867 protein-coding genes, 10 tRNA genes, 15 pseudogenes and 3 riboswitches (2 of these 895 only partly in view) are annotated in these 896,626 nt (G+C 73.6%); of the genes and pseudogenes, 333 read left to right on the top strand and 559 right to left on the bottom strand.

The window, feature by feature from the left end:
• Positions 1-272, top strand: the 3' portion of a protein-coding gene (locus H0S66_RS01070) for a thioesterase family protein (protein WP_179617097.1). The gene continues 109 nt to the left of window position 1, outside the view; the window shows 272 of its 381 coding nt (coding positions 110-381); its start codon lies beyond the left edge, outside the window; its stop codon occupies positions 270-272.
• 153 nt (positions 273-425) lie between these two features.
• Positions 426-500 carry a 50S ribosomal protein bL37 gene (locus H0S66_RS20905; protein WP_369797015.1) on the top strand — a complete coding sequence of 25 codons (75 nt, stop codon included), beginning with the start codon at positions 426-428 and terminating at the stop codon, positions 498-500.
• Positions 501-585: 85 nt separating this feature from the next.
• Here the strand turns inward: H0S66_RS20905 and rsrA are convergent, their stop codons facing one another.
• The 4 genes from rsrA to H0S66_RS01090 all read right to left on the bottom strand — a co-directional run bounded on the left by rsrA (position 586) and on the right by H0S66_RS01090 (position 3,177).
• The gene (rsrA, locus tag H0S66_RS01075; RefSeq protein ID WP_179617098.1) at positions 586-900 is read right to left on the bottom strand and encodes a mycothiol system anti-sigma-R factor; all 315 of its coding nucleotides are present in this window, start codon (positions 898-900) and stop codon (positions 586-588) included.
• Positions 897-1,586 (bottom strand): sigma-70 family RNA polymerase sigma factor, encoded by a 690-nt coding sequence (locus tag H0S66_RS01080; protein ID WP_246305191.1) that lies wholly within the window; start codon positions 1,584-1,586, stop codon positions 897-899. Before H0S66_RS01080 ends, rsrA begins: the two co-directional genes overlap by 4 nt.
• Before the next feature lie 89 nt (positions 1,587-1,675).
• Positions 1,676-2,365: an alpha/beta hydrolase family protein gene (locus H0S66_RS01085; RefSeq protein WP_179617099.1), complete on the bottom strand. Its 690-nt coding sequence runs from the start codon at positions 2,363-2,365 to the stop codon at positions 1,676-1,678.
• Complete coding sequence (locus H0S66_RS01090; RefSeq protein WP_179617100.1) at positions 2,362-3,177, bottom strand: SOS response-associated peptidase; 816 nt, start codon at positions 3,175-3,177, stop codon at positions 2,362-2,364. Before H0S66_RS01090 ends, H0S66_RS01085 begins: the two co-directional genes overlap by 4 nt.
• A gap of 83 nt (positions 3,178-3,260) precedes the next feature.
• Between H0S66_RS01090 and H0S66_RS01095 the strand changes: the two genes are divergently transcribed.
• From H0S66_RS01095 to H0S66_RS01140, 10 genes are all read left to right on the top strand, one after another.
• Positions 3,261-3,800: a DoxX family membrane protein gene (locus H0S66_RS01095; protein WP_179617101.1), complete on the top strand. Its 540-nt coding sequence runs from the start codon at positions 3,261-3,263 to the stop codon at positions 3,798-3,800.
• 26 nt (positions 3,801-3,826) lie between these two features.
• The gene (gene aroA, locus H0S66_RS01100; protein ID WP_179617102.1) at positions 3,827-5,170 is read left to right on the top strand and encodes a 3-phosphoshikimate 1-carboxyvinyltransferase; all 1,344 of its coding nucleotides are present in this window, start codon (positions 3,827-3,829) and stop codon (positions 5,168-5,170) included.
• 7 nt (positions 5,171-5,177) lie between these two features.
• A complete protein-coding gene (gene rsgA / locus H0S66_RS01105) occupies positions 5,178-6,197 on the top strand; it encodes a ribosome small subunit-dependent GTPase A (RefSeq protein WP_179617103.1) in 1,020 nt (339 codons plus the stop codon).
• Positions 6,198-6,206: 9 nt separating this feature from the next.
• Positions 6,207-7,115, top strand: a complete 909-nt coding sequence (locus tag H0S66_RS01110) for an inositol monophosphatase family protein (RefSeq protein WP_179617104.1) — start codon at positions 6,207-6,209, stop codon at positions 7,113-7,115.
• 107 nt (positions 7,116-7,222) lie between these two features.
• Entirely contained in the window at positions 7,223-7,657 is a 435-nt protein-coding gene (locus H0S66_RS01115) for a CBS domain-containing protein (protein WP_179617105.1), read from the top strand.
• A 47-nt stretch (positions 7,658-7,704) separates the two neighbouring features.
• Positions 7,705-8,079, top strand: a complete 375-nt coding sequence (locus tag H0S66_RS01120; protein ID WP_218876401.1) for an ArsR/SmtB family transcription factor — start codon at positions 7,705-7,707, stop codon at positions 8,077-8,079.
• Positions 8,076-9,164 carry an ACR3 family arsenite efflux transporter gene (arsB, locus tag H0S66_RS01125; RefSeq protein ID WP_179617106.1) on the top strand — a complete coding sequence of 363 codons (1,089 nt, stop codon included), beginning with the start codon at positions 8,076-8,078 and terminating at the stop codon, positions 9,162-9,164. The genes H0S66_RS01120 and arsB overlap by 4 nt, the downstream gene beginning before the upstream one ends.
• Before the next feature lie 28 nt (positions 9,165-9,192).
• On the top strand, positions 9,193-10,107 hold the full coding sequence (locus H0S66_RS01130) for a DICT sensory domain-containing protein (RefSeq protein ID WP_179617107.1): 915 nt from the start codon (positions 9,193-9,195) through the stop codon (positions 10,105-10,107).
• Entirely contained in the window at positions 10,104-11,420 is a 1,317-nt protein-coding gene (locus H0S66_RS01135; RefSeq protein WP_219633602.1) for a flavin monoamine oxidase family protein, read from the top strand. The genes H0S66_RS01130 and H0S66_RS01135 overlap by 4 nt, the downstream gene beginning before the upstream one ends.
• 2 nt (positions 11,421-11,422) lie before the next feature.
• Complete coding sequence (locus tag H0S66_RS01140) at positions 11,423-11,839, top strand: hypothetical protein (protein ID WP_218876188.1); 417 nt, start codon at positions 11,423-11,425, stop codon at positions 11,837-11,839.
• 16 nt (positions 11,840-11,855) lie between these two features.
• Here H0S66_RS01140 and H0S66_RS01145 read toward each other — a convergent pair whose 3' ends face one another.
• Positions 11,856-12,308, bottom strand: coding sequence for a MarR family winged helix-turn-helix transcriptional regulator (locus H0S66_RS01145; RefSeq protein WP_179613742.1), 453 nt, complete (start codon positions 12,306-12,308; stop codon positions 11,856-11,858).
• A gap of 101 nt (positions 12,309-12,409) precedes the next feature.
• Between H0S66_RS01145 and H0S66_RS01150 the strand changes: the two genes are divergently transcribed.
• Positions 12,410-13,606 carry an MFS transporter gene (locus H0S66_RS01150; protein WP_179613743.1) on the top strand — a complete coding sequence of 399 codons (1,197 nt, stop codon included), beginning with the start codon at positions 12,410-12,412 and terminating at the stop codon, positions 13,604-13,606.
• Between the two features lie 29 nt (positions 13,607-13,635).
• Here H0S66_RS01150 and lepB (H0S66_RS01155) read toward each other — a convergent pair whose 3' ends face one another.
• Positions 13,636-14,415 carry a signal peptidase I gene (gene lepB / locus H0S66_RS01155; RefSeq protein ID WP_258017053.1) on the bottom strand — a complete coding sequence of 260 codons (780 nt, stop codon included), beginning with the start codon at positions 14,413-14,415 and terminating at the stop codon, positions 13,636-13,638.
• Positions 14,416-14,491: 76 nt separating this feature from the next.
• Here lepB (H0S66_RS01155) and H0S66_RS01160 point away from each other — a divergent pair, with 76 nt between their 5' ends.
• Both H0S66_RS01160 and H0S66_RS01165 read left to right on the top strand, forming a co-directional pair.
• Positions 14,492-14,860 (top strand): FKBP-type peptidyl-prolyl cis-trans isomerase, encoded by a 369-nt coding sequence (locus H0S66_RS01160; RefSeq protein ID WP_179613744.1) that lies wholly within the window; start codon positions 14,492-14,494, stop codon positions 14,858-14,860.
• 47 nt (positions 14,861-14,907) lie between these two features.
• Positions 14,908-16,071, top strand: coding sequence for a lactate 2-monooxygenase (locus tag H0S66_RS01165; RefSeq protein ID WP_179613745.1), 1,164 nt, complete (start codon positions 14,908-14,910; stop codon positions 16,069-16,071).
• A gap of 18 nt (positions 16,072-16,089) precedes the next feature.
• On the opposite strand, the gene H0S66_RS01170 is transcribed toward H0S66_RS01165, so the two are convergent.
• Both H0S66_RS01170 and H0S66_RS01175 read right to left on the bottom strand, forming a co-directional pair.
• Positions 16,090-16,350: an RNA-binding S4 domain-containing protein gene (locus H0S66_RS01170; protein WP_179613746.1), complete on the bottom strand. Its 261-nt coding sequence runs from the start codon at positions 16,348-16,350 to the stop codon at positions 16,090-16,092.
• 34 nt (positions 16,351-16,384) lie between these two features.
• Positions 16,385-17,707 (bottom strand): HNH endonuclease, encoded by a 1,323-nt coding sequence (locus H0S66_RS01175; RefSeq protein ID WP_179613747.1) that lies wholly within the window; start codon positions 17,705-17,707, stop codon positions 16,385-16,387.
• Positions 17,708-17,863: 156 nt separating this feature from the next.
• Here H0S66_RS01175 and H0S66_RS01180 point away from each other — a divergent pair, with 156 nt between their 5' ends.
• Positions 17,864-18,427, top strand: coding sequence for a dihydrofolate reductase family protein (locus H0S66_RS01180; RefSeq protein ID WP_179613748.1), 564 nt, complete (start codon positions 17,864-17,866; stop codon positions 18,425-18,427).
• Positions 18,428-18,445: 18 nt separating this feature from the next.
• Here H0S66_RS01180 and H0S66_RS01185 read toward each other — a convergent pair whose 3' ends face one another.
• Positions 18,446-19,717 (bottom strand): DUF445 domain-containing protein, encoded by a 1,272-nt coding sequence (locus H0S66_RS01185; RefSeq protein WP_179613749.1) that lies wholly within the window; start codon positions 19,715-19,717, stop codon positions 18,446-18,448.
• A gap of 47 nt (positions 19,718-19,764) precedes the next feature.
• Between H0S66_RS01185 and H0S66_RS01190 the strand changes: the two genes are divergently transcribed.
• Complete coding sequence (locus tag H0S66_RS01190) at positions 19,765-20,181, top strand: FAD synthase family protein (protein ID WP_179613750.1); 417 nt, start codon at positions 19,765-19,767, stop codon at positions 20,179-20,181.
• A 118-nt stretch (positions 20,182-20,299) separates the two neighbouring features.
• A complete protein-coding gene (locus H0S66_RS01195) occupies positions 20,300-21,934 on the top strand; it encodes an MXAN_6640 family putative metalloprotease (RefSeq protein ID WP_179613751.1) in 1,635 nt (544 codons plus the stop codon).
• Here the strand turns inward: H0S66_RS01195 and H0S66_RS01200 are convergent.
• Positions 21,921-22,541, bottom strand: a complete 621-nt coding sequence (locus H0S66_RS01200; protein WP_179613752.1) for a hypothetical protein — start codon at positions 22,539-22,541, stop codon at positions 21,921-21,923. The two genes, H0S66_RS01195 and H0S66_RS01200, sit on opposite strands and share 14 nt — an antisense overlap.
• 157 nt (positions 22,542-22,698) lie before the next feature.
• Here H0S66_RS01200 and H0S66_RS01205 point away from each other — a divergent pair, with 157 nt between their 5' ends.
• Complete coding sequence (locus H0S66_RS01205) at positions 22,699-23,853, top strand: ArsO family NAD(P)H-dependent flavin-containing monooxygenase (protein ID WP_258017054.1); 1,155 nt, start codon at positions 22,699-22,701, stop codon at positions 23,851-23,853.
• Here H0S66_RS01205 and H0S66_RS01210 read toward each other — a convergent pair.
• From H0S66_RS01210 to H0S66_RS21105, 7 genes are all read right to left on the bottom strand, one after another.
• Complete coding sequence (locus H0S66_RS01210) at positions 23,839-24,282, bottom strand: arsenate-mycothiol transferase ArsC (RefSeq protein ID WP_179613753.1); 444 nt, start codon at positions 24,280-24,282, stop codon at positions 23,839-23,841. The two genes, H0S66_RS01205 and H0S66_RS01210, sit on opposite strands and share 15 nt — an antisense overlap.
• The gene (locus H0S66_RS01215) at positions 24,279-24,995 is read right to left on the bottom strand and encodes an arsenate reductase/protein-tyrosine-phosphatase family protein (protein WP_179613754.1); all 717 of its coding nucleotides are present in this window, start codon (positions 24,993-24,995) and stop codon (positions 24,279-24,281) included. The genes H0S66_RS01210 and H0S66_RS01215 overlap by 4 nt, the downstream gene beginning before the upstream one ends.
• Before the next feature lie 147 nt (positions 24,996-25,142).
• Positions 25,143-26,147 (bottom strand): selenide, water dikinase SelD, encoded by a 1,005-nt coding sequence (gene selD, locus H0S66_RS01220; protein ID WP_179613755.1) that lies wholly within the window; start codon positions 26,145-26,147, stop codon positions 25,143-25,145.
• Entirely contained in the window at positions 26,144-27,097 is a 954-nt protein-coding gene (gene nrfD / locus H0S66_RS01225; RefSeq protein ID WP_179613756.1) for an NrfD/PsrC family molybdoenzyme membrane anchor subunit, read from the bottom strand. Before nrfD ends, selD begins: the two co-directional genes overlap by 4 nt.
• Entirely contained in the window at positions 27,094-28,077 is a 984-nt protein-coding gene (locus tag H0S66_RS01230) for a 4Fe-4S dicluster domain-containing protein (protein WP_258017055.1), read from the bottom strand. The genes nrfD and H0S66_RS01230 overlap by 4 nt, the downstream gene beginning before the upstream one ends.
• On the bottom strand, positions 28,074-30,773 hold the full coding sequence (gene fdh / locus H0S66_RS01235) for a formate dehydrogenase (RefSeq protein ID WP_218876189.1): 2,700 nt from the start codon (positions 30,771-30,773) through the stop codon (positions 28,074-28,076). Before fdh ends, H0S66_RS01230 begins: the two co-directional genes overlap by 4 nt.
• A 12-nt stretch (positions 30,774-30,785) precedes the next feature.
• Positions 30,786-31,364, bottom strand: coding sequence for a hypothetical protein (locus tag H0S66_RS21105; RefSeq protein WP_477529335.1), 579 nt, complete (start codon positions 31,362-31,364; stop codon positions 30,786-30,788).
• Between the two features lie 69 nt (positions 31,365-31,433).
• Between H0S66_RS21105 and H0S66_RS01240 the strand changes: the two genes are divergently transcribed.
• The 4 genes from H0S66_RS01240 to H0S66_RS01255 all read left to right on the top strand — a co-directional run bounded on the left by H0S66_RS01240 (position 31,434) and on the right by H0S66_RS01255 (position 35,666).
• Positions 31,434-31,528: transfer RNA gene (locus H0S66_RS01240), tRNA-Sec, on the top strand.
• Between the two features lie 35 nt (positions 31,529-31,563).
• The gene (gene selA / locus H0S66_RS01245; protein ID WP_179613758.1) at positions 31,564-32,862 is read left to right on the top strand and encodes an L-seryl-tRNA(Sec) selenium transferase; all 1,299 of its coding nucleotides are present in this window, start codon (positions 31,564-31,566) and stop codon (positions 32,860-32,862) included.
• The gene (locus tag H0S66_RS01250) at positions 32,863-34,623 is read left to right on the top strand and encodes a selenocysteine-specific translation elongation factor (protein WP_179613759.1); all 1,761 of its coding nucleotides are present in this window, start codon (positions 32,863-32,865) and stop codon (positions 34,621-34,623) included.
• 158 nt (positions 34,624-34,781) lie between these two features.
• A complete protein-coding gene (locus tag H0S66_RS01255) occupies positions 34,782-35,666 on the top strand; it encodes an SGNH/GDSL hydrolase family protein (RefSeq protein WP_258017056.1) in 885 nt (294 codons plus the stop codon).
• Here the strand turns inward: H0S66_RS01255 and H0S66_RS01260 are convergent.
• The 5 genes from H0S66_RS01260 to H0S66_RS01280 all read right to left on the bottom strand — a co-directional run bounded on the left by H0S66_RS01260 (position 35,660) and on the right by H0S66_RS01280 (position 41,763).
• Positions 35,660-36,247, bottom strand: a complete 588-nt coding sequence (locus H0S66_RS01260; RefSeq protein WP_179613760.1) for a copper resistance CopC family protein — start codon at positions 36,245-36,247, stop codon at positions 35,660-35,662. The two genes, H0S66_RS01255 and H0S66_RS01260, sit on opposite strands and share 7 nt — an antisense overlap.
• A 77-nt stretch (positions 36,248-36,324) precedes the next feature.
• Positions 36,325-37,677 carry a sensor histidine kinase gene (locus tag H0S66_RS01265; protein WP_179613761.1) on the bottom strand — a complete coding sequence of 451 codons (1,353 nt, stop codon included), beginning with the start codon at positions 37,675-37,677 and terminating at the stop codon, positions 36,325-36,327.
• Positions 37,658-38,344, bottom strand: coding sequence for a response regulator (locus H0S66_RS01270; RefSeq protein WP_179613762.1), 687 nt, complete (start codon positions 38,342-38,344; stop codon positions 37,658-37,660). Before H0S66_RS01270 ends, H0S66_RS01265 begins: the two co-directional genes overlap by 20 nt.
• A gap of 93 nt (positions 38,345-38,437) precedes the next feature.
• A complete protein-coding gene (locus H0S66_RS01275) occupies positions 38,438-39,370 on the bottom strand; it encodes an AfsR/SARP family transcriptional regulator (RefSeq protein ID WP_179613763.1) in 933 nt (310 codons plus the stop codon).
• A 200-nt stretch (positions 39,371-39,570) separates the two neighbouring features.
• Entirely contained in the window at positions 39,571-41,763 is a 2,193-nt protein-coding gene (locus H0S66_RS01280; protein ID WP_179613764.1) for a PKD domain-containing protein, read from the bottom strand.
• Positions 41,764-41,927: 164 nt separating this feature from the next.
• Here H0S66_RS01280 and H0S66_RS01285 point away from each other — a divergent pair, with 164 nt between their 5' ends.
• The gene (locus tag H0S66_RS01285) at positions 41,928-43,769 is read left to right on the top strand and encodes a copper resistance D family protein (protein ID WP_180923741.1); all 1,842 of its coding nucleotides are present in this window, start codon (positions 41,928-41,930) and stop codon (positions 43,767-43,769) included.
• On the opposite strand, the gene lepB (H0S66_RS01290) is transcribed toward H0S66_RS01285, so the two are convergent.
• Positions 43,699-44,256: a signal peptidase I gene (lepB, locus tag H0S66_RS01290; RefSeq protein WP_179613766.1), complete on the bottom strand. Its 558-nt coding sequence runs from the start codon at positions 44,254-44,256 to the stop codon at positions 43,699-43,701. The two genes, H0S66_RS01285 and lepB (H0S66_RS01290), sit on opposite strands and share 71 nt — an antisense overlap.
• 11 nt (positions 44,257-44,267) lie before the next feature.
• A complete protein-coding gene (locus H0S66_RS01295; protein ID WP_179613767.1) occupies positions 44,268-45,881 on the bottom strand; it encodes a multicopper oxidase family protein in 1,614 nt (537 codons plus the stop codon).
• 310 nt (positions 45,882-46,191) lie between these two features.
• On the opposite strand from H0S66_RS01295, the gene H0S66_RS20235 reads away from it, so the two are divergent.
• On the top strand, positions 46,192-46,581 hold the full coding sequence (locus H0S66_RS20235; protein ID WP_179613768.1) for a hypothetical protein: 390 nt from the start codon (positions 46,192-46,194) through the stop codon (positions 46,579-46,581).
• On the opposite strand, the gene H0S66_RS20240 is transcribed toward H0S66_RS20235, so the two are convergent.
• Positions 46,578-46,991 carry a PhnE/PtxC family ABC transporter permease gene (locus H0S66_RS20240; protein WP_258017057.1) on the bottom strand — a complete coding sequence of 138 codons (414 nt, stop codon included), beginning with the start codon at positions 46,989-46,991 and terminating at the stop codon, positions 46,578-46,580. The genes H0S66_RS20235 and H0S66_RS20240 overlap by 4 nt on opposite strands.
• A 185-nt stretch (positions 46,992-47,176) precedes the next feature.
• Between H0S66_RS20240 and H0S66_RS20245 the strand changes: the two genes are divergently transcribed.
• A complete protein-coding gene (locus H0S66_RS20245; RefSeq protein WP_258017058.1) occupies positions 47,177-47,614 on the top strand; it encodes a hypothetical protein in 438 nt (145 codons plus the stop codon).
• On the opposite strand, the pseudogene H0S66_RS20910 reads toward H0S66_RS20245, so the two are convergent.
• From H0S66_RS20910 to H0S66_RS01320, 5 genes and pseudogenes are all read right to left on the bottom strand, one after another.
• Positions 47,500-48,267 (bottom strand): annotated as a pseudogene (locus H0S66_RS20910) (PhnE/PtxC family ABC transporter permease); the annotation flags it as partial. The gene H0S66_RS20245 and the pseudogene H0S66_RS20910 overlap by 115 nt on opposite strands.
• On the bottom strand, positions 48,264-49,031 hold the full coding sequence (locus tag H0S66_RS01305) for a phosphonate ABC transporter ATP-binding protein (RefSeq protein WP_179613770.1): 768 nt from the start codon (positions 49,029-49,031) through the stop codon (positions 48,264-48,266). The gene H0S66_RS01305 and the pseudogene H0S66_RS20910, both read right to left, overlap by 4 nt.
• Positions 49,028-49,954: a putative selenate ABC transporter substrate-binding protein gene (locus tag H0S66_RS01310; RefSeq protein WP_179613771.1), complete on the bottom strand. Its 927-nt coding sequence runs from the start codon at positions 49,952-49,954 to the stop codon at positions 49,028-49,030. The genes H0S66_RS01305 and H0S66_RS01310 overlap by 4 nt, the downstream gene beginning before the upstream one ends.
• Positions 49,951-50,880 carry an Rv1678 family membrane protein gene (locus H0S66_RS01315; RefSeq protein ID WP_179613772.1) on the bottom strand — a complete coding sequence of 310 codons (930 nt, stop codon included), beginning with the start codon at positions 50,878-50,880 and terminating at the stop codon, positions 49,951-49,953. The genes H0S66_RS01310 and H0S66_RS01315 overlap by 4 nt, the downstream gene beginning before the upstream one ends.
• On the bottom strand, positions 50,873-51,991 hold the full coding sequence (locus tag H0S66_RS01320; protein ID WP_179613773.1) for a radical SAM protein: 1,119 nt from the start codon (positions 51,989-51,991) through the stop codon (positions 50,873-50,875). Before H0S66_RS01320 ends, H0S66_RS01315 begins: the two co-directional genes overlap by 8 nt.
• 114 nt (positions 51,992-52,105) lie before the next feature.
• On the opposite strand from H0S66_RS01320, the gene H0S66_RS01325 reads away from it, so the two are divergent.
• The 5 genes from H0S66_RS01325 (at position 52,106) to H0S66_RS01345 (ending at position 56,132) form a co-directional block, all read left to right on the top strand.
• The gene (locus H0S66_RS01325) at positions 52,106-52,768 is read left to right on the top strand and encodes an SAM-dependent methyltransferase (protein ID WP_179613774.1); all 663 of its coding nucleotides are present in this window, start codon (positions 52,106-52,108) and stop codon (positions 52,766-52,768) included.
• 108 nt (positions 52,769-52,876) lie between these two features.
• Positions 52,877-53,416, top strand: coding sequence for a carboxymuconolactone decarboxylase family protein (locus H0S66_RS01330; protein ID WP_179613775.1), 540 nt, complete (start codon positions 52,877-52,879; stop codon positions 53,414-53,416).
• A 37-nt stretch (positions 53,417-53,453) separates the two neighbouring features.
• Positions 53,454-54,041, top strand: a complete 588-nt coding sequence (locus H0S66_RS01335) for a TlpA family protein disulfide reductase (RefSeq protein ID WP_179613776.1) — start codon at positions 53,454-53,456, stop codon at positions 54,039-54,041.
• A gap of 10 nt (positions 54,042-54,051) precedes the next feature.
• The gene (locus H0S66_RS01340) at positions 54,052-54,957 is read left to right on the top strand and encodes a cytochrome c biogenesis CcdA family protein (protein ID WP_219633603.1); all 906 of its coding nucleotides are present in this window, start codon (positions 54,052-54,054) and stop codon (positions 54,955-54,957) included.
• Complete coding sequence (locus tag H0S66_RS01345) at positions 54,954-56,132, top strand: DUF3179 domain-containing protein (RefSeq protein ID WP_179613777.1); 1,179 nt, start codon at positions 54,954-54,956, stop codon at positions 56,130-56,132. The genes H0S66_RS01340 and H0S66_RS01345 overlap by 4 nt, the downstream gene beginning before the upstream one ends.
• Before the next feature lie 55 nt (positions 56,133-56,187).
• On the opposite strand, the gene H0S66_RS01350 is transcribed toward H0S66_RS01345, so the two are convergent.
• The gene (locus tag H0S66_RS01350; protein ID WP_179613778.1) at positions 56,188-57,441 is read right to left on the bottom strand and encodes a cation:proton antiporter domain-containing protein; all 1,254 of its coding nucleotides are present in this window, start codon (positions 57,439-57,441) and stop codon (positions 56,188-56,190) included.
• On the bottom strand, positions 57,438-58,151 hold the full coding sequence (locus H0S66_RS01355; protein ID WP_179613779.1) for a TVP38/TMEM64 family protein: 714 nt from the start codon (positions 58,149-58,151) through the stop codon (positions 57,438-57,440). The genes H0S66_RS01350 and H0S66_RS01355 overlap by 4 nt, the downstream gene beginning before the upstream one ends.
• Before the next feature lie 54 nt (positions 58,152-58,205).
• On the opposite strand from H0S66_RS01355, the gene H0S66_RS01360 reads away from it, so the two are divergent.
• Positions 58,206-58,625: a DUF1801 domain-containing protein gene (locus tag H0S66_RS01360; protein ID WP_179613780.1), complete on the top strand. Its 420-nt coding sequence runs from the start codon at positions 58,206-58,208 to the stop codon at positions 58,623-58,625.
• A 73-nt stretch (positions 58,626-58,698) separates the two neighbouring features.
• On the opposite strand, the gene H0S66_RS01365 is transcribed toward H0S66_RS01360, so the two are convergent.
• From H0S66_RS01365 to H0S66_RS01375, 3 genes are read right to left on the bottom strand one after another with little or no spacing between them, the layout of a single operon-like run.
• Entirely contained in the window at positions 58,699-59,220 is a 522-nt protein-coding gene (locus H0S66_RS01365) for a glycine cleavage system transcriptional repressor (protein WP_179613781.1), read from the bottom strand.
• A gap of 38 nt (positions 59,221-59,258) precedes the next feature.
• Positions 59,259-59,525 carry a metal-sensitive transcriptional regulator gene (locus tag H0S66_RS01370; protein WP_179613782.1) on the bottom strand — a complete coding sequence of 89 codons (267 nt, stop codon included), beginning with the start codon at positions 59,523-59,525 and terminating at the stop codon, positions 59,259-59,261.
• Positions 59,525-59,947 carry a DUF302 domain-containing protein gene (locus tag H0S66_RS01375; RefSeq protein ID WP_179613783.1) on the bottom strand — a complete coding sequence of 141 codons (423 nt, stop codon included), beginning with the start codon at positions 59,945-59,947 and terminating at the stop codon, positions 59,525-59,527. The genes H0S66_RS01370 and H0S66_RS01375 overlap by 1 nt, the downstream gene beginning before the upstream one ends.
• A 165-nt stretch (positions 59,948-60,112) precedes the next feature.
• On the opposite strand from H0S66_RS01375, the gene H0S66_RS01380 reads away from it, so the two are divergent.
• The 14 genes from H0S66_RS01380 (at position 60,113) to H0S66_RS01445 (ending at position 73,718) form a co-directional block, all read left to right on the top strand.
• Positions 60,113-60,415, top strand: coding sequence for a rhodanese-like domain-containing protein (locus H0S66_RS01380; protein WP_179613784.1), 303 nt, complete (start codon positions 60,113-60,115; stop codon positions 60,413-60,415).
• Positions 60,416-60,424: 9 nt separating this feature from the next.
• Positions 60,425-61,813 (top strand): MBL fold metallo-hydrolase, encoded by a 1,389-nt coding sequence (locus H0S66_RS01385; protein WP_179613785.1) that lies wholly within the window; start codon positions 60,425-60,427, stop codon positions 61,811-61,813.
• Between the two features lie 2 nt (positions 61,814-61,815).
• Entirely contained in the window at positions 61,816-62,649 is an 834-nt protein-coding gene (locus H0S66_RS01390) for a sulfite exporter TauE/SafE family protein (RefSeq protein ID WP_179613786.1), read from the top strand.
• Positions 62,650-62,667: 18 nt separating this feature from the next.
• Positions 62,668-64,839, top strand: a complete 2,172-nt coding sequence (locus tag H0S66_RS01395) for an MMPL family transporter (RefSeq protein WP_179613787.1) — start codon at positions 62,668-62,670, stop codon at positions 64,837-64,839.
• 45 nt (positions 64,840-64,884) lie between these two features.
• On the top strand, positions 64,885-65,085 hold the full coding sequence (locus H0S66_RS01400) for a hypothetical protein (protein ID WP_179613788.1): 201 nt from the start codon (positions 64,885-64,887) through the stop codon (positions 65,083-65,085).
• 136 nt (positions 65,086-65,221) lie between these two features.
• Positions 65,222-65,587, top strand: coding sequence for a thioredoxin (gene trxA / locus H0S66_RS01405; RefSeq protein WP_179613789.1), 366 nt, complete (start codon positions 65,222-65,224; stop codon positions 65,585-65,587).
• A gap of 119 nt (positions 65,588-65,706) precedes the next feature.
• The gene (locus H0S66_RS01410; protein WP_218876192.1) at positions 65,707-66,048 is read left to right on the top strand and encodes an NADH-quinone oxidoreductase subunit A; all 342 of its coding nucleotides are present in this window, start codon (positions 65,707-65,709) and stop codon (positions 66,046-66,048) included.
• Entirely contained in the window at positions 66,039-67,019 is a 981-nt protein-coding gene (locus H0S66_RS01415; protein WP_179613790.1) for a hypothetical protein, read from the top strand. The genes H0S66_RS01410 and H0S66_RS01415 overlap by 10 nt, the downstream gene beginning before the upstream one ends.
• The gene (locus tag H0S66_RS01420) at positions 67,012-67,932 is read left to right on the top strand and encodes an NADH-quinone oxidoreductase subunit H (protein WP_179613791.1); all 921 of its coding nucleotides are present in this window, start codon (positions 67,012-67,014) and stop codon (positions 67,930-67,932) included. The genes H0S66_RS01415 and H0S66_RS01420 overlap by 8 nt, the downstream gene beginning before the upstream one ends.
• Before the next feature lie 6 nt (positions 67,933-67,938).
• A complete protein-coding gene (locus tag H0S66_RS01425; protein WP_179613792.1) occupies positions 67,939-68,508 on the top strand; it encodes an NADH-quinone oxidoreductase subunit J in 570 nt (189 codons plus the stop codon).
• Positions 68,505-68,807: an NADH-quinone oxidoreductase subunit NuoK gene (locus tag H0S66_RS01430; protein WP_179613793.1), complete on the top strand. Its 303-nt coding sequence runs from the start codon at positions 68,505-68,507 to the stop codon at positions 68,805-68,807. The genes H0S66_RS01425 and H0S66_RS01430 overlap by 4 nt, the downstream gene beginning before the upstream one ends.
• Positions 68,804-70,786 carry a proton-conducting transporter transmembrane domain-containing protein gene (locus tag H0S66_RS01435; RefSeq protein ID WP_179613794.1) on the top strand — a complete coding sequence of 661 codons (1,983 nt, stop codon included), beginning with the start codon at positions 68,804-68,806 and terminating at the stop codon, positions 70,784-70,786. Before H0S66_RS01430 ends, H0S66_RS01435 begins: the two co-directional genes overlap by 4 nt.
• A gap of 3 nt (positions 70,787-70,789) precedes the next feature.
• Positions 70,790-72,286 (top strand): complex I subunit 4 family protein, encoded by a 1,497-nt coding sequence (locus H0S66_RS01440; RefSeq protein WP_179613795.1) that lies wholly within the window; start codon positions 70,790-70,792, stop codon positions 72,284-72,286.
• Between the two features lie 25 nt (positions 72,287-72,311).
• Positions 72,312-73,718, top strand: a complete 1,407-nt coding sequence (locus H0S66_RS01445; RefSeq protein WP_179613796.1) for an NADH-quinone oxidoreductase subunit N — start codon at positions 72,312-72,314, stop codon at positions 73,716-73,718.
• A gap of 17 nt (positions 73,719-73,735) precedes the next feature.
• Here the strand turns inward: H0S66_RS01445 and H0S66_RS01450 are convergent, their stop codons facing one another.
• The 8 genes from H0S66_RS01450 to H0S66_RS01485 all read right to left on the bottom strand — a co-directional run bounded on the left by H0S66_RS01450 (position 73,736) and on the right by H0S66_RS01485 (position 82,200).
• Positions 73,736-74,383 (bottom strand): DUF305 domain-containing protein, encoded by a 648-nt coding sequence (locus tag H0S66_RS01450; protein WP_179613797.1) that lies wholly within the window; start codon positions 74,381-74,383, stop codon positions 73,736-73,738.
• Positions 74,384-74,430: 47 nt separating this feature from the next.
• On the bottom strand, positions 74,431-76,185 hold the full coding sequence (locus tag H0S66_RS01455) for an N-acetylmuramoyl-L-alanine amidase (protein ID WP_179613798.1): 1,755 nt from the start codon (positions 76,183-76,185) through the stop codon (positions 74,431-74,433).
• Positions 76,186-76,244: 59 nt separating this feature from the next.
• The gene (locus H0S66_RS01460) at positions 76,245-76,880 is read right to left on the bottom strand and encodes a VC0807 family protein (RefSeq protein ID WP_179613799.1); all 636 of its coding nucleotides are present in this window, start codon (positions 76,878-76,880) and stop codon (positions 76,245-76,247) included.
• A gap of 166 nt (positions 76,881-77,046) precedes the next feature.
• Positions 77,047-77,664 carry a cysteine hydrolase family protein gene (locus H0S66_RS01465; RefSeq protein ID WP_179613800.1) on the bottom strand — a complete coding sequence of 206 codons (618 nt, stop codon included), beginning with the start codon at positions 77,662-77,664 and terminating at the stop codon, positions 77,047-77,049.
• A 44-nt stretch (positions 77,665-77,708) separates the two neighbouring features.
• Positions 77,709-77,773: riboswitch (guanidine-III (ykkC-III) riboswitch) on the bottom strand.
• Positions 77,774-77,797: 24 nt separating this feature from the next.
• Positions 77,798-78,493 (bottom strand): DUF3152 domain-containing protein, encoded by a 696-nt coding sequence (locus tag H0S66_RS01470; protein WP_180923745.1) that lies wholly within the window; start codon positions 78,491-78,493, stop codon positions 77,798-77,800.
• 359 nt (positions 78,494-78,852) lie between these two features.
• Complete coding sequence (locus H0S66_RS20735; RefSeq protein WP_338037229.1) at positions 78,853-80,001, bottom strand: HAD-IC family P-type ATPase; 1,149 nt, start codon at positions 79,999-80,001, stop codon at positions 78,853-78,855.
• Positions 79,884-81,536 (bottom strand): cation-translocating P-type ATPase, encoded by a 1,653-nt coding sequence (locus tag H0S66_RS01480; RefSeq protein WP_180923749.1) that lies wholly within the window; start codon positions 81,534-81,536, stop codon positions 79,884-79,886. The genes H0S66_RS20735 and H0S66_RS01480 overlap by 118 nt, the downstream gene beginning before the upstream one ends.
• 76 nt (positions 81,537-81,612) lie before the next feature.
• A complete protein-coding gene (locus H0S66_RS01485; RefSeq protein ID WP_179613803.1) occupies positions 81,613-82,200 on the bottom strand; it encodes a hypothetical protein in 588 nt (195 codons plus the stop codon).
• 173 nt (positions 82,201-82,373) lie between these two features.
• Between H0S66_RS01485 and H0S66_RS01490 the strand changes: the two genes are divergently transcribed.
• Complete coding sequence (locus tag H0S66_RS01490; protein ID WP_179613804.1) at positions 82,374-83,093, top strand: response regulator transcription factor; 720 nt, start codon at positions 82,374-82,376, stop codon at positions 83,091-83,093.
• Position 83,094: 1 nt separating this feature from the next.
• Positions 83,095-84,561, top strand: coding sequence for a sensor histidine kinase (locus H0S66_RS01495; RefSeq protein WP_179613805.1), 1,467 nt, complete (start codon positions 83,095-83,097; stop codon positions 84,559-84,561).
• A 10-nt stretch (positions 84,562-84,571) separates the two neighbouring features.
• On the opposite strand, the gene H0S66_RS01500 is transcribed toward H0S66_RS01495, so the two are convergent.
• Positions 84,572-85,585, bottom strand: a complete 1,014-nt coding sequence (locus H0S66_RS01500) for a class I SAM-dependent methyltransferase (RefSeq protein ID WP_218876193.1) — start codon at positions 85,583-85,585, stop codon at positions 84,572-84,574.
• A 48-nt stretch (positions 85,586-85,633) separates the two neighbouring features.
• Here H0S66_RS01500 and H0S66_RS01505 point away from each other — a divergent pair, with 48 nt between their 5' ends.
• The 3 genes and pseudogenes from H0S66_RS01505 (at position 85,634) to H0S66_RS01515 (ending at position 87,910) form a co-directional block, all read left to right on the top strand.
• Positions 85,634-86,242 (top strand): TetR/AcrR family transcriptional regulator, encoded by a 609-nt coding sequence (locus H0S66_RS01505; protein WP_179613806.1) that lies wholly within the window; start codon positions 85,634-85,636, stop codon positions 86,240-86,242.
• A gap of 122 nt (positions 86,243-86,364) precedes the next feature.
• Positions 86,365-86,838 (top strand): annotated as a pseudogene (locus H0S66_RS20915) (SDR family oxidoreductase); the annotation flags it as partial.
• A 322-nt stretch (positions 86,839-87,160) separates the two neighbouring features.
• Positions 87,161-87,910, top strand: a complete 750-nt coding sequence (locus tag H0S66_RS01515; RefSeq protein ID WP_179613808.1) for an SDR family NAD(P)-dependent oxidoreductase — start codon at positions 87,161-87,163, stop codon at positions 87,908-87,910.
• Here the strand turns inward: H0S66_RS01515 and H0S66_RS01520 are convergent.
• Together H0S66_RS01520 and H0S66_RS01525 are read right to left on the bottom strand one after the other, a co-directional pair.
• Positions 87,891-88,622 carry a lysoplasmalogenase gene (locus H0S66_RS01520; protein WP_179613809.1) on the bottom strand — a complete coding sequence of 244 codons (732 nt, stop codon included), beginning with the start codon at positions 88,620-88,622 and terminating at the stop codon, positions 87,891-87,893. The two genes, H0S66_RS01515 and H0S66_RS01520, sit on opposite strands and share 20 nt — an antisense overlap.
• Positions 88,623-88,653: 31 nt before the next feature.
• Positions 88,654-89,802 carry a CDP-glycerol glycerophosphotransferase family protein gene (locus tag H0S66_RS01525; RefSeq protein WP_179613810.1) on the bottom strand — a complete coding sequence of 383 codons (1,149 nt, stop codon included), beginning with the start codon at positions 89,800-89,802 and terminating at the stop codon, positions 88,654-88,656.
• A gap of 128 nt (positions 89,803-89,930) precedes the next feature.
• Between H0S66_RS01525 and H0S66_RS01530 the strand changes: the two genes are divergently transcribed.
• Together H0S66_RS01530 and H0S66_RS01535 are read left to right on the top strand one after the other, a co-directional pair.
• Positions 89,931-90,488 (top strand): SigE family RNA polymerase sigma factor, encoded by a 558-nt coding sequence (locus H0S66_RS01530; protein ID WP_179613811.1) that lies wholly within the window; start codon positions 89,931-89,933, stop codon positions 90,486-90,488.
• Positions 90,485-91,951, top strand: coding sequence for a hypothetical protein (locus H0S66_RS01535; RefSeq protein WP_179613812.1), 1,467 nt, complete (start codon positions 90,485-90,487; stop codon positions 91,949-91,951). Before H0S66_RS01530 ends, H0S66_RS01535 begins: the two co-directional genes overlap by 4 nt.
• Before the next feature lie 13 nt (positions 91,952-91,964).
• Here the strand turns inward: H0S66_RS01535 and H0S66_RS01540 are convergent, their stop codons facing one another.
• Positions 91,965-93,314, bottom strand: a complete 1,350-nt coding sequence (locus tag H0S66_RS01540) for a DUF222 domain-containing protein (protein ID WP_180923751.1) — start codon at positions 93,312-93,314, stop codon at positions 91,965-91,967.
• Positions 93,315-93,437: 123 nt separating this feature from the next.
• Between H0S66_RS01540 and H0S66_RS01545 the strand changes: the two genes are divergently transcribed.
• Together H0S66_RS01545 and H0S66_RS01550 are read left to right on the top strand one after the other, a co-directional pair.
• Positions 93,438-95,420, top strand: a complete 1,983-nt coding sequence (locus tag H0S66_RS01545; RefSeq protein WP_179613814.1) for a fatty acid desaturase — start codon at positions 93,438-93,440, stop codon at positions 95,418-95,420.
• Positions 95,421-95,461: 41 nt separating this feature from the next.
• Entirely contained in the window at positions 95,462-95,893 is a 432-nt protein-coding gene (locus H0S66_RS01550; RefSeq protein WP_179613815.1) for a Fur family transcriptional regulator, read from the top strand.
• On the opposite strand, the gene H0S66_RS01555 is transcribed toward H0S66_RS01550, so the two are convergent.
• Genes H0S66_RS01555 through H0S66_RS01570 form a run of 4 tightly spaced genes read right to left on the bottom strand, consistent with a single transcriptional unit; the run spans position 95,890 to position 99,329 of the window.
• The gene (locus H0S66_RS01555) at positions 95,890-96,570 is read right to left on the bottom strand and encodes a nitroreductase family protein (protein ID WP_179613816.1); all 681 of its coding nucleotides are present in this window, start codon (positions 96,568-96,570) and stop codon (positions 95,890-95,892) included. The genes H0S66_RS01550 and H0S66_RS01555 overlap by 4 nt on opposite strands.
• A gap of 7 nt (positions 96,571-96,577) precedes the next feature.
• Entirely contained in the window at positions 96,578-97,357 is a 780-nt protein-coding gene (locus tag H0S66_RS01560; RefSeq protein ID WP_179613817.1) for an ABC transporter ATP-binding protein, read from the bottom strand.
• Positions 97,354-98,343 carry a FecCD family ABC transporter permease gene (locus H0S66_RS01565; RefSeq protein WP_179613818.1) on the bottom strand — a complete coding sequence of 330 codons (990 nt, stop codon included), beginning with the start codon at positions 98,341-98,343 and terminating at the stop codon, positions 97,354-97,356. The genes H0S66_RS01560 and H0S66_RS01565 overlap by 4 nt, the downstream gene beginning before the upstream one ends.
• A complete protein-coding gene (locus H0S66_RS01570) occupies positions 98,340-99,329 on the bottom strand; it encodes a FecCD family ABC transporter permease (RefSeq protein ID WP_179613819.1) in 990 nt (329 codons plus the stop codon). The genes H0S66_RS01565 and H0S66_RS01570 overlap by 4 nt, the downstream gene beginning before the upstream one ends.
• Before the next feature lie 31 nt (positions 99,330-99,360).
• Here H0S66_RS01570 and H0S66_RS01575 point away from each other — a divergent pair, with 31 nt between their 5' ends.
• From H0S66_RS01575 to H0S66_RS01635, 14 genes are all read left to right on the top strand, one after another.
• The gene (locus H0S66_RS01575) at positions 99,361-100,320 is read left to right on the top strand and encodes an ABC transporter substrate-binding protein (protein ID WP_179613820.1); all 960 of its coding nucleotides are present in this window, start codon (positions 99,361-99,363) and stop codon (positions 100,318-100,320) included.
• Between the two features lie 103 nt (positions 100,321-100,423).
• On the top strand, positions 100,424-100,543 hold the full coding sequence (amiA, locus tag H0S66_RS20260) for a streptamidine family RiPP (protein WP_246305094.1): 120 nt from the start codon (positions 100,424-100,426) through the stop codon (positions 100,541-100,543).
• Between the two features lie 72 nt (positions 100,544-100,615).
• On the top strand, positions 100,616-101,347 hold the full coding sequence (locus H0S66_RS01580; RefSeq protein ID WP_179613821.1) for a hypothetical protein: 732 nt from the start codon (positions 100,616-100,618) through the stop codon (positions 101,345-101,347).
• A complete protein-coding gene (locus H0S66_RS01585) occupies positions 101,344-102,339 on the top strand; it encodes a CocE/NonD family hydrolase (RefSeq protein ID WP_179613822.1) in 996 nt (331 codons plus the stop codon). The genes H0S66_RS01580 and H0S66_RS01585 overlap by 4 nt, the downstream gene beginning before the upstream one ends.
• Positions 102,336-103,679: a YcaO-like family protein gene (locus H0S66_RS01590; protein WP_179613823.1), complete on the top strand. Its 1,344-nt coding sequence runs from the start codon at positions 102,336-102,338 to the stop codon at positions 103,677-103,679. Before H0S66_RS01585 ends, H0S66_RS01590 begins: the two co-directional genes overlap by 4 nt.
• On the top strand, positions 103,676-104,941 hold the full coding sequence (locus H0S66_RS01595) for an MFS transporter (protein WP_179613824.1): 1,266 nt from the start codon (positions 103,676-103,678) through the stop codon (positions 104,939-104,941). The genes H0S66_RS01590 and H0S66_RS01595 overlap by 4 nt, the downstream gene beginning before the upstream one ends.
• A 31-nt stretch (positions 104,942-104,972) precedes the next feature.
• Positions 104,973-105,227 (top strand): type B 50S ribosomal protein L31, encoded by a 255-nt coding sequence (locus H0S66_RS01600; protein WP_179613825.1) that lies wholly within the window; start codon positions 104,973-104,975, stop codon positions 105,225-105,227.
• Entirely contained in the window at positions 105,224-106,300 is a 1,077-nt protein-coding gene (locus tag H0S66_RS01605) for a CobW family GTP-binding protein (RefSeq protein WP_179613826.1), read from the top strand. Before H0S66_RS01600 ends, H0S66_RS01605 begins: the two co-directional genes overlap by 4 nt.
• A 37-nt stretch (positions 106,301-106,337) precedes the next feature.
• On the top strand, positions 106,338-106,514 hold the full coding sequence (gene rpmF / locus H0S66_RS01610) for a 50S ribosomal protein L32 (RefSeq protein WP_179613827.1): 177 nt from the start codon (positions 106,338-106,340) through the stop codon (positions 106,512-106,514).
• Positions 106,511-106,768: a 30S ribosomal protein S18 gene (rpsR, locus tag H0S66_RS01615; protein ID WP_179613828.1), complete on the top strand. Its 258-nt coding sequence runs from the start codon at positions 106,511-106,513 to the stop codon at positions 106,766-106,768. Before rpmF ends, rpsR begins: the two co-directional genes overlap by 4 nt.
• Before the next feature lie 218 nt (positions 106,769-106,986).
• A complete protein-coding gene (gene rpsN, locus H0S66_RS01620) occupies positions 106,987-107,289 on the top strand; it encodes a 30S ribosomal protein S14 (protein ID WP_179613829.1) in 303 nt (100 codons plus the stop codon).
• A gap of 131 nt (positions 107,290-107,420) precedes the next feature.
• Positions 107,421-111,029 carry an ATP-binding protein gene (locus H0S66_RS01625; RefSeq protein WP_180923753.1) on the top strand — a complete coding sequence of 1,203 codons (3,609 nt, stop codon included), beginning with the start codon at positions 107,421-107,423 and terminating at the stop codon, positions 111,027-111,029.
• Positions 111,026-112,390, top strand: coding sequence for an FAD-binding oxidoreductase (locus H0S66_RS01630; RefSeq protein ID WP_218876194.1), 1,365 nt, complete (start codon positions 111,026-111,028; stop codon positions 112,388-112,390). The genes H0S66_RS01625 and H0S66_RS01630 overlap by 4 nt, the downstream gene beginning before the upstream one ends.
• 133 nt (positions 112,391-112,523) lie before the next feature.
• A complete protein-coding gene (locus H0S66_RS01635) occupies positions 112,524-113,930 on the top strand; it encodes an FAD-binding oxidoreductase (RefSeq protein ID WP_179613831.1) in 1,407 nt (468 codons plus the stop codon).
• On the opposite strand, the gene H0S66_RS01640 is transcribed toward H0S66_RS01635, so the two are convergent.
• The 6 genes from H0S66_RS01640 to H0S66_RS01665 all read right to left on the bottom strand — a co-directional run bounded on the left by H0S66_RS01640 (position 113,864) and on the right by H0S66_RS01665 (position 120,725).
• Positions 113,864-115,753 (bottom strand): ATP-dependent metallopeptidase FtsH/Yme1/Tma family protein, encoded by a 1,890-nt coding sequence (locus H0S66_RS01640; RefSeq protein ID WP_179613832.1) that lies wholly within the window; start codon positions 115,751-115,753, stop codon positions 113,864-113,866. The two genes, H0S66_RS01635 and H0S66_RS01640, sit on opposite strands and share 67 nt — an antisense overlap.
• Positions 115,750-118,554, bottom strand: a complete 2,805-nt coding sequence (locus H0S66_RS01645) for a hypothetical protein (RefSeq protein ID WP_179613833.1) — start codon at positions 118,552-118,554, stop codon at positions 115,750-115,752. Before H0S66_RS01645 ends, H0S66_RS01640 begins: the two co-directional genes overlap by 4 nt.
• Before the next feature lie 28 nt (positions 118,555-118,582).
• Positions 118,583-118,801 carry a hypothetical protein gene (locus tag H0S66_RS01650; RefSeq protein ID WP_179613834.1) on the bottom strand — a complete coding sequence of 73 codons (219 nt, stop codon included), beginning with the start codon at positions 118,799-118,801 and terminating at the stop codon, positions 118,583-118,585.
• A 145-nt stretch (positions 118,802-118,946) separates the two neighbouring features.
• On the bottom strand, positions 118,947-119,423 hold the full coding sequence (locus tag H0S66_RS01655) for a DoxX family protein (RefSeq protein WP_179613835.1): 477 nt from the start codon (positions 119,421-119,423) through the stop codon (positions 118,947-118,949).
• Positions 119,424-119,514: 91 nt separating this feature from the next.
• Positions 119,515-120,414 carry a glycerophosphodiester phosphodiesterase family protein gene (locus H0S66_RS01660; protein ID WP_179613836.1) on the bottom strand — a complete coding sequence of 300 codons (900 nt, stop codon included), beginning with the start codon at positions 120,412-120,414 and terminating at the stop codon, positions 119,515-119,517.
• A 237-nt stretch (positions 120,415-120,651) separates the two neighbouring features.
• Positions 120,652-120,725: transfer RNA gene (locus H0S66_RS01665), tRNA-Met, on the bottom strand.
• Between the two features lie 92 nt (positions 120,726-120,817).
• Here H0S66_RS01665 and H0S66_RS01670 point away from each other — a divergent pair.
• Positions 120,818-121,666: a Rossmann-fold NAD(P)-binding domain-containing protein gene (locus H0S66_RS01670; RefSeq protein WP_218876195.1), complete on the top strand. Its 849-nt coding sequence runs from the start codon at positions 120,818-120,820 to the stop codon at positions 121,664-121,666.
• On the opposite strand, the gene H0S66_RS01675 is transcribed toward H0S66_RS01670, so the two are convergent.
• Positions 121,630-124,068, bottom strand: coding sequence for a PEP/pyruvate-binding domain-containing protein (locus H0S66_RS01675; protein WP_218876196.1), 2,439 nt, complete (start codon positions 124,066-124,068; stop codon positions 121,630-121,632). The genes H0S66_RS01670 and H0S66_RS01675 overlap by 37 nt on opposite strands.
• Positions 124,069-124,096: 28 nt before the next feature.
• On the opposite strand from H0S66_RS01675, the gene H0S66_RS01680 reads away from it, so the two are divergent.
• Complete coding sequence (locus H0S66_RS01680) at positions 124,097-124,675, top strand: TetR/AcrR family transcriptional regulator (protein ID WP_179613837.1); 579 nt, start codon at positions 124,097-124,099, stop codon at positions 124,673-124,675.
• 17 nt (positions 124,676-124,692) lie between these two features.
• Here H0S66_RS01680 and H0S66_RS01685 read toward each other — a convergent pair whose 3' ends face one another.
• Together H0S66_RS01685 and H0S66_RS01690 are read right to left on the bottom strand one after the other, a co-directional pair.
• Positions 124,693-125,205 (bottom strand): DUF421 domain-containing protein, encoded by a 513-nt coding sequence (locus H0S66_RS01685; protein ID WP_179613838.1) that lies wholly within the window; start codon positions 125,203-125,205, stop codon positions 124,693-124,695.
• Positions 125,206-125,240: 35 nt separating this feature from the next.
• Positions 125,241-125,810, bottom strand: a complete 570-nt coding sequence (locus H0S66_RS01690; protein WP_179613839.1) for a TetR/AcrR family transcriptional regulator — start codon at positions 125,808-125,810, stop codon at positions 125,241-125,243.
• Between the two features lie 69 nt (positions 125,811-125,879).
• Between H0S66_RS01690 and H0S66_RS01695 the strand changes: the two genes are divergently transcribed.
• Positions 125,880-126,944, top strand: coding sequence for a zinc-binding dehydrogenase (locus H0S66_RS01695; protein WP_218876197.1), 1,065 nt, complete (start codon positions 125,880-125,882; stop codon positions 126,942-126,944).
• A 63-nt stretch (positions 126,945-127,007) separates the two neighbouring features.
• On the opposite strand, the gene H0S66_RS01700 is transcribed toward H0S66_RS01695, so the two are convergent.
• The 6 genes from H0S66_RS01700 to H0S66_RS01725 all read right to left on the bottom strand — a co-directional run bounded on the left by H0S66_RS01700 (position 127,008) and on the right by H0S66_RS01725 (position 133,338).
• Positions 127,008-127,084 (bottom strand) — tRNA-Met (locus tag H0S66_RS01700).
• A gap of 84 nt (positions 127,085-127,168) precedes the next feature.
• Entirely contained in the window at positions 127,169-130,171 is a 3,003-nt protein-coding gene (locus H0S66_RS01705) for a UPF0182 family membrane protein (RefSeq protein WP_179613840.1), read from the bottom strand.
• Between the two features lie 36 nt (positions 130,172-130,207).
• On the bottom strand, positions 130,208-130,807 hold the full coding sequence (locus H0S66_RS01710) for a PPA1309 family protein (RefSeq protein ID WP_218876198.1): 600 nt from the start codon (positions 130,805-130,807) through the stop codon (positions 130,208-130,210).
• Positions 130,807-131,856: a YlbL family protein gene (locus tag H0S66_RS01715; RefSeq protein WP_179613841.1), complete on the bottom strand. Its 1,050-nt coding sequence runs from the start codon at positions 131,854-131,856 to the stop codon at positions 130,807-130,809. The genes H0S66_RS01710 and H0S66_RS01715 overlap by 1 nt, the downstream gene beginning before the upstream one ends.
• Positions 131,857-131,893: 37 nt before the next feature.
• Entirely contained in the window at positions 131,894-132,124 is a 231-nt protein-coding gene (locus H0S66_RS01720; RefSeq protein WP_179613842.1) for a hypothetical protein, read from the bottom strand.
• A 776-nt stretch (positions 132,125-132,900) separates the two neighbouring features.
• Positions 132,901-133,338 (bottom strand): molybdenum cofactor biosynthesis protein MoaE, encoded by a 438-nt coding sequence (locus tag H0S66_RS01725; RefSeq protein WP_258017059.1) that lies wholly within the window; start codon positions 133,336-133,338, stop codon positions 132,901-132,903.
• Between the two features lie 91 nt (positions 133,339-133,429).
• On the opposite strand from H0S66_RS01725, the gene H0S66_RS01730 reads away from it, so the two are divergent.
• Together H0S66_RS01730 and H0S66_RS01735 are read left to right on the top strand one after the other, a co-directional pair.
• On the top strand, positions 133,430-134,842 hold the full coding sequence (locus H0S66_RS01730; RefSeq protein ID WP_179613844.1) for a zinc-dependent metalloprotease: 1,413 nt from the start codon (positions 133,430-133,432) through the stop codon (positions 134,840-134,842).
• Positions 134,839-135,438 carry an NUDIX hydrolase gene (locus H0S66_RS01735; RefSeq protein WP_179613845.1) on the top strand — a complete coding sequence of 200 codons (600 nt, stop codon included), beginning with the start codon at positions 134,839-134,841 and terminating at the stop codon, positions 135,436-135,438. The genes H0S66_RS01730 and H0S66_RS01735 overlap by 4 nt, the downstream gene beginning before the upstream one ends.
• Here the strand turns inward: H0S66_RS01735 and H0S66_RS01740 are convergent.
• Together H0S66_RS01740 and H0S66_RS01745 are read right to left on the bottom strand one after the other, a co-directional pair.
• A complete protein-coding gene (locus H0S66_RS01740; protein ID WP_179613846.1) occupies positions 135,387-135,959 on the bottom strand; it encodes a M48 metallopeptidase family protein in 573 nt (190 codons plus the stop codon). The two genes, H0S66_RS01735 and H0S66_RS01740, sit on opposite strands and share 52 nt — an antisense overlap.
• 10 nt (positions 135,960-135,969) lie before the next feature.
• Positions 135,970-137,040, bottom strand: a complete 1,071-nt coding sequence (locus H0S66_RS01745; RefSeq protein WP_179613847.1) for a PHP domain-containing protein — start codon at positions 137,038-137,040, stop codon at positions 135,970-135,972.
• A 283-nt stretch (positions 137,041-137,323) separates the two neighbouring features.
• Between H0S66_RS01745 and H0S66_RS01750 the strand changes: the two genes are divergently transcribed.
• Together H0S66_RS01750 and H0S66_RS01755 are read left to right on the top strand one after the other, a co-directional pair.
• Positions 137,324-137,482, top strand: coding sequence for a DUF5679 domain-containing protein (locus tag H0S66_RS01750; RefSeq protein WP_091115022.1), 159 nt, complete (start codon positions 137,324-137,326; stop codon positions 137,480-137,482).
• 124 nt (positions 137,483-137,606) lie between these two features.
• Positions 137,607-138,533, top strand: a complete 927-nt coding sequence (locus H0S66_RS01755) for a TOMM precursor leader peptide-binding protein (protein ID WP_179613848.1) — start codon at positions 137,607-137,609, stop codon at positions 138,531-138,533.
• A gap of 12 nt (positions 138,534-138,545) precedes the next feature.
• On the opposite strand, the gene H0S66_RS01760 is transcribed toward H0S66_RS01755, so the two are convergent.
• The 6 genes from H0S66_RS01760 to H0S66_RS01785 form a co-directional block, all read right to left on the bottom strand.
• Positions 138,546-138,707 (bottom strand): hypothetical protein, encoded by a 162-nt coding sequence (locus H0S66_RS01760; RefSeq protein WP_179613849.1) that lies wholly within the window; start codon positions 138,705-138,707, stop codon positions 138,546-138,548.
• A gap of 89 nt (positions 138,708-138,796) precedes the next feature.
• A complete protein-coding gene (locus tag H0S66_RS01765) occupies positions 138,797-138,991 on the bottom strand; it encodes a hypothetical protein (RefSeq protein ID WP_179613850.1) in 195 nt (64 codons plus the stop codon).
• Positions 138,992-139,024: 33 nt separating this feature from the next.
• Positions 139,025-139,189 (bottom strand): hypothetical protein, encoded by a 165-nt coding sequence (locus H0S66_RS01770; RefSeq protein WP_179613851.1) that lies wholly within the window; start codon positions 139,187-139,189, stop codon positions 139,025-139,027.
• A 54-nt stretch (positions 139,190-139,243) separates the two neighbouring features.
• Positions 139,244-139,546 (bottom strand): WhiB family transcriptional regulator, encoded by a 303-nt coding sequence (locus H0S66_RS01775; RefSeq protein WP_179613852.1) that lies wholly within the window; start codon positions 139,544-139,546, stop codon positions 139,244-139,246.
• A gap of 147 nt (positions 139,547-139,693) precedes the next feature.
• Positions 139,694-139,891, bottom strand: coding sequence for a hypothetical protein (locus H0S66_RS01780; RefSeq protein WP_179613853.1), 198 nt, complete (start codon positions 139,889-139,891; stop codon positions 139,694-139,696).
• Positions 139,892-140,036: 145 nt separating this feature from the next.
• Positions 140,037-142,079, bottom strand: coding sequence for an ATP-dependent DNA helicase UvrD2 (locus H0S66_RS01785; protein WP_179613854.1), 2,043 nt, complete (start codon positions 142,077-142,079; stop codon positions 140,037-140,039).
• A gap of 78 nt (positions 142,080-142,157) precedes the next feature.
• On the opposite strand from H0S66_RS01785, the gene H0S66_RS01790 reads away from it, so the two are divergent.
• Positions 142,158-142,436, top strand: coding sequence for a mycoredoxin (locus H0S66_RS01790; protein WP_179613855.1), 279 nt, complete (start codon positions 142,158-142,160; stop codon positions 142,434-142,436).
• Positions 142,437-142,474: 38 nt separating this feature from the next.
• Here H0S66_RS01790 and nudC read toward each other — a convergent pair whose 3' ends face one another.
• Entirely contained in the window at positions 142,475-143,383 is a 909-nt protein-coding gene (nudC, locus tag H0S66_RS01795; protein ID WP_179613856.1) for an NAD(+) diphosphatase, read from the bottom strand.
• Positions 143,384-143,436: 53 nt separating this feature from the next.
• On the opposite strand from nudC, the gene H0S66_RS01800 reads away from it, so the two are divergent.
• A complete protein-coding gene (locus H0S66_RS01800) occupies positions 143,437-144,522 on the top strand; it encodes an NAD(P)-binding domain-containing protein (protein WP_179613857.1) in 1,086 nt (361 codons plus the stop codon).
• On the opposite strand, the gene H0S66_RS01805 is transcribed toward H0S66_RS01800, so the two are convergent.
• From H0S66_RS01805 to H0S66_RS01815, 3 genes are read right to left on the bottom strand one after another with little or no spacing between them, the layout of a single operon-like run.
• Positions 144,510-145,166: an SDR family NAD(P)-dependent oxidoreductase gene (locus H0S66_RS01805; protein WP_179613858.1), complete on the bottom strand. Its 657-nt coding sequence runs from the start codon at positions 145,164-145,166 to the stop codon at positions 144,510-144,512. The genes H0S66_RS01800 and H0S66_RS01805 overlap by 13 nt on opposite strands.
• A 9-nt stretch (positions 145,167-145,175) precedes the next feature.
• Positions 145,176-148,409, bottom strand: coding sequence for an ATP-dependent helicase (locus H0S66_RS01810; protein WP_258017060.1), 3,234 nt, complete (start codon positions 148,407-148,409; stop codon positions 145,176-145,178).
• Positions 148,406-151,684: an ATP-dependent helicase gene (locus H0S66_RS01815; RefSeq protein ID WP_179613859.1), complete on the bottom strand. Its 3,279-nt coding sequence runs from the start codon at positions 151,682-151,684 to the stop codon at positions 148,406-148,408. The genes H0S66_RS01810 and H0S66_RS01815 overlap by 4 nt, the downstream gene beginning before the upstream one ends.
• Before the next feature lie 66 nt (positions 151,685-151,750).
• Here H0S66_RS01815 and H0S66_RS01820 point away from each other — a divergent pair, with 66 nt between their 5' ends.
• The gene (locus H0S66_RS01820) at positions 151,751-152,905 is read left to right on the top strand and encodes a CaiB/BaiF CoA transferase family protein (RefSeq protein ID WP_179613860.1); all 1,155 of its coding nucleotides are present in this window, start codon (positions 151,751-151,753) and stop codon (positions 152,903-152,905) included.
• A gap of 13 nt (positions 152,906-152,918) precedes the next feature.
• Here the strand turns inward: H0S66_RS01820 and bar are convergent, their stop codons facing one another.
• The 18 genes and pseudogenes from bar to H0S66_RS01905 form a co-directional block, all read right to left on the bottom strand.
• Positions 152,919-154,031 (bottom strand): barbiturase, encoded by a 1,113-nt coding sequence (gene bar, locus H0S66_RS01825; RefSeq protein ID WP_179613861.1) that lies wholly within the window; start codon positions 154,029-154,031, stop codon positions 152,919-152,921.
• Between the two features lie 13 nt (positions 154,032-154,044).
• A complete protein-coding gene (locus H0S66_RS01830) occupies positions 154,045-155,013 on the bottom strand; it encodes a carbamate kinase (protein ID WP_179613862.1) in 969 nt (322 codons plus the stop codon).
• Between the two features lie 110 nt (positions 155,014-155,123).
• Complete coding sequence (locus tag H0S66_RS01835) at positions 155,124-158,108, bottom strand: M14 family zinc carboxypeptidase (protein ID WP_218876199.1); 2,985 nt, start codon at positions 158,106-158,108, stop codon at positions 155,124-155,126.
• A 168-nt stretch (positions 158,109-158,276) separates the two neighbouring features.
• Positions 158,277-159,140 carry a glycoside hydrolase family protein gene (locus H0S66_RS01840; protein ID WP_219633604.1) on the bottom strand — a complete coding sequence of 288 codons (864 nt, stop codon included), beginning with the start codon at positions 159,138-159,140 and terminating at the stop codon, positions 158,277-158,279.
• Between the two features lie 492 nt (positions 159,141-159,632).
• Positions 159,633-161,585: a hydantoinase B/oxoprolinase family protein gene (locus H0S66_RS01845; protein WP_179613865.1), complete on the bottom strand. Its 1,953-nt coding sequence runs from the start codon at positions 161,583-161,585 to the stop codon at positions 159,633-159,635.
• A gap of 16 nt (positions 161,586-161,601) precedes the next feature.
• Positions 161,602-163,671: a hydantoinase/oxoprolinase family protein gene (locus H0S66_RS01850; RefSeq protein WP_219633605.1), complete on the bottom strand. Its 2,070-nt coding sequence runs from the start codon at positions 163,669-163,671 to the stop codon at positions 161,602-161,604.
• Between the two features lie 96 nt (positions 163,672-163,767).
• Positions 163,768-164,454, bottom strand: a complete 687-nt coding sequence (locus H0S66_RS01855; RefSeq protein ID WP_258017061.1) for a lysophospholipid acyltransferase family protein — start codon at positions 164,452-164,454, stop codon at positions 163,768-163,770.
• A 54-nt stretch (positions 164,455-164,508) separates the two neighbouring features.
• Positions 164,509-165,345 (bottom strand): sulfotransferase family protein, encoded by an 837-nt coding sequence (locus H0S66_RS01860; protein WP_179613867.1) that lies wholly within the window; start codon positions 165,343-165,345, stop codon positions 164,509-164,511.
• Between the two features lie 153 nt (positions 165,346-165,498).
• A complete protein-coding gene (locus H0S66_RS01865) occupies positions 165,499-167,052 on the bottom strand; it encodes a SpoIIE family protein phosphatase (RefSeq protein WP_179613868.1) in 1,554 nt (517 codons plus the stop codon).
• A complete protein-coding gene (locus tag H0S66_RS01870) occupies positions 167,039-167,983 on the bottom strand; it encodes an amidase (protein ID WP_258017062.1) in 945 nt (314 codons plus the stop codon). The genes H0S66_RS01865 and H0S66_RS01870 overlap by 14 nt, the downstream gene beginning before the upstream one ends.
• Before the next feature lie 37 nt (positions 167,984-168,020).
• Positions 168,021-168,407: pseudogene (locus H0S66_RS20920) on the bottom strand (amidase family protein); the annotation flags it as partial.
• Between the two features lie 61 nt (positions 168,408-168,468).
• Positions 168,469-169,113, bottom strand: coding sequence for an SRPBCC family protein (locus H0S66_RS01875; protein WP_179613869.1), 645 nt, complete (start codon positions 169,111-169,113; stop codon positions 168,469-168,471).
• Positions 169,110-171,521: an aerobic carbon-monoxide dehydrogenase large subunit gene (gene cutA, locus H0S66_RS01880; RefSeq protein ID WP_179613870.1), complete on the bottom strand. Its 2,412-nt coding sequence runs from the start codon at positions 171,519-171,521 to the stop codon at positions 169,110-169,112. The genes H0S66_RS01875 and cutA overlap by 4 nt, the downstream gene beginning before the upstream one ends.
• Positions 171,518-172,009 (bottom strand): (2Fe-2S)-binding protein, encoded by a 492-nt coding sequence (locus tag H0S66_RS01885; RefSeq protein ID WP_179613871.1) that lies wholly within the window; start codon positions 172,007-172,009, stop codon positions 171,518-171,520. The genes cutA and H0S66_RS01885 overlap by 4 nt, the downstream gene beginning before the upstream one ends.
• Positions 172,006-172,896, bottom strand: coding sequence for an FAD binding domain-containing protein (locus H0S66_RS01890; RefSeq protein ID WP_179613872.1), 891 nt, complete (start codon positions 172,894-172,896; stop codon positions 172,006-172,008). Before H0S66_RS01890 ends, H0S66_RS01885 begins: the two co-directional genes overlap by 4 nt.
• A gap of 7 nt (positions 172,897-172,903) precedes the next feature.
• A complete protein-coding gene (locus tag H0S66_RS01895; RefSeq protein WP_179613873.1) occupies positions 172,904-174,337 on the bottom strand; it encodes a uracil-xanthine permease family protein in 1,434 nt (477 codons plus the stop codon).
• Between the two features lie 704 nt (positions 174,338-175,041).
• Entirely contained in the window at positions 175,042-176,295 is a 1,254-nt protein-coding gene (locus tag H0S66_RS01900; RefSeq protein WP_179613874.1) for an HNH endonuclease signature motif containing protein, read from the bottom strand.
• A 148-nt stretch (positions 176,296-176,443) separates the two neighbouring features.
• Positions 176,444-177,706, bottom strand: coding sequence for a PucR family transcriptional regulator (locus H0S66_RS01905; RefSeq protein ID WP_179613875.1), 1,263 nt, complete (start codon positions 177,704-177,706; stop codon positions 176,444-176,446).
• Between the two features lie 128 nt (positions 177,707-177,834).
• On the opposite strand from H0S66_RS01905, the gene H0S66_RS01910 reads away from it, so the two are divergent.
• From H0S66_RS01910 to H0S66_RS01920, 3 genes are read left to right on the top strand one after another with little or no spacing between them, the layout of a single operon-like run.
• Entirely contained in the window at positions 177,835-178,554 is a 720-nt protein-coding gene (locus tag H0S66_RS01910) for an oxamate carbamoyltransferase subunit AllH family protein (RefSeq protein ID WP_179613876.1), read from the top strand.
• Positions 178,551-179,963: an FdrA family protein gene (locus H0S66_RS01915; protein ID WP_179613877.1), complete on the top strand. Its 1,413-nt coding sequence runs from the start codon at positions 178,551-178,553 to the stop codon at positions 179,961-179,963. Before H0S66_RS01910 ends, H0S66_RS01915 begins: the two co-directional genes overlap by 4 nt.
• Positions 179,960-181,366 carry a YlbE family protein gene (locus H0S66_RS01920; RefSeq protein ID WP_179613878.1) on the top strand — a complete coding sequence of 469 codons (1,407 nt, stop codon included), beginning with the start codon at positions 179,960-179,962 and terminating at the stop codon, positions 181,364-181,366. Before H0S66_RS01915 ends, H0S66_RS01920 begins: the two co-directional genes overlap by 4 nt.
• On the opposite strand, the gene H0S66_RS01925 is transcribed toward H0S66_RS01920, so the two are convergent.
• The 4 genes from H0S66_RS01925 to moeZ all read right to left on the bottom strand — a co-directional run bounded on the left by H0S66_RS01925 (position 181,338) and on the right by moeZ (position 184,874).
• Positions 181,338-181,661: an MGMT family protein gene (locus tag H0S66_RS01925; RefSeq protein WP_179613879.1), complete on the bottom strand. Its 324-nt coding sequence runs from the start codon at positions 181,659-181,661 to the stop codon at positions 181,338-181,340. The genes H0S66_RS01920 and H0S66_RS01925 overlap by 29 nt on opposite strands.
• A gap of 21 nt (positions 181,662-181,682) precedes the next feature.
• Positions 181,683-182,564 (bottom strand): hypothetical protein, encoded by an 882-nt coding sequence (locus H0S66_RS01930; protein ID WP_179613880.1) that lies wholly within the window; start codon positions 182,562-182,564, stop codon positions 181,683-181,685.
• Between the two features lie 69 nt (positions 182,565-182,633).
• Complete coding sequence (locus H0S66_RS01935; protein ID WP_179613881.1) at positions 182,634-183,524, bottom strand: hypothetical protein; 891 nt, start codon at positions 183,522-183,524, stop codon at positions 182,634-182,636.
• Positions 183,525-183,674: 150 nt separating this feature from the next.
• The gene (gene moeZ / locus H0S66_RS01940; protein ID WP_179613882.1) at positions 183,675-184,874 is read right to left on the bottom strand and encodes an adenylyltransferase/sulfurtransferase MoeZ; all 1,200 of its coding nucleotides are present in this window, start codon (positions 184,872-184,874) and stop codon (positions 183,675-183,677) included.
• A gap of 278 nt (positions 184,875-185,152) precedes the next feature.
• Here moeZ and H0S66_RS01945 point away from each other — a divergent pair, with 278 nt between their 5' ends.
• Positions 185,153-185,740: a TetR/AcrR family transcriptional regulator gene (locus tag H0S66_RS01945; RefSeq protein WP_179617124.1), complete on the top strand. Its 588-nt coding sequence runs from the start codon at positions 185,153-185,155 to the stop codon at positions 185,738-185,740.
• Between the two features lie 31 nt (positions 185,741-185,771).
• Entirely contained in the window at positions 185,772-185,993 is a 222-nt protein-coding gene (locus tag H0S66_RS01950) for a DUF3107 domain-containing protein (protein WP_179613883.1), read from the top strand.
• A gap of 28 nt (positions 185,994-186,021) precedes the next feature.
• Here the strand turns inward: H0S66_RS01950 and H0S66_RS01955 are convergent, their stop codons facing one another.
• Complete coding sequence (locus H0S66_RS01955) at positions 186,022-186,747, bottom strand: ferritin-like fold-containing protein (protein WP_179613884.1); 726 nt, start codon at positions 186,745-186,747, stop codon at positions 186,022-186,024.
• A gap of 101 nt (positions 186,748-186,848) precedes the next feature.
• Here H0S66_RS01955 and H0S66_RS01960 point away from each other — a divergent pair, with 101 nt between their 5' ends.
• Positions 186,849-188,459: a DEAD/DEAH box helicase gene (locus tag H0S66_RS01960; RefSeq protein ID WP_179613885.1), complete on the top strand. Its 1,611-nt coding sequence runs from the start codon at positions 186,849-186,851 to the stop codon at positions 188,457-188,459.
• Positions 188,460-188,548: 89 nt separating this feature from the next.
• Here H0S66_RS01960 and H0S66_RS01965 read toward each other — a convergent pair whose 3' ends face one another.
• A complete protein-coding gene (locus H0S66_RS01965) occupies positions 188,549-189,313 on the bottom strand; it encodes a ParA family protein (protein ID WP_179613886.1) in 765 nt (254 codons plus the stop codon).
• 62 nt (positions 189,314-189,375) lie between these two features.
• On the opposite strand from H0S66_RS01965, the gene H0S66_RS01970 reads away from it, so the two are divergent.
• On the top strand, positions 189,376-190,134 hold the full coding sequence (locus H0S66_RS01970) for an SDR family NAD(P)-dependent oxidoreductase (protein WP_179613887.1): 759 nt from the start codon (positions 189,376-189,378) through the stop codon (positions 190,132-190,134).
• A gap of 1 nt (position 190,135) precedes the next feature.
• Here H0S66_RS01970 and H0S66_RS01975 read toward each other — a convergent pair whose 3' ends face one another.
• The gene (locus H0S66_RS01975; protein WP_179613888.1) at positions 190,136-191,008 is read right to left on the bottom strand and encodes a PHP domain-containing protein; all 873 of its coding nucleotides are present in this window, start codon (positions 191,006-191,008) and stop codon (positions 190,136-190,138) included.
• A 9-nt stretch (positions 191,009-191,017) separates the two neighbouring features.
• The gene (locus tag H0S66_RS01980) at positions 191,018-191,659 is read right to left on the bottom strand and encodes a DUF6758 family protein (RefSeq protein WP_258017063.1); all 642 of its coding nucleotides are present in this window, start codon (positions 191,657-191,659) and stop codon (positions 191,018-191,020) included.
• Between the two features lie 125 nt (positions 191,660-191,784).
• Here H0S66_RS01980 and H0S66_RS01985 point away from each other — a divergent pair, with 125 nt between their 5' ends.
• The 4 genes from H0S66_RS01985 (at position 191,785) to H0S66_RS02000 (ending at position 195,860) form a co-directional block, all read left to right on the top strand.
• Positions 191,785-192,468 carry an ANTAR domain-containing protein gene (locus H0S66_RS01985; RefSeq protein ID WP_179613889.1) on the top strand — a complete coding sequence of 228 codons (684 nt, stop codon included), beginning with the start codon at positions 191,785-191,787 and terminating at the stop codon, positions 192,466-192,468.
• A 182-nt stretch (positions 192,469-192,650) separates the two neighbouring features.
• The gene (locus tag H0S66_RS01990; protein WP_179613890.1) at positions 192,651-193,664 is read left to right on the top strand and encodes a sensor histidine kinase; all 1,014 of its coding nucleotides are present in this window, start codon (positions 192,651-192,653) and stop codon (positions 193,662-193,664) included.
• Positions 193,643-194,326 (top strand): LuxR C-terminal-related transcriptional regulator, encoded by a 684-nt coding sequence (locus tag H0S66_RS01995; RefSeq protein WP_179613891.1) that lies wholly within the window; start codon positions 193,643-193,645, stop codon positions 194,324-194,326. Before H0S66_RS01990 ends, H0S66_RS01995 begins: the two co-directional genes overlap by 22 nt.
• A 133-nt stretch (positions 194,327-194,459) precedes the next feature.
• Positions 194,460-195,860: a sugar transferase gene (locus H0S66_RS02000; protein ID WP_179613892.1), complete on the top strand. Its 1,401-nt coding sequence runs from the start codon at positions 194,460-194,462 to the stop codon at positions 195,858-195,860.
• 87 nt (positions 195,861-195,947) lie between these two features.
• Here the strand turns inward: H0S66_RS02000 and H0S66_RS02005 are convergent, their stop codons facing one another.
• Complete coding sequence (locus H0S66_RS02005; protein WP_179613893.1) at positions 195,948-196,598, bottom strand: helix-turn-helix transcriptional regulator; 651 nt, start codon at positions 196,596-196,598, stop codon at positions 195,948-195,950.
• A 135-nt stretch (positions 196,599-196,733) separates the two neighbouring features.
• Positions 196,734-198,113 carry a DUF4910 domain-containing protein gene (locus H0S66_RS02010; protein ID WP_258017064.1) on the bottom strand — a complete coding sequence of 460 codons (1,380 nt, stop codon included), beginning with the start codon at positions 198,111-198,113 and terminating at the stop codon, positions 196,734-196,736.
• 121 nt (positions 198,114-198,234) lie between these two features.
• Between H0S66_RS02010 and rfbG the strand changes: the two genes are divergently transcribed.
• A complete protein-coding gene (gene rfbG, locus H0S66_RS02015; RefSeq protein ID WP_179613894.1) occupies positions 198,235-199,299 on the top strand; it encodes a CDP-glucose 4,6-dehydratase in 1,065 nt (354 codons plus the stop codon).
• Between the two features lie 22 nt (positions 199,300-199,321).
• Here the strand turns inward: rfbG and H0S66_RS02020 are convergent, their stop codons facing one another.
• Together H0S66_RS02020 and H0S66_RS02025 are read right to left on the bottom strand one after the other, a co-directional pair.
• Positions 199,322-200,659: a glutamate-1-semialdehyde 2,1-aminomutase gene (locus H0S66_RS02020; protein WP_179613895.1), complete on the bottom strand. Its 1,338-nt coding sequence runs from the start codon at positions 200,657-200,659 to the stop codon at positions 199,322-199,324.
• Positions 200,656-201,315 (bottom strand): PIG-L deacetylase family protein, encoded by a 660-nt coding sequence (locus tag H0S66_RS02025; RefSeq protein WP_179613896.1) that lies wholly within the window; start codon positions 201,313-201,315, stop codon positions 200,656-200,658. Before H0S66_RS02025 ends, H0S66_RS02020 begins: the two co-directional genes overlap by 4 nt.
• Positions 201,316-201,479: 164 nt before the next feature.
• Between H0S66_RS02025 and H0S66_RS02030 the strand changes: the two genes are divergently transcribed.
• A complete protein-coding gene (locus H0S66_RS02030; RefSeq protein WP_218876203.1) occupies positions 201,480-203,063 on the top strand; it encodes a right-handed parallel beta-helix repeat-containing protein in 1,584 nt (527 codons plus the stop codon).
• A gap of 114 nt (positions 203,064-203,177) precedes the next feature.
• Here H0S66_RS02030 and H0S66_RS02035 read toward each other — a convergent pair whose 3' ends face one another.
• Both H0S66_RS02035 and H0S66_RS02040 read right to left on the bottom strand, forming a co-directional pair.
• Positions 203,178-203,996: a sugar phosphate nucleotidyltransferase gene (locus H0S66_RS02035; RefSeq protein WP_179613897.1), complete on the bottom strand. Its 819-nt coding sequence runs from the start codon at positions 203,994-203,996 to the stop codon at positions 203,178-203,180.
• A 15-nt stretch (positions 203,997-204,011) separates the two neighbouring features.
• Positions 204,012-205,256 (bottom strand): class I SAM-dependent methyltransferase, encoded by a 1,245-nt coding sequence (locus tag H0S66_RS02040; RefSeq protein ID WP_179613898.1) that lies wholly within the window; start codon positions 205,254-205,256, stop codon positions 204,012-204,014.
• A gap of 137 nt (positions 205,257-205,393) precedes the next feature.
• Here H0S66_RS02040 and rfbC point away from each other — a divergent pair, with 137 nt between their 5' ends.
• On the top strand, positions 205,394-205,957 hold the full coding sequence (gene rfbC, locus H0S66_RS02045; protein WP_258017065.1) for a dTDP-4-dehydrorhamnose 3,5-epimerase: 564 nt from the start codon (positions 205,394-205,396) through the stop codon (positions 205,955-205,957).
• On the opposite strand, the gene H0S66_RS02050 is transcribed toward rfbC, so the two are convergent.
• The 14 genes from H0S66_RS02050 to H0S66_RS02110 all read right to left on the bottom strand — a co-directional run bounded on the left by H0S66_RS02050 (position 205,911) and on the right by H0S66_RS02110 (position 224,916).
• Positions 205,911-207,125: a glycosyltransferase family 4 protein gene (locus tag H0S66_RS02050; protein WP_179613899.1), complete on the bottom strand. Its 1,215-nt coding sequence runs from the start codon at positions 207,123-207,125 to the stop codon at positions 205,911-205,913. The genes rfbC and H0S66_RS02050 overlap by 47 nt on opposite strands.
• Positions 207,115-208,446, bottom strand: coding sequence for an MATE family efflux transporter (locus tag H0S66_RS02055; RefSeq protein ID WP_179613900.1), 1,332 nt, complete (start codon positions 208,444-208,446; stop codon positions 207,115-207,117). The genes H0S66_RS02050 and H0S66_RS02055 overlap by 11 nt, the downstream gene beginning before the upstream one ends.
• On the bottom strand, positions 208,443-209,618 hold the full coding sequence (locus H0S66_RS02060; RefSeq protein ID WP_179613901.1) for a polysaccharide pyruvyl transferase family protein: 1,176 nt from the start codon (positions 209,616-209,618) through the stop codon (positions 208,443-208,445). The genes H0S66_RS02055 and H0S66_RS02060 overlap by 4 nt, the downstream gene beginning before the upstream one ends.
• Positions 209,615-210,574, bottom strand: coding sequence for a glycosyltransferase family 2 protein (locus tag H0S66_RS02065; protein ID WP_218876204.1), 960 nt, complete (start codon positions 210,572-210,574; stop codon positions 209,615-209,617). The genes H0S66_RS02060 and H0S66_RS02065 overlap by 4 nt, the downstream gene beginning before the upstream one ends.
• An 18-nt stretch (positions 210,575-210,592) precedes the next feature.
• Positions 210,593-211,852 carry a glycosyltransferase gene (locus tag H0S66_RS02070; protein WP_179613903.1) on the bottom strand — a complete coding sequence of 420 codons (1,260 nt, stop codon included), beginning with the start codon at positions 211,850-211,852 and terminating at the stop codon, positions 210,593-210,595.
• A complete protein-coding gene (locus tag H0S66_RS02075; protein WP_179613904.1) occupies positions 211,849-213,057 on the bottom strand; it encodes an O-antigen ligase domain-containing protein in 1,209 nt (402 codons plus the stop codon). The genes H0S66_RS02070 and H0S66_RS02075 overlap by 4 nt, the downstream gene beginning before the upstream one ends.
• On the bottom strand, positions 213,054-214,646 hold the full coding sequence (locus tag H0S66_RS02080; RefSeq protein ID WP_179613905.1) for a Wzz/FepE/Etk N-terminal domain-containing protein: 1,593 nt from the start codon (positions 214,644-214,646) through the stop codon (positions 213,054-213,056). Before H0S66_RS02080 ends, H0S66_RS02075 begins: the two co-directional genes overlap by 4 nt.
• Positions 214,643-216,265, bottom strand: coding sequence for a Wzz/FepE/Etk N-terminal domain-containing protein (locus tag H0S66_RS02085; RefSeq protein WP_179613906.1), 1,623 nt, complete (start codon positions 216,263-216,265; stop codon positions 214,643-214,645). The genes H0S66_RS02080 and H0S66_RS02085 overlap by 4 nt, the downstream gene beginning before the upstream one ends.
• On the bottom strand, positions 216,258-217,190 hold the full coding sequence (locus H0S66_RS20000; protein ID WP_338037230.1) for a heparinase II/III family protein: 933 nt from the start codon (positions 217,188-217,190) through the stop codon (positions 216,258-216,260). Before H0S66_RS20000 ends, H0S66_RS02085 begins: the two co-directional genes overlap by 8 nt.
• A 48-nt stretch (positions 217,191-217,238) precedes the next feature.
• Positions 217,239-218,012, bottom strand: coding sequence for a heparinase II/III family protein (locus H0S66_RS20005; RefSeq protein WP_219633607.1), 774 nt, complete (start codon positions 218,010-218,012; stop codon positions 217,239-217,241).
• A 255-nt stretch (positions 218,013-218,267) separates the two neighbouring features.
• On the bottom strand, positions 218,268-220,403 hold the full coding sequence (locus tag H0S66_RS02095) for a bi-domain-containing oxidoreductase (protein ID WP_179613908.1): 2,136 nt from the start codon (positions 220,401-220,403) through the stop codon (positions 218,268-218,270).
• Positions 220,404-220,426: 23 nt separating this feature from the next.
• A complete protein-coding gene (asnB, locus tag H0S66_RS02100) occupies positions 220,427-222,343 on the bottom strand; it encodes an asparagine synthase (glutamine-hydrolyzing) (RefSeq protein ID WP_179613909.1) in 1,917 nt (638 codons plus the stop codon).
• Between the two features lie 3 nt (positions 222,344-222,346).
• Positions 222,347-223,603, bottom strand: coding sequence for a glycosyltransferase family 4 protein (locus H0S66_RS02105; RefSeq protein WP_179613910.1), 1,257 nt, complete (start codon positions 223,601-223,603; stop codon positions 222,347-222,349).
• Positions 223,600-224,916 carry a nucleotide sugar dehydrogenase gene (locus H0S66_RS02110; protein WP_180923756.1) on the bottom strand — a complete coding sequence of 439 codons (1,317 nt, stop codon included), beginning with the start codon at positions 224,914-224,916 and terminating at the stop codon, positions 223,600-223,602. The genes H0S66_RS02105 and H0S66_RS02110 overlap by 4 nt, the downstream gene beginning before the upstream one ends.
• Before the next feature lie 397 nt (positions 224,917-225,313).
• On the opposite strand from H0S66_RS02110, the gene H0S66_RS02115 reads away from it, so the two are divergent.
• Positions 225,314-226,027 (top strand): AfsR/SARP family transcriptional regulator, encoded by a 714-nt coding sequence (locus H0S66_RS02115; RefSeq protein WP_179613912.1) that lies wholly within the window; start codon positions 225,314-225,316, stop codon positions 226,025-226,027.
• A gap of 15 nt (positions 226,028-226,042) precedes the next feature.
• On the opposite strand, the gene H0S66_RS02120 is transcribed toward H0S66_RS02115, so the two are convergent.
• The gene (locus H0S66_RS02120; protein ID WP_179613913.1) at positions 226,043-226,579 is read right to left on the bottom strand and encodes a MaoC family dehydratase; all 537 of its coding nucleotides are present in this window, start codon (positions 226,577-226,579) and stop codon (positions 226,043-226,045) included.
• Positions 226,580-226,752: 173 nt separating this feature from the next.
• On the opposite strand from H0S66_RS02120, the gene H0S66_RS02125 reads away from it, so the two are divergent.
• Together H0S66_RS02125 and H0S66_RS02130 are read left to right on the top strand one after the other, a co-directional pair.
• Positions 226,753-227,259 carry a DUF6174 domain-containing protein gene (locus tag H0S66_RS02125; RefSeq protein ID WP_179613914.1) on the top strand — a complete coding sequence of 169 codons (507 nt, stop codon included), beginning with the start codon at positions 226,753-226,755 and terminating at the stop codon, positions 227,257-227,259.
• A 52-nt stretch (positions 227,260-227,311) separates the two neighbouring features.
• A complete protein-coding gene (locus H0S66_RS02130; RefSeq protein ID WP_179613915.1) occupies positions 227,312-228,370 on the top strand; it encodes a hypothetical protein in 1,059 nt (352 codons plus the stop codon).
• A gap of 25 nt (positions 228,371-228,395) precedes the next feature.
• On the opposite strand, the gene H0S66_RS02135 is transcribed toward H0S66_RS02130, so the two are convergent.
• The 6 genes from H0S66_RS02135 to H0S66_RS02160 are packed head-to-tail and all read right to left on the bottom strand — an operon-like array spanning position 228,396 to position 235,007.
• Entirely contained in the window at positions 228,396-229,592 is a 1,197-nt protein-coding gene (locus tag H0S66_RS02135; protein ID WP_179613916.1) for an acyl-CoA dehydrogenase family protein, read from the bottom strand.
• Positions 229,593-229,595: 3 nt separating this feature from the next.
• Entirely contained in the window at positions 229,596-230,969 is a 1,374-nt protein-coding gene (locus H0S66_RS02140; RefSeq protein ID WP_179613917.1) for a phospholipase D-like domain-containing protein, read from the bottom strand.
• A 15-nt stretch (positions 230,970-230,984) separates the two neighbouring features.
• Positions 230,985-232,082, bottom strand: a complete 1,098-nt coding sequence (locus H0S66_RS02145; RefSeq protein WP_179613918.1) for a hypothetical protein — start codon at positions 232,080-232,082, stop codon at positions 230,985-230,987.
• Positions 232,079-232,312 (bottom strand): DUF6752 domain-containing protein, encoded by a 234-nt coding sequence (locus H0S66_RS02150; protein WP_179613919.1) that lies wholly within the window; start codon positions 232,310-232,312, stop codon positions 232,079-232,081. The genes H0S66_RS02145 and H0S66_RS02150 overlap by 4 nt, the downstream gene beginning before the upstream one ends.
• On the bottom strand, positions 232,309-233,883 hold the full coding sequence (locus H0S66_RS02155) for a class I SAM-dependent methyltransferase (protein WP_179613920.1): 1,575 nt from the start codon (positions 233,881-233,883) through the stop codon (positions 232,309-232,311). Before H0S66_RS02155 ends, H0S66_RS02150 begins: the two co-directional genes overlap by 4 nt.
• A complete protein-coding gene (locus H0S66_RS02160; RefSeq protein WP_179613921.1) occupies positions 233,880-235,007 on the bottom strand; it encodes a hypothetical protein in 1,128 nt (375 codons plus the stop codon). Before H0S66_RS02160 ends, H0S66_RS02155 begins: the two co-directional genes overlap by 4 nt.
• Positions 235,008-235,199: 192 nt before the next feature.
• On the opposite strand from H0S66_RS02160, the gene H0S66_RS02165 reads away from it, so the two are divergent.
• Positions 235,200-237,071, top strand: a complete 1,872-nt coding sequence (locus H0S66_RS02165) for an alkaline phosphatase family protein (RefSeq protein WP_179613922.1) — start codon at positions 235,200-235,202, stop codon at positions 237,069-237,071.
• A gap of 117 nt (positions 237,072-237,188) precedes the next feature.
• Positions 237,189-238,724 carry a sulfatase family protein gene (locus tag H0S66_RS02170; RefSeq protein WP_180923758.1) on the top strand — a complete coding sequence of 512 codons (1,536 nt, stop codon included), beginning with the start codon at positions 237,189-237,191 and terminating at the stop codon, positions 238,722-238,724.
• A gap of 16 nt (positions 238,725-238,740) precedes the next feature.
• Here the strand turns inward: H0S66_RS02170 and H0S66_RS02175 are convergent, their stop codons facing one another.
• Both H0S66_RS02175 and H0S66_RS02180 read right to left on the bottom strand, forming a co-directional pair.
• Positions 238,741-239,826, bottom strand: coding sequence for an endonuclease/exonuclease/phosphatase family protein (locus tag H0S66_RS02175; protein WP_179613924.1), 1,086 nt, complete (start codon positions 239,824-239,826; stop codon positions 238,741-238,743).
• Positions 239,827-239,899: 73 nt separating this feature from the next.
• Positions 239,900-241,015 carry a hypothetical protein gene (locus H0S66_RS02180; RefSeq protein ID WP_179613925.1) on the bottom strand — a complete coding sequence of 372 codons (1,116 nt, stop codon included), beginning with the start codon at positions 241,013-241,015 and terminating at the stop codon, positions 239,900-239,902.
• A 53-nt stretch (positions 241,016-241,068) separates the two neighbouring features.
• Here H0S66_RS02180 and H0S66_RS02185 point away from each other — a divergent pair, with 53 nt between their 5' ends.
• The 4 genes from H0S66_RS02185 (at position 241,069) to H0S66_RS02200 (ending at position 244,491) form a co-directional block, all read left to right on the top strand.
• Positions 241,069-242,349, top strand: a complete 1,281-nt coding sequence (locus H0S66_RS02185; protein WP_179613926.1) for a magnesium transporter MgtE N-terminal domain-containing protein — start codon at positions 241,069-241,071, stop codon at positions 242,347-242,349.
• Positions 242,342-242,869: a DUF1003 domain-containing protein gene (locus H0S66_RS02190; RefSeq protein ID WP_179613927.1), complete on the top strand. Its 528-nt coding sequence runs from the start codon at positions 242,342-242,344 to the stop codon at positions 242,867-242,869. Before H0S66_RS02185 ends, H0S66_RS02190 begins: the two co-directional genes overlap by 8 nt.
• Positions 242,870-242,964: 95 nt before the next feature.
• Entirely contained in the window at positions 242,965-244,128 is a 1,164-nt protein-coding gene (locus H0S66_RS02195) for an Mrp/NBP35 family ATP-binding protein (RefSeq protein WP_179613928.1), read from the top strand.
• A 24-nt stretch (positions 244,129-244,152) separates the two neighbouring features.
• On the top strand, positions 244,153-244,491 hold the full coding sequence (locus tag H0S66_RS02200; protein WP_179613929.1) for a sec-independent translocase: 339 nt from the start codon (positions 244,153-244,155) through the stop codon (positions 244,489-244,491).
• A 7-nt stretch (positions 244,492-244,498) separates the two neighbouring features.
• Here H0S66_RS02200 and H0S66_RS02205 read toward each other — a convergent pair whose 3' ends face one another.
• The gene (locus H0S66_RS02205; protein WP_179613930.1) at positions 244,499-245,038 is read right to left on the bottom strand and encodes a hypothetical protein; all 540 of its coding nucleotides are present in this window, start codon (positions 245,036-245,038) and stop codon (positions 244,499-244,501) included.
• Between the two features lie 112 nt (positions 245,039-245,150).
• Here H0S66_RS02205 and H0S66_RS20010 point away from each other — a divergent pair, with 112 nt between their 5' ends.
• Both H0S66_RS20010 and H0S66_RS02215 read left to right on the top strand, forming a co-directional pair.
• Positions 245,151-245,804 (top strand): LysM peptidoglycan-binding domain-containing protein, encoded by a 654-nt coding sequence (locus tag H0S66_RS20010; protein ID WP_218876205.1) that lies wholly within the window; start codon positions 245,151-245,153, stop codon positions 245,802-245,804.
• 23 nt (positions 245,805-245,827) lie between these two features.
• Positions 245,828-246,370, top strand: coding sequence for an Rv3235 family protein (locus tag H0S66_RS02215; protein WP_179613931.1), 543 nt, complete (start codon positions 245,828-245,830; stop codon positions 246,368-246,370).
• Positions 246,371-246,394: 24 nt separating this feature from the next.
• Here the strand turns inward: H0S66_RS02215 and secA are convergent, their stop codons facing one another.
• From secA to H0S66_RS02290, 15 genes and pseudogenes are all read right to left on the bottom strand, one after another.
• On the bottom strand, positions 246,395-249,220 hold the full coding sequence (gene secA, locus H0S66_RS02220; protein WP_179613932.1) for a preprotein translocase subunit SecA: 2,826 nt from the start codon (positions 249,218-249,220) through the stop codon (positions 246,395-246,397).
• Between the two features lie 59 nt (positions 249,221-249,279).
• Positions 249,280-250,524: a winged helix-turn-helix domain-containing protein gene (locus H0S66_RS02225; protein ID WP_258017066.1), complete on the bottom strand. Its 1,245-nt coding sequence runs from the start codon at positions 250,522-250,524 to the stop codon at positions 249,280-249,282.
• A gap of 6 nt (positions 250,525-250,530) precedes the next feature.
• A complete protein-coding gene (locus H0S66_RS02230) occupies positions 250,531-251,223 on the bottom strand; it encodes a response regulator (protein ID WP_258017067.1) in 693 nt (230 codons plus the stop codon).
• A gap of 97 nt (positions 251,224-251,320) precedes the next feature.
• Positions 251,321-251,947, bottom strand: a complete 627-nt coding sequence (hpf, locus tag H0S66_RS02235; protein WP_179613933.1) for a ribosome hibernation-promoting factor, HPF/YfiA family — start codon at positions 251,945-251,947, stop codon at positions 251,321-251,323.
• Positions 251,948-252,433: 486 nt separating this feature from the next.
• On the bottom strand, positions 252,434-253,156 hold the full coding sequence (locus tag H0S66_RS02240; RefSeq protein WP_179613934.1) for a ComF family protein: 723 nt from the start codon (positions 253,154-253,156) through the stop codon (positions 252,434-252,436).
• Between the two features lie 84 nt (positions 253,157-253,240).
• Positions 253,241-254,971 carry an LpqB family beta-propeller domain-containing protein gene (locus H0S66_RS02245; RefSeq protein WP_179613935.1) on the bottom strand — a complete coding sequence of 577 codons (1,731 nt, stop codon included), beginning with the start codon at positions 254,969-254,971 and terminating at the stop codon, positions 253,241-253,243.
• Positions 254,968-256,569: an MtrAB system histidine kinase MtrB gene (mtrB, locus tag H0S66_RS02250; RefSeq protein WP_179613936.1), complete on the bottom strand. Its 1,602-nt coding sequence runs from the start codon at positions 256,567-256,569 to the stop codon at positions 254,968-254,970. The genes H0S66_RS02245 and mtrB overlap by 4 nt, the downstream gene beginning before the upstream one ends.
• A 7-nt stretch (positions 256,570-256,576) precedes the next feature.
• Positions 256,577-257,300 (bottom strand): annotated as a pseudogene (gene mtrA / locus H0S66_RS02255) (MtrAB system response regulator MtrA).
• 76 nt (positions 257,301-257,376) lie between these two features.
• A complete protein-coding gene (gene ahcY / locus H0S66_RS02260; protein WP_179617132.1) occupies positions 257,377-258,822 on the bottom strand; it encodes an adenosylhomocysteinase in 1,446 nt (481 codons plus the stop codon).
• A 104-nt stretch (positions 258,823-258,926) separates the two neighbouring features.
• Positions 258,927-259,880 carry a DUF808 domain-containing protein gene (locus H0S66_RS02265; RefSeq protein ID WP_179613938.1) on the bottom strand — a complete coding sequence of 318 codons (954 nt, stop codon included), beginning with the start codon at positions 259,878-259,880 and terminating at the stop codon, positions 258,927-258,929.
• A 51-nt stretch (positions 259,881-259,931) separates the two neighbouring features.
• The gene (locus H0S66_RS02270) at positions 259,932-261,023 is read right to left on the bottom strand and encodes an acyltransferase family protein (protein ID WP_179613939.1); all 1,092 of its coding nucleotides are present in this window, start codon (positions 261,021-261,023) and stop codon (positions 259,932-259,934) included.
• Between the two features lie 59 nt (positions 261,024-261,082).
• Entirely contained in the window at positions 261,083-262,111 is a 1,029-nt protein-coding gene (locus tag H0S66_RS02275; RefSeq protein WP_179613940.1) for an SIS domain-containing protein, read from the bottom strand.
• Positions 262,108-262,293 (bottom strand): Trm112 family protein, encoded by a 186-nt coding sequence (locus tag H0S66_RS02280; protein WP_179613941.1) that lies wholly within the window; start codon positions 262,291-262,293, stop codon positions 262,108-262,110. The genes H0S66_RS02275 and H0S66_RS02280 overlap by 4 nt, the downstream gene beginning before the upstream one ends.
• Positions 262,290-263,666: a phosphomannomutase/phosphoglucomutase gene (locus H0S66_RS02285; RefSeq protein ID WP_179613942.1), complete on the bottom strand. Its 1,377-nt coding sequence runs from the start codon at positions 263,664-263,666 to the stop codon at positions 262,290-262,292. The genes H0S66_RS02280 and H0S66_RS02285 overlap by 4 nt, the downstream gene beginning before the upstream one ends.
• Before the next feature lie 10 nt (positions 263,667-263,676).
• Positions 263,677-264,036, bottom strand: coding sequence for a DUF3499 domain-containing protein (locus tag H0S66_RS02290; RefSeq protein ID WP_179613943.1), 360 nt, complete (start codon positions 264,034-264,036; stop codon positions 263,677-263,679).
• 49 nt (positions 264,037-264,085) lie between these two features.
• Here H0S66_RS02290 and H0S66_RS02295 point away from each other — a divergent pair, with 49 nt between their 5' ends.
• Positions 264,086-264,523, top strand: a complete 438-nt coding sequence (locus tag H0S66_RS02295; protein WP_179613944.1) for a metallopeptidase family protein — start codon at positions 264,086-264,088, stop codon at positions 264,521-264,523.
• 27 nt (positions 264,524-264,550) lie between these two features.
• Here H0S66_RS02295 and H0S66_RS02300 read toward each other — a convergent pair whose 3' ends face one another.
• The 5 genes and pseudogenes from H0S66_RS02300 to H0S66_RS02320 all read right to left on the bottom strand — a co-directional run bounded on the left by H0S66_RS02300 (position 264,551) and on the right by H0S66_RS02320 (position 269,169).
• A complete protein-coding gene (locus tag H0S66_RS02300; protein ID WP_179613945.1) occupies positions 264,551-265,954 on the bottom strand; it encodes a DUF5719 family protein in 1,404 nt (467 codons plus the stop codon).
• Positions 265,951-267,237 (bottom strand): hypothetical protein, encoded by a 1,287-nt coding sequence (locus tag H0S66_RS02305; RefSeq protein WP_180923760.1) that lies wholly within the window; start codon positions 267,235-267,237, stop codon positions 265,951-265,953. The genes H0S66_RS02300 and H0S66_RS02305 overlap by 4 nt, the downstream gene beginning before the upstream one ends.
• Positions 267,234-267,452, bottom strand: coding sequence for a hypothetical protein (locus tag H0S66_RS02310; protein ID WP_180923762.1), 219 nt, complete (start codon positions 267,450-267,452; stop codon positions 267,234-267,236). The genes H0S66_RS02305 and H0S66_RS02310 overlap by 4 nt, the downstream gene beginning before the upstream one ends.
• A gap of 755 nt (positions 267,453-268,207) precedes the next feature.
• Positions 268,208-268,813, bottom strand: a pseudogene (locus tag H0S66_RS20925) (glycosyltransferase family 2 protein); the annotation flags it as partial.
• A gap of 101 nt (positions 268,814-268,914) precedes the next feature.
• On the bottom strand, positions 268,915-269,169 hold the full coding sequence (locus H0S66_RS02320) for a WhiB family transcriptional regulator (protein ID WP_179613947.1): 255 nt from the start codon (positions 269,167-269,169) through the stop codon (positions 268,915-268,917).
• A gap of 167 nt (positions 269,170-269,336) precedes the next feature.
• On the opposite strand from H0S66_RS02320, the gene cofD reads away from it, so the two are divergent.
• The 4 genes from cofD to H0S66_RS02340 are packed head-to-tail and all read left to right on the top strand — an operon-like array spanning position 269,337 to position 273,898.
• Positions 269,337-270,350, top strand: a complete 1,014-nt coding sequence (gene cofD, locus H0S66_RS02325) for a 2-phospho-L-lactate transferase (protein ID WP_179613948.1) — start codon at positions 269,337-269,339, stop codon at positions 270,348-270,350.
• Positions 270,347-271,348, top strand: a complete 1,002-nt coding sequence (gene cofE, locus H0S66_RS02330; protein WP_179613949.1) for a coenzyme F420-0:L-glutamate ligase — start codon at positions 270,347-270,349, stop codon at positions 271,346-271,348. The genes cofD and cofE overlap by 4 nt, the downstream gene beginning before the upstream one ends.
• Before the next feature lie 59 nt (positions 271,349-271,407).
• Complete coding sequence (locus tag H0S66_RS02335) at positions 271,408-272,154, top strand: DUF3105 domain-containing protein (RefSeq protein WP_179613950.1); 747 nt, start codon at positions 271,408-271,410, stop codon at positions 272,152-272,154.
• Between the two features lie 55 nt (positions 272,155-272,209).
• The gene (locus H0S66_RS02340; protein WP_179613951.1) at positions 272,210-273,898 is read left to right on the top strand and encodes a CocE/NonD family hydrolase; all 1,689 of its coding nucleotides are present in this window, start codon (positions 272,210-272,212) and stop codon (positions 273,896-273,898) included.
• 41 nt (positions 273,899-273,939) lie between these two features.
• On the opposite strand, the gene H0S66_RS02345 is transcribed toward H0S66_RS02340, so the two are convergent.
• A complete protein-coding gene (locus H0S66_RS02345) occupies positions 273,940-275,022 on the bottom strand; it encodes a mannose-1-phosphate guanylyltransferase (RefSeq protein WP_179613952.1) in 1,083 nt (360 codons plus the stop codon).
• A gap of 24 nt (positions 275,023-275,046) precedes the next feature.
• Here H0S66_RS02345 and H0S66_RS02350 point away from each other — a divergent pair, with 24 nt between their 5' ends.
• Positions 275,047-275,787 carry a TIGR03089 family protein gene (locus tag H0S66_RS02350; protein WP_179613953.1) on the top strand — a complete coding sequence of 247 codons (741 nt, stop codon included), beginning with the start codon at positions 275,047-275,049 and terminating at the stop codon, positions 275,785-275,787.
• Here the strand turns inward: H0S66_RS02350 and H0S66_RS02355 are convergent.
• The 11 genes from H0S66_RS02355 to H0S66_RS02405 all read right to left on the bottom strand — a co-directional run bounded on the left by H0S66_RS02355 (position 275,769) and on the right by H0S66_RS02405 (position 290,295).
• Positions 275,769-278,594 (bottom strand): FG-GAP-like repeat-containing protein, encoded by a 2,826-nt coding sequence (locus H0S66_RS02355; RefSeq protein ID WP_179613954.1) that lies wholly within the window; start codon positions 278,592-278,594, stop codon positions 275,769-275,771. The genes H0S66_RS02350 and H0S66_RS02355 overlap by 19 nt on opposite strands.
• A gap of 214 nt (positions 278,595-278,808) precedes the next feature.
• Entirely contained in the window at positions 278,809-279,588 is a 780-nt protein-coding gene (locus H0S66_RS02360) for an ABC transporter ATP-binding protein (protein ID WP_218876206.1), read from the bottom strand.
• Positions 279,585-280,481: an ABC transporter permease gene (locus tag H0S66_RS02365; protein ID WP_179613955.1), complete on the bottom strand. Its 897-nt coding sequence runs from the start codon at positions 280,479-280,481 to the stop codon at positions 279,585-279,587. Before H0S66_RS02365 ends, H0S66_RS02360 begins: the two co-directional genes overlap by 4 nt.
• A complete protein-coding gene (locus tag H0S66_RS02370) occupies positions 280,474-282,483 on the bottom strand; it encodes a glycosyltransferase (RefSeq protein ID WP_179613956.1) in 2,010 nt (669 codons plus the stop codon). The genes H0S66_RS02365 and H0S66_RS02370 overlap by 8 nt, the downstream gene beginning before the upstream one ends.
• Positions 282,480-283,694 (bottom strand): UDP-galactopyranose mutase, encoded by a 1,215-nt coding sequence (glf, locus tag H0S66_RS02375; RefSeq protein WP_179613957.1) that lies wholly within the window; start codon positions 283,692-283,694, stop codon positions 282,480-282,482. The genes H0S66_RS02370 and glf overlap by 4 nt, the downstream gene beginning before the upstream one ends.
• Positions 283,695-283,700: 6 nt before the next feature.
• Positions 283,701-284,600, bottom strand: a complete 900-nt coding sequence (locus H0S66_RS02380; protein ID WP_179613958.1) for a glycosyltransferase family 2 protein — start codon at positions 284,598-284,600, stop codon at positions 283,701-283,703.
• A complete protein-coding gene (locus H0S66_RS02385) occupies positions 284,597-285,532 on the bottom strand; it encodes a glycosyltransferase family 2 protein (RefSeq protein WP_179613959.1) in 936 nt (311 codons plus the stop codon). The genes H0S66_RS02380 and H0S66_RS02385 overlap by 4 nt, the downstream gene beginning before the upstream one ends.
• 179 nt (positions 285,533-285,711) lie before the next feature.
• Complete coding sequence (locus H0S66_RS02390; RefSeq protein WP_180923765.1) at positions 285,712-287,001, bottom strand: HNH endonuclease signature motif containing protein; 1,290 nt, start codon at positions 286,999-287,001, stop codon at positions 285,712-285,714.
• Between the two features lie 160 nt (positions 287,002-287,161).
• Positions 287,162-288,223 (bottom strand): 5'-3' exonuclease, encoded by a 1,062-nt coding sequence (locus H0S66_RS02395; protein ID WP_179613961.1) that lies wholly within the window; start codon positions 288,221-288,223, stop codon positions 287,162-287,164.
• A 36-nt stretch (positions 288,224-288,259) separates the two neighbouring features.
• Positions 288,260-289,729: an LCP family protein gene (locus tag H0S66_RS02400; RefSeq protein ID WP_179613962.1), complete on the bottom strand. Its 1,470-nt coding sequence runs from the start codon at positions 289,727-289,729 to the stop codon at positions 288,260-288,262.
• A gap of 59 nt (positions 289,730-289,788) precedes the next feature.
• Entirely contained in the window at positions 289,789-290,295 is a 507-nt protein-coding gene (locus H0S66_RS02405) for an acyl-CoA thioesterase (protein WP_179613963.1), read from the bottom strand.
• A gap of 23 nt (positions 290,296-290,318) precedes the next feature.
• On the opposite strand from H0S66_RS02405, the gene H0S66_RS02410 reads away from it, so the two are divergent.
• Positions 290,319-291,527 (top strand): LCP family protein, encoded by a 1,209-nt coding sequence (locus H0S66_RS02410; RefSeq protein ID WP_179613964.1) that lies wholly within the window; start codon positions 290,319-290,321, stop codon positions 291,525-291,527.
• Positions 291,524-292,408, top strand: a complete 885-nt coding sequence (locus H0S66_RS02415) for a crotonase/enoyl-CoA hydratase family protein (RefSeq protein WP_179613965.1) — start codon at positions 291,524-291,526, stop codon at positions 292,406-292,408. Before H0S66_RS02410 ends, H0S66_RS02415 begins: the two co-directional genes overlap by 4 nt.
• Here H0S66_RS02415 and H0S66_RS02420 read toward each other — a convergent pair.
• Positions 292,405-293,172: a sigma-70 family RNA polymerase sigma factor gene (locus tag H0S66_RS02420; RefSeq protein ID WP_179613966.1), complete on the bottom strand. Its 768-nt coding sequence runs from the start codon at positions 293,170-293,172 to the stop codon at positions 292,405-292,407. The genes H0S66_RS02415 and H0S66_RS02420 overlap by 4 nt on opposite strands.
• Before the next feature lie 122 nt (positions 293,173-293,294).
• Positions 293,295-293,840 (bottom strand): Dps family protein, encoded by a 546-nt coding sequence (locus H0S66_RS02425; RefSeq protein WP_179613967.1) that lies wholly within the window; start codon positions 293,838-293,840, stop codon positions 293,295-293,297.
• A 77-nt stretch (positions 293,841-293,917) separates the two neighbouring features.
• Between H0S66_RS02425 and H0S66_RS02430 the strand changes: the two genes are divergently transcribed.
• Positions 293,918-294,343: a CoA-binding protein gene (locus tag H0S66_RS02430; protein ID WP_179613968.1), complete on the top strand. Its 426-nt coding sequence runs from the start codon at positions 293,918-293,920 to the stop codon at positions 294,341-294,343.
• Here the strand turns inward: H0S66_RS02430 and H0S66_RS02435 are convergent.
• From H0S66_RS02435 to H0S66_RS02465, 7 genes are all read right to left on the bottom strand, one after another.
• On the bottom strand, positions 294,321-295,481 hold the full coding sequence (locus H0S66_RS02435; RefSeq protein ID WP_179613969.1) for a heparan-alpha-glucosaminide N-acetyltransferase domain-containing protein: 1,161 nt from the start codon (positions 295,479-295,481) through the stop codon (positions 294,321-294,323). The two genes, H0S66_RS02430 and H0S66_RS02435, sit on opposite strands and share 23 nt — an antisense overlap.
• A gap of 20 nt (positions 295,482-295,501) precedes the next feature.
• A complete protein-coding gene (gene purE / locus H0S66_RS02440) occupies positions 295,502-296,047 on the bottom strand; it encodes a 5-(carboxyamino)imidazole ribonucleotide mutase (RefSeq protein ID WP_179613970.1) in 546 nt (181 codons plus the stop codon).
• 1 nt (position 296,048) lies between these two features.
• Positions 296,049-297,155 (bottom strand): 5-(carboxyamino)imidazole ribonucleotide synthase, encoded by a 1,107-nt coding sequence (locus tag H0S66_RS02445; protein ID WP_246305245.1) that lies wholly within the window; start codon positions 297,153-297,155, stop codon positions 296,049-296,051.
• 111 nt (positions 297,156-297,266) lie between these two features.
• Entirely contained in the window at positions 297,267-297,578 is a 312-nt protein-coding gene (locus H0S66_RS02450; RefSeq protein ID WP_179613972.1) for a winged helix-turn-helix domain-containing protein, read from the bottom strand.
• A gap of 221 nt (positions 297,579-297,799) precedes the next feature.
• Positions 297,800-298,807 carry an adenylate/guanylate cyclase domain-containing protein gene (locus tag H0S66_RS02455; protein WP_179613973.1) on the bottom strand — a complete coding sequence of 336 codons (1,008 nt, stop codon included), beginning with the start codon at positions 298,805-298,807 and terminating at the stop codon, positions 297,800-297,802.
• Complete coding sequence (locus H0S66_RS02460) at positions 298,804-299,307, bottom strand: PH domain-containing protein (RefSeq protein ID WP_179613974.1); 504 nt, start codon at positions 299,305-299,307, stop codon at positions 298,804-298,806. Before H0S66_RS02460 ends, H0S66_RS02455 begins: the two co-directional genes overlap by 4 nt.
• An 8-nt stretch (positions 299,308-299,315) precedes the next feature.
• Positions 299,316-300,137 (bottom strand): biotin--[acetyl-CoA-carboxylase] ligase, encoded by an 822-nt coding sequence (locus tag H0S66_RS02465; RefSeq protein ID WP_258017069.1) that lies wholly within the window; start codon positions 300,135-300,137, stop codon positions 299,316-299,318.
• Between the two features lie 69 nt (positions 300,138-300,206).
• Here H0S66_RS02465 and H0S66_RS02470 point away from each other — a divergent pair, with 69 nt between their 5' ends.
• From H0S66_RS02470 to H0S66_RS02485, 4 genes are all read left to right on the top strand, one after another.
• Complete coding sequence (locus tag H0S66_RS02470) at positions 300,207-301,826, top strand: acyl-CoA carboxylase subunit beta (protein WP_179613975.1); 1,620 nt, start codon at positions 300,207-300,209, stop codon at positions 301,824-301,826.
• A complete protein-coding gene (locus tag H0S66_RS02475; protein ID WP_218876208.1) occupies positions 301,823-302,083 on the top strand; it encodes an acyl-CoA carboxylase epsilon subunit in 261 nt (86 codons plus the stop codon). Before H0S66_RS02470 ends, H0S66_RS02475 begins: the two co-directional genes overlap by 4 nt.
• A 102-nt stretch (positions 302,084-302,185) precedes the next feature.
• Positions 302,186-303,670, top strand: a complete 1,485-nt coding sequence (locus tag H0S66_RS02480) for a glycosyltransferase family 2 protein (protein ID WP_179613976.1) — start codon at positions 302,186-302,188, stop codon at positions 303,668-303,670.
• Positions 303,667-304,392 (top strand): hypothetical protein, encoded by a 726-nt coding sequence (locus H0S66_RS02485; RefSeq protein ID WP_179613977.1) that lies wholly within the window; start codon positions 303,667-303,669, stop codon positions 304,390-304,392. The genes H0S66_RS02480 and H0S66_RS02485 overlap by 4 nt, the downstream gene beginning before the upstream one ends.
• A gap of 21 nt (positions 304,393-304,413) precedes the next feature.
• On the opposite strand, the gene H0S66_RS02490 is transcribed toward H0S66_RS02485, so the two are convergent.
• Positions 304,414-305,412, bottom strand: coding sequence for a response regulator transcription factor (locus tag H0S66_RS02490; protein ID WP_179613978.1), 999 nt, complete (start codon positions 305,410-305,412; stop codon positions 304,414-304,416).
• A gap of 53 nt (positions 305,413-305,465) precedes the next feature.
• Entirely contained in the window at positions 305,466-306,251 is a 786-nt protein-coding gene (locus H0S66_RS02495; protein ID WP_179613979.1) for a glycoside hydrolase family 6 protein, read from the bottom strand.
• Between the two features lie 227 nt (positions 306,252-306,478).
• Between H0S66_RS02495 and H0S66_RS02500 the strand changes: the two genes are divergently transcribed.
• Positions 306,479-307,096, top strand: a complete 618-nt coding sequence (locus H0S66_RS02500) for a Maf family protein (RefSeq protein WP_180923767.1) — start codon at positions 306,479-306,481, stop codon at positions 307,094-307,096.
• Here H0S66_RS02500 and H0S66_RS02505 read toward each other — a convergent pair.
• Genes H0S66_RS02505 through H0S66_RS02520 form a run of 4 tightly spaced genes read right to left on the bottom strand, consistent with a single transcriptional unit; the run spans position 307,020 to position 310,374 of the window.
• Positions 307,020-307,607: a GtrA family protein gene (locus tag H0S66_RS02505; RefSeq protein WP_179613981.1), complete on the bottom strand. Its 588-nt coding sequence runs from the start codon at positions 307,605-307,607 to the stop codon at positions 307,020-307,022. The two genes, H0S66_RS02500 and H0S66_RS02505, sit on opposite strands and share 77 nt — an antisense overlap.
• Positions 307,608-307,628: 21 nt before the next feature.
• Positions 307,629-308,810: an acyl-CoA dehydrogenase family protein gene (locus H0S66_RS02510; RefSeq protein ID WP_179613982.1), complete on the bottom strand. Its 1,182-nt coding sequence runs from the start codon at positions 308,808-308,810 to the stop codon at positions 307,629-307,631.
• Positions 308,811-308,842: 32 nt separating this feature from the next.
• The gene (locus H0S66_RS02515; RefSeq protein WP_179613983.1) at positions 308,843-308,980 is read right to left on the bottom strand and encodes an MFS transporter small subunit; all 138 of its coding nucleotides are present in this window, start codon (positions 308,978-308,980) and stop codon (positions 308,843-308,845) included.
• Positions 308,977-310,374 carry an OFA family MFS transporter gene (locus H0S66_RS02520; RefSeq protein ID WP_258017070.1) on the bottom strand — a complete coding sequence of 466 codons (1,398 nt, stop codon included), beginning with the start codon at positions 310,372-310,374 and terminating at the stop codon, positions 308,977-308,979. Before H0S66_RS02520 ends, H0S66_RS02515 begins: the two co-directional genes overlap by 4 nt.
• 165 nt (positions 310,375-310,539) lie before the next feature.
• Between H0S66_RS02520 and H0S66_RS02525 the strand changes: the two genes are divergently transcribed.
• From H0S66_RS02525 to H0S66_RS02540, 4 genes are read left to right on the top strand one after another with little or no spacing between them, the layout of a single operon-like run.
• Positions 310,540-312,330, top strand: coding sequence for an acetyl/propionyl/methylcrotonyl-CoA carboxylase subunit alpha (locus H0S66_RS02525; RefSeq protein ID WP_179613985.1), 1,791 nt, complete (start codon positions 310,540-310,542; stop codon positions 312,328-312,330).
• A gap of 56 nt (positions 312,331-312,386) precedes the next feature.
• Positions 312,387-312,818: a PH domain-containing protein gene (locus tag H0S66_RS02530; RefSeq protein ID WP_179613986.1), complete on the top strand. Its 432-nt coding sequence runs from the start codon at positions 312,387-312,389 to the stop codon at positions 312,816-312,818.
• Between the two features lie 10 nt (positions 312,819-312,828).
• Entirely contained in the window at positions 312,829-314,271 is a 1,443-nt protein-coding gene (locus H0S66_RS02535; protein ID WP_179613987.1) for a PH domain-containing protein, read from the top strand.
• Positions 314,272-314,315: 44 nt separating this feature from the next.
• Positions 314,316-317,702, top strand: coding sequence for a pyruvate carboxylase (locus tag H0S66_RS02540; RefSeq protein ID WP_179613988.1), 3,387 nt, complete (start codon positions 314,316-314,318; stop codon positions 317,700-317,702).
• A gap of 3 nt (positions 317,703-317,705) precedes the next feature.
• Here the strand turns inward: H0S66_RS02540 and H0S66_RS02545 are convergent, their stop codons facing one another.
• Positions 317,706-318,233, bottom strand: a complete 528-nt coding sequence (locus tag H0S66_RS02545; RefSeq protein WP_258017071.1) for a helix-turn-helix domain-containing protein — start codon at positions 318,231-318,233, stop codon at positions 317,706-317,708.
• 27 nt (positions 318,234-318,260) lie between these two features.
• Between H0S66_RS02545 and H0S66_RS02550 the strand changes: the two genes are divergently transcribed.
• Positions 318,261-319,490 carry a benzoate/H(+) symporter BenE family transporter gene (locus H0S66_RS02550; RefSeq protein WP_179613989.1) on the top strand — a complete coding sequence of 410 codons (1,230 nt, stop codon included), beginning with the start codon at positions 318,261-318,263 and terminating at the stop codon, positions 319,488-319,490.
• On the opposite strand, the gene H0S66_RS02555 is transcribed toward H0S66_RS02550, so the two are convergent.
• Both H0S66_RS02555 and H0S66_RS02560 read right to left on the bottom strand, forming a co-directional pair.
• Positions 319,411-320,640: a SpoIID/LytB domain-containing protein gene (locus tag H0S66_RS02555; protein ID WP_179613990.1), complete on the bottom strand. Its 1,230-nt coding sequence runs from the start codon at positions 320,638-320,640 to the stop codon at positions 319,411-319,413. The two genes, H0S66_RS02550 and H0S66_RS02555, sit on opposite strands and share 80 nt — an antisense overlap.
• A gap of 136 nt (positions 320,641-320,776) precedes the next feature.
• Positions 320,777-322,309: an LVIVD repeat-containing protein gene (locus tag H0S66_RS02560; RefSeq protein WP_218876209.1), complete on the bottom strand. Its 1,533-nt coding sequence runs from the start codon at positions 322,307-322,309 to the stop codon at positions 320,777-320,779.
• Between the two features lie 61 nt (positions 322,310-322,370).
• Between H0S66_RS02560 and H0S66_RS02565 the strand changes: the two genes are divergently transcribed.
• A complete protein-coding gene (locus H0S66_RS02565; protein ID WP_218876210.1) occupies positions 322,371-323,087 on the top strand; it encodes a DUF305 domain-containing protein in 717 nt (238 codons plus the stop codon).
• Positions 323,084-324,727, top strand: a complete 1,644-nt coding sequence (locus H0S66_RS02570) for an ABC-F family ATP-binding cassette domain-containing protein (RefSeq protein ID WP_179613991.1) — start codon at positions 323,084-323,086, stop codon at positions 324,725-324,727. The genes H0S66_RS02565 and H0S66_RS02570 overlap by 4 nt, the downstream gene beginning before the upstream one ends.
• Before the next feature lie 30 nt (positions 324,728-324,757).
• Here H0S66_RS02570 and H0S66_RS02575 read toward each other — a convergent pair whose 3' ends face one another.
• Both H0S66_RS02575 and H0S66_RS02580 read right to left on the bottom strand, forming a co-directional pair.
• Positions 324,758-325,372, bottom strand: coding sequence for a hypothetical protein (locus H0S66_RS02575; protein WP_179613992.1), 615 nt, complete (start codon positions 325,370-325,372; stop codon positions 324,758-324,760).
• A gap of 90 nt (positions 325,373-325,462) precedes the next feature.
• Positions 325,463-326,647, bottom strand: a complete 1,185-nt coding sequence (locus H0S66_RS02580) for a SpoIID/LytB domain-containing protein (RefSeq protein WP_179613993.1) — start codon at positions 326,645-326,647, stop codon at positions 325,463-325,465.
• Between the two features lie 372 nt (positions 326,648-327,019).
• Between H0S66_RS02580 and H0S66_RS02585 the strand changes: the two genes are divergently transcribed.
• A complete protein-coding gene (locus H0S66_RS02585; RefSeq protein ID WP_179613994.1) occupies positions 327,020-327,670 on the top strand; it encodes a hypothetical protein in 651 nt (216 codons plus the stop codon).
• Between the two features lie 22 nt (positions 327,671-327,692).
• On the opposite strand, the gene H0S66_RS02590 is transcribed toward H0S66_RS02585, so the two are convergent.
• The 5 genes from H0S66_RS02590 to H0S66_RS02610 form a co-directional block, all read right to left on the bottom strand.
• The gene (locus H0S66_RS02590; protein ID WP_179613995.1) at positions 327,693-328,178 is read right to left on the bottom strand and encodes a hypothetical protein; all 486 of its coding nucleotides are present in this window, start codon (positions 328,176-328,178) and stop codon (positions 327,693-327,695) included.
• Positions 328,179-328,204: 26 nt separating this feature from the next.
• Complete coding sequence (locus H0S66_RS02595) at positions 328,205-329,041, bottom strand: hypothetical protein (protein WP_179613996.1); 837 nt, start codon at positions 329,039-329,041, stop codon at positions 328,205-328,207.
• Positions 329,042-329,243: 202 nt separating this feature from the next.
• Positions 329,244-330,959 carry a serine/threonine-protein kinase gene (locus H0S66_RS02600; protein ID WP_246305253.1) on the bottom strand — a complete coding sequence of 572 codons (1,716 nt, stop codon included), beginning with the start codon at positions 330,957-330,959 and terminating at the stop codon, positions 329,244-329,246.
• 76 nt (positions 330,960-331,035) lie between these two features.
• Positions 331,036-331,557: a HEPN domain-containing protein gene (locus H0S66_RS02605; protein ID WP_276509485.1), complete on the bottom strand. Its 522-nt coding sequence runs from the start codon at positions 331,555-331,557 to the stop codon at positions 331,036-331,038.
• Entirely contained in the window at positions 331,554-332,663 is a 1,110-nt protein-coding gene (locus H0S66_RS02610; protein ID WP_179613999.1) for a DUF262 domain-containing protein, read from the bottom strand. The genes H0S66_RS02605 and H0S66_RS02610 overlap by 4 nt, the downstream gene beginning before the upstream one ends.
• Positions 332,664-333,007: 344 nt before the next feature.
• Here H0S66_RS02610 and H0S66_RS02615 point away from each other — a divergent pair, with 344 nt between their 5' ends.
• Positions 333,008-333,247, top strand: a complete 240-nt coding sequence (locus H0S66_RS02615) for a dihydrofolate reductase family protein (RefSeq protein WP_246305100.1) — start codon at positions 333,008-333,010, stop codon at positions 333,245-333,247.
• A gap of 148 nt (positions 333,248-333,395) precedes the next feature.
• On the opposite strand, the gene H0S66_RS02620 is transcribed toward H0S66_RS02615, so the two are convergent.
• Together H0S66_RS02620 and H0S66_RS02625 are read right to left on the bottom strand one after the other, a co-directional pair.
• Positions 333,396-334,346 (bottom strand): class II glutamine amidotransferase, encoded by a 951-nt coding sequence (locus tag H0S66_RS02620; RefSeq protein ID WP_179614001.1) that lies wholly within the window; start codon positions 334,344-334,346, stop codon positions 333,396-333,398.
• 146 nt (positions 334,347-334,492) lie between these two features.
• Positions 334,493-334,654 (bottom strand): hypothetical protein, encoded by a 162-nt coding sequence (locus H0S66_RS02625; protein ID WP_179614002.1) that lies wholly within the window; start codon positions 334,652-334,654, stop codon positions 334,493-334,495.
• Positions 334,655-334,906: 252 nt separating this feature from the next.
• Here H0S66_RS02625 and gndA point away from each other — a divergent pair, with 252 nt between their 5' ends.
• A complete protein-coding gene (gene gndA, locus H0S66_RS02630; RefSeq protein ID WP_218876443.1) occupies positions 334,907-336,298 on the top strand; it encodes an NADP-dependent phosphogluconate dehydrogenase in 1,392 nt (463 codons plus the stop codon).
• Here gndA and H0S66_RS02635 read toward each other — a convergent pair.
• The gene (locus H0S66_RS02635; protein ID WP_179614004.1) at positions 336,223-337,659 is read right to left on the bottom strand and encodes a pyridoxal phosphate-dependent decarboxylase family protein; all 1,437 of its coding nucleotides are present in this window, start codon (positions 337,657-337,659) and stop codon (positions 336,223-336,225) included. The two genes, gndA and H0S66_RS02635, sit on opposite strands and share 76 nt — an antisense overlap.
• 9 nt (positions 337,660-337,668) lie before the next feature.
• Positions 337,669-338,316, bottom strand: coding sequence for a TetR/AcrR family transcriptional regulator (locus H0S66_RS02640; RefSeq protein ID WP_179614005.1), 648 nt, complete (start codon positions 338,314-338,316; stop codon positions 337,669-337,671).
• A gap of 94 nt (positions 338,317-338,410) precedes the next feature.
• Here H0S66_RS02640 and H0S66_RS02645 point away from each other — a divergent pair, with 94 nt between their 5' ends.
• Both H0S66_RS02645 and H0S66_RS02650 read left to right on the top strand, forming a co-directional pair.
• Positions 338,411-339,376 carry an NAD(P)-dependent alcohol dehydrogenase gene (locus H0S66_RS02645; RefSeq protein WP_179614006.1) on the top strand — a complete coding sequence of 322 codons (966 nt, stop codon included), beginning with the start codon at positions 338,411-338,413 and terminating at the stop codon, positions 339,374-339,376.
• Entirely contained in the window at positions 339,373-340,119 is a 747-nt protein-coding gene (locus H0S66_RS02650) for a DUF4386 domain-containing protein (protein ID WP_179614007.1), read from the top strand. Before H0S66_RS02645 ends, H0S66_RS02650 begins: the two co-directional genes overlap by 4 nt.
• On the opposite strand, the gene H0S66_RS02655 is transcribed toward H0S66_RS02650, so the two are convergent.
• From H0S66_RS02655 to lpdA, 3 genes are read right to left on the bottom strand one after another with little or no spacing between them, the layout of a single operon-like run.
• Entirely contained in the window at positions 340,077-340,367 is a 291-nt protein-coding gene (locus H0S66_RS02655; RefSeq protein WP_179614008.1) for a DUF1905 domain-containing protein, read from the bottom strand. The genes H0S66_RS02650 and H0S66_RS02655 overlap by 43 nt on opposite strands.
• A gap of 15 nt (positions 340,368-340,382) precedes the next feature.
• Positions 340,383-341,777: an NAD(P)H-quinone dehydrogenase gene (locus tag H0S66_RS02660; protein WP_179614009.1), complete on the bottom strand. Its 1,395-nt coding sequence runs from the start codon at positions 341,775-341,777 to the stop codon at positions 340,383-340,385.
• Between the two features lie 25 nt (positions 341,778-341,802).
• On the bottom strand, positions 341,803-343,206 hold the full coding sequence (gene lpdA, locus H0S66_RS02665; RefSeq protein ID WP_179614010.1) for a dihydrolipoyl dehydrogenase: 1,404 nt from the start codon (positions 343,204-343,206) through the stop codon (positions 341,803-341,805).
• 45 nt (positions 343,207-343,251) lie between these two features.
• Here lpdA and H0S66_RS02670 point away from each other — a divergent pair, with 45 nt between their 5' ends.
• Genes H0S66_RS02670 through H0S66_RS02680 form a run of 3 tightly spaced genes read left to right on the top strand, consistent with a single transcriptional unit; the run spans position 343,252 to position 345,190 of the window.
• A complete protein-coding gene (locus H0S66_RS02670) occupies positions 343,252-343,704 on the top strand; it encodes a gamma-glutamylcyclotransferase family protein (protein WP_179614011.1) in 453 nt (150 codons plus the stop codon).
• 33 nt (positions 343,705-343,737) lie between these two features.
• Entirely contained in the window at positions 343,738-344,553 is an 816-nt protein-coding gene (locus tag H0S66_RS02675) for a purine-nucleoside phosphorylase (protein ID WP_179614012.1), read from the top strand.
• 1 nt (position 344,554) lies between these two features.
• Entirely contained in the window at positions 344,555-345,190 is a 636-nt protein-coding gene (locus H0S66_RS02680) for a TetR family transcriptional regulator (RefSeq protein ID WP_179614013.1), read from the top strand.
• A gap of 16 nt (positions 345,191-345,206) precedes the next feature.
• On the opposite strand, the gene H0S66_RS02685 is transcribed toward H0S66_RS02680, so the two are convergent.
• Positions 345,207-345,473, bottom strand: coding sequence for a hypothetical protein (locus H0S66_RS02685; RefSeq protein WP_179614014.1), 267 nt, complete (start codon positions 345,471-345,473; stop codon positions 345,207-345,209).
• Between the two features lie 82 nt (positions 345,474-345,555).
• Between H0S66_RS02685 and H0S66_RS02690 the strand changes: the two genes are divergently transcribed.
• Positions 345,556-347,226: a phospho-sugar mutase gene (locus tag H0S66_RS02690; RefSeq protein ID WP_179614015.1), complete on the top strand. Its 1,671-nt coding sequence runs from the start codon at positions 345,556-345,558 to the stop codon at positions 347,224-347,226.
• Here the strand turns inward: H0S66_RS02690 and H0S66_RS02695 are convergent.
• Positions 347,223-347,849: a hypothetical protein gene (locus tag H0S66_RS02695; RefSeq protein ID WP_179614016.1), complete on the bottom strand. Its 627-nt coding sequence runs from the start codon at positions 347,847-347,849 to the stop codon at positions 347,223-347,225. The two genes, H0S66_RS02690 and H0S66_RS02695, sit on opposite strands and share 4 nt — an antisense overlap.
• 82 nt (positions 347,850-347,931) lie before the next feature.
• Between H0S66_RS02695 and deoC the strand changes: the two genes are divergently transcribed.
• The 5 genes from deoC to H0S66_RS02720 are packed head-to-tail and all read left to right on the top strand — an operon-like array spanning position 347,932 to position 352,401.
• Positions 347,932-348,936 (top strand): deoxyribose-phosphate aldolase, encoded by a 1,005-nt coding sequence (gene deoC / locus H0S66_RS02700; protein ID WP_179614017.1) that lies wholly within the window; start codon positions 347,932-347,934, stop codon positions 348,934-348,936.
• Between the two features lie 4 nt (positions 348,937-348,940).
• Entirely contained in the window at positions 348,941-350,377 is a 1,437-nt protein-coding gene (locus H0S66_RS02705; protein ID WP_218876211.1) for an aldehyde dehydrogenase family protein, read from the top strand.
• Positions 350,374-351,246 carry an aldehyde dehydrogenase family protein gene (locus H0S66_RS02710; protein WP_179614018.1) on the top strand — a complete coding sequence of 291 codons (873 nt, stop codon included), beginning with the start codon at positions 350,374-350,376 and terminating at the stop codon, positions 351,244-351,246. Before H0S66_RS02705 ends, H0S66_RS02710 begins: the two co-directional genes overlap by 4 nt.
• Positions 351,243-351,857 (top strand): ATP-binding protein, encoded by a 615-nt coding sequence (locus H0S66_RS02715; protein ID WP_258017072.1) that lies wholly within the window; start codon positions 351,243-351,245, stop codon positions 351,855-351,857. Before H0S66_RS02710 ends, H0S66_RS02715 begins: the two co-directional genes overlap by 4 nt.
• Positions 351,850-352,401: a hypothetical protein gene (locus H0S66_RS02720; RefSeq protein WP_179614019.1), complete on the top strand. Its 552-nt coding sequence runs from the start codon at positions 351,850-351,852 to the stop codon at positions 352,399-352,401. The genes H0S66_RS02715 and H0S66_RS02720 overlap by 8 nt, the downstream gene beginning before the upstream one ends.
• 163 nt (positions 352,402-352,564) lie before the next feature.
• Here H0S66_RS02720 and H0S66_RS02725 read toward each other — a convergent pair whose 3' ends face one another.
• The gene (locus H0S66_RS02725; RefSeq protein ID WP_179614020.1) at positions 352,565-353,026 is read right to left on the bottom strand and encodes a DUF3592 domain-containing protein; all 462 of its coding nucleotides are present in this window, start codon (positions 353,024-353,026) and stop codon (positions 352,565-352,567) included.
• Positions 353,023-354,126 carry an adenosine deaminase gene (locus H0S66_RS02730; RefSeq protein ID WP_179614021.1) on the bottom strand — a complete coding sequence of 368 codons (1,104 nt, stop codon included), beginning with the start codon at positions 354,124-354,126 and terminating at the stop codon, positions 353,023-353,025. Before H0S66_RS02730 ends, H0S66_RS02725 begins: the two co-directional genes overlap by 4 nt.
• Positions 354,127-354,176: 50 nt before the next feature.
• Between H0S66_RS02730 and H0S66_RS02735 the strand changes: the two genes are divergently transcribed.
• Complete coding sequence (locus H0S66_RS02735) at positions 354,177-354,632, top strand: MaoC family dehydratase (RefSeq protein WP_179614022.1); 456 nt, start codon at positions 354,177-354,179, stop codon at positions 354,630-354,632.
• A 6-nt stretch (positions 354,633-354,638) separates the two neighbouring features.
• On the opposite strand, the gene H0S66_RS02740 is transcribed toward H0S66_RS02735, so the two are convergent.
• The 15 genes from H0S66_RS02740 to H0S66_RS02810 all read right to left on the bottom strand — a co-directional run bounded on the left by H0S66_RS02740 (position 354,639) and on the right by H0S66_RS02810 (position 373,561).
• Positions 354,639-355,493, bottom strand: a complete 855-nt coding sequence (locus tag H0S66_RS02740) for an ATP-grasp domain-containing protein (protein ID WP_179614023.1) — start codon at positions 355,491-355,493, stop codon at positions 354,639-354,641.
• Between the two features lie 12 nt (positions 355,494-355,505).
• The gene (locus H0S66_RS02745) at positions 355,506-356,960 is read right to left on the bottom strand and encodes a fused MFS/spermidine synthase (RefSeq protein WP_179614024.1); all 1,455 of its coding nucleotides are present in this window, start codon (positions 356,958-356,960) and stop codon (positions 355,506-355,508) included.
• Complete coding sequence (locus H0S66_RS02750) at positions 356,953-358,239, bottom strand: thymidine phosphorylase (RefSeq protein WP_179614025.1); 1,287 nt, start codon at positions 358,237-358,239, stop codon at positions 356,953-356,955. Before H0S66_RS02750 ends, H0S66_RS02745 begins: the two co-directional genes overlap by 8 nt.
• A gap of 33 nt (positions 358,240-358,272) precedes the next feature.
• A complete protein-coding gene (locus H0S66_RS02755; RefSeq protein WP_179614026.1) occupies positions 358,273-359,442 on the bottom strand; it encodes a cytochrome P450 in 1,170 nt (389 codons plus the stop codon).
• On the bottom strand, positions 359,414-359,755 hold the full coding sequence (locus tag H0S66_RS02760; protein ID WP_338037245.1) for a cytidine deaminase: 342 nt from the start codon (positions 359,753-359,755) through the stop codon (positions 359,414-359,416). The genes H0S66_RS02755 and H0S66_RS02760 overlap by 29 nt, the downstream gene beginning before the upstream one ends.
• Positions 359,756-359,811: 56 nt before the next feature.
• The gene (locus H0S66_RS02765) at positions 359,812-361,068 is read right to left on the bottom strand and encodes an ABC transporter permease (RefSeq protein ID WP_179614028.1); all 1,257 of its coding nucleotides are present in this window, start codon (positions 361,066-361,068) and stop codon (positions 359,812-359,814) included.
• Positions 361,065-362,186 (bottom strand): ABC transporter permease, encoded by a 1,122-nt coding sequence (locus tag H0S66_RS02770; RefSeq protein ID WP_179614029.1) that lies wholly within the window; start codon positions 362,184-362,186, stop codon positions 361,065-361,067. Before H0S66_RS02770 ends, H0S66_RS02765 begins: the two co-directional genes overlap by 4 nt.
• Positions 362,183-363,718, bottom strand: coding sequence for an ABC transporter ATP-binding protein (locus H0S66_RS02775; RefSeq protein WP_179614030.1), 1,536 nt, complete (start codon positions 363,716-363,718; stop codon positions 362,183-362,185). Before H0S66_RS02775 ends, H0S66_RS02770 begins: the two co-directional genes overlap by 4 nt.
• Positions 363,719-363,841: 123 nt before the next feature.
• On the bottom strand, positions 363,842-364,888 hold the full coding sequence (locus H0S66_RS02780) for a BMP family lipoprotein (RefSeq protein ID WP_179614031.1): 1,047 nt from the start codon (positions 364,886-364,888) through the stop codon (positions 363,842-363,844).
• A 162-nt stretch (positions 364,889-365,050) separates the two neighbouring features.
• Positions 365,051-366,283: an amidohydrolase gene (locus H0S66_RS02785; RefSeq protein WP_179614032.1), complete on the bottom strand. Its 1,233-nt coding sequence runs from the start codon at positions 366,281-366,283 to the stop codon at positions 365,051-365,053.
• Between the two features lie 30 nt (positions 366,284-366,313).
• Positions 366,314-367,486: a ScyD/ScyE family protein gene (locus H0S66_RS02790; RefSeq protein WP_180923769.1), complete on the bottom strand. Its 1,173-nt coding sequence runs from the start codon at positions 367,484-367,486 to the stop codon at positions 366,314-366,316.
• A 45-nt stretch (positions 367,487-367,531) separates the two neighbouring features.
• Positions 367,532-368,500, bottom strand: a complete 969-nt coding sequence (gene meaB / locus H0S66_RS02795) for a methylmalonyl Co-A mutase-associated GTPase MeaB (protein ID WP_179617141.1) — start codon at positions 368,498-368,500, stop codon at positions 367,532-367,534.
• A 40-nt stretch (positions 368,501-368,540) separates the two neighbouring features.
• Positions 368,541-370,715 carry a methylmalonyl-CoA mutase gene (scpA, locus tag H0S66_RS02800; protein WP_179614034.1) on the bottom strand — a complete coding sequence of 725 codons (2,175 nt, stop codon included), beginning with the start codon at positions 370,713-370,715 and terminating at the stop codon, positions 368,541-368,543.
• The gene (locus tag H0S66_RS02805) at positions 370,712-372,469 is read right to left on the bottom strand and encodes a methylmalonyl-CoA mutase family protein (protein WP_179614035.1); all 1,758 of its coding nucleotides are present in this window, start codon (positions 372,467-372,469) and stop codon (positions 370,712-370,714) included. Before H0S66_RS02805 ends, scpA begins: the two co-directional genes overlap by 4 nt.
• 174 nt (positions 372,470-372,643) lie before the next feature.
• On the bottom strand, positions 372,644-373,561 hold the full coding sequence (locus tag H0S66_RS02810) for a hypothetical protein (protein ID WP_180923771.1): 918 nt from the start codon (positions 373,559-373,561) through the stop codon (positions 372,644-372,646).
• 168 nt (positions 373,562-373,729) lie between these two features.
• Between H0S66_RS02810 and H0S66_RS02815 the strand changes: the two genes are divergently transcribed.
• The 4 genes from H0S66_RS02815 to H0S66_RS02830 all read left to right on the top strand — a co-directional run bounded on the left by H0S66_RS02815 (position 373,730) and on the right by H0S66_RS02830 (position 378,372).
• On the top strand, positions 373,730-374,797 hold the full coding sequence (locus H0S66_RS02815; RefSeq protein WP_179614037.1) for a glycosyltransferase: 1,068 nt from the start codon (positions 373,730-373,732) through the stop codon (positions 374,795-374,797).
• A 95-nt stretch (positions 374,798-374,892) separates the two neighbouring features.
• On the top strand, positions 374,893-375,591 hold the full coding sequence (locus tag H0S66_RS02820; RefSeq protein WP_179614038.1) for a succinate dehydrogenase cytochrome b subunit: 699 nt from the start codon (positions 374,893-374,895) through the stop codon (positions 375,589-375,591).
• Between the two features lie 13 nt (positions 375,592-375,604).
• Positions 375,605-377,632, top strand: a complete 2,028-nt coding sequence (locus H0S66_RS02825) for a fumarate reductase/succinate dehydrogenase flavoprotein subunit (protein ID WP_179614039.1) — start codon at positions 375,605-375,607, stop codon at positions 377,630-377,632.
• Positions 377,629-378,372: a succinate dehydrogenase/fumarate reductase iron-sulfur subunit gene (locus H0S66_RS02830; protein ID WP_179614040.1), complete on the top strand. Its 744-nt coding sequence runs from the start codon at positions 377,629-377,631 to the stop codon at positions 378,370-378,372. The genes H0S66_RS02825 and H0S66_RS02830 overlap by 4 nt, the downstream gene beginning before the upstream one ends.
• A gap of 9 nt (positions 378,373-378,381) precedes the next feature.
• Here H0S66_RS02830 and H0S66_RS20930 read toward each other — a convergent pair whose 3' ends face one another.
• The 6 genes and pseudogenes from H0S66_RS20930 to H0S66_RS02855 form a co-directional block, all read right to left on the bottom strand.
• Positions 378,382-378,660, bottom strand: coding sequence for an SCO4848 family membrane protein (locus tag H0S66_RS20930; protein WP_179614041.1), 279 nt, complete (start codon positions 378,658-378,660; stop codon positions 378,382-378,384).
• 235 nt (positions 378,661-378,895) lie between these two features.
• Positions 378,896-379,621 (bottom strand): annotated as a pseudogene (locus tag H0S66_RS20935) (YihY/virulence factor BrkB family protein); the annotation flags it as partial.
• A 71-nt stretch (positions 379,622-379,692) separates the two neighbouring features.
• Positions 379,693-380,232 (bottom strand): 2'-5' RNA ligase family protein, encoded by a 540-nt coding sequence (locus H0S66_RS02840; RefSeq protein WP_179614043.1) that lies wholly within the window; start codon positions 380,230-380,232, stop codon positions 379,693-379,695.
• A 17-nt stretch (positions 380,233-380,249) separates the two neighbouring features.
• The gene (trpS, locus tag H0S66_RS02845; RefSeq protein ID WP_179614044.1) at positions 380,250-381,314 is read right to left on the bottom strand and encodes a tryptophan--tRNA ligase; all 1,065 of its coding nucleotides are present in this window, start codon (positions 381,312-381,314) and stop codon (positions 380,250-380,252) included.
• A gap of 45 nt (positions 381,315-381,359) precedes the next feature.
• Complete coding sequence (locus H0S66_RS02850; protein ID WP_179614045.1) at positions 381,360-382,562, bottom strand: MFS transporter; 1,203 nt, start codon at positions 382,560-382,562, stop codon at positions 381,360-381,362.
• Positions 382,563-382,689: 127 nt separating this feature from the next.
• Positions 382,690-384,900, bottom strand: a complete 2,211-nt coding sequence (locus H0S66_RS02855) for an NADP-dependent isocitrate dehydrogenase (RefSeq protein WP_179617142.1) — start codon at positions 384,898-384,900, stop codon at positions 382,690-382,692.
• A 175-nt stretch (positions 384,901-385,075) separates the two neighbouring features.
• Here H0S66_RS02855 and H0S66_RS02860 point away from each other — a divergent pair, with 175 nt between their 5' ends.
• Positions 385,076-386,032 carry an MIP/aquaporin family protein gene (locus H0S66_RS02860; RefSeq protein WP_179614046.1) on the top strand — a complete coding sequence of 319 codons (957 nt, stop codon included), beginning with the start codon at positions 385,076-385,078 and terminating at the stop codon, positions 386,030-386,032.
• A gap of 15 nt (positions 386,033-386,047) precedes the next feature.
• Here H0S66_RS02860 and H0S66_RS02865 read toward each other — a convergent pair whose 3' ends face one another.
• Both H0S66_RS02865 and H0S66_RS02870 read right to left on the bottom strand, forming a co-directional pair.
• Positions 386,048-386,971 (bottom strand): NAD-dependent epimerase/dehydratase family protein, encoded by a 924-nt coding sequence (locus tag H0S66_RS02865; RefSeq protein WP_179614047.1) that lies wholly within the window; start codon positions 386,969-386,971, stop codon positions 386,048-386,050.
• A gap of 25 nt (positions 386,972-386,996) precedes the next feature.
• Positions 386,997-387,518: a hypothetical protein gene (locus H0S66_RS02870; RefSeq protein WP_179614048.1), complete on the bottom strand. Its 522-nt coding sequence runs from the start codon at positions 387,516-387,518 to the stop codon at positions 386,997-386,999.
• Positions 387,519-387,589: 71 nt separating this feature from the next.
• Here H0S66_RS02870 and H0S66_RS02875 point away from each other — a divergent pair, with 71 nt between their 5' ends.
• Positions 387,590-388,576, top strand: a complete 987-nt coding sequence (locus H0S66_RS02875) for a malate dehydrogenase (RefSeq protein WP_179614049.1) — start codon at positions 387,590-387,592, stop codon at positions 388,574-388,576.
• 154 nt (positions 388,577-388,730) lie between these two features.
• Positions 388,731-389,684: a type IV toxin-antitoxin system AbiEi family antitoxin domain-containing protein gene (locus H0S66_RS02880; RefSeq protein WP_179614050.1), complete on the top strand. Its 954-nt coding sequence runs from the start codon at positions 388,731-388,733 to the stop codon at positions 389,682-389,684.
• Positions 389,685-389,761: 77 nt separating this feature from the next.
• Here H0S66_RS02880 and H0S66_RS02885 read toward each other — a convergent pair whose 3' ends face one another.
• The 5 genes from H0S66_RS02885 to H0S66_RS02905 form a co-directional block, all read right to left on the bottom strand.
• On the bottom strand, positions 389,762-390,148 hold the full coding sequence (locus H0S66_RS02885; protein WP_258017073.1) for a DUF3017 domain-containing protein: 387 nt from the start codon (positions 390,146-390,148) through the stop codon (positions 389,762-389,764).
• A gap of 11 nt (positions 390,149-390,159) precedes the next feature.
• A complete protein-coding gene (locus tag H0S66_RS02890) occupies positions 390,160-391,005 on the bottom strand; it encodes a bifunctional methylenetetrahydrofolate dehydrogenase/methenyltetrahydrofolate cyclohydrolase (protein WP_179614051.1) in 846 nt (281 codons plus the stop codon).
• Between the two features lie 178 nt (positions 391,006-391,183).
• Entirely contained in the window at positions 391,184-392,758 is a 1,575-nt protein-coding gene (purH, locus tag H0S66_RS02895) for a bifunctional phosphoribosylaminoimidazolecarboxamide formyltransferase/IMP cyclohydrolase (RefSeq protein WP_219633609.1), read from the bottom strand.
• 32 nt (positions 392,759-392,790) lie between these two features.
• Positions 392,791-392,868: riboswitch (ZMP/ZTP riboswitch) on the bottom strand.
• A 1-nt stretch (position 392,869) separates the two neighbouring features.
• Complete coding sequence (purN, locus tag H0S66_RS02900) at positions 392,870-393,487, bottom strand: phosphoribosylglycinamide formyltransferase (RefSeq protein WP_179614053.1); 618 nt, start codon at positions 393,485-393,487, stop codon at positions 392,870-392,872.
• Between the two features lie 25 nt (positions 393,488-393,512).
• A complete protein-coding gene (locus H0S66_RS02905) occupies positions 393,513-394,679 on the bottom strand; it encodes a cell division protein PerM (RefSeq protein ID WP_180923775.1) in 1,167 nt (388 codons plus the stop codon).
• A gap of 188 nt (positions 394,680-394,867) precedes the next feature.
• Between H0S66_RS02905 and H0S66_RS02910 the strand changes: the two genes are divergently transcribed.
• The 3 genes from H0S66_RS02910 to H0S66_RS02920 all read left to right on the top strand — a co-directional run bounded on the left by H0S66_RS02910 (position 394,868) and on the right by H0S66_RS02920 (position 398,746).
• Positions 394,868-396,751, top strand: a complete 1,884-nt coding sequence (locus H0S66_RS02910; protein ID WP_179614055.1) for a SigE family RNA polymerase sigma factor — start codon at positions 394,868-394,870, stop codon at positions 396,749-396,751.
• Between the two features lie 98 nt (positions 396,752-396,849).
• Positions 396,850-397,356 carry an RNA polymerase sigma factor gene (locus H0S66_RS02915; protein ID WP_179614056.1) on the top strand — a complete coding sequence of 169 codons (507 nt, stop codon included), beginning with the start codon at positions 396,850-396,852 and terminating at the stop codon, positions 397,354-397,356.
• Positions 397,349-398,746 carry a hypothetical protein gene (locus H0S66_RS02920; protein ID WP_179614057.1) on the top strand — a complete coding sequence of 466 codons (1,398 nt, stop codon included), beginning with the start codon at positions 397,349-397,351 and terminating at the stop codon, positions 398,744-398,746. Before H0S66_RS02915 ends, H0S66_RS02920 begins: the two co-directional genes overlap by 8 nt.
• A 97-nt stretch (positions 398,747-398,843) precedes the next feature.
• On the opposite strand, the gene sucD is transcribed toward H0S66_RS02920, so the two are convergent.
• Both sucD and sucC read right to left on the bottom strand, forming a co-directional pair.
• Complete coding sequence (sucD, locus tag H0S66_RS02925; RefSeq protein ID WP_179614058.1) at positions 398,844-399,740, bottom strand: succinate--CoA ligase subunit alpha; 897 nt, start codon at positions 399,738-399,740, stop codon at positions 398,844-398,846.
• A gap of 23 nt (positions 399,741-399,763) precedes the next feature.
• Positions 399,764-400,924, bottom strand: a complete 1,161-nt coding sequence (gene sucC, locus H0S66_RS02930; RefSeq protein ID WP_179614059.1) for an ADP-forming succinate--CoA ligase subunit beta — start codon at positions 400,922-400,924, stop codon at positions 399,764-399,766.
• A 331-nt stretch (positions 400,925-401,255) separates the two neighbouring features.
• Here sucC and H0S66_RS02935 point away from each other — a divergent pair, with 331 nt between their 5' ends.
• On the top strand, positions 401,256-402,368 hold the full coding sequence (locus H0S66_RS02935) for a M23 family metallopeptidase (protein WP_179614060.1): 1,113 nt from the start codon (positions 401,256-401,258) through the stop codon (positions 402,366-402,368).
• Positions 402,369-402,792: 424 nt separating this feature from the next.
• On the opposite strand, the gene pcrA is transcribed toward H0S66_RS02935, so the two are convergent.
• From pcrA to H0S66_RS20745, 9 genes and pseudogenes are all read right to left on the bottom strand, one after another.
• Positions 402,793-405,222, bottom strand: coding sequence for a DNA helicase PcrA (gene pcrA / locus H0S66_RS02940; protein WP_179614061.1), 2,430 nt, complete (start codon positions 405,220-405,222; stop codon positions 402,793-402,795).
• A 60-nt stretch (positions 405,223-405,282) separates the two neighbouring features.
• The gene (gene betT, locus H0S66_RS02945; protein WP_179614062.1) at positions 405,283-407,343 is read right to left on the bottom strand and encodes a choline BCCT transporter BetT; all 2,061 of its coding nucleotides are present in this window, start codon (positions 407,341-407,343) and stop codon (positions 405,283-405,285) included.
• Positions 407,340-409,088, bottom strand: a complete 1,749-nt coding sequence (gene betA / locus H0S66_RS02950) for a choline dehydrogenase (protein ID WP_179614063.1) — start codon at positions 409,086-409,088, stop codon at positions 407,340-407,342. Before betA ends, betT begins: the two co-directional genes overlap by 4 nt.
• Positions 409,085-410,602, bottom strand: a complete 1,518-nt coding sequence (locus H0S66_RS02955; RefSeq protein WP_179614064.1) for an aldehyde dehydrogenase family protein — start codon at positions 410,600-410,602, stop codon at positions 409,085-409,087. The genes betA and H0S66_RS02955 overlap by 4 nt, the downstream gene beginning before the upstream one ends.
• Before the next feature lie 171 nt (positions 410,603-410,773).
• Positions 410,774-411,130 (bottom strand): hypothetical protein, encoded by a 357-nt coding sequence (locus H0S66_RS02960; RefSeq protein ID WP_179614065.1) that lies wholly within the window; start codon positions 411,128-411,130, stop codon positions 410,774-410,776.
• A gap of 27 nt (positions 411,131-411,157) precedes the next feature.
• The gene (locus H0S66_RS02965) at positions 411,158-412,186 is read right to left on the bottom strand and encodes an aldo/keto reductase (protein ID WP_179614066.1); all 1,029 of its coding nucleotides are present in this window, start codon (positions 412,184-412,186) and stop codon (positions 411,158-411,160) included.
• Between the two features lie 23 nt (positions 412,187-412,209).
• Positions 412,210-412,818 carry a LuxR C-terminal-related transcriptional regulator gene (locus H0S66_RS02970; RefSeq protein WP_218876461.1) on the bottom strand — a complete coding sequence of 203 codons (609 nt, stop codon included), beginning with the start codon at positions 412,816-412,818 and terminating at the stop codon, positions 412,210-412,212.
• Positions 412,819-413,515: 697 nt separating this feature from the next.
• Positions 413,516-413,845, bottom strand: a complete 330-nt coding sequence (locus tag H0S66_RS20740) for a hypothetical protein (protein WP_276529369.1) — start codon at positions 413,843-413,845, stop codon at positions 413,516-413,518.
• Positions 413,846-413,991: 146 nt separating this feature from the next.
• Positions 413,992-414,165: pseudogene (locus tag H0S66_RS20745) on the bottom strand (PspC domain-containing protein); the annotation flags it as partial.
• A gap of 83 nt (positions 414,166-414,248) precedes the next feature.
• On the opposite strand from H0S66_RS20745, the gene H0S66_RS02980 reads away from it, so the two are divergent.
• Positions 414,249-415,373, top strand: coding sequence for a PspC domain-containing protein (locus H0S66_RS02980; protein ID WP_179614069.1), 1,125 nt, complete (start codon positions 414,249-414,251; stop codon positions 415,371-415,373).
• Positions 415,370-415,636: a hypothetical protein gene (locus H0S66_RS02985; protein ID WP_179614070.1), complete on the top strand. Its 267-nt coding sequence runs from the start codon at positions 415,370-415,372 to the stop codon at positions 415,634-415,636. Before H0S66_RS02980 ends, H0S66_RS02985 begins: the two co-directional genes overlap by 4 nt.
• Here the strand turns inward: H0S66_RS02985 and H0S66_RS02990 are convergent.
• The gene (locus H0S66_RS02990; protein WP_179614071.1) at positions 415,633-416,694 is read right to left on the bottom strand and encodes a glycerophosphodiester phosphodiesterase family protein; all 1,062 of its coding nucleotides are present in this window, start codon (positions 416,692-416,694) and stop codon (positions 415,633-415,635) included. The genes H0S66_RS02985 and H0S66_RS02990 overlap by 4 nt on opposite strands.
• Positions 416,695-416,901: 207 nt before the next feature.
• On the opposite strand from H0S66_RS02990, the gene H0S66_RS02995 reads away from it, so the two are divergent.
• Complete coding sequence (locus H0S66_RS02995) at positions 416,902-417,384, top strand: DUF6328 family protein (RefSeq protein ID WP_179614072.1); 483 nt, start codon at positions 416,902-416,904, stop codon at positions 417,382-417,384.
• Between the two features lie 150 nt (positions 417,385-417,534).
• Here the strand turns inward: H0S66_RS02995 and npdG are convergent, their stop codons facing one another.
• Positions 417,535-418,206, bottom strand: a complete 672-nt coding sequence (npdG, locus tag H0S66_RS03000; RefSeq protein WP_179614073.1) for an NADPH-dependent F420 reductase — start codon at positions 418,204-418,206, stop codon at positions 417,535-417,537.
• A gap of 153 nt (positions 418,207-418,359) precedes the next feature.
• On the opposite strand from npdG, the gene H0S66_RS03005 reads away from it, so the two are divergent.
• The 7 genes from H0S66_RS03005 (at position 418,360) to H0S66_RS03035 (ending at position 425,561) form a co-directional block, all read left to right on the top strand.
• Positions 418,360-420,450, top strand: coding sequence for an acyltransferase family protein (locus H0S66_RS03005; protein ID WP_179614074.1), 2,091 nt, complete (start codon positions 418,360-418,362; stop codon positions 420,448-420,450).
• 48 nt (positions 420,451-420,498) lie between these two features.
• Positions 420,499-421,527, top strand: a complete 1,029-nt coding sequence (locus H0S66_RS03010; RefSeq protein WP_179614075.1) for an LLM class F420-dependent oxidoreductase — start codon at positions 420,499-420,501, stop codon at positions 421,525-421,527.
• A 76-nt stretch (positions 421,528-421,603) separates the two neighbouring features.
• Entirely contained in the window at positions 421,604-422,428 is an 825-nt protein-coding gene (locus H0S66_RS03015) for a shikimate 5-dehydrogenase (RefSeq protein WP_179614076.1), read from the top strand.
• Between the two features lie 228 nt (positions 422,429-422,656).
• The gene (locus H0S66_RS03020) at positions 422,657-423,238 is read left to right on the top strand and encodes a TMEM165/GDT1 family protein (RefSeq protein ID WP_179614077.1); all 582 of its coding nucleotides are present in this window, start codon (positions 422,657-422,659) and stop codon (positions 423,236-423,238) included.
• A gap of 166 nt (positions 423,239-423,404) precedes the next feature.
• On the top strand, positions 423,405-423,932 hold the full coding sequence (locus H0S66_RS03025; RefSeq protein ID WP_179614078.1) for a TetR/AcrR family transcriptional regulator: 528 nt from the start codon (positions 423,405-423,407) through the stop codon (positions 423,930-423,932).
• 5 nt (positions 423,933-423,937) lie between these two features.
• A complete protein-coding gene (locus H0S66_RS03030; RefSeq protein WP_218876213.1) occupies positions 423,938-424,714 on the top strand; it encodes a maleylpyruvate isomerase family mycothiol-dependent enzyme in 777 nt (258 codons plus the stop codon).
• Positions 424,715-424,745: 31 nt separating this feature from the next.
• Positions 424,746-425,561 carry an MBL fold metallo-hydrolase gene (locus H0S66_RS03035; protein ID WP_179614079.1) on the top strand — a complete coding sequence of 272 codons (816 nt, stop codon included), beginning with the start codon at positions 424,746-424,748 and terminating at the stop codon, positions 425,559-425,561.
• A gap of 16 nt (positions 425,562-425,577) precedes the next feature.
• On the opposite strand, the gene H0S66_RS03040 is transcribed toward H0S66_RS03035, so the two are convergent.
• Positions 425,578-426,135: a hypothetical protein gene (locus tag H0S66_RS03040; protein WP_179614080.1), complete on the bottom strand. Its 558-nt coding sequence runs from the start codon at positions 426,133-426,135 to the stop codon at positions 425,578-425,580.
• A gap of 223 nt (positions 426,136-426,358) precedes the next feature.
• Between H0S66_RS03040 and H0S66_RS03045 the strand changes: the two genes are divergently transcribed.
• Entirely contained in the window at positions 426,359-427,795 is a 1,437-nt protein-coding gene (locus H0S66_RS03045) for an HNH endonuclease signature motif containing protein (RefSeq protein ID WP_179614081.1), read from the top strand.
• A 25-nt stretch (positions 427,796-427,820) separates the two neighbouring features.
• Positions 427,821-428,321 (top strand): hypothetical protein, encoded by a 501-nt coding sequence (locus H0S66_RS03050; RefSeq protein WP_179614082.1) that lies wholly within the window; start codon positions 427,821-427,823, stop codon positions 428,319-428,321.
• On the opposite strand, the gene H0S66_RS03055 is transcribed toward H0S66_RS03050, so the two are convergent.
• The 3 genes from H0S66_RS03055 to H0S66_RS20270 form a co-directional block, all read right to left on the bottom strand.
• A complete protein-coding gene (locus tag H0S66_RS03055) occupies positions 428,266-428,799 on the bottom strand; it encodes a hypothetical protein (protein ID WP_180923776.1) in 534 nt (177 codons plus the stop codon). The two genes, H0S66_RS03050 and H0S66_RS03055, sit on opposite strands and share 56 nt — an antisense overlap.
• A gap of 225 nt (positions 428,800-429,024) precedes the next feature.
• Positions 429,025-429,216, bottom strand: a complete 192-nt coding sequence (locus tag H0S66_RS20940) for a TraR/DksA C4-type zinc finger protein (protein ID WP_338088058.1) — start codon at positions 429,214-429,216, stop codon at positions 429,025-429,027.
• Entirely contained in the window at positions 429,177-430,079 is a 903-nt protein-coding gene (locus tag H0S66_RS20270) for an NAD-dependent epimerase/dehydratase family protein (protein WP_179614085.1), read from the bottom strand. Before H0S66_RS20270 ends, H0S66_RS20940 begins: the two co-directional genes overlap by 40 nt.
• 148 nt (positions 430,080-430,227) lie before the next feature.
• On the opposite strand from H0S66_RS20270, the gene H0S66_RS03070 reads away from it, so the two are divergent.
• Genes H0S66_RS03070 through H0S66_RS03080 form a run of 3 tightly spaced genes read left to right on the top strand, consistent with a single transcriptional unit; the run spans position 430,228 to position 432,904 of the window.
• Positions 430,228-431,187: a MetQ/NlpA family ABC transporter substrate-binding protein gene (locus H0S66_RS03070; RefSeq protein ID WP_179614086.1), complete on the top strand. Its 960-nt coding sequence runs from the start codon at positions 430,228-430,230 to the stop codon at positions 431,185-431,187.
• Positions 431,188-431,234: 47 nt separating this feature from the next.
• Positions 431,235-432,245, top strand: a complete 1,011-nt coding sequence (locus H0S66_RS03075; protein WP_258017074.1) for a methionine ABC transporter ATP-binding protein — start codon at positions 431,235-431,237, stop codon at positions 432,243-432,245.
• Complete coding sequence (locus H0S66_RS03080; RefSeq protein ID WP_179614088.1) at positions 432,245-432,904, top strand: methionine ABC transporter permease; 660 nt, start codon at positions 432,245-432,247, stop codon at positions 432,902-432,904. Before H0S66_RS03075 ends, H0S66_RS03080 begins: the two co-directional genes overlap by 1 nt.
• Positions 432,905-432,911: 7 nt before the next feature.
• Here the strand turns inward: H0S66_RS03080 and H0S66_RS03085 are convergent, their stop codons facing one another.
• On the bottom strand, positions 432,912-433,661 hold the full coding sequence (locus H0S66_RS03085) for a MerR family transcriptional regulator (RefSeq protein ID WP_179614089.1): 750 nt from the start codon (positions 433,659-433,661) through the stop codon (positions 432,912-432,914).
• A gap of 97 nt (positions 433,662-433,758) precedes the next feature.
• Here H0S66_RS03085 and H0S66_RS03090 point away from each other — a divergent pair.
• The 7 genes and pseudogenes from H0S66_RS03090 (at position 433,759) to H0S66_RS03120 (ending at position 442,410) form a co-directional block, all read left to right on the top strand.
• Positions 433,759-434,908: pseudogene (locus H0S66_RS03090) on the top strand (acyl-CoA dehydrogenase family protein).
• A gap of 52 nt (positions 434,909-434,960) precedes the next feature.
• Complete coding sequence (locus H0S66_RS03095; protein WP_179614091.1) at positions 434,961-437,060, top strand: MMPL family transporter; 2,100 nt, start codon at positions 434,961-434,963, stop codon at positions 437,058-437,060.
• A 57-nt stretch (positions 437,061-437,117) separates the two neighbouring features.
• The gene (locus H0S66_RS03100; protein ID WP_179614092.1) at positions 437,118-439,652 is read left to right on the top strand and encodes a bifunctional FO biosynthesis protein CofGH; all 2,535 of its coding nucleotides are present in this window, start codon (positions 437,118-437,120) and stop codon (positions 439,650-439,652) included.
• A 183-nt stretch (positions 439,653-439,835) separates the two neighbouring features.
• On the top strand, positions 439,836-440,882 hold the full coding sequence (locus H0S66_RS03105) for a mechanosensitive ion channel family protein (RefSeq protein WP_179614093.1): 1,047 nt from the start codon (positions 439,836-439,838) through the stop codon (positions 440,880-440,882).
• 42 nt (positions 440,883-440,924) lie between these two features.
• Positions 440,925-441,374 (top strand): DUF5709 domain-containing protein, encoded by a 450-nt coding sequence (locus tag H0S66_RS03110; protein ID WP_179614094.1) that lies wholly within the window; start codon positions 440,925-440,927, stop codon positions 441,372-441,374.
• A 33-nt stretch (positions 441,375-441,407) separates the two neighbouring features.
• On the top strand, positions 441,408-441,806 hold the full coding sequence (locus tag H0S66_RS03115; protein WP_179614095.1) for a VOC family protein: 399 nt from the start codon (positions 441,408-441,410) through the stop codon (positions 441,804-441,806).
• A gap of 205 nt (positions 441,807-442,011) precedes the next feature.
• A complete protein-coding gene (locus H0S66_RS03120; RefSeq protein WP_179614096.1) occupies positions 442,012-442,410 on the top strand; it encodes a LapA family protein in 399 nt (132 codons plus the stop codon).
• A 12-nt stretch (positions 442,411-442,422) separates the two neighbouring features.
• On the opposite strand, the gene guaA is transcribed toward H0S66_RS03120, so the two are convergent.
• The 6 genes from guaA to H0S66_RS03150 all read right to left on the bottom strand — a co-directional run bounded on the left by guaA (position 442,423) and on the right by H0S66_RS03150 (position 451,784).
• On the bottom strand, positions 442,423-444,018 hold the full coding sequence (gene guaA, locus H0S66_RS03125; RefSeq protein WP_179614097.1) for a glutamine-hydrolyzing GMP synthase: 1,596 nt from the start codon (positions 444,016-444,018) through the stop codon (positions 442,423-442,425).
• A gap of 351 nt (positions 444,019-444,369) precedes the next feature.
• The gene (locus tag H0S66_RS03130) at positions 444,370-446,088 is read right to left on the bottom strand and encodes a GMC family oxidoreductase (protein ID WP_179614098.1); all 1,719 of its coding nucleotides are present in this window, start codon (positions 446,086-446,088) and stop codon (positions 444,370-444,372) included.
• 1 nt (position 446,089) lies between these two features.
• A complete protein-coding gene (locus tag H0S66_RS03135; protein WP_179614099.1) occupies positions 446,090-447,712 on the bottom strand; it encodes a succinic semialdehyde dehydrogenase in 1,623 nt (540 codons plus the stop codon).
• Between the two features lie 284 nt (positions 447,713-447,996).
• A complete protein-coding gene (locus tag H0S66_RS03140; protein ID WP_179614100.1) occupies positions 447,997-449,487 on the bottom strand; it encodes an aldehyde dehydrogenase in 1,491 nt (496 codons plus the stop codon).
• Positions 449,488-449,539: 52 nt separating this feature from the next.
• The gene (locus H0S66_RS03145) at positions 449,540-450,652 is read right to left on the bottom strand and encodes an Rv3169 family protein (RefSeq protein WP_179617145.1); all 1,113 of its coding nucleotides are present in this window, start codon (positions 450,650-450,652) and stop codon (positions 449,540-449,542) included.
• A 1-nt stretch (position 450,653) separates the two neighbouring features.
• The gene (locus tag H0S66_RS03150; protein ID WP_179614101.1) at positions 450,654-451,784 is read right to left on the bottom strand and encodes a phosphotransferase family protein; all 1,131 of its coding nucleotides are present in this window, start codon (positions 451,782-451,784) and stop codon (positions 450,654-450,656) included.
• Between the two features lie 199 nt (positions 451,785-451,983).
• On the opposite strand from H0S66_RS03150, the gene H0S66_RS03155 reads away from it, so the two are divergent.
• Positions 451,984-452,415 (top strand): hypothetical protein, encoded by a 432-nt coding sequence (locus H0S66_RS03155; protein WP_179614102.1) that lies wholly within the window; start codon positions 451,984-451,986, stop codon positions 452,413-452,415.
• A gap of 198 nt (positions 452,416-452,613) precedes the next feature.
• On the opposite strand, the gene rnhA is transcribed toward H0S66_RS03155, so the two are convergent.
• The 7 genes from rnhA to H0S66_RS03190 all read right to left on the bottom strand — a co-directional run bounded on the left by rnhA (position 452,614) and on the right by H0S66_RS03190 (position 461,345).
• Complete coding sequence (rnhA, locus tag H0S66_RS03160) at positions 452,614-453,087, bottom strand: ribonuclease HI (RefSeq protein WP_179614103.1); 474 nt, start codon at positions 453,085-453,087, stop codon at positions 452,614-452,616.
• 26 nt (positions 453,088-453,113) lie between these two features.
• Positions 453,114-455,906 (bottom strand): alpha-amylase family glycosyl hydrolase, encoded by a 2,793-nt coding sequence (locus tag H0S66_RS03165; protein ID WP_258017075.1) that lies wholly within the window; start codon positions 455,904-455,906, stop codon positions 453,114-453,116.
• Between the two features lie 66 nt (positions 455,907-455,972).
• Positions 455,973-456,779: a carbon-nitrogen hydrolase family protein gene (locus tag H0S66_RS03170; protein WP_179614104.1), complete on the bottom strand. Its 807-nt coding sequence runs from the start codon at positions 456,777-456,779 to the stop codon at positions 455,973-455,975.
• Between the two features lie 16 nt (positions 456,780-456,795).
• Positions 456,796-457,902 (bottom strand): GuaB3 family IMP dehydrogenase-related protein, encoded by a 1,107-nt coding sequence (locus tag H0S66_RS03175; RefSeq protein ID WP_179614105.1) that lies wholly within the window; start codon positions 457,900-457,902, stop codon positions 456,796-456,798.
• 43 nt (positions 457,903-457,945) lie between these two features.
• Positions 457,946-458,854 carry a cation diffusion facilitator family transporter gene (locus H0S66_RS03180; protein WP_179614106.1) on the bottom strand — a complete coding sequence of 303 codons (909 nt, stop codon included), beginning with the start codon at positions 458,852-458,854 and terminating at the stop codon, positions 457,946-457,948.
• 17 nt (positions 458,855-458,871) lie between these two features.
• Positions 458,872-460,374 carry an IMP dehydrogenase gene (gene guaB, locus H0S66_RS03185; RefSeq protein WP_179614107.1) on the bottom strand — a complete coding sequence of 501 codons (1,503 nt, stop codon included), beginning with the start codon at positions 460,372-460,374 and terminating at the stop codon, positions 458,872-458,874.
• Positions 460,375-460,430: 56 nt separating this feature from the next.
• Positions 460,431-461,345 (bottom strand): GNAT family N-acetyltransferase, encoded by a 915-nt coding sequence (locus H0S66_RS03190; RefSeq protein ID WP_179614108.1) that lies wholly within the window; start codon positions 461,343-461,345, stop codon positions 460,431-460,433.
• Positions 461,346-461,455: 110 nt separating this feature from the next.
• Here H0S66_RS03190 and H0S66_RS03195 point away from each other — a divergent pair, with 110 nt between their 5' ends.
• Positions 461,456-462,943: a hypothetical protein gene (locus H0S66_RS03195; RefSeq protein ID WP_179614109.1), complete on the top strand. Its 1,488-nt coding sequence runs from the start codon at positions 461,456-461,458 to the stop codon at positions 462,941-462,943.
• Between the two features lie 10 nt (positions 462,944-462,953).
• Here H0S66_RS03195 and H0S66_RS03200 read toward each other — a convergent pair whose 3' ends face one another.
• From H0S66_RS03200 to groES, 6 genes are all read right to left on the bottom strand, one after another.
• On the bottom strand, positions 462,954-463,253 hold the full coding sequence (locus H0S66_RS03200; protein WP_179614110.1) for a hypothetical protein: 300 nt from the start codon (positions 463,251-463,253) through the stop codon (positions 462,954-462,956).
• Positions 463,250-463,657, bottom strand: coding sequence for a hypothetical protein (locus H0S66_RS03205; RefSeq protein ID WP_179614111.1), 408 nt, complete (start codon positions 463,655-463,657; stop codon positions 463,250-463,252). The genes H0S66_RS03200 and H0S66_RS03205 overlap by 4 nt, the downstream gene beginning before the upstream one ends.
• A 1-nt stretch (position 463,658) precedes the next feature.
• Positions 463,659-464,390 (bottom strand): hypothetical protein, encoded by a 732-nt coding sequence (locus tag H0S66_RS03210; RefSeq protein WP_179614112.1) that lies wholly within the window; start codon positions 464,388-464,390, stop codon positions 463,659-463,661.
• Positions 464,387-464,968, bottom strand: a complete 582-nt coding sequence (locus H0S66_RS03215) for a hypothetical protein (RefSeq protein ID WP_179614113.1) — start codon at positions 464,966-464,968, stop codon at positions 464,387-464,389. The genes H0S66_RS03210 and H0S66_RS03215 overlap by 4 nt, the downstream gene beginning before the upstream one ends.
• Positions 464,969-465,137: 169 nt before the next feature.
• A complete protein-coding gene (groL, locus tag H0S66_RS03220; protein ID WP_179614114.1) occupies positions 465,138-466,760 on the bottom strand; it encodes a chaperonin GroEL in 1,623 nt (540 codons plus the stop codon).
• 99 nt (positions 466,761-466,859) lie between these two features.
• Entirely contained in the window at positions 466,860-467,156 is a 297-nt protein-coding gene (gene groES / locus H0S66_RS03225) for a co-chaperone GroES (RefSeq protein WP_179614115.1), read from the bottom strand.
• 195 nt (positions 467,157-467,351) lie between these two features.
• Between groES and H0S66_RS03230 the strand changes: the two genes are divergently transcribed.
• Positions 467,352-468,521 (top strand): class I SAM-dependent methyltransferase, encoded by a 1,170-nt coding sequence (locus tag H0S66_RS03230; protein WP_179614116.1) that lies wholly within the window; start codon positions 467,352-467,354, stop codon positions 468,519-468,521.
• Positions 468,522-468,538: 17 nt separating this feature from the next.
• Here the strand turns inward: H0S66_RS03230 and H0S66_RS03235 are convergent, their stop codons facing one another.
• Entirely contained in the window at positions 468,539-469,153 is a 615-nt protein-coding gene (locus H0S66_RS03235) for an MBL fold metallo-hydrolase (protein ID WP_179614117.1), read from the bottom strand.
• Positions 469,153-470,265 (bottom strand): S-(hydroxymethyl)mycothiol dehydrogenase, encoded by a 1,113-nt coding sequence (locus tag H0S66_RS03240; RefSeq protein WP_179614118.1) that lies wholly within the window; start codon positions 470,263-470,265, stop codon positions 469,153-469,155. The genes H0S66_RS03235 and H0S66_RS03240 overlap by 1 nt, the downstream gene beginning before the upstream one ends.
• 129 nt (positions 470,266-470,394) lie before the next feature.
• Between H0S66_RS03240 and H0S66_RS03245 the strand changes: the two genes are divergently transcribed.
• On the top strand, positions 470,395-470,985 hold the full coding sequence (locus H0S66_RS03245) for a SigE family RNA polymerase sigma factor (protein ID WP_179614119.1): 591 nt from the start codon (positions 470,395-470,397) through the stop codon (positions 470,983-470,985).
• Complete coding sequence (locus tag H0S66_RS03250) at positions 470,982-472,163, top strand: hypothetical protein (RefSeq protein WP_179614120.1); 1,182 nt, start codon at positions 470,982-470,984, stop codon at positions 472,161-472,163. Before H0S66_RS03245 ends, H0S66_RS03250 begins: the two co-directional genes overlap by 4 nt.
• 18 nt (positions 472,164-472,181) lie before the next feature.
• On the opposite strand, the gene H0S66_RS03255 is transcribed toward H0S66_RS03250, so the two are convergent.
• The 3 genes from H0S66_RS03255 to H0S66_RS03265 form a co-directional block, all read right to left on the bottom strand.
• Positions 472,182-472,562 (bottom strand): hypothetical protein, encoded by a 381-nt coding sequence (locus tag H0S66_RS03255; protein WP_179614121.1) that lies wholly within the window; start codon positions 472,560-472,562, stop codon positions 472,182-472,184.
• Between the two features lie 261 nt (positions 472,563-472,823).
• The gene (locus H0S66_RS03260) at positions 472,824-473,234 is read right to left on the bottom strand and encodes a hypothetical protein (protein ID WP_179614122.1); all 411 of its coding nucleotides are present in this window, start codon (positions 473,232-473,234) and stop codon (positions 472,824-472,826) included.
• 196 nt (positions 473,235-473,430) lie between these two features.
• Positions 473,431-474,021, bottom strand: a complete 591-nt coding sequence (locus H0S66_RS03265) for a hypothetical protein (protein ID WP_180923777.1) — start codon at positions 474,019-474,021, stop codon at positions 473,431-473,433.
• A 219-nt stretch (positions 474,022-474,240) separates the two neighbouring features.
• On the opposite strand from H0S66_RS03265, the gene H0S66_RS03270 reads away from it, so the two are divergent.
• Positions 474,241-474,663, top strand: coding sequence for a hypothetical protein (locus H0S66_RS03270; RefSeq protein ID WP_179614124.1), 423 nt, complete (start codon positions 474,241-474,243; stop codon positions 474,661-474,663).
• A gap of 125 nt (positions 474,664-474,788) precedes the next feature.
• A complete protein-coding gene (locus H0S66_RS03275) occupies positions 474,789-476,018 on the top strand; it encodes a hypothetical protein (protein ID WP_179614125.1) in 1,230 nt (409 codons plus the stop codon).
• 14 nt (positions 476,019-476,032) lie between these two features.
• On the opposite strand, the gene tsaD is transcribed toward H0S66_RS03275, so the two are convergent.
• Positions 476,033-477,079 carry a tRNA (adenosine(37)-N6)-threonylcarbamoyltransferase complex transferase subunit TsaD gene (gene tsaD, locus H0S66_RS03280; protein WP_370463683.1) on the bottom strand — a complete coding sequence of 349 codons (1,047 nt, stop codon included), beginning with the start codon at positions 477,077-477,079 and terminating at the stop codon, positions 476,033-476,035.
• A gap of 73 nt (positions 477,080-477,152) precedes the next feature.
• On the opposite strand from tsaD, the gene H0S66_RS03285 reads away from it, so the two are divergent.
• Together H0S66_RS03285 and H0S66_RS03290 are read left to right on the top strand one after the other, a co-directional pair.
• The gene (locus H0S66_RS03285; RefSeq protein WP_180923778.1) at positions 477,153-477,350 is read left to right on the top strand and encodes a hypothetical protein; all 198 of its coding nucleotides are present in this window, start codon (positions 477,153-477,155) and stop codon (positions 477,348-477,350) included.
• Complete coding sequence (locus H0S66_RS03290; RefSeq protein WP_180923779.1) at positions 477,314-477,877, top strand: GNAT family N-acetyltransferase; 564 nt, start codon at positions 477,314-477,316, stop codon at positions 477,875-477,877. The genes H0S66_RS03285 and H0S66_RS03290 overlap by 37 nt, the downstream gene beginning before the upstream one ends.
• On the opposite strand, the gene H0S66_RS03295 is transcribed toward H0S66_RS03290, so the two are convergent.
• From H0S66_RS03295 to H0S66_RS03350, 13 genes and pseudogenes are all read right to left on the bottom strand, one after another.
• Positions 477,874-478,218 (bottom strand): hypothetical protein, encoded by a 345-nt coding sequence (locus tag H0S66_RS03295; protein WP_179614128.1) that lies wholly within the window; start codon positions 478,216-478,218, stop codon positions 477,874-477,876. The genes H0S66_RS03290 and H0S66_RS03295 overlap by 4 nt on opposite strands.
• On the bottom strand, positions 478,211-478,693 hold the full coding sequence (locus H0S66_RS03300; RefSeq protein WP_179614129.1) for a GNAT family N-acetyltransferase: 483 nt from the start codon (positions 478,691-478,693) through the stop codon (positions 478,211-478,213). Before H0S66_RS03300 ends, H0S66_RS03295 begins: the two co-directional genes overlap by 8 nt.
• Positions 478,690-479,328, bottom strand: coding sequence for a tRNA (adenosine(37)-N6)-threonylcarbamoyltransferase complex dimerization subunit type 1 TsaB (gene tsaB, locus H0S66_RS03305; protein WP_179614130.1), 639 nt, complete (start codon positions 479,326-479,328; stop codon positions 478,690-478,692). The genes H0S66_RS03300 and tsaB overlap by 4 nt, the downstream gene beginning before the upstream one ends.
• Positions 479,329-479,348: 20 nt before the next feature.
• On the bottom strand, positions 479,349-480,104 hold the full coding sequence (locus tag H0S66_RS03310; RefSeq protein ID WP_179614131.1) for a lytic murein transglycosylase: 756 nt from the start codon (positions 480,102-480,104) through the stop codon (positions 479,349-479,351).
• A complete protein-coding gene (locus H0S66_RS03315) occupies positions 480,101-480,715 on the bottom strand; it encodes an HAD family hydrolase (RefSeq protein ID WP_179614132.1) in 615 nt (204 codons plus the stop codon). Before H0S66_RS03315 ends, H0S66_RS03310 begins: the two co-directional genes overlap by 4 nt.
• Positions 480,716-480,725: 10 nt before the next feature.
• Complete coding sequence (locus H0S66_RS03320) at positions 480,726-481,499, bottom strand: 3'(2'),5'-bisphosphate nucleotidase CysQ (protein ID WP_179614133.1); 774 nt, start codon at positions 481,497-481,499, stop codon at positions 480,726-480,728.
• Between the two features lie 20 nt (positions 481,500-481,519).
• Positions 481,520-482,128, bottom strand: a complete 609-nt coding sequence (gene pth / locus H0S66_RS03325; RefSeq protein ID WP_179614134.1) for an aminoacyl-tRNA hydrolase — start codon at positions 482,126-482,128, stop codon at positions 481,520-481,522.
• A 23-nt stretch (positions 482,129-482,151) separates the two neighbouring features.
• Positions 482,152-482,826, bottom strand: coding sequence for a 50S ribosomal protein L25/general stress protein Ctc (locus tag H0S66_RS03330; RefSeq protein ID WP_179614135.1), 675 nt, complete (start codon positions 482,824-482,826; stop codon positions 482,152-482,154).
• Between the two features lie 206 nt (positions 482,827-483,032).
• On the bottom strand, positions 483,033-483,653 hold the full coding sequence (locus H0S66_RS20275) for a hypothetical protein (RefSeq protein WP_258017076.1): 621 nt from the start codon (positions 483,651-483,653) through the stop codon (positions 483,033-483,035).
• A gap of 307 nt (positions 483,654-483,960) precedes the next feature.
• Positions 483,961-484,452, bottom strand: a pseudogene (locus H0S66_RS20945) (FHA domain-containing protein); the annotation flags it as partial.
• Between the two features lie 6 nt (positions 484,453-484,458).
• Entirely contained in the window at positions 484,459-486,438 is a 1,980-nt protein-coding gene (locus tag H0S66_RS03340; RefSeq protein WP_179614137.1) for a serine/threonine-protein kinase, read from the bottom strand.
• Positions 486,435-487,775 carry an ABC transporter substrate-binding protein gene (locus H0S66_RS03345; RefSeq protein WP_180923781.1) on the bottom strand — a complete coding sequence of 447 codons (1,341 nt, stop codon included), beginning with the start codon at positions 487,773-487,775 and terminating at the stop codon, positions 486,435-486,437. The genes H0S66_RS03340 and H0S66_RS03345 overlap by 4 nt, the downstream gene beginning before the upstream one ends.
• A 3-nt stretch (positions 487,776-487,778) precedes the next feature.
• Entirely contained in the window at positions 487,779-490,577 is a 2,799-nt protein-coding gene (locus H0S66_RS03350; RefSeq protein WP_179614139.1) for a hypothetical protein, read from the bottom strand.
• A gap of 194 nt (positions 490,578-490,771) precedes the next feature.
• Between H0S66_RS03350 and pepN the strand changes: the two genes are divergently transcribed.
• Positions 490,772-493,192, top strand: a complete 2,421-nt coding sequence (pepN, locus tag H0S66_RS03355; protein WP_179614140.1) for an aminopeptidase N — start codon at positions 490,772-490,774, stop codon at positions 493,190-493,192.
• Between the two features lie 153 nt (positions 493,193-493,345).
• Here pepN and H0S66_RS03360 read toward each other — a convergent pair whose 3' ends face one another.
• The 4 genes from H0S66_RS03360 to H0S66_RS03375 form a co-directional block, all read right to left on the bottom strand.
• Positions 493,346-494,326, bottom strand: coding sequence for a ribose-phosphate diphosphokinase (locus H0S66_RS03360; protein WP_179614141.1), 981 nt, complete (start codon positions 494,324-494,326; stop codon positions 493,346-493,348).
• A 124-nt stretch (positions 494,327-494,450) separates the two neighbouring features.
• A complete protein-coding gene (gene glmU, locus H0S66_RS03365) occupies positions 494,451-495,893 on the bottom strand; it encodes a bifunctional UDP-N-acetylglucosamine diphosphorylase/glucosamine-1-phosphate N-acetyltransferase GlmU (RefSeq protein ID WP_258017077.1) in 1,443 nt (480 codons plus the stop codon).
• Positions 495,894-495,965: 72 nt separating this feature from the next.
• The gene (locus H0S66_RS03370) at positions 495,966-496,598 is read right to left on the bottom strand and encodes a potassium channel family protein (protein WP_179614142.1); all 633 of its coding nucleotides are present in this window, start codon (positions 496,596-496,598) and stop codon (positions 495,966-495,968) included.
• Between the two features lie 9 nt (positions 496,599-496,607).
• Entirely contained in the window at positions 496,608-497,582 is a 975-nt protein-coding gene (locus H0S66_RS03375) for an FKBP-type peptidyl-prolyl cis-trans isomerase (RefSeq protein WP_179614143.1), read from the bottom strand.
• 151 nt (positions 497,583-497,733) lie between these two features.
• Here H0S66_RS03375 and H0S66_RS03380 point away from each other — a divergent pair, with 151 nt between their 5' ends.
• A complete protein-coding gene (locus tag H0S66_RS03380; RefSeq protein ID WP_179614144.1) occupies positions 497,734-498,123 on the top strand; it encodes a PaaI family thioesterase in 390 nt (129 codons plus the stop codon).
• Between the two features lie 8 nt (positions 498,124-498,131).
• Here the strand turns inward: H0S66_RS03380 and H0S66_RS03385 are convergent, their stop codons facing one another.
• Together H0S66_RS03385 and H0S66_RS03390 are read right to left on the bottom strand one after the other, a co-directional pair.
• On the bottom strand, positions 498,132-498,923 hold the full coding sequence (locus H0S66_RS03385; RefSeq protein WP_179614145.1) for a hypothetical protein: 792 nt from the start codon (positions 498,921-498,923) through the stop codon (positions 498,132-498,134).
• A 151-nt stretch (positions 498,924-499,074) separates the two neighbouring features.
• A tRNA-Gln gene (locus tag H0S66_RS03390) sits at positions 499,075-499,156 on the bottom strand.
• A gap of 462 nt (positions 499,157-499,618) precedes the next feature.
• Here H0S66_RS03390 and H0S66_RS03395 point away from each other — a divergent pair.
• Complete coding sequence (locus tag H0S66_RS03395; RefSeq protein WP_179614146.1) at positions 499,619-500,746, top strand: ATP-dependent DNA ligase; 1,128 nt, start codon at positions 499,619-499,621, stop codon at positions 500,744-500,746.
• A gap of 41 nt (positions 500,747-500,787) precedes the next feature.
• The gene (locus H0S66_RS03400; protein ID WP_179614147.1) at positions 500,788-501,333 is read left to right on the top strand and encodes a hypothetical protein; all 546 of its coding nucleotides are present in this window, start codon (positions 500,788-500,790) and stop codon (positions 501,331-501,333) included.
• Here H0S66_RS03400 and H0S66_RS03405 read toward each other — a convergent pair.
• On the bottom strand, positions 501,330-501,959 hold the full coding sequence (locus H0S66_RS03405; RefSeq protein ID WP_179614148.1) for a sulfotransferase family 2 domain-containing protein: 630 nt from the start codon (positions 501,957-501,959) through the stop codon (positions 501,330-501,332). The genes H0S66_RS03400 and H0S66_RS03405 overlap by 4 nt on opposite strands.
• A 311-nt stretch (positions 501,960-502,270) precedes the next feature.
• The gene (locus H0S66_RS03410; protein ID WP_179614149.1) at positions 502,271-503,368 is read right to left on the bottom strand and encodes a DNA polymerase domain-containing protein; all 1,098 of its coding nucleotides are present in this window, start codon (positions 503,366-503,368) and stop codon (positions 502,271-502,273) included.
• 102 nt (positions 503,369-503,470) lie between these two features.
• On the opposite strand from H0S66_RS03410, the gene H0S66_RS03415 reads away from it, so the two are divergent.
• A complete protein-coding gene (locus H0S66_RS03415; RefSeq protein WP_179614150.1) occupies positions 503,471-504,745 on the top strand; it encodes a GNAT family N-acetyltransferase in 1,275 nt (424 codons plus the stop codon).
• A gap of 10 nt (positions 504,746-504,755) precedes the next feature.
• A complete protein-coding gene (locus H0S66_RS03420; protein WP_179614151.1) occupies positions 504,756-504,956 on the top strand; it encodes a hypothetical protein in 201 nt (66 codons plus the stop codon).
• Positions 504,957-504,966: 10 nt separating this feature from the next.
• Here H0S66_RS03420 and H0S66_RS03425 read toward each other — a convergent pair whose 3' ends face one another.
• The gene (locus tag H0S66_RS03425) at positions 504,967-505,494 is read right to left on the bottom strand and encodes an Lrp/AsnC family transcriptional regulator (RefSeq protein ID WP_246305104.1); all 528 of its coding nucleotides are present in this window, start codon (positions 505,492-505,494) and stop codon (positions 504,967-504,969) included.
• Between the two features lie 72 nt (positions 505,495-505,566).
• Between H0S66_RS03425 and H0S66_RS03430 the strand changes: the two genes are divergently transcribed.
• From H0S66_RS03430 to H0S66_RS03440, 3 genes are read left to right on the top strand one after another with little or no spacing between them, the layout of a single operon-like run.
• Positions 505,567-506,796: a trans-sulfuration enzyme family protein gene (locus H0S66_RS03430; RefSeq protein ID WP_179614152.1), complete on the top strand. Its 1,230-nt coding sequence runs from the start codon at positions 505,567-505,569 to the stop codon at positions 506,794-506,796.
• A 23-nt stretch (positions 506,797-506,819) separates the two neighbouring features.
• Positions 506,820-509,141, top strand: a complete 2,322-nt coding sequence (locus H0S66_RS03435; RefSeq protein WP_258017078.1) for a transketolase-like TK C-terminal-containing protein — start codon at positions 506,820-506,822, stop codon at positions 509,139-509,141.
• A complete protein-coding gene (locus tag H0S66_RS03440) occupies positions 509,138-509,614 on the top strand; it encodes a GNAT family N-acetyltransferase (protein ID WP_179614153.1) in 477 nt (158 codons plus the stop codon). The genes H0S66_RS03435 and H0S66_RS03440 overlap by 4 nt, the downstream gene beginning before the upstream one ends.
• Positions 509,615-509,738: 124 nt before the next feature.
• On the opposite strand, the gene H0S66_RS03445 is transcribed toward H0S66_RS03440, so the two are convergent.
• Genes H0S66_RS03445 through H0S66_RS03455 form a run of 3 tightly spaced genes read right to left on the bottom strand, consistent with a single transcriptional unit; the run spans position 509,739 to position 512,461 of the window.
• Positions 509,739-510,092 carry a hypothetical protein gene (locus tag H0S66_RS03445; protein WP_179614154.1) on the bottom strand — a complete coding sequence of 118 codons (354 nt, stop codon included), beginning with the start codon at positions 510,090-510,092 and terminating at the stop codon, positions 509,739-509,741.
• On the bottom strand, positions 510,089-511,330 hold the full coding sequence (locus H0S66_RS03450) for a fatty acid desaturase family protein (RefSeq protein WP_179614155.1): 1,242 nt from the start codon (positions 511,328-511,330) through the stop codon (positions 510,089-510,091). Before H0S66_RS03450 ends, H0S66_RS03445 begins: the two co-directional genes overlap by 4 nt.
• A gap of 45 nt (positions 511,331-511,375) precedes the next feature.
• A complete protein-coding gene (locus H0S66_RS03455; protein WP_258017079.1) occupies positions 511,376-512,461 on the bottom strand; it encodes a ferredoxin reductase in 1,086 nt (361 codons plus the stop codon).
• A 105-nt stretch (positions 512,462-512,566) separates the two neighbouring features.
• Between H0S66_RS03455 and msrB the strand changes: the two genes are divergently transcribed.
• Positions 512,567-512,986, top strand: a complete 420-nt coding sequence (gene msrB / locus H0S66_RS03460; RefSeq protein WP_179614157.1) for a peptide-methionine (R)-S-oxide reductase MsrB — start codon at positions 512,567-512,569, stop codon at positions 512,984-512,986.
• A 2-nt stretch (positions 512,987-512,988) separates the two neighbouring features.
• Here the strand turns inward: msrB and H0S66_RS03465 are convergent, their stop codons facing one another.
• The 6 genes from H0S66_RS03465 to hemG form a co-directional block, all read right to left on the bottom strand.
• Positions 512,989-513,630, bottom strand: coding sequence for a hypothetical protein (locus H0S66_RS03465; protein WP_179614158.1), 642 nt, complete (start codon positions 513,628-513,630; stop codon positions 512,989-512,991).
• 213 nt (positions 513,631-513,843) lie between these two features.
• The gene (hemQ, locus tag H0S66_RS03470; RefSeq protein ID WP_179614159.1) at positions 513,844-514,554 is read right to left on the bottom strand and encodes a hydrogen peroxide-dependent heme synthase; all 711 of its coding nucleotides are present in this window, start codon (positions 514,552-514,554) and stop codon (positions 513,844-513,846) included.
• A 49-nt stretch (positions 514,555-514,603) separates the two neighbouring features.
• Complete coding sequence (locus H0S66_RS03475) at positions 514,604-515,254, bottom strand: response regulator transcription factor (protein ID WP_258017080.1); 651 nt, start codon at positions 515,252-515,254, stop codon at positions 514,604-514,606.
• Positions 515,251-517,305, bottom strand: coding sequence for a sensor histidine kinase (locus H0S66_RS03480; protein WP_179614160.1), 2,055 nt, complete (start codon positions 517,303-517,305; stop codon positions 515,251-515,253). Before H0S66_RS03480 ends, H0S66_RS03475 begins: the two co-directional genes overlap by 4 nt.
• 82 nt (positions 517,306-517,387) lie before the next feature.
• The gene (locus H0S66_RS03485) at positions 517,388-518,143 is read right to left on the bottom strand and encodes a hypothetical protein (protein ID WP_179614161.1); all 756 of its coding nucleotides are present in this window, start codon (positions 518,141-518,143) and stop codon (positions 517,388-517,390) included.
• A gap of 130 nt (positions 518,144-518,273) precedes the next feature.
• The gene (gene hemG, locus H0S66_RS03490) at positions 518,274-519,659 is read right to left on the bottom strand and encodes a protoporphyrinogen oxidase (RefSeq protein ID WP_219633611.1); all 1,386 of its coding nucleotides are present in this window, start codon (positions 519,657-519,659) and stop codon (positions 518,274-518,276) included.
• Positions 519,660-519,665: 6 nt separating this feature from the next.
• On the opposite strand from hemG, the gene H0S66_RS03495 reads away from it, so the two are divergent.
• Positions 519,666-520,673, top strand: coding sequence for a DUF4349 domain-containing protein (locus H0S66_RS03495; RefSeq protein WP_180923782.1), 1,008 nt, complete (start codon positions 519,666-519,668; stop codon positions 520,671-520,673).
• Here the strand turns inward: H0S66_RS03495 and hemE are convergent.
• Complete coding sequence (hemE, locus tag H0S66_RS03500; RefSeq protein WP_370463684.1) at positions 520,633-521,595, bottom strand: uroporphyrinogen decarboxylase; 963 nt, start codon at positions 521,593-521,595, stop codon at positions 520,633-520,635. The two genes, H0S66_RS03495 and hemE, sit on opposite strands and share 41 nt — an antisense overlap.
• Positions 521,596-521,765: 170 nt before the next feature.
• Between hemE and H0S66_RS03505 the strand changes: the two genes are divergently transcribed.
• Both H0S66_RS03505 and H0S66_RS03510 read left to right on the top strand, forming a co-directional pair.
• Positions 521,766-522,389, top strand: coding sequence for a DUF3000 domain-containing protein (locus H0S66_RS03505; protein WP_179614164.1), 624 nt, complete (start codon positions 521,766-521,768; stop codon positions 522,387-522,389).
• A complete protein-coding gene (locus tag H0S66_RS03510) occupies positions 522,389-523,780 on the top strand; it encodes an HRDC domain-containing protein (protein ID WP_179614165.1) in 1,392 nt (463 codons plus the stop codon). Before H0S66_RS03505 ends, H0S66_RS03510 begins: the two co-directional genes overlap by 1 nt.
• Before the next feature lie 53 nt (positions 523,781-523,833).
• Here H0S66_RS03510 and H0S66_RS03515 read toward each other — a convergent pair whose 3' ends face one another.
• From H0S66_RS03515 to H0S66_RS03535, 5 genes are all read right to left on the bottom strand, one after another.
• The gene (locus H0S66_RS03515; protein WP_179614166.1) at positions 523,834-525,264 is read right to left on the bottom strand and encodes an ABC transporter substrate-binding protein; all 1,431 of its coding nucleotides are present in this window, start codon (positions 525,262-525,264) and stop codon (positions 523,834-523,836) included.
• A gap of 105 nt (positions 525,265-525,369) precedes the next feature.
• Positions 525,370-525,846 (bottom strand): type II toxin-antitoxin system PemK/MazF family toxin, encoded by a 477-nt coding sequence (locus tag H0S66_RS03520; RefSeq protein ID WP_218876214.1) that lies wholly within the window; start codon positions 525,844-525,846, stop codon positions 525,370-525,372.
• Positions 525,847-526,011: 165 nt separating this feature from the next.
• A complete protein-coding gene (locus H0S66_RS03525) occupies positions 526,012-526,629 on the bottom strand; it encodes a hypothetical protein (RefSeq protein WP_179614168.1) in 618 nt (205 codons plus the stop codon).
• 24 nt (positions 526,630-526,653) lie between these two features.
• Entirely contained in the window at positions 526,654-530,556 is a 3,903-nt protein-coding gene (hrpA, locus tag H0S66_RS03530; RefSeq protein ID WP_179614169.1) for an ATP-dependent RNA helicase HrpA, read from the bottom strand.
• A gap of 79 nt (positions 530,557-530,635) precedes the next feature.
• The gene (locus H0S66_RS03535; protein WP_179614170.1) at positions 530,636-532,171 is read right to left on the bottom strand and encodes a hypothetical protein; all 1,536 of its coding nucleotides are present in this window, start codon (positions 532,169-532,171) and stop codon (positions 530,636-530,638) included.
• Between the two features lie 245 nt (positions 532,172-532,416).
• Here H0S66_RS03535 and rocD point away from each other — a divergent pair, with 245 nt between their 5' ends.
• Positions 532,417-533,643, top strand: coding sequence for an ornithine--oxo-acid transaminase (gene rocD, locus H0S66_RS03540; protein ID WP_179614171.1), 1,227 nt, complete (start codon positions 532,417-532,419; stop codon positions 533,641-533,643).
• 230 nt (positions 533,644-533,873) lie between these two features.
• Here the strand turns inward: rocD and H0S66_RS03545 are convergent, their stop codons facing one another.
• Positions 533,874-534,485 (bottom strand): TetR/AcrR family transcriptional regulator, encoded by a 612-nt coding sequence (locus H0S66_RS03545; protein ID WP_258017081.1) that lies wholly within the window; start codon positions 534,483-534,485, stop codon positions 533,874-533,876.
• A 49-nt stretch (positions 534,486-534,534) separates the two neighbouring features.
• Between H0S66_RS03545 and H0S66_RS03550 the strand changes: the two genes are divergently transcribed.
• The 3 genes from H0S66_RS03550 to H0S66_RS03560 are packed head-to-tail and all read left to right on the top strand — an operon-like array spanning position 534,535 to position 537,533.
• The gene (locus H0S66_RS03550) at positions 534,535-536,103 is read left to right on the top strand and encodes a flavin-containing monooxygenase (RefSeq protein WP_179614173.1); all 1,569 of its coding nucleotides are present in this window, start codon (positions 534,535-534,537) and stop codon (positions 536,101-536,103) included.
• Entirely contained in the window at positions 536,100-536,942 is an 843-nt protein-coding gene (locus H0S66_RS03555) for an SDR family NAD(P)-dependent oxidoreductase (RefSeq protein ID WP_179614174.1), read from the top strand. The genes H0S66_RS03550 and H0S66_RS03555 overlap by 4 nt, the downstream gene beginning before the upstream one ends.
• A 45-nt stretch (positions 536,943-536,987) precedes the next feature.
• A complete protein-coding gene (locus tag H0S66_RS03560) occupies positions 536,988-537,533 on the top strand; it encodes a ribonuclease FAU-1 family protein (RefSeq protein WP_179614175.1) in 546 nt (181 codons plus the stop codon).
• Here H0S66_RS03560 and H0S66_RS03565 read toward each other — a convergent pair.
• The 3 genes from H0S66_RS03565 to H0S66_RS03575 form a co-directional block, all read right to left on the bottom strand.
• Positions 537,530-538,927 (bottom strand): threonine/serine exporter family protein, encoded by a 1,398-nt coding sequence (locus H0S66_RS03565; protein ID WP_179614176.1) that lies wholly within the window; start codon positions 538,925-538,927, stop codon positions 537,530-537,532. The genes H0S66_RS03560 and H0S66_RS03565 overlap by 4 nt on opposite strands.
• A 74-nt stretch (positions 538,928-539,001) precedes the next feature.
• Complete coding sequence (locus H0S66_RS03570) at positions 539,002-540,114, bottom strand: FUSC family protein (protein WP_179614177.1); 1,113 nt, start codon at positions 540,112-540,114, stop codon at positions 539,002-539,004.
• 50 nt (positions 540,115-540,164) lie between these two features.
• Positions 540,165-540,581 carry a hypothetical protein gene (locus H0S66_RS03575; RefSeq protein WP_218876215.1) on the bottom strand — a complete coding sequence of 139 codons (417 nt, stop codon included), beginning with the start codon at positions 540,579-540,581 and terminating at the stop codon, positions 540,165-540,167.
• 394 nt (positions 540,582-540,975) lie between these two features.
• Here H0S66_RS03575 and H0S66_RS03580 point away from each other — a divergent pair, with 394 nt between their 5' ends.
• Positions 540,976-542,373: a WS/DGAT/MGAT family O-acyltransferase gene (locus H0S66_RS03580; protein WP_179614178.1), complete on the top strand. Its 1,398-nt coding sequence runs from the start codon at positions 540,976-540,978 to the stop codon at positions 542,371-542,373.
• 6 nt (positions 542,374-542,379) lie between these two features.
• Here H0S66_RS03580 and H0S66_RS03585 read toward each other — a convergent pair whose 3' ends face one another.
• Positions 542,380-543,552 (bottom strand): site-specific DNA-methyltransferase, encoded by a 1,173-nt coding sequence (locus tag H0S66_RS03585; protein WP_258017082.1) that lies wholly within the window; start codon positions 543,550-543,552, stop codon positions 542,380-542,382.
• Positions 543,553-543,615: 63 nt separating this feature from the next.
• Between H0S66_RS03585 and H0S66_RS03590 the strand changes: the two genes are divergently transcribed.
• The 5 genes from H0S66_RS03590 to H0S66_RS03610 all read left to right on the top strand — a co-directional run bounded on the left by H0S66_RS03590 (position 543,616) and on the right by H0S66_RS03610 (position 548,931).
• The gene (locus H0S66_RS03590; RefSeq protein ID WP_179614179.1) at positions 543,616-544,512 is read left to right on the top strand and encodes a matrixin family metalloprotease; all 897 of its coding nucleotides are present in this window, start codon (positions 543,616-543,618) and stop codon (positions 544,510-544,512) included.
• Between the two features lie 150 nt (positions 544,513-544,662).
• Positions 544,663-545,187, top strand: a complete 525-nt coding sequence (locus H0S66_RS03595; RefSeq protein ID WP_180923783.1) for a DUF222 domain-containing protein — start codon at positions 544,663-544,665, stop codon at positions 545,185-545,187.
• Between the two features lie 64 nt (positions 545,188-545,251).
• The gene (locus H0S66_RS03600) at positions 545,252-545,917 is read left to right on the top strand and encodes an HNH endonuclease signature motif containing protein (protein WP_258017203.1); all 666 of its coding nucleotides are present in this window, start codon (positions 545,252-545,254) and stop codon (positions 545,915-545,917) included.
• A 203-nt stretch (positions 545,918-546,120) separates the two neighbouring features.
• The gene (locus H0S66_RS03605; protein WP_179614181.1) at positions 546,121-547,686 is read left to right on the top strand and encodes a CocE/NonD family hydrolase; all 1,566 of its coding nucleotides are present in this window, start codon (positions 546,121-546,123) and stop codon (positions 547,684-547,686) included.
• A 9-nt stretch (positions 547,687-547,695) separates the two neighbouring features.
• Positions 547,696-548,931 (top strand): phosphodiester glycosidase family protein, encoded by a 1,236-nt coding sequence (locus H0S66_RS03610; protein WP_179614182.1) that lies wholly within the window; start codon positions 547,696-547,698, stop codon positions 548,929-548,931.
• On the opposite strand, the gene H0S66_RS03615 is transcribed toward H0S66_RS03610, so the two are convergent.
• On the bottom strand, positions 548,918-549,427 hold the full coding sequence (locus H0S66_RS03615) for a hypothetical protein (protein WP_179614183.1): 510 nt from the start codon (positions 549,425-549,427) through the stop codon (positions 548,918-548,920). The genes H0S66_RS03610 and H0S66_RS03615 overlap by 14 nt on opposite strands.
• A 163-nt stretch (positions 549,428-549,590) precedes the next feature.
• Here H0S66_RS03615 and H0S66_RS03620 point away from each other — a divergent pair, with 163 nt between their 5' ends.
• Together H0S66_RS03620 and H0S66_RS03625 are read left to right on the top strand one after the other, a co-directional pair.
• Complete coding sequence (locus H0S66_RS03620) at positions 549,591-550,181, top strand: mismatch-specific DNA-glycosylase (RefSeq protein WP_258017083.1); 591 nt, start codon at positions 549,591-549,593, stop codon at positions 550,179-550,181.
• Positions 550,178-550,588 carry a hypothetical protein gene (locus H0S66_RS03625; protein ID WP_179614184.1) on the top strand — a complete coding sequence of 137 codons (411 nt, stop codon included), beginning with the start codon at positions 550,178-550,180 and terminating at the stop codon, positions 550,586-550,588. Before H0S66_RS03620 ends, H0S66_RS03625 begins: the two co-directional genes overlap by 4 nt.
• A gap of 22 nt (positions 550,589-550,610) precedes the next feature.
• Here H0S66_RS03625 and H0S66_RS03630 read toward each other — a convergent pair whose 3' ends face one another.
• The gene (locus H0S66_RS03630) at positions 550,611-551,858 is read right to left on the bottom strand and encodes a glucose-1-phosphate adenylyltransferase (RefSeq protein ID WP_179614185.1); all 1,248 of its coding nucleotides are present in this window, start codon (positions 551,856-551,858) and stop codon (positions 550,611-550,613) included.
• Between the two features lie 77 nt (positions 551,859-551,935).
• On the opposite strand from H0S66_RS03630, the gene glgA reads away from it, so the two are divergent.
• From glgA to H0S66_RS03650, 4 genes are all read left to right on the top strand, one after another.
• Positions 551,936-553,138 carry a glycogen synthase gene (gene glgA, locus H0S66_RS03635; RefSeq protein ID WP_179614186.1) on the top strand — a complete coding sequence of 401 codons (1,203 nt, stop codon included), beginning with the start codon at positions 551,936-551,938 and terminating at the stop codon, positions 553,136-553,138.
• A gap of 122 nt (positions 553,139-553,260) precedes the next feature.
• Positions 553,261-553,746 carry a hypothetical protein gene (locus tag H0S66_RS03640; protein WP_179614187.1) on the top strand — a complete coding sequence of 162 codons (486 nt, stop codon included), beginning with the start codon at positions 553,261-553,263 and terminating at the stop codon, positions 553,744-553,746.
• 24 nt (positions 553,747-553,770) lie between these two features.
• Positions 553,771-554,553, top strand: a complete 783-nt coding sequence (locus H0S66_RS03645) for an inositol monophosphatase family protein (protein ID WP_179614188.1) — start codon at positions 553,771-553,773, stop codon at positions 554,551-554,553.
• A gap of 5 nt (positions 554,554-554,558) precedes the next feature.
• Positions 554,559-555,296, top strand: coding sequence for a hypothetical protein (locus H0S66_RS03650; RefSeq protein WP_179614189.1), 738 nt, complete (start codon positions 554,559-554,561; stop codon positions 555,294-555,296).
• Here the strand turns inward: H0S66_RS03650 and H0S66_RS03655 are convergent.
• The gene (locus tag H0S66_RS03655; RefSeq protein ID WP_218876216.1) at positions 555,266-555,751 is read right to left on the bottom strand and encodes a DUF4234 domain-containing protein; all 486 of its coding nucleotides are present in this window, start codon (positions 555,749-555,751) and stop codon (positions 555,266-555,268) included. The genes H0S66_RS03650 and H0S66_RS03655 overlap by 31 nt on opposite strands.
• A gap of 240 nt (positions 555,752-555,991) precedes the next feature.
• On the opposite strand from H0S66_RS03655, the gene H0S66_RS03660 reads away from it, so the two are divergent.
• A complete protein-coding gene (locus H0S66_RS03660; RefSeq protein WP_179614190.1) occupies positions 555,992-557,452 on the top strand; it encodes a DUF1800 domain-containing protein in 1,461 nt (486 codons plus the stop codon).
• A gap of 7 nt (positions 557,453-557,459) precedes the next feature.
• Entirely contained in the window at positions 557,460-558,749 is a 1,290-nt protein-coding gene (locus H0S66_RS03665; protein WP_179614191.1) for a DUF1501 domain-containing protein, read from the top strand.
• Between the two features lie 49 nt (positions 558,750-558,798).
• Here the strand turns inward: H0S66_RS03665 and H0S66_RS03670 are convergent, their stop codons facing one another.
• Together H0S66_RS03670 and H0S66_RS03675 are read right to left on the bottom strand one after the other, a co-directional pair.
• The gene (locus H0S66_RS03670) at positions 558,799-559,101 is read right to left on the bottom strand and encodes a GIY-YIG nuclease family protein (RefSeq protein ID WP_179614192.1); all 303 of its coding nucleotides are present in this window, start codon (positions 559,099-559,101) and stop codon (positions 558,799-558,801) included.
• A 166-nt stretch (positions 559,102-559,267) separates the two neighbouring features.
• The gene (locus H0S66_RS03675) at positions 559,268-559,447 is read right to left on the bottom strand and encodes a hypothetical protein (RefSeq protein WP_179614193.1); all 180 of its coding nucleotides are present in this window, start codon (positions 559,445-559,447) and stop codon (positions 559,268-559,270) included.
• An 18-nt stretch (positions 559,448-559,465) separates the two neighbouring features.
• Between H0S66_RS03675 and H0S66_RS03680 the strand changes: the two genes are divergently transcribed.
• From H0S66_RS03680 to H0S66_RS03695, 4 genes are all read left to right on the top strand, one after another.
• On the top strand, positions 559,466-560,119 hold the full coding sequence (locus tag H0S66_RS03680) for a hypothetical protein (protein ID WP_179614194.1): 654 nt from the start codon (positions 559,466-559,468) through the stop codon (positions 560,117-560,119).
• 165 nt (positions 560,120-560,284) lie between these two features.
• A complete protein-coding gene (locus tag H0S66_RS03685; protein ID WP_179614195.1) occupies positions 560,285-561,436 on the top strand; it encodes an acyl-CoA dehydrogenase family protein in 1,152 nt (383 codons plus the stop codon).
• 9 nt (positions 561,437-561,445) lie between these two features.
• The gene (locus H0S66_RS03690; RefSeq protein ID WP_179614196.1) at positions 561,446-562,591 is read left to right on the top strand and encodes an acyl-CoA dehydrogenase family protein; all 1,146 of its coding nucleotides are present in this window, start codon (positions 561,446-561,448) and stop codon (positions 562,589-562,591) included.
• Positions 562,592-562,719: 128 nt separating this feature from the next.
• Positions 562,720-563,415, top strand: coding sequence for a hypothetical protein (locus H0S66_RS03695; RefSeq protein WP_179614197.1), 696 nt, complete (start codon positions 562,720-562,722; stop codon positions 563,413-563,415).
• A gap of 150 nt (positions 563,416-563,565) precedes the next feature.
• Here the strand turns inward: H0S66_RS03695 and H0S66_RS03700 are convergent, their stop codons facing one another.
• Complete coding sequence (locus H0S66_RS03700; RefSeq protein ID WP_179614198.1) at positions 563,566-564,156, bottom strand: TetR-type transcription factor C-terminal domain-containing protein; 591 nt, start codon at positions 564,154-564,156, stop codon at positions 563,566-563,568.
• Positions 564,157-564,215: 59 nt separating this feature from the next.
• On the opposite strand from H0S66_RS03700, the gene H0S66_RS03705 reads away from it, so the two are divergent.
• From H0S66_RS03705 to H0S66_RS03740, 8 genes are all read left to right on the top strand, one after another.
• Positions 564,216-564,968 (top strand): SDR family oxidoreductase, encoded by a 753-nt coding sequence (locus H0S66_RS03705; RefSeq protein WP_179614199.1) that lies wholly within the window; start codon positions 564,216-564,218, stop codon positions 564,966-564,968.
• On the top strand, positions 564,968-565,789 hold the full coding sequence (locus tag H0S66_RS03710; RefSeq protein WP_179614200.1) for an SDR family NAD(P)-dependent oxidoreductase: 822 nt from the start codon (positions 564,968-564,970) through the stop codon (positions 565,787-565,789). Before H0S66_RS03705 ends, H0S66_RS03710 begins: the two co-directional genes overlap by 1 nt.
• Complete coding sequence (locus H0S66_RS20750) at positions 565,786-566,850, top strand: phosphotransferase family protein (protein ID WP_179614201.1); 1,065 nt, start codon at positions 565,786-565,788, stop codon at positions 566,848-566,850. The genes H0S66_RS03710 and H0S66_RS20750 overlap by 4 nt, the downstream gene beginning before the upstream one ends.
• 17 nt (positions 566,851-566,867) lie before the next feature.
• The gene (locus tag H0S66_RS03720; RefSeq protein ID WP_179614202.1) at positions 566,868-568,103 is read left to right on the top strand and encodes an acyl-CoA dehydrogenase family protein; all 1,236 of its coding nucleotides are present in this window, start codon (positions 566,868-566,870) and stop codon (positions 568,101-568,103) included.
• The gene (locus H0S66_RS03725) at positions 568,100-569,290 is read left to right on the top strand and encodes an acyl-CoA dehydrogenase family protein (RefSeq protein ID WP_179614203.1); all 1,191 of its coding nucleotides are present in this window, start codon (positions 568,100-568,102) and stop codon (positions 569,288-569,290) included. Before H0S66_RS03720 ends, H0S66_RS03725 begins: the two co-directional genes overlap by 4 nt.
• An 8-nt stretch (positions 569,291-569,298) precedes the next feature.
• Positions 569,299-570,447 (top strand): acyl-CoA dehydrogenase family protein, encoded by a 1,149-nt coding sequence (locus H0S66_RS03730; RefSeq protein ID WP_179614204.1) that lies wholly within the window; start codon positions 569,299-569,301, stop codon positions 570,445-570,447.
• Positions 570,448-570,451: 4 nt separating this feature from the next.
• Positions 570,452-571,603: an acyl-CoA dehydrogenase family protein gene (locus H0S66_RS03735; protein ID WP_179614205.1), complete on the top strand. Its 1,152-nt coding sequence runs from the start codon at positions 570,452-570,454 to the stop codon at positions 571,601-571,603.
• A 62-nt stretch (positions 571,604-571,665) separates the two neighbouring features.
• Entirely contained in the window at positions 571,666-572,607 is a 942-nt protein-coding gene (locus H0S66_RS03740) for an alpha/beta hydrolase (RefSeq protein ID WP_179614206.1), read from the top strand.
• Between the two features lie 586 nt (positions 572,608-573,193).
• Here the strand turns inward: H0S66_RS03740 and H0S66_RS03745 are convergent.
• Positions 573,194-574,453, bottom strand: coding sequence for a PucR family transcriptional regulator (locus H0S66_RS03745; RefSeq protein WP_180923785.1), 1,260 nt, complete (start codon positions 574,451-574,453; stop codon positions 573,194-573,196).
• Positions 574,454-574,607: 154 nt separating this feature from the next.
• On the opposite strand from H0S66_RS03745, the gene H0S66_RS03750 reads away from it, so the two are divergent.
• From H0S66_RS03750 to H0S66_RS03775, 6 genes are all read left to right on the top strand, one after another.
• Positions 574,608-575,408, top strand: a complete 801-nt coding sequence (locus tag H0S66_RS03750; protein ID WP_179614208.1) for an ABC transporter ATP-binding protein — start codon at positions 574,608-574,610, stop codon at positions 575,406-575,408.
• Positions 575,408-576,112 carry an ABC transporter ATP-binding protein gene (locus H0S66_RS03755; protein ID WP_179614209.1) on the top strand — a complete coding sequence of 235 codons (705 nt, stop codon included), beginning with the start codon at positions 575,408-575,410 and terminating at the stop codon, positions 576,110-576,112. Before H0S66_RS03750 ends, H0S66_RS03755 begins: the two co-directional genes overlap by 1 nt.
• A 44-nt stretch (positions 576,113-576,156) precedes the next feature.
• Positions 576,157-577,023, top strand: a complete 867-nt coding sequence (locus H0S66_RS03760) for a branched-chain amino acid ABC transporter permease (RefSeq protein WP_258017084.1) — start codon at positions 576,157-576,159, stop codon at positions 577,021-577,023.
• Positions 577,023-578,210 carry a branched-chain amino acid ABC transporter permease gene (locus tag H0S66_RS03765; protein WP_179614211.1) on the top strand — a complete coding sequence of 396 codons (1,188 nt, stop codon included), beginning with the start codon at positions 577,023-577,025 and terminating at the stop codon, positions 578,208-578,210. Before H0S66_RS03760 ends, H0S66_RS03765 begins: the two co-directional genes overlap by 1 nt.
• Positions 578,207-579,538: an ABC transporter substrate-binding protein gene (locus tag H0S66_RS03770; RefSeq protein WP_179614212.1), complete on the top strand. Its 1,332-nt coding sequence runs from the start codon at positions 578,207-578,209 to the stop codon at positions 579,536-579,538. The genes H0S66_RS03765 and H0S66_RS03770 overlap by 4 nt, the downstream gene beginning before the upstream one ends.
• Before the next feature lie 95 nt (positions 579,539-579,633).
• Positions 579,634-580,314: a maleylpyruvate isomerase family mycothiol-dependent enzyme gene (locus H0S66_RS03775; RefSeq protein ID WP_179614213.1), complete on the top strand. Its 681-nt coding sequence runs from the start codon at positions 579,634-579,636 to the stop codon at positions 580,312-580,314.
• Here the strand turns inward: H0S66_RS03775 and H0S66_RS03780 are convergent.
• The 3 genes from H0S66_RS03780 to H0S66_RS03790 are packed head-to-tail and all read right to left on the bottom strand — an operon-like array spanning position 580,304 to position 582,768.
• Positions 580,304-580,933, bottom strand: a complete 630-nt coding sequence (locus tag H0S66_RS03780; protein WP_179614214.1) for a class I SAM-dependent methyltransferase — start codon at positions 580,931-580,933, stop codon at positions 580,304-580,306. The two genes, H0S66_RS03775 and H0S66_RS03780, sit on opposite strands and share 11 nt — an antisense overlap.
• Positions 580,930-581,853 carry a tRNA pseudouridine(38-40) synthase TruA gene (gene truA / locus H0S66_RS03785; protein ID WP_179614215.1) on the bottom strand — a complete coding sequence of 308 codons (924 nt, stop codon included), beginning with the start codon at positions 581,851-581,853 and terminating at the stop codon, positions 580,930-580,932. Before truA ends, H0S66_RS03780 begins: the two co-directional genes overlap by 4 nt.
• Before the next feature lie 15 nt (positions 581,854-581,868).
• On the bottom strand, positions 581,869-582,768 hold the full coding sequence (locus tag H0S66_RS03790) for a carbohydrate kinase family protein (protein WP_218876217.1): 900 nt from the start codon (positions 582,766-582,768) through the stop codon (positions 581,869-581,871).
• A gap of 65 nt (positions 582,769-582,833) precedes the next feature.
• On the opposite strand from H0S66_RS03790, the gene H0S66_RS03795 reads away from it, so the two are divergent.
• Positions 582,834-583,193, top strand: a complete 360-nt coding sequence (locus H0S66_RS03795; protein ID WP_179614216.1) for a GntR family transcriptional regulator — start codon at positions 582,834-582,836, stop codon at positions 583,191-583,193.
• Positions 583,190-584,176 (top strand): ketopantoate reductase family protein, encoded by a 987-nt coding sequence (locus tag H0S66_RS03800; RefSeq protein WP_179614217.1) that lies wholly within the window; start codon positions 583,190-583,192, stop codon positions 584,174-584,176. Before H0S66_RS03795 ends, H0S66_RS03800 begins: the two co-directional genes overlap by 4 nt.
• On the opposite strand, the gene H0S66_RS03805 is transcribed toward H0S66_RS03800, so the two are convergent.
• The 43 genes and pseudogenes from H0S66_RS03805 to H0S66_RS04015 all read right to left on the bottom strand — a co-directional run bounded on the left by H0S66_RS03805 (position 584,173) and on the right by H0S66_RS04015 (position 613,859).
• Positions 584,173-584,448: a YrhK family protein gene (locus H0S66_RS03805; protein ID WP_179614218.1), complete on the bottom strand. Its 276-nt coding sequence runs from the start codon at positions 584,446-584,448 to the stop codon at positions 584,173-584,175. The genes H0S66_RS03800 and H0S66_RS03805 overlap by 4 nt on opposite strands.
• A 79-nt stretch (positions 584,449-584,527) precedes the next feature.
• Positions 584,528-585,091: a 50S ribosomal protein L17 gene (gene rplQ / locus H0S66_RS03810; RefSeq protein ID WP_179614219.1), complete on the bottom strand. Its 564-nt coding sequence runs from the start codon at positions 585,089-585,091 to the stop codon at positions 584,528-584,530.
• 107 nt (positions 585,092-585,198) lie between these two features.
• Positions 585,199-586,215: a DNA-directed RNA polymerase subunit alpha gene (locus H0S66_RS03815; RefSeq protein WP_179614220.1), complete on the bottom strand. Its 1,017-nt coding sequence runs from the start codon at positions 586,213-586,215 to the stop codon at positions 585,199-585,201.
• 124 nt (positions 586,216-586,339) lie between these two features.
• Positions 586,340-586,948, bottom strand: coding sequence for a 30S ribosomal protein S4 (rpsD, locus tag H0S66_RS03820; RefSeq protein ID WP_179614221.1), 609 nt, complete (start codon positions 586,946-586,948; stop codon positions 586,340-586,342).
• 29 nt (positions 586,949-586,977) lie between these two features.
• Positions 586,978-587,385 (bottom strand): 30S ribosomal protein S11, encoded by a 408-nt coding sequence (rpsK, locus tag H0S66_RS03825; RefSeq protein WP_179531991.1) that lies wholly within the window; start codon positions 587,383-587,385, stop codon positions 586,978-586,980.
• Positions 587,386-587,456: 71 nt separating this feature from the next.
• Entirely contained in the window at positions 587,457-587,831 is a 375-nt protein-coding gene (gene rpsM, locus H0S66_RS03830; RefSeq protein ID WP_179614222.1) for a 30S ribosomal protein S13, read from the bottom strand.
• Positions 587,832-588,003: 172 nt separating this feature from the next.
• On the bottom strand, positions 588,004-588,117 hold the full coding sequence (gene rpmJ / locus H0S66_RS03835; protein ID WP_179614223.1) for a 50S ribosomal protein L36: 114 nt from the start codon (positions 588,115-588,117) through the stop codon (positions 588,004-588,006).
• Between the two features lie 44 nt (positions 588,118-588,161).
• Positions 588,162-588,383 carry a translation initiation factor IF-1 gene (gene infA / locus H0S66_RS03840; RefSeq protein WP_068114187.1) on the bottom strand — a complete coding sequence of 74 codons (222 nt, stop codon included), beginning with the start codon at positions 588,381-588,383 and terminating at the stop codon, positions 588,162-588,164.
• A 259-nt stretch (positions 588,384-588,642) separates the two neighbouring features.
• Entirely contained in the window at positions 588,643-589,683 is a 1,041-nt protein-coding gene (locus H0S66_RS03845) for an LLM class flavin-dependent oxidoreductase (RefSeq protein WP_179614224.1), read from the bottom strand.
• Between the two features lie 51 nt (positions 589,684-589,734).
• Positions 589,735-590,733 carry a TerC family protein gene (locus tag H0S66_RS03850; protein WP_179614225.1) on the bottom strand — a complete coding sequence of 333 codons (999 nt, stop codon included), beginning with the start codon at positions 590,731-590,733 and terminating at the stop codon, positions 589,735-589,737.
• A 190-nt stretch (positions 590,734-590,923) separates the two neighbouring features.
• Positions 590,924-591,742: a type I methionyl aminopeptidase gene (gene map / locus H0S66_RS03855; protein WP_179614226.1), complete on the bottom strand. Its 819-nt coding sequence runs from the start codon at positions 591,740-591,742 to the stop codon at positions 590,924-590,926.
• Positions 591,743-591,754: 12 nt separating this feature from the next.
• Positions 591,755-592,330, bottom strand: a complete 576-nt coding sequence (locus tag H0S66_RS03860) for an adenylate kinase (protein WP_179614227.1) — start codon at positions 592,328-592,330, stop codon at positions 591,755-591,757.
• Positions 592,327-593,628 (bottom strand): preprotein translocase subunit SecY, encoded by a 1,302-nt coding sequence (gene secY, locus H0S66_RS03865; RefSeq protein WP_179614228.1) that lies wholly within the window; start codon positions 593,626-593,628, stop codon positions 592,327-592,329. The genes H0S66_RS03860 and secY overlap by 4 nt, the downstream gene beginning before the upstream one ends.
• A 199-nt stretch (positions 593,629-593,827) precedes the next feature.
• Positions 593,828-594,271, bottom strand: coding sequence for a 50S ribosomal protein L15 (gene rplO / locus H0S66_RS03870; protein ID WP_179614229.1), 444 nt, complete (start codon positions 594,269-594,271; stop codon positions 593,828-593,830).
• A 1-nt stretch (position 594,272) separates the two neighbouring features.
• Entirely contained in the window at positions 594,273-594,455 is a 183-nt protein-coding gene (gene rpmD / locus H0S66_RS03875) for a 50S ribosomal protein L30 (protein WP_179614230.1), read from the bottom strand.
• On the bottom strand, positions 594,455-595,072 hold the full coding sequence (gene rpsE / locus H0S66_RS03880; RefSeq protein ID WP_179614231.1) for a 30S ribosomal protein S5: 618 nt from the start codon (positions 595,070-595,072) through the stop codon (positions 594,455-594,457). Before rpsE ends, rpmD begins: the two co-directional genes overlap by 1 nt.
• 34 nt (positions 595,073-595,106) lie before the next feature.
• The gene (rplR, locus tag H0S66_RS03885; RefSeq protein WP_179614232.1) at positions 595,107-595,490 is read right to left on the bottom strand and encodes a 50S ribosomal protein L18; all 384 of its coding nucleotides are present in this window, start codon (positions 595,488-595,490) and stop codon (positions 595,107-595,109) included.
• A 2-nt stretch (positions 595,491-595,492) separates the two neighbouring features.
• Entirely contained in the window at positions 595,493-596,032 is a 540-nt protein-coding gene (gene rplF / locus H0S66_RS03890; RefSeq protein WP_179614233.1) for a 50S ribosomal protein L6, read from the bottom strand.
• Between the two features lie 29 nt (positions 596,033-596,061).
• Positions 596,062-596,469 carry a 30S ribosomal protein S8 gene (gene rpsH / locus H0S66_RS03895; protein WP_179614234.1) on the bottom strand — a complete coding sequence of 136 codons (408 nt, stop codon included), beginning with the start codon at positions 596,467-596,469 and terminating at the stop codon, positions 596,062-596,064.
• Between the two features lie 91 nt (positions 596,470-596,560).
• Positions 596,561-596,746, bottom strand: coding sequence for a type Z 30S ribosomal protein S14 (locus tag H0S66_RS03900; RefSeq protein ID WP_011757321.1), 186 nt, complete (start codon positions 596,744-596,746; stop codon positions 596,561-596,563).
• A 1-nt stretch (position 596,747) separates the two neighbouring features.
• Positions 596,748-597,338: a 50S ribosomal protein L5 gene (rplE, locus tag H0S66_RS03905; RefSeq protein WP_204797247.1), complete on the bottom strand. Its 591-nt coding sequence runs from the start codon at positions 597,336-597,338 to the stop codon at positions 596,748-596,750.
• Position 597,339: 1 nt separating this feature from the next.
• Positions 597,340-597,702: a 50S ribosomal protein L24 gene (gene rplX / locus H0S66_RS03910; RefSeq protein ID WP_218876218.1), complete on the bottom strand. Its 363-nt coding sequence runs from the start codon at positions 597,700-597,702 to the stop codon at positions 597,340-597,342.
• Between the two features lie 3 nt (positions 597,703-597,705).
• Positions 597,706-598,074: a 50S ribosomal protein L14 gene (gene rplN, locus H0S66_RS03915; protein WP_068105909.1), complete on the bottom strand. Its 369-nt coding sequence runs from the start codon at positions 598,072-598,074 to the stop codon at positions 597,706-597,708.
• A 94-nt stretch (positions 598,075-598,168) separates the two neighbouring features.
• Positions 598,169-598,450: a 30S ribosomal protein S17 gene (gene rpsQ / locus H0S66_RS03920; RefSeq protein ID WP_179614235.1), complete on the bottom strand. Its 282-nt coding sequence runs from the start codon at positions 598,448-598,450 to the stop codon at positions 598,169-598,171.
• Positions 598,447-598,695 carry a 50S ribosomal protein L29 gene (rpmC, locus tag H0S66_RS03925; RefSeq protein ID WP_068105914.1) on the bottom strand — a complete coding sequence of 83 codons (249 nt, stop codon included), beginning with the start codon at positions 598,693-598,695 and terminating at the stop codon, positions 598,447-598,449. The genes rpsQ and rpmC overlap by 4 nt, the downstream gene beginning before the upstream one ends.
• On the bottom strand, positions 598,695-599,114 hold the full coding sequence (rplP, locus tag H0S66_RS03930; RefSeq protein WP_179614236.1) for a 50S ribosomal protein L16: 420 nt from the start codon (positions 599,112-599,114) through the stop codon (positions 598,695-598,697). The genes rpmC and rplP overlap by 1 nt, the downstream gene beginning before the upstream one ends.
• Positions 599,115-599,118: 4 nt before the next feature.
• Positions 599,119-599,964, bottom strand: a complete 846-nt coding sequence (gene rpsC, locus H0S66_RS03935) for a 30S ribosomal protein S3 (RefSeq protein WP_179614237.1) — start codon at positions 599,962-599,964, stop codon at positions 599,119-599,121.
• Positions 599,964-600,410, bottom strand: a complete 447-nt coding sequence (gene rplV / locus H0S66_RS03940; protein ID WP_179614238.1) for a 50S ribosomal protein L22 — start codon at positions 600,408-600,410, stop codon at positions 599,964-599,966. The genes rpsC and rplV overlap by 1 nt, the downstream gene beginning before the upstream one ends.
• A complete protein-coding gene (rpsS, locus tag H0S66_RS03945) occupies positions 600,407-600,688 on the bottom strand; it encodes a 30S ribosomal protein S19 (RefSeq protein WP_179614239.1) in 282 nt (93 codons plus the stop codon). The genes rplV and rpsS overlap by 4 nt, the downstream gene beginning before the upstream one ends.
• Before the next feature lie 5 nt (positions 600,689-600,693).
• Positions 600,694-601,530 (bottom strand): 50S ribosomal protein L2, encoded by an 837-nt coding sequence (rplB, locus tag H0S66_RS03950; RefSeq protein ID WP_179614240.1) that lies wholly within the window; start codon positions 601,528-601,530, stop codon positions 600,694-600,696.
• 31 nt (positions 601,531-601,561) lie between these two features.
• Complete coding sequence (gene rplW, locus H0S66_RS03955) at positions 601,562-601,867, bottom strand: 50S ribosomal protein L23 (protein WP_179614241.1); 306 nt, start codon at positions 601,865-601,867, stop codon at positions 601,562-601,564.
• A gap of 11 nt (positions 601,868-601,878) precedes the next feature.
• Positions 601,879-602,487, bottom strand: a pseudogene (gene rplD, locus H0S66_RS03960) (50S ribosomal protein L4); the annotation flags it as partial.
• 2 nt (positions 602,488-602,489) lie between these two features.
• Positions 602,490-603,149: a 50S ribosomal protein L3 gene (gene rplC / locus H0S66_RS03965; protein WP_179614243.1), complete on the bottom strand. Its 660-nt coding sequence runs from the start codon at positions 603,147-603,149 to the stop codon at positions 602,490-602,492.
• An 11-nt stretch (positions 603,150-603,160) separates the two neighbouring features.
• Positions 603,161-603,469: a 30S ribosomal protein S10 gene (rpsJ, locus tag H0S66_RS03970; protein WP_008360994.1), complete on the bottom strand. Its 309-nt coding sequence runs from the start codon at positions 603,467-603,469 to the stop codon at positions 603,161-603,163.
• Positions 603,470-603,860: 391 nt separating this feature from the next.
• On the bottom strand, positions 603,861-604,592 hold the full coding sequence (trmB, locus tag H0S66_RS03975) for a tRNA (guanosine(46)-N7)-methyltransferase TrmB (protein ID WP_179614244.1): 732 nt from the start codon (positions 604,590-604,592) through the stop codon (positions 603,861-603,863).
• Positions 604,593-604,649: 57 nt separating this feature from the next.
• Positions 604,650-605,804, bottom strand: a complete 1,155-nt coding sequence (locus H0S66_RS03980) for a hypothetical protein (RefSeq protein ID WP_179614245.1) — start codon at positions 605,802-605,804, stop codon at positions 604,650-604,652.
• The gene (locus H0S66_RS03985; protein WP_179614246.1) at positions 605,801-606,301 is read right to left on the bottom strand and encodes a SigE family RNA polymerase sigma factor; all 501 of its coding nucleotides are present in this window, start codon (positions 606,299-606,301) and stop codon (positions 605,801-605,803) included. The genes H0S66_RS03980 and H0S66_RS03985 overlap by 4 nt, the downstream gene beginning before the upstream one ends.
• A 207-nt stretch (positions 606,302-606,508) precedes the next feature.
• Positions 606,509-607,702, bottom strand: coding sequence for an elongation factor Tu (gene tuf / locus H0S66_RS03990; protein ID WP_179614247.1), 1,194 nt, complete (start codon positions 607,700-607,702; stop codon positions 606,509-606,511).
• A 72-nt stretch (positions 607,703-607,774) separates the two neighbouring features.
• Positions 607,775-609,835, bottom strand: coding sequence for an elongation factor G (fusA, locus tag H0S66_RS03995; RefSeq protein WP_218876219.1), 2,061 nt, complete (start codon positions 609,833-609,835; stop codon positions 607,775-607,777).
• Positions 609,836-609,957: 122 nt separating this feature from the next.
• The gene (rpsG, locus tag H0S66_RS04000; RefSeq protein WP_179614249.1) at positions 609,958-610,428 is read right to left on the bottom strand and encodes a 30S ribosomal protein S7; all 471 of its coding nucleotides are present in this window, start codon (positions 610,426-610,428) and stop codon (positions 609,958-609,960) included.
• Between the two features lies 1 nt (position 610,429).
• Positions 610,430-610,804, bottom strand: a complete 375-nt coding sequence (rpsL, locus tag H0S66_RS04005; protein WP_179517431.1) for a 30S ribosomal protein S12 — start codon at positions 610,802-610,804, stop codon at positions 610,430-610,432.
• A 220-nt stretch (positions 610,805-611,024) separates the two neighbouring features.
• Entirely contained in the window at positions 611,025-612,314 is a 1,290-nt protein-coding gene (locus H0S66_RS04010; RefSeq protein ID WP_179614250.1) for an MFS transporter, read from the bottom strand.
• Positions 612,315-612,404: 90 nt separating this feature from the next.
• Positions 612,405-613,859: an NCS2 family permease gene (locus H0S66_RS04015; protein WP_219633612.1), complete on the bottom strand. Its 1,455-nt coding sequence runs from the start codon at positions 613,857-613,859 to the stop codon at positions 612,405-612,407.
• A gap of 82 nt (positions 613,860-613,941) precedes the next feature.
• Here H0S66_RS04015 and H0S66_RS20285 point away from each other — a divergent pair, with 82 nt between their 5' ends.
• Together H0S66_RS20285 and H0S66_RS04025 are read left to right on the top strand one after the other, a co-directional pair.
• On the top strand, positions 613,942-614,262 hold the full coding sequence (locus H0S66_RS20285) for a DUF2530 domain-containing protein (protein WP_258017085.1): 321 nt from the start codon (positions 613,942-613,944) through the stop codon (positions 614,260-614,262).
• Positions 614,259-614,900: a class I SAM-dependent methyltransferase gene (locus tag H0S66_RS04025; protein ID WP_218876220.1), complete on the top strand. Its 642-nt coding sequence runs from the start codon at positions 614,259-614,261 to the stop codon at positions 614,898-614,900. Before H0S66_RS20285 ends, H0S66_RS04025 begins: the two co-directional genes overlap by 4 nt.
• A 12-nt stretch (positions 614,901-614,912) precedes the next feature.
• Here H0S66_RS04025 and H0S66_RS04030 read toward each other — a convergent pair whose 3' ends face one another.
• Positions 614,913-615,692 carry a DUF3027 domain-containing protein gene (locus H0S66_RS04030; RefSeq protein WP_179614252.1) on the bottom strand — a complete coding sequence of 260 codons (780 nt, stop codon included), beginning with the start codon at positions 615,690-615,692 and terminating at the stop codon, positions 614,913-614,915.
• A gap of 110 nt (positions 615,693-615,802) precedes the next feature.
• On the opposite strand from H0S66_RS04030, the gene H0S66_RS04035 reads away from it, so the two are divergent.
• Complete coding sequence (locus tag H0S66_RS04035) at positions 615,803-617,284, top strand: MFS transporter (protein WP_179614253.1); 1,482 nt, start codon at positions 615,803-615,805, stop codon at positions 617,282-617,284.
• A gap of 122 nt (positions 617,285-617,406) precedes the next feature.
• On the opposite strand, the gene H0S66_RS04040 is transcribed toward H0S66_RS04035, so the two are convergent.
• The 4 genes and pseudogenes from H0S66_RS04040 to larE all read right to left on the bottom strand — a co-directional run bounded on the left by H0S66_RS04040 (position 617,407) and on the right by larE (position 620,108).
• Positions 617,407-617,802, bottom strand: coding sequence for a cold-shock protein (locus H0S66_RS04040; RefSeq protein ID WP_179614254.1), 396 nt, complete (start codon positions 617,800-617,802; stop codon positions 617,407-617,409).
• Between the two features lie 92 nt (positions 617,803-617,894).
• Complete coding sequence (locus H0S66_RS20290) at positions 617,895-618,335, bottom strand: M50 family metallopeptidase (protein WP_258017086.1); 441 nt, start codon at positions 618,333-618,335, stop codon at positions 617,895-617,897.
• Positions 618,336-618,408: 73 nt separating this feature from the next.
• Positions 618,409-618,726 (bottom strand): annotated as a pseudogene (locus tag H0S66_RS20800) (M50 family metallopeptidase); the annotation flags it as partial.
• Positions 618,618-620,108, bottom strand: coding sequence for an ATP-dependent sacrificial sulfur transferase LarE (gene larE, locus H0S66_RS04050; RefSeq protein ID WP_258017087.1), 1,491 nt, complete (start codon positions 620,106-620,108; stop codon positions 618,618-618,620). The gene larE and the pseudogene H0S66_RS20800, both read right to left, overlap by 109 nt.
• Before the next feature lie 196 nt (positions 620,109-620,304).
• On the opposite strand from larE, the gene H0S66_RS04055 reads away from it, so the two are divergent.
• Positions 620,305-622,479, top strand: coding sequence for a S8 family serine peptidase (locus H0S66_RS04055; RefSeq protein WP_179614255.1), 2,175 nt, complete (start codon positions 620,305-620,307; stop codon positions 622,477-622,479).
• Here the strand turns inward: H0S66_RS04055 and H0S66_RS04060 are convergent.
• Genes H0S66_RS04060 through H0S66_RS04080 form a run of 5 tightly spaced genes read right to left on the bottom strand, consistent with a single transcriptional unit; the run spans position 622,469 to position 626,654 of the window.
• The gene (locus H0S66_RS04060) at positions 622,469-622,906 is read right to left on the bottom strand and encodes an SRPBCC family protein (protein WP_179614256.1); all 438 of its coding nucleotides are present in this window, start codon (positions 622,904-622,906) and stop codon (positions 622,469-622,471) included. The two genes, H0S66_RS04055 and H0S66_RS04060, sit on opposite strands and share 11 nt — an antisense overlap.
• Positions 622,907-622,917: 11 nt before the next feature.
• On the bottom strand, positions 622,918-623,502 hold the full coding sequence (locus H0S66_RS04065; protein WP_179614257.1) for a histone deacetylase: 585 nt from the start codon (positions 623,500-623,502) through the stop codon (positions 622,918-622,920).
• A gap of 40 nt (positions 623,503-623,542) precedes the next feature.
• Positions 623,543-624,712 (bottom strand): RDD family protein, encoded by a 1,170-nt coding sequence (locus tag H0S66_RS04070; RefSeq protein WP_179614258.1) that lies wholly within the window; start codon positions 624,710-624,712, stop codon positions 623,543-623,545.
• Positions 624,713-624,717: 5 nt separating this feature from the next.
• Positions 624,718-625,839 carry an FHA domain-containing protein gene (locus H0S66_RS04075; RefSeq protein WP_179614259.1) on the bottom strand — a complete coding sequence of 374 codons (1,122 nt, stop codon included), beginning with the start codon at positions 625,837-625,839 and terminating at the stop codon, positions 624,718-624,720.
• Positions 625,836-626,654 carry a PP2C family protein-serine/threonine phosphatase gene (locus tag H0S66_RS04080; protein WP_179614260.1) on the bottom strand — a complete coding sequence of 273 codons (819 nt, stop codon included), beginning with the start codon at positions 626,652-626,654 and terminating at the stop codon, positions 625,836-625,838. The genes H0S66_RS04075 and H0S66_RS04080 overlap by 4 nt, the downstream gene beginning before the upstream one ends.
• Before the next feature lie 57 nt (positions 626,655-626,711).
• Between H0S66_RS04080 and H0S66_RS04085 the strand changes: the two genes are divergently transcribed.
• The 4 genes from H0S66_RS04085 to H0S66_RS04100 all read left to right on the top strand — a co-directional run bounded on the left by H0S66_RS04085 (position 626,712) and on the right by H0S66_RS04100 (position 633,019).
• On the top strand, positions 626,712-628,982 hold the full coding sequence (locus H0S66_RS04085) for a helicase-associated domain-containing protein (RefSeq protein ID WP_179614261.1): 2,271 nt from the start codon (positions 626,712-626,714) through the stop codon (positions 628,980-628,982).
• 43 nt (positions 628,983-629,025) lie between these two features.
• The gene (locus H0S66_RS04090; protein WP_179614262.1) at positions 629,026-630,675 is read left to right on the top strand and encodes a DNA repair helicase XPB; all 1,650 of its coding nucleotides are present in this window, start codon (positions 629,026-629,028) and stop codon (positions 630,673-630,675) included.
• Between the two features lie 79 nt (positions 630,676-630,754).
• A complete protein-coding gene (gene serA / locus H0S66_RS04095) occupies positions 630,755-631,954 on the top strand; it encodes a phosphoglycerate dehydrogenase (protein WP_179614263.1) in 1,200 nt (399 codons plus the stop codon).
• A 123-nt stretch (positions 631,955-632,077) separates the two neighbouring features.
• Positions 632,078-633,019 carry an oxygenase MpaB family protein gene (locus tag H0S66_RS04100; protein WP_179614264.1) on the top strand — a complete coding sequence of 314 codons (942 nt, stop codon included), beginning with the start codon at positions 632,078-632,080 and terminating at the stop codon, positions 633,017-633,019.
• Here H0S66_RS04100 and H0S66_RS04105 read toward each other — a convergent pair.
• Complete coding sequence (locus tag H0S66_RS04105; RefSeq protein ID WP_179614265.1) at positions 632,996-633,571, bottom strand: P-loop NTPase family protein; 576 nt, start codon at positions 633,569-633,571, stop codon at positions 632,996-632,998. The two genes, H0S66_RS04100 and H0S66_RS04105, sit on opposite strands and share 24 nt — an antisense overlap.
• 113 nt (positions 633,572-633,684) lie before the next feature.
• On the opposite strand from H0S66_RS04105, the gene H0S66_RS04110 reads away from it, so the two are divergent.
• Positions 633,685-635,055 (top strand): carboxypeptidase-like regulatory domain-containing protein, encoded by a 1,371-nt coding sequence (locus H0S66_RS04110; RefSeq protein ID WP_179614266.1) that lies wholly within the window; start codon positions 633,685-633,687, stop codon positions 635,053-635,055.
• Positions 635,052-635,987, top strand: a complete 936-nt coding sequence (locus H0S66_RS04115; RefSeq protein WP_179614267.1) for a collagen binding domain-containing protein — start codon at positions 635,052-635,054, stop codon at positions 635,985-635,987. Before H0S66_RS04110 ends, H0S66_RS04115 begins: the two co-directional genes overlap by 4 nt.
• 10 nt (positions 635,988-635,997) lie before the next feature.
• On the opposite strand, the gene H0S66_RS04120 is transcribed toward H0S66_RS04115, so the two are convergent.
• Positions 635,998-636,372, bottom strand: a complete 375-nt coding sequence (locus H0S66_RS04120) for a nuclear transport factor 2 family protein (protein WP_179614268.1) — start codon at positions 636,370-636,372, stop codon at positions 635,998-636,000.
• 153 nt (positions 636,373-636,525) lie between these two features.
• On the opposite strand from H0S66_RS04120, the gene H0S66_RS04125 reads away from it, so the two are divergent.
• Positions 636,526-637,158, top strand: a complete 633-nt coding sequence (locus H0S66_RS04125) for an HD domain-containing protein (protein WP_179614269.1) — start codon at positions 636,526-636,528, stop codon at positions 637,156-637,158.
• A gap of 57 nt (positions 637,159-637,215) precedes the next feature.
• Here the strand turns inward: H0S66_RS04125 and H0S66_RS04130 are convergent, their stop codons facing one another.
• Positions 637,216-637,482 carry a DUF4031 domain-containing protein gene (locus tag H0S66_RS04130; protein WP_179614270.1) on the bottom strand — a complete coding sequence of 89 codons (267 nt, stop codon included), beginning with the start codon at positions 637,480-637,482 and terminating at the stop codon, positions 637,216-637,218.
• 61 nt (positions 637,483-637,543) lie between these two features.
• Between H0S66_RS04130 and H0S66_RS04135 the strand changes: the two genes are divergently transcribed.
• Entirely contained in the window at positions 637,544-637,924 is a 381-nt protein-coding gene (locus H0S66_RS04135; RefSeq protein ID WP_179614271.1) for a hypothetical protein, read from the top strand.
• Here H0S66_RS04135 and H0S66_RS04140 read toward each other — a convergent pair.
• A complete protein-coding gene (locus H0S66_RS04140; RefSeq protein WP_258017088.1) occupies positions 637,890-638,609 on the bottom strand; it encodes a GntR family transcriptional regulator in 720 nt (239 codons plus the stop codon). The genes H0S66_RS04135 and H0S66_RS04140 overlap by 35 nt on opposite strands.
• 118 nt (positions 638,610-638,727) lie before the next feature.
• Between H0S66_RS04140 and H0S66_RS04145 the strand changes: the two genes are divergently transcribed.
• Positions 638,728-639,354, top strand: a complete 627-nt coding sequence (locus H0S66_RS04145) for an alpha-ketoglutarate-dependent dioxygenase AlkB (protein ID WP_179614272.1) — start codon at positions 638,728-638,730, stop codon at positions 639,352-639,354.
• Between the two features lie 117 nt (positions 639,355-639,471).
• On the opposite strand, the gene H0S66_RS04150 is transcribed toward H0S66_RS04145, so the two are convergent.
• Positions 639,472-640,389 carry an alpha/beta fold hydrolase gene (locus tag H0S66_RS04150; protein WP_179614273.1) on the bottom strand — a complete coding sequence of 306 codons (918 nt, stop codon included), beginning with the start codon at positions 640,387-640,389 and terminating at the stop codon, positions 639,472-639,474.
• Between the two features lie 133 nt (positions 640,390-640,522).
• Between H0S66_RS04150 and H0S66_RS04155 the strand changes: the two genes are divergently transcribed.
• Positions 640,523-640,792: a hypothetical protein gene (locus tag H0S66_RS04155; protein WP_179614274.1), complete on the top strand. Its 270-nt coding sequence runs from the start codon at positions 640,523-640,525 to the stop codon at positions 640,790-640,792.
• Between the two features lie 64 nt (positions 640,793-640,856).
• Here the strand turns inward: H0S66_RS04155 and H0S66_RS04160 are convergent, their stop codons facing one another.
• The 9 genes from H0S66_RS04160 to H0S66_RS20755 all read right to left on the bottom strand — a co-directional run bounded on the left by H0S66_RS04160 (position 640,857) and on the right by H0S66_RS20755 (position 651,348).
• Complete coding sequence (locus H0S66_RS04160) at positions 640,857-641,585, bottom strand: SRPBCC family protein (protein ID WP_179614275.1); 729 nt, start codon at positions 641,583-641,585, stop codon at positions 640,857-640,859.
• Complete coding sequence (locus H0S66_RS04165) at positions 641,585-642,442, bottom strand: FAD binding domain-containing protein (protein ID WP_179614276.1); 858 nt, start codon at positions 642,440-642,442, stop codon at positions 641,585-641,587. The genes H0S66_RS04160 and H0S66_RS04165 overlap by 1 nt, the downstream gene beginning before the upstream one ends.
• Positions 642,439-644,925: a xanthine dehydrogenase family protein molybdopterin-binding subunit gene (locus H0S66_RS04170; RefSeq protein WP_179614277.1), complete on the bottom strand. Its 2,487-nt coding sequence runs from the start codon at positions 644,923-644,925 to the stop codon at positions 642,439-642,441. Before H0S66_RS04170 ends, H0S66_RS04165 begins: the two co-directional genes overlap by 4 nt.
• Complete coding sequence (locus tag H0S66_RS04175) at positions 644,922-645,404, bottom strand: (2Fe-2S)-binding protein (protein WP_179614278.1); 483 nt, start codon at positions 645,402-645,404, stop codon at positions 644,922-644,924. Before H0S66_RS04175 ends, H0S66_RS04170 begins: the two co-directional genes overlap by 4 nt.
• Before the next feature lie 105 nt (positions 645,405-645,509).
• Positions 645,510-646,745: a helix-turn-helix domain-containing protein gene (locus H0S66_RS04180; protein ID WP_179614279.1), complete on the bottom strand. Its 1,236-nt coding sequence runs from the start codon at positions 646,743-646,745 to the stop codon at positions 645,510-645,512.
• Positions 646,746-646,808: 63 nt separating this feature from the next.
• On the bottom strand, positions 646,809-647,930 hold the full coding sequence (locus tag H0S66_RS04185; protein ID WP_219633613.1) for an alpha/beta hydrolase family protein: 1,122 nt from the start codon (positions 647,928-647,930) through the stop codon (positions 646,809-646,811).
• Between the two features lie 262 nt (positions 647,931-648,192).
• Positions 648,193-649,335, bottom strand: a complete 1,143-nt coding sequence (locus H0S66_RS04190) for an XdhC family protein (RefSeq protein ID WP_179614280.1) — start codon at positions 649,333-649,335, stop codon at positions 648,193-648,195.
• On the bottom strand, positions 649,328-650,458 hold the full coding sequence (locus H0S66_RS04195) for a vWA domain-containing protein (protein ID WP_219633614.1): 1,131 nt from the start codon (positions 650,456-650,458) through the stop codon (positions 649,328-649,330). The genes H0S66_RS04190 and H0S66_RS04195 overlap by 8 nt, the downstream gene beginning before the upstream one ends.
• Positions 650,455-651,348, bottom strand: coding sequence for an AAA family ATPase (locus H0S66_RS20755; protein WP_179614281.1), 894 nt, complete (start codon positions 651,346-651,348; stop codon positions 650,455-650,457). The genes H0S66_RS04195 and H0S66_RS20755 overlap by 4 nt, the downstream gene beginning before the upstream one ends.
• 60 nt (positions 651,349-651,408) lie before the next feature.
• Here H0S66_RS20755 and H0S66_RS04205 point away from each other — a divergent pair, with 60 nt between their 5' ends.
• Positions 651,409-651,792 (top strand): DUF2256 and DUF3253 domain-containing protein, encoded by a 384-nt coding sequence (locus tag H0S66_RS04205; protein ID WP_179614282.1) that lies wholly within the window; start codon positions 651,409-651,411, stop codon positions 651,790-651,792.
• Positions 651,793-651,940: 148 nt separating this feature from the next.
• Here the strand turns inward: H0S66_RS04205 and H0S66_RS04210 are convergent, their stop codons facing one another.
• The 5 genes from H0S66_RS04210 to H0S66_RS04230 all read right to left on the bottom strand — a co-directional run bounded on the left by H0S66_RS04210 (position 651,941) and on the right by H0S66_RS04230 (position 656,336).
• A complete protein-coding gene (locus H0S66_RS04210; RefSeq protein ID WP_179614283.1) occupies positions 651,941-652,519 on the bottom strand; it encodes a nucleotidyltransferase family protein in 579 nt (192 codons plus the stop codon).
• A 31-nt stretch (positions 652,520-652,550) separates the two neighbouring features.
• Positions 652,551-653,099 carry a hypothetical protein gene (locus H0S66_RS04215; RefSeq protein WP_179614284.1) on the bottom strand — a complete coding sequence of 183 codons (549 nt, stop codon included), beginning with the start codon at positions 653,097-653,099 and terminating at the stop codon, positions 652,551-652,553.
• 55 nt (positions 653,100-653,154) lie between these two features.
• Positions 653,155-653,547 carry a RidA family protein gene (locus tag H0S66_RS04220; RefSeq protein WP_179614285.1) on the bottom strand — a complete coding sequence of 131 codons (393 nt, stop codon included), beginning with the start codon at positions 653,545-653,547 and terminating at the stop codon, positions 653,155-653,157.
• Between the two features lie 138 nt (positions 653,548-653,685).
• Positions 653,686-655,320: a chaperonin GroEL gene (gene groL, locus H0S66_RS04225; protein ID WP_179614286.1), complete on the bottom strand. Its 1,635-nt coding sequence runs from the start codon at positions 655,318-655,320 to the stop codon at positions 653,686-653,688.
• A gap of 104 nt (positions 655,321-655,424) precedes the next feature.
• Positions 655,425-656,336 carry an SGNH/GDSL hydrolase family protein gene (locus tag H0S66_RS04230; RefSeq protein WP_258017089.1) on the bottom strand — a complete coding sequence of 304 codons (912 nt, stop codon included), beginning with the start codon at positions 656,334-656,336 and terminating at the stop codon, positions 655,425-655,427.
• Between the two features lie 178 nt (positions 656,337-656,514).
• On the opposite strand from H0S66_RS04230, the gene H0S66_RS04235 reads away from it, so the two are divergent.
• Both H0S66_RS04235 and H0S66_RS04240 read left to right on the top strand, forming a co-directional pair.
• Positions 656,515-657,708: a DUF2157 domain-containing protein gene (locus H0S66_RS04235; protein ID WP_179614288.1), complete on the top strand. Its 1,194-nt coding sequence runs from the start codon at positions 656,515-656,517 to the stop codon at positions 657,706-657,708.
• Positions 657,709-657,746: 38 nt separating this feature from the next.
• A complete protein-coding gene (locus H0S66_RS04240; RefSeq protein ID WP_179614289.1) occupies positions 657,747-658,259 on the top strand; it encodes a GDYXXLXY domain-containing protein in 513 nt (170 codons plus the stop codon).
• On the opposite strand, the gene H0S66_RS04245 is transcribed toward H0S66_RS04240, so the two are convergent.
• From H0S66_RS04245 to H0S66_RS04265, 5 genes are all read right to left on the bottom strand, one after another.
• A complete protein-coding gene (locus H0S66_RS04245; RefSeq protein WP_179614290.1) occupies positions 658,231-658,509 on the bottom strand; it encodes a MoaD/ThiS family protein in 279 nt (92 codons plus the stop codon). The two genes, H0S66_RS04240 and H0S66_RS04245, sit on opposite strands and share 29 nt — an antisense overlap.
• A 13-nt stretch (positions 658,510-658,522) precedes the next feature.
• Positions 658,523-659,788: a threonine synthase gene (gene thrC, locus H0S66_RS04250; RefSeq protein WP_179614291.1), complete on the bottom strand. Its 1,266-nt coding sequence runs from the start codon at positions 659,786-659,788 to the stop codon at positions 658,523-658,525.
• A gap of 10 nt (positions 659,789-659,798) precedes the next feature.
• A riboswitch (SAM riboswitch) is annotated at positions 659,799-659,961 on the bottom strand.
• A 60-nt stretch (positions 659,962-660,021) separates the two neighbouring features.
• On the bottom strand, positions 660,022-660,867 hold the full coding sequence (gene otsB, locus H0S66_RS04255; protein WP_179614292.1) for a trehalose-phosphatase: 846 nt from the start codon (positions 660,865-660,867) through the stop codon (positions 660,022-660,024).
• 8 nt (positions 660,868-660,875) lie between these two features.
• On the bottom strand, positions 660,876-661,400 hold the full coding sequence (locus H0S66_RS04260) for a LytR C-terminal domain-containing protein (protein ID WP_258017090.1): 525 nt from the start codon (positions 661,398-661,400) through the stop codon (positions 660,876-660,878).
• 4 nt (positions 661,401-661,404) lie between these two features.
• Positions 661,405-661,704, bottom strand: a complete 300-nt coding sequence (locus H0S66_RS04265; RefSeq protein WP_179614293.1) for a DUF3263 domain-containing protein — start codon at positions 661,702-661,704, stop codon at positions 661,405-661,407.
• Between the two features lie 136 nt (positions 661,705-661,840).
• On the opposite strand from H0S66_RS04265, the gene H0S66_RS04270 reads away from it, so the two are divergent.
• From H0S66_RS04270 to H0S66_RS04290, 5 genes are all read left to right on the top strand, one after another.
• Positions 661,841-662,872 (top strand): Gfo/Idh/MocA family protein, encoded by a 1,032-nt coding sequence (locus H0S66_RS04270; protein ID WP_179614294.1) that lies wholly within the window; start codon positions 661,841-661,843, stop codon positions 662,870-662,872.
• Between the two features lie 16 nt (positions 662,873-662,888).
• Positions 662,889-664,322: an alpha,alpha-trehalose-phosphate synthase (UDP-forming) gene (locus H0S66_RS04275; protein ID WP_179614295.1), complete on the top strand. Its 1,434-nt coding sequence runs from the start codon at positions 662,889-662,891 to the stop codon at positions 664,320-664,322.
• Positions 664,323-664,398: 76 nt separating this feature from the next.
• Positions 664,399-665,682: an alpha/beta fold hydrolase gene (locus tag H0S66_RS04280; protein WP_258017091.1), complete on the top strand. Its 1,284-nt coding sequence runs from the start codon at positions 664,399-664,401 to the stop codon at positions 665,680-665,682.
• Between the two features lie 41 nt (positions 665,683-665,723).
• A complete protein-coding gene (locus tag H0S66_RS04285; protein ID WP_179614296.1) occupies positions 665,724-667,055 on the top strand; it encodes an MFS transporter in 1,332 nt (443 codons plus the stop codon).
• Complete coding sequence (locus H0S66_RS04290) at positions 667,052-668,503, top strand: pyridoxal phosphate-dependent decarboxylase family protein (RefSeq protein ID WP_179614297.1); 1,452 nt, start codon at positions 667,052-667,054, stop codon at positions 668,501-668,503. Before H0S66_RS04285 ends, H0S66_RS04290 begins: the two co-directional genes overlap by 4 nt.
• Before the next feature lie 19 nt (positions 668,504-668,522).
• Here H0S66_RS04290 and H0S66_RS04295 read toward each other — a convergent pair whose 3' ends face one another.
• Together H0S66_RS04295 and H0S66_RS04300 are read right to left on the bottom strand one after the other, a co-directional pair.
• Positions 668,523-669,197, bottom strand: coding sequence for a TetR/AcrR family transcriptional regulator (locus H0S66_RS04295; protein WP_179614298.1), 675 nt, complete (start codon positions 669,195-669,197; stop codon positions 668,523-668,525).
• A gap of 61 nt (positions 669,198-669,258) precedes the next feature.
• Positions 669,259-669,831 carry a dihydrofolate reductase family protein gene (locus H0S66_RS04300; protein ID WP_179614299.1) on the bottom strand — a complete coding sequence of 191 codons (573 nt, stop codon included), beginning with the start codon at positions 669,829-669,831 and terminating at the stop codon, positions 669,259-669,261.
• Positions 669,832-669,900: 69 nt separating this feature from the next.
• On the opposite strand from H0S66_RS04300, the gene H0S66_RS04305 reads away from it, so the two are divergent.
• Positions 669,901-670,611 (top strand): uracil-DNA glycosylase, encoded by a 711-nt coding sequence (locus H0S66_RS04305; protein WP_179614300.1) that lies wholly within the window; start codon positions 669,901-669,903, stop codon positions 670,609-670,611.
• A 33-nt stretch (positions 670,612-670,644) separates the two neighbouring features.
• On the opposite strand, the gene H0S66_RS04310 is transcribed toward H0S66_RS04305, so the two are convergent.
• On the bottom strand, positions 670,645-672,204 hold the full coding sequence (locus H0S66_RS04310) for a succinic semialdehyde dehydrogenase (protein ID WP_179614301.1): 1,560 nt from the start codon (positions 672,202-672,204) through the stop codon (positions 670,645-670,647).
• Between the two features lie 3 nt (positions 672,205-672,207).
• A complete protein-coding gene (locus H0S66_RS04315) occupies positions 672,208-673,848 on the bottom strand; it encodes a GMC family oxidoreductase (RefSeq protein WP_246305109.1) in 1,641 nt (546 codons plus the stop codon).
• A 148-nt stretch (positions 673,849-673,996) separates the two neighbouring features.
• On the opposite strand from H0S66_RS04315, the gene pdxY reads away from it, so the two are divergent.
• Positions 673,997-674,848: a pyridoxal kinase PdxY gene (pdxY, locus tag H0S66_RS04320; RefSeq protein ID WP_179614302.1), complete on the top strand. Its 852-nt coding sequence runs from the start codon at positions 673,997-673,999 to the stop codon at positions 674,846-674,848.
• 25 nt (positions 674,849-674,873) lie between these two features.
• Positions 674,874-676,634 carry a dolichyl-phosphate-mannose--protein mannosyltransferase gene (locus tag H0S66_RS04325; RefSeq protein WP_258017092.1) on the top strand — a complete coding sequence of 587 codons (1,761 nt, stop codon included), beginning with the start codon at positions 674,874-674,876 and terminating at the stop codon, positions 676,632-676,634.
• Here H0S66_RS04325 and H0S66_RS04330 read toward each other — a convergent pair.
• A complete protein-coding gene (locus tag H0S66_RS04330) occupies positions 676,631-677,431 on the bottom strand; it encodes an alpha/beta hydrolase family protein (protein WP_179614303.1) in 801 nt (266 codons plus the stop codon). The two genes, H0S66_RS04325 and H0S66_RS04330, sit on opposite strands and share 4 nt — an antisense overlap.
• Positions 677,432-677,571: 140 nt before the next feature.
• Here H0S66_RS04330 and H0S66_RS04335 point away from each other — a divergent pair, with 140 nt between their 5' ends.
• Complete coding sequence (locus H0S66_RS04335) at positions 677,572-678,624, top strand: hypothetical protein (protein WP_179614304.1); 1,053 nt, start codon at positions 677,572-677,574, stop codon at positions 678,622-678,624.
• A 24-nt stretch (positions 678,625-678,648) separates the two neighbouring features.
• Here the strand turns inward: H0S66_RS04335 and H0S66_RS04340 are convergent, their stop codons facing one another.
• Both H0S66_RS04340 and H0S66_RS04345 read right to left on the bottom strand, forming a co-directional pair.
• A complete protein-coding gene (locus H0S66_RS04340) occupies positions 678,649-679,509 on the bottom strand; it encodes an FHA domain-containing protein (protein ID WP_179614305.1) in 861 nt (286 codons plus the stop codon).
• A gap of 4 nt (positions 679,510-679,513) precedes the next feature.
• Positions 679,514-679,780 carry a hypothetical protein gene (locus H0S66_RS04345; RefSeq protein WP_179614306.1) on the bottom strand — a complete coding sequence of 89 codons (267 nt, stop codon included), beginning with the start codon at positions 679,778-679,780 and terminating at the stop codon, positions 679,514-679,516.
• A gap of 161 nt (positions 679,781-679,941) precedes the next feature.
• Here H0S66_RS04345 and H0S66_RS04350 point away from each other — a divergent pair, with 161 nt between their 5' ends.
• Positions 679,942-680,688, top strand: a complete 747-nt coding sequence (locus H0S66_RS04350) for a phosphatase PAP2 family protein (protein WP_179614307.1) — start codon at positions 679,942-679,944, stop codon at positions 680,686-680,688.
• A 276-nt stretch (positions 680,689-680,964) separates the two neighbouring features.
• Here H0S66_RS04350 and H0S66_RS04355 read toward each other — a convergent pair whose 3' ends face one another.
• The 4 genes from H0S66_RS04355 to H0S66_RS04370 all read right to left on the bottom strand — a co-directional run bounded on the left by H0S66_RS04355 (position 680,965) and on the right by H0S66_RS04370 (position 686,023).
• A complete protein-coding gene (locus H0S66_RS04355) occupies positions 680,965-683,106 on the bottom strand; it encodes a DEAD/DEAH box helicase (protein WP_179614308.1) in 2,142 nt (713 codons plus the stop codon).
• A 359-nt stretch (positions 683,107-683,465) separates the two neighbouring features.
• Positions 683,466-684,308: a 2-keto-4-pentenoate hydratase gene (locus H0S66_RS04360; RefSeq protein WP_179614309.1), complete on the bottom strand. Its 843-nt coding sequence runs from the start codon at positions 684,306-684,308 to the stop codon at positions 683,466-683,468.
• Positions 684,305-685,189, bottom strand: coding sequence for an SDR family oxidoreductase (locus H0S66_RS04365; protein WP_179614310.1), 885 nt, complete (start codon positions 685,187-685,189; stop codon positions 684,305-684,307). Before H0S66_RS04365 ends, H0S66_RS04360 begins: the two co-directional genes overlap by 4 nt.
• 75 nt (positions 685,190-685,264) lie before the next feature.
• Positions 685,265-686,023 (bottom strand): SDR family oxidoreductase, encoded by a 759-nt coding sequence (locus H0S66_RS04370; RefSeq protein WP_179614311.1) that lies wholly within the window; start codon positions 686,021-686,023, stop codon positions 685,265-685,267.
• A gap of 89 nt (positions 686,024-686,112) precedes the next feature.
• On the opposite strand from H0S66_RS04370, the gene H0S66_RS04375 reads away from it, so the two are divergent.
• Genes H0S66_RS04375 through H0S66_RS04390 form a run of 4 tightly spaced genes read left to right on the top strand, consistent with a single transcriptional unit; the run spans position 686,113 to position 689,625 of the window.
• Positions 686,113-686,889: an enoyl-CoA hydratase family protein gene (locus H0S66_RS04375; protein WP_179614312.1), complete on the top strand. Its 777-nt coding sequence runs from the start codon at positions 686,113-686,115 to the stop codon at positions 686,887-686,889.
• Complete coding sequence (locus H0S66_RS04380) at positions 686,886-687,788, top strand: CoA transferase subunit A (RefSeq protein ID WP_179614313.1); 903 nt, start codon at positions 686,886-686,888, stop codon at positions 687,786-687,788. Before H0S66_RS04375 ends, H0S66_RS04380 begins: the two co-directional genes overlap by 4 nt.
• The gene (locus H0S66_RS04385) at positions 687,785-688,561 is read left to right on the top strand and encodes a CoA-transferase subunit beta (protein ID WP_179614314.1); all 777 of its coding nucleotides are present in this window, start codon (positions 687,785-687,787) and stop codon (positions 688,559-688,561) included. Before H0S66_RS04380 ends, H0S66_RS04385 begins: the two co-directional genes overlap by 4 nt.
• Entirely contained in the window at positions 688,558-689,625 is a 1,068-nt protein-coding gene (locus tag H0S66_RS04390; RefSeq protein ID WP_179614315.1) for an NAD(P)H-dependent flavin oxidoreductase, read from the top strand. Before H0S66_RS04385 ends, H0S66_RS04390 begins: the two co-directional genes overlap by 4 nt.
• A 125-nt stretch (positions 689,626-689,750) precedes the next feature.
• Here the strand turns inward: H0S66_RS04390 and H0S66_RS04395 are convergent, their stop codons facing one another.
• The 4 genes from H0S66_RS04395 to H0S66_RS04410 are packed head-to-tail and all read right to left on the bottom strand — an operon-like array spanning position 689,751 to position 693,572.
• Positions 689,751-690,917 (bottom strand): acetyl-CoA C-acetyltransferase, encoded by a 1,167-nt coding sequence (locus H0S66_RS04395; protein ID WP_179614316.1) that lies wholly within the window; start codon positions 690,915-690,917, stop codon positions 689,751-689,753.
• A gap of 1 nt (position 690,918) precedes the next feature.
• Positions 690,919-691,521, bottom strand: a complete 603-nt coding sequence (locus tag H0S66_RS04400; RefSeq protein WP_179614317.1) for a TetR/AcrR family transcriptional regulator — start codon at positions 691,519-691,521, stop codon at positions 690,919-690,921.
• Positions 691,522-691,533: 12 nt separating this feature from the next.
• The gene (locus H0S66_RS04405) at positions 691,534-692,337 is read right to left on the bottom strand and encodes an SDR family oxidoreductase (protein ID WP_179614318.1); all 804 of its coding nucleotides are present in this window, start codon (positions 692,335-692,337) and stop codon (positions 691,534-691,536) included.
• Positions 692,334-693,572, bottom strand: coding sequence for an acyl-CoA dehydrogenase family protein (locus tag H0S66_RS04410; protein WP_179614319.1), 1,239 nt, complete (start codon positions 693,570-693,572; stop codon positions 692,334-692,336). The genes H0S66_RS04405 and H0S66_RS04410 overlap by 4 nt, the downstream gene beginning before the upstream one ends.
• Before the next feature lie 84 nt (positions 693,573-693,656).
• Between H0S66_RS04410 and H0S66_RS04415 the strand changes: the two genes are divergently transcribed.
• From H0S66_RS04415 to H0S66_RS20030, 6 genes are all read left to right on the top strand, one after another.
• Complete coding sequence (locus tag H0S66_RS04415; RefSeq protein WP_276529359.1) at positions 693,657-695,249, top strand: FadD3 family acyl-CoA ligase; 1,593 nt, start codon at positions 693,657-693,659, stop codon at positions 695,247-695,249.
• Positions 695,240-696,394, top strand: a complete 1,155-nt coding sequence (locus H0S66_RS04420) for an acyl-CoA dehydrogenase family protein (RefSeq protein ID WP_179614320.1) — start codon at positions 695,240-695,242, stop codon at positions 696,392-696,394. Before H0S66_RS04415 ends, H0S66_RS04420 begins: the two co-directional genes overlap by 10 nt.
• Complete coding sequence (locus H0S66_RS04425; protein WP_179614321.1) at positions 696,391-697,362, top strand: acyl-CoA dehydrogenase family protein; 972 nt, start codon at positions 696,391-696,393, stop codon at positions 697,360-697,362. Before H0S66_RS04420 ends, H0S66_RS04425 begins: the two co-directional genes overlap by 4 nt.
• 133 nt (positions 697,363-697,495) lie before the next feature.
• The gene (locus H0S66_RS20020; protein WP_219633615.1) at positions 697,496-697,741 is read left to right on the top strand and encodes an acyl-CoA dehydrogenase family protein; all 246 of its coding nucleotides are present in this window, start codon (positions 697,496-697,498) and stop codon (positions 697,739-697,741) included.
• Positions 697,714-698,082: a hypothetical protein gene (locus H0S66_RS20025; protein WP_219633616.1), complete on the top strand. Its 369-nt coding sequence runs from the start codon at positions 697,714-697,716 to the stop codon at positions 698,080-698,082. Before H0S66_RS20020 ends, H0S66_RS20025 begins: the two co-directional genes overlap by 28 nt.
• A complete protein-coding gene (locus tag H0S66_RS20030; RefSeq protein WP_219633617.1) occupies positions 698,079-698,432 on the top strand; it encodes an acyl-CoA dehydrogenase family protein in 354 nt (117 codons plus the stop codon). Before H0S66_RS20025 ends, H0S66_RS20030 begins: the two co-directional genes overlap by 4 nt.
• Positions 698,433-698,557: 125 nt before the next feature.
• Here H0S66_RS20030 and hutU read toward each other — a convergent pair whose 3' ends face one another.
• The gene (gene hutU / locus H0S66_RS04435; protein ID WP_179614323.1) at positions 698,558-700,228 is read right to left on the bottom strand and encodes a urocanate hydratase; all 1,671 of its coding nucleotides are present in this window, start codon (positions 700,226-700,228) and stop codon (positions 698,558-698,560) included.
• Positions 700,225-701,805, bottom strand: a complete 1,581-nt coding sequence (gene hutH, locus H0S66_RS04440; protein WP_179614324.1) for a histidine ammonia-lyase — start codon at positions 701,803-701,805, stop codon at positions 700,225-700,227. The genes hutU and hutH overlap by 4 nt, the downstream gene beginning before the upstream one ends.
• 178 nt (positions 701,806-701,983) lie before the next feature.
• Here hutH and H0S66_RS04445 point away from each other — a divergent pair, with 178 nt between their 5' ends.
• Positions 701,984-702,502 (top strand): hypothetical protein, encoded by a 519-nt coding sequence (locus tag H0S66_RS04445; protein ID WP_179614325.1) that lies wholly within the window; start codon positions 701,984-701,986, stop codon positions 702,500-702,502.
• A 62-nt stretch (positions 702,503-702,564) separates the two neighbouring features.
• On the opposite strand, the gene H0S66_RS04450 is transcribed toward H0S66_RS04445, so the two are convergent.
• Positions 702,565-703,128, bottom strand: coding sequence for a carboxymuconolactone decarboxylase family protein (locus H0S66_RS04450; RefSeq protein ID WP_179614326.1), 564 nt, complete (start codon positions 703,126-703,128; stop codon positions 702,565-702,567).
• Positions 703,129-703,262: 134 nt separating this feature from the next.
• Between H0S66_RS04450 and H0S66_RS04455 the strand changes: the two genes are divergently transcribed.
• Positions 703,263-703,874, top strand: coding sequence for a TetR/AcrR family transcriptional regulator (locus H0S66_RS04455; RefSeq protein WP_179614327.1), 612 nt, complete (start codon positions 703,263-703,265; stop codon positions 703,872-703,874).
• Between the two features lie 427 nt (positions 703,875-704,301).
• Here H0S66_RS04455 and H0S66_RS04460 read toward each other — a convergent pair whose 3' ends face one another.
• From H0S66_RS04460 to H0S66_RS04500, 9 genes are all read right to left on the bottom strand, one after another.
• Entirely contained in the window at positions 704,302-704,841 is a 540-nt protein-coding gene (locus H0S66_RS04460) for a hypothetical protein (protein WP_179614328.1), read from the bottom strand.
• Positions 704,842-704,941: 100 nt separating this feature from the next.
• Positions 704,942-705,244, bottom strand: coding sequence for a hypothetical protein (locus tag H0S66_RS04465; protein WP_179614329.1), 303 nt, complete (start codon positions 705,242-705,244; stop codon positions 704,942-704,944).
• Between the two features lie 149 nt (positions 705,245-705,393).
• Positions 705,394-705,469 (bottom strand) — tRNA-Ala (locus H0S66_RS04470).
• A 76-nt stretch (positions 705,470-705,545) separates the two neighbouring features.
• Positions 705,546-706,421, bottom strand: a complete 876-nt coding sequence (sepX, locus tag H0S66_RS04475) for a divisome protein SepX/GlpR (RefSeq protein ID WP_179614330.1) — start codon at positions 706,419-706,421, stop codon at positions 705,546-705,548.
• A 105-nt stretch (positions 706,422-706,526) separates the two neighbouring features.
• Positions 706,527-707,138: a GNAT family N-acetyltransferase gene (locus tag H0S66_RS04480; protein WP_246305110.1), complete on the bottom strand. Its 612-nt coding sequence runs from the start codon at positions 707,136-707,138 to the stop codon at positions 706,527-706,529.
• Complete coding sequence (locus H0S66_RS04485) at positions 707,135-707,611, bottom strand: MogA/MoaB family molybdenum cofactor biosynthesis protein (protein ID WP_179614331.1); 477 nt, start codon at positions 707,609-707,611, stop codon at positions 707,135-707,137. The genes H0S66_RS04480 and H0S66_RS04485 overlap by 4 nt, the downstream gene beginning before the upstream one ends.
• Complete coding sequence (gene moaC, locus H0S66_RS04490; protein WP_179614332.1) at positions 707,608-708,105, bottom strand: cyclic pyranopterin monophosphate synthase MoaC; 498 nt, start codon at positions 708,103-708,105, stop codon at positions 707,608-707,610. The genes H0S66_RS04485 and moaC overlap by 4 nt, the downstream gene beginning before the upstream one ends.
• Positions 708,105-709,343, bottom strand: coding sequence for a molybdotransferase-like divisome protein Glp (gene glp / locus H0S66_RS04495; protein ID WP_179614333.1), 1,239 nt, complete (start codon positions 709,341-709,343; stop codon positions 708,105-708,107). Before glp ends, moaC begins: the two co-directional genes overlap by 1 nt.
• The gene (locus tag H0S66_RS04500; RefSeq protein WP_179614334.1) at positions 709,336-710,724 is read right to left on the bottom strand and encodes a UTP--glucose-1-phosphate uridylyltransferase; all 1,389 of its coding nucleotides are present in this window, start codon (positions 710,722-710,724) and stop codon (positions 709,336-709,338) included. The genes glp and H0S66_RS04500 overlap by 8 nt, the downstream gene beginning before the upstream one ends.
• 23 nt (positions 710,725-710,747) lie before the next feature.
• Here H0S66_RS04500 and H0S66_RS04505 point away from each other — a divergent pair, with 23 nt between their 5' ends.
• The gene (locus H0S66_RS04505) at positions 710,748-711,350 is read left to right on the top strand and encodes a 5-formyltetrahydrofolate cyclo-ligase (protein WP_179614335.1); all 603 of its coding nucleotides are present in this window, start codon (positions 710,748-710,750) and stop codon (positions 711,348-711,350) included.
• Between the two features lie 365 nt (positions 711,351-711,715).
• On the opposite strand, the gene H0S66_RS04510 is transcribed toward H0S66_RS04505, so the two are convergent.
• Positions 711,716-714,415 carry a penicillin acylase family protein gene (locus H0S66_RS04510; protein ID WP_246305111.1) on the bottom strand — a complete coding sequence of 900 codons (2,700 nt, stop codon included), beginning with the start codon at positions 714,413-714,415 and terminating at the stop codon, positions 711,716-711,718.
• A gap of 122 nt (positions 714,416-714,537) precedes the next feature.
• Between H0S66_RS04510 and H0S66_RS04515 the strand changes: the two genes are divergently transcribed.
• The 3 genes from H0S66_RS04515 (at position 714,538) to H0S66_RS04525 (ending at position 716,022) form a co-directional block, all read left to right on the top strand.
• Entirely contained in the window at positions 714,538-714,882 is a 345-nt protein-coding gene (locus H0S66_RS04515; RefSeq protein WP_179614336.1) for an FmdB family zinc ribbon protein, read from the top strand.
• A gap of 189 nt (positions 714,883-715,071) precedes the next feature.
• The gene (locus H0S66_RS04520) at positions 715,072-715,512 is read left to right on the top strand and encodes an SAF domain-containing protein (RefSeq protein ID WP_180923786.1); all 441 of its coding nucleotides are present in this window, start codon (positions 715,072-715,074) and stop codon (positions 715,510-715,512) included.
• Between the two features lie 150 nt (positions 715,513-715,662).
• Entirely contained in the window at positions 715,663-716,022 is a 360-nt protein-coding gene (locus H0S66_RS04525; protein ID WP_179614338.1) for an MscL family protein, read from the top strand.
• A gap of 6 nt (positions 716,023-716,028) precedes the next feature.
• Here H0S66_RS04525 and H0S66_RS04530 read toward each other — a convergent pair whose 3' ends face one another.
• The 3 genes from H0S66_RS04530 to H0S66_RS04540 all read right to left on the bottom strand — a co-directional run bounded on the left by H0S66_RS04530 (position 716,029) and on the right by H0S66_RS04540 (position 718,464).
• Positions 716,029-716,217, bottom strand: a complete 189-nt coding sequence (locus tag H0S66_RS04530) for a hypothetical protein (RefSeq protein WP_179614339.1) — start codon at positions 716,215-716,217, stop codon at positions 716,029-716,031.
• Positions 716,214-717,449: an LCP family protein gene (locus H0S66_RS04535; protein ID WP_258017093.1), complete on the bottom strand. Its 1,236-nt coding sequence runs from the start codon at positions 717,447-717,449 to the stop codon at positions 716,214-716,216. Before H0S66_RS04535 ends, H0S66_RS04530 begins: the two co-directional genes overlap by 4 nt.
• A 76-nt stretch (positions 717,450-717,525) precedes the next feature.
• On the bottom strand, positions 717,526-718,464 hold the full coding sequence (locus tag H0S66_RS04540; protein WP_179614340.1) for an exonuclease/endonuclease/phosphatase family protein: 939 nt from the start codon (positions 718,462-718,464) through the stop codon (positions 717,526-717,528).
• A gap of 87 nt (positions 718,465-718,551) precedes the next feature.
• Here H0S66_RS04540 and H0S66_RS04545 point away from each other — a divergent pair.
• Both H0S66_RS04545 and H0S66_RS04550 read left to right on the top strand, forming a co-directional pair.
• A tRNA-Arg gene (locus H0S66_RS04545) sits at positions 718,552-718,624 on the top strand.
• 46 nt (positions 718,625-718,670) lie between these two features.
• On the top strand, positions 718,671-719,150 hold the full coding sequence (locus H0S66_RS04550; protein WP_179614341.1) for an MSMEG_6728 family protein: 480 nt from the start codon (positions 718,671-718,673) through the stop codon (positions 719,148-719,150).
• Between the two features lie 68 nt (positions 719,151-719,218).
• Here H0S66_RS04550 and H0S66_RS04555 read toward each other — a convergent pair whose 3' ends face one another.
• From H0S66_RS04555 to H0S66_RS04565, 3 genes are read right to left on the bottom strand one after another with little or no spacing between them, the layout of a single operon-like run.
• Entirely contained in the window at positions 719,219-720,166 is a 948-nt protein-coding gene (locus tag H0S66_RS04555; RefSeq protein WP_218876223.1) for a hypothetical protein, read from the bottom strand.
• On the bottom strand, positions 720,163-721,230 hold the full coding sequence (locus H0S66_RS04560) for a DNA adenine methylase (RefSeq protein WP_218876224.1): 1,068 nt from the start codon (positions 721,228-721,230) through the stop codon (positions 720,163-720,165). The genes H0S66_RS04555 and H0S66_RS04560 overlap by 4 nt, the downstream gene beginning before the upstream one ends.
• 57 nt (positions 721,231-721,287) lie before the next feature.
• Complete coding sequence (locus H0S66_RS04565; RefSeq protein ID WP_179614342.1) at positions 721,288-722,499, bottom strand: saccharopine dehydrogenase family protein; 1,212 nt, start codon at positions 722,497-722,499, stop codon at positions 721,288-721,290.
• A 72-nt stretch (positions 722,500-722,571) separates the two neighbouring features.
• Here H0S66_RS04565 and H0S66_RS04570 point away from each other — a divergent pair, with 72 nt between their 5' ends.
• Positions 722,572-722,841, top strand: coding sequence for a DUF2277 domain-containing protein (locus H0S66_RS04570; RefSeq protein WP_179614343.1), 270 nt, complete (start codon positions 722,572-722,574; stop codon positions 722,839-722,841).
• On the top strand, positions 722,838-723,686 hold the full coding sequence (locus H0S66_RS04575) for a Sir2 family NAD-dependent protein deacetylase (protein ID WP_179614344.1): 849 nt from the start codon (positions 722,838-722,840) through the stop codon (positions 723,684-723,686). The genes H0S66_RS04570 and H0S66_RS04575 overlap by 4 nt, the downstream gene beginning before the upstream one ends.
• On the opposite strand, the gene H0S66_RS04580 is transcribed toward H0S66_RS04575, so the two are convergent.
• On the bottom strand, positions 723,683-724,378 hold the full coding sequence (locus H0S66_RS04580; RefSeq protein WP_179614345.1) for an iron-dependent transcriptional repressor DtxR: 696 nt from the start codon (positions 724,376-724,378) through the stop codon (positions 723,683-723,685). The genes H0S66_RS04575 and H0S66_RS04580 overlap by 4 nt on opposite strands.
• Before the next feature lie 117 nt (positions 724,379-724,495).
• Here H0S66_RS04580 and H0S66_RS04585 point away from each other — a divergent pair, with 117 nt between their 5' ends.
• Genes H0S66_RS04585 through H0S66_RS04595 form a run of 3 tightly spaced genes read left to right on the top strand, consistent with a single transcriptional unit; the run spans position 724,496 to position 728,263 of the window.
• Entirely contained in the window at positions 724,496-725,857 is a 1,362-nt protein-coding gene (locus tag H0S66_RS04585; protein WP_258017094.1) for a cryptochrome/photolyase family protein, read from the top strand.
• A complete protein-coding gene (locus H0S66_RS04590) occupies positions 725,854-726,576 on the top strand; it encodes a hypothetical protein (RefSeq protein WP_179614346.1) in 723 nt (240 codons plus the stop codon). The genes H0S66_RS04585 and H0S66_RS04590 overlap by 4 nt, the downstream gene beginning before the upstream one ends.
• Positions 726,577-726,616: 40 nt before the next feature.
• Complete coding sequence (locus H0S66_RS04595; RefSeq protein ID WP_179614347.1) at positions 726,617-728,263, top strand: glycoside hydrolase family 13 protein; 1,647 nt, start codon at positions 726,617-726,619, stop codon at positions 728,261-728,263.
• Positions 728,264-728,292: 29 nt separating this feature from the next.
• Here H0S66_RS04595 and H0S66_RS04600 read toward each other — a convergent pair whose 3' ends face one another.
• The 6 genes from H0S66_RS04600 to pdxH all read right to left on the bottom strand — a co-directional run bounded on the left by H0S66_RS04600 (position 728,293) and on the right by pdxH (position 733,076).
• On the bottom strand, positions 728,293-728,739 hold the full coding sequence (locus H0S66_RS04600; protein WP_179614348.1) for a MarR family winged helix-turn-helix transcriptional regulator: 447 nt from the start codon (positions 728,737-728,739) through the stop codon (positions 728,293-728,295).
• Entirely contained in the window at positions 728,736-730,403 is a 1,668-nt protein-coding gene (locus H0S66_RS04605) for an MDR family MFS transporter (RefSeq protein ID WP_338037231.1), read from the bottom strand. The genes H0S66_RS04600 and H0S66_RS04605 overlap by 4 nt, the downstream gene beginning before the upstream one ends.
• 422 nt (positions 730,404-730,825) lie before the next feature.
• On the bottom strand, positions 730,826-731,404 hold the full coding sequence (locus tag H0S66_RS04610; protein WP_179614349.1) for a GNAT family N-acetyltransferase: 579 nt from the start codon (positions 731,402-731,404) through the stop codon (positions 730,826-730,828).
• Positions 731,401-731,736, bottom strand: a complete 336-nt coding sequence (locus H0S66_RS04615) for a hypothetical protein (RefSeq protein ID WP_179614350.1) — start codon at positions 731,734-731,736, stop codon at positions 731,401-731,403. The genes H0S66_RS04610 and H0S66_RS04615 overlap by 4 nt, the downstream gene beginning before the upstream one ends.
• Before the next feature lie 33 nt (positions 731,737-731,769).
• The gene (locus tag H0S66_RS04620; RefSeq protein WP_180923788.1) at positions 731,770-732,390 is read right to left on the bottom strand and encodes a hypothetical protein; all 621 of its coding nucleotides are present in this window, start codon (positions 732,388-732,390) and stop codon (positions 731,770-731,772) included.
• Positions 732,390-733,076: a pyridoxamine 5'-phosphate oxidase gene (pdxH, locus tag H0S66_RS04625; RefSeq protein ID WP_179614352.1), complete on the bottom strand. Its 687-nt coding sequence runs from the start codon at positions 733,074-733,076 to the stop codon at positions 732,390-732,392. The genes H0S66_RS04620 and pdxH overlap by 1 nt, the downstream gene beginning before the upstream one ends.
• 127 nt (positions 733,077-733,203) lie before the next feature.
• Between pdxH and H0S66_RS04630 the strand changes: the two genes are divergently transcribed.
• Positions 733,204-734,307 (top strand): citrate synthase 2, encoded by a 1,104-nt coding sequence (locus H0S66_RS04630; protein WP_179614353.1) that lies wholly within the window; start codon positions 733,204-733,206, stop codon positions 734,305-734,307.
• 22 nt (positions 734,308-734,329) lie between these two features.
• Here H0S66_RS04630 and H0S66_RS04635 read toward each other — a convergent pair whose 3' ends face one another.
• Positions 734,330-735,808 carry a DUF2252 domain-containing protein gene (locus tag H0S66_RS04635; protein ID WP_179614354.1) on the bottom strand — a complete coding sequence of 493 codons (1,479 nt, stop codon included), beginning with the start codon at positions 735,806-735,808 and terminating at the stop codon, positions 734,330-734,332.
• Positions 735,809-735,895: 87 nt separating this feature from the next.
• Between H0S66_RS04635 and H0S66_RS04640 the strand changes: the two genes are divergently transcribed.
• A complete protein-coding gene (locus H0S66_RS04640; protein ID WP_179614355.1) occupies positions 735,896-736,504 on the top strand; it encodes a class I SAM-dependent methyltransferase in 609 nt (202 codons plus the stop codon).
• Positions 736,505-736,517: 13 nt separating this feature from the next.
• Here H0S66_RS04640 and H0S66_RS04645 read toward each other — a convergent pair whose 3' ends face one another.
• Genes H0S66_RS04645 through H0S66_RS04655 form a run of 3 tightly spaced genes read right to left on the bottom strand, consistent with a single transcriptional unit; the run spans position 736,518 to position 737,930 of the window.
• Positions 736,518-736,961, bottom strand: coding sequence for a nuclear transport factor 2 family protein (locus tag H0S66_RS04645; RefSeq protein WP_179614356.1), 444 nt, complete (start codon positions 736,959-736,961; stop codon positions 736,518-736,520).
• 53 nt (positions 736,962-737,014) lie between these two features.
• Positions 737,015-737,518 (bottom strand): GNAT family N-acetyltransferase, encoded by a 504-nt coding sequence (locus tag H0S66_RS04650; RefSeq protein WP_179614357.1) that lies wholly within the window; start codon positions 737,516-737,518, stop codon positions 737,015-737,017.
• Positions 737,490-737,930 (bottom strand): zinc ribbon domain-containing protein, encoded by a 441-nt coding sequence (locus H0S66_RS04655; protein WP_179614358.1) that lies wholly within the window; start codon positions 737,928-737,930, stop codon positions 737,490-737,492. The genes H0S66_RS04650 and H0S66_RS04655 overlap by 29 nt, the downstream gene beginning before the upstream one ends.
• Before the next feature lie 76 nt (positions 737,931-738,006).
• On the opposite strand from H0S66_RS04655, the gene serC reads away from it, so the two are divergent.
• Positions 738,007-739,137, top strand: coding sequence for a phosphoserine transaminase (gene serC / locus H0S66_RS04660; RefSeq protein ID WP_258017095.1), 1,131 nt, complete (start codon positions 738,007-738,009; stop codon positions 739,135-739,137).
• 37 nt (positions 739,138-739,174) lie between these two features.
• On the opposite strand, the gene H0S66_RS04665 is transcribed toward serC, so the two are convergent.
• Positions 739,175-739,489: a DUF202 domain-containing protein gene (locus H0S66_RS04665; protein ID WP_179614359.1), complete on the bottom strand. Its 315-nt coding sequence runs from the start codon at positions 739,487-739,489 to the stop codon at positions 739,175-739,177.
• The gene (locus H0S66_RS04670) at positions 739,486-739,845 is read right to left on the bottom strand and encodes a YidH family protein (protein ID WP_179614360.1); all 360 of its coding nucleotides are present in this window, start codon (positions 739,843-739,845) and stop codon (positions 739,486-739,488) included. Before H0S66_RS04670 ends, H0S66_RS04665 begins: the two co-directional genes overlap by 4 nt.
• A gap of 59 nt (positions 739,846-739,904) precedes the next feature.
• Here H0S66_RS04670 and H0S66_RS04675 point away from each other — a divergent pair, with 59 nt between their 5' ends.
• Entirely contained in the window at positions 739,905-740,831 is a 927-nt protein-coding gene (locus tag H0S66_RS04675) for a formylglycine-generating enzyme family protein (RefSeq protein ID WP_179614361.1), read from the top strand.
• On the opposite strand, the gene H0S66_RS04680 is transcribed toward H0S66_RS04675, so the two are convergent.
• The 6 genes from H0S66_RS04680 to H0S66_RS04705 form a co-directional block, all read right to left on the bottom strand.
• Positions 740,815-741,306 carry a macro domain-containing protein gene (locus H0S66_RS04680; RefSeq protein ID WP_179614362.1) on the bottom strand — a complete coding sequence of 164 codons (492 nt, stop codon included), beginning with the start codon at positions 741,304-741,306 and terminating at the stop codon, positions 740,815-740,817. The two genes, H0S66_RS04675 and H0S66_RS04680, sit on opposite strands and share 17 nt — an antisense overlap.
• A gap of 8 nt (positions 741,307-741,314) precedes the next feature.
• The gene (locus H0S66_RS04685) at positions 741,315-742,319 is read right to left on the bottom strand and encodes a DNA topoisomerase IB (RefSeq protein ID WP_179614363.1); all 1,005 of its coding nucleotides are present in this window, start codon (positions 742,317-742,319) and stop codon (positions 741,315-741,317) included.
• Between the two features lie 55 nt (positions 742,320-742,374).
• Positions 742,375-743,391 carry a hypothetical protein gene (locus H0S66_RS04690; protein ID WP_179614364.1) on the bottom strand — a complete coding sequence of 339 codons (1,017 nt, stop codon included), beginning with the start codon at positions 743,389-743,391 and terminating at the stop codon, positions 742,375-742,377.
• On the bottom strand, positions 743,384-744,619 hold the full coding sequence (locus H0S66_RS04695; RefSeq protein ID WP_179614365.1) for a class I SAM-dependent methyltransferase: 1,236 nt from the start codon (positions 744,617-744,619) through the stop codon (positions 743,384-743,386). Before H0S66_RS04695 ends, H0S66_RS04690 begins: the two co-directional genes overlap by 8 nt.
• A 98-nt stretch (positions 744,620-744,717) precedes the next feature.
• Positions 744,718-747,570, bottom strand: coding sequence for an FAD-binding and (Fe-S)-binding domain-containing protein (locus H0S66_RS04700; protein ID WP_179614366.1), 2,853 nt, complete (start codon positions 747,568-747,570; stop codon positions 744,718-744,720).
• A 60-nt stretch (positions 747,571-747,630) separates the two neighbouring features.
• Positions 747,631-748,899 (bottom strand): hydroxyacid-oxoacid transhydrogenase, encoded by a 1,269-nt coding sequence (locus tag H0S66_RS04705; RefSeq protein WP_179614367.1) that lies wholly within the window; start codon positions 748,897-748,899, stop codon positions 747,631-747,633.
• A 66-nt stretch (positions 748,900-748,965) separates the two neighbouring features.
• On the opposite strand from H0S66_RS04705, the gene H0S66_RS04710 reads away from it, so the two are divergent.
• The 8 genes from H0S66_RS04710 (at position 748,966) to H0S66_RS04745 (ending at position 758,736) form a co-directional block, all read left to right on the top strand.
• Positions 748,966-750,144 (top strand): glycoside hydrolase family 5 protein, encoded by a 1,179-nt coding sequence (locus tag H0S66_RS04710; protein WP_179614368.1) that lies wholly within the window; start codon positions 748,966-748,968, stop codon positions 750,142-750,144.
• Between the two features lie 168 nt (positions 750,145-750,312).
• Complete coding sequence (locus tag H0S66_RS04715; protein WP_179614369.1) at positions 750,313-750,567, top strand: hypothetical protein; 255 nt, start codon at positions 750,313-750,315, stop codon at positions 750,565-750,567.
• Positions 750,564-752,717 carry a glycosyltransferase gene (locus H0S66_RS04720; RefSeq protein WP_179614370.1) on the top strand — a complete coding sequence of 718 codons (2,154 nt, stop codon included), beginning with the start codon at positions 750,564-750,566 and terminating at the stop codon, positions 752,715-752,717. Before H0S66_RS04715 ends, H0S66_RS04720 begins: the two co-directional genes overlap by 4 nt.
• Entirely contained in the window at positions 752,717-754,384 is a 1,668-nt protein-coding gene (locus H0S66_RS04725) for a hypothetical protein (protein WP_179614371.1), read from the top strand. The genes H0S66_RS04720 and H0S66_RS04725 overlap by 1 nt, the downstream gene beginning before the upstream one ends.
• Positions 754,384-755,052: a hypothetical protein gene (locus tag H0S66_RS04730; protein ID WP_179614372.1), complete on the top strand. Its 669-nt coding sequence runs from the start codon at positions 754,384-754,386 to the stop codon at positions 755,050-755,052. Before H0S66_RS04725 ends, H0S66_RS04730 begins: the two co-directional genes overlap by 1 nt.
• Positions 755,049-756,239, top strand: coding sequence for a hypothetical protein (locus H0S66_RS04735; protein WP_179614373.1), 1,191 nt, complete (start codon positions 755,049-755,051; stop codon positions 756,237-756,239). Before H0S66_RS04730 ends, H0S66_RS04735 begins: the two co-directional genes overlap by 4 nt.
• Complete coding sequence (locus H0S66_RS04740) at positions 756,236-757,687, top strand: PstS family phosphate ABC transporter substrate-binding protein (RefSeq protein WP_179614374.1); 1,452 nt, start codon at positions 756,236-756,238, stop codon at positions 757,685-757,687. Before H0S66_RS04735 ends, H0S66_RS04740 begins: the two co-directional genes overlap by 4 nt.
• Positions 757,684-758,736, top strand: a complete 1,053-nt coding sequence (locus H0S66_RS04745; RefSeq protein WP_179614375.1) for a hypothetical protein — start codon at positions 757,684-757,686, stop codon at positions 758,734-758,736. The genes H0S66_RS04740 and H0S66_RS04745 overlap by 4 nt, the downstream gene beginning before the upstream one ends.
• 44 nt (positions 758,737-758,780) lie before the next feature.
• Here the strand turns inward: H0S66_RS04745 and H0S66_RS04750 are convergent, their stop codons facing one another.
• Together H0S66_RS04750 and H0S66_RS04755 are read right to left on the bottom strand one after the other, a co-directional pair.
• Positions 758,781-759,662 (bottom strand): hypothetical protein, encoded by an 882-nt coding sequence (locus H0S66_RS04750; RefSeq protein WP_179614376.1) that lies wholly within the window; start codon positions 759,660-759,662, stop codon positions 758,781-758,783.
• Positions 759,659-760,156, bottom strand: coding sequence for a sigma-70 family RNA polymerase sigma factor (locus H0S66_RS04755; RefSeq protein ID WP_179617178.1), 498 nt, complete (start codon positions 760,154-760,156; stop codon positions 759,659-759,661). Before H0S66_RS04755 ends, H0S66_RS04750 begins: the two co-directional genes overlap by 4 nt.
• A 319-nt stretch (positions 760,157-760,475) precedes the next feature.
• Between H0S66_RS04755 and H0S66_RS04760 the strand changes: the two genes are divergently transcribed.
• Positions 760,476-760,682 carry a hypothetical protein gene (locus H0S66_RS04760; protein WP_179614377.1) on the top strand — a complete coding sequence of 69 codons (207 nt, stop codon included), beginning with the start codon at positions 760,476-760,478 and terminating at the stop codon, positions 760,680-760,682.
• Here H0S66_RS04760 and H0S66_RS04765 read toward each other — a convergent pair.
• The 18 genes from H0S66_RS04765 to rplJ form a co-directional block, all read right to left on the bottom strand.
• Positions 760,679-761,422, bottom strand: coding sequence for a lysophospholipid acyltransferase family protein (locus tag H0S66_RS04765; protein ID WP_179614378.1), 744 nt, complete (start codon positions 761,420-761,422; stop codon positions 760,679-760,681). The two genes, H0S66_RS04760 and H0S66_RS04765, sit on opposite strands and share 4 nt — an antisense overlap.
• Positions 761,423-761,463: 41 nt before the next feature.
• Complete coding sequence (locus tag H0S66_RS04770; protein ID WP_179614379.1) at positions 761,464-762,732, bottom strand: geranylgeranyl reductase family protein; 1,269 nt, start codon at positions 762,730-762,732, stop codon at positions 761,464-761,466.
• Positions 762,733-762,783: 51 nt separating this feature from the next.
• Complete coding sequence (locus H0S66_RS04775) at positions 762,784-762,987, bottom strand: hypothetical protein (RefSeq protein WP_179614380.1); 204 nt, start codon at positions 762,985-762,987, stop codon at positions 762,784-762,786.
• Positions 762,988-763,129: 142 nt separating this feature from the next.
• A complete protein-coding gene (locus H0S66_RS04780) occupies positions 763,130-767,014 on the bottom strand; it encodes a DNA-directed RNA polymerase subunit beta' (protein WP_180923790.1) in 3,885 nt (1,294 codons plus the stop codon).
• 91 nt (positions 767,015-767,105) lie between these two features.
• A complete protein-coding gene (rpoB, locus tag H0S66_RS04785; RefSeq protein WP_179614382.1) occupies positions 767,106-770,579 on the bottom strand; it encodes a DNA-directed RNA polymerase subunit beta in 3,474 nt (1,157 codons plus the stop codon).
• Positions 770,580-770,806: 227 nt separating this feature from the next.
• Positions 770,807-771,634: a J domain-containing protein gene (locus tag H0S66_RS04790; protein ID WP_179614383.1), complete on the bottom strand. Its 828-nt coding sequence runs from the start codon at positions 771,632-771,634 to the stop codon at positions 770,807-770,809.
• Positions 771,631-772,347, bottom strand: a complete 717-nt coding sequence (locus H0S66_RS04795) for a hypothetical protein (protein WP_179614384.1) — start codon at positions 772,345-772,347, stop codon at positions 771,631-771,633. The genes H0S66_RS04790 and H0S66_RS04795 overlap by 4 nt, the downstream gene beginning before the upstream one ends.
• The gene (locus H0S66_RS04800; protein WP_179614385.1) at positions 772,344-773,633 is read right to left on the bottom strand and encodes an MCE family protein; all 1,290 of its coding nucleotides are present in this window, start codon (positions 773,631-773,633) and stop codon (positions 772,344-772,346) included. Before H0S66_RS04800 ends, H0S66_RS04795 begins: the two co-directional genes overlap by 4 nt.
• Positions 773,630-775,030 carry an MCE family protein gene (locus tag H0S66_RS04805; RefSeq protein ID WP_179614386.1) on the bottom strand — a complete coding sequence of 467 codons (1,401 nt, stop codon included), beginning with the start codon at positions 775,028-775,030 and terminating at the stop codon, positions 773,630-773,632. The genes H0S66_RS04800 and H0S66_RS04805 overlap by 4 nt, the downstream gene beginning before the upstream one ends.
• Positions 775,030-776,178, bottom strand: a complete 1,149-nt coding sequence (locus H0S66_RS04810) for an MCE family protein (protein WP_258017096.1) — start codon at positions 776,176-776,178, stop codon at positions 775,030-775,032. The genes H0S66_RS04805 and H0S66_RS04810 overlap by 1 nt, the downstream gene beginning before the upstream one ends.
• Positions 776,175-777,128 carry an MCE family protein gene (locus tag H0S66_RS04815; protein ID WP_306799014.1) on the bottom strand — a complete coding sequence of 318 codons (954 nt, stop codon included), beginning with the start codon at positions 777,126-777,128 and terminating at the stop codon, positions 776,175-776,177. The genes H0S66_RS04810 and H0S66_RS04815 overlap by 4 nt, the downstream gene beginning before the upstream one ends.
• A 23-nt stretch (positions 777,129-777,151) precedes the next feature.
• A complete protein-coding gene (locus H0S66_RS04820) occupies positions 777,152-778,189 on the bottom strand; it encodes an MCE family protein (protein ID WP_179614388.1) in 1,038 nt (345 codons plus the stop codon).
• On the bottom strand, positions 778,186-779,472 hold the full coding sequence (locus H0S66_RS04825; RefSeq protein WP_179614389.1) for an MCE family protein: 1,287 nt from the start codon (positions 779,470-779,472) through the stop codon (positions 778,186-778,188). The genes H0S66_RS04820 and H0S66_RS04825 overlap by 4 nt, the downstream gene beginning before the upstream one ends.
• A 4-nt stretch (positions 779,473-779,476) precedes the next feature.
• A complete protein-coding gene (locus H0S66_RS04830; protein ID WP_179614390.1) occupies positions 779,477-780,304 on the bottom strand; it encodes an MlaE family ABC transporter permease in 828 nt (275 codons plus the stop codon).
• A gap of 5 nt (positions 780,305-780,309) precedes the next feature.
• Entirely contained in the window at positions 780,310-781,095 is a 786-nt protein-coding gene (locus H0S66_RS04835) for an MlaE family ABC transporter permease (RefSeq protein ID WP_179614391.1), read from the bottom strand.
• 16 nt (positions 781,096-781,111) lie between these two features.
• Positions 781,112-782,065: an ABC transporter ATP-binding protein gene (locus H0S66_RS04840; RefSeq protein ID WP_179614392.1), complete on the bottom strand. Its 954-nt coding sequence runs from the start codon at positions 782,063-782,065 to the stop codon at positions 781,112-781,114.
• A gap of 278 nt (positions 782,066-782,343) precedes the next feature.
• Positions 782,344-782,733 (bottom strand): 50S ribosomal protein L7/L12, encoded by a 390-nt coding sequence (rplL, locus tag H0S66_RS04845; protein WP_179614393.1) that lies wholly within the window; start codon positions 782,731-782,733, stop codon positions 782,344-782,346.
• Positions 782,734-782,826: 93 nt separating this feature from the next.
• Entirely contained in the window at positions 782,827-783,474 is a 648-nt protein-coding gene (gene rplJ, locus H0S66_RS04850; protein WP_179614394.1) for a 50S ribosomal protein L10, read from the bottom strand.
• 265 nt (positions 783,475-783,739) lie between these two features.
• Here rplJ and H0S66_RS04855 point away from each other — a divergent pair, with 265 nt between their 5' ends.
• The gene (locus tag H0S66_RS04855; RefSeq protein ID WP_179614395.1) at positions 783,740-785,020 is read left to right on the top strand and encodes an aspartate aminotransferase type Ic; all 1,281 of its coding nucleotides are present in this window, start codon (positions 783,740-783,742) and stop codon (positions 785,018-785,020) included.
• Positions 785,021-785,116: 96 nt separating this feature from the next.
• Here the strand turns inward: H0S66_RS04855 and rplA are convergent, their stop codons facing one another.
• The 5 genes from rplA to H0S66_RS04880 all read right to left on the bottom strand — a co-directional run bounded on the left by rplA (position 785,117) and on the right by H0S66_RS04880 (position 787,833).
• Positions 785,117-785,836 carry a 50S ribosomal protein L1 gene (rplA, locus tag H0S66_RS04860; RefSeq protein WP_179614396.1) on the bottom strand — a complete coding sequence of 240 codons (720 nt, stop codon included), beginning with the start codon at positions 785,834-785,836 and terminating at the stop codon, positions 785,117-785,119.
• Between the two features lie 121 nt (positions 785,837-785,957).
• Positions 785,958-786,386 (bottom strand): 50S ribosomal protein L11, encoded by a 429-nt coding sequence (rplK, locus tag H0S66_RS04865; protein ID WP_179614397.1) that lies wholly within the window; start codon positions 786,384-786,386, stop codon positions 785,958-785,960.
• Between the two features lie 137 nt (positions 786,387-786,523).
• Positions 786,524-787,453 (bottom strand): transcription termination/antitermination protein NusG, encoded by a 930-nt coding sequence (nusG, locus tag H0S66_RS04870; protein ID WP_370463663.1) that lies wholly within the window; start codon positions 787,451-787,453, stop codon positions 786,524-786,526.
• A 15-nt stretch (positions 787,454-787,468) separates the two neighbouring features.
• Entirely contained in the window at positions 787,469-787,708 is a 240-nt protein-coding gene (secE, locus tag H0S66_RS04875; protein ID WP_179614398.1) for a preprotein translocase subunit SecE, read from the bottom strand.
• Positions 787,709-787,760: 52 nt separating this feature from the next.
• Positions 787,761-787,833, bottom strand: a tRNA-Trp gene (locus H0S66_RS04880).
• A gap of 187 nt (positions 787,834-788,020) precedes the next feature.
• On the opposite strand from H0S66_RS04880, the gene H0S66_RS04885 reads away from it, so the two are divergent.
• Both H0S66_RS04885 and H0S66_RS04890 read left to right on the top strand, forming a co-directional pair.
• The gene (locus tag H0S66_RS04885) at positions 788,021-789,046 is read left to right on the top strand and encodes an adenosine deaminase (protein WP_179614399.1); all 1,026 of its coding nucleotides are present in this window, start codon (positions 788,021-788,023) and stop codon (positions 789,044-789,046) included.
• A gap of 29 nt (positions 789,047-789,075) precedes the next feature.
• On the top strand, positions 789,076-789,570 hold the full coding sequence (locus H0S66_RS04890; protein WP_179614400.1) for a hypothetical protein: 495 nt from the start codon (positions 789,076-789,078) through the stop codon (positions 789,568-789,570).
• Positions 789,571-789,588: 18 nt separating this feature from the next.
• On the opposite strand, the gene H0S66_RS04895 is transcribed toward H0S66_RS04890, so the two are convergent.
• The 11 genes from H0S66_RS04895 to H0S66_RS04945 form a co-directional block, all read right to left on the bottom strand.
• Positions 789,589-790,665, bottom strand: a complete 1,077-nt coding sequence (locus tag H0S66_RS04895) for a UDP-N-acetylmuramate dehydrogenase (protein ID WP_179614401.1) — start codon at positions 790,663-790,665, stop codon at positions 789,589-789,591.
• Positions 790,658-791,065: a MaoC/PaaZ C-terminal domain-containing protein gene (locus tag H0S66_RS04900; protein WP_179614402.1), complete on the bottom strand. Its 408-nt coding sequence runs from the start codon at positions 791,063-791,065 to the stop codon at positions 790,658-790,660. The genes H0S66_RS04895 and H0S66_RS04900 overlap by 8 nt, the downstream gene beginning before the upstream one ends.
• Positions 791,062-791,466: an FAS1-like dehydratase domain-containing protein gene (locus H0S66_RS04905; protein WP_179614403.1), complete on the bottom strand. Its 405-nt coding sequence runs from the start codon at positions 791,464-791,466 to the stop codon at positions 791,062-791,064. The genes H0S66_RS04900 and H0S66_RS04905 overlap by 4 nt, the downstream gene beginning before the upstream one ends.
• Positions 791,467-791,552: 86 nt before the next feature.
• Complete coding sequence (rpmG, locus tag H0S66_RS04910; RefSeq protein ID WP_179614404.1) at positions 791,553-791,723, bottom strand: 50S ribosomal protein L33; 171 nt, start codon at positions 791,721-791,723, stop codon at positions 791,553-791,555.
• A gap of 54 nt (positions 791,724-791,777) precedes the next feature.
• Positions 791,778-791,851: transfer RNA gene (locus H0S66_RS04915), tRNA-Met, on the bottom strand.
• Between the two features lie 51 nt (positions 791,852-791,902).
• Positions 791,903-791,975, bottom strand: a tRNA-Thr gene (locus tag H0S66_RS04920).
• A 61-nt stretch (positions 791,976-792,036) separates the two neighbouring features.
• Positions 792,037-793,467 (bottom strand): amidase, encoded by a 1,431-nt coding sequence (locus H0S66_RS04925; RefSeq protein ID WP_179614405.1) that lies wholly within the window; start codon positions 793,465-793,467, stop codon positions 792,037-792,039.
• Between the two features lie 32 nt (positions 793,468-793,499).
• Positions 793,500-794,195, bottom strand: coding sequence for an LrgB family protein (locus tag H0S66_RS04930; RefSeq protein WP_179614406.1), 696 nt, complete (start codon positions 794,193-794,195; stop codon positions 793,500-793,502).
• A 7-nt stretch (positions 794,196-794,202) separates the two neighbouring features.
• Positions 794,203-794,580: a CidA/LrgA family protein gene (locus H0S66_RS04935; protein ID WP_179614407.1), complete on the bottom strand. Its 378-nt coding sequence runs from the start codon at positions 794,578-794,580 to the stop codon at positions 794,203-794,205.
• Between the two features lie 7 nt (positions 794,581-794,587).
• Complete coding sequence (locus H0S66_RS04940) at positions 794,588-795,178, bottom strand: DNA-3-methyladenine glycosylase I (protein WP_258017097.1); 591 nt, start codon at positions 795,176-795,178, stop codon at positions 794,588-794,590.
• The gene (locus H0S66_RS04945) at positions 795,175-796,173 is read right to left on the bottom strand and encodes a pirin family protein (protein WP_258017098.1); all 999 of its coding nucleotides are present in this window, start codon (positions 796,171-796,173) and stop codon (positions 795,175-795,177) included. Before H0S66_RS04945 ends, H0S66_RS04940 begins: the two co-directional genes overlap by 4 nt.
• A gap of 179 nt (positions 796,174-796,352) precedes the next feature.
• Between H0S66_RS04945 and H0S66_RS04950 the strand changes: the two genes are divergently transcribed.
• Positions 796,353-797,141: a DUF2189 domain-containing protein gene (locus tag H0S66_RS04950; RefSeq protein WP_179614408.1), complete on the top strand. Its 789-nt coding sequence runs from the start codon at positions 796,353-796,355 to the stop codon at positions 797,139-797,141.
• A gap of 61 nt (positions 797,142-797,202) precedes the next feature.
• Here H0S66_RS04950 and H0S66_RS04955 read toward each other — a convergent pair whose 3' ends face one another.
• The 5 genes and pseudogenes from H0S66_RS04955 to zwf form a co-directional block, all read right to left on the bottom strand.
• Positions 797,203-797,490, bottom strand: a complete 288-nt coding sequence (locus H0S66_RS04955) for a DUF1905 domain-containing protein (protein WP_179614409.1) — start codon at positions 797,488-797,490, stop codon at positions 797,203-797,205.
• A gap of 112 nt (positions 797,491-797,602) precedes the next feature.
• Positions 797,603-798,297 (bottom strand): annotated as a pseudogene (eda, locus tag H0S66_RS04960) (bifunctional 4-hydroxy-2-oxoglutarate aldolase/2-dehydro-3-deoxy-phosphogluconate aldolase).
• Positions 798,212-799,207 carry a dihydroxy-acid dehydratase domain-containing protein gene (locus tag H0S66_RS21110; RefSeq protein WP_258017204.1) on the bottom strand — a complete coding sequence of 332 codons (996 nt, stop codon included), beginning with the start codon at positions 799,205-799,207 and terminating at the stop codon, positions 798,212-798,214. Before H0S66_RS21110 ends, eda begins: the two are co-directional and overlap by 86 nt.
• Complete coding sequence (locus H0S66_RS21115; protein ID WP_258017100.1) at positions 799,111-800,079, bottom strand: dihydroxy-acid dehydratase domain-containing protein; 969 nt, start codon at positions 800,077-800,079, stop codon at positions 799,111-799,113. Before H0S66_RS21115 ends, H0S66_RS21110 begins: the two co-directional genes overlap by 97 nt.
• Positions 800,076-801,590 carry a glucose-6-phosphate dehydrogenase gene (gene zwf / locus H0S66_RS04970; RefSeq protein ID WP_179614411.1) on the bottom strand — a complete coding sequence of 505 codons (1,515 nt, stop codon included), beginning with the start codon at positions 801,588-801,590 and terminating at the stop codon, positions 800,076-800,078. The genes H0S66_RS21115 and zwf overlap by 4 nt, the downstream gene beginning before the upstream one ends.
• Positions 801,591-801,672: 82 nt before the next feature.
• Here zwf and H0S66_RS04975 point away from each other — a divergent pair, with 82 nt between their 5' ends.
• On the top strand, positions 801,673-802,842 hold the full coding sequence (locus H0S66_RS04975) for an ROK family protein (protein WP_179614412.1): 1,170 nt from the start codon (positions 801,673-801,675) through the stop codon (positions 802,840-802,842).
• A 99-nt stretch (positions 802,843-802,941) separates the two neighbouring features.
• On the opposite strand, the gene H0S66_RS04980 is transcribed toward H0S66_RS04975, so the two are convergent.
• Positions 802,942-804,117 carry a homogentisate 1,2-dioxygenase gene (locus tag H0S66_RS04980; protein WP_179614413.1) on the bottom strand — a complete coding sequence of 392 codons (1,176 nt, stop codon included), beginning with the start codon at positions 804,115-804,117 and terminating at the stop codon, positions 802,942-802,944.
• Between the two features lie 71 nt (positions 804,118-804,188).
• On the opposite strand from H0S66_RS04980, the gene H0S66_RS04985 reads away from it, so the two are divergent.
• Both H0S66_RS04985 and H0S66_RS04990 read left to right on the top strand, forming a co-directional pair.
• Positions 804,189-805,022, top strand: a complete 834-nt coding sequence (locus H0S66_RS04985; RefSeq protein WP_179614414.1) for a hypothetical protein — start codon at positions 804,189-804,191, stop codon at positions 805,020-805,022.
• Positions 805,019-806,152 (top strand): fumarylacetoacetate hydrolase family protein, encoded by a 1,134-nt coding sequence (locus tag H0S66_RS04990; RefSeq protein ID WP_179614415.1) that lies wholly within the window; start codon positions 805,019-805,021, stop codon positions 806,150-806,152. Before H0S66_RS04985 ends, H0S66_RS04990 begins: the two co-directional genes overlap by 4 nt.
• Here H0S66_RS04990 and H0S66_RS04995 read toward each other — a convergent pair.
• Positions 806,149-806,379 (bottom strand): hypothetical protein, encoded by a 231-nt coding sequence (locus H0S66_RS04995; RefSeq protein ID WP_179614416.1) that lies wholly within the window; start codon positions 806,377-806,379, stop codon positions 806,149-806,151. The genes H0S66_RS04990 and H0S66_RS04995 overlap by 4 nt on opposite strands.
• A gap of 89 nt (positions 806,380-806,468) precedes the next feature.
• Here H0S66_RS04995 and H0S66_RS05000 point away from each other — a divergent pair, with 89 nt between their 5' ends.
• Entirely contained in the window at positions 806,469-807,305 is an 837-nt protein-coding gene (locus H0S66_RS05000; RefSeq protein ID WP_179614417.1) for a siderophore-interacting protein, read from the top strand.
• A 10-nt stretch (positions 807,306-807,315) separates the two neighbouring features.
• The gene (locus tag H0S66_RS05005; RefSeq protein ID WP_258017101.1) at positions 807,316-808,257 is read left to right on the top strand and encodes a metallophosphoesterase; all 942 of its coding nucleotides are present in this window, start codon (positions 807,316-807,318) and stop codon (positions 808,255-808,257) included.
• 4 nt (positions 808,258-808,261) lie between these two features.
• On the opposite strand, the gene H0S66_RS05010 is transcribed toward H0S66_RS05005, so the two are convergent.
• Together H0S66_RS05010 and H0S66_RS05015 are read right to left on the bottom strand one after the other, a co-directional pair.
• Positions 808,262-809,800, bottom strand: coding sequence for an LVIVD repeat-containing protein (locus H0S66_RS05010; RefSeq protein WP_179614418.1), 1,539 nt, complete (start codon positions 809,798-809,800; stop codon positions 808,262-808,264).
• Between the two features lie 99 nt (positions 809,801-809,899).
• Positions 809,900-809,982 (bottom strand) — tRNA-Tyr (locus H0S66_RS05015).
• 150 nt (positions 809,983-810,132) lie between these two features.
• Between H0S66_RS05015 and H0S66_RS05020 the strand changes: the two genes are divergently transcribed.
• The 4 genes from H0S66_RS05020 (at position 810,133) to rarD (ending at position 814,826) form a co-directional block, all read left to right on the top strand.
• Positions 810,133-810,624: a YajQ family cyclic di-GMP-binding protein gene (locus H0S66_RS05020; protein ID WP_179614419.1), complete on the top strand. Its 492-nt coding sequence runs from the start codon at positions 810,133-810,135 to the stop codon at positions 810,622-810,624.
• A 192-nt stretch (positions 810,625-810,816) separates the two neighbouring features.
• A complete protein-coding gene (locus tag H0S66_RS05025; RefSeq protein ID WP_219633619.1) occupies positions 810,817-812,787 on the top strand; it encodes a 2-oxoacid:acceptor oxidoreductase subunit alpha in 1,971 nt (656 codons plus the stop codon).
• A complete protein-coding gene (locus tag H0S66_RS05030) occupies positions 812,784-813,914 on the top strand; it encodes a 2-oxoacid:ferredoxin oxidoreductase subunit beta (protein ID WP_370463664.1) in 1,131 nt (376 codons plus the stop codon). Before H0S66_RS05025 ends, H0S66_RS05030 begins: the two co-directional genes overlap by 4 nt.
• Before the next feature lie 3 nt (positions 813,915-813,917).
• Positions 813,918-814,826, top strand: coding sequence for an EamA family transporter RarD (gene rarD, locus H0S66_RS05035; RefSeq protein WP_179614420.1), 909 nt, complete (start codon positions 813,918-813,920; stop codon positions 814,824-814,826).
• A 36-nt stretch (positions 814,827-814,862) separates the two neighbouring features.
• Here rarD and H0S66_RS05040 read toward each other — a convergent pair whose 3' ends face one another.
• The 16 genes from H0S66_RS05040 to H0S66_RS05115 all read right to left on the bottom strand — a co-directional run bounded on the left by H0S66_RS05040 (position 814,863) and on the right by H0S66_RS05115 (position 832,587).
• Positions 814,863-815,885: a polyprenyl synthetase family protein gene (locus tag H0S66_RS05040; protein ID WP_179614421.1), complete on the bottom strand. Its 1,023-nt coding sequence runs from the start codon at positions 815,883-815,885 to the stop codon at positions 814,863-814,865.
• A complete protein-coding gene (gene nuoN, locus H0S66_RS05045; RefSeq protein ID WP_179614422.1) occupies positions 815,882-817,468 on the bottom strand; it encodes an NADH-quinone oxidoreductase subunit NuoN in 1,587 nt (528 codons plus the stop codon). The genes H0S66_RS05040 and nuoN overlap by 4 nt, the downstream gene beginning before the upstream one ends.
• Positions 817,468-819,057, bottom strand: coding sequence for an NADH-quinone oxidoreductase subunit M (locus H0S66_RS05050; RefSeq protein WP_179614423.1), 1,590 nt, complete (start codon positions 819,055-819,057; stop codon positions 817,468-817,470). The genes nuoN and H0S66_RS05050 overlap by 1 nt, the downstream gene beginning before the upstream one ends.
• Positions 819,057-820,988 (bottom strand): NADH-quinone oxidoreductase subunit L, encoded by a 1,932-nt coding sequence (nuoL, locus tag H0S66_RS05055; RefSeq protein ID WP_179614424.1) that lies wholly within the window; start codon positions 820,986-820,988, stop codon positions 819,057-819,059. The genes H0S66_RS05050 and nuoL overlap by 1 nt, the downstream gene beginning before the upstream one ends.
• 13 nt (positions 820,989-821,001) lie before the next feature.
• Positions 821,002-821,304 (bottom strand): NADH-quinone oxidoreductase subunit NuoK, encoded by a 303-nt coding sequence (gene nuoK / locus H0S66_RS05060; protein WP_179614425.1) that lies wholly within the window; start codon positions 821,302-821,304, stop codon positions 821,002-821,004.
• On the bottom strand, positions 821,304-822,170 hold the full coding sequence (locus H0S66_RS05065) for an NADH-quinone oxidoreductase subunit J (RefSeq protein WP_179614426.1): 867 nt from the start codon (positions 822,168-822,170) through the stop codon (positions 821,304-821,306). Before H0S66_RS05065 ends, nuoK begins: the two co-directional genes overlap by 1 nt.
• Complete coding sequence (gene nuoI / locus H0S66_RS05070; protein WP_179614427.1) at positions 822,167-822,757, bottom strand: NADH-quinone oxidoreductase subunit NuoI; 591 nt, start codon at positions 822,755-822,757, stop codon at positions 822,167-822,169. Before nuoI ends, H0S66_RS05065 begins: the two co-directional genes overlap by 4 nt.
• A 1-nt stretch (position 822,758) precedes the next feature.
• Positions 822,759-824,042 (bottom strand): NADH-quinone oxidoreductase subunit NuoH, encoded by a 1,284-nt coding sequence (nuoH, locus tag H0S66_RS05075; protein ID WP_218876546.1) that lies wholly within the window; start codon positions 824,040-824,042, stop codon positions 822,759-822,761.
• 5 nt (positions 824,043-824,047) lie between these two features.
• On the bottom strand, positions 824,048-826,501 hold the full coding sequence (locus H0S66_RS05080) for an NADH-quinone oxidoreductase subunit G (protein WP_179614429.1): 2,454 nt from the start codon (positions 826,499-826,501) through the stop codon (positions 824,048-824,050).
• Complete coding sequence (gene nuoF / locus H0S66_RS05085) at positions 826,498-827,808, bottom strand: NADH-quinone oxidoreductase subunit NuoF (RefSeq protein ID WP_179614430.1); 1,311 nt, start codon at positions 827,806-827,808, stop codon at positions 826,498-826,500. Before nuoF ends, H0S66_RS05080 begins: the two co-directional genes overlap by 4 nt.
• A 1-nt stretch (position 827,809) precedes the next feature.
• On the bottom strand, positions 827,810-828,616 hold the full coding sequence (gene nuoE / locus H0S66_RS05090; RefSeq protein WP_179614431.1) for an NADH-quinone oxidoreductase subunit NuoE: 807 nt from the start codon (positions 828,614-828,616) through the stop codon (positions 827,810-827,812).
• Positions 828,613-829,986 (bottom strand): NADH-quinone oxidoreductase subunit D, encoded by a 1,374-nt coding sequence (locus H0S66_RS05095; RefSeq protein ID WP_179614432.1) that lies wholly within the window; start codon positions 829,984-829,986, stop codon positions 828,613-828,615. Before H0S66_RS05095 ends, nuoE begins: the two co-directional genes overlap by 4 nt.
• A complete protein-coding gene (locus H0S66_RS05100) occupies positions 829,986-830,750 on the bottom strand; it encodes an NADH-quinone oxidoreductase subunit C (protein ID WP_179614433.1) in 765 nt (254 codons plus the stop codon). Before H0S66_RS05100 ends, H0S66_RS05095 begins: the two co-directional genes overlap by 1 nt.
• Positions 830,747-831,301, bottom strand: coding sequence for a NuoB/complex I 20 kDa subunit family protein (locus H0S66_RS05105; RefSeq protein ID WP_179614434.1), 555 nt, complete (start codon positions 831,299-831,301; stop codon positions 830,747-830,749). The genes H0S66_RS05100 and H0S66_RS05105 overlap by 4 nt, the downstream gene beginning before the upstream one ends.
• Positions 831,302-831,330: 29 nt before the next feature.
• Positions 831,331-831,690, bottom strand: a complete 360-nt coding sequence (locus tag H0S66_RS05110; RefSeq protein ID WP_179614435.1) for an NADH-quinone oxidoreductase subunit A — start codon at positions 831,688-831,690, stop codon at positions 831,331-831,333.
• 207 nt (positions 831,691-831,897) lie between these two features.
• The gene (locus tag H0S66_RS05115) at positions 831,898-832,587 is read right to left on the bottom strand and encodes a demethylmenaquinone methyltransferase (RefSeq protein WP_179614436.1); all 690 of its coding nucleotides are present in this window, start codon (positions 832,585-832,587) and stop codon (positions 831,898-831,900) included.
• Positions 832,588-832,715: 128 nt separating this feature from the next.
• Here H0S66_RS05115 and H0S66_RS05120 point away from each other — a divergent pair, with 128 nt between their 5' ends.
• The 3 genes from H0S66_RS05120 to H0S66_RS05130 all read left to right on the top strand — a co-directional run bounded on the left by H0S66_RS05120 (position 832,716) and on the right by H0S66_RS05130 (position 834,988).
• Positions 832,716-832,967, top strand: coding sequence for a hypothetical protein (locus tag H0S66_RS05120; RefSeq protein ID WP_180923792.1), 252 nt, complete (start codon positions 832,716-832,718; stop codon positions 832,965-832,967).
• Positions 832,946-833,596 (top strand): L,D-transpeptidase family protein, encoded by a 651-nt coding sequence (locus tag H0S66_RS05125; protein ID WP_180923794.1) that lies wholly within the window; start codon positions 832,946-832,948, stop codon positions 833,594-833,596. Before H0S66_RS05120 ends, H0S66_RS05125 begins: the two co-directional genes overlap by 22 nt.
• 93 nt (positions 833,597-833,689) lie before the next feature.
• Complete coding sequence (locus tag H0S66_RS05130) at positions 833,690-834,988, top strand: isochorismate synthase (protein WP_258017102.1); 1,299 nt, start codon at positions 833,690-833,692, stop codon at positions 834,986-834,988.
• A gap of 150 nt (positions 834,989-835,138) precedes the next feature.
• Here the strand turns inward: H0S66_RS05130 and H0S66_RS05135 are convergent, their stop codons facing one another.
• Positions 835,139-835,783, bottom strand: a complete 645-nt coding sequence (locus tag H0S66_RS05135) for an MBL fold metallo-hydrolase (protein WP_179614438.1) — start codon at positions 835,781-835,783, stop codon at positions 835,139-835,141.
• Between the two features lie 250 nt (positions 835,784-836,033).
• Here H0S66_RS05135 and H0S66_RS05140 point away from each other — a divergent pair, with 250 nt between their 5' ends.
• The 3 genes from H0S66_RS05140 to H0S66_RS05150 are packed head-to-tail and all read left to right on the top strand — an operon-like array spanning position 836,034 to position 838,446.
• Complete coding sequence (locus tag H0S66_RS05140; protein WP_180923796.1) at positions 836,034-836,348, top strand: GNAT family N-acetyltransferase; 315 nt, start codon at positions 836,034-836,036, stop codon at positions 836,346-836,348.
• On the top strand, positions 836,345-837,571 hold the full coding sequence (locus tag H0S66_RS05145) for a cytochrome P450 (RefSeq protein WP_258017103.1): 1,227 nt from the start codon (positions 836,345-836,347) through the stop codon (positions 837,569-837,571). The genes H0S66_RS05140 and H0S66_RS05145 overlap by 4 nt, the downstream gene beginning before the upstream one ends.
• A gap of 29 nt (positions 837,572-837,600) precedes the next feature.
• Positions 837,601-838,446, top strand: a complete 846-nt coding sequence (locus H0S66_RS05150; RefSeq protein WP_179614439.1) for an NAD(P)H-binding protein — start codon at positions 837,601-837,603, stop codon at positions 838,444-838,446.
• An 11-nt stretch (positions 838,447-838,457) separates the two neighbouring features.
• On the opposite strand, the gene H0S66_RS05155 is transcribed toward H0S66_RS05150, so the two are convergent.
• The 4 genes from H0S66_RS05155 to H0S66_RS05170 are packed head-to-tail and all read right to left on the bottom strand — an operon-like array spanning position 838,458 to position 843,940.
• The gene (locus H0S66_RS05155; protein WP_179614440.1) at positions 838,458-840,320 is read right to left on the bottom strand and encodes a Na+/H+ antiporter; all 1,863 of its coding nucleotides are present in this window, start codon (positions 840,318-840,320) and stop codon (positions 838,458-838,460) included.
• A 38-nt stretch (positions 840,321-840,358) separates the two neighbouring features.
• Positions 840,359-841,993: a 2-succinyl-5-enolpyruvyl-6-hydroxy-3-cyclohexene-1-carboxylic-acid synthase gene (gene menD / locus H0S66_RS05160; RefSeq protein WP_179614441.1), complete on the bottom strand. Its 1,635-nt coding sequence runs from the start codon at positions 841,991-841,993 to the stop codon at positions 840,359-840,361.
• On the bottom strand, positions 841,986-842,957 hold the full coding sequence (locus H0S66_RS05165; RefSeq protein ID WP_179614442.1) for an o-succinylbenzoate synthase: 972 nt from the start codon (positions 842,955-842,957) through the stop codon (positions 841,986-841,988). Before H0S66_RS05165 ends, menD begins: the two co-directional genes overlap by 8 nt.
• Positions 842,957-843,940 carry an AMP-binding protein gene (locus H0S66_RS05170; protein WP_258017104.1) on the bottom strand — a complete coding sequence of 328 codons (984 nt, stop codon included), beginning with the start codon at positions 843,938-843,940 and terminating at the stop codon, positions 842,957-842,959. Before H0S66_RS05170 ends, H0S66_RS05165 begins: the two co-directional genes overlap by 1 nt.
• Before the next feature lie 99 nt (positions 843,941-844,039).
• Here H0S66_RS05170 and H0S66_RS05175 point away from each other — a divergent pair, with 99 nt between their 5' ends.
• The 3 genes from H0S66_RS05175 (at position 844,040) to H0S66_RS20320 (ending at position 846,467) form a co-directional block, all read left to right on the top strand.
• A complete protein-coding gene (locus H0S66_RS05175) occupies positions 844,040-845,326 on the top strand; it encodes an MFS transporter (RefSeq protein ID WP_179614444.1) in 1,287 nt (428 codons plus the stop codon).
• A 29-nt stretch (positions 845,327-845,355) separates the two neighbouring features.
• A complete protein-coding gene (locus tag H0S66_RS05180; protein ID WP_179614445.1) occupies positions 845,356-846,228 on the top strand; it encodes a 1,4-dihydroxy-2-naphthoate polyprenyltransferase in 873 nt (290 codons plus the stop codon).
• 104 nt (positions 846,229-846,332) lie between these two features.
• Positions 846,333-846,467, top strand: coding sequence for a hypothetical protein (locus tag H0S66_RS20320; RefSeq protein WP_258017105.1), 135 nt, complete (start codon positions 846,333-846,335; stop codon positions 846,465-846,467).
• A gap of 3 nt (positions 846,468-846,470) precedes the next feature.
• Here H0S66_RS20320 and H0S66_RS05185 read toward each other — a convergent pair whose 3' ends face one another.
• Entirely contained in the window at positions 846,471-846,731 is a 261-nt protein-coding gene (locus H0S66_RS05185) for a DUF4229 domain-containing protein (RefSeq protein ID WP_179614446.1), read from the bottom strand.
• A 44-nt stretch (positions 846,732-846,775) separates the two neighbouring features.
• Between H0S66_RS05185 and H0S66_RS05190 the strand changes: the two genes are divergently transcribed.
• On the top strand, positions 846,776-847,003 hold the full coding sequence (locus H0S66_RS05190; protein ID WP_179613738.1) for a hypothetical protein: 228 nt from the start codon (positions 846,776-846,778) through the stop codon (positions 847,001-847,003).
• Between the two features lie 128 nt (positions 847,004-847,131).
• On the opposite strand, the gene ccsB is transcribed toward H0S66_RS05190, so the two are convergent.
• Genes ccsB through hemL form a run of 6 tightly spaced genes read right to left on the bottom strand, consistent with a single transcriptional unit; the run spans position 847,132 to position 853,027 of the window.
• On the bottom strand, positions 847,132-848,157 hold the full coding sequence (gene ccsB / locus H0S66_RS05195; protein ID WP_179614447.1) for a c-type cytochrome biogenesis protein CcsB: 1,026 nt from the start codon (positions 848,155-848,157) through the stop codon (positions 847,132-847,134).
• Positions 848,154-849,743 carry a cytochrome c biogenesis protein ResB gene (gene resB, locus H0S66_RS05200; RefSeq protein WP_179614448.1) on the bottom strand — a complete coding sequence of 530 codons (1,590 nt, stop codon included), beginning with the start codon at positions 849,741-849,743 and terminating at the stop codon, positions 848,154-848,156. The genes ccsB and resB overlap by 4 nt, the downstream gene beginning before the upstream one ends.
• Positions 849,740-850,495: a cytochrome c biogenesis CcdA family protein gene (locus H0S66_RS05205; protein WP_179614449.1), complete on the bottom strand. Its 756-nt coding sequence runs from the start codon at positions 850,493-850,495 to the stop codon at positions 849,740-849,742. The genes resB and H0S66_RS05205 overlap by 4 nt, the downstream gene beginning before the upstream one ends.
• Positions 850,492-851,064, bottom strand: coding sequence for a TlpA disulfide reductase family protein (locus H0S66_RS05210; RefSeq protein WP_179614450.1), 573 nt, complete (start codon positions 851,062-851,064; stop codon positions 850,492-850,494). The genes H0S66_RS05205 and H0S66_RS05210 overlap by 4 nt, the downstream gene beginning before the upstream one ends.
• Entirely contained in the window at positions 851,061-851,741 is a 681-nt protein-coding gene (locus H0S66_RS05215; protein ID WP_179614451.1) for a histidine phosphatase family protein, read from the bottom strand. The genes H0S66_RS05210 and H0S66_RS05215 overlap by 4 nt, the downstream gene beginning before the upstream one ends.
• Entirely contained in the window at positions 851,738-853,027 is a 1,290-nt protein-coding gene (gene hemL / locus H0S66_RS05220) for a glutamate-1-semialdehyde 2,1-aminomutase (protein ID WP_218876565.1), read from the bottom strand. Before hemL ends, H0S66_RS05215 begins: the two co-directional genes overlap by 4 nt.
• A 354-nt stretch (positions 853,028-853,381) precedes the next feature.
• On the opposite strand from hemL, the gene H0S66_RS05225 reads away from it, so the two are divergent.
• Positions 853,382-854,590, top strand: a complete 1,209-nt coding sequence (locus H0S66_RS05225; protein ID WP_179614453.1) for a lytic transglycosylase domain-containing protein — start codon at positions 853,382-853,384, stop codon at positions 854,588-854,590.
• A gap of 61 nt (positions 854,591-854,651) precedes the next feature.
• On the opposite strand, the gene hemB is transcribed toward H0S66_RS05225, so the two are convergent.
• The 7 genes from hemB to H0S66_RS05260 form a co-directional block, all read right to left on the bottom strand.
• Entirely contained in the window at positions 854,652-855,659 is a 1,008-nt protein-coding gene (gene hemB, locus H0S66_RS05230; RefSeq protein ID WP_261819676.1) for a porphobilinogen synthase, read from the bottom strand.
• 19 nt (positions 855,660-855,678) lie between these two features.
• Positions 855,679-857,340, bottom strand: a complete 1,662-nt coding sequence (locus H0S66_RS05235; RefSeq protein ID WP_179614454.1) for a bifunctional uroporphyrinogen-III C-methyltransferase/uroporphyrinogen-III synthase — start codon at positions 857,338-857,340, stop codon at positions 855,679-855,681.
• Complete coding sequence (gene hemC, locus H0S66_RS05240; RefSeq protein ID WP_246305319.1) at positions 857,337-858,233, bottom strand: hydroxymethylbilane synthase; 897 nt, start codon at positions 858,231-858,233, stop codon at positions 857,337-857,339. The genes H0S66_RS05235 and hemC overlap by 4 nt, the downstream gene beginning before the upstream one ends.
• Before the next feature lie 89 nt (positions 858,234-858,322).
• Positions 858,323-859,621 carry a glutamyl-tRNA reductase gene (locus tag H0S66_RS05245; protein WP_179614455.1) on the bottom strand — a complete coding sequence of 433 codons (1,299 nt, stop codon included), beginning with the start codon at positions 859,619-859,621 and terminating at the stop codon, positions 858,323-858,325.
• Entirely contained in the window at positions 859,618-860,325 is a 708-nt protein-coding gene (locus H0S66_RS05250; RefSeq protein ID WP_370463665.1) for a redox-sensing transcriptional repressor Rex, read from the bottom strand. Before H0S66_RS05250 ends, H0S66_RS05245 begins: the two co-directional genes overlap by 4 nt.
• 186 nt (positions 860,326-860,511) lie before the next feature.
• Complete coding sequence (locus H0S66_RS05255) at positions 860,512-860,760, bottom strand: glutaredoxin family protein (RefSeq protein WP_179614457.1); 249 nt, start codon at positions 860,758-860,760, stop codon at positions 860,512-860,514.
• A complete protein-coding gene (locus tag H0S66_RS05260) occupies positions 860,757-862,397 on the bottom strand; it encodes a class I adenylate-forming enzyme family protein (RefSeq protein ID WP_179614458.1) in 1,641 nt (546 codons plus the stop codon). Before H0S66_RS05260 ends, H0S66_RS05255 begins: the two co-directional genes overlap by 4 nt.
• 70 nt (positions 862,398-862,467) lie before the next feature.
• Here H0S66_RS05260 and H0S66_RS05265 point away from each other — a divergent pair, with 70 nt between their 5' ends.
• The 3 genes from H0S66_RS05265 (at position 862,468) to H0S66_RS05275 (ending at position 865,824) form a co-directional block, all read left to right on the top strand.
• Positions 862,468-863,352 (top strand): HAD family hydrolase, encoded by an 885-nt coding sequence (locus H0S66_RS05265; RefSeq protein WP_179614459.1) that lies wholly within the window; start codon positions 862,468-862,470, stop codon positions 863,350-863,352.
• Positions 863,353-863,525: 173 nt separating this feature from the next.
• Positions 863,526-864,347 (top strand): sigma-70 family RNA polymerase sigma factor, encoded by an 822-nt coding sequence (locus H0S66_RS05270; RefSeq protein ID WP_246305112.1) that lies wholly within the window; start codon positions 863,526-863,528, stop codon positions 864,345-864,347.
• Between the two features lie 124 nt (positions 864,348-864,471).
• Entirely contained in the window at positions 864,472-865,824 is a 1,353-nt protein-coding gene (locus tag H0S66_RS05275) for a DUF5667 domain-containing protein (protein WP_180923799.1), read from the top strand.
• Here the strand turns inward: H0S66_RS05275 and H0S66_RS05280 are convergent.
• The 5 genes and pseudogenes from H0S66_RS05280 to H0S66_RS05300 all read right to left on the bottom strand — a co-directional run bounded on the left by H0S66_RS05280 (position 865,785) and on the right by H0S66_RS05300 (position 869,951).
• Entirely contained in the window at positions 865,785-866,753 is a 969-nt protein-coding gene (locus tag H0S66_RS05280) for a lysophospholipid acyltransferase family protein (RefSeq protein ID WP_180923801.1), read from the bottom strand. The two genes, H0S66_RS05275 and H0S66_RS05280, sit on opposite strands and share 40 nt — an antisense overlap.
• A 661-nt stretch (positions 866,754-867,414) precedes the next feature.
• Positions 867,415-868,044: pseudogene (locus H0S66_RS20325) on the bottom strand (NAD-dependent epimerase/dehydratase family protein); the annotation flags it as partial.
• A gap of 89 nt (positions 868,045-868,133) precedes the next feature.
• Positions 868,134-868,235, bottom strand: a complete 102-nt coding sequence (locus tag H0S66_RS05290) for a 30S ribosomal protein bS22 (protein WP_008356322.1) — start codon at positions 868,233-868,235, stop codon at positions 868,134-868,136.
• 135 nt (positions 868,236-868,370) lie between these two features.
• On the bottom strand, positions 868,371-868,577 hold the full coding sequence (locus H0S66_RS05295) for a helix-turn-helix domain-containing protein (RefSeq protein ID WP_179614463.1): 207 nt from the start codon (positions 868,575-868,577) through the stop codon (positions 868,371-868,373).
• A gap of 180 nt (positions 868,578-868,757) precedes the next feature.
• Entirely contained in the window at positions 868,758-869,951 is a 1,194-nt protein-coding gene (locus H0S66_RS05300) for an acetoin utilization protein AcuC (RefSeq protein ID WP_258017106.1), read from the bottom strand.
• Between the two features lie 211 nt (positions 869,952-870,162).
• On the opposite strand from H0S66_RS05300, the gene trpS (H0S66_RS05305) reads away from it, so the two are divergent.
• A complete protein-coding gene (gene trpS, locus H0S66_RS05305) occupies positions 870,163-871,170 on the top strand; it encodes a tryptophan--tRNA ligase (protein WP_180923803.1) in 1,008 nt (335 codons plus the stop codon).
• An 18-nt stretch (positions 871,171-871,188) separates the two neighbouring features.
• Here trpS (H0S66_RS05305) and H0S66_RS05310 read toward each other — a convergent pair whose 3' ends face one another.
• From H0S66_RS05310 to H0S66_RS05345, 8 genes and pseudogenes are all read right to left on the bottom strand, one after another.
• Complete coding sequence (locus H0S66_RS05310; protein ID WP_179614466.1) at positions 871,189-872,115, bottom strand: haloalkane dehalogenase; 927 nt, start codon at positions 872,113-872,115, stop codon at positions 871,189-871,191.
• 50 nt (positions 872,116-872,165) lie between these two features.
• Positions 872,166-872,906 (bottom strand): mycothiol-dependent nitroreductase Rv2466c family protein, encoded by a 741-nt coding sequence (locus tag H0S66_RS05315; protein WP_179614467.1) that lies wholly within the window; start codon positions 872,904-872,906, stop codon positions 872,166-872,168.
• A gap of 168 nt (positions 872,907-873,074) precedes the next feature.
• A complete protein-coding gene (proC, locus tag H0S66_RS05320) occupies positions 873,075-873,881 on the bottom strand; it encodes a pyrroline-5-carboxylate reductase (protein WP_179614468.1) in 807 nt (268 codons plus the stop codon).
• 43 nt (positions 873,882-873,924) lie between these two features.
• Positions 873,925-874,875 (bottom strand): proline dehydrogenase family protein, encoded by a 951-nt coding sequence (locus H0S66_RS05325; RefSeq protein ID WP_179614469.1) that lies wholly within the window; start codon positions 874,873-874,875, stop codon positions 873,925-873,927.
• Positions 874,876-874,910: 35 nt separating this feature from the next.
• Positions 874,911-875,648: an ABC transporter permease gene (locus H0S66_RS05330; RefSeq protein WP_179614470.1), complete on the bottom strand. Its 738-nt coding sequence runs from the start codon at positions 875,646-875,648 to the stop codon at positions 874,911-874,913.
• Positions 875,645-876,379, bottom strand: coding sequence for an ABC transporter ATP-binding protein (locus H0S66_RS05335; RefSeq protein WP_258017107.1), 735 nt, complete (start codon positions 876,377-876,379; stop codon positions 875,645-875,647). The genes H0S66_RS05330 and H0S66_RS05335 overlap by 4 nt, the downstream gene beginning before the upstream one ends.
• Positions 876,351-877,163 (bottom strand): sugar phosphate isomerase/epimerase family protein, encoded by an 813-nt coding sequence (locus H0S66_RS05340; protein ID WP_179614471.1) that lies wholly within the window; start codon positions 877,161-877,163, stop codon positions 876,351-876,353. The genes H0S66_RS05335 and H0S66_RS05340 overlap by 29 nt, the downstream gene beginning before the upstream one ends.
• Positions 877,164-877,166: 3 nt before the next feature.
• Positions 877,167-878,113: pseudogene (locus H0S66_RS05345) on the bottom strand (Ppx/GppA family phosphatase).
• Between the two features lie 47 nt (positions 878,114-878,160).
• Here H0S66_RS05345 and H0S66_RS05350 point away from each other — a divergent pair.
• From H0S66_RS05350 to H0S66_RS05360, 3 genes are all read left to right on the top strand, one after another.
• Positions 878,161-878,946, top strand: coding sequence for a DUF3109 family protein (locus H0S66_RS05350; protein ID WP_179614473.1), 786 nt, complete (start codon positions 878,161-878,163; stop codon positions 878,944-878,946).
• A gap of 83 nt (positions 878,947-879,029) precedes the next feature.
• On the top strand, positions 879,030-879,668 hold the full coding sequence (locus H0S66_RS05355; RefSeq protein ID WP_179614474.1) for a VOC family protein: 639 nt from the start codon (positions 879,030-879,032) through the stop codon (positions 879,666-879,668).
• The gene (locus H0S66_RS05360; RefSeq protein WP_258017108.1) at positions 879,593-880,405 is read left to right on the top strand and encodes a class I SAM-dependent methyltransferase; all 813 of its coding nucleotides are present in this window, start codon (positions 879,593-879,595) and stop codon (positions 880,403-880,405) included. The genes H0S66_RS05355 and H0S66_RS05360 overlap by 76 nt, the downstream gene beginning before the upstream one ends.
• 9 nt (positions 880,406-880,414) lie before the next feature.
• Here the strand turns inward: H0S66_RS05360 and H0S66_RS05365 are convergent, their stop codons facing one another.
• The gene (locus H0S66_RS05365) at positions 880,415-880,999 is read right to left on the bottom strand and encodes a hypothetical protein (RefSeq protein WP_179614475.1); all 585 of its coding nucleotides are present in this window, start codon (positions 880,997-880,999) and stop codon (positions 880,415-880,417) included.
• A gap of 36 nt (positions 881,000-881,035) precedes the next feature.
• Positions 881,036-882,082, bottom strand: a complete 1,047-nt coding sequence (locus H0S66_RS05370; RefSeq protein WP_179614476.1) for a LacI family DNA-binding transcriptional regulator — start codon at positions 882,080-882,082, stop codon at positions 881,036-881,038.
• Between the two features lie 104 nt (positions 882,083-882,186).
• Between H0S66_RS05370 and radA the strand changes: the two genes are divergently transcribed.
• Both radA and disA read left to right on the top strand, forming a co-directional pair.
• Positions 882,187-883,590 (top strand): DNA repair protein RadA, encoded by a 1,404-nt coding sequence (gene radA, locus H0S66_RS05375; RefSeq protein ID WP_179614477.1) that lies wholly within the window; start codon positions 882,187-882,189, stop codon positions 883,588-883,590.
• A gap of 110 nt (positions 883,591-883,700) precedes the next feature.
• Positions 883,701-884,783, top strand: a complete 1,083-nt coding sequence (gene disA / locus H0S66_RS05380; RefSeq protein WP_179614478.1) for a DNA integrity scanning diadenylate cyclase DisA — start codon at positions 883,701-883,703, stop codon at positions 884,781-884,783.
• A gap of 78 nt (positions 884,784-884,861) precedes the next feature.
• Here the strand turns inward: disA and H0S66_RS05385 are convergent, their stop codons facing one another.
• The 7 genes from H0S66_RS05385 to H0S66_RS05415 all read right to left on the bottom strand — a co-directional run bounded on the left by H0S66_RS05385 (position 884,862) and on the right by H0S66_RS05415 (position 891,798).
• Entirely contained in the window at positions 884,862-885,752 is an 891-nt protein-coding gene (locus tag H0S66_RS05385; RefSeq protein ID WP_179614479.1) for a YihY/virulence factor BrkB family protein, read from the bottom strand.
• A gap of 10 nt (positions 885,753-885,762) precedes the next feature.
• Entirely contained in the window at positions 885,763-887,301 is a 1,539-nt protein-coding gene (locus tag H0S66_RS05390; protein ID WP_258017109.1) for a SulP family inorganic anion transporter, read from the bottom strand.
• 197 nt (positions 887,302-887,498) lie between these two features.
• The gene (locus H0S66_RS05395; protein WP_218876227.1) at positions 887,499-887,894 is read right to left on the bottom strand and encodes a MerR family transcriptional regulator; all 396 of its coding nucleotides are present in this window, start codon (positions 887,892-887,894) and stop codon (positions 887,499-887,501) included.
• A 10-nt stretch (positions 887,895-887,904) separates the two neighbouring features.
• Positions 887,905-889,137, bottom strand: a complete 1,233-nt coding sequence (locus tag H0S66_RS05400) for an MFS transporter (RefSeq protein WP_179617197.1) — start codon at positions 889,135-889,137, stop codon at positions 887,905-887,907.
• Between the two features lie 104 nt (positions 889,138-889,241).
• Entirely contained in the window at positions 889,242-889,667 is a 426-nt protein-coding gene (locus tag H0S66_RS05405) for a hypothetical protein (protein WP_179614480.1), read from the bottom strand.
• A gap of 25 nt (positions 889,668-889,692) precedes the next feature.
• Positions 889,693-890,859, bottom strand: coding sequence for an NAD(P)/FAD-dependent oxidoreductase (locus H0S66_RS05410; RefSeq protein ID WP_179614481.1), 1,167 nt, complete (start codon positions 890,857-890,859; stop codon positions 889,693-889,695).
• A gap of 45 nt (positions 890,860-890,904) precedes the next feature.
• A complete protein-coding gene (locus H0S66_RS05415; RefSeq protein ID WP_179614482.1) occupies positions 890,905-891,798 on the bottom strand; it encodes a helix-turn-helix domain-containing GNAT family N-acetyltransferase in 894 nt (297 codons plus the stop codon).
• 104 nt (positions 891,799-891,902) lie between these two features.
• On the opposite strand from H0S66_RS05415, the pseudogene H0S66_RS20955 reads away from it, so the two are divergent.
• The 3 genes and pseudogenes from H0S66_RS20955 to H0S66_RS20335 all read left to right on the top strand — a co-directional run.
• Positions 891,903-892,328, top strand: a pseudogene (locus H0S66_RS20955) (FAD-dependent oxidoreductase); the annotation flags it as partial.
• A gap of 167 nt (positions 892,329-892,495) precedes the next feature.
• Entirely contained in the window at positions 892,496-892,738 is a 243-nt protein-coding gene (locus H0S66_RS20330; protein ID WP_258017110.1) for a lysine N(6)-hydroxylase/L-ornithine N(5)-oxygenase family protein, read from the top strand.
• On the top strand, positions 892,726-893,187 hold the full coding sequence (locus H0S66_RS20335) for a hypothetical protein (RefSeq protein ID WP_258017111.1): 462 nt from the start codon (positions 892,726-892,728) through the stop codon (positions 893,185-893,187). The genes H0S66_RS20330 and H0S66_RS20335 overlap by 13 nt, the downstream gene beginning before the upstream one ends.
• A gap of 23 nt (positions 893,188-893,210) precedes the next feature.
• Here the strand turns inward: H0S66_RS20335 and H0S66_RS05425 are convergent, their stop codons facing one another.
• Complete coding sequence (locus H0S66_RS05425) at positions 893,211-894,782, bottom strand: peptide chain release factor 3 (RefSeq protein WP_179614484.1); 1,572 nt, start codon at positions 894,780-894,782, stop codon at positions 893,211-893,213.
• A gap of 91 nt (positions 894,783-894,873) precedes the next feature.
• Between H0S66_RS05425 and H0S66_RS05430 the strand changes: the two genes are divergently transcribed.
• Positions 894,874-896,559: a ribonuclease J gene (locus H0S66_RS05430; RefSeq protein ID WP_179614485.1), complete on the top strand. Its 1,686-nt coding sequence runs from the start codon at positions 894,874-894,876 to the stop codon at positions 896,557-896,559.
• 23 nt (positions 896,560-896,582) lie between these two features.
• Here the strand turns inward: H0S66_RS05430 and H0S66_RS05435 are convergent, their stop codons facing one another.
• Positions 896,583-896,626: the end of a VOC family protein gene (locus H0S66_RS05435; RefSeq protein ID WP_179614486.1), read on the bottom strand. The gene runs 442 nt beyond the window's last position; 44 of the gene's 486 nt are visible here — the last part of the coding sequence; its start codon lies beyond the right edge, outside the window; the stop codon is at positions 896,583-896,585.

Here is an 896,626-nt window from a genome sequence, read left to right on the forward strand (position 1 = left end):
CGTGGGCCGAGGCGGCCACCTGCGCCGCCATCGACCCCACCCTGCCCGAGGGCTCGACCAGCGTCGGCACCCGCATCGAGCTCGAGCACCGTGGCGCCAGCCCGGTCGGCGCCACCCTCGAGGTCACCGCGACCCTCTCCCACGTCGACGGCCGCCTGCACCGCTTCTCGGTGGCCGCCCGCCACACCGGCGCCTCGGGCGGCAAGGTGGTCGCCTCCGGCGAGGTGACCCGCGTGGTCGTCGACGCCGAGCGCTTCCTCTCCCGCCTCTGACCCGGCCCGGATCTCGCGCTGACCCGGCCCGGACCGGCGTACGCCGGGGAGCCGGCGCCGGCTCGGCGGGGGCCGATTCGTGCCCGCGACGGTCATTTGAGAGACTGACCCTTGGCCCAGCCACGGGTCGACCGCGATTCGGAGGAGAACACCATGGGCAAGACCGGCCGCAAGCGCCGCGCTCGTCGCAAGAAGGGCGCCAACCACGGGAAGCGTCCCAACGCCTGACGACGGCGCTACACGCTGAAAGAGCCCTCGGACCGTTGGTCCGAGGGCTCTTCGCACGTCCGGGGCCGGCCCGGGTGCGCACGCATCAGCGCTCGGTGATCTCCACCCGTACCTGGCGCATCCGCATCATCACGCGCTCGCGCAGCTCGGCGGGCGCGGACTCCGAGCAGGAGCGGGCGACGATCTGCTTGACGGTGCGCTGCAGGTCGTACTTCTCCAGGCAGGGGTTGCAGGAGTCGAGGTGCAGGCGGACGGCGTCGCAGTCGGAGGCCTCGAGCTCGTTGTCGAGGAAGTAGACGATCCGCTCGAGGAAGTCGACGCACTCCTCGGCCGACACCTCGTCGGTGTGCTCGTGGTCGTGGGGCCGGTCCTCGTGGGCGGGGTTCTCGTGGCTGGTCATGACACCTCCCCCGGCACCGTCGAGGCGGGCAGCAGGGAGTTGGCGCGCACGTGGTCGGAGAGCATGTCGCGCAGCTGGCGGCGGCCGCGGTGCAGCCGCGACATCACCGTGCCGATGGGGGTGTCCATGATCTCGGCGATCTCCTTGTAGGCGAAGCCCTCGACGTCGGCGAGGTAGACCGCCAGGCGGAACTCCTCGGGCAGGCGCTGGAGGGCGTCCTTGACCTGCGAGTCGGGCAGGTGCTCGAGCGCCTCGGTCTCGGCGGACTTCAGCCCCGAGGAGGTGTGCGACTCGGCACGGTGCAGCTGCCAGTCCTCCACGTCCTCACCCATCGACTGCTGCGGCTGGCGCTGCTTCTTGCGATAGGTGTTGATGAAGGTGTTGGTCAGGATGCGGTACAGCCAGGCCTTGAGGTTGGTGCCGGGCTTGAACTGGTGGAAGGAGGAGTACGCCTTCGCGAACGTCTCCTGCACCAGGTCCTCGGCGTCGGCGGGGTTGCGGGTCATCCGCATCGCAGCCGAGTAGAGCTGGTCGAGGAAGGGCAGGGCGTCGCGCTCGAAGCGCGCCGAGCGCTCGGCGTCGGTCTCCGTCTCGCGGTCGACGACCTCGGGGGTCGTCGCCGGCGCGGCGTCGTCAGGGGTCAGGTCCGCGGGCGCGGGGGCCGGGGACTCGGTGGTGTCGCTCATCGAGTCCCAGCCTAGCCGCGGTGCGGTCGGTTCGAGCAGGGCCATCACGTCAGGGGGAACCAGCGGACCCCGCCGGATGTTCCCGCGGGTCAGCGCCGGGTGGCGGCCGGGTTGCCGACCACGTCGCGCACCAGCCACTCCAGGGTGGTCTCGACGAGCACCGCCAGCGCCTCGTCCTGGGTCACGTCCCCTGTCTTGAGGGTCTTGAACCCGTGGTCGGCGCCGGGCACGACCGAGAGCACCACCCCGTCGGGCAGCTCGTCGGGGAACTCCTCGGGGCGTCCCATGGTGTCGCGCTCGCCCTGCACCACCAGCGTGGGTACGCCGCACCCGAGGAGCTCGTCGAGCCGGGAGCGCTCGGGCCGGCCGGGCGGGTGCAGCGGGAAGGCCAGCGCCAGGCAGCCGGCGGCGCCGAGGTCGCGGGCGCAGCGGGTCGCGGAGCGCGCCCCGGCGGAGCGGCCGCCGACCACGAGCGGGGTGCCCGGGGCCGGGGCCAGCGACGCGAGCGCGGCCGCGGCCGCCCGCAGCCCGTCGTCGAGCGTGGGCGGCGGTGAGGCGACCTTGCGCCCGGCCAGTCGCCACGGCTGCTCGAAGCGCGCCACGCTGACGCCGTTGCCGGGGAGGGCGGCGACGAGGGCCTCGAGGTCGCGGGTGTCGATGCCGACCCCGGCCCCGTGGCTCAGCAGCAGCCGGCACCCCTCCTCGCGGGCGCGGGTCAGGACCAGGCGTCCCGGCCCGTGCGGCGTCTCGACGGTGACGCTCACCTCCGGGGCGCTCATGCCGGCCTGCCGGCCAGGTCGTCGGCCAGCTCGTCGGCGACTCCCTCGGGCAGGTCGTCGAGCGGCAGCGGGCGCACCAGCTCGGGGCCGTTGTTGCGCACGTTGCTGACCAGCGGCGCCACCGGGTAGGCCTCGAGCCGTCCCGGCGCGGCCGGGCTCAGCAGTGCCGCGAGGTCGGCGGCCCCCGGCGCGGTGGCCGGGTCGAGCCACTGCGCCCACCGCTCGCGCTCGACCATCATCGGCATCCGGTCGTGGATGCGCCCCAGGCCGTCCTCGGCCTCGGTCGTGATCACGGTGCAGGTCCAGCGGAACCGCTCGGGGTCGTCGTCGCCGCGGGTGGGGTCGCGCCAGATCTCGTAGAGCCCCGCCATCGCCAGCACCCCGCCGTCGGCCGGGCGGATGAAGAAGGGCTGCTTGCGCGGGCGCCCCGCCGCGGTGGTCTGCGAGGTCGGGTACCACTCGTAGTACCCGTCGGCGGGCAGCAGGCACCGCCGCGAGGCGAAGGCGCGCCGGAAGGCCGGCTTCTCGGCGACGGTCTCGCTGCGGGCGTTGATCATCCGGTTGCCGATCGAGGGGTCCTTGGCCCAGGAGGGCACCAGCCCCCAGCGCAGCACCCGCAGCTGGCGCTCGGGCGGGGCCGGCTCGCCACCGTCGTCCTGCGAGCGCGGCGGGCGCTGGAGCACGGCGTAGACCTCCTTGGTGGGCGCGACGTTGTAGTCGGCCTCCAGGGGCGCGGCGATCCGCGGCTGGTCGATCTCGAACTCCTCGATGAGGTCCTCGGGCCGCCGGCTCGAGGCGTACCTGCCGCACATGCGGCCCACCCTAGACCCGGTCCGCCGCCCTCTCACCCCGTGAGGCGACCACGCCGCGCGCACGGTCGTGTAGACAGGGGGCCATGTCCCTGAGCCGCATGATCGCCCGTCCCCTGATCGCCGCCGGAGTCATCTACGGCGCCCAGAACGCCCTGCGCCACACCGACGACCTGGCGCCCAAGGCCGCCAAGGTCACCGACAAGGTGGTGCCGGCGGCCAAGAAGGCCGTGCCGCAGGCCCGCGTCATCCCAGAGGACCCGGCCACCCTGGTGCGCATCAACGCCGGCGTGCAGGTCGCCGCCGCCCTCGCCCTCGCCACCGGCCGCGCGCCGCGGCTCTCGGCCGGCGTGCTGACCGCCTCGCTGGTGCCGACCACGATCGCCGGGCACGCCTTCTGGGCCGAGTCCGACCCCGACGTCAAGCGCACCCAGCAGATGGCGTTCTTCAAGAACCTCTCGATGATCGGCGGGCTGCTGATCGCCTCCGGCGACACCGACGGTCGGCCCGGCGTGGCCTGGCGCGCGCGCCGCGCTGGCAAGGACGCGCGTCGCGAGGCCGCCCACCTGGCCTCATCGGCCAAGCAGGAGGCCCGCCTGGTCCGCGCGAAGTCCCCGGTCGGCTGAGCAGCCGGGGTCGGTAGTCTTCGCGGGTGCCCGACGCTGCTGCCGACCCCCGGCCCGACCACCGCTCCGAGCACTGGGCCGCGCCCCGGGCCACCTCCCCGCTCACCGCGACGGTCTCGCTGCCGGGCAGCAAGTCGCTGACCAACCGCGCGCTGGTGCTGGCGGCCGTCGCCGACGGCCCGAGCGTCGTACGACGCGCGCTGCGCTCGCGCGACACGACGCTGATGGCGCGCTCGCTGAGCGCGATGGGCGCCCACGTCGACACCTCCGGCGAGGACTGGCAGGTGACGCCGGGCGAGCTGCGCGGCCCCGCCCACGTCGACTGCGGCCTGGCCGGCACCGTGATGCGGTTCGTGCCGCCGGTGGCCGCGCTCGCCACCGGTGACGTCTCCTTCGACGGCGACCCCCACATGCGCAACCGCCCCGTCGGGGAGGTGCTGACCGCGCTGCGCGGTCTGGGCGTCGACATCGACGACGCGGCCCGCGGCGCGCTGCCCTTCACGGTGCGCGGCGGCGGGTCGGTGCGCGGAGGCACCGTCGTGCTCGACGCGTCGGCTTCCTCGCAGTTCGTCTCGGCGCTGCTGCTGGCCGGCGCCCGCTACGACGAGGGCGTCGACGTGCGCCACGACGGCAAGCCGGTGCCCTCGCAACCCCACATCGACATGACGACCGCGATGCTGCGCGCCCACGGCGTCGAGGTCGACGACTCGACGCCGAACCGCTGGTCGGTGGCCCCCGGGCCGGTGCGGGCCGTCGACCACCTGATCGAGCCCGACCTCTCCAACGCCGCTCCCTTCCTGGCGCTCGCGGCCCTCAGCGGCGGCAGCGTCACGGTGCGCGACTGGCCCGCCAGCACCACCCAGGCCGGCGACGCCCTGCGCGAGATCCTGGCCCTGATGGGCTGCGAGGTGGAGATGGTCGACGTCCCCGACGCGAGCTCGGGCCGCGGGCTGCGGGTCACCGGCCCCGAGAGGCTCCAGGGCCTCGACTACGACCTGCACGACGTGGGCGAGCTGGCCCCGGCGGTGACCGCGCTGTGCGCCCTGGCCGAGGGCCCCAGCCACCTGCGCGGCATCGCGCACATCCGCCACCACGAGACCGACCGGCTCGCGGCCCTCGCCACCGAGCTCGGTGCCCTCGGCGCCGAGGTCGTCGAGCACCCCGACGGCCTGAGCCTGCGCCCCGCGCCGCTGCACGGCGGGGTCTTCCACACCTACGCCGACCACCGGATGGCGCACGCCGGCGTCATCGTCGGCGCCGCCGTCGACGGCGTCCTGGTCGAGGACGTCGCCACCACCAGCAAGACCTTCCCCGACTTCGCCGGCTTCTGGGCCGGGCTCCTGGGCCCCGGCGCGGACGAGCGGGGCTGAGGCGGCGGTGAGCCCGGTGCGCGGTCGCTACTCGACCCACGACCACGAGCACTACGAGCGCCCGCGCCGCCGCACCAAGCCCCGCACCAAGGAGCGCCCGACCTACGACGACGCCCTCGACGGCCTCGTCGTGACCGTCGACCGGGGCCGCTACACGCTGCTGGTCGAGGACCGCACCGTCACCGCCATGAAGGCCCGGCCCCTGGGTCGCAAGGCGGTCGTGGTCGGCGACCGGGTGCGCGTCGTGGGCGACACCACCGGCGACGACGGGTCGCTCGCCCGCATCGTCGAGGTGCACCAGCGCAGCACCGTGCTGCGCCGCACCGCCGACGACGACGACCCGGTCGAGCGGGTCATCGTCTCCAACGCCACCCAGCTCGTCGTGGTGACCGCGCTGGCCGACCCCGAGCCCCGTCCGCGGCTGCTCGACCGGGCCCTCGTGGCGGCGTACGACGCCCGGATGGCGCCGCTGCTGTGCATGACCAAGTCGGACCTCGCCGACCCCGAGGTGCTGCTGTCGACCTACCGCTCCCTGGGCGTCCCGTGGGTGGTGACCCAGCGCGGCGGTGACCTCGACGAGCTGCGCGAGCGCCTCGCCGGGCAGATCAGCGTGATGGTCGGGCACAGCGGCGTGGGCAAGTCGACGCTGGTCAACGCGCTGGTGCCCAGCGCGCACCGCGAGGTCGGCCACGTCAACGCGGTCACCGGCCGCGGCCGGCACACCTCGACCTCGGCCTACATGCTGCGGCTGCCGCCGCTGCCGGGGCGCTCCGAGGCCGACGCCGGCTGGATCGTCGACACCCCGGGCATCCGGTCCTTCGGCCTGGCCCACGTCGAGCCCGAGCACCTCATCGAGGCCTTCCCCGACCTCGACGAGATGACCGAGGGCTGCCCGCGCGGGTGCACCCACGGCGAGGACGAGCCCGAGTGCGGCCTCGACGAGGCGATCACCTCGGGCGAGGCCGACCCCGACCGGGTGACGTCCTTCCGGCGGCTGCTGGCCGCCCGCTCCGCCTCCGACCACTAGCCTGTGGGCGTGTCCCCCGACCAGAGCCCCGCGCACGACTACACCGACGACCTGCGCCTGGCCCACCTGCTGGCCGACGACGCCGACTCCCTGAGCACCGCGCGCTTCAAGGCGCTGGACCTGCACGTGATGAGCAAGCCCGACCTGACGCCGGTCACCGACGCCGACCAGGCCGTCGAGGAGGCGATCCGGCGCACCCTGTCGCGGGTCCGCTCGCGCGACGCGGTGACCGGCGAGGAGCAGGGCACCACCGGCAACAGCCAGCGCCGCTGGATCGTCGACCCGATCGACGGCACCAAGAACTTCGTGCGCGGCGTCCCGGTGTGGGCCACCCTGATCTCGCTCGTGGTCGAGGACGAGGTGGTGCTCGGCGTCGTCTCCGCCCCGCAGCTGCAGCGGCGCTGGTGGGCCTCGGCCGGCCACGGCGCCTGGACCGGCCGCTCCCTGCTCAAGGCCACCCGCATGCAGGTCTCCGACGTACGCCGCCTCGAGGACGCCTCGCTGTCCTACTCCTCGCTCTCGGGCTGGGACGAGCGCGGCCGCCTCGACGACATGGTCGGGCTGATGCGCCGGGTCTGGCGCACCCGCGCCTACGGCGACTTCTGGTCCTACATGCTGGTGGCCGAGGGGGCCGTCGACCTCGCGGCCGAGCCCGAGCTGGAGGTCTACGACATGGCCGCGCTCGACGTCATCGTGCGCGAGGCGGGCGGGCGCTTCACCAGCCTCGACGGCACCGACGGACCCTTCGGCGGCAACGCGCTGGCCTCCAACGGCCACCTCCACGAGGCCGCGATGACGTTCCTGGGCTCGTTGCCCGACGACGACGGCGGCGACGAGGACCCCGACTGGCCGCGCACCGGGCCGGGCTCGGTCTCGCCGCTGCGCGGGCGTCGCGGCGGCGACCAGCACCTGCCCTGAGCCGGTCGTCCACGACCTGGGCGGGTCCCGTGCGTGAGCGCGCTCACACTTGTACCGTCGAGGTAGCGGTCGTCGACGTCGGCGACCCCGGTCACGGAGGTGTGCACATGAGGATCGCGGACCTGTTGAGCGGCAAGCGCGGCGTCGAGGGCGTCGTGACCATCTCCCCCGAGGCCGGCGTGCGCGAGCTGCTGGCGCTCCTGGCCGAGCACAACATCGGCGCGGTCGTCGTGAGCAGCGACGGCGAGGCGATCGAGGGCATCGTCAGCGAGCGTGACGTCGTGCGCCGCCTGGCCCAGGACGGCACGGTCGTCAACAACACCGTGGGCGCGATCATGACGGCCTCGGTCGAGTGCACCGAGCCCGACGCCGACCTCGACGTGGTGATGCAGCTGATGACCGAGCGCCGCATCCGCCACGTGCCGGTGCGCGACGGCGGCGCCCTGGTGGGCATCGTGAGCATCGGCGACCTGGTCAAGCACAAGATCGACCAGCTGACCTTCGAGCGCGACCAGCTCGACTCCTACGTGCACCAGGCCTGACGCACGACATTTACCCCCCTGACATCGACACGTGTCAGTATTCACGCATGTCGATGTCTGCCTGCGCCCCTGACGACCCGCTCGCCTGCTGCACCCCGCTGGCCCGCGAGCCGCTGAGCCTGGAGCAGGCGACCTCGGTCGCGGCGGTGCTCAAGGCGGTGGCCGACCCCGTCCGCCTGCGTCTGCTCTCCCTGGTCCTGGCCCACGAGGGCGGCGAGGCCTGCGTCTGCGACCTGCAGCCGGCTTTCGACCTCTCCCAGCCCACGATCAGCCACCACCTCAAGGTGCTGCACGACGCCGGCCTCCTGCACCGCGAGAAGCGCGGGGTGTGGGTCTACTACCGGGTGCGTCCCGAGGCCATGCAGGCCTTCCTGACCCTCTTCGGCGCCGTACCCGACTCGCTGACCGGGACCCCCGCATGAGCGCGGTGCAGCAGGACGCCGCCGACGCCGCGGTCGGCGCGCGGCTCTCGACCCTCGACCGCTTCCTGCCCGTCTGGATCCTCCTGGCGATGGCCGCGGGCCTGCTGCTCGGCCGCGGCGTCCCCGGGCTCGACGAGGCGCTGGCCCGGATCGAGGTCGCCTCGGTCTCGCTGCCGATCGCGATCGGCCTGCTGGTGATGATGTACCCGGTGCTGGCCAAGGTCCGCTACGACGAGCTGGGCCACGTCACCGCCGACCGGCGGCTGCTGGTCGCCTCGATCGTGCTGAACTGGCTGGTCGGCCCAGCCCTGATGTTCGCGCTGGCCTGGCTGATGCTGCCCGACCTGCCGGAGTACCGCACCGGCCTGATCATCGTCGGCCTGGCCCGCTGCATCGCCATGGTGCTGATCTGGAACGACCTGGCCTGCGGCGACCGCGAGGCCGCGGCGATCCTGGTGGCGATCAACTCGGTCTTCCAGATCGTGGCGTTCGCCGGCCTCGGCTGGTTCTACCTCGACCTGCTGCCCGGCTGGCTCGGCCTGGGCGACGACGGCGCCGGGGGTGGCCTCGACGTGTCGATCTGGTCGATCGCGGTCTCGGTGCTGATCTTCCTGGGCATCCCGCTGCTGGCCGGCTTCCTGACCCGCACCCTCGGCGAGCGCGCCAAGGGCCGCGAGTGGTACGAGGCGCGGCTGCTGCCGGCGATCGGTCCCTGGGCGCTCTACGGCCTACTCTTCACGATCGTGGTGCTCTTCGCCCTCCAGGGCGAGACCATCACCAGCCAGCCGCTCGACGTGGCCCGCATCGCGCTGCCGCTGCTGGCCTACTTCGCGCTGATGTGGGCGGGCTCCTTCGTCTTCGCCATGGCGCTGGGGATGACCTACGAGCGCACCACGACGCTCGCCTTCACCGCGGCCGGCAACAACTTCGAGCTGGCGATCGCGGTGGCGATCGGCGTCTTCGGCGTCACCTCCGGGCAGGCCCTGGCCGGAGTCGTGGGGCCCCTGATCGAGGTGCCCGTGCTGGTCGGGCTGGTCTACGTGTCGCTGTGGGCCCGACGGAGGTTTTTCTCAACAGTTTCCTAAACAGCCTGTTGAGTATTAGGGTGTGGGCATGACCCAGCCCACCGAGCACGACGCCCGCGACGCCCGTGACGCCCGCCTGTCGATCGGCGACCTCGCCGAGCAGACCGGCGTCTCCCCCGCCACGCTGCGCATGTGGGAGCAGCGCCACGGCTTCCCGGTGCCCCAGCGCCTCGACAGCGGGCACCGGCGCTACCTCGAGACCGACGTCGACGCCGTGCGTCGCGTGCTCGAGAGCCGCGACGCGGGCACCCGCCTCGACGTGGCGATCGAGCGGGCGGTGCGGGCGCTGCAGGCCGACGCCGAGTTCCGCACCCCCTCGGTGTGGGCCGAGCTGCGCCGCCGCCACCCCCACCTCGACACCCACCGGTTGAGCAAGTCGACGCTGCTGGCGCTGTCGTGGGCCATCGAGGACGAGTTCGCTGCGCGCGCCGACCGCGCCCACCTCTTCGGGCTCTTCCAGCGCCGGCGCAACTTCGAGCGCGCCGAGCAGCGCTGGGACGAGCTGGCCCGGGTGGCCGCCTCGACGTTCGTCTACGCCGACTTCGACGCCGACGCGGCGCGGGCCGACGACACGACCAGCATCCGGCGCCCGGTGCGGGTGCCGCTGGCCGTCGACGCGCCGATGCGCCGCGAGTGGGCGGTGGTCGTCGACAGCGTCGACCTGCCCATCGCGCTGACGGCCTGGGAGCTGCCGGGCCAGGACGACGTCGCCAACCGCGACAAGGTCTTCGAGTCGTCGTGGACCGTCGAGCCGCGCGCGGTGCGCGACGCCGCACGCATCTGCGCCCGGGTCGCCGCCGACGCCGGCGCCGCCCAGGCGCCCTCGACGCTCTACCACCTCGCCGACGAGCCGGGCCCCGGGATGGCCGACCTGCGCTCGGTGACCACGCTCTTCAACCGGGTCGTCGCCTACGTCGACCGCGCCCCCCGCTCGCACGGGTGAGCGGCACGCAGCGCCTGCCCGCCCGGGTCGACGTCGCCGTGCTCGGCGCCGGCCTCGCCGGGCTCCAGTGCGCCCGCGAGCTGGTCGGCGCCGGGCTCGACGTCGTCGTGCTCGACCCGGCCGACGCGGTGGGTGGCCGCGTGCGCTCCGAGCACGTCGACGGCTTCACCGTCGACCGGGGCTTCCAGCTGCTCAACCCCGCCTACCCCGCCGTGCGCCGCTGGGTGGACACCTCCGCCCTGGGGCTGCAGCCGCTGCCCGCCGGGGTGGCCGCCCGGCTCGACGGCGGCACCTCCCGCGTCGCCGACCCGCGCCGCGAGCCCCGGCTGCTGCCCGCGACGGTGCGCGGCGCCCTGCCCCTGCTGCGCGGCGCGCCCGCAGCGGCCCGCTGGGGCCGACCGCTGCTGACCCGCGACCACCGCGGGCTGGTCGGCCGGGCCGCCCGCACCCGGCCCGACGGGTCGCTGCGCTCGGCGCTCGACGCCCACGGGGTGCGCGGGGACCTGCGCCGCGTGCTCGACGCCTTCCTGGCCGGGGTGGTGCTCGACGACAGCGGCGAGACCTCCGACCACTTCGCGCTGCTGCTGACGCGCGCCTTCCTCGACGGCACGCCCTCGCTGCCGCGCGCCGGCATGCAGGCGCTGCCCGACCAGCTGGCCCGCGGGCTCGGCGAGCGCCTCCACCTCGGCCGGGCGGCGGTCGCGCTGCGTTCCGACGACGCCGGGGCCACGGTCGAGACCGAGGACGGCCCGGTCGAGGCGCGGGTGGTCGTCGTGGCCACCTCGGGCGTGGCCGCGGCCTCGCTGCTGGGCGACTCGGTGCTGCCGCCCCCGGCCACCCGCGGCGTCGTCACGCACTGGTGGGCGCTGCCCGGCGACCGGGTGGACCCGGGCCCCGGCCTGCTGCATGTCGACGCCCGCAGCCGCCCGACCGGCCCGCTGGTCAACACCGCCGTCGTCTCGGCCGCCGCGCCGTCGTACGCGCCGCGGGGGCAGCACCTGGTGCAGGCCTCGGCGCTCATCGGCGACGGGCGGGAGGTGCCCGACGAGGCGACGCTGCGCCGCCACGCCGCCGAGCTGCTCGGCGCCGGCGCCTCGGGGTGGGAGACGGTGGCGCGCCACGAGGTGCACGACGCGCTGCCCGCCCAGCCCGCGCCGCTCGCGCACCGCCGGCAGCAGGTGCTCGGCCCCTCGCTCGTGGTCTGCGGCGACCACCGCGACACGGCCTCGCTGCAGGGCGCGCTGGTCAGCGGCCACCGTGCCGCGGGCGCCGTACGACGCCTGGTCGGGGCACCCGCGCACGGGCGGCGCTGAGCGTGGCCGGCGCCGCGGAGCTGGCGCTGGCGCTCGTCGCCGCCGCCCACCTGGGCTTCCAGGCCACCGTCACCGCGCTGGTCTACCCCGCGCTCGCACGCACCGGCGTCGAGCGCTGGGCCGACGTGCACGACCGGCACAGCCGTCGCATCACGCCCCTGGTGGGGCTGCTCTACCCGGCACTCGTGGTCGCCGGGGCGGGCGTGGCGCTGGCCGGCCCCTCGACGGCCGGCTGGGTGGCCCTGGCCGGGGTCGCGGTGTCGGTGCTGGCGACCGCCGCGGTCGCCGCCCCCACCCACGCCCGGCTGGGGCGCCTGGGGCCACGCCCGGACCTGCTGCGCCGGTTGCTGGTCGCCGACCGGGTGCGGCTGATCGGCGCGGTGGTCGCGGCCGCCGGGGGCGCCGGCCTGCTGGTCTGAGCCGGGCCCCGGGGCGTCAGGAGCGCAGCGGCGCCAGGTCGGGCAGGTGCTCCAGCAGCCCGGACAGCTCGGGGGTCGCGGCCGCCTCGGCCAGCGCGTCGACGAGCGCCGCGTCGTGCACCGGGCGGGCCGCGGCGAGGGCCCGACGCCCGTCGGCGGTGAGCTCGGTGTAGATGCCGCGCCGGTCCTCCTGGCACAGGATCCGGGTGAGCAGACCCCGGTCCTCGAGCCGGTTGACCAGTCGCGTGGCGGCGCTGGGCGAGAGCGCCGCGGCGCGGGCCAGCTGCGCCATCCGCATGTGCCAGCCGTCCTGGCGCGAGAGCGCGTCGAGCACGGTGTACTCCACGACCGACAGGCCGGTGTCGGCGACGAGCTCGCGCTCCAGCGCCGACTCGATCAACGCGTGCAGCGCGGCCAGCCGCCGCCACCCGCTGGCGCGCACCTCGACCGCGTCGTCCTGGATGCCCATGCCCCCGACTTTAGCAGCATTTGGCAACAGCGCGCGTGTGCAACTACTTTAGTTGCACACGCGCTTAATTGTTTGAGCGCACCAACCTGAAGGAGCGGCTCGTGCCACTCGCACTCCTCGCCCTCGCCGCCGGCGGCTTTGGCATCGGGCTCACCGAGTTCGTCATCGCCGGACTGCTGCCCGAGGTCGCCACCGACCTGGCCGTCGACGAGGCCACCGCCGGCTGGCTGATCTCCGGCTACGCCCTCAGCGTCGCCGTCGGCGCCATCCTCGTCACCGCGGCCGTCTCCCGGCTGCCGCGCAAGCGGGTGCTGCTCGGCCTGATGGTGCTCTTCGTGGCCGGCAACCTCATCTGCGCCGTCGCCCCGTCGTACGACGTGATGATGGCCGGACGCGTCGTGGCGGCGCTGTGCCACGGCGCGTTCTTCGGCATCGGCTCGGTCGTCGCGGCCGGTCTGGTCGCCCCCGAGCGCAAGGCCGCCGCGATCGCCACCATGTTCGCCGGCCTGACCGCGGCCAACGTGCTCGGCGTGCCGCTGGGCACCCTGCTGGGCCAGCAGCTCGGCTGGCGCTCGGCCTTCTGGGCGATCACCGTCATCGGCGTCGTGGCCATGGTCGCCATCGCCGCGCTGGTGCCGGCGCGACGCGCCGACGCCCACCAGCCGCTGCCCCTGCGCCAGGAGCTGGGGGCCTTCCGCAGCAGCCAGGTGTGGCTGTCGCTGGTGGTCACGGTGCTCGGCTACGGCGGCATGTTCGGCGCCTTCACCTACATCGCCTACACCCTCACCGGGGTCAGCGGCTTCTCGAGCGGCGCGGTGCCGTGGCTGCTGATCCTCTTCGGGGTCGGTCTGGTCGCCGGCAACACGCTGGGCGGGCGCGCAGCCGACCGCTCGGTCCCCCGCACCCTGCTGGTGGCGATGAGCCTGCTGGTCGTCGTGATGGCGGTCTTCTCGGTGGGCGCGGGCTCGCAGCCGCTCACCGTGGTGGCCCTGGTGCTGATGGGCGGCCTGGGTTTCGCCACCGTGCCCGCCCTGCAGATGCGGGTGCTCCAGCACGCCGGCGACGCCCCGACGATGGCCTCGGCGGCCAACATCGCCGCGTTCAACGTCGGCAACGGGTTCGGGGCGTGGATCGGCGGGGTGACGATCACCGCCGGGCTGGGCTACGCCTCGCCGCTGTGGGCCGGCGCCCTGGTCACCACGGCCGGGCTGGCGGTGCTGATCGTCGCCGAGGCCCTGCTGTCGCGGCGGCCCGCGGCGCCCGTGGACGAGCCGGTGCTGGTGGGCAGCGCCGCCTGAGCGCCGCGCCGGGCCGAGCGGCGTACGCCTCAGTCGAGGGCGTCGAAGGCCTCGGGCTTGTCGAGCAGCGAGAAGCGGCTGGCCGGCCAGACGCGGGCGAAGACCTTGCCGACCACCAGGTCGGTGCCGACCCAGGCGTCGGTGCCGTCGCAGGTGCCGGCGCTCTCGGGATCGGCGTCCTCGGCCTGGTCGCCGCGGCGCTGCGCGCGCTCCTTCGACAGGTCGCAGGACAGGTGGAAGCTGGAGTCGGCGGAGTCGTCGCGGTGGTCACCCATCACGAAGACCGAGCCCTCGGGCACGGGGCCGGCCGACCACTCGCAGGAGGCGACCATCGGGCCGTCGCAGTCGCGGCCGTTGCGGATGAAGGCGCTGGAGTCGAGCGGCTCGCCGTTGACCAGCAGCCGGCCCTGGTCGTCGCAGCAGGTGATGGTGTCGCCGGCGACGCCGATGACGCGCTTCACCAGGTGGCCACCGGCGGGGTAGAGCCCGATGCGGCTCAGGGTGCTGGCCACGGCACCGGTGGGTCCGGCCGACTCGGCCGGGCTCAGCCAGCTGCCCGGGTCCTCGAAGACGACGATGTCGCCGCGCTCGGGCTCGCCGGTCCAGTAGGACACCTTCTGCACCAGGATGCGGTCGTTGACCTCGAGCCCGGGCTCCATCGAGCCGGAGGGGATGTAGAAGGCCTGCACCAGGAAGGTCTTGACGACCAGCGCCAGCACGACGGCCAGGCCCATCAGCAGCAGCGACTCCTGCCACAGCGGCAGCGCGTGCCGCTTGCGCGCCTTGTCGGCTGACGCTTCCTCCGGCACGTGCCCTCCCTCGCCTGGACCGGTGTCCCCCACCAGCCGCCGCAGACCCTACCTGCAGGGCACTAGGGTCGGGGCCATGGACAAGCCTGAGATCGACTTCCCCGACTTCGACCCGCCCGCCGACCTCGTGGTCACCGACGTCACCGTCGGCGACGGCGCCGAGGCCGCCGCCGGCCAGACCGTGTCGGTGCACTACGTGGGCGTGGCCCACTCCACCGGCGAGGAGTTCGACGCCTCGTACAACCGCGGCACCCCGCTGCAGTTCCGCCTCGGCATCGGCCAGGTCATCAGCGGCTGGGACCAGGGCGTGCAGGGCATGAAGGTCGGCGGGCGCCGCAAGCTCGTCATCCCCCCGCACCTGGGGTACGGCGACCGTGGCGCCGGCGGCGTCATCAAGCCCGGCGAGACGCTGATCTTCGTCGTCGACCTGCTCGGCGTCTCCTGACCCCCTAGGCTCCCTGCACCACCCCACCTGAGCAGCGGAGCCGCGTCATGGGCCACTTCGGCGACCACCAGATCTCGATCTACGTCGACGGGATGATCGGCGGCACCACGCCGGCGATCACCACCGACCTGGCTTCGCTGGAGACCGCTGCGGCCCAGGTGCTCGACCCCGCCCCGCTCGGCTACATCGTGCCGAGCGCGGGTGGGGGCTCGACGGCCCGCGCCAACGTCGCGGCCTTCGAGCGCTGGCGGATCGTGCCGCGGATGCTGCGCGACCACGCCACCCGCGACCTGTCCACCGAGGTGCTGGGCACCCCGATGGCCGCCCCGGTCCTGCTCGGCCCGGTGGGCGTGCAGACCCTCGCCCACCCCGACGGCGAGCTGGCCAGCGCCCGGGCCGCGGCCGCCCTGGGGCTGCCGTTCGTGCAGTCCACGCAGGCCGACCACTCCATCGAGCAGGTCGCCGAGGCCTCCGGCGACGGCGCCCGGTGGTACCAGCTCTACTGGCCTTCCGACCCCGAGCTGTGCGAGAGCTTCCTGTCCCGGGCGCAGGCCTCCGGCTACACGCACCTGGTCGTCACCCTCGACACCACGATGCTGGGCTGGCGCCCGCAGGACCTCGACCGGGGCTACCTGCCGTTCCTGGCCAACCAGGGCATCGCCTCCTACACCTCCGACCCCGTCTTCAACGCGCGGCTCGAGAAGCCGGCCGACGAGGACCCCACCGGCGCCGGCATCGCCTTCGCCGGCGTCTTCCCCAACCCGGGCCTGACCTGGGACCAGCTGCCGTGGCTGCGCGAGCGCTGGCCCGGGCCGATCGTGCTCAAGGGCATCCAGCACGTCGACGACGCCCGCCTGGCCCGCGACCACGGCGTCGAGGGCATCGTGGTCTCCAACCACGGCGGCCGCCAGGTCGACGGGGCGGTCGCCTCGCTCGACGTGCTGCCCGCGATCGCCGAGGCCGTCGGCGACGACCTCTGCGTGCTCTTCGACTCCGGCGTGCGCTCGGGGCCCGACGTCCTCAAGGCGCTGGCGCTGGGCGCCGAGGCGGTCCTGCTGGGCCGTCCCTACCTCTACGGCCTCGCGCTGGGCGGACAGCCCGGCGTCGAGCACGTGCTGCGCTGCCTGCTGGCCGAGCTCGACCTGACACTGGCCAACGCCGGTTACGCCAGCCACCGCGACCTGGGCCCGGACGCGCTGGTCCGCGGCTGAGCCCTGCCGGCGCGGCTCCTACCAGGGCAGCCCGTCGTCGTACGACGCCTCGTCGGCGACGCGCGCCGCCTGCGGGCCCAGCCGCACCACGTCGCCCATCGCGAGCTGGCGCCCGCGGCGGGTCTCGACCTCGCCGTTGACCAGCACCTCCCCCGAGGCCACGACCTCCTTGGCCTGCGACCCCGACTCGATCAGGTTGGCGAGCTTGAGGAACTGGCCGAGGCGGATGACCGACTCCTCGCGGACGGGGACGTCGAAGGGCTCCACGGGTTCAGGCACTCCCCCAGTGAACCACCCGCGTGCCGGCGCGGGGTCAGGCGGCGGGCGTGTAGTCGTCGAGGACGATCTGCAGGCGGGGGTGGAGGATGTCGACCCGTGGTCGCGTTGGTGCTGCTGTGACTGGTGGGTCGCCGGGTGGGAGGTCGGGTGCCCTCGAGCGGACCTGGTGGCCGGTCGGGGTCGTGGTGACGACTGTGCCGTCCTCGGTGGTGGCGGTGAAGCCGGGGGCTTCCTTGGCCTGGTTGCAGGCCTCACAGAGCCCTTGTCCGTTGGTGGCGCTGGTGGGGCCGCCGGCGTGGTCGGGGACCACGTCGTCGTGGTGCCGGATCGGTGCGTCGCACCACGGGGTGCGACACGACTGGTCGCGCAGGTCGATGAACAGCCCCAGGCTGGCGGGGAAGGCGCGTGCCCGGGAGTCCATCGCGACCAGGGCCCCTGCGCTGGTGGTGTAGAGCCGGCGCAGCGTCGCCTGCGCGTCGGCGATCGCGGTGGCGACCAGCTCGCGGGCGAACCCGGCCGGCACCGGACCGTAGCCGGCGACCCAACCCGGCTGGTGGCCGCCGCCGAGGAGGGTGGCGTCGGAGACCGTCAGGTTCACCGCCACCGGAATCGCCGGGACCGCGGGAACTGGCGCCGGCTCGGCGGTGCGGTCGGTGAGCACGGAGGTGACCAGGGTGTCGGCCATGACCTGCCCGCGAGAGCGCTCATCGCCACTCGCGCGGGCGGAGTCGGCGGCCCGGGTGAGCGCGGCGTACGCCGCGACGCCCTGGGCGACCGGGAGCAGCGCGGTCAGCCAGGTCATCGTGTCCGGCGCCGGTCGCAGCGACACGTACCGCTCGCCCTCGGCCTTGCGGGACCGCTTCAGCGCGGCGTGCGGGTCCAGCTCGTAGGCCCGGGCCCGGGCCGCAGCGACGAGTCGCTTGTCACCCCAGCCCTCGGTGGTCTCGGGGTCGGCCATCAGCTCCGCGTCGACCCGGCGCCGGTCCTCCAGCGACAGGCACGCGGTCTCGCGGGCCAGCAGGGTGGCACGCCACTCGCTGCACCAGCCGGCGCGCATCGCGGCCAGGGTGTGCGGCATCTCGGCGACCAGGAGCTTCGCCAACCCCAGGTGGCGGGCACCCCTGTTCGGTGACTCCCGCCGCGCCAGCCCGACCTGCGAGGCCACCCCCACGCCCTGCCGATCGACGGGCAGCCCGGCCGCGGCGTGCCGGCGGCGTACGACCTCGTCGAGACGAGCCGCCGCCTCGGCCTGCACAGCCTCCAGCCGACACTTCTCCACCTCACTGGCGCGCAGCACCTCCACCAGCTCGGCCTCGCCGAGGGCGGCGAGATCGCGGGTGGAGGGAGCGGCTGTCATACCCCGATTCTAGTCGAACACACGTTCGATGCATAGGGATGGGAGGAGACCTGTGGATGGTGATGTCTCAGGAGATCGGTGACGGCCGAGATGATTCTCGATCACCGGCGTGGTCGTTCTCCTCGAGGACGACACCACTGACGGGAGCCTGGCACCGTGCGACGACTGATCTACTCGATGAACACGACCCTGGACGGCTACGTCGCGACGCGCGACGGCGACATCGGCTGGGGCGTGCCCGGCCCCGAGCTGCACCAGTGGTTCAACGACCGGGCCCGCGACATCAGTGTCTCGCTGTACGGCCGCAGGCTGTGGGAGGTGATGAGCGCGCACTGGCCGACCGCCGACCGGCAACCGGACGTGTCACCCGTGGAGGCCGAGTTCGCCCGCATCTGGCAGAGGACGCCGAAGGTGGTGTTCTCCTCGACCCTCTCCGAGGTCAGCGGCAACGCGCGGCTGTGCACCGGCGACGCCGTCTCCGAGATCGCTCGCCTGAAGGCCGAGGACGGCGGCCCGATGGAGATCGGCGGCGCCGGCCTCGCGGGGGCGGCGATGCGCGCCGGCCTGGTCGACGAGTACCAGGTGCTCACGCACCCGGTGCTGGTCGGCAGCGGCACACCGTTCTTCACCCCGTTGGACTCCCGGGTCCACCTGCGTCTCGTGGCGACGAGGACCTTTCCGGGCGGCGTGACCCTCTCCCACTACGAGGCCGGTCACTGACCGGCCACTGCGCCTCGGTCAGGGCAGCAGCACGTCGAGGGTGTGGATCAGCACGCCGACGAGGCCGCCGACGATGGTGCCGTTGATCCGGATGAACTGCAGGTCGCGGCCCACGTGCAGCTCGATGCGCTCGGCGGCCTCGCGACCGTCCCAGCGCTCGATGGTGTGGGTGATGACGGTGGTGACCTCGTCGCCGTACCGCTCGACCACGAAGACGGCAGCGTCCGCGGCCGCGGAGTCGAGGCTCTCGCGCAGCCCGGGCTCGGTGACCAGGCGGTGGGCGAACCGGTCGACCTCGGTCTGCAGCCGGGTGCGCACCGCACCACGGGGGTCGGCCAGGGAGTCGGTGAGTGCCCGGCGCAGGGCGTCCCACAGCGCGATGGCGGTGGCGATGACCTGCGGCTGGTCGAGGAGACGGTGCTTGAGGGCCTCGGTGCGCTCGCGGGTGGCCGGGTCCTCGCACAGGTCGTGGGCCAGCTGGCGCAGCATCGAGTCGAGGGCGGCACGGGCCCGGTGGCGCGGGTCGTCGCGGATGTCGGCGACCCAGCGCACCAGCTCGAGGTGGATGCGCGAGGTGACCCGCTCGTTGACGCTCTGCGGCGCCCACCACGGCGCCCGCTCGCCCAGCACGTCGGCGACGGTGTCGGGGTTGTCGACCAGCCACCCGTGCAGCTCGTCGAGGACCAGGTCGATCACCCCGTGGTGCAGGTCGTCGCGCATCGCCTCGGACAGCAGGTTGCCCAGCAGCGGCGAGATCGGCTCCTCGCGGAACCGCGGCACCAGCGCGTCCTCGACCAGGCTGCGCACGTGCTCGTCGCTGACCTTGCCCAGCGCGGTCGCGACCACCTCGGCCGTCTCGTCGACCACCCGCCGCGAGTGCTCGGGCTGGGAGAGCCAGGCGCCGACCCGCGCCGCGACCTGGGCGGCGCCGACGCGCTCGCGCACCACGTCCTCCTGCAGGAAGTTCTCGCCGACGAACTCCTGCAGCCCGCGCCCCAGGTCGTCCTTGCGGCGCGGGATCAGCGCGGTGTGCGGGATCGGCAGCCCCAGCGGGTGGCGGAACAGCGCGGTCACCGCGAACCAGTCGGCGATGGCGCCCACCATCGACGCCTCCGCGCCGGCGTTGACGAAGCCCCAGAAGCCGTCGGCCTCGCGGGTCAGGGCGTAGACCACCGCGGCCAGGACGAGGAGTCCCAGGGCGACGCTGCGCATGCGGCGCAGGCCACGACGGCGTACGTCGTCCTGCGTGGTGTCGGTGCGGGGGGCGGCGGCCGCGGTCTGGGTGCTCATCAGGGTCAGATTCTCGCGCACGGGCGTCTGGTGCGAGACTTCGCGGCATGTCGGCACCCTCCTCCGCGGCCCGCACCGTGATCACCTTCGGGACCTTCGACGTCTTCCACGTCGGGCACCTGCGCGTCATCGAGCGCGCCGCCGCCCTCGGCGACCGGCTCGTGGTGGGGGTCTCCGCCGACGAGCTGAACATGCGCAAGAAGGGCCGCGAGCCCGTCTTCAGCGAGGGCGAGCGGATGGCGATCGTGGCCGCGCTCAAGCCCGTGCACGCCGTCTTCCTCGAGGAGAGCCTCGAGCTCAAGCGCGACTACATCCTCGAGCACGGCGCCGACGTGCTGGTGATGGGCGACGACTGGGAGGGCCGCTTCGACGAGTTCCGCGACGTCTGCGACGTCGTCTACCTCCCGCGCACGCCCGCCATTTCCACGACCGCACTGATCGAGAAGATCTCCGCCACCGGCTGAGCCCCCGGGCCACACCGGCCACACCGGCCCCGCCCAACCGGCGCGTCCCGCGTGCGCGACCCGGTATCACCGGGCACCCTGGTCCAGACAGCTCGTCGGCCCAGTTGCTAGGAACCTCATGCGTCGCAGACCCGCCACCCCGCTCCTCCTCTCCGCGACGCTGGTGACCCTCGCTGCGACGCTGGCCCTGGGCAGCACGCCGGGCGCCGCCGCCCCCGGCACCCAGTCCGCCGGCACCCAGTCCGTCGGCGCCCAGTCCTCCGGCGCCCGGCTCTCCTCCACCCCGGCCGGGGCGGGCACCGACCCCGACGAGGCCCTCGCCGCGGCGCGCACCGCGCTCGGGCTGGGCGACGGCGCGCAGTCCCGCGGGCCGGGGCAGCCCGTCGGCGAGGGCAACGAGGCGACGATGGCGCTGCGCGACCTGCGCGTCGCGCTGCCGCAGCTCGGCGCCGAGCAGCGGCGCGAGGGCGAGGCCCTGCTGGCCCGACCCACCGACGGCGGCGACGACCCGGTCGGCCAGGGCTACGACAGCCGGTCGAAGAAGCTGTGCAGCGGCAACGTGTGCGTCCACTACGTCACCAAGGGCGCCGACCGGCCCGACTCCCAGAAGTGGGTCCGCAAGACCCTCCAGGTGATGAACAAGGTCTGGGACTTCGAGACCGGCACCCTGGGCTACCGCAAGCCGGTCAGCGACCGCAGCCTGCCCCAGGGCAAGAACGGCGGCAACGGCAAGTTCGACGTCTACCTCAAGGAGCTCAGCGGGCAGCGCCTCTACGGCTACTGCGCCCCCGAGTACCTGGTCAAGGGCAACAAGCGGCTCGCCAACGGCTACTGCGTGCTCGACGACGACTTCGCCAAGGCCGAGTACGGCCGCAAGCCGCTCGACACCCTGCGCGTCACCGCCGCGCACGAGTTCTTCCACGCGATCCAGTTCAACTACGACTACCGCGAGGACCGCTGGCTGCTGGAGTCGACGGCGACCTGGGTCGAGGAGCGCTTCGCCGACGACGTCAACGACAACCGCCAGTACCTCCCGGTCGGCCAGGTGCGCGTCCCTGACGAGCCGCTCGACATCTTCAGCACCACCTTCGGGCGCCACTACGGCAACTGGGCGTGGTGGGAGTTCCTGACCCAGAAGTACGGCGGCGGCATCGTCCGCAGCGTGTGGAAGCAGGCCGGGCAGTTCAAGGGCGCCGGACGCGACTACTCGACCAAGGCGCTGACCAAGGTGCTGGCGGCCAAGGGCGGCTTCTCCCGCAACTACGCCCGCTTCGCTGCGGTCAACAACAACCCCGCGGCCTTCTACCCCGAAGGCGCCAGCTGGCCGAGCGCGGCCCGCATCGCCAACCTCAAGCTCTCGAAGGACGCGACGAGGAAGTCGCAGGCCACGACGGTCGACCACATGTCGGCGCAGAACGTCGACGTCACCCCGGCCGCCGAGCTCAAGGACAAGGCCTGGACCCTGCGCCTGACCCTTGACGGGCCGGCGGCGGCGACCAAGCCGATGGCCGCGGTGCTGGTGCAGAACAAGAAGGGCGCCTGGGACGAGCGCCTCCTGGAGTTCAACCGCAAGGGCCGCGCCCGGCTGAGCGTGCCGTTCTCCGCGCGGCGCGTCGACGCGGTGACGGTCTCGCTGGTCAACACCTCGACCAGCTTCGACTGCTGGGAGGACCAGGCCTACTCGTGCGCCGGCATCGCCGACCACGACGCCGCGCCGTTCGAGGTCACCGCCAAGGTGTTCAAGGACAAGTGAGCAGGCAGCCCTGAGGGGCCTCGGAGCGTCGCAGCCCCTCGAGCGGCCCGTCGGCCAGCTCGCCGACGATCCCCACCACGGCGACCGCGCCCTGGCTCACGGGCTGGGTGGCGCCGCCGCTGAGGCCGTCGAGGACCTCGGCCGCGGTGGCGGCGACCGGGTTGAGCACTGACGAGACCGGGCCGCCGGGGCCCGGTGCCGGGTCGGGGTCCGGGGTCGGGGTCGTCGGGGTCGTCGGGGTCGGAGTCGTCGGGTTCGGGTTCGGGTTCGCCGGGGTCGGGGCAGGCGCCGGAGCCGGGGCCGGGGCCACGGCGGGCTGTGCCTGCGGCGTCGCGCGGCCGCCTGGCACGGGGGCGCTAGCCCGACGAGCGTCACCGGTGCCGCTGACCCCAGGGGCGGTGCTCGTCCGGGGCCGCATCTGCGCACCGTCGACGACCCGCTGCTCCTGCGCGAGCACGGGCTGCTGGAGGTCGAGGTCCGGCAGCACGTCGACGAGGTTGGTCGTCACCACGAGCGCACCGACGAAGGCACCTGCGCCGATCACCAGGCCGGCGTACCCGAGCCGCACGTCGCGGTCGCGGCGGCTCCGCACCCTGCTCCTGCGCACCGTCGCCGCCTCTCAGCATCGTCCTCGTGGTGGTCCTCCCACCAGCCGGTCAGGCTAGCGGCGCGGCCGCGGGCGCCGCACCCGATCCGGGGCCCAGTGCCCGGGAGGACCAGGGATCCTGACCGAAAGGACGAGACCAGGTGTCTAGGGTCGGGGCGTGACCCAGCGCCACCGCTCCGCCGTGCCGGTCGACGTCTGCGTCGTCGGCGCCGGGCAGGCCGGCCTGGCGGCCGGCTTCTACCTCCAGCGCGCCGACCGCGAGCGCCGCCGGCGCGGGGCGAGGCCGCTCACGTGGGTGCTGCTCGACGCCCACGACGAGCCGGGCGGCTCGTGGCCCGACACCTGGCCGAGCCTGCGGCTCTTCTCCCCCGCCGCCTACAGCTCGCTGCCGGGGTGGCCGATGCCGCGCTGGAGCGGCGAGGACAACCCGCCCGCCGCCCACGTGGTCGCCTACCTGCGCGACTACGAGCAGCGCTACGGCCTCGACGTACGCCGCCCGGTGCGGGTGCGTGAGGTCCACCGGGCCCCGGACGACCGGCTGGAGGTGCGCACCGACCACGGTGACTGGTCGGCGCGGGTGGTCGTCAGCGCGACCGGCACCCAGGAGCGGCCGTTCGTGCCGGCGGTCGCGGGGGCCGACGAGTTCGAGGGGGTGCAGCTGCACACCGGCTCCTACCGCGGCCCCGCGCCGTTCGCCGGACGCCGGGTCCTGGTCGTCGGCGGCGCCAACTCGGCCGCCCAGGTCGCCGCCGACCTGCTGCCGGTGGTCGAGCGGCTGCACTGGGCCGCCCGCCGCCCGCCGCGCTACCTGCCCGACCACGTCGACGGGCGGGTGCTCTTCGAGACCGCGACCCAGGCGGTGCGCGACCGGGCCGCCGGCCGCCCCTCGCGCGGCGTCGCCTCGCTGGGCGACGTGGTGGCGGTGCCCGCGGTGCGCGAGGCGCGCGACCACGGCGGCCTGCGCGCGGTGCCGATGGTCGAGCGCCTGACCCGCAGCGGCGCCCGCTGGCCCGACGGTCACGAGGAGCCGCTCGACGCGGTCGTGTGGGCCACCGGCTTCCGCCCCGCGCTGCGCCACCTGCGGCCGCTGGGGCTCGACTCCGCGAAGGGGCGTCCGCTCACCGAGGCGCCGGAGGGCGCGGTGATGCCGGTGCGCGCCGTCGGCGAGCCCCGCCTGCTCCTGCTGGGGTACGGCGACTGGTGCGGGCCCGCGTCGGCCACCCTGGTCGGCGTCGGTCGCCCGGCCCGGGAGGCGGTGGCTGCGGCCGAGGCGCTGGTCGACCGCGACGAGGCTGCGTCAGGACAGGACTGAGGGCGCCAGCTCGAGGTCGGGCACCAGCTCCACCAGCAGCCCGCGCACCCGCTCGTCGAGGTCGGCCACGATCGCGCGCACGGTGGCGGGGTCCTGGCCGCCGGGGTCAGCGACCGGCCAGTCGACGTACCGCACCCCGGGCACGTAGGGGCACTCCTCGCCGCAGCCGAGGGTGATGGCCATCGAGCTGGCGGCGATCGTCTCGCGGGTCAGCCGGGTGGGCTCCTCGCGGGAGGTGTCGAGGCCGAGGCGCTCGAGGGCGTCGGCGACCTCGGGGTGGATGTGCTCGCCCGGCGCCGTGCCCGCCGAGAGCGCACGGACGCGGCCCTGGGCGTAGTGCTCGGTGAGGACGCGGCTGATCACCGAGCGCCCGCCGTTGCGGACGCAGGCGAAGACGACCTGCGGGACGTCGGGGGTGGTGCTGCTCATGGGCTCTCCTGGGGGTGGCGGTGCTCGGGTCCGAGGTGGGTGGCCAGCCGGGCGACGCGCCGCTCGATCTCGGCGGCGGCGTCGTCGAAGGCGGCGTCGGTGCCGACCGGCACGGGGTCGGGCACCGACCAGTGCGGTCCCGTCGGGGTGCCGGGCGCGAGCTCCTCGTGGGCGCGGTCGCAGACGGTGACCAGCAGGTCGCCGGGGGCGGCGACGTCGGCGAGGCGCACGGGCTCGTCGGCCAGGCGCAGCCCGCGTCGCCGGGCGGCCGCGCGGGCTCCGGGCGCGACCCGGTCGGCCGGGTGGGTGCCGGCCGAGAGCCCCGGCACGGTCCCGGTGGTGTTCCACAGCGCGGCGGCGAGCTGGGAGCGCGCCGAGTTGGCGGTGCACACGAAGACCACCCGTCGCGCCTCCACGCCGCCCCGGCCGCCGGTCGGCGCCAGGTCGTCGAGCGCGCGCGCCTCGAGGCTGACGTAGCTGCGCCGCCGGTCGGCCTGCGAGCCGTGCCTGGTCACCAGGCCGGCCCGCTCGAGGACCCCGAGGTGGTGGGCCAGGAGGTTGGAGGACAGCCCGAGGGCCGCGCGCAGCTCGCCGGGCGAGGCGTCGCCCAGGACCAGCAGGTCGACGACCCGCAGCCGGGCCGCGTCGGCGAGCGCCGCGTGCCGCGCCACCCGCCGCTCCAGCACGCCGTCCCCGATTGCCTCAACGTTCATTGAGGTTATTCAAGGCCCCTGGGCCTGGCCAGGTCAACCCACCGGCGGGCCGAGCAGTCACTTGTGAACCACCCACCGGTCACTTCCGCACCCCAGCCGGTGCGGAAGTGACTGCTCGATGGTTCACAAGTGACTGCTCGGCCGGGCTTAGCGCACCGTGATGCGGGGGTGGGCGCCGGCCCGCGCCACGATCTCGCCCACGACCGGGTGGCCGGGCAGCTCGCCGGCGACGAGCAGGCCGCCGGAGGTCTGGGCGTCGGCGAGGAGGACCAGCTCGTCCTCGTCGACGGAGGCCTCGAGGTGGGGGCGCACCCAGTCGAGGTTGCGGCGGCTGCCGCCCGGCACGAACCCGGCGGCGTACGACGCCCGGGCCGGCTCGAGGTAGGGCACGGCGGCGGCGTCGACCACCGCGTCGACCCCGCTGGCGCGGCACATCTTGAACAGGTGGCCCAGCAGCCCGAAGCCGGTGACGTCGGTGGCGGCGGTGTGGCCCGCGGCGAGCGAGGCCCGCGAGGCGTCACGGTTGAGGGTGGTCATCACCGCGACCGCCTCCTCGAAGACCTCGCCGGTCGACTTGTGCCGGTTGTTGAGCACCCCGAGCCCCAGCGGCTTGGTCAGCGTCAGCGGGGTGCCGGGGGCGGCCGCGTCGTTGCGCAGCAGGCGGGCGGGGTCGGCGGTGCCGGTGACGGCGAGGCCGTACTTCGGCTCGGGGTCGTCGATGCTGTGGCCGCCGGCGAGCAGGCAGCCGGCCTCGGCGCAGACCGCCGCTCCCCCGCGCAGCACCTCGGCGGCGACCTCGAAGGGGATCCGGTCGCGCGGCCAGGCCAGAAGGTTGACCGCCACCAGCGGCTCGCCGCCCATCGCGTAGACGTCGGAGAGCGCGTTGGCCGCCGCGATCCGGCCCCAGTCGTAGGGGTCGTCGACGACGGGGGTGAAGAAGTCGGTGGTCAGCACGACGGCGCGGTCCCCGTCGAGGCGGACCACCGCCCCGTCGTCGCCGTGCTCGAGACCGACCAGCAGGTCGTCGCCGCTGGCCACCGGCAGCCCGGCCAGCACGCGTTCGAGCTCGCCGGGCGGCACCTTGCAGGCGCAGCCGCCGCCGGAGGCGTGCTGGGTCAGTCGGAGCGGGGCGTGGGAGGTCGCACTGGTCACGAGGACACAGTGCCGGATTCCTGGCGCTGCGCCTCCTCCTCCCGGGCACGCATCCGCTCGCGCTGCGGCACCACGACGTACTTGGGGTCGCGCGCGGACTCGCGGCCGGCCTCGAAGACCGCGAAGCGCAGCGCCAGCGAGCCGGCGGCGTACGACGCCCCGGCCACCCGCCGCGCCCACGGCCGGCGTCGCGAGAGCGCGCTCAGCCCGAGCCCGGCGACGGTCAGGGCCCGCGACAGCCTGGTCAGCCTCCCGGCCAGGCCCTTCTCGTAGGGCTCGGCCAGCATCCCGAGCCGCTGCTCCATCAGGTGGCTGACACCGAGCTCGGCGACCGCGCCGATGCCGGCCATCCGCGCCGCGGGGCCGCTCTCGGCCACGGGGGCCAGCACCATGGCGGTGCCGCCCGCGGCGGCGGCCGCGGAGCCGCCGAAGACGAAGGGCAGCTCGCGGTGCGCCTCGTGCCAGACCGGGATCGCGGTGTTGGCGAACAGCGCGGCGGTGTAGGTGGCCAGAGGCGGGCCGAACACGGCGGCCCCGGCCCCGGCCAGGCGGCCCAGGCGGGGCGCCACCCCCGTCACGTGCGACGCGGCAGCCGCGCCGGCGAGGCTGCTGAAGGGGGCCAGGATGTAGGAGCCGACCGAGAGCGGCGAGGTCGGCTTGAAGACGCGCAGCATGTTGAGGAACCGCTCGGGGCGGCCCAGGTCGTGCACCAGCGCGACGGTGCCGATCGCGGCGCCCGTCGCCGCGGTGAGCCGGGTGACGTGCTCGAGGCCCGGGCGTCCGCTGAGCGCCGCACCCTCGGCCAGCAGCGCCGAGCCGCCGGCGATGCCGCCGATCCACAGGTAGATCGGCACGTCGGGGGTCTTCCAGGTGGGTTCCTTGAGGATCGGTCGCCCGTAGTAGGACCGGAACTCCGGCTCGGGCACCATCGACTGCTCGCGACGGCTCATCGGCGCCTGCCCAGGAACGAGGCGGCCCCGAGGCCGGCCAGGGCCAGCGCACCGGCGCCGACGTGGCGCCACATCGAGCCGAGGTCGCGGGTCGTGACCACCGGGTCGGGCGGCAGCCCGTAGACCTCCGGCTCGTCGAGCAGCAGGAAGAACGCCCCGTCGCCGCCGACCCCGTCGTCGGGGTCGGCGCCGTAGAGCCGCGCCACGTCGACGCCCTGCTCGTGCAGCTGCTCGACCCGCGCCGCCGCCCGCTCGCGCAGCTCGTCGAGGTCGCCGAACTGGATCGACTCGGTCGGGCAGGCCTGGGCGCAGGCCGGCGTCTGGCCCTCCTTGAGCCGGTCGTAGCACAGGGTGCACTTGAAGGCGCGCCCGTCGTCCTTGCGCTGGTCGATGACGCCGTACGGGCAGGCCGGCACGCAGTAGCCGCAGCCGTTGCAGATGTCCTCCTGCACCACCACCGTGCCGAACTCGGTGCGGAAGAGCGACCCGGTCGGGCAGACGTCGAGGCAGGCGGCGTGGGTGCAGTGCTTGCACACGTCGGAGGACATCAGCCACCGCACGCCGCTGTCGCCGGAGGCGGCGCCCTGGTCGGCCCCGTCGGCCCCGTCGGGCAGGGTCACCTCGCGCTCCCAGCCCGGGGGCCGGCTGCCCGGCATCCCCAGGTCGGTCGGCGCAGCGGTCGGCCCAGCACCCGAGGACGCCGGGCCGAGCGGCTGCTCGATGAAGGCGACGTGGCGCCAGGTGCTCGCACCCAGCTGCTGGGTGTTGTCGTAGGACATCCCGGTCAGCAGGTAGCCGTCGTCGGGCACCTGGTTCCACTCCTTGCACGCCACCTCGCAGGCCTTGCAGCCGATGCACACCGAGGTGTCGGTGAAGAAGCCCTTGCGGGCCGGGTGGTCCTCGTAGCCCGCGTTCTCGCTGGGGTCGTCGAGGCGCCCCCACAGGGACTCCGGGGAGAGGAACTCGCTGAGCCTGCTCACGTGCTGCCTCCGTCGGCGGGGTGGTCCTGCTCGGTCTCGGTGACCACGCCGGCGCGGCGGCGGTAGTCCTCGACGTACGCCGTCAGGTCGGCGCCGCGGGGGCGGCGCCCCGGGCGGATGTCGCAGGTGCCGACCTTGTCCTGGATCGAGACGTTGGGGTCCATCGTGACGTTGACCAGGTCGTTGGGCGAGTCGCCCTTCGAGATGCCGTTGACGCCCCAGTGGTAGGGCAGGCCCACCTGCTCGACCCACTGCTCACCGAGCCGCAGCGAGCGCAGCCGGTCGGTGACCAGCACCCGGGCCTCGATCGCGGTCCGCGCGGTCACGATCGTGACCCACTGCCCGTGCTCGAGGCCGCGCTCGGCGGCCAGGCGCGGCGAGACCTCGCAGAAGGGCTCGGGCTGCAGCTCGGTCAGGTAGGGCAGGGTCCGGCTCATCGCGCCGGTGGTGTGGTGCTCGGTGAGCCGGTAGGTGGTGAAGACGTAGGGGAACACCTCGGAGAAGCTCGGGTTGACCGGGTTCGAGGGGGTCGAGAGCTGCTTGCGCCCGGGGTTGTTCTGCTGGGCGTAGACCGGGTTGCGCACCGGCGACTCCGGCGGCTCGTAGTGCGCCGGCAGCGGACCGTCGGCGACGCCGACGGGCGCGAAGAGCCAGCCCTTGCCGTCGGTCTGCATCACGAACGGGTCCTGTCCGCCGATGGCGTCGGGGCCCTTGGCGCCGTCCTCGGGCACGTGGTCGGGCGGACGGTCGACGACGAAGTCGGGCACGTCGGAGCCGGTCCAGCGGCCCTCGTCGGCGTCCCACCACACGTAGCGCTTGCGCTCGCTCCACGGCGTGCCGTCGGGGGCCGCGGACGCGCGGTTGTAGAGGATGCGGCGGTTGGCCGGCCACACCCAGCCCCACTCGGAGGCGACCTGGTCCTGCTCCCAGTGCGGCTTGCGGCGCCGCGCCTGGTTGACCCCGTCGGCGTACACGCCGCTGTAGATCCAGCAGCCGCACGAGGTCGACCCGTCGGCCCTCAGCTCGGTGTACGACGACAGCGGCGCCCCGTCGGGCCCGGTGCCGTTGATCTCCCGCAGCACCGCCTCGGCGTCGGGCTCCCCGTGCTCGTCGACCGGGTAGTCCCAGGCCAGGTCGAGCAGCGGTCGGTCCATCTCGTCGGTGGAGCCGGCCAGCTTCTCGCGGAGGCGGTTGCCGAGGTCGACGTAGAACTCCAGCTCGCTCTGGCAGTCGCCGGGCGGCTGCACGGCCTGGTCGCGCCACTGCAGCATCCGCTGGGTCTGGGTGAAGGAGCCGGCCTTCTCGACGTGGTTGGCCGCGGGCAGGAAGAACACCTCGGTGCCGATCTCCTCGGTGACCAGCTCGCCGGTCTCGATCTCGGGACCGTTCTTCCAGAAGTCCGCCGACTCGATCATCTGCAGGTCGCGCACGACCAGCCAGTCGAGGTTGGCCAGGCCCAGGCGCTGCATCTTGCCGTTCGCCGAGCCCACGGCGGGGTTCTCCCCCACCAGGAAGTAGCCCTTGCACCGGCCCTCGATCTGCGCCTTGACCGTGGTGTACGTCGAGTGGTCGCCCGTCAGCCGTGGCAGGTAGTCGAAGCAGAAGTCGTTCTCGGGGGTGGCCGCCTCCCCCCAGTAGGCCTTGAGCAGGCTGACGGCGTAGGAGCGGATGTTCCCCCAGAAGCCGGCCTTGCCCTCGTCGGCGCGCACCCACTCGTCGAGGCTCTGGTGGTGGTCGGCCAGCGGCATCGGCAGGTAGCCGGGCAGGATGTTGAACAGGGTCGGGATGTCGGTGGAGCCCTGGATGCTGGCGTGCCCGCGCAGCGCCAGGATGCCGCCGCCGGGGCGCCCGATGTTGCCCAGCAGCAGCTGGAGGATCGAGGCGGTGCGGATCATCTGCGCGCCGGTGCTGTGGTGGGTCCAGCCCACGGCGTAGCAGAACGCGGTGGTGCGCTCGCGACCGCTGTTGGAGGTCAGCGCCTCGGCGACCTGGCGCAGCTGCTCGGGGCGGATGCCGCAGGCCTGCTCGACCATCTCGGGGGTGTAGCGGGCGAAGTGGCGCTTGAGGATCTGGAAGACGCAGCGCGGGTGCTGCAGCGTCTCGTCGCGACGGCCCTTCCAGTTCACCGGGGCCCCGCCCGAGCCGTGGCTCTCGGAGCGGGCGGCCTGGTGGGAGCGCTTGGCGTCGTCCCCGGTGGCCGCGGCCTCGGCGTCCTCGCGCAGCTCGCGGTCGCGCTCGCGCTCCTCGGCGTTCATGTCCTCGGGCGGCTCGTAGCGCCACGAGATCGGGTCGTACTGCCCGGTCTCGGGGTCGAAGCCGGAGAACAGCCCGTCGAGGTCGTCGGGGCCCTGGTAGGCCTCGTCGATGATGTTGGCGGCGTTGGTGTAGGCCACGACGTACTCACGGAAGTCGAGGTCGTTGCTCAGCACCTGGTTGACCAGCCCGCCCAGGAACGCGATGTCGCTGCCGGCGCGGATCGGGACGTGCAGGTCGGAGACCGCCGAGGTGCGCGTGAAGCGCGGGTCGACGTGGATGACCGTCGCCCCGCGACGCTTCGCCTCCATCACCCACTGGAAGCCCACCGGGTGGGCCTCCGCCATGTTGGAGCCCTCGATGAGGATGCAGTCAGCGTTCTGCAGGTCCTGCAGGCTGGTGGTAGCCCCACCACGGCCGAACGAGGTACCCAGACCGGGCACCGTGGAGGAGTGTCAAATACGGGCCTGGTTCTCGATCTGGATCGCCCCCATCGCCGTGTACAGCTTCTTCATGAGGTAGTTCTCCTCGTTGTCGAGGGCTGCCCCTCCGAGGCTGGCGATGCCGAGCGTGCGGCGCGTGCGCCGCCCCTTCTCGTCCTCCCACTCCCAGAACTGCTTGCGGGTGGCGATGACGCGGTCGGCGATCATGTCGAGCGCGGTCTCGCGGTCGAGGTCCTCCCACTCGGTGCCGTGCGGGCGCCGGTAGCGGACCGTGGTCACGCGGCTGGAGGAGGTGACCAGCTGCTTGCTGGCGCTGCCCTTGGGGCACAGCCGCCCGCGCGAGACCGGGCTCGCGGCCGAGCCCTCGATCTGCACGACCTTCTCGTCCTTGACGAAGACCTTCTGGGCACAGCCCACGGCGCAGAACGGGCAGACCGAGTCGACGACCCGGTCGGCGGTGGTGGTGCGCGGCTGCAGGCCGCGGCTGCGCTGCGACATGGCCGCCTCGCCACGACCGAGCCGGTCGCGACCGAGCACCTGCCGCACCAGCGGCCACCCGAGGAACTGCTCCATGGCGACACCCTGCACCACCCACCTCACCCTTGACCAGCACCCTGGGGGTGGGACGGCCCCCGCGTGTCGTCGGGCTATGTTGAGCGCGGAGGCGTACCTCGTCTGGTGACGGGCGCGGCCCTCAACGCCGTTGTGACCGGGCACCCCGGTCAGGCGGGTTCGATTCCCGTCCGCCTCCGCCAGCCGTCGTACGCCGTCGCCACCCGGGGAGGGGCCCGTGCAGGACACCCGCCGCCGGGTCCCGCGCACCGACGTCGTCCTCGACGACCCGGCCCTGGCGCCCGCGCTCGAGCGGCTCGGCCGGGCGCGGGTCAAGGCCGGGGTCGTCGCGGCCCTCGAGGCCTGCCGCGCGGGCCGGGTGGCGCCCGAGGACGTGGTGGTCGCCGTGCTCGACGACCTGCCGGCCGCCCCGGTCTCGCTGCGCCGGGTCCTCAACGCCACCGGCGTCGTGGTGCACACCAACCTGGGCCGGGCCCCGCTGTCACCGGCCGCCGTCGAGGCGCTGGCGCTGGCGGCGGGGGCCACCGACGTCGAGCTCGACCTAGACTCTGGCCTGCGCGGGCCCCGCGGCGCGGCCGCGCTGGCCGCCCTGGCCGCAGCCGTCCCCGACGCCGGCGGCGTGCACGTGGTCAACAACGGCGCCGCCGCCCTGGCGCTGGCGACCTGCGCCCTCGCCGCCGGGCGCGAGGTGGTCGTCTCGCGCGGCGAGCTGGTCGAGATCGGCGACGGGTTCCGCATCCCCGAGCTGATGGAGTCGCTGGGCGCGCGGCTGCGCGAGGTGGGCACCACCAACCGGGTGCACCTCGAGGACTACGAGCGCGCCGTCGGCGAGCGCACCGCCTTCGTGCTGAAGGTGCACCCCTCCAACTTCCGCGTCGAGGGCTTCACCTCGAGCGTGCCGGTCGAGGCGCTGACGGGCCTGGGGGTGCCGGTCGTCGCCGACATCGGCTCGGGCCTGCTCGCCCCGCACCCGCGGCTGCCCGACGAGCCCGACGCCGCCACCACCCTGCGCGCGGGCGCCGACCTGGTCACCGCCTCCGGCGACAAGCTGCTCGGCGGCCCGCAGGCCGGGCTGCTGCTGGGCGGGGCCGCGCTGGTGCAGCGGCTGCGCCGCCACCCCTTCGCCCGCGCGCTGCGGGTCGACAAGCTCACCCTGGCCGCACTCGAGGCGACCCTGACCGGCCCGGCGCCGCCGGTGGCCGCGGCCCTGGCGAGCCGTCCCGACGACCTGCTCGCCCGCGCCCGGCGGCTGGCCACGGCGATCGGCGGCCCCGCCGAGGCGGTGGCCTCCGAGGGCCGTGTCGGCGGCGGGGGCGCGCCCGGGGTGCCGCTGCCCAGCGCCGCGGTCGCGCTGCCGCACCACCTGGCCGCCCCGCTGCGCCACGGCGACCCGGCCGTCGTCGGCCACGTCCACGACGGCCGGCTGCTGCTCGACCTGCTGGCGCTGCCCGGCAGCGACGACGCCGCGCTCGTCGAGGGCGTACGACGCGTGCTCGCCGCCGACGGGGGCCGCTGAGTGCACGTCGTCGCGACCGCCGGCCACGTCGACCACGGCAAGTCGACGCTGGTGCGCGCGCTCACCGGTGCCGACCCCGACCGGCTGGCCGAGGAGCAGCGCCGCGGGCTGACGATCGAGCTCGGCTACGCCTGGACCGACCTGCCGGGCGCCGGCGAGGTGGCCTTCGTCGACGTGCCGGGCCACGAGCGGTTCGTGGCGACGATGCTGGCCGGGGTCGGCCCGGTGCCCGTGGCGGTGCTGGTCGTGGCCGCCGACGACCCGTGGATGCCGCAGGCCGCCGAGCACCTCGCCGTGCTCGACGCGCTGGGGGTGGCCCACGGCCTGCTGGTGGTCTCGCGCGCCGACCTGGCCGACCCTGCCCCCGCGCTGGCGCGGGCCCGCGAGGAGCTGTCCCGCACCGGCCTGGCGCACGTGCCGCACGTCGTCACCGCGGCCGGCGACGACGAGGGTGCGGCCACGCTGCGCACCGAGGTGGGCGCGGCGCTGGCGCGGGTGCTGGCGGGCGTCCCGGCCCCCGACCCCGGCGCCGACGTGCGGCTGTGGGTCGACCGGGTCTTCCACGTGCGCGGCACCGGCACCGTCGTGACCGGCACGCTGCCGGCCGGCACCGTGCACGAGGGCGACGTGCTCGACGGCCCGGGCGGGCCCGTGCGGGTGCGCCGCGTCGAGTCGCTGGGCCGCCGCCGCGACGCCGTGACGGGGGTCGCCCGGGTCGCGCTGGCGCTCGCCGACCGCTCCCCCGGCGCCGTCGACGCCCTGGGCCGCGGCGCCGCGCTGGTCACCCCCGGCGCCTTCCTCGACGTCGACCTGCTCGACGTCGAGGTCACCGGCCCCGACCTCGACCGGCTGCCCGAGCGGCCGCTGCTGCACGTCGGCTCGACCCAGCTGGCCGTGCACGCGCGCCCGCTCGACCCGGCCCGGGCGCCGGGACTGGTCCGCCTGCGCCTGGAGCGGCCGCTGCCGCTGCGGGTCGGGGACCGCGCGGTGCTGCGCTCCACCGGCGACCGGGTCGTGCGCGGCGTACGCGTGCTCGACCCGCGGCCGCCGTCCCTGCGGCGGCGGGGGGCCGCCCGGGCCCGCGCCGTCGACCTGGCCCGTCTCGACGGGTCGACGGCGGCCGACCTGCGGGTGCGGGGGCTCGCCCGCGAGGACGACCTGCGCCGGGCCGGCCTCGACCCGGCCGCGACCCCGGGCGCCGCGCGCGCCGGGGGCTGGCTGCTCGACCCCGCCCGGGCCGAGCAGGCCGCCGAGCGGGTGCGTGCAGCCCTGGGCGCTCCCGGGGCGGCCGACGGGCTCGCGCCCGCCGAGCTCGCGCAGGCCGCGGGCCTGCCCGACCCGGCGCTCCTCGACGCGGTCGGGGTCCCGGGGGCGCGGCTCGAGGGCGGGCGCTGGCGCACCCGCGGCCCCGAGGTGCCGCCCGACCTGGCCGCGGCGCTCGAGGCGCTGCGCGCCGACCTGGAGCCGGCCTTCGCCGCGCCCAGCGCCGACCGGTTGCGCGAGCTCGGGCTCGACACCCGGGCCCTGGCCCGCCTCGACCGGGCGGGGGCCGTGCTGCACCTCGGTGGCGCGGTGGTGGTGCGCGCCGGTGCCGACGACGAGGCCCTCCCCCTGCTCGCGGCGCTCGAGCAACCCTTTCCCGTCACCGCCGCCCGCAGCGCGCTGGGCACCAGCCGGCGGGTGGCCCTGGCGCTGCTGGCCCACCTCGACCGCACCGGCCGCACGGTGCGGCTGGCCGACGACACCCGCCGCCTGCGCTGACGCCGAGCCGGCGCCAGTTCCTCACCGAGCCGGCGCCAGCTCCCCGCCGAGCCGGCGCCACTTCCCCCTGCCGGTCCGTCCCGTGGGCGGGGTGTGGCCCGCGCCACTCCTGCGGCTTACGCTGCGCCGGCCGCCCCCGTCGTACGCCTGGAGTCCCCGTGTCCCGTCGCCCCGCCCTGCTCGCCGCCGCCACCACCGCCCTCGCGCTGCTGGCGACGCTCGTGCCCGCCACGGCTCCCGCGCTGGCCGAGACCACGCCGGCGGAGCGGGCCGGGGTGCGCTACGTCGCCATGGGCGACTCCTACAGCGCGGCCTCGGGGGTGCTGCCGCTCGACCCGGCCGCGCCGGTGCAGTGCCTGCGCTCGATCCGCAACTACCCCCACGTCATCGCCGAGGCGATCGGCGCCCGCCTCACCGACGTGACCTGTGGTGCCGCCGACACCGGTGACTACCGCGGGTCGCAGTACGACGACGTACCGCCCCAGCTCGACGCCCTGAGCCGCCGCACCCGCCTGGTCACGATGACCATCGGCGGCAACGACAGCTCGGTCTTCCTCAACTCGATCCTGCAGTGCGGCGCCGCCGGCCTGGCGACGCTGGGCCAGGGCAGCCCCTGCAAGGACGAGTACGGCGACTCCTTCGTCACCACCATCCGCACGACGACCTTCCCGGCCATCCGCAGGGCGCTGCGCGACGTGCAGCGCCGCGCCCCCAGGGCGGAGGTCGCGATCCTGGGCTACCCGTGGATCATGCCGGAGCGGGTGGGCTGCTACCCGCTGATGCCCGTCGCGCGCGGGGACGTGCCCTACCTGCGCACCCTGCAGCGCGTGCTCAACAACGCGGTCAAGCGGGCCGCCCGGGCGACCGGGGCGACGTACGTGAACCTCAACCGGGTCTCCGACGGCCACGACGCCTGCCAGCTGCCCGGCGAGCGCTGGGTCGAGCCGGTGCTGGCCGGCACCAACCCCGTCATCGTGCACCCCAACGCCCTCGGCGAGGAGCAGATGGCCCAGCGGACCCTGGCGGTGCTCGGGCGTCAGTAGTCGTCGTCGGGCTCGGGGGCGCGCACCGCCCGTCCCCGGACACCGACGACGGTCATCACCACGAGCGCCAGCACCCCCGCCGCCAGCACGAGCACCACCGTCCCCCGGCTCGAGAGCTCCTCGCCGGGATCGCTGCTCGCGACCTGGAAGGAACCCGTCGCCCGGCTCGGCGAGCCGGCGTCGCCGTCGGGTGCGACCGCCGCGGCGGTGGCCGTGAATGTGAACGACCCCACGACCGCGTGCCCGTCCGACCCCACCACCCGGTAGCCGACCGAGTGCTCGCCGGGGCTCGACAGCCGCAGCGCCTGCTCGACGCTGCTCCCCGAGACGGCCGCCGCACCGTGCGAGACGGTCCGGCCGGAGGCGTCCTGCACGACCACCTCGACGTGGTGCGGGTCGATCGGGGTCCCGAAGGCCAGCGCCACCCGCTCCAGCGGGCTGCTGATGGTGTCACCGTCGCCGGGCGTGCTCGCCACGAGACCGGTGTGCCCGTGCGCGGGAGCGCCGACCAGGGCGGTGAGCACGACCACGACGGCCACCACGGCTACCCGCACCGCCCGCCAGTGCTGCGACTGCCTCATCGTCTCCCCCTGACGTCGTCGATCCAGCCTCCCCGCGCGACCTTGGGGCGGGGTTGACCTCGGGACGCCGGACGCCCTCACCCCGTCACCAGCGCCTCGGGGAAGGCGGCGCTCAGCTCGGTCCCCGCCGGCGACGTCGCCGTCAGGTCCAGCCGACCGCCGAGGTCGTGGACGGCGTCGTGCAGCAGCCGCAGCCCGAGGTGCCCCTCGGTGTCGTCGCCCTGCGGGCGCGCCGGCCCCCGCCCGTCGTCGCACACCCGGACCAGGACCTGCCCGTCACGGCGCCGGACATCGACGTCGAGGTGCTGGGCCCCCGCGTGCTTCACGACGTTGCGCACCCCCTCGCGCACGACCCGGTAGGCCAGGCGAGCGGCGTCCGGCGTGAGCTCCAGGTCGGGGGCGAGCGTGACCCGGGACTCGACGCCCGCGGCGGCCGACTCGCTCGCCACGAGCTCCTGCACCGACTCGGCGAGCCCGGCACCGGCGAGGTCGGGGGGATGGATGTCGCTCATCAGCCGGCGCAGCTTGGTGACGTCGTCGCGCACCAGGTCGGTGAAGTGGTCGAGGTGCCGGCGCACCCCGGGCGCCTCGGGCTCCGGTGGGAGCGAGCGGGCCACGGCGGGCAGTGCGTAGCCCAGGCCGGCGAGGTCCTGGATGACGCCGTCGTGCAGCGCCGCGGCGATGCGCCTGCGCTCGAGCTCGGAGGCGAGCAGGACGTGCCTGAGCAGCACCGCGCGTCCGCGCTCGGCCCGTCGCACGCGCCGCCCCAGCGCCACGGCGAGCGGCATCACGACGACCAGGAACATCCCCAGCGACCCGACGGCCAGGCCCACGAGGGAGACCACGACCTTCTCGGCGTCGCGCTCCATCTGCTCGGTCGCCAGGTAGGCCTCGACGACCATCTCCTGCCCGTCGTCGTCCCGTGCTCCCACGTAGACCTCCAGCAGCGGCCCCTCGTCCTGCTCCGCGTAGTTCTCCTCGCGCGAGAGCTCCGACACCTCGACCCTTGCCCGGGAGCTGCCCAGCAGCCCGCGTACGTCGTCCGGCAGGTCGAAGCGCTTGCCGACCAGGCGCGCCTGGTTCGACCACAGCACGGTGCCGTCCGCCGCCCACACCTTGACGTGGCGGATGCTGCCGTCCTGCATCCGGTTGCGCATCACCGACGCCAGCCGCTCGCGCGCCGCTGGGTCCCCCTCGCGCAGGTCGCCGTCGACCAGCGGGGAGACCAGCCGGGTGGCCAGCGCCGTGCCGACCGCGCGGGCGCTGTCGAGCGCGCGCTCACGGGCGATCCGCTCGGCGACCACGACCGCGACGCCGGCCAGGAGCAGGGCCGCCAGCACGCTGAGCAGCACGAACCGGGTGACGGCCGAGCGCACCGTGTCGTCGGCCCCCGTCGAGGCCGGGGAGTCCTCAGCCCGGCCCCGGCCCATGGAGGAGTCCGTGTGCCGTGGCGGCCACGACGGCCTCCAGCTGCGAGTGGGCGTCGAGCTTGGCGAGCAGCGACTTCACGTAGCCGCGGCAGGTGTTGACCGTGATGTCCAGGTCCCGGGCGATCCAGCGCACGTCGTGCCCCTGGGCCAGGCGATCCAGGACCGCGCGCTCGCGCGCCGTCAGCCGCGGGACGGGCGCCGCGGAGGCCGTGCCGCCACCGCCCTCGCCGACCAGGCGGCGCAGCAGGCTGGGGTGCACGACCAGGCCCCCGGGCCGGGCGGTGCGCAGCACCTCCAGGAGCTCGGGCAGCGACCCGTTCTTGGGCAGCAGCGCGCAGGCTCCGGCGGCTGCCGCTCGCCGCAGGACACCCAGGTCGGCGTACGCGGTGAGGACCACCACGCGCAGGGTGGGCCGCAGCCGCAGCAGCTCCTCGGTCAGGACCAGCCCGTCCTCACCGCCGAGGTTGACGTCCATCAGCACCACGTCGGGGTGGTGCTGCTCGACGAGCCGACGCGCCCGCGCGGAGTCGGTCGCCGTACCGACGCACAGCAGGTCGTCCTCGGTCGCCAGCGCCAGGCTGGTCAGGTCGGTGAAGGTCCGGTGGTCGTCGACCACCAGGACGCGCGACCGGGCCTGGTCCCCCCGTGCCTGTGCTCGTGCCAGCATCGCCACCCCCGTCGGTCATCCGCCAGGCTGGCAGCGGTGACCACCCCGCTTCATCCCCACTATGCGGGGTTCGGGGATCGACGCCGCCGATGCTCAGAAGGCGTCGACCCAGCGGTGGGCGGCCCGCACGACCTCGCCCTCCCGGGGCGGCAGCTCCAGGCCGGGCACCGAGGTCAGGATCTGGCGCAGGAGCCCCACCAGGATCCGCACCTCCTCCGCCCCCGCGGCGTCGTCACGCTCACGGTGCGCACCGGCCTCCCGGGAGGCACCGCCGCGCAGGATCGCCAGGTAGAGGTCGGTGGTCTCCCGGCTGGGCTCGGCGCCCAGCTCGTCGACGAGCAGGTCGCGCAGCTGGGAGAAGCGGTGCAGCGCCTGGGAGCGCCGGCCCGACGCCCACAGCGCGGCCATCATCGTGCGCCACGCGTCCTCCGCGAACTGGTCGGCGCGCACCGCCGTCGTGGCCAGCCGTACGGCGGCCCCGAAGCGCTCGAGCGCCAGCGCGTGCTCGGCGGCCAGGGACGCGGCCTGCGCGAGCTCGTCGCGGAACTCCTCCCGCTCGCCCAGCGCCCACGAGGCGAGGCTCTCGCTGGCCAGCAGCTCGCCCTTCACCAGCGACAGCGCCGCCTCGAGCGCGGAGAGCGCCGTGGCGTGGTCGTGGGCGGTGTTCACCACGGCCGCGCTGACGAGCGCGCGGAACTGCATCAGGTCCACCTTGACGACGCCCGGGACCACGACGTAGCCGTTGGGGACCGTCATGATCCCGGCCGCCCCGCCGTCGCCGCAGCTGCGCGCCAGCGACCGGCGCAGCACGCAGACGTAGCTCTCGAGCGTCCCGAGGTAGGACCGGGGCGGCCGCCCCTCCCACAGCAGGTCCGCCAGCTTCTCCTTGGACACCGGGGTCCCCGCCGACAGCGCGAGGATCTCCACGATCTGCTGCGGCTTGGGTCCGCCGAAGGCGTCGGTCGGCGGCCTCCCGCACCCGCACCCGCACCGCACCGTCGTCGCGCCGAACAGCCGGATCTCCATCGGTTGCCACCTCCCCAGCCGGGGTGCGATCGCCCCCGGGCTCCTCCAGTCTCGGCAGGCCGGCCGCGTACCACAGCCCCACTTCTGGGGGCGCGCCCTCCCCCAGAAGTGACTAGTCCCCGGTCCCGGCGTCCCTGGGCCGACGGGCGCACGCACGAGGGCCGCACCCGGGGTGCGGCCCTCGCCGTGGGGGGGCGACGTCAGCGGGACCGGAAGGCGAACCCGGTGTGCGACCCGCCCATGGTGCTGACGGCGCTGACGGTGCTCTCGCCACCCGGGGCCACGGTGCCTGCGCCCCGGAAGTCCCAGTCACCGAGGGTGTCCACCTCGGCGAACCCCAGGGTCCGGCCGGTCAGGGCGCCCCCCAGCACCACCGCCACGCGGTGCCCGACGGGGAAGGACGAGGTGCCCCTGACCCGCCACTGCCGGCCGCTGCGGAACTCGCCCACGGTGATCGTCAGGGTCTCCGCGGCCGGGGAGACCACCACATCGTCGGTGGACTGCTGCCCGCCCTGGCCGGTCACCGTCAGCCGCAGGACGACCGGGTCCGCCTGCGTCGCGTACTGCGGGTTCGGGCCCGAGGTGTTCGTGGGCAGGGCCATCAGCGGGAAGGCGAACCGGGGGGTGGCGGTGTCCTCCCCGCTGAGGCTGATCTCGGGCCCGCTGACCTGGGACCACGCGTACTCGTCCACGAGGGTGCTGGCGCCTCCGTCGAGCGTCACGCTCGCGCCGCGCCGGACCTCCTGGTCGGGCCCCGCGTCGGCCCGGGGAGCGGCCGGCGGTCCCTCGGGGTCGGTACCCGTGACCTCGACGGTCACGACCGCCGGGGCGCTGGTCCCCGCAGGCCCGCTGACCACCAGCTCGAAGGCGAGGGGGCCGGCGGCCTGCGGGGCGTTGAAGGTGGCGACGGCCTGGTCGGCCCCCGAGAGCTCCACCCGGTTGGCGTCGGTGACCGGCACCTCGCCGTCCGCGCCCGCGGCCGGCACCTGCTGCCAGGCGTAGCCGGTGATCGTGCCGGTGGACGACGTCGCGTCGAGCGTGACCCGCTGTGCCGGCGCCGCCACCTCGGGGGTCGCCGTGCCGACGGCCACCGGAGCGTCCGCCTCCAACCCGGCCCCCGACACCGTCACGGGGGCGCTCGCCTCCCCGCCCTTGTCGGAGGTGACGGTGACCGAGGGCGGCGGGGCCGTCGTCTCGATGACGGCCGTCCCCTCCTGCACGGGCTGGTCCAGCACCGTCAGGGCCGCGGGCGTGGAGTCCTGGTCGCTGGAGGTCGCGGAGACCGTGAGCAGGTCCGCGTCGGCGTCGTAGGTGACCGCGGAGACGGTCACCACGTCGACGAGCCCGATCTCCTTGCGGGCGACCGGCTGGTCCCCCACGTTGGCGACCGTGACGGACTTCCCGTCGGGCGACTGGTCGATGGCGTACCGGCCGAAGTAGCGACTGCCGTCGGACTCCATCCGGGTGGCGACGAACCCGAGCCCGCTGTCCTCGACCGCCAGGGACTGCCCGGCGTCCGAGGTCGCGTAGACGTCGACGAAGCCGGTCCCGTCGGCCCCCACGGTGTACGTGGCGTGGTCGGCCTCGACCCCGGAGTTCACCGCGTGCCGGCCCTGGATCGTGAACAGGTCGGTCCGGGCCAGCTCCACCCAGGCGCCGGACTCGTCCCGGCGCTCGACCGACACGTAGTTGGTGCCGTAGGGGCTGCCGACCACGGGGTGCTCGACCGCGGGGTCGCCGACGTAGCCCTCGGGCGCGGCCGGGGCGACGTCGGGATCCCAGGTCAGGAACGGCCCGATCCGGCTGCCCAGCGCCTGCCCGAAGGCCCCCGGCGTGGTCCCGATGTCCTCGGTGTAGTTGATCCCCTCGCCCTCCACGTCGAACTCGTCGGCGCCGTAGGGGTGGGTGACCCGGTAGTGGCCGTCGGCGATCGCCCGGTCCCGGATGCGGACCCGGCCGAAGACCATCTGGTCGCCGTCCACGACCGCCTCGTTGGCCCAGGCTCCCTCGAGGTCGAGGCCGACGCCCATGTCGACCCCGTCCCCGGTGACCGAGGCCGCCGCCAGCTGGTAGAAGAACTCACCCGGGAAGTTGTCGGGGTAGGACACCGGGGCGTCCGGGTTCGGGACCTCGTCCGGGAGCGTCGCGCACAGCGGGTCGTCGAGGGTCGTGCACGCCTCCAGACGCACGCCGTTGCTGTCGCGGTACCAGGCAGGGAACCCGTGCTCGGCCGTGGGGCCGGCCTCGACGAGGCGCCCGGACCTGGTCAGTGGGCTGCCGTCGGGCCCGGTGGGCGTGACCGGGACGGCGAGCGCGCTCGTGCCGAGCGTCAGCACCAGCAGGCAGGCCAGCGAGCCGGCCACCCAGGTGCGAGATCGTTGCGTGGGGGCCATGGTGCTCAGCTCCTTCTCCGGCCCAGGCCGGTCTCAGTGGGGGAAGTCGCCAGCATCGGGGCCGCACCTTGGATTTTGCTTGCGCGGGGTCCCGGCCCGAGGTCCTGCACCGGGTCCGCTGCGGACGCAACCGGATCGCAAGGCCGCCCGCCCAGCCTGGGCGCATGAGCACCCGTGCCCGGCCCCGCGCCACGTCCACCCACCGCTCGGTGCTGCCCGGCGTGGTCGGCACGAGCGTGGCGGTCGCCGTCGTGGCGATGGTGCTGGCCGGCGGCGGCCCCGAGGAGGTCCCGCCGGGGTTGTCCGACCCGGGCCCCCTCGTGGGCTGGGGTGTCCGGCTCGCCCGGCTGGCCAGCGACCTGGCAGCGATCGCGACCGTCGGGTCGCTGCTGCTCACCGTGGCGCTGCTGCCGGGCCGGCCGGTCGGGCGCGCCGTCCGGTCGTCGGCGGCGTGCTGGTCGCTGGCGGCCGCCGCGACGTGGTTCCTCACGATGAGCGAGGCCAGCGGGGTCGCCCCGCGCGACCTCGACGTCGCCACCGTGTCGCGCGTGGTCGGCACGCCGCAGGTCTCGGCCGCCGCCTCGGTCGCTCTCCTGGCCGCGGCGCTCGCGGTGGCGGGGGGACGCCTGCGCGGACGATGGGAGGGACGAGGACTGCTGGGGGTCGCCCTGGGCGCCGCCCTGGCCATGCCGCTCACGGGTCACGTGGCCGGCGGCGAGCCGGGCTCGCAGGCGGCGACCAGCGCCCTGCTCGTCCACGTGCTGGCCGCTGTGCTCTGGGTGGGCGGCCTGGCGGCGCTGGTGCTGCACCTGCGCGGCGACCCGGCGGGGTTGTCCGTCGCGGCCCCGCGCTTCAGCAGGCTGGCCCTGGGGGCCTTTGTCGCCCTCGCCGGCGGCGGGGCGGTCTCGGCGGCCGGGGTGCTCGGACCCCCCGGGCCCGACTGGCTCAGCGGGTACGCCGCCGTGGTGGCGGCCAAGGTCGGGGTCCTCGGGGTGCTCGGGGCAGCCGGCCACCTGCACCGGCGCCGCACCCTGCCCCGCCTCGGGCGGGGTGAGCCGGGCGCCTTCGCGGCCCTGGCGTCGGCCGAGCTGGCGTGGATGGGGGCGGCGGCCGGGTTGGCGGTGGCGCTCTCGCGCACACCGCCACCGTCCGCGCTCGCCCCGAGCGCCGACGACCACGTCGCGTCCTCGACCCCACCCGTGCTCTCGGTCCCCGGCGTGCTGACCCAGGCGCGGCCGGACGTCCTCGTCGTGACGGTGCTGGCGGCCGCCCTCGTCTGGTACGTCGCAGCGGCCCGGTCGGCCTCGACGCGCACGGGGGCCCGGTGGCCCGCGCGCCGCACCGTCGCGTTCGTCGCGGGGCTGCTCGTGGTCTTCATGGTGCTGTGCTCCGGGCTCGCCGCCTGGGCACCCGTCCTGCTCAGCGTGCACCTCGGCAGCCTGGTCGTGCTCCTGGTGGTGGCACCGACCCTGCTGCTGGCCGGTCGTCCGCTGACCCTCGCCCGGGGCCGGGCCCGGGCACCCGCCCCGCTGGTCGGCGCGTCGATCGCGTGCGCGGCGGTCCTGCTCGTCCAGGTCGGCCCCGTCCTGGAGACCTCGCTGCGGTCGTCGGCAGGACGACTGGTCGCCGCCGCCCTGGCGCTGGCGATCGGGCTCGCGCTGTGGCGCCGCTGCTCGACCCGGGGCCCGGTGCAGGGAGGCCGGCCGACGCGGTCGGTGCCGTCGGTCTGGTCGCGCTCGGTCTGGGCGTGCTGGCCGTCCGGCTCACGGTCGGCGACGGCCTCCTGGCCGCCGACTGGTTCCTGGAGCTGCGGCTGGGCTGGTCGGACCCGCTGCGGGACCAGCGCGTCGCCGGCCTCGTGGTGGCCGCGGCCGCGGGGTGGCTCCTGCTCGTGGGGGCCGAGGAGGCGCTCCGGGGCGCCCACCGCGACGGCCCTCAGGAGCCGGTGCCGGACCCCGGCGGCCAGAGCCGCACCAGCACCCGGCCCACCAGGTCCTCCTCCGTGACCGGGCCGTAGTCCCGCGAGTCGATCGAGTTCCCGCGGTTGTCCCCGAGCACCACGACCTCCCCCTCGCCGGCGGTCCACACCCGGGTGTAGTAGCCGTCCAGGGGGTCGGTGACCCAGACCTCCTCCTGCGGCTCGCCGTCGACGTGCAGCACGCCGTCCAGGATCGCGACGCGCTCGCCGGGCAGCCCCACCACCCGCTTGAGCGTCCGGCCGCCGGCGGGGTCCCGGAACACGACCAGGTCGCCGCGGGCGAGGTCCTCGACGTCCGGCGCCAGCCGCGACACGAGGATGACGTCGCCGGCCTCGAAGGTGGGCATCATGCTGGCCGACGACACCCGCACCGGGACCACGAGGGTCGCGCGGACCACGAGCAGCACGAGCAGGAGCAGGACGAGCAGGAGCAGGAGCCCGGCGGCGACGGCGTGCCGGTGCGCCAGGACCGGGGCCCGGCGGTCCGGTCGCCGGGTCGCTCCCGCAGGACGCACCCCGGGCCGCCTCACACCGGCGGCGCGCCGTGGACCGGGTGGTTGGGGTGGTCCTCGCCCAGGTGGACCGTGCCATCGGCGGCCGCGAGCACGAACTGCCCCATCATGTCGTGGTCCTCGTGCGAGGCGTTGTGGCAGTGCACCATGAAGCGCCCGCCGAGCTCGGCCCCGGCTCCGGCGGGCCCCGTGGAGCGCCCGTCGGGGTAGTGCGAGGGCGCCACGGAGTACTGCACCAGCACCTCGACGATCTCCCCCTCGCCCACGTAGACCACGTCCTTGGGCCCCTTCTCCCAGGGCTGGACCCGATCGGAGCCGCCGTCGCGGTCGATGATGCGGAAGTCGACGAGGTGGATGTGGATCGGGTGGAACCACCCCCCGGACTTGTTCTCCAGCCGCCAGATCTCCACGTCCCCGGGACGAGGGGGGTCCCCGCGCTCGTCGAGGAAGAGGTTCCAGCTCTCGGCCTGCACGTCCTCCCAGCTCGTCTCGTTGAGCAGGAAGACGTTGGTGTCGTCGTCGCGCTCGAGGTCGATGTCACGGGTCCGGCGCGCCGCCTCGACCGGCACCGACATGATCGGGTGCAGCTCCTCGGGCGGAGGCGTGACGACCTGGTTCCAGCGGGTGTCCGTGGGCTCGGAGGTCACGCGCAGCTGCATCACCTTGTCGGTGTGCTTGAAGTCCCGGTTGTTCTTGTTGCTGGAGTTGAGCAGCTCCACGACGTCACCGACCCGGCAGGAGCCGAGGTCCACCATCATCTCGTAGCGCTCGGCGCTGGCGTGGCGCCAGCTGGTGACCTGCTGCGGGACCGTGAGCCCTCCGTCGGTCGCGACCACCCAGGTGGGCAGCGTGCGCCTCGTGCGCTTGTTGACGAACCTCAGCGTCATCGACCGGGAGATCGTGCCCATCAGGATCCGGAAGCGGTAGAAGCGGCGCTCCACCTCGTGGTAGGGCCACGGGACCCCGTTGACCATGATCACGTCGCCGTAGAGACCCGAGTGGTCGCGGTCCATGTGCGTCAGCGACCCGTCCTTGGCGAAGATCGCGTCGTGGACCGTGAGCGGCACGTCGTAGCGCTCCTGCGGCAGGTTCGCCTTCTCCCAGTCGTTCTGGATGTGGTACTGGGCCACCAGCCCGCTGTAGATGTTCTGCGCCGTCTTGTGCACGGCGTGGTCGTGGTACCAGATCGTGCGGGGGCCCTGGTGGTTCGGGTACCAGTAGTCCTTGTAGTGCCCGGGCTGGGTGACGTCGTCGGCGTAGCCGTCGTACTGCGGCAGGGTCGCGGAGCCGTGCAGGTGCACCGAGGTGCCCATCGCGTGGCCGAAGTCGGGGTGCACCGGGGGCAGGTCGTTGTGCACCCGCAGCCGCACCCGGGTGTGCTGGTCGACCTTGATGAGGGAACCGGTGAAGGTCGGGGTGGCCCCCACCGGGGCGTACCCCATGAGCCTGGTCGCTCCAGCGCCGTCGTCGAGGAGCTGGCCGGTGTAGGCCTGCTCACTGATCTCGTAGAGCAGGTAGTCGCCCGCCTCGTCGCTCGCGGGCACGGGGACCAGCGGGGTCTGCATCGGCAGCCGTCGCGCGAACCTGGCTGGCTTGCGCGAGGTGCTGATCCAGTCCTTGGTGCTCACACCCTCACCGAAGGGGACCGCGGTCCCCACTGCTGCCACGCCCAGCCCCAGCCCCCCGTAGGCGAGGACCTGGCGTCTCGTCAACGCCGTCATCGCTGATCCCTTCCTCGGGCACCGCGTCCCCGGTGCTCCGCGCACGAGACTGCTCCCCCGGCCTTGGGCATTCCTTGGGGTCGAGGAGCGGCGTCGAGCACCCGCCCAGGCCCGGAGGACCGGCCCTCGAGGCGTTGACTGGTTGTTGACGCAGCGGTCGCACCCTGCCCCCCTTCGAGGCCGGCACGCGGCCTCACCGGGAGCTGAGGAGCCCCCCATGACGCGAACGAGACGCGGCCTCGTGGCCGCAGTGACCAGCCTGGCTCTGACCGGGGCGGCCGCGGGCGCGGCGGTGGCCGGCGACGACGACGTGCTGCGACGAGGCTCGTGCACCGGCAGCACGGACTGGAAGATGAAGGCGGGGCCGGACGACGGCCGGATCGAGGTCGAGGCCGAGATCGACAGCAACCGCGTGGGACAGACCTGGCGGTGGGTGCTGCGCCACGACGGCGCCGTCGTCGCCCGCGGCAAGAGCAGGACCAAGGGGCCCAGCGGCTCCTTCGAGGTGGAACGCCGCACCGCCGACCACAAGGGCACGGACTCGTTCCGGTTCAAGGCGAAGCACCAGGGCTCCGGCGAGCGCTGCGTGGGCCGCGTGCGGCTCTAGGCAGCGAGGGCGCGGCGGATGCGGCGGCCCGCCAGCTCGGCGGCCACCGAGACGGCGAAGGAGGCGATCAGCAGGGTGGTGACGGCCGGGAAGCGGAACGCGTTGAGGTTCTCCTGGAGCAGCCGCCCGAGGCCGGCGGCGCCGACCACCCCGACGATGGCGGTGTCGCGCACGCAGATCTCGAAGCGGTAGAGCGTGTAGGTCACCAGCGGCTGCACGCCCGCCGGCACGGTCGCGGCGAGCCCCGCCAGCGGCCGCGGCACCCGACGTCCTGCAGCGCGCGCGCGGGGGCGCAGCGGCACCGACTCCCAGGCCTCGGCGACCAGGCGACCCAGGATGCCGCCGGTGTAGAGGCCCAGCGCCACGGCGCCGGGCAGGATGCCGGGGAAGAGGGCCAGCAGCGCGACCACCGCCCACAACGGTCGGCGGCACCGAGCGCAGCACCAGCAGGAGCAGCCGTGCGACGGCCCACCCGGCCCAGCGCAGCGGCCCGGCGCCGCTGCCGTCCTGGTCGCGACGCGGCCGCGAGGCCAGGGGGCCGATGGCCAGCGTCAGCGCGACCGCGAAGGCCATCGCGAGCACTGCCATCGCGACGGTGTCGAGCACGCCCGCGCTCAGCGTCGCCCAGCCGCCCGGCGGCAGGGCCGGCGGCAGCAGGTCGTCGCCCAGGCGCACCGACAGCTCGCGGGTGCGCTCGGAGAAGAGCCCCGACAGCGACACGTCGGCGTACCACCACGCGACCGCGAGCATCGGCAGCAGCGCCCACCCCGACCAGCCCACCCACCGCGAGCCGGACGCGGGCGCGCCGGTGCGACCGCTCGACCAGTCCGAGCAGCTGGCCACCGCCAGACCGGTGCGCACCCGGGTGCTCCACAGGTCGACCACCGCCGAGAGCAGCAGCACCGCGCCGATGAGGGTCCAGACCTCGTCCCAGTTGCGCGACTGCAGGCTCACCACGAGCTCCTGGCCCAGGCCACCCACGCCGACGACCCCCAGGATCACCGCCGACCGGATCGCGCACTCGAGCCGGTAGAACGAGTAGGACAGCAGCAGCGGCAGCGCCCCGGGCAGCAGCCCGTAGGCCAGCGCCGGCACCGGGCGCGCCCCCGCGACGCGCAGCGCCTCCAGCGGGCCCCGGGTGGTCGAGTCGAGGGTGTCGGCGAAGACCTTCGCGGTCTGGGCACCGAAGGGCACCGCGATGGCGATCACCGCCACCAGCGGGTCCAGGCCCAGCACGCTGACCAGCAGCAGCGCCCACACCAGCTCGTGGATCGAGCGGGCGGCCACGAGCACCCCCCGCAACGGCACGCGCACGACGCCCACCCACCGGCCGGGGCGCTCGCCCCAGGCGACGTCGCTGAGCACCAGCCCGCCCACGGCGCCGAGCACGAGCGCCCCGGCGGTGCCCAGCAGGGCGAAGGCGACGGTCACCAGCAGCGCTCGCCACACAACCGCCAGGAACTGGGCGTCGAGAGCGGGGTCGAGGGCCTTGCCGAGCAGGTCGTCGACCAGGCCCAGCCCTCCGGTGTTGACCAGGTCGACGCCCCCGCCCAGGGTCCGCGCCGAGGCCCACAGCAGCGGCACGACGACCACGGCGAGCGCCACGAGGCGACGTCCCCAGACGGTCCGCCCGGTGGTGCCCCGCCGCGCCGTGGTGCGCGTCGCGGGTCGGTCGAGGGTGGTCATGTCAGGACGTAGAGGTCCTCGAGGTGGTGGTCGGCGAGGTCGGCGGCCGCGACGTCGAAGGCGACGCGGCCCTCGCGCAGGCCGATGGCCCGGGTGCAGTGCTCGCGGGCCAGCGCCGGCTGGTGCAGGCTGACCACGAACGTGGGTGCGTCCGCGCCGGTGGCCCCACCGACCTGGGTCAGCAGCCGCAGGATCTCCGCGGCGCGGGCCGGGTCGAGGCTCGAGACGGGCTCGTCGGCCAGCACCAGCTCGGGACGCTGCAGCAGCAGGCGCGCGATGGCGACGCGCTGCCGCTCGCCGCCGCTGAGCCGCTCGGTGCGCTCGTGGACGGCCCAGCCCAGGCCGACCTGCTCCAGGACCGCGCGGACCTCGGACATCCCGACCGGCCAGACGAGCGAGCGCAGCGCGGTGGGCGTGCTCATCCTGCCCAGGCGACCGGCGTTGACGTTGTGGGCGACCCGCACCTGCTCGACGAGGTCGAGGCGCTGGTGGACGGTGCCGATGCGGGCCCGGAGGCGGCGCAACGGCCGGGGGCCCAGCTGGTCGGGGCGCTGCCCGAGCAGCTCGACGGTGCCCTCGCTGGGCCGCACGGATCCGTTGAGCAGCGAGAGCAGGGTGCTCTTGCCGGCTCCGCTGGAGCCCAGCAGAGCGACCCGCTCGCCGCGGTGGACGTCGAGGTCGATCCCGGCCAGGGCGGCCCGGTCGCCGAACCGGCGCGAGACCCCGGTGAGCCTGACGACCGGCGCCGCCCCGGCCTCGTTCACGCCAGCAGCCCCAGGTCCTTCGCGACCGCCTCGATCTGGTCGTAGTTCTCGTTCTCGGTCGGCACGAAGGAGGTGGCCCCGAAGAGCTCGAGGATGGCCGCGTCGTCGGGGTCGGCGGGGTCGAGGTCGTAGAGCATCTGCGCGATCGCCTCGGTGGTGCCCTCGCCGAAGGTCTCGTCGAGGTCGGGGCGCACCAGCCAGTGGTAGTCGGCGTACCCCGGCGTGCGCCACAGCACCACCACGTCGGAGAGGTCGACCTCGCCGGCCTCGACCGTCGCCTCCCAGACCTGCTCGTTGACCGCGCCCACCTCGTAGCTGCCGCTGGCGACGGCCTCGATGGTCGCGTCGTGCGAGCCGCTGTAGCCCGGCTCGCCCTTGAGGTCGGCGACCTCGAGCCCGGCCTGCTCCATGAAGTACTGCGGCATCAGCCGGCCCGAGGTGGAGGTGTCGGAGCCGAAGGTCAGGCTGTGCCCCTCGAGGGCGGTGAGCCCCTCGGTGTCGTCAAAGGGCTCGATGCCCGAGGCCTTGGTGGCGATGAAGAGGCTGTGGAAGTCGGCGTCGATGTCGCGCTGCGCGATGGCCTGCGCGCCCTCGACGCGGCTGCGGGCCTGCACCCCGGTCAGCCCGCCCATCCAGGCCAGGTGGATGTCGCCGACCTCGAAGGCCCGCACCACGGCGGTGTAGTCGGTGACGGCCTCGTAGGAGACCTCGAGGCCGGTGGCGTCGGCGACGGCGTCGGCGACCAGCCCGTAGAGCCGGTTGAGCTGCTCGGGGTCCTGGTCGGGGATCGCGGAGATGCCCAGCACGGGGGCCGAGCCCTCCGTGCCCGCCGCTCCCGAGGCGTCGTCGGCGTCGTTGCCGCAGGCGGTGAGGAGGAACAGGCCGGCGGTGCCGCCCAGCAGGGCGCGGCGGGTGGGGTTCATCGATGACGTCCTTCGGTGGGGGCGGAGGGAGCGACCCCCGGGCGGGGGCCCGTGGGCAGGCGGTCGGCGAGCGCGACCACGGCCAGGATGATCAGCACGGCGACGCTGGTGGCGTTGCCGCCGAGCCAGGGGTCGGTGAAGCCGATCTGGACCCGCAGCAGCAGGGCGCCGGCCAGCGCGAGGCCGGCGGCGGCCGGAGCGGCCACCCGCACGCCCCGGGCGGCCAGCAGCAGCCCGACACCGACGAGCAGCACGACGAGCCCGCCGAGCAGGTTGTAGACGCCGAGGCTGAGCGAGGGGTCGGTCGAGCGCAGCCCCGGGCCGCGGGAGGCGAGCGGGTCGTCGAGGGAGGCGACCACGCTGTAGAGCCCGACCACGACCGCCAGCACGCCCCAGGGGCGCTGCAGCCCGGCGAGCGGGACCACCCGGGCGCGGACCGCGTCGACGGAGAAGGCGCGCCCCGAGGAGCCGACGACCAGGGCCACGTGGGCGGCGATCATCAACCAGTACGACCAGGGCCACTCCTCGGGCGCGTAGGCCACCGAGAGGGCGATCGCCACCGACTGCGCGATCCCGAGCAGGGCCGCGGCCCGCACGTAGGTGCCCGAGACCAGCAGCACCGCGAGCGCGGTCTCGGCCGCCAGCACCAGCCAGCCGAACGCCGAGATGTTGGGCAGGACCAGGTTCTCGACCAGCCACGAGTACGGCGGCAGCACCGGGTGGTCGACGGCGAAGCCGGTGAACTTGTAGAGCCCGTTGCCGGAGTCGCGGCCGAAGTCGGCCGGCACCTTCCAGGCCACGTTGTAGAGCCACATCAGGCCGACGGTCACCCGCAGGAACGCCAGCCCGACCGCCTGGCGGCGGGGGACCTCGTCGGTGTCGGGGGCCAGCACCCAGCCGACCAGCGCGCGCAGCGTGTCAGGCACAGCGGAACACCTCTCGTCCGGTGGCGGCCGCGGCGTCCTGCACCGCGACGGTGTCGCGCATGACCCCGATGACCTCGCTGACCGGCAGCGGGTGGTCGGCGATGCGCATGTGCGGGTTGGTGACCGCGACCGGGTGCCACCAGGCGCCGTCGACGGTCAGGGTCGGCTCGGGCTCGAGGTTGTCGATCGAGACGTGGATCCCCTGGTCGGCGAATCCCTCGGCGGCCACCGGGCGGATCACCCGGTCCTCCGGGGCGATGTCGAGCTGGTCGAGGCGCCGGTGCAGGGCCTCGACGCCCGCGGGGTCCTCGTCGTACAGCGTGGCGGCGATGCGGACCCGGAAGCCGAGGGAGGCGGCGAGCTCGATGCCGTCGAGGGCCTTGCCCCACGTGCCGGCGCCGCGCTGGCGGTCGTGCAGGTCGGGGGTGGCGCTGTCCAGGCTGACCTGCAGGGCGACCGAGCGGTCGAGGCCCTCGAGGATCTCGCGGCGTCGCCCGCGGCCCAGGATCATCGCGTTCGTCAGCACGGTGCGCTCGAGCCCGGCTGCCGCCTCGACGAGCCCGTCGAGGTCGGGGTGCATGAACGGCTCGCCGCCGGTCAGGAAGACCTCCTTGCCGCCCATCGCGGCGAACTCCTCGAAGGCCGCCCGGGCGGTCTCCACCGGGAAGCGCCGCGCCTCGGCACGCGGGGAGGACTGCGCGCAGCAGTAGTCGCAGGCGAGGTTGCAGTCGAAGTTGGTGTAGACCCACAGCCGCTCGCCGACGGGAGTGCTCTTGCCGGTGGTGAAGACGGTGGCCGGCGCGCCGGACTTCTCCACGACGAACCACCACGGCCCCTGCTCGGACTCGGCGTGCGCGACCTCGACGCTGTGCCCGACCAGGTCGGCCCAGGCCGGCAGGTCGACGGTGACGCTCCGCTCGGCGCTGCGGATGCCGAGGTGCCCGCCGTCGTCGAGGCGGCGCATGTTGCGGGTGATCAGCAGCAGCAGCCCGCTTCCGCAGTCGAGGTCGCCCCCGTCGATCAGGCGTGCCACCGGCCCGGCCGGCGTGGACACGTGGTCCTGGCCCGGCTCCGGGAGCACGGTGGTCAGGACGGCGTCCGAGTGGCTCATCCTGTTCACCCTACGTGCGTGGGGTGACGACGGTCACAGTACAGGCCGCGGCGTCGGTAAAGGTTCGGCCGCGCGCGGGTGCCGGCCCGGCCGGGCGGGCGTACGTTCCTTGCCATGAGCAGCGACAGCGGCACCGAGGAGATGTGGCGGCCCGAGGACGCCGATGCGCGACGTGACTACTGGGAGCACGTGCACGACGGCAAGGACGTCGACGGCGTCTCGTGGTGGCAGTCCGTGCCGGGGCTGTCGCTCGGACTGGTCGACGACACCGGGGTGGACCCCGCCGACCCGGTCATCGACGTGGGCGCCGGCTGGTCGACGCTCGCCGACCACCTGCTGGAGCGCGGCTACACCGACGTCACCGCCATCGACCTCTCGCGCACCGCGCTCGACACCGTGCGCGAGCGGGTGGGCGACCTGGGCCGCCACCTGACCCTCGACGTCGCCGACGTGCTCGACCTCGACACCGGCCGGCAGTACGCCCTGTGGCACGACCGGGCGGTCTTCCACTTCCTGACCGAGCAGGACGAGCGCGACGACTACCGCGCCTCGCTGGCACGCTGCCTGCGGCCCGGCGGCTGGTTCGTGATCGCCACCTTCGGCCCCGACGGGCCGACCACCTGCAGCGGCCTGCCGATCGTGCGCTACACCCACGACGAGCTGGCCGCCGAGTTCCCCGGCTACGAGCTGCACGGCACCGCCGGTGAGGACCACCTGACACCGTGGGGCACCAACCAGCAGTTCACCGCGGTGCTGCTGCGCGCTCCGGGAGCCTGAGCCGCACCGCGCGGTGCGGCGCGGCGCGGCGTCCGGGGAATGTCTGGACCACCACGCAGGTTGGCCCAGGGTCCGAGGAACGATCCCCGCACACCCCAGGAGGCCTCCGTGCCCCGCATCCCCGTCCACACCGTCGACTCCGCCCCCGCCGCCAGCACCGACGCGCTGAAGCAGCTGGAGTCGAAGTTCGGCAAGGTCCTCAACATCCACGGCGGGATGGCGCACTCCCCCGCCGTGCTGCTCTCGTACGCCGCCCTCGGCGACGTCATCGCCGAGCACGCGACCCTCGACGGGAAGACCCGGGAGGCCATCGCCCTGGCCGTCGGCGCCGAGGACGAGTGCACCTACTGCCAGTCCGCGCACACCGGCGGGGGCAAGGCGGCCGGCTTCAGCGACGAGGAGATGGTCAACATCCGTCGCGGCAAGGCCGACGACGCCGAGCTCGACGCGCTGCTGCGCCTGGCCCGCGACTACACCGCGCAGGTCGGCCACACCAGCGACGCGGCCTGGCAGGACGCCATCGACGCCGGCTGGAGCGACGAGCAGCTCACCGAGCTGTCGGTGCACGTCACGCTCAACCTGTTCACGAACTACTTCAACCACCACGTGCACACCGAGCTCGACGTGCCCGAGGCCCCGGCGCTCTGACGCCTCCCCGTGTGGTGGTCCGGCCTACGCTGGGACGATGACCACCACCGCGCGACGACGGGCGGCCCGCCTCTGGGCGGGCCCCCTGCTCGCGCTCTCCCTCGTCGGCTGCGGCACCACCTCCGCCGACGACGTGGCGGCGACGACCGGCACGAGCCCTGCCGAGGCTGAGTCGCAGCCGCAGGAGCCCCAGGAGTCGCAGCAGCAGGACCTGCCGGCGCTGTACGACGTCTCCTCGCGCACCGTCGGCGGTGCCGACTGGTCGGGCGCCGAGATGGCGGGGCGCCCGGCGGTGCTGTGGTTCTGGGCGCCGTGGTGCCCCACCTGCCGGGCCCAGGTCTCGGGCGTCAACGCGCTCGCGCAGACCCACGGCGACGACGTCGCGCTGGTCGGGGTGGGCGCGCAGGACGACGCCGACGCCATCGCCGGGTTCGCCGCCGACGTCGACCCCGGGGTCACCTCCCTCTCCGACGTCGACGGCAGCGTGTGGCGCCACTTCGGCGTCACCGCCCAGAGCACCTACGTCGTGCTCGACGCCGACGGCGAGGTGCGCGGCGAGGGCTACCTCGACGAGGCCGAGCTGGGCGAGCTGGTCGACGAGCTCGTCGCCGAGCAGGCCGGCTGAGGCGAGGGCCGTGTCCGAGGGCCTGCTCGCCGTCGCCCTCGGGGCCGGGATGCTGGCGGCCGTCAACCCCTGCGGCTTCGCCCTGCTGCCGGCGTACGTCTCGCTGCTCGTCGCGGGCGACGACTCCCCCGACCGTGGCCGGGCGGTGCTGCGTGCGCTCGGGCTGACCGGTGCGATGACCCTCGGCTTCTCGGGGGTCTTCCTGGCCTTCGGGCTGGCGGTGGCACCGGTGGTCGGGCAGGTGCAGCGGCACCTGCCGTGGGTGACCGTGGTGCTGGGGCTGACCCTCCTGCTGCTCGGCGGCTGGCTGCTGGCCGGTCGCTCGCTGCGGCTGCCGTCACTGCGGTTCTCGCGCCGCCCGCGCGGGCCGGCGCCGCTGCGCCGCTCGTTCTGGTCGATGGCCGGCTTCGGAGCCGGCTACGCCGTGGCCTCGCTGTCGTGCACCGTCGCGCCGTTCCTGGCCGTCGTGGTCGCCGGCTTCCGCACCGACTCGGTCCTCGAGGGCGTCGCGCTCTTCGCGGCGTACGCCGCCGGCATGGGCGCGGTGGTCGGCACCCTGGCCGTGGCCACCGCCCTGGCCTCGCCGACCACCGTGCAGCGGCTGCGCCGCTCGGGGGCGTGGGCGCCGCGGGTGGCCGGGCTGGTGCTCCTCCTGGCCGGCGCGTACGTCGCCTACTACGGCTGGTGGGAGCTGCGGGTCCTCGGCGCCGACGCCGGGAGCGTCGCCGACGCGGCCGACGACCCGGTCATCGCGGCCGCCGCGGCGGTGCAGCAGGCGCTCGTCGACGTCGCGACCGCGGTCGGGCCCGGCGGGTGGGCGCTGCTGCTCGGCGCGCTCGTCGTGGCCGGGCTCCTCGTCTCGCGCGCCCGGTCGCGGGCCGCTCGTCCGTCCCGCCCGCAGGAGGCGCGCCGATGACGCCCCGGGCGGCCGGCGTACCGGCGCTGGTCCTGACCGGGGCCCTGCTGCTGTCCGCCTGCGGCTCCGACCCCGAGCCCTCGACGCCGGCCGCCGGGGCCGACCCGAGCGCCTCCGCGGGCGCGGTCGGCGGCTCCGCGCTCGACGACCTTCGCGACCCGGCGTTCCCCGAGCCGCTGCTCCCCCTCGAGGACCTGCTCTCCGGCGGTCCCCCGCCCGACGGCATCCCCGCGATCGACGACCCGCAGCACGAGCAGGTCGCCGACGTCGACTGGCTCGAGGACGACGAGCCCGTGCTCAGCCTCACCGTCGGCGAGGAGACCCGCGCCTACCCGCTGCGGGTGCTGACCTGGCACGAGATCGCCAACGACGTCGTCGACGGCGTCCCGGTCGCAGTCACCTACTGCCCGCTGTGCAACTCCGGCGTCGCCTTCGAGCGCACCGTCGAGGGCGAGGAGACGACGTTCGGGGTCTCCGGGCTGCTCTACGCCGACAACCTGGTGATGTTCGACCGGGCCACCGAGTCGTTGTGGCCGCAGCTGACCGGGGTGGCGGCGGTCGGGGTGCGCACCGGCACCGCGCTGCGCAGCATCCCGATGGGCACCGTCGGGTGGTCGCAGTTCCGCGAGGAGCACCCCGGCGCGCTGGTGCTGAGCCGCGACACGGGCCACGACCGCGACTACGGCCGCAACCCCTACGTCGGCTACGACGACCCGGGCTCCGACCCGCTCTTCGAGCTGCCCGGCGAGCCCGACGACCGGCTGCCCCCGAAGTTCCGCGTGGTCGGGGTCGGCACCGGTGCGGACGCGGTGGCCGTGGAGCGCGGCCGGCTCGCGACCGCCGGCGTCGTCCGCGTCGACGTGGGCGACCGCCCGGTCACCCTGTGGCACCTGCCCGGCCAGCGCTCGGCCCTCGGCGCCGCCGCGATCGACGAGGGCGCCGAGATCGGCACCGTCGCCGCCTTCGTCGCCCGTCTCGACGGGCAGGAGGTGGCCTTCGAGCGCGACGCCGCGGGCCGGGTCGTCGACGTCGTCACCGGCTCGACGTGGAACGCCTTCGGCCGCGCCACCGACGGCCCCCTCGCGGGGCGCCGGCTGCGCCCCGTGGTGCACCTCGACACCTTCTGGTTCTCCTGGGTGGCCTTCCAGCCCGAGACCGCCCTCGTCCAGCCCTGACCCGGCGCACATCTCTCGCCCACCCGGCGCATATGTCGCCCCGACCCGGCGCGTCTCAGCGACCCAGCCGGCGCCTCGTCGGCATCTCGGCGGCGTCACCGTGCTCGGCGCGGTCGCGACCCAGCCGGTCCAGCCGGCGCGCCAGCCGCCCCGACCAGGTCGAGGCGCTGAGCCCGTGCAGCACCACGCTCAGCAGCACCGTCAGGCACGCGACCTCGAAGACCTCCTGCCCCACCGGGCCGTCGACCTCCTCGACCACCAGCAGCGCGAAGAGGATCGAGGCGAGGCCGCGCGGGCCGAACCAGCCGAGGAACAGCCGGGTCTCGACCAGGGTCCGCGACCCCAGGAGGGCGACCAGCACGGGCAGCACCCGCACTACGGTCAGCGAGCACACGGCGTACGCCGCGGTGCGCCAGGTGACCTCGTCGAGCACCGGCCCCACCAGCACCGCACCGAAGACCAGGAACGTGGTGACGGTCAGCAGCTCGCCCTCGTCCTCGGAGAAGTCCTGCACGTGCTCGCAGTGCGCGCGCGCCACGTGCCCGAAGGCCAGCCCGGCCACGAAGGCGGCGATGAAGCCGTTGCCGCCCAGCTGCACAGCCCCGGCGTACGCCGCTGCCACCACGGCCAGTGCCGCGAGCTGGCGGTAGACACCCTCGACGGCACCGGCTCGGGCCCGCCGGTCGAGCAGCCACCCGCCGGCCAGCCCGGCGACCACGCCCACGCCGACGCCGAACCCGACCTGGCTCAGCGCCAGGCTCCACCACCCGTCGGTCGCACGGGCGCCCTCCTCGGCCACGACGACCGCCAGCAGCACCGTCACCACGGGCAGGGCGATGCCGTCGTTGAGCCCGCTCTCGACGTTGATCGCCTGGCGGATGCGCACCGGCAGGCGGGGGTCGCTGACCACGGCCTGACCCAGCGCGGCATCGGTGGGCGCCAGCACGGCGGCGAGCAGCGCGGCCTCGAGCAGCCCCAGCCCCGGCAGCAGCAGGGCTCCCACGGCGGTGCCGGCCAGGATCGTCAACGGCAGACCCACACCGAGCAGGCGCACCGGCAGCCCCAGGTGGCGCCGCAGCGCGCGCAGGTCGATGCGGATGGCGTCGGTGAAGAGCACCAGCGTGAGGGTGACCTCGACGAGGAGCGTGACGACCTCGCCGTCGAGCTCGAGGTCGACGAGGCCGGCGGCGCCGGCGAGCAGCCCGACTCCCGTGAAGACCATCGGCGCGGTGATCGGCGACAGGCTCAGCCGCGACGACACCATCGCGTAGGCCAGCAGGGTCAGGGCCAGGACCAGCAGCTCGGTCACGAGCCGACCTGGGAGCGCTCGATGGGGCCGTCGGTGGGGCCGCGCCGCAGCATCCGTCGGCCGACGAGCGTCGCGACGACGGCCAGCGCGACGAAGACGGCGAGCCCGACCGAGAGGCGCCCAGGGCTGGTGCCGAACGCACCGAGCGCTGCGTAGGCGACGGTGCCGGGCACCATGCCGACCGCGGTGCCCAGCAGGTAGGCCGCCAGGCCGACCGGCACCAGGCCCGCGGCGTAGTTGATCGCGGTGTAGGGCAGCACCGGCACCAGCCGCACCGCCACCACCGCGACCAGCCCGTGCTCTCTCATCAGCGCGTCGACCCGGTCGAGGCGACCCCCGATGATCCGGTCGACGGCTGCACGTCCCAGCAACCGGCTGAGCCCGAACGCGACCAGCGCGGCCAGCATCGCGGCGGCCCATGCCAGCACCGCGCCGACGGCGAAGCCGAAGAGCACTGCACCCAGGGCCGTCATCAAGCCCTTGGGCGTGGGCAGCAGCGCGAGCGCGGCGTACCCCACCACGAAGACGAACGGACCCCAGGCGCCGGCGTCCTCCACCCGCTCGCGCAGCGCGTCGACCTCGGGCACCCGCCCGGTCACCCAGGCCACCAGGAGCAGGAGGACCAGCACCGCCAGCAGCCCCAGGCGTACGACGCTGCCGCGCCCGAGGCTGCGCGTGGCGGGCTGCGTGTCGTCGCCGGTCGGGTGCACCCCGCCACGCTAGCCCCCTGGGCCCGGCCCGGTCCGACCTGGGAGCATCGGGTCGTGGCCGACCGAGACACGCGCAAGACCCAGCCCACCGACGGCGACGTGGCGGCGTACCTCGCTGCCGTCGAGCACCCCCGGCGCCGCGAGGACGCCCTGGCCGCGCTGGCGCTGATGCGCGAGGTCAGCGGCGTGGAGCCGCGGATGTGGGGCGCCTCGATGGTCGGCTTCGGGCGTCAGGACTACACGACCGCCGACGGCAGGCAGCACCAGTGGTTCGCGATCGGGCTCGCTCCGCGCAAGGCGGCGCTGACGCTCTACGGGCTGACCTACTACGACAGCAACCGCGACCTGCTCGACCGGCTCGGCCCGCACACCACGGGCAAGGGCTGCCTCTACGTCAAGCGCCTCGAGGAGCTCGACCAGGACGTGCTGCGCGAGCTCGTCGAGCGCTCCTGGCAGGCCAACCACACCGGCTGAGAGAGATCTGCGCCGGGTCGACGCGAGATCCGGGCCGGGTCAGCGTGAGATCTGCGCCGGGTGGGCGCGAGATTCAGGCCGGGTCGGCGTCGAGCTCGAGGTCCACCATCAGCTCGTCGGCCAGGCGCTCGAGGTCGGCGCGCACGCCCGCGTCGGCGCCGCTGGGCATGGTCAGGCGGGCCCGGGCCTCGAAGAGCATCCCGCCGCCCATCGGGGCGGCCACCACGTCGGTGAGCAGCTCCTCGATGCCGACGCCGCGCACGGCCAGCGCCGAGGAGATCTCCGCGACGATGCCGGGGCGGTCCTGGCCGACCAGGTGCAGCCGGAAGGTGGCGGCGGGCACGACCTCGCCGGCGGTGCCGGCGTCCTCCACGCGCACCGCGAGGCCCTCGGCCGCCAGGGCGGCGAGGGCCTCCTCGAGGCCGGCGCGCTGGGCGTCGGGCACCTCGACGAGGGCGATGCCGGCGAACTTGCCGGCCAGCCGGGTCAGCTGGCTGCGCTGCCACGACCCGCCACGGGCCTCCACGAGGGCGGAGACGGCCGAGACCAGCCCGGGGCGGTCGTCGCCGACGACGGTCAGCAGCAGGGAGGCCATGGCCGCAGGCTACCGCCCGCGGGGGCTCCCCTCCCCGCTCAGGCGAGCGCGAGGAAGAGCTTCTCCATCTTCTTGACGTCGACGCCGTCGAGGTCGTCGTCGCTGGCGGTCAGGCACTGCTGCAGGCCGGTGGCCACGATGGCGTAGCCGGCGCGCGAGAGCGCCTTGTTGACGGCGGCGAGCTGGGTGAGCACGGACTCGCAGTCCGAGCCCTCCTCCATCATCCGGATCACGCTGGCCAGGTGGCCGTTGGCGCGCTTCATCCGGGTGATGATCGCCTTGATCTCGGTGGGCTCGAGGTCCATCAGGTCGTTCCTTCCAGGGAGGCGAGGGCGGCGGAGAGCCGCTCGCGGGCATCGGTGGCGACGCTGCGGATCGCGTCACCGGCAGGGCCGCCGGCGTCCCCGAGCCCGACCGTCATCATGACGTCGGGGTCAAAGGCCTCCACGACGGTGGTGGAGTCGTCGAGGGCGCGCACGACGACGTTGCAGGGCAGCAGCGCCGCGATCGAGGGCTCGACCTCGAGCGCCTGGTGCGCCAGCTGCGGGCGGCAGGCACCCAGGATCACCTGGGGCGCGACGTCGACGTCGAGCTTCTTCTTGAGGGTCTCGCGCAGGTCGATCTCGGTGAGGATCCCGAACCCGGCCTCGGCCAGCTGTTCGCGCACCGCCGCGACGGTCTCGTCGTACGGGCGGTCCAGGGTCGTGCTCATGGTGTAGCTGCTCATGGGCTTCCTCTCGGCTCTGGCCACCCGGGTGGGGGTGGCGCGGTGCGTTCGTCGTTGACTATACATCCCCCCAGGGGGTTGTGCTAGGTTTCGGACATAACCCCCCGAGGGGATACTTCCCTCGACACCGGCACTGACACCGACACCGCCCCAGGAGGAGCCGACATGCGCGAGATCGACATCGACCAGGCCGCCACCGAGCTCGAGAAGGGCGCGACGTTCATCGACGTCCGCGAGCCCGCCGAGTACGCCGAGGGCCACCTGCCCGGCGCGGTGAACATCCCGATGGGCCAGCTGCCCGGCCGCACCGACGAGCTCGACAAGGACGAGACCGTCCACGTCGTCTGCGCCTCGGGCAACCGCAGCGGCGCCATGACCGACTTCCTGACCGGCAGCGGCTTCGACGCCGTGAACGTGGCGGGCGGCACCTCCGCCTGGATCCGCGCCGGCCGACCGACCGAGAAGTGAGGAGCCCCAATGAGCGAGCACACCACTGACAGGAACGACCTGATCGTGCGGGTCATCGAGACCCCCACCCTGGGCGACCGCAGCTATGTCGTCCACGACGGCGAGGTCGCGATCGTCATCGACCCGCAGCGCGACATCGACCGGGTCCTGGAGATCCTCGAGGCCGACGGCGTGCGCCTGACCCACGTCTTCGAGACCCACATCCACAACGACTACGTCACCGGCGGCCTCGCCCTGGCGCGCGAGACCGGCGCGGCGTACCTGGTCAACGGCGAGGACGACGTGTCCTTCGACCGCACGCCCGTCGCCGACGACGAGGTCGTCGAGGTGGGCGAGCGGATCGCGGTGCGCGCCATCGCGACCCCCGGCCACACCTTCAACCACCTGTCGTACGCCGTCACCGACGGCGGCGAGCCGTTCGCGGTCTTCACCGGCGGCTCGCTGCTCTTCGGCGCGACCGGCCGACCCGACCTGATGGGCGAGGAGCACACCGACGCCCTGGTGCGCCACCAGCACGCCTCGGCGCACCGCCTGGCCGAGGAGCTGCCCGACGAGGCCGAGGTCTACCCGACCCACGGCTTCGGATCGTTCTGCTCCGCGACCCAGACCGACGCGACCTCGTCGACGATCGGGCAGGAGAAGACGCAGAACCCCGTCCTGACCCAGGACGAGGAGACCTACGTCCGCGAGCTCCTCGACGGGCTGGGCGCCTACCCGGCGTACTACGCCCAGATGGGCCCGCGCAACGAGGCAGGCCCCGACGCCCCCGACCTGAGCACCCCCGAGCGTGCCGACGCGGCCGAGCTGCGCCGGCGCATCGAGGCCGGCGAGTGGGTCGTCGACCTGCGCAACCGCACCGCGTTCGCGGCCGGGCACGCCCCGGGCACCGTGAACTTCGGGCTCGACGGCGGCTTCGCGACGTACCTGGGCTGGCTCATCGAGTGGGGCACCCCGGTGACCCTGCTCGGCGAGAGCGCCGAGGACGTGGCCGAGGCCCAGCGCGAGCTGGTCCGCATCGGCATCGACCGCCCGGCGGCGCACGCCACCGGCGGCCCGAAGGACTGGACCGACGGTGACCTCGGCAGCTTCGAGACCGGCACCTTCGCCGACCTGGCCCAGGTGCGGCACCACCGCCCGGTGGTCGTGCTCGACGTCCGTCGCGTGGACGAGCACGAGAAGGCCGCCATCGACGGCGCCGTGAACATCCCGATCCACGAGATCCCGCGACGCGTCGACGAGGTGCCCGAGGGCGAGGTCTGGGTGCACTGTGCCGGGGGCTACCGCGCCTCGGTCGCCGCGTCCTTCCTCGCCGCCGCCGGCCGGACCCTGGTCTCGATCGACGACACCTTCGACAACGCCGAGAAGGTCGGGCTGCACCTGGTCGGCCCCGAGGCCTGAGCGTGACCCCTCTCCTGGTGGTGCTCGCCGTCGCGGCGGGCGCCCTCGTCGGCCTGTCCCTGGGCGCGCTCGGCGGCGGCGGGTCGATCCTGGCCGTGCCGGTGCTGGTCTACCTGCTGGACCAGTCCCCGGCGCAGGCCACGACCGGCTCCCTCGTGGTGGTCGGCGTGACCTCGCTGGCCGGAGCGGTCTCCGCCCACCGCCAGGGCAACGTGCTGCTGGGGCGCGGCGTCACCTTCGGCGTCGTCGCGATCGGCGGCGCCGCGGCCGGCGCCAAGGCCTCGGCCTCGGTCAGCGAGGACGTCCTGCTCGCCTCGTTCGCCGCGCTGATGCTGCTCGTCGGCGGCCTGATGGCCTGGCGCCGGCTGGGCCACGGCGACCCGACCAGGCCCGACCGGGGCGAGCGCCCCGGGCTCGACGACCCGATCATCACCTTCAGCCCGACCTTCGGCTGCAACTGCCCCCGGGCGCTCAAGGTGCTGGTGACCGCGACCGCGGTCGGCCTGCTCACCGGGTTCCTCGGCGTCGGCGGCGGGTTCCTCGTGGTGCCCGCGCTGCTGCTGGCGCTCGCGCTGCCGATGACGTACGCCGTGGGCACGTCGCTGGTGGTCATCACCATCACCTCGGCCTCGGCGCTGGTCGTGCGGGCCGGCTCCGGCGTCAGCCCCGACTGGGGGCTGGTCCTGGTCCTCACGCTGGCCTCCTCGGTCGCGGCCGTGCTGGGCGCCCGCCTGGCCGACCGGATCGACACCGACAAGCTCCAGGGAGCGTTCACGCTCCTCGTCCTGGGCGTCGCGGTCTACACCGCCGCCCGCGCCTTCCCGGCGCTCCTCTGACCCACGGAACGGAAACCCATGAGCACCACCACCACCCCGAGCCACCGGGCCGGGACGCCCCCCGACGAGACCGCGCCGCCCGCGGCCGGCCCCCTGGGCCGCCTCGGCCTGTGGGTCACCAGCCACGGCAAGCTCGTGGCGATCGTGTGGGCCCTGCTGATCGTCGGCCTGGGCGTCTTCGCGCCCTCGGTCGAGAAGAACCTCTCCGGGGCCGGCTGGCAGGCCGACAGCTCCGAGTCCGTGGCCGCGCGCGAGCTCGCCCAGGACAGCTTCGGCGGCAACGCCTCCTCGGCGATCCAGGTCGTCGTGCACTCCGACGACGGCCCGGTCACCGAGGGTGAGGGCGAGGCCGTCCTGGCCGAGGTGACCGCGATCCTCGAGGACGAGCCGCGCATCGCCGACGTGCTCGCCCCGCAGCCGGGCGCCACCCTGTCGGAGGACGGCTCCACCGCGATCGTGCTGGCCGGCGCCGGCGCCGACACCAACGAGATGGTGCGCGTCGCGACCGACATCAAGGAGGAGCTGCAGGAGCTGTCGACCGACAGCGTCCAGGTCAACCCGACCGGCTCCTCGCTGCTGTGGTCCGACTTCAACGAGGCCAACCTCGAGGCCATGCTGCAGTCCGAGCTGATGTCGTGGCCGGTGACGATGGCCATCCTGGTGCTCGCCTTCGGCGCGCTGGTGGCCGCCGGTCTCCCGCTCATCCTGACCCTCTCCGGCCTGGTCGCCTCGGCGGGCTCGCTGGTGCTCATCAACGAGCTGGTGCCGGTCTCCATCTGGGCGATGAACTTCGCGATGATGTTCGCGCTGGCGCTGGGCATCGACTACGCGCTGTTCCTGGTCGTGCGCTACCGCGCCGCCCGGGCCGCGCGGCCCCACGACAAGCCCTGGGCGATCGCGCAGATGATGGACACCGCCGGCAAGGCCGTGCTGCTCTCGGGCCTGACCGTGCTGGTCTCCCTCTCCGCGGTGATGATCGTGCCCTCGCCGTCCTTCCGGTCCATGGCCGGCGGCATCATGCTCTCGGTCGTCTTCATCCTGGCCGCCACGCTGACCCTGCTGCCACTGGTGCTGCACAAGCTCGACGACAAGATCAACAAGGGCGCCCTGCCCTGGGCGAAGTCCGGTGAGCACCGCTCGCCGCGCTTCGAGGCCTGGGGCGAGCGCCTGTGGAAGCGTCCCCTGGTCTGGGGTCTCGCCTCGCTGGTGGTCCTGCTCGCGCTGGCCGCGCCGGTGCTGGGCCTGAAGACCGCGATGCCCTCGATCAAGGTCCTGCCCGAGGAGTCCTCGGCCCGCGTCGGCTACGACCTGGTCCAGGAGTCCTTTGGCGAGGGCGCCCCCGGCACGCTGCAGGTCGTCGCCGACAAGGCCGACGCCGAGGCGACCACCGAGGCGCTGAACGCCGACTCCGGCATCGCCGGTGCCATGCCGCCGATGCCGGCCAGCGACGACAGCGACCTGGTGCTCATCCAGGCCGTCCCGACCGTCGACCCGTCCGACCCCGAGCTCGGCGAGACCGTCGACCGGCTGCGGGCCGACCTGCCCGAGTCCGCCCTCGTCGGCGGCGCCGCGGTCGAGAACCTCGACCTCAAGGCCCAGCTCGACGAGTCCACCCCCCTGGTCATCGGCATCGTGATGGTGCTCGGCTTCCTGTTGCTGCTCTTCGCCCTGCAGGCGCCGCTCATCTCCCTGCTCGGCACCCTGGCCAGCCTGCTCTCGACGGCCGCCGCCTTCGGCGTGGCCCGGCTGATCTTCCAGGAGGGCTACGGCTCCGACCTGCTCGGCTTCGAGCCCCAGGGCTTCCTCGATGCCTGGGCGCCGGTGTTCTTCTTCGCGATGATCTTCGCGATCGCGATGGACTACACGGTCTTCCTCCTGGCCTCGGCCAAGGAGCACTACGAGCGCACCGGCGACCCCAAGGACGCCATGGTCGGGTCGCTGGCCCACTCGGGCCGGGTGATCTTCGCCGCCGGCGCGGTGATGGTGGCGGTGTTCTTCACCTTCGCCCTCTCCGGGCCGATCCCGCCCAAGGAGATGGGTGTCGTCCTGGGCATCGCGGTGCTGCTCGACGCCTTCCTGGTGCGCCTGGTGCTGCTGCCGGTGATGCTGCGCCTGACCGGCAGGGCCGCCTGGTACACCCCGGCCTGGCTGCGCAAGGTGCTGCCCAACATCACCTTCGCCCACGACTGATCCCGTTCCCCACCCCGCGGCTGACGCCGCAGAGAGGAGGGCACCATGTGCCGTCCCACCACCTGCAAGACCTGCAAGAAGACCACCTGGGCCGGCTGCGGCAACCACGTCGCCCAGGTCAAGGCGAGCGTCCCGGCCGGGCAGTGGTGCCCGGGCCACTCCAAGGCCGAGCTCCAGCAGGCGCAGGCCGATGCCAAGGCCTCCGGCTCCCAGGGCGGTTGGTTCAGCCGCCTCCTGGGTCGCTGACCCGCCCCTGGTCCCGCGAGCCGGCCGGTTCGAACGAGCCGGCTCGCGGGGACCGGGAACAACGCGGAGGCGTCACCTGTTGGGACCAGTAACCCCCCTAGGGGTTGCACGCTTCCGACCGAACAGGAGACCACCCATGGCCACCACCGACCTGACCGCCGAGACCTTCGAGACCACCGTCGCCGAGAACGAGATCGTGCTGGTCGACTTCTGGGCCTCGTGGTGCGGCCCGTGCCGCCAGTTCGCCCCGGTCTTCGAGAAGGCCTCGGAGGAGAACTCCGACATCGTCTTCGCCAAGGTCGACACCGAGGCCGAGCAGAGCCTGGCCGCGGCCGCCAACATCACCTCGATCCCCACGCTGATGGCGTTCAAGGACGGCAACCTCGTCTTCGCCCAGCCCGGCGCCCTGCCGGCACCCGCGCTCGGCGAGCTCATCGGCGCGGTGCGCGCCCTCGACGTCGAGAAGGCCAAGGCCGAGGCCGCCGCCCAGTCCGGCTCCTGAGCCGCAGCACCACCACCACCCACCCGCCCGGAGGACCTGCTGGTCCCCCGGGCGGGTGAGTGCGTTCCTGGTTAGGGTCGTCCCCACCGTCGTACGGATGAGCGGACGAAGGAGGCCGGGTGCTGCACCTGCTGGCGATCGGGACCCTCGTGGGCCTGGGTCTCCTCACCCTGGCCGTCCTCCACCGTGCCCTCGCCGTCGACAGCGCACCGCTGCTGGTGCTCCCGCACGCCTCGGGACGGGTGCCGCAGCAGCACGCGCTCTCGCGCTACCACCCGCGCTGGTACGCCGCCAGCGTCGTCTTCCTCGCCTTCGACGTCGAGATGCTCTTCATGTACCCCTGGGCCGTGGTCGTCGAGGACCTCGGCCCCGGCGCGGTCATCGAGATGTTCGGGTTCCTGGCCGTCCTGCTGGCCGCCGTCGCCTGGGCGCGCCGCGAGGGGGCGTTCCGATGGGCCTGAGGGACCTCGTCGTGCGCGTCGCGACCCGCCGCCCCCGGGTCCTGGTCGTGGAGATGCCCGGCGGTGCGCCGACGCGGATGGCGGTCGAGCGCGAGCTCGACCGACGCGGCTGGCCGGTCGGCACCGCCCCGGGGAGCGCCGACGTGCTGCTCCTGGCCGGGGAGGTCCCCGAGCCGCTGGCCGAGGCGGTGGAGCTGCTCTGGGACCAGCTGCCGGGCCCTCGGGCCCGCGCCTGCCCGAGCGGGCCCGGCGACGTCGCGCACGAGCTCGACGCCGCCCAGGCGTCCCTGCGGGACGACCTCCAGCAGCGGGCCGACGCCCGCGAGCGCGACCGCGAGCCCGCGAGCTCGTGGGTCGAGGACGACGTGGACCACGGCGACCACGGCGACCACGGCGACATGGAGATGGCGCCGGGCGGGATCCCGCTCGCCGAGGGCGACGACGACCGCGACGGCCTCGAGATGGACGTCCTGGTCCACCCGCTCGGACCCCTGCTCGACCACTGGCCCGGCGGCCTCGAGCTGCGCACCCGGCTGCACGGCGACGTCGTGGCGCAGGCGGAGGTCCACCGCCCGGCAGCGGAGGCGGCGGAGGCCGCGGACGACGGACCGGTCGCCGTGGCGACCTGGGACGCCGTGGCCACCGTGCTGGCGCTGGTCGGCGACGAGGTCTGGGCACGGCGAGCGCGTGCGCTGCGCGACCAGCACCTCGGGCTGGATGGCGCCGGCGACCAGCACGCCGTGCGTGCGCACCTGGCCCGGCTGGCCCGCACCCACGTGCTCCCCCACTCCGTGGCCGACGTGCTCGGGCGGCTGCTCGACGAGCGGCTCGACCCCGCGGCGCACCGGCTCTCCGACGCCGCGCTGTCGTCGCTGCTCGAGGGGCACGACCTCGGTGACGTCCGGCTCCTGGTCGCCGCGCACGCCCCCCTGCTCCCGCTCGGCCGAGCCGAGGAGGTCGGCCATGACTGAGCTCCTCATCGCCCTGGCCGGCTCCTCCGGCGTCCTGCTGGCCACCCTGCTGCTGGCCTGGACGGCCAGCGCGTCGTACGTCGTCGCCACCGGTCGCGCCGGCGGTGACGCGCTGCTGCACGCCCCGCGCGAGTCGGCGCGGCTGCTGCGCCAGCGCCGCCGCACCACGCTCTCGGCCGACCGCCTGCTGTGGCGCGGCGCCGGCTGGTCGCTGCTGCTGGTGGCGGCACTGCTGGTCGCGCTCGTGCCGTGGGACGGCTCGGCCCTGCTGCCGGGCTCGCTCGGCGTGGTCTGGGCCAACACCCTCGACATCGTCGTCTGGGCGCTGGTGTGGCTGCTGGGCTGGGGCGCCAACTCCGTGGTCGGTCTCGTCGGCGGCTACCGCTTCCTCGCCCTGGCGCTCGCCTACGAGCTGCCGCTGATGTTCGCGCTGGTCGCGCCCGCGCTGGCCGCCGGCAGCCTCGACCTCGCCGTGGTCGCCGGCGCGCAAGGCACCCTCTGGTACGCCGTGTGGATGCCGGTGGCCTTCGCGGCCTACCTCCTGGGGGTGCTCGGCTTCGCCGTCCTCGGCCCGCCCTCGGCCCCGGCCGGGCGCGAGACCGGCTCCGGCGTGCTCACCGAGCTGTCCGGCCCCGACCTGCTGGTGGTCAACGCCGGGCGCTACGCGCTGCTGGGCGCCGGCGCGGCCGTGGCGGTCCCGCTCTTCCTCGGCGGCGGCGCGGGGCCCTGGCTGCCCGGCGCGGTCTGGGTGCTGGTCAAGGCGCTGCTGCTGACGGCCGCCCTGGCCTGGGTGGCCGGCCGGCTCCCGGTGCTGCGGGTGCACCGGCTGATGGAGCCGCTGTGGACCGTGTGGCTGCCGCTGGTGGTCGTGCAGGACCTGGTCGTGGCCGTCGTCGTGGTGATGGGGAGGTGAGCGGTGATGAGTGACGCCGGCTGGCTGGTCGACATCGCGTTCTGGGCCTGCGCCCTGGTCGCCGTCGCGACGGGCGTCCTGGTCTTCGTGGTCGACTCGATGGCACGGGCGACGTACGCGCTCGCGACCTCGTTCGTGGCCACGGGCGGGGCGCTGCTGCTGATGCAGCAGTCCTACCTCGGGGTCGTCGTGGTGCTGATGATGGTCATGGAGATGGCTGTGATGGCGGTCTACATGGTGATGTTCATGGGGATGAACCCGGCGCTGATGCCGATGAGCATGGTGCACTCGCACCGCGCCGCGATCGGTGTCGCCGTCGCGGTCTTCGTGGCGCTCGGGAGCGGCGCGGTCCTGGTGCCCTGGCCGGAGCGCCGGGGGGCGCCCTCGCCCGACGTCACCGAGGCCCTGGGGACCGCCATCATGGAGAGCCACATGCTGGTGATGATGGTGGTCGGCCCGGTGATGGTCGCCACGATCGTCGTCGGGGTGGTGCTCTCCAGCGCCCGCACCCGCTACGACCGGATGGGCGACGACCTCGACCAGCGCCCGGTCGACCCGCCGGAGGGCCGCTCATGACGCTGGAGACCGTCCTGCTCGTCGCCGCGGCCCTGCTGGCCGTCGGCGTCTACGGCGCGCTGTCGCAGCAGGTCGTGGTGATGGTGATGATGGGCCTGGAGCTGATGATCGCCGGGGTGCTGCTCGCGCTCGGCGGGTTCTGGTGGTTCCTGTCCCCCGACCCGTCGGGCCAGGTGCTGCTGCTGGTCGTGCTCGCCGCCATGACCGTCGAGATGGCGACCGGCTTCGCGGTCGCCACGCTGCTGCACCGCCGCGCCGGCTCCGACATGACCGACATGGCCACGGAGCTGCGCGAATGAACGCCCCCGACCTGCTCCTCGTCCTGCTCCTCGCGGTCCCCGCGGTCGTCGGGGCGCTGCTGGTGCTGGCCGGCCCCGGCGGTCTCCCGGCCCGCCCGTCGGCCTGGGCGGGCGTCGCCACGCTCGCACTGGCGGCCCTCGCGTCGGCACCGGTGGTGCTGGCCGGCGCCGAGGTCGGCGTCGGGTTCGTGGCCGGCTCGCGGTGGGGTCTCGAGGCGACCGGTCCCGCCGTCCTGCTGCTGCCCACCGTCCTGGTCGTCGCCACCCTGGTGCTCGGCGTGGCCGGCGCCACCGCCGAGACCCGGGAACCACGCTTCACCGGGTTGATGCTGCTCTTCACCGCGGCCGCGGTGCTGACCGTGCTGGCCACCAGCCTGCCGGGCCTGCTCGTGGGTTGGGAGCTGATGGGGGCGGCGTCGTACGCACTGATCGGCTACCGCTACGCCGACCGGCGCCGGGTGGCCTCGGGGGCCACCGCCCTCCTCACGACCCGTGCCGCCGACCTGGGTCTCTACCTGGCCACGGCGGCCGCGCTGGCGGGCGGCACCGACCTCTCGCTCGACGCCCTGGCCGGCATCGAGGGCGGCTGGCGCGACGTCGCCGCCGCCGGGGTGCTGGTCGCCGCGCTCGGCAAGGCCGCCCAGCTGCCCTTCTCGTTCTGGCTGGCGCGGGCGATGGACGGCCCCAGCCCGGTCTCCGCGCTGCTGCACTCGGCGGCCATGGTGGCCCTGGGCGGCTACCTGCTGCTGCGCCTCTCCCCCCTGCTCGCCTCGACCGGCTGGGCGGCGCAGACCACGGCGTGGATCGGCGCGGCGACGGCGGTCACCCTCGGCGCGGTCGCGGTGACCCAGACCGACCTCAAGCTGCTGCTCGCGGCCTCGACCAGCGCCCAGCTCGGCTTCGTGGTCCTGGCCGCCGGGGTCGCCGCCACCGCGGCCGGCACCGCCCACCTGGTCGCCCACGCCGCCGTGAAGGCGCTGCTGTTCCTGGTGGCCGGGGCCTGGCTGGAGGCGCTGGGCAGCAAGCGGCTCGACGTGCTCGACGGGGCCGCCCGGCGGTGGCCCGCCCTCGGGGCCCTCGCGGTCGCCGGGCTGCTCGCGCTCTCGGGATTGCCGCCGTTCTCGCTGTGGGGCACCAAGGACGCCGTGCTCGCCGGCGCGCACGCCGAGTCGACCGCTCTGTACGCCGCTGGGCTCGTCGCCACGGTCCTGGCGGTGGCCTACGCCGTGGTCGCGCTGGTCCACGTCGCCGGCCCTCCGGCAGACCCCCGGCGCGTCCCCGCAGCGGAGGACCGCGAGGAGGAGGCGAGAGGCAGCGTGCCCGCGCGGATCCCGGTGGCCCTCGCCCCGCTGGGCCTCGGCGCGCTCGTGCTGGGCGTCCTGGCGCTGCCCGCCGTCCTCGACCGGCTCCCGGGACGGGTGCCGGCCGAGCCGTCGCTGGTCGAGCTCGTCGGCTCCTCGGCGCTCGTCGTGGCCACCGCGGCGATCGTCGCCGCCCTGGTCCGGCGCTCCTCGCGCCGCCGCAGCCGTCGGCGCACGGGCAGGGTGGTGCGCGGTCTGCGCGGGTGGCTGCACCTGGAAGCCGCAGCGCACCTCGTGCTCGTGCGACCCACGATGCGCCTCGCCGGTGCGGCTGCACGTCTCGACGACCGGGCGCTGGCGCCGTCCGTGCGCGCAGCGGCGGCCGCGGTGCTGGGCGTCGGGCGTGGCACCGCCCGGGTCGACGACCGGGTGCTCGCCCGCGCCGTCGGCGGCGTCGGCTCCGCCGGGCTGCGTGCCGCCCGCGTCAGCGACCGCGCAGACGCCGGGACCGACCGGGCGGTCCACGGGGTCGCGACCGCCCTCGCCCGCGCCGGCCGGACGGTGCGCCGCAGCTCGGCGTCCGGCCAGCTGCACCACTACTACCTGCAGCAGGTGGGCCTGCTGCTGCTCGTGCTCGTCGTCGTGTCCCTGGTCGTCGTCATCGGAAGTCCGAGGTAACGCGTGCTCTCCGTCCTGGTGCTCCTCCCCCTGCTCGCCGCGGCGCTGCTGCTGGTCCCCGGGGTCTCCGACCGGTGGGCCCGGTGGGCCTTCGTGGGCGTCACGCTCGTCGAGGTGGTCCTGGCCGCCGTGCTCTGGGCGCGCTTCGAGGACCCCGGCGTCAACGGCCTCGCCTTCGAGCAGCAGGTCTCGTGGATCCCCGGCCTCGGCGCCAGCTACCACGTCGGCCTCGACGGGCTGTCCCTCGCCCTGGTCGTGATGACGTGCGTGGTCTTCGCCGCGTGCGCGGTCTACGCGCTGGGCGACGAGCAGCGACCGCGCCTCCAGGCGGCGCTGTTCCTGGCGCTGGAGACCACCTGCCTGGGGGTCTTCGCCGCCGCCGACCTGATCGTGTTCTTCCTCTTCTTCGACCTCTCGATCGTGGGCATGTACCTCGCGATCCACGGCTGGGGGCACGGCGACCGGGCCCGTTCGGCCCTGCAGTTCTTCCTCTACACCTTCCTGGGCTCCTTGGCGCTGCTGCTGGGCTTCATCGGCCTGTACGTCGCCTCCGAGCCGCGCACCTTCGACATGGTCGAGCTGGCGGCCTCCCCGCCGCTGCAGGGCAGCGGGGCCACCGGCGTCCTCGTGCTGGGGGCGGTGCTGCTGGGCCTGGCCATCAAGACCCCGACCGTGCCCTTCCACACCTGGCTGCCGCCGGCCCACACCGACGCGCCGGCGATCGGGTCGGCCGTGCTGGCGGGCGTGATGCTCAAGCTCGGCACCTACGGCTTCGTGCGGATCGCGATGCCGATGCTCCCCGACGCCTGGCGCGCCTGGGCGCCGGTGCTCGTGGTCGTCGGCATCGTCTCGGTGCTGTGGGGCGCGCTGGTGGCGCTGGCCCAGAGCGACCTGAAGCGGATGATCGCCTACACCTCGGTCAACCACATGGGTTACGTCGTGCTCGCGGTCGGTGCGGCGGGAGTGATCGCCGACGGCACGGCCGACGCCGAGGCCGCACGCACCACCGCGGTCACCGGCGCGGCCACCCAGATGGTCAGCCACGGCCTGCTGACCAGTGCGCTCTTCCTGCTGGCCGGGGTGGTCTGGAGCCGACGCGGCAGCTACGCCCTCGCCGAGTACGGCGGCCTGGCCCGCCCCGCCCCGCGCTTCGCCGCCCTCCTGGTGCTGGCGGCCCTGGGCTCGTTGGGCCTGCCCGGTCTCTCCGGCTTCATCGCCGAGCTGCAGGTCTTCGCCGGCTCGATCGCCGTCGTCCCCTGGAGCGCGGTGGCCCTGCTGGGCATCCTGCTGATGACGGCGGTGCTGCTGCGCGCGCTGCAGCAGCTGCTCACCGGCCCGGTGCACGGGCTCGCCGAGGGCTTCGCCGACGTCCGGGCCCGCGAGGGGCTGCCGGTCGCGGTGCTGCTCGCGCTGGCCGTGGTGGTCGGCCTGGCGCCCCGGCCGCTGCTCGACCTGCTGGAGCCGGCGGCCGCGGCCGCGGCGGCCCTGGTGGCCCGGTGAGCCGGCGGGTGCGCGTGCGATGAGCATGACGTCGAGCGTCGTGGCGCTGCTGCCCGAGCTGGTGCTGCTGCTGGGCGCGGTGGGGTGCCTGCTGCTGGGCTCGTGGACCCCCCGACGACGGCAGGGCCGCGTCCGCGGGGTCGCTGGCCTGGTGGTCCTCGGCTTCCTCGCCGCGACCGTCCGGGGACTGCTGGCGCCGAGCACGACGGCGTTCTCGGACACGTTCGCCGTCGACGAGGTCACCGGGCTGCTCCGGGTGGTGGTCGGTCTCGCGCTCCTGGTGCTGCTGGCGCTGGCCGGCGACGAGGTCGCCGGGCACCCGCGCGAGAGCGAGGTCTACGTCCTGCTGCTGCTGGGCGCCGACGGGGTGCTGCTCGTGGGCGGCAGCACCGACCTGGCCGTGCTGGTGGTCGGCTTCCTCCTGGCCAGCATCCCGCTCTACGGGCTGATCGGGCTGTCCACCGCGTCCACGGCGCCGGAGGCGGCGCTGAAGACCTACCTCGTCGGTGCGCTGTCCGGGATCGTGCTGATGCTCGGGGCGGCCGTGCTCCACGGCCTGGCCGGCAGCACGGCGTACGCCGACCTCGACGCGGGGGTCACCGCTGCTCCCACAGCGGCTGGGGCCGCCGGGGTGGTGCTGGTCCTGGTGGGCCTGCTGTTCAAGGCCGGGGCCGTGCCCGCCCACTTCTGGGTGCCCGACGCCGTGCAGGGCTCGTGGGTCACCAGCGCCGCCTTCCTCACCACCGTGCCCAAGCTGGGCGCGGTGGTGGCGATCATGCGGCTGCTCGACGCGCTGCCCCGCCAGGACGTGTGGCCCGCCCTGGTGGCTGTCCTGGCCGCGGTCAGCATGAGCGTGGGCAACCTCGCCGCCCTCACGCAGGACGACGTGCGCCGCCTGCTGGGCTGGTCGACGATCAGCCAGGTCGGCTACCTGCTCGCCGTGGTCGCGGCCGTCCCCGCAGTCGACCGGGCCCGCCCCACGCTGCTGCTCTTCCTCGCCGGCTACGCCGTGACCAACCTGGCCTGCTTCGCCGTGCTCCGGGCCGAGCCCGGCCGCGTGCGGGTCGAGCAGTGGCAGGGTGCGGCCCGGCGCCGGCCCGCCCTCACCGCCGCGCTCGGGGTCTCGCTGCTGGGCCTCGTGGGCACGCCCCCGACCGCGGTCTTCGTGGCGAAGGTGCTGACGATCGCGGTCACCTGGGAGGCCGGGCTGGCCTGGCTGGCGGTGCTGGTCGCGGCCAACACGGTGCTCAGCCTGGCCTACTACCTACGGTGGCTGGCGGCCTGCCTGGCCCGAGCCGGGGGCGACGCGGCGCGGACCGCCGATGCGCGCACCGGACCTGGACGTGCACCCGCGGCGCTGGCCGTGGGGTGCGCCGGCGCGGCGGTGCTACTCGGCCTCGTGGCGGGCCCGGTGCTGGCGCTGGCCGGCTGACCCGTCACCCGCCGTCCTCAGCCGAGCAGCCCCTCCATGGCCTCGATCTCGGCGCTCTGCGAGGTGATGACCGACTCGGCGAGGGCGACCGCGTCGGGGTGCAGCCCCTCCGCGACCTCCGTCTCGGCCATCTCGACCGCGCCCTCGTGGTGCTCGGTCATCATCTCCAGCCACAGCTGCTCGAACTCGGCGTCGTCGGCCTCGCGCAGCTCCTGCATCTCCTCGCTCGTCATCATCCCGGTCATGGCCTCCCCCATGGCCTCGCCGTCCTCCATGTCGTGCGACCCGCCGTCGTGCCCGGCGTTGGCGTGGTCGAGCCCGGTCTCGGGCACCGGCTCGCCCCAGGTGGTCAGCCACTCGGTCATGGTCTGCACCTCCGGCACCTGCGCCTCCCGGATGTCGGTCATGAGTGCAGCCATCTCGGGATCGACGTCGCGTCCCTCCGCCAGCACGACCATCTCGACAGCCTGCGCGTGGTGCGGGATCATCTGCGTCGCGAACTCGACGTCGGCGTCGTTGAACCGCGAGCCGTCGCGCGCCGTGCGGGCGGTGTCGTCCGGCTCCTCGTCCGTGCCGCCGCAGGCGGCAGCGCCGAGGAGGAGCCCGGTGAGGGCCACGGCCCCGAGGACGCGTCGGACGGGGCGGGAGGCGCGGGTGGCGGTCACTCCCCCAGCCTAGGAATCAGCCCAACCGCTCGACGCCCGAGTCCCCCTCAGGCGTCGTCGACCTGCACCCGGACCTCCCCGCGCGCGGGGTTGCAGGCCCGGTCGCCGGCGTAGGTGACCGTCACCAGGCGGTCGCCCGCCTTGATCGGCTTGCGGGCACCGAAGGTGGCCCGCAGCTTGCCGTCGCGCAGCGCGACCTGGTCGGAGCGTCCGCTGACCGTCACCGTCACCCGACCGGTGGGCACGACGTCGACGCCCTGCGCCGGCACCAGGTCGGCCTTGACGACCACCTTGCCGCGCCGGGAGCGCGCCGAGACCACGACCTTGACCGGGATGGTGACCCGGCCGGCGTTGACGACGTCCTGCGCCGCCTCGGCCCCCGGGCTGGTCGCGCGCACCAGGGCGCTGATCTCGCTGCCCAGGTCGTCCTCGGTGCAGCGGTAGCGCAGCCCGGTCGCGCCGCTGATCGCCTTGCCGGCGCGGCGCCACTGCACGCTGACCTTGGCCCCCGAGGGGTCGTAGGCGCCGGGGTCGACCTCGAGCCGCTTGCCCGGGCGGGTGCGTCCGCTCACCGACGGCCGGCGGGTGGCGCGCACCTTCTTGTCGGCGTTGCGGTACCTCTCGACGATGCGGTGCGCGTCGGAGCGCACGTCGGGCAGGCGCGCGTAGAGCAGCTTGCCGGGGCAGGCGGTGTCGTTGGTGTCGCGGTGCCCGTCGATGATCCGCAGCGTCGCCACGGTGCCGGCGCGGTACCGGTCGCTGCCCTCGGAGCGCACCTTGATCTTGCCGCGCGGGCGACGGGCGTACTGGTCGAGCTTCCAGGCGGCCAGGTCTGCCAGCGCGCCCTGCATCGCCTTCGACGGGCCGGTGACCTCGTAGTTGCCGATCGCCGCGACCCCGGTCGAGGTGGCGTTGAAGCCGAGCGTGTGGGCGCCGCGCACCGGCTTGGCCACGCCCCCGGCTCGGCCCTCCCAGAGCCGGCCGTACTTGTCGACCAGGAAGTTGTAGGCGATGTCGCTCCAGCCCAGGTTCTGGGTGTGGTAGCGGTAGAAGCCGCGGATCAGCGCGGGCACGTCGGTGCGCGAGTAGTCGTTGCCGCTCGCGGTGTGGTGCACGTGCAGCTGCTCGATCGTGGAGTTGTAGCGCGGGGAGCCGTTGCGCCACGACTCGGTGGCGCCCCAGCTCTTGCGGCTGCGGATCGTCGGCTTGGGCACGGGGTCGCCCTCGCGGGCGGCGGTGCTGCGCCCGGCCGCCAGCGAGGTGGGGACCTCGTCGGCGTCGGCGGCGCGCGGCTGGGGGTGCAGCAGCACCAGCGTCAGGTCTCGGGGCCGGGTGCCGCCGACCTGCACCTGCACGCCCTCCGCGGCCCCCACCCAGCGCAGGTGCGTGCCGCGCACGGCGGTCTCCTCGGCGTCGTCGGGGTCGGGGTGGTCGTCGAGGGCCGGCAGCACCTGCCACTGGCCCCAGCTGCCGGCGACCTTGGAGCGCACCGACACCTCGGCGGTGCTCTCGCCGCGCCAGGTCGCGGCCACCATCGAGTGCACCGAGGTGGGCAGCGCCCTGGTCGTCCAGCGCGCCTGGGCGGAGCGGGTGAGCAGCGAGTCGTCGAGGCGCACCTCGAGGGCCTTGACGTCCGACCCGCTGTCGGCCGAGAGCTCGAGGGCTCCGCCGGGCTGCTCGCGGGGGTCGTCGGGCTGGGAGGAGGGGTCGAGGCGCACGGCGACCCCGACCGCGCCGACGGCGACGCCGCCGACGACGGCCGCCTTCACGAGGGAACGTCGGTGGGTGGGCTCGGGGGGCATGCGCCGATTGTGCCGAGCCCGGGACCCCGATCCGGGGAGGCACGACGGGGCGGGTGCTCCTAGGAGGCCGGGACGGTCTCCGCTGCAGGCTCCGGCGCGGCCTCGAGGGTCTCGCCGCAGTGGGCGAACAGCCCCTCCTGGCGCGCGACGTACGCCGCCAGCGCCACGGTCAGCACGGCGGCCAGCACGTTGACGACCAGCATCAGGATGCTCTTGACGAGCACGAACGTCTCGAGGGACTGCGACTGCAGCAGCCACAGCGTCGCGCTCGCCTTGGCCAGCCCCAGCCCGGCCCACAGCGCGGTCAGGTGCCAGAACAGCCGGCGCACCCGCGGGCGCATCGCCAGCTCGTGGTCCATCGGGTAGAAGTCGCCGGCCAGCCGCGCCACCATCGGGCGGGCGCTGGCCAGGGAGAGCGCGAAGAGCAGCGCCACGACCCCGTCGGTGATCACCGGCTGCAGGAAGTAGAGCCACGCGCTGTCGGCGACCAGCGAGAGCGCCGTGCGCCCGCTGAGCAGGATCGCGGTCAGCCACAGCAGCCCCGAGGCGCGGCGCCGGGTCACCACCCGCCACCCGATGGCGCCGTACGACCAGGCGAGCGCGGCACCGATGGCGGTCCACACGCCGGCGAGGGCGAAGACGCCGTAGAACAGCACGGCGGGCACGACCACCGCGACGAGCAGGCTCTGGGCCACGCGGCGCACGACGCTGGCCAGGTCGGGTCGCGAGGCGGTCGCGGCGGGGGTCCGCGGAGTGGTGGTGGGCAGGGACGAGGGCGCTGGGACGCGAGGTGCCAAGGGGGCCGGTCCGCCGGTCGGTGCTGCACCGGGCTTCGCTCGGAGGTAGGACGGAAGTCTGAGTCTACCGGGTCCGCGCGGCGTCGGCGAAGGCCGCGGCCACCTCGTCCGAGGTGCGCCGCGCACCGGTCTGCAGGTACTCCATCGCTCGCAGCGCCGCCTCGTGGGCCTCGAGGCCCGACCCGGCCACGCAGTCCTCGACGACCCGGCAGTGGTAGTCGTGCTGGTGGGCGTCGACGAAGGTGTAGTGCACGCACACGTCGGTGTGGCCCCCGACCAGCAGCAGCGTCTCGGCGCGCAGCCCCTTGAGCAGGATCTCCAGCTCGGTGCCGAAGAAGCACGAGTAGCGGCGCTTGCGGATCACGTAGTCGTCGGGGCGCACCCCGAGCGCGGCGGCGATCTCGGTGCCCGGGTCGCCCTCCAGCAGGTGGACCCCCTCGGCCCCGTCGAGCTCCCGGCCGAAGTCGACCAGGTCGCGGCGGTGGGCCTCCTGGAAGAACACCACCGGGACCCCGCACTCGCGGGCGCGGGCGACCAGCGCCGGCACCCGGTCCATCGCCTCGGCGTAGCCGGGCATGAAGGGGATCGCCGACTCCTCGCCCTCGGCGCCACCGCCGCCCTGGACGTCGATGACGACGAGGACCGGCCGGCCCTCGATGAGCTGTCGCTGCTGCTGGGACATCTCGCCTCCTGGTGAGTCGCGACAGCCGGCCACGCCCGCTGTCGCGTGCGTCGTCGTCGGTCCGGGTACGGCGCGTCTCGTCCGGACGCCGCCGGGGACCGGCGACGTGCCGCGACCCTACAACGGCACCGGCTCAGGGGTGGGGCCACGCGTTGGGCACGCAGCCGTCGAGGACGACGGTCTGCTGCAGCATCACCGGGGCCGGCAGCCCGGCGCCCGGGCAGGCGGCGTGGCCGTGGCCCAGCGCGTGGCCGACCTCGTGGTTGACCAGGTAGCGGCGGTAGCCGCGCAGACCGCCGTCGTAGGCCAGCGAGCCCAGCTGCCACCGCACCGCGTTGAGGGCGACGACTCCCCCGTTGCGGCAGGACAGCTCGCCGCGGGTGCTGAGCGGGGCGCACAGCCGGTCGGTGGTGGCGGGGGTGGCCACCAGGATGCGCAGGTCGGGGTCGGTGGCGGTCGGCTCCAGCACGCCCGGCTCGCCGCGCACCCAGCTGCGCGGGTCGCGCAGGATGGCGTGGACCGTCTCGGCGACCTGCGCGGCGTCGATGCCCGAGGCGGCCAGCCCCCGCTCGACCTCGACCGTGTACGTCGTGCGCGTGCCCGCCGGCGGAGCCTGCTCGACCGGGGCGACGTCGAAGGTGCCGGGGCCGGCGTGGGGCACCGGCTCCGGCTCGGGCTCGGGTGCCGGCAGCGGGTCGCGCCCGCGCAGCGGGTCGCCCACCCCGGCCCCTGCCGCCCGGGCGTCCGCGGCGGGGCGCGTGGGCTCGACCGAGGCGGGAGCGGGGGTCTCCTCGGCGACCGAGGTCTCGGCACCGACCGGGCCGAGCATCGCGACCGCACCGAGAGCCAGGGCGCCTGCGGCCCCCAGCCCGACCACGACGCGGCGGCGGCGCGACCGGGCGGCGTACGCCGTGGCGCGCGGTGGCGGGCGCTGCTCACGTGTCGCCGACCTCCCTGCCGCCTCGGCACGGGACCTCGACGGCCCCCCGCTCCGCGTCATCCTAGGCAGCGCCCACCCGCCCCGACCACCGGCCTCCGCCCCCCTGAGGCTGCGCCCCGGCCCCCGAAGTTTCATCGGGCACCCGAGGGAACTGGCGCCGCCATACTGATGCTTCGTGCAGGAGGCGCGAGTTCCATCGGGTACCCGATGAAACTCCCGCGGCCCCGATCAGAACACGTTCTAGGCACTCAAGGCCGGGCGGTGGCCGCGGAGCGCCGCCACCTCAGCTTGTCGAGCTCGACGACGACGGCGGCCGCGACCGCGACCAGCACGATCCGCAGCCACACCCCCGCGTCGATGGGGGCGGTGTGGAAGAGGGCATTCATGGCCGGGAGGTAGGTCAGGGCGGCCTGCAGCACGACCTGCACCGCGACCCCGACCAGCAGCCACCGGTTGCCGAGCAGGCCGCTGCGCCACAGCGGGCGCACCAGGGAGCGGCAGCTGAAGAGGTAGAAGGCCTCCACGGTGACGAAGACGTTGATCGCCGCGGTGCGGCTGACCTCCAGCGACGCGCCCTGGGCCAGCTCGTGGTCGAAGACCCACCGCGAGCCGACCACCAGCAGCGCCGAGACCAGCAGCGTGCGCAGCACCACCGGGGCGCTGAGCAGCGAGCGGCGCGGGTCGCGGGGTGGACGGGTCATGATGCCGTCCTCCTTCGGCTCGAAGGCCAGCATCAGCCCGAGCGCCACCGCGGTGGTCATGTTGATCCACAGGATCTGCGTCGGCAGGATCGGCAGGCTGGTCCCGAGCAGGATCGCCACCAGGATCACCAGGCCCTCCCCCATGTTGGTGGGCAGCGTCCAGACGATGAACTTGGTGATGTTGTCGAAGACCCCGCGCCCCTCCTCGACCGCGGCCTCGATGGTCGCGAAGTCGTCGTCGGTGAGCACCACGTCGCCCGCGTCCTTGGCCACCTCGGTGCCGCTGCGGCCCATCGCGACCCCCACGTCGGCCCGCTTGAGGGCCGGGGCGTCGTTGACGCCGTCGCCGGTCATCGCCACCACGTGCCGGCGGGCCTGCAGCGCCTCGACGATGCGCAACTTCTGGCCCGGGCTCACCCGCGCGAAGACCGACGCCCGCTCCACCGCCTCACCGACGACATCGTCGTCCAACGCCTCGACCTCGGCCCCGCTCAGCACGGCGTCGCCGTCGCCGTCGCCGTCAAGGAGGCCGACCTGCCGGGCGACGGAGACCGCGGTGCCGGCGTGGTCGCCGGTGATCATCTTGACCTCGATGCCGGCCTCGCGGCAGCTGCGCACCGCCGCCGCGGCGGTGTCCCGGGGCGGGTCGAGCATGGCCTGCAGCCCGGTGAGGACGAGCGGGCGCCGGCCCGCCACCACGTCCGCCAGGGCGTCGGGCCGGCGTCGTCGAGCAGCGCGGTGGCCAGCACCCGCATGCCCTGCGCGGCGAGGGCGTGGGCCGCGGCGAGCACCGGCTCGGCGGCCAACGGCGCCGGGGTGCCGTCGGGGCCCAGCTGCTGCGAGCACAGCGCGAGCACCCGCTCGACCCCACCCTTGACCAGCACCACGTCACCGCCGGGGCGGCCACCGGAGGCGTGCCGGGTGGCCATGTACTGCCGCTCCGAGCTGAACGGCACGCTGCCCAGCCGCGGCAGCGCGTGCGGCGCGGCCCCGAGGTGACGGGCCACGAGAAGCATCGCGGTCTCGGTCGGGTCGCCGACCCCCTCGCCCGCCTCGGTCAAGGCGGCGTCGTTGCAGTTGGCGCCGGCCAGCAGGCACCACCACAGCGCCTGGTCGTCGCGCACCGCGGCCAGGGTGCCCGGTCCGGGCCGGTCGCCCACCTCGACCTCGCTGGAGGGCGACCACAGCAGCCGCACGCTCATCCGGTTCTGGGTCAGGGTGCCGGTCTTGTCCGAGCAGATGACGGTGGCCCCGCCCAGGGTCTCGACCGCCGGCAGGCGTCGTACGACGGCGCCGCGGCGTGCCATCCGCGAGACCCCGATGGCCAGGGTGATGGTCACCGCGGCGGGCAGCCCCTCGGGGATCGCACCCACCGCGAGGGCCACCGCCGCGGTGAACATCTCCGCGCCCGCCTCCCCGCGCGCCACCCCGACCGCGAAGGTCAGCACCGCCAGGGCCAGCACGACCCCGGTCAGCCACGCGCTGAAGACCGCGAGCTTGCGGCTCAGCGGGGTGGCCAGGACCTCGGCGCCGCCGACCAGGCGGTGGATCTCACCGACCTCGGTGCCGGCCCCGGTGGCCACCACCACCCCGCTGCCGGTGCCGGCGACCACGAGGGTGCCCGACCAGGCCATGTTGCTCCGGTCGGCCACCGGCGTACGCCGCTCGACCACGCCGGGACGCTTGGGCACCGGCAACGACTCCCCGGTGAGCGCCGACTCGTCGAGCCGCAGCTCGCTGCTGTCGACCAGCCGCAGGTCGGCCGGCACCTTGTCGCCGGCCTCGAGCAGCACCAGGTCGCCGGGCACGAGCTCCTCGGAGGCCACCTCGTGGCGCAGCCCGTCACGGACCACCCGGGCCCGGGTGTGCACCATCGAGCGCAGCGCCTCGAGCGCCGCGTCGGCCTTCGACTCCTGCACGAAGCCGATGACCGCGTTGAGCACCACCACCCCGAAGATCACCGCCGAGTCGACCAGCTCGCGCAGCGCCAGGGTGACGAACCCCGAGACGACCAGCACGTAGACCAGCGGGTGGTGCAGCTGGCGCAGCAGCCGTCGCACGGGCCCGGCCGACACGGCCCGCGGCAGGCGGTTGGGGCCGTGGCGTGCCAGCCGGTCGCGGGCCTCGTCGCCGCGCAGGCCCAGGCGCGGGTCGCTGCCCAGCAGCAACCACGCCTCCTCGGCGGGGAGGTCGTGGACCGTGCGCGCCTCGTCGACCGTCCCCGCACCCATGACCCCAGTCCAGCCGGGCGCGCGGACGCCCTCCAGTGCCGTTGGTCCCCAACCTCAGGACGTCAGGTCGTGCCGCTCACGTCGACGTGCCCGACTCGGTGGGGGCGGCCATGATCTGCACGGCGACGAGGTCACCGTCCCCGCTGGCGGCCGAGGCGAGCAGGAGGACCTGCTCGCCCTCGACGAGGTCGTCCGTCGTCGCGGCCTCGCCGCCCCGGACCACCACGGTCTGGTCGGTGGTGAGGTAGGTCTGGCTGCCGTCGGCGGTCTCCACCTCGATGCTCGAGGAGGACAGCGACCCGATCGTGCCCTCGACCCGCTCCCCGGACACGGCCCCGCCGCCGGGACCGCCCGGGACCCCACCGGGGCCGCCTCGACCGGCGCCGGGACCGGCGGCCCCGTCGGGCTGGGTGGGTTGGGCGGGCTGGGTGGCACCGACCGCGGTCTGCTCGGCGACCACGGCGGCGGTGTCGTCCGAGCCCTGGACCGCCCCCACGACGCCCACCAGCGAGCCGCCGGCGACCACGCCGGCCGCGACCAGCGCGGCGACGCGCCAGCGCGGCCCGCCACGGGTCCGGCCACGGGTCCGGCTCGTCGGCCGCAGCCCGTCCTGCTGTTCGGGCTGCTCGGTGGTGGGCCCGCTCGGGTCCTGGGCGTCAGTCATGTCGGTGTCCTTTCCGGGGACGGGGAGGTGCGGTCCGACGAGACTGGCCAGCGAGCCTGGGACCCACCCGCGCCGGTCCTGGGAGGTCCCTGGCAGGCGAGGGGGCCGAGGTTCACAGGAACCTCCCAGGTGGCCCACAGGCGCGGGCCGGGCGGGCGCGCCAGGATGAGCACGTGAACCAGACGCACACCACCCCGCCCGAGGCCCGGCTCCTGGTCGTCGACGACGAGCCCAACATCGTGGAGCTGCTGGCCGCGAGCCTGCGCTTCTCCGGCTTCGAGGTGCGCACCGCACCCGACGGCCGGGCCGCGCTGGAGGTGGCGCGCGAGTGGCGTCCCGACCTGGTCGTGCTCGACGTGATGATGCCCGAGATGGACGGCTTCGAGGTCGTGCGCCGGCTGCGCTCCGAGGGCCGCACCTACCCGGTGCTCTTCCTCACCGCCCGCGACGGCGCCGAGTCGAAGGTCCAGGGGCTGACCCTGGGCGGTGACGACTACGTGACCAAGCCCTTCAGCCTCGAGGAGGTCGTGGCCCGCATCCGCGCCGTGCTGCGGCGTACGACGCAGGGGGCCGCGGCCGCGCCCTCGACGCGGTTCCGCTTCGAGGACGTCGAGCTCGACGAGGACTCCCACCAGGTGTGGAAGGACGGCCAGGAGGTCGCCCTGTCCCCCACCGAGTTCAAGCTGCTGCGCTACTTCCTGCAGAACCCGGGCCGGGTGCTCAGCAAGGCCCAGATCCTCGACCGGGTCTGGCAGTACGACTTCGGCGGCGACGCCAACGTGGTGGAGTCCTACGTGTCCTACCTGCGTCGCAAGGTCGACACCTCCGAGCCGCGGCTGCTGCACACCGTGCGCGGCGTCGGCTACGTGCTGCGCGTGCCGAGCGGTTCCTGAGGTGCGTGCCCTGGCCCGCCGGGTACCCCTGCGCCGGGCGCTGGTGGCGACCCTGCTGCTGCTGGTGACGCTCGCCCTGGTGGGCTCGGGGTTCGCCACCCACGCGACGCTGCGCGGCTACCTGCTGGAGCGGGTCGACGACCAGCTGCGCGGCGCCGCCCCGGTGGTGGCCGGCTCCGGCGGTGCCGACGAGACGCTGGAGCGCCGCCCGGGCCCCGGGGGTCGTGGACCGCTGCCCAGCGCCTTCGTGGTGCAGGTGGTCGACGGGTCCGGCGCCACCGTGGTCGGGCCCACGAGCAACCTGCTCGACGACGAGCCGCTCCCCGACCTGCCCGACGACCCCGAGGCCGGGCCGGACGGGACGAGCTTCACCGTCGCCGCGGTCAGCGGCGACGGCCAGTGGCGGGTGCGGGCGGTCGACGTCACCCTCTCCGACGGCACGCAGGGCACCCTGATGGTCGCCCAGAGCCTCGAGGACGTGCAGGGCATCCTCGACCGGTTGGTGCTGCTGCTCCTGGTCATCGGCGGCGTGACGGTCGCGGTGCTCGGCGCCGTGGGCTACCTGCTGGTCCGCGGCAGCCTCAAGCCGCTGCAGGACGTCGAGCGCACCGCGGCCAGGATCGCCGCCGGCGACCTGGGTGAGCGGGTGCCGCACGCCGACCCGCGCTCCGAGGTGGGCCAGCTCGCCGCGGCCCTCAACGTCATGCTGGCGCAGATCGAGTCGGCCTTCGCCGAGCGCGAGGCCGGCGAGCGGGCCGCCCGCGGCTCCGAGAGGCGGATGCGGCGCTTCGTGGCCGACGCCAGCCACGAGCTGCGGACCCCGCTGACGACCATCCGGGGCTTCGCCGAGCTCTACCGCCAGGGCGCGGTCAGCGACGACGACGGCGTACGTCGCCTGGTCGGGCGCATCGAGGGCGAGGCGGCCCGGATGGGCCTGCTCGTCGAGGACCTCCTGCTGCTGGCGCGCCTCGACCAGCAGCGCCCGCTGGCGCGCGAACCCGTCGACCTGCTGGCGCTGACCACCGAGGCGGTCGAGAGCGCCCGGGCGGTGGCGCCGCAGCGGCCGCTGGTGCTCGAGGTCGGCGCGCTGCAGGGACTGCCGGTCGTGCTCGGCGACGGCCCGCGGCTGCGGCAGGTGCTCGACAACCTCATCGGCAACGCGCTGCGCCACACCCCCGCCGACGCCCGGGTCACGGTCTCGGTGGGCACCCGTCATGACCCCGGTGGGGAGCCGCGGGTGCGGGTCGAGGTCGCCGACGAGGGGCCCGGCATGGACCCTGACCACGCCGCCCGCGTCTTCGAGCGCTTCTACCGCGCCGACGAGTCCCGCAACCGCAACGACGGCGGCAGCGGGCTGGGCCTGGCCATCACCAGCTCGCTGGTCCAGGCGCACGGCGGCAGCATCAGCGTCGACACCGCCCCGGGCCGCGGCGCCAGGTTCCGGGTCGACCTGCCCGCCGAGCCGTGAGCAGCCCGGCCTAGGCGACCTTCTCTGCCACGATCCGCCAGTTCAGGTCGGCGATCTTGGCGCGCTCGGCCAGCGTCCAGGCCTCTCCACCCCGTTGCAGCAGCTCCAGGGACTCCTCTATCCAGGAGGGAGCGATCCGGGCCTTCTCGAGCACCCGCACCAGACGGCGCCCGTGCAGGATCAGGTCCCGCTTCTGCTCGCACAGCGGCCACGCCTCGCTCCGCGAGGGAGCAGACACGAGGACTCGGAATCCGGCGCGCTCGAGCGCCGCGCACACGTCGGCGGGGTACATCGACTGCGTGGCTGCCAGGGTCGGCAGGTAGAGCCGGTGCAGCGCGACGTGCTCCTCGTCGTCCCAGTCGAAGAAGGGGGTGAGGAGGTACTCCGAGCAGGCGTAGCGGGCCCCGGGCTTGAGCACGCGGTGCATCTCGGCGGCGTGCGAGTCGAGCTCCTCCTTCTTGAAGAAGGGCCACACGGCCTGGAACGAGTAGCACCCGTCGAACGACTCCGAGGGGTAGTCGAGCGGGTCGTGGTGGTTGCCGACCTGGAAGTGCAGCCGGTCGCTCATCCGACTCCGCGCCGCCCAATCGACGGCGTTCTGCACCTGGTCGGGGTCGATGTTGTAGCCGGAGACCCGCCCGCCGGTCAGGGTCGCGAGGTGGTGGGCGATCCGGCCGCGGCCGCACCCCATGTCGAGCAGGTGCGAGCCGGTCGGGTCGGCCAGCGCGAGGTCCTCGAGCAACGCCTTCTCGGTGAGCACCTGGTTGTCGTAGAGGCCCTTGCGGGCGTCCAGCATCGGCGGGATGTAGAGCTTCTCGAGGTCGAAGACCGACAGCAGGTTGTTGAGCACCTTGTAGTAGGCGGCCACCGCCCGGGTCTCGTCCTCGGTCGCGGTCTCCTCACCGGCCTGCATCCGTTGGAAGAACCGGTAGGCGTCGATGCAGGCCTGCTTGTCCTGCGCGGGCAGCGTCGCCAGGCGCTTGAGGCCCGTGAGGGCGGTGGAGACGCGGTAGGTGTCGATCATGCATCCATTCATACAGTCAATGTCTACTTGTATGGAAGAGTGCAGCCCATGGGACACCACGGCTGGAAGGGCGATCCGCCGCCCACCGAAGCGCTCGCACGCGCCCGCATCCTCGAGGGGGCTCGGCGCTGCCTCGAGCGCACCGGGGCCGCCAAGACCACCCTGTCCGACGTCGCCCAGGAGGTCGGCGTCACCCGACAGACGGTCTACCGCTACTTCCCCGGACTGGCCGACCTCCTGCAGGCCGTCGCCGAGGCCGGCGCCGCGGCGTTCGTCGAGCGGATGCGGGCACAGGTGGCCGCGATCCCCACGCCCGCCGAGGTGGTCTGCGAGGCGATCGCCTTCTGCGTCGAGGAGCTGCCGCGCGAGCCGCACATCGCCCCCCTGCTCGACGCCGACGACCGAGCCCTCTTCGGCCACGGCGTCACGTCGGGCACCGGGGTCGACCTCGCCGGCTCGTTCCTGCGCGACCTGGACATCGACTGGACCCTCGCCGGCGTCGCCGACCGGGAGCTCGACGAGCTGGCTGAGCTCATGCTGCGCCTGATCGGCTCCCTGCTGCAGCACCCGCCCGGCAGCCCCCGCTCACCCGACGACGTACGCCGCTTCGTGCGCCGCTGGCTGGGCCCCGCCCTGATACCCGGTCTGGACCGTTGACAAAACTGACGCGTGTCAACACAGTGACCCGTGTGACGCAGGACCCCCGTACCCAGGCCCATCCGTTCGCCGGTCGACAAGCCCTGGTGACCGGGGGTGGCTCGGGCATCGGGGCCGCACTGGTGCGGGCCCTGGTCGACGCCGGCGCCGACGTCGTCGCCGCCGACCTCGACGTGGACGCCGCAGAGCGCGTGGTGCGGGCCGCCACCGGCCCCGGCACCGCGCGGGCGTTGCGACTCGACGTCACCGACGCCGCCGCCGTGCAGGCCGCCGTCGACGACGTGGTCGAGCGCGGTGGCAGCATCGACCTGCTCTTCAACAACGCCGGCATCACCTTCGGCGGCGAGACCGAGGACCTGAGCCTGGCCCACTGGGACGCCATCATCGACGTCAACCTGCGCGGGGTCGTGCACGGCGTCGCGGCGGCGTACCCGCACATGGTCCGCCAGGGCGCCGGCGGCACCCGCTCGGGCGGCCACATCGTCAACACCGCCTCGATGGGCGGGCTGATGGCGGCCGGCCTGATCACCAGCTACGTCGCCACCAAGCACGCGGTCGTCGGGCTGTCGCTGGCCCTGCGCACCGAGGCGGCCGCCAAGGGCGTGGGCGTGACCGTGCTGTGCCCGGCCGCGGTCGAGACCCCGATCCTGGACAAGGGCCACCTCGGGCGCTTCCACGGCCGCGACTACTACCTGAAGGGGCAGGGCGTGCGCCGCCCGCTCGACGCCGACGTGCTGGCGGCCCAGGCGCTCGACGCGGTCGCCGCCGACCGCGCGATGCTGGTGACCCCGCGCCAGGCGCGCGTGGCCTGGCGCATCGGGCGGCTGGCCCCCGGGTTCACCGGCCGCGCGGCCACCCGCTTCGTCGCCAAGCAGCGCCGTCTCCAGGCCCGGCGCTCCGGTCGCGCAGGAGCACCGCATGAGCACGCCCGGCGCGGCGCCGGTCGCCCTGGTCGTCGGCGGTGCCTCGGGCCTCGGTGCCGCGTCCGCCGCCGCGCTGGGGGCGGCCGGTCACCACGTCGTCACCGGCGACCTGGCCGGCACGGGCGCCGACCTCGCCGTCGACGTCACCGACGAGGACGCCGTCGCGGCAGCGGTCGACGCCGTCGTCGCCGAGCACGGTGGGCTGGACGTGGTGGTCAACTCCGCCGGTGTCAGCACCCTGATGCGGGTCGTCGACCACGACGCTTCGGAGTTCCGCCGGGTGCTCGACGTCAACCTCACCGGTGGGCTGCTGGTGCTCAAGCACGCGGCGCGGGTGATGACGGCGGCCGGGCGCGGCGGCGCGGTGGTCTCGATCGCCTCGCTGAACGCCCGCCAGCCGGGCACCGGCATGGCGGCGTACTGCTCGGCGAAGGCCGGCCTCGCGATGCTCACCCAGGTCGCCGCGCTGGAGCTCGGCCCCAGCGGCATCCGGGTCAACGCCGTCTCGCCCGGCCTGGTCGTCACCCCGCTCACCGCGCCCGCGATGGACATCGCGGGGGTGCGTGACGACTACGTCGAGAACACCCCGCTGGGTCGCGCCGGCACGCCCGAGGAGGTCGCCGAGGCCGTGGTCTACCTGGCCACGGCTCGCTGGCTGACCGGCGAGGTGCTCGACCTCAACGGCGGCGCCCACCTGCAGCGCTACCCCGACCTCGTCGGGCACGTCACCCGGGCGTTCGGCTGACCGCCGGCACCAGCGCCGGGGCCCCGGCCCGGGCGGCGCCGTCGGCGAGCAGGAGCTGCGCCGCCGCGTAGGTGAGCATCACTGCCGACTCGAGGCGTCGCGGCGACTCCTCCAGGAGGAGCTCGCGCAGGCCGATGATCGCGTCGGAGAACAGGAAGAGGCCGGCGCCCGCGACGGTGCTGCGCCGCGCCGCGGGGCCGAGGGAGCCGTCCACCCGCGTCGCGGCGGCGACCATCGAGGAGAGCACCGCCGAGTAGGCCGCCACGCTCGCGCCCAGGCGCCGGTCCTGCCGCGCCGCGGCGAGTGCCAGGGGTGGGGTCGTGACCACCCACAGCGCCGCGAGCGCCACGGGGGCGGCACCGCAACGCGCCCGGCTCCGATCTCGGAAGCCGCGGATGTACGCCGCGTGGCCCACCGCGAACGAGCCAGCCCCGGCCATGAACCGCCCGGGGCCCTCCCCCAGCAGCAGCACGTCGCCGCCCCAGCCGCCCGCCTCCGCGACGAGGGTCGTGGTGCGCAGCGGCGACGTGGCCGCTCGCGGGTCGGTGGCCAGCGACGCGGCCAGCAGCGGCATCAGCAGCGGCTTGCTGAGCAGCCGCGCCCGGTGCGCCCGCTCGCCCCCGGTCCCGGCGAGCAGGGTGTCGGCCGCGGCCACGACGACGTACGCCGCCCGGAGCCGGCGCGCCGTGGTGCGGCTGCGAGCGAGGTCCATCCCCCGACGGTAGTGCTCCGCGCGGTCCGCGTCAGGCGATGACGTCGGCGCCCAGGTCGCCGACGGGTGCCTCACCCACCAGCAGGTCGCGCCGCACGACCAGCGCGGAGACCGACTCCAGGAAGCGCCGCGTGCTCTCGCCGACCTGGAGGTCGTCGAAGTAGTGGTGGCGCATCGCCATCCGCGCCAGGTGGTGCTCGTCGCGCTCGAGACGGGTGGTGAGCAGGGCGCCGAGCCCGTCGACCGTCGCGTCGTCGACCACGTCGGCGCACCGGCTCACCGGCACCTCGCGCCGCAGCCGCTCACCGTCGCCGTGCGGGTCGGTGAGGAAGATCGGCCGCTCGGTGCGCAGGTAGAGCCAGTCGAGGCCCACGGAGGAGACGTCGGTGACCATCGCGTCGCAGTCGGGGATGACGGCCAGGATGTCGCCGCGCAGGACCTGGGCGTGCCCGGCCTCCGGGTCGCGCTCGCCGGCCTCGGCCACCAGTCGCAGCACCTCCAGGTGCGCCTCGCGCACCGCCGGGGTCGTGCTGGTGACGATCTTGGGGTGCGGCTTGTAGACCAGCCGCACGTCGGGGACGCCGAGGACCTGCTCGACGATGCGCGTGCCCAGCACGTCGAGGGAGGTGTAGTCGTTGTAGTCGGCGTCGCCCTCCCAGGTGGGGGCGTAGAGCACCGTGCGCCGGGTGCTCGGCGCCAGCAGCGGAGCCGGGCGCAGGTCGAGCTGGGGCCGCCCGGTGCGCACCAGCTTGCGGGTGTCCAGCTCGAGCAGGCCGCTCACGTGGCGCTGCACCGCCGCCTCACCGGCCACGAAGACCCGGTCGTAGGCCTTGGCGTTGTTGCTGGCCATCGACTGCTTGTCGCTCTCCCCGTGGTTGATGTGCACGTGCAGGCGGCGACCGTCGAGCAGCGACTGGAAGTTGAGCATCGAGTTGTTGCAGTAGAGCACCACCTTGGCGTCGAGCTCCTCGTACAGCGCGGTCAGCTCGGGGAACTCCACGGCGAGCAGCACCGGCAGGCCGGTGCGCCGGCGCAGCAGGTCGGCCGAGCCGGAGTCGCGCACCACGACGGCGACCGGGTGCTGCTGGTCCAGCAGCGCCAGCACGTCGAGCCACTGCACGAGCTGGTAGGTCCGGGTCGGGTCATCGGCGAAGTAGGCGATGACGTGCACGTCGTTCACGAGCGGAGTTTACGGCCAGGGCCCGCATGGTCTGCTCGCCGGAGTCCGCCGCTACCGCGTTCGGTGTACCCGGCCACGCAACCTCTGGCCCTCCGGCGGCGTCAGGGTGGTAGGAGAGGCGGTGCCTGATGAGGACGACGACCACCGACAGCCGTCCCGCCGGGGCGGGTGTCACCGGGGTGACGGGTGCGCCCGAGGGCCTGGCGGAGCAGGTGCCCGGCCTGTGGCCCTGGCTCTACCGCTGCGCCTACCTGCTGACCGGCAACCACGCCGACGCCGAGGACCTGGCCCAGCAGACGCTGCTGCAGGCGTGCCGCTCGTGGTCGCGGGTGAGCCGCGCCGAGCAGCCGCAGGCCTACCTGCGGCGCATCCTGACCAACCAGCACCTCTCGAGCCGCCGACCGCGCTCGCGCCGGCTCGAGCTGCTCACCGAGGCCCCGCCCGAGCCTCGCTCGCCAGCGCCCGCCGGCCCCGAGGACCGCCTGTCCCTGTGGCCGCACGTGGCGTCGCTGCCGCCACGCCAGCGCGCCGTGATCGTGCTGCGCTACTACGAGCAGCTCACCGAGCGCGAGATCGCCGACGTGCTCGGGTGCTCCACAGGCAACGTCAAGTCCACGGCCCACCGCGCCCTGCGCGCACTGCGGGCGACCGTCGGCGCCGAGGCCGACCAGGAGGAGTCGAGATGACCACCGAGCTGGAGAAGACCCTGGTCCGCGAGCTCGACCTGGTGGCGGCGCACCTCCAGGTGCCCCCGGCGCCGAGCCTGCCGCCCGCCTCGGCCCGGCAGCGGCTGCACGCCCGGGTGGGCCGTCCCGCCCTGGTCGCCGCCGCCGTCGCGCTCCTGCTCGGCGCCGGCGCGCTGCTGGCACGCGGGACGCTGGTCGACCCCGGCGACCCCGTCGTCCCGGCGACACCGAGCCCCACGTCGATCTCGACCTCCGCGCCGAGCGTCCCGTTCGTGGTCGACGAGCGTCTCCACGTCGACGGCACCCAGGTGCCGGGGCGCTGGTGGGGCGTGGAGTCGCGCGGCCAGCAGTGGCTGGCCCAGCAGGCCGACGGGTCGTGGTGGTCGGGCGGGCCGGGCCGCGACACCGGGCGCATCGCCGCCGAGCTCGACCAGCCACCGGTGCTGTCCCCCGACGGTGGCTACGTGGCGATGATCGACCTGGGCCAGGGCGCGCCCGTGCTCACCGGCTTCGACACCGAGCCGGCGGGTGAGGGGCTGGGCGCCGCGCCCGTCGACCTGCCCCGCTCCGAGGGCGGCACCACGATCCGGGTCCGTGCCGTGACCGACCAGGGCGACGTCGTCGTCCAGGGCAGTCGCACCGCACTCGTGTGGCGCGCGGGGACCGGGGACCAGACCACCGTCCTCGACCTGTCCCGCACCGCGCCGGGCCAGCAGGTGCTGGAGGCCACCGCCGCGGGTCTGGTCGTCGTCGACGGGCTCGACTCCGACCCGCAGAGCGTCCCGGCCTACCTCGCGGACCTGTCGCCCGACGGCCGGCTGACGCGGACCGGCACCCTGCCGCTGTACGACGACCTGGAGGTCAGCCCGGGCGGCACCCGTCTGGTCCTCTCGCCGCCGGCCACCCTCGGCGGGGAGGTCGAGTCGGTGGGTTCGCTCGAGGCCCGGGCCGTCGCGGGCGGCGAGGAGGTGAGGCTCGCAGCACCCGACGGATGGGGCTTCGCCGTCGGGACCTGGGCCTGGGAGGACGACCGGACGCTCGTGGCCGAGCTGCACGCCGACGACGGCCGGCCGGCTGCGTCGCCACAGCTGGCTCGCTGCGACGCCGCCACCGGGGTCTGCCGCGGCTTCCCCAGCCCCTACGGCACTGCGGCGCAGGAGGCTCCCGACGAGCCGGCGAGCGCCGCCTCCGTGCTGGACACCGTGGCGCAGGCCGCCGCCACCGGTGACCGCAGCGCGCTGCGCGACGCGGCGGTCATCGGTGCGCCGCAGTGGAAGCAGCTGGTCACCTGGACCGCCGGTCTGGGCAGCTCCGGGGTCACCTGCCGGCCCAACGGCAGCCGCACCCGCGACTGCGAGCTGGACCTGGAGGCCGATCCCACCAGCACCTACTACGCCATCCTCGAGCCCGCCGACAACGCCTACGGCTGGTCGGTCACCTACGTGGGCATCGCGGACGGGTGAGCGTGCCGCCCCCTCAGGCGGCGTGGTCGATGCGGCGGGTGCCGGTGTGGTCGACGAGGTAGAGCGCGCCGTAGGGGTCGAGCCACACGAACACGCCGGGGTAGGGCTGCTTGACCCGCATGTGCCCGTGGGTCTTGACGCGGTGGTGGAGGGTGGTCATCGGCCCGTAGTTCCCGACCTCGCTCGCACCACCGGCGTCCCCGGGTGCCCAGGGGTCGGTGTGGTCGACCTGCATCCGGTTGCTGGTGCAGGAGGAGAAGGGGAACACGTCGGCCGGCGAGATCACCCGCACGGCCCGCCTATGTCGCGCCGGGATCTCATAGGCATCGACCGGCACCTGACCCAACGGGTCCAACACCGGGCGGATCGTGAACCTCGCGTGCGGTCCGAGGACGTCGCGGACCCACTCGCGGGTCACCGGGCCGTGGCCCTCCACGCGCCCGATCGGCGGCAGCGGTTCGCCCGCGTCAGCGATGGAACGGCCGTCGAGATGGACCACGATCTCTGCCCTAGGTGCCAGACCGGTCAGGTCCAGGTCGTCGGGGCGCGTGTCGGGGTTGGCGAGCATCAGCACCGCCAGCACCCGGCCCTCATCAGCGCTCACGGCCGTGGGGGTCGGGTCGGGCTGCTCCTCCCCCACCGGCTGGCGCAGGACCTCGGCGGCGTGCGGGTCATCGGGGAGCTGCTCGCGCAGCCGCTCCGCGACGGCGCTGATGGCGGTGTCGAGCTGCTCGATCACGGGAATGGGGGCGCGGATCAGGAACGAGGCCATCCCGTGCTCGGGTGTGCCGATCCTCTTCGCGAACGTCGCCCGCCGGGCCCGTTCCTCCTTCTCCCGCGCCAGCTCCGGTGCCGCAGCCGCGACCTTCCCGACCACCAGCGCCTCGAACCGGGTCCAGGTGATCCGCCCGTCCGCGGACTCCGCGACCTCCGCATCCACCCACCCGGCCTCGAGGGCGTCGAGCTCGCGGGTCTTGGTCACCACGAACCGGGCATAGGAGGCACGGACCTCCCCGGCCAGCACCCGCTCCCACAGCACCGGGTGGCGGTCCTGCAGGTCCTGCGCATCGGCGATCAGCGCTGCGGCAGCGTAGGTGCTGCGCCCGATCCGCGCCCCCAGCAGCGAGGCCGCGAACTCACTGACCGGCCGCGTCCCCGCACCGCCGTACTGCTTGGCCTGCTCCCGCCCCGGCTTCGACACCTCAGCAGGCTCCAGCGTGTTGTCCGGGTCGTTGAGCACCGCCCACCGATACGCCACCACCAGCATCTGCACCTCCGCCTGCTGCGCAGTGGTCGCGAGCGCGGCAGCAGTGTCGAGGACAGCGTCCTCCAACATCTCCCCCACCACCGGCTTCCCGAGCATGCACCCACTCAAGCACCCACCACCGACAACGAGCTCGGCGTCGGCAACACCAGTGCCACCCTTGACAAAATGGACCCCTATGTAAACCATGAGGCGCGACGCTCCCCATGGACAGGACCCCCGATGTCGCAGACCAGCTCCACCCCCGCTCCTCCGGCAGCGGCCCCGCAGGCGGTGCTGGGTCTCCCGGACCCCGGCGAGCGCGTGCCTCCCGTGGCCTGGCCGACCCTGGGCCTGTACGCCGGCACCCTGGCGCTCTTCGCGCTCGAGCTGTACGGCGCGCTGGTGGCCGGGTGGTCCCCCTGGCTGACGGTGCCGATGGGCACCGCGGTCACGTTCCTCATGTTCAGCGTGCTGCACGAGGCCACCCACCACGCGGTGAGCACCAGCACCCGCCTCAACGACCTGATGGGCCACCTCTCGGTGCCGCTCGTCGCGCCGTACGGCGGCTACGGGATGTTCCGCTTCATCCACATCGAGCACCACCGCAACACCAACGAGCAGAAGTCGGTCGACCCCGACGCGTGGACCAGCGAGGGTCCGTGGTGGCAGCTGCCGTTCCGGTGGGCGACCCTCGACCTCTGGTACGTCGTGTTCTACGCGCGCCGGGCCCGGCAGCGCCCGCGGGGCGAGGTGGCCGCGACCGCTGCGCTGGCCGTCGTCTCGCTGGCCGGGTTCGCGGCGCTGGTGGCGGCCGGCCACGGCGCCGCCCTGGCGGTGGCCTTCTTGGTCCCCCAGCGGCTCGGGCTGGTGGTGCTGGCCTGGTGGTTCGACTACCTGCCGCACCACGGGCTGCCCTTCACCGGCCGCCAGGACAGGTACCGCGCGACCCGGATCCGGGTGGGCGGCGAGCGGTGGATGACCCCGCTGTTCGTCTACCAGAACTACCACCTGGTCCACCACCTGCACCCCAGCGTCCCGTTCTACCGCTACGTGCGGGCCTGGCGCCGCAACGAGGAGGCCTACCTCGACCGCAACGCGGCCATCTCGACGGTCTTCGGCCGCTCCCTCACCCCCGCCGAGTACCGCACCTGGCGCCGCCTGACCAGCGAGCTCACCGCCGGCCGCGAGGCCACCTCGAGCAGCCGCCCCACGTTCCACCCGCTGCGCGTCGCGTCGGTGGCGCCGCTCACCGACGACAGCGTCGCGGTCACCCTCACGGTCCCGCCCGACCTGGCCCGGGCCTACGAGCACCGGCCCGGCCAGCACGTCACGCTGCGGGCCATGGTCGAGGGCCTCGACGTGCGTCGCTCCTACTCCCTGCTCCCCCCGGCCTCGGAGGGCACCCTGCGGGTGGCGGTGAAGCGGATCGAGGGCGGCGTGTTCTCGACGTACGTGCACGAGTCGCTGGCGGCCGACGACATCCTCGACGTGATGACGCCCGCCGGGCGCTTCGGCCACGACCCCGACCCGTCGGCCGCGCGCGCGTACGCCGCCGTCGCCGCCGGCTCCGGCATCACCCCGGTGCTCTCGATCCTGGCCGCCACCCTGGAGGCCGAGCCCGCCAGCACGGTGACGCTGGTCTACGGCAACCGCACCGGCGGCTCGACGATGCTCCGCAGCGAGCTCGACGCCCTGGTCGAGCGGTCCGGGGGCCGCCTGGTCGTGCACCACGTGCTGTCGCGCGAGCCCGGTGCACCCCTGCCCGGCCGGGTCACCCCCGACCTCGTCGAGCGGCTCGTCCCGGGCCCGGTCGACACGTGGTTCCTGTGCGGGCCCGAGCCGCTGGTCGAGGAGCTGCGCGGCGCCCTCGCCCCGCGTGGCGGGCGCGTGCTCTCGGAGGTGTTCCACACCGGGACCGCCGCCGGCGACGTCGGGCTCGACATCGAGAGCCGGGTCACGGTGGCCGTCGGCGGCCGGGAGACGACCTTCGCGCTGCGCTCGACCGGCGACACGGTCCTCGACGCCGCGCTGCAGCAGGGTGTCGACGCGCCCTACTCCTGCGCCGGCGGCGCCTGCGGCACCTGCCGGGCCAAGGTCCTGCTGGGCCGTGCGGTGATGGACCAGGACCACGTGCTCGACGACGCCGAGCGTGCGGCGGGCTACGTGCTGACCTGCCAGGCCCACCCGGTCAGCGAGGAGCTGCGGGTCGACTACGACGCCTGACGGCGCGTCGGCCCCGAGCAGGTGGTCGCTAGGCTGGAGCGATGTCGGCAGAGACCACCCCCCGCGCCTTCGCCGAGCAGGGTCGCCGGGACACGCGCCAGCGCCGGGTCCTGCGCGAGCACCTGGCCGACACCGACGCGTTCGTCACCGCCCAGCAGCTCTTCGAGGACCTGCGGGCCCGCGGCGACAAGGTCGGCCTGGCCACGATCTACCGGACCCTGCAGGCCATGACCGAGGCCGGCGAGGTCGACACCGTGCGCACCGTCGAGGGCGAGAACATCTACCGGATGTGCGGGCCGCGGCACCACCACCACCTGGTCTGCCGCAGCTGCGGGCGCACCGTCGAGCTCGACGGGCCGAGCGTCGAGACCTGGGCGGCCCGCGCCGCCGACGACCACGGCTTCTCCGACGTCACCCACATCGTCGAGCTCTTCGGCGTCTGCTCCGCCTGCACCGAGGCCCGGGACCGCTAGCCCGGCCGGTCCGGGGGCCCGCCGACCGCCACCAGGACGGTGACCAGGCTGTGCTCGCCGAGGTCCAGCAGCCGGGCCCAGGCGCGGTCGTCGTAGCCCATCACGGGGCAGACCGGGAGGTCGAGGGCGGTGGCGACCAGCAGCAGGTTCTGCAGGGCGGCGCCCGCGTCGACGTGCAGCGTGCGGTAGTGGCGCGGCGGGTAGCGGCGCGCGACCACCTCGAGGTCGGCGACCAGGGCCACCCACAGCGGCACCCGGGCCGCGAAGGGCGGCTGGTCCAGGGCGTCGGCGACGTACGCCGTCGGGTCGCCGCTCCGCACGCGCACCAGCCCCGGCGCCGGGGGGCGGAGGTCGGCCAGGTGCACCCCGCCCGGCAGCCCGTCGAGACCACGCGTCACGACGTACGCCGCCAGCGAGGGCAGGGCCCCCGCCCGGGGCGCGGAGCCGACCCCGTGGTGCAGCAGCGCCGCCAGGTGCCGCAGGTCCGGCGCCCCGCCGAAGGCGTACGCCGAGCGCCGTCGCGCCAGGACCCGACCGAGGTCGGCGGTGGGTGGCGGCGGCACCGGCAGCGGCCGCGAGACCACGGGGGCCCGCGCCGGCAGCAGCGCCTCGTCGGGGCGGCGCGGCACCGCCGTCGCGTTGAGGGCGGCGTGCACCGCCGCGACCAGCTCGTCCATCCGTCCCTCAGCGGCTGACGAAGAGCGGTCGTCCGGTCACGGGGTCGTCGACGACCACGGCGTCGACGTCGAAGACCTCCCGCAGGACCGTCGGGGTCAGCACCGCCCGAGGGGGCCCGTCGGCACGGACCCGACCACCGCGCAGCGCGACGATGCGGTCGGCGTGGCGCGCTGCCTGGTTGAGGTCGTGCAGCACCATCACGACCGTCATGGCGTGGTCGTCGCGCAGGTGCTCCACGAGGTTCATCAGGTCGATCTGGTGGCGCACGTCGAGGTAGGTCGTGGGCTCGTCGAGCAGCAGGATCCCGGTCTCCTGCGCGAGCGTCATCGCGATCCAGGCCCGCTGCCGCTCGCCGCCCGAGAGCGAGTCGAGCCGGCGGTCGGCCAGCGCGGTGAGGCCGGTCAGCTCCAGCGCGCGGCGCATGGCCGTGTCGTCGCGCCGCCGCAGCATCGCCCAGGCCCCCAGCTGGGGGTAGCGGCCCTGCTCGACGACCTCGCGCACGGTGGCGCCGGTGGGCACGACGGCGCTCTGCGGCAGCACCCCGAGCCGGCGGGCCACCTCGACGGACGACGTGCGGGCGAGGGGGCTCCCGTCGAGGAGGACCTCGCCGGCCTGGGGCCGCAGGACCCGCGCCAGCGTCATCAGCAGCGTCGACTTGCCGGAGCCGTTGGGGCCGACCAGGGCGGTGACGGTGCGCGGGGCGACCTCGAGGGTGAGGTCGTCGACGACCACGGTGCGGCCGTGACCGGCGTCGAGGTGGCGGGCGGCCAGGGCGGGGGTGCTCATGCTCGGTGCTCCTTGCGGACGAGGCTGATCAGGACGGGGGCGCCGATGAGCGCGGTGACCGCGCCGACCGGGACACCGGCGACGTCGGTGGCCAGGCCGGGGACCTGCACGCTGATCGAGAAGGCCACGAGGTCGGCGAGGCTGAGCAGCAGCGCACCCAGCGCCGCCGCGACCGGCACGAGCAGCCGGTGGTCGGACCCGACCAGCAGGCGCCCGACGTGGGGGGCGACCAGGCCCACGAACGCCACGGCGCCGGCGGCCGCGACCGCGGCGGCGGCACCGCTGACGGCGACCAGGAGCACCACGGCGACCAGCGGACCCGGCCGGACGCCGAGGCCGATAGCGAGCGGCTCGCCCAGCGCCCAGACGTTGAGCCGTGACGCCAGCAGCCAGGCGGCCGGCACCAGGACCACCAGCCAGGGCCACAGCAGCGCCCAGTCCTCGGGGGTGCGTGCGTTGAGCGAGCCGACCAGCCAGCGCAGCACCGTGCCGATCGGCGCGGAGTCGACGACCAGCAGCAGCGAGGTCGCGGCCGCCAGGACCGCCCCGAGCAGGACCCCGGTGACCGCGAACGAGCGTCGCCCGACGACGTACAGGACGACGCCGGTCAGGACGGCGCCCAGCAGTGCGGCGGGGTAGGCCAGCTGGTGGCCGGGCCGGAGGACCAGGGTGACGACGACCGCGAACGCCGCGCCCGCACCCACCCCCGTGGTGGCCGGCTCGGCGAGCGGGTTGCGCGCGACGGCCTGCACCAGGACCCCCGAGAGGGCCAGCAGGGCTCCCGCGCCAAGACCCACGAGCACCCGCGGCAGCCGGTAGTCCAGGACGATGATCTCGTACGCCGGGGCGCTCGCCCGGCCGGTCAGCACGCGGACGACCTCGGCGGGCGGCAGGTCGGAGCGGCCGAGGAAGAGGTGGGCGAGCACGAGCGCGAGACCGGTCCCCACGGCGAGCGCGAGCAGCCCGGCCAGGCGCAGGGCGCTCATCGCGCGCCCGCCGTGACCGGGGCGCGCCCGCGCAGCACGAGCACGAGGGCCGGGACCCCGACCAGGGTGGTCGCCACGCCGACCGGGACCTCGACGGGGTAGAGCAGGGTGCGCGAGACGAGGTCGGCCAGCAGCAGCAGGACGCCGCCCACCGGGGGCACCACCCAGAAGACCCTGCGGGTGCTGACGGTGCCCACGAGACGGCGCGCCAGGTGCGGCGCGAGGAGCGCCACGAAGGCGATCGGCCCGCACACCGAGGCCACCGCGGCCGCCAGCACGGCCGCGACGGCCACGGCCGCCACCCGCGTGGGCAGCACCGGCACCCCGAGACCGACGGCGACCTCGTCCCCCAGGGTCAGCGCCTCGACGCGGCGCCGCAGCAGGACCGCCAGGGCCATCGCCACGACCAGCCAGGGGGCGACGGCCCCCACGTGGTCCCAGCCGCGTGCGGCCAGGCTGCCGAGCAGGTAGCGGAACAGCACCACCACGTTGCCCTGGGTGCCCAGCCCGACGACCGCCACGACGAGCCCGCCGCACGCCGCCGAGACGGCCGCGCCGACGAGCGCGACGTGGTCGGGCGAGCGGGTGCGGCCGATGGCGAGCAGCACCAGTGCCCCGGCGGTGAGGGCGCCGGCGAGGGCGGCGTACGGCAGCGCAGCCACCGGGACCCCGAGCCCCAGCACCACGATCGTCGCCGTCACGACCGCCGCCCCCGAGGAGACACCGAGGAGCTCGGGCCCCGCGATCGGGTTGCGGAGCACGTCCTGCAGCAGCAGCCCCGAGACGCCGAGGGCGGCGCCGGCCAGCAGGGCGAGCACCACCCGCGGCACGCGGACCTCCCAGACGGCCACGTGCATCGGGTGTGCGGGATCGGCGACGGCGGCGAGCGCGGTCGACGGGGTGAGCGCCGGGTCCCCCACGCAGACCGCGGCGGTGGCGGCCGCGGGCACCGCGAGCGCCAGCCCCAACTTGAGAATGAGTATCATTACGGACACACCTTCGAGCACAGGAGCCACCATGCGCAAACCCGTCCGCCCTCTCGCCCTCGCCACGACCGCCCTGTTGTGGGCCGGCCTCGCGTCCGGGTGCGGCGCCTCCGACCCCGGGGCCGACGCCTCCGAGCCGGCCACCGCGCCCGGCGAGGCCACGTCGGGGCCGGTCAGCGTCACCGACGACACCGGGGTCGAGATCACCCTCGACCAGCCCGCCGCCCGGATCGCGTGCCTGACCATGATCTGCGTCGACGCCCTCACCGAGGTGGGCATCACCCCGGTCGCCTACCGCGACGCCCTCGCCCTCGACGAGCGCTACGTCGGCTCCGACGCCGACATGCGCGAGGTCACCGGCGGCTTCGGGGAGGAGAACGTCGAGGACGTGGTCCTCGCCGAGCCCGACCTCGTCATCGGCCTGGCCGGCGCCCAGGACGGGCTGCGGGCCGCCGTCGAGAAGGCCGCCCCGCTCTACCTCGTCGACTCCCGGTCCTGGCGCGACTCGGTCGACTTCCTCCGCACGGTCGGGGACCTCACCGGCACCCGCGAGGCGGCCGACACCGCGGCCGACGCCTTCACCGAGCGCGTCGAGGCCGTCGCCAGCGAGCCCAGCGACCTCACCACCCTGTCGATGTACGGCGAGCCCGGCAGCCTCGGCGTCGACTCGGTCGAGACCCCGACCGGCTCGCTGCTCGCCGAGGTGAGTGACTACCCGTGGCCGGCGGGCGACGACCCGCTCGCGAGCGTGGCCGTCGAGCAGGTCGCCGCGGTCGACCCCGACGTCGTCTTCGCCCAGGCCTTCTCCGCCTCCGACGACACCGAGCCGCTGTCCGACCGCCTGGCGAGCGACCCCACCTGGGCGCAGCTCTCGGCCGCACGCCGGGACCGCGTGGTCGAGGTGGAGGCCGCCGTGTGGGCGACCGGGCGGGGCACGATCTCGCTCGGCCTGGTCCTCGACGCCGTCGAGCAGGAGCTCGCGCTCCCCTGACCCCAGCTCGGTCGGTCCCTAGTTGATAATGATTCTCGTTATGGTTTAGGTTGTGACCGCGGCCCGATCCGGACCGCATCCCCCCACCACAGAGGAGAACCCCATGAACGAGCTCTTCACCCCCGTCGCCCAGCGCACCCAGCTCTCGACGCACACCGCCGGGCACAGCAACGCGCTGGTCGAGAACCCCTTCGACGAGGTCGAGGCCACCGACGCCGACTGACCGAGCACCGTCGACCGGCCCCCGTGCGCCCATCCGGGCGCGCGGGGGCCGTCCCACTCCGAGGACCCCGCCTTGATCCTGCAGACCCAGACGACCCAGACGACCCAGACGACCCGGCACACCCAGCAGACCCGGTACGAGCGCTCGCCGCGGCTGCGCGCCGACGTCGCCCTCCTCACCGGCCGCGACGGCCACCTCCTCCGCGTCGGCGAGACCCACCACCACGTCCACCTCGCGCGGGCCGAGGGCGACCAGCTCGTCGAGGCCCTGGCCACCGGCGCCACCCCCGAGGGCGCGGGCGCGCGCGCCGCCCTCGAGGCCCTCGTCGACGCCGGCCTGGTCGACCCGGCGCCCGCCCACCACACCGTCGTCGGCGAGGGCCTGCTCGCCGAGGCGCTGGCTGCCGCGCTCGTCCGGATGGGGTCGCGGGTCGGACCGGGCGGCACACCCGTCGTCGCGCGCGACGACGACAGCGACCTCCCCGCGACCGGCGTGGCCTGCTGGATCAGCGGCGACCGGGTCCTGCTCGCACCGCCCGCGGTGCCCGCCGTCGACGTGGCGGCCCGGCGCCGGGCGGCCACGGCGCACCGCGACACCGAGCCGCTCACCCGGCCCGTCCCGGGCGCTCGCCACGTCGCCTCGAGCGTGCTGGTGCCGCCCGCGGGCCTCGAGCTCGCCGCGACCACCGTCGCCGCCGAGCTGCTGCGCCGCGACCGCCCCTCCCACGAGGCCGTGACGGTCGACCTGCACCACCTGACGGTGGCCCGCCGCCCCGTCCTGCCCGTGCCGCCGGAGCCCCGGTGAGGACGACCGTCGGCGGCCTGGCCACCTACGCGTGGTGGCCCCGGAGCCCGCGCGCCGTGCTGGTCGCGCGCACGCCGTACGGCGCGGCCGGGCACGAGGGCGAGGCGGCCGGGTGGGTCGCGCGCGGCATCGGCCTCGTGGTCCAGGACGTGCGCGGGCGCCACGAGTCACCGGGCACCTTCCGCCCCTACGCCGAGGACCGCCTCGACGACGGGCCGGCGCTGCTGGCCTGGGTCCGCTCGCGCTGCTCGGCGCCGGTCGTCCTGCTCGGCACCTCGTACGGCGCCCACGCGGCGCTGGCGACCGCGGGCGTCGAGCGGCCCGACGGCGTGGTGGCCATGGTGCCGGCCCTCGGGCTCGGCGAGACCGCACGCACCAGGGGCGGGGTGCTCCAGCTGGCCTCCCGCCTGGGCTGGTGGCTGGCCCACGACGTACGCCGCCCGTGGCGCGAGGTCGTCACCGCATGCCGCCACGACGCCGAGCGCGCCGCCGCCGTGGCGGCCCTGGACTGCCCGCTGCTCGCCATCGGCGGCACCGACGACTTCTTCGCCCACGACACCGTCGACCTCTGGGCGGCGTGGGGCGGGCCGGCCCACCTCGTGCTCGGCCCCTGGGGCCACGACCTCGCCGGGGCCCATCGGGCCACCCGCATCCTGACCTGGCTGGAGACCGTCCTGGCGGGCGAGCCCGCGCGCGGCGTCGCGACGCTCGACCACACCGGCCGCACCCGCGCGACCCCGCCGGTCCAGGCCGTCGTCCACCTCGAGGTCGACCCGCACGAGCAGTGGTGCGCCTCCCTCACCCTGCGCGGGCGCGAGGTCGCCCACGGCGCGGCCCGCGGCCGCCTGCTCACCCTGGGCCCGCTGGTGCTGGGCGAGGGCGACGTCGGCGACCTCGACCTGCGGCTCGGCACCGACGACTTCCCCCGCTACGCGCGCTCCCTGCGTCCGCACCGTCCCGTCCCCCGCCACCACCTGGAGCTCATCGCATGACCGCCCCCACCTCCCCGCTGACGCTCGAGCACCTCGTCGACCCCGAGCTCGGCGTCGTCCTGGGCCTGCGCCCGGTCGAGCGGCTCCCCGGCCTGCCCGCCTCGTACGTCGGCATCACCGCCGAGGTGGCCGACTCCCGGGTGCACGGCAACTGGCCCAGCGACCGGGTCTCGCTCGGCACCACCTTCGACGACCTCCCCGGCGCGCGGGTCGCGGCGATCGGAGAGGCGGTCGAGCGCTACTGCGGCAACTACGTCCCCGCCGGGCTGGTCCGCGGCTCCGCGCGCGGGCTCGCCGCCGCCGGGCACCGGCTGCTGGGCCCCGACGACCTCCGCTTCTTCGCCGACTGGCAGCACGAGCAGCCGGGGTTCCCCTTCGAGCGGTTCACCGACGACGTCGAGATCGCCTGGCTCGAGGGCCGGGGGGCCGAGGGCCCGGTGCTGGTGCCCGCCTCCTGGGCGCACCTGAACTGGCACACCGGCCCGCGCCGCCGCGACCCGCGGCTGCACCACGTCAACTACGCCGGCATCGCCACCGGCCAGGGCCTCGACGACGCGGCTCGCCGCGGCCTCCTCGAGCTGGTCGAGCGCGACGCGCTCTCGCTGTGGTGGCACCTCGACCTGCCGGCGCGCGGCATCGACCCGGCCAGCGTTCCCGGCCTGGCCGAGCACCTGGCCGGCTCCCGTCTCGAGCTGCACCTGCTGGCCCTCCCCTCGTGGTTCGGGGTGCCCGTGGTCGCGGCGGTCGTCCGCGACCCCGAGACCGGCATCGTGGCCGGCGGGTTCTCCGCCAAGCTGGACCCGGTCGAGACCGCGACCAAGGCCGCCCTCGAGGCCATCCACAGCTGGGTCTTCACCCAGGGGCTGCTGGAGCCGGACGGCTGGGTCTTCGACGCGGTCGAGGCCGGGATCCTGTCCCGGGGGCTCTACCTGCCGCACCGGCCCGACCGCGACTACCTGGCGGTCGCCGGCGGGCGCCAGGAACGGGTGCGCGACCTCGGCGCACAGGCCCAGGTCTGGCTCGACCCCGAGGTCCAGCGCCGCCTGCTCCCCCGCTTCACCGCCCCGCCCGCACGGGTCGCCGTCGACGAGCTCCCCACCGGGACGCACGCGGGCCTGCGCACGGCCCTCGAGGCCGCCGGGCACGAGGTCGTGGTCTGCGACCTCACCACCCCCGACGTCGCCCTGACCCCACTGCGGGTCGCGCGCGTCTGCGCCCGGGGGCTGGTGCCCAACGCCCCCGCGGCCTTCCCATACTACGGCCTGCCCCGCTGGACCGACGTCGCGGGCCGTCCACCCACACCGGAGTCCCTGCTCCTCCTGCCCCCGCCCAGCCTGTGACCACGGTCGAGAACGACACCAGCGCCCTGGCCGACCCGACGTACCGCCGCTTCCTCGCGGCCCGCACCATCGCGATGGCGGGCAACGCGCTGACGCTGGTGGCGCTGCCCGTGCTGGTCTACCGGCTCACCGGCAGCGCCGCACTGACCGCGGCGGTCGCCGCGGTGGAGACGGCGCCCTACCTGGTCCTCGGCCTGCCGGCCGGGGCCCTGGTCGACCGGTGGAACCGCCGTCGCGTCCTCGTGCTGGCCAGCGCGGGCAGCGGCCTGGCGATGCTGACCGTGCCGGCCGCCGACCTGCTGGGGGTGCTCTCGTTCACCCAGCTGGTCGTGGTCGCGGCCACGATCTCCTCGCTGTTCGTCTTCGCCGACGCGGCGTCCTTCGGCATGGTGCCCCAGATGGTCGGGCGCCACCGGGTCGCCTCGGCCACCTCCAGCCTGGTCACCGTCGGCACCGCGATCGGCCTGGTCGGCCCCCTCGTGAGCGGGGTCCTGGTCACCGTCACCTCCCCCGCGCTCGTGCTGGGCATCGACGGGCTCGCCTACCTCGGCGCCGCGGCGCTGACCGCGCGGCTGCGGTGGCCCGGCAGCGACGACGTACGCCCGACTGCCCCCGACCGACGGCTGCGCGCCGAGGTCGCCGAGGGGCTGCGCTACATCTGGGCGATGCCGGTGGTGCGCTGGCTCACCGTCCTCGGCACCGGCGCCAGCCTGGCCGGCGGCGCCGTCACCGGGCTGCTGGTGGTCCTCGGCGTCGAACAGCTCGGCCTCGCCTCCGACTCGCCCCGGCTGGGGTGGTTGTTCGCCGCGGGCGCGGTCGGCACGTTCCTCGCGAGCCTCGCGCTGCCCAGGCTCCAGCGCCTCGTCGGCGTGGGGCTCCTGACCACCTCGGGCTACGCGCTGGCGCTGGTCTCGGTGCTGGCGCTGTCGCTCACCTCGACGCTGCTGGTCGCCCTGCCGCTGCTGCTGGTGCTCAACCTCGCCATGACCGCGCTCATCGTCAACGGCATCGTGGTACGTCAGGTCGTCACCCCCGATCACCTGCAGTCGCGGGTCAACACCACGGCGCGGCTCATCGCCTGGGGCGGCAGCCCCCTCGGCGCCGCGCTCGGCGGCGTCGTGGCGGGCGCCGCGAGCACCGAGTGGGCGCTGCGGGCAGCCTCGCTCGGGCTGGCCGCCAGCCTCGTGGGCGCCCTCGTCGTGGGGGTGCCCCGCTTCCCGCGCCTCGCCGCGCTGGAGCAGGACCCCACCATCCATGTATGATGAGAACGATTCTCATTCTTAGGAGTAGCCCATGAAGAAGGACCTGCACCCCACCTACGGGCCGGTCGCGTTCCGGGACCGCTCGACGGGCCGGATCACGGTCACCCGCTCGACGCTGGCCGGCCGCCCCCTCGACGCGGTCGTCGAGGTGGACGGCACCACCTACCCGGTGGCCGACGTCGACATCACCAGCGACAGCCACCCGTTCTGGACCGGCACCGCCCGCACGCTCGACAACGAGGGCCGGGTCGAGAAGTTCAGGCGTCGCTACGAGGGCCGCGCATGAGGACGCCCCTCGTCGTCGTGACCGGGGTCGACCCGACCGCGATGGACACGACGATGATGAGCCTGGCCTGGGACCTGCCCCGCGCGGTCACCGTCCGCCACCGCATCGACCCGCACTCCCAGGTGCTCTCCCGCACCGTCAGCGACGCCACCGGGGTCCTGGAGCACGAGCAGGTGCAGCTCGAGCACGCGTGCGTCTCGTGCGCCCTGCGCGAGGACATCCTCCCCACCCTCGAGCGGCTGGCGCGTGACGGACGCTGGAGCGCGGTCGTGTCGGGCCTGCCGACCGGCACCGAGGCCGGTCAGCTGGCCCACGCCCTGACCACCGACGCCCGCCTGGCCCGGCACCTCAGGCTGAGCAGCATCGTGGCCGCCCTGGGCGGGGAGGGCGTCGTCCACGACCTGCTCAGCGACGACCTGCTGCGCGAGCGCGACGCCCACTCCAACCCCGGCGACGACCGGGGCGTCGGCGAGGTCGCCTGCGCCCAGGTCGAGCTGGCCGACCTCGTCGTCCTCGACGGGCGAGCCGGACCCGCGGCCACGGACCTCGTGCGGGCCCTGGCCCGGCCGGAGGCGGGCGTGGCCACGGACCCCGCCCACCTGGACCCGGTCACGATCGTCGCCCAGCGACACCAGCCGACCCGGGCCGGCGCGTGGCTCTCCCTCGGGCTCGACGCCGAGCTGCCCGCCCTGGAGGGCGGCGGCGCGTGGCGGCTCGACCTCTGCTCCCCGCGCCCGTTCCACCCCGACCGCCTGCTGGACCAGGTCGAGCGGCTGGGCGCCGGCCCGTTCCGCTCGCGCGGGTCGTTCTGGCTGCCCACCCGCCCCGGCGTCCAGCTGGAGTGGTCGGGGGCCGGTGGCCAGCTCAGCATCGGCAGCCACGGCCCCTGGGAGCGGCGCACCCCGGTGACCCGCCTCCTGGTCACCGGCACCGGCAGCGTCCCCGACCAGCTCGAGGCGGCGTTCGAGGACATCCTGCTGACCCCGACGGAGGCCCTCCTCGACGCCCGCAGCTGGCTCGTCGCGGAGGACGGGCTGGAGCCCTGGCTCGGCGACATCCGCGACGCGGCCTGAGCCCACACACACACACACACACACCGAAGGAGCACTCGTGGCCGTCCCCAAGCGCCGCACCTCACGCAGCAACACCCGGCACCGCCGCTCGCAGTGGAAGGCCACCGCGCCGGACCTCGTGCCCGTCACCGTGGCCGGTGAGACCCACCAGGTCCCGCGCCGCCTGGTCCGAGCCGTCGAGCGCGGCTACGTCGACCCGAGGGTGGCCCGATGAGCACCACGCGCAAGTCGGCACGCCGGACCCCGACCACGCCCCGCGGCCCCCGAGCCGGCAAGAAGCCGCTGCTGGCTCCCGACGTCGACCACGTCGACCACAAGGACACCGCGCTCCTGCGGACCTTCATCTCCGACCGCGGGAAGATCCGCTCCCGTCGCACCACGGGCATCACCCCGCGCCAGCAGCGGATGGTGGCCAGGGCGGTCAAGAACGCCCGCGAGATCGCGCTCCTGCCCTACTCCAGCCGCTGACGCCCGTTCGTCCGGCCGACCCGAGGTCGTGCGCCGACGCGGGCGCACCTACGTCATCAACAAGCGCAATCCCCGGCTCAGACCCGCCAGGGCTGAGCCCCACACACGAGGAAGTCCATGCCACGCACCTGCCAGGTCACCGGAGCCCGACCCACCCTTGTCCGGCGCGGCATCGACGCCGTCGTCGCCGACAACCTTGCTCGGGGAGGGCGGCTCTGATGGCGAAGACCTCAAAGGTCGTGGCCAACGAGCGACGCCGGCGGACCGTCGCCCGCTACGCCGAGCGCCGCGCCCGGCTCAAGGAGGCCGTGCGGACCGCGGCCACGCCGCAGGAGCGAGAGGCGGCCGTCCGTGCCCTCGCGCGACTGCCGCGCGACGCCTCGCCCGTGCGGGTGCGCAACCGCGACCAGGTCGACGGGCGCCCGCGTGGGTACGTCGGCAAGGTCGGCCTGTCGCGCATCAACCTGCGCACCCTGGCCCACCGCGGCGAGCTGCCGGGCATCACCACGTCCTCCTGGTGACGAGCGGGTCGGCTCCCGGGGCTCCCCGCAGGCGCGGCGGCGCCGGCGATAACCACTGCCGCTGCACCCTCCTGCTCGCCTAGCCTGGAGGATGCACGCCGACCGGGCGTGCACAGCGCGTGGATGTGCCGGTGGACGAGACGAACCTGCTTCGGGTGAGCCTGCTGGGCCGTCTGGGGGCGTCGTACGACGGCGCGCCCCTCGACCTGGGTGGGCGGCGCCAGCGCGCGGTGCTGGCGGTCCTGCTGCTGGCCCGTGGCGAGCTGGTGCCGGTCGAGCGGCTGGTCGAGGCGGTGTGGGGCGGGCAGGCCGGCGACACCGCGGTCGGTGCGCTGCAGTCCTACGTCTCGCACCTGCGCCGTCGGCTGCAACCGGGCGCGGCCGCCCGCGCCCGCTCCGCGGTCATCGTGCGCGAGGGCCCCGGCTACGCCGTGCGGCTGCCGGAGGAGGCGGTCGACGCGTGGCGGTTCGAGGCCCTCGTGGCGCGCGCAGAGCGCCTCGAGCGGCCCGCCGAGGCCGTCGCCGTGCTGCGCGAGGCGCTCGCGCTGTGGACCGGCCCCGCGCTCGCGGAGTACGCCGACGAGCCCTGGGTGGCCGCCGACGTCGCCCGGCTCACCGAGCTGCGCCGCGTCGCCCGGGAACGGCTGCTGGCGGCCCGGCTGGAGGTCGAGGACCCTGCGGCGCTGGTGCCCGAGCTCGAGGCCCTGGTGCAGGAGGACCCGCTGCGGGAGGAGCGGTGGCGCGCCCTCACGGTGGCGCTCTACCGCTCGCAGCGCCAGGCCGACGCCCTCGCCGCGCTGCGCACCGCCCGGCGGACCCTGGCCGACGAGCTCGGGGTCGACCCGGGCCCGGCGCTGCAGCGCCTGGAGGCCGCCGTGCTGGCCCACTCCCCCGACCTGCTGCCGGCCCCGGCCGCGCCGACCGGGCCGGCCGCAGCAGCAGCACCAGGCCCTCCGACCGCCGTCGGCACGGCACCGCTCGTCGAGCGCCACGACGAGCTCGTCACGCTGCGGGGCGCGGTCGAGGCGCTCGCCCGGCGACGCTCCGGGCTGGTCGTGGTGCAGGGGCCGGCCGGCATCGGCAAGACCCGCCTGCTCCTGGAAACCGGCCGGCTGGCCGCCGAGCGCTCGGTGCGCCTGCTCACCGCCCGCGGCTCGCAGCTGGAGACCGCCTTCGCGCACGGCGTGGTGCGCCAGCTGCTCGGGCCGGCGCTCGGCGAGGGTCCGGGGCGCGAGGAGCTGCTGCGCGACGCCGGGGCGGCCCGCGGGGTCCTCGACCTCGCCGAGGGGGGCCGCGTCGACGGCTTCGCCGTGCTCGACGGGCTGCACCGGCTCGTGGCCGCGCTGGCGGCGCGGGGGCCGCTCGTGCTGGCCGTCGACGACGCCCAGTGGTGCGACGCCGGTTCGCTGCGCTTCCTGGCCTACCTCGCCCGACGCCTGGACACGCTCCCGGTGCTGCTGGTCGTCGCGGGACGCACCGTGGGTGACGAGCTGCGTCAGCAGGCGCCGCTGACGGAGCTGGCCCTCGAGCCCGACGCCCGGCTGCTGCGCCCGGCCGCGCTGTCGTACGCGGCGACCGTGGAGCTGGTCTCCGCCGCACTGGGCACCGAGCCGGCGCCGCTCTTCGCCGAGGCCTGTCACCGCACGACCGCCGGCAACCCGATGCTGCTCAGCCACCTGCTGAGGGCGCTGGCCGCCGACGACGTGCGGCCGGACGCCGCGCACGCCGACCGGGTGCTGGCGATCGGCACCCGGGCGGTGTCCAGCACGGTGCTGATGCGGCTGCGCGGCCTGCCCGACGACGTGGTCGACGTGGCCCGGGCCGCCGCCGTGCTGGGTGACGGCGCCTCGTCGGTGATGGTCGCCGACCTGGCGGGGGTGGCCGAGGACCGGGCCGTGGCAGCCCTCGGCGAGCTGACCCGTGCCGAGGTGCTCGGCGACCACCAGCCGATCTCCTTCGTGCACCCGGTGGTGCGCGACGCCCTGCACCAGTCCCTGGCGGCGGTCGAGCGGGCCCGCTGGCACGAGCGGGCCGCAGGCGTGCTGCGCGCCCGCGGCGGCAGCGACGAGCAGGTCGCCGCCCACCTGCTCGTGGCCCCGGCCCGCGGTGACGAGCAGGTCGGTGAGCTGCTGCGCAGCGCCGCAGCGGCGGCGGCCGACCGGGGCGCGCCCGAGAGCGCGGCGACCTACCTGCGCCGTGCCCTCGACGAGCAGCCGCAGGCGCCCTGGCGGCCGACGGCGCTGCTGCTGCAGCTGGGGATGCTCGAGGCGGCGTTCGACGGCGCCGCCGGGGTGGCCCACCTCGAGGAGGCCTACCGCCTGCACCCCGACCCGGCCCGCCGCGGCGAGATCGCGCTGGCCTGCGGCGCCACCCACGTCTTCGCCAGCCCGCCCGGCGTGGCGACCGCCTTCGCCCGCGAGGCCGCCGCCTGTCTCCCGCCGGGTGCACCGGGGTCGGCGGACCAGCGGCAGGGCCTGGTCGCGCTGCAGCGGATGGCGGGCTTCCTGCACGCCCACGAGGACGGCTGGCGCACGCCGGCACCGACGCCGGAGGGCCATGGACCGGGCGCGCAGATGCTGGCGGCGACCATCGCGCTGGAGTCGCTGGTCGCCGGCACCGACCGGGAGGGTGTCGTCGCGATGGCGCGCCGGGCGCTCGCGGACGACCAGCTGCTCGGCGTCGACGACGGCCTCTTCTGGATCAACGCCGCCGTCGTCCTCACCGTCTGCGAGGAGCCGCTCGGCGACTTCTGGAGCCGCGCCCGCCGGGTCGCGAGCGCGCGGGGATCGCTGTTCGCGACCCTGTCGATCAACCTGTGGGAGGGGTTCGAGCGCTGGCTGCACGGCGACCTCGACGGCGCCCTCGCGTGCCTGGGCGACGGGCTCGAGCAGGACCGGATGTGGGGCGGAACCGGCATCGGCGAGGCGGTCGGGCGCGCGTTCTCGGTCTGCTGCCACCTCGACCGCGGCGACGTCGCGGCGGCCCGCCGGGTCGCCGACGGGCTCACCCCGGGCCCGGCCTTCGGCGAGGGCGGACGCCTCCTGTCCCAGGCGCGGGCCCGGCTGCTGCTGGCCGAGGGCCGACCGGCGGAGGCGCTGGCCACCCTCGACGAGGCGCCGGTCGGCATCGCCATCGCCAACCCGGTGTGGAACCCCTGGCGCGCCGTGCGGGCCGCGGCGCTGCACGCGCTGGGTGAGGCGGCGGCAGCGCAGGAGACCGCCGCGGCCCAGGTCGACCTGCTGCGCTCGTGGGGTGCTCCCGGCGCGCTGGGCCAGGGGCTCTGCCAGCTCGGCGAGCTGCGCGGCGCCGACGGGGTCGACGACCTGCGCGAGGCGGTCGCACTGCTCTCCCGCACCCCGGCGGCCCTGGCCCTGGCGCGGGCCCGCTGCGCGCTGGGCCGGCTGCCGCGGGTGCCCGACGCCGAGGCCGTCCCGCTGCTGCTCGCGGCGCACCGCACCGCCGAGGAGCTCGGTGCCGGCGGCCTCCACGAGGCTGCCCGGGAGGGGCTGGGGCGACGCGGCCACCCGGTCGTCGGCTGTCCGGAGGCGCCTCGCGGGCCCTCGCCGACCGAGCGCCGGGTCGTCGACCTGGCGGCCTCGGGGCTGGCGCCCGAGGTCGTCGCGCGGCGGCTGTTCCTCACCCCGGCGACCGTGCGCCGCATCCTCGACGAGGTCGGCTCAAGTCGTCCTCAAGTGGGGGCGGGCATGCTCGACGACCAGGCGGACAGGAGACGCTCGTGACGGTGCAGCAGGACGACCGGGCCCGCGGGCTGCGTGGGCTGTGCGGCGGGGCGGTCTGCCTGCCCGGCGACGCGGCGTACGACCTGGCCCGCACGCCGTGGAACCTCATGCTCGACGACCACCCGGCCGCCGTGGCCTACCCGGCCGGCGCCCAGGAGGTCGGCGAGGTGGTGCGGGCCGCTGCTGCGAACGGGCTCTCGGTGGCCGCGCAGGGCACCGGGCACGGCGCGCCGCCGCTGGCCGGTCGGCTGGCCGACGCCGTGCTGCTGCGCACCTCGGCGATGACCGAGGTGCGGATCTCGCCCGAGACCCGGACCGCACGGGTGGGCGCCGGCGTGCTCTGGGGCGACCTCGCCGAGGCGGCCGGCCGGCACGGTCTGGCCGCGCTGCACCCCACCTCCCCCGACGTCGGCGTGGTCGGCTACTCCCTCGGCGGCGGGATCGGCTGGTACGCCCGCCGGCTGGGCCTGCAGTGCAACGCCGTGCGCGCGGCCGAGGTGGTGCTCGCCGACGGCAGCGTGGTGCGGGCCAGCGCCGACAGCGAGCCCGAGCTGTTCTGGGCGCTGCGCGGCAGCGGTGCCCCGCTGGGCGTGGTGTGCGCGCTCGAGTTCGAGCTGCACCCCGTCCGGAGCGTGGTGGCGGGCACGCTGGCCTGGGACTGGACCCACCTGGAGCGGGTGCTGCCCGCCTGGGTGGCGTGGTGCGAGACGGCCCCGCGCGAGGTCACCACCTCGTTCCGGGTGCTCAGCGTCGGCGAGGAGGAGGCGATGCCGGCCGCGATGCGGGGGCGCCGGCTGGTGCTGGTCGACGGCGCCGTGCTGGGCTCCGACGCCCTGGCCGCCGAGGTCCTGGCGCCGCTGCGGGCGCTGGCCCCCGAGATCGACACGGTGGCGCGGGTGCCGGCCGCCTCGCTCGTGCGGCTGCACCTGGAGCCCGAGGGCCCCACCCCGGCGTACGCGAGCAGCGTGCTGGTCGACTCCCTGCCCGACGCCGCCGTCGACGCGGTCCTCGGGGCCGTGGGTCCGGGCTCCGCGAGCGAGCTGTCGCTGGTCGAGCTGCGCCAGCTCGGGGGCGCCCTCGCCGAGCGCGACCCCCGCGGAGGGGCGCTGGACCGGCTGGAGGGCCGCTTCCTGGCGCTCGGCGTGGGCCTCGACCCCGACCCTGCGGGCTGGGCCCGCCAGCGCGAGGACGCGCGCCGCTTCGTCGACGCCGTGGCCCCCTGGTCGGGGCGCACCTACCTGCCGATGGTCGACGAGCGCTCCGACACCCGCAAGGCCTTCCCGCCCGAGGTGCACGCGCGGCTGAGCGCCGTACGCCGCGCCGTCGACCCGGCCGGCCTGTTCATGCCGCCGCACCACTGACCCCACGTCAGCCGACTTGAGCCGGGCCCTCAAGTCGCCGCCAACTCCTCCTCAAGCGACCTGGGCGACGGTCCTCCTGGCGTCACCCGGACGCCACCACGCAGGCCGACGAGGCCCTGACCCAGGAGAGACCATGACCACCACGTTCGACGACACCGTCGACGCCGGGACCGCCGCGCGCACCCCCTTCGAGGAGCTGCGCCAGCGACTGACCGGCACCCTGCACACCCCCGACGACCCCGAGTACGCCGTGCGCGCCTCGGCCTGGAACCTCGCCGTCGAGATGGCGCCGGCCGCGGTCGTGGCCGTGCGCACAGCCGAGGACGTCGCCACCACGATCCGCTTCGCCCGCGAGCACGGCTGCACCGTCGGTGTGCAGGCCACCGGGCACGGGGCGAAGTCGTCGCTGGCCGGGCACCTGCTCGTGGTCACCTCCGGCCTCGACGAGCTGGTCGTCCACCCCGAGGGCTGGGCGCGGGTCGGGGCCGGCGTGAAGTGGCTGCGCGTGATCGAGGCCGCGGCGCCCTACGGCCTGGCCCCGCTCAACGGCTCGTCGAGCGACGTCGGGGTCGTCGGCTTCACCACCGGCGGCGGGGTGGGCCCGATGTCGCGGATGCACGGGATCGCGGCCGACAAGGTGCGCGCCTTCGACGTGGTCACCGGTGACGGGGTGGCCAGACGGGTCACCCCCACCGAGCACCCCGACCTGTTCCTCGCGCTGCGGGGCGGCAAGGGGGCCACCGCGATCGTGACCGCGGTGGAGCTCGACCTGGTCGAGCAGGCGACGTTCTACGGCGGCGCGATCTACTTCGACGGCGCCGACGCCGAGGGCGTGATCCAGCGGTGGCGCGACTGGTCGGCCCGGCTGCCGGAGGTCGGCTCCACCTCGTTCGCGCTGTTCCAGCTGCCGGACCTGCCGGGGGTGCCGCCGCCGCTGGTCGGGCGGATGACCCTGGCGGTGCGCTTCCTGTGGGTGGGCGACCCCGCGGAGGGGCGGGCCCTGCTCGACGAGATCAGGGGGTTGGCGCCGGTCGTGCTCGACGACGCCGGCCTGCGCCCCTACACCGAGGTCGACGCCGTCCACGCCGACCCGGTCGACCCGATGCCGTGCACCGACCCGGCGATGCTGCTGACCGACTTCCCGGCCGAGGCCGCCGAGCTGCTGCTCGCCGTGGCCGGCCCCGGGTCGGGCTCGCCGCAGGTGCTCGTCGAGGTGCGCGCGCTCGGCGGGGCCTACGCCCGGCCGCCGGCCCACCCCGACGCGTTCTCCCACCGCGCGGCGGGCTACAGCGTCCTCGCGGTCGGCATCCCGGGCACCGGCTCCTCCGAGCACGCGCAGTGCCTGTTCTCGGCGCTGTCGGACTGGGACACCGGAGGCATCTGGCCGAACTTCGGCCCGCCGCACGACGAGACGACCGCACGCCGGGCCTACGCGCCGGCGACGCTGCGGCGCCTCGCCGAGGTCGCGCGGACCTACGACCCCGACGGTGTGCTGCAGTGCGGCGAGTACGCGCGGCTGGCCGACGCGGTCACGACGTGAGACGGCGGCGGCGCCGCGGGCCGGGCGTCGCCGTCGAGCAGGAGGAGCAGTCCCGCCTCGTCCACCGACTCCGACTCGAGCAGCTCGTCGACGAGGCTGTCGAGCACGCTCGCGTGCCGCTCGAGCACCGTGCGCGCCTCGGCCCGCGCCTCGTCGAGCAGACGGCGCACGCCGTCCTCCACGAGACGACGGTGGCGCTCGGAGAGCACCGGGTCGGTCGCCTCCGGGTCCAGCGCCTCGTCGGCGACCCGCCCGGCCAGCCTGACGACCCCGACGTCGGGGTCCAGCCCCAGCCGGGTCACCGCCTCGCGGGCCAGGCGGGTCGCCTCCATCAGGCCGTTCTCGCCCACCGACGAGCCCGAGCCGAGCACCAGCTCCTCGGCGACCCGACCGGCGAGCTCCACGCCGGCCCGGCGGCGTACGCCGTCGAGGGTCCAGCAGGTCGTCTCGGCGTCGGCGCTGGTGACCCTCGGCCCCGACGCGGCCAGCGTGACCCGGTGCACGTGGTCGCCGGCGGCGTGGGCCACCACGGCCCGGCCCGCCTCGTGCACCGCCAGGCGCTGCCGCTCGACGGCCGTCGCCTCGTGGCCGCGGCCGCGCGGACCCGAGACGACGCGCTCGACGGCCTCCTCCAGGCTGGTGGCGTCGATCGTGGCGCGGCCGGCGCGCACGCTGAGCAGCGCCGCCTCGTTGACCACGCCGGCGAGGTCGGCGCCGGTGAGCCCGGGGGTGCGTCGCGCCAGGGTGAGCAGGTCGATCCCCGGGTCGAGGGGGCGCCGGGCCGTGTGCACGCGCAGGATCGCCAGACGACCGTTGAGGTCCGGGGCCTCGACCACGACGTGCCGGTCGAGGCGGCCGGGTCGCACCAGCGCCGGGTCGAGGATGTCGGGACGGTTCGTGGCGCCCATCACGACCACCCCGGTGGCGGCGGTGAACCCGTCGAGCTCGACCAGGAGCTGGTTGAGGGTCTGCTCGCGCTCCTCGTTGCCGCCCGCCCCGCGTCGCCTGCCCAGGGCGTCGATCTCGTCGATGAAGACGATCGCGGGCGCCGCTTCGCGCACGCGGGTGAAGAGGTCGCGGACCCGGGCCGCCCCGACCCCGACCAGCGACTCCACGAACTCCGCGCCCGCCACCGAGAAGAAGGGGACGCCGGCCTCGCCGGCGGTCGCCCTGGCGATCAGGGTCTTGCCGGTGCCGGGAGGTCCGAAGAGCAGCACGCCCTTCGGCGGCTCGGCGCCCACCGTGCTGTAGCGCTCCGGCTCGCGCAGGTACTCGACGATCTCGCGCAGCTCGCCCACCGCCTCGTCGACACCGGCGACGTCGGCGAACCCGGTCGCCGGCGGCGCGACCCGGCCTCCGCGGCGACCGCGGTCCAGGGTGCCGAAGCGGCGCACCTCGCCGGTCGCGCCGCCGGCGCCACCGACGACGACCGCGCCGAACACCGCGGCCAGCACCAGCAGCGGCAGGAGGGTCGTCACGACCACCCGCCCGGCGCTGCGGCCCGGCTGGGGGTCCACCTCGACCCGGGCACCAGAGGCGACGAGGTCCTCCAGCAACCGGGCCGTGGCGGCGTCCGAGGTGGGGTACGCCGACCAGACCTCCGTCCCGCCTGCGACCCGGGCCTCGACCCGCGCGTCCTGGTCAAGCAGCACCGCGGAGGTCACCCGGTCCTCCGCGACCAGCGAGGCGAGCTCGTCGAGGCCGACCCGCTCGCCCCGGTCCTCGGGGGACAGCCACGCGAGCCCCCAGGCGAAGCAGCCGAGCAGCACGGCTGCCGCCAGCAGCAGCCAGGCACGCGGGGAGGGAACGGGGAGCTTGGTCATCGAGGGGTCCTTCGGGTGCGGGAGCGGGAGGAGCGGCCGGAGATCTGGCGTGAGTGCTGGAAGGACTGCTGGCGTCGGCGTGCGCCGACGGCTGCCGCGGCGGTGAGGAGACCGGCACCCAGGAGCAGTGGCGCCGCCTCGTCCTCCTGAGCCCCGGCCTGAGCCCCGGCCCGGGCCAGCTCGGGCGAGTCGGCCTGCTCCGCACCGGCCGCGGGCGCGGCCAGCGGCCCCGGGGCCGCCGCGCCGGCGGGGGCGGCGGCCGCGGCCGTCCCCACCGCGGGCGCCGCGCCGCCGACGGGCGCCGGGGCTGCAGGTGCCAGCGCCGGTGGCGGCAGGGCGGGCGCGGGCGCCGGCCCGGGCGGGGCCGTGCCGACGGGCACGCCGTCGGCGGCCGGCACGGGGTCGGCGGCGGGAGCGCCCGCCGCGACCGGCGGCCCGCCCGTGCTGCCGCACGTGAGCAGGGTGCGCGCCGAGGCGACCCGGGTCCCCGCCACGGCAGCGCTGAGCCGGAGCAGGTGCCGACCCGGCTCGTGGGGGCAGGTCACGCCGCCGCGGGCGGGCAGGCGGTGGCCGCGACGCACGTCGATGCCCGGCCAGGTCCAGGCGGCCGGTGCCTGCTGGACCACGCGGACGTCGCCCCGGACCCGCAGCGTCACCTCCTGCGGGGTCGCCTGGGCCAGCAGGACGCGCCGCAGCGCGGCCGCGACCGTCGACAGGTCGGCCAGGTGGAGGGCGGTCGTGGTGCAGACCAGCGGGTCTCCCTCGGCGATCTCGGTGGTCCCGTTGCCGCGGCAGTCGACCCCGCCCGCGGGCGCGAGGGCAGCGGTCGCTGCGGCGACGTCCTCGAGGTCGCGCCGGGCGGGCGTGTCGAACGTGCGCCCGGCGGCGTCCGCGGCCTCGACCCCGGCGTACCGGCCGGGGACGCCGTCGTCGCCGGTCTCGCGCACGACCTCCAGCCCGACGACCCGCACGTCCTGACGGGCGAAGGCGTCGTACACCGCGGCGCGCTCCGGCGCGTCGGGGTCGCCCTCGTCCATGAACGCGGTGTCGGTGACCACCACGACGGTGCGCAGGGCGCCACGCCGCCACGTCGGGGCCTGCCCGGCCGGGACCGACGGGCCGGTGGTGCCGACGAGACCGGCGCCGGTGGCCGTCTGGTGCAGCGCCACCAGGTGCGCCTCGTCGCCGCCACCGGTGCGCAGCGCCTCGAAGCCGCGCACCAGCGACGGACCCGGGCGCGCGAGGTCGGCGTGGCGGCGGTAGCGGGAGCCCTCGCGGGTGCCGAGCTCGCCCACCCCGGCGCGGAGGTCGACACCCGCGCGGGTCAGGCGGTCCACCAGGTCGCCGAGGGACTCGGCGACGGCGTCGATGTCGGGCTCGAAGCTGTTGGAGGTGTCGACGAGGAAGTACACGTCGAGCGGGAGCGGGCGGGCGGGCAGCGCGAGCAGCGCGTCCAGGTCGACCTGCTCGCCCGTCGGCGCCTCGAGACGGGCCGGGGTCCGCAGCTCGGCCGGGGCCGGCGGTGCCGGCGTACCGGTGTCGAAGGGGTCGAGATCGACCTGCCCGGCCGGGGTGGGGCCGGAGGTCGGGGACAGGGTGAGGAGCTCGCCGCGGGTGTGCAGGTGCACGGCGTCGACGGAGTCGGCCTGGACCCCGCGCACCCACGGGAGCGCCAGGTCGTCGATGTCGAGCAGCGAGCCGTCACGTCCGGCCAGGTAGAGGCCCGTGTCGGGGAAGGCGGCCGCGTTGCCGCGGTCCCAGGTGGAGACGACGACGCCGGCGCTCGTCCAGGCGGCGCGCCAGGGCACGCCGCCCAGTGCGTCGGGCCCGACGGGGGCCCGGGTCGCGAGCCGGTCCCCGAGCAGCAGCTCCTCGACGGGGCTGGTGGTGTCGACCTGGCGCGCCACCAGCAGGTCGGGCTCCTGGCCCGGGGCATCCGAGAGGAACGGTCCGGTGAACGCGCCGACCTCGTCGACGACGCGGCGCCAGGTCAGACCCGCGTCCTGCGAGACGACGGGCACGCTGGTGCGTCCGTGCAGCACCTGGGGGGTGCGGGGGTCGACGGCCACGTCCACCAGCACCGGGCTGGCGATGCCGTCGAGCGGTCTCGTGCCACCGCCGGGCAGCAGCAGCGCGGCAGGGACGAGGGTCCAGCTGCGGCCGCCGTCGTGGCTGCGGTACAGGCCGGAGGCGGTGGGGACGAGGAGCAGGTCGGGATGGGTCGGGCTGGCCCGCAGGACCCCGGGGGCGCCCGGCATCGGCGGGGCCGCGTCCTGCGCCCAGGTCTCGCCACCGTCGGTGCTGCGCAGGACGACCGTGCTGGTGCCGTCGCGCTGCTCCGCGGCGGCGGGGGTGAGGAGGAGCCCGGCGTCGACCCGCTCCGCGATCCCCTGCCCCACCGCCACCACCAACCAGACCCGGCGGGGGTCGACCGGGTGCTGGAGGACCTGCAGCACGCGGTCGTGCTCGGCGGAGACCGGGAGGTCGGCCGCGGGCGCGTCGGGCAGCCGCCAGACCTCCTGCCAGGCGCAGCCGTCCGTGCTGCGCAGCACGGCCTGGCCGTTGGTGAGCAGCTGGCGCGAGGGGACGGTGCGCTCGACGGCATGCGAGAGCGCCTGTCGCGGACCGACCGGGAAGTCCGGGACGAGACGACGTGTCCACGTCCCGGACTCCCCCACGACGACGGCAGCGCAGGGGGCGTCCGCGCGGGCGGTCGCCGGAGCCGGTCGCAGCGGCCCGAGAACCGCCACCGCCAGCGCGGCACCGAGACACAGCGTCCCGACCGCTCGTGCCACCCGCATGGCTGCCGTCGTCACCGGGAGGGACCCGTCAGCCGCGGACGTCGCAGTAGGTGTCCTCGGCGGTGTGGAAGACACCCGCAGGGTCGCCGGTGCGGTCGTGGCCGGCGTGCAGGGCGCCCGCGACCGGGTCGGTGCAGGCCGGGGCCGCCTGGGCGGCCGGGCCGCCCAGGACGAGCACGGTCGCGGCGGCGGTGGCGCCCGCGAGGGATCCGATGAGGCGGCGGGTGGGGGCATGGGTGGCAGGCATGTCGTTCTCCTTGGGGGGGGTGAGGATGGAACGCGAGGAACTTACTGAAAACGATTCTCATTCGCAACCTCACCCGGGGCGCCCACCACCCCGCGCCCACGCACGGGCGCGACCAGCTACCCCGGGGCGCGACCCCACCTCACCGTCAAGCAGCCTCCGAGGTCGCCCTCGCCCGGCCGGAGACCGGAGCGGTGGCTGTCTCCATGCCCAGGAGACCGTCCACGGAGAGTCGTCCGGGGCCGATGAAGAGCAGGCAGAGCAGACCGGCGAGCAGTGCGGTGTCCAGCTCGCCCCCGGGAGCGTCCGCGACGATGAAGCCGATCTCCGACTTCACCAGCACCAGCGCCCCGACCATGATGGCGATCAGGGGCAGCGTGACCAGGCGGGTGAACACCCCGACGATGAGCGCGAGACCACCGAGCCCCTCGGCGATGGTCATCAACCAGGCGACCACCTCGGGGGCCGGGACGCTCTGCGCCTCCAGGACGGGGGCGAAGTTCGAGACTCCGCCGTCGATCTTCCGCCAGCCGTGCACGGCGAAGACGAAGCCCACCCCGAGGCGGAGCAGCAGGGGCCCGAGGTCGGATCCCCGGCCGAGGAACGAAGTACCGAGCGCTTTCATGACACCTCCCGATGCGGAGCGTGCGGCGTGCCGCATGCCATGTGACCTGCAGCACATATTACCTCGGATTGCAAGCCCCGGCCGGGTCCGGCTACGCGGCGTCCGCGGGGGCGCGGCGCTCGGCGAGCACGTCCTCCAGCACGTCGGGGACGTTCGTGATCACCCCGTCCACCCCACGGTCGAGCACCAGGTGCATGTCGGCACGCTCGTTGACGGTGTAGGTGTGCACCTCCATCCCGGCGTCGTGCACCGCGTCGACGTACGCCGCGTCGAAGGAGCGGAAGCTCGGGTTGATCTGGTCGGCCCAGGTCGACAGCTCGGGCAGCAGCTGCTCGGCCGGCCGGCCGAGCAGGCCGACAGGCACCGACGGCTGGATCTCGTGGTAGCGCGCCATGGAGGCCCAGTCGAAGCTCTGCACCACCAGCCGCTTGGAGCGGACCGCGGAGGTGAGGTAGCCGGGGAAGCCGGCGAGCTCGTCGGCGACCTGCTGCTCGATCCCGGGGTAGAGGGCGGGCGACTTCACCTCCATCAGGATGCCGGCACGGCTGCGCCGGAGCCGCTGGACCATGTCGGCCATCGTCGGCACCGGCTCGCCGGCGTGCTCCTCGGAGAACCAGGAGCCCGCGTCGAGCCGCTGCATCTCCGCGTAGGTGAAGTCGCCGACCCGCCACGGCGCCCGGTCGGGGAAGACCTCCTCGACGTCGGTGGTGCGCGTGAGGGTCGTGTCGTGCACCAGCACCAGGACGCCGTCCTTCGAGCGCTGCACGTCGGCCTCGACCAGGTCGGAGCCCATCTCCACCCCCAGCTCGAAGGCGGCCATGGTGTTCTCCGGGGCGTGGCCCATCGCACCGCGGTGGGCGATGGTGGCGACGCCGACGTGCTCCGGCGGCCCGGCCGCGGCGAGGGCGGAGGGGGCGATGAGGGTCGAGGACGCCGCAGCGCCGGCGATGGTGGCGGCGAGCAGGACGGACAGACGTGAGGACACGCGCATGATCGATCTCCCGAGAGTGTCGCGATGGGTGGACGACGCGGACGCTGTCGGCCCGGCGCGACCTGCGGGTGACCACGAGGTGGCCTGGTTGCGACGCCGGCCGGAACTCGCGCCGCCCCCGACCAGAAGTGTGGAGTCCTGGATCAACCTGGTTGATCCAGGACTCCACACTTTCCGGCTCGAGACACACAGATGGCCCCTGACCTGCGTCTCCGCCGGTCAGGGGCCATCTTCTTGTAGCGGGGGCAGGATTTGAACCTGCGACCTCTGGGTTATGAGCCCAGCGAGCTACCGAGCTGCTCCACCCCGCGTCGGTGCCTCAACCGTCACACACCACGCCTGCCGCACACAACTCGGGGCCGAGCGGCGCCGCGGGTGAGGAGCGCTGGCCTAGGGTCGAGCCGTGGATGCCGCGTACGCAGACGTGCTGATGATCGGGTGCGGCGACCTCGGGTCGCGCATCGGGCTCCGCCTCGCCGAGCGCGGGCACCGCGTGCTGGCGCTGCGCCGCCGCGGTGACCTGGTGCCCGCCCCGCTGCGCGGGCTGTCGGTCGACCTGACTCGGGAGTCCCCCGACCTGCCCGCTCTCCAGCTGCGGCACCTGGTCGTCGCCCTGACCGCCCGGCCGCGCTCCGAGGACGCCTACCGGGCGACGTACGTCGACGGCATGCGGCGCGCGCTCGACGCCCTCGAGGCCACCGGGCAGCGTCCCGAGCGGGCGGTGCTGGTCTCCTCCACGGGCGTGCACGGCGACGTGCCCGACGGGACGCTCGTCGACGAGAGCCACGTCCCCTCCCCCGCCGACGGGCCGGCGCGGGTGCTGCTCGAGGCCGAGGAGCTGTTCGCCGAGCGGGTGCCGGGCGGCACGGTGCTGCGCTGCTCCGGCCTCTACGACGGCGCGCACTCCCGGCTGGTCGACAAGGTGGCCGCGGGCGACCTCGACGACCTCGGGCGGTGGACCAACCGCATTCACCGCGACGACGCGGCCGCGGCCGCCGTCCACCTGCTCACCCGCCCCGAGGCGCCCGAGGCCGTCTACCTCGGCAACGACGACGAGCCGGCCCCGCTGGGCGACGTCGCCGCCGAGATCGCCCGCGTGCTCGGCGTGCCCCCACCGCCGCCCGCCGACCCGGCCCGGGCCCACGGCAAGCGGATCTCCAACGCCCGGCTCCGGGCCACCGGATGGGTGCCGGCGTACCCCACCTACCGCGAGGGCTACGCCGGGGTGGCCGCCTCCTCGGGCACCGGCTGACCCGTCTGGGCCAGGATCGTGACGGTGCCCCGGTCGCCGTCGACGCGGACCCGGTCGCCGGTGCGCAGCACCCGGGTCGCGCCCTGGGTGTTCACGACGCAGGGCAGGCCGTACTCGCGGGCCACGACCGCGCCGTGCGAGACCGAGCTGCCGATGTCGGTGACCAGCGCGGCGATCAGGGTGAAGTACGGCGTCCAGCCCACGTCGGTCACCGGCGCCACGAGGATCTCCCCCGGCTGGAGGTCCTGGGCCTCGGTGACCGTCGTCGCGACCCGCACCGTGCCCTCGACCGACCCGCTGCAGGCCGGGCGGCCCACGATCACGCCGTCCTCGACGCCCTGGGGCGGCTGCGGCACGAACGGCACCGGCTTGCCGACCGAGACGTCGGGGAACTCCAGGCGGGCCTGGAAGGGCAGTGCGTCACGCCGGGCGCGGGCGGCCGCCACCATCTCGGAGGTGTCCGGCACCGACAGCAGCTCCGGCAGCTCGCAGCGGTGGAAGAAGAAGACCAGGTCGGCGTCGGGCAGCCGGCCGAGCTCGGCCAGCTGCTCCCCGAGCAGCCGGTAGCCCCGGCTGAGCCGGTGGGCGACGAGCACCATCCGCGACTTGGTGCCCTCGCGCCCCGCCGCCCCCTTGCGCGCCATCCGGGCCAGGGTGCGCACCGCGCGCGAGAGCTGGGTGTCGTCGTGCGTGCGCGCCGGCCGGCTCGACCGCCCCGTCGCCAGGCGCGCGCGCAGCATCGCCTGCATGATGGTCCCGAGACCCTCGGGGTCGTCGCCCCACGAGGGGTCGCGCAGGCACAGCTCGCGGTAGCCGCGGTGCCCGTGGCGCTCCAGGAAGGCGTTGAGGTCGCGCGCGACCGCGCTGCTGTCGCCGGTCAGCGCGAGGACGGCCTCGCCCGGGCTCGCGTCGAGGAAGCGCTGCCCGGCCTCCCGGTCAGCAGCCAGCAGGTCGACCACCGCGTCGAGCTGGCCGAGCATCACGGCGCTCTCCACGTCGGTGCCGCCGGCCATCAGCGCCGAGGCCTGCGCGCGGCCGTCCTCCTCGCTGCGCCCGGCCTTGACGGCCTCCTTGACCACGGTCTCCTCGAGGACGTTGGCCGCGACGGCCGAGCGCGACGAGGACCGCACGTGGGTCAGGGTGGCCTCGTCGTAGAGCTCGACGCCCGCGTCGAGCTCGGCGAGCAGGGCCGCCGGCGAGGGCGCCGACGGGGTGGCGAACGCCGCGAGCTTCCGGTCCAGCCGTCGGATCGCCACGCCCGCCGAGACCGCGAAGGTCGTCAGCCGCACCGTGTTGACCAGCCGCACCGGGAACGGCTTCGGGGGCTGCGCCACCAGCTCGTCGACGACCCGGCCGGCGATGGACATCGAGTACTGCTCCAGGGAGTTGCCGAGGATGCCCGAGCTCAGCGCCGTGCCCTCGGTCATGTTGAGGAAGAGGTGGCCGGAGAAGTAGCCGAGCTGGAGCCACCGGTCGTCCTGGTAGGCCTTCTGGAAGCCGGCGATCACCTGCACCGTCTGCATGGCGCGCTCGATGGCCTGGCCGCTGACCGAGGCGGTGAGCGGGCAGAAGGCGCCCGGCATCATCTCGCCGATGTTGCAGCGGGTGTAGACGTGGTCGGCCCCGGCGACCTGGGAGTCCATCTCGTCCAGGGCGCCGGGCAGGGTCGTGATGGGCCGGGCCTGCAACCAGCGCAGCCGGCCGCTCCGGTCGATGGCCCACTCGAGGTCGAGCGGGCGGCCCCAGCGCGCCTCGGCCTCCCTGGCCCCGGCGGCCACCGCACCCACCTCGGCGTCGCTGAGGGCTGGCCGGTCGCCGCTCATCCGGGTGACGATGGCGCCGTCGCGGTCGACCTCGTAGTGGTCGGAGGCGGTCGACCCGTCGACCAGCGCCTCGCCCAGCCCGCAGACCGCGTCGACGACCGCGAGGTCACGTCGGGCACTGACCGGGTCGGCGGTGAAGACCACGCCGGCGGCCCGGGCCTCGACCATCTCCTGGACCACCAGGTGCATGGTCCCCGAGATCCCGGAGTCGGCCTGGTAGGCGCTGGCCCGCTCCGAGCCGGTCGACTCGACGCAGCGCCGGATGGCCGCGACCAGCTCGTCGAGGTCGCGGACCCCGAGCACCGACTCGTACTGCCCGGCGAAGGAGCTCTCGACCCCGTCCTCACCGGCAGCCGACGAGCGCACCGCGACGGTGGTGCCGCTGCCGGGGGGCGCCAGGCGGGCGTAGCGCTCCGCCAGGTCGGCGGGCAGGGCGTCGGGGTCGGCGTCGGCGACGACGAAGGCCGCAGGGACGTCGAAGCCGGCGGCGGCCAGCTCGGCGAGGCCGAGCGCCTTGCCGCCGTAGCGGGCGTCGACGAGGTCGGAGAGCTCCACGATGCTGCTGGTGATGAGGGTCACACCCGGTTACGTTACACTCGTCACGGATATGAGCAAGGACAACGGACGACCTCGTGACGCACGTATAGACAGCGCGGTGCTCGACGCCGCCACCGCGCTGCTCGCCGAGGTGGGGTACGCCGACCTGACGGTGGCGGCGATCGCCGACCGCGCCGGCACGTCGCGCCCCGCCGTCTACCGACGCTGGCCGAGCAAGGCGCACCTGGTGCACGAGGCGGCGTTCCGCGACGCCGACGCCACTCCGACCGCCCACACCGGCGTGCTCGAGGACGACGTGCGCACCCTGGTGCGACGTACGGCCGACCTGCTCACCACTCCCCTGGCCCGGCTCGCCGTGCCCGGGCTGATCGCCGAGGCCGCCGCCGACCCCAGCCTGCACGCCCGGCTGCTGGAGCGCTTCTCCACGCAGGGCTGGATCGGCGTCGAGGACTACCTGCGCGCGGCTGCCGAGTCAGGCGCGGTCCGGCCCGACCTCGACGCCGTCACGGTCATGGAGCTGGTGATCGGGGCGGCCCTGGTGGCGATGCTCGTGCGCGGACCCGAGGGCCTCACCGACGAGTGGGTCGAGCGCACCGCCTCCGTGGTGCTGCAGGGCATCCGGCCCTGACCCGCCCAGGGTGCCGTTCAGCCAGGGGTGGGGACGTCGACCAGGGCGCTGCGGTCGCCCGCCTGCGCCTGCTCGACGACGCTGAGGCTCCCGTCGCTCTCCAGGACCACCGCCGCGACGGTGGACAGGTCGCCGACACCGCTGCCTCGGACCGCCTGACGCACCTCGGCACCGGTGAGGCGGGCCGCCCGCAGGGCGTCCTCGAGCAGCAGGCCGTCGTGCAGCAGCAGCGTCGGGCCGGCCGTGACCACCTGGCGGGCGAACGGGACCCGGGAGGTCAGCGCCGCGACCAGCATCTGCAGCACGGCCAGCACCACCAGCGCGACCGCACCCTCCACCCACGACACGTCCTTGCTCAGGAAGATGGTCGCGAGCGTGGAGCCCAGGGCCACGGTGACGACGAGGTCGAAGGCGTTCAGCTTCGCCAGCGTGCGCTTGCCCGAGGCTCGCAGCACCAGCACGACGGTGAGGTAGGAGGCGGGCCCCACCAGGAGCACCCGCAGGACGTCGGACCAGGTGTCGAACCACATGGGACCTGTCTACCGGGCCCGACCCCGGCGCGTCCTCAGCCCTCCAGCAACCGGGTCGCTGCCGAGCGTGCCGCGGCGACCGCGTCGACCCCCGGCGCGGTGCCGCGCAGGCTCAGCACCCCCTCGTGCAGGCACATCAGCTGCAGCGCGAGGCTGTCGGCCTCGGGGAAGCCGCCGGCGTGCAGGGAGCCGGAGAAGAGCTCGAGCAGCCACTGCTTCTCGGCGAGCACCACCCTCCGCCCCGGGTGGTCGTCGTCCGGCAGCTCGGCGAGGGCGTTGACGAAGGCACAGCCGCGGACAGCGCCCTCGAGCCAGGTCTCGAGCGCGTCGAAGGGTGCCAGCACCCGCGCGACAGGGGTCGGGGCGTCGCGGTGCAGCTGCTCGACGAGGGCGCGCCAGCGGCGGTCGCGCTCGAGCAGGTACGCCGCGACCAGCTGCTGCTTGGAGCCGAACCGGTCGTAGAGGGTCCGCTTGGTCACCCCCGAGCGCTCGGCGACGAGGTCGACCCCGACCGCGGTGATGCCGTGCTCGTAGAAGAGCTCCTCGGCGGCGTCGAGGATGCGACGGGCGGCGGGGGTCAGCCGCTCGAGGTCGAGCACGTCCATGTTGACCTCACAGATCGGTATACCTAGGCTGACTTCACAGATCAGTGAAGTCTAGGTGAGGAGCAGGACGTGGACCAGCCCAGGATCCCCCGCACGATGCGAGCGATGGTGCTGACCAGGCACGGCGGCCCCGAGGTCCTGGAGCTGCGCGAGGTGCCGGCACCGGAGCCGGGTCCCGGCCAGGTGCTGGTCCGGGTGGGCGCCGCTGCCCTCAACAACACCGACCTGTGGACCCGCGAGGGTGCCTACGGCAGCCGCCCCGACGACCCGGACGCCCGGGCGGGCTGGCGTGGTCCGATCGACTTCCCCCGCATCCAGGGCGGCGACGTGGCGGGCGAGGTGGTCGCTGTCGGCGACGGAGCACCGGAGGACCTGCTCGGGCGCCGGGTGCTCGTCGACCCGGCGCACTACGACCACGAGGGACCCGACGCGCACCCCGTCGACATCCTGGGCAGCGAGCGCGACGGCGGCTTCGCCGAGCTCGTCGTCGTCGACGCCGCCCGCGCCCACCGGGTCGACGACTCACCCCTGAGCGACGTCGAGCTCGCCGCCCTGCCGATCGCCTACGGCACCGCGCTCGGCATGCTCGAGCGCGGGCGGGCGGCGGCGGGTGAGACCGTCGTGGTCACCGGGGCCTCGGGCGGCGTCGGGCTGGCGGCCGTCCAGCTCGCCGCGGCCCGCGGCGCGCGGGTGGTGGCGGTGACCAGCGGCGTGCACGCCGACGCCGTACGGGCGGCCGGGGCGCACGCCTGCGTCGACCGCACCGAGGGCGACCTGCACGAGTCGCTGGCCGCCGCCTGCCCCGACGGCGTCGACGTCGTCGTCGACGTCGTCGCCGGACCCTTCGTCGCCCAGGCCCTGGACCTGCTGCGCGACGGCGGTCGCTGGGTGGTCGCCGGCGCGCTGGGCGGGCACCTGCTCGAGCTCGACGTACGCCGCCTCTACCTGCACAACATCGCCCTCGTCGGCTCGACCATGCACACGCCCGCGCACTTCGAGACCCTCGTCGACCTGGCCCGACGCGGCGACCTGCGTCCGGTCGTGGCGCGCACCTACGGGCTCGCGGACCTGGCCACCGCCCAGGAGGACCTCGAGGGGCGGGGGCTCGTCGGGAAGCTGGTCGTCACACCCTGACCACCCCAGGGACACAGAACGAACGCAGAAGGCCCGGACCTGTCGGTCCGGGCCTTCCGTCTGTGGTAGCGGGGGCAGGATTTGAACCTGCGACCTCTGGGTTATGAGCCCAGCGAGCTACCGAGCTGCTCCACCCCGCGTCGGTGAACAGAACACTACACACCGCGCCGGACCCCTCCAAATCAGATGGGCCCGGCGCGGGTGTGACGTGCGACGCGTGCGTCTCAGCTGCCGCCCGAGCCCTCCTCGGAGTCCTCGGGGGCCTCCTCACCGGAGGCGCCGGCGAGCTCGAGCGCCTGCGCGATGAGGTCCTGGGCCTCCTCGACGCTGTCCTGGTAGGCGCCCAGGTCGCCGTCGGCGAAGGACTCGTCGGCGGCGTTGAACGCCTCCTCGGCGTCGCTGAGCAGCTGCTCGATCTGCTCCGAGACGCTGCCCGACAGCGGCTCGGAGCCCTCGTCACCGCCGTCGCCCTGGTTGTTGCCGCCGTTGCCTCCGCCGCCACCGGTGTTGCTGGGGGTGACGCCCGAGGAGCGGATCAGGTCCTCCAGCGAGTCGCGCAGGGTGGTGCCGAGCCCGATGTTGTCGCCGTACTTGGTCAGGACGTAGCGCAGGATCGGGAAGCTGGCGTCCGAGAGCTCGCGCAGTGCGTAGACCGGCTGCACGTACATCAGCCCGTCGTTGACCGGCAGCGTCAGCAGGTTGCCGCGCAGCACCCGGGCACCCGAGCGGTTGAACTGCGCCAGCGCGTCGGCGACGTCCTGGTCGGAGGAGAACTGGTTGGCGACCAGCGCCGGGCCGGGCGTCTGCTCGTTGGGCAGCTCCAGCACGCTCATCTCGCCGTACTGCTCGCTCTGGGCGTCGGAGTTCACCGACACGAACGAGGCCAGGTTGTTCTTGCGGAAGGGAACGTAGACCGAGGTCAGCGCGAAGCTCTCGTCGCTGCCCTCCGCGGCCGGGTTGTCGACGAAGAGCCGGTACGGCGGCTGGAAGGTGCCGCTGACGTCGGGGTCCTCGGGGACCTCCCAGCGGTTGTTGCCCTGGTACCAGTCGCCGGGGTCGGTGACGTGGTAGCGCGCGAACTGGTAGCGCTGGACCTTGAACAGATCCTCGGGGTAGCGCAGGTGCTCCATCAGCTCCTCGCTGATCGCCTCCCGCGGCTCGACCGTGCCGGGGAACGCACCCTTCCAGGCCTTGAGGATCGGGTCCTCGTCGTCCCATTCGTAGAGCGTGACCTCACCGGTGTAGGCGTCGACGGTCGCCTTGACCGCGTTGCGCATGTAGTTGATCTCGTCGGTCGGCAGCGTCTGCAGCCCGGTCGGGGCGGTGGCCAGCGCGTCGTCGGTCATGTCGTCGAACGACTCGCGCTCCGCACCCGGGTAGCGGTCGGTGACGGTGTAGCCGTCAAGGATCCACACGATCCGGTTGTCGACGACCGCCGGGTAGGGGTCGGAGTCGACGGTCAGCCACGGCGCGGCCTTCTCGACCCGCTGGCTCGGCTCGCGGTCGTAGAGCACCTTCGAGCCGGAGTTGACCCGGTCGGAGAGCAGGAAGTTCGGCTCGCCGAACTTGATCGCGAACATCAGCCGGTTGAAGAGCGAGCCCACGGGGGCGTCGCCCTCGGCCTCGAACGTCGTGGTCGTCGAGTCGTCGTCGCTGCCCACGGTCGGGAGGTTGAGCTCGACGTCGGGGTCGCCCTCCTCGGCCTTGCCGACCACCGAGTACGTCGGGCTCTGCTCGCCGTAGTAGACGCGCTGCTCGAAGCCGCCGGTGGCGTCCTGGAGGTCCTGCTCGTTGCTCTGGGTGCCCTGCGCCCACTCGATGCCGACCTCGTTGGCCCCGGAGGACTCGGTGTCGACCTGCTCGTCGTCGGAGCGGTCGCGCTGGTTGGCGTAGGCGGCGATGATGCCGTTGCCGTGGGTGTAGACGGTGGCCAGGTTCGACCAGTTCTGGTCGGGCACGCCCTCGGGGTTCAGCTCGCGCACGCCGAGCACGAGAGCGCGCTCGACGCCGTCGATGTCGTAGCGGTCCACGTCGAGCACGTCGGCCACCGAGTAGTAGGCACGCACCTGCTGGGTCTGCTCGAAGGCCGGGCGCACCACCTGCGGGTCGACCAGCGGGATCGACTTGGTCTCCCCGTCGAGCTGGGCCAGCGAGGAGCCCAGGGTGTTCTGCGGGGTGAAGCGTTCGACCTCCACGTCCTCGAGGTCGTACGCCGCCCTGGTCGACTCGATGTTGCGCGCGATGTAGTCGCGCTCGCGGTCGGCCTCGGAGGGCTTGACCTGGAACTGCTGGACGATGCCGGGCCAGATGACGCCCAGCAGGATCGCCGACAGCGCCAGCAGGGCGATGCCGACCGAGGGCAGCATCCAGGTGCGGCGCCACACGTTGAGGAAGAACAGCACCGCGCAGATGATCGAGATGCCCAGCAGGATGTTCTTGGCCGGCAGCACCGCGTTGTCGTCGGTGTAGGTGATGCCGGTGATCAACGACCCCGCCTGGCTGACCAGGTCGAAGCGGTCGAGCCAGTAGTCGGCACCCTTGGCCAGCACGAAGAGGCCCAGCAGCAGCGAGAGCTGCGCCTGCGCGGCACCGGTGAGCCGGTCGCCGGGGCCCTGCAGCGAGATGCCGCCGTACAGGTAGTGGGTCAGCGCGGCGGCCAGCAGCGAGACCACGAAGACGGCCATCGCGAAGTCGACCAGGAAGTGCAGCCAGGGCAGGTCGAAGACGAAGAAGCCGATGTCGCGACCGAACTGGGCGTCGGTGGTGCCGAAGTCGTTGCCGTTGCGCCACAGCAGGTAGGTGCGCCAGGCGCCGGCACCGGACGTGCCGGAGAACAGCGCCAGCACGACGGCCACGCCGATCACCACCCAGCGCCGGATCGGGGTGATCGCGTCGCGGTAGCGGCCCATGCCGTTGGTGTCGCCCATGCCCACGAAGACCGGGCGCAGCCGGTAGGCCAGCACCACGTTGAGGGCCACGACGAGCGCCATCACCAACCCGAAGACCGCGAACAGCGCGACGCGGGTCCACAGCATGGTGGAGAAGACGCTGCCGTAGCCGCCGGAGGTGTACCAGAGCCGGTCGGTGTAGAAGCCCGAGAACGTCGTCAGCGCGAAGAAGAGCGCGATGAGGACGCCCGCGGTGATGACCAGGGCGCGTGAGCGCCCGTTCGTCGCAGGGGCCTGGGGGGCGGCTGCCGGCGGCTCGGGGCCGAAGGTCTCGCTCACGGGTGGTGCCTCTCGTCGTTCATCTGGGGTGGTTCGTCACTGGTCGTCGTCGGTGAGGGTGGCGCCCAGGAGCTCCAGGAGCGCCGGGACGAGGTCGGCTCCGCCGACCACCTTGGTGTCGTCGTCGTGGCTGCGGAAGCGCATCGCGCAGTAGCGCGAGCCCTCGCGGGTCACCCCGGCCACCATCCGCAGCTCCTGGCGGGCCGGGTGCTCGCGGGCGTACGCCGCCGCCTCGTCGGGGTCCTCGGGCAGCTCGGCGTCGGCCTCGGGCGGCAGCACGAGCCGCTCGACGACCGCGGCGCACCCGGTCACCTGGGCGGGCCAGGCGATGGTCTCGAGCACCCGCTCGAGCTGCTGGGAGGGGTCGAGCTGGTCCTGCTCGACCGCGGTCAGCGACCCGGCCTCGGAGGAGGCGTCGAGGCCCATCGCCTTGGCCAGCGCCGGCTCGTGGGCCACCAGCTGGGCGGTGTCGACCAGCGCGAAGAGCCTGGCCGGTCGGTCCCAGCCGGCCTCGCTGGCGTGCTGCTCGATCTCGAGCACCGCCGCGGCCAGGGCCGGGTCGACGTCGAGGTCGGCCAGCTGGTCCTCCGGGACGGGCGTCTCGGGGGTCTCGGGGGTCTGGGGGGTCTCGCTCATCAGTCCTCGCAGCTCGGAAGGTCGGCGTCGGGGTCGTCGGCCCAGGCCTGGACCGCCGCCAGCGCGCTCTCGAAGGTCTCGGCACGCACCAGGCGCGGCTCGCCGTCGTCGACGCCCAGCGCCTCGGCGCAGTCCTCGGCCGGCACCAGGAACAGCTCGGCGCCGTCGCGCTCGGCGCCGGCGATCTTCTGCTGGATGCCGCCGATCGGGCCCACGGTGCCCTCGAGGTCGAGGGTGCCGGTGCCGGCGACGGTCCCGCCGCCGGTCAGCGAGCCCTCGGTGAGGGTGTCGTAGATGCCGAGCGCGAACATCAGCCCGGCGCTCGGCCCGCCGATGTTGGGGTCGATGTTGACGGTGACGTCGAAGGGGTAGCGGAACCCCTGGCCCGGGGTGAAGCCGACGCGCTGGACGCCGTCCTCGGGGTCCTTCTCGGGGGTGAGGTCGACGTCGCGCTTCTTGCCCTCGCGCTCGACCTGGAGGGTCACCGACTCCCCTTCGGGCGTGTCCTGGATCGCCTCGACGAGCATCTGGGCGGAGTCGACGGGCTCGTCGTCGACGCGCAGCACCACGTCGCGCACCTCGAGCGCGCCGTCGGCGGGGCTGTCGGGCACCACGTAGGCGACCTGGAGCGCCGCCTCGACGTCGTAGTCGAGCTCGCGCAGCGCGTTGGCGATGGCCACGTCCTGCGAGGTCACCATCGACACCGCACCCTGGCGCTCGTCCTCCTCGGGGGTGACGTCGTCGGGGTGCACGTAGTCGTAGGGCAGCACCGCCTCGTCACGGTCGAACCAGGCCCACATCAGCTCGGGCAGCGACAGCCGCTTGCCGACCGGGCTGACCGAGACCGTGGTCAGGCGCAGCTCGCCGGCGTCGCGGTAGGTCTTCACCCCGCGCACCTGGATCGTCTCCGAGCCGTCGGGCTGGTCGAGCACGTCGACGGTCGGGCCCGGCTGGTAGGTGGCGTAGGGCAGCGACGTGAACCAGGCCGCCACGAACAGCGCGAGCACCAGGGGCGCCGCGAGGAGGGCGGCGATCAGGCGCTGGCTCATGCCTTCAGCCTCCCATGAGACCCCAACCCGGTGCGCGTCAGGAGGCCTTGCGGGCCCGCGACGGCCGGACGGCGATGCCGGTGCTGCGGTCGCGCTCGGGACGCGGCGCGGCGTAGCGCAGCGGCGTCTCGCGGGTCATCCCGCGCGCCAGCCGCCCCACCATCACCTCGCGGTCGACCTCGCGCGGCTCCCGCCCCGCCCAGCCGACCCAGCACATCGCCGCGACCGTGACCAGCACGGTCGGCACCAGCCACAGCAGGATCTCCACGCCCCCAGGCTAGGGACCCCGCCCCGCTCCCCCCGGCCGCCACGCCGCACCACCGTTGGTCGAGCAGCGAGGGCCGAAGGCTCGAGCGTCGCCGAGACCCCGCAACCACACGACGTACGGCGAGCGCGCCACTCACCGGGGCTCGGCGACGTTCCTCGCTGGCGCTCGTCACTGCTCGACCAACGAAGCGCCGCCGTAGGTCGAGCAGCGAGGGCCGAAGGCTCGAGCGTCGCCGAGACCCCCGCAGCTCCATGGCGTACGACGAGTGGGCACGTCACCCGGTCTCGGCGACGTTCCTCGCTGGCGCTCGTCACTGCTCGACCAACGAAGCGCCGCCGTTGGTCGAGCAGCGAGGGCCGAAGGCTCGAGCGTCGCCGAGACCCCCGCAACCACACGACGTGCGGCGAGCGCGCCACTCACCGGGTCTCGGCGACGCTCGTCGCTGGCGCTCCTCCCTGCTCGACCAACGAAGCGCCGCCGTTGGTCGAGCAGCGAGGGCCGAAGGCTCGAGCGTCGCCGAGACCCCGCAACCACACGACGTACGGCGAGCGCGCCACTCACCGGGGCTCGGCGACGTTCCTCGCTGGCGCTCGTCACTGCTCGACCAACGAAGCGCCGCCGTAGGTCGAGCAGCGAGGGCCGAAGGCTCGAGCGTCGCCGAGACCCCCGCAGCTCCATGGCGTACGACGAGTGGGCACCCCACCGGGTCTCGGCGACGCTCGTCGCTGGCGCTCCTCCCTGCTCGACCAACGACGACCGACGGCGCAGGGCGCGGGTCAGGGGGTGCCGACCCACTCGTCCTGGCCGTCGGTGAAGCGCTGGTGCTTCCAGATCGGCACCTCGGACTTGAGGGTGTCGATGAGGTCGCGGGTGGCGGCGAAGGCCTGCCCCCGGTGGCTGGCGACGGTGGCCACGACGACGGCGACGTCGCCGATGGCCAGGGTGCCGGTGCGGTGCAGAGCGGCGACGCCCTGCACGTCGTGGTCGGCGGCCACCTGGTCGCAGACCTCGCGCAGGCGGGTCAGGGCGGTGGGGTGGGCGGAGTAGTCGAGTCCGACGACGCCCTTGCCGCCGTCGTGGTCGCGCACCCGGCCCACGAAGAGGTTCAGCCCGCCCGCCGCGTCGTCGTCGAGGGCGGCGAGCACCTCCTCGACCTCCAGCGGGGTCTCGCGGAGGTCGACGAGGCGGACGACGGGCTGCGCGCTGCTGCTCACGCCGTCGAGCCTACGACGTCGGTGCCGCCACCCCGCCGGCTCGACCCCACCGGCCCGGCCCGACCTTGCCGCCGCGGCGTAGCCTGACCCCATGACTGACAAGCCCGCGGACGGCCCCGGCGAGGGCGACGACGAGCAGCAGAACCCCTTCAAGGGCACGCCCTTCGAGCACCTCTTCGGCGCCGGCGGAGCCATGGGCGGCATGGGCGGCATGGGCGGCGCCGGCGGGCAGATGCCCGACCTGAGCGCGATGTTCGGGGGCAAGATGCCCGACCTCAACCAGATCATGAGCCAGATCCAGTCGCTGATGCAGCCCTACGACGGCCCGGTGAACTGGGACCTCGCGGTCGACACCGCCCGCAAGACCGTCGCCCAGCAGCCCGACCCCAGCCCGTCGCAGCGCCAGAAGGACGCCGTCGCAGACGCCCTCGGCCTGGCCGACCACTGGCTCGACACCGCCACCGAGCTGCCCTCGGCGATCACCAGCACCGGCGCCTGGAGCCGCGCCGAGTGGGTCGTGGGCACCCAGGAGGTCTGGCGCGGGCTGGTCGAGCCGGTCGCCGCCCAGTCGGCGCAGTCGCTCTCGGGCGCGCTGCCCGAGGAGGCGCAGGCGATGGGCGGCCCGCTGCTGGGCATGCTCGGCACCTTCATGGGCTCGATGCTGGCCACCCAGGCCGGCTCGGGCATCGGCACCCTGGCCTCCGAGGTGCTCTCGGTCTCCGACGTCGGCCTGCCCCTGGCCCCCGCCGGGCGCGCGGCCCTGCTGCCGGCCAACATCGAGTCCTTCGCCGAGGGCCTCGACGTGGGCTACGACGACGTGCTGCTCTACCTCGCCCTGCGCGAGGCCGCCCACCAGCGCCTGTACGGCAGCGTCCCGTGGCTGCGCGAGCACGTGCTCGGCGCGGTCAAGGACTACGGGCGCGGCATCGACATCAACACCGAGGCGATCCAGGCCCGCATCGAGGAGCAGATGCGCGGCGTCGACCCCAGCAACCCCGAGTCGGTCCAGCAGCTGCTCGAGGGCGGGCTCTTCGACCTGCCCAGGTCGCCGCTGCAGGTGGCCGCGCTCGAGCGCCTCGAGATCGTGCTCGCCCTCGTCGAGGGCTGGGTCGACGAGGTGGTCGGCCAGGCCACCGAGGGCAGGATGCCCGCGGCCGCCAAGCTGCAGGAGGCCGTACGCCGCCGCCGCGCGGCCGGCGGCCCCGCCGAGGAGACGTTCGCGGCCCTGGTGGGCCTCGAGCTGCGCCCGCGTCGGCTGCGCGACGCCTCCACCCTGTGGGGCTCGCTGCGCACCCGCCAGGGCGCGGAGGCCCGCGACGGGGTGTGGACCCACCCCGACCTGCTGCCGACGTCGGCCGACCTCGACGACCCGCTGGGCTTCCGCGACGAGGCGAACGCACCCGAGGCGCTCAGCGACGAGGACTTCGACGCCGAGCTCGCCAAGCTGCTGGGCGGCGGCTCCGAGGAGCGGCCCGACGAGCAGCCGGGCGCCGACGACGAGTGAGCCTGCACGCCGACGCCGTCGCGGTGCTCTCCGCCTGGAGCGCGCCCGACGCGGGCCAGGAGGAGCTGCGCGAGCGCTACCTCGCCCACCTGCACGACTGCCCCGAGGCGATGCGTCGTGAGGGCCGGCCCGACCACCTGACCGCCAGCACCCTGGTGCTCAGCGCCGACGGCGAGCGGGTGCTGCTGACCCTGCACGCCAAGGCCCGGCGCTGGTTCCAGCTGGGCGGGCACTGCGAGGCCGGCGACCCCACCCTGGCCGCGGCCGCGCTGCGCGAGGCCACGGAGGAGTCCGGCCTGACCGGGCTGCGCCTCGACCCGGTGCCCGTGCAGCTCAGCGCCCACGCCGTGCCCTTCTGCGGCGGCACCCCCGAGCGGCCCGTGCACCACCTCGACGTGCGCTTCGTGGCGGTGGCCACCGACGACGAGCAGCACGCGGTGAGCGAGGAGTCCCTCGACGTGCGGTGGTGGCCGACCGACGCGCTGCCCGACCCCGAGCGCGACCTGGTCGACCTGGTGCGGCTGGCGCGTGCGCGGCTGCGCGCTCAGTCGATCTCGTCGCCCTCGTCGCGGGCCGCCGACCAGCCCATCAGGTAGCCCCTGGCGCGCTCGGCCTGCGGGTAGTTCTCCACCCAGGCCCAGAACCGCTCGTTGTGGTGGGCCTCCACCAGGTGCGCCAGCTCGTGGACGATCACGTAGTCGACGACCCACTGCGGCATCTGCTGCAGCCGCGTCGAGATCCGGATGGTGCGCTCCCCCGGGGTGCAGGAACCCCAGCGCGAGGACTGGTTCTCCACCCAGCGCACCGACTCGGGCACCGCCAGCCCACCGAGGTAGCGGTCGGAGAGGCTCCTGGCCCGCCCCAGCAGGTCGTCGTCGCTGGGTCGGCGGCGCTGCTCGGAGCGCTCGATGCGCGCGACCATCGTCGCGACCCACTCGGCCTCCTCGGCCCGGGTCAGCGACGCGGGCACCAGCACCACGATCCGGTTGCCGTCGCGGTACGCCGAGACCGTGCGGCGGCGCCGGGCCGAGCGACGTACCTCGACCTCGGGCGGGCACGGCGACGCCGACCGCTGCTGCGGGTCGTCGTCGGGCCGGGAGTCCGGCAGGACCGCCATGACCCGAAGGCTAGCTCCTCGCCCACTCCAGCAGGCGCTGCTTGGGCCAGGTGTTGACGATCCGGTCGGGATCGATGCCCGCCGCCTCGGCGCGCTCGGCACCGTAGGCCAGGAAGTCGAGCTGGCCCGGCGCGTGGGCGTCGGAGTCGATGGAGAAGAGGCAGCCCAGGTCGCGGGCGAGCTCGAGCAGGCGGGTCGGCGGGTCGCGCCGCTCGGGCCGGGAGTTGATCTCGACCGCCGTGCCGGTCTCGGCGCACGCCTCGAAGACGGCCTGCGCGTCGAAGGTCGACTCCGCGCGCCTGCCGCGTCCGCCGGTGACCAGGCGCCCGGTGCAGTGGCCCAGCACGTTGACCCGGGGGTTGCGCACCGCGGCCACCATCCGCCGGGTCATCGCGTCGGCCTCCATCTTCAGCTTGGAGTGCACGCTGGCCACCCGCACGTCGAGCCGGTCGAGCATGTCGTCGCTCTGGTCGAGGCCGCCGTCGTCGAGGATGTCGACCTCGATGCCCTTGAGCAGCGTGAAGCCGGACCCCGCGAGGTGGTCGTTGACGGCGTCGACGACGTCGAGCTGGCGCGCCAGCCGCTCGGCCGAGAGCCCGCGGGCGACCTTGAGCCGGGGCGAGTGGTCGGTCAGCACCTGGTACTCGCGGCCCAGCTCGATCGCACTGAAGGCCATCTCCTCGATCGGTGAGCCGCCGTCGGACCAGTCGGAGTGCGAGTGCAGGTCGCCGCGCAGCAGCGCGTGCAGCTCCTCGCCGCCGCTGACCAGGGGTCCGCCGTGCTCGGCCTCGGCGCGCGCCAGCCGGTCGGGGCGCTGCCCGCGCACCGCCTGCTCGATGACCGTCGCGGTGCTGGGCCCCACCCCCTCGACACGGCGGATCGTGCCGTCGGCGACGGCCGCCGCGACGGCCTCCTCCCCCAGCGGCAGGATCGCCGCCGCCGCGCCCCGGAACGCCTTGACCTTGTAGGTGTCCTCGCGACCCCGCTCCAGCAGGAACGCGATCCGGCGCAGCGCGGCGACGGGCCCGTCGTCGTACGCCTGCTCTCCGGTGCCCTGCTCTCCGGGGGTCTGCTCAGCCACGCGGCTCCTCCGAGGGGTCGTCCTCCACAGCCGGTGGAGGGGTGTCGGTGCTGGTCAGGGCAGCCTACGGGGCCGTCCCGACAACGCCCGTCCACAGGTTCCTCCCCCGTGAACAGGCCGCTCGTCCACCGTGTACACCGGTTCGTCCACAGGTCTGTCCACAGCCTGTGCTGCACCAGTGTCGGGGATTTCCTCCGCCACGGCGGCCCCCGGGTGCCGTAGGGTCGTGGCGGCCCGGTGCACCCGCCGCGGCGACCCGAGTGAGACAGGCAAGGAGGCCGTCATGGCGGAGACCTGGAGCGGCGAGTTCTACTGCGTGAAGTGCAAGGAGAAGCGCGAGGCGGAGGGCGAGGTGAAGGTGAACGACAAGGGCACCCGCATGGCCAAGGCCGTCTGCCCCGTCTGCAGCACCAACCTCAACCGCATCCTCGGCAAGGCCTGAGCCTCCCGACGACGCACCTGCGCACCACCCTCGACGGCCCCGGACCACAGGTCCGGGGCCGTCGTCGCGCCCGGGGCTGTGGAGGACGGGGTGCGGAGCGGCTGGCAGTGGGTAGGAAGGACCCATGAGCTCGTCTCCCCCGCCGCCCTCGCTGCCCGCGCTGCCGCAGCGGCCCCGGTTGCTGCCGGGCGCCGGGATCTACCGCCGCGACGACCGCCACCTGCAGGTGGGGCTCGGTGCCCCGCGCCGGGTGGTGCTCCCCGACCACCCCGAGGTCCGCGCCCTCCTGCGCTCGCTGGAGTCCCCCGGCGCGTACGCCGACCCGGCACCCGAGGGCCCGCGCGCGAGCGGTGCGCTGACCGCGCTGGCCGCGGCCGGTCTGCTGGTCGGCTCCGACGCGCTCGACGACTGCCTGCGCGGCGCCCGGTCCGCGGGTGGCCTCGACCCCGCCGGGGTGGCTGCCGCGTTCTGCGAGGCCCCCGTCGACGCCCCCCGCCGCCTGCGCGAGCGCGCGCGGGCGCGGGTGCGCGTCGAGGCCCGGCCCGACCTGCGCGCCGAGGCCCTCGGGCTCCTCGGGGCCTCGGGCGTCGGGCTGCACGAGCCCGCGATGGGACTCGACCCGACGCTCGTGCTCCTCGTCGGTCACGAGCCCGACCGCGAGGTGGTCGACGAGCTGGTGCGCCAGCAGGTGCCGCACCTGCTCGTCACCGCCCGGCTGGAGCACTACGTCGTCGGACCGTTCGTGGTGCCCGGCCGCACCGCCTGCCTGCGCTGCCTCGACGCCCACGCGGCCGAGCGCGACCCGCGGCGGGCGGTCGTGCTGGCCCAGCACGCCCGCCGGGCGGGCGGGTCCGCCGAGCCCAGCGACCCGGCGCTGCGCGCCCTGGCCACGGCCTGGGCAGCGCGCGACGTGGTCCGCCACCTCGACGGGGAGAGGCCCTCGACGTGGTCGGCGACGACCACGCTGGGCCCCGACCTGGCACCCGAGCACGTCGCGCTGCTGCGCCACCCGCACTGCGGCTGTGCCTGGGACGTGCTGGCGGCCGGCTGACCCACCACCGGCTCACCACCAGTCGGAGTCGAGCTTGCCCTCCATCGCGCGCACGTGCTCGCGCGAGCAGATGTCGCAGAACGTCCGGGTGCGACCGCGCTCCACCGCCGTCGACCAGGCCAGCGTCGCTGCGTCGTCGTCCTCCTGGCGGCCGCAGAAGTCACAGGTGCGCATGCCCTCCACTGTGGCACGGCGCGGGTGGGCACGCGGCCGGACACACGAAGGAGCCGGGCACGACAGGTGTCGTGCCCGGCTCCTCCTCGTCACAGCGCGCGGGCCAGGGCCAGTCGCGCCTGCTGGGCGGCGGTCTCGGCCTTGCGGCCCAGACGCTGGGCCCGGGCCAGGTGGTGCCCGCGGCGAAGGGACTGCGCCTCTCCCAGGCGCTCGGCCATTTGTATGCGGGCCAGGTTCTCGTGCATCAAGTTCATCTTCGTGCTCCGGTTCGTGGTCGTGGTCATGAGGTCTCTGTCTCCCTGACGAGGTGGTGGCGCTCAGAGCGCCCGGGCGAGGGCGGTACGGGCCTGGGCCGCGGCCCGCTCAGCACGTCGGCTGAAGCGGTGCGCACGGGCCAGCTCGTGATGGCGCCGTCGTCGGTCCGCCTCGTCGAGCCGGGCGCTGATCTGCGCCGCGGCGAGGCTGTCCGGCTGGATGTGCATGGTGGTCGTCTCTCTGTGGATGCTGCGGTGGGTGCTGCGGTGGGGTGCTGCCGGTCAGGCCGCCTGCTCGTTCTTGCGGGGCCGGCCGCGGGGCCGCTTGCGCGGGATCACGACGCCTTGGAGGAAGAGCTCGCCTCCCCACACGCCCCAGGGCTCGCGACGCTCGAGGGCTCCGGCGAGGCACAGCTGGCGCACGGGGCAGTCGAGGCAGAGCGCCTTGGCCTGCTCGACGTCCTGGGGGGACTCGGCGAACCAGAGCTCGGGGTTGGCGACCCGGCAGGGCATCTGCTCGGGGTCGGCCTGGTCGTGCAGCTGCCCGAGCGAGGGCTCTGTGCGGTCGAGAACACTGATGGTCATGGATGTCACCTCCTTGTCGACCTGGTAGCGGGTGGGAACTGCTCGTCGATCTCTCGACGGACTGGGGTGGGGCCGCTGCTGGCAAAGACAAAGGCCGCGGATCCCGGTTTCGGGTTCCGCGGCCTGGAGGCTCATCGACGACTGCTCTCAGCAGGTCGGTGGTCTCCAGGCAGAGGTCCCCCGGGCGGCGGCGAAGCCGGCCTGGCCCTTCACGGCGCCGAGGACGCCGCGACGGTCGCGATCGACGACGTGACCGGACATGGGCAGGGTGGTGCCGTACGGGCGCGCAGTCGTCGCGGCGGTCGTGGCCGTCATCGCGATCTGAGTGCTGAACATCTGCTCCACCTCCTTCTCGTCCGGTGCGCGGGCGTCGTCACTGCCCCGGTGCGCGTTTGCTGGTGCTGAGTAAACTAGCGGCCCCCTCGTGTAAGGGGCAAACCATTTATTGGCTATTTCCAGAACTTTTTCTGCGGGGGTCCCCGACGCCCGCTCAGCCGACCAGGCCGAGCACGTCCTCGCCGTACTTGTCGAGCTTGGAGCGGCCGATCCCGGCGATGCGCAGCAGGGCCTGCTCGGTCTGCGGCTTCTGCTCGGCGATGAGCTCGAGGGTGGCGTCGGAGAACACCACGAAGGCGGGCACCTTCTCCTCGCCGGCGCGCTCCCTGCGCCACTCGCGCAGCCGCTCGAACAGCTCCTCGTCGTAGGAGGCCGGGCAGTCCTCGCAGCGGGCACGCTTCTTGTCGGCGGGCGTGCGCAGCGGGGTGCCGCACTCGCGGCAGCTCATCGCGCGCCCCGCGCGGGTCGAGCCGGCGGGGCGCGGCCGGGCCTCCTCGGGCAGCAGCGGGTCGAGGAACCTCGAGGGCTTGCGCGAGCCGCGCCCGCCGGGGTTGCGCGCCAGCGACCAGGAGCAGGAGAGCTCGAGGCGGGCCCGGGTCATGCCGACGTAGAGCAGCCGGCGCTCCTCCTCCACCGCCGCGGGGGTGTCGGCGTAGGTGATCGGCAGGGTGCCGTCCTGGAGCCCGCAGCAGAACACGTGGTCCCACTCCAGGCCCTTGGCGGCGTGGAAGGTCGCCAGGGTGACGCCCTCGGCCACCGGGGCGTGCTGCTCGGCGGCGCGGCGGTCGAGGTCGTCGACGAAGGCCCCGGCCGGGTCGTCGTGCTGCGTGCCCTCACCGGCCGCGAACTCCTCGGCCTGGTCGACCAGGGCCTGCCAGGACTCCCAACGGTCCCGGGTCTGGCCGCGCCCGGTCGGGGGCGAGGACGTCCAGCCCATGCCGGCCAGCGTCGAGCGCACCAGCTCGACGAGCTCCTCACCCGCGCCGCTGCGGGCGGCGCCGCGGATCCGCGTCACCGCCTCGCGCACCTCGGGCCGGTCGAAGAAGCGCGCGGCGCCGCGGATGACGTAGGGGATCTTGCGGGCCGCGAGCGCGTCCTCGAAGGTCTCGGACTGGGCGTTGATGCGGAAGAGGATCGCCACCTCCCCCAGGGACGTGCCCGCCTCGCGCAGCTGCAGGATGCGCGCGGCCACCGCCTCGGCCTCGGAGACCTCGTCGGGCGCGGAGCGGTAGTCGACCGCGCGACCCGACGGGCGCTGGGAGCGCAGCGAGACGCTGGTGGTGCTCGAGCCCTCCAGGAGGGCGTTGGCGGCCGAGACCACCTCGGGGGTGGAGCGGTAGTTGCGCACCAGCTCGACCGAGGTGGTGCCGGGGTGCTTGGCCGGGAAGTCGCGCAGGTAGTCGGCGTTGGCGCCGGCGAAGGAGTAGATGGTCTGTGCCGGGTCGCCAACCACGCACAGCTCCTCGCGCCCACCGAGCCACAGGTCGAGCAGCGCCGACTGCAGCGGCGAGACGTCCTGGAACTCGTCGACGACGAAGTACTTGTACTGCCGGCGCACCTGCGCGGCCACCCGCTCGTCGTCGGCGAGCAGGCCCGCGGTCAGCAGCAGGATGTCCTCCATGTCCATCCGGCCCTCGCCGCGCTTGACGTCCTCGTAGGCGGCGAAGATGCGCGCGACCGTGTCGGCGTCGTGGCCGGTGACGCTGCGCCCGCGGCGGGTGGCGACCTTGGCGTAGTCGTCGGGGTGGACGTTGCTGACCTTGGCCCACTCGACCTCGGAGGCCAGGTCGCGCAGCAGCGCCTGGTCGACGCGCACCCGCTGGCGGCGCGCGGCACCGGCGAGCAGCGGGATCTTCGACTCGGTCAGCCGCGGCAGCTCGGTGCCGTGCACGTGGGGCCAGAAGTAGCGCAGCTGGCGCAGCGCCGCGGCGTGGAAGGTGCGCGCCTGCACCGCACCGGCGCCCATGGTGCGCAGCCGCTGGCGCATCTCGCCCGCGGCACGGGTGGTGAAGGTGACCGCGAGGACCTCGGTCGGGGTGTAGACGCCGGAGGCCACGCCGTAGGCGATGCGGTGCGTGATCGCCCGGGTCTTGCCGGTGCCGGCACCCGCCAGCACCCGCACCGGGCCGCGCAGCGCCTCCGCGACCTGGCGCTGCTCGGGGTCGAGCGCGGAGAGCAGGGCGTCGGGGTCGGGCATCAGGGGGAACAACTCCGCTTCGGACGTGGTTGGCAGGAGGACCGATCACACCCTAGATGCCGGAGGCGACAGCCCGAGATGAGCACCGAAGCACCTGTGGAGAGCACGCCCACCACCGGGTTCACCATGTACAGCACGCCGTGGTGCGGCTACTGCCACCGCCTGAAGTCGCAGCTCGAGCGCGAGGGCATCCCCTTCACGATCGTCGACATCGAGCAGGACCCCTCGGCCGCCGACGTCGTCGAGAAGGTCAACAACGGCAACCAGACCGTGCCGACGCTGGTCTTCTCCGACGGCAGCGCGATGACGAACCCCTCGCTGGTGCAGGTCAAGGACAAGCTGGCCTCGCTGGCCTGAGCCCGAGCCGGCCCGTTTGAACGGGCCGGCTCGGTGCGTCACCAGTGGCCGGGCAGGGGTCCGCCGTACCAGTGCTCGACCAGCGAGCGGCTGATCGAGACCCCGCCCGGCAGCACGAGGCTGCCCGCCTCGGCCTGCTCGCGCATCTCGCGGCGGGTGAACCAGCGGGCGTCCTCGAGCTCGTCGTGGTCGACCTGGATCTCGGTGGTGGTCGCGCGGGCGGTGAAGCCCACCATCAGGCTCGCCGGCAGCGGCCACGGCTGGTTGCCGAAGTAGTCGACCTCGCCGACGTGCACGCCGGTCTCCTCCAGCACCTCGCGGCGCACGGCGTCCTCGAGGCTCTCCCCCGGCTCGCAGAAGCCCGCCAAGGTCGAGAACCGGCCCTCGGGCCACACCGACTGGCGCCCCAGCAGGCAGCGCTCGTCGTCGCTGCCGGGCTCCCCGTGGGTGACGACCATGATCACGGCGGGGTCGGTGCGCGGGAACTGCGCCTTGCCGCAGCGGGTGCAGACCAGCTCGTGGCCCGACTTGCGGGGCTCGAGGTCGCCCGCGCACCGGGGGCAGAAGCGGGTGACGAAGAGCCACTCGGCCAGGCCCAGGGCGTGGAAGACCAGCGGTGCGTAGGCCAGCGCGTCGTCGGCCAGGGAGGGCAGCAGACCGCGCAGCGGCACCCAGCCCTCGCCCTGGCGGGAGAGCCCGGCGTCGGTGACCACCGCGAACCACGCCCGCCCGTCCCACTCCCCCAGCAGCACGCGCAGGCCCTCCGGGGCCTCGGCCGGCGCCACCCAGTCGATCCTGCCCCCGACGGGGCGGATGCGGGTCCCGGAGACGACCAGGACCCGGCTGCCGGGGTCGGCCCAGCGCTCGTCGAGCCAGGCGTCGTCGGTGCGGTGCAGCGCCGCTCGGTCGTGGGGGTCGGCTGCCATCAGCTCGTGCGGGTAGCTCACGACCGCGACGGTAGCGCGTGGAACAGCACCCGCCACCGGGGCGTTGGGTCCACGTGGACATCTACGACAGCGTCGTCCTCGGCGCGGGGCAGGCCGGGCTCTCGGCCTCGTTCCACCTGGCCCGTCGTGGGGTGCGCCACCTGGTGCTCGACGCCGACGAGGCACCGGGCGGCGCCTGGCAGCACCGGTGGGACTCGCTGAGCATGGCCGACGTGCACGGTGTGCACGAGCTGCCGCAGGCGCCGGGCGAGCAGGAGGCCCGGCCACCGGCTCGCGACGAGCGGCCCGCCAACCGGGCGGTCCCGGCGTACTTCGCCGACTACGAGCGCCACCACGACCTGCCGGTGCTGCGTCCCGTGCGGGTCGACCGGGTCACCGACGGCCCGGACGGCCTGCTCACCGTGCACGCGGGCGCGCGGAGCCTCACCACCCGCACACTGGTCAACGCCACCGGCACCTGGTCGCAGCCCTACGTCCCGGCCTACCCGGGCGCGCGCGACTTCGACGGGCTCCAGGTGCACACCCGCGACTACCCCGGCGCCGAGGCGTTCCGGGGGCTGCGCACCGTCGTCGTCGGGGGCGGCGCGTCGGCCGTGCAGCTGCTCGGCGAGGTCGCGCTCGTCACCGAGACCCTCTGGGTGACCCGGCGCGAACCCGTGTGGCGCACCGACGACTTCACCCCCGAGGTCGGCCGCGCGGCGGTCGCCCTGGTCGAGGACCGGGTACGCCGCGGCCTGCCCCCGGCCAGCGTGGTGGGCGTGACCGGCCTGGCGCTGCGCGAGCAGGAGCGCGCCGCCGCCGCGCTGGGCGCCTACGACCGGCAGCCGATGTTCGCCTCGATGGAGCCCGGGGGCGTGCGGTGGGCCGACGGCCGGTTCGAGGCCGCCCAGGCGGTGGTGTGGGCCACCGGCTTCCGACCGGCCGTGCGGCACCTGGCCCCGCTGCGGCTGCGCTCCCCCGAGGGCGGCATCCGCCTCGACCACCACGGCACCACCGCGGTCGACGACCCGCGCGTGCAGCTGGTCGGCTACGGCCCCTCGGCCAGCACGGTCGGCGCCAACCGTGCGGGCCGGCACGCGGCCCTCGGCGTGCTGCGGGCGCTCGCCGCCGGGCCCGACGCCGCGGATCAGGCCGGGTAGGGGACCTCGGACCGCCAGGCGGCGGGATCCTGGTGGGCGGCCCGCCAGAGGGCGTCGCCCACCGCGTCGTGGCTGAAGGTGCCCTCGCGGGCCAGCGCCCCGCGCACCGTCACCGAGACCGCGCGCACCCCCTCGGGCGCCAGGGTCGCGTCGAGGGAGTGCACCAGGTTGCGCACCCCGGCCTTCTGCACCCCCAGGGACGCCGCCGCCGCCGACGGCTCGTCGGCGGCCATCGAACCGGTGACGGTGACCCGGGAGCCGGGTCGCAGGTAGGGGTGCGCGGCCTGCACCGCGACCAGCAGCGCACCGACGCCGAGGCGGACGTCGTCGAGGATCTCGTCGACGCCCAGGTGCATCGGGTCGGCCTCGCGGTAGGCGCTGGGGTTGACGTGCAGCAGGTCGATGCGCCCGAAGCGGCGACCGAGGTCGGCGACGGCGCTGCCCCCGGTGTGCGGGTCGGCGGCGTCGGCGACCCGCCGCTCCACCCGGGCCGGCACCAGCGTCGAGGCCAGGTCGGCGAGCACCGTCTCGTCGTTGCCGACCAGCCCCACGTGCCAGCCCTCGGCGGCGCAGCGCCGCGCCAGGGACCCGCTCACACCCGGCCCCGCCCCGACCACCACGACGACCCGCTGCTCTGCGCTCATCCCCCGACCCTACGACCCGCCCAGCAGCGCCTCGAGCTCCTCGCGGCCCGGCAGGTCGGCGGGCTCGACCAGGGCGCCGGAGCGCACGTAGTAGAACCCCGCCCGCACCTGCTCGATCTCGAGGCCCTCGAGCTCTGCCCAGGCGGTGCGGTAGAGCGCGAGCTGCAGCGGGTCGGCGTCGGTGCCGCGGTTGGTCTTCCAGTCGACGAGCAGGAACGAGCCGTCGGGCTCCCGGAAGACCGCGTCGATGCGCCCGCGCACGACCTGCCCGGCGAGCACCAGCGCGAAGGGCGCCTCGACCGCGTGCGGCACCCGGTCGGCGAAGGGACCGGCCTCGAAGCGTGCCACCAGCTCCTCGAGGTCGGCGGCGTCGTCGATGCCCTCGTCACCGCGCCCGGGCAGGTCGTCGGGGTCGAGCAGCGGCTGCTGGCCGAAGCGCGCCTCGACCCACGCGTGGAAGCGGGTGCCGAAGCGGGCGGCCGCCGACGGCGGCCGGGGCATCGGACGCACCAGCTCGCGCGCGAACGTGGCCGGGTCGTCGCGCAGGCGCGAGAGCGCGGTCACCGAGATGGAGCCCGGCAGCGGCACCTCGACCACCGGGCTCCGGTCACGGCGGGCCTCGGCCAGCAGCCGCTCGAGCTCGTCGTCCCAGGTGTCGAGGACCGAGCGCTCCACGAGGTCGGCCTGCTGGTCCCACTCGCCGCCGCGCCCGGCGGCCAGCTGCTCGACGGCCTCGGCGACCAGCTCGGAGGCCTCGAGACGACGCAGCGCCTCCGCGGTGTGCTCGGTGACCGGCCAGGGGTGCACGGGCACCTCGGCCTGCAGCAGGGGGTTGACCTCGCTCTTGTCGGGGCACTCGCGCCAGGCCAGGGGCGCGACGCCGGCCAGGGCCAGGAAGTCGCGGACGACGACCTGGTAGGGCGAGGGGCCCAGGCCGCCCTTGCGGCCCTCGGTCCACACGTAGGAGGAGACGACGAGCCGGTGCCGCGCCCGGGTGAAGGCCACGTAGCCCAGGCGCAGCTCCTCGGTGGCCTCGTGCGCCTTGGTCTCGGTGTCGAGGCGCTTGAGCGCGTCGGCGTCGTGGCCCACCAGCCGGGGCAGGTCGCGCTCGTCACCGCGCAGCGGGGTCGGCAGCATCTCGAGGCGGCGCGGCCACAGGCCGCGGCTGCGGGTGTGGGGGAACTTGTCGCGGCAGGTGCCGACCAGGAACACCACGTCCCACTCCAGCCCCTTGGCGCGGTGCACCGTCAGCAGCTTGACCGAGTCGGCCTCCGAGGGGGTGGCCGCGTCGAGCCCGTTGCCGAGCTCGTCCTCGGCCTGGAGCCAGGCCAGCAGCGAGGTCAGGCTGACCGACCCGTCGATGGCCTGGAAGTCGGCCACCGCCTTGACGAAGATGTCGAGGTTGTCGCGGCGGGCCCGGGCGGCCTCGCTGACCGAGGCGGCCAGCTCGAGGTCGATGCCGCAGGTCTCGATGATGCGTCGCACCAGCTCGAGCAGCGGCTCCCCGACGTGGGCGCGCAGCATCCGCAGCTCGGCGCCCAGCAGCGCGAAGCGCTCCAGGGCCGCCGCGGAGTACGGCAGGTCGCCGGGGTCGTCGAGCGCGTCGCACAGGGCCGGCACCTCGGTGGGGTCGGCGCCCGCGACCGCCTGCTCGAGCTCCTCGGCCACGGCGCGCCCGCTCTCGGCGGCGCGCCCCCGTCGCGCCCCGGCCAGCTGCTCGGCGCGCTGGCCCAGCAGCGCCAGGTCGCGCGGGCCGACCGCCCACCGCGGACCGGTCAGCAGGGTGAGCAGGTCGGCGTTGGCGGTGAGGTCCTCCAGCAGCGTCAGGGTCGCGAGCACCTCGGCCACCTCGGGCAGGCGCAGCAGGCCGCTGAGGCCGACGATCTCCACCGGGACCTCCGCCGCGCTGAGCGCGTCGAAGACGTCGGCGGCGTGCGCGTTGTCGCGCACCAGCACCCCGACCTCGCGCCACGGCGTGCCGGCGGCACGCGCGGCCCGGACCTGGTCGGCGAGCCAGCCCAGCTCCTCGGCGTAGGTCTCGTGGACCGCGACGTCGACCTCGCCGGTCGCCGACGTGCCCGAGCGCAGCGGCGCCACCATCGGGAACTGCCGGTAGAGCGGGTCGGCCAGCGCGTTGGCGACCTCGAGGATGCGGGTGTCGGAGCGCCGGTTGACGCTGAGCCGGAAGCGCGCCACCTCGCCCCCGTCGCCGCGGGGGAAGTCCTCGTCGAAGCGCAGGATGTTGGAGACCGACGCACCGCGCCAGCCGTAGATCGCCTGGTTGGGGTCGCCCACCGCCATCACCGGGTGGCCCCCGCCGAAGAGGCGCCGCAGCATCCGGGCCTGGGCCACCGAGGTGTCCTGGTACTCGTCGAGCAGGACCACGCGGTACTTGCCGCGCTCCTGCTCGCCCACCTCGGCGTGGCTCTCGGCCAGCCGGGCGGCCAGCGCGATCTGGTCGGAGAAGTCCATCAGCCCCAGCGCCTGCTTGAGCCGCTGGTACTCCTCGACCAGGTCGAGGGCCTCGGCACGGCGGGCGAAGGCGCTGGCGACGTCGTCGCGGGTCTTCTTGGGCCCGGCCAGCAGCGCCTCGGCGAAGCGCGGCGCCTGCGCCGCGTCGAAGGCGCGCAGGTCGGCGATGTCGACCAGGTGCTCGCCCAGGGCGCCCTCGAGGCGCAGCACGTAGTCGATGACGTGCCGCGGGCTGTCGGAGAGCAGCTCGACGCGGCCGGTGTGCCGGTCGATGACCCGCGCCGCGAGCTGGTAGCGCGACGCGTCGGCCATCACCCGGGTGTCGGGCTCGTGACCGATGCGCAGCCCGTGCTCGGAGAGCAGCGCGGAGGCGTAGGCGTTGTACGTCGACACGGTCGGCTCGAGCAGCTCGACGGCCTCCTCGCCCTGCTCCTCCTCCTCGCCCTGCTCCTCCTGCTCGCCCGGGCCCCCGGGGCCGAAGCCGGCCCGCTCGAGGGCGTCGCGGATGCGCTGGCGCAGCTCGCTGGCCGCCTTGGTGGTGAAGGTCAGGCCGAGGACCTCGTCGGGGCGCACCTGCCCGGTCACCACCAGGTAGACCACCCGCGCCGCCATCAGCGTCGTCTTGCCCGACCCGGCGCCGGCGACCACCACGGCCGGCTCGAGCGGGGCCCGGATCGCCTCCCACTGCTCGGGGCTGGGCGGGAACTCCGACTGCATGACCGCCTGGAGGTCCTCGGGGGTGCGCACCTCGCGGGTGCCCGCCGCGCTCACGAGAGCACCGTGCCCGAGGTCTTGGCCGGGCACAGGGGCTGGAAGTCGCAGAAGTCGCAGTGCTTGCCGGGCCTGGCCACGAAGTCCTCCTCGCGCACCGCGCGGGCCGCGGACATCAGCTGCTGCTCGATCGGTCGGACCCCCTGCTCGTCGGCTTGCTGCGGCGCCTGCGCCTGGACCGTGAGGCGACCGCGCGCCTCGTGCCGCAGCTGCCACAGCTCGGCGCCGCCCGGCTCGGCGGTGGCGGGCTCGCCCCGGTGGGCGCTGAGCACCTCGTCGACGGCGCCGTGCTCGACGGCGAGCTGGTAGAGCCCCAGCTGGGGGTGCACCGCGATCTCCTCCCCCGTCGGCTTGTACTTGCTGGTCTTGAGGTCGATGACGACCACCCGGCCCTCCGCGTCGACCTCGAGCCGGTCGGCGTACCCGTGCAGGTGCACCTGCTGGCCGTCGGGCAGCCCGACCCGGGTGCTGATGCGCTGCTCGGTGGCCAGCACCTCGCGCGCGTCGGGACGCTGGTGCCAGGCCAGGAAGCGGGTCAGGGCCTTGCGCACCTCCTCGCGCTCGCGCCCGCCCGACCAGGGGGTGCGGAAGGGCAGCCGCGCCCAGACGGCGTCGACGTGCGCCATCAGCGCCTCCACGGGGTCGGGCCCCGAGAGGTCGACCTCGCCGCGGCTGATGCGGTCGGCGAGCGCGTGCACCACGTTGCCGAAGCCCTGGGCCTGGGTGGCGGCCCGGGCACCGCCTGCCTCCGACTCCAGGAACCACTTCGCCGGGCACTGCTCGAGCGTGGTCAGCGCACTGGCCGAGAGGCGCACCGGCTCGTCGGGCGCGCGCACCGGCTGCTCGGAGGCCGAGAAGGCGCGGGTGCCCCACCAGGTGGCCGGGTCGGCGGCCGGCACCCAGGCGGCACCCTCGCGGTGCTGGGCGACCAGGCGCGCGAGCCGCTCGGCGGCGGCGTGGCGCAGCACCTTGGACTGGGTGTCGTCGGCCACGGTGCGGCGCAGCTCGGCGACCAGCCCGGCCAGCGAGAGGGGCCGGCGCGGCCGGCCCTGCACGTGCTGGGGCGTGGGACCGAGCTCGGCGAGGAACCGGGAGGCCTGCTCGCCGTCCTCGTCGGGCGAGGCGACCGCGGTCACCACGAGCCGCTCGCGGGCGCGGGTGCAGGCGACGTAGAACAGCCGGCGCTCGTCGGCCAGCAGCTCGCGCGCGGACGTCGGCGGCACCAGGTGCCCGCTGCCGATGCGGTCGGCCTGCAGCAGGGTGGAGCGGCGGCGCAGGTCGGGCCAGCCCTCCTCCTGCACGTGCGCCACGACGACCAGGCGCCACTCCAGCCCCTTGGAGCGGTGGGCGGTGAGCAGGCGCACCGCCTCGCCGCGGATGCCCTGCTCGGCCAGGGTGTCGGCGGGGATCTGCTGGGCCACGAGGGTGGAGAGGAACGAGGCCAGGGCGGTGTGCCCGCGCCGCTCCTCGACCCGGGCCGCCTCGTCGAAGAGGGCGCAGACCGCGTCGAGGTCGCGGTGGGCGCTGCGCCCGCCCTGCCCGCCACGCGTCGAGGCGCTCTGCAGCCGGGCCGGCCAGTCGGTGCCGGACCACAGGTGCCACAGCACCTCCTCGGCCGAGGCGCCGCCCTCCACGAGCCCGCGGGCCTCGCGCAGCAGCCGCGCCAGCCGCGCGGCCCGGGCCACGGCCGGCAGGTCGCCCCCCGGCGTGCCGGCGAGGTCCTCGAGGACGCTGCCGTCGACGACGGCGGCCCGCAGCAGCTCGGGCGAGCTGCGGGGGGCCGTGCCCTCACCGGCCTCGGCGACGCGCTCCTTCTCCCGGGTGCGCAGCAGCCGGGCCAGCACCCGCACGTCGGCCGCGTCGAGGCCGGCCAGGTGGGAGTGCAGCAGCGCGTGCGCGTGCTGGGCATCGAGGTGGTCGACGCTGCGGGGGTCGTCCTCGTCGAGGTGCAGCACCGCCGTGAGGGCGTCGACGAGCGTGCGGACGGCGGGCTCGCCCACCAGCGGGGTGTCGTCGCCGGCGACCTCGACCGGCACCCCGGCCGCCAGCAGGGACCTGCGCAGCGGCGGGATCGACGTGCGCCCCGAGCGCACCAGCACCGCCATGTCGTCCCAGGCGACGCCGTCCTCGAGGTGGGCACGACGCAGCGTGTCGGCCAGGTGCTCGGCCTCCGCGCGCTCGGTGTCGAAGGTCAGCACGTGCACCCGCCCGTCGCCGTGGTCGCCGACCGGCACCGGCGCGAGGAAGTCCTCGCGCGCGCCGCTCTCGATGGTGCCGATGAGCGGCAGCCGGGCAGCCACCCGCTGGGAGCAGCGCAGCAGCGAGGCGCCGAAGCGCCGGGTGCCGCGCAGCACCACGGTGCCGGCAGGGCTGCCGTCGCGGCGCGGGAAGGTCGTGGGGAACTCCAGGATGCCGCGCACCTCGGCGCCGCGGAACGCGTAGATCGACTGGTGCGGGTCGCCGACCACGGTCAGGTCGCGCCCGTCGCCCGCCAGCGCCTGCAGCAGCGCCACCTGGCCGGGGTCGGTGTCCTGGTACTCGTCGACGAACACGTGGCGGTAGGTGGCACGCAGCTCGTCGCGGTGCTGCTCGGCCAGGATCGCCGCCCGGCGGATCAGGTCGGCGTAGTCGATGGCGCCGCGCGAGTCGAGCACGTCGAGGTACTGGTCGAGGAACCACCCGGCGGCCACGAGCTCGTCGCGACCCTCCTCGGCGCCCAGCCGGCGCAGCTCCTCGCCGTCGAGCCCCTTCTCGCGGGCACGGGCGAGCACCGCCTGCACCTCCCCGGCGAAGCCGCGGGTGCCGACCGCGTGGCGCAGCCCCTCGGGCCAGCGCACCGACTCGGGGGCGTCGGTCAGCAGCTGCTGGAGCACGACGTCCTGCTCGGGCGCGCTGAGCAGCTGCAGCGGGCCCTCGTAGAGCTCGGCGGGCTGGTGCTGGCGGATCAGGCCGTAGGCGAAGGAGTGGAACGTCGTGCCGATCGCGACCGCCGAGGTCAGGCCCAGCCGGGCCGTGACCCGGTCGCGCAGCTGCTCGGCCGCCTTGCGGGAGAACGTCAGTGCCAGCACCTGCTCGGGCCGGGCGCCCTGCTCGATGCGGTGCACGATCGTCTCGACCAGCGTCGTCGTCTTGCCGGTGCCGGGGCCCGCCAGCACGAGCAGCGGACCGCCGGGGTGCTCCAGCACGCGGCGCTGGTGCTCGTCGAGGACCGGCACCGCGGCCGCCTGCTGCGGCGCGGCCAGCCGGTACGTGGTCGACGGTGCGGGGCTCCTCATGGCGACCATTCGACCACCCGGCACCGACAGCCGCCCGCACGCCCGCCGGCATGGCAGGCTCGCCCCATGGACGGCCCCCTCAGCGACCTGATCGTCATCGACCTGACCCGCGCCCTGGCCGGCCCGCACGCGGCGATGATGCTCGCCGACCAGGGGGCCCGGGTGATCAAGGTCGAGCCCCCGGCCGGCGACGACACCCGCTCCTGGGGGCCGCCGTTCGTCGGGCCCGAGGAGGCGCGCGAGTCGACGTACTTCCTCTCGGCCAACCGCAACAAGGAGTCGGTCGTCCTCGACCTCAAGGACCCCGCCGACTCCGACGTGCTGGCCCGCCTCGTCGAGCGCGCCGACGTGCTGATGGAGAACTACCGCAGCGGCGTGCTCGAGCGGCTCGGCTTCGGCACCGAGCGGCTGCACGCGCTCAACCCGCGCCTGGTGGTGCTCTCCATCACCGGCTTCGGCCACGACGGCCCGGAGGCCCAGCGCGCCGGCTACGACCAGATCGCCCAGGGCGAGGGCGGGCTGATGTCGCTGACCGGCAGCGAGACCCCCACCAAGGTCGGGGTGCCGATCGCCGACCTGGTCGCCGGGATGAACGGCGCGTTCGGCGTGCTGGCCGCGCTGCACGAGCGCGAGCGCACCGGGCGCGGGCGCGTCGTGCGCACCTCGCTGCTGGCCGGCATGGTCGGCGTGCACGCCTTCCAGGGCACCCGCTGGACCGTGGCCGGCGAGGTGCCGGGCCCGGCGGGCGCCCACCACCCCTCCATCTCGCCGTACGGGCTCTTCGAGACCGGCACCGCGCCGATCCAGATCGCCTGCGGCTCCGAGGGCCTGTGGCGCGCGCTGTGCGCGGCGCTCGACCTCGACGCGACCGACGCGCGGTTCGCCACCAACGCCGACCGGGTGGCCCACCGCGACGCTCTGACCGGCCTGCTCGAGGCGCACTTCGCCACCGACCCGGCCGAGCACTGGCTCGAGGTGCTGCGGGCCGCGGGGGTGCCCAGCGGCAAGGTGCGCACCCTCGACGACGTCTACGCCTGGGAGCAGACGCGCTCGCAGGGGCTGCTGCTCGACGTCGAGCACCCGACCCTGGGCGCGCTGCAGCTGCCCGGCTCGCCGCTGCGCTTCGACGACGCCGCCCACTCCGGCGGCCGCGCCACCCACCTGCCGCCGCCCCGCCTCGGCGAGCACACCGAGGCCGTCAGGGCCTGGCTCGACACCTGAGCCCCGCGAGGCGTCAGCCGAGGTCGACGATGGCGGCGACCGGGCCGCCGCCGTCGGGTCCCTGGTGGGCCGCCGAGACGGAGACGAACACGGCCGGGTCACCGGTGACGGCGGCGGTGACGCCGCCGACGGCGGCCTTGATCTGGCGGTGCCAGTGCACGTCGGAGTCGTCGAGCATGGCGTTGCGCCGCCCGCGCACGGTGCCGTCCTGGGAGGCCTCGCACTTGAGGAAGAGGTTGACCAGGCGTCCGTCGAGGTCGGAGGGGTGGGGCCGCTCGGGCAGGTCGAGGCCGGCGTCGCGGATCGCCTCCCACAGGCCGTCGGCGTCGAGGGCGTCGCGCATCACCGAGTGGCCGATGCGGTAGCGGCCCCCGACCCCGCGCGCGTTGCCGACCACCACCACCTGGGCACGGTCGAGCTCGACGCCCGAGGAGCAGGAGGCCACCGAGGAGTACAGCGAGCGGTCCTTGAGCACCTGCTCGTCGCGGGGCATCTCGATCTCCCCCAGCGCCACGGCGATGCCGAGCGCGGTGCCGCCGTTGGAGACGTCCATCGAGTAGAGCGTGTCCTCGGTGAAGACGTCCTCGCCGCGCGACTTGGCGTCGGCGATGGTGCTCAGGGTCAGCAGCGGCGTCTTGGTCTGCACGTAGTGCACGTCGGCGGCGTCGGTGATGCCGGCGCGCTCCATCGCGACCTTCACCGCGTCGGCGACCTTGGTGACCATCCCGGAGCGGCCGATCTCCTCGGGCAGCAGCACCTCGCTCATCGCGAACCCGACGGTCAGCCGCTTCTCCTCGGGGTCCCGGGGCGGCTCGACGGAGCCCTCGGGCAGCGTCGCGAAGATCGTGGCGTGCGGGCTGATCACGCCGTCGGTGCCGCCCGACCACACGATCGGCACCTGCGACACCGCCTCGGGGTCGGCGCCGCGAGCGACCAGCACCTCGCGGAAGGCCCGGTCGGCGATGATGCGGGTGTAGTCGTTGACCCCGCCGTTGCCCTCGGTCTTGCCGATGATCGCGACGACGCGCGAGGCCTCCAGCACCCCCTCGTCGAGGAGCTTCTCGAGCTCGCTGGCATCGGCGACGGAGTGGATCGGGACCTTGCGGACCTCGATGGCGTGCGGCATGGCGGGTGTCCTCTCAACGATCGGTGGGGCGGTCGGTGCTGTGCGGTGGCGCGGGTACGACGACGGTGCCCGCGCCGCCCTCGGCGGCGGGGACCAGGTGCTCGAGGTCGGTGATCGCGGCGTGCCGGCCGCCGGCCTCGACGAAGCGGCAGGCGGCCTCGACCTTGGGGCCCATCGACCCGCTGGCGAAGTGACCCTGACGTGCGTGGTCGCGCAGGGCGGCGGTGTCGATGCGCCCCAGGGGCTGCGGGTCGGGGCCCTCGAAGCCCAGCACCGCCGCGGGGACGTCGGTGCCGACGACCAGCACCTCGGCGCCGAGGGCGCGCGCGAGCACCGCCGCCGCGAGGTCCTTGTCGATCACGGCCTCGACGCCGCGCAGGGTGCCGTCGGCCTCGCGCACGACCGGGACTCCCCCGCCGCCGGCGACCACGACGACGTACCCGGCCGCGGACAGGGTGGCGGCCGCGGGCGCGTCGAGGACCTCCCGCGGCTCCGGCGAGGCGACCACGCGCCGCCAGCCGCGCTCGCCGCGCGGCTCCCAGGTCTCGCCGTGCTCGACGAGCACCTGGGCCTCGGCCTCGGGCAGGAAGCGCCCGACGGGCTTGGTGGGCCGCGCCCAGCAGGGGTCGTCACGGTCGACCAGGGTGCGGGTGACCAGGGCCGCGGTCGGGGTGCGCAGCCCGCGCCCGGCCAGGGCCGCCTCGAGGGCGTTCATCAGCACGAAGCCGAGCGTCGCCTGGGTCTGGGCGCCGCACCAGTCGAGCGGCACCGGCGGGACGACGGCGGCGGCGAGCTCGTTCTTGACCAGCAGGTTGCCGACCTGGGGCCCGTTGCCGTGCGTGAGCACCACGTCGTGGCCCGCCGCGACCAGGTCGGCCACGGCGGCCGCGGCGCCGCGGGCCGCCGTGATCTGGTCACCGGGCCGCGCCGACCCGTCGGGGCCGGTCATCGCGTTGCCGCCGAGCGCGACCAGGACCCTCATGCTCCGAGGGTAGGGACGGCGTCGGGGGGCGGCACCGTGCGCGGCCACCACGCTGGACGGACCCGCCTGGCAGGAGTTGCCAAGCGGGTCCGTCGTGGTTCAGCGGGCGCTCAGCCCAGGCGCAGCACCACCGGCGCGGAGACGCTGCGGGTGGCGACGTCGTCGCCCTTGCGCACGGCCTTGAGCTTGTGGCGGCCGGTGCCCAGCTTCAGGGTCACCGTGACGGTGCCGTCGTCGCCCTCGGTGATCTCGAGGACCTCCACCTTGGTGCCCTTGTCCTTGACCAGCACGGTGCCGGTGCCCGGCTCGTCGTCGACCTCGACGGTGACGGTCACGACGGCCTTCCGCTTGTTCTTGGCCTCGGCCTCGAGCGTGGTCGTCGAGGTGCCGCGGGTCTCCTCCTCGGGAGCCACGACCGCCTCGCCGGCCGGCGCGGCCCACATCAGGGCGCGGGCGGCCTGGCTCAGCCCGCCCTTGGGGTGGGTGCGGAAGAACACCGAGGTGCCGAAGACCAGGGACTTGGCGCCGGTCGCCTCGTCGACGGAGGAGACCACCGAGGCGTTGCCCGCCGCGGCCTCGGGACCGTCCGTGGCGTTCGAGGCGCGCCAGTGACCGGCCAGGAAGGGCTTCTCGGCGTCGTAGGTCTGCTCGACCGTGACGCCCTCACCGAGGCCGGTGAAGGAGTAGGCCGAGTAGATGAAGGCGTGGTCCTGGGCGTAGGGCGCCAGCACCGAGCCCTCCGCGGTGTCGACGGCCACGATGCCGTTGCCGCGGCTGCTGCCGCTGACGACCTCGCCCTCCATCAGCCCGAAGGAGACCGCCGCCTCGAAGCCGCGGTTGGTGCGTCCGAGGAGGGCGCCGCCCTCGTCGACGAAGGCCTGCACGGCCGCGCGGGCGGCCGAGCCCTCCGCCGGGTTGAAGGTCGAGGCCACCCAGAGCACGTCGACGTCGTCCATCAGCGACGGGTCGGCCTCGAGCGTGCCCGTGGAGAGCTGCACGAGGTCGTCGAAGCCGAGCTCGGTCAGCGACAGCTTGTCGTCCTGGGAGCCGACGTAGCCGATGGTCAGGTCGCTCAGCGCCGCGGTGGTCTCGTCGTCGAGCGCGTCGAGGTCCTCGGCGGTGGCCGCCTCGAGGGCGATGCCGTGCTCGCGCGCCACGGCGGCGGCCGCGTCGAAGTCGTCGACACCGACGACGACCGAGCCGTCGGCCAGCATCGAGACCGGGACGCTCTCCTCGAGCAGCGAGTTGAGCGCCCGGAAGTCCACGACACCGGCCACGTCGAAGGTGGTGTGGCTCGGGGTCGAGGGCACCGAGGTCAGGTCGGTGGCCGCACCGACCGGGGTCGTGGCGCCGAGGGCGGCGTCGGTGACCGACCCGACCTTGTCGACGCTGGCGCCCCACAGGTAGCTGTAGCTCCAGGCCGAGACGTCGTACATCGTCGGCACCTTCTCGGAGATGTCGTCACCGAGGTCGAGCAGGCTGTTGGCCAGGCCGCGCAGCGGCTGGTGCATGTCCACGACGTAGGAGCCCGCCGGGTAGGTGGTGCCCCCGACGGTCGTGTCGGCGTCGAGCGTGCCGACCTCGATCTCGTGCAGCAGCAGCTGCTCGACCAGCGAGGTGGCGTCGCTGGCCGAGCGCTGGTCGTCGCCCACCGGGATGACGTAGGCGCGCGGCAGGCTCACCGGCTCCTGGTCGTCGGCGACGTCCCACAGCGCCTTCCACTGGTCGGGGCCCGGCACGTCGGCGATGTTCTCGCTGGTCAGCGCCACCTTCGGCTCACCGGCCACGCCGCGGCGGAAGGTCTCGATCTGGCCCTCGAGCATCTCGCGGGCCGCCACCGGGTCGTTGAGGTAGTCGACCATGCTCTCGAGGGTCTGGTAGGCCACCGCGGTGTTGACCTCGGCCCGCTCGGGGGTCTGGCGCCCGCCGCTGGCACCCCGGGTCAGGGGGAGCTCGACCGTGGTGGTGGCGGCGCCGTAGAACGCGGCGTACTGCGCGGTGAAGATCGGCGGGAAGTCGTCCCAGCCCGACGGGGTGTCGCGGTAGGGGATCTTGATGTGTCCGGTGGCCTCGTCGGTGACCGCGTCGACGATCGCACCGGTCTCGACGTTGCGGTAGGTGTTGCCGGGGATCGCGGCGTCGACGACGTCCTGCTCGACCTTGAGGGCCAGGGCGTAGTTGTGCGGCAGGATCTGGTCGAACTCGTAGTTCGAGCCGTGCGGCGGGCCGGCCGGCTCGATCTGCAGGACCCGCGTGTAGCCGTGGAAGTCGGCGGCGTAGATCGCCTGGATCGCCTGGGCGGTGCGGATGAACGACTGCGTCTCGGGCGTCTGGTTGGTGATCAGGTCGCGGTTGGGGTCCAGGCCGATCGCGGTGGCGCGGGTGGCGTCGGTGCGCCCGTCGGGGTTGAGCGACGGCGAGAAGTAGAGACGGTTGTTGCGCAGGATGCTGCCGACCTCCGACATCGGCGCCGTGGCCAGCCACTCGATGTACTGCATCGAGGCGTCGGTGCCCTCCCACTCGTTGCCGTGGATGTTGTTGCTCATCCAGATGGGGGTCTTGTACTGCGCCAGGAGCTCGGAGTCGGCCGCCGCGGCCGCCGGGTCGTTCTTGATCTTCTCGCGCCAGGCGGTCTGCTGGGCGGTGTCCTGCTCGCGCTCGGGCGCGGTGACGGTGACCAGGTAGAGGTCGCGGCCCTCGGTGGACTGGCCCACGACCTGGGCGGAGACCCGGTTGCTGCTGGCCATCAGCTCCATCAGCTTGGGCGCGATCTCGGGGTGGCCCATCAGCTCGGCGGTGTGCGCGGCGTCGTCGGGGTTGTCGCGGTAGAGGCGCAGCGCGGGCTGGTAGGGGTACGACGTCGGCATCGCGACCGGGTCGCCGGAGACCGCGGTCTCGCCGGCGGCGCGGGCGACGACCTGGGCCTTGGTCGGCTCCTCCACCCGGTTGACGGTGCCGGCGCCGCGACCGCTGCTCTCGTCGAAGCGCGGTGCCGAGGTCGGGTCGGCCGCAGCGGGCAGGCCGGAGCCGGCCAGTGCGGTGGTGGCGGCCAGGGCCAGCCCCAGGGGGGCGACCAGCGCGCGTGAAGTCCTCACAGAAGTGCTCATTTCTCTCAACAGGGGGGCGCCTCCCAACGACGCCCCGGACCTGCACCCTCGCCGAAGATCGATGCGCATGGAAGGGGCGAAACCCGAAATTAATCATTCGTCTCATGAATGAGCAACAAGTCTTGCGGCGCCGCCGGGTGGTGTAGTAGAGACCGTTCAGTGCCGGACCGGGGGCGGCAGGACCCACCAGCTGTCGAGCCTGGCCACGGCCGGCGCCTCGCGTCCCTCCCGCAGCACCCGTGCCAGACGGGCGAGGTACGCCGCGATGCCGGCCGCCCCCTGCATCCAGCCGACCCCGGGCGGCAGCAGCGGCTCCGCGGCGCGGTGCTCGACGAAGCGCCACCAGGCGTGCGGGCCGTTCGAGCACCGCGCGCTCGACGAGCGCGTCGCCGCAGGCGCGGGCGAGAGCGAGGTCGGCCTCGTCCCCGTGGCGCTGCCAGCTGTCGAGGGCGGCGTCGCCGACCCCGGCGGTGCCGCAGCAGCGTCCGTCGTTGTCCCAGGCCCCCGGCTCGCGCCGCTGCGGGACGCCGGAGGCGGCCACGCTGCGCAGGCACCGCCGCCGCCACGCGCCGGGGGCGAGCCCCGCGACCTCCTCGACCCCGCCAGCTCGAGGGCCTCGAAGAGCAGCGCGGTGCCGGTCGGGCCGTGGCACCAGCCGTAGGACACCTCCACCACCGGCCCGTCCGGGCGCGGCGGCACCACCCGGGGCACCACCAGGCCGCCGCCGCCGGTGTCGGCCCAGGACAGCAGGTGCTCGGCGCCGCTGCGGGCCGCGACCACCAGGTCGGGCCGTTCCAGCTCGGCCCCGGCGACGGCGAGGGCACCGGCGATCCCGGCCACGCCGTGCGACCAGTTCGGCATCTCCCGGCGCTCCTCGGGAGCCACGTGGTCCAGGAAGCGCAGCGGGACGAAGCGCCACAGCCGGCCCACGTCGGCCGGCTCGGCCTCGGCCAGCAGCACGTCGGCGGCGTGGCGGGCCAGGTCGTCGGCCCCACGGACCCGGTGCCGGCGCGCCCACACCGCGCCGAGCAGGACGCCCGCGGTGCCGAGCGTGGCGTCGCTGATGCGGGTGCCGTCGGGGTACGGCGGCCCCAGGACGGACTGCCCCCACCCGTCGGGCCGGCCAGGGCGGCGAGCCGGGCCACCGCGTCCTCGGCGCCCGGCGCGTCGAGCGCGACGAGGGTGCCGACGGCGCTGACGAGGCCGTCGAACGCCGAGCAGTCGTCGGTGGCGCCGAGGCCCGCCCGCACCCGGGTCGCCACCGCGTCGGCCAGCTCGGCCTCCTGCGGGGTCCACGCGCGGGCCAGCGCGAGCTCGGCCAGCGCGAGGGCGAGCCCGCCCACCCGCTGTGCGTGCCGTCGCGCTCGTCGGGGGGCGCGCCCGCGTGGGGCACCGACTCCGGGATCCACGGGCCGTCGTCCCACCGGACCTGTGCCAGCACCCAGCGCCAGCCCGCGGCCGCCACCTCCGCGCAGACCCCAGCGGCCTCGGGGTCGGCGGCGTCGCGCGTGCTCACGACCCGATCGTGCCACCACCGGCGGGCTCGAGGAGGTCGACGTCGGCGTGGGTGGCCCCGCCGGCCAGCGTGGCGTAGCCGGGGCCGCGGTCGAAGAACGCCTCGGCCGGCGCCGGGCGCGAGGCCCGCTCGGCGGCCGTCGCCTCCGCGTCGTGGTCGAGGGTGTCGTCGTCGAGGGACCCGGTGAGCACCACGCCGTACGACGCCAGCGCGGCCTCGGGCGAGACCTTGCGCCACACCACGTCGCGCACCACCAGCGCGGGGTCGCGCAGCAGCGGGTCGCCCCAGCCGCCGCCCCCGGTCGTGCGGATGCGGATCACCTCGCCGGCGCGCACCGGCTCGGCGTCGGCGAGGGCGTCGACCTCGCGCTCCCGGGGTCCGCCGGGGTCGACGGTGACCTGGAACGGGGACCCGGCCAGCCCGCCGCGCACGCCCCAGCAGGCCAGGATCGAGCGGTCGGCGATCGACATGAAGTGCGCGTCGCGCAGCATCCGCACGTGCTTCTCGTAGCCCAGCCCACCGCGGAACTGCCCGGCGCCGCCGCTGTCGACGGCCAGCGAGAGCCGCTCGACCAGGAACGGGAAGCGGGCCTCGGTGAACTCGGTGGGCAGGTTGCGGGAGTCGGGCACCACGTGGATGGTGTCCTCGCCGTCGCCGTGGGGGCGCCCGCCCGAGCCGCCGCCGAGGACCTCGCGCATCAGGTAGGGACGCCCGTCGGCGTCGTCGCCGTACACGCCGGTGTAGCGGATCGTCTCCTGGTCGGCCGGCATCTGCCCGTCGACCGCCTTGGCGACCACCCCGGCCAGCACCCCCAGCAGGCGCAGGATCACGAAGGTGCGGGCGTTGGTGGGGGCCGGGAAGACCGGCGTGAGCAGCGTGCCCGGCTCGGGGAAGCGCATCTCGATCAGCGGCACCACGCCCTCGTTGACGTCGAGCTCGGCCATCCGCTCGGGGGTCTCGGCGAGGTTGCGCAGCACCGGGGCCAGCCACTTCTTGAGGAACACACCGTCGGAGTAGTCGCCGCAGTGGTTGATCGGCCCGCGCGCCTGGGGCCCGGTGCCGTCGAAGTCGACGACCAGCCGCTCGCCGTCGGGGTCCTCGGGCGGGGTGCGGGTCAGCGTGATCCGCTGGGTGTGCAGCCGGGGCTCGTCGACGCCGTCGTGCTCGGCGTAGTCCTCCCACGTCCACGAGCCGACCGGGATGCGGCTGAGGATCTCGCGGCGGTACGTCGTCGTGGTGCGGTCGATGATCGCGTCGAAGCACGACTCCACGACCTCGACCCCGTAGCGGTCGAAGAGCTCGCCGAGCCGGCGCGCGCCCATCAGGCAGGCCGAGCACTCGGCGTCGAGGTCGGCGGCCAGCGACTCGGGCATCCGCGAGTTGCGGGTCATGATCGCCAGCGCCGCGCGGTTGGGCACCCCGGCGTCCCACAGCTTGATGGGCGGCACCATCAGGCCCTCCTCGAAGACGCTCGTCGCGCCCGAGGGCATCGAGCCCGGCACCGCTCCCCCGATGTCGTCGTGGTGGCCGAAGGCCTGCACGAACGCGACCACCCGGCGCTCCCCCTCGGGGCCGCTGAACACAGGAACGGTGACGCACAGGTCGGGCAGGTGCCCGATGCCGCCCTCGGATCGGTAGACGTCGTTGTGGAAGAAGACGTCGCCCTCGCGCATCTGCTCGATCGGGAAGTCGCGGGCCACCGGGTGCACCAGCGCCGAGTAGGAGCGCCCGGTGAGCTTGCGCAGCAGCCGGTCGTGGATGCCGGCACGGAAGTCGTGGGCGTCGCGGATCATCGGGCTGCGGCTGGTGCGCGCGATCGCGGTCTCGACCTCGGCCTCGACGCTGGTCAGGGTGCCCTGCACGATCTCCACCAGCACCGGGTCGGCGCCGGCGCCCCGGTCGTCGGTGAGGAAGCCGAAGGGGAAGGCGGTGGGGGCGCGGCGGCTCATCGGGTCTCCTCCCGGGTCACGACCAGGTTGAGGTGCTGGTCGACCCGGGCTGTGAAGCCGGGGTGCAGCGGCACCGTGGAGCCGAACTCCTCCGCGACACGAACGCCGGGCCGGTCACCACGGTGCCCGGGGCCAGGTCGGTGCGCTGGTGCACCGGGGTGTCGACGTACCCGTCGCCGGCCTCGAAGCAGACCGGCCGGCGGCCGGTCTCGACCGGCGGGCCGGGCGGCGGGTCGGGCACCGGGTGCCGGCGGATCTCGGGGCGCCGGATCGGGCCGATGCCCGAGACCCGCAGGTTGACCCACTCGACCTGCTGGGTGGGGTCGCCCGCGAAGTCGTAGCCGTAGAGCGCGCGGTGCTCGGCGTGGAAGCGCCGGGCGACCTCGTCGAGCGTCTCCTGCCCGACCGGTCCCTCGGGCACCGCGACCCGCACCTCGAAGGCCTGCCCGAAGTAGCGCAGGTCGGCGGTGCGCACGAAGCGGTGCTCGGCCTCCTCGAAGCCCTCGCCCCTCAGGGCCCGGGCCGCCCGGACCCCCAGCTCGTCGAGCACCCGCGCCACGTCGGCGGCGGCGAGCTGCTCGGCCAGGCGCACGTGGGTCTGCACGTAGTCGTTCTTGACGTCGACGGTCAGCAGCCCGAAGGCCGAGACGTTGCCGGGGTCGGGCGGCACCAGCACGGTCGCGATGCCCAGCACGTCCATCAGCCGGCACAGCAGCAGCGAGCCGGAGCCGCCGAAGGTGGTCAGGGTGAAGTCGCGGACGTCGAGGCCGCGCTTGACGGTGACCTGGCGCAGCGCGTTGGCCTGGTTCCACGCCGAGATCTCCAGGACCCCGGTCGCGCACGCCTCCGGGCTCAGCCCGAGCCGGTCGGCGAGCGCCTCCACCCCGGCGCGGGCGGCCTCGACGTCGAGCGGGATCTCCCCGCCCAGCAGGTGGGGCGGGATGCGGCCCAGCACGACGTGGGCGTCGGTGATGGTCACATCGCGACCGCCCCGGGCGTAGCAGAGCGGACCCGGGTCGGCCCCGGCCGAGTGCGGGCCGACCTTGAGCGTGCCCTCGGGCGAGAGCCAGGCGATCGAGCCGCCGCCGGCCCCGACGGTCACCACGTCGATCATCGGGATCTTGGAGGGGTAGGCACCCACCGACCCCTCGGTGGTCAGGGTCGGCTCGCCGTCGACGACCACGGAGACGTCGGTCGAGGTGCCGCCGCCGTCGGAGGTCAGCACCCGGTCGAAGCCGGCCACCCGGGCGATCAGCGCGGCGCCGAGCGCGCCCGCGGCGGGCCCGGAGAGCACGGTGGTGATCGGCTGGTGCACGACCTCCTCGGCCGAGAGCACCCCGCCGTTGGACTTCATCACGTAGAACGGGACGGCCCGCTCGCCGTGGGCGCGCAGGCGCTCGGTGATGCGGGCGACGTACGCCGAGAGCCGGGGCTTGACCGCCGCGTCGACGAGCGTGGTCATGGCGCGCTCGTACTCGCGGTACTCGCGCAGCACCTGGCTCGACAGCGACACCACGGCCTCGGGGTGCTCCTCGGCGAGCACCTCGCGCATCGCCTCTTCGTGGGAGGGGCCGGCGTAGGAGTGCAGGAAGCACACGGCCAGGGTGGTGATGCCGCGCCCGCGGAACCAGCGGGCGACCTCGCGGGCGCCCTCGGTGTCGAAGGGCCGGACCTCGGCGCCGGTGTGGTCGAGCCGGCCGCCGACGCCCTTGACCAGGTCGCGCGGGACGATGCGGTCGGGCTTGACCCAGAAGTAGGAGTTGCCGTAGCCGTCGGGCACCGACTGGCGCGCGATCTCGAGCATCGCCTCGTAGCCCTCGGTGGTGATGAACCCCAGCCGCTCGACCTTGCCCTCGAGCAGCTGGTTGGTGGCCACCGTGGTGCCGTGGCTGACCGCGTCGACGTCGGCGGCCCCGCGCCCGAGCAGCGCGAGGACCTTGTCGATGCCGGCCAGGAACCCCTCGGCGGGGTCGGCCGGGGTCGAGGGGGTCTTGGTGGTCACCAGCTCCCCCGACACCTCGTCGAAGGCGACCACGTCGGTGAAGGTGCCACCGGTGTCGATGCCGATCCGGATGCTCCGCGTCACGTGGCGATTCAACCGGCGCCGCACCACGGCCGGCCACGGCGGAACCTGCCGACCGGCCCCCCGTGGGTTGGCAGGTTCTGCGGGCCGGAGGCGCCCTCAGGCCCCGGGTGCGCGGTCGTTGTAGATGCCCGCCGGCACCTGCCCGGTCAGCTCGCCGATCGCGGTCATCACCTCGTCGGTCAGCTCGCGGCGTGCCCGCCCCAGCGGGACGCCGTCGAAGCGCCCCGCCGCCTGCACCGGCGCGCCGAAGCGCACGGTGACGCGCACCGGGCGCGGCAGGCTCGTGCCGACCGGCTGGAGCCGCTCGGTGCCCACCAGCCCGACGGGCACGACCGGCACCCCCGCGGTCAGGGCGAGGTGGGCCACCCCGGTGCGGCCGCGGTAGAGCCGGCCGTCGCGCGAGCGCGATCCCTCGGGGTAGAGGCCGAAGGCCTCGCCGCGGCCCAGGACCTCGAGCGCGGTGTCGAGGCTGGCGATGGCCGCCCGCGGGTCGTCGCGGTCGACCGGCAGCATCCCGAGGCCCTCGAACCAGGCCCGCTGCGCGGCGCCGCGCAGCCCGGGGCCGGTGAAGTAGTCGGACTTGGCCAGGAAGACGACCTTGCGCGGCACGACCACCGGGATGACCACCGAGTCGATGAAGGAGAGGTGGTTGCTGGCCAGCAGCACCCCGCCGGTGGCCGGCACGTGCTCGAGGCCCTCGACGCGCGGGCGCCACAGCGCCCGGGCCGCCGGGGGCACGACGGCGTGCAGGGCGCGGTACATCCGGTCGCTGGAGGCAGGCACGTGGTCAGTGTGCTGGTTACCGACCAGTCCACCGATCCGGCGATGCGCCGGTGGCTACAGCAGGCCGGCCTTGCGCCCCAGCTTCTCGGCGACGTCGCCGGGGGTGAGCTCCCCGGCCAGCAGCCGGCTGGTGGTCCATCCCGAGGTGTCGAGCCCGGAGGTCTCGCTGAAGGCGCGGTGGTCGTCGGCGAAGCGGTCGAGCAGCACGGCGATGTCGTCGGCGGTGGGCGCGTCGGCCTCGAAGTCGGTCTGCGAGGCGCTGCGCGCCAGCGGCTCGAACCGCTTCTTGTACGGCGGCAGCCCCAGGCGCGCCACCAGGTCCTCGGCGGTGTCGTGCTGGGCCCTGACCATCTGGTGGAAGTCGACGAGGTGCACCTGCTCGCGGGGGAAGATCGAGTGCACCCGGGCCAGCTGGGCGCCGTAGAAGCCGCGTGCGACCACGGTGCGGGTGCGCAGCGACTTGGCGTCCCAGCCGTCGGGGCGGGTGCCGATCCACGACGGGTCGAAGCCGATGCGCACCGACTCGGCGAAGGTGATCCGCTCGTCGGAGGGCAGCCGGCGCGTCCAGTTCATCACCCAGTGCGAGAAGGCGCGCTCGATCGGGTCGCGGAAGCAGAAGATCAGCGGCACGTCGGGGTTCCAGGAGCGGATCCGCTCCAGCGCGCCCGGCCAGAAGAGGTACGACGGGGTGGCGTCGACGCCCATCGTGGCCTTCGAGCGCGCCGAGCGCAGCGCGACCTGGTAGTGGCTGAAGTCGGGACGCTCCCAGTCGAGGGAGTCGTCGTCGAAGAAGTGCCACTCCTTCTGCGGGGCCCGGGTGATGTGCTGGTGGCTGACCAGGACGCGGTAGAGCGTGCTGGTGGCGGCCTTCTGCACACCACCGAGGACCACCCCGATCGGGACGGTGCCGTGGGGTGCCTCGCCGGTGGGCTGGGCGGCGCTGGGTGCGGTGATCGTGTGCCTCCTCGCGGTGCGCCCGGGGTGCCTCCCGGACGATGGGCGAGCATACGACAACCGGGCCCCCGCTGGTCAGCCGCGCGCCGGTCAGGTGCGGGCGCGCAGGGCCAGCAGCACCAGGTCGTCCTCGTGCTGGCCCACCTCGGTGAGCAGGTGGTCGCAGAGGTCCTCGGGATCGCGGTCGCCCCAGCCCTCGAGGGTCGCGACCAGCCAGGCGAGTCCGTCGGCGAGCGCCGCGTCGCGCCGCTCGACGAGGCCGTCGGTGTAGAGCAGGAGGGTGTCGCCGGGGCGCAGCCGCAGCCGGTGGTCGGCGCGCCGGGTCTCGGGGTCGAGGCCCAGCAGCAGGTCGGGCACGTCCTCGAGCAGCCGCACCGACCCGTCGGCCTCGACGACCACCGGCGGCGGGTGCCCGGCGTTGCTCCAGTGCAGCAGCTGGCCGTCGGGCCCGCCGTCCTCGACCACGGCCAGCACCGCGGTGGCGACCTCGTCGACGCCGAGCCCGGCCATCGCGCGGTCGAGGTCGCTCAGCACGCGGGCGGGCAGCGCCAGGCGGGCGCTGTAGGCGACACCGCGGGTCAGGTTGCGCAGCTGGCCCATCGCGGCGGCGGCGTGCTGGTCGTGGCCGGCGACGTCGCCGACCATGACGGCGAGCGCCCCGTCGGGCAGCACGTAGGCGTCGTACCAGTCCCCGCCGACCCGGGCCTTCTCGGCGGCGGGCTGGTAGCGCACCGCGACCTGGAGCGTGGGGCCGTGGGCGGGCCGGGTCAGCAGGCTGCGCTGCAGCGCCTCGGAGAGCCGGCGGTCGGAGTCGCGGGCGGCCATCAGCTCCAGCGCCTGCTGCAGCGCGCCAGCCAGGGAGCGCAGGAAGTCGACGTAGTCCTCGTCGAGGGCGAGGCGGTCGCTGAGCCGGACCCGCAGGTGCTGCTGGGGTGCCCGCGGGTCGGGCACCGGCAGGGCGATGCGGGCCACCGTGCCCTCCCCCGGCGCGCCCACGCTCTCGAGCACGACGGGGTCGGCGACCGCCCCGGGGACCGCCTCGACCTCGCTGAGGTCGCCGGGGTCGGCGCCCAGCACGCGCACCGCCAGGTCGACCAGGCCGGCGGTGCTCGAGACCCGGGCCAGGCCCTGGTCGAGCCGGGTCAGCACCTGCAGCCGCCGGCGCGCGACGACCTGGCGGGTGGTCTCGGTGACGATGTCGACGGCCCCCTCGACGGCACCGTCGGGCCCGCGCACCGGCGAGTAGGAGAAGGTGAAGTAGCACTCCTCGAGGAAGCCCGAGCGCCGCAACGGCACCTCCGCGTCGACGACCCACGTCGGCGTGGCGTCCTCGACCACCGAGTGCAGCATCGGCCCGATCTGGTCCCACGCCTCGGGGAAGACGTCCCGGGTGGGACGCCCCAGCGCCGCCGGGTGCTTGTCGGCGATCAGCCCGACGAAGGCCTCGTTGTAGAGCAGCACCTGGTCGGGGCCCCAGAACAGGGCCATCGCGAAGCGGGTCTCGAGCGCCAGCGCGAGCGTGCTGCGCAGCGCGGGGCTCCAGTCGCGCGGCTCCCCCAGCCCGGTGGCCGCCCAGTCGACGGCGGCGTACGCCGGGTGCAGCGACCCGGCCAGCCGCCACAGCGGCTCCTCACCCCTGCTCACGGGCCGCCTCGAACGCTGCGGCGACCTCGAGCAGGCGCCGGTCGCTGCCGTGCGGGCCGACCAGCTGGACGCCGACCGGCAGCCCCTCGGGGGTGCGGCCGGCGGGCACGGCGATCGAGGGGCAGCCGGTGACGGTGACCAGGTAGGCCGAGCGCATCCAGTCGAGGTAGGAGGCCATCGGGCGCCCGGCGACCTGGGTCGGGTACTCCTGCTCGGCGGGGAAGGGCGCCACCTGGGAGACCGGCAGCACCAGCAGGTCGTGGTGGGTGAAGAACTGGCGCATCCGCTCGCCGAGCGTCGTGCGCTGGGTGTAGGCGCCGGCCACGTCGGTGCCGGTGAGGGGCGCGCCCGCGCGGATGTTGTCGGCGAGGCTGGCCTTGAGCTCGCCGGGGTGCTCGGCCAGCAGCGGCCCGAGCTTGGCGTGCAGGTGCCAGGCGCGCAGGGTGCGGAAGGTGTCGTCGCCCTCGCTGAGGTCGGGGTGGGCGCCGTGCACCCGGGCGCCGTGGCGCGCCATCAGGCGGCCGGCCTGCTCGGTGACGACCGCGACCTCCTCGTCGACCGCGAAGGCCCCGCCCAGGTCGAGCGACCAGGCGACCCGCAGCCCGTGCAGGGCCCGGGGCGTCGGCTCGAGCGGGGCGGCGAAGCGGTGCCCGGGCTCGCCGAGCGCCATCGGGGCACGGGGGTCGGGGCCGGCCAGGACCGAGAGCAGCAGGGCCAGGTCGCCGACGTCGCGGGCCAGCGGGCCGCCGACCGAGGTCGTCTCCCACTGGTTGTAGAGCGGCCACTCGGGCACCCGGCCGAGGCTGGGGCGCATCCCCACCACGCCGCAGAACGACGCCGGGTTGCGCAGCGAGCCGCCCATGTCGGAGCCGTCGGCCAGCGGCACCATGCCGCTGGCCAGCGCGGCCCGCCGCCCCGCCGCTCGAGCCACCGGCGCTGCGGCTGGGGTCGTGGGGGTTGCGGGTGGTGCCGAAGAGCCGGTTGAAGGTGTGCGACCCGGCGGCGAACTCGGGCACGTTGGTGCGCCCGAGCACCACGACACCGGCGCGGCGTACCCGCTCGACGAGCAGCTCGTCGTGCTGGGGCACGTGGTCGGCGAAGAGCGGGGAGCCGTACGTCGTGGGCCAGCCGGCCACGGCGTGGGTGTCCTTGAAGGCGAACGGGAGCCCGTGCAGCGGACCGAGCGGGCCGCCGCGCGCCAGGTGCTCGTCGGCGGCCGCCGCGCCCGCCCGCGCGCGGTCGGCGTCGAGGTTGACGACGGCGTTGAGCTCGGGGTTGCGCTCGTCGATGCGGGCCAGGTGCAGCTCGAGCAGCTCGCGCGCCGAGATCCGTCGCGTGCGCACGGCCGCGGCCATCTCGCGCGCGCTGGAGTGGACGGTCAGGTCACGACCCGGCTGCTGGCTGCTCACCCCCGCATCATGGCCGACGCGTCCAGCGGGCACCCGCGAACACCCCCAGGAGCACCAGCCCGGCACCGGTGGCGACGCCCTGCCAGAAGGCGTTGCCCGCCGCGAACGCGTCCGGGCCGGCACCGGTGGTCGTGTAGACCGTGCCCGGCTGCTCGCGCTCGGCGGCCCCCGCGACGGCCGGTGCGACCGCGGCCGGGGCGGGCCCGCCGGCCAGGGCGGCGGCGACGTTGCCGAAGAACTCCGCGGCCATCCGCCGCGACACCGAGGTCAGCATCCGCTGGCCGACGCCGCCCACCATGCCGCCGACGGTGGCGTCGGCGTCGTAGGTGATGCGGGTGCCCCCCTCGGCGGGCTCGAAGCGCACCGCGACCCGGGCGTCGACCGTGCCCGGCGCGCCGGCGCCCTGCAGGTGCATGGTCAGCGACTCGTGCTCGACCAGGTCGCCGAGCGTGCAGGTGCCGTCGTACGTGCCCTTGATCGCGGCCACGCCCGCGGTGACGGTCATGGCGTAGGCGTGCTCCCCCGCGTCGCCGGGCAGCCGCTCGAGCCGCGAGCAGCCCGGGATGGTGCCCACGAGCACCACCGGGTCGAGCAGGGCGTCCCACACCAGCGCGACGGGTCGCTCCAGCACGTGCTCTCCGCTGATCCTCACGAGGTGGGCTCCTGTCGCTGGTCGGTCCGCAGGTGGAAGAGGTCGGAGGGCGACATCGGCATCCGGGTCACCCGGATGCCCTCGGCGTCCTCGATGGCCGCGGCGAAGACGGCGGCCGACGGGATCACCCCGGCCTCGCCGGCGCCCTTGATCCCGAGCGGGTTGAGCGGGCTCGGCGTCTCCTGGTGGTCGATGTCGATGCCGTCGGGCACCTCGGTGACGTAGGGCATCAGGAAGTCCATGAACGAGGCGTTGAGCAGCTGCCCGGACTCGTCGTAGGCCATCCGCTCGAAGAGCGCCCCGGCGACGCCCTGGGCGACACCGCCGTGGATCTGGCCCTCCACGATCATCGGGTTGACCAGCGTGCCGCAGTCGTGCACGACGGCGTACTTGAGGATGGTGACCTCGGCGGTGTCGGGGTCGGTCTCGACGACGACGGCGTGGATGCCGGAGGCGAAGGTGGCCCGCTCGGGGCTGTAGAAGTCCTTGCCCTCCAGGCCGGGCTCGTCGTCCTCGGCGACCGGCGGCCGGCCGGGGTCGCCGACGGAGAACTGGGTGGCGGCCTTGGAGGCCTCGTCGAAGGCGTAGCGCAGCGGGTTGGAGAGCACCGCGACCGTGCCCAGGTCGATGGCGGAGCCGGGCGAGCCCTTGACCCGCACGCTCCCCTCGACGATCTCCAGGTCGGCCTCGTCGGCCTCCAGGGCGTCGGCGGCGATCCGCAGCGCCTTCTCCTTGGTCCGCTTGGCGGCCAGGTGGATCGCCGAGCCGCTCATCACCGCCGCGCGCGAGGCGAAGGTGCCCACGGCGTACGGCATCCGACGGGTGTCGCCGGTGACCACCTCGACGTCCTCGAAGCGGCAGCCGAGCTCGTCGGCGACGAGCTGGGCGAAGACGGTCTGGTGGCCCTGGCCCTGGGTGGTCAGGCCGGTGGCGACCTTGACCTTGCCGCTGGTCTCGACGTGCACGTGGGCGCCCTCGTAGGGACCGACGCCGGTGCCCTCGACGTAGCAGGCCAGGCCGATGCCGACCCGGCGCCCCTCGGCGGCCATCTCGGCGCGGAACGTCTCGAACTCGTCCCACCCCACCAGCGCCTTGGCCTTCTCGAGCAGCGCCGGGTAGTCGCCGGAGTCGTACTCGAGCTCGCGGCCGTCCTGGAAGACCAGCCCCTGGTCGTAGGGGAACTCGTCGGGCTGGATGAAGTTGGCCGCGCGCACCTCCGTGCGGTCGCGGCCCAGGTGGGCGGCGATCGCGTCCATGGTGCGCTCCATGGCGTAGCAGCCCTGCGGGCGCCCGGCGCCGCGGTAGGGCGTGACCATCGTGGTGTTGGTGTAGAGCGACTCGAAGACCACCCGGTAGAGCTGCGGCTTGTAGGGCCCGAGCAGCTGGGTGCTGGTGATGATCGGCACGATCAGCCCGTACGGCGTGTAGGCGCCGTGGTCGTGCCAGAACTCCACGTCGAGGGCCAGCAGCCGGCCCTCGTCGTCGAAGCCGACCTCGACGTGCTGGAGCTGGCCGCGCTCGTGGGCCGAGGAGACGAAGTGCTCGCGGCGGTCCTCGGTGAACTTCACCACCCGCCCCAGCACGCGGGCGGCCGCCGGCACCAGCAGCTCCTCGGGCCAGGGGTGGTTGATCTTGACCCCGAAGCCGCCGCCCACGTCGGGGGTGATCACGTCGACCTGGCCCAGGTCGAGGCCCAGTCTCGCGGCCACCGCGGCGCGCACGCCGGTGGAGGTCTGGGTGGAGGTCCACACCTGGAGGCGGTCGGAGTCGGGGTCCCAGCGCGCGACCGTGCCGCGGCCCTCCAGCGGGGTGCAGGCCGAGCGCTCGACCTCGAGGTCGAGGGCGAGCCGGTGCGGCGCCGCCTCGAGGGCCGCAGCCATCTGCTCGGCGTCGGCGGTGCCCTGCTCGAGCCGGGCGCCGACGTTGCCGGGCACGTCGTCGTGCACCAGGCGCTCACCGGCCCGGGCCTGCTCGAGGCCGACCACCGGCTCCAGCACCTCCCACGTCACCCGGATGCGCGCGACGGCGTCCTCGGCGACGTAGCGGTCGTCGGCCACCACGAACGCGACGGCCTCGCCGACGTGGTTGACCTCGTCGCGGGCCAGGGCGTGCTGGGTGCGGCCGTGCGTCAGCGCCGGGTGCGGGATCAGCAGCGGCAGCGGCTCGGCCAGCGGGGCCGAGACCCCCGCGAGGTCCTCGTGGGTCCAGACCAGGTGCACGCCCTCGAGGTCGAGCACCGCGTCGACGTCGATGTCGACGATGCGCGCGTGGGCGTGCGGGCTGCGCAGCACCGCCGCGTGCAGCGTCTGCGGCCCGACCTGCACGTCGTCGACGAAGCGGCCGGCGCCGGTGAGCAGGCGGCGGTCCTCGGTGCGCTGCACCGGGGCACCGGTCAGCCGCGTGGTCACGCCTGCTCCCGGCCGAGCTCGGCGGCGCGCTCCACGGCGCGCACGATGTTCTGGTAGCCGGTGCAGCGGCACAGGTTCCCGGCGACCATCTCCCGGGCCTCCTCGTGGGTCGGGTCGGGGTTCTCGCGCAGCCCGGCGGTGACCGTGGTCAGGAAGCCCGGCGTGCAGAACCCGCACTGCAGGCCGTGGCACTGGCGGAACCCCTCCTGCACGGCGCTGAGCGTGCCGTCGGGGCCGGCCAGGCCCTCGACGGTGGTGACCTCGTGGCCGTCGACGGTGACCGCCAGCAGCAGGCAGGCCCGCACCGGGCGCCCGTCGAGCAGCACGGTGCAGGCGCCGCACACGCCGTGCTCGCAGCCCACGTGGGTGCCGGTCAGCCCGAGGTCGTGGCGCAGGGCGTCGCTGAGCAGGCGCCGGGCGGGCACCTGCACGTCGTACGTCGTGCCGTTGACCACGAGGTGCACCTCGTGCGGCTCCTCGGCGCTCATGCGGCTCCCCCCTGCCCGCGCCGGCGGGCGTGGTCGTCGGCCTCGCGCAGCACCCGGACGGTCAGCACCCGGGCGAGGTGGGCACGGTACTGCTCGGTGGCGTGGATGTCGCCGGCCGGCGAGAGGGAGGCGAGGGCGAGGTCGGCGGCCGCCGCGAGCCTCGCCTCGTCGGGGTCACCGTCGGGGTCACCGTCGAGGGCGGGCAGCAGGTCGACGACGGTGGGGGTCTCGTCGACGGCGAGGTAGGCCGCGCGGGCCTCTACGACCCGGCCGGCGGCCCGACGTACGAGGGCTGCGACCCCGCAGAGCGCGTAGTCGCCCTGCCGGCGCGAGATCTCGGCGAACCCGACCCCCTGGCCGTCGGCGAGCGCGGGGAACCACGCCGAGGTGGCGACCTCGTCGTGGGCCAGCGAGCTCTCCAGCGGTCCGACGACCAGGTCGGCGCCGGCCACGGTGCGGGTGCCGCGGGCGGAGACCACCTCGACGGTGCCGCCGAGCAGGGCCAGCACGGCCGGCATCTCGGCGGCGGCGTCGGCGTGCACCAGCGAGCCGACGGTGGTGCCGCGGTTGCGGATCGGGGCGTGCGCGACGTGGCTCAGCGCCATCCGCAGCAGCGGCTGGACCCGCGCGGCCCCGTCGTGGGCGAGCAGGTCGGCGTGGCGCACCAGCGCGCCCACCCGCACGCCGGCCTCGTCCACCTCGACGCCGTCGAGCCCCGGCAGCGCGTTGATGTCGACCAGCGTGCTCGGAGCCGCCAGCCGCATCGACAGCAGCGGCACCAGGCTCTGCCCGCCCGCCAGCACCTTGGCGTCGGGGTCGTCCGCCAGTGCCCGACAGGCCTCCTCGAGGCTGGTCGGGCGCAGGTAGCCGACGGGCGCGGGCTTCACGTCGGGCTCACCCCCGGTGCCGGCCCTCGTGGTCGGGGCGGGCCTGGCCGCCCTCGTGGTGCACGCCCTCGGTGCCGACCGAGAGCATCGTGCCGTCGGCCGGGGCGGGCGCGATGGCGCGCGCCAGGTGGTAGCCCGCGACGATGATGATCGTGCCGGCGGCGATGCCGCCGAGGGTGAAGTCGTCGGTCACCGGGAAGAACTGGTCGGTGCCCAGGCCGATGCCCATCACCAGGCCGGCCGCGACCGGGACGAGGTTGACCGGGTTGCCGAAGTCCACCCCGTTCTCCTTCCAGATCTTCGCGCCGAGCAGTCCGATCATCCCGTAGAGGACAAGGGTGATGCCGCCCAGCACGGCGGAGGGGGTGGCGTTGACGATCGCCCCGAACTTGGGGACCAGACCGAGCAGGATCGCGGTCACGGCCGCCACGTAGTAGGCCGCGGTCGAGTAGACCCGGGTCGTGGCCATCACGCCGATGTTCTCGGCGTACGTCGTGGTCGGCGAGCCGCCGATCGAGGTGGCGATGACCGTGGCGACGCCGTCGGCGCCGACCGCGCGGCCCATCTCGGGGTCGAGGTCGCGGCCGGTCATCTCGGCGACCGCCTTGACGTGCCCGACGTTCTCGGCGACCAGGGCGATGACCGCGGGGATGACCAGCAGCGTGAAGGTGATGCTGAAGGACGGGAGGTGCCAGCCGACCGCGCCCGCGGTGGTCTTGTCGGGGAACCCGAACCAGTCGGCCCCCGAGACCAGCGACCAGTCGACGCGGTCGTGCTCGACGGCCTCGCCGTTGGAGGACGGGGTGACCGAGGTGATCGGGCCGAGGGTCAGGTCGGCGAGCCAGGAGACGACGTACCCGAAGATCAGGCCCAGGAAGATCGCGATGCGCCCCAGGAAGCCGCGCAGCCCCACGGCCATGACGATGACGGCGGTCATCGTCAGCAGCGCGATCCAGTAGTCGGCCGGCATGTAGACCGAGGTCGCGACCGGGGCGAGGTTGAAGCCGATCAGCAGCACGACCGCGCCGGTCACCACCGGGGGCAGCACCGCGTTGACCATGCCGGTGCCGGCCACGTGGATGAAGAGGCCCACCAGCGCGAGGATGACGCCGGAGACCAGGATCGCGCCCGTGACGTCGGAGGGGCTGCCGCCCTGGTTGTAGATCGCTGCGGCGCCGCCGACGAAGGACGCGCTGGTGCCGAGGTAGCTGGGCACCTTGTTGCGCACGATCAGCAGGAAGCAGATCGTCGCGATGCCGCTCATCATGATCGCGAGGTTGGCGTTGAGCCCCATGATCAGCGGGAAGACGAACGTCGCCCCGAACATCGCCACGACGTGCTGGGCGCCGATCCCGGCTGTGCGCCCCCAGTCGAGCCGCTCGTCGGGTGCCACCGCCTCACCCTGACCGGGCTTCACCACGGTCCACCTGAACATCGACATCACGCCACCTCTGTTCCTCCGGGTCCACCCGCTGCGAGGGACCTCAACCTAGTGAGACCTCGGTGCCGGTCTCGTCGGCAAGTCTCGCCGAAGGCGACGCCCCAGCGACGGCAATCGCTGGCACACGGGCGCGCCGCGCACCGAGCCGGCGCCAGCTCACGGCGTACGACGAGCCGCTGGTCGAGCAGCAAGGAGCGCCAGCGACGCGCGTCGCCGAGACCCCACAAGAACCACACCCACCTCGGCGTACGACGTTCCGTTGGTCGAGCAGCAAGGAGCGCCAGCGACGCGCGTCGCCGAGACCCCGCAAGAACCGCGCCGACCTCGCCGTACGCCGCTCCGTTGGTCGAGCAGCAAGGAGCGCCAGCGACGCGCGTCGCCGAGACCCCGCAAGAACCCCGCCGACCTCGCCGCACGCCGCTCCGTTGGTCGAGCAGCAAGGAGCGCCAGCGACGCGCGTCGCCGAGACCCCGCAAGCACCGCGCCGACCTCGCCGCACGCCGCTCCGTTGGTCGAGCAGCAAGGAGCGCCAGCGACGCGCGTCGCCGAGACCCCGCAAGCACCGCGCCGACCTCGCCGTACGCCGTGGGGTCACCGGGTTGCGACGGTCGCTCGACCCACGGCGGTCGCGTCGAGTCGGCTGGTTCGAACCGGCCGGCTCGCGGCGTACGCCGTCCTGGTACTCACGCAGGGAAGAGCGGGGTCTAGGTGCGGTGGTGGAAGGTGACCTGGTTGTCGGCGCCGATGTCGACTTCGTAGTCGGGGTCGTGGATGCGTCGGTGGTGATACGGGCACAGCAGGCGGCCGCGGGCCAGGTCGGTGAGGCCGTGGTGGGACCAGGGGTCGTCGTGGTGGGCATGACACATCGCTGGTGGTGCGTCGCAGCCCCTGGCGGTGCAGCCGCCGTCGCGGATACCCATCGCGATGCGCTGGGTCTTGGTGAAGAACCGCTTCGCCCGGCCCACATCGAGGGGTTTGCTCTCCCCGTCGAGGACGACGGGCACGATCCCGGCCTCGCACGCCAACCGCCGCGCGTCGCCAGCGGAGATCCGGCCGCCGGTGTCGAGCGCAGCCGCCGCCAGCCCACCCTGCAGCGAGGCGAGGGTCATGGTGACGACCACGGTCGCGTTGACCCCACCGGCGCGGGGCAGTCGCTTGGGGTCGAGTCGTTCGATGAGCTCGACGAACGCATCGCCCAGCCGCCGCGCGGTGGGCCGGCGTACCGGTTCCGGTGCCTTATCCGTGCTTGCCCGGTTGGCGATCTGGTGCTTGGGGGCGGCGAACGCCATCAAGGCCTTCTCGAGCATCTGCCCCACCAGACTCGGGACGGTGAAGGACCCCTTGATCCGGCCGTGGCCGTCCTCGCGCATCCGGAACACCGACGACTTCTCGGCCTCGCGCTCCTCACGATCGAGCAGCTCGGCCTCCCACGCCTCCCCCACCTCCGGGGCGACGACATCAAGAATGCGACGCCCCAGCACCCGCAGCGCCTTCGCGTCGTGCACCCCAGCGAACGCCACCAACGCCGCAGTGGCCTGCTCGAGGACCGCCGGGTCGAGGTCGTCGGGCAGCGCATCCAACGACGTACAGATCACCGACGCCTGCTCCGCGACCAGATCCCCACGACCCAACGCCTCGCGCACCAGGACGTGACGCGCCAGTCCCTCGGCCAGGCGTACCTGACGGAACGACTCCCGCTTGGTCGACCGGGTCACGTTCGAGTGCCACACCGCCAACGACGGCGAGGCGTTGCGCTCCTGCACCGCGACGGTATCCGCGTGCTCCAGCAGCCGGGACTGCACTGCGGCCAGCCGTGCCTGGAGCCGCGAGGCCTCCACGATCGCCTGCGCGGTCTCGGCCTGGCTCATCGACCAGGTAGACATCTCCGCGACCTCGTCCAGCACCACGTGGGCCCGCGCGACAGCACTCCCGACGGGGTGCGCAGCAGTGGTGGACATGATCAAAGTATCTCAGGGCCCACCGACAAAGCACCAGGTCAAACCCCATTTTCCACAAGCGGATCGAAAACTTTTTCGACGGTGCGGAAGTGACCGGTCGAGGGTTCAAACCTGACCGCTCGGTGGTTCAAAAGTGACTGCTCGGCCGTCAACCGGCGACGTCGAGCACCCGGAGGGCCACGGCGACGTCGAGGCGCAGGTGGGGGTCGCTGGAGAGCGGGCCGAGGAGGCGCTCGAGCTTGGAGACGCGGTAGCGCATCGTGTTGTAGTGGAAGAACTGGGTGCGCGCGGCCTCGGCGACGTTGAAGTTGGTGTCGAGCAGCACCTGGAGGGTCTCGCGCAGGTCGACCGCCTCGGTGGTGTCGGCGGCCAGCGGGCCCAGCACGTCGTCGGCGAAGGCCCGCAGCTCGGCGACGTCGGGCACCATCGCGATCAGCCGGTGCAGCCCGAGCTGGTCGAAGAACGTCGTCGAGCCGCCGCCGCGCACCCGACGCCCCACGTCGACCGCTCGGCGGGCCTGCGCGTACGCCGCCGGCAGGTCGCCGAGGCCCGGGGCGGGGCGGCTGACCCCCACCGAGAACGGCCGGCGCCCGCCGCCCTTGTCGCCGGCGACCGCCGCCACCACCCGTCGTACGACGTCCTCGCCGGGCAGCGGCTCGGTGCCGGTCGCCTGCTCGTCCAGCGGCACCAGCACCACCACCTCGTGGGAGAGGTCGACGACGGGCACGCTCGCGTCGAGGCCGCGCAGCACCTGGCGCCAGGCGGCCGCGAAGCGCTCCTGCCAGCGTCGCCACTGCACCCGGTCGGCCACCCCGGCCTCGGGTGCGGGGTCGATCTCGGCGACCAGCACCACCGTGGGTCCCTCGAGTCGCCAGCCGAGCGAGGCGGCGTGCTCGGAGACGAAGACGTCGTCGCCGGCGCGACCCAGGAAGACGTCGCGCAGGAAGTCGCCGGCGTACTTGTGCTCGACCTCGGCCACGGCGTCCTGGCGGGTCACCAGCAGCGCCGTCAGGTCGGCGGCGCGCTCGAGCAGCGCGACCTCCTCGACCCCGATCGGGCCGTCGGCGCGCACCGCGACCAGCCGGGCCAGCTCGTGCTCGCCCGTCCCGACGCCGACGCCACGCGCCTCGCCGTCGCCGACGGGGGCGCCGCGGCCCTCCATCCGCTCGACCCGCACCCGGCCACCGGAGGTGACCAGGTCGAGGGCGGCCAGCCGGTCGCGCAGCTCGCCGGGCAGCGCGGCCGCGCGCTCGCGCCCGTCGGTCGAGGTCACCAGCACCCCGACGTCGAGCACCCGGGCGACCTCGCCGGCCACGGCGTCGAGGCCGCCTCCGTCGAGCACCACGCGGGTCAGGCCGCGGTGCAGCGCGTCGATGCGCGCCAGCGCTGTGGTCGAGACGTCCGGCTCCATGCAGCCCCCCGCTGGTCCGTGGCAGCCGGTCGCAGCTCCCACTTGGCAACTCCTGAGGCCCGCCCACCCGATCGTTGGCACAACCTCACATGGGAGGCACCGTAGCCCGAGGACTAGCGTCGAGCAGCGTGAGCCCCCGCCGCCCGGTCCCGGTGAGCGCCCCGCCGCGCGTGCTCGCGCTGCTGCGCGCGACCCCCGACACCCCGGCCGGCCCCGGTCTCACGGTGCTCCACCGCGGCTCCCTGGCGGCGTACGTCGACCTGGGCGGCTGGGCGCTCGGCCTCGTCGACCCGGCGGCGTCGCGGCCGCCGACCGCCCTGGTGCTCGGCCCCGGCGTCCTGCCCGGGCTCGCCCTCGGCGACGTGCGGGTCCACGGCGGCCGGCTGCACCTCGACAGACGCCCGGTCGTCCCCGGCCGCCTCCACCACACCGGCGTGCCGCGCATCGCCGGCCGGGCCTGCGGCCCGGCCCCCGACGTCGCCGGGCTGGTGGGCCGGGGCGGCGGGCTGACCCCCGAGGGCGACGACCTGCTGTGCGGCTGGCTGGCCGCCCACCGCGCCACCGCGACCCCCACCCCGCGCACCGACGCGTCCGTGCGCGCCCACCTGCACCGCACCAGCCTGCTCTCCGCGACGCTGCTCGAGGCGGCCCTGCTCGGCGAGGTCCTGCCCGAGCTGGCGGACTGGCTGCGGGCCCGCGGCGGCCCCGACGAGGCCCGCCGGGCCGCAGCGCTGACCGCGGTCGGCCACACCTCCGGCGCCGCCCTGCTGCGCGGCGCCGCCTGCGCGCTCGAGCGGCTCCCCGTGACCCTGCCCCCGACCCTGCGCCCCGAAGGAGCAGCCGCATGACCCGGCCCCCGCACCAGCACGTCGAGGTGCGCAGCGCCTACGCCGACTCCGTCGCCCTGCTCCAGGTCAGCCGCACGGTCGCGGCGCTGCCCGGCGTCGCGGCCGCCCAGGTCGCGATGGCCACCCCGCTCAACCTCGACGTGCTCGCCGGGATGGGCTTCGAGGTGCCGGACGACGCGGGCCCCAACGACATGGTGGTCGCGCTGCGCCTGGTCGACGGCGACCCGACGACCCTCGAGGCCGCCGTGGCCGGGGTCGACGCCGCGCTGCGGGCGCTGCGCAGCGCGCGCCCGGCCGCCGCCGGTGCCCAGGCCCCGCCGCGCACGACCGCCTCGGCGCTGCGCGGCGCCGACCCCGGTGACCCGGTGCTGGTCTCGGTGCCCGGCGCCTCGGCGGCCGTCGAGGCCGCCGACGCGCTCGCCGCGGGCCACGACGTGATGATCTTCAGCGACAACGTGCCGCTCGAGCACGAGGTCGCGCTGAAGCGGGCCGCCGCCGAGCGGGGGCTGCTGGTGATGGGCCCCGACTGCGGCACGGCCGTGCTCGACGGGGTCGGCCTCGGCTTCGCCAACGTCACCCGCCCCGGGCCGGTGGGCGTCGTGGCCGCCTCCGGCACCGGGTGCCAGCAGCTGCTGGCGCTGCTCGACCACGCCGGAGTGGGCGTCTCGTGGGCGCTCGGCGTCGGCGGGCGCGACCTGGGCCGCGCCGTGGGCGGCCTGGCCACCCGCGAGGCCCTGCGCCGCCTCGACGCCGACCCCGGGGTCGAGCGGATCGTGCTGGTCTCCAAGCCGCCCGACGACGAGGTCGCCGCCGCCCTCGCGTCGTACGCCGCCACGCTGGGCACGCCGGTGCAGCTGGCCCTGCTGGGGCCCGGGCTCCCCGACCTCACCGCGGTCGCCGAGCAGGTGCTGGCCGACCTCGGGGTGCCGGTGCCGCAGTGGCCGGTCGCGGGCGAGGTCCACCGCGAGGTGCGCGGCGAGCTGCTCGTCGGGCTCTTCGCCGGTGGCACCCTGGCCCAGGAGACCGAGCTGCTGTGCCGTCAGGCGGGGGTGCCCCACGAGGTCGTCGACCTCGGCGACGACGAGCTGACCCACGGCCGCGCCCACCCGATGATCGACCCGACCCTGCGCCTCGAGCGGCTCGTCGGCGCCCTCGAGCACCCGCACACCGGGGTGGTGCAGGTCGACGTGGTGCTCGGCCACGGCGCCGACCCCGACCCGGCCGCCACGCTGGTGCCGGCGCTCGCCGAGGCCGCCCGTCCCGTGGTCGTCAGTCTCGTGGGCACCGCGGCAGACCCGCAGGACCTCCTGGCCCAGCGCACCGCCCTGGCCCGGGTCGCCGAGGTGCACCTGTCCAACGCCGGCGCGACGCGACGCGCGATCGGCCTGCTCACCGGAGGAGCGCGATGAGAGCCGTCACCGTCGGCGCCGACCTGCTCGGCGACGCCCTCGAGGCCCAGGCGGTGGGGGTGCAGCGGGTCGACTGGCGCCCGCCGATGCCCGGCACCGAGGACGACCTGGCCACCGTCGTCCTCGACCCGTTGCGCGCCGACGCCGACGCCCGCGCGGTGCAGGCCGTGCTCGACACCACCGCCGTCCTCGTCGACGTGCTGCCGGCCGCCGAGGCGATCGGCCTGGAGCGCGGGCAGTTCCTGCACGCCGGGCCCCCGCTGACCTGGGAGCGGGCCTCCGGTCCGATGCGCGGCGCCCTGATGGGGGCGGCGGCCCTGGAGGGCCTGGTCGACGACCCCGACGACGCCCCGGCCCTCTTCGAGTCCGGGGCCGCGACGTTCGAGCCCTGCCACCACCACGCCGCGGTCGGCCCGATGGCCGGCGTCGTGGCGCCGAGCATGTGGATGTTCGTGCTCGAGGACCCCGTGACCGGTCGCCGCACCCACTGCACCCTCAACGAGGGGCTGGGCAAGGTGCTGCGCTACGGCGCCTACTCCCCCGAGGTGCTCACCCGCCTGCGCTGGATGGGCGACGTGCTCGGCCCGCTGCTGCAGGGCGCGGTGCGGGCGGTGCGCGACGGGCAGGGGCCGGTCGACGTCAGCGGCGTGCTGACCCAGATGCTGCAGATGGGCGACGAGGCCCACAACCGCAACCGCGCCGGCACCCTGATGCTCCTGCGCGACCTGGCCCCTGCCCTGGTGGCCGGCACCGAGCGCGGCAGCAGCGCCGCGGACGTCGCCGAGGTGCTGCGCTTCGTCGGCGGCAACGACCACTTCTTCCTCAACCTCGCCATGCCCGCCTGCAAGCTCGCGCTCGACGCCGCCCGCGGCACCGAGGGCTCGGCGATGGTGGTCGCGATGGCGCGCAACGGCACCGACTTCGGCATCCAGGTCGCCGGCACCGGCGACGAGTGGTTCACCGGGCCCGCGCAGGTCGCCGACGGGCTGTTCCTGGGCGACTACGGCCCCGACGACGCCAACCCCGACATCGGCGACTCCGCCATCACCGAGACCGCCGGCATCGGCGGCTTCGCGATGGCCACCGCGCCCGCCATCGTGCGCCTGGTCGGCGGCACCGTGCCCGACGCCCTGGCCACCACCCGCCGGATGCACGAGATCACCCTGGCCGAGCACCCGCGCTGGGCGGTGCCGGTGCTCGACTTCCAGGGCACCCCGACCGGCATCGACGTGACCCGGGTGTGCCGCACCGGCGTGCTCCCCCAGATCAACACCGGCATGGCGGGCCGGGTCGCCGGCACCGGCCAGGTCGGCGCCGGGCTGGTCACCCCGCCCGCCGAGGTGTTCCCCGCCGCGCTGGCCCGGCTGGCCCGGCTCAGCCGCGAGCGGGCGAGCGGGGCATGAAGAAGGCCGTCGGCAGGTCGACCCGGCCGGAGGCGCGCAGCGCGGTGCCCTCGGCCAGGTAGGCCTGGCGGGCCTCGTCGTCGTGGCTCGGCGGCAACGAGCCGTCGGCGCGCACGACCCGCCACCACGCCACCGCGGCGCCGTGGCCGGCCATCACGTTGCCGACCCGGCGCGGGCCGTAGCGGCCCACGGCCTCGGCGATCGCGCCGTACGTCGTCACCCGGCCCGGCGGCACCTGCTCGACGCACGAGAGCACGTCCTCGACGTACCGGTCGGGGTCCTCGGGGTGCCGCACGACATCGAGCCTACCGTCGGCTCAGCCCAGCGGGAGCGCCGAGAAGGGCTCGGTGCCCGCGGCCAGGCGCAGACCCTTGATGCCCGAGTGCCGGCGGGCGAAGTCGAGCTCGGAGGCCAGGTCGCCGACGCCGTTGCTCAGCGGCAGCGGGGCGATGGCCACCGTCGAGAGCGTGCCGAACGCGGCGCCGTCGGCGTCGAGCAGGCCCGAGCCGGAGTCACCGGGCACGCCCGGGGTGAGGGTGTAGACGTCCCAGCTCCACTCGCCGAAGGCGCCGAGCGAGACGCCGAGCTTGGGCGAGAGCAGGGTGGTGGGGCGCAGGCTGGACTGGCCGTAGCTGTAGACCTGCGAGCCGGCGGGGGCGCCCTCGCTCGACAGCCCGGTCGGGCCGCCGAAGAACGGGACGCTGGGGTTCACCGCACCGAGGAAGCGCTTCTGCACCCGCACCAGCGCGAAGTCGTTGTAGTCACAGGTGTCGGCGTCGGTGGTGCCCAGGCGCTGCATGGTCTCCCACGAGGAGTAGGCCAGCCGACCGCGGCCCACCGTGGTGCCGCCGGAGACCAGGTTGCCGCCCTGCGCGAAGCGGACCTTGGTGCCGGTGGGCAGGCTCGGGGTGTCGCAGCCGCTGGTGTCGGTGGCCTCCCCCAGCCCGGCGCAGTGCGCGGCGTAGCCGACGTAGACCCGCCCGCGCCTGTCGGTGTAGACGAAGTTGGCGGTGCACTGCGCACCGTCGGTGTACATCTGCACGCCCGGGGTGATGGTGGCCTCCGAGGCCGGGGCCCAGTCCTGGAACCGGCGGGCGGTCGCCGCCCCGGCGCTCGCGGGCAGCAGCAGCGGGGCGACCAGGAGCGCCAGCAGGGCGAGGACGACGGAGGTGCGAGCGGTCGCGGGTCGGGTGCGCATGCCCCTCCAACGAGCGATGCCCCCGCTCGGCTACGCGAGCGGGGGCATCGGACGGAGGGCGGTGCCGGATCAGAGCAGCGGCGAGAAGGGCTCGGTGCCCAGGGCCAGCTCGAGGCCGGCGATGCCGGAGTGCTGCTGGGCGAACTCGAGCTCGCGCTGCAGGTCGCCGATGTTGTTCGACAGCGGCAGCGGCGCCAGGCCGAGGGTCGACAGGGTGCCGATCGCCTCGCCGCTCTCGCTCACGAACGCCGAGCCCGAGTCGCCGGGGACACCCGGGGTCACGGTGTAGAGCGGGTGGCTCCAGCCCTCGTCGCCGGCGCTGTCACCGAGGCTGGTGCCGGTCTTGGGCGAGAGCGGCTCGAGGCCGAAGCGCAGGCTGGAGTTGCCGTAGCTGTAGACCCGGTCGCCGGCGGCGGTGCCGTCGGTGTCGATGCCGGTCGGGCCGCCCCAGAACGGGATGCTCGGGTTGACCTTGGACACGTCGGCCGCGTCCACCTTGACCAGCGCGAAGTCGTTGTAGGCGCAGGCGTTCTCGTCGGTGGTGCCGATGTCGCGCATCGTGCGCCACGAGGAGTAGGCCAGCTCGCCGCTGCCGAGCTGGGTGCCGGAGCTGATCAGGCTGCCGCCCTTGCGGAAGGTGACCTCGGTGCCCAGCGGGACCGAGTCGTTGAGGCAGCCGTTGGTGTCGGTCGCCGCTCCCATGCCCGCGCAGTGCGCGGCGTAGCCGAGGTAGACGTTGGCGGAGGCGTCGGTGAAGACGAAGTTCGAGGTGCACTGCGAGCCGTCGGTGTACATCTGCGTGCCGGGCGTGATGGTCGCCTGGTCGGCAGGTGCCCAGGTCGGCGCGGCGACGGCGGGGGCCGAGGTCGCGGCAGCGGCGCCGAGTCCGGTCGCGGCGAGCACGGCGAGGGCGCCGGTGGCGCGGCGCACGGTCGAGGCAGTGGTGCTGGCGGTCTTCATCGAGAAAGGTCCTCCCAGTAGTGGACGGTGGCCGACCCCGAGACGGGGACCACCTGGAACGCACAACGACGCACCTCCACAAGAGTTACGCCCGGGTAGTCGGAGATGACTACCCGGGCGTGACCCGATGTGACTACCTGAGCGAGGCTCTCAGTACGACGGCTGGCTGGGGTCGACCTGGTTGACCCACGCCACCACGCCGCCGCCGACGTGCACGCTGTCGTCGAAGCCGGCGCCCTTGAGCACCGCGAGCGCCTCGGCCGAGCGCACGCCCGACTTGCAGTGCAGCACCACCTGCTTGTCCGAGGGCAGCTCGCCCAGGGCGTTGCCGTTGAGGAACTCGCCCTTGGGGATCAGCACCGAGCCGGGGATCCGGTTGATCTCGTACTCGTTGGGCTCGCGCACGTCGACCAGCACGAAGTCGCGCTCGCCCTTCTCGCGCTCGGCCAGCATCGTCTCGAGCTGGGTGACCGAGATCGTCGAGCCGGCCGCGGCGTCGGCGGCGTCCTCGGAGATCGCGCCGCAGAAGGCGTCGTAGTCGATGAGCCCGGTGACGTCGGCGTCCGGGCCGCACAGGCGGCAGGCCGGGTCCTTGCGCACCTTGAGCTTGCGCCACTCCAGCTCGAGGGCGTCGTAGATCACGAGCTTGCCGATCGCCGGGTCGCCGGCGCCGGTGAGCAGCTTGATGGCCTCGTTGACCTGGATCGAGCCGATCGAGGCGCACAGCACGCCCAGCACGCCGCCCTCGGCGCAGCTCGGCACCATGCCCGGCGGCGGCGGCTCGGGGTAGAGGCAGCGGTAGCAGGGGGCGTCCTCGGCCAGCGACGGCGCGAAGACCGAGGCCTGGCCGTCGAAGCGGTAGATCGAGCCCCACACGTAGGGGATCCCGAGGAAGTACGCCGCGTCGTTGACCATGTAGCGGGTCGCGAAGTTGTCGGTGCCGTCGACGATCAGGTCGTAGCCTCGGAAGACGTCCATCACGTTGTCGTTGTCGAGGCGCTCCTCGTGCAGCACCACCTCGACGTACGGGTTGGCCTCGGCGATGGACTCCTTGGCCGAGACGGCCTTGGACTTCCCGATGTCGGACTGGGTGTGGATGATCTGGCGCTGCAGGTTCGACTCGTCGACCTCGTCGAACTCGGCGATGCCGAGGGTGCCGACGCCGGCGGCGGCCAGGTAGAGCAGGGCGGGGCTGCCGAGGCCGCCCGCCCCGATGACGAGCACCTTGGCGTTCTTCAGCCGCTTCTGACCGGTCATCCCGACGTCGGGGATGATCAGGTGCCGGCTGTAGCGGCGGACCTCGTCGACGGTCAGCTCGGCTGCCGGCTCCACGAGTGCTGGGTAGGTCACTGCTGGGCTCCTCGATCGGTTCGCGGGGTGCTGCGATGGTCTCGCTGGACGCAACAGCCTGTCGTCGCGTCCTGTTCCCTCGGCGCTGCCCATCGTGCTCCCGACCCGTCCGGCACCCCGCGCCGTCCCGTCATCCGGACCGTCCCTACCGCGGGGTAGGCTCGCGCCGCACGTGAAGGACACCACCACCGCACCCCTCGAGGAGGGCAGTCGTGCCAGCTGGTCAGTACGACGTCGACGCCGGCGCCGAGGCGCCTTCCCGGCAGCGCGGGGCACGCATGCCGCGCCGCGAGCGACGCGCCCAGCTGCTCGACTCCGCGCTCGGGGTCTTCGTGGCCTCGGGCTACCACGCCGCCGCGATGGACGACATCGCCGAGCGGGCTGGGGTCTCCAAGCCGGTGCTCTACCAGCACTTCCCCGGCAAGATGGACCTCTACCTCGCGCTGCTCGACATCGCGTGCGACCAGGTCATCGAGAACTGCCGCGCCGCGCTGGCCTCGACCCCCGACAACAAGCAGCGCGTGGCCGCGACCATCGACGCCTTCTACGACTACGTCGCCGACGACAACGGCGCCTTCCGGCTGGTCTTCGAGTCCGACCTGACCAACGAGGCGGCCGTGCGCCAGCTCGTCGACCGGGTCACCACCGAGTGCGCGGCGATGATCGCCGAGGTGATCCGCGACGACACCGGCCTGCCCGACGAGGCCTCGCGGCTGCTGGCCGTCTCCCTGGTGGGAATGGCTCAGGTCAGCGCACGGTTCTGGCTCAACGACACCGCGGGCATCGACCGCGCTGACGCCACCGCGCTCATCACGGGCTTGGCCTGGCGGGGCATCCGCGGCTACCCCAAGACCGACGAGCACTGAGATCCAGCAGCACCCAACAGGAGGAGGACCCGTGGAGGTCAAGATCGGCATCCAGCAGGCCCAGCGCGAGCTGAGCGTCGAGACCGACGAGACGGCCGAGCAGGTGCAGCAGCAGGTCGCCGCCGCCGTCGAGTCCGGTGGCGTCGTGACCCTGACCGACACCAAGGGCCGCACCGTGCTGGTGCCCGCCGCCAAGCTCGCCTACGTCGAGATCGGCACCGCGACCGTCGGGACGGTCGGCTTCCGCAGCTGAGCAGGAGGCGTACCGGGCGGGTCCGGGCTCAGGCGTCGAGCCCGAGCTCGGACATCCGCTCGGTGTGCCGCTCGGTGAGCCGGGCGAACATCCGCCCCAGCGCTGCCAGGTCCAGGCCCGGGCGGTCCACCCCGCCGGCGAGCAGCGCCGAGAGCGCCTCGCGCTCGGCGGCCACGCTCTGCGCCTGGATCAGCGCCTCCCCCATCAGCCGGCGCCCCCACAGGGCCAGCCGGCCGCCCAGGCGGTGGTCGCGCGCGATCGCCGCCCGCACCCGGTCGACCACGAAGGCGGCGTGCGGGCCCTCCTCCAGCGAGGAGAGCACCAGCTCGCGGGTGCCCGCGTCGAGGTACGCCGCGATCTCGCGGTAGAAGTCGTCGGCCAGCCCGTCGCCGACGAAGGCCTTGACCAGGCCCTCGTACCAGTCCGAGGGCGCGGTGTGCTCGTGGAACTGGTCGATGGCCGCACCGAAGGGCGCCATCGCCACGAACGGGTCGGCGCCCAGCTCGCGCAGGCGCCCGTGCAGGCGCTCGACGCGCCCCAGCTCGCCGGCCGCCATCTGCGCGATGGCCACCTTGTCCTCCAGCGTGGGCGCGAGCTTGGCGTCCTCGGCCAGCCGCTCGAAGGCCGAGATCTCGCCGTACGAGAGCACGCCCAGCAGGTCGACGACCGCCTCGCGGTAGGCGGGGTCGGCGAGCGCCAGCTCGGCCTCGCGCGCCCGGGAGACGGGCGTGTCGCCGGCCTGGGATTCAGTCATGCGCGCACCCTACCGATACCCTGGGCCCATCGAGCGCTGCGCCGGTGCCGCCACGAGCGGGCACCCGGGCACGGCGCCGAGGCGGGAAACCACCCGCCAGCATGTGCGCGGCAGACGCGCCAGCGAGCTTTCCGAGTCCGCCGGGTCCGCCGCTCCGAGCCACCCGGCCCACCGCGGCTGACGACGAAAGCAGACATACCGACGTGACCACCTTCCGTGACCTGGGGGTCCTCCCCAAGATCTGCGACGCGCTCGAGCGCGCCGGCATCACCACCCCCTTCGCCATCCAGGAGATGACGCTCTCGGTCGCCCTCAGCGGCACCGACCTGATCGGCCAGGCCCGCACGGGCACCGGCAAGACCCTCGCCTTCGGCATCCCGGTCCTGCAGCGCAGCACCCCCGTCGACGACCCGGCGTACGCCGACCTGCCGCAGGGCAAGCCGCAGGCGCTGATCGTGGCCCCGACCCGCGAGCTGGCGCTGCAGGTCTCGAGCGACCTGGCCCTGGCCAGCAAGGACCTCGGGCTGCGCGTGCTGACCGTCTACGGCGGCGTGGGCTACGAGCCCCAGCTCGAGGCGCTCGAGGCCGGCGTCGACGTCGTCGTCGGCACCCCGGGACGCCTCATCGACCTGGCGCACCGCAAGGTGCTCGACCTGGGCCACGTGCACGCGCTGGTGCTCGACGAGGCCGACGAGATGCTCGACCTGGGCTTCCTGCCCGACGTGGAGCGCCTGCTGAAGATGACCCCCGAGAGCCGCCAGACGATGCTGTTCTCGGCCACCATGCCCTCGGCGATCGTCGCGCTGGCGCGCACCCACATGCGCCACCCGATGAACATCCGCGCTGAGTCGTCGTACGAGAACGCGACCGTGCCGGCCACCGCGCAGTTCATCTACCAGGCCCACGACCTCGACAAGCCCGAGATCATCGGGCGCATCCTGCAGGCCCCCGACGCCGAGAAGATCATCGTCTTCACCCGCACCAAGCGGCAGAGCCAGCGCGTCGCCGACGACCTCACCGAGCGCGGCTTCGCGGCCAGCCCGCTGCACGGCGACATGGCCCAGGTGGCGCGCGAGAAGGCGCTGACCAAGTTCCGCGAGGACAAGATCCGGGTGCTGGTGGCCACCGACGTCGCCGCTCGCGGCATCGACGTGCGCGGCGTCTCGCACGTCATCAACTACACCTGCCCCGAGGACGACAAGACCTACGTGCACCGCATCGGGCGCACCGGTCGCGCCGGCGCGTCGGGCATCGCGATCACCTTCGTGGACTGGGCCGACCTGCACCGCTGGAAGATGATCAACAAGACCCTCGACCTGCCCTTCGACGAGCCGCAGGAGACCTACTCGACCTCGCCGCACCTGGCCACCGACCAGGGCATCCCCGAGGGCACCAAGGGCCGCGTCGTGCCCGAGGCGCCCCGCGAGCCCCGCGCCCCGCGCGAGGGTGGCCGTGATCGTGGCCGCGAGGGCGGTGGCCGCGAGGGCGGGCAGCGCGCCCCGCGCAACCGCGACCGCACCCGCAGCCGCAGCCGCGGCGGCGAGGTCGTCGCCGAGGTCTCGACCAACGCCTCGGGCGAGAAGGTCGAGAAGCCGGTCGAGGGCTCGGGCTCGGGCAGCCGCAACCGTCGCCGTCGCCGCTCGCGCGGCGGCCAGGGTGGCGGCCAGGGCAGCCAGGGCGGCCAGAGCACCGAGGCCGCACCCCAGGCCTGAGCCGACCCGGCCCATATCTCTCACTGACCCGGCCCGAACCTCCCCTCAGGGGGAAGTTCGGGCCGGGTCAGTGCGATATTTAGGCCGGGTCAGCGCTGCGAGCGGGTGACCAGGTTGGCGGCCGCCTCGCGGTAGGCCTTGGCGCCCTTGCTGGTGCGGCTGGTGGCCAGGATCGAGCGGCCGGCGGCGGGCGCCTCGGCGAACTTGATCGTCTTGGGGATCGGCGGCTCGACGACCTCGAGGTCGTAGGTCTCCGAGATCGTGTCGAGCACGGTGCGCGCGTGGTTGGTGCGCCCGTCGTACAGCGTCGGCAGCACGCCCCAGACCTCGAGACCGCGGTTGGTGAAGCGGCGCACGTCGTGGACGGTGTCGAGCAGCTGGCCCACGCCGCGGTGCGAGAGCGTCTCGCACTGCAGCGGCACCAGCACGCCGTCGGCGGCGGTGAGCGCGGCGACGGTGAGCACGCCGAGCGAGGGCGGGCAGTCCAGGAGCACCCAGTCGTAGGCGCCGTCGAGGTCCTCGATGACGCCACGGACGACGTGCTCGCGCCCGGTGCGGGTCAGCAGGTCGGCCTCGGCACGGGCCAGCTCGATGGTCGCCGGCAGCAGGGCGACGCCGTCGTCGGTCTCGATGATCACCTCGCTCGCGTCGACGCCGCGGGTCAGCACGTGGTGCACCGACGTCTCGAGGTCCTCGGGGTCGATGCCCAGCGAGAAGGTCAGGCAGGCCTGGGGGTCGAGGTCGACCAGCAGGACCCGGTGGCCCAGCTCGGCGAGCGCGGCGCCCAGGGAGGCCACGGACGTCGTCTTGGCGACGCCGCCCTTCTGGTTGGCGACGGCGAGTGTGGTGGTCATCGGGCCACATCATGCCCGATCCGGGCCTGCCACCGCGGGGACACACCTGTTCTACTGCTCCCATGCCCCGCGCCCTGGTCACCGGCCCCACCGCCGGCATCGGTCACAGCTTCGCCGTGCAGCTCGCCGGGCGCGGGCACGACCTGGTGCTGGTCGCCCGCGACCAGCAGCGCCTCGAGGAGGTCGCCGGCGACCTGCGCGAGCGCTTCGGGGTCGCGGTCGAGGTGCTGGTCGCCGACCTCGCCGACCGCGACCAGCTCGTCCGGGTCGAGCAGCGCCTGGCCGACCGCTCCTCCCCCGTCGACCTGCTCGTCAACAACGCGGGCTTCGGCCTCAAGGGCCGCTTCCTCGACAACGACGTGGCCGCCGAGACCGCCATGCTCGACGTGCTGGTCACCGCGGTGGTGCGGCTGATGCACGCCGCGCTCGGCCCGATGGTCGAGCGCGGGCACGGCCAGGTGCTCAACGTCTCGAGCGTGGCCTCGTTCCTGCCGCGCGGCTCCTACTCCGCGGCCAAGGCCTACGTGAACAAGCTCGGCGAGTGGGCGGCCGCGGAGTACGCCCCGCACGGCGTCACCGTGACGACCCTGTGCCCCGGCTTCGTGCGCACCGAGTTCCACGAGCGGATGGACGTCGGCCAGGACTCCGCGCCCGACTTCCTGTGGCTCGACGCCGACGACCTGGTGCGCACCGCACTCGCCGACCTGGAGAAGGGCAAGGTCTACTCGATCCCGAGCGCGCGCTACAAGGCGATCGCCGGCGCGGCCCGGGTGGTCCCGCGCGGGGTGCTCCAGCGCTTCCAGTCGCTGGGTCGCAAGTAGCTCAGACGACCTCGGGGACCGCCCGGCCCGAGGCCGCGGCGGCCGCGGCGGCCAGGTCGAGCAGCCGCTCGAGCTCCTCGGGCGCGGTGGTGTGGCAGCCCAGGTCGTGGTCGACCTTGCCCTCGCCGTGGTGGTCGCTGGACCCGGTGACGACCAGGTCGAGCTCGCGCGCGATCGCGCGCAGCCGCTCCCGGGCCGCGGGCGCGTGGTCCTGGTGGTCGACCTCGATGCCGGCCAGGCCGAGCCCGGCCAGCTCGGCGAAGGCCTGCGCGTCGGGGCGCTCGTCGCGGCGCCGGCCCCACGCGTGGGCCACCACCGAGACCCCGCCGGCCTCACCGACCAGCCGGATCGTCTCGCGCAGCGGGGCGGCGTACCGGTCGACGTACCCGGGGCGCCCGGGGCTGAGGTAGCGGTCGAAGGCCTCGGTGCGGTCGCCCACCACGCCGGCGGCGACCAGGGCGTCGGCCACGTGGGGCCGGCCGCTGGCGGCGCTGTGGCCCGAGACCCGGGCCACGTCGGCCTCGCTCAGGTCGATGCCCGCACCGCGCAGCGCCTCGAGCATGCCGGGCACCCGCGAGCGTCGCCCCTCGAGGATCCGCTCGAGCTCGGCCGCGAGCGGTGGGTACGTCGCGTCGGGCAGGTAGGCCAGCAGGTGCACGCCCTGCCCCTCGTGGCGGGTGCTGATCTCCATGCCCCGCACCAGCCGCAGGCCGGTCGCGTCGGCCGCGGCCGCGGCCTCGGCCCACCCCTCGGCGCTGTCGTGGTCGGTCAGCGCCAGCACGTCGAGCCCGGCCCGCACCGCGGCGTGCACGAGCTCGGTCGGCGACTGGGTGCCGTCGCTGGCCCGCGAGTGGGTGTGGAGGTCGATGCGCACCCCTGGAGCCTAGGTCCAGCCGGGCGCCGGACCGCTGAAGGGCAGCTCGAGCACGGCCGGCCCCACGCCCGAGACGTCGCGCAGGATCCACTCGTCGCGCAGCAGCAGCACGGCCGAGGCCGGGCGCACCACCATCCACAACCACCGCCCCTGCGCCTCCCCGACCAGCACGGACCGGTCCCACTCCCCCGGGCTGGCGCTGGTCGAGACCGTCCACAGCGACACCGGCAGGCGCTCCAGGCGCACCCGCACGTCGGCGGGGCCGTGCCCGACCTCGGGGCCGGGGTCGGTCCGGTCGCTCCCGGCGACCCGGGCCGCGAACCCGGTGCCGGGCTCCTCGGCGACGACGTGCACGTCGACCGGGCCGTCGAGGCTGCTGGTGCCGCTGACGCAGGTCATCGTGGCCACCGTGTCCTCGCCCTCCCCGACCGCCGCGAAGTCGGTGACGCCCCACCCGGGGCTCATCGGCCAGGGCAGCAGGGTCGGGAAGAGCGCCGCGCGGCGTAGGTGCTCGGCGAACCCGTCGTACGACGCCTCCTCGGCGCGCCACAGCGGCGGTACCGGGCCGTGCTCGGGGCACGACCACAACGACGACCCGTCGCCCAGCCGGGCGACCGGCGCGGGGCAGCGGGGGCAGGCGGCGCTGGGCACGGGTCCACGGTGCTCAGTCGGGGGCGCCACGTCAAGCAAGACCCTGTCGGCGACGGGGCCGATGTGCGATTCTGCAAGGCACGGCGCGTCGTCCTCGATCCGCCCAGAAAATTGGGGGGGGCACCGTGACGAGCGACGTGGTGGGCGACCTGCTGGACGCGCTGGACGGCCCGCACAGCCTGGAGTCGGCGTGCGACGGGCTGCTCGGGAGGTCCCGGTCGATGCTGGGCGCCGACGTGGCCGGCCTGGTCGCCTGGGACGCGCGCGGGCGCGTCGAGCAGCTGGCCAGCACCGACCCGGAGGCCACGGCGGCGCTGTGCGAGCTGCGCGGCGGGCCGCTGTGCCCCCCGGCGGCCGCGCTGCCGGACGACGCGGTGCTCGCCGTCGGGGACACCTGGGCGGAGGACCGGTGGCCCGGGTGGGCCTCCCAGGTCGCCGCCCTCGGGCACCGGTCGGTGCTGCTGGTGAACCTGCCGAGCCTGTCGCACCGGCCGCTGGCCCTGCACGCGTGGGCGGCCCGCCCGCACGCCTTCGGGGACGCCGTCCCGCCGCACACCGTCGACTTCGTGCGGCTGGCCGGCCTGATGGTCGCGCAGGCCGAGCGCGTCGAGAACCTGGTCGAGGCGCTGCACTCGCGCAGCCTCATCGCCCAGGCCCAGGGGATCGTCATGGAGCGCTTCTCCGTGGGCGCGGACGAGGCGATGGCCTACCTGCGCCGGGTCTCGCAGGACCAGCACCTGCGGGTGCGCGACCTCGCCGCGACCCTCGTCGAGGGACGCAACGTGCCCAGGCCCGCCCCACGCACCTGAGGCGGGATTTGACGCTCGTGTGACGGATTGTTGGCCGACTCGTACCAGATTGGGGTCACGGGACGGGGGAACCGATGACGAGTGCACCACAGCCACACGAGGCTGAGCAGCCACCGGCACGCGGCCGGGTCGAGGGACAGTCGGCGGCGACCGGGCAGGGGAGGACGGACGAGGCGCAGGAGATGCTGCGCCCGTGCGCCGTGCTGGTCGCCGTCGGGGTCCTCGCGGTCGTGAGCGCCACCGTCGCCCTGCACGGCCTCTCCGCCGATCCAGCCACCGCGTCCGCCTGGGTGGCGGCCGCGGCGCTGCTGGCGCTGCTGGGGGCCTGGGAGCGCGCCCGCGTCTCCTGCCGCCGGGCGCAGCGCGAGCTCGAGGAGGTCAGCGTGCGCGTCGGGGAGACCGAGCGGCTGCTGGGCGAGGACGAGGACACGCTCCACGAGGCCCGCACCGCCCTGGCCGGGCTGGTGCTCAGCGACCGGCTGCTGTCCGAGCACGACGAGCTCCTCGACGAGGAGACCCGGGCCCGGCTGCTCCACCTGCGCGGGCGCGACCTCGACCGGATCCAGCACCTGCTCTCCGGCGGGCTGCGCCACGTGCCGCCGGCCGAGAACGAGGTCGTCGGGGCCGACGGGGCCGACAAGCCCGACGAGACCGGCTCGGCGACGTACGAGGACGTCCCGATTGGGCCGCTCGTGGCCGACGCGCTCGCCGCCGCCCAGCTGCGCGGTGAGCCCGTGCACCGCACGACGCCCGAGGGGCCGGGCGAGACGGTGCGCGCCGACCCCCACGACGTGGCCGAGGTCCTCGACATCCTGCTGCGCAACGCCGCCCGGCACGCGCCGGGGGCCCGCGTGGACGTCGAGGTGCACCGCACCGGCGCCCGCGTGGTCGTCCGGGTCGCCGACCAGGGCCCCGGGGTGCCGCCCGGCCTGCGCGCCACCCTCTTCACCCGCGGCGCCCGCGGACCGTCCTCCCCCGGCTCGGGCCTCGGCCTGGCCATGGCCCGCCGCCTCACCGACCGCAACGACGGGGACCTCGTGCTCGAGGAGAGCACCCCCCGCGGGACCGTCTTCGCCCTCGTCCTGCCAGCCGCCGGCCCTGCCGGCACCACGCACACCACCACAGGGGAGACCACCATGACCACCACCACCGAACGGCTCGTCGCCGTCCCGTCATGCCACGCGCACTCGGCCTGACCCGCGTCGCGGTGGTCGAGGACCACCTGCTGTTCGCCGAGTCGCTGGAGGTCGCACTGACCCTCGAGGGCCACGACGTGCACCGCATCGAGGTGCCCGAGGGCACCCCGCCCGCCGGGTGGCTGCTCACCGCGCTGCTGCGGGTCCGACCGCGCGTCGTCCTGCTCGACCTCGACCTGGGCCCCGGTGGCCCGGGCACCCGCCTGATCGAGCCCCTGGTGCGCACCCGGGCGGCCGTCGTGGTGATCACCGGCGAGTCGCGCGAGGCGGTGTGGGGCGAGTGCCTGCGCCGCGGCGCCCGCGCGGTGCTCGAGAAGACCGCCTCGCTCAACACCATCCTGGCCACGATCCGCCTCATCGGCGACGGACGCCCTGTGATGAGCCGCGAGGAGCGCGAGCGCCTCATGCTCGTCTACCACCAGGAGAAGCAGGAGCTCGCCGCCGTGCGGGCCCGGCTCGACCGGCTCACCCCGCGCGAGCGCGAGGTGCTCGGCTGCCTGATGCAGGGCACGACCGTGCGCGAGATCGCCAGGTCGTCCTTCGTCTCCGAGGCGACCGTGCGCACGCAGGTCAAGTCGATCCTCGCCAAGCTCGAGGTCTGCTCGCAGCTCGCCGCCGTCGGCATGGCCCACCGCGCGCAGAGCCGCCTCGTCGCGCACTGACGCGCGCCCAGCCCCGCTCCACCGGCACGACCCCCCTCACCGGGCGATACCGCATTCGCGGCATGCCAGCACCGTGAGCGGCTCCTAGATTGACAGCACGGGGCCGACAGACGGTGCGAGGTGAGGGGGGTCCATGAGCGCCTACGCCGACCAGGGCCCGCGCGTCGCCCACCGCAGCGTGGAGGGCCTCGCGCGGCCCGGCCAGCGCCGCACGCGGTGGTACTGGATGGCAGCCACCGACGGTCTCGCGGCCGTCGTGGTGGCCATCGTGCTGCTGCCGCCCGACCTGGTGCCCGGGCCCGCGCTCGCGGTCGCCTTCGGGCTCGCCTGGGTGGTGCTGCTGGGCCTGGCCCGCACCTACGACCCGGGCCCGGTGCCGCGTCGCTCCGACCTGCTGCGCATCGGGCTCTCGGGCCTGCACCTGGTCGCCCTCGGCGCCCTGCTCAGCGCGCTGACCGGCATCCTGGTGCCGGTCGAGGAGCTGGTCGCCGCGGCCGGCGCGGCCAGCGCGACGAGCGGCGGGATGCGCCTGCTCTCCTCCCTGCGCCGGCCCCCACGCACCCGGGTGGTGCTGGTGGGCCACCGCCGCCAGGTCCGCCGCCTGGCCGAGGAGCTGCGCGAGAGCACCGACGTCGAGGTGGTGGGGGTCTGTGTGGCGGGCCCCAAGGGCTGCGCGGGCATCGACCTGCCGACCGCCTCGGGCTTCGCGTCGGTGCCCGACCTGGTGCGCGAGCAGCGCGGCGAGTGCGTGGTCGCGCTCCCCTGCCGCCACCTCGACGCCGCCTCGCTGCGTCGCCTGGGCTGGCTGCTCGAGCGCGACCACGTCGACCTGCTCATCGGCCCCGGCCTGCACGACGTGGACTCCGGTCGCGCCGTGCTGCGCCGCACCGGCGGCCTCTCGCTGCTGCACGTGCGCCACGCCGACCTGACCGGCCCCAGGCGGGCCCTGAAGACCGCCTGGGAGCGTGGCGCCTGCGCCATGGCGCTGGTGGTCCTCACCCCCCTCATGCTGGCCCTCATGGCGCTCGTGCGCCTCGACTCCCCCGGCCCGGCGCTCTTCCGGCAGCAGCGTGTGGGCCGCGACGGCGAGGTCTTCTCGATCCTCAAGCTGCGCACCATGCACGTCGACGCCGAGGCACGCCTCGAGGACCTGCGCGAGCACAACGAGAGCGACGGCGCGCTGTTCAAGATGCGCCAGGACCCCCGGGTCACCCGGGCCGGGCGCTGGCTGCGCCGGCTCTCGCTCGACGAGCTGCCCCAGCTGGTCAACGTGGTGCGCGGCGACATGGCCCTGGTGGGCCCGCGGCCGCCGCTGCCCGGCGAGGTGACGGCGTACGACGAGGACGCGCTGCGGCGTCTGGCCGTGCGGCCCGGCATCACCGGGCTCTGGCAGGTCTCGGGCCGCTCGGACCTGCCCTGGGCGATGACGGTGCGGCTCGACTCGCGCTACGTCGACAACTGGAGCCTGCGCCTCGACGCCTGGATCCTGGCCCGCACCGTGCGGGCCGTGCTCGGCCACCACGGCGCCTACTGACCGCGAGCCGGCGCTACTTCCTCGCCGAGTCGGCGCCAGTTCCGGGAAGTGGCGCCGACTCGGCGAGGAACTGGCGCCGGGTCGCGGTCAGGGCCGGTCGGCGGGCGGGGCCCAGCGGTCGTACAGCGCGACCGCGGCGAGCTGGGAGCTCACGCCGAGCTTGCGCAGCACCGCCTTGACCTGGCTGCGCACGGTGCCCTCGCGCACGCCGGTCAGCTCGGCTACCTCGCGCACCGACAGCCCGTCGTGCAGCAGCGCCAGCACCGAGCGCTCGCGGGGGCTCAGGGAGCTCATCCGCTGCTGCTCCTGCTCCTGCTCCTCGCGGCGGCGGCGCCACTCCTCCTCCAGCTCCTCGCGCCCAGGCCAGGCCAGGGGGCGCCCGAGGGCGAGGTCGTCGAGGATCCGCACCAGCTCGTCGAGGCCGATCGAGCTCGGCACCACGGTGCTGGCGCCGGAGGCCACCAGGTCGGTCCACCGCGGGTCGGCGGGCTCCTCGACCAGCAGCAGCCACGGCAGGGCCAGGCGGGGCAGGCTGCGCACCGCCTCGCGCTGGGCCTCGGTGAGGAAGTCGCCCACGACCAGCGCGGCGCCCACCCGCCAACCGGCGAGCCGGTGGCGGGAGAAGGGTTCGATGCTCTCCACGCCGTCGGCGTCGGTGGCGGGCGGCGAGACCATCTCGAGCCCGCGGCTCTCCAGGGCGACGCGGATGGCGTCGCCGACCAGGTGCCTGCCGGACACGAACAGGACCCGCGAACCGGTGGCGGAGCGCGCCGCCGACGAGGCCGGTTCGCTGCTCTCAGGTCGGGCAGCAAGGTCCACGCAGCCCACCCCCTCCCCGCCGTCGAGCGGGTCCTCCCGACCCGTGGCGGCAGCCTAGGAAGGCCGCTGGGCCGCGCACGCGGCTCGCGCCGAAGATGACCAATACTGGTGAGCGTCCACCGGGGCCTGCTCGCGGGCGAGCAGCCCGGCCGACTCCAGGTCGCGTGCCGCGGAGTGCAGCACCGCCACCGGCACCCCTGCGAGCGCCGCCACCTCGACCAGCGAGGTGGCCCCGTCGGAGGCCGCCAGCAGCCAGAGCATCGCCATCACGGCGTCGGTGGCGTTCTTCCCCCCGGTGGTCGGGTAGAGGCCGCGGCGCCCCAGCTGCGGCTCGCCGTACGGGCTCAGGTTGCGGTAGGTGACGTCGGCCTGCAGGGCCTCGACCACCTCCAGGACCGCGTCGTACGACGCCGCCAGCTGGTCGTCGGTGACGAAGGCCAGGTCGTCGGCCGAGGTGTGGTACTCGGGGTACTCGCCGTGCGGGGTGCGCGAGATCCGTCCGACCGGCAGGTCGAAGCCCAGGGCGTTGAACTGGCGCTCGTCGTAGCCGTACGGCGAGTAGTCGCGCACCTGCCCGCCGTGGGCGCGCACGACGAGCTCGGCCGCGCGGTCGACGGGGCGGTCGGCGCGCCGGGTGCGCTTGTAGACCAGCGGGCCCGGACCGCCCAGGCCGGTGAGCACCAGCCCGTGCCGCACCTGCGGCAGGTGCTCGCCGTTGCGGGCCAGCCAGGTGATCGAGCCGATCGTCCCCGGCGCCAGCAGCAGGCGCACCCCCAGCCGGCGCGGACGCCCGGCCAGCTCGCGCACCAGCTCGGTGGCCACGCTGAGGCCCGACAGGTTGTCGTTGGCCAGCGAGGGGTGGCACAGGTGCGCGGTCAGCAGGATCTCGCCGGGCTCGTCGCCGGGCAGCACCACCTCGGCGTACGTCAGCGACCCGGGCCCGACCGTGGTGTCGACGACGACCTCCAAGGGCCCGAGGCGGGCCGCCTCCTCGAGGACGGCGAGGTCGCGGTGGGCCAGGCAGAAGCCCCAGGTGCGCTCGTAGTAGGTCGTGCGGTAGGGGATCCAGTCGGGCCGGTCGGGCATCGTGTGCAGGTGCGGGCGCAGCTCCTCGAAGCTCATCGAGGCGCGCACGGGCACGCTGTAGCCGACCAGGTGCAGGGTGTGGCGCGCCAGGTCGACCAGGCGCCGGCCGGTCGCGTCGGCGATCCAGGCGGCGCGGGCGTTCCACTCGTCGTTGACGACCCAGTCGTGCACCCGGGTGCCGGAGGGCACCTCGTGGCGCTGCATCGCGACCCCGGGGGGCAGGTCCTCCTCGAGCACGTCGAGGGTGGCCCGGACCCCGTCGCCGGTGATGCTGCGGCACAGGGGGTAGAGGCGCTGCATGCGCGCGCGGACCCGCTGCCTGCGGCCCGCTGCCTCGTCGTCGCCCACCGCGCCACCCTCCCCGGTCGCCGGCCGGGACGGGGCGCGAGCGGCCGGGGCTCCCCACAACTGGGTACGCCCGGCCCGCAGCGGCCCGGACGACCCCGTCGCCCCACTAGCCTCACCGGCCATGGACCCAGCCCACTGGAGGGACCGGGACGTGCTCGTCACCGGCCACACCGGCTTCAAGGGCGCCTGGCTCAGCCGCCTGCTGCACCGCCTGGGTGCGCGGGTGCACGGCTACGCTCTGGCCACGCCCGAGCACTTCCTGCACACCCGCGCGCGCTGCGCCGAGGACCTCGCCTCCGAGCACGTCGGCGACATCCGCGACACCGCCGCCCTGACCGCCGCCCTCGAGGCCTCCGGCGCCGGGACCGTGCTGCACCTGGCCGCCCAGTCGGTGGTGCGCGAGTCCTACCGCGACCCGCGCGAGACGTTCTCCAGCAACGTCGAGGGCACCCTGTCGGTCCTGGAGGCCGTGCTCGCGGTGCCCCGCGTGCGCAGCTGCGTCGTGGTCACCACCGACAAGGTCTACCGCAACAACGAGTGGCACTGGGGCTACCGCGAGGTCGAGCCTCTCGGCGGCGACGACCCCTACAGCGCCAGCAAGGCCTGCGCCGAGCTGCTGACCCACTCCATGGTCGCCTCCTTCCCCCGCGACGGGCTGGGCGTGGCCACCGCGCGCGCCGGCAACGTGGTGGGCGGGGGTGACGCCACCCCCGACGCCCTGGTGCCCGAGCTGGTCGCACGGTTCGCGGCCGGCGAGCCCGCCCGGCTGCGGCGACCGGACGCCGTACGGCCGTGGCAGCACGTGCTCGAGCCGCTCAGCGGCTACCTCACCGTCGCCGAGCACCTGCCCGGCCGCGCGCACGACCGCGGCTGGAACTTCGGACCGTCGTCGGCCGACACGCTCAGCGTCGCCGACGTCGCCGACCTGATGGCACGCCAGTGGGGCGGCGGGGCGAGCTGGAGCTCGACCGGCGACCCGGGCCCGCACGAGGCCGGCCTGCTCGCCCTCGACTCCACGCTGGCGCGCACCGAGCTGGGCTGGCGCCCGGTGCTGCGCGCCCAGGAGGCCGTCGCCCTCACCGTCGACTGGGAGCAGTCGGTGGCCCGCGGCGAGGCGCCCCGCGAGGCCCTGGACCGCCAGGTCGAGTGCTACCTCGAGCGGCACGCCGAGACCCAGCGGCGCTGAGCCCCGGCGCCGCTCCCGCCGCTCAGCCGAGCCGGCGCGGGGCCGCGAGCGGGCGCAGCGCCGGCGCCACCGGTCGGCCGTCGAGCAGGCCGTCGACGCCGCCCTGCTCCAGGGCCCGGGCGTAGACCGGCAGCGCGTGGCGCACCGCCCCGGCCGCGAGGTCGAGGTCGTCGTCGGTGTGCGCCGCCGAGACCACGAACGACTGGGCCAGCACGCCGTGGCGCAGCAGCTCCTGCAGGAACAGGGTGCGCATCGCCTGGCAGGGCCGCCCCTGGGCGTCGAGGGTGGCGAAGACCATCGAGGCGGGCCTGCCGTGCAGCACCAGGTGCTCACCCAGGCCCGCCTCGGCCACCTCCTGGCGCACCGCTGCTGCCAGGCGGCTGCCCCGCTCGACCATCTCGCCCACCACGTCGCGGCGGGCGTACTCGTCGTCCACGGCCAGGTACGCCGCCAGCCCGCCGGTCTCGGCGCCGTTCGTGGTCGAGACCAGGAAGACCCGCTCGGCCTCGGTGCTCAGGCCGCCGAGCTCCATCAGCTCACGGCGCCCGGCCAGGGCCGCGACCGGGAACCCGTTGCCCAGCGCCTTGCCCCAGCACGACAGGTCGGGGCGCACGCCGTACACGTGCTGCGCGCCGTGGCGCGACCAGCGCATGCCGCAGATGATCTCGTCGAAGACCAGCACGAACCCGTCGTCGTCGGCCAGGCGTCGTACGCCCTCGAGGAAGCCGGGGTCGGGCTCGGCGGCCGCGGAGCCCGGCTCCATCACCACGCAGGCGACCCGGCCCGGGTGCTCGTCGAGCAGCGCGCGCAGCGAGTCGAGGTCGTTGTAGTCGAAGCCGACGGTCTCCTCGCGGTGGGCCGGGAGCACGCCGTGGGGCATCGCGGTCGAGCCGATGAACCAGTCGGCGGTGGAGAAGAAGGGCTGGGTGCGGCAGACCGCCACCAGCGGGCGGCCGGTGGCCGCGCGGGCCAGGCGCACCGCCGCGGTGGTGACGTCGGAGCCGTTCTTTGCGAACTTCACCATGTCGGCGCCGGGCACCTGCTCGAGGAAGCGCTCCGCGGCCCGCAGCTCCCAGATCGAGGGCCGGGTGAAGCTGACCCCGTCGCGCACGGCCCGGCACACCGCGTCGACCACGGGGGCGAAGCCGTGGCCCAGGGTGACCGAGCGCAGGCCCATGCCGAACTCCACGAAGACGTTGCCGTCGAGGTCCTCGACCCGGGCGCCGGACCCGCGCGCGATCACCGGCGCCATCCGCTCGGGGTACTGGTCGCTGCCCCGGGCGTAGGTGTGCGCACCACCGGGCACCAGCTCGTGCAGGCGGGCCTGGGCGCGCAACGACCGGCTGAAGTCGCGGGTCACGAGGCGGCCTCCCGGGCGGGTGCCCCGAGACCGAGCAGCACCTTCGCGGCGTGGAAGCCCTCGGCGTACCGGGCCCGGCACTCCACGCCGCGCAGCCGCATCAGGCCCAGGAAGGTCTCCTCGTCCCACCAGTCGCGACCGTGCTGGCTGGGGAAGCAGCTGTCCAGCACCTCGAACTTGCGCCGGGCGGTCGCCTCGTCGAGGGGCACGTAGTGGGTGGGCGGTCGCAGGTCGGCGTCCCACTTGGGGATCTCGTAGTGCAGCACCAGCGCGTCGCGCCACACCGTGCTCACCAGCTGCCCCAGCAGCCGGTGGTCCTGGTGGGCGTCGTCGGCCCGCGGCGCCAGCACCACGTGCGGGCTCCGCTCGGCGGCGAGGTCCTCGAGCGCCTGCTTGACCTCGCCCCAGTGCTCGGGGAGCCGCCCGTCGGGCAGGCCCGCGCAGGCCGGCCGGGTGCCTGGGCACAGCTGCTCCAGCGCCTTCTCCGACTCGCGCACCCGGTCGGGCGTGCCGGTGAGCACGAGCGCGCCGACCGTGGTGCCCGGGCGCTGGGCGAGGCGCAGCAGCGTCCCCCCGCACCCGATCTCGATGTCGTCGGGGTGCGCACCGAGGCACACCACCTCCAGCGCTCCTGCCCCGATGTCCAGCTCCAGCACGTCGCTCCCCCTCCCCGTCGGCCCCCGCGTCGCGCACGCCGCCGTCCCCGCGATCCTGCGATCCCCGACGGCCCGACGGGACGGTCCGGGGCGTGGGTCCCCGATATGCGGTAGACCGACCGCGACCGCCCCGCGGCGCGGCGACGCCGACCTACCGTGGCCGGGTGCCCCCAGGTCTGCGAATCTCCCGCCCCGGTCTGCCGATGCTGGGCTGGGTCGGGCTCGTCCTCGTGCTGGTCGCCGCGCTGGCGGCGGTGCGCACCGCGCCCGCCGGCTCCAGCGCCGACGACGCAGGCCCGAGCGGGGGGCCCGGAGCGGCGCCGACCGCCCGCGCCGAGGCACCACGGGAGCCGCCGGCCCCCGTGTGCGGGTCGGACTCCCTCTACGGGCCCGCCGAGCCCCCGGACGGCGCCGTGGTCGTCGAGCCCGACGACGACCTGCCCCTGGTGGTCAGCGAGTCTCCGCCGGGCACCACGTTCTGGCTGGCCCCGGGGCGCCACCGCCTCGGCGAGACGGCGTACGACTCGGTGCGCCCGCACGACGGCGACACCTTCATCGGTGCACCCGGCGCGGTCCTCGACGGCGCGGGCACCAACCTCTACGCCTTCACCGGCGCCGCCGCCGACGTCCGCGTCGCGCACCTGACCGTCGAGGGGTTCGGCGGGCGGCTCGACAACCGCAACCAGGGCGTCGTCAACCACGACAGCGCCCCGGGCTGGGTCGTCGAGCACAGCACCCTGCGCCGCAACGGCGGGGCCGGGGTCTTCCTCGGCAGCGGCGCCGTGGTGCGCCACAACTGCCTGACCGAGAACGGTCAGTACGGCTTCAGCGCCTTCTCGCCCGGGGGCCCGCGCGACGTGGTCCTGCACCACAACGAGATCAGCCACAACAACACCGCCGACTGGGAGCGCCGCATCCCGACCTGCGGGTGTACCGGCGGCGGCAAGTTCTGGGCCACCACGCAGGCGGTGATCACCGACAACTGGGTGCACCACAACACCGGCCCCGGCCTGTGGGCCGACAACAACAACACCGGCTTCACCATCGAGGGCAACCTGGTCGAGCACAACGACGCCGAGGGCCTGGTCTACGAGACCAGCTACAACGCCGCGATCGTCGGCAACGCCTTCGTCGGCAACGGCACCGTCAAGGGGCCGCGCAACCCCGGCTTCCCGACACCCGCGATCTACGTCTCGGAGTCGGGCGCCGACCCGCGCGCGGGCCGGCTGCACGGCGAGGCCCTGGTGATCAGCGGCAACCGCTTCACCGACAACTGGGGCGGGGTGGCGGTCTGGGAGAACGCCGACCGGTACGCCGGCTCGCCGGCCAACCCGACCCAGGACGGCACCCTGGTCAACCCCGAGGTCGCGACCTTCGAGACCTGCGCCGACCCCGACCTGATCGGCGAGGACCCCTACTACGACGACTGCCGCTGGAAGTCCCAGCACGTCCACGTGCACGACAACCTCTTCGAGCTCGACCCCACGGCCCTGGGGCCCCAGTGCACGCCGGAGAAGATCTGCGGGGTCAACGGCGCCTTCTCCAACTTCGGCACCTATCCCCCGCACTCGCCCTTCCAGGGCACCGTCGTCGAGACCGCGGTGACCCTCGAGCAGGACAACCGCTGGTGGGACAACACCTACCGCGGCCCGTGGCTCTTCATGGCCATGGAGGCCGGCCGCTTCGTGACCTGGGCGCAGTGGCGCAGCGAGCCCTACCTCCAGGACGCCGGCAGCAGCACCGAGTAGCCGACCCGGCCCGAACATCGCGCTGACCCGGCGCAAACCTGCTGCCGGGTCGGAGCAGGTTTGCGCCGGGTCAGCGCGAGATGTGCGCCGGGTCAGCGCGAGATCTGCGCCGGGTCAGAGGGCGACGGGGGTGACCGGGTGCCCGGGCTGGACGGGGCGGTCGCGCCACAGCGCCCAGGGGCTGATCCCGTGGCGGTACTTGTCCTCCAGGGCGGTGCGCTCCTTGAGGGTGTCCATGGGCGCCCAGAAGCCGTCGTAGCGCACCGCGCGCACCTTGCCGTCGCGAGCAGCGCGCACGCACCCGTCCATGACGAGGTCGTCGCCCTCCTCGAGGTAGTCGAAGATGCCCTGGCTCAGCACGAAGTAGCCGCCGTTGATGCACAGCGACATGTCGGCGACCGGCACCAGGCCGGAGACCTGGCCGGCCGCGTCGACGTCGACGACGTGGAAGGAGTCCTGGGGCTTGACCGCGAGCATCTGGGCCACGGCGTCGCTGGCCTCGAACTGGGCGACCAGCTCGTCCATCGGGGCGTCGGTCAGCACGTCGCCGTAGTTGGCCAGGAAGGTGCCGTCGCCCTCCAGGTAGGGGCGCACGCGGCGCAGGCGCTCACCGATCGCGGTGTCCATGCCGGTGTCGATGAAGCTGATGGTCCAGTCGCTGATGTCGGTGCCGAGCATCTCGATGTAGGAGCCGCCCTTGGTGAGCACGAAGTCGTTGGAGGCGGTCTCCTGGTAGTTCAGGAAGTAGTCCTTCACCGCCTGGGCCCCGTGCCCCAGGCACAGCACGAACTCGGTGTGGCCGAAGTAGGCGTAGTAGCGCATCACGTGCCACAGCACCGGCCTGCTCCCGATGGGCATCATCGGCTTGGGCAGCGACTGGTTGTCGGCGCGCATGCGCATGCCGAGCCCGCCGCAGAAAAGGACCACCTTCATGTCGTACTCCTCTCGTCAGGCCGGTCCGGCCTGGAAGACCTCGAGGTGCGGCAGGGCCACGACCAGCTGGCCGCCCCACCCGCCCACGTAGCCGAGCTGGGCCGTGATCTCCTTGCGGAGGTTCCACGGCATGATCACCACGTAGTCGGGGCGGGCCTCGGCCAGCGCCTCGACCGGCAGCACCGGGATGTGGGTGCCCGGCAGGAACCTGCCGTGCTTGTGCGGGTTGCGGTCGACCGCGAAGGACAGCAGGTCGGCCCGGACGCCGCAGTGGTTGAGCAGGGTGTTGCCCTTGCCGGGAGCGCCGTACGCCGCCACGGTGCGCCCGCGCCGGCGGCAGTCGACGAGGAACTCCACGAAGTCGTCGCGCACCTCGGCGACCGAGGCCGCGAAGCCGGCGTGCCCCTCGAGCGTGTGCAGCCCGGCACGGGCCTCCTCGGCCAGCACCCGGGCCACCGCCTCGGACGGGTCCGGCGCGGTCCCGGTGCGCGCCGACCAGGTGCGCAGCGACCCGCCGTGGGTGGGCAGCTCCTCGACGTCGACGACGGTGAGCCCGGCCGCGGCGAGCACCCGCTGCGTCGTCAGCAGCGAGAGGTAGGAGTAGTGCTCGTGGTAGATCGTGTCGAACTCGCGGCCCTCGACCAGGCGCAGCAGGTGCGGGATCTCGATGCTCACCCGGCCGTCGTCGGCCACCAGCTCGCGCATGCCGCGGCTGAAGTCGACGATGTCGGGCACGTGGGCGAAGACGTTGTTGGCCACGACGAGGTCGGCGCGACCGTGCACGTCGGCGATCTTGCGACCGGTCTCCTCGCCCAGGAAGAGCACCTCGGTGGGCACGCCGCGCTCCTCGGCGGCCACGGCCACGTTGGCGGCCGGCTCGATGCCCAGCGAGCGGATGCCGCGCGCGATGCTGTGCTGCAGCAGGTAGCCGTCGTTGCTGGCGACCTCGACCACGAACGAGTCGCCGTCGAGCCCGAGCCGCTCCACGGCGGTCTCCACGAACCGCTCGCAGTGGCGCACCCAGGAGTCGGAGTACGACGAGAAGTAGGCGTAGTCGCTGAAGATGTCCTCGGCCGGGATGTAGGCCGGCAGCTGGACCAGCAGGCACTCGTCGCAGACCCGCACGTGCAGCGGGTGGAAGACCTCCGCCCGGTCCAGGTCCTCCTCGGCCAGGTAGCTCTCGCACGGCGGTGACATCCCGAGGTCCACGAAGGTGGTCCTCAGGTCCGCCCCGCAGAGCCGGCAGCTGCGTGGTCCCATGCTCGTCCTCCTCGTCGCTGGAGCCACCAGACTGCTGCCCCTCCGGGGGCTGGGCCGCGGCGAACGGACCGATTACCCCAATTTCGTGAGGCCGGGCCGGGGCCCGCGCGCGAGGCTCGGACCAGGAGGTGGTCGGCGTGCAGGTGACACGGTCCCGGATCGCGGGGGTGCTGGTGATGGAGTCCGAGCCGGTGCTCGACGAGCGCGGCTGGTTCGTGCGCACCTTCGACGCCGACGTGGCGCGCGAGCACGGCGTGCGCGCCGAGGACTTCGTGCAGGACAGCGTCTCGCGCTCGCACCGCGGCGTGGTGAGAGGGCTGCACGTGCGCACCGGTCGCGGCGAGGCCAAGCTGGTGCGCTGCTCGCGCGGTGCGCTGCTCGACGTGGTGGTCGACCTGCGCCCCGGCTCGCCGACGTACGGCGAGTGGGAGGGCTTCGAGCTCACCGAGGAGTCGCAGCGCTCGGTCTACATCCCGGCCGGCTGCGCCCACGGGTTCCAGTCGCTGCGCGAGCCGTCGGACACCTCCTACCGCATCGACCGCCCCCACGACCCGGCCGAGTCGCTGGCGATCGCGCACGACGACCCCGACCTGGCGGTCGCCTGGCCGCTGCCGGTCACCTGCCTGTCGGCGGGCGACCGGGCGGCCCGGCCGCTCAGCGAGGTCCGCCACCTGCTGGGGCCGGCGCTCCCCGCGCGCTGAGCGAGGCCAGGAAGCCCAGCAGCCGGGGGCACACCACGTCGGCGCCGAGCACGTCCGCGGCCCGCTGCGATCCCGCCCGACCCATCCGTCGGCGGGCGTCGTCGTCGTCGAGCAGCCCGAGCAGCAGGTCGGTGGCGGTGGCGACGTCGTCGAGCGGCCAGTGCCGCCCCTCCACGCCGTCGCGCACCACCTCGGGGATGCCGCCGACCGCGCCGGCGAGCACGGGCAGGCCGGCGCGCATCGCCTCGGCCAGCACGATGCCGAACGACTCGGTCAGCGCGGTGTGGCAGTAGACGCGGTGCCGACCCAGCCAGGCGGGCACGTCGCTGCGGTGCCCGACGAGCTGCACGTCGTCCTCGACGCCCAGGGCCACGGCGCGGCGCTCGAGCTCGCGCCGCTGCGGCCCGTCGCCGACCACGGTCAGGGTGCAGCGCCGGCCGCGCCGGCGGGCCTCGGCGACGACCTCGAGCAGGTAGCCCTGGTTCTTGCGCGGCTCCAGCGACCCGACGGTGACCAGGTCGCGCAGCGGCCCCGCTGACGGGGACGGCGCCGCGGCGGGCACGGCGTTGGGCACCACCACCGAGGGCACCGCGGCCGCCGCCGGCACCCGCGCCAGGCAGTCGCGCCGGGCCGCCTCGGAGACGAAGACGAGGCCGTCGAGCCGCGGCAGCACCCGGGCCTCCAGGTCGCGGATGGCGCGGAAGAGCCGTCCGCCGGGCCGGATCTCGCCCTTCCCGGCCCACTCGTCGGCCTCCGAGACGTTGAAGTGGGCCGCCATCACCACCGGCGACCGACCGCCCGACGAGGCACCCAGCCGGTCGCGCACCTCGAGCGCCGCGAGCGCCGAGCCCGGGCACTGGGCGTAGACCACCGGCGGGACCGCAGCAGCCTCGCGCGCCGCGGCCAGGGCGGGGCCCAGCGCCGCACGCAGGAAGGCGGTGTGCCAGTACCGGTACCACCACACGCCGGCGGCCCCCGAGACAGGCCGCAGCGCCAGGCGCACCGCGAAGACGGGTCGCACCAGCGGCGACCCGGCCTCGAACGGGCTCACCACACGCACCGGCGACCCCGCCGCCTCCAGGTGCTCGACCAGGGTGCGCACGTGGGTCTGCACCCCGCTGCCGCCCTCGCGACGCATCACCGTGGCGACCAGCACCTCAGGCGACACGGCCGTCCAGCTCCTCGGCCGGCACGAGCGCGGTGGCCGGCGGCAGCGGCAGCGCCGCGCGCGCGGCCCGGTCGAGCGCCGTCCACCACACCACGGCGCCCAGGCAGGACGCGGCGGCGGTGCCCCACACCATGCCCCCGGCGCCGGCGTACGCCGCGCCGGCGGTGCCCATGACGGCGTACATCGTGGTCACGAGCGCCTGCATGCGCAGCGTCAGGTCGGCCCGGCCCAGGGCGCGCAGCCCGGCCGACGGGCCGACGTGCAGGCAGCCCGCCGTGGCCCCGACCACCACGGCCGGCAGCAGCGCGTGCGCGTCCTGCCAGACCTCCCCGAGCAGCCGGTCGCCCAGCCCGTAGGGCAGCACCACGAAGACCAGGACACCCCACAGCAGCGCGACGGCGGCCAGTCCGCCGCTGAGGGCGCGGCACAGCCGCTCGAGCGCCGTACGACCCCGGGCGCGGGCGCGCACGGCCTCGGGCACCGCCACCTGGGAGATCCCCATCAGCAGGCTGGCCACCGGCCCGATCAGCATCTCCGCCCCGCGGATGGCGCCCAGCGCCCCGAGCCCGGCGACGGCGGCGACGACCAGGACGGTGACCTGCTGACCCACGCCCAGGGTCATGTTCTCGCCCAGGAAGCGGGAGCCGAGGTCGCGGTGCTCGCGCCACCACCAGACCACCCGCCGGGGGTCGGGCAGGGTCCGGGCCTGCCAAGCTGCGAACAGGGTGGAGAGACCGGCACCGGCGCCGAAGGCCACGACCGCCCAGGCGATGCCGTCGAGGCCCAGGGGCGCGCCCAGGGGCAGCAGCAGCACCAGCGAGACGGCCCACACCATGTCGGTCGCGCAGGCAGCGCCGCCGCGACCGGCGGCGAAGAAGGCGTAGCGGTAGCTGTCCTGGAGCGCCAGCAGCGGCAGGCAGGGCGCCAGCGCGGTGAATGCCGCCCCGCCCTCGCCGCTGACCCAGCGGGTCAGCACGGCGCCGCCGGCGAGGCAGACCGCACCGGCCACCACGCCCACGGCGGTCGCCATGGCCGTGGCGGCGGCGCTCGAGGAGCGCCAGGCCCGCGGCTCGGTCCCGGTGTAGCGCACCATCAGCGGGTCGGTGGCCAGGCCGCGCGCCGCCTGCAGCACGATCGCGTACGTCACCAGCACCAGGCCGAGCGCGCCGAGGCTCTGGGCTCCCAGCGTCGTGGCCACGAAGACCCCCAGGACGAAGTTCTTGGCGCTGGAGACCCCCTGGTCGGCCACCCCCCACCCCAGGCGCCCAGCCGTGCGCAGCAGCGCGGAGCGGCGTGCGGTCGGCCCCGCCAGCCCGGTCATGCCGGGACCTCCGGGGCGGCGCGCAGGACGCGACCGGCCACCGCGCCGAGGTGCTCCTCGAGCACCGGGCGGACCTCCTCGAGCCGGCGCACCAGCCCGGCCCGGACCGCCTGGCGCCGCGCGTGCACGTCCTCGACCTGGTCGACCAGGCGCCCCGCGTCGAGGCCGCGCAGGTCGTGGCAGAGCTCCCCGACCCCCATCATGGCCATCAGCGCGTGGTGCTTGGGGGCGTAGCACAGGGCCACGACCGGGGTCGCGCAGCGCAGCGCGCCGACGACGTTGTGGTAGCGGGTGGCCACCACGACCTCGACCGACGCGACCGCCTCGACCAGCTCGGCCGGGGTGGTCGGCAGCACCAGCGTGACCCGGTCCTCGCCGACGATGGCGGCCACCCGCCTGGCCACGGGCACGTCGTCGTCGTCACCGACCAGCAGGCTCACCGCGAAGCCGCGCTCGAGCAGCAGGGACACGACGCGACCCATCTCGACGACGTACGCCGCCGCCAGCTCGGCAGCGCGCCCGCGCTCGCCGTTGGTGCCCGACCACGCCATCACCCCGACGCCCACGCTGCGCGCCGGTGGCGCGGGCCGCTCGGGCACGGGCAGGGCCAGCACCACGTCGGGCACGACCGGGTCGTGGCTGCGCAGGCCCATGCGCTGCATCTCCTCGCGCGACTGCTCGTCGCGGAAGGAGCGGAAGCCCGCCATCCGCGCCGCCGCGACCAGGAGCCAGCGCTGGACGGGTTCGGGCACGGCGCCGGCCCCGACCCCGACGAGGGCGACCCGTGTGTGCCACAGCCGTCCGCTGAGCGCCATCACGAAGAGCGTCCAGGGCATCTGCCAGGCACGCTCGTGCAGCGTCGACTCGAGGGTGCCCATGCCGGGCACGATGACGACGTCCTGCCGGCGCACCCAGGCGCTGACGCGCACGGCGTCGACGACGACCCCCACGAGCACCCGCCACGCCGCCGGGCCGTGGCCGGCCGAGTGGTGCAGGGCGACGGCGGGCACGGCGTACCGCTCGGAGACCACCCGGGGCCCCGAGCACATCACCCCGACCCGGGCGTCGGGCCGCCGGCGGCGCACCAGGTCCAGCACCACCTCGAGACTCGCGTCGTTGCCCAGGTTGCCCGACCCGAGCCGGCCCAGGAGACCGATCCGGGGGCCGCTCACGGGTGCGCCGCCTGGCCGGCCACCACCCGGGCCGCCAGGTCGCGACGCTGCGGCGCGACGTCGTACTCCTCGGCGGGGACGCCCGGGTCGCCGCCCCCGAGCCGGCGCGCGGCGCGCGAGGCGCCCCACTGCGCCAGGGCGCGCAGGCAGGCGCGCTTCTCGGCGGCGTCCAGCGGCGAGCGCTGCACCGCGCCCACGTAGCCGGTGACCATCTCGCCGACCAGCCGCGCGGTGGGGTGGCGCAGCCGGTCCTCGCGCCGCGGGTCGAGGGAGGCGCACCACGAGCGCACCGTCGCCTCGTCGTGGGAGAGACGGCCGCTGTGGTGGCGTCGGAAGTACAGCCAGTCGGGCACCTGCACGAAGCGGCCGTGCAGCACCAGCTCGCTGACGAACACGTGGTCGGCGCGGTAGAAGCTGTCGTGCGGACGCACCCGCCGCAGCACGTCGGCACGCACCAGGCCGTAGAAGTCGTCCGAGCGCAGGGCGCCGGGCATGTGGTCGCCGTCGAGGAGCATGCTGCGGAAGCGGCGCGAGGCCTGCCGGGAGTTGGTGAGCAGCGGGTACTCGTGGGCCTGGACCACCGTGCCGGCCTCGTCGACCGCCGCCGTCCACGAGTGCGCCAGCAGCGCGTCGGGGTGCTCGTCGAGCAGCCGCACGCACTGCTCGACGAGGTCGGCGGCGTAGAGGTCGTCGGCCGAGGCCCACTTGAAGAGCTCGCCGCGCGCGCGGCGCAGCACGACGTCGTGGTTGGCCGCCGCGCCCACGTTGCGCGGCAGCCGCTCGACCCGCACCCGCGGGTCGCGGGCGGCGTACTCGTGCAGCAGCTCGTCGGTGCCGTCGTCCGAGGCGTTGCTGGAGACCACGACCTCGAGGTCCTCGTAGGTCTGCCCGAGCAGGGCGTCGAGGGACTGGGCCAGGTAGTCGGCGCCGTTGTAGACCGGCAGCCCGATGCTCACCCGTGGGGTCCTCACGACTCAGCCCTCCGTTGCGGGTGCCGGGCTGACGGCGCGGTCGGTGTGGGGACGAGGAGCATGGGACGTCCTTCCTGCGGGGTGGGCGATGGCGTAGCGGTAGACCGCGAGCAGCTGGTCGAGGTTGCGCTCGGGCGAGAACCGGCGGCGGCTGGTGGCCCGGGCGCGCGCGCCCAGGGCCAGGTGGTGCTCGGGGTCGCGGTCGGCGTGGCCGAGCACCCGCGCGAGGTCGGCGGCGCTGCCGGGCTCGAAGAGGACCCCGTCCCAGCCGTCGCGCACCAGCTCGGGGAAGGAGCCGCGGGCCGGTGCCACCGGCACCGCCCCGTGGGCCATGGCCTCGACCACCACCAGGCCGAAGACCTCCTCCCACGCCGAGGGCACGACGGCCAGCAGCGCGCGGTCGAGCAGCTCGCCGACCGCCGCCGGCTCGAGCGTGCCGACGAACCGGACGTGGCTGCGCCGGGACGCCCACTCGCGCACGAGGTCCTCGAGCGGTCCGCCGCCGGCGATGACCAGCCGCAGCCGCGAGCCGGGGGCGCTGCGCTCGTGCTGCTCCCAGGCAGCCATCGTGAGCCGGACGCCCTTGGCCTCGTCGAGGCGGCCCAGGTGGGCCACGAGGTGCTCGCGCGGGGTGCCCGCGGCCTCCGCGCGGTCGACGAAGTTCGGCTTGACGAAGACCCGCTCCTCGGGCAGCGCCAGGCCCCTCAGGAGCTGGCGCTGCGAGTCGCTGATCAGGAGGTACGCCGACACCAGCTGCTGCCAGATCCGCCGGTTCAGCACCAGCCCGGCCGCCACCGGCACGGTCGCGACGTGGGAGGCGCGGTAGCAGCCGTGCCGCAGCGCCGGCCCGACCCGGCCGTCGGCGCACTCGTGGCACGGCGAGCCGTCGCGGTAGAAGTCGCCGCTGGCGCACAGCAGCTTGTAGTTGTGCACCGTGGCGACCGCCGGCACGTGCGCGTCGTGGCAGGCCAGCAGCACCGAGGCGCTGAGCAGCGGGAAGGTGTTGTGCACGTGCACCACGTCGGGCCGCTCGCGCTCCAGGTACGCGGCCAGGTCGCCGCGCACCGGCCCGTTGCGCACGCTGTGCAGCGGCAGCATCGCCCGGCGCCGCGCCGGCCAGTCGCCGATGTCGTCGCTGTGCCGCTCGTAGGTCTGCACGTCGTGACCGGCGTCCAGGAGCATCCGCACCTCCTGGTCCACGACCCGGTTCTCCCCGCTCGGCGCGACCGAGCGGTAGCGACCGTGCACCACGACGACCTTCACGGCTGCCTCGCCCGCCAGCCGGGCACCAGCAGCGAGGCGGCGACCGTCAGGTCGAGCAGGTAGACCGACGGGGCGCCCAGCCCGGTCTCGGTGATCGAGGCGACGATGCAGTAGACGACCAGGAACAGCGCCACGGCCCGCTCGGGGCCGGGCCGGTGGACCACCGCCAGCATCAGCAGGAGCAGCAGCACCGCGGCCTGCACCCCGACACCGAGCCAGCCCTGGTCGACGTACGTCGCCACCCAGCTGCTGTCGATGGGCAGCCCGTTGAAGGACTGGTCGGAGAGGCCCCAGCCGAAGAGGTCCTCCACCCAGGGCCGCTCGAGGTCGGCGACCGCGCCCCACACGTCGGTGCGCCCGGTCAGCCTGTTGGCCTCGTCGGCCGACTGCCCGCGCAGCAGCCACACGGTGAGCGGCGAGACGAACAGGGCGGCGAGGACCGCGCCGCCACCACCTGCGACCACCAGGGTGCGTCGCACCCGCACGTGGCCCACGACCAGGCTGAGGGAGGCGACCAGCATCGCGACCACCACCCCGATCACGGCGGTGCGGGTGTGCGTCGCGACGAGCGGCAGCAGCGAGAGCAGCACCATCAGCCCGGCCCGCACCCCGGCCACCAGCCGGCACATCCACAGCAGCAGAGAGGTGCCGAGCAGGACGGCGGCGTAGTGCGCCACCTGGGTGGGCGGGATCGGCCACAGCACCCCGGCCAGCCGGTCCTGGAAGGCGAAGGCGAGCCCCGGGGCGACCAGCGCCCCGACGTAGACGGTGCCCATCACCACCGCCAGGCTGAGGCGGTGCATCCGCAGCAGGAGCATGTCGCGGCGCCCGAAGCAGGTGCTGAGCAGCCACAGGACGACCACGAAGAGCACCATCCGGCCGGCGCGGTAGGTCGCGGAGAGCAGGAACTCGGAGTAGAGGCTGGCCGCTGTGGCGCCGATCGCCAGCACCGTGAGCAGCAGCAGGAAGAGCTGCGGGCGCACCACCGCCCCGGGGTTGGCCAGCAGCGCGAGCAGCAGCGCCACCAGCACCGCGCCCTGGGTCAGCGCCGAGCCGACCAGCTGGGGCAGCGGGACGACCGTGGCGGTCTCGGCGTACGTCAGCACGTTGAGGACCAGCGCCCCCCAGGCGAGGCCGACCAGGGCCCGTTCCCGCCGGCCGCCGAGGAGGTCGGGGTCCGGCGTGCGCGTCAGCGCCGTGCTCACCGGCCCCACCGGCCCGGCAGCAGCGTGCGTCCGGAGCGGGAGCCGGTCCCGTCGGCCTCGTCGGCGTCCACCGGTGCCAGCCCCAGGCTGTCGTCGAGCGGGTCGGCGCCCACCAGCACGGCCCCGGCGAGCTCGAGCCCCGCCGCGCGCACCAGCTCGGCCGTGGTGCGCAGGCGCTCGGCGGTCGAACCGCCCGCGCTGACCACGACCACCAGGCGCTCGGCGCGCACGGCCACGTGGTCGAGACCCACCGCGGGGTCGATGTCGACCACCACGAGCACCAGGTCGGCGGCCGACTCGGCCTCCGTCACCGTCGAGGGCGCCAGCTCGGTGCCCGGGACCGGACCCACGGTGCGCAGCGGGACCCCCGAGGGCCGCAGCACCACCGGTCGGGTGCCCGACCCGGTCCACAGCCGCGCGACCGCCCGCCCGACCAGGCCACGCTCGGTCAGGTCGACCACCAGGACCCGCCGCCCCGCCCGGGACCGGTCGACGGCCAGCGCCGCGGCGACGACGGTCGTCTCGGGAGCGTTCTGCACCGATCCGACGGCCCACCGCACCGGCCCGGCGTCGGGGGCCACGTCGGGGGCCACCATGCCGGCCAGGCGGTCGACGACCCGCTCGAGCGCCCGCCGGCGACGCCCGGGGCGGATGCCGCCCCGGGGGACGCGGGCCGGGACCCGGCCCACGCTGCAGCGCACGGTGGTGCCGAGCGCCAGGGCGATCTCGTCGCGTCGCCGCACCCGTTGCGAGAGCAGTGCGCCGAGCAGGACCCAGCCGACCCCCACGGAGCCGCCGACCACGAGCCCCGCGGTCGTGTCGAGGGCCAGGCCGCGGGCCAGCGACCGCCCGTCCAGGGTGGTCGTGGGGTCGAGCACGTGGCTCGCCCCGGCGACCGCTCCCTCGACGATGCGGGTGCGCTCGATCTCCTGCTCCAGCTCGCTGATCTGCGCGTCCACCTGGGCCCGCCGGGTCAGGACCTCGGCGGCCTCGGCCCGGCCGCGCCGCCCGCTGTCGCTGAGCACCTCGTACTGCGAGCTGAGCGTGCGGGCCTCGTTCTGCAGCGCCTCGACCCGGATGCGGTAGCGGTCGGTCCGGGCCTCGGTCTGCACCGCCATGGTCTCGTTGCGGAAGTCGAGGAAGGCCCGCGCGACCGCCTCGGTGCGGCGCTGCGCCTCGGCGGGGTCGGGTCCGTCCACCTCGAGCAGCAGCACCGTGGTCGTCTCGACCGTGGCCGTGACCGCGTCCTGGAGCTCGTCGGGCTCCAGGTCGAGCCCCAGCTCGCCCACGACCCGCTCGGCCACCGTGCGGGTGCGCAGCAGGCTGACGTCGGTGTTCATCGCCATGGTGGGGTCGGCACCGTCGGGGTGCGCCAGCAGCAGCGTCACGCTGGCGGCGCTGCGCGGCGGCAGCGCGAGCGCGATGGCCGCGCCCAGCAGCACCCCGGCGAGGGCGCACCCGGCCCAGGTGCGCCAGCGCCGGCGCAGCGCGCGACGCAGGAAGTGCAGGCTCACCAGCGCCGGGGCCACCTCCTCGAGCTCGGGGTCCTCGGTGGGCTCCGTGTCGCTCGGCCAGGCTGACGTCCTCACAGCGCACCTCCGTCGTGTCCGTTCGAGCGGCCGGCAGCCCCGAGGCGGCTGCGTCCGCGCCGCTCGGCGGGCAGCGTGCCGGTCAGGCGCACCGGCAGCTGCGGCTCGCGCAGCCGGTCGGGCTGGAGCCGGCGCCCCGTCGTCCGGTCGAGGCGGTCGGGGTCCAGCACGACCACGCCCTGCACGTCGACACCGGCCTCGTCGACGGCGACGGCCACCCGGGCCAGGTCGGCGGCGGTCGCCGTCCCGGCGCCGACGGCGACGACCCCGATGCAGCCGTGGGGCAGCCCGGGCCGCTCGGGGCGCGCCCGGTCGAGCACGACCATCAGCACCCGCAGGTCCTCGGGCGAGCCCTCGTGGAGCGGACGGTTGACCCACAGGTGCCCGCGCAGCTCCTGCTCGGGGTGCACGCGGGCGCAGGCCGCCCACAGCCCCGCCGCCGAGCCGTGGCCGTGGTGCGGCACCAGGCGGGTGCGCAGCCCCACGGACGCGGCGTACGTCGCGAGCTGGGGGCCCAGGGCCAACGCGGCGGGGTCGTCGGACAGGGTCACGACCACCACGTCGGCGCTCGGGCAGCCCGGGCCTTTCGGGCCCCCCGGGCCCTCCGTCCCGGCGCCGTGGAGCCGGGTCAGCGTCCCGGCCGGCAGCACCTGGCGCAGGACCTGGCGCAGCGACCACGCGTCGACCGGGCCGGGTACGTAGCGTCCGAGCAGGGTGCGCCAGCCGGCCACGTTGCGGGCGGGGCGCGAGGAGAGGGAGGCCACCACGGTGCTGCCCAGCGCGTCGGCGATCTCGTCGCGGAAGCGCAGGCGGCGGTCGCGCCGTGCCGAGACCAGCAGCGCGAGCATCGCCAGCAGGAGCAGGGCGGCGGCGCCGGCGAGGCCGTGCAGGACCCGCTGCAGCACCAGTCCGGGACGGGTCGCCGGCGAGGCCGCCTCGATCAGCGAGGCGGTGTCGCGGCCCACGTCGGCCGAGGCCGCCTCGGCGACCTGGTCGGCCTGCAGCACCAGCGACGCCTGCTGGGCGGTGAGCTGGGCGAGGGCCGCGGTGAGGGCCTTCTCGGCGACCGAGCCGAAGACCTCGGCGTCGCGGCGCTCGGTGGTGGCGCGGATGTCGCGGTCGACGGTGCGCAGGGTGGCGCGCAGGGTCTGCAGGCGGGTCTCGCGTCCGGAGCGGGCGGCGTCGCGCAGCCGGGCGGCGGCGCTGGAGATGTAGCGCAGCTCGGCCGCGGCGGCGGCGTCGGCCAGCTCGCGCGCCTGCTCGGGGCCGTCGGCGTGCGCGGTGAAGCGGAGCACGTCAGGGGTCGTCGCACTCACCTCGACCGCTTCCTGCACCTCGTGCAGGTCCAGCGGCGGCACGACCCGGCGGCCGGCCTGGCCGAGCACCAGGTCGCTGGTGGCCACGCGCACCTGCGTGCCGGAGTCGCGCTCGGCGGCGCCCACGCCCGACTCCGAGGACGGCGGCAGCAGGACCACGCTGGTGCTCGTCCACTGGGGCGGGCGGTACACCGCCAGCGCGACCCCTGCGACGGCGCCGACCACGACCACCAGGAGGAGCAGCCGGAGGTGACGGCGCAGCGTGGCCCAGACCGCGCCCAGGTCGAGGTTCTGCTCAGACATGCTGCGGCCCTCCCTCGACGTCGAGGAGCAGCAGGGTGCGCAGCTGCACCCGGTGGTGCAGCTCGCCGCGGCCGACCAGCGTGGTGCTGGGCCGGCGACGGCCCAGCCCCTCCGACCACCACCCCAGGGGCGGGTCCTCCTCGCCCCGGTGCCAGGTCCACTCCAGCTCGGGGGGCAGGTGCAGCAGCGCCACGACCTGCTCGTCGAGGCCCGGCCGGGTCCAGCCGAGCCGGGCCAGCGACCCGTGCAGCGCGGCCTCGACCTCGGGACCCAGGTGGTAGGACATCCGGATCGCGTGGGTGCGCGAGGCGGTCAGCTCGTCGAGGACCTGCAGCGCGCCGGAGCGCCGGTCCAGGCGCACGGCGCGGTCGTGGCGCAGGGCCGGGTCGAGCCGGGCGTAGCCGGTGTGGTGCGCCGACCAGACCTGCACGTCGAGGTCGCCGACCTCGACGTGGTCGACCTGGGACCGGGCGTGCTGGGTCCAGAGGAAGGGCCCCCCGGGCGTCGACTGGTCGAGTCCGTCGACCTCGATGGTGTTGTGGGCGGCGGTGGAGCGGAAGTAGCCGCGCCAACCCGGCTCGCCGTGGTAGCAGTAGGTGCCCGGGTCGGCGAGCACGTCGACGCCGTCGTGGCGCACCTCCAGCGACAGCGCGTCCGCGTGCGCGTGGGCGGCCAGCGACCCGAAGCCGTGCGGGCCGCCGTCGACGCGGCACCAGATCTCGGGCCGGACCCCCGCCGGGTGCGCAGCAGGGCGAGCCCGGCGCCCTCGAAGACGTCGGGACGCGTCGCCGGACGCTCCCCCGCACCGGCTGCCGCCGGGCCCAGGAGAGCGGCGACCAGCACCGACACCACGCCGCCGCGACGGCGCGGCCACCAGGGCTGGGGCCCGACGAGCGCCTGGCCGAGCCCGAGCAGCTGCTCCCACGGGTCCTCGGCGGGGTCGGCCAGCAGCAGCGCGCGGCCCTCGTCGCCGTCACCGTGGCGGCGGGCGCCCGCTGCGGTCCAGCAGCGCCGCGGCCGCGTCGAGGCCCGCGGTCACGAGGTCGGCGTCGGGGCCGTCCCCGGGGTGCCCGGCGGCGCGGGCCTCGACCAGCGCCAGCGCTGCCAGCTCGCACACGAAGCGGTGGTAGTCGCCGGCCTGCTCGCGGTTGAGCCCGTCGGCGAAGGTGTTGCTCCGCAGGTCGCGGCGCAGCTGGCGCCCGGCCTCGACCCGCCACCGCTCGCTCTCCTCGAACCACGGGAAGGCGCAGGCGGCGACCAGGCGGCCGCAGCTCTCGGCGACCGCGTGGTTGTTGGCCGAGCTCCCACGGCTGGGGAAGCTGCGCAGGTGCTCCTGGTGCCAGCGCAGCTGGGCCAGGGCGCCGTCGTCGTCCTCGAAGAGGTCGCGCACGCCCGACCACCCGTCGAGCAGCCGACGGGTCCAGGCCCACGAGACGAGCCGTAGCCCGAGCTCGATGCCGCTGGTCCAGTGCACCCCGCGCAGCACCGGGTTGGCCGCCCACCACGAGCGCAGCTGGTGGGCGGCGGCCTCGGCGTACTCGTCCTCGCCGGTGAGCCAGTAGGCGCCGGCGAGCACCGTCACGTGCTGGTGGCGCGAGAGCTCCCAGACCTGCTTGACGTCACCGGTCACCCCGGGGTCGCGGTGGTCGATGCGGAAGGCCAGGACGTCCTGGGGCGCCCGGGTGCCCGAGAAGGGGTCGAGGAACCAGTCGGGGTCGCGCAGGTCGGTGCGCTCGCGGCCCAGCACGCTCCAGCGCCCGGCCAGCAGCCGGTCGGCCGCCGAGGTGAGCGCCGCGACGTCGTGCGGGCACCAGCTCGACCGACGCGTCGGGCACCGGCGAGGCGAAACGGCGCGGCTCCAGCAGCCCGGGCACGGGTGCGCCGGCCCGCTGCGGCAGCGTGTGCACCACCACGGCGCGGCGCGCCTCGTCGCCCACGCGCAGCGCGACCTCGCGGGTCGACATCCGTGTCAGCCGGCGCGCGTACCAGGACAGGGGTGTGCTCATCGTGCCGCCTCCAGCGTCGTCCGGGTGGTGGTCACCAGCGAGGCCGGGTCGATCGGCATCGGGCCGCCGGTGCGCACCGCGGTCACGAAGGCCGCGACCGCGGCGCGGTGCCCCTTGTCGGGGCCGGTGCGGGAGCGGCGCACGTCGCGGCCGCGCTCGCTCCACACCGTGGTGCGCACGAAGTTGTCGAGCAGGGCGCTGCGCCCACCCCCGAGCACGTCGAGGCTCTCCTTGCCGCAGCGCCGGGAGCCGCCGGTCGCGTAGGTGATCGTGCCCAGCGAGCCCCCCGCGAAGCGCAGCAGCACGCTCACGTCCTGGCCGTCGCCCGAGCGCTGCGCGCAGACGTCGACCGGGTCCTCCCCCGTCCAGGCGCTCAGCAGGTCGATGAAGTGCCCGCCCTCGCCCACGAAGCGGGAGCCCTCCGCCCGGTCGAGGTACCAGCTGCTCGCGCCCAGGCGTCCGGCGTTGACCAGGTAGCGCAGCGACACCGGTTCGCCCTCGCCGCCGAAGCGCCGCCTCAGGTCGAGGAAGGAGGGCGCGAAGCGGCGGTTGAAGCCGACCATGAGCCGCTCGTTGCCGGTGCGCGCCATCGTCTCCTCGACGCGGCCCAGCTCCTCCTCGGAGAGCGCCAGCGGCTTCTCCACGTAGACCGCCTTGCCGCTCTCGAGCGCGGCGCAGACCAGGTCGGCGTGGGTGCGGTGCCGGGTCGCGACCAGCACGGCGTCGAGGGTGTCGTCCTCGACGACGGCCTGCGCGTCGGTGCCCGCGGAGGCGAAGCCGAAGGCCCGCTGGGCGTTGATGCTCGACAGCGAGGTCGCGGTGGCCACCCGCACGAGGTCGACGTCCCCGGCGGCCGCCAGGCCCGGCAGCAGCATCGACGAGGCGTGGCTGCCGGCGCCGATGACGCCCAGGCGCACGGCCCCGCTGCGCGGGCGGGCCCCCCGGGTCGCGCGACGGACCGGGCGCACCGGCGCCTCGGCGTACGCCGGGCCCTCGCCGTCGCGCGCGGGGTAGGACAGCAGGTGCCCCACGCCGGTGACCCCGCCCGAGCGCAGCTCGTCGTAGACCGCCGGCGCGTCGGTGACCGGGTGGTTGCTGGAGACGAGCCCGCTGATGTCGAGCGAGCCGTCGGCGAGCAGCGCGAGGAAGCAGGCGATGTTGCGCTCCTCGGTCCAGCGCACGTAGCCGAGCGGGTAGTCGATGCCGTCGATCTCGTAGCGGTCGTCGTAGCGCCCGGGCCCGTAGGAGCGCGAGAAGCGGACGTCGAGCTCCTTCTCGTAGTAGGCGTTCCAGGGCAGGTCGAGGCGGGTCTTGCCGATGTCGACGACGCAGGCGCGGTCGCGCGCCAGCCGGGCCGCCAGCTCGACGGGCCCGTTGCTGGTCCCGCCCGCGGCGAGGAAGACGTGGTCGGCGCCGCCGGGGGCGCCGGCGCGCAGGAGCGTCTCGAGGCCGGCCACCCCGGTGGGGTCGGGCCCGGCGCAGCCGATCGCCCCGCCCTCCTCGGCGGTGCGGCAGCGCTCCTCGAGGGTGTCGACGCCCACCACGCGCACGCCGGCGTTGACCAGGAGCCGCACCAGCAGCTGGCCGACCAGCCCCAGGCCGACCACGCACGCGGTCTCACCGAGCTGCACCTCGGCGCGGCGCAGCGCCTGCATCGCGATCGCGCCCACGGTGGCGAACGCCGCGTGCTCGGCGAGCACCCCGTCGGGCACCCGCACGCACAGGTTGCGCGGCACCCAGTTGACCTCGGCGTGCAGCGCGAACTCGTTGCCGGCCGCGGCGACCAGGTCGCCCACCTCCAGGCCCTGCACGCCCTGGCCGACCTCGACGACCACGCCGCACAGCGAGTAGCCCAGCGGGGTCCAGCTGTCGAGGCGCTGGCGGGTCTTGCGGTAGGTCGCCACCGCCCCGTTGGCCGCCACCGCGTCGAGGACCTGGCGGACCTGGTCGGGGCGGTGGCGGGCCTTGGCCAGCAGCGACATCCGTGCCTCGGAGACCTTCATCAGCTCGGTGCCGGTCGAGATCAGCGAGTACGACGTGCGCACCAGCACGCCGCCGGGCCGGCAGGAGGGCACGGGCGCGTCGAGCACCGCGAGCTCACCGGAGCTGTAGTTCTGGGCCACGTGCCACATGCGCGTCTCCTCGTCGGGTCTTCTCATCGCGCGACACCGACCCCGGCGTCGCGGGCGTTGCGGAACCACAGCTCCAGGCTGAGCAGCTGCCACAGCTGCTGGGAGCGGTCGCGGCGTCCGCTGCGCTGGTCGTGCACCAGCGCGGTCAGGGGCCCGGGGCGCAGGAACCCGGAGCCGACCAGCTCCCCGTGCAGGAGCAGGTCGTCGATCATGGGTCGCAGGTCGTGGGTGGTCCAGGCCCGCAGCGGTGCCCCGAAGGACGCCTTGGGCCGGTCGATGACCTCGTCGGGCAGCCAGGCCCGGGCGATCCGCTTCAGCCCCGCCTTCTGCACCCGTCCGTCGATCTTGGGCACGGCCTGCGGCGCGAAGGCCGCGCGCAGCACCTCGATGTCGACGAACGGCACCCGGACCTCGGTGGAGGCGGCCATCGAGGCGCGGTCGGTGTAGGTCAGGTTCAGCCCCGGCAGGAACATCCGCGTGTCGGCCAGGCACATCCGGTCGAGGTGGTCCTCGAAGGAGGTGTCCTCGTAGGTGGCGCGGTGCTGGTCCACCAGGTCGTCGACGAGCCCGGCCAGGTCGGGGTCGAGCAGGGCCCGCAGCCCCTCCGGGTCGTGCAGGGTGTAGCTGCGGCGGAACGCCTCCTCCTCGGGCAGGCCGGCGAAGGCGACGAAGCGCTGCGCCCACCGCACCGGTCGCACCCCCCGCCCGGCCAGCGCGACCGGCAGCCGCTCGACCGCGGGCCCCAGCACCCGCGAGCGCAGCGGCTCGGGCAGGCGGCGGTAGCGGGCGGCCAGCAGGTTGGCCAGGTGCTTGCGGTAGCCCCCGAAGAGCTCGTCGGCACCGGTGCCCGAGAGCAGCACCTCCACGCCCGCGCCGCGGGCGGCCTCGCACATCAGGAAGGTGTTGAGCGCGGCCGGGTCGCCGACCGGCTCGTCGAGCACGTCGACCATCCGCGGCAGCATCGAGACCACGTCGGGGCCGATCTCGATCTCGTGCAGCCGCACCCCCAGCTGCCGGGCGAGCCGGCGCGCGTACGCCGCGTCGTCGGGCATCGCCTCCATCCGCCGGTCCACCGCGCGGAAGCCGATCGTCCAGGCCTCCACGTCGGGGTCGTGGCGGTGCGCCAGCGCGGTGATGATGCTGGAGTCCAGCCCTCCGCTGAGGAAGGTCGCGACCGGGACGTCGGCGACCAGGTGGGCGCGCACCGAGTCCTCGACGGTGGCGGCCAGGTCGACCGGCGGGCCGGCCGCGGCCGCGGCGGCCTCGTCGGCGATGCTGCAGAAGACCCCGGTGCGCGTGCTGCCGTCGGGGCGGTGCTCCGACCAGGTGCCGGGCTCGAGCTTGCGCACGCCGCGCACCGCGTCGCACTCGGTGGGCAGCCAGTAGTAGAGCGTGGAGGCGACCATGCCGGCCGGGTCGACACCCAGCTCGGGGCCCAGCGCCTCGACGACGGCCTTGAGCTCGGAGGCGAACACGATGCCCGCGCCCCTGCGCAGCACGAAGAGCGGCTTGATCCCGAACGGGTCGCGGGCCAGGGTCAGGCAGCCGGTGCGCTCGTCGTGCAGCGCCAGCGCGAACATCCCGCGCAGCCGGGCCAGGCCGGCGGTGCCCCAGGCCCGCCAGGCCTCGAGGACGACCTCGGTGTCGGAGGCCGTCGCGAAGCGCACCCCGTGCCCCTCGAGCTCGCGGCGCAGCTCGCGGTAGTTGTAGACCTCGCCGTTGTAGACCAGGCGGAGGCCGTCCTTGACCAGCGGCTGGTCGGAGGCCGTGACCGGGTCGATGATGGACAGGCGCCGGTGGCCCAGCACGACCGAGGTCGTGGGGTCGACGAGCTCCACGACCCCCCGCGCGTCGGGCCCGCGGTGCTCGAGCCGGTCGGTCATCGTCGTGACGAGGACCTTGCCGTCGTCCTGCTGGTAGGCGCCCGCGATCCCGCACACCGCTCAGCCCTGCGCTTCCTGCAGGTCCCGGACCCGCCCGGCCAGCTCCTCGACCACGGCGAGGTAGCCCTGCTCCTGGTGCACCCAGGCCAGCTCCTCCTCCACCCGTGCCCGCCCCGTGCGCGACATCTGCTCGCGCTGCTCCGGGTCGTCGAGCAGCTCCAGGAGGGCTCGCGCGTAGTCCTCGGCCCCCGCCCCACGGGGGACGAAGCGGGCCGCGTCGGCCGCCGAGACCCGCGTCTCGGGCAGGTCGAAGGCCAGCACCGGCAGGCCCAGGGCCATGTACTCCATGGTCTTGTTCATCGTCGAGACGTCGTTGAGCGGGTTGCTGGGGTCGGGCGAGAGCCCCACGTCGGCGGTGGAGAGCACCGCGAGCATGTGCTCGTCGCTGACCCGTCCGGGCATCTCGACCGCGCCCTGCAGGCCCAGCCGGTCGCGCTCGGCGACGAGCTCGGCGTGGCAGTCGCCACCGCCCATCACCGCGAAGGCGACGTCGTCGCGCCCCCACCGGTTGACCACGACGTCGGCCGCTGCGACGACCAGGTCGACGCCGTCCTGGGGGCCCATCACCCCCAGGTAGGCCACCAGGTGCCGCCGGCCGCGGCGCAGCGCCGGGTCGGGCTCCACCGCCCGCAGCCGCTCGAGGTCGGGGCCGGTGCGCACCACGCGCACGTGCTCGGGTGCCTTGCCGCCCCGCTCGACCGCCACGGCGGCGTACGACGTGTTGGTCGAGACCACCCGGTCGGCCGTGCGGAAGGTGGCGCGCTCCAGGGCCAGCAGCCCGCGGTGGGCCAGGCGCGAGCCCTCGGGGAAGCGCGACTCGTAGAGCTCGGGGCACAGGTCGTGGTGGTCGAAGAGGAAGCGGGTGCCGTCGCGCAGGCGCAGCAAGCGCGCGAGCGGCCAGAAGATGTCGGGCGGGTTGCAGGCCTGCATGACGTCGAAGCGGCCGCCGCGCCGGGCCCGCAGCACCAGCCAGGCGGTGGCCAGGAAGGACCAGACGTACTCGGTCAGGTAGCCCAGCGCCCCGCCGCCCGGCGCGTAGGGCCGGTAGGCGTGGATGCTCACGCCGTCGACGACCTGGTGCCGCCCGGTGCCGCTGCCGCGCGGGCACACGACGGTGACGTCGTGCCCGGCCCGCCGCAGCGTGCGGCACTCCAGCCACACCCGCCGGTCGAAGGGGACCGGCAGGTTCTGCACCACGACCAGCACCCGGGCCGCCCCGGGCCGGCCGGTGGCGCCGGGGGTGGTGTGCCGCGTCACCACCCGGTCCCCCGGTAGCCCGCCAGCGCCTCGACCTCGGGCCCAGCGCCCCGTGCAGGTCGAGCACGACGGACGGGTCGGCGGCCAGCAGCGCCTCGAGCGCGGGAGCCGCGGCGCTGGAGACCAGGGCGACGTCCGCCCGGCCAGCGCGGCCTCGGGGTCGGCGCCAGCAGCCGGCTCAGGTGCGGCAGGCGGGAGGCGAGGTGGGCGCGGTTCTCCCCCACCAGGTCCTCGGGCACCAGCACGGGGTCGTAGATGCGCACGTCGTAGCCCTTGCCGACCAGCCGTTCGGCCAGGTCGACGCTGGGGCTCTCGCGGACGTCGTCGGTGTCGGCCTTGAAGCTCAGCCCCAGCATCCCCACCCGGCAGCGGCCGGTGGCCACGACGCGGTCGACGACCTCGCGCACCACCAGCTCGTTGCTGGTCAGGGTGGCGAACATCAGCGGCACGTCGACGTCGCTCTCGCGGGCCATGTGGTGCAGGGAGCGCAGGTCCTTGGGCAGGCAGGAGCCGCCGAAGGCGAACCCCGGGCGCAGGTAGGCCGCGGCGATGTTGAGCTTGTGGTCCTCGCAGAAGATCTCCATCACCCGGCGCGCGTCGACGCCGTAGGAGCGGAAGACCCGCGCCACCTCGTTGGCGAAGACGACCTTGGTCGCGTGGAAGGCGTTGCACGCGTACTTCAAAGCCTCGGCCGTGCGCACGTCGACGTGGTGCGCGGGCATGTCGAGGAAGGCGAAGAGCTGCTCGAGCTGCGCACGGGTGCCGGGGTGGTCGGTGCCGACCACGAGGAACGGCGGCTCGTAGAAGTCGGCCACGCCGCAGCCCTCGCGCAGGAACTCCGGGCACATGGCGGTGCCGACCTGCCAGCCGTCGGCGGCCGCGTCGTCGAAGACGGGCGTGACGACCTGGTCGCCCGTGCCGGGCGGCACCGTCGAGCGCACGACCACCGAGAGCAGGCCGCCCTCGGGCGGCGTGGCCTCGCGCAGCGCCTCGCGCACCTCGCCGAGGGCCCGCTCGATGTGGCCGAGATCGGTCTCGCCGTGCGCGCCGGAGGGCGTCCCGACGCAGATGAGGCACACCTCGGCCTGCTCGAGCGCCTCGGCCACCCGGGTGGTGGCCCGCAGCCGGCCCGAGGCCACGCCCGCACCGATCAGCTCGACCAGCCCCGGCTCCACGACGGGGCTGCGCCCGGCCGACAGCTGGGCCACCTTGGAGCCGTCGACGTCGACGCCCACCACCTCGTGGCCGCGTGCGGCCAGTCCAGCGGCCGTGACCGCCCCGACGTACCCCAGCCCGATGACTGCTGCTCTCATGGCCCCTCCAGCACTCGCACGACGGCGTCGGGAGGTCACCACGGCGCCGGGCGACCATCGTGCGACCGCTCCGGAGGCGGCCCGCGGGGCCGACGGGGCAATACCCCGATGTTGGGTACCCCCGCCTGAGGGGGGTCCACAGCGACGGCGTCGGGCCGTCCCCTATCTGGGGGATGCGCCCTTTACACCATCAGGGGAAAGGTGAGGAGTCCTCTGAGTTGAAGATCACACCAAGAGGGGAGACACTCGTGGAGCGGTCATACCGGTGCTGCACTCGGGACCTGCTCACGGGGCGGGTCAGCTGGGGGGAACGCGGATGAGAAGTACGCCACCTGTAGGAATCACCAGGATCCGTCTGCTCGACGACCTCTTCGTCGTCCGGGCCGACGGGACACCGGTGCACCCGTCCGACTGGCGCACGGGCAAGACGATGGACCTGCTGCGCATGCTGGCGCTGCACGTCGAGCGTCCGGTGCGGGTCGAGACCATCATCGAGCGGCTCTGGCCCGACGCCAGCCGGGAGCGCGGGCGCGGCAGCCTGCGCACCGCGGTGAGCGAGGTGCGACGACTCCTGGGCGACAAGGACTCGGTCGTGCGCATCCACGACAGCCTGGTGCTGACCGGGGTCTGGGTCGACGTGGCCGCCTTCGAGCAGATCGCCGCACGGGTGCGGGTGATGCGCGAGCAGGGCCGGCCCAGCGAGGGGGCGATGGCGGCGCTGGATGCCCGCGACCTCTACCGCGACGACCTGCACGCCTACGACGACGACCACAGCTGGGTCCGCAGCGAGCGCGAGCGGCTGCGCCTGGTGCGCCAGGACCTGCTCACCGACGCGGCGGAGTGCGCCGTGGCCATCGGCTGCCACCGCGAGGCGGCGACGCTGGCCAAGGCGGCGCTGCACTTCGAGCCGACCTCCGAGATCGCCGTGCGCACGCTGATGACGGCGCTCTCGGGCCTCGGCGACGTGGCGCACGCGCTGCGGGTCTACGCCGACTTCCGTGCCTGCCTGGTCGACGACCTCGGTGTCGAGCCCTCCCACCAGACCCGCGGGTTGCACCTGCGGCTGCTGCGCGGGGAGAGCCCGCTCGAACCCCACCTCGAGGAGGCGTAGCGGCTCAGCCCGGGCTCATGCCTCGGCGTCGGGCCCCGGCCAGTTCTTGTCCGGCTGGGGCACCGGCCGTCCGGGCTGCTCGCCACCGCGCTGCTCGAGGTAGTTGTCCTTGGGGACCATCACCTTGCGACGGAAGATGCACACGATCTTCCCGTCCTGGTTGTAGCCGATGGTCTCGACGTGGACCACGCCACGGTCGTCCTTGGAGGTGCTCTCCCACTTGTCGAGCACCCGGGTCTCGCCGTAGAGCGTGTCACCGTGGAAGGTCGGGGCGACGTGGCGCAGCGACTCGATCTCGAGGTTGGCGATCGCCTTGCCGGAGATGTCGGGCACCGACATGCCGAGCAGGATCGAGTAGACGTAGTTGCCCACCACGACGTTCTTGGCGAACTGGGTGGTCTCCTCGGCGTAGTTGCTGTCGAGGTGGAGCGGGTGGTGGTTCATGGTGAGCAGGCAGAACATGTGGTCGTCGAACTCGGTGACCGTCTTGCCGGGCCAGTGCTTGTAGGTCGCGCCGACCTCGAACTCCTCGTAGCTGCGACCGAACTGCACGGCTGGCTCCTCCTGATCGGGTGGGGCCGCGGCGGTGGCCGCGGCCGGACGGGCCCATCGTGTCGGACCCGTGCCGGGACGTCAGCCCCCGGCGGGGTGGCCTTCGTCACGGCGGCCGGGTGGCGCAGGATGGGCCCGTGCAACCGCGACCGCCCCGCAGCCGTCCAACGGCCATGACCCCCGCCCGTGCCGCCCGTGCCGCCCTGCCCGTGCTCGCCCTGCTGCTCGCCGGCTGCGGCGACAGCGACCCCGGCCTCGCCGAGGACCCCGCCGCGAGCGGCTCGCCCAGCCAGGAGCCCACCTCGGAGCCCACCGAGGACCCGGACGGCTTCGGGCCCACCGACTACTCCTACACGCTGACCCTGACCTGCTACTGCCCCGACGCCGGGGTGCCGATCCGGGTCACGGTGGCCGACGACGAGGTCGTCTCGGCGGTGTACGCACGCAGCGGCGGGCGGGGTGGGGCCCAGGCCGGCGAGGACGTCCCGCTGGCCAGGGTCCTGACCATCGACGAGGTCATCGAGGCCGCCGACGACCCCGACGCCCACCGCGTGGAGGTGGACTGGCCCGAGGACCAGGACTACCCGTCCTCGGTCGCGATCGACCGCTCGGAGCAGGTGGTCGACGAGGAGATCGGCTACCGCCTGCGCGACGTCGAGGTGGCCGACCCCTCCAGCTGAGCCGTCGTGCGAGGATGTCGCCGGCGGAGCGAGGTCGAGGGAGAGGCGCACGATGGCGGAGCGGGTGCTGCTGCACGTCGGACTGATGAAGTCGGGCACGACCTTCATCCAGGGACGGCTCAACGTCAACCGGGAGCGCCTGGCCGAGCAGGGGGTGCTGTTCCCGGGCCCCACCTGGGCCCGGCACGCCCGCGCGGTCTCCGACCTGATCGGCTCCAAGCACGCCGAGGACGGCGCCTGGGCCTCGCTGGCCGAGGAGCTGCGGGCCCACCCCGGCACCGCGATCGTGTCGATGGAGTACCTCGGACCGATCTCGGCCGAGCGCATCCGCCAGGTCCGCGACGACCTCGCCGGCTCCCCCGTCGACGTGGTCGTCACGGTGCGCGACCTGGGCCGCAGCGTGCCGGCCATGTGGCAGGAGACCCTCAAGAACCGTCAGTCCTGGGGGTGGAGCGAGTACCTCGCGGCCCTGCAGGACGGCGGCGACGCCGGACGCCGCTTCTGGCGCCAGCAGGCGGCCGACCGGGTCGTGGGCCGCTGGGCCGAGGTGCTGGGCCCCGAGCACGTCACGGTCGTGACGGTGCCGCCGCCCGGCGCACCCGGCGAGCTGCTGTGGGAGCGCTTCTGCGAGGTCGCGGGCATCACCGGCTCGCAGTGGGACGAGGCGCCGCGCGCCAACGAGTCCCTGGGCGTGGCCTCCGCGCTGCTGATGGGCCGCATCAACGAGCACGTCGGCGACCTGGCGCTGCCGGAGTACAACAAGAAGATCAAGGCGCTGGGCAAGCACGTCCTGGTGCACCGCCGGCGCGACGAGGAGCCGATCGGCTTCGCGGTGCCGCGCTGGCTGCGCAAGCGCTCGCAGGCCATGGTGGCGGCCATCGAGGACAGCGGCGTGCGCGTCGTGGGCGACCTCGGCGAGCTCGAGCCGCTCGACGTGCCCGGGGCCGACCCGGCCGCGGTGGGCGTCGAGGACCAGCTCGACGCCGCCGTGGCCGCGCTGGTGCACGTGCTGCGCGACGGCGGCGTCAAGCGTCCCGGCCAGGGCAAGGGCGGCAACAAGGGCGGCAAGAAGAACCGGCGCCGCGGCCAGGGCCGCGACGCCGGTTCCTGAGCCCCAGCGGGCTCGACGACCGGGCTCAGGTGAGCTTGTAGTCCTTGAGCAGGCTGCGGCCGATGATCATCTTCTGGATCTCGGCGGTGCCCTCACCGATGAGCAGGAACGCGGCCTCGCGGTAGAGGCGCTCGATCTCGTACTCCTTGGAGTAGCCGTAGCCGCCGTGGATGCGGAAGGAGGCCTCGACGACCTCGTTGCAGTACTCCGCGGCCAGGTACTTGGCCATGCCGGCCTCGACGTCGTTGCGCTGGCCCTTGTCCTTGAGCCGGGCGGCCTTGACCATCATCGCGTGGGCGGCCTCGACCTTGACGGCCATCTCGGCGAGCTTGAACTGGATGGCCTGGTGCTGGGCGATCGGCTTGCCGAAGGTCTCGCGCTGCTGGGCGTAGGCGATGGCCAGCTCGAAGGCCCGGTTGGACACGCCGCAGGCGCGGGCCGCGACGTTGACGCGGCCGACCTCGACGCCGTCCATCATCTGGTAGAAGCCCTTGCCCGACTCCCCGCCGAGCACCTGGTCGGCCGAGATCCGGTGGCCCTCGAGGACCAGCTCGGTCGTGTCGACGCCCTTGTAGCCCATCTTGTCGATCTTGCCGGGCACGGTGACGCCCTGGGCGGTCTCGCCGAAGCCCGGCTCCTTCTCGACCAGGAACGTCGTCATGCTCTTGTAGACGCTGTCGGAGCCCTCGTCGGTCTTGACCAGCACCGCGACGAGGTTGGAGGAGCCACCGTTGGTCAGCCACATCTTCTGGCCGTCGATCGTGTAGCCGCCGTCGTCGTTCCTGGTCGCCTTGGTCTTGATCGCCGAGACGTCGGAGCCCAGGCCGGGCTCGGACATCGAGAACGAGCCGCGGACCTCGCCGGTGGCCATCCGGGGCAGGTACTTCTGCTTCTGCTCCTCGGTGCCGTGCTGCATCAGCATGTAGGCGACGATGAAGTGGGTGTTGATGACGCCGGAGACGCTCATCCAGCCACGGGCGATCTCCTCCACGCACAACGCGTAGGTCAGCAGCGACTCGCCCAGGCCGCCGTACTCCTCGGGGATCATCAGCCCGAAGACACCGAGCTCCTTGAGCCCCTCGACGATCTCGGTGGGGTACTCGTCGGCGTGCTCGAGCTCGGTGGCCACCGGCAGGATCGCCTTCTCGACGAATCCGCGCACGGCCTTGAGGATCTCCTGCTGGTCCTCGCCGAGGCCCTCGGTCTCACACAGTCGCGCCATGGGTCACTGGTCCTTCCACTCGGGACTGTCGGTCCCGAGCCCGTCGTCGTAGATGCGCTGCTCGGAGGTGGCCGCACCGTCGAGGCCGCGCCCGCTGACGCTCTTCTGGTAAGGCACCGCCCGGGTGCGGTTCTTCCACATCCAGTCGAAGTGGGCGAGGTACTGCTTGGTGGCCTTGGTCTGGTCGAACATGCGGAACAGCAGCTCGTCGCCCCGCAGGCCGCTGTCCTGGTAGTTGCTCGACCCGGTGACCACGACCCGCTTGGAGGTGTCGTTGCCGTAGTTGCCCGAGATGACCAGCAGCTTCATGTGGCTGTAGAGGTCGATCTCGCCGTCGGCGTTGGTGTCCATGCCGCTGCTGCGCACGGGCACGTAGCCGCGCGGGGTCCGCACCCCGAGCTCCTTGCGGACCCGGGCGCCGGCGTAGCCGTACTGCAGCCGCACGTCGCAGCCCAGCGCGTAGAGCTTGCGCAGCCGCCGGGCCAGGTAGGTGCCGCGGTCGCCGTCCCAGGCGTGCATGTTGACGCGGATGCGCGTGCGCCCCTGGTTGCCGGTGCCGCCGGTCGCGCCCTTGCACCGCACCGGGTCGAGGATCGTGTCGATCGGGTCGTTGTCGGGCCCGTTGCCGTGGAAGGGCGTGGCGTGCAGCTGGAAGTTCTTGCCGATGTTCTGCACCCAGTAGCTGGGCCGGGCGACCTTGTCGCGGGCCATCTGCTCGTGCAGGGCGTCGAAGGCCTGGTAGACCTTCGGGACGTTGTTGCGGGTCCACAGGTCGTTGAACTGGTTCTTCGCGCCGTTCATCTTCATGTTGACCGAGCCGGTCATCACGACGTTCTTGGCGATCCCGGTGTGGGAGAACAGGAAGTACTTGTCGTGGTTGTTCTCGCCGGAGGAGCGGCACCCGTTGGTGCACTGGTAGATGTAGCTGCGCTTGGCGCGGTTCGCGCCGATCACGCTGCGCAGCTTCTTCTGCGCGCCCGGCACCTCGTGGTTGTTCATCAGGACCTGCACGTCGACGCCGCGACGGTGGGCCTGGATCAGCGCGTCGGCCACCGGGTAGCGGTCGAAGGAGAAGAGCGAGATCCGGATCATCGAGCCCTTCTTGGCGTGCCGGATCGCTCCCAGCACCTGGGCCTCGAGGCGGAACTGGGTGCCCGGCTCGGAGCGCGGCACGTTGAACTTGGCGCCGGCGACCGGCTTCCAGCCGGTCTTCTTCTCGGCCGCCGCCAGGGCGCGCGTGGACGTCTCGGCCGAGGCGCTCACCGCGGGCGCGGCGGCGCTGTGACCGGCCGTGGCGGCGTACGACGACCCCAGGCCGCTCAGGACGACAACGGTCGCGGTGGCCAGCGCGGTCGCCAGTCTCCTGTCGCGTGTCACGTGCTTCCCCTCTCGCTACCCCGTGCGGGGCCCGCGACCGCGAACGCTAACACGCAGCCATGACAGTCTCGGTGGTCGTGACCGGGCCCGGGACAGGGCGTCGCGCTCGCGCGTGAGCGATCTCACGTCCCCGGTGAGCCGGGCCATCGCCTCGGTGGCGCAGCCCAGCAGCTCGGCGTCGGAGACCTCGTCGGGGTGCCGGCGCCCGGCGAGGTCGCCGGGCTCGAGCAGCGCGGGGTCCCCGACCACGTCGAAGCCCTCCTCGCCGAGCATCCGCACCGACCGCTCCCCACGCGCCACCAGGTCGGCGAGCGTGGCCTCGGAGGGCCGGAACTTCTCCCGCGAGGACGGCAGCACCCCGCCCTCGCCGAGGTAGCCGCGGATCCAGGTGCCCCGGTCGACGGCGGAGCGGAAGTCCCCGAGGTGGGCGTTGACCCGCCGCAGCAGCTCGACCTCGACCAGGCCCAGCGAGGCGTTCGCGGCCGACTCCGGCACCTCGAGCCCCTCGTCGTCGAGCCCGAGCACCCCCAGGAAGCGGCGCAGCAGCTCGCCGGGCTCCGAGCGGCCCGGGGCCATCGGCAGCACGTGCACGTGCTCGTGGGGCAGCACGGCACCCCACCGCTCCAGCACGATGCCGAGGTCGAAGCTGGGCCAGCCCCACTCCCCCGTGTCGGCGCGGGGACCGTCGGGCGGGTAGGCGTCGATCCGGCCGCGGGCCCCGTTCTTGACCCACTCCTGCCAGCGCGAGATGAACAGGTCGGGCATCGAGCGAGCGGTCACCAGCACGTGCACCTCGGCGGGCGCCAGGTCGGCGACCACGCGGCGCACCTGCTCGACCGAGGCGGCGGCGAAGAACTCGTGGGTCACCAGCACGTCACCCGACCACGACCGCGCCTCCTCGACCAGGTCCTGCCACGGGTGCGCGGTGTCGCCGGGGCGGCGCGCCAGGCCCGGGTCCTCGCGCACGTCGAGCGAGGCCAGCAGGTGGCGGCGCCGCGCGCCGGGCAGCAGGAGCCCCCGCCGGCGCAGGCGCTCCTTGTTGGCCCACAGGGCGTCCTGGAGGTAGGTGGTGCCGGTCTTGGGCAGCCCGACGTGCAGGAACACCCTGCTCATCGCGAGGAGGGCCCCGCGGGGTCGCTGACGCCGGCGCGGTAGCGCTCGAGGATCTCCACGACCCGGGGGTCGTCGCTGCCGGCCAGGGGCACCAGGAGCTCGGCGACCAGGTCGGTGAGCTCGGCGACCCGCAGGTTCAGCGAGCGGCACTCCTGGACCTCGGCCTCGAGCTCGGCGACCCGGCGGGCGAGGCCGGCCTGGTCGCGGTACTGACGGAGGACGTTCTTCACTGAGGCCACTGGACCACCAATCTGCAGAGGTACGGGGTCGCACCGGGGTCGGTCGAGCCGGGGCGCTCCCCGGCCAGGTCGTGCCGGGCCACGACGGTGCCGCCCGAGGCCTCGACCTGGGCGACGAGCGCGTCCACGTCGATCGGGTGCACGCCCACCGGGTTGCCACCGGGGGCCGGCGCGCTGAGCACCTGGAGGTAGAGCCGGCCCTGGCCGCCCAGCACCATCCGCGCCAGGCGCAGCAGGTTGGCGCGCCCGTCGGCGTTGGTCGCGTCGGCGACGTGGCGGGCCAGCACCACCTTGGGCCCGGGCTCGCGCGAGAGCAGGGCACCGGTGACCAGGGTCGAGCGGACCTCGGTCAGGTTCGCCCAGCGGAAGGTCGCCGGCAGCTCGCGACGGGCCAGCTTGCGCTGCTTGCGCGCGAACGCGCGGCGGCAGTAGTCGAGCCCGACGGCGTTGACGCCGTGCCGGGCCAGGAAGGCCACGTCGGCGCCGGTGCCGCACCCGACGTCGACGGCGCTCACCGCGCGACGCTCGCGGCGACGCACCCAGCGCACGAAGTCGCTGGGCCGGTCCTGGCCCGAGCCGCGCTGGCGCGCGTAGTAGGGGTCCCAGACCTCCTCGCGCTGCACGCGGGTGCCGCGGAACCAGCCGTTGAGCCGGCGCCGGGTGCCGGCCGGGGTCTCGAACTGGTAGGCCGGGTCGGGCACCCGCCACGACTCGCCGTACATCGCGACCAGGAGGTGCTCGGGCTGCGCCGGCACCGGCAGCTCACGGCCCTCGAGGCTGGCGGTGCCCAGCGGCCAGATCCACTCGCGCTCGAAGGGGTGGCCCACCTCGCCCATCAGGTAGAGCACGCCGTCGCGCAGGAAGCCGCCGAAGACGTCGAGGCCCCGACGGGTGCCGTCGGACTCCTGCACGAAGATCTTGAACGCCAGGCCCGAGTAGCGGGTCACCGGGTAGCCCATCTCGACGAGCGCGCGCTGGAGCCGGAAGGACTCGCGGACCACGTCGGCGGGGTGCTCGTGGGCGCTGACGTAGCCGAGGTCGGCGTCGGAGTCGTGACCGATGAAGCCGCCCTGGCGCACCGCGCCCAGCAGGGTGCCGTAGGCGATGAAGGCCTCGACGCCGCCGCTGCGCAGGGCCGCGAGGACGTCCTCGATGGAGTCGAGCAGCGGGTCGAGGTGCTCGGCGGAGCGGTCGGCGAAGAGCCGCATCAGGCGCATGCTCTTGTCGAGGCCCAGCGGGTTGCCCTGGGCGTCGGCGACCACGATGCGCTGCTGGGTGTCCTCGGGCTCCCCCAGCACGACCTCGGCCGCGTGCAGCTCGGTGGAGCTGGCGTGGTCGACGAGCGCCACCCGGGCGCGACCGACCAGGTGGCTGCGCAGCGGCGCGGGCCAGGCCCAGAAGCGCTGGCCGTCGCGCTCGACGGTGTCGCGCTCGAGCCAGAACGAGCCGACGCGCTGCTCGTCGAGGACGAGGTCGACGGGACGGTCCTGCGAGCCGCGGGGCAGGCGCACGTGCACGCCCTCGTCGTCGACGTGGGCCTCGAGTCCGGGCGCGGCGCTCACCGGCCCTCCTCGCTGGCGCGGCGCAGGTGGGCGACCGCGTCGCGCACCAGCTCGTCGATGTCCTCGGGGTCACCCGGGTCGCCGGGGTCGGTGCGCGCTCCGCTCGCGCCACCGCCCAGCCCCACGGCGTGCTCGTGCACGACCCGGGCGCAGCGCAGCACCTGGTCGGCCGGCGGCGGCGGTGCCTGCTCGGGGTAGGCGGAGAGGTCGTCGGGCACGGGCAGGTCGTCGAGGTCACCGACCAGCGAGACCCGGCCCGAGGTCGCCAGGGCGCGCAGCTCCTCGTTGCGGGAGCGCGCCCACGCGGCTGCCCGCGCGTCCAGCCGCGGGCGGTCCTGCTCGTCGCGCAGCGGGGCCAGCACCCCGCGGGCCAGCGGGCGCACCAGGCGGCGGTAGCTGCGCGGCGCCAGGTCGTCGAGGTGGGGGTTCGCCCGGCGCAGCCAGTCGCACGAGGCGTAGCCCAGGGACTCGTTGTCCTTGACCTCACCGAGGTCGGCGACGTCGGGGCGGACCCCGGCGGCGCGGGCGAAGCGGCGCCAGAGCTCGTCACGCGGGGCCGAGGACGGCGGCACGGTGACCACGTCGATGCCCTGGACGGCCGGCACCGACCAGCGCTCGACGATGGTCGCGACGTCCTGGGCACGGTGGAAGGTGCGGTGCGCACGTGAGGGGCCGCGCCGCCCGGGGGCCTTCTCGATGGCGCGCAGGTAGGTCGACCAGTCGTCGGTGCCGAGGTTGCGCGTGTAGGTCTGCCACTGGGCCGGCACCACCCGGAACTGGTCGCGCACCGTGAGCAGCACGCGCACGTCGAGCCCCTCCAGCGGCGCGAGGAAGGCCTCGACGTGGCGGGGGGCGGCGAAGCTGAGGAACTCCATCGAGACGATGCCGGTGTGCCCGTCCATCTCGTGGGCGGCCCGCGCGATCCGCTCCCAGCGGCGCCGGTTGCGGCGATCGTCCTTGGGCAGCCGCAGCACGTCGCGCACGGCCTTGGTCTGGCGGGCGAAGCCACCGAGGAACTCGACCCCGGTGCCGGCGATCTCGTCCTTGTTGCCGCCCAGCACCGACTGGACGTAGCTGGTGCCCGTCTTCATGGCACCGATGTGCAGCACGACGCGGCGACCCATCACTCTCCCTGCTCCTCGTGCTGCTCCTCGCGGCTCCCACCGGCCGCGGCCGCACACACGCTACGCCACCTCGAGCGTCCCGAGCACGAGACGAAACACGGTTCGTCACAGTAGCATCACCAGCACCGCTGGCCCCGCAGGCAACGCCGGGCGGGGCCTTCCCGCCAGCGAGCACGTCAGGACGTCGTACCCATGAGGCTCAACCAGATCGCTCCCCCCCGGTCCGGTCACCGGCTCACGACCGCACTCCTCGCCACCACGGTGGCGCTCTCCGCGCTCACCGCGCTCGTCCCGGGCGCCTCGGCCGCGCCCGACGCGCGCACGGTGCTCGCCGAGCAGCCCGCGGGGCCGCTGACCTTCCAGGTGGCCTCCTTCAACCTGCTCGGCGCCGGGCACACCGACGGCTCCAACCCGCGCAAGGGCTTCGACAAGAGCGGCCCGCGGCTCAAGCGCGCCATCGAGATCCTCGACCGCGAGAGCATCGACGTCGTCGGCTTCCAGGAGATGCACCAGGCCCAGTACGCCAAGTTCACCGAGTGGGAGAGCGAGCGCTTCGGGCTCTACCCGGGCGCCCAGCTCGGGACCGCGCCGATGCACAACTCGATCGCCTGGCGCACCGACCAGTGGCAGGCGCTGCGCACCGAGTCGATCAAGATCCCCTACTTCAAGGGCAACGAGATCAAGATGCCCTACGTGCTGCTCGAGCACCTCGAGACCGGGCAGCAGGCGTGGTTCCTCAACGTGCACAACCCGGCCGACGCCCGCGGCCCCGCCCAGAAGTGGCGCGACGAGGCGGTGCGGCGCGAGGCCAACCTGGTCAACCAGCTGCGCGAGGACCACCCCGGCGTGCCGGTCTTCCTGACCGGTGACATGAACGACCGCGACGAGTTCTTCTGCCCGGTGGTCGCGCGCACCGAGCTCGAGGCCGCCAACGGCGGTGGTTCCGACGAGAGCGGGTGCGAGACGCCCCCCGCGATGAAGGTCGACTGGCTGCTGGGCACCGCACCCACCGTCTTCACCGGGTACGCCGCCCTGACCGACCCCCTGGTCAAGGCGACCACCGACCACCCGGTGATCGTCGCCGACGCCGTCGTGCCCACCCCCGTCGTGCAGGCCTCGCCCATCGACCGGGTCGTGGTGCTCGGCGTCGAGGGCCTGCGCTCCTCGGCGATCGACCTGACCGCCGGCGGCTGGTCCCGGCTGGCGCGCGAGGGAGCCATCACCCTCAACGCCCGCACGACCCTCGAGTCGACCGCCCCCCTGCCCAACGTGCTCTCCATGCTCACCGGCCGGCGCGTCGACGCCGCCGCCCTGGGCCACGGCGTCACCTACAACAACGACCGGGGCGAGGTCGTGCGCTCCACGGCCGGACGCTACGTGTCGAGCATCTTCGACCTGGTGCACAACCAGGGCGGGCGGACCTACCTGGCCGCCAACCGCAACCGCATCGACATGGTCGACCGCTCGTGGGACGGCGCCAACGGCGGTCGCGACCCCTACGGCTTCGACGACGGCACCGACAAGGTCGACCGCTACTTCCGCGGCGGCAACGACTACCGCCTCGTCGAGGACCTGCGCACCAAGCTCGAGAAGCGACCCGCCGCCTTCACCTACGCCGAGCTGTCCAGCCTCGACAAGGTGGGCCGCAAGGCCGGCTTCGACTCCGAGCGCTACCACAAGTTCGTGGGCAAGATCGGCCGCATGGTCGGGCGCACCCTCGGCAGCATCGAGGCGTCGAAGAAGCTCGCGGGACGCACCCTGCTCGTGGTCGCCGGCACCAACGGCGGCGTCGACGGCGCCGCGCGCGACAGCGAGCGCACCGGCAACTACACGGTGCCGTTGATGGTGTGGGGCCCCGGTGTGGTGCAGGGGGCCGACCTCTACGACCTCAACCCGGCCTGGTCGGACCCCGGCAACGCGCAGGACGGCTACGAGACCCCCGCCCCGATCCACACCGGCGTGGTCGCCAACCTGGCGCTCTCGGTGCTGGGCCTGCCGGCCCTCCCCGGGAGCCTGATGAACAACGACCAGCGGCTCAACGTGCTGAGCCTCCCGCTGGGCTGAGCACCTACACTCGGCGGCGCCCGTCCGCCACCGTCAGGAGCACTCGCGCATGTCCCGCAGCATCGGCACCCGGCGGCTGGGCGCCGCCGCGGTCGTGGCCGCCCTGGCCCTGGCCGGGTGCACGTCGACGGACCCCCCCGCCGACGAGACGGACCCGGCGCGCAGACCGGCCAGCCGCCGCGCAACGACGCCGAGCCCGGGCGCACGAGCCTGCGCGACCCCCGCCCCGGCGACCGGGTCCTACCGGTCGGCGGGGCCGGGCTCGCCGAGCCCGTGCCGGTCGAGTCCCCCGAGCAGCCGAACCTGCTGATGATCACCCTCGACGACGCCGCCTGGGGCGACATGGTGCACATGCCGAGGCTCCAGGAGCTGTTCGTGCAGGAGGGCGTGACCCTGCGCGGCGCCCTGGCCCCCAACCCGATCTGCGTGCCCGCGCGCAGCTCGCTGATGACCGGGCAGCACTCCCACAACCACGGCACCTGGAACACCACCTCGGACGCCGGGCACGGCCTGGAGGCCCTCGACGAGGAGAACACCCTCGCGGTCTGGCTGCAGGAGGCCGGCTACGACACCTTCTTCCTGGGCAAGTACCCCAACGGCTACACCGACGGCACCGTCGTGCCCCCGGGCTGGACCGGCTGGCGCGCGCTCGTGGACCCCACGACCTACAACTTCGTGCGCCCCACGGTGAGCATGGACGGCGTCGAGGAGAAGTTCGAGACCTACTCCACGACGTTGCTCTCCGAGCAGAGCGACGAGCTGCTGCGCGAGCCGGGGCGCGCCGAGGACCCCTGGTACATGTGGCTCAACTACGTCGCGCCCCACCACGGCGGACCGGACGCGCCCGACGACCCCGCCGTGCTCTACCCCGACGACCCCGACCCGGTGAAGACCACCACGCCCGAGGACCGCGACGTCGACACCTTCGCCGACCTCGCGCTGACCGACACCCCCAACATGTTCGAGGACGACGTCACCGACAAGGTGCTGGTGCGCGGCACCCAGCGCACCGTGACCGAGCAGCGCCGGGCCCAGCTGACCGAGGCCCACCAGCAGCGCATCGAGTCGTTGCAGTCGGTCGACCGGGCGCTGGCGAGCACCCTGGAGACCCTCGAGGAGACCGGGCAGCTCGACGACACCTACGTCGTGCTGACCTCCGACAACGGCTACACGCTCGGGGCCCACAACCTCGAGGGCAAGCTCTGGTACTTCCGCGAGATGACCAGCGTGCCCATGTACGTGCGCGGCCCGGGGCTCGAGCCCGGCACCGTCAGCGAGGCCCCCGTCACCAACGTCGACTGGGCGCCCACCTTCGCCGCCCTCGCCGGCGCGCGGCCCACGCTCGAGGTCGACGGCGTCGACGTGCTGCCCTGGATCGGCAGCGGGGCCGACCGCCGGGTCGTGCCCATCGAGGCCTACCCGGTCAAGAAGGGCAGCAAGCGCCTCTACCGCGGGGTCGTGGTGGGCCCCTGGACCTACGTGCAGGGCCGCTCGGGCCAGGCGGAGGTCTACTACCGCGACGTCGACCGCTGGGAGCTGCAGAACCTCGCCGGCGACCCGCGCTACAGCGACCAGGTCGACGAGCTCAAGCAGCTGGTGCGCAGCACCAGCACCTGCGCCGGCGACGAGTGCCCCTCGGCGTACTACCGCTGAGAGCCACCGCTGAGGGCTACTCCTCGGAGCCGCCGATGGTGGCCGTCGCCACGATGACCGGGTGGTCGGTGGTGCGGTTGACCAGCTCGGTCTCCAAGGCCGCGAACTGCGAGAACGCGATGTCCGGCGAGCCGAGGATCCAGTCGACGTTCATCCGCGCCGGGGGCGAGCAGGCGCTGCCGGTCGAGCCGCCGTTGGCGGCGCGCAGCGGGGTGGAGCGGGTGATCGGGCAGAAGAACTCGGCGCGGTCGTTGAAGTCGCCGGTCATCACCAGCGGCGTGCCGTCGGCGGTGAGTCGGTTGGCCAGCTGGGCCTCGATGGCCACGGCGGCGTTGCGCCACTTCTGCGCCGGGCCGTGTGCGTCGGCGGGGTTGTGGAAGTTCGCGAACCAGACCTGCTGGCCGGTCTGGTTGTGCTGCAGCAGCACGTAGGGCATCGGCACCCGGCGTCCCCCGAAGTAGGGGATCGGGACGGTGGCGGCCTGCACCCGGGTCCACACGTCGCTGCGCCAGACCACCGAGTTGGCCATCGGGCCCGGGCCCAGCCCGGGGCCCGGGTAGACCTGCCACACCGGTGCCGTCGCGCGCAGGGTGTTGTACTGCGGCGCCTGCAGCTCCTGCAGACCGGCGACCGTGACGCCCTGGCCGGCCAGGATCTGCAGCGCCCAGCGCATCCGGGTCACGCCGTCGGTGAAGCGCGCGTGCCGACCACCGGGCTTGGTGTGGTTGGCGCCCAGCACGTTGAAGGAGCTGACCCGGAAGGTCGTCGCTGCCTGGGTCTCCTTCGCCGCGGCCCGCTCCACGGCCCGGGCGAGCCGGCCACCGCCGCGGATCTTCTGGGGCGAGGGGGTGCGGGTCTCACCGGGCTCCCCGAGCCACTCCTCGGGCTGCAGCACCACGCCGGTCACGATGCTGCGCGGACCGGCCTGGTTCGCCTCCGGCAGCGGCTCGCCGTCGGCGCCGAGCGTCACGGTCGCACCGCCGTCGCGGGAGAGCACCAGGAGCACGGCCACGGCACCGATGACGAGGCTCAGCAGTCCGGCCAGCAGGCCCTGGACGAGCGGACCCCCGGGGCCGGCGGGGGCACCGGCGTGCTTGGTCATGCGAGATCCCCTCGGTGGCTGCGGCGCGCTGCGGTGGTGCGCCCCCGAGGGTACCGGACGTCACACGGGTCCTTCACCGTCCCGACGGGCCGCCCCGGCCCCGCCACGGGCGCCACGAGCGGCTCGCACCGGACGTGCCGACCAGGTCGCGGGCGACGGCCACGGGGTCCTCCCCCGCCGGCGGTGCCACGTCGGGGCCGGGCTCGCCGGGCCCCGCGAGCACCGGTTCGAGGTCGCCCGGGTCCCCGTGGACGCTGTGCCCCTGGGCGACCACCTCCTCGAGCCAGCGCCGCGCCGGTGGGCCCAGCACGTCGGCGAGGCCGGCCGGTGCCCGCGCAGGCCGCCCGGGCCGGGCGGCGAGGACGCCCTCGGCGTACCCGCGCTTGACCAGGCGGTGGCGCTGCGCCGCGTCGAGCCCCCGGCCCCGGGCCCCCAGCCGCTCCACCTCCCGGTTGACCGCCCTGAGCAGCGCCACCTGCTCGGCGCCCAGCGAGGGGTTGGCAGCGACCTCGGCGCCGGGGTCCACCAGGGCGGGGTCGATGCCGCAGGCCTGGGCGAAGCGCTGCCACAGCAGCTCTCGCGGTGCCCCCGGCGGCGGGGCCAGCACGAGGTGGCCGCGGCCCCCGGGCAGCGGGTCGGTCCAGCGCCGCAGCGCGTCGGCGAAGTCCTGGGCGTGCCAGAAGTGCGGTCGCCGGCCGCCCTCGTCGGGCCCCGCGTCGCGCCCGCTGTCGCAGCGCAGCTGGGTGCGCTCCAGCTCGGCGAAGGCGAGGCTCGAGCCGAGCTTGACCTCCTCCTGCCAGTGCGCCACCGCCTGCCTGCCCAGGTCCCGCGCGGTGACCACCACGTGCACCTCCAGCCCGGCCAGCGGGGCCAGGGCCCGGCGCACCTGCTCGGGGGTGGCGCCGGCCAGCACTTCGTGGCTCAGCAGCGCGGTCGAGCCGCCCTCCTGCTCGAGGAGGGTGCGCGCCCGGTCGCAGACCGCCTGCCACGTGCCGTGCACGCGCGCGGGGTCGAGACCGAACTTCGCCGCGCTGCCGCGCACCTCGACGGCTCCCTCGAACATCGCCCCGGGTCGCACGAAGGGGTAGACCACCCCGCCCGAGCGCAGCGACCCGCGCTGGCCCGCGAGCAGGGCCTGGAGGTAGGTGGTGCCCGTCTTGGGCAGACCCACGTGGAGGACGACGCGCACCCGCCCATCGTGCCATCGCAGCGCGGACGGGGTGCGGACGCTAGTTTGGGGCCGTGAGCTCCAGCCCGTCCCGCGTCTACGCCGCACGACTGGTCGGGCTGCCCATCTTCGACCCGCGCGGCGACCAGGTCGGCAAGGTGCGCGACCTCGTGGTCGCCGTGCGCTCCGAGGTCAGCCAGCCCCGCGTGCTCGGGCTCGTGGCCGAGGTCTTCGGCCGGCGCCGGATCTTCGTGCCGATGACCCGGGTGACCAACATCGACAGCGGGCAGGTCTACACCACGGGCCTGCTCAACATGCGCCGCTTCGAGCAGCGCTCGACCGAGACCCTGGTGATCGGCCAGATGCTCGACCGCACCGTGACGATCCGCGGCAACGGCGACCGCGACGCGGTCACCGGCGTCGTCTACGACGTGGCCATGGAGCAGGCGCGCAACCGCGACTGGGTGCTGAGCCGGGTCGCGGTCCAGGAGCCCGCCAAGGGCCTGCGGCGGCGCGGGCAGACCCACGTCGCCGAGTGGCGCGACGTCGAGGGGCTGACCCGCCGCGAGGAGACCCAGGGCGCCACCCACCTGGTGCACGCCCTCAACGAGATGCGCCCGGCCGACGCGGCGTCGATGATCCACGACCTCCCGCCGGAGCGGCGCACCGCCGTGGTCGGCGCCCTCGACGACGAGCGGCTCGCCGACGTGCTCGAGGAGCTGCCCGACGAGGACCAGGTCGAGATCCTCAGCCACCTGGCCGACGAGCGCGCCGCCGACGTCCTGGAGGAGATGTCGGCCGACGACGCCGCCGACCTGATCGCCGAGCTGCCGCCCGAGACCGCCGCGACGCTGCTGGCCCTGATGGAGCCCGACGAGGCCGAGGACGTGCGCCGGCTGATGTCCTACGTCGAGGACACCGCGGGCGCGATGATGACGCCCGAGCCGGTGATCCTGGGCCCCGACGCCACCATCGCCGACGCCCTGGCCCACGTGCGCAACCCCGACCTGACGCCCTCGCTGGCCTCGCAGGTCTACATCTGCCGCCAGCCCCTGGAGACCCCCACCGGCAAGTTCCTGGGCGTGGGGCACATCCAGCGGCTGCTGCGCGAGCCGCCCTCGACGCTGGTCGCCGGCGCGCTCGACGACAGCATGGAGACCCTGCGCGCCGAGGCGAGCATGGACGAGGTCGCGGCCCACCTGGCGACCTACAACCTGGTCGCGGCCCCCGTGGTCGACGAGGACGGCCACCTGCTCGGGGCCGTCACCGTCGACGACCTGCTCGACCACATGCTGCCCGAGGGCTGGCGCGACCGCCGCCCCCGCAAGCCGACCCCGGGGGTGCCGCGTGGCTGAGCAGCGTCGTACCCGGCTCGACACCCCGCGCGAGGCCCGCCGCCAGCTGGTGCGGCGCCCCTCCTACGACTCCGAGACCTTCGGGGTCTTCGCCGAGCAGTTCGCCCGCTTCATGGGCACCGCGAGCTTCCTCTTCTACATGACGATGTTCGTGGCCTTCTGGCTCGCCTTCAACGTCCTGGCCCCCGGCGGCATCGCCTTCGACGACTACCCCTTCATCTTCCTCACGCTGATGCTGAGCCTGCAGGCCTCGTACGCCGCGCCGCTGATCCTGCTGGCCCAGAACCGCCAGGAGCAGCGCGACAAGGTGATCGCCGAGCAGGACCGCCAGGCCAACAGCCGCGCCCACGCCGACATGGAGTTCCTGGCCCGCGAGGTGGCCTCGCTGCGGATGTCGGTCGGCGAGGTCGCCACCCGCGACTTCGTGCGCAGCGAGCTGCGCTCGCTGCTGGCCGAGCTCGACGAGCGCGACGGGCGCGTGGACCCCGACGACCGTCCCGAGCCGCCGCGCGGCCGCTGAGTCCCCACCTGAGCCCTGCCTGAGACCCCGGCTGAGACCCAGCGCACCCCCGCCGACGCCCGGCCCCGGCCAGGCACCACCTAGACTCGGGGATCATGAGCAGTCCCTCCCTCGAGCAGGTCCAGGCAGCGCTGGCGACGGTCAACGACCCGGAGATCAAGCGGCCGATCACCGACCTCGGCATGGTCGACACCGTCGAGATCTCCGAGACCGGCGTGGTGACCCTCACCGTCCTGCTCACCGTGGCCGGCTGCCCCCTCAAGGACACCATCACCCGCGACGTGACGACCGCCGTCGGCAAGGTCCCCGGCGTCACCGACGTGGCCCTGACCCTGGGCGTGATGACCGACGAGCAGCGCGCCGGGCTCAAGGAGACCCTCAGCGGCGGGAAGGCCCAGCGCGAGATCCCCTTCGCCCAGCCGGGCTCGCTGACCAAGGTCTTCGCGATCGCCAGCGGCAAGGGCGGGGTCGGCAAGTCGTCGGTCACCGTCAACCTGGCGCTCGCGATGGCCAAGAGCGGGCTCAAGGTCGGCATCGTCGACGCCGACATCTACGGCCACTCCGTGCCGGCCATGCTCGGCGTGGCCGACGCCCGCCCCACCCAGGTCGAGGACCTGATCATGCCGGTGCCGACGTCGTCGGGCGTCTCGGTCATCTCGATCGGCATGCTCAAGCCGCGACGCGACCAGGTGGTCGCGTGGCGCGGCCCGATGCTCGACCGCGCCCTGGTGCAGATGCTCGCCGACGTCTACTGGGGCGACCTCGACGTGCTCCTGCTCGACCTGCCCCCGGGCACCGGCGACGTGGCCATCTCGCTGGGCCAGCACCTGCCCGGCGCCGAGGTCGTGGTCGTGACGACGCCGCAGGAGGCGGCGGCCGAGGTCGCCGAGCGCGCCGGCACGATGGCCTCGATGATGCACCAGCGCGTCGTGGGCGTCGTCGAGAACATGAGCTTCCTGCCCTGCCCGCACTGCGCCGCCGAGGGCACCGAGCACCGCCTCGAGATCTTCGGCAGCGGTGGCGGGGCGCGCGTCGCCTCGACGCTGTCGGGCCGCTTCGGCTACGACGTGCCGGTGCTGGGCGAGATCCCGCTCGACACCTCGCTGCGCGAGGGCGGCGACGTCGGCAAGCCGATCGTCGACGCCGACCCCACCGCGCCGGCCGCGCAGGTGCTCTCGTCGGTCGCCGAGCGGCTCGCCGGACGTGGGCGCGGGCTGGCCGGCATGCAGCTCGGGTTGACGCCGACCAGCAAGTTCTGAGCCCGGCCCCCTAGGCTGACCACCGTGTTCGGTATCGGGCTGGCGGAGCTGGCGGTCATCGCGTTGGTCGCCATCGTGGTCTTCGGCCCCGACAAGGTCCCCGACCTGGCCCGCCAGGCCGGGCAGTGGCTGAAGATGGCCAAGAAGTTCGCCAACAACGCCCGTGACGAGCTGCGTGAGGAGCTCGGGCCCGAGTACGCCGACCTCGAGCTGCGCGACCTCGACCCGCGCACGATCGTGCGCAAGCACATCATCGAGGCGATGGAGGACGCCGACGACGAGGAGGAGCGCGAGCAGCGCCGCCCCGGCGCCCGCCCCCTCGACGACGGCGAGCTGCCGCCGTACGACCTCGAGGCGACCTGAGCCGAGGCTAGCCCTCGTCGCGGCTCTGCACCGCGGCCAGCGCCTCGAGCGCGACCAGCACGACCCGCCCGCCGGCTGCGCGCACCTCGACGAAGTCGGCGCCCACCCGCGCCGGCACCCCGTCGTGGCGTGAGTCGTCGACCAGGTGCAGCACGCACCGCTCCCCGCTGTCGGCGAGGCGGCGCAGCGTGGAACCGACCCCGAGCCGGGCGGCGGCCGGCCACGCCACCTCGGGCACCGAGCGCTCCGGGAGGTCGTGCGCGGCGCTGAGCGCGGCGGTGCACACCACCCAGTCCTGCGCGGGCCCCCGCAGCAGCACCCAGCCCTGGCCCACGCGCTCCAGCGACCCGGCGAGCGCCCCGACCCCGCGCACCTCCAGCCGCACCTGTGAGCCGGTCGCCGCCATCAGCCGGCTGGCCAGGCTCACCTCCGCGTACGCCGCCCGCGCACGGTCGGCGAGCTCGAGGCTCCGCTCGGCACCGTAGAGCGCCTCGGCCTGCTGCTCGAGGTCGTCGAGCACGTCGAAGAGCCGCTCCTCCCAGGTCATGCGCCAGACCCTCTCACGCCACCGGCCTGTGGAGGAACGGTTGACGACGCCACCAAGCGAGCGTTGAATGACGCAAACAGACGCAAACGCAACGATCGGCAAGGATCTCGGGATGATCGACCTCGTGCGCGCCTCGCGGCAGCGCTGCCTGCTCGTGTGGGCCGGAGCCACCGCCGCCGCAGCGCTCGCGCTCGCGGTGCTCGTGCCGGCCGCGGTCGCCCCCTCCGCGGGCGCGGCCGGGTTCGACGACCTGCTGGTGCGCGCCTGCACCGCGGCGCTGGCGCTGTGCACCGCGTGGGCGTGGCTGAGCGCCACCGTGGTGGTGCGCGAGGCCCGGGCGGGCCGCGTCGACGCTGCGGCCCGTCGGGGCGTCCCGCAGGGGCTGCGCCGCCTGGTCCTGCGGGCCTGCGGGCTGGCCCTGGCCGGCGCCACCGTGGTGTCCACGGCGCCCACCGCCACGGCCACCCCCGACCACCTCCAGCAGGGCACCGCCGCCAACGCGAGCCTGACCGACCCGCTCGTGGGCCTGCCGCTGCCCGAGCGCGCCGTCGGCCCCGCGACCGGCCCCTCCGGGTCGGTGCGGGTGGAGCCCGGCGACACCCTCTGGGGCCTGTGCGCCGAGCGGCTCGTCCGCGACGGCCACGCCCCCACCGACGCCGCGGTCGCGGCGTGCTGGCCGCGCGTGCACGCGGCCAACCGCGACCTGCTCGGGGACGACCCCGACCTGCTGCACCCCGGCCAGGCCCTCCGCCTGCCACCGACCTGACACCGAGCGCGAAGGAGCACCCGATGACCACCACCGTCCCGATCACCCGTCCCCGAGCCCCCGAGACCGTGCCGCTGGCGGCGGTCCAGGGCACCCTGGCCCTCGACCTGCAGCCGCGCACCGCCCCGCCGCGGCCCTACGTGCCCGGGCCGGGCACCACCGGCCAGGTGCTGCCGATCGACCAGCGCGCCCGGCGTGAGGGCGAGCAGTGGGCCGGCACGTTCGCCCAGGCGGTCGTCGAGGTGGTCGGCGGGGACCGGCCGGCCTCCCAGCTGGTGCGCTGGACCAGCCGCAGCGTGCACGAGGACCTGACCCGTCGGGCGCTGCTGGTGGCGCGCGCCGGCGCCCACCTCCCCGGGGAGGCCCGGGTCCAGCCGGTGCGGCCCCAGGTGCTCAGCGTGCACACCTGCTTCCCGTGCCGCGACGTCCTCGAGACGAGCGTGCACGTGCGCTACGGCCACCGCTCACGCGCGATCGCAGCCCGGTTCGAGCGGCGGGCGAGCGGCGGCGCGGCGCGCTCGCGGACCGGAGAGCGGTGGCTGTGCACCGCCCTCCAGTTCGCGTGAGCCGCTGGTCGCCCGGCTGGTCGACTAGCCCTGGGCGCGGGCGGTGGTGCCGGTCGGCCCACCCGCAGCGCCGTGGCACTGCTTGAACTTCTTGCCCGAGCCACAGGGGCACGTGGCGTTGCGGCTGACCCCGGCGTAGGGGTCCTCCGCCGTCGCGACGTCGGCGCGGACCTCGGCCTCACCGTCCTCCGCGGGCGCGGAGTAGGTCAGGTTCTGCGGCGAGCTCGGGGCGTCCAGGCCCTTGGCGTGGATGTGCGGGGCCTCGCCCTGCTGTCCACCCGGCTGACCCATCACCGGGGCCCGCAGGCCCGGCGCCACGGTCAGGACCTGCTGCTCGTCCTCGTCCTGCTGCTCGTCGACGGTGACCTCGAGGTTGAAGAGGAACCCGACGGTCTCCTCCTTGATGCCGTCCATCATCGCCGCGAACATGTCGAAGCCCTCGCGCTGGTACTCCACGAGCGGGTCGCGCTGGGAGTAGGCCCGCAGGTAGATGCCCTCGCGCAGGTAGTCCATCTCGTAGAGGTGCTCGCGCCACTTGCGGTCGAGCACCGAGAGGATCACGCGGCGCTCGAGCTCGCGGGCGACCTCCTGGCCCATCTCCTCCACGCGCGCGTCGTACGCCGACTGCGCGTCGGCGCGCAGGCGCTCGATGACCTTCTCGCGGTCGAGGTTGGCCTTGTCGCCGGCCTCGGCGACCAGCGCGTCGAGGTCGACCCCGACGGGGTAGATCTGCTGCAGGTCCGTCCAGGCCTGCTCGAGGTCCCACTCCTCCGGCAGCCCCTGCGTGGCGCCGGTGACGTAGCCGCGCACGACGTCGTCGATGAAGGTGCGGATCTGCTCCTCGATGTCGGCGCCCTCGAGCACCTCTCGGCGCTCGGCGTAGATCACCTTGCGCTGGCGGTCCATCACGTCGTCGTACTTCAGGACGTTCTTGCGCGACTCGAAGTTCTGCGACTCCACCTGGCCCTGCGCGTTGGCGATGGCGTTGGTGACGCGCTTGTTCTCGATCGGGACGTCGTCGGGGATCTTGAGGACCTGGAGCACCCGGTCGACCCAGTCGGACTTGAACAGGCGCATCAGCTCGTCCTGCAGGGACAGGTAGAAGCGCGACTCGCCCGGGTCGCCCTGGCGGCCGGACCGTCCGCGCAGCTGGTTGTCGATGCGGCGCGACTCGTGGCGCTCGGTGCCCACGACGTAGAGGCCGCCGAGCTCCTTGACCTCGTCGTGGTCGGCCTGGACCTGGGCCTTGACCCGCTCCACGGTCGCGGGCCACGCCGCCTCGTACTCCTCGGCGGTCTCGCCGGCGGGCTCGAGGCCCTTGGCGCGCAGCTCGGCGTCGGCGAGGAACTCCACCGCGCCGCCGAGCATGATGTCGGTGCCTCGGCCGGCCATGTTGGTGGCCACGGTGACCGCGCCCTTGTGCCCGGCCATCGCGACGATCTTCGCCTCGTCGGCGTGCATCTTGGCGTTCAGGACGTTGTGCGGGATGCCCTTCTTCTTCAGCAGGGCCCCGAGGTACTCCGACTTCTCGACCGAGACCGTGCCCACCAGCACCGGCTGGCCCTTGGCGTGCCGCTCGGCGATGTCGGCGGCGACGGCCTCGTACTTTGCCTCCTCGGTGCGGTAGACCAGGTCGGGCTGGTCGATGCGCGCCATCGGGCGGTTGGTCGGGATCGGCACGACGCCGAGCTTGTAGATCTTGTCGAACTCCGAAGCCTCGGTCATCGCCGTGCCGGTCATGCCCGAGAGCGTCTCGTAGAGGCGGAAGTAGTTCTGCAGGGTGACGTTGGCCAGCGTCTGGTACTCCTCGCGGACCTGCACCCCCTCCTTCGCCTCGATCGCCTGGTGCAGGCCGTCGTTGTAGCGGCGCCCGGCCAGCATCCGGCCGGTGTGCTCGTCGACGATGAGCACCTCGCCGTCCATGACGACGTACTCCTTGTCGTTGCGGAACAGCTCCTTGGCCTTGATGGAGTTGTTCAGGAACGAGATGAGCGGGGTGTTCGCCGACTCGTAGAGGTTCTCGATGCCCAGGTGGTCCTCGACCTTGGTGATGCCGGGCTCGAGGACGGAGATGGTGCGCTTCTTCTCGTCGACCTCGTAGTCGACGTCCTTCTCCAGGCGGCGCGCGATCTTGGCGAACTCGCCGTACCACTTGACCTCGTCCTGGGTCGGGCCGCTGATGATCAGCGGGGTCCGGGCCTCGTCGATGAGGATCGAGTCGACCTCGTCGACCACGGCGAAGTTGTGGCCGCGCTGCACGCAGTCCTCGATCGAGGAGGCCATGTTGTCGCGCAGGTAGTCGAAGCCCAGCTCGTTGTTGGTGGCGTAGGTGATGTCGCAGGCGTACTGCTCGCGCCGCGCGTCGGGGCGCAGGTCGGGGGTGATCACCCCGACGGTGAGGCCGAGGAAGTGGTGCACGCGGCCCATCTGCTCGGCCTGGTACTTGGCCAGGTAGTCGTTGACCGTGACGACGTGCACGCCCTTGCCCGACAGGGCGTTGAGGTAGGAGGGCAGCACCGCGACCAGCGTCTTGCCCTCACCGGTCTTCATCTCGGCGATGTTGCCCAGGTGCAGCGCCGCGCCGCCCTGGACCTGCACGTCGAAGGGGCGCATGCCCAGCACGCGCTTGGCGGCCTCGCGCACCGTCGCGAACGCCTCGGGCATCAGGTCGTCGAGGCTCTCGCCGGCCTCGTGACGCTGGCGCAGCTCGCCGGTCATCGCCTGCAGCTCCTCGTCGCTCATCGCGACGAAGTCGTCCTCGATGGCGTTGACGGCCTTCGAGATGCCCTCGAGCTGCCGCAGGATCTTGCCCTCGCCGATGCGGAGGAGTTTGTCGAGAATCACGGGCACGGCGTAGCTGCTCCTTGCTGTGGACGACCGACGACGGCTCACGCCTCGGCGCCTTCACTCTACCCAGCGCCGTGGAGAGCCCCTAACTCCGGCACCAGGTCGCCGCGCTGCTCGAACCGGAGGCCGCCCAGCCCCAGCCAGCCGGCCATCCGGTGCAGCTCGGCGAGCAGCTCGGCGCCAGTCTCGTCCGGCGCCCCGGGCTCGGCGAACGCACCGCGCACGACCAGCTCGCCGCCCGGCACGCGCCGGTCGGCCTTGAGGTCGACCCGCGCCACCAGGCACTCTCCGAGCAGGAACGGCAGCACGTAGTAGCCGTGCACGCGCTGGGCCGCGGGGGTGTAGATCTCGATGCGGTAGCGGAACCCGAAGATCCGCTCGGTGCGCTCGCGCTCCCACACCACCGGGTCGAAGGGGCTCAGCAGGGTGCGGGCCCGCACCCGGCGCGGCAGCCGCGCGTCGCGGTGCAGGTACGCCGGCCGCGACCACCCCTCGACCCCGACCGGCTCGAGCTCACCGGACTCCACCAGGGTCGCGACGGCCTCGCGGGCGCTGGCCAGGCCGGGGGCCGGCTGGGCCCGCATCCGGTAGTAGTCGGCCAGGCAGCGCTCGGTGGCCACCCCGTGCGAGCGGGCCGCGCGCCGGACCAGCTCGACGGCGGCCTCGGCCACGTCGGGCACCGGCGCCGCCAGCACCTCGGCCGGCAGCACCCGCTCGGGGAGGTCGTAGCGGATCTCGAACTGGGGGTTGCGCGAGGCGATGGCGACGTCGCCGACGGTGAACAGGTAGTCGAGGACCCGCCGGGTCGAGGACCAGTTCCAGCCCCAGTGCTCCTTCGAGGACGACGCCCCCTCCCCCAGGTACGTCGCCACCTCGCGGGCCGTCGCGGCCCCCAGGTCCTCGACGGCGGCGAGCACCCGGGCCTCGAGGGCCGGGTCGGCCTCCAGCACCCGCCACTTGCCGCGCCGGGCCCGGTGGTCGGCCATCCGGTGCTGCATCACCGGCCACAGGTCGACGGGCATGAAGGCCTGCACGTGCGCCCAGTACTCCACCATCCGGCGCGGCGCTCGCTCCGCGGCACGGTGCAGCAGGTCGGTGTCGTAGGGTCCCATCCGGGAGTAGAGCGGCACGTAGTGCGCGCGCTGGAGCACGTTGACCGAGTCCACCTGCAGCACCCCGGTGCGCGAGAGCGCACGCTCGAGGGTGCGCATCGTGGGGCTGGCGTGCGGGGGGTCGCAGAAGCCCTGGGCCGCAAGAGCGGTGCGGCGGGCCTGGGACCGGCTCAGCGTCTGGGTGGACGGGGGCACGGCGGCCTACGGCAGGTCGAGCAGCTTCTCGCGCACGGCGTACATGACCGCCTCCATCCGCGAGTGCAGCTGCAGCTTCTCGAGGATGTTGCGCACGTGGTTCTTCACGGTGTTCTCGGAGATGAACAGCTGCTTGGCGATCTCGCGGTTGTTCATGCCCTTGGCCACCAGGCGCAGGACCTCGAGCTCGCGCTCGGTCAGCCGCAGCCCCGGCACGTGCTCGCGCTCGGGCTTGCTCATCTGCTTGAACTCGTCGATCAGCTTGACCGCCATCGACGGGCTGATCAGCGACTGGCCGTCGGCCACCACGCGCACCGCCTGGGCCACCTCCTCGATCGAGGAGTCCTTGAGGAGGTAGCCGGCCGCGCCGCTCTTGACCGCCTCGTAGAGATCGGCCTCCTCGTCGGAGACGGTGAGCATGATGATCTTGGCCGAGGGCACGGCCTCCTTGATCGAGCGGCAGGCCTCGATGCCGGTGCGCTTGGGCATCCGGATGTCGAGCAGCACCACGTCGGGTGCCACCCCGGCGGCCAGCGTCGTGCCCTCGATGCCGTCGCCGGCCTCGCCGACGACCTCGATGCCGTCCTCGACGCCCAGGAGCATCGTCAGACCGCGACGGAAGAGCTCCTGGTCGTCCACGACCATCACGCGGATGGGTTCGGTGCCCGTGCCCGAGGGGCCCGTCGTCTCATCTGCCACGGAGCGCATCATGGCACGGACATGGCCCGATCGGATGGTCGCACCACCCGATCGGGCCAGGTCCGTCTGCTCGGTCGGCCTGCTCAGTGCCGGTTGCTCACTGCTGGCCCAGGTCCAGCGACAGCACTCCGTAGTCGTAGCCGCGGCGCCGGTAGACGACCGAGGGCCGCTCGCTCTCCTTGTCGACGAACAGGTAGAAGTCGTGACCCACGAGCTCCATCTCGTAGAGCGCCTGGTCGAGCGTCATCGGGCTCGCCGGGTGGGTCTTCTCGCGCACGATCATCGGGCCGTCGCCGTCCATGGCCACGGGTCCGACCTCGCGCTCGGTCTCGGTCTCGCCGGAGTCGCCGGTGACGAGGTCCTCGACCATCGGGGTGCCCGAGAGCGCCTCGCCCACCGAGACCGGCGTCTTGCGGCCGCGGTGCACGCGGCGGCGGTCGGCGGCGCGCTGCATCTGGCGCGCCATCTTGTCGAGGGCCAGGTCGAGGGCGGCCATCTTGTCGTCGGCCGCCGCCTCGGCCCGGATGACCGGTCCCTTGGAGAAGGCGGTCAGCTCCACGTGCACCGCCCGGTCGTGCTGCCGGGGGTTGGGTTCGCAGTCGACCTCCACGTGGACCCGCATGATCCGGTGGTCGTGCTTCTCGAGCTTCGCCAGCTTCTCCGAGCAGTGGGCGCGGAAGCCCTCCTTGATCTCGCAGTGCCGTCCGGTGACCACAACTTCCATGTGAACCTCCTCGTGCGCACCAGGTGCGCGATGGGTGATCTCTCAGGCTCCTGGCACGCCTCCCGTGCGCGCGGTGCGCGCCGAGGCGGGACAGGCCGACGACCGGGCGCGGTGCGCCCGGTGGTGGGAATGGGATGGAGCCCGCCCGGCCGACCTGGTCTTCGACCCCACAATCGCCTGCTGAGGCTCTCGCAGCTTCCCTGCCACTACCCGCCTTCTCCCGGGGTGGGCCACATCTGGTGACCGGACCGGGGCAGGACTTACGTCTAAGCCGCACCGTGATCGTCGCGCCCACGGGGCCTGGGCCCCGTGCACCGACTTACGTGGACCGCTTCGCCTGCGACTGGCATCGGCTTGCCGCGGGGACGTCCGGGCTGGCCGGCGCGTCCCGACGACGCAACCACGGACCCGGACGGACTCCATGACGAGACGATAGGCGAGGCGGGGTCGCGACGAAAGGGAGACCCCCACCTTTCACCCGGCTCCTCACCCCTCGCCGGCGGCCGGTGGCCTGCGCCGCCGGGTGGCCGCGACGACGACGGCGCCGAGGACCGGCAGCCCGACGGCCTCCAGGGCGCGCTGCGCCTCGCGCAGGGTGGAGCCCGTGGTGACGACGTCGTCGCAGACGACCGCGCCGGCCAGCGGCCCGGCCGCGGCCAGGCGCCGCAGCGGCGGCGACGGACAGGTCATCGAGCCCGCCAGGTTGGCCGCCCGGCCGGCGGTGTCGAGCCCCGCCTGGTCGAGCACGCCGGGGCGCAGCCGCAGCAGCCGCGCCGCGCCCACCGGGTGGCCGGCGCGGGCCGCCGCGGCCGCCGCCAGGCGCGTCATGGTCCAGGTGGGGTCGTGGCCGCGCGTGCGCACCGTGGCCGCCCGCGAGGGCACCGGCACCAGCACCAGCCCGCCCCGTGCACCGCGCGGGAGGGGCGCCACCAGGGGGCCGAGCGCCACCCCCAGCAACCGGGCCAGCGGCACCCGCAGGGGGTGCAGACCGCGCTCCTTGTGGCCCAGGACGAGGGCGCGGAGCACGCCCTCGTAGCCGCCCGCCGCGCACACGTCGACCAGTCCCGGCGGGCAGGGGTCGGGCTGCGCCGGGACCGCGGAGGTCGGCAGCCCGGCGCCGCACGCGGCGCACAGCAGCCGGCCCGGCGCGCCGCAGCCCACGCAGGCGCTGCCCAGCAGCAGGTCGAGGGCGGCGTCGCGCAGCAGCACGCCTCGATGCCACCAGGCGCCGGCCCCCGGCTCAAGCGCCGCCGCGGCGGCTGTGGAGGAGGACCAGGAGGAGGAGCAGCCGCCTCAGCCGACGTAGCCGACGTAGGTGACGCCCGCGTCGAGCACCTGCGGCCCCCGCACCGCCACCGACAGGTCGATCAGCCCGCTGCCGGTGATCGCGTAGACCACCTGCTCCGGCACCGGCGACCCGGCCAGCGACGTCGCCCCGCCGAGGGTGGTGGTGATGCCCTCGAGGCCGGTCGGGGCGCCGTCGACGCCGATCGTGCTGACCTTGCCGCTGGCGGGGCTGAGCCGGTTGAGCACCGCGATGGTGGTGGTGGTGCGCCAGGCGATGTCGACGATGCGGCCCGGCGCCTCCTCCGGGGAGAGCGCACGGGCCCGGGAGGCCCCGACCACCCGACCCCGCTGGTCCTGGTGCAGGCGGGCGACGCGCACCTCGTCGGCGCGGCCCAGGCGCACCACGGCGACCACGCGGCTGCCGTCGCGCGAGACCAGGAAGCTCTTGACCTCCTCGCCGGTGATCCCGGGGACCTCGACCACCGAGCCGCGATCCCCCCGCAGCCAGCGGACCTGGGCGCCGTCCGCGGTGCGGTCGAGCAGCCAGAGCCGGTCGCGGTGGTCCCAGGCCGGGGTGGCCAGGTCGGTGGCGTCCTGGAGGGTCGTGGTGACGTCCTGGTCGGCGCCGCGCACCGGCGCCGTCCACAGCGTCGTGCCGTCGGCCGAGACCTCCGCGGCCTGCTCGCCGCGCAGGTCGACCGCGACGCTGCGCGCGCCCAGGTCGGTGCGGCCGAACGGCCCGTCGACCGGGTCGAGCGAGCCGGGGGTGCCGGAGACCAGCAGCCCCTCGCGCAGCCCGTAGAGCAGCGAGCTGGCCTGGTAGCCGCTGGGGTCCAGGCGCACACCGGCGTCGACGGGGATGCGGTCCTCGCCGTCGGCGAGGCGGATGCGCTGTCCCCCGATGCTGAGCGTGAAGGCCTCGATGTCGGGGTCCTGGCGCAGCGTCCAGGCGAGCTGGGCCAGCATCTGGGCGTTCTCGGTGGGCGTCAGCGAGGCGGCCTCGCCCGTGAGCTCGATGGCGGCGGTGCCGTCGGGCGTGACCGGCACCGACAGCTCCAGTGCGAGGTCGGGCGGGACCAGGGAGCGCGCGACCCGGTCGTCGCGCGGGCCCTCGATGAGCCCCTCGATGAGGGTGCTGGCCAGCTTGTCGTCGTCGGCGACGAAGACCGGCTCGGGCACCAGCACCTCCCCGCCGGGGGCCAGGAAGTAGAGCGCGAGCTGGTCGTAGCGGGCCTCGAACCAGGTCTGCGGCACCACCAGGTCGCTCGGCGGGTTGGTGATGCGCAGCTGCCCGTCCTCGGTGGTGAGCGAGAGCTGGAGGATCGACTCGTACGCCGACAGCGCCCCCTCGTAGGCGCCGCGGGCGTCGAAGCGGTCGGCGCCGCCCAGGCGCAGCGAGACCCGCGAGCTCGACGTGCTCTGCGGCTGGGCCTCGACGTAGGTGACGAGCCCGTCGGGGTTCCAGGCCGCGGCGGCGTCGGAGGCGAGGTACTCCTTGGCGGTGGTCAGCTCCCGGGGCCAGGCCTGCATCGCGTCGAGGAAGCCGCGCACCACCTCGGTGGCGCTCTGGCCCTCCTGCGGGGCCCGGGCGTCGATGGCCGGCACCCCGCCCATGTCGGCGTCGACCCCGTCGCCCACGCCGGCGCCCACGACCGGCCCGGACTCGGGCATGCTCACGCAGCCGCCGGCCAGCAGCAGCAGCGGCAGCAGCAGGGCGACCAGCCCCCGGCGGCTCACACCGCCTCCACGGCGTCGTCGGGGATCAGCGTGATCGGGCTGCGCCGCAGCGGCTCGCCGGCCCGGCGGGGCAGGGTGAGCCGGAACTGGGCACCCTCGCCGGGGCGGCCCCAGGCCTGGAGCCAGCCGCCGTGCAGGTGGGTGTCCTCCAGGGAGATCGCGAGACCGAGCCCGGTGCCGCCGGAGGTGCGGGCGCGGGCCGGGTCGGCGCGCCAGAAGCGGTTGAAGACCATCGCCGACTCCCCCGGCGCCAGGCCCACCCCGTGGTCGCGCACCGCGATCGCGGCCGAGTGCTGGTCCCCGGCCACGTGCACGACCACCTCGGTGCTGCCGCCGGGCTCCGCGGGGCCCGCGTGGTCGATGGCGTTGGTGACCAGGTTGCGCACGATGCGCTCGACGCGCCGCACGTCGGCCTCGGCCAGGCAGGGGTGGTCGTCGGGGGCGCGCACGACCAGCTGCACGCCACGCTGGGCGGCGAGGGGCAGGGTGCTGTCGACGACCCGGTGGGCGACGTCGGTGAGGTTGACGTCGTCGACCTCGAGGACCGCGGCGCCCGCGTCGAACCGGCTGATCTCCAGCAGGTCCGAGAGCAGCGTCTCGAAGCGGTCGAGCTCGACCTGCAGCAGCTCGGCCGCGCGCGCCGAGACCGGGTCGAAGTCGGCGCGCGCGTCGTGCAGCACGTCACCGGCCATCCGGACCGTCGTCAGCGGGGTGCGCAGCTCGTGGGAGACGTCGGAGACGAAGCGGCGCTGCACCCGGCTGAGCTCCTCGAGCTGGCGGATCTGGCGCTGCAGGTTGGAGGCCATCTGGTTGAACGAGGTGGCCAGGCGCGCCAGGTCGTCCTCCCCCTTGACCTCGAGCCGCTCGCGCAGCCGCCCGGCGGCGAGCCGCTCGGCGACCCGGCGGGCCATCCGCACCGGGGTGACCACCTGGCGCGTGACGAGGAACGCGACACCGGCCACCAGCACCAGCAGCAGCGACCCCGCCGTCAGCAGCGCCCGGCTGACCAGGTCGAGGGTGCGCTCCTCCCCGGAGAGCGGGAAGAGCAGGTAGAGGGTGTAGGTGCGTCCGTCGGCCGGCAGGGTGACCTGCGAGCCCACGACGACGCCCGGCTCGACGAGCCGGGTGCCGTCGGGCCCCTCCCGGCGGATCCGGGTGTAGGTCCAGGCGGGCTCGGCCACCTCGGCGAAGTGCTCGACGAGGCTCGGGGGCACCGAGGTGCGGTCCAGCCCCCGGGTGTACGTCGCCCCGCCCTCGCTCAGGTCCCCGGCCCCGGTCGGCCCGGCCAGCACGACCGCGAAGTCACGGCTCGCGCCGCGCGCGATGATGGGCTCGACCAGCGCCCGCTGCTGCTGGGCGGCGTCGACGTCGCTGAAGGGCGTGGACTGCAGGCGCGCCCGCGCGTCGTCGGTCTCGTTGCCGGCCTCGGCCACCACCGCCTCGACGCGCTGGTCGAGCAGGCCGTCGCGGGTCTGCTGCAGCAGCAGCCAGCCGACGACCCCGACGACGACCGCCGAGAGCAGCACGGTGCTGGCCACCACGCGCGCCTGGATGGAGCGACGCCAGAACGTCAGCGCCCCGCGAGCCCCCGTGGCCATCGGGCCCTCAGGCGTTCCCGGCCTTGTAGCCGACGCCGCGCACCGTCACCACGACCTCCGGGTTCTCGGGGTCGTGCTCGATCTTCGAGCGCAGCCGCTGCACGTGGACGTTGACCAGGCGGGTGTCGGCGGCGTGGCGGTAGCCCCAGACCTGCTCGAGCAGCACCTCGCGGGGTGAAGACCTGCCAGGGCTTGCGGGCCAGGCACACGAGCAGGTCGAACTCGAGCGGGGTCAGGCTGAGCGCCTGCCCGCCGCGGGAGACCTGGTGGCCGGCCACGTCGATCGACAGGTCGGCGATGGTGAGCGTCTCGGCCTGCGAGGTGGTGTCGTTGCGGCGCACGCGGGCGCGGATGCGCGCCACGAGCTCCTTGGGCTTGAAGGGCTTGACGACGTAGTCGTCGGCGCCCGACTCGAGGCCGACCACGACGTCGACGGTGTCGCCCTTGGCGGTGAGCATCACGATCGGCACTCCGGACTCGGCGCGGATCTCCTTGCACACGTCGATGCCGTCCTTGCCCGGCAGCATCAGGTCGAGCAGCACCACGTCGGGCCGGTAGTCGCGGAAGACCTCGAGCGCGAGGTCGCCGCGGGTCACCATGCGGCTGTCGAAGCCCTCCTGGCGCAGCACGATGGTCAGCATCTCGGCGAGCGAGGCGTCGTCGTCGACGACGAGCACGCGCCCCTTGGTGGCGTACTCGTTCTGGCTGGCTGCCTCGCTCATGCTCCCCATCCTGCACCCCGGCACCACGCCGGCGCGGGAGCCGGTCGTGGTGCCAGGGAGAGTCGTGCGTCGGTGTCTGGTGTCCTCAGTAGCGGTACTGGTCGGACTTGTAGGGACCGGCCACGTCCACCCCGAGGTAGGCGGCCTGGTCGCCGGAGAGCTCGGTGAGCTTCACGCCGAGCGCACCGAGGTGCAGCCGGGCGACCTCCTCGTCGAGGTGCTTGGGCAGCACGTAGACGCCGACCGGGTACTCCTCGGGCTTGGTGAAGATCTCGATCTGGGCCAGCACCTGGTTGGTGAAGGAGTTCGACATCACGAACGAGGGGTGACCGGTCGCGTTGCCCAGGTTCATCAGGCGGCCCTCGGACAGCACGATGATCGAGGACTCGTCGCGCTCGTCGGTGGCCGGGAAGGTCCACACGTCGACCTGCGGCTTGACGTTTTTGCGCTGCACGCCGGGGAACGACTCGAGGCCGGCCATATCGATCTCGTTGTCGAAGTGGCCGATGTTGCCCAGGATCGCGTTGTGCTTCATCCGGCGCATCTGGTCGACGGAGACGACGTCCTTGTTGCCGGTCGCGGTGATGATGATGTCGGCGACGTCCAGGACGTCGTCGAGCGTCGTGACCTGGTAGCCGTCCATCGCGGCCTGCAGCGCGCAGATGGGGTCGATCTCGGTGACGATGACGCGGGCACCCTGGCCGCGCAGCGAGTCGGCGCTGCCCTTGCCCACGTCGCCGTAGCCGCACACGACCGCGACCTTGCCGCCGATGAGGACGTCGGTGGCGCGGTTGATGCCGTCGACGAGGCTGTGGCGGCAGCCGTACTTGTTGTCGAACTTGGACTTGGTGACCGAGTCGTTGACGTTGATCGCCGGGAAGAGCAGCGAGCCCTCGCGCATCATGTCGTAGAGGCGCAGCACACCGGTGGTGGTCTCCTCGGTGACGCCGCGGATCTCGTTGCCGATCTTGGTGAAGCGCTCGTCGCTCCTGGCCAGCGAGGACTGCAGGACCTCGAAGACGACCTTCTGCTCGTGGCTCTTGGCGGTGGCCGGGTCGGGCGCCTGGCCCGACTTCTCGGCCTCGGTGCCCAGGTGCACCAGCAGCGTGGCGTCGCCGCCGTCGTCGAGGATCATGTTCGCGTAGGTGTCCGCGGGCCAGTCGAGGATCTGCTGGGTGCACCACCAGTACTCCTCGAGGCTCTCGCCCTTCCAGGCGAAGACCGGGACGCCCTGGGGGTCCTCGGGGGTGCCCTCGGGGCCCACGACGACCGCCGCAGCGGCGTGGTCCTGGGTGGAGAAGATGTTGCACGAGGCCCAGCGGACCTCGGCGCCCAGCGCCACGAGGGTCTCGATGAGCACCGCGGTCTGGATGGTCATGTGCAGCGAACCGGCGATCCGGGCACCCGCCAGCGGCTTGTCCGCGCCGTAGCGCTCGCGCATCGCCATCAGGCCGGGCATCTCGTGCTCGGCCAGGGTGATCTCGGTGCGGCCGTAGTCGGCCAGGGACAGGTCGGCGACCTTGAAGTCCATCTTGTTGTCTCCTCGAAGCGTCTGGAGCAGGTCTGCGTCGCGCATCTGCGCATCGTCGGGATCTCCCACGCGGACCCCACCAGCGTAGGTCGGCCCCGGAGGGATCAGGAATTCGTGGGAGCGCCCCGGCGCGGGCGCAGGTGCAGCACCGCGACGACCGCCGCACCGACCACGAGGCCCAGCAGCGCGGAGGCAGCGGTGTTGACCAGCCAGGCCGCGACGGCGCCGGCGGCGCCGAGCGCGTCGTGGACGGCCTCCTCGAGGTGGTGGACCAGGTCGTAGAGCGCGTGCCAGCCCAGCTCGTCGACGCCCACCAGCAGGATGTGCCCGCCGACCCACAGCATGGCGGCGGTGCCGACGGCACCGATCACGGCCAGCAGGCGCGGCATCGCCGCCACCATCGCGTGCCCGACCCGCTGGGCGGTGGCCGAGCTGCGCTGGGCCAGGCCCAGCCCGATGTCGTCGATCTTCACGATGACCGCCACGACGCCGTACACCAGCGCGGTGATGCCGACACCGACCACGGCCAGGATGACGGCGCGCGACCAGAACGGCTCGTCGGCGACCTCGTTGAGGCTGATCACCATGATCTCGGCCGAGAGGATCAGGTCGGTGCGGATCGCCCCCGAGACCATCTTCTTCTCCGCCGCCGCCGGGTCGAGGACCTCACCGGCGTCCGCGGCCGGCTCCTCGGGGTGGTGCCCGCTCACCTTCTCCCAGATCTTCTCGGCGCCCTCGTAGCACAGGAAGGCGCCGCCGAGCATCAGGATCGGGGTGAGCAGCCAGGGCAGGAACTGCGAGAGCAGCAGCGCCGCCGGCAGGATGATGAGCATCTTGTTGCGCAGCGAGCCGACCGCGATCTTGCGGATCATCGGGAGCTCGCGCTCCGCTGCGACGCCCTGCACGTACTGCGGCGTGACGGCCGTGTCGTCGACCACGACGCCGGCGGCCTTCATGCTGGCCCGGCCCGCGGCCGCCCCCACGTCGTCGACGGACGCGGCGGCCAGCCGGGCCAGCGCGGCGACGTCGTCGAGCAGGGCGAAGAGACCGCCGCTCATCGCGGGGCTCCGGGACGGGCACTCACCTGGGAGGTCTGCACGAGCAGGAGCCTACCCACGCGGGGACGTGACGTGCCCCTGCGCGGCGACCTGCGCGGCCACCTCCTCGGCGTGGTCGTCGACGCGCTGCGAGGCGACCGCGACGTCGGCGGCCTGGCCAACCTTGTGCCCGGCGAAGCCGAGCGGGTCGACGACGTGGGTCAGCACCCTGGCCACCGGGGGGCTGGCCAGCAGCAGGGACAGCCCGACGGCCGCCACGCTGGTCACGACCAGGGCGAGGGCCTGGTGCTGCTCGGCGAAGCCGCCCCAGCCGGCGTACCCGGCGCCCTTCACCGCGAAGCCGTGGAAAAGGTAGACCACGAGGGTCGCGGCGCCCATCCGGGTGAACCAGCCCTGCACGCGCGGCACCAGCGCGAGGAACGCCCAGGCGCCCAGGGTGCCCAGCACCAGCAGGCTCGCGCGGGTCAGGAACGCGCGGGAGTCGCTCACGTCGAGCTCGTCGTAGCGGGCGCGGTAGTAGAGCCACTCGGTCGCCGCCCACTGGTCGGTGCGCGCGGTGAGCAGCCAGATGCCGACCAGCACCACCACCGAGACCACCTTCACCCACGGCGCCCGCAGCAGCTCCAGCCGCTCGGGGGTGGCCTTGAGCCCCATCACGAAGAACGGCAGCAGGCCCAGGATGCGGGCCACGTCGAGGGTGTCCCCGGCGTACAGGCCGGCGACCAGGCTGACGACGACCGCCACCGCCAGACCGCCCCACAGGTCGCGGAGGACGGGGGTCAGCAGCCGCCAGAAGAACAGGGCCGAGAGGAACCACATCGGCCAGTGCGGGTCGCGCCAGAGGTCCTCGAGCTGCTCGCCCCCCACGTGGATGCGGAACAACGCGATGCCGGCCTCGAAGAGCACGTAGGGCACCGCGACGGTGCGCACCAGCCCCCACATCCGGGCCCGGGTGTAGGTGAAGGAGCGGGACAGGTAGCCGGTCACCAGGACGAACGCCGGCACGTGCCAGGCGTAGAGGAAGTCGTAGAGGTGCTCCACCAGGGCGGTGTCGGGCAGCAGCACCCAGGAGTGGCCCAGGACGACCAGCGTCACCAGGGCCATCTTGGCGTTGTCGAACCACGGGTCTCGTCGGGAGGCCATCCCTCGTTCCTACCCGCCGCTCGTCGGCGGGCAAACCTCAGCCGGGTGTCGCGCTGCTCTCAGTCGTCGACGAGGCCCAGGCGCAGGTACTCGGCCGCGTAGGTGCCGCTGAGCAGCAGGGAGGCGTAGCGGGCGACCTCGTCGCCCTCCTCGCAGGTCAGCGTCTCGACCCGCACCCCCCGCTCCGCGGCCGCGGACTCCAGCTGCTGGCGCTGCTCGTGCACGAGGGGGTCGTCGACCCCGTCGTCGAGCACGACCAGGACCGGACGCAGGTCGCCGCTGGTCTCGGCGAACGGGTCGTCGAAGACGTCGCGCGGCCGGGTGGCCTCGAGCACCGGCAGCAGCTGGTCGACCTCGCCGGCGATCGCGGCGCGGCCGCTGGAGCGCCGGACCGACTCCGCCACCCGGCGGGCCGCGCGGGCGGCCAGGACGCTGCCGCCCCACACGAGGGGGTTGGAGTCGGCCAGCGCGATGGCCAGGGTCTTGGCGGGGTTGACCGCCAGGTCGCGCCGTGGGGCGCAGGCCAGGGCGACCTGGTCGAGCGCGTCGGCGACGGTGCCGGGGTCGGCGCTCGGGCCGAGGCGCACCTGCTCGAGGTAGCTGAGCATCACCACGGCCGTGGCGAGCGGGTCGCGGGTGGTGGTCGGCAGGATCGCGCTCCACCGGCCCTCGGCGTGCTCGGCGACCATCGAGCCGGGCGGGCAGGCCACCACGACCTGGCAGCCGCGGCGCAACGCCTCGGCGACGGCCGAGGCCGTGCCGGGGTCGCCGCCGTCGGGGGCGAGCACCGCGACCAGGTCGAGGCTGCCGGCCCAGCCGGGCAGGGCGTGGCCGGGCCAGGCCACGAACGGCACCGGGCACCAGGGCTCCAGCACCGCGCGCAGCAGGCGCGAGTCGGGACCCGCGGCGATCACCGCACGCGGCCGCGGCAGGTCACGGGCGCGCTCGACCGCGTCGGCCATCGCCGACGCCGCGTCACCGGCCTCGCGGCGCACCCGGGAGCCGGACTCGGCCAGGGTGCGCAGCCGCAGGTCGATGCGCTCGAGCGCCGACTCGTCGTCGAGGCGGGACTCGTCGAACCAGGTCACGGGCGGCGGGCCTCGTCGACGAGCAGCACCGGGATCTGGTCGCGCACCGGGTAGGCCAGGCCACAGGCCGCGCACACCAGCTCGGGGCCGGCGCCGACACCCGGGCCCTCCCCCAGCTCGCCGTGGCAGTCGGGGCACACGATGATCTCGAGCAGGGCCGGGTCGAGCCCGAGCCCGCTCACCGCGCACCCCGGATCATGCTGAGCACCTCGTCGCGCACCGTCGTCATGGTCGGCAGGTCCTTCCCCTCGGCGTTGAGCCGCAGCAGCGGCTCCGTGTTGGAGCCGCGCACGTTGAAGGCCCAGTCTGCGTGCAGCACGCTGAGCCCGTCGAGCCGGTCGGTGCTGACGCCGTCGCGACCGGCGTACGCCGCCTCGATCGCGGCGATCACCTCGCCCTGGTCGGCGACGGTGGAGTTGATCTCGCCGCTGAGCGGGTAGCGCTCGTACTGCGCGAGCAGCTCGGAGAGCGGCACGTCGGTCTCGGCGAGGGCAGCGAGCGCGTGCAGCGCGGCGAGCATGCCGGAGTCGGCGCGCCAGAAGTCGCGGAAGTAGAAGTGGCCCGAGTGCTCGCCGCCGAAGACGGCGTCGGTCTCGGCCATCGTGGCCTTGATGTAGGAGTGGCCCACGCGGGTGCGCACCGGGTGGCCGCCCAGCTCCTCGACCAGCTGGGGCACCGCCCGGCTGGTGATCAGGTTGTGGATCACGGTCGAGCCGGGGTGCTTGGCGAGCTCGCGGGCCGCGATCAGCGCCGTGAGCGTCGAGGGCGAGACCGCCACGCCGCGCTCGTCGACGAGGAAGCAGCGGTCGGCGTCGCCGTCGAAGGCCAGGCCGACGTCGGCGCCCTCGGCCAGCACGCGCGCCTGCAGGTCGACCAGGGTCTCGGGGTCGATCGGGTTCGCGTCGTGGTGCGGGAACGTGCCGTCGAGGTCGAAGTACATCGGCACGACCTCGACCGCCTCGTCGCCCAGGCGCCCGAACACCGCGGGCGCGGTGTGCCCGGCCATCCCGCTGCCGGCGTCGACGACGACCTTGAGGCGGCGCCCCGCCACGGGGGCCAGGGTGAGCAGGTGCGCGGCGTACGCCTCGAGGACGTCGTGGCTGCTGATCGAGCCGGTGCGCGCGCCGCCGGCCTCGGGACCGGCCACCACCAGGTCGCGGATCTCGGCGAGCCCGCTGTCGGTGCCGACCGGCACCGCGTGGGCACGGCACATCTTGATGCCGTTGTACTGCGCCGGGTTGTGGCTGGCGGTGAACATGACGCCGGCCTGGCCCAGGAAGCCCGAGGCGAAGTAGAGCTGGTCGGTGGAGGCGAGCCCGATCATCACGACGTCGGCGCCGGCCTCGGTCGCGCCCTCGGCGAACGCCCCGGCCAGGCCCGGCGAGCTGGGGCGCATGTCGTGGCCCACCACCACCGAGTCGACGCCCAGGACCTGCACGTAGGCACGGCCGGTGGCACGGGCCAGCGTCTCGTCGATCTGGTCGGGGGCGATCCCGCGCACGTCGTAGGCCTTGAAGACCGCGTGGACGTTGTCGGCACTCAGGGTGTCGGCCATGGCCCGAACACTAGTGGTCGGAGCTGAGCACCCGCAGATGGCCCCGTCGCGTGGTCTCGCGGCCGGTCTCGGCCTCGGGCAGCGAGCGCTGCACCGGCGCCGGCCGGCCGGCCTCGCGCACCGCGTCGGCGAGGGCGAGCAGGTCGTCGTTGGTGGGCCCCGGCGGCGCCGGCTGGGCCAGGCGCAGCACCTCCCAGCCGCGCGGCGCGGAGAGGCGCTCGCTGTGGGTCTCGCACAGGTCGTAGGCGTGCGGTTCGGCGTAGGTGGCCAGGGGACCGAGCACAGCCGTCTGGTCGGCGTAGACGTAGGTCAACGTCATCACCGCAGGCCGGCCGCACGCGGTGCGGGAGCAGCGGCGGGCGGGACTCACGGCGCAGACGCTACCTCCCCCGGTGGCCACCGACGACTAGGCTCGCGGCATGCCCGACGCCGCCGTTCCCCGCCGGCGCACCCGCGACCGACGCGGCCGGGGGCCGCGCGGGCCCGGGGTGCTGCCCGCGGAGCCCGGCACGGTCGCGGTGCGCACCCGGCGCCAGCGCTTCGACGACCTGGTCCTGGACCTCGTCACCGAGCTCGAGGACCGCTGGTCCGACCGGCTCGGGCTGGTCGAGTTCGCCGTCGAGGACACCCCTCTGGTGCCCGACGACTGGAGCCCCGACAGCGTCCCCCTGGCCTCGTTGGTGCGGGGCTCCGGCGGGCGGCCCAGCCGCCTGGTGGTCTTCCGGCGGCCGATCGAGCACCGCTGCGAGACCCGCTCGGAGCTGCACGCGCTCGTGCTGACGGTGCTGGTGGAGCAGGTCGCCGAGCTGCTGGGCTGCGACCCCGCCGACGTCGACCCGCGCTACGACGCCGACTGACCCCGGCTCTCCGGTCTCCTGGCCTGCTCAGGGCGGCCCGGGCCGCACCGCGGGCACCAGGTCGGTCAGCACCAGCGGCCGCAGCGGCAGCACGACCGACCCGCTGCCGGTCTCGACCAGGACGGACCCCACGAGGTCGAGGTCGCCGGTGCGCACCTCGACGAGCGCCGCGTCGGCCGGCAGCGGCACCGACAGCCCGACCTCGGGCGTGAGGTCGTAGGTCCGCCGCTGCAACCGCTCCCCGCCGGCGCTGCGCGCCTCGACGCGCACCGCCCCCACGCCGTCGGCGTCGGCCAGCAGCAGCTCCTTGGCCCCGGCGGGCACCGGGACCAGGGTGGTGCCCTGCACCCGTCCGCCGGGCACCGACTGCACGAGATCGGTGCCGGTGCGCGCCCGGAAGGTGGCGGTGACCGGCCGGCTGCTGACCACCCGCAGCCCCAGTGCGTCGGCGGCGGCGTCGCTGCCCAGCAGCCCGGCGATCGAGAGGCGCCTGACGCTGCCCGGCTCTACGGTGACCTCCTCGACCTCGGCGGGGGCGAAGACCGAGCGTGCGGTCACCAGCTCCAGCCGGACCCGCGCGACGTCGTCGCCGCCGTTGGCCACGACCACCGCGCGCTCGCCGGCCCCGGCGGGCAGGCCCATCAGCACGTTGACCTCGGCGGGGGCCGCCTGGCCGGGCAGGTACTCCTTGGTGGGGACGCCGCGCCCGATCGGCACGAACGCGTCGACCACCACGGCCGCGACCCGGCCGCGGCCGGTGCTGACGCGCAGCGCCAGCTCCTCGCGCTTGGGGATCTCGGCGCCCAGCCGCAGCCGCACGGTCTCGCCGCCGGGCACCGAGACACCGCGCAGCCCGTCGGCGGCGACCGGCCCGGACTGGCCGTGCACCTCGACGTCGACGGTGGCCGGGCCGGCGTCGGGGTTGGTCAGCTCGAGCACCGAGGTGTGCTCGGCGCCGGCGCCGACGCCGGTGAACCACTGCTCGGAGCTGGTGGCGGGGCAGGCCACCGCGCGCAGCCCCGGCCCGGCCGTGCGCAGCGCCACCAGCCCGGGGGCCAGCTCGCCGGCGCCGGTGACCACCGCGACGTCGTCGGTGTCGACGACACCGGCGCCGCGCCGGCCCAGCCCCAGCTCCTGGGGGTCGTCGCCCGCGACCCCGACGGTCACGTCGCCGCGCGCACCCGTGCCGCTGGCCACCACGACCCGGCCGTCGCTCGTCGCCGCGGGGCAGACCGCGGTGGCGCGGTCGAGGTCGACCTCGCGCGGCGGCTGCTCGACCGGACGGGGCTCGACCCCGGTGTCGGCGAGCAGGGCGGCCGCCACGGTGAGCGCCGGCACCACGACCGCGGCCACGAGGACGCGGTCGAGGCGCCCGCCACGGCTGCGGGGCTGGTCACCGGCGCGGCGGCCGGGGGCGGGAGTGCTGGTCATCGACGCCTCCGTCGCTCGCGGGTGGGGGCGCAGAGCACCAGCACCGTCACCAGCGCGATCCCCTGGACGACCAGCAGCGAGACGTGCAGCGCGGAGGTGCCGCCCTCGAGGGCCTGCGTCGACAGCGGCCGGTCGACCTGCCAGGCGCGGGTGCCCGGGTCGGCCGCGCTGGCCTGCACCAGTCCCCCGGCGGCGTCGAGCCCGGCGGCCACGTCGCCGTCGGCGGGGGCCGGCAGCACGACGTGCTCGATGCCCAGCTCGCCCAGGCGCGTCACCGTCTCGCTGGTGGGCGCCGAGACGAGCTCGCGCACGGTGGCGGTCAGGTCGGCGTCCTCGCCGCTGAGCGCCAGCACCTCGTCCTCGCCCAGGGTGGTGCCGTCGCCGCGGCGCACGGTGTGCTCGAGACCTCCGGCGACGTCGCCGCGCAGCACCAGGATGCCGTGCTCGGGGCCGAGCTCGGAGCGCTGCACCATGTAGGCGGGGATGCCCGAGTCGGGTGCGTCGGCCAGCCGGTCGTCGGCGACGACGGCCCAGCCCAGGCCCAGGACGGGCACGACGGCTGCCACCGCGACCACCCCGGCGAGGACCGGTCGGGCCACCGAGCCGCGGGCACCGACGGCGCCGAGCACCGCGGCCGTGACCAGGGCGCCGACCAGGACCGCCAGCGGGGCACCCACACCGGGTGCGGCCGTGCCGACCGACAGGTCGAGGGTGGTCCACGAGAGCCCCAGCGCCACGAGCGCGGCCACCAGGGCCACCACCCACACCAGCAGGACGGCGGCGCGCGTGGCGCGCGGGAGCAGCGCCAGCAGGGCGAGCACCACGAGCAGCGCCCCGAGCCACCACGGGGCGCCCGTCTCGCCCAGGCGCCCGGTCAGCAGCTCGAGCCCCGTGGGCTCGGCCGCGGGCAGCCGGCCGGGGTCGAGCAGCAGCGCCTCGGCGGCCCCGCGCCGCAGCGAGCCGACCCACCACGGGGCGAGCAGCGCCAGGGGCACCAGCACCGCGGTGAGCGGTGGGCCCCACGTCGAGCGGTCGCCCCGGGCCCCCGGCAGGACGACGAGGACCGCGGTGACCACGACCACGGCGAGGGTGGTGGCGACCAGCCAGGCCGTGGGCGTGAACGCGGTGAGCAGGCCCAGCAGCAGGCCCAGGCGCCAGCCGGCGCGCCAACGCCGGTCGGCGACCGGGTCGGCGAAGCCGAGCGCGGCGTGCGCGGCCCAGGGCAGCAGCGCGGCGCTCACGACGGGCCCGAGCCGGCCGTCGCCCCAGGCGCCGCTGGTCAACGGACGAGCGCGTAGGTGACCGAGCCCCACAGCAGCAGCCAGCGGGGGGCGCCGCGCACCGAGACCAGGCGCCCGGCCACCCGCAGGAAGCGCCAGGTGCCCCACAGCGCCAGGGGTGCCGCGAGCAGCAGCACCGCGGAGACGGCGGCGGCGGGGCTGCCGCCCAGGACCGTGGCCAGCAGCGCCAGCGGGAGCAGGAGGGCCGGCGCGGGCACCGCGTGCCCTGGCCCAGCGCGTGCCAGGACTCCAGGTGCAGCCCCCACCAGGCGCCGACCGTGTCGGGGACCGGCGCCAGCGCCGCACCGACGGCCTGGCCGAAGCCGGCCCGGGTGGCCACCAGCAGGGCCAGGACCACCAGGGACAGCGTCACGGCGACCGGGTCGGTCAGGAAGCGCGCCACCAGCGAGCTGTCGTCGGGCACGTCCTCGTCGTCGTCCTCGGCGACGGCCCGTCGGGCACCGGCCTGGGCGGCGTACGCCGCGGGGTCGCGCTCGGCGGCCGCGGCCCGGCGGCGCTCGGCGACGTCGGCGGCCTGGTCGGTGAGCGCGGAGACGAGGTCGCCCACGGCGTCGAGGCCGTGGCGGTAGGGCAGCCACGCGGGCGCCAGCAGCCCGCGCACCTCCTCGGGCGGCGCGGTGGCCCGGGCCCGGCGCTCGCGCCGGGCGCGGCGCACGTCGCCGGCGCTGCCGACCAGGGAGAGCAGGGCGGCCAGCTCGTCGAGGGCCTCCCCGACCGAGCGCACCAGCAGGAAGCCGAGCACCCGCAGCAGCGTGCCCAGCACCAGGCGCACGACCTGGAGGGGCAGGGCCCGCGAGCGCACGTTGACCAGCAGCGTGAACAGGGCGGCCCGGCGCTCCTGGAAGTGCGTGTGCCGCCCGGTCAGCGCGGTGCGCCGCAGCCCGCGGTGGGCGGCCTCGGCGTGGAAGACGACGGCCTGGGGCACCACCAGCGTGGTGTGCCCGGCGGCCGCGGCGCGCCAGCCGAAGTCGAGGTCGTTGCCGAAGACGGGGAGGTGGTCGTCGAACCCGCCGAGGTCCTCGAGCACGCGGCGCCGCACGAGCATCCCGGCGGTGTTGACCGCCAGCACCCGGCGCACCTCGTCGTGCTGGCCCTGGTCGTACTCGCCGCGCTCGAGACCGCTCTCGCGCCGTCCGGTGCCGGAGATGGTCACCCCGACCTCGAGCAGCCGGCGCAGCGAGGGCCACTCGCGCAGCTTGGGGCCCAGCACGTCGGCCCCGGGGTGCTCCTCGGCCGCCGCCAGCAGCTCCTCGAGCGCCGAGGCGTCGGGGGTCGAGTCGTCGTGCAGCAGCCAGACCCACTCGACCTCGGGCCCGAGCTCGGCCAGGCCGCGTCGCACCGCCTCCGGGTAGCCGGTGCCGGCCGGGGCGGGCACCACGGGCCCGAAGGCGGCCTCGAGCAGGTCGGGGCTCTCGTCGCGGCTGCCGGTGTCGACGGCCACCACGCGGTCGGGGGCCCTGGTCTGGGCGCGCAGCGCCTCGATCACCACGGGCAGCCAGCGCGCACCGTCGTGACTGACCACGAGGGCGGCGACCGCCGCCGGAGCTGTCCCGGACACGATCGGCAAGGGTACGTGGCGCCGGTGGCAGGCTCAGAAATCGAAGGGGCCCCGGTCGCGGACGACCGGGGCTGACCCTCGACAGGGCGCGGGGGGCACCCTCAGACTGCGCGCTTCTTCAGCTTGCGGCGCTCCCGCTCGGAGAGACCGCCCCAGATGCCGAAGCGCTCGTCGTTCATCAGCGCGGACTCGAGGCACTCGTCGCGCACCTCGCAGGTCAGGCAGACCTTCTTGGCCTCCCTGGTGGAACCACCCTTTTCAGGGAAGAACGCCTCGGGGTCGGTCTGTGCGCACAGGGCGCGATCCTGCCAGCCCGCCTCGGTGGCGTCCGATTCGAGGAGAAACAGCTCTCTCACGGCGTACGCCCTTTCGACCCAGTGGAAATCCCGAAGAACACTGTGGGAATTACATGCCTGTCGTACACCGGAAGTCAAGCGAAAGTCTGGTATTACCCGACCGGGTCACGTGCCCGTCGGCGGGGTCGCCGGACGACCGGGACGAGGCGCTGCGGCACAGTAGCCCCATGCGTTCCATCACCGTCCTCTCCGGGGGCATCGGCGGCGCCCGCTTCCTGCAGGGCCTGCTGCACGCCCTCGACACCGGTCGGCTGCCCGGCGTCGAGCGCGACGCGGTCGTCACGGTCGTCACCAACACCGCCGACGACCTGTGGGTGCACGGGCTCAAGGTCTGCCCCGACCTCGACACGGTGATGTACACCCTCGGCGACGGGATCGACCCCGAGCGCGGGTGGGGCCGGCGCGAGGAGACCTGGAGCGTGCGCGAGGAGCTGGCGGCGTACGGCGTCGAGCCGACGTGGTTCGGTCTCGGCGACCGCGACGTGGCCACGCACCTGGTGCGCACCCAGATGCTCGAGGCGGGCTACCCGCTCTCCGCGGTGACCACGGCCCTGTGCCGCCGCTGGCTCGAGCCGGTGCACGGCGACCGGGTGCGCCTGCTGCCGATGACCGACGACCGGGTCGAGACCCACGTGGCGGTCGCCGACCCCGACTCCCCCAGCGGCACCCGCGTCGTGCACTTCCAGGAGTACTGGATCCGGATGCGCGCCGAGGTCCCCGCCGAGACGGTCGTGTGCGTCGGCCTCGACCAGTCCTCGCCCGCCCCCGGCGTCGTCGAGGCGCTCACCGACGCCGACCTGGTGCTGGTGCCGCCCTCCAACCCGGTCGTCTCGATCGGCACGGTCCTGGGCGTGCCCGGGGTGCGCGAGGCGCTCCGGGCCACCGCGGCCCCCGTGGTCGGGCTCTCGCCCATCGTGGGCGGGCAGCACGTGCGCGGCATGGCCCGCCAGCTGCTGACGTCGATCGGGGTCGAGGTCAGCGCCGCCGGCGTCGGGCTGCACTACGGCGCCCGGTCGCAGGGCGGCCTGCTCGACGGCTGGCTCGTCGACTCGGGCGACGCCGACGCCGTGCCCGCGCTCGAGGCGGCCGGGCTGCGCGCCGCCGCCGTCCCGCTGATGATGACCTCGCCCGGGGCGACGGCCGACATGGCGGCGGCCGCGCTCGACCTGGTCGCCCCGTGACGGACCTGCAGGTCCACGCCCCCGACGGCGTGCCCGAGGTCGTCCCGGGCACCGACCTGGCGCAGGCGCTCCTCACCGCCCTGGGCCACGGCGCCGGTGGCCACGACCTCGCCGACGGCGACGTCGTGGTGGTGACCAGCAAGGTGGTCAGCAAGTCCGAGGACCGGGTCCGCACCGGCGACCGGGCGCAGGCGCTGGCCGACGAGACCGCGCGGGTGGTGGCCCGCCGCGGCCCGACCACCATCGTGCGCACCCACCACGGCCTGACCATGGCGGCCGCCGGCATCGACGCCTCCAACGTGGCGCTCGGCTCCATCGTGCTGCTGCCGCTCGACCCCGACGCCTCCGCCCGCGCCCTGCGCGCCCGGCTGCACGAGCTCAGCGGGCGCGTCGTCGGCGTGGTCGTCACCGACACCGCCGGCCGGGCCTGGCGCGAGGGGCAGACCGACATCGCCATCGGGGCCGCCGGCCTCAGCGTGGCCGAGAGCTTCGCGGGCCGCGTCGACGCCCACGGCAACGAGCTGGCCGTGACCGCGCCCGCGGTCGCCGACGAGGTGGCGGGCGCCGCCGAGCTGGCGCAGGGCAAGCTCGGGGGCCGCCCCTTCGCCGTCGTGCGGGGCCGGGCCGACCTGGTCACCCCCCTCGACGACCCGGGACCGGGCGCGGTCGCGCTGGTGCGCGCCGAGGGCGCCGACCTCTTCGGGTACGGCGCCCGCGAGGCCGTCGTGCGCGCCCTCACCGGCGACCCCGCCGACCTGGCGCCCTTCGGGGCCCCCGCCCCGCCCGAGGAGCTGGCCGAGGCCGTCGAGCGGGTCGCGCACGGCGCGGCGAGCACCCGGCTCGTCGGCGGGACGCTCCTGGTCAGCGTGGCCCACCCTGCGTCGACCCGCCTGGGGGCGCTGCTGGAGCCGCTCGCCTTCGCCCACGGGTGGTGCTGCGAGGCCGCGACCGAGCCCGGATCCACCGTCGTTGCCCGGATGCGACCGCGCACTCCGTAGAATCCCCGCCAGCCCCGCCCCCGCACCAGACCGCCCCCGACCTCGAGGACAGCCGAACCGTGGCCAAGCCCGCCAAGTCCGACCGCCAGGCCAAGATCGACGCGATCCGCAAGCAGCAGAAGGGCGCCGACAAGCGCCGCGGCTACGCCATCGTCGCCGTCTGCGGCGTCATCGCCGCCGCCATCATCGCGGTGCCGCTGTACGGGATCATCAGCGACGAGGTGGAGAGCAGCCAGTACAGCTCGCTGGCCCTCGACGAGATCGGGGCCTCGGCCGACGTGTGCGGCGAGATCACCACCGAGCCGGCCGCCGACAGCGGCACCCACGTGCCGCAGGAGCAGCAGGTCACCTACGACACCGCTCCCCCGGCGTTCGGACCCCACTGGAACATCGCCGGCGTGGCCCCCGTCTCCGGCGCCCGCGAGTTCTACACCGTCGAGGACCGTCCCGAGCTCGAGGCACTGGTGCACAACCTCGAGCACGGCTTCACCGTGCTCTGGTACGACGAGGACATCGACGACGAGGCGATGGCCGACCTGCGCGGCATCGCCGACAAGTTCTCCGACGACTCCAACCGTCGCAACGCCTTCATCGCCGCGCCCTGGACCTCCGAGGACGGCGAGGCCTTCCCCGACGACCAGGACATCGCGCTGACCCACTGGTCGGCCGGTGGCGCCGGCGAGAGCGACACGTCGCTGCAGGTCGGTGTGTGGCAGTACTGCTCCGAACCCAGCGGCGCCGCGGTCGAGGCGTTCATGACCGAGTACCCCCAGCAGGACTCGCCGGAGCCCAACACCGCGCTGTAGTCACCCGGTGATGACCAGGGGGTGACCCGGGGCCGCGCGCGTCGTTGACACGGTCATGCCCCGCCACCGCACGACCGCCCTGGCCACGACCTCCCTGGCCACGCTCGCCCTGGCCCTCGCCTCCCCCACCCTGCTCGTCCCCGCGCCCGCGGAGGCCGGGGAGCGCGAGGACGCCGACTGGACCGAGGTCTACCTCGAGGCCGACGACGGCACCGTCCTGCACGCCGACGTGCTGCGCCCCGCGGGGATGCCGGCCGACGAGCGGACGCCGGTGGTGCTCACCGTCAGCCCCTACACCAGCCACTCGGGCGGCGCGGCGGCGCCGGACCCGACCGGGGAGCCGCCGAGCGACCGGTTCGACGACTTCCTCGACCTCACCGGCGCGCTCGACGAGGGCTACACCTACGTCATGGTCGACCTGCCCGGCACGGGCGGCAGCGGCGGGTGCAACGACTGGGGCGGCCCCGCCGAGCAGGGCGCGGTGGAGTCGGCGGTCGAGTGGGCGGCCGCGCAGCCCTGGTCGACCGGCAGGGTCGCGCTGCTGGGCAAGTCCTACGACGGCTGGACCGGCCTGATGGGCACGGCACGGCGCCCGGACGGGCTGGCGGCGGTCGTCTCGATGGAGCCGGTCTACTCCGGCTACTCCTACCTCTACAACCGCGGCGTCCGCTTCGCGAACTCGGTCGGCACCCCCGTGGTCTTCCAGGCCAACGACCTGTTCCCGGGCTCGCTGGCCGACCCGCTCGACTACCACCTCAACGGCGCCCCGCTCACGCCCTGCCACGCGCTCAACATCGTCCAGCAGCAGGACGACGCCGAGGACAGCGACTTCTGGGCCGCGCGCGACCTCGTCCCGGCGGCCGCGGGCTCCCGCGTCCCGGTCTTCCTGACCCAGGGCTTCCTGGAGACCAACACCAAGCCCGACCGCGCCTTCGACTACTGGAACGGCCTGGGCGGGGCCGCCCACAAGGCGTGGTTCGGCCAGTTCGACCACGTGCGCGGCTGGGACACCGACGCCGAGGGCCGCTCCGAGACCGGCCGCCCCCGGGCCGCGTTCGTCCGCCAGGTCGCGGCCTTCCTCGACCGGCACCTCGAGGGCGAGCGGTCACGGGCCGCCCGCCCCGGCGTGCAGGTGCAGGACAGCCAGGGCCGCTGGCGCACCGAGTCGAGCTGGCCCCCCGCCGACGTGCGGGTGCGGCGCACGACGCTCGCCGGCGGCGCGTACGCCGACGACGGGCGCACCAGCGCCACCGGGGCCGACGCCGGCTCGGGCGCCTGGACCGTCTCGACGCCGCTGCGGCGGACCGCCTGGATGTCGGGCGAGCCGGTGCTCGACGTGACGGTCTCGAGCAGCCTGCCCCGGGCCAACCTGGTCGGCCTGGTCTACGACGTGGCCCCCGACGGGACCGCGCGCCTGGTCTCGCGCGGCACGCAGCTGGTGCGCGAGGCCGGCGCCTCGACGTACGCCCTGCCGCTCTACGGCCAGGACTGGGTCTTCGCCCGGGGGCACCGGATCGGGGTGCTGGTCACCGGCGCCGACTCCGACTGGTGGGTGCACATGCCGACGGGCCAGGAGGTCACCGTCGACGAGGCCCGGATCCGGCTGCCGTTCCTCACCCGGAAGCGGACTCGCTTCCTCGACGGCGGCGCCAGCCCGCGGCTCGAGGAGCACCTGGGCCAGACGCTCACCCTCGACACCGCGGCCGTGGAGGAGCGCCGGTTCCGGGTCGCCCGGCTGCGCTGAGGCTGCGCAGGGCTCCCCTGGGCCTCCGCCTGCGGGCCGGCTCAGGTGAGCTCGGTGCGGCCGCTCTCCTTGAGGGCGGCGACGACGGCCTTGACGTCCTGGGCGCGCTCGCGCGTGGTCACCAGGAGGGCGTCGGGGGTGTCGACGACCACGACGTCGTCGAGGCCGACCACGGCCACGGTCCGACCTCCGGTCACGACCAGGCCGCTGGCGTCGACGACGCGCACGTCGTCCTCGCCGAGCACGGTCAGCGGGACGCCGTCGCGGGCCAGCAGCGCGGCCAGGGAGTCGAAGTCGCCCACGTCCTCCCAGTCGAAGGCGGCCGGCACGGTCGCGACCCGGCCGGCCGCGGCGGCCGGCTCGGCGACCGCGTGGTCGACCGCGATGCGCGGCAGCCGCGGCCAGATCTCCTCCATCCGAGAGCCGTCGGCGGCGAGCGCACGCAGGTCGGCGGCGAAGCCGGGGTCGCTGTCGGCCAGCAGGTCCAGCAGCACCGTGGGCCGGGCCACGAACATGCCCGCGTTCCAGCGGTAGCCGCCCTCGGCGAGGTAGCCCCGGGCCACCTCCACCGACGGCTTCTCGACGAACTCCTCGACCCTCGCGGCGCCGGGGTGCTCGGCGAGCGCGTCGCCGGAGCGGATGTAGCCGAAGGCCGAGGAGGCGAAGGTCGGCTCGACGCCCAGCGTGACCAGCCAGCCGTCGCGCGCGACCTCGACGGCGGTGCGCACGGCGCCGGCGAAGCCGTCGACGTCGGTGATGACGTGGTCGGCGGCGAAGGAGCCCATCACCGCGTCGGGGTCGGCCCGCTCGACGAGCGCGGCCGCGAGGCCGATGGCGGCCATCGAGTCGCGGGCCGACGGCTCGGCCAGGATCGCCTCGGGGGCCAGCTCGTCGAGCTGGCCGGCGACCGCGTCGCGGTGCGCGGCGCCGGTGACGACCAGCACCCGGCCCGGGGCGAGCGGGCCCAGCCGGTCGTGGGTCTCCTGGATCAGGGTGCGCCCGCTGCCGCGCAGGTCGTGCAGGAACTTGGGCGCCGTGGCCCGGCTCAGCGGCCACAGGCGCGTGCCTGCGCCGCCGGCGGGCACCACGGCCCAGAAGGAGTCGATGGGCGCGTGGCTCGTCATGGGCGACACCCTAGTGTCGAGCCCGTGACGACCTTCTCCGACCTGCTGCGCCGCGAGCTGGCCCGCGACCCGGGCCGCCCGCTGGTGACCTTCTACGACCACGCCTCGGGCGAGCGCACCGAGCTCTCGGTGACGACGTACGCCAACTGGGTGGCCAAGGCCGCCTCCCTGCTGGTCGAGGAGCACGACCTCGAGCGCGGCGACGCGCTGTGCGTCGACCTGCCCGCCCACTGGCTGGGCCCGGTGCTGCTCGGGGCCGCGTGGAGCGCGGGGCTCGTGGTGGTGGGTCCCGAGGAGGCGGGCACCGCCGACGCCGTGGTCTGCGGGCCCGCGACTCTGCCGGCGCACGCCGCGCGAGCCGACGACGTCCCGGTGCTGGCCTGTGCTCTGCTGCCGATGGGGGTCCGCTTCGCCGAGCCGCTGCCCGAGGGCGTCCACGACGTCGGCGTGGAGATCTGGGGCCAGCCCGACGCGTTCACTGCGTGGGACCCGCCGGCGGCGGACGACCCGGCCCTGCGCGGCCCGGGGCTGGACCTGACCCAGGCGGAGCTGTGGAGCGCGGCCGCCGCCGGGACTCTCGTCACCGACGGCGGCCGTCTCCTCTCGGCGGCGAACCCGGCTTCCCCACCGGAGATCGCCACCTTCACCGAGCCGCTCGCACGCGGCGGCTCGCTGGTCCTGGTCGCGCACCCTGACCCGGCGCGACTCGAGTCGACCTCGGCCGACGAGCGCGTCACGGACAGGGATCAGTCCACCAGGTCGTAGACCCCCGCCCCGTCGGCGAGGAAGCGGCGCGACTTGAAGCCCGACGCCTTGCCCTCGAGGAGCCAGAGGTAGCCGGTGGCGCTCTCGCGCACCACCAGGTCGGCCCGCGTCTTGAGGTTGGCGTCGCCGATCCCGGTCACGACGTCGTAGCCCCGCAGGTCCAGGTCGACCCGGGCGGCGTCGGTGAGCCCGCCGGGCCCGTTGCCCGGGTAGGCCACGAGGGCGTCGCCCTGGCGGAACATGCTGTCGGGCGCGCCGTCGCGGTCCCACAGGCCCACGCCGACCTGGCGGCTCGCGCTGATGGCGCTGTGCGCGACGTACGGCGTGCCGAGGGCGGCCGCACCCCGGCCGGGGTAGATCATCATCGAGCCGCCGACCGGCTGGCCCATCAGGTCCGGCCAGCCGTCTCCGGTGACGTCGCCGACCGCCTCCAGCAGCCGGACGTCGCCCATGGCCCGCCCGAGCCGCACCGCCTTGCCGAAGGAGCCCGCGCCGTCGCCGGGACGCATCTTGAGCACGCCGTTGCGCTGCTTGCGCAGCACCAGGTCGCCGAACCCGTCGCCGTCCCAGTCCCCCACGTTGAGCAGCAGGTCGACCGCGCGGATGCGGGCGCCGGTGTCGACGGGGGCCCGCGTCTCGACCTTGCCGGTCCCGACGATCCTCATCAGGGTCTCGCCCTTGAGGAACACCAGGTCGGGGACGCCGTCGCCGCTGAGGTCGGCGCCGCCGGTCAGGCCCGGACGGCCCTTGAGCCGCTTGATCGGCCCCAGGGGGTGCCCGACGCTGCCGTCGCCCCGCCCGGGCAGCACGTAGCCGTGGCCACCGGTGCGGCGCACGAAGAGGTCGGCGTGCCCGTCGCCGTTCCAGTCGCCGAGCCCGCTGACGACGTCCCAGCCCGAGCCGGAGCCCGCGCCGGCCAGCGGCTGCGCGGCCCCGAAGCCGGAGGCCGACCCGCGGTGCCACAGCATGGTGCCGTCGGCGCGCCGGGCGACCAGGTCGGCGTACCCGTCGCCGTCGAGGTCGCTGCCGGCCAGGGCGTCGTAGCCGGCCCAGCCGGTGGTCGACGAGGCCGCGCGGAAGCGTCCGTCGCCACGGCTCGAGAGGATCTCGAGCCGGTCGCCGTCGCGACCCACGAGGTCGGCCAGGCCGTCGCCGTCGACGTCGCCGACGGCGGTGACCAGGTCGTGGCCCTCGGTGGCGGTCGCGGTGCGGGTGGTCTCGCCGAACCCGTCCTCGCGGCCGGGGCGCACGTCGACGGCGCCGGAGGCGGTGACGCCCAGGGCGTCGGGCAGGCCGTCGCCCGTCACGTCGTCGGAGAGCAGCACCGAGTCGTAGCCCGACCAGCCGGTCGAGACCGCCGAGGGCTTGCGGACCCGGCTGAGGCCGCCGGTGGGGATGACGAAGACGCGGCCGTCGGAGGCCCGGCGCGCCAGCAGGTCGGGGTGCGGGGTGTCGACCAGGTCGGCCGGCAGCTGGCGCCCGCTGAAGTCGGCCTGGGCCGCGTCGGCGAGCGCGCGGATGTCACCGAGCCGCTGGTAGAGGTAGGCGCCCGGGCAGGCGGTCGAGCCGGCGTCGCGGTGGCCGTTGACCGCCGGGAAGGAGCGGCTGCCGACCCGCTGCGAGCCCGAGGCGGCGTCGACGCCGTGCAGCGAGAGCTTCCAGGCGAAGAGGGCGCCGTAGGCCTGCACCACCGCCTCGGAGGGGCGCACCTGCTCGAAGTTGCCGATCGCCGACATCGCGAAGGAGTACTCGTTGTAGCCGAGGGTGTGTGCGCCCACCACCGGTCGGTCGATGCCGCCCGCGCGGCCCTCCCAGATCCGGCCGAACCGGTCGACGAGGTAGTTGTAGCCGACGTCGGACCAGCCCCGCGACTTCGTGTGGTACGCGTAGATGCTCCGCAGCATCGCGGGCACCTGGTCCTTGGTGTAGTCGTTGGCGTTGACCGTGTGGTGCACGAAGCCCGCGTGCACCTCGTGGTAGCTCGGCGAGCCGCTGCGCAGCCGCTCGTCGGCGCCCCACTGCTCGCGGGAGTAGATCACCGGCTTCGGCGTCACCTCGGCCGACTGCAGGGTCAGCACGTCGGTGTCCTCGCCCGCCTGGGCCGGGACCTCGAGGGCCGTCACGGAGCCGGTGCCGTCGGCGCCGTCGAGCGTGGCCGTGTCGAGCGCGGCGCGCTCCTGCGCGGTCGCCTCGGGGGTGCCCGGGTCGATCACCGCCATCCGCATGTCGCCGGGCAGGGCGCCCGCACGCTCGGTGCTGCGCACCTGCACGTCGTCGACCTCGCCGACCATCATCGGCTCGGTGCCCGGGCGCGCGGAGGCGCCCTCCTCGGTGGTGGGGTCGGGGGCGTGCTCGTCGTGGTACTCGAGCTCTGCCCACTCGCTCCACACGCCGTCGGTGCGGGTGCGCACCTCGAAGGCGATGTCGTCCTCGTCGAGGTCGGCCCCCGGCTCCCAGGTCACGCCCACCGCGCCGTAGCCGGTGACCGGCTCCGGGCGGCTGGTCAGCACCGTGGCCCGCTCCTGCGCCAGCGCCCGCGCCGAGGTGGTCGCCTCGCCGCCGGGCGCGGTCAGCACGTGCTCCTCCACGACCGCCTCGACCGGGCCGGTCGGCACGGTCGCGGTCTTCTGCGCCGAGCGGACGTACGCCGCGAGCGCGCCGTCGTAGCCGGGGGCGGTGGCCGCGCCGGGCTGCTGGACGACCTCGAGGGTAATCACGCTCGCGGCGGGCGCGAGCACGGCGACGGTGGCACCGAGCACCAGCAGCTGCTGGCAGCCGGAGACGAAGCGAGACCTGCTGGGGGGCATACGAGGGTCCTTCACAGTGCGCGGGGAAGTTCACACGGTGCGCAACTTTCACATGAGTCACATGCGACACGGAAGGGAAACTGAGTAACTACAATCGTGTAATTTCCAGTCGACACGCCGACGACGTCGAGAAAAGTCAATTCGTCGGGGGTCCTGGAGACAGAGAAACGCCGACCCGGCTCGTTCGAACGAGCCGGGTCGGCGTCGGGGTCGATCAGATGTCGGCGCCGAGCTCCTCGTCGTCCTGGTCCTCGTCGTCGGAGTCGTACTTGACGTACTTGATGCCCGCGTCGACGTCGCCGTCGAAGCCCAGGCGCCCGTCCTCGAGCACCAGCACGCGGTCGCACATGCGTCGCACGGAGCCGGCGGCGTGGCTGACGTAGAAGACGGTGGTCCCGGAGTCGCGGACCTCCTCCATCTTCTCCAGGCACTTGCGCTTGAAGGGCTTGTCCCCCACCGCGAGCGCCTCGTCGGCCAGGAAGATGTCGCAGTCGACGTTGATGGCCACCGCGAAGCCCAGGCGGGCGTACATGCCCGAGGAGTAGTTGCCCACGGGCGAGTCGAGGTGCTTGCCGATGTTGGCGAACTCGATGATCTCGTCGAGCTTGCGGTTGGTCTCGCGCTCGCTCATCCCGAAGACGGCGGCGTTGAGGTAGACGTTCTCGCGCCCGGTGAGCTGGGGGTGGAAGCCGGCGCCGGTCGCGATCAGCCCGGCGATGCGGCCGCGGGTCAGGACCCGGCCGGAGTCGGGCTTCATGATGCCGTTGACCAGCTTGAGCAGCGTCGACTTGCCGGAGCCGTTGAGCCCCATCAGGCCGATCGACTCGCCCTGCTCGACGGTGAAGGAGACGTCGTCGAGCGCCTTGAAGGTGTCGCTGATCTGCTGGCCGCGCATCTTGGCGACCGACACCTCCTTGAAGGTGCGGTGGTAGCGCAGCGTGAAGGCCTTCGTGGCGTTCTCCACCACGATCGAGGTCGAGGGTGAGTAGCTCAATTCAACCGCTCCGGGATCTTGTCCTCCAGCGAGCGGAACACCAGCTGGGCGAGCACCAGCACCAGGGCCGAGATCGCGAGCATCACCAGGCCGCGGGTGAAGAGGTGGTCGGGCAGCTCGGTGGCCGCCGTGGCCGCCGGGTCGCTGGTCGTGCCCACCCAGAAGGCGCGCTGGACCAGCAGCACCGCCTCGGCGAGCGGGTTGTAGAGGTAGTACTCCGCGAAGCCCTTGAAGCGCTCCTCGACCAGCGTGAACGGGTAGATCATCGGCACGCTGAAGCGCACGAAGTTGGTCAGGATGCCCACGGCGCTGGCGAAGTCGCGGAAGTAGACGTTGGCGACGCTGAAGAGCAGTGCCAGCGCGGTGCCCAGCGTCATGATGATGCCCAGGGCCAGCAGCAGCGCCAGCATGCCGAGCACGTCGGGCGTCCAGCCGTACGGCACGCACGCGACCACGAGGATCACCAGCTGCGGCGCCACGTGGTAGAGCGAGACCAGCATCGACGCGACTGGGAACATCTCCTTGGGCAGCGACATCTTCCGGATCAGCGCCTTGTTGCGCACGATCGAGCGGGTGCCGGCGTTGAAGGTCTCGGTGAAGAAGTGCACGACGATCAGACCGGTGAAGATGTGGATCGCGAAGTTCTCGGTGCGGTCGCGGCCCAGCAGCAGCGTGAAGATGAAGACGTAGATCAGGAACTGGCTCAGCGGGTTGATGTAGGACCAGATCAGGCCCAGGAACGACCCGGAGTAGCGCGCGCTGATCTCGCGCCTGACCAGCAGCTTGAGCAGGTAGCGGTGCCGGAAGACCTCGAGCAGCCCCTGGGTGGCGGCCGGCGAGGTCAGGGGCGCGTCGACGACGTGGCCCGCCGGCGGGCGGGTCGACTCAGCCATCCGCGTCCGTCCGACCCTCGGTCCAGGGACGGAAGGTCTCCTCCCACGCCTCGGGCGAGGTGATGTGGCCCAGCTCGGAGCGGTACTCCTCGACCAGCCGCGGCCACTCGCGCTTGAGGCGCTCGTGGATCTGCACGGTCTTGGTCATCAGCTCGCGGAACATCTCGGGGTCGCGCTGGTAGAGCGCGGCCGAGGTGCCGTCGTTCATCGACACGATCGCGGAGTCGTAGCGCGCGAGGCGGTACCACTTGGCGTCCATCGCGCGGATCTCCGCCTCGGGGTGCGTGCGCGAGAGCGCGCGCGGCTTCTTCAGCTGCCGGATCGGCTGCAGACCGGCGCTGACCAGGGTCGCGAGGCGCCCGGGGACGGCGGAGTCGTCCTTGCCCTTGCGCGGCGGCTTGCTGCGGCGCACCGGCGCGAAGGCGTCGGGGTCGACCTGCAGCTGGGCGTCGGTGAACTGCTTGCGGGTCGCGTTGACCTCGGCCAGCTTGGTGGGCAGCTGGCGGTGCAGCGCCCGCGGGCCCTCGAGCACGTCGAGCAGCGCCTGGTGGCGGATCTCGACGGTCGAGTACTGCATCGCGACCAGGTGGGCGATCTGGTGGTTGCGGCTCTCGCGGATCATCCGCCCGCCGTGCGGGTACGGCGAGTGCAGCAGCGCCGCGACGAACCGGTTCCGCACGTGGAAGTAGGCCTGCCAGTCGAGCGCGTCGTTCTTGTCGGTCCACGGCACGTGCCACACGGCCGCACCGGGGAAGGTGACGGTCGGGTAGCCGGCCGCCTTGGCGCGCAGGCCGAACTCCGAGTCGTCCCACTTGATGAAGACCGGCAGCGAGAGCCCGATGTCCTCGAGCACGCGGCGCGGGATCAGGCACATGAACCAGCCGTTGAAGTCGACGTCGATGCGCTGGTGCAGCCAACGGGTCGAGCGCAGGTTGCGCGAGGCGAAGTCCCAGTCGCCGAAGACGCCGGGCGCCGACTGCCACCAGAACCGCCAGGGCTGCACGACCTCGCCGAAGCTGTGCAGGCGGCTGCGGGAGTAGAGGTTGAACATGTGCCCGCCCACGATCGTGGGGCGCCGGGCCAGGTCGCCGAAGGTGACGGCGCGGATGATGCCCTCGGGCTCGCAGACGACGTCGTCGTCCATCATCATCGCGTAGGTCGCGGTGCCCTTCTTGACCGACTCGAGCTGGCCGCGGGCGTAGCCGCCCGAGCCGCCGAGGTTCCCCTGCTCCATGATGCGCAGCAGGTCGCCGAGCGACTCGCGCGCCGCCGGCATCTCCGGGGAGTCGACCACCTTGTCGGTGCCCTGCTCCATCACCATCACGGAGTCGAGGTAGGGGCGCAGCGCCTCGTCGTCACCGACCTGCTGGAGCAGCTTGGCGCAGAAGTCGGGGCGGTTCATCGTGGTGATGACCAGGTCGACGGTGCCGTGGGCGGCCCGGTCCTCGGGCACCTCCGCGGTCCACTCGGCCGACTCCACGACGACCTCGTCGTCGCCGGCCACGACGTCGTACCAGTACCAGCCGCCGTCGACGAACGGCTTGAGCGACAGCTCGAAGGTGAAGGTGCCCGAGGTCTCGCCGCCGGTGGTGGCGGTGTCGACGCGCTGGCTGTTGCCGCGCGCCATCGACTTGTAGACGATCACCGTGGCGCCGCGCCCGGTGACGGTGAGGGTCAGCGTCACCGCGTCGACGACGCTCCAGCGCCGCCAGTAGCTGGCGGGGAAGGCGTTGAAGTAGGTGCCGAACGAGAGCCGGTCGCCCGACGGGATGCTCATCGCGGTGCGCGAGACGATCTGGTCGGGGTGCAGCTGGGCGCCGGTGGTCACGCCCTTGCGCATCGTGGCCACGTTGAGCTCTCGGGCCTGGCGGTTGGAGCCGACCTCGTACTTGTCGGCGTCGAGCACGGCCGGCTCGGGGTCGACGTACAGCGGCAGCACGTCGAGGTCGCGGTCGACGGGCAGGACCTGGCGCTGCAGGAGCCGGGTGGTCGTGGTGCTCATGCGTCGACTCCTCCGCTGGTCAGGGTCTCGCCGTCGCGGAAGTGCGGCGCGAGCTTGTTGTCGAACATCGACAGCGCCGAGCCGATCGCCATGTGCATGTCGAGGTACTTGTAGGTGCCCAGCCGGCCGCCGAAGAGCACCATCGGCTCGGCCTTGGCCAGCTCGCGGTACCTCAGCAGCTTCTCGCGGTCCTCGGCGGTGTTGATCGGGTAGTACGGCTCGTCGCCCTCCTCGGCGAAGCGCGAGTACTCGTGGACCACGATCGTCTTGCCGGGCAGGTAGGTGCGCTCGGGGTGCAGGTGCTTGAACTCCAGCACCCGGGTGTGCGGCACGTCCTGGTCGTTGGCGTTGACCACGCCGGTTCCCTGGAAGTCGTCGACGTCGAGGGTCTCGGCCTCCAGGTCGATGGTGCGCCACGACAGGCGACCCTCGGAGTTGCCGAAGTACTCGTCGACGGGGCCGGTGTAGACGATCGGCACGACGCCCTTGTACTGCTCGGCGACGTCGAAGAAGTCGGTGGAGGTCCGCACCTCGATGTTGGGGTGGTCGGCCATCCGGGTCAGCCACGCGGTGTAGCCGTCGACCGGCAGGCCCTCGTAGGTGTCGTTGAAGTAGCGGTTGTCGAAGGTGTAGCGCACCGGCAGCCGCGTGATGATGTCGGCGCTGAGCTCCTTCGGGTCGGTCTGCCACTGCTTGGCGGTGTAGCCCTTGACGAACGCCTCGTACAGCGGGCGGCCGATGAGGCTGATCGCCTTCTCCTCGAGGTTCGTGGCGTCCTCGGTGGCGATCTCGCTGGCCTGCTCGGCGATCAGCGCGCGGGCCTCGTCGGGGGTGTGCGCCTTGCCGAAGAACTGGTTGATCAGGCCCAGGTTCATCGGGAAGGAGTAGACCTGCCCCTGGTACTTGGCGAAGACGCGGTGCTGGTAGCCGGTGAAGTCGGTGAACCGGTTGACGTACTCCCACACCCTCTTGTTGGAGGTGTGGAAGAGGTGGGTGCCGTACTTGTGCACCTCGATGCCGGTCTCGGGGTCGATCTCGCTGTAGGCGTTGCCACCGAGGTGGTCGCGGCGCTCGAGCACCAGGACCTTGAGCCCCAGCTCGTTCGCGCAGCGCTCCGCGACGGTGAGCCCGAAGAAGCCGGATCCCACGACGACGAGGTCGGGGCGCGACTGGTCGGTGGCCTGGGCAGGATCAGTGTGAGGTGCTGGCACGGTCGGTCAGTCTACGGACGAAGGTGGCAGCCGGCGCATCCCACGCGCTGCGCGCATGGCCCGGATCACGTTGCCGGCCTCGGCACGCCCTCCGCGCAGCGGGCTGAGCGCCACCACGGCCAGCGCGATCAGCCACGGCTTGGCCCGCACCAGCGCGTTCTCGCCGTAGCGCAGGTGCACCACGAAGAGGTTGCGGTACATGAAGAAGCCCTTCCAGCCCGCCAGGTCGTGCTGCTGGTCGAAGTCGAGCTGGCGCACCAGCACGGCGTCGCGCAGCGCCCAGATCCGGAAGCCGGCCCGCCGGGCACGCACCGCGAAGTCGACGTCGTCGTAGAAGATGAAGTACGTCGGGTCGGGCAGCCCGACCGCCTCGAGCACCCGGCGGCGCACCATGAAGCCCTCGAAGGCGACGTTCTCGAGCTCGACCCGTTCGGGCATCGCGTCACGGCTCACCCAGTCGGTCTCGACCATGGCCGTCTTGGGCTTGATCGCCAGCGGGTTGGCCAGGTCGAAGCGGGTGGCGGCCTTCTCGCACAGCCGCCCGTGGGAGTCCTCGCGCACCGCCATCAGGCAGTCCTCGTCGGCGGCCAGCAGCACGCCCAGGCAGTCGGTGGCGGGCAGCACGTCGTCGTCCATCAGCCAGATCCGGTCGACGCCGGCGTCGTACGCCGTCCGGGTGCCGAGGTGGAAGCCTCCTGCTCCACCGAGGTTCTCGGCGGTGCGGACGACCTGCAGGCCCGGCAGCGTGCAGGCGGCCAGCACGTCGGGGGTGTGGTCGGTGCTGGCGTTGTCGACGACCACGACGAGCTCGGGGGCGGGGTCGAGGGCACCCAGGCCCTCGAGCATCCGCTCGAGCAGGTCGGCACGGTTGAAGGTGACGACGACGACGCCGGTGGTCTCGCTCATCGCAGGAACCTCTCGTGGCCGGTGAAGTCGCCGCGCAGCCCGGCCAGGGCGGCGCGGGCGCTGAGCACGACACGGCCCGGGTCGCGGCGGGTGAGCAGGTAGAACCAGACCGTCTTGGCCCAGAACATCGCCACGTGCGCCCAGCCGCGGTAGTCGCGCAGGTTGACGGTGTTGTTGCGGGCCATGCAGTAGGCCTTGAGCTCGCTGGGGCTGTGGTTGTAGGTGGTGCGCCCGCCCATCATCGGGGTGCCGAGCTCGCCCACCGAGGGGTGGTGGACGCGGGCGCCGGTGACGGTGGCGATGCGGGCGCCGGCCTTCTCGGCGCGCAGGCGGTACTCGTGGTCGTCGCCCCAGATGAAGAACTCCGAGCGCGGCAGCCCGATCCGCTCGACCAGCTCGCGGGTCACCAGCACCCCGTTGAAGGGGATCACGATGTCGTCGAGGCGCCCCCGCGCTCCCCCGGCGCGCTCGACGTCGGCCAGGCGGTGCACCACGCGGGTGCCGCCGGGCAGCCGGATCGGGAAGACCAACCGGTCGGTGTCGGCCTCGTCGACGACCAGCGGACCCCAGAAGTCGAGCCCGTCCTCGGCCAGCAGCCGGGCCAGGCAGTCGTGCTCGGGCAGGCCGTCGTCGTCCATCAGCCAGACCAGGTCGGCGTCACGTTCGACGGCCCACCCCAGCCCGTCGTGGAAGCCGCCCGCTCCCCCGACGTTGCGCTCGAGCGTGCGGGCCAGCAGCGGCGTACCGACACCGCCCGCCGCCTCGGCCAGCCAGGCGCCGGTGCCGTCGGAGGAGGCGTTGTCGACGACGAGCACCTCGTCGACCTCCGGCACCTCGCGCAGCCGCGCCACCAGCCGCTGCAGCAGCCCCAACCGGTTGAAGGTCACGACCACCGCGACCACGCGTCGAGGGTCGGGGCTGGGGCTCGGCACGGCCCACACCCTACGGCCCCCCACCTCTGGTCGAGCAGCAAGGAGCGCCAGCGACGCGCGTCGTCGAGACCCCGCGAGAACCGCACCCGCCGTACGCCGTGGGACGTCACCGTCAGCGGCACGCCGAGTCGGCGCCAGTTCACGGCGTACGGCGTCTTGTTGCTGCAGGGGGGTGTCTTCTAGGTGCGCCGGTGGAAGGTGACCTGGTTGTCGCCGCCGACCTCGGTCTCGTACTCCGGGTCGTGGATGCGTCGGTGGTGGTAGGGGCACAGCAACCGCCCCCGCTCCACCTTGGTGTGGCCGTCCCTGCACCAGAAGTCCTCGTGGTGGGCGTGGCACATCGCAGGCGGGGCGTCACACCCCTTCGCGGTGCAACCACCGTCACGCACACCCAGGGCAAGACGCTGCGGGACGGTGAAGAGCCGCTGGCTGCGCCCCACGTCGAGCGGCTCGCTCCGGCCGCCCAGCACCACCGGCACGATCCCGGCCTCGCACGCCAGCCGCCGCGCGGTCGCAGCACTCACCCGCCCACCGGTGTCGAGCGTGGCCGCGGCCAACCCATCCTGCAGCGACTCCAGCGTCATCGTCACCACCACGGTCGGGTTCACCCCACCGGCCCGCGGAAGCGCAGCCGGATCGAGGCGCTCCACCAGCTCCACGAACGCAGCCCCCAGGCGCTGCGCGGTCGGACGACGTACCGGCACCGGCGCCTCGTCAGGTTCGTCCTGGTAGTCACCGGTGACACGGGTGGCACGGGTGGCACGGGTGGCGACCTGGTGCTTGGGGGCCGCGAAGGCCAGCAGCGCCCGCTCGAGCACCTGCCCCACGAGCAGCGGCACCGTGAAGGACCCCCTGATGCGACCGTGCCCGTCCTCACGCATCCGGAACACCGAGCTCTTCTCAGCCTCCCGCTCCTCACGATCCAGCAGCTCGGCCTCCCACGCCTCCCCCACCTCCGGGGCGACGACGTCGAGGATCCGACGCCCCAGCACCCGCAACGCCTTCGCGTCGTGCACCTGTGCGAACTCAAGCAACGCTGTCGTGGCCTGCTCGAGGACCGCCGGGGCGAGGTCGTCGGGCAGCGCATCCAACGACGTACAGATCACCGACGCCTGCTCTCCGACCAGGTCCCCACGACCGAGCGCTTCACGCACCGGGACGTGACGCGCCAGTCCCTCGGCCAGGCGTACCTGACGGAACGACTCCCGCTTGGTGGTCCGGGTGACGTTGGAGTGCCACACCGCCAACGACGGCGAGGCGTTGCGCTCCTGCACCCCAACGGTCTCGGCGTGCTCCAGCAGCCGCGAGCGCACCTCGCCCCACCGAGCCTCGAGCCGAGCGACCTCCACCAACGCCTGCGCGGTCTCGGCCTGGCTCATCGACCAGGCCGACACTTCGGCGACCTCGTCCAGCATCGCGTGGGCCCGCGCGACAGCACTCCCGATGGGGTGCGCGGCGGTGGTCGACATGAGTGAAGTATCTCAGCCGCCACCGACAAAGCACCAGGTCAAACCCCGTTTTCCACAGTCGGATCGAAAACTCTTTCGACCCTGGATCTCGAGGTGCGGAAGTGACCGGTCGAGGGTGCAAACCTGACTGCTCGATGATTCAGAAGTGACTGCTCGGCCGTCAGAAGAGGGTGTCCTGGGAGAAGACGGGGGCGGCGGGGGCGGCGGGGGCGAGGCGGGGCGGGGCGGGGGTGGGGGCAGCGCGCCAGCGCGGGTCGGCGTAGGTCGTGCGGTCGCGCTCGGGCGCGCCGGGGGTGGGCTCGGCGAGGGTCAGGGCCCGCACGGCGCCGTTGACGAAGAGGTCGTGGCGCCCGAAGACCGAGCGCACGGCCGACTCGTCGAGCGGCAGCCGCCCCGGCGGCTCGGAGCCCGGGGCGAGCCCGACGTCGACGGTGCGCGCCATGGCCATCACCTCGCGGTTGAGCCAGAACCGCTCGCGGGCCTCGTCGGTGGCCAGCGTGCGGGCGCGGGCCGGGCCCACCGCGGCGCGGCACCGCTCGCCCCCGGCGGCGGCGTCGGCGAGGGCGTCGGCGCCGGTGCCGAGCTCGGCCAGCAGCTTGGCGGCGGTCTTGGCGCCGAAGCCGGCGACGCCGGGCAGGTTGTCGGAGGCGTCGCCGCGCAGGGCGGCGAGGTCGAGGTACTGCTCGGGGTGCACGCCGGTGACCAGCGCGAGGCGGGCGGGGTCGAGCAGGGGCGAGGCGTCGACGCCGCCGTTGAGGATGCGCAGCACCCGCGTGTGCTCGTCGACGAGGGCGAAGCTGTCGCGGTCGGAGGTGGCCAGCACGGTGCGCCACCCCAGCCCGGGTGCCTGGGCGGCCACGCTGGCGAGCACGTCGTCGGCCTCGAGCCCGGGCGGGACCACCACGCCCACGCCCAGCTCGCGCAGCACCTCGCCCACCGAGCCCAGCTGCTCGACCAGGGTGTCGGGCTTGGGGGTGCGGTGCGCCTTGTAGGTGGGCCACCGCTCGCGGCGCACGCTCGAGGCGGGGTCGTCGAACCCGACGACCACCGCGTCGGCCATCGCCCGGTCGACGGCCGCGACCAGCTGCGAGAGCAGGCCGCGCACCGCCCACGCGGGTCGGCCCGCCGCGTCACGGAACCCGCTGCGCGCCGAGGCGTGGTAGGCGCGGTGCAGCAGGGAGTTGCCGTCGACGACGAGCACGGTGCGCGGTTCGGAGGACATCGCCCCCCAGGCTAGGTGCCGGCGCCGACCGCCGGCTCAGCAGGCGTTGGACAGGTCGCCGGCCTGGTTGGCGGCGTAGCCCTCCGACAGCGAGCCCACCGACCCGCCGGTCACCGGCTGGGTGCCGGCGGCCGGCTCCTTCTTCGCCTTCGTCGTGGCCGCGGCGCTGCCCTCGGCCTTGTCGATGGCCGCGGCGACCTTGCGCTGCACGAGGTCGATGTCGGGGTCGGCGGTGTTGACCATCGGCGGCACCAGCGAGAGCGTCGACATCTTCTGCTCCTTCGCCTTCATCGCCAGGCCCATGAACCGGTCGAGCTCGGAGGCGGGCAGGTTGGTCGAGATCATCTCCGAGGACGCCTGCGCGATCTTCTCGAAGTTCTGCAGCGCCGACTGCGGGCTGACCTGCTGGAGCATCGCGTTCATCACGCACTTCTGCCGCGCCATGCGCGAGTAGTCGTCGGAGCCCTCGCGGGCCCGGGCGTACCAGAGCGTCTCGAAGCCGGTCAGCGTGCGGGTGCCGGGCTCGATGTAGTCGTAGACGTCGGAGCCCAGGCCGCCGACGGGGATCGGCTGGCGCACGGTGAGGGTCACCCCGCCCACGGCGTCGACGAGGTCCTTGAAGCCCTGGAGGTTGACCATCGCCCAGTAGCTGACCTCGAGGCCGGTGATGCCCTCGACGGCCGAGACGGTGGCCTCGATGCCGGGGTCGGTGTCGTCCTCGTCGCCCTCGAAGAGCTCCGCGTGGTCCTGGGCCCAGGTGCTGACGCCGTTGAGGTAGTCGGCGTCGAAGCCGTTGGGGAACTGCTCGGCCATCACCGATCCCTCGGCGAAGGGGAAGTCCTGCATGTTGCGCGGCAGCGAGACCAGCACCGTGCGGCCGGTGGTGGCGTCGATCGAGGCGACGGTCAGGGAGTCGGGGCGCAGGCCCCAGCGCCCGGCGCCGGAGTCACCACCCATGAGCAGCACGTTGAAGCGCCCGTCGGCGGAGCCGGCCACCTCGCTGGAGCCGAACATCGTGACGATCAGGTCGCGCTGGACGCCCACCAGGTGGGCGCCGAAGAGCAGGGCGCCGGCGACGCTCAGCGAGAGCACGCCGTTGACGCCGACGGCGGCGCGCCGGTGCGCCAGCCCGAGGCTCAGCGGCTGGCCCAGGCGCCAGGCGTCCATGAAGAGCACTGCCCAGCCCACGGCCCCGGCCAGCAGCGCGGTGCGCAGCACCAGCAGCAGCCACGCCTCCGAGCCCAGGCTCACGGCCCGGGACGGGTCGAGCAGCACCACGAACCCGGTGAGCAGGGTGACGGCCACGACGACCAGCCAGACCCGCAGCGCCAGGCGACCGACCCGCCGGTTGCCGGCGACGAGCTGGGCGGAGCCGGGGGCGACCAGCGTCATCGCCATCAGCGACAGGGCGCGCCTGAACCGCACCCGCGCAGCGCGGTCGGCGGCGCTGGTGCGTGCCGGGGCCTCCTGGCCGTCGAGCACCCGGGGGGAAGAGACGGGTGGCATCGAGATGCCTTCCTGCTGGCGGATCGTGTACGTCCCAGCAGTATCACCAGTCCCAGCCGTCACGACGGTGCGCCGCGCCGACCCTCCTCGATCTCGCTCCTGCGGGCGAGGCGGTGCGCGCGCCGGATCTCGGCCTCGCGCAGCCGGCGCTCGTCCTCGGCGTCCTCGGGCAGCAGCCCCGGCACCGGCCGGGAGGCGCCGTCGGCGTCGACGGCCACGAAGACGAAGTACGCCGACGCGACGTGCAGCGACCCGACCGACGGGTCGTTCCAGGGCTGGGTCTCGACCCGCACCCCGATCTCCATCGACGAGCGGCCCGCCCAGTTGACCTGGCCCAGGGTGCGCACGATGTCGCCCACGTGCACCGGGCGCAGGAAGACCATCTCGTCGAGGGCCGCGGTGACCGCCGGTCCCCCGCTGTGGCGCTGGGCGACCGCGCCCGCCGTGGAGTCGGCCAGCTTGACCACCTCGCCGCCGTGGATGTTGCCCAGCAGGTTGGCCTGCGCGCTCGAGGTCATCACCGCGAGCGAGACACGGGCGAAGGACGAGGCGCGGGGTGCGGTCATGGCGGCACGGTAGCCTCCCGCGCATGGCACAGCGGCCCGGAAGCGGGGACAGCGACGAAGAGCGCTTCAACTGGTTGTACGGCGGCTCCGGCAGCCCTGGCAGCCCCGGCAGCGAGCCCGAGCCCGACGCCACCCGCCGGATGCCGGTGCAGCCGCGTCCGCAGCCGACCTCCCGGCCCGCACCCCAGCCGGCCCAGCGACCCGCACCCCAGCCGGTCCAGCCCCCGGCCCAGCCCCCCACCCAGCACGGCCGGGGCGGGCGCTCCTGGCGCCCGCGCCCACGGCTGCGCCACCTGGTGCTGCTGCTGGTGGCCTGGATCGTCTTCCTCGTCGCGGTGCCGATTTACGCCTGGACCCGCGTCGACGACGTCGCCTTCGCGCCCGGCGGGGAGCGCCCCGACGAGCAGCCGGGCACGACGTACCTGCTGGTCGGCAGCGACTCGCGCGAGGGCCTGACGCCCGAGCAGCGCAAGGAGTTCGGCACCGGCAACGCCGCGGGCCAGCGCACCGACACGATCATGCTGCTGCACACCGGCTCGGGGCCCAACCTGCTGATGTCGATCCCGCGCGACTCGCTGGTCGAGGTGCCCGACCGGGGCACCACCAAGATCAACGCGGCCTACGCCTTCGGCGGTCCCAAGCTGCTGGTCAAGACGATCGAGCAGAACACCGGCATCCACATCGACGAGTACGTCGAGATCGGCATCGGCGGCTTCGTCGGCCTGGTCGACGCCGTGGGCGGGGTCGAGATCTGCCCCGAGAAGGCGATGCAGGACCCGCTGGCCAACCTCGACGTGGAGGCCGGCTGCCAGGAGGCCGACGGCGTCACGGCGCTCGGCTACGCCCGCTCGCGCAAGACCTACACCGCCCTGGGCGACGTGCAGCGCGCCCAGGCCCAGCGCGAGGTCGTCTCCTCGGTCGGCGACGAGGTGCTCTCGCCCTGGTCGGTGCTCAACCCGGTGCGCTACTGGCGCCTCAACATGGCCGCCACCGACACCGTCGAGTTCGGCAAGGGCATGACGCCGTGGCGGGCCGGGATGTGGGCGATGGCGATGACCCGCGTCAACGGCGAGAACGGCCTGACCTGTGGCGTGCCGATCCAGGACCTGGCGGTCAACTGGGACCCCGATCGAGCGCCCCAGATGTTCCAGGCCATCATCGACGACGACACCGACCGGATCGGTCAGGGCCTCTGCTCGCCGTCCGGACTGCCGAAGGGGACCACCGGATGAGCCAGACCACCCACGACACGCTCGACATCACCACGGACGCCGACGGCGTCGCCACCTTGACCCTGAGCCGTCCCGACGCGCTCAACGCCTTCGACCTGACGATGGCGCGCGAGCTCGAGTCGGTCTTCCGCACCGAGCTGCGCAGCGACGACGTGCGCGCCGTCGTCGTCACCGGCGCCGGCCGCGCCTTCTGCGCAGGGATGGACCTCTCGGCCGAGGGCAACGTCTTCGGGCTCGACGAGTCGCTGCGCCCCACCCCCGAGGAGTTCCGCGCCGCCTACGACGAGGCGCCGTACGACAAGGGCGTGCGCGACACCGGCGGCAAGGTGACGCTGGCGATCCACGCGCTGCCCAAGCCCGTCATCGCCGCCGTCAACGGCCCCGCGGTCGGCATCGGCGCCACGATGACGCTGGCGATGGACCTGCGCCTGGCCTCCACCAAGGCAAAGATCGGCTTCGTCTTCGGGCGCCTGGGCATCGTGCCCGAGGCCGCCTCGAGCTGGTTCCTGCCGCGCATCGTCGGCATCCAGCAGGCCCTGGAGTGGGTCTACTCCGCCGACGTGCTCAGCGCCGAGCAGGCGCTCGAGGGGCGGCTGCTGCGCTCGGTCCACGAGCCCGACGAGCTGCTGCCCGCCGCCCAGGAGCTGGCCCGCTCCTTCGTGCGCGACCGCTCCCCGGTGGCGCTGGGCCTGGCCAAGCAGATGCTCTACCGCAACAGCGCCCTGGCACACCCGCTCGAGGCGCACCTCTCGGACTCGCTGGCGATGTACTGGACCTCGCTGGGCGACGGCAAGGAGGGCGTGGCCGCCTTCCGCGAGAAGCGCACCCCGCAGTTCAAGGGCAAGTCCTCGGCGCTGCCGCGGATCCACCCCCGGGGCTAGGCGGCCGCGTCGGCCAGCTGTCGTCGCAACCGCACCAGCAGCCCGCTGAGCAGCCGCGAGACCTGCTCCTGCGAGAGCCCGACGGCCGCGCCGATCTCGGCCTGGGTGGCGTGCTCGAAGTAGCGCATCCGCACCATCGTCAGCTCCCGCTCGTCGAGGTCGCGCAGCAGCGGGGCGAGCGCGACCCGTGCCTCCGCGCTCGCGAACGCCGGGTCGGGCCCGCCCATGCGTGCGGTGGGCGGCTCCTCCCCCGGCCCGTCGCCGGCGGCGTCGAGGGAGACCGGCGCGAAGCACCCCGTGGCGCGCAGCGAGTCGGTGACCATCGACAGCGGTACGTCGAGCGCGACGGCGATCTCGCTGTGCCGGGGCGCGCGCCCCAGCTCCTGGAACAGCCGCGACTCCGCGCGGGCGACCCGGGCCTGCAGCTCCTGGACCGCCCGGGGTGGCCGCACGGCCCAGCCGGCGTCACGGAAGTGGCGCCGGATCTCCCCGCGCAGCGTGGGCACCGCGAAGCCGAGGAAGTCCTCGCCGAGGGTGGGGTCGAAGGCCCGCACGGCCTTGACCAGGCCGAGGCTGGCGACCTGGTCGAGGTCGTCGTCGGCGATGCCCCGGCCGCGGTAGCGCCGGGCGACCTGGAGCGCGACGGGCAGGTTGACCCGCACCACCTCGTTCTCGTAGCGCGCCCGCACCTCGCCGTCGGTGACCCGGGCCCGCAGCAGCAGGCGTGCGGTCTCGACGCGCCGTCGCGAGTCGCCCACGCCCATGTCCCGATCGTGGCAGAGCCGCACCGCCCGCCGCAGCAGCTCCGCGGAAATGCGGCGGCGCCCGCACCCTCGAGGGGTGCGGGCGCCGCCGGATGGTGCCGGGGTCGTGCAGGAGGGGAAGGTCAGCCGGCCGACTGCGCGGCGTCCTTCTCCGACGTCGCGCCCTCGGTCGAGAGGTTGCCGCCCTTGTCCTCGAGGTGGGCCCGGATGAACCAGTGGAACAGCTCGAGCTTGTCGGTCTGCCCGATGAACATGTCCTCGGTGACCGGGTCGAGCTCGCCGAGCTCCTTGATCCCGTCGCGGTAGCTGCTGATCACGCCCTGGTAGACGAGGTCGAGCGCGCCGAGGTGCTCCTGGGTGGTGCCGCGACCCAGGGAGTACTCCTCCCAGGTGCGGTTCTCGACGATCGAGCCGGGGGTGCCCTTCGGCGAGCCACCCATGGTGGCGATCCGCTCGGCGATCTCGTCGGCGAACCCGCGCACGGCCTCGACCTGGGGGTCGATCATCTCGTGCACGGCGATGAAGTGCGGGCCGACGACGTTCCAGTGCACGTGCTTGAGGGTCAGGTGCAGGTCGTTGGCGGCGTGCAGCCGGTCCTGGAGCAGCGCGATCACGCGCTCCGAGTCGGCGTCGGACATGCCGGGGACGGTGTACTTGATGTTGGCCATGCGACCGAACCTAACGGGCGCCCCGGGGCCACCCACCACCCTTCGGGATGGGCCCGGTCGCGACCTAGGCTCGGGCCATGACCCGCAGCTGGCAGGACCCCGCCTGGGTGGAGACGATGCTCGAGGAGTGCTCGACGTGGGCGGTGGTGGGCCTCTCCGGCGACCCGGGCCGGACGGCGTACTCCATCGCCTCGCTGCTGCAGGACCGCGGCAAGCGGGTCGTCCCGGTGCACCCGGCGGCCGCCCGCGAGGGCGGGCTCGAGGTGCTCGGCGAGCGCGCCTACGCGACCCTGTCCGACATCCCGTTCCCCGTCGACGTCGTCGACGTCTTCCGCCGCTCCGAGGCTGCCGGGCCCTTCGCCGACGAGGCGGTGCGCATCGGCGCGCGCGGGGTGTGGTTCCAGCTCGGCGTCGTCGACGAGGCCGCCTTCGAGCGCACCACCGCGGCGGGGGTCGCGATGGTGATGGACACCTGCCCGGCTATCGAGTGGCGCCGGCGCTGAGCCGGGCGACGGCCGCCTCGAGCGGGCCGCGGCGCCCCGTCGCGACGAGCAGCGCGCCGGCCCCCAGCACCACGACGTACTGCACCACGGTGCCCGCCGAGGAGTCCGGCGGCCACAGCAGGTCGGAGGTCATCAGGACGTGCAGGCTGTAGAGGCTCAGCGTCGCGGCGCCGGCGCCGGAGGCCACGGCCACCGCCCGCACCGCCCCGGGCTCCAGCAGCCGCACCAGCAGCAGGCACAGGCCCACCACCAGCAGCGAGCTGCCGATGGTCTGGGCGAGGTCGAAGGGTGTCGTGGAGTGCGGGGCCACCACCAGCAGCCACTGCCACGGCCCGTCGACCGGGGTCTGGCCGTAGAGCCCGCCCTCGACGAGCTCGCGCAGCTGCCGGTCCGCGGCCTCGGTGCCCCGGCGCGCCACGGCCCGCGGCAGCAGGGCCGAGAGCACGTCCGCGCGAGCGGTCAGCGCGTGGGAGACCCAGGTCGTGGCCACGGCCAGACCCCCTCCCGCCACGGCCAGCAGCAGCAGGGTGCGCCGGCGCAGCGCGGCGAGGTCGAGCCGGCCCAGGGCGAGGCCGACCAGCAGGTAGGCGAACCACGACGCCATCGGGTAGTAGCCGGTGAACAGCAGCTCCGAGACCAGCCGACCGGGCTCGGCGAGCTGCTCGAAGGAGGGGCTGGCGTAGCCGCGGGGCGGCAGCTCGGGGCGCACCACCTGGGCCAGCACCGGCCCGAGCACCACCCAGGCCGCGGCCAGCAGCGCCAGCGAGCGGGCCCCCAGCCCGACCACGAGCAGCCCCATCAGCAGCAGCAGCCCGTAGTGGGTCAGGATCACCGCGATCCCGGAGTCCACCTCACCCAGGGCCAGTCCGACCAGCGCCACGAGCAGGGCCCGCACGGCCAGGCCCGCTGAGCGCGTGGCCCGGGCCCGGCCCCGCAGCGGCCGGGTGCGACCCGTCATCAGCGCCAGGCTCAGACCGGCGAGCACCGCGAACAGCGCCGAGGCACGGCCGGAGAAGAGCCAGGCCGAGGCGCTCAGCGCCCCGTCGGGGTCGCGCTGCGCGAGCAGGTGGGTGGCCATCATGGCCAGCAGCGCCAGGCAGCGCGCCAGGTCGACGCCGACCAGGCGGCCCGGCCGCACCGCCCCGCCCAGGACCCCGCTCAGAACCCGACGCGGGGCGCGGTGCCCCCGGCCTCGCGGCGCACCACCTCGCCCTTGGCGTGGGCGGCCTCGCGCAGCGTCTCCTGGAAGGCCGACATCCGCTCCTGCAGCGCCGGGTCGGTGGCGGCCAGCACCCGCACCGCGAGCAGCCCGGCGTTGCGGGCTCCCCCCACCGCGACGGTGGCGACCGGCACGCCGGCCGGCATCTGCACGATCGAGAGCAGCGAGTCCATGCCGTCGAGGTACTTCAGCGGCACCGGGACCCCGATGACCGGCAGCGGGGTGACCGCGGCCAGCATGCCGGGCAGGTGCGCCGCGCCGCCGGCGCCGGCGATGATCACCGAGAGCCCCCGGCCGGCGGCCTCGCGGCCGTAGTCGATCATCTCCTGCGGCATCCGGTGCGCGGAGACGACGTCGGCCTCGTGGGCCACCCCGAACTCCTCGAGGGCCTCCGCAGCGGCCCGCATCACGGGCCAGTCGGAGTCGGAGCCCATCACGATCCCCACCCGGGGGGTCGCAGGGGTGGGGGCGTCGGGGCTGGTCATCTCACTCGCTCTCGTCACCGAGGTCGCCGCGGAACCAGGCGGCGGCGTGCCGCGCGCGCTCCAGGCAGTCCTCGAGGTCGTCGCCGTAGGCGTTGACGTGGCCGACCTTGCGACCGGGTCGCAGGTCCTTGCCGTACAGGTGCACCCGCAGGTGCGGGTCGCGGGCCATCGCGTGCGGGAACCCGTCGTAGAGGCGCCCGACGTCGGGGCGCTCGCCGCCGAGGATGTTGACCATCACCGTCCACCGCGCCCGGGGGGCGGGCGAGCCCAGCGGCAGGTCCATCACCGCGCGCAGGTGGTTCTCGAACTGGGAGGTGACGGCGCCGTCCTGGGTCCAGTGCCCGGTGTTGTGCGGGCGCATCGCCAGCTCGTTGACCAGGATGCGGCCGTCGGTGGTCTCGAAGAGCTCCACCGCCAGGACGCCGGTGACGTCGAGCTCGCCGGCGACGCGCAGCGCGATCGCCTGCGCCTGCCCGGCGAGGTCCTCGTCGAGGTCGGGCGCCGGGGCGACCACCTCGTGGCAGATCCCGTCGAGCTGGGTCGAGGCCACCACGGGGTACGCCGCGGCCTGGCCGCTGGGCGAGCGCGCCACGAGCGCGGAGAGCTCGCGGCGGAAGTCGACGAGCTCCTCGGCGAGCAGCCGCACCCCGGCCTGCTCCGCGGCGCGGAACGGCTCGGCGCAGCCGGCGGCGTCGCGCACGACCCACACGCCCTTGCCGTCGTAGCCGCCGCGGGTGGTCTTGAGCACGCACGGGAAGCCGAAGTCCTCGACCGCGGCGACGTCGTCGACGACCGCGTGGCGGGGGCAGGGCACGCCGAGCGCGGTGAGCCGCTCGCGCATCACGGCCTTGTCCTGCGCGTGCACCAGGGCCCCCGGGCCCGGGCGGACGGCGACGCCGTCGGCCTCGAGGGCGTGCAGGTGCTCGGTGGGCACGTGCTCGTGGTCGAAGGTGACCACGGGGCAGCCGGCGGTGACCCGGCGCAGCGTCTCGAGGTCGCGGTGGTCGCCGACCTCGTGGTCGACGATGACCTGGGCGGCCGAGACGCCGGGCGCCTCGGCCAGCAGCCGCAGCGGCAGGCCCAGCGCGATGGCCGGCTGGGCCATCATCCGGGCGAGCTGTCCCCCGCCGATGACGGCCAGGGTGGGCGCCGAGGTCGGGGCGGGCGTGGTCGATGCAGGGTCGGGCACGACCAGCAGCCTAGGAGGTGCGGCTGCGGATCAGGCCGCCGGGCCGACCTTCTCGAAGCGCAGGCCCTTGCCCCGGATCGTGGTGATCAGGTGCGGGTTGCGGCTGTCGTCGCCCAGCTTGCGCCGCACCCAGCCCAGGTGGACGTCGATCGTCTTGGAGCTGGTCCAGAACGAGGTGTGCCACACGTCGCGCATCAGCTCCTCGCGGGTGACGATGTCGCCGGCTCGGGCGATGAGGGCGTGCACCAGGTCGAACTCCTTGCGCGACAGGTTGATCTCGTCGCCGGCGCGCCAGGCTCGTCGGGTGTCGGGGTCGAGGCTGATCTCCTGAACATTGATCACGCATCGATCCTAGGAAGGGAAAGGACCGATCGGTAGTGAATGGGAGAAAATGACACTGGCATTTTCATGACAATCGCCACGCCGAGGATACCTTTACCCCCGCCGGGCGCGGCAGGTAAAGGACAGGGGCCGTGACGCAACCCCTCCCGATCCACAGATCGGTAACAACGGCGGGCTCCCAGGGCACTCCCAGGCGGTTCCCAGCCGCCTCCCAGCGGCCCTCAGTGCCGGCGTACGGCGACCGGCTCGACGATGCCGAACCCGCGCACCGGGCGCGCGGCCATCCGCCGGGTCTCGAACTGGTCCTCGGGCAGCAGCCGGGCCGTCGCCTCGTCGGTGATGATGCGGTTGCGGCGCGCCACGTTGGTCAGCCGCGCGGCCATGTTGACCGGCGGGCCGAACACGTCACCGAGCCGCAGCACCACCGAGCCGGTGGCCAGGCCCACCCGCACGTCGGGCATCCGGGGGTCGCGGCCGACCACGTTGATGATGCCCTCGGCGGTGTCGTAGGCGGCCAGCGGGTCGTCGTTGACGAAGAGCACCGAGTCGCCGATGCTCTTGATGACCCGGCCCCGCTGGGTGGCCACCACGTCGGCGCAGCGCATCTCGAAGAGCTCGACGAGGTCGCCGATGCGCTCCTCGGTGAGGGTGTTGGACAGGGCGGTGAACCCGACGATGTCGGCGAAGCCGACGCTGAGCTCGACGGTGTGCAGGTCCTCGTCGTCGGCGGCCAGCGCCTCGATGCGCGCCGCGGCCGCCGCGAGGTGGCGCCGCCAGGCGTAGATCAGCAGCTCCTCGAAGGGCTCGCTGAGCTCGTCGACCAGCTGGAGCGCGGACCCGACCCGCGAGCCCGGCAGCCCCGCCCGGCCCGCGTCGCCGTCGTGGTGCAGCTGCTCGACGCGCTGGACCAGCGCGGTGACCTCCCACTCGGCGAGCCGGGCCATGGTCTGGCCCAGCGCCCGGGTCATGTTGACCGCCATGTCGTCGTCGAGCACGCCGGCGCTCATCACCCCGAGCAGGGTGTGGATCGCCTGCGCGTCGGAGGGCAGGTAGGCCACCACGTCGTCGGCGTGCTCGGGGAACCCCAGGGCCCGCCACAGGCGCTTGGCCTGCTCGGTGCTGATGTCGGCGGTCTGCGCGAGCTCGGTGCCGGTCAGCGACGGCGTGGCGCGCAGGATGGCGCTCTCGAGGTCGGTGTGGGTGACCCTGGCCCGCTTCTCCTCGCTCATGCGCGCTCGTCCCGCGCGGACTCCTGGTGCAGCAGGACCTGGAGGCGGCGCTGGACCTCCTCGACGTGCGGGATGTCGGGCAGCACGACCTGGCCGTGGGTGCTGGCGTCGCTGACCACCAGCGTGCCGCAGCCCAGCATCCGGTCGGTCAGGTGCAGCTCGACGGCCACGTCGCTGACCCGCGACAGCGCGATGTCGTGCCCGCGCCGGGTCAGCACGCCGGTGCGCGTGATCAGCCGCCGGTCGGTGAAGGTGTAGTGCCCGGTCAGCCACTCCAGGAACGGCCAGAGCGCGTAGCGCAGGGCACCGATCGCCACCACCGCCCACACCACCCAGGCCACGACGCGCCCGCCGTCGCCGCTGGTCTGGCGCTCCACGAAGGTCCCCAGCGCCAGCAGCACGACCAGCACCAGCAGCGGCACCAGCAGCGCCTTGGGGTGGGTGCGCGTGGAGACGACGACGTTCTCGCCCTCGTTGAGCAGGCTGCGGTTGATCGGCACGTCGCCGATCATCGCACCCGCACGTGCACCACGTCGCCCGCTGAGACCGCCACGGGCGCGCCCCCGGCCCCGACGGGCTGCACGAGCAGCCGGCCGTGGCGGTCGATGCCGACCGCGGCGCCCTCGAGCGCGTCGGCGCCGGGCAGCTCGACCCGCACGTCGAGGCCGAGCGTCACGCACGCGTCGGCGTACGCCGTGCGCAGCCGCCCCGCCTCGGCCTCGCCGCCGCCCTGCCACTCGTCGTACGACGCCCGCAGGCGCTCGAGCAGCGCCAGGAGCAGGGTGCTGCGGTCGGGCAGGTCGACCCCGCGCTCCTGGGACTCGACCAGCAGGGAGGTCGCGGTCGGCACCGGCAGCAGGTCGGCGGGCAGCCGCACGTTGAGCCCGATGCCGAGCACCGCGGCCGGGCCGGTGGGCGTCTCGACCCGCTCGACCAGGATGCCGGCGAGCTTGCGCCCCTCCACCAGCACGTCGTTGGGCCACTTCACCCCCGCCGGGTAGCCCAGCGCGCCGAGCGCGGCGCCGACGGCGTGCCCGGTCAGCAGCGGCAGCCACGGCCACTGCTCGGCTGCGACCCGGGGGCGCAGCAGCAGCGAGAAGGTCAGTGCCGAGCGGGCCGGCGTGCTCCAGGTGCGGTCCAGGCGCCCGCGGCCGGCGGTCTGGTGCTCGGTGACGACGACGAGGCCCTCGGGTGCCCCGGCGCGCGCCCGGTCGGCGACCAGGGCGTTGGTCGAGGGCGACTGCGCCACCACCTCGACCCCTGCCCCGGCGAGGCGCTGCACGTCAAGGGGGTCGTCGAGGGGTGGGCGCTGCGGCGCGGGATCGGGCACGGGCACTACATTGACGCACCAGCAGACGCGAGGGCCAGACGGACGGGCCCAGTCAGGAGGCCGGAACACGTGAGCGCACAGCCAGGCGAGGGCACCGAGGTCCCGCAGGACATCGACCTGCACACCACGGCGGGCAAGCTCGCCGACCTGGACCGACGGCTGGACGAGGCCGTCCACGCCGGGTCGGCCAAAGCCGTCGAGAAGCAGCATGCCAAGGGACGCAAGACCGCCCGCGAGCGCATCGAGATGCTCTTCGACGAGGGCAGCTTCGTCGAGCTCGACGAGCTCGCGCGCCACCGCTCCACGGCGTTCGGGCTGGAGAAGAACCGCCCCTACGGCGACGGCGTGGTCACCGGCTACGGCACCATCGACGGGCGCCAGGTCTGCGTGTTCTCCCAGGACTTCACCGTCTTCGGCGGCTCGCTGGGCGAGGTCTACGGCGAGAAGATCACCAAGGTGATGGACCTCGCGATCAAGACCGGCTGCCCGATCATCGGCATCAACGAGGGCGCCGGCGCGCGCATCCAGGAGGGCGTCGTCTCCCTGGGCCTGTACGGCGAGATCTTCCGCCGCAACGTGCACGCCTCGGGCGTCATCCCCCAGATCTCGATGATCATGGGCAACTGCGCCGGCGGGCACGTCTACTCCCCCGCCGTCACCGACTTCACCGTCATGGTCGACCAGACCTCCGCGATGTTCATCACCGGCCCCGACGTCATCAAGACCGTCACCGGCGAGGACGTCTCCATGGAGGAGCTCGGCGGCGCGCGCACGCACAACACCAAGTCGGGCAACGCCCACTACATGGGCTCCGACGAGGAGGACGCCATCGACTACGTCAAGGCGCTGCTCTCCTACCTGCCCCAGAACAACCTCGACGAGCCGGTCGTCTACGACGAGCCGGCGGCGCTGGAGATCAGCGACGAGGACCGCGCGCTCGACACGATCATCCCCGACGGCGCGAACCAGCCCTACGACATGCACGACGTCATCGGCGCCGTGGTCGACGACGGCGAGTTCCTCGAGGTCCAGGAGCTCTTCGCCCCCAACCTGATCATCGGCTACGGCCGGGTCGAGGGGCGTCCGGTCGGCGTGGTGGCCAACCAGCCGATGCAGTTCGCCGGCACCCTCGACATCGACGCCAGCGAGAAGGCCGCGCGCTTCGTGCGGTTCTGCGACGCCTTCAACATCCCGGTGCTGACCTTCGTCGACGTGCCCGGCTTCCTGCCCGGCACCGACCAGGAGTGGAACGGCATCATCCGCCGCGGCGCCAAGCTGATCTACGCCTACTCCGAGGCCACCGTCCCGCTGGTCACCATCATCACCCGCAAGGCCTACGGCGGCGCCTACGACGTGATGGGCTCCAAGCACCTCGGCGCCGACATCAACGTCGCCTGGCCCACCGCCCAGATCGCGGTGATGGGCGCCCAGGGCGCGGCCAACATCGTGCACCGCAAGACGCTGGCCCAGGTCGAGGCCGAGGGCGGCGACGTCGAGGCGCGCCGCGCCGAGCTCATCGACGAGTACGAGACCACGCTGGCCAACCCCTACATCGCGGCCGAGCGCGGCTACATCGACGCGGTGATCCAGCCCCACGAGACCCGCACCGAGGTCGTGCGGGCGCTGCGGCTGCTGCGCTCCAAGCGCGCCAGCCTGCCGCCGAAGAAGCACGGGAACATCCCGCTGTGACGGGCGCGGTGAACGACGACCAGCAGGACGGGCAGCACGAGGGCGAGCAGCCGGCCCGGCCCGCGCTGCGGATCCTCGACGCCTCCGCGACGCCGGAGGAGGTGGCGGCCGTGGTCGCCGTCCTCTCCGCGCTCGGGGGCGGGGAGGCCCCGGCCCCGCGGCGCCGCCGGCCCGAGTGGTCGGCGCCGGCGCGCGCCGTACGCCGCCCGCTGCCGCACGGCCCGGGGGCCTGGCGCTCCAGCGCCCTCCCGGGCTGAGCGAATCTTTGGGCAAAGCCGGGGGGACCTTGAGGTCGGCGCGGCAGACTCCTGTCCACGACGTGGCCCAGCACGGGGCCACGGACGACGGGAGATGAGCAGATGAGCGACGACCTCAGGGCCGACCAGCGGCTCGAGAACGGCCTCGGCACCGCCCACGGCTTCGTGCAGCGACCCGACCCGGGGCTCGAGGCCTACGCCGAGGACTTCCTCGGCGACCTCGACGCCATCCCCACGGTGCGTGCGACGGTCGGCTGCATCATCCCGGCCTACAACGAGGCCGAGACCATCGCCGGCGTGCTCGACTCGCTGCTGCAGCAGACCCGCCTGCCCGACGTCGTCCACCTCATCGTCAACAACACCAGCGACGACTCGGTCGAGATCGCCAGCCACTACGCCGGCCCGCACACCCGGATGACGCCGACCGGCGAGCAGAGCACCGTCGTCTACGTCCACGACATCGGCAAGAACCCCGACAAGAAGGTCGGGGCGCTCAACTACGGCTACTCGCTGGTCGAGCACATGGACTTCCTGCTCGGGGTCGACGGCGACACCACCCCCGAACCCGACGCGATCCAGCACCTCGTCGACGAGATCTCCAGCGACGACCGCATCGGGGGCATCTCGGCCATCTACTCCATCGACGACTCCGCGCTCGACGGGGTGATGTCGAAGTTCCTCATCGCCGGGCAGCGCGCGCAGTTCTCGGCCTTCAACATGCAGAACCTGCTCAAGGGCCGCAACATGGCGGTGCTGGGCGGGCAGTTCTCGATCTTCTCCACCCAGGCGCTGCGCGACGTGATGCGCGACAGCCACCAGCGCACCCCCTGGGTCAGCGACTCCGAGGTCGAGGACTCCCTGCTCTCGCTGCAGATCAAGTCGGCCGGCTACCTCACCAAGATCTCGGCCCGGGCCCGCGCCCACGTGGGCGGGATGACCACGCTGCGCTCGCTCGACGCCCAGCAGGTCAAGTGGAACTTCGGGGCCATCGACCTGATGTGGCCCGGCCAGCGCGGCGACACGAAGGGCCAGCCGTTCCACCCGAACCTGCGCCTGCGCTGGTTCGAGCACATGTCGATGGTCATCAACATGACCACGAGGTTCCTCTTCGTCGTGCTGCTGATGTGGTCGTTGCAGCTCGACGCGTTCGTCTTCAGCCCGCTGTGGCTGATCCCGCCGCTGGCCGCGGTCTGGCTGAACTTCCGGGTCGCGCACTCGATGCAGTTCCGCAACCGCCGCGACTACCTCTTCGTGCTCCTCGTCTTCCCCGCCGAGCTCTACATGATGACCCGGATGGGTCACTTCGTCCGGGCCTGGCTGAAGTTCTTCTCCAAGCAGCAGACCGACAACTGGGCGGCCCAGGCCAAGGCCGAGCGCGGCAAGGGCGTCGCCTGGACCTATCCCTTCATCGTCGTGGGCCTGCTGCTGGTGGGCCTGTACGCCGGGTGGGCCTACGGCCCGCTCGACCCGGCGACGAAGTCCGACGTGCTGGCCGCCGGCTGGCCGGTGCTCGGCGTCATCACCGTCCTGCAGACCGCATGGATGCTCATCAAGGCCAGCAAGCGCTACCGGGGGTTCAAGGCATGACGTCGCACCGCACCACACGGACCCTGCGCGCCACGGCGGCCGGGCTCGCGCTGAGCGTCGCGCTCGCGGGCTGCTCGCTGCTCGACGGCGGCTCGGAACCGGTGGAGGCGGAGGCGCCCACCCCGAGCGCGACCGCGGACCTCTACGACTCGCAGTTCACCACCGACGGCACCTTCCAGAGCCACCTCTCCGTCGACGGCGCCCCGGGCATCGACTTCGTCTACACGCTCTACCCCACCAAGTCGACGCCGCGGACCAACGAGTGGTACCCGCGCGGCGCCAAGTTCTTCTCCTTCACCTTCCAGGCCTACGACCTCGACCGGGGCCTGCGCGACGCCTTCGCGACCAAGCGCAAGGTCTACCTCGACCGGATCAAGGTCACCTCGCGCACCATCACCAGCGACGGCGGCAGGACCCAGCGTCCCTACCAGCTCGACGTCGAGGCGCGCAGGGCCACCTTCGACCCGCAGCCGCTCAGCACGAAGTACGGCATGCTCATCACCTCGCCCAAGGGCGCCTTCGAGCTGCGCAACCAGAAGATCAAGGGCACCTCGCTCGACACCCGCGGCATCGAGCTGACCTTCACCGCGACGGTCTCGATCCAGGTCAGCGCCGGCGGCAGCCGCTTCATCGAGCGCACCGTCAAGCAGACCGTGCCGATCGCGATCTTCGAGTCGGAGGAGAAGACCGAGAAGACCGACATCCCGGTCAACGCCAACTGAACGCCAGCAGGAGGGCGTCGCTCAGAGCGGCTCGGCCAGGCGGTAGCCGACGCCGCGCACGGTCTCGACGAAGCGCGGGTTGGTGCTGTCGTCGCCGATCTTGCGCCGCAGGTTGGCGATGTGGACCTCGACCGAGCGCTTGTCGGCCTCGTTGACGAAGTACGAGGTGACGTACTGCTGGCCCCGCATCGTCAGCACCAGGTCGGCCTTGCTGCGGACCCGGCGCCCGGTGCTGAGCAGCGAGGCGAGCAGGTCGAACTCGGTGCGGGTGAGCTCGACCCCGCTGCCGCCCACGGTCACGCTGCGCGTCTCGTTGTTGAGCGCCAGGCCGTTGAAGCGCACCCAGGACCCGTCGGCGGCGGCCCCGCCGGAGTGGGCGGAGTGGGCGGGCTGGACGGACTGGGCGGGCTGGACCGGCTCGTGGGTCGGCTCGGCCTGGGCGGCGACGGGCACCGCGTGCAGCCGCGCCGCGTGCTGGCCCGGCTCGCGCGCCGGCGGCTCGACCGGGGCAGGCACCGGGGGTTCGGAGCTGCGCGGCGGCATCGCCTGCTCCTGCAGGTCGCGGGCCGCCTGGGCCGCCCACGACTGCGCCGGCTCGGCGGCGACGGTCGCAGGAGCGGGCGAGGAGGGGGCGGGCTGGTCGAGCCGCTCGCGCGGTCGGCGCAGCATCGAGTCGGCGCGGGCGCGCAGCTCACGGGGGCGGAACGGCTTGACCAGGTAGTCGTCGGCGCCGGCCTCGAAGCCCTGCACGACGTCGATCTCGTCGGCCAGCGCGGTGATCATGATCAGGTAGGTGTTGCTGAACTCGCGCAGCCGCTTGGCCACGGCGAAGCCGTCCATGCCGGGCATGTTGACGTCGAGGGTGGTGATCAACGGGTCGTGCTTGCGCACCGCCTCGACCCCGCTGGGCCCGTCCTCGGCCAGGATCGTGCGGAACCCGGACTGGGTCAGGACGATGTCGATGAGGTCGCGCACGTCGGGGTCGTCCTCGACGATCACCGCCGTCCAGTCCGAAGTCATGGCAGGAGACTAACAACGAGGAGGTGCCCCAGGGGGCCGGACGCCCCGCCCGGTCACCGCGCGAGACGCAGCGCCGCCTCGGGCCAGATCTCGCCGGCCGCGGGCCCGCCGCCGCAGGTGCCGTCGGACTCGCCCGGCGGCTTGATCCACAGGTAGGCGTCGAGCCCCGTCCCGTCGTCGACGAAGCCGGGACGCTGGCCCAGGGCGGCCTCCTCGGGGTTGCACCACTCCTGCGTCGACCCGTTGCCGTTGCGGCCGCGGTCGACGACCCAGTGCTGCTCGCCCGCCACGAGGTCGTCGAGGGTCTCGGCGTAGGCCCGCTCGTCCTCGTCGCGCTGGTAGTTCGACACGTTGGTGGCGAAGCCGCGCACCCGCTCGACGCCCACCGCCTCGAGCAGGCGCGCCATCGTCCGGGCGGGGATCCAGTCGGAGTGCCCGGCATCGACGTACGTCGTCACCCCGGCCTCGGCGAGCAGCCCGACGGCGCTGCGCAGCTGCTCGACCCGCTCGTCGCGGCGCCCGCACTCCTCGGCGGTGGCCAGCGCGTCGGGCTCGAGCACGACCACCGACGGCGCCTCGGCGGCGCCGAGGGCGGTGGCGACCTCGCCCACCCAGACCGGGTACTGCTCGGCTGGCAGCCCGCCCGACGACAGCGACGCCGCGCAGTCGCGCTCGGGCACGCCGTAGAGCACGAGCACCGGCACCTCGTCGCGCGCGTCGGCGGCGGCCACCAGCGAGGCGGCGTACGCGCCGACGGAGCCGACCGGGTGCCGCTCGGGGGTCAGCCAGATGCCCGAGGGCACCGAGGCGAGCTCCTCGAGCACCTCGGCGAGCGCCACGTCGCCGTCGGCGCGGGCCTGCGCGGCCGCGGCGACCGCGCGGGCGTCGGGTCGGCGTACTGGGACCGCTCGGCGAGGCGGTTGCGCTCCTGCGGCCCGGGCTCGGGCCGGTGAGCACCACGACCAGCGCCACCGCCGCGACGAGGCCGAGGGCCGCGACGCCGAGCAGGAGGAGACGGGGCGCGGGCACGGCGCCAGTCTGCCAAGGGGTCGTAGGGTGGCGCACCGTGACCTCCCCCTCCCCCGTGCTCGTGCTCGGCTCCGCCTCCCCCGCCCGACTCGCCACCCTGCGCAGCGCCGGCATCGAGCCGGTGGTGGTCGTCTCCGGGGTCGACGAGTCCCAGGTGGGCGACCTGGCACCGGTCGAGGTGGCCGGCGCCCTGGCCCGCCTCAAGGCCGAGGCCGTGGTCGGCCGCGACGAGGTGCCGGCCGGCGCGCTGGTGCTGGGCTGCGACTCGGTGTTCGAGCTCGACGGCCGGGCGCTCGGCAAGCCGGAGGATCCCGAGGAGGCCGTCGCCCGGTGGCGCGCGATGCGGGGCCGCAGCGGCGTGCTGCACAGCGGGCACAGCCTGCACGACACCGCGACAGGCCGGGCGGTCGCGGCGACGGAGTCGACGACCGTGCACTTCGCCGACGTGGGCGACGACGAGATCGCGGCCTACGTCGCCACCGGCGAGCCGCTGCACGTCGCCGGCGCCTTCACCATCGACGGGCTGGGCGGCGCGTTCGTCACCGGCATCGAGGGCGACCACCACAACGTGGTGGGCCTCAGCCTGCCCCGCCTGCGGCTGATGGTGGCCGAGCTGGGCCACTCGTGGACGGGTCTCTGGACGGCTGCCCGCTGACGGGTTCGCTGACGGGTGCGCCCGGGTCGACCGGGAAGCGCCGCTCCGCGGGGTAGATGTCGCCGAGGTTGATGGGGCGACGGAAGACCAGGGCGCGGAAGAGCCAGAAGCGGGCGGCGACACCGAGGGCCAGCCCGATGACGTTGGCCGCCACGTTGTCGCTGACGGGGTCGTCGAGGCCCAGCACGTCACGGCTGACGTAGAGGCACAGCACCGGCAGCGTCATCGTGGCGACGTTGATGGCCACGAACGCCGAGCGCCCGCCGTCGGCGTGCCGCGGCGGGCGGTCGCGGAAGGCCCACATCCGGGTGCCGCGGTAGCTGATGACCATGCCGACGGTGTTGGCCAGCACGTAGGCCAGGATCGGTCGGTCGTCGAGCAGCGCGCGGTCACCGGTGTTGAACCCGTGGACCAGCAGGTTGAAGAGCACCAGGGCCACGACCGTGGCCAGGCCGCCGACCGCCAGGAACCGCCCGGCCTCGCCCAGGAGGCGCTGCCGGCGGTGACCCATGCCCGGCAGGCTATCGCCCACCTACTCGACCGGCAGGCCCAGACCCCGGGCGATCAGCATCCGCTGGACCTCCGAGGTGCCCTCCCCGACCTCGAGGACCTTGGCGTCGCGGTAGAAGCGCGCGACCGGGTACTCCTCCATGAAGCCGTAGCCGCCGAAGACCTGGGTGGCGATGCGGGTGGCGGTCACGGCCGACTCGGTGGAGTAGACCTTGGCGACCGCGGCCGCCTGCTTGAACTGCTGGTACGGCGCCCCGGCGTCCTTGAGCGCCGCCGCGCGGTAGGTCAGCATCCGGCTGGCGTGCAGCATCACCTCGAGGTCGGCGATCTGGAAGGCCACGCCCTGCTTGCGCCCGATCGGGCCGCCGAAGGTCTGGCGCTCGCCGGCGTAGGCCAGGCTCATGTCGAGGCAGGCCTGGATGCAGCCGACCGAGAGCGCCGAGATCGCGACCCGGCCGTCGTCGAGGGTCGCGAGGAACTGCGCGTAGCCGCGGCCCTGCTGGCCCAACAGGTTCTCGGCCGGCACCCGGCACGACTCGAAGCTGAGCGGGTGGGTGTCGGAGGCGTGCCAGCCGAGCTTGTCGTAGGCCTTCTCGGCGGTGAAGCCGGGCGTGCCGGCCGGCACCATGATCGCGGAGATCTCGGGGCGGCCGTCCTCGCGGGTGCCGGTGCGGGCGGTGACGGTGACCAACGAGGTGATCTCGGAGCCGGAGTTGGTGATGAACTGCTTCGAGCCGTCGATGACCCACTCGCCGCCGTCGAGCGCCGCCTTGGTGCGGGTGGCCCCCGCGTCGGAGCCGGCGCCGGGCTCGGTGAGCCCGAAGCCGGCCAGCCGCTCACCGGCGACCAGGTCGGGCAGCCACTGCTTCTTCTGCTCCTCGGTGCCGTAGGTGAGCACCGGGTTGATGCCCAGGCCGACCGCGGCCTGCAGGGTGATGCCCATCGACTGGTCGACGCGACCGATCTCCTCGATGGCCACGCACAGGCTGGTGAAGTCGCCGTCCTCTCCGGCGCCGCCGTACTCCTCGGGCGCGGTGAGCCCGAAGAGGCCCAGCGCGCCCATCTTGCGCACCACGTCGACCGGGAAGTGGTGCTCGCGGTCCCACTGCGCGGCGTGGGGCGCGATCTCGGCGGCGGCGAACTCGCGCACGCTGGCGCGGAACTCCTCGTGCTCGCGGGACAGCTCGAAAGCGGTGCTCGTCATGTGAGCCATGCTACCCACGCGGTTAACGTTTGTTAACCCGAGAAGAGGTTGGCCGCCCGGCGCAGGGTCTCCACGAGCCCGTAGGCCAGCGGGACGCCCACCAGGGTCCAGGCCGCCGCGATCCGCACGGTGTGGCTCTCGGTCTGCTGCTCGGTGCCCTCGGCGCTCATGCGTTGCTCCCCTCCAGCTCGTCGGACGTGCCGGTCTCCGGCTCGTGGTACTTCTCGGCGACCGGCCGGATCATCAGGTTGGCCACGAAGCCCACGACCAGCACCCCGACCATGGTCAGCAGGGCCGGGCGGTAGTCGCCCGAGACCAGCTTGCCCGGCTCGCCCTGCGCGTCCAGGAACGCGTTGACGATCAGCGGCCCGGCCACGCCCGCGGCCGCCCACGCGGTCAGCAGCCGGCCGTGGATCGCGCCGACCTCGAAGGTGCCGAAGAGGTCGCGCAGGTAGGCCGGGACGGTGGCGAAGCCGCCGCCGTAGAAGCTGATGATGATGCCGGCCAGCGCCACGAAGAGCACCGTCGAGGTCGACCCGCCCAGGGCCAGCGCCAGGTAGAGGACGATGCCGACGCCGAGGTAGATCATGTAGATGGGCTTGCGACCGAGGTGGTCGGAGGTCGAGGACCACACGAAGCGCCCGGCCATGTTGCAGATCGACAGCACCCCGACGAAGCCACCGGCCGCGGCCGCGCTGATCGCGGAGGTGCCGCCCTCGCGGAAGAAGTCCTGGATCATCGGCGAGGCCTGCTCGAGGATGCCGATGCCGGCCGTGACGTTGCAGAAGAGCACGGTCCACAGCAGCCAGAACTGCGGGGTGCGGATCGCGTTGTTCGCCGACACCGAGGCGTCGGTGACCATCTTCTTCTGCTTCGACTCCGAGGGGTCGAAGCCCTCGGGCGCCCAGTCGTCGGCGGGGACCCGCACGATGAGGGCGCCGAAGAGCATGAAGGCCAGGTAGACCAGCCCCAGCGTCACGAACAGCGCCGCGACCGCTCCCCCGGAGGCCACCGACCCGGGGTCGGAGGAGTCGTAGCCGGAGTCGTAGAGGGCCATCAGCCGGCCGCTGAGCGGGCTGGCGACCATCGCGCCGCCGCCGAAGCCCATGATCGCCATGCCGGTGGCCAGGCCCGGCCGGTCCGGGAACCACTTGATCAGGGTCGAGACCGGGGAGATGTAGCCGATGCCCAGGCCGATGCCGCCCAGCACGCCGTACCCGAGGTAGACCAGCCACAGCTGGTCGGTGCTGATGCCCAGGGCCGCGACCATGAAGCCCGAGGACCAGAACACCGCGGCGGTGGCCATCGCCGCCCGCGGACCGTTGCGGTCGACCCAGGTGCCGAAGAGCGCCGCCGAGAGCCCGAGCATCACGATGGCCAGCGAGAACACGAAGCCGACCCGCGTGAGCGTGGTGTCGAAGTGGGCGACCAGTGCGCTCTTGTAGACGCTGGTGGCGTACACCTGCCCGATCGAGAGGTGCACGGCCAGCGCCGCGGGTGGGATCAGCCACCGCGAGTAGCCGGGGCGGGCGACGGTGCGCTCGCGGGAGAGGACTGCCAGCACGTGGACCTCCGAGGGGGATGAGGACGGACATCCCGTGTGTACCCCCTGAGCAGTGGTGCGCATCACACCCCTGGGAAGGCTGTCCAGCACGCGAGGCCCCCCACGCGACGCCGGCGGCTACCCCTAGACTCCGCAGCACCGAGCCGTCGTGAGTCAGGAGCCAGGGTGTCGCAAGTCAAGCCGTTGCAGAAGGTCCTCATCGCCAACCGGGGCGAGATCGCGGTCCGGGTCATCCGGGCCTGCAAGGACGCCGGCATCGGCAGCGTCGCGGTGTACGCCGAGCCCGACCGCGATGCCATCTTCGTGCGGATGGCCGACGAGGCCCACTCGCTGGGCGGCGCGACCCCCGCCGACTCCTACCTCGACATCGCCAAGATCATCGCGGTCGCCGAGAAGTCGGGCGCCGACTCGGTGCACCCCGGCTACGGCTTCCTCGCCGAGAACGCCGAGTTCGCCCAGGCCGTCATGGACGCCGGGCTGACCTGGATCGGCCCGCCCCCGGCGGCCATCGAGGCCCTCGGCGACAAGGCCAAGGCCAAGCACATCGCCGACAAGGCCAAGGCTCCCCTGGCCCCCGGCACCAAGGACCCCGTCGCCGACGCCGACGAGGTCGTCGCCTTCGCGAAGGCCGAGGGCCTGCCGGTCGCCATCAAGGCGGTCTTCGGCGGCGGCGGGCGCGGCCTCAAGGTCGCGCGCACCCTCGAGGAGATCCCCGACGCCTTCGAGTCCGCGGTCCGCGAGGCCGTCAGCGCCTTCGGCCGCGGCGAGTGCCTGGTCGAGAAGTTCCTCGACAAGCCGCGCCACGTCGAGACCCAGTGCCTGGCCGACAAGCACGGCAACGTCGTGGTCGTCTCCACCCGCGACTGCTCGCTGCAGCGCCGCAACCAGAAGCTCGTCGAGGAGGCCCCCGCGCCGTTCCTCTCCGAGGAGCAGCTCGCCGAGCTCTACGACTCCTCCAAGCGGATCCTGCGCGAGGCCGGCTACTACGGCGCCGGCACCTGCGAGTTCCTGGTCGCCCAGGACGGCACCATCTCCTTCCTCGAGGTCAACACCCGCCTCCAGGTCGAGCACTGCGTCTCCGAGGAGGTCACCGGCATCGACCTGGTGCGCGAGATGTTCCGCATCGCCGCCGGCGAGGAGCTCGGCTACGACGACCCCGAGATCCGCGGGCACTCGATCGAGTTCCGCATCAACGCCGAGGACGGCGGCCGCAACTTCATGCCGGCCCCCGGCACCCTGTCGGCCTGGACCCCGCCCCAGGGTCCCGGCGTGCGCGTCGACGGCGGCTACGAGAACGGCCAGACCGTCCCCGGCTCCTTCGACTCCCTCATCGCCAAGCTCATCGTCACCGGCCGCGACCGCACCCAGGCCATCGAGCGCTCGCGCCGGGCGCTGGAGGAGTTCGTGGTCGACGGCATGCCGACGGTCATCCCCTTCCACCGCGCGGTGCTGAACGACCCGGCGTACGTCGGCGCCTCGAACCCGAGCGGCGAGGGCTCCTTCGAGGTCTACACGCAGTGGATCGAGACCGAGTTCGACAACCAGATCGAGCCCTACTCGGGTGACTCGGCCGAGGCCGAGGAGGCCGGCGAGCGCCAGACCGTGGTCGTCGAGGTCGGCGGCAAGCGGCTCGAGGTCGTCGTGCCCGCCGGGCTGGGCGGGATCGGCGGCGGCGGTGGCGCCGCCACGGCCAAGAAGCCCAAGCGCGCCCAGGGCAAGAAGGCCGGTGCGGCCGCCAGCGGCGACGCCGTGACCAGCCCCATGCAGGGCACCGTCGTCAAGGTCGTCGTCGAGGAGGGCCAGGAGGTCGCCGAGGGCGAGACCGTCGTGGTCATCGAGGCGATGAAGATGGAGCAGCCCCTCAAGGCGCACAAGGCCGGCACCGTCACCGGCCTCAAGGCCGAGGTCGGCGCGACCGTCACCAACGGCGAGGTCATCTGCGAGCTGAAGGACTGATCGCCACGACCGGCCTGCGCCCGCCCCGGCACCAGGTGCACCCCCGGGCGCGCACGATGTGGCTCACCAGCGCGGCGCTCGAGAGCGCCGCGCTGGTGGTCCTCGTGCTGGTGCTCGGCCCGGTGCTCGGTCTCTTCGACCTGCGCTGGTGGATGCTGGCGCCGCTGGTGCTGCTCGACGTCGCGTACGTCGCCGTGGTGCCCGCGTGGCGCTACCGGGTGCACCGCTGGGAGGTGACCGACACGGCGGTCTACACCCAGACCGGGTGGTGGTCGCGGGAGCGACGGATCGCTCCCATGTCGCGCATCCAGACCGTCGACTGGAACCAGGGCCCGGTCGAGCGCCTCTTCGGGCTCGCGAACGTCACCGTCACGACGGCCTCGGCCGCCGGCGCCCTGTCGGTGGCCGGCCTCGACCGCCGCACCGCCGAGGAGCTGGTCGCCGAGCTGACCGTGAAGGCCGACGCGGTCGCCGGGGACGCGACGTGAGCGAGGACGGGTGAGCGAGGACTGGCAGCGCCTGGACCGGCGGATGCTGCTGGTCCACCCGGTGCGCGAGCTGCTGCGCTTCCTGCCGGTCCTCATCGGCGTGGTCGCCTTCGGCTCCGCCTCGAGCGGCGGCCTCGGGCTGCGCTGGGAGCTCCTGGGCGTCCTGGTGCCGGTGGTGCTGGGCGTGCTGCGCTGGCTGACCACCTCCTACCGGGTCCACGAGGGCCGCGTGGAGCTGCGCCGCGGGCTCCTGCAGCGCCACCTGCTCGCCGCCCGGATCGACCGGGTGCGCACCGTCGACACCTCCGCCTCGCTCATCCAGCAGGTGCTCGACCTGGCCACGGTGCGCATCGGCACCGGCGCCAGCGAGGCCGACCTGGACCTCGACGGGCTGCGGGCCGGGCCCGCCCGTGAGCTGCGCGCGCAGCTGCTGCGCGAGAGCTCGGCGACGCCGGCCCCGGAGGACGAGCCGCACGAGACCGACGCGGGGTCCCCGCCGAGCCACGCGGTCCCGGTGCTGCGTCTCGACCCCACCTGGGCCCGCTACGCGCCGCTGACCAGCACCGGCCTGGCCATCGCCGGCGCCCTGCTGGCGGGCCTGAGCCAGCTGCCCCTGCGCCTGGACGTCAGCGACCTGGCGGTGGCCGGCCTCGCCCTGGCCGGCCTCCTGCTGGTGGGCCTGGCGGTGCTGGTCTCGGCGCTGGCCGTCGGCGGCTACCTGCTCACCAACTGGGGGCTGACCCTCACCCACGAGCACGGCACCTGGCACCTGCGCCGTGGCCTGACCACGACCCGCGAGACCAGCGTCGACGACGCCCGTCTGGCCGGGGTCTCCCTGGCCCAGCCGGTCAACCTGCGACTGGCCGGCGCCGCCCGGCTCTCCAGCATCGTGACCGGCCTCGACGGTGACGGGCAGACCCAGATGGAGCTGGTGCCGCCGGCCCCGCGCAGGGTCGTCGAGGGGGTGGCCGGGCAGGTGCTCGGCGACCCGGCACCGGTCACCGGCGCCCTGGTCGGGCACGGCCCGGCCGCGGTGCGCCGCCGCTGGGTGCGGGCGCTCGCCCCGGCGCTGCTGGTGTCGCTGGCGGCGGTGGTGCTGCTCGCGCGCACCGACCTGGGCGCCTGGCTGCTGGCGGTCGCGGTGCTGGCGCCCGTCGCCGGTGCGGCGCTCGCGCTGGACCGCTCGCGCACCCTGGGCCACGCCCTGGTCGGGGGTCGCCTGGTCGCCCGCAGCGGCAGCCTGACCTGTCGCCGCGACGTGCTCGGGGTCGAGCACGTGATCGGCTGGACCCTCGAGGACTCGTGGTTCCAGCGCCGGGCCGGGCTGACCACGCTCGTGGCCACCACCGCCGGCGGCCGGCAGCGGGTCGTGGTGCCCGACGTGCCCGAGGACGAGGCGCTGCGGGTCGCGGCCGGAGCCACCCCCGACCTGCTGGCGCAGTTCCTGGGCTGAGACGACCCCACCACGGCACGCCGGACCTGGGTAGGTTGCGGTGCATGTTTACCAAGGTGCTGGTGGCCAACCGTGGTGAGATCGCCGTCCGCGCGTTCCGCGCGGCCTACGAGCTCGGGGCGCGCACCGTCGCGGTCTTCCCCCACGAGGACCGCTGGTCCGAGCACCGGCTGAAGGCCGACGAGGCCTACGAGATCGGCGAGCGCGGCCACCCGGTGCGCGCCTACCTCGACCCCCAGGCGATCGTCGACGTCGCGGTGCGGGCCGGGGCCGACGCGGTCTACCCCGGCTACGGCTTCCTCTCCGAGAACCCCGGCCTCGCCGAGGCCTGCGCCGCCGCGGGCATCACCTTCGTGGGCCCGACCAGCGAGGTCCTCGAGCTGACCGGCAACAAGGCGCGCGCGATCGCCGCGGCCAAGGCCGCCGGTGTACCGACCCTGGCCTCGGTCGAGCCGTCCACCGACGTCGACGCCCTCGTGGCCGCCGCCGAGGAGCTGCCCTACCCGCTGTTCGTCAAGGCGGTCGCCGGCGGCGGCGGGCGTGGCATGCGCCGCGTCGACGACCCGGCGCTGCTGCGCGAGGCGGTCGAGACCTGCATGCGCGAGGGCGAGGGCGCCTTCGGCGACCCCACCGTCTTCATCGAGCAGGCCGTCGTCGAGCCCCGCCACATCGAGGTGCAGATCCTCGCCGACGGCTCCGGCGAGGTGATGCACCTCTTCGAGCGCGACTGCTCGGTGCAGCGTCGCCACCAGAAGGTCGTCGAGATCGCCCCGGCCCCCAACCTCCCACCCGAGCTGCGGGAGCGGATGTGCGCCGACGCGGTGCGCTTCGCCCGCGAGATCGGCTACCGCAACGCCGGCACCGTGGAGTTCCTCCTCGACCCCGACGGCAACTACGTCTTCATCGAGATGAACCCGCGCATCCAGGTCGAGCACACCGTGACCGAGGAGGTCACCGACGTCGACCTCGTGCAGGCCCAGCTGCGCATCGCCTCCGGCGAGACCCTGGCCGACCTCGGGCTCTCCCAGGACACCCTGGTGCTGCGCGGCGCCGCCCTGCAGTGCCGCATCACCACCGAGGACCCCGCCAACGGTTTCCGCCCCGACACCGGGCAGATCACCACCTACCGCTCCCCCGGCGGCGGCGGGGTGCGCCTCGACGGCGGCACCGTCTACACCGGCGCCGAGGTCTCGGCCCACTTCGACTCGATGCTGGCCAAGCTCACCTGCCGCGGCCGCACCTTCGACAAGGCCGTCGAGAAGGCCCGCCGGGCGGTCGCGGAGTTCCGCATCCGCGGCGTGGCCACCAACATCCCGTTCCTCCAGGCCGTGCTCGACGACCCCGACTTCGCCGCCGGGCGCGTGACCACCTCCTTCATCGAGACCCACCCCGAGCTGCTCTCGGCGCGCGGCTCGGGCGACCGCGGCACCAAGCTGCTGACCTACCTGGCCGAGGTGACGGTCAACCAGCCGAACGGCCCCGCGCCGGTCAGCCTGGACCCCGCCACCAAGCTGCCCCCGACCGACCTCGCGGTGCCGGCACCCGACGGCAGCCGCCAGGCGCTGCTGCGCCTGGGCCCCGAGGGCTTCGCGCGGGCGCTGCGCGAGCAGCGCGACGTCGCCGTCACCGACACCACCTTCCGCGACGCCCACCAGTCGCTGCTGGCCACCCGCGTGCGCACCCGCGACCTGCTCACCGTCGCCCCCCACGTCGCCCGCACCACCCCCGAGCTGTGGTCGCTGGAGTGCTGGGGCGGGGCGACGTACGACGTCGCGCTGCGCTTCCTCTCCGAGGACCCCTGGGAGCGCCTGGCCCAGCTGCGCCAGGCGGTGCCCAACGTGTGCCTGCAGATGCTGCTGCGCGGGCGCAACACCGTCGGCTACACCCCCTACCCGACCTCGGTCACCGACGCGTTCGTCGCCGAGGCGGCCGCCACCGGGCTCGACGTGTTCCGCATCTTCGACGCCCTCAACGACGTCGAGCAGATGCGCCCGGCGATCGACGCGGTGCGCGCGACCGGCACCGCCGTCGCCGAGGTGGCGCTCTGCTACACCGGCGACCTCTCCGACCCCGGCGAGCAGCTCTACACCCTCGACTACTACCTGCGCCTGGCCGAGCGGATCGTCGACGCCGGCGCCCACGTGCTGGCGATCAAGGACATGGCGGGCCTGCTGCGCGCCCCCGCCGCCCGCACCCTGGTCACCGCCCTGCGCGAGCGCTTCGACCTGCCGGTGCACCTGCACACCCACGACACCACCGGCGGCCAGCTCGCCACGCTCACCGCAGCGATCGAGGCCGGGGTCGACGCCGTCGACGCCGCGACCGCCTCGATGGCCGGCACCACCTCGCAGCCCTCGCTGTCGGCGCTGGTGGCGGCCACCGACCACTCCGAGCGCCCCACCGGCCTCTCGCTGGCCGCGGTCAACGCGCTGGAGCCCTACTGGGAGGCCACCCGTCGCGTCTACGCCCCGTTCGAGTCGGGCCTCAGCGCGCCGACCGGGCGGGTCTACCGCCACGAGATCCCCGGCGGGCAGCTCTCCAACCTGCGCCAGCAGGCCATCGCGCTGGGCCTGGGCGAGAAGTTCGAGCAGGTCGAGGACATGTACGCCGCCGCCAACGACATCCTCGGCAACCTGCCCAAGGTGACCCCGAGCTCCAAGGTCATCGGCGACCTCGCGCTGTCGCTGGTCGGCCTGGGCGCCGACCCCGCCGAGTTCGCGGCCGACCCCGGCTCCTACGACATCCCCGACTCGGTGATCGGCTTCCTCAACGGCGAGCTCGGGGACCCGCCGGGCGGCTGGCCCGAGCCGTTCCGCACCCGCGCGCTCGAGGGCCGCTCGTGGACCCCCGCGGCCGAGGAGCTGGCCCCCGAGGACGCCGAGCGCCTCGCGGGCTCCTCCGCCCAGCGCCGCCGCGCGCTCAACGAGCTGCTCTTCCCCGGCCCGACGAAGAGCTACCTCGAGGCGTGCGAGACCTACGGCGACGTGTCGGTGCTCTCGACCCGCGACTACCTCTACGGGCTGCGCCAGGGCGAGGAGCACGAGGTCGCCATCGACGAGGGCAAGACGCTGCTGATGGGCGTGCAGTCGATCAGCGAGCCCGACGAGCGCGGCTACCGCACGGTGATGGCGCTGCTCAACGGCCAGATGCGCCCGGTCAGCGTGCGTGACACCTCCGTGGCCTCCGAGGTGGCCGCCGCCGAGAAGGCCGACCCCTCCGAGCCCGGCCAGGTGGCCGCCCCCTTCCAGGGCGTGGTGACCGTCGTGGTCGAGAAGGGCCAGCAGGTGGCCGCCGGCGAGACGCTCGCGACGATCGAGGCGATGAAGATGGAGGCGGCCATCACCGCCCCCGTGGCCGGCACCGTCGAGCGGGTCGCGCTGCCCGGCACCCAGGCCGTCGAGGGCGGCGACCTGGTGGTCGTGCTCGACTGATCCTCAGCCGGGCGTGCGGATCACGTCGACGCCGCTGAACCCCTCGGGGCCGCCGGTGTAGGCGTGCGCCACGTCGGCCGCCCACGCGTGGTGCTCGCCCGGCCCCAGCTCGACGACGGTCCCCCCGACGTCGAGGCGGCAGCGGCCGGTCAGCACGACGAGCTGCTCGTGGGCGCCGGTGGCGTGCGCGGGCGAGCGCCGGGTGCGCCCGGGGGCGACCTGCACCAGGTAGACCTCCGTCGTGTGCCCGGCCTCCCGCACCAGGTGCAGCCGGCGGGCGCTGAGCGCCTCGTCGGCGGCGCCGGCCCCGTCGTGGTCCTCGAGCAGGGCGGCGAGCGGCACGCCGAGCGGGCCGGCGACGGCGTACAGGGTCTCGAGCGTGGGGTTGCGGCGACCGGCCTCGAGCTCGGAGAGCGTGCCCTTGCCGATCTCGGCGGCGGCCGCCAGCGCGCTGAGTGAGAGACCGCGCTCGGTGCGCAGCATCCGGATGCGGGCGCCGGCCGAGGCACCGGCGTCGTAGGATCGTTCCACAAACAGAACGATACCGCTGGAGGGCGCATGCACCAGGACCACTCGCCGGTCGTGGCCGGGGTCGTCGCGGCCGTGGTCGGCTTCAGCAGCTCCTTCGTCGTGGTGCTGGCCGGGCTGGTCGCGGTGGGCGCGACCCCGGCGCAGGCGGCGTCGGGGCTGCTGGCGCTGTGCGTCGCCCAGGGCCTGGGCATGGCGTGGCTGGCGGTGCGGCACCGCACGCCGCTGTCGCTGGCCTGGTCGACCCCCGGCGCCGCGCTGCTGGTCTCCACCGGCGCCGTGGCCGGCGGCTGGTCGGCGGCGGTCGGGGCCTTCGTGGCCACCGCGGCGCTGATCGCGCTGACCGGGCTGCTGCCCGCGCTGGGCGACCTGGTCGCGCGCATCCCGGTGAGCCTGGCCCGGGCGATGCTGGCCGGGGTGCTGCTGCCGATCTGCCTCGAGCCGGTGCTGGGCGTGGCCGCCACGCCGCTGCTGGTCGGGCCGGTCGTGCTGGCCTGGCTGCTCGGGCAGCGCCTCTTCCCGCGGTGGGCGGTGCCGGCCTCCCTGGTGGTGGCCCTCGTGGTGGTGCTGGTCGAGACCGCCGGCGAGGTGCCGGTGGGCGCCGCGGTGCCCACGCTGGCGTGGACCACGCCCTCGTGGAGCCTGCCGGCCCTGGTCGGCATCGCGCTCCCGCTGTACGTCGTCACGATGGCCTCGCAGAACGTGCCCGGGGTGGCGGTGATGGCCGGCAACGGCTACCCGGTGCCCTGGCGCGAGACGATGACGGTCACCGGTCTGGGCACCGCGCTGGTCGCGCCCCTCGGCGGCCACGCGGTCAACCTCGCCGCGATCACCGCCGCGATGGTGGCCGGGCCCGAGGGCGGGCCCGACCGCGACGAGCGGTGGCGCGGCGCGGTGTCGGCCGCGGTCACCTACCTGGTGCTGGCCGCCGGCGCGGCGGGGCTGACGGCGCTGGTCACCGCCGCCCCCGACGGGGTCGTGCAGTCGGCGGCCGGGCTGGCGCTGCTGGGCACCCTGGCCGCCTCGCTGTCCGACGCGCTGGCCGACGCCCACGAGCGGGTCGCGGCGGTGACCTGCCTCGTGGTCGCCGCCAGCGGGGTGACGGTGCTCGGCGTGGGCGCGGCGTTCTGGGCACTGGTCGCCGGGCTGGTGGTGCGCGCGGTGCTCCGCACCGGGGGCGTCAGCGCGAGCGCACCCGGAACGTCACCCACGGCGACTTCAGGCCCAGCCCGAAGCGCAGGGCGTCACCGCTCACGGTGACCTTCCCGCCGGTGCCCGCGAGGCGCACCGAGCGCACCCGCCCGCCCCACTGGCCGTTGCCGTCGCGCGAGAGCACCGTGATCGAGCGCAGGTCGCCCACGGCGGGGAAGGCGCTCTCGACCCGCTGGTCGGTCAGCGTCACCGACCAGTCGTGGTGGGGGTTGCCCGCCCAGTCGTCGTACTTGTCGGCGCGCGCCGCGAGGTAGGGCCGCGAGCCGGCGGCGGTCCACCCGCCGCTGCTGGAGGAGAACTGGGTGAAGGCGGGCTGGCCGTCGGCGAGGCGGACCTGCTTGGCGGTCGCGCGCACGGCCGCGTCGGAGCCGGGGTGCTCGGCGCGCACGCCGCCGTAGACCTGGCAGGAGGTGGTGTCGCAGAGCTGGTAGTGCGAGGCCCGGGGGGTGCGGCGCTCGAAGACGGCGTAGCTGCGGGCGGCCACGGCCTGGGCGCGCACCGCCGCCTTGCTCCACGACGCGGGGATCTCCAGGGGCACGACGCCGCGCAGGTAGTCGTCGAGGCGCACCTTGTTGACGGTGTCGCGGGCCCTGGCCCCCGGGCTGGGCGGCAGGGCGCGCAGGCGGCCGCGGTAGGCGCGGTCGCCGGCGGGGGTCACCAGCGTCACCGGCGCGTTGCCGGCGCTGAGCTCGCCGTTGCCCTTGAGGTCGCGCCACTTGGTCCACGACCCCGCCCCGCCGGCCGCGGTGCGCCAGGAGACGCGCGTGCGGTCGCGGCGGTTCTGGCGCACCCGCCACAGCGCGGGGGTGCGACCGCCCACCTTCGTGGGCAGCCGGGTGGTGGCGCCGGTGGCCAGGTCGCGCACCCGCAGCCCGCTGCGGCTGCGCACGACGAGGTCGTCGGTGGTGTCGGCGGAGATCAGGACGCTCACCCGGCCGCCGCGCTTCCCCATGGTGGTGCCGGGGTAGTAGAAGTCGAGGATCTGCGCGGCGCTGAGGCCCTGGCGCGCGGCGCCCTCCGCGCCGTGCTGCGACATCCCGTGCCCGTGGCCGTAGCCGTGCCCGCGCACCGTGATGCTCGCCTTGCCCGGCACCTTCCAGGAGTCGCCGGCGGCCAGGGCGGGCGAGGGCGCCGACAGCGCAGAGGCCGCCACCGTGGCGATCAGCGCCGGCAGCAGCAGGCGCGGTGGAGGACGCACAGGGAGGGCTCCAGACGAGCGGGGGCGGGGGGCCGGTGGGGTCGCAGCAGAGCGCCTGCGACCACACCAGCCCCTATCGCACCACGCGTCACAGACCCCCGCAACGCGTCGGCGCGAACTACAGACCTGTAGTTCCTCAGCCCCGGTACGCCGGCTGCGACTGGGCGTTGAAGGTCGTGGTGCGCACCTTCTTGGCGCCGTTCACGCGCGGGTCGTCGATCGAGAAGACCTCGAGGCCGCGGGTGATGTCGCTGGAGTAGATGTGGCCGTTGTACCAGTAGACCGACCAGGCGCCGCCGGTCTCGAGGCTGGTCGCCGAGATCGGGCCGCGGTCGAACCAGGCGATCTCCTCGGGGTTCGCGGAGTCGGTGAAGTCGAAGACCGAGAACCCGCCCTGGTACCAGGCCTGCACCATGATGTCCTTGCCCTTGACCGGGATCAGCGAGCCGTTGTGGGCCACGCAGTTCTCGGTGAGCGTCTGCGGGCGCGGGATCTTGTAGTAGCTCTTGAAGGCCAGCGAGCCGCCCTCGATGTCGTAGATGCCGTCGGCGCCGCGGGTGCTGCCGAAGACCGGGTTGCAGGTCGGCAGCGAGCCGCCGCCGAGCTCGTCGGTGAAGAGCACCTTGGTGCCGGCGTTGTTGAAGGTCGCGGAGTGCCAGAAGGCGAAGTTGACGTCGTCCGTCACCCGGTCGACGACCTTCGGCCGGGCCCGCTTCGAGATGTCCATCAGGATGCCGTCGCCCATGCAGGCGCCGGCGGCCAGGTCCTTGGCCGGGTAGGCGGTGATGTCGTGGCAGCCGCTGGTCGAGCTGGAGGTCAGCAGCGGGACGGGACCGCCCGGGTTGCCCCCGTCGGGGAAGAGCACGGGGGTCGCGACCAGGCGGGCCCGGGCCGGCTTGCGCACCGGCACCTTGACCACCGAGACGATGTCGTGGGGCGGCTGGCAGTCGGGGAAGTCGGAGCTGGGCGAGTAGGAGGAGACGTAGACGAAGAGCTGCTTGCCGCTGCGGTTGGGCGCCAGGGTGTGGGTGTGCGAGCCGCAGGCGGTCTCGACCGAGGCGACGTAGCGCGGCTTGGCGGGCCGGGAGATGTCGAAGACCCGCAGGCCCTCCCACGAGGACTTCTCGCTGGCCGACTGGGCGGTGCTGGAGCAGGAGTCGTCGCTGCGGCTGGAGTCGACGCTGAGCACGAGCACGTCGCCGTGCACCGAGACGTCACCCTGCCCGCCCGGGCACACGACCTGGGCGACACGCTTGGGCCGGGTCGGCTTCTTGATGTCGTAGACACCGAAGCCGTTGTAGTTGCCGACGTAGGCGTAGCGGCCCTGGAAGGCCATGTCGGTGCCGTAGGCGCCCTCCTCGGCGAACGCGCCGACGAGCGGGAGGTGGGCGACGAGGTCGACGTTGTCGGACTTGTCGATGTCGTCCTCGCTGAGCCCCGGCGCCGCGGCGCCGGCCTCGAGGCCCGCCAGCAGGGAGCCGGGCAGGTCGCAGGCGAGGGCGAAGTTGTCGCCCGCGGCGACGAGCGCGGCACGCTCCTCGTCGGTGCAGGCGCGCGCGCCCGGGTCGGCCTGCGCGGAGCCGTTGACGACCGCGAGGCCGACACCGCCCACGAGGACGACGCCGAGGACGGCGTGGGTGGCTCTGGCCCGGAGGGAGGGTCGGCTCATGCTGCTGCAACCCCGCGGGGCCTCAGAAGTTACGGCGCGGCCGTGTTCTGATTGCCTCCTGATGCGTACGCTCCCCTCCCCCGCGATCGCGCGGCACGCCCTGGCCGTCGTGGTCGTCGTCTGCATGGCGGGGCTCACCGCCTGCAGCGGCGAGGCCGCCGAGCCGGGTCCGAGCGGCTCGGCCGACCCGACCTCCCCGGCCGACCCGGGGGTCGCGCAGGTCCAGCCGGGGTCGCCCGGCGAACCGGCGGTGACCCTCGACGCCGACGCGGTGGTCGGCGCCCCGGGCTGGAACCACGACGACCTGGCCTTCGTGCAGATGATGGTGCCGCACCACCAGCAGGCGCTCCAGATGGCCGAGCTGGCCGAGTCGCGCGCCGACTCCCCCGAGGTCGCCGGCCTGGCCGCGCGGATCGAGGCGGCGCAGGGCCCCGAGATCCTGCTGATGGCCGGGTGGCTGGGCGAGCAGGGCGTCGAGGTCCCGGGGCCCGGCGACGACCCCAGCGACTGGGACCACGCCTCCCACGGGCACGCCGGCATGGCCGGGATGCTCGACGCCGAGCAGATGGCGGCCCTGGCTGCGGCTGAGGGCGTCGAGTTCGACCGGCTCTTCCTCGAGGGGATGATCAGCCACCACGAGGGCGCGGTGGAGATGGCCGTCGACGTGCTGACCGCGGGTCAGGACCGGCGGGTCCTCGAGCTCGCCGACGACGTCAACGCCGGGCAGTCGGCCGAGATCGCGCGCATGCGCCGGATGCTCGACGGGCTCCAGCGGTGAGCGCCACCCTGGTGGCGAAGGACCTGTCCGGCGGGCACGGCCACCGGGTCCTCTTCGAGGGGCTCGACCTCACCGTCGCCCCCGGGGACGTGGTCGGCGTGGTCGGCGCCAACGGGGCCGGCAAGTCCACCCTGCTGCGGCTGCTGGCCGGCGCCACGGCGCCGTTCGGCGGCAGCGTCGCGTGCGCGCCGAGCGACGCGTTCGTGGGCTGGTTGCCGCAGGAGCACGAGCGGATGCCCGGCGAGAGCGTCGGGCAGTACGTCGCGCGGCGTACGGGCGCGGCGGAGGCGACCGCCGAGATGGAGCGCACCGCCGACGCGCTGGGCTCCGGCGAGCCAGGCGCCGACGACGCCTACGCCGCGGCGTTCGACCGGTGGCTGGGCAGCGGGGCGCCCGACCTGGAGGACCGGCTCGGCCCGGTGCTGGCCGACCTGGGCCTCGACGTCGACCCGGCCACCCCGATGACCGCGCTCTCGGGCGGCCAGGCAGCGCGGGCCGCGCTGGCGGCGCTGCTGCTGAGCCGCTTCGACGTGGTGCTGCTCGACGAGCCGACCAACGACCTCGACCTCGACGGGCTGGCCCGCCTGGAGGCGTTCGTGCACGGCCTGCGCGGCGGCGTGGTGCTGGTCTCCCACGACCGCGAGTTCCTCGCCCGGTGCGTGACCCGCATCGTCGAGCTCGACCTGGCGCAGGGCCAGGTCAGCGTCTACGACGGCGGCTACGAGGCGTTCCTGGAGGAGCGGGCGGTCAAGCGGCGCCACGCGCGCGAGGCCTACGAGCAGTACGCCGGCACCCGCGCCGACCTGGTCGCGCGGGCCCGCACCCAGCGCGAGTGGAGCTCGCAGGGGGTGCGCAACGCGATGAAGAAGGCCCCCGACAACGACAAGATCCGGCGCAAGGCGTCGACGGAGTCCTCGGAGAAGCAGGCGCAGAAGGTGCGGCAGATGGAGTCGCGGATCGCCCGGCTCGAGGAGGTCGAGGAGCCGCGCAAGGAGTGGCAGCTGCAGTTCGACATCGCCGCCGCGCCGCGCTCGAGCTCGGTGGTCGCCACCCTCAACGAGGCGACCCGTCGCCTGGGCGACTTCACGCTCGGCCCGGTGTCGCTGCAGGTCGACGCCGGCCAGCGGATCGGTGTCACCGGCCCCAACGGCGCCGGCAAGACCACGCTGCTGGGCCTGCTGCTGGGCTGGTCCCAGCCCGACAGCGGCTCGGCGTCGCTGGGCGCCTCGGTAGCCGTCGGCGTGATCGACCAGGCGCGCACCGGCCTTGACCACGGCGTGGCGCTGGGGACGGCCTTCGAGCGGGTGGTGCCGGAGATGACCCAGGCCGAGGTGCGCACCCTGCTGGCGAAGTTCGGGCTCAAGGCCGACCAGGTCGGCGTCGAGGTGGGCCGGCTCTCGCCGGGCGAGCGCACCCGGGCGGCGATGGCGCTGCTGCAGGCCCGCGGGGTCAACCTGCTGGTGCTCGACGAGCCCACCAACCACCTCGACCTGCCCGCGATCGAGCAGCTCGAGGAGGCGCTGGCGGCGTACGACGGCGCGCTGCTGCTGGTCTCGCACGACCGCCGGCTGCTGGCCAACGTGCGCCTCGACCAGCGCTGGCACGTCGAGGACGGCCGGGTCGCTCTCGGCGTCGTCTGACCGACGACACCCGGCCGAGGGGGCTCCGAGTCAGTCCACCTCGATGACACCGCACAGGGCGGGCATCGAGATCTCGTTGTCGGCAGGGTTGGGCTGGCCGTCGCCGGCTGCGTCGGTGTTGGTCGCCATGTGGTCGTGGTCGAGGTCGACCCCGTGGACCACGATCGCGTACTGGCTCAGGTCGCCCAGCGACTCCAGCGAGTCCCCGTTGTCGCGCTGGGTGTAGCTGCGCCTGTACTTGAGGCGGGTGCCGACGTCGCTCAGGCCGTCGCTCAGCGTGACCTGGACGGGGCCGTAGGCGGGGAGTCCCTCGAGCAGGTCGACGACGCCGTTGCCGTCGGTGTCGAACGAGCTGCCCGGGCACTCGCTCTGGGCCTGGGCCATGCCGTGGATGTGGGCGATGTGGATGCCGTCGTCGAGCCCCTTGGCCTTGAGCTTGACCACCAGCTTCCCGTCGCGCTTGCGGAGCCTGACCCTGCCGTCGCCGTCGGCGTTCACGGGTTCGAGCTCGGCCTCGAAGCGGTCGGCGCGGCCGTGGCCGTCGTCGTCGTGCTCGGTGCGGTCGTGGGCCTGGGCGGTGGCCCCCGCCCCAGCGACAGCCGTGAGCAACGACGCGAGGAGGAGGGAGGTGCTGGAGCGACGCATGGGTCGCCTCCTTGGGATCGAGGGGTTCTCAGCACTCGAAGCAAAGCCGAGCGACCTTGGGCTTTCCTTGCGTCCGCGAGGGCACCAGGGCTACGGCTGGAGACGGAACCAGTCGGAGCGCAGCCCGAACCAGCTGCGGAGCTGGTCGCCGGTCAGGCTGCGGGTGGCGCCGGTGAAGCGCACCTCGACGCGCACCACCCGCCCGCCCCAGGCGCCGTTGCCGTCGCGCGCGACGACCTCGAGGGAGACGAAGCTGCCGGAGCCGGGCCACGCCTTCTCGAGGCCGGTGGCCGTGAGCGTCCTGGTCCACTGCGCATAGGGGTTCCGAGCCTCGGGAGCCGTGTCCCACGGGTCCTCGACGGCCTGCAGGTACTCGAAGGAGCCTGCCCGGGTCCAGCCGCCGTTGCTGGCGGAGAACTGGGTGAAGGCGGGGGCGCCGTCGTGGGTGACGACCTCGCCCGCGGTGGCGGCGACGGCGTCGTCGGAGCCAGGGTGCTCGGCGTCGACTCCGCGGTAGACCTGGCAGGCGGAGGTGTCGCAGAGCTGGTAGTGGCGCCCGACCGGGGCGTGGTCGCGCTCGTACGCCGCATAGGTGCGGGCGGCGACCGCCTGGGCGCGCACCGCGGCGGCAGGCCACAGCGCAGGGACCTCACCGGGGACGACGCCGCGCAGGTAGTCCTCGAAGCCGACGACGTTGACGGTGTCGCGCTGGCGGCCTTCCCCCGTCGAGGCCGAGCGGAGCACGCCGCGGTAGGTGGCGCTGCCGCCGGGCAGGAGCAGGGTGATCGGCTCCTTGGCGAACAGCTCGGCGTCGCCCTCGGGCTTGAGGACGCTGCGCCAGCCGCCGTCGACCTTGGCCTGGACCTTGCTGCGGCCACGGGTCGCGGACGTGATGCGCCAGGTCGTGGCCGTGGGCTCGAGGCGCTTGAGCTTCCAGGTGCGGCCCTCCCCCAGGCTGCGCACCTTGAGCGCCTTGGCGGGGCGCACCTTGACGTCGGAGGTGGTGTCGGCACTGATCAGCACCTCGACGTCGCCACCGACGCTGCCGCGCTGGGTGCCGGGGTAGTAGAAGTCGAGGATCTCGCCGTAGGTGTGCCCCTGGGTGGCGGCCGCCCTGGCGCCGTACTGCGACAGCCCCTTGCCGTGGCCGAAGCCGCGGCCCTCGAGCACCACGTCGGCGGCGCGGTCCTCGCGCTCCCGGGGTTCGGCGGAGGCGGGCGCGGCCACCAGGAGGGTGGCGAGCGGGAGCGCGAGCAGGGCGGCGCGACGAGACATGGGGGGGCCTTCCGAGAACGTGGGTGGGCGCAGCGTACGACGCGCGAGACCCGGCAAAGGTTGTCCTGGGCACGGGGCGGGGCGCAGGCTGGGCCATGGCCACGTAGTCGATCGAGATCGTCACCCTGGAGCCCCAGCCCGCGCTCGCCGTGCGCGGGGCCATCACGCCCGAGGAGATGCCGGCCTTCTTCGGCCGGGCCTTCACCGGCGTGCCGGGCGCCGCCGCGGCGGCGGGGGTGGAGCTCGTCGGGCCCACCGTGGGAGTCCTACCTCAGCGATCCCGAGGCCGAGCCCAACCCGCAGCAGTGGCGGACCCTGGTCTGCTGGCCTGTCGGCGGGCATGGACCGGGTCCGACAGGGTAAAGAGGAGGCATGAGGACACCGTGGAGCGCCCGTCGTGACCGTCGTGAGCGGGAGCTGGTGGCAGCCGAGGAGTTCAGGTCGGCGCGCCGGTTGGCCCGGGAGGACGTGACCGTGCTCGGCGAGCAGGTCGCCGAGCTCGACGTCGACCTCGCGGGCTCGCAGGGCCACGAGGTGCGTGACTTCCACCAGGAGGCGCTCGACGCCTACGCGGCCGCGGCGGCGTCGCTGGAGGCGGCGAGCACCGTCGAGGAGGTCGGCGCCGTCGAGGAGGTCCTCAACCGGGGGCGCTACGCGCGGGCGGCGGTGCTGGCCCTGCGCGCCGGCGAACCGCTGCCGGAGCGTCGCGGCCCCTGCTTCTTCAACCCCCAGCACGGCCCGGCGGTCACGACGGTGGCGTGGACGCCCCCGCACGGCTCCGAGCGCGAGGTCGAGGTCTGCCGCAACGACGCGCTGCGCCTCGACGACGGCGAGGCGCCCGACGTGCGCCAGGTGCGCGTCGGCGACCGCTACGTGCCCTGGTACGCCGCCGACGACGCGGCGATCCACTCGTGGAGCTCGGTGTCCAACGCCTCCACCTCCGGCTGGTTGACCAGCGTCGCCAAGGCCGAGGCCGGCACCCGGGCCGGGGTGTCACAGGCCGGGATGATCGGTCGCCAGTAGCGGGGCGCCCTCGGGATGCTCGTCAGGCGGCGTGGTCGATGCGGCGGGTGCCGGTGTGGTCGACGAGGTAGAGCGCGCCGTAGGGGTCGAGCCACACGAACACGCCGGGGTAGGGCTGCTTGACCCGCATGTGCCCGTGGGTCTTGACGCGGTGGTGGATGGTGGTCATCGGCCCGTAGTTCCCGACCTCGCTCGCACCCCCGGCGTCCCCGGGTGCCCAGGGGTCGGTGTGGTCGACCTGCATGCTGTTGCTGGTGCAGGAGGAGAAGGGGAACACGTCGGCCGGCGAGATCACCCGCACGGCCCGTCTATGTCGGGCCGGGATCTCGTAGGCATCGACCGGCACCTGCCCCAACGGGTCCAGCACCGGGCGGATCGTGAACCGGGCGTGGGGTCCGAGGACGTCGCGGACCCATTCGCGGGTCACCGGACCGTGGCCCTCCACGCGCCCGATCGGCGGCAGCGGTGCGCCGGCATCGGCGATGGAGCGGCCGTCGAGGTGGACCACGATCTCTGCCCTAGGTGCCAGACCGGTCAGGTCCAGGTCGTCGGGCGCGTGTCGGGGTTGGCGAGCATCAGCACGGCCAGCACCCGCCGCTCATCAGCGCTCACCGCCGTGGGGGCCTGGTCGGGTTGCTCCTCCCCCACCGGCTGGCGCAGGACCTCGGCGGCATGGGGGTCATCGGGGAGCTGCTCGCGCAGCCGCTCCGCGACGGCGCTGATGGCGGTGTCGAGCTGCTCGATCACCGGGATCGGGGCGCGGATCAGGAACGAGGCCATCCCGTGCTCAGGTGTCCCGATCTTCTTCGCGAACGTCGCCCGCCGGGCACGTTCCTCCTTCTCCCGCGCCAGCTCCGGTGCCGCGGCAGCGACCTTGCCGACCACGAGTGCCTCGAACCGGGTCCAGGTGATCCGACCGTCCGCGGACTCCGCGACCTCCGCATCCACCCAGCCGGCCTCGAGGGCGTCGAGCTCGCGGGTCTTGGTCACCACGAACCGGGCATAGGAGGCACGGACCTCACCGGCCAGCACCCGCCCCCACAACACCGGGTGACGGTCCTGCAGGTCCTGGGCGTCAGCGATCAACGCCGCGGCCGCATAGGTGCTGCGACCGATCCGCGCCCCCAGCAGCGACGCCGCGAACTCACTGACCGGCCGCGTGCCCGCACCGCCGTACTGCTTGGCCTGCTCCCGCCCCGGCTTGGCGGACTCGGTCGGGTCGAGCTTGTGGTCCGGGTCGTTGAGCACCGCCCACCGGTAGGCCACCACCAGCATCTGCACCTCCGCCTGCTGCGCAGTGGTCGCGAGCGCGGCAGCGGTGTCGAGGACAGCGTCCTCCGACATCTCCCCCACCACCGGCTTCCCGAGCATGAGACCACTCAAGCACTAGGCACCGACAATCACGTCGTACGCTTCCGACCTGCACAACAGGCCGCAGCGGCGTCCATGCCGCTGCCGGGATTGGCGACCCATTCCGCCCAGAAGGACGCGCAGCCACCCAGCCGGGACAAAATCTGGGGTAATGCCGAGTGTGTACCTGGGGAACGCTCATCGGATCTGCCGCTTCGGATGGTCATATGTCTCGGAGACCGAGAACCTTGGCGAGGGTGTTGCAGACGTCGAAACTCGAATTCAATGTGATGCGCGTGATTCCGCCTGCCACCGTCACATCACGCAGAATGTCCTTCACGTCGGCCTCAAATAAGGATTGCGGTGTTGCCCGCGCAAGACAGTGCTTCCGAAATCGCTGGTACTCGCCGGGCGAGCGGAACATGACGGACCACCATTCGTCGCCAGTCTTTTTAACGGAGACGTTCCACGACTCTGTCAACGAGTTTAGGACTGCCTCGGGATCCATCGCGTAATGTGGTTGAAGGAAAAGTTCAGGATTGTCCGAATTATTAGCGAAAGTATCTGACCTGCCCCAATCAATCTGAATGTGGTCTGCGACGTCGCCGACACCCGTAATCGAAGGCACGTTCATCGCGAGGTACTTGACGATCCACAAGATCGGAGCACCGAGCAAGTTTTCCCGCACCTCGGACACGATCTGACGAGCGTCAGCCAGGAGCTCTTCGCAATGGTAGTCCGCGCACGACGCGAATGTCTTCAGGATGCGCCCACTCAGATCGTGAGCCCGCGGCAGTGGGTGCTCCCGTACCAAAGTGCGTGCCTGGTCATACAAGAATCCGTGGCGTGGGTCGCTAGTTGGATCCAGCGACGTGTACAGGTCGTCACGCGCGTAGACGTTGCTTTCATAGTAAAACTTGCGCTGGCACAGCTCGAATAATCGCGATTGAATGCACAGGTTCAAGAGGAGGGCGTCTGCGTTATAGCCCAAACGCATATGCCAGTTCCCGTTGTACCGCCTGATCTCGTCAGGCGTCTTGGTCGCGATGAGTCGTATCGCGTACCAAACGTCCTCACCGGCCTGCTCAAATACCGCGTCGATGTCGTCAACGCCATCGTGCGCCCCGTCATCGTTTAGACGAAATTGCTCAACAATTCCGCCAATTTCCTTCATTCTCATTGCCCGCGAGAACCGGATTTCGGTCAGAAAGTCGGCGACCGCGGGTCGGTTTCCGGGGACCTGCGCCAACATGCTCGCGACGATGGGGTCGAGGTAGGACAAACTCGGATAGGATGACTCGATGAGTCGATAACTTGACCCCGCGGGAATCTCGCGAGTGAAGCATTCGTTGACGATCAGTCCGAGTGCATAGACATCAGCCTCCTGTCCCACGTTGCGGGCGTCTTGACCCCTCCGCTGTTCGGGGGCTCGGTAGTCCCGATTTCCGATCAGTTCGCTCGCTGCCGTCAGCGTGGAGTCCGCGAAGTGGGCGATTCCAAAGTCTGCTAAGGTCGCCGACGCGCCATTGATGAGCACGTTCTCCGGCTTGACGTCACGATGCGCGATTCCGCGCGCATGAGCGAACTGCAAGGCGTCGGCAATTTGTTGCACATAGTCGAGCAACGTCTCGACGTCCGTCTGCCCTCGATCGATCACGTCTCGAAGAGATTCCGGGTAGAAAGGCATTATGTAGAAGGGGCGCTCTTCGTGCACGCCTCTCCCAACAACGGGGGCGATATGGTCGTGGCCACAGCCACTCTGAAACGAAGCTTCGCGGTCGAACCGCTCGGCTCGCCTCTGGTCGCCCCTGACTTTGAGTATCTTCACGGCCCAGCATTGCCCATCTGCGTCGGCAAGCCAGACGTCTCCTGAGCCGCCGCCACCCACGGTCTTCCGCAGCTCGTAGGCAATGCCGTCGCATGTAAACGATCGCCCCATCTTCACGACAACCCACTCTCCTCGATTGTCGCGTGACCTGCCTCTAGGCAAAGGCGTGGGCCCAAAGGGGTTCGCCCTACTCCGCTGATCGATGGCTCGCCTGAGCCAAGGGGACAAACATGTCCGCTAGAAGACCGACGGTTTGCTCGGCGATCTCGTGGTATTGCCTTAGGAGGCTCCCGGAAACAGTGGACGATCCACCATGCGCGAGAGAGTGTCGGGCGCCAATCAAATTCGTCAGCGTCTGGCGACGCTCATCTGTTGACAGGAACGCTGTCAATCTCTCCCGCCACTCATCGTCAAAACTCCCCACGAGTTGCTCGAGTTTGGCTGGGTTCAGGTTGGAGAATCGTGCTGCCTGCCGCTGACCAAACTTTAGTACTCGATGGGAGCTGTTTTCTTCAAGGTAGCCGTTCACCATGTGCTCGAAACTCTTCTCGATAAATCCGCTCAACTGGATTACTGTGAGCCTAGTCAAATACCCCCTGAGGACTAGGTCATCTTGCTCCTCTGCACGCAGCATGACCTCGTCGATCTCCCGAAGCCGCGCGCGTATTTCTGCACGTCGATCGACGTATCGGGTCCTGCGTCCGTTCATAACTTTCCAAAGGCCGCCCTGGCAGCCGCCAGCCGTGTCTCAACTGAGTCCTCGTTGGCTGTTGCCTGCGTCACTGCATCCAGGAAGGACTCCTGTTTGAGCAGGGTGTCGTATGCCATAGCCCAAGCTCGAGCAGGGACAGTCGACGACGAGCCCGCAGCGATCCGCTCCATGACACCCACGAAGACAGAGTCGAGAATGGCCGCGTTCACCTGTGTGCGGAGTCGGAAGGCTCTCCGGCCGATAGCCTCCGCCAAAATTCGAGCACTCTGCTCGAATAGATTCTCTACAGCGGCTAGGTCGATATAGTCTCCTTGACGATGCTTGCCGAGGAAGTCGTTCAAAAAGGTCTTGAGCGGTGAATAATAATTCGACGACTCAAGATACAGGGCGACAACGCGCAGGATCAGTTCTTGATCCTTTAATCGGTCACTTCGCTTGCCGTAGAGGAGACGCCAATGCTCGTTGTTGTTTAAACTCCGCACGGTCTCCACGAGCTTGCCGCCATAGAGCGCTACCCGGATTTCATGTGGTTGCAAGTTCGTGCCACCCGAGTTGAGTCGCTCAAAAATCTGGTAGACACTCTCGTAGTCGGCGACGGATTGCGGAACGCGGATGATGATCGCTTGAATAAAGGTGTCGTCAAGCGTGCGACGGACGTCGTCCGGGAGTGTGTTATAAGTCAGTCCTTTAAGTTCGTCATCGACGTTCTCAATCTTAAACTTGCCGGCGTAAAAACCCGCCAAGGTGGTGAGCCGCTGCTGACCATCCAGTACTAGGTACTTCTTGCCGGGTTGCTCTACCAAGAAGATGCCGGGCACCGGGAACCCAAGCAACAAAGACTCAATGAAGCGATCCATCTGAGCGCGTCGCCAGACACGCCCCCTCTGGAAGCCCTGCGCGTTCGGGTCCGGGAGGTCCAAGCTAGGATCAAATGACGGCACTATAATCGCGCCGTCGTTGTAGCGACGCACGAGGCCATGGACGTCGAACTCAGTTCCGAAGTACGAAACCGCGACAGCAGACGGGGCGACCGCATCTACTTCGTCGACGTCCTCGACGATCGTGTCGTCCGCAATCACTGGGGCCGAAGCGGGCTGAGTCATGGGCGCATCCTAGGACGATTGCCGCATGTCGGTGGCACCGGTTGATCGAAAGGGGTCGGGTCTCCAATTCTGCGTCTGCACGAACGAAGCCGGATCGGACTTGCCCAGTTCCGCCGCGGACGTCCACCACCACCATGATCCCCGAATGACGCCGTCAGCCGCAGTTGTCGCAGATGCCGGTGGCAGGGATAGGCATGGAGCAACTCGGGCAGATGTTTGGGGCCGTGTCTTCCCTTCTGACTCGTGCCATCGGGGTGTGTCACTGAGGGTTGATGTTGAGCGCGTCCAGGATCGCCTCGGCGTCTGGGGTGATGGGGTCCTCGTCGACGTGTTCGTGGCCGGCGATGCGGACCGTGATCTGCTGGATCGGGGACGTCCGTCTCGGCGGCGGCGCCACCACCGTTCGGCAGTTCCTCGACGCCGGACTCATCGACACGCTCCACGTGGCGGTGGCGCCGGTCGAGCTGGGCGCCGGCACTCCGCTCTGGGACTCTCCCGACGAGCTGCTCGACCGCTACCACCGTGACGTCGTCGCCGGTGAGGACGGTGTGGCGCACCACCTGTTCTGGCGCGAGCTGCCCTGACCGGCGTACGCCGAGCGCCTACGCCGACTTAGCGAACGGCAGCAGCAGGTCGGCCGCCTGCTGGGGCTGCGCCAGCGCCAACGAATGGCCGGCGTCCTAGCCGCCTGACCTGCGGAGACGCCTGCATGCGACTCCGGCGCCAGCGCGTCTACACCTTCAACGTCCTGACGGTTTTGGTGACGCGCTCGCCCCGGTTCTCCAGGAAAACGATCTCGCCGAACTCGAGGTGCGACCAGCCGTCGTCACTGTCCGTCAGGGGCTCGGAGGCGAAGATGGCGGCCGTCGCCTCCTCCTCGGAACGCACCTCGAAGTCGTACGACGTCTCGTCGTGCTGGAAGTTGCGACCCAGCTGCAGGTACATCGGCTCCAAGAGCATCGAGAGAGCGAAGTCGCTCGTGCCCGGGCCGGCTTCGCGCAGCTCTCTCCAGTCCCCGACCGGGTTGGTCTCGCCCTGGTGTCCGAGGCCGACATTGACGCCGATGATCCGGTTCGGCGACACCAGGGCCAGCTTCAACTTGGTCAGGCCCGCGAGGTCGAGCTGCTTCATCGCTCGGGCGATGAGCTGGAGCATCTCCTCGATCGCACGTTGGACCTCCTCGTCGCTGTCGCCCTCCATCAGGGAGAGCAGGAGCACGTAGAGAAACTCCGTGTCAGTAGTGCCCCGCATCTGCTTCAGGTACTTGTCCTCACAGTGCTCCAGCAGCTCCCGCTGGAGCAGCACCCAGTTCGGCAGGTCACCGTTCTGGGCGAGAGTCCATGGGGTCCCCTCGACGGAGAAGGGGTGGCAGTTCTCGTCGGCCAGCACGGTCCTCGAGTTGTAGGCGGCTGCTCGGACATGAGCGAGCATCGTGCTGGCCTGGAGGCTGGGGATGATGCGGTCGGCGTTGTCGTCGTAGAAGGCAGCCATCGGCCGGCGGTAGATGAAGGGCTTTTCCGGCTTGAGCAGGTGCTCGCTCCAGGCCCCGAACCCCCACCCTGCCAGCTGGAGCTCCGGGTGACGCTCCGGGTCGAGGGACTGGTTGATCAGGCTGTTCTCCGGCCTGAGCAGCAGGCTCTCCAGAGGTGTCTCCGGTCCGATGTAGGCGAGTACTCGGCACATACGCTTCCTTCGCTCACACGTCGGTGTCCGGCGATCACTGCGACCGCGAGCGCGCCAGCCTAACGGCCCGGCGGCGGCCCCGTCCGGCGTAGACGCTCACTCCGGGTCTCGGACCACGGCGGCGGATGGTCGGACGTCGGCTGTGCTCAGCTGCCTCCGAACGTCCCGGCGCCGTAGTTCCCGGCACTGCCGGTGGGCGGGTAGTCGTGCTTCTGGCAGCGTCGGCACCGGCGGAACCGGCCGGTCCCGTCCTCCGAGCTGACCTTCTCCCAGTCGTGCAGCGACAACAGGCAGCGCAGCGTCCTCATCGCGCCCTCCTCCGACCAGCACATGGTGCACGTCGGCGATGAACGGACAGGGAAATCCACGGTGCCCCGCGATCCCCACCGACCGGGGCTGCCTCTGACCCACCCCTCGGGGCGGCCGGTGCGCTGGGACGGCGGCATACCGTCGGACCCAGCGCCAGCACCGACCACCGAGGAGCACCTGTGAGCGACGACGAGCAGACCACCGGCCAGAGCACCGACCGGGCCACCATCGGTGTCATCGGGCTGGCGGTGATGGGCTCCAACCTCGCCCGCAACCTGGCCTCCCGCGAGGGCATCACGGTCGCGGTCCACAACCGCACCACCGCGAAGACCGACGCCCTGGTCGAGGAGCACCCCGAGGCGGGCTTCGTGGCCGCCGAGACCCTCGACGACTTCGTCGCCTCCCTGGCCACGCCCCGTACGGCGATCATCATGGTGCAGGCGGGCGCCGGCACCGACGCCGTCATCGAGCAGCTCGCGGAGCGCTTCGAGGAGGGCGACATCATCGTCGACGGCGGCAACGCCGACTTCCACGACACGATCCGCCGCGAGGAGGAGCTGCGCGAGCGCGGCATCCACTTCGTGGGCTGCGGCATCTCCGGCGGCGAGGAGGGCGCGCTCAACGGCCCCTCCCTGATGCCCGGTGGGTCGAAGGAGGCCTGGGAGGCCATCGCGCCCGCGCTGCGCTCGATCGCCGCCGTGGCGCAGGACGAGCCCTGCGTCACCCACGTCGGCAGCGACGGCGCCGGCCACTTCGTGAAGATGGTCCACAACGGCATCGAGTACGCCGACATGCAGCTGATCGCCGAGTCCTACGACCTGCTGCGCCGCATCGGCGGGCACGACCCCGCCTCGCTCGCCGACGTGTACGCCGAGTGGAACGAGGGCGACCTCGAGTCCTACCTGATCGAGATCACCGCCGAGGTGCTGCGCCAGGCGGACGCCGAGACCGGCGAGCCGTTGGTCGACGCGATCCTCGACCAGGCCGGCTCCAAGGGCACCGGTGTCTGGACGGTGCAGAACGCCACCGGTCTCGGCGTGCCGACCACCGCGATCGGTGAGGCCGTCTTCGCGCGGGCCCTGTCGTCGTCCGCCGAGCACCGCGACGCGGTCCGCCAGACCTTCACCGACCGCCCCGACCTCCCGGAGGCACCCGAGGGGTTCGAGGACGACGTCCGCTCGGCGCTCTACACCTCCAAGGTGGTCGCCTACGCCCAGGGCTTCGACCTGATCAGGGCCGGGGCCGAGGAGCACGGCTGGGACATCGACCTCGGCGCGGTCGCCCGCATCTGGCGCGGCGGGTGCATCATCCGGGCCCGGTTCCTCGACCGGATCGCCGAGGCCTACGACGACGACCCGTCGCTGGTCACCCTGCTCGCCCACCCCTACTTCGCCGACGCCGTGCGCGACGGCGAGGCCGCCTGGCGCCGCGTCGTCGCGCTCGCCGTCACCGCAGGCGTCCCCGTGCCCGCGTTCGGCTCCGCGCTGGCGTCGTACGACGCGCTGGCCTCCGAGCGGCTGCCCGCGGCGCTGATCCAGGCCCAGCGCGACTTCTTCGGCGCCCACACCTACCGGCGCACCGACCGCGACGGCGTCTTCCACACGCTCTGGTCGGGCGACCGCTCCGAGGTCTCCGCCGACTGACCGCTCACGGCACGCCGCACGGCCTCGACCGTGCGGCGCACGTCGTCCTCGGTGGTGGCGGCGTTCGACACGGACACCCGGATGACGGGGCGGCCCCGCCAGAGCGACGGGGACATCCAGACCTCACCCGACCTCGTGAGGGTCGCGCAGACCTCCTCGACCCGGCCGTCGTCGAGGCCGAGGCAGACCTGGGTGTAGACCACGTCGTTGAGCACCTCGACGCCCGGCAGGCCGGCCAGCCCGTCGGCGAGGTGCCGGGCGCACGCCGCCAGCCGCTCGACCTGCTCGGCGGCACCCTCGCGACCCAGTGAGCGCAGCGCGGCCCACACCGGCACGCCGCGGGCCCGGCGGGAGAGCTCGGGCACCCTCTCGAAGGGGTTGCCCGGCCCGGGGGCGTCGGGGAGGTAGCTCGCGTGCACGCCCATCGCGCTGCGCATCGCCAGCGGGTCCCGCACGACGACGATGCCGCAGTCGTAGGTGACGTTGAGGGTCTTGTGCGCGTCGGTCGCCCACGAGTCGGCCGCCTCGACCCCGGCCGCGAGGTGGGCCAGCCGGGGCGTCGCCCGCGCCCACAGCCCGAACGCGCCGTCGACGTGCACCCACGCGCCGCGGTCGTGGGCCGCGGAGACGAGGTCGGGGAAGGCGTCGAAGGCCCCGGAGTGCAGGTTGCCGGCCTGGAGGCAGACGACCAGCGGCTCGCCGTCCGGTACGTCGCGCAGCGCGGCCGCCAGGGCCGCAGGGTCCATCCGCCCCTGGCTGTCGGCCGCCACCGCGGTCGGCGCGCCCAGGCCCAGGTAGCGCAGCGCCAGGTCGACGGTGTCGTGCCGCTCGGCGCCCACCAGCACGTGCACCCGGGGCGCACCGGTCAGTCCGTCGCGGTGCACGTCCCACCCGACCCGGTCGAGCACGGCGAAGCGCGCGGCCGCGAGACCCGTGAAGTTGGCCATCGTCGCGCCGGTCACGAAGCCGACGTCGGCCCCGCGCGGCAGGTCGAGCAGCTCCAGCAACCAGTCGCCCGCGACCTCCTCGAGCACCGCGGTGGCCGGCATCGCGTCGCGCAGCCCGGCGTTCTGGTCCCAGGCGCTCACCAGCCAGTCGGCACCGAGCGCGGCCGGCAGGGTGCCGCCCATCACCCAGCCGAAGAACCGGCCGGACTGGATGTTCAGCAGCCCGGGAGCCGCGCCCGTCGCGAGCTCGTCGACCACCGTGACCGGGTCGGCGCCCCGCTCGGGCAGCGGCCCCCCGAAGGTCGCCAGCATCTCCTCGAGCCCGGCGCTCGGCCCGACCGGGTGCTCGGGGGCACCGGCACGCCACTCCCGCGCGTGCGCCAGCGCCCGCTGCAGCACCGCGTCGTCGGACATCTCGTCAGACTAGGACTCCTCGAGACGGGCCGCGAGCCCGTCGAGCACCAGCTCCAGCCCGACCTCGAACTCGTCCCCGAAGTCGTAGCCGGGCCGCAGGGCGTGCTCGAGGGTGAACTCGCGGAAGTACGGCAGCTGCCCCTCGGGCAGGGCGGTGAGGATCTGCCGGCCGAGCTCGGCGAGGTCCTCCTCGCCGTCGAAGGCCAGGCTGAGCTCCTGGACGAGGAAGCCGTAGAGGTGGGCGTCGAGGACCGCGAAGGCGTGGCCGGTCAGCGCGAGCGAGAAGCCGGCCTCGCGCAGGCAGCCGAGCACCGCGTCGTGGTGGCGCAGGGTCTCGAAGCCGGCGTTGCGGCGCGAGTCCATCATCCCCACCGCCCACGGGTGCTTCTTGCAGACCGCACGCGCCGAGTGGTGGCGCGCGCGCATCTCCTCGCGCCAGGGCCCGCCCACCTCGGGGGCGTGGAACTCGGCGAAGACCGCGTCGACCATGCCGTCGAGCAGGTCCTCCTTGTTGGCGACGTGGTGGTAGAGCGACATCGCCTCCACCCCCAGCCGCTTGCCGACCGCGCGCATCGACAGCGCGGCGACGCCCTCGGCGTCCGCCAGCCCCACGGCCGCCGCCACGATGCCCGCCCGCGTCAGGCCGCTCCTGCCCATCCGTCCTCCGTACCCGATCTGGTCGTTGACCGAACTTACACCGTAAGTCTAGCGTTGGATCCGCAACCTTACGTCGTAAGAAAGGACGATCCCGATGCGTGCCATCACGCAGCACCGCTACGGCGGCACCGAGACCCTGCAGCTCACCGAGATCGAGACCCCCACCCCAGGACCCGACGAGGTGCTCGTGCGGGTGCGCGCCGCCGGGGTCGACCGCGGCACCTGGCACCTGATGGCCGGGCGCCCGTACGCCGTGCGCCTGGCCTTCGGGCTGCGCCGCCCCGAGTTCCCCGTTGCCGGCCGCGACGTCGCCGGCGTCGTCGACCGGGTCGGCGCCGACGTGACCACGTTCGCGATCGGCGACGAGGTGATCGGCACCGCCGACGGCTCGTACGCCGACTTCGCGGTCGTCCCCGTCACCCGCCTGGCCCGCAAGCCCGCCAGCCTCTCCTTCGAGGAGGCAGCGATCCTGCCGGTCTCCGGCGCCACCGCCCTCCAGGCCGTCCGCCGCGCCGGCGTCGAGGCCGGCGACCGGGTGCTGGTCATCGGCGCCTCCGGCGGCGTCGGCTCGTACGCCGTGCAGGTCGCCGCCGCGCGCGGCGCCGAGGTCACCGGGGTCGCCAGCGGCACCAAGGCCGACCTGGTCCGCTCCCTCGGCGCGACCCGCGTCATCGACCACACCCGCGAGGAGATCGACGCAGCCGGCGGGCGGTGGGACGTGATCATCGATGTCGCCGGGCTGCGCCCCCTCTCGCTGCTGCGCCGCTGCCTGGAGCCGGACGGCACGCTCGTCATCGTGGGCGGCGAGGGCGGTGACCGCTGGCTCGGCGGCACCCACCGCCAGCTCGCTGCGCTCGCCCTGAACCCCTTCACCCGCCAGCGGCTCACCGCCCTGATGAGCAAGGAGACCGCGGCCGACTTCGCCGAGCTGGCCGACCTGGCCGACCGGGGCGGGCTGCGACCGGTGCTGGAGCGCACCTACGCCCTCGGCGAGGCCGCCAAGGCCATCGACCACCTCGTCGCCGGCCACGTGCGCGGCAAGGTCGCGGTGTCCCTGTGAACGCGCCCACGACCCCTCCCCGCACCGCCGCGGGCTGGGCGGCGGTCTCGTACGCGCTGCTCTTCGTGCTGGCGGTCCTCGCCAACTTCCTCGCCCTCGGCAGCGTCCTCGAGCCCGGCGACGCCCCTGGCACCGCGGCCGCCCTGGTCGAGCACGAGACCTCGCTGCGGCTCGGGGCGGTGGCGTTCCTGGCCGTCTTCCTGCTCGACGTGCTGATCGCGTGGGCGCTGCTGGTCCTGCTGCGGGCGGTCCAGCCCGACCTCGCCCTGCTCGCGGCCTGGTTCCGGCTGACCTACACGGTGCTGCTGGGCGCCTCGTTGGTGGCGCTGTTCGTGGCCCTCGAGCTGGTCGAGACCCCGGGGGCGAGCGACAGCTCGGTGCTGCTGGCCCTGCAGTCCTTCGACTTCCTGTGGGTCGTGGGGCTCTCGGCCTTCGGCGTGCACCTGGTGCTCGTCGGGCTCCTGCTGCTGCGAGCCACCGGCGCCCCCCGCCCGCTGGTTTGGCTGCTCGTCGTCGCCGGCACGGCGTACGCCGCCGACACCGTCGCCCACCTGGTCCTCAGCGACTACGAGGCGTACGCCGACCTGATGCTCGCGGTCGTCGCGGTGCCCTCGGTCGTGGCCGAGCTGTGGTTCACGGTCTGGCTGGCCCTGGTGGCCACCGGTCGGCGTCCGGCGCCTTCGGCGCGAGGCACTGGCGACTACGCCGAGCGCACCACGTCGAGCCGGAGCCTGACGGTCTGACCCGGCTCGACCCCGGCCGCCCGGCGTACCGCGACCTTGAGCGGCACCAGGTAGCGGCCCTCCCGGGGGAACAGGGCGGTGCGGAACTCGACGTCGCCCAGGCGGACCAGCACCGGGACCTGGCCCCAGTACTCCACGCCCTTCGCCGCCTCCTTGAGGTCCTCGGAGTCCTCGGGGGAGACCTGCAGGAAGTAGAACGGCGCCGGGCCGCGCCACTCCACGACGGGGCCCTCGAGCTCGAACTCCACCCAGGCCCCCGGGCGTCAGACCCGGTGCAGCCGGCGGGCGGCCTCGGCGATCGAGCCGCTCATGGAGGGATAGACGGTGAAGGTCTGGGCCAGCTGGTCGGCGGTGATCGACTCGGCCACGGCCAGCGCGACGGGGTGGATGAGCTCGCTGGCGCGCGGGCCGACCACGCTGCCACCCACGACGATGCCGGTGCCGGGGCGGCAGATGAGCTTGATGAAGCCGTCGCGGACCCCCTGCATCTTGGCCCGCGGGTTGCCGCCGAGCGGCAGCATCACGACCTCCGCCTGGATCTCGCCGTTGTCGACGGCCTGCTGGGTCCAGCCGACGGTGGCGATCTCGGGGGCGGTGAAGACGTTGGAGGAGACCTTCTTGAGGTCGAGCGGGTGCACGGTGTCGCCGAGGAAGTGCCACATCGCGATCCGGCCCTGCATCGCGGCCACCGAGGCGAGCATCAGCACGCCGGTGCAGTCGCCGGCGGCGTAGACGCCGCGCGCCGAGGTGCGCGAGACCCGGTCGACGTTGACGAAGCCGCCGTCCTTGAGCACGACCCCGGACTCCTCGAGCCCGAGGTCGGCGGTGTTGGGCACCGAGCCGAGCGCCAGGATGCAGTGCGAGCCCTGCACGGTGCGCCCGTCGGTGAGGGTGACGGTCACGACGTCGCCGTCGCGGGTCACCGACTCCATCCGGGACTTCGAGAGCACCTTCATGCCTCGGCGCTCGGAGACCTCCTGCAGCACCAGGGAGGCGTCGGCGTCCTCGCCGGGCAGGACCCGGTCGCGCGAGGAGACCAGGGTGACCGGCACCCCGAGGGCGAGGTAGGCGCTGGCGAACTCGGCACCGGTGACACCGGAGCCGACCACGATCAGCTCCTCGGGCAGCTCGTCGAGGTCGTAGACCTGCTCCCAGGTCAGGATGCGCTCCCCGTCGGGCTGCGCGGTGGGCAGCACCCGGGGTGCGGCACCGGTGGCGATGAGCACGGCGTCGGCCTCGAGGACCGACTCGGCGCCCTCGGCGTCGGTGACCACGACCCGGTCGGGGCCGTCGAGGCGCCCGCGGCCCACGACCAGCTCGACCCCGTCGCGCTCGAGGCGGCGGCGGATGTCGTCGGACTGGTCGGCGGCCAGCGCCTTGACCCGCCGGTTGACCCGGCCCAGGTCGACCTTGATGGCGGTCGCCGCGTCACCCTGCGGGTCGTTGAAGGTGATGCCGAGCTCGGCGGCCTCGGCCACCTCGCTCATCACCTCGCTGGTGGCGATCAGGGTCTTGCTGGGCACGCAGTCGGTCAGCACGGCCGAGCCGCCCAACCCGTCGGTGTCGACGATGGTGACCTGCGCCCCCAGCTGTGCGGCCACGTGCGCCGCCTCGTACCCGCCGGGGCCTCCCCCGACGATGACGACCTTGTCGCTCATCTGTTCCTTCCGCGCGTGGTGGGTGTCAGAGGTTGATCATGTGGCCGGCGATCCCCTCGACGGCCTCCTTCATCGCCTCCGACAGGGTCGGGTGCGCGAAGACGTTGCGGGCGACCTCGTCGGCGGTGAGGTCCCACTTCTGCGCCAGCGTCAGCGCCGGCAGCAGCTCGGTGACCTCGGGGCCGATCATGTGGGCGCCGATGATCTCGTTGTGCTCGGCGTCGGCGACGATCTTGACGAACCCGACGCCCTCGGCCATGCCGCGGGCCTTGCCGTTGGCCGAGAACGGGAACTGCGCGGTCTTGACGTCGTAGCCCTTCTCCTTCGCCTGCTCCTCGGAGTAGCCGAAGGAGGCGATCTGGGGCTGGCAGAAGGTGGCGCGCGGGATCATGTCGAAGTCGATCTCGACGGTCTCGGCGCCGGCGATGGTCTCGGCGGCGATGACACCCATCGACTCGGCGGTGTGGGCCAGCATCAGCTTGCCGGTGACGTCACCGATCGCCCAGACGCCGTCGACGTTGGTGCGCCCGCGCGCGTCGACCGCGATCGCGCCGCGCTCGGTGAGCTCGACGCCGGTCGCGTCGAGGCCGAAGCCCTCGACGCGGGGCGCGAAGCCGATCGCCTGCATGACCTTGTCGGCCTCGAGCACCTGCTCCTCGCCGTCCTTGGTGACGGTGACCTTCACCTTCTCGCCGGAGTCGTCGATCTTCTCGACCTTGGTCGAGAGCATGACGTCGACGCCGAGCTTCTTGTACTGCTTGAGCAGCTCCTTGGACACGTCGGCGTCCTCGGTAGGCACCATCCGGTCGAGGAACTCGACGATCGTCACCTTCACGCCGAAGTTGACCATCACGTAGGCGAACTCGACGCCGATGGCGCCGGAGCCGGCGATGATGATCGAGCCGGGCAGCTGGTCGGTGAGGATCTGCTCCTCGTAGGTGACCACACGCTCGCTGAGCTCGGTGCCGGGGATCAGCCGGGTCTTCGCACCGGTGGCGATGATCAGGTCGTCGCAGGTGTGGGAGGTGGTGTTGCCGTCGGCGTCCTTGACGTCGATGCCGTGCTTGCCGTCGGTGGTGCCGGTCAGGGTGCCCCAGCCGTCGACCTCGGTGATCTTGTTCTTCTTCATCAGGTAGTGCACGCCCTTGGCGCTGGCCTCGGCGACCTTGCGGCTGCGCGCGTGGGTCGGGCCGAAGGCCATCGTGGCGTCGCCCTCGATGCCGAAGGTCTTCTTCTCGTGCGTGATGAGGTGGGAGATCTCGGCGTTGCGCAGGAGGGCCTTGGAGGGGATGCAGCCGACGTTGAGGCACACACCGCCCCAGTACTTCTCCTCCACGACCGCCACCGACTTGCCGAGCTGAGCAGCTCGGATCGCCGCGACGTAGCCTCCGGGGCCGGCACCAAGAACGAGAACATCGAAGTGGGTCACGCCCCCACCCTAATGCCGATCGCCGACGGTCTAGCCTTCGGTGTCGTGACGCTCTACGCCGCTTACGGGACCAACCTCGATCCGGGCCGCATGGGCGAGCGCTGCCCGCACTCCCCGCTGCGCACCACCGGCTGGCTCGGGGGCTGGCGTCTCACCTTCGGGGGTGAGGAGCACGGCTGGGACGGCGCGCTGCCCACCCTCGTGCAGGACCCCTTCGAGCAGGTCTTCGTCGCGCTCTACGACGTGACCCGCGAGGACGAGAAGCTCCTGGACTCGCTGGAGTCGGCCGACTCGGGCCTCTACCGCAAGACCAAGGTGCGGGTCTCGACCATGACGGGCGAGGAGGTCGCCTGGACCTACGTCCTCGACGCCTACGAGGGCGGCCTGCCCTCGGCGCTGCACCTGGGCGTCCTCGCCGACGCCGCCGAGGCGGCCGACGCCCCCGCCGACTACGTCGCGGCACTGCGGCGCCGGCCGTGTCGTTCCACCGGCCTCTGACGTACGCGGCCCCCCAGCGTCTAGAGTCGCGGCGTGAATCACAGCGCCGCACCCACAGCCACGCCGTACGAGCTCGCGCAGGAGGCCGCCCAGCGCCTCGCGGAGCTGACCGGCGTCGAGCGCCACGACGTCGCCCTCGTGCTCGGCTCGGGCTGGCTGCCCGCCGTCGACGCCCTGGGCGAGGCGACGGCCGAGATCGAGACCACCGACCTGCCCGGCTTCAGCGCGGCGGCCGTGGCCGGCCACTCCGGCAGGATCCGGTCGGTGCGCCAGGGCGAGCGCAACCTGCTGGTCTTCCTCTCCCGCACCCACTACTACGAGGGCCGCGGCGTCGAGGCGGTCGTGCACCCGGTGCGCACCGCGGCCGCCGCGGGCTGCTCGACGATCGTGCTGACCAACGGCTGCGGCGGCCTCAACCCGGCGTGGACGCCGGGCACCCCGGTCCTGATCAAGGACCACCTCAACCTCACCGCCCGCTCCCCGATCGTCGGCGCGACCTTCGTCGACCTCACCGACCTGTACTCCGCCCGCCTGCGGGCGCTGTGCCGCGAGGTCGACGAGACCCTCGACGAGGGCGTCTACGCCCAGTTCCCCGGCCCCCACTACGAGACCCCGGCCGAGGTGCGGATGGCCGGCGTGCTCGGCGCCGACCTCGTCGGCATGTCGACCACGCTCGAGGCGATCGCGGCCCGCGAGGCCGGGATGGAGGTCCTCGGCATCAGCCTGGTCACCAACCTGGCAGCCGGCATCAGCGACCAGCCCCTGGACCACCAGGAGGTCATCGAGGCCGGGCGCGCCGCGGCGGAGCGGATGGGCGGCCTCCTGGGCCGCATCGTCCCGCGGGTCTGAGATGAGCAACGACAGCGGGGCCGAGACCCGCCAGCGACTGATCGCAGCGGCCAGCGGCGCCTTCGCCGAGCACGGCACGGCCAACGCCTCCCTGCTCGACATCACCCGGCAGGCCGGCCAGCGCAACCGCGGCGCCGTGCACTACCACTTCGGGACCCGCGAGGGCCTGATCGCGGCGGTGCTCGAGCAGCACGCCGCGTTCCTGAGCGAGCGCGAGCTCGCGCTCCTGGCCGCCGCCCGCGAGCGCCCGGGCGACCTGGCGGCCGCCGTCGAGGCCTCCGCGCGCCCGACCACCGAGCTGGCCGAGACCGGCAGCAGCGGTCGCCACTACGTGCAGATCGTGGCCGAGCTGGTCGCCGAGGAGCGCATCGACATCCACCCCGGGGTGCGTGAGGCGCTCGAGCGCACCGGTGGCTGGGCGGTCTTCGAGGAGATCCGCGCCCGGATGCCGGAGATGCCCGCGCACATCGTCGAGGAGCGCCTCGCGCTGGTGACCGGCTTCCTGCTGCGCGCCGTCAGCGACCGCGCCCGCGCCATGGATCGCGAGCACTCGCGCCGGCCGCAGCTGGGGACCGACGAGTTCGTCGGCAACCTGGTGCGGATGATCGTCGCGATGCTCCAAGCACCCGTGGAGTGAGAAGGGCGGTCACCGCTCAGGAGTAGCGGTGGCTCTTCGCGGCGTGCCCGTGCTCACGGGTGCAGGTGCGCCCGCTCATGTTGCGGTGCCCGCACAGTGCGTCGCTGGCCGGGGCGTCGCTGGCCGGGGCGTCCGGGGTCGTCGAGGACCTCGGGGCCGCCGGCGCCACCGGGGGCGGCGTGGCGACCTTCCGGGCGGTCTTCTGGGCCGTCTTCTGGGCCGTCTTCTGGGCGGCCTCGTACTTGGCCTCGCGCATCGCCCGCAGGGCGTCCATCTTGCTCATCGTCGCTTCACCCCTCGATCCTAGGCGCGGGCACCGACACCTCCCCCGGGCAGGACCCCTCGCCAGGGGCTAGCGTGCGGGCATGACCTCGCCGACCTCCTCGACCGAGCTGCTCGACCGCGCCCGCGCCTGGGCCGACGCCGACCCCGACCCGACGACCCGCGACGAGCTGGAGCGGCTCGTGGCGTCCGTCGAGTCCGGCGACGAGGCCGCCCGCGCCGACCTGGCCGACCGCTTCGACGGCACCCTCGAGTTCGGCACCGCCGGCCTGCGGGGCGCGATGGGCGCGGGGCCCAACCGGATGAACCGCGTGGTGGTGTCGCGGGCCGCGGCCGGCCTGGCGGCGTACCTGGTCGCCGACGCCGAGGGTGGGCACGCCGGTCGTGGCGCGGTGGTGATCGGCTACGACGCCCGCCACCTCTCCGAGCAGTTCGCCCGCGACAGCGCCGAGATCATCAACGGCGCCGGGCTCGACGTGTGGCTGCTGCCGCGCCCGCTGCCCACCCCCGTGCTGGCCTACGCCATCCGCGAGCTCGGCTGCGTGGCCGGCGTGATGGTCACCGCCAGCCACAACCCCCCGCAGGACAACGGCTACAAGGTCTACCTCGGTGACGGCAGCCAGATCGTGCCGCCCGCCGACGCCGAGATCGCCAAGCGGATCGCCGCGGTCGGCGAGCTGTCCTCGGTGCCCCGCGCCGACGGCGCCCGGGTGCTCGACGAGAACATCCTCGACGCCTACCTCGACACCGTCGCGGCGCTGGCCGGCGACGGCCCGCGCGACCTCGACGTCGTCTACACCCCGCTGCACGGCGTCGGCGGCAGCACGGTGGCGCAGGTGCTCGAGACCGCCGGCTTCGCGGCGCCCCGGGTCGTGGAGCAGCAGGAGCAGCCCGACGCCGACTTCCCCACCGTGCCCTTCCCGAACCCCGAGGAGGACGGGGCGATGGACCTGGCGCTCGCCCTCGCCGAGCGCACCGACGCCGACCTCGTGGTGGCCAACGACCCCGACGCCGACCGCTGCGCGGCCGCGGTGCCCACGCCCACCGGCTGGCGGATGCTGCGCGGCGACGAGGTGGGCGCGCTGCTCGCCTCCCACCTGGTGGGCCGCGGCGTCACCGGCACACTGGCCACGAGCATCGTGTCGTCGAGCCTGCTCGGCAAGATCGCCGCCGCCGCCGGCCTGCCGTACGCCGAGACGCTCACCGGCTTCAAGTGGATCGGTCGCGTCGAGGGGCTCTCCTTCGGCTACGAGGAGGCGCTCGGCTACTGCTGCGACCCCGAGCACGTGCGCGACAAGGACGGCGTCTCGGCGCTGCTGCTGCTCTGCGAGATGGCCGCCGACGCGAAGGCCCAGGGGCGCACCCTGCTCGATCTGCTCGACGACCTGGCCACCGAGCACGGCCTGCACGCCACCGACCAGGTCAGCGTCCGCGTCGACGACCTCGCACTGATCACCGACGCGATGGCCCGGCTGCGCGAGCAGCCGCCCACCGAGCTCGGCGGCCTGGCGGTCGAAGGCGTCGACGACCTCGCCGAGGGCTCCGCCGACCTGCCGCCGACCGAGGGCCTGCGCTACCGGCTGGCCGACGGCGCCCGCGTGGTGGTCCGCCCCAGCGGCACCGAGCCCAAGCTCAAGGCCTACCTCGAGGTCGTCGTGCCGGTGCGCGACGAGCCCGTCGAGGCGGCCCGCATCTCGGCCGCCACGCGCCTCGACGCGCTCGGGGGCGACGTACGGGCCGCGCTCGGTCTCTAGCCGAGCAGGAGGCTGAGCACGACGACGGCGCCCGCGAGCACCGTGAGCCCGATCTGCACGAGCGCCGGGCGGCGCACGACCTGGGCGGCCAGCGCGGCCTGCTCGCTGCTGCCGAGCTTGACGCGGTGCCGGCTGCGGGCCTGGGCCGCCAGCTCGCGCAGCCGGTCCTCGACGAAGTCGGCGTAGTTCATGCCCTCCTCGGCCACCAGGCCCTCCCCCGGCACCGGCGTCATCGCCAGCTCCCGGGTCGAGCGCGGCTTGCGCAGCGCCTGGCGGAAGGTGCGGCCCACCGCCGGGGAGACGTAGCGCTTGTCGCCGACGAGCACGGCGAGCACCTGGCGCACCGCCACGGTCTCGACACCGGCCAGCGGCAGCCGGACGGTCTCGAAGAGGTTGACCATCTCGAGCTCGTCGTCGGTGGCGCGCACCACGGGCTTGAGCATCGAGCCGTGCACCAGCACCCCCACCAGCACCGCCAGGGCGATGGAGGTGACGCCGATGCCGGAGTCGCGGTCGAGCAGCCCGATCGCCACGACCCCGGCGCAGACCAGGAGGCCCACCACCCCCAGGAAGCGTCCGCTCGTCGGCTTGAAGACCTCGACGTACTCGTCCGGGCCGGTCATGACAGGTGCTCCATCCAGGGGCGGGGGTGAGGGGCTGCTCGACGGTTGTGGCGCCGTCGGCCGCCAACCTTATGCTGGCCCAATGCCCTCCACGCCCACCACGGACGCCCCGGCCGCCACCGCGGCCGGCGCGGCCACCGGTTCCGCCACCGGCGGGGACTTCTCGGACGTCACCCGCTCCGATGCGTCCCTGCGCCGGTTCCTGCACGGCCTGCCCGGCGTCGACCAGGTCGGCGCCGAGGCGCGCGCCGCCTCGTTGAGCACCCGGTCGATCAAGACCACCGCGAAGGCGCAGGCCATCGACCTGGCCATCCGGATGGTCGACCTGACCACGCTCGAGGGCGCCGACACCCCCGGCAAGGTCCGCGCGCTGGCCAGCAAGGCGATCCGCCCCGACCCCGCCGACGCGTCGTGCCCGCCGGTCGCGGCCGTGTGCGTGTACGGCGACCTGGTCGCCACCGCGCGCGAGACCCTCGGCGACAGCGGCGTCCACGTCGCCGCCGTGGCCACCGCGTTCCCCAGCGGCCGCGCCTCGCGCGAGGTCAAGCTCGCCGACACCCGTGAGGCCGTCGCGGCCGGCGCCGACGAGATCGACATGGTCATCGACCGCGGCGCGTTCCTCGCCGGGCGCTACCTCGACGTCTACGAGGAGATCGTGGCGGTCAAGGAGGCCTGCGGGCCCGCCCACCTCAAGGTGATCTTCGAGACCGGCGAGCTGCAGACCTACGACAACGTCCGCCGCGCCTCGTGGCTGGCGATGATGGCCGGCGGCCACTTCATCAAGACCTCCACCGGCAAGACCCAGCCGGCCGCGACCCTGCCGGTCACCATGATCATGCTCGAGGCCGTGCGCGACTGGCGCGAGGCCACCGGGCAGATGGTGGGCGTCAAGCCCGCCGGCGGCATCCGCTCCACCAAGGACGCGATCAAGTACCTGGTCACCGTCAACGAGGTCGCCGGCCCCGACTGGCTCGACCCCGACTGGTTCCGCTTCGGCGCCTCCACGCTGCTCAACGACCTGCTGATGCAGCGGACCAAGATGCGCACCGGCCGCTACTCCGGCCCCGACTACTTCACCCTGGACTGATCGCATGAGCATCTTCGAGTACGCACCCGCCCCCGAGTCCCGCGCGATCGTCGACATCAAGGGCTCCTACGGGCTCTTCGTCAACGGTGAGTTCACCGACGGCCACGGCACCCCCTTCAAGACGGTCAACCCGGCCACCGAGGAGGTGCTCGCCGAGGTCGCCGAGGCCGACGCCTCCGACGTCGACGCCGCGGTCAAGGCCGCCCGCAAGGCCTACGACAAGGTCTGGGGCCCGATGCCCGGGCGCGAGCGCGCCAAGTACCTCTACCGCATCGCGCGCATCCTGCAGGAGCGCTCCCGCGAGATCGCGGTGCTGGAGACCATCGACAACGGCAAGCCGATCAAGGAGTCGCGCGACGTCGACGTCCCGACCGCGGCCGCCTTCTTCTTCTACTACGCCGGGTGGGCCGACAAGCTCGAGCACTCCGGCTACGGCAGCACCCCGCTGGGCGTGGCCGGCCAGGTCATCCCGTGGAACTTCCCGCTGCTGATGCTGGCCTGGAAGATCGCCCCGGCGCTGGCCTGCGGCAACACCGTGGTGCTCAAGCCCGCCGAGACCACGCCGCTGACGGCCCTGCTCTTCGCCGAGATCTGCCAGCAGGCCGACCTGCCCCCGGGCGTCGTCAACATCATCACCGGTGCCGGCGCCACCGGCGAGGCCCTGGTGGGCCACCCGGGCGTCGACAAGGTCGCCTTCACCGGCTCCACCGGGGTCGGCAAGGCCATCGCCCGCACCGTCGCGGGCAGCGACAAGAAGGTGACCCTCGAGCTCGGCGGCAAGGCCGCCAACATCGTCTTCGACGACGCCCCCATGGACCAGGCGGTCGAGGGCATCGTCAACGGCATCTTCTTCAACCAGGGCCACGTGTGCTGCGCCGGCTCGCGGCTGCTGGTGCAGGAGTCGGTGGCCGACGAGGTGCTCGAGCGCCTCAAGCGCCGCATGTCGACCCTGCGCCTGGGCGACCCGCTCGACAAGAACACCGACGTGGGCGCCATCAACTCCGCCGCCCAGCTGGCCCGCATCCGCGAGCTCTCCGACGTCGGCGAGGCCGAGGGCGCCGGGCGCTGGTCGCCCGAGTGCGAGCTGCCCGCCAACGGCTTCTGGTTCCCGCCCACGGTCTTCACCGGGGTCTCCCAGGCGCACCGCATCGCGCGCGAGGAGATCTTCGGCCCCGTGCTGTCGGTGCTGACCTTCCGCACCCCCAGCGAGGCGGTCGAGAAGGCCAACAACACGCCGTACGGCCTCTCGGCGGGGATCTGGACCGACAAGGGCTCGCGCATCCTCGACATCGCCGGGCGCCTGCGCGCCGGCGTCGTGTGGGCCAACACGTTCAACAAGTTCGACCCCACCAGCCCCTTCGGCGGCTACAAGGAGTCGGGCTACGGCCGTGAGGGCGGGCGCCACGGCCTCGCCGCCTACCTGAAGGGAGCCGACGCGTGAGCAACCGCATCGACGTCCGCAAGACCTACAAGCTCTTCATCGGCGGCGCCTTCCCGCGCTCGGAGTCGGGCTACTCCTACGTCGTCAACGACCACAAGGGAGCCTTCGTGGCCAACGCCGCCCTCGCCTCGCGCAAGGACGCCCGCGACGCCGTCGGCGTGGCCCGCAAGGCCCAGTCCGGCTGGGCCGGGCGCACCGCCTACAACCGCGCGCAGATCCTCTACCGGGTCGCCGAGGTGATGGAGGACCGCCGCCCGCAGTTCGTGCAGGCCGTCCAGCAGTCCGAGGGGCTCTCGGGCAGCAAGGCCGAACGGGTCGTCGACGAGGCCGTCGACCGGTGGGTCTGGTACGCCGGGTGGGCCGACAAGCTCGCCCAGGTCGTCGGCAACGCCAACCCGGTCGCGGGGCCGTTCTTCAACCTCTCCACCCCCGAGCCGACCGGCGTCGTGGCGGTGCTCGCCCCCGAGCGCTCCTCGCTGCTGGGCCTGGTCTCGGTGCTGGCGCCGGTGATCGTCAGCGGCAACACCGCCGTGCTGGTCTCCTCCTACTCGCGCCCGCTGCCGGCGGTGAACCTCGCCGAGGTGCTCGCCACCAGCGACGTGCCGGGAGGCGTGGTCAACATCCTCACCGGCAAGGCGGCCACCGTGGCGCCCTGGCTGGCCGCCCACATGGACGTCAACGCGATCGACCTGTGCGGCGTCGCGGGTGACGCGACCCTGGCCACCGAGCTCGAGGTCGCGGCCGCCGACAACCTCAAGCGGGTGCGCCGTGCTCCCGCCGCCGAGCCCGACTGGAGCGCCGAGCCCGGCCTCGAGCCGATGACGGCGTTCCTGGAGACCAAGACGGTGTGGCACCCCATGGGGGTGTGAGCGTCCTGCTCGCCCAGGTCATCGTCCTGGCCGGCCCCTCGGGGTCGGGCAAGTCCCGGCTCGCCGAACGCCTCGGCCTGCCGGTGCTGCGCCTCGACGACTTCTACAAGGACGGCGACGACCCATCGCTGCCGCGCATCACCGAGGGCCCCAACGCCGGGATCGTCGACTGGGACCACCCCGACTCGTGGCTGCCCGACGACGCGCTGGCGACCATGCGCGAGCTGTGCGAGCGCGGCCGGGCCGACGTGCCGGTCTACGAGATCGCCCGCAACGGCCGCACCGGGTGGCGCCCGGTCGACCTGGGCGGGGCGCCGCTCTTCGTGGCCGAGGGCATCTTCGCCCCCGACGTCGTGGAGCCCGCGCGGACCGCGGACCTGCTGGCGGCGGCGTACTGCATCAGGCGCAGCACGGCGCGCACCTTCTGGCTGCGGCTGACCCGCGACCTGCGCGAGCGGCGCAAGCCGCCGCTGGTGCTGGTGCGCCGCGGGCTGGCCCTGGCCCGGGCCCAGCGCGGCGTCGTCGCCGACGCGGTCGCGAAGGGCTGCGAGCCGGTCTCGCCGACCGAGGCGCTCGAGCGGGTCGCAGGCATGCGTCCGGACCGTGTCTGACCCACGCTGGCCGCACCGCCAGCCCGACCAGCGCTCCTGCGGCGCCGCCTGCCTGGTCGTGGCCACCATGCTCACCGACGCGTCGTACGACGCCCGGTTGCGCGCCGACCCCGGCTCCTGGCCCGCCGAGGTGCTGCGGGTGCACCGCGAGGTGACCGGGCTGCGTGACCACGGTGCCGCCGCGCTGCCGTGGCCCCGGCTGCTCGGCACTCCCCCGTGGGCGGTCGCCCGGCGCCTCTCGCGGCGTCCGGGTGGGCGATGGCGCACCGGGCTGGTGCGGCTGGGTGCCCGGTCGGGTGCCTTCGCCTCGCTGCTCGTGCTCGCGGGCCACGACGTGCCGGTGCCGCTGTACGTCGGCTCGCCGCTGCTGCCGCGGCACGTGGTGCTGGTGGTCGGGGTGCGCGGCGAGGACCTGCTGGTCTGGGACCCAGCGCGCGGCGCGACGATGCGCGTGACCCGGAAGGCGTTCGAGACCGGACGGCTGCCGTTCGGGCGCTGGCGCACGCCGTGGTTCGTGGTGGCACCGGCTGCCGTCGCCGGCTGAGCGGGCGCGTCCGGTGGAGCGGTGCGTCAGCAACCGTTCTGCCGACGGGTCCGGTTGCCAGCGCACCGCTGGGCCGAGGCCGACGAGGTCAGCGGTGCTCCAGCAACCGGATGGGCATGACCGATGGTTGCTGGGTCACCGCCGACCCGGAGCGCCGCGCTCCTCAGAGGGTGCGGGCGATGCCGAGGATGACGACCCAGGCGACGGGGAGCGACATGCCGAGGCCGAGCATCATCCGGGCCAGGGCCATCGACGTGGCGCCGGCGCCTGCGACGGGGTCGGCGCTGGCGAGCACGACGCGGGAGGGGTGCCGGGGGTCGTAGCGGACCTCGACCTGCTCCCCCACGTGCGGCACCGGCGGCTCGACGCCGGTCATGGTCTGGGCCTCGACGTCGCGCTCGCCGACGCGGTAGCGCAGCTGCTGGTAGTAGATCGTCACCGGCTCCCCGGCCATCGCCACGTCCTTGGGCAGCGACTCGAGCACCTCGGCGGTCGTCGGCTCCGAGCGCTCGCCGAAGCCGGCGGCCTCGCGCCGCTGGCGCAGGCCGACCACGGCCAGCACGACGCCGGCCAGCAGCGCCAGCACCGCGGCGCCGAGCATGACCACGCTCAGCGCGAGGTTCACGCGCCCTCCGCGGCCAGGGCGGCGTACCCGGGCTTGATGACCTCGTCGATGATGGTGAGGCGCTCGTCGAAGGGCAGGAACGCCGACTTCATCGCGTTGATGGTGAACCAGCGCAGGTCGTCGAGGGTGTAGCCGAAGGCGTCGACGAGTGCGGTCATCTCCTTGGTCATCGAGGTGTCCGACATCAGCCGGTTGTCGGTGTTGACCGTGACCCGGAAGCGCAGCCGGGTCAGCAGCCCGATCGGGTGCTCGGCGATCGAGCTCGCCGCGCCGGTCTGCACGTTGCTGGCCGGGCACAGCTCGAGCGGCACCCGCCGGTCGCGCACGTACGCCGCCAGCCGGCCCAGGGTGACGGTGCCGTCGTCGGCGACCTCGATGTCGTCGACGATGCGCACGCCGTGCCCGAGCCGGTCGGCGCCGCACCACTGCAGCGCCTGCCAGATCGAGGGCAGCCCGAAGGCCTCGCCGGCGTGGATGGTGAAGTAGCCGTTCTCGCGCTGGAGGTACTCGAAGGCGTCGAGGTGGCGGGTCGGGGGGTAGCCGGCCTCGGCGCCGGCGATGTCGAAGCCGGCGACGCCGCGGTCGCGCCAGGCGACCGCGAGCTCGGCGATCTCCATCGAGCGGGCCTGGTGGCGCATGGCGGTCAGCAGCTGGCGCACGACGATGGCGCCGTCGGCGGCGTTGACGGCCTCGTCGAAGCCCTGCTTCACCGCGGCGACCACCTCGTCGAGGCTCAGGCCGTGCTCGACGTGCTGCTCGGGGGCGTAGCGCACCTCGGCGTAGACGACGCCGTCGGCGACCAGGTCCTCGACGAACTCACGCGCGACCCGGGTCAGCGCCGGCGCGGTCTGCATCACCGCCACGGTGTGCTGGAAGGTCTCGAGGTAGCGCTCCAGGGAGCCGGAGTCGGCCGACTCGGCGAACCACTGCGCCAGCGACTCGGCCGTGTCGGCCGGCAGCGCGTGGTCGACCTCGCGGGCCAGCTCGAGCACCGTGGCCGGGCGCAGCCCGCCGTCGAGGTGGTCGTGCAGCACGACCTTGGGTGCGCGGGCCACCTGGCTCGCGGTCGGGACGATAGGTTCGGTGCGGGTGCTGCTCATGGCGGCATCCTTGCACCCCGCCCCCGCACACCTTCCAGACAGGAGCCACCATGCGCGTGTTCACCTCCCTCGACGAGGTCTCCGAGGCCGCCGGCCAGGAGCTCGGCACCAGCGACTGGGTCGAGATCGACCAGCAGCGGGTCGACACCTTCGCCGACGCGACCGGTGACCACCAGTGGATCCACGTCGACGTCGAGCGCGCCAAGGAGGGCCCCTTCGGCGGCACCATCGCCCACGGCTACCTGACGCTCTCGCTGGTGCCGTGGCTGGGCAGCAAGGTCTTCAGCTTCGACACCCCCGGCGCCAAGCTCAACTACGGCGTCAACAAGGTGCGCTTCCCGAACCCGGTGCTCGTCGGCTCGAAGATCCGGGCCACGGTCACCCTCGGCGAGGTCACCGACATCCCCGCCGGCAAGCAGGCGACCGTGCGCTACACCGTCGAGATCGAGGGCGTCGACAAGCCGGCCTGCGTCGCCGAGTCGGTCGTGCTGCTGCTCACCGACTGAGAGCCCTCACCCCAGCCGGTCGAGCACCAGGTCGGCGAACGGGCCGGCGGAGCCCGGCGCGAGGTCGAGGTAGAGCCCCGGCTCGATCAGCTCGAGCTCGCTGACCACGAGCCGCCCGTCGAGCTCCATCGAGTCGACGCGGGCGTAGTCGAGGCGCTGCTCCAGCAGCGCCTCGGCCGCCCGCACCGCCTCCAGCGCCAGCCGCTCGGCCTCCGGCGCCACGTCGACCAGGGTGCTGCGCCCGCCGTGCTCGGTGTGCACCCGCACCTCCCCGGCGCCCGGGACCTTGTCGACCTGGGTGCGCGCCTGCCCGTCGAGCACGACGACCGACGTCTCGCCGCGGGTGCGCACCGACTCCACGAGCGGCTGCGCCAGCCAGGGCCCGGGGGTCAGGCCGACCAGCCGGTCGTCCTCGAGCGAGTCGACCACGACCACCCCGACCCCGCCGGCCCCGACGCGCGGCTTCACCACGACGCTGTCCCAGCGCGCCAGCGCCCGGCGCAGGCCCCCGACGAGGTCCTCGTCGGCGACCAGCTCGGAGGGCACCACCGGCACGTGCTCGCCCAGGGTCTCCAGGTAGGCCTTGTCGGTGTTCCAGTCGAAGACGGCGCCGCCGTTGAGCAGGCGGGTCTCCTTCTCGACGCGGCCCACCCAGTCGCGCCAGGCACCCAGCCGGCGCTGGTAGTCCCAGGTCGCCCGGACGGCGACCAGGTCGGCGGCCGCCCAGTCGACGGCCGGGTCGTCCCAGACCGCCCACGCGGCCTCGACGCCGCGCTCGGCCAGGGCGTCGACGAGCAGCGAGCCGCCGGGCTCGCCCTCGGGCATCAGGCAGAAGGTTGCGAGCAGCACACGGGCATCCATGCCGCCATGCTCTCAGCCGTACGGCGTCACCAGCTGGTCGACCGGGGCGTGGTCGTCGGTGAGCACCTCGGCCCCGTCGACCCACTCCTCCAGGTCGGCGCCCGTGACCAGCCGCCACCCGGTGCCGCGCTCGTCGAGACCGTCCTGCACCCGCTCGAGGTCGAGCGGCGCGGGCGAGGCCACGGCGACCAGGTTGCCGCCGTCCTCGCGGGCCAGCGTGGCCGGCGAGGCGAGCAGCGCGACGTGCTCGAAGACCTCGCCCAGGGTGGCCAGCTCGGCCCGGGCGAAGGCCAGCGGGCCGCGGTCGATGAGGTTCTGCACGTAGGCACCGTCGTCGACCAGCACCCGCCTCATCTCGCGGACCGCCTCCACGGTGGTGAGGTGCCAGGGCGGGCTCAGCCCGCCGAACGCGTCACCGACGACCAGGTCGTACGCCGCGTCGTCGAGCCGCCCCAGGCCCAGCCGCCCGTCCTCGACCCGCACCTCGAGGTCGGGGCCGGTCTCCAGGCCGAGCCGCTCGACGTCGAGGTCGACGACGCCGCCGTCGATCTCGGAGACGAGGCTGCTGCTGCCCGGCCGGGTCGCCGCCAGCCAGCGCGGCAGGGTCAGCCCGCCGCCACCGAGGTGGTAGGCCGCGACCGGCTCCCCGGCCGGGTGCACGGCGTCGATCGCCGCGGCGGCGGCGCGCACGTAGACGAAGTCGAGGTACGTCGGGTCGTCGGGGTCGACGTAGGAGTGCCGCACCCCGTCGAGGACCAGCACCAGCCCGCCCGCCCGCTCGGGGTCCTCCTGCACCACGGCGCAGTGGTAGGTGGTCTCGACGTCGCAGCCGCCGGGAGCGGCGGCCGCGCCCAGCCCGCCGAGCAGCACCAGGACCACCGGGGTGGCGCCGGCGCGCCAGCCGCGCACCCGCCAGTCGACGACGACACCGGCCAGCACGAGCACGGCCCCGAGCCCGACGAGGATGACGCTGACGGGCACCAGGGAGACCAGGAAGAAGCCGGTCACCACGGTGCCGGCGATCGAGCCGGCGGTGGCGATGCCGGAGAGCCGGCCCACCACGCTGCCGGTCTCGTCGAGGCTGGTCAGCCGGAGCTTGGTCACCATCGGCGTGACCGCCGAGAGCAGCGCGCCGGGCACCACGATCGTGGTCGTCGCGGCCGGCAGCAGCAGCCCGCCGGAGCCGGTCTCGGCGCCGCCGCGCACCAGCAGCGGCGTGAGCGCCACGACCACCCCGGAGATGCCCAGCAGCGGCCCCAGGGCGCGCCGCGGGGGCATCCGGTCGGCGGCGCGGCCACCGGCCCAGGAGCCGAGCGCGATGGCGGTGAGGGCCAGCCCGATGACCAGGGTGCTGGTCTCGAGGGTCAGCCCGAGGTAGGGCGCGAGCAGCCGCAGCGCCACCAGCTCGACGACCAGCACGGCCGCCGACGAGCCGAAGACCAGCGCGACGGCGCTGCGCTCACCCAACGCGGTCGATGACCAGGGGGTCGGGGGTGAAGCCGCTCGCGTCCTCGGCGACGTCGTAGCCGTCCTCGAGCGAGGCCAGGGCCCGGTCGAAGCGCTCGGGCTCGTCGGTCAGCAGCGTGAACAGCGGCTGGCCGGCGGTGACCTCGTCGCCGGGCCGCGCGTGCCACACCACGCCCGCGCCGGCCTGCACCGGGTCCTCCTTGCGGGCCCGGCCGGCGCCCAGGCGCCAGGCGGCCATCCCGACGGCCATGGCGTCGAGCCGGGTGAGCACGCCCGAGGTGCTCGCCTCGACGACGTGCTCCTCCTTGGCGCGCGGCAGGTCGGCGTCGGGGTCACCGCCCTGGGCGCGGATCATCTTCTTCCACGCGTCCATGGCCGAGCCGTCGGCGAGCTTGTCGGCGGGGTCGACGTCGGTGACGCCGGCCGCGGTGAGCATCTCGCGGGCCAGGGCGACGGTCAGCTCGACCACGTCGGCGGGGCCGCCGCCGGCGAGCACGTCGACCGACTCGGCGACCTCGATCGCGTTGCCGGCGGTCAGGCCCAGCGGCGTCGACATGTCGGTGAGCAGCGCCACCGTGGTCACCCCGGCGTCGTTGCCGAGCGCGACCATGGTCTCGGCCAGCTCGCGCGCGTCGTCGAGGGACTTCATGAAGGCGCCGGTGCCGACCTTGACGTCGAGCACCAGCGCGCCGGTGCCCTCGGCGATCTTCTTGCTCATGATCGAGGAGGCGATCAGCGGGATCGCCTCGACCGTCCCGGTCACGTCGCGCAGCGCGTAGAGCTTCTTGTCGGCCGGGGCCAGCTCGGCGCCCGCGGCGCAGATGACGGCGCCGATCTCCTCGAGCTGCTCCAGGAGCGCAGCGTTGGAGAGGTCGGCCTGCCAGCCGGGGATCGCCTCGAGCTTGTCCAGGGTGCCGCCGGTGTGGCCCAGGCCGCGGCCCGAGAGCTGCGGCACCGCGACGCCGCAGGCCGCGACCAGCGGGGCGAGCGGCAGGGTGATCTTGTCGCCCACGCCGCCGGTGGAGTGCTTGTCGGCGGTGGGGCGCGAGAGCGAGGAGAAGTCCATCCGCTCGCCGGAGGCGATCATCGCCTGCGTCCAGCGGCTGATCTCGCCGCGGTCCATGCCGCGCAGCAGGATCGCCATGGCCAGCGCCGACATCTGCTCGTCGGCGACGTCGCCGCGCGTGTAGGCGTCGACCACCCAGTCGATCTGGCTGTCGGTGAGCCCGTGGCCGTCCCGCTTGGCGTGGATGACCTCGACCGCGTCGTGCTTGCTCATCTGATCCCTCTTCCTCGTCGACCCCGGGCCGGTCTAGCGCCCGGTGACCGGAACTCTATGGAACCCGCGCAGCACGAAGGTGCCCCGGCTCTCCGGCTCCCCCGCCAGCGTGATGTCGGGCATCCGCGCGAACAGCGCCTGCAGCGACTCGGCGAGCTCCATGCGGGCCAGCGGCGCACCCAGGCAGAAGTGCACGCCGACCCCGAAGGCCAGGTGCGGGTTGCGCTCGCGGTCGACGCGGAACTCGTCGGCGTCCTCGAAGACGGCCGGGTCGCGGTTGGCCGCACCCAGCAGCGCGGCGATCCGCTGGCCCGGCTCGACGACGACCGCCTGCTCGCCGCTGCCGACCTCGACCGCCTCGGTGGCGGTGCGCTCGAAGAGCTGCAGCGCCGAGTCGAAGCGCAGCATCTCCTCCACGCACAGAGCCGGGTCGGCACCCGGGCGCAGCCCGCGGCGCAGCATCGCGACCAGGCCGTTGCCGAAGACGTTGACCGAGGCCTCGTGGCCGGCGTTGAGCAGCAGCACCACCGCAGCCACGACCTCGTCGTCGCTCAGCTCGGTCGCGGCGAGGTCGGTGACCAGGTCGTCGGCGGGCGTGCGGCGGCGTACGGCGACCAGGTCGCGCACCAGCGCGGCGAAGTCGACCGAGGCCCGCACCGCGTCGTCGACCACCTGCTGGGAGGGCGCGACCTCGTACATCCGCACGATGGCCTGCGACCAGTCGCGCAGGTCGTCGACGTGGCTGCGCGGCACCCCCAGCAGCTCGGCGATCACCAGCACCGGCAGCGGCTCGGCGTAGGCCCCGACGACGTCGAAGACGCCGTCGCCGACCTCGTCGAGCAGCCCGGCGGCGATCTCGCGCACCCGCGGACGCAGCCGCTCGACATGGCCGCGGCTGAAGGCCGAGGCGACCGGCCGGCGCAGCCGCGTGTGCACCGGCGGCTCGTTCTCCATCATCTGGTTGCGGTGCAGCAGGTTGAACGGCTCGAGGTAGGAGGCGGGCTCCTTGTCGGTCCACAACCGGCCCAGGCGCCGGTCGCGCTGGACCGCGCCGACCGTCGCGTGCGAGAAGGTCAGCCAGCGCTGGGTGCCCTCGTGCCAGGCCACCGGGTGCTGCGCACGCTCGGCGGCGAAGAACGGGTAGGGGTCGGCGGCGACGGCCGGGTCGGACAGGTCAAGCGAGGTCGTCGGGACCGAACGCATCGGGCAGGACCTCCTTCATGGGGCGCAGGCCGGAGACGGTCATCAGCTCGAGCTCGGGGCCGCCGTTCTCCCACAGCAGCTGGCGGCAGCGCCCGCACGGCATGATCACCGCACCCTCGCCGTCGACGCACACGAAGTGGGTCAGGCGACCGCCACCGGTGATGTGCAGCTGGCTGACCAGCCCGCACTCGGCGCACAGCGCGACGCCGTACGCCGCGTTCTCGACGTTGCAGCCGGTGACGAGCCGGCCGTCGTCGACCAGCGCGGCGGCCCCCACGCGGTAGCGCGAGTAGGGGGCGTAGGCGTGGCGCATCGCCTCGGTGGCCGCCTCCTGCAGCGCGGCCCAGTCGACGTCGCTCGTGGCGGTCACTAGCCCGCACTTCCCTTCCGGTAGATCTGCCCGTCGGCCGCCGGCATGCGTAGTCGTTGCGAGGCGAAGGCCAGCACCAGCAGCGTGATGACGTAGGGGGTGATGCTGGTGAAGTCGCCCGGCACGGTGTCGATGGCCACCCAGACCAGCATCACGACAGCGCCCAGACCCAGGATGACGCTGCCCTGGGTGATGTTGCGGCGGTAGAACTGGTAGGCCGCGAGGCCCATGGCCAGCACCGCGACGCCGAGCAGCAGGGCGTGCACCGAGGTGCCGCCCTGGCGGAGCCCGACGCTCTCGGTGTAGCCGAACAGCCCGGAGCCGGCCAGCAGGCCCGTGGGGCGCCAGTTGCCGAAGATCATCGCCGCCAGGCCGATGTAGCCGCGCCCGCCGGTCTGGCCGTCGCGGTAGTTGGAGGAGGCCACCATCGCCAGGAAGCCGCCGGCCAGGCCCGCCAGCGCGCCCGAGACGAGCACGGCGCTGAACTTGTAGCGCAGCACCGCCACGCCCAGGGACTCCGCCGCCGAGGGGCTCTCGCCCACCGAGCGCAGCCGCAGGCCGAAGGTGGTGCGCCACAGCACGACGTAGGTCAGCAGCAGCAGCACGAAGGCCAGCAGCACGAAGAGCGAGAGGTTGGTGACCATCGCGCGCAGCACCGCGGCCAGCTGGGAGACGAAGAAGATGTCCTGGCCCTCGAGGTTGCCCAGCGCGTCGCTGAGTGGGCCGATCGTCACCGATGGCACGTTGTCGAGCTTGGGCGACTGGGTCGAGCCGCCGCCCGGCAGGCCGGCGAAGGTCAGCGAGGCGAGGTACTGCACCGCGCCGAGCGCGATGATGTTGATGGCCACGCCCGAGATGATGTGGTCGACGCCGAAGACGACGGTGGCGATCGCGTGGACCAGCCCGCCGAGGGCCCCCATCAGCAGGGCGCCGGCCACGCCGGCCCACGCGCCGTAGTGGTAGCCGAAGAACCCGGCGCCGTAGGTGCCGAGGATCATCATGCCCTCGAGGCCGATGTTGACGATGCCCGCGCGCTCGGACCAGAGCCCGCCGAGGCCGGCCAGCATGATCGGCACCAGGGCGATCAGGGTGGCGCGCACGGTGCCGGAGGAGGCCAGGTCGTCGGCGCCCGTGACCACCTCGAGCACCGAGACGACGAAGAGGACGCCCAGGACGGCAGCGAGCCACCACCAGCGCGGTAGCCGGCGCTTCGAGGTGGTTCCCGCGGCGGGACGAGGCGACGTGGTGGTGCTCATGCGTGGGTCTCCTGCTCGTCGGCGGCTCGGTGCTCCTGCTCCAGCGCGCCGGCGACGCGCTGCTGCTCGAGGCGTACGCCGTAGCGGCGCACGACCTCGTAGGAGATGACCACGGTCAGCACGATCACGCCCTGGGTGATGGCCACGATGTCGGGCGAGACCCCGACCAGGATCTGCAGGGCGTTGGACTGCTCGTCGAGGAAGGCGAAGAGCAGCGCACCGACCGCGATGCCGATCGGGTTGTTGCGGCCCAGCAGCGCGATCGCGATGCCCGCGAAGCCCAGGCCGCTCTGGAAGGTCGAGCCGTAGGCGTAGGCGTCGCCGAAGAGGATCGGCAGCCCGACCAGGCCGGCCAGGGCGCCGGAGATGAGCATCGCGGTGATCGTCATCCGCTTGACGTTGATGCCGCTGGCCACCGCCGCGGAGGTCGAGGCGCCGGTGGCGCGCAGCTCGAAGCCGAAGCGGGTGCGGTTGAGCACGAACCAGTAGGCGAAGCCCGCCAGCGCCGCCAGGAAGATGAAGCCGTAGACCTCGGTGGTCGCCCCGTCGCCGATCTCGAAGCCGGGGATCCGGCTGCCCTCGGGGATCTCCTTGGTGCCGATGGTGTTGCTGCCGGCCTCGCGCACCGCCACCTTGCGCAGGAAGAACGCGACCAGGCCGGTGGCGATGAAGTTGAGCATGATCGTGGCGATCACCTCGCTGACGCCGCGGCTGGCGCGCAGCACGCCGGCGATGCCCGCCCACGCGGCGCCGGCCAGCATCGCTGCGGCGATCGCCAGCACGATGTTGGCGGCACCGGGCAGCCAGCCCTCACCGGCGACGACGGCGGCCACGAAGGCCGCCACGCGGTACTGGCCGTCCACGCCGATGTTGAACAGGTTCATCCGGAAGCCGACGGCCACCGCGAGGCCCGAGAGGTAGAGCACCGTGGCGTTGTTGAGGATGTTGGCCACGTTGCGCGTCGCCGGGACGGTGAGGATCTCGCCCCAGACCCCGCCCACGGGGTCGCCGGCGACGACGAGGACCAGGCTGGTGATGGCGAAGGCCGCGAACAGGGCCAGCACCGGGGCGCTGAGCCCCAGGACGACCTTGGTCAGGCGGGGTGACAGGCCGCTCATGCGGCACCTCCTGCGCCGGTCATCGCCGAGCCGAGCTGCTCGGGGGTGACCTGGCTGGGGTCGAAGGAGCCGACGAGCCGGCCCCGGAGGATGACCTCGATGCGGTCGGAGAGGCCGATCAGCTCGTCGAGGTCTGCGGAGATCAGCAGCACGGCGAGACCCGCACGGCGGGCGTCGCGGATGTGGTCCCAGATGCCGGCCTGGGCGCCGACGTCGACGCCCCGGGTGGGGTGGGCGGCGATCAGCAGGATGGGGTCGCCGCTCATCTCGCGACCCACGATCAGCTTCTGCTGGTTGCCGCCCGACAGCGCCCGCGCGAGCACGTCGGTGCCCGGCGTGCGCACGTCGTACTGCTCGATGATGCGCTGGGTGTCCTCGCGCGCGGCCCGGCGGTCGACGAGGCCCCGGCGCACCACCGGCTCGCGCGACTGGTGGCCCAGCACCCGGTTCTCCCACAGCGGGGAGTCGAGCAGCAGGCCGTGGCGGTGCCGGTCCTCGGGCACGTAGCCGATGCCGGCCTCCCGACGCTCGCGCGTCGAGGCCCGGGTCAGGTCGCGGCCGGCCAGCTCCACCTTCCCGGTGGCGCCGGACCGCATGCCCATGATCGCCTCGACGAGCTCGGCCTGGCCGTTGCCCTCGACCCCGGCGATGCCGAGCACCTCACCACGGTGGATGTCGAAGCCGACGTCGTCGAGGAGCAGCCGGCTCTCGCCGGGCAGCCGCAGTCCGCGCACCGAGAGCGTGACGGTGTCGGTGACCGTGGAGGACTCCGTGGAGGGGGTCGGCAGCTCCGAGCCGACCATCAGCTCGGCGAGCTGGCGCGAGTCGACCTCGTCGGGGGACACGGTGGCCACCGTGGTGCCCCGGCGCACGACCGTGATCGTGTCGGCGACGGAGAGCACCTCGTCGAGCTTGTGCGAGATGAAGATGACGGCCAGGCCCTCGGCCTTGAGCTCGCGCAGGTTGGCGAAGAGCTCGTCGACCTCCTGCGGCACCAGCACCGCGGTCGGCTCGTCGAGGATGATCACGCGGGCCCCGCGGTAGAGCACCTTGAGGATCTCCACGCGCTGCCGCGCCCCCACGCCGAGGTCCTCGACGAGGCGGTCCGGCTCGATGTCGAGGCCGTAGGCGTCGGAGAGGCGCATGATCTCGGCCCGGGCGGCGGCACCGATGCCGTGCAGCTTCTCCGCGCCGAGCACGACGTTCTCGAGGACGGTGAAGTTGTCGGCCAGCATGAAGTGCTGGAAGACCATGCCGATGCCGTGGTCGATCGCGTCGGCGGGCGAGCCCAGGGAGACGGCACGCCCGTCGATCTCGATGGTGCCCGAGTCGGGTGCCTGCACGCCGTACAGGATCTTCATCAGCGTCGACTTGCCGGCGCCGTTCTCGCCGACGACGGCGTGGATGGTGCCCTGCTCGACGTCGATGTCGACGTCGTGGTTGGCGATGACGCCGGGAAAGCGCTTGCCGATGCCGCGCAGGCGGACGGCGGGCGCGTGCTCGGACGCCTGGGCGGGTGCGGTCTCGGACACGCGAGCCCCTTTCGCGAAGGACTGGATCGGACGAACGCTAGCCGCCCGCACGACGACGGGGCCACCGGCCCGCTGCGAGGCGGGCAGGTGACCCCGTCGTCGGTGGGACGGGTCAGGCAGGGGTCACGGGGTCGCGGGGACCGTGATCTCGCCGTCGATGATCTGCTGCTTGTACTCGTCGAGCTGCTCGGTGAACTCGTCGACGAAGCCGCCGCTGGTGGAGTAGCCCACGCCGTCGACCGCGAGGTCGTAGGTGGTCACGCCGGACGGGAAGGTGCCGTCGTTGACCTCGGAGAGGTACTCGAAGACCGCGACGTTCACGTTCTTGAGCATCGAGGTGAGGATGGCGTCCTGCACCGAGGAGTCAGCGGTCTCGTACTGGTCGGAGTCGACGCCGATGGCCCAGTTGCCGGACTGCGCCGCAGCCTCGAACAGGCCGCCACCGGAACCACCGGCGGCGTGGTAGACGACGTCGGCACCGTTGTCGAACATGCCCTGGGCGGCGGTCTTGCCCTTGGCCGGGTCGGCGAAGCCGGAGAAGTCGGGGGCCTGGGTCAGGTAGGTGACGTCGACCTCGATGTCGGGGTTGACGGCCTCGGCGCCAGCCACGTAGCCGGCCTCGAACTTCTGGATGAGCGGGGTCTCGACGCCACCGATGAAGCCGATCTGGTCGGTCTCGGTCTTCAGAGCGGCGGCCGCGCCGACGAGGAAGGAGCCCTGCTCCTCGGCGAAGACCAGGCTGGCGACGTTGTCGGCCTCGACGCTGGAGTCGTCGATGATCGCGAAGTGGACGTCGGGGTACTCCTCGGCGACCTTGCCCACCGAGGGGCCGTAGGCGAAGCCCACGGCGATGATCGGGTCGTAGCCGGCGTCGGCGAAGGTGCGCAGGCGCTCCTCGCGGGCCGCCTCGGCCTCGCCGTCCTCGGCCTCGGACTCCTGCGACTCCATGCCGAACTCCTCCATGGCCTGGTCGAGACCAGCCGCGGCGGAGTCGTTGAAGGACTGGTCGCCCCGGCCGCCGACGTCGTAGGCCATGCCGACCTTGACGTCGCTGCTGGGAGCGTCCCCACCGTCGGTGCCGGTCGACGACTCGGTGTCGTCGGAGCCGCACGAGGACAGGGCAAGTGCGGCGACCATGGCCACCGCGGCAAATCGGGCCGTCTTCTTCACGGCTTCCTCCTGGAGAGTTGGATCACGCGGCCCCCTCACGCCAGGGGGCACATCGGGCCACCTTAGGGCCGGCGCACCCGCACGGGGGTGGTGACGGCCCTAATTTCTCTGGGTTGTTACCTCCCGGTGACCTGCCCGGCAACCTCCGCCGAAAGCCGCCTCTCAGGCTTGGCGAGAAGCGTGCTTGCCCGGCAGCCGCAGGGCCCGCGCGGCGGCCTCCGCCAGCAGCCGCGCACCGAGGCCGATGGCGCGCTCGTCGACGCGCAGGTCGCCCTGGTGCAGGTCGTACGTCGCTCCCCCGGGGGTGCGGGTGCCCAGGCGCATCATCGCGCCGGGGACCTCGTCGACGTACCAGCCGAAGTCCTCGCCGCCGAGGCTCTGCGGGGCCAGGACCCGGCCGTCGGGCCCGAGGACGGAGGCCACCGCCTCCGCCAGGACCGCGTGGGAGACCGGCTCGTTGACCACCGGCGGGACGCCGCGCACGTAGTCGACGTGGGCGGTGACGCCGTAGGGGCGCACGATCTCGTGCACCAGCTCGCGCACCAGCTTCTCCGCGTCGGCCCAGGCGATCGCGTCGAGGATGCGCACCGTGCCGGACAGCAGCCCCCGCTCGGGGATCACGTTCGGGGCGCGGCCGGCCTCGATGCGCCCCCACACGACCGAGACGCCGGCGCGGGGGTCGAAGCGGCGCGAGAGGATCGCGGGCAGCTCGGTGGTGACCTTGGCCAGGGCGAAGGTCAGGTCGCCGGTCAGGTGCGGGCGCGAGGTGTGCCCGCCGGTGCCCTCGAGGCGCACGTCGACCTGGTCGGCGGCGCTGGTCATCGGGCCCAGGCGCAGGCCGACCTGGCCCACGTCGACGCCCGGGTCGCAGTGCAGCGCGAAGACCCGGTCGACCCCGTCGAGCAGGCCGAGCCCGATCAGGCGCAGCGCTCCCCCGGGCATCACCTCCTCGGCGGGCTGGAAGAACAGCCGCACCCGCCCGGGCAGCAGGCCCTCGGCGTGCAGGCGGGCCAGCGCCCCGGCGGCCCCGACGAGCGCGGTGGTGTGCACGTCGTGGCCGCAGGCGTGGGCCACCCCCGGCACCGTGCTGGTCCACGGGTCGCCGGTCGTCTCCTGCACCGGCAGTGCGTCGATGTCGGCGCGCAGCCCCACCACGGGGCGCGCGTCGCGCTCGCCCAGGTCGGCCACCAGGCCGGAGCCGGCCAGCCGCTCGACCCGCCAGCCCAGCGCCTCGAGCCGCTCGGCGACCACCGTGGTGGTGCGGGTCTCGTGCCACGACAGCTCGGGGTGGGCGTGCAGGTCGCGGCGCAGCGCCACGAGCGCGTCGGCGCCCGCCTCCACCTCGTCGCGGACGAGGTCGTGGAGACGGGCGTCGAGGCGTGCGTCGCTGGACATCGGGCCCAGGTTAGTGGGCCCGGCCCGGCGTCAGCGCAGCGGGAAGCTGCGCACCTTGCCGCCGGGCTTCTGGCCCGGTCCTCCCACCAGCACGTCCGTCGTGGCCCACAGCCGCCCTCCGGAGAGCTCGACGTCGCCGGGCATCACCACCTCGCGCCAGGACTCGGCCTTGGGCGATCCCGCCATGACCCGCGAGATCCGGTTCCTGAAGAGCTCGGCGACGTAGATGGTGCCCTCGTCGTCGACCGCGAGACCGGTCGCGGACACGAGACCCTTCGCCACCCGGTCCGTGTCACCGGTGACGGGGTCCACCACGTACACCGAGCCGAGCCTGCCGACGCTGCCGTCCTCGGGTCCGCCGGGCAGGGACGAGACGTACAGCTGACCCTCGGGGCCGATCTCCACGTCGGTGGGCACGGCCTCGAAGTGGTAGTCCAGCCCGACCGTGCACCGGGGCAGCCCGATCGACTTGGCCCTGGCGCGGGTGATCTCGCTGACCGCCGGCGGGAGGACCGCCACGGTCGACACCGTGCGACCTGTGATGGCCAGCACCGCGTTGGCGCCTGCGTCGGCCACGTAGGTCACCCCCGCCGCAGACGTCGTCGCGTACGGGTGGGTCTCGACCACACCGGAGTGGGTGGCGGGTCCGACCTGCTGGGGGAGCTTCGCCGCACAGCGCTTCGTGATGCCCTGGAAGCCGTAGGACACGTCGGCGTCCGGGTTGTTCCTGCGCTCGTACTTGCCCAGGTCGGCCACGCCCCGGTCACGGCCCTCCGCATCGATCCGACGGATCTTGCCGACCTCGTTGTGACCGCGTGACACCGCGTAGGTCACCTCCTGGTCGTGAACCGAGACGGCGCCGATCTCACCGCCGCGGGCCACCGAGGCGATCACCTGCGCCTTCTTGCCGGGCAGGCGACGCATCAGCTGGCCGGCGAAGTTCTGCGACACGTAGACCGTGCCGCCCTCCCCCAGCGCGAGGCTGAGCGGGGTCGTGAGTCCGTGCACCACCGGACGGGTCGCGGGCGGGTCGCCCGCGGAGGTCCCGGCCGCGACCGGGGACAGCAACGAACCGGCCACCAGCGCGCAGGCGGTGACCGAGGCCGCGCCGGCAACAGCAGCGCAGCGGCGGATGAGAAGCACGACGACCTCCAGGTAAAGAGACAGTCCTTGACTGTCGCTCTCCGGCGGCGCGACGCGCATGCCCCATCGTGATCATTTCCCGCCCACCCGAACGGGCCAAGGGGGCTACCTCGGGTCGGCGTCGTACGCCGCCAGCAGCCGGTCGGCGGCGACGGTGGCGGGCAGCTCTCCGGCCAGCACGGCCGTGCGGATCTCGTCGCGGACCTCGCGCACCCCTGGCGAGAGCCGCAGGCGCTGGTCGAGCTCGTCACGCACCATCGCCCAGGTGAAGTCGAGCTGCTGCTCGGCGCGCTTGGAGAGCAGACCCTCGGCGCCCAGGTGGTCGCGGTGCGCCACCACCCGCTCCCACAGGTCGTCGACGCCGACGTCCTCCAGGCCCGAGCAGGTCACCACGGGCGGGGCCCACTCCCCCTTGCCCCGCACCATCCGCAGCGCGCCGGCGAGGTCGCGGGCCGCGGCGCGCGCCTCCTGCTCGCGGTCGCCGTCGGCCTTGTTGACCGCGATCACGTCGGCGATCTCGAGGATGCCCTTCTTGATGCCCTGCAGCTGGTCGCCGGTGCGGGCCAGGGTGAGGAAGAGGAAGGTGTCGACCATCCCGGCGACGGTGACCTCGGACTGGCCCACGCCGACGGTCTCGACGAGCACGACGTCGTACCCGGCCGCCTCGAGGACCGCCATCGCCTGCACCGTGGCGCGGGCGACGCCGCCCAGGGTGCCGGCCGAGGGCGAGGGCCGGATGAAGGCGTCGGGGTCGGTGGCCAGGCGGCCCATCCGGGTCTTGTCACCGAGCACCGACCCGCCGGTGCGCACGCTGGAGGGGTCGACGGCGAGCACGCCCACGCGGTGCCCGGCCGCGGTCAGCCGGGTGCCGAGCGCCTCGATGAAGGTCGACTTGCCGACGCCGGGCACGCCCGAGATGCCCACCCGCACCACGTCGGCGCCGCCGGACTCCTCGGCCAGCGCCGTCAGCAGCTCGCGCGCCTGCAGCCGGTGCTGCGGGCGCGAGGACTCCACCAGGGTGATCGCCTGCGACACCGCCGCCCGACGGCCCTCGCGGATGCCGGCGACGAGCATGGCGACGCGGTCCTGCGCCTCTGGCCCCTGCACCTGCGACCTAGTGCCCGAGCTGCTCGCGGAGCCCCGCCAGCAGCGACAGCGCCGACTCGGCGATGACGGTGCCGGGCAGGAACACCTCGGCGGCCCCCATCTCGCGCAGCGTCGGCACGTCGTCGGGCGGGATCACCCCGCCGATGACGACCATGATGTCGGGGCGGCCCTGCTCGGCCAGCGCCGCGCGCAGCGCCGGGAGCAGCGTGAGGTGGCCGGCGGCCAGCGAGCTGACGCCGACGATGTGCACGTCGGCGTCGACGGCCTGCTGGGCAACCTCCTCGGGCGTGGAGAACAGCGGCCCCACGTCGACGTCGAAGCCCATGTCGGCGAAGGCCGAGACGATCACCTTCTGGCCGCGGTCGTGGCCGTCCTGGCCCATCTTGGCGACCAGGATGCGCGGGCGGCGCCCCTCGGCCTCCTCGAACTCCTCGGTGGCCTCGAGCACCTGGGTGACCAGGCTGCCGCCCTCGCCGGCGCTGGCGGACTCGTCGCGGAACACGCCGCTGATCGTACGGATCACGGCCTGGTGGCGGCCGTACACCTTCTCCAGCGCGTCGGAGATCTCGCCGACGGTGGCCTTCGCGCGCGCCGCGTCGACGGCCAGCGCGAGCAGGTTGCCGTCGAGCGAGCCCTTGCTGGGGCCCTGCTCGGCCGAGCGGGTCAGCGCCTCCAGCGTGCGCCGCACCTCGTCGTCGTCGCGCTCGGCGCGCAGGCGCTCGAGCTTGGCGACCTGCTGGCGGTAGACGTCGTCGTTGTCGACGCGCAGCACGTCGAGCTTGTCCTCGGCGGCCAGGCGGTAGGTGTTGACGCCGATCAGCTTCTGCGCGCCCGAGTCGAGGCGGGCCTGGGTGCGGGCGGCCGCCTCCTCGATGCGCATCTTCGGGATGCCCTGCTCGATCGCCTTGGCCATGCCGCCGGCCTTCTCGGCCTCCTGGATGTGCGCCCAGGCGCGCTCGGCGAGGTCGTGGGTGAGCCGCTCGACGTAGTAGGAGCCGGCCCAGGGGTCGATGGTGCCGGTGGTGCCGCTCTCCTGCTGCAGCAGCAGCTGGGTGTTGCGCGCGATGCGCGCCGAGAAGTCGGTCGGCAGAGCGATCGCCTCGTCGAGGGCGTTGGTGTGCAGCGACTGGGTGTGGCCCTGGGTGGAGGCCATCGCCTCGATGCAGGTGCGCTGGACGTTGTTGAAGACGTCCTGCGCGGTCAGGCTCCAGCCGGAGGTCTGCGAGTGCGTGCGCAGCGAGAGCGACTTGGGGTTCTGCGGGTCGAACTGGCGCACCAGCCGCGCCCACAGCGCCCGGGCCGCGCGCATCTTGGCGACCTCCATGTAGAAGTTCATCCCGATCGCCCAGAAGAACGACAGGCGCGGGGCGAACTGGTCGATCGTCATCCCGGTCCCGAGGCCCGCGCGGATGTACTCGACGCCGTCGGCCAGCGTGTAGGCCAGCTCCAGGTCGTTCGTCGCCCCGGCCTCCTGGATGTGGTAGCCGGAGATCGAGATCGAGTTGAAGCGCGGCATCTTCGCGGAGGTGTAGCTGAAGATGTCGGAGATGATCCGCATCGACGGCGCCGGCGGGTAGATGTAGGTGTTGCGGACCATGAACTCCTTGAGGATGTCGTTCTGGATGGTCCCCGCGAGCTGCTCCGGCTTCACCCCCTGCTCCTCGGCCGCCGCGATGTAGAGCGCCAGCACCGGCAGCACGGCGCCGTTCATGGTCATCGACACCGACATCTTGTCCAGCGGGATGCCGTCGAAGAGGGTGCGGGCGTCGTAGATCGAGTCGATCGCCACGCCGGCCATGCCGACGTCGCCGCGCACCCGCGGGTGGTCGGAGTCGTAGCCGCGGTGGGTGGCCAGGTCGAAGGCGACCGACAGGCCCTTCTGGCCGGCCGCGAGGTTGCGCCGGTAGAACGCGTTGGACTCCTCGGCGGTGGAGAAGCCGGCGTACTGGCGCACCGTCCACGGCTGGGTCGTGTACATCGTCGGGTAGGGCCCGCGCAGGAACGGGCTCAGCCCGGGCAGCGTGTCGAGCGCGTCGAGGCCCTCGACGTCCTCGGGCCCGTACGACGTCTTGATCTGGATGCCCTCGGGGGCGGTCCACAGGTCGTGGGCCGGGGTGCCGGTCGACGGCGCGGGGCCGTCGCCGACCAGGGGCAGGCCGCGGAAGGACTTCGGGATGCTCATGCCAGCGCCTCTCGGGTGCGGGTCAGGAAGGCGAGGGCGTCGACGCCCATCGCGCAGGAGTCGTCGGCCCACTCGCGCGGCTTGCCGGCGACCACCACGTGCGTGGCGCCCGCGGCGCGCAGCGCCTCGGCGGCGCCCTGGCCCCACTCGTCGTACGCCGCGTCGGCGCCGGCGAGGCAGACCACGGTGTGGCCGTCGTGGGCGGCCACGAGGTCCTCGGGCCCCTCGGTCGGGCCGGCCACGTCGACACCCACCCCGCCGGCGGCCAGCAGGTTGGTGGCAAAGGTGGCGCGGGCGGTGTGCGCGGCGACCGGGCCCAGGGTGGCCAGCAGCACGCGGGCGGCCGGGGGCTCGTCGCGCATCGCCTCGAAGGCCTGGCCGTAGGAGCGCACGCCCGACCAGCCGTCGTACGGCTCGCGCTCGGGCAGCTCCTCGGCGAGGTTCGGGAACTCGGTCAGGCCGGTCAGCGGGCGCTCACGGGTGGCGACCTGCTGGTCGCGGCGCTCGACGGTGCGGGCCACCATCTCCTCCAGCGCCGCCTCGTCGGGGCCCTCGGGGGTGTCGAGGCGGCCCAGCACCTCCCACGCGGCGACGGCCAGGTCGTCGGTGAGCTTCTCGACGGCGTACGAGCCGCCGGCCGGGTCGGCGACGTGGGCCACGTGGGCCTCGTCGATGAGCAGGTGGGAGGTGTTGCGCGCGATCCGGCGACCGAACGCGTCGGGGCGACCGAGCGGGGCGTCGAAGGGCAGCACGGTCACGGAGTCGGCGCCGCCGACACCGGCGGCGAAGGCGGCCACGGTGGTGCGCAGCATGTTCACCCAAGGGTCGTAGCGGCTCATCATCGGCCGGCTCGTGACCGCGTGCAGCCGCTGGGCGACGACGCCGGGCGTGGCGCCGCTGAGCTCGAGCACCCGGGCCCAGAGCCGGCGCGCCGCGCGGAGCTTGGCGATCGAGGCGAACTGCTCGTCGGTCACCGCGAGGCGCAGCTCGACGAGGCCGGCGGCGTCGTCGACGCCCATGCCGGCCTCGGTCAGCACCCGCAGCGCCCGGGCCCCGGCGGCCATCGCCCAGCCGAGCTCCTGGGCGTCGGAGGCGCCGCGGTCGTGCACGCGGGTGCCGTCGACGACGACGCCGAGCATGCCGCGCTCGGCGGCCAGCCGCGCGACCGCGACCAGGTCGTCGGCCGGCGCGGTGGCGCTGACGCCGAGGTTGGTGCCGGCCGCGAGGTCGGTGTCGCCGGCGTGGGCCAGGAAGGCCTCGGCCACCGCCCCCGGGGCGGTGGGCGCGTCGAGCACGACGGGCGCGAGGTCGATCAGCACGCCCTCGAGCAGCACCGCCAGGTCGGTCTCGGCGTCGGCCTCCACCCAGACCGAGGTGACGCCGCCCTCCAGGTCGACCAGCAACGCCTCGTTGCCGGCCTTCGCCGGCCCGGCGGCCAGGTGGGCCCGCACGTCCCAGTCACCGGCCCGCGCCGGCCGGCCCGCGGTGAGCAGGTCGTCGAGGAGCGAGGCGGTGCCGAGCGGGGTGACCGGGATGTCGTCGAGGGTGGTGCGCGTCAGCTTCTCCCAGACCAGCGAGTCGGGGTCCTCCTCGCGCATCCGGCGCGACTTGCGCAGCACCGCCGCCGTCGCCTTCTCCCAGTCGGCCGGCTGCCAGTCGTCGTCGGGTCCGAGCAGCTCGAGCGAGCCCTGCTCCGGTTCCAGGCCGGTGGGCTCGTCGAGTCCGCCCTCCACGGCGCCTTCGGGTGAGGTCATGGAGCGAACCCTAGGAGCCGAGCGTGGCGTCGGCCACAGAGTGTGATGTTTTCCGCGCCGGACGGACGCGGCAGCGGGTCGCGGCGCGGGGTCGGGCCACAGAGTGGTCACTGGTTGCAGCCCGCCGGCCCTCGGAGCTGCAACCAGTGACCACTGTGTTGTCAGACGACAGTGTCAGACGAGGTCCGGCCGCCAGCGGGCCATCAGCGCGCTCGACCCCGCCGCGCTGAAGAGGGAGCCGCGCAGGAGCTCGTGCCACGCCCGGACCCGTCCCGGGTCGTGCTCGCGACCCAACGCCTCGTCCGCGTCGCGCAGGATGCCGACGGCTCGGTTGAGCACATCGCCGGACGTGTAGCCGTTGCGACGCCACCCGGCCGCGCCGAGTCGTCGCTCGCGCCGCCGGTCGTCGCCGTACTGGCCCGCCTCCCGGTGGCCTTCCCCGTCGTACTCCTGCAGGGTGCGGCTGCCCAGCACCCACAGGTCACCGCGGGCCACGAAGCCACGCCTGGCGTCGCGCACCTCGTGCTGGCTGGTGACCGGGACGTCGCAGACGACGTGGAGCACCCTGAGCATGCTCTCCCACGCGGACTCCGACGCAGGGTCGGCGAGGTCGAGGGCCCGGTGCAAGCGGGGCGAGCCCCGTCGGCGCCGCGCCGCCACCTCGATCTCCTCACGCGTCGTCCCCTCCCTGAGCGCGGCATCGGCGAGGACGACCAGGTCGAGCACGCCCAGGTCGCGGGCGCACGTCACCAACGTGGTGGCGGGCGGCGTCACCCGCAGGCCCTCGACGACCAGGACCGGCGGCGGGGTCGGGTGCCGCGTCATGTGCAGCTGCGGACGGCGTACCCGCGGCTGCCCTCGCCCCGTCGCCACGAAGACCGGCCTGAGGGGTGGCAGCGGCGGCAACCACCACCCGTGGACGGCTGCTGCCGTCAGGTGGCTGAAGGCGACGGAGTCGTCGAGCACCTGCTGCCAGGCCAGCAGGTCGGCCCACTGGTCCTGGCTGTCGGTGCGACGGTGCAGGCCGTACCCCAGCCGCTCCCAGTCCCTGGACCGGACATGACCCACGAGCACGTGACCGTCGTCCACCACGAGCAGACTGTCTCCTGCACGCGCACACGTGCGCGCCCGCGCAGCCCGGCACTGGGGACGGGCAGGGCGCGAGGCGCACCTGTGCACGACCATCGGCCCCGGGCACAGTTCGCCCTGCTGTCACCTCCAGGTCGCCCCGGGGCCAGGGAGCGGGGCCAGGGTGGCGCCATGCGGATCCTGCTGGTGACCGAGACCTTCTTCCCGGCGAGCGACGCGACCACCACGACCGTCAAGGCGCTGGCCGACGGGCTGATCGACCGCGGTCACGAGGTGCGGTTCGTGGCGCCGGCGCCGGGGCTGGGGTGCTACCGCGGGAGCGCGGTGGTGCGGATCAGCCCGCTGGCCCAGCCCGGGGCGCAGGTGCGCGCCGCCGTCGACGCCTTCCGGCCCGACGTGGTGGTGGCGACCAGCCCCGCCACGACGCCCGGCGGCCTGGGACGCAAGGCGCTCAAGCACTGCCGTGCGACGGGGGTGCGCAGCGTGGTGCTGCAGCAGCAGCCGGTGCCCGACCTGGCGTGGGACTACTGGCGCACCCGGGTCGCCGAGCGCGCCGACGCCGTCGTCGTCACCGCGAGGTGGATGTCGGCGCACCTGGAGGCGCTGGGGGTGCGCACCACCACCTGGCTGCCCGGGGTCGACACCGACGCCTTCACCCCCGCCCTGCGCGACGAGTGGCTGCACCGGCACTGGTCACGTGCGTCGTCGAAGGACGGCCCGCTGGTGGTGGTCGGGTTCGTGGGCAGCCTCCACAAGCGCCATGGCGTACGCCGGTTGGCGGCGCTGGCGCAGGTGCCGGGCATCCGCCCGGTCGTCGTCGGCGAGGGCCCGCAGCGCGAGTGGCTGCAGTCGCGGCTGCCGGGCGCCCGCTTCACCGGGGTCCTGGGCAGCGGCGACCTGGCCGTGGCGCTGGCCAGCACCGACGTGGTGGTCCACCCCGGCGAGCACGAGACCTGCTCGCACGTGCTGCGCGAGGCGGGCGCCAGCGGCGTACCGGTGGTGGGGCCGCGGGCCGGCGGTGCCCGCGAGGTGGTGCGCCACCTCGAGACCGGGCTGCTGCACGAGCCCGGCGACGCGCACGCGCTGGCGCGGGCGGTGGCCGCCGTGGCCGGCGACCCCCGGCGCGCCCTCCTCGGCGAGCGGGGACGGGAGGTGGCGCTCGAGCGCACCTGGGCGGTGGCCGTCGACGAGCTGGAGGCGCTGCTGCGCCGGACGACGGGCGTCGTGACGGCCGGTTAGGGTACCCTCACTTATTCCCTGCGCAAGCCGCAGAGGGGTATTTGTCACACTCCCGGGGGCCTGACGGCTCCGCGCCGGGAGGTACGGTGACCGACGTGGCAACCTCGACTCTCGTCAGAGGAGCGCGCGCTTCGCGCTCGACGATCACCCTCAAGATCCTGATGGCCGGCAGCGGAGCGCTGTTCATCCTCTACGTGCTCCTGCACATGTACGGCAACCTCAAGGCGTTCTCCGGGGAGAGCGCCTTCAACGAGTACGCCGAGCACCTGCGCGAGCTCGGTGAGCCGATGCTCCCCTACGCAGGCTTCCTGTGGCTGTTCCGCTCGGCGCTGATCATCGCGCTGGTGGTGCACGTCTACGCGGCGGTGACGCTGTGGAAGCGCGCCAAGGCCGCCCGACCGGTGCAGTACGAGGTGAACAAGTACAAGCACTCCTCGATCTCCTCGCGCACCATGCGCTGGGGCGGGCTGACGCTGCTGCTGTTCCTCGTGTGGCACCTGCTGAACTTCACGATCGTCAAGGTCAACCCGACCGGTGGGGAGACCAACAACCCCTACCAGCTGATGGTCGACACCTTCGGCCTGTGGTGGATGACGCTCATCTACCTCGCCGCGATGGTCGCGCTCGGCCTGCACCTGCACCACGGCACCTTCAGCGCCGCCCAGACCCTCGGCTGGACCAGCACCGCCGCCGCGCGCACCCGCGCCCGCACCCTGGGTTGGGTGCTGGCCGTGGTGATCGCCGGCGGCTTCTCGCTGGTCCCGCTCTTCACGCTCTTCGGCGTCATCGACTAAGGGAGATCGACTCATGGCATCCACCGCAGACGTCAGCGGCCTGACCGAGCTCAACGGTCCCCCCGAGCAGCGCTCCGACGACGCCCACGGCTACTACACGCCGGCGCCCGAGAAGCTGGTCGACGCCAAGGCCCCCACCGGTCTGATCAAGGACCGCTGGACCACCCGCAAGATGGAGAACCGGCTGGTCAACCCGGCCAACCGCCGCAAGCTCGACGTGATCATCGTCGGCACCGGCCTGGCCGGCGGCTCGGCCGCGGCCACGCTCGGCGAGGCCGGCTACAACGTGAAGTCCTTCTGCTACCAGGACTCCCCGCGCCGGGCGCACTCGATCGCCGCCCAGGGCGGCATCAACGCGGCCAAGAACTACAAGGAGGACGGCGACTCCACCTACCGCCTCTTCTACGACACGGTCAAGGGCGGCGACTACCGCTCGCGCGAGTCGAACGTCTACCGCCTGGCCGAGGTCAGCGCCAACATCATCGACCAGTGCGTCGCGCAGGGCGTCCCCTTCGCCCGCGACTACGCCGGCCTGCTCGACAACCGCTCCTTCGGCGGCGTGCAGGTCTCGCGCACCTTCTACGCCCGCGGCCAGACCGGTCAGCAGCTGCTGATCGGCGCCTACCAGGCCATGGAGCGCCAGGTCGCGGCCGGCACGGTCACCCAGTACACCCGCCACGAGATGCTCGAGGTCATCGTCGTCGACGGCAAGGCGCGCGGCATCATCGCCCGCGACCTGGTCACCGGCGAGATCGAGACCCACCTGGCCGACGTGGTCGTGCTGGCCTCCGGCGGCTACGGCAACGTCTTCTACCTCTCCACGAACGCGATGGGCTCCAACGTCACCGCGTCGTGGCGTGCGCACCGCAAGGGCGCCTACATGGCCAACCCCTGCTACACGCAGATCCACCCCACGTGCATCCCGGTCTCCGGCGACCACCAGTCGAAGCTGACGCTGATGTCGGAGTCGCTGCGCAACGACGGCCGCATCTGGGTGCCGAAGAACAAGGAGGACTGCACCAAGGACCCGCGCGACATCCCCGAGGAGGACCGCGACTACTACCTGGAGCGGATCTACCCCTCGTTCGGCAACCTGGTGCCCCGCGACATCGCCTCGCGCCAGGCCAAGAACATGTGCGACGAGGGTCGCGGCGTGGGCCCGATGGTCGGCGACTTCCGTCGCGGCGTCTACCTCGACTTCGCCGACGCGATCGCGCGTCTGGGCGAGGACGCGGTGCGCGAGAAGTACGACAACCTCTTCGACATGTACGAGCGGATCACGGGTGAGAACCCCTACCAGGTCCCGATGCGGATCTACCCCGCCGTGCACTACGTCATGGGCGGGCTGTGGGTCGACTACGACCTGCAGTCCAACATCCCGGGTCTCTTCGTGACCGGCGAGGCCAACTTCTCCGACCACGGCGCCAACCGCCTCGGCGCCTCGGCGCTGATGCAGGGCCTGGCCGACGGCTACTTCGTGCTGCCGAACACCATCCGCGACTACCTCGCCGACGGTCCCTTCGAGCAGATCGACGAGTCTCACCCCGCCGTGGTCGAGGCACGCACCTCGGTCGAGGAGCGCATCGACAAGTTCCTCTCCATCGGCGGCTCCCGCTCGGCCGACTCCTTCCACAAGGAGCTCGGCAACATCATGTGGGAGTACTGCGGCATGGAGCGCTCCGAGGACGGCCTGCGCAAGGCCATCGACATGATCCGCGAGCTCAAGGCGGAGTTCTGGACCAACCTGAAGGTGCTCGGCACCGCCGACTCCCTCAACCAGAGCCTCGAGAAGGCCGGGCGCGTCATCGACTTCATCGAGCTCGGCGAGCTGATGTGCATCGACGCCCTCAACCGTCGCGAGTCCTGCGGCGGCCACTTCCGCGCGGAGTCGCAGACCGAGGACGGCGAGGCGCTGCGCCACGACGAGGAGTTCGCCTACGTCGCGGCCTGGGAGTTCGGCGGCGAGGGCGGTCTGCCCGTGCTGCACAAGGAAGACCTGATCTACACCGCCATCGAGATGAAGCAGCGGAGCTACAAGTGAACCTCACTCTCAAGATCTGGCGTCAGAAGGACGCCCAGTCGTCCGGCGCGATGCAGTCGTACGCCGTCGAGGGCATCTCGGAGGACATGTCGTTCCTGGAGATGCTCGACACGCTCAACGAGCAGCTCAACGAGCGCGGCGAGGAGCCGGTCGCCTTCGACCACGACTGCCGTGAGGGCATCTGCGGCTCCTGCGACCTGATGATCAACGGCCAGGCGCACGGCCCGGAGGTCACCACGACCTGCCAGCTGCACATGCGCTCGTTCTCCGACGGCCAGACGATCACGATCGAGCCGTGGCGCGCGGGTGCGTTCCCGGTCGTCAAGGACCTGATCGTCGACCGCTCCGCCTTCGACCGGATCATCCAGTCCGGCGGCTACGTCTCGGTCAACACCGGCTCGGCCCCCGAGGCCAACTCGGTGCCGGCGCCGCGCGACAAGGCCATGCGTGCCTTCAACGTGGCCACCTGCATCGGCTGCGGCGCCTGCGTCGCCGCCTGCCCCAACGGCTCGGCCTCGCTGTTCCTCGGCGCCAAGATCACCCACCTCGGCGAGCTGCCGCAGGGCCAGCCGGAGCGGATGAGCCGCGTGGCCGGGATGGTCGCCCAGCACGACGCCGAGGGCTTCGGCGGCTGCACCAACATCGGCGAGTGCGCCAGCGCCTGCCCCAAGGAGATCCCGCTCGACGTGATCTCGCAGCTCAACAAGGACCTGCGCGACGCCCTGCGCGCCGGGTACTGAGCAGCAGCGCTACTCCTGACGCCCCGTCTGCCCGGCCTCCTCGGCCGGGGAGGCGGGGCGTTCGGCGTCCCGGACCGCGCGCAGCACCCGCAGCCCCCAGACGGTGAAGACCACGGCGAGCGCCACGTTGACGACGATCAGCGCGGTGTGGGCCACCCAGTAGCCCCCGGCGCGCTCCTCCCCCGCCGACCAGGCGTTCCAGAGGTTCCTCGCGAACATGGTCCAGCTGTAGTAGCCCCAGGCCGCGACGCCGAGCAGGAACCAGCCGTGCTTGCGCTCGAACCGCATCCTCAGCCCCTCCCGCGGGCCCGCAGCCGCTGCAGCAGCCCCGGCCGGGACCCTCGCTCCGGCTCCGCCGGGGCCGCGCTGGCGACCAGCACGGCCATCGCGTCCGGCGCCCGCTGGGCAGCGCCGGGCCCTGGACGGGCGCCGGCTCGTCGGCCGGCCGCAGCGCACGCGCCTCGGGCGAGGTGTGGGCGAAGGCCGCGGCGTACAGGACCACGCGGCTGAAGTAGTTGATCCACACCACCAGCACCAGCGCGATGCCGAAGGCCTGGAAGGCCGGCTGCCCCTGCGTGGAGGCGATCAGCTGCTTCGAGAGCTGCTTGAGGACCTCGAAGAGGACGGCGCCGAGCAGCGAGGCCCTGACGAGCGAGGTCCGCGGCGCCTGGGGTTCGCCCAGCAGGCGGAACATGGTGAAGAAGAGCAGGGCGTTGGCCGCCAGGCCGAGCGCCACCGTCAGCAGCACCACCAGCCAGCCCAGCTCCTCGTCGAGCCCGATCCAGCCGAGGATCTCCTCGGAGAACGAGGCGACCAGGCCGGTCACCGCGACCGCGACCAGGAGGGTCAGACCGATCACCGCCAGCGTCACCAGGTCGCGCAGCTTGCCCATCACGAAGTTGGGGATGGCCTGCTCGGGAGGCTCGAAGACCGCGAACAGCGCCAGGCGCAGGGCCGAGATCCAGCCGAGCCCGGAGTAGAGCACACCCAGGAAGCCCACGACCCCGGCGAGGCCGGAGAAGGTGCGGAAGTCGGCCAGCTGCATCTGGCCCTCACCGGGCCCGATCATGCCCGGGAACAGCGACTTGATCGCGTCGACGAGGGTCGCGTTGGCATCGGGCCAGACGTTGGAGATGACCCCGATGACGAAGAAGGACAGGGCGAGGATCGGGAAGAAGGAGAGGAACGCGAAGTAGGTGATCGCGCCGGCGTGCTGGCCGGCCTTCGCGTCGCCGTAGTGCTCCTGCATCCGCACCAGGTGGTCGACCAGGGGTCGGCGCTCACGGACCTCCGCCAGGCGTTCCTTGACCGAGGCCACGCTCACTCCTCGCGCTCGACGGCGCGGGCGGGCCCGGCGAGCGTGAACTCGCGGGTCGGGCGCCACCCGCGCTGCTGGTCGTGGACGTAGAGGTGGAAGTGGTCGACGTCGAAGCGGCACTCGAAGCGGGCCAGGTCCTCGAAGACCTCGTCGAGGACGCTGTCCTCCAGCTCGTGGGCCACCGTCACGTGCGGGTGGTAGGGGAAGGCCAGGTCGACGTCGAGCGGTCCGCGCCGCGCAGCCTCGGCAAGCTGCTCGCAACCGGCGATGCCCTCGGCCACGGTCACGAAGACGACCGGGGAGACCGGTCGGAAGGTGCCGGTGCCGCGCAGGTGGACCGCGAAGGGGTCGACGCCGGCGGCGGCCTGCGCCAGGTGGGCCTCGACGTCGGCCACGGCGTCGGCCTCGACCTCGGTGGGCGGCACCAGGGTGATGTGGGTCGGGATCTGGGTGGCGGTGGTGTCGCCGATCCGGGTGCGGTAGTCCTGCAGCTGGCTGCCCCACGGCTCGGGGATGGCGACGGCGACTCCGATCGTGACCACGTCGGCGACCCTAGCGGTCACGGGTGACGCGTCGGCGCCACGAACCCGACACGCTGGTAGACGTCGCGCAGCGTGGCCTCGGCGACCTCGCCGGCCTGCTCCGCCCCGCGGCGCAGCACGTCGCTGAGGTGGGCCTGGTCGTCGAGCAGCTCGAGGGTCTTGTCGCGGAACGGCGTCACGACGTCGACCACCACCTCGGCGAGGTCCTTCTTCAGGTCGCCGTAGCCGCGCCCGGCGTACTGCTCGACGAGGTCGGCCACGCCCTCGCCGGTCAGCGCCGAGTAGATCGTCAGCAGGTTGCTGACGCCCGGCTTCTCCTCGCGGTCGAAGCGGATCTCGCCGTCGGAGTCGGTGACGGCCGAGCGGATCTTCTTGGCACTCACCGACGGCTGGTCGAGCAGGTCGATGATGCCGGCTGCCGAGGAGGCCGACTTCGACATCTTCGCCGTGGGCTCCTGGAGGTCCGCGATCTTCGCGGTGGCCTTGAGGATGTAGGGCTCGGGCAGCCGGAAGGTCTTCTTGAAGCGGTGGTTGAAGCGCTGCGCGAGGTCGCGGGTCAGCTCGAGGTGCTGGCGCTGGTCCTCGCCGACCGGCACGAAGTGGGGCCGGTAGAGCAGGATGTCGGCGGCCTGGAGGACCGGGTAGGTGAAGAGCCCGACGCTGGCCGCACCCTCACCGCCCTTGGCCGACTTGTCCTTGAACTGGGTCATCCGGCGCGCCTCGCCGAAGCCGGTCAGGCACTGCAGCACCCAGCCGAGCTGGGCGTGGGCCGGGACCTGGCTCTGCACGAAGATCGCCGAGCGCTCCGGGTCGATGCCCATGGCCAGCAGCTGGGCCGCCGCGCGCAGGGTCCGCTCGCGCAGCACCTTGGGGTCCTGCTCGACGGTGATCGCGTGCAGGTCGGCGATGAAGAAGAACGGCTGGTGGTCGTGCTGGAGCCCCACCCACTGGCGCAGCGCGCCGAGGTAGTTGCCGAAGTGGAAGGAGTCGGCCGTCGGCTGGATGCCCGAGAGCACACGCGGACGGGCCCCCGAGGGCGGTGCTGCCGGCACGGACACCTCGGGCTGGGTGGTGGCTGCCATGCGCCCCATTCTCCCCGACCGGCCGCCGGGCCCGACGGGCGGGGCTCAGTCCTCGAGCAGGTGGGCCCGGCGCGCGACCACGAGCACGCCGAGGCCGGCGAGCGCGAGCGCGGCGCCCACGACCAGCGGTGCGCGCAGCCCGTAGCCGGCCGCGATCACCAGGCCGCCCAGCCAGGCGCCCAGCGCGTTGCCGATGTTGAGGCTGGCGTGGCTCATCGCCGCGCCCAGGGTCTGGGCGTGCTCGGCGGCGTCCATCAGCCGGGCCATGAAGCCCAGCGCCAGCACCGAGCCGATGACGGTGACCAGGAAGCCGGCCAGCACCGCCCACCAGCCGGTGGGGGCGAGCACGAAGTAGAGCACCAGCGCGAGCGCCAGGCCCACGGCGGCACCGCGCAGCGACTTCTCGACCGACCAGTCGACCAGGCGCCCGGCCACCACGTTGCCCACGACCATGCCGGCGCCGAGGACCAGCAGGAAGACCGCGACCGCCGACTCCGGCAGACCGCCCACGTCGGTGGTGATCGGGGCGATGTAGGAGACCAGCGCGAAGAGGCCGCCGAATCCGATCGCGCCGGCCCCGACGGCGTACCAGAGCTGGGGGTGGCGCAGCGCCGCGAGCTCGCGCCGGCCGGTGGCGGTGGCGTCGCCCGGGGTGCTGGGCACGAAGAGCAGGATCATCACGACGGTGAGGACCGAGACCAGCCCGACGGCGACGTACGCCGCGCGCCAGCCGTAGGCCTGGCCGAGCAGGGTGGCGGCGGGGACGCCGGCGAGGTTGGCGACGGGGATGCCCATCATCACCAGGGCCAGGGCGCGTCCGCGCCTGTCGGGGCTGACCATGCTGGAGGCCACCAGCGCCGAGACGCCGAAGTAGGCGCCGTGCGGCAGCCCGTCGAGGAACCGCACGAAGGCCAGCAGGCCGTAGTGCGAGACCGCCGCGGAGAGCAGGTTGAGCACGGCGTAGGCGACCATCAGCCACACCAGCAGCGCGCGGCGGGGCAGCCGCGCGCCCAGCGCCGCGAGGGTCGGCGCACCGACCACCACGCCCAGGGCGTAGGCGGAGATCAGGTGGCCCGCCTGCGGGATCGTGACCCCGATGCCGCCCGCGATCTGGGGCAGCAGCCCCATCGTGACGAACTCGGTGGTGCCGATCGCGAAACCACCGGTGGCCAGGGCCACCACGGCCATCACGAAGCGGGCGCGGGTCACCGGCTGGGCGGCGGGCGCGGCCGGGGCGAGAGTCGTCATGCAGGGCACTTCCGGGACGAGGGAGGGCAGGTCACCATCGTCCAACACCGGGCAGGTTTACCGCTATTCTACGACGAGCCCCGGACCGTGGCGGTCCGGGGCTCGTGCGAGGTGCTGCGGGTGGGCGTCAGAGCGAGGCGAGCGCCTCGTTCAGGGTGCTCGAGGGCCGCATCACCTTGTCGGCCTTCTCGTCGACCGGCTGGTAGTAGCCACCGATGTCGGCCGGGCTGCCCTGCACGCCGTTGAGCTCGGAGACGATCGTCTCCTCCTCGGCGGCGAGCTTCTCGGCCAGCGGCGCGAAGACCGCGGCCAGGTCGGCGTCGACGGTCTGCTTCGCCAGCTCCTGGGCCCAGTACATGGCCAGGTAGAAGTGCGAGCCGCGGTTGTCGATGCCGCCGATCTTGCGGGTCGGGGACTTGTCCTCCTCCAGGAACGTCGCGGTCGCGGCGTCCAGGGTGTCGGCCAGGACCTGGGCGCCGCGGTTGTCGGCGTACCCCGCGAGGTGCTCGAAGGAGGCGGCCAGCGCGAAGAACTCGCCCAGGCTGTCCCAGCGCAGGTAGTTCTCCTCGATGAGCTGCTGCACGTGCTTGGGCGCCGAGCCGCCGGCGCCGGTCTCGAAGAGGCCGCCACCGTTCATCAGCGGCACGATCGAGAGCATCTTCGCCGACGTGCCGACCTCGAGGATCGGGAACAGGTCGGTGTTGTAGTCGCGCAGCACGTTGCCGGTCACCGAGATGGTGTCCTCGCCCTTGCGGATGCGCTCGACGGAGTACGTCGTCGCCTCGGCCGGGGCCATGATCTCGATGGTCAGGCCCTCGGTGTCGTGCTCGGGGAGGTAGGCGTGGACCTTCTTGATCAGGTTCGCGTCGTGGGCGCGGGTCTCGTCGAGCCAGAAGACGGCCGGCGAGCCGCTGGCGCGGGCCCGGGTCACGGCGAGCTTGACCCAGTCGCGGATCGGCTCGTCCTTGGTCTGGCAGGCGCGCCAGATGTCACCGGGCTCGACCTCGTGGGAGGTCAGGGTCTCCCCCGCGCCGTTGCGCACCACGACGGTGCCGGCGGCGGGGATCTCGAAGGTCTTGTCGTGCGAGCCGTACTCCTCGGCCTTGCGCGCCATCAGGCCCACGTTGGGCACCGAGCCCATGGTCGCGGGGTCGTAGGCGCCGTTGGCCTTGCAGTCCTCGATCACCGCGGCGTAGACGCCGGCGTACGAGGAGTCGGGGATGACCGCGAGGCAGTCGTCCTCCTGGCCGTCGGGGCCCCACATGTGGCCGCCGATGCGGATCATCGCCGGCATCGAGGCGTCGATGATGACGTCGGAGGGCACGTGCAGGTTGGTGATGCCCTTGCGGTCGTCGACCATCGCCATCCGCGGGCCCTCGGCCAGGCCCTGCTCGACGGCGGCCTTGATCGCCTCACCATCGGCCAGCTGGTCGAGCGAGGACATCAGGCCGCCGAGGCCGTCGTTGGGCGAGATGCCCGCCGCGGCCAGCTGCTCGCCGTACTGCTCGAAGAGGGTGGGGAAGAAGGCCTGCACGGCGTGGCCGAAGACGATCGGGTCGGAGACCTTCATCATCGTGGCCTTCAGGTGCACTGAGAACAGCACGTCCTCGGCCTTGGCGCGGGCGATCTGCTCGGTCAGGAAGCGGCGCAGCGCGGCGACGCTCATGAACGTCGAGTCGACGACCTCGCCGGCCTCGACGGGCAGCGCGTCCTTGAGCACGGTCTCGGTGCCGTCGACGCCGACGTGCACGATCGAGAGGGTGTCGGCGGACTCCATGACGACCGACTGCTCGTTGGAGCGGAAGTCGCCACCGTCCATGGTGGCCACGGCGGTCTTGGAGTCGCTCTTCCACTCGCCCATGCGGTGGGGGTACTTCTTGGCGTAGCCCTTGACCGCGGCGGGCGCGCGGCGGTCGGAGTTGCCCTCGCGCAGGACCGGGTTGACCGCCGAGCCCTTGACCTTGTCGTACTTGGCGCGGGCGTCCTTCTCCTCGTCGCTCTGCGGGTTCTCGGGGTAGGCCGGCAGGTCGTAGCCCTTCTCCTGCAGCTCCTTGATCGCGGCCTTGAGCTGCGGGGTGGAGGCGGAGATGTTGGGCAGCTTGATGATGTTGGCCTCGGGCTTGGTGGCCAGCTCGCCGAGCTCGGCGAGGTGGTCACCGATGCGCTGCTCCTCGGTGAGGCGCTCGGGGAACTGCGCGAGGATGCGGCCGGCCAGCGAGATGTCGCGGGTCTCGACCTCGACGCCCGCCTTGGCGGCGTACGCCTGGATGATCGGCAGGAAGGAGTAGGTCGCCAGCAGGGGCGCCTCGTCCGTGTGGGTGTAGATGATGGTGGCCATGGTGCGGGGCGACTCCTCGGCGTTCGAGTGCAAGTGATTTCTTGACGTCAAGATACCTGACCGCGCACCGCGCGATCCGTCCCCACCCTCGCAGCCCGGCGACACCCGGGCAATGCAGGAGTAGTCTCGATCACCGGCGCTGGGCCGGATCTCACCCGAGGCAGAGGACAGGCGCATGGACACAGCGGGACCCACCACGGGGCAGCGGATCGCGGCTGAGACCATCGGGACCTTCGTGCTGGTCTTCTTCGGGTGCGGCTCCGTCGTGTACGCCGGTCAGGTCGGTGCGATCAGCACCGTCACGACCATCGGCCTGACCTTCGGCATCGCGGTCATGGTCATGGTCTACGCCTTCGGACGCGTCTCCGGCGGGCACTTCAACCCCGCGGTCACGCTGGGCGCCGTGCTCGGCGGGCGCACCACCTGGCGCGACGTCCCGGTCTACCTGGGCTCGCAGCTCCTCGGCGCCGTCGCCGGGGCAGCGGCCCTGTGGGCGCTCATGCAGGGGTTCCCCGGCTTCGACGCCACGGGCAACCTCGGCCAGAACGGCTTCGGCGACGCGGGCACCGGCTACGCCGCCTGGTCGGCGTTCCTGCTCGAGATGCTGCTCACCGCCGTCTTCGTGACCGTGATCCTCGCCGTCACCGACTCGCGCAACGAGCACCCCGCGATGGCCCCCCTGGCCATCGGGCTGACCCTGGCGGCCATCCACTTCGTGGCCATCCCGGCGACCGGCACCTCCGTCAACCCCGCCCGCTCCCTGGGCCCGGCCCTGTTCGCCGGCACCGACGCGATCATGCAGCTGTGGCTGTTCATCCTTGCGCCGCTCTTCGGCGCAGCGGTGGCTGGCCTGGCCTACCCGATGCTCTTCGGGCACGGCAGCGACCCGGTCGCCGGCTCCGGCATCCCGCGGCGCGCGCCCGTCGCCGTGCCAGGGCACGGCGCGCCCGACCAGCTCCAGCAGCAGTGGAACCGGCCCCAGGCCGGCGACCAGCCGCAGGCCGAGCCGGCGCCGATCATCCAGGACGGCTGGCAGTGGGACCCCGTGGCGCACCAGTGGCGCCCGCTGGAGCAGCCCCCGGCCCCGCGCCCGGCCGGTGACGACGACGGGCGGACCCAGATCCGGCCCTGACCTGTCGGCCCTGACCTACTCCTGCAGGCCGCGAGCCAGCTCGTCGAGGGCGGCGGCGAGGCTGACGCTCGGCTTCCAGCCCCACCGGTGTGCGCGGTCGGCGCGCACCTGGCCGGTCCACGCGGGCTCCTCCTGCCACTGCGGCTCCACGCCCAGCGCCCCGGTCACCGTCTCGTGGTAGTCGCGCACCGTCGCCGGCTCGCCCGCCACGTTGACCGCCGTGCAGCCGCCCGCGACCGGGCCCTGCTCCGGGGCGTCGCCGGCCTCGGTGCGACCGGTGGCGACCTCGGCGATCATGGCGGCGAGGTCGTCGAGGTGCACCCAGGCGAAGGACTGGTCGGGGTTGGCCCGACGGGCGGACTCGTCGTCGCGGATCGCCCGGGGGCGCAGGGTGTTCCACACCGAGCTGTCCCCCGCGCCCAGGATCGCCGGCGGGCGCACCAGCACCCGGGTCAGTCCCTCGACCTGCGCGATCGCCGCGTCGGTGTCGCGCTTGGTCACCGGGTAGTCGCCGGCGTCGTCGCCGACCAGGGCGGCCTCCTCGTCGACGTCGCCGGCGCCCGGTGAGCGGTCGTAGACGGCGGCCGTCGAGACGTGCACGAAGCGCTCCACCCCGGTCCCGGCCGCGGCGCGGGCGAGCACCGAGGTGCCCTCCACCCCGATGCGGTGCTGGGTCTCGCGGTCGCTGCCCATGGGGTGCACCGTCGTGACCACGGCGTCGGCGCCCGCGACCAGCCTCGCGGCGAGGTCGGGGTCGTGGAAGTCGCCCACGCGCTCCTCGACGCCGGGCAGCGCGGGGGCCGTGCCCGCGCGGCGTACGACGGCACGCACGTGGGCGCCCCGCTCGACGAGCGCGGCGCAGGTGGCGGCGCCGACGAGGCCGTTGGCACCGGTGACGACGACGGTGGGGGTGCTGGTGATGGTGCTGGTCTGGCTCATGCGATCCACACAAGCACGGGCCGCCTCACCCTGTGGTGGGCTGCGGCCAGACCTCGCGGCGCACCAGATCGGGGTCGAGGTCGGAGCGGACCTCCAGCACCACCTGCTCGCCGGCCTCCAGCACCGTGACCCGCTCCTCCGAGACACCCTCGGCCGCGGAGCGGCGCCACCCGTCGCCGACCCGCGGCTGCGCCGGCAGCCACAGGCCCAGCGGTACGTCGGGGCCGACCTGCCACTCCCCCTCGCGGCCGAACCACCACGTGTGGCCGTCCTCGTCGGTGGCGAGGAGGTCGACGACCTGCTCGAGCCCGTCGAGCCGCTCGACGCGGGTGGTCGCAACCCCGGCGATCTCGGGCCCGGGGGTCCCCTCGGGCGCCACGAAGTCGTCGGGGTCGGGCGAGGCGCTGGGCACCTCGAGCCCGTCGATGCCGGTGGGCGGGCTGTCGCCGGGGCCGAGCGAGCAGCCCCCGAGGGCCACAGCGGTCACGGCAGCCACAGCGGTCACGGCCGCGCGGCGTACGACGATGGGGGCCGGGGTGACGGGCATGGGTCCATGCTCGCGCACCCGCCCAGCGCTGCTAGCGTCGGCCGCACCCAGACCATCGCTAGGAGATCCGCGTGAGCACTACCCCGTTGAAGGTGGCCGTCACCGGCGCCGCCGGTCAGATCGGCTACAGCCTGCTGTTCCGTCTCGCGAGCGGCGCGCTGACCGGTGGCCAGCCCATCGAGCTGCGCCTGCTGGAGATCACCCCCGCCCTGAAGGCGCTCGAGGGCGTCGTCATGGAGCTCGACGACTGTGCCTTCCCGGGCCTCGCCGGGGTCGAGATCGGCGACGACGCCGAGACGATCTTCGACGGCGTCAACCTCGCCCTGCTCGTCGGCGCCCGCCCCCGCGGCCCCGGCATGGAGCGCGGCGACCTGCTCTCGGCCAACGGCGCGATCTTCACCGCGCAGGGCAAGGCCCTCAACAAGGTGGCGGCCTCCAACGTGCGCATCGGCGTGACCGGCAACCCGGCCAACACCAACGCGCTCATCGCGATGACCAACGCGCCCGACATCCCGCAGGAGCGGTTCTCGGCGCTGACCCGCCTCGACCACAACCGCGCGATCTCGCAGCTGGCCGCCAAGACCGGCGCCTCCGTCACCGACATCACCAAGATGACGATCTGGGGCAACCACTCCGCGACCCAGTACCCCGACCTGTTCAACGCCGAGATCGCCGGCAAGAACGCCGCCGAGACCGTGGGCGACCAGGACTGGCTCGAGAACACCTTCATCCCCACCGTCGCCAAGCGCGGCGCGGCGATCATCGAGGCCCGCGGCTCGTCCTCGGCCGCCTCGGCCGCCTCCGCCACCATCGACGCGGCCCGCGACTGGCTCTACGGCTCCGCCGAGGGTGACTGGGTCTCGATGGCGGTGCGCTCCAACGGTGAGTACGGCGTCCCCGAGGGCCTCATCTCCTCCTTCCCCGTCACCACCTCCGGCGGCGACTGGAAGATCGTCGAGGGCCTCGAGGTCAACGACTTCTCCCGCGCCAAGATCGACGCCTCCACCGCCGAGCTCGCCGAGGAGCGCGACGCGGTCACCGAGCTGGGCCTCATCTGACGGCCGAGCAGTCACTTCTGAACCGCCGAGCGGTCAGTCTTGAACCACCCACCGGTCAAGTCTGAACCTCTCTCCCGCCGCCCCCCGACCTGTTGTCCACAGGCCGGGGGGCGGCGGCGTTCGTAGGAGCGCCGACTCGGGCAACGTGCCGTTCATGGACGTCCGCCCCACGCCGTTGACCGAACCCGCCACCACAGAGCAAGCCGCTGCACTCGGCTGGACCAAGCGCCGGCTGCAGCGGGCGCGCGAGGACGGACGCGTGCGCCGGGTGCTCCGGGGCGTGTACGTCGACGCCGACGTGCCCGACGGGACCGCGCTGCGTGCCGCGGCGGCGAGGCTCGTGATGCCGACGCGCATGGTGGTCTGCGACCGCAGCGCTGCCTGGATGCACGGCGTCGACCACTGGGAGCCGAGCGCACTCGACGTGCCGCCGCACCTCGAGGTCGTGGCCCGCGACGGCACGCGCACCCGGCTCACCGGGACGCGCGGGGCGCTGCGCTCCCTGGCCGCCGACGACGTGATGGAGCTCGACGGGGTGCCGGTGACGACGCCGTTGCGCACCGCGGCCGATCTCGCCTGCCTGCGCGGGCGCCTCGGGGCGGCTGCGGTGCTCGACCAGTTCGCCCGCCGCCACGGCATCACTCCTGAGGACTTGAGAGCGATCACCGCCCGCTTCGCCGGCCGGCGCGGCGTCACCCAGCTGCGGGAGCTCGCCCCGAGCGCGTGCGGGCTGCTCGAGTCGCCCGCCGAGTCGTGGGTGCGACGGCTGGTGGTCGACCACCAGCTGCCGATGCCGACGCCACAGGTGGTCGTGCTCCTGCCCGAGGGCCAGTTCCGCCTCGACCTGGCCTACCCGCGGCTGCGGATCGCGATCGAGTACGACGGCGAGGAGCACCACTCCAGCCCCGAGGACCGTGAGCGGGACCGGCTGCGTCGCGAGGCTCTACGACGGGCGGGGTGGGTCGTCGTCGTGGTCCGCAAGGACGGGCTGAGCGGTCCCGGGCTGGACACCTGGGTGCGACAGCTGCGGGCCGCGGTGGCGGAGCGGGTGGGCCCGGCTGGTCGACGCTACGCGCGCGGCGAGGGTGCCGGCGTACACCGGAGGTGACGGGCGAGTGGTGCCAGATCGACCGGTGGGTGGTTCGGAACTGACTGCTCGGTGGTGCGGAAGTGACTGCTCGGCCGTCAGAGACCGGGCTGGTTGGGGATGGTGCGGGCCAGGAAGAGCAGGAGGCCGCCGACGCCGCCGAGGAGGGCGACGTCGACGAGGCGGTGGCGCACCGCGAGCATGCCGGCGTCGCGGGCGGGCAGCACGAGCCGGGCGGCGGCGGCGGCCATCAGCGCCCCGGCCAGGACGCTGACACCCAGGCGCCAGTCGTCACGCCCGGCCAGCACGATGCCGACCGCGCCGGCGGCGAGCACCCCGAGGTAGATCAGCCCGCCGAGGGTCGAGGGGTAGCGGCGCCCCTCCTCCTCGGCGATCTCCTCGGCGATCTCCTCCACCGAGGTCGCCTGCTCCGCCGCGTCGTACGACGGCTCCTCGGGGTCGGCGCCGCCGGCGGGGTCGCTCACCAGGGCCACACTCAGGACGCAGCCTTCTCGGCCATGCCCACGATGTTGGAGAGCAGCATCGCGCGGGTCATCGGGCCGACGCCGCCGGGGTTGGGCGAGACCCAGCCGGCCACGTCCCAGACGTCGGCGGCGACGTCGCCGGCGATCTTGCCGTCGACGCGCGAGACACCCACGTCGAGCACGGCCGCGCCGGGCTTGACCATGTCGGCGGTGATGATGCCCGGCACGCCCGCGGCGGCCACCACGATGTCGGCCTCCCGCACGTGCTTGGCCAGGTCGCGGGTGCCGGTGTGGCACAGGGTGACGGTGGCGTTCTCCGAGCGGCGGGTCAGCAGCAGGCCCAGCGGGCGGCCGACGGTCAGGCCGCGCCCGACCACGACCACCTCGGCGCCGGCGACCTCGATGCCGTGGCGGCGCACCAGCTCGATGCAGCCCACCGGGGTGCACGGCAGCGAGCCCTCGACGTTGAGCGCCAGGCGCCCCAGGCTGACCGGGTGCAGGCCGTCGACGTCCTTGTCGGGGTCGACGCGCGAGAGCAGGGCGTACTCGTCGAGGCCGGTCGGCTGCTGCACCAGGAACCCGGTGCACGACGGGTCGGCGTTGAGCCGGTCGATCTCCGCCTCGACCTCGGCCTGGGTGGCGCTGGCCGGCAGGTCGACGCGGATCGACTCGATGCCGATCTCGGCGCAGTCCTTGTGCTTGGCGCCGACGTACCAGTGCGAGCCCGGGTCGTCGCCGACCAGCACGGTGCCCAGCCCGGGCACCACGCCGCGCTCCTTGAGCGCCGCCACCCGCTCGGTGAGCTCGGCCTTGATGGCCTTGAGGGTCGCGGTGCCGTCCAGCTTCTGTGCAGTCATCGTGCTCATCCTGTCATCTGCGTGCGTCGGGGCGCCGAGCCGGCGCTGGTTCCTGTACGTCGACGTGGTGGCGGTCGGCGGGCACGTCACCGGGTCTCGACACGCGCGTCGCGGCCTCGTTCCTCGGCCGCGGCGCTCGCTCGACCTTTCCACCTACGGCCCGGAGCAAGCTCCGTGCCTAGTGAAAAAAGTGCCGGGTGCCGGTGAAGTACATCGTCACGCCGGCGGCCTTGCAGGCCTCGATGGTGAGCTCGTCGCGCACCGACCCGCCGGGCTGGACGATGGCGGTGACGCCGGCGTCGATGAGGATCTGGGGGCCGTCCTCGAAGGGGAAGAAGGCGTCGGAGGCCGCGACCGAGCCGGCGGCCCGGTCGTCGGCGCGGGTGACCGCGAGGCGGCAGGAGTCGACCCGGTTGACCTGGCCCATGCCGATGCCGACGGCGGCGCCGTCCTTGGCCAGCAGGATCGCGTTGGACTTCGCGGCCCGGCAGGCCTTCCAGGCGAAGCCCAGGTCGGCGAGCACGTCGTCGGGGGCGGCCTCGCCGGTGACCAGGGTCCACGACGACGGGTCGTCGCCGCCGGTCTCGAGGGCGGCGTCGACGGCGTCGCGCTGCTGGACGAGCAGGCCGCCGGAGACCGGGCGGGTCTCGACCCCGCCGCGCTCGAGCGGCTCGCAGACCAGGATGCGGATGTTCTTCTTGCGCGCCAGCACCTCGACGGCGCCGTCCTCGTAGGCCGGGGCGACGATGACCTCGGTGAACACCTCGGCCACCTGCTCGGCCATCGCGACCGAGACCGGGCGGTTAGCGGCGATCACGCCACCGAAGGCCGAGACCGGGTCGCAGGCGTGGGCGCGGCGGTGCGCCTCGGCGATGTCGCCGCCGACGGCGATGCCGCAGGGGTTGGCGTGCTTGATCACGGCCACGGCGGGCTCGTCGAAGTCGTAGGCCGCACGGCGCGCGGCGTCGGTGTCGACGTAGTTGTTGTACGACATCTCCTTGCCGTGCAGCTGCTCGGCGCCGGCCAGGCCCGCGGACCCGTGACCGGTGCGGTAGATCGCCGCCGACTGGTGCGGGTTCTCGCCGTAGCGCAGCACGTCCTGGCGCTCCCAGGTCGCGCCCATCCACGCGGGGAAGCCGGCGCCGTCGCTGGTGTCGGTGAGCACGTTGCCCATCCAGGAGGCGACCGCGACGTCGTACGACGCGGTGTGCACGAAGGCCTCCGCGGCCAGGCGCTTGCGCTCCTCGAGCGTGAAGCCCCCGGCGGCCACCGCGCCGAGCACGTCGGCGTAGCGCCCGGGGCTGGTGACGATCGCGACCGAGGGGTGGTTCTTCGCGGCGGCGCGCACCATCGAGGGGCCGCCGATGTCGATCTGCTCGACGCACTCGTCGGGCGTCGCGCCCGACTCGACGGTCTGGGTGAAGGGGTAGAGGTTGGAGACGACGAGGTCGAAGGGCTCGACCTCGAGGTCGGCGAGCTGCTGCACGTGGCTCTCGAGGCGGCGATCGGCCAGGATGCCGGCGTGCACGCGCGGGTGCAGCGTCTTGACCCGCCCGTCGAGGCACTCGGGGAAGCCGGTGAGGTCCTCGACCTTGGTGACCGGCAGGCCCAGGCCCTCGATCAGCTTGGCGGAGCCACCGGTGGAGACCAGGGTGACGCCGGCGTCGTGCAGCCCGCGGACGAGCTCCTCGAGGCCGGACTTGTCGTAGACGGAGACCAGGGCACGCCTGATCGGGACTCGGTTCTCGCTCACGGACACTCCTGCGGGCTGCGTAGACGACGGAAGGAGGGCACCCAGGCGGACGATGCCCCGACAAGTCACTCCCCGGTGGTCACCCACCTGCGCCAGTCGTGTGGCCGCAGCCTAGCGGGCCGCTCGGCCCAGGCGCACTCGGCGGCCCTCGACGCTGAACCCGTCGCGGGCCATCACCCCGACGGCCTCGACCAGCATGGCGCGCTCGGCGGTCTTGATCCGCTCGTGCAGCGAGTCGACGTCGTCGTCGTCCTCGACGGGCACCGCCACCTGGGCCACGATCTGGCCGGTGTCGACGCCCTCGTCGACCACGAAGAGCGTGCAGCCGGTCACCTTCACGCCGTACGTGAGCGCGTCGGCGGGGCCGCTCATGCCGGGGAACGACGGCGAGAGCGCGGGGTGCGTGTTGACGGTGCGGCCGCCGAAGCGGCCCAGGAAGGCCGGCCCCACGAGCTTCATGAACCCGGCCAGCACGACCAGGTCGGGCCGGTGCGCGGCGACGGCCTCGCTCAGCGCGGCGTCCCAGGCGGCGCGGTCGTCGTGGTCGCCGACCCGCTCGACGAAGGTCGGCACGCCCGAGCGCGCGGCCCGGGCCAGGCCCTCGATGCCGTCGCGGTCGGCGCCGACCGCGACCACCTCGGCGCCGTACGCCGGGTCGGTGCAGGCGTCGAGGAGCGCCTGCAGGTTGGTGCCGGAGCCGGAGACGAGGACGACGAGACGCGCTGGCACGGCGCCGACTCTAACCGGGTCGCTGCTAGGCGGTGTCGGCGTCTCGCAGGGCGCGGCGCGCCCAGACGGTGACGAGCAGACCGCCGACCAGGCCACCGAGGCCGAAGGAGGCGATCGAGTGCACCATCACCTCACCGGCCAGGGGCGCGACGTCACGCATCCGCCCCGGGCCGACCGCTCCCCCGGCGAGGGTGGCCAGCACGGTGAAGCCGAGCCCGGCCAGCGCACCGCCGACGCAGCCGCGCAGCGCCCCCTCGCTCAGGCGCAGGGTGGGGGTGCGCCGCAGGGCGCGCGCCACCACGACGGCGGCCAGCACGGGCGGCAGCGCCACCAGCGCGGTGGTCCAGCCCGGCGGGGTGCCGTTGTCGGGCAGCGCCGCGAGCAGCGGGAACATCGGCAGCGGCCCGAGGACCACCGCGGACGGCGCGACCAGGGTGCCGGTCCCGACGGTGAAGCCGGGGCCCAGCAGGTAGGAGCCGGCGAAGCCGACGGCGTTGGGCGCGAGCAGCAGGCTGACGGCGCTCACCACGACCACGTCGCCGGCACCGGTGTGCAGCTGCGACATCACGTTGGCGGCGGTGCCGATGTCGACGAGGAAGGCGGCGAGCAGCACGAGCGCCGCGAGCAGCAGCCAGGTGGCCAGCAGCCGCCGGGCGATGCCGGCCGCGGCGACCAGCGTCGGGGGCAGGTACGACGACCAGATCGCGGCCCGCCCGGAGCCCACGGCCAGCGCGGGGAGGCCGACCAGCAGGCAGAGCCCCAGCGACCAGGCCACGACCCCGCCCGCGGAGGGCGCGGTCGCGGCGGTGGCGCCCAGCGCGTGGGTCAGGACGCCGACCACCACGTAGCCCAGCGCGAGGTAGGCACCGGCGACCGGCACGGTCCAGTCGCGCTCGCCGTCGCTGATGGCGTCGGCGTCGGGGCCGTGGTGGGAGACCGCCTCGCCGACCCGGCGCCCCAGGCGCCACAGCGCCCAGGCGGCGACGAGGGTGATCCCCAGCGGCACCGCGGTGACGGCCACCCCGTCGACCTGCACGCCCGAGCCGTGGCCCATCAGCCAGGCCAGGGCACCCACGCGCAGCCCGTCGCTCGGGGTGCCGTGGGCGCCCGCGTCGGTGAGGAACCAGCCGCTCACGCCCAGCGCCAGGCACACCAGCAGCGGGCCCAGCGCGGCGCCGGCCCCACCGGCCACCGAGACCAGCGCGAGCGGCCAGCGACGGGGTGCGGCCGCGCGGGCGGACCCGCGGGGGGGTGCGGGAGGCGGACGAACCGGGCAGCAGCGAAGTCATGACCGCTCCATCCTCGCGCGCGCCGCACGCCCCCGGGCGCCGCCACGCCGACTCGCAGCAGCCTGTGGCGACCCCGTATCGTCGAGTCGCCATGAAGGATCCCGAGGACTTCGACGCGTTCTACAAGGACGCCCGCGAGCGACTGCTGCTGCAGGCGTACGCGCTGACCGGGGACCTCCCGGCCGCACGCTCCTCGGTGCGCGACGGCTTCGTGCTGGCCTGGCACCACTGGCGCAAGGTCTCGCGGACCCCCTCGGCCGAGGCCTGGGTGCGCCCGCACGTGTGGCAGCACGCGCACCGTCGCCACACCGCCCGCGTCTGGCACCGCGAGAAGGGCCTCGACCCCGAGGTGCAGGCCACCCTCGAGGCGCTCGGCCACCTGAGCACCACCCAGCGCCGGGTGCTGCTCCTGGCCCACCTGGCCAGCACGAGCATGCCCGAGCTGGCCCGCGAGGTCGGCATGACCGACGAGGCCGCCGCCCGCGAGCTCCAGCACGCCACCGCCCAGTTCTCCCTGCACCGCCAGGCCCCCAGCACCCAGACCTCGCTGCTGCTGCGCCGCCTGGCGACGGTGACCGACGAGGTGCGCTGGCCGCGCGCGAGCATCGTGCGCCGCGCCGGCACCGCGCGACGCCGTACCCACACCCTGGTCGGGGCGGTCGCCGCGGTCGCCGCGGTCGGCATCTCCGGGACCCTGCTCACCGAGCCCGCCGGGCTGCGCCCGACCCTCGACCGCGCCGCGGTCTCCACCCCGTCGGCGCCGCCGTCGCCGACCGCACCCAGCGAGGGGGCGCTGGCGCCCGCGCCCGACGCCGAGCCGCTGCCCGAGTCGGCGATGGTGCCCGCCTCCGCGATCGCCGAGCAGGTGCCGGGCCAGGGCTGGAAGGTCGTGGACACCACCGACAACACCGCCGGCGACGGGCTGCTGATGCCGTGCCGGGCCAGCCGGTACGCCGACCCGCAGGTCGTCGACGCGCTGGTGCGCGAGTTCAGCGTCGCCACCGCCCCCGACAACGGCCCCAAGGCCGAGGCCAAGCGGGTCGCCTGGCAGGCCACCGAGGTCTCGCGCAGCCGCAAGGCCGCCAAGGCCGGGTTCCGCACCGTCGAGGGCTGGTACGCCGGCTGCACCGAGGGCCGCACCCAGCTGCTGAGCACCCGCACCGTGCAGGGCGTGGGCGACGAGGCGGCCCAGATGGTGCTGCGCGACTGGGCCGACCCGGTGCACACCTACGTGCTGGGCGTGGCCCGCACAGGCCGCTACGTCACCACGACGCTGACCTCCGTGCTGGGCAACGGCGTCGAGAACGCCCCCGGCAACGCCGAGCTGCTCGGCTCGGCCGTGGACGCCCTGTGCGAGCTCGCCCCCGGCGGCAGCTGCACCGGCAAGGTCCGGCTCACGCCCCGCGACGCCGAGCCGGTCGGCGACGCCCCGCGCCTGCTCGTGGAGACCGACCTGCCGCCGGTCAGCACCGTCGACCGGCCCTGGGTGGCCACCCGCGCGACCCAGGTGCGCGGCGCCAACCCGGCCGCGACCCGCTGCGACCAGACCTCCTTCACCGGCAAGGTCGGCGGCAGGGCGGTGCGCGAGGCCGCGACCCGCACCTACCTGGTGCCGGGGGCCAAGCTGCCGGTCGAGTTCGGCCTCAGCGAGACCATCGGCACCCTGCCGGCCCGCCAGGCCGGCACCTTCGTCGATGCCGTGCGCCGCAAGATGGCCAGCTGCGAGGACCGCGAGCTCGGCTCGGAGGTCGTCTCGACGCTCTCGCGCAGCAACGGCGACACCGAGCTGCACGCCTGGCGGGTGAGCATCGAGGTCTCCGACGACACGGTGGTGCGCTACGACATGGCCGTGGGTCGCGTCGGCGGCCGCCTGATGCAGGTCTCCTTCGTGCCGACGCCGCAGGTGCAGATGGCCGACGGCGCGTTCGCCGCCCTCGCCGAGCGGGCCCTGGAACGGCTCCGCTCCGCCCCCTGATACCCGACCTGCGCGATTCCTCCTCCTCTGGTGCAACCGAGGAGCACCCTGGGGCGTACTCCTGTGTGCAAGCACCATGAGGAGATGAGGACGGGTCGATGGACGAACGCGAGTTCGACGACTTCTACGCCGTCTCGTACCCCCGCGTCGTGGCCCAGCTCTACGCCATGATCGGGAACCGGGACGAGGCCGAGGAGTGCGTGCAGGAGGCGTTCGTGCGCGCCTGGTCGCACCGGCGCAGGCTCGACCGCGCCGAGCACCCGGAGGCGTGGGTGCGCACCACCGCGCACCGCCTGGCGGTCAGCCGCTGGCGGCGCACCCGGCTGGCGAAGCGACCCACCGACCGGGCCGTCGGCCCCCGCACCAGCACGCCCCCGCCGAGCGAGGCGCACGTCGCGCTGGTGCGCGCGCTGGAGCGGCTGCCGGAGGCGCAGCGCCACACGTTGGTGCTGCACCACATCGCCGACCTGCCGGTGCACGAGGTGGCCCGCGAGCTCGGGGTGCCCGAGGGCACCGTCAAGGCACGGCTCTCGCGCGGACGGGCCGCCCTGGCGGCGCTGCTCACCGACGACGACGGACTCCAGGAGGGAGCCAGCCATGCCTGAGAACGACGACCTGTTCGCCACCTTCACCCACCAGGGGCTGCCCGTGGAACCGTTGCCCGCCGCCGAGGTCCGCCGTCGCGGCGACCGGATGCGCCGTCGGCGCACGGCGCTCGTGGCCGTGGGCAGCGTCGCGGCCGTCGGCGTGCTGGTGGCCACCCCGCTGGCCCTCGTCGCCGGCGGCGCCGACTCGAGCCGACCGCTCGACCCGGCCGGCCCCGGACCGGCCTCGGCCTCCTCGACCACCTCGACCGCGGACGTGGACTGGCTGACCGCGGTGCCCGAGGACCTGCCGCTGCTCGACGGCCTCCCCGAGGGCGCCGAGCGCTACCCCGACTACACCCAGCAGATCGTGGGCCCCTGCGGCGGCCCGGGGTTCACCGCCGACGGCGCCCTCGACACCGAGGACGCCATCTGGACCGACGGGGTCGAGGCCTCCGAGCAGCGCGCCGTCGCGGTGTACGCCGACGACGCCGCGGCCACCGCCGCCGTCGACGACCTGCGCGCCCAGCTGGCCGCCTGCGAGCAGCCCGCGCCGCGCGGCGACTCGATCTGGGCCGTGGAGCAGGCCTCCGACCTGGGCGAGCAGTCCTACGTCTTCGTCAACAGCTGGTACGCCGACGGCGAGCAGACCGGCGACGCGCACGTGCACCAGCTGGTGCGGGTCGGCAACGCGGTGCTCTACGACAACGCCAACTTCGGCGGCGCCGGGGACCCCGCGGTGGTCGACCTGACCGTCGAGCAGGTGCGCGAGGACTCGGCGTACGTCGTGTCGTCGATGTGCGTCTTCGCCGCCGACCCCTGCGCCGAGCCGCCGGCGAGGCCGGACCCGGTGGAGCCGGCGTCGGTCGGGGCGGAGATCCCCGACGGCTTCGCGCTCGACGCGGGGCTGGTCGTCGACGGCGACAGCGAGGCCGTCGGGCCGGCCGCCGACGGCGACGGCGTCGACCTCTCCGCGATGTGCTCGACGCTGCGCGACACCTGGCCGGCCGAGCCCGTCGACCGGCTCGCCTACGCCCTCGCGGGCCCGGAGTCGCTGCGGGTGCGCGAGCTGGCGACGTACGAGTCGGTGGAGCGGGCCGCCGCGGTGCTCGCGGGGGTCACCGACGCGGCCTCGGCCTGCTCCTCGGTCGGCGGCACCCGCGGCGAGCCGGTCGTCTGGTCGCTGCTCTCCCCCGCCGACGCGCCGGACGACTCGGTGACGTTCGCGATGACGATGAGCGACGGCGGCATCGGCGGGGCCGGCTACCAGCTGACCCGGGTCGGCAACGCCGTGCTGGCCACCAGCTGGGGCGGGGAGTGGTCGACCACGACCGTCGAGCCCGGGGCCGACGACCTGACGGCCGAGAGCGCGCCCGTCCTGGAGCAGGTGCGGGCGGCCTTCGGCGGCTGAGGGCCCCGGAGACGGCGACAGGGGAGGTCCTCCGGCACCTGGTGCCGGAGGACCTCCCCTGTCGGTCGTGCTGGGTGCTGCTGGGTCCTGCTGGGGCTCAGAGGCCCTTGAGGATCTCGCGCATCAGCTCGGCGGTCTCGGACGGCGTCTTGCCGACCTTCACGCCGGCCGCCTCGAGGGCGTCCTTCTTGCCCTGCGCGGTACCCGCACCGGAGGAGACGATGGCGCCGGCGTGGCCCATGGTCTTGCCCTCGGGGGCGGTGAAGCCGGCCACGTAGCCGACGACCGGCTTGGTGACGTGCTCCTTGATGTAGGCCGCGGCCCGCTCCTCGGCGTCGCCACCGATCTCGCCGATCATCACGATCGCCTTGGTCTCGGGGTCCGCCTCGAACGCCTCGAGGGCGTCGATGTGGGTGGTGCCGATGACCGGGTCGCCGCCGATGCCGATGGCGGTCGAGAAGCCGAAGTCACGCAGCTCGAACATCATCTGGTAGGTCAGCGTGCCCGACTTGGAGACCAGGCCGACCGGGCCCTTGCCGGCGATGGTGGCCGGGGTGATGCCGGCCAGCGCCTCGCCGGGGGTGATGATGCCGGGGCAGTTGGGCCCGATCATCCGGGTCTTCTTGCCGTCGAGGTAGGCGAAGACCTCCGCGGTGTCCTGCACCGGGACGCCCTCGGTGATGACCACGAGCAGGCCGATGCCCGCGTCGATGGCCTCGATGCAGGCGTCCTTGGTGAAGGCCGGGGGCACGAACGCCACGGAGACGTCGGCGCCGGTCTCGGCCATCGCCTCGGCGACGCTGGCGAAGACGGGCAGCTCGACGTCGTTGCCGTCGGCGTCCTGGTGGGTCACGGTGGTGCCGGCCTTGCGGGCGTTGACGCCGCCCACGACCTGCGTGCCGGACTTCATCATCAGGCGGGTGTGCTTGGTGCCCTCACCGCCGGTGATGCCCTGGACGATGACCTTCGAGTCCTTGTTGAGGTAGATCGACATAGTTCTTGTGTTCCTCGTCCTTCTCAGGCGTTCGCCAGCTCGGCGGCCTTGTCGGCCGCGCCGTCCATCGTCTCGACCAGCGTCACCAGGGGGTGGTTCTTCTCCTCCAGGATGCGGCGGCCCTCCTCGACGTTGTTGCCGTCGAGGCGCACGACGAGCGGCTTGGTGGCCTCGTCGCCCAGGATGTCCAGGGCGCCCACGATGCCGTCGGCGACCGCGTCGCAGGAGGTGATGCCACCGAAGACGTTGACGAAGACGCTCTTGACCTGCGGGTCGTTCAGGATCACGTCGAGGCCGTTGGCCATCACCGTCGCGGAGGCGCCGCCGCCGATGTCGAGGAAGTTGGCGGGCTTGACGCCGCCGTGCTTCTCACCGGCGTAGGCGACCACGTCGAGGGTCGACATGACCAGGCCCGCGCCGTTGCCGATGATGCCGACCTCGCCGTCGAGCTTGACGTAGTTGAGGCCCATCTCCTTGGCCTTGGCCTCGAGCGGGTCCGCGGCCTCCTTGTCCTCGAACTCGGCGTGGTCCTCGTGACGGAACTCGGCGTTCTCGTCGAGGGAGACCTTGCCGTCGAGGGCCTCGAGCTTGTCACCGGCCAGGCGGGCCAGCGGGTTGACCTCGACCAGGGTGGCGTCCTCCTCGACGAAGGTCTTCCACAGGCCGAGCACGGTCTGCACGGCCTGGTCGGTGAGGACCTCGGGGAAGCCGGCCTCGGCGACGATCTCGCGGGCCTTCTGCTCGTCGACGCCGGTGCCCGGGTCGATCGCGATCTGCTTGACGGCGTCGGGGTTGGTCTTGGCGACCTCCTCGATCTCCACGCCGCCCTCGACCGAGGCGATGCACAGGTAGCTGCGGTTCGCGCGGTCGAGCAGGAAGGAGAAGTAGTACTCCTCCTCGATGCTCGCGGCCGGCGCGATGAGCACCCGGTGGACCGTGAGGTCCTTGATCGTCATGCCGAGGATGTTGGAGGCGTGCTCGAAGGCCTCGTCGGGCGTCTTGGCCAGCTTCACGCCGCCGGCCTTGCCGCGCCCGCCCGCCTTGACCTGCGCCTTGACGACGACGACGCCGAGCTTCTCGGCGGCCGCCTTCGCCTCCTCGGGGGTCTGGGCGACGATGCCCTCGGTCACCGGGACGTCGTGCTTGGCGAAGAGCTTCTTCGCCTGGAACTCCATCAGGTCCACTGATCCACCAGTTCTCTAGTCATCGATTGCACTCACCGGTGCAGTCGGACACCTGCACCCTGGTTGTCTCCGCGGCACACTAGACCCGTTGGCCCGTCGGGCACGAGGTCCGCCCCCGCCGACGTGACGGAGGTCATGGTCGGAGGTGGTCCAGACCGGAGAGCCGCGCCCCGCCGCGGACGTGACCTCCCCGCGTCCACCTGGTTGTCCCCCACGTGACGGTTCCGGTTTCGGTCGCCGATACGGATCCGTTACAGTTCCTGACCGTTGCGCCCGATCACCCCTTCGGGCGATCATCCCCCCGATGCCGACAGACGGAGAGCCTTCCCGCATGGGTCACAACCGAGCAGAGCGCCCCGACTCCGGTCGCGGCCAGGCCGGGACCCTGCTGAGCGCGGAGCCCACCCCGCAGCCCTACGTCGGTCGCCGCCGTGCCGCGGTTACCGAGCCCGTCGAGCAGCTCGAGAACGTCGAGGCCGCCCCCGCTACGCCGTACGTCGGTCGTCGCCGCGCCGCCGCCCCGGCCCCCGAGATCGACACCAGCACCATCGAGCGGGTCCTGGCCGACCTCGAGCCCGTCGACCAGACCACCTCCTTCGCCTCCGAGCAGACGATGTCGCTGCCGCTCGCGTCGCTGCGCACCTCCGACATCCCCTCCCCCGCGCCGGCCGGCAAGCGCCGCGCCGAGCGCACCTCGCGCCCCTCGGTGCTGCGCCGGCTGCCCTCCGGTCCCGTGCTCCTGGGCGTGGCCGCGCTGGCGGTCTCCATCGGCGGCGTGCTGAGCACCACCGGCACCGCCGACACCGAGCTCGCCTCCGCCGCCCCCGCCAAGGTCGGCCAGGCCGGCGCGCTGAGCGGCTCGATGGGCCAGGACAGCGTGCTCCTGGGCCGCGAGGGCGTCGTGAGCCGCGACTCCTCCCGCGACGCGCTCGAGGACGCCTCCGGCGGCAAGCTCGCCGCCAAGGTCGAGCAGCAGGCCGAGCAGCGCAACGCCGAGCTCTCCAACCTCGCCGCCGCCGCCGAGAAGCACGCCAAGGTCCTCGAGAAGAACCTGTGGCAGCTGCCGGTCGCTGGCTACCGCCTGACCGCCGAGTTCGGCGACTACGGGCTGTGGGCCAGCTACCACACCGGTCTCGACTTCGCGGCCCCCGCCGGCACCCCGATCCAGGCCGTCGCCAACGGCACCATCACCTCGGTCGGCTACGACGGCTCCTACGGCAACAAGACCGTCCTCACGCTCGAGGACGGCACCGAGATCTGGTACGCCCACCAGACCTCCACCTACGTCTCCGTCGGCGAGAGCGTCACCGCCGGCGAGACCATCGGCACCGTGGGCTCGACCGGCAACAGCACCGGCGCCCACCTCCACCTCGAGGTCCGCCCCGGTGGCGGCGACCCGGTGGACCCCTACGCGGCGCTCGTCGCCCGCGGCATCACCCCGTAGGTCGAGCAGCGAGGCCACGCCGTTGGTCGAGCAGCGAGGGCCGAAGGCTCGAACGTCGTCGAGACCCCGCAAGCGAGTGGCGTACGGCCAGCGCGTCAGTCGCGACGCGGAGTGGTCACTGACGACATCACCTGACCCCGCTGAGGTGTCGTCAGTGACCACTGTGCACCCGGCGGCACCACCCGGCGTACGGCGAGCGCGCCCGTCACCCGGTCTCGACGACGCTCCTCGCTGGCGCTCGTCACTGCTCGACCAACGAAGCGCCGCCGTTGGTCGAGCAGCGAGGGCCGAAGGCTCGAGCGTCGTCGAGACCCCGCAAGCGAGCGGCGTACGGCGAGCGCGTCACTCACCGGGGTCTCGGCAGCGGTCCGACAGTGACCGGTCGATGGTTCAGAAGTGACCGCTCGACACGCCCCCGGGCCCGCTACAGCTTCTCGACGGGGGCGTAGCGCAGCAGGAGGCGCTTGACGCCCTCGGAGCCGAAGTCGATGGAGGCGACCGACTTGTCGCCGGCGCCCTCGACGGAGACGACCGTGCCCATGCCGAAGGAGTCGTGCAGGACCCGGTCGCCGGGGTCGAGGGAGGGGATCTCCTTGGCCGGCTTCTTGGCCTTGGACGCCGCGTCGGCGCGGGCGGCGGCGGAGGAGAAGTTGCGTCGGCCCGCGGCGGTGGGCGCGCCGGTGCTGCCGCGCTGGCCGCCGCCCCACGACCCGCTCACGTCGGGGCGCGACCAGCTGGTCTGGGCGGCCTCGGTGCGCTCCCAGTCGATGAGGTCGACCGGCAGCTCGTCGATGAAGCGGGAGGGCGGGTTGTGCGAGGGGGCGCCCCAGGCGGAGCGCACCAGCGCCCGGGAGAGGTGCAGCCGCTCGCGGGCGCGGGTGATGCCGACGTAGGCCAGGCGGCGCTCCTCCTCGAGCTCCTTCTGGTCACCGAGGGCGCGTGAGTGCGGGAAGACGCCGTCCTCGAGGCCGGTGAGGAAGACGACCGGGAACTCCAGGCCCTTGGCGGTGTGCAGCGTCATCAGGGTGACCACGCCGGTGTTGTCGGGGTCGTCGTCGGGGATCTGGTCGGCGTCGGCGACCAGGGCGACCCGCTCGAGGAAGTCGCCGAGGCCGACGGCCACCACGCCCTCCTCGATGTCGGCGGGGTCGACCGACGGGCCGGGCTGGGGGTCCTCGGCGAACTCGCGGGCCACGGCGACGAGCTCGGCGAGGTTCTCGAGCCGGGTGGCGTCCTGGGGGTCGTCGGAGTCCTCGAGCGCGGTCAGGTAGCCCGAGCGCGCGAGCACCGACTCGAGGATGACGTCGGGGCGCTCCCCGCCGTCGACCATCGACTGCAGCTCCTCGACCATGTCGACGAAGCCGCGGATCTGGGTCAGCGAGCGGGTCGCCAGGCCCGGGGCCTGCTCGGCCCGGCGCAGCGCCTCCCAGAAGGTCAGCTGCTCGCGCTCGGCCAGCGCGTTGACGCAGGCCACCGCCCGGTCGCCGATGCCGCGCTTGGGGGTGTTGAGGATGCGGCGCAGCGAGACCTGGTCGGCCGGGTTGGCCAGCATCCGCAGGTAGGCCAGCGCGTCGCGCACCTCGCGGCGCTCGTAGAAGCGCACCCCGCCGACGACCTTGTAGGGCTGGCCGGTGCGCATGAACACCTCCTCCAGCACCCGTGACTGGGCGTTGGTGCGGTAGAAGACCGCCACGTCGCCGGCGCGCACGCCGGCGTCGGCGAGCTTGTCGATGCGCTCGGAGACGAAGCGGGCCTCGTCGTGCTCGTCGTCGGCGACGTAGCCCACGATCCGCTCGCCCTCCCCCGCGTCCGACCACAGCCGCTTGGGCTTGCGGCCGCGGTTGTTGCCGATGACGGCGTTCGCGGCGGTGAGGATGGTCTGGGTGGAGCGGTAGTTCTGCTCCAGCAGCACCGAGCCCGCGTCGGGGAAGTCCTGCTCGAAGTCGAGGATGTTGCGGATGTTGGCGCCGCGGAAGGCGTAGATCGACTGGTCGGCGTCACCCACGACCATCAGCTCGGCCGGCGCCACCCGCTCCGCGCCCGTCTCCTCCGGCTGCTCGGCGCACAGCTGGTGGATCAGCGCGTACTGCGCGTGGTTGGTGTCCTGGTACTCGTCGACCAGCACGTGGCGGAAGCGGCGCCGGTAGGTCTCGCGCACGTCGGGGAACTGCTGGAACAGCTGCACCGTCGCCATGATCAGGTCGTCGAAGTCGAGGGCGTTGGCTTCGCGCAGCCGGCGCTGGTAGAGCGCGTAGACCGAGGCGTAGGTCTCCTCGAGCTTGTTGCGGGTCTCGGCGGCGACCTGGTCGGGGTCGCGCAGCTCGTTCTTCTGGTCGGAGACCCAGTTGAGCAGCGCCCCGGGCTGGTAGCGCTTGGGGTCGAGGTCGAGGTCGTTGCACACCAGCGACATCAGCCGCTTCTGGTCGGCGGCGTCGTAGATGGAGAAGTTCGACTTCCAGCCGAGCTTGTCGGCCTCCTTGCGCAGGATGCGCACGCACGCGGAGTGGAAGGTCGAGACCCACATGATCCGGGCGCGCCGGCCCACGAGGTCCTCGACGCGCTCCTTCATCTCGGCCGCGGCCTTGTTGGTGAAGGTGATCGCCAGCACCGAGCCGGGGTGCGCGCCGCGCTCGGAGATCAGCCAGGCGATGCGCCGGGTCAGCACCCGGGTCTTGCCCGAGCCGGCGCCGGCCACCACCAGCAGCGGGGCGCCCTCGTGGACGACGGCGGCGCGCTGGGGGTCGTTGAGCCCCTCCAGCAGCTCCTCGCGCGAGGGGCCGCGGCGTGGCGTGCGCGGCTCGTCGGCGGCGGGTCGGAGGTGCTCGAATCCGGGCAGGGTGGTGGGTTCGCTCATGCTGGGGCCAGCCTACGTGCGAGCGCCCCCACCCCCTGCCCGGCGGTCCTCGGTGCGACCTCAGAGACCGGCGCCGTCGGCGCGGCGCAGGAACTCCAGGTGCCGCTCGTACTGGTCGAGCACGTCGTCGATGAGCTGGGTGTGGGTGTAGCCCATGACGTCGTAGTCCTGGCCGCCGTCGCGCAGGTGCACCTCGAGGCGGCAGTAGCGCTCGTTGCCGCGCGGCGCCCAGCCGCCGTACGCCGGGATCGGCACCGTGCGCCGCTGCACCTTGTAGTGGAAGGCCAGCTCGGCGCCGACGTCGGCGAGCAGCTCGATGGCCGGCTCGCCGCGCTCGTCGACGACCGAGACCACCTCGGCGCCCACGCCCTGCTCGCGCAGCTCGCCGGCGACCTCCTCGAGGGCCGGGACCACCACGGTGGACTCGAACTCCTCGACCCGTTCGGCCGAGGGGAAGGTCATCACCCGGCGCACCCGCGACTGCCACGGCACGTGGCGACGCGGGTCGGGTGCCGTGGTGCGGCTCGAGAGCGCACCGGGCAGGGCCGAGCGGCGGCTGTCGACCATGTGGCCCTCGATGGCCAGCGCCCGGTAGAGCCCCCACATCACCACGATCATCACGAACGCGAAGGGCAGGCCGACGATCACGGTGGCGTACTGCAGCGCGTAGATGCTGCCGGCCGCCAGGATGGCCAGGGTCAGGGCACCGGTCACCACGGCCCAGAAGACCCGCAGGCCGGCGCCGGCGTCGTCGTTGACGGTGCGCAGCCGCGAGGTCAGGTTGCCCATCACCAGGGCGCCGGAGTCGGCGGAGGTGACGTAGAACAGCAGCCCGACCACGATGGCCAGGGTGGCGACCACCGGGAAGGCGGGGTACTCCTGCAGCAGCGCCCACAGCCCCTCGGACGGGTCGACCGCCTCGGCCGCGGCCTCGGCGAAGTCGGTGTTGCCGCTGCGGATCTCGCCGATGGCGGCGTTGCCGAAGATCGCGACCCACATCAGGATGTAGCTGAACGGGATGATCATGGTGCCGGCCACGAACTGCTTGATGGTGCGCCCGCGCGAGATGCGGGCCAGGAACAGCCCGACGAAGGCGGCCCAGGCGATCCACCAGGCCCAGAAGAACAGCGTCCAGAAGCTCATCCAGTCGCCGGTGTCCTCGTAGGCGAAGGTCTGCATCGTCATGTCGGGGAAGAGCCGCGCGTAGTCGCCGACGTTGAGCACCAGCGCGTTGAGCAGGTACGCCGTGCGGCCGGTGACCAGCACGTAGACCGCGAGCAGGATCGCCAGCAGCACGTTGAGCTGGGAGATGCGCTTGATGCCCTTCTCGATGCCGCTGACGGCCGAGAAGGTGGCGATCGCGACCGCGAGCACGATCAGCGCGGTCTGCGTCGCCAGGCCCTGCGGCACCCCGAAGACCACGTTGAGCCCGACGTTGAGGCTGACCACGCCGATGCCCAGCGAGGTGGCCACGCCGAAGATGGTGCCGATCACCGCCGCGGTGTCCACGGCGTGCCCGATCGGGCCGTCGACGCGCTTGCCGACCAGCGGGAAGAGCGCCGAGCGAACCGCCAGCGGCAGGTTCATCCGGTAGGCGAAGTAGGCCAGCGCCATGCCCATCAGCGCGTACATGCCCCACCCGGAGATCCCGTAGTGGAAGAGCGTCCACACGGTCGCCTCGCGCGCGGCGGTCACGGTCTCGCCCTGGATCGAGGGCGGGGCGAGGTACTGGGTGACGGGCTCGTAGACGGCGAAGAACATCAGGTCGGTGCCGATGCCGGCAGCGAACAGCATCGCCGCCCAGGCCCCGGTCGAGAACTCGGGCTTGGAGTGCTCGGGGCCCAGGCGCACCGAGCCGTAGCGGGAGAAGCCGAGGTAGATCACGAAGATCAGCACCGCGGTGGTCAGGGCGATGTAGAACCAGCCGAACCAGGTGGAGACCCAGCCGACGACGCCCTCCAGGGTGCTGAACGCGTGGTCGGGCGCCACGACGCACCACACCGTGACCGCGAGCGAGATCAGGGCCGACGGCACGAAGACCGGCAGGTTGATGCGGGCCGACGGCTCCCCGGAGGGGTCGGGGTCGAGCCGCCCGGGGGTCCCGGTGGTGTCGGTGCTCATGACTGGCCTCCCATGGTCCCGGCGGGCTGGTTGCTGCCCCGCACCGTGCCGGGTGCGGCGTCGTTGCGCGGATCCCCCTCGGGGTAGAGCGGCATCCCCGCGCCGTGCTTGTAGTACGGCACGTCGAGCGGGGCGAGGGGCTCGTTGCCGGCGATCAGGTCGGCGGCCTTCTCGGCCAGCATCATCACCGGGGCGTAGATGTTGCCGTTGGTCACGAACGGCATCACCGAGGCGTCGACGACGCGCAGGCCCTCGACCCCGTGGACACGCATCGTGGCCGGGTCGACGACCGCCATGTCGTCGGTGCCCATCTTGGCGGTGCACGAGGGGTGCAGGGCGGTCTCGGCGTCCTCGGCGACCCAGTCGAGGATCTCCTGGTCGGTGCTGACCCCCGGCCCGGGCGAGATCTCGCCGGCCGAGAAGGCCGCGAACGCCGGCTGCTCGAGGATGTGGCGCGCCGCGCGCACCATCTCGATCCACTCCTGGCGGTCGCGCTCGGTGGAGAGGTAGTTGAACTGCAGCGCCGGGTGCTGCATCGGGTCGCGGCTCTTGATGCGCAGCGAGCCGCGCACGTCGGAGTACATCGGCCCGATGTGCACCTGGTAGCCGTGCTCGGCGGCCGGCTGCGAGCCGTCGTACCGGATCGCGATCGGCAGGAAGTGGAACATCAGGTTGGGGTAGGCGACCTCGTCGTTGCTGCGGATGAACCCGCCGGCCTCGAAGTGGTTGGAGGCCCCGACGCCGCGCCGGCCGAAGAGCCACTCGGCGCCGATGCGCGGCTTGTGGCGGTGCTTGAGCCACGGCGCGATCGAGACCGGCTGCTTGGCGGCGTGCTGGATGTAGACCTCGAGGTGGTCCTGCATGTTCTCGCCCACGCCGGGCAGGTCGGCGAGCACGTCGATGCCCAGGCTGCGCAGGTGGTCGGCCGGGCCGATGCCCGTCAGCTGCAGCAGCTGCGGGGAGTTGATGGCTCCGCCGCAGAGGATGACCTCGCCGGCCTCGACGCTGCGCTTGAGCCGCCCGCCGCGCACGTAGTCGACACCGGTCACGCGCGTGCCCTGCGTGCGCAGCCCGGTGACCATCGCCAGGGTCTGCACGTCGAGGTTCTTGCGGTTCATCACCGGGTGCAGGTAGGCCTGGCTGGCGCTGAGCCGGCGACCGCGGTGGACGTTGCGGTCGAACTTGGCGAACCCCTCCTGGCGGTAGCCGTTGACGTCGTCGGTGAGCGGGTGGCCGGCCTGCTGCACGGCCTCGAAGAACGCGCCGAAGAGCGGCGAGCTGGCCGAGCCGCGCTCGAGGACCAGCGGCCCGGAGCCGCCGCGCCAGGCGTCGGCGCCCGCGGTGCAGGTCTCCATCCGCTTGAAGTAGGGCAGGCAGTGGGCGTAGTCCCACTGCTCCATCCCGGCCTCGGCGGCCCAGCGCTCGTAGTCGGCGGGGTTGCCGCGCTGGAAGATCATCCCGTTGATCGACGACGACCCGCCCAGCACCTTGCCGCGCGCGTGGTAGACCCTGCGCCCGCCCATGTGCGGCTCGGGCTCCGACTCGTACTTCCAGTCGTAGAGCCGGTTGCCGATCGGGTACGGCAGCGCCGCGGGCATGTGGATGAACGGGTCGAGCTTGGTGTCGTTGCGCCCGGCCTCGAGCACCAGCACGCTGGTGGACGGGTCGGCCGAGAGGCGGTTGGCCAGGGCCGAGCCCGCCGAGCCGCCGCCGACGATGACGTAGTCGTACCTCTTGCTGCTCACGCCTGGGTGTCCTCTCGGTCGCTGCGGTCGTCTCGGAACCAGCCGGCGCGGGCGGGCCGGGTGTTGTGCCAGATGTGCTTGGTCTCGCGGTACTCCTCCAGCCCGGCGATCCCGAGCTCGCGGCCGGTGCCGCTCTGCTTGTAGCCGCCCCACTCGGCCTGGGCGACGTACGGGTGGTAGTCGTTGATCCAGATCGTGCCGTGGCGCAGGCGGCCCGCGACCCGCTGCGCCCGGCCCGCGTCGCTGGTCCACACCGCGCCGGCCAGGCCGTAGACGGTGTCGTTGGCGATCGAGACCGCCGCCTCCTCGCGGGCGTCGGCGTCCTCGCCGGTGAAGCGCTCGACGGTCAGCACCGGCCCGAAGCTCTCCTCCTGCACGCACGACATGTCGGCGGAGCAGTCGTCGAGGATGGTGGGCAGGTAGTAGAAGCCCTGCTCGTACGCCGCCCCCTCGGGGCGCGCGCCGCCGACGCGCAGCGTGGCGCCCTCGGCGAGGCCGGCCGCCACGTAGGCCTCGACCTTGTCGCGGTGGGCGGCGCTGATGAGCGGGCCGGTCTCGGCGTCGTCGTCGAAGGGTCCGCCGAGGCGGATCAGCCCGGCGCGGCGCACCAGCTCGTCGACGACCTGGTCGTGGACGGTGTCCTCGACGACCAGGCGGGCACCGGCCGAGCAGACCTGGCCGGAGTCGAGGAAGATCGCGGTGAGCGCGTTGTCGATCGCGGCGTCGAGGTCGGCGTCGGCGAAGACCACGTTGGGGTTCTTCCCGCCGAGCTCGAGGGCCACCTTCTTGACCGTCGGCGCGGCCGCGGCCATGATCCGGCGGCCGGTGACGACCCCGCCGGTGAAGGAGACCAGGTCGACCTCGGGGGCCTCGGTCAGGGTCGGTCCGACCCGGTCGCCCGCGCCGAGGACCAGGTTGGCCACGCCGTCGGGCAGCCCGACGTCGGTGAGGGCCCGCATCAGCCAGATCGCCGTCGAGGGGGTCAGCTCGCTGGGCTTGAGCACGAACGTGTTGCCCGCGGCCAGGCAGGGCGCGACCTTCCAGGAGGTCTGCAGCAGCGGGTAGTTCCAGGGCGTGATGAGCGAGCAGACACCGATCGGCTCGTGCACGACCCGGCTGACCACGTCGGGCATGCCGGTGTCGACGACCCGGCCGGCCTCGGCCTGGGCCAGCGAGGCGAAGTGGCGGAAGACCGAGACGATGTCGTCGACGTCGATCTGCGACTCGACGAAGCGCTTGCCGGTGTCGAGCGACTCCAGCCGCGCGACCTCGTCCTTGTCGGCCTCGAGCCGGTCGGCCAGCCGGTGCAGCAGCGCGGCCCGCTCGGGCGCGGGCGTCTGCGGCCAGGGGCCGTTGTCGAAGGCGCTGCGCGCGGCGACGACCGCCGCCACCGCGTCCTTCTCGCCGCCCTCCGAGACGGTCGCGACGTGGCGGCCGTCGGCGGGGCAGTGGATGTCTCGGGTGGCGCCGTCAGCGGCGTCGCACCAGGTTCCGTCGATGAACAGGTCGGGCACGGCACTCCTCGGGGGTTCGGCGTCTCAGGGGACCTCAGAGTCGAACCGGTGCCACCCGTGGCACGTCGAGCCGCCGACGCCGGGAGCGGTGGCGCCCCACGGGGTGTTCCCGAGGTCTTCGAACCTGCCGGACCCTACGGCCGCGGACCTCACCCCTAGGGGCGTAGCCGCCTACACGTGCGCGGAGGACCAGAAGATCGCGACGGCCACGTTGAGCACGCTCAGCCCCAGCACCGCGGCCCACAGCCCGCGCGAGATCTGCTCCTTGCGCACGTTGGCCATCACCAGGCCCAGCACGGCCAGCCCGACGAGCAGCTTGACGGCGACCTTGGCGTGGTCGACGTCGGCGTCGCCGGCCTCGAGCACCCCGACGAGGGCCAGGCCGGCGACGAAGGCGGTGCCGGCCCCGTCGCGCATGGCCGCGTTGACCTTGAAGGGGCCGGGGCCGGCCTGGGCGAGGGTGCCGCCGATGAGGGCCGCGAAGCCCAGGACGTGCACGAACAGCAGGATCAGGCGAAGGGTGTCCACGGCCGCGATCCTAGGTCGCGCGCGGGCTCAGCCGTCGCCCAGGGCGCGGGAGCGCTGCTGCTGCCCCAGCTCGCCGTAGGGGTAGTCGGTGGCGTGCAGGTCGCTGGCCTCGTCGAGGGCGGCGGTGGCCTCCGGGTCGAGGACCACGTCGATCGAGGCCAGGTTGGCGCGCAGCTGCTCGGTGGTGCGGGCCCCGAGGATCGTCGAGCTGACGCCGGGGCGCTCGCGCAGCCAGGCCAGGGCCACCTGCGAGGGCGAGGCCCCCGCCTGGTCGGCCACGCGGCGTACGGCCTCGATGATGCGCCAGGTGCGCTCGGTGCCCCGTCGCTCCCAGGCCTCCATGCCGCGCCCCGGGTCCTCGCCCAGGCGGGTCGCACCGGTGGGCCGCTCGTCGCGGGTGTACTTGCCGCTCAGCCAGCCGCCCGCGAGCGGGCCCCAGGGCAGCATCCCCATCCCGGCGTCGAGGACCGCGGGCACGATCTCCCACTCGACCTCGCGCGCGACCAGGTTGTACTGCGGCTGCAGGGTCACCGGCGGGGCCAGGCCGAGGGCCCGGGCGGTGTGCACGGCCTTGGTCAGCTGCCAGCCGGTGAAGTTGGAGAGCCCGTAGTGGTGGATGCGCCCCGAGCGCACGAAGCCGTCGAGGGTGCGCAGCGTCTCCTCGAGCGGGGTCACCGGGTCCCAGGCGTGCACCTGGTAGAGGTCGACGGACTCGACCCCGAGCCGGCCCAGGGAGGCGTCGAGGGCCCGGGTCAGGTGGCGCGTCGAGGAGCCGCCGCCCTGCGTGTCGTCGGCCATCGGGAAGCGGGCCTTGGTGGCGAGCACGACCCGGTCGGTCACCTCGCGCGGACGGTCGGCGAGCCAGCGGCCGATGATCTCCTCCGAGACGCCGTGGGTGTAGACGTCGGCGGTGTCGACGAGGGTGCCGCCGGCCTCGACGAAGACGTCGAGCTGCTCGTGGGAGCCGGCCTCGTCGGTCTCGGCTCCGAAGGTCATGGTGCCGAGGCAGAGGCGGGAGACGGCGCAGCCGCTGTGTCCGAGGGTCGTGTAGCGCATGGGGCCGATCCTCCCCCACCCCGTCACAGCAGTCGACGGTCGGTGGCCCACCGGGTGAGCTCGTGGCGCGAGGAGAGCTGGAGCTTGCGCAGCACGCTCGACATGTGGGTCTCCACGGTCTTGACCGAGATGAACAGCTCGCCGGCGACCTCGCGGTAGGCGTAGCCGCGCGCGATCAGGCGCATCACCTCCCGCTCCCGCTCGGTGAGCCGGTCGAGGTCCTCGTCGACCTCGGCGACCGCGAAGGTGCCCGCGAAGGCGTCGAGCACGAACCCCGCCAGCCGGGGCGAGAAGACCGCGTCCCCGTCGGCCACGCGGCGTACGGCGTCGACGAGCTCGGCGCCGGTGATGGTCTTGGTGACGTAGCCGCGGGCCCCGCCGCGGATGGTGCCGATGACGTCCTCGGCGGCGTCGCTGACCGAGAGCGCGAGGTAGCGGGTGCTCCCGGTGCGGTCGCGGCGCATCACCTCGACCCCGCCGCCGCCGGGCAGGTGCACGTCGAGGAGCACCACGTTGGGGGTGTGCTCGGCGACCGCGCGCACCGCCTCCTCGACGTCGGCGGCGTCGGCGACGACCTCGACGACGCCCTCCCCCACCGCGCCGAGCTCGGCACGCACCCCGGTGCGGAACATGGCGTGGTCGTCGACCACGACGACGCGGATCGGCCGGCTGGGTGTGGTCACTGGTCCTCCTGGGGTGGGCGGGGCAGGCGCAGGCGCACCTCGGTGCGGCGCCGAGGGCGGTGCGCACCTCGGCGGTGCCGCCGTGGCGCTGCAGGCGGTCGAGGATGCTGCGGCGCACGCCGTAGCGGTCGGCGGGCACCGCCTCGAGGTCGAAGCCGCGGCCGCGGTCGCGCACGAAGACCTCCACGGCCCGCTCGTCGATCTCGGCGTAGACGTCGACGCGGGGCACCCCGGCGTGCCGGGCCGCGTTGACCAGGGCCTCGCGGCGGCGGCGACCACGGGGCGCAGGGTCTCGTCGAGGGGCGCGTCGCCGACCGCGACCACGTCGACGGCGACACCGTGGGTGTCCTCGACCGCGGCCGCGGCGGCGCGCAGGGCGCTGGCGACGTGCTGTCGTCGACGGCCTCCTCGCTGTAGAGCCAGGCGCGCAGGTCGCGCTCCTGGGCCCGGGCCAGCCGCGCGACCGTCGCCCCGTCGTCGGCCGAGCGCTGGATCAGCGCGAGCGTCTGGAGCACCGAGTCGTGCAGGTGGGCGGCGACGTCGGCGCGCTCCTGGCTGCGCACCCGCTCCTCGCGCTCGGCGGTCAGGTCGGAGGCCAGCCGGTAGACCCACGGCCCCACGACCACCGCGATGCCCGCGACGCCGATCAGGGTGGCCAGCACCAGGTCGCGGGCCGCGGCCGCCCCGCCGCCGCGCAGCAGGACCAGCCGAGCGCGGCGACCACCAGCAGAAGGCCCGCTCCCACGCGGGCGTACGACGCCCACCCGCCGGAGCCGAAGACGACGCGCACCGGGTCGATGCGCCCGGTGCTGTCGAGCCACCGCTCGCGCTGGGCCTCGTCGGCCTGGCGCCACAGCAGCGCGACCCCGGCGAGACCGAAGGCGACGGGCCAGAAGACCACGCCCTGACCGAGCACCGCCTCGGCCGCCAGCAGCAGCCCCAGCGCGATCGCCCCGAGCGCCACCACCTGGCCCACGTCGCCCAGCCTGCGGGTGCGCCGTGGGCGGCGGCCGCCGCGGGTGGCCCCTCGAGCCCCGGCGCGCTGTGCTCGAAGGCCGCGTCGGTCGGCAGCACCAGCCACAGGCCGGCGTACAGCACGATGCCCAGCCCGCCGGCCGCCGCGGTGAGCACGAACCCGAGGCGGACCCACAGCGGCGGCAGCCCCAGGTGGCGCGCCAGGCCCGCCGCGACGCCGCCGAGCACGAGGTCGTGGGTGTCGCGGTAGGCCCGGCGGGGCTGGAGCTCGGCACTGGTCATCAGGGCTCCATCGTCGCACCGCGCCCCGGCCGGGACCATGAGGGACGACCCCGGGATCCTGACCCCGAGGACCAGGGTGTTCCCCGATGGTGCCGCGGGCCGCGGCGGCGCAGGCTGGAGCCATGACCACGACACCACCCGAGGCACCCGGGACACCCGGGGCACCCGAGGGCGCCGACGCCGGTCCCGACGACCAGGGCCCGCGCGTCAGCGCCGCCCAGGTCCGCGACCTCTCCAGCCTGCGCCGCTCCTCGACCGACCGCCACGTCGCCGGCGTCGCCGGCGGCCTGGGCCGCCACCTCGACGTCGACCCGGTGGTCCTGCGGGTCGCCTTCGTGGTGCTCGCCTTCTTCGGCGGCGCCGGCCTGCTGCTCTACGTCGCGGGCTGGTTGTTCGTGCCGCGCGACGACACCGGGGAGGCCACGATCTCCCTCGACGCCCGGAGCCGCACGGTCGTCCTGGTGCTCGTCGGCGCCGTGGCCGGGCTCGCCCTGCTCGGCGACGTGGTGGTCGGCTCGGGCGGCGACTGGTGGTTCCCGTGGCCGCTGGTGCTGGTCGCCCTGCTGGTGGCCTGGCTGCTGTCGCGCCGCGACGAGCGCCGCGACCGGACCGCGGAGGTGGCGCCGGCCGAGGGGCCCCGCTCCCCGCGGCGCCGAGGCCCGCGGCTCTTCCTCTTCACCCTGGCCCTGGTCGCCCTGGCGGTCGGCGTGCTCGGCACCGCCGACCTCGCCGGCGCCCCCGTGGCGGCGGCGGCCTACCCGGCGCTCGCGCTGGCGATCGTGGGTGCCGTGCTCGTCGTGGGCTCGTTCTTCGGCCGGGCCGGCGGGCTGATCCTCGCGGGGCTGCTGCTGGTGCCCGTGCTGGGCATCGCCGCGGCCGCTGACCACTACGAGGGCGACGACCTCCTGCGCACCCCGACCTCGGCCGACGCGCTGGCCGAGGGCTACCGCATCGACGCCGGCGAGATGGTCGTCGACCTGACCTCGATCGGCGACCTCGACCGGCTCGACGGACGCACCCTGACCCTGACGGCCGACCTCGGACGGATCGAGGTGCTGGTGCCGGAGGGCCTCGAGGTGGTCGCCGCCGGCACCGCCTCGGCCGGCCACATCGCCCTCTTCGGCGACGAGACCGGCGGCCTCGACGTCTCCCTGCGCCGCACCAGCCCCGACCGTCCGGTCGGTGCCCCCACCCTGACCATCGAGGCCGAGGTCGGCCTCGGCGAGATCGAGATGAGGACCCCGTGAACGAGCACGCCGTCGACCCGACGGACCAGCCGGACCAGACCGAGCAGGCCGACCAGGACTGGTGGGCCCGGGGGCGTCACCCCGTCAACGTGGGCCAGCTGGTGATGGGCCTGGCCTTCCTCGGCCTGGTGACCATCTGGGCGGTGCTGGCCGCCGACGCCCTCGACGGCGACGCGCTGCGCTGGCTGCTGCCGGTGCCGTGGCTGGTCGCCGGCGCGGCCGGCCTGCTGGCCACCACGGTCGGCGCCGCCCGCCGCCGCTAGCTCGCGGTGCGCACCCGCGGGCCGACGGAGTGGGCGTCGCGGGCGGCCACGACGACGTCGGGGTGGTCGGTGATCAGTCCGTCGACGCCCAGGTCGAGCAGCAGGGTGGCGTAGCCGGCCAGGTCGCCGTGGTCCGCCTGGTCGCGGAAGGGCGCCGGCAGGTACGCCGCCTCGGCGCGCAGGGTCCACACGTGCACGCCCAGCCACTCGCGGTGGGCGTCGCGCACCAGGTCGGAGGCGACCATCCGGCCGGCGACGTCGCGGGTGACCAGGCTGTGCCGGGCGCCGATCCCGTCGGCGTACCGCTCGATCTCGGCGAGACCCGCCGGGGAGGCCAGGTCGGCGAAGGTGCGGGGGTCGCCGAGGGCGGCCAGGTCGGCCGGGCGGCGGTCGAGCTCGCCGAGCAGCTGGACCAGCGGCACCCTCAGCAGCGGCGCGAGCTGCTGCAGCGCGGTGGGCTCGAAGGTCATCACCGTCACCCGCGAGCGGGCGTGGTCCAGGCCGTGGCGGCGCAGGTCGGCGACCAGCGGGTCGACGAGCGACAGCCCCTGCGCGGCGGACCAGGCCGGGTCCTTGAGCTCGACCATCACACCGATGCTGCGCCCCCGCGCCACCGACTCCTCGCCGACCATGGTCAGCACCTCGTCGAAGGTCGGCACCGGGTGCAGCCCGTCGTGGGCGGCCGAGCCCGGCCGCAGCTCGGCCAGGCGCTCGCGTGCGCGGAGGCGTCGTACCTGCTCGAGGGTCAGGTCGTCGGCGAACCAGCCGGTCGTCTCGACCCCGTTGACGAGCTTGGTGGTGCGCAGCCCGGCCAGCTCGGGGTGGTCGGCCACGTCGGTGGTGCGTGACAGCTCCTGCTCGTGCCGGGCCAGCAGCACGCCGTCCCGGGTGCTCACCAGGTCGAGCTCGATGTCGTCGGCCCCCAGCGCGATCGCCGCACGGTAGGCGGCCAGCGTGTGCTCGGGCAGGTAGCCGCTGGCGCCGCGGTGGGCGACGACGGCGGGGGTCACGGCGAGCGAGGACGTACGGCGGGTCGGACGCGGCATCTGCGTGGTCACACCCCCACGGTGCGTGGGGCCTCGAACGACGCGGCGACGCCCAGGTGAACGGACGGTGAGCCCTGGGCGGCCGGATCAACGTCACACCCTCTCCCAGCCGGTGGTCGAGCAGCGAGCGCCCACCCCACCAGGTCTCGACGACGCTCCTCGCTGGCGCTCGTCACTCCTCGACCGACGCAGACGCTTGTCGTTGGGTAGGTTGCCGTCATGGCGAGCTGGGAGCCACGGGGGTCGGGGCGCGAGGAGACGATCGACGAGCAGGCGGACCGCAAGTGGAACGACCTGCTGCAGGAGCTGCGCGTGATGCAGACCGGCACCCAGCTGATCGCAGGGTTCCTGCTGACGCTGCCGTTCCAGAGCAAGTTCGACGAGCTCGACACCTACCAGCGCACCCTCTACCTGGTGATCGTGGTGGTCGCCCTGCTGACCACGGCCCTGGTGGTGACGCCGATCGCGGTGCACCGCCGGATCTCGGGTCGCCACGTCAAGCAGCGGCTGGTGCGGGTGGCCGAGCTGTTCGTGGCCGGCGTGCTCACCGGCATCGGGCTGCTGCTGGTCGGCATCAGCATCTTCGTCTTCGACGTGGTGCTGGGCCGCACGGCCGGCGTCGTCGCCGGGGTGCCGCTGCTGGCGGTGGTGCTGCTCCTGCTGGTCGGCGTACCCCAGCGGATGCTGCGCCACTCCTCCTGAGACGACGCCTCACTGCCACGCGAGAAGGGTCGTGGTCCGGGTCGTGTACCCACGGACGCGCCCAGGCGCGTCCAGGACCCACGACCCAGACCACGACTCAGGCCACGACCCGGTGTCACGGTCGCGGCGGCTGCGCGACCAACGGCGAGGTCAGACGCCGGAGATGCGCACCCCGGCGTGGGTCTTGTACTTGCGGTTGATGGAGATCAGCACCGCGGTGAAGGGCTCGAGCTGGCGGGCGAGGCGCAGCTTGCCGGCGTCGATGCCGCGGCGCGAGGTGACGGCCTCGGCGAGGTCCATGGCGACCTCCTTGGCCTCGACGACGTCACCGACGACCAGGACGTCCTCGTCGAGGTAGTCGTCCTCGCCCCACAGCAGCACCGCGGAGACGTTGTGGAAGGCACCGACCACGGTGGCCTCGGGCTGCAGGCGCTGGGCCTCCTCGGCGGCCGAGCCCTCGCCGCCGTCGATGACCCGGCCGTGCGCGCCGCGCTTGTCGAAGGCGAGCGGGTTGACGCAGGAGATGACCGTCTTGCCCGCGAGCGGGAGCGACTCGACGAGCTCGGCGTGGCCGTCGTACGGCACGGCGAGCAGCACGACGTCGGCCTCGCCGATCGCGTCGGCGTTGGCGGCACCGGTGACCGAGCCGGCGCCCTCGACGCCCGCGAGCCGCTCGGTGACCTCGTCGGCGACCGGACCGGCCTTCTCCGCCGAGCGCGACCCCAGGACCACGCTGTGGCCGGCCTTCGCGAACCGGTAGCCCAGCCCCTTGCCCTGCGGGCCGGTGCCGCCGATCACTGCGATGCGGTAGGTCGTCGTCACGCTGGTGCTCCTCGGGGCTCGGCGAAGTTCTGGGCCGCGCCGGGCGGGTCCCGCCCGGGCGCCACGCGATCATGGCACCCTCGTGGCGCGTAACGATCGGCCCGGTCACCTGTTAAGACCATGAGGGCCGGAGCGACATGGGGAGGCACGAGGGTGGCGGCAAGCAGCGGCAGCAGGCACCGCGCCGACGTGCAGGGCCTGCGTGCCCTGGCCGTCGTGCTGGTCATCGCCGCCCACGCCGGGGTCCCGTTCCTCGACGGCGGCTTCGTCGGCGTCGACGTCTTCTTCGTGATCTCCGGGTTCCTGATCACCGGGCTGCTGGTGCGCGAGGTCGAGGCCGAGGGCCGCCTCTCGCTGGCCGGGTTCTGGTCGCGGCGGGCGCGCCGCATCCTGCCCGCGGCCACCCTGGTCCTGGTGGTGACGCTGGCGGCGGCGCTGGTGTGGCTACCGCTGGTCAACGCCCGCGACCTCGTCGACGACGCCGTCTGGTCGGGCCTGTTCGCCGCCAACCTGCACTTCGCCGGCGAGGGCGTCTCCTACTTCGCCGAGGGCACCGGCCCCTCGCCGCTGCAGCACTACTGGTCGCTGGCGGTCGAGGAGCAGTTCTACGTCGTCTGGCCGCTGCTGGTGCTCGCCCTGGCCGCGCTGGCCGGCCGCGCCGGGCGCCCCGGCCTGACCCGCCGGGCCCTGCTGGTCGTGCTGGTGGTGGTCAGCGGCGCGTCGCTGGCCTGGTCGCTGGTCTCGACGGCGGCCGACCCGGCGGCGGCGTACTTCTCCACCCCGGCCCGGGTGTGGGAGCTGGGGGTCGGGGCGGTCCTGGCCCTGGTGCTGCCGCGGCTCGCGCCGCGGGTGCCGCGCCTCCTGTCGTGGCTGCTGGCCCTCGCCGGCCTGGGCGCCATCGGCGTCGCGTCCGTCGCGCTGTCCCCCGCGACCCCGTTCCCCGGGGCGGCCGCCCTGCTGCCCGTCCTCGGCGCCGCCGCGCTGGTGGCCGCCGGCAGCACGAGCGCCGGTCACCCCGCGCCCGTGCGCTGGCTGCTGACCTGTCGTCCGGCCCGGGTGCTGGGCGACTGGTCGTTCTCGCTCTACCTCTGGCACTGGCCGGCGCTGGTGATCACCGAGCAGCACCTGGGCCGCGCCCTCACCGTCACCGAGCGCCTGGTGACCGTGCTGGTGGTGCTCAACCTGGCCGCGCTGACCTACCGCTTCGTGGAGACGCCGTTCCGCAGCGGCCGGCTATCGGTGCGGCTGCCCTCGCCGCGGCCGCTGGTGCTCTACCCGGCCAGCCTGGTGCTGGTCGTCGGCGCCGCGTCCGGGTCGTGGCACTACACCGAGTGGCGTGGCGGTGAGGGGGGCGACAACCCCGCGATCCAGGTGCAGGGCGAGCGCGACCACCACGACGAGACGGTCGCGCTGGTCAAGGCCTCGGTGCGCGCGGCCCGCCAGGAGGTCGCCATCCCCAGCAACCTCACCCCCGACCTGCTCGACCTGCGCCAGAGCATCGCCGACGTCGGCGAGTGCGACTACGAGAACGACGTACGCCGCCTGTGCGTGCGCGGCGACGCGACCGGGGACCGCACGGTCGTGGTCATCGGCGACTCCCACGCCCGGGCGTGGATCCCCGCGATGGAGCGGATCACGCTCGACTCGGGGTGGCGCGCGTTCTACCTGGTCAAGCCGCAGTGCCCGGCCGGCCACGTGAGCGTGGCGCCGCTGAAGGAGTCCGTGGTCTTCACCGGCTGCGACGAGTTCCAGGACTGGGTCACCGACCAGGTGGCCGCCCTCTCCCCCGACCTGGTCGTGGTGTCCTCCTCCCCGCCGGTCAACGGGGTGTGGGTCGAGGGGCGGCGGGTGCTGACCATCGAGAAGATCGCCCCGGAGCTCGAGCGCGGCTACGACGAGCTCTTCGACGAGCTGCGCGACCACGCCGGCCGCGTGGTCGTCATCAAGGACGTGCCGAAGTCGGCCACCGACCCGGGCGAGTGCCTGACCTCGGCGACCCCCAGCCTCGGCTCGTGCATGTTCGAGCCGGTCGAGCGCTCCACGATCCTGGGCGACATCGTGGTGAAGTCGGCGCTGCTGGCCGGCGCCGACGTCGTCGACCCGACGCCGTGGCTGTGCTTCGAGGGCGACTGCCCCGTCGTCGTCGGGGGCACCCTGACCTACCGCGACACCGACCACCTCACCACCGAGTACGCCGCCGGGCTCGCCGGGTCGCTGGGCCGGGCCCTGAGGATGACCGACTGACGGTCGGGCTGCCGCGACGGTGACAGCGGCGCTGCTACGGTCACGTCCATGAAGCTGTCGATGCCCCTCGTCTACGCCGGCAACCCGCGGGAGACCGCCGACCAGGTCGTCGACCTGGAGAAGGCCGGTCTCGACATGATCTGGGTGGCCGAGCCCTACGGCTTCGACTCCCCCACGCTGATGGGCTACCTGGCCGCCAAGACCGAGACGGTCGAGATCGCGGCCGGCATCCTCAACGTCTACTCGCGCACCCCGGGCGCGCTGCTGCAGACCGCCGCCGGCCTCGACAACGTCTCCGGCGGCCGCGCGGTCATCGGCCTGGGCGCCTCGGGGCCGCAGGTCATCGAGGGCTTCCACGGCATGCCGTACGAGAAGCCGCTGGGCCGCACCCGCGAGGTGATCCGCCTGCTGCGCTCGGGCCTGCGCCACGAGAAGCTCGAGGCCGACGGCATCTTCACGCTGCCGCTGCCCGCCGACCAGGGCCTGGGCCTGGGCAAGCCGCTCAAGCTGCTCAACCGCCCCGAGCGCCCCTCGATACCCCTGTGGGTGGCCGCGCTGGGCGACGCCAACGTCGCGATGACCGCCGAGGTCGCCGACGGCTGGCTGCCGTTCCTCTTCTTCCCCGAGAAGGCCCACTCGGTGTGGGGCGAGGCGCTGGCCAAGGGCACCGCCAAGCGCTCCGAGGAGCTGGCCCCGCTGGAGATCAGCGCCGGCGGCATGGTGGCGATCGGCGAGGACGTCAAGGGCATGCTCGACTTCATGCGCCCGATGTACGCGCTCTACGTCGGCGGCATGGGCGCGCGCGGCAAGAACTTCTACAACGAGATGGCCTGCAAGTACGGCTACGAGGCCGAGGCCAAGCAGATCCAGGACCTCTACCTCGACGGCAAGAAGAAGGAGGCCGAGGCGGCCGTGCCGCTGGAGTGGCTGGAGGCCGGCAACCTCGTGGGCCCCGCGTCGTACGTCCAGGAGCGCATCGCGGCCTTCCGCGAGGCCGGTGTCACCAACCTGCAGGTCAACCCCGCCACCGAGGACCCGGCCGCGACCATCGCGCAGGTCAAGGAGTGGGTGTCCTGAGCCGTCCCCGGCCAGCGGGGCGCCTGCGACCGCAGGTGCTCGAGGGGCACGCGAGCCGGTAGGCGAAGATCGGGGCATGCCGATCCTCGACAAGGACATGACGCTGTGCGTGTCCCTCTCCGCCCGGCCGTCCAACATCGGCACCCGCTTCCACAACTTCCTGTACGACGAGCTGGGACTGCCGTTCGTCTACAAGGCCTTCTCCACCGACGACATCGCCGGAGCCCTGGCGGGCGTGCGCGCCCTGGGCATCCGAGGCTGCTCGGTGTCGATGCCGTTCAAGGAGGCCGTCATCCCCCTGGTCGACGTGCTGGAGCCGTCGGCGACGGCCATCGACTCGGTGAACACGATCGTCAACGACCACGGCAGGCTGAGCGCCTCCAACACCGACTACGAGGCGGTCGCCACGCTGCTCGATCAGCACCGGGTCGACCGGTCGCTGCCCGTGCTGGTGCGCGGGTCGGGCGGCATGGCCAAGGCGGTCGTGGCCGCCTTCCGAGGGGCGGGCTTCGACGACCTGACGGTGCTGGCCCGCAACACGTCCGCGGGGCGGGCGTTGGCCGAGAGGTACGGCTACCGGTCGATCACCGGGTTGCCGACCACCGGGCACGGTGTCCTCGTCAACGTCACCCCGCTGGGCATGTCCGGCGCCGACGAGGACGCGCTCTCCTTCCCGGTGGATCTCGTCGAGGCGGCCGAGGTCGTCCTCGACGTGGTCGCGATGCCGGCCGAGACCCCTCTGGTGCGCTCCGCCAGGGCCGCGGGGACCAAGGTCGTGACGGGCGCCGAGGTGATCGCGCTGCAGGCGGCCCGTCAGTTCGAGCGCTACACCGGCGTGCGGCTCACCGACGACCAGGTCGCGCGGGCGTCGTCGTTCAGTCGTGCCAGCGCCCCCGGGTGAGGCCCGGTGGTGGAGAGCGCTCGGGTAAGGTCCTCCACGAAAGGGAGTAGTCCCCAACAGCCGCGTCGACACACTGGCCCCCCCGGGGCCCGGCACGGCAGGCCACCGGTAGGTGGCGGACGAGACTTTCGACCAGTTCGCACGCCCCCATGAGGTCGCGCCTGGTCGAAGGGTCCTCCCCGACACGGGCAGCGTCCTCCGGCCGGGCCGGAGAGGACCAGAGTCACCATGCACGCCTTCCTGCTCAGCACTGCCGTGATCTTCGTCGCCGAGCTCGGCGACAAGAGCCAGCTGATGGCGATGACGTTCGCCGCGCGCTACCGGGTGCGCGACGTGATCATCGGGATCACGGCCGCCACCGCCGTCGTCCACCTCGCCTCGGTCGGCATCGGGTACTTCATCGGCGACGCCTTCGCCGACCAGCAGCACTGGATCTCGGTCCTCGCCGGCGTCGCCTTCCTGGGGTTCGCCGCCTGGACGCTGCGCGGGGACGAGCTCACCGACGAGGAGGCGGACAAGGCCCGCACCAGTCAGGGGGCAGCGATCGTGGCCGTCGGTGTGGCGTTCTTCCTCGCCGAGCTCGGCGACAAGACCATGCTCGCCACCATCACGCTCGCCACCCAGGAGGGCTGGTTCGGCACCTGGCTCGGGAGCACCCTCGGCACGGTCGCTGCCGACGCTCTCGCCATCGGGGTCGGCGCCGTCCTGGGCAGGCGGCTGCCCGAGCGCGTCATCACGTGGGGCGCGGCCGCGCTCTTCGCGCTGTTCGGTCTGCTGCTCATCGGCGACGGCGTCCGCCTGGCCGGCTGATCTCGGCTCGCCCTGCGCCGAGCCAGGTCCTCTGCCGGGAGCCGAGACCCTTGACTCCGCCGCCCTCGACGCGCACTATCTAACAATGTTAGGCCAACCGAACGGCGATAGGCGAAGCCGGCGCAGGGAGGACACCCGGGGCGAGATCCTCGACGCCGCCTGGGCCGTGGCACGCGAGTCCGGCTGGTCGGGGCTGACCCAACGGCGCGTCGCCGAGCGCGTGGGCATGCGCGCCCCGTCGTTGTACGGCCACTTCGACTCGAAGATGTCGATCGTCGACGCGATGTTCGGCCAGGCCTGGGCGGAGTTCGACGTCACGGCGACGGACCTCGAGGCCGAGCTGCCGACCGACGACCCGAGGGCGGGGCTGCTGCTCGTCGCCACCACCTGGCTCGACGCCATGGCTGCGGACCCCGAGCGCCACGCGCTCATGAACCAGCGCCCCGTCCCCGGGTTCACCCCCAGCGAGGAGTCCTACGCCTGCGCGGTGCGTTCCCTCGAGCGCCTGCACCGGCTGCTCGACCGCTACGAAATCACCGACCCCGACGCCTCCGACCTGTGGACCGCGCTGCTCGCGGGCCTGGCCGGCCAGCAGAACGCCAACGACCCCGGGGGCGAGCGCTGGCGTCGCCTCGTCCCCCGCGCTGTGGACATGTTCCTCAGCGAGGTCGGCACCCACACCGCACGGAGGTAGAACAGATGAGCACCACCGACCGGCCCCACACCCGCAGCGGCCCCCGACGGCCCCGGATGGACCGCGAGACGGCGATGCGGCTCGCCGAGACGGAGTACGCGCGCTTCCTGGCGCTGCTGCGCTCGCTGACGCCCGACGACTGGACCCGTCCGACCGACTGCCCGGCCTGGGACGTGCGCGCGATGGCCGGGCACACCACCGGCATGGCGCTGATGGCGACGGGGCTGCCGCAGACCCTGCGGCAGAGCATGCTCGCCAAGCGCCGCGGCGGCGACCCGCTCGACGCCCTCACCGCCCTGCAGGTCGACGAGCACGCCGACCTGACGACCGCGCAGCTGGTCGACCGGTTCGCCGAGGTGGGGCCGCGCGCCGCTCGGGGCCGCCGACGCTCGCCGGCCGTCGTACGCCGGATGAAGCTGCCCGACGCCCAGGACGTCGGCGGGCGGCGCGAGCACTGGACCATCGGGTACCTGAACGACACGATCCTCACCCGCGACCCGTGGATGCACCGCATGGACATCTCGCGGGCGACCGGGCGCGAGCCCGAGCTCACCGCCGACCACGACGGCGTGCTGGTCGCCGACGTGGTCGCGGAGTGGGCCGAGCGGCACGCCCGCCCCTACCGGCTGCACCTCACCGGCCCGGCCGGCGGCGACTTCTCCGCGGGCTCGGGCGGCCCCGAGCTGTCGCTGGACGCCGTCGACTTCTGCCGCCTGCTGTCGGGGCGACCCGCCCCGAGTCCCACCACGCACGACCTCCTCGACGTGGCCGTGCCCTTCTGACGACACCTGTGCACGCACCGAGGAGACGACGATGCACACCCACCGCACCGACCAGGACGTCACCGTCCTCAACGACATGAGCGAGATCCCCGGGCTGGGCTTCCTGCCCGTCAACGCCTTCGTGGTCCACGCCGAGCAGCCGGTCGTGATCGACACCGGCCTGAGCACCGACGACAAGGACTTCGTCACGTGGCTGGGCGAGGTGATCGACCCCGCCGACGTCCGTTGGATCTGGCTGACCCACCCCGACCGCGACCACACCGGCGGGCTCTTCGACCTGCTCGCAGCGGCGCCTCGGGCTCGGGTGGTGACCACCTTCATCGGCGCCGGCATCCTGAGCACCGAGCGGCCGCTGCCCATGGACCGCATCCACCTGCTCAACCCCGGGCAGCGCCTCGACGTCGGCGACCGCGAGCTGTCGGGGCTGCGTCCGCCGCTCTTCGACAACCCGGCCACGGTGGGCGTGGTCGACCACCGGACGGGGGCGCTCTTCTCCTCCGACTGCTTCGGCGCACCACTGCCCACGGGCGAGCTGGCCCTGGCCGGCGACGTGCGCGAGGTCGCCCCCGACGACCTGCGCGGCGGCCAGCTGCTGTGGGCGGGCGTCGACAGCCCCTGGGTGCACACCGTCGACCCGGCGAAGTACCGGGCGACCGTCGACCCGATCCGGGCGATCGACCCGTCGACGATCTTCAGCACCCACCTGCCCCCGGCCCGCGGGCTCAACGAGTCCCTGCTGGCGATGCTGCACGAGGCCCCCGACTCGCCGCCGTTCGTCGGCCCCGACCAGGCCGCGCTGGAGGCGATGCTCGCGCAGTTCGAGCCGGAGCAGCCGCTGGGGGTGTGATCGAGGTCAGACGCCGCTACCGGGTGAACTCGAACTCGACGACGACGGTCGGGTCGACCGCTGTGACGAGGCGGCTGTAGAACGCCTCCGCCTGGTCTCGCAGGATCTCGAGGTTCGAGTCGACGTACTGCTCCTTTGTGTCGTCGTTGAGGATCCTGGTGATCATCTCCGCCGAGTCGATCTCCGGGGTCGCGAAGCTCAGCAGCCCGTTGTCCTCCGCGACCAGCCTGAAGGTCTCGTTGTCGTGACCGATGAAGACGAAGTCCGGGATGGTCACGAGGAACTGGCCCTCGCCCGTCTGCTCGATCTCGACGTCGCCACCCTCGATGCCCAGCTTCGCGTCGAACTCGTACTGCAGGAACGTGGTCCGCCCGCTGCCGGGGACCTCGACACCGAAGACGGTGCTCGTCACGGCCTCCTCATCGATGCCCTGGATTCCGAGGCTCACCAGCACCACCTGCTCCTCGCGGGTGACGGAGTTGATCACCTGACTGCTCCGCGACTCGGAGCTGGTGCCGAACAAGGAGAAGTCTGTGAACCGGTCGACGGCCACCAGGGCGCCGACGACAGCCAAGCTGAGGACGAGAAGCACGAGCGGGGCAAGCAGCATTCGTCTCATCAGGGTCTTCACACGCCCCCAGGGTCACTCGTCGGGGCGGGGCAGCAGGACCCCCTGCGGGTGCGACCTGGGACGAGGTCGGCGTCATCTCGACGCACGCCTGTGGTCGAGCGTGCGCATTCGCGCAGGTCAGGTGGGGTGTGACGGGACTGTCGGTGCCGGGTGCTTGGGTAAAGGCATGAGCAGCGCGGCCCCGGTGAGCGACCTGGTGGAGGAGCAGATCCTCGCCAGGGCGGCGGCGTGTGCGGAGGACCAGCGCCGGGCTGGGGTGGAGCTGTTGGTGCTGGCCTACGAGTGGGCGATCGCGCACCCTAAGCAGCGGCTCAGCTCCCGTGAGGCAGGCAGACCGGGCCGGGAGCAGGCGCGTGCCTACGGCGGGGACGGCACCCCGGAGGTCACCGAGTTCGCGGCCGCGACGTTCGGTGCCGCGATCGGACGGACCACCTACGCGGGGCGGCGGTTGATGGCCGCGGCGCTCGATCTGCGGCTCCGCCTGCCGTTGCTGTGGTCACGGGTGCAGGCCCTGGAGGTCCGCGACTCCTACGCCATCCACGTGGCCGACAAGACCCGCCACCTGTCGAAGGCCGAGGCCGCGTGGGTCGACGGTGAGGTCGCCGAGGCCGCGGACGGCCGGCTCCCGTGGAGCAGGTTCGCGGCACTGGTCGAGGGCAAGGTCGCCGCGGCAGCGCCGGCGCTGGCCCGCGAGGCCGAGGAACGCCGCGCGAAAGCACGCTTCGCCAAGCGGATCGGGACCAGCGAGAACGGGATGGCCAGCTTCCTCATCCGCGCCCCGCTCCCGGTGATCGAGGCCCTCGACGGCGCGGTCACCGAGCTCGCCCGGCGGCTGCGCGCCACCCAGCCCGACCCGGTCAGCGAGACCGAGCCCGACGAGACCGGGGACGACGCGGACAGTTCCGGGGGCGTGGATGACCTGCGGGTGCACGCGGTGGCGCTGCTGGCCGACCCGGCCGCGGCCGCGCGGGCCGGTGAGGCCGGTGTGGACCTGCGCGACCTGATGCCTGATGTGACCCTGTTCGTGCACCTGCACGGCGGCGGTCCGGCTGCCGGTGGGCGCGACATCAACGCCGAGGGCGAGGAGCTGGACCGGGTCGCGCGCGTGGAGGGCCACGGCCCGGTCACCGAGTCCTGGCTGCGCGGGGTGCTGGGGCGCTTCGCGCGGTTCGTGGTGCGCCCGGTCATCGACCTGGCCGAGCAGAGCCCGGTCGATGCCTACGAGGTCCCGGCCCGGCACCGCCGCGCGGTGCAGCTGATGACCCCGGCCGACTGCTTCCCCTGGGGTGCGTGCACCAGCCGCACCATGCAGACCGACCACACCGACCCCCATGCGCGCGGCGGGCCCAGCCAGGTCGGCAACTACGGCCCACTCACCCCGACCCACCACCGGGTCAAGACCCACGGCGACTGGCAGGTCCGACAACCCTTCCCCGGCATCTACCTGTGGCGCGACGCCCACGACCACACCTACCTCGTCGACCACACCGGCACCCGCACCCTGACCCCACCCGGCCCACCACCCGCACCACCCAGCCGACCCCGCTCGACCTTCGAGATCTACCAGCCCGACTGGACCCTCGACATCGACTACGCCGCCTGAGCAGTGGCGCCGCTACCCTGCCCCCATGGCTGACGGGTGGGACATCGACGACGCAGAGGCCGACAGCTGGCTCGAGGAGTGGGCGGCCGAGGACCGCGAGGCGGCGGCGTACCTCGCCGAGCGCGTGCCCGGCCTGGGCGACGAGGTCAGCCCCGACGACGCCCGCTGGCTCGACGCGCTCACCGAGACCATCTCACCCTCCGACCTGCCCGACCCGGAGGACATCGAGTCGGCCAGCGCGGTGATGGCGCTGGAGCACGTCGACTGGTTGGGCCTGGCGCTCGGCGTCCGACGACGCGGGCCGGGCAGTGCCCTGGACCCGGCCGAGGTGCAGCGCGACATCGCCCACCTCGAGGACGTCGACGGCGAGATCGAGGACCCGTCCGGTCACCTGGCGGTGCTGGAGGCCGCCCTGCTGCACCTGGGCCCCCAGTGGCAGGACCTCGGCGTGCTGGATGCCGACGACCGGCTCACCGCACGGGGGGTGTGGGGACTTCCTCGCGCCCTGCACGGGACGTGGAGCTAGCCGGGCTCGACCCAGCACCGTCCGGGCGACGGCCGGCAGGGCCGGCGCCGACGACGCACGCTCCCGCGGCCACGACGAGCAGCCCGGAGACCGCCTCCCACCACGGCCGGGCGTCGTAGGGACCCATGGCGTAGGAGAACAGGGCCACCGGCGGGGCCCCGAGCACGAGCAGGACCGCCGCCGTGCGTCGCCAGCCGTGCGCGAGCACCGCGAGGTGGACCAGCACCACCGGGGTCAGCAGCAGCCACACCCAGATCGTCACGTCGCCGCCCACGGGCTCGACCACCTCGCCCGAGAGACCGGAGCCGAGGGCGGTCACGCCCATCGCAGCCGAGCCCACCGCGGCGCCGGCCACCGCCACCGCCGACACCGGCCCGGGCCGGCGACCGGTCAGGGCCCACGGCAGCAGCAGCAGCGCGGCCGCGAGCACCAGCAGCGAGGCCCCGGCCAGCTCCGGCGCGATGCCACCGGCTCCCACGGCGCCGCGGGTGCCAGGACGTCGTACCGGTGGTCCTGCCGCTCCAGGCAGCCGGCGCTGTCGACGTCGCCCCAGCCGCACACGCCGGCCCATCGCTGCCACGACGCCGCGGCCATCAAGGCTCCGGAGCCCGCCAGCAGCGCACCGGTGGCCGTCCTCAGTACTCGCAGCTGCATGGGTCCATCCTGCGGCACCCGCCGTCCCACCGGAAGCACCCGTCCGCCCTCAGGAGCAGGTCTGCCCCCGCGAGGGCCGCTTGCGCAGGCTGGCGCACGTCATGCAGGTCGTGGCCCGCGGCAGCGCAGCCAGCCGCTCAGCCCCGACCGGCTGCCCGCACCGCTCGCACGGCGGGGAGGTGACGCGCTCGTCGAGCCGGGTCACGAGGACGCCCCCGGGTCGGCGAGCACGTCGCGCCACGAGTGCCGGGGGTCGAAGCCGACCAGCTCGCGCGCCTTGTCGATGGAGTAGAAGGTCTCGTCGCGCCCCATCGCCCTGCGCTGCTCGACGCCCTCGTAGAAGCGCTCCCGGACCTCGTCGGTGGTCGCGGCGACCGACATGTCGGCGTTGGCGACGTTGAAGACCTCGTAGCCCAGCCCGTCGGTCTCCAGGCAGCGCTGCACCATCTGGCCGAGGTCGCGCACGTCGATGTAGGCGAAGATGTTGCGCCGCCGCAGCGCCGGGTCCTCCAGGAACGGGGGGAACATCTCGGCGTACTCGTGGGGCTCGATCACGTTGTTGATCCGCAGCCCGTAGACGTCGGCGCCGGTGCGGGCCTGGAAGGAGCGCGCCGTCACCTCGTTGGCGACCTTCGACATCGCGTAGGAGTCCTCCGGCACCGTCGGGTGCTCCTCGTCGACCGGCACGTAGCGCGGCTTGCGCTCGCCCTGCGCGAAGCAGACGCCGTACGTCGTCTCGGAGGAGGCGAAGACGACCTTGCGCACGCCGAGCCGGGTCGCCGCCTCGAGCACGTGGTAGGTGCTCAGCACGTTGGTCTCGTACGCCGTCGAGTCCGGGGTCAGCAGGATCCGCGGCACCGCAGCGAGGTGCACCACCGCGTCGTACGACGGCTGCTCGGGCAGGTCGAGCTCGCCGAAGGTCGCCAGCCCCGCCATCGCGGAGTACGTCTGACCGGCGTCGGTCAGGTCGACCCGCAGGTCGGCCACGTCGGGGTGGCCCAGCGGCACGAGGTCGGCGTTGGTGACCTGGTGGCCCTGCTCGGCCAGGAAGGGGGCGACGTGCCGGCCGGCCTTGCCGCTGCCACCGGTGAGGAAGATGCGCATGCCTCCAGCCAACCAGGCGGCCGGGCAGCGCCCCTCCCCCGCGGGCGTGTGACGCAGGTGACGCCGCACAACCGGCGAAACCAGGAATGCCTCGGGCCGCCACGAGTTGTAGCGACGTTCCCCCACAGCAGACCCGGAAGGTCCCCTGATGCCCGACACCTCCCCCACCGACCCCACCAGCGGCTCCCCCGACCTCATCGAGGCGCCGCGCCGACGCCGCTGGCCGCTCGTGCTCGGCGGGCTCGTGGCGCTGGCCGTGGTGGCCGGCGTGCTCGTGGCCACCACCGGCGGGGACGACGACACGACCGCTGCCGGCGGCGAGACCGTGCGCATCGGCGTCGTCGGCGCCAGCGACCCCTACTGGGCCACCTACCAGGAGGCCGCCGCCGACGAGGGCATCGACGTCGAGATCGTCGACTTCGCCGACTACAACCAGCCCAACCCGGCGGTCGCCGAGGGCGAGCTCGACCTCAACCAGTTCCAGCACATCGTCTTCCTGGCCGACTACAACGTCGCCACCGGCGAGGACCTGCAGCCCATCGGCGCCACCGCGATCTACCCCCTCGGCCTGCACTCCAAGCAGTACGACGCGGTCGAGGACATCCCCGACGGCGCCACCGTCGCGGTCCCCGACGACGCCAGCAACCAGGCCCGCGCCCTGGTGCTGCTGCAGTCGGCCGGCCTCATCGAGCTCAAGAGCGGCGGCACGATCTTCTCCGACCTCGCCGACGTCGACACCGACGCCTCGCGGGTGCAGGTCGAGGCGCTGGCCGCCGCCCTGACCGCGACGTCGCTCGACGACCTGGCCGGGGCCGTGGTCAACAACGACTTCGTCGAGCGCGCCGGTCTCGACTTCGACGACGCCCTGGCCCAGGACGACCCGTCCGACTCCGCGGCGCTGCCCTACGCCAACGTCTTCGCGGCGCGCGCCGACGACCTCGACGACCCGACGTACCAGCGCCTCGTGGAGATCTACCAGGAGACCCAGGCCGTGCAGGACGGCGTGGTCGAGGTCTCGGGCGGCACCGCCGTCATGCTCGACACCCCGGTCGAGCAGCTGCAGGCCTCGCTCGCCGAGGTCGAGGCCGACACCCGCGACCAGGGCTGAGCCGAGTGGCCGCCGCCCCCAGCGCCCCGCTCATCCGCCTGTCGGACGTGAGCCGCACCTTCCCCGCCCGCTCCCGGCGCGGGACGCCGGTGCACGCCCTCGACCACGTCGACCTCGACGTGGCCGAGGGCGAGGTGCTGGGCGTGGTCGGCTACTCCGGGGCCGGCAAGTCGACCCTGCTGCGCCTGGTCAACGCCCTCGACCGGCCCACCAGCGGCCGCGTCACCGTCGCCGGCCACGAGGTCAGCTCGATGTCGGAGCGGGCGCTGCGCGAGGTGCGCCGCGACATCGGGATGATCTTCCAGCAGTTCAACCTCTTCTCCTCGCGCACCGTGTGGGGCAACATCGCCTACCCGCTGCAGGTCGCCGGGGTCCCCCAGGCCGAGCACCGGGCGCGGATCTCCGAGCTGCTGCACTTCGTCGGGCTCGCCGACAAGGCGCACGCCCACGTCGAGCAGCTCTCGGGCGGGCAGAAGCAGCGGGTGGGCATCGCCCGGGCGCTGGCCACCGAGCCGCGCATCCTGCTCGCCGACGAGCCGACCAGCGCCCTCGACCCGCAGACCACCGCGGAGGTGCTGGGCCTGCTGCGCCGGGTCAACGAGGAGCTCGGCCTGACCGTCGTGCTGATCACCCACGAGATGGAGGTCGTGCGCTCGCTGGCCGACCGGGTGGCGGTGATGGAGGCCGGCCGCGTCGTCGAGCTCGGCGCGACGTACGACGTCTTCGCCTCCCCGCAGCACCCGGCCACGCAGCGCTTCGTCAGCACCCTGGTCGAGAAGGGCCCGCCCCCGCGGGCGCTCGAGCGGCTGCGCGAGCGCCACCCGGGCCGGATGGTGACCCTGTCGTTCCGCGACGAGCACGCCTCGCCCGCCGACGTCTTCGCCGCGTTCATCGAGCGCGGGGTCGGCTTCGAGCTGGTGCACGGCGGGGTCGAGGACGTCCGCGGGCGCACCTTCGGCCACCTCACCTTCGCCCTCACCGGCGACGAGCAGGCCGTGGCCGACGCGCTCGGGCACGCCGCCACCCTCGTCGAGATCACCGAAGGAGGCCCGTCCTGATGGACCGCCTGATCGAGCTCGACTCCCTCTTCGCCGAGGCGGCGCTGGAGACCCTCTACATCGTCGCCGTCACCCTCGGCATCGGCGGCGCCGGCGGGCTGCTGCTCGGCGTGCTGCTCTACACGACGCGCGCCGGCGGCATCGCGCCCCAGCGTGCGGTGCACGTCGGTCTCAACCTGCTCGTCAACTTCTTCCGCCCGATCCCCTTCGTCATCTTCATCGCCGCTGCCCAGCCGCTGGCCCGCCTGGTGGTCGGCATCGGGATCGGCAACCGGGCGCTGATCTTCGCGCTGTCGCTGGCCGCCGCCTTCGGCATCAGCCGGATCGTGGAGCAGAACCTGGTCTCGGTCGACCCCGGCGTCCTCGAGGCCTCGCGCGCGATGGGCGCCGGGCGGCTGCGCACCACCCTGACCGTGCTGCTCCCCGAGGCGTTCGGGCCGCTGATCCTGGGCTACACCTTCGCCTTCGTAGCGATCGTCGACATGGCCGCGATCGCCGGCGTGGTCGGCGGCGGCGGGCTCGGTGCCTTCGCCCTCACCTACGGCTACCGCCAGTACGACCCGCTGGTGACCTGGGCCGCGGTGCTCGTGATCATCGCCTTCGTGCAGCTCGTGCAGTTCGGCGGCAACCGGGCCGCGCGCCGGGTGATGCGCCGCTGAGGGTGCCTCAGTCGCGCGCCAGCGACCGGGTGATCACGGCGTTGGCGGCGCGCTGGAAGCCGGCCACCACCGCCTCGAGCGTCAGCCGGCGCAGCTGTGGCAGCTCGCGCTCGATCCGCTCCGCCTCCCCCGGGCCGAGCTCGCCGCGCCGGTACGGCGCCAGCAGGCCGCTGCGCAGGATGTCGGTGAGCTCCTCGACCAGCGAGGTCATGTGGCGCGCGATCGCGTCGCCGGCGGCGCCGACGCTCTCGGGCGGCACGTCGAGCGCGAGCAGGTCGAGGCCGATCTGGAGGTTGGGCATCGCCCGGTAGCGCCCGCCCGTTCCGTCCGTCCCGCCCGGCACCGGGTCGAGCAGCGCCAGCCGCTCCAGCAGCCCGAGGTCCTCGTCGCTCAGGGCACGCCCGGCCCGGGCGTCGAGCCCGGCGCGGTCGAGCTCCTCGGGGGCCTGCGAGGTCCACGAGGTCAGCATCGCCCGCTGCATCGCCAGCTCCTCGACGCCCGCGGTGGCCGGCACCGAGGCGACGTACCGCTCGATCGCCTGGAGGGTGAAGCCGTGCTCCTGCAGCGCGCGCACGAGCTCGAGCCGGGCGCGGTGCGCGCTGTCGTAGTAGGCGACGCGGCCCCGCTTCAGCGGCGGCGGCAGCAGGCCGAGGCTGGCGTAGTAGCGCGTCGTGCGCACCGTCAGCCCGACGGCGGCGGCCAGCTCGTCGACCGTCAGCAGCGCGTCGGCGCCCTCGACCTCGCTGCCCACCGTCATGGCCCGGACTCTAACGCTTGAATTGTGACAGTTCTGCTGTCACAGTTCTGCTCGTACGGTCCGCACCCGCGGCAGGCACCACACCGGAGGCAACCTGATGGCCCAGCCCACCTCGATCAACACCCAGGAGCACGAGGACTTCCGCGCCATGGCGCGCGCCTTCCTGGAGAAGGAGGTCGTGCCCCACCACGAGCAGTGGGAGAAGGACGGCCAGGTCAGCCGCGAGGTGTGGCGCAAGGCCGGCGAGGCGGGCCTGCTGTGCTTCGACGTCGAGGAGCAGTACGGCGGCATGGGCGTGCGCGACTTCCGCTACAACGCCATCGTCGCCGAGGAGATCTCGAAGGTGGGCGCCAGCGGGCTGGGCTTCCCCGTGCACACCGACATCATCGTCCCCTACATCTCCTCCCTCGGCACCGAGGAGCAGAAGCAGCGCTGGCTGCCCGGCCTGGTCTCCGGCGAGCTGATCTCCGCGATCGCGATGACCGAGCCGGGCGCCGGCTCCGACCTGCAGGGCCTCAAGACCAGCGCCGTCGACAAGGGCGACCACTGGGTGCTCAACGGCTCCAAGACCTTCATCAGCAACGGCATCATGAGCGACGTCGTGATCGTGGTCGCCAAGACCGACCCCGACGCCGGGCACATGGGCTTCAGCCTGCTGGTCGTCGAGCGCGGCATGGCCGGCTTCGAGCGCGGTCGCAACCTCGACAAGATGGGCCTGAAGGCCCAGGACACCGCCGAGCTGTTCTTCGACAACGTCGAGGTCCCCAAGGACAACCTGCTCGGCACCGAGGGCCACGGCTTCATCCACCTGATGGAGAACCTGCCCCAGGAGCGGGTCTCCATCGCCTGCATCGCGGTGGCGGCCTGCGAGCACGTGCTCGACCTGTGCCTGGGCTACGCCAAGGAGCGCGAGGCCTTCGGCAAGCCGATCGGCAAGTTCCAGCACAACCGGTTCCTGCTGGCCGAGATGGCCACCGAGGTCTACATCGCGCGCACCTTCGTCAACGAGTGCATCACCAAGCTCAACGCCGGCGAGGTCGACACCTCGCTGGCCTCGATGGCCAAGTGGTGGACCACCGAGCTGCAGAAGAAGCTCGTCGACCAGGGCGTGCAGCTGCACGGCGGCTACGGCTACATGATGGAGTACCCCCATCGCCAAGGCCTACGTCGACAGCCGCATCCAGACCATCTACGGCGGCACCACCGAGATCCAGAAGGAGATCATCGGCCGCGGGCTCGGCATCTAAAGAAACCTCCTCACCCCTCGGTGGGCTCCCGCGGTCTGGCAGGCTGCTGCCCATGAAGCGACGTTGGGTCTGGCCGCTGCTGGTCGTGCTCGTGTGGGTGTTCGTCGGGGGCCCGCTGGGCTCGTTCGCCGGCCAGCTCGGCAACGTGCAGGAGAACGACAACGCGGCCTTCCTCCCGGGGACGGCCGAGTCGACGCAGGTCCTGGAGACCCTCACCGGGTTCCAGGACCAGGAGACCATCCCGGTCACCGTCGTCTTCGAGCGCGACGGCGGCCTCGAGGGCTCCGACAGCCAGGCGATCGCGGCGTACGCCGAGGAGCTCGGCCAGGTCGAGGACGTCACGGGCGTGCAGGGGCCGGTGCCCTCCGAGGACGGGGAGGCCGCCCAGCTCGTCGTGCAGGTCGCCACCACCGACGGCGAGGTCATCATCGAGCGCGTCGAGGCGCTGCGCGCGGTGCTCGACGAGCCGCCCGCGGGCCTCACCGCCCTCGTCGGCGGCCCCGGTGGCATCCTGGCCGACCTGGTCAACGCGTTCGGCGCCATCGACGGCCTGCTGCTGCTGGTCGCCCTGGGCGTCGTGCTGGTCATCCTGGTCGTCGTCTACCGCACCCCGGTGCTGCCCTTCGTGGTGCTGTTCTCGGCCGTGCTGGGCCTGGGGGCGGCGTCCGCGGCGATCTACGCGCTCGCCTCGGCCGACCTGCTGGCCCTCAACGGCCAGAGCCAGGGCATCCTCTTCATCCTCGCCATCGGCGCCGCGACCGACTACTCGCTGCTGCTGGTCGCGCGCTTCCGCGAGGAGCTGCGCGACCGGGAGTCGTCGTACGACGCCATGCGCGCCTCGCTGCGCGCCGTCGTCGAGCCGATCGGCGCCTCGGGCGCGACGGTGATCCTCGGCCTGCTGTGCCTGCTGCTCTCCGACCTCGCGAGCCTGCAGGGCCTGGGCCCGGTCGGCGCGCTCGGCATCGCCGCCGCGATGCTCGTCTCGCTCACCTTCCTGCCCGCGGCGCTGGTGCTGCTGGGGCGCAGGGCCTTCTGGCCGCTCGTGCCCACCTACGGCTCCGAGCACAAGAACACCGAGGGCCTGTGGGCCCGGGTCGCCCACCTGGTGCGCGACCGGACCGTCGCGGTCGCGACGGTGACGACGCTGGTGCTGGCCGTCTTCGCCGGGTTCGCCTTCACCCTCGACGAGGACCCCGTCCCCCAGACCGACCTCTTCCTCACCGCCGAGGAGTCGGTCGACGCCCAGGACGTGCTCGACGCGCACTTCGAGGCCGACACCGCCAGCCCGCTGCAGATCGTGGTGCCGACCGACGAGATCGACGCGGCCACCGACGTCCTCAGCGCCGACGAGGGCGTCTCCCAGCAGAGCGACGGCCCGCAGCCCGCCATCGCCGCCATCCCCGAGGCCGACGACCCGCGCCAGCCGCGCAGCGTCGACGGCGTCAGCATCCTGCTGGCCAACCTCGCCGACGGCAGCGAGACGCAGGCCGCCACCGAGACGGTCAAGCGGCTGCGCGCGGACCTCTCCGAGGTCGACGACGAGATCCTGGTCGGCGGCTCCACCGCGACCCTGCTCGACACCCGCGAGACCACCAGCCGCGACCGGGCCGTGGTGATCCCGGCGATCCTCGTGGTCATCTTCGTGGTGCTCGCGCTGCTGCTGCGCTCGCTGGCCGCGGCCGGCCTGCTCATCCTGGCCAACGTGCTGTCCTTCGGCGCCACGATGGGTGTCAGCGCGCTGGTCTTCGAGCACGTCCTCGGCTTCCCGGCCAGCGACCCCTCGACCCTGCTGATCGCGTTCGTCTTCCTGGTCGCGCTGGGCATCGACTACTCGATCTTCCTGATGACGCGGGTGCGCGAGGAGTCGCTGCGCCTGGGCACCCGCCCGGGCATCCTGCGCGGCCTGTCCGTGACCGGCGGCGTGATCACGTCGGCGGGCGTGGTGCTGGCCGCGACCTTCGCGGCGCTGGGCGTGGTGCCGATCCTCTTCCTGGCCCAGATCGCGTTCATCGTCGCCTTCGGCGTGCTGCTCGACACCCTGGTGGTGCGCTCGCTGCTGGTGCCGGCGGTCTGCTACCTCGTCGGCCCGCGCACCTGGTGGCCCTCCAAGCTCGCCTCCGGCGGCGCGCACGCCGAGCAGGCCACCGGCTGACGTCCCGACCGGTGGCCCGGCCCACGGCCGGGCCACCCCCCTCGTTAATCTGTGGTGATGAATGCCGCACCGACGCCCCAGCAGGTACGCCGCGCGCTCGCGCGGGCCGAGCGCGGCGCGGCCCTCGACGTCGCCGAGGCCGAGGTGCTGCTCGCCGCGACCGGCGACGACCTCGACCGGCTCTGCGCCGCCGCCGCCCAGGTGCGCGACGCGGGGCTGCTGGCCGCCGGCCGCCCCGGGGTGGTGACCTACTCCCCCAAGGTCTTCATCCCGGTGACCAGGCTGTGCCGCGACCGGTGCCACTACTGCACGTTCGTGGAGACCCCGGGCCAGGCCGCCCGGGAGGGGCGGGCGCCCTACCTCTCCCCCGACGAGATCCTCGACGTCGCGCGCCGGGGCGCCGAGCTCGGCTGCCTCGAGGCGCTGTTCACCCTGGGCGACCGGCCCGAGGACCGGTGGCCCGAGGCGCAGGAGTGGCTCGACGAGCAGGGCTACGACTCGACGTTGGCCTACGTGCGCGCGATGGCGGTGCGGGTGCTGGAGGAGACCGGTCTCCTGCCGCACGTCAACCCGGGGGTGATGACGTGGGAGGAGATGAACCGCCTCAAGCCGGTCTCGCCGTCGATGGGGATGATGCTCGAGACGACCTCGCGCCGACTGTTCGAGACCAGGGGCGAGGCCCACTTCGGCTCCCCCGACAAGGACCCCGCGGTGCGCCTGCGGGTGCTCGAGGACGCCGGACGGCTCTCGATCCCCTTCACCACCGGGCTGCTGGTCGGCATCGGCGAGACGCTGACCGAGCGGGCCGAGACGATCTTCGCGCTGCGCAAGGTGATGAAGGCCTACGGCTCGGTGCACGAGGTGATCGTCCAGAACTTCCGGGCCAAGCCCGACACCGCGATGCGGCACGCCGACGACCTCGACCTCGACGAGTACCGCGCGGCGCTCGCCGTGACCCGCCTGGTCCTGGGCCCCAGGGCCCGGGTGCAGGCCCCGCCCAACCTCGTCGACGCCAGCGAGTGCCACGCGCTGCTCGACGCCGGCGTCGACGACTGGGGCGGCGTCTCGCCGCTCACCCCCGACCACGTCAACCCCGAGCGGCCCTGGCCCTCCGTCGAGCGGCTGCGCGACATCAGCGCCGCCGCCGGCTTCCGGCTCGCGGCCCGCCTGACCCTCCAGCCCGACTACGTGCGCGCCGCCCTCGACGACGGCGCCCCGTGGCTCGACCCCCGCGTCATCGGGCACGTCGCGGCCCTGGCCGCCCCCGACGGCCTGGCCCGCGACGGCGTACGCCCGGTCGGGCGGGCGTGGCAGGAGCCCGACGGCGGCTTCGAGTCGACCGGTCGCACCGACCTGCACACCGCCGTCGACACCGACGGCCGCAGCGACGACCGGCGCTCCGACTTCAGCGAGGTCTACGGCGACTGGGAGTCCGTGCGCGACGCCGCCGCCGGCACCTCGGGCGGCGGGGCTCCCGCGGTGCTGCACGCCGACGGTCGCGAGGCGCTGGCCGCCGCCGAGGCCGACCCCGGTGGGCTCTCCGACGAGCACGCGCTGACCCTGATGACCGCGGAGGGGCCGCTCCTCGAGGAGGTCTGCCGCCTCGCCGACCACCTGCGCCGCGAGGCGGTCGGCGACGACGTCACCTACGTCGTCAACCGCAACATCAACTTCACCAACGTCTGCTACGTCGGCTGCCGCTTCTGCGCGTTCGCGCAGCGCAAGAGCGACGCCGACTCCTACTCGCTCTCCCTCGACGAGGTCGCCGACCGCGCAGCGGAGGCGTGGGACCTCGGGGCCACCGAGGTCTGCATGCAGGGCGGCATCGACCCCGAGCTGCCCGCGACGGCGTACTTCGACCTGGCCACGGCCGTGAAGCAGCGGGTGCCCGAGATGCACGTGCACGCCTTCAGCCCGATGGAGGTCGTCAACGGCACCGCGCGCACCGGGCTCTCCATCGAGGACTTCCTCATCAAGGCCCGTGAGGCGGGGCTCGGCTCGCTGCCCGGCACCGCCGCGGAGATCCTCGACGACGAGGTGCGCTGGGTGCTGACCAAGGGCAAGCTGCCGACCAGCACCTGGGTCGAGATCGTCTCGACCGCCCACCGCGTCGGGCTGCCGACGACCAGCACGATGATGTACGGCCACGTCGACAACCCGCGGCACTGGGTCGGTCACCTCCGGGTGCTCTCCGGCATCCAGGACCGGGCCCGCGAGGCCGGGGTGGGCGGCTTCACCGAGTTCGTCCCGCTGCCGTTCGTGCACACCTCCTCGCCGATCTACCTCGCCGGGGTGGCCCGTCCCGGCCCCAGCCACCGCGACAACCTCGCGGTGCACGCGATGGCGCGCATCCTGCTGCACGGGCGCATCGACAACATCCAGACGTCGTGGGTCAAGCTCGGCGTCGAGGGCACCCAGGCCATGCTCCGCGCCGGCGCCAACGACCTCGGCGGCACGCTGATGGAGGAGACCATCAGCCGGATGGCCGGCTCCGAGCACGGCTCGGCCAAGACGGTCGAGGAGCTGCGCGCGATGGGCGCCGGCATCGGCCGGCCGGTGCACGAGCGCACCACCCTCTACGCCGCCCGCTGACGAGCAGTCACTTTCGAACCACCGACCGGTCAATTTCGAACCACCGACCGGTCAATTTCGAACCACCGAGGGGTCACCCCGCACCCGCCCTGGGTGCAGAACTGACGCCTCGATGGTTCACAAGTGACTGCTCGGCTGCACGGGCGGCTGACCCGGCTCCTGCCGGTCGGTGCAGGATGGGGCATGGCCGTCTCGTGGACCCACGCAATGATCGCTGCCGGCTCCGCCGCCCTCGCGGCACTCGCCCTCGTGGTGGTGGTGCACCTCGTGGTGCGACTCCTCGGGCGCCGGTGGCGCCCTGCGGGCGATCTCGCCCGCTCGGCCCGCTTCCCCTTCCGGGCGCTCGTGCTGACCCTGGCCCTCAGCGGCTGGGTCGCGGGGGTGCGGCCGGGGGCGTCCGACGACTGGGCCGCCTGGTGGGAGGCGGGCGCACTGGTGCTGCGGGTGCTGGCCATCGCCAGCGGCGGCTGGCTGCTGTGCGCGCTGCTGCTCTTCGTGGAGGACCTCACGCTGGGTCGCGCCCGCACCGACGTGCGCGACAACCGGGTCGCGCGCCGGGTGCGCACCCAGGTGCTGCTGATACGGCGCCTGACCATCGCCCTGGTGGTCGTGGTGACCGTCGGCGCGATCCTGTTCACCTTCCCCGCGGTGCGCACCGTCGGCGCCAGCGTGCTCGCCTCGGCGGGCCTCATCTCGGTGGTGGCGGCCCTGGCCGCCCAGTCGATCCTGGCCAACGCCTTCGCCGGCATCCAGCTGGCCTTCAACGACGCCATCAAGGTCGACGACGCCGTCATCGTGGAGGGCGAGTGGGGCACGATCGAGGAGATCACGCTCAGCTACGTCGTGGTGCGGATCTGGGACGACCGCCGGATGATCCTGCCGTCGACGTACTTCACCACCACGCCCTTCCAGAACTGGACCCGCAAGAACTCCGAGCTGCTCGGCTCGGTCGAGCTCGACCTCGACTGGCGCACCGACGTCGACGCCCTGCGCGCCCATCTGCCCTCGGTCATGGAGCGGGCCGGGACGATGTGGGACGGGCGGGTCTCCCACGTGCAGGTCACCGACGCCGTCGACGGCCTGGTCCGGGTGCGCGTGCTGGTCACCTCCCACGACGCCCCGACCCTCTACGACCTGCGCTGCCACGTCCGGGAGGGTCTGGTCGCCTGGGTGCGCGACCAGCAGGCCCACGCGCTGCCGGTGCGGCGGGTGCTCCTCGACGGCACCTGACGGGTGGGACGGTCGGGTGCGCGGCGTGGCTACGGTGGAGCCATGAGCACCGGACCGAACGACCAGGACGACACCTACGGCGACTACTCCGTCGAGGAGAGCGACCAGCTGACGGGCGAGGACACCCTCGCCGACGGTGACGTGGAGGACCAGCTCGACCGCGGCTACTCGCCGCCCGAGAAGTACTCACCGGGCCAGGGCTTCGGCAACACGCCGTACGAGGAGGCGACCGGCGAGTCGCTCGACCAGCGGGTCGCCCAGGAGGAGCCCGAGCCCGACCCGTACGCCGAGGCCGAGGCCGAGGCCGACCGCGAGCAGGTCGGCGGCGAGGTCGGCGACGAGCGCGCCGGGCGCCTGGTCGACCCCGACGAGGGGCTCGCCGAGGACGTCGACGCCGAGCTCGTGGGCGATGACGTCGGCATCGACGGTGCGGCCGCCTCGGCCGAGGAGGCCGCCGTGCACGTGATCGGCGACGAGCCCACCGACGTCTGAGCCGGCGCCGGCGACGGCAGTAGGGTCCGGGGCATGAGCGAGCAGCCGTCCCGGGCCCTGCACCACCTCGACCTCTGGGTCGGCGACCTCGAGCGGGCCGTCGACGAGTGGGGCTGGCTGCTGGGCGAGCTGGGCTGGGAGGTCGACCTGCCCGGCTCGTCGTGGTGCCACCCCGATGGCACCTACCTCTTCCTCGAGCACTCCCCCGACCAGCGCGACGCGGCGTACGACCGGATGCGGCCCGGGGTCAACCACCTGGCGCTCTGCGTCGACTCGCGCACCCTGCTCGACCGGATGCGTGCCGAGTCGACCGCGCACGGCTGGCACGAGATGTACGCCGACCGCTACCCGCATGCGGGCGGCGAGCAGCACACGGCGCTCTACGTCGAGAGCTCGGAGGGCTTCGAGGTCGAGGTCGTGCTGACCGACTGACCCGGTCCGGGACTCCCCGGAAATGGAAGAACCGCCGGGGTCTCGGGTCCCCGGCGGTTCTGTTGAATAATGTACAAGAGGTTCCTGGGCGGGACCAGTAAAACCCGGCGACCGTGACCGTCGTCACGCACTTTTACCCGATTCGGGGTGCGCCGCCCCTCGGGGGATGACCCGTCGACCCCGCGCACCGCACTACCGTGGCCCCATGAGCACCACGACGCCCTCGGGGGACGAGCCCACCGGCGACACCGGCCCCCACACCGACCCCGCCCCGACCACCCCCGACGCCACCGGTCCGACCACGGAGCCGGAGCGCCCCGCGCCGGCGCGCGGCAAGGGCGACGACCCCCTTCGCGGCTCGCGCACCAGCGGCTTCTACGCCGCCATCGTGGGGCTGGGCGTGCTGCTGGTGCTGCTGGTCATCTTCATCGCCCAGAACACCGACACCACGACGGTGCGCTTCTTGTCCTTCGAGGGCGAGACCCCCGTGGCCGTGGCCATGCTGATCGCGACCGCGGCCGGCATCCTGCTGACCGCGACCGCCGGGAGCCTGCGCATCATCCAGCTGCGGCGGCGTACGAAGAAGGGCCTCAAGAACCGCTGAGGCCCGCCCCGCTCACTCCCACTCGATGGTGCCCGGGGGCTTGCTGGTGATGTCGACCGTGACCCGGTTGACCTCCTCGACCTCGTTGGTGATGCGGGTCGAGACGGTCTCGAGGACCTCGTAGGGCAGGCGCGCCCAGTCGGCGGTCATCGCGTCCTCGGAGGTGACGGGGCGCAGCACGATGGGGTGGCCGTAGGTGCGGCCGTCGCCCTGCACGCCCACCGAGCGGACGTCGGCCAGCAGCACGACCGGCATCTGCCAGATGTCGCGGTCGAGACCGGCGCGGGTCATCTCCTCGCGCACGATGGCGTCGGCCTGGCGCAGGATGTCGAGGCGCTCGCGGGTCACCTCGCCGATGATGCGGATGCCCAGGCCGGGGCCCGGGAAGGGCTGGCGGTGCACGATCTCGGCCGGCAGGCCGAGCTGCTCCCCGACCAGGCGGACCTCGTCCTTGAACAGCGTGCGCAGCGGCTCGACGAGCTCGAACTCGAGGTCGTCGGGCAGCCCGCCGACGTTGTGGTGGCTCTTGATGTTGGAGGTGCCGGCACCGCCGCCCGACTCCACCACGTCGGGGTAGAGGGTGCCCTGCACCAGGAAGGCGACCTTGTCGCCGCCCTCGCCGCTGACCGCGTCGGCCAGCACCTCGGCCTCGGCGGCCTCGAAGGTGCGGATGAACTCGCGGCCGATGATCTTGCGCTTCTCCTCGGGGTCCGAGACCCCGGCCAGCGCGTCGAGGAACTGCTTCTCGGCGTCGACGACGCGCAGGTCGACCCCGGTGGCGGCGACGAAGTCCCGCTCGACCTGCTCGGTCTCCCCCGAGCGCATCAGCCCGTGGTCGACGTACACGCAGGTGAGCCGGTCACCGATGGCGCGCTGCACGATCGCGGCGGCCACTGCGGAGTCGACGCCGCCCGACAGGCCGCAGATGGCCTGGCCACGCTCACCGATCTGGGCGCGGATCGACTCGATCTGCTCCTCGACGATGTTGACCATCGTCCAGGTCTGGCGGCACCCGGCGATGCCGACCAGGAAGTGCTCGAGGACCTGCTGGCCGTGCTCGGTGTGCAGCACCTCGGGGTGCCACTGCACGCCGGCGAGCCCGCGGTCGACGGCCTCGAAGGCCGCGACCGGGGTCTTCGCGGTCTCGGCGAGCACCGAGAACCCCTCGGGCGCCTCGGTGACGGCGTCGCCGTGGGACATCCACACGGTGTGCGCGGCCGGCACGTCGGCCAGCAGGGTGCCCGCCTCGCCGACGGTGACGGGGGTGCGGCCGTACTCGCGCGAGCCGGTGCGCGCCACGGTGCCGCCAAGACCGGCAGCCATCAGCTGGAAGCCGTAGCACATGCCGAAGACGGGGGTGCCGGAGGTGAAGATCGCCGGGTCGATGCCCGGCGCACCCTCGGCGTAGACCGAGCTCGGCCCGCCGGAGAGGATGATCGCCTTGGGCTTGCGGGCCAGCATCTCCTCGACCGGCAGGTGGTGCGGCACGATCTCGGAGTAGACCCGGGCCTCGCGCACCCGGCGCGCGATCAGCTGCGCGTACTGCGCCCCGAAGTCGACGACCAGGACGAGGTCGTGGTCGGGGATGCCGGGGGTCACGTCGCTCATGGGCCCAGCCTATCGGCGTACGACGCGGCGCCTCGGGCCGCCACCCACCACGGACCTGTCGGGCGAGTCGGTCACTTGTCAGGTGTTGCAACACCTGACACGTGCATGAGTCCCCGGTCGGCCGGGGACTCATGCACGGGCCCAGAAATAGCACCAGGGCCCGGCCGGGGAGGGAGGATGGCCGGGCCCTGATCGTCCACGCCTCTGTTGGACAGCAGCTTGGACAAACGACCCGACCTTTGGGAGGGAGCATGACTGCCGGGTCTGACCATCACAACGAGGCCGATCGCGGGGGGTTACGTCGGTGACGATCTTTCTCCGGCCTTTTTCGACCGGGCTAGACCTGCTGCCTCAGCTGACCCCGACGATGGGCAGGCGCAGGGCTCCCGGGGCGTGGTCGGGGACCGCCGGTCGCTGCGGCGCGACCGGCTCCAGGCGGCGGTAGTCGGCGCCCAGCCCGGGGCGCGGGTCGGCCTCGCCCTTGTTGGGCCACAGGGCCATCGCGCGCTCGGCCTGGGCGGTGATGGTCAGCGACGGGTTGACCCCGAGGTTGGCGGTGATGGCCGCGCCGTCCATGACGTGCAGGCCCGGGTGGCCGTAGACGCGCTGGTAGGGGTCGATGACCCCGGTCTCGGGCGAGTCCCCGATCGCGCAGCCGCCGATGAAGTGGGCGGTCAGCGGCATGTTGAAGGGCTCGCCGATGTTGCCGCCGGCCGTGCCGCCCAGGACTCCGGCGATGCGGCGCACGGCGTCGTTGGCCACCGGGATCCAGGTCGGGTTGGGGGCGCCGTGGCCCTGGCGCGAGGTCATCCGCCACGTGCCGGTGAGCCGGTTGCGCTTGCCGTAGGTGGTGATCGAGTTGTCGAGGCTCTGCATCACCAGCGCGATCACGGTGCGCTCCGACCAGTGCTTGAGGTCGTAGAGGTTGACGATCTCGCGGCGCTGCGCCCACATCTCCTTCAGCCAGGTCCGCCAGCGCGGGGCGGCGCCGTCGCCGTCGGTCAGCACCGTCTGCATCATCGCCATGGTGTTGAAGCCCTTGCCGTAGCGCACCGGCTCGACGTGGGTGTCGGCGTCGGGGTGGAAGCTCGAGGTGATGGCGACGCCGTAGGAGTAGTCGGTGGTGTCCGACTTGGGGGCGATCGCGCCCAGGATCGACTCGGAGTTGGTGCGCGAGAGGTAGCCCAGCCGCTCCGAGAGCCGCGGCAGGTGCCCCTCGTCCTTCATCCGGTGGAGCAACTTCTGGGTGCCCAGCGAGGCCGCCGCCATCACCACGTGCTCGGCGGTGAGGGTGCGGGTGGTGCGGGCCGTCGCACGCTTGGCCTTGGTGTACTTGATGGTGACGTCGTAGCCGCCGCCCGCGCGCGGGCGGATGCGGGTCACGGTGCTCAGCGGCATCACCCGCGCGCCCTGCTGCTCGGCGAGGTAGAGGTAGTTCTTGACCAGGGTGTTCTTGGCGTTGTGGCGGCAGCCCGACATGCACTCGCCGCAGTTGAGGCAGGCGTTGCGCGCGGGCCCGGCGCCACCGAAGAACGGGTCCTCGACCTGCTCGCCCGGCGCCTGGCCGGGGCCGCCGAAGAACACGCCCACCGGCGTGGGGTGGAAGGAGTCGGCGACACCCATGTCGCCGGCCACCTTCTCCATCACGTCGTCGGCCGGGGTGCGCACCGGGTTCTCGACCACGCCGAGCATCCGCTTGGCCTGGTCGTAGTAGGGCGCCAGCTCCGACTTCCAGTCGGTGATGTGGCTCCACTGCGGGTCGTTGTAGAAGGCCGGCAGCGGTTCGTAGAGCGTGTTGGCGTAGACCAGCGACCCGCCGCCGACGCCGGCGCCGGCGACGATCATCGTGTCGCGCACGGCGTCGATGCGCTGGATGCCGTAGCAGCCCAGGGCCGGCGCCCACAGGTAGCGGGTGATGTCGAGGGTGCCCGAGGAGAAGTCGCTGTCCTCGAAGCGGGCCCCCGCCTCGACGACGCCGACCCGGTAGCCCTTCTCGGTCAGGCGCAGCGCGCTCACCGAGCCGCCGAAGCCCGATCCGATCACCAGGACGTCGTAGTCGAGCTCGCTCATGTCAGGCCCTTCCCAGCTTCTTCATCACACGCAGCTGGGCGGTCATCACCCGTGCGTAGGTCTCGTCGGACATGCCCAGCATCGGGGCGATGCGGATCAGCCGCTGCGTGGCGACCGACTGGGTCTCGGTGTAGCGGTGGATGCCCTCGCCGCCCTGGCGGCGCCCCATCCCCGACTGGCGCATCCCGCCCATCGGGGAGTCGACCGAGGCGAAGGTCGCCGCGAAGGCCTCGTTGATGTTGACGGTGCCGCAGAGGACCTGGCGGGCGATCGCGCGCGCCCGCGGGCCGTCCTGGCTGTAGATCGAGCCGTTGAGGCCGTACTCCCCCGCGTTGGCCCGCGCGACCGCGTCGGCCTCGTCGTGGAAGCGGTAGAGCGAGACCACGGGGCCGAAGGTCTCCTCGCCGAAGCAGGTCATCTCGGGGGTGACGCCCTCGAGGATCGTCGGCTCGAAGACGTAGGGCCCGAGGTCGGGACGGGCCCGCCCGCCGGTCAGCACCCGCGCACCCTTCGCGACGGCGTCCTCGACGTGGGCGGTGACGGTGTCGAGCTGGGCCTGGCTGACCAGGGAGCCCATGTCGTTGCCCCACTCCAGCGTGGCGCCCAGGGTCATCGCCTGGGTGCGGGCCACGAAGCGCTCGACGAAGCGGTCGTAGACCTGGTCGGCCACGAAGAGCCGCTCGGCGGAGACGCAGAGCTGCCCGGCGTTGGAGAACGAGCCGCGCACCGCGCCCTCGGCGGCCTTCTCGACGTCGGCGTCGCGCAGCACCAGCAGCGGGTTCTTGCCGCCGAGCTCGAGCGAGCAGCCGATCAGGCGCTCGGCGCAGCCGGCGGCGACCCGGCGACCGGTGGCGGTCGACCCGGTGAAGCAGATGTAGTCGGACTGCGCGACGACCTGGGGCCCGACCTCGGAGCCGGGGCCGGCCACGACCTGCCACAGGTCCTTCGGGAAGCCCGCCTCCTCGAGCAGCTGGGCGCCGAGCAGCGCCGAGAGCATGGTCTGGGCGTCGGGCTTGGCGACCACGGCGTTGCCGGCCATCAGGGCCGGCAGGCCGTCGCACAGCGCCATCGTGAAGGGGTAGTTCCAGGGCGAGATGATGCCCACGACGCCCTTGGGCACGCGGTTGACCTCGACCCGGGTCAGCCCGGGCACGACGCCCGAGCGCCGCTGGGGGTCGAGGTGCTGGTGGGCGGTGCGGGCGTAGTAGCGCGCCGTCAGCGCGATGTGGATCGGCTCGTCGAAGGCGTGCTTGCGCGACTTGCCCGACTCCCAGACGATCAGGTCGAGGATCTCGTCCTGCCGGTCCAGCACCAGGTCGTGCAGGCGCATCATGATCGCCGAGCGGTGCTCGAGGCTCGTCCGCGCCCAGGCGGCCTGGGCCCGCCGGGCCCGGGTGAACGCCTCCGCGACGTCCTGCTCGCTCGACTGCGGCACGTGGGCCAGCGGGGCACCGTTGATCGGGGTGCGCACCTCGGCGCTGCGACCGGTGGTGCTGCGCACCCGCCGGGTCAGGGAGGCGACGTACTCGGGCTCAAGGGCGTACGACGCGGTCGGGTCGTGCTCCGGGTCGTGCGGGCCGTCGACGATCGGGGCCCCGGGTCGGTCGGGCTGCTCGGCGTTCATGTACCGAGAGTATGTGACTGGGGTCTCGCTCACTACCCATTGGTAACAGATGTGCGTTTGTACACATCCCTTTGCCGTGTCAAGCACCCCTGGCCCGTCCAGCGGCGTCGCCGAGCAACCGCGAGCCGGCGCCAGTTCCTCGCCGAGTCGGCGCCACTTCCCGGCAACCGGAACTTCGAGCCGGGTCGGCGTGAGATTTGCGCCGGGTCAGCGTGAAATTCACGCCGGGTCAGCGGTGGGCAGGACGCCGGTGGCGCCGCCGGCGCAGCCACCCGCGGCCAGCTTCAGCCCGCCGGCAGCGGGGTGTAGATCGACTTCACCTCGGTGTACTGCGCCAAGCCCTCGGGGCCGAACTCGCGGCCGAGCCCGGAGGACTTGAAGCCGCCGAAGGGCGCCGCGAAGTCCATCGTGTAGGTGTTGATGCCGTAGGTGCCGGTGCGCACCCGCCGGGCGACGTCGAGGCCGGCGGCCTGGTCGGAGGTCCACACGGTGCCCGCGAGGCCGTAGTCGGAGTCGTTGGCGATCCGGACCGCGTCGTCGACACCGTCGTAGGCGATGACCGAGACCACGGGCCCGAAGATCTCCTCCTGCGCGATCCGCATCCGGTTGTCGACGTCGGCGAAGACGGTCGGGCGCACGTACCAGCCCCGGTCGAGGCCCTCGGGCATGCCGGGACCCCCGGTGACCACCCGGGCGCCCTCCTCCCGGCCGATCTCGATGTACGACGCGACCCGCTCCTGCTGGCGGCGCGCCACCATCGGGCCGATCTCGGTCGCGGGGTCGGCGGGGTCGCCCACCGGCATCGAGGCCACGGTCTGGGCCAGGGCGTCGACGACCTCCGCGTAGCGGCCGCGGGGGGCCAGCACCCGGGTCTGGGCCACGCAGGCCTGGCCGGAGTTCATCAGCGAGGTGAAGCGCAGCCCCTCCATCGTCGCCGTCAGGTCGGCGTCGTCGAGGACGATCGCCGCCGACTTGCCGCCCAGCTCGAGCGAGCAGCGCTTGAGCTGCTCGCCGCAGACCGCCCCGATGGTGCGGCCCGCGGCGGTCGAGCCGGTGAAGGCCACCTTGTCGACGCCCGGGTGGGCGACCAGGTGGGCGCCCGTCTCGCGGCCTCCGGCGACGATGTTGACGACGCCGGGCGGCACGCCCGCCTCGTCGAGCAGCTCGGCCAGCAGGTAGCCGTCGAGGGGCGACTCGGGCGCGGGCTTGGCGACCACGGTGCAGCCGGCCAGCAGCGCGGGGACCACCTTGGAGATGAGCGTGAACTGGGGGACGTTCCAGGGCGGGATCGCCGCCACGACACCGACCGGCTCGTGGCGCACCACCACGTCGGAGCCCAGGACGCCCGGACGGGCGGCCTCCCACGGGAAGTCGCGGGCGATGGCGATGAAGGCCTCGACCTGCATCCACGGGGCGGGCGACTGGGCGAGGTTGGAGAAGGAGGTGGGCGAGCCCATCTCGATCGTGATCAGCTCGGCCATGTCGACCAGGCGCGCGGCGTAGAGGTGGGAGAAGCGCTGCACGACCTCGATCCGCTCCTCGGGCGAGAGCCGCGGCCAGGGCCCCTCGTCGAAGGCGCGCCGGGCGGCGGCGACCGCGGTGTCGATGTCGCCCGGACGCCCCTCGGGCACCCGCGCGACGACCTCCTCGCTGTGCGGCGAGACGACCTCGATGACGTCACCGGTGCTCGGGCGCGTCCACGCGCCGTCGATGTAGAAGGTGTCGCGGTCGAGCGCGTCGGTGCTGATCGGGCGGTGGTCCTGGGTCTGGGTCATGCCGGGCTCCTGGGTGGGGCGGGTGTCGTGAGTGGTGGTCGTGGGGTCCGGGTCAGGGCGCGACGGCGAACCAGTCGGCGAAGCCGCTGCGGTCGTGGCGCCCGATGGCGCCGTGCTCGAAGAGGCCCCAGCCCTCGCTGGTGCGACCCTCCTCGCGGCAGGTGCTGCGGCCGACGTAGTCGACGACGCCGAACATGAACTTGCCGGCGTTCTCGGGCGTGGTCACGTCGTAGCTGAGCCGCTCGACGAACCCCTCGCCCTTCCACAGCCCGTGGCTCCAGTCGCCGTCGCCGCCGTACCCGCCGCCGAGGTGCAGCGGCGTCGGGAGCCGGGCCTCGACCTCCAGCAGCACCTCGACCCCGTCGGGGCGGGTGCACCGGATGGTGGCGCCGGTGGCGTTGCGGGTGCCGGAGGCGTAGTGCACCTGCACGAGCGGCCAGCCGAGCTGCTCGATCCGCCCGTCGCGGTGGATGCGGCTGCAGTCGTTGAAGATGCGGTGGCCCTCGGGCGTCTCCTGCATCAGCAGCACGATCGAGAAGTCGTCGAAGCGCATCGGCACGTAGGTCCACCACATCCCCTCGAAGGGCGGGTCTGCGGGCCGGCCGGCCGGCTCCGCCTCGCCCACGGGACGGATGCCCCAGGAGCGGTCGCGGGTGCCGAGCCAGGTGTCGGGCGAGACGACGATCTCCTCGCCGTCGACGAGCATCGTGCCCTCCCAGGACCCGACCTGCGCGAAGCGCTGGGCGTCGAGGGTGACCCGGCTGCCCGAGCGCATCACGTGGGGCAGCTCCTGCACCGCGTCGAAGGACCCGGTCCAGTGCAGGTCGAGCGCCATCCCCTCGGTCTCCTCCAGCACCACCCGCAGCCGGTGCAGCGGCTCGGGCACCTCGATCCGGAAGGGGCCGACGTGCATGTTGAGGCGGTCGCCGTCGACGGGGTCGCCGAGGTGCAGGGCGGTCTGGGTGTCGCCGCGGCGCCACAGCACGAAGGCGTCCTTGGTGCCGAGGTTGGGGTAGTAGCCCAGCCCCATGATCAGGAAGCAGTCGCCGCTGCGGTCGTGGGCGTTGAAGTAGCTGCGGTCGTAGAAGTTGCGGTCGCTGGTGGCGGCCCACTCCACGGGGAGCGGGGCCTGGTGCAGCGGGAACTCGTCGAGCGGTCCGACCATCTCAGGCACCGACCCTTTCCATCGTGGTGAGCAGCAGGGGCAGGTTGTGCATCAACGACTCGATGTCGTCGGGTCTGTCGATCTCGCCGAAGTGCACCTGGCGGGAGCCGGTGCGCATGAAGACGATGCTCCACTGGAGCGCGCTGTGGACGTGGTACCAGTCGAGGTCGCCGAGGCGTACGCCGCTGGCGCGCTCGTAGGTGGCCAGCACGTCGTCCTCGCGCAGGAAGTCGGGCATGCCGGGCAGCTCGAGGACCTCCACGATCGACTGGAAGACCTGGTGGGCGACCAGCAGCCAGCTCACGTCCAGCTCGCGGGGGCCGAGGGTGGCCATCTCCCAGTCGAGGACCCCGGCCGGCTCGAAGCCGTCGTAGAGGACGTTGCCGATGCGGGCGTCGCCCCAGCACAGCACCGTGCCGGTGGCGCTCGCCGGCTCGTGCGACTCCAGCCAGGCCAGGGCCCGCTCCACGGTCGGCGACGGCCCGGCGTCGGCCTTGGCGAACTCGTACCAGGCACGGGTGCGGGCCAGGTCGCGGCGCAGCACGCTCGCGCCCTCCCCGCCGGGGTCGAGGAAGGCGAAGGCCGAGGCCGCGTCGGGGACCGCGTGCAGCGCGGCGACGGTCTCGACCGTGCGGTCCTGGAGGTGGCGCTGCTCCTCGGGCGTGGCGTCGAAGAGCCAGTTGTCCCCGAAGGGGTAGGGCAGCACGTCCGGCGGCACCCGTCCCTCCAGCCGGTCCATCAGGAAGAACGGGGCGCCCAGCACCTGCCCGGTCGGCTCGATCCAGTGCACGCCGGGCACGGGCACGGCGGTGCGCTCGGCGACCAGGCGCATCGCCTGGTGCTGCGCGCCGAGGTCGTAGCGGGCGAAGACCGGGACGTCCGCGGCGCTCGGCGCGACCCGGGCGACGTACGCCCCGGTGCGGCGCCGGCCGCCCTCGCTCCAGGTGACGTCGAGGACCAGCGTCTCCGAGCTCATCCCGTTGGCGTCGACGCCGGTGTGCAGGACGACCTCGGGGTCCGCGCCGGGCGGCAGGACCCCGCCCAACCAACCGGCCAGCCGGGCGGGGACGTCGCTCGCGTCCCTGCTGGAGCGCTGCAGGGTCAGGTCGGCGGGCGGCGCTGACTGGGTCACGAGGAGCCTTCCGGTGTGACGCGGGTCATGAGTTGACACGCGTCAGACTGGTGGAACGTGTTCTCGTTTGTCAACGGTCCAGCCCACCGCGGACAGATCACCGATTTAGGCGACGCCCCCCGTCCGGCAGCGGCCTAGCGTCCTCCTCGTGGTCGCCAGGGGGCCACACGACCATTCACACACATCGGGGAGAGAACCAATGCGCAAGTCCGTACAGCTGCTCGCAGCAGCCACCAGCATCGCCAGCCTCGGCCTCATGACCGTGCCGGCCAACGCTGACAACTCCATCATCAAGATCGGCAAGAAGGGGCAGCTGTCGTCGTCCCAGAAGGTCGCCTACGTCAAGGCCAAGGTGGTCTGCTCGGAGGACACCACCAGCGCCGCGTTCGAGGTGACGCTGACCCAGGTGACCAGCGGTGGCACGCAGACCGCCACCTCGACCGTCTACGCCTGGAACGCCTTCGAGTGCACCGGCGAGGAGGAGAAGTTCTGGGTCCCGGTCCGTCGCCCCACCGGCGGCTACAAGTGGGTCACCGGAGCAGCGCGGGTCACCGACCTGCACTTCTACTCCGAGGACCCCTCGGGTGGCTTCCACGACACCGCCAAGGGCCGGACGATCAAGATCATGTGATCGTCAGGTCCGGACAGCCCGCACGCACCTGGCCCGGTGCGTGGAGGACGACATCGCGTCGAGGCTCCTCGCTGCGATGTGCCTGGTGACCGGCTCGTCCATCAGTGCAGGGCTGCTGCTGCAGCTGGTGGCGTAGGCCCCCTGCACGGTCCTCCAGGGCAATGAACCGCCCCCGGCGACACGCTCGTCGGGGGCGGTTCAGCGCTGTCCGCGGGCAGCCTCGACCGCCTCGGTGAGGCCCCGGGCGGCGAGCCGGTCGGCCCGCTCGTTGCCCTCGTCGCCCGCGTGACCCTTGACCCAGTGCCAGTGCACGTCGTGCCGCTCGCAGGCCGCCTGCAGCTCCTGCCACAGGTCGACGTTCTTGACCGGCTGTTTGGCCGAGGTGCGCCACCCGTTGCGCATCCAGCCCGCCACCCAGGTCGTGATGCCCGAGCGCACGTAGGTGCTGTCGGTGTAGAGCTCGACACGCACCGGTCGCCGCAGCGCCTCGAGCGCCTTGATCGGGGCGGTGAGCTCCATCCGGTTGTTGGTGGTCGTGCCGGCCTCGCCGCCGCAGAGCTCCAGCTCGTGGGAGCCCTGGCGCAGCAGGGCCCCCCACCCGCCGGGCCCGGGGTTGGGCACGCACGCGCCGTCGGTGTGGATGACCACGGTGTCGGGCGCTTCGTCGTTCACGCGGGCATCCTCCCAGGGCCGGCCGCTCAGCCGGCAGGCGCCACCGAGGGCACGTGGGTGACCTGGTCCCAGGTGAAGGTGTACGACGCCCCGCCGGCCGGCACGCGCAGCACCAGGTTGTCGCCACCAGCCGCTCCCCCGGCGCCGTAGTTCTCCTCCCACGAGTCGTTCACGGCGATCTTCCACTGGTACTCGCCCTCGGGCAGGTCGAAGGTGGCGTGCCAGCGCCCGTCGGTCTCGTCGAAGGCGAGATGGGTTGCCGCGCAGGCGGGCTGCCAGTCCTCGGGGCAGCCGAGCTCGTCCTGCAGGCTGCCCGCCAGGGTGACGCCGTCGCGCTGGGGCTGGGGTGCGGCGGTGCGCACGGTGAGCGGCTCGCTGGTGACCGGGTCGGCGCCGGGCTCGAGCAGCACGGCACGGTAGGTGATCTCGGTGCCGAGGTCGAGCCCCTCGACGTCGTCGGTGACCTGGTAGACGGGCGAGGAGGTGTCGGTGCCGACGACCTCCCACGCGCCCCCGTCGAGCCGGCGCTCGAAGCGCACCGACTGGGCGGCGCGCTCGGGCTGGACCTCCGCGGTCACGGTGACCGGGTCGATGCTGCTGACGGTGCCCTCGGAGCCCGAGGTGCGCAGGGTCAGCCTGGGCTCGGCCACGGTCGTGGCGCGCGACTTCGCGAGCCGGGCGTGGCCGGCGTTGTCGAGCACGGCGGCGCGGTAGCTGACCGGCGTGCCGGTGGCCAGGGCGCTGGTGTCGTGGAAGACCCGGTAGGGCGCCGAGTCGTCGGTGCCGATGCTCTGCCAGCCGCTGTCGCCGACCTTGGCCTGGAAGGTCACCTCGGCGAAGGAGCGCCCGGCCACCTCGGCCGCCACCTGCATGCGGGAGCGGTCCACACCGCTGGGGCGCGGGGCCCGCACCCGCACCGCGGGGGCGCGGCGCGAGGGCTCGAGCCGCTCGGTGGCGGCGTACACGACGGCGGAGAGCGCGGGCACCTCGACCCGCAGCGCGCCGGCTCCGTTGCTGCGCAGGCGTCGCTCGCCGGGGCCGTAGATCTTGCGGAACCCGCCCCGGCGGACCCAGGTCGGCACCGTGACCGAGCGCGCGGTGGTCGCGTTGTTGAGCAGCACGACGTACTCCCGCTGCTGGTCGCGGTCGAGCCGGGAGAAGGCGGCGACGCCGGGGCCGTCCTGGCCCAGGCGCACCTGGTGGGCGCCGTCGCGCAGCGCGGGGTGACGCTCGGTGAGCCGGTCGAGGCGGGCGATGCGGCGGTAGAGCGGGTGCTCGGGGTCGAGGCTGCCGGTGGCCGGGGTCTTGCCGGCGGCGCCGAGCTGGGCGTCGTCGGCGTACTCCGGCACCTGGCTGGCGAACATCGTCTGGCGGGCCAGCTGGTCGCCGCCGGTGCCGGTGAAGCCCTGCTCGTCGCCGTAGTAGACGACCGGGTTGCCGCGAGAGAAGAACATCAGCTCGTGGCCCAGCCGGTCGCGGCGCAGCAGCTCGGCCTCCCCCGCCCCCGGGTTGTCGGCGCCGACGAAGTGGCCGAAGCGGCCCATGTCGTGGTTGCCGAGGAAGGTGGGCAGCGCGTAGGCGTTGGAGTCGGCGTCGGTGTACCAGTCGTCGTCGACGAAGAAGCGCGCCAGGTCGGCGGCGCTGCGCCCGCGCGAGGCGAAGTCGCGAGCGGCCCACTGGAAGGGGAAGTCGAGGACCGACTGCATGCCGGCGCGGGTGGTGTAGCCGGAGGTGAAGGCCTTGGCCGCCGCGTCGCTGCCGTCGAGGGCGACCTCGCCGAACATGAAGAAGTCGGGCTTGCCGTGGGATCGGGCGTAGTCGAGCAGGCCCGGCCCGAAGTCCTGCCAGAACGCGTCGTCGACGTGCTTCATCGTGTCGATGCGGAAGCCGTCGATCCCGAAGTCCTCGACCCAGGTGCGGTAGATGTCGATCATCCCCTCCCGCACGGTGGGGTGCTCGGTGAAGAGGTCGTCGAGGCCGAAGAAGTCGCCGTACTGGCTGTCCTCGCCGGTGAAGGTCGTGTTGCCGCGGTTGTGGTAGAGCGTCGGGTCGTTGAGCCAGGCCGGGACCTTGAGGTCCTCCTCGCCCTCCTCGAGCACCGGCGTGTAGGGGAAGGAGGTCTGTGCGTCGAGCTCGGGGAAGTCGTCGCCGCCGCTGTGGTCGCGGTCGTCGAAGGGCTCGCCGGCCGCGGTGCGGTAGGGCTCGACGTCCTTGGGCACGTACGCCGTGCGCGCACCCTCCTCGTAGCCGATCACGTCGGCGGTGTGGTTGGTGATGATGTCGAAGAAGACCTTCATGCCGCGCTCGTGGGCGGCGTCGACGAGGTCGCCCAGGTCGGCGTTGGTGCCGAGGTGGGGGTCGATGCGCGTGAAGTCGGTGATCCAGTAGCCGTGGTAGCCCGCGGACGGCCCGTCCTCGAGCTGGACCGCCTTGTTCTCGAAGACCGGGGTCAGCCAGATCGCGTCGGTGCCGAGGCCCTCGATGTAGTCGAGCTGCTCGCGCAGGCCGACCAGGTCGCCGCCGTTGAAGAAGCCCTTGGCGGTGGGGTCGAAGCCGTGCTCGAGCCGGCCGCCCCCGATGCCGCCGGTGTCGTTGGCGGTGTCACCGTTGGCGAACCGGTCGGCCATCACGAAGTAGAAGCTGTGGTCGGTCAGGCCGGCCCGCAGCGCGGGCCGGGCGACCTCGGTGGCGCGGCCCTTGCGCTCGCCCGCGCCGGCGGGCTCGGCGGCGCCGGGCAGCGCGGCACCGGTGGTGAGCAGGCCCAGCGCGAGCGCGCTGGTCAGGGCAGCGCCGGTCAGGGCAGGGATCAAGCGGTTCACGGACGTCTCCCGAGAGTGATGACGGTCACAGAGCCCGCTCACCCTACCCCCGGGCCGGAGCCCGCCTCACACCCGGACGCGCGTCCCCAGGTCGCCGCGGTGGTCGTGGTGCATGCGGTGCCGCTCGCGGGTCGCCAGCACCAGCCCGGGGTCGAGCTCGGCGACGGCCAGCCCCTCCTCCTCGCCCAGCCGGGCCAGCGGCCGGCCCTCGGGGTCGTAGACGGCCGAGCCGCCGATGAACGAGCTGTCGCCGCAGCGGCCGGTCAGCCCGGAGAGCACCACGTAGAAGCCGTTGTCGAGCGCCCGTGCCGCGTAGTAGAGGTCGCGGCGGTGGGCGCCCCCGGGGAAGTACGCCGCCGAGCACAGGTAGCCCAGGGCGCCGGCGTCGCTGGCGGCGCGGGCGTGCTCGGGGAAGCAGCCGTCGTAGCAGGTCGACAGGCCGAGCTCGACGCCGTCGACGAGCACCGAGGCGCCGTGGTCGCCCGGCTCGAACCACGCGCGCTCGTCGAGGTCGACGTGCTGCTTGTCGTAGGCCACCACGACCTCGCCGTCGGGGCGCACCACCACGGTCGAGAGGGTGCGCCGCGCACCCCGGTCGAGGGCGGTGCCGACGACGACCGTCAGGTCGGTGCGCCGGGCCTGCTCGCGCACCGGGTCGAGGCGGGGCCCGGTGAGGTCGGCGGGGCCGGGCAGGTCGCCGCCGAAGACCGCGGGTTCGTAGCCGGTCAGGAACGCCTCGGGCAGCACCAGCACCCGCACCCCCTGGTCGCCCGCCAGCGCCGCGAGGCGCGCGGTGGTGCGCACGTTGGCGTCGAGGTCGCCCGGCGCCGCCGCGGCCTGGCCGGCCGCGACGCGCAGCGAGGTCGTGGTCACCGCCGGGTCCTGGGGACTACTCGACGACGACCTCGACGCGCTGGAACTCCTTGACGTCGGTGTAGCCGGTGGTGGCCATCGCCCGACGCAGCGCGCCGATGAGGTTCATGGTGCCGTCGGCGACGCGCGAGGGACCGAAGAGGATCTCCTCGAAGGTGCCGACGGTGTCGAACTGGACCCGCTGGCCACGCGGCAGCTCGGGGTGGTGCGCCTCGGTGCCCCAGTGGAAGCCGCGGCCCGGCGCGTCGGAGGCGCGCGCGAACGGCGAGCCGACCATCACCGCGTCGGCACCGCAGGCGATGGCCTTGGCGATGTCGCCGGAGCGGCCGATCGAGCCGTCGGCGATGACGTGGACGTAGCGCCCGCCCGACTCGTCGAGGTAGTCGCGGCGCGCCGCGGCCACGTCGGCCACCGCGGAGGCCATCGGCACCGCGACGCCGAGGACGGTGCGGGTGGTGTGGGCCGCTCCCCCGCCGAAGCCGACGAGGACACCGGCGGCACCGGTGCGCATCAGGTGCAGGGCGGCCTGGTGGGTGGCGCAGCCACCGACGATCACCGGGACGTCGAGCTCGTAGATGAAGTCCTTGAGGTTCAGCGGCTCGGCCTGGCTCGAGACGTGCTCGGCCGAGACGGTGGTGCCGCGGATGACGAACATGTCGACGCCGGCGTCGACGACCGTCTTGGCGAACTCCTTGGTGCGCTGGGGCGAGAGCGAGCCGGCGACCGTCACCCCCGCCTCGCGCACCTCGCGCAGGCGGTGGGTGATGAGCTCGGCCTTGACGGGCTCGAGGTAGATCTCCTGCATCCGGCGCACCGCGTCGGTGCCGGTCAGGCCGGCCACCTCCTCGAGCAGCGGCTCGGGGTCCTCGTAGCGGGTCCACAGGCCCTCGAGGTTGAGCACGCCGAGGCCGCCGTGGCGCCCGAACGCGATCGCGGTGCTCGGCGACATCACCGAGTCCATCGGCGCGGCCATCACCGGCAGGTCGAAGCGGTAGGCGTCGATCTGCCAGTGCGTGCTGACCTCCTCGGGGTCGCGCGTGCGCCGGGAGGGCACGATCGCGACGTCGTCGAAGGAGTAGGCGCGGCGGGCCCGCTTGGCGCGTCCGATCTCGATCTCGCTCACCGGGCCAGGCTATCGGTTGGCGCCGGGCCGGTCAGTGGTGGCCTCAGTGGTGGGCGTGCTCGGTGCCGGCGTGGCCCTCGGGCTCGATCTGGAACGTCGAGTGCTCGATGGCGACGTCGAAGTGCTCGGCCACGCAGCGCTGCAGCTCGCGCAGCACCTCGCCCGAGTGGCCGGACTCGAAGCAGGCGCGCTGCATGGTCACGTGCGCCGTGAGCACCGGCAGGTCGGAGGAGACCCGGGTGACGTGGAGGTCGTGCACGTCGACGACGTGCTCGACCTCGAGGATGTGGCGGCGCACGTCGGCCAGGTCGAGCCCCGGGGGCACCGACTCGAGCAGCACCCGGGTGCTGTCGCGCAGAAGCAGCAGGGTGCGCGGCAGGATCAGCAGCGCGATCAGCAGGCCCGCGACGCTGTCGGCTCGCACCCACCCGAAGGCGGCGATCAGCACCGCGCCCACGATCACCGCCACCGAGCCCAGCGCGTCGTTGAGCACCTCGAGGTACGCCGCGCGCATGTTGAGGTTGGCCCCCCGTCTGCCGGTCAGCACCCCCAGCGCGACGAGGTTGGCCACCAGGCCGACCACGCCGAAGACCAGCAGCGACGTGGACGGCACGTCGGCAGGGGTGACCAGGCGTCGTACGCCCTCGACGAGCGCGAAGCCGCCGACCGCGAGCAGCAGCGCGGCCTGGGCCAGCGCGGCGATCACCTCGGCGCGGCGCAGCCCCCAGGTGTGCCGGTCGGTGGCCGGCCGGGCCATCAGCACGCTGGCCAGCAGCGCCATGCCCAGCCCGACGGTGTCGGTGAGCATGTGGGCGGTGTCGACCAGCAGCGCCAGGCTGCCGGTGACCACCGAGCCGACCGCCTGGGCGACGACGACCACGGCGGTCAGCGCGAGCGCCACCGCCAACCGGCTGCGGTTCGCACCGGCCCCGTGGTCGTGCCCGGCGCCCACCCCCTGCTCCCCGGGGCTCAGCGACCCGTGTAGTTGGGCGCCTCGACGGTCATCTGCACGCCGTGCGGGTGGCTCTCGTTGAGCGAGGCGGAGGTGATCCGCACGAAGCGGCCCTTCTCCTGCAGCTCGGGCACGGTGCGCGCGCCGACGTAGAACATCGACTGGGTCAGCCCGCCGGTGAGCTGGTGGGAGACCGCCGAGAGCGGGCCGCGGTAGGCGACCTGGCCCTCGATGCCCTCGGGCACGATCTGGTCGTCGCTGGTCACCTCGGCCTGGAAGTAGCGGTCCTTGGAGTACGACTTCTTGCCACGGCTCGACATCGCACCCAGCGAGCCCATGCCCCGGTAGGACTTGTACTGCTTGCCGTTGACGAAGACCAGCTCGCCGGGCGACTCCTCGCAGCCGGCCAGCAGCGAGCCCAGCATCACCGCGTCGGCGCCCGCGACGATCGCCTTCGCGATCTCGCCGGAGTACTTCATGCCGCCGTCGGCGATCAGCGGGACCCCGGCCGGCTTGGTGGCCAGCGAGGCCTCGTAGACCGCGCTGACCTGCGGGACGCCCACGCCGGTGACGACACGGGTGGTGCAGATCGAGCCGGGGCCCACCCCGACCTTGACCGCGTCGGCGCCGGCGTCGACGAAGGCCTGGGCGCCCTCGCGGGTCGCGACGTTGCCGCCGATGACCTGCACGTGGCGGGTGGCCGGGTCGCTCTTGAGGCGGGCGACCATGTCGAGCAGCAGCCGCACGTTGCCGTGGGCGGTGTCGGCGACCAGCACGTCGACGCCGGCCTCGACGAGGGTGGTGGCGCGCTGCCACGCGTCGCCGAAGTAGCCGATGGCCGCGCCGACGAGCAGGCGCCCGTGGGCGTCGTACGACGCGTGCGGGAACTGCTCGCTCTTGACGAAGTCCTTGACGGTGATCAGGCCCGCGAGGCGGCCCTGGTCGTCGACCAGCGGCAGCCGCTCGCGCTTGTGCTTGCGCAGCAGGGCGGTGGCCTCGTCGCGGGAGATGCCGACCGGGCCGGTGATCAGCGGCATCGGGGTCATCACCTCCTCGACCTTGAGCGTGGCCCACTCCGCGACCGGGGTGAAGCGCAGGTCGCGGTTGGTGATGATGCCCAGCAGGCGCTGGTCGGCGTCGACGACCGGCAGGCCCGAGACGCGGTACTCGCCGCAGAGGCGGTCGAGCTCCTCGAGGGTCGCGTCGGGCCCGATGACCACGGGGTTGGAGATGATGCCGGTCTGGGTGCGCTTGACCAGGTCGACCTGGTAGGCCTGGTCGTCGATCGAGAGGTTGCGGTGCAGCACGCCCATGCCGCCCTCGCGGGCCATCGCGATCGCCATCCGCGACTCGGTCACGGTGTCCATCGCAGCGCTGACCAGCGGCACCTTGAGCGAGATCTCCCTGGTCAGGCGGGAGGTCGTGTCGATGTCGGCCGGCGCCAGGTCGGAGTGACCCGGCAGCAGCAGCACGTCGTCGTAGGTGAGGCCGAGGGCCGCGAACTTCTCCGGGATCTCCACGGGCTCATCGTACGGCCGGGGCACCCGGCCGCCGAGCGCGGTGGGGGCGTCCCGCGTCACACCGCGGGGGCCCCGGCCCCCAGCGGCCGCAGGCCCTGCACCGGCACCCGCACCGTGAGCTGGTCGGAGGCCAGCCGGATGCGGCCCCGCAGCCCGGCCGCGAGCACCAGCGGCAGCACGGCGCGGTTGTCGGCGGTGGTGCTGAGGTGGACCTCCTCGGCGCCGTAGGTCAGCGCGAGCCGCGACGCGGCGACCAGCAGCCGGGTGCCCACCCCGCGCCGGCGCCAGGCCGGGTCGACGCGCAGCACCAGGTCGAGGCAGCCCTCGTCGACGCCGTCGGCCCCGGGCTCGCCGAGCGTGGCGCGACCGACGACGACGTCGGCGACCAGCGCCGAGACCACCCGCCCCTCCACGACGTACGACGGGCGCGCGCCGTCGCCGAGGCGCCGGCCGGCGACCGGGGAGGCCATCGCGGGCTCGGGCCGGCCGCGGCGCAGCACGTCGGTGACGAGCTCGGCGACCGCCACCCCGCGGGCCCGCTCGGTGTCGGTGAAGGGGGTGGCGCGGCGCACCTGCACCAGCACGTCGCCCACGGTCATCTCCAGCACGTCACCGCCGGCGCCCTGGTCGGGCTCGGTGTCGAAGAGCCGGGCCACCACCTCGGGGAACGACTCGGGGGCGGCCAGCACCCGGCGAGCCGCCTCGACGTAGCGGGTGGGCTGGTCGGTGAGCGCCTCGCCCGTGCAGGGCGTGGAGAAGACGTGGCGCCAGCCGGCGGACTCGACGAGCACCGCCACGTCGGCCTCGCCCCAGGTGGGCGGCACCTCCATCACCACCTCGTCGGTGACCTCGTCGACACCCGGGAAGACCTGCATGCCCCGGATGTCGACGTCGGCCTCGGCGCAGCGCTGCGTGAGCGCTGCGAGCCCTCCGGGCCGGTCCGGCGAGCTGGCCCGCACCTTCCACAACATGGGCGCTCCTCCTCGACGGGCCCGCTCCGGTGGCGGAGGTACTACGTTGACGCACCGACGTTGCACGGACGTTTCGGACGTGCGTCAGGCGATGACCTCGAGGGGGCGCGATGGGCCAGGAGCGGCGCACCGTGCTGCTGGTGGCCCTGGTCGCTGGGTCGCTCCGCCTGGTCGGACTGCTGCGACCGGTGCGCGGCGACGAGGCCGGCTTCACGCTGGTGGCCCGGGCCTGGGCCCCCTCGGCCGACAGCCTCTACGGCCCCTACTTCGTCGACCGGCCGCCGATGCTGGTCGCGACCTACGGGTTGACCGACTGGCTGGCCGGACCGCTCGCGGTGCGGGTGCTCGGCGCCCTGGCGGCCGCTGCGCTGGTGGTGCTGGCCGCGGCGACGGCGCGGCTGGTCGCCGGTGACGTGGCGGCGCGCTGGACCGCGGTGCTGGTCGCGGCGCTGTGCGTGACGCCCCTGATCGACGTGGTGGCCGCCAAGGGCGAGCTGCTGGGGCTGCCGCTGGTGGTGGGCGGGTGCCTGCTCGCGCTGCTGGCCCTCCGTCGGGCCACCGGTGCGCGCTCCCTGCTCCTGGCCGGGGCCGCGGGGGCGGTCTCGGCGACGGCGCTGGGCTACAAGCAGAGCCTCGTGGGCGGGTTGGTCTTCGGGGCGGTGCTGCTGGTGGTGGCGGTCCTCACGCGCGAGGTCGCGGCGCGCCGCGGGGCCGCGCTGGCTGCGGCGGCGCTGGCGGGGGCCGCGGTGCCGGTGCTGGCGACGATCGGCTGGGCCTGGGGCGCCGGCGTACGGCTCGAGGTGCTGTCGTACGCCGTGTGGGGCTTCCGCGCCGACGCCTCGGCCGTGCTGGCCGAGCAGCCGGCCTCGGCACCGGGCGAGCGGGCGGTCGGGCTGGTGCTGGTCGCGGCCGGCGCCGGGATGGTGGCGGTGATCGGCGGGCTGCTGGTGCACGTGCGCGACGAGGTCGGGCGCGACGCGGCCGTGACCTGGGCGGTGCTGGCGATGCTGGGGGCCGACACCCTGGCCCTGGCCGCCAGCGGCTCCTACTGGCGCGACTACCTCTTCGCGCTCGTGCCCTCGACGGCCCTGGCCGCCGCGCTGCTGGTGCGGCGACGCTCGAAGCGGGGCCTGGCGATGCGGGCGGTGGTGGCGGCCACCGCGGTGTCGAGCGCGGTCTCGTTCGTGGTGTGGGGCGGGGTGCAGGTGCTCGACCGCCAGGAGCTCGACGAGACCGACACCGGGGCCGCGCTGGCCGCAGCCGCGGAGCCGCACGACACCCTCACCGTCTTCGGCGGGCGCGCCGACCTGCAGCTGACCAGCGGCATGGCCTCGCCCTACCCCTACCTGTGGAGCCTGCCGATGCGCACCCTCGACCCCGGGCTGGAGCGGCTGCGGGGGCTGCTGGCCTCACCGCGGCGGCCCACGTGGTTCGTGGAGTGGGTCCACCTGGGTGCCTGGACCCCCGAGGCGGGTGCCCGGCTGCGCGAGGTCCTCGACGAGCACTACGTCGAGGTGGGCGGCGCGTGCGGGGACCACCGCGTCTACGTGCGCCGCGACGTCGAGCGGCCCGCCCCGGAACCGCGCTGCCACGGCTGAGCCGGATGCGTCACAGGAAGTAGAACGGCCCGGCGGTCACCGCGAACGCGAACGCGATGCCGACGACCAGCCACGGGATCGACCAGTAGGCCCACCCGCGCACCAGGACGTACCCCGCCACCGGGATCAGCGCGAGAGCCACCAGGCTCAGCCGGGCACCGACCTCGACGTAGGCGAAGGCGTGCACGAAGACGAAGAACACCAGCGCGATCACGCCCGACATGAGCCGCGACTGGCTGCCGAAGCCGGCGGTGCGCCACCGATGCGCGAACGCGTCCTTGAGTCCGGGTGCCACCGGGGTGCTGCTCACGACTCCTCCTGGGCGCCGGCGCGCAGGAGCGCGTCGTCGTGCTCGGCGCGGAACTCGGGGTCGTTGTCCCGCAGGTCCTGCACGGCAACCTCGACCTCGTGCGCGAAGACGGTCCGGAAGGCCCGGGCCGAGGAGTGCTCGTCGCGCCCGCTCACCACGTCGCGCCAGGTCGTCTCGCCGCGCTCCACCCGCAGCGCCACGGCGGCTCGCTCCGGCGGCAGCTCACCGCGCCAGCGGACCTCGGTCGAGCGGCGTTCCTCCTCGAGGCGCTCACGGTGCAGGCGCTCCCGCTCGGAGCGCAGCGCGTCGCGGACCTCGTGCATCTCGCGAGTGACGGCGGCGGCCTGCTCACGCAGCCGGGCGGCGGCGGTGCGCAGCTCGGCCAGCTCGTCCTGCGTCCCCATGTCAGTACGCCGCCTGGGCCACGTCGTCGGCCCGCGCCCCGTTGTAGGTGCTGGTGGCCGCGCTGGTCAGCTGGAAGAGAGCGCGCACGGCCTTCATCATCCGGGCCATCATCGCGCACGCCTGCAGGAGCGGTGGGATGATCGTCTCCAACCTGCGGACCACCTCGATGGCGCGGTTCACCAGGCTGATCACCTTGCGACAGCTCGCCCCGCCGGTAGCGATCTCCTTCGCCCAGCCGAGTGCGCTGGCAGCCACCTTGAGGACGACGTCGTCGATCATGCTCAGCATCTCGGCGACGACCTCGACCGCCGCCTTCGTCGCCACCAGCATGTCCTGCATCGCCGCGGAGATGAGCGAGGTGCCCTCCGCGGCGGTGTCCCACGCCTGCGCGGCATCGGCCACGCGCAGCCCGGCGGCGTCGGCGGCCGCCCCGCCCCAGACCTCGGGCAGCGCCCCGGAGATGGCGGCGAAGTTCTGACCGATGGCGCCCAGACCCTCACCGAGAACCGCCCAGTTGGCGGTCATGGCGTCCACGGCGTCGTAGTCGCCCGCGATGGGGTCGAAGATCGCCTGGACCAGGTCGAAGCCGAACTGTCGGCACACCCAGTCGATGCCCTGGATCACGAAGCCGCAGCTGTCGCGCAGGTCGTCGATGAGCGCACCCTCGGTGCCGTCGGTGCGCGGCACCAGCACCGCGGACGAGTCGACCAGGCCCAGTCCCAGGGCGCTCACTGGTCGTGCTCCTCGAGGAAGTCGTCGATGTCGTCGTCGGTGGTCATCGCGTCGCCGGTGTCGGAGGCGTGACCCGCCATGCTCGCGGTCTCACTGGCCAGGCTGACGGGCGCTCCGGTCGTGGACTCACCGGCCCAGGTCGGGGGCTGCGGGCCGGGCAGGTGCCAGGGCGTGGAGGTGATGGTGTTGAGGTGACTCACCGCGGTCGGCGTCCCCGGGATCGGGTCGCCGCCCGCGGGCAGGTGGACCTCGTCGGCATCGGTGACGTCGGTGCGGATCAGGTCGAGGTCGCGCTGGATGTGGTGGTCGGTGGCGAGCAGATCCTCCAGTGCGGCGTCCATGCGCACCGACAGCTCCTGGGCGTCCTGGAGCCCCTCGTCGAGGGCTTGCGAGAGTGCGGCCCAGGCGTCCTCGTAGGTCCCGCGGAAGAGCCCGAGGATGCCTCGGAAGGCACCGGTGTCGCCCAGCCCCGCCTGGGCGGCGAACCCGCTGGCCTCGGAGAGGTTGAGGTACTGCTCGTGCGCGGCGCTCACGAGCTGGCGCACCCCCTGCTCGGAGACCCTGACCTCGTCACCCATGCACCCGCCGCCTCGCTCGACCTACCCGGACACCGTCGACCTACCCGGCGCGTGCCCGGGTAAAACCTGACGCAGACGCGACGACGGCCCGCCCGGGTCTCCCCGGACGGGCCGTCGTGCGGTGCGGTGCGTGCTGCGCCGCGGGTGGACCAGTGCCGATCAGTGCCGATCAGTGACCGTGGCCGTGGCCGTGGCCGCCGGCGGCGGACTCGTCCTCGTCCTCGGGCTTGTCGACGACCAGCGTCTCGGTCGTCAGCAGCATGCCGGCGATCGAGGTGGCGTTGACCAGCGCGGAGCGGGTGACCTTGACCGGGTCCAGGACGCCCTGGGCGACCAGGTCGCCGTACTCCTCGGTGGCGGCGTTGTAGCCGTTGCCGACGCCCATCTCGCGGACCTTGGTGGTCACGACGTAGCCGTTGACGCCGCCGTTCTCGGCGATCCAGCGCAGCGGCTCGTCGGCCGACTTGCGCACGATGCGCACACCGACGGCCTCGTCGCCGGTGAGGCCGAGGTCGTCGTCGAGCACCGAGACGGCGTGGATCAGCGCGGAGCCACCACCGGGGACGATGCCCTCCTCGATCGCGGCGCGCGTCGCGGAGACGGCGTCCTCGATGCGGTGCTTCTTCTCCTTCAGCTCCACCTCGGTGGCGGCGCCGACCTTGATCACGCAGACACCGCCGGCGAGCTTGGCGAGGCGCTCCTGGAGCTTCTCGCGGTCCCAGTCGGAGTCGGTGTTCTCGATCTCGGCCTTGATCTGGTTGACGCGGCCCTCGACGGCGGAGGCGTCGCCGGCACCGTCGACGATGGTCGTGTTGTCCTTGGTGATCACGACGCGGCGGGCCTGGCCCAGCACCTCGAGCCCGACCTGGTCGAGCTTGAGGCCGACCTCGGGGGCGATGACCTGACCACCGGTCAGGGTCGCGATGTCCTGCATCATCGCCTTGCGGCGGTCACCGAAGGCGGGGCTCTTGACCGCGACGGCGTTGAACGTGCCGCGGATCTTGTTGACGACCAGGGTCGAGAGGGCCTCGCCCTCGACGTCCTCGGCGAGGATGAAGAGCGGCTTGCCGGCGGCGATGACCTTCTCCAGCAGCGGCAGCAGCTCGGCGATCGCCGAGATCTTGCCCTGGTGCAGGAGGATGTAGGGGTCGTCGAGGACGGCCTCCATGCGCTCGGGGTCGGTCACGAAGTACTGCGACAGGTAGCCCTTGTCGAACTGCATGCCCTCGGTGAAGTCGAGCTCGGTGCCCATGGTGCTGGACTCCTCGACGGTGATGACACCGTCCTTGCCGACCTTGTCGAAGGCCTGCGAGAGCAGGTCGCCGATGACCTTGTCGCGGCTGGAGATGGTGGCCACCGAGGCCATGTCCTCCACCGAGTCGACCTCGCGGGCCGACTCGAGCAGGGCGTCGCCGACGGCCTTGGCCGCCAGGTCCATGCCGCGCTTGAGGCCCATCGGGTTCGCGCCGGCCGCGACCGAGCGCAGGCCCTCGTGGACCATGGCCTGCGCCAGCACCGTCGCGGTGGTCGTGCCGTCACCGGCGACGTCGTTGGTCTTGGTGGCGACCTCCTTGGTGAGCTGGGCACCGAGGTTCTCGAACGGGTCGTCCAGCTCGATCTCACGCGCGACGGTCACACCGTCGTTGGTGATCGTGGGGGCGCCCCACTTCTTGTCGAGGACGACGTAGCGGCCCTTGGGGCCGAGGGTCACCTTGACGGCGTTGGCGAGGGCGTCGACGCCGCGCTCGAGCGCGCGGCGGGCGTTCTCGTCGAACTCCAGGATCTTGGGCATGCGGATGCTCCTAGGTCAGTGGTGTGGAGGAAACGGACCCGGGCGCCATGCGACGCAGGTCGCAGGGCGACCGGTCGGCATGACGCCCGGGCCGGTGGATCAGTTGACGATCGCGAGGACGTCGCGCGCCGAGAGGATCAGCAGCTCCTCGCCGCCGTACTTCACCTCGGTGCCGCCGTACTTGCTGTAGATGACCTTGTCGCCCACGGAGATGTCCATGGGGACGCGCTCGTCGCCGTCCTCGTTGAAGCGGCCCGGGCCCACGGCCACGACCTCGCCCTCCTGGGGCTTCTCCTTGGCCGTGTCGGGGATGACGAGACCCGAGGCGGTGGTCTGCTCGGCCTCGAGCGTCTTCACGACGATGCGGTCCTCGAGGGGCTTGATGTTGATCGACACGTTGGATCGACCTCCACTTTCTTGCACGCGTTGGCTGGGTGGAAACGTAGGAGTGCCTCCAGGCACGGGCACGCCGTCGCGGGGCTCGCGCCGACCTGGTGGGCGTTGGCACACTCACCAGGAGAGTGCCAGCTCAAAAACTAGCACTCCCCCCTGAGGAGTGCCAGAGCAGGCCGTCGGTGACAGGATCGCCGGATGGACCTCGACGCCTTCCGGTGGCTGCTCACCGACGACGGCCAGGCCCTCCTGGCCCGCGCCGAGGAGCTCGACCCGAGCGACCCGCTGCGCGCCCAGACCGCGCTGCGCCGCCACGCCGGCGCCGAGCACGCGGCCGCCGCGCTCACCCAGGCCGGGCTGCGGCGCCGGGCCGTGGCCAAGTTCGGCGACCTCGCCGCTCGGCTCTACTTCACCCCCGACGGCCTCGAGCAGGCGACGCGGCTCAGCGTGGCGCGGCACCGCGCGGCGCGGCTGCGGGCCTTCGACGCCCTGAGCCTGGTCGACCTGGGCTGCGGCATCGGCGGCGACCTCCTCGCCGCCGCCGAGACCGGGATCGTCAGCGTCGGCGTCGACCTCGACCCGGTGCGGGTCGCGGTCGCCGGGGCCAACCTGGCCGCGCTCGGGCTCGACGGGGTGGTCAGCGTCGTCGACGCCACCACCCTCGACACCTCCCCCTTCGACGTCGCGTACGCCGACCCCGCCCGCCGCTCGGCGCGCGGGCGCAGCTTCGACGTCGACGACTGGACGCCGCCGTGGTCGTTCGTCGAGTCGCTGCTGGCCCGCGACTCGTGCGTCAAGGTCGCGCCGGGCATCCCCCACGACCTGGTGCCCGAGGGCGTCGAGGCCGAGTGGGTCAGCGACCACGGCGAGGTCAAGGAGGCCGCCCTGTGGTCGGGGCGCCTGGCCACCACGCGCCGTCGGGCGACCGTGATCGGCGACGGCGGCCTGGCGACCCTCACCGACGAGGACGACCCGGGCGCCGGCGTACGACCGGTGGGCCGCTTCCTCTACGAGCCCGACGGTGCGGTCATCCGGGCGGGGCTGGTGACCGCGGTGGCCGCGGCGTGCGAGGGCGGGCTGCTCGACGAGCACATCGCCTACGTCACCACCGACGCGGACCAGACGGCCGCCCGCACGCCCTTCGCCCGCGGCTACGAGGTGCTCGAGGAGCTGCCCTACCGCGAGAAGGCGCTGCGCGCGGCCCTGCGCGAGCGCGGCGTGGGCCGGCTGACGATCAAGAAGCGCGGGGTCGACGTCGTCCCCGAGGAGCTGCGCAAGCGCCTCGCCCTCGCCGGCGACGCCGAGGCCACGATCGTGCTGACCCGGGTCGCCGGCGCCGGGACCGCGCTGCTCGTGCGCCCCCTCTGAGCCGTCCGGAAGCGCTGTCAGGAGGCGCCGAGCGCCGCCTTCTCCGCACCGATGGTGGTGTCGTCGCCGTGGCCGGTGTGCACCACGGTCTCCTCGGGCAGCGCGAAGAGCCGCTCGCGGATCGACGCCTTGATGACGTCCTCGTCGCTGAAGGAGCGCCCGGTCGCGCCGGGCCCGCCCTGGAAGAGGGTGTCGCCGGTGAAGACGCAGCCCAGCGAGGGGGCGTGGAAGCAGACCGCGCCCGGGGCGTGGCCCGGGGTGTGGATGGCCTGCAGCCGCACGCCGCCGACCAGGATCTCGAAGCCGTCACCCAGGTCGACGTCCCAGAGGTGGTCGGTGTGGGTGAGCTCCCACAGCGGGCGGTCGTCGGGGTGCAGCATGATCGGCGCCACCACCCGCTCGCGCAGCTCGGGCGCGACGCGGCTGTGGTCGTCGTGGGCGTGGGTCAGCAGGATCGCGCGCACGGCACGCTCCCCCACCACCGCCATGATCGCGTCGACGTCGTGGGGGGCGTCGATGACGACGCACTCGTCGTCGTCGCCCACGACCCAGATGTTGTTGTCGACCTCGTGGGTCTCCCCGTCGAGCGAGAAGGTCCCCGAGACGACGGCGTGGTCCACCCGTGCGGTCATCAGAGCACCACCACCGAGCGCAGGACGTCACCCGTGTGCATCTTGTCGAAGGCGGCCTCGACGTCGTCGATGCCGATCTCCTCGGTCACGAACGCGTCGAGGTCGAGGCGCCCGGAGGTGTAGAGGTCGGTGAGCATCGGGAAGTCGCGGCTGGGCAGGCAGTCGCCGTACCAGCTCGACTTCAGCGCGCCGCCGCGTCCGAAGACGTCGATGAGCGGCAGCTCGGGCACCTTCATCTCCGGGGTGGGCACGCCGACCAGGACCACGGTGCCGGCCAGGTCGCGGGCGTAGAACGCCTGCTTCCAGGTCTCCGGGCGACCGACCGCCTCGATCACCACGTCGGCACCCTCGGCGCCCGGGTAGGTCTCGGCGCAGATGCGCTTGATCTCCTCGACCGGGTCGACCTGCGAGGAGTCCACGGTGTGCGTGGCACCGAGCTCGCGGGCCTTCTCGAGCTTCTTGGGGTCGATGTCGACGGCGATGACCGGGCTGGCTCCCGAGAGGGCCGCGCCAGCGACCGCCGCGACGCCGACGCCGCCGCAGCCGATCACCGCGGCGGAGCGCCCGCGGGTGGTCTGCCCGGTGTTGATGGCGGCGCCGATGCCGGCCATCACGCCACAGCCGAGCAGGCCGACGGCGGCCGGGCGGGCCGCGGGGTCGACCTTGGTGCACTGGCCTGCTGCGACGAGGGTCTTCTCGGCGAACGCACCGATGCCCAGCGCCGGCGACAGCTCGGTGCCGGCGTCGTCACCCTCGGCGAGCGTCATCTTCTGGGTCGCGTTGTGGGTGTTGAAGCAGTACTGCGGCTCGCCCCGGTCGCAGGCCCGGCAGTCGCCGCAGACCGCACGCCAGTTGAGCACCACGAAGTCGCCGGGGGCGACGCTGGTGACGCCCTCGCCGACGGACTCCACGACGCCCGCGGCCTCGTGGCCCAGCAGGAACGGGAACTCGTCGTTGATCCCGCCCTCGCGGTAGTGCAGGTCGGTGTGGCAGACCCCGCAGGTCTGCACCTGCACCACCGCCTCACCCGGCCCGGGGTCGGGGACGTTGATCGTGGTCACCTCGACGGGCGCGCCCTTGGCGCGCGCGACGACTGCCTTCACCTGCTGCATGCTCGGTCCTCTCGTTGGCTCCGCACCCATGCAACCCCATCCACGAGGGCGAGGGCACCCCCGGGGCAGGCGATTCCAACCATCCCTGCCGACGCTGCGTCTGGTGGGTGTGGGACCGAGGAGGAGACGATGCAGGCACCAGCACCGGCCCGGGGGGCCGAGGAGGTGAGCGCGGTGGACACCGACCAGGCGCGGGTGCGCAGCAGGAGCGAGCGGCGCGACGCCGAGTTCACCGAGTACCTCGCGGCACGCCAGGCGGCGCTGCTGCGCACGGCGTACCTGGTCTGCGGCGACCGGCACCAGGCCGAGGACGTCCTGCAGACCGCGCTGGCCAAGCTCTACCTGTCGTGGGACGAGGTCCGCGACCGGGGCGCGGTCGACGCCTACGTGCGGCGCATCATCGTCAACGAGACCACGTCGGCGTGGCGGCGCCCGTGGCACCGCCGTGAGCGGCCCACCGACCAGGTCCCGGAGACGACCGCCCACCACGACACCTACGACGAGGGCCGGTCCGCGGCGCTGTGGGAGGTCGTCCGCTCGCTGCCGCCGAAGGCGCGGGCCGTGGTGGTGCTGCGCTACTACGAGCAGCTCAGCGAGGCCGAGACCGCCGAGACCCTCGGCATCTCGACCGGCACCGTGAAGTCCCAGACGAGCCGGGCGATGAGCATGCTGCGCGAGCGCACACCCGACCACCTGCACCCCCGGGAGGAGGAGCGATGAACAGCAACGACAGCCACGAGATCGGCGCGGCGCTGGAGCGCCAGGTCGCCGGCCTGCACGACGCCCCCTTCACGCTCGCCGACGTGCAGGGCCGCGCCCGCGGCATCCGTCGCCGCCGGCACGCGCTGGTCGCCGGAGTCGCGGCAGCGGCCGCTGCGGTCGCGGTGCCCTCGGCGCTGCTGCTGGGCGGCACCCTGGACCGCACCGGTGCACCCGACCCGGCCGGCCCCTCGGAGTCGGCCACCGAGGCGGTCGACGCCGGCACCGCACCGAGCTCCTCGGTGCTGCAGGGCAGCACCCTGACCCGTCCCGACGGCACCACCACCGAGCTCGAGCTGCCCGACGACCAGGTGATCGAGTACGCCGTGCTCGGCGACGGGCGGGTCGTGGCAGTCCCCAACGGTGGGGCCGAGATCCTCGTCCTGGGCGCCGACGGCGAGGCGCAGGCGTCGTACGCCGCCGAGATCAACCACATCGTCGTCGGCGCGACCAGCGACACGGCGGCCTGGATCGGTGACGACGGCGCCGTGCGGGTGCTCGAGTCGGGCACGGCGGAGCCGACGGTGCTGGCCAGCCCGCCGGTCGAGCGTGGCGGCTACCGCTCGGTCGACGCCGTGCTGGGCAGCGGCTGCGCCGCCGGGGGCTGCTCGGTGCTCACCGGCGACGGGAACACCACCCAGCACGTGGTCACGCGGGACGGCGTCGAGCCCCTCGACATCGACATCGCGGTGCGCGTCGACGACGTGAGCCCCGACGGCAGCCTGTGGTCCTTCTCCGAGCAGCCGGCCGACGAGTTCACCCAGTACGGCTGCGTCGGTCTGTACGACGTCGTCGCCGCCACCACCAAGGCCCGGTCGTGCGACGCCTGGGGGCTGTTCTTCTCCCCCGACGGCCGCTACGTCGAGGCCGCCTTCGCCGAGAACGGGATGCTGGGCGACCTGCGGGTCCTCGACCTGTCGCTGGAGACGGTGCTGGACTACGAGCCCGGCGGGAGCCGGGTGGTCGACTCGGCCGGTTGGGCCTCCCCCGACGCGCTGCTGGTCTCGGTCGCCGGCCTGCGCGACGACCAGTGGTCGCTGCTCGAGGTGCCTCTGGACGGCAGCGAGCCCACCACGGTCGCGGGGCCGGTCCAGGGCGGGAACCCCGAGATCGAGTCGGAGTTCCACATGTCCCGGTGACCCGGCCGCGCGTACGGCTCAGCGCCAGCGCCAGGTCGCGAGGATCGACTCCAGCCGCTCGCGGTGCAGCGACGCCGGGCCCGTGGTCCGCAGGCTGAAGAGGATCGTGGCCGCCGGGTCGAGGACGACCGATCGCAGGATCGTCACGTGCTTGCCCCCGCCCTTGCCCTCGATCAGCGGCATCTCCACCCCGTCGACCTCACGAGGCTCCCCCAACCGCATCGGGAAGGGGTTGTCGGCCTTCGCGTTGTCCAGGGTCAGCTCGACCAGGTGGTCCAGGTCCGGGTCGTCGGTCAGCGTCGGGACCTCCAGCAGCGTCAGACCACCGCTGCCGTCCAGCAGGTAGGCGCCTCCGGCCCCCGTGTCGGCCGCCTCGGTGACCCAGTCGTCGTCAGGCACCCGCACAGCCGCCGACGGCAGGGCGAGCCTGGTGCCGGTCGCCGGAGGCACCGCCGGGGCTGACGACTCGGGCTCCGTGGGCGTGCTCGGCGTCGCGGGCGCCGCTGGAGGTGTCGCACCACCGGGAGCCGAGCCGTCGTCACCCCCGGAGCACCCGGCCACGACGAGTGCCGTGCACAGCAGGAGTGGGGCGAGATGGTGCTTCTTCATGTGGTCTCCGATCCTGGTGTGTCCAGCCGGTGGTTCCTCGCGACCCGCACGTCAGCGCCACTGCCACGAGGCGACGACGGCCTCGACGCGCTCGCGGTGCAGCGCGGCGGACCCGGTGGTGCGGATCTCCAAGGTCAGGTACGCCGGCTGCGGCTCGAGCACGACCGTCTCGAAGCGGACCAGGTGCCCGCCCCCACCGCTGCCCTCGAGGACCGCGACGGACACCCCGTCGAGATCACGCGCCGGACCCAGCCGCACGGCGAAGGACTCGTTGCGGTTGGCGTCGGCCAACGAGAGGTCCAGCAGCTCGTCGAGGTCGGGGTCGTTGGTGATGGTGGGCACCTCGTTGAGGAACAGCTGGCCCGAGAGGCGCGGGGCGTAGCCGCCACCCGAGCCCTTGTCCGCCGGCTTGGCCGTCCACGTCTGGTCGGGCAGCCGCAGCTGCGCCGACGGGAACCTCAAGCGGGTACCCGACGCCGCAGGTACCTCCGGGGCCGTGACCTCGACCTCCGCCGGGGCGCTCGATGCCGGCGATGCTGATGGGGACGTGGCGTCGTCGGTGACGGAGTCCTCGTCGCCCGCACCGCACCCACTCACCGCGAGCGCCACGCACAGCAGGGTGGCGACGATCGCTCTCATCTGACGCTCCTGCACCTCGTCAGCGCCATCGCCAGGTCGCCAGCATCGACTCCAGCCGCTCGCGGTGAAGCGAGGCCGGGCCCGTGGTCCGCAGCTCGAGGAGGATCGTGGCCGCCGGGTCGAGGACGACCGATCGCAGGATCGTCACGTGCTTCCCCCCGCCGCTGCCCTCGATCAGCGGCATCTCCACCCCGTCGACCTCACGAGGCTCCCCCAACCGCATCGGGAACGGGTTGTTGGCCTTGGCGCTGTCCAGGGTCAGCTCGACCAGGTGGTCGAGGTCCGGGTCGTCGGTCAGGGTCGGCACCTCCATCAGTGTCACCCCACCTCTGCCGTTGAGGAGGAAGGCGCCACCCGACCCCTGGTCGGCGGGTCGGGCGACCCAGTCGTCATCGGGCACCCGCACAGCCGCCGAGGGCAACGTGAGCCTGGCGCCGGTCGCCGGAGGAACCTCCGGGGCCGTCGGCTCGGGCTCCGTCGGGGCGCTCGACCCCGTCGGTGTCGACGCGGGCGTGGCATCGTCGGCGACGGGGGTCTCGTCGCCCGCACCGCACCCGCCCACCGTGAACGCCACGCACAGCAGTGGGGCGACGACCAGATGCTTCTTCACAGACACTCCGAGACTCGGGCGGCGGGGATTGCTCGCATCCTGGTACCCCGTGCACGAGCCTTTGACACCTCGTCGACGTCGCGCGTGTGACGAGAGCACGACCGCGGGGGTCGCGCAGGCCGGTCGTGCGGGTCGAAGCCCAGGTTTTACCCTGGCCGCACCGGGGAACGACCTGGTGTGTGCACCCGCACGAACAGCCGACACACCCGGAGCCCCAGCATGTACTTCGCAGGACTCTCAGCGGCCATGCAGTACGTGGCCGTCGAGCAGACGACCATCGACCGGGTCATCTCCTTCCTGCGCGAGAACAGCGAGGGCGACTGGGCGCGCCAGTTCGCCGCCGACGCCCCGATCGCCATGCCCTCGCTCGGGCGCGGTGACCGGGCCCAGGAGCTGGGGCTGCACCACGACCGGGCCCAGCAGGTGATGGCCGAGACCGTGCAGGGCATCGTCCGCGACCTCGAGGCCTTCGCCGAGAGCGTCAACGAGGCCGCCCGCCTCATCCGGCGCGCCGACGAGGACTCGGCGGAGACCATGGTGGCCACCCAGCGGGTCGTCGAGATGCTCGCCGAGGCCTCGCTCACCCCGCAGAGCGAGGCGGCCTACGACCGGGCCCGCAACGAGCACGGCGGAGACGCCTGATGGGCCAGCAGGAGGAGCGCCTGCGACGCACCGTGTCGGGAGCTCACTTCCCCGACTTGGCCGTGTCAGCCGAGCGGTGGCGATCTGGCGCAGACGAGCTGCTGCAGATACAGACAGTCCTCTCCATGGCCGTCACCGACGTGCGCGCCGGGTTCGGTGAGTCCTCCGAGGTCAGCAGGGCCGCCGTCGATGCCTTCACCAAGGTGGCCGACAAGGCGGCGCAGCGCAGCAAGCAGATGCGGGACGCCGCCGAAGCGGTCGGTCGCGCCAACTCGGCACTGATGGCCGCCGCCCACGAGCAGCGCCTCCTCGACGCCAGCGCACCCACCCAGCCCCAGCCCCCCGAGCGGACCCCCGGCATGCCGGAGACCCCCGAAACGCTGCGTGCCGAGCAGCGCTACGGCCGCGACCTGGGCGCCTACAACGCCGCGATGGCCGACCGCGAGATGCGCGCCAAGCAGCGCGCCGACCAGGTCGACACGACGTACGCCGAGTCGGCCGAGGTGATGCGCCGCATCCACGGCGAGCCCGACGAGCGGGTCATGCGTGACGCCGCCGGCTCCGGCGCGGGTGCTGGTGGCGGCGGTGGCGCGGGCGGGACCGCCCCGACCGGCGGCAGCGTCGCAGCGGGCCACCCCGGGGGCAGCGCGCACGTCCACCCGACCGGCACCCAGCAGGCACCGACCGGCGACACCCTCGACGCCGGTGGCTCCGATCCCGACGACACCGGCTCGAGCGACCCAGATCAGCAGAGCACGGGCGCGGACGCCCCCGAGGACGGCGGCAACCCGTTCACGCAGCCCGCGGACCCTGGCTCGACCGGTGCGGGCGGCACGGGTGGCATCGGCGGGCTGACCGCAGGCATCGGGGGCGGCATCGCCGGCAGCGCCGTGATGGGTGGGGCGGCGCTCCTCGGCGGACGCCTCGCCGGCGGGGCCTCCGTCGCGCCGGTGGGCGGCGCGGCCGCCGGGTCGACGGCCGGGCGCCCCGCCGCCGCACGTGCCATCGGCGCCGGACCCACCTCGGGCGGGGCCACCCTGGGCCGCAGCGCCGGGGCGACCGGCACGCCGGCCGCTGCAGGTCGTGGAGCGGCGACCGGGGCCACGAGCACTCGCTCGGGCGGCGGCGCACGCGGCGGCTCCGCACAGGCTGGTGCACGCGCTGCCGGCTCGGCCGGTGCTGCTGGCGGGCGTGGTGCTGCCGGGCGTGGTGCTGCCGGCGGGCGGGGCGCTGCTGGCGCGGCAGGTGGCGCCGGCCGCGGTCGCAACCGCGACGCCGACCGTCCCGAGCAGGCCTTCTTCGCCACCGAGGACGACTGGACCGACGACGAGGGACACGCCCCCGTCCTCGACTGAGCCCGGGCGGCGGCTCAGCCGGCGAGCACCGAGGAGACCGGCAGGCTGGAGTCGGCCGGCAGGTCGAGCGAGGAGGGGGTGCGCCCCCGGGCCACCATCTCGGCGCCGAGCGCGGCGACCATCGCACCGTTGTCGGTGCACAGGCCCGGACGCGGCACCCGCACCCGGATGCCGAGCCGCTCGGCGCGCTCCTCGGCCAAGTGGCGCAGCCGCGAGTTGGCAGCGACGCCGCCACCGATGAGCAGGTGGTCGATGCCCTCGCTGGCCGCGGCGTCGAGCGCCTTGCGCACCAGCACGTCGCAGACCGCCTCCTGGAAGGAGGCCGCCACGTCGGCGACCGGCACGGGCTCGCCGGCGCGCTCGCGCGCCTCGACCCAGCGCGCCACGGCCGTCTTGAGACCCGAGAACGAGAAGTCGAAGCGGTGCCGCTCGAGGTCACGTCGCGCGGTCAGGCCGCGCGGGAAGTCGATGGCGACGCTGTCGCCCTCGCGCGCCACCCGGTCGATGTGCGGGCCGCCGGGGAACGGCAGCCCGAGCAGGCGGGCCACCTTGTCGAAGGCCTCCCCCGCCGCGTCGTCGATCGTCTCGCCCATCGGGTCGACCCCGACGGTGACGTCCTCGACGCGCAGCAGGCTGGAGTGGCCGCCGCTGACCAGCATCGCCAGGCACGGCTCGGGCAGCGGCCCGTGCTCGAGCTGGTCGACCGCGACGTGGGAGGCGAGGTGGTTGACGCCGTAGAGCGGCTTGCCCAGGCCCAGCGCCAGCGCCTTCGCCGAGGCGACCCCGACGAGCAACGCCCCGGCCAGGCCCGGCCCGTTGGTGACCGCGATCGCGTCGACGTCGTGCAGCGAGACGCCCGCGGTCTCGCAGGCCCGCTCGATCGTCGGCACCATCGCCTCGAGGTGGGCCCGGCTGGCCACCTCGGGCACCACGCCGCCGAAGCGGGCGTGCTCGTCGACGCTGCTCGCGACCGCGTCGGCCAGCAGCGTGTGGCCGCGCACGATCCCGACCCCGGTCTCGTCGCAGGACGTCTCGATCCCCAGCACCAGCGGTTCGCTCACACCGCTCATCGTCGCACGCGACCGCAGCGGCCCCGCGGCCAGATCGCGACCACGCGCCGGGCATGATCTGGGCGTGCAGGAGATCTCGGTCGAGCAGCTGGTCACCACCTCGCAGCACCGCTTCGCGCGGCACCAGGTCGACCCCGCGATCGCCCCACGCGCCTGGGTGGCCGGGGCCGCCGCCGTGGTCGAGAACCACCCGCGCTGGACCGGCCCCAGCCCGGGCCGCAGCTGGTGTGCCTGGGCCCGGCCGAGGAGCTGGCGCCGCTGATGGACGGCGTCGCCGCGCTGCACCCGCGCCCGTGGCGGATCACCGTCGAGGCGGCGGCGTACGACGCGCTGCCGCCCGGGTGGGCGCACGAGCAGGCCACGCGGTGGGACTGGATGCTGACCCGCGACCAGCCCGCCGAGCCGACCCCCCAGGTCGTCGAGGTCGGCGACCGCGCCGACCTCGAGGCGCTGCTCGACGCGGGCAACCCGGGCTCCTTCGCCCGCTCCGACAGCCCCGGCATCGAGGCGTGGCTGGGCGTCGTCGAGGACGACCGGCTGGTCGCGGCCGGCGCGCTGAACCGCCAGCACGACGGCACCGGCCAGCTGCGCGGCATCACCGTGCTGCCCAGCGAGGAGCGGCGCGGCCTCGGCCGACTGGTCTCGACCGCGCTCACCCGCCGTGCGCTCGCCGGGGCGTCGGGGACGGCCAGCCTGGGCGTCTACACCGACAACGCGCCCGCGATCCGCCTCTACGAGAGGCTGGGCTACCGCACCGTCCACACGTTCCGCTCCGCGGTGCTCTCCTAACCGGCCGGGCCGGGGTCGGTGAACGCGACCGGCGTGCCCGTCGCGCGGGCGTAGGCGATCTCCCGGCTCGTGGACTCGCCGACGTAGCCGCCCGGGTTGACGACCAGCACCCGGTCGGCCAGGTCGATCTTGCGCAGGTGCAGCGCGTCGAGCGCGGCCTTCTGCTCGGCGGTGATCGACCGGTCCGCGTCACGGTCGTCGACGCGCCAGAAGACGCCCGGCGCGAGCACCACCGCCCCCGCGAAGGTCAGGTCGCGGTTCGCGGCGCTCATCTCCTCGACGAACCGGGTGGAGCCGCAGAGGCAGACGATCTCGGGCCGGTCGGGCCCGGCCTCAGCCATCGTGGCTCCCGCCGCAACCTGGTCCGAGCCCGCGGCGCAGCACCACGGCGGTGGCCCCGTCGCGGTAGTAGCGACGTCGGCGGTCGACCTCGACGAAGCCACGGGCGGCGTAGAACGACAGCGCGCCCGCGTTGTCCTCGCGCACCTCGAGCAGCAGCCGGTCGGCACCGGCCACGCGGGCCGTGGCGACGACCTCGTCGAGCAGCGCCGTGGCCAGGCCGCCGCGCCGGTGCTCGGGGTCGACGGAGATGCGCTGCAGCTCGGCGATGTCGGCGACCACGCTGAGCACCGCGTGGCCCGCGACCACCGGGCCGTCGGCGGAGACGACCTCCGCGACGAGGTACGTCGCGTAGGGCACCCGGCCCTCGAGTCCCTCCTGGAGCAGGCCCGGGGGCCAGGCGTCGGCGCCGAGGTTGTCCTGTTCGAGCGAGGCCACCGCCACCAGGTCATCGGGGCGGGCCTCGCGGACCGTCACGACACGCTCTTGCGGCTGCGCGAGACCTCGGCGTCGGGGCGGCGCAGGTACATCGGCTCGGGGTCGAGGAGCTCGGCGCGCTCCTCGGCGACCACCCGGGCCAACCAGCCGGCGCTGGGTCGCTGCGGCCCGACGGCCAGCGGGAACGCCTCGGGGTAGAGCGTCGCGCCCTCCCCCACGACCGGGGCCTCGGTGGCGAGGTCGGCGGGCTTGTCGACCACCGGGCCGTCGAGCCGCACGCCGTCGGCGTCGTAGGAGGCCAGGTAGACCTCCTTGCGCCGGGCGTCGGTGGCGACCACGAAGTCGCGGTCGACCGCGCCGGTGTCGACGGCCTCGACGGCCAGCACGTCGAGCGTGCAGACGCCGTACACCGGGATCTCCAGCACGAACCCGAGGGTGCGGGCGGTCACCAGCCCCACCCGCAGGCCGGTGAACGGCCCCGGGCCGACCCCGACGCCGATGGCGGTGAGGTCCTGGCGCACCGCGCCCACCTGGCGCAGCACGGCGTCGATGAGCGGCGCGAGCTGCTCGCCGTGCTTCATCGCCCGCTCGGCCTCGAGCTCGGCGACCACGTCGGAGCCGTCGTGCAGGGCCACGGCCACCCGCGGTGTCGCGGTGTCGAAGGTCAGCAGCATGAGCGGCAGGCTAACCCGGCTCAGCCCGCGCGCCGGCCCGCGGCCCGCTCGGCGTAGGTGCTGGCCGCGGCGTGCACCGCCGCGACGTACTCGTCGGAGTGGTTGTAGGACAGCACCGCGCTCGCCCAGCCCTCCCCGCCCGCGAGGTCGCGCCCACCGGCGCACAGGTAGCGCGCGGCGGTCGCGGCGGCGTCGTCGAGGTCGTGCGGGTCGATCGTCCCGTCGCGGTCGCCGTCGGCGGCCCACGGCTCCCACGAGGAGCGCAGGAACTGCATCGGGCCCACCGCGTGCTCCCACGTCGCGTCGCCGTGCCAGGCGCGCGAGGCGGCCGTGGAGCGGATCGCGGCGAAGTCGCCCGACCCGTCGAGGGCCGGGCCCAGGATGGCCGACGACGAGCGGCCCTCGGCGTCGATGGTGCGCCCGCCCAGGGTGCCGTGCTGCGACTCGATCCAGCCGATGCCGGCCAGCGTGGTCCAGCCGACGTCGCAGCCGCCGACACCCGAGAGCTGGGCGTCGGCGTAGGCGCGCAGCGCCGGCCAGGGGATGCCGGTGGCCCGGCTGGTGCGGCGCAGCCAGCCCTCGTCGACCAGCTGGGTGCGGCGCACCGCGCTGCCCGGGTCGGCCTGCGAGGGCACCGGGGCGGCGACGTACGACGTGGGCGGGGTCAGGTCGACGGTGCGCTCGGGGGTGTAGAGCCGCGAGAGCCCGAAGGCCGCCGCCGACAGGGTCAGCAGCAGGACCGAGAAGAGCAGGATGGAGCGCGGGCCCGAGCTCATGCGGCTCGCACCTCGACCCCGTGCGCGGCCAGGGCCTCGACCAGCACGGCGTGGCCCTGGTCGAGGTGCCAGTGCACGGCGCGCAGCCCCACCTCGCGCGCCGACTCGACGTTGGCGAGCACGTCGTCGACGAAGAGCACCTGGTCGGGTGCGGCGCCGATGCGGGCGACCGCGGTCTCGAAGTAGGCCGGCTCCGGCTTCGTGACCCCCATCTCCCAGGAGTAGCAGGAGACGTCGAAGTGCTCGTCGAAGCCGAGCTCGGTGCGCATCTGCTCACCGCGCTGGCGGTGCTGGTTGGTGCCGAGGTGGACACCCAGGCCCGCCTCGCGCAGCCGGCCGGCGAGGGCCAGCGACTCCGGCGAGACGGTGATGTCGCGCCACAGCGCGTCGTAGAGCACGCCCGGCGCGACGTCGGCGTACGTCGGCACTACGCGCTCGAGCACCTCGAGGAAGTCGCCCTCGCCGCGCAGCGGCCCGCGCTCGGCCGCCCACAGGGCGTGCGCGAGCTCCTCGGCGCGCTCGCCGACCCAGCCGCGCAGCAGCCCGATGGGGTCGCGTGGGGAGCGCTGCAGGACGCCGTCGGCGTCGAGGAGCACGTGGTCGACGGCCACGGCGGTCGGCTCAGTCGGTGCCGTGGTCGGCGATGAAGGCCAGGATCTGCTCGCTCAGCTCGGGGCGGCAGACCACGAGGTCGGGCAGGTAGACGTCGTCCTGGTTGTAGACGAGCTCGCTGCCGTCGACGCGCGAGGTGAACAGTCCGGCGGCGCGCGCCACGGCCACGGGCGCGGCGGAGTCCCACTCGTACTGCCCGCCGGCGTGCACGTAGGCGTCGGCGACGTCACGCACGACCGACATCATCTTCACCCCGGCCGAGCCCATCGGCACGAGCTCGGCGTCGATCTCCTCGGCCAGTGCCTGCACGAAGGCGGGCGGGCGGCTGCGCGAGACCGCGATGCGCGGCTTCTCGGAGGTGCGCGGCGGCACCACGGGCGCCTCGCCGGTGTTGAAGGTCTCGCCGAGCACCGGCTGCGCGACGGCGCCGGCGACCAGGGCACCGCCCTGCCACAGCGCGACGTGGACGGCCCAGTCGTCGCGGGGCGGCTCGGAGAACTCGCGGGTGCCGTCGAGCGGGTCGATGATCCAGACCCGCTCGGCCGAGAGGCGCGCCTTGTCGTCCTTGCCCTCCTCGGAGAGCACGGCGTCGTCGGGGCGGTGCTGGGCCAGCAGGCCCATCAGCAGCTCGTGGGCCGCGGCGTCGCCGGCGTCCTTGAGCTCCTTGCCCTCCAGGCCCTCGGCGCGCACCTCCAGCAGGCGGCGGCCGGCGGCCTCGGCCAGCCACGTGGCCAGCACGTGGTCGTCGGCGGCGGGGGGCGGGGTTCCGGGCTCGAAAGTCACGCAGCGAAGCGTAGCCGCGATCAGGAGTTGAACCGCTGCTGGGTCTTCTCCAGGCCCTCGGCGACCAGGCACTCGACCGCGTCGGCGGCGGTGTCGACCACGAAGGGCAGCACCTTGCGCTCGGCCGAGGAGTAGTTGGAGAGCACGAAGTCGGCGACCTCCTGGCGACCCGGGGGGCGGCCGATGCCGACCCGCACCCGGTGGAAGTCGCCGGTGCCCAGCGAGGCGCGCATCGACTTCAGGCCGTTGTGGCCGTTGTCGCCGCCGCCCAGCTTGACCCGCATCGTGTCGAAGGCGATGTCGAGCTCGTCGTGGATCGCCACGACCCGCTCGGGCGGCACCTTGTAGGCGGTGGCCAGGGCCTTCACCGGCCCGCCGACCTCGTTCATGTACGAGCGCGGACGCGCCAGCACGACCCGGGGGCCGCCGGTGCCCGGGGCGCCCACCCGGCCCTCGACGACGTCGGCGCGGCCCGATTTGTGGGCCCGGAACCCCGAGCCGAGCCGGGTCGCCAGCTCGTCGGCGACGAGGTAGCCGATGTTGTGCCGGTGCCCGGCGTACGTCGGGCCCGGGTTGCCCAGTCCGACGAGCAACCAGACGGGGCTGCTGCCGTCACGGCTGTCGGACATGGTGCTCCCCGGGCCCGTCGCGATCACTCCTGCGAGTCGCCGGCCTCGGCGGCGCCGGCCTCGGCGCCACCCTCGGCGGCCTCGTCACCGGACTCCTCGTGCTCGATGCCGGCCTCGGCCTCGGCCTCGACGAGCTCGGCGTCGAGCGACTCCTGGCTCTGCTGCTGGGTGACGTTGACGACCAGGATGTCGCCGTCGGTCAGCAGCTCGGAGCCCTTCGGGAGCTTGAGGTCGGAGGCGTGGACCTGGGTGCCGACCTCGGCGCCCTCGACGTCGACCTCGACGAACTCGGGGATGTGGGTGGCCTCGGCCTCGACCGAGACGACCGAGTTCTCGAGCACCACGAGGGTCTCGGCGGCGGCCTCGCCCACGACGTGCACGGGGATGTCGACGGTGACCTTCTCGCCACGGCGCACGGCCACGAAGTCGACGTGCTCGATGAAGCGCTTGATCGGGTCGACCTGGACCTGCTTGGTCAGCGCGAGGTGGCTCGAGCCGTCGACGTCGATGTCGAGCAGCGCGTTGGCGCCACCGTTCTTGAGCGCGAGCATGATCTCGTGGCCCGGCAGGATGATGTGGGTCGGCTCGTTGCCGTGCCCGTAGATGACGGCCGGCACCTTGTCGTCGCGGCGGATGCGGCGCGCCGCGCCCTTGCCGAACTCGGTGCGGGTCTCAGCGGCGATCTTCTCGGCAGCCATGTGTGTCTCCTCGTGCGCTACAGCGGTGCGGGGTCCTGGCAGGACCCTCGCAAGGTCGGGTGGTCACCTGCGGATGGGCCCGGACGCACGAAGCGCCGCGCCCGTCGGATTCACGACACAGCGCGGCGCGAGCTCTCGCAGCCGACCGCGTCGATCACGGAGCGACCGCGGACGGTCGGCTCCCTCGCCGAGGCAACCGGACGAGTCTAGACGCGACCGCGCGACGAGGGCCAATCCGCTGCGGGCTCCGGGACCGTCCACGGCAGCGGCCGCACCCGCAGCCCCGGTGCGCCGGCCGTGCCCGGCTCGGGCGGGGCCGGCGGGGCCCCGGGGAGCACCAGCGGCGCCAGGCTGCGCGCCACCCGGTCGGCCCAGCCGGCCGCGACCCCGTCGAGGCGCAGCTCGACCACGGGCGCCCCGGGTCGCGAGAGCCGGGCGTACGAGGGCTGGTGCGCGCCCACCTCGACCACGGCCGCGCAGCGCTCGGGCAGGTCGTCGAGGCCGGCGCCGGTGACGACCAACGGCCCGGCCGGCGCGGGACCCGGCGCGGGACCCGGCGCGGTGGCCCCGTGGTGGACCGTGAGGTGCGGGCGGGGCCCCGGGGGCCCGGCCCGGTGCGGCAGCCAGCGCAGCCACGACCAGGACCGGTCCACCCGGTGGCCGACGACGTCGAGGGAGAGGTCGTCGGGGGCGTGCAGGGCAGCCAGCTGCAGCAGCCACCAGCGCAGCGCCGCGTCGACGGTGGCGTCGGGCCCGACCAGGCCGACGGTGTCGCCGGCCGCGAGCCCGCCGAGCGGCAGGGTCACCGGCGCGCCGCGGTGGCCCACCGTCCCGAGCCGCAGCAGCAGGTGGTCGGGGTCGTCGCGGCGCCGCTCCCAGCGACGGGGCCAGCCGCGGCCGGCCGGGGTCGCGCAGGCCCCGACCTGGGCCGGGTCGGGCGGCGGCTGGGGAGCGTACGAGGCCGGGCGCGGGGGTGGCCGGCCCCAGACGAGGTGCCCGTCGCCGGCGCTGGTCGGCGCGGCGACCGGTGCGGCGTCGTGCGCCGGGCGGGGGGTGCAGCTCGACCAGCGAGTCGCCGACCGCCAGGACCTGTCCGGGGCGCCACGGGCGCGGCTCGTGCGGCGGGCAGGGCTCGCCGTCGAGACGGGTGCCGTTGCTCGAGCCGAGGTCGGTGACGCTGACCGCGGCGCCGCCCTCGTCGAGCCGCAGCCGGCAGTGGCGCCGGGAGAGCGAGTGGTCCTGCCAGGCGACCGGGCCGCTGCGGCCCAGCTCTCGATCACCCGGGGCCAGCCGGTGCACCGACCCGGCGTCGGGGCCGCTGACGACGCGCAGCTCCAGCCCCGGCTCGTGCTCGGGCTCGTGCTCGCGGTCGGGGTCAGGGCGGTCGCCGAGCACGACACGGGCGCCCTGGACCAGCCCGACGTCGCGCAGGGTGCCGGCCTCGTCCCAGGAGCGCCGCTCGGCGCCGGCGCCCAGCAACGGGTGCTCGACACGGACCGCTCCCCCGGGCGTGCGCGCCAGCCGGCGCAGCGCCGCCTCGACCTCGACGGCGGGGGTGTCCTCGGCGGCCTCGACCAGCACGTCGGTGCTGCCGGCCCCGGACACGACGCTGATCGTGACCTGCACGCCGCCTCAGCCCCCGGCGCCCTGGATGGTCAGCGAGGCCGGCTCCAGCCGGGTGAAGTCCCCGACCTGCGCGGTGACCGTGCAGTCGCTCGCGGGGTAGCGCGCGAGCAGGCTCAGTCCGTCGGCGGCCACGGCGACCGCGTCGCAGGCCTGGAGCCGGACGCCGTCGAAGCCGTCGGCGACCGCCGACAGCGCGAGCGTGGCCTCGCCCTGGGCGTCGGAGTCGAAGAGCGGGCGCACCGGGTCGGGGCCCGCGCCCCAGTCGGGCAGCAGCCGGACCCGCACCGGCGTGAAGCCGCTGCGCGCCTTGCGCACCACCGGCGGCACCTCGACGACGACGTCGCGCAGGCGCTGCACCGGGTAGCCGTCCCCCGAGCGCTGCGCGTCGAGGACCACGCGGGTGCTCTCGGCCGACTCCGCCACCCACTCCTCGAGCCCGGTCGCGGGGTCGGTGCCGAGGTCGAGGTCGAAGGTCGCCACGACCAGCACCTCGCCGTCGGCCGGCACCTGCCCGGGGTCGACGGCGAAGCCGCAGCGCACCGAGATGCCGGTGCGGGCGGCCAGGTTGTCCTGCACCGTCGCGCCGGTCCAGGTCGGGCTCGGGCAGTCGTCGCCGCGCGCCGGCAGCACCTCGAGGAAGGGGCCGCGCAGCGCGGCGTCGCGGGCGCTGTAGCGCAGGCGCAGGGTGACCCGGCCCGAGACCGGGTCGTAGTCGGCCTCGCGGTCGACCCCCAGCCCGGTCGGCAGGGCGGGCTCGGTGCGCTCGACGGAGGCCGCAGCGCCCACCACCGGGTCGGGCTCGTCACCGGTGGCGACCACCACGCCGGCCACGACGGCCCCGACGACCACCAGCACCAGCGCCGCCAGGGCGGCGACGCCGGCTGCTCGGCCGGTCCCTCCTCGGGCCCGGCGCGGCGCGCGTCGCGAGGGCCTCGCGGGTCGGCTCGCGGCCTCGGCCGGGGGCGGCGGCGGGACCGGCGGGCTGGGTGGGCCGGCCGCGTGCAGGAAGGTGGCCCCGACGTCGACCTGGGCGTCGTCGACCTCCACCTGCACCGACGGCGAGCGCACGACCGTGCCCTGCACCAGGTCCCAGTCGTCGGGCGCGGGCTGCACCTCCAGGGCGGGCAGGTCGAGCACCGCGTCGGGCAGCTCGCGCAGCGCCGCCGCGGTGGCGGCGGCACCCAGCCGGGTCGTGGGGTCCTTGGCCAGCATCGTCTCCACGACGTGCCACAGCTCGTCGGGCACCGGCAGCCGCGGCGGTCGCACCGAGGCGTGCCGGAAGCCCACCGTGTGGGCGGTCCCGGCCCCCGAGAACGGGGTCCGGCCGCCGAGCAGCTCGTAGAGCAGCACCCCGGTCGCGTAGACGTCGGAGGCCGCGCTGAACCGGCCGTGCACGAAGAGCTCGGGAGGCATGTAGCCGGGCGTGCCGAGCAGTCCGGTCGCCTGCACGGTGCGCTCCTGGGCCAGCCGCGCGATGCCGAAGTCGGTGAGCAGCACCCGGTCGGCGTACCCGGCACCGGCGGAGTACCCGGAGTCCTCGGAGTCCTCGCCACCGCGCAGCAGCACGTTGTCGGGCTTGACGTCGCGGTGCAGGCAGCTCTGCTCGTGGGCGGCGGCGAGCGCGGCGAGCACCGCGCAGGTCGTCTCGACGGCGTCGCGCGCCGCGAGGGTGCCGACCTCGCGCAGGTGGCGGCGCAGGTCGGTGCCCTCGACGAGGTCCATCACGATCGCCAGCGCCTCGCCCTCGACGACCAGGTCGTGCACGCGCACGATCGCGTCGTGGCGCAACGACATCAGGATCGAGCGCTCCTGCACGAAGCGGCCCACGATCTGCTGGTCGCGCGCCAGCTCGGGGCGCAGCAGCTTGGCGGCGACGTACCGCTCGCCGACGCGGTCCCAGGTGCGCCACACCTCGCCCATGGCGCCCTCGCCGAGCCGGTCGACCAGCTCGTAGCGGCTGCCCAGCGCGCGTCGTCCGCCCGTCACGGGCTCAGCCTGTCGTGTCGTCGGCGAACCAGAACAACCGGCCCCCGGCACTGCCGCCGCTCCCGCCGCCACCAGCCGCGTCGACCGCGGGGCGGACCCCGGGGTCCTGGCCGGTGGCGCGCAGCGCGACCACGCTCGCGGGCGGCAGCGCCGGTCGCTGCGAAGTCGAGCGCCGGCCCGGCGAGCCCGTCGTCGGGCCCGACCTGGAGGCCGCTGAGCGCCGACAGCACGTCGCCGGGCTCGACCGACCCGGCCGCCTGCGCGGCGGCCGCGAGGGCCACGACGGCGTCGTGGCTCGCGGTGTCGGCGTCGGCGGCGACCTGGGCGAAGGCCGCGTCGCCGAAGAGGTCGGTGATGCCGGGGTCGCCCGCAGCCAGGCGCAGCGCGGCGAAGAAGGCCGAGACGCCCTCGGGGCGCGCACCCTGGGACAGGGTGGTCGCGTCGCCGGCGTCGGTGCCGGCGGTGAGGTAGGCGCCGGCGGTGGTGCCGGAGGCCTCGGCGAGGCCGGCGGCGAACGCCGGGCTCAGGGCCTCCGGCGACAGCACGACCGGCGCCGCGGGCGCGGCGCCCTGGAGCGCGGCCACCACCCGGGCCTGGGTGCTGGCCGCCGCGGCCACCAGCACGCTGTCGACGCGCCCGGCGTCGTACGCCTCGGCGACGCGCGCGACCGTGGCGTCGAGGTCCGCCCCGACCCCTGCCGCGTCCGCCGAGCCGACGTCGAGCTCGACGTCGTCGGCGGTGAGCACGAAGGGGCGGCTCAGGCCGTCGGCCTGCATCGCCTCGAGCAGCGCCCGGTCGACGCTCGCGGCGTCGGGCCCGGTGGCGAAGGCCCCGACCGGCAGGTCGGCCTCGCGCTCGTAGGGCAGCAGCACCGCGGTGCCGGCCGAGGTCGCGGTCTCGAGGGCCTCGTCGAGGTGGTCGCCGCGGGTGGCGGCGACGATGCCGGCGACGTCGGAGGCGACCAGCTGCTCGACGGCGGCCTCGGCCCCGGCGGCGGTGCCGCCGTCGTCGACGACCTCGAGCTCGACGTCGCCACCGCCCAGCCGCAGCCGGTACGCGGCGACGGTGGCGCCCTCGGCCGCGGCGACGACGTCCTGGCCCTGGCCGGGCTCGGAGCGCAGCGTCAGCAGGACGCCCACGCGCAGCGGGTCACCGTCCCCGACGCCGTCGGCCGTGGTCAGCGCGACCGACGCCGGGACCCCGGCCGAGCCCGCCGCCGACCCGGTGGCCTCCGCGGACCCGGGGCCCGGCTCGTCGCCGCCACCCGAGCAGGCGCCGAGCAGCAGCGCCGTGCCGGCCGCGAGGGCCGGCAGGGGGCCGGTGAGACGTCGACGCACCGCTCAGCCCTGTCCGAGGTGGAACGAGAAGACGGTGAGCAGGGAGTCGTCCTCGGCGACACCGTCGTCGAAGGCGCGGAACTCCTGCTCGCGCTCCAGCGCCCGGATCGTCTGGGCCTGCTGGAGGAAGACCTCGTCGAGGGCCTTGCCGCGCACCGAGCCGAACGCCGAGGCGCGGGCGTTGGCCAGCTGCACCGAGTCGTTGGCCAGACCGGTCTGCCCGGCCCCGGTGGCCAGCGAGCCGAGGATGCCGGTGCCGCCGCTCTCGCGGGTGCCCAGGTCGACGAGGACCCGCTGGAGGTCGGCCTGCAGCCGTGCCTCCGACTCCCCCAGGTCGCCGGTGGCCGCGGCGATGTTGGAGCCGATCGTGCGCAGCGCGTCACCGACGGCGCCGCCCAGGCGCGACTCGGCCTGGCGGACCTGGCGGTCGAGGTCGTCGCGCTGGCGCTCGATGCGGCGACCGCCCTGGTCGACGATGCGCTCGGCGGCCCGGTCGGCGCCCTGGCTCAGGGTGCCGAAGAGCTCGCCGACGCGCTCGTCGGCCTTGCCGCGGGCGCCGTCGGTGGCCACGATGCTGCGGCCGATCTCGCCGCCGGTGCTGTCGAGGGCCTTGCGGGCCTCCTTGAAGGCGGTGTCGATCTCCTTCTCCAGCCCGGCCTGGTTGCAGGCCACCCGCTGGTAGGCGAAGCGCAGGGCGTCGACCGCGCCCACCGGGTCGCGGTCGGTGATCTCGTCGCAGGAAGGCACCTCGGCCTGCGCGCCCAGCGCCGCGACCCGGGCGACCAGACCGCGCAGGTCGGCGACCTCGACGGTGTCGTCGATCGCCTCGTCGAGCTCGACCAGGGCGCCGTCGACGGAGGTGCGCAGGGTGGCCAGCGCGCGGGCCACCGAGCCGTCGCCCTCGACGGCGGAGGTCTGCTGCACCGAGACCCAGGCGCTGCGCACGCTCTCGAGGCGCTGGGCCAGCGTGGTGCCGCCACCGCAGCCGGCCGCGCCACGAGCGGCGTCGATGCGGCTGACCAGCCCGGTCTGCAGCTGCTCGAGCACGTCGGCGGGGATGCGCGAGGTGTCGGTGACGTCGGCCAGGCCCGGGATCGCGCAGACCGCGGCGGTCAGGGCCGCGGCCCGCTGGGCGATGCTGCCCTCGGCGTCGGGGGTGCCGATGGCCTGGGCCTGGGTGCCGGCGATGGTGTGGATGTCGGAGAACGCGGCCTGCAGGCCTGTCGCCGCACCGGGCTGGAGGAGCGTCTTGAGCGACTCGAGGGAGTCGACCAGCGACCCCAGCAGCAGGGCCAGGGGGCGGACCGGCAGGCCGCTGCCGCCGATGATCTCCTCGGCGGCCTCCTCGACCGAGCGCAGCTCGGCGACGACGGCGCCCATGGAGGTGCCGAGGTCGTCGACCGCGCCGGCGTCGAGACGCCCGGCGAGGTCGGCGCCGAAGAGCGAGAGCACGTCGGCCTGCTCGACCAGGCGCTCGCGCGCCGAGGCCAGCACGCAGACCGCGGAGGTCGACCCGTCGGTGCAGTCGGCGAGCTCCTCGGCCGAGCCGATCTGGCGCGCCAGGTCGTCGGCGATGGCGGCGCGGCAGGAGCCGCTGGCGTTGGACAGGGTGGTCAGCCGGCTGCTGACGGCGGCGAGCTGGCCGTAGACGGTGGGGGCGGCCAGGTTGCGGCCGAGGTCGACGCGGCAGCCCTCGGCGCCGTCCTGCGGCTTCGGCGGCTTGATCCGGTCGGGATCGCCGAGCACGTCCTTGACCTCGGTGAGGCTCGAGGAGAGCGCCTGCACGGCGTCGTCCTCGACGCCGCCCAGCTGCTCGCCCAGCGAGCCGTCGAGACGGGTCAGGTCGGCCGACAGGCTGCCGAGCTGCTCGCTGACGCCGGCCGAGCTGCTCTGCAGGTCGGCGATCGTCCGGGCGCCCAGCCGCTCGGCCGAGTCGGAGAGCCGGGTCTCGATGTCAGTGAGCACCGCACCGGCCTGGGTCAGCACCGAGGTGACGTCGCCGATGACCTCGATGGTGCGCGTCTCGGTGGCGATGGCGCCGCCCTCGTCGTCGGAGAACGCCTCGTCGAGCAGGCCCGTCAGCGACGTGTCGGTGACCAGGCCGGGCTGGACGCCGATGTCGAAGGTCGGCACCTCGAAGTCGTCGGTGTCGAGCACCAGGCGGAAGGTGGCGCTGGGCGCCAGCCGCGGCGGCGCGAGCATCGTGGCCCACTGCACCCGCGACTCCCCCGCCCCGCCGCGGCTCAGCACGCCGTTCGTGGCCTCGTCGTCGCCCTCGGCGCCGGTCACGACCTCGGAGAGGGTGTCCTCGCCCAGCGAGGCCGAGGCCACCACGGTCATCGGCACCCCCACCAGCGCGAACTGCGAGCGCTGCACGCCGCCGGCGTCGTAGGTGACCTCCTCGGGCCGCACGGTGGTGTTCTGCACCGTCAGGTCGATGACCACGCGGCCGCTGCGGCCGGCGATCTCGCCCAGGTCGGTGCCGGCCTCGTCGTCGAGGCGGTAGGCGGTCTGGATGCGCACCGGCAGCTCGGCGGCCGCGTCCTGAATGTCGAGGCTCGTCTCCAGCGCCTCACCGCCCTCCTCGCCGCGTCGCACCGACGTGGACGCGACCGAGGTGAGGGTGCCGTCGGGGGCCAGCTGCACGTCGACCTGCTGCAGCACCTGCTCGGCGTCGGCCGAGGCGGGCGCGGTGCCCGCGGAGAGGAGTCCGCCGGCGAGGGCCACGGCCAGGGCGGCGCGAGCGGCACGGCCGACCCGGGGGCGAGGGACGCGGTTCGCGGCGTGGCGCGCGACGGACATGGGGGGCTCCTCGAGACTCAGGACGGCCCCTCAGCGACGCAGGGAGCCGACCGGTTCCTGCTCGCCAGGACCGTCCGGCAAACCAATGTCTAGACATCATGGGCCATCCCCCCGACGACCGTCATGTCTTCGTAAAATCCGCTGGTCGCGCGGGCCGTCGCCGCACCCCGGGCACCCCTCCCTAGGGTGGGCGCATGTCGCTCACCCTCGCCGAGGCCCGTGCCCGCTCCGCCCAGGTCACCGACGTCTCCTACGACATCGACATCGACCTGCGCGACCACGCCGGCGAGTGCTTCGGCTCCACGACCACGCTGCGCTTCACCACCAGCGCCGCGCGCACCTTCGTGGAGCTCACCGACGCCCGCGACCTCGTCGTCAGCGTCGACGGCCGGCCGGTCGAGGCGGCGTACGACGGGCGGCGGATCGTGCTCGACGACCTGCCGGTGGGGGTGCCGGTGGCGGTGCGCGTCGAGGCGCAGGTGCCCTACGTCAGCGACGGCGACGGGATGCACCGGATGAGCGACCCGGTCGACGGCGAGACCTACGTGTCGGCCTACCTCTCCCTCGACATCGCCCAGCGGGTCTTCGCGTGCTTCGACCAGCCCGACATCAAGGCGACGATGGCCGTGGCGGTCTCGGCCGACCCGCGCTGGCAGGTGATCGGCAACGGACGGGTCACCTCGTCCGAGGCCGGGCGCTGGACCTTCGCGACCACCCCGCGGCTGTGCCCCTCGCTGTTCGTGGTCTGCGCCGGGCCCTGGCACTCGGTGACCTGGGAGCACGCCGGGCTGCCCTTCGGCTGGCACGCGCGCGCGTCGCTGGCCGCCGAGCTCGACCGCGACGCCGACGAGCTGCGGCGCACGACCAACGACTGCTACGACCACTACGCGCGGCTCTTCGACGAGCCCTACCCCTTCGACTCCTACGACCAGCTCTTCGGCCCCGGCCACAACTGGGGCGCGATGGAGACCCCGGGCTGCGTGACCTACCGCGACGAGCTGCTGCCGCGCGGGCGGGTCACCGACGACCAGCGCTCGCGGCGCGCCACCGTCATCGCCCACGAGATGGCGCACATGTGGTTCGGCAACCTCGTGACGATGCGCTGGTGGGAGGACACCTGGCTCAACGAGAGCTTCGCCGACTACATGGGCTACCGGGTCGCGGCCGACGGGGCCGGCTTCCCGGGCACGCTCGTGGTGCACGAGTCGACGCGCAAGCCCGCGGCGTACGTCGCCGACGAGCGCCGCTCGACCCACCCGGTCGCCCCCGCGCCGGAGGACGTGCCCGACGTCGACGCGGCCTTCACCAACTTCGACTCCATCTCCTACGCGAAGGGCAACTCGTGCCTGCGCCAGCTGGTGACCTGGCTGGGCGACGACGACTTCCTGGCCGGGGTCAACGCGCACCTGACCCGCCACCGCTTCGGCAACGCCACCCTCGACGACCTGGTGGAGGCGCTCGACGCGGCCTCGCCGCGCGACGTGCGCGGGTGGGCCGAGGTGTGGCTGCGCCGCACCGGCTTCGACACCGTCGCGGTGCGTCGCGACCACGACGGGGTGCCGGTGCTGGCCCGCGAGGGCGTGCGGCCGCACCGCTTCTCGGTCACCGCCCTGGCGGCCGACGGCACCCTGGTCGGGACCCGGCTCGTCGACCTCGACGAGCAGGAGGTGGCGCTGCCGGAGTGGGCCGGGCTGGCGGTGGTGCCCAACAGCCAGGGCGAGACCTTCGCGCGCCTGCGGCTCGACGAGCAGTCGGCGCAGGTGGTGGCCCAGCACCTCGGCGGGGTCACCGACGACCTGACCCGCACGGTGCTCTGGGCGCACGCCTTCGACGAGGTGCGCACCGGCGCGCTGTCGGTCGACGGCTTCCTCGACCTCGTCGAGCGGCACCTGCCCGGCGAGCCCCGGCCCGCCCTGGTCTCCGCCGTGCTCGGCCGCACCCTCGGGCCGGTGCTGACCCGCTCCACCCCGGCCGCCGACGCCGCCACCCTCGTCGACCGGGTCGCGGCGGCCTGCCGCGCGGCGCTGGGCGCCACCACCGACGACCAGGTCGCGATCGCCCTGACCCGTGGCCTGGCCGCCACCAGCCGTGACGCCGACGCGCTGCTGGCCTGGCTCGAGACCGGGCGCACCGGCGAGGGCGTCGACCTCGACCCGGGGCTGCGCTGGTCGACCGTGGCACGCCTCGCGGCCCTCGGGACCCTGGACGCCGACGCCGTCGAGGCCGAGCGGCAGCGCGACCAGACCTTCGCCGGCGAGCTGGGCGCCGCCCGCGCGCTCGCCGCCCGCCCCACGCCCGAGGCCAAGGCGGCGGCCTGGGCCGCGATGAGCGCCCCCGACGTCTCCAACCGGGTCTTCGAGGCCACCGCCCTGGGCCTGTGGGACCCCGAGCGCGTCGACCTGTGCACGACGTACGTCGACGCCTACCTGGCCGACTCCCCCGCCATCTGCGAGCGCCGGGGCCAGGGGTTCTCGCTGGTGGTGGGCCGCAACGCCTTCCCCGCCCTCGAGCTGGCCCCCGCGCAGCGCCAGCGCTTGGCCGACAGCCTGGCCTCGGGGTCGGTGCCCAGCGTGCTCGCCCGCCTGTGGAACGACCAGCTCGACGACCTCCGCTGACCCGTCCCGAATCTCGCGCTGACCCGGCTCAGATGTCGCACTGACCCGGCCCAGATATCGCACTGACCCGGCCCGAACCTGCAGGTGCAGGTCCACGCCGGGTCAGTGCGAAGTACGCGCCGGGTCAGTGCGAAGTACGCGCCGGGTCAGCGATCAGGCGTGACCGTCGAACATCGAGGTGACCGAGCCGTCCTCGAAGACCTCGCGGATCGCGCGGGCGACCAGCGGGGCGATCGAGAGGACCGTGAGCTTGTCGAACTGGCGGTCCGGCGAGATCGGCAGGGTGTCGGTGACGATGACCTCGACGGCCGGGCTGTTCTTGAGCCGGTCGACGGCGGGGTCGGAGAGGATCGCGTGGGTGGCGGCGATGACCACGCCCGCGGCGCCGTCGGCCATCAGAGCCTCGGCCGCCTTCACGATGGTGCCGCCGGTGTCGATCATGTCGTCGGTGAGGACGCAGATCTTGCCCGCGACCTCACCCACCACGCGGTTGGCGACGGTCTCGTTGGGCCGGTCGGTGCGCCGGGTCTTGTGGATGAAGGCCAGCGGCACGCCACCGAGCTTGGCCGACCAGCGCTCGGCGACCTTGATGCGACCGGCGTCCGGGGAGACGACGGCCAGCGGCTGGTCGCCGTACTTGCTGAGGACGTAGTCGGTGAGGATCGGCAGCGCCATCAGGTGGTCGACGGGGCCGTCGAAGTAGCCCTGGATCTGGTCGGCGTGCAGGTCGACGGCGATCAGGCGGTCGGCCCCGGCGGTCTTGAAGAGGTCGGCCATCAGGCGCGCCGAGATCGGCTCGCGGCCGCGGTGCTTCTTGTCCTGGCGGGCGTAGCCGTAGAACGGCATGACCACGGTGATGCGCTTGGCGCTGGCGCGCTTGAGCGCGTCGACCATGATCAGGTGCTCCATGATCCACTCGTTGATCGGAGCGGTGTGGCTCTGCAGCACGAAGGCGTCGCAGCCGCGCACCGACTCCTCGTAGCGCACGTAGATCTCGGAGTTGGCGAACTCGTAGGCCGAGGTCGGCACCAGCTCGGTCTCGAGGATCTCGGCGACCGACTCGGCCAGCTCGGGGTGGGCCCGGCCGGTGAAGACCATCAGGTTCTTCTCGGTGGTCTTCTTGTATCCGGTCACGAGCAGCTCCTGGGACGCCGACTTGGTGGGGTGCGCCCGACAGTCTGCCCCCCGGACGGCTCGCCGCGAAACCCGACGCCCGCCTCCACGGCCACGTGTGACCGACGCGACGCGCAGGTTTTGCCTAGGCGGGCCCGGAGCCCTGCGCGCGAGCCGCCGCGTCGGCCTGGGCGGTGCCGGCGCGACGCTGCTGCGCCCAGTCGGCGATGACCCGCATCGGGCCCGCGCTGACCGCCAGCGCACCCGCCGGCACGTCCCCGCGCACCACGGTGCCGCCGCCGGTGCTGGCGCCGTCGCCGATGCTGACCGGGGCCACGAAGGTGTTGTTGGAGCCGGTGCGGGCGTGCCGGCCCACGGTCGTGCGGTGCTTGGCCACACCGTCGTAGTTGGCGAAGATCGTGCCGGCACCGATGTTGGTGCCCTCACCGATCTCGGCGTCGCCGACGTACGACAGGTGCGGCACCTTGGCGCCGGGGCCGATCTCGGCGTTCTTGGTCTCGACGAAGCCGCCGATCTTGCCGCGCTCGCCCAGCCGGGTGCCGGGGCGCAGGTAGGAGAAGGGACCGACGTCGGCGTGGGCGCCCACGACGGCCAGCTCGGCGTGGACGCGCACGATGCGTGCGCCGACCCCGATCTCGCAGTCCTTGAGGGTGGAGTCGGGGCCGATCACGGCGTCCTCGCCCACGACGGTCGCCCCGAGCAGCTGGGTGCCGGGCAGCAGCACCACGTCGGGGGCCAGCACGACGTCGGCGTCGATCCAGGTGGTGGCGGGGTCCATGACGGTGACGCCCTCGCGCATCCAGCGCTCCACGATGCGGGTGTTGAGCTCGCGGCCGAGCTCGGCGAGCTGGGCGCGGTCGTTGGCGCCCTCGGTCTGGCGCACGTCGTCGATGGCGTGCGCCCCCACCGTCAGCCCGGCGTCGCGGGCCAGGCCCAGCAGGTCGGTGAGGTAGTACTCGCCGTTGGCGTTGTCGTTGCTCAGCCGCGGCAGCGCCTCGTGGAGGAACGCGGCGTCGAAGGCCATGATCCCCGAGTTGATCTCGCGGATCTCGCGCTGGTCGGGGGTGGCGTCCTTCTGCTCGACGATCGCCACCACCTCGCCGTCCTCGTCGCGCACCACCCGGCCGTAGCCGAAGGGGTCGTCCACGACGCCCGACAGCACGCTGACCGCGCGCTGGGCGGCCTCGTGCTCGGCGACGAAGGCGCGCAGGCTCTCGGCGGTCAGCAGCGGGGTGTCGCCGTACGCGACGAGCACCGTGCCCTCGCGCGCCCCGGCGGCCTCGACCGCGACCCGGACGGCGTGGCCGGTGCCGGCCTGCTCCTCCTGCACCGCCAGCAGCGCCTCGGGCACCAGCTCGGCGATGTGGGCGCCGACCTGCTCGCGCTGGTGGCCGATGACCGCGACGACGCGGCGCGGCGCGCACCCGCGCACCGCCACCAGCACGTGGCCGACCATGGAGCGCCCGCCGATGGGGTGCAGCACCTTCGCGGTCTTCGAGCGCATCCGCGTCCCGCCGCCGGCGGCGAGGACGATCACGGTCAGGTCGTGCAGGACGGGGTCGGCCACGGAATCTCCGAATCAGGATGGATCAGCGCAGGGGGGAGCGGGCTCACTGTAGAGCCCGGAGGTGAACCCGGCTCAGCCAACGCGGTCCTCGGCGACGTGGCCGAGGATCCAGGTGGCCACCGAGGCGGTCACCGCACCGACGAGCCCGATGCCCACCAGCATCAGCGCCACCGCCACGAACCGGCCCTCGGTGGTGACCGGGTAGTGGTCGCCGTAGCCGACGGTGGTCACCGTGGTGGCCGCCCACCACAGCGAGTCGCCGTACGACGTCAGGTTGGCGCCGGCCGCGTAGCGCTCGGCGTCGAGCGCGGCCAGGGCCCCGAGCCCGACCGCGAGGGCCGAGGCGCCCGACACGTAGACGAGCACCCGCCCGGCCAGCGAGGAGGCCGCGGAGCGGTCGAGCATCCGCACCAGGGTGAGCAGGCGCAGCAGCCGCAGCGGGCGGAGCAGCGGCAGGGCGACCAGCGCGACGTCGTACCAGTGGCGCAGCGCGTAGGCGCGGGCGTCGTCGGCCAGCACCAGGCGCACGCCGAGGTCGATCGCGAAGGCGACCCACACGGCGTAGGAGACCACGCCCAGGACGGTGGCCACGTCGGCGTCGAGGCCCGGGTCGAGCACCGGCCAGGCGTAGGCGACCAGGAAGGCCAGCGCCAGCAGGATCAGCGGCACCTCGGAGCGGCGCTCCCAGCGCTCGACGCGGCTCATCGGCGGGGGCTACTCCGCGGCGACCACGTCGATGAGGAACCACAAGGTGGCGTTGCCGGGGATGTTCGGCGGGCTGCCCTGGGTGCCGTAGCCGTAGGCCGGCGGGATCTGCAGCAGCACCCGGCTGCCGACCGGCACGCCGTCGAGACCGATGCTCCAGCCGGGGATCAGGCCGCTGAGCGGGGAGACCAGCGGCTCGCCGCGCGAGTAGCTCTCGTCGAAGGGGGCGTCCGCGTCGTAGACCGCACCGAGGTAGTCGACGGTCACGGTGTCGGAGGCCGTCACCGGCTCGCCGTCGCCCTCCTCGATCACCAGGCGCTGCACGGGAGCGTCGAGCGCGGGCTCCTCGAGGCCGGAGAAGTCGAGGCCGACGGGGTCGCCGCCCTTGCTCTCGACGGTGGGCTGGCTGTCGGGCGAGGCGTCCTCGGCCTCGTCGCTCGAGGGGGTCGGGGAGGTCTCCTGCTTCTCCACCAGGTCCATCACGACCACGACGCTGTCGTCGAGCCCGAGGCCGAGCGAGTTGCTCTCGGCGGACTCACCGAGGAGGTCGGTGGGGGTGGTCACCGCCACGACCCGCGAGCCGTACGTCGCGCCGTCCATCATCTCGAGGAAGACCTCGCCGACCTGCTCGTCGTTGGGGATCGACTCGGGCGCGCCGTTGTCGTAGTCGCTGAACACGTCCTCCTGGGTGCTGCCGTTGCCGACGTAGAGGTAGGCGGTCACCGTGTCGCCCTCGGCGACCTCCTCGCCGTCGCCGGCGACCAGCGTCTCCACCCTGGTCTCCTCCGGCTGCTCGACGGCGGCGCTCCACTCGGCGGTGAGGCCCTCGCCCACCTCGCCGGTGAAGCTCACCTCGGACAGCTCGCCGGTGGCCGAGCCGGCCTCGTCGGCCGTCCCCTCCTCCGGGTCGGAGCCACAGGCCGTCAGGGCGGACAGCAGGACGACGGCGCACAGGGCGGCCACGGGACGAGAGCGTCGGAGCACGGGCTTCTCCACATCGGGGGCTGGGTGGGGGCCGGACACGGCGGTCCGGTCCCCGGGCAGGGCACGAACCTACGTCGCCGCCCCACACCGGGCCGCAGGCGGGCCCGGACGGGGTCGGCCGGCGGTGCCGACGGTCACCTACGGTGTGCCCATGACTGCCGTCGGGGACCCCGGACCGTTCTCAGCCCACCTCGGCTTCCGGGTGGTGCGCGCCGACGCCGACGGCGCGGTCGTCGAGGCCGACCCCGGCCCCGAGCACCTCAACGGCGGCGGCATCCTGCACGGCGGCTACCTCAGCGCGCTGCTCGACAGCGCCACCGGCTGGGCGGTCCACGCCGCCGGGCCCGAGGGCATGGTCGCCCCGCACGTGCAGCTCAACGCGCAGTTCCTCAAGGCCGGGGTGGCCGGGCAGCCGCTGGTGTGCACCGCGACCTGCACGAGCCTGGGCGGCCGCATCTGCACCACCCAGGGCGAGATCACCCAGGCCGGCCGGGTCATCGCCCGAGCCACCGGCACGCACGCGGTGATCTCGCGGGGCTGAAGGGGACGTCAGCAGGACCAGCCGAACGACTTCACCGACCGGGTGGTCCTGTACGCGACCCGCTTCCTGCCGTCCGCGAACTTGATCGTCGCCACCAGCCGGATGGACTTGCCGTAGTGCCGGTAGGCCCGCTTGTCGCGCCACGTGAACTTCGTGGACCCCTCGACGGCGTACCGCGTGACGGTCTGCCGCTCCCCGCAGCCGTAGGACTTGATCACGACCCTGCTGCCCTGCGGCAGCTCCTTGGCCACCATCCGCACCGACGCCTCACGCATCTCGCCGCCGTAGCCCTTCGCCCGCGTCGGACCCGTGCTGTTCACCGTCGCGCTGGCCGGGCCCGCGTACTGGGTGTCGAAGACCCCCAGGTCCACGTCCTCCTCGCCCTCCTCGACAGTGACCACGACCGCCTCCTCGAAGGAGTCGGTGTGCTCGTAGAAGCCGTCCTCGCGCAACCTCAGGTACCCGTACCCGCCCTCGTTGGTGTACGGGTAGCCGTTGTAGTACAGGCGGTAGGTGCCCGGAGCCACCCCGGTCGGGGAGGAGAACCGGCCGGTGCGCGAGCGCACCTCCATCTCGTAGTAGCCCGGGTCGTCCCACAACCCCAACGGCATCGGGTGACCGGGCTGCAGGCAGTCCATCACGCACAACGCCACTCCCGAGGAGCTGTGCGCCAGGAACCGGCCCCGGACCACCGGGTCCTGGGTGGCGTGCGCGGCGGGGACCTGCAGCGCCGAGACCGCCACGACCAGGCAGGTGAGCAGCGCACCGAGGCGCCAGGAGGACACAGCGGGCAGAACCATGGGCGACCGTTCGTTCGGGGGCGGACGTCCACCGTAGAGGCGGACAGCGCGCACCGTGGGGTCTTTGCCGTACGAGCACCGGCGCGACGTCGTCCGGTCCAGCGGACCGTCCCTGAGCGCGGAGCCTGACCTGCTCGTCGTCCTGGGTGCGTGGCTCCCCGGGTAGGAGTCGAACCTACGTCGCTAGTCCTGATTCAAAGTCAGGCGGGCCCTGCCGGCAGACCAACCGGGGAATGCGGCCACCACCCTAAGGCCCTGATCGTCGACGGGAGCGGTCGCCTCGGCGTCTCGGGGAGCCGAGCAGCTCGACCTCGATCCACCTGGCGAGATCCTCGGCGCGGTGCCCGGTGTCGGCACAGGCGAACCGGATGACGTCGGGTGCCGGACGACGGCCCCGCGACCGCCACGGCCGCGGGCACGGACGCCGCTGCGCCGGCGCGTCCAGCACCAGCACCACGGCCCGGCCCCGCGGGTCCACCCGCACCACACTGCTGCGATCGCAGCTGGCGCTCCCCCACCGGGACGCGTGCACCACGTGCCGTCCGGTGAGCCACATCGTCTCCTCACTGCGTTGCCCCACGAGGGCGTGGGCGTGCCACCACTGACCCCGCCACGACCGCACCAGCCACCGGGGTCGGGCAGGGCGGACGACGCGACGCCCCGGGGGTGGGGGCGCGCGGGTCTATGGTCGGGGCGTGGACCTGCCCGTGATGCCGCCGGTGCGGCCGATGCTCGCCAAGTCCGTCAAGGGCGTGCCCGATCCCGCCAAGCACGGCGGGCTGTCCTTCGAGCCGAAGTGGGACGGCTTCCGCTGCCTGGTCTTCAAGGACGGCGACGAGGTCGAGCTGACCAGCCGCAACACCAAGCCGCTGACCCGCTACTTCCCCGAGCTCGTGGTCGCCGCGCGCGAGCAGCTGCCCGAGCGCTGCGTGCTCGACGGCGAGGTGTTCGTCGCGCTGCCCACCCCCGACGGCGGCCAGCGCCTGGAGTTCGAGGTGCTGCAGGAGCGCATCCACCCCGCCGCCTCGCGCGTCGACATGCTCTCCGAGAAGACCCCGGCGGGGTTCGTGGCCTTCGACCTGCTCGCCCTGGGCGACGAGTCGTACGTCGACCGGCCCTTCGCCGAGCGCCGCGCCGCCCTCGAGGAGGCGCTGGGGCACCTCTCCGACCCCGGCGCGGGCGGGCCGTGCCACCTGACCCGCACCACCACCGACCCGGCGGTGGCCGAGCAGTGGCTGGAGCAGTTCGAGGGCGCCGGGCTGGACGGCGTGGTGGCCAAGCCGCTCGACGCGGCGTACGCCGAGAACGCGCGCACGATGCTGAAGATCAAGCACGAGCGCACCGCCGACGTGGTGCTGGCCGGGATGCGCGAGCACAAGACCTCCACCCCCGAGCGGCCGCTGCTGGGCAGCCTCCTGCTGGGGCTGTGGACCGAGGGCGACGACGGCCCGGTGCTGCAGCACATCGGGGTGAGCGCCAGCTTCACCGAGAAGCGACGCGCCGAGCTGTGGGAGGAGCTCTCGCCGCTCGCCTGCCCGATCGAGGAGCACCCGTGGGCGCGCTGGCACGAGGGCGCGATCGCCAACCCCGACCGGGTGCCGGGCACCCAGAGCCGGTGGAGCGCCGGCAAGGACCTCTCGTTCGTGCCGCTGCGCCCCGAGCGGGTGATCGAGGTCAAGTACGACCACATGGAGGGTCGCCGCTTCCGCCACACCGCCCACTTCAAGCGCTGGCGCGACGACCGCGACCCGGCCTCCTGCGGCTACGAGCAGCTCGACCAGGTCGTGGGCTACGACCTCGGCGAGGTCCTCGGCCGGGGCTGAGGCTCCCCCCGCCGGGCCCCCGGCGGGACTAGGATGGGCCCATGGCCGACTACGACGTCGTACTGCTGATCGAGAAGGCGCTGAGCGCCTCCGACGCCGTCCAGGTGCGCTCGCTGCACGCCGAGCTGGCCGAGGAGGGCGAGCGGGTCCGGTACCACGTGCTGCTGCCCCTCGAGGACGCCGCCGCGCGTGTCGAGGCCGCCATGGGCTCGCTGTCGGGCGGGGAGATGCTGGCCTCGCCGGCGATGACGATGTCGGAGATCGACCTCGACGCGGTGCGCAAGGACTGCCTCGAGCGCTCGCAGGCCGAGCTGCACACGACCCTCGAGCACCTGCGCCACGCGCACGCCGAGGCGACCGGGCGCATCATCACCGAGCCGCCGGTCGACGCGCTGGCCGCCGAGGTCGCTGCCGTCGACGGCCGCGAGGCCATCGTGCTGACCCGGCCCCACGTGGTCGCCGAGTTCTTCCACCTCGACTGGACCTCGCAGGCCCGGCGCAAGCTGGGCGTGCCGGTCCTGCACCTGCTCGAGCACGAGACCTTCGAGGAGCAGGCCGGCGGGCCCGAGGGGATCAGCGGCGCCTAGAACTCGTAGCCGAAGCGCTGGAGGTCGGCGGCGAACACCTCGGCGACCCGGTCGCGCATCTCCTCGGAGTAGTGCTGGCGGTAGTCGGCGTTGGGGCCGGTGTTGGCGTGCACGGTGGTGCCGGGCCAGGCCAGGCCGAGCCGGTCGAAGACCTCGTGGAGGTCGGCGTCGAAGCGCTCCTGGCGGCCGATGAAGTCGGCCTCGCGCTGCTTGGCGCGCAGGTAGCTGATCTGGGTGCGCTGCAGCTCGCGCTGCTCCTGGGTGCCGCGCAGCACGAACGCCTCGAAGTCGGGGCAGGTCGCGAGCACCCGCTTCCACAGCCGGTTGTGGTCCATCTGGTTGGCGGCCTTCTCGACCCCGGCGGCAGCGTCGGCCTCGGCGCGCTTGATCATCGCCCACCACGAGTAGAGACGGGCCCACGGATTGCGGACGAACCCGAAGATGAAGTACTCCGACAGCTCGGGGTAGGTGCGCAGCGCCGGGCCCAGCCGGGCGTGGCGCCCACCCCCCAGCCCGGGCAGGAACTCGAAGTCGGGCAGCGCCTCCTGCAGCATCCGGTCGATGGTGATCCCACCGGTCTTCTGCACGTGCACGAACAGCACCCGGGAGGAGTGCGAGACCATCATGCGCGCAAAGTACCAGCGGCTCCCCTCACCCGCGGGGCCCCTCGGTGTTACCAAACCCTGGACCGATTGTGGATGACGCGTGCACCCACTCCGGCGGATCTCCTCCTAGTGTTGGGGCACGAGGTCGCCGGGGGGCGACCTCCCCGGTCGGACCGGGGGGTACGCCGCGATTCTGGGGGGAACGCGGACTCACCCCGACCGACCATCGCGTCCGAGAATCCGGGGGGAGACTCGGACGCAGAGACGGGAGCCCGTCCGGTGCAGCTGAGACTCCGCCGGGCGGGCCCTCTCGATTTCGGCCCTCGAGCGGTTCAGTCCTCGACGCGGTTGCCCTCGGCGTCCCAGTGCTCGGCCACCTTCTTGCTCGGCTGCACGCGCGGCGGCTCCCCCGGCATCTTCGGGTGGTCCGGCGGGTAGGGCATCTCGCCCCCGGGCAGCTCCTCGTAGAGGTCGAGCAGCGGCTGGATCGAGAACGCCTCGTCGTCGATGCCGGCCCACGGGTCACCGCTGTCGGCGAGCCGCTCGGGCACGGTGAAGAGGTTCAGGCCGCGCGGGTCGTCGACCTGCGCCAGGTCGGCCCACGCCAGCGGGGTGGAGACCGGGGCGCCGGGCAGCGGGCGCAGCGAGTACGCCGAGGCGATGGTGCGGTCGCGGCAGTTCTGGTTGTAGTCGACGAAGATCCGCTCCCCCCGCTCCTCCTTCCACCACGCCGTGGTCACCTGGTCGTCGCGGCGCTCCAGCGCCCGGCCGAAGCCGATCGCGGCGTGCCGCACGTCGGTGAACTCCCAGCGCGGCTCGATCCGCACGTAGACGTGCACGCCGCGGTTGCCCGACGTCTTCGCGTACGCCGTCAGCCCGAGCTCGGCGAGCAGCTCACGGGCCACGCCGGCCACCCGCACCGCGTCGGCGAAGGTGGTGCCGGGCTGCGGGTCGAGGTCGATGCGCAGCTCGTCGGGGTGGTCGAGGCTGGCCGGGTCGTCGGTGCGGCGCACGGGCCAGGGGTGGAAGGTCAGGGTGCCCATGTGGGCGGCCCACACCGGCACCGCGATCTCGGTCGGGCAGATCTCGTCGGCGGTGCGACCGGAGGGGAAGGTGACGGTCGCGGTCTCCAGGTAGTCGGGCGCCCCCCTGGGCACCCGCTTCTGGTAGAACGCGTCGGCCTTGGAGTCCTGCGGGCCGGTCGCCAGGCGCATCCCCTCGCGCACCCCCGAGGGCCAGCGCTCCAGGGCGGTCGGGCGGTCCCGGAGCGCACGCATCAGCCCGTCCTCGACCGAGGCGACGTACTCGGCGACCATCAGCTTGGTCACCTCGGGCGTGTGCCGGGTCGCCTCGTAGATCACCCGGTCGGGGCTCGAGACGCGCACCGCGCGCCCGCCCGCCTGCACCTCGGCCGCGCTCGCCTTCGCCATGCGCCCACCCTAGGCCGCCGCCGCGACCCGGCCGGTTCGAAAGAGCCGGCTCGGCGGGATATCGCGTGGAGGGGTGGGTGGGGCTGCTCCTAGGGTGTCGGGGTGAGTGAGCCGTACGCCGACCTGACCTTCCGCACCCTCGAGCCCGGCGACGAGGGCGCCGACGCCGCGCTGCTGCGGGGCTGGTTGGAGGGCCTGGCCCGCGGCTTCCACGACGGCCGCAACGACCAGGCCGAGTTCGACCGCTGGCGCAAGCACGCGGGGCGCGACGGGGCGGTGGTGCGCGGCGCCTGGCCCACCGCCCGGGTCGCCGACGGCACGCTGCCGGTCGGCACCTTCGCCAGCTGGGCCGGCGAGCTCAACGTCGGCGGCGGCCGCACGCTCGGGCTGCACATGATCAGCGACGTCACCGTCGCCCCCACCCACCGTCGCCAGGGCCTGCTGCGCCGGCTGATGACCGAGGACCTCGACCACGCGGTCGCGCAGGGCCGTCCGGTGGCGGCGTTGACCGCGACCGAGGGCTCCATCTACGGCCGCTTCGGCTTCGGCCCCGCCGTGCGCGGGCGCCGCGTCGAGATCGACACGGGCCCCCGCTTCGGGCTGCGCGACCTCGACGACCCCGGCAGCCTGGAGATGGCCGAGCCGACCGAGGCGTGGCCGCACGTGCGCGCGGTCTTCGAGCGCCACCTCGGGCGCACCCGCGGCGCGGTCAGCCGGCCCTCGTTCTACGAGATGTTCCTGACCGGCGAGTACGACTGGGACAAGGGTGCTCCCGACAAGATGCTGCGCGCGGTGCTGCACCTCGACCCCGCCGGCGCCGTCGACGGCTACGCCCTCTTCAAGCACAACGGCGACCACCGCAAGGACGCTGCGGTCGAGCTGGTCGACCTGGCCGCCGACACCACGACGGCGTACCTGCGGCTGTGGCGCTTCGTCGCCGACATCGACCTCGTCGAGAAGGTCCGCTGGGGCCGCAGCCCGCTGCTCGACGTCCTGGAGGTCGCGCTCGTCGACCCGCGGGTCGTGACGACCACGGCCCTGCACGACACGCTGTGGGTGCGGGTGCTCGACCTCCCGGTGGCCCTGGAGGCCCGCCCGTGGAGCGCCGACGGAGACGTGGTGCTCGAGGTCGACGACGACCTCGGCCACACCGCCGGGCGCTGGCGGGTCACCACCAGCGCTGGCGCCGCGACCGTGCGGCGCACCGACGACGCGGCCGACGTGCGGCTCTCCGCCGAGACCCTGGGCCACCTCTACCTCGGCGACGTCGACGTGGCACCGCTGGCCGCCGTCGGCCGGGTCACCGGCGCCGCGGCCGGCACCTTCGCGGCGATGGCCGACGGCGGACCGACGCCGTGGTGCACCACCGGGTTCTGACGGGGTCCTGATGGCGCCCGACCCGTCACCGCAGGCCCCGCTGGAGGAGTGGGCCCGCCGCGGCGGGCACTGGCAGGTGGTCGTCTCCACCCCCGAGCGCACCACCGTGGCGCTGCTGACCTGCGACGGCGGCGAGGAGATGGAGCGCGTCGAGGTCGACGGGCCGGCGCTGCACGACTGGCTCGCCGGGCGTACGTCGTCGGCCGACTGAGCCTCGCCGGTCAGAGCACGCCGCGGCCCTTGCGCCGCTCGAAGACCAGCTGGGTCTCGGTCGAGCGCACCACCGGGTGCACGGTGACGTGCTCGAGCACCAGGTCGCGCAGCGCCTCGGGGTCGGCGACGGCGACCAGCAGGTGGAAGTCGTCCTCGCCGGCCACGTGCAGCGCCTGCAGGACGCCCGGCGCCTCGACCAGGGCGTCGTACAGCGTCGTGACGTGCTGCTGGTCGTGGCTGCCCAGGCGCACCTTGATGACCGCCTGCAGCGGGAAGCCCAGCGAGGCGACGTCGACCTGCACGCTGGTGCCGACGATGACGCCGCGGTCGCGCAACGAGCGCACCCGGTAGGCACAGGTCGACTCGGCCACCCCCAGCCGCGAGGCGAGCGCCTTGTTGGTCAGCCGTCCGTCGGCGCCCAGCGCGCGCAGGATGTCGAGGTCGAGGGAGTCCAGGCCGGGGGCGCCCCGGTCAGCGGGTTGTGATCCAGGCAACGCGAGCTCCTCAGGAGGCGGGTGGTCCTGCTTCTTCTGCAACCGAAGCCTCCTTAGGCTACGTCTTCGACAGCGAGGGCGCTCGTACGGTGACTTCTCAGCGAGACTCCCTGCATGCGCCTCGACTCCCTCGCCGTGCACAGCGGCCGCGACGACCTGACCAGCCTCGGCGTGCACGCGCTGCCGCTGGACCTCTCCTCCACCAACCCGCTGCCCGACCTCGACACCGGCGGCGAGTCCTACGAGTCGATGGCCACCGGAGGGCACCCCACCGAGGGCGGCCACGTCTACCAGCGGCTGTGGAACCCGACCGTGGCCCGCTTCGAGACCGCGCTGGCCACCCTCGAGCACGCCGAGTCGGCGGTCGCCTTCGCCTCCGGCATGGCCGCCATGTCGGCCGCGGTGCTCTCGCGCACGATGCTGACCGGCAAGCGCCACGTGGTCGCGGTCCGCCCGATGTACGGCGGCACCGACCACCTGCTCTCCACCGGCCTGCTGGGCACCGAGGTCTCCTGGTGCACCGAGTCCCAGATCGCCGCCACGGTGCGCCCCGACACCGCCCTGGTCGTCGTGGAGACGCCCGCGAACCCGACGCTGGAGCTGCTCGACATCGCCGCGGCCGTGGCCGCCGCCGGCGACGTGCCGGTGCTGGTCGACAACACCTTCGCCACCCCGGTGCTGCAGAACCCGCTCGACCACGGCGCCGCGATGGCGCTGCACAGCGCCACCAAGTACCTCGGCGGCCACGGCGACGTGGTCGGCGGCGTGATCGCCTGCGACGAGGAGACCGCCAACGGGCTGCGCCAGGTGCGCGCGGTGACCGGCGGCATCCTGCACCCGCTCGGCGCCTACCTGCTGCACCGCGGCCTGGCCACCCTGCCGCTGCGGGTGCGCGCCCAGCAGGACGGCGCCCGTCGGCTCGTCGAGTTCCTCCAGGGCCGCGACGAGGTCGCGACCGTGCACTACCCCGGCCTCGACGACCCGCGGGGCCTCGTCGGCACCCAGATGCGCGGCCCCGGCGCGATGGTCGCCATCACCCTGCACGGCGGGTACGACGCCGCCGCCCGGCTCACCTCGTCGGTCTCGCTGTTCACCCACGCGGTGTCGCTGGGCGGCGTCGACTCGCTGGTCCAGCACCCCGCGGCGCTGACCCACCGCCCCGTCGCCGCCCACGCGCGACCCGGCGCGGGCGTCGTACGGCTCTCGGTCGGGCTGGAGGACCCGCTCGACCTGCTCGACGACCTCACCGCCGGGCTGGCCGCCGTCGGGGTGGGCACCCCCACGGCGCCCTCAGTGGCACAGTGGCGCCCGAGCGACCAGACCCGCCAGACCGTCGGCGTCTGACCACCCCCACCGGAGGAGTCCGAGTGACCACGCCCGACCCTGCCCTGCTCCGCGAGGTCTCGCGCCGCGTGCTGTGGCTGGCCACCTCGATCGTCGACGCCGCCAACGCGGGGCGTCCCAACGACAGCGGGGTCAAGGTCGGCGGCCACCAGGCCTCGTCGGCCTCGATGGTCGACATCATGGTGGCGCTGTGGTTCGCCGAGCTCGAGCGCGACGACCGGGTGTCGGTCAAGCCGCACGCCTCGCCGGTGCTGCACGCGCTGAACTACCTGCTCGGCGACCTCGACGAGGCCTACCTGCCGACGCTGCGCGCCAAGGGCGGGCTGCAGTCCTACCCCTCGCGGCTCAAGGACCCCGACACCGTCGACTTCTCCACCGGCTCGGTCGGCATCGGCGCGACCGCGGCGCTGTGGGCGGCGATGTCGCACCGCTACGTCGCCTCGCGCTTCGCCGACGCTCCCCCGGCCGGTCGCTTCGTCAGCCTGCTCGGCGACGCCGAGCTCGACGAGGGCGCGATCTGGGAGGCCGTGGCCGACCCCGCGGTGGCCCGCCTCGGCGAGGTGCTGTGGGTCGTCGACGTCAACCGGCAGTCGCTGGACCGGGTGGTGCCCGAGCTGCAGATCGCGCGGCTGGCCGGCATGTTCGAGGCCGCCGGCTGGCAGGTCGTCACCATCAAGTGGGGCCGCCGCATCAGCGAGCTCTTCGAGCGCCCCGGCGGCGCCGAGCTGCGCACGCGCCTGGAGCAGATGCCCAACGAGGAGTACCAGCGGATGCTGCGCGCCGGCACCGACGAGATCGCCGGGCGGCTGCTGGCCGACTCGGAGGCCTGGTCGCCGTCGGCCGCGCTGCGCGAGCTGGTCGACGCGCTCGACGCCGACGACCTCGCCGAGCTGGTGCGCGACCTCGGCGGCCACGACCTCGGCCTGCTGGTCGACACCTTCGCCGACGTCGACGACCAGCGCCCCACGGTCGTGTTCGCCTACACGATCAAGGGCCGCGGGCTGCCCACCGAGGGCCACCCCAACAACCACTCCGCGCTGCTCACCGCCGACCAGATGGACGCCCTGGCCGAGCGGACCGGCGGCGACCGGTCGGCGCCGTGGTCGCGCTTCGAGGCCGGCAGCGCCGCCGCCGACCTGTGCGAGCAGCGCGCCGCGGCCCTGCGTCGTACGCCGCAGCCGCCGACGACCCCGCTCCCGGTGCCGGTCGCGCTGGGCCACGCCCACAAGCGACCGGTCTCGACCCAGGCGGCCCTGGGCCGACTGCTGGCCGACCTGCACCGCGACGCCCCCGCGGTGGCCGCGCGCGTGGTCACCTGCAGCCCCGACGTGGCCTCCTCGACCAACCTCGGCGGCTGGATCAACAAGGCCGGCGTGTGGTCGGTGGAGGACCGCCGCGACTGGTTCGCCGACGACACCGAGCGGCTGCTGCGCTGGTCGGAGCACCAGGACGGCCAGCACATCGAGCTCGGCATCGCCGAGGTCAACCTGGTCTCGCTGCTCGGCGAGCTGGGCGCGACCTGGTCGCGCTGGGGCGAGCGGCTGATCCCGATCGCCACCATCTACGACCCGTTCGTCTCGCGCGCGCTCGAGCCGTGGTCCTACGGCATCTACTCCGGCGGTCAGTCGATCCTGGTCGGCACCCCCTCGGGCGTCACGCTCGCCCCCGAGGGCGGCGCGCACCAGTCGATCACCACCCCGTCGATCGGGCTGGAGCAGCCGGGCTGCACCGCCTGGGAGCCGGCCTTCGCGCAGGACCTGGAGTGGTGCTTCCTGGCCGCGATGGACTCGGTCGGGGTGCCCGGTGGCACGTCGTCGTACTTCCGGCTCTCCACGCGCCCCCTCGACCCGACGCTGGCCGAGCTGCCCGACGACCCGGCGCTGGTCGAGCGCCGCCGCCGCCAGGCGGTCGCCGGCGGCTACCGGCTGCCCGCCGAGCACGCGCCAACCGAGGAGCAGGTGACGCTGGTCGGCGTCGGCGCGATCATGCCCGAGGTGGTGGCCGCGGCCGAGAGCCTGCGCGGGCAGGGCGTGCGCGCCGGCGTGGTCTGCCTGACCAGCCCCGACCTGGTCTTCCGCTCCTTCCAGCAGCGCGGCCGCCGTGGCGGCGGCACCGGCGGCGACGTCCTCGCCGAGCTGCTGCCCGCCTCGGCCCCGGCGCCGCTGGTGACCGTGCTCGACGGGCACCCGCACACGCTGTCGTTCCTCGCCGGCGCACGCGGCGACCGGATCCGCTGCCTGGGCGTCGAGGAGTTCGGGCAGTCCTCCGGTCTCGCCGACGCCTACCGGCTGCACGGCCTCGACGTGGCGGCGATCGTCGACGCGGCGCTGGGCCTGGTGGAGTGACGGCGCTCGGTCCGCTGGCCCTGGCCCCGCTCACCCGCGACCAGGCGGTCGAGGTGTGCACCTGGCGCTACCCGGCGCCGTACGACTGCTACGACATGACCGACGCCGACCCCGACGAGCTCGCCGACCCCGCGTCGGGGTTCCACGCGCTGACCGCAGGCGGACGGCTCATCGGCTTCCGCTCGTTCGGCCCCGACGGGCGGGTGCCGGGCTGGGCGTACGACGACACGGCGCTCGACACCGGCGGCGGGCTGCACCCCGACCTGGTCGGGCAGGGCCTCGGCCGCGAGGCGATCCGCGCCGGCCTGACGTACGGCCGCTCGCGGTTCGCCCCGACGGCGTACCGGATGACGGTGGCGGGCTTCAACGAGCGCGCACTGCGGGTGGTGCGGTCACTCGGCTTCGAGCGGGTCGGGCGGTTCCGCGCCCCGACCGGTGTCCGGTACGAGGTCCTGGTGCGGCCCGAGCGCTGAGCCGGGTCGTGGTCCGGGTCGTGGTCCGGGTCGTGGTCCGGGTCGTGTGCCTGAGGACGCGCCAGAGCGCGGCCAGGGGCCACGACCGGGACCACGACCCAGGCCACGACTCAGGCCACGACCCTCAGAGCAGCGAGTTGGGCTGGAACGTCGGTCGCCGGTCGTCAGCGCCCGCGACCGGCCGTACGAACTCGAAGCCCGCGGTCAGGACCACCTGCAGCTCCGGCGAGTCGGCGGCGAGCCCCCGCGCGCACTCCTCGTGCAGCGGTGGGGCGTGGAAGGCGTTGCGGGCGACCTCGTCGGTGTCCCCCACGAACGCCACCGGACGCCCCAACGAGGCCGCGCAGGCGCCGCAGATCCGGCTCAGCGCGCACTGGGTGACCCGCGACCCCACGAGCACGGGTCGACCCTGCTCGTCGGGCTCCCACGCGAAGGGCGCCGTACGCGCGTCGACGTCGCGGGACAGCCCGCGGATCACGAGGCCCGCCCGGTGCCCGAGCGCGACCACCCGCCGAGCTCGGAGCGGCGCGGCGGCAGCTCGGCGTCGGACTTGCGGCCCTTGTCGACCGGCGGCGCCTCGGCGGCGGCGGGACGGTCCGGCGGCTGCGGCGGGGAGTCGGAGGAGGTGAACCGGTTGGGCAGCGAGAGCTTCATGATCGTGCGCAGCGCCTGGCCGTACTGCCGGTGCAACGGCCCCACCGTGTACGGCAGGTCGTACTTGTCGCACAGCGCCCGCACCCGCTCGGAGATCTCGGCGTACCGGTTGCTGGGCAGGTCAGGGAAGAGGTGGTGCTCGATCTGGAAGCCGAGGTTGCCCGACAGGATGTGCAGCAGCGGGCCGCCCTCGAAGTTGGCCGCGCCCAGGATCTGGCGCAGGTACCACTCGGCGCGCGTCTCGTCCTCGAGCTCCTCCTCGGTGAAGTGCATCGCCCCGTCGGGGAAGTGCCCGCAGAAGATGATCACGTACGACCACAGGTTGCGCGCCAGGTTGGCGGTGGCGTTGGCCTTCATCGTGGTGCGCCAGTGCGGCCCCGACAGCGCCGGGTAGACGACGTAGTCCTTGAGCGCCTGGTTGCGGCCCTTGCGCCAGATCTGCTTGAGCTGGCGCTTCATCTCCGCAGGATCCTTCTCGCCCTTGCGGATCTTCTCCAGGTCGAGGTCGTGCAGCGCCACGCCCCACTGGAAGAGCGAGGCCAGCAGCGCGTTGTAGACCGGCTGGCCCAGGTTGGCGGGGTTCCAGCGCTGCTCGCGCGCCATCCGCAGCACGCCGTAGCCGATGTCGTTGTCGTAGCCGAGCACGTTGGTGAACTGGTGGTGGATGTAGTTGTGCGAGTGCTTCCACTGCTCGGCGGGCTGGGCGGTGTCCCACTCCCAGTTGGAGGAGTGGATCTCGGGGTCGTTCATCCAGTCCCACTGCCCGTGCATGACGTTGTGGCCGATCTCCATGTTCTCGAGGATCTTGGCCAGGCCCAGCATGGTGGCGCCGGCGACCGCGCCCGGCACCCGCGCCCTCCTCGAGTGGCAGGTGGTCATCAGCGTGACCCGGCCGGCGGCGGCCAAGCCGCGCTGCACCCGGATCATCCGGTTGATGTACGCCGCGTCGGCGGCGCCGCGCGACTCCTCGACGTCGGCGCGGATCCGGTCGAGCTCGCGACCGATCTGCTCGACCTCGTCGTCGGTGAGGTGGGTGTACTCCTGGACGTCGGCGATCGCCATGTCGTCTCCTCGGTGCTGGTGCTGGAGCGGTTCGGGGGGGGTGTCTCAGATGTCGATGACGCAGTCGCCGACGGCGGCGGTCACGCAGGTCTGCACCTGCTCGTTCGGCTGGGCGTACTCCTCGCCGTTGCGCAGGTCGCGCACCGTGCCGGAGACGAGGGTCAGGGTGCAGGTGTGGCAGATGCCCATCCGGCAGCCGTAGGGCATCCCGACCCCGGCCTGCTCGCCGGCCTCGAGGACGGTCGTGGCCCCGTCGACCTCGGCCTCCTTGCCGGAGTTCTGGAAGCGGATGCGACCGCCCTCTCCCCCGTCACCGCCCAGCTCGAGGGTGAAGCGCTCGAGGTGCAGCCGCTCCTCGAGCCCCGCGGCCTCGTAGTGCGCGGCCACGGCGTCGAGCATCGGGCCGGGCCCACAGGCCCAGGTCTCGCGCTCGCGCCAGTCGGGGCAGACCGCGTCGAGGCCGCGCTCGCGGTCACCGACCTCGAGGATGCCGTCGGTGTCGGTGTGCAGGCGGTGCACGACCAGGCCCTCGTGGGCCTCCTCCAGCCGGGCCAGCTCGTCGCGGAAGATCATCCGCTCGGGGGTCGGCGAGGAGTAGTGCAGGACCACGTCGGGCATCGTGGCGCGCCGGTCGAGAGTGCGCAGCATCGCCATCACCGGCGTGATGCCGGACCCGCCGACCAGGAAGAGCAGCCGCGGCGGTGGCGGGTCGGGCAGCACGAAGTCGCCCTCGGGCTTGGCCAGCCGCACGATCGTGCCCGGCTCGAGACCGTTGACCAGGTGCGAGGAGAGCAGTCCCTCGGGCATCGCGCGCACCGTGATCGCGATGTGGCGACCCGAGCGGCGCGGCGCCGAGCTGACCGAGTAGGAGCGCCACTGGAAGCGGCCCTCGACCTGCACCCCGATGCCGACGTACTGACCGGGGCGGTGGTCGAAGCGCCAGCCCCACCCGGGGCGGATCACCAGGGTGGCGGCGTCCTCGGTCTCCGGGACGACCTTCTCGATGCGTCCGCGCAGCTCGCGCTGGCTCCACAGGGGGTTGATGAGCGAGAGGTAGTCGTCGGGGTGCAGCGGCGTCGTCAGCCGTGCGCCCGCGCGCCGTACGCGCTCCCAGGGGATCGTCGCGCTCACCGGCGCCTCCTCGTCCACGTCGTCTTTACCGGACATAGTGAACAGCCGTGCACCGAGTGGCGTCAACGCCCCGAGGGGATGAGGTGGCCCACGTAGGCTGGAGGCATGGGCTACGACGTGGAGAAGACCGACGCCGAGTGGCGTGAGCAGCTCTCACCCGAGGAGTACGCCGTGCTGCGCCAGGCGGGCACCGAGCGTGCGGGCGTGGGGCGGCTGACCGACACCGAGACGACCGGCGTCTACCGGTGCAAGGCCTGCCAGGCCAAGCTGTTCGAGTCCGACACCAAGTTCCACTCCGGGTGCGGCTGGCCGTCGTTCTACCAGCCGATCAGCGACACCATCGAGTACGTCGAGGACACCTCGCACGGCATGAAGCGCGTCGAGGTGCGCTGCGCCGGGTGCGGCTCGCACCTGGGCCACGTCTTCCCCGACGGCTACGGCACCCCGACCGGCGACCGCTACTGCATCAACTCGGTCAGCATGACCCTCGAGCCCGCCGACGGCTCGGGACCCGTCGCCGGCTGACCTCAGCCGGCGTCGACGAGCTGGGCGAGGACCCGCACCGTGTTGGCGCCGTGCTCCTCGTCGAGGCGCTGCTGCAGCGTGCCGTCGTCGTAGGCGACCTCGGCCACGACCTGCTGGTCCTCCACGTAGGTGCCCACGACGCCGGGCAGCGCGCTGACCTCGCGGGCGATCTCGTTGATCGAGGCCTCGTCGCGCTGGCGCAGCGGCGGGGGCGGGTCCTGCTCGTCCTGGCGCGGCGGGCTGTAGAGCGCCGCGGGGACCGCGTCGGTGACGGTGAAGGTGGTGCCGTCCCACTCGCCGGTGAGAGCGAAGGAGCCCCACCGCACGTCGCCCTGCTTCTCGAAGGCCTGCTGGTCGCGCCAGCGCCACCCCTCGATCGCGGGGCCGCCGCACTGCGGCGGGTAGGACTCCGCCACCGGGCCCAGGCACATCTCGGGCCCCTCGCCGGTGTCCATCACCACCACCAGGTCGCGGGTGCGCACCGGCCCGGGGGCCGCCTGCGGCTCGAGCGGCGCGGGGCTCGACGTGGCACCGTCGTCGACGGCCACCTCGTCGTCTCCCCCGCCGCACGCGGCCAGGCTCATCAGCAGGGGGGCGAGGAGCAGGGCGAGACCGGTCGTACGCCGGCGGGCTGGGGTGCGCATGGGGGTGGGACGGTTCCTCTCGGGCGGGGGTTCCGACCCGGCTCATATCTCACCCTGACCCGGCGCAAACTTCGCGCCCACCCGGCCCGGATCTCTCGTCGAGTCGTCCCGAAGCTGCACCAACGGAGCCGCTGCAGGTTCGGGACGGGTCAGCGCGAGATTTGGGACGGGTCAGGGTGAGATTTGCGCCGGGTCAGCGTGGTGTGGGCCTGGTCAGGGGAGGCGGTGCAGGAGGTCGGGGACCGCGGTGAGCGCGCCGGTGTAGAACGGCACCTCCTCGCGCACGTGGCGCCGGGCGGTGGAGCCGCGCAGGTGCCGCATCAGGTCGACGATGCGGTAGAGCTCGTCGGCCTCGAAGGCCAGCATCCACTCGTAGTCGCCGAGCGCGAAGCTGGCCACGGTGTTGGCGCGCACGTCCTTGTAGTCGCGCGCCATCTTGCCGTGCTCGGCGAGCATCGCACGGCGCTCGCCGTCCTCGAGCAGGTACCACTCGTAGGAGCGCACGAAGGGGTAGACGCACACGTGCTGCTTGGGGTCCTCGTCGGCGAGGAACGCCGGCACGTGGCTCTTGTTGAACTCGGCGGGGCGGTGCAGCGCCATCTGCGACCACACCGGCTCGAGCCGGGCGCCGAAGGCGGTGCGGCGGAAGCGGTGGTAGGCGTCCTGGAGCTGCACCGAGTCGACGGCGTGGGCCCAGACCATCACGTCGGCGTCGGCGCGCAGGCCGCTGACGTCGTAGACGCCGCGCACCACGACGTCGTCGCCGGCGAGCGCGGCGAAGAGCTCCTCGACCTCGCTCGCCTCGGCCGCACGGTCGGCCCCGGGGCCGAGCACGTCGCGCAGGCGGAACACCGACCACATCGTGTAGCGGATCGAGTCGTTGATCTCCCGCACCCGGGAGGCGTTGCTCTGCGTCTCGCTCATGGCCACATTGTGCCAACCGTCCCCACCCGCGGCGCACGCGGTGGGCCGCTCAGCCCCGGCCGAGCCCCGCCTCGCGGGCGGCGATGATCGCCGCGGCCCGGTCGGGGGCCTGCAGCTTGGCGTAGACCGAGGAGACGGTGTTGCGCACCGTCTTGCCCGAGACGAACAGCTCGGCGGCGATCTGGTCGTTGCTGCGCCCGGCGGCCAGCAGGTCGAGCACCTGGTGCTCGCGCTCGCTGAGCTGGGGGAAGGCCGGCGGCGCTGCCGGGCGCGCGGCGCCCACGAAGAGCTGGGCGACCCGCGCCGCCAGGGACGCCCCGAAGACCATGCCGCCGGCGGCCGCCGAGCGCACCGCGTGCAGCACCTCGTCGGCGCCGGCACCCTTGAGCAGGTAGCCGGTGGCGCCCGCCCGGATCGCGCTGACCACGGTCTCGTCGTCCTCGGTCATCGTCAGCATCACGACCCGCACCTGCGGGTGCCGGCCGGTCACGAAGCGGGTCGCCTCGATGCCGTCGAGCCCGGGCATCTGGATGTCCATGACCACGACGTCGGGCAGCACGTCCTCCACCACGTGCAGCGCCTCGCGGCCGTCGGCCGCCTCGCCGACGACCTCGATCCCCTCGAGCGCGCCCAGCAGCGACACCAGCCCCTCCCGCACGATCCGGTGGTCGTCGACGACCACGACCCGCAGCACCCTCACCGCGCCACCCCCAGCGGCAGCCACGCGCGCACCAGGGTGCCGGCCCCGTCGAGGCCCGGGCAGACCACCTCGGCGCGACCGCCCAGCTCGTCGGCGCGCTCGCGCAGCGACAGCATCCCCACGCCGGCCTGCGCCCCCGGCGACACCCCCACCCCGTCGTCGGCGACCTCGACGAGCAGCCCTCCCGCCTCGTGGGCCAGCCGGACCTCGGCGCGACCGGCACGCGCGTGGCGCGCCACGTTGGTCAGCGCCTCGGCCGCGATCCGGTACGCCGCGACCTCCACCGCCGCGGGCAGCTCGGGCAGGTCGGCGGCGCCGACCGAGACCTCGGGCCCGGCCTGCTCGGCCAGCTGGCGCAACGCCCCGACCAGGCCGCGGTCGTCGAGCGCGGGCGGGCGCAGCTCATGCACCAGCCGGCGTACGTCGGCGACGACGTCCTGCACCATCACGGCGGTCTCCTGCAGGCTCGCGCCGGCCGCGGCGGGGTCGCTGCCGACCGTCAGCCGGGCCGTCTCGAGGCGGAAGACCACTCCCCCGAGCGCCGGGCCGAGGCCGTCGTGCAGGTCGCGCCGGATGCGGCGCCGCTCCTCCTCGCGCGCCACCACCAGCCGCTCCCGGCTCTCCTGCAGCTCCTCGGCCAGGCGGGCGGTCCGCACCGCCAGCGCCGCCTGACGCACGAGGTCGCCGAGCAGCCGCTCGTCGCGCGACGAGAGCCGGCTGCGCATCCCGCGGGCCGGCAGCATCAACCGGCCCACCTCACGGCCGCGGTCGGTGATCGGGAGCACCCGCACCTGCGTGGGCTCCGTGCCGTGGCTGGCCGACAGGACCTCCCCGCCGCGTTCGACCTCGACGCGCACGAAGCCGACCCCGAAGGCCGCGGCGACGGCGACGGCCACCTCGCGGAGCTGCGCCGCGGCGTCGTCGGTGTGCTCGAGGCGCGCGGCGAGCCTGGCCACGACGTCGTACGGCGCCGCCCGCTCGCCAAAGACCAGCCGGCGTGCCCACGTCCAGACCCGCGCGCGCAGGGGGACGTGCACCAGCGCCGAGACCAGGAGCACCAGCGCCACCACCTCGCGCTGCGAGAGGCCCTCGCCGCCCCAGCCGGTCAGCAGGGTGTCGAGCAGGCCGACCGCGGCCAGGTCGACGGCGAGGACGAGCAGGCCCAGGCCGGCCCAGGCCAGGGTGCGGGTCAGCAGGTCGCGCACCGGCACCAGGCCGGGCTCGACGACGGCGACGACCATCGCCGCCGCCGGCAGCACCATCACGACGAAGCTGGTGAGCAGGTCGTCCCCGGGGCCGTCGTAGAAGGCACCGGCCACGACGGTCAGGGCCATCACCAGCACGCTCCACAGCAGCCAGCGCATCCGGTCGCGCTCGACACCCTCGGACCCGCGGTAGCGCACCACCACCGTCGCGATCGGCACGGCGAAGCCCAGCACCGTGACGGTCCGGGCGATCGAGGGCGCCGGCTCGCCGAGCCAGCCCAGCGAGAAGGGGTCGGGGTCGAGCGCGGCCGGCAGCGCCGCCGGCACCGGCGCCGGGGTGAGCAGGAAGACCAGGACGGCTCCGCCCATCACCACCAGCACGGCGCCCGAGGCCCGGCCCCAGCGACCCGGCAGGAACCTCCCCGTGGGGAAGAGGAGCAGCAGCACCGCGGCCACGACCGGCAGCAGCGATCCGACCCGGCCCCAGAACCACAGCGCGAGCGTGCTGCCGGGCCACGCGGACGTGTCCGTCACCCCGGCGTACAGCCAGGACTGCGCCAGGCCGTCGACGGCCCAGAAGAGCCCGAACCCGGCGAGCGCCCAGCCGAACCGTGAGCGCGGGTCGCGCGCGGTGACCACGGCGGCCAGCGAGGCGATGACCAGGCCGTTGAGGGTCCAGGGCCAGCCGGGCCCCTGCGTCAGCCGGTCCCCCAGCGAGCCGGCCTCGCCGCGCGCGTCGACGGCGACGCTGGCGACCAGGGCCAGGGCGCACAGCGCCGGCACGCCCGGCCCGGACACGAACCGTCCGACCGGCGTGCGGGCGGGGCGCCGGCCGACCACGAGCACGGGCTCATTGTGGGCGCGCCGACGCCGGCCCGGGAACCGAATTCCCGGACCGGCTCCGGCGCAGGGCACGCAGCGGTCCCGCTCAGGCGGCCCGGGCGCCGCGGTGCACCCGGTCGCCGAGCGCGAAGCCGGTCGCGGTCACCAGCAGCCACAGCGGGCCGGTCATCCCCGCCATGTACTGCAGCGGGGAGATCCCCAGCAGCAGGGTCAGCCCGCCGAGCACCAGCCCCACACGGCCGATCCACGTCGGGACGGCGCCCGCACGGGCGGCGCGCCACACGGCCACGCCCGAGAGCCCGGAGAGCACCCAGCACCACGGGACCGTGGCGATCCAGTGGTTGAAGAACACCACGGCGTGCGGGTCGGCGACGGCGTCCCCGGCCTGCGAGGCGAAGATGAACTCGGTGTCGAGCCCGGTCCCCAGCACGGTGACCAGTGCGGTGCCGAGCAGCCCGGCGGCGGCCACGAAGGGGGCCAGGCCCGTCCCGGGGTGGTCGGCCAGGCGGCGGTGCAGCCCGGCGGCGAAGACGACGGTCGCCACCGCACCCACGAGGGCCAGCACGTGGAAGGCCACGATCACGGGGACCTTGTCGGCGACGGCCAGCGCTATCGCGTCGGGGTCACCCGCCAGGGCCTCGTCGTAGACGGCCGTGACCAGGCCGGAGGTGGCGATGCCGCCGATGCCGGCGGCCGCGGCGGCGATGCCGACGGCGGCCCAGGTGCGCGGGGCGCGCGGCGCGGGGCGCTCCGCGCGGGGCGTGGTGGGCCGCGTCGACCCGGCCCGGTCGGTGCGGACGGGACGGCTGCTGCTGGTGCTCGTGGTGCCGGTGGTGCTCATGGAGGTCCTCTTCTCGGTCGTCGTGGTGGACGACCCGAGACTGCGGGGCGCGGTGTCCCGAGGGGCAGGGACGACGGGGCACGTCCGGTCCCGGGCACGACCCGGGACGGCGGGACCGGTCAGGGACCGGTCAGTGCGGGGAGAGCGCCCGGACGGCCAGGCGCGCGGAGCCGATGACCGCGGGGATGCCCACTCCGTCGTACGCCGCCCCGCACACCGCCAGCCCCGGCACCTCGGCCACGGCCGCGCGCACCCGCGCCACCCGCGCGAGGTGGCCGACGGCGTACTGCGGCAGGCCGCCGCCCCAGCGCTGCACGTGGGTGTCGACAGGGCGGGCCCGGAGCCCGAGGGCCGCGTGCAGGTCGGCGAGCGAGACCTCGACCAGGCGCTCGTCGGGGGCCTGCAGCGCGGCCTCGTCGCCGTGGCGCCCGAGGGAGGTGCGCAGGTGCACCACCCCGGCACCGGCGCCGGCCTCGCGCACCCAGGCCCACTTGGCGAAGGAGAAGGTCGAGGCCTTGATGGCGCGCCCCTCCACCGGCGGCACCAGGAACCCCGAGGAGCCGGTGCCGACCAGCTCGGGCACGTCGTCGGCGGCGAAGGCCAGGGTCACCACACCGACGGAGGCGGCCTCGACCTCGCCCAGCGCGTCGGCGGCGACGGGCGCGACCTCGCCCAGCAGCCGCGCGGTGGCGGCGGCGGGGGTGGCCAGCACGACCGCGTCGGCGGTGACGGTCTCGGCCGCCGTGGTGGGGCCGACGGTGAGCCGGAAGCCGCCGCCGTCGCGGACCAGCGCCCGCACGGTCGCCCCCGTGCGCACCTCGCCGCCGGCGGCGCGCACGGCCGCGGCCACCGCCGCGGGCAGGCGCCCCATGCCGCCGGCGATCCCCGCGAAGACCGGGGCGGCGTACGTCGCCCCCGCGGGCGCCATCGCGGCGCCCTGCTCGAGCAGCGAGCCGCGCTCGGCCATCGCCACCAGCTGCGGCACGGCCGCGCGCGCGGAGATCCGCCGGGCGCGCCCGGCGTACACCCCGCCCAGCAGCGGCTCGACGAGCAGGTCGGTGACGGCCGGCCCGAGCCGGGCGTCGACGAGGTCGCCGACGCTGACGTCGTCGCCGACCTCGCTGGGCGGCAGCGACGGCTCGCGGCGGACCCGGTCGAGGGCGGCCCGGTCGAGCACGCCGGAGGCGTCGAGCTGGTCGAGGTCGAGCGGGACGCCCATCAGCGAGCGCGGCAGCGGGCGCAGCGCGCCGCCGGTCCAGATCCGGGAGGAGACCACCGCGGGGTGCTCGACCTCGAGCCCCACCGAGCGGGCCAGGTCGACGCCCTCGGGACGGCGGTTGAGCATCGCCTCGGCGCCGACGTCGACGCCGACCCCGGCGACCTCGCGGGCGCGCAGCTTGCCGCCGAGCTCGGGCGAGGCCTCGAGCAGCAGCACGTCGCGTCCGGCCAGGGCCAGCTCGTGGGCGGCTGCCAGCCCGGCGATCCCGCCCCCGACGACCACGACGTCCCTGTGCACGCCCCCATGCTGGCACGCGTGCTGGCGCGCACCACCAGCCGGGAACCGGCCGGGGGCAGGCGGCGTCCCACCCCCATGGACGCCACCTCACCCCGTCTGCTGCTGGGCCTGCTTCGGGCCGGCGCCGGCCTCGCTCTCCTGGTCACGCTGACCGCCTGCTCCGACGGCGGCTCCGACAGCGTCGACGGCGGCGGCGAGGCCGCCGAGCCGGCCGTCGGCCTCGACTCGAGCGTCACCCAGGACCGGGGCGGTCGCAACGCCTCCGCGGCCGGGTCCGCCGAGGACGCCACCAGCCCGGTCGAGCGGACGCTGCAGGAGCCGGCGCTGATCTCGACCGGCACCGTCTCCCTGCGCAGCGACGACGTCGCCGACACCCGCTTCGACGTGCAGAAGGTCGCCGACCGCTACCGCGGCCAGGTCACCGACAGCGAGACCCGCACCGACGAGGACGGCGAGGTGCGCGACACCCGGCTGGTGCTGCGGGTGCCCAGCGCCGAGTTCACTGAAGCGATGGACGAGCTCGAGAAGGTCGCCGACCTCGAGAGCTCGACCTCGACCAGCGAGGACGTCACCAACCAGGTCGTCGACACCGAGGTGCGCATCCGGGTGCAGCGCGCCAGCATCGCGCGCATCGAGGAGCTGCTCCAGCGCGCCGGCTCCATCCGCGACGTCGTCGCGGTCGAGAACCAGCTGACCCAGCGCCAGGAACGGCTCGACTCGCTGCTGCGCCAGCAGGCCTACCTGGCGGACCAGACGTCGATGTCGACGATCACCGTGCACGTCGAGCGCACCTACGAGGCGGCCACCGAGCCCGGGACCGACGAGGCCGGCTTCGTCCCGGGGCTGCGGGCCGGCTGGGACGGGCTGACCACCGTGCTGGTGGGGCTGGCCACCGTCACCGGGGCGCTGCTGCCCTTCGCCGCGCTCGCCCTGCTGCTCGGCGTACCGGCCTGGCTGGTGCTGCGGCGCAGGGTCAGCGCTGCTCGAGCGGGTAGCCCTGCACGAACTCCGTGAGCCGGGCGAGCTGGTCGGGGTCGGTGGAGGGGATGACGCCGTGGCCCAGGTTGAAGATGTGGCCGCGGGCCGCACGGCCGGCCTCGATCACCTCGGCGGCCCGGGCGGTCATCACCTCGGTCGGTGCGAAGACCAGCGTCGGGTCGAGGTTGCCCTGCACGCCGCGCCCGCCGACCAGCGGGATCGCCCGCTCCAGCGGGGTGCGCCAGTCGACGCCCACGACGTCGGCCCCGGCCTCGCCCATCAGGTCGAGCAGGTTGGCGGTGCCGACCCCGAAGTGGATGCGCGGCACGCCCAGCGCCCCGGCGCGCTCGAGCACCGTCGTCGAGTGCGGCATCACGTGCTCGGCGTAGTCGGCCGGGGTCAGCGCACCGGCCCAGGAGTCGAAGAGCTGCACGGCCGAGGCGCCCGCCGCGACCTGCACCTCCAGGTAGGAGGCGGCCATCGCGCCGATCTTGCGCATCAGCGCGTCCCAGACCTCGGGTGCGCCGAACATCATCGCCTTGGTCTTCGCGTGCTCCTTCGAGGGCCCGCCCTCCACCAGGTACGACGCCACGGTGAACGGCGCACCGGCGAAGCCGATCAGCGGGGTCGCCCCGAGCTCGCCGACCAGCCCGCGCACGGCCTCGGTGATGAACCCGACGTGCTCGGGGGTCAGGTCGGGGATCCGCTCGACGTCGGCGAGGGTGCGCACCGGCTCGGCGACGACCGGGCCCACCCCGGGCACGATGTCGAGGTCGACCCCGACGGCCTTGAGCGGCAGCACGATGTCGGAGAAGAAGATGGCGGCGTCGACGCCGTAGCGGCGCACCGGCTGCATGGTGATCTCGACGACCAGCTCGGGGTCCATGCAGGCGTCGAGCATGGCCACGCCCTCGCGCACCCGGAGGTACTCCGGCAGCGAGCGACCGGCCTGGCGCATGAACCACACGGGCGTGTGCGGCACCTCCTCGCCTCGGGCCGCGCGCAGGAACGCGCTGTCGTGGGCGGGGTTGGCCGGGGTGCTGGCGACGGAGGTCACGGGTCAAGGGTCGCAGGTGACACGGCGCGTCCGCACATCGGTTCGAGGTCCCCGCGCCTACTGTGGGGGGCATGGTCGTCCGCCAGGAGACGCACCCCGGAGCCGGGGTGCCCGCAGCCCCCGCCGAGTTCACCGCGGCCGTCGCCGGCCTGCGCCAGGCGCGGCTGCGCCCCGAGGTGCTGTGCGAGGAGATGCCCGCCCCGCAGCGCATCGCCCCGTGGGCGTCGGCGCTCAGCGCCGACGTCACCGTCGACGACACCGACGTGGCGACCGGGCGGATCATCCTCCTGCACGACCCCGAGGGCAACGACGCCTGGGGCGGCACGTTCCGCTGCGTGGCCTACGTGCGCGCCGAGATCGAGGTCGAGCTGGTCAGCGACCCGCTGCTGGCCGGGGTCGGCTGGAGCTGGCTCACCGACGCGCTCGACGCCCACGGGGCGTCGTACTCCCACCAGTCGGGCACCGTGACCCGGGTGGCCACCGAGGCGTTCGGCTCGATGGCCGACGAGGGCGGCACCGCCCAGATCGAGGTCCGGGCCTCGTGGACGCCGACGGTCGACGACGACGGCGTGCCCGACACCGTCCCCCACGTCGAGGCCTGGGGCGAGCTGCTGTGCACCGCCGCCGGTCTCGAGCCGGTGCCCGAGGGCGTCGCCGTGCTCCCGAGCCGGCGCGGTCAGCGCGGCTCCCGCTGATGGCCGCCAGTCCCTCCTCCGAGGTCCCCGAGCAGCCCGAGCAGCCCGAGCAGCCCGGGCAGCCCGAGCCGGAGACCCCCGAGACCGCCGAGACCCCTGAGGCCCCGGCCCCCGAGCCCGCACCGCTGCTCACCCTGCGCGACGGCCTCGGCGAGGTCGTCGACACCAAGACCGGCCTCGACGAGCTGTGCGAGGCGATCGCCGCCGGCAGCGGCCCGGTGGCCATCGACGCCGAGCGGGCCTCGGGCTACCGCTACTCCAACCGCGCGTACCTGATCCAGCTGCGCCGCGAGGGCTCGGGCACCCACCTGCTCGACCCGATCGCCTTCGACGGCCTCGCGCCGCTGCAGGAGGCCATCGGCGACGCCGAGTGGATCCTGCACGCCGCCACCCAGGACCTGCCCTGCCTGCGCGCCGAGGGCCTGCGGCCCACCGAGCTCTTCGACACCGAGCTCGCCGGGCGCCTGCTGGGCTACCCGCGGGTCGGTCTGGCGACGCTGGTCGAGACCCTGATCGGTCGCCGGATGAAGAAGGAGCACTCGGCCGTCGACTGGTCCACCCGCCCGCTGCCCCGGCCCTGGCTCGAGTACGCCGCCCTCGACGTCGAGGTGCTCGTCGAGCTGCGCGACCTGATCGCCGACGAGCTGGTGGCCACCGGCAAGGACGAGTGGGCCCGCCAGGAGTTCGAGGCGCTGCGCAGCTTCGAGGCGCCGGTGCGCGTCGACGCCTGGCGTCGTACGTCGGGCCTGCACAAGGTCCGCGGGCGCCGCGCCCTCGGCGCGGTCAAGGCGATGTGGGAGCTGCGCGACGAGATCGCCGAGCAGCGCGACGTGACTCCCGGGCGCATCGTGCCCGACTCGGCGCTGACCGCGGCGGCCACCGCTGCCGTGCTGCCGACCGACCGCACCGCGCTGATGGCCGTCAAGGGCTTCCACGGCCGGGGCGCCGACCGCTACTCCTCGCGCTTCGCCGCGGTGCTGCGCGAGGTGGCCGAGCTGCCCGAGTCCGAGCTGCCGACGCGCACGCCGCGCACCGACGGTCCGCCGCCGCCGCGCGCCTGGGCCGACCGTGACCCGGTGGCCGCGCGGCGCCTGGTGATCGCGCGCGAGGCGATGAGCGGGCTGGCCGAGGAGCACGGCATGCCGCTGGAGAACCTGCTCACCCCCGACCACCTGCGCCGGGTGCTGTGGGCCCCGCCGGCCACCCGCGAGCCCGAGGCGCTGGCGGCCGAGGTCGCCGAGGCGCTCGAGTCGCTCGGGGCGCGCCCCTGGCAGGTCGGGCTGGTCGGCCCGGTCATCGTCGACGCCGTGCTGCGCGGCGACGAGGAGCCGCCCGCCGAGCCCGAGGCCGAGCCCGACGACACCGCCGGGGCCGGCCCGCAGGACGGATAGTCCCCGACGTTCGACACCTCCCACCCGCGTGTCACGGTGTGGAAGGTCAGGGACTAACCCTCCCCGTCGGTCTCCCCGGAGTCCTCAGGGCTCTCGGCGTCCTCCGACTCCTGGAGCTCCTCGAGCTCCTGCTGGAGCCCCTCGGGGTCGAGGACCTCGCGGGAGAGCTGGTCGATCTCGGCGGTGGCGGTCTCGAGGTCCAGCACGCCGGGGGCGGTCACCAGCTCGGCGATCGGGCCGTCGACCAGGCTCTGCAGGGGCGTCCAGGTGTCGAGCAGCGGCGGCACCCGCATCGAGCGCACCGAGTAGGTGAACAGGTCGGCGCGGTCGGGCTGGAGGGCGGGCTGGGTGAAGTCCTCGGTCAGCGCGACCTGCTGGTTGGCCGGCACCAGGTAGCCGGTGCGGGTCAGCTCGCTGACGACCTCGTCGGAGATCATGTGGACCAGCAGGTCGGCGGACTCGGTGACCGACTCGGTGGCCGGGTTGAGGCACAGCCCGGTCAGGTCGCCGATCGTGGCCGCGGAGTCGAGGGTGGGCATCGGCAGCACGTCGAACTCCAGGCCCTCGACGTCGCGCAGCTCGGGCACCAGGTCGCGGTAGCCGGCGATCATGCCGAGCCGTCCGCGCTCGAACCACTCCAGCGGCGTGGCCTTGTCGAGCTGCTCCTCGCTGAGGGTCAGGTTCGGTCGCCGCAGCAGCTCGAGGGTCCGCTCGAGCGCCTCGCGCGACTCGTCGCTCGAGAGCGCCAGCGAGGAGGGCATGTCGGCGTCGTCGAAGATCTCGCCGCCGCCGGAGTAGATGAAGGGCGCCAGCCCGCGCAGCGACGGCTCGATGTAGACGCCCTTGCTGCGCTTGCGCGGCTTGGTGGCGAACTCGGCCGCGGCGCGGAACTCGTCGAAGGTGAAGCGGTTCGAGTCGGGCGAGGGCACGTCGAGCTCGAGCTCCGACATCCGCTCCAGGTCGACGAGGTCGGTGTTGCGGTAGATCACCATCGGCGAGACGCCGAAGGGCATGCACTGCAGCCGGGTGTCGGCGGAGAACGCCTCGAGCGCGTCGCGGGAGTAGCCGTCGCCGAACTCGACCGAGCGCTCGTCGAGCAGCTCGTCGACGGGCATCGCGAAGCCCTCCTCGCGCAGGAAGGTCAGGTCGCGCCGCGAGGCCAGGTAGACGTCGGGGCTGGCCTCGCCGGCGCGCAGCGCGTCGTCGAGCGCGTCACGGTCGGGCCAGGACTCGATGGTCACCGTGCTGGTCGTGGAGGCCTCGTTGTAGTCCTCGACGACCTTCTGGTAGCCGGCGACCTCCTCCTTCTTGCCCCACACGCCGAGGGTCAGCTCGACCTTGGCCTGGGGTGCGGTCACCGGGTCGGGACCCGGCAGCGGCTCGTTGCCGGCGTCGCTGTCGCACGCGGTCGCCACCAGCCCGAGGCCCAGCAGCGCCACGACCGTGGCGACACCCCGCCGGGCATGCCTGCGCTTGCTCTCCACTGCCACCTCGTCCGTCGGGGATCTGCCGCGCCACCCTATCCAGCACGACCCAGTCCGCGGGCCGGGTGCGCGGTCACGATCGCGCAACGTGAGCCGACTCTCGTCTCACCCCAGGCGGTGGAAGCGGCGGGCCTGCGCCACGACGGCCTCGAAGATCGAGCGCTCCAGCGCCGCGCCCTCGCGCCGTACGTCGGCGGGGTCGAGGCGCAGCAGCCGGTCCAGGCGCACCTCGCTGGGTCGCCGCTCGCGGTCCCAGGCCCCCGAGCCGACGTCCATCCAGTGCCGGCCCCAGCGCGCCTCGTCGGCGGCATCGCGGTCGTGGTCCTGGCTGGTGAGCATCAGCCCGTAGACGTGGGCGCGGTCGGCGGCGACCAGCAGCACGGGGCGGTCCTTGCCCTGCGAGGCGTCCTCCTCGTAGGGCACCCAGGCCCACACGACCTCGCCGGGGTCGGGGCGCCCGTCGCGGTTCGGCGCGTAGGTGACGCGCGGGGCGCGGCGCAGCCGCGGGACGGGACCCTTGGCCCGCGGACCGCCGGTCGAGGCACCACGGGTGCGGGAGAAGGCCTTGGGCAGGAAGCTCATGAGGCCTGTGATGGTACGCCGGACCGGGAGCGCCTCACGGCGCGTGGCCGCTCGTAGCGGCTTATTGTGGGACCCGGGGCTGCCGCGGCCCGGCGCACCGTGGTCAAGCATAAGGGCTGTGGCGCGTGGCTCAAGTCGACCGCGGGCAGCGCCCTCCGGCAGGGCTCAGGCCAGGCGCCCGGCGAGCTCGGCGTGACCGGCGGCCTCGAGCTGCTCGGCGACCGCGAGCATGCGGCGTACGTCGTCGTGGGCGGTCTCGGCGCGCGCCGCGCGGCCGGCGCTGACGACCCGCGCGAAGGCCGCGCCGCGGAACAGGACGTCGGCGAAGTCACCCTCGGCGATGCCGCGCAGCACCTCGTCGACCATCGCCTTGAGCTCGTCGGGGCCCGGCGGTTCGGCCACCCCGGCCAGCACCCGGGCGACCGGGGCGCGCGTGCGCCCGTCCTCGAACTCGCCTGCGGCGCGCACCGGCTCGGCGTGCACCCACGAGCGCAGCAGGTAGAGCCGCCACAGGCAGCCGGCCAGCGAGTCGGCGGGCGAGCCGGCCCAGACCTCGGCGACCGCCTCGATGCCCTCGGTGTCGGCGAGGTGCAGCAGCCGCTCGGCCACCGCCTCGTCGCCGCTCTCGCGGGCCCCGCGCACCAGCAGCTGTGCGGCGCGGTCGGCGGCCTCGGTGACCAGGGCGGGGTCAACCCCGCCCTCGACCTCGTCGAAGAACTTCGCGGTGGCCGGGACCGGTCGGTGGTGCGGTCGGCCGCGCGGGGAGGGCGTGGAGCTGCTCACCGGCCCCACGCTACGCCCGGCGCCTCAGCCGAGGACCTTGCGGATCCGCTGGTCGGAGACGGGCCCGTCGGTGCCGAGCTGCTGGGCCCACAGCGAGACGCGGTACTCCTCCAGCATCCAGCGCACGGTGCGCAGCGCCTCCCCGGGCGGGCGCCCCTCGGGCAGGGCCGCCAGGCGGTGCAGGTAGGACTCCTGCAGCTCGGCGACGGCATCCATCAGGCGACGGTCCTGCCCGACCGCGAGGTGCCCGCCGTCGAGCTTCTCGCGGCGGACCAGCAGGGCGGCCAGGTAGGTCGGGTAGCGCCGCAGCCGCGACGGCCCGGCCTGGGCGACGAAGCCGCGGTGCACCAGCCGCTCGAGCTGGGCCCGCATGTCGGTCAGCGCGGGCAGCACCGTCATCTCGGCGCGGCCCGACAGCGCCTTCTCGGCGCGACGCCACGCCTCCAGCACCCGCACCACGTCGGCCAGCACACCCCGCAGCCGCGCCTCGAGGTCGGCGCCCACCACCCCCAGCAGCGCGTCGTACGCCGCCCGGGTGCGCACCGCGGGCCGCGCGTCGACCGCCTCCTGCACGACCGCGGCGCGGCAGTCCTCGAGCAGCTCGGCCACCGAGGGGTAGGGCGAGCCGGCGAGGCCGAGCTTCTGGGCGTTGTCGAGGCCGTCGAGGACGCGCTTGACCGAGGCGTCGCCGCCCCGGTCGAGGTCGAGGAGCAGCAGCCGGCGCACGCCGAGGCGGTGCCGGGCGTCGCGCTCGTCCTCGGAGCCGGCGACCTGCAGCCCGACGGTGGCGCCCTCGTCGACCAGGCCGGGGTAGGCGGTCACCTCGTGGCCGGCGCGCTTCTGGGTGAAGGAGGCCTCCAGGTCGCCGAAGACCCACGTGGTCTCGCCGGTGCGCGCCAGGCCCGAGTCGGAGGCGACGTCGGCCAGCGCCTGGGTGAACTGCCCGCGCAGCGGCGCCTTGAGGGCCTCGAGGTCCTTGCCGCGGGCCTGCTCGCGCCCGCGGTCGTCGACGACGCGGTAGGTGGGGCGCAGGTGCTCGGGCACCTTGGTCCAGTCCCAGGCCTCGCGGGGCACCACGACCCCGCCGGTGGCGCGGCACCAGCGCTCGAGGGCGTCGAGCAGCGGCTCCTCCCCCGGCGGCGTGGACCGCAGGAACTCGCGGGCCTTGTCGGGGGCGGGCACGAAGCTGACCCGCAGGTTCCTGGGCAGGCTGCGGATCAGGCTGGTCACCAGCTCCTCCCGCAGGCCCGGCACGTTCCAGGAGAAGTCGTCGGCGGCGACCCGGTTGAGGGTCGCGACCGGCACGTCGATGGTCAGCCCGTCGTCGGCGGCGCCCGGCTCGAAGTGGTAGGCGATCGAGAAGGTCAGCCCCTCGCCCTCCCACAGCTCGGGGTAGTCGTCCTCGCGCACCTCCTCGGCGGTGTCGTGGGTCAGCATCGAGGGGTCGAAGTCCAGGAGCCGGCCGTTGCGCTGGCGCTCCTTCTTCCACCACTGGTCGAAGTGCGCGCCGCTGACCACGTCGGGGCCCACCCGCGCGTCGTAGAAGTCGAAGAGGGTCTCCTCGTCGACGACGATGTCGCGGCGCCGGGCCCGGTGCTCGAGCTCGGCGGCCTCCTCGAGCCGCTGGCGGTTGCGCTCGAGGAACTTCTGCTGGGTGCGCCACTCGCCCTGCACCAGGGCGTGGCGGATGAACAGCTCACGCGCGACCTCGCGGTCGACCTTGCCGTAGGAGACGAGCCGGTCCGCGACCAGCGGGACGCCGTACAGGGTGGCGCGCTCGTAGGCCATCACGGCGGCGCGCTTGGTGCTCCAGTGCGGCTCCGAGAAGGTGCGCTTGACCAGGTCACCGCCCAGGCGCTCGGCCCAGGCGGGGTCGATGGCCGCGACCTGGCGCGCCCACAGCCGGCTGGTCTCGACGAGCTCGCCGGCCATCACGTAGGCCGGGTTCTTCCTCGACAACCCGCTGCCGGGGAAGATCGCGAAGCGGGCGCCGCGGGCGCCCTGGTACTCGCGCATCGGGCGCCGCCCCTTGGGCTTGGCCCCCGGCGCCGGCTTGTCGCGCTCCTCGAGCACGCCGATCTGCGACAGCAGCCCCGAGAGCAGCGACTGGTGGATGCCGTCGGCGTCGTACGCCGCCCCGCCGGCCGAGCCGGTGCGTCCCAGGTCGAGGCCCATCTCCTTGCAGACCTGGCGCAGCTGGGACTCGAAGTCCTGCCACTCGCGCACCCTCAGGTAGTTGAGGAACTCCCGCTTGCACATGCGGCGGAAGGCGCTCGAGCTGAGCTCCTTCTGCTGCTCCTTGACGTAGCGCCACAGGTTCAACCAGGTGAGGAAGTCGGACTCCTCGGCGTTGAAGCGGGCGTGCTGCTGGTCGGCCTGGGCGCGCTGCTCGGCGGGCCGCTCGCGCGGGTCCTGCAGGCTCAGCGCCGCGGTGATGACCAGCACCTCGCGCAGGCAGCCGAGGCCCTCGGCCTCGAGCACCATCCGGCCCAGGCGCGGGTCGAGGGGCATCCGGGCCAGCCGCTGGCCCAGACGGGTCAGCCGGGGGCCCCTGTCACCGCCGACCTGCAGGGCGCCGAGCTCCTCGAGCAGCTGCACGCCCGAGGCGACGTTGCGGCGGTCGGGCGGCTCGACGAAGGGGAAGCCGGCGACGTCGCCGAGGCCCAGGCTGGTCATCTGCAGGATGACGCTGGCCAGGTTGGTGCGCAGGATCTCGGGGTCGGTGAACTCGGGGCGGGCCTCGAAGTCCTCCTCGGAGTAGAGCCGGACCGCGATGCCGGCCGCGACCCGGCCGCAGCGCCCGGAGCGCTGGTTGGCCGAGGCCCGGCTGATCGGCTCGACCGGCAGCCGCTGCACCTTGGTGCGTGCGGAGTAGCGCGAGATGCGCGCGACGCCGGTGTCGACGACGTACCGGATGCCGGGCACGGTCAGGGAGGTCTCGGCGACGTTGGTGGCCAGCACGATGCGGCGACCGGTGTGGGAGGAGAAGACGCGGTGCTGCTCGGCGGCCGAGAGCCGCGAGTAGAGCGGCACCACCTCGGTGCCGCCTCCGCGGGTGGAGGTGGTCAGCTCGGCCAGGGCGTCGGCGGTGTCGCGGATCTCGCGCTCGCCGGGCAGGAAGACCAGCACGTCACCGGGGCCCTCGGCGCTGAGCTCGCGCACCGCGTCGACGATCGCCTCGGTCTGGTCGCGCTGGACCGGCTCGCCGTCCTCGTCGTCCTCGCCGAGGTCCAGGAGCGGGCGGTAGCGGACCTCGACGGGGTAGGTGCGACCGGAGACCTCCACGACCGGGGCGGGGTTGCCGTCGCGGTCGGCGAAGTGGGTGGCGAAGCGCTCGACGTCGATGGTCGCGGAGGTGATGACCAGCTTGAGGTCGGGGCGGCGCGGCAGCAGCCGCTTGAGGTAGCCGAGCAGGAAGTCGATGTTGAGCGAGCGCTCGTGGGCCTCGTCGATGATGATCGTGTCGTACTTCCACAGCATCCGGTCGCGCTGCAGCTCGGCGAGCAGGATGCCGTCGGTCATCAGCTTGACCCGCGTGGCGCGCGAGGTGCGGTCGTTGAAGCGCACCTGGTAGCCGACCACCGACTCCTCGCCCAGCGGCTGGCCGAGCTCGTCGCCGATCCGCTCGGCCACCGAGCGCGCCGCGATCCGGCGGGGCTGGGTGTGCCCGATCAGCCCGCCGCGACGACGGGTCCTCCCGTCGCGCGCGGTGTGCTCGGTGGAGCGCCCGCGGCCCAGCTCGAGACAGATCTTCGGCAGCTGGGTGGTCTTGCCCGACCCGGTCTCGCCCGCGACCACGACGACCTGGTGGTCGCGGATCGCCTCGGCGATGTCCTCGCGGCGCTGGGTGACCGGCAGCTCGGGCGGGTAGGAGATCTCGAGCGGGCTGCTGGTCGGCTCGGGTGCCGTCGTACCTGCCGCGTCCATGACCAGCCGATCCTCTCAAACACCCCCACACCCCGCCGACTCGGCCGGTTCGGACCGGCCGGGTCGGCGTGGGTCGGGCTCAGTCGGTGGGGACGTCCTTGAGGACGCTGCGGAAGCCGCGCAGCCGGTACTCGTCGACGTCGTAGCGGCTGCCCTCGCTCAGGCCCACCACCCAGATGACGTAGGGGCGCTCGGCCTTGCGGTCGTGCACCACCTCGTCGCCCACCTTGTCGAGGCGCCACTCGCGGTAGCGGCGGCCCAGCTGGGTGCGCTCGACCAGCCGCCCCTTGCGGTTCTCGAAGTGGACGACCAGGTAGGGCAGTGCGCCGTTGCGGTGGCGTTGCGAGCGACCACCGGTGACCCGCAGCTGCAGCTTCTTGTAGTGGCCGTCCGCGGTCGGCGGGAGGTAGACGCCGTTGGAAGTCACGACGTGCGCCTCCGCGGACCGGCTGCAGCGCAGCTCCGAGAAGTACCCGACCGACCCGGGGAGCCGACGCGAGGACGGGCTCTTCAGCCGCGAGCACCGCCCCACGTTCCGGTGGATCTCGGCATCCGCGGGCCGCATCCTCAGGTCGAACTTGTGCTGCCTCAGACGCTGGGCCACGACGGCGACCGTGGTCTCGACCGGAGCACTCCGGTTGCCCGCCTCGTCCTCCACCTCGGCGCGCACCACGTACTCACCCGTGGGCAGACTGGTGCCGTCACGCCGCGTGCCACGCCAGGTGGCGACCCGGAGGTCCGTACCTCGACGCTTCTCGAGATCACCGCTCGCGACCACCTCGCCGTCGACCGCCTCGACGACGTAGGAGCCCCCGACCGTGTCGGCGGGGACCGCAGCCTTGATGACGGTGGCGTCGAGGTACTTGTCACGCGGCGGGTAGATCGTGTCCCGCGAGAGCGTCAGGGAGCCGATGACCGGGACCGTCCGGTCGACGACCACCGTGCCGGTCAGGTCGTCCGCCAGGTCGCCGAAGACCGGCGTGCTGCTGGACAGCTCCGCGCGCAGCTCGTGCTCCGTCTCGTCGAGGCCGGCAGGGACCTGCACGGCGAAGCGCACCCGTGTGCCGGTCAACCTGGAGCGGCTGGACCACGACGACTCGCCCGACGCGACCGGCGGACCCGCGGGGTCGGCGTCCCGGAGCTCCCAGGCGACGTGGCCGTAGCGGCCGGGCAGCTCCTGGTCGGCGACTCCGTCCACGAAGGCCTCACCCTCGTTCACCCGGACAGTGCCGCCCCACGAGACCTGCAGCGCGCGCAGCACGACCAGGCGCTCAGAACGCTCGACCTGGGTGCACGAGCGCTTCACGCACCCCTCCACGGTGACTCGCCCGGCGCCGTCCACGGGCAGCGCCACGGTGGTGGGGCCGTCGGCGGCCAACGTGGTCCGGTGTCCCTTCCACGACGCCCGAAGCGTGTCGTAGCTGGTGTCGGCGACCTCGACGACGTACTCGTCGATGGTGGGGTTGATCCCCTTGATGTCGGGGAGGACGACGGTTGCTGACCTCTCCTCATCCTGGGTCGTGTCCTCGGCGGAGACGGGGGCCGTGACCCCCAGCAGCAGGGCGAGCAGGAGCAGGGCGGAGAGCACGGAGGCGTGCGCGCGCGGGAGGAGCATGGAGCGGTCCAGACGGTCGGGCGGAGCGGCACCAGACCGCGTGTCGGGCGGCAGGTTACGTGGCTCACGGGCCGCGACGACAACTCGCCCCGAGCGCGCGGCGGCGCGCTGCCGCCGTACGATCACGCGCGATCTTGGATTTCGGGGCGCGATCTGGTCCTCTGGGAGTCGTAGACCCGCACGATCTCCCACGACCTGCACGCCGACGCCGTGCCGGCCACCTTCGTCCCAGCAGGAGGAACGCCATGACGGCATCCGCGACCGAGTCCCGCTCCAGCAGCGAGCTCTTCCAGCGCTCCGAGGCCCGCACGGCCCGCAACTACAAGCCGCTGCCGGTCGTGGTCGAGCACGCCGAGGGCGCCTGGATGACCGACGTCGAGGGCACGCGCTTCCTCGACCTGCTCGCGGGCTACTCCGCGCTCAACTTCGGCCACAGCCACCCCGAGCTGCTGCGCGTCGCGCACGAGCAGCTGGACCGCCTCACGCTGACCAGCCGCGCCTTCGTGCACGACCAGTTCGCCGACTTCTGCGCCGAGCTCGGCGACCTGTGCGGCAAGGAGCTGGTGCTGCCGATGAACACCGGCGCCGAGGCGGTCGAGACCGCCATCAAGGTGATGCGCAAGTGGGGCTACGAGGTCAAGGGCGTGACCCCCGGCCAGGCCAAGATCATCGTCGCCTCGGGCAACTTCCACGGCCGCACCACCACCATCGTCGGCTTCTCCGACGACCCCGACGCCCGCGACGGCTTCGGTCCCTACGCGCCCGGCTTCGAGATGGTGCCGTACGGCGACATCGCGGCCGTCGAGGCGGCCATCGACGAGAACACCGTCGGCGTGCTGATGGAGCCGATCCAGGGCGAGGGCGGCGTCGTGCTGCCCCCCGACGGCTTCCTGCGCGACCTGCGCGAGCTGTGCACCCGCACCGACGTGCTGATGGCGATGGACGAGATCCAGGCCGGCCTGGGCCGCACCGGCAAGACCTTCGCCTCCGACCACGAGGACGTCGTCCCCGACCTCTACGTGCTCGGCAAGGCCCTCGGCGGCGGCATCGTGCCGGTCTCGGCCGTGGTCGCCGACCGTGACGTGCTCGGCGTGCTGCGCCCCGGCCAGCACGGCTCCACCTTCGGCGGCAACCCGCTGGCCTGCGCCGTGGGCCTGGCCGTGGTGCGGATGCTCGCCACCGGCGAGCACCAGGCCCGCGCCGCCGAGCTCGGCACCATCCTGCGCGAGCGCCTCGAGGCCCTCGTGGGCCACGGCGTGCTCGCGGTGCGGGTGCGAGGGCTGTGGGCCGGCATCGACATCGACCCCGCCGTCGGCACCGGCCGCGAGGTCTGCGAGGCCCTGATGGCGCGCGGCGTGCTCGCCAAGGACACCCACGGCTCGACGATCCGCCTGGCCCCGCCGCTGGTGATCTCCGCCGAGGACCTCGCCTGGGGCCTGGACCAGCTCGCCGAGGTCGTCCGCGGCGCCTGAGCGGGCGTTTCCCGGCCTACGGTCGGTCGTGCTCACGGGTCAGCGGTGATCCAGCAACCGTTCGTCGGCCGCATCTGGTTGCTGACGCACCGCTCACCCGGCCGGACGTCCCCGAGCGGTGCGCTCGTGCCGACGATCGGGCGCCACGCTCGTCCGTGGATCAGGGAGGGTGTGGAGTCCTGGATCAACCTGGTTCATCCGAGACTCCACACTCTCGACCGTACGTCCGGCTACTGCTCCTCGGGCAGCAGACCGGCCAGCGCCGGCAGCGAGCCCGCGACCAGCTCGAGCAGCTGGTCGCGGGTGATCCCGTCGGGGGTCACCTTCCAGCGCAGCACGACCTCCTCGACCATCGACGCCCAGCCGCGCAGGAGCAGCCGGGCCGCCGGGGTGTCGGGCACGAGGTTGCCGTGGGGGTCCTCGTCGAAGATCCGGTCGGTCAGCGCGCGCCGCGCGTCGTCGTAGATCGCGCGCATGGTCTCGTTGCCGCTCGCGGCGCCGCGCACCAGCGAGAGGTAGCCCTCGTAGTTGGCGTCGACGTAGTCGACGTACGCCGTCACCGAGACCAGCAGCCGGTGCACCGGGTCGCCCTCGACCGGCGGGGCGGTCTGGCTGATCAGGTCGTCGGCGGCGCGGCGCACGACGGCCTCGTGGAAGGCCTGCTTGTTGCCGAAGTAGTGGTAGAGCAGGCCGCGGGAGATGCCGGCCTCCTCGGCGAGCAGGTCGATGCTGAGCTCGTCGACCGAGCGGGTGGCCAGCAGGCGCACACCGAGGTCGAGCAGCTGCGATCGGCGCTGCTCGGGGCTCAGCCGGGTGCGGGGTGCTGGTGTGCCGGTGCTCACGGTCGACAGTCTATTGACACTCATTCAATAACGCCAATACCGTGCACACATGTCCACCACCGCTCCCTCCCGCACGCGGACCGTCGACCACCTGGTCGTCGGCGCCGGCTTCGCCGGCCTCTGCGCCGCCATCAAGCTCGCCGAGGACGGCGAGCACGACCTCGTGGTCGTCGAGAAGGGTGACGACGTCGGCGGCACCTGGCGCGACAACAGCTACCCCGGCGCCGCCTGCGACGTGCCGAGCCAGCTCTACTCCTTCTCCTTCGCCCCCAACCCCGACTGGTCGATGTCCTTCTCGCCGCAGCCGGAGATCCAGGCCTACCTGCAGCGGGTGGCGCGCGAGTCGGGCGTGCTCGACCGCGTCGAGCTGCGCACCGCCTTCCTCGACGCCGCCTGGGACGAGGAGGCCCAGCGCTGGAGCGTGACCACCGAGGGCCCCGACGGGCGGACCCGGTGGACCTCGCGCACCCTGCTGATGGGCGCCGGCAGCCTCTCCGAGCCGCGGCTGCCCGAGATCGAGGGCATCGACGACTTCGCCGGCGAGGTCTTCCACTCCGCCCGCTGGGACCACTCGGTCGACCTGCGCGGCAAGCGCGTCGCCGTCATCGGCACCGGCGCCTCGGCCATCCAGATCGTGCCTGAGCTCCAGGAGGTCGTCGACCACCTCGACCTCTACCAGCGCACCGCGCCCTACGTGCTGCCCCGCCACGACCGACGCTACTCGGCCCTGGAGAAGGCGGCCCTGCGCCACGTCCCCGGCCTGCAGCGCGCCTACCGCTCGGCGATCTACTGGGGCCGCGAGACCTACGTGCCGGCCTTCACCGTCGACGCCCGGATCGCGCTGCCGGCCAAGAAGGCCGCGCTGGCCAACCTGCGCAAGGCGGTGGCCGACCCGGCGCTGCGCGAGCGGCTCACGCCGACCTTCGAGCTGGGCTGCAAGCGGGTGCTGATCTCCAACCGCTACTACCCCGCCGTGGCCGCCGACAACGTCGAGCTGGTCACCGACCCGATCGCCCGGGTGAGCGCGACGGGCATCGTCACCGCCGACGGCACCGAGCGCCCGGTCGACGTGCTGGTGGTGGCCACCGGCTTCACCGCCACCGACCTGCCCTTCGCCCACCACACCACCGGGCGCACCCGTCGTACGCTCGCCGAGCGGTGGGCCGAGACGGGGATGGCGGCCTACAAGGGCACCACGGTGCCGGAGTTCCCCAACCTGTTCATGCTGGTGGGCCCCAACACCGGGCTCGGGCACTCGAGCATGGTCTTCATGATCGAGTCGCAGGTCGCCTACGTGCGCGACGCGGTCGCCACCCTGCGCCGCGACCGCTACGCCAGCGTCGAGCCCACCGAGCGGGCCACCACCGAGTTCAACGACGACCTGCAGCGACGGATGCGGCGCACCGTGTGGAGCACCGGCGGCTGCTCGAGCTGGTACCTCGACGAGCACGGCCGCAACACCACGCTGTGGCCGCGCACCACCTTCACCTTCCGCCGGCTCCTGTCGCGCTTCGACGTGGCGGCCTACGCCGTCACCGCCGAGCCCGGCTCCCCCGGCTCACCCCGGCCGTCCGGCCACCCAGGCAGCACCCCCGACCGAGAGGCAGTGACCGCATGAAGAACCTCCGCGACAAGGTCGTCGTGATCACCGGAGCAGCATCGGGCATCGGGCGCGCGCTCGCGCTCGACCTGGCCGGCAAGGGGGCGCTGCTGGCCCTCAGCGACGTCGACGACGCCGGCCTGGCCGGCACCGTCGAGCTGGCCCGCGCGGCCGGCGCCCGCGAGGTCCGCGGCGACCGTCTCGACGTGGCCGACCGGGCCGCCTTCGAGGCCTACGCCGAGGCGGTGGTCGCGCACTTCGGGCGCGTCAACGTCGTGGTCAACAACGCCGGCGTCGCGCTGGCCGGCGACCTGCTCGACCTCGAGTACGACGACATCGACTGGATCATCGGCATCAACTTCTGGGGTGTCGTGCACGGCACCAAGGCGTTCCTGCCCCACCTCATCGCCTCGGGCGAGGGCCACGTCGTCAACATCTCCTCGCTCTTCGGGCTGATCTCGATGCCCGGCCAGAGCATGTACAACGCCACGAAGTACGCCGTGCGCGGCATGACCGAGGCGCTGCGCGAGGAGATGCTCGTCGCCGGCCACCCGGTCGGCGTCACCGCCGTGCACCCCGGCGGCATCAAGACCGCGATCGCCCGCAACGCCCGGGTCTCGGCCCGCGAGGACAAGTCGAAGACCGCCGAGCTCTTCGACAAGAAGCTCGCCCGCATGACGCCGGAGCGGGCCGCCGAGATCATCGTGCGCGGCATCACCCGCAACCAGGCCCGGGTGCTGGTCGGCATCGACGCCCACGCCTTGCACCACCTGGCCAAGATCACCGGCTCGCGCTACCAGGACATCATCGCCAGGGGCGCCAAGAAGGTGCTGCCGCAGGACACGACGGTCGTCTGAGCCGGCACGTCCGACGACGCCCGGCGCGCGGCTAGGGTCGGGCAGGTGAGCCTGCCCGACCCCCGCCCGGTCCGCGTCGAGATGAGCAAGTGGGGCGACCGACCGCACTGGTCCTTCGACGGCCTGCTGCTCGGCGAGGACGAGTGGGGCGACTGGATCGGCGTGCCCGCCGGTGTGCTGCACGAGCGTCCCGGCGCCCGCTTCCACTCCGAGGTCGACACCGTGACCCTCGCCCCGCGCGAGGGCTGGTACGCCGCCACCTTCCATGCGCCCGGCATCTGGGCCTCGGTCTACGTCGACCTGGCCACGCCGCCGGTCTGGGACGGCGACGTGCTGCGCGCGGTCGACCTCGACCTCGACGTCGTGCGCACCGCCGACGGACGCGTCTACGTCGACGACGAGGACGAGTTCGAGGAGCACCGGGTCGCGTTCGGCTACCCCGACGACGTCCAGGCGGCCGCGCGCGAGTGGTGCGCGAGCGTGCACCGCCAGGTCCGCACCGGCGCGACGCCGTACGACGGGCACGCCGAGCGCTGGCTGCGGCGGCTGGCCGCGACGGCCGGGGCCGCGCAGGGCGCCGAGGGCCGCTAGGACCCCGCGCCGCCCGACTCGCCCGACTCGCCCGCGTCGCGCGCCTCCTGCGCGGCCTCCGCGCGCTTGCGGCGGCGCCGACGGGTGCTGCTCATGACGTGGACGGGGCCGACCAGGCGCGGACCGGCCAGGCGCGCCTCGACGCGCTGGGCCTCGCGCTTGAGCGGCTGGGCGACGTACTCGCCGAGGATCACGCCGCTGGCCAGAGCGATCGCCACCGAGATCGCGGCGACCATCGCCAGCAGGCCCGGCGAGGTCGCGCTGCCGCCCTCGCTGAGCAGCGTCAGGCCGCGGTAGATCGACAGGCCCGGCAGCATCGGCACGATCGCCGGGACCACCACGACCAGGGGCGGCACGCGCATGCGGCCGGAGACGGTGAAGCTGACCAGGCCCACGAAGAGCGCCGCGATGGCCACCGACCAGGCACGGCCGACCTCGGCCAGCTCGATGACGCGGCTGATGGAGATGGCGGTGGCGGCGACCAGCGCGATCGGCAGCAGGATGCGGCGCGGGGCGTAGGTGGAGTAGGCGAACGCGGAGGCCGCGACCGCCGAGCCGAGGGCCAGCATGCCGACGGTCTGCAGGTTGGCCACGCCCGGCTCCAGCTGGGGGATCCGCACGCCCAGCGAGCTGGCCACGCTCAGGCCACCGGTCACCCCGGCGATGATGCCCGCGGTGGCCAGGAACGCCTCGAGCAGGCGCGCCGAGGCGGTGACGTAGAACCCGGTCAGGGCGTCCTGGAGGGCGCCCATGAAGCCGATCCCGGCCAGCAGCATGATGATGTTGGCGGTCACGACCAGCGAGACGTTGACCGAGAGCGGCGTGGCGCCGACCCCCAGGGCCAGCAGCGTGGCCACTCCCCCGCCGACGACCTGCTGGTAGAACGACGGCATCCGGCGCCGCTGCATGCGGTCCTGGACCTTGTCGATGATGATCGCCGAGAGCATCGCCAGGCCGATCACCAGCGGACCGCCGCCCAGCTGGATCGCGACGCCGCCGCACATCAGCCCCCAGCCGCCGGTGACCGCCCACCGCTTGCGGTCGTGGCCGGTGGAGACGATCTGGGCCAGCTCGCTGCGGGCCTCGTGCACGTCGACGACCCCGTCGAGGATGCGGCGCACGAGGTGGTCGACCTGGGTCAGGTGGTCGTAGTCGATCGCCCGGCGCGAGACCTGCCGCGCCGAGCCCAGCGCCGGCTCCTCCGGGTTGGCCTGGTAGGACATCGCCAGCGAGGTGAAGGTGATGTCCACGTCAGCGTTGCGCATGCCCAGCTCGCGCGCGACGCCCTGCATCGTGGCCGTGACGTCGGCCGCGCCGGCGCCGGAGGAGAGCAGGACCTCCCCGACCCGCAGGCACAGGTCGATGGTGAGGTTCGCCTCGCGTGCTTCGAGCATGCTGCGATGGTGGCAGGTCGGGGCACGCGACTCGAATCCCTCGACGAGTGGGTTCGCTCACGTCGCGCCCGCGTCTAGCGCGGCGGGGGCGGGAGGGTGTCGGTGGCCTCGAGCTGGCCCATCCCGGTGAGCATCAGCAGGTCGACCACGATGGAGCGGAGCTGGGCCAGCACCACGTCGCCGGTCATCTCGCTCGAGCGCTCCACCCGCCCCGAGTCGAGCCCGACCCGCACCAGGAACGAGCGTGCCGCGACCGGCACCCGGTCGGTGGCCAGCTCGGCCGCCACGACGTCGACCGCGTGGGCGAGGTCGCGGGCCAGCTCGGCGTACGCCGTCGGCACGGGGCGGCGGTGGTAGGCCGCGACCGCCACCTGGCGCATCAGCACGCGGGTGCTGCGGATCGCCCGGTCCAGCGGCGCCACGACGTCGACCATCCGGCGGATCTCGGGGCGGTGGCGCACCCGGAACGGCGAGGAGGCGACCACCGCCATCCCCTCGTCGGCCGCCGCCTTCAGCTCCCGCAGCAGCGGGTCGGTGGACCGGGCGTCGGCGAGCAGCTCGAGCCCGTGCTCGGCGTCGCCGTCGACGATCACCTCCGCGGCCCCGCGCAGCAGGTCGGCCTGCTTGCGCAGCACCACCGCCGCCTGCTCGCGGGGGCGCCGCAGCGGCGCGGCCGGCACCACCGTCGCGGCCAGCAGCGCCACCGCACCCCCGACCAGCGCGTCGCTCCAGCGGGTGAGCGAGGCGCCGGTGCCGGGCAGCAGGCCGACCACGAAGACCGACTGGATCGCGGCCTGGTTGACCAGCAGGGTGCCCCCGTCGAGCAGCACCGCGACCGTCATGGCGAGCCCGACGATCAGGCCCAGCTGCCACCAGCCGGCGCCGACCGCGGCCACCAGCAGGTCGGCCATCAGGACGCCGAGCGCGACGCCCACGGTGACCTCGGCGACCCGGCGCAGCCGCTGGCCGTAGGAGGTGCCCAGGCACACGACCGCGGCGATCGGGGCGAAGACCGGGACCGGGTGGTCGAGCAGCTCGGAGGCCACCAGCCACGCCAGTGCCGCCGCGACCGCGCACTGGGCGATGTGCCAGCGCTTGGTCTTCCACCGGGCCACCCGGCCGCGGTAGGACGACCGGCCGCGCGCCAGCCCCCGGTTCCAGATCGCGTCAATCGGGGGCGCCGCCATGGCTCGATCCTGCCACCGCGGCGGCGCGGCCGGGACGCCGCGCGCCGCTCTCAGCCGGCGCGGCGGGCGTACTTGATCGCCTGCTTGAGGTCCGCGAGGTCGCGGTACCAGGTCTTGACCTCCTTGCGGCAGCGCACCCGGCCGATCTTCTTGGGGTACTCCTGGCACTCGGCCATCGCCTCGCTCATCGTGGGCGGGAACTGGGTCGACCCGTCGTAGTGCTGGATGCCGAAGCCGCCGTCGGCGTTGCCGGTCACCCTCACGATCGTGTCGGGCGCGGGCGCCTTGGTGTCGGGCGCCGCGCCGCTGACCTGTGCGGCGCCGACCACCAGCCCCGTGGCCGCGGCAACGGTGCCGAGGGCCACCAGGAGGCGCCGCCCGGCCCCGGCACGCGGGCCGGGGCGGGCGGGACGGCGGGCGGGACGGCGGACGGGGCTGGTCTGGTGGTGCGGCGCGGAGGTGCTCATGTCTGGCTCCCGAGGGGTCCGGCACCGGCAGTTCCGGTGCTCGTCGCGAACGCTAGGAACCGGGCACCGGCGCCGCCCGGGCCCGCGGCGGCCCTGGGGACGGACCGCCGCGGGGGACGCCCTGTGGACGGTCCGCGGCCCACCCGCCGAGCCGGCGCCACTTCCCCCGCGACCCGTCGCTACTTCCTCCACGAGCCGTCGCCAGCTCCCCCGCCACCCGGCCTACCAGGGGAACTGGCGACGGCTCGGCGCGGAAGTCACGACGGCTCGCGGACCCGTGACGGACTCGTGGGTGTCGACCCGTCACTTCTCCGCCCGGCGTACGTTCTCCCTGTGGCCCCCGTCACTCCCGGGGAGCACGACGCCGTACGGCGCCCCCAGCGAAAGGCACACCGTGGTCTCACCGATCGACCCCACCGCCACCGGCTTCCTGCTGGCCGAGAACCGCAACATGCCGATGCACGTGGGCGGGCTGCAGCTCTTCGAGAAGCCCGAGGGCGCCGGGCCGGAGTACATCCGCGAGATGTACGAGGCGATGCGCGACGTCGACGAGATCGCACCGCTGTTCCTCAAGCACCCGTACCGCTCGGTGCGCACCGCCGGCCAGCTGGTCTGGAAGCCCGACCTGCAGTTCGACGCCCACCACCACGTGCGGCACAGCGCGCTGCCCGCCCCGGGCCGCTACCGCGAGCTCTTCGAGCTCTGCTCACGGCTGCACTCGACCCGGCTGGCGTGGGAGCGGCCGCTGTGGGAGGCCCACGTCATCGAGGGGCTCGAGGACGGACGCGTCGCGCTCTACACCAAGACCCACCACGCGCTGGTCGACGGCGTCTCGGCGATGCGGCTGCTGCAGAGCGTGCTGACGACCGACCCCGACCGGCGCGGCATGCCGGCCCCGTGGGCGGCCGGTCCCCCGCGGGCCCGCTCGGGCGGCGACGGGCCCTCGCTGCCGGAGATCCCCGTGCAGGCCCTGCGCAGCGCCCTGGCGCTGACCGCCGAGGCCGCCGGGCTGCCGGGCGCGCTGGTGCGCACCCTGCACAAGGGGGTGCGCAACGAGACCTCGGCGGTCTCCTTCCACGCCCCGCGCACGATCTTCAACCAGAGCATCACCGGCGCGCGCCGCTTCGCGGCCGAGGACTGGCCCATCGACCGGCTGCGCGGCATCGGCAAGGCCACCGGCACCACCCTCAACGACGTGGTGATGGCGATGTGCAGCGGCGCGATCCGCGCCTACCTGCTCGAGCTCGACGCGCTGCCGGACACGCCGCTGGTCGCGATGGTGCCGGTGGGCCTCAACGCCAAGCAGTCCCACATCGCCTCCGCCGAGGGCGGCAACGCCGTCGGCGCGGTGATGGTCCAGCTGGCCACCGACCTCGCCGACCCCGCCGACCGCCTGCGCGCCATCCACGACTCGATGCAGGCCGGCAAGGAGGCCCTGTCGTCGATGACCCAGGTGCAGATCCTGGCGATGAGCGCCCTGGGCCAGGCCCCGATGATCCTCGCGCCGCTGCTGCGGATGCAGGGCATCGTGCGACCGCCGTACAACCTGATCATCAGCAACGTGCCGGGGCCGCGCACCGCGCACTACTGGAACGGGGCGCGCCTGGTCGGCACCTACCCGCTCTCGATCCCGATCAACGGGATGGCGCTCAACATCACCTGCACCTCCTACGACGGCCGGATCGCCTTCGGGCTCACCGGCTGCCGGCGCACGGTGCCGCACCTGCAGCGGCTGCTGGTGCACCTCGAGGACGAGGTCGCGGCGCTGGAGAAGGCCGCCGGGGTCGGCTGAGAGGGGTCAGTCGAGGACGAGCTCGACGAGGCCACCGCCGTGGCGCTCGGCCACGGCGCGCAACCGGGCCCGGGTGATGTCGGCGACCGTGGCCAGGCCCGCGGCGTGCGCGTTGGAGCCGGGCCGGGTCGGCTCGGCCCGGTTGACGGAGAGGCAGGTGCGGGTCCCGCCGTCCTCCTCGTTGAGCAGCGCGACCGCGTGGCCGGTCGTGCCGCTGCCGGCGAAGAAGTCGAGCACCGCCACGTCGTCGGGCATGGTCTGCAGGACGCGGCGCAGCAGCCCGGTGGGCTTCGGTGACTCGAAGACGTGGCCGACGAGGTCCTTGAGCTCGGCGACCGCCGTGTCGGTCGAGCCGACCTCCTCGGCGAGCCAGATCGTCGTCAGCTTCTTGCGCCGCCCCGGGTGCAGCCAGTCGCGCTGGAAGACGTCGACCCGCTCGCCGGCCCGGCCGCGCACGGTGCGGCAGACCAGGTCGTCGCCGCGCTCGTCGATCAGCGGGCGGCTCCAGCGCCAGACGGCCGGGCGGCCGTCGCCGAAGACCGGGCTGACCTCGACGGCGCCGTCGAAGGGGGCCGTGGCCACCGCACCGGTGACGGGGTCGCCCCACACGCTGAAGTGCAGGGTGCGCGCGGTGAGCGGGTTGAACTTCTTGTTGGTGTTGCGCAGCGGCAGCTCGCGGTAGCGCCGCCCGCTCGGCTCGTGCAGCAGCGCGAAGTCGCGCTCGTCGACCGTGTCGGCGCTCGTGGCGACCAGCGCGCACCGGCCGGGGTCACGGGCGTAGACGAGCAGGTACTCGTGGCTGGTCGCGAAGCCGCGCCCCAGCTGGCGGCCCTTGGGGTTGAGGTTGACCACCACCTGCGCGACGAACCCCGCCTCGCCGAAGACCTCGTCGAGCAGCAGCCGCAGGTGGGCGGCCTCGTGGTCGTCGATGCTGACGAAGATCGCCGCCCGCGGTGACATCACCGACCTGGCCAGCTCCAGGCGCGGGCGCATCATCGCCACCCACGCGGCGTGGCGCGACCCGCCGGCCTCGCCGCGGATGTCGTCGCTGTAGGCGAAGTCGTTGCCGGTGTTGTACGGCGGGTCGATGTAGACCAGGTCGAAGAGCTGCCGGCGCGCCGCCAGGTCGGTGAGCACGTCGAGGTTGTCGCCCTCGACCACGGTGTTCCAGGTGCCCACCAGCCGACCCTAGCCGCCCGCCCTCGTCGTACGCCGTCACCAGCGGTCCGGGACCATGGAGCCATGGGGTTCTGGCAACGGCGCGCGCAGGCGCGCGCGCAGCGACGCTGGGTGCGCGACATGGAGCGCCGCCTGGCCGAGCTCGACGCCCTCGACCCCTCGGCCCTCGACGACCACGCGGGCCCGACGCACGGCGAGCTCTACCGCGCCGCACGGCCCGACCGCCCTCGGCGCTCGCACGGCCCGGTGCTGCCCGGGCTGATGGTCGCCGCGGTGCTCGCCGGGCTGGTCGTCGCCCGCGACCCCGGGGCCACCGGCACCCGGGTGCGCGAGCTGCTGGGCAGCAGCGAGCGGATCGGCGAGATCGTCGGCATCACCGACGGTGACGGCGAGTACGCCTTCGTGCGCACCCAGCGCGGCAGCGACGTGCCCGTCACCTGGTCGCCCTGCTCGGAGATCCCGTACGTCGTCAACCCCGACGGCGCCCCCGACGGCTGGGAGGAGCTGGTCGAGGAGTCCGTCGAGACGATCGAGGAGGCCTCCGGCTTCGTCTTCGACGACCGCGGCCTGACCGACGACCGCGACTTCGACCGGCGCTCGGTGTCGGCCGGCGCCGCCAGCCCCGTGCTGATCGGGTGGGCCGACGACCAGGAGGTCCCGGCCCTCGAGGGCGAGGTCGCCGGGCTCGGCGGCAGCGCCTGGGAGACCCGCCAGGTCGGCCCCGAACGCTTCATCACCGGCATGGTCGCCCTCGATACCGACACCTTCGACCGGCTCGCGGGCCAGCGGGGTGGCGAGCAGGCGATGCGGGCGATCCTGGTCCACGAGCTCGGCCACGTGCTCGGCCTGGCCCACGTCGACGACGACACCCAGCTCATGTACGGCGGCAACCTGGTGCGCACCGACCTCGGCGACGGCGACCTGGAGGGGCTGGCCCGCCTGGGCTCCGTCGACTGTTGACCCGGCCGAGCAGTCACTCCTGAACCATCGAGCGGTCAGGTTTGCACCCTCGACCGGTCACTTCCGCACTCTCGAAAAAGTTTTCGACCTGCCTGTGGAAAATGGGGTTTGACCTGGCGTTTTGTCGGTGGGTCCTGAGATACTTTACTCATGTCGACCACCGCCGCACACCCTGTCGGGAGTGCTGTCGCGCGGGTGCGGTCGGTGCTGAGCGAGGTCGCCGGTACGCCGTTGTGGTCGATGAGCCAGGACGAGGCCGCTGAGGCGCTGGCGGACGTCGCGCGGGTGGAGGCCATGTTGGTCGAGGTGCGCTCGGGGTTGCTCATCCATGCCGAGACCGTCGGGGTGCAGGAGCGCAACGCCTCGCCGTCGTTGGCGGTGTGGCACTCGAACGTCACCCGGTCGACCAAGCGGGAGTCGTTCCGCCAGGTACGCCTCGCCGAGGGCCTGGCTCGTCACTCGTTGGTGCGCGAAGCGTTGGGTCGCGGGGACCTGGTCGCGGAGCAGGCGTCGGTGATCTGTACGGCGTTGGACGCGCTGCCCGACGACCTCGACCCGGCAGTGCTCCGAGAGGCCACCGAGACCTTGGTGGCGTTCGGCAAGGTGCACGACGCGAAGGCGCTGCGGGTGCTCGGGCGCCGCATCCTCGACGTGGGTCGCACCCGAGGTCGGTGAGGCCTGGGAGGCCGAGCTGCTCGACCGCGAGGAACGCGAGGCCGAGAAGAGCTCGGTGTTCCGGATGCGCGAGGACGGCCACGGCCGGATCAAGGGATCGTTCACCGTCCCGACCCTCGTGGGGCAGATGCTCGAGAAGGCCCTGTTGGCGTTCGCCGCCCCCAAGCACCAGATCGCCAACAGGGCGGGCACGGACGAGGCGCCGGAGCCGGTACGTCGCCCGACCGCGCGGCGGCTGGGCGATGCGTTCGTCGAGCTCATCGAACGCCTCGACCCCAAGCGACTGCCACGCGCCGGCGGGGTCAACGCCACCGTGGTCGTCACCATGACCCTCGCCTCGCTGCAGGGTGGGCTGGCGGCGGCCGCACTGGACACCGGCGGCCGGATCTCCGCTGGCAACGCGCGCCGGTTGGCGTGCGAGGCCGGCATCGTCCCCGTCGTCCTCGACGGGAAGAGCGAACCCCTGGACGTGGGCCGGGCCAAGCGGTTCTTCACCAAGACCCAGCGCATCGCGATGGGGATCCGCGACGGTGGCTGCACCGCCAAGGGCTGCGACGCACCACCCGCGATGTGTCATGCCCACCACGACGACCCCTGGGCCCACCACGGCCTCACCGACCTGGCCCGCGGACGCCTGCTCTGTCCCTTCCACCACCGGCGTATCCACGACCCCGACTACGAGATCGACATCGGCGCCGACAACCAGGTCACCTTCCACCACCGCACCTAGACCCAACTGCTCCTTTGGCGAGTAGGACGGCGTACGGCGGGCGCGGTTCTTGCGGGGTCTCGACGACGCGCGTCGCTGGCGCTCCTTGCTGCTCGACCAACGACGCGGCGTACGGCGTGGACTCGCGCCGGCCTAGGGGCGAGCGCGTGACCCCGGGTCCCCGCACTCGTTGTGTCGGTCGTCACCACCCACCAGGAGCACACATGCGTCGAGTCACCGCCCTGGCCACCGCGGCCGCCACGCTCGCCACCCTGGGGCTCAGCGCCCTGGGCGGCCCGGCCGCCCCGTCGGCGTACGCCGCGACCGGCGAGGTCAGGGTGAGCGACGGCTGCGTGAGCAGCGTGCCCGAGCCGGGAGAGAGCGACGCGGTCGAGATCTGCTACTCGCTGTTCCGGCCCGCCGGGGCGACACGCAAGAGGCCGGTGCCGATGATCGTGCACAGCCACGGCTGGGGCGGCTCGCGCACCACCGACCCCGCCTCGTTCGAGACCTTCCTCGACGCGGGCTACGGCGTGCTCTCCTTCGACCAGCGCGGCTGGGGCGAGTCCGGCGGCCACGCCCACGTCGAGAACCCTGCCTTCGAGGGCCACGACGTACGACGCCTGGTGCGGCTCGTCAGCCGCCTCGGGTGGGTGCAGCAGGACCGCCCCGGCGACCCGCGCCTCGGCGCGATCGGCGGCTCCTACGGGGGCGGCTACCAGTTCCTCGGCGCCTTCGAGTCGCTGCGCACCAAGGGCCGCCCGGTCTTCGACGCGCTGGCCCCGCAGATCACCTGGAACGACCTCTCCTCGAGCCTGGCTCCCGAGGGTGTCGTGCGCACCGAGTGGGCGCTGCTGCTGGCCGCTGCCTCGGTGCCCGCCGACGCGCTGCCGCAGAACGTCTACAAGGCGCTCCTCGAGGGGGCTGCGCTCGGTGAGTGGCCCGACGGCTCGGTGCCCGGCACCGAGGACATGGCCTCCTTCATGAGGAAGAACGGCCCCGCGTGGCACGTCTCGAAGGGACGCCGCCTCGACATCCCGGTGCTGCTCGGCCAGGGCACCACCGACGGCCTGTTCCCGCTCCAGGAGGGCCTGGAGAACTGGCGCACCGCGCTGACTCCGAAGGCCCGCAGGCAGAGCATCTTCGTCGGCTACAACGGCGGCCACGTGCTGCCGGCCGTGCTGCCGATGGGGGTCTCGATCACCTCCGACCCGTGCAGCAAGGCACTGGCCGGCGGCAGCTTCGAGCAGCTCTCGCTGCGGTTCTTCGACGAGCAGCTGCGCGGGCAGGACACCGGCCTGGGCGGCTACGGCCGACTGCACATCGCCACGCCCACCGACGAGTGCCTGACCACGCGCGCCGAGCGCCCCAACCGCAGCATCGAGATCGGCACCGTGGCCAGCTCGACCGCCGCCGGCCTGCCCCTCGCGACCGAGATCGCCGCGGGCCCGTTCACGGTGGCCGGCTCGGCGTACCTGACCGCCGACGTGACCGCGGTCGGTGTCGAGAACCGCGCCTTCTACGGCCTGGCCGTCGGCACCTCGCCGGCGAACGCGCGCCTGGTGCAGAACAACGTGCTCCCGCTGCGCGAGCCGCTGCCCGTGGTCGGGGAGAAGCGCCGCATCCCGCTGCCCGCCGTGGGCGTCGACGTGCCCGCGGGGCAGAGCCTCTACCTGCTGGCCAGCCCGATCAGCGAGACCTTCGTGGGCATGAGCAGCCGCACCCCGGGTGTCATCGTGCTCGAGGACACGGTGGTGCACCTGCGCCGGCTGGTGGCTCGCCGCCCTTAGCCTGGGTCGGTGCTCCCCCGCTCACGCACCACCGCCCTCGCGCTCGCCGTCGTGCTCGCGGGTCTCGGCGCGCCCGCGCTGGCCGACGAGTCCCCCACGGGTCGGGCCCCCCTCGCCGCGACCGAGCCAGGGGTCCCGGCCGGCGGGGTCGACGGGCCGCACAGCTCCGACGGGGTGCGCGGCGAGGTCGCCCCGCGCGCCGTGGCGCGCGACGACGAGCCGGGTACGCGGGTGGTGCTCGAGCAGCGCCGCATCGCCCCGGGCGTGAAGTTCTCCTCGTGGAGCGAGACCGACTCGCGCGGCCCGGTGCGCTCCCACCTGCTCGCCGTCGACCTCGACGAGAGCAGCCTCCAGCTCGACTACGCCGCACCGACCACGGTGGCCGCCACCGACGACGTGATGTCCCTGGCGCGAGCCCGCGAGGCGATCGCTGCCGTCAACGGCGACTTCTTCGACATCGGCCGCACCGGTGCCCCGCTGGGCGTCGGCCGCTCGGTGACCCGCGGGCTGTTCAACGCCCGGGCCAGCGGCTGGAACTCCGCGTTCTACCTCACCAGGAAGGGCCGCCCCCAGGTCGGCGAGGTGACCCTGCGCGGCGCCATCAAGGAGCGCCCCGCCGCCACCGTCACCAACTTCAACTCCCACTTCGTGGCGCCCGGCGGCATCGGCGTCTACACCCAGCGCTGGGGCTCCTCGCCGGGGTACGCCGTCACGCAGGGCCAGGAGAAGGACGTGCGGATGGTCGAGGTGCGCGACGGCCGGGTCGTGGCCAACCGCGCCAGGCTGCGCCCCGGGTCGAAGATCCGCGGGCTCGTGCTCGTCGGCCGCGGCGAGGGCGCCAAGCAGCTGCGCAAGCTGCGGCGCGGCTCGGCGACCGTGCGCTGGTGGCTGGGCGGGCGGCCGTCGATGGTCGTCACCGGCAGCAAGGCCCTCATCGACGAGGGCGTGGTGCAGGTCGTCGACGACACCGAGATGCACCCGCGCACCGCGGTCGGCATCGACCGCGACACCAACGAGGTGCTGCTGCTGGTCGTCGACGGTCGCTCCTCGACCAGCCGCGGGCAGACCCTCGTCGAGCTGGCCCGCACGATGGTCGAGCTGGGCGCCGACGAGGCGCTCAACCTCGACGGCGGCGGCTCCAGCACCATGGTGGCCCGCGAGCAGGGGGCGCTGCAGGTGCAGAACTCGCCCTCCGACGGGTCGCTGCGCCAGGTCGCCAACGGCCTGGTCGTCACCCAGCGCTGAGCGTGCCGGCCTCGAGCACCACGACCGCGACGGTGGTCATCGCCGCGAAGCACTGACGCCCCGGGCTCGGCACCGGGCCGGGCTCGAGCACCACGCCCCCCGGCGTACGGCGCGCCGTGACGCTGGTCGGCTCGTCGCAGCCGATGGCCACCACCTGGGCGGCCAGCTCCTCGTCGCCCCCGACCTCGAGGGCGTCGGCCGCCTCGACCACGTCGGCGGCGAGGCCCTCGCTGAGATCGGCGGTGAAGGCGTCCATCGCCGCGTCGTCGCCCACGGCCACCGCCACCTCGCCCGCCACCTCGCCCGGCCCCTCCCCCGCGTCGGTCGCCGTCACCAGGCGCTGGCGCAGCACCACGGGCCCGGCCTCGTCGGAGTCGCCGACGCTCGCGGCAGCGCCGTCCGCGCCCCGCGGCTCCGGGTCCCCGCCGCACGCCACCAGCGAGGTGGCCACGAGCAGCACAGCAGGCAGGTGCAGGAGGGTTCCGAGACGTCGCATGAGGATGCGACGGTACCCACCGCGGCGCGGTTCCCGCGCCGGCCTGGGTCGTGGTCCGGGTCGTGGTCTGGGTCGTGGCCCGGTGACGCGCCAGGGCGCGGCCTCGGGCACACGACCCGGACCACAAGCCGGACCACAAGCCCGGGCGTGGGAGGCTCGGGGCGTGAGTCGATCGTTCTCGCGCGCCGAGCTGGTGTCCTTCCGTGACGCGGAGGTGCCCGATCTGCTGAGCCCCGACGTGCGGCTGCTCTTCGTCGGCATCAACCCCGGGCTGTGGACCGCCGCGACCGGCACCCACTTCGCCCACCCCGGCAACCGCTTCTACCCCGCGCTGCTGCGCGCGGGAGTCATCACCGAGCCGGTCGACCCGGCAGCGGGGATGAGCGAGGCCGAGCGCGACGTGCTGCGCCGCCGCGGCATCGCCATCACCAACCTGGTGCGCCGCGCCACCGCGAAGGCCTCCGAGCTGACGCGCGACGAGCTCGTCGAGGGCGGCGAGCGGCTGCGCGCCCTGGTGGCCGAGGTGCGCCCGCGCGTGGTCGCGGTCGCCGGGGTGACCGCCTACCGCAGCGCCTTCGGCCAGCCGAAGGCCCAGGTCGGGCGCCAGCCCGAGCCGCTGGCCGGCAGCGAGCTGTGGGTGGTGCCCAACCCCTCGGGCCTCAACGCGCACGAGACCGTCGCCACCCTTGCCGAGGCGTACGCCGAGGTCGGACGCGCCGCCGGCATCATCGACGCTGGCACGATGCGCCGATGACCACCATCGACGTCAGCCAGGTGGACGAGCGCGACTCGTCCTGGGAGCGCCCGGGTCATCGCTACCGGGTCTACGTCCAGGACGGGGCGCGCGCCGGCACCGCGGAGACGACCGGCGGCACGACCGCGACCTACGACGTCACCGGCGCCGACCTCCTGCAGGTCGTCGACTGGGCCCAGCGCCAGGCCGGGGCATCGGCGACGTACGCCATCGCCCTCGTCGTCGAGGACCCCCGCGACGGCCGCGGGCTGGTGTGGCTGGTGGGGATGGACGGCAACGACTGGAGCGACGAGCCGCACGAGCAGCTGGTGCGGCGGCGGATGCTCGCACGGCGCACCGCACCCGTCACCGTCGCCGCGGCAGACCGGATGCCGGTGGACGTCGAGGTGCGTCCCTGGGGAGCCTGAGGCTCGCGCCGGGGCCAGGACCTCAGCGGGGCAGCTGCTGGTCCTTGCCCATCACGGTGAGCCCGTCCTGCACGATCAGCCCGCGCGCCAGGTCCTCCTCGGGGTCGACGCCGATCCGCGCACCCGCGGGCACCACGACGTTCTTGTCGAGGATCGCGTCCTTCACCACCGCCCCGGCACCGATGATCACGCCGTTGAGCAGCACCGAGCCGCTCACGTCGGCGCCCGAGTCGACCCAGCAGGCCGGCGAGAGCACCGAGCGGCGCACCTGACCCCCGGTCACCACGACGCCGGGCGAGAGGACCGCCTCGTCGGTGACACCGGGGGTGCCGTCGGCGCCCTGGACGACCTTGACCGGGGGCTGCGGGCCGTACGAGGTGTAGATCGGCCAGTCGAAGTTGTAGAGGTTGAAGACCGGCAGCGGCGAGACGACGTCCATGTGGGCGGCGTAGTAGGAGCCGAGCGTCCCGACGTCGCGCCAGTAGCCGCTGTCGCGCTGGGTCGCGCCGGGGACCACGTTGTCCTTGTAGTCGTAGACCCCGGCCTGCGAGCGGCGCACGAACGCCGGCACGATGTCGCCGCCCATGTCGTGCTTGGAGCCCGTGGTCGTGGCGTCGCGGGTCACCGCCTCGACCAGCGCGTCGGCGTCGAAGACGTAGTTGCCCATCGAGGCCAGCACCTCGCCGGGGCTGTCGGGCAGCCCGGTGGGGTCGGTCGGCTTCTCGAGGAAGTCGCGGATGCGCGACGGCTCGTCGGGGTGCACGTCGATGACGCCGAACTGGTCGGCCATCCCGATCGGCTGGCGGATCGCCGCCACGGTGCAGGCCGCGCCGCTCTCGACGTGCTGCTCGACCATCTGCGCGAAGTCCATGCGGTAGACGTGGTCGGCGCCGACCACGACCACGATGTCGGGCTTCTCGTCCTTGATCAGGTTCAGCGACTGGAAGATCGCGTCGGCGCTGCCGAGGTACCAGTGCTTGCCGACGCGCTGCTGGGCCGGGACGGGGGTGACGTAGTTGCCCAGCAGCGTCGACATCCGCCAGGTCTGCGAGACGTGGCGGTCGAGGCTGTGCGACTTGTACTGCGTCAGCACGACCACCTTGAGGTAGCCGGAGTTCACGACGTTGCTCAGCGCGAAGTCGATGAGCCGGTAGATCCCGGCGAAGGGCACGGCCGGTTTGGCGCGGTCCGCGGTCAGCGGCATCAGGCGCTTGCCCTCGCCCCCCGCCAGCACGATCGCCAGGACCTTCTTGCGCGCCGCGGATCTCATGGGCCCACCGTACTGCCCTGTGACCGGCGACACGCTCGGCTGCCCACAGGTCCGGCAGGGCGAGTAGGTTCAGCAGGGTGCGAGTCGATGTGCTGACCAAGGAGTACCCACCCGAGGTGTACGGCGGCGCCGGCGTGCACGTCGCCGAGCTGGTGCGCGCGCTGCGGGCGCGCGACGACCTCACCGCCCGGGTCCACGCGTTCGGCGCGCCCCGGGCCGAGGACCTGACCTCCTCCTACGCCGAGCCCGTCGAGCTCGAGGGCGCCAACGCTGCGCTGCGCACAATGGGCGTCGACCTGGCCATCGCGGCCGGCTGCGCCGGCACCGACCTGGTGCACTCCCACACCTGGTACGCCAACCTCGCCGGTCACCTCGCCGGCCTGCTGCACGACGTGCCCCACGTCGTCTCGGCGCACTCCCTGGAGCCGCTGCGGCCGTGGAAGGCCGAGCAGCTCGGCGGCGGCTACCGCCTCTCCTCGTGGGTCGAGCGGACGGCGTACGAGTCGGCGGCCGCGGTCATCGCGGTGTCGGCGGCGATGCGCGACGACGTGCTGCGCTCCTACCCCGCCGTCGACCCCGCGCGGGTGCACACCGTGCACAACGGCATCGACACGGCGCTCTGGACCCCGGTCGAGGACCCCGAGCGGGTACGCCGCCTGGGCGTCGACCCCGACCGCCCGTCGGTCGTCTTCGTCGGGCGGATCACCCGCCAGAAGGGCCTGCCGCTCTTCCTGCGCGCCGTGGCCGCGCTGCCGCCCGACGTGCAGGTGGTGCTCTGCGCGGGCGCCCCGGACACCCCCGAGATCATGGCCGAGGTCGAGGCGCTGGTCGCCGACCTGCGCGCCGGGCGCGACGGCGTCGTGTGGATCGCCGACATGCTGCCGCGCGCCGACGTGGTCGCACTGCTCAGCGCCGCCACCGTCTTCGCCTGCCCCTCGGTCTACGAGCCCCTGGGCATCGTCAACCTCGAGGCGATGGCCTGCGAGACCGCCGTGGTGGCGACCGCGACCGGGGGCATCCCCGAGGTGGTCGTGGCGCCCGGTGGCGAGGCCGCGGCGACCGGGCTGCTGGTCCCGATCGAGCAGGCCGACGACGGCAGCGGCACCCCTCTTGACCCGGAGCGCTACGTCGCCGACTTCGCCGAGGCGCTGACCTCGCTGGTCACCGACCCCGAGCGGGCCGCGAGCATGGGCCGGGCCGGGCGCGAGCGGGCCGTCGCGTCCTTCGGGTGGCCGGCGATCGCCGAGCGGACCATGGAGGTCTACCGCTCGGTGCTGTGAGCGGCCCGGCTGTCAAGGCCCGCACCCCTCGGCTGTGGAGCGGCCACGCCCCGTCCGCCCGACGCCGGTGGCCTGTGGAGAGCCGGTCGCGGGAGGGGCCGCGACGCGGCAGCGTGACGGCCATGGACACCACACCGGACCCCACTCCCCTCGCCCACCACCGCCCCGTCGTGCGCACCCAGAGCGATCTGCTGCAGCTGTGGCGCGGCCTGATGGGCGAACTCGGCTTCGCGCGCTCCTCCACCTGGGTGCTGCACCTCGACGAGGACGAGCGGCCCACCCGCCGGCTGCTGGAGATCGACGACTGCGCGGGCGAGCCCGTCGCCGACGACCTCGACTCCCTCACCACCATGCTGCTGCGGGTCGCCGGCACCCCGCCGGGCCGCTGGGTCTTCCTGCGCAGCCGGCCCGGCTCGCACGGGCCCGACCGCACCGACCGCGCCTGGGCGCGGGGGCTGGCCCAGGCCTGCCGCCGCGCCGGGGTCGTCACCGACGTGGTGCACCTGGCCACGGACCAGCGGCTGGTGCCGCTGCCCGCCGACAACCTGGTGGCCGACGACGTGATGGGCGACGACGTGATGGGCGACGACCTGCCGACCTCGGCCTGAGCCTGGCATCGGTACGGTCAGCACGTGCAGACAACCGACGTGCTGACCCTGCTCCGGACCGTGGGCGAGGAGGTCGTCGAGCCCCGCTTCCGCAGCCTCGCCGACGCCGAGGTGATGGAGAAGAACCCCGGCGACCTGGTCACCGTCGCCGACCGCGAGGCGGAGGTCCGCATCACCGAGGTCCTCGAGCGCGAGCACCCGGGCGCCGTCGTGCTCGGCGAGGAGGCCGCCGAGGAGGACGGCTCGGTCCTCGAGCGCTTCGCCACCGCCGACCACGCGTTCACCGTCGACCCGGTCGACGGCACCAAGAACTTCGTCCGCGGCTCGCCCGACCACGCCATGATGATCGCCGAGCTGCGTGACGGCGAGGTCGTGCGCAGCTGGATCTGGCAGCCGCAGCACCGCACGGCGTACGTCGCCGAGCGCGGCCGCGGCGCCTGGCGCAACGGCGAGCGGCTCACCCGCCCGCCGGTCGGCGAGCACCTGCGCGGGGTCACCTCGCGGCGCAGCTGGATCGGCCGCGCGCTCGGCACCCTGGGTGCGCTGGAGCTGACCTGGGTCTGCTGCGGCGTCGACTACCCGCGGGTGGTCGAGGGCGGCGCCGACTACGCGCTCTACCGCAAGACCAAGCCGTGGGACCACGCACCGGGTGCGCTGCTGCTCAGCGAGGCCGGCGGGGTGCTCGGCACCTTCGACGGCGAGCCCTACCGGCCGCAGGCGCCCGCCCCCGCGGGGCTCGTCGCGGCCGCCGACCGGGCGACGTACGACCTGGTGCGCGGGCTGCTGCACGCGCTGCCGGGCCTGTGAGCGCGATGACCACCTGGCTGCCCGCCGGCACCACGAAGACGATGTACCTGGTGCGCCAGGACCCGACGCCGTTGGGCGGGCCGGACCTGCGCACCGCTCTCGCCGGGGCCGGGGCGCTGCGGGTGCAGCTCAACCTCGACGACGAGCACGTCGCGCCTGCGCTGCGGCTGAGCACGGCAGACCCGGTGGCCGCGGTGCTCAGCGTCTGGTCCGACCCCGCGCACGACCCGGCCGAGGTGGCCGCGGTCGTCACCGACGCGGTCGGGCCGACCTCGGGCTGGGTGGTCGACGAGCGGCGCCGCCTCGACCCCGCCGAGACCTACGACGGCTCCCGCGCCGAGGAGCTGGCCAACGTGGCGGTGCTGCGGCGGCCCGCCGACCTGGACCGCGCGACCTGGTTGCAGCGCTGGCTGGTCGACCACACGGCCGTGGCGATCCGGACCCAGGCCACCTCGGGGTACGTGCAGAACATCTGCGTCACGCCGCTCGGCCCGCCCGCCCCCGAGGACGCACGCGTCGAGGCGCTGGTCGAGGAGCTGTTCCCCGCTGCCGCCGTGCACGACGTGCACGCGTTCTACGGCAGCGGGGGCGACGACGCCGAGCTGGGGCGACGCCTGGAGCAGCTGATGGCCAGCGTCGCGCGCATCGGCGCCGACCGCGACCTCGACCTGGTGCCGAGCAGCCGGCACCTGTGGGACGTGGGTCCCGCGGATCAGCCGCGGGCGCCCAGCGAGCGCCAGTAGTCGTTGATCGCGCCGTTGGTCTTGACGAACCAGACGATCGGGCCCACCAGGATGAACATGCCGGGGAAGTACCACAGCCCGGTGGCGCCGCCGACCGTGCGCCGGCGACCGGCGCGCTCCTGCATCGTGCCGACCTCGGCCGAGGTCAGGTAGGGCATCACGATGCCCACGAAGATCGCGAGCACGAGCGCGACCACGCCCCCGATGCCCTGACCGGTGTGGCGCTTCATCTCCTCGTGCACCTTGAACCACCAGTACCAGCCGTAGATCCCGAAGGTCACCACGAACAGCAGCATCGCCACCCCGGTGCTGCGCACCTCGCCCACCGGACCGGGACCCTGCGGCTGCGCCTGGCCGTAGGCCTGCGGGGCGTAGCCGTAGGGCGGCGGCGGCTGCTGGCCCGCGACGGGCTCCCCCGTCGGGGGCGGCGGCGGGAAGGGGCTCTGCTCGGACACGGGACCTCCAAGTATCGGGCTCGGAGCCGTGACCCTACCGACCCCCGGACGCCACCGACGTAGTCCGTTCGGGCCATGCCGCGCACCGGTCGGGCACATCTGGGCCTCGAGCGGCCGGATCCCGCCCGAGGACCTCCCGCGCGGGCGCCGGGCACCCCACAGTGGGTGCCACGCCGTCCCCCGACGTCGCCCCCCATCCCCCAGGACCCGCCCCCGCCCCCGCCCGCAGAGAGGCCCGCCGTGCCGTCGCCGTACGCCCCCGGTCGCTACCGGGCCACCCCCACGCTCGGTGGCGGTGCCCGGCACCTGGCGCTGCGCTTCTCCTACGGGCTGACCCCCGAGCTGGTCTCGGCGGTCAAGGGGGCGGGGGGCGGGCTGGCCTGGTTCGACGCCCAGCTCGACCGGCCCTACGACGCCACCGCCGACGCCTCGCTGTGCGACTGGTGGCCCGACCTGCACCTCGACGCCGCCACGATCTGGCAGCGCCAGGTCAGCGGCGGCCGCGGCACCTGGGAGGTGATGGCCGACTACGCACGGCGGCTGCTGGTGCGCCGGATGACCTCGCCGCACCAGGTGCACGAGGTGATGACCGACTTCTGGGAGTCACACCTGCACGTGCCGGCCAACGGCGACTCGCAGGGCGTCTGGCGCGCGTCGTACGGCGACGTGGTGCGCCGCCACGCGCTGGGGCGCTTCGACGAGCTGCTCGTCGAGGCGGTGACGCACCCCGCGATGCTGATCTTCCTCGACAACGCGACCTCCACGAAGTCGCACCCCAACGAGAACCTCGGGCGCGAGCTGCTCGAGCTGCACACGGTCGGGGTCGGCGCCCACACCGAGGCCGACGTGAAGGCCTCGGCGCGCATCCTGACCGGCTGGCGGGTCGACCTGTGGCGCACCTGGGAGGCCTCCTACTCGCCCCAGGACCACTGGACCGGCCCCGTCGCCGTCGGCGACTTCCGCGACGCCAACAGCGACCCCGACGGGCGCAGGCTGACCCGCCGCTACCTGCGCCACCTGGCCCACCACCCCGCCACCGCGCGCCGCATCGCGCGCAAGCTGGCGACCAAGTTCATCAGCGACACCCCCTCAGAGCAGGTGGTCGACGAGCTCGCCGAGGTCTACCTGGCCCACGACACCGCGGTGGTGCCGGTGCTGCGCGCGCTGGTGCGCACCCAGGAGTTCCGCAAGGCCAAGGGCCAGAAGCTGCGCGACCCCGCCGAGGACGTCGTGGCCTCCTACCGGGCGCTGGGCGCCGAGGTGGTCGCTCCCCGCGCCGACGACCACGCGGCCAACGCGGTGCTCTGGCAGAGCGACGCCGTCGGGATGCGCCCGGCGGCCTGGCCGCGCCCCGACGGCCCGCCGCTGCACGGCGACCCGTGGGCCTCGCCCAGCCGGGCGCTGGCCTCGATGGAGGTGCACTGGTCGCTGGCCGGCGGCTGGTGGCCCAAGAAGGGCGTCACCTGGCAGTCGCCGCAGCAGTGGGCCCCCGAGCTGCCGATCGAGTTCCGCGACCTCGTCGACCACCTCTCCCGGGCGGTGCACGGACGCCGCTCGAGCCGCCAGCTGCTGCGCGCGGCGTGCGACGCGGTCGAGACCCGCCCCGGCGAGCGGATCACCGGCGACCACCGGCTGATGGCCTGGCAGTTCAACCGGCTGCTGGGCGTCCTGCTCGACCATCCCCACCACTACCACCGCTGAGGCCACCTTGAGCACCCCCGAGCTCACCGCCCCCACCGGCTCCGGCGCCTCCTGCGGCTGCGCCGAGTACGCCGCCGTGTCGCGCCGCGGACTGCTGCGCGGCATGGGCGCCGCCGCCCTGACCTGGAGCGTCGGCTCCGCCGTCGTCAGCGCCGCCGGGCCGGCGCTGGCCGCCACCACCACCTCGACCGCGACCGACGGGTCGGTCGTGGTGGTGCTCTCGCTGCGCGGCGCGGCCGACGGGCTGTCCCTGGTCGTGCCCCACGGCGACCCGGCCTACTACGCGGCGCGCCCGCGGATCGCCGTACCGGCCGAGAAGCTGCTGGTGCCCGACGGCTTCTTCGGCCTGCACCCCTCGCTCGCGCCGTTGCTGCCGCTGTGGCGGGCCGGCAGGCTGGCCGGTGTGCACGGCACCGGGCTGCCGGTGGTCAACCGGTCGCACTTCGCGGCCATGGAGGCCGTCGAGGACGCCGCCCCCGGCTCGACCGAGCGGGTCGGCTGGCTCAACCGGCTGCTCGGCGAGCTGCCCGGCTCCTCCCCGCTGCAGGGGCTCGCGGCCGGCCGGGCCGAGGTGCCGACCTCGCTCTTCGGCCCCGAGCCGGTGATGGGCTTCCGCTCCCTGGAGCGGACCCGCATCGCCGGCGACGACAAGTGGGACCCCAACGGCACCCGGGTGCGGTCGCTGGAGCGGATGTGGAAGCGCTCCTCCGACCCGATGGGCCGGGCCTTCCGCTCGGCCATGGCGGCCGTCGACGACCTCGAGCCCGCCCGCGCCCAGGCCGACCGCAGCGCGGCGTACCCCGACGACGACCTGGGCCGCGCGCTGGCCTCGGTGGCCCGCACGCTGCGCGGCGACGTCGGCGTCTCGCTGGTCACCGTCGACCACGGCGACTGGGACATGCACACCGACCTCGGCACCCTGGGCTGGGGCCGGATGCGGCGCGAGGCCGAGTCGCTGGCCAGCGGCATCGCCGCCTTCTTCGACGACCTCGGATCGGTCGCCGACCGGGTCACCCTGGTGACGGTCTCGGAGTTCGGCCGCCGGGTGGCCGAGAACGCCAACCACGGCCTCGACCACGGCTGGGGCACCGTGATGCTGCTGGCCGGCGCCGGCGTGCGCGGCGGCTACCACGGCTCGTGGACCCCGCTCGGCACCAGCCTGGACGCCGACGTACCCGTCACGACCGACTACCGCTCCGTGCTCGCCGAGGTCGTCGCCGCCCGCACCCCCGCCTCCCCCACCGTCGTCTTCCCCGGCTTCCAGCGCGAGCGGGTCGGGGCGATGCTCGGCCAGTAGCACCCACGGAGGTCGAGGAGGGACGAAGTCCCGTCTCGAGACCACCGCGTCAGGTGCGCCGACCCTGGCGAGCGGACCAGCTGCGGCTCGCCAGACCCGGCAGCGCTGCGAAGTCACCCCTGATCAGTGCCTCACGCTTCTCACGTCCCCAGCCCTGGATCCGCTTCTCGTAGGCGAAGGCGTCGGCGATGGAGTCGAACTGGGCGTTCCAGACGAGACGGACCGGACGACGCCGCTTGGTGAACTCAGCACCGGTGCCGGCGTTGTGCTCGGCGAGACGACGATCGAGGTCCCAGGTGCTCCCGACGTAGTAGCGGCCGTCAGAACACTCGAGAATGTAGGTGTAGGGCATGCCGGAGCCCTGCCCGGAAGGTTGCAGCCCCACGCACGTGACGCAGCAGCCTGTGGACAGCGGTGGTTTCGAGACAGGCGCTGCGCGCCTTCCTCAACCTCCGTACTGCGCCCCACGCAGGTCGGGGCACCCGCCGAGCCGGCGCTACTTCCTCGCCGAGCCGGCGCTACTTCCCCTCGCCGGGGTCGGCCCCGGCCCCGTTGACCCGCTCGTGCAGCCGGGCGCGCACCTCGTCGGGCGTCAGGCGCGCACGCCGTCGCTGGTCTCGCGCCACCACCACCCCGGTGGCCGCGACCCCAGCCAGGCCGGCCACGCCCAGCACCTTCCACACCCTGCTCGCATCCATGGCCCAGACTCTCCCACCATGGAGCACCAGCACCCCCGGCACCGTGGCCCCGGCCGACGCCGACCGGGCAGCCGGATCGGCCTCGACGAGGCGGTCGAGCTGACCCGCACCGGCGACCTGTGGCTCTTCCGCGGCCACTCGGCGGCCGACCACGCGATCCGGGTGCTGACCAACGCGCCGGTCAACCACGTCGGGATGGCGGTGGTCCTCGACGACCTGCCACCGCTGATGTGGCACGCCGAGCTCGGCAAGGGGCTCGTCGACGTGTGGAGCGGCAAGCACCAGCGCGGGGTGCAGCTGCACGACCTGCGGGCGGCCGTCGGGCAGTGGACCGGCCGCTACGAGCAGCGCGCCTGGCTGCGCCAGCTCGACGTCGAGGTCACGCCCGCGATGGAGGACGCCCTGCTGGCCAGCATCGCGCGCCTCGACGGCACCCCGTTCCCCAGCACCGCCGCCCTCGTGGGCCGCTGGGCGCGCGGTCGGGTACGCCGCGCGGCACCCGCCGAGCTGACCTACTGCGCCGAGGTGGTCGCGTCGTCGTACGTCGCGATGGGCCTGCTGCCCGACGACCTGCCGAGCAACTACTACGACCCGGGCACCTTCTGGTCGGGCGACGCGCTGGCGCTGCAGCACGGCGCCCGGCTGGGTCAGGAGATCGCCGTCGACGTCTGAGCCACCGCCCGGTTTGGGCGCCCGACACAACCCCGGCTGGTCGGGCCGCCACGGGGTCCGCTCGAGGTGGGATCCTGCTGCGCCGGACGTTGCGCCGAGGGGCCATGATGGACAGGACCCGCCCCTCGCGCCGCGAGGCGCCACCCGATCCGAGAGAGGCCCCGGATGCAGCTTGCCCTGTCCGCCGAGGACCAGAAGTTCCGCGAGCAGATGCGCACCTTCTTCACCACCGAGGTGTCCGAGGACATCCGTCGCGCGGTGATCGAGGGACGTGAGCTCACCAAGGAGCAGATCGTCGAGAGCCAGCAGACCCTCAACAAGGCCGGCCTGGCGGTGCCGCACTGGCCGACCGAGTGGGGCGGGCAGGACTGGAGCGACCTGCAGCGCCACATCTGGAACGAGGAGATGCAGCGCGCCGGCGTCCCGACGCCGCTGGCCTTCAACGCCAGCATGATCGGCCCGGTGCTCGCGCAGTTCGGCAGCCAGGAGATCAAGGAGCGGTTCCTGCCCAAGACCGCCAACCTCGACATCTGGTGGAGCCAGGGCTTCTCGGAGCCCGACGCCGGCTCCGACCTGGCCAGCCTGCGCACCACCGCGGTCAAGGACGGCGACGACTGGGTCGTCAACGGCCAGAAGACCTGGACCACGCTGGGCCAGTACGGCGACTGGATCTTCACGCTCGTGCGCACCGACCCCGACGTCAAGAAGCAGGCCGGCATCTCGATGCTGCTCATCGACATGACCAGCCCGGGGCTGACCGTGCGCCCCATCGAGCTGATCGACGGCGGCCACGAGGTCAACGAGGTCTGGTTCGAGGACGTGCGCGTGCCCGCCGAGAACCTGGTCGGCGAGCTCAACAGCGGCTGGACGATCGCCAAGTTCCTGCTCGGCAACGAGCGGGTCGGCGTCGCACCCGTCGGCACCACCAAGCGCATCCTGGCCCGGGCCAAGTCGCTGGCCGGCGAGCGGGCGAGCGAGCCGCTGCTCGCGGCCCGCATCGCCGAGCTCGAGAACGACCTGCTCGCGCTCGAGCTGACCGCGCTGCGCGTGGTCGCCCACTCCGCCGACGGCGAGCCGCACCCGGCCTCCTCGGTGCTCAAGCTGCGCGGCACCGAGCTGCAGCAGGCGGTCAGCGAGCTGATGGTCGACCTGGCCGGGCCGGCCAGCATCGCCTCCGGCGCGGGTGGGGACAGCGCCCTCGACGAGTGGACCCACCACACGACGCCGACGTACCTCAACCTGCGCAAGGCCTCGATCTACGGCGGGTCCAACGAGATCCAGCGCCAGATCATCAGCCGCACGATCCTGGGACTGTGAGGAGCAGACATGGACTTCACCTATGACGACGAGCAGGACGCCCTCCGCGACGCGGTGCGCGGGCTGCTGACCAAGGCGTACGGCGACTTCGAGCAGCGCCGCCAGACCACCAAGGTCGACCCGGGCTTCTCCGAGAAGACCTGGACCCAGATGGCCGAGATGGGCCTGCTGGGCCTGCCGTTCTCGGAGGACGACGGCGGGGTCGGCGCCGGTCCGGTCGAGATCGCGATCGTGTGCCAGGAGCTGGGCCGCGTGGTCGCCCCCGAGCCCTACCTGCACGCCGTGGTGCTGGCCGGTGGCCTGGTCGCCGCCTGCGGCAGCGCCGAGCAGCGTGGCGAGCTCCTCGGGGCGCTCTCCGCCGGCGAGCGGCTGCTGGCCTTCGCCCACGACGAGCCCGGCTCGCGCTGGGCCGCCACTGCGAGCGGCGTCAGCGCCACCGAGGACGGCGGGTCGTGGACGCTGAGCGGCACCAAGGAGCCCGTGGTGCAGGGCGCGCGCGCCGACACCCTCGTGGTCAGCGCGCAGCTGCCCGACGGCGGCACCGGCCTCTTCGTCGTCGACGGCGAGGCGGCCACCCGCACCGGCTACCCGACGTACGACGGTGGGCGCGCGGCGAAGGTCGTGCTCGACTCGACCCCGGCGACGCCGCTGGGCGAGCCGGGCCGCGACCTGGCCTCGAGCATCGCCACCATCCTCGACCTGGGCCGGATCATGGCCGGCAACCAGGCGATCGGGGCGATGGAGGTCGCGCTGCGCCAGACCACCGAGTACCTCAAGAGCCGCAAGCAGTTCGGGGTGCCGCTGAGCACCTTTCAGGCGCTGACCTTCCGGGCCGCCGACATGTACGTCTCGCTCGAGCTGGCCACCAGCCTCGTGCAGTGGGCCACCATGGTCGTCGAGAGCGGCGACCCGGACGCGGTGCGCGACGCCGCGGCCCGCGCGGGGCTGCAGGTCAGCCGGGCCGGGCGGCACGTGGGCCAGGAGGCGATCCAGCTCCACGGCGGCATCGGCATGACCGCCGAGTACGCCGTCGGCTCCTACACCTCGGTGCTGACGATGCTCGAGCACCTGCTCGGCGACGGCTCCCACCACCTGACCGGCCTGTCCGAGCGGATCACCGACCACGAGGACCTCGACCCCCTCGCCATCGCCTGATCCTGCTCGGCCCGGCTCCACCTCGCTCGTCCCACCGGCCGGGCGGCGCCTGCGGGCGTCGCCCGGCCGAGGTGCGTCCGGGGGCCGGCGCAGGTGTGGACGGCGAGCAGGTGGGTAGACGTGCGGTGGTGACCCGACGACCGCGCACCGCGCCTGCCGCCCTCGCCCTGCTCGCCCTCCTCGCCGCCGGGGGCCTGAGCGCCTGCGGCGACGACGCGGAGACCGGCACCGCCGACGACACCTCCACCTCGGCCTCCGCGGGCACCGACGGGGGCGATGGCACCGACGACCCCGAGGGGGCCGGGTCCACCGAGGACACCCAGGAGATCAGCACCGACCAGGTCACCCTGCGCCTGCCCGGGGGCTGGGAGAGCCTCGACGCCGAGGAGGCGCTCGCCCAGGCCGACGGCGAGGACGGGACGCTCGCCTCGATCGCCGAGCGCCTCGGCGTCCCGCCCGAGCAGCTCGAGGCCACCCTGCAGAACGTCGACCTGGTCGCGGTCGCCGACGGCGGCGCCCAGGACGGCGTGCTGACCAACGTCAACGTGCTGCACCAGTCCGGCGAGCTGCCCGGCGAGGACGAGTTTGCCGCCCAGCTCGAGCAGTTCGCCGACACCACCGGCGACGTCACCACCGTCGAGGCCCCGGTCGGCGACGTGCTGCGCGCCGACTACCAGCTCGACATCAACGGCACCGCCGGCCAGTTCGAGGTGCTGCTGGCCCAGGTCGGCGGTGACGTCGTCACCATCACCGTCACCTCCGCCGACGCCGCCGACGCGGCCGAGGTCGCCGACCTGGTCGTGGCCACCCTCGAGGCGGCCTGACCCAACGCCGTACGCCGACCGCTCACGCACCGCGCACCGCCGCGCCCGCCGTACGCCGACCGCTCACGGGGTCTCGACGACGCTCGAGCCTCCGGCCCTCGCTGCTCGACCAACGACACGGCCCTCGCTGCTCGACCGACGGCGCGTCGCTCAGGCGCCGGCCATCCGCAGGGCCAGGTCGCGGTAGTGGGCGGCGACCTGCTCGGGGGTCCAGCCGGCGTCGTCGCGGTACCAGCGCGCGACGTCGATGCCCAGGGAGAGCAGGGCGGTGGCGGTCATGGCGGGGTGGGGGGTGGCCAGGACGCCGGCGGCGACGCCGCGCTCGATGACGTCGCGCACCACCGCGTCGATGCGCCGGCGCAGGTCCATGATCTCGGCCAGGTGCTCGGCACTCAGCGCGGCCATCTCGTAGTTGATGACCCGCGCCGTGGTGTGGGTCAGCGCGTGGTGGCGCACGAACTCCTCGACCAGCACGGTCAGCTGGGCGACGGGGTCGTCGCGCCCGGCCACCGCGGCCTCCACGAGCGCGAGCGTGCGCAGGTGCCCCTCGCGCGAGATCAGGTGCAGCAGCTCCTCCTTGGAGCGGTGGTGCACGTAGAGGGCGGCGGGGCTCATCCCGGCGCCGGCGGCGATGTCGCGCGTCGTGGTGCCGTGGAACCCGCGCACCGCGAAGGCGGCCACCGCGGCCTCGAGCAGGCGCTCGCGCGCGTCGGTGGGTGAGGGTTGACGAGCGGCGGCCATGGCGTCAGAGTAAGCAAGCGCTTAGTCAGAGCGCAACGACCCACTCGAGAGGGAGCACCATGCAGGGACTCAAGGGCCGCACCGCCGTCGTGACCGGCGCCAGCCGCGGGATCGGCCTGGGCATCGCCCAGCGACTCGTCGACGAGGGCGCGCGCGTCGTGCTGACCGCCCGCAAGCCCGAGGCCCTCGAGGAGGCCGTCACCGCGCTGGGCGGCCCCGAGGTCGCCCTGGCCGTGGCCGGCAAGGCCGACGACCCCGCGCACCGCGAGGAGGTCGTCACCCGCGCCGTCGAGACGTTCGGCAGCCTCGACCTGCTGGTCAACAACGCCGGCATCAACCCCGCCTACGGCCCGCTGGTCGACCTCGACCTCGACGCCGCCCGCAAGATCGTCGAGGTCAACGCGATCGGCGCGCTGGCCTGGGTGCAGGCCGCGCACCGCGCCTGGATGGGCGAGCACGGCGGCTCGGTCGTCAACATCTCCTCGGTCAGCGGCGTCAAGCCCGCCCCCGGCATCTCGATGTACGGCGCCAGCAAGGCCATGATGATCTCGCTGACCGAGTCGCTGGCCGTCGAGCTCGGCCCGAGCATCCGCGTCAACGCCGTGGCGCCCGCGGTGGTCAAGACCCAGTTCGCCTCCGCGCTCTACGAGGGCCGCGAGGAGGAGGTCGCCTCGCAGTACCCCCTCAAGCGCCTCGGCGTGCCCGAGGACGTCGCCGGCGCGGTCGCCTTCCTGCTCTCCGACGACGCCGGCTGGGTCACCGGCCAGACGATGCTCATCGACGGCGGCGTCACCCTCACCGGCGGCGTGTGATGGCCGGCCACGAGGCCCTGGCCGACCGCGGCGCGGTCGTCACCGGCGCCGCCGGCGGCATCGGCCGGGCGCTGGCCACCCGCCTGGTGGCCGAGGGGGCCCGGGTCGTGGTCAACGACCTCGACGCCGACGCCGTACGCCGCACGGCCGAGGAGATCGGCGCGGTCGCCGTCCCGGGTGACTGCTCCTCCGACGAGGGCGTGCGCGCCCTGGTCGAGCAGGCCACCGCCGAGCTGGGCCGCATCGACGTCTACCTGGCCAACGCCGGCATCGACGGCGCCGGCGGGCCCGACAGCCTGCAGACCCCCGACGACGTGTGGGAGCGCGTGGTCGACGTCAACGTGATGGCCCACGTGCGTGCCGCGCGGCTGCTGGTGCCCGAGTGGGTCGCCTCCGCCGAGGCGGGCGGCCCGGGCGGCCGCTTCGTGGTGACCGCGTCGGCCGCCGGCCTGCTGACGATGATCGGCAGCGCGCCGTACTCGGTGACCAAGCACGCCGCGGTCGGCTTCGCCGAGTGGCTCTCGGTCACCTACGGCCACCGCGGCGTGACGGTGCAGGCGATCTGCCCGCAGGGCGTGCGCACCCGGATGCTCGAGGAGGCCGGCCCGCTGCAGGACCTGCTCTCCCACGACGAGGCGCTGACCCCCGAGACCGTCGCCGGCTGCTGGGTCGAGGCCCTGGCCGACGACCGCTTCCTGGTGCTGCCGCACCCCGAGGTGGCGGGCTACTACGCCGCCCGCGCCACCGACACCGACCGGTGGCTCGCCGGGATGCGCCGGCTGCAGGGCAAGCTCGACGAGCACCTGGCCGGGCCCGCATGAACGGCTCCCTGCCCGGCCTCGACGTCGCCGCCGTCCAGCGCTGGTACGACACGCAGCGACCCGGCGACATGCCGCCGCCCGAGGAGGTCGAGGCCCGGCTGCTGGCCGGCGGCCGCTCCAACCTCACCTACGCGCTGCACGTGCGCGAGGACCCCGACCGCCGCTGGGTGCTGCGCCGTCCCCCGCTCGGCCACGTGCAGGCGACCGCCCACGACATGGGTCGCGAGTTCCGGGTGATGGACGCGCTCGCCCCCACGCCCGTGCCGGTGCCGCAGATGTACGCCCACTGCGCCGACGACTCCGTCCTCGGGGCGCCCTTCTACCTGATGGAGGTCGTCGACGGCGTGGCGCTGCGCCGCGCCGCCGAGCTCGAGCCGCTCGGCGCGCAGCGCACCCGCGACCTGGTCGACCGGATGGTCGGGGTGCTCGCCGACCTGCACGCCGTCGACCCCGGCACGGTCGGCCTGGGCGACCTCGGTCGCCCGGCCGGGTTCCTGGAGCGCCAGGTCCGTCGCTGGGGCCGGCAGCTCGAGGGGTCGCGCAGCCGCGACCTGCCCGACGCCGACCTGCTGCTCGAGCGGCTGGCCGCCCACGTGCCGCCCGACGGCGCGCCCGCGGTGGTGCACGGGGACTACCGTCTCGACAACCTGCTCGTCGACCCCGACGACGCCCAGCCGGTGCGCGCGGTCGTCGACTGGGAGATGGCCACCCTCGGCGACCCGCTCACCGACCTGGCCCTGCTGGTGGTCTACGACCGGCTCGCCGACCTGGTCGCCGGCTCCGGCGCCTCGGTCGCCGACGCCGGGCTCGCCGACGTCTCCACCGCACCGGGCTACCCCTCGCCCGACGACCAGCTGACGGCGTACGCCGCCGCCTCGGGGCGCGACCTGGGCCCGATGGACTTCCACCTCGGCCTGGCCCACCTCAAGCTCGCCGTCATCCTCGAGGGCATCCACTACCGCCACGCCCACGGCCAGACCGTCGGCGAGGGCTTCGACGCCATCGGTGAGGCGGTGCCGCCGCTGCTGGCGGCCGGCCTGGCCGCCACCTCGCACCTCTGACCCCGGAAGGGACCCCCATGGACTTCGCCTTCGACACCCGTACCGAGGAGCTCCGCGAGAGCCTGCTCGACTTCATGGACACCCACGTCCACCCCAACGAGCAGGTCTTCGCCGACCAGCTCGCCGGGCTCGAGGACCGGTGGGCCTGGTCGACGGCCCCGGTGCTGCAGGAGCTGCGCGCCGAGGCCCGCAGCCGCGGCCTGTGGAACCTCTTCCTGCCGGTGGGCCACTACGGCGACCTGGGCGCCGGGCTGACCAACCTGCAGTACGCCCCGCTCGCCGAGATCACCGGCCGCGCCGGCCACCTCGCCCCCGCGGCCCTCAACTGCGCGGCGCCCGACACCGGCAACATGGAGGTGCTGGCGATGTTCGGCACCCCCGAGCAGCAGGAGCGCTGGCTGCGCCCGCTGATGGAGGGCCAGATCCGCTCGGCGTTCGCGATGACCGAGCCCGACGTGGCCTCCTCCGACGCCACCAACATCGAGACCTCGATCGTGCGCGACGGCGACGAGTACGTCATCAACGGCCGCAAGTGGTGGATCACCGGGGCGATGAACCCGCAGTGCGAGGTCTTCATCGTGATGGGCAAGACCGACCCGAGCGCCTCGCGGCACCGCCAGCAGAGCCAGATCCTGGTCCCCCGCGACACCCCCGGGCTCACCGTGGTGCGCCCGATGCACGTGATGGGCTACGACGACCACGAGCACGGCGGCCACGCCGAGCTGCGCTTCGAGGACGTGCGGGTGCCGGTCGCCAACCTGATCGGCGAGGAGGGCGGCGGCTTCGGCGTCGCGCAGGCCCGGCTCGGCCCCGGCCGCATCCACCACTGCATGCGCGCCATCGGCGTGGCCGAGAAGGCCATCGAGCTGATGTGCACCCGCGCCGACTCGCGGGTCGCCTTCGGCCGCGCGATCTCCGAGCAGGGGGTCGTCCGCGACTGGATCGCGGAGTCCCGGGTGCGCCTCGAGCAGCTGCGGCTGCTGGTGCTCAAGACCGCCTGGATGATGGACGACGTGGGCGCCCGCGGTGCCCACACCGAGATCCAGGCCATCAAGATCGCCACGCCCAGGACGGTGCAGTGGATCCTCGACAAGGCGATCCAGGTGCACGGCGCCGGCGGCCTGTCGCAGGACTTCCCGCTGGCCAACGCCTACGCCTCGATCCGCACGCTGCGCTTCGCCGACGGCCCCGACGAGGTGCACAAGAACGCCCTGGCCAAGGCCGAGATCCGCAAGCAGACCGCGACCTCGTGAGCGAGCACCGCAGCGACCTCGAGCAGCGCGTCACCGCGCTGCTCGAGGCCCACGACCCCGCCACCACCGGGCGCGCCGCGTTCCTGCGCGCCCGCTGGGACGCAGGCCTGGCCTGGGTGCACTTCCCCGTCGGCCTCGGCGGGCTGGGCCTGCCCCGCGACCTGCAGGCGTACGTCGACGACCTGCTGGCCGCCGCCGGCGCGCCCGACAACGCCCCCGAGCGCAACGGCATCGGCCTGGGCATGGCCGCCCCGACGATCCTGGCCCACGGCACCCCCGAGCAGCACGAGCGCTTCCTGCGGCCCCTGTGGCTCGGCGAGGAGATCTGGTGCCAGCTCTTCTCCGAGCCCGGCGCCGGCTCCGACCTGGCCGCCGTGGCGACCCGGGCGGTGCCCGACGAGGCCACCGGCGAGTGGGTCGTCAACGGCCAGAAGGTGTGGACCTCCTCGGCCCACCTGGCCGACTTCGCCATCCTCGTCGCGCGCACCGACCCCGACGTGCCCAAGCACGGCGGGCTGAGCTACTTCCTGCTCGGCATGCGCGAGCCCGGCGTCGAGGTCCGGCCGCTGCGCCAGCTCACCGGCGAGGCCGAGTTCAACGAGGTCTTCCTGACCGACGTGCGGGTGCCCGGCGACCAGCTGCTCGGCTCGGTCGGCGAGGGCTGGCGGATCGCCAACACCACCCTCAACAGCGAGCGGGTCTCGATCGGCGGCCAGGCCGTGCCGCGCGAGGCCGGCATGGTCGGCAAGGTCGCCGAGACCTGGCGCACGCACCCCGGGCGTCGTACGCACGGCACGCACCAGCGCCTGCTCGACCTGTGGGTGCAGGCCGAGGCCGCCCGGATCACCGGCAGCCGGGTGCGCCAGCAGCTGGCCGTCGGCGCCCCCGGGCCGGAGGGCTCGGCCACCAAGCTGGTCTTCGCCCGGCTGGCCCAGCAGCTCTCCGCGCTCGAGGTCGAGCTGCTCGGCGAGGACGGCCTGCGCTACGACGACTGGGCCCTGACCCGGCCCGACAAGGTCGACTTCACCGGCCGCGACGCGGGCTACCGCTACCTGCGCGCCAAGGGCAACTCCATCGAGGGCGGCACCTCCGAGATCCTGCGCAACATCATCGCCGAGCGCGTCCTCGGCCTGCCCGGCGAACCGCGCGTCGACAAGGACGTGGCGTGGAAGGACCTGCCCCGATGACCACCCACATGACAGCCGACACGCTGCCCCCCGCCCCCGACCTCGACCTGCTCGCCACCGACGTCGAGACCGACCTGCGCCGCTCGGTGCGCGCGGTGCTCGCCAAGACCTGCCCCACCGAGGCGCTCACCGCGCTCGCCGACGGCACCGACGAGGTCTCGGCCGCCGCCTGGTCGGCACTGGCCGGCGACCTGGGGCTGGCGGCGCTGCTGGTGCCCGAGGAGCACGGCGGCGCCGGCGCCGGGCCGCGCGAGGCGGCCGTCGTGGCCGAGGAGTGCGGGCGCGCCTGCGCGCCGGTGCCGTTCCTGACCAGCGCCGTGCTGGCCACCGACCTGCTCGGCGCCCTCGGTGCCACCGAGGCGCTGGGCCGGCGCGCCGAGGGCGGCACCGCGGCCCTCGTCGTGCCGGCCGCCACCCGCTCCGCGCAGGGCTGGTCCCGGGGCGCGGCCGTCTCCGCGACCGGGGGCCGCCTGGTCGGCGACGTGCGCGGTGTGGTGGGGCTGCCCGCCGACCTGCTGCTCGTCCCCGTGGCCGGTCCCGACGGGCCCGCCCTGCACCTGGTCGAGGCAGGCGCGGAGGGCGTCACCCTGACCGCGGTCACCTCGCTCGACGCCACCCGCCCGCTCACCGACGTCCACCTCGACGTCCCGCTCGACGGGGCGGGCTCGCCCCTGGCCACCGGCGAGAAGGTCACCGCCGCGCTCGACCACGCGCTGGCCACCGCCGCCGGCCTGCTGGCCGCCGAGCAGGCCGGCCTCGCCGCCTGGTGCCTGGAGCAGACCGTCGCCCACCTCTCCGAGCGCCGCCAGTTCGGGCGCGTGGTCGGTGGGTTCCAGGCGCTCAAGCACCGCCTCGCCGACCTGTACGCCGAGGTCGGCCAGGCCTCAGCCGTCGCGGCCCACGCGGCCGCCGCGCTCGCCGAGGGCACCGACGTACCCGTGTCGGTGGCGGTGGCGCAGGCCTTCTGCTCCGAGGTGGCGGTGCACGCCGCCGAGGAGGCGGTCCAGCTGCACGGCGGGCTCGGGATGACCTGGGAGAGCCCGGTGCACCTGCGGCTCAAGCGGGCCAAGGCCGACCACGTGCTGCTCGGCAGCCCCGACGCCCACCGCGACGCCCTCGCGACCCTGGTCGGCCTGCCCGGCCCCGAGGCAGGATGACGCCATGGACCTCTCACTGAGCGACGAGCAGCAGGCCTTCCGGTCGCTGGCCCGTGACTTCCTCGACCGGGAGGCCGTGCCGCACCGCGTCGAGTGGGACCGCGCCGAGTCCGTCGACCTCGCGATCGTGCCGAAGATGGCCGAGATCGGCTTCTTCGGCCTCACCATCCCCGAGGAGTACGGCGGCCTCGGCGGCGACTACGTGACCTACTCGCTGGCCATGGAGGAGCTCGGGCGCGCCGACTCGGCGCTGCGCGGCATCGTCTCGGTCTCCAGCGGCCTGGTCGGCAAGTCGATCCTCTTCCACGGCAGCGAGGAGCAGAAGCAGGAGTGGCTGCCGCAGCTGGCGGAGGCCACCAAGCTGGGCTGCTTCGGGCTCACCGAGCCCGACGTGGGCTCCGACGCCGGCAACCTGACCACCCGGGCCCGCCGCGACGGCGACGACTTCGTCATCGACGGCCAGAAGCTCTACATCACCAACGGCACCTGGGCCGACGTGGCGCTGGTCTTCGCCCGCACCGGCGGCGACGGGCCGCGCGGCATCTCCGCCTTCCTGGTGCCCACCGACTCCCCCGGCTTCGAGGCCCGCGAGATCAAGGGCAAGCTCGGCCTGCGCGGCCAGGCCACCGCCGAGCTCTTCCTCGACGGGGTGCGGGTGCCGGCCTCGGCGATGCTCGGCGAGGAGGGCAGCGGCTTCAAGATCGCGATGAGCACCCTCGACAAGGGCCGCCTGGCCGTGGCCTCGGGCTGCGTGGGCATCGTCCAGGGCTGCCTGGAGACGGCCGTCGAGTACGCCACCTCGCGCACCCAGTTCGGTCGTCCGCTGGCCGGCTTCCAGCTGGTGCAGGACATGATCGCCGACATCTCGCTCGACGCCGACGCCGCCCGCCTGCTGGCCTGGCGCTGCGCCGACCTCATCGACCGCGGCGAGCCCTACGGGGTGGCGGCCTCGAAGGCCAAGCTCTTCGCCTCCGAGGCGGCGGTGCGCGCGGCCAACAACGCCCTGCAGGTGCACGGCGGCGCCGGGTACGTCGACGAGTACCCGCCGGCCAAGTACCTGCGCGACGCCCGCGTGATGACGCTCTACGAAGGCACCAGCCAGATCCAGAAGCTGCTGATCGGTCGCCACGAGACCGGCATCAGCGCCTTCGTCTGAGCCGCAGCAGCCCCGCTCCCCAGCACCGCACCCACCCGACCGCGCCACCAGGAGGACCACCCGTGCCGATCGACCCGCAGCTCGCCACCCTGCTCACCTTCCTCGAGCAGGCCGGCACCCCGCCGATGCACGAGGGGACGGCCGACGAGGCGCGCGCCGGGTTCCGCACCCTGGCCGTCGACCTGCGCGACCCGTCGGTGCTGCCCGAGATGGCCTCGGTCGAGGAGGTCCGGCTCCCCGGCGGCGCCGCGGCCCGCCCGGGCCGGGTCTACCGGCCGGTCAGCGACCTCGACCGGCTGCCCACGGTCGCGTTCTTCCACGGCGGCGGGTTCGTCATCGGCGACCTCGACACCCACGACCTGACCTGCCGGCTGATCGCCGCGCGCTGCGAGGCCGTCGTCGTCTCGGTCGACTACCGCCTCGCCCCCGAGCACCCCTTCCCCGCCGGGCTCGAGGACGTGCTGGCCGCCTCGCACTGGGTCCACGACCACCTCGCCGACCTCGGCGGCTCCGAGGCGATGGGCGTGGCCGGCGACTCCGCCGGCGGCAACCTCGCCGCGGTCACCGCGCAGGTGCTGCGCGACGAGGGCCGGGCGCTGGCCGGGCAGCTGCTCATCTACCCCGTCACCGACTCGGCCGGCTCCTACCCCTCGCACTCCGAGAACGCCGAGGGCTACTTCCTCGACGCCGCCACCATGGCCTGGTTCGGCGCCCAGTACGTCGGCGACGCCACCGACCTCGACCCCGCCGACCCGCGCCTCTCGCCGCTGCACGGGAAGCTCGACGGCCTCGCCCCGGCCGTGGTGGTCACCGCCGAGCTCGACCCGCTGCGCGACGACGGCAACGCCTACGCCCGTGCCCTCGAGGCCGCCGGCGTCCCGGTGCAGCACGAGGTCTTCCCCGGTCTCATCCACGGCTTCGTCGACATGGGCCGCCACTCCGAGGCCGCCGACAAGGCGGTCGAGGACACCCTCGCCCTCTTCCGCCCCCTCTTGCACCCCTGACCCACCGCGAGCCGGCTCGTTCGAACGGGCCGGCTCGGCGCGCAGGTCGAGCAGCGTTGGTCGAGCAGCGAGGGCCGACGGCTCGAGCGGCGTCGAGAACCCGCGACCACACGGCGCACGGCGGGCAGCGGCACGGCGCGCAGTGGTCACCGACGACACAGCAGAAGGCCACTGACCTGTCGTCTGTGACCACTCCGCGCACGGGACGGCCCGGCGTACGGCGGGCGCCCACGTCACCGGGTCTCGACGACGTTCCTCGCTGGCGCTCGTCACTGCTCGACCAACGGAGTCACCACCGTTGGTCGAGCAGCGAGGGCCGAAGGCTCGAGCGTCGCCGAGACCCCGCGACCACACGGCGCACGGCGCGCAGCGGCACGGCGCGCAGTGGTCACCGACGACACAGCAGAGGGCCACTGACCTGTCGTCCGTGACCACTCCGCGCACGGGACTGCCCGGCGTACGGCGGGCGCGCACCTCACCGGGTCTCGACGACGTTCCTCGCTGGCGCTCGTCACTGCTCGACCAACGGGCGGCAACCACACGGCGGGTCTCGACGACCGCTCCCGCTGCGGAGAGCGGGTGGGGGTCAGCGGTCGCGGGCCATCAGGGCGAGCTCGAGCAGCAGCTTGTCGCGGGGGCTGTTCAGGGACCGGCCGGTCAGCTCCTCGATCTGCTTGAGCCGGTAGATGACGGTGTTGCGGTGGCAGTAGAGCTCCTCCGCGGCGTGCGTGGGCGAGCCGTCGTGGCGCAGCAGGGCCGCGAGGGTGTCGAGCAGGGTGCGTGCCTGGGCCTCGGGCTGGGCCAGCAGCGGTCCCAGCGTCTCGCGCAGCAGCAGCGGCGCCACCTGGGGTGACCCGGCGAGCAGCACCTCGGGCAGCCGCTGCGAGACCGCGACGGCGCCCGTGGTGCCGCGCGGCATCGTCTCGGCGGCGCGGGTGGCGAGCTGGTAGGCCGACGCGAAGCCGGCCACGCCGTCGGGTGCGACGCAGACCCCGACGCGGGCCAGGACCTGGGGGCCCACCGCCTCGACGAGCTGGTCCTCGCCGAGGGTGACGGGGACGGGGTGGGCGACGTCGGCCGAGGCGGCGACGAGCCCGAAGTAGGTGCCGCCGCGCACGTGCCAGCGCACGCTCAGGCCGAGCCGTTCGAGGCGGTCCTCGCTGGGGCCCATGCCGCCGTCGGGCTCGCCGTCGAGCAGGGCCACCAGGCAGCCGACCGGGGCGTCGGGGTCGACGCCGAGCGCGTCGCGCACCTCCGCGGCGTACTCCGGGTCGGCGCCGCGACCCTCGACGAGCGCGTCGAGCACCGACTGCTGGCGCTGCAGGTCGGCGCGGGTGAGGCGGGCGCTCTCGCGCCGGTAGGAGTCGATGAGCACCGCGGTCTGCACGTCGAGGTTCGACCACACGATGCGCGCGGCGAGCAGCAGCACCGGCTCGTCGCCACGCCCGTCGCGGCGCTGGGAGTCGGCCACCAGCGCCTCCCACAGCATCCGCGCCCCGACCGTGTAGGCGTTGAGCACCAGCTCCAGCGGCACGCCCTGCTGGGCCCGTCGCCGGCCGGTCTCGCGCCACACCTGGACCGCCGCCGAGCTGCCCGCGGGGCGTTGACCGGTCAGCACCTCCAGGCCTCGCCGGATGTGCACCCGGGTGCTCTCGCGCACGTCGGCACGCATGTCCGGGTCGACCTGGTCGTAGATCGCGGCGTCGCGCTCGAGCAGGGTCAGCGTGATGCTGTCGGCGATGCGGTCGGACTGCTCGACGAGGGGCAGCCAGGCGCGCTGGACGTCCTCCAGGGTGACCCGCCCGGGTCCGACGTCGAGGCGCATGACGAGCACGTTCGCACCCATCGCACAAGGAGCGCCAGCGTAAAGGCGGTGAAATGGCGCATCGGCCAACATATTTTGTGCGATGCGCCTAGTGCGCGATCTGTGCGCTGCGACCAAAGTGGTGGACGTCACAGCGGGACGAACGCGTCCGGCTGCCCGTTCCCGGAAGGACCCCATGTCGTCCACACCGTCCGCCGACACCGGCACGAGGGCCGCAGCCCTGGAGCTCTCCGACGTCACCGTCCGCTTCGGTGGCATCACCGCCCTCAGCGAGGTGGGCCTCTCGGTGCGTCCCGGCTCCGTGCACGGCGTCATCGGTCCCAACGGCGCCGGCAAGACCACGCTGTTCAACGTCGCCTGCGGCTTCGTCACCCCCGACACCGGTCGGATCGTGCGCGAGGGCAGGACGCTCGACAAGCTGGCCCCGCACCAGCTCGCCGGCCTCTCGATGGCCCGCACGCTGCAGGGCCTCGGCCTCTTCGACCGCATCACCGTGCTCGACAACGTCATCGTCGGCGCCGACCGCCACGCCAGCTCGGGCTTCCTCGGCTCGCTGCTGGCCCTGCCCGGCGCGAGCCGCGAGGAGAAGGCGCTGCGCGAGCGGGCGATGGCGGTGCTCGCCGACCTCGGCATCGAGCAGTACGCCGGCCGCTACCCCGCCAGCCTCCCCTACCCGGTCCGCAAGCGCATCGCCCTGGCCCGCGCCCTGGCGGCCGAGCCGACGCTGCTGCTGCTCGACGAGCCCGCCAGCGGCCTGTCGGCGGCGGAGATGGACGAGCTCGGCGACCTCGTGTCGTCGCTGGGCTCGCGGATGTCGGTGATGCTCGTGGAGCACCACATGGACCTGGTGATGCGGGTCTGCGACGAGATCACCGTGCTCGACTTCGGCAAGGTGATCGCCCACGGCACTCCCGACGAGGTGCGCAACGACCCCGCCGTGCTCGCGGCCTACCTGGGCGACGAGGTGACCCACTGATGCTGACCCTCGACCGTCTCACCGCGGGCTACGGACCCGTGACCGCGCTGCAGGACGTCTCCTTCACCGCCGGCAAGGGCCAGATCACCGCCGTCCTCGGCGCCAACGGCGCCGGCAAGACGACGCTGCTGCGCACCGTCTCGGGCCTGCACCGCCCCGAGTCCGGCACCATCGCCCTCGACGGCCAGCCGCTGCGCAAGGTCACCGCCGAGCAGATGCCGGCGCTGGGCATGGTGCACGTCCCCGAGGGCCGCGGTGTGATCACCGAGCTCACCATCGAGGAGAACCTGCGCCTCGGCGGCCTGGCCAAGGGCGGCAAGTTCCGCTCCGAGGACCTGCAGCGCGTCTTCGACCTCTTCCCCGTGCTGGCCGACCGGCGCGCTGGCCTGGCCCACACCCTCTCCGGCGGCGAGCGGCAGATGCTGGTCATCGGCCGGGCGCTGATGTCGGAGCCCCGGCTGCTGCTGCTCGACGAGCCGTCGCTGGGGCTGGCGCCGCGCATCGTGGCCCAGATCTTCGACCTGCTGCGCGGGCTCGTCGACGACCAGGGCCTCAGCGTCCTGCTGGTCGAGCAGAACGCCCGCAGCGCCCTGTCGGTCGCCGACCACGGGATCGTCCTCAACCTCGGCCGCGTCGTGGCCGACGAGGCCGCCTCCGTCCTGGCCGCCGACGACCAGCTGCGCCACGCCTACCTCGGCTTCTGACCGCACCGCCCACCCCAAGAACGGAGATCGACGTGCAACAACTCGTGAACACCGCCCTCGGCGGGCTCACGCTCGGCGCCGTGTACGCCGCGTTCGCGCTGGCGCTGGTGCTGATCTTCCGGTCCACCCGGATCGTCAACTTCGCCCAGGCACCGATGGCGATGGTGACCACCTTCATCGCACTGACCCTGATCGACGCCGGCTACTCCTACTGGATCGGCTTCGCCGCCGCCCTCCTGGCCGGCCTGGTGCTCGGCGCGGTGATCGAGCGGGTGATCATCCGCCCCGTCGAGGACAAGCCCGAGATCAACGCCGTCATCCTGACGCTGGGTCTCTTCATCACCCTGCACGCGCTGGCCGCGGTCATCTTCGGCAACCGCTTCCGCTCCTTCCCCGCCCCGTTCGGGCTGCGCGGCCTCGAGGTCGGGGGCACCACCATCCGGCTCACCACCTCCGGCATCTTCACCATCGCCGCGGTCGCGACGGTGATGGTGCTGCTGCTCCTGCTCTTCCGCTACACCGACGTGGGTCTGCGGATGCGCGCCTCGGCGTACAACCCCGAGGTGGCGCGCCTGCTGGGCGTGCGGGTGGGCCGGATGCTCACCCTGGGCTGGGCCCTGGCCGCGGTGGTCGGGTCCCTCTCGGGCCTGCTGATCGCCAGCGGTGGCCTGGTGCACCCCGGCTACATGGACTCCATCGTCGTCTACGGCTTCGTCGCCGCGGTGCTCGGCGGGCTCGAGAGCCCCGTCGGTGCCGTGGTCGGCGGACTGACCCTGGGCCTGTCGCTGAGCTTCGTCAGCGGCTACCTCGGCTCCGAGCTGGTCGCCCTCGCCGCCCTGCTGATCCTGATGCTCGTGCTCACCCTGAGGCCCGGCGGGCTCTTCGCCGTCGCCTCCGCCAGGAGGGTCTGATGAACCGCTTCCTCGACGTGTGGCGCCACTCGGTGCTGGGTCGCCACCTGCTCACCGCCGTCCTCGGCCTGCTCGTGGTGATGGTGGTCCTCGAGGGCGTCAGCGACTTCCGCGCCCTCCAGCTGGCCGCCATGGCCTACCTCGGCATCGCCGCCGGCGGCCTGACGGTGCTCACCGGCATCAACGGCCAGATCTCCCTGGGCCACGGCGCCCTGATGGCCTTCGGCGCCTACACCACCGCCCTGCTGCTCGACGACCCGACCGGCTCGATGCCGATCTCGCTGGTCGTGCTCGCCTCGACGGTCGTGGCGCTCGTCGTGGGCACCGCCGTCGGCGTGGCCGCCGCCCGCCTGCACGGGCCCTACCTGGCCGGCGCGACGCTCGCGCTCGCCATCGCCGTGCCCGGCATCGCGCTCTACTTCCGGGACTTCCTGGGCGGCGAGCAGGGCCTGCGGGTCTCGCTGCCCGAGGTCCCGACCTGGGCGCTCGACCTGGAGTACCTGGTCACCGGCACCGAGATGTCGCGCAGCCAGTACGTCGCCTACCTGGGCTGGATCACCCTGATCGTCACCTTCGTGCTGCTGGCCAACCTGGCCCGCGGCCGGGTCGGTCGCCGCTGGCGCGCGGTGCGCGACGACGAGGTCTCCGCCGAGCTCGCCGGCATCCGGCTGGGCCGGGCCCGCATCTCGGCGTTCATGGTCAGCGCGGCCGCGGCCGGCGCAGCCGGCTCGGTCCTGGCCATCACCGCCCGGCTCGCGGCTCCCAGCGGCTTCACGATCGTGCTCAGCCTGACGCTGCTCACCGCCGTGGTCCTCGGCGGTCTCGGCTACCTGTCCGGTGCCCTGATCGGCGCCGGCCTGCTGACCTTCCTCCCGCCGTTCGTCACCCGCATCGGCGGCGACGCCGGGCTCTCCGACATCCGCGCCGCCGAGCTGGCGCCGCTGGTCTACGGCCTGGTGATGGTCCTGGTCATCCTGCTCGCCCCGGCCGGCCTGGTCGGCACCACCAAGATGTCGCTGGCCACCCGCCGGGCGCGCCGCCAGATGGCCGCCGCCGGCGGCGCCACGTCCCCCGACTCCCCCGACCGCTTCGACTCCCCGCACGACCCGCACCACAGCACCACCGAGCCCGACCCCGGCAAGCCCTCGGCATCCGGGTCCACCACCTCGAAGGGAAGTACACGATGAAGGCACGACTGCTGGCCCCCGTGGCCGGCCTGCTCACGGCCACCATGGTCCTGGCGGGCTGCGGCGCCGGAGGCGACCGCGAGAGCGACGGCGGCAGCGACGGCGGGGGCGCCTCCGACGTTGGTGTCACCGAGGACACCGTCACCGTCGGCGGCCACTTCCCGCTCACCGGTGTCGCCGCGCCCGGCTACAGCGAGATCCCCACCGGCGCCCAGGCCTACTTCGACTTCGTCAACGCCGCGGGCGGCGTCAACGGCCGCCAGATCGAGTACATCGTCAAGGACGACGGCTACAACCCGACCAACACCAGCCAGGTCACCAACGAGCTGGTCCTGCAGGACGAGATCTTCGCGATGGTGGGCGGCCTCGGCACCCCCACCCACAGCGCCGTCGTCGACTTCCTCAACTCCGAGGGCGTGCCCGACCTGTTCGTCTCCTCGGGCTCGCTGCAGTGGGGCGACGACGTCGAGTCCAAGCCCTACACCTTCGGCTGGCAGCCCGACTACGAGATCGAGGGCAAGATCATCGGCCAGTACATCGCCGAGAACATGCCCAAGGCGAAGGTCGGGCTGTTCCTCCAGGACGACGACTTCGGCGAGGACGGCGAGAAGGGTGTGCGCCAGTACCTCGACAAGCAGATCGTCGGCGTGGAGCGCTACACCTCCGGCAACACCGACGTCGGCCCGCAGGTGGCCGGTCTCCAGGCGGCGGGCGCCGACCTCGTGATCGCCTTCAACACCCCGTCGTACACCGCGCTGACCCAGCTCACCTCGCTGGCCCTCGGCTACGACCCGACCTGGTTCTACTCCAACGTCGGCTCCGACCCCCAGCTCGTCGGCTCGCTGCTCAACCGCTTCTCCGAGGGTGCCGTCGAGGGTGACAACAGCGCGCTCAACGGCGTGCTGACCACCGAGTACATCCCCGGCGTCGACGCCGCCGACGACCCGTGGGTCCAGCTGTGGCAGAAGGTCTGGGACCAGGAGGGCGAGGGCGGCGAGCTGACCAACTACCGGATCTACGGCATGTCGCAGGCCTACGCCTTCGTGCAGGCCCTGCAGGCCGCCGGCGAGGACCTGACCCGCGACGGCCTGGTCGAGGCCGTCGAGTCGTTCGAGGACATCGAGGGCCCGCAGCTGGCGCCGTTCCGCTTCAGCGCCGACAGCCACATGGGCATCTCCGGCATGCGCGTCGTGGAGCTCCAGGGCGGCAAGGCCGAGGAGCTCACCCCGGTGCTCGTCAGCGACATCGGCGACGCCCCCATCGAGGAGGACTCCTCCGACCAGGCCAACGACGCCCCGCCCGAGAGCGGTGTCCCGGACGCCGGCTGATCCGCACCACCCTGAGCACCATCCAGAGCACCACCACTGACGGCGGCGCCCGGTCCCTCGCGGACCGGGCGCCGTCGTCGTGCTTGGATGGCTCGGTGCCCCACGACTGGAACCGGCTGCTGCAGACCACCACCGAGCGGCTGGCCGGGCTCGTGGACGACGCCGACCCGGCCGCACCGGTGCCGGGGTGCCCCGACTGGTGCGCGGCCGACCTGGTCGAGCACGTCGGCGGGGTCTACCAGTGGGCCGCCCACGTGGTCCGCACCGGCGACCCCGAGGTGCACCCCGTGCCGGCACCCACCGACCTCGGCGAGCTGCCGGTCTGGTTCCGCGGCCACGTCGAGGAGCTGGTGCGGGTGCTGACCGGCACCGACCCCGACCAGGAGACCTGGACCTTCGGCCGCGGCCGCGGCACCGCCGGCTGGTGGACCCGCCGCCAGACCCTCGAGACCACGCTGCACACCTTCGACCTGCTCGACTCGCAGGGCCGGGCCGGGGAGTGGGACGTGCCGGCACCGCTGGCCTGGGAGGCCGTGCGCGAGGTGGTCACCCTCTTCTACCCCCGCCAGCTGCGGATGGGGCGCATCGACCCGCTGCCGGGCACCCTGCTGCTGACCCCCACCGACCTCGACGACGAGCCGGTCGCCGTCGGCGACGGACGCCCCGTGGTCGAGCTCAACGCCCCTGCGGGCGAGCTGGCGCTGCTGGCCTACCGACGTCGTACCAGCGACGACCCCGCCGCCGCGGCGCTCCTGGCGCTCGGGCTCACTCCCTGACGGGTCCGGCGCCCACGTCCGCCGCGCGCCGGGTCTCCAGCACCCGGAAGCCCTTGGCGCTGGCGAGCCGGGTGGTGGGCCAGCCCTGCTCGCCGAGCCAGCGCTGCAGCGAGTCGCCGCCGAGGTTCTTGCCCACGACCATCACCGCACGACCGCCCGGCGCGAGCCGCGGCAGCCAGGTCAGCAGGAGCTCGTGCAGCGCCTGCTTGCCGATCCTGATCGGCGGGTTCGACCAGATCTCGTCGTACGCCGCCTCCGCCGGCACCTCGTCGGGCAGCAGCGCGGCGTAGCGCTCGGCGACCCCCACCGACCGGGCGTTCTCGCGGGCCAGCAGGAGGGCGCGCTCGTTGACGTCGACGGCGTCGACCTGCGCCGTGGGGGCCGCGACGGCCGCCGCCAGCCCGATGACGCCGTAGCCGCAGCCCAGGTCGAGCAGCCGGCCGCCGGTCGGCGGCGGCGTCTCGCGGAACAGCACGGCGGTGCCGACGTCGAGGCGGCCCTGCGCGAAGACGCCCGAGCCGGTGACCAGGTCGAGGTCGTGGCCCCAGACCGACACCGTGACCGGGGCCCGCTTGAAGGGCACCGACGGGTCGGCGGTGAAGTAGTGCTCGTCGCTCACGCCGTCTCCTCGGGGCTGTGCCTGTGCTTGATCGGGTGGGGCTCGCGCGGGTGGGGCTCGGGCAGCGCCGCCCGCCGCGCGCGCGTCTGGTCGGCGCGCTCGGCCAGCTCGTCGTCGCCGGGGTAGGCCACCTCCTCGAGGGTCAGCCCGTGCGCGTGCGCGACCGCGACCTGCGGCTGGCGCTCGCGGGAGAGCAGCACCTGGGCCGGCCACTCCACCGGGCGCCGCCCCTCCCCCACGGTCAGCAGGCAGCCCACCAGGGCGCGCACCATGGAGTGGCAGAAGGCGTCGGCGCGCACGCTCGCCTCGACCAGCCCGGTCGGGGTGCGCCGCCAGTCGAGGTCGAGCAGGGTGCGCACGGTGGTGGCGCCCTCGCGGCGCTTGCAGAACGCGGCGAAGTCGTGGTGCCCGACGAGCGCGGCCGACCCGGCCGCCAGCAGCCCGACGTCGAGCGGGCGGGGCCAGACCAGCACGTGGTGGCGGGCCAGCGGGTCGAGGCTCTCGGCGCGGTCGGCGACCCGGTAGGTGTAGCGGCGCCAGGTCGCCGAGAAGCGGGCGTCGAAGCCCTCCGGCGCCCGGCTCACGCGTCGTACGACGACGTCGGGCGGCAGGATCCCGTTGAGCCGGCGCACCAGCGCCTCCAGCGGCGGCGCCGGTGAGCGGCCGGCCGAGACGGTGACCGCCTGCTCGTCGACGTCGGCGTGCAGCACCTGGCCGCGCGCGTGCACGCCCGCGTCGGTGCGCCCCGCGCAGACCACCGGCACCCGGGCGCTGCCCGGCGGGTCGTCGTCGCGCACCCCGACCCGCAGCGCGACGGCCAGGGCCGTCTCGACCTCGTGCTGGACGGTGCGCAGCCCCGGCTGGGTCGCCCAGCCCCGGAAGTCGGTCCCGTCGTAGGCGAGGTCGATCCGCAGGCGCACCCGCCCATCCTCTCCTCAGACCAGCTCGGCGCGGTACGGCGGGTCGGCGCCGGGGCGCGAGACGGTGATGGAGGCGGCGTGGGCGGCGTGGGCCAGCAGCCGCTCGACGACCTCGGGCGCCAGCGCCGGGAGGCGGCCGCCCAGGAGGCCCTCCTCGGCGAGCCCGTCGACGAGGGCGGCGGCGAAGGTGTCGCCGGCCCCGATCGTGTCGGCCACCTCGACGCGGCGCGGCGCCACCGTCACCTCGCGCTCGTGGTCGAACCAGGTCGCGCCCTCGGCCCCGCGGGTCAGCACCACGACCGACGGACCCATCGTCAGCAGCCGGGCGGCCGACCGCTCGACCGTGAGGTCGGGCCAGAGCAGCTCGAGGTCCTCGTCGCTGACCTTCACCAGGTCGGCGAGCGCCACGACGCTCTCGACGCTGGCCACCACGTCCGGCCCCGTGCCGGTCACGGCCGCACGCACGTTGACGTCGTAGGAGATGGTGGCGTGCTCGCGCAGGCGGTCGACCAGCGCGCGGACGGTGCCGGCGCCCGGCTCGATCACCGCGGAGAAGGAGCACACGTGCACGGCCGCCGGGGCCGGGTCGGTGGGCACGTCGCCCAGCCGCCAGTCGAGGTCGAACTCGTAGGACGCCGCGCCGTCCGCGCCGATCGTCGCGGCGGCCGTCGAGGTCCGCTCGACGACGTGCGGGTCGATCGCCAGCGCGACGCCGGAGCCCGCCAGGTGCTCGGCGAGCATCCGGCCGTGCGCGTCGTCGGCGTACGACGTGGCGAAGCGGACCGTGCGGCCCAGGCGGGCCAGCGCCACCGCGACGTTGGCCGCGCTCCCCCCGGGGTGCTCGCCGACCGACCCGTCGGCGGTGCGCACCACGTCGACCAGCGCTTCCCCGACCACCATCACGTCCCTGTCCATAGCGCGGGTCTACCACGCCGGGACGTCCGCGACCACCTCGGTCACCGCCAGCCTAGGGTTCGGGCATGACCGTGCGACCGCTCGACCCGTCGTCCGACGAGCCGCCCTTCGAACAGCTGCGGCGCCAGGTGGCCGCCCGCGCCGCCTCGGGCGACCTGGTGCCCGGCACGAGGCTGCCCACGGTGCGGGCGCTGGCCGAGCAGCTGGGCGTCGCGGCGGGCACGGTGGCGCGCGCCTACCGCGAGCTCGAGGCCGACGGGGTGGTGGCGACCGAGGGGCGCCGCGGCACCTTCGTGGCCTCGGCCGCGCAGGCGGGCTCGGGCGACGCCGAGCGGGCCGCCGCCGAGTACGTCGCTGCGCTGCGCCGCCTGGGTCTCGGCGTGGGCGACGCGCTGCGCCTCGTCGAGCGCGAGTGGTCGCGGTGAGCGAGCACCGCCCGCGCCGCTACGTCGTGGTCGGGGTGGGTGCCGTCGGCGGCGCCGTCGCCGCCCTGCTGCACGAGGCCGGCCTCGAGGTCACCGCCGTGGCCCGCGGCGAGCACCTGGCCCGGCTGCGCGCCGAGGGGCTGCGCCTGGCCGTCGGCCACGACGAGCGGGTGGTGCGCCTGCGCACGGCCGCCGGCCCGGCCGAAGTCGAGTGGCACGACGACACCGTGGTCCTGCTCGCGGTGAAGTCCCAGCAGACCCAGGCGGCCCTGGCCGACCTCGCCGCCCACGCGCCCCCCGGCACCCCGGTGGTGTGCCTGCAGAACGGCGTCAGCAACGAGCGCGCCGTGCTGCGCCACTTCGGAGCGGTGCACGCCGTGACCGTGATGATGCCCGCCAGCCACCTCAGCCCCGGCCAGGTCGTCCTGCACTCCCTGGGCGCCCCGGGCCTGCTCGACATCGGCTCCTACCCCGCCGGCGTCGACGCGGTCGACGAGGCCGTGGCCGTCGACCTGCGCAGCGCCGGCTTCCAGAGCGTGCCCCGCCCCGACGCGATGGCCTGGAAGCACCGCAAGCTGCTGGTGAACCTCGGCAACGGCGTCGACGCCGCCTGCCAGGACGGGCCCGCTGCCGAGCGGCTGGTCGAGCTGGTGCGCGAGGAGGGCGAACGGGTCCTGCACGCGGCCGGCGTGCCGGTGGTCAGCCGTGCCGACGACCTCGCCCGGCGCGGCGAGCTGCTGCGCCCGCTGGTGCGCCGCGACGAGGCGGGCTCGTCGACCTGGCAGAGCCTGGCCCGCCGCACCGGCGACGTGGAGGTCGACCACCTCAACGGCGAGATCGTGCTCCTGGGACGCCTGCACGGGGTCGCGACGCCGGCCAACGAGCTGGTGCAGCTCACCGTGAACCGGCTGGCCCGCGAGGGCGCCGCGGCCCGGCTGCTCGACGCCGCCGACCTGCTGGCCCGGCTCCCCGGCGGCGGCTAGAAGTCGTCGCCGCTCTCGTGCCGCTGCCCGCCCTGGCCGCCCCGCCTGCGCAGGTGCACGCGTCGGGCGAGACGGATGGCGGGCCTGATGCCCAGCTGGGCACTGCCGACCACGAAGAGCCAGGTGCCGGCGTACGCGGTCGACTCCTGGAAGAACAGGATGCTGCCGATCAGGAACCAGAGCGCGATGAGCAGGTCGTTGGCGATGCTCGCGACCTCGTAGCGGTCGCGCAGGACCACTTCCTCGCTGGTTCCAGGGACGTGCAGGGCCATCTCTCCTCCTGGTGCGTGCCGGGGGCGGGAACGACGACGACCCGCCCGAGGAGCTCGGGCGGGTCGTCGGCGGTGCGGGTCAGGACTTGGTGTCGTCCTCGTCGGCGACCTCGGCCTCGGCGACCACGGACTCCTCGGGGGAAGCCTCCTCGGTCATCTCGGTCGGGGTCTCCTCGACAGCGGTCTCCTCGGCGGGGGTCTCCTCGGCGGGAGCCTCCTCGGCGGGGGTCTCCTCGGCCGCCGGGGCGGCCGGGGCGGGCTTGGCCGCCTTCGGGGTGGCGCTGTAGGCCTCGGTGACGAGCTCGATCACGGCCATCGGCGCGTTGTCGCCCTTGCGGGGGCCGATCTTGGTGATGCGGGTGTAGCCGCCGGGACGCTCCGAGAAGGTCGGGGCGATCTCGGTGAAGAGCACGTGCACGACACCCTTGTCGCGGATGGTCTTGAGGACCTCGCGACGGTTGTGCAGGTCGCCCTTCTTGGCCTTCGTGATCAGCTTCTCGGCCCACGGACGCAGGGCACGGGCCCGCGACTCGGTGGTGGTGATCCGGCCGTGCTCGAAGAGCTGGGTGGCCAGGTTCGCCAGGATCAGGCGCTGGTGGGAGGGGCTGCCGCCGAGGCGGGGACCCTTGGTGGGCTTGGGCATCGTTCTCTCTCTTCTCTCCGGCCGTACCAGGTACCGGGGTAGACGGTCGGCGGTCGCCGACCGGTTTGGGCGGGACCGGGGGCGCGGGCGCCCCCGGTCTCACCAGGTCAGTACTGCTCGTCCTCGACGAACGCGTCGTCGTCGTCGTCGCCGTACGCCGCGAGGGCGGCGTGCGGGTCGAAGCCGGGCGCGCTGTCCTTGAGGGACAGGCCCATCTCGACCAGCTTGGCCTTGACCTCGTCGATCGACTTCGCACCGAAGTTGCGGATGTCGAGGAGGTCCTGCTCCGAGCGACCGATGAGCTCACCCACGGTGTGGATGCCCTCGCGCTTGAGGCAGTTGTAGGAGCGGACGGTCAGCTGCAGGTCCTCGACCGGGAGGGCGAGGTCGGCAGCCAGCTGCTCGTCGACCGGCGAGGGGCCGATGTCGATGCCCTCGGCCTCGACGTTCAGCTCGCGGGCCAGGCCGAAGAGCTCGACCAGGGTCTTGCCGGCCGAGGCGATCGCGTCGCGGGGACGGATCGAGGGCTTGGTCTCGACGTCGATGACGAGCTTGTCGAAGTCGGTGCGCTGCTCGACACGGGTGGCCTCGACCTTGTAGGTCACCTTCAGCACGGGGCTGTAGATCGAGTCGACCGGCATCCGGCCGATCTCGTTGTCGGCACCCTTGTTCTGCACGGCCGAGACGTAGCCGCGACCGCGCTCGACGACGAGCTCCATCTCCAGCTTGCCCTTGTCGGACAGCGTGGCGATCTTGAGGTCGGGGTTGTGCACCTCGACACCGGCCGGGGGCGCGATGTCGGCGGCGGTGACGTCACCGGCACCGGACTTGCGCAGGTACATCGTGACCGGCTCGTCGTGCTCGGAGGAGACGACGAGACCCTTGAGGTTGAGGATCACCTCGGTCACGTCCTCCTTGACGCCCTCGATGGTCGAGAACTCGTGGAGCACGTTGTCGATCTTGATGCTGGTGACCGACGCGCCGGGGATCGAGCTGAGCAGCGTGCGGCGCAGCGAGTTGCCGAGCGTGTAGCCGAAGCCGGGCTCGAGCGGCTCGATGACGAAGCGCGAGCGGAACTCGTCGACGGTCTCTTCCGAGAGGGTGGGGCGCTGTGCGATGAGCACTGGGTCTTTCCTTTCCGGGCCCACCCACTATTTGACGGGCCCGAACTGCGAGGTGGAAGGAAGATGGAGCGGTGGTGCAGGAGCCAGGCGCTGTCCCGGGCGGGCCCGGGACAGCGCCCGAGGATCACTTCTTCGAGTAGTACTCGACGATGAGCTGCTCCTGGACCGGGAGGTCGATCTGCGCCCGGGTGGGGACCTGGTGGACCAGGACCCGCATCCGCTCGGGCAGCGCCTCGAGCCAGGCCGGGACGACGCGCTCGCCGTGGGTCTCGCGAGCCACGATGAAGGGCGTCATCTCCAGGGACTTCTCGCGCACGTCGATGATGTCGTGGGCGGTGACCTGGAACGACGGGATGTCGACCTTCTTGCCGTTCACCAGGAAGTGGCCGTGCGAGACCAGCTGGCGGGCGTGACGACGGGTCCGCGCGAAGCCGGCGCGGTAGACCACGTTGTCGAGGCGGCACTCGAGCATCTGGAGCAGGTTGTCACCCGTCTTGCCAGAGCGGCGCGAGGCCTCCTTGTAGTAGTTCAGGAACTGCTTCTCCATCACGCCGTAGGTGAAGCGGGCCTTCTGCTTCTCCTGCAGCTGCGAGCGGTACTCGCTCTCCTTGATGCGGGCACGGCCGTGCGCGCCGGGAGGGTAGGGGCGACGCTCGAACGAAGCGTCACCGCCGACGAGGTCCACGCCGAGACGGCGGGACTTCCGGGTCATGGGACCGGTGTAACGGGCCATCTCTCAAGTCTCCTGTTCTCGGGCGCGGGTCAGACGCGGCGGCGCTTGGGCGGGCGGCAGCCGTTGTGGGGCGTGGGCGTGACGTCCTGGATGGTGCCGACCTCGAGGCCGATCGCACCCAGCGAGCGGATCGCCGTCTCACGACCGGAGCCGGGGCCCTTGACGAAGACGTCGATCTTCTTCATGCCGTGCTCCATCGCCCGACGACCGGCCGCCTCGGCGGCCATCTGCGCGGCGAACGGGGTGGACTTGCGCGAGCCCTTGAAGCCGACGGTGCCGGCCGAGGCCCACGAGATCACCGCACCGGTGGGGTCGGTGATGGTGACGATGGTGTTGTTGAACGTGCTCTTGATGTGGGCTTCGCCCTGCGCGACGTTCTTCTTCTCCTTGCGGCGCACCTTCTTGGCGCCGGCCGCGGAGCGGCTCTTGGGAGGCATAGATGTACTCCTGGGTTAGCTGGTCGGTGAGTTCGAGATCGAAGTGCAGTGAGACGCCCGGGGGCGTGCGATCACTTGGACTTCTTCTTGCCGGCGACCGTGCGCTTGGGACCCTTGCGGGTGCGCGCGTTGGTCTTGGTGCGCTGACCGCGGACCGGGAGGCCCATGCGGTGACGGCGACCCTGGTAGCTGCCGATCTCGATCTTGCGACGGATGTCGGCCTGGACCTCGCGGCGGAGGTCACCCTCGATCTTGAAGTTGGCGTCGATGGCGTCGCGGAGCTTGACCAGCTCGTCGTCGCCGAGCTCGTGCACGCGAGTGTTCGGGTTGACCCCGGTCTCGGCGAGCAGCTGCTGGGCGGAGGTACGGCCGATGCCGTAGATGTAGGTGAGTGCGATCTCGATGCGCTTGTCGCGCGGGAGGTCCACACCAACGAGGCGTGCCATGTGATGGCCTTTCGGTGGTTCGCAGAGGTGTCGGTCGTGACGCGTCCCGTCCCTCGTCGGTCGGGCCCCGGCCTTCTGCTCCGGGGGTGGTTTCACCGCGGTGTGCGGCTAAGCGTTCACGTATGGAGGTTGTTCAGTTGTGCGCTGCACCGGCCCTGGGGCCGGCGCCTGCTCAGCCCTGGCGCTGCTTGTGGCGGGGGTTGGAGCAGATGACCATGACGCGGCCGTGGCGACGGATCACCTGGCACTTGTCGCAGATGCGCTTGACGCTGGGCTTGACCTTCATGTCGAGGTCCTTTCGTGGCTCCCGCCGGGAACCGTCGGCTTCGCTTACTTGTAGCGGTAGACGATCCGACCTCGGGTGAGGTCGTACGGCGAGAGCTCCACCACCACGCGGTCCTCGGGGAGGATCCGGATGTAGTGCTGGCGCATCTTGCCGCTGATGTGGGCGAGAACCTTGTGCCCGTTGCTCAGCTCGACGCGGAACATGGCATTCGGCAGGGCTTCCACGACGGAGCCCTCGATCTCGATCACGCCTTCTTTCTTCGGCATGTCCTCCACAATCTGTTGTCTATCGTTTTCTGCACTGCCCCGACGGGTGCCGGAGCAGGTGGCCCGGGAACCTCCGGCGCCGAGGCGGACCTCGAGCCGGTGGACCTCGTGCGGTCGTCCCCTGGCCCCTCACCCGCACGCACGCGACCCTCTCTCACGAGGTGGTCGAGCACGGTGACGGGCAGCCGCGAGGCGCCACGAAACAGACCCACGTTGGGCCGACACGCCAGTTTAGACGCGCCCTGCTCGGGATCCCTAATCAGGACGCGAGCAGCCGCAGCGTCTGCTCCCGAGCGGGCGAGGTGGCCGGGTCGGTGCCGGCGTACGCCGACGCCACCGGGTGCACCATCACCTCGTCGACGCCGTGCTCGGCCGCGAGGTCGCGCACGCGCGCCCGGGCGGTCTCGGCGTCGCCGATCACCCAGCGCCGCGACATCGCCTCGACCAGGGCCCGCTGCTCCTCGGGGATCCCGACCTCCTCGGCCTCCTCGACGAGGCGCTGCGGGCCCAGCGGCTGCCCGGTGCGCAGCGCCAGCATCATCTGCAGGTGCGGCAGCGCCAGGCGCTCGGCCTCCTCGGCGGTGGGGGCGACGGCGGCGTTGACGGTCAGGAAGGTGCGCGGGGCGTCGAGCACCTCCGAGGGCCGGAAGGTGTCGCGGTAGAGCGCCAGCGCCTCGGCGGTGCCCTGCCCGGAGAAGTGGTGCGCGAAGACGTAGGGCAGCCCCCGCTCGGCGGCCAGTCGCGCAGAGTAGTCGGAGGAGCCGAGCAGCCACAGGCTGGCCACGCTCGCCGCGACCGGGGTCGCGCGCAGCGGCTGGGTGCGGCCCTGGACCGCCACCCCGACACCCTCGGGAGCCATCATCGCCGCCACGTTGTCGACGTACTCGGGGAAGCGCGAGACGGCGTCGTCGCCCACTCCCCCGGCGCCGTGGCGCAGCGCGTACGACGTCACCGGGTCGGTGCCCGGCGCCCGGCCGATGCCCAGGTCGATGCGCCCGGGGAACGCGGCCTCCAGCAGGCTGAACTGCTCGGCCACCACCAGCGGGGCGTGGTTGGGCAGCATCACCCCGCCCGAGCCGACGCGCATCCGCGACGTGGCACCGGCGATGAGCCCGATCAGGACCGGCGGGTTGGTGGCCGCCACGGCCGGCATGTTGTGGTGCTCGGCGACCCAGTAGCGGGTGGCGCCGACCTCGTCGGCGGTGCGGGCCAGGTCGAGGCTGGCCCGCACCGCGTCGGCGGACGTCTGGTCGGTGCGCACGGGCACCAGGTCGAGGACGGAGAGGTTCGGCGAAGTCACCTCTCAGGAGCGTCCGTCGACCCGTCGCTTATTCCGGACCGCCGAGGTCCCTCACTCGGCCGGGCGCGGCGCCGGCGGGGTGGAGTCGGTGGCCTCCACCTCGGTGCGCTCGTCCTTCTTGGTCTTGGCGAGGCTGGCCAGGGCCGTGACGGCCAGCGCCACCAGGATCACCGCGAGGCTCAGCAGGGTCGGCACCTCCCAGCCGATGATCTCGCTCTCGTGCAGGGCGTGGATCACCAGCTTGGCGCCGATCCAGGCCAGGATGAAGGACAGCCCCAGGGAGAGGTAGACCAGGCGCTCGAGCAGGCCGCCGATCAGGAAGTAGAGCTGGCGCAGGCCCATCAGCGCGAAGACGTTGGCGGTGAAGACCAGGTAGGGCTCCTGGGTGATGCCGAAGATGGCCGGGATCGAGTCGAGCGCGAACAGCACGTCGGTGAAGCCGAGCGCGATGATGACGATCAGCATCGGGGAGGCGAAGCGCACCCCGTTCTCGCGGTAGAAGAGCTTCAGGCCGTGCCACTGGTCGCCCACGTTGAGGTGGTTCTGGGCGAACTTCACGATGCGGGAGTCCTCGGGGTGCTCCTCCTCGTGCTTGCGGTAGGAGCGCACCAGGTTGACCGCGGTGTAGATGAGGAAGGCACCGAAGATGTAGAAGACCCAGCTGAAGTTCTGGATCAGCGCGTAGCCGACCGCGATGAAGATGCCGCGGAAGACCAGGGCCAGGATGATGCCCACCATCAGGGCCTCCTGCTGGTACTTGCGGGGCACCTTGAGGGCCGCCATCAGCACGATGAAGACGAAGAGGTTGTCGACCGAGAGGCTCTTCTCCACCACGAAGCCGGTGAAGTAGTCGACGCCGTACTCCTGGCCGTGGAAGCCCCAGGTCCACACGCCGAACGCGAACGCCGCGGCCATGTAGAGGATGAACGCGACGGTGCTCTCGCGCATGGTCGGCTCGTGCGGGTTGCGCGAGATGATGATGACGTCGAAGAGCAGCACGGCACACGTGACGGTGATCGTGATGCCCCATTCGAGGGCGGAGACGTCCACAGGGTTCCTCCTGGGTCAAAGGGTTGGCGGCAGCGCCGAGGTCTCTCCCGCCGCTGCTGCGACCCACCGCCCCGGACCGGTCGAGGACCGGTCGTGCTGACGAGGCGGTGGCGAAGGAATACTCCCCCCTGCGGGGGCCATCATCGCACGGGCGTGGTGGAGGACCCGCCTCGACGGCGTCGTACGACGCTCAGCGCCCACCGAAGGGCACACCGAGCTCGCGCAGCTCGGCCTCGCCGCCGTCGAGGGCGGTCAGCACCCAGGTGCCGGTCTCGGTGAGGGTGAAGGTGTGCTCGTAGTGCGCCGACCAGGAGCCGTCGGTGGTCACCACGGTCCAGTCGTCCTCGAGCACCGCGGTGTCCTTGCCACCCAGGGTGATCATCGGCTCGACGGCCAGCGCCAGGCCCTCGACCAGGCGCGCACCGCGCCCGGGCCTGCCGTAGTTGGGCACGTCGGGGGGCAGGTGCATCTCGGTGCCGATGCCGTGCCCGACGTAGTCCTCGAGGATGCCGTATGAGCCCTGCGAGCGCACGTGGCTCTCCACCGCGTGGGAGATGTCGGTGACCCGCCCGCCCGAGCGGGCCGCGGCGATGCCCCGCCACAGCGCCTCCTGGGTGGTGCGCATCAGCTCGCGCACCTCGTGGGGCACCTCCCCGACCGCCACCGTGAGCGCCGCGTCGCCGTGCCAGCCCTCGACGATGGCGCCGCAGTCGATCGAGACGACGTCGCCGTCGGCGAGCACCCGCCCGTCGGGGATGCCGTGCACGACCACGTCGTTGACCGAGGTGCAGATCGAGCCGGGGAACCCGTAGTAACCCTTGAAGGACGGGGTGGCCCCGCGCGAGCGGATGCTGTCCTCCGCGATGGCGTCGAGCTCGGCGGTGGAGATGCCGGCACGCACCGAGCCGCGCAGCAGCTCGAGGGTCTCCCCCACCACCAGCCCGGCCCTGCGCATCAGGTCGACCTGCTCGGGGCTCTTGATCTCGAGCCCGCGGTCACGCAGTCCCATCGCGGGCGACCCTCAGCCGCGCGGGGAGGAGTCGAGCGCCTCGAGCACGCGCGCGGTCACATCGGCGACCTCGCCCATGCCGTCGACCTCGACCAGCAGCCCGCGCTCGCGGTAGACCTCGATGAGGGGCTCGGTCTGCTCGGCGTAGATCTCCTGGCGCCGGCGGATGACGTCCTCGGTGTCGTCGGCGCGGCCCTCGGTCTGCGCGCGCTGCAGCAGCCGCTGGACGATCTCGTCCATCTCGACCGTGAGCACGACGACGGCGTCGATGCGCTCCTGGCGCTCGCCCACCATGGCGTCGAGCTCCTCGACCTGGGCCAGGGTGCGCGGGTAGCCGTCGAGCAGGAACCCGCCCTTGGCGTCGTCCTCCGCGATCCGGTTGGCGACCATGGAGTTGGTGACCTCGTCGGGGACGTAGTCGCCCGCGTCCATGTAGCGCTGGGCCTCGAGGCCCAGGGGCGTGCCCTGGGAGACGTTGGCCCGGAAGATGTCACCGGTGGAGATGGCGGGCACCGAGTAGTGCTCGGCCACGAACTTGGCCTGGGTGCCCTTGCCGGCCCCCGGGGGGCCCATCAGGATCAGCCTCAACGCAGGAATCCTTCGTAGTTGCGCTGCTGGAGCTGGCTCTCGATCTGCTTCACCGTGTCGAGCGCGACACCCACCATGATCAGGATGGAGGTGCCTCCGAACGGGAAGTTCTGGTTGGCGTCGATCAGGACCAGGGCGATCAGCGGGATGAGCGCGATCAGACCCAGGTAGAGAGCGCCCGGCAGCGTGATGCGGGACAGGACGTAGGACAGGTAGTCCTCGGTCGGCTTACCGGCCCGGATCCCGGGGATGAAGCCGCCGTACTTCTTCATGTTGTCGGCCACCTCGTGCGGGTTGAAGGTGATCGAGACGTAGAAGTAGGTGAAGAAGACGATCAGCGCGAAGTAGGTGATCATGTAGAGCGGGTGGTCACCGTTGACGAAGTAGCGGCTGACGAAGGTGATCCAGGTCGAGTCGCTGTTCTGGTTGAACTGCACCGCCATCGCGGGCAGGTAGAGCAGCGACGAGGCGAAGATGACCGGGATGATGCCGGCCTGGTTCACCTTGAGCGGGATGTAGGTGGAGGAGCCGCCGAACATCTTGCGCCCCACCATGCGGCGCGCGTACTGGACCGGGATCCGGCGCTGGGCCTGCTCGATGAAGATGACGGCCGCCACGATGACCAGGCCGATGGCCAGCACGACCCCGAAGAGCCACCAGCCCTGCGACTTCTGGACCTCCCAGAGGGCGGCCGGGAAGGTCGCGACGACCTGGCAGAAGATCAGGATCGACATGCCGTTGCCGACGCCGCGCTCGGTGATCAGCTCGCCGAGCCACATGATCACGGCGGTGCCGGCGGTCATGGTGATCACCATGACCAGGAAGGTCGAGGTGGAGTCGTCGTGCAGCAGCGGCAGGTTGCACTGCAGCAGGTTGCCCGAGCGCGCCAGGGCCACGATGCCGGTGGCCTGCAGGACCGAGAGGCCCAGGGTCAGGTAGCGCGTGTACTGCGTGATCTTGGTCTGCCCCGCCTGGCCCTCCTTCTTCAGCGCCTCGAGCCGTGGGATCACCACGACGAGCAGCTGCAGGATGATGCTGGCGGTGATGTAGGGCATGATCCCGAGCGCGAAGATCGTCAGCTGGAGCAGCGCTCCACCCGAGAACAGGTTCACCAGGCTGTACAGGCTCGCATTCTCGCCCTGGGAGGCCAGGTCGATGCACTGCTGCACGTTGGCGACGTTCACCCCCGGTGCCGGGATCTGCGATCCGGCCCGGAAGATCACGATGATCATCAGGACGAACAGCAGCTTGCGCCGCAGGTCCGGCGTCCTGAAAGCGTTGGCGAAAGCGCCTAGCACGAGATCCTCTTTCTCCACACAGAATTGCGGCTCCCCGGGCACACCCAGGAAGCCTCGGGAAGCCTAACAGGCTGTCGGGGCCACGATGTCACGCTCCCTGGCGTGCGCGGGCACCGACACCGGCTACCGACGACGAAGGGCGCGGGAGGCCGCCTTGCGGCGGCGCTCTCCCGCGCCCTCATCGTGGTGTCGCCGAGACTCAGACCGTGGTGGTCGAGCCGCCGGCGGCCTCGATCTTCGAGACGGCCGAGGCCGAGAACGCCTGGGCGCTCACGTCGACCTTGACCGAGATGTCGCCCTGACCCAGCACCTTCACCGGGTGGCCGTCACGGACGGCCCCCTTGGCGACGAGGTCCTCGACGGTGACGGTGCCACCCTCGGGGAACAGCGTGCTGAGGCGGTCGAGGTTGACGACCTGGAACTCCACCTTGAACGGGTTCTTGAAGCCCTTGAGCTTCGGGAGCCGCATGTGGATGGGCATCTGGCCGCCCTCGAACGCGACCGGGACCTGGTACCGGGCCTTGGTGCCCTTGGTACCGCGACCCGCGGTCTTGCCCTTCGAGGCCTCACCGCGACCCACACGGGTCTTGGCGGTCTTGGCGCCCTTGGCCGGGCGCAGGTGGTGCAGCTTGAGCGTCGTCATGTCACTCGACCTCCTCGACGGTCACCAGGTGGCGAACCGTGTTGACCATGCCGCGGATCTCCGGGCGGTCCTCCTTGACGACCACGTCACCGATCCGCTTGAGACCGAGGGTGCGCAGCGTCTCGCGCTGGTTGGCCTTGAGGCCGACCAGGCCCTTCTTCTGCTGGACCTTGAGCTGTGCCATCAGGAGGACACCTCCTGCGACACACCCGCCGGCACCTCGGTGCGCGCCTTGAGCAGCGCCGCCGGGGCGACGTCCTCGACCGGCAGGCCGCGACGGGCGGCCACGGCCTCGGGCTGCTCGAGCATGCGCAGCGCCTCGACGGTGGCGTGCACGATGTTGATCTGGTTGGACGACCCGAGCGACTTGCTCAGGATGTCGTGGATGCCGGCGCACTCGAGCACCGCACGCACCGGGCCACCGGCGATCACACCGGTACCGGGCGCGGCCGGGCGGAGCATGACGACGCCAGCCGCCTTCTCCCCCTGGACCGGGTGCGGGATGGTGCCCTGGATGCGAGGGACGCGGAAGAAGTTCTTCTTCGCCTCCTCGACACCCTTGGCGATCGCCGCGGGCACCTCCTTGGCCTTGCCGTAGCCGACGCCGACCAGACCCTCACCGTCGCCGACGACCACGAGGGCGGTGAAGCTGAAGCGTCGACCACCCTTCACGACCTTGGCGACACGGTTGATCGCAACGACGCGCTCGATGTAGGCGGTCTTGTCCGCACCCTGGTTACCGCGACGGTCGTCGCGACCACGGCGCTCGCCACCACGCTGTCCGCGCTGGGCTCCGCTCATGAGACTTTCCTCTTCTCTATTGCTTGACGTGCGATCAGAAGGTCAGGCCGCCCGAGCGGGCGCCGTCCGCCAGGGCCGCGACGCGACCGTGGTACTTGTTGCCGGCGCGGTCGAAGACGACCTCGTCGACTCCGGCAGCCTTGGCGCGCTCGGCGACGAGCTCGCCGACCTTCTTCGCCTTGGCGGTCTTGTCGCCCTCGTCGCCCCGCAGGTCGCTCTCCATGGTGGAGGCGCTGGCCAGCGTCTTGCCGACCAGGTCGTCGACGACCTGGACGGAGATGTGCTTGGAGCTGCGGGTGACGACGAGACGCGGACGCTCGGCGGTGCCGTGCACCTTCTTGCGACCCCGCATCTGACGACGCAGGCGCGATCGGGTGCGCGTCGCAGTGTGCTTGTTGTTCGACAGCGAGATACCCATGGTCACTTACCAGCCTTTCCGACCTTGCGGCGGACCTGCTCGCCGGCGTAGCGCACGCCCTTGCCCTTGTAGGGCTCGGGCTTGCGCAGCTTGCGGATGTTGGCCGCGACCTCACCGACGAGCTGCTTGTCGATGCCCTGGACACCGAGCTTGGTGGGGCCCTCGACCGTGAACGTGATGCCCTGGGGGGCGTCGAAGATGATCGGGTGCGAGTACCCGAGCTGGAACTCCAGCTGGGTGGGGCCCTTGGAGAGGACGCGGTAACCCACGCCCACGATCTCGAGCTTCTTCTCGTAGCCGTCGGTGACACCGACGACCATGTTGTTGACCAACGTGCGGGTCAGCCCGTGCAACGAGCGCGACTCGCGCTCGTCGTCAGGACGCTTGACGTCGAGGACGCCGTCACCCTGCTCGACGGTGATCGGGCTCGCCACGGAGTGCGAGAGGGTGCCCTTGGGCCCCTTCACAGTCACCAGCGGACCATCGATCGCCACGTCGACACCGGACGGGACCGCGACGGGGAGCTTGCCAATGCGCGACATGCTGTAGTTCTCCTATCTCGGTCTCGTCGTCACCAGACGTAGGCGAGGACTTCCCCACCCACGCCCTTCTGGTTTGCCTGGCGGTCGGTCAGCAGGCCCTGGCTCGTCGAGATGATCGCGACGCCCAGTCCGCCGAGCACCTTCGGGAGACCCGTGTGCTTGGCGTAGACCCGCAGGCCCGGCTTGCTGATGCGGCGAACGCCCGCGATGGAGCGCTCCCGGTTGCGGCCGTACTTCAGCGTGATGGTCAGCGTCTTGCCGACCTCACCCTCGGCCGGCTCGGCGACGTCGAAGGAGGTGATGTACCCCTCCTGCTTGAGGATCTCGGCGACGCCCTGCTTGAGCTTGCTGTAAGGCATGGTCACAGCGTCGTGGTACGCCTGGTTGGCGTTGCGCAGACGGGTCAGCATGTCTGCGATCGGGTCAGTCATCGTCATGGCCGTGAGGCCCTTTCTCCACCGTGGTATCGCCCCTGCATCTCAGGGGCGACCTGCAGCGATCGTGTGTAGATGGAACGGGAGGTCTGGTTCACCAGCTGGACTTGGTCACGCCGGGCAGCTCGCCACGGTGCGCCATCTCCCGCAGGCAGATGCGGCACAGGCCGAACTTGCGGTACACGGCCTTGGGACGGCCGCAGCGCTGGCAACGGGTGTAGCCACGCACCGCGAACTTCGGCTTGCGAGCAGCCTTGACCTTCAGGGCGGTCTTCGCCATGTCAGTTCTCCTTGAACGGGAAGCCGAGCTGCTTGAGCAGCGCGCGGCCCTGGTCGTCAGTGGTGGCCGTGGTGACCACGGTGATGTCCATGCCGCGCGAGCGGTCGATCTTGTCCTGGTCGATCTCGTGGAACATGACCTGCTCGGTCAGACCGAAGGTGTAGTTGCCGCGACCGTCGAACTGGCCGGGGTTGAGGCCCCGGAAGTCGCGGATGCGGGGCAGCGCCAGGGTCAGCAGGCGGTCCAGGAACTCCCACATGCGGTCGCCGCGCAGCGTGACGTGCGCACCGATCGGCATGCCCTCGCGCAACTTGAACTGCGCGATGGACTTGCGGGCCTTGGTCACGGTCGGCTTCTGACCGGTGATCGCGGTGAGGTCCTTGACCGCGCCCTCGATCAACTTCGAGTCGCGCGCGGCCTCGCCGACGCCCATGTTGACCACGATCTTGGTCAGGCCGGGCACCTGCATGACGTTCGCGATCTCGAACTCCGCCTTGAGCGCGGGGAGGATCTCCTCGCGGTAGCGGGTCTTGAAGCGCGGCGGGACCTTCGCCGAGATCTCCGGCGCGTCGGTGGTCTGGGTCTCAGTCATCTCAGATCTCCTTGCCGGACTTGCGCGAGATGCGGACGCTGCGCTCGGCCTCGTAGGTCGAGCCGTCGGGGCGGCGCTTGGTGACCTGGTCACGGCGGAAGCCGATCCGGGTCGTGCCGTCGCCCTCGACGAGCATCACGTTGGAGACGTGGATGGGGGCCTCGGCCGTGATGATGCCGCCGGTGTTGCCGGCGCGACCACCCTGGTTGACGACCTTGGTGTGGCGCTTGATGCGGTTCACACCCTCGACGATCACCCGCTGCTCCTCACGGAGCACCTGGATGACCTTGCCCTCGGCACCCTTGTCCTTGCCGGCGATCACCTTCACGGTGTCGCCCTTCTTGATGTTCACACTCTTCGCCATGGCTCAGAGCACCTCCGGGGCGAGCGAGATGATCTTCATGAACTTCTTCTCACGAAGCTCACGACCGACGGGGCCGAAGATGCGCGTACCGCGCGGCTCGCCATCGGTCTTGAGGATCACTGCCGCGTTCTCGTCGAAGCGGATGTAGGACCCGTCGGCCCGGCGGCGCTCCTTGACGGTGCGCACGATGACGGCCTTGACGACGTCACCCTTCTTCACGTTGCCGCCGGGGATCGCGTCCTTGACGGTGGCGACGATGGTGTCGCCGATACCGGCGTAGCGCCGACCCGAGCCGCCGAGAACACGGATGCAGAGGATCTCCTTCGCACCGGTGTTGTCGGCGACCTTGAGTCGCGACTCCTGCTGAATCATCGATTTCTCCTGGTTGTCGTGCCGGTTCTCGGCGTCTCAGGGACGGCGAGCCTGGCCGAACTGGTGGGGTTGTTCTCTCGCGCGGGGCGAGGGGTCACTTGGCGCGCTCGAGGATCTCGACCACGCGCCAGCGCTTGGTCGCCGACAGCGGACGGGTCTCCATGATGAGGACCCGGTCGCCGGTGCCGCACTCGTTCTGCTCGTCGTGCGCCTTGAGCTTGCTGGTCTTGCGCAGCACCTTGCCGTAGAGGGCGTGCTTGACGCGGTCCTCGACGGAGACGACCACGGTCTTGTCCATCTTGTCGCTGACGACGAGACCCTCGCGGACCTTGCGGTCGTTGCGCGGGGTGCCGTTGTCGACTGCCTGCTCGCTCATGCGGCACCGTCCTCGTTCTCGTCGCTGCCCGGAGCGGTCCGGATGCCGAGCTCGCGCTCACGCACCACGGTGTAGATCCGGGCGATGTCCTTCTTGACCGTCCGCAGACGACCGTGGCTCTCCAGCTGGCCGGTGGCCGCCTGGAACCGGAGGTTGAAGAGCTCCTCCTTGGCCTCGCGCAGACGTGCCTCGAGGTCGACGTCGTTCATCTCGTCGAGCTCGTGGGCCTTGACACCGTTGGCCATCAGAATTCACCCGCCTCTCGCGAGATGAACCGGCACTTCATGGGGAGCTTGTGCATCGCGCGGCGCATGGCCTCGCGAGCGACGTCCTCAGAGACACCGGAAAGTTCGAACATGACGCGGCCGGGCTTGACGTTCGCCACCCACCACTCGGGGGAGCCCTTACCCGAACCCATGCGGGTCTCGGCAGGCTTCTTGGTCAGCGGGCGGTCGGGGTAGATGTTGATCCACACCTTGCCGCCTCGCTTGATGTGACGGGTCATGGCGATACGAGCCGACTCGATCTGTCGGTTCGTGACGTAGTGACCCTCCACCGCCTGGATACCGAAGTCACCGAAGGCGAGCTGCGTGCCGCCCTTGGCCATGCCGGTGCGCTTGGGGTGGTGCTGCTTGCGGTGCTTGACGCGACGGGGCATCAACATTTTCTCAGGCCTCCGATCCGGCCGTGGACTCAGCGGGGGTGCTCGCGGGAGCGGCAGCCTGCGCCGGCGCGTCGGCGGCGGGGGCCGAGCCCTCGCGGTCCGAACGCGTCGGGCGGTCGCCGCGCGAACCGCGGCTGGGGCGCTCGCCACCGCGCTGGGGGCGGTTGCCGCCGCGGCCGGGGACACCGGCACGGGCAGCGGCCTGGGCCTGGCGCTCGGCACGCGAGCCGGACACCTCACCCTTGTAGATCCAGACCTTCACGCCGATGCGGCCGAAGGTGGTCTTGGCCTCGTAGAAGCCGTAGTCGATGTCGGCACGCAGGGTGTGCAGGGGCACGCGGCCCTCGCGGTAGAACTCCGTGCGCGACATCTCGGCGCCGTTGAGGCGGCCCGAGCACTGGATCCGGATGCCCTTGGCACCCGAGCGCATCGTCGTCTGCATCGCCTTGCGCATCGCGCGGCGGAACTGCACACGACCGGCGAGCTGCTCGGCGACACCCTGGGCGACCAGCTGCGCGTCGACCTCGGGGCTCTTGACCTCGAGGATGTTCAGCTGCACCTGCTTGCCGGTGAGCTTCTCGAGCTCGCCGCGGATGCGGTCGGCCTCGGCGCCACGGCGACCGATGACGATGCCGGGACGCGCGGTGTGGATGTCCACACGGACGCGGTCACGGGTGCGCTCGATCTCGACCTTGGCGATGCCGGCCCGCTCCATGCCCTTGCTGAGCAGCTTGCGGATGGCGACGTCCTCGCCGACGTAGGACTTGTACAGCTTGTCGGCGTACCAGCGCGACTTGTGGTCGGTGCTGATACCCAGACGGAAGCCGTTGGGGTTGATCTTCTGTCCCATCAGGCACTCTTTCCGTTCTTCGGGCCGCGCTTGGTGGCCTTGGCGGCCACGACGTCGGCGGGCTGGACGGCCAGGGTGATGTGGCTGGTGCGCTTGTTGATGCGCGTCGCCCGACCCTGGGCCCGGGGGCGCCAGCGCTTCATCGTGGGACCCTCGTCGACCATCGCGACGGAGACGACGAGGTCGGCAGCGGCCAGGCCCTCGGTCGTCTCGGCGTTCGCGATGGCGCTCTCGAGGACCTTGTAGACGGTCTGCGCCGCGGCCTGGGGCGCGAACTTCAGCAGCGCCAGGGCCTCGTCGACGGCCATGCCGCGGACCATGTCCACGACGCGACGCGCCTTCATCGGCGTGATCCGCGTGAAGCGGGCGGTCGCGAAGGCTCCCGGCTGGTCGCCGAGAAGCGTCTCGCGGCGGGCACTCGTGCGCATGCGCTCGGTGGTGCTCATCGGCGACGTCCCTTCCGGTCTTCCTTGACGTGCCCGCGGTAGGTGCGGGTCGGGGCGAACTCGCCCAGCTTGTGACCGACCATCGAGTCGGTGACGAAGACCGGGACGTGCTTGCGACCGTCGTGCACGGCGATCGTGTGACCGATCATGTCCGGCACGATCATCGACCGGCGCGACCAGGTCTTGATGACGTTGTGGGTGCCCTTCTCGTTCTCCGCGTCCACCTTCTTCTGCAGGTGGCCGTCGATGAAGGGGCCCTTCTTCAGGCTGCGAGGCATGTCGTTTACTTCCTACCCTTGCCGGACTTGCGGCGACGGATGATCTGGGAGTCGGAGGCCTTGCGCTTGCGCGTGCGGCCCTCGGGCTTGCCCCAGGGGGACACCGGGTGACGTCCACCGGACGTCTTGCCCTCGCCACCACCGTGCGGGTGGTCGACCGGGTTCATGACCACACCGCGCACGGTCGGGCGCTTGCCCTTCCAGCGCATGCGGCCGGCCTTGCCCCAGTTGATGTTCGACTGCTCGGCGTTGCCGACCTCGCCGAGGGTCGCGCGGCAGCGCACGTCGACGAAGCGCATCTCGCCCGAGGGCATGCGCAGCGTGGCGCGCGAGCCCTCGCGGGCGACGAGCTGGGCGGAGTTGCCGGCCGAGCGGGCGATCTTGGCGCCGCCGCCGGGTCGCATCTCCACGCAGTGGATGGTCGAACCGACCGGGATGTTGCGCAGCGGCAGGTTGTTGCCGGTCTTGATGTCAGCGCCGGTGCCCGACTCGATCACGGTGCCCTGCGCCAGGCCACGAGGAGCGATGATGTAGCGCTTCTCGCCGTCGGCGTAGTGCAGCAGCGCGATGCGCGCGGTGCGGTTGGGGTCGTACTCGATGTGAGCGACCTTCGCGGGGACGCCGTCCTTGTCGTAGCGACGGAAGTCGATGATCCGGTAGGCGCGCTTGTGACCGCCACCCTGGTGCCGGGTGGTGATCCGGCCCTGGTTGTTGCGGCCGCCCTTCTTGGGCAGCGGCACCGTCAGCGACTTCTCCGGCGTCGTGCGAGTGATCTCGACGAAGTCGGCGACCGACGAGCCGCGACGGCCCGGCGTTGTCGGCTTGTACTTGCGGATAGCCATGTGTGTTCAGTCCTCGTGTCGTCAGGCCCGGTCAGGAGACCGGACCTCCGAAGATGTCGATGCGGTGACCCTCGGCGAGGCTGACGATGGCGCGCTTGGTGTCCTTGCGCTTGCCCAGCCCGTTGCGCGTGCGACGGGTCTTGCCGGGGCGGTTCAGCGTGTTCACCGAGGTGACCTTGACGTTGAAGATCTTCTCGACGGCGATCTTGATCTCGGTCTTGTTGGCGTCGGGCCGCACCACGAACGTGTACTTGTTCGTGTCGAGAAGGCTGTAGCTCTTCTCCGAGACGACCGGCGCGAGCAGCACGTCGCGGTGGTCCTTGTGCAGGGTGCTCACTTGGAGGCCTCCTTGGTCGACGTGGCGGTGCCGGCGACGAGCGCGTCGTACGCGCCCTTGCTGAACACGATGTCGTCGGCCGCGAGCACGTCGTAGGTGTTGAGCTGGTCGACGGCCACGAGGTGGACCTCGGGCGCGTTGCGCAGCGAGAGCCAGGTCAGGGTGTCGGTGCGCTCGAGCACGACGAGGAACTTGGTGCGCACGGTGAGCTCGGCCAGCGAGGCCAGCGCGGCCTTGGTGGCGGGCTTGTCACCGGTGACCAGCGACTCGACGACGTGGATGCGGTCGTGGCGCGCCCGGTCGGAGAGGGCACCGCGCAGGGCGGCGACCTTCATCTTCTTGGGGGTGCGCTGGTCGTAGCTGCGCGGCTGCGGGCCGTGCACGGTGCCACCACCGGCGAACTGCGGAGCGCGGGTCGAGCCCTGGCGGGCGCGGCCGGTGCCCTTCTGCTTGTAGGGCTTGCGGCCACCGCCGCGAACCTCGCCGCGGGTCTTGGTGGCGTGCGTGCCCTGACGGGCGGCGGCCTGCTGCGCGACGACGACCTGGTGGATCAACGGGACGTTGACCTTGGCGTCGAAGATGTCGGCGGGCAGGTCGACCTTGACGGTCTTGACAGCCATGCTCAGGCCTCCTGGATGTTCTTGGCGGCCGAACGCAGCACCACGAGACCACCCTTGGGGCCGGGGACGGCGCCCTTCAGCAGGATCAGGCCCTTGTCGGTGTCGACGGCGTGCACGGTGATGTTCTGGGTGGTGACGGTGTCGTTACCCATGCGACCGGCCATCCGCTGACCACGGAACACACGACCCGGCGTGGCGCAGGCGCCGATCGAGCCGGGCTTGCGGTGGTTGCGGTGGGCACCGTGCGAGGCGGAGACGCCGGCGAAGCCGTGACGCTTCATGACGCCGGCGAAGCCCTTGCCCTTGCTGGTGCCCGTCACGTCGATCTCCTCGCCAGCGGCGAAGGTGTCGACCGCGAGCTCCTGGCCCACGGTGTAGCCGGAGGCCGCAGAGGTGCGGAGCTCGACGAGGTGGCGGCGCGGGGTGAGACCCGCCTTGGCGAAGTGACCGGCGCTGGGCTTGTTCACCTTGCGGCCCTCGATCTCGCCGTACCCGATCTGGACGGCGTTGTAGCCGTCGACCTCGGGGGTGCGGACCTGGGTGACCACGTTGGTGCTCGCAGCGATCACGGTCACGGGGACGACGCGGTTGTTCTCGTCCCACAGCTGGGTCATGCCGAGCTTGGTGCCCAGCAGCCCCTTCATGTTGTGTTCGATCGTCATGTCCTCGGACCTCAGAGCTTGATCTCGATGTCGACACCGGCCGGAAGGTCGAGACGCATGAGCGAGTCGACGGTCTTCGGGGTGGGGTCGATGATGTCGATGAGGCGCTTGTGGGTGCGCATCTCGAAGTGCTCGCGGGAATCCTTGTACTTGTGGGGCGAGCGGATGACGCAGTACACGTTCTTCTCGGTCGGCAGCGGCACCGGGCCGGCGACCTTGGCACCCGTGCGGGTGACCGTGTCCACGATCTTGCGCGCCGAGGTGTCGATCACCTCGTGGTCATAGGCCTTGAGCCTGATGCGGATCTTCTGTCCCGCCATAGGTCTCTCTCGTCCTTACTTCTCATCTGCCGCGTGCGTGTCCGGGACGTCCTCGGGCTTGAGTCGGTCCCCCCAGCTGCTCTTCATCCTCCAGCCGACCCCCGCGGTCGGGCGTGTCGCGGGCCGGACGCTGAGTCCGGGCGCAACACAGGACCGGGTCCTGCCTGCTGGTCGTGACCGGATGACGCCCGACGGTTCGTCAGGCTGATCGGGTCTCCCCCCTGCTGTGCAGCAGGAGCGGTGCGGCTGCACGCCGGACACCGAAGTCACGAACCATCATGTGATGGGGAGACGCGATTCAGTAGTCAAGGTGTGCCGCACCCCGGCGACCCGCCGGAGCAACCTGAACATCTTGGCAGACCGTCGCGACGTCGTCCAAATCGAGGCGTGCTCAGCGCCTGCGGTAGGTCAGGTCGGTGATGGAGCGCCCCGCCTCGCGGCCCTTGCGCTCGAACTTGGTCACCGGACGCTCCGCCCAGCGCTCGACCTGCCCGCCCTCCAGGGCCGGCTCCGCGTCGAGCACCTCGAGCATCTGCTCGGCGTAGTCGCCCCAGTCGGTGGCCAGGCGCCAGCGGCCCCCGACCTCCAGCCGCGAGGCGACCATCGAGGCGAAGGGGGCGGAGACCAGGCGCCGCTTGTGGTGTCGCGTCTTGGGCCAGGGGTCGGGGAAGAAGGTCCACAGCTCCGCGAGCCCACCGGGCGCGACCAGGTGCTCCAGGCACCAGGCGGCGTCGACCGAGCAGAACCGGACGTTGTCGGCGCCGGCCGCCGCCACCTCGGCCAGCGAGGCGGCCACCCCCGGGAGCCAGACCTCGAGGGCCAGCACGTTGACGTCGGGCCGGGCCGCGGCGAGCACACCGGTGGCCTCCCCCACCCCGCACCCGATCTCGACGACCAGTGGGGCCTCGCGGCCGAACCAGGAGGCGATGTCGACGCCGGGGCGGTCGACCTCCTCGTCGGGCACCACCCACGCCTGTGCGTGGGCGTCCCAGGCCTCCTGCTGGCTGGGCGTGAACCGGCTGCCGCGCCGGGAGTAGCTGAGGACCTCGCGCATGCGGCGTCCGTCCTCGGTCAGCTTCTGGTGAGGACGGGCGGGGGCGACGCGCAGGTGCTGCTCGGGCATGGGTCCATCATCGCCGCCGCTGCCGTCCGCCGCGGAATCGCGGCGGACGGCGTCGGCTCAGCCCGGCAGGTCGAGGTCCTCGCCCTGCACCGGCAGCATGCTGCAGGCGGAGCTCGCGTCGACCGGGCACAGGTGCAGGGTGCTGGTCCCGGCCCCTGGGTCGTCGGCGAGGACCAGGACGTACCGCTCGTCGAGCCAGGCCGCGTCCACCGCGCGACCCGGGACCGCCAGGACCTGGCTGCCGCCACCGGGGACGCGGCTCAGCGTCACCCGCGTCGTGCCTGCACCTGCCGGAGCGACCGAGGCCACGAGGCCGCCGTAGGGCGCCAGCTCGCCGGCGCCCCGGACCTCGTCGACGAGACGCGCGGCACCGGTCGCGACGTCATAGACCCGGGTGGACCCGTCGCGGTCGACCACCGCGACCTGGGAGCCGCCGGCCGAGGAGGCCCACCCGTACCCGTCGCCGACGGTGGGGACGGGCACGTCGCCGTCGGCCGTGAGCAGCACCAGCTCGCCGTCCTGGGAGACCAGGCCTGCTCCGCTGCCCTGGGCCACATCGGCCAGGTAGCTGTTGCCGGGCAGGCGCCGAGGTGTCGACGTGGTGCCCGCCACCAGGTCACGCACCCACAACCGCTCGGCCCGGTCGATCCAGCCCAGGAACCGTCCGTCGCTCGAGAGCCGGGCGCCCAGGACGTCCTGCGGGGTCAGGGAGTCCACCTCCTCGAAGGCCCACGGGCTCCCCGGCCCCTCGTCGCCGTGGACCGCGTCGAAGCGTCGCACCGTGCTGGTCCGGTCCAGCACGTAGACGAACTCCCGGGTCGCACCGAGCACCTCCTCGACGTCGATGCCCAGCTCGTGGTCGACGCCCTGGGGGTCGAGCACGTGCAGCCGCCCTCCGAGCACGTAGGGCACCGGGCCCGGCACGCCGGTCTCCGACGAGGGTGCCGACGAGGGTGCCGACGAGGACGCCGCCGACGCCTGTTCCGCCGGGGCGCCGACCCCACCGGTCCCTCCCCCGGCGAACGGGAACCCGACGACGGAGACGAGCAGGGTGGCCGCTGCCGCGACCCCGACTCCGCCAAGGGCTCGGTAGCCCCGCAGTGCGCGTCGCTCCCGACCCACGCGCCGCTGGAGAGCGGTGCGGTCGAGGGTGGGGACGGTGGTGGACTCGGCGACGGCGTGCAGCGCGTCGCGGATCTCGGTGGTGCTCATGCGTGGTCCTTCGACAGCTCGAGCGCCGGCAGGGCCACGCGCAGGCGGCCGACGGCGTGGTGGGTCTGGCTCTTGACGGTGCCCTCGGAGCACCCGAGGGCGACGGCGGTCTCGCTCACGCTGAGGTCCTCGAAGTAGCGCAGCACGAGGACCGCACGCATGCGGGGCGGCAGCCGACGCACCTCGGTCCACAGGGCGACGTGGTCGGCTCGGGCTCCGAGGTGGTCGTGGCCGGCGTCGGGGAGGTGCTCGGTGGCCACCTCGCGACGCCGGCGTCGCCAGTGCCGCTGGGCCAGGTTGAGCATGGTGCGCCGGACGTAGGCGTCCGCCGCCCCCTTGTCGCGGATCTGGCCCCAGCGGACGCAGGTCGTGGCCAGCGCGGTCTGCAGCAGGTCCTCGGCCTCGTGGCTGGTGCCGCAGAGCAGGTAGGCGGTGCGGTAGAGCGGCGCCCAGCGCGCCGTCACGAAGTCCTCGAACCCCGGTTCGGGATCAGTCATGTGTCGTCCTTGTGCAGAGACAGTGTCGAGGGGAAGGAGCCGCCAGGACGCCTCGAGGTTGGGTGCGGTGCCCGAGAACTTCGCAGGCGTGCACCGGCAGCCCCTCCGCCCGCAGCGGGGCCCGGACATGCAGAACGGCCCCGGACCGATAGGTCCGGGGCCGATCTGGTGCTGCTGTGCTGGGTGCCGGTCAGCGACCGGCGGGGATCACTTGGTGATCTTGGTGACCCGGCCGGCGCCGACGGTGCGGCCACCCTCACGGATCGCGAAGCGCAGGCCCTCGTCCATGGCGATCGGCTGGATCAGCTCGACCGACATCTCCGTGTTGTCACCCGGCATGACCATCTCGGTGCCCTCGGGGAGGGTCACGACGCCGGTCACGTCCGTGGTGCGGAAGTAGAACTGCGGGCGGTAGTTGTTGAAGAACGGCGTGTGACGGCCGCCCTCCTCCTTCGACAGGATGTAGACCGAGGCGTCGAAGTTGGTGTGCGGGGTCGTGGTGCCCGGCTTGATGACGACCATGCCGCGCTCGACGTCCTCGCGCTTGGTACCGCGCAGGAGCAGACCGACGTTCTCGCCGGCCTGGCCCTCGTCGAGCAGCTTGCGGAACATCTCGACGCCGGTGACCGTGGACTTCTGCGAGGTCTCGCGGATGCCGACGATCTCGACCTCCTCGTTCACCTTGACGATGCCGCGCTCGATGCGACCGGTGATGACGGTGCCACGACCGGTGATCGTGAAGACGTCCTCGACGGGCATGAGGAAGGGCTTCTCGGTGTCGCGCTCGGGCTGCGGGATGTAGGAGTCCACCGCGTCCATGAGCTCGGCGATCGAGTCGACCCACTTCTGCTCGCCCTGCAGGGCCGGGAACGCCGCCACCTGGACGACCGGAAGGTCGTCACCCGGGAAGTCGTACTCCGAGAGGAGCTCGCGCACCTCCATCTCGACGAGCTCGATGAGCTCCTCGTCGTCGACCATGTCGCACTTGTTGAGCGCCACGACCAGGGCCGGCACGCCGACCTGGCGGGCGAGCAGCACGTGCTCACGCGTCTGCGGCATCGGGCCGTCGGTGGCGGCGACCACGAGGATCGCGCCGTCCATCTGCGCCGCACCCGTGATCATGTTCTTCACGTAGTCGGCGTGACCGGGGCAGTCGACGTGCGCGTAGTGGCGCGCCTCGGTCTGGTACTCGATGTGCGCGATCGAGATCGTGATGCCGCGCTGACGCTCCTCGGGGGCCTTGTCGATGGAGTCGAAGGGCGACTCCTCGTTGAGGTCCGGGTGCTTGTCGTGAAGCACCTTCGAGATGGCCGCGGTCAGCGTCGTCTTGCCGTGGTCGATGTGACCGATGGTGCCGATGTTGACGTGCGGCTTGGTCCGCTCGAACTTCGCCTTAGCCACTGGGGGCTCCTCCTGGTGTGGGTTGGTACTTGACTCGTACTTGCTGGGATGGTGCCGAGGAACTCGGAGAGATTACTCGCCGCGAACCTTCTTGATGATCTCGTCGGCGATGTTCGAAGGAACCTCGGCGTACGAGTCGAACTCCATCGAGTACGACGCCTGACCGGAGGTCTTGGACCTCAGGTCGCCGACGTACCCGAACATCTCGGACAGCGGGACGAGCGCGTCGATGACCATGTCACCGTGACGCTCCTCCTGGGCCTGGATCTGGCCGCGACGGCTGTTGATGTCGCCGATGACCGTGCCGAGGAAGCTCTCGGGGGTGGTCACCTCGACGGCGAACATCGGCTCGAGAAGAACCGGCTTCGCCATCCGGACGGCCTCCTTGAAGGCCTGGTTGCCGGCGATCTTGAAGGCCAGCTCGGAGGAGTCGACGTCGTGGTAGGCGCCGTCCTCGAGCGACATCTTCACGTCGACCATCGGGAAGCCGGCGAGCACGCCGAACTCCATGCCCTCCTGGGCACCCTGGTCGACCGAGGGGATGTACTCCTTCGGCACGCGACCGCCGGTCACGTTGTTCTCGAACTGGTAGCCCGCGCCGGCGCCGGTCTCGGGGTCGATGCTGGGACCGACCGAGATGACGACCTTCGCGAACTGGCCCGAACCACCGGTCTGCTTCTTGTGGGTGTAGCTGTGGTTCTTGACCTCCTTGCGGATGGTCTCGCGGTAGGCGACCTGCGGCTTGCCGACGGTGGCCTCGACGCGGAACTCGCGCTTCATCCGGTCGACCAGGATCTCCAGGTGCAGCTCGCCCATGCCGGCGATGATGGTCTGGCCGGTCTCCTCGTCGGACTTGACCGTGAAGGTCGGGTCCTCGTCGGACAGGCGCTGGATCGCGGTGGAGAGCTTCTCCTGGTCGGACTTGGTCTTGGGCTCGATCGCGACCTCGATCACCGGAGCCGGGAAGGTCATCGACTCCAGGACCACCTGGTTCTGCGGGTCGCAGAGGGTGTGCCCGGTCTTGGTGTCCTTCAGGCCCATGACGGCCACGATCTGGCCGGCGCCGACCGACGCGATCTCCTCACGCTTGTTCGCGTGCATCTGGTAGACCTTGCCGATCCGCTCCTTGCGGCCGTTGACCGAGTTGGTCACGGTCGCGCCGGCCTCGAGCTTGCCGGAGTAGACGCGCACGTAGGTCAGCTTGCCCAGGTGCGGGTCGGCGGCGATCTTGTAGGCCAGGCCGGAGAACGGCTCGTCGTCGCTGGGCTTGCGGACGACCGGCTTCTCCTCGTCGTTGACGGCGTGGCCGGTGATGCCCTCGACGTCGATCGGGGAGGGCAGGTACTTGACCACGGCGTCGAGCAGGGGCTGGACGCCCTTGTTCTTGAACGCGGTGCCGCACAGGACGGGGTTGACCTTGTCGGCGAGGGTGGCACGACGGATCGCGGCCTCGAGCTCCTCGACGGTGAAGTCCTCGCCCTCGAGGTACTTGAGCATGATCTCGTCGTCGGCCTCGGAGAGGGTCTCGAGGAACTTCTCGCGGTACTCGGCGGCCTGCTCGGCCAGCTCCGCGGGGATCTCCTCGATCTCGTAGTCCTCACCCATGGTGGTCTCGCCGCGCCAGGTCAGGGCACGCATGCCGACCAGGTCGACGACACCGAGGAAGTCGGACTCCGCGCCGATGGGCAGCTGGAGCACGAGCGGGGTGGAATTGAGGCGCTCGACCATCATGTCGACGCAGCGGAAGAAGTCCGCGCCGGTGCGGTCGAGCTTGTTGACGAAGCACATCCGGGGCACGGAGTACTTGTTGGCCTGGCGCCACACCGTCATGGTCTGGGGCTCGACACCGGCCACGCCGTCGAAGACGGCCACGGCACCGTCGAGCACCCGCAGGGAGCGCTCGACCTCGGCCGTGAAGTCCACGTGGCCGGGGGTGTCGATGATGTTGATCTGGTGGTCCTTCCACCAGCAGGTGGTCGCAGCGGACGTGATCGTGATGCCACGCTCCTGCTCCTGCTCCATCCAGTCCATCGTGGCGCCGCCGTCGTGGACCTCACCGATCTTGTAGGTGATGCCGGTGTAGAACAGGATGCGCTCGGTGGTGGTCGTCTTGCCGGCATCGATGTGCGCCATGATGCCGATGTTGCGGACGACTCGGAGGTCAGTGGTGATGTTGACAGCCACGTGGGGTCGCGTTCCTTAAGTCGGAGGGGCGGTGGGGGCAGGGCGGCCGGGTCGCGGCCGCCCTGCGCAGATCACCAGCGGTAGTGGGCGAAGGCCTTGTTGGACTCGGCCATCTTGTGGGTGTCCTCGCGCTTCTTCACAGCGGCACCGAGGCCGTTGGAGGCGTCGAGGATCTCGTTCATCAGGCGCTCGGACATCGTCTTCTCCCGACGGTCCGCGGCGTACCCGACGAGCCAGCGCAGCGCGAGCGTGGTGCCACGCGTGCCCTTGACCTCGATCGGGACCTGGTAGGTGGCGCCACCGACGCGGCGCGACTTGACCTCGATGGCCGGCTTCACGTTGTCCATGGCGCGCTTGAGCGTCACCACGGGGTCGGTGCCGGTCTTCTCGCGGCAACCCTCGAGCGCGCTGTAGACGATGCGCTGGGCGACCTGCTTCTTGCCGTCCTGGAGGACCTTGGAGACGAGCTGGGTGACCAGCTGCGACCCGTAGACCGGGTCGACGTCGAGCGGCCGCTTCGGTGCGGGACCCTTGCGCGGCATGTCAGCTCTTCTCCTTCTTCGCGCCGTACCGGCTGCGAGCCTGCTTGCGGTTCTTCACGCCCTGCGTGTCGAGCGAGCCGCGGATGATCTTGTAGCGGACACCGGGGAGGTCCTTCACACGGCCGCCGCGCACGAGCACGATCGAGTGCTCCTGGAGGTTGTGACCGACACCCGGGATGTAGGCCGTGACCTCGACGCCGCTGGACAGGCGCACACGGGCGACCTTGCGCAGGGCGGAGTTCGGCTTCTTCGGGGTGGTCGTGTAGACGCGGGTGCAGACACCGCGTCGCTGGGGCGAACCCTTGAGGGCAGGCGTCTTGTTCTTGGACACCTTGTCCTGGCGGCCCTTGCGGACCAGCTGGTTGATCGTGGGCACCGAGTGGTTCCCCTTCTGTTTCTCTCTCAGTGCGCCGCACTCTGCAGCGCACGATGTTCAAGCGGAGTCTCGACGGAGCTTCTCCGCCGTGTCCGGGTGGTGCTTGCGTTCCGGCGTCGCTCGCCCCCGAGGTCGGGCGTGTCGCCCTTGTCGGCAGCCACCCTGGTGCAGTGGCCTGCGGCTTGTCGGCCCGGTGCAGCGACGATCCTGATCCGCCGGTCTACTTCCGAGCACGCGCAACGGCCTGGTTGTCCCAGACACGAGGAACGAGGCTACCGGGCGCCCGGAGACCGGTCAAAACGCGCCGCCCCCCGAGGAACAGCAGGCTGCTGAGCAGCGTGCCGAGCACCGTCAGCAGCCCTCCGACCACCAGCGTCCAGCGCGCCCCGAAGGCCTCCCCGACCCAGCCGATGAAGGGCGCGCCCAGCGGCGTGCCCCCGATGAAGATCATCATGTAGAGCGCCATCACCCGCCCGCGCATCTCGGGAGCGGTCGAGAGCTGGAGGTGGGCGTTGGCGCTGGTGATCATGGTCAGCGCCGAGAGCCCGAGCAGCGGGCACAGCAGCGCGAAGACGACGTACGACGGCGCGAGGCCGGCGACGACCTCGAGCGAGCCGAACGCCAGCGCCGCACCGACCACGAGCCGGTGGCGCACCTGCACGCGCCGGGCGGCGACCAGGGAGCCGGTCAGCGAGCCGACGGCCAGGAAGGTGCCGAGGAGGCCGTACTCGGTGGGCCCCTTGTCGAAGACCTCGGTGGCCATCAGGGCGCTGGTCATCTGGAAGTTCAGCCCGAAGGTGCCCGCGGAGAAGACGATGCCCAGCAGCAGGAGCAGGTCGGGGCGCCCGCGCACGTAGGCCACGCCCTCGCGCACCTGGCCCGGCCGGCGCGACGACGGCTCGGGGGTGCGCAGCAGCGAGGCGTCGAGGGCGCGCAGGGTCAGCACCGGGGCGGCGTAGCTGAGCCCGTTGAGCAGGATCACCCAGCCGGTGCCGACCACTCCCCCGCCGAAGCCGGCGATCAGCAGCCCGGCCAGCGCGGGGCCGACCAGGCGGGCGGTGTTGAAGCTGGCGGAGTTGAGGCCGACCGCGTTGGTCAGGTCGTCGGGTCCGACGATCTCGGAGACGAACGACTGGCGGGCCGGTGCGTCGAAGGCCGAGGCCACCCCCAGCACGAGAGCCAGCACGTAGACGTGCCAGATCTCGGCGGTGCCGGTGACCGCGAGCAGGCCCAGCACCACGGCGGGCACGGCCATCCCGATGTTGGTCATCTGCAGCAGCCGACGCTTCGGGATGCGGTCGGCGACCAGCCCCGCCCACGGCGAGAGCAGCAGGAACGGCAGGAACTGCAGCCCCGTCGTGATGCCGATGGCCGCACCCGAGCCGGTCAGCAGCAGCACCAGCCAGTCCTGGGCCACCCGCTGCATCCAGGTGCCCGTGTTGGACACCAGCGAGCCGGCGGCGTAGCGCCGGTAGTTCGGGTGGGACAGGGAACGGAAGGTGGGGCTCAACCAGGCTCGCTCACACGGGGTCGTCGGTCACGGGGCACTCGTGGGCACGAACGTCGAGACCCCGCCGGGCATTCCCGGCGGGGTGCCGCCTCAGGTGAGCAGGTCGGTGATCGGGTCGATGGCGAAGTAGACGACGAAGAGCGCCGAGACCAGCCACAGCAGCGGGTGCACCTGGCGGGCCTTGCCGAGCACCAGCTTGATCAGCACGAAGGCCAGGAAGCCGGCGCCGATGCCGACCGAGATGGAGTAGGTGAAGGGCATCAGCACGATGGTCAGGAACGCCGGGAGCGCGATCTCCACGTCGGACCAGCTGATCTGGCCGACCTGCTGCATCATCAGGAAGCCCACCAGCACCAGCGCCGGCACGGCCGCCTCCGAGGGGATCGCCTCGACCAGCGGGGTGAAGAACATCGTGAGCAGGAACAGCGCACCGGTCACGACCGAGGCGAGCCCGGTGCGCGCGCCCTCGCCGACGCCCGAGGCGGACTCGATGTAGGAGGTGTTGGACGAGACACCGCCGGCGCCACCGGCGATGGCGGCCATCGAGTCGACGATCAGGATCCGCTGCATGCTCGGCGGGGTGCCCTCCTCGTCGTTCAGGCCGGCCTCGGCACCGATGGCGGTCATCGTGCCCATGGTGTCGAAGAAGTCGGCCAGCATCAGCGAGAAGACCAGGAGCAGCGCGGCGACGACGCCGATCGAGGCGAAGGCGCCGAAGAGGGAGAACTGGCCCAGGGTGCCGAAGTCGGGCAGGTCGACGAACCCGTCGAAGCGGGGCACCGTCAGCGACCAGCCGCCCGGGTTCTCGTTGCGCGCACCGAGGTCGAGGACGGCCTCCACGACCAGCGCCACGACGGTGGTGGTGAGGATCGCGATCAGGATCGCGCCGCGCACCTGGCGCACCCACAGCGCGACCAGCAGCACCAGGCCGCCGGCGAAGACCAGCACCGGCCAGCCCGACAGGGTGCCGGTGGTGCCCAGCTGGACGGGCACCGAGGTCCCCGCAGCGTCGGGGATGCGGCTGACGAAGCCGGCGTCGACGAAGCCGATGAGCGCGATGAACAGGCCGATGCCGACCGAGATCGCGACCTTGAGCTGGGTGGGCACGGCGTGGAAGACAGCGGTGCGGAAGCCGGTCAGCACCAGCACCAGGATCGCGATGCCCTCGAGCACGACCAGGCCCATCGCGTCGGCCCAGGTCGACTGGGTGGCGATCGAGAAGGCCACGAAGGCGTTGAGGCCGAGCCCGGCGGCCAGGGCCAGCGGGAAGTTGGCCAACGAGCCCATCAGGATCGTCAGCACCCCCGCCACCAGCGCGGTGCCCGCGGCGATCGCCGCCAGGTTGGGCTCGGTGCCGCCACCGAGGTAGTTGCCCTCCGAGTCCGGCACGTAGCCGAGGATCAGCGGGTTCAGCACGACGATGTAGGCCATCGTCAGGAACGTCACGATGCCGCCGCGCACCTCCCGCCCCACGGTGGAGCCGCGCTCGGAGATCTTGAAGAAGCCGTCGATACCGGACCTGGCCGGCGCCGTCTGGGTGCTCACGGACGCAGAGCATCCCAGGAGCCGACCACCCGCTGTCAACGCGGGTCCGGTGGTGGACACCCCCGACCACTACAGTCGGCTCGTGGACCTGCGCGACGACCAGCCCGGCAAGCACGAGATCGGCAACCGCACGTTCCTCGTGGCCGACGTCGAGCCCCTCGACGTCGACGGGGTGCGCACCGTCGAGGTCGGCACCGGCGTGTGGCTGGTCGCCTTCGTGGCGCTGCTGCCCTTCTACGGCGAGCTGCAGACCCAGGGGCGCACCTGGTGGCTGTGGACCTGCCTGACCGGCTTCGGGCTCGGGCTGCTGGGCCTGGAGTACTGCCGGCGCCGGCGCGCGACCCGCCGCGAGCTCGACGAGCAGGCGCACGGGACCACCGACGACGGGCCCGCGGCCCCGTGAGCGACCCCGCACCGGTGCCGGCGAGTCGCTGGGCCCAGGCCGGCCCCGAGGCCACCGAGGGCTTCGGCCGGCGCTTCGCCGAGCTGGTCGCGACCGGCCAGGACGTCGACGGCGAGGCCCGCCTGGCCGACGCCCTCCTGCCCCGCGGTGGCCGGGTGCTCGACGTCGGGGCCGGGATGGGCCGGGTCAGCGCCGCGCTGCAGGCGCGGGGCCACCGGGTGACCGCCGTCGAGCCCGACGGCGCGCTGGTCGAGCAGTGCCGGGCGACGTACCCGGAGGTCGACGTGGTGCACGCCGACCTGCTCGAGCTCGACGACGCCCGGGTGGCCGGCGTGCTCGGCGACCGGCCGCACCAGGTCGACCTGGTGGTGTGCGTCGGCAACGTCGTGGTCTTCCTCGCCGAGGGCACCGAGCGCCGGGCGCTGGCGACGATGCGGTCCCGGCTGGCGCCGGGCGGGCGCGTCCTGGTCGGGTTCCACCTGGTCGGTGGCCCCGAGCACGCCCGCAGCTACCCGCCCGAGGAGTTCGTCGCCGACGTCGACGCCGCGGGGCTGCGCGTGCAGCACCGCTTCGGCTCCTACGAGCTGCACCCGCCCTCCGACGAGTACGCCGTGTGGGTGCTCAGCGCCGCCGACTGAGTCGCGGCCGGCTCAGCGACCGGCGTCGAGCGGGTCGAGCGCGAGGGTGTCGAAGACGTGCTCGGGCAGCGGCTGCGGCTCGTGCTTCTTGGCCAGGCGCACCTCCGAGTGCGCCCCGCAGCCGTGGTCGAGCGACACGACCCGCCCGTCGTCGTTGGCGTCGCCGTTGGCGCAGACGCCGAACGTCTCCGACAGCGGCCCGGCCAGGCGCATCAGGAACCCGCACGACCAGCAGCTCTGCGGGGCCTGCTTGGCGATCGCCGACCCCGGGCCCTGGTCGCTGTCGTACCAGCGCTGGGCCGCCATGTCCCGCCCCTCGGGCGAGAGGGTGCGCACCCGGCCCAGACCGAGGTCCTGCGCCACCTGGCGCACCTGCGCCTTCTCGTCGGGGTCGAGCGGGTCGTCGCCGAAGGAGTAGGTCGGCACCAGGCGCGGGTCGTCGTCGTCGACCGGCAGCAGGTCGCCGGGGCCCATGTCGCCGGGCTGCATCCGCTCGCGGTAGGGCACCCACGGCGGCGCGACGATCGCCTCGTCGCCGGGGATCAGCACGACCTCGTCGACGGTCACGTGCTTCTGGCGCGGCGCGCGCGCCACGGTCACCGACCAGCGCCACCCGACGTACCCCGGCTGGGTGCAGGCGAACTGGTGGGTGACGACGCGCTCGGCCTCGACGAGGTGACCGAGGTGCTCACCGACGACGGCAGCACCCACGTCGGAGACGAGGGCCTCGCGCGCCACCTCGGCGGCGGCGACGGCGACGGCATCGGGCTTGACCCGGGCGATGGTGCTCACGGCCCGACATCATGCCTGCCCGACCCCCGCCCCGGCGAGGGCGCCCCCTCCCCGGGCTCGCCCGGCGTGCTGGCGCCGCCGGCGTCGGGACCACCAGGCAGGATGGGGCCATGCCCTCGCAGCGCCCCGGTCCCGACGCCACGGGGGGCCCGTCGGGGCCCTCCGGCGAGCGTGCCCGTGCGGTCGGGCGGGGGCTGGGCACGGGGGCCCGGGCCACCGCGCGAGGTGCCGCCGGCGCGGCCCGCGGGGCAACCCGCGCCACCACCAGGGCCGGACGCTACGTCGGTCGCCAGGCCCAGCGCGCCGCGAACGCCGAGGGGGCCGAGCAGTCGGGCCTCAACCGGCTGTTCTACCTGCACTTCTTCAACACCGCCGGCGACGCCGCGGTGGCCATCTCGCTGGCCGGCAGCCTCTTCTTCACCGTGCCCTCGGGCGAGGCCCGGGGCCAGGTCGCGCTGTTCCTGGGGCTGACGATGCTGCCCTTCGCCATCGTGGCGCCGCTGATCGGCCCGTTCCTGGACCGCTTCAGCCACGGCCGCCGCTGGGCGATCGGCTCGACGATGGCCATGCGCGCCTTCCTGTGCTGGGGGCTGGCCGGCGCGGTGACCGGGGAGTCGGCGTGGCTCTTCGCGGCCGCCCTCGGCGTCCTGGTCTCCTCCAAGGCCTACGGCGTCACCCGGGCCGCCGCGGTGCCCCGCCTGCTGCCCGCGGGCATCTCCCTGGTCAAGGCCAACGGCCGCGTCTCGCTCTCGGGCATCCTCGGCGCCACCATCTCCGCCCCGATCGCGGGGCTCGCCTCACTTGCGGGCCCGGAGTGGTCGCTGCGCTACGCGTTCGTGATCTTCGTGGTGGCCACCGTCTTCGCGATCCGGCTGCCCGAGCGGGTCGACTCCTCGGTCGGCGAGGAGGTGCTGGTGCTGATGGCGCCCGGCGACACGGTGCGCGTCAGCGCCCCGGCACCCGGTGAGCGGCTCGCCCCGCCCCGCGCCGGCGCCCGGCCCCGCACCCGCATCCCGACCTCGGTGGCGTTCGCCCTGCGGGCCAACTGCGGGCCACGCTGGCTCAGCGGCTTCCTGCTGATGTTCATGGCGTTCCTGCTGCGCGAGAACCCGCCCGAGACCGGGCTGCGCGCCGAGGTGCTGGTGGGGATCGTGGTGGCCGCCGCCGGCCTCGGCAACGCCGGCGGGGTGGCGATCGCCTCCCTGCTGCGCAACCTGCACCCCGGCACCACCGTCGTGGTCGTGCTCGTCCTCGACGCCGCGGCCGCCCTGCTGGCCACCCTGTTCTACGGCGTGCTGCCGCTGGTGGTGCTGGGCCTGTGCGCCGGACTGGCCCAGTCGCTGGCCAAGTTCTGCCTCGACGCCACCATCCAGAGCGACGTACCGACCAAGGTGCAGGCCAGCGCCTTCGCCCGCAGCGACACCACCCTCCAGCTGGCCTGGGTCGTCGGCGGCTTCGTCGGCATCGCCCTGCCCCTCGACCCCGCCCGCCTCGGCCTGGGCGTCGCCTTCGCGGTGCTCTCGGCCTGGACCTTCTTCGTCCTGGCCGGGCGCAGCAGGCGCTACCCCGGCGAGGTGCCCGTCACCGGGTGAGCGGTCGCTGCGGGAGTTTCATCGGGTACCCGATGAACCTGTCGCCACCACCACGAAGGTTCAGCCCGGTGGCGCGAGTTCCATCGGGTGCCCGATGAACCTTCGAGCCGCCCCGAGCCGGCTCAGCGCTCGAGCTCGTCGGCGAGGGCGCGCAGCAGCTTCGCGGTGGGGGCGGCCGTACGCGCGTCGGGGTGGCGGCCGTGGCGGTAGGTCTCGCTGACGCCGTCGAGCAGGCGGATCAGGTCCTCCACGATCGGCGCCATGTCGTCGGGGCGCTTGCGGCGCGCGGCCTGCTGGTTGCGGCTGACCGAGGCGGGCTGGTCGAGCACGCGCACCTGCAGCGCCTGGTCGCCGCGGCGGCCCTGGGCGATGCCGAACTCGACCCGGGTGCCGGCCTTGAGGGTCGTCGAGCCCTCGGGGAGGGCCTCGGCGCGCACGTGCACGTCGGGCCCGTCCTCCTGGGACAGGAAGCCGAAGCCCTTGTCGGCGTCGTACCACTTCACCTTGCCTCTGGGCACAGCACGTCCTCCGGTCGTCAACGGTTCTGCGGGCCGGCGGAGCGCCGGAGGCCGAAAGGATAGGCAGGCGCACGCGCGCCGCACCAACCGGTTCAGCGCTGCAGCAGGTCGGGCGCGAGGGTCGCGACGCCGACGACGAGCCCGGCGATGTTGGCCAGCAGCATCAGCAGCACCCAGACCACCGACGGCAGCCGGGTCAGGCGCGCCAGCTGGTCGGGGTCGGAGCCGCGACGCCCACGGGCGCCGCGGCCCCACAGCTCCAGCAGCGGGCGTGGCGCCGCGAGCAGCAGCAGCCACGCGACCAGGTGGGCCAGCACCGACTGGGCCAGCGGTGGCGCCCACCAGGTCACCGCCACCACGCCGGCGCCGAACGCCAGCAGCACCAGGACGCCGTACCCGTTGCGGACCCAGACCAGCAGCGAGACCAGGAGGGCGACCAGCAGCCACAGCAGCGCCAGCCCGCGCCCGTCGGCCAGCAGCAGCGCCGCGCCCAGACCGACCCCGGCGGGCGCCAGGTAGCCGGCGGCGAGCATCGCGACCATCCCGGGGGCCGCGGGGGCGCCCGCGCGAGAGCGTCACGCCGGAGGTGTCGGAGTGCAGCCGCACGCCCTGCAGACGACGCCCGACGAGCACGGCGACGACGGCGTGGCCGGCCTCGTGGACGACCGTGACGCCCAGCCGCACCCGCGGCCAGGTGCTCGGCAGCCAGACCAGGACCAGGGCCAGCACCCCGGTCAGCAGCACCAGCGAGGCGTCGGGCAGCGGCTGGCGCGAGGTCACCTCGTCCCACAGCCGCGACACCACGTCGCGCGGGCTCACCGCCAGCGCTCGGGCTCGTCGAGGAGCTCGTTCATCGAGCCCGACCGGAAGCCCCGGCGCGACAGCTCGGCCGTCGCGAAGCCCGTACGCCGCACGGCGGCGCACAGCTCGTCGACCAGCGCTCGGCCCTCGCCCAGCGGTCCACGCAGCAGCCCGGCGTCGACCTCGACCCGGGCGTGCTCCTCGCCGGGGCCGCCACCGAGGTCGCGCACCCGCAGGTCGCGAACCGCGACGCCGGCGCCGGCCAGCAGCTCGCGCACCGCGCCCTCGGCGCGCTCGACGCGGGCCAGCCGGTGCGGGGTGACCTCGATGCCGTAGGCGACCCGCGAGGACAGGCAGGCGGCGGCCGGCTTGTCCCAGGTCGGCAGGGCCCAGCGCCGCGAGAGCTCGCGCACCTGGGCCTTGGTCAGCCCGGCGTCGGCGAGCGGGGTGAGCGCCCCGCGCTCGGCGGCCGCACGGATGCCGGGGCGGAAGCCGGCGACCACGTCGTCGGCGTTGGTGCCGGTCGCGACGTGGGCCAGGCCGTGCTCGGCGGCCAGGGGCACGAGCGTGTCGAGCAGCTCGGCCTTGCAGAAGAAGCACCGGTCGCCCGCGTTGGCCCGGTAGCCCTCGCGCTCCATCTCGTGGGTCGGCGGGGTGAGCACCCGCACCCCCAGCGCCTCGGCGAAGGTGCGCGCCGGGTCGCGCTCGATCTGCGGCAGCGCGTGGGAGTAGCCGGTGGCGGCCACGACCCGCTCGGGGCCCAGCGCGCGGGCCGCGGCGGCGAGCAGCAGCGCCGAGTCGGCGCCGCCGCTGTAGGCGACGAGCAGCGAGCCCCGCTCGCGCAGGTCGGCCTCGAGCGCGGCGGTGCGCTGCTCGAGCAGGTGCTCCTCGAGCCAGGGCGCGAACTGGTCGAGGTCGTCGAGCACCACGTGGGTGCCGGCGGCGAGCAGCTCCTCGCGGGTGGCCCCGCCGCTGAGCACCGAGACGCTGGTGGCGCCGGCCGCGAGCGCCCCCTCGACGTCGTGGACGTGGTCGCCGACGTAGATCGAGGCACCCTCGCGGCGCAGCACGTCGGCCTTCCCGACGCCCCACACCCGGCCCTCGACGACGTCGACGTCGAGGGCGAGGTGCTCGACGTGCAGGCGGGCGTTGGGCGTGTGCTTGCCGGTGACGACCACGACCCGCCCGGCGTGGGCGCGCACCGCGGCCAGCGCCGCCGCGGCCCCCGGGAGCGAGGGGACGCTGCGCACGGCGCGCTCGGGGTAGAGCGCGCGGAAGCGGTCGACCGCCGGGCCGATGGCCTCCGCCGGCAGGTGCGGCTCGAGCATCAGGTCGAGGGGCGGGCCCAGGCGCGCGGTCATCTCGGCCACCGGCAGCACGACCCCGAGCTCGGCGGCCAGCACCTCCAGGACCTCGGCGATGCCCGGGCGCGAGTCGATGAGCGTCATGTCCAGGTCGAAGCCCACCACCAGCGACGGGGCCGCGGACGAGTTCGGGACGGACACGGCCCCGAGGGTAGACGACCCGTCGGAGGGGCCCCGTCGTCCCCAACCACGGCGTTCGCCTGTCGTCGGACCGCCCCGTCGGTCACAATGGGCTGCTCACCCCCCGGACGCCGGCCAGTGACCGGCCGCGGGGGCGACCCCGCACGACCCCAGCCGCCCAGACCAGCCGCCCGGACCAGCCAGCCAGGAGCACCCCGTGACCCCGCCCCGCGACCGCAGCCCGCACCCCGGCGTACGCCGGGTGCTCGCGGCCGCCTGCGCGCTCGCGGCCGGCGCCGCCGCGACCCTGGGGGTGGCCGGCACCGGCCACGCCGTGCGCGGGGCCGACGACGCCCGCGCGGAGCTCTACCTGGTGACCCTGGAGGGTCCCGGCACGTCGGGCACCGCCTCCGAGGTCGACCGGGGGCTGCAGCAGCTGCGGATGCAGACCCGCCAGCAGCGGGTGCTCGACGCCGTCGACGCCCCCGACCCCGTCTACCGCTGGACGACCGCGCTCAACGGCGTCGCGGTCGAGCTGACCCGCGAGCAGGCCGCACGCCTCGAGGCCACGCCCGGGGTGTCGATGGTCGAGCCCAACAGCGTGCGGCCGCTGGCGGCCGCCGACGGCGTCGAGGGCCAGGACGCCCCGGGGCTGTCCCCCTCGGCACGCACCCGCGGGGGCCAGGGGGTGGTGATCGGCTTCGTCGACACCGGCCTCGACCCCGACGGTCCCGTCTTCTCCTCGGTGCCCGGGCTGGGCCCCGCCCCCGAGGGCTTCGGCGGCGTCTGCGCCGACGCCGACGACTGGGGCCCGGCCACCTGCAACGGCAAGGTCGTGGCGGGCGACTGGTTCGTCGAGGGCTTCGGCGCCGACGCCGTGCGCTCCTCCTCCTCGCTCTCCCCGCGCGACGACGACGGCCACGGCACCGCCATGGCCTCGATCGCGGCCGGCAACGCCGAGGTGGCGGTCCGGGTCGGCGACCAGGACCTCGGCCGCTACGCGGGGGTCGCGCCGCAGGCGCGGATCGCGGTCTACAAGGCCTGCTGGAGCGCCCCGGACCCCGCCGACGACGGGTGCGCGACCGCCGACCTGGTCTCCGCGGTCGACCGGGCCACCGCCGACGGTGTCGACGTGCTCAACCTGTCGGTGGGCGGGCCGCCCCGCCTCGACACCGTCGAGACGGCGCTGCTCGGCGCCGCCGAGGCCGGCACGGTCGTGGTGGCCGCCGCCGGCGACCGCAGCACCAGCGGCACCGCCGCGCACCCCTCGCCGTGGGTGAGCACGGTCGGGGCGAGCAGCGGCACCGTGCGCGAGGGCCGGCTGCGGCTGGGCTCCGACGGCCCGCGCGTCGACGGCGCGATGATCGCCGACGAGGCGGTCGGGCCGTCCCGGTGGCTCCGCGGCGCCGACGCGGCCGCACCCGGCGCCACCCGCCAGCAGGCCTCGCTGTGCACCCCGGGCAGCCTCGACGCCGCCCGCGTCGCCGACCGGGTCGTGCTGTGCGAGCGCGGCGGCGTGGGCCGCACCGACAAGTCCGCGGCCGTCGAGCGCGCCGACGGCGTCGGCATGGTCCTGCTCAACAGCGGCCCCGACTCCGTCGACGCCGACTTCCACAGCGTGCCCACCGTGCACGTGGGCGCCACCGACGCGGGCGTCGTACGCCGCTGGGCGCGTGCGCACCCCGACGCGAAGGTGCGGCTGGTGCCGCGCGGGGCCCGCTCCCTCGACCTGCGGGTGCTGGGCTTCTCGGCCACCGGCGACCCCGCCGGGCCGGTGCTCAAGCCCGACCTCGTCGCACCCGGCGCGGGCCTCGTGGGCGCCGCCCCCACCGGTGCCGTGGGGCGCCGGTGGGACACCCAGACCGGCACCTCGCCGGCCACGGCCTGGACCAGCGGCACGGCGGCGCGGCTCCTGGCCCGGCGCGGGTGGAGCGCCACCTGGGTGCGCTCGGCGCTGGTCAGCACCGCCGACGCGGTGCCCGGCGCCTCGGCGCTGGCCTCCGGCTCCGGACGGGTGCGGGGCCAGCGGGCCCTGCGACCGGGCCTGGTGCACGACCTCGACCTCGGCGACTACCGCGCCTGGCTCGAGGGGGCGCTGCCCGCCGGCGAGCCGCTGAACCTGCCCTCGGTGCTGCTCAGCGGCGGCCGGTCGACCACCACCCGCACGGTCACCAACGCCGGCACCAAGGCCCGCTACTTCTCGTCCTCGACCGCCGGCTTCGAGGCCCACGACGTGAGCGTCACCCCGGCGGCGCTGCGCCTGGCCCCCGGCGAGTCCGCGACGTACACGGTGCGCGTCGCCGGCGGCACCCGCACCAGCGACGACGGCTACGTGCTGTGGCGCGGCGGGAACGGCACCCGCACCCGGGTGCCGGTGCAGCTCACCCGCTGACGCGCTCGCCCCGCGCGGCCGCTCGGGCCTCGGCCTGGGCCGCCAGGAGCCGCAGCGCCTCGGGCGCCTGGGCCACCACCATCGGGCCCACCTCGTCGGCGCCGGGGCCGCTGACGCGGGTCTCGACGGTGACCACGGCACCCTCGCCCTGCGGCTCGACCCGGTGGTCGATGCGCAGGTGCAGCCCGCCGAGCTCGAGCTCGTCGCAGTAGCGCACGTCGGGGCTCACCGCGACCAGCGTGAAGGGCGCCTCGGCGCCCCCGGCCAGGCGCATCGTGCCGGTCGTGCCGAGACGGAAGGGCCCGTCGAGCACCACGCGCTCGACCGCGGGGTCCCACGCGGCCCAGGTGGAGGTGTCGGACCACAGTGCCCAGACGTCGCCCGGCGAGGCGGAGGTCGAGGCGGTCTCGGTGTGCACGAAGTCCATGACCGGGCAACCTAAGCGAGTTTTTGCAATCCCGCCAGGTACTCGTGGGCGAGGTGCTCGTCCCAGCCGTGCGACTCCCCCAGGCCCCGGGCCATGGTGGCCAGGTACGTCGGCGAGGGACGGGTGCGCTCGGCGGTCGCGGCACCGTGCGGAGCGGTGAAGGTCAGCATCGGCGCCCCCTCGTGGCGGCCCACGTCGACCACCGTCTCGTAGGCCCCGGGCCCGGCCTCGTGGCGTCCCGCGGCCAGCGGGGCGAGCACGAGCTGCTCGAGCGGGTCGTCGGCGCGCGGCTCGCGGTGCATCTCCTGGGCGGCGATGTCGGCGAACTGGCCCGCGGTGACCAGGTAGCCGCGCGCCGCGGTGCGCCCGGGGGTCGCGTGGTCGTAGTAGGCGACCCCGCCGCCCCACTGGGCCGAGCGTCCCGCGAAGTAGGTGGTGCCCGGGAGCTCGACCGGCACGCTGCGCTCGGGCAGGGTCCGGTCGCGGGCCCCCGGGTGGCTGCGCGTGCCGCCGGGCGGGCGCCCGCCGGCGACGTAGCAGGCGAGGCGGTCGAGGCTGAGGTTGGAGCCGTAGGCGACGTACCAGACGTGGGTCATGACGCGACCCACCGTAACCAGGGACGGGGGCGGGCGCGGCTCAGCCCCGCTGCAGCACCCGCAGGCTGCGGTCCCCCAGCCGCACGGTGTCGCCCTCGAGCAGGGTCAGCGGCTTGCCGGGGGTCAGCTCGCGCGAGACGCCCGCGCGCAGCACGACCGAGCCGTTGGTGGAGCCGCGGTCCATCACCACCAGGGCGCCGTCGGCGGCGACCTGCAGCTGGGCGTGGGTCTTGGAGACCGACATGTCCTGCGAGCGCAGCGGCACCAGGTGGCGCACCTGCTCCCCGGAGCCGGCCACCGGGCCGCGCCCCAGCAGCACCAGGCCGTCGACGACGACGCGCTCGCCGGAGTCGAGCTCGACCTGCCAGCCGGCGGGCGGGGTGGGTGAGTCGGTGGGGACCGCGCGGCGCCGCGCCCCGGCAGGCGGGTCTGCCGGGGGGCTGCTGGGTGGGCTGCTGGGTGGGCTGCTGGGGCGCGAACCCCGCGGCGGGGTGGTCGGCGCCCGGGGTGTGCGGGCCGGGGCCGGTGTGGTCGGCGGGGTGGTCGGCGCCCGGGGTGTGCGGGCCGGGGCCGGTGTGGTCGGCGGGGTGGTCGGTGGACGGGTGGCGGTGACCGCCGGTCGCACCGTCGCGGGCACGAGCCGCATCGCGGTGAGGTTGACGATGGCCCGGGGCCGGGCGTCGTCGGGCTCCTCGGCCTCGGGCACCGGGCGCAGGTCGACCACGACGGTGCCGGCGAGGTGGTCGTGCCAGCCGCGGCGCTGCCGGTCGCGGTCGGAGGCGCTGGTCCACGCCAGGGTGGCGGCGCCGAGCAGCAGCGTGGGCAGCCCCGCCAGGCCGACGACGAGGCCGCGCAGCAGGGCGGCCCCCACCCCGACCGGGCGACCGGTGGCGGCCGAGACCGCGCGCAGCCCGAGCAGCGCCTTGCCGGGGCTGAGCCCGCGCAGGCCCAGCAGCACCGCGAGCGCCACCTGCACGACCAGCGCCCAGCCGAGCACCAGCAGCGCCACGACCACGGGGCCGTCGAGCAGCCACCAGCCGAGACCCGCGACGGCGGCGTACGTCGTCCAGGCCAGGGCCCGGTCGACCACGTGGGCGTAGTAGCGGCGCTCGAGGTCGGCGGTCGGCAGGTCGGTGCGCGCCGGCGGCGCGGGCGGCGGGGGCGGCGGGGGGCCGGGCGGGGGGCCGGGCGGTGCGACGGGGGTGGACACGGCGCTCAGGGCCGGACGACCTGGATGCTGACCCCGTCACCGAGGTCGATGATGGCGCCGGGGATGAGCTGCACCGCGATGCCGGGCTGCAGCGACTCGGGGGGCAGCCCCGGCTGGACCAGCACGGTGCCGTTGGTGGAGCCGAGGTCGGTGACGACGGCGCTGCCGTGGTCGGCGCCCGACCCCGGCCGCACCTCGAGGTGCGTGGAGGAGATCTCCTGCTGCGGGCTCGGCACGGTCACCAGGCGCGGCTGCTCGGTGGAGGTGAAGCGGCGGGCCTCGGGGGCGCGGCCCACCAGGACGACCCGGTCGACCTCGACCTCCTCGCCGTGCGAGACGACGAGCCGGGCCACCGGGGACGCGGTGATGCTGGGCGCCTGCGGCTGGCCGGGGATGCCCGGCTGGTGGCGCTGGAACTCCTCGCGGCCCCAGTCGCCGCTCTTGGTCATCCCGTCGTGGTCGGACTGCCCGGGGCTCCACGCCGACGGGGTCACCGGTGTCTCGTCCACGGGCTCCGGCTCGGGCTCCGGCTCGGACGGGGGCTCAGGATCGGGCTCAGGATCGGGATCGGGCTGGGCCGCCGGCGCGACGGCGGCGGCGGGGGCCTCGGGCCGGGCCAGGACCGCGCCGTGCCGCACGCAGGCGGCGCGCACCAGGCCCGCGGCGACCGGCCACCCCTGCTGCTCCGGGTCGTGGTCGGGCTCGCCGGCGTGGGCTCCCCGCTCGACGACGGCACCGGGCAGGTCGAGGGTCCAGGACCGCACGCCACGCACCCGCTGCTCGTGCCAGGTGGAGGCGAGCCCGCCGGTGGCCTCCACCGGCCCGTCGGCGCCGTCGCCGGACCAGCCGGCCCGGCCGCGCAGCAGGACCCGGGTGGCGCCGTCGTGCTCGCTGACCAGCGCGAGGCCGCCCAGGGTGCTGAGGCCCGCCCCGAGCAGCGCGTCGAGCACCTCGTCGGCGCTCGCGCCGGCCTCGACCAGCGACCACGCCGCGGCGGCGCGCTCGCGCTCCTCGCTCGGCAGCGCCACGACCACCTCGGCGCCCAGGACGACGTACCACTCGCCCGGCAGGTAGGCACGGGTCGGGACGGCAGCGGTGTCGACGGCAGCGGTGTCGGGGGACGTCACGGCAGGGCTCCCAGCTTCTGCTCCATGCTCATGCGCTGGCGCTCGGAGTCGTAGGGGTGGTCTCGGGCCAACCCAACCACATCGACGACCACCACGGTCGCGTTGTCGCGACCCCCGGCGGCCAGGGCGGCGGCGATCATCGTGTCGGCGGCGTCGCGGGGGTCGGCGGCCCCGTCGAGGATGCCGGCCATCTCGTCGTCGTCGATCATCCCGCTGACCCCGTCGGAGCACAGCACGAGCCGCTCGACCGCCGGCAGCGGGAGCAGGAAGTAGTCGGCCTCGGAGGTCTCGGAGGTGCCCAGCGCCCGGGTGATGACGTGCCGCTCGGGGTGGTGGGCGGCTGCCTCGACGGTGATCGCGCCCGCGTCGACGAGCTCCTGGACGACCGAGTGGTCGACGCTGACCTGGTCGAGCCGGCCGTCGTTGAAGCGGTAGATGCGCGAGTCGCCGAGGTTGGCCAGCAGCCACTTGGGCTGCCCGTCGTCCTCGACGAGCAGCGCCACCACCGCGGTGGTGCCGGCCGAGAAGCCGCCCTGACCCCCGGCCCGCTGCTCGGCCCCGTAGGCGTCGATGCGACGCCGGCAGGTCTCCAGCGTCCGCGCGACCGCCTCGGCACCGCGCTGGGGGTCGTAGCCCTCGTCGGCGAGGTGGGCGAACTCCTCGACCACGATCGCGCTGGCGACGTCGCCGCCGTCGTGGCCGCCCATCCCGTCGGCCACCACGAAGACCGGGGGCGCAGCCAGGAAGGCGTCCTCGTTGACCTCCCGCACGAGCCCCACGTCGGTCGAGGCGCCGTGGTGCAGCTCGACCTGCATCAGCCGACCACCGCGTCGTGTGCCGGCTCGTGGCTCGGTGGCGCTAGCGTGTCAGCGATGTCCGCCGAGGGGTTCCGCACGCTCGCCGACCAGCTGCGCAGCTGGCCGGACGCGCGGCTGTCCCGCCTGCTGCTGGCCCGTCCCGATCTCGCCACTCCAGCCCCTCACGACTCCGGCCAGCTGGCGTCGCGTGCCGCCACCCGGTCCTCGTTGCTCCGCGCGCTCGACCAGCTGACCCGGCTCGAGCTCTGCGTGCTTGATGCCCTCGTGGTGGCGGGTCAAACCACCCGCGCCGAACTCGTCTCCCTCGTGCACGCCGACCCGGCCGCGACGACCGCCGCGCTCGAGCACCTCACCGACCTCGCGCTGGTCTGGGACTCCCCCACCGGGCCCCGGGTCCTCAGCGGTGTCGCCGAGGGCCTGGCCGGAGGTCCGGGAGCCGGCGTGAGCGGGCTGCGCACCCGCTCCCCCGAGCCGGTCGACCCCGCGGTCGTGGCCGCCCGCCTCGCCGAGCTGTCGGCCCCGGCCCGCACGCTGCTCGAGCACGTGCTCGACCACGGCGGCGAGGCCACCACCGGCACCTCGCGCCACACCGTCACCGCCGCCGAGGCCGCCACCCCCGCCGAGGAGCTGCTGGCCCGCCGGCTGCTGGTGCCGCGCGGCGGCGGGTCGGTGGTGCTGCCCGGCGAGGTGGGCCTGGTCCTGCGCGGTGGGCGCACCACCACCGAGCCCGTCGACGACGTGCCCGCGCTGCCGACCACCGAGCGCTCCGCCGCGATGGTCGACAAGGTCGCGGCCGGCGCCGCCTTCGAGGCCGTACGCCGGGTCGAGCTGCTGCTGGACCACTGGGGCACCCAGCCGCCGGCGGCGCTGCGCAGCGGCGGGCTGGGGGTGCGCGACCTGCGGGCCGCCTCGGCGCTGCTGCACGTCGACGAGCCCACCACCGCCCTGCTCGTCGAGACCGCCTCGGCCGCCGGGCTGCTGGCCACCGGCCAGGGCGCCGAGGGCGAGGCCGCGTGGCTGCCCACCGACGAGCTCGACCGGTGGAGCACCCGCTCGCCCGCCGAGCGCTGGTGGGTGCTGGCGCGCGCCTGGTGGGACAGCGCCCGCCTCCCCGGGCTGGTCGGCACCCGCGACCCCGCGGGCAAGACCTGGAACGCGCTGGCCCCCGAGCTGGCGGGCGTGCACCAGGTCGAGACCCGCCACCTCACCCTGCGCGAGCTGGCGGCGGTGCCGGCCGGCGAGGTGCTGGCCTCCGGCACCGGCCTGCCGGCGCTGGTGGCCCGCGTCGCCTGGCTGCGCCCGCGACGGCCCCGCACCCGCGCCGACCAGGTCGCCTGGGCCCTCAGCGAGGCCGAGGCGCTCGGCGTCGCCGGGCTGGGCGGGGTGGCGTCGTACGTCGCGGGGCTGGTGGGCGACGGCGACGGCGCCGCCGCGGTCGCCGCCCTCGACGCGCTGATGCCGCCGCCCGTCGACCACGTGCTGCTGCAGGCCGACCTGACCGCGGTGGCCCCCGGCCCGCTGGAGTCGACGCTGGCCAAGCGGCTCCAGCTGCTCGCCGACGTCGAGTCGCGCGGCGGGGCGACGGTCTACCGCTTCACCTCCTCCTCGGTGCGCCGCGCCCTCGACACCGGGTGGTCGGCGGTCGAGGTGCACGACTTCATCTCCTCGGTCTCGCGCACCCCGGTGCCGCAGCCGCTGAGCTACCTCGTCGACGACACCGCCCGCACCTTCGGCTCGATCCGGGTCGGGCACGCCGAGGCGTTCCTGCGCGCCGACGACGAGGCCGCGCTCAGCGAGGTGCTGCACCACCCCAAGGCCGCCTCGCTGGGCCTGCGCCGCATCGCCCCCACCGTCCTCGTCTCCGCCACGCCCCTCGACGTGCTGCTGCCGCGGCTGCGCGAGCTCGGTGCCGCCCCGGTCGTGGAGGGCCCCGACGGCACGGTGCGGGTGGCCCGACCCGACCAGCTGCGCGCCCGCACCCCGCGCGACCGGCGCCCCGAGGGGCTCAGGGCGGCGCGGGGCAGCGCCACCGTCGCGGCCGTGGTCACCGCGGTGCGCGCCGGCGACCGGGCCGCCTCCAGCAGGCCCGCCGGTGCCGGGCAGGCGCTGAGCCCGTCGGGCTCGCTGGCCGCGCTGCGCGAGGCGGTCGAGACCGGCGCCAGCGTGCTGATCGGCTACGTCGACAACCACGGCACCCGCTCCGAGCGCGTCGTCGACCCCCGCAGCGTCGAGGGCGGCACCCTGACCGCCCACGACCACCGGGCCGACGACCTGCGCAGCTTCGCGGTGCACCGGATCACCTCCGTGGCCCCCGTCTCGCCCTGACAGCGGCCGGGGCGGCCCCTGGCCCGCCCCGTAGGCTTGCCCGGTGACAGACGGCCCCCTCATCGTCCAGTCGGACAAGACGCTCCTGCTCGAGATCGACCACGAGCGCGCGCAGGACTGCCGCAAGGCGATCGCGCCGTTCGCCGAGCTCGAGCGCTCCCCCGAGCACATGCACACCTACCGGCTCACGCCGCTGGGTCTGTGGAACGCGCGCGCGGCGGGCCACGACGCCGAGCAGGTCGTCGACACGCTGCTGGAGTTCAGCCGCTACGCGGTGCCGCACTCGCTGCTGGTCGACGTCGCCGAGACGATGGCGCGCTACGGGCGGCTGCGGCTCGAGAAGCACCCCACCCACGGGCTGACCCTGGCCACCACCGACCGCCCGGTGCTCGAGGAGGTCCTGCGCGCCAAGAAGGTGCAGGGGATGATCGGGGAGCGCATCGACGCCGACACCGTGGTCGTGCACGCCTCCGAGCGCGGCAACCTCAAGCAGGCGCTGCTCAAGATCGGCTGGCCGGCCGAGGACTACGCCGGGTACGTCGACGGCGAGGCGCACCCCATCGAGCTCGACGAGAGCGGCTGGACGCTGCGCGACTACCAGCGCGACGCCGCCGAGTCGTTCTGGCACGGCGGCTCGGGGGTCGTGGTGCTGCCCTGCGGCGCCGGCAAGACCCTGGTCGGCGCCTCGGCCATGGCGCACGCGAAGGCCACCACGCTGATCCTGGTCACCAACACCGTCTCCGCGCGCCAGTGGAAGGACGAGCTGGTGCGCCGCACCTCGCTGACCGAGGACGAGATCGGTGAGTACAGCGGCGCGGTCAAGGAGGTGCGCCCGGTGACCATCGCGACGTACCAGGTGCTGACGATGAAGCGGAAGGGCGTCTACCCGCACCTCGAGCTGCTCGACGCCCGCGACTGGGGCCTCATCGTCTACGACGAGGTGCACCTGCTGCCCGCGCCGATCTTCCGGATGACCGCCGACCTGCAGGCGCGGCGCCGGATCGGGCTGACCGCGACGCTGGTGCGCGAGGACGGCCGTGAGGGCGACGTCTTCTCCCTGATCGGGCCCAAGCGCTACGACGCGCCCTGGAAGGACATCGAGTCGCAGGGCTGGATCGCTCCCGCCGACTGCGTCGAGGTGCGCGTCACGCTGCCCGACAGCGAGCGCCTGGTCTACGCGACCTCCGAGCCCGAGGAGCGCTACCGGATCGCCTCCTGCACCCACCGCAAGACCCAGGTGGTGCGCGAGCTGGTCGAGCGCCACGGCGACCAGCCGACCCTGGTGATCGGGCAGTACCTCGAGCAGCTCGACGAGCTCGCCGCCGCCCTCGACGCCCCCGTCATCAAGGGCGAGACGTCGGTCAAGGAGCGCCAGCGGCTCTTCGACGCCTTCCGCTCCGGCGAGGAGCGGCTGCTGGTGGTCTCCAAGGTCGCGAACTTCTCCATCGACCTGCCCGACGCCGAGGTGGCGATCCAGGTCTCGGGGTCCTTCGGGTCGCGCCAGGAGGAGGCCCAGCGGCTGGGCCGGCTGCTGCGCCCGGGCCACGACGGCAAGGTGGCGCGCTTCTACACGGTGGTCTCGCGCGACACCGTCGACGCCGAGTTCGCCCAGAACCGCCAGCGGTTCCTGGCCGAGCAGGGCTACGCCTACCGCATCGTCGACGCCGAGGACATCGCCGACCTGGCCATGTGAGGCGCGCCCCGCGGCGTCGCCTGTCCACGCCCGCGGCCACGAGTCGGCGTACGCCGCGGTTGTCTCTAGGCTGGACGGCGTGAAGGCGCTGCTGCTGGAGAACATCCACCCCCTGGCCGTCGAGATCCTCGAGGGCCGAGGTTTCGAGGTCGAGCTGCTCACGCACTCGATGAGCGAGGACGAGCTGGTCGAGGCCCTGCCGGGCGTGAGCCTGCTCGGCATCCGCTCCAACACCAACGTGACCGCGCGCGTGCTCGACGCCGCGCCCGACCTGCTGGCGGTCGGCTGCTTCTGCATCGGCACCAACCAGGTCGACCTGGTCGGCGCCGCCGAGCGGGGGGTCGCGGTCTTCAACGCGCCGTTCTCCAACACCCGCAGCGTCGTCGAGCTCGTCATCGGCGAGATCATCGTGCTCGCGCGCCGCCTGGCCGAGAAGACCGAGAAGATGCACGCCGGCATCTGGGACAAGTCGGCCCAGGGCAGCCACGAGATCCGCGGCCGCACGCTCGGCATCGTCGGCTACGGCAACATCGGCACCCAGCTGTCGAACCTGGCCGAGGCGATGGGGCTGCGGGTCATCTTCTTCGACACCGCCGACCGCCTCGCCCACGGCAACGCGCAGCGGATGAAGACCCTCGACGAGCTGCTCGAGAAGGCCGACGTCGTCTCGCTGCACGTCGACGGGCGCCCCGGCAACGCGGGTCTCTTCGGGGCCGAGCAGTTCGCGAAGATGAAGCCGCGCTCGCTGTTCATCAACGCCGCGCGCGGCATGGTGGTCGACACCGAGTCGCTGCGCGAGCACATCCTGTCGGGCCACATCGCCGGCGCCGCCATGGACGTCTTCCCGATCGAGCCGAAGGCCCAGGGCGACCCGTTCGAGTCGCCGCTGCGCGGTCTCGACAACGTCATCCTGACGCCCCACGTGGGCGGGTCGACCCAGGAGGCGCAGGAGGAGATCGGCTACTTCGTGGCCAACAAGCTCGCCGGCTTCGCCCTCGAGGGCCGCACCGAGCTCTCCGTCGACCTGCCGACGGTCAGCGCGCCGGCGCTGCAGACCGGGCACCGCCTGGGCTACCTGCACGACAACGTCCCCGGCGTGCTCGCCGCGGTCAACCAGCTGATCGCCGAGGCCGGCGCCAACGTCGTGGGTCAGTACCTCGCCACCACCGGCGAGCTCGGCTACGTCGTCACCGACTCCACCGAGGCGATCCCCGCCGAGGTCGTCGCGGCCCTGGCCGCCAACGAGCACTGCCGCTGGGTGCGCACCTGGGACGTCTGACGTCCCGGGGCCGGTTCGCGCCGGGTCGGCGCGAGATCCGCGCCGGGTCGGCGCGAGATCTGCGCCGGGTCGGCGCGAGATCTGCGCCGGGTCGGGTGAGGGCGCGGTCCGTAGGCTCGTCCCATGACCGCCAGCGCGACGACCGCACCCCGGCGCGGGGTGCGCGCCTCGCTGCCGGCCGCCCGCAGCTCGCTCGACGGGGTGCGTGAGCGGCTCGGCTCGGCGCTGTTCGCGCGGGTCGCGGGCCCCGACGGGCCGCGCCAGCGCGACCGCATCCACGGCCGCCCGGGGCCCCGCTGGTTCGCCCCCGACAGCGCGATCGCGCAGGTGCACGGCGACGCCTCTATGTTCGTCGGCGGCATCCGCGCCCTGCTGCTGCAGACCCTGCACCCCGCCGCGATGCGGGGCGTCGCCGAGCACAGCGACTACCGCACCGACATGTGGGGCCGGCTGGCCAGCACCAGCACCTACCTGGCCGTGACGACCTTCGGCCACGCCGACGACGCCCAGGCCGCGGTCGACGCGGTGCGCCGCATCCACGAGCGGATCCGCGGCACCATGCCCGACGGGACGACGTACGCCGCCTCCGACCCGCACCTGCTCGGCTGGGTGCACGCCGCCCAGGTCGACTCCTTCCTGCTGGCCCACCAGACCTACGGGGCGCGCCCGCTCGACCAGGCCCGCCGCGACGAGTACGTCGCCCAGGCCGGCGAGGTCGCGGCCCGGCTCGGCGTCCTCGACCCGCCGCGGACCGAGGCGGCGCTGCGCGAGGTGCTGGCGTCGTACCGCCCGGAGCTGCGCGGCAGCCCCGAGGCCCGCGAGGCCGTGGGCTTCCTGCTGCTCAGGCCACCGCTGCCGGTGCTCGCGCGGGCGCCCTACCTGGTGCTGGTGGCCGCGGCCGTCGGGCTGATGCCGCGGTGGACGCGCGGCCCGCTGCGGCTGCCGTGGCTGCCGGTCTCGGAGCGCACGGTCGTGCGGGCCCTCGGGTCGCTGGCCACCGGCACGATCCGCTGGGCGATGAGCGCCCAGGGGCCCTCCTCCTCAGCGGCCGCGACCGGCGCCTGAGGCCAGCCCGGCCAGGTCGGCCACCCAGCGCTCGACGTCGCGGTCGCCGGTGAGCCGCACGACCGGCAGGTCGGGGTGCTCTCGCCGTGCCCACGGCACCAGGTCGCGGCGGTACTTGTGGCGGTGCACCCACTGGTAGCGCACGACGTGCTCGGGGTCGGTGAACAGGTGGTGCAGCGGCCCCTCGACGTTGCCGTTCCACAGCACCTCGCGGCGCACGCGCCGGCGCACGGTGCGCCGCACCAGCCGCGCGAGCACCAGGGGGTAGGGCTGGTCGAGCCAGACGAGCAGGTCGGCGCGGGCCGCCAGCAGCGGCCGGGCGGAGCGGTACTGCCACTCGGTGACCCAGGCCTCGGAGCCGGCCAGGGCCCTGACGTCGTCGAGGAACTGCGGGCGCGGCACCCAGCCGGGGCCGTGGTGCAGCGCGTCGATCTCGGTGTGGGGCACGTCGAGGACGCCGGCCAGGCGACGCGCCAGGGTGGTCTTGCCCGCCCCGCTCAGCCCCGCGACCAGCACCCGACGGGGCAGGGCGGGAGCGTCGGCGTCGAGCACCCGGGGAGGATACGGGGTTTCTTGAGCGAGTCCTTGCGAGAACTTGAGCCTGGCCCGAGGTGGCGGTGCCACAGTGGTCGCACCACCCCTCCCCCGCGACCCGAGGACTCACCATGGCGCCCCTCCAGCGACCACCGCAGCGACCGCTGCTCGTAGCCGTCGTGGCGGCACTGGTCGTCCCGCTCCTGCTCGGGGCCGGGGCCGCCCCCGCCGTCGCGACCGACCCCGACCCCACCATGCAGCCGGGCGTGGCCGCCCAGGAGCGCCAGGCCCGCCAGGAGGCCAGGCAGTCGCCCACCACCGCCGAGCGCACCACCAAGGTCCGCGGCAGCATCAAGGCCGCCGACAAGGGCGTGAAGTACCGGGTGCGCTGGTTCACCAAGGACTGGACCTACATCGACGAGCGCAAGGTCACCGGCGGCATCTACTCGCTGAGCCTGCAGCCGGGCACCTACTACCTGCAGTTCGTCGACCTGCGCCCGGCGTACAACGTCACGAAGTACGCCCCCACCGACATCAAGGTGAAGGTCGGCGACACGTCGGTGCAGAAGAACGTGCGGATGAAGCGCGGCGCCGCGATCACCGGGACCGTGCGCGCCGGCGGCAGGGTCGCCGGCGGCGCCGAGGTGGTCGCCGCCAACGCCGCCGAGCAGTCCTACCGGGTCACGGCCAACAAGCGCGGCCAGTTCGCGCTGGGCGGTCTGCCGGCCGGCAGCTACTCGGTCTTCACCTACGACCGCAAGAAGGCCTACGTCGGGCGCTCGACCTACCTGGCGGGCATGAAACTGGGCCAGGTCCGCAACACCCCGATCAGCCTGGGGACCCGGGCGGGGCGGCTGCTGGTCGACCTGCGCACCAGGGACGGCAAGGTCAAGGAGAAGGTGTTCGTGACGGCCGTCAGCAAGGCCACCGGGCAGTTCTGGACCGTCAAGGCACGGGGCGGCGAGGCGATCTTCTCCGGGCTCTTCCCCGGCAAGTACCGCATGGTCGCCCCCGGCGTCGGCAGCTTCCTGCCCCAGAGCGGCGCCATCAAGGGGGCGATGGTGCGGTCCGGCAAGGACGACCTGGCCAGCACCTTCACCTGGACCAAGCGCGGGGCCACCATCAGCGGCGCCGTCGTCGACGAGGAGCACCCCGACGCGCCCATGGAGGACGTGGAGGTGCTCGCCTTCGACCAGTCCGGCGCGCGGCTCGGCTCGGCCACCACCGGCGCGGACGGCCTCTTCACGATCACCGGAGCGATCACCACCCAGCAGGGCGTCACCGTGAAGATCCAGCCCGGCGGTGCCAACCCGCCGTACCTGCAGGGCACCTACTACTGCAAGTACGGCACCGCGAGCCAGGGCGGCGTCTCGGTCCGCACCGGGGAGGACACCGTCCTGGGCATCCTGGCGCTGCCCCAGCTGCCGACCGCCCAGCAGGACAACCGGTCCAACTGCGGCCCCGACGCCACCGCGCCACGTCAGGCGGACGCCCGACGATGAGCCCCGCCCCCGCCGGCACCGGCATCGCGCTGCGCCTCGTGCGCGCGCGGCCGTGCGTCGCGCGGGTGCGGTGGTGGGGCCCCGACGGGCGGCTCGGGGGCGACAAGCGGGTGCACGACGCGACGACCCTCATCACGGTGCCCGCCGGCACCTGGCTCCTCGACGTCGAGGACGACCACTCCTCGCACGACCCCTCGCGGCTGGCCCCGGCCCGCCTCGAGGTGCAGGTGCGCGACGGCTGGCGCACCGCGGCTCAGGCGCACCTGCTGCCCGGCGCGGTGCTCACCGGCAGCGTCCGCACCGCCCAGGACACCCGCGCCCGCTGGGCCGAGGTCGAGGCGAGCGGCCCCGACGGCACGCTGGTGCGCACCCGCACCGACGGGCTCGGCGTCTTCACCCTGGCGGGGCTCGGCGCCGGCACCGTCGTGCTGGTCTCGGCGCGCAGCCGCTGGCACCAGGCCACACCCGTGCTGGCGCGGCCCACCCGCCCCGCCGGTCCCCGGCTGGTGCTGCGGCTGGCCCAGCCGCTGCTGGGCGCCTCACGTCCCGGGGGCACCGACCCCGTGGTCGGCGGCGCGCTGCGCGGGGTGGTCCTCGACGCCGACGGCAAGCGGGCGTCGTACGCCGCGGTGGTGGAGCTGCGCGACGCGCGCGGGTCGCTGCTGGCGCGCACCCGCACCGACCGCGAGGGCCGGTTCGTGGTCGGCGGCGACCTGCCGGCCGCGGCGGGCCTCACCGTCGTGGTGAAGTCCGGCCCGGGCGACGTCGTGGTCGACCGGGTGCACCTGCGCGGGCTCGCGGTGGGCGCCGGTCAGCTCGTCGACCTCGGGACGGTGCGGATGACCCGCGCCGCGCGGCGCCCGCGCCCCGCGCGCGCCAGCCTGCCGCGCGCCACCGCGGCCGCGCTGCGGCTGCCCAGCACGCGGGTGTGAGCCGGCTGGGTCAGCCGACGCTCATGTCGGTGTCGGACCAGAAGGCACGCATGGTGGTGATGCGCCCCTCGTCGTCGAAGGTCATCACGTCGATGGGCGCGAGGGTGAAGGTGCCGCCGTCGGTGATGGTGCGGACCTCGAACAGGAAGGCGGCCTCGCCCGCCGCGATGCGGCAGTCGATGAGCCGGGTCTCCTGCTGCAGGCCCTCGAGCGTGCCGTAGAACGCGGCGATCTCCTCACGCGTAGTCCGCACCGCCGACCCGACCGGGTCCTCGACGGTGGCGCCCTCCGCGAAGAGGTCCACGATCTCGGCGGCGGTGCCCCCGGCGATCAGGGACACGTAGGCCTCCACGACCTCACGGATCCGCTCGTTGCTCGCTGCCACGTCCACTCCTCGTACGTCGTCGGGGCCCGGCCAGAACACGTTCCAGTTCCGGGGGTGTGCGGCGAGAGTAGCGTGCGCAGGGCCCGGCGCGTTTCAATGGCCGGGCCGGCGCTGCCGGCAGCACCGTCCGTCGATCGAGGAACCGTCTCCCGCATGCTGCACGACCCCCGGCCCTGGTGGCCCCTGACCGATGCCGACGACCTGCGCGAGGAGCTCGTGGCGGCCTACGCCTCGCCGCAGCGCGGCTACCACGACGTGCAGCACCTCGTGGAGGTGCTGACCCGCCTCGACGAGCTCGGCGAGCACGGCGCGGTGGTGCGGCACCTGCCGGTCGTGCTGGCCGCCTGGTTCCACGACGCGGTCTACGACGGCGAGCGCGACGCCGAGGAGCGCTCGGCCGCCTGGGCCGAGGACGCGCTCACCGGCCGGGTCGAGCCCGACCTGGTCGAGGAGGTGGTGCGGCTCGTGCGGCTCACCGAGACCCACACCCCCGAGCCCGACGACACCCTCGGCTGCCTGCTCTCCGACGCCGACCTGGCCATCCTCGCCGCGCCGCAGGAGCGCTACGACGAGTACGTCGCCGCGGTGCGCGCGGAGTTCGCCCACCTCGACGACGCGACGTTCGCCGAGGGGCGGGCCCAGGTGCTGCTGGGCCTGGCGCAGAAGCCGACCCTCTTCCACACCGCCTACGCCCGGGAGCGCTGGGAGGACGACGCCCGCGCGAACCTGGGGGCCGAGCTCGAGCGGCTGGGCGTCCAGGACGTGCCGGGGCGCCGGGTCTCCTGACCGCACACGAGATCCGTGCCGGGTCGGCGCGAGATCCACGCCGGGTCGGCGCGAGATTCAGGCCGGGTCGCGCTTGCGCCGGCGCAGCCCGGCGGCGACCAGGCGGGCCACCAGCTCGCGGCTGCTGACCGGCGAGGCGCCGGCGGCGACCACGGCGTCGTACCACTCCGCCGGCACGTCGTAGTGGTCGCGGTCGAAGCCGCGCTCGGGGATCTCGAGGCCGCGCGCGAAGGCGTGCAGCTCGTCGTAGGAGGTGTCACTGGCCAGGTGCGACCAGAGCCGCCCGTGCCCGGCCGCGTTGGGCGGGTCGATGAGGATGCCCACACCGCCACCCTACGAGCAGCCCGCGGGCTCCGGCGCGACGGCGCCTTGCCCCGGGGGGACAATGGGGGGCGTGGACAACGCACTGCTCTTCGATGCCCGGTCCCGGGTGCTGGCCGACCTCCAGGCGCGGGGGCACGCGACCCCGGGTGCGGTCTCGGCGCTCGAGGACGCCGTCTCCTCACGCACCTGGTGGGCCGAGCAGTGGCCCGAGGGGGTCGTGTACGTCGCTGGGCTGGTCGCCCAGGACGTGCAGGACGCGCTGCTGGAGCAGGTGGGCCGCTGGCCGCTGTGCCTGGGCTGCACCGAGGGGCCCGAGCACGCGCTCTACATCCACCCCGACCTCGGGGGGCCCGACCCGACGTGGGTCTGCGAGGAGTCCGGGACGCCGGTCGCGGCGCTGGGGACGCTCAGCAGTCCTGGCCCAGCTGGACCCACAGCGTGAAGCGGTCGGCACGGTAGACGGTGCGAGAGACCTCGACGACCTTGTCCTCGCACAGGGCGCGCCGCGAGTGGCGCAGCACCACGCTGGACGGCTCGACCTCGAGCAGCCCCGCCTCCTCGGTGGTGGCCTTGTCGGCGTTGATGGAGTCCTCGGCCCAGGTCGGGCGCAGCCCGCGGGCGTCGAGGGAGTCGTAGAGGCTGGTGGGCATCCCCTGCTGGAGGAACCCCGGCAGCAGCACCTCGTTGAGGTAGGCGTCCTCCAGGCACATCGGCACGCCGTCGGCGCGCCGCAGCCGGCGCCAGTGGATGACCGCGTCGCCCTCGGTCAGCGACAGCGCGCGGGCCACGCCCGGCCCCGCCTGCTCGCGCCGCGCGAGCAGCGTCTGCGACTCCGCCAGCATCCCGCGGCGGGTCATCTCCTCGGTGTAGCCGGTGATCCTGCTGGCGGTGCGGCGCGGGCGGGCCACGAAGGTGCCCCGGCCGGGGATGCGCTCGAGCAGGCCCTCGCCCACCAGCGCGTCCATCGCCTGGCGCACCGTCATCCGGGCCACGCCGAAGCGCTGCACCAGCTCGCGCTCCGAGGGCGCCGGGGAGCCCGGCGCGCTGCCCGCCACCAGGCCGCGCACGTACTCGCGCACCTGCACGTGCTTGAGCGCACGTCCCACAGGAGCCATCACGTCGTCCACGCCAGGCAGACTAGACAGGTCCCGGGCCGCGCGTCCCCGCTTTGCGGGGATTGAGCCGCGACGGGACACGCCCGACCGATGTCGAACACGCGTTCGAGGTCCGGCGTACGATACCCCCATGGACTTCCAGACCACGCTGTTCGCGGCACCGGCCGGCGGGGTGCCCGCACTGGTGGACGCCCTGGCCGGCACCGAGCGCCACCACCTCGACCACGGCGCGTGGGTCGACGTGCGCCGCTCCTGGCTGCCCGAGGCCGACGACGTGATGCGCGCCCTCGTCGAGGAGGTGCCCTGGCGCGCCGAGCGGCGCCAGATGTACGACCGGCTCGTCGACGTGCCGCGGCTGCTGCACACCTACATGATCGGCGAGGAGCTCCCCCACCCCGTCCTCACCCAGGCCCGCGAGGCGCTCAGCGAGCACTACCTGCCCGAGCTCGGCGAGCCCTTCCGCACCGCCGGGTGCTGCTACTACCGCGACGGGCGCGACTCGGTGGCCTGGCACGGCGACACCATCGGCCGGGGCAGCACCCACGACACGATGGTCGCGATCGTCTCGGTCGGCGACCCGCGCAAGCTGCACCTGCGCCCGCGCGGCGGGGGCGAGAGCCGGGTCTTCGAGACCGGGCACGGCGACCTGCTCGTGATGGGCGGCAGCTGCCAGCGCACCTGGGAGCACGCGGTGCCCAAGGTCGCCCACGCCGGCCCGAGGCTCTCGGTGCAGTTCCGGCCGTTCAACGTCTTCTGAGCTCGCAGCGACGAGCCGGACGGCGACCCGACCCTGGTACGGCGCCGGAGGCGTGTCCCGGAGCGACCTCGCAGGCGCCGGTCCAGGCCTGGGTCGTCAGCACCGGAAGCACCGCCTCTAGGGCGCCGAGCCGAGGGACCCGGGGAGCTCACCGGTCCGCAACCAGCCGAAGACGGTGACGATCTCGGCGTGGAGGTCCTGCGGCAGGTGCCCGCCGGTCTCGTCCTCGATGACCAACGCCGTCGGAAGGTGACGCGCGAGCCACCGTCCGTGGTCGGGCGGGCAGGAGAAGTCCTGCAACCCATAGGTGAGCAGCACCGGCACGGAGACGGAGCTCAGGGCGAAGCCCCACGGCCGCGCGAAGGCCAAGGTGTCGTCGACCGCACCCCCGACACCGTGCGCGGACTGCTCCGCCATGATGCGCGTGAACACCTCGACCACCTCCGGACGGGCCAGGACCTCCCGGTCCCCCTGTCCCATGCCCTCGCCCAGCAGCGACGAGGGGTCAGAGACCAGGGCGTGCTCCATCCGGGTCAGCGCGGACCGGATCCTGGTCTCGAGGTAGGCCTCGCCGTCCTCGGCCCACTCCAGCGACTCAGCGGCCTCGGGCGCCATGTCGTGGAGCCACTCGGAGCGACTCAGGCCTCCCTCGCCCAAGGGGGCCAGGCTGGACTGGCAGGCGACGCGCTCGACCCGGTCTGCCAGCAAGGCGGCGCACGCCAAGGCGTGCGGGCCGCCCCCGGACCCGCCGATGACGGAGAACTGGTCCAGGTCGAGCGCGTCGGCCACGGCACGCACGTCCGCGGCCTCGTCGGCCACCGAGCGCCCCCGGTGGCGCGAGGACTGCCCGTAGCCGGCGCGGTCGGTCGTGATGTAGCGAACGCCCGACCGGGCGTACACCGAGTCGTCGGGCGAGCGGTTCAGACGACATCCCGGCGTGCCGTGCAGTCCGAGCACCGGGTAGCCGGCGGGGTCGCCGCCGTCGACGTACGCGATCTGTCGCCCGTCGGGGAGAGCGGCAGTGAGGGGAGCCATGTGGTCCATCGTGCCGGTCCACGCGGCTGCGGCACCGATCTTTGCCCCTGGGTGTGGCGCCGAGCACGCTGCGAGCGTTCAATGGAAGGAGCCAGGGCGCCGCTCGGGGCGCCTGCGAACCGGAGGTACCCCCATGACCCGCCACGACGACCCAGGCGCCGGCGAGACCGGCCGGCACCGCCAGCACCACGACCGACCGCCCGCCGACCACGTGCGCGGCGACCATCCCGTCGGGGCCAGCACCGACCCGTCGATGGGCTTCGGCACCTCCCCGGAGGACCGGCTGCACCTGCCCGAGACACCGCTCGACGCCGGCAGCCGCACCGGCAGCACGCTGTGGCTGGTGCTCACGCTCGCCCTGGTGGCGGCGCTGGTGGCCGCACTGGTCATCGCCCTGCTGTGAGCCGACCCCCGTGCGGCCGATCGGTCGCACGGGGGTCGGTGGGGCTCGGTCGTGGTCGCGGCCCTCAGCGGCGGCGGTGCGTCACCCACCACACCAGCAGGAGAGCGAGCAGCCCGGCGCCGACCTTCGGGCCGTAGCTGCGCAGCAGCACCGGCAGCACGGTGGAGCCGAGGTCGAGCGCCTCGTCACCGCCGCCCGCCTGCGCGGCCGCGGCCGGTGCCGGCCGGTGCTCACCCGGCCGCGTGGAGGCCGGCGGCGGCTCGGGGGCACCGGGGTCCGCCCCCATGTGCTTCCCGGGCGGCGCCGGTGCCGCGGGCGGCGGCTCGGCCGGCGCCTCGGGCGCCTCGGGCGCGGTCAGGCGCTGCTCGAGACAGCTCACGAACTGGCCCAGCAGCTTGTCGGAGACGTCCTGCATCACCCCCCGCCCGAACTGGGCCGGCTTGCCGGTGATGGCCAGGTCGGTCACCACCTCGACGTCGGTGCGGTCGGCGCCGGCGGCGCTCATCGAGAGCGTCACCTTCGCCCCCGCGGTGCCGTTGCCGCGCTTGTCCTTGCCCTTGGCGTCGACCACGTAGCGGTGGGCAGCGTCGTCCTTCTCCACGAAGGTGCCCGAGCCGGTGTAGAGCAGCGCGATCGGGCCGAGCTTGACCTTGACCGTGCCCTTGAACGTGTCGTCCTCCACCCCGGTCACGGTGGCGCCGGGGAAGCACTCGGCCAGGGCGCCGATGTCCTGGAAGTGCTCCCAGGTCTCCTCGACGCCGAGCGGGACGCTGAACTCGTGGCGGAGATCCACTACGCCCCCGCAGCCGCGAGCACCGCTCGCCGGGTCAGCACCGTCGCCAGGTGGCGGCGGTAGTCGGCGTCGCCGTTGAGGTCGGAGGGCGGGGTGCAGCCCTCGGCGGCCCGGGAGGCCGCCTCGCGCACCGCGTCCTCGGTGGCCGGCTGGCCCCGCAGCGCCTCCTCGACCGCGCGCGCCCGCAGCGGCGTGGAGCCCATGTTGGTCAGGCCCACGCGCGCCTCGGTGATGGTGCCGCTCTCGGCCTTGACCGCGGCGGCGACCGCCACGATCGGCCACTGGTGGGCCACGCGCACGAACTTCTCGTAGTGCGCCCCCCAGCCGGTGTGCTTGGGCAGCCGGACCTCGGTGAGCAGCTCGTCCTCACCGATGGCGGTCTCGAAGAGGTCGACGAAGAAGTCGTCGGCCTCCACGGTGCGCGTGGTCCCGCCCTGCCCGGCGATCACGAACTGCGCCCCCAGGGCCAGGGCGGGGGCGCCCAGGTCGCCGGCGGGGTCGGCGTGGGCCAGCGCCCCGCCGAAGGTGCCGCGGTGACGGATCTGGGCGTCGGCCAGGTGCTCCACGGCGCGCGAGACCAACCCGGCGTGCTCGGCCACCAGCGGGTCGGAGGCCACCACGCTGTGCGGGGTCATCGCGCCCACGACGATGGCGTCGCCGTCGTCGCGGACCCCGCGCAGCGCCTCGATGCGCCCGAGGTCGATGACCATCTCGGGGGCGTTGAGGCGCATCCGCAGCACCGGCAGCAGGCTCTGCCCGCCAGCCAGCACCTTGGCGTCGTCACCGTGCTCGGCGAGCGCGGCGAGCGCCTCCTCCACCGAGGTGGGGGCCAGGTAGTCGAACGGTGCGGGGATCACAGCGCGCCTCCGGTGGTGCGGTCGACGGTGCCGTCCATGCCCGTCGAGGGGTCGAAGTGCGGGGCCGCCGCACCGGTGGTGGGGTCGCTGCCGCCCGCGTCGCGGGCGTGCACCGCCTTCCAGACGCGCTCGGGGGTGCAGGGCATCTGGATGTCCTCGACACCGAGGTGACGCACGGCGTCGACGACGGCGTTGACCACGGCCGGGGTCGAGGCGATGGTGCCGGCCTCGCCGACCCCCTTGGTGCCCAGCGTGTTGGTGATCGAAGGCGAGGAGGTGTGGTCGATCTCGAAGGAGATCGTGTCGGCCGCGGTGGGCAGCAGGTAGTCGGTGAACGACCCGGAGACCAGCGTCCCCGCGTCGTCGTACACCGCCTCCTCCCACAGCGCCTGGGCGATGCCCTGCACCAGGCCGCCGTGCACCTGACCCGACACGATGAGCGGGTTGATGATGGTGCCGATGTCGTCGACGCAGACGTACTTGCGCATCGTGACCTGGCCGGTCTCGGTGTCGACCTCCATCGCGCACAGGTGGGTGCCGTGCGGGTAGTTGAAGTTCACCGGGTCGTAGGTGGCGTCGGAGTCGAGCTGCGGCTCGATGCCCTCGGGGTAGTCGTGGGCGGTGAAGACCGCGGTGGAGACCTCGGCGATGCCCACCCCCTGGTCGGTGCCGCGCACCGAGAACCGGCCGCCGGAGAACTCCAGGTCGTCGACGGAGGCCTCCAGCAGGTGGGCCGCGATCGGCCTGGCCTTCTCGATGACCTTGTCGGCCGCGCGCACCAGCGCCTCGCCGCCGACGACCAGCGAGCGCGAGCCGTAGGTGTCGAGGCCGCGCTGGGCCACCTGGGTGTCGCCGTGCAGGACCTCGACGTCCTCGAAGGGCACCCCGAGCCGGTCGGCGACGATCTGGCTGAAGGCCGTCTCGTGGCCCTGGCCGTGCGCGGAGGCACCGGTGGTGACCTCCACCTTGCCGGTGGCCAGCATCCGCACGCTGGCGTGCTCCCAGCCGCCGGCGCCGTAGTTGAGCTGACCCAGCACCCGCGAGGGCGCCAGGCCGCACATCTCGGTGAAGGTCGAGACGCCGATCCCGAGCTGCACCGGGTCGCCCGCCTCGCGGCGGCGCTGCTGCTCGGCGCGCAGCTCGTCGTAGCCGAACATCTCCTTGGCGCGCGCCGTGGCGGCCTCGTAGTTGCCGGTGTCGTACTCCAGCCCGGCGACGGTGGTGAAGGGGAACTCCTCGTGGCGGATCCAGTTCTTCTCCCGCAGCTCCAACGGGTCCATGTCGAGCTCGGCGGCCAGCTCGGTCATCAGCCGCTCGATCGCGAAGGTCGCCTCGGGCCGTCCGGCGCCGCGGTAGGCGTCGGTCCAGGTCTTGTTCGTCAGCACCGTCTGGCAGTTGAACTGGTAGGACGGGAACTTGTAGATCGCGTTGAACATGAACGCGCCCAACACCGGCACGCCGCCTCCGACCAGCGAGACGTGGGAGCCGAGGTCGGCGAGGAGCTCGACCTTGAGCCCGGTGACGCTGCCGTCCTTCTCGGCGGCCAGGGTCAGCTTCTGCCACTGGTCACGGCCGTGGTGGGCCACCATCAGCGACTCGCTGCGGGTCTCGGTGTACTTCACCGGCTTGCCCAGGCGCCGCGAGATCGCGAAGACCAGCCACTCCTCGGGCGTGGTCTGCAGCTTGCCGCCGAAGCCGCCACCCACGTCGGGGGCGATGACGCGGATCTTCGACTCGGGCACACCGGTCGTGGCGGCCAGGGCGAAGCGCAGGATGTGCGGGATCTGGGTCGCCGACCACATGGTGACCTGCTCGCCGGTCGGGTCTACGACCACCGAGCGCGGCTCCATGAAGGCGGGGATCAGCCGCTGCTGGCGGTACTCGCGCTCGATCACCACGCCGCTCTCGCGGGCCTTGGCGATCGCCTCGTCGACGTCGCCGCCGGTGCCCGCCTCGGCGGAGTCGAACTTCCAGAACGCCGACTTGTTGGTGCCGAGGTCGGGGTGGGCCAGGACCTCGTCGCGCGCGGCGGCCTTGAGGTCGACGGCGGCCGGCAGCTCGTCGTACTCGACGTCGACGAGCTGGGCGGCGTCGCGGGCCTCCGCGGCGCTGCGGGCCACGACCACCGCCACGATCTCGCCGGCGAAGCTGACCCGGTCGCTCGGCATCGGCGGGTGGGCGGGCGCGACCTGGTCGGGCGTGATCGCCCAGGCGTTGATCAGGGTGCCCTGGCTCTCGCCCAGGTCGGCCCCGGTCAGCACGGCGACCACGTTGGGCGCCGACTCGGCCTCGCTCTTGTCGATCGAGGTGATGGTGGCGTGCGCGAAGGGGCTGCGCACCATCGCGAGGTGCAGCATGCCGGGCAGCACGATGTTGTCGGTCCAGCGGGTGCGGCCGGTGATCAGGCGCTGGTCCTCCTTGCGCCGGCGGTCGCGCCCGATCTCCTTGGCGGCCTCGGCGCCGCGCTCCTGGGTGGCGGTCACGACGTCGCCCCCTGCCCCGCGCCCTGGCCCGCGGCGTGCTGCACGGCCTTGACGATGTTGTGGTAGCCGGTGCAGCGGCACAGGTTGCCCTCGAGACCCAGCCGGATCTCCTCCTCGCTGGGCTGCGGGTTCTCCTCCAGCAGCGCCACGCTCTGCATGATCATGCCGGGCGTGCAGAAGCCGCACTGCAGGCCGTGGCACTCGCGGAAGGCCTCCTGCACCGGGTGCAGCTCCTCGCCGTCGGCCAGGCCCTCGATGGTGGTCACCTCGGCACCGTCGGCCTGCACGGCCAGGACGTTGCAGGACTTCACGCTCGTCCCGTCGAGGTGCACGGTGCAGGCGCCGCAGTTGCTGGTGTCGCAGCCGATGACGGTGCCGGTCTTGCCGAGGCGCTCGCGCAGGTACTGCACCAGCAGCATCCGCGGCTCGACGTCGTCGGCGACCCTGGCGCCGTCGACGGTGAGGTTGATCCGGGTCATGGACTCTCCCTTGGTGAGGTCGCTCGCTGGGGTCGCACCGGTGCGCCGCGAACGGCGGGGTGTGACCCGGCTCACGCTAGGAGGGTCCGGTTGGCCGCCGGTTGGTCAGCGGTTGGCAGCGGCCAGGCGGCCCTTGAGCAGCGCCGCGACCGGGTGCGCCAGGGTCCCCGGGGCGGCCAGGCAGGCCTCGACGACCTCGGTGTCGTACGGCGCCAGCTCGCTGTAGCGCGCGACGGCCTCGGGCTCGGGGCGGGCCAGCAGCGCCTCGCGCACCGCGACGGCGACGTACTCGCCCATCTCCTGCAGGGCCGGCGAGTCGGTGCCCGGCAGCAGGTCGCCGCCATAGGCCTCGACGGCCGCGCCGACGTGGCCGCGGCGCAGCAGCGAGAGCACGTGGTCGACGTCGGTGTGCACGGGCATCTGCAGCCGGTAGGGCCGCGAGGACAGCTGGCCGCCCAGGGCGTGGCGCAGGTGCGAGACCTCCGCCTTGAGCGTCGAGAACGTCACCGCGTGGTCGCCGTAGACCATGGCGTGCAGCTGCTCGAGCGAGAGCCCCTGGGGGTGCAGCGCGAGCAGCGCCAGGATCTCGCTCTGGCGGCGGTTGAGCAGCAGCCGCTGGCCGTCGAAGCGGGTCTCGGCCTGCCCCAGCAGGGTCAGCACCAGCCCGGGGTCGCCGGTCTCCTCGGGGGCCTCGGGCAGCGGGTGGGCGCTGGCGGGCAGCGCCTGCTCGATCAGGCGCGCCATCACCCGGGCCGTGGCCAGCCCGATGGGGTGGGTGCGGTCCCAGGTGGTGGAGAGGTCGAGCACGCCCAGCTGCACCCCGGTGGCGGGGTCGCGCACCGGCGCGGCCCAGCAGACCCAGCTGTGCACGATCGAGGCGTAGTGCTCGGCGCTGAAGACCATCGAGGGCGTGCCGTGGCGGTTGGCCAGGTCGAGGGCGTTGGTGCCGACCGACTCGTCGTCCCAGCGCCCGCCGGGCACGAAGTTGACCTGCTCGGCCTTGCGCCGCATCACGCGCCCGCCGTACGTCCACAGCACCCGGGTCTGCGGGTCGGTCACCGCGATCACCAGGTCGCCGTCCTCGGCGGTGCGGCGCAGGTCGCTCTCGACCCGCTCGACCGCGGTCTGCAGCGGCGAGCCCGACCAGATCGAGGCCGTCTCGGACTCGTCTGCCAGCGGCGCCTCACGCACGTCCGGCGAGACCCGGGCGCCCGAGCGGGCCCAGCTGCTGAGGATCTCGGGGCGCACCGCGCTCTGCGCACCCTCCCCGTCGACGAACGAGGTCCAGGCGCGCACCGCGTCGACGCGCCGGGTGTGCAGCTCGGAGCTGGCGGAGCCCATGGCGGCACGCTAGCACCGCGGCGGTGACCTGGCTCACAGGCTCTTTGCCCGGCCGGCGCCGGCTCAGCCGGCGAGGTGGCGGCGCAGGAACGCGACCGTGCGGCGCATCGAGTCCTCGAAGCGCGGACCGAAGGCGTGGCCCTCGCCCTCGTAGGTCAGCAGGCTGCTCGACGCCCCGGCGGCGCGCAGCGCGTCGTGGGTGCGCCGCGACCACACCGGCGGGCAGGTGTCGTCGGCGGTGCCGTGGTGGATCTGCACCGGCACCTCGACCCGGTCGAAGTAGGTGCGCGACGACAGCCCGCGGTAGAAGCCGGGGCGCTCCTGCGGGGTGCCGAAGCGGTCGTAGAACGCCGCGGCGCCCTCGGGCCGGCTGACCTCGGTGAACTGGCGCAGGTTGTCGACGAACAACGAGCTGACCGGGGCGTGCACGACCGCCGCGTCGACCAGGTCGGGCACCGCGACCAGCGCGTTGTAGGTGACCCCGCCGCCCATGGAGCGCCCCATCATCGCGAGCCGGTCGGCGTCGACGTACGGCTCGCGCTCCAGCGCCCGCACCGCCCCGATCGCGTCGCGGGTGTAGACCAGCCGGGTCTCGCGCCCCACGGCGCTGACCGGGTCGGAGCCGGCGTGGCCGCGGTAGTCGGTGTGCAGCACCACGAACCCGTTGCTGGCCAGCCACTCCTGCTCGCGGCTCATCCCGCGCCCCAGGGTGTAGATCGCCGGGTCGATGTAGCCGTGGTTGAGCACCACCGCCGGGAACGGCCCCTGCCCCGTCGGCACCAGCAGCTCGCCCGAGACCGTCGCGCCGTCGACGGTGTAGGTCACCGCGTAGCCGGTCCACCGGTCGGTGCCGGCCAGGCGCTGGGTGCGCACGATCGGCCCGCCCCGCACGTCCTCGCGCATCAGCGCCGGCAGCGACGGGCGGGCGGTGACCGGCGGCAGCTCCTCCGGCGTGATCCTCGCCCCCGGTGCGGTCGCGGCCGGCGGCTCGGGGGGTGGCTCGGAGTCTGGCTCGGTGGGTGGCTGGGTGGGTGGCTCGGTGGGTGGCTGGGTCGCCGACGCCGTCGGGGACGCCGCGGGCGACGCGGTCGGCGACGGGCTGCCGGTGCAGGCACCCAGCGCGAGCACGAGCGTCAGGGCCAGCGCGCCGGCGACGGCGTACGACGGGGGGCGGTGGGGCTGCACGGGTGCTCCTCCTCGGCTCGACCTGCCCCCCACTCTCTCCCCTGCCGCCAAGCCGGGGGCGCGAAAGTTTCATCGGGTACCCGATGGAACTGGCGGCACCCGGCTCGGCCTGCCCCCCACTCTCTCCCCTGCCGCCAAGCCGGGGGGGGGCGAAGTTTCATCGGGTACCCGATGGAACTGGCGGCACCAGGCTGAACCTTCAGTCGGGTGCCGCGAGTTTCATCGGGTACCCGATGAACCTCCACGCGCCGCCGTACGCCGCTCAGTCGAGGTCGTGGGGCAGGTCGCGGTGGATGCGGCCCTGGGTGGCGGCGAGCGGCTCGCCGGTGCCGCCCCAGCGCCCGGCGATGATCTCGGCGGCGATGGAGATGGCGGTCTCCTCGGGGGTGCGGGCGCCGAGGTCGAGGCCGATCGGGCTGGAGAGCCGGTCGAGCTCGGCGTCGGTGAGGCCGGCGGCGCGCAGCCGCTCGAGCCGGTCGTCGTGGGTGCGCCGCGAGCCCATCGCACCGACGTAGGCGACCTCGGGCAGGCGCAGCGCCACCTCGAGCAGCGGCACGTCGAACTTGGGGTCGTGGGTGAGCACCGCGAGCACGGTGCGCTGGTCGATGCGCCCGGCCTCCTGCTCGGCGGCGAGGTAGCGGTGCGGCCAGTCGACGACCACGTCGTCGGCGTCGGGGAAGCGGCTGGTGGTGGCGAAGACGGGGCGGGCGTCGCAGACCGTGACGTGGTAGCCCAGGAAGCTGCCGACCCGGGCGACGGCGGCGGCGAAGTCGATGGCGCCGAAGACCAGCATCCGCGGCTTGGGGGCGAAGGCCCACACGAAGACGCGCATGCCCTCGCCGCGCCGCTCGCCGTCGGGGCCGTAGGACAGGGTCGCGCTGGTGCCGCTGGCCAGCAGCCCGAGCGCGTCGTCGTGCACCGCGGCGTCGGCGCGCGGGGAGCCGATGGAACCGGCGACCGGCTCCTCGTCGGGGCGCACGACGATGCGGCGCCCGCGCCAGGCCGGGTCGGGGTGGTCGATGACGGTCGCGAGCGCCACGGGCAGGCCGGCCTCGACGTCGGCCGCGAGCGCACCGAGCTCGGGGAAGCTCTCGCGCGAGACCCGCTCGACCCACACGTCGAGGATGCCGCCGCAGGTCAGCCCGACCGCGAAGGCGTCGTCGTCGGAGACGCCGTAGCGCTCGAGGACGGGCGTGCCGCCCGCGACGACCTCCTGGGCCTGCTCGTAGACCGCGCCCTCGACGCAGCCGCCCGAGACCGAGCCGACCGCCGTGTCGTCCGGGCCCACCAGCATCGACGCGCCCGGCGGGCGGGGCGCGGAGCGGAAGGTCGCGACGACGGTGGCGACGCCGACCGTCTCACCGGCCTCCCACCACCTCATCAGCTCGGGCAGCACGTCACGCACGGGCGATCACCTCGCAGAGCTCGGCGTAGGTCGCCAGGGAGTGCCCGGCGACGAAGTCGTCGACGTGCGGCAGGACCGCCAGCACGCCCTGCTGCACCGGCTCGTAGCCGGCCTTGCCGCGGTGCGGGTTGACCCACACCACGCGGTGCGCGACCCGCTGGAGCCGCGCGACCTGCTCGGCCAGCAGCGCGGGGTCGCCGCGCTCCCAGCCGTCGCTGAAGACCACCACGACCGCGCCGCGGGCGGCACCGCGCCGGCCCCACCGGTCGAGGAACGCGCCCAGGGACTCGCCCAGCCGGGTGCCGCCCGACCAGTCGGGGACGGTCTCGCCGGCGGCGACCAGGGCCCGGTCGGCCTCGCGCAGCCGCAGCGGCCGGGTCAGGTGGGTCAGGCGGGTGCCGAGGGTGAAGGTCTCCACCCGCGAGGCGGGCAGCGCGTGGGTCAGCCGGTGGGCGAGGCGCAGCAGCGCGTCTGCGTACCCGCTCATCGAGCCGGACACGTCGACCAGCAGCACCACCCGGCGCGGGCGCAGGCTGCGTCGCCGCCAGGCGATCTCGGCGGGCTCGCCCATCCGACGCAGGCTGGCGCGCACGGTGCGGGCGGCGTCGACGTCGCCGCGGCGCCAGCGCTCGTGGCGCGACGTACGACGCACGGGGGCGCGCACGTGCAGCGAGGCGAACATGTCGGCCAGGCGGGCCTTCTCGCCGGGGCTCAGCGCGGCCACGTCGCGGTGGCGCAGCACCTCGACGTCGGAGGCCATCGCGCGCACGACCTCCTCGTCCTCGTCGGCGGCGCCGCCGGCCCCGGCGTCGCTCTCGGGCAGCAGCGCGGGCGCGGGCGCCCCCGCGGGTGCCGGGCGCGAGCGGGGCAGCTCGCCGCGCGGGTCGAAGAAGGCGGCGAAGACCTGGTCGAAGCGGTCGAGGTCGTCGGGGCCGGCGCACAGCGTGGCCCGCCCGGCCGCCCGTACGGCGACCACGTCGCCGAGGCCGACCAGCGCCACCGCGGCCAGGAACGAGGCGCCGCGGTCGTGGGTGACGCCGACCCCCGCGGCGCGCAGCGCGTGGGTGAAGCCCAGCAGCACCTCGTCGGGCCCGCGGGTCGCGGTGGGCGCCTGGAGGCTCACGGGGTCAGCATCCGGTCGAGCGCCTGGCGCACCCGGTCGGCGTCCTCGCGGTACTTCACCAGCGCACCCACGGTGCGCGCCGCCGACTCCAGGTCGATCTCGGTGGCGCCCAGGTGGTGCAGCGCGCGGGCCCAGTCGAGGGTCTCGGCCACGCCCGGCGGCTTCTGCAGGGTGCCGGCGGCGGTGCCGGTGCGCAACTGCTGGACCACGGTCACCACCTGGCGGGCCAGGGCCTCGGACACCTCGGGCGCACGGGTGCGCACCACCTCGACCTCGCGCTCCAGGCCCGGGTGGTCGATCCAGTGGTAGAGGCAGCGGCGCTTGAGCGCGTCGTGCAGCTCGCGGGTGCGGTTGGAGGTCAGCACCACGACCGGCGGGGTCGCGGCCCGCACGGTGCCCAGCTCGGGGATCGAGACCTGGTAGGTCGAGAGCACCTCGAGCAGGAACGCCTCGAACTCGTCGTCGGCCCGGTCGACCTCGTCGACCAGCAGCACCGCCGGGGCCTGCTGCAGCGCGGCCAGCACCGGGCGGGCGAGCAGGAAGCGCTCGTCGTACAGGCTCTTCTCGGCGCCCTCGGCGTCGACGTCGCCGCCGGCCGCCTCGAGCGCGCGCAGGTGCAGCACCTGCCGCGGGAAGTCCCAGTCGTAGAGCGCCTGGGTGGCGTCGATGCCCTCGTAGCACTGCAGGCGCACCAGCGGCAGGTCGAGGGTGGCCGCCAGCGCCTCGGCCAGGGCGGTCTTCCCGGTGCCGGGCTCGCCCTCGAGCAGCAGCGGACGCTCCATGCGCAGCGCGAGGAAGACCACCGTGGCCAGGTCGTCGTCGCACAGGTAGCCGGTCTCGCGCAGGCGCGCCGCGACGGTCGGGGCGTCGGGCACGTCGGGGAGCTCCATGCGCCCAGGCTAGTCAGCGGGTCGTTGGCGCGCGGTTGGGTGCGTCCGCAGACTGGGGGTGTGACCCGCACCAGCACCCCCGAGCCCAAGGCCTGCGCCTCGTGCGGGCGCACCATCGAGTGGCGCAAGAAGTGGGAGCGCGACTGGGACCAGGTGCGCTACTGCTCCACCGCCTGCCGCCGGCACGGCGTCACCGACACCGACCGGGCGCTGGAGGCCAGCATCCTCGACCTGCTCGCCGCCCGGTCGCGCACCGGCACCATCTGCCCCTCGGAGGCGGCCCGAGCGGTCGGCGGCGAGGGGGACGGGTGGCGCGAGCTGATGGAGCCCGCGCGGCGCGCCGCGCGACGACTGGTGGCCGCCGGCGAGGTCGAGGTCACCCAGGGCGGGAAGGTCGTGGACCCCTCGACCGCCAAGGGCCCGATCCGGATCCGTCGCGCCTGAGGTCGTGGTCCGGGTCGTGGTTCCAGTCGTGGTCTGGGTCGTGTGCCCACGGCCGCGCCATGGCGCGGCCACGGGCCACGACCCAGACCACGACCCAGGCCACGACCCAGGCCACGACCCGGACCACGACTCGGCGGGGCTGGGCGGGTCAGCGGGAGGTGGGCGGGGTGTCGACGTCGTCGCCGGTGGACAGGTCGCCGCACTCGACGAGCCGCACCTCGTGCACGGCCAGGTAGTCGCGGGCACCTTGGTCGCCCACGGCGCTGGCGCGCACCCCCGCCCAGTGCTCGCGCCCGATCAGCACCGGGTGCCCCGGCGCGCCGTCGTACGACGCCCGCGCGAGCGCGGCGGGGCCCTCGCCGGCGGCGCGGACCCGGCGCACCACCTCGGGCACCAGGTCGGGCAGGTCGACCAGCAGCACCAGGGCGGCCTCCGCGGGACCGGCCTCGAGCGCGGCGAGCCCGGCCTCCAGGGAGGCGCCCATCCCCTCGGCCCACCGGTCCGCGAGGACCACCTCGACGCCCGCGGTGTCGTCCAGCACCTGGAGCAGCCGGACGGCCTCGGCGGCGGCGGCGCCCAGCACCACGACGACCTCGTCGCAGCCGCCGTCCTCGAGCAGGTGCACGGCGCGGGTCAGCCAGGGGCCCTCGTCGTCGGTGACCAGCGCCTTGGGGGTGCCCATCCGGCGACCCGCCCCGGCGGCCAGCAGCAGTCCGGTGGTGTGCACGTGCCCTGCTCTCCCCGCGGCCCCGAGGGGCTCAGCGGTTGAAGGCCTCGGCGTACATCTCGGCGAGGTCGGGTTCGGCGCGGCCGCTGAGGCCGCAGCCCACGACGCGCCCGTCGGCGGCGGCGACGAGGTAGCGCGCGCCCTCCTCGAGCGCGACGCTGCCGATCAGCGCCTGCTGGCTCCCGGTGGGCGCGGCGACCTCGACCCGGTCGGTGGCCCGCCCTGCGAAGAACTCGACCGGCTCGAGGACGGCCACGCCGTCGTCGATGCCGACGACGGTGCCCTCGAAGGCGAGCGGCTGCTGGGCGAGCGCCTCGGCCGTGGGGGTCATGCAGCGACCCGTCTCCTCGCCCGGCTCGAGGCGGGTGACGGTGGGCTCGGCGCCGGCCTCGGCGTCGCCCTCGGTGGCGCTGCCCGCGCCGGTCCCGTCGGCCAGCGGCACCTCGGCGTCGTCACCGCCGAGGAGCGCCACGGCCGCGACCACGGCGATGACCACGACCGCGAGCCCGGCGAGCAGCCAGGTCAGGGGGCCGCGGCCGGTGGTGGTCACGGTCTCGGGGCGGGGGGCGTCGACGGGCACGCGCCCAGCCTGCCGCATCGCCGACCGCCCCAAACCTCGCCCCGCCGGCCGGGGCTCACGCGGGCGCGACCGCGACGGCGGTGACCTCGACGAGCTGGCCGGGGTAGCCCAGCACCGTGACGCCGAGCAGGGTGCTGGGCGGGTCGTGGTCGCCGAAGCCGGTGCGCACGACCTCCCAGGCGGCCACCAGGTCGGCGCGCTCGGAGGAGGCGACGTGGACGGTGGTCGAGACGACGTCGCCCAGCGCGCAGCCCGCGGCCGCGAGCTGCTCGACCAGGTTGTCGAGCACCTGCGCGGCCTGCCCCGCGACGTCGCCGGGGTGCACCACCCGGCCCTCGCGGTCGAGGGGGCAGGCACCGGCGGTCCACACCAGCCCGGCGGCACGCGCCGCGTAGGCGTAGGGGACGGTGGGGTCCAGGGCGGGGGCGCGCAGCAGCTCGACGGGCATGGCCCGATGCTGCCCGGCGACGGCCCGACGCGCACCTGCTTTGCGCCCGTACGCCGCCCGCGGCACGCAACAGGGCCCCCGCCCGGAGGCGAGGGCCCTGCTGGTGGTCGTGCTGGTCGTGCTGGGGGTGGGGACCGGTCAGAAGTCCATGCCGCCCATGCCGCCCATGCCGCCGTCGCCGCCCGGCATCGCGGGCGCCTTCTCCGGCTTGTCGGCCACGACGGCCTCGGTGGTGAGGAAGAGCGCCGCGATGGAGGCGGCGTTCTGCAGCGCGCTGCGGGTCACCTTGGCGGGGTCGATGATGCCGGAGGCGATCATGTCGACGTACTCGCCGGTGGCCGCGTTGAGACCGTGGCCGGGGGTCAGGTTGCGCACCTTCTCCGCCACGACGCCGCCCTCGAGGCCGGCGTTGATCGCGATCTGCTTGAGCGGGGCCTCGGTCGCGACGCGCACGATGTTGGCACCGGTCGCCTCGTCGCCCTCGAGCTCGAGCTTGTCGAACGCGGTGGCCGAGGCCTGCACGAGCGCCACGCCGCCACCGGCGACGATGCCCTCCTCGACGGCCGCCTTCGCGTTGCGGACGGCGTCCTCGATGCGGTGCTTGCGCTCCTTGAGCTCGACCTCGGTGGCCGCGCCGACCTTGATGACGGCCACGCCGCCGGCCAGCTTGGCGAGGCGCTCCTGGAGCTTCTCGCGGTCGTAGTCGGAGTCGGAGTTCTCGATCTCGGCGCGGATCTGGTTGACCCGGCCCTCGATCTGGGCGGCGTCGCCGGCGCCCTCGACGATCGTGGTCTCGTCCTTGGTGATGACGACCTTGCGGGCCTGGCCGAGCAGCTCGAGACCGGTGGTCTCCAGCTTGAGGCCGACCTCCTCGGAGATGACCTGGCCGCCGGTCAGGATCGCGATGTCCTGCAGCATGGCCTTGCGGCGGTCACCGAAGCCGGGGGCCTTGACGGCCACGGACTTGAAGGTGCCGCGGATCTTGTTGACGACCAGGGTCGACAGCGCCTCGCCGTCGGTGTCCTCGGCGATGATCAGCAGCGGCTTGCCCGACTGCATGACCTTCTCGAGGATCGGCAGCAGGTCCTTGACGTTCGAGACCTTCTGGTTGGCGATCAGCACGTAGGCGTCCTCGAGGACGGCCTCCATGCGCTCCATGTCGGTGGCGAAGTACGCCGAGATGTAGCCCTTGTCGAAGCGCATGCCCTCGGTGAGCTCGAGGTCGAGCCCGAAGGTGTTCGACTCCTCGACGGTGATGACGCCTTCCTTGCCGACCTTGTCCATCGCCTCGGCGATGATCTCGCCGACGGTCGAGTCCGCGGCCGAGATCGACGCGGTGGCGGCGATCTGGTCCTTGGTCTCGATGTCGATGGCCATGCTCGACAGCGACTCCGACACCGAGGCGACAGCGGCCTCGATGCCGCGCTTGAGGCTCATCGGGTTGGCACCGGCGGCGACGTTGCGCAGGCCCTCGCGGACCATCGCCTGGGCCAGCACGGTGGCGGTGGTGGTGCCGTCGCCCGCGACGTCGTCGGTCTTCTTGGCGACCTCCTTGACGAGCTCGGCACCGATCTTCTCGTACGGGTCCTCGAGCTCGATCTCCTTGGCGATGCTCACACCGTCGTTGGTGATCGTGGGGGCGCCCCACTTCTTCTCGAGCACGACGTTGCGGCCCTTGGGACCGAGGGTGACCTTCACGGCGTCGGCGAGCGTGTTCATGCCACGCTCGAGACCGCGCCGGGCCTCCTCGTCGAATGCAATCAGCTTCGGCATAACTCCTGCGATCCTTCGCAATCAAGAGCTGGACGGACCGGTTCGTTGCCCGCGACGGACGGCCAGGCCGAACCGGCGGACCCTTCCCGCCGACGCTGCTGACCTCAACTCCCCGGACCGGGGATGTCTGGCACTCTCATGTGGAGACTGCCAGCCTCATGTTTAGCACTCGACCCTGGCGAGTGCAAGAACGAGCGCCGCCGGCGAGGGCCGTCGACGGCGAGGGGGGCGTGGTGCCCGAACGGCACCTCGGAGCGGGCCCCCAGGGCGGCCAGCACCGAGGGCAGCACCGCCCGCGCGGTGTGCTGGTAGCCCGCCGGGCTGGGGTGGAAGCGGTCGAGGCTGAACATCTCGTCGGGGTTGGTGATGAAGAACGGGCCGACCACGTCGGCCAGCGACACCACGTGCGCCCCCGCCTCGAGCGCCGCCTCGGCCTGCGCGGCCGCGAGCTGGCGCGAGGCCCTCGAGCCCAGCGAGCGCAGCGGCTGCGGCACCGGGCGCAGCGCCCCCAGGTCGGGACAGGTGCCGACCACCACCGCGCTCCCCCGCTCCCGCAGCCGCCGCACGGCCTCGCGCAGGTGCGCGACCGACTCGGCCACCGGCACCCGGTGGGTGACGTCGTTGCCGCCGACCACGATCACCGCGACGTCCGGCCGGTAGCCGGCCGGCAGCCCGTCGATCTGCTCCCCCAGGCGCGAGCTCTCGGACCCGACGACCGCGGCCGTGGTCAGGCGCACCGAGCGGTGCAGCTCCTTGGCCAGCGCCTTGCTCAGGCGACCCCCGAGGGTCTGCTTGCGGGTCTCGGCCCCCAGGCCCGCGGCGATCGAGTCGCCCAGCAGCAGCAGGTCCAGGGGGTCGCCGTAGGACTTCCTCCACACCCGGTCGGCCTGCGGGGCCTCCTCGCCCAGGGGCTTGCCGATCAGCCGGCGCGCGTGCTCGCCCTGGCGCTGCAGCAGCGCCCGGGCGCCGTACCCCAGGCCGCCGCCGGCGAACCCGACCGCGCCGGCGACCACCACCGTGACCCTCGTCCTCGTGCGCACCCCTCCAGGGACCACCGCGACCTGAACGCCGCGTGGCGCCTTCCTGACGACCGGGTGTGCGCGACGTGTCGATCGTGGGGTCGGGCCGGTGGTCCCGCCGACCTGGGTACGACGACTCATGCGCGCCGGCACCCCTCGGCCCCAGGCTGGGAGGATGAGCCCCACGACCCCGGCCGGACCCCGGCACCAGCCGCTGCTGCGGCCCGCCTCCCCCGCGCGCCTGGCCTGGCTGGCCGACGAGGTGCAGGCGTGGCGCGAGGCCGGCGTGGTGGACGGCGACCAGGCCGCGGCGATCCTCGCCGGCTACTCGCCGGGGCGCCGCTTCTCACTGGTGCGGCTGCTGACCGGGGTCGGCGCCGCCTTCGTCGGCATCGGCGCGCTGTGGCTGGTGGCCGCCAACCTCGAGTCGCTCTCGCCGCTGGCGCGCTTCGTGCTCGTCACCCTCGTCTGGGTCGCCGCCCTGGCCGGCGGCGAGGCGCTGCAGGCCCGGTCGGCGCCGCCGCCCGCGGTCGCCGCGACCCGCCTGGTGGCGGCGCTGCTGGTCGGCGGAGTGGTGATGCAGGCCGCCCAGAGCCTCCAGGTGCCCGCCTGGGAGCCGGCGCTGGTGGGCTGGTGGTCGCTGGCCGCGCTCGTGCACGCCTACGCCGCCCGGGCGGTCCCGCCACTCGTGGTCGGCGTCCTCGCCGGCTCGGCGTACGCCGTGTGGGCGCCGCTCGACGCGGGCGCCTCGGGTCTCGGGGTGGTGCTGGCCCTGGGCGTGGTCGGCGTCGGTGCGCTCGCGCTCGCCGCCCCGCACGAGCGCGTCGGGCTCCCGGTCTTCGCCCGGGTGTGGCGCGAGTCGGGCCTGGTGCTGGTGCTGGCCTCGCTGGTGGTGGCGGCCGTGCCGTGGACCACCGCCGGCGAGCGGCCCGCGACCTCGGCCCTGGTGCTGCTGCTGGGCGTCGGCTCCGCGCTGGTGGTGCTGGGGCTGCTGGTCGGCGGACCCGGCGACCGGGTCGAGGTGCTGGGCGCCCTGGCGGCGCTGGGCACCGCACTGGTGCTGGTGGCCTGGGAGGCCGGCGCCGACGCGGAGGTCGTCACCGGCCCCGACGTCGCCCACGCGGTGCTGGGCGTCGCGGCCTGCGCGGTCGCCTGCATCGCGGTCGCCGCGACCGGGACGCTGCGCGACGACCGGCGGCTGGTGGCCCTCGCGACCACCGCGCTGGTGGTCGTCACCACCCTGCAGGCCTTCACGGTCTTCGCGCCGGTGCTCGAGGGCGCCTGGCTGTTCCTGCTGCTGGGGCTGGTTCTCGTCGGCACCGGGCTGGTCTTCGACCGGGCCCGGCGCCACGTCACGGCCGCCCTCTGAGACCCCCTGTGAGACCCCACGAGAGGGAGGAGCACATCATGCGCACCACCACCCGGATCGTCGCGGTCGCCGCGGCGCAGCTGGCGATCGTCGCGGTCGCGGTCGCCCCGCGCCTCTCGGCGCACCTGGTCGGCGAGGAGTACCTGCTCGAGGTCGCCGGCGCCGACCCCCACGACCCCTTCCGGGGCGCCTACGCGGCGCTGGACTACCCGGGCCTGCGGCTGCACGGCGAGCAGGTGCCCGACGGGCCGGCGTACCTGCCGCTGCGGCCCGGCGACGGGGTGTGGGTCTCCGGCGCCCCGGTGGGCGAGCGGCCGACCGAGGGCCCCTACCTGGCCTGCGAGGGCGACGGGTGGGACCTCGACTGCGGCATCGGGTCGTGGTTCGCCGGCGACGACGAGGCCGACCGGGTCGGCCGGGCCCTCACCACGGCCAGCGGCGTGGCGACGGTGCGCATCGACGGGCGCGGCAACGCGGTGCTCGTCGACGTGCGGACGAGCGCGGTCGGTGGACCGGGCCCGCTCAGCAGCCCCCGGCCACCGCCGGGATGACCGAGACCTGCACCCCGTCGGGGGTGGGGGTGGCCAGGTCGTCGAGGAAGCGCACGTCGTCGTTGCCGACGTAGACGTTGACGAAGCGGCGCAGCGCGCCGTTGTCGTCGAGGATGCGCCCCCGGATGCCGGTGTGGCGCGACTCGAGGTCGTCGAGGACGTCGGCCAGGGTCGCCCCCGAGGCCTCCACCTCGCTGGCACCGCCGGTGTAGGTGCGCAGGATCGTGGGGATCCGGACGGACACGCTCATGCTGTGCTCCTCCTCAGGCGATGCCGGTGGCCGCGAAGGCGGCGTACGACGGTGCGATGGTCGCCGCCGGGCCCACGGAGTCGGCCACGGCGTCGAGGGTCTTCAGGCCCATGCCGGTGTTGATGACGACCGTCTCGAGCGAGGTGTCGAGCTGGCCGGTCTCGACGAGCTTCTTCAGCACGCCCACGGTGGTCCCGCCGGCGGTCTCGGTGAAGATGCCCTCGGTGCGGGCCAGCAGCAGGATGCCCTCGCGCACGGCGTCGTCGTCGATGTCCTCGACCGCGCCGCCGGTCTCGCGGCAGATGTCGAGCACGTAGATGCCGTCGGCGGGGTTGCCGATGGCCAGGCTCTTGGCGATGGTGTCGGGCTTGACCGGGCGGATCGCGTCGACACCGCCCTTGTACGCCGTGGAGACCGGCGAGCAGCCGGTCGCCTGGGCCCCGAAGATGCGCACCGGCTTGTCCTCGACCAGGCCCAGGCGCACCAGCTCGCGGAAGGCCTTGTGGACCTTGGTCAGCTGCGAGCCCGAGGCGACGGGGATGACGACCTGGTCGGGCAGGCGCCAGCCGAGCTGCTCGGCGATCTCGTAGCCCAGGGTCTTGGAGCCCTCGGCGTAGAAGGGGCGCACGTTGACGTTGACGAACGCCCAGCCCTCCTCCTCGCCGGCGATCTCGGAGGCCAGCTTGTTGACGTCGTCGTAGTTGCCGTCGACGGCGACCAGCGAGTCGGTGTAGACCGCCGAGTTCACCTGCTTGGGCTTCTCGAGGTTGCTGGGGATGAAGACCACGGTCTTGATGCCGGCCCGGGCGCCGGCGGCGGCGACCGCGTTGGCCAGGTTGCCGGTGCTCGGACACGCGAAGACCTTCGCCTTCAGCTCGATCGCGGCGCTCAGCGCGCAGGCGACCACGCGGTCCTTGAAGGAGTTGGTGGGGTTGGTCGAGTCGTCCTTGACCCACAGCTTGGTCAGGCCCAGCTCGGCGGCGAGGTTGCGGGCCTCGAGCAGGCGGGTGAAGCCGGGCTCGGTGTTGGGGCTCTGCTCGATGTCGGAGGGCACCGGCAGCAGCGCCTTGTAGCGCCAGATGTTGGCGGGCCCGGCCTCGATCTCCTCGCGGGTCACGGCCGGGAAGTCGTAGGCGACCTCCAGCGGGCCGAAGCACTCGGAGCAGGCGTAGTGCGGGCCGAGCTCGACGGTGTGGCCGCACTCGCGGCAGACCAGCCCGGTGGCGTGGCCGAACGCACCCTCGCGCAGGGCCGGCTTCTCGGTGATGACAGCGCTCATGAAGTCCTCCTCCTCATCTTCCCCGGGCGTCTCTCGCACCGGGCCGGATGTAGCACCGTTTCCACGAACCGCTGGCGCAGGTGGGCCGCAGGTGCGGACCGCCCGGTGGGCGGAGGATCGTGGCGGTTGCCGGGACGTCGACGGGCCGTTCCCTCAGTCCCTCTTGATGAGCTGGGGACAACTGTAGGCGCCGCCGTCTCGCCATGCGAACCGGGCATCCAGGATGCGGACGTTCAGGCGCGCAGGGCCTCGGCGTCGGCGGTGAGCATCCGCAGCAGGTCGAGCACGTCGTCGGGGCCCTCGACCAGCACGTCGGCGCGCTCGACGAGCGCCTGCTGCTCCTCGGAGGCCACGGCGACCAGCAGGGTGGACAGCCCGCCGCGGCCGTGGGCGGCGACCGCCTCGAAGGCCTCGACGTCACCGAGGTCGTCGCCGGCGTAGAGGAAGCCGGTGGCGCCGGTGGTCTCCACCAGGCTGTGCACGGCCTGGCCCTTGTGCATCCCCGGCGAGCGGACCTCGAGCACGTTGCGCCCCGGCTCGACCACCAGCCCGTGGGCGCGGGCCAGCTCGCCGACCGGTCCCTCGAGGCGCACGAAGGCCGCCTCCGCGTCGGGCAGGCGCCGGGTGTGCACGGCGACGGCGAGGCCCTTGTCCTCGATCCAGGCCTCGGCCGCGTCGGCCTCGCGCAGCACCCGGGGCAGCTCTCGCTCGAAGGTCGCCAGCCCGGCGGGCGGGCGCGGGGAGACGATGCGCCGCTCGGCGGAGGACCAGCGCTCGTTGCCGTACTGGCCGAAGACGAAGAGGTCCTTGCCGCTGGCGTGCACCGCGTCGGCGACCTCCTCGAGACCCCCGAGGTCGAGGGCCTGGCGGGCCGGGCGGCCGGTCACCACCGCCACCGCACGCACCTGGGCGGCCAGGGCGACCAGCACCTTGGCGGCGTCGGGGTGGATGTGGGCCTGGGTGGGGTCGTCGACGATCGGCGAGAGCGTGCCGTCGAAGTCGAGGCCGACCACGCTCTCGGGGGCGGCCCGCACCAGGGCGGCGTAGCGGCTCTCGGCCGCGGCGGAGACGAACTCCATCGCAGCGCTCAGTCGAGCTCGCCGGTCAGGATCAGCGTCAACCGGTCGAGCTTCATCGCCCCGGTGGCGGCCAGGGTGCGGTCGACGCCGAGGTCGAGGGCCAGCAGCTTGGCGGCGCGCTCGAGCTTGGGCGGGAAGTAGACGGTGGTGGCCGGGACGGTGCCGTACCAGTTGTCCTCGCCCACGACCTGCCAGCCGGCGCCGGTGGCGCGCTGGGCGGCCCGGCCGGCGAGACCGGTGATGGAGGAGTTGTTGTAGACCTCGACGTAGACCTCGCCGCGCTTGATCGCCGGCGCGGGCTTCTTCGTCGGCTCGGGCTTCGGCGCCTTCGTCTCCGCGGCCTGCGTCGGCTCCTCGGTCGACTCGCGGGCCGCGGGGGTGATCTCGCGCTCGGTGGGCTCGGAGCCCTGCGTGGCCACGAAGGCGAAGGCGGCCATCGCCACCGCGATGATCGAGAGGATCACCACGGGCGAGGGGAGCACGGTGCCGCGCTCGGTGCGGGCGCGGCCGGGGGTGGGCTGCTCGGTGGTCACCGGCTCAGACCTCGAAGCCCAGGCGGCGGGCGGAGCGCTGGCGCTGGCGGGCGGCCCGCAGGCGGCGCAGGCGGCGCACCAGCAGCGGGTCGGCCTCGAGGGCCTCCGGCTTGTCGATGAGGGCGTTGAGCACCTGGTAGTAGCGCGTCGAGCTCATGTCGAACTTCTCGCGCACCGCGCTCTCCTTGGCCCCGGCGTACTTCCACCACTGGCGCTCGAAGGCCAGGATCTCGCTGTCGCGCTCGCTGAGCTGCGGACCGTCGGTGACGGGCTGGGCGTGGGCGGCGTCCCGCTGGGGCTCCATGCGGCATCTCCGGACTGGCTACGGGGTGGGTGGGGCTGCTGGCCATCGTAGCCCCCGCGAACTACAGCCGTGTCATTACCGCGCGGGCGTGTCCGGCGCCGTCACCCGTGTCGTACGACCTCCTTAGGGTGGGGCCATGCAGACGGTGCGGTGGGGGTTCCTGGCCACGGGCAAGATCGCGCGCAAGGTCGCCGGGGCGCTGGCGCAGGTGGAGGGCTCCGAGCTGGTCGCCGTGGGCGCCCGGCGCCGCGAGTCGGCCGAGGCGTTCGTGGCCGAGCACGCGCCCGGCGCCCGCGCCCACGCGTCGTACGCCGACCTGGTCGCCGACCCCGGCGTCGACGTCGTCTACGTCGCCTCGCCCCACGCGCTGCACCTCGAGCACGTGCGGATGGCCCTCGAGGCCGGCAAGCACGTGCTCTGCGAGAAGCCGGTGACCCTCGACCTGGCCCAGGCCCGCGAGATGGTCGCGCTGGCCCGCGAGCACGACCGCTTCCTGATGGAGGCGATGTGGACCGCGTGCCACCCGGTGGTGCGCGAGCTGGTCGACCGGGTCCGCGCCGGCGACCTCGGCACGCCCCGCACGCTGCGCGCCGAGCTCGGCTTCCGCGTCGACGCGCCCGCCGACGACCGGCTGCTCGACCCGGCGCTCGGCGCCTCCTCGCTGCTCGACATGGGCATCTACCCGCTGACCTTCGCCCACCTGCTGCTCGGCGCGCCCGAGCGGCTGCACGCCGAGGCCGTGCTCTCCGAGCGCGGCACCGACCTCGACGTGGCGGTGCTGGGCCGCTACCGCGGCGGGGCGCTGGCGACGCTGTCGGCCTCGATGACCTCGTGGTCCGACCGCTCCGCCGCGCTGGCCACCGACCGCGGGCACCTGCACCTCGAGGGGCAGTTCCACCACCCCGACGCGGCCGTCTTCGTGCCCCGCGACGACGCCGGCACCCCCGGCGAGCCGCTGCGCATCACCGGGCGCGAGCCGGTCGTGGGCGGCGGCTACGGCAACGAGCTGGCCGAGGCGGCGCGCTGCGTGCGCGAGGGGCTGCGCGAGAGCCCGTGGGTGCCGCACGAGCAGACGCTGGCGCTGATGGGCCAGCTCGACGACGTACGCCGCCAGGTCGGGGTGGAGCTGCCCGGCACCGGCCCCCTCCTCCCGGGCGACGCGGGGTGAACAGGCTCCGCCTAGGGTGAGGGACGTGTCCTACGACCTCGTGATCGTCGCCAACCGGTTGCCGGTGGACCGGGTCGCGCTGCCCGACGGCTCGAAGGGCTGGCGCACCTCCCCCGGCGGGCTGGTCACCGCCATCGAACCCGTCATGCGCGCCAACGACGGGGTGTGGATCGGCTGGCCCGGCGGCACCGACCAGGACCTCGAGCCCTTCGAGCACGACGGCCTGCAGCTGGCGCCGATGACGATGAGCGCCGCCGACATCGAGGGGTTCTACGAGGGCTTCTCCAACGGCACCCTGTGGCCGCTCTACCACGACCTGGTGGCCAAGCCGGAGTTCCACCGGGAGTGGTGGGACGCCTACGTCGCGGTCAACCGGCGCTTCGCCGAGCGCGCCGCCTCGCTGGCCAACGAGGGCGCCACGGTGTGGGTGCACGACTACCAGCTGCAGCTGGTGCCGCAGATGCTGCGCGACCTGCGCCCCGACCTGCGCATCGGCTTCTACCTGCACATCCCCTTCCCACCCGGCGAGCTGTTCCAGCAGCTGCCGTGGCGCCGCCAGATCCTCGAGGGGCTGCTCGGCGCCGACCTGGTCGGCTTCCAGATGCCCGGGGGCGCGCAGAACTTCGTGCGCCTGGTGCGCCAGCGGGTCGGCCACAAGACCCACCGCGACCTGGTCTACCTGCCCGACGGGCGCACCGTGCGGGCCCGCCCGTTCCCGATCTCCATCGACGCCGCCGGCTTCGAGGAGATGGCGCGCTCCGAGGCGGTGGCCGAGCGCTCGGCCGAGATCCGCGAGGCGCTGGGCAACCCGCGCAAGATCTTCCTGGGCATCGACCGCCTCGACTACACCAAGGGCATCTTCGCCCGGCTGCGCGCCTTCAGCGAGCTCATCGACGACGGCCACTTCGACGTCGAGGACGCCGTCTTCGTGCAGGTCGCCGTGCCGAGCCGCGAGCAGGTCGAGCAGTACCGCATCCTGCGCGACGAGATCGACCGGCTCGTGGGCCGCATCAACGGTGACCTGGGCCGGATCGGGCGCCCCGCCATCTCCTACCTGCACTCCTCCTACCCGCGCGAGGAGATGGCCGCGCTCTACCGCGCCGCCGACGTCATGGTGGTCACGCCCTACCGCGACGGCATGAACCTGGTCGCCAAGGAGTACGTCGCCTGCCGCTTCAACGACGACGGCGCGCTGGTGCTCTCGGAGTTCGCGGGGGCAGCCGACGAGCTGCGCCAGGCGTGGCTGGTCAACCCCTACGACATCAACGGCATGAAGAGCGCGCTGCTGGAGGCCTACCAGGCCGACTCCAAGGAGACGACGCGTCGGATGAAGGCGATGCGCCGCACCGTCACCCAGCACGACGTGGCGGCCTGGGCCGACTCCTTCATGACCGAGCTCTCCGACGTCGAGACCCACGGCAAGGCCGTCCGCCCGGCCCGTCGTTCCTGACCCGCGCAGGACGCGGTGGCACGGCCCACCCGTAACCCGCGGCCCGCGGGGTAGTTTGCGGGGCAGGAGGTGGATCGTGGACCTGATCCCCAAGCCCGACCAGGTGGTGTCGGCGGCCAGCAACGTGGCGCACAAGGTGCTTTACGGCGGCGTCGCCGACCTCAGGCCGATGCCGCGCACCCTCATCGACGACGGGGAGCTGCGCGAGGTCTACCACTACCGGCCCGCCGCCACGACCCGCCAGGTGGGCGACCCGGTGCTGCTGGTGACGCCGCTGGCGGCCCCCTCGACCTGCTACGACCTGCGCCGCGGCTGCTCGCTGGTGCAGCACTTCGTCACCGAGGGCCGCCCCACCTACCTCGTGGAGTACGGCGAGGTCTCCTTCCGCAACCGCAACCTGGGCATCGAGCACTGGGTCGACGAGGTGGTCCCCACCGCCGTGCGCGAGGTCTCGGCGCACGCCGGCGGCCGACCGGTGCACGTGGTGGGCTGGAGCCTCGGCGGCATCTTCGCGATGCTCGCCGCCGCCGACGCCACCGACCTCCCGATCGCCTCGCTGACCGTCGTCGGCTCGCCCATCGACACCTCGCTGGTGCCGATCGTGGCGCCGCTGCGGCCGCTGCTGCAGCTCAACCCCCTCGCCGGGCGCGGCGCCGTGACGCGCGCCTACCAGGCGATGGGCGGGGCACCGAAGCCGCTGGTGAAGTGGGCCTTCCAGCTCTCCTCCTTCCAGAAGCTCGTCACCAAGCCGCTGGCGCTGGCCACCCACCTCGACGACGCCGACTTCCTGGCCCAGATCGAGGCCGTCGACCGGTTCACCGCCGGCATGATGGCCTACCCGGGCCGCACCTTCGGCCAGCTCTACCACCGCTTCGTCAAGGGCAACGTGCTGCGCACCGGCACCTTCGAGCTCGACGACCGGACCATCGACCTGGCCCGCATCGACGTGCCGGTGCTGGTCTTCGGCGGCGCCAACGACGGCATCGCCCCGGTGCCGGCCGTCAAGGCGCTGGTCCCGCTGCTCTCCGGCTCGCCCGACGTGCGGTTCGAGATCGTGCCGGGCGGCCACCTCGGCATGCTGACCGGGCGCGCGGCGCGCGACAGCACCTGGCGGGTGCTCGACGCGTGGATCGCGGAGTGGTCGACGCCGACCGAGGAGCCCTCGGCGAGGAAGCCCGCCGCCAAGAAGACCGCGGCGAGGAAGTCGCCCACGAAGAAGCCCGCGGCGAAGAAGGCTGCCGCCGAGAAGACCGCGGCGAAGAGGCCGGCAGCGCGCGCGCAGGCCCCCAGCGCGGACTCGATCGGGGCCAACCCGCAGCGCCGCTACGGCTCGGAGGGCTCGCGCTCGCTGTCGCGCTGAACCCACCACGGGAGCCGCCGCCGGCCGATACCCTGCGGCGCATGTCCACGGCCACGCGGCCCGCGCCGCTGCCCACCCGGGTCCGCCTCGGCTACGGCGCCGGCTCGGTCGCCACCGGCGCCTTCGGCACGGTGCCCGGGCTGATGCTGCTGCCCTACCTCACCGACGAGCTCGGCGTCGCGGCGCTGGTCGCCGGCGTCGTCGTCTTCGCCCCCAAGGCCTGGGACGTGGTGCTCAACCCCGTGGCCGGGCGGATCAGCGACCGCACCCGCGACCCCCGCGGCCCGCGCCGGCCGTGGCTGCTGCGGGCGGGCCTGGCGCTGGCGGTGACCTTCGCGCTGGTCTTCGCCGGCCCCGACGTCGACTCCCGCGCCGTGGAGACCGGCTGGGTGCTGGTGTGCTTCCTGGCCGCGGCCACGGCGTACGCGTTCTTCCAGGTGCCCTACGTCGCGATGCCCGCCGAGCTGACGTCGTCGTACGACGAGCGCACCCGGCTGATGACCTGGCGGGTGGCGATCCTGGCGCTGACGATCATGGTCGCCGGTGCGAGCGCGCCGCTGATCCGTGACGCCGTCGGCGGTCGCGACGGCTACCGCGTGATGGGCGTGGTGATGGCGCTGATCATCGCGACCGGCGCCCTGGCGGCCTACCGCGGCACCCGCGGCGCACCCACCGCGGTGCTCGAGCCGAGCCCGGGCGGGCTGCGCGAGCAGCTGCGGGTGGTCGCCGCGGCGCGCGACTTCCGGCTGCTGCTGACCACCTTCGTGCTGCAGGCGCTGGCCACCGGCTGCATGCTCGCCGGCGTCGACTACCTGGCCGGCGAGGTGCTGGGCCGCGACGGCGCGGCGACCATCCTCTTCGTCTGCTTCGTGGGCCCGGCGCTGGTGCTGACCCCCGCCTGGTCGTGGCTGGGCGCCCGCGTCGGCAAGAAGCACGGCTACCTGGCCGCCTCGGTGGTGCTGGTCTGCGGCGCGCTGCTGGCCGCCACCGCGCGCAGCGCCCCGCCCTGGCTGGTCTTCGCGGCGGTCGCCCTGGTGGGCGTCGGCTACGCCGGCTGCCAGGTCTTCCCGCTGGCGATGCTGCCCGACGCCGCGGCCGTCGACGCCCGGCGCACCGGCAGCAACCGCGCCGGGGTCTACACCGGGGTGTGGACCGCCGGCGAGACCCTGGGGCTGGCCCTGGGGCCGGCCGCCTTCGCCGTCGTGCTCGCGCTGGGCGGCTACGTCTCCAGCCAGGGCGGCGGCGTGGTGCAGCCCGACTCGGCGGTCTCGGCCATCACGTGGGGCTTCTCGCTGCTCCCGGCCGCCCTGACCCTGCTCAGCCTGGCCTGGCTGGTGCGCTACGACATCGATGCGAAGGACGTGGACGCGTGACGACGGCACCCAGCACCCCCGGCGAGGTCCGGGAGCGGCTCGCCCGGCTGCAGTCGCAGGACCTCCCGGTCCACACCGGGCGCACCCTCGCCTACGTCTACGACTCCGGGCTCGAGGAGGTCGACCGCGTGGCCCGCGAGGCGGTCGCGGCCTTCGCCGGCTCCAACGGCCTCGACCCGACCGCGTTCCCGAGCCTGCTGCAGATGGAGAACGACCTGGTGGCCGCCGGGCTCCGGCTGCTCGACGCCCCCGACGGCGCCGTCGGCACCGTCACCTCGGGCGGCACCGAGTCGTGCCTGCTGGCCGTGCAGTCGGCCCGCGACTCGCGCCCCGACGTGGTCGGGCCGCGGATGGTGCTGCCCGACACCGCCCACCCCGCCTTCCACAAGGCCGCCCACTACTTCGGCGTCGAGATGGTGGTGGTGCCCACCGCCGAGGACCACCGCGCCGACCCCGCAGCCATGGCCGCGGCCATCGACGACCGCACCGTGCTCGTGGTCGTCAGCGCCCCGTCGTACGCGCACGGCGTCGTCGACCCGGTGCCGGCGGTGGCGGCGGCCGCCGCGGCGCGCGGGGTGCGCTGCCACGTCGACGCCTGCATCGGCGGCTGGGTGCTGGGGTACGCCGCGCGGCTGGGCCGCGAGGTGCCGCCCTGGTCGTTCGCGGTCGAGGGGGTCACCTCGGTCTCGGTCGACCTGCACAAGTACGGCTACGCCCCCAAGGGCACCTCGCTGCTGCTGCACCGCAGCAGCGCGCACCGCCGCCCCCAGCTCTTCTCCTCGGCACGCTGGCCCGGCTACACGATGCTCAACTCGACGCTCCAGTCGACGAAGTCGGGCGGGCCCCTGGCCGGCGCCTGGAGCGTCGTGCAGCTGCTCGGCGACGAGGGCTACGAGCGGCTGACCGCCCAGGCGCTCGAGGCCACCGACCGGGTCGCGGAGGCGGTCGGCTCGATGCCGGGCCTGCGGGTGGTCGCCCCGCCCGACGCGACGCTGCTGGCGCTGGGCACCGACGACGACCTCGACCCGTTCACGCTCTGCGACGAGATGGCCGCGCGCGGCTGGCACGTGCAGCCGCAGCTGTCCTACGCGGGGACGCCCGCGACGGTGCACCTGTCGTTCTCCGCCGCGACGAACGCCCACGTCGAGGAGCTGGTGGCCGCCCTGCGGGCCTCGGTGGCCGCCGCCCGCGCCTTCGGGCCGGTGCGCGTCGACCCCGGCGTCGCCGAGGTGATCGCCGCGCTCGACCCCGCCGGGCTGGGCGACGACGACCTCGACGCGCTGCTGGTCGCGGCCGGGCTGGCCGGCGGCGGCGACGCGGCCGGTGGTGCGATCGCGCTGCCCGAGCGGATGGCCGACGTCAACGCGATGCTCGACCTGGCCACGCCGCAGATGCGCGAGGCGCTGATGGTGGCCTTCCTCGACCGGCTCTGCCGGCCGTCGTCCTGAGCGGGCCGCGCGGGCCCGGTCAGCGGGGGGCGGGCACGCCCGCCAGGCCCGCAGGGGTGGCGTAGCGCTCGAGGTAGGCCGTCATCATCACGACCCCCTCGTCGACGAGGGCGGCGTCGCCGGCGGCGTCCTGCTCGTAGGCCAGCTGGAAGACGCGGTCGCCGACCTCGACGGCCAGCTCGGCGGCGGCCGCGCTCAGGTCGGGCCGGCACAGCCCGTGCTCGATGCCGAAGTCGCGCAGGGCCTGGGCGACCCGCACGTTGTGGGCGCGGCCGAAGCGGTCGACGGCGGCGTTGCCCCGCCCCCGCAGGTAGATCTCGACGAAGGCGGGACGACGCCGGTAGACGGTCACGAAGGAGTCCATGGCGCTGCGCACGAGCCCCGCCACGCTTAGCACCTCCAGGCCGGCCAGGTCGGTGGCGACCTGCTCGTCCATCTCGGCCATGTCCCGCCCGGCCAGGGCGAGCAGGACCGCCTCCTTGTCGCCGAAGTACTGGTAGAGCGAGGCCACCGGCACCCCCGCGCGCTGCGCGATGGCCCGCGTGGTCAGCGCCTCGACGCCCTGGTCGAGCACCAGCTCCTCGGCGGCGTCGAGGATCGCCTCGACGCGCCGGCGGCTGCGCTGCTGGGTGGGCACCCGGCGCACCGCCCCCACCGAGGGGTCCACCACGTCCTGCTCCTGCTCGGCTCCCATGCCGGGCAGTGTAGGTCGCGTACCAGAATCTGACACACGTTCACCTTGATGGCGGTGGGGGTCAGGTGGCCCGCGCGTACTCCGCCACGACCACGCCCGAGGCGAAGGTCCGCGCCCGGTCGAGCTGGAAGCCGCGGGCGGCGTACGACGCGCTGAGCACGGGGGCGCCCTCGCCCAGCAGCACCGGGTTGATCTTGAGCACCAGCCGGTCGACCTGGTCGACGAGGGTGCCGGCCAGGTCGCCACCGCCGCACAGCCAGACCCCCACCCCGTCGGCGGCCTTGAGCCGCTCGACCTCGCCGACGGGGTCGTCGGTCAGCCGGACCCCGGGCGGCACGTCGGCGTCGAGGTGGCGCCGCGTGACGACGACCTGGTCGAGGTGCGGGTAGGGGTCGTGCACGCCGTGGGGGAAGCCGGAGGCGTAGGTGCGCCACCCCATCACCACGGCGTCGAAGCGGGTCGCGGGCGGGGTGAGGCCCAGGGCGGCCAGCGCCGGGGCGGGCAGGGCGTCGGTCCACTCCTCGAGCACCATGTCGATGTGGTCGCCGGTCACCGGGAAGGCCGAGAAGTCGCCGTCGGGGGCGGCGATCCGCCCGTCGAGCGAGGTGGCGACGTAGTAGGTGAGCTCTCGCACGCCGCCTGTCTACCGGGCGCCCACCGGCAGCGCCACCGGATATCGGCCGCGGTGGCTACCGTCGGGGCCGTGGACGTGCTGAGCAGGTTGGTCGAGCAGGGCCGGGTGGCCCCGGACTGGGCGGAGGCCCTGGCGCCGGTCGAGGAGCAGGTGGCGCAGGTGCTGGCCCTCCTGCGCGACGAGACGGCTGCGGGGCGGGTCTGGCTGCCGGGCGAGGAGCGGCTCCTGCGCGCCTTCGAGCGACCGCTGGCGCAGGTGCGGGTGCTCGTGGTGGGCCAGGACCCCTACCCCACGCCGGGGCACCCGGTGGGGCTGTCCTTCTCGGTCGACCCCGACGTGCGCCCGGTGCCGCGCAGCCTGGTCAACGTCTACCGCGAGCTCGAGGCGGACCTCGGGCACCCGCCGCCCGCGCACGGCGACCTCACGGCCTGGGCCGAGCGCGGCGTGATGCTGCTCAACCGGGTGCTGAGCGTGCGGGCCGGGGAGCCCGACTCCCACCGGGGCCTCGGCTGGGAGCAGGTCACCGACCGCGCGGTGCAGGCGCTCGCGGACCGCGGCGGGCCGCTGGTCGCGGTGCTGTGGGGGGCCAGGGCCGGCGCGCTGCGCCCCCACCTCGGTGCGGTGCCGGTGGTCGCCTCCGCCCACCCCTCGCCCCTGTCGGCGCACCGCGGGTTCCTGGGCTCGCGGCCGTTCTCCCAGGTCGACCGCCTGCTGGTCGAGCAGGGCGGCTCACCCCTCGACTGGGCCCTCCCCGCCGACCCGTCGCAGATCTCGCGCTGACCCGTCGCAGATCTCGCGCCGACCCGGCCCGGACTAGCGCACCCGGGTGCGCCGCATCAGCTTCAGGCCTGAGAGCATCTGCTTGACGTAGCCGTCGTAGTCCTGGCCCGGTCGCGGCCCGAGCACCTGCTTCCTGAGCACCGCCAGGTTCTGCACGTCGGTGTACTTCAGCAGGCCCTGGTCGCCGTGCCGGGCGCCGACGCCCGACTGCTTGACCCCGCCCGACGGCGTCCCCTTCGAGGCGTACGCCGTGGCCAGGGAGTCGTTGACGTTGACGTTGCCCGACTCGATGCGGGCCGCCACCGCCTGCGCGCGCTGGAGGTCGCGCCCCCACACCGAGGCGTTGAGGCCGTAGTCGGTGTCGTTGGCCAGCGCGACCGCCTCGTCGACGGTGCGGTAGCGGTGCAGGGCCACCACCGGCCCGAAGGTCTCGGTGACGCCGCACTCCATGTCGGTGGTCACGCCCTCGAGCACGGTCGGCTCGAAGAAGGCCGGGCCCAGGTCGGGGCGCGGACGACCGCCGGTCAGCACCCTCGCGCCCTTGGCGACGGCGTCCTCGACGTGCGAGAGCACCCGGCGCATCTGGTCGACCGAGACCAGCGAGCCCACCTCGGGCGCGAAGTCGTACGACGCCCGCACGTCGAGCGCCGCGGCGGCCCGCACGAACTTCTGCTTCAGCTCGTCGTAGCGGGTGTCGGGCAGGTAGATGCGCTCGATGTGCATGCAGATCTGGCCGGTGTTGCCGAAGACGCCGAACATCGTGCTGGCGACCCACTCGTCGGCGTCGACGTCGTCGAGCACGATCTGCGGGTTCTTGCCGCCCAGCTCGAGGCAGGCCCCGATCAGGTTGCGCCCGGCCCGCTCGCCGATGGTGCGACCGGTGGCGGTGCTGCCGGTGAACATGACGTACGACGCGTTGTCGATGAGGGTGGGCCCCACGTCGGGCCCCTCGCCGCAGACGACCTGGAAGAGCCCGGGCGGCAGCCCGGCCTCCTCGAGCATCGCGACGCCGTGCAGCGGCGAGAGGGCGGTCTTGTTGTCGGGCTTGAGCACGACGGCGTTGCCGGCCATCAGCGCCGGGACCGCGTCGGAGATGCCGGTGGCGAAGGGGAAGTTCCAGGGCGCGATGATCCCGACGACGCCCTTGGGCTGGCGGATCTCGGTCGAGTGCGAGACCACCGGCACCGGGCCGCCGCGCCGCCGGGGGGCCAGCAGCCGCGGGGCCCGCTTGAGGTAGTGGCTCATCACCATCGGGGGGTCGCAGGTCTCCTCGATGGCCATCCGCCGGTTCTTGCCGCTCTCGGCCTGGATCAGGTCGGCGGTGGTGTGGGCCCGGTCGACGAAGAGGTCGTGGGCCCGCTTGAAGACCGCCAGCCGCTCGCGCAGCGGGGTGGCGGCCCAGGCGCGCTGCGCCTCGCGCGCGGTCGCGAAGGCGCGCTCGATGTCGGCGGGCGTCGACTGCGGCAGGTCGACGAGGTGCTCACCGGTGTAGACCTCGGTGAGCTTCCAGGTGCCGCCGGAGGTGGACGGCACGCGCGCCACCAGGCGCTGCAGGAGCTCGTCGGTGAGGACGGCCGGTCGCTGCGGGGCCACGGCTCAGCCCCGCCCGAGCACGAGGTCGGCGCCGCGCTCGCCGATCATGATGGCCGGCGCGTTGGTGTTGCCGCCGGTGATGGACGGCATGATCGAGGCGTCGCAGACGCGCAGGCCCTCCACGCCGCGCACCTTGAGCTCGGGGTCGACGACCGCGAGCTCGTCGACGCCCATCCGGCAGGTGCCCACCCCGTGGTAGACCGAGGTGGCCCGGTTGAGGATCTCCTGGCGCAGCTCGCTGCCGCGCAGCTGCGAGCCGGGGTGGATCTCGCCCTTCACCGCGCCGCGGAAGGCCTTGTTGGCGAAGATCTCGCGGGTGATCTCGGAGCCCTCGACGAGCAGGTCGAGGTCGGCGGGGTCGGCGAGGTACTGCGGGTCGATCAGCGGTGCGGCCGCCGGGTCGGCCGAGGCCAGGCGCAGGGTGCCGCGGCTGCGGGGGTAGATCAGCGTGCTCAGCACGGTCAGGGCCGGTCGCTGGTCGACGTCGTGGCGCACCGGCGCGTCCTGGTTGGGCGAGACGTACGCCCAGGGCAGCAGGTGCAGCTGCAGGTCGGGGATGCCGCCGGTGGCCTGCGAGGTCTGCAGGAAGGCGACCGCCTCGAAGACGGAGTTGGCCAGGAAGGTCGACCCGGGCCGCAGCACCTCCTTGGCCACCCCCTTGCCGAAGAAGAGGGCGCTGCCGCGCAGGCTCGAGGAGGTGGCGTGGAAGGTGAGGGCGTGGAACATGTGGTCGTGCAGGTTGTCGCCGACCGGGAGGTCGGAGACCACGTCGATGCCCTGGTCGCGCAGGTGCTGGGCGTGCCCGACCCCGGAGAGCATCAGCAGCTGGGCCGAGCCGACGAAGCCGGCGGAGAGGACCACCTCCTTCGCGGCACGGACGGTGCGCGTCGTGCCGTCCTTGTCGCGCACGACCACGCCGGTGGCGCGGCCGCGCTCGATGACGACGCGAGTGGCCAGTACCTGCGACTGCACCTCGAGGCTCGGCGGCGCGAGGTGGTGGATGTAGCCGCGGGCGGAGGAGTAGCGCAGCCCGTCGGCGGCGTTCTGCTGCATCCGCCCCACACCCTCCTGCGAGGCGCCGTTGTAGTCGTCGAGGACGCGGGCCCCGACCGTGTCGGCGGTGGCCTCGATGAACTGCAGCGACCCCTCCTGGGGTGACTTGTTGCAGGTCACGCGGATGGGGCCACCCTCGCCGCGGAAGTCGTCGGCGCCGCCCTCGTAGTCCTCCATGCGGCGGTAGGCCCGGTTGACCGAGTCGGCGTCCCAGCCGGTGCAGCCCTCGGCGGCCCAGGAGTCGTAGTTGGCGCGGTTGCCGCGCACGTAGACCATGCCGTTGATCGAGCTCGACCCGCCGAGCACCTTGCCGCGGGGCACCGGCATCTTGCGGTCCAGGATGTGCTTCTGGGGGGTGCTGTAGTAGCCCCAGTCGACGGTGCGCTTGATCTGCGGCACCGCGTGCATCGGGCCGATCATGCCCGGCTTCCGGGTGAGGAACTGCTCGTCGCTCCTGCCGGCCTCGAGCACGATGACGCTCGCGCCCGACTGGGCCAGCCGGCCCGCGATGGTCGCCCCGGAGCTGCCGGAGCCGACCACCACGTAGTCGGCCTCGTTGCTGGGTGCCTGCTTGGCCATCGGAGCCTCCATGCTCGCCGCGGTGCGAGGGAGTCGGTCACCGGCGCGGCGCTCACATACCCTCGGAATGTGTCGGGGCCCACACTAGAGCACTGGTGGAACTTGTTCTAGTTTTCCGGCCGGGTTTTCGCTCCCCGCCCCCGCTCCCCACAATGGCGACGTGCGCATCCTGTCGATCCAGTCCTCGGTCGCCTACGGCCACGTCGGCAACTCCGCCGCCGTCTTCCCGCTCCAGCGCCTGGGGCACGAGGTGTGGCCGGTGCTGACCGTGCACTTCTCCAACCACACCGGGTACGGCGCCTGGCGCGGGCCGCTGCTCGACCCCGCCGACGTGCGCGAGGTGATCGCCGGCATCGAGGACCGCGGCGTGCTCGGTCAGGCCGACGCGGTGCTGTCGGGCTACCAGGGCGACCCGGCCGTCGGCTCGGTCGTCCTCGACACCGTCGCCCGGGTCAAGGAGCTCAACCCCGCCGCGGTCTACTGCTGCGACCCGGTGATGGGCGACGTGGGCCGCGGCATGTTCGTGCGCCCGGGCATCCCCGAGTTCATGCGCGACACCGTCGTGCCGGCCGCCGACGTGATCACCCCCAACCACTTCGAGCTCGACTTCCTCGCCGCGCGCACCACCCGCACCCTCGACGAGGTGCTGGCCGCCGTCGACGTCGTGCGCGAGTGCGGGCCCCGCGACGTGCTGGTGACCAGCGTGCTGCACGACGAGGTCCCCGCCGACCACCTCGAGGTCGTCGCGGTCTCCGACGAGGGCGCCTGGGCGGTCACCACCCCCCTGCTGCCGATCAGTCCCAACGGCTGCGGCGACGTCACGGCGGCGCTCTACCTGGCCCACCTGCGCAGCACCGGCTCGCCCGAGGCGGCCCTCGAGCGCACGACCGCCTCGGTCTTCGGCATCCTCGAGGCCACCCTGGCCGCCGGCACCCGCGAGATCCAGCTGGTCGCGGCGCAGGAAGCCATCGCGGCCCCGCCCGCCACCTTCACCGCCCGACGCCTGCGCTGAGGCCCGGGCCGTAGAGTTCCGCGTCGTGAGCACCGACGCCCCCGAGCAGGCCGAGCAGTCGGCGCAGTCGGCGCAGTCGGCGCAGGCTGAGGACCGGGTGCCGCTCTCGCGGACGGCCGACGGCCGGGCGGTGCCCTCGGCGCAGTCCCGCGCCCGCGCCCGGGTCGGGCTCGAGGACCCCTTCGTGGGCTGGAGCGCCGCCGTGGGGCTCGGCCTGGTCGCGCTGTTCCTGCGGCTGTGGCGGCTCGGCTCGCCGGCGGAGTTCCAGTTCGACGAGACCTACTACGCCAAGGACGCGTGGTCGCTGGTCAACAACGGCTACGTGCGCGGCTACGTCGACGGCGCCGACGAGCAGATCCTCGACGGCACGGTGCGCGGGCTGTGGCAGGACGACCCGTCGATGATCGTGCACCCCGAGGTCGGCAAGTGGCTGATCGGCCTCGGCGAGAGGCTGGTCGGGATGGACCCCACCGGCTGGCGGGTCTCCTCGGCCGTCGTCGGTGCGCTCATGGTCGTGGTGATGGCGCGCCTGGGACGCCGCCTCACCGGCTCGACCGGGCTGGGCCTGGTGGCCGGGCTGCTGCTGATGCTGGACGGGCTGCACTTCGTGCTCTCGCGCCTGGCGCTGCTCGACATATTCCTGTCCTTCTTCATCCTGTGCGCCGTGGCCTGCCTGGTCGCCGACCGCGACTGGTACCGAGCCCGGATGGCGCGCCTGCTGCCCGGCGCTGTCACCGACCCCGCCTCCTGGGGACCGGTGCGGGCGATGCTGTGGCGCCCGTGGCTGCTGGCCAGCGGCGTGTGCTGGGGCCTGGCGATCGGGACCAAGTGGAACGCGCTCTTCCCGCTGGCCGCCTTCGGGCTGCTGGTGTGGCTGTGGAGCGCCGGCGCCCGTCGCTCCTTCGGCGTACGGCGACCGGTGCTGCGCTCGGTGCTGGCCGACGGGCTGCCCGCCTTCGGCCACCTCGTCGTGGTCGCCCTGGCCGTCTACGTCGCGACCTGGACCGGCTGGATGGTCAACGCCGCGGAGTACGAGCGCTCCCTCTCCTCCACGCAGTACACCCAGTTCACCGGCACCGGCGAGTGCCAGGACGAGTCGTTCGTGGCGAGCGACCCCGACACCGGCGCACGCTGGGCGACCGCCGACCAGGCGGACGCCTCGGGCCCGGGCGAGGTGGTGCAGTCGCTGCGCTCGTTGTGGTCCTACCACCGCGACGTCTACGTCTTTCACACCCACTTCCTGGAGTGCTCGACGCACACCTACCAGTCCGACCCGCTCGGCTGGCCGCTGCTCAGCCGCCCGGTCGGCGTCGCCGCCGACACCGGCATCCAGCCCGGCACCCGTGGCTGCGAGGCGCCCGAGGGCAGCGACTGCCTGCGCCAGGTGCTGCTGCTGGGCACCCCCGTGCTGTGGTGGGGCGCCGGCCTGGCGCTGGTGGCCGCGGCGGTGCTGTGGATCGGCGCGCGCGACTGGCGCTACGGCGTGCCCGTCGTGGGTGCGCTGTCGACGTGGCTGCCGTGGCTGCGCTACGACGACCGCCCGATCTTCCTGTTCTACGCGCTGGCCATGCTGCCGTTCCTGGTGCTGGCGGCCACGATGGTCATCGGGCGGCTCGTGGGGCCCTCCCGCGAGCCGAGCACCCGCCGCACCGTGGGCGTGGTCGCGGCCGGCTCCTTCGTGGTGCTGGTGCTGCTGAACTTCGCGTGGTTCTGGCCGGTCTACACCAACGAGCTGCTCACGCACTCGCAGTGGCTCGACCGGATCTGGTTCAGCCGCTGGATCTAGCCCTTGGCCTCGGCCTCGGCCGCCGCGGCGCACTCGTTGGCGAAGCGCACCACGTCGTAGGCGCTGTAGTGCGAGGGGTCGTCGTGGGGGCCCTGCACCGTGCGCACGCTGACGTCGGCACCGAAGCCCTGCAGCGCGGCCGAGAGCCGGCCGGTGTTGGCGTCGTACGGCACGTAGGGGTCGTAGGGGCTGGCCACGAAGCGGAACGTGGTGCCGGTCTGCGCGAGCTTGTACGCCGTGTTCACGGGGTTGCGGTCGCGCGGGTAGGGCCCGCCGCCGTACGCCTTGCGGATGAAGCCGTTGGCACCCGGGACGTTGCCCATCGTGGACATGTCGACCGCGGCCTTCACGCCGTACCAGCACGGCGGGGCCTCCTTGCCGTGCAGCAGCGCGTTGAGGGAGGTGGTGCCGCCCATCGAGGTGCCGAGGTACATCGTCACCTCGGCGCCGCCCTGGCGCTCGGCCCACTCCCAGACCCGGTCGGCGTCGGCGGTCGAGGCGGCGTTGCCCCAGGCCTCGCGGTGGAACATCGAGGAGGCCACCACCCAGCCGTCGCGGCGCAGCGCGTCGAGCCAGGGGCCCTCCATCTTGTCGTTGACGTTGCCGCCCTGGCCGTGGAAGAAGACGACGACGCCCTTGGGCTCGTTGGTCGGCGGCAGGTTGACGCGCACCTTCTGGCCCTCGAGGTTGTCCTCGACCTTCTCGGCCGGGTGCTCCCCGCTCGCCCCGGTGGTGGCCAGCACCAGCAGCACCGCCAGCACCGTCGCGAGCACCATCTGGGTCAGCCTCTTGGCCACGTCTCCCCCTCCTCGGGCCCCCTCCGGGCCCCTCCCACCGGACAACGAGCACGCCCGCGGGGAGTGACGCCCCGCGGATCGTGTCGCAATCGTGACCGCTGGTCGACCGCGTCGCCACTCGGGGGCCGTAGACAGGGTCCGTGCCCCGTCCGTCCCCTCGTGCGCTCGCGGTCGCGGCCCTGGTCGCGCTGCTGGGGCTGGGCGCGCTGGTCGCCTGCCACGAGGACGCCTCCGACCCCTCGGTGAAGTCGCAGGCGCCGTTCGTGCTGCCCGTCGGCTCGCCGACGTACGACGCCCGCTCGCCGGCCTGGGCGGTCGGCCCCGCCCTGCACGTGGGCGACGTCGTGCTCGAGCTCGACCCCGCGCCGACCGCGTTCGTGGTGACCCGCTGGGGCGTGCACTACCTGGCCGAGGGCTCGCTGTGGTCCAGCGACGGCGGTGCCGCGCGCCGCGTCGCGCAGGTCGACACGACCTCGCTCACCCTCTCCCCCGACGGTCGCCACGTCGGCCTGATGGACGCCGCCCGTGGCCCCCAGGACGAGTCCGGCACCCCCCTGGCCGTGCCGGTGGTGCTCGACGCGCAGACCGGCGAGCAGGTGCTGCGCGTGCCCGCCCCGGTCGCGGCGCAGGAGGACATGGGCGACCTCGAGGACCTCTACGAGGACGCCGAGATGGGCTTCCTCGGCTTCGACGCCGACGCGGCGTACGCCGCCGACCCGGTCGCCGGGGGCGTGCGCCGGCTGCCGCTCGACGGCTCCGAGCCCACCCTGGTCGACCGCGTGCCGGCACTGGCCGGCGAGCGCGGCACCCCGGTGCGGCTGCGCGAGCTGCCCTCCGACGGCATGCGTGTCGCCGGGCCGGGCGAGCAGTCCACGGCGGAGGGCTGGCTCTCCCCGGGTGGCGACGCGCTGATCGAGGCCGAGCGCAACCGCGGGGTCTGGTACGACGCCACCCTCGGCACGCCCCACCCCGTCGAGACCGGCGACCGCCACTTCTACCTCGGCGGCTGGGTCGACGACTCGACGTTCTACGGCGCGGCGAGCGCCCGGGGCAGCGCGCTGCGGCCCTCGGGACGCACCGTCGTGGTGACCTGCACGCTCGGCGAGCGGCGCTGCGAGCGGGTCGGCACGGAGTTCGGGCTGTCGGGGCGCCAGAGCCTGCTCTTCGGCACCGGGCGCCCGGCGCTGCTGTAGCCGCGGGGCGTCCCGGTCATGGGCTTAGGCCCCGTCCGCGGCGACGGCCATCCGGTGCCGGGGCGGCTGCGGCACCTGGTGGCCCAGCTCGCCGCCGATGCGACCGCCGTGCGGGCGCCCGTGGTCGGCGAACTCCTCGCGGGAGTAGACGAGGTGGTGCTCACCGATGTCGAGGCGGGTGCCGGTGCGCAGCAGCGTCGGCGCGGTGACGGGCGCACCGTGCACCCGGCTCAGCCCGGCGACGGCGTGCACGCAGTACTCGTCGTCCTCGTCGTGGACCACCCGGGCGTGCACGGGCTCCAGGCCCGGCAGCACGATGTCGCAGGACGGGTCGGAGCCGATGGTCTGCGTCTCCTCGAGCCAGAAGACCGGCTGCCGCTCGCCGGCCCAGACCTGCTCGCGCACCAGCACGAGACGGGGGCTGCCGCCGCCGGCGGGGTCGTGGGTCGTGCTGACCCGTCGACGTGCCTGCGGGTGCATGGTCGGGAAGGGCGGCCACAGGGTCGCGGGCGGGCTGAGCTCGAGCCCCGGCAGCAGCGGGCCGCGACCGGCGGCGCGCGAGCGGGCCGAGGTCCAGGCGCCCTTGAGGCTACCCAGGCGGATCCGCCGCGATCGGGTGAGCCGACGCTGCCACCAGGGAGCGCGCACCGCCCCGAGGGTGACCAGGTGCGTCTCGCCCTGCACGACCCGCAGCACGATGTCACGCGCTGCCAGCTCGTCGGCCACCCGCCGGATCAGCGGCGCGTCGCCGGCCCCGGCGAACGCGCCGGGGTCGTCGACGTCGAGGGTCAGCCTGCTGCCCTCGCCGGTGAGGTGGCCGTGCAGGTCGTCCTGGCCCTCACGGGTCAGGCTGAAGCACAGGTCGGCGGAGACCTGGGTGGGCATCGGTCTACCGCCCCTCGACGGGGGCCACGGGCTCGCCCTTGTCGGTCGTGGTGATCGTGAGGCGGCCGTCGACCTTCCAGGTCGCGCGGGGGGCGCGCGCACCGGTGTCGCGGGGCACCTCGACGGTGATGTCCTCGAACGCGTAGTGGATGGCCGCCTCGCGGCCGGTCAGGAACGTCCACATCCGGCGGCCCAGGTCGGTCCAGTCGACCACCTCGTCGGTGCGGGAGCCGTCCACGGCCTGGGTGCTGGTGTCCTCGGTCGTCGCCATGTCTCCTCCTTCATAGTAAAACAACTTGTTGAAGTTTCTTGAGAAGAGTTCAACACAGATGTGACGTCTGCGCAAGAGGCGCCGGGGTGGGAGCCCGACCCGCCGGCACACCCACCACAAAGGGGGCGCCACGACCGGCGGCGGCAGCGCATCATCGACGGATGAGCGAGACACGGGCCGAGACCTCCACGGCCACGGCTCGCGCGCGAGTGCTGCCCGCCCTGCGCGAGGTCGCGCTGCTGGCCGTGCTCTACCTGGGCTACACCGCCTCGCGCCTGCTGGCCGCCGACGACCTCGCGGCCGCGCGACGCGTCGCGGAGCACCTGTTCGAGGTGGAGCGGGTCCTGGGCATAGCGATCGAGCCGGTCCTCAACGGCTGGACCGCCACCTCCGTGGTCGTCGGCGTCGCCGCGTCGTACTGGTACACGGTCACCCACTACGCCGTCACCGCACTGGTGCTGCTGGGCACCTGGCTGTGGCGCCCGGAGGCCTACCGGACCGCCCGCACCGTGCTCGTCGCCGCCACCCTGACCGCGCTGGCGTGCTACCTGGTGGTGCCGGTCGCTCCGCCGCGCCTGGTGCCGGGGTACGTCGACGTGCTGGCGCAGACCGCCGCCTGGGGGTGGTGGGGCGAGAGCGCCTCGGCCCCCCGCGGCCTCGGGTCGATGACCAACCAGCTCGCCGCGATGCCCTCGATGCACGTCGGCTGGGCGGTCTGGGTCGCCCTCACCCTCTCCCGCGCCGTCCCCACCCGCTGGCGCCCCGCGGTCTGGGCCTACCCCCTCCTCACCACCCTCGTGGTGGTGATGACCGGCAACCACTGGCTGCTCGACGCCGTCGCCGGCGCCGCCGTCGTGCTGCTCGTCGACCGGCTCGTCCGGGCCCGCCGCACACCCGCGCAGCGGTGACGCCGACCCACCGTCGGTCGAGCAGGGCGGAGCGCCAGCGACGACCGTCGTCGAGACCCCGCGAGCACCGCACCCGCCGTACGCCATGGACCCACCGTCGCCGTACGCCGACCCACCGTTGGTCGAGCAGGGAGGAGCGCCAGCGACGACCGTCGTCGAGACCCCGCGAGCACCGCACCCGCCGTACGCCATGGACCCACCGGGTCTCGGCGCTGCTCGACCAACGGGTGGGCCCTCGCTGCTCGACCAACGCAGGCCGACCGAGCAGGGGTCGGGTCAGCGGGTCTGCTCGGCCTCCAGCGCCTCGGTGAGCAGGGCGACGAGCGCCTCGAGCTGGACGTCGGCGGACGAGCCGACCTCCTCGTCGGAGCCGTCGAGCGCCGTGGCCGCCAGGCCGGCCTTGGAGTCGATGAGCTCGGCGATCTTGGTGTCGAGGGTCTGGGCGGCGATCACGCGCCACGCGGTGACCGGCAGCTCCTGGCCGATGCGGTGGATGCGGTCGATGGCCTGGGTCTGCTCGGCGTCGGTCCACGACAGCTCGGCGAGCACCAGGTTGGAGGCCACCTGGAGGTTGAGCCCCACGCCCGCGGCGGAGAGGGAGCAGACCACGACGGCGACGTCGGGGTCCTCCTGGAAGGCCTTGATCGCGGCCTCGCGGGCCTTGGGGGTCTGGTCGCCGCGGATCGAGGTGTAGCGCAGGTCGCGCCGGGCGAAGGTCTCCTCTGCCACGTCCATCACGTCGACGTGCTTGGCGAAGAAGACGACCTTGCCGACGCTGCGCGCCAGCTGGGCGGCGTAGTCGGCGGCGAGGCCGGCCTTGGCCTGGCCGATGCGGCGCATCATCGAGAAGACGTTCTCGCCGTTCTTCGCGGCGGCGGTGTCCTCGCGCTCCCACGTCGCCACGCGGCGCACGAGCTCGTGGTCGATGCCCTCGACGACGACGCCGGAGGTGCGGGTCTCCAGGGCGGAGTGGTAGCGGGCCACGAGGCGGCGGGCCAGCTCGCGCTCGGCGTCGCGGATCGAGCGGCCCAGGGCGTCGTCCAGCTCGACCGGCAGGTCGGCGACCCGGCGGGCCGGGATGTCGGCGGCCACGTCGACCTTGCGGCGACGCACGATGCCCATGTCGATGACCTTGGCGCGCGCGGCGCCGTAGAACGCGGGCTCGGCCGGGGTCAGCCCGGTCTCCTCGAGTGCGTCCATCAGCTTGCCGAGCGGCTTGCGGTCGTCGATCCAGCCCAGGAACTGCCAGATCGCGCGGAAGTCCTCGAGGTCGTTGATGAGCGGGGTGCCTGTCAACGCCATCAGCAGCGGGTTGGCGGTGCGCGAACGGATCCGCTCGGAGAGCTGGAGCACGTGCTGGCTGCGCTGGGAGGTCTTGTTCTTGATGAAGTGCGCCTCGTCGACGACCATCCCCTTGAACCCGAGGTCGCCCAGCCAGCCGACGTGGCGGTCGAGGACCTCGTAGTTGACGACGACGATGTCGGCGAAGCCGTCGATGTCGCTGCCGTCGCCGTGGATCACGGTGACCGGGCGGTGCGGGGTCCACAGCCCCGCCTCGCGGGCCCAGTTGGTCTTGACCACGTTGGGCACCACGCAGAGCAGCGGGTAGGCGTCGGCGGCCTGCGCGGCGAGCAGCGCCTGCGCGGTCTTGCCGAGGCCGGGCTCGTCGGCGAGCAGGAAGCTGCGGTGCCCGGCGGCGGCCGCGGAGACCAGCTGCGCCTGGTGCGGCATCAGCTGCATGCCCTCGGGGGCGCGGTACGCCGACGGGTCGGGCATCTGCATGCACGCCGGGGCGCCGCCGCCGGCGTACTCGAAGGAGCGGAAGAGCGGGCCGAGGAGCTCCCAGCCGGCCAGCCGGCCGGTGCGGGGGCGGGTCGCCTCGGCGATGCCGAAGTCGGGCACGAGGAAGGGGTTGGAGAGCTGGCGCGAGACCACCGAGGGCGGCACGACGCGGCGGTCGACGGCCGCCTCGGCGCCGGGCTCGGGGGTCGGGGCGGGCTTCTCGACCTCGACCTCGAGGCCGGCCGCGCGCTGCATCTCGGCCTTGAGCTCGCGCGCGGAGTGCGAGAAGTCAGCGTCCTCGGCGAGCAGCGCGAGCAGGCTGGTCTCGCGGGTGGAGGTCTTGGCGAGGATGGTCGCGACCCCGTCGAGCCGCTTGAGCTGGGCGGCCTTCTGGCCCTCCGAGGTCTCCTCGTCGGCCTTGATGCGGGCGCGCTCCTCGCGCACGAGGTGGGCCACCACCTGGAACTTGGTGCGCACCGAGGGGCGCACGGCGCCGCGCTGGACCGCGCCCTCGACCTCGCGCACGGCCTTCGCCAGCACGGGGATGATGCCCTCGTTGTCGAGGTCGCGGGTGCGCCGCTGCGCGCGCGGCGCGGTGCGGGCGCCGCCGGATCGACGCTGGCCTCGTTGAGCCACAAGCTCCTCCTCTGGAGTGACACCGGTGCCCTCGCGCGGCGGGGCTGCTCACCACCGTCCGCGGCTGCGTGCACCCGGGCGTGCACCGCCTCGTGGAGCCTGCTGGCGCACACGAGCACGACGCGTCCAGCACGTCCCGGCGGCGACAGCGAGGCGATGGGCGGGACCGGGGATCGTGGAGATGAGCCTCGAGGTCCGTGGGCCCGCGACGACGGCGTCGGTGCCGGGATCGGTGCTGGTCGCAGCCGGATCTGCACCCGGCTGCCCCTCCACGGTACCGCGCGCCCCGACGAGGCGGCGCATCGCCGTGCGGCGCGTCACCCGTCTGGGGTACGACGCCGGCGTGCGGCCGGCGCGGGTCAGCCGGCGAAGCGGGCGGTGACGCTGCCCAGACCGCTGATCTCGGCCACCACCGTGGAGCCTGCCTCGACGGGGCGCATCGGGCCCAGCGCGCCCGAGAGCACGACCTGCCCGGCGCGCAGCGGCGCGCCGAAGAGCCGGGCCTGGTGGGCCAGCCAGGCGACCGCGTTCAGCGGGTCGCCCAGGCAGGCCGCCCCGGTGCCGGTGGAGACCTCCGCACCGTCGATGCGCAGCGACATCGTCACCCCCACGGGGTCGACCTCGTCGAGCGTGCGCCGCTGCGAGCCGAGCACGTAGAGGCCCGAGGAGGCGTTGTCGGCGACGGTGTCGGCGAAGGAGATGTCCCAGCCCGCGATGCGCGAGTCGACGATCTCGATGGCGGCCACGGCGTGCGCCACCGCGCCCCGCACCTGCGCGACGTCGAGGGGGCCCTCGGCGAGGTCCTCGCCCAGCACGAACGCCACCTCGGCCTCGACCTTCGGCTGCAGCAGCCGCTCGAGCGGGATGTCGGCACCGTCCTCGAAGCCCATGTCGTCGAAGAGCACGCCGAAGTCGGGCTGGTCGACGCCGAGCTGGGTCTGCACGGCCTGCGAGGTCGCCCCGATCTTGCGGCCCACGACCCGGGCCCCGGCCGCTGCCCGGCTGGCGTTGAGGTGCTCCTGCACGAGGTAGGCCGCCGCGACGTCGGTGGCGCCGATCAGGTCGCGCACCGGCGCGCAGGGGGTGAGGCTGCGCAGCGCCTGCACCAGCCGGTCGCCGGCGGCGGCGACGGTCGCGGCGTCGACGTCGGTGCGCGGTTGCTCGGCCCGGCCGCCTGGCTCCTCGTGGTCGGCGCCGCTCATGCGCCGTACACCGGCTCGGGGCGCGGGGCCTGGGCGAGCAGTGCGCGCAACCGGTCGCCGACCTCGGCGCTCTCCCAGCGCCGGCCGAGGTCCGCGGCCGGGCCGTGGGTCCAGCCGTTCTCGACCGTCACCCTGCCGCCCTCGATCTCGATGACGCGACCGGTCACGTCGCCGGCCTCGACGGAGGCCAGCCAGGCCACGACCGGGGAGTTGTCGGCCGGGTCGGGCATCGCGGAGGTGTCGAAGGCGCCCTCGGTCATCCGGGTGCGCGCGACCGGCGCGATCGCGTTGACGGTGACCCCGTAGCGACCCAGCTCGGCGGCGGCGACCAGGGTCATCCCGGCGATGCCGGCCTTGGCCGCCGAGTACGTCGTCTGCCCGATCGAGCCCTGGAGGCCCGCGCCCGAGGAGGTGTTGATGACGCGGGCCTCGCGCCGGCGCCCCTCCTTGGCCTCGGTGCGCCAGTAGGCGCCGGCGTGGCGCAGTGGCGCGAAGTGGCCCTTGAGGTGCACCCGCACGACGGCGTCCCACTCCTCCTCGGAGGTGTTGACCAGCATCCGGTCGCGCACGAAGCCGGCGTTGTTGACGAGGACGTCGAGCCCGCCGAAGGTGTCGATCGCCTGGCGCACCATCGCCTCGGCCTGCTCGAAGTCGGCGACGTCGGCGGCGTTGGCCACCGCCCGGCCACCGGCCGCCTCGATCTCGGCCACGACCTGCTCGGCCGGGCTCGCGGCGTCCTCCCCCTCGCCCGACAGCGAGACGCCGAAGTCGTTGACCACGACGGCGGCGCCCTGGGCGGCGAGCTCGAGGGCGTGGGCGCGGCCGATGCCGCGCCCGGCGCCGGTCACGACGGCGACGCGGCCGCCGAGGATCTTCGTCACGGTGGTGCTCCTTGCTGCTGATGGTCCTGGTGCGGGGGCGGGTGGGGGTCAGGTGGAGGGGGGGGCGGGCGGGGGTCAGGCGCCGGCGAGGGCGCTGAGGAAGACGGGCGGCTCGCCGCCGCCGTGGCAGGCGATGGTCGCGCCGCTGACGTAGGAGGCCAGGTCGGAGCCGAGGAAGAGCGCGACCGCCGCGACCTCCTCGGGGCGGGCCATCCGGCCCAGCGGGATCGTGGCCTCGATGGCGGCGACCTGCGCGTCGCCGCCGTAGTGGTCGTCGGTGAGCTCGGTGCGGCACAGCCCCACGTTGATCGAGTTGAGCCGCACCTTCGGGGCCCACTCGACGGCCAGCGAGGCGGTGAGCGAGTCGACGCCGGCCTTGGCGGCGCCGTACACGGCGGTGCCCGGTGAGGGCCGCAGCGCGCTGATCGAGGAGATGGTGACGATCGCGCCGCCGCCCTCCTGGGCCTGCATCACGCGGTTGGCGGCCTGGGCGACCAGCAGCGGTGCGAGCAGGTTGAGGTCGAGCACCTTGGCGTGGAAGCGCGGCGAGGCGTCGGCGGCCAGCGCGTACGGCGCGCCCCCGGCGTTGTTGACCACGACGTCGAGGCGCCCCTCGGTGGCCGCGACCTCCGCGACCATCGCCTCGACCGCCTCGGGGTCGCGCACGTCGCAGGTGGTGTGCCGGGTGCCGGCCAGCGGCGCCGCCCCCGACCGGGCGCAGGTCACGACCCGGGCTCCCGCGGCGGCGTACGTCTCGGCGATGGCGCGGCCGATGCCCTTGCTGCCACCCGTGACCAGGGCGACCCGGCCGGTCAGGTCGAGGCTGATGCTCATCGATGTCCTTCGGTCGGGGCGGGCGAGGCGGACCAAGCAAGTGTTAGGGTACCAAGCAAATGCTAGGTCGTCTGCAGGAGAGGCACTTCATGGGCATCACCTCCGAGCTCCGCGAGGACGGCGTCCGCGTCGTCACCATGGAGCACCCGCCGGTCAACGCGCTGCCGGTGCAGGGCTGGTACGACGTCGCCGCCGCGCTGGACGAGGCCTCGCGCGACCTGGCCACCCACGTCGTGGTGCTGCGCGCCGAGGGCCGCGGCTTCAACGCCGGCGTGGACATCAAGGAGATGCAGCACTCCACCGGCTTCGACGCGCTGATCGGCGCGAACAAGGGCTGCTACGCCGCCTTCAAGGCCGTCTACGAGTGCGCGGTGCCGGTCGTCGCCGCCGTGCACGGGCACTGCCTCGGCGGCGGGGTCGGCCTGGTCGGCAACGCCGACTGCGTCGTGGCCAGCGAGGACGCCTACTTGGGGGTGCCCGAGGTCGACCAGGGGGCGCTCGGCGCCGCGACCCACATGGCCCGCCTGGTCCCCCAGCACCTGATGCGGACCCTCTACTTCACCGCCCGCACCATCAGGGCGGCCGAGCTGGTGCAGCACGGCTCGGTCCTCGAGGTCGTCCCCCGCGAGCGGCTCGACGACGCCGCCCTGGCCGTCGCCGGCGAGATCGCCGCCAAGGACACCCGGGTCATCCGCGCGGCCAAGGAGGCCCTCAACGGCATCGACCCGGTCGACGTCAACAGGAGCTACCGCTTCGAGCAGGGCTTCACGATGGAGCTCAACCTCGCCGGCGTGGCCGACGAGCTGCGCGACGGCTTCGCGGGCACCGACAAGGCAGGCCAGCGGGCTGGGACGGGACGCCGATGAGCGCCGGGCGCAGCCCCCGCGACAAGCGGATGAGCATCGACGAGGTCGTCGCCGAGCTGAGCGACGGCATGACCATCGGGATCGGCGGGTGGGGCCCGCGGCGCAAGCCGATGGCGCTGGTGCGCGCCATCCTGCGCTCGGACCTCAAGGACCTGACGATCGTCAGCTGGGGCGGCGCCGACGTCGGCCTGCTGCTGCGCGCCGGCAAGGTGCGCCGCCTCGTCTACGCCTTCGTCTCCCTCGACTCGGTGCCGCTGGAGCCCAACTTCCAGAAGGCTCGCCAGGAGGGCACCGTCCCCGAGGTCGTCGAGCTCGACGAGGGCATGTTCCAGACCGGGCTGCGCGCGGCCGCCCAGCGGCTGCCGTTCCTGCCGGTGCGGGCCGGGCTCGGCTCCGACGTGCTGGTGCACAACCCCGACATCACCACGGTCACCAGCCCGTACGCCGACCCCGACGGCGTGCACGAGGAGCTGGTGGCCGTCCCGGCGCTGCGCCTCGACGTCGCGCTGGTCCACCTCAACCGGGCCGACAAGCACGGCAACGCGACGTACCTGGGGCCCGACCCCTACTTCGACGACCTGTTCTGCATGGCCGCCGACCGCGCCTACGTCAGCGTCGAGCAGGTCGTCGACACCGCCGGGCTGACCGTCGACACCCCGGTGCAGCGGCTGCTGCTGAGCCGGATGCTCGTCACCGGCGTCGTCGAGACCCCGCACGGCGCGCACTTCACCACCTGCACCCCCGACTACGAGCGCGACGAGCGCTTCCAGAAGGCGTACGCCGCCGCGGCGTCGGGCTCCGACGAGGACTGGGCGGCCTTCGAGCAGCGCTTCCTCGCCGGCGACGAGGACGCCTACCAGGCCGCGGTCGCGGCCTTCGCCGAGGAGGAGCAGGCATGAGCGAGCCGACCCGCGCCGAGGTGTGCGCCGCAGCGATCGCCGACGCGTTCGCCGACGACGGCGAGATCTTCGCCAGCCCGATGGGGATGCTGCCGATGCTGGGCGTGCGCCTGGCCAAGCTCACCTCCAACCCCGACCTGGTCATCTCCGACGGCGAGTCGCTGTTCCTGGCCGGGGTGCCGCCGCTGTTCGCCAAGGCCGACGTGGTCGAGGGCTGGATCCCCTTCCGCAAGGTCTTCGACATCGTCGCCAACGGCCCGCGCCACGTGATGATGGGCGCCACCCAGGTCGACCGGCACGGCAACCAGAACATCTCCGCCATCGGCGACTTCGACCGTCCGACCCGCCAGCTGCTCGGCTCGCGCGGCGCGCCGGGCAACACCGTCAACAACCGCACGTCGTACTGGGTGCCGCGGCACTCGCCGCGCGTGTTCGTGGAGGCCGTCGACGTCGTCTCGGGCGTGGGTCCGCGCCGCGCGGCCGCGGCCGGCCCCGCGGCGGCGAGGTACAACGACATCCACCGCATCGTCACCGACCTCGCCGTCCTCGACGTCAAGGGCGCCGACGACACGGTGCGGCTGCTCTCGGTGCACCCGGGCGTGAGCGTCGACGAGGTGCGCGCCGCCACCGGCTTCGAGCTCGAGGTGCCGGCCGAGGTGCCCGAGACCCGCTCCCCCACGGCCGAGGAGCTCGTGCTGGTGCGCGAGGTGCTCGACCCCCGCACGCTGCGCGACCGCGAGGTCAAGCCGGTGGTCCGGGAGGCGACGTCGTGATCGAGCAGCAGCTGAGCACCCCGTTGACCGAGCTGGTCGGGGTGCGCCACCCGGTCGTGCAGACCGGCATGGGCTGGGTCGCCGGGCCGCGCCTGGTCAGCGGCACCGCCAACGCCGGCGGCCTGGGCATCCTGGCCAGCGCCACGATGACCCACGAGGAGCTCGAGCGGGCGATCGTCGAGGTCAAGGGCCGCACCGACCAGCCCTTCGGCGTCAACCTGCGCGCCGACGCCGGCGACGCCGCCGACCGCTGCGACCTGCTGATCAGGCACGGCGTCAGGGTCGCCTCCTTCGCGCTCGCGCCCAAGCAGGACCTGATCAAGAAGCTCAAGGACCACGGCATCGTGGTGATGCCGTCCGTGGGGCTGCCGCGCCACGCCGAGAAGGTCGCCTCCTGGGGCGCCGACGCGGTGATGATCCAGGGCGGCGAGGGCGGCGGCCACACCGGCTCGGTGCCCACCACGCTGCTGCTGCCCACGGTGCTGGACGCCGTCGACATCCCGGTCGTCGCCGCCGGCGGGTTCTTCGACGGCCGCGGCCTCGCGGCCGCCCTGTCGTACGGCGCCGCCGGCATCGGGATGGGCACCCGCTTCCTGCTCACCGCCGACAGCGCGGTGCCGCAGGCGGTCAAGGAGCTCTACCTCTCCCACGACGTCAACGGCACCGTCGTGACCGCGAAGGTCGACGGGATGCCGCACCGGATGCTGCGCACCCCGCTGGTCGAGGAGATCGAGGAGACCAGCGCGGTCAAGCGGCTGGGCCCCACCGTGCGCCGCACCCTGGAGTTCAAGCGCACCAGCGGCATGACGTGGCTCGACCTGGCCCGGGACGGCCGGGCGATGAGGAAGACCCAGGGCCGCACGCTGGCCCAGATGACCCTGGCCGCCAACACCCCGATGATGCTCAAGGCCGGCCTCGTCGACGGCGACACCTCCGCGGGCGTCCTCGCCTCCGGCCAGGTCGTCGGCGTCCTCGACGACCTGCCCACCTGCGAGGAGCTCGTCGACCGCGTCGTCACCGAGGCGGTCGCCTGCCTGCGTCGTACGGCCACCCACCTGCGCTGACCAGTCCCAGATCTCGCGCCCACCCGGCGCAGATCTCACGCCCACCCGGCGCGAATCTCCGCGCCGCAGACATGCGCCGGGTCAGGGGGAGATCTGCGCCGGGTCAGCGCGAGATATGGGCCGGGTCAGCCCAGGCGCTCGATGATGGTGACGTTGGCCTGGCCGCCGCCCTCGCACATGGTCTGCAGGGCGTAGCGGCCGCCGGTGCGCTCGAGCTCGCCCAGCATGGTGGTCATCAGGCGGGCGCCGGTGGCGCCGATGGGGTGGCCCAGGGCGATGCCGCCGCCGTTGACGTTGACCTTGTCGTGGGGCGCGCCGGTCTCCTTCATCCACGCCAGCACGACCGAGGCGAAGGCCTCGTTGCACTCGAAGAGGTCGATGTCGTCGATCCCGAGGCCGGTGCGCGCGAGCGCGTGCTCGGTGGCGCGGATCGGGCCGGTGAGCATCCACACCGGGTCGTCGCCGCGCACCGAGAGGTGGTGCACCCGCGCCCGCGGGGTCAGCGAGTGCTGGGCCACGGCGGCCTCGGAGGCCAGCAGCAGCGCCGCGGACCCGTCGCAGATCTGCGAGGCGACCGCCGCGGTGATCCGGCCCCCGGGAGCCAGCGGCTGCAGGCCGGCCATCTTCTCCAGCGAGGTCTCGCGCGGGCACTGGTCGGTGTCCACGACGGTGCCGTCGGGCAGGGTGACCGGCTCGATCTCGTCCTTGAACCGGCCCTCGGCGATGGCGGTGCGGGCGCGGTCGTGGGAGGCCAGCGCGAAGGCCTCCATCTCCTCGCGGCTGATGTCCCACTTCTCCGCGATCATCTCGGCCGAGCGGAACTGGCTGACCTCCTGGTCGCCGTACCGCGCCTGCCACCCGGGCGACTCGGCGAACGGCGTCGAGAAGCCGTACTGCTGCCCCGCCAGCATCGCCGCGGAGATCGGGATCGCCGACATGTTCTGCACGCCGCCGGCGACCACGAGGTCCTGGGTGCCGGACATGACCCCCTGCGCGGCGAAGTGCACCGCCTGCTGCGAGGAGCCGCACTGGCGGTCGATGGTCACGCCCGGCACGTGGTCGGGCAGGCCCGCGACCAGCCAGGCGGTGCGCGCCACGTCGCCGGCCTGCGAGCCGATGGTGTCGCAGCAGCCCAGGACCACGTCGTCGACGGCGCCGGCGTCGATCCCGGTACGCCGCACCAGCGCGGCGATCGAGTGCGCGGCCAGGTCGGCGGAGTGCACGCCGGCCAGGGCTCCCCCGCGCCTGCCGACCGGGGTGCGCACGGCGTCGATGATGTAGGACTCGGGCATGTCAGGGCCTTTCGGTGGAGATCCCGTCGAGCAGGATCGTGAGGTACTGGTCGGCGATCTCGACGTGGCTGTGCTTCCCGCCGGGGCGGTACCACTTCACCGCCACCCAGACGGTGTCGCGGATGAAGCGGTAGGTGAGCTCGATGTCGAGGTCGTCGCGCAGCGCCCCGCTCTCGACGCCCTCGGTGAGCAGCGCGACCCACACCCCGCGCGACTGGGCGTTGCGCTCGGCGAGGTAGCCGAAGCGCTCGAAGCCGCCGAGGTAGCCGGCGTCGTTCTGGAAGATCGCGACCTCGTGCGGGTGCTGGTCGATCGCCTCGAACGACAGCCGCACCGCCCGGTCGATCTTGGTGCGCGCGTCGTCGTCGCTGGCCAGCACGGCGTCGTACGCCGCGAAGAGCTCCTCCTGGAAGGTCGAGAGGATCTCGTCGACCATCGACTCCTTGGAGTCGAAGTGGTGGTAGAGGCTGCCCGAGAGGATGCCGGAGGCCTCGGCGATGTCGCGCACCGTGGTGTTCTTGAAGCCCCGCTCGGCGAAGAGCCCGGCCGCGATCCCCAGCAGCTCGGTACGACGGGTGGGGGCGGTGGACGGCTCGGTGCTCATGGGTCCAGTCTCCTAGGCCTGCTGGCTGGAGACGGCGACGACTTCGCCGGTCATGTAGGAGGCGTAGTCGCTGGCCAGGAAGACCATCACGTTGGCGACCTCCCACGGCTCGGCGGCGCGGCCGAAGGCCTCGCGCTGCTTGAGCTCGTGGAGCAGCTCGTCGGAGGTGACCTTGGCCAGGAACGGGTGCATCGCCAGGCTGGGCGACACGGCGTTGACACGGATGCCGTGCGGGGCCAGGTCGACGGCCGAGCAGCGGGTCAGCGCCATCACCCCGGCCTTCGCGGCGGCGTAGTGCGCCTGGCCCTCCTGGGCGCGCCAGCCGATGACGGAGGCGTTGTTGACGATGACGCCGCGCGTGCCGGCGGCGACCATCCGCTGCCCGGCCGCGCGCACGCAGCGGAAGGTGCCGGTCAGGGTGATGTCGAGGACCCGGCTCCACTGCTCGTCGGTCATCTCGAGCACCGAGGCGGTGCCGCCGAGGCCCGCGTTGTTGATCATCACGTCGACGCCGCCGAGCCCGTCGGCCACGTCGAGCAGCGCGGCGACCTGGGCCTCGTCGGTGACGTCGCAGACCTGCTGGCGCACCCGGTCGGCGCCGAACTCGGCGGCCAGCGCCTCCTCGGCCTCGGCGAGCCGTCGCGCGTGGGTGTCGCTGAAGACGACCGCACGCGCGCCCTCCTCCAGCACGCGGCGCACGACGGCGGCGCCGATGCCGGCGCCGGCCGCGGCGGTGACCACCACGACCTTGCCGGCCAGCAGGTCGTGGCCGGGCACGTAGTCGGGCACCGGCTGCTCGGGGCGTTCGGCGGTCATCGGGCTCCCTGCGTCGAGGTGGTCGGGGTCGTGGGTCGGGGTTCGCGGGGCAGGCCGAGCACCCGCTCGGCGAGGATGGTGCGCTGCACCTCGTCGCTGCCGCCGTAGATCGTGTCGGCGCGGCTGAAGAGGAAGAGCCGCTGGTGCGGGTCGAGGTCGTACGCCGCCCCGCGCGCGGTGAGCCCGTCGGCGCCGGCGACCTGCATCGCGAGCTCGCCGAGCCGGCGGTGCCAGCCGCCCCAGACGAGCTTGGCGATCGAGGCGGCCCCGCCGCCGGCGGCGGAGTCGGAGCCGGCGGTGACCGCGGAGAGCCCGCGCAGCGCGTTGACCCGCATCACCTCGAGCTCGACGGTGGCCTGCGCGAGGCGGTCGCGCAGCACCGGGTCGTCGTACGAGCCGTTGGCGCGGGCGCGCTCGACGACGGTCTCGAGCTCGCGGGCGAAGCCGACCTGCTGGCCCAGGGTCGAGACGCCGCGCTCGAAGCCGAGCAGGCCCATCGCCACGCCCCAGCCGCGGCCGGGCTCGCCGACGACCATCGCGGCGTCGGTGCGGGCGCCGGTGAGGAAGACCTCGTTGAACTCCGAGCCGCCGGTGATCTGATCGATCGGGCGCACCTCGACGCCCTCCTGGTCGAGCGGCACCAGCAGGAACGACAGCCCCTCGTGGCGCTGCGAGCCGGGCTCGGTGCGCGCCAGGACGAAGCACCACTGGGAGAGGTGGGCCAGCGACGTCCACACCTTCTGCCCGTCGACCACCCACTGCTCGCCGTCGGGACCGGGCTCGAGGCGCGCGCGGGTCTGGACGTTGGCGAGGTCGGAGCCGGCGCCGGGCTCGGAGTAGCCCTGGCACCACAGCTCGGTGGCCGCGACGATCGGCGGCAGGAAGCGCTGCTGCTGCTCGGGGGTGCCGAACGCGATGAGGGTGGGCCCGAGCAGCTCCTCGCCGAGGTGGTTGACCCGGGCGGGGGCGTCGGCGCGGGCGTACTCCTCGTGGAAGATCACCTGCTGCATCAGGCTGAGGCCCCGGCCGCCGTGCTCGACCGGCCAGCCCAGCGCGGTCCAGCCGTGGGCGGCGAGGTGCTGGTTCCAGGCCAGCCGCTCGTCGTGGGCCTCGTGGTCGCGGCCGGGGCCGCCGAGGCCCCTGAGCGCGGCGAAGTCGCCGGTGAGGTGGTCGCCGAGCCACGTGCGCACCTCGGTGCGGAAGGCCTGCTCCTCGGCGGAGTAGCTCAGGTCCATGGTTCTCCTCTCAGCGACCAGGCGCTACGGTAGCCTACCAAGCACTTGTTTGGTCCAGGTCAGCCCGAGAAGAGGAGCGCCCCGGTGGCCCACCCCCCGACCATGCCCGCGGCCCTCCGGGCGGTCGCCCGGGAGCACCCCGAGCGCCCGGCCGTGGTCGACGGCGAGACGTCGTTGTCCTTCGCCGAGCTGCACGAGGCGGTGCGCGCCGCCGCCCGCGGCTACCTCGCCCTGGGCCTGCGCCCCGGCGACCGGGTCTGCGTGTGGGCGCCCAACAGCTGGCGCTGGGTGGTCGCCGGCCTCGCGACGACGTACGCCGGCGGGGTGCTGGTGCCGGTCAACACCCGCTACCGCGGTGAGGAGGTCGCCGACGTCGTGGCCCGCTCGCGGGCCCGGGTCTGCGTGGTCGCCGACGGGTTCCTGGGCCGCTCCCAGGTGGCCGAGCTGCGCGCCGCGCTGCCGGGGCTCGACGAGCAGGCGGCCGTCGTGGTCGTCGGCGACGGTGAGGCCCCGCCCTCCACCACGGCGTACGACGACCTCGCGGGCCTGGGCGCGCAGGTCACCGACGCCGACCTCGACGCACGCGTGGCGGGCGTGGGGCCCGACGACGTCGCCGACATCCTCTTCACCTCCGGCACCACCGGGCGCTCCAAGGGGGTCCTGACCGCGCACCGCCAGACGCTGCTGGCCGCCGAGCGCTGGACCAGCACCTGCCGGGTCACCGCCGAGGACCGCTACCTGGTGATCAGCCCGTTCTTCCACTCCTACGGCTACAAGGTCGGCATCGTCTCGAGCCTGCTGACCGGCTGCGCGCTCCACCCGGTGGCGGCGTTCGACACCGAGCGGGTGCTCGCGATGATCGAGCGCGAGCGGCTCACGATCTGCCCCGGCGCCCCGACGATCTTCCACTCGCTGCTGGAGTCGCCGTCGTTCCCCACGACCGACACCTCGTCGCTGCGGCTGGCCAACATGGGCTCGGCCAGCATCCCGCCGCGGCTGATCGAGCGGATGCTCGACGAGCTCTCCTTCGAGCTGGTCGTCCCGGCCTACGGCATGACCGAGTGCGTGGTCGCCACGATGTGCCGCCCCGGCGACCCCGACGAGGTCATCGGCACCACCAACGGCCGGGTCGTCGACGGGGTCGAGATGCGGGTCGTCGACCCGCAGTCGGGCGCCGCGCTCGGCCCGGGCGAGGTCGGCGAGATCCAGCTGCGCGGCGAGATGGTGATGCTGGGCTACCTCGACGACCCCGAGGCCACCGCCGAGGCGGTCGAGCCCGACGGCTGGCTGCACACCGGCGACCTCGGCACCGTCGACGCCGACGGCAACATGCGCATCACCGACCGGCTCAAGGACATGTACATCTGCGGCGGCTTCAACGTCTACCCCGCCGAGGTCGAAGCCGTGCTGGCCCGCCTCGACGGCGTGGTCGAGGCCGCGGTGGTCGGGGTCCCCGACGAGCGGATGGGCGAGGTCGGGGCGGCGTACGTCGTCGCCCGGGCCGGCCACGACCTGACCCCCGACGACGTCGAGGCGTTCCTGCGCGAGCGGCTGGCGAACTTCAAGGTGCCGCGCCACGTCGAGCTCGTCGACGAGCTGCCCCGCAACGCCTCCCTCAAGGTGCTCAAGGCCGAGCTGCGAGCCCGCACGACGACGAAGGACGACCGATGGACCTGACGCTCAGCGACGACGAGCGGGCCTTCCAGGCCGAGGCGCGGGCGTGGCTGGCCGCGCACGTGCCGACGACCCCGCTGCCGTCGATGGACACCGAGGCGGGCTTCCGCGCCCACCAGGAGTGGGAGGCCCGGCTCGCCGAGGCGCGCTGGTCGGTCGTGTCGTGGCCCGAGGAGCTCGGGGGCCGCGGCGCCTCGCTGGTCGAGTGGGTGGTCTTCGAGGAGGAGTACTACCGCGCCGGCGCACCCGGCCGGGTCTCCCAGAACGGGATCTTCCTGCTGGCCCCGATCCTCTTCGAGCACGGCACCCCCGAGCAGCAGCGCCGCTTCCTGCCCTCGATGGCCACCGGCGAGCAGGTGTGGGCGCAGGCCTGGTCGGAGCCCGGGGCGGGCTCCGACCTGGCCTCGCTGACCTCGACCGCGCGGCGCGACGAGGCCCGTGGCGGCTGGGTGCTCGACGGGCAGAAGACCTGGTCGTCGCGGGCGTCGTACGCCGACTGGGGCTTCGGGCTGTTCCGCTCCGACCCGCAGGCCCAGCGGCACGCGGGCCTGACCTACTTCCTCTTCCCGCTCGACGCCGAGGGCGTCACCGTGCGCCCGGTCGCGCAGCTCGACGGTGAGCCGGGCTTCGCGGAGATCTTCCTCGACGGCGTGTTCGTGCCCGACTCCGACGTGCTGGGCGCACCCGGCGACGGGTGGCGGGTGGCGATGAGCACCGCCGGCAACGAGCGCGGGCTCTCGCTGCGCTCCCCCGGCCGGTTCTGCGCCGCCGCCGACCGGCTCGTGGGCCTGTGGTGCGAGCACGGCGAGGAGGTGCCCTCGGCCGCCGCGGGCGTCGTGGACGCCTGGGTCCGGGCGCAGGCCTACCGGCTCTACACCTGGGGCACCGTGACCCGGCTGGCCGGGGGTGGCGACATGGGAGCCGCCGGCTCGGTCAACAAGGTCTTCTGGTCCGAGCTCGACATCGCGCTGCACGAGAGCGCCCTCGACCTGCTCGGCCCGGCCTCGGAGGTCGACTCCGCCTGGCTCGACGGCTACCTCTTCTCGCTGTCGGGGCCGATCTACGCCGGCACCAACGAGATCCAGCGCAACATCGTGGCCGAGCGCATCCTCGGCCTGCCCCGCGAGCCGAAGGGAACCGGTCGATGAGGTTCGTGCCCACGCCCGAGCAGGACGACTTCGCCGGCTCGCTCGAGCGGCTGCTGGGCGCGGCCGGCACCGTCGGTGTCGCCCGCGCCTGGGCCGCCGACGACACCGGCCCGGGCCTGGCGCTGTGGCGGCGCCTGGCCGAGCAGGGCGTGAGCGCGCTGCTGGTGTCGGAGGAGGCCGGCGGGATGGGTGCGGGCCCCGTCGAGATGGTGCTGGTCCTCGAGGCCCTGGGCCGCCACGCGGTGCCGGGGCCGTGGGTCGAGTCGGTGGCGTTCCTGCCGGTCCTGCTCGGGGACGGCCCGGTCGTCGAGGCGCTGGCCGAGGGGGCGGTGGGCAGCGTCGCCCTGGCCCCGCACGTGCCCCACGCCCTCGACGCCGACGTCGCCGACCACCTGTACGCCGTCGTCGACGGCGGGCTCGTGGGCGCGAGCGCCGGCGAGCGGCACACCTCGGTCGACCGCACCCGCCGCCTCTTCACGCTCGCCCCCGACGGGGCGCCCCAGGCGGGCGCCGGCGACCTCGGTCGCGCCTTCGACACCGCCGCGCTCGCCACCGCCGCCCAGCTGCTGGGTGCGGGCGAACGACTCCTCGCCGACACCGTCACCTACGTCAAGCAGCGCCGGCAGTTCGGCCGCGAGATCGGCTCCTACCAGGCAGTCAAGCACCGGCTCGCCGACGTGCGGATCGCCCTCGACTTCGCCCGCCCGCTGGTGCACGGCGCGGCGCTGGCCGACCCGGCCACCTTCTGCCGCGACGTCTCGGCCGCCAAGCTGGCCGCCGCCGACGCGGCGTACCTGGCCTCGCGGGTGGCGCTCCAGGCGCACGGCGCGATCGGCTACACCCTCGAGCTCGACCTGAGCCTGTGGATCACCAAGGTGCGCGCGCTCGTCGCGGCCTGGGGCACCACCGCGTTCCACCGCGACCGGGTGCTGGCCGCGCTCGTCGCCGAGCGCGGGGCGGTGTCCTGATGGAGCTCGGGCTCAGCGAGGAGCAGACCGAGCTCGCCGCCACGCTGCGCGCGCTGCTGGCCAGGCGGGCGACAGCGGCGCCGTCCGCGCCGCGGCCGACTCGCCGGCCGGCCACGACCCCGCCCTGTGGCAGGTGCTCTGCGAGCAGGTCGGGGTGGCCGCGCTGGCGGTGCCCGAGGAGCACGACGGGGCCGGGGCCTCGGCGTTCGAGACCTGCGTGGTGCTGGAGGAGCTGGGGCGCTGCCTGGCGCCCAGCCCGCTGCTCGCCTCCCTCGTGGTCGCCGAGACGCTGCTCGCCAGCGGTCCGCCGAGGCCTGCGCCCGGCTGCTGCCGCGGGTCGCCGCCGGCGAGGTGGCCACGCTCGCCTGGGCCGGGCTGACCGGCCCCGGTCGCACCGAGCCGTGCGCCGCGGTCGGGTCGCGGCTCAGCGGCACGGTGGGGCCGGTGCTCCTCGGCGACGTCGCCGAGGTGCTGCTGGTCGCGGCCCGCACCGAGGAGGGCGTGGCGCTCTTTGAGGTCGACCCGGCGACGACCGGCCTGACCCGCACCCGCACGCCCGCGATGGACACCACCCAGCGCCTGGCCACGCTCGGGCTCGACGACGTCGAGGCCACGCCCGTCGTCGCCGACGCCACCGCGGCGCTGGCCCGGGCCCACCTGGTCGGCACCGTCGGGGTCGCCGCGCTGCAGGTCGGCGGCGCCCAGCGCGGCTCGACATGACGGTGGCCTACTCGAAGGAGCGGGTGCAGTTCGGGCGCCCGATCGGCTCCTTCCAGGCGCTCAAGCACCGGATGGCCGACATGCTGGTGCTCGTCGAGACGGCGCGCTCGATCGCGTGGGCGGCGGCGTACGCGGTCTCGGTCGGCGCGCCCGACGCCCCGCGGCTGGCGGCCAGCGCCGGCTCGTGGTGCTCCGACGCGCTCGAGCAGGTGGCGGCCGAGACCGTGCAGATGCACGGCGGGATCGCGATCACCTGGGAGCACGACGCCCAGCTGCTCTTCAAGCGCGCCCACGCGCTGGGCCAGCTCTTCGGGCAGGCCCACGAGCACCGGCGCGCCGTCCTGGGCTGAGCGCGGCCGCGAGGGAGTTTCATCGGGTACCCGATGGACCTGTCGCCGCAACCATGAACCTTCATCGTCCCGGCAGGAGGTCCATCGGGGACCCGATGAAACTCCCGCCGCGGGCCCCACGGCCGTCAGTCCCGCATCGGTACCCGTACGCCGCACTCCTCGGCCACCTCGACGGCGCGGTCGTAGCCGGCGTCGACGTGGCGGATCACGCCCATGGCGGGGTCGTTGGTCAGGACCCGCTCGATCTTCTGCGCGGCCAGGTCGGTGCCGTCGGCGACGCACACCTGCCCGGCGTGGATGGAGCGGCCCATGCCAACCCCGCCGCCGTGGTGGATCGAGACCCAGGTGGCGCCCGAGGCGGTGTTGACCAGCGCGTTGAGCAGCGCCCAGTCGGCGATCGCGTCGGAGCCGTCGAGCATCGCCTCGGTCTCGCGGTAGGGCGAGGCGACCGAGCCGCAGTCGAGGTGGTCGCGCCCGATCACCACGGGGGCCTTGAGCTCGCCGTTGGCGACCATCTCGTTGAACCTCAGCCCGGCGCGGTGCCGCTCGCCGTACCCCAGCCAGCAGATGCGTGCGGGCAGGCCCTGGTAGGCGACCCGCTCACCGGCCATGGTGATCCACTTGTGCAGCCGCTCGTACTCCGGCTTCTCGTCGGCGGGGAACAGCTCGAGGATCGCCTTGTCGGTGGCGGCGATGTCGGCGGGGTCGCCCGAGAGCGCGGCCCAGCGGAACGGGCCCTTGCCCTCGCAGAAGAGCGGGCGGATGTAGGCGGGCACGAAGCCGGGGAACTCGAAGGCGCGGTCGTAGCCGCCCTTGCGGGCCTCGTCGCGGATCGAGTTGCCGTAGTCGAAGACCTCGGCGCCGGCGTCCTGGAAGCCCACCATCGCCCGCACGTGCGCGGCCATCGAGGCCTGCGCGGCCTTCGTGAAGCCGGCGGGGTCGGCGGTGCGCTCGCGCTCCCAGTCCTCGAAGGCCACCCCGGCGGGCAGGTAGTAGAGCGGGTCGTGCGCGGAGGTCTGGTCGGTGACGACGTCGATCGGGGCACCCCGCTCGAGCAGCTCGGGCAGCACCTCGGCGGCGTTGCCGAGCACCCCGATCGAGAGCGGGCGGCGCTCGTCGCGCGCGGCGACGGCCAGCTCGAGGGCGTGGTCGAGGGAGTCGGCGCGCACGTCGAGGTAGCGGTGCTCGATGCGCCGCTCGATGCGCGCGGGGTCGCACTCGACGCAGATCACGACCCCGTCGTTCATGGTCACCGCCAGCGGCTGCGCCCCGCCCATGCCGCCGAGCCCGGCGGTGAGGGTGATGGTGCCGGCCAGGGTGCCGCCGAACCTCTTGTCGGCGACCGCCGCGAACGTCTCGAAGGTGCCCTGCAGGATGCCCTGGGTGCCGATGTAGATCCACGACCCGGCGGTCATCTGCCCGTACATCGTCAGCCCGAGGTCCTCCAGCCGGCGGAACTCCTCCCAGTTGGCCCAGTCGCCGACCAGGTTGGAGTTGGCGATCAGCACCCGCGGCGCCCACTCGTGGGTGCGCATCACGCCCACGGGCTTGCCCGACTGCACCAGCAGGGTCTCGTCGTCGGCGAGGTCACGCAGGCTGCGGACCAGCGCGTCGTACGCCGCCCAGCTGCGCGCCGCCTTGCCGGTGCCGCCGTAGACGACGAGGTCCTCGGGGCGCTCGGCGTTGGCCGGGTCGAGGTTGTTCATCAGCATCCGCAGCGGCGCCTCGGTCTGCCAGGAGCGGGCGCTGAGGGTGGTGCCGGTGGCGGCGTGGACGGGCAGGCGGTGGTTGGTCATGCGAGCTCTCCGATCACGGACTCGGCGGCGCCCAGGACGGCGCCGGAGGCGACCAGACCGACGGCGGTCTCGATCTCCGGGGACAGGTGGCGGTCGGGGCCGGGGCCCTCGACCCCGGCGTCGCGCAGCAGCGCCACGACCGCTGCGGTGGCGGGCGAGGGCTCCAGCGGGGCGCGCAGGTCGAGCGCGCGGGCCGCGGTGAGGACCTCGATGGCCACGACCCGGGTGAGCCCGTCGACGGCGCGGCGCAGCTTGCGCGCGGCCGACCAGCCCATCGAGACGTGGTCCTCCTGCATGGCGCTGGAGGGGATGGAGTCGACCGAGGCCGGGGCGGCCAGGCGCTTCATCTCCGAGACGACGGCGGCCTGCGTGTACTGCGCGATCATCAGCCCGGAGTCGACGCCCGGGTCGTGGGCCAGGAACGGCGGCAGCCCGTGGTTGCGGGCCTTGTCGAGGAAGCGGTCGGTGCGCCGCTCGCTGATCGAGGCGACGTCGGCGGCGACGATGGCCAGGAAGTCGAGGGCGTAGGCGACCGGGGCGCCGTGGAAGTTGCCGTTCGACTCCACGCGTCCCTCCTCGGCCAGCACCACCGGGTTGTCGACGGCGCTGGCCAGCTCGCGCGAGGCGACCAGGTCGCAGTGCTCGAGGGTGTCGCGGGCGGCGCCGTGCACCTGCGGCGAGCAGCGCAGCGAGTAGGCGTCCTGCACGCGGTGGCAGTCGGGCCCGCGGTGGGAGGCCATGATCGCCGAGCCGTCGAGCAGCCGGACCAGGTTGGCGGCCGAGGCTGCCTGGCCGGGGTGCGGGCGCAGGGCCTGCAGCTCGGCGGCGAAGACCCGGTCGGTGCCGAGCTGGCCCTCGACCGACATGGCCGCGGCGATGTCGGCGGTGCGCAGCAGCACCCGCAGGTCGGCGATCGCCAGCACCAGCATGCCGAGCATCCCGTCGGTGCCGTTGATCAGCGCGAGGCCCTCCTTGGCGGCCAGCTCGACCGGGCGCAGCCCCGCGGCGGCCAGCGCGTCGGCGGCGGGCACGAGCGCACCGGCGGCGTCGCGCACCATGCCCTCCCCCATCAGCGCCAGCGCGCAGTGCGAGAGCGGCGCGAGGTCTCCCGAGCAGCCCAGCGAGCCGTGCTCGTGGACCACGGGGGTGATCCGGTGGGTGAGCAGGTCGGCCAGCAGCTGGGCGGTCTCCAGGCGGATGCCGGTGTGGCCGGTGGCCAGCGTCGAGAGCCGCAGCAGCATCAGCCCGCGGGTCACCTCCGCCTCGACCTCGGGCCCCGACCCGGCCGCGTGCGAGCGCACCAGCGAGCGCTGCAGCTGGGCGCGCAGGTCGGTGGGGATGTGGCGGGTGGCCAGGGCGCCGAACCCGGTCGAGATGCCGTACGCCGGCGTGCTGGCCGCGGCCAGCTCCTCGACCACCGCGCGGGCCCGCTGGATCGCCTCCACCGCGTCCTGTCCCAGGTGCACCCCGGCGCCCCCGCGGGTGACCGCCACCAGCTCCTGCGGGCTGACGGGACCCACGCCTAGCGTGATGGTCGCCGAGGGCGGGGCGGCGGTGGGGCTCGTGTGCTGCTGCATGGGTCCATGCTCCGACCGCGCCCGGCGTCCCGGAAGGGGTCGGGCGGGCACCGGTGTCTCGGATGCGAGACCCAGGCGCCGAGGACTGACAGGTGCCTCCCAGGTGGGCCCGAGGGTCGTGCCAGGGCCGCTGCGCAGCCTGGGCCCCGACCCACTCAACGACACGAGGAGGTGCGACATGCGTCGCACAGCAACGTTCACCGCCGGGGTCGTCCTGGCCGCCACCGCCGGCACCGGCATCGCCGCCTGGGGGGTGCCCGCCCTGGCCGAGACCACCTCGGAGCAGAGCACCGACCAGAGCACCGAGCAGGGCACCGACAAGGAGGACCGGCGCGCGCAGATGCAGGGTGCGCTGGGCGAGGCGCTGGCCGCCGAGCTCGGCCTCGACGCCGACGAGGTCACCGCCGCCCTGGAGAAGGTGCAGTCCGAGCTGCGCACCGAGATGCAGGCCGAGCACCTCGCGCAGCTCGAGGAGCGACTCGCGGCTGCGGTCGAGGCCGGCGAGCTCACCCAGGAAGAGGCCGACGAGATGCTCGAGCGCGCCGAGTCCGGCGAGCTGCGCGGCCCCCGCGGGCACGGCGGCCCCGGCGGACCGGGCGGTCGCGACGGGGAGCGGCCCGGCAGCGACCAGGACGGCGACGAGGACGGCACCCAGGACGGCACCGCCGAGTCCGAGGACAGCAGCACCAGCCTCTGAGCCCTGCACGCACGACGAAGCCCGCCCCGGCAGGACCGGGGCGGGCTTCGGTGCGCCTGCGCTCAGGCGGAGACGGTGGCGCCGTTCCACTCGAACTTGCGGAAGGGCTCGTCCACGGGCGTGCGTGCCAGGTGGTTGGTGTAGTTCGACATCACCTTCTGGGAGACGCCGAGGACGACCTCGAGGACCTGGCGCTTGGTGAAGCCGGCGTCGAGGAAGGCCTGCACGCCGGCCTCGTCGACGTCGCCGCGGTCGCGGACCACGGCGAGGGTGAAGGTGCGCAGCGCCTCGAGGCGCGCCTCGGGCAGCGGGGTGCCGTCGCGCAGCGCGTCGGTGATGGCCGAGTCCACCTTCATGCCGTGCGCGATCGCGGTGTGGGCGGGCACGCAGTAGTGGCACGCGTGCTCGACGTTGACGCTCTGCCACACCACCGTCAGCTCCTCCTTGTCGAAGCTGGAGTCGAGGAAGAGCTGGTGGACCTGCTGGTAGGCCTCGAGCAGGCCCGGGGCCTCGGCCATCGTGGCGTGCAGGCCGGGGATCATCCCGTTCTGCTTGCGCGAGCGGGCCAGCAGCTCCTCGCTGCCCTCGGGTGCGGTGGTCTCGTCGTGCAGCTGGAAGTCGGTCATGGTGCTCCCTCTCGTAGCGGTCCGGCGGCGCGCGGCGGAGCGCGTCGTCGCTTCAGTACCGAACGGTACACAATGACTGGGCGATTCGCTACTAGGCGGTTCCAAAGTCGGGGGTGAGCGCGTACGATGGGCCCATGAGCACCACGACGACGCTGACGCCCAAGGGCTCGGTGGGCCGACCTCGGCTCTACGACGAGGAGACCGTGCTCGAGTCGCTGACCTCGCTGTTCTGGCGACAGGGCTACACCCAGACCTCCATGGCCGACATCGTGGAGGCCAGCGGCGTGCACAAGCCCAGCCTCTACCGCACGTTCGGGTCCAAGGAGGAGCTCTTCGCCACGGTGCTGCGGCGCTACCTCGCCGAGCGGATCGCCATGTTCGCCGCCACCATCGGGTCGGCCGGCGAGGGCGTCGCGGCGGTGCACGCGTTCCTGGAGGCCTTCGAGGCCGACGCGGTCTCCGAGCGCGGCCGCGACGGCTGCCTGATGGTGATGGCCTCCAACGAGCTGCGTGGCCAGCTGCCCGGCTACGACTTCGCCACCGACTACCGCCGCCAGATGCGCGAGCAGCTCGGCGTCCTGGTCTCGCGCGCCACCGACCCCGCCGACGAGCAGCTGGTCGGCAGCCGCGCCGACCTGTTGACCACCTGCCTGCTCGGCGTGCAGGTCATCCTGCGCTCCGGCGCCGACGCCGACGACGTCCACCGCTACCTCGCGGCGCTGCACGACACCGTCGACACCTGGTAGCCGCGGGCGCGCCCGGTGCCGACCCCCGGGAACGACGCAGGCCCGGCCGCGCGGGGCGCGGACCGGGCCGGGGGTACATCTGGTGGATCTGCTGCACGTGGTGGAGCTGAGGGGATTCGAACCCCTGACCTTCTCAGGGGCAGACGGTTTCCGTGGTGCCTGCGGGTGCCCAGAGGTTCCCGGTTGACCTGCGGTGATAGGCCGCCCCGTTGCCCGCTGGTGCGCAGACTACGACGAGACCCTCGCCTTGGCCGAGGCGGCTGGACCGGTGCGGTTTTCATCCTCCGCGCGGGACGGCGCCGGTGGGTGTCGTGCGCTACCGCTGGTTGTCCCGGGCGGGGTCTGCGCTGTGTCGGCCCGACGCAATCAGGCGCGGCGAGCAGAGCGGAGACCGCGCGCACCGCCAAGGATCGGCGACGCTGCGGGGCTAGTTGCTGGCGCCACGCATCGAGAATCCGAGTGGGAACCAGTCGGTGCGATACGTGCGTCCCGCCGCCTCATAGACGTAACGGCTCCGCTCGGTGAGCAGTGTGCCGGCGCGCGTCTTGCGGAGTTCGACGAACACGAGGTCGGAGCCCGAGGCTTCGTCCCCGCACCGGCTCCGCACCTCGTTCTCAGGATGTAGTTGCGCCCCCTGGGGCGTCTTGCGCAACCGGCCGATACGGCTGACGGGCATCGTGGTGAGCTCGGAGGAGGCGACCACGCCGATGTCGGTGATCTCGATGCCGCTGTCGGTGGGATCGAGCTCGATGCCGGTCAGCCGTACCGCGCCGCCGCGTCCCTCGCCTGTCGTCCCGACGGCCCCGCCTCGGCCCTCGAGGCACACGTTGGGGCCGTCCAAGGTGGCGTAGTCACCGACGTCGGCGCCGCGGAACCCGGAGACGGCCTCGCCGAGCATCAGCACCTGCACAGTGGAGGGGACCTCTGGCTGGGTCGCCGGCCCGGTGTCTTCCTCGGTGCCGCCCACGGAGCATGCTGCCGAAGCCACCGCAGCAGCCACGAGCGCTGGCCACAAGGCCCAGCCGCCCAGGCGTCTCAGGGGTGGGCCGCCACGCCCGGGGTGACCGTCAGCATCGTCCATGGGGAGATCGACTGTTCTGTGTGTCGGTGCGGCCACAGGGCTCCGTGCGCCGCTTCTTGGGACGGTAGTGCACGTACCTCGAGTGATGGACTCCGGCCTCGAGCTCGATGCGGTGCCGGTCGACCTGCGAGACCGTGCCCGGTGGCAGACCGTGCCGGCAGACCTTCGCAAGCCCGGCCTTGAGCTGCAGCTTGCCGCGGTCCTTCCTGCCCTTGATCCGCTGGACGTAGCGCAGGATGCGGTCGTACTTGTCCTTGAGATCCTGGGTTGTGTCGGCGAACAGCTTCACCTTGGCACCCTTGGGGAACAGCTTCTTGGCGTTCGCCGCCAAGGCGATTCGTGAGGCCCAACCGTCGAGTTTTCGTCGAGTGCGACGATCCTAGTCACTACAGAAAGAAGACCCCCGGCCGCGTTGTCGCTGGTCGGAGGTCTTCTCGGTGGTGGAGCTGAGGGGATTCGAACCCCTGACCTTCTCATTGCGAACGAGACGCGCTACCAACTGCGCCACAGCCCCATCGCGCCCGAAGACGCGGGTTGAACGCTAGCACCCGGGCCGCGCCGGACCGAATCCAGCCCCGCCCGAGTCGGGCTCAGGAACCGACCGCGCGCCCCTCGTCGCCCTGGTCGCGCTGGGCGCGGCGCTCACGCTCGGCCTGGTCGCTCTCGCGGGCCAGTGCGGCGTCGATCTCGGTGCGGCCCGAGGTCCACACGCCGGTCGAGTCGAGGTCGATGGTGCGCACGGTGCGGCGGGCCGCGGCGGGCTTCGTGACGTACGTCGGCAGGGTCACCGGCATCATCTCCCAGCCGCCGGTGGGCAGCTCGACCGCCTCCTCGGCCACCACCGGGACCTCCTCGGTGGCTGGCCCCTCCTCCTCGGCGGCCGGGGCGGCGGTCGCGGGGTCGACCGGCTCGCCCTGGGCGTCGTCGTTCTCGTCGGTGTCGCCGACGGGCACCGCCGGGATGCGCGCGAGCGGTCCGGCGAGGCCGGTCTCGCGGCGCACCATCAGCCGGCAGGCGACCAGCCAGGCGACCAGGAGCGCACCGGGCACGCCGAGGTAGCCGGGGGCCACGACCCCGGTCAGGGCCAGCACCCCCACCACCACGAGCGCCCCGAGCAGCGCCATCAGCACCCGACGGCGACGACGGGCGGCGCGGTTGGCGGCCTCGCGGCGCTGGGCCGGGGTCCGCAGCGGCGGCAGCGCCGAGGCGTCGAGCGAGGCCTCGACCGAGGCAGCGCTGGCCTTGGTGACCACCACCGGCGGCGCGGCGGCGCGACCGGGGGTGACGACCAGGCGCGCAGAGCGGCGGGTGACCGGCTCGCGGCGGGCCAGCACCCGCATGGTCTGGCTGAAGCGGTCGACCGAACGGCTGCGCACCACGTCGTCGTGGTGCTTGAGCGCCTTCGGGACCAGGTAGACGGCCCACGCCACAGCGAGGGCGACGAAGATCAGTGCGCTCAGGTCCACGGAGTCGACCCTAGGTCCGCTAGCGCAGGGTGGGGTGGATGTCTACACGTGTGTCGCAAATTGCTGGTGTGACTGGTGGGGTTTCTGGCCTCACAGACCCGGCGCTCAGCCCCCGACCCGGCTCACCAGCCCGCCGGGCGGCACGTCCTCGACGGTGACGGCGTAGAGACGGTGGTCGCGCCAGTCGCCGTCGATGTGCAGGTAGCGCGGGGCGTAGCCGACCTCGTGGGCGCCCAGCTTCTCGGCGACGCGCAGCGAGTTGGAGTTCTCGGGGCGGATCGCGATCTCGACGCGGTGCAGGCCCAGCTCGGCGAAGGCGTGGTCCAGCACCATCGCGACCGCCAGCGGCATGATCCCGCGACCGGCGAAGCGCCGGTCGATCCAGTAGCCCACCGACCCGAACTGCGCGGAGCCGCCGACCACGTTGTTGAGGGTCACCTGCCCGGCGAACTCGCCGCCGACCTCGACCACGAAGGGGTACGTCGTGCCCTGGCGCGCCTGGCGCCGCATCCGCCACACCAGCGCCCGGAACGTCGTGGGCCGCGGGTCTCCCCCCGGCGGGACGGTGGCGTCCCACGGCACCAGCCAGGTGGCGTTGGCCTGCCGGGCGCGCCGCCACGCCTCGGCGTCGGCGACCCGCATCGGTCGCAGCACCACCTCACCGTGGCGCAGCCGCACCGGCCACCCGCGCCGACCGCGCAGGCGGGAGCGGCTCAATGGTCGCTCCCGACGACCTGCTCGGCGGCGTGCACCAGCACCGGCGCCAGCACCTCGAGGCCGTCCTTCACCCCGCCGCGCGAGCCCGGGAGGTTGACCACCAGGCAGGAGCCGACCAGGCCGGCCAGCCCGCGCGAGAGCATCGCGGTCGGCACCCCCTTGGCCAGGCCGTGGGCGCGGATCGCCTCGGCGATGCCGGGCACCTCGCGCTCCAGCAGCGACCGGGTCGCCTCGGGGGTGCGGTCGGTCGGGGTCAGCCCGGTGCCGCCGGTGGTGAGCACCACCCGGGCGCCCGCCGCGACGGCGGTGGCGATGGCCTCGCGCACCGGGTCGCCGTCGGGCACCACCACCGGCTCGTCGACCACGAAGCCCAGCTCGCGCAGGGCGGTGACGATCAGCGGGCCGGTGGTGTCGTCGTACACCCCGGCCGCGGCGCGGTTGGAGGCGACCACGACCCCGGCGAGCAGGCTCACGGCCGCGCCCAGTCGCCCGAGCGCCCGCCGCTCTTGGTCTCGACCCGCACGTCGGTGATGACGGCGGCCTTGTCGACGGCCTTGACCATGTCGACCACGGTCAGCGCGGCGACCGAGACGGCCGTCAGCGCCTCCATCTCGACGCCGGTGCGGTCGGTGGTGCGCACGGTCGCGGCGATCTCGACGGCGTCGTCGGCGACCGCCAGGTCGACCTCGACGCCCGAGAGCGCGAGCGGGTGGCACAGCGGGACCAGCGACGGGGTCTGCTTGGCGCCCATGATCCCGGCCAGCCGCGCCACCGCGAGCGCGTCGCCCTTGGGCACGCCCTCGCCGCGCAGCAGCGCCACGACCTGCGCCGAGACCAGCACCCGGCCCGAGGCGCGGGCGGTGCGCGCGGTCACGGCCTTCTCGGAGACGTCGACCATGCGGGCGGCGCCGTGCTCGTCGACGTGGGTCAGCCGGTCCTGCCCCGGCTCGCCCGACGCGCCGGCCATCAGTGGCCGCCCTCGAGACCGGAGTCGAGGTGGATCACGCTGACCTCGGCGCCCGCGGGCAGCTCGGTGACGTCCTCGGGGACGACGACCAGCGCGTCGGCCTCGGCGAGGTCGCCGACCAGGTGCGAGCCCGGGCCGCCGACCGGGCTGACCCGGCCGTGGCCGGGCTCGGTGGTGGCGCGCAGGAACTGGCGCCGCCCGGGCGGCGAGGAGATCGCGTGGGTCAGCCGCATCGGCACCTGCGGGCGCGAGACCGGGGTCAGCCCCATCATCGTGCGCAGCGCCGGCAGCACGAACATCTCGAAGGACAGGTACGACGACACCGGGTTGCCGGGCAGCGTGAAGATCAGCGTGTCGTCCTCGCCGACCGTGCCGAAGCCCTGCGGCTTGCCCGGCTGCATCGCCACCGGGCCGAACCAGACCGTGCCCAGCGGCGCGAGCGCCTCCTTGACCACGTCGTAGTCGCCCATCGAGATGCCGCCCGAGGTCACCACGACGTCGGCGCGCACCAGCTGGTCCTCGAGGGCGTCGAGGAAGGCGCGCGGCTGGTCGGGCACGATCCCGACCCGGTAGGCCAGCGCCCCGGCGCGGCGGGCGGCGGCGGCCAGCAGGAAGGAGTTGCCGTCGTAGATCGAGTCGTGGCCCAGGTCGGTGCCGGGCTCGCGCAGCTCGGTGCCGGTGGAGAGGATCACCACCCGCGGGCGGGGCCGCACCGCGATGGTCGAGCGGCCGACCGAGGCCAGCAGCCCCAGGTGGCGCGGGCCGAGCACGGTGCCCTCGTCGATGAGCAGGTCGCCGACGGCGACGTCCTCGCCCGAGCAGCGCACGTGCTGGCCGTCGGCGGGCGCCTTGTCGATGCGCACCCGGGCCACGCCGCGGTCGGTCCACTCGTAGGGCACCACCGCGTCGGCGCCGGCCGGCATCGGCGCGCCGGTCATGATCTTGGCCGCCGTGCCCGGCGAGAGCGCCAGCAGGCGGGCGTTGCCGGCGCCGATCTCGCCAACCACGGGCAGCTCGACCGGGGTGTCGGCCCCGGCGCCGGCCACGTCGGCGCGGTGCACGGCGTACCCGTCCATCGCGGAGTTGTCGAAGGGCGGCAGCGGGATCGGCGAGACCACCGACTCGGCGGCGGCCAGGCCCAGCGACTCCATCAGGGGCTGCTGGTAGGCCGGCAGCGGGCGGACCGCGGCCAGGATCCGCTCGAGGTGCTCCTCGACGGTGATGGGCGCGTCAGGCATCCGGGTCGCCGCTCAGCACGGCACCCGGCTCGACGCGCTGGGCCGAGCGGCCCCCGACGGTCACGTCGCCGACCACCGAGACGCCGTGGCCGAAGGTGACGTCGCCCGCGATGCTGAGGCGCTGGGCCTGCTTCAACGACGGCGCGCCCTCGGGGAAGCGCTTGTCGAACTCGCCGACGAGCTTGTAGTAGGTCTCGTCGAGCTCGACGAACGGCACCTGCTCGGCCTCCTGGTCGAGCACGAAGTCCTTGCCGATGGCGTAGACGTCGGAGCGCAGCACCAGCAGGTCGTTCGTCGTCTTGACCGGCACGAAGCGGTCGCGGCCCACCTCGATCAGGCGGGCGCCCTCGAAGACCTCGATCGCCGCACCCATGGCGGTCTCGACCTGGATCACCTCGGGCGACTTCTTGTCGCCGGGGTCGACGTTCTTGACGTTCTTGATCAGCGGCAGGCCGAGGATGCCCTCGCGCTGGTCGAGGGCGTCCTTCATCGCCTGCAGGTCGAACCACAGGTTGTTGGTGGAGGTGAAGCGGTGCCGCTCGAGGTCGCCGAGCGCCGCCTTGTCCTCCTCGAGGGTCTGCGCGGTCTCCCGCAGCACGATCCGTCCGTCGCTCTTGCGGCGCGCGAAGTGACCGCCCTTGCGGTCCGAGGCGGTGCGCCGCACGGCCTCGATCGCGAACGGCGCCCCCGACGCGGCGAACCAGCCGGCGACCCGCGGGTCGGGCACGGCGCCGAGGTTGTCGGAGTTGGAGACGAAGACGTAGCGGTAGCCGGCCTCGATCAGCTGGTCGAGCAGCCCGGTGCCGCGCAGGGCGGTGTAGAGGTCGCCGTGCCCGGGCGGGCACCACTCGAGGTCGGGGTCCTTGGGCCAGCTGACCGGCGAGAGGTCCTTGACCAGGAGCTTGGGCTCCTTGTTCTGCAGGAACTCCAGGGGCAGACCCGCGACCGGCAGGTCGTCGTAGCGCGCGAGCGCGTCCATGGTGTCGCCGGAGGTGCGGAAGGAGTTCATGAAGATCAGCGGCAGCCGCGCCTGGTGCTGCTGGCGCAGGTGCAGCACCTGGCGGGCGATGATGTCGAGGAACGACAGCCCGCGGCGCACGCACAGCAGCGACTTGGCCCGGTCCATGCCCATCGAGGTGCCGAGCCCGCCGTTGAGCTTGATCACCGCCGTCTCGGTGATCGCCCTCGTGGCGACCTCGTCGTCGACCTCGACGTCGGCCAGCGACTCCATGTCGACCGGCTCGATGCTCGACTCGGGGATCATCCCGGTCTCTCCGTGCTCGAGCAGGCGGTAGTAGTGCGCGAAGGTCTCGACAGCGACCTCGTCGACACCGGCGGCCTTCATCTTCTCGCGGGCAGCGCGCAAGCCAGGGGAACCCATACGACCGATCGTAGGCTCGACCCGTGCCTCGTGAGCAAACACCCTCCGGGTCCGCCGCCGCGGCGGCCAAGACGGCGCTGCGCGACCGGGTCGTCACCAGCCGGCGCCGGCGGCCGCTGCCCGAGCGCGCGGAGGCCGCCCGGGCCGTGGCCGAGCACCTGCTGGCCAGCCCCGAGGTACGCCGCGCCGCCACCCTCGCGGCGTACGTCGCGGTGGGCAGCGAGCCCGGCACCGGGCTGCTCCTCGAGGCGCTGCGGGCCTCGGGCCGCCGGGTGCTGCTGCCGGTGCTGCTGCCCGACGGCGACCTCGACTGGGCGACGTACGGCGGCGAGGAGCACCTGCGCCGCGCCCCGCTCGGCCTGCTCGAGCCCGACGGCGAGCGGCTGGGCCCCGACGCGGTCGCCGGCGCCGACGTGGTGCTGGTGCCCGGCCTCGCGGTGGCCGCCGACGGGCTGCGGCTCGGTCGCGGCGGCGGCTCCTACGACCGGGCCCTGGCCCGGGTGCCACTGGGCACCTTCACCTGCGTGCTGCTGCACGACGACGAGGTCGGTCTCGACGTCCCCCGCGAACCGCACGACCGCCCGGTCACCGCCGCCGCCTCCCCCTCCGGCCTGACCCGCTTCTGACCACCGCTGCTCGCGCAGCGAGGGCCCCGCCGCAGGTTGAGCAGCGAGGGCCGAAGGCTCGAGCGTCGCCGAAACCCCGCGACCCCATGGCGTACAGGAGGCGCGCACCTCACCCGGTCTCGACGACGCTCCTCGCTGGCGCTCGTCACTGCTCGACCAACGACGACCCCCGCTGGTTGAGCAGCGAGGGCCGAAGGCTCGAGCGTCGCCGAAACCCCGCGACCCCATGGCGTACAGGAGGCGCACACCTCACCGGGCCTCGACGACGCTCCTCGCTGGCGCTCGTCACTGCTCGACCAACGAAGCGCCACCCGATGTACGACGAGCGCGCACCTCACCAGGTCTCGTCGCTGCTCGACCGACGGTCAGTCGGCGGGGCGCAGCACCAGCCGGTCCTCGGTGGCGTCGCTGACGGCGTCCTCGCCGAAGAGCCAGGGCAGGGTGTCGCCGACGGCCCAGAGGTCGGTCTGGTCGGTGTAGTGGGGGCTGGCGGGGTGCCCCGAGACGCCGGTGAGGTTGATCCACCGCGAGGCGTCCCAGTCGCCGGGGCTGGTGACCAGGCGCATCGAGGGAGCCGCGGTGACGGTGTAGCCCTCGGCGGCGTCCCACGAGCTGGCGTCGACGATGCCGGAGCCGCCGCCGACGCCCCAGTCGTCGCGGTTGAGGAGGGCCTCGACGGGGGCGATCCCGGACTCCCCCAGCGTGGCCGAGCGCAGGTCGAGGCGGTGCACGTGGCCCCAGGTCCAGCTCTCGGCGTCGCGCGCCTGGAGCCGCACGAGCTCGTCGCGGGCCTCGAGCATCGCCCGCTCGAGGGTGTCGTCGCGACGCTCGACCTCCTCGGTCACCAGGTCGTCCCACCACCCGTTGTCGGGCTCGTCGAGCAGGTCGGCGACCACGGCCATCCAGCGCTGGCCGCCGTCGGGGGCGAGGTCGGCGGGCAGCTCGTCGGCGAAGAGCAGCTCGAGCAGGTTGGCCCACACGACGTTGTAGTACGCCGCCGCGGCGGAGTGCTCGCCCTCGGCGGGCTGGCTGAAGTCCCAGTCGTCCAGGAGCGCCTGGCCGTCGTCGGCGTAGCCGCGCGGCAGGTCGACGTCGAGCAGGTGGGGCACCAGCACCGGGGCCATCGGGTTGCGGGTGTCGAGCTGGATCTCGAGCATGTCGTCGACGTCGACGGGCCCGGCCTCGAGACGGTCGGTGAGCAGGGAGCGGATGCGCTCCGAGCGGGCGCCCCGGTCCCAGTCGTCGGTGAGGAAGAAGGGGTAGCGCGGGCCGACGACGGCCTGGTTGGCGGTGATGACGAACCCCTCGTCGGGGTCGAGCACGCTGGGCAGGGCGTCGTACGGCACGAAGGCCCCGGTCCAGTCGTTCTCGGGCAGCCAGCCGGCGGACGGCACGGTGCCGTCGTTGCCCGACTTGCGGATCGGGATGCGCCCGGGCGCCTGGTAGCCGATGTGCCCCTCGGTGTCGGCGTAGACCAGGTTCTGGGCGGGGGCCTCGAAGTCGGAGGCCGCGGCGCGGAAGGCGTCCCAGTCGCTGGCCAGGTTGAGCGCCAGGATCGCGTCGGCGGTGGTGCCGGGCTGCAGCGCGGTCCACTGCAGGGCGATCGCGGCCTCCTCGTCCTCGGGGACGAAGGTGCCGATGTCGTCACCGGTGGCCTCGGCGACCTCGCCGAGCTGCTCGGCGACGTCGGAGACCAGCGGGCCGTGGCTGCTGGTGCGCACCGTCAGGCGCACGTCCTGGCCGCCCTGGACCCGGATGACCTCCTCGCGGATCCGCAGCGGGCGCAGCTCGCCGTCGTGGAGCACGTCCTCGTCGGTGACCCGCTCGACGAAGAGGTCGGTGACGTCGGGCCCGAGGTTGGTGAACCCCCAGGCGATGTCGGCGTTGTGGCCGATGATGACGCCGGGCACACCGGAGAAGGTGAAGCCGCTGACGTCGAGCGGGCAGGCCGGGCCGACGTCGCGGCAGTGCAGGCCCATCTGCATCCACACGCCGGGCAGGCTGGTGCCCAGGTGGGGGTCGTTGGCCAGCAGCGGGCTGCCCGAGGCGGTGTGCTCGCCCGCGACCACCCACGAGTTCGACCCGATGCCCTCCCCGCGGCCGAGCCAGGCCGGCATCCGCGCCAGCCCGTCGCCCAGGTCGCGCAGGGCGGAGCGCTGGTCGGCCTCGAAGCCCGGGCGCAGCGGCACCCGTGTCTGGCCGCGTCGCGCGTCCTGCTCGTAGACCTGGTCGACGACCGCGCCCTGCGTCACGATCGGGGTGACCTCGTCGTAGGGGTAGGCGGGGAACAGCGCCGCCGCCCGCTCCTCGCCCACCGCGTCGGCGCTGAGCACCCTCGCGATCTCGTCGTCCATGTTGCCGCGCAGGTCCCAGGCCATCGCCTTGAGCCAGGCCAGGGAGTCGACGGGGGTCCACTCCTCGGGGGTGTAGGTCAGCCCACCCAGGCGCAGCACGGAGTACTCCACCGAGATGCTCGAGGTGCCGCGGTCCTCCAGGTAGGCGTTCACGCCGTCGGCGTAGGCCTCCAGGAACGCGCGGGTGTCGGGGGTCAGCAGCGCGACCTCCTTCTCCGCCACCCGCCGCCAGCCCATGGTGCGCACGTAGGCGTCGCTCTCGACGGCGTCCTCACCGAACAGCTCGGCAAGCCGGCCGGCGGTCGCGTGGCGCCGCACGTCCATCTCGAAGAAGCGCTCCTGCGCGTGCACGAAGCCCTGGCCGCGCGCCAGGTCGCCCATCGTGTCGGCGTAGACCTGGGCGATCCCGTGCTCGTCGCGCAGCACCTCCACCTCGCCGTCGAGGCCGGTGATCTCGACCGTCCCGCCGGTCTGGGGCAGCGGACGCCGCACCAGCACGGTGGCGGTCGCCGCCGTCAGCACCAGGAGCAGCACCAGCCCCGCGGCGACGTACGCCGCCAGGCGCATCGGCAGCGGCAGCGCCCGGAAGCGTCGCCACGTGCCGCCCAGGAACCTCGCCACGGCCCCGGCGGGACCGCCCGGGGGCGGGGGCGAGGGGGCGTCGTCCGGGTCGGGACGCTGCCCGGCGCTGTTCGTCGAGGTGTCGGTCATGGTGGCGGCCATTCTGCCCTGACGTAGGATTAGCAGTCGGCGCAGCCGAGTGCCAGCGCCACGACTCGTTCCACCTCCACCAGTTCCAGCGCGCCCCCGGGCGCCACCCCCGCGGAGACACGATGCCGACCTACCAGTACGCCTGCACCGAGTGCGGCCACGCCTTCGAGCAGTTCCAGAGCTTCTCCGACGACGCGCTCACCACGTGTCCCGAGTGCGAGGGCCGGCTGCGCAAGCTCTTCAACGCCGTCGGCGTCGTCTTCAAGGGCTCGGGCTTCTACCGCACCGACAGCCGCGCCGACGCCAAGTCGGGTGGCTCCAGCAGCACCTCCGGCTCGTCCTCGACGAGCAAGGACTCCGGCTCCTCGAGCAGCACGTCCAGCACCTCGGGCTCCTCGAGAACCTCGGGCTCCTCGAGCAGCACGTCGGGCAGCACGTCGTCGAGCACCCCCGCCGCCTCCTCCTGAGCCAGCCCCGCGGGGGCCTGTGGAGGAGCGCCGCGCCCGCGGCCGCGACGTCCTAGCGTCGGCGGGTGCTCTCCGCCGACCCCCGCCACCCCGACCCGCCGCTGACCCCTACGCCGCGCCGCCCACGGCGTACGCCGCTCGCTGCTGGCCCGGCGACGCCCCCTGGCCGCGCTGCTCAGCGCGGTCGCGGTGCTGGCCGGTCTGCACGTCACCACGCAGCCGCCGCCCGCGACCGTGCCGGTGCTGGTGGCCGCCCACGACCTGCCGGGCGGGGCGGTGCTGGAGCCCGGCGACCTGGTCACCGTCGGCTTCAGCCCGGCCAGCGTGCCCGAGGACCTGGCCGAGGCGCCCCTCGGCGAGGTGCTGGCCGCTCCCCTGGCCCGCGGCGAGGTCGTCAGCCGCGCCCGCCTGGTCGGGCCGGGCCTCGCGCAGGGCGCACCCTCCGGCGTGGCGGCGCTCCCGGTGCGGCTGCCCGACCCCGAGGCGGTGGCCCTGCTGCGCGTCGGCGACCGGATCGACCTGGTCGCCACCGACCCCGCCGAGGGCGGTTCGCGCTGGTGGCGCTCGACGTCGCGGTGCTGGCCCTGCCCCCGCCCGACGGCGCCCCCGGCAGCGCCGCGTCGGGGTTGAGCGGCCGGGTGGTGGTCCTCGGCGTGCCCGCGCCGGTCGTCACCACGATCAGTGAGGCGGCGGCGCGGTCGTTCCTGTCCTACGCCTGGGCTCGATAGGGTCGTCACGGCCCGACCGGGTCGACCTCTACTACCGAGAAGGACACTCACCATGGGTGGATTCAAGAGCTTCGTCCTGCGCGGCAACCTCGTCGACCTGGCCGTCGCGGTCATCATGGCGACCGCCTTCGGCGCGGTGGTCACCACGTTCACGGCCTGGCTGACCGGCAAGCTGCCGAGCGGCGTCGAGGACATCTTCTCCAACAAGGAGAACTCGTTCGGCGCCTTCATGAACGCCGTGATCGCGTTCCTGATCCTGGCCGCGGTCGTCTACTTCCTGATCGTGCTGCCCTACACCCGGGCCAAGGAGAAGTACTTCCCCAGCCCCGCCCCGGGCACGCCCGAGGACACCGTCCTGCTGCGCGAGATCCGCGACGCGCTGATCGCCGGCCGGGGGACCCCGACCGCCTGATCCGTCCTACCCGCCGTGGTGCGGGGGCACCTGGGCTCGCAGCCAGGCGTCCCCGTCCCGGCGCTCGCGCTCGTCGTCCGAGCGCTCGTCGCTGGTGGTCTCGGGCAGCGCGTCGCCGAAGACCTCGGCCAGCCGCCGGCGGCGCTCCCAGTCGCTCTCGCCGGTCTCCGCCCCCGGACCCTCGGCCGGGCTCACGTGCACAGCCCCGCGGCCTCGAGGGCCTCGTCGGTGGCCAGCCCGTCGCCGCCGCCCGACCCCGAGCCCGAGCCGGAGCCAGCCTCGTCGTCGTCTTCGTCCGACGAGGAGGAGCCGGGCACCTTGCCGGCGGTGATCACGTCGCTGCGCAGCCGCTTGGTCAGCGGCTCGTCGGCGGCCAGCGCGTTCCAGACCCCGGCGGCGTCCTCGGTCCACACCAGCTTGTTGGGGTCGGCGGGGTCCACGGCGTTGGGGATGGTCATGAACTGGATCTTGTCGGGCCCGATCCCGCGGAACTCGTAGCCCAGCTGCGCGATCTTGACCAGGTTGCCGAGGCCCTCGTCGAGGGTGAGCGACTCGGTGGCGGCCTCGAGGAAGCCGAGCAGCCGGTCGGGGCGCGCCAGGGTGTCGGAGGACAGCACCGTGCTGGCCATCGATGCGATGAAGGCCTGCTGGCGCTTCATCCGGCCGATGTCGGAGCCGCCGGAGAGGGCGTAGCGCTCGCGCACGTAGTTGAGGGCCTGGATGCCCTCGAGCTTGCGGGTGCCGGCCTCCAGGTAGATGCCGTGGGCCCGGTCGTCGATCGTCTCGGGGATGCACACCTCGACGCCGCCCACCGCGTCGACCATGCCCTGGAAGCCCTCGAAGTCGACGACGACGAAGTGGTCGAGGCGGATGCCGGTGAGCTCCTCGAACTGCTGGATGGTGCAGGCCGGGCCGGCGAGCTGGAAGGCCTCGTTCCACATCGTGTAGGACTCGGCCGGGATCTCGGCGCCGCCCTCGGTGCGGCAGGCCGGTCGGTCGACCATCGAGTCGCGCGGGATGCTGACGCCGTACGCACGCTCGCGGTCGGCCGAGAGGTGCAGCAGCAGGGTGGTGTCGGAGCGCTCGCCGCCGCCGGTGAGGCCGTCGATGTTGTTCTCGCCCTCGCGGCTGTCGGAGCCCATCACGAGCACGTTGAGCGGCTCCTGCGGACCGGCGACCTCGACCTTGTCGGGGCGCTCGCCGACGATCTGGTCCTCGATGTCGAGGACGGTGAGGTTGTCGCTGTAGTGGCGGTAGAGGTAGGTGATCGTCAGCCCGGAGACCATGGCGAGCACGACCAGCGTGGAGACCAGCACCCGGGCCACGGTGTGGGAGCGGCGCGGCGCCGCGCGGCGCCGTCCGGCGCGCGCACCGGCGGCCACCGGGGTCGCCACCTCGGCGTTCGGCGTCGGGTCGGGCTGGGTCACCGCACGATTGTGCGGCGCCGCCCACCGCTGATCCAACTCCGCTCAGCGCTCTCTCAGGAGGGCCGCCTCGGACGGCTCAGCGGTAGAGGCGCACCGTGGCCTGCAGCGGCCGGTGGTCGGAGCGGAAGCCGCCGAGGCTGCGGTGGGCCGCGAGCTGGGCGCGGCCGGCGTCGATGCTCTGCTGGGCCAGGAACACGTAGTCGACCCAGCGCCCCTCCAGGGTCGCCGGCACCCCCGCCAGGCCGAGCGTCTCGTACGACGACACCGCGCGGCCCGCGAAGCGGCGCGAGATCCCGCCCACCGGTCGGGCGTCCCGGTCGTCGGCGTGGTCGAAGTTGTAGTCGCCGGTGCCGACGACGACGTCGCCCGACCAGGTGTCCCAGCGCTCGGCGAGCCAGGCCAGGTGGCGCTTGGCGTAGCGGGCGTTGATGTTGCGCCGGAAGCGCTGCCCGGTCTCGATGAAGTGGTTGACGTGGGTGTTGACGACCCGGACGGTCAGCCCGCTCGCCCGGTGGCGCAGCAGCACGCTGGTCACGTAGCGCGCCGCGAAGGGCCGCTGGGTCGCGCGCGGCCCGGCGCCGGGGTGCATCTCCCACGCGTCGCGCGAGAGGAGGGCGAACCGGTCGCTGCGCCAGGAGATGGCGTCGCCCTGGCTGCCCTTGGCCTCGCCGAAGTACGCCGTGCGCCAGCCCTGCTCGCGGTAGCGGGGGTGCAGCGCCACGAAGTGCTCGGTGTGGGCCTCCTGCCAGCCGACCACGTCGACCCCGCCGCGGGCGAAGATCCGGCTCATGTCGTGCTGGGTGTCGGCGCGGTCCATGTCGTGGAAGACGTTCTGGGACACCACCCGGATCGTCGCGGCGGGCTCGCGCCCCTCCAGGCGGGCGACCCGCTCGTGCGCCTCGCCGTCCTGCTCGGGGGTCCCCGGGCCCAGCAGCCCCGTTGTCAGCGCCAGCACGACGAGCAGCACGACGAGCAGCAGGGACAGCCCCGCCGCCACCCGTCCTCGTCGTCCCACGCCTCCATGATGACCGAGGTCTTTACCTTCGGCCCGGGCGGCCCTGCTTTCGTCCCCGCCGGCGGCTGCTGACAAAATGACCGCGCAGCCCCAGTAGCTCAGCGGATAGAGCAGCCGCCTCCTAAGCGAAAGGTCGCAGGTTCGACTCCTGCCTGGGGCACCCACCGGGTGAAGCGCGAGCCCCGCCCGCCCGCCAGCGTGGCGCCATGCAGACGTTCCTGCCGTACGCCGACTTCGCCCGCTCCGCCCGGGCGCTCGACCCCAAGCGGCTGGGCAAGCAGCGGGTGGAGTGCCTCCAGGTCGTGCGAGGTCTCACCGTCGAGGGCTACGGCTGGCGGCGCCACCCGGCGGTGCTGATGTGGCGGGGCCACCTGGAGGCCCTGGGCCGCTACTCCCTGACCTGCTGCGAGGTGTGGGTGGCCGAGGGCCGCGCCGACACCGTCGCCGACACGCTGCGCACCGACCTGGCCGCGGCCGGGGTCACCGAGGTCCGCGACCAGGCCGAGCTCGCGGCCGCCGGTGCCCTGCCGGCGTGGCTCGGCGACGAGGCGTTCCACCTCAGCCACCGCTCGGCGCTGGTGCGCAAGGACCCCGAGCACTACCGCCCGCTGTTCCCCGACGCGCCCGACGACCTGCCCTACGTCTGGCCGCCACCTGAGGCTCCCGCCCATTCGTCGATCGGTTGAGCAACGAGACGTCGCATTGGTCAACCGATCGACGAACCCGCAGTGCGGGGTAGCAGAGGGCTTCGCCCCTACAGGTCCAGGCGCAGCTGCGCCTCGAACTCCTCGGGACGCGCGACCAGCGCCTCCCCCGGCACGTCGACAGGCCCGGCGTCGGGCAGGTGCCCCTCCAGCAGGCCGTGGCGCACGGCGGCGGCGTGCAGGTCGGCGCGGAAGGCGTCGAGGTCGGCCAGCGCGTAGAGGCCGTCGATGCGGTGCTGCTCGAGCAGGGCGTGCATCCGGCGGAAGTCGCCCTGGCGGCTGAGCCAGCCGATGCCGTCGACGACGGCGAGCACGTACTGGTGGGCGAAGGACACCCCTGCCATGTCCATCACCTCGGTCACCGCCGCGGTGAGCTTGGAGCCGGTGGAGTCGAAGCCCTTGCAGGCCACCGCGATCAGCGCGTCCTCGAAGCCCGGGACCGCCAGGTCGGCGGGGCCGGTGTCGCCGTTGCGGCCCACGAAGCGCCCGCGCATCTCGTAAGGCAGGCCGAGGTCGCGCACGATCTGCTCGACGGCGTCCTCGATCAGCTTGCCCGCCACCCCGGCCCGGTTGGCGACCTGGCGGCTGGTGCCGCGGGCGGCCAGCACGTCGCCGAAGGTGTAGGTGCGGTGCCGCTGGGCCTCCAGGGCCGCGAGCAGCCCGAGCTCCTCGTCGAGCCAGACGACCACCCCACGCGCGTCGTCGCCGACGGCCTTGACCCACGACGAGGTGCCGAAGGCGACCCGCAGCAGGTTCTTGAGCTTCTCCTGCGACAGCCCGACGGTCAGGCCCAGCGCGGGCACGTCGGCCGGCCGGGCGCGCACCCAGCGGGTCAGCGCGTCGACCGAGACCTCCTCGAGCGCGCTCAGGCTCGCTCCCGCGGCCACGATCGCGTCGGCCTGCTCGGAGGCCTCGTCGACCGCGACGTGGGTGGTCAGGCGACGCAGCCGGCCCAGGTAGGCCTGCATCGCGGTGTCGTCGGGGCGGGGGTCGCTCATCGGGCGAGGAAGAGGTACTCGTCGACCTGGCGGCGCACGGCGGCGCGGTGGGTGCCGTAGTGGTAGGTGTGCGGCACCCGGCGCACCTCCACCTCGTCCTTGACCTCGCGCAGCAGCCGCACCAGCGTGTCGAGGTCGGGCAGCGCGTTGGAGGAGTACGACAGCACCAGCGGCGAGTCGTGGAACTGCTTGAACACCTCGCGGAACGCCTCCTCGATGGTGCGGCGCGAGGAGTACTTGGTGACCCGCTTGGGCAGCTTGCGGCTCTTGGTGTCCCACATGATCGTGTCGCCCACCCAGTAGCGCGAGAGCCCCTCGAGGAAGTGGAAGCGCTTGGTGTAGTCGTTGTCGTCGGCCGGCGGCGCGTACGGCGGGTCGAGGTAGACCAGGTCGTGGCGGCGCTGCGGCAGCTCGCCGACCTCGAGCGAGGAGACCGTGCACTCGCGCTCGCCCTCGAAGACCGCCGCGTTGTAGTCGGCGACCCGCTCGACGAAGTGCTCGCGCAGGCTCAGGCGCAGGTCGCGCCGCCCGTCGTCGTACCGGCTCAGGTCGCCGGTGAGCGTGAAGACGCCCCGCGGCTGCTTGCGCGCCGCGGCCAGGCAGAGCGCCGCGATCGCCACCGCCCGTGCGCCGCCGCCCATCGTGTCGATGTGGCTCCACGCCGAGTCGAGGAAGGCCAGGTCGTCGGGGGTGAAGTAGACGCCGGTGAAGGTGCGTCGCACGAAGTCGCGGTCGTCGGCGGCCGGGCCCAGGATGCGCGCCACGTCGTCGGCCGAGAGCCGCTCGTCGTGGTTGACCACGCCCGCGCTGGCCACCACTCCGGGGAAGCCGAGGTAGTCGTTGCTGTGCACCGACCAGCCCTGGTGCTTGAGCAGGTAGGAGACCACCCCGGAGCCGCTGAAGGCGTCGAGGGCCGTGCCCGGGCCGGCCGTCGGCGCCACGTCGGCGAAGGCCTGCGCCAGGTGCGGCAGCAGCTTGTGCTTGGAGCCCATCCACCGCACCCGCGGGAACACCGCCGCCCGGACGGCCGCGTCAGCGGGGGCGGGCAGCAGTCGGGGAGGCACGAGGACCATCTTGCCGCAGCCCGCCGACAGTCCCCGACAGCGCGCGCTGGCGCCCGCTCAACCCTCGGTCTGGGCCCCGACGGTCTCGAACCGGATGCCCGCCGCCAGGAGCCGCGCGGTGAGGTTCTCGCCCATCGCCTGGGCGGTGGTCACGCAGCCGGCCGTCGTCGGGTTGTCGTCGTGCAGCAGGCACAGCGCCGACTCCGCGAGCATCTTCGAGGTCTCGCCGTAGCCCGGGTCGCCGCCCGAGACGCGGGTGCGGATGGTGCGCCCGTCGCCCTCGCCGACGAAGTCGACGGTGAACCAGCTCTTCTCCCGGCGCGCCGGCGAGGGGCCCTCGCCCTGCTTGATGCGGCTCTTGAGCAGGTTGCGCACCGGCGCCACCTGCGCGGCCACCCCGATCCCGACCAGGCCGGCCATCCCGCCGAGCGCGTAGCGCAGCGTCTTGGTGCCGATGTAGTGGGAGTAGCGGAAGTCGGGGCCGTAGGACTCGAGGGCGGCGCCGCTGCGCGCGACGACCTGCGGGTCGAGCGTCGGCAGCGGCAGCAGGTAGTAGCCCAGCACGCTGTCGCGGTGCGGCTTGCCGGCCACCGGGCGGCTGCGGCGGCCCTCGGGGTGCTTCTCGAGGTCGCGGCGCAGCTGCGCCGCCTCCCGGGTCTGCTTCATCCGCGAGGTCGCACCCATGGCGGAGTGGAAGGTGCCGCCCGAGAAGGTGCCGGAGGCGCGCACGACGCCGCGCACGGTGACCGGGCCGCTGGCCTTGAGCTGCTGCACGGTGTACCAGGCGCCCAGGTCGTGCGGGATCGAGTCGAAGCCGCAGGCGTGCACGATGCGGGCGCCGGAGGCCTCGGCGGTGGCGTGGTGGGCGACGTACATCCGGTCGACGAACTCGGGCTCGCCGGTCAGGTCCACGTAGTCGGTGCCGGCGGCCGCGCAGGCGGCGACCAGCGGCTCACCGTGCTCGAGGTAGGGCCCGACGGTGGAGATGACCACGCGGGCGCTGCCGGCCAGCGCGGCCAGCGAGTCGGCGTCGCTCGAGTCGGCGGTCACCAGCGGCAGGTCGGCCAGCGAGGCGTCGATCGCGGCCAGGTCGTCGCGGACCCCCGCCAGCTTCTCGGGGTTGCGGCCCGCCAGCGCCCAGCGCAGCCCGGCCGGTGCGTTGCGGGCCAGGTACTCGGCGGTCAGGCGGCCGGTGAAGCCGGTGGCGCCCAGCAGCACCAGGTCGTGCTCGCGGTCGGAGTGACGGGCGGGGTCAGGGGTCGCAGCCATGGGGACATCGAACCAGCACCCCCCTCGTCGCGGCAGGTCTGGTCCACCACTCGGCGACGTAGGCTCGTGAGCATGTGCCGCAACATCCGCCAGCTCCACAACTTCGAGCCGCCGGCGACGACCGACGAGGTCGACGCGGCGGCGCTGCAGTACGTGCGCAAGGTCAGCGGCTCGACCAAGCCGTCGCAGGCCAACCAGGCCGCCTTCGACCGGGCCGTCGCCGAGGTCGCCGAGGCCACCCGGCACCTGCTCGACGCCCTGGTCACCACCGCCCCGCCCAAGGACCGCGAGGTCGAGGCCGCCAAGGCCCGCGCCCGGGCCGCCGAGCGGTACGCCCGATGACCCTCGCGCCCACCGCCACCGCAGCGGCGTACGACGCCGCGCTGGCGCCGCTGGCCGACCGGCCGCTCGTGGTGCTCACCGGCGCCGGTCTCTCCACCGACTCCGGCATCCCCGACTACCGCGGCCCCGGCTCGCCGGCCCGCACCCCGATGACCTACCAGGAGTTCGTCTCGGGTCCCGGCCCCCGGCAGCGCTACTGGGCCCGCAGCCACCTGGGCTGGGGCCGGATGCGGCACGCCGAACCCAACGCCGGGCACCTGGCGGTGGCCCGGCTGGGGGCCGGCCTGGTCATCACCCAGAACGTCGACGGCCTCCACGAACGGGTCGGCACGCGCGACCTGGTGGCCCTGCACGGCCGGATCGCCGACGTGGTCTGCCTGGCCTGCCGGGCCACCACCCCGCGCGCCGAGCTCCACCAGCGCCTGGGCGCGCTCAACCCCGGCTTCGCCGAGCGGCACGCCGCCGTGGCCAGCAACCCCGACGGCGACGTCGCGCTCGAGGAGACCGACGGCTTCGTCGTCCCCGACTGCGCGTGCGGCGGGCTGCTCAAGCCCGACGTGGTGTTCTTCGGCGAGAACGTGCCGCCGGCGCGCGTGGCGCGCTGCTACGAGGCGGTCGAGGCGCTCGAGGCGACCGGCGGGGCGCTGCTGGTGGCCGGGTCGAGCCTGACGGTGATGAGCGGGCTGCGCTTCGTCAAGCGTGCCGCCAAGGCCGGCACCCCCGTGGTGGTCGTCAACCGGGGCGCCACCCGCGGCGACGACCTCGCCACGCACACGGTGCACGCCGGCTGCAGCGAGTTCCTCACCGACCTGGCCGACCGGCGCGCCGGAGCGGCTCGCGCCTAGAGCTTGCGCACGAAGATGTGGTCGGCGGCCTCGGGCACGATCTCGGCGCTCTCGCCGGCCGCTCCGACCAGGACACCGGCCTCGGTCGCGACGACGGTGACGGTCTTGTCGGGCAGCGCGCCGACGCGGCGCAGGGCGCTCATCAGCTGCTCGTCCTTCTGCATCTCCTCGGAGATGCGGCGCACCAGCACCCGCTGCTCCTCGGTGCCCGCGGCACCCGCGGCGCTGGTCAGCGACTCGACGCCGGCCATGAAGGTCTCGCCGGTGGCGGTCTGACCCAGCTCGTCGAGCCCCGGGATCGGGTTGCCGTACGGCGACTCGGTGGGATGGTCGAGCAGCTCGAGCAGGCGGCGCTCGACGGTCTCGGACATCACGTGCTCCCAGCGGCACGCCTCCTCGTGGACCAGCTCCCACTCCAGGCCGATCACGTCGACCAGCAGGCGCTCGGCGAGGCGGTGCTTGCGCATCACCCGGGTCGCCAGGCGCAGCCCGTCGTCGGTGAGCTCGAGGTGGCGGTCGCCCTCGACGGTCAGCAGCCCGTCGCGCTCCATGCGCGCCACCGTCTGCGACACCGTCGGCCCGCTCTGGTGCAGGCGCTCGGCGATCCGGGCGCGCAGGGGCACGATGCCCTCCTCGACCAGCTCGTAGATGGTGCGGAGGTACATCTCGGTGGTGTCGATCAGGTCGCTCACCCCGCCATTGTCCACGACGGGCCCGATCCGCCCTCCCCCGCGGGTGACCGCTCGGGTGACCGGTCGGGGGACCGCTCGGGTGAACAGCCGCGGCCGGGGCGCTGGCAGGCTCGGTGCGTGGTCAGCGTGATGTGGTTCCGCCGCGACCTGCGGCTCCGTGACAACCCGGCCCTGCTCGAGGCCTGCGCCGACGGCGCCGAGGACGGCGTGCTGCCGCTCTTCGTGCTCGACCCGCACCTGTGGGGCCCGGCCGGCCCGAGCCGGCAGGCCTACCTGGCGGGCTCGCTGCGCTCGCTCGACGCGTCCTTCCGCCAGCGGCAGGCGGGGCTGTCGGTGGTGCGCGGCGACCCGGTACGCCGGGTGGTGCTGGCCGCGAAGTCGGTCGGCGCGCAGCGGGTGCACGTCTCGGCCGACTTCGGGCCCTACGGCCGCGAGCGCGACGAGGCGGTCGAGGAGGCGCTGGGCGAGGCCGGCATCGAGCTGGTGCGCACCGGGTCGCCGTACGCCGTCGACCCGGGGCGGGTGCTCAACGGCTCGGGCGAGGCCTACAAGGTCTTCACCCCCTTCTCCCGCGCCTGGGCCGACATCGGCTGGGACGACCCCGCCGACGCCCCGACCGGCACCACGTGGCTGCGGCTCGAGGAGGGCACCACCGACATCCCCGACCCCCGGCTGCCGGCCGACCTCGAGCTGCCCGAGCCCGGGGAGGACTCGGCGCGGCGGCAGTGGGAGGAGTTCCTCGACCGGGTCGACGACTACGACACCGACCGCGACCGTCCCGACCGCGACGGCACCAGCCGGATGTCGGTGCACCTGAAGTACGGCGAGGTGCACCCGCGCACCCTGCTGGCCGACCTGCGCCGCAAGCGGAGCAAGGGCGCCCAGACCTACCGCACCGAGCTGGCCTGGCGCGACTTCTACGCCGACGTGCTGGCGCGGCGCCCCGACTCGGCCCGCGACTACTACAAGCCCGAGTTCGCGCGGATGGACTACGACCGCCCCGGCGAGCAGCTCGAGGCTTGGCAGGAGGGCCGCACCGGCTTCCCGATCGTCGACGCGGGCATGCGCCAGCTGCGCGCGACCGGGTGGATGCACAACCGGCTGCGGATGATCACCGCCAGCTTCCTGGTCAAGGACCTGCACGTGGAGTGGCAGCACGGCGCCAAGCACTTCCTGCACTGGCTCGTCGACGGCGACCTGGCCAGCAACAACCACGGCTGGCAGTGGACCGCCGGCAGCGGCACCGACGCCTCACCGTTCTTCCGGGTCTTCAACCCCACCACCCAGGGCCGGCGCTTCGACCCCGACGGCGCCTACGTGCGGCGCTGGGTGCCCGAGCTCGCCGACCCCGACCAGGTGCCCGACCCGCACGAGCCGGACGCCGACACCCGCGACCTCGTCGGCTACCCGGCGCCGATGCTCGACCACAAGGAGGAGCGGCAGGAGGCGCTGGACAGGTACGAGAGGATCAAGGGATGAGCACCTCCGCGTCGACCCTGGCGCCCCTCGTGGTCCCTGCCCGCTTCAACGGCCCCGCCGGCTCGGGCAACGGCGGCTGGTCGGCCGGTGCCCTGGCGGCGTACGTCGACGCCACCGGCGGCCCGGTCGAGGTCACGCTGCGCCAGCCGCCGCCGCTGGACACCGCCATGGAGGTCGTGGAGGAGGACGGCGTCCTCACCGCGGTGCACGGCGGCGCGCCCGCGCTCAGCGCACGCCCGGCGCCCGGCGCACTCCAGGGCGTGGCGGGGGTCTCGATCGCGGAGGCCCGCGCGGCCGCGACCCGCTACCCGGGCCTGGCCCAGCACCCGTTCCCGACCTGCTTCACCTGCGGCACCGACCGCGCCGAGGGCGACGGGCTGCGGATCTTCCCCGGCCCGGTGGAGCCGCTCGACGGCCTGCCCCGGGTGGCGGCGACCTGGGTGGCCGCCGACACCGACCTGCCGGTCGTGTGGGCCGCGCTCGACTGCGCGGGGGCCTGGGCGGCCGACATGGAGGACCGGATGATGGTGCTGGGCCGGATGAGCGCCGAGGTGCTGCGCACCCCCGTGCCCGGCGAGGAGCACGTGGTCGTGGGGCTGGCCCGCGGCAGCGAGGGCCGCAAGCACCGCACCGCCACCAGCGTCATCGACGCGCGCGGCGAGGTGGTCGGGCGGGCCGAGCAGGTGTGGATCGAGGTGTCCCCGGAGGCCTTCGCCTGAGGGTGTGCCCGCCCAGGAGGCGTGTGGAAGACTGGTCGGCATGGCTTTGAACGATCCAAACCAGGTCGCCCCCGACGCCCCCGGTGCCGAGTGGTGGCGCCACGCCGTCATCTACCAGGTCTACCCGCGCTCCTTCGCCGACGCCGACGGCGACGGCGTCGGTGACCTCCCGGGCATCACGGCCAAGCTGCCCTACCTGCGCGACCTGGGCGTCGACGCGGTCTGGATCTCGCCGTTCTACATGTCCCCGCAGAAGGACCACGGCTACGACGTCAGCGACTACTGCGACATCGACCCGCTCTTCGGCACCCTCGAGGACGCCGACACGCTCATCGCGACCGCCCACGAGCTGGGGCTGCGCATCATCGCCGACCTGGTGCCCAACCACTCCTCCGACCAGCACGAGTGGTTCCAGGCGGCCCTGGCGGCGGCCCCGGGCAGCCCCGAGCGCGCCCGCTACCTCTTCCGCGACGGCCGCGGCCCGCAGGGCCAGGAGCCGCCCAACAACTGGCGCTCGGTCTTCGGCGGCAACGCCTGGACCCGGGTGGCCGAGCACCCGGACGGGCGCGACGACGACCCGCAGTGGTACCTGCACCTCTTCGACTCCACCCAGCCCGACTTCGACTGGCGCAACCCCGAGGTCGGCGACCTCTTCGAGGAGGTGCTGCGCTTCTGGCTCGACCGCGGCGTCGACGGGTTCCGCGTCGACGTGGCCCACGGGCTGCTCAAGGAGGAGTCGCTGCGCGACCAGGTGGTCGAGGAGGGCGAGGAGCCCGACAGCGCCGCCCCGATCAACGAGGAGCGCTCGATGGTCGAGCGCACCCTGCGCGACGAGCCGATGTGGGACCAGCCCGAGGTGCACGACGTCTACCGGCGCTGGCACGACGTGCTCGCCGAGTACGACGGCGACCGGATGCTCGTGGCCGAGGCCTGGACCCAGACCCCCGAGTCGATGGCCCGCTTCGTGCGCGACGACGAGATGAGCCAGGCCTTCAACTTCTCCTGGCTGCTCGCGCCGTGGTCGGCCGAGGCCTTCGAGGGCGTCATCACCGGCACCTTCGCCGCGCTCGCCGACGTCCAGGCCAGCCCGACCTGGGTGCTGAGCAACCACGACGTCGTACGCCACGTGACCCGCTACGGCGGGGGCGCGCAGGGCCTGGCCCGGGCGCGCGCCGCGACCCTGACGATGCTGGCGCTGCCCGGCTCGTCGTACGTCTACCAGGGCGAGGAGCTCGGCCTCGAGCAGGTCGACGTCGCCCCGGAGCACCGCCAGGACCCCTCCTACCTGCGCACCGGCGAGGTCGGCCGCGACGGCTGCCGGGTGCCGATGCCGTGGTCGGGCGAGAAGCCGCCCTTCGGCTTCGGGCCGGGCGAGGGCCAGCCGTGGATCCCGCAGCCCGAGGGCTGGGCCGACCTCACGGTGGCCGCCCAGCAGGTCGACCCAGACTCGACGCTGGCGTTCTACCAGCGGGCCCTGGCCGCGCGCCGCGCCCTGGCCGGCACCACCTCCGAGGTCGAGATGCTCGACCTCGGCACCGACGTGCTGGCCTTCCGCCGCGGCCCGGTCACCGTGGTGCTCAACTGCGGCACCACGCCGGTGAGCCGTCCCCGGGGCGAGGTCGTGGCCAGCAGCGGCCCGGTCTCCGACCTGCTGCCCGGCGACACCGCCGTGTGGGTGCGCGACTGACCCTGCGCGACTGAGCCGCGACGAGGCCCTCAGCCCTGGTTGAGGGCCTCGTTGTAGCGGCCGAGGACCCGGGTGAACTCCTCGAGCTCGGCCGCGTCCCAGTCGCCGAGGCGCTCGTCGAGCCACTGGCGGCGGTTCTCGGCGACCGCCGTGAGCCGCTCCACGGCGCTCGGCGTGGCCGAGATCAGCGAGGCCCGCCCGTCGTCGGGGTCCTGGGTGCGCTCGACGAGGCCGAGCTCGACGAGGTGGGTGACCTGGCGGCTGATCGCGCCCTTGTCGATGTGGAACATCTCGGCCGCGGCCGAGGCCCGCATCGGACCGTGCTGGCCGAGGTAGGCCAGCATCAGGTACGACGCCGGCTGCAGGTCGGGGTGCACGGCTCGCGACCGCTCCCCGATCACGCGCTTGACGCGCCGGATGAGCACGCCCACCTCCTGCTCGAGGCGCATCAGGGACTCTGCACGTGAGGCGGTCATCGTGGCGGCAGCGTAGCCGTGCCGCCCGCCTCGCGGACCTCGGCGTCCTCGACGAGGTCGGCGGTGGCCTCCGGCGCGGAGTCCGCCGGCGCGACCGGCACCACGTCGTGGGTGGTGCGCAGCGGGACCTCGCGGATCGCCACGACGCAGACCAGCGCCAGCAGCGCCAGGGGCGTGGCGACGAGGAAGATGTGGCCGAACGACTCGCCGAAGGCCTGCTCGAAGACCGCACGCACGGGCGCCGGCAGCGCGTCGAGGTCGGGGATCTCGTGGCTGCTGTGCCCGGCCTCCTCGATGCCGAGGTCGCTCAGGCCGGCGGTGACCTTGGTGGCGACCTGGGTGCTCAGCAGCGCGCCGAGCACCGAGACGCCCACCGAGCCGCCGAGCGAGCGGAAGAACGCGACGACCGAGCTGGCGGCGCCCAGCTCGCTCAGCGGCACGTTGTTCTGCACCGCGAGCACCAGGTTCTGCATGGTGGCGCCCAGGCCCACGCCGAGCACGGCCATGAACAGGCCGACGACGCGCAGGTCGGTGGTGTCGTCGATGGTGCCGAGCAGGCCGAGGCCCAGCACGGTCAGCGTCATCCCGGAGACCAGCCAGCGCTTCCAGAGCCCGGTGGTGGTGATCCGGCGCCCGGAGACGATGCTCGAGACCAGCAGCCCGCCGACCATGGCGATCGACATCAGGCCGGCGGCGGTGGGGCTCATGCCGCGCGCGGTCTGGAAGTACTGCGAGAGGTAGACCGTCGAGCCGAACATCGCCACGCCGATCAGCACCGAGGCGGTGGTGGCCAGGGCGATGGTGCGGTCGCGGAAGAGCCGCAGCGGCACGACCGGCTCGACCGCCACCCGCGCCTCGACGTACACCGCGGCGGCGACGACCAGCAGACCGGCGACCACGAGCAGCGCCGAGGTGACCGACACCCAGTCGAACTGGTTGCCGGCGAGGCTGACCCAGACCAGCAGCAGGCTGACGCCGGCCACGATCAGGGTCGCGCCGGTGTAGTCGATGTGGACCTCGCGCTTGACCACCGGCAGGTGCAGGGTCTTCTGCAGCAGCACGAACGCGACCACGGCGAAGGGCAGCCCCACGAAGAAGGTGCCGCGCCAACCGAGCGGCGAGTCGACGATCAGGCCACCGATGAGCGGGCCGGAGACGGTCGCCAGCGCGAAGACCGCGCCGATGTAGCCGGAGTAGCGGCCGCGCTCGCGCGGCGTGATCATGCTGGCGATCACGACCTGCACCAGCGCGGTCAGGCCACCCACACCGAGGCCCTGGACGACGCGGGCGCCGATGAGGATCTCCATGCTGGGCGCCAGCGCCGCCATCAGCGAGCCGATCGCGAAGATCACCAGCGCGAGCTGCACCAGCATCTTCTTGCTGAACAGGTCGGCGAGCTTGCCCCAGACCGGGGTGGTCGCCGTCATCGCCAGCAGCGTGGCGACCACGACCCAGGTGTAGCCGGTCTGGGTGCCGTCGAGGTCGGCCACGATGCGCGGCAGCGCGTTGGTGACCACGGTGCTCGAGAGCATCGCCACGAACATCGCCAGCAGCAGGCCGCTGAGCGCCTCGAGCACCTGGCGGTGCGTCATCGCCACCTCGGCGCCGTCCCCGGAGGGCGGACCGGTCGACGGGCTGGGGGCTGGGCTGGCGACCTGGGTCACGGACTCTCGCTTCACGCTGGGCCTAACGGTTGACTTGCGCAACCTTATTCCCCGTGGCGTCCGCCCACAAATAGCAGCGACCCGCAGGCGTGGTCCTCGAGACGAGGACCGTGCCCGGCGGACGGAGCCGGGCCACCTGCGGGTCGGGCAGCTGCTTGGGATTCGCCAGCAGCGTCAGGGGCACTCCTGCCCCGTCGTCCTGCTGGGGCTGCTAGCGGGCAGCCACCTCACGCGTCCTTGAAGAACACATTCTTCGGACCACCTCCTTTCCCGTGTGCGAAAACGGTACGTCGGCGCCCGGGAGCGGACAAGAGGTTTTGGCCGGCTACGCCCTCCGGACCGGGGGGCTGCCGCGGTGGCTCAGCAACCGTTGCGACTACGCGTTCGGTTGCCAGCGCACCGCTGACCGGCGCCCAGGGCCCTCAGTCGAGCCACCGGCGCATCACCAGCCGGGGCAGCCTGCTCGCCACGGCACCGGTGGTGCCGACGACCTCGAAGCCCACCTTCTCGAACATCGAGCGGGTGCCGACGAAGGCCATCGTCAGGTCCATCCGCTCCCCCGCAGGGTCGACCGGGTAGGCCTCGACGGCAGGCGCGCCCTCGGACGCCGCCCAGGCCACCGCCCCCTCGAGGAGCCGGGTGGTGACGCCCTGCCGGCGGTGGCCACCCCGCACGACGACGCAGATGATGCTCCACACCGGCAGGTCGTCGAGGGGCTTGATGAGACGGGACGCGGCCAGCTTGGGGTTCTCCAAGCGAGGGCCGATGCTGCACCAGCCGACCGGGAGCCCGTCGCGATAGGTCACCACGCCGGGCGGCCGGTCGCGGGCGCACAGCGCCCGCGCGGCCTCCTCGCGGTCGCCCCGGCCCAGCTCCTCGACGTCCTGGGCGCGCAGCCGGTGCGAGAGGCACCAGCAGTGCGAGCCGCGACGGTTCGGGTTGATGACGTCGGCGAAGTCCTCGAACCGGTCCGGCGTGACCGGGTGCGTCTCCCAGGTCACCGGGTCACCGCGTCGAGCGGGGGCTCTCGTGGTGCCAGCGCCCGCAGCCCGACGAGCACGCCCTGGGCGACGACCCCGATGCCGAGCAGCAACTGACCGAGCACGAGCAACGCGATGCCGACGAGGGCCGGCCCACCCGACCCGTCGATGCCGGCGAGGAGCCCAGCCGCGGAGACCAGCGCGCCCACGACGATCCAGACCCAGGGGCCGGAGGGCTCCTGTAGCCCCGGAGGGGTGTCGCCCAGCGACCCCCCGTCCCCGCAGGTGGGGCAGAGGGAGGCGCGCTCGGGCACCTCGTGACCGTGCCGGCAGTGACGCAGCTCCGAGACCATGGCCCTCAGGATGCCAGGCCGGGGCGGGCGGGGTCAGGCGCCGCGTCCGACACCCAGCGCCTCGAGCACGCCCGTGCCGCCCTGCAGGACGCCGTCCTCGCCCGCCGCCCGCGAGTGCGGGTCGTCGGTCAGCCGGGTGTCGTGGCAGCCGAAGTCGTCGACGACGACGCCGGTCAGGTCGCCCTCGTCGGCCAGCACCACCAGCCAGCGCGGGCCGAGGTCGGCGGTGCAGATGCGCTCCGAGGTGTCGACGTCGAGGAGGGCCAGGCCGTCGAGCGCCTCCACGAGCGATGGCAGGTCACCCTCGGGCACCGGCTCGGCCCGCCCGGCGCGCCGCCAGCCGTACGCCGCGTCGTCGGCCCCGCCCTCCGCCTCGGCGGGGTCGTAGCGGCACACCCAGGCCCGCCCCACCTCGGGCAGCACCGGCAGCTCGGTGGCGGCCCGGTCGACGGCCGGCCCCTCCGCCTCCGTCAGCGCCCGCGGGCACGGACGACCGGAGGCCTCGCCCACCTCGTCGGGGGCCGGCTCGTCGGGGGCCGGCTCGGTCGGCGGCGGGTCCTGCGCCACGGGCGCCCCGGCGCCGTCGCCACCGCAGCCGCCCAGCAGGAGCACCGCGGCCAGGGCCGCACCGGGAGCCGCGAGCCGCGCCACCATCAGGGCGCCAGCCGTTCGGTGGCCCACCCGTCACCCGAGCGCCGGTAGACCAGCCGGTCGTGCATCCGGCTCGGCCGCCCCTGCCAGAGCTCGACCTCCTCGGGCAGCACGACGTAGCCGCCCCACCCGTCGGGCACCGGGACCTCTCCCCCGGCGAAGCGCTCCTCGGCCGCGGCGTACGCCGCCTCCAGCTCCTCGCGCCCGGCGACCACCGAGGACTGCGCCGAGGCCCAGGCACCGAGCTGCGAGCCACGCGGACGCTCGGCGAAGTACGCGGCGACCACCTCGCGCGAGAGCCGCTCGGCCCTGCCCTCGACCCGCACCTGGCGCTCGAGCGGGTGCCAGGGGAAGAGCAGCGCGCAGCGGGGGTCGGCGGCCAGGTCGTCGGCCTTGCGCGAGGCGTGGTTGGTGTAGAAGACGAAGCCCTCGCGCCCCGCCCCGTCGTCGAGACCCTTGAGCAGCACCGTGCGCGAGGAGGGGGCGCCGTCGCGCGAGACCGTCGAGACCACCATCGCGTTGGGCTCGTGCAGCCCGGCGGCCCGGGCGTCGGCGAACCACAGCCCGAACATGGCCATCGGGTCGGGCGCCAGGTCGCTCTCGCGCAGCCCGCTGGCGGCGTACTCCTCGCGCAGCCCGCGCAGGTCGGGCGAGTGGTCCTCTGTGCTGCCCCGGGTGTGCTCGGCCATGCCCCTCACCGTAGCCACCGGAGGCGACACCGCGCGGGGTCCCGGGACCGCCACGTGCCGTCCGGACAGCATCACTGACACAATGCGACGGTTTGGACGCTGCCGCACACGACACAGGAGCCACCCGATGACCGAGGTACACCACGGACTGGAGGGCGTCGTCGCCTTCGAGACGGAGATCGCCGAGCCCGACAAGGAGGGATCCGCGCTCCGCTACCGCGGCGTCGACATCGAGGACATCGTCGGCCGCGTCCCCTTCGAGAACGTGTGGGGCCTGCTGATCGACGGCGCCTACACCCCCGGCCTGGCCCCCGCCGAGCCCTTCAACCTGCCGGTGCACACCGGTGACGTCCGCGTCGACGTGCAGGCCGCGGTCGCGATGCTCGCGCCGGCCTTCGGCTTCGGCCAGACCTACGACATCTCCGACGAGCAGGCCCGCGACGACATCGGGCGCCTCGCCGTCATGGTGCTCTCGTACGCCGCACAGTCGGCGCGCGGGCTCAACAAGGCGATCGTGCCGCAGAAGGAGGTCGACGAGGGCGCGACCCTCGCCGAGAAGTTCCTGATCCGCTGGAAGGGCGAGGCCGACCCCAAGCACGTCAAGGCCATCGACGCGTACTGGAGCAGCGCGGCCGAGCACGGCATGAACGCCTCCACCTTCACCGCCCGCGTCATCACCTCCACCGGTGCCGACGTCGCGGCCGCCTTCTCCGGCGCCATCGGCGCGATGTCGGGCCCGCTGCACGGCGGCGCCCCGAGCCGCGTGCTCGGGATGATCTCCGACGTCGAGGAGTCCGGCGACGCCGAGGCCTACGTCAAGGGCCTGCTCGACCGCGGCGAGCGGCTGATGGGCTTCGGCCACCGCGTGTACCGCGCCGAGGACCCCCGCGCCCGCGTGCTGCGCCGCACCGCCAAGGAGCTCGACGCCCCGCGCTACGCGGTCGCCGAGGCCCTCGAGAAGGCCGCCCTCGCCGAGCTGCGCGAGCGCCGCCCCGACCGGGTCCTCGAGACCAACGTGGAGTTCTGGGCCGCGATCGTCCTCGACTTCGCCGAGGTCCCGGCCAACATGTTCACCTCGATGTTCACCTGCGCGCGCACCGGCGGCTGGTCGGCGCACATCCTGGAGCAGAAGCGCACCGGCCGCCTGATCCGCCCCTCCGCGGTCTACACCGGCCCGGGCGCCCGCCCGGCCTCGGAGATCGACGGCTGGCAGGAGGCCTGGGGAGCCTGATCCCCCGCTGGTCGACCGGGTCTCAGCGGAAGACCCGGTCGACCATCTCGAAGGCGCCCAGCTCCTGGTCGGAGCGGAAGTGGCGGTGGTCGGCCCGCACCCGGTCGAAGGCCTCGGCGGCGTACTCGACCACGTCCTGCACGAACAGGTCCTCCGGGCCGATCGCCTCGAGCACGTCGGGCTCGATGTCGTGGTCGACCAGCCCCGCCTCGTCGGAGAGCGCGTGCGACTGCGCCAGCGAGGCGCCGCAGATGGCGGCGTACTTGCGCCACTGCTTGTCGGAGAGGTCGTCGAGGTCGATGTCGTCGCGGTACGGCGAGCGCTCGCGCACCATGAAGCTCAACCCGTCCATCTCGACCGCCCCGTAGAAGCGGTCCCCGCGCACCAGGTGCACGCCCTGGGCGTGGGAGATGCGGTCGGCGTTGCCGTCGACGACGTACTCCGAGGGCGGCACCAGGCCCGCGAGCGCCGAGCGCCGCGCCTGCTTGAGCTCGAGCAGCAGGTCGTCGGAGCCGTCGGCGTTCGGGCCCTCGACCATCAGGTAGTAGCGCGGCAGCCCGAGCGACGCGGTGCCCTGCCCCAGCCGCTGGCACACGTCCTTGACCCGCATCGCGCCGGCGCGCTCGGGCACCTCGATGTCGTTGTCGCGCACGAAGCGGTCGAGCGCCTCCTGGAACTCCGGCACCCGTGAGGAGACCGGCACGTGCTCGTCGTCGGCGCGGAAGCCGCGGCGGAACTCGTCGTGGTACTTGCGCGCCAGCCAGTGCGCCCGGTCCTCCTTCGCCGACTCGAAGAGCTTGCGGATCAGCTTGGGCGCGTTGTCCTCGCGCATCTGGCCCTGCTGCTCGGTGGCGTCGGTGGCGTAGCCGCGCATCGCCGACACGTAGCCGCGCACGAAGGCCGCAGCGATCCGGCGCTGCTGCTTGCGGCCGTGGCCGCCCTCCTCGGCGGCGGCGACCATGAACCCGGTCGCGCCGCGCTTGAGGTCCCAGGTGAACGGCGCGTAGTAGGCCTCGTCGAAGTCGTTGACGCCGAAGATCGGCACGTCGTCGGCGCTCGGCATCACCCCGAAGTTCTCGGGGTGCACGTCGCCGAGCGTCAGCACGGTCGGCATCCAGGCGTCCTCCCCGGCCAGGTCGCGGTAGAAGAGCAGGGCGGTGCCGCGGAAGAACGAGAACAGCGAGTCGTGCAGCTTCTCGAACTTCTCGACCGCGTCCTGGCTGCGGCTCGAGATCCGGGTCTCGTGGTCCTCGCGGATCGTCTGGCGCACGTGGCGGCGCCGCTCGAGCCCGTCGAGGTGGCGGGGCAGGAAGACCATCTCGCCCCGGGCGCGCTGCAGCGCCAGCGAGCGGAAGGCCTCGACCCGCGACCCGGTCTGCACCCCGGCCCCCACCGCCCGGGCCAGCTCCTCCTTGGTCATCGAGGAGCGTCCTCGTACGTCGGCGTCGCGGGCCCGCTGCATCAGCTCGTCGCGCGTCAGGTGGTCGGCGTCATCACTCATCCCCCCTTCCTACCCGTCTGCACCGGCTCCACCCACTCCCCGGCACCTCTCGCCCGGAGGGGTGGTCATGGCCTATGGTCGACGGCCATGACCAGCCGCGAAGCCGTCCGACTATGGGACGCCGAGGCCCCGGCCTTCGACCTCGCCGCCGACCACGGCCTGCTCGACAAGAACGTGCGGGCCGCCTGGTCGCGTCTGATGCACGACCTCCTGCCCCCGCCGGCGAGCCGGGTGGCCGACCTCGGCTGCGGCACCGGCACCCTGGCGCTGCTGCTGGCCGAGCAGGGCCACAGCGTCGACGGCATCGACTTCTCCCCCGAGATGGTGGCGCGCGCGCTCACCAAGACCGCCCACGAGCCCGGGGTGAGCGTGACCGAGGCCGACGCCTACGACCCGCCGCTGACCCCCGGCGACTACGACGTCGTGCTCTCGCGCCACGTCCTGTGGGCGATGCCCGACCCCGTCGAGGCGCTGCGGCGCTGGTCGGCGCTGCTGGGCCCCGAGGGCCGGCTGGTGCTCGTCGAGGGCCACTGGTCGCAGGGCGACGGCACCCGGGGCGGCCTGACCGCCCAGGAGGTCGTCGAGGCGCTGCGCAGCATCGGCCGCACCGGCACCGTGCACCCGCTGCCCGACCCGCACCTGTGGGGCAAGCGCATCGACGACGAGCGGTACGCCGTCGTCAGCCTCGCGCCCTGAGCGACCGCCCGGGTCAGCCCGCCCGGACCAGCAGCTCGCGCTGCGGCGAGACCGGCTGGGTGCCGTGGAAGAGCTCGAAGCGCCAGCGCCCGTCGGCGGCGCTGAGGATGCCCGAGAGCTGGAAGCGCACGCGCTCGACGAGCCCGTCGGGGTAGTCGAGGACCGCCTCGGTGTCGCAGACGAACCACACCACGTCGCCGCGGCGCCGCGACCAGGTCTCGCCGGCCTCCCAGGACAGGGTGAAGGTCTCCTCGAAGAGCTCGGCGAGGAAGGCCCGCAGCTCCTCGCTGCCGTGCGCGTGCTCACCGAGGTCGTCGCCGTAGACAGCGCCCTCGGGGGAGAAGCAGGCGACCGCGGCCTCGACGTCACGGGCCCCGAAGGCCACCGAGAGCCGGGCCAGCGCCCCGGTGACGAGGTCGTCGGCCCCCTGCGGCGGGGGCGGTTCGGTCGCGCTCATGCCACCTCAACGACACCGGCCCGGCCGGGGTACGCCCCCGACGGGTGGTCTGGTCAGAGCCGCTTGCCGAAGCAGCGCGAGAGCGGCGCGTCCTTGTAGTAGCCGAAGCCCGGCACCGGCTCGTAGCCCGAGGAGGTGTAGAGCGCGATCGCCTCCGGCTGCATGGTCCCGGTCTCGAGCACCACCGCCCGGGCGCCGGCCTCGGCGGCGCTGCGCTCGAGGTGGGCGAGGACCCGCCGCGCGAGCCCGCGACGCTGCGCCCGCGGGGCGACGTACATGCGCTTGACCTCGACGGTGACCAGGCCGGGGAAGGTGCCGACCTCGGTGCGCCGCCAGGCGCCGGTCGCGACCGGGACGCCGTCGAGGCGCCCGACGTAGAAGCTGCCGGTGGGCGGCTCGAACATCGCCGGGTCGAGGGGCGTCTCGTCGGGCCCGCCGTAGCGCGCGGTGTAGAAGTCCTGGACCTCGGCGACCAGCAGGGTCACGTCGGGGTGGGCGAAGCCGACCCGCTCCAGCTCGAAGGTGCCCTCAGGCGAGGGACGAACCGCACCCGTCACAGAACCTCGCGTCCTCGTCGTTGCGCACGCCGCAGGAGCGGCAGTACGGGCCGCCGGCGGCGGAGGTGCCGCGCTCCCGGTCGTCGACCGTGCGTCCGACCCCCATGATGCCCTCACCGTCGGTGAGGTAGGCCGCCGACTGCTTGAGCGTGGGCATGGTCTCGCCCGCCACGTAGCGCGACTGGGCGCCGATGGTGCTGGCGTTGAGCATCCCGAGGCCGACCACGGCCACCGGCATCCCGCCGAGGAAGGCCAGGATGGCCAGCCCCGGAGGCATGTCGTAGCCGTCGTAGGTGAAGACGGTCGTGATGCCCCAGGCGAAGGTCGCGCCGCCGCCGAGCAGCAGCAGCGCCCCCACGACGCGCAGCCCGACGCGGGTGCGCGTGGTGTCCGGCAGGTCGTTCGTGGTCATCGTCGCTCCCCACCTCGGGCCGCCGCTGCCACCACCCGTTGCGGGCAGCGTCCGGCCACGGGAGACAATAGGTCCTGTGAGCGACCCCGTGGTGGACCTGCGCATCCCCGTCGACCTGCTGCCCGCCGACGGCCGCTTCGGCTCCGGCCCCTCGAAGGTGCAGGCCTCCCACCTCGACGCGCTCGCCGCGACCGGCGCCTCGCTGATGGGCACCTCGCACCGCCAGGCCCCCGTCCGCTCCCTGGTGGGCCGGGTCGTCGAGGGCCTGCGCACCCTGCTCGACGTGCCCGACGGCCACGAGGTGGTGCTCGGCAACGGCGGGTCGACCGCCTTCTGGGACGTCGCCGCGCACGGCCTGGTCGAGCGCCGCAGCCAGCACCTGACCTACGGCGAGTTCACCTCGAAGTTCGCCACCGCCGTCGCCCGGGCGCCCTGGCTGGAGGAGCCGTCGGTGCGCAGCGCGCCCGCCGGCGACCTCGCCACCCCACTCGCCGAGGCCGGGGTCGACGCCTACGCCTGGGCCCACAACGAGACCTCGACCGGGGTCATGGCCCCCGTCGAGCGTCCGGCCGGGGCCGACCCCGACGCGCTGGTGCTCGTCGACGCCACCTCCGGCGCCGGCGGCCTGCCGGTCGACCTGCGCGCCACCGACGTCTACTACTTCGCGCCCCAGAAGGGCTTCGCCTCCGACGGCGGCCTGTGGATCGCCGTCATGTCGCCGGCGGCCCTCGAGCGCGCCGGACGGATCGCCGCGTCGGGCCGCTACGTCCCGGCGTTCCTCGACCTGCCCACCGCGATCGACAACGCGCGCAAGCAGCAGACCTACAACACCCCGGCCGTCGCGACCCTCTTCCTGCTCGCCGAGCAGCTGGACTGGATGAACGGCATCGGTGGCCTGCCCGCGGCGGTCGAGCGCACCACCCGCTCCTCTCAGCACCTCTACGCGTGGGCCGAGGCCCGCGCCTGGGCGCAGCCCTTCGTCACCGAGCCCGCCCACCGCTCCCTGGTCGTGGGCACCGTCGACCTCGACGACGCCGTGCCCGGGGCCACGGTCCGGTCGGTGCTGCGCGCCAACGGCGTGGTCGACGTCGAGCCCTACCGCAGCCTGGGCCGCAACCAGCTGCGGGTCGGCATGTTCCCCGCGGTCGACCCCGACGACGTGCTCGCCCTGACCCGCTGCGTCGACTGGGTCGTCGAGCGGCTCTGACCCGGCAGCCCCGGCACCCCCGGCCCCCTGGGGACCCTCAGCCGAGCGCGATCGCCGCCAGCTCGGTGAGCGCGACCACCACGACCGTCACGGTCAGCAGCGCCGTGGCCCGGCCTCCCCTGGTCCGGCCCCGCCCCTCGGCCCCGTGCCGGGCCCGGTAGCGGCCCAGCCCCTCGAGCGCCACCCAGCCGCCGAGCACCACGCCGGCCACGGTCACCGCGACCACGCCCAGCCCCACCCGGCTGATGCTGAGCCGGGCCACCACCAGGGCGGCCACGACGACCGAGAGCGCGGTGCGCTGCCAGGCCAGCGCCGTGCGCTCGTTGGCCAGCCCGGGCGGCTCGGGCCTCACAGCACCAGCACGAGCACGCCGGCCGCGACCACCACGGCCCCGGCCAGCGTGGCCGCCGCACCGCCGGAGGGCAGGGGCAGGCCGCGCCGCATCGCCCGCTCGGAGCGGGCCCAGCGCAGCCAGGCCAGCACGGCGCAGGCCAGGCCGGCCACCACCAGCAGCGTGGCGAGCGAGCGCTGCAGCGCCTCGGGTGCGTCCAGGTCGATGACGTCGACGGCCACCCCCGCGGCGACGAGCGCGAGCGCGGTGCGGATCCGGGCCAGGAAGGTGCGCTCGTTGGCGAAGCTGAAGCGGGGGTCGGGCTCCTCGCCGCCGTCGTAGACCCACCGCGGCCAGCGGTGCTCGTCCTGCGTCACGTGCGCCTCCTCCGGGGACCGGCGTCCGGCACGGCCGCCCGCGTAGATTGTGGCCCGTCATGTCGTCCTGCTGCAGCCCCGGTCGTCCCGAGCCCACCACCGGTGGGGCCGCCCCCGCCCTGCCCACCGCCCGCGCCGCCGGCCCGTTGACCGGGCTGCTCGACCTGCCCGGCGGGACCTTCGAGATGGGCAGCGAGGACGCCGACGCCAACCCCGAGGACCTCGAGGGGCCGGTGCGGCCCGTCGAGGTGGCACCGTTCTCCATCGGTCGCACCACCGTCACGACCGACGAGTTCGCCGCCTTCGTCGACGCCACCGGCTGGGTCACCGAGTCCGAGCGGCTGGGCTGGTCCTACGTCTTCGCCGGGTTCCTGCCCGGGGCGCTGCGCAAGGTCTCGCCCCGGGTGCCGGGCACGCCCTGGTGGTGCGGGGTCGCCGGCGCCACCTGGCGGGCCCCCGAGGGCCCCGGCAGCGACCTGTCCGGTCGCGGCGACCACCCGGTGGTGCACGTGTCCTTCCACGACGCGGCGGCGTACGCCGCGTGGGCCGGCGCCCGGCTGCCCACCGAGGCCGAGTGGGAGTACGCCGCCCGCGGCGGGCTCGAGCAGGCGCGCTACCCCTGGGGCGACGAGCTGACCCCGGGCGGCGAGCACCGCTGCAACATCTGGCAGGGCACGTTCCCGACCCGCAACACCGCCGAGGACGGCTACCGCGGCACCTCCCCGGTCACCGCGTTCCCCGCCAACGGCTACGGCCTGCACGACGCCGCCGGCAACGTGTGGGAGTGGGTCGACGAGCAGTGGGACCGGCCCGGCGCCCCCGGGTCGCGCGTGGTGCGCGGCGGGTCCTACCTGTGCCACGCGTCGTACTGCAACCGCTACCGGGTCGGGGCGCGGTCGGCCAACACCCCCGACAGCGCCAGCGGCAACCAGGGGTTCCGGGTCGCGGCCGACCTGCCGGCGCCCGACCTCAGAGCGCGGCGCTGACCACGTCGTAGGCCGCGCGCCCGAACGCGACGAACCGCGCCTCGCGCAGCCCGGTGTCGGTGGTGCGCAGCACCTCGAGCGCGGCGGTGACCGAGTCGGAGGCCGACCAGCCGTAGACGCCCGCGCCGACCAGGGGCAGCGCCAGGCTGGCGGCCCCGACCTCGTCGGCGACCTCGAGCGCCCGGGCGTAGCAGGAGACCAGCAGCGACCGGTCGGTCTCGCCGGCGGTGCGGTCGGGGCCCACCACGTGGATGACCCAGCGTGCGGGCAGGTCGCCTGCGGTGGTCCAGCCCGCGTCGCCGGTGGCCAGGCCGTCGGGGAATCGGCGCCGGCAGTCCTCCAGCACAGCCGGGCCGCCCGCGGCGTGGATCGCGCCGTCGACCCCACCGCCGCCGCGCATCCGGCGGTTGGCGGCGTTGACGACCGCGTCGACGGCCTGGGTGGTGATGTCGCCGTGGACGACCGTGATCTGCATGCTCCTCCTCAGGACCCGCGGATCAGCCGCAGCGTCGCCCGCTCGAGGGCGGCCTGCCGCTGGTCGGGGGTGTCGTGGTGGCGGCGGGTGGTGCCGGCGATGGTGCGGCCCTCCTCGTAGGCCTCGACGACGCGCGGGTCGACGTACGACGAGCGGGCCAGGGTGGGGGTGTTGCCCAGGAAGCCGGAGACCTCCTTCATCGCCCCGGCCACGGCCCGCTTGCGCGAGGCCGCCGACTCGCCGTGCTCGGTGGTCTCGGCCAGCGCGGCCGCGGCCAGCACGGTGGCGTGCCAGGTGCGGAAGTCCTTCGCGGTGGCCTCGAGCCCGGTGGAGGCCCGCACGTACTCGTTGACCAGGTCGGGCAGCACCGAGCGCCAGGACCGGCCGTTCTTGTAGGACAGCAGCCGCAGGTCTCCCCCGCGGCGGCGGCGCATCACCTCGAGCGCCTCGATGACGGTGACGTCGTCGATCTCGATGCGGTGGTCGACACCGGACTTGCCGGTGAAGGTGAAGACCAGCCGGTCCTGGCGCCGGCGCACGTGGCGGCGCTCGAGGGTGGTCAGCCCGAAGGAGCCGTTCTCGTCGGCGTAGACGTCGTTGCCGATGCGGAAGTAGCCGAGGTCCAGCAGCCGCACCGCCGCCGCGCAGGCCCGCTCCAGCGGCATCCCCTCCGAGCCGAGGTCCCTGACCACCAGCTCGCGCGCCCGGGCCAGCCCCTTGCCGAACTCCAGCATCCGGTCGAACTTCTCGGCGTCGCGCTTCTCGCGCCAGGCCGGGTGGTAGAGGTACTGGCGGCGTCCGGCGTCGTCGGTGCCGACCGCCTGCAGGTGGCCGTTCTCGTGGGGCGTGATCCACACGTCCTGCCAGGCCGGCGGGATCACCAGGTCGCGCACCCGCTGCGCGGCGTCCTCGGGCAGGCGCTCGCCGCCCGCGTCGAGGTAGACGAACCCGCGTCCGGCCCGCCGGCGGGTCCAGCCCGGCTGGTCGGGAGAGGTCCTGCGCAGCCGCACCATGGGCCAGAACCTAGCCAGCGGCACGGGCCCGCCGTACCACCCGCCGGTGTGAGCCTCAGCGGCGTCGTACGGCGCGCGCGAGCAGCAGCGAGGCCAGCAGCACCGCGGTCGCGGCGCCGAGCAGCCAGGTCAGCGGGACGGTGCGCAGGCTCTCGTCCTGCACCCGGTCGACCGGCGGCGCCTGCTCCTGCTCCGCGGGGTCCTCGGGCTCGGGCTCGGCGGTCGGTGCGGTCTCGGGGGCCACCGCCTGCTCCACCTCGGCCGGCAGCGGCACCTCGAGCACGTCGGTGAACTGCCCCTCGGTGCTGACCAGCACCCGCCCGTCGGCGGTGACTGCGATGCCCTCGCCCTGCTGCTGGTCGGGGAGCTCGAGGTCGCCCACCTCGCGCATCGACGGCCACGCGTAGACCACCGCGCGGGCGTAGTCGCGCACCACCAGGTGCCGCCCGTCCGGCCAGAACGCCCCGTCGGTGGCGATCGGCAGCACCCCGGCGACCTCGCGCAGCTCGTTGGGGGCGTCGGGGTCGAGCCGCGCGGGCGCCTCGTAGAGCGCGCCGCCGAAGAAGCTCTTGGAGGCCACGTAGAGCCGCCCGGTCCCGGGGTGGCGCAGCAGCGTCTCGGCGTCGCGGGCCCCGCCCGGGTAGACCAGCTCGTACGTCGACCCGGCGGCCTGGCCCCGGGCGTCGATCTCGCCGCGGCCCACCGGCACCCGGGTCACCGAGACCGAGCCGCGCGCGGCCGCGTTGTCGCCGATGTCGCCGACCCACACGGCCGCCGGCCCGGCGAGCGCCAGCGCCTCGACGTCGGTGGGGGCGTCGGACCACGTGGTGACCCCGACGGTGCGTCCCTCCGGGCCGACGGCGAAGACCCGCCCGGTGTCGCCGGAGTCGTTGGTGGTCAGCAGCAGGTCGCCGGCGGCGACCAGGCCGCTGGACTCGAGGATCTCGGGGTCGGCGAAGCTCAGCACCACCTCGGCGTCGTCGCCGCCGGTCGCCGCGTGGGCGGCCAGGCCCACGGCGAAGGGGGCGGCCAGGGCGAGGGCCACGAGGGGCCCGCGCAGCCGGTCAGGCACCCGCATCCTGCTGCTCCAGGAGCACCGCGAGGCGCGGCGTCAGCCCCCAGGTCGCGACCAGCTCGTCGTACTCCGTGCGCAGCGTGCCGCCGCGCACCGGCGAGCCGGTGCGGGTGGCGCGCAGCAGCGTGTTGCGCGGGGTGTGCTGGCTCTCGACGAACTGCACGACGTCGACCTTGTAGCCGGCCAGGCGCATCAGCGAGGCGCGCAGCGCGTCGGTGAGGGTGTCGGCGAAGCGCTCGCGCAGGATGCCGTGCCGGGTCAGCGCGGCGTACGGCGACGGGGTGGGCGCGCGGCGCAGCTGGGCGGCCACGTCGTGGTGGCAGCAGGGCGCGGCGAGCACGACCGGCGCGCCCCAGGCGACGGCGCGCGCCAGGGCCTCGTCGGTGGCGGTGTCGCAGGCGTGCAGCGCCAGCACCACCTCGGGGGCGGGGTCGACCTCGGCGTCGGCGATGGTGCCGACCACGAAGCTCGCGTCGGCGCCGAGCCGGCCCGCGACCGCGCTGTTGTGCTCGCGCGACTGCTCCTTGACGTCGACGCCGGTGACGGCCACCGGCAGCGAGCGCACGTGGGAGAGGTAGCGGTGCGCGGCGAAGGTCAGGTAGGCGTTGCCGCAGCCGAGGTCGACCACGCGCAGCGGCTCGGCCTCGGTCGGGCGGCGCAGGTGGCCCTTCTCGACGGCCTCGACGACGGTGGTGTCGAGCAGCCGCAGGAACTCCTCGACCTGGCGGTACTTCGCCTGGCGGCTCGGCTTGAGCCGGCCCTGGGCGTCGGTGAGGCCGAGCTCGCGGAAGAGCGGGTCGTCCTCGGGCAGCAGCCGCTCCTTGCCCCGGTCGTGGCCGCGGCTGGCCTCGACGGCCTCCTTGCGGTCGCTGGTGTGCACCAGCGCCTCGCCCTTCTTGGTCACCCGCAGCTGGTGGCTCTGAGTGGTGGTCTCGACGTGCCAGTTGCCGAAGGGCTCGTCGAGCAGCGCGTCGACGGCGTCGCGCGCCGGGCTGGGCTGCCGCGGCTCGCCGACGGCGTGGTTGGCGGTGTGCGCCTGCTGCTCGTCGTACGACGTGACCTGCAGGTGGCGCCCGGCCTTGAGGTCGACGTAGCGCAGCTCGACGCGGCGCCACTGCGGGGCGCCGCCCTTCTGCCGGCCCGAGGCGACCGCGCGCACGAGGGTGTCGGGGTCGAGCAGGTGGCTGCGCATGCGGGCCAGGCCGCGGAGCAGGGGTTCGCTCATCTCGGCCTCAGACCAGGGCGGCGACGACGACGATCAGCAGCAGCGTCGCGAGGGCCACGGGGATCACGAGGCGTCGCTGGCGGGGGTTCACGAGCTCATCACCGCCCCAGCCTAGAAGCCCACAGCTCGGCCAGGTGCATCGTCGGCACGCCCGCGAGGTCGTCGAGCTGCACCCGGCACGACATGCCGTCGGCGAGCACCACGGCGTCGGGCTGCGAGCGCACCGCCGGCAGCAGGTGGGTCTCGGCGACCGCCACCGACACGTCGTAGTGGCCCTTCTCCATGCCGAAGTTGCCGGCCAGCCCGCAGCAGCCCGCGACGCGGGTGACGGTGGCGCCGGCCCGCTCGAGCAGCGCCTGGTCGGCGTCCCAGCCGAGCACGGCGTGCTGGTGGCAGTGCGGCTGGGCGACGACCTGCACCCCGGTGAGGTCGGGCAGCGGCAGGTCGAGGCGGGTGGCGAGCTCGGCGAAGGTGAGCACGCCCTCGGCGACCTGCTGGGCGCGCGGGTCGTCGCTGAGCTCGACGAGGTCGCTGCGCAGGGTGGCCAGGCAGGACGGTTCGAGGCCGACCACCGGCGTGCCGGTGGCGACGTACGACGCCAGGGTCGCGGCGGTGCGCGCGGCGATGGCGCGGGCCCTGGTGAGCTGGCCGGTGGTGATCCAGGTCAGCCCGCAGCAGGCGTCCTCGTCGATGACGCGCACCCGCAGGCCTGCGGCCTCGAGCACCTCGATCGCGGCGTGGCCCGAGCCGGGCAGGAAGTGGTCGGTGAAGGAGTCGGCCCAGACCCACACGTCGGGGGTGTCGGTGTCGCCGAGGCGGCCGGTCGCCGCTGCCTTGCGCAGGGTGCGGGGCGCGAAGTGGGGGATGGAGCGGCGCTGGTCGATGCCGGCGGTGGCCTTGGCCAGGCGGGCGAGCGGGCGCGCCCTGAGGCTGCGGTTGACGACCGGGGCGAGGGGTGCGGCCAGCCGTGCCCACATCGGGAGCCGCCCCAGGGTCAGGTGGCTGCGGGGGCGGCGCACGGTGGCGCCGTCGCCGTCGTGGCGCTGGTGCAGCGCCTCGGCCTTGTAGGTGGCCATGTCGACACCGGTGGGGCAGTCGGAGGCGCAGCCCTTGCAGGCCAGGCACAGGTCGAGCGCCTCGGCCACGGCCGGGTCGCCCAGGCCCTGCACCAGCTCGCCGTCGAGGGCCTCCTGCAGCACCCGGGCGCGACCGCGGGTGGAGTCCTTCTCGTCGCGGGTCGCCTGCCACGACGGGCACATCACCCCGGTCGTGGCGCCCGTGTGCGGGGCGACGCACTTGCCCACGCCGGTGCAGCGGTGCACGGCCGCGCCCAGCGAGCCGTCGTCGTGCAGGAGGCGGAGCACGGTGCGCGGCTCGTGGCGCGGGCGGGCCGGGCGCAGGTGCGCGTCGAACGGGTCGGGGTCGACGAGCACGCCCGGGTTGAGCAGGTCGTCGGGGTCGCAGACCGCCTTGGCGGCGCCGAAGAGCCGCAGCGACTCCTCGTCGTACATCACCGACAGCAGCTCGGAGCGGGCCCGGCCGTCGCCGTGCTCGCCCGAGAGCGAGCCGCCGTGCTCGCGCAGCTGGTGCGCGCAGGCGGTGAGGAACTCGCGGAAGCGGCGGCGCCCGGCCTCGGGGTCGGTGTCGCGGTCGGAGAAGTCGAAGTCGATGCGCACGTGCACGCAGCCGTCGCCGAAGTGGCCGTAGGGCACGCCCTGCAGCTCGTGGCCCTCGAGGAGCTCGTCGAAGTCGCGCAGCCAGGCGCCGAGCCGCTCCGGCGGCACCGCGGCGTCCTCCCAGCCCGAGAGCGCCTGCCGCTCGAGGCTGCGGGCGGCGAGGCCGGCGCCGTCCTCGCGGATGCGCCACAGCGCGGCCGACTCGCGGGCGTCGGTGACCAGGCGGTGCTCCAGCGGCTCGGCCGCCGCCAGCACCGGGGTGACCAGGCCGGGGTCGGTGAGCTCGACGAAGAGCCAGCCGCCGCCGCGCGGCAGGTCGGGCACGGCGCTGCCGCGCCCGCGCACCAGGTCGACGATGCGGGCGTCGAGGCCCTCGCAGGCCACCAGCGGCGACCCGCTCGGGCTGCCGTGGGCGTCGGGGCCGCCGGGGGTGCGGGCCGCGGCCAGGATGGCCGGCACCGCGTCGGCCGCCTCGACCATCGAGGGGTAGCCCAGCACCAGCATCTGGCGCACCGCCTCGTCAGGCACCAGCCGGACCGTCGCGCCGAGCACGACGCCCAGGGTGCCCTCGGAACCGGCCAGGAAGCGCTCGAGGCGCCGGCCGTTCTCGGGCAGCAGGTGCTCGAAGGAGTAGCCGCTGACCTGGCGGGTGAAGCGCCCGAACTCGGTGCGCACGTGGGCCAGCGAGGCGTCGGTGATCGCGGCCAGCGCGTCGCCGGCCGCCGAGGGCCCGCCGCCGCTCCAGACCTCGCCGGTGCCGAACGCGACGTCGAGGCCGACCACGTTGTCGGCGGTGCGGCCGTAGCCCAGCGCCCGCGAGCCGCAGGCGTTGTTGCCGATCATCCCGCCGATCGTGCAGCGCGGGTGGGTCGAGGGGTCGGGCCCGAAGCGCAGCCCCTGGGCCAGCGCCGCCCGCTGGAGGGTGGCGTGCACGGTGCCCGGCTCGACGACGGCCGTGCCGGCCTCGGCGTCGATCGAGAGGACCTTGTCGAGGTGGCGCGCGGTGTCGACCACGATGCCGGGCCCGACCGCGTTGCCGGCGATCGAGGTGCCCGCACCGCGCATCGTCACCGGCACCCCGGTCGCCCGCGACGCGTCGAGCACCGCGAGCAGCTCGTCGCGGTGCCGCGGTCGTACGACGACGCGGGGCGGCACGCGGTAGAGGGAGGCGTCGGTGGAGTAGAGCGCCCGCGCCAGCGTCGAGTCGTCGACGTCGCCCACGCCCCGCCGGCGCAGCTCGGCGGCGATGTCGGTGCTGCTCAGCGTCTGGCTCACCCGCCCATTGTCGCGGAGGGGCGGTGAGCCCCGGCCCCCGGTCTCACCGCCGGCGCCCGCTCACCAGTGCTGCATGGAGCTGCGGAAGATCCCCGCCAGGTCCTCGGCGCGCACCTCGCGGGGCGCGGTGGCCAGCAGCCGCTGCTGCTTGAGCGCGCCCTCGACCAGGTCGTCGACGTCCGCCTCGCCGTAGCCGACCTCGGCCAGGCCGTTGGGGATGCCGATGTCGCGCATCAGCGTGGCCAGCACGTCGGGCAGCACGTCGGGGCCGGTGGCCGAGGCGGGGACCGACGGGTCGAGCAGCCGCGCCGCGGCCAGGTGCCGCTCGGGGGAGGCCTCGTAGGTGAAGCGGAACGCCTCGGGCGCGGTCAGCGTCACCGCCATGCCGTGCGGCACCATCGCCTCGTCCTGCGGGTAGCCCTCGGGCCGGTAGTCGCGCACCCGCCCGGCGATCGGGTAGGCGTTGGCGTGCGGGATGTGCACGCCGGCGTTGCCGAAGCCCAGGCCCGCGAAGGTGGCGGCCAGCGCCATCTGCTCGCGCGCGACCACGTCGCTGCCGTCGGCGACCGCGGCGCGGAAGGACGTCGCGAGCAGCGACATCGCCTTCTCCGACCACAGGTCGGCGATCGGGTTGGCCCCGCAGTAGGGCACCCGCTGCTCGGGGGTCTTGGCCTCGAAGTCGCCGAACCACTTCGCGGTCCAGCTCTCGAGTGCGTGGCACAGGATGTCCATGCCCGCCGCCGCCGTGACCATCGTCGGCTGGCCCATCGTCAGGGCCGGGTCGACCACGGCCATCGTCGGGCGCAGCGCCGGGTGGCTGATACCCGTCTTGACGTGCAGCGAGAGCACGTCGAGCACGCAGATGGTGGTGCTCTCCGACCCGGTGCCGGTCGTGGTCGGCACCGCCACCAGCGGCAGCAGCCGGTTGACCGGCGCCTGCGCCCGGCCGACCGGCGCGTTGATGTAGTCCATCAGCTCGCCGGGGTTCGTGGTGAGCAGGTTGACCGCCTTCGCGGTGTCGATGGCCGACCCGCCGCCGACGGCCAGGATCGCGTCGAAGGGACCGGCGTCGCGCGCGAAGGCGATCGCGTGGGCCATCGACTCGTCGGTGGGCTCGACGTGCACGCCGTCGTACGTCGTCACCTCGAGGCCGCGGGCGGTGACCTCCTCGGCGATGCGGGCGGGCGCCCCGGTGGCCGCGACGCCCGGGTCGGTGACCAGCAGCACCCGCCGGGCGCCGTGGCCCAGCAGGTCGTGGCCGATCTCGGCGGAGGCGCCGGTGCCGAACTTCAGCGCGGGGGCGGCGTAGGTGAAGACGGTCTCGCTCATGGCCACACCCTAGGCCGGGATCGGTCGTAGGATCTGGCGAGCCGACGGCACAGGAGGGGGGACGTCGTGCGTCGACCGCCTGCGCGCGCGCTGCTGGTGCTGGCCGCTGCCCTGGCGCTGGTGCTGGCCGCCGTCGCCTCGGCCGTGGTGCTCACCGGCTCCCTCGAGGCCGACGAGCCGTCCACGGGCTCGGCGCCGCGACCGGTGGTGGAGGGCAACCGGCTCGTCGACGGGCGCACCGGCGAGACGTGGGTGCCCCGCGGGGTCAACTGGAGCAGCCTCGAGTACGCCTGCGCGCAGGGCTGGGGCTACTCCTCGCTCGAGGCCGGCGGCACCGACCCGATGACCACCCAGGCGCTGGCCATCGCCGGCTGGGGCGCCGACACGGTCCGGCTGCCGCTCAACCAGGACTGCTGGCTGGGCACCCGGGCGGCGCCGGTCAGCGACGAGTACACCGAGCGCACCCCCGCGGGCTACCGCGCCCACGTCGGCGCCTTCGTCGAGGCGCTCAACGCCCAGGGCCTGGTGGTCGTGCTCGACCTCCACAGCCGCAAGCGCATCGGCACCCCCGAGTTCGGCAACCTCGCCATGCCCGACTCGGAGTCGCTGGCCTTCTGGCGCTCGGTGGGCGAGGCCTACGCCGACAACGCCTCGGTCATGTTCGACGCCTTCAACGAGCCCTACTCCCGCTACGACGCCGCCGACCGCCTGGTCTTCGACCTGACCTGGGAGTGCTGGCGCGACGGCGGTTGCGCCGCCCCCGCCGAGGACGACCGCACCGCCACGACCGGCCGCACGACGTACACGGCGCAGGGCATGCAGGCCGTCGTCGACGCCCTCCGCGACGCCGGCGCCCAGCAGCCGGTCCTGCTGGGTGGCCTCGACTACGCCAACGACCTGTCCGGCTGGTGGGAGCACCGGCCCGACGACGACCAGCTGGTCGCGGCCTTCCACGCCTACGACTTCAAGGAGTGCGCCACCAGCGAGTGCTGGGACGAGGTGCTGGCGCCGCTCGCCCGGCGGGTGCCGGTGCTGACCGGCGAGCTCGGCGCCACCGACCCGCTCGACGGCTGGGTGGCCGGCTACCTCGACTGGGCCGACCAGCACGGCGTCGGGGCGCTGTTCTGGGTGTGGGCCGACCACGCCGGCGACCCCATGTCCCTGGGCCGCGGCCTGAGCGGCCGGCCGACCGCGTGGGGCCGCCTGGCGCGGTCCTGGATGCAGGCGGAGGCACGGGTCTCCTAGCTGGTCGCGAGCGCGTTGCCGCCCTGGTCAGAGCGGGTCCCGACCTGTTACCCCGGCGTGGACCTCCTGTTCCTGAGGCGCAGCAGGGGCCGCCCTACTGTCGAGCTGCGGTCCCGGTCGGGAGCGTGGGACCGGCGGGAGGCCGGGCCCCGAGGAGGGAGGGGTCCGATGGCGCTCCAGGTGTCGAACGGGGGTCCGGGCGGCAAGTCCGTGGGCGCCGCCACGATCGGGATCGTGGTGACCCTGCTGGTCTTCGTCGCGGTCTTCATCGGCTTCCTCATCGCACCGCTGCTGGTGCTCCTGCTGGCCTTCCTCGGCTGGTCGGCGGCCCGGGCGCGCGGCGAGCGCGGCAGCGGCCCCGGCTCCGCCGCGCACACCGACGACGACGCCGCGGCGCACGGCTTCGGGACGGGAACCCGATGACCACCCAGACCACCACCCAGGCGACCCGCGCCGCGCGGCTCAGCGACGGCGTCGACGCCGAGCTGGCCCGGCTGCTGCCCGAGGGGATCTGCCGCACCTTCCGGGTGCTGGCCTACGCCGTGGTCGACGGCCAGGTCCTGGTCGCCGCGACCGACCCCGAGGACCAGGTCACCGAGCACGTCGTCGCCGAGCGGGTCGACGCACCGGTGCTCCTGGTGCGCCACACCGCCAACGAGATCATGGCGGCGATCGACGCCGCCCACCCGCTGGTCGACGGCGATGCCGAGAGGGTCGAGAGCGCCGAGTCGCGACGGGCCCGGGTGCAGATGGCGCAGATGCTGACGCGCAGCGGCCTGGTCACCGGCGAGCAGCTGCAGCGCGCGATGGTCGAGTACTCACGCACCGGCGACCCGCTGGGCGACATCCTGGTCTCCCACGAGGCCATCGACGAGGACGTCCTGGTCGCCGCGCTCGCCGAGATCCACCAGATGCAGCGGGTCGGCCTCAGCGACTTCGAGCCCGACCCCGACCTCGCCCGTCGCCTGCCCGAGCCGCTGGCCCGGACCCTCCAGGTGGTCCCGGTCGCGGAGTCCGAGGGCGTCGTGCTGCTCGCGGTCGCCCGCCCGCTGCCCGCCCCCGCGCTGCGCGAGGTGGAGACGGCGCTGGGCCGGCCGGTGCGCCAGCTGCTGGCCAACCGCACCGACCTCGACCAGCTCCTGCAGCGCATCCACTCCGAGCACTACGCCGACGTCTCGACGCTGCACCTGATGGAGAACGCGCCCGAGTCCTCCGCGCACGTCGTCATCTCCTCGACCCAGAAGGCGGTGCTGGTCATCGCCCTGGTGGTCACGGTGCTGTGCGGGCTGCTGTGGCCGATGGGCACGCTCATCGCGCTGGTCGGGGCCGCCAGCCTGGTCTACCTGCTGGTCTCCGTCTACAAGTTCCGGCTGACGCTGCGGGCGCTGGGCACCCACCTCGAGACCGACATCACCGACGAGGAGATCGCCGCCATCGACGAGCGGCAGCTGCCCGTCTACACGATCCTCGTGCCCCTCTACAAGGAGGCCGCGATCGTCGGTCGGCTGGTGCGCGACATCAACGCCCTCGATTACCCCCGCACCCGCCTCGACGTGAAGCTGCTGTGCGAGGAGGACGACCTCGAGACCATCGAGACGATCCGCGGGATGCGCCTGCCCCCGCACTTCCACCTGGTCGTGGTCCCCGACGCGCAGCCCAAGACCAAGCCGAAGGCCTGCAACTACGGCCTGCAGCTGGCCACCGGCACCGTCTGCGTCATCTTCGACGCCGAGGACCGCCCCGACCCCGACCAGCTCAAGAAGGCCGTGACGGCCTTCGAGCGGGTGCCCGGCAACGTGGTGTGCGTCCAGGCCAAGCTCAACTACTTCAACCAGGGCCAGAACATGCTCACCGCCTGGTTCGCCAACGAGTACTCGATGCACTTCGAGCTGGTGCTGCCGGCGATGGGCGCCTCGGAGTCGCCCATCCCGCTGGGCGGCACCTCCAACCACTTCCGCACCGACGTGCTGCGCGACCTCGGCGCCTGGGACCCCTTCAACGTCACCGAGGACGCCGACCTCGGCATCCGCCTGCACCGCGAGGGCTACCGCACCGCGATGATCGACTCCACGACGCTGGAGGAGGCCAACTCGCAGGTGCCCAACTGGATCCGCCAGCGCAGCCGGTGGATCAAGGGCTACATGCAGACCTGGCTGGTGCACATGCGCAACCCGGTGGCGCTGCTGAGCCAGACCGGCCTGCGCGGCTTCCTGTCCTTCAACCTCACCATGGGCAGCGCCTTCGTGCTCCTGATGAACCCGGTCTTCTGGGGCCTGACCACGCTCTACGTCCTGACCCAGGCCGGCTTCATCCAGCAGCTCTTCCCGGGCCTGGTCTTCTACGCCGCCAGCGCGATGCTCTTCATCGGCAACTTCGTCTTCGTCTACCTCAACGTCGCCGGCAGCCTCCAGCGCGGCGAGTTCGGCATCACCCGCACCGCGCTGCTCTCGCCGCTCTACTGGGGCCTGATGAGCTGGGCGGCCTGGAAGGGCTTCATCCAGCTCTTCACCAACCCGTTCTACTGGGAGAAGACCGAGCACGGCCTCAACGAGCCGCCGGCGGGTGGGCACTGATGAGCCTCACCGTCGAGCCGGCCTCCCCCAGCGCCGCGGTGGTGACCCACCGCGAGCGCCTGTCGGGCATCGTGCAGTCGGTGGGCCGTCGCCCGGTCGACGTGCCGCGCCGCCCGTGGGAGAGCCTGCTGGTCTTCGCGCTGTTCTCGCTGGCCTACGCCTGGTTCGGCTACTGGCTGGTGGTCCAGCAGCACGTGGTGGGCTTCGAGAGCCTCGACCGGCTCAACCGGGCGCTGATGATCTGGCACAACGACCCGGCCAAGCTCTCCGCGCTCGGCTTCGACTACCCGCCGCTGGCCACCCTCCTGGTCTCCCCGCTCACGCTGGTGCCGGCGCTGGCCCGCTCCCTGGTGATCGTGCCGCTGACCTCCGCGTTCTTCGCCGCCTTCATGATGGTCGTCGTCAACACCATGCTGCGCCGCGCGACGGTGGCCGCGCCCCTGCGGGTCGCGGTGCTGGTCAGCCTCGGCGCCAACCCGCTGCTGGCGCTGTACGCCGCCGGCGGGGCGCGCCACATCATCTGGATGTGCTTCGTGGTCACGGCCCTGGGCGCGCTGTTCGCCTGGTACGTCACCGCCGACATCCGCTTCGTGATGATCGCCGGCCTGGCCTACTCGGTGGCCGCCCTCGCCGGCTACAGCAGCCTGCTGTGGTTCCTGGTCAGCGCGGTGCTCATCGGCGCCGTCCTGGCCCGGATGGGCGCCGACGGCACCGAGGTCGAGGGCACCACCATCGGCTTCGCGGCACCCACGGTCTACGTCATCGCGCTGTGGACCGTCTTCAACCTGCTGCTCCTGGGCAACCCGGTCGCCTGGATCACCTCCGCCAGCGACGCCTCCACCGCGCTCACCGAGAGCTTCACCTTCGTCGAGCTGGCCCGCTACACCGGCGAGCTGGTGCTCTTCGGCGCCCCGATCGCGATCGTGGTGCTGCCCGCCCTGGTCTTCGCCGGGCTGGCACGCGCCAACACCTTCGCGCTGTGGCTCGGGGTGCTGCTGGCGGTGGCGGTCCTCTCCCCCGGCTTCGCTGTGGTCCTGGGTCTCTCCGACTCGCCGATGGCGATGCGCAACGCGCTGCCCGTCCTGCTGCTGGCGTGCGTGGGGGCGATCTGGCTGGCCCGCTCGGCCGGCAGCGGCGCCACGCTCGTCAGCGCCCTGCTCGTCGTCGGCCTCGTGCTGAGCATCCCGTGGACGTTCCAGGCGATGAAGACCTACAAGTACCAGAACCTCGAGTCGGTCTTCGCCGCCGCGATCTCGACCCGCGCCAGCCAGGAGGGCGCCCGGACCCTGGGCGACCAGGTCGTGGGCGTGGTCGACGAGCAGGCGATGGCGGCCTTCATCCGCGACAACGTCCAGCGCACCGGCTCGATCCTCACCGACAACGCCCAGACCTACGCGGTGATGCTCTTCACCGGGCGGCCCGACCTGTTCTTCGACCGCGTCGACGCCTCCGACGGGCCGTGGCAGGAGGCGGCGGCCGACCCGGTCGCGCACGTCGACTACCTGCTGCTCTCCACCGGCGACGCCGACCTGCTCACCGAGCGCTACCCCGAGGCCGCCCAGGGCGAGGACGTCCAGCTGACCAGCGTCTACCGCACCGAGCGCTACACCCTGGTCGCGGTGCCGCCGGGCTTCCGGCCCGAGACCACCGAGAGCCAGGCACCCTGATGGAGTCCAGCGCCCCGGTGACCCCGCCCCCGTCCCTCGACGACATCCTCGCTGCCGCCGGCAGCGCGCGGATCGGTCGCGTCGACTTCACCCACCGGCTCGTGGCCGAGCCCCTGCCCGAGCCGGAACCCGCACCCGAGCCGGCAGCCGAGCCCGAGGCCGTGGCCGAGCCGGAGACCGAGCCCGACCCGGAGCCCGACCCGGAGCCGACCGGCCAGCTGCACGTCTCGCCCCCGCCGCCCGAGGGCCCCCTGGTGGTCCCCACCGACACGCTCGAGAGCGTGCTGGCCCACCTGCCCCGCCTCGCGCGGGCGCCGGAGGCCCCGACCGGCTCGGCCACCGAGGTCGACGTCGCCGAGGTCGCCCGCATCGCCGCCGAGCGCATCCGGGTGACCCGTGACGCCACCCTGACCCACCTGGCCGCGGTCGAGGAGGAGGTCGCGCGCCGGTGCGAGCTCATCACGGCGCAGGCCGAGCTCGACGCCGAGCTGATCCGGCTCCAGGCCCGCCGCGAGGCGCACGCCATCGTGGCCGCGGCCCGGGCGCGCACCGACGGGACGCCCCCCGGTGACGAGGGCGCCCGCCTGGCCGCCATCGCCGACGTGGTCGCCCGGCTCGGCTCCGACCTCGAGCTCGACGGCCCCACCCCTCCCGGAGGAGACCGATGAGCCCGACGCGCACCCGGTTGCCGGCCGCCCTGCTGGCCACGGGACTGCTCGCCACGCTGGCTGCCTGCGGCGGCTCCGACAGCCCCGACGGCACCGGGGCGGGTCGCTCGCCCGACGGTGACGTCGTGGTCACCGCCGGTGCCACCTCGGGCCCGGCCACGGTCGTGGGTGCCGACGGGGGCGTGGTGGTCGCCGAGCGGCGCCACTTCAGCGCCGACTCGCCGTGGAACGAGCGGGTCGACGGGTCCCCCGTGGACCCTGCCTCCGACCGGTTGATGCGCCAGGTCCAGGTGCGCGAGGGCGTCGTCGAGGACGGCGGCTCCGTGCGGGTGCAGACCGAGAAGATCACCGACCCGATCTACATCAACACCGAGGCCTGGACGGTGCCGGTGGTGGCCGGCGGCGAGCCGACCCCGGTGGTGTGCCGCCAGTCCCAGTGCGGCGACGGCGACGACGAGATCACCCTCGACATCCCGGCCGACATCGACCCCGACCCCCGCTACGACGGGTGGTTCACCGTCTTCGACACCACCGAGTCGGTCGCCTACGACCTGTGGCGGGCCCGGCGCGAGGACGACGGCTCCATCAGCTACCACTACATGAAGCGATGGGACCTCGACGGCCCCGGCTTCAGCGCGCCGCAGCAGGTCAGCGCCCGGGGCTCGGGGCTGCCGCTCTTCGCCGGCCTGATCCGGCCCGGCGAGCTCGAGGCCGGACTCATCGAGCACGCGCTGGCGATCAGCCTGCCCGGTCCGGCGCAGAACGTGTTCGTGCAGCCGGCCTCCTCCACCGACGGCAACGGCCTGGCCGACTCGCTTCCCGAGGGCGCCCGGATCCGTCTGCGTGCCGACGTGGTCCCCGAGCGGCCGCGCGACCCGGCGACGGGCAAGCTGATCAGGCTCACCGACCAGCAGCGCCGGATGGCCGACGCGATCGTGCTGGCGCTGCGCACCTACGGCGCCATCGTCGTGGACCGCGCCGAGGTGCCGACCCTCTACGCCCAGCGCGACGTGACCTCCGGCCTCCTGGAGGGCAACGAGCTGCAGAGCCTGGACCTCACCGACTTCGAGGTCGTCGAGCTGGGTGAGCGCTACCGCTACCCGCCGGCCGCCGGCTCCGACGACTCGGGACTGGTGACGGCGCGTCCCTCGCGCGCCGCGACCGGCACCATCGAGGAGCAGCCATGAGCAACCACCCCGTCCGGCGCACCCGAGCAGCGGGTGCCGTGCTGGCGCTGGCCGCGCTGGCGCTCACCGCCTGCTCCGAGGAGCCGACCCAGGGCGCGACCGACGTCGTGGCCGACGCGCAGGCCCGCGACTACCGCGACGGCCAGGTCGAGGCGCAGCGCGTGCGCCAGGCCAACCGTGCGCTGCCCTCGCCCACCTCCGGCGTCGTCACCATCGACGGCGTCGACGGCACCCTGACCAGCGAGGAGGTGACCGCCTTCCAGCGCAGCGGCTCCTCGGTCGACGTCGAGGTCTCCCGGCGCGGTGAGGACGCCGCCTTCGCGTCGCTGTGCGACGGGGAGGTCGACGTGGTCGACTCCACCCGCGCCGTCGCGCCCGAGGAGCTCGAGGCCTGCCGCTCCGTGGGCCTCGACGTCGTGCAGCTCCAGGTCGCCTCCGACGCGGTCGTGGTCGCCATCAAGAACGAGACCGACGTGGGCGGCGACTGCCTGGGCACCCAGCAGGTCCGCGAGGTCTACCGGGCCGGCTCCCCCGTCACGACGTGGTCGCAGCTGGGCGACGGCTACGACGACGTGCCGCTCGAGGTGGCCGGCCCCAACCGCGAGAACAACGCCTTCCAGTTCTTCGGCCGCACCGTGCTCGACGCCCCCGCCCCCTCCCTGATCAACCTGCGCTCCGACTACCGCACCTTCGACACCGACCAGGGCTCGCGGCTGTTCGTCGTGGGGCGCGAGCGCGACGAGGACCTCGCGCTGCAGCTGCGCGACCGCTCCCGCGAGCGCGACCTGGCCAAGAGCCGGCTCACGGAGCAGTGGCAGGTCGTCAACGACGCCAAGGCCGAGGTCGAGGTGGCCCACGCCGAGGTCGAGAAGGGGGTGCGCGACCAGCGTCCCGCGGACCAGCAGGCCGCCGACCGCCAGCGCGTGGTGCGCGCCGAGGAGGCGCTCGCCGCGGCCCGCAGCGAGATGTTCGTGCTGACCGACGAGAAGAACGCGGTGGTGGCGCGCTACGACGCCGCCGCCGCGGCGCGCGCCCGGGTGCAGCGCACCCGCGGGCACGTGGGCTACTTCCTGTTCAGCTACTACGAGCTCTTCGAGGACCAGCTGCGCCCCTTCGAGATCACCGACCCCGACGGAGAGCGCAACTGCATCTTCCCCTCCCAGCGCACCATCACCAGCGGCGAGTACCCGCTGTCGCGCCGGATGCTGCTGACCACCACCACCCGCTCCCTGGACCGCCCGGAGGTCGCCGAGTTCCTCGAGCACTTCCTCGACCGCGCGGGTGACGCGGCCGTCGACGCCCAGCTGGTCGCGCTCTCCCAGGCCGAGATCGACCGCCAGCTCGACTGGGTCACCGGCCGCGAGGAGCCCGACCTCGTCACGCTGGAGGAGGCACCGCAGACCGAGCAGGCCGCACCGGCCACCCAGCCGGCGGAGCCGGCCCGGTGAGCCCCGCCCGCGGGGTCGCGGCCTGGGTGCTGGTGGCGCTCGTGGGCTCGCTGCTGCCCTCGACCACGGCGACCGGCGCGGAGCGTCCCGGGGCGGGCGGGGCGTCCGCGACGCCCGCCGAGCGGGTGGCGACCCGCCGCGTCGAGGACGCCACCCGCCGCAAGATCGTCCTGGACTGGAACGGTCCCGGCGGCCGCCAGGTGCGCTCCACCCCGGTCCCGGGCATCGGCACCCTCAAGCTGGTCTGCAAGCCGCGCAACACGATGGTCAAGCTGACCCCGTACGACCGCTCGGCCGAGACGCAGATGTGGCTGGCCAAGCACGAGGACAAGGCTGGCCCCGCGGTCGCGGTCAAGAACGTGCGCGTCTACCGCTGGGCCGACGCCGACGACGACGGCCGCGGCGGCACCGGTCGCAGCGCCCACGAGGGCCTCAACCAGGCCACCCCCGTCGAGAACTACTCCTCGGGCTTCATGCACGGCGTCGTCAGCCAGCGCCCCGGTCGCCACCAGCCGACCGCGGGCGCGGCCCGCACGCCGTCGACCTCGCTCGAGATCAACTGGTACTGGAACGGCTTCCACCACCCGCGCCAGTACCGGTCGTGCCGGATCGCCGCCACCCTCCAGACCGTCACCGACACCTCCATCGGCGTCGACTGGCACGGCGACGCCGACGGCCTCGCCGGCCCCAGCCGCCAGGTCACACCGCTCGACGGGCTCGGTGACCTCGAGCTGACCTGCTCCCCCGACCACGGCGACGGCGGGCGCCAGGACGTGCTGCTGCGCACCGAGGACCGGGAGGCGACGCTCTACTACGAGCGCATCGAGGGCGAGGGCGCCGTGGACGACCACGTCGAGACCGACACCCTCGAGCACGACCCCGTGCTGGGCGCGGTGCCGCCGGTGACGCTGCCCGAGAACGGCATGCTGCGGCTGTGGTGGACCGCCCACGGCCGCACCCGTCGCTTCGTGCTCTCCTCCTACTACGTCGTCAACGACGCCGAGCACCCGCACCTCAACCTCTGCGAGGTCGCGGCGGCCGAGTTCTGAGCCGACTGCGTCCACCCCCTGCGGCGGCCCGCAGCAGTCCCGGATCAGTGTGCGGCGCTGTCTCCCAGCTGCAGGGTGAAGGTGTCGAGGAGCGTGCTGCCGTCCTCGGCGTAGACGTTGAGTATCGGTCCGTGGCCCAGTGCCGCCCAGCGTTCCTGCCACTCGAGGGCCTGCGCGGGGGTAGCCGGAGACTGCTCGGCGGTGAAGGTGTAGCCCCGCACGCCGTGGTCGCCGCCCGTGGCCACCAGGTCGGGCTCGCGGGTGCCGGTGTCGGCGCCGTAGGTCTGACCGGCGTCGTTGCGGGGGTACCCCTCGGCCGGGTTCTTGCGCTTGCCGAGCGGTTCGCCGGGTCGGTGGACGACACCACGGGTCAGGACACCGACGCGGGTGCCGTCCGTGCCGCGGACGGGAACGGTCAAGGCACCGGTCGAGGACAGGTAGCCGGCCGCGGTGAGGTCGTCGACCAGGCGGTCGCAAGCAGGCCGGGTCGAGCAGTGGTAGTCGCTGTCGCTCATGTCCGCAACGGACACGTACCCCTGCGCGCCGTTGTCGGCGACGACGGGGAAGGTGCCGGCTGGCGACGTCTCCCCGTCCCACCCCTCACTCATCCATCCACCGTCGTCCTCCGGCTCCGCGCCGAGGCTCGGGTCCAGCTTCTGGCTGGCTTCGGGCGCCACCGGGGTGCTGGCCTCCTGGTGCTGCCGGGGGCCCTCAGCGGGGTCCAGTGCCGTGTCGTCGACGCTGGCCCCGACGAGGTACGCCGACGCGACCGTGGCCACACCGAGACCGGCGACAGCGGCTCCGAGGCAGATGCGTGTCCGGCGTCGGCGTCGACGGGACGCGGCGAGGACGAGGCCGACCGGTGGTGCGGCGACGGGGATGTCGTCTCCCGCGCGGGCGACCAGCTCGGTCAGGTCGTTGCTCATCGCTCTGCCTCCGTTCGTAGCGGGACCAGGCGGGGGTCGGCGGCCAGTGCTGTCATGGCCCTCGACAGCCGGCTCTTGACCGTGCCCGGGGCGACGTCGAGGACGTCGGCCGTCTGCTGCTCCGAGAGGTCGCAGAAGTGGCGCAGCACCACCACCTGCCGCTGAGCGAGCGGCAACCCAGCCAGCGCTTCGCGGACCCCGTGCGCGACGGACACGGACTCTGCGACGTCACCGCCCGCGGACAGCGTCGCCTGGAGATCGCGCTGGGTCGCTGGGTCGGTCGGCACTTCGCTGCGCCACCGGCGTCGGCGGCTCGCCCGCATCCTGTTGATCAGGATGCGGTGCACGTACGCCGCGGAGTCCTGGGCGAGCTGCACGCGACCCCAACGACGGTGGCAGTCGACCAGCGCCGCCTGGGCGAGGTCCTCAGCAGCATGGAGGTCCGCGCCCATCAGCACCGCTGCACGCACCAGGCCCGCCCAGCGGGCGGCCATGAACGCCTCGAAGTCGGCGGTCTCGTCAGGTGTCACACAGGTAAAGATGCCCCAGCAGCGCCATTCGGTTCCATCGAGCCCCAGCGGCGGCCAGGGGGGCAGCGGGGTGGTGTACCTCGACCGGCGTGAGCGCGTGCCTTGCTGGGCACCTGGGCCGGGGCAGAAAGTGTGGAGTCCTGGATCGGGGTGCACGGGCAACTGAGCTGTGGACCCCGTGGGTGGCCCGTGTTGCCGTCCGTTTGACGCTGCCCTCGTAGCGTTGTCCTGGACGTCGCGACGGGGGGTCGCGACCGGCGTCTCGGAGCGAGGGGGCACGACGATGTCGAAGCGACCGGACACCGGCGCACACGCGGGACGACGCACCTCGACGGTCCAGCTGGCCGTGGTGCGCGACGACGCGACCACCCGGTCCCGCGACGAGGAGGCGTGCTCCGAGGGGCGCCGCCCGCTCGGGTGGCTCTTCCACGAGGGCCCCGGAGGTCGCCTCGACCCCCGCTCACAGACCTCCGACGCCCGGCGGCGCTAGTCGGGCGGCCCCCAGGTGGGCCGCACCGCCGACCTCGGCGACTCCTCCAGCGCACGGGCGTCGCGGCGCGAGGGCGCCGTCCCGCCCAGGTGACGGGGGTACCACCGTGCTTGCTCCCCCGGTCGCGGCCGGTGCTCGGGCAGCCGCTGCAGGTCCTCGAGCAGGCCCGTGAGCCGCTCGCCCAGCCCAGCCGTGGTCGTGCCCAGGTCGGCGGTCGGGGCCACGCGCAGCGGCGCGCCGAACCGTACGTCGACCGTGCGGCCACGGGCCAGGTCCGGGCGCGGCGAGGGCTCGTGCGCCTCGCGGCGCAGCGGCCAGAGCCGCTGGGTGCCCCACACCGCCACGGGCACCACCGGCACGTCCAGCTCGCGCGCCAGCGCCGCCACACCGGGCATCAGCGCGCGCACCGTGTAGGAGTGCGAGACCCCGGCCTCGGGGAAGGCACCCACCGCCTCGCCCTCCCGCAGCAGCGCGCGGGCGCGCAGGTAGGCCGCCGCCGGCGCCCGCCGGTCGACCGGGACGTGGCGCATCGCGGTCATCGCGCGCCCGACCAGCGGTGCGTGCCACACGTCGTGCCGGGCCAGGAAGCGCACGTGGCGCCCGCGCGCGAGGGCGGCCTGGCCCACGAAGAGGAAGTCCGCGAAGGCCACGTGGTTGCTGGCCAGCAGCACCGGACCGTGCTCGGGCAGGTGCTCCTCGCCCGACCAGCGGCTGGTGACCTGCAGCGCCCGGAGCGCCACCCGGCCCAGCCGGACGGTCGCGCCGTACGCCGCTTCGCCGCTCAGGAGAAGGGGGGTCGGGCGTCGAGGGCCAGCGAACGGCGCCCGGCCCAGCGCCACACCCGCGCGGCGCTGTCGCGGTCCTCGTCGGTGACCAGGTTGCCCATCCACCGCAGCGCCAGCGTCATCAGCCGGTCCGAGCGCATCCCGGCCGGCCCCAGCGTCGGCAGCAGCCGCGGCACCGTGACCAGGCCCGCGAGCCGCCGGGCGACGGAGAACGACTCCCCGTAGTGCGCCGAGAGCAGGGCCGGCCAGTCGGTGGCGAGCCGGTCGCGGTCGGGGTTGAGGTCGGCCATCAGCTCGGCGACCAGTCGACCGGTCTCGAGCCCGTAGTCGATGCCCTCGCCGTTGAGCGGGTTCACGCAGCCGGCGGCGTCACCGACCAGCGCCCAGTTGGGCCCGGCGACGCCGGAGACGGCACCGCCCATGGGCAGCAGCGCCGACGTCGGCGCCCGCAGCTCGCCGCTGAGGCCGAAGCCCTCACGACGCTCGTCGGCGTAGAACTGCATGAGCGGCTTGACGGCGATGTTCGCCGGGCGCTTCGCGGTGGCCAGCGTGCCGACGCCGAGGTTCACCTCGCCGTTGCCGAGCGGGAAGATCCAGCCGTAGCCCGACAGGATCGCGCCGTCCTCGCCGCGCAGCTCCAGGTGCGAGCTGATCCACGGGTCGTCGGACTCGGTGGAGGCGACGTAGGAGCGACCCGCGACGCCGTAGACGGTGTCGCGGTGCCACTCGCGGCCCAGCACCTTGCCCAGCGGCGAGCGCACGCCGTCGGCGACCACCAGGCGCCGGCAGCCGATCTCGAACCGCTCCACGTCGTCGCGTCCGCCGGGGCCGCGACGCTCCACCACGACCGCGCGCACCCGGTCGCCCTCGCGCACGACGTCGACGGCCCGGACCCCGTCGAGCGCCTGGGCCCCGGCCTTGATGGCCGCGGTGCGCAGGTGGTCGTCGAGCTCGGTGCGCGGCACGGCGCTGCCCCACGAGGGCAGGTTCCCGCCGGGCCAGGGCAGCAGCAGGGTCTGGCCGAACCCGTGGGCGCGCAGCCCCTGGTTGACGGTGTGGGCGCGCAGCCAGTCCTCCAGCCCGAGCAGCGACAGCTCGTGCACCGCGCGCGGGGTCAGCCCGTCGCCGCAGGTCTTGTCGCGCGGGAAGACCGCAGCGTCGGTCAGCAGGACGTCGAGGCCGGCGCGTGCGGCCCAGGCGGCGGCCGCCGACCCGGCCGGTCCGGCACCGACGACGAGGACGTCGGTCTGGGTCGGGAGGCTCACGCCGTGATTCTCCCAGGTGGTCGGGCGCGCCCCAAGTCCACCCGTCCCGGGCTAGGTGTCCTGCTCCTCCACCGGCGGGTAGACCTGCCCGGTCGTGTCGTACTCGTCGCGGTCGGTGAACATTCCCTTCTCGGGGTCGAAGTCGCGCTCGGTGTTGTCGACCTCGGCCCCCTCGGGCCGGTTCTCGGCCGCCAGCCGCTCCGCCCGCTCACGCTCGACCTGCTCGACCTCGTCCTGGCCCGGCTGCTCGTCCACGTCGTCGCCTCCCGATAGGTGAGCACCCAGCGCACCACGCCGCGCCGGCCCGCGCAACGCCCCGACCGGGCGTCCCCGAAATCACCACAGCCCGCCCGGTGGGACCGGGCGGGCTGGGCGTCGAGCTGTGCTCAGGTGGAGATCAGCTCTGGTACGACCCGAAGTCGAAGTCGTCTAGGGCGACGGCCTGGCCGCCGGCGTTGCCGCCGAACTCGTAGTCGTAGGAGTCGTAACCGGTCACGGAGTACGCCGCGGCGCGGGCCTCCTCGGTCGGCTCCACCCGGATGCTGCGGTACCGCTCGAGGCCGGTGCCCGCCGGGATCAGCTTTCCGATGATCACGTTCTCCTTCAGGCCGCGCAGCGAGTCGCTGCGCCCGTGGATCGCCGCGTCGGTGAGCACTCGGGTGGTCTCCTGGAAGGAGGCCGCCGAGAGCCACGACTCGGTCGCCAGCGAGGCCTTGGTGATGCCCATGAGCACCGGGCGGCCCGAGGCCGGCTTGCCGCCCTCGGAGACCACGCGACGGTTCTCGGACTCGAAGATCACGCGGTCCACGAGGTCGGAGGGCAGCAGGTTGGTGTCGCCCGACTCGATCACGGTGATGCGACGCAGCATCTGGCGCACGATGATCTCGATGTGCTTGTCGTGGATCGACACGCCCTGCGAGCGGTAGACCTGCTGGACCTCGTCGACGAGGTGCTCCTGGGCACGGCGCACACCGAGGATCCGCAGGACGTCCTGCGGGTCGGGCGTGCCCGAGGTCAGGTGGTGGCCGACCTCGACGTGCTGGCCGTCCTCGACGTTGAGGCGCGAGCGCTTCGAGACCGGGTACTCCTGGACCTCGGAACCGTCGTCGGGGGTGACCAGGACCTTGCGGGCCTTGTCGGTGTCCTCGATCTCGATCCGACCGGCCGCCTCGACGATCGGCGTGCGGCCCTTGGGCGAGCGGGCCTCGAAGAGCTCGACCACGCGGGGCAGACCCTGCGTGATGTCGTCGGCCGAGGCCACACCACCGGTGTGGAAGGTACGCATGGTCAGCTGCGTGCCGGGCTCACCGATCGACTGGGCCGCGATGATGCCGACGGCCTCGCCGATGTCGACGAGCTTGCCGGTGGCCAGCGAGCGGCCGTAGCACTTGGCGCAGGTGCCGGTCTTGGCGTCGCAGGTCAGCACGGAGCGGACCTTGACCTCCTCGATGCCGGCGGCCACGAGCTCGTCGATCTTGACGTCGCCGAGGTCCTCGCCGGCCACGGCGAGGGTCTCGCCGCTCTCCGGGTGGGTGACCTCGGTGGCGGCCGCACGGGCGTACGCCGCGGTCTCGGCGTTCTCCGCCTTGACCACGGTGCCGTCCTCACGACGCTCACCGATCCGCTTGGGCAGGCCGCGCTCGGTGCCGCAGTCGTCCTCACGGATGATGACGTCCTGCGAGACGTCCACCAGACGACGGGTCAGGTAGCCCGAGTCGGCGGTACGCAGCGCGGTGTCGGCCAGACCCTTGCGAGCACCGTGGGTGGAGATGAAGTACTCCAGGACCGAGAGGCCCTCACGGAAGTTCGCCTTGATCGGGCGCGGGATGATCTCGCCCTTCGGGTTGGCCACCAGGCCTCGCATGGCGCCGACCTGACGGATCTGGTTCATGTTTCCGGACGCACCCGAGGCGACCATCATGTGGATGGGGTTGGCGTGGTCGAACGCCTCCTCCATCGCGTCGCCGACCTTGCGGCTGGCGTCGGTCCAGATCTCGACGAGCTCCTGACGGCGCTCGTCGTCGGTCATCAGGCCCCGCTCGAAGTCCTTCTGGACCTTCGCGGCCTGCTTCTCGTACGGCGCCAGGATCTCCAGCTTGTCGGCCGGGGTCGTGACGTCGTCGATCGAGACGGTGACGCCCGAGAAGGTCGCCCAGCGGAAGCCGGCGTCCTTGAGCGCGTCGAGCGAGGCGGCGACCTCGACCTTGGTGTAGCGCTCGGCCAGGTCGTTGACGATCGCGCCGAGCTGCTTCTTGCCGACCTCGTAGTTCACGAACGGGTAGTCGGCCGGGAGCGTCTCGTTGAAGAGCGCGCGACCCAGGGTGGTCTCGACCGTGGTCGGCGTGGCGGCCGGGACGGGCTGCACGGGCAGGTCGGGGTCCACCATCGGCACCACGTCGTCGAGGCGGATCTTCACCTTCGACTGCAGGGTGATCTCCTGGCGGTCGAAGGCCATGATCGCCTCGGAGACGCTGGAGAACGCACGGCCCTCGCCGGACTCGCCCTCACGGTCGGTGGTCAGCCAGAACAGGCCGATGATCATGTCCTGCGAGGGCATGGTCACCGGACGGCCGTCCGAGGGCTTGAGGATGTTGTTGGTCGACAGCATCAGGATCCGTGCCTCGGCCTGGGCCTCGGCCGACAGCGGCAGGTGCACCGCCATCTGGTCACCGTCGAAGTCGGCGTTAAACGCGCCGCACACGAGCGGGTGGATCTGGATGGCCTTGCCCTCGATCAGCTGCGGCTCGAAGGCCTGGATGCCCAGGCGGTGCAGGGTGGGTGCACGGTTCAGCAGCACCGGGTGCTCGGTGATGACCTCCTCGAGCACGTCCCACACGACCGGACGCGCACGCTCCACCATCCGCTTGGCGGACTTGATGTTCTGGGCGTGCGAGAGGTCGACGAGGCGCTTCATGACGAACGGCTTGAAGAGCTCGAGCGCCATCTGCTTGGGCAGACCGCACTGGTGCAGCTTCAGCTGCGGACCCGACACGATGACCGAACGGCCCGAGTAGTCCACGCGCTTGCCGAGCAGGTTCTGGCGGAAGCGACCCTGCTTGCCCTTGAGCATGTCGGAGAGCGACTTCAGCGGGCGGTTGCCCGGCCCGGTGACGGGGCGACCACGACGGCCGTTGTCGAACAGCGAGTCGACGGCCTCCTGGAGCATCCGCTTCTCGTTGTTGACGATGATCTCGGGCGCGCCGAGGTCGAGCAGCCGCTTGAGCCGGTTGTTGCGGTTGATCACGCGGCGGTACAGGTCGTTGAGGTCGGAGGTCGCGAAGCGACCACCGTCGAGCTGCACCATCGGACGCAGGTCCGGCGGGATGACCGGGACGGCGTCGAGGACCATGCCCCGCGGCTCGTTGCCGGTCTTGCGGAAGGCGTCGACGACCTTGAGGCGCTTGAGGGCGCGGACCTTCTTCTGGCCCTTGCCGTTGGCGATGGTGTCGCGCAGCGACTCCACCTCGGCGGGGATGTCGAAGTCCTCGAGGCGCTTCTGGATCGCCGCGGCGCCCATGTGGCCCTCGAAGTACTTGCCGAACCAGGCCTTCATCTCGCGGTAGAGCATCTCGTCGCCCATCAGGTCCTGGACCTTGAGGGACTTGAAGGTGTTCCACACCTCGTCGAGGCGGTCGATCTCGCGCTGCGCACGGTCGCGCAGCTGCTTCATCTCGCGCTCGGCACCGTCGCGCACCTTGCGGCGGGCGTCGGCCTTGGCGCCCTCGGCCTCGAGGGCCGCGAGGTCCTCCTCCAGCTTGCGGGTGCGGTCCTCCAGCGACTGGTCGCGACGCTTCTCGAGGCGCTCGCGCTCGAGGCCGACCTTGCCCTCGAGCGAGGACAGGTCGCGGTGGCGGGCGTCCTCGTCGACCGAGGTGATCATGTAGGCCGCGAAGTAGATGACCTTCTCGAGGTCCTTCGGGGCGAGGTCGAGCAGGTAGCCCAGACGGCTGGGGACGCCCTTGAAGTACCAGATGTGGGTGACCGGGGCGGCGAGCTCGATGTGGCCCATCCGCTCGCGACGCACCTTGGAACGGGTCACCTCGACGCCGCAGCGCTCGCAGATGATGCCCTTGAAGCGCACGCGCTTGTACTTGCCGCAGTAGCACTCCCAGTCCCGGGTGGGACCGAAGATCTTCTCGCAGAAGAGGCCGTCACGCTCCGGCTTGAGCGTGCGGTAGTTGATGGTTTCCGGCTTCTTGACCTCGCCGTGGCTCCACGTGCGGATCTCGTCCGCGGTGGCCAGACCGATCTGAAGCTGGTCGAAGAAGTTAACGTCGAGCACCTTGGCTGCAACCCTTCATTGGTTCTTGAAAAAAGTCAGACGTGGGGGGCGGGAGCGGTGGCCGGCGCGACGTGCGCGCCGGCCACCGTGCTCACACCTCTTCGACCGAGCTCGGCTCGCGACGCGACAGGTCGATGCCGAGCTCCTCGGCGGCGCGGAAGACGTCCTCCTCCGCGTCGCGCAGCTCGATGCTGGTGCCGTCCTGGGAGAGGACCTCCACGTTCAGGCACAGCGACTGCATCTCCTTGACGAGCACCTTGAACGACTCGGGGATGCCCGAGTCGGGGATGTTCTCGCCCTTGACGATCGCCTCGTAGACCTTGACGCGACCCGGCACGTCGTCGGACTTGATCGTCAGCAGCTCCTGCAGGGCGTAGGCGGCGCCGTACGCCTCCATCGCCCAGACCTCCATCTCACCGAAGCGCTGGCCACCGAACTGGGCCTTACCGCCGAGCGGCTGCTGGGTGATCATCGAGTAGGGGCCGGTGCTGCGCGCGTGGATCTTGTCGTCCACGAGGTGGTGCAGCTTGAGGATGTACATGTAGCCGACCGAGACCGGGTCCGGGAAGGGCTCGCCCGAGCGGCCGTCGAACAGGTCGGCCTTGCCGGTGCCGTCGATCATCCGCACGCCGTCGCGGTTGGGGATCGTCGAGCCGAGCAGCCCGGTGATCTCGTCCTCGCGCGCACCGTCGAAGACCGGGGTGGCCACCTTGGTGTTGGGCTCGGCCTTGTCGACGTGGATCTTCATCAGACGCTGCTTCCAGTCCGCGTCCGAGGTGTCGTCGGCGAGGTCCAGGTCCCAGCCCTGCTTGGCCAGCCAGCCCAGGTGGAGCTCGAGGATCTGGCCGATGTTCATCCGTCGCGGCACACCCAGCGGGTTGAGCACCACGTCGACCGGGGTGCCGTCCTCCATGAACGGCATGTCCTCGATCGGCAGGATCTTGGCGATGACGCCCTTGTTGCCGTGGCGACCGGCGAGCTTGTCGCCCACCGAGATCTTGCGCTTCTGCGCCACGTAGACGCGGACCAGCTGGTTGACGCCCGGGGGCAGCTCGTCGCCGTCCTCGCGGTCGAAGACGCGCACGCCGATGACGGTGCCCGACTCGCCGTGGGGGACCTTCATCGAGGTGTCGCGCACCTCGCGCGCCTTCTCGCCGAAGATCGCGCGCAGCAGGCGCTCCTCGGGGGTCAGCTCGGTCTCGCCCTTGGGCGTGACCTTGCCGACGAGGATGTCGCCGGTCACGACCTCGGCACCGATGCGGATGATCCCGCGCTCGTCGAGGTCGGCCAGACCCTCCTCGGAGATGTTCGGGATGTCCCGGGTGATCTCCTCGGGGCCCAGCTTGGTGTCGCGGGCGTCGACCTCGTGCTCCTCGATGTGGATCGAGGTGAGGACGTCCTCCTGCACCAGGCGCTGGGAGAGGATGATCGCGTCCTCGTAGTTGTGGCCCTGCCACGGCATGAAGGCGACGAGCAGGTTGGTGCCCAGCGCCATCTCGGCCTCGTCGGTGCAGGGGCCGTCGGCGATCGGGCTGCCGACCTCGAGGCGGTCACCCTCCGAGACCAGGGGGCGCTGGTTGATGCAGGTGCCCTGGTTGGACCGGCGGAACTTCGCCAGCTTGTAGGAGGAGTAGCTGCCGTCGTCGTTCATGGTCTCGACCAGGTCGGCCGAGACGTCCTTGACGACACCGGCCTTCTCGGCCACGACCACGTCGCCGGCGTCGACCGCGGCGCGGTACTCGATGCCGGTGCCGACCAGCGGGCTGTCGCTCTTGATGAGCGGGACGGCCTGGCGCTGCATGTTGGCGCCCATGAGCGCACGGTTGGCGTCGTCGTGCTCGAGGAACGGGATCAGCGCGGTGGCGACCGAGACCATCTGGCGCGGCGAGACGTCCATGTAGTCGATCTCGCCGGCCAGGATCTCGGAGACCTCGCCGTCGCGCTGGCGCACCAGCACGCGCTCGTTGACGAAGCGCAGGTCGTCGTCGAGCTGGGCGTTGGCCTGCGCGATGACGTAGCGGTCCTCGTCGTCGGCGGTCAGGTAGTCGATCTGGTCGGTGACCTGACCCTCGACGACCTTGCGGTAGGGGGTCTCCACGAAGCCGAACGGGTTGATCCGCCCGTAGGAGGCCAGCGAGCCGATCAGGCCGATGTTCGGGCCCTCAGGGGTCTCGATGGGGCACATGCGGCCGTAGTGCGACGGGTGGACGTCGCGGACCTCCATGCCGGCGCGGTCGCGGGAGAGACCGCCGGGACCCAGCGCGGAGAGACGACGCTTGTGCGTCAGGCCCGCGATCGGGTTGGTCTGGTCCATGAACTGGCTCAGCTGCGAGGTGCCGAAGAACTCCTTCAGCGCCGCGACGACCGGGCGGATGTTGATCAGCGACTGCGGCGTGATCGCCTCGACGTCCTGGGTGGTCATCCGCTCGCGGACCACGCGCTCCATGCGCGCCAGCCCGGTGCGCAGCTGGTTCTGGATCAGCTCGCCCACCGTGCGCATGCGACGGTTGCCGAAGTGGTCGATGTCGTCGGCGGCGATGTCGAGCGGACCCGCGGGCGCCTCGACCTCCTCGCGACCGTCGTGCAGGGCCACGATGTAGCGGATCGCGGCGACGACGTCGTCGACGGTCAGCGTCTGCTGGTCGAAGGCCTCGGTCAGGCCGAGCTTCTTGTTGATCTTGTAGCGACCGACCTTGGCCAGGTCGTAGCGCTTGGGGTTGAAGTAGTAGTTGTTCAGCAGGGTCTGGGCGGCCTCCTCCGTGGGGGGCTCGCCCGGACGCAGCTTGCGGTAGATGTCGAGCAGCGCGTCCTTCTGCGTCTCGGTGTGGTCCTTCTCCAGCGTGAGCATCATCGACTCGTACTGGCCGAACTCCTCGCGGATCTGCTCGTTGGTCCAGCCGAGGGCCTTGAGCAGCACCGTGACGTTCTGCTTGCGCTTGCGGTCGAGGCGCACACCGACGAGGTCGCGCTTGTCGATCTCGAACTCCAGCCACGCGCCGCGGCTGGGGATGAGCTTGGCGGTGTAGATGTCCTTGTCGGACGTCTTGTCCGCGGAGCGCTCGAAGTAGACGCCCGGGCTGCGGACCAGCTGGGAGACCACGACGCGCTCGGTGCCGTTGATGACGAACGTGCCCTTGGGGGTCATGAGCGGGAAGTCGCCCATGAAGACCGTCTGGCCCTTGATCTCACCGGTGTCGTTGTTGGTGAACTCCGCCGAGACGTAGAGAGGGGCGGAGTAGGTGAAGTCCTTCTCCTTGCACTCGTCCACGGTGTACTTGGGGTCGTAGAAGACCGGGTTCTCGAACGAGAGCGACATGGTCTCGCTGAAGTCCTCGATCGGCGAGATCTCCTCGAAGATCTCGGTCAGACCGGACTTCTCCGAGACGTCGTCGCCGTTGGCACGGCGACGCTCGACCTCGGCGGTCCACTTGTCGTTGCCGACCAGCCAGTCGAAGCTGTCGGTCTGGAGGGAGAGGAGCTGGGGAACCTCGAGAGGTTCGGCGATCTTCGCGAACGAGATGCGGCGGGTTGCACGAGAAACGGCGGATGCGGAGCGCGCGGCCAAGAGTGAGTCCTTCGACGGGTCTGCTCATCGATGGCGCCAGTCCACCACCACACAGCCACCGGGCAGGCTTGAGGGCATTTGAGGGCAGGCGCAAAGCGCTACGTTACCCCAAGATCACGGGCGCGACAAGATATGCACGCACCGGAGACGATGGATGTCCCGATGATGATGAGCCTTGGGCGCGACGGGGTCAAGCACCCCGGCCGTGCCGGGGCGCCCGCGCCGGCTCACCCCTGCAGCGGGGTGGTGGACAGGTCGTCCACCAGCCAGGTGCCGTCCTCGCGCACCATGCGCATCGTGACCTGGTCCTTGTAGACCACGGGCTCGTCCATCCCCTTGTTCAGGGTGGGCCGGTTGACGAAGAGCAGCACGTCGACCCGGTCACCGCTGGTGCGCACCACCGCGGAGTCGACCACCTCGACCTCCACGACCGGCTGGACCTCCTCGAGGTTCGGCTCGAGCGCGGCCACGAGCTGGTCGTAGTCCTCCTGGTAGTCGACGGTCATGTAGGAGCGCGCCGCCGCCGTGGACTCCTCGAAGGAGCGGTAGTCGTAGGACAGGACCGGGCCCACGGCACGCTCGGCCGTGGCGCGCGCCTGCTCGGCCGACTCCTCGATCTCGTTGCCGCCCTCGGCGGCCGAGACCACCCGCTCGTTGGGCTGCACCCACACCACCACGGCCGCGCTCACCGACAGCACCGCCAGCACGGCCAGGACCACCAGCGCCCAGCCGGGCACCAGCGGGAGCCGGGACCCGGTCGGCGGCACGGCAGCCGCCGGGGTCGTCGGGGTCGCCCGGGTCGCAGGGGTCGTCGGGGTCGCGACCGGTTCCTCGGGCTCGGGCTCGTCGCTGCGCCCCGCCTCGAGGGCGGCGTCGTGCTCGGCCCGGCGCGCGGGGTCCAGGAGCACCTCCGCGGCCTGGTTGAGCAGGCGGAAGCGACGCTCGCTGGGGTCGAGGTCGGCGATCGCCGAGCGCCACGCGCTGCGCACCTCCTCGGTGCTCGCGTCGGGCTCGACGCCCAGCACGTCGTACCAGCTGGCCCCGGTGGCGCTCACTGCTCTCCCCCGTCGCTGCCGTCGCTGCCGTCGCTGCTGCCGCTGCCGTCGCCGGGCTCGGTGGGCTCGGCGGGCAGCACGCCCTGGCCGGTCACCGGAGCGAAGTCGTCGACCTGCCACTCCCCCTCGACCCGCACCAGCTCGACCCGCACGCGGTACTGCGAGGGCGTGCCCTCGGCCCGCTCCGCGTCGTCGCCCTGGGCGAAGGAGTTGGTGAACTGCCCCGCGACCAGCGCGGTCGCGGAGTCGGCGTCGAGCGTCGAGACGCCCACCGCGTAGACCTCGCTGGTGCGACCCAGGCCGGCCTGGGCCACGGTCTGCTCGGCGGTGCCGACCGACTCCTCGAACTCGGTGCGGAACTTGGCGGTGATCAGCTCGGAGACCAGCTCGCGGTACTCCGGCATCCGGCCGTCCTCGTCGAGGAGGTCGGGGCCGTAGGTGTTGACCCGCAGCATGAACTGGCTGGCCACCTCCATGACCTGCTCGCGCTCCTCCTGGATCTCGTTGCGGCCCTGGGCCACGTTGGAGACCCGTTCGGCGAGGTTGCCGTCGGCGCTGGAGCTGCGGGTGGCGACCACGTAGCCCACGACGACGACACCCGCGACGAGGAGCACGACCAGCACGGCGGCCAGCGCCAGGCGGAAGCCGGGCGCTGCGACGCGCGAGGTGGTGCCTGCTGCCGGGTCGTGCGGGTCGGTCTCGTCGCTCGTCACCGGTCGGCGACGAGCGGCTGGAGGAACAGCCACTTCCAGGACTCCTTACCGAGCGTGGGCGGGGCCACGCTACCCGGTGCCGACAACGCCGCCGGGGGCCGGTCGCCCCAGGTCAGCTCGCCGGTGTCGGGGTCGAAGGAGGCCACCACCGACGACGGGTCGTACTGCGCCGCCGGGCGGGGGTTGACGTTCTGCGCACCACGGGCGTTGCTGACCGTGGGGGGCTCCTCGCAGCGCGCGTCCTCGTTCATCGGGCGGTTCTCGCCGTTCTGCGGAGGCCGGGTGTCGGTGCTCTGGTAGCCGTCGTGGCAGATGGGGTTGTCGGTGATGATCAGGCCGAAGTGGGCGTCGTAGAGGCCGGTGTCGGGGGACTTGGAGACGACCGTGAAGCCGCCCTCGACCACGTACGGGTAGATGACCAGCAGCTGCTCGATGCCGTCGAGGTGGCGCACGACCACCTCGCCGGTGGTGACCAGGTTGTTGACCAGGCTGCCCAGCTCGACGCGGTTGTCCTCGATCAGGCCGCGCAGCTGCACCGCGGCGGGCGAGCCGTTGGCGATCAGGCGGCGCAGGTCGGGATCGGCCTCGGCCAGGGTGCCCGAGAACAGGGCCAGCTGGTCGGCGAAGGTCCGGATCGCGCTCTCGGAGGCGATCTGGCCGTTGAGCACCACGTTGGAGTCGCGGATCAGCGCCGTGGTGACGTCGAAGTTGTCGTTGGCGGTCTCGATGAAGGAGTTGCCGGTGTCGATGATGCGCTGCAAGTCCTCACCGGTGCCGGCGAAGGCCTCACCCAGCTCGCCGACCGTGGTGCGCAGCGCCTGCCGGTCGACCGAGCCGACGGTGGTCGAGAGGTTCTCGAGCAGCACCTCGACGGCGATCGGGGTGCGGGTGTCCTCCAGCGCGATCTCGGAGCCCTGCTCGAGGTAAGGCTCGGTCTCGACCTTCGGCTGCAGCTCGACGTACTGCTCACCCACCGCGGAGCGGTTGCCGACCACCGCGAGGGTGTCGGCGGGGATCGTGTCGTAGTCGTTCTCGATCGACAGGTAGGCGTCGACGCCCTCGTCGGTCAGCTCGAGCTTGTCGACCCGGCCCACGCCCACACCTCGGTAGGTGACCTCGCCGCCGGCGAAGATGCCGCCGGAGCGCTCGAGGTGAGCCACCACGGTGTAGGAGCTGTCGTAGAACAGCCGGTCGAGCTGGGCGTAGCGCGCGCCGACGTAGGAGACGCCGAGCAGCGTGATGATCACGAAGACCAGCAGCTGGACCTTGGTGCGGCGAGTGATCATCGGGACACCATCCCGGGCACGAGCAGGGTCACGAGGTCCTCGTCGTAGATCGCGGCGAGCTCGGCCATCGTCGGGCCGCGCTCCGTGTCGAAGCCGGGGCGCAGGAGGCCCCCGACGATCGGCAGCTCGGGGAGGCCGGGGAGGCCCCCACCGCCACCGCCGCCGCCCAGGTTGGGCAGGCCGGGCACGTTGGCCAGCAGCTTGCAGACCACGGTGTCCTTGTTCTTCTTCTTCAGGCACACCTCCTGCAGCTTCAGCAGCTTCTCGGGCGTCGAGAGCACCTTCTGGCAGGCCTTGGAGGTCAGGCTCCCGCTCTGCAGGCACGCGGCGACGTCGCCGAGCAGCTTGGTCGGGTCGAGGTCGGTGGGCAGCAGCGTGGGCAGCTGGCTGGGGACGCCGGTGATGCCGCCGGACAGGTCGATCTCGAGCTGGATGTCGAGGTTGGTGTAGTCGCCCATGTGCAGGTTGCGGGCGACCTGCGGGTCGCGGCCGACGACCTCGTCGACGAAGGGGTAGGTCAGGAAGACGTTGAACGCCTTGACGAAGGCGTCGCCGGAGTCGGCGAGCTCGGTCAGCACCGGCTGCAGCTGGGTCAGCGTCGCGATGGTGTCCTGCTTGGTCGCCCTGATCACGCGCACGCCCACGTCACCCAGGCGGTCGAGCGCCTGGAGCATGCCGACCAGGTCCTCGCGCTGGCGGTCCAGCGAGACCAGGGCGGTCGGCAGCTCGTCGAGGGCCAGGTTGATGTCGTCCTGCTGCTCGCGCACCGCGAGCGCCAGGTCGTTGAGCCTCGCGATGGCGTCGACGATGTCGGCCTTGTTGTCGTCGAGGGTGCCCACCAGCGTGTCGACCTGGGTCAGCACCGACTTGGCGGAGTCCTCGCGGCCCTCGAGGGCGAGGTTGAGCTCCTGGGTGATCGTCTTGAGCTGGGCCACGCCGCCGCCGTTGAGGACCAGGCTCAGCGCACCGAGCACCTCCTCGACCTCGGGGTTGCGGCCCGTGCGGTCGAGCGGGATGACGTCGCCGTCACCGAGCTCGCCGCTGCCGCCGTCGGCCGGGGCCGAGAGCGAGACGAACTTCTCGCCGAGCAGGCTGGTCTGGCGGATCTCGGCCAGCGGGGCGTCGGGCAGGTCGGTGTCGTTGCGCAGCTCGAGGGTGACCTCGGCGACGGTGCCGTCGAGCTCGATGTCGGTCACCTTCCCCACGTCGACCTCGTTGAGCTTGACGGTCGACTTGGGCACCAGGTCGAGCACGTCGGCGAACTGCACGGTCACGGTGATCGGGTCGTCACCGGTGTCGGTGCCGCCGGGCAGGGGCAGCTGGTAGACGTCGAAGTCGCAGGCGCTCAGCGTCAGCGACGCCGCCACCATGGCGAGGGCCAGTCGGGTCCTGCGCATCAGCGGGTCACCTCCACGAGACCACCCAGGGACGGGTCGAACGGGTCGGGGTCCGCGGCGGTGGTGCCGCCGCCGCGCAGGGCGTCGAGCGCTCCGGGCCGCGGCAGGGTGTCCTGCACCAGGTCGCACAGGCCCCCGGTCGGGTCGACGGAGTTGACGACGGTGCACAGCAGCAGCGAGGGGTCGTTCACGAGCTGGTTCTCGAGGTTGCCGATGTTGGCGTTGGTGTCGAGCGTGCCGGCCTGGGGGTTGTAGGTCAGGTACAGGTTGTTCAGCGCCAGCGGCGCCACGGAGAGCACCTCGTCGAGGTTGTTGCGCTGCTTGACCAGCACCTTGGCCACCCGGTTGAGCCCCTTGATGTCGCGTCCGAGGACGTCGCGGTTGGTCTTCACGAAGTCGTTGACCTCGCCCAGCGCGGTGGACAGGTTGCCCAGCGAGGCGGCCAGCTCCTGGCGCTCCCCCGCGAGCAGCTCGGAGACGTCGGCCAACGACTGGTTGAACTGGCGCACCGTGGTGTCGTTCTCGGCCAGGGTGCTGACGAAGGCCTGGACCTCGCTGAGGGAGGAGAAGAGCTCGTCCTTGTTGTCGTCGAGCGTCTCGGAGAGCCGGCTGAAGTCACCGATGGTCTGGTTGAACGCGGCGCCCTGTCCCCCGAAGTTCTCGGCCGTCACCTGCAGCAGGTCGTTGAGCGCGCCGTTCTTGTTCGCGCCCTCCGGGCCCAGGGCGACGTTGAGCCGGTCGAGGCTGGCGTAGATGTCGTCGAGCTCCAGCGGCACCGAGGTGCGGTCGACGCCGAGGATCGTGCCCTCGGCGATCTCGTCGCCGTCCTCGTAGACCGGGGTCAGCTGGATGTAGCGGTCGCCCACGATGGAGGGGGCGATGATGACGGCGCTGGCGTCGGCCGGCACCTGCACGTCGGCGTCGTAGGACATGGTCACCACGACCTCGGTGCCCGAGGGCACCACGGTCTCGACCTGGCCCACCGGCACGCCGAGGACACGCACGTCGGAGCCCTCGTAGACCGACACCGTGCGCGGGAACTGGGCGGTGAGCATCTTGCGGTCCTCGCCGCCCAGGAAGGTCAGCGCGGCGGCGACCAGGAGGGCGAGGACGACCAGCGGGACGGCGAAGCGGCGGACGGCGCTCACGAGATGCCACCTCCGTTCAGGACCTCGGGGATCGGCGGGAAGTTCTGGATGTAGGTGTCGAACCAGGGACCGTTGCCCAGGGTGTTGGCGAAGACGCGGTAGAACGGCGCCATCAGCCGGATGCTGTCGTCGATGTTGTCCTCGTTCTTGTTCAGCACCGCGAGCACCTCCTCGAGCTCCTCGAGGGCGGGCGTCAGGTCGCTGCGGGTGTCGCGGACCAGACGGGTCAGCTCGGTGGAGAGCTCGGTGGTGGAGACCAGCAGCCGGTGGATCTGGTCGCGCCGGGCCACCAGCGCCTGGAACAGCACGTCGGCGTCCTTCATCAGGTCGACGAGGTCCTCGTCGCGGTCGTCGAGCACCGTCGAGACCCGCTCGAGGTTGGTCAGCAGGCTGCCGATCTCCTCGTTCTTGTCGGCGATGTTGGTCGAGAGCCGCGAAACGCCGTCGAGGGCGGCACGGAACTCCTCGGGGGTGTTGCGGGTCAGGTCGGCCAGGGTGGTCAGCGACCGGGCCAGCTGGTCGGTGTCGATGTCGCCCGCGGTGTCGGCGAGGCCCTCGAAGGCCTCGACGACGTCGAAGGGCGAGGTGGTGCGGGCCACCGGGATGGTGGCGCCCTCCTCGAGCTGGCCGGACCCGGCGGGGTCGACGGAGAGGTACATCGAGCCCAGCAGCGTCTTGACCTTGATGTCGGCGCGGCTGTCGGGGCCGAACCCGGAGTCGGTCTTGACCTGGAAGGCCACCCGCACGACGCCGTCGGAGAGCTCGATGCTCTTGACCTGGCCCACACGGACGCCGGCGATGCGCACCTCGTCGTCGGGCTGGAGCCCGCCGGCCTCGGAGAACTCGGCGTAGTAGGTGTCGCCGCCGCCGATGAGGGGCAGGTCCTGGGCGCGGAAGGCCGCGACCAGCAGCACCGCCAGCACGCTGAGGCTGACCAGTCCCACGATCACGGGGTTCCGCTCACGGAAGGGGGTCATCCGAGATCACACCTCTCCGCACCGGTGTTGAAGTTCACCGGGACCGGGCTGCCCCCGGGCAGCCGGACCCGTCCCTCGAAGCCGCAGAGGAAGAAGTTGAAGTAGGAGCCGTAGATCGCGGTGCGCCCCACCTTGGTCAGCTTGATCGGCAGCACCTGCAGGGCCCGGTCGAGCTCGCCCTTGTTGCGGTTGATGTTGCCGGCCAGGCGCCGCAGCTGCTTGACGTCGTTGGTGAAGGGCTGGCGGATGCCCCCGACGAGGTCGGAGGTCTGCTCGGAGAGCAGCGAGATCTGCTCGAGCGAGCCGAGGATCGCGCCGCGGTCCTGCTTGAGCCCCTTGACCAGGGTCCGGAAGTTCACGATGAGGTCGCTGAGCTGGTCGTCGCGGTCGGCGATGTTGTCGAGCACCTGGTCGAGGTTGGTGATCAGGTCGCTGATCAGCTCGTCGCGGTCGGCGAGCGTGCTGGTGACCGAGGCGGTGCTGGCCAGCAGGCTCTCGAGCGTGCCGCCCTCGCCCTGGAAGACCTGCACGACCTCGTAGGACAGCTTGTTGACGTCGGCCGGGGAGAGCGCCTGGAACAGCGGCTTGAAGCCGTTGAAGAGCACCGTGAGGTCGAGTGCCGGCGAGGTGTTGGAGACGTCGATCGTGTCGCCCTCCTCGAGGGCGGTGGTCTCCCCCACCTGCTGGGTCAGCGAGATGTAGCGCTGGCCTACCAGGTTGCGGTAGCGGATCGACGCCCGGCTGGCCTCGGTGAGCGTGACCTCCTCCTCGAGGTCGAAGCTGACGAGCGCACGGGTGCGGTCGACGACCTCGACGTCGGTGACGGTGCCGACCTTGACGCCGGCCACCCGCACGTCGTCGCCGGACACGACGCCGGTGGCGTCGACGAACTCCGCCTTGTACTCCTTGGAGTCGGCGAAGGAGATGTTGCCGATCGTGATGATCAGCACGCCCGTGGCCAGCAGCGTGACGACCACGAAGATCAGGAGCTTGACCAGCGCGCCGGCGGTCTGGGCATCGAGGACCTTGCTCATCGCAGGCTCACCTCCGCGCCGCGCGCCATCGGGCCCAGCAGGAGGGCACCGAGGTCGGGGACGTCGCTGGCGCTGACGCCCATGCCGGGCGCGAGCAGCGACTTGAGCAGCTCGCTCTCGGCCAGGCTGCCGGCGTAGCCCTGCCCCGCGTCGAAGGACGGGCCCGGGGTGACCCGGCTGGTGCCCTTGCCGGTCGGCTCGTCGACGCCGTCGTCCATGTCGGGCTGCACCTGGTTCGGGTTCTCCTGGCTTCCGGGCGGGCTGGGCAGGTTGAGGCAGTTGGGCCCACGGTCCTCGCCGTAGCGGGGCTGGTCGTTGGCGTTGTAGCCGCGCGGCTGGTTGGGCAGCGTCTCCAGCACGATGTGCAGGGTGAAGTTGCGGAACGCCTCGGCCTGGAGCTTGCCGGCGTTGACGATGCCGCGCGTGAGGCAGGTGAACTGCGGGGAGTACTTGGCCAGCAGGCGCACCTGGGGCTCGGAGACCTCCCCGAGCCGGATCAGGTTCTGCTCGTTCTCGGCCAGGAAGGTGCGGGCGCTGCCGGAGAAGGCGCTGACGTCGCGGAACAGCGCGTTGAGCGTGTCGGACTGCTCCTCGAGCGTGCCGAGGGTGGTGACCTGGTCGCGCAGGATCTGGCCCACCTCGGGCAGCACGTCGGCGTAGATGTCGGAGACCTCGGCCGTCAGCCGCAGGTCCTCGATCGCGCCCGGCAGCTGGGGGTTGAACCGCTTGAGGTAGGAGTCGAGCGTCTCGAGGTTCTCGCCGAGCTGGTCACCGCGGCCCTCGAGGGCGGTGGCCAGGGCGTTGAGGGTCATGTTCAGCTCGGCGGGCTGGACCGTGCGCAGCAGCGGGTTGAGGTCGGAGAGCACCTTCTCGACCTCGGTGGCGACCTCGGTGCGGTCGATGACCGCCCCGGCCTCGATGCTCGGCCCACCGACGTCGTCGCCCTCGACCACCAGCGCGACGTACTTCTCGCCGAAGAGGGTCTTGGGCACGATCGAGCCGGTGACGTCGGCCGGGATCGTGTCGATGTCGTCGGGGTAGAGCCCCAGCGTGATGTCGGCACCGGCCTCGGTGGGCACGTAGTCGAGCACCTCGCCGACGATGACGCCACGGATCTTGACGTCGGCACGCTCGGGCAGCTGCAGGCCGATGCGCGAGCTCTGAAGGGTGACCTCGTCGTAGTCGACGAACTTCTTGGTGAAGATGGCGTAGGTCAGCCACGCGCCGCCCACCAGCATCGCCAGGAAGACGATGCCCAGGAGCTTGAACTGTCGAAGGATCATCGTCTCAACCCGCCAACCGCACGGTGGTGCTGGAGCCCCAGATGGCCATGGACAGGAACAGGTCGATCACGTTGACCGCCACGATGCTGGTGCGCACCGCGCGACCCACCGCGACGCCCACGCCGGCAGGGCCGCCGCCGGCGTTGTAGCCGTGGTAGCAGTGGATCAGGATCACCGCGACCGCGAAGACCAGCACCTTTCCGAAGGACCACAGCACGTCGCCCGGTGGCAGGAACTGGTTGAAGTAGTGGTCGTAGGTGCCCGCGCTCTGGCCGAAGAACTGGGTGACGGTCAGGCGGGTGGCGAAGTAGGAGGAGAGCAGGCCAACGACGTAGAGCGGGATGATCGCGATCAGGCCGCCGACGATGCGGGTGGTGACCAGGAACGGCATCGAGGGGATCGCCATCACCTCGAGGGCGTCGACCTCCTCGGAGATCCGCATCGCCCCGAGCTGGGCGGTGAAGCCGCAGCCGACGGTGGCCGCCAGCGCGATGCCGGCCACCAGCGGGGCGATCTCGCGGGTGTTGAAGTAGGCCGAGACGAACCCGGCGAACGGCGCGGTGCCGAGCTGGTCGAGCGCGGCGTAGCCCGACAGCCCGACCTGCGCGCCGGTGAAGAACGTCATCGCCAGGATGACGCCCACCGTGCCGCCGATGACCGCCAGCGCGCCCGAGCCGAGCGTGACCTCGGCCAGGATGCGCAGGATCTCGCGCGGGTAGCGCTTGATCGAGCGCGGCGAGGCGATCAGGGCGCGGATGTAGAACGCCAGCTCCTCGCCGAGGCGGTCGAGCGCTCCGGCGGGCTTGGTGTAGACCGACTTGATGCTTGCCATCTGCCTCAGCCCGTCTTCGGGGGGACGACCTGGAGGTAGATCGCACTCAGGACGAAGTTGACGATGAACAGGAGGACGAAGGTGATGACGACGGACTCGTTGACCGCGTCACCCACGCCCTTGGGGCCGCCGTTGGCGTTCATGCCCTTGTAGGCCGCCACGATGGCGGCGATCATGCCGAAGATCAGCGCCTTGAGCAGGCCCACCCACAGGTCGGGCAGCTGCGCCAGCGCGGTGAAGCTGGCGATGTAGGCACCGGGCGTACCGCCCTGGAGCCCCACGTTGAAGACGTAGCCGCCGGCCACGCCGACGACGCTGACCAGGCCGTTGAGGAAGACCGCGACGAGCATCGCCGCGAGCACCCGGGGCACCACGAGCCGCTGGATCGGGTCGATGCCCAGCACCATCATGGCGTCGAGCTCCTCGCGGATCTTGCGCGCGCCGAGGTCGGCGGCGATCGCCGAGCCGCCCGCGCCCGCGATCAGCAGGGCCGTGCCGATCGGCGCGGCCTGCTGGACCACCGCCAGCACCGAGGCCGAGCCGGTGAAGGACTGGGCGCCGAACTGCTTGATCAGGCCACCGACCTGCAGCGCGATGACCGCGCCGAAGGGGATGGCGACCAGCGCGGTCGGGATGATGGTGACGGACGCGATGAACCAGGCCTGCTGGATGAACTCGCGCAGCTGGAAGGGACGACGGAAGAGCCCACGCCCCACGTCGAGGGCGAAGGCGAAGAGGTTGCCCGCTGCCCCGAAGGGGGCGAGCACCCGGGTCGCCGTTGTGGTTGCCACGTGTCTCCGGTCCCCCTCAGGCCCCGGGGGCCATGGAGATGTTGTCCTCGAAGGACCCCGGCGGCGGGGTCACGCCCTGCTCGCGGCACCAGGCACCGGGCTCGCGCTGCGAGCGGCGGGGGATGCCGTTGGAGGGCTCGAGCTGCATCGGGATCGGGGGCAGGGGCGGGAGCTCCTGGTCGGACTCGGCCGCCAGCTCGTCGGCGTCCTTCTCCTCCGACATGCCGATCGGGCCGATCTTCTGGGCGTTGAGGAACTGGCGCACGACCGGCTCCTCCGAGCTCAGGAGCATCTCGCGGGGACCGAACATGGCCAGGTGCTTGTGGTAGAGCAGGCCGATGTTGTCGGGCACCGTGCGGGCGGTGTTGATGTCGTGGGTCACGATGAGGAACGTGGCGTCGATCTGGGCGTTGAGGTCGACGATGAGCTGGTTGAGGAACGAGGTGCGGACCGGGTCGAGGCCGGAGTCGGGCTCGTCGAAGAGCACGATCTCGGGGTCCAGCACCAGCGCTCGGGCCAGGCCGGCACGCTTGCGCATGCCGCCGGAGATCTCGCCGGGCAGCTTGTCCTCGGTCCCCAGCAGACCGGTCAGGTCCAGCTTCTCCATCACGATGGCGCGGATCTCCGACTCCGACTTCTTGGTGTGCTCGCGCAGCGGGAAGGCGATGTTGTCGTAGAGGTTCATCGAGCCGAACATCGCGCCGTCCTGGAACAGCACCCCGAAGAGCTTGCGGATCTCGTAGAGCTCGCGCTCGGAGCAGGAGGCGATGTCGGTGCCCTCGATGATGATCGAGCCCCGGTCGGGCTTGAGCAGCCCGATCAGCGTCTTGAGGAAGACCGACTTGCCGGTGCCCGAGGGCCCGAGCATCACGCAGATCTCGCCGGCGGGGATCGTCAGCGACACGTCACCCCAGATCAGCTGCTTGCCGAACGACTTGGTCAGGTCGTTGACCTCGATCTCCACGCCCATGCCGTGCTCCCCTTCGCGGTCTGCGCTCGTCGTCCCGTGCTGGAGCCCGGACCGGCTCACACTCATCAGTAACAACGCTGCCTGCGCCGTGAGGTTACGCATTATTGTCACGTCCGTCACTCCGGCGCCGGGTTTCGAGACCAACCCGTCACCACTCACCCATTCGGGTCGCTCACCGCGCCCCACCTGCGAAAACGCGACCCCGGACGCGGACCCAAATGCAACGACCCCCGTCGACCATCAGGTCGACGGGGGTCGTCGGTGTCAGTGACAGGTCGTCACTTGAGGGTGACGGTGGCGCCGGCGCCCTCGAGGGACTCCTTGGCCTTCTCGGCCGCAGCCTTGTCGACCTTCTCCAGGATCGCCTTGGGGGCGGCCTCGACCAGCTCCTTGGCCTCCTTCAGGCCGAGCGAGGTGAGGGCGCGCACCTCCTTGATGACGTTGATCTTCTTGTCACCAGCGGCCTCGAGGACGACGTCGAACTCGTCCTGCGCAGCGGCCTCGTCGCCACCGGCGGCACCGCCGGCGGCGGGGGCGGCGGCCACGGCGACCGGGGCGGCCGCGGTGACGTCGAAGGTCTCCTCGAACTGCTTCACGAACTCGGAGAGCTCGATGAGGGTCATCTCCTTGAACGCGTCGAGGAGCTCGTCGGTGCTGAGCTTCGCCATGGTGGCGGTTCCTTCCGTTAGGTGGCCGGCACCGGGTCAGGTGCGGTTCGGCCGGGTTTCAGGTGGTGTGCTGCCGTGCTGAGTCGGGACGACTCAGGCCTCGGCGGTGTCGCCCTCGTCGGAGGTCTCCGCCGCAGCGGGGGCCTCGTCGGCGGGGGCCTCGGCCGCAGCCGGGGCCTCCTCGGCGGCGGCCGGGGTCCCGGCACCACCTGCGAGGATCGAGGGGTCCTGCTCGGCCTTCGACTCCAGCGCACCCGCGAGACGGGCGACCTGGGCGATCGGGGCCTGGAACAGGGAGACGGCGTTCTGGAGCGACGCGAGCATCGCGCCGGCCAGCTTGCCCATGAGGACCTCGCGCGACTCGAGGTCGGCCAGCTTGGCCACCTCCTGCGCGGAGAGGGGGCTGCCGTCCAGGATGCCGCCCTTGATGATCAGAGCGGGGTTGGCCTTGGCAAAGTCACGCAGACCCTTGGCGGCCTCGACCACGTCACCCTCGATGAAGGCGATGGCGGTGGGGCCGACGAGGATGTCGTCGAAGCCGGAGATGCCCACCTGGTTGGCGGCGATCTTGGCAAGCGTGTTCTTGACCACGGCGTAGTTGGCGTTCTCGCCGAGGGAGCGGCGCAGGTCCTGCAGCTCCTTCACGGTGAGACCGCGGTAGTCGGTCAGCACAGCGCCAGCAGAGGTGTTGAACTGCTCAACGATCTCTGCGACGGCTGCCTGCTTGTCTGGCCGCGCCATGGGTCTCCTTCCGGACGGTGAGACCGTGGTCCGGTGGGCCTGGCCCTGAGACGACGAACGCCCCGAGCGCAGGCTCAGGGCGGGTTCCCGTCAGTGACGGGTGGCTCTGTACTCCTGCGCTGGTCGCCCGATCACTCGGAGCCTTCGGTCACCCCACGTGCGTGGCGCGACGACCGGCGGTCTCTGGTTACGAGCAGGAGATTACGGCGTCCACGGGGGCACGGCCAAATCGGCTCGTCGCCTGCTGCCTGGCAGGATCGGCACCATGACCTCGCGCACGCCGCTCCGCTCCCTGTCCCCCGACGAGCTCGCGTCCTTCCGCGCCGCGCAGCAGGAGGCCTACGCCGCGCTCCGCGCGCGCGGGCTCACGCTCGACCTGACCCGGGGCAAGCCCGCCAGCGACCAGCTCGACCTGTCCGACCGGCTCCTGGACCTGCCCACCGGCACGACCGACCGCAACGGCGCCGACGTGCGCAACTACGGCGGCCTCGAGGGGCTCACCGAGCTGCGCGAGATCTTCGCCGAGCTGCTCGAGGTCGAGACCGCCCAGCTGATCTGCGGCGGCAACTCGAGCCTGACGATGATGCACCAGGCGCTGACCTACCTGCTGCTGTGGGGCGGCCCGGGCTCGGAGCGGGCCTGGAAGGACGAGCCGGTCGTGAAGTTCGTCTGCCCGGTCCCCGGCTACGACCGCCACTTCTCCATGCTCGCCGACTTCGGCATCGAGATGCTCAGCGTGCCGATGAACGCCGACGGGCCCGACGTCGACGCCGTCGCCGCCCTGGTCGCCGACGACCCGGCCGTCAAGGGCATGTGGGTGGTGCCGACGTACGCCAACCCGACCGGCTCGGTGGTCTCCCCCGAGGTCGCGCAGGCGCTGATGTCGATGCCGACCGCCGCGCCCGACTTCCGGGTCTTCTGGGACAACGCCTACGCGCTGCACCACCTCACCGACGACGAGGCGCACAGCGCCGACGCGCTCGGCCTGGCCGCGGCCGCCGGCAACCCCGACCGCCCCGTCATGTTCGCCTCGACCTCCAAGATCACCTGGGCCGGCGCCGGCGTCGCGGTCATGGCGACCTCGGAGGCCAACAAGGCCTGGTTCCTCCAGCACCTGTCGATGGCCTCGATCGGCCCCGACAAGGTCAACCACCTGCGCCACGTCGAGCTCTTCGGCGACGCCGACGGCGTGCGCGAGCACATGCGCCGCCACCGGGCCCTGATCGCCCCCAAGTTCGCCGCCGTCGACGCGGCCCTGACCGAGGGCCTGGAGGGCCTCGAGATCGCCGAGTGGACCCGCCCGACCGGCGGCTACTTCGTGAACCTCGACGTGCTCGACGGCACCGCGACCCGGGTCGTGCAGCTGGCCAAGGAGGCCGGCATCGCGCTGACCCCGGCCGGGGCGTCGTACCCGCACGGCCAGGACCCGCGCGACCGCAACATCCGCCTGGCCCCGACCTTCCCGCCGCTCGACCAGGTCGAGACCGCCATGGCCGGCGTGGCCACCTGCGTGGCCCTGGCCGCCGCGGAGGCCCTCACCGGCTGATCCGCCCGGCCCCGGCCGCAGACGCACGAAGGCCCGGCCCCTCCGCGGAGGGGCCGGGCCTTCGTCGTCCCCGGAGGGCTCAGGCGGCTGAGCAGGTCAGGCCTGGGCCTCGTCCTCGGACGCGACGTTCTTGATGCGGTTCGGGTCGACCTGCACGCCCGGGCCCATCGTGGTGGAGACGGTGACGCGCTTGATGTAGCGGCCCTTGGAGCTGGCCGGCTTGAGGCGCAGCACCTCCTCGAGGGCGGCGGCGTAGTTCTCGGCCAGCTGCATCTCGCTGAAGGACGCCTTGCCGATGATGAAGTGCAGGTTGGCGTGGCGGTCGACGCGGAACTCGATCTTGCCGCCCTTGATGTCGGACACGGCCTTGGCCACGTCCGGCGTCACGGTGCCGGTCTTCGGGTTCGGCATCAGGCCGCGGGGGCCCAGGACGCGGCCGAGGCGACCGACCTTGCCCATCATGTCGGGGGTGGCCACGACGGCGTCGAAGTTGAGGTAGCCGCCGTTGACCTTCTCGATCAGCTCGTCGCCACCGACCTCGTCGGCGCCGGCCTCACGGGCGGCCTCGGCCTTGTCGCCGTTCGCGAACACCAGGACGCGGGCGGTCTTGCCGGTGCCGTGGGGCAGGTTGACGGTGCCGCGCACCATCTGGTCGGCCTTGCGGGGGTCGACCCCGAGGCGCATGACGACGTCGACGGTCTCGTCGAACTTCTTCTTGCTGGTGGTCTTGGCGATCTTGATCGCGGCCAGCGGGGCGTGGAGCTCGTCCTGGTCGAACTGCTCCGCGGCCGCGCGGTAGGTCTTGCTGCGCTGCATGTCTGGTCTCTCTCTTCTTGGTCCAGGTGTGGTCAGGTGGGCCAGCGCGGCCCTGCCACAGGTGCGGTACGCCGACCCGCGCGGGGTGCGACGACGTGCGACGACTGGGTCGGTCGCGTGATCAGTCGGTGGTGATGCCCATGGAGCGGGCGGTGCCCTCGACGATCTTCATCGCGGCGTCGATGTCGTTCGCGTTGAGGTCGGGGAGCTTGGTCTGGGCGATCTCGCGCACCTGGTCCTTGGTCAGCTTGCCGACCTTCTCCTTGTGCGGGACGCCGGAGCCCTTCTGGAGGCCGGCGGCCTTCTTGATCAGCTCCGCGGCCGGCGGGGTCTTCGTGATGAAGGTGAAGGACCGGTCCTCGTAGATGGTGATCTCGACCGGGATCACGTTGCCGCGCATGGACTCGGTCTGCGCGTTGTAGGCCTTGCAGAAGTCCATGATGTTGACGCCGTGGGGACCGAGCGCGGTACCGACCGGCGGGGCGGGCGTCGCGGCGCCGGCCTGCAGCTGCACCTTGACCAGTGCGGCGATCTTCTTCTTGGGAGGCATGAAGCTGGTTCTCTTTCTCTCTCGTGGTCATGACGAGGGCGGGCTGAGGCCCTCTGCCACCTGCGTGTTGCGTGTCGCGCCCACCATTGTGCGGCGCGCGGACCCCGCCGGCCCAATCGGACCGGGCGGGGGGTGCCTCAGACCCGCTGGATCTGGCTGAAGCTGAGCTCGACCGGCGTCTCGCGGCCGAAGATCTCGACGAGCGCCTTGACCCGCTGGGCCTCGGCGTTGATCTCGGTGATCGTGGCGTGCAGCGTCGCGAACGGACCGTCGACGACCATGACCGAGTCGGAGACCTCGAAGTCGGCGACCTCGACGGGCTTCTTGGCGGTGGTCGGCGAGCCCGGCGAGGCGGTGCCGGCGGCGACGGCCTCGGCCTCGGCGCGGGCCACGACGGCGGGGGCCAGCATGTCCTCGACCTCACGCATGGTGAGCGGGACCGGCTGGTGGGAGTTGCCGACGAAGCCGGTGACCGAGGGCGTGTGGCGCACCGCGGACCAGGACTCGTCGGTCAGGTCCATGCGCACGAGCACGTAGCCGGGCAGGACGGTGCGCTTGACCATCTTGCGCTGGCCGTTCTTGATCTCCGCGACCTCCTCGGTGGGGACCACGATCTCGTGGATGTAGTCCTCCATGTTGAGGGAGATGATGCGGTTCTCCAGGTTCGACTTCACCCGGTTCTCCATGCCGGAGTAGGTGTGCACGACGAACCAGTCGCCCGGCTTGGCCCACAGCTCGCGGCGGAAGGCCTCGAGCGGGTCGTCGGCGTCCTCCTCGGGCTCACCCTCGGCCTCGGCCTCGACCTCGTCGGCGACCTCCGCCTCGTCGGCCTCGGCGTCGGCGACCGCCTGGGCGGCGCTGTCGTCGACGGCACCGTCGACGGCCTCGTCGGCCTCCGGGTGCGACACCGGCTCCACCGGGTCGACCTCGGGGTTCTCCGACGTCTCCGTCTCCTCGGTCTCGACCGAGTCGTACTGCTCCGTCACGCGCTGCTCCATCACGTTGCTGTGCTCAATTGCCTGCGCCGGCGTGCGCCGGTCGCGGGGGGCCGTGGCCGCGGCGGTCACCCGTCGCGGCTGCGGTCACTGGTCGGACTGGCCGGTGAAGACGAAGAACGCCAAGCGACCCAGACCGAGGTCGAGGGCCGAGATGATCGCCATCATCATCAGGACGAAGACCATGACCACGATGAAGTACGTGACCAGCTGCTCCTGGGTGGGCCAGACGACCTTGCGGAGCTCGGCGACCACCTGTCGGTAGAACGTCACCGGGTTCGTGCGCTCGGCCTTCTCGCCGTCGCGGACCGGCTTGCTGTCCGACACGCCGTCACCATTCCTTCGCTCGTCCGTCCGGCCTCACCGACCAGATGTCCTGCAGGGCACGAGGGACTTGAACCCCCAACCTTCGGTTTTGGAGACCGATGCTCTGCCAGTTGAGCTAGTGCCCTCCGGTGGCACCCGGGCACGCCGAAGCATGTGGGGCTCCACCAAACGAGGAGTCTACGGGGAAGGTCCCGGCCGCGTCCAAACCGGCCCCGGCCACCGGCGCGCCCCCGGGCTCGACGCCGGGCTCCGGGGTGGGTTCCGGGGTGGGCTCTAGGGTGGACGTCATGAGCCAGTCGTGGGGACCCGACGTTGCGTGACCTGCACCAGCTGCCCAAGGCCCACCTGCACCTGCACTTCACCGGCTCGATGCGCCACGAGACGCTGCTCGAGCTGGCCGAGCGCGACCAGGTGGTCCTGCCCGACTCCCTCGTCGAGGACTGGCCGCCGCGCCTGAGCGCCGCCGACGAGAAGGGGTGGTTCCGCTTCCAGCGCCTCTACGACGTGGCGCGGTCGGTGCTGCGCACCGAGGACGACGTACGACGCCTGGTGCGCGAGGCCGCCGAGGACGACGTGGCCGACGGCGGGCGCTGGCTGGAGATCCAGGTCGACCCCAGCGGGTACGCCGCCCGCTTCGGCGGGGCGACCGCCTTCACCGACCTGGTGCTCGACGCGGTGGCCCAGGCCTCGCGGGAGACCGGGCTGGGCATCGGGGTGCTGGTCGCGGCCAACCGCACCCGGCACCCCCTCGACGCCCGCACCCTGGCCCGGCTCGCCGCGCAGTACGCCGGGCGCGGGGTGGTCGGCTTCGGGCTGTCCAACGACGAGCGGCGCGGCACCACCGCCGACTTCGCGGCCGCCTTCCGCATCGCGGGCCGCGCCGACCTGCTGCTGGCGCCGCACGGCGGCGAGCTGCGCGGGCCCGAGCACGCCCGCACCTGCCTCGACGAGCTGCACGCCGACCGGCTCGGGCACGGGGTGCGCATCGCCGAGGACCCCGCGCTGCTCGAGCGGGTCGCCGCCGACGGGGTGACCCTGGAGGTCTGCCCGGTCTCCAACGTCGCGCTCGGGGTCTACTCCGACCTGACGTCGGTGCCGCTGCCGACCCTGCTCGAGGGCGGCGCGCAGGTCGCGCTCGGCGCCGACGACCCGCTGCTCTTCGGCTCGCGCCTGGCCGGGCAGTACGCCACCATGCGCGCCGCGCACGACCTCGACGACGCGACCCTGGCCGAGCTCGCGCGGATGTCGCTGCGCGGCTCGCGCGCGCCCTCCGACGTGCGGGAGCGGGCCCTGGCCGACATCGAAGCCTGGCTGGCGGCCCCCGACCGCGACCGGTGACCGGCCGGGCGCGGTGAGAGGATGCCCGGGTGACTGATCGGGACCCGGACGAGACGACCCCCTCCACCCACCAGCCCTCCGGGCAGGAGCCCCCGCCGCCGTACGGGCAGCAGCCGCCGGCGTACGGGCAGGACCCCTGGTCGCAGCAGGGCTACCCGCAGCAGGGGTACCCCCCGCCGCAGCAGCCCTACGGCTACGCCCAGCCCGGCTACCCGCAGCCCGGCTACCCGGCGCCCGGCCCGACGATGCACCCCTCGGCCAACACCGCGCTGGTGCTCGGCATCGTGTCGCTGGCCGGCGGCCTGATGCTCTGCGGGCTCCCCCTGGTGGTGGGCCCCTTCGCCTGGTGGACCGGGCGCAGGGCCAAGCGTGAGATCGAGGCAGCACCGCACCAGTACTCCGGGGCCAGCGAGGCCGGGGCGGGCATGGTGCTGGGCATCGTCTCGACCGTGCTGCTGGGCCTGGCGCTGCTGGGGGCCGTGCTGTTCGTCGCGCTGCTCGTCGTGGGCGCCGCCGCGCCGTAGGCCCCGGCGCGGCGGCGCTCAGGCCCCGTCGAGGTCGCAGCCCAGCAGCACCGGCTCGTTGACCAGCCGGATGCCGAAGCGCTGGTGCACGCCGTCGCGGACGTGGCGTGCCAGCAGCAGCAGGTCGTCGGTCGAGGCCGCGCCGCGGTTGGTCAGCGCCAGGGTGTGCTTGGACGAGAGCCGCGCCCGGCCGGTGCCGACGTCGGCGCCGTAGCCGCGGGCGAAGCCGGCGTGCTCGATCAGCCAGGCCGCGCTGGTCTTGACGCGCCCGTCGGGCTGCTCCCAGGCGGGCGCACCCTCGGGCAGCAGGGCGGCGTCGACGACGGGGTTGGTGAAGAACGAGCCCGCGCTCCAGGTGTCGTGGTCGTCGGCGTCGAGCACCATCCCCTTGCCGGCCCGCAGGCCCAGCACCGCCTCGCGCACCGCGGCGAGCGGCGCGCGGGCGCCGGGCTCGACCCCGAGCACGCGGGACAGCTCGCCGTAGCGCACCGGGGCGCCGAGGGTGCCGGTCGCGAGCTGGAAGGTCACCGAGAGCACCACGTGGCGCCCGGGCTCGGCCTTGAAGCGGGAGTGCCGGTAGGAGAAGTCGCAGTCGGCGTTGGCCAGGGTGCGGACCTGCCGGTCCCGGCGGTCGTAGGTGCGCACCGACGCGATCGTCTGGGACACCTCCTGGCCGTAGGCGCCGACGTTCTGCACCGGGGTGGCGCCGACGCTGCCGGGGATGCCCGACAGGGCCTCGATCCCGACCCAGCCGCGCTCGACGGCGGTGGCCACGAGCGCGTCCCAGTCCTCCCCCGCCGCGACCTCGACCAGGACGCCGCCGCAGGCGGCCTCCTCGCCGCCGGCCTCGACGTCGGGGGCCACCCCGCGGGTGGCCACCTCCACCACGGTGCCGGCGAAGCCCTCGTCGGCGACGACGAGGTTGCTGCCGCCGCCCAGGAGGAGCACCGGCTCGCCGGCCGCGTCGGCGTCGGCCACGGCGGCCACCAGGTCCTGCTCGGTCTCGGCGCGCACCCACCGGCGCGCGTGGCCACCCAGGCGCAGCGTGGTGCGCTCGGCCAGCCTGGGGCCGGCCTGGCCGGCCGGGTCAGCCATCGACGCCCACCACGGCGCGGGGCATGCCGAGCACCTTCTGGCCCGCGCAGGTGACCTCGAGGGCGAGCGTGGCGCGGCCCTCCTCGACCGACTTGACGGTCGCGCCGACCACGACGACGACACCGGTGTCGTCGTCGGGCACGACGACCGGGCTGGTGAACTTGCAGCCGATCTCGAGCACCGGGGCACCCCCGGTCCACTCGGCGACGGCCCGCGCGGCGAGCGCCATCGTGTACATGCCGTGGGCGATGACGCCGGGCAGGCCGACCTGGGTGGCCACCCGCTCCGACCAGTGGATCGGGTTGAAGTCGCCGCTCGCGCCGGCGTAGCGGACCAGGTCGGCGCGGGTGACGACGTACTCCTGCGGCGCCAGGACGGCGCCGGGCTCGAGGCTGCTCATGCCTGCTCCTCCGCCCGGTGCACCAGGGTGGCGCCGGCGGTGCAGACCAGCGCGCCGCTCTCGTCGTGGACCTCGCTGCGGGTGCCGATGATGTCGTTGCCGCCGATCTGGCGCAGCGAGGCCACGGTCAGGCTCGCGGTCAGCACGTCGCCGGCCACGACCGGGCGCTCGTAGGCGAAGCGCTGCTCACCGTGCACGATGCGGCGCAGCTCGACCTGCTCGGCCTCGAGGAAGGTGTTCATCGCCTCGAAGGCCAGCACGATGGGGAAGGTCGCCGGCGCGGGGCCGGACTCCCAGGTCGTCCCGGTGGCGGCCGCGAAGGTGCGCAGCCGCTCCTCGGTCACGGCGTACGGCCGGGTAGGTGGGAACGTGCGGCCGACGATCGAGGGGTCCAGCGCCATGTCTCCAACCTAGCGTCCGGGAACGACGAACGGCCCGCCCGGTGTCCCGGACGGGCCGCTCGCGACGAGCAGTGGAGCCGCTGGCCTCAGCGGGTCTCGCGGTGCGTGGTGTGCTGACGGCACCGGGGGCAGAACTTCGCCAGGTCCAGACGGTCGGGGTCGTTGCGGCGGTTCTTCTTGGTGATGTAGTTGCGCTCCTTGCACTCCGTGCAGGCGAGAGTGATCTTGGGGCGAACGTCGGAGCTCTTGGAGGCCACGGGGAAGTCCTTGCGTCGGTTCGAAAGTGCTGGGGTGTCGCTCGTCAGGTGCAGTAGCGGGAGCGGGACTCGAACCCGCGACACCACGATTATGAGTCGTGTGCTCTAACCACCTGAGCTACCCCGCCACGGGGCCGGGTCCGCCCGCCAGGATAGTCCGGCGGGCAACCCTCTCCCAGAGCCCCTTTACGGAATCGAACCGTAGACCTTCTCCTTACCATGGAGACGCTCTGCCGACTGAGCTAAAGGGGCAACGCGGAAGAAGATTACACACACCCCCCGGGGAGTGGAAATCGAGGGTGCGCGCTCTCGGTCACACCGGCTCTGACCTGCCCAGATGCGTGAACGGGCGGGCCTGCTCCAGCTCGAGGGACAGCTCGAGCAGGAGCGCCTCGCGCCCGTGCCCGGCGCTGAGCATCATGCCCAGCGGGAGGTCGTCCGCGGTGCGCGCCAGGGGCAGCGAGACCGCCGGGTCACCGGTCGCGTTCTGCCACGGCGTGAAGGCCACCCACTCCTGGAGCCGCTCGATGACGCAGCCGTAGCCCAGGCCGGGGGCCAGGTGGCCCACCGGGGGCGTCGCGGTGGCCAGGGTCGGGCTCAGCAGCACGTCGTGGCGCTCGTGGAAGCGCGCCGAGACCCCGGCCGTGCGCCGCAGCCGGGCCACCGCGCCGGGCAGCCGCGGAAGGTGGCGGCGTACGTGGTCGGCCAGGCCGTGGGTGAGCTCGTCGAGGCGGGTGCGGTCGAAGGTGCGCCCGTGCTGGCTGCGCCCGCCGACGACCGAGGCGGCGGCCAGCGAGCCCCAGTAGAGCAGGAAGTCGTCGGGGAACGACGCCGGCGCCGGGGCGGCGACCTCCTCGACGTGGTGGCCCAGCTCCTCGAGCAGCGCCGCCGTGCGCAGCGTCTGCTCGACCACCTCGAGGCTGGCGCTGCGCCCGGCCCCCGAGGTGGTGAACCCGATGCGCAGCCGCTGGCGGCCGGGGCGGGTGATGTCGCACACCGGCGGCAGCGACAGGTCGCGGTAGACCTTCTCGGCCTCGCGCAGGAACGCCGCGGTGTCGCGCACCGAGCGGGTCAGCACGCCGTCGCTGACGATGCGCACCGGCATCCGGCGCAGCAGCGCGTCCTGGGCCAGGCGGCCGCGGGTGGGCTTGAGGCCGACCAGCCCGGTGACCGAGGCCGGGATGCGGATCGAGCCGCCGCCGTCGTTGGCGTGCGCGATCGGCACCGCCCCGGCCGCCACCAGCGCAGCCGAGCCCGCCGACGACGCCCCGGCGGTGTGCCCGGTGCCCCACGGGTTGCGCACCGGGCCCAGGCGCGGGTGCTCGGCGGCCGCGTTCATGCCCAGCTCGGAGAGGCGGGTCTTGCCGAGGGCGACCAGGCCGGTGGCCAGGTACATGCGCGTCAGGTCGCCGTCGCGGGCGGCCGGGCGGCCCACGAACGCGTCCGTGCCGTGCAGGGTCGGCATCCCCGCCACGTCGACGTTGTCCTTGACGAAGGTCGGCACCCCGGAGAAGAAGCCGCCCCGCGGCGCCGCCGCCTCGGCCCGGGCCCGCTCCCAGGCCCGCCAGGCCACGGCCCCCAGCACGGGGTCGACGGCCTCGGTCCGGGCGATGGCGGCCTCCACCACCTCGGTCGCACCGACGGCGCCGGACGCGATCGCCTCCACGACGCCCACCGCGTCGAGGTGGCCCAGGGCGTCGTCGGTGACGGCGTGCACGCGCGAAGGGGTCTCGGGAGCCGGCATGGGGCCGAACCTAGCGGCGCGACCGCCCCGCGTCAGAGCATCAGCGCGACGAGGAGCGGCGCCACCAGGCTCGTGGCCAGCGCGGTCAGCCCCATCGCCAGGCCCGAGAAGGCGCCCTCGACCGGGTGGTCGACGATCATCCGGCCGGTGCCGATGCCGTGCGAGGCCGAGCCGACCGCGAGGCCGCGGGCGCGGTGGTCGTGGATCCGCAGCAGGCTCAGCACGGACGGACCGGCCACCGCGCCGAGGATGCCGGCCGTGATCGTCACCGCGGCGGTCAGCGGCGGCAGGCCGCCGAGGGTGTCGGACACGGCGATGGCGACCGGGGTCGTGGTGGCCTTGGGCGCCATGCTGCGCGCGAGCAGCTCGTCGCCGCCCAGCAGCCGCACCAGCCCGACCGCAGCGGTCACCGAGACCACGGCACCGGCCGTCACCGCCGTCAGCAGCGGCAGCACGAAGCCGCGCAGCCGGGCCAGCTGGCGGTGCAGCGGCACGGCGAGCGCCACGGTGGCGGGGCCGAGGACGAAGGTGATCAGCGCCGTGTCGTCGGCGTACGACGCGTAGTCGACGTCGGTGAGCACGACCAGGGTCGCGACCAGCACGATCGCCACCAGCACGGGCTGGGCCAGCGGGTGGGCCCCCGTGCGGTCGCGCAGCCAGAGGCCGAGCCGGTAGGCGCCGAGGGTGACGACCAGCCACAGCAGGGGCTGGTCGAGCAGGGCGCTCACGGGGCGCTCACGGGCCGCGCCCCGGGTCGGGGGCGTCGACGACGCGGGTGCGCCGGCCCAGGCGGTCGGCGAGCAGCCCGACCACCGCCAGGCCCAGGAACCACGACCCGACCAGCGCCACCAGCACGGCCACGAGGTCGTCGCGCAGCACACCGGCGTACGCCACGATGCCGACGCCGGCGGGCACGAACAGCAGCTGCAGGTGCGGCAGCACCGCGTCGGCCGTGCGGTGCACGGGGCTGTCGCCGGGCGGGTCGCGCACGACCAGCACGACCAGCAGCAGCACCATGCCGATCACCGGGCCGGGCACCGGCACGCCGGTCGCGTCGACGACCAGCTGGCCGACGAGCTGGCAGCCCAGGAGCCAGAGCAGTCCGGTCAGCACCGGCCCCTCACCGGCCCCGGCGGTGGCAGCCGACCAGGTGGGGGTCGAAGACCCCGATCGCCTCCATCAGCGCGAACATCGTGGTCGGGCCGACGAAGACGAAGCCGCGGCGCTTGAGCTCCTTGCTCAGCGCGAGCGACTCGGCCGAGGTGGTCTGCTGCTCGGCGGTCGTGGCCGGGGCCGGCGGGGCCGCGGGGGCGTGCGACCGCACCAGGGCCTCCAGACCCCCGTCGGCGCGCAGCGCCACGGTGGCCGCGGCGTTGACCCGCGCCGCCTCGATCTTGCGCCGGTTGCGCACGATGCGCGCGTCGGCCATCAGCCGCTCGACGTCGCGGTCGTCGTACGACGCGACCCGCTCGGCGTCGAAGCCGGCGAACACCTCGCGGAAGGCGGGCCGCTTGGCCAGGATCGTCGCCCACGACAGGCCCGACTGGAACGCCTCGAGCGTCAACCGCTCGAGGTGGGCGCTCTCGCCGTGCACGGGCCGGCCCCACTCGGCGTCGTGGTAGTCGCGCATGGTGCTGGGCGCGGCGCCCGCCCACGGGCAGCGCGGCACGCCGTCGTCGGCGCCCACGACGGGCCCGACGCCTGCGCTCACCCGCGCTCCTTGAGACGCACGTGGGGCAGCGCCGGCGCCGGGATCGGGCGCGTGTGGTCGCCGGTGACGACCCCGAAGCGGCCCGGCGCGACCTGCTGGGCGTCGGCGACGACCTCGCCGTCGCGCTCGACCTGCGCCTGCCACTCCTCGCGGAAGCCCACGACCTCCTCGTGGCTGCGGCCCACGAAGTTCCACCACATCACGATCGACTCCCCCAGCGGGGTGCCGCCGAGCAGCAGCAGCCGCACCGGCTCGTCGCCGGCGACCAGCGTCGTGCTGGCCCGGCCCAGCGGCACGTGCGCGAGCTCGTGGGCCGCCACGGCGACCCCGTCGACCTGCACGGCGCCGAGGTCCACCAGCACGCCGTGCTCGTGGTCGGGGTCGACGTCGAGGTGCAGCGTCGCGAAGGGGTCGAGCAGCACCTCCGCCCCCACGAGCGGCGTGTGGGTGCGCACCGGGGAGCGCTGCCCCAGCAGGTCGCCGAGGAAGACGCGGGCCCGCCAGCCGACGCCCTCGACGGGCTCGGGCGCGTAGTGCTCGAAGCCGGGGTCGACGTGGCGGGTTGCGTCGGGGAGCGCGACCCACAGCTGGACGCCGTGCAGGGTGCCGGTGGTCGTGGTCGAGATCTCCGAGTGGCTGATGCCGCGCCCGGCCGTCATCAGGTTGAGCTCGCCGGGCCGCACGACCGCGTGGTGGCCGGCGCTGTCGCGGTGCTCGACCTCCCCGGTGAACAGCCAGCTGACCGTCTGCAGCCCGGTGTGCGGGTGCGGCGTGACCCGCATCCCGCCGGTGGCGCCGACGTCGTCGGGACCGTAGTGGTCGATGAAGCACCACGCGCCGACCAGGGACCGGGAGCGCTGCGGGAGCGTGCGTCGTACGAGCATGCCGCGGGGGCCGCCGAGCGGCACCTCCCGGGGCGGCAGCACCTCGACCCCGGCCGCCGGGGGGCCCGGCGTGCAGGTGACCTCGTCGGGGTCCGGGTCGGGGTTGCTCACCCTCCCGAGACTAGCCGCCGACCCGGCCCATATCTCGCGCTGACCCGGCCCGAATCTCTCGTCGACCCGGCCCGGACCTGCACCGGCAGCGCTCTGGACCACCTCGCGAGCGGACCGGGCCGGGGCTAGGTTGACGCGGACCGGACGCACGCCAGCCCTCCCCTGCCAAGGAGTCCGTCATGTCGGTCAACCAGCCGCCGCCACCGCCGCCGCCGCCCGGAGAGGGGTACGGCGCTCCGCCGCCGGGACCGCCCGGAGGGCAGCCGGGAGGACCACCGGCGTGGTCGGTCGGCGAGGCCCTCGCCTACGGGTGGGCGAAGTTCCAGGCCAACGTCGCGCAGATCCTGCTCTCCGCGCTGGTCCTGGTCGTGGCCCTCGGGGTGGTCGGGGGCATCGGGGTCGGGCTGAGCGCCGCACTGACCAGCGACGCGGAGTGCGGGGTCGACGCCTCCGGCGAGTTCGTCTGCACCGACGGCACCGGCTTCGTGGCCTCGCTGGTGGTCAGCGCCCTGGTCAGCGCGCTGATGCTGCTGGTCGCGCTCGTGATCGGCGCCGGCCTCGTGCGCGCCAGCCTGGCGGTCACCGAGGGGCGCCCGTTCCTCTTCAGCGACGTGGTCCGCACCGACAAGCTCGGCCCGGTCGTCCTCGCCGCGCTCATCGTCTCGGCGCTGACCTTCATCGGCACCCTGCTGTGCTACCTGCCCGGGCTGGTGGTCGGCTTCGCGACGTCGTACACGATGTACTTCGTCATCGACCGCGACATGGGCGCGGTCGAGGCGATCGGGTCCAGCGTGCGGCTGGTCATCGACAACCTCGCCAACGCGCTCGTCTGGTACGTCGTCGGCGCCCTGGTCGCGGGCGCCGGCTTCCTCCTCTGCGGCGTCGGCGCGCTGGTCAGCGTGCCGGTCGTCCTGCTCGGCACGGCCTTCACCTACAAGCGCTTCACCCGCCAGGAGGTCGCGGCCTGAGCCGACCCGGCGCAGATCTCGCGCCGACCCGGCCCGGACTTCGCGTCGAGCCGGCGCAGATCTACACCAGGACCAGCCGGAGCCGCACCCGGTCGCCGACGTCGACGCCCTCGGCCCGGCGTACCTGGCTCTTGAGGGGCAGCACGAAACCGCGCACCTTGTCGGGGAAGACCGAGGTGCGCCACGTGGTCGCGCCCAGCACGACCTCGACCCGCACCGAGCCGAAGCCGGACCTCGGCCCGGCCAGCAGGCGTACGTCGTCGTCCACCTCGCCGGGCAGGGTCACGAACGCCCACGAGCCACCCTCGGCCAGCCACACCTCGGCCTCGAACTCCCACGCCTCGCCCACCCGCCCATCATGCCGCGGGAACGGGCCGGGTCAGCGCGAGATTTGAGACGGATCGACGCGAGATCTGGGCCGGGTCAGCGCGAGATTTGCGACGGGTCGGGGGTGGGGCTGGTCAGCGCAGGGCGGCGGCCTCGGCGGCGAGCTTCTCGATGCGGCCCCAGTCGCCGGACTCGACGGCGTCGCGGGGGGTGATCCAGGTGCCGCCGACGCAGCCGACGTTGGGCAGGGCCAGGTAGTCGGGGGCGGAGGCGACGGTGATGCCGCCGGTGGGGCAGAAGCGGGCGGCGGGCACCGGGGCCGAGATCGCGCGCAGCAGCGCCACTCCCCCGGACGCCTCGGCGGGGAAGAGCTTCATCTCGCTGACGCCGGCCTCGAGCGCGGCGAGCACCTCGGAGACCGTGGCGGTGCCGGGCAGGAACGGCAGGCCGGTGCCGAGCATCGCCGCGAGCAGCCCGGGCGTGGCACCGGGCGAGACCAGGAACGACGCCCCCGCCTCGGCGGCCTGCTCGGCCTGGGCCGGCGTGGTGACGGTGCCGACGCCCAGGGCGATCTCGGGCACCTCGGCCGCGACGGCGCGCACCGCGTCGAGGGCCACGGGGTGCGCAGGGTCAGCTCGATGACCGGCAGCCCGCCTGCGACCAGCGCGCGGGCCAGCGGGACCGCCTCGGCGACGGTCTCGACGGCGACGACCGGGATGACGGGCGCGAGGTCGAGCAGGGACTCAGACGTGCTGGGCAACGGGGGCCTCCTGGGCCGCGGGGAAGGGGAAGACGCTGGCGCCGGCGTCGGCCGGGCCCACGGTGCCACGGAACATGGCGAACAGCTCGCGACCGGTGCCGGCCAGGTCGGAGGCCGCCTCCGGGCGCTGGGCCGCGGGGCGGGCCAGCACCGTGTCGGGGTCGGCGACCGTGAGGGTGCCGGCCACGGCGTCGACGGTGACGACGTCGCCGTCGACGATGCGGGCCAGCGGCCCGCCGAGCGCCGCCTCGGGCGTGACGTGGATGGCGGCGGGCACCTTGCCGGAGGCCCCCGACATGCGGCCGTCGGTGACGATCGCGACCTTCTGGCCGCGGTCCTGCAGGACGCCGAGCGCCGGGGTGAGCTTGTGCAGCTCGGGCATCCCGTTGGCGGCCGGGCCCTGGTGGCGTACGACGGCGACGAGGTCGCGCCCGTCGAGCTCGTGGCGCTCGAAGGCGGCCAACAGGTCGGCCTGGTCCTCGAAGACCACGGCCGGGGCGGTGACGACCCGGTGCTCACCGGCCACGGCGCTGGTCTTGATGACCGCGCGGCCCAGCGGGCCGTCGAGCACCCGGAGCCCGCCGTCGGGGGCGAAGGGGTCGGTGGCGGGGCGCAGCACGTCGTGGTCGAGCGACTCGGTGGGGCCCTCGACCCAGGTCACCGTGCCGTCCTCGAGCAGCCGCGGCTCCTCGGTGTAGCGGCGCAGCCCCGGCCCGGCGACGGTCTGGACGTCCTCGTGCAGCAGCCCCGCGTCGAGCAGGGTGCGCACCAGGAACGGCATCCCGCCGGCGGCCTGGAAGTGGTTCACGTCGGCGGAGCCGTTGGGGTAGATCCGGCACAGCGACGGCACCACGGCCGACAGCTCCGACAGGTCGTCCCAGGTCAGGTCCACCCCGGCGGCGCGCGCGATGGCGACCAGGTGCAGCGTGTGGTTGGTCGAGCCGCCGCTGGCCAGCAGCGCGACGCAGGCGTTGACCAGCGAGCGCTCGTCGACGACGTCGCCGATCGCGGCCGGCTCGGCCGCGCGCGGGCGATCGCGGTCACCCGGGCCGCCGCCGCATCGGTCAGCGCCGAGCGCAGCGGGGTGCCGGGGTTGGGGAAGGAGGCGCCGGGCAGGTGCAGGCCCAGGACCTCCATCAGCAGCTGGTTGGAGTTGGCGGTGCCGTAGAAGGTGCAGGTGCCCGCCGAGTGGTACGACGCCGCCTCGGCCTCGAGGAGCTCCTCGCGGGTGGCCAGGCCCTCGGCGTAGCGCTGGCGCACCGCGGCCTTCTCCTTGTTGCCCAGCCCCGAGGCCATCGGCCCGGCCGGCACGAACACGGTCGGCAGGTGCCCGAAGGACAGCGCGCCGATCAGCAGGCCCGGCACGATCTTGTCGCAGACGCCGAGCATCATCGCGGCGTCGAACATGTCGTGGGAGAGCCCGATCGCCGTCGACATCGCGATCACGTCGCGGCTGTGCAGCGAGAGCTGCATGCCGGCGCGGCCCTGGGTGATGCCGTCGCACATGGCGGGCACGCCGCCGGCGACCTGGGCGATGCCGCCGGCGCGGATCACGGCCTTCTTGAGCTGGCGCGGGTAGGTCTCGAACGGCTGGTGCGCCGAGAGCATGTCGTTGTAGCTGGTGACGATCGCCAGGTTCGGCTTGACCGTGCCGCGCAGCGCCTCCTTGTCGGCCGGCTCGGCGGCGGCGAAGCCGTGCGCGAGGTTGGCGCAGGCCAGCCGGGTGCGGGCCGGGCCGGCCTGGGCGGCGCGGTTGCGCTCGACGTACGCCGCGCGGGTGGCGGCGCTGCGGGCCACGACGCGCTCGGTGACGGCCGCGACGACGGGGTGGATCTCGATGGGGGTGCTCACTGGTCGGTCTCCTGCCAGGCTCGGCCGTCACGCTCCAGGAGCGCCGCGGCGGCGTACGGGCCGGGGGTCCCGGCGGGGTAGCGGCGCGGCCGCTCGGACGAGTCGGCCCAGCGGGCCAGGACGGGCTCGACCCACGACCACGCGGCCTCGACCTCGTCGCGGCGCATGAAGAGGGTCGGGTTGCCGCGGATGACGTCCATCAGCAGCCGCTCGTAGGCCTCGGGCGAGCGCTGGTCGAAGGCGTCGGCGTAGGAGAGGTCGAGCGAGACCGGGCGCAGGCGGATGCCGCCGGGGCCGGGCTCCTTGGCCGTCAGGTGCAGGCGCATGCCCTCGTCGGGCTGCACGCAGATGTGCAGGCGGTTGGGGGTGGTCGCGCCCTCCGAGCCCGGGAACATCGCGTGCGGCGGCTCCTTGAAGACCACGACGATCTCGGAGACGCGGCGGTCCATCCGCTTGCCGGTGCGCAGGTAGAACGGCACCCCGGCCCAGCGCCAGTTGCGTACCTCGGCCTTGAGCGCCACGAAGGTCTCGGTCCACGAGTCGGGCGCGTCCTGCGGGTCGGGGCCGGCCAGGTCGTCGGCGTACGACGGCACCGGGCCCTCGGCGGTCAGCCCGGCGGCGTACTGGCCGCGCACGGTGTCGCGGTCGACGTCCTCGGGGGCCATCGGCTTGAGCGCCTGGAGCACCTTGAGCTTCTCGTCGCGCACGTTCTCGCGGCCGACGTACGTCGGGGGCTCCATGGCTACCAGGCACAGCAGCTGCAGCAGGTGGTTCTGCACCATGTCGCGCAGCGCGCCGGCGTGGTCGTAGTAGCCGCCGCGGCCGCCGACGCCGACGGTCTCGGCGACGGTGATCTGCACGTGGTCGACCCAGCGCGAGCTCCACAGCGGCTCGAGGAAGGTGTTGGCGAAGCGGGTGACCAGCAGGTTCTGGACGCTCTCCTTGCCCAGGTAGTGGTCGATGCGGAAGATCTGGCGCTCCTCGAAGACCCGCCCGACCGCGTCGTTGACCTCGCGCGCGGAGGCCAGGTCGTGACCGATCGGCTTCTCCATCACCACCCGGGCGCGCTCGTCGACGACGTCGATCTCGGCGAGGCGCTCGCAGGTGGGCCCGAAGAGCCGCGGGGCGACGGCGAGGTAGAACACCCGGACCGTCTCGTCGGCGTGCTCACGGTCCTTGAGCAGGTCGTGCAGCAGGTGCCAGCCCTCGCTGGAGCCGGCGTCGAGGCACAGGTGGTGGCAGCGCTCGAGCAGCCGCTCGACCGCCGCGGGGTCGAGGTGCTCGGGCGCCAGGTACGTCTCGAGGCCGGCGCGCACCTCGGCGCGGTAGCCGTCGTCGTCGATCTCGGAGCGCGAGACGCCGATGATGCGGGTGTCGGGGGGCAGGTGGCCCTCGAGGTCGCGGTGGTAGAGCGCGGGCAGGATCTTGCGCATCGCCAGGTCACCGGTGCCGCCGAAGACGGTGAAGTCGCACGCCTGGGGGAGCGTCGCCGCGACGTCGGAAGAGGTCATGGGTCAACAGTGACAAAGACTTTGGATCGTTACAAGCCCTCTTCCGATTGTTTCGGGCAAAAGTCGGTGCTGTAATCGCCAGATGACTGAGCGCAGCCCCGGCTCCACCGCCGGCGACCTCCTCACCCTGGTGCGCACCGGCCAGGCCGGCACCCGCGCGGACCTGGTGCGCCTGAGCGGGCTCTCGCGCGGCGCGGTCACCGCGCGCCTGGGCGCCCTGCTCGCCGCCGGACTGCTGGTCGAGGGCGGCGAGCGCACCTCGACCGGCGGCCGGCCCGCGGGCGCGCTGGCGCTCGACCCCGACGCCGCGGTCGTCCTCGCCGTCGCGGTCGGCCGCTCCCGCAGCCAGGTCGGCGTCTTCGACCTCGCCGGGCGCGAGATCAGCAGCGACACCCGCGACCACGAGCCCGGCATCGCCGCCTCCGAGCTGATGCCCGACGTGGTGGCCCGCCTGGGCCGGTTGCTCGAGGGGACCGCTCCCCCCGTCGTCGGGGTGGGGATGAGCCTGCCCGGCAGCGTCGACCCGGCCCGCGGCACCAGCGTCGACGCGCCCGTGCTGAAGGGCTGGGACGGCGTCGACCTGGCGTCGTACGTCGCCACGCTGACCGACGCGCCGCTGCACCTCGACAACGACACCGCCGCCCTGACCCGCTCGGAGCTCTTCGGCCGGGTGCCGGCCGCGGCGACCATGCTGGTGGTCAAGGCCTCCACCGGGCTGGGGATGGGCCTGGTCGCGGACGGGCGCATCGTGGGCGAGCGCCGCGGCACCACCGGCGAGCTGGGCCACACGCGGGTCGACGTGGCCGGCGACCTGCTGTGCCGCTGCGGCGCGACCGGCTGCCTCGAGACCGTCGCCGGCGGGTGGGCGCTGGTGGGGAAGCTGCAGGAGGCCGGCATCGAGGCCCGCCACGTGCGCGACCTGGTCGCCCTGGCCCTCGACGGCGACCCGCTCGCGCGCAACCTGCTGCGCGAGGCCGGGCGCCAGCTCGGCGAGGTGCTCACCGTCGCGGTCAACCTGCTGCACCCCGAGGCCGTCGTCGTCGGCGGCGACATGGGCGCGGCCTTCGACCTCTACACCGCAGGCGTGCGCGAGAGCCTCTACTCCCGCGCCCACCCCGGCGCGGTGCGCGACCTGCGCTTCCTGCCCGCCGCCCACGGCGAGGCCGCGGGCCTGCTCGGCTGCGCCGCCCTGGCCATCGACGCGGCCCTGTCGCCCGCCGCCGTCGACGCCCACCTGCGCACCCGCCGCTGACGCACGAGCGGTCACTTCCGCACCATCCAGCAGTCAGTTCCGCACCTCCGATCGGTGCGAAAGTGACCGGTCGGTGGTGCGAAAGTGACCGCTCGGCCGTCAGAGGCGGCGCCCGGCCCAGCTGAAGGGGTAGTCGGGGTCCTCGACCGGCAGGGCGGCCTCGCCGAGCTCGAGGGGGGCGAAGGTGTCGACCATGACCGCGGACTCCTCGAAGGCCTCCGCGCCCAGCGAGGCCTCGATGGCGGCGGGCTGGGGGCCGTGGGCGTGGCCGCCGGGGTGCAGCGAGACCGAGCCCAGCCCGATGCCCGAGCCCTTGCGGGCCTCGTAGTCGCCGGCGACGTAGAACATCACCTCGTCGGAGTCGACGTTGGAGTGGTAGTAGGGCACCGGGATCGCCAGCGGGTGGTAGTCGACCTTGCGGGGCAGGAAGTTGCAGACCACGAAGTTGTGGCCCTCGAAGACCTGGTGCACCGGCGGCGGCTGGTGGACCTTGCCGGTGATCGGCATGTAGTCGTCGATGTTGAAGGTGTAGGGGTAGAGGCAGCCGTCCCAGCCGACCACGTCGAAGGGATGGGTGTCGTAGACCATCCGGGTGCCCACCACGCCCGCCGACGTGCGGTGCTTGACCAGCACCTCGACGTCGCGCCCCTCGGCCAGCAGCGGCTCGGCGGGGCCGTGCAGGTCGCGCTCGCAGTACGGCGCGTGCTCGAGCAGCTGCCCGTAGCGCGAGAGGTAGCGCTTGGGTGGGGCGACGTGGCTGTTGGCCTCGATGGCGTAGAGCCGGCTCGGCTCGGCGGGCAGCCACCGGTGGGTGGTCGCCCGCGGCACCACCACGTAGTCGCCGGCGCGGTAGGCCACCGCCCCGAAGACGGTCTCGACGACCCCGCTGCCGGCCTCGACGAAGACGCACTCGTCGCCGATGGCGTTGCGGTAGAGCGGGGAGGCGTCCGTGCCGGTGACGACGTAGGCGATGCGCACGTCGTTGTTGCCGAGCACCAGGCGGCGCCCGGTGACCGCGTCGGGACCGGTCTCGAGCGCGTGCAGGCGCAGGTGGCGCGGTGCGAGCGGGTGGTTGGGGGTGCGGGTCTGGTCGGGCAGCTCCCAGACCTCGGTCGCCACGAGCGCCGAGGGCACGCCGCGGTGGTAGAGCAGGGAGGAGTCGGAGGAGAAGCCCTCCTCCCCCATCAGCTCCTCGCGGTAGAGCGCCCCCTCGGGGTCGCGCAGCTGGGTGTGGCGCTTGCCCGGCACCTCGCCGAGCCGTCGGTAGTAGGCCACCGGGCCGTCTCCTCACTGTTCGAAAGTCGGACAGATGTGTCCGCTATCCGCGTCGTGGTAAGAGTAGCGGCGTGCCTGCCACCACGGAACCTCTCTGGCGCGGCCTCGTCGACGACGCCGCGGTCTTCCCGCCCGGCGACGCCCCGCTCGACGCCGCCCTGGCCGCCTACCGCGAGCGCGAGGAGCCGCTGGTCGGCGCCTTCGTGCTGCGCGACACCGACCTGCCCCAGGTCGAGCCCGGGCCACCGCTCGCGGTCGTGCTGACCGGCGGCGCCGGCCAGGTCGGGGGCCCCACCGCCCTGGCCACCCGCCACGGGCACACCCTGGCCCGGCTCGAGGTCGCGCTGCGCGACCTCGACGACCTGGCCGGCAACGCCCGGCGCGTCGTCGCCGCGGTCGACGCGGCCCGCGCCGCGGGCGACCTCGACGACGAGGTCGCGGTGCACGTCGAGCTGCCCGCCCTGCCCGGCCCGCCGACGTACGGCTGGCTGGCCGCGGCCGACGAGGTCGCCTCGGCCGAGCTGCTGCTCAAGTTCCGCACCGGCGGGCTGGACCCCGACGCGCACCCGACCTCGACGACGCTGGCGGCCTGGATCGACGCCGCCCTCGACCGCGAGACCGCCTTCAAGTGCACCGCGGGGCTGCACCGCGCGGTGCGCCACACCGCCGACGACGGCGCCGAGCGGCACGGCTTCCTCAACGTGCTCCTCGCGACGCGGCGCGCCTTCGACGGCGCCGGTCGCGACGACGTGGTCGCCACCCTCGAGGAGCGCGACGGCGCCGCCCTGGCCGCCGCGGTGGCCACCGAGGACCTCGCCGGCGCCCGCCGCTGGTTCCGCTCCTTCGGCTCCTGCTCGGTCTCCGAACCGCTCGCCGACCTCGACGCCCTGGGGGTGCTCGCATGACCGACCTCACGCACGAGGACAGGGGCGGCTTCGGCCCCGACCACCTGCCGTACGCCGTCTTCTCGCGCGACGGCGGCCCGCGCCGGGTGGGGGTCCGGCTCGGCGACACGGTGCTCGACCTGCACGAGGCGACCGGCCGCCCCGAGATGGCGGCGCCCTCGCTCAACGCCTTCATGGCGCTGGGTCCCGAGGTGTGGCGCCAGACCCGCGAGCAGGCGGCCTCGCTGGCCGCCACCACCGAGGGCATCCCGCTCGCCGACGTCGAGCTGCACCAGCCGTTCGAGGTCGCCGACTACGTCGACTTCTACGCCTCCGAGCACCACGCCACCAACCTGGGCCGGATGTTCCGGCCCGACAGCGAGCCGCTGCTGCCCAACTGGAAGCACCTGCCGGTGGCCTACCACGGCCGGGCCGGCACGGTCGTGCCCAGCGGCACGCCGGTGGTGCGGCCCCGCGGCCAGCGGCGCCCGGCGCCCGGCGCGGGCGAGGCCCCGGTCTTCGGCCCCTCCCAGCGCCTCGACATCGAGGCCGAGCTCGGCTTCGTCGTCGGCACCCCCTCCTCGCTGGGGGACCCGGTGCCGGCCGCCGGGCTGGCCGACCACGTCTTCGGCGTCGTCGGCGTCAACGACTGGTCGGCGCGCGACATCCAGGCCTGGGAGTACGTCCCGCTCGGGCCGTTCCTCGGCAAGTCGTTCGCGACCTCGGTGAGCCACTGGGTGACCCCGCTGGCCGCGCTCGAGGCCGCGTGGTGCGACCTGCCCGGCCAGGACCCGGAGCCGTTGGACTACCTCGACCCGGGCCACACCCGGGGCCTCGACGTCGACGTCGAGGTGGTGCTCAACGGCGAGGTGGTCAGCCGCCCGCGCTACCGCACGACGTACTGGTCACCCGGGCAGATGCTGGCGCACCTGACCGTCAACGGCGCCAGCCTGCGCACCGGCGACCTCTACGCCAGCGGCACGATCAGCGGCCCGGGCGGCGACGAGGTCGGCTCGCTCATCGAGCTCTGGCGCGGTGAGCGGTTCCTCGACGACGGCGACGAGGTGGTGCTGCGCTACAGCGCTCCCGGCACCGGCGGCGGGCGGATCACCCTCGGCGAGGTCAGCGGGCGGGTGCTCCCGGCGCGCTAGACGAGCCAGAGGAGCCAGCCGCCGAAGGAGACGACGGACACGGCGAGGACCAGCGCCCCCTGCCGGGTCCGACCCGACACGATCAGCCCCGCCCCCGCGAGCAGCCCGAGCGCGGGCAGGGCGACGGCCAGCAGCACCAGGAGCAGCACCACCACGAGGGGGAGGCCGGCGACGTCGTGGCGGGGGGTGTGACCGGTGTACCGGTCGGTCAGGTGAGGGGTGAACACGCACCCATCCTGCCCGGGCCGGAGCCCGGTGACAGCCGAACTCCCGGGGACGTCTAGTAAAGCAAGGCTTGCCTAAGTACGGTGCCGCCATGAGCGAGCTGCCCCGGCTGATGCCCTCGGACCCCCGGATGTCGCGCGCCACGGTGCTGCGCACCACCCGCACCTCCCCGTCCTTCCAGCGCGTCACCGTCGGCGGGCCCGCCCTCGACGGGTTCGACTGGCAGGGCCACGACCACTGGTTCCGGCTCTTCGTGCCGGCCACCCCGGGCGCCGCCCTGGTGCTGCCCGAGGTCGAGGGCCGCTCGTGGTGGCAGGCCTACCTGGCGATCGCGGAGGAGCAGCGCCCGCACTGCAGCAACTACACCGTCGCCGACCTGCGGCGCACCGGCACGGGCACCGAGATCGACCTCGACGTGGTGCTGCACGTCGACGGCGCGGGCGACCTCGCGGGCCGGGTGGCGCGCTGGGCGGTCGGCGCGACCCCCGGCAGCCCGGTGGCGCTGCTCGACCAGGGGCCGATGTTCGACCCGCCGGCCGGCACCCGGCGGGTGCACCTCGCGGCCGACGAGTCCGGGCTCCCGGGCGTCCGCGGCATCCTGCGCAGCCTGGCCCCCACCGCGGTGGGGACCGCCGTGCTCGAGGTGCCGACCGACGACGACGTCGACCACCGGCTGGTGCACCCCGCCGGCGTCGAGGTCACCTGGGTCAGCCGCGGCGGGCACCACGGGCGACCGGGCGCCGGTGCCCTCGAGCTGCTGGAGAGCCGCACCGGACCGGTCGACCCCCGCGACTACGCCTTCGTGGTCGGCGAGTCGTCGCTGGCCACCGGTGGGCGCCGGCACCTGCGCCGGCTCGGGCTGCCCGCCTCGCGGATCACCTTCTCCGGCTTCTACAAGGCCGCCGCCCACCCCCAGCCGGTCGCCTAGGCTCGACGGGGTGACCTCCCCCGTGCAGCTGGGCCAGCACCCGCCCGCCGGCCACGTCCTGGCCCACCTCAGCGACCCGCACCTGCTCGCCGGCGGCGCCCTGCAGTACGGCGTCGTGGATCCCGAGGCGGGTCTGCGGCTGGCCCTCGAGCGGCTGCGGCGGGTGCACCCCGCTCCGCAGGCGCTGGTGCTCACCGGCGACCTGGCCGACAAGGCCGAGCCGGCGGCGTACGCCCGGCTGCGCGAGCTGGTCGAGCCCGCTGCGGCCCAGATGGGTGCGCAGGTGGTGTGGGTGATGGGCAACCACGACGAGCGGGAGCCCTACGCGCGCGGGCTCTTCGGCGACGACGCCGACCCCCACGCCCCCCAGGACCGGGTGCACGACGTCGACGGGCTGCGGGTGATCGCCCTGGACACGACGGTGCCCGGCTACCACCACGGCGAGATCACCCCGGCCCAGCTGGTCTGGCTGGCCGAGGAGCTGGCCGTGCCGGCGCCGCACGGCACGGTGCTGGCGATGCACCACCCACCGATCCCGCTGCCGATGCTGCGGGCCGCGGAGACCATCGAGCTGGCCGACCAGCACCTGCTGGCCGAGGTGCTCGCGGGCTCCGACGTGCGCGCCATCCTGGGCGGTCACTACCACTACTCCAGCCACTCGACGCTGGCCGGCATCCCGGTCAGCGTCGCCTCCGCGTCGTGCTACACCACCGACCCGGCGCCGCTGGAGCGCTTCGTCTCCGGCGTCGACGGCCACCAGGGCCTCAACACCGTCCACGTGTACGCCGACCGCGTGGTGCACACGGTCGTCCCGCTGGCCGCGGCACCCGAGGTCAGCGGCTTCCCGGCCGACGTGGTGGCCCAGCTGGAGGCGTTGAGCGCCGAGGAGCGCCGCGAGCTGATCTCGCGCAAGGACTCCCCCTTCAACGCCGGCCTGCTGCCCTCCGAGTGACCTCTCAGTCGCGGCGGCGGCGCGCGGCCCGGCGGTGCAGGAGCAGCGCCCCGAGCGTCGCCGGCACGACCAGCGCGAGACCGGCGGCGGTGGAGGCGTCGACCCGGTCGGCGCCCACGCTGCGCTGGCGGCGCGGCTTGAGGTCGCGGGGCTTGAGGGGCTTGACGTCGCCGATGGTCGAGCCGTCGTACCGAAAGACGTCGAAGCCGCGGACCAGGTCGTTGGCGTAGCCGAAGAAGGAGCCGTTGCGCTTGATCTTGTTGGTCTTGAAGGACCAGGCGTCGGAGTCGGGCATCGCGAAGTGGCCGACCTCCTTCATGCCCACCCCGTCGCCGAAGGCGATCGCGGCCGGGCCGGCCAGCGGGTCGCTGGCGGCGTCGGCGAGCCCGGAGATGTCGAGCACCCGCACGCCCTTGGCGTACCAGGCGATGGTCAGCAGCTTCTGGCGCGGGTAGATGCGCAGCACGTGGGAGGTGCAGGTGGCGCCGTCCTGGACCGAGTAGGCCGGCGCGAACCAGGTGCCGATCTTGGCGGGCGCGGTCTCGAGGTCGCCGGTGATGTCGTAGAGGTGCAGGCCGCCGCCGGGGCACTCGACCGAGGCCGCGGCGCCGGCACGCTCGTCGGTGACGATGAGGATCGTGCGCTTGACGCCGTCGGAGTCCTTGAGGGTCACCGGGTCGGCCTGGTGGGAGACGTTGACGGCCGGGTCGACGATCTGGCCGATGATCGCGGGGTCCGCGGGGTCGGTGGTGTCGAGCACCAGCGTCTGCGAGAGCGCCGCGGAGTAGGCGCGGGTGCCGTCGGCGCTGAAGGTGATGTCGTGCGACTCCGAGCCCAGCGAGGTCGGCACGAAGGGGATCGCGAAGTCCTGCACCTTCACCGGTCGGGTCGGGCGGCGGATGTCGTAGATGGTGATGATCGGCTCGGGCCCGGCGGTGAGCAGGTCGGAGTTGGAGTTGTAGAGCCACTTGCCGCTGGGGTGGATCGTCATGTTGTGCGAGCCCGCAGGGACCGGCAGCCAGCTCACGGTCCCGGGGCGCTTGGGATCGGTGACGTCGACGATCACGGTGCCGGCGTCGCCGGCCTCGAGGCCGAGCTCGGTGCCGCAGCGCGACGCGGCGCCGGCCGCGCCCACGGTGCCGTCGGCGGTGTAGCTGGCCAGCACCCGGCCGCGGCGCTTCCAGACCTGGATGTCGCCCTGGGAGATGTCGCAGTCGTAGACCGCGACCGGCTTGGGCTTGCGGGGCCGGGTGATGTCGATGATCTGCAGGCCACCGCGCAGGGTGCCGGCCAGCGCGTACTCCCGCTTGCCCAGGCGCATGAACTCGATGTCGGAGCCGTTCTGCGCCTCGCCGCTGTCGTCGTACTGCAGGTTGGCGACGTACTCCATCGCCACGCCCTCGCCCTCGGTGGCGACCTCGGCGGCCCGGGTGTTGGTGGGCAGGTCACCTCCCTGGTGCGCCAGCGCCGAGGGGGCGGCGAGCACGGGGGCCAGGGCGGCCAGGGTCAGGGCGAGCAGGGCGGAGCCGGCGCGTCGGGTCATGCCCGGACAACGGGAGGGGACGGCTGCGGTTACGCGGCGGACAGCAGAAGAGCCCCCGAGCGGCGCCAGGCGCTGCTCGGGGGCTCCTCGGTGGTGCTGTGGCAGATGAAGGATTCGAACCTTCGAAGGCAAAAGCCGACGGATTTACAGTCCGCTCCCATTGGCCGCTCGGGCAATCTGCCAGGGTGCTGCCGTGCGGGCGTTTGGCCACGCGACAACGAGACGAAACAATAGCGCAGCCCCCGGGCGCGACCGCAAACTGCCGCGGCACCCCGCGCAGGCACCCCGCGCGCCCCGACCAGACCGCTACGACCGAGAACCAGGTGGACCCCATGGCCGACTCGTCCTTCGACATCGTCTCCAAGATCGACCGCCAGGAGGTCGACAACGCGCTCGGGCAGACCGCCCGCGAGATCGCGACCCGCTTCGACTTCAAGGGCACCGGGGCGAGCATCGAGTGGTCCGGCGAGCACGCCATCGAGATCAGCGCCTCGGCCGACGACCGCGCCAGCGCCGTCCTCGACGTCTTCAAGGGCAAGCTCGTCAAGCGCGACGTCTCGCTCAAGGTGCTCGACGCCTCCGAGCCGCGCCCCTCGGGCCAGCAGTCGAAGATCTCGATCGCGCTCAAGGAGGGCATCTCCTCCGAGGACGCCAAGAAGGTCTCCAAGCTGATCCGCGACGAGGGCCCCAAGGGCGTCAAGGCGCAGATCCAGGGCGACGAGCTGCGCGTCTCCTCCAAGAAGCGCGACGACCTGCAGCAGGTCATCGCGCTGGTCAAGGCGCAGGACTACGACTTCGCGGTGCAGTTCACCAACTACCGCTGAGAGCACGTCCGGGCGGTCGCCGCTGACACCGTTCACTCCTCGGCTGGGGCGCGGTCCTGCTACGCCCCCGCCGTACAGTGGAGGGCGTCCGGCGAGCCCGGAGTCACGAGAACTAGAACGAGTTCTCATTCCGACATACCCGCAGTATGCTCGGCCGGTCTGTCCGCGCAGCAACCACAGGAGTGGCACCTCGTGTCCGAGAACACCAAGCAGGTCAAGCAGCTCGACCGCGTCATCATCCGCTTCGCGGGCGACTCCGGCGACGGGATGCAGCTGACCGGCGACCGCTTCACCGCCGAGTCGGCCTCCTTCGGCAACGACCTGGTGACGCTGCCCAACTTCCCGGCCGAGATCCGCGCCCCCCAGGGCACGCTGCCGGGCGTCAGCTCCTTCCAGGTGCACTTCGCCGACCACGACATCCTCACGCCCGGTGACGCCCCCGACGTGCTGGTGGCGATGAACCCGGCCGCGCTCAAGGCGAACCTGGGCGACCTGCCCAAGGGCGCCACGATCATCGTCGACACCCACGACTTCTCGGCGCGCAACCTGACCAAGGCCGGCTACGACGCCGACCCGCTCGAGGCGCTGGACACCCCGGGCTCCGAGCTCGACGGCTTCAACGTGCACCCCGTCGACCTGACCGGCATGACCGTCGGCGCGGTCAAGGAGTTCGGCCTCTCGCGCAAGGACGCCGCCCGGGCCAAGAACATGTTCGCCCTCGGCCTGCTGTCGTGGATGTACGGGCGCCCCACCGAGGGCACCGAGACCTTCCTGGCCCGCAAGTTCGCCAAGAACGCCGCCGTGCGCGACGCCAACCTGACGGCCTTCCGGGCCGGCTGGAACTTCGGCGAGACCACCGAGACGTTCGTGGTGCGCTACGAGGTCAAGCCGGCCCCGATGTCGGCCGGCACCTACCGCAACATCACCGGCAACCTGGCGCTGTCCTACGGCCTGGTGGCCGCGGGCGTGCAGTCGGGGCTGCCGCTGTTCCTGGGCTCCTACCCGATCACCCCGGCCAGCGACATCCTCCACGAGCTCAGCAAGCACAAGGGCTTCGGCGTCACCACCTTCCAGGCCGAGGACGAGATCGCCGGCGTCGGCGCCGCCATCGGCGCCTCCTTCTCGGGCGCGCTGGGCGTGACCACCACCTCGGGGCCCGGTGTGGCCCTGAAGTCCGAGGCCATCGGCCTGGCCGTGATGACCGAGCTGCCGCTGCTGGTCGTCGACGTGCAGCGCGGCGGCCCCTCGACCGGCCTGCCCACCAAGACCGAGCAGGCCGACCTGCTCCAGGCGATGTTCGGGCGCAACGGCGAGGCGCCGGTGCCGATCGTGGCCCCGCAGTCGCCCGGCGACTGCTTCGACGCCGCGATCGAGGCGGCGCGCATCGCCATCACCTACCGCACCCCCGTGATGCTGCTCTCCGACGGCTACCTGGCCAACGGCTCGGAGCCGTGGCGGATCCCCGAGGTCGCCGACCTGCCGAGCATCGACCCCGCCTTCGCGACCGCGACCAACCACACCTCGACCAGCACGGCCAAGGACGGCACGGTCACCGAGACCGAGGAGTTCTGGCCCTACCTGCGCGACGAGGAGACCCTGGCGCGGCCCTGGGCCGTGCCCGGCACCCCCGGTCTCGAGCACCGCATCGGCGGGCTCGAGAAGGGCGAGGGCCACGGCAACATCTCCTACGACCCCGCCAACCACGAGCGGATGGTGCGCACCCGCCAGGCCAAGGTCGACCGGATCGCCGAGTCGCTGCCGCCGCTGCAGGTCGACGACCCCTCCGGCCGCGCGAAGGTGCTGGTGCTGGGCTGGGGCTCGACCTACGGCCCGATCGGCGCCGGCGTGCGTCGCGTGCGCCGCGCCGGCTACGACGTCGCGCAGGTGCACCTGCGCCACCTCAACCCGTTCCCGAAGGACCTCGGCGAGATCCTCGCCGGCTACGACAAGGTCCTCGTGCCCGAGATGAACCTCGGCCAGCTCTCGATGCTGCTGCGCGCGAAGTACCTCGTCGACGCCATCGGCCACCACCAGGTCAACGGCATGCCGCTCAAGGCCGCCGAGCTCGCCCAGGTCATCGGCGAGCTCGTCGCCCAGGCCGAGGGCATCCCCGCCGACCAGCTCGACCTCTCCGTCGCGACCAGCCAGGAGGTCCACCAGTGACGCTCACCCCGAACCGCACCGACCTGCCCACCCCGGGCCTGCGCTCGGGCACCGACTCGGTGCCCGCCTACGAGGGCGCGGCCCCGCAGACCGGCAAGGACTTCACCTCCGACCAGGAGGTGCGCTGGTGCCCCGGCTGCGGCGACTACGCCGTGCTCAAGGCCGTGCAGTCGTTCCTGCCCGACCTGGGCCTGCGCCGCGAGAACATCGTCTTCGTCTCGGGCATCGGCTGCTCCAGCCGGTTCCCCTACTACCTCGACACCTACGGCATGCACTCGATCCACGGCCGGGCGCCGTCGATCGCCACCGGCATCGCCACGGCCCGCGAGGACCTGTCGGTGTGGGTCGTCACCGGTGACGGCGACGCGCTCTCCATCGGCGGCAACCACCTGATCCACGCGCTGCGCCGCAACGTCAACATGACGATCCTGCTGTTCAACAACCGGATCTACGGCCTGACCAAGGGCCAGTACTCCCCCACCTCCGAGGCCGGCAAGGTCACCAAGTCGACCCCGATGGGCTCGGTCGACCACCCCTTCAACCCGGTGTCGCTGGCGCTCGGGGCCGAGGCGAGCTTCGTGGCCCGCACCATCGACTCCGACCGCAAGCACCTCACCGAGGTGCTGGCCGCGGCCGCCGCGCACCGCGGCACGTCGCTGGTCGAGATCTACCAGAACTGCCCGATCTTCAACGACGGCGCCTTCGACGCCATCAAGGACCGCGACACCAAGGCCGACGCGATCATCCCGCTGGTGCACGGCGAGCCGATCACCTTCGGCGTCCCGACCGAGGACGGGCGGGCCACCAAGGGCGTGGCCCACGACCCGGCCACCGGCGGCGTGCGCGTCGTCGAGGTCGGCGACGGCCCCGACCAGGTCGCCGAGGCCGACCTGCTGGTCCACGACGCCCACAACCCCGACCCCTCGGTGGCGTTCGCGATCAGCCGCCTGACCGACGCCGGCTACCTGAACACCAGCCCGATCGGGATCTTCCGCCAGGTCGAGCGGGCGACGTACGACGACCAGGCCCGCGCCCAGCTGGCCACCGCCGGCGCGACCAGCGACGCCGACCCGGCCGAGCGCCTCAGCGCCCTCATCACCGGCGCCGACACCTGGACGGTCGTCTAGTCCTTGGCCGAGTCCCGCCGCGGTGTCCTCCTGGGGGCAGCGGCCTACCTGATGTGGGGAGCCTTCCCGCTCTACTTCCCGCTGCTCGAGCCGGCCGGCTCGCTGGAGATGCTGGGGCACCGGGTGGTCTGGTCGGCGGTCACGATGGCCGTCGTGGTGGTCGCGCTGAGCCAGCTGGCGGCGCTGCGGGCGCTGCTGGCCGACCGCCGCCGCACCCTGCTGCTGGTCGCCGCGGCGGCCACGATCACCACCAACTGGGGCGTCTACATCTACGGCGTGACCCACGACCGGGTCGTGGAGACCGCGCTGGGCTACTACATCAACCCGCTCGTCACGGTGCTGATGGGCGTGCTGCTGCTCGGCGAGCGGATGCGGCGCCTGCAGGTGGTCGCCCTGGCCGTGGCCGCGGCCGCCGTGGTGGTCCTGACGATCGGCTACGGGCGACCGCCCTGGGTGGCGCTGGCCCTCGCACTGTCCTTCGGCACCTACGGGCTGCTGAAGAAGACCGCCAACGCCGGCGCGGTGCCCAGCCTCACGCTCGAGACCCTCTTCGTCACCCCCGTCGCCCTGGCCTACCTGGCCGTCCTGGGCTCCAGCGGGGCCGCCGAGTTCGGCAGCAACGGGGTGGGCCACGCGCTGCTGCTGACCACCACCGGCGTCGTCACCGCGGTGCCGCTGCTGTGCTTCGGCGCTGCCGCCACCCGCATCCCGCTGACCACCATCGGGCTGCTGCAGTACCTCACGCCGACGCTGCAGTTCCTGCTCGGCGTCCTCTACTTCCGCGAGGACATGCCGACCGCGCGGTGGGTCGGCTTCGTGCTGGTGTGGGTCGCCCTGGCGGTCTTCACCTTCGAGGCGCTGCGCCACCGGCGCCGCCAGCTGCGGCTGACCGTCGCCGCCAGCGTCGGCTGACGCGCTGTCGACGCGCTGCCGGGGCCGCGGCGGGGCTCAGCCGGTGCGGACGGCCACGAGGTCGGCGAAGGCCTCCAGGGCCTCGCGCACGGGCCCGGCGGGCACCACGTCGAGGTGGGCCTTCGCTGCCTGGGCCTGCCTCACGACGTAGGCCCGCGCCTGCTCCATCGCCGGGTGGGCGCGCAGCAGGCCGAGGGTCTCGGCCAGCAGCGCGTCGTCGGTGAGGTCGGCGTCGAGCAGCTCGAGCAGGCGTACGTCGGCGGGGTCGCTCGACCCGGCGCCGGCGGCGCGGGCCATCAGCACCGGCAGCGTCGGCACGCCCTCGCGCAGGTCGGTGCCGGGGGTCTTGCCGGACTCGTCGGTCTCGGAGGCGATGTCGAGGATGTCGTCGGAGAGCTGGAAGGCCGCCCCGACGATCTCGCCGTACGCCGCCAGGGCCTCCTCGACCTCGCGCGGGGCGCCGCTGAAGCGGGCGCCGTAGCGCGCGGAGGTGGCGATCAGCGAGCCGGTCTTGCCGGCCACCACGTCGAGGTAGTGCTGCAGCGGGTCCTCGTCGGGCCCGGGCGTCACGGTCTCGAGGATCTGGCCCTCGACCAGCCGGGTGAACGTCTCGGCCTGGATGCGCACGGCGTCGGCGCCCAGGCGGGCGGTCAGCTCGGAGGAGCGGGCGAAGAGGAAGTCGCCGGTGAGGATGGCCACGAGGTTGTCCCAGCGGGCGTTGGCCGAGTCGGCGCCGCGGCGCAGGTCGGCCTCGTCCATCACGTCGTCGTGGTAGAGCGAGCCGACGTGGGTGATCTCCACGACGCAGGCCGCGGTCAGCACGTCGTCACAGCCCGGCTCGGGCCCCGTCTCGGCGGCCAGCAGCACCAGCAGCGGCCGGAACCGCTTGCCGCCGGCCGACATGAGGTGCGCGGCGGCCTCCGAGACGTACTTCGTGCGGCCCTGGACGTGGCCCGCGAGCAGCTCCTCGATGGTGTCGAGGCGCTGCTGCAGGCGCGCAGCCAGGGCCTCGTCGGTGACGGGCAGGGCGAGGTTGGCCAGGGGCGGGGTCGAGCTCACCTGATGAATTGTCCGGCATCGGCGGCGAGGTCGAGCACCGGGCCCGGCACCACGCCGAGCGCCAGGGTGCCGACGACACCGACGACGATGACCGCGGTCGTCAGCGCCGACGGGGTGGTCACCGAGGCGACCTCCCCCTCGGGCACCGCGAAGTACATGACGCGGATCAGCCGGACGTAGAAGAACACCGACAGCACGCTGGCGGCGATCGCGACCAGCACGACCGGCCAGGCGCCCGCCGACAGGGCCACGGTGAACACGGCCCACTTGCCGGTGAACCCGGCGGTCAGCGGGATGCCGGCCATCGAGAGCAGGAAGAAGGCGAACGCACCCGCGACGAGCGGGGAGCGCGCACCCAGGCCGGCCCAGCGGGCCATGGCGGTGGCCTCGCCGGAGGAGTCGCGCACCAGCGTGACGACGGCGAACGCGCCGACCGTCGCGAAGCTGTAGGTGAGCAGGTAGAACATCACCGACTGCAGCGAGGTGACCTGGCCCTCGGCCAGCTCGCCCGCGCCCTGGACGCCCAGGACGCCGGTGAGCAGGAAGCCGGTGTGCGCGATCGCCGAGTAGGCCAGCATCCGCTTGACGTCGGTCTGCACGATCGCGAGCACGGCGCCGACCAGCATGGTCAGGATCGCGATGACCCACATCATCGGCTGCCACGACCAGCGCTCGGCCCCGAAGGCGACGTAGAGCAGGCGCAGGATCGCGCCGAAGGCGGCGATCTTGGTGCCGGCGGCCATGAAGGCGGTCACCGCGGTGGGCGCGCCCTGGTAGACGTCGGGGGTCCAGGCCTGGAAGGGCACCGCGCCGACCTTGAAGAGCAGGCCGACCATCAGCATCCCGATGCCGACCAGCAGCAGGCCGCGGTTGGCGGTGTCGTTGCGCACCGCCTCGTCGATCGCTGCGAAGTCCATCGAGCCGGCGAAGCCGTAGACCAGCGCGACGCCGTAGAGGAAGAAGCCCGAGGAGAAGGCGCCGAGCAGGAAGTACTTCAGCGCGGCCTCCTGGCTCAGCAGCCGGCGGCGTCGGGCCAGTCCGGCGAGCAGGTAGAGGGGCAGCGAGAGGACCTCGAGGGCCACGAACAGCGTCAGCAGGTCGGCGGCGGCCGGGAAGAGCATCATGCCGGTGACCGCGAACATCAGCAGCGGGTAGACCTCGCTGTGGTCGAGCGCCTGGGTGCGGCGCTCGGCCTCGGTGCCCGGCAGCGCGGCGGCCTGGCCGGCGAAGGCCGAGACGCCGCTCTCGAGGCGGCGCTCGGCGAAGAGCGCGACCCCCGTCAGCGCGAAGACCAGCAGCATGCCCCACAGGAAGACCGTCGGACCGTCGACGGCGACGGCGCCGGCGGCGCCGAAGAGGCCGCGGGCGGCCCCGCCCTCGGTGACCTCGAGGTCCGTGCCGATCCACACGGTGCCCGCCAGCGCGGCCACCAGGCCGGCGACGGCCAGCACCAGCTGGGTGGTGTGGCGGCGCCCCCGGGGCAGGAACGCCTCGGCGAGGACGCCCAGGCAGGCCACGCCGAAGACGACGAAGAGCGGCCAGATGCTGCCGTACTCCATCACCGGCTTGGTGAACTCGCCCATCAGTTCTCGCCCTCCTCGGCGGTGTCGGAGTCGGAGCCGGCGTCGCTGTGCGCGTCCGCGCCGACCTCCGGCGGGTCGTCAGTGACGCCCACCTGGCTGAGCAGGTCGCCGACGTAGGGGTCGGCCGCCTCCATCAGCGGCATCGGGTAGAAGCCGAAGAGCACCAGGCCCACGAAGAGCGGGGCGACGGCGACCAGCTCGCGGGTGGTGAGGTCGCGGCTCTCGCGCACGGTGCCGGGCACCGGTTCGACGGTCGGGCCGGTCATCGTGCGCTGGTACATCCACAGCGCGTAGATCGCGGCCAGCACGATGCCGGTCACCGCGACCGCGCCGACGTACCAGGCGTAGTCGAAGGCGGCGATGATCACGAGCATCTCGGAGACGAAGGTGCTCAGGCCCGGCAGGCCGAGCGCCGCCAGGCCGGCGACGAGGAACAGCCCGGCGAGGACCGGCGTGACCTTCTCGGCGCCACCCATCTCGCGGATCGAGGCGGTGCCGCGGCGGGCCACCACGTAGCCGGCGACCAGGAAGAGCGCAGCGGTGCCCAGGCCGTGGTTGACCATGTAGAGGATCGAGCCGGTGCCGCCCTGGCTGGAGAAGACGAAGATGCCCAGGGTGATGAAGCCGAAGTGGCTCAGCGAGGTCAGGCCGATCAGGCGCATCAGGTCGTCCTGGCCGATGGCCACCAGCGCGCCGTAGACGATCGAGACCAGCGCCAGCACCACGACCAGCGGGGTGGCCCACTGCGAGGCCTCGGGGAAGAGCCCCAGGCAGAAGCGCAGCATGCCGAAGGTGCCGATCTTGTCGAGCACGCAGACCAGCAGCACCGCGGTGCCGGGGGTGGCCTTCTCGGTCGTGTCGGCCAGCCAGGTGTGCACCGGGAACAGCGGCGCCTTGATCGCGAAGGCGATGAAGAAGGCCGCGAAGAGCCAGCGCCCGGCCGAGGTCGACATGTCGAGCTCGGTGAGGTCCGAGAGCAGGTACGACGGCGTGCCCTGCTGGGCGGAGACGACGTAGAGGCCGATGACGCCACCGAGCAGCACCAGGCCGCCGGCGAGCTGGAACATCAGGAACTTCACCGCGGCTGCGCTGCGCCCGACGCGGCCGAAGCCGCCGATCAGGAAGTAGGCCGGGATCAGCGTGGCCTCGAAGACCACGTAGAAGAGGAAGACGTCGGTGGCCAGGAAGACCGCCAGCGACAGCGCCTCGAGCGCGAGGGTCCAGGCCACGAAGGCCGCCGGGGAGCCCTGGGCGCCGCCGTCGAGGTAGCCCTCGTCGTCACGCCAGGAGGCCAGCAGCACGACGGGGACCAGCACCGCGGTCAGCAGGACCAGCAGCAGGCCGAGGCCGTCGACGCCCAGCGCGTAGTGCACGCCGAAGGCGCTGATCCAGTCGTGGGTCTCGCTCAGCTGCATGCCGCCGTCGACGTCGTACTGCAGCGCGACGGCCACGGCGAGCGCGAGGGTGGCCAACGAGACGCCGAGGCCGACCTGCTTGGTCAGCGCGGCCGAGCCGCGCAGGAAGGGCACCGCGACCGCGCCCACGAGGGGCACCAGGACGAGGAGGCTGAGCCAGGGGACGTCGGACATCACAGGTTCACCACCAGGAGCGCGCCGAGGACGAGGACGACCCCGCCGACGACGGAGAGGGCGTAGGAGCGCACGAAACCGTTCTGGAGCTTGCGCAGCTGGCCACCGAGCGCGGCGGTGACCCCTGCCGAGCCGGTGAACAGCCCGTCGACCAGGCTGCGGTCACCGCGGGTGAGCCCCGCGGTGGCGTGCCGGCCGGGGTTGATCACCAGGGTCTCGTTGATCGTGTCGCCGTACAGGTCGGCGCGGGCCGCACGGGTCGCGAACGACACGTCCTGCGGCGCGGTGACCGGCACCGGGCGCTTGCCGACGAGGAACCAGGCGGTGGCGACACCGACGGCCACGACGGCCAGGACCAGCAGCGTGATCACGATCGCCGGGACCGGCGGCTCGTGCTCGGGCGCGGTGCCCACGACCGGCGAGAGCCAGTCGACGATCCAGTGGCCGAGGTAGAGCACGCCGCCGAGCACCGACAGCGCGGCGAGCACGATGAGCGGCACGGTCATCACCGAGGGCGACTCGTGCGGGTGCACGTCGTCCTTCCAGCGCTTCTCGCCGAAGAACGTCATCAGCATCAGCCGGGTCATGTAGAAGCCGGTGACACCGGCGCCGATGAGCGCGCCGACGCCCGCGACCGGGCTCTCGATGAGCGCGGTCTCGATGATCTTGTCCTTGGACCAGAAGCCGGAGAACAGCGGGAAGCCGATGATCGCCAGGTAGCCCATGGCGAAGGTCAGGAAGGTGACCGGCATGGCCTTGCGCAGCGCGCCGTAGCGGCGCATGTCGACGTCGTCGTTCATGCCGTGCATGACCGAGCCCGCACCCAGGAACATGTTGGCCTTGAAGAAGCCGTGGGTGATGAGGTGGAAGATCGCGAACGCGTAGCCGTAGACCCCCAGGCCGGCGGCCAGCATCATGTAGCCGATCTGGCTCATCGTGGAGCCGGCGAGCGCCTTCTTGATGTCGTCCTTGGCGCAACCGATGACCGCACCCCACAGCAGCGTCACGGTGGCGACCACGACCACGGCGGTCTGCGCGTGCGGCGCCAGCTCGAAGACGAAGTTGGAGCGCACCACCAGGTAGACGCCGGCGGTGACCATGGTGGCGGCGTGGATGAGGGCCGAGACCGGGGTCGGGCCCTCCATCGCGTCGAGCAGCCACGACTGCAGCGGCACCTGCGCCGACTTGCCGCAGGCGGCGAGCAGCAGCAGCAGGCCCAGCGCGGTCAGGACCCCGTCGCTGGCGCCGGAGGCGTTCGCGCTGATGACGGTGAAGCTGGTGGAGCCGAAGGTGACGAAGAACAGCGCGATGCCCAGGCTCAGGCCGATGTCGCCGACGCGGTTGACCACGAAGGCCTTCTTGGCCGCGGCGGCCGCCGAGGGCTTGTGCTGCCAGAAGCCGATGAGCAGGTAGGAGGCCAGGCCCACGCCCTCCCAGCCCAGGAACAGGCCGAGGTAGTTCTCGCTCAGGACCAGCATCAGCATGGCCGCGACGAACAGGTTGAGGTAGGCGAAGAAGCGGCGACGGCGCGGGTCGTGCTCCATGTAGCCGATCGAGTAGACGTGGATCAGCGAGCCGACGCCGGTGATCAGCAGCAGGAACAGCACCGACAGCGGGTCGAGCAGCAGGTCGAGGGAGACCGTCAGGTCGCCCACGCGCATCCAGTCGTAGAGGTGCTGGACGACCTGGCGCTCACCCTCCTCGCGGCCGGTCAGCGAGACGAAGAGGACCAGGCTGAGCACGAAGGAGCCGACCGCGGTCAGCGTGCCGAGCCAGTGGCCCCACGCATCGGTGCGGCGCCCGCCCAGGAGCAGGATCGCGGCGCCGGCCAGCGGCAGCGCGATCACCAGCCACAGCAGCGAGAAGACGCCGTCGGCGCCCACGGGATCGACCACGGGGATGGACGCGCCACCCTCGGACAAGAGAAACATCTGCGGCGGGCTCCTAGTACTTCAGCAGGCTCGCGTCGTCGACCGAGGCCGAGCGACGGGTCCGGAAGATGGTCATGATGATGGCGAGCCCGACCACGACCTCGGCGGCGGCGACGACCATCACGAAGAAGGCCGCGACCTGCCCGTCGAGGTTGCCGTGCTGCTTGGCGAAGGCCACCAGCGCGAGGTTGCAGGCGTTCAGCATCAGCTCGACGCACATGAACACCACGATGGCGTTGCGGCGCGTGAGCACGCCGACCGAGCCGATCGTGAACAGGATCGTGCTGAGCACGATGTAGGGGGTGACGTCGTCCATCACTCGTCTCCCTCGGGGCGGTCGGCGCCCAGCGGGCGGGTCTCGGGGTTCTCGGTGTTGTGACCGGCACCGGCGGAGGTGTCGGCCGCGCTGCCGGAGCCGCCGGAGATGCCGCGGACGCCGTCGAGGGTGCGCTGCACCTCCTCGATGTCGTCGGCCAGCGCCGGCGCCGAGCGCACCGTGCCGCGGGCGCTGAGCACCCGCGAGACCGAGTCCTCGGCCGGGGTGCCGTCGGGCAGCAGCGCCGGGGTGTCGACCGCGTTGTGGCGGGCGTAGACGCCCGGCGAGGGCAGCGGCCCGAGGTGGCGACCGGTGGCGGCGTACTCCTGCATGCGGCGCGTCGCCATCGCGCGCTGGCCCTCCTTGGGCTCGAGGCGCTCGCGGTGGGCGAGCAGCATCGCGCCGAGGGCGGCGGTGATCAGCAGCGCGGCGGTGGCCTCGAAGGCCAGCACGTAGCGCGCGAACAGCAGGTCGGCCAGGCCCTCGATGTTGCCGCCGGAGTTGGCCACGCCCATCCCGACCACGGTGCCGAGCGAGATCTGGGCGACCACCACCACCAGCAGCAGGCCCATGACCAGCCCACCGAGGATCGAGAGCACCCGCTGGCCGCGGATCGTCTCGACGACCGAGTCGGCCGCGTCGACGCCGACCAGCATCAGCACGAAGAGGAACAGCATCAGGATCGCGCCGGTGTAGACGATGATCTGCACCGCGAAGAGGAACGGCGCGTCGAGGGTCAGGTAGAGCACCGCGAGGCTGATCATCACCACGGCCAGCAGCAGCGCCGAGTGCACCGCGCGGCGCACCAGCACCACGCCGAGCGCGGCGAGGACGATGAGGGGCGAGAGCACCCAGAAGGCGATCACTGGGCGCCCTCCCCGGTGGTGCCCGGCGCCGGCGCGGCGTACTGGCCGCGGTAGTAGTCGGTCTCGTCGTCACCCAGCAGCATCGCGTGCGGCGGCTGCTCCATGCCCGGCAGCAGCGGCGCGAGCAGGTCGGACTTCTCGTAGATCAGCGACTCGCGGGTGGAGTCGGCCAGCTCGTACTCGTTGGTCATCGTCAGCGCCCGGGTCGGGCACGCCTCGATGCACAGCCCGCACAGGATGCAGCGCAGGTAGTTGATCTGGTAGACGCGGCCGTACCGCTCACCGGGGCTGAACCGGCCCGAACCCTCCTCGGCACCCGGCTCGTCGCTGTTCGAGGCGCCCTCGACGTAGATCGCGTCGGCGGGGCACGCCCAGGCGCACAGCTCGCACCCGACGCACTTCTCCAGCCCGTCGGGCCAGCGGTTGAGCTGGTGACGGCCGTGGAAGCGCGGCGCGGTGGGCAGCTTCTCGAAGGGGTACTGCTCGGTGACGACCTTGCGGAACATGGTGCGGAACGTGACCCCGAAACCCGCGATGGGGTCCCAGAACTGCTCCTTCATGCTCTTGGCGCCGGGGGACTCTGCCATGTCAGCTCTCCTCGGGGGCACCGTGGGACACGGTGGCCTGCGTGCGGGACGTCGGGAACGTGAGCGGGGCGGCGGCGCCGCGCACGGCACCCCCGCTCGGCATCGGCGGGACGGGGTAGGCGCCGGTGGGCGCGGTGTGGTCGTCCACGACCTGCTCGTCGGCCGACTCGTCGGGACCGAAGAAGCCCCACACGAGGATCAGCGCCAGCAGGACGCCACCGCCGATGAGGATCTCCTGGGTACCCAGCTCGTAGGCGGTCGAGACGTAGCGCATGGTCGCGACCAGGACCACCCAGACCAGCGCGGCCGGGATCAGCACCTTCCAGCCCAGGTCCATGAACTGGTCGTAGCGCATCCGCGGCAGGGTCCCGCGCAGCCAGATGAAGAAGAAGATGAAGAGCAGCATCTTGCCGAAGAACCAGATCAGCGGCACGTAGCCCTCGTTGGCGCCGGCCCAGATCTCGTCGATCCAGAACGGGGCGCGCCAGCCGCCGAGGAACAGCGTCGTGGCCAGCGCCGAGACGGTCGCCATGTTGATGTACTCGCCGAGGAAGAACAGCGCGAACTTCAGCGAGGAGTACTCGGTGTGGAAGCCGCCGACCAGCTCGCCCTCGGCCTCGGGGAGGTCGAAGGGCGCGCGGTTGGTCTCACCGATCATCGAGATCACGTAGATGACGAAGGAGGGGAACAGGATCGCGCCGAACCACCAGTCCTCCTGGGCCGCGACGATCTCGGAGGTCGACAGCGAGCCGGCGTAGAGGAACACCGCGACGAGCGCGAGACCCATCGCGACCTCGTAGGAGATCATCTGCGCGCTCGAGCGCAGGCCGCCCAGCAGCGAGTACGTCGACCCGCTGGACCAGCCGCCGAGCACGATGCCGTAGATGCCGATCGAGGCGATGGCCATCACGAAGAGGACCGCGACGGGCATGTCGGTCAGCTGGAGCGGGGTGCGCTCGCCGAACATCGTGACCTCGGGGCCGAAGGGGATCACCGAGAAGGTGACGAAGGCCGGGATGACCACCAGCACCGGGGCGAGGACGAAGACGACCTTGTCGGCCGCCTTGGGGATGATGTCCTCCTTCAGCGCCAGCTTCACGCCGTCGGCCAGCGACTGCAGCAGGCCGAAGGGGCCGTGCACGTTGGGGCCGATGCGGTGCTGCATGCGCGCCACGACGCGCCGCTCCCACCAGATGTTGAACAGCGTCAGCAGCACCAGCACGACGAAGATGAGCACGGCCTTGACCAGCACCAGCCACCAGACGTCCTGGCCGAAGAGGGGCAGTTCGTTCACAGCGAGGCTCCCTTCAGGCTCACGCGGCTGCCCGGCGAGGCCAGGCGTTCGAGCACGGAGGTCCCGAAGGACGCGGACGGCACCCACACGACGTCGTCGACCATGCCGGGCACCTGCTCCACGGGCAGCGTCAGCTCACCGCGGTCGCCCACGACCGTGACCGAGCCGCCCGACAGGGAGGCGGCGGCGTACGTCGCGGGGCTGAGGCGGGCCACGGCGGGCCGGGCGGTGGCGGCGAGGTGCTTGTCGCCGGCCTGCATGGCGCCGTCGTCGATGAGCTGCTTCCAGGTCGAGAGGGCGACGCCCTCACCCGGGGCGGCCCCGGTGGGGTCCGAGAGCGGGTCGGAGTGCATCGCGGCCCGGTCGCCGTCCCAGGCGCCGAGGTCGGCCATCTCGGCGCGGACCTCGTCGACGGTGCGGAACCCGAGGGCGGCACCGTGGCCGGCGGCCGCGAGCTCCTCGGAGATGCCGGCGAGCACCCGCAGGTCGGGCAGCGACGAGGGGCTGGGCAGCACGGCCTCGAAGGGACGCACCCGCCCCTCCCAGTTGACGAACGTGCCGGCCTTCTCGACGGCGGCGGCGACGGGGAACACCACGTCGGCGGCCCGGGTCACCTCGGTCTCGCGCAGCTCGAGGGCGACCACGAAGGAGGCGGCCTCGAGGGCGGCGCGGGTCGCGGCCGGGTCGGTGGTGTCGGCGGGGTCGACCCCGCCGACGACCAGGCCGCCGACCTCGCCGGCGACCAGGGCGGCGACGATCGCGTCGGCGTCACGGCCGGGCGTCTCGGGCAGCGAGGCGACGCCCCACGACGCGGCGGCGTCGACGCGGGCGGCGGCGTCGGCCACCGGCCGGGCGCCGGGCAGCAGGCCGGGCAGGCAGCCGGCCTCGACCGCACCGCGGTCACCGGCGCGACGCGGCACCCAGGCCAGTCGGGCGCCGGTGCGGGCGGCCAGGTCGGCGGCCGCGGTGAGCGCGCCGGGCGAGGTCGCCAGGCGCTCGCCGACCAGCACGACGGTGGTGGCGTCGACACCGTGCTCGGCGTGCTCGACCATCGCGGCGAGCGCACCGGCCTCGGCGCCGGGGGCGGTGGGCACCAGGTGGGCGGAGAGCTTGGCGAGCCCGCGGGTCAGGTACGGCGCGACCGCGAGCACGCGGGTGCCGTGCTTGGCCGCGCGGCGCAGGCGCAGGAAGACCGCGCCGGCCTCGTCCTCGGGCTCGAGCCCGGCCAGCACCACCGTCGCCGCCGACTCCAGGTCGGCGTAGGTGACCCCGCCGGCCTCGGGGGCGCCGAGGGCGACGTGGGCGGCGAGGAACTGCTCCTCCTCCGCCGAGTGCGGGCGGGCGCGGAAGTCGATGTCGTTGGTGCCGAGCGTGACCCGCGCCAGCTTGGCGTAGGCGTAGGCGTCCTCGGTGCTCATCCGGCCACCGGTCAGCACCGCCGACGAGCCGGCGGCGGCCAGCCCGCGCGCGGCCACGGCGAAGGCCTCGGGCCACGACGCCGGGCGCAGCGAGCCGTCGCCGCCGTCCTCGACGCGGTCGCGCACCTGCGGGTAGCCCAGCCGGTCCTCGAGGTGGGCGTAGGTGAAGGCGAAGCGGTCCTTGTCGGTGATCCACTCCTCGTTGACCTCGGGGTCGTTGCCGGCCAGGCGACGCATCACCTTGCCGCGACGGTGGTCGACGCGGATCGCGGAGCCGCAGGCGTCGTGCTCGGCGACGCTGGGGGTGGAGACCAGGTCGAAGGGGCGCGAGCGGAACCGGTAGGACTCCGAGGTGAGCGCGCCCACCGGGCAGATCTGGATGGTGTTGCCGGAGAAGTAGGACAGGAACGGCGCCGACTCGGCGATGCCGATCTGCTGCTGGGCGCCGCGCTCGACCAGCGCGATGAACGGGTCGCCGGCGATCTCCTCGGCGAAGCGGGTGCAGCGCTGGCACACGATGCAGCGCTCGCGGTCGAGCAGCACCTGCGGGGAGAGGTTGATCGGCTTGGGGAAGGTGCGCTTGACGCCGCCGGAGGCGGTGAAGCGCGACTCGCCGCGCCCGTTGGACATCGCCTGGTTCTGCAGGGGGCACTCGCCGCCCTTGTCGCAGACCGGGCAGTCGAGCGGGTGGTTGACCAGCAGGAACTCCATGACGCCCTGCTGGGCCTTGTCGGCGACCTCGCTGGTGGCCTGGGTGTTGACGACCATGCCCGGTGCGACCGGCAGGGTGCAGGAGGCCTGCGGCTTGGGGAAGCCGCGGCCGTTGCCGGCGTCGGGGACGTCGACCAGGCACTGGCGGCAGGCGCCGACCGGCTCGAGCAGCGGGTGGTCGCAGAAGCGCGGGATCTGCACGCCGACCTGCTCGGCGGCCCGGATCACCAGGGTGTCCTTGGGGACGCTGACCTCGATGCCGTCGATGGTCACCTGGACCAGCTCGACCTCGGCCGAGGTCCTCTCGGGGGTGGTTGTCATGCCTGGGCTCCAGCGGTGGCGAAGACGGTCGAGGCCGCGGGGTCGAAGGGGCAGCCCCCGTGCTCGAGGTGGGCGAGGTACTCGTCGCGGAAGAACTTGATCGAGCTCGAGATCGGGCTGGTGGCACCGTCGCCGAGCGCGCAGAACGAGCGGCCCAGGATGTTGTCGCACTGGTCGAGGAGCAGGTCGAGGTCCTCCTCGCGGCCCTCCCCCTTCTCCAGGCGGGCCAGGGTCTGCACCAGCCACCAGGTGCCCTCGCGGCACGGGGTGCACTTGCCGCAGGACTCGTGCTTGTAGAACTCGGTCCAGCGCAGCACCGCGCGCACCACGCAGGTGGTCTCGTCGAAGAGCTGCAGGGCGCGGGTGCCGAGCATGCTGCCGGCCTCGGCCATCCCCTCGAAGTCGAGCGGCAGGTCGAGGTGCTCGGCGGTCAGCATCGGGGTCGAGGAGCCGCCGGGGGTCCAGAACTTCAGCTCGTGGCCGGCGCGCATGCCGCCGGCCAGGTCGATCAGCTCGCGCAGCGTGATGCCCAGCGGGGCCTCGTACTGCCCGGGCCGGGCGACGTGGCCCGAGAGCGAGAAGATGCCGAAGCCCTTGGACTTCTCGGTGCCCATGGAGGCGAACCAGTCGGCGCCGTGGGCGATGATCGAGGGCACCGAGGCGATCGACTCGACGTTGTTGATGACCGTGGGGCTGGCGTAGAGCCCGGCCACGGCGGGGAACGGCGGGCGCAGGCGCGGCTGGCCGCGACGGCCCTCGAGGCCCTCGAGCAGGGCGGTCTCCTCGCCACAGATGTAGGCGCCGGCGCCGGCGTGGACCACGATGTCGAGGTCGTAGCCGCTGCCGTGGATGTCGGTGCCGAGGTGGCCGGCGGCGTACGCCTCGGCCACGGCCGCCTGGACCCGGCGGATGACGTGGAGCACCTCGCCGCGGATGTAGATGAAGGCCTTGTTGGCGCGGATGGCGAAGGAGCTGATGATGACGCCCTCGACCAGCGTGTGGGGGCTGGCCATCATCAGCGGGATGTCCTTGCAGGTGCCCGGCTCGGACTCGTCGGCGTTGACCACGAGGTACTTGGGCTTGGGGTTGTCCTGCGGGATGAAGCCCCACTTCATGCCGGTGGGGAAGCCCGCGCCGCCGCGCCCGCGCAGACCGGAGTCCTTGACAGCGGCGATCACGTCGTCGGGGGCCATGCCCAGGGCGGTGCGCAGCCCGGCGTAGCCGCCGTGCTCCTCGTAGGACGCCAGGGTCCAGGAGCGCTCGGCGCCCCAGTTGGCGGTGAGGACCGGGGTCAGGGTGTCGACCACGTCAGTTCGCCTCCTTCTTCTCCGCGGCGGTCTGGTCGCTGCCGCTCTCCGCCTCGACGGCGGCCGACTCGGCCTCCTCGGAGGCGTCGGTACGACGCGCGGCCTCGGCGCCCTCGCCGTCGGCGGTGGGCTCGGTGCCGGTGGCGCCCGAGGCCTGCGCCGAGGGGGCGCTCCAGCCGCGCTCGTGGGCGATCTCGAGACCCACCAGCGAGGCGGGGCCCGCGGCGGGGCCCTCGTCGGCGCGCCCGTCGGGGAAGCCGGCGAGCACGCGCTCGGCCTCGCGCCAGGTGCACACGCGCGGGCCACGGGTCGAGGTGACCTCCTTGCCGGCGCGCAGGTCGTCGACCAGGGCGACCGCCGAGTCGGGGGTCATGTTGTCCATGAACTCCCAGTTGACCATCATCACCGGCGCGTAGTCGCAGGCCGCGTTGCACTCGACGTGCTCGAGGGTGATGTTCTTCTGGCCCGGCACGTCGGCGGTGGTCTCGTCGTTGCCGACGTCGAGGTGGTCCTTGAGCCGCTCGAAGATCTGGTCGCCGCCCATCACCGCGCACAGCGTGTTGGTGCAGACCCCGACGTGGTAGTCGCCGACGGGGCGGCGCTTGTACATCGTGTAGAAGGTCGCGACACCGCTGACCTCGGCCGCGGAGATGTCGAGGATCTCGGCGCACGCCTCGATGCCCTCAGGGGTCACCCGGCCCTCGGTGGACTGCACCAGGTGCAGCATCGGCAGCAGGCCGGAGCGGGCCTCGGGGTAGCGGCCGGCGATCTCGCGCAGCTCGTCGAGGGTCGTCTGCGACAGCGTCATCGGTCGACGCCTCCCATCACGGGGTCGATCGAGGCGATCGCCACGATGACGTCGGCGACCATGCCGCCCTCGCTCATCACGGACGTCGCCTGCAGGTTGGTGAACGACGGGTCGCGGAAGTGCGCCCGGAAGGGTCGGGTGCCGCCGTCGGAGACGACGTGTGCGCCGAGCTCGCCGCGCGGCGACTCCACGGGCACGTAGGCCTGGCCGGTCGGGACCCGGAAGCCCTCGGTGACCAGCTTGAAGTGGTGGATCAGGCCCTCCATCGACTCGCCCATGATGTGGCGGATGTGGTCGAGGCTGTTGCCCATGCCGTCGGAGCCGATCGAGAGCTGGCTGGGCCAGGCGACCTTCTTGTCGGCGACCATGACGGGAGCGCCCTCGAGGCCGGCGAGGCGCTCGGCGGCCTGCTCGACGATCTTCAGCGACTCCCACATCTCGGCCAGGCGCACCCGGAAGCGGCCGTAGGCGTCGGCGGTGTCCCAGGTCTGCACGTCGAAGTCGTAGGTCTCGTAGCCGCAGTACGGCTCGGACTTGCGCAGGTCCCAGGGGTAGCCGGTGGCGCGCAGCGGCGGACCGGTCAGGCCCAGCGCCAGGCAGCCCTCGAGGTCGAGGTGGCCCACGCCCTCGAGGCGGCCCTTGAAGATCGGGTTGGCGTTGCACAGCGCGGCGTACTCGGGCAGGCGCTTGCGCATCAGGTCGATGAAGCCTCGGATCTCGTCGAGGGCGCCGGGAGGCAGGTCCTGGGCGACGCCGCCGGGGCGGATGAAGGCGTGGTTCATCCGCAGGCCGGTGATCAGCTCGAAGAGGTCGAGCACCAGCTCGCGCTCGCGGAAGCCGATCGTCATCACGGTCAGCGCGCCGAGCTCCATGCCGCCGGTGGCGATCGCGACCAGGTGGGAGGAGAGACGGTTGAGCTCCATCAGGAGCACCCGCATGACCTGCGCCTTCTCGGGCACGTCGGCCTCGATGTCGAGCAGCCGCTCGACGCCGAGCACGTAGGTCATCTCGTTGTAGAACGGGGAGAGGTAGTCCATCCGGGTGCAGAACGTGACGCCCTGCGTCCAGGAGCGGAACTCCATGTTCTTCTCGATGCCGGTGTGCAGGTAGCCGATGCCGCAGCGGGCCTCGGTGACCGTCTCGCCCTCGAGCTCCAGGATCAGGCGCAGCACGCCGTGGGTCGAGGGGTGCTGGGGGCCCATGTTGACGACGACGCGCTCCTCGGCGCCCTCCTCGAGCCCCTCGGTGATGGAGTCCCAGTCCTGGCCGGAGACGGTGAAGACGCGCCCCTCGGAGGTCTCCTGGGTGCCGGCGTAGAGGTCCTGCTCGCCGGCGCCCGTGCTGGTGTTGGTTCCGGTGTTGGCAGCCATCAGTTGTACGACCTCCGCTGGTCGGGAGGCGGCACGGTGCCGCCCTTGTACTCCACGGGGATGCCACCCAGCGGGTAGTCCTTGCGCTGGGGGTGGCCCGGCCAGTCGTCGGGCATGAGGATGCGCGTGAGCCCGGGGTGGCCGTCGAAGACGATCCCGAACATGTCGTAGGTCTCGCGCTCGTGCCAGTCGGCGGTCGGGTAGACCGCGACCACCGAGGGCACGTGCGGGTCGGCGTCGGGGGCGGTGGCCTCGACGCGGATCCGGCGGTTGTGGGTCATCGAGAGCAGGTGCATCACCACGTGCAGCTCGCGCCCGGTGTCGTCGGGGTAGTGCACGCCGGAGACGCTCGAGCACAGCTCGAAGCGCAGCGCCTCGTCGTCGCGCAGCAGCCGCGCCACGTCGAGGAGGTCCTCGCGGCGCACGTGGAAGGTGATCTCGCCGCGGTGCACCACGACGCTGCCGACGGCCTGCTCGAGCCCGGCCGAGCGGGTCGCGGCCTCGAGGGCGTCGGCGACCTCGTCGAACCAGCCGCCGAAGGGACGGCTGCTCGGCGCGGGGTAGGTGACGGCCGAGACCAGGCCGCCGTAGCCGCTGGTGTCACCGGTGCCGCGCACGCCGAACATCCCGTGGCGCTGGCCGACCTGGTGGACCTGGCCGGGGGCGGAGGGCAGGTTCTCGGGCGACTGCTCCACCGCCGGCTTGCCGGGGGTCTGCTCGGGCCCGTCGGGGGTCGCCGTCGTGACGTCCTTGTCGTCGCTCACCGCAGCAGGCCCTTCATCTCGGAGGTCGGCAGCGCGGTGAGGCGCTCGTTCTCGAGCTCCTCGATCTGCGCGAGGCGGTTGGCCCCGAGCTTGGTCGACTGGACCTGGTCGTGCAGCTTGAGGATCGCGTCGATGAGCATCTCGGGCCGCGGCGGGCAGCCGGGCAGGTACATGTCGACGGGCACGACGTGGTCGACGCCCTGCACGATCGCGTAGTTGTTGAACATGCCGCCGGAGCTGGCGCACACGCCCATCGCCAGGACCCACTTGGGCTCGGCCATCTGGTCGTAGATCTGGCGCAGGACCGGGGCCATCTTCTGGCTCACGCGCCCGGCGACGATCATCAGGTCGGCCTGGCGCGGGCTCGCGCGGAAGACCTCCATGCCGAAGCGGGCCATGTCGTACTTCGGGCCGCCGCTGGTCATCATCTCGATGGCGCAGCAGGCCAGGCCGAACGTCGCGGGCCAGAACGAGGCCTTGCGCATGTAGCCGGCCACGCCCTCGACGGTCGTCAGCAGGACGCCGCTGGGGAGCTTCTCCTCGATACCCATGGCTGGGTCCTTTCGCAGATGTGGTCCGGTCAGTCCCAGTCGAGCCCGCCGCGACGCCACTCGTAGGCGTAGGCGACGGTGATGTTGACCAGGAACAGGACGACGGCGAGCAGGCCGAAGCCGCCCAGGGCGTCGAAGTGGACGGCCCACGGCACCAGGAACATGATCTCGACGTCGAAGATGATGAAGGTCATCGCGACCGTGTAGAACTTCACCGGCACCCGCCCGCCGCCGACCGGCTGCGGGGTGGGGTCGATGCCGCACTCGTAGGAGTCAAGCTTGGCGCGGTTGTAGCGCTTGGGTCCGGTGAGCGTGCTGACGCCCACCGAGAAGACGGCGAAGCCGGCGGCCAGCGCGGCCAGCACCAGCACCGGGGTGTAGAGCTCCATCGCGATCCCTTCCTCCTACGTGCGCCACGCAGCCCGGGTTGTGACCTTGTGAACCGAATCACTAGTGGCGTGGCGCACAGTCTGCCACTCCCCCGCACGGGTGGCGAGCCGGGGGGTGGGTGCGTGCTGCGGGCCGGGATCGGGCCCTGACCTGCGCATTTAACGCACGTCAGTGTTACTTAATTCGAGGAGGACTCCGGCGCGCGCTCAGGCGGTCGCGCGGTGCAGGGCGACGATGCCGCCCGAGAGGTTCTTCCACTCCACGCCGCTCCAGCCGGCCCCCGCGACGAGGTCGGCCAGCCCGGCCTGGTCGGGCCAGGCGCGGATCGACTCGGCCAGGTAGACGTAGGCGTCGGGCGACGACGAGACCGCACGGGCCACCGGCGGCAGCGCCTTCATCAGGTACTCGACGTACAGGGTGCGGAACGGCGACCAGGTCGGGTGGCTGAACTCGCAGACCACCAGGCGCCCGCCGGGCCGGGTCACGCGGCGCATCTCGGCCAGGCCGGCCGCCGGGTCGACGATGTTGCGCAGCCCGAAGGAGATCGTGACCGCGTCGAAGGTGTCGTCGGCGAAGGGCAGGCGGGTGCCGTCGCCGGCGGTGAAGGGCAGGTGCGGGCGCGCCTGCTTGCCCACGCGCAGCATGCCCAGCGAGAAGTCGCAGGGCACCACGGTGGCGCCGCGGTCGTGGAAGGGCGCGCTGGAGGTGCCGGTGCCGGCCGCCAGGTCGAGGATCCGCTCGCCCGGCACCGGGGCCACGGCCTCGAGGACCTCGGTGCGCCAGCGCCGGTCCTGGCCCAGGGAGAGCACGTCGTTGGTCACGTCGTATCGCTTGGCGACGGCGTCGAACATGCGTCGTACGTCGGTCGGCTGCTTGTCCAGGTCTGCACGGGCCACAGGCGCAGCGTAGAGGCCGGTGCCGAAGCCGCTCACCGGCGGCACGCAACCAACCGCCGCGCCCGTGCGTCTCCCTGGTGAGACCCGACGGCCCCGGCCGTCCCGCTGCACCCGACGAGGACCTCCTGATGACGCACCTGACCCGCTTCGCGCTCCTGCTCGTGCTCGCGCTCCTGCTGCCCGCGACGGCGTACGGCGCCGGGCTGGCCCAGGAGCGCTGGCTCGGCGACGACGCCGTGGGCCGGGGGCCCGCGGTGGCGGCCGACCCGCACCGGTCCGGGCCCCGGCCCGCCCGGCGCGGCCGGCCCGGCCCGTCCGGCAGCCGGTGGCACCCGCCCCGGCGCCGATCGAGCCGGCGATGGTGCCCGGGCCGGCGCTGATGGGCCCCGGCGGGCAGGGCGAGGACGTGCGCGACCTGCAGGCCCGGCTCGCCCAGATCGGCTGGTTCTCGGCCGGGGTGACCGGCTTCTACGGCGACGTCACGGTCGCCTCGGTGCGCGGCTTCCAGGCCAAGCGCGAGATCCCGGTGACCGGCGAGGTCGACCGACGCACCCTCGACCGGCTGCGGGCGATGACCCGCCAGCCGACCACCGACGAGCTGCACCCCGAGCGCGTGGTCGCGGCGCCCGCAGCGGCGCTGGACCCGCGGTGCCTGGTCGGCACCGCGCTGTGCATCGACAAGACCACCGCCACGCTGTCCCTCGTCGTCGACGGCCAGGTGCGCTCCACCCTCGACGCGCGCTTCGGCGGCGCCGCCACCCCCACCCGCGAGGGCCTCTTCTCGGTGCTGCGCATGGACCGCGACCACGTCTCGAACCTCTACGGCTCCGCGATGCCCTTCTCGATGTTCTTCTCCGGGGGCCAGGCCGTGCACTACTCCTCCGACTTCGCCGCCCTCGGCTACGCCGGCGCGTCGCACGGCTGCGTCAACATCCGCGACTACGACGCCCTCGCCGCCATCTACGACCAGGTGAGCGTCGGCGACCGGGTCGTGGTGCACCGCAGCTGACCCGCCCCACGACCCGTGGCGCACGGACCCGGCCCGCGTGAGGTCGCCCACGCGGGCTCGGGTCGGCGCCGGGCGCTGAGTACCCTCGACCCCGTGACGACCAGCGCGAGCCCCGGGAGCCAGGGCGCCCCCTCGGCCGTGGAGGCACCCCTGGTGGCGCGCACCGTGGCCGTCGACGTCGCCCGGCTCGACGCCCTGGGCTCGCTGCTGGACCTGCTGCCGTCGGACCACCCGGTCAGCTGGCTGCGCCGCGGCGAGGGCCTGGTCGGCTGGGGGTGCGCCGCCGTCGTGCGCACCCAGGGCCCGGCCCGCTTCAGCGACGCCGCGAAGTGGTGGGAGGAGACCACCGCCCGCGCGGTGGTGCGCGACGAGGTCGAGGAGCCCGGCACCGGCCTGGTCTGCTTCGGCACGTTCGCCTTCGCCGACGAGCCCGGCCACTCGGTGCTCCAGGTGCCCTCGGTCGCGGTGGGCCGCCGCGGCGACCGCGCCTGGGTGACGGTCGTGGGCCGCGGCAGCATCGAGCCGCTCGACTCGCACCTCTCCCCCGCCGCGGCCCCCGACGCCCCGGCCGGCATCACCTTCGCCGACGGCTCGCTGAACTCCGAGGAGTGGATGTCGGCGGTCGCCGACGCGGTGGCCCGCATCGGTGGTGGCGACCTCGAGAAGGTCGTGCTGGCGCGCGACCTGGTGGCCACGGCCGACGAGGACGTCGACGTCCGGGTGGCCGCTGCAGAGCGTCTCGCGGCGGCGTACCCGATGTGCTGGACCTTCCACGTCGACGGCATGTTCGGCGCGACCCCCGAGATGCTGGTGCGCCGCGAGCGCGGGCTGGTCACCTCGCGGGTGCTGGCCGGCACCATCCGCCGCACCGGCGACGACGAGCGCGACCTGGCGCTGGCCGCCACCCTGGCCCGCTCGTCGAAGGACCTCGAGGAGCACGAGTACGCCGTGCGCTCGGTCGCCGACTCCCTCGAGCCGCACTGCTCCTCGATGAACGTGCCCGAGGCCCCGTTCGTGCTGCACCTGCCCAACGTCATGCACCTGGCCACCGACGTGGCCGGGGTGGTGCACGACGCGCAGACCGTCTCCTCCCTCGACCTCGCCGAGGCGCTGCACCCCTCGGCGGCCGTCGGCGGCACCCCCACCGCCGCGGCCACCGACCTGATCACCGAGATCGAGCGGATGGACCGGGGTCGCTACGCCGGCCCCGTCGGGTGGATGGACGCCAGCGGCGACGGCGAGTGGGGCATCGCCCTGCGCTCCGGCTCGGTCGAGGGCCGCAGCGTGCGGCTCTTCGCCGGCTGCGGCATCGTCGCCGACTCCGACCCGGAGGCCGAGCTCGCCGAGGCGCAGGCCAAGTTCGTGCCGGTGCGCGACTCCCTCTCCGGCTGACCCGGCGCAAATCTCACGCTGACCCGGCGCGAACTTCGCGTCGAGCCGGCCCGAACCTGCTCAGGCTGGTCCGGGCCGGGTCGGCGCGAGATTCGCGCCGGGTCAGCGTGAGATTTGGGCCGGGTCAGCGCGAGATCTGGGCCGGGTCGGCTAGAGGTCGGCGCCGTCGGGGCGGCGGACGAACTCCAGGCCGTCCTGGCCCAGGAAGCGGCCGAAGTGCTGGTCGACGATGCCCAGGGCCAGGTCGGAGTAGACCTTGTCGTGGATCGCGAGCACCCGCGGGGCCGCCACGAAGCGGGCGAACTCGATGCCGTCGGCGACCGCCATCCAGGGGGCGCAGACGGGGGCCAGCAGCACGTCGACGGGCTCGCCGGGGCCGGTGAGGGCGTCGCCGGGGTGGTAGACCCGTTGGTCGCCGCAGGTCAGCACGTAGCCGGAGTTGTCGAAGTGTGGCAGCTCGGGGTGGATCACCGCGTGCTTCTCCCCCACCACCTGCACCGGGAGGCCGGCGACCTCGAGGGACTGGCCCGGCGCGACCACGGTGACCCGCTCGGCCAGGTCCGGGGCCTGCTCGCGGATCTGCTCGGCGACCGCCGCGATGGTCCAGATCGGGGCGTCGGCGGCGCGCAGCGCGTCGGCGGTCCAGTGGTCGGCGTGCTCGTGGGTGACCAGCACCCCGGCCGCGCCGTCGACGGCCTGGGCCGCGTCGGGTGTGAAGGCGCCGGGGTCGAGCACCAGCGCGGTGCCGCCGTGCTCGACGCGCACGCAGGAGTGGCCGAACTTGGTGATCCGCATGCCGTCCACCGTAGCCGCGCCGCCGTCGGCGACGGCGACACCGGCGACGCTGCCTACGATGCGGCGGTGACCTCCTTGCGCGCCGCGACCGTCGCCGACGCCGAAGCGCTGGGCGGCCTGCACGTCGACGTCTGGGACGACGCCTACACCGGGCTGATGCCCGAGCGGCTGCTCGAGGAGCGCCGCGCCGCACTGCCCGAGCGGGTCGAGAGGTGGCGCGAGATCCTGGCGGCCCGCGCGCAGGCGCCGGATGCGCCCGTGGTGTGGCTGGCCGAGGACGCGAGCGGGCTGGTCGGCTTTCGCCTCGGCCCTGCCGGCCCGCGACGACGACCCGGCCCTGCCCGGGCTCGAGCTCACCGCGCTCTACGTGCGGGCCCGCTGCTGGGGCACCGGGCTGGGCCACCGGCTGCTGGAGGCGGCGGTCGGCGACCGGGCGGCGTACCTGTGGGTGCTGGCCGGCAACGAGCGCGCCACCGGCTTCTACGAGCGGCACGGCTTCGTGCTCGATGGGGCGGTCGACGACTCCGACGACCACGGCCGGCACCTGCGGATGGTGCGCCGGTGAGCGCCCACGGCGCCGCCGAGGTGCCCTGGCTCGACCTGGCCGACCCGGCCTTCGACACCAACGGCGAGGCGGTGCACGCCGCGCGCGAGCGCTCCTGGTGGGCGCGCACGCCGTACGGCGCCGCGGTGCTGCGCCACCGCGAGGGGGCGGCGCTGCTGCGCGACCGGCGCTTCGTGCAGGGCAACGCGCGCTGGCCCGAGCAGAACGGCATCCGCTCCGGGCTCTTCCACGACTGGTGGGCCGAGACCCTGCTCAGCCTCGAGGGCGACGACCACGACCGGGTGCGGCGGCTGCTGCTGCCCGCCTTCCGCAAGCGCTCGATCGAGGCGATGCGCCCCTCCTTCACGGCACTGGCCGACGAGCTGGTCGACGGCTTCGCCGCCCGCGGCCGGGTGGAGCTGGTCGGGGAGTTCGCCGAGCCGTACGCCGCCCGCATCATCTGCCGCCTGCTCGGCCTCGACGAGGACCACTGGCCGCAGGTCGCGCACTGGGCCGACGACCTGGGCGCGTCGTTCTCGACCGACGTGGCCGCGCAGGTGCCGCGCATCGAGGCCGCGCTCGACGGGCTCAGCGGCTACCTCGCCGACGTGGTCGCCGAGCGTCGGGCGACGCCGCGCGACGACTTCCTCACCACCCTGGTGCAGGCCGCCGACGCCCCGCCCGAGGGCACGGTCGGGCTGAGCGACCACGAGCTGTCGGTGGCCCTGGTCTTCCTGGTCTTCGCCGGCATGGAGACCACCCGCAACCAGATCGGGCTCGCGGTGCGCACCCTGCTGCGCCACCCCGACCAGTGGCGGCTGCTGGCCACCCGGCCCGACCTCGGCGCGGCCTGCGTCGAGGAGGTGATGCGGGTCGACCCCACCGTCACCTGGGTGACCCGCGAGGCGCTCGAGGACGTCGACCTCGGTGACGGGCTGGTGGTGCCCGCCGGCGGGGTCGTGCAGGTGCTCTCGCACGCGGCCGGCACCGACCCGGCCGCGATGACGACGACGGGCCTCGACCTCGAGGCCGCGGCCCGCGGCGAACGGCCGCCGCACACCGGCTTCGGCGCCGGCATCCACCACTGCCTGGGCCACTACGTCGCCCGCGTCGACATGGCCGTGGCGCTGCCGCTGCTGGCCGCCCGGATGCCCGACGCGGAGTGCGCCGGCCCCGGCGAGTGGCTGCCCGCCTCGGGCAACACCGGCGCGGTCTCCTTCCCGCTGCGCTTCACGCCCACCTGACCACCGCACCCCGACACCGAGGAGCACCCATGACCACGATCGGCATCACCGGCGCCAGCGGCGCCCTCGGCGGCCGCGTCACCGCCCTCCTGGCCGGCGCCGACCTGCGCCTCGACCTGCGGCTGCTGGTGCGCGACGCCGCCCGCGCCCCTGACGTCGACACCGACGTACGGGAGTGCACGTACGGCGACCACGACGCCGCGCTCGCGGCGCTGCGCGGGGTCGAGACCCTCTTCATGGTCTCCACCCACGAGGGCCCTCAGCGCCGCCACGAGCACCGCACGTTCGTCGCGGCCGCAGCCGAGGCCGGGGTGCGCCACGTCGTCTACACCTCGTTCGTCGGGGCCGCCCCCGACGCCACGTTCACCCTGGGCCACGACCACCACGTCACCGAGGAGGCCCTGCGCGACAGCGGCATGTCGCACACCTTCCTGCGCGACAACCTCTACCTCGACGTGCTGCCGCACTTCGCCGACGACCACGGCGTGCTCCGCGGCCCGGCCGGCCGGGGCCGCCTGGCCGCCGTGGCCCGCGCCGACGTCGCGGAGGCGGCCGCGGTGGTGCTGCGCGACCCGGGCGACCACGCGGGGGCGGCGTACGAGATGACGGGCCCGGAGGCGCTGATTCTCGACGAGGTGGCCGCACGGGCCGGGGCGGTGCTGGGGCGCGAGATGAGCTACGTCGAGGAGGGCATCGAGGAGGCCTACGCCTCGCGGCGCGCCGGCTGGCCCGACGCCGAGCAGTGGCAGCTCGACGCCTGGGTCAGCACCTACACCGCGATCGCCGACGGCTCGCTGGCCGAGATCAGCCCCGACGTCGAGCGGCTGCTCGGGCGCCCACCGCGCACCCTCGAGCAGGTCCTCGCCGACCGCTGAGCACCAGGGCCTCAGGTGGCGAGGTGGTGCACGAAGCACCAGCGCCAGTGCTCGCCGGGCTCGGCCGACTGCATGACCGGGTGGCCGGTGTCGCGGAAGTGCGCGGAGGCGTGCTGGGCCGGTGAGGAGTCGCAGCAGGCCAGGTGGCCGCACGCCAGGCACTGGCGCAGCGCCACCCAGGAGGTGCCGGCCTCGAGGCAGTCGACGCACACGCCCGCGTCGCTGGTCTCCACGACCGACGTCGCGGTCAGGTGCTCGCACTCGTCTCGGGTCGCGGCGCGCAGCCCCACGGGCTCGTCCTGCTCGTGCTGGGGCAGCACCCGGTCGATCAGCGACTCCTCGACGTCGAGCATCGCCAGCACCTCGGCGACCACCACGGAGTCGACGCGCCCCGAGCTGCGGATCTCGAGCACCCGCTCGCGCTCGGCGTCGATCATCGCCAGCCGCACGCGGGCGTAGAGCTCGCTGGGGGTCTCCAGGCCCGGGGTGGTGCCCAGCCGCTCCCAGGCGGCGAAGTTGCGCTGGTCGACGCGCTGGCGGATCAGCTCGACGACGCCGTGGGGGTCGTCGTACTCCTGCTCCTCCAGCGCCGCGAAGCCGGCCTTGGAGGCCTGCTGCAGCAGGGTCGCGCGCGCCAGGGCGTCGTCCATCGGGTCCGGCGCACGCACCCGCAGCCGGCGGGCCAGCCACGGCAGCGTCAGCCCCTGCAGCAGCAGGGTGCCGGCCACGACGGTGAAGGCGACCATCAGCAGCACCTCGCGGTGCTCGACGTCGGAGGGGATGACGAAGGCGGCGGCCAGGGTGACGACCCCGCGCATCCCGGCCCACCCGACCAGCAGCGTGTTCTGCCACGACGGCTTGACCCGGGTCGCCCCGTCGTCGCTGGGGCGCAGCAGCACGTAGCGGGCCCCGAAGACCCACACGACGCGCAGCACGATCACCGCGACCAGGGTGGCGCCGCAGACCAGCAGCACCCGGCCCCAGCCGACCCCGCCACGGCCGACGTCCTCGACCAGGCGGGCGGCCTGCAGGCCGATGAGCAGGAAGACGACGTTCTCGAGGACGAAGGCGATCGTGCGCCAGTTCATCCGCTCGGCGATCCGCGACGAGGCGGTCTGCAGGACCGGGGACCGGTGGCCCAGCAGCAGCCCGGCCACGACCACCGCGATGACGCCCGAGGCCTGGATCTCCTCGGCCAGGACGTACGCCGTGAACGGGGTGACCAGCGAGATCGCGGTGTCGGTCAGCGGGTCCTCGACACGGCGGCGTACCCAGCCGATGACCAGGTAGAGCAGCGCCCCCACGGCCACGCCACCGCCCGCGGCGAGCGCGAAGTCGAGCCCGACGCCCACCGCGGTGATGCCGGCGCCGCCGGCGGCGATGGCGGTGCGCAGCGAGACCAGGGCGGTCGCGTCGTTGAAGAGCGACTCGCCCTCGAGGATGGTCACGATGCGGCGCGGCAGGCCGATGCGCCGACCCACCGCGGTCGCCGCGACCGCGTCGGGAGGGGCGACGACGGCGCCGATCGCCAGCGCGGCGGGCCAGCCGATGTCGGGCAGCAGGGCGTGCACCAGCACCCCGACCCCCACGGTGGTGAAGACGACCAGCCCCACCGAGAGCAGCAGGATCGAGCGCCGGTTGGCGTTGAAGTCGACCAGCGACGTCTGGATGGCCGCGGCGTAGAGCAGCGGCGGCAGTAGCCCGACCAGCACCACCTCGGGCGAGAGGGTGATCTCGGGGACGCCCGGGACGTAGGACCCGGCCACTCCCACCACGACCAGCACCAGCGGCGCGGGCACCTCGATCCGGTCGGCCACCGCGGTGACCACGAGCACGGTGAGCGCCAGGGCGATGAGCAGCAGGGCGATCTCCACCCGGTGATCCTCCCAGGTGGGCGGTGCCCACGCTCGGTTCAGGGGCGCAGCGCGCGGATCCGCTCGTCGAGGGCCCGGCGGTCGTCGCGGCGCACCCGGGCCTCGACCACCTCGATGCCGCCGTTGGGCGAGGCCAGCGCCTGCTCGAGCTCGGGCAGGCTCTCGACGCGCCAGTGGGGGGTGCGGGTGGCCGCGCACAGGCTGGCCAGGTCGACGCGGTGCGGGGTGGCGAAGAGCCGCTCGAAGCGGTCGGCGTGGGCGGGCGCGCCCTGCTCGAGCATCGAGAAGATCGAGCCGCCGTCGTCGTTGACCACCACGATCGTCAGGTCCGGCTCGGGCTCGTCGGGGCCCAGCACCAGCCCGTTGGCGTCGTGCAGGAACGTCACGTCACCGACCAGCGCGAAGGCCCGGCTGCTCGACGGACGTCCGAGGGCGGCGCCGATCGCGGTCGAGACGACCCCGTCGATGCCCGACAACCCCCGGTTGGCCACGACCTTGCGGCGCGCGCCGACCTGCCAGCCGTGCACCATCAGGTCGAGGTCGCGGATCGGGCTCGAGGCGCCCACGTGCAGCAGCCCCTCGGGCGGCAGGGCGCGCGCCACCGCGCCCGCGACGTCGTACGGCGTGAGGCCGGGCTCGGCGCCCAGCAGCGCGTCGAGCCGGCGGGAGACCGCGCGGTCGGCCTCGACCCAGGCCGCGAGCCAGCCGGGGTCGGTGGCCTGCTGGTCGGGGTGCGGCGCGGCGCCGGGGAGCTCGACGTCGACGGCGAAGGGACGGGCCGGCCACACGCCCCGGGCCGGGGCCGCCAGCACCTCGACGCCGTCGCGGCCCAGCAGCCGGGTCACGGGCCGGCTGAGCGTGGGGTGCCCGGCCACGACGACCCGCTCGATGCTGCGGCCCAAGTCGGTCTCGAGCAGCAGGCGGTAGGCGCGCAGGGCGTGGGAGCCGGTGCGCGAGCCGCTGGACGGCTCGGCCAGCAGCGGCCACCCGGCCGCCTGCGCCAGCAGCCGGGGCGGCGGCCCGGCGTCGTCGCCGGCGACCACCACGGTGCGCGGGCCCGGATGGATGGGGACGTCGGTGGTGGGCCAGCGGGGCCCGGGGCGCTCCTGGGGGTCGGAGCCGGTCACGGCCGCCCGCTCGTCGGCGTCGAGCACCCAGGGGCCGGCGGGCAGCAGCGGCTCGTCGAGGCGCACGTTGAGGTGCACCGGCCCGTCCTCGAGCCACAGCGCGAGCCAGCCGGGCGGCCGGTCGGCGCCGACGTCGCGGGTCGCGACCAGCGGGCCGAAGACCCCGACCTGCTCGGTGGTCTGGTTGGCGCCGGTGCCCGAGAGCCGGGCCGGGCGGTCGGCGGTGACCACGACCAGCGGCACCCCGGCGTGCGCGGCCTCGAGCACCGCGGGGTGCAGGTTGGCCACGGCGGTGCCGGAGGTGCTCACGACCGCGGCCGGCGCGCCGGTGCGGGAGAGGCCGAGCGCCAGGAACGCGGCGGAGCGCTCGTCGATGCGGGTGTGCAGGCGCAGCAGCCCCGCGGCGGCGGCGTCCCAGACCGCGAAGGACAGCGGGGCGTTGCGCGAGCCGGGCGCGACGACCACCTCGCGCACCCCGGCGCCGAGCAGCGCCACGACCACCGCGCGGGCGGTGCGCGTCGCGTCGTTCTCGTCGGGCTCAGCCACGGCGCCGATCCTCCCGCACCCCGCGCACCCGGGCCAGCCGCGCCTCCCAGTGCGCGACCCGCCCGGGGTCGGCTGCCAGCCGCCCCAGGGCGGCCGGTGCGACCGCGGGGCGAGCGACCCGCAGCGCCCCGTCGACGGGCAGCAGCGGTTGGGTGGCCACGTCGTCGGTGAGCAGCTGCACGGTGGCCAGCCCGCACGCGTGCGGCAGCTCGGGCAGCGCGGCCGCCAGCGCGACCCCGGCCGCGATCCCGACCGAGCTCTCCAGCGCGGAGGAGACCACCACGGGCAGGCCGATGTCCTCGGCGATGCGCAGGCAGGCGCGCACCCCGCCCAGCGGCTGCACCTTGAGCACGGCGACGTCGGCGGCCTCGAGGTCGCGCACCCGGTAGGGGTCGGCGGCGCGGCGGATCGACTCGTCGGCGGCGACCGGCACGTCGACGCGGCGGCGTACGAGCGCGAGGTCCTCGACCGCGGCGCAGGGTTGCTCGACGTACTCGAGCCCGCCGGCGGCGCGGTCGTAGCGCGGGATCGACGCCACGGCGGTGTCGACGTCCCAGAGCCCGTTGACGTCGATGCGCACCCGCCCGCCGGGGCCGCCGGCGTCGAGCGCGGCGCGGACCGCCTCCAGCCGCGCCAGGTCGTCGGCCTCGACCTGGCCCGGCTCGGCGACCTTGACCTTCGCGGTGCGGCAGCCGCCGCGGCGCACGATCTCGTGGGCGCTCGCGGCGTCGACGGCCGGCACGGTCACGTTGACCGGCACCAGGTCGCGCAGCGGGGCCGGCCAGTCGCCGGCTGCGGCCTCCTCGGCGCAGCGCAGCCAGGGCTCGGCGACGGCGTCGTCGTACTCCAGGAAGGGCGACCACTCGCCCCACCCGCCGGGGCCGTGCAGCAGCACGCCCTCGCGCACGGTGATGCCGCGGAAGCGGGTGCGCATCGGGATCGAGAAGACCTGCAGCCCGCCCATCAGGCTCCCTCGGCCAGGGCCTGCAGGGCGACCCGGTCGGGCTTGCCGTTGGCGAGCAGCGGCAGGGCGTCGAGGTCGACCACGTGGCGCGGCGCCCAGGAGCGCGGGTGCGCGTCGGCGACCCAGGCGCGCAGCTCGTCGAGCGGCACCGGGCCGTCGGTGCCGACCACGAGCGCGACCAGGCGCCGGCCCCACTCCTCGTCGGGCACGCCCAGCACCTCGGCGGCCTCGACACGCGGGTGCTCGCGCAGCCGGGCGGCGACCGCGGGGGCGGGCACGTTGACGCCGCCGGTGACCACGACGTCGTCGAGCCGGCCGAGCACCTGGAGCCTGCCGTCGTCGTCGAGACGACCGGCGTCGGAGGTGAGGAACCACCCGTCGACCAGCACCTCGGCGGTCAGCGCCGGGTCGCCGTCGTACCCCGCGAAGAGGGTCGGCCCGGCGAGCCGGATGCGCCCGTCGGGGCCGAGCGCGAGCCCGACGCCGTCGAGCGGCACACCGTCGTAGACGCAGCCACCCGCGGTCTCGGCCGAGCCGTACGTCGCCACCACGCGCACCCCCGCCCGCGCCGCGCGCTCGCGCAGCGACGCGTCGATCGGGCCGCCGCCCAGCAGCACCGTGTGCAGCGAGGCCAGGGCCGCGGCGTCGCCGGAGTCGCCGCGGTCGCCGAGCGCGCGGTGCAGCTGGGTCGGCACCAGCGAGACGAAGCCGTCAACCCCCGCGGGCAGCGCGGCGACCGCGGCCGCGAGCGAGCCGTGCTCCTCGAGCAGCACCGGGTCGTGGCCGGCCACCAGCGACCGGGCGACCACCTGCACCCCCGCGACGTACGACGCCGGGAGCGCGAGCACCCACGCGCCCGTGGCGCCGAGTCGGCGCGCCGAGGCCTCCACCGAGGCCAGCACCGAGGTCCGCGGCAGCAGCACCCGCTTGGGCCGCCCGGTCGAGCCGGACGTCTCGACGACCCACGGCGCGGGCTCCCTCACGGAGCCCAACCAGGCCCGCAGCGACGCCACCGCGTGACGTGGGCCACGGGGGTCGATATCCATGCGACGAACGCTAGCCCGGCGTGGTCTCATCCTCCGGTGCCGACCCGCCCCGCCGTCCTCGACCAGTTCGTCCCGCCGACCCCGCTGGCCGGCAAGCTGTCGGTCCAGTCGGTGCTCTTCGCGGTCGGCGACGGGGCGTTCATCACCGCCAGCGCCGCTTTCTTCCTTGCGGTCGTGGGCCTGTCCCCGACCCAGGTCGGCATCGGCATCACGGTCGCGGGCGTGGCCTCCTTCCTGGTCGCGGTGCCGGCGGGCAAGCTGGCCGACCGGATCGGACCTCAGCGGTTGTGGGCGCTGGGCGCCGTAGGCACAGCGGCGTCGTACGCCACCTGGCCGTGGATCGACGGCTTCATCGGCTTCCTGCTCGTCAGCGTGGTGCTCGAGGTCGTCAACTCCACCGGCGGCGCCGCCCGGGGCGCCTACGTCCTCGACGTGCTGCCGCGCGCCGAGCGGATCGGGTCGCAGGCCTACATGTACGCCGCCACCAACCTCGGCTTCACCGTCGGTGCAGGCGTGGGCTTCATGGCGCTCGCTGTCGAGCACAACACCCTGCTCACCGGGCTGCCGCTGCTGGCGGCGGCCCTGAGCCTGGTCAACGGCTACTGGATCACCCGGCTGCCGAAGGCCCCCCACAAGGAGCGCCCCTCGCCGCTGGAGACCGCGATCAGCGCCGCGGTCGACGAGGCCGACGCCCCGCGGGCCGTCCCGAGCGCCCTGCGCAACCCCGGCTACCTGCTCACCTCGTTCTTCAGCGGCGTGCTGATGACCAACCAGGTGCTGCTGCACACGGTCATCCCGCTGTGGCTGATCTCGGAGACCGACGCGCCCCGGGTGCTGCTGGCGGCGCTCTTCGCCACCAACACGCTGATGTGCATCGTGCTGCCGATGGCCGTGGCCCGAACCGTGCGCGGCCTGCCGACCGCGCTGCGCGCGGCCCGGATCAGCAGCGCGTTCTTCGTCATGGCGTGCGTCATCACGATGGTCACCCGCGACACCCTCGGCTGGCAGACGATCATGCTGATGTGGGCCGGGCACATCGTCGTCACCTTCGCCGAGCTGTTCCTCTCCGCGGCGAGCTGGGCCTTCGAGTCCGAGCTGTCCGACCCCGACCGCCGCGGCGAGTACCAGGGCGCCGGCAACCTCGGCGGCACCCTCGGGTTCGTCTGGGCCCCGGCCGCCTACACGTGGCTGGCGCTGAGCTGGGGCACTGAGGGCTGGCTGGTGATCGCCGCGATCATCCTGGTCGCCGCCGTGGCCATCCACCCCTCGGCGCGGATGGCGCAGCGCTTCCTCGAGCGCCACGAGCTCGACCCGGCCCGCTGAGGGCCGCGCGGGCGGTGTTGAATCGTCCGGTGACAGCTCCCGCTCAGTGGCTCGCCGGTGCGCGCCCCCGCACCCTGCCCGCCGCCGTCGCCCCCGTGCTCGCCGGCACCGGCGTCGCGGCGTACGTCGACCAGCCGGTGTGGTGGAAGGCGCTGCTGGCCCTGGTGGTCAGCCTCGCGCTGCAGGTCGGCGTCAACTACGCCAACGACTACTCCGACGGCGTGCGCGGCACCGACGACGACCGGGTCGGCCCGATGCGCCTGGTCGGCTCCGGCGCCGCCACGGCGCCCGCGGTCAAGCGCGCCGCCTTCGCCGCCTTCGCGGTGGCGGCCGCGGCCGGACTGGTGCTCGCCGCCACCACCGCGTGGTGGCTGGTCGCCGTCGGCGCCGTGAGCGTGCTGGCCGCCTGGTTCTACACCGGCGGCGACAGGCCCTACGGCTACCTGGGCCTGGGCGAGGTGATGGTCTTCGTCTTCTTCGGCCTCGTCGCGGTCGTCGGCACCACCTACGTGCAGACCGAGACCTTCGAGCCCGCCGCCCTGGCCGCCTCGGTCGGCATCGGCGCCCTGGCCTGCGCGATCCTCGTGGTCAACAACCTGCGCGACATCCCCACCGACACCCTCGCCGGCAAGCGCACCCTCGCGGTGCTCCTCGGCGACCCCCGCACCCGCACCCTGTACGCCGCCCTGGTCGCGGTCGCCGCGCTGGCCGTGCTCGGCGTGGCCGCGCTGACGACCTGGTGGGCGCTGCTGGGCCTGGGCTTCCTGGTCGCGGCCCTGCCGGGCCTGCGCGTGGTCGGCGGCGGCGCCACCGGCCCGGGGCTCGTCCCGGTGCTGCAGGCCACCGGCTCGGCGGAGCTGGTCTGGTCGGTGCTGGTCGCCGCGCCGCTGCTCCTCCGCTGATGCCAGCCGAGCAGTCACTTTCGAACCAGCGACCGGTCACTCTCGAACCACCGAGCGGTCGATGACCGGCACCCGCGCCACGGCGACCGGGCTAGGCTCGGGGCATGAAGTTCCTGCTGCTCATCCTCGTGATCGTGGCCGTCGTCGCCGCCTGGCGCATGCGCAGCGTGCTGCTGGGCAAGGTGCTGGGCCAGTCCTCGAGCCGGGTCGACCGGCACCTGAACCGCCGGAAGCGCTGAGCCTCAGTCGACGTCCTCGCGCGCCTTGCGCTCCTCGAAGCGCTGCCCCGCCGCGCGGGCCCGGGCGTCGACGCGCCGCGCCAGCGCCTCGCGGGGGCCGTTGAGCAGGAAGTAGGACCCGATCCCGCTGAGCACGAAGGCGATCACGAAGACCCCCAGCAGGTTGGCCTCACCAGCCACGAGCAGCCAGAGACCGCTCACCACGCCCAGCGAGGCGAGGAAGAGCAGGATGCGCAGGGCGGTGTAGACGGCGAACTCCTTCACCCCTCCAGGGTAGGTCGTCACCGGGCAGCGCCTACATTGGAGGGGTGCTGAAGTTCCTGCTGGTCGTGGCGTTCGTCGCGGTCGTCACCTACCTGGCCATCCGCCTGATGCAGCGTCGGCTGCCCGGCGGCGGCTCCCAGGGCGTACGCCGCCCGCTGCCCGGCCCCAAGCCGAAGCCGCGGATGGTCGCCCCCGACGACGACGAGGACTTCCTGCGCGACCTCGAGCGCAAGCGCCGCCACCCCGAGGACCCCGACACCCCCGCCACCTGACAGCCCGGCCGAGCGGTCACTTCTGCACCATCGACCAGTCAGTCGCGGACCACGCCCGGTCGCCCGGCGACCGCTGGGTGGTGCGTAAGTGACCGGTCGATGGTTCGAAAGTGACTGCTCGGCCGGCCTCAGCGCTCGAGCGGGGAGACGACGGCGCTGGAGGCGTCGGCGTAGGAGTGCTGGGAGCTGCTGGAGAAGAAGTTGATCCCGATGAAGTTGAACCACAGGGTGGCCAGGCCGACCAGGGCGATGATCGCGGCGTTGCGGCCCTTGAAGCCGGCCGTCGAGCGGGCGTGCAGGTAGGCGGCGTACACGACCCAGGTGATGAAGGCCCAGACCTCCTTGGGGTCCCAGTTCCAGTACGACGCCCACGCCTCGTGCGCCCAGATCGGGCCGGTGATGAGCACCGCGAAGGTCCACACCGGGAAGCCGAAGGCGTGCATGCGGTAGGAGACCCGGTCGAGCACGGCGGGTGCGGGCACCCGGGCGAGGTAGCCGGTGGTGCGCTCGGGGTGCTTGGCCTGGGCGCGCTCCTTGAGCAGGTAGAGCACCGAGGTGATCCCGCCGAGGGTGAAGGCGCCGGTGGCGATGACGGCGGAGACGACGTGGATGACCAGCCAGGGCGAGTTCAGCGCCTCGGTGAGCGGCGAGACCGGGGCGTAGAGCCAGATCTCGGCGACCATCATCAGCACCAGCACGGTGGAGACGACGATGGGGGCCATCCAGCCGAGGCCGAAGCGGCGGCGGGTGGCCAGGTAGAGCGCGGCGACCACGAAGGTGCCCGAGAGCGTGAACTCGTACATGTTGCCCCACGGCACCCGGTTGGGGTCGGCGGCCATGCCGCGCCCCACCAGGGCGACCAGGTGGACGCCGGCGCCCAGCCAGGTCAGCAGCAGCCCGAGGCGGCCGGCCATCAGCACCCGGCGCTCGTGGGCGTCGTCGACGTCGCCGGAGGTGGGGGCGGCGGTGGGCGCCGCCTCGTCGGCGGCCACGGCGCCACCCGCACCGGCCGAGACGCGGGCGACCTCGGCCGAGGCCGGCACCTTGCGCAGCAGGCTCCACTCCACCAGGTGCGACAGCATCGCCAGGAAGTAGACGGCACCGGCGGCGGCGACGGCCTGCTGGCTCAACGCCTCCCAGGACGGGTCGGTCATCTCAGCTCCTTCTGCGCCGCGGGTCGCAGCGCCTCCACGATATCGGCGAGCACCAACGCCACGTCCCCGCCGCCGGAGCGGTCCAGGGCGGCCAGCTCGACCACGGTGCGCCCGTCCTCGCGACGCGCCCGCACCCAGACCCGGCGGGGCCGGATGAACAGGCTCCCGAGCAGCCCGAGCAGGGCGGCCACGACGCCGACGAGCGCCACGACCTTGCCGGGGCTCTGGCTGACCTGCACGCGCACCCACGGCTGGACGCCCTCGAACGTGACGCTGCCGAGCCCGTCGGGCAGCTCCTGGGTGGCCCCGACCTGCAGGTCGACGCGCAGCGGGCTGCCGTCGGCCTTCGTCACCTGCTCGGTGCCGTCCTTCTCGAGGATGTAGACCGACTGCGAGGTGCCGTCGTCGAGACCCAGGTCGCCGCGGTAGACCAGCATCGAGATCGCCGGGTTGAGGGTGTCGCCCATGACGTTGACCGGGTCGCCGCCGATGTTGACGAACGTCGGGTAGAACAGCCCCTCGAGGCCGAGGCCGTCGGGCTCGGCGGCGGGCGCCTTGATGACGCCGAAGGACAGGAAGCTCTGGTCCTGGGGCAGGAAGATGCGCGGCCCGCTGGCCACCACCTTCCCCTCGGCGTCGCGCACCGTGATCACCGGTGCGTAGCCGTGGCCGACGAGGAAGACCTCGGAGTCGCCGATCTGCAGCGGGTGGTTGACCCGCAGGGCGTAGTCCCGCTCCTCGGCGCCGGGCTCCTCGCGGTAGCGCAGCTGGGCCACGAAGTTGCGGGCCTGGCCCTGGGCGCGACCCTCGGTGAGCCACTCGACCTCGAAGTCCTCGACGTCGAAGGAGAACGGCTCCATCTCGTCGGCGGAGAACGCCGAGCCGGGCACGAAGTCGTCGTACTGGGTCAGGTTGTTGGAGAAGCCGTTGCCGACCAGCACGATCACGCCGCCCTTGTAGCCGAGCAGGCTGCCCATCGCGAAGCCCACCAGCACCACGATGATCGAGAGGTGGAAGACGAGGTTGCCGACCTCGCGCAGGTAGCCGCGCTCCGCGGAGACCGCGCCGGCCCCGGGGCCGTCGGGGTCGGCCGGGCGCAGCCGGTAGCGGCGGCGGCGCAGCTCGGCGCGCGCCTGCTCGAGGACCTCCTCGACCCCCTCGTCGCTGTCGTACGACGCGTGGTCGGGCAGCCGGGTCAGGTTGCGCGGCGCCGCGGGCGGGACCGCCCGGATGTTGCGGGCGTAGACGAGGGTGCGCGGGATGATGCAGCCCACCAGGCTGACCATCAGCAGCACGTAGATGGCCGCGAACCAGACCGAGCCGTAGACGTCGAAGAGGTCGAGCCACTCGTAGACCGGGGTCAGGCGCGGGTGGTCCTCGCGCCAGCGCGACGCGGCGAGGGCGTCGACGCCCTGCTGCGGCACGATCGAGCCCGGCACGGCGGCCAGGGCCAGGAGCAGCAGCAGGATCAGCGCGGTGCGCATCGAGGTCAGCTGGCGCCAGGCCCAGCGGCCCAGCTCGCGCGGGGTCAGCTCGCCGGCGGCGCGGCGACCCTCGGGGCGCACCTCGGGAGGAGCGTCGGTCATATCGCCACCTCGAAGTCGGAGACCAGCTCGCCCTGCAGCCAGGTCACCGCGTAGTCCCACCAGCCGGTGACCAGCAGCACCCCGACCGCCACCATCATCACGCCGCCGGCGCGGGTCACCCACGCCTGGTGGCGGCGCACCCAGGCGAAGGCGCCCAGGGCGCGGCGCCACAGCAGCCCGGCGAGCACGAAGGGCACGCCGAGGCCCAGGGTGTAGAAGGCCAGCAGCAGCGCGGAGCGCCCGGCGGTGCCCTCGCTGTAGCCGAGCCCGAGGATCACACCCAGCGTCGGGCCGATGCAGGGGGTCCATCCCAGGCCGAAGAGGAAGCCGAGCACCGGGGCGGCGCCCAGGCCCACCGCGGGCACCTTGTGCACCCGCAGGTCGCGCTGCAGCCACGGGACGAGCCCGACGAAGGCCAGGCCCAGCACGATGGTGAACAGCCCCAGCCAGAAGCTCAGCGTCGACTGGTTGACGCGCAGCCAGGTGCTCACCGAGCCCGCCAGCGCCCCGAGCGTCACGAAGACCGCGCCGAAGCCGGCCACGAAGAGCACCGAGCCGGCGACCATCCGGCCGCGGCTGCCGCGGCCCTCGGCGATGTCGGCGCCCGAGAGCCCGGTGGCGTAGGAGAAGTAGCCCGGCAACAGCGGCAGCACGCAGGGGCTGAAGAACGAGACCAGCCCGGCCAGCACGGCCACGGGCACCGCGAGGGCCAGCGAGCCCGACGAGGCGGTCTGCTGGAGCCAGTCGGTCACTGGCCCGTCTCCTGGGCCGACTCGACCAGGGTCAGCAGCGTCGTCTTCGACGGGATCTCCCCGCTGATCACCGACGCCACCCGGCCCTCGGGGTCCAGCACGAGCGTCGAGGGGGTCGCCTTGGGCGAGGTGCGCCCGGGGAAGGCCAGCAGGGCCTGCCCGTCGGGGGCGTAGATCGAGGGGTAGTCGACGCCGAGCCGGTCCTCGAAGACCTGCGCGTCGGCCGCGGAGTTGTCGCGGATGTTGATCCCGACGAAGGCGACGTCGTCGCCGAGCTCGTCGGCGGCCTCGGTGAGCATCGGCATCTCCTTGATGCACGGCCCGCAGCCGCTCCACCACACGTTGACCACGACCGCCTTGCCGCGCTGCTCGGCCAGGTCGTAGCGGCCGCCGTCGACGGTCTCGCCGGAGAGCTCGATGGGGCCCTCGCGGTCGCCGACCTCGTACTCGACGACCTGGCCGTCGCCGGGCACGTAGCCGGCGTCGTTGGTGCCGGCCAGCGACGAGCAGCCGGCGAGCGGCAGCAGCAGGGCCGCCGCGAGGGCGGCCCGGCGGGGGCGAGGGGTCAAGGCCGCTTCTCCTCCGGGGCCCCGCCGGCCGAGAACGGCGCGGAGCGGTCCCCGGTGGGGATCAGGTCGCCGGCGGGCTCGGAGTACGAGACCTGCGCGAGCCGCTCGCCGACGAAGTGGAAGGAGGTCAGCGAGCACAGCGTGCACTGGCGCTTGCGGGGGTCGTGCAGGAAGGAGCGGCCCTCGGCGGCCAGGCGGGTCGTCCAGATCGGCAGCTGGTGGGAGACCAGCACGGCCTCGTGGCCGGTGGCCGCCTCGCGGGCCTCGTGCACCGCGGCCATCATCCGCTCGACGATCTCCTTGTAGGGCTCGCCCCACGACGGCTTGAACGGGTTCCACAGGTGCCGCCAGGTCGACGGCTTCTTCAGCGCGTTCTTGCCGGGGCCGAACTGCTCGCCCTCGAAGACGTTGGCCGACTCGATGACCCGCTCGTCGGTGACGATGTCGAGCCCGAGCGTCGCGGCGAGCGGGCGGCCGGTCTCCTGGGCGCGCTCCAGCGGCGAGGAGCGCACGTGCACGATGTCGCGGTGCCCGATCTGCTCGGCGACGCGGTCGGCCATCCGCCGGCCCAGGTCGGAGAGGTGGAAGCCGTCGCGGCGGCCGTAGAGCACGCCCTCGGGGTTGTGCACCTCGCCGTGGCGCAGCAGGTGGACGATCGTGTCGGGGGTGCCGGTCATCGCTGGGGCCTCTCGGTCGCGGCGGCCGCACGGGCGGCCTCGGGCAGCGCGTCGAGCACGGTCTGCACGGCGCGGTCGTCGTGGGCGGCGGAGAGGAACCAGGCCTCGTACGCCGAGGGCGGCAGGTAGACACCGCGCTCGAGCATGGCGTGGAAGAAGGCGCCGTACGCCGCGGTGTCGGTGCGCGAGGCGTCGTCGAAGTCGCGCACCGGGCCCTCGGCGAGGAAGACGGAGAACATGGTGCCGGTCGACTGGATCGTGTGCGCGACGCCGGCGGCCGTGAGGGCCTCGGCGGCGGCGGTCTTGATGGTCTCGCCGGTGCGGTTCAGGTGGTCGTAGACCTCGGGGGTGGCCAGCCGCAGCATGGCCAGGCCGGCGGTGGTGGCGACGGGGTTCCCCGACAGCGTGCCGGCCTGGTAGACCGGCCCCTCCGGCGAGAGGTGGCCCATCACGTCGGCGCGACCGCCGAAGGCCGCGGCCGGGAAGCCGCCGCCCATCACCTTGCCGAAGGTCACCAGGTCGGGGCGCCAGCCCTCGACCGCCCCGTCGAGGCCCCACTGGCCCTGCCGCGAGGCCCGGAAGCCGGTCATCACCTCGTCGCTGACGAACAGCGCGCCGTGGCGCGCGCAGGTCGCGGCCAGGAACTCGTTGAAGCCCGGCTCCGGCGGCACCACGCCCATGTTGCCGGGGGCGGCCTCGGTGACCAGGCAGGCGATCCGGTCGCCGTGCTCGGCGAAGACCGCCTCGACCGCGGCCCGGTCGTTGTAGGGCAGCACCAGCGTCAGCTCGGTCGAGGACGCCGGCACACCGGGGGTGCCGGGCACCGCGAAGGTGGCCAGCCCCGAGCCGGCCGAGGCCAGCAGCGCGTCGACGTGGCCGTGGTAGCAGCCGGCGAACTTCACCACGACGTCACGACCGGTGAAGCCGCGCGCCAGGCGGATCGCCGACATGGTGGCCTCGGTGCCGGAGGAGACGAAGCGGACCTTCTCGACCGAGGTGCGCTCGACGATCTCCTCGGCCAGCTCCACCTCCGGCTCGGTCGGGGTGCCGTACGACGTGCCGCGCGCGACCGCCGCCTGCACCGCCTCGAGCACCTCGGGGTGGGCGTGGCCCATCAGCATCGGGCCCCACGAGCAGATCAGGTCGACGTAGGCGTTGCCGTCGACGTCGTGCAGCCACGCGCCCTGCGCGGAGCGGATGAAGCGGGGGGTGCCGCCGACGGCGTTGAACGCGCGCACCGGCGAGTTCACCCCACCGGGGGTCACGCGGTGGGCCCGGCGGAACATCTCCGCCGAGGCGTCGGTCGTCACGGGCTGCAGACCTTGGCTCACCCGGCCATTGTCCTCATGCCCCACAAGCCCGTCACGCCGGTGCCCGCCCGCGCGGGGGCGGGGGTGGTCCAGCCCACTGCGGCCCACGCGCGGCCCCCGACACCGTGCGCCGGTCCGGGACGCTGGTTTGTGCCCGCTGACCTGGGGGCATGGTGGAGGACCGGGGGGCCGAGGGCCTCCCGGCCCACCTCCGGCGAACGGCAGTGCCCGTAACGTCGGTATGGGAGGATCGTTAGGTCGGTCACAGAGTGCTTGAGGGAGCACGGCCCACCAGCAGATCCACCGGCAGAACCAAGGGGAGAAGACTCGATGTCCGCACAGCGTTTGGGACGCCTGCAGAAGGCGACGGCCCTGGTGCCGCTCGGTCTGCTGTCGGCGGCAGTGACCGCCAGCCTGGTCGGGGTCTCCCCCGCGACGGTCAACGCCTCCGAGGAGGTCGAGGCCCCCGAGGTCTCCGCGCTGCCCGACGGCAGCAGCGTGCCGACCGAGGCGATCGAGGCCCCCGCGAGCGTGTCGACCGGCGACGTCGTCGCCGCCGGCCTGCGCGGCAAGAACGCCCAGCGCGTCGTGGCCACCGCCTCCAACGCCGACATCCCCTCCGCCGCCCTGGCCGCCTACCAGCGCGCCGAGACGGTCATCAACGAGGCCGACAAGTCCTGCAACATCACCTGGCAGCTGGTCGCGGCGATCGGCCGCGTCGAGTCCGACCACGGCCGCTACGGCGGCAACGTGCTCGACGACGAGGGCGTCGCCCGCCCCGGCATCTACGGCATCGCCCTCAACGGCAAGCGCGGCACCGCGTTGATCCGCGACACCGACGCCGGCCAGTTCGACAAGGACACCACCTTCGACCGGGCCATCGGCCCGATGCAGTTCATCCCCTCGACCTGGTCGGTCGTGGGCGTCGACGCCGACGGCGACGGCCAGCGCAACCCCCAGGACATCGACGACGCCGCGCTCGGCTCGGCCGTCTACCTCTGCTCCGGCGAGGACGACCTGTCGACCACGGCGGGCCAGGAGAAGGCGGTCTTCCGCTACAACAACTCCACCGAGTACGTCGACCTGGTCCTCTCGATCATGGACGCCTACATGTCCGGCGACTACACCTCGGTGCCCACCAACACCCTGGCCGCCGCCACCTTCGCGCCCGACCCGTCGTACACCCCGCCCAAGCCGCCCAAGCCCACCAAGAGCCCGCAGCAGGGCGGCCAGCAGCAGCCGGCCACGCCTCCCGGCGGCGGCTCCTCCGAGCCGGCTCCCGAGCCCGAGCCCACCTCCCCCGCCGAGCCCAGCGGCCCGGTCGGCGGCGGCAACGGCGGCTCCGGCGGCGGCCTGGGCATCCCCGGCGCGCCCACCCCGACGCTGCCGGCCCTGCCCTCGACCAGCGTCTCGGTCGTCGACGAGGTGCTCGGCTACGCCCAGGCGGTGCTGCAGTGCACCCTCGACGGCTACGTCGACAACATCCTGAGCAACAACGACCCCTTCGACAAGTGCGTGAAGGACTACATGGGCAAGTAGCCCCCCACCACGCGCGAGGAGCCCCGACCGGTCACCGGTCGGGGCTCCTCGCCTTGGGCGCTCAGGCGCGCAGCAGGCGGGCGGCCTCGGCCGCCCAGTAGGTCAGGATCACGTCAGCGCCGGCGCGGTGGATCGAGCCGAGCGTCTCGAGGATCGCCGGCTCGCGGTCGATCCAGCCGTTGGCGGCCGCGGCCTCGACCATGGCGTACTCGCCGGAGATGTTGTACGCAGCCACCGGCACGTCGACGGCGTCGCGCACCCGGCGCAGCACGTCGAGGTAGGCCAGGGCCGGCTTGACCATCACCAGGTCGGCGCCCTCGGCGACGTCGAGCAGCGCCTCGCGCACGCCCTCGACCGCGTTGGCGGGGTCCTGCTGGTAGGTGCGCCGGTCGCCCTCGAGGCACGAGTCGACGGCCTCGCGGAAGGGGCCGTAGAACGCCGAGGCGTACTTCGCGGAGTAGGCCAGGATCGAGACGTCGGTGTGCTCGGCGGCGTCGAGCGCCTCGCGCACCACCGCGACCTGGCCGTCCATCATCCCGCTGGGCCCGACCATGTCGACCCCGGCGTGCGCCTGCGCGCGCGCCATCTCGGCGTACGCCGCGAGCGTGCGGTCGTTGTCGACGCGCCCGTCGGGGGTGAGCAGGCCGCAGTGCCCGTGGTCGGTGAACTCGTCGAGGCACAGGTCGCTCATCACCGTCAGCGCGTCGCCGACCTCGCCGACGACGTCGGTGATGGCGAGGTTGAGGATGCCCGCGGGGTCGACGCCGCCGGAGCCGGTGGCGTCGCGGGTCTCGGGGATGCCGAAGAGCATCACCCCGCCCAGCCCGAGCTCGGCCGCCTCGGCGACCGCGGCCAGCAGGCTGGAGCGGGTGTGCTGCACGACGCCGGGCATCGAGGAGATCGGCTGCGGCTCGCTGATGCCCTCGCGCACGAACAGCGGCAGCACCAGCTGGCGCGGGGCCACCTGGGTCTCCGCCACCATCCGGCGCAGCGCCGGGGTGGTGCGTAGGCGCCGCGGGCGCACCACGGGTCCGCGCAGCGCCGCGGGCTCGACCGGTTCGTTGCTCACCGTGGCTGCCCCGCCCCGCTCAGGACCGCGAGGTCGCGCGACGCCGGGCCGCGGGCTTGCGCTCCGACGGCTTGGTGACCGGCTGGCCCTCCTCGACCAGCGCCAGTCGGCGGGCGGCGCCGAAGTCGGCGAGCGCGTCGGTGAGCACCTCGACGTCGGGCTTGGGCGAGAGCACGTCGACGCGCAGCCCGTGCTCCTCGGCGGTCTTGGCCGTGGCCGGACCGATCACCGCGATGACGGTGGAGGGGTGCGGCTTGCCCGCGATCCCGACCAGGTTGCGCACCGTGGAGGAGGAGGTGAAGACGACCGCGTCGAACTTGCCCGACTTGATGGCGTCCCGCGTGGGCGCCGGCGGCGGGGTGGCCCGCACGGTGCGGTAGGCGGTGACGTCGTCGCACTCCCAGCCCAGGTCGACCAGGCCGGCGACGAGGTTCTCGGTGGCGATGTCGGCGCGGGGCAGGAAGACCCGGTTGATCGGGTCGAGCACGTCGTCGTACTCGGGCCAGTCGGCCAGCAGGCCGGCCGCGGACTGCTCGCCCGAGGGCACCAGGTCGGCGCGCAGGCCCCAGTCGGCGATGGCGCCGGCGGTCTTGTCGCCGACGGCGGCGATCTTCAGGCCCGAGAACGCACGCGCGTCGAGGCCGTACTCCTCGAACTTCTCGCGCACCGCCTTCACGGCGTTGACGGAGGTGAAGGCGATCCACTCGTAGCGGCCCTCGACCAGGCCGCGCACGGCCTTGTCCATCTGCTGGGGGTTGCGGGGCGGCTCGACGGAGATCGTGGGGACCTCCTCGGGCACGGCGCCGTAGCCGCGCAGGCGGGTGGTCAGCGGACCGGCCTGGTCCTTGGTGCGCGGCACCAGGACCCGCCAGCCGAAGAGCGGCTTCGTCTCGAACCACGACAGGGTCTCGCGCAGGTCGACGACCTTGCCGATGACGATGACCGCCGGCGGCGACATCCGGGCGGCGCGGGCGTCGGCGCCCACGTCGGCCAGCGTCGAGGTGAGGGTGGACTGCTCGGTGGTGGTGCCCACCCGGGTCATCGCGACCGGGGTCGAGGGCGAGCGGCCGGCCGAGACCAGCGCCTTGGCGATGTCGGCGACCTGGCCGACGCCGGAGAGCAGCACCAGGGTGCGGTCGTCGGCGTACTGGCTCCAGTCGACGCTGCCGTCGCAGGTCACGACCGCGACCTCGCGGTGGTCCTTGGTGGTCAGCGGAATGCCGGCGTAGGCCGGGACCGCGGAGACCGAGGAGACGCCGGGGACGATCTCGAAGCCGATGCCGGCCTTGGCGCAGGCCTGCGCCTCCTCGGGGCCGGAGGCGTAGAGGAAGGGGTCGCCGGTCATCAGCCGGACCACGCGCCGGCCCTTCTTGGCGTGCTTGACCACCACCTTGGCGCGCGCGGCGTGGGTCAGCGGCTGGCCGTCCTCGCCGAAGCCGCCGTCGACGACCTCGGGGCCGGCGTCCTGCTCGGGCGCCTCCGCGTCGGGGGCGGGCAGGCCCAGCAGCCGGGAGACCAGCTCCGCGTGCTCGGGTGACTCGGTGACGACCACCTCGGCCTGGCGCAGCAGCTCGACCGCGCGCAGGGTCATCAGGTCGGGGTCGCCGGGGCCGCTGCCGACGAACGACACCCAGCCGCGGGTCCGCTCGGTCGGGTCGGTCGTGGTCTTGCCTCGCGTCATGCGTCTCGCACCTTGTCTGCTTCAGTGGTGGCTGCTGGACCTGGCTGGCCCAGCTGTCCTGCCCCGTCGGCGAGCATCTCTGCTCCCAACCGGGTCCCGACGCCCACGGCGTCGGAGGGCGTCCCGGTCGCGGACATCCGCACCGAGAGCGTCCCGTCGGGCGAGAGCGCCACGGCCCTCACCCACAGCTCTTCGCCGTCCTCACCCTCGACGACCTCCGCCAGCGCCCCGATCGGGGCCGAGCAGCCGCCCTCGAGCGTCGACAGCACCGCACGCTCGGCGTCGACCGCCGCGCGGGTGGGCGCGTCGTCGAGCGCCCGCAGCGCCTCGGCCAGCTCGTCGTCGGCGCGGCACTCGACCGCCAGCGCGCCCTGCCCGGGGGCGGGCAGCACCTGGAGGGGGTCGAGCACCTCGGTGACCTCCGCGAGCCGATCGATGCGGGACAGGCCGGCCCGAGCCAGCACGACGGCGTCGTAGTCGCCGCTGCGGACCTTGCCGATCCGGGTGTCGACGTTCCCACGAACGCCACGCACCTCCAAACCGAGCCCGAGGGCGTGCAGCTGGGCGGCGCGGCGCGGCGAGCCGGTGCCGACGACCGAGCCGACGGGCAGCTCGCCGATGGTCAGCCCGTCGCGGGCGACCACGGCGTCGCGGGGGTCCTCGCGCTGCGGCACCGCCGCGAGCACGATGCCCTCCGCGGGGTAGGTGGGCACGTCCTTGAGCGAGTGCACGGCCACGTCGACCTCGCCGCGCAGCAGCGCGTCGCGCAGGGCGCTGACGAAGACGCCGGTGGACGACGCGCCGACCAGCGGCGTGCCCGCGGCCTGGCTGCGGTCGCCGTCGGTGGTCACCTCGACGAGCACGGTCTCGCGGCCCAGCCGCTCGCGGATCATCGCGGCGACGTGGCCCGACTGGGTGGTCGCGAGCAGCGAGCGGCGGGTGCCGACCCGCACCGGCGGCTGCTGGGCGTGGTGGTCGGTGGTCACGACGACAGCCCTCCCGGTCGGGTCACGGCGGAGACCGCCTCGGGGTCGAGGGCGAAGAGCTCGGCCAGCGCGGCGGCGTAGGAGACCGCGCCGGTCTCGTTGGCCAGCTCGCGCACCCGGACCGTGGGCTCGTGCAGCAGCTTGTCGGCCACCCGCCGCACGGTGTGCAGCACCTCGGCGCGCGCGGCGGGGTCGAGCTCGGGCAGGCGGCTCTCGAGGCGCGACATCTCGGCGTCGACGACGCCGGTGGCCATCGAGCGGAGCGCGACGACGGTGGGGGTCACGCTGGCCTGGCGGCGCGCGGTGAGGAACGCCGCGACCTCCTCGGTGACGATGTCGCGCACCGCCCGCACCTCGGTGCCGGCCTCGGTGTCGTCGACCTCGCTGGCGAGGCTGGCGAGGTTGATCAGGCTCAGCCCGTCGAGCTCGGCCGCGGCCGGGTCGACGTCGTGGGGCAGCGCGAGGTCGATGACGGTGAGCCGGCGACCTCCCTGGAGCGCCTGCTCCAGCAGGTCGACCCCGACCTGGACGCCGGTGGCGCCGGTGCAGGTGACCAGCAGGTCGGCCTCGGCCACGGCCGCGCCGAGGTCGGAGACGGGGGCGGTGCGGGCGCCGTACTCGCGGGCCAGCCGGTCGGCGCGCTCGGCGGTGCGGTTGAGCACCACGATGTCGGCGGCGCCGTGGCGGGCCATGGTCGCGGTCGCGAGGCCGGCCATCGAGCCGGCGCCGAGGACGGCGACCCGCCGCCCGGCCACGTCGCCGAGGCTGTCGCTGGCGCGGCGCAGCGCGGAGGTGATCAGCGAGGGCGCGGCCCGGTCGATGTCGGTCTCGGCGCGCGAGCGCTTGCCCACCCGCAGGGCCTGCTGGAAGAGGCTGTTGAGCGCGGGGCCGACGGTGCCGAGCTCCTGGCCCAGCCGCAGCGCCTCGCGGGTCTGGCCGAGGATCTGGCCCTCGCCGACGGCCATCGAGTCGAGCCCGGCCGCGACCTGGAAGAGGTGGGAGACCGCGCCGTCGTCGTAGTGGACGTAGAGGTGCGGCAGCATCGTCTCGGTGCTCTCGCCGGCCCGGTCGACCAGCAGCGTCGAGAGCTCCTCGACCGAGCCGTGGAAGCGGTCGACGTCGGCGTAGACCTCGAGGCGGTTGCAGGTCGAGATGACCGCGGCCTCGGAGACGTGCGCGGCCGCCGAGGCGGCGGCGACCAGCTTGGCGACGCTGTCGTCGTCGGTGCCGGCCACCCGCTCGAGCAGCGAGACGGGGGCGGAGTTGTGGGAGATGCCCACGACCAGGACGCTCATGCGGGCCTTCCTTCCAGCTCGCCACCGGCGCCGCGGGCGACGCCCGCGGCACCCAGGGCCTTGCGCTGCTCGTGGTAGGCGAGGATCTGCAGCTCGATGGACAGGTCGACCTTGCGCACGTCGACCCCGTCGGGGACGGCGAGCACGGTCGGGGCGAAGTTGAGGATGCTGCGGATGCCGGCGGCGACCATGTGGTCGGCGACGTCCTGGGCGGCGGGCGCGGGGGTGGAGATGACGCCGATGGCGACGCCGTGCTCGTGCACGATCGCCTCGAGGTCGGAGAAGGGGCGCACGTCGACGCCGGCCACGACCTCGGAGTGGCGGCGCGGGTCGGCGTCGAGCAGCGCGACGACCCGGAAGCCGCGGCTGCGGAAGCCGGAGAAGCTGGCCAGGGCGTGGCCGAGGTTGCCGATGCCGACGATGACCACGGGCCAGTCCTGGGTCACGCCGATCTCGCGGGCGATCTGGTAGAGCAGGTACTCGACGTCGTAGCCGACCCCGCGGGTGCCGTAGCTGCCCAGGTAGGACAGGTCCTTGCGCAGCTTGGCGCTGTTGACCCCGGCCGCGGTCGCGAGGTCCTCGCTGGAGCAGGTGGCGGTCCCTGCCTCGGAGAGCCCGGTGAGGGCTCGCAGGTAGACCGGCAGCCGCGCGACGGTCGCCTCGGGGATGTCCCGCGACGCCTCGGAAGGGGTCCGTTCGGTCACTTCAGTGCTCTCCATGCCCAGCCGCGGGACGGGGACCGAGGAGCCCCTGATCGTCCGAGCGACCTCGCCACTGTAGGAGTTTGTGAACGCGAGAACAAACCGAGCCGGCGAGCGTCCGGAGGGTGGGCTAGCACATGTGAGAACCCCCACGCCCACCGGGGCGCCCCGGCGCTGCGACGGGTCGGCTCAGGCACCCAGCGCGCGACGCAGCCGCCCGGGGTCCACGCGCCAGTAGTCGTGCTGGCGACCGTCGACGAAGGTCACCGGGATCTCCTCGCCGTAGCGGCGGGTCAGCTCGGCGTCGCCGTCGATCGACAGCTCGTCGTAGCCCTCGCCGAGCTCGGCGCAGACCGCCTCCACCACGGCCCGGGCCTCGTCGCACAGGTGGCACCCCGGCCGGGTCAGCAGGCGCACCCGCGGCTGCGGGGCGCTCATCCGAGCAGCTCCAGGTGGCGGCGCCGCTCCTCGGCCCGCAGCGAGCCTTTGCGGACCTTGCCGGTCACCGTGACCGGCAGCGAGTCGACGACCTCGACGCGGCTGGGCACCTTGAAGCGCGCCAGCCGCTCCTCGCAGCGCTCGCGCACCGCGGCGACGACCGCCCCGGGCTCGGCGCCGGGGGCGACCACGTAGGCCACCACCGCCTCGCCCGTCGCGGCGTCCTCGACGCCGATGACCGCGGCCTCGCGCACCCCCTCGACCTCCCGGACGACCTCCTCGACCTCGGTGGGGTAGACGTTGAAGCCCGAGACGATGACCAGCTCCTTGAGCCGGTCGACGAGGAACAGCTCTCCGTGCGGGTCGAGCAGCCCGACGTCGCCGGTCGCGAACCAGCCCTCGGCGTCGGGCCCGTCGGCGCCGTCGGGCCAGTAGCCGCTGAACAGGTTCTCGCCGCGCACCTGGATCTCACCGGGGTCACCGGGCTCGCTGGAGCGCCCGGCCTCGTCGACCAGGCGCACCTCGACGCCGGGCAGCGCCCGGCCCACCGAGCCCGGGACCGGGGCGTCGGGCAGCGAGCACAGGGTGCTGGTCACCACGGGCGCCGCCTCGGTGAGCCCGTAGCCCTGGTGCACCGCCAGCCCGGTGGCGGCGGTGAACAGCGCGACCGACGCGGGGTCGAGCGGCGCCGAGCCCGAGAGGACCAGCCGCACCGGGCCGAGCCGCTCGGCGAGGGAGTCGTCGTCGCGCCAGTGCCGGAAGACCGGCGGAGCCAGGGGCAGCACGCTGCACGCCTCGTCGTCGACGACGTCGAGGATCGTCTGGGGGTCGTACTCGCGCACCAGCACCAGCTTGGCGCGGTGGCGCAGGACGCTGCCCAGCACGGCGTTCAGCCCGTAGACGTGGAAGAGGGGCAGCACCCCCAGCACGACGTCGTCGCCGTGCATCATCGGCGGCTCGACGGCTCCCAGCTGGTCGATGTCGGCCAGCAGGGCCCGGTGGCTGAGCATCGCGGCCCGCGGGTGCCCCGAGGTGCCGGAGGTGTAGAGCAGCACCGCGAGCCGCTCGGGGTCGCGCACCCGGGGCACCGGCACCGGGGCCGGGTCCTCGCGCAGCGCCGCGTGGGCCCACTCCCCCGGCTCGGGGTCGGCACCCGCCACGACCACCCGCGGGTCGGCGGCGCGCGCCCGCAGGTCGGCGGGCAGCTCGACGGACGCCAGCCCCGCGACCGCGCGGCGTACGACGTCGAGGGCGGCGGGGCCCGCGACCACGAGCCGGCTGCCGGAGTCGGCCAGCACCCGGGTCAGCTCGTCGACGGTCGAGCGGGGGTTCACCGGCACCGCGACCGCGTGCACGCGCAGGACCGCCAGGTAGGTCGTGACGAACTCGATGGTGTTCTCCAGCGCCAGCACCACGCGGTAGCCGGCGACCACGCCCACCTCGGAGAAGCCGTGGGCCAGCCGCGCCACCTCGTCCTCGAGGCAGGCCCAGGTCACGCTGCGCCCGTCGGCCTCGACCAGCGCCAGCTTGTCGGGCGACTCGGCCGCCGCGACGACGACGAGGTCGCTGAGGTCCCCCGGTGGTGGGGCGGCGTGCTCGTCGTCGACGGGACGCCCCTGCGTGGTGCCCTGGTCCATCCGGCGATGCTCCCACATCGCGACGGCGCGGGCCCTGGGAGCGGCGGCCACATTCTCCTAGGGTGGCGGCGTGACCCCGCCCGCCGAGCGCCGGACCCTGCCGAACCTCCAGCAACGCTCCACGCTGGCGGGCGAGGCCGCGGCCGCCGCGGCGGAGGTCGAGTCGGCGCTGGTGACCCCCAGCGACCCCACCTCGGCGGCGTTCTTCGACGTCGACAACACGATCATGCAGGGCGCGAGCATCTTCCACCTCGCCCGCGGCCTGCACCGGCGCAAGTTCTTCACCACGCGCGAGATCGCGGGCGCCGCCTGGAAGCAGGCCTACTTCCGCGTCGTGGGGGTCGAGGACCCCGAGCACGTCGCCGACGCCCGCAACTCCGCGCTCGGCTTCATCGCCGGCCACACCGTCGCCGAGCTGCAGGAGCTCACCGAGGAGATCTTCGACGAGGCCATGGCGCACCGGATCTGGCCCGGCACGCGCGCGCAGGCCCAGCTCCACCTCGACCAGGGCCAGCGGGTGTGGCTGGTGACCGCGGCCCCCATCGAGATCGCCCAGGTGATCGCCCGCCGGCTCGGGCTGACCGGGGCGATGGGCACGGTCGCCGAGCACCACGACGGCGTCTACACCGGCCGGCTGGTCGGCGACATGCTGCACGGCCCGGCCAAGGCGGAGGCGGTGCGCGCGCTGGCCGAGCGCGAGCAGCTCGACCTCGCCGCGTGCTCGGCCTACTCCGACTCCTTCAACGACCTGCCGATGCTGAGCATGGTGGGCGACCCGTGCGCCATCAACCCGGACGCGCGACTGCGCGCCCACGCACGCGAGGCGGGCTGGCGGATCCGCGACTACCGCACCGGGCGCAAGGCGGCCCGGGCCGGGCTGGTGCTGGGCGCCGCGGCCGGTGCGGTCAGCGGCACCGTGGCGGCCGGGGTGGCGCTGCGCTCGCGTCGCCACTGACCGGGCCGCCTGCCTCCTCCACCCCCGACGCTGGTCTGGACCGGCCGGCGGCGCGCGCCTCCCGCATCGGGAGAAACTTTTTCGGTATACGACTGTTTCGGTTCCCAGCGACCCCGATCCGTCGTACCCTCGGAGTCGCTCTGGGAGAGAGCGTGCATGGGAGGGAACACCTGATGGCGCCGCACGCCGACGTGACGCACGGCTTCGACGCCCTGCGACGCCTCGTGCTCCGCGCCCTCGACGACGCCCTCTCGCCCCTCGCCCCGACCCCGGCCCTGGCCGCCGCGGCACTGCCCGGGGCTCCCCCGGCGCGGCTGGTCGACCTGCTGCTGCAGACCGTGGCCGACGACAGCCTGCACATCGAGGCCGACCCGGGCACCGGGGTGCCCCCGCCGGGCGGCTACGACGACAGCGCCCTCGCCACGTCCTCGGAGGAGTCCGCCGACGACCGCACGCGGCTGATCGCGCTGGTCGAGCTCGCCCGCCAGGGCGACGTCGACGCCTTCGGGCTGCTCTACGACCACTACCAGGGCTCGGTCTACCGCTTCCTCTTCCACCGCACCCGCTCGGCGACGCTGGCCGAGGACCTCACCTCCGAGACCTTCTTCCGGGCGCTGCGCTCGATGCAGGGGTTCCGCTGGCAGGGCAAGGACTTCGGCGCCTGGCTGATGACCATCGCCCGCAACCTGGCCACCGACCACTTCAAGGCCGGGCGCACCCGCCTCGAGATGACCACCGAGGACATGGGCCAGCACGACGACGCCACCGAGGGCCCCGAGGCCCTCGTGCTGGCCGGGTTGACCAACGAGATCCTGCTCCAGGCGCTGACCGAGCTGCCCGACGAGCAGCGCGACTGCCTGGTGATGCGCTTCCTCCAGGGCATGAGCATCGCCGAGACCGCCGCGGTCCTGGGTCGCAGCGACGGCGCCATCAAGCAGCTGCAGCTGCGCGGGGTGCGCAACCTGGCCAAGCTGATGCCGGAGGGGTTGCGGTGACGAGCCCGGTGACGCCTGCGTCACAGCCCGTAACCAACCGTCGCGACCGGTCGTTGAGCGGGGTGTCGAGACGTCACCACGACGTCTCGCCGACCCACCCCGACTTCGGAGAAGGACGCCACCGATGAGCCCCGTGTTCGCGGCGCGACGACGCGCCGAGGAGTTCGACGCACTGGTCGAGGCCCGCGCTGCGGGTCGACCGGTCGATGACGCGCGGTTCGACGCCCTGCTCGACGTCGTGGGCGCCCTGCGCACCAGCCCGCAGCCCCAGGCCCGCCCCGAGTTCGTGGCCGACCTGCGCGAGCGGCTGATGACCGCCGCCGCCACCGAGCTGCGACCGGCGAACGCCGCGTCCCCGGCGACCGCGGCCCGCCTGACCGTCGCCCCCCAGCGCACCCGACGCGACCGGCGCCTGGCCGCCGCCGTCGGCGGCCTGGCCATCGTGGGCGCCTCGAGCACCATGGCGGTCGCCTCCCAGTCGGCGCTGCCCGGCGACGTCCTCTACCCGCTCAAGCGGGCGATGGAGAACATCTCGACCGGCGTCAGCACCAGCGACGAGCGTCGCGGCGAGAGCCTGCTCTCCCACGCGGCCGGTCGCCTGGCCGAGGTCGACGCCCTCTCGCGCGACGAGCAGGGCCAGGACCTCGTCGCCATCGAGAACACCCTGATCGCCTTCACCGACCAGACCTCCGAGGCCAGCCAGGTGCTGATCGGCGACTACGCCGAGACCGGCGACGAGACCTCGATCGTGGAGCTGCAGCAGTTCACCGTCGAGAGCATGGGCGCCCTCGAGGACCTCTCCGCGGTCCTTCCGGCCACCGCCCAGGAGGTGCTGGTCACGGCCGGCACCCTGCTCGCCGAGATCGACCAGACGACCCAGCAGCTGTGCCCCACCTGCCCCGGCACCACCATCGGCCAGGTGCCGGCCTTCCTGGTCAACGCCGCCGAGGCGCTGCTGGGCGACCTGGTGACGCCCACCCCCGCCCCCGAGGCGGCGGCCGGCTCGCAGCGCGACCCGGGCAAGGGTGGGCGCCAGCCCGGCAAGGGTGCCAAGGGCGCCGACGGCTCCGGCAGCGCCCCCTCGACCAGCACCCGGGCACCGTGGCCCTGCCGACGCCGCCCTCGAGCCCCGCGCCGGGCGCCGGCAACGGCTCCCAGCAGGGCGGCACCACCGGTTCCAACCAGGGCCCGCTGGGCCCGATCACCGACAACGTGCCCGGCACCGGGACGCCCACGGGCGGCGCCGGCGGCAACGGCGGGTCGGGTGCGCTCAGCGGCCCGGTCGAGGACATCGTCGACGGGGTCAACGGCCTCGTCGAGGGCATCACCGACCCGCTCCTGCCCTGACCGGTCCCCCGGGGCACCCACGAGGCCTACTCCGGGGCCTGCTCCGGTTCCCGGGGAGCCCGGGACCTCCGGGACCTCCGGGACCCCGGCTCAGCGGAAGACGGACTCGCGCTGGCGCAGCAGCGAGTAGAGCGTCTGCTGGATCGTCTCGCGCACCTGGTCGGTGACGTTGAAGACCAGCATCGGGTCGTCGGCGGCGCCGTCCTCGAACTCGTCGGTGCGCACCGGCTCGCCGAACTCCAGCAGCCACTTCGAGGGCAGCGGCACCAGGCCCAGCGGCCCCAGCAGCGGGAAGAGCGGGGTGATGGGGATGTAGGGCACCCCCAGCAGCCGCGCCAGCGAGGGCACGTTGCCGACCAGCGGGTAGATCTCCTCGGCGCCCACGACCGAGAGCGGCACGATCGGCACCCCGGTGCGCAGCGCGGCCGAGACGAAGCCGCCGCGCCCGAAGCGCTGCAGCTTGTACCGCTCGGCGTACGGCTTGCCGATGCCCTTGAAGCCCTCGGGCCACACGCCCACGAGCTCGCCCCCGCGCAGCATCCGCTCGGCGTCCTCCGAGCAGGCCAGGGTGGCGCCGCCCTTGCGGGCCAGCGCGTTGACCAGCGGCAGCCGGAAGACCAGGTCGGCACCGAGCGGGCGCAGGAACCGGTCGGCGTGGTCGTGGATGGACACCATCGTCATCAGGCCGTCGAGCGGCACCGTGCCAGAGTGGTTCGAGACCACCAGGGCACCGCCCTCGGCCGGGATGTTCTCGATGCCGCGGACCTCGATGCGGAACCACTTCTGCGCGATCGGGCGCAGGGCGGCCATGAAGAAGCGCTGGGTGACCTCGGCGTCGAAGCCGTACTCGTCGACCACGTAGTCGCCGGTCACCCGACGGCGCAGGAACGCCAGGAACCGGGCCAGCTGGCCCTCCCACTCCTCGCCGAAGAGCTCGCGGGCGGCGTGCTGGAAGGCCGAGAGCCAGTCGCCGACGGGGATGCCCGCCGAGGGGTGGCGCTCCTCGGTGGTGGTCGCCGGTCGGGGCGGCGTGACCTGCTCGGCCGCCGCCGGCTCCACGGGCTGCTGCTCGGACCGGTCGTCGCGGCCCTGGGGCTCCTCGGCCGCCGTCGGCGCCTCGGGGGGCTGCTCGGGCGCCGGCCCGGCTTCGCGGGGGGGCGCCGGGGCCGGCCAGGCCGCGGGCCGCCGACGACGGCTGCTTGCCCGTGCCGCGCCCGGGACGGCCGCGGGTGCCGATGGGGATGATCTCGGCGTCACCCATGGTGCTGGCCTCCCGGTGCTCGTCGTACGTCGTCGCCGTCGATCGCCTGCAGGGGCTCGACCCGTCTCGCGTCGGCCGCGCCGGGGTCGGGGAAGGCCGAGGCCAGCCCGTCGAGCAGCCGCTCGGCCCGCCCGCCGGTGCGCGGCAGCGTCGCGCCGAAGTCGGTGAGCGCCTCGGCGGTGGAGCGGGCGGGGGGTGGAAGCCCAGCTCGCTGCGCATCCGGGTGGTGTCGACGCCGCGGCCGTAGGTCAGGAAGGCGACCTGCTCGGGCGAGAAGTCGGCGACCCGGGCCGAGCGCAGGGCCGAGCCGAGCGAGCCGACGGCGAAGCCGGGCAGCGCCAGGGTCGGGCGGCGCAGGCGGCGCAGGGCCTGCGAGAGCATCAGCACCCCGTCGCCGGCGACGTTGAAGGTGCCGGCGACCTCGTGGGTCACGGCGTGCTGGAGGACGGCGAAGAGGTCGTCCTCGTGCAACAGCTGCAGCCGCGGGTCGTAGCCGGCGACCGTGGGCACCACGGGCAGGCGCAGGTAGGAGGTCAGCGGGCTCTCGACGTGGGGACCCACCACGTTGGCGCAGCGCAGCAGGGTGACCCGCACGTCGCCGCGGCGACGGGCGAAGCCGCGCACGTAGGCCTCGACCTCGGCGACGTCCTTGGCGTAGCCGGCGCGCGGGGCGCGGCGCGGCTCCATCTCCTCGGTGAACATCGCGGGGTCGCGCGAGCTGGCGCCGTAGACGGTGGTCGTCGACTTCACGACGAGGTCGCGCACGCCGGGCGCGCGCTGGCAGGCCGCCAGCAGCTGCATCGTCCCGATGACGTTGAGCTCCTTCATCGTGCCCCGACCCCCGGCGCTGCCGGGGGTGGCGATGACGCTCATGTGGACGACGGTGTCGACGTCCTCCTTGGCGATCACCTTGGCGATCACCGGGGTGCGAATGTCGGCCCGCACGAAGGAGACCTCGCCGATGTCGCCGCGGGGCGGCACGACGTCGACGCCGATCACCCGCGAGACGGCGGGGTCGGCGGCGAGGGAGCGCGCGAAACGGCGCCCGAGGTCACGTGAGACCCCGGTGACCAGGACGACCTTGCCCATGCTCGCGCCCGATTCCCTCGAGAACTACCGACGACGTAGGAGGTGGTGCGCCACCGGCGCGGACCCGTGGCCCGCGCGGTGGCCCGCGACTACTTGCCGAGCTTGCGACGCTGGACGCGCGTCTTCTTCAGCAGCTTGCGGTGCTTCTTCTTGGCCATGCGCTTGCGCCGCTTCTTGATGACCGAACCCACAGGTTGTTCCTTTCCCAGCTGGTGGTCCCGCGCAGAGGCGCGAAGGACGCCGACAGCCTACTGGGCCGGTGCCGGGCTCGGAGAATCGCGTCCGCCTCGGCGGCCGCAGAGCGGGCGCGGGGCGCGTGCGGCGGCTCAGCCGGCGTCGTAGAAGGACTTGCGGATGTACTCGTTCGCGTCCTCCTCGCGCACGCGGAACGAGCGGCCGACCCGGACGGCGGGCAGCTCTCCGTTGTGCACGAGGCGGTAGACCGTCATCTTCGAGACCCGCATCATCGCGGCCACCTCGGCAACGGTCAGGAACTTGGCCTCGGAGATGTCTCCGGAGGAGCTGGTCACCATGAGATTGCACCGACTTCCTGGGCGGCACGTCCGCCGGCTTCCCCGCCGGCGACTCCACGGCCACGCAGTGGTGAGAATAGGGCCTGGAGTGACTCGTGGGGAAGAGGAAACCTGAAGTGACCTGAGTTTTGTCGGCGTGTCGGCTTGCATGTCACCCAGATGGGGCACGCCGCGCCGCCGTCACCAAGCCTGCGGGTCCAGCCCGTGCAGGGGGAAGGCGGCCACCCGGGTGGCCTGCACCGCGCGGTCGAGCCAGGTGTCGGGGTCATAGCCCTCGGACCAGTCCTGGTAGGTGGGGGTGACGCCGTCGGTCATCCGCCGCGGCGCCACCTGGCCCAGGAGTCGCTGCACGTGCTCGCGCCAGGCGTCGGGGGTGGCGGTGTCCGGGTCGAGCGGCGTGCCGCGCACGGCCGCCAGGAGGTGGGTCCACGAGCGCGGCACCACCGAGACCAGCTCGTAGCCGCCGCCGCCCAGCGCGACCCACCGGCCGTCGGCCACCTCGTGGGCCAGGTCGTGCAGGGCGTGGTGGGCCATCCGCTGACCGTCGACCGAGAGCATCAGGTGGGCCAGCGGGTCGTCGGCGTGGGAGTCGCACCCGTGCTGGGTGACCAGGACCTGCGGGGAGAACTCCCGCAGCAGCGGGGGCACGACGGCGTGGAAGGCGCGCAGCCACCCGGCGTCGGAGGTGCCGGGAGGAAGCGCGACGTTGACGGCGCTGCCCTCGGCGCCGGGTCCGCCCAGGTCCTGCGCCGACCCGGTGCCCGGGAAGAGGATCTGGCCGGTCTCGTGCAGGGAGACCGTCAGCACCCGCGGGTCGTCCCAGAAGATCTTCTCGACGCCGTCGCCGTGGTGGACGTCGATGTCGACGTAGGCCACCCGCTCCACGCCCTGGTCGAGCAGCCAGCGGATGCCGACCGCGATGTCGTTGTAGACGCAGAACCCGCTGACCCGGTCGGGCATGGCGTGGTGCAGCCCGCCGGTGATGTTGGCCGAGTGCAGCGACTCCCCGCTCCAGACCTGGCGACAGGCCTCGACCGTGGCGCCCACCACGTGGGCGCCGGCCTCGTGCATGCCGGCGAAGACCGGGTTGTCCTCGGTGCCCAGCCCGACGTCGAGGCGCGGCCGGACGTGGCGACCGGCGTCCTGCACGGCCTCGAGCAGCGACGCCTCGTGCACGGTGGCCAGCAGGTCGTCGTCCGCGACCGGCGCCGGCACGGTCCGCAACCCCTGCGGGCCGCCCACCACGCCGAGGCCCTGGGCCAGGCGCATGGTCAGGTCCACGCGCACCGGCGACATCGGGTGGCCGGCGCCGAAGTCGTACTCCGTGAGGCGGGCGTCGAAGACGACGCTGGAGGGTCCGGAACAGGCGAGCACGACCGCGACGCTACCGCCCGGGTGACGTCGGACACGCGCAGGCGCTACCGTGCTCACGTGCTGATCACCTCCACGACCTCGTCGCAGTGGTGGGCCGCCTGACGGCGGACCACCGATCGAGCACACCCTCATCCCACGGCCGCCCACGGGCGGCCGTTCGTCATCTCCGGACCTGCACCGCGCGTGGGCACACCCACCTCCAGGAGCAGACATGTCCACGACCACCCCCACGACCACGGCCACCATCGCCACGACCTCCACCGCGCGGCGGCTCTCGCTGCTCACCCCGTCCGGGACCCCGACCCTCGGCAATCTGCTGGGCGCGCTGCGGCCGCTCGTCGCCGGCCAGGACGCCCACGACTGCTTCGTCGGGGTCTCCGACCTGCACGCGATGACCGACGGCCACGACCCGCGGCTGCTGCGCGAGCGCAGCAGCGACCTCGCGCGGCTGCTGCTCGCGGTCGGTCTCGAGCGCAGCACCCTGTTCGTGCAGAGCCGGGTGCCCGCGCACCGACAGCTGGCGTTCCTGCTCGAGTGCGTCGCCTCCAGCGGCGAGCTGGGCCGGATGATCCAGTTCAAGCAGCGGCGTCGGGCCAACGGGTCCAGCAGGGCCGCACTGCTCACCTACCCGGTGCTGATGGCTGCCGACATCCTGCTCTACCGGCCCGCCCAGGTGCCGGTGGGCGACGACCAGCGCCAGCACGTCGAGCTCGCCCGCGACCTCGCCCTGCGCTTCAACCGCACCTACGGCGAGGTCTTCACGGTGCCCGAGGTCGTCGTGGCGCCGACGGGGGCACGGGTGATGGACCTGCAGCGCCCCACCGAGAAGATGAGCAAGTCGAGCACCGAGCTGTCCGGGGTCGTCGCCCTGCTGGACCCGCCGGACGTCGTGCGCCGCAAGGTGGCCCGCGCCGTCACCGACGCCGAGACCGGGCCCGACGCGGTGCGCGCCGACCGCGACACCAAGCCCGGGGTCACCAACCTGCTCGAGGTGCTGGCGGCCTGCGGCGGCTCCGCCGACGGCATCAGCACCTACGGCGCGCTCAAGCGCGCCGTCACCGACGCCGTCGTCGGCGTCCTCGAGCCGCTGCAGCGCCGCCACGCCGAGCTGGCCGCCGACCCCGGCCCCCTCGAGGCGGCGTACGCCGCCGGGGAGGCACGCTGCCGCCGGGTCACCCCGCCCCCGCTCGCGGCCGCCGAGGCAGCGATGGGGCTGTGACCCGGGCCGGGGCCCGGCTCAGGTCGCGGCGATGAAGTCGGCCACGGCGTGGCCGAGCTCGGCGCCGGCGTCCTCCTGCAGGAAGTGGCCGGCGCGCTCGATCACCGGGTGCTCGACCTCGCGGGTGCCGGGCACCAGCTTCTTCATCAGCGGCCCCATCGCCCCGGTGATCGGGTCGGAGTCGGAGAAGGCGACCAGGAACGGCTTCTCCCAGCGCCCCAGCACCTCCCAGGCGGCCCGGTTGGCCTCGGTGGCCGGGTCGTCGGTGCTGGTCGGCACCAGCCCGGGCATCGCCCGCGGGCCGGCGACGAGGTCCTGGCTGGGGAACGGCGCGTCGTACGCCGCGCGCACCTGCTCGCTCATCCCGCGCACGCACCCGGACTCCACGAAACGGCCCACGTCGAGGGTGGGGGCGTTCTCGACCGCGCGGCGGAACTGCCACCAGATCTCCGGCATGTCGAAGTCGCCGGTCGGCATGCCGGTGTTGGCGGCCACGACGCGGGCGAACCGGTCGGGGTGCTCGGCGACCAGGCGCAGCCCGATCAGCCCGCCCCAGTCCTGCCCGACCAGCGTCACGTCGCGCAGGTCGAGGTCGTCGACGACCAGCTCGCGCACCCACTCGACGTGGCGGGCGTAGCTGTGGTCCTCGGTGCGGGTGGGCTTGTCGGACCGACCGAAGCCGATCAGGTCGGGGACGATGCAGCGCACCCCGGCCGAGGCCAGCACCCCGACCACGTGGCGGTAGAGGTAGGACCAGGTCGGCTCGCCGTGCAGGAGCAGCGCGACCGGGGCGTCGTCGAAGCCCTCCTCGGGGCCGACGTCGAGGTAGGCCATCCGCACCGGCTCGTCGCCGCCGTCGGGGTCGGTCAGCTCGGCGTACGACGGGTGCCACGGGAAGTCGGGCAGGTCGGCGAAGCGGTCGTCGGGGGTGCGCAGGGTCTTCACGGGTCTCCTCGAGGCAGGTGCGGGCGGGGCGGGTGCGGGCGGGGCGGGTGCTACTTCTTCTGGCGGCGCGAGCCGCCGTGCCAGTCCTCCTGGACGCCGGCCTCGTCCTCGTCGACGCCGAGGGCGCGCAGCTGGGGCAGCTCGCGCAGGCTGCGCTTGAGCTCGGCGAAGCCGGGGAAGGTGGCCAGCCCGACCACGTGGTCCCACAGCGCACCCGCCTCCTCCTCGCCGGGCAGGCGGCTGATCACGGGACCGAAGAACGCGGCCCCCTCGGGCGGGGCGATGTGCAGGATGGGGGTGCCGACGTCCTTGCCGGTCAGCGCGAGCGCCTCGTCGGTCTCGGCCTGCAGCTGCGCGTCGTACGACTCGTCGTCGAAGGCCGTGGCGAGCTCGGCCGGCAGCCCGGCCTCTTCGAGGGCGGCGTGCAGCAGCTCCTGGGCCCGCTCGCCGTCGGGCATCCCGCCGCTGGAGGTCGCGGGGTCGACGTCGAAGATCCGCGAGGTGATCGCGGGGTAGAGCCGCGCCACCGCGTCGGGGCCGTGCTCGTCGCGCGCCCGCGCGCAGACCCGCAGCAGGCGCAGCCCCGAGGTGTGGCCGGCCTCGTACTCCGCGGGGAAGTGGGAGTCGTAGTCGATGTGGGAGTTCAGCAGGCGCAGCGAGATGAAGCGCCACTCCACCTCGTGCTCGCGCTGCTCGGCGACCATCCGGACCCACTTGCTGGTCATCCAGGCGAAGGGGCACACGGGGTCGAACCAGAACCGGACGTGCGGCTGCGCCGCGGTGTCAGTCATGCCTCCACCCTGCCAGCACCCCGGTCGGCCCCACCACCACCTGTCCAGGGGCGGCTGCATGAGTCCCCGGTCAGCCGGTGACTCCTGCACTTGGTGGGTGTTGCAACACCTGACAAGTGCAGGAGTACCCGGTCAGCCGGGGACTCATGCAGGGCCGCCAGCAGCCGGTCAGCTGCCCTGGGCCAGGGCGCGGGAGCGGTCGCGGGCGGCCTCCATGGCGGCCAGGAACGCGGCGCGGACCCGGTGCACCTCGAGCTCGCGCAGGGCCGAGGCGGTGGTGCCGCCCGGGGAGGTGACCTGCTCGCGCAGCACCGTGGGGTGGGTGCCGGTCTCCTGCAGCATCCGGCCGCTGCCCACGAGGGTCTGGATGACCAGGTCGGTGGCGGTGCTGCGGGGCAGCCCGAGGTGGACGCCGGCCTCGATCATCGACTCCACGACGAAGAAGATGTACGCCGGCCCGGAGCCGCTGATCGCCGTGACGGCGTCCTGCTGGCGCTCGGGGATGCGCAGCACCTTGCCGACCGACGACATCAGGGTCTCGACCTCGGCGAGGTCGGCCTCGGTGCAGTGCGAGCCCGGCGAGATCGCGGTCATCCCCTCGTCGACGAGCGCGGGGGTGTTGGGCATCACCCGCACCACCGCGACGCCCTCGGGGACCCGCGCCTCGATGAAGGCGGTGGTGATGCCGGCGGCGAGGCTGACGACCAGGACGCCGGGCCGCAGCACCGGGGCGATCTCGTCGAGGAGGTCGCCCATGTCCTGCGGCTTGACGACCAGTGCCACGGTGTCGGCCTTCTCGGCGGCGCTGCGGTTGTCGAGCACGGCGACGCCGTAGCGCTCCTCGAGCTCGTGGGCGCGCTCGGCGCGCTTCTCGCCGACCATCAGCCGGTCGACGCGGCGCCCCGCCCGCACCAGGCCCGAGAGCAGGGCCTCACCCATCACGCCGGCACCGATGATCGCGGTCTGAGAGGTCATGGCGCCCATCCTCCCAGCCCGCGGCCCACGGCGCGGGGAGGAGTCACTTCTTGGAGACCAGCGACCGCGCGAAGAAGGCCAGGTTCTGCGGGCGCTCGGCCAGGCGGCGCATCAGGTAGCCGTACCACTCCTGGCCGTAGGGCACGTAGACCCGTACCGTCTCGCCGCTGGCCGCGAGCCGGCGCTGCTCGTCGGGCCGCACGCCGTAGAGCATCTGGAACTCGTAGCTGCCCTGGGGCCGCGCGGAGCGGCCGGCCAGCGAGGTCGCGATCTCGACGAGGCGCGGGTCGTGGGTGGCGACCATGGGGTAGCCCTGGCCCTCCATCAGCACCTTCAGGCAGCGCACGTACGAGCGGTCGACCTCGAGCGGGTCCTGGTAGGCCACCGACTCCGGCTCGGCGTAGGCGCCCTTGCACAGCCGCACCCGCGAGCCCTCGTAGGCCAGCTGGCGGCAGTCGTCCTCGGTGCGGTGCAGGTAGGACTGCAGCACCGCGCCGGTCTCGGGGAAGTCCTTGCGCAGCTCGCGCAGGATCGCCAGCGTCGAGTCGGTGGTGGTGTGGTCCTCCATGTCGAGGGTGACCGTGGTGCCGGCGTTGCGCGCGGCGCGGCAGATGGTCCGCGCGTTCTCCAGCGCCACGCGGTGCCCGCCCTCGGGCGCGACGTCGGCGGGGAGGAACTGGCCGATCGCGCTGAGCTTGAGCGAGACCTCGCTGCCGCCGGCCAGGCCCTCGGAGCCCAGCGCGCCGAGCACGTCGAGGTACGCCGCCACCGTGGCGTCGGCCTGCGCGCGGTCCTCGGTGTCCTCGCCGAGGAAGTCGAGGGTCGAGGCCAGCCCGTCGGCGGCGAGCTCGCCGGCGGCGCGCACCGCGTCGGCGGTGGCCTCCCCCGGCACGTAGCCGCGGACGATGCCGGCCGAGACCGGCAGGGTGCTGACGAGGTTCTTGACCTGCTGGCTGCGGGCGAGCAGGAGCAGCGGCTGCCGGAGAAGGGCCATGGGCAGCAGGCTACGTCGGCGCCCCAGCCACCGCCTCAGGCGGTACGACGCCGCAGCGTCGCCGCCCCGAGCAGCACGGCCGCCACGGCGAACCCGGCGACCACCGCCAGGTCGCGCCACGCCGCGCCGGTGCCGCTCGAGGTCGACAGGGTGCTCATCGCGTCCACGGCGTAGGACAGCGGCAGCACGTCGGAGACGGTCGCGAGCACCGGCGGCAGCGCGTCGCGGGGCACGAAGAGCCCGCAGAGGAGCAGCTGGGGGATCACCACGGCCGGCATGAACTGCACGGCCTGGAACTCGCTGCGGGCGAAGGCGCTGACGAACAACCCGAGCGAGGTGCCGAGCAGGGCGTCGACGACCGCGACGAGCACCAGCATCCACACCGGGCCGGCGACCTCCAGGCCGAGCGGGCCGGCGCTGACCAGCACCGTGACCAGCGACTGCACCACCGCGACCAGCCCGAAGGCCAGGGCGTAGCCGCCGAGCAGGTCGAGGCGGGCGGTGGGCGCCACCATCAGCCGCTCCAGGGTGCCGCCGGCGCGCTCGCGCAGCGTGGTGACGCTGGTGACCAGGAACATCACGGTGAAGGGGAAGATCGCCAGCAGCGCCGGCCCGACGCGGTCGAAGACCTCGGGATCGACGTCGGAGAACATCCACCACAGCAGCACCACGAGCAGGGTCGGCAGCAGGAGCAGCATCGCCATCATGCGGTGGTCGCGGCGCAGCTGGGTCAGCACCCGGGCCGCGACCGCGACCGTGACGCGCGCCCTCACCGCCCCTCCTCCACCAGCGCCAGGAAGGCGTCCTCGACGGTGCCGGCCCCGGTGCGCTCGCGCAGGCCCGCCGGGGTGTCCTCGGCGAGCAGGCGCCCCTCGCGCACCAGCAGCAGCCGGTCGCAGCGCTCGGCCTCGTCCATCACGTGGCTCGAGACGAGCACCGCCGCGCCCGCCGCCGCCAGCTCGTGGAAGCGGCCCCACAGCCGGGCCCGCAGCACCGGGTCCAGGCCCACCGTCGGCTCGTCGAGCACCAGCAGCCCGGGGCTGCCCAGCAGCGCCACCGCCAGCCCGACCCGGCCCCGCTGCCCGCCGCTGAGCCGTCCGACCACCGCGTCGCGCTGCTCGGCCAGGTCGACGACCTCGAGCACCCGCTCGACCTCGGTGCCGCCGACGCCCAGCACCCGGGCGAAGAAGCCGAGGTTCTCGGCGACGCTGAGGTCGTCGTAGACCCCCGCCGACTGGGTGGCGTAGCCGACGCGGCCGCGCACCGCCGGGCTCCCGGCCGGGTGGCCGAGCACCGTGACGGTGCCGGCGCTGACGAGCTGGCTGCCGACCAGGGCGCGCATCAGCGTCGACTTCCCGCTGCCCGAGGGGCCCAGGAGGCCGGTAACCCCGTGGCCCACCCGCAGGTCGAGGCCCTGCAGCACCGCGCGCCCACCTCGTCGTACGACGAGGCCGGCGACCTCCGCGACCGGCGGCTCAGAGGGCAGGGACCGCGAAGTGCTCACGGGCGAACTCCAGGGACTCGCGCAGGTCGGCCTCGCGCTCCTCGCGGGTGTCGCAGCGGCGGGTGTTGATCTCGAGCACGATGTCGCCGTCGAAGCCGTTGCCGGCGAGGTGGCGCAGGAAGCCCGCGGCGTCCATGCCGCCGCGGCCGGGCACCAGGTGCTCGTCCTTGGGCGAGCCGGTGCCGTCGGTGAGGTGCACGTGGCGCAGCCGGTCGCCGAGCCGCCGGGCCATCTCGACCGGGTCGTCCTCGGCGATCGCGGCGTGCGAGAGGTCGATGGTGGTGGAGGCGTAGGTCTCGGCGGAGGGGTCCCAGCCCGGCAGGTACATCTCCATGCCGGCGCCGGCGCGCGAGGTCACCTGGGCCCGCCAGGGGTACATGTTCTCGACCGCGAACGCCAGCCCCGTCGACTCCTCCAGGGCGGCGATGCCGTCGACGAAGCCGCGGGCGTACTCCTTCTGCCAGCGGAACGGCGGGTGCACCACGACGGTGCGCGCCCCCACGGCGTGCGCCATCTCGGCGGAGCGCTCGAGCTTGCCCCAGGGCTCGGTGCCCCACACCCGCTGGGTGAAGAGCAGGCACGGGGCGTGCACCGCGCAGACCGGCATCTCGTGGTGCTCGGAGAGCTGCCGGACCGCCGCGGTCTGCTGGCTCAACGCGTCGATGCCGACCATCACCTCGACGGCGTCGTAGCCCAGCTGGGCGGCGTAGGCGAAGCCGTGGGCGGTCGACTCGGGGTAGACCGAGGAGGTGGACAGGCCGATGCGGGTGCGGGCGCTGCTCACGGCTCAGCCCAGGACGCTGAGCTGGTCGAGCCGCTCGAGGATGACGCCCTCACGCAGCGCCCACGGGCAGATCTCGAGCTCGTCGAGGTCGAAGATGTCCATGCAGGCCTCGGCCACCAGCGCGCCGGGCACCACCTGGTGGGCGCGGCTGGCCGACACGCCCGGCAGCGAGGCCAGCTCGTCGTGGTCCATCGCGACCAGCTTGGGGATCCACTCCGCGAGCGCCTCGAGCGGCAGCGCGCGCGGCACCAGCGGCCCCTCGGAGGAGGAGGCGGCCCCGCAGATGCGGGCCAGGGACCGGAAGGTCTTGGAGGTGGCGGCGGCCGTGTCGGGCGAGCCGGCCCGCAGCAGGTGGCCCGCGTCGCGGGCGATCTCGGCGCGGATGCGGCGGCGCAGCTCGCGGATCGCCTCCTCGTCGGGCGCCCCGTCCCCGAAGTGGGCCCGGGCAGGCGCGCCGCGCCCAGCGGCAGCGACCAGGCCACGTCGGGCGCCTCGTCGGGCCCGCCGGCGATCTCGAGGGAGCCGCCGCCGATGTCGAAGACGGCCAGCCGGCCTGCCGACCAGCCGAACCAGCGGCGTACGGCCAGGAAGGTCAGGCGCGCCTCGTCCTCGCCCGAGAGCACCGCGATCCGCACCCCGGTGCTCGCGTGGACGTGGTCGAGCACCTCGTCGGCGTTGGCCGAGTCGCGCACCGCGGAGGTCGCGAAGGCCAGCATGTCCTCGCAGCCCTTGTCCTCGGCCACGGCGAGGGCCTGGGCGGTGAAGGCCGTCAGCGCCTCGACACCCGCCTCGGAGACCGCGCCCTCGTCGGGCCCCTCGACCACGAGGTGCTCGGCCAGGCGCAGCGGCTCCTTGTAGGAGTACGCCGGCAGCGGCGCCGCGCCACCGTGGGCGTCGACCACCAGCAGGTGCCCGGTGTTCGAGCCGATGTCGAGGACGCCCAGCCGCATGGGACCAACGTACTCCCCCGGCCCGCCCGGGAACGTAGGGTGTGCCGGTGCCCGAAGTGGACCTCGTCTTCCCCCGCGCCTGGGTCGAGTTCGTCAACCCCGACGACCACGACGAGGTGCTGCGCTGCGACCTCACCTGGCTGACGTCCTCCTACACCTGCATCTTCGGCCAGGGCTGCCCCGGCATCTTCGCCGACGCCCCCGACGTGGGGTGCTGCACGCTCGGCGCCCACTTCGCCGACGACGCCGACGAGGAGCGGGTGGCCGGCTTCGTCGAGCAGCTCTCCCCGCACCAGTGGCAGCAGCACCCCGGACGCGCGGTGGGCCGCGACGACTGGGTCGAGCTCGACGACGAGGGCGCCCGCAAGACCCGGGTCACCGAGGTCGACGGCCAGCAGGCCTGCATCTTCCAGAACCGTCCCGGCTTCGCGCCCGAGGACCCCGAGGCCGGCCCCGGCGGCGCCGGGTGCGCGCTGCACGGCCTGGCCCTCGACCTCGACCTGCACCCGCTCGAGACCAAGCCCGACGTGTGCTGGCAGCTGCCGATCCGCCGCACCTTCCGCGAGGTCGAGCGCACCGACGGCACCGAGTACACCGAGGTCAGCATCGGCGAGTACGACCGCCGCGGCTGGGGCCCCGGCGGCCACGACCTCGACTGGTACTGCTCGGGCAACACCGAGGCCCACGTGTCCATCGAGCCGGTCTACGTCACCAACGAGGCCGAGCTGCGCGAGCTGATGGGCGCGGCGGCGTACGACGAGCTGGTGCGCCACTGCGAGGCCCACCTGCGCTCCCGCTCGGCGCTGGCGCTGCACCCCGCCGACCCGCGCTGACCCCGGGCGGCACCGGACTCTCGACGTCGAGAGAACCGACCCCGCCGTCGAGGCACGTCTTTGCGGAGTTCACAATCGTGGGTATGCGCCTGGACCACCTCTCCTACGCCGCCGGACCCGACGGACTCGCCAGCACCGCGCAGCGCATCGGCGGGCTGCTGGGCCGCGACTTCACCGACGGCGGCATCCACCCCCGCTTCGGCACCCGCAACATGGTGCTGCCGCTCGCGGGCGACACCTACCTCGAGATCGTCGAGGTCCTCGACCACCCCGCCTCCGACAAGGCCCCCTTCGGCCAGGCCGTGCGCGCCCGCTCGGCGCTCGGCGGCGGCTGGCTGGGCTGGGCCGTCGCGGTCGACGACATCTCGGTCGCCGAGCAGCGCCTGGGCCGCGAGGCCGCGCAGGGCAGCCGGCACCGCCCCGACGGCACCGAGCTGCGCTGGAAGCAGATCGGCATCAACGGGCTGATGGCCGACCCGCAGCTGCCGTTCTTCCTGCAGTGGGAGGTGCCCGCCGAGCTGCACCCCAGCCACGGCGCCGACGACTCCTACGCGCTGGCCTGCCTCGAGATCGCCGGTGACCCGCTGCGGGTCAGCGAGTGGCTCGGCGAGCCGGTCGAGGCACCCCTCGAGGACGTCAAGGTCGAGTGGGTCGCCCCGCACGGCACCCCCGGCGTGATCGCCGTGCAGATCCAGACCCCCGGCGGCCTGGTCCGGCTCTGAGCACGACCCCTGGGCCCCCGGCGACACCCGGGCTGCCCGAGGGCACCCGCCCGAGCCCCAACATCTGGCACCACACCGACACCTACGAGGTCGAGAACCACGCCTTCGACCCCGACGGGCTGGTCGAGGCCGCCATCGAGCGGCTCGGCGGCTGGGCCGGGCGCGACGTGCTCGACCTCGGCTGCGGCACCGGCTTCCACCTGGGTCGCCTCGCCCGCACCGCCGCGTCGGTGACCGGGGTCGAGCCGCACCCCGACCTGCGCGCCATCGCCACGCGGCGCACCCGCCGGACAGCGGGGGTCACGGTGCTCGGCGGCACCGCGCAGGCCCTGCCGCTGCCCGACGCGAGCATCGACGTGGTGCACGCGCGCTGGGCCTACTTCTTCGGCCCCGGCTGCGAGCCCGGTCTGGCCGAGCTCGCCCGGGTCGCCCGCCCCGGGGCGGCGGCGTACGTGATCGACAACGACGCGAGCCGCTCGACCTTCGGGGCGTGGTTCGCCCGCGGCTTCCCCGAGCACCCCGCGCCCGAGGTGAAGCGGGAGTTCTGGGCCGCGCACGGCTGGCGGCGCGAGCCGGTGCTGACCCGCTGGTCCTTCGACTCCCCCGCCGACCTCGAGGCGGTGGTGCGCATCGAGCTGCCCGGCCCCGCGGCCGAGCAGGCGCTCGCCGAGCACCGGGCCGCCGGCGGCGGCACCGAGGTGGAGTACGCCGTCGACGTGTGGTGGCGCCGCTTCTGAGCCGGACGCTCAGCCGGGCATCGGGCTGACGTCGACGGGCTCGAGCAGCTCGGGGTGCCCCTCGACCAACCGGTTGCCGAGGACCTCCAGGCGCCACCCGGCGGCCCGTCCCTGCTGGCCGTACGCCCGCAGCACGACCCCGGTCCCCGGGCAGGTCACGACCTCGGCGCTGCTGTCGTCGTGCTCGCCGCGGAGGCGGACCAGCCCGTCGTGGTCGACCGCGACGACCTCGTCGGCGTTCACCCGCTCCACCAGGTCGAGCAGGGACCGCACGACGAGTGCGTCCATGGCGCGGTTGCCGCGGGGGAAGACGCCGCTCTCCTCGACCACGATCGAGCCGTCGCGGGGGTGGGCCTGCCGCTCGGGGTCGGCGTACCAGCGCAGCCGGCCGTCGGGGAGCCGCACCGCGCAGCGGTGGTCGTCCCACATCACCAGCAGCGGGTCGGCGGGCAGGGCGTGGAAGCCGTGCAGGACGACGCGCACCAGCCGGACCGCGCCGGGCGGGACCGGTCGCGGCTCGAGGTCGACGCCTGAGGACGCGTCACCCCGGTCGCCGCTCTCGTCGTCGCCCCAGCTCATCCGCCACCCGGTCATGGCGACACGGTGGCACAGGCCGCCGACAGCCCTCGCTCAGCGGCGGTCGGGTCCGGAGGAGTCGCGGACCACCAGCGACGGGGTGAGCAACACCCCCTGCTGGGCCACCCGGGGGCGACCGAGCAGGCCCTCGAGCGCGGTGACGACCTCGATCGCGACGTCCTCGAGCGGCTGGCGCACCGAGCTCAGCCCGGGGCGCACCACCTGGGCGACCTGGGAGTCGTCGAAGCCCACGACGGCGACGTCGTCACCGACCCGCAGCCCGCGCAGGTCGAGGGTCTGCAGCACCCCCATCGCCAGGGTGTCGGAGGCGCACACGAACGCGGTCGGCGCGGCCTCGTCGAGCAGCACCTCGCTGGCCTCGGCGCCGCTGGCCACGGTGTCCTCGACCCGGGAGGCCAGGCCCGAGGTCGACAGCCCGGCCTGCTTCATCGCGCGGTGCCAGCCCGCGCGGCGGTCCTCGCCGATGCGGGAGTCCTTGCGCCAGCCGATCCAGGCGATCCGCTCGTGGCCCTTGTCGAGCAGGTGGCGGGCGGCGCTCTCGCAGCCCGCCGCACCGTCGACGTCGACCCAGGCGTGGGTGGACTCGGGGTTCTCCCACGGGCGGCCGAAGGCGACGAACGGGGCCCGCCGGCTGTCGAGCCACTCGGCCTGCGGGTTGCCGAGGTAGGTGTCGGTGACGACGAAGGCGTCGACCGCGGTCGAGCGCAGCAGGTCGTCGTAGCCCGAGAGCGGGTCGGTGGGGTCGCCGGTGAAGAGCAGCACGTGGTAGCCGGCCTCGCGCGAGGTCTCGACCAGCGAGTGCACGAAGCGGTCCATCGTGGCGTTGGCGGTGCCCTCCTGGACGGCCTGGATGCGCAGGCCGATCAGGTGGGAGGCCCGGGTGCGCAGGTTGCGGGCCGCGCGGTTGGGCAGGTAGCCGAGGTCGGCGATGGCCTGCTGGACCCGCAGCAGGGTGTCGGCGCGCAGCAGGTCGGGGTTGTTGACCGCGTTGGAGACGGTCTGCCGCGAGACCCCGGCGCGCTCCGCGACGTCGGCCAGGGTGGGCGGCAGCGCCGACGTACGAGCGCTGGTGCGGGACACGGCCACCCCCTCGTGCGACTTCTTGATCGTTCCAAGTCCGACAGGAGCACTGTAACCACGACGGGCGCCCGGCGCTGTCGGTGCCCTGGCCTAGCGTGCGCCCCATGGCGAAGTCCCCCGCACGTGCCGCCCGGCCCACCTACCGCTGCTCCGAGTGCGGCTGGGAGACCGGCAAGTGGGTGGGCCGCTGCGGCGAGTGCCAGGCGTGGGGCTCGGTCGCCGAGGCCGCCGCCGCGCCCGCGCTGCGCACCGCCGCCTCCCCGGTCACCACCAAGGCGGTGCCAATCGGGCAGGTCTCGGTCGAGGAGGCCGGCTTCCGCACCAGCGGGGTGCCCGAGCTCGACCGGGTGCTGGGCGGCGGGCTGGTGCCCGGCGCCGCGATCCTGCTGGCCGGCGAGCCCGGCGTCGGCAAGAGCACCCTGCTGCTCGAGGTGGCCGCCCAGACCGCGCGCTACCAGCGCCGCACGCTCTACGTCACCGGGGAGGAGTCGGCCTCCCAGGTGCGCCTGCGCGCCGACCGCACCGGTGGGGTGCACGACGAGCTCTACCTGGCCGCCGAGACCGACCTCGGCGCGGTGCTCACCCACATCGAGGAGACCCGCCCCGAGCTCATCGTCGTCGACTCGGTGCAGACCATCGGCGCCTCCGGCGTCGACGGGGTCCCCGGCGGCGTCACCCAGGTCAAGGAGGTCGCCGCCGCGCTGATCCGGGTCGCCAAGACCCGCGGGATCACCACCGTGCTGGTCGGCCACGTCACCAAGGACGGCGCGATCGCCGGGCCGCGGGTCCTCGAGCACCTCGTCGACGTGGTCCTGCACTTCGAGGGCGACCGCAACTCCCGCTTCCGCATGGTGCGCGCGATGAAGAACCGCTTCGGGCCGGTCGACGAGGTCGGCTGCTTCGACCTCGGGCCCGACGGCATCAGCGCCGTGGCCGACCCGACCGGCCTGTTCGTCGAGCAGCACCACGGCCGGGTGCCCGGCACCTGCGTGGCCGTCTCCATGGAGGGCCGCCGCCCCATGCTGGCCGAGGTGCAGGGCCTGGTGACCACCTCGCCGCTCGACCGGCCGCGGCGTACGACCTCGGGGCTCGACGGCTCCCGGGTCGCGATGGTGCTCGCCGTGCTCGAGCGGCACTGCGGGCTGCGGCTCTCCGCGCAGGACGTCTTCGCCTCCACCGTCGGCGGGGCGCGGCTGCACGAGCCGGCCAGCGACCTGGCGGTGGCGATCGCGCTCGTCTCCTCCCACCTGGGCATCGCCCCGCCCACCGGCGTGGTGGCGATCGGCGAGCTGGGTCTGGCCGGCGAGCTGCGCCGGGTGCGCGACCTGCCGCAGCGCGTCGCCGAGGCGGCGCGGCTGGGCTTCCGCCACGCGGTGGTGCCCACCGAGCCGGGCCGCCGCGGCCAGGGGGTGGGCGCCCCGCGCGAGATCGAGGGCATGCGGGTCCTCGAGGTGCCGGGCATCGCCAGCGCCCTCGAGGTGCTGCGCCTGACCGACCGGCCGGGCTGAGCCACCGGCGAGCGACCCCGGCCGGAATGATGACGCGCACCCCGGCGCACCGCTCTAGACTCGCTGGGTAGGGGTGGACCGACCGCCCTGCTCCCCCCTTGGAGGAACGCGTGCCCGCCGAACGCTCGGACGACCTGCTGCGCCTGCGCGAGACGCTGGCCTCGATCGCGCCGGGCACCTCGCTGCGCGACGGTCTCGAGCGCATCCTGCGCGGGCGTACCGGTGCCCTCATCGTGATCGGCCAGGACGAGCGGGTCGACGAGATCAGCACCGGCGGCTTCGACCTCGACGTGCCCTTCACCGCCACCGGCCTGCGCGAGCTGGCCAAGATGGACGGCGCGATCATCGTCGACGCGGGCCTGACCCGCATCGTGCGCGCCGCGGTGCACCTGATGCCCGACCACACGATCCCCTCCGAGGAGACCGGCACCCGGCACCGTACCGCCGACCGGGTGGCCCGCCAGACCGGTTTCCCGGTGATCTCGGTGTCGCAGTCGATGCAGATCATCGCGGCGTACGTCGGCTCCACGCGCCACGTGCTCGAGGACGTCGGCCAGATCCTCTCGCGCGCCAACCAGGCGCTGGCGACCCTGGAGCGCTACAAGCTGCGCCTCGACGAGGTCTCCAGCACCCTGTCGGCCCTCGAGATCGAGGACCTGGTCACCGTGCGCGACGTGGCCGTGGTGGCCCAGCGCCTCGAGATGGTCACCCGCATCGCCCGCGAGATCGAGGACTACGTGCTCGAGCTCGGCACCGACGGCCGGCTGCTGTCGCTGCAGCTGGAGGAGCTCATCACCGGTGTCGACACCGAGCGCGAGCTGGTGGTGCGCGACTACCTGCCCGCCGGGCGCAAGGCCTCGACGCCCGAGGAGCTGCTCCAGCAGCTCGAGGCGCTCTCCCCCACCGCCCTGGTCGACCCCGCCGCCACCGCCAAGGTCCTGGGCCTGGGCAACGGCGAGCACCTCGACGGCGCCGTCGCACCGCGCGGCTACCGCCTGCTGGCCAAGGTCCCGCGCCTGCCCCCCACCGTCGTGGACCGCCTCGTCGACCACTTCGGCACCCTGCAGAAGCTGCTCTCCGCCGGCATCGACGACCTGCAGGCCGTCGAGGGCGTCGGCGAGCTGCGCGCCCGCAGCGTCCGCGAGGGCCTCTCCCGCCTCGCCGAGTCCACCATCCTCGAGCGCTACGTCTGAGCCGCCCGCGGGAGTTTCATCGGGTACCCGCTGGAACTCGCGGCACCTGGCTGAAGGTTCAGCCAGGCGGCACCAGGTTCATCGGGTACCCGATGAAACTTCACGGGGGCGGTGCTTGCCGTCGTGGAGCAGCGCGTTGAGCTCGCCGCCGAGGAGCAGGGCCAGGGCGAGCAGGTACATCCAGGTCAGCACCACGACCCCGCCGCCGAAGACGCCCAGGAGCGGGTTGCCCTCGCCGAGGGTGCGCAGGTAGAGGCCGAAGGCGGCGCTGGCGCCCAGCCACAGCAGGGTGGTGGCCACGGCGCCGGGCAGCGCCGCGCGCCAGGGCGTACGCCGGTTGGGCGCGAGGTGGAAGACCAGCGCCAGCCAGCCGACCAGCACCAGGAACAGCAGCGGCAGGCGGGCCAGGTCCCAGAAGGCCTCGAAGGCGCCGCCCAGCCCCACGACGTCGGCGACGTCGGAGCCGCGGCCCAGCAGCGGGCCGACCACGACGACGGCCAGGGCGACCACCACGACCACGACCGTCATCAGCCCCAGCCCCAGGCCCAGCAGCCGGCGGCGCAGCCAGGGGCGGTGCTCCTCGCTGTCGTAGGCCAGGTTGAGCGCCTGGACGACGACCGCCCAGGCGCCCGACAGCGTGACGAGCGCACCGAGCGAGGCGACGGTGAGCAGGCCGCCGTACTCGCCGGAGAAGACGGCCTGCACCGAGTCGAGCACCGGCGCCCCGCGGTCGGTGAGCACCAGCGCCAGCGCGTCGGTGACGCGGGCCTCGGTGCGCGCGGCGACCTCGGCACCCACCAGCGCCTCGAGGTAGGACAGCAGCCCGGCCGCGATCAGCAGCGCCGGGAAGATGCTCAGGACCGCGAAGAACGCGATCTCGGCGGCCAGCCCGGCCACCCGGTCCTTGGCGACCTCGTGGCCGAGCACCCGCACCAGCGCGACCGAGCGGTCGCGGCCTCGCCGCAGCACCGGGTGCACGTCAGTGCGCGGCGAGGTTGCCGCTCAGCCGACCGTGCATGTGCAGCGACTGCTCGTTGAGCCCGTGGATCTCCACGGTCTTGCCCTTGCGCTCGTACTTGTAGGTGATCGAGTCGAGCGCAGCGACGGTCGAGGCGTCCCACACGTGCGAGGCCGCCATGTCGATGACCACGTGCTCGGGGTCGTCGGCGTACTCGAACTGGGTGTAGAGGTCGTTGGAGGAGGCGAAGAACAGCTCGCCGGTGACGGTGTAGCGCGCCTGCGGGCGCCCCTCGACCTCGACCAGCTCGCGCTCCACGGTGGCCAGGTGGGCCACCCGGCGGGCGAAGAGGGTCATCGCGACCAGCACGCCGACCCCGACGCCGATGGCCAGGTTGTGGGTGGTCACGGTGACCACGACGGTCGAGACCATCACGGTGGTCTCGCTCTTGGGCATCCGGCGCAGCGTGCGCGGCGAGATCGAGTGCCAGTCGAAGGTGCCGACGGCGACCATGATCATCACCGCGACCAGGGCGGCCATCGGGATCTGCGCGACCAGGTCGCCGAAGCCGACGACCAGCACCAGCAGCAGCACGCCGGCGGAGAAGGTGGAGATCCGGGTGCGGGCCCCCGAGGCCTTCACGTTGATCATCGTCTGGCCGATCATGGCGCAGCCGCCCATGCCGCCGAAGAAGCCGGTGATCATGTTGGCCGCGCCCTGGCCCCAGGCCTCGCGGGTCTTCGGGGAGTGGGTGTCGGTGATGTCGTCGACCAGCTTGGCGGTCAGCAGCGACTCGAGCAGGCCCACCAGCGCCATCGCCAGCGCGTACGGCGCGATGATCTCGAGGGTGGTCAGGGTGAAGGGCACGTCGGGGACCAGCAGCGCGGGCAGCGTCTCGGGCAGCTCGCCCTCGTCGCCCACGTCGGGCAGCGCCCAGCCGGCGGCCAGCGCGGCGGCGGTGACGGCGACGATGACGACCAGCGGCGAGGGCACCGCGGTGGTCACGCGCGGCAGCAGCACGATGACCGCGACGCCGAAGGCCACCAGCGGGTAGACCAGCCACGGCACGTCGACCAGGTAGGGGATCTGGGCCATCGCGATGAGGATCGCCAGGGCGTTGACGAAGCCGACCATCACCGAGCGCGGGATGAAGCGCATCATCCTGGCCACGCCGAGCAAGCCGAGCACGATCTGGATGGCGCCGCCGAGGATCACGGTGGCGATCAGGTAGTCCACGCCGTAGTCGCGCGCCACCGGCGCGATCACCAGCGCGATGGCGCCGGTCGCGGCCGAGATCATCGCGGGGCGACCGCCGAGGAAGGCGATCGAGACGGCCATCGTGAAGGAGGCGAAGAGACCCAGGCGCGGGTCGACGCCGGCGATGATCGAGAACGAGATCGCCTCGGGGATCAGCGCGAGCGCCACCACCAGGCCGGCCACGACCTCGCGGCGCAGGACGGAGGGGCGGCGCAGGGCGCCGCGCACGGTGTGCGTCTCGGCCGGCGGCAGCGCCACGGACGGCTGCAGCAGCGAGGACTGGTCGGACGGGTCGTTGCTCACTCAGGACTCCTGGGCGGTGGTGGCGGTACGACGGCCGGGAGCTGCGCTGCGACTGGCCGCGGGGAGGTCGGTGGGTGCTCGACGGGCGAGCGGTGGCGGCCCGTGGGCGTGCGTGACGCGTCGACCGACGCGGCGACTCTACCCTGACGTGACGGGAGAGTGGGCATCCGCGACCAGCGCTCGGGCGGTGAGACGGCTCACCGCTCGCGGTGGGCGCGCACCCGCTCGTCGAGCCCCGCGGCGAACTCCTCGGCCCAGGCCAGCCGGGTGCGCAGGGCGTCGACCCGCTGCTCGGCGGCGGTCCGCAGCGACTCCAACTCGCCCAGCAGCCGGGCCCGCTCGTCCTCGTCGGGGTCCGCGTCGAGCGCGTCGACGACCCCGAGCAGCCCGCGCATGTCCTCGAGGGAGAAGTCCAGCGGCTTCATCCGCTTGATGAGCTCGAAGCGGTCCACGTCGAGGGCGGTGTAGAGCCGGAAACCGCCGGCCGAGCGCGCCGACGGCGCGACCAGCCCGACCTCCTCGTAGTAGCGCAGCGTGCGCAGGCTCAGCCCGGTGAGCGCGGCGACCTCGCCGATCTGCATGTGTGCGGCCACGGCGGGGAGTCTAGGCCCGCCGCGAGACCGCGACCGACACCGCGGCGAGCCCGGCCGAGAGCGCCAGCACCGCCACGAAGGCCGACCGGTCGGCGGCGGTGCCGACGGCGGTGAAGACCAGTCCCGCGACGGCGACCGCGACGGCCGCACCCACCGAGTCGCTGATCGTGACCGCCGAGGAGGCGGTGCCGCGCTCGTGCACGGCGGTGCGGGCCAGGACGGTGGAGGTGATCCGCGGGTACATCAGGCCCATGCCCGCCGCCGCGACCAGCCAGCCGGCGCCGACCAGGACGCCGGGCAGCGCCAGCGCCGCCACCACCAGCACCACCACGATGCCGGCGGCCAGCACCGCGGCGCCCAGGCGCAGCGCCGCCTCGTCCGGCAGCCGCTCGCCCAGGCGCCCCTGCACGTGCGAGGCCCCGGCCCAGCCCAGCGTGGCGACGGTCAGCACCAGGCCGCTGACCCAGGTGGCGGCGGCGTACTGCTCCTGGAGCAGGAAGGGCAGGTAGGCCTCGGCGGCGAAGAACGTGCCACCGACCAGGCCGCGCTGCGCGATGACGGCCGGTACGCCGCGCCCGGCGCGCAGGGTGCCGCGCGGCAGCAGCGGCCGCACGGCCACCAGCGCGAGGCCGACCGCGACCGCGGCCACCCCGGCGCGGGCGGGTCCGGGCAGGGCACCGGTCAGGTTGAGCGCCACCACCGCCGCCGCGACCGCGACCGCCAGCCCGAGGCGTCGTACGCCGCCGCCGCGGCGCGCGGGCGCGGCCTCGGGCGGCTCGACGGCCCGCAGCGTCGGCACCAGCAGCGCCAGCGCGGCCACGGCGATCACCACGACGCCCAGGAAGACCCAGCGCCAGCCGAGGGTGTCGGCCACGACGCCGGCCAGGAACGGGCCGACCAGCCCGGGCAGCACCCAGGCGGCGGCGAAGAGCCCCAGGATGCGGGGCCGGTCGACGGGGTCGAAGACCTGCGCGACCAGCACGTAGAGCGCCACCACCATGCCGCCGAGGCCCAGGCCCTGCAGGAACCGGCCCACGACCAGCAGCAGCATCGTCGGGGCCAGGCCCGCGGCCAGCAGGCCGAGCCCGAAGAGCGCGACCGAGACCAGCAGCGGGCGCACCGCCCCGCGGCGGTCGGACCACTGGCCCACCGCGACCATGCCCACGACGCTGGCGGCCAGGGTCGCCGAGAACGCGACCGAGAACCAGGCCCGCCCGTCGAGGTCGCGGGTGACGCTCGGCATCACCGTCGCGACCGCCAGCGCCTCGAAGGCGGCGAGGAAGACCAGGGCGACCGAGCCGGCGGTGGCACCCCGGTAGCGCGGGCCCAGTAGCGGGGTCAGGGTCGTCAGGGCCAGATCCGCCGCTCGCCCTCCGCGGCCCGCACCTCGCCGAGCTGGTGGCGGCGCTTCTGGGCCTTGTAGGGCACGGCGAGCACCAGCGCCGGCGTCTTCGGGCTGCGGTGCTCGAGCAGCACCTGCACCGCGCGGGCGCCGCCGACGATGGCGTCGAAGACGACCGCGACGCAGCGCACCTGGTCACGCTCGGCGCGAAGCTTCTCGAAGAGCTCCTCGAGCAGCTGGTCGGGGCGCACGTCCTCGACGATCTCGACCAGGCGGGCGCTCTCGGTGCCGTCGTCCTCGACGACCTGCACGAAGGGGACCAGCACGTCGTCGGCGTCGAGGCGGTCCTTCGCGGACCGCAGGGCGGTGTCGAGCAGCCCGTCCATCTCGCCGAGCACGGTCTTGCTCACGTCGTCACGCCACGAGGTCATGGCCCCAGCCTCGCAGACCGCCCGCTCATCCCGGGAGTCCGAGCCGGGCCTCCGGCCGCAGCCAGTCCTCCAGCCCCTCCCCGTCCGCCGCGGCGGCCAGGCGCCGCCCGAGCCCGGGCGCCTGCTTGTAGAGGTTGTGGCCCACCGGCAGCAGCACCCCGTCGGCCTCCCACACCGCCATCGCGTCGTCGCTCCACGGCAGCGTGGTCACCCAGCAGTGCCGCACGTCGACGGGGTCGGGGTCGAGGCCCGGCAGGGCCCGGGCGACGTAGTCGCGGGCCCGGGTCGCGAGCTCGTCGAGCCCGCCCGGCACCGGCATGCTGGCGTCGTCGCGGGCCGGGGTGGTCTGGCTCAGCCCCACGCCGTACGACGCGTTGCCGGGCGCCGCGGCGGCGTACACGCCGGTCTCGCCGAAGACGCCGCTGGAGTCCTGGAGCGTGGCCAGCGTGCCGGGCGCCTCGCCGCGCACCGCGAAGGTCAGCCGCACGTGCGCGGCCTGGGTCACCGGCAGCGAGAGGCCCAGGGTGCGGGCCAGGGCGGGGGTGCCGCGACCGGCGCAGACGACGACGCGGCGGTAGGTGTCGGTGCGGCCGCCGCTGCGGACCTCGACCCGCTGCCCGGCGGGCCCGCCGCCGAGGGGTCGCACCGCGAGCACCTCGTCGCGCACCACCCGGTCGCCCAGGGCGGCGCTGAGCGCCGCGACCGTCGCGGTGGTGCGGATCGACCCGCCCTCCTCGTCGCACATCGCCGGGCCGTCGAAGCCGGTCAGCAGCGGCACCCGGCGGGCCAGCTCGTCGGCGTCGAGGCGTCGGGCGGCGACGCCCGCGTCCTGCAGCAGCGGGAGGTGGTCGTCGACGGCCGGACCGATCGCCACCGCCCCGTCGGGCGAGACCATCTCGACGCCCAGCCGCTCGCCCCACTCGCGGTAGGCCGCGCGGCTGGCGCGCGCGGCCGCCACCAGCCGCGGGTCGTCGTGGGCGTGCCGGAAGATCCGCGACACCCCGCCGGACTGGCCGTTGCCGGGCTCGCCGTGCTCGTAGACCCGCACCTCGACGCCGCGCTCCAGCAGGGCGTAGGCGGTGCTGAGGCCGACGATGCCGGCGCCGACGACGGCCACCTCGGGGGCCCCGGCGGCGACCGGTGCGACCTGCTGGACGTGCTCGGCACCGGTGGGGGGCGCAGATGTCGACATGGGTCCCACCCAACCAGCCGCTCCCCCACCCGCCCGGGCGGTCGCTCAGGCGTCGGTGGGCCCGTCGGCAGGCTCGTCGGGCTCGTCGGGGTCGTCGGCCCGGCGCCGCTCGAGCAGCACCGTGTCGCGCCACCGCCCGTCGAGGCGCGCGATGCGCGAGCGCACGGCGAGCACCTGGTAGCCGGCGCTGCGGTGCAGCGCGAGGCTGGCACGGTTCTCGGGGAAGACGACCGCCTGCAGCGTCCACAGCCCGCCCGCGTCGGCCTCGGTGACCTGGCGGTGCAGCAGCGCGCGGCCCACGCCGCGCCCGCCGGCGTCGGCGGCGACGTAGACGGTGGTCTCGCCGACGCCGGCGTAGCAGGCGCGCGCCGAGACCGGCGAGACCCCGGTCCAGCCGACCACCCGGCCCGGCTCCGCGTCGTCGTCCGGGTCGTCCCCGACCAGCTCCGCGACCCAGCGGTGCCCCGGCAGCCAGCGCTCGCGCAGCGCGTCGAGCGCGGGCACCTCGGTCTCGAAGGTGGCCTGGCGCCCCGCGATGCCCTCGGCGTAGATCTCCTGCACCCGTGGCAGGTCGTCCTCGGTCATCGCCCGGGTGCGCACGTCACCGGGCAGGTCCTCGGGGCAGCACGGCCGCGCGGCCAGGGTGCCCATCACCACGTCGGCGGCGTGCGGGAGCCCGGTGCAGCAGGCCGCGTTGACCGAGACCAGGCTGGCGGTGCCGACCTTGTCGACCACGACGAAGCCGAGCTCGGCCAGCCGGCGCACGTGGTGGGAGCAGGTGGCCTGGCTGATGCCCAGGGCAACGGCCAGGTCGCCGACCCGCAGCGCGCCGGCGGGGGCCGAGGCGACCGCGTGCAGCAGCCGCACCCGGGTCGGGTCGGCCAGCGTCGCGAACCACTCGGCGTACGTCGTCGCGGTGGTCGCGTCGAGGAGCGTCATGCGCCCAGGCTAGCCGTCGATCGATCCGGATCGATGGTTGAACATATCGACATCTGTCGATACAGTCTCCATCGACCGTCATCGATCCTTCCTGAGGAGCACCCATGCCCGCCCCGCACCTGCAGCCCACCCCCGCCGAGCCCCTGGTGGTCGTCGGCGCCGGCCCGGTCGGTCTGGCCGCCGCCGCCCACGCCCACGAGCGCGGCCTCCCCGTCGTGGTGCTCGAGGCCGGGGCGGCGGCGGGCGCGGCGGTGGCCGGGTGGGGCCACGTGCGGCTGTTCTCGCCGTGGTCGGAGCTGGTCGACGACGCCGCGGCACGGCTGCTCGCGCCGACCGGATGGACCCGGCCGGCCGACCCCGCACCGCCGACCGGCGCCGAGTGGGTCGAGGGCTACCTGCGTCCGCTCGCGGCGGCCCTGGTCGCCGCCGGCGTCGAGGTCCGCACCGGCCACCGTGTCACCGGGGTGGCGCGCCGGGGCCGCGACCTGCTCGTCGCCGGTGAGCGCGACCGGGTGCCGTTCGCGGTGCACGTGGAGTCCCCCGGCGGGCACGAGGTGCTCACGGCGGCCGCCGTCGTCGACGCCTCCGGCACCTGGGGGCGGCCCGGCCCGCTGGGCACCGACGGCTACCCCGCGCCCGGCGAGCGCGAGCACGCCGAGCACGTGACGTACGCCGTCCCCGACGTCGACGACCCGCGGTGCGCGCCCGGCTCGCCGGTCGCCACGTGGTGGTCGCCGGCGCCGGCGCCTCGGCCCAGAACGCGCTGGTGGCGCTGGGCCGCCTGGCCGAGCAGGAGCCGGCCACCCGGATCACCTGGCTGCTGCGCCGCGGCGACGTGGGCCACGCCTTCGGCGGCGGCGACGCCGACGAGCTCGAGGCCCGGGCGCGCTGGGCGACCACGCCCGCGCGGTCGCGGAGTCCGGGCGGGTGGAGACCGTGACCGGGTTCCGCACCAGCGCGGTGCGGCGCGACGAGCGCACCGGGCGCCTCGTGCTGAGCTCGCTCGACGGCCGCGAGGTCGGCGACGTCGACGAGGTGGTGGCGGTGACCGGCTTCCGGCCCGACCACTCCTGGCTCAGCGAGGTGCACCTCGACCTCGACCCCGAGCTGGGCGCGCCACGGCTGCTGGCCCCCGAGATCCACCCCGAGCACCACTCCTGCGGCTCGGTCTCGCCCCACGGCGCCTCGGTGCTGCGCCAGCCCGAGCAGGGCCTCTACATCGTCGGGATGAAGTCCTTCGGGCGTGCCCCGTCGTTCCTGACCATGACCGGCTGCGAGCAGGTCCGCTCGGTGGTCGCCGAGATCGCCGGCGACCAGGAGGCCGCCGACCGGGTCGAGCTGGTGCTGCCCGAGACCGGTGTGTGCGGCGCGGCGCCGACGTACGCGTAGTCGCGCCCGCCGCCAGGTAGGGCTCAGCCCCGGCCGGCCACCAGCGGCTCGAGGTTGAGGTGCGGGTTCATCCGCTCGATCGCCTCGAGGCGCCACCGGTCGGAGAAGAGCGCCAGCAGCGCCCCGTCGGTGCGCTCCATCACCTCGACCCCGCGCAGGGCGGCGACCTCGTCGCGCTGCTCGGGGTCGACGCGGCGCGCGATGGAGTAGTCGAGGCTCTCGAGGCGCACCGGGGCGCGGTACTCCGACTCCATGCGGGCGCTGACGACCTCGAACTGCATCGGGCCCACGGCGGCCAGCACGGGGGCGTGCTCGCCGCGGAACTCCGAGCGCAGCACCTGGATCACGCCCTCCTGGTCGAGCTGCTCGATGCCCTTGCGGAACTGCTTCCAGCGGCCGGTGTCGGTGACGCTGACGGTGCTGAAGTACTCGGGGGCGAAGCTGGCGATCGGCGGGTAGCGCACCGGCGGCCCGGCGTGGATGGTGTCGCCGACCCGCAGCGCCGAGGCGTTGACCAGGCCGATGATGTCGCCGGGGCGGGCCCGCTCGACCGAGGTCCGCTCACGGCCGAAGACGGCCTGGGCGTACTTGGTGGTGAAGGGGCGCCCGGTGGTGGCGTGGGTGACGACCATGCCGCGCTCGAAGGTGCCCGAGCAGACGCGGGCGTAGGCGAGGCGGTCGCGGTGGGCGGTGTCCATGCCCGACTGCACCTTGAAGACGAAGGCGCTGAAGTCGTCGTCGGGCTGGCGCTCGGTCTCGTCGACCGCGACGGTGGGCCCCGGCGGCGGGGCGAGCTCGATCAGCACCTCGAGGATCTGGGCGACGCCGAAGTTCGACAGCGCCGAGGCGAAGAGCACCGGCGTGGTGCGCCCGGCCAGGAAGCTCTCCTGGTCGTGGTCGGCGCCGTCGGCGCTGAGCAGCTCGTGGCCCTCCTGCGCCTCCTCCCAGCGCTCCGGCTCGGCGGCGGCCGCCGCGGCGGCGTCGAGGTGCTCCTCGGGCGCACGGGTGCTGCCGCCGGCGGTGCGGGTGTAGCGCACGAACCCGCCCGTACGCCGGTCCAGGACGCCGCGGAAGTCGCCGGCGACGCCGACCGGCCAGGTCAGCGGGGTCGGGCGCAGACCGATCTGCTTCTCGATCGAGTCGAGCAGCTCGAGCGGGTCGAGGCCCGGGCGGTCCCACTTGTTGATGACCGTGATGACCGGGATGCCCCGGTGGGCGCACACCTGGAAGAGCTTGAGCGTCTGCGGCTCGAGGCCCTTGGCGGCGTCGACCAGCATCACCGCGGAGTCGACCGCCGAGAGCACCCGGTAGGTGTCCTCGGAGAAGTCGGCGTGGCCGGGGGTGTCGACCAGGTTGACCACGTGGTCGCCGTACGCGAACTGCAGCGCGGCGGAGGTGATCGAGATGCCGCGGGCCTTCTCCATCTCCATCCAGTCGGACACGGTGCCCTTGCGCCCGCCCTTGCCGTGCACCGCTCCGGCCTCGGAGATGACGGCGGCGTGCAGGGCCAGCGCCTCGGTCAGCGTCGACTTGCCGGCGTCGGGGTGACTGATGACGGCGAAGGTGCGGCGCGGTCGGAGGTCTGCTTCATCCACCCGTCGACTCTACGTGGCGGCCCGCGACCACTACCCTGACGGGGCGGACGGGTCGACCGTCCGCATTTCCCGACGTACGTGAGGACACCGAGTGAGCCACCCCCACCCCGAGCTGCAGGCGCCCCCCAAGCTTCCCTCCGGTGCCCTGCGGATCGTGGCGCTCGGCGGCCTCGGCGAGATCGGCCGCAACATGGCGGTCTTCGAGCACGCCGGCAAGCTGCTGATCGTCGACTGCGGCGTGCTCTTCCCCGAGGAGCACCAGCCCGGCGTCGACGTGATCCTGCCCGACTTCACCTGGATCCGGGACCGCCTCGACAAGATCGTCGGCGTGGTGCTGACCCACGGCCACGAGGACCACATCGGCGGCGTGCCCTACCTGCTGCGCGAGCGCCCCGACATCCCGCTGATCGGCTCGCGCCTGACGCTGGCGCTGATCAAGGAGAAGCTCAAGGAGCACCGCATCCGCCCGGTGCTGCGCGAGGTCAAGGAGGGCGACCGGATCGACCTGGCGCCCTTCGACTGCGAGTTCGTCGCGGTCAACCACTCGATCCCCGACGGTCTCGCGGTCGCCATCCGCACCCGCGCCGGCATGGTGCTGCACACCGGCGACTTCAAGATGGACCAGTTCCCCCTCGACCGGCGCATCACCGACCTGCGCGCCTTCGCGCGCCTCGGCGAGGAGGGGGTCGACCTGTTCATGACCGACTCCACCAACGCCGAGGTGCCCGGGTTCACGACCTCCGAGCGCGACCTGACCCCGGCGATCGAGCACGTCTTCCGCACCGCGCCGCGCCGCGTGATCGTCTCCAGCTTCGCCAGCCACGTGCATCGCATCCAGCAGGTGCTCGACACCGCCCACGCGCACGGGCGCAAGGTCGCCTTCGTGGGCCGCTCGATGGTGCGCAACATGGGCGTCGCGGGCGACCTGGGCTACCTCAAGGTGCCCGAGGGCCTGATCGTGCCGCTCGACCAGCTCGAGCGGCTGCCCGCCAACAAGGCCACCCTGATCTGCACCGGCTCGCAGGGCGAGCCGCTGGCCGCGCTGTCGCGGATGGCCTCGCGCGACCACAAGATCCGCGTCGGCGAGGGCGACACGATCCTGATGGCCAGCTCGGTCATCCCGGGCAACGAGAACGCCATCTCCAACGTCATCAACGGGCTGACCCGCTGGGGCGCCAACGTCGTGCACAAGGGCAACGCCAAGGTGCACGTCTCGGGCCACGCGAGCGCCGGCGAGCTCGTCTACTGCTACAACATCATCAAGCCGCGCAACGTGATGCCGGTGCACGGCGAGTACCGCCACCTGCGGGCCAACGCCGACCTGGCGATCTCCACCGGCATGGACGCCGCCAACGTCGTGCTGGCCGAGGACGGCGTGGTCGTCGACCTGGTCAAGGGCCGCGCCAAGGTGACCGGCAAGGTGCCCGCCGGGCTGGTCTTCGTCGACGCCCAGCAGGTCGGCGGCGCCACCGAGGCCACGCTCAAGGACCGCCGCACCCTGGCCGAGGAGGGCGTGGTGACGGTGCTGGCCATCGTCGACGCCGACACCGGCAAGCTGGCCGACCGCCCGGACTTCCTGGTGCGCGGCTTCGTGCACGAGCCGAAGGCCTTCGACCCGGCGGTGCAGGTCATCGAGAAGACCCTGGCCCGGGCCGCCTCCGAGGGCATCGGCGACGCCCACCAGCTGGAGCAGATGATCAGCCGCGACGTCAGCCGGTGGGCGCACAAGACCTTCCGCCGCAGCCCGCTGATCATCCCCGTCGTCGTCGACGCCTGAGCCCGGTGGCCCGCCGGTGGCGCTCAGCCGCCGGCGGCCGCCCGCTCGAGCTCGGCGACGTCGAGCC

This window comes from Nocardioides marinisabuli (assembly GCF_013466785.1).
GTDB classification, from domain to species: domain Bacteria; phylum Actinomycetota; class Actinomycetes; order Propionibacteriales; family Nocardioidaceae; genus Nocardioides; species Nocardioides marinisabuli.

What these genes read in the sequence shown, in the direction of transcription:
- H0S66_RS01080 (WP_246305191.1), bottom strand. Translation starts at nt 1,586, where the DNA reads ATGAGCGACACCACCGAGTCCCCGGCCCCCGCGCCCGCGGACCTGACC.
- hutH (WP_179614324.1), bottom strand. Translation starts at nt 701,805, where the DNA reads ATGCAGCAGCACACGAGCCCCACCGCCGCCCCGCCCTCGGCGACCATC.
- H0S66_RS05000 (WP_179614417.1), top strand. Translation starts at nt 806,469, where the DNA reads ATGAGCGAGCTGCCCCGGCTGATGCCCTCGGACCCCCGGATGTCGCGC.
- H0S66_RS02175 (WP_179613924.1), bottom strand. Translation starts at nt 239,826, where the DNA reads ATGACCAAGCACGCCGGTGCCCCCGCCGGCCCCGGGGGTCCGCTCGTC.
- betT (WP_179614062.1), bottom strand. Translation starts at nt 407,343, where the DNA reads ATGAGCACCGACACCACCGGGACCCCCGGGCGGCTCGACCCCGACCCC.
- H0S66_RS04570 (WP_179614343.1), top strand. Translation starts at nt 722,572, where the DNA reads ATGTGCCGCAACATCCGCCAGCTCCACAACTTCGAGCCGCCGGCGACG.
- H0S66_RS03385 (WP_179614145.1), bottom strand. Translation starts at nt 498,923, where the DNA reads ATGGTTCTGCCCGCTGTGTCCTCCTGGCGCCTCGGTGCGCTGCTCACC.
- H0S66_RS02560 (WP_218876209.1), bottom strand. Translation starts at nt 322,309, where the DNA reads ATGAGCCGACCCTCCCTCCGGGCCAGAGCCACCCACGCCGTCCTCGGC.
- rpsD (WP_179614221.1), bottom strand. Translation starts at nt 586,948, where the DNA reads ATGGCCCGTTACACCGGTCCCATGACCCGGAAGTCCCGCCGTCTCGGC.
- H0S66_RS03120 (WP_179614096.1), top strand. Translation starts at nt 442,012, where the DNA reads ATGAGCACCACGACGCCCTCGGGGGACGAGCCCACCGGCGACACCGGC.
- H0S66_RS03805 (WP_179614218.1), bottom strand. Translation starts at nt 584,448, where the DNA reads ATGGCCCTGCACGTCCCTGGAACCAGCGAGGAAGTGGTCCTGCGCGAC.
- H0S66_RS03145 (WP_179617145.1), bottom strand. Translation starts at nt 450,652, where the DNA reads ATGGTCGGACCGCTCGACGAGTTCCCGCTGCACCAGGCCCCGCTCCCC.
- H0S66_RS03465 (WP_179614158.1), bottom strand. Translation starts at nt 513,630, where the DNA reads ATGCGCACCCCAGCCCGCCGGCGTACGACCGGTCTCGCCCTGCTCCTC.
- mtrB (WP_179613936.1), bottom strand. Translation starts at nt 256,569, where the DNA reads ATGGCCACGGGGGCTCGCGGGGCGCTGACGTTCTGGCGTCGCTCCATC.
- H0S66_RS03750 (WP_179614208.1), top strand. Translation starts at nt 574,608, where the DNA reads ATGTCGTCCACACCGTCCGCCGACACCGGCACGAGGGCCGCAGCCCTG.
- H0S66_RS01445 (WP_179613796.1), top strand. Translation starts at nt 72,312, where the DNA reads ATGACGTCGAGCGTCGTGGCGCTGCTGCCCGAGCTGGTGCTGCTGCTG.
- H0S66_RS20320 (WP_258017105.1), top strand. Translation starts at nt 846,333, where the DNA reads ATGAAGTTCCTGCTGCTCATCCTCGTGATCGTGGCCGTCGTCGCCGCC.
- H0S66_RS04115 (WP_179614267.1), top strand. Translation starts at nt 635,052, where the DNA reads ATGAGCCCCGCCCCCGCCGGCACCGGCATCGCGCTGCGCCTCGTGCGC.
- rplC (WP_179614243.1), bottom strand. Translation starts at nt 603,149, where the DNA reads ATGACGATCGAACACAACATGAAGGGGCTGCTGGGCACCAAGCTCGGC.
- H0S66_RS03685 (WP_179614195.1), top strand. Translation starts at nt 560,285, where the DNA reads ATGCAGCTTGCCCTGTCCGCCGAGGACCAGAAGTTCCGCGAGCAGATG.
- H0S66_RS01185 (WP_179613749.1), bottom strand. Translation starts at nt 19,717, where the DNA reads ATGAGCACCCAGACCGCGGCCGCCGCCCCCCGCACCGACACCACGCAG.
- H0S66_RS02825 (WP_179614039.1), top strand. Translation starts at nt 375,605, where the DNA reads ATGGCATCCACCGCAGACGTCAGCGGCCTGACCGAGCTCAACGGTCCC.
- H0S66_RS01505 (WP_179613806.1), top strand. Translation starts at nt 85,634, where the DNA reads ATGGGACACCACGGCTGGAAGGGCGATCCGCCGCCCACCGAAGCGCTC.
- H0S66_RS02750 (WP_179614025.1), bottom strand. Translation starts at nt 358,239, where the DNA reads ATGAGCAAGCACGACGCGGTCGAGGTCATCCACGCCAAGCGGGACGGC.
- H0S66_RS02615 (WP_246305100.1), top strand. Translation starts at nt 333,008, where the DNA reads ATGCGGACCGTGATCTGCTGGATCGGGGACGTCCGTCTCGGCGGCGGC.
- H0S66_RS02890 (WP_179614051.1), bottom strand. Translation starts at nt 391,005, where the DNA reads ATGACTGCACAGAAGCTGGACGGCACCGCGACCCTCAAGGCCATCAAG.
- H0S66_RS05050 (WP_179614423.1), bottom strand. Translation starts at nt 819,057, where the DNA reads ATGTCCGACGTCCCCTGGCTCAGCCTCCTCGTCCTGGTGCCCCTCGTG.
- H0S66_RS02640 (WP_179614005.1), bottom strand. Translation starts at nt 338,316, where the DNA reads ATGGGCAGGAGCGGCCTGACGCGGGCGGGCATCGTGGCGGCGGCCGTG.
- H0S66_RS01775 (WP_179613852.1), bottom strand. Translation starts at nt 139,546, where the DNA reads ATGACCATCAGTGTTCTCGACCGCACAGAGCCCTCGCTCGGGCAGCTG.
- H0S66_RS01530 (WP_179613811.1), top strand. Translation starts at nt 89,931, where the DNA reads ATGAGGACGACGACCACCGACAGCCGTCCCGCCGGGGCGGGTGTCACC.
- H0S66_RS01365 (WP_179613781.1), bottom strand. Translation starts at nt 59,220, where the DNA reads ATGGCCTCCCTGCTGCTGACCGTCGTCGGCGACGACCGCCCCGGGCTG.
- H0S66_RS05410 (WP_179614481.1), bottom strand. Translation starts at nt 890,859, where the DNA reads ATGTCGACATCTGCGCCCCCCACCGGTGCCGAGCACGTCCAGCAGGTC.
- H0S66_RS04695 (WP_179614365.1), bottom strand. Translation starts at nt 744,619, where the DNA reads ATGAGCGAACCCCTGCTCCGCGGCCTGGCCCGCATGCGCAGCCACCTG.
- H0S66_RS04950 (WP_179614408.1), top strand. Translation starts at nt 796,353, where the DNA reads ATGTCGGTCAACCAGCCGCCGCCACCGCCGCCGCCGCCCGGAGAGGGG.
- H0S66_RS02270 (WP_179613939.1), bottom strand. Translation starts at nt 261,023, where the DNA reads ATGGCCTCCCGACGAGACCCGTGGTTCGACAACGCCAAGATGGCCCTG.
- trpS (WP_180923803.1), top strand. Translation starts at nt 870,163, where the DNA reads ATGTCCACGACCACCCCCACGACCACGGCCACCATCGCCACGACCTCC.
- H0S66_RS02490 (WP_179613978.1), bottom strand. Translation starts at nt 305,412, where the DNA reads ATGACTTCGGACTGGACGGCGGTGATCGTCGAGGACGACCCCGACGTG.
- H0S66_RS01470 (WP_180923745.1), bottom strand. Translation starts at nt 78,493, where the DNA reads ATGCTCGGCCCGGTCGGTGCCGAGACCTCGGTCGCCGAGGAGACCCCC.
- H0S66_RS20755 (WP_179614281.1), bottom strand. Translation starts at nt 651,348, where the DNA reads ATGGAGCTCCCCGACGTGCCCGACGCCCCGACCGTCGCGGCGCGCCTG.
- H0S66_RS03770 (WP_179614212.1), top strand. Translation starts at nt 578,207, where the DNA reads ATGAAGGCACGACTGCTGGCCCCCGTGGCCGGCCTGCTCACGGCCACC.
- hpf (WP_179613933.1), bottom strand. Translation starts at nt 251,947, where the DNA reads ATGGAAGTTGTGGTCACCGGACGGCACTGCGAGATCAAGGAGGGCTTC.
- H0S66_RS05255 (WP_179614457.1), bottom strand. Translation starts at nt 860,760, where the DNA reads ATGAGCGCCCCGCAGCCGCGGGTGCGCCTGCTGACCCGGCCGGGGTGC.
- H0S66_RS02505 (WP_179613981.1), bottom strand. Translation starts at nt 307,607, where the DNA reads ATGGGTCACCGCCGGCAGCGCCTCCTGGGCGAGGCCGGGCGGTTCCTG.
- H0S66_RS02425 (WP_179613967.1), bottom strand. Translation starts at nt 293,840, where the DNA reads ATGGCCAACATCAAGTACACCGTCCCCGGCATGTCCGACGCCGACTCG.
- H0S66_RS01655 (WP_179613835.1), bottom strand. Translation starts at nt 119,423, where the DNA reads ATGAAAGCGCTCGGTACTTCGTTCCTCGGCCGGGGATCCGACCTCGGG.
- H0S66_RS04175 (WP_179614278.1), bottom strand. Translation starts at nt 645,404, where the DNA reads ATGACCCGGATCAACCTCACCGTCGACGGCGCCAGGGTCGCCGACGAC.
- H0S66_RS01520 (WP_179613809.1), bottom strand. Translation starts at nt 88,622, where the DNA reads ATGGACCTCGCTCGCAGCCGCACCACGGCGCGCCGGCTCCGGGCGGCG.
- H0S66_RS02540 (WP_179613988.1), top strand. Translation starts at nt 314,316, where the DNA reads ATGTTTACCAAGGTGCTGGTGGCCAACCGTGGTGAGATCGCCGTCCGC.
- H0S66_RS01085 (WP_179617099.1), bottom strand. Translation starts at nt 2,365, where the DNA reads ATGAGCGCCCCGGAGGTGAGCGTCACCGTCGAGACGCCGCACGGGCCG.
- H0S66_RS03720 (WP_179614202.1), top strand. Translation starts at nt 566,868, where the DNA reads ATGGACTTCGCCTTCGACACCCGTACCGAGGAGCTCCGCGAGAGCCTG.
- H0S66_RS03270 (WP_179614124.1), top strand. Translation starts at nt 474,241, where the DNA reads ATGTACTTCGCAGGACTCTCAGCGGCCATGCAGTACGTGGCCGTCGAG.
- H0S66_RS03550 (WP_179614173.1), top strand. Translation starts at nt 534,535, where the DNA reads ATGTCCACCACCGCTCCCTCCCGCACGCGGACCGTCGACCACCTGGTC.
- H0S66_RS02860 (WP_179614046.1), top strand. Translation starts at nt 385,076, where the DNA reads ATGGACACAGCGGGACCCACCACGGGGCAGCGGATCGCGGCTGAGACC.
- H0S66_RS04730 (WP_179614372.1), top strand. Translation starts at nt 754,384, where the DNA reads ATGGAGTCCAGCGCCCCGGTGACCCCGCCCCCGTCCCTCGACGACATC.
- rplP (WP_179614236.1), bottom strand. Translation starts at nt 599,114, where the DNA reads ATGTTGATGCCCCGTCGCGTCAAGCACCGCAAGCAGCACCACCCCAAG.
- H0S66_RS04240 (WP_179614289.1), top strand. Translation starts at nt 657,747, where the DNA reads ATGCGCACCACCACCCGGATCGTCGCGGTCGCCGCGGCGCAGCTGGCG.
- H0S66_RS01090 (WP_179617100.1), bottom strand. Translation starts at nt 3,177, where the DNA reads ATGTGCGGCAGGTACGCCTCGAGCCGGCGGCCCGAGGACCTCATCGAG.
- H0S66_RS02980 (WP_179614069.1), top strand. Translation starts at nt 414,249, where the DNA reads ATGACCACGACACCACCCGAGGCACCCGGGACACCCGGGGCACCCGAG.
- H0S66_RS05140 (WP_180923796.1), top strand. Translation starts at nt 836,034, where the DNA reads ATGCGCCCGTGGTGTGGCTGGCCGAGGACGCGAGCGGGCTGGTCGGCT.
- rpmD (WP_179614230.1), bottom strand. Translation starts at nt 594,455, where the DNA reads ATGGCACAGCTCAAGGTCCAGCAGAAGAAGGGCCTGGTCGGCCTCAAG.
- H0S66_RS03020 (WP_179614077.1), top strand. Translation starts at nt 422,657, where the DNA reads ATGCACGCCTTCCTGCTCAGCACTGCCGTGATCTTCGTCGCCGAGCTC.
- H0S66_RS01590 (WP_179613823.1), top strand. Translation starts at nt 102,336, where the DNA reads ATGACCGCCCCCACCTCCCCGCTGACGCTCGAGCACCTCGTCGACCCC.
- H0S66_RS04620 (WP_180923788.1), bottom strand. Translation starts at nt 732,390, where the DNA reads ATGGTGGCGCGGCTCGCGGCTCCCGGTGCGGCCCTGGCCGCGGTGCTC.
- H0S66_RS04895 (WP_179614401.1), bottom strand. Translation starts at nt 790,665, where the DNA reads ATGGCTGACCCGGCCGGCCAGGCCGGCCCCAGGCTGGCCGAGCGCACC.
- H0S66_RS01565 (WP_179613818.1), bottom strand. Translation starts at nt 98,343, where the DNA reads ATGAGCGCCCTGCGCCTGGCCGGGCTGCTCGCGCTCGCCGTGGGGACC.
- H0S66_RS03380 (WP_179614144.1), top strand. Translation starts at nt 497,734, where the DNA reads ATGACTGCCGTCGGGGACCCCGGACCGTTCTCAGCCCACCTCGGCTTC.
- H0S66_RS02405 (WP_179613963.1), bottom strand. Translation starts at nt 290,295, where the DNA reads ATGACCGCACCCCGCGCCTCGTCCTTCGCCCGTGTCTCGCTCGCGGTG.
- nuoL (WP_179614424.1), bottom strand. Translation starts at nt 820,988, where the DNA reads ATGTTTCTCTTGTCCGAGGGTGGCGCGTCCATCCCCGTGGTCGATCCC.
- H0S66_RS20010 (WP_218876205.1), top strand. Translation starts at nt 245,151, where the DNA reads ATGATCGACCTCGTGCGCGCCTCGCGGCAGCGCTGCCTGCTCGTGTGG.
- H0S66_RS04760 (WP_179614377.1), top strand. Translation starts at nt 760,476, where the DNA reads ATGTCGAAGCGACCGGACACCGGCGCACACGCGGGACGACGCACCTCG.
- H0S66_RS02125 (WP_179613914.1), top strand. Translation starts at nt 226,753, where the DNA reads ATGACCCCCGCCCGTGCCGCCCGTGCCGCCCTGCCCGTGCTCGCCCTG.
- H0S66_RS04155 (WP_179614274.1), top strand. Translation starts at nt 640,523, where the DNA reads ATGACCCGCCACGACGACCCAGGCGCCGGCGAGACCGGCCGGCACCGC.
- H0S66_RS04345 (WP_179614306.1), bottom strand. Translation starts at nt 679,780, where the DNA reads ATGGCGACGACCGAGGACACCAGCACCCAGGCCGTGGACGGCTCCCGC.
- H0S66_RS04705 (WP_179614367.1), bottom strand. Translation starts at nt 748,899, where the DNA reads ATGAGCGAGACCGTCTTCACCTACGCCGCCCCCGCGCTGAAGTTCGGC.
- H0S66_RS05150 (WP_179614439.1), top strand. Translation starts at nt 837,601, where the DNA reads ATGACCACGATCGGCATCACCGGCGCCAGCGGCGCCCTCGGCGGCCGC.
- H0S66_RS02815 (WP_179614037.1), top strand. Translation starts at nt 373,730, where the DNA reads ATGCGGATCCTGCTGGTGACCGAGACCTTCTTCCCGGCGAGCGACGCG.
- H0S66_RS01500 (WP_218876193.1), bottom strand. Translation starts at nt 85,585, where the DNA reads ATGATCGACACCTACCGCGTCTCCACCGCCCTCACGGGCCTCAAGCGC.
- H0S66_RS03755 (WP_179614209.1), top strand. Translation starts at nt 575,408, where the DNA reads ATGCTGACCCTCGACCGTCTCACCGCGGGCTACGGACCCGTGACCGCG.
- rplL (WP_179614393.1), bottom strand. Translation starts at nt 782,733, where the DNA reads ATGGCGAAGCTCAGCACCGACGAGCTCCTCGACGCGTTCAAGGAGATG.
- H0S66_RS01370 (WP_179613782.1), bottom strand. Translation starts at nt 59,525, where the DNA reads ATGGACCTCGAGCCCACCGAGATCAAGGCGATCATCACCCGGATGAAG.
- H0S66_RS04800 (WP_179614385.1), bottom strand. Translation starts at nt 773,633, where the DNA reads ATGATCACTCGCCGCACCAAGGTCCAGCTGCTGGTCTTCGTGATCATC.
- scpA (WP_179614034.1), bottom strand. Translation starts at nt 370,715, where the DNA reads ATGAGCATCCCGAAGTCCTTCCGCGGCCTGCCCCTGGTCGGCGACGGC.
- H0S66_RS04925 (WP_179614405.1), bottom strand. Translation starts at nt 793,467, where the DNA reads ATGCCGGCTCCCGAGACCCCTTCGCGCGTGCACGCCGTCACCGACGAC.
- H0S66_RS03100 (WP_179614092.1), top strand. Translation starts at nt 437,118, where the DNA reads ATGAATGCCGCACCGACGCCCCAGCAGGTACGCCGCGCGCTCGCGCGG.
- H0S66_RS03670 (WP_179614192.1), bottom strand. Translation starts at nt 559,101, where the DNA reads ATGCCCTACACCTACATTCTCGAGTGTTCTGACGGCCGCTACTACGTC.
- H0S66_RS01345 (WP_179613777.1), top strand. Translation starts at nt 54,954, where the DNA reads ATGACGCCCCGGGCGGCCGGCGTACCGGCGCTGGTCCTGACCGGGGCC.
- H0S66_RS02415 (WP_179613965.1), top strand. Translation starts at nt 291,524, where the DNA reads ATGAGCCAGACCACCCACGACACGCTCGACATCACCACGGACGCCGAC.
- H0S66_RS01845 (WP_179613865.1), bottom strand. Translation starts at nt 161,585, where the DNA reads ATGAGCCGCCGCGCCCCCACCGCCTTCCCCTTCGGCTTCCTCACCGAC.
- H0S66_RS04235 (WP_179614288.1), top strand. Translation starts at nt 656,515, where the DNA reads ATGAGCCCCACGACCCCGGCCGGACCCCGGCACCAGCCGCTGCTGCGG.
- H0S66_RS01915 (WP_179613877.1), top strand. Translation starts at nt 178,551, where the DNA reads ATGACCCGGCCCCCGCACCAGCACGTCGAGGTGCGCAGCGCCTACGCC.
- H0S66_RS03010 (WP_179614075.1), top strand. Translation starts at nt 420,499, where the DNA reads ATGAAGCTGTCGATGCCCCTCGTCTACGCCGGCAACCCGCGGGAGACC.
- H0S66_RS04035 (WP_179614253.1), top strand. Translation starts at nt 615,803, where the DNA reads ATGCCCTCGCAGCGCCCCGGTCCCGACGCCACGGGGGGCCCGTCGGGG.
- H0S66_RS02705 (WP_218876211.1), top strand. Translation starts at nt 348,941, where the DNA reads ATGAGCATCTTCGAGTACGCACCCGCCCCCGAGTCCCGCGCGATCGTC.
- H0S66_RS02040 (WP_179613898.1), bottom strand. Translation starts at nt 205,256, where the DNA reads ATGGGACCACGCAGCTGCCGGCTCTGCGGGGCGGACCTGAGGACCACC.
- H0S66_RS03485 (WP_179614161.1), bottom strand. Translation starts at nt 518,143, where the DNA reads ATGAGCACCACCGGCACCACGAGCACCAGCAGCAGCCGTCCCGTCCGC.
- H0S66_RS01550 (WP_179613815.1), top strand. Translation starts at nt 95,462, where the DNA reads ATGTCGGCAGAGACCACCCCCCGCGCCTTCGCCGAGCAGGGTCGCCGG.
- H0S66_RS02400 (WP_179613962.1), bottom strand. Translation starts at nt 289,729, where the DNA reads ATGCCACCCGTCTCTTCCCCCCGGGTGCTCGACGGCCAGGAGGCCCCG.
- H0S66_RS03570 (WP_179614177.1), bottom strand. Translation starts at nt 540,114, where the DNA reads ATGGCGGCGCCCCCGATTGACGCGATCTGGAACCGGGGGCTGGCGCGC.
- H0S66_RS03430 (WP_179614152.1), top strand. Translation starts at nt 505,567, where the DNA reads ATGCGCCTCGACTCCCTCGCCGTGCACAGCGGCCGCGACGACCTGACC.
- H0S66_RS02760 (WP_338037245.1), bottom strand. Translation starts at nt 359,755, where the DNA reads ATGCGCCACGCCTACGCCCCCTACTCGCGCTACCGCGTGGGGGCCGCC.
- H0S66_RS05275 (WP_180923799.1), top strand. Translation starts at nt 864,472, where the DNA reads ATGAGCCCCGTGTTCGCGGCGCGACGACGCGCCGAGGAGTTCGACGCA.
- H0S66_RS05235 (WP_179614454.1), bottom strand. Translation starts at nt 857,340, where the DNA reads ATGACGCGAGGCAAGACCACGACCGACCCGACCGAGCGGACCCGCGGC.
- H0S66_RS01455 (WP_179613798.1), bottom strand. Translation starts at nt 76,185, where the DNA reads ATGCCCCCCGAGCCCACCCACCGACGTTCCCTCGTGAAGGCGGCCGTC.
- H0S66_RS01160 (WP_179613744.1), top strand. Translation starts at nt 14,492, where the DNA reads ATGGACAAGCCTGAGATCGACTTCCCCGACTTCGACCCGCCCGCCGAC.
- H0S66_RS04555 (WP_218876223.1), bottom strand. Translation starts at nt 720,166, where the DNA reads ATGAGCGACCCCCGCCCCGACGACACCGCGATGCAGGCCTACCTGGGC.
- rpsM (WP_179614222.1), bottom strand. Translation starts at nt 587,831, where the DNA reads ATGGCACGCCTCGTTGGTGTGGACCTCCCGCGCGACAAGCGCATCGAG.
- H0S66_RS01715 (WP_179613841.1), bottom strand. Translation starts at nt 131,856, where the DNA reads ATGAGCCAGCGCCTGATCGCCGCCCTCCTCGCGGCGCCCCTGGTGCTC.
- H0S66_RS03900 (WP_011757321.1), bottom strand. Translation starts at nt 596,746, where the DNA reads ATGGCGAAGACCGCCCTGAAGGTCAAGGCTGCTCGCAAGCCGAAGTTC.
- H0S66_RS02645 (WP_179614006.1), top strand. Translation starts at nt 338,411, where the DNA reads ATGCGTGCCATCACGCAGCACCGCTACGGCGGCACCGAGACCCTGCAG.
- H0S66_RS01265 (WP_179613761.1), bottom strand. Translation starts at nt 37,677, where the DNA reads ATGGGCCGGGGCCGGGCTGAGGACTCCCCGGCCTCGACGGGGGCCGAC.
- H0S66_RS02445 (WP_246305245.1), bottom strand. Translation starts at nt 297,155, where the DNA reads ATGATGGCCCAGCCGGCCATCGCGCTGGGCCTGCCGCTGCGGCTGCTG.
- H0S66_RS02935 (WP_179614060.1), top strand. Translation starts at nt 401,256, where the DNA reads ATGGGTCACAACCGAGCAGAGCGCCCCGACTCCGGTCGCGGCCAGGCC.
- ccsB (WP_179614447.1), bottom strand. Translation starts at nt 848,157, where the DNA reads ATGACCGACCCGTCCTGGGAGGCGTTGAGCCAGCAGGCCGTCGCCGCC.
- H0S66_RS01145 (WP_179613742.1), bottom strand. Translation starts at nt 12,308, where the DNA reads ATGGGCATCCAGGACGACGCGGTCGAGGTGCGCGCCAGCGGGTGGCGG.
- H0S66_RS02165 (WP_179613922.1), top strand. Translation starts at nt 235,200, where the DNA reads ATGAGGCTCAACCAGATCGCTCCCCCCCGGTCCGGTCACCGGCTCACG.
- hutU (WP_179614323.1), bottom strand. Translation starts at nt 700,228, where the DNA reads ATGACCAACCACCGCCTGCCCGTCCACGCCGCCACCGGCACCACCCTC.
- rfbG (WP_179613894.1), top strand. Translation starts at nt 198,235, where the DNA reads ATGGACCCAGCCCACTGGAGGGACCGGGACGTGCTCGTCACCGGCCAC.
- H0S66_RS01605 (WP_179613826.1), top strand. Translation starts at nt 105,224, where the DNA reads ATGAGGACGCCCCTCGTCGTCGTGACCGGGGTCGACCCGACCGCGATG.
- H0S66_RS01400 (WP_179613788.1), top strand. Translation starts at nt 64,885, where the DNA reads ATGTGCCGTCCCACCACCTGCAAGACCTGCAAGAAGACCACCTGGGCC.
- H0S66_RS03045 (WP_179614081.1), top strand. Translation starts at nt 426,359, where the DNA reads ATGAGCAGCGCGGCCCCGGTGAGCGACCTGGTGGAGGAGCAGATCCTC.
- H0S66_RS03450 (WP_179614155.1), bottom strand. Translation starts at nt 511,330, where the DNA reads ATGGCGATCGCCGACGTCCAGGAGTACACCCACCTCACCGACGACGAG.
- trpS (WP_179614044.1), bottom strand. Translation starts at nt 381,314, where the DNA reads ATGGCAGCCACCACCCAGCCCGAGGTGTCCGTGCCGGCAGCACCGCCC.
- H0S66_RS04315 (WP_246305109.1), bottom strand. Translation starts at nt 673,848, where the DNA reads ATGGAGGCTCCGATGGCCAAGCAGGCACCCAGCAACGAGGCCGACTAC.
- H0S66_RS01270 (WP_179613762.1), bottom strand. Translation starts at nt 38,344, where the DNA reads ATGCTGGCACGAGCACAGGCACGGGGGGACCAGGCCCGGTCGCGCGTC.
- H0S66_RS03640 (WP_179614187.1), top strand. Translation starts at nt 553,261, where the DNA reads ATGGACACCACACCGGACCCCACTCCCCTCGCCCACCACCGCCCCGTC.
- H0S66_RS02660 (WP_179614009.1), bottom strand. Translation starts at nt 341,777, where the DNA reads ATGAGCGACAAGGTCGTCATCGTCGGGGGAGGCCCCGGCGGGTACGAG.
- rpmC (WP_068105914.1), bottom strand. Translation starts at nt 598,695, where the DNA reads ATGGCCAACGGTGTCAAGGCCCACGAGCTCGACGAGATGAACGACGTC.
- rsrA (WP_179617098.1), bottom strand. Translation starts at nt 900, where the DNA reads ATGACCAGCCACGAGAACCCCGCCCACGAGGACCGGCCCCACGACCAC.
- H0S66_RS02995 (WP_179614072.1), top strand. Translation starts at nt 416,902, where the DNA reads ATGGCGAGCTGGGAGCCACGGGGGTCGGGGCGCGAGGAGACGATCGAC.
- H0S66_RS02000 (WP_179613892.1), top strand. Translation starts at nt 194,460, where the DNA reads ATGAGCGCCTACGCCGACCAGGGCCCGCGCGTCGCCCACCGCAGCGTG.
- H0S66_RS01955 (WP_179613884.1), bottom strand. Translation starts at nt 186,747, where the DNA reads ATGACTGAATCCCAGGCCGGCGACACGCCCGTCTCCCGGGCGCGCGAG.
- H0S66_RS04680 (WP_179614362.1), bottom strand. Translation starts at nt 741,306, where the DNA reads ATGCAGATCACGGTCGTCCACGGCGACATCACCACCCAGGCCGTCGAC.
- H0S66_RS03195 (WP_179614109.1), top strand. Translation starts at nt 461,456, where the DNA reads ATGGGCCAGGAGCGGCGCACCGTGCTGCTGGTGGCCCTGGTCGCTGGG.
- H0S66_RS01375 (WP_179613783.1), bottom strand. Translation starts at nt 59,947, where the DNA reads ATGAGCAGCTACACCATGAGCACGACCCTGGACCGCCCGTACGACGAG.
- H0S66_RS01660 (WP_179613836.1), bottom strand. Translation starts at nt 120,414, where the DNA reads ATGCGCGTGTCCTCACGTCTGTCCGTCCTGCTCGCCGCCACCATCGCC.
- H0S66_RS04500 (WP_179614334.1), bottom strand. Translation starts at nt 710,724, where the DNA reads ATGGGTTCCCCTGGCTTGCGCGCTGCCCGCGAGAAGATGAAGGCCGCC.
- H0S66_RS04110 (WP_179614266.1), top strand. Translation starts at nt 633,685, where the DNA reads ATGGCGCCCCTCCAGCGACCACCGCAGCGACCGCTGCTCGTAGCCGTC.
- H0S66_RS01320 (WP_179613773.1), bottom strand. Translation starts at nt 51,991, where the DNA reads ATGAGCCACTCGGACGCCGTCCTGACCACCGTGCTCCCGGAGCCGGGC.
- H0S66_RS02530 (WP_179613986.1), top strand. Translation starts at nt 312,387, where the DNA reads ATGTGGCTCACCAGCGCGGCGCTCGAGAGCGCCGCGCTGGTGGTCCTC.
- H0S66_RS05400 (WP_179617197.1), bottom strand. Translation starts at nt 889,137, where the DNA reads ATGCCGAGCGTCACCCGCGACCTCGACGGGCGGGCCTGGTTCTCGGTC.
- rplR (WP_179614232.1), bottom strand. Translation starts at nt 595,490, where the DNA reads ATGGGTATCTCGCTGTCGAACAACAAGCACACTGCGACGCGCACCCGA.
- H0S66_RS05270 (WP_246305112.1), top strand. Translation starts at nt 863,526, where the DNA reads ATGGCGCCGCACGCCGACGTGACGCACGGCTTCGACGCCCTGCGACGC.
- H0S66_RS02345 (WP_179613952.1), bottom strand. Translation starts at nt 275,022, where the DNA reads ATGACGAGCCACGCGCCCATCGACTCCTTCTGGGCCGTGGTGCCCGCC.
- rplF (WP_179614233.1), bottom strand. Translation starts at nt 596,032, where the DNA reads ATGTCGCGCATTGGCAAGCTCCCCGTCGCGGTCCCGTCCGGTGTCGAC.
- nuoN (WP_179614422.1), bottom strand. Translation starts at nt 817,468, where the DNA reads ATGGGCGAGTTCACCAAGCCGGTGATGGAGTACGGCAGCATCTGGCCG.
- H0S66_RS02285 (WP_179613942.1), bottom strand. Translation starts at nt 263,666, where the DNA reads ATGGCCGACACCCTGAGTGCCGACAACGTCCACGCGGTCTTCAAGGCC.
- H0S66_RS01785 (WP_179613854.1), bottom strand. Translation starts at nt 142,079, where the DNA reads ATGCCCGACCCCGACGCCCTGCTCTCCGCGCTCGACCCCGAGCAGCGC.
- H0S66_RS01755 (WP_179613848.1), top strand. Translation starts at nt 137,607, where the DNA reads ATGAGCTCGTCTCCCCCGCCGCCCTCGCTGCCCGCGCTGCCGCAGCGG.
- H0S66_RS02585 (WP_179613994.1), top strand. Translation starts at nt 327,020, where the DNA reads ATGAGGACACCGTGGAGCGCCCGTCGTGACCGTCGTGAGCGGGAGCTG.
- H0S66_RS03795 (WP_179614216.1), top strand. Translation starts at nt 582,834, where the DNA reads ATGACCGTGCGACCGCTCGACCCGTCGTCCGACGAGCCGCCCTTCGAA.
- H0S66_RS03615 (WP_179614183.1), bottom strand. Translation starts at nt 549,427, where the DNA reads ATGCGACGTCTCGGAACCCTCCTGCACCTGCCTGCTGTGCTGCTCGTG.
- nrfD (WP_179613756.1), bottom strand. Translation starts at nt 27,097, where the DNA reads ATGAGCCGTCGCGAGCAGTCGATGGTGCCCGAGCCGGAGTTCCGGTCC.
- purE (WP_179613970.1), bottom strand. Translation starts at nt 296,047, where the DNA reads ATGACCAGCCCCGACGCCCCCACCCCTGCGACCCCCCGGGTGGGGATC.
- H0S66_RS03565 (WP_179614176.1), bottom strand. Translation starts at nt 538,927, where the DNA reads ATGCTCGAAGCACGCGAGGCGAACCTCACCATCGACCTGTGCCTGCGG.
- H0S66_RS02855 (WP_179617142.1), bottom strand. Translation starts at nt 384,900, where the DNA reads ATGGCCACCATCATCTACACCCACACGGACGAGGCGCCCCTGCTGGCG.
- H0S66_RS01820 (WP_179613860.1), top strand. Translation starts at nt 151,751, where the DNA reads ATGGACGGCCCCCTCAGCGACCTGATCGTCATCGACCTGACCCGCGCC.
- hemE (WP_370463684.1), bottom strand. Translation starts at nt 521,595, where the DNA reads ATGCGCCAGGCCGGTCGCTCGCTGCCGGAGTACCTCCGGGTGCGCGAG.
- H0S66_RS02605 (WP_276509485.1), bottom strand. Translation starts at nt 331,557, where the DNA reads ATGAACGGACGCAGGACCCGATACGTCGATCGACGTGCAGAAATACGC.
- H0S66_RS04575 (WP_179614344.1), top strand. Translation starts at nt 722,838, where the DNA reads ATGACCCTCGCGCCCACCGCCACCGCAGCGGCGTACGACGCCGCGCTG.
- cofD (WP_179613948.1), top strand. Translation starts at nt 269,337, where the DNA reads ATGCGTTCCATCACCGTCCTCTCCGGGGGCATCGGCGGCGCCCGCTTC.
- H0S66_RS04735 (WP_179614373.1), top strand. Translation starts at nt 755,049, where the DNA reads ATGAGCCCGACGCGCACCCGGTTGCCGGCCGCCCTGCTGGCCACGGGA.
- H0S66_RS02920 (WP_179614057.1), top strand. Translation starts at nt 397,349, where the DNA reads ATGCCTGAGAACGACGACCTGTTCGCCACCTTCACCCACCAGGGGCTG.
- H0S66_RS01380 (WP_179613784.1), top strand. Translation starts at nt 60,113, where the DNA reads ATGCGCGAGATCGACATCGACCAGGCCGCCACCGAGCTCGAGAAGGGC.
- H0S66_RS04060 (WP_179614256.1), bottom strand. Translation starts at nt 622,906, where the DNA reads ATGGACTTCGTGCACACCGAGACCGCCTCGACCTCCGCCTCGCCGGGC.
- H0S66_RS04080 (WP_179614260.1), bottom strand. Translation starts at nt 626,654, where the DNA reads ATGCAGGTCGAGCTGCACCACGGCGCCTCGACCGACGTGGGGCTCGTG.
- H0S66_RS01680 (WP_179613837.1), top strand. Translation starts at nt 124,097, where the DNA reads ATGAGCAAGGACAACGGACGACCTCGTGACGCACGTATAGACAGCGCG.
- H0S66_RS02765 (WP_179614028.1), bottom strand. Translation starts at nt 361,068, where the DNA reads ATGAGCACCACCACGTCGCCTCGTCCCGCCGCGGGAACCACCTCGAAG.
- H0S66_RS01465 (WP_179613800.1), bottom strand. Translation starts at nt 77,664, where the DNA reads ATGTCCCAGCAGCAGCGACAGCTCATCGAGGGCCGGCCGGTCCTCGTC.
- H0S66_RS04450 (WP_179614326.1), bottom strand. Translation starts at nt 703,128, where the DNA reads ATGACCGACTTCCAGCTGCACGACGAGACCACCGCACCCGAGGGCAGC.
- H0S66_RS04685 (WP_179614363.1), bottom strand. Translation starts at nt 742,319, where the DNA reads ATGGTGCGGCTGCGCAGGACCTCTCCCGACCAGCCGGGCTGGACCCGC.
- guaA (WP_179614097.1), bottom strand. Translation starts at nt 444,018, where the DNA reads ATGAGCGACGTGACCCCCGGCATCCCCGACCACGACCTCGTCCTGGTC.
- thrC (WP_179614291.1), bottom strand. Translation starts at nt 659,788, where the DNA reads ATGAGCGCTGTCATCACCGAGAAGCCGGCCCTGCGCGAGGGTGCGTTC.
- H0S66_RS03295 (WP_179614128.1), bottom strand. Translation starts at nt 478,218, where the DNA reads ATGGCTGAGGCCGGGCCCGACCGGCCCGAGATCGTCTGCCTCTGCGGC.
- H0S66_RS01645 (WP_179613833.1), bottom strand. Translation starts at nt 118,554, where the DNA reads ATGCGGGTGGCACGAGCGGTCGGGACGCTGTGTCTCGGTGCCGCGCTG.
- H0S66_RS02635 (WP_179614004.1), bottom strand. Translation starts at nt 337,659, where the DNA reads ATGTCCGACGACGCGGTGCTGCAGCGGGCGCTGGCGCACGCGCGGGAG.
- H0S66_RS03980 (WP_179614245.1), bottom strand. Translation starts at nt 605,804, where the DNA reads ATGAGCACCACCGAGATCCGCGACGCGCTGCACGCCGTCGCCGAGTCC.
- H0S66_RS03555 (WP_179614174.1), top strand. Translation starts at nt 536,100, where the DNA reads ATGAAGAACCTCCGCGACAAGGTCGTCGTGATCACCGGAGCAGCATCG.
- H0S66_RS04595 (WP_179614347.1), top strand. Translation starts at nt 726,617, where the DNA reads ATGGCTTTGAACGATCCAAACCAGGTCGCCCCCGACGCCCCCGGTGCC.
- rpsN (WP_179613829.1), top strand. Translation starts at nt 106,987, where the DNA reads ATGGCGAAGACCTCAAAGGTCGTGGCCAACGAGCGACGCCGGCGGACC.
- H0S66_RS01930 (WP_179613880.1), bottom strand. Translation starts at nt 182,564, where the DNA reads ATGCGCACCCGACCCGCGACCGCTCGCACCTCCGTCGTCCTCGCCCTG.
- H0S66_RS02550 (WP_179613989.1), top strand. Translation starts at nt 318,261, where the DNA reads ATGCACCAGGACCACTCGCCGGTCGTGGCCGGGGTCGTCGCGGCCGTG.
- otsB (WP_179614292.1), bottom strand. Translation starts at nt 660,867, where the DNA reads ATGGAGTTCGTCTCCGCCGCGGCCGAGAGCCGCTACGCCGCCCTGGTG.
- H0S66_RS02805 (WP_179614035.1), bottom strand. Translation starts at nt 372,469, where the DNA reads ATGACCTCACCCGAAGGCGCCGTGGAGGGCGGACTCGACGAGCCCACC.
- H0S66_RS20930 (WP_179614041.1), bottom strand. Translation starts at nt 378,660, where the DNA reads ATGCGGTTCGAGCGCAAGCACGGCTGGTTCCTGCTCGGCGTCGCGGCC.
- H0S66_RS03630 (WP_179614185.1), bottom strand. Translation starts at nt 551,858, where the DNA reads ATGAGATCCGCGGCGCGCAAGAAGGTCCTGGCGATCGTGCTGGCGGGG.
- H0S66_RS02970 (WP_218876461.1), bottom strand. Translation starts at nt 412,818, where the DNA reads ATGTTCCGCACCGGGGTGCGTGCCGAGCTCGGCGCGGTGGGGGAGGGC.
- H0S66_RS04220 (WP_179614285.1), bottom strand. Translation starts at nt 653,547, where the DNA reads ATGCCCGTCGAGCTGCTGCGCGCCCCCGCCCTGGACCCCACCGTCCCC.
- H0S66_RS02595 (WP_179613996.1), bottom strand. Translation starts at nt 329,041, where the DNA reads ATGCTCGGGAAGCCGGTGGTGGGGGAGATGTCGGAGGACGCTGTCCTC.
- H0S66_RS01900 (WP_179613874.1), bottom strand. Translation starts at nt 176,295, where the DNA reads ATGTCCACCACTGCTGCGCACCCCGTCGGGAGTGCTGTCGCGCGGGCC.
- rpmJ (WP_179614223.1), bottom strand. Translation starts at nt 588,117, where the DNA reads ATGAAGGTCAAGCCCAGCGTCAAGCGCATCTGCGACAAGTGCCAGGTG.
- H0S66_RS02510 (WP_179613982.1), bottom strand. Translation starts at nt 308,810, where the DNA reads ATGACGAGCACCGCTTTCGAGCTGTCCCGCGAGCACGAGGAGTTCCGC.
- H0S66_RS04805 (WP_179614386.1), bottom strand. Translation starts at nt 775,030, where the DNA reads ATGCGCAGGACCCGACTGGCCCTCGCCATGGTGGCGGCGTCGCTGACG.
- H0S66_RS05165 (WP_179614442.1), bottom strand. Translation starts at nt 842,957, where the DNA reads ATGGGCGGGCTGCAGGTCTTCTCGATCCCGATGCGCACCCGCTTCCGC.
- rpsQ (WP_179614235.1), bottom strand. Translation starts at nt 598,450, where the DNA reads ATGAGCGAGCAGGCAGTCGACAACGGCACCCCGCGCAACGACCGCAAG.
- H0S66_RS04725 (WP_179614371.1), top strand. Translation starts at nt 752,717, where the DNA reads ATGAGCCTCACCGTCGAGCCGGCCTCCCCCAGCGCCGCGGTGGTGACC.
- H0S66_RS02770 (WP_179614029.1), bottom strand. Translation starts at nt 362,186, where the DNA reads ATGAGCGGCCTGTCACCCCGCCTGACCAAGGTCGTCCTGGGGCTCAGC.
- H0S66_RS04360 (WP_179614309.1), bottom strand. Translation starts at nt 684,308, where the DNA reads ATGAGCGGCGCCGACCACGAGGAGCCAGGCGGCCGGGCCGAGCAACCG.
- H0S66_RS05095 (WP_179614432.1), bottom strand. Translation starts at nt 829,986, where the DNA reads ATGGCTGCCAACACCGGAACCAACACCAGCACGGGCGCCGGCGAGCAG.
- H0S66_RS03085 (WP_179614089.1), bottom strand. Translation starts at nt 433,661, where the DNA reads ATGACGGTGGGCAGCGAGGTCGAGGGCGCCGACGCGCTGCTGACGGTC.
- H0S66_RS04755 (WP_179617178.1), bottom strand. Translation starts at nt 760,156, where the DNA reads ATGGCCGCCCGCTGGGCGGGCCTGGTGCGTGCAGCGGTGCTGATGGGC.
- H0S66_RS03600 (WP_258017203.1), top strand. Translation starts at nt 545,252, where the DNA reads ATGCGCGAGGACGGCCACGGCCGGATCAAGGGATCGTTCACCGTCCCG.
- H0S66_RS04395 (WP_179614316.1), bottom strand. Translation starts at nt 690,917, where the DNA reads ATGCCCGAGTCCTACATCATCGACGCCGTGCGCACCCCGGTCGGCAGG.
- pepN (WP_179614140.1), top strand. Translation starts at nt 490,772, where the DNA reads ATGTCGCTCACCCTCGCCGAGGCCCGTGCCCGCTCCGCCCAGGTCACC.
- H0S66_RS03050 (WP_179614082.1), top strand. Translation starts at nt 427,821, where the DNA reads ATGGCTGACGGGTGGGACATCGACGACGCAGAGGCCGACAGCTGGCTC.
- H0S66_RS05365 (WP_179614475.1), bottom strand. Translation starts at nt 880,999, where the DNA reads ATGACCGGGTGGCGGATGAGCTGGGGCGACGACGAGAGCGGCGACCGG.
- H0S66_RS05260 (WP_179614458.1), bottom strand. Translation starts at nt 862,397, where the DNA reads ATGGACCAGGGCACCACGCAGGGGCGTCCCGTCGACGACGAGCACGCC.
- H0S66_RS02620 (WP_179614001.1), bottom strand. Translation starts at nt 334,346, where the DNA reads ATGTGCCGAGTACTCGCCTACATCGGACCGGAGACACCTCTGGAGAGC.
- H0S66_RS04975 (WP_179614412.1), top strand. Translation starts at nt 801,673, where the DNA reads ATGACTGAGCGCAGCCCCGGCTCCACCGCCGGCGACCTCCTCACCCTG.
- H0S66_RS02095 (WP_179613908.1), bottom strand. Translation starts at nt 220,403, where the DNA reads ATGTGGCACGTGGCCCAGAACTACAGCTCCGGTGAGCTCGCGGTGCTC.
- H0S66_RS03205 (WP_179614111.1), bottom strand. Translation starts at nt 463,657, where the DNA reads ATGGGGACGCAGGACGAGCTGGCCGAGCTGCGCACCGCCGCCGCCCGG.
- H0S66_RS03035 (WP_179614079.1), top strand. Translation starts at nt 424,746, where the DNA reads ATGCACACCCACCGCACCGACCAGGACGTCACCGTCCTCAACGACATG.
- H0S66_RS05355 (WP_179614474.1), top strand. Translation starts at nt 879,030, where the DNA reads ATGCGCCTGGACCACCTCTCCTACGCCGCCGGACCCGACGGACTCGCC.
- H0S66_RS01190 (WP_179613750.1), top strand. Translation starts at nt 19,765, where the DNA reads ATGTCGGCACCCTCCTCCGCGGCCCGCACCGTGATCACCTTCGGGACC.
- H0S66_RS03190 (WP_179614108.1), bottom strand. Translation starts at nt 461,345, where the DNA reads ATGTTGTGGAAGGTGCGGGCCAGCTCGCCGGACCGGCCCGGAGGGCTC.
- groL (WP_179614286.1), bottom strand. Translation starts at nt 655,320, where the DNA reads ATGCCGAAGCTGATTGCATTCGACGAGGAGGCCCGGCGCGGTCTCGAG.
- H0S66_RS04715 (WP_179614369.1), top strand. Translation starts at nt 750,313, where the DNA reads ATGGCGCTCCAGGTGTCGAACGGGGGTCCGGGCGGCAAGTCCGTGGGC.
- H0S66_RS03710 (WP_179614200.1), top strand. Translation starts at nt 564,968, where the DNA reads ATGGCCGGCCACGAGGCCCTGGCCGACCGCGGCGCGGTCGTCACCGGC.
- H0S66_RS03575 (WP_218876215.1), bottom strand. Translation starts at nt 540,581, where the DNA reads ATGAGCACCTCCGCGCCGCACCACCAGACCAGCCCCGTCCGCCGTCCC.
- H0S66_RS20750 (WP_179614201.1), top strand. Translation starts at nt 565,786, where the DNA reads ATGAACGGCTCCCTGCCCGGCCTCGACGTCGCCGCCGTCCAGCGCTGG.
- H0S66_RS03140 (WP_179614100.1), bottom strand. Translation starts at nt 449,487, where the DNA reads ATGACCCAGACCCAGGACCACCGCCCGATCAGCACCGACGCGCTCGAC.
- H0S66_RS02420 (WP_179613966.1), bottom strand. Translation starts at nt 293,172, where the DNA reads ATGGGCGTGGGCGACTCGCGACGGCGCGTCGAGACCGCACGCCTGCTG.
- rplE (WP_204797247.1), bottom strand. Translation starts at nt 597,338, where the DNA reads ATGACTGAGACCCAGACCACCGACGCGCCGGAGATCTCGGCGAAGGTC.
- H0S66_RS04855 (WP_179614395.1), top strand. Translation starts at nt 783,740, where the DNA reads ATGACCTCGCGCACGCCGCTCCGCTCCCTGTCCCCCGACGAGCTCGCG.
- radA (WP_179614477.1), top strand. Translation starts at nt 882,187, where the DNA reads ATGGCGAAGTCCCCCGCACGTGCCGCCCGGCCCACCTACCGCTGCTCC.
- H0S66_RS04405 (WP_179614318.1), bottom strand. Translation starts at nt 692,337, where the DNA reads ATGACCGCCGAACGCCCCGAGCAGCCGGTGCCCGACTACGTGCCCGGC.
- H0S66_RS04675 (WP_179614361.1), top strand. Translation starts at nt 739,905, where the DNA reads ATGTCGTCCTGCTGCAGCCCCGGTCGTCCCGAGCCCACCACCGGTGGG.
- H0S66_RS03495 (WP_180923782.1), top strand. Translation starts at nt 519,666, where the DNA reads ATGCTGGCACGCGTGCTGGCGCGCACCACCAGCCGGGAACCGGCCGGG.
- H0S66_RS02340 (WP_179613951.1), top strand. Translation starts at nt 272,210, where the DNA reads ATGCCCCGCCACCGCACGACCGCCCTGGCCACGACCTCCCTGGCCACG.
- glp (WP_179614333.1), bottom strand. Translation starts at nt 709,343, where the DNA reads ATGCCTGACGCGCCCATCACCGTCGAGGAGCACCTCGAGCGGATCCTG.
- H0S66_RS02740 (WP_179614023.1), bottom strand. Translation starts at nt 355,493, where the DNA reads ATGGATGCCCGTGTGCTGCTCGCAACCTTCTGCCTGATGCCCGAGGGC.
- H0S66_RS04425 (WP_179614321.1), top strand. Translation starts at nt 696,391, where the DNA reads ATGAGGTTCGTGCCCACGCCCGAGCAGGACGACTTCGCCGGCTCGCTC.
- H0S66_RS04830 (WP_179614390.1), bottom strand. Translation starts at nt 780,304, where the DNA reads ATGGCAAGCATCAAGTCGGTCTACACCAAGCCCGCCGGAGCGCTCGAC.
- H0S66_RS03985 (WP_179614246.1), bottom strand. Translation starts at nt 606,301, where the DNA reads ATGACTGATCCCGAACCGGGGTTCGAGGACTTCGTGACGGCGCGCTGG.
- H0S66_RS02035 (WP_179613897.1), bottom strand. Translation starts at nt 203,996, where the DNA reads ATGAAGGTGGTCCTTTTCTGCGGCGGGCTCGGCATGCGCATGCGCGCC.
- H0S66_RS02680 (WP_179614013.1), top strand. Translation starts at nt 344,555, where the DNA reads ATGAGCAACGACAGCGGGGCCGAGACCCGCCAGCGACTGATCGCAGCG.
- H0S66_RS01740 (WP_179613846.1), bottom strand. Translation starts at nt 135,959, where the DNA reads ATGGCGGTCCTGCCGGACTCCCGGCCCGACGACGACCCGCAGCAGCGG.
- H0S66_RS01385 (WP_179613785.1), top strand. Translation starts at nt 60,425, where the DNA reads ATGAGCGAGCACACCACTGACAGGAACGACCTGATCGTGCGGGTCATC.
- H0S66_RS02355 (WP_179613954.1), bottom strand. Translation starts at nt 278,594, where the DNA reads ATGCCCCCCAGCAGGTCTCGCTTCGTCTCCGGCTGCCAGCAGCTGCTG.
- H0S66_RS05125 (WP_180923794.1), top strand. Translation starts at nt 832,946, where the DNA reads ATGGTGCCCGGGCCGGCGCTGATGGGCCCCGGCGGGCAGGGCGAGGAC.
- H0S66_RS02135 (WP_179613916.1), bottom strand. Translation starts at nt 229,592, where the DNA reads ATGGCGCGACTGTGTGAGACCGAGGGCCTCGGCGAGGACCAGCAGGAG.
- H0S66_RS01210 (WP_179613753.1), bottom strand. Translation starts at nt 24,282, where the DNA reads ATGAGCAGCACCACCCCCGACGTCCCGCAGGTCGTCTTCGCCTGCGTC.
- H0S66_RS04350 (WP_179614307.1), top strand. Translation starts at nt 679,942, where the DNA reads ATGAGCGAGACACGGGCCGAGACCTCCACGGCCACGGCTCGCGCGCGA.
- tsaB (WP_179614130.1), bottom strand. Translation starts at nt 479,328, where the DNA reads ATGCTGCTGACCTTCGACACCGCGACACCGCGGGTGGCCGTGGCCCTG.
- H0S66_RS01395 (WP_179613787.1), top strand. Translation starts at nt 62,668, where the DNA reads ATGAGCACCACCACCACCCCGAGCCACCGGGCCGGGACGCCCCCCGAC.
- H0S66_RS20290 (WP_258017086.1), bottom strand. Translation starts at nt 618,335, where the DNA reads ATGCTCGCCGCCGGCTACCTGGCGCCCGCCGGGGTCGGTCTGGGCGCG.
- H0S66_RS03230 (WP_179614116.1), top strand. Translation starts at nt 467,352, where the DNA reads ATGGACCTCGACGCCTTCCGGTGGCTGCTCACCGACGACGGCCAGGCC.
- H0S66_RS01545 (WP_179613814.1), top strand. Translation starts at nt 93,438, where the DNA reads ATGTCGCAGACCAGCTCCACCCCCGCTCCTCCGGCAGCGGCCCCGCAG.
- H0S66_RS04740 (WP_179614374.1), top strand. Translation starts at nt 756,236, where the DNA reads ATGAGCAACCACCCCGTCCGGCGCACCCGAGCAGCGGGTGCCGTGCTG.
- H0S66_RS03680 (WP_179614194.1), top strand. Translation starts at nt 559,466, where the DNA reads ATGGAGCACCAGCACCCCCGGCACCGTGGCCCCGGCCGACGCCGACCG.
- H0S66_RS01280 (WP_179613764.1), bottom strand. Translation starts at nt 41,763, where the DNA reads ATGGCCCCCACGCAACGATCTCGCACCTGGGTGGCCGGCTCGCTGGCC.
- H0S66_RS03330 (WP_179614135.1), bottom strand. Translation starts at nt 482,826, where the DNA reads ATGGCTGCCGAGAAGATCGCCGCTGAGACCCGCACCGAGTTCGGCAAG.
- H0S66_RS01430 (WP_179613793.1), top strand. Translation starts at nt 68,505, where the DNA reads ATGACGCTGGAGACCGTCCTGCTCGTCGCCGCGGCCCTGCTGGCCGTC.
- H0S66_RS01115 (WP_179617105.1), top strand. Translation starts at nt 7,223, where the DNA reads ATGAGGATCGCGGACCTGTTGAGCGGCAAGCGCGGCGTCGAGGGCGTC.
- H0S66_RS03535 (WP_179614170.1), bottom strand. Translation starts at nt 532,171, where the DNA reads ATGCTCCTCCCGCGCGCGCACGCCTCCGTGCTCTCCGCCCTGCTCCTG.
- H0S66_RS02730 (WP_179614021.1), bottom strand. Translation starts at nt 354,126, where the DNA reads ATGAGCAGCACCCGCACCGAACCTATCGTCCCGACCGCGAGCCAGGTG.
- H0S66_RS01285 (WP_180923741.1), top strand. Translation starts at nt 41,928, where the DNA reads ATGAGCACCCGTGCCCGGCCCCGCGCCACGTCCACCCACCGCTCGGTG.
- H0S66_RS05225 (WP_179614453.1), top strand. Translation starts at nt 853,382, where the DNA reads ATGTCCGCACAGCGTTTGGGACGCCTGCAGAAGGCGACGGCCCTGGTG.
- H0S66_RS04905 (WP_179614403.1), bottom strand. Translation starts at nt 791,466, where the DNA reads ATGGCGCTGGACCCCTCGATCGTCGGCCGCACGTTCCCACCTACCCGG.
- rpsH (WP_179614234.1), bottom strand. Translation starts at nt 596,469, where the DNA reads ATGACGATGACTGACCCGATCGCAGACATGCTGACCCGTCTGCGCAAC.
- H0S66_RS04065 (WP_179614257.1), bottom strand. Translation starts at nt 623,502, where the DNA reads ATGACCCACGTCTGGTACGTCGCCTACGGCTCCAACCTCAGCCTCGAC.
- H0S66_RS01515 (WP_179613808.1), top strand. Translation starts at nt 87,161, where the DNA reads ATGAGCACGCCCGGCGCGGCGCCGGTCGCCCTGGTCGTCGGCGGTGCC.
- H0S66_RS02485 (WP_179613977.1), top strand. Translation starts at nt 303,667, where the DNA reads ATGACGTCGCACCGCACCACACGGACCCTGCGCGCCACGGCGGCCGGG.
- rplQ (WP_179614219.1), bottom strand. Translation starts at nt 585,091, where the DNA reads ATGCCCAAGCCCACCAAGGGTCCCCGCCTCGGCGGCAGCCCCTCCCAC.
- rpsK (WP_179531991.1), bottom strand. Translation starts at nt 587,385, where the DNA reads ATGCCTCCCAAGAGCCGCTCCGCGGCCGGCGCCAAGAAGGTGCGCCGC.
- H0S66_RS02205 (WP_179613930.1), bottom strand. Translation starts at nt 245,038, where the DNA reads ATGACCTGGGAGGAGCGGCTCTTCGACGTGCTCGACGACCTCGAGCAG.
- arsB (WP_179617106.1), top strand. Translation starts at nt 8,076, where the DNA reads ATGAGCGCGGTGCAGCAGGACGCCGCCGACGCCGCGGTCGGCGCGCGG.
- H0S66_RS01095 (WP_179617101.1), top strand. Translation starts at nt 3,261, where the DNA reads ATGTCCCTGAGCCGCATGATCGCCCGTCCCCTGATCGCCGCCGGAGTC.
- H0S66_RS04420 (WP_179614320.1), top strand. Translation starts at nt 695,240, where the DNA reads ATGGACCTGACGCTCAGCGACGACGAGCGGGCCTTCCAGGCCGAGGCG.
- H0S66_RS01215 (WP_179613754.1), bottom strand. Translation starts at nt 24,995, where the DNA reads ATGAACGTTGAGGCAATCGGGGACGGCGTGCTGGAGCGGCGGGTGGCG.
- H0S66_RS01765 (WP_179613850.1), bottom strand. Translation starts at nt 138,991, where the DNA reads ATGACCACGACCACGAACCGGAGCACGAAGATGAACTTGATGCACGAG.
- H0S66_RS03135 (WP_179614099.1), bottom strand. Translation starts at nt 447,712, where the DNA reads ATGAACGCCGAGCAGCCCGACCGACCCGGGGCCCCGATCGTCGACGGC.
- H0S66_RS01480 (WP_180923749.1), bottom strand. Translation starts at nt 81,536, where the DNA reads ATGGGTGCGGGGACGGTCGACGAGGCGCGCACGGTCCACGACCTCCCC.
- rplA (WP_179614396.1), bottom strand. Translation starts at nt 785,836, where the DNA reads ATGCAGCGCAGCAAGACCTACCGCGCGGCCGCGGAGCAGTTCGACCAG.
- H0S66_RS01685 (WP_179613838.1), bottom strand. Translation starts at nt 125,205, where the DNA reads ATGTGGTTCGACACCTGGTCCGACGTCCTGCGGGTGCTCCTGGTGGGG.
- H0S66_RS01790 (WP_179613855.1), top strand. Translation starts at nt 142,158, where the DNA reads ATGAGCACCGAAGCACCTGTGGAGAGCACGCCCACCACCGGGTTCACC.
- H0S66_RS03235 (WP_179614117.1), bottom strand. Translation starts at nt 469,153, where the DNA reads ATGACCGCACGGGTGGACCACGCCGTCGTCTCGGGGACCTTCTCGCTC.
- H0S66_RS04615 (WP_179614350.1), bottom strand. Translation starts at nt 731,736, where the DNA reads ATGGTCTCGGAGCTGCGTCACTGCCGGCACGGTCACGAGGTGCCCGAG.
- H0S66_RS02195 (WP_179613928.1), top strand. Translation starts at nt 242,965, where the DNA reads ATGAGCAGTCCCTCCCTCGAGCAGGTCCAGGCAGCGCTGGCGACGGTC.
- H0S66_RS02850 (WP_179614045.1), bottom strand. Translation starts at nt 382,562, where the DNA reads ATGACGACTCTCGCCCCGGCCGCGCCCGCCGCCCAGCCGGTGACCCGC.
- H0S66_RS03015 (WP_179614076.1), top strand. Translation starts at nt 421,604, where the DNA reads ATGCCGATCCTCGACAAGGACATGACGCTGTGCGTGTCCCTCTCCGCC.
- groL (WP_179614114.1), bottom strand. Translation starts at nt 466,760, where the DNA reads ATGCCCAAGATCCTGGAGTTCGACGAGAACGCCCGCCGCGCGCTCGAG.
- H0S66_RS02880 (WP_179614050.1), top strand. Translation starts at nt 388,731, where the DNA reads ATGGACGTCCGCCCCACGCCGTTGACCGAACCCGCCACCACAGAGCAA.
- H0S66_RS01970 (WP_179613887.1), top strand. Translation starts at nt 189,376, where the DNA reads ATGCCCCGCGCCCTGGTCACCGGCCCCACCGCCGGCATCGGTCACAGC.
- rplJ (WP_179614394.1), bottom strand. Translation starts at nt 783,474, where the DNA reads ATGGCGCGGCCAGACAAGCAGGCAGCCGTCGCAGAGATCGTTGAGCAG.
- H0S66_RS03080 (WP_179614088.1), top strand. Translation starts at nt 432,245, where the DNA reads ATGGACCGCCTGATCGAGCTCGACTCCCTCTTCGCCGAGGCGGCGCTG.
- H0S66_RS04445 (WP_179614325.1), top strand. Translation starts at nt 701,984, where the DNA reads ATGCGTCGCACAGCAACGTTCACCGCCGGGGTCGTCCTGGCCGCCACC.
- H0S66_RS01815 (WP_179613859.1), bottom strand. Translation starts at nt 151,684, where the DNA reads ATGAGGAGCCCCGCACCGTCGACCACGTACCGGCTGGCCGCGCCGCAG.
- H0S66_RS04455 (WP_179614327.1), top strand. Translation starts at nt 703,263, where the DNA reads ATGAGCACCACGACGACGCTGACGCCCAAGGGCTCGGTGGGCCGACCT.
- H0S66_RS05135 (WP_179614438.1), bottom strand. Translation starts at nt 835,783, where the DNA reads ATGCGGATCACCAAGTTCGGCCACTCCTGCGTGCGCGTCGAGCACGGC.
- H0S66_RS04385 (WP_179614314.1), top strand. Translation starts at nt 687,785, where the DNA reads ATGAGCGAGCCGACCCGCGCCGAGGTGTGCGCCGCAGCGATCGCCGAC.
- H0S66_RS02145 (WP_179613918.1), bottom strand. Translation starts at nt 232,082, where the DNA reads ATGAGCAGGGTGTTCCTGCACGTCGGGCTGCCCAAGACCGGCACCACC.
- H0S66_RS03690 (WP_179614196.1), top strand. Translation starts at nt 561,446, where the DNA reads ATGGACTTCACCTATGACGACGAGCAGGACGCCCTCCGCGACGCGGTG.
- H0S66_RS04380 (WP_179614313.1), top strand. Translation starts at nt 686,886, where the DNA reads ATGAGCGCCGGGCGCAGCCCCCGCGACAAGCGGATGAGCATCGACGAG.
- rplN (WP_068105909.1), bottom strand. Translation starts at nt 598,074, where the DNA reads ATGATTCAGCAGGAGTCGCGACTCAAGGTCGCCGACAACACCGGTGCG.
- H0S66_RS03765 (WP_179614211.1), top strand. Translation starts at nt 577,023, where the DNA reads ATGAACCGCTTCCTCGACGTGTGGCGCCACTCGGTGCTGGGTCGCCAC.
- H0S66_RS03240 (WP_179614118.1), bottom strand. Translation starts at nt 470,265, where the DNA reads ATGCAGCAGGTGAAGGCAGTCGTCGCGCGCGCCAAGGGCGCGCCCGTC.
- hemQ (WP_179614159.1), bottom strand. Translation starts at nt 514,554, where the DNA reads ATGAGCGAGACGCAGAGCAACGCCTCCCGGGTGCGGGAGATCAACGAC.
- H0S66_RS02965 (WP_179614066.1), bottom strand. Translation starts at nt 412,186, where the DNA reads ATGCGCTACACGACCCTCGGACACAGCGGCTGCGCCGTCTCCCGCCTC.
- rpsG (WP_179614249.1), bottom strand. Translation starts at nt 610,428, where the DNA reads ATGCCGCGCAAGGGTCCCGCACCGAAGCGGCCGCTCGACGTCGACCCG.
- H0S66_RS02395 (WP_179613961.1), bottom strand. Translation starts at nt 288,223, where the DNA reads ATGTCCTCCGAACCGCGCACCGTGCTCGTCGTCGACGGCAACTCCCTG.
- H0S66_RS03400 (WP_179614147.1), top strand. Translation starts at nt 500,788, where the DNA reads ATGGCCGACTACGACGTCGTACTGCTGATCGAGAAGGCGCTGAGCGCC.
- map (WP_179614226.1), bottom strand. Translation starts at nt 591,742, where the DNA reads ATGGGACTGCGTGACCGCGGGCTCGAGATCAAGAGCCCCGAGCAGGTC.
- H0S66_RS01885 (WP_179613871.1), bottom strand. Translation starts at nt 172,009, where the DNA reads ATGAGCGCCGAGGAGCCGCACGAGGTGCACCTCGTGGTCAACGGCACG.
- hemL (WP_218876565.1), bottom strand. Translation starts at nt 853,027, where the DNA reads ATGTTCCGCCGGGCCCACCGCGTGACCCCCGGTGGGGTGAACTCGCCG.
- H0S66_RS05415 (WP_179614482.1), bottom strand. Translation starts at nt 891,798, where the DNA reads ATGACGCTCCTCGACGCGACCACCGCGACGACGTACGCCGAGTGGTTC.
- H0S66_RS02625 (WP_179614002.1), bottom strand. Translation starts at nt 334,654, where the DNA reads ATGAGGACGCTGCGCTGCCTGTTGTCGCTGCACGACTGGGAGAAGGTC.
- H0S66_RS03735 (WP_179614205.1), top strand. Translation starts at nt 570,452, where the DNA reads ATGGACCTCTCACTGAGCGACGAGCAGCAGGCCTTCCGGTCGCTGGCC.
- rpsJ (WP_008360994.1), bottom strand. Translation starts at nt 603,469, where the DNA reads ATGGCGGGACAGAAGATCCGCATCAGGCTCAAGGCCTATGACCACGAG.
- H0S66_RS02610 (WP_179613999.1), bottom strand. Translation starts at nt 332,663, where the DNA reads ATGACTCAGCCCGCTTCGGCCCCAGTGATTGCGGACGACACGATCGTC.
- H0S66_RS01260 (WP_179613760.1), bottom strand. Translation starts at nt 36,247, where the DNA reads ATGAGGCAGTCGCAGCACTGGCGGGCGGTGCGGGTAGCCGTGGTGGCC.
- rpsC (WP_179614237.1), bottom strand. Translation starts at nt 599,964, where the DNA reads ATGGGACAGAAGATCAACCCCAACGGCTTCCGTCTGGGTATCAGCACC.
- H0S66_RS02455 (WP_179613973.1), bottom strand. Translation starts at nt 298,807, where the DNA reads ATGAGCGAGGAGAAGCGGGCCAGGGTCACCCACACCGACCTCGAGAGC.
- rpsS (WP_179614239.1), bottom strand. Translation starts at nt 600,688, where the DNA reads ATGCCTCGCAGCCTGAAGAAGGGCCCCTTCATCGACGGCCACCTGCAG.
- H0S66_RS02870 (WP_179614048.1), bottom strand. Translation starts at nt 387,518, where the DNA reads ATGCCCGTCACCCCGGCCCCCATCGTCGTACGCCGCGCGGCCGTGACC.
- H0S66_RS04145 (WP_179614272.1), top strand. Translation starts at nt 638,728, where the DNA reads ATGGACTTCCAGACCACGCTGTTCGCGGCACCGGCCGGCGGGGTGCCC.
- hrpA (WP_179614169.1), bottom strand. Translation starts at nt 530,556, where the DNA reads ATGGACGCGGCAGGTACGACGGCACCCGAGCCGACCAGCAGCCCGCTC.
- H0S66_RS01830 (WP_179613862.1), bottom strand. Translation starts at nt 155,013, where the DNA reads ATGAGGGTCCTGGTCGCGCTCGGCGGCAACGCGATGACCGGCCCCGAC.
- H0S66_RS20235 (WP_179613768.1), top strand. Translation starts at nt 46,192, where the DNA reads ATGACGCGAACGAGACGCGGCCTCGTGGCCGCAGTGACCAGCCTGGCT.
- H0S66_RS02430 (WP_179613968.1), top strand. Translation starts at nt 293,918, where the DNA reads ATGACCCGCAGCTGGCAGGACCCCGCCTGGGTGGAGACGATGCTCGAG.
- H0S66_RS02295 (WP_179613944.1), top strand. Translation starts at nt 264,086, where the DNA reads ATGCCCGACGCCGCCGTTCCCCGCCGGCGCACCCGCGACCGACGCGGC.
- H0S66_RS01805 (WP_179613858.1), bottom strand. Translation starts at nt 145,166, where the DNA reads ATGAGCGCAGAGCAGCGGGTCGTCGTGGTGGTCGGGGCGGGGCCGGGT.
- pcrA (WP_179614061.1), bottom strand. Translation starts at nt 405,222, where the DNA reads ATGAGCGAACCCACCACCCTGCCCGGATTCGAGCACCTCCGACCCGCC.
- infA (WP_068114187.1), bottom strand. Translation starts at nt 588,383, where the DNA reads ATGCCGAAGAAAGAAGGCGTGATCGAGATCGAGGGCTCCGTCGTGGAA.
- nuoI (WP_179614427.1), bottom strand. Translation starts at nt 822,757, where the DNA reads ATGGCAGAGTCCCCCGGCGCCAAGAGCATGAAGGAGCAGTTCTGGGAC.
- H0S66_RS03070 (WP_179614086.1), top strand. Translation starts at nt 430,228, where the DNA reads ATGCCCGACACCTCCCCCACCGACCCCACCAGCGGCTCCCCCGACCTC.
- H0S66_RS03650 (WP_179614189.1), top strand. Translation starts at nt 554,559, where the DNA reads ATGACCACCTGGCTGCCCGCCGGCACCACGAAGACGATGTACCTGGTG.
- H0S66_RS03130 (WP_179614098.1), bottom strand. Translation starts at nt 446,088, where the DNA reads ATGAGCGAGCTCGACTACGACGTCCTGGTGATCGGATCGGGCTTCGGC.
- H0S66_RS01275 (WP_179613763.1), bottom strand. Translation starts at nt 39,370, where the DNA reads ATGGAGATCCGGCTGTTCGGCGCGACGACGGTGCGGTGCGGGTGCGGG.
- H0S66_RS01600 (WP_179613825.1), top strand. Translation starts at nt 104,973, where the DNA reads ATGAAGAAGGACCTGCACCCCACCTACGGGCCGGTCGCGTTCCGGGAC.
- H0S66_RS03420 (WP_179614151.1), top strand. Translation starts at nt 504,756, where the DNA reads ATGGCGCCCGACCCGTCACCGCAGGCCCCGCTGGAGGAGTGGGCCCGC.
- H0S66_RS01435 (WP_179613794.1), top strand. Translation starts at nt 68,804, where the DNA reads ATGAACGCCCCCGACCTGCTCCTCGTCCTGCTCCTCGCGGTCCCCGCG.
- H0S66_RS01935 (WP_179613881.1), bottom strand. Translation starts at nt 183,524, where the DNA reads ATGAAGACCGCCAGCACCACTGCCTCGACCGTGCGCCGCGCCACCGGC.
- H0S66_RS05215 (WP_179614451.1), bottom strand. Translation starts at nt 851,741, where the DNA reads ATGACCGGCACCCCCGACACGATCGTCCACCTGCTGCGCCACGGCGAG.
- pdxH (WP_179614352.1), bottom strand. Translation starts at nt 733,076, where the DNA reads ATGGCCGAGCACACCCGGGGCAGCACAGAGGACCACTCGCCCGACCTG.
- H0S66_RS01535 (WP_179613812.1), top strand. Translation starts at nt 90,485, where the DNA reads ATGACCACCGAGCTGGAGAAGACCCTGGTCCGCGAGCTCGACCTGGTG.
- H0S66_RS01335 (WP_179613776.1), top strand. Translation starts at nt 53,454, where the DNA reads ATGACCACCACCGCGCGACGACGGGCGGCCCGCCTCTGGGCGGGCCCC.
- H0S66_RS04635 (WP_179614354.1), bottom strand. Translation starts at nt 735,808, where the DNA reads ATGAGTGATGACGCCGACCACCTGACGCGCGACGAGCTGATGCAGCGG.
- H0S66_RS03030 (WP_218876213.1), top strand. Translation starts at nt 423,938, where the DNA reads ATGAGCACCACCGACCGGCCCCACACCCGCAGCGGCCCCCGACGGCCC.
- H0S66_RS04820 (WP_179614388.1), bottom strand. Translation starts at nt 778,189, where the DNA reads ATGAGCAAGGTCCTCGATGCCCAGACCGCCGGCGCGCTGGTCAAGCTC.
- H0S66_RS04525 (WP_179614338.1), top strand. Translation starts at nt 715,663, where the DNA reads ATGGGTGGATTCAAGAGCTTCGTCCTGCGCGGCAACCTCGTCGACCTG.
- H0S66_RS01570 (WP_179613819.1), bottom strand. Translation starts at nt 99,329, where the DNA reads ATGATACTCATTCTCAAGTTGGGGCTGGCGCTCGCGGTGCCCGCGGCC.
- msrB (WP_179614157.1), top strand. Translation starts at nt 512,567, where the DNA reads ATGGGCTACGACGTGGAGAAGACCGACGCCGAGTGGCGTGAGCAGCTC.
- H0S66_RS01120 (WP_218876401.1), top strand. Translation starts at nt 7,705, where the DNA reads ATGTCGATGTCTGCCTGCGCCCCTGACGACCCGCTCGCCTGCTGCACC.
- H0S66_RS04565 (WP_179614342.1), bottom strand. Translation starts at nt 722,499, where the DNA reads ATGGCTGCGACCCCTGACCCCGCCCGTCACTCCGACCGCGAGCACGAC.
- H0S66_RS02735 (WP_179614022.1), top strand. Translation starts at nt 354,177, where the DNA reads ATGCGCGTGTTCACCTCCCTCGACGAGGTCTCCGAGGCCGCCGGCCAG.
- H0S66_RS01760 (WP_179613849.1), bottom strand. Translation starts at nt 138,707, where the DNA reads ATGCGCACCTGTGACTTCTGCGGCCGCCAGGAGGACGACGACGCAGCG.
- rplK (WP_179614397.1), bottom strand. Translation starts at nt 786,386, where the DNA reads ATGCCTCCCAAGAAGAAGATCGCCGCACTGGTCAAGGTGCAGCTGCAG.
- H0S66_RS04180 (WP_179614279.1), bottom strand. Translation starts at nt 646,745, where the DNA reads ATGGGCTCCGCCAGCTCCGAGCTGCACACCCGGCGCGTCGACGCGGTG.
- H0S66_RS04370 (WP_179614311.1), bottom strand. Translation starts at nt 686,023, where the DNA reads ATGAGCATCAGCCTCGACCTGACCGGCCGGGTCGCCCTGGTCACGGGT.
- H0S66_RS01750 (WP_091115022.1), top strand. Translation starts at nt 137,324, where the DNA reads ATGGCGGAGACCTGGAGCGGCGAGTTCTACTGCGTGAAGTGCAAGGAG.
- resB (WP_179614448.1), bottom strand. Translation starts at nt 849,743, where the DNA reads ATGACCGACGCTCCTCCCGAGGTGCGCCCCGAGGGTCGCCGCGCCGCC.
- H0S66_RS01130 (WP_179617107.1), top strand. Translation starts at nt 9,193, where the DNA reads ATGACCCAGCCCACCGAGCACGACGCCCGCGACGCCCGTGACGCCCGC.
- H0S66_RS04655 (WP_179614358.1), bottom strand. Translation starts at nt 737,930, where the DNA reads ATGACCACGAACGACCTGCCGGACACCACGCGCACCCGCGTCGGGCTG.
- H0S66_RS01575 (WP_179613820.1), top strand. Translation starts at nt 99,361, where the DNA reads ATGCGCAAACCCGTCCGCCCTCTCGCCCTCGCCACGACCGCCCTGTTG.
- H0S66_RS02600 (WP_246305253.1), bottom strand. Translation starts at nt 330,959, where the DNA reads ATGGGGCGATCGTTTACATGCGACGGCATTGCCTACGAGCTGCGGAAG.
- H0S66_RS04645 (WP_179614356.1), bottom strand. Translation starts at nt 736,961, where the DNA reads ATGAGCGCGACCGAACCGCCCCCGCCGCAGGGGGCCGACGACCTCGTC.
- H0S66_RS03310 (WP_179614131.1), bottom strand. Translation starts at nt 480,104, where the DNA reads ATGAGCTCGGGCCCGCGCTCCATCCTGCTCTTCTCGGTCCTGCTGCTG.
- H0S66_RS02055 (WP_179613900.1), bottom strand. Translation starts at nt 208,446, where the DNA reads ATGACCGGGCTGGCGGGGCCGACCGCACGCCGCTCCGCGCTGCTGCGC.
- H0S66_RS04510 (WP_246305111.1), bottom strand. Translation starts at nt 714,415, where the DNA reads ATGACCGACACCTCGACGAACAGCGCCGGGCAGCGTCCCGACCCGGAC.
- rplB (WP_179614240.1), bottom strand. Translation starts at nt 601,530, where the DNA reads ATGGCTATCCGCAAGTACAAGCCGACAACGCCGGGCCGTCGCGGCTCG.
- H0S66_RS03405 (WP_179614148.1), bottom strand. Translation starts at nt 501,959, where the DNA reads ATGATGGTCTCGCACTCCTCCCGGGTGCTGTTCGTGCACGTGCAGAAG.
- ahcY (WP_179617132.1), bottom strand. Translation starts at nt 258,822, where the DNA reads ATGGACTTCAAGGTCGCCGACCTGTCCCTGGCCGACTACGGCCGCACC.
- H0S66_RS02685 (WP_179614014.1), bottom strand. Translation starts at nt 345,473, where the DNA reads ATGAGCAAGATGGACGCCCTGCGGGCGATGCGCGAGGCCAAGTACGAG.
- H0S66_RS05315 (WP_179614467.1), bottom strand. Translation starts at nt 872,906, where the DNA reads ATGACTGACACCGCGGCGCAGCCGCACGTCCGGTTCTGGTTCGACCCC.
- H0S66_RS04900 (WP_179614402.1), bottom strand. Translation starts at nt 791,065, where the DNA reads ATGAGCAGCCTCGAGCCCGGCGCCGTCCTGGCGCCGCAGGAGTACGTC.
- H0S66_RS05120 (WP_180923792.1), top strand. Translation starts at nt 832,716, where the DNA reads ATGACGCACCTGACCCGCTTCGCGCTCCTGCTCGTGCTCGCGCTCCTG.
- H0S66_RS02865 (WP_179614047.1), bottom strand. Translation starts at nt 386,971, where the DNA reads ATGAGCCAGACCAGCACCATCACCAGCACCCCCACCGTCGTCGTCACC.
- H0S66_RS02130 (WP_179613915.1), top strand. Translation starts at nt 227,312, where the DNA reads ATGGCGGAGCGGGTGCTGCTGCACGTCGGACTGATGAAGTCGGGCACG.
- H0S66_RS03605 (WP_179614181.1), top strand. Translation starts at nt 546,121, where the DNA reads ATGCGTCGAGTCACCGCCCTGGCCACCGCGGCCGCCACGCTCGCCACC.
- H0S66_RS05010 (WP_179614418.1), bottom strand. Translation starts at nt 809,800, where the DNA reads ATGACCCGACGCGCCGGCTCCGCCCTGCTCGCCCTGACCCTGGCCGCC.
- deoC (WP_179614017.1), top strand. Translation starts at nt 347,932, where the DNA reads ATGCCCTCCACGCCCACCACGGACGCCCCGGCCGCCACCGCGGCCGGC.
- H0S66_RS02370 (WP_179613956.1), bottom strand. Translation starts at nt 282,483, where the DNA reads ATGAGCACCACGACCACCCGGCTCCTGCAGCGCCAGGTCCTGCCCGTC.
- H0S66_RS01195 (WP_179613751.1), top strand. Translation starts at nt 20,300, where the DNA reads ATGCGTCGCAGACCCGCCACCCCGCTCCTCCTCTCCGCGACGCTGGTG.
- H0S66_RS04340 (WP_179614305.1), bottom strand. Translation starts at nt 679,509, where the DNA reads ATGCCCACCCAGGTCTCCGCCGACCTGTGCTTCAGCCTGACCCGTGAG.
- H0S66_RS01555 (WP_179613816.1), bottom strand. Translation starts at nt 96,570, where the DNA reads ATGGACGAGCTGGTCGCGGCGGTGCACGCCGCCCTCAACGCGACGGCG.
- H0S66_RS02785 (WP_179614032.1), bottom strand. Translation starts at nt 366,283, where the DNA reads ATGTCCAGCGACGCACGCCTCGACGCCCGTCTCCACGACCTCGTCCGC.
- H0S66_RS02365 (WP_179613955.1), bottom strand. Translation starts at nt 280,481, where the DNA reads ATGGCTGAGTCGACCCGCCCGCCGGCGGGCCACGTCGTCGACGCGCCC.
- hemC (WP_246305319.1), bottom strand. Translation starts at nt 858,233, where the DNA reads ATGATCCGCGAGCGGCTGGGCCGCGAGACCGTGCTCGTCGAGGTGACC.
- H0S66_RS04590 (WP_179614346.1), top strand. Translation starts at nt 725,854, where the DNA reads ATGAGCACCTCCGCGTCGACCCTGGCGCCCCTCGTGGTCCCTGCCCGC.
- zwf (WP_179614411.1), bottom strand. Translation starts at nt 801,590, where the DNA reads ATGACCTCTTCCGACGTCGCGGCGACGCTCCCCCAGGCGTGCGACTTC.
- H0S66_RS04515 (WP_179614336.1), top strand. Translation starts at nt 714,538, where the DNA reads ATGCCGACCTACCAGTACGCCTGCACCGAGTGCGGCCACGCCTTCGAG.
- H0S66_RS02690 (WP_179614015.1), top strand. Translation starts at nt 345,556, where the DNA reads ATGACCTCGCCGACCTCCTCGACCGAGCTGCTCGACCGCGCCCGCGCC.
- H0S66_RS04270 (WP_179614294.1), top strand. Translation starts at nt 661,841, where the DNA reads ATGCAGACGGTGCGGTGGGGGTTCCTGGCCACGGGCAAGATCGCGCGC.
- H0S66_RS01730 (WP_179613844.1), top strand. Translation starts at nt 133,430, where the DNA reads ATGACTGACAAGCCCGCGGACGGCCCCGGCGAGGGCGACGACGAGCAG.
- H0S66_RS05325 (WP_179614469.1), bottom strand. Translation starts at nt 874,875, where the DNA reads ATGGCCCTTCTCCGGCAGCCGCTGCTCCTGCTCGCCCGCAGCCAGCAG.
- rplX (WP_218876218.1), bottom strand. Translation starts at nt 597,702, where the DNA reads ATGGCGAAGAGTGTGAACATCAAGAAGGGCGACACCGTGAAGGTGATC.
- H0S66_RS04550 (WP_179614341.1), top strand. Translation starts at nt 718,671, where the DNA reads ATGCAGACGTTCCTGCCGTACGCCGACTTCGCCCGCTCCGCCCGGGCG.
- H0S66_RS03790 (WP_218876217.1), bottom strand. Translation starts at nt 582,768, where the DNA reads ATGGACAGGGACGTGATGGTGGTCGGGGAAGCGCTGGTCGACGTGGTG.
- H0S66_RS03505 (WP_179614164.1), top strand. Translation starts at nt 521,766, where the DNA reads ATGGTCGTCCGCCAGGAGACGCACCCCGGAGCCGGGGTGCCCGCAGCC.
- H0S66_RS01325 (WP_179613774.1), top strand. Translation starts at nt 52,106, where the DNA reads ATGAGCAGCGACAGCGGCACCGAGGAGATGTGGCGGCCCGAGGACGCC.
- H0S66_RS04750 (WP_179614376.1), bottom strand. Translation starts at nt 759,662, where the DNA reads ATGAGCAACGACCTGACCGAGCTGGTCGCCCGCGCGGGAGACGACATC.
- H0S66_RS03590 (WP_179614179.1), top strand. Translation starts at nt 543,616, where the DNA reads ATGGGGTTCTGGCAACGGCGCGCGCAGGCGCGCGCGCAGCGACGCTGG.
- sucD (WP_179614058.1), bottom strand. Translation starts at nt 399,740, where the DNA reads ATGTCGATCTACCTCAACAAGGACTCGAAGGTCATCGTCCAGGGCATC.
- H0S66_RS03245 (WP_179614119.1), top strand. Translation starts at nt 470,395, where the DNA reads ATGCAGGCACCAGCACCGGCCCGGGGGGCCGAGGAGGTGAGCGCGGTG.
- H0S66_RS01485 (WP_179613803.1), bottom strand. Translation starts at nt 82,200, where the DNA reads ATGACTGACGCCCAGGACCCGAGCGGGCCCACCACCGAGCAGCCCGAA.
- H0S66_RS02110 (WP_180923756.1), bottom strand. Translation starts at nt 224,916, where the DNA reads ATGAGAGCAGCAGTCATCGGGCTGGGGTACGTCGGGGCGGTCACGGCC.
- H0S66_RS03275 (WP_179614125.1), top strand. Translation starts at nt 474,789, where the DNA reads ATGGCCGTCACCGACGTGCGCGCCGGGTTCGGTGAGTCCTCCGAGGTC.
- H0S66_RS01560 (WP_179613817.1), bottom strand. Translation starts at nt 97,357, where the DNA reads ATGAGCACCCCCGCCCTGGCCGCCCGCCACCTCGACGCCGGTCACGGC.
- H0S66_RS01960 (WP_179613885.1), top strand. Translation starts at nt 186,849, where the DNA reads ATGTGCGCGGCAGACGCGCCAGCGAGCTTTCCGAGTCCGCCGGGTCCG.
- H0S66_RS01310 (WP_179613771.1), bottom strand. Translation starts at nt 49,954, where the DNA reads ATGAACCCCACCCGCCGCGCCCTGCTGGGCGGCACCGCCGGCCTGTTC.
- H0S66_RS03700 (WP_179614198.1), bottom strand. Translation starts at nt 564,156, where the DNA reads ATGGCCGCCGCTCGTCAACCCTCACCCACCGACGCGCGCGAGCGCCTG.
- H0S66_RS04285 (WP_179614296.1), top strand. Translation starts at nt 665,724, where the DNA reads ATGTCCACGGCCACGCGGCCCGCGCCGCTGCCCACCCGGGTCCGCCTC.
- H0S66_RS02695 (WP_179614016.1), bottom strand. Translation starts at nt 347,849, where the DNA reads ATGACCGGCCCGGACGAGTACGTCGAGGTCTTCAAGCCGACGAGCGGA.
- proC (WP_179614468.1), bottom strand. Translation starts at nt 873,881, where the DNA reads ATGACCTCTCAGACCGCGATCATCGGTGCCGGCGTGATGGGTGAGGCC.
- H0S66_RS01650 (WP_179613834.1), bottom strand. Translation starts at nt 118,801, where the DNA reads ATGCCTGCCACCCATGCCCCCACCCGCCGCCTCATCGGATCCCTCGCG.
- H0S66_RS04990 (WP_179614415.1), top strand. Translation starts at nt 805,019, where the DNA reads ATGACCGACCTCACGCACGAGGACAGGGGCGGCTTCGGCCCCGACCAC.
- rplO (WP_179614229.1), bottom strand. Translation starts at nt 594,271, where the DNA reads ATGACGACGCTCAAGCTGCACCACCTGCGCCCGGCCAAGGGCGCCAAG.
- H0S66_RS02915 (WP_179614056.1), top strand. Translation starts at nt 396,850, where the DNA reads ATGGACGAACGCGAGTTCGACGACTTCTACGCCGTCTCGTACCCCCGC.
- nuoK (WP_179614425.1), bottom strand. Translation starts at nt 821,304, where the DNA reads ATGGACGACGTCACCCCCTACATCGTGCTCAGCACGATCCTGTTCACG.
- H0S66_RS02910 (WP_179614055.1), top strand. Translation starts at nt 394,868, where the DNA reads ATGAAGGATCCCGAGGACTTCGACGCGTTCTACAAGGACGCCCGCGAG.
- H0S66_RS04265 (WP_179614293.1), bottom strand. Translation starts at nt 661,704, where the DNA reads ATGGAGCCCCAGCGGGACGCCGCCCACGCCCAGCCCGTCACCGACGGT.
- H0S66_RS03215 (WP_179614113.1), bottom strand. Translation starts at nt 464,968, where the DNA reads ATGGGTGACGAGGTCAGGGTCTCCGAGCAGGGGGTGCGCCAGCTCGTG.
- H0S66_RS04600 (WP_179614348.1), bottom strand. Translation starts at nt 728,739, where the DNA reads ATGACCGCCTCACGTGCAGAGTCCCTGATGCGCCTCGAGCAGGAGGTG.
- pth (WP_179614134.1), bottom strand. Translation starts at nt 482,128, where the DNA reads ATGTCCGACAGCCGTGACGGCAGCAGCCCCGTCTGGTTGCTCGTCGGA.
- trxA (WP_179613789.1), top strand. Translation starts at nt 65,222, where the DNA reads ATGGCCACCACCGACCTGACCGCCGAGACCTTCGAGACCACCGTCGCC.
- H0S66_RS02790 (WP_180923769.1), bottom strand. Translation starts at nt 367,486, where the DNA reads ATGCGCGTCGCGCCGCCGGAGAGCGACAGTCAAGGACTGTCTCTTTAC.
- H0S66_RS01945 (WP_179617124.1), top strand. Translation starts at nt 185,153, where the DNA reads ATGCCGCGCCGCGAGCGACGCGCCCAGCTGCTCGACTCCGCGCTCGGG.
- H0S66_RS04720 (WP_179614370.1), top strand. Translation starts at nt 750,564, where the DNA reads ATGACCACCCAGACCACCACCCAGGCGACCCGCGCCGCGCGGCTCAGC.
- H0S66_RS05405 (WP_179614480.1), bottom strand. Translation starts at nt 889,667, where the DNA reads ATGACCTCGTGGCGTGACGACGTGAGCAAGACCGTGCTCGGCGAGATG.
- H0S66_RS02565 (WP_218876210.1), top strand. Translation starts at nt 322,371, where the DNA reads ATGCGTACGCTCCCCTCCCCCGCGATCGCGCGGCACGCCCTGGCCGTC.
- H0S66_RS02390 (WP_180923765.1), bottom strand. Translation starts at nt 287,001, where the DNA reads ATGTCGACCACCGCCGCGCACCCCATCGGGAGTGCTGTCGCGCGGGCC.
- H0S66_RS01540 (WP_180923751.1), bottom strand. Translation starts at nt 93,314, where the DNA reads ATGCTCGGGAAGCCGGTGGTGGGGGAGATGTTGGAGGACGCTGTCCTC.
- H0S66_RS02580 (WP_179613993.1), bottom strand. Translation starts at nt 326,647, where the DNA reads ATGTCTCGTCGCGCCGCCCTGCTCGCGCTCCCGCTCGCCACCCTCCTG.
- H0S66_RS03520 (WP_218876214.1), bottom strand. Translation starts at nt 525,846, where the DNA reads ATGAGCTTCCTGCCCAAGGCCTTCTCCCGCACCCGTGGTGCCTCGACC.
- H0S66_RS01690 (WP_179613839.1), bottom strand. Translation starts at nt 125,810, where the DNA reads ATGGACGTGCTCGACCTCGAGCGGCTGACCCCCGCCGCCCGTCGCATC.
- H0S66_RS01710 (WP_218876198.1), bottom strand. Translation starts at nt 130,807, where the DNA reads ATGAGCGAGACCCCCCAGACCCCCGAGACCCCCGAGACGCCCGTCCCG.
- H0S66_RS01640 (WP_179613832.1), bottom strand. Translation starts at nt 115,753, where the DNA reads ATGACCAAGCTCCCCGTTCCCTCCCCGCGTGCCTGGCTGCTGCTGGCG.
- H0S66_RS03155 (WP_179614102.1), top strand. Translation starts at nt 451,984, where the DNA reads ATGCGCAAGTCCGTACAGCTGCTCGCAGCAGCCACCAGCATCGCCAGC.
- H0S66_RS03110 (WP_179614094.1), top strand. Translation starts at nt 440,925, where the DNA reads ATGAGCACCGGACCGAACGACCAGGACGACACCTACGGCGACTACTCC.
- H0S66_RS02265 (WP_179613938.1), bottom strand. Translation starts at nt 259,880, where the DNA reads ATGAGCGGCGGTCTCTTCGCCCTGCTCGACGACGTCGCCGCGCTGGCC.
- H0S66_RS02410 (WP_179613964.1), top strand. Translation starts at nt 290,319, where the DNA reads ATGGCACAGCGGCCCGGAAGCGGGGACAGCGACGAAGAGCGCTTCAAC.
- H0S66_RS03730 (WP_179614204.1), top strand. Translation starts at nt 569,299, where the DNA reads ATGACAGCCGACACGCTGCCCCCCGCCCCCGACCTCGACCTGCTCGCC.
- H0S66_RS01895 (WP_179613873.1), bottom strand. Translation starts at nt 174,337, where the DNA reads ATGTCGATGTTCAGGTGGACCGTGGTGAAGCCCGGTCAGGGTGAGGCG.
- H0S66_RS03370 (WP_179614142.1), bottom strand. Translation starts at nt 496,598, where the DNA reads ATGAGCCGCGTCGAGCGCTGGGAGCGCCGCTCCGAGGTGCCGCTGATC.
- moaC (WP_179614332.1), bottom strand. Translation starts at nt 708,105, where the DNA reads ATGGCCGGCGCGTCGGGCGAGCCGGGGCAGGACCGGCTGACCCACGTC.
- H0S66_RS04135 (WP_179614271.1), top strand. Translation starts at nt 637,544, where the DNA reads ATGGGGGGCGTGGACAACGCACTGCTCTTCGATGCCCGGTCCCGGGTG.
- H0S66_RS01635 (WP_179613831.1), top strand. Translation starts at nt 112,524, where the DNA reads ATGACCACCACGTTCGACGACACCGTCGACGCCGGGACCGCCGCGCGC.
- H0S66_RS03510 (WP_179614165.1), top strand. Translation starts at nt 522,389, where the DNA reads ATGGCCGCCAGTCCCTCCTCCGAGGTCCCCGAGCAGCCCGAGCAGCCC.
- H0S66_RS03625 (WP_179614184.1), top strand. Translation starts at nt 550,178, where the DNA reads ATGACCACCATCGACGTCAGCCAGGTGGACGAGCGCGACTCGTCCTGG.
- H0S66_RS01415 (WP_179613790.1), top strand. Translation starts at nt 66,039, where the DNA reads ATGGGCCTGAGGGACCTCGTCGTGCGCGTCGCGACCCGCCGCCCCCGG.
- H0S66_RS04375 (WP_179614312.1), top strand. Translation starts at nt 686,113, where the DNA reads ATGGGCATCACCTCCGAGCTCCGCGAGGACGGCGTCCGCGTCGTCACC.
- H0S66_RS02575 (WP_179613992.1), bottom strand. Translation starts at nt 325,372, where the DNA reads ATGCGTCGCTCCAGCACCTCCCTCCTCCTCGCGTCGTTGCTCACGGCT.
- H0S66_RS03595 (WP_180923783.1), top strand. Translation starts at nt 544,663, where the DNA reads ATGTCGACCACCGCCGCACACCCTGTCGGGAGTGCTGTCGCGCGGGTG.
- H0S66_RS02755 (WP_179614026.1), bottom strand. Translation starts at nt 359,442, where the DNA reads ATGCGTTCGGTCCCGACGACCTCGCTTGACCTGTCCGACCCGGCCGTC.
- H0S66_RS04125 (WP_179614269.1), top strand. Translation starts at nt 636,526, where the DNA reads ATGCTGCACGACCCCCGGCCCTGGTGGCCCCTGACCGATGCCGACGAC.
- H0S66_RS01990 (WP_179613890.1), top strand. Translation starts at nt 192,651, where the DNA reads ATGCTGCGCCCGTGCGCCGTGCTGGTCGCCGTCGGGGTCCTCGCGGTC.
- rplV (WP_179614238.1), bottom strand. Translation starts at nt 600,410, where the DNA reads ATGAGCACCACCGAGCGCATGCGCACGAGTGCCCGCCGCGAGACGCTT.
- H0S66_RS04150 (WP_179614273.1), bottom strand. Translation starts at nt 640,389, where the DNA reads ATGGCTCCCCTCACTGCCGCTCTCCCCGACGGGCGACAGATCGCGTAC.
- H0S66_RS02085 (WP_179613906.1), bottom strand. Translation starts at nt 216,265, where the DNA reads ATGTCTGAGCAGAACCTCGACCTGGGCGCGGTCTGGGCCACGCTGCGC.
- H0S66_RS05020 (WP_179614419.1), top strand. Translation starts at nt 810,133, where the DNA reads ATGGCCGACTCGTCCTTCGACATCGTCTCCAAGATCGACCGCCAGGAG.
- trmB (WP_179614244.1), bottom strand. Translation starts at nt 604,592, where the DNA reads ATGCCCGAGCAGCACCTGCGCGTCGCCCCCGCCCGTCCTCACCAGAAG.
- nuoE (WP_179614431.1), bottom strand. Translation starts at nt 828,616, where the DNA reads ATGACGCTGTCGCAGACGACCCTCGACGAGCTGCGCGAGATCGCCGGC.
- meaB (WP_179617141.1), bottom strand. Translation starts at nt 368,500, where the DNA reads ATGCTCGTCGCCGGCATCCGCGAGGGCCGTCGGGCGGCGGTGTCGCAG.
- H0S66_RS02515 (WP_179613983.1), bottom strand. Translation starts at nt 308,980, where the DNA reads ATGAGCGCCGAGGGCACCGAGCAGCAGACCGAGAGCCACACCGTGCGG.
- H0S66_RS01770 (WP_179613851.1), bottom strand. Translation starts at nt 139,189, where the DNA reads ATGCACATCCAGCCGGACAGCCTCGCCGCGGCGCAGATCAGCGCCCGG.
- rpsR (WP_179613828.1), top strand. Translation starts at nt 106,511, where the DNA reads ATGAGCACCACGCGCAAGTCGGCACGCCGGACCCCGACCACGCCCCGC.
- H0S66_RS04245 (WP_179614290.1), bottom strand. Translation starts at nt 658,509, where the DNA reads ATGAGCGTGTCCGTCCGGATCCCCACGATCCTGCGCACCTACACCGGC.
- H0S66_RS04825 (WP_179614389.1), bottom strand. Translation starts at nt 779,472, where the DNA reads ATGATCCTTCGACAGTTCAAGCTCCTGGGCATCGTCTTCCTGGCGATG.
- H0S66_RS03745 (WP_180923785.1), bottom strand. Translation starts at nt 574,453, where the DNA reads ATGGGTGCGAACGTGCTCGTCATGCGCCTCGACGTCGGACCCGGGCGG.
- H0S66_RS04085 (WP_179614261.1), top strand. Translation starts at nt 626,712, where the DNA reads ATGTCCGCCGAGGGGTTCCGCACGCTCGCCGACCAGCTGCGCAGCTGG.
- H0S66_RS03350 (WP_179614139.1), bottom strand. Translation starts at nt 490,577, where the DNA reads ATGTCCGTCGCGCGCCACGCCGCGAACCGCGTCCCTCGCCCCCGGGTC.
- H0S66_RS03095 (WP_179614091.1), top strand. Translation starts at nt 434,961, where the DNA reads ATGAAGCGACGTTGGGTCTGGCCGCTGCTGGTCGTGCTCGTGTGGGTG.
- rocD (WP_179614171.1), top strand. Translation starts at nt 532,417, where the DNA reads ATGACGGCATCCGCGACCGAGTCCCGCTCCAGCAGCGAGCTCTTCCAG.
- H0S66_RS04840 (WP_179614392.1), bottom strand. Translation starts at nt 782,065, where the DNA reads ATGGGCGTGGAGATCGAGGTCAACGACCTGACCAAGTCGTTCGGCAAG.
- H0S66_RS05295 (WP_179614463.1), bottom strand. Translation starts at nt 868,577, where the DNA reads ATGGTGACCAGCTCCTCCGGAGACATCTCCGAGGCCAAGTTCCTGACC.
- H0S66_RS01420 (WP_179613791.1), top strand. Translation starts at nt 67,012, where the DNA reads ATGACTGAGCTCCTCATCGCCCTGGCCGGCTCCTCCGGCGTCCTGCTG.
- H0S66_RS02160 (WP_179613921.1), bottom strand. Translation starts at nt 235,007, where the DNA reads ATGGGTCGCCGCGTCGTGCTGCACATCGGTGCCATGAAGACGGGCACC.
- H0S66_RS04295 (WP_179614298.1), bottom strand. Translation starts at nt 669,197, where the DNA reads ATGGGAGCCGAGCAGGAGCAGGACGTGGTGGACCCCTCGGTGGGGGCG.
- H0S66_RS02215 (WP_179613931.1), top strand. Translation starts at nt 245,828, where the DNA reads ATGACCACCACCGTCCCGATCACCCGTCCCCGAGCCCCCGAGACCGTG.
- H0S66_RS05080 (WP_179614429.1), bottom strand. Translation starts at nt 826,501, where the DNA reads ATGACAACCACCCCCGAGAGGACCTCGGCCGAGGTCGAGCTGGTCCAG.
- fusA (WP_218876219.1), bottom strand. Translation starts at nt 609,835, where the DNA reads ATGGCGCACATCGATGCCGGCAAGACGACCACCACCGAGCGCATCCTG.
- H0S66_RS03115 (WP_179614095.1), top strand. Translation starts at nt 441,408, where the DNA reads ATGAGCGAGCAGCCGTCCCGGGCCCTGCACCACCTCGACCTCTGGGTC.
- H0S66_RS05110 (WP_179614435.1), bottom strand. Translation starts at nt 831,690, where the DNA reads ATGGAGCTCTACACCCCGGTGCTGGTGCTGGCCGCGCTGGCCGCCGGC.
- H0S66_RS04640 (WP_179614355.1), top strand. Translation starts at nt 735,896, where the DNA reads ATGACCAGCCGCGAAGCCGTCCGACTATGGGACGCCGAGGCCCCGGCC.
- bar (WP_179613861.1), bottom strand. Translation starts at nt 154,031, where the DNA reads ATGCCGCACGCCATCGAGGTCCGCAAGGTCCCGATCCACTCCGTCGCC.
- H0S66_RS01175 (WP_179613747.1), bottom strand. Translation starts at nt 17,707, where the DNA reads ATGACAGCCGCTCCCTCCACCCGCGATCTCGCCGCCCTCGGCGAGGCC.
- gndA (WP_218876443.1), top strand. Translation starts at nt 334,907, where the DNA reads ATGGGCTCCAACCTCGCCCGCAACCTGGCCTCCCGCGAGGGCATCACG.
- H0S66_RS03705 (WP_179614199.1), top strand. Translation starts at nt 564,216, where the DNA reads ATGCAGGGACTCAAGGGCCGCACCGCCGTCGTGACCGGCGCCAGCCGC.
- H0S66_RS04100 (WP_179614264.1), top strand. Translation starts at nt 632,078, where the DNA reads ATGACCGCCAGCGCGACGACCGCACCCCGGCGCGGGGTGCGCGCCTCG.
- H0S66_RS05245 (WP_179614455.1), bottom strand. Translation starts at nt 859,621, where the DNA reads ATGAGCGTCCTGGTCGTGGGCATCTCCCACAACTCCGCCCCCGTCTCG.
- H0S66_RS04410 (WP_179614319.1), bottom strand. Translation starts at nt 693,572, where the DNA reads ATGGACCTGAGCTACTCCGCCGAGGAGCAGGCCTTCCGCACCGAGGTG.
- H0S66_RS05105 (WP_179614434.1), bottom strand. Translation starts at nt 831,301, where the DNA reads ATGGGTATCGAGGAGAAGCTCCCCAGCGGCGTCCTGCTGACGACCGTC.
- H0S66_RS02300 (WP_179613945.1), bottom strand. Translation starts at nt 265,954, where the DNA reads ATGACCAGCACTCCCGCCCCCGGCCGCCGCGCCGGTGACCAGCCCCGC.
- H0S66_RS01165 (WP_179613745.1), top strand. Translation starts at nt 14,908, where the DNA reads ATGGGCCACTTCGGCGACCACCAGATCTCGATCTACGTCGACGGGATG.
- H0S66_RS03250 (WP_179614120.1), top strand. Translation starts at nt 470,982, where the DNA reads ATGAACAGCAACGACAGCCACGAGATCGGCGCGGCGCTGGAGCGCCAG.
- H0S66_RS01905 (WP_179613875.1), bottom strand. Translation starts at nt 177,706, where the DNA reads ATGGAGCCGGACGTCTCGACCACAGCGCTGGCGCGCATCGACGCGCTG.
- H0S66_RS03105 (WP_179614093.1), top strand. Translation starts at nt 439,836, where the DNA reads ATGGCCGTCTCGTGGACCCACGCAATGATCGCTGCCGGCTCCGCCGCC.
- rpsE (WP_179614231.1), bottom strand. Translation starts at nt 595,072, where the DNA reads ATGAGCGGAGCCCAGCGCGGACAGCGTGGTGGCGAGCGCCGTGGTCGC.
- H0S66_RS04400 (WP_179614317.1), bottom strand. Translation starts at nt 691,521, where the DNA reads ATGAGCACCGAGCCGTCCACCGCCCCCACCCGTCGTACCGAGCTGCTG.
- H0S66_RS20270 (WP_179614085.1), bottom strand. Translation starts at nt 430,079, where the DNA reads ATGCGCATCTTCCTCACCGGTGGCAGCGGCAAGGCCGGCCGGCACGTC.
- H0S66_RS03675 (WP_179614193.1), bottom strand. Translation starts at nt 559,447, where the DNA reads ATGGATGCGAGCAGGGTGTGGAAGGTGCTGGGCGTGGCCGGCCTGGCT.
- H0S66_RS03410 (WP_179614149.1), bottom strand. Translation starts at nt 503,368, where the DNA reads ATGGCGAAGGCGAGCGCGGCCGAGGTGCAGGCGGGCGGGCGCGCGGTG.
- H0S66_RS04630 (WP_179614353.1), top strand. Translation starts at nt 733,204, where the DNA reads ATGACCGAGGTACACCACGGACTGGAGGGCGTCGTCGCCTTCGAGACG.
- H0S66_RS02480 (WP_179613976.1), top strand. Translation starts at nt 302,186, where the DNA reads ATGAGCGACGACCTCAGGGCCGACCAGCGGCTCGAGAACGGCCTCGGC.
- H0S66_RS20030 (WP_219633617.1), top strand. Translation starts at nt 698,079, where the DNA reads ATGACGGTGGCCTACTCGAAGGAGCGGGTGCAGTTCGGGCGCCCGATC.
- H0S66_RS01425 (WP_179613792.1), top strand. Translation starts at nt 67,939, where the DNA reads ATGAGTGACGCCGGCTGGCTGGTCGACATCGCGTTCTGGGCCTGCGCC.
- H0S66_RS02380 (WP_179613958.1), bottom strand. Translation starts at nt 284,600, where the DNA reads ATGAGCGAGACCACCGGCGTCGTCGTCGTCACCTTCAACCGTGCCGAC.
- H0S66_RS01920 (WP_179613878.1), top strand. Translation starts at nt 179,960, where the DNA reads ATGAGAGCCGTCACCGTCGGCGCCGACCTGCTCGGCGACGCCCTCGAG.
- H0S66_RS01965 (WP_179613886.1), bottom strand. Translation starts at nt 189,313, where the DNA reads ATGACCACCACACTCGCCGTCGCCAACCAGAAGGGCGGCGTCGCCAAG.
- H0S66_RS01995 (WP_179613891.1), top strand. Translation starts at nt 193,643, where the DNA reads ATGCCACGCGCACTCGGCCTGACCCGCGTCGCGGTGGTCGAGGACCAC.
- amiA (WP_246305094.1), top strand. Translation starts at nt 100,424, where the DNA reads ATGAACGAGCTCTTCACCCCCGTCGCCCAGCGCACCCAGCTCTCGACG.